This is a genomic window from Streptomyces sp. NBC_01320 (assembly GCF_035974375.1).
GTDB classification, from domain to species: Bacteria; Actinomycetota; Actinomycetes; order Streptomycetales; family Streptomycetaceae; genus Streptomyces; species Streptomyces yanii.
The window spans coordinates 6,928,562-7,851,307 of sequence record NZ_CP108390.1 but is presented as its reverse complement, the minus strand read 5'-3'; the positions used below and the strand labels follow the sequence as shown (position 1 = coordinate 7,851,307).

The window sequence follows — 922,746 nt, the reverse complement described above, 5'->3', positions numbered from 1 at the left end:
ACGGCTGGTGCGCCGGGCCCGGTATCCAGGACTTCAGCTGCTCCTTCGTGTACCCGAACTCCTGGAAGGTGTCGTAGTACACGGCGTCCGCGCCCATCTGCACGAAGACCTCGTTGACGCCGTGCAGGGCCAGGACGTCGATCTGCTTCTCGTAGGAGGACCAGTCACGGTACGCACCGGAGTAGCCGTCGTCCGTGTCGTTCAGGGCGAACCGGTGCGGCACCGAGGCGTCCTGGCGGATGGTCCCGGTGGGCGCGGGAAGCTTCTTCGGCAGCTTCGACGTGCTGTCACCGGGCCAGCCGATGTCCACCTTGGCCGTGTATTTCAGGTACCAGTTGACGCCGCTGAGCAGCACGGCGGGGGTGGTGCCCTGGATGCGTACCTTGCCGGTGGTTCCGGAGACGGTGAAGTAGTCGCCGGAGGCGGGGCGGTTCACCGGCACGAGGTCGAACTGCGAGACATGGTGCGGCAGCAGGCGGGCCAGCGCCTCCTCGGCCGGTTCGGGGGCGAAGGCCGGCGTGCCACGAGGGGCCGATGGCGGCCCGGTTTCCGCAGTGGCGACGGGGGCGCTCAGGACCGTGGCGACGACAGCGAGGGCGGCCGTGCAGGCGACGGCCCAGGATCTGAGGCTTCTCAAGGGTGACCTCGTCCGGTGAAGGGATACGGGAGTTGTCGGGACGTGTACCGATGCTCATCAGACTTAGTAACGGAGCATTCGTTAATATGAGTTGGGTGCCATACGGCCGTCAAGAGGACGGACGGTCCGGGTTCCGGGCGTGCTGGATACAGTGCCGACAGCACGGTGGGGCAAGGGAGTTGACGCATATGCCAGTCGGGAGAGCCGCGGCCACCGGTCCGCACGTCCTTCGTCGGATGAATGTCGCCGCGGTCCTGGCCGCACTACGGGAGGGCGACGCACCGACCGCCCGCGTCACCGACCTCACCTCGCTCACCGGCCTTTCGCGGCCCGCGGTGACGAGGGCGCTGACCGAGCTGAGGGACTGCGGCCTGGTGGAGTTCACCGCGGCCGCCGGGTCCCCGCAGCTCGGCCGACCGGCCCAGTACGCCAGGTTCCGCGCCGAGTCGGGGTACGTCGCCGGAATCGACATCGGCCCCCACAAGGTGCTGGTGATGATCGCGGATCTGGCGGGTCAGGTGCTGGCCTCCCATCGCGCGACCGTGAATCGGGGCGCGGCCGGGCCCCAGCTCTTCGCCACGGTGCGGAGCGCGCTGACCGCGGCAGCGGCCGAGGCCGGGGTGCCGCTGTCGGACCTGTGGGCCGTGAGTGCGGGCACCCCCGGCATCGTCGACCGCGAACGCGGCGAGGTGCTGCTGGCCCCCAGCATCCCCGACTGGGCCGGGCTGCCGGCGGTGTCGCTGCTGCGCGACTGGCTGCACTGCCCCGTGACCATCGACAACGACGTGAATCTCGCCGTGCTCTCGGAACGCCGGCGCGGCGCTGCGGCCGATACCGGCGCAGGTGCGCGTGCGGGCACCGACTGCCTGGTCTTCGTCCAGTGGGGCCGCCGGATCGGCACCGGCATCGTCATCAACGGCAGTCCCTACCGGGGCAATTCGGCCGCGGCCGGTGAGCTGGGCTTCATCGACCTGGTGCGCGATCCGGACGCCCCTGCGGGACCGCGTCCGGCCGACGGCATGGGACCGTTCGAGCAACTCGTCGGCGCCGAGGCGATTCACCGGCTGGCCCTGGAGGCGGGTGTGGCGGTCGGTGACGCCCACGACGTCGCACCGCTCTTCACGGCGGCCCGGGCGGGCGACCCGTCGGCCGTCGGCGTGGTGGACCGGGTGGCCGCCCGCTTCGCCCGAGGGCTGGCCGCACTGGTGCTGGTGCTCGATCCCGGCCGGATCGTCATCGGCGGCGGGGTGTCACGGGCCGGGGACGTCCTCCTCGACCCCGTGCGCAGGCATCTGCGGTCGCACACCCTGGTACCGGTCGTCGTGGACGCCTCTGTGTCGGGCGAACGGGCGGTCGCCCTGGGTGCGGTGCGCCGTGCCCTCGACGTCGCCGAGGAACGCGTGACGGCGTCGTACCAGGGCCTCGGCTGACACATGCCTCGGCCCACAACCGCCCACCGGCCCGGCCCCTGGCGGAGCAGGACCGGGTGCGGCCCGGTCAGCGCTTGCTGCCCACCGCCTCGCCGGTCTCCGCCGGCACGTGTTCCGCGGATGTCGTGCCGTCCGCCCCGTCCGGCGGCCCCGCCACGGGTTGCAGTCTCCGCGGCCCCGCCAGGACGTATGTCAGCAGGAATCCGGCCCCGATGACCAGCGCCCCGCCCACCGCGTCGAGCACCCAGTGGTTGGCCGTGGCAACGATCGCGGAGACCGTGAACAGCGGGTGCAGCAGCCCGAGCGCCTTCATCCACGCCTTCGGGGCCAGCATCACGATCATGATGCCGCACCAGAGCGACCAGCCGAAGTGCAGCGAGGGCATCGCCGCGTACTGGTTGGTCATCGAGGTCAGCGTCCCGTAGTCGGGCTTCGCGAAGTCCTGGACGCCGTGGACCGTGTCGATGAAGCCGAGCCCCGGCATCAGCCGCGGCGGGGCCAGCGGGTAGAGCCAGAAGCCGAGGAGTGCGACCAGGGTGGCGAAACCGAGGGTGGAGCGGGCCCAGCGGTAGTCCGCGGGGCGGCGTACGTACAGCACACCCAGGATCGTCAGCGGCACGATGAAGTGGAACGTCGAGTAGTAGTAGTCGAAGAAGTCCTGCAGCCAGCCGATGTGGACGACCGCGTGGTTGGCCCAGTGCTCGATGTCGATGTGCAGCCACTGTTCGAGCGAGTGGATCTGCCGTCCGTGCTCCTCGGCGGTGGCGCGGCCGGCCGTGGCCGCGAGCCTGACCTGTGCGTACGCGGAGTAGACGACCCGGATCAGCAGAAGTTCGAGCAGCAGATTGGGGCGGCTGAGCACCCGCCGCCAGAACGGCAGCAACGGTACGCGGCTCCAGCGGGCCGGAACCGGGGCCGCGTAGTCCGTGGGGACCGGGTGCTGCCAGTACGGCGAGGTGCGCGGCAGGAACGGTGCGGCGCAGGCCGCGCCGAGCGCCGCCAGGAGCAGCACGTTGTCCCGTACCGGGTGCGCGACCGCGATGTTCGGCAGCAGTACCTTCCCGGGCAGGGTGAGCACGAGCACCACGATGGCCGGCCACACCAGCCGCTCGGAGGCGCGGGTACCGGCCCGGCCGACGACGGCGAGAAGCACCCACAGCAGCTGGTGCTGCCAGGCGGTCGGCGAGACGGCGACGGCGACGCAGCCGGTCACGGCGACGGCGAGGAGCAGCTGGCCGTCCTGCGCGTAGCGTATGGCGCGGCGCAGCCCGACGTAGCAGACGGCGGCGGCCAGCAGCAGGAACAACACGATCTCGAGCGGGCCCGCAAGGCCGAAGCGGAGCAGCGCGCCGTGCAGGGACTGGTTGGCGAGGCTGTCCGCGCCGTCTCCGAGCCCGGCGCCCGCGACATGGTGCACCCAGTACGTGACCGAGTCGTGCGGCATCGCGGCCCAGGCCAGGGCGGTGCACGCGGCGAACGCGCCGCCGCCCGTCACGGCGGCCCGGCGGCGTCCGGTGAGCCAGAGCAGGGCGGCGAAGAGCAGCATGGTCGGCTGGAGCGCGGCGGCGATCCCGATCAGTACGCCGGATGCCCGTTCCCCACGGGCCACGAAGCAGCCCAGGAGCACCAGCAGGACCGGCAGAATGCTGGTCTGCCCGAGGTGGAGGGCGTTACGGACCGGCAGGGACAGCATGAGCAGGCTGATCGCGACGGGGGCGGCCAACAGCGAGGTGCGGCGGGAGACGGGTCCCGGCAGGGCGCGCGCCGCGACGATGCCGAGGACGGCGACGAGCAGCAGCGAACCGAAGGTCCAGGCGACGCCGAGGCTCTGTTCGGCCGTGCGGGTCAGTGGCTTCAGCACCAGTCCGGCGAAGGGGGTGCCGGTGAACCGGTCGCTGTCGTACAGCGACCCTGCCACATGCAGTACGCCGTTCTCGCCGATCCACGTCTCCAGGTCGGTGAGCCGTTCACCGGGTGGCTGCCGCAGCACCACCGCCATCTGCCGCCCCGCCAGCAATGCGACGACCAGCCAGAGCACGGCCCGGGCAGCCCCGGTCCTCGCCCCCGTCACCGCGCTTCCGCGCACACTGTGCTCCGCATTCGCCACGCTGCGCCGACCCTCCCACCGTTCATCCGCCGTCCCTCGACGCGGGACGTGCTGTGAAACCTTCGCATTCCGCTATGAGGTAGACACAATCAACCCCCTCGTCGCCTGACTGTCATCCCGCTTTGGTTCGAGAGAACGCCAGAGAGCCTGGTCGTGCCCGGACACAGTGGCCGGAACCGGATCGTTCGCTCAGACGTCTGTCCCCCTGATCGACCGATCGGGCGGTCGCGACAGGGCTCATCGGACACGGGGGGAACGCGGTTCATGCGGTGGGTGCGGGCGAAGCGGAGCCCATGGGGGAAGCGAGGTTCGTGGGGAATCCGCGCACTGTCGCTGCTGCTGATGCTGGTCTCGCTGCAGCTCGGATCATTGATCGGCCCGGCGTACGCATGCGGCTGCGGGGCGATGGTCCCCGGCAAGGACGCGCACGTCACCGTGGATCGGGAGACATCGGTGGTCGGCTGGGACGGCCGCACCGAGCAGATCGTCATGCAGCTGACGGTCCGTGGGGACGCCCCGGAGGCGGCCTGGATCATGCCCGTACCGCACCGCGCCTCCGTCGAACTGGGTGATCGGGCGCTCTTCCCGGAGCTGGAAACCCTCACCGCGCCGGTCCTCGCGACTCGGCACTATTTCTGGCCACGCTCCGGGGACTGGCCGTTCGCCGGTTCCGGGGGCGGGGTGGACGCCGCAGCACCGCCCTCCGCGGCCGGCGCACCGCCGGTGGGGGTTGTCGGGCGGGAGCGGCTCGGCCCGTTCGATGTGGCCCGGCTGACGGCGACCGACCCCGCGGCACTGCAGACCTGGCTGCGGCGGAACGGTTTCGAGCTGCCCGACCGGCTGGCGACCGCGCTGCAGCCGTACGTCGACCGGAAGTGGGAGTACGTGGCCGTCCGCCTCGCCCCCAGGGAGAAGGGTGCGTTCCTGCTGGGCGAGCTCGACCCGCTGCGGCTGAGCTTCGCGAGCAACCGGCTCGTCTACCCGATGCGGCTGTCGAAGCTCGCCGCGACACCGCAGTCGCTGGGGCTGTACGTGCTGGCCGCCCACCGGATGGAGCCGGCCGGCCCGATCGGCGGGGAGGCGCCGCGCGTGACGTACGCGGGGAAGGTCGACCCGACTGATTCGACACCCTCTGCGACGAGCTTCACGGCTACGGGGGCGATCCGGGAGCTGGCGGGCGGAAAGCCGGTGTTCGTCACCGCCATCGAGCAGTCGTTCCCGCACCCGGAGCGGATCGACGGGGATCACGAGCTGCGGGCGAGCGCCGCCGACACCCCGTACCGGACCATGACCTACCGGAACGAGCTGCTGACCGTGGCCGGCGTCCCGGCCTGGCTGCTGACGCTCCTGGGTGTCGTGCTGGTCGCGGCCGTGGCGGTGCTGCTGGGCGTCCAGGCGCACCTGCGGCGCCCTGTGCTGCCTCCGCCGCCGGTCACGGTCCCACCGCCGACGGCGTGAGCGCGGCTGTGCGTGCTGCCGGTGCGGCACGTCAGGGCCGCGGGAAGTCCGCCTGCCGGCCGGTGAAGAGGGGGACCTCACCGTCCGCGTCCAGGACGACGATCCCGAACGGCCGGTCGACGTCGACCTTCTGGACGCGCAGAGGCTCGGGGGAGGCGGTCGCCATCACCACGACCGTCACCGCGGCCGCCTCCACCCCTTTCTCGGACACGGTCACCACGGCCTCCTGCACGACCCGGGCGATCCGGAGAGGCGCCTGCGAGATCCCGGAGAAGTCCGCACGCGCACTGGCGGCGATCCGTACCCCGAGTGCGGGCAACTGCTCGTCGACCTGAACAGTTGTGCGCAAGGTGAACCGCGGTACGGCGATCCGTGCCTCGTCCGCAGTCACCGCGGTCCGCATCCGCGCAGGTGCCCAGGCCCCGGCTCCCCCGGTACCAGTCGGACGCGCGCCGGAGCCCCGCCGCCGGGCCCGGCTCCCGCAGCGCAGTTCGCCGACGTGGCTGCCCGCGACCATCCAGGCCTCGCGCAGCCGTCCTGCGCTGTCGCCCTCCCTCGAAACCCTTCGACTCCCCGATCATGCTCAGGTCACAATGGCGCACATGACCTGGACCATGGCCCCTGAACGCTTCGACTCCCCCGACGCGAGCGCCCTGCGTCGTGACTACTACGACGAAGTCGCCAGCCGCTACTGGCAGCGGCCCGCGACCGCGGAGGAGATCGACGAGGGACTCTCCGGCGACGGCGCCGACCTGCTCACGGCGCCGACCGGCGCGTTCGTCGTCGGCAGGTTCGACGGAAAGCCCGCGTCCTGCGCCGGGCTGCTGGTGGTGGACGCGGACACCGCAGAGCTCACCCGCGTGTTCGTGCGTCCCGAGTTCCGCGGCACGGGCGGCGGCGGGTTGCTGCTGGCGGCCGCCGAGAGCGCGGCGCGTGCCTTCGGCGTACGACAGATCCGCCTGGACACCCGCAACGACCTGGTGGAGGCGCGCGGGCTGTACGCCAAGCACGGCTACCGGGAGGTGCCCGCGTTCCATCGGCGGCAGTACGCGGAGCACTGGTTCGCGAAGGAGCTGTGACCGGAAGCTTTCCCCGGGCCGGGGCCCGGCCCGGGGATCCGCGGGCCCGGGTCAGAGCGCGTGGTCCCGCCTCGGCTCCGGACAGCGCGGCTGTTCCCTGCTCGATCCGGTCGTCTCGGCGGTCAGCTCCGCGACGAGTCCGACCAGGTCGGTCGGCCGCTCCGGCCCCCACCAGTCGCCCAACAGCTCGGCCAGCAACTCCTCGCGCGCTTCCGCGAGCTTCACCACGGCCTCCGAGCCGCGGTCGGTGAGCACCAGCTGCACCCCTTCGCGTCGGGCCAGACCGCGCTCCTCCAACTGTCGCACCGCCTCGCTGATCACGCGCAACGGTACAGGGGTGGCGTCGGCGAGCAGCCCGGGTTCGACGGTGCCGTGCCGCTTGATGCGCAGCAGTATCCAGCCGGCCGCGGGCAGCAGGTCGTACCCCGCACGCTCGGTGATCCTCACATAGATGTCGCGGCGCCCCTCGCGGGTGGCGAGCACCGACAGGGCCCGTGCGCATTCCTCGTACGAGGAACGCTCGACCGGGTTCGAGGCCAGGGTCTCGGTGCTGTCGGGAGCCGTCACCGAGCCGCGCAGCCTGTCCTCCTTGAGGAACCAGGCGAAGACGAAGGCGACCAGGACGACGGGCGCCGCGTACAGGAAGACGTCGGTGATCGAGGTCGAGTAGGCGTGGATCACCGGGACCCGCAGCGCGGGCGGCAGTTGGGAGATGGCGCGCGGGTCGGCGGCCAGGCGCCCGGCGTCGATGCCCGGTGGCAGCGTGACGCCCGAGAGAGCAGCGCCGAGTTTGCCGGTGAGCCGGTTGGTGAAGATCGTTCCGAAGACGGCGACACCGAACGAGGCACCGATGGAGCGGAAGAATGTGGCCCCGGAGGTCGCGACGCCGAGGTCCTCGTACGTGACGGCGTTCTGCACGACGAGTACGAGGACCTGCATCACCAGACCGAGCCCGGCACCGAAGACGAAGAAGTAGGCGCTCATCTGCCAGGTACTGCTGTTCTCCGTGAGCCGGTGCAGGAGCTGCAGGCCGATCGCGGTGATGCCGGTACCGAGGATCGGGAAGACCTTCCACCGGCCCGTACGGCTGACGATCTGACCGGACACGGTCGAGGTGAGCAGCAGGCCGAGCACCATCGGCAGCATGTGCACACCGGACAGGGTCGGCGAGATGTTGTGCACGACCTGCAGGAACGTCGGCAGATACGTCATCGCTCCGAACATCGCGAATCCGATGACGAAGCTGATCACGGCGACGAGGCTGAAGGTCCGGATACGGAACAGCTTCAGCGGCAGTACGGGTTCGGCGGCGCGCCGCTCGACGTACACGAAGGCGATCAGCAGCACCGCGCTGACGACGGCGAGTCCGATGATCTGCGCCGAGCCCCAGGCCCAGGTCGATCCGCCCAGCGAGGCGACGAGAACCAGGCAGGTGGCGACGGAGGCGATGAGGAAGGTGCCCAAATAATCGATGGTGTGCTTGGCCTGACGGACCGGGATGTGCAGCACCGCGGCGATGACGAGCAGGGCGACGACGCCGATCGGCAGGTTGATGTAGAACACCCAGCGCCAGCTGAGGTGTTCGGTGAAGAGGCCGCCGAGCAGCGGTCCGAGAATGCTCGTCATACCGAAGACCGCGCCGAACAGCCCCTGGTACTTGCCGCGTTCGCGCGGGGCGACGATGTCACCGACGATCGCCATCGAGAGCACCATCAGGCCGCCACCGCCGAGGCCCTGGAGGCCACGGAAGGCGATCAGCTGCGGCATGTTCTGGGCCATGCCGCAGAGCGCGGAGCCGATGAGAAAGATGACGATGGCGAGCTGGAAGAGCTTCTTGCGGCCGTACTGATCGCCGAGCTTGCCCCAGAGCGGGGTCGCGGCGGTCGACGCGAGCAGATAGGCGGTGACCACCCAGGACAGATGCTCCAGGCCGCCGAGTTCGCTGACAATGGTCGGCAGGGCGGTGGAGACGATGGTCTGGTCGAGCGCGGCGAGCAGCATGCCGAGGAGCAGGGCTCCGATGGCGACCAGGACCGTCCGCTGGGAACGGCCTTCGCCAGGGGCCAGGGCCGGGGGGTTCAGCTGGTGGGCCATGAACATCTCCTCGGTTCCGCTACATCACCATCCTGGCCGTTTTGGACGGTTATGGCCTGTTGGGGCATCGCTGCGGCGGACTGCATAATCGCAGGCAGTTCAAGGGGAGGGACCCACAATGACCGGACATGTCTGCCCGGAATGCGGCACGGACGACAGAGCGACGGATGCATGGGACGGGGGACCGCACGGCAGACCCGCCACCGGGCCCGGCGGCAGACCTGGCGCGGGGCCCGGGTGCGGGTGCGCGGAGCGCGCGGCACGGCGCGCGGCAGAGCGGGCTGAGACCGCGGCGGCGGAGGACTTCGATCCACTGCGGATCCGGCCGTACGTGACGCTGGGGGGCGACGAGGCGCCCGCGGACGCCTCCCCGGGGGATCCCGCCATGACGATGCCGCTCTTCCTCGACCAAGCGGCGACCGAGGATCCGCCGCCTCTGTTGCCTCTGACACCCCTGTCGCAGGAGAGAGCCGGGGCGGACCATCCCCGTACGGACGCCATGACCGCGGATCTGGTGGACCTGGTCGACCCGGTGCAGCCACGCCGTCGACGGCCCTTCGCGATGCTCGCGGTCGGCGCGGCCGTGATCGGCGTGGTGGGCATCGCGGCGTTCGCCGGCGGTCTGTTCGGCGGGGACGGGAACGGGGACTCCGAGCACGACCGGGCGCTCCCGAGTGCCCGGGTGTCGAGCGTCCCCGATGCTCCCCTTTCGCCGGACGCATCGCCGTCGGCGTCCGCGCCCGCCTCCGCGTCCGCCTCCCCGTCGGCTTCGGCATCGCCGTCCGCGCCCGTCTCCGCGTCGGCGAGCGCCTCGCCCTCCCCCTCCGCATCGGCCGCCTCTTCGCGCCCGTCCGCCCCCTCGGCATCGGCGACGGTCTCGCAGCCCACCGGGACCTCGACGGCCCCGTCGCTCGGGGAACCGCACGGTCCCACGCTGCAGCCCGGCGACCACGGTCCCGCGGTGGCCGAGATGCAACGGCGGCTGCAGGAGGTGTGGCTCTACCAGGGACCCGACAACGGCAACTACTCGGACCGGGTCGAGAGCGCCGTACGCGCCTACCAGTCGCACAACGCCATCGAGGACGACCCGCCTGGCGTCTACGGCCCGAGCACCCGGAGCGCACTGGAGGCGGAGACGACGGGCCGCGGCCGGTCCTGAGGCGGCGGCCGGCCCCGGGGAGCCGGCCTTCTCCTCCCGTATTCGGAAAGGGATTCGCTTTCCCGGGCAGGTTTTTGTATCGTGATGGAACAAAGTGGCCCTCGCCCGCACTCCCTGACCGGCGGGCGGGGCCGCTTGTTCTCTTCACCCCACGTTGCCCTCCTCCCCCCGCGCCCTGGAGCCCGCCGATGCCGGCCACCGTCCTCACCGCACGCGCCCTCCTGCTCGACATGGACGGCACACTCGTGAACTCAGACGCGGTGGTGGAGCGCTGCTGGCGGCGCTGGGCGCTGCGGGAGGGGCTGGACCCCGAGGCCGCGCTCAAGGTGGTCCACGGGCGGCAGGGGTACGCCACCATGGCGGTACTCCTGCCCGACCGGCCGATGGAGCAGAACTACGCCGACAACCGGGTCATGCTCGCCGAGGAGACCGCCGACACCGACGGCGTGGTCCCGATCGGCGGCGCCCCGGCCTTCATGGACGCGATCGCCACACTCCCGCACGCCCTGGTGACCTCGGCCGACGAGGCGCTCGCCCAGGCCCGGATGACCGCGGCCGGACTGCGGATGCCGATCACCCGCGTCACGGCGGAATGCGTCGGCGCCAGCAAGCCCGACCCCGAGGGCTTCCTCAAGGGTGCGGCCGAACTGGGCTTCGCCCCGGCCGACTGCATCGTCTTCGAGGACTCGGAGGCGGGTATCGCGGCAGGCCGGGCGGCCGGGATGCGCGTCGTGGGCGTGGGCCCGCGCGCCGCGGCACTGGCGCCGGATGCGCACGTCGAGGATCTGACGCAGATCCGGGTGGAGGCGTCGGCCGACGGCTCGCTCCGTCTGCGCATCCGCGCCCTCTGACCGCGGAAAACCTCCCCGGATTCAGTCGCGGCGCAGCCGCCCCCGTGCCACCAGTTCCAGCACCGTGGCGACAGCCACCGCCTGTACGGCCATCAGCGCCACCAGGACGAACAGTTGCACGGCCCCCGCCTGAACCGGTGAGGCGCCGCCCAGCAGCATGCCCACGAACGCCCCGGGCAGCGTGACGAGCCCCACCGTCCGCGTCTGGTCCAGCCCCGGCAGCAGCGCGTCCGACGCCGCGGGCCGGGCGATCTCCAGCCGGGCATCGCGGTCGAGCAGCCCGAGCGCCATTCCCGCCTCCACCTCCCCGCGCCGCGTGGTCAGTTCGTCCAGCGCCCGCCGTCCGCCGAGTACGGTCGCGGTGAGCGCGCCCCCGATGAGAATGCCCGTCACCGGGATCAGCGCGATGCCCCGGACCGGCAGGAGCCCGGTGAGCAGCAGCAGGGCGACCGTCGGCGCCACCCCCGCGGCGATCGGCACAGCCGCCCACCACCAGGTGCGGTTCCCGGTGATCCGACGTCCGGCGGTCCGTACCGCCACGGCATACATCAGCGCCACGAAGCAGAGCAGCGGCGGCAGCGAGCGGACCACCCAGCCGATGAGCACGGAGACGCCGGCGAGTTGGACCGCGGCACGCAGCCCGGCGAGGACGATCTCGCGCGACCGGCCGAGCGAGGCCCAGGCGGCGACGGCGGCGGCCGCCGCGAGCAGCACGGCGAGGACGATGCCGAGCGTGAGGTTGACCGGAAGCAGCACGCGGCAACCATAAGTCCGGCCGGCCCCGGATTCGCGACCTGTCGATCCGTCAACTCCCGCTTCCTCATATGCCTCGCGTACAGGCCCGGACACCCGCATAGGCCGCGAACATCCGCATACGCCCGCACATTTTCCTTCCGTACGCCCTCGCACCGCAGCCCGGCCCGTCCCAGCCCTTGATGTGACGTGCCCATGTCGCCACCCTGTTACCTGGCGCCCACCCCACAGAAACCTGGCGCCGCCACGATGGCCGGGCTTCACAGGTCGCCCGTCCAAGGTCCCCCCACATCGAGGGAGTTCACATGTCAGGTGTCTACGCGCGTCGCATAGGTGTGGTCGTCGCATCCGCCGCACTTGCCGCAACCACAGGGCTGCTCACCGCGCCCACCGCCCAGGCGGCCATGCCCACCCCGGTCAGCGCCTCCACCGCCCGTATCTACCTGAGCGAGCTGACGGTATCGGCGGAAGGCTCGTCGACCGGCTACAGCCGGGACAAGTTCCCGCACTGGATCACCCAGTCGGGCACCTGCAACACCCGCGAGGTCGTCCTGAAGCGCGACGGCACGAACGTGGTCCAGGACTCCAGCTGCGCCGCCGTCAGCGGCAGTTGGTACTCGCAGTACGACGGAGCCACCTGGACCGCCGCCTCCGACCTGGACATCGACCACATGGTCCCGCTCGCCGAGGCCTGGCGCTCGGGCGCGAGCAGCTGGACCACCGCCCAACGCCAGTCGTTCGCCAACGATCTGACGCGCCCGCAGCTCATCGCGGTCACGGACAACGTCAACCAGTCCAAGAGCGACCAGGACCCGGCGGAGTGGCTGCCGTCGCGTACCGCGTACCGGTGCACCTACGTGCGCGCCTGGGTGCATGTGAAGCACTACTACAACCTGACCGTCGACTCCGCGGAGAAGAGCGCGCTCCAGTCGGTCCTGAACGGCTGCTGACTCCGGAACCGCCCGCCCCCTCCCCGCCGTTCCGTACGGTACGGAGCCGCCTGTACCGTACGGGCCCCGTCCGTATGTGACGAGCCCCGTCCGTGCGGGACGACGCGAGGAGGGCACCTCATGGCCGGGCTGCGCCTGGGACCACTGCTGCGGTACGTCGACTGGGAGACGGGCTCCACCGCGACCGTCTGGGTGGAGGCCGACCGGCCCACCACGGCCGAAGTGCGATGCGCGGACGGCGCGTCCGGCTCGTCCCGGACGTTCGCGATCGCCGGTCACCACTACGCACTGGTGGTGGTGACCGGTCTGACCCCGGACTCGACCACCGCGTACGAGGTGCTGCTCGACGGCCGCCGGGTCTGGCCGCTCAAGGACTCCGGCTTCCCCGCGAGCACGATCACCACGCCACCGGCACCGGCCGATGACACGGGGGAACGGCCCGTCCGGATCTCCTTCGGGTCCTGCCGCTGGGCGGCTCCCCCCTCCGGCGAGCCCGACACCACCGGCCCCGACGCCCTGGACGCCCTCGCCGCCCGGCTCGCCGCCGACCCGGGCGCCGCACGCCCCGACGTACTGCTCCTGCTCGGCGACCAGGTGTACGCCGACGAGATATCGAAGGCGACCCGCCGCCGCCTCGCCGCACGCCGGGACCTGAGCGAACCGCCGGGCGCCGAGGTCGCGGACTACGAGGAGTACACCCACCTCTACGACGAGTCCTGGCGCGACCCCGAGGTGCGCTGGCTGCTCTCGACCGTCCCCAGCTGCATGATCTTCGACGATCACGACGTCGTGGACGACTGGAACACCAGCGCCGCCTGGCTCGCCGATGTCCGGGCGACCCCCTGGTGGCACGAGCGGATCGTCAGCGGGCTGGCCTCGTACTGGGTCTACCAGCACCTCGGCAATCTCTCCCCCACCGCCCTGGCCGCGGACCCGCTCTACGCCGAGGTGTGTGCCGTCCCTGACGGCACGGAGCCACTGCGCCGCTTCGCCGCCGAGGCGGACGCCGAACCCGCCGGTACACGGTGGAGCTACCGGCGTGTTTTCGGCCGAATACGGCTGCTGATGGTGGACACCCGCGCGGCTCGCGTTCTCGACGAGGAGCGGCGGTCGATGCTCGACGCCGAGGAGGCGCGCTGGGTGCGCGAGGAGGCGCTCGCCGACCCCGGTTCGTACGACCATCTCCTGATCGGTACATCGTTGCCGTGGCTGCTTCCGCCGCTCATCCATGACGCGGAGGAGTGGGACGCCGCGCTGTGCCGGGGCGAGCGGGGTGGGCCCGGCGGGCGCTGGGCGCGGTTCGGCGAGAATCTGCGCCGCCGCTCCGACCTGGAACATTGGGCGGCGTTCCCCGCCTCGTTCCGCCGGTTGACCGAGCTGATCCGGGAGGCGGGGAGCGGTCCGGACGCTCCGGCGACGGTGTGCGTACTGTCGGGCGATGTGCACCACGCGTACATCGCGGAGCCCTCATGGCCGGCCGACGCGCCGGGAGGTGCGCCCGGGGCGCGCATCCTGCAGCTGACCTGCTCACCCGTGCACAACTCGATACCCGGCGTGCTCAGGGCGGGATTCCGCTTCGGCTGGAGCCGGACGGGACGGCGGCTGGGGCGAGCACTGGCGCGGCACGGGCGGACGGGCCCGTCACCGATCCAGTGGCGGAAGACCGGCGGACCGTGGTTCGGCAATCAGTTGATGACCCTCACCCTGCGTGGCCGGAAGGCTGCGCTGACATTGGTTCAGGCCAAAGAGAGCGGTGCAGGTGCGCAGCTGGAGACGGTACTCGACCAGAACCTGACCATCGACGCGTAGGCAAGGCACAGCCGTACGCGCTCAGCCTGTTCCGGATCGTCGTCGGCCTGCTCTTCGCCTGCCATGGCGCCGCCTCGCTCTTCGGCGTCCTCGGCGGCGCGATGGGTGGCGGCTCGATACCCGTCTGCACCTGGCCCGGCTGGTACGCGGCCCTCATCCAGCTCGTCGGCGGCACCCTGGTCGTACTCGGCCTCGGCACCCGTATCGCCGCCTTCATCTCCTCCGGCTCCATGGCGTACGCATACTTCAAGGTCCACCAGCCCGGGGCCCTCTTCCCGCTGCAGAACGGCGGCGAGCCGTCAGCGGTCTTCTGCTGAGTGTTCCTGCTGCTGGTCTTCACCGGCCCCGGCCCCGGCGCCTTCGCCCTGGACCGGCTGTTCGCCCCGCGGAACGACGCGGAGCGCAGTGACGACCGCGCCCGCGAGCAGGCGTCGGCGGTCACGGCCTGATCCGAGGCCCGGTACCGGATGCCCGGCCCTCTGCGACAGTGAGGGCCGGGCACCACTCCCCCACGATGCAGATGTGACGCGTGAGGTACACAACATCCCCCGCACATTAATGATGTGCAGGTAAACGGCAGGCGTACGCTGTACAGCTGGCCCTGCCGCTCCTGCCGCTCCCCTGCGACGTCGCGGCGTTGAAACGAATCGGGGAGTAGAAGGTGCTTGAGAGTGTGGGTGCGCTGACCGGCAGCCCATGGATCTATGCCGTGGTCGCCCTCTCGGTGCTCCTGGACGTCTTCCTGCCCATCCTCCCCAGCGGGGTCCTGGTGATCACCGCTGCGACAGCCGCCGCCGCGGGCTCGACCACGGTCGTGGGCGCGGCGGGCGGCCCCAGTGAGGTCCCCCAGGTTCCGTCGCTCCTCGCCCTGATCCTGAGCGCGGCCACCGCCTCGGTGCTCGGCGACCTCGTCGCGTACCGGCTGGCCTGGCGCGGCGGCGACCGCCTGGACCGGGCGATTGCCCGCTCCCGCCGCCTCACCACCGCCCAGGAACGTCTCGGCGCGGCTCTGAGCCGCGGCGGCGGGATCCTCGTCGTCATCGCCCGCTTCGCCCCGGCCGGCCGCTCGGTCGTCTCCCTGGGCGCGGGCGCGGCGCACCGCAGGGTGAAGGAGTTCCTGCCCTGGTCGGCGCTGGCCGGTGTGGCCTGGGCGGGCTACAGCGTGGGCCTCGGCTACTTCGGCGGCCAGTGGCTGGGCACGACATGGCTGGGCACGGCGGTCTCGGTCCTGGCCCTGTTCGTGGCAGGCGCCCTCGCCGCATACCTCATGCGCCGCCCCGGAGCGGCGGCCGCGACAGCTTCCGCTCCGGCTCCCGCTTCGGCTTCTACGGCGTCCTGACGGCCGCCCCCCGCACCTCAAGACCGTCCATCAGTCTGGCAGTCGCTGCGGCGATCTCGTCCACGGCCCGGTCGAACACCTCCTGGTTGTGAGCGGCCGGAGCCCGGAAGCCGGACACCTTGCGCACGAACTGCAGGGCGGCCGCCCGGATGTCCTCCTCGGTGGCCTCCTCGGGGATGGCTGGCGGGCGAAGGGTCTTGATACTGCGGCACATGACTCCAGTGTGGACCGCCCCACTGACAACGGGCCGGAACACCCGGGTCAGCTCAATTCGATGGCGGGGAGCTCATAGCTGCCGTCGATGATCGCGCGCCCCGGCATGCAGAACCTGAGCACGGGCCGGAACTCCCCGTCCGGCGCGGGCAGCCAGTTCGCCGCTGCGGCAGGGTCCGTGGGCGTCTCCTTGCTGATGTGGACCGTCAGCGACCCATCGGCCCCACGCACCAGCCCGGGGGTGCGGTCCCCGAGCGAGTGCCGGCCCGCCGGGTTTGCGACGGGGTGGTGGTCCGGCGCGTCGTACATGGTCACGGACCAGAACGCTTCCACCGGCGGCGGCTGCTCGAAGCGCATCACATAGGAGTGCGCACCGCTCAGCGGATTGCCGTCGGCGTCGTGGGAGGTGTGGGCGCACACCGCCTCGTACCCGTGGCTCCCCCACAGAGCCACGCGCGCCGCCACCGCTCTGACCAGGTAGGACGCCTCCCGGTCGGCGATCTTCCACTCCGGGGAGTCGATCGTCCCCACCCCGAAGTGGTCGAGGTTGTAGTCGTAGAGATGCGGATCCATCTCCCATCCCCCGCCCGTCACCGTGCTCGGCCGGGCGGCCGCCTCGACCCGCTCCCTGCCCTGCGCCATCCCCTCGGTGAGTGCGTGTACGAGGGCGGAACCGGCGGAGACGTACGGCGAGGGCCCCTCCTCCAGCAACCCCAGCGGCTGGAACCGGTCCTGGTACGCGCAGTCGGCGGCGGCCGGCGGGAAGTCGGCCAGCCACACCCTGAGCTGCTCGAAGAACCGCAGCTCCGCCGGCACGTCGGGGTCGGACGCCGGCAGCCCCGTCCGGTGCGTGCCGGGTTCGAAATACGTGAGTGTGTACTGCTCCTGGAGCGCCCGCACCCGCGTCATGTCGTCCGGGCCGTCGCAGACGTTGCGCCCGATGACAGAGACGACGGAGGTCGGCGCATCGATCACCCCGCGCACCCCGCTGGGCTCCCTGCCCGACCAGCCCGGCGGCACGATGAGCCAGTCACCCGCGTCCGTGCCGGTGGCCCGACGCCCCACATAGGCGAAGTTGTTGGTCCATGTGTCCACGAACTGCAGCACGTAGTAAGCCCCGCCGGTGTCCGGGACATGCAGCCGGATCGGCCCTCCGGACAGGTCCAGCTGAGCCATCGAGCAGACGGTGTCGTGGCCGACGGGGGCGAAGTGGGTGTCGGGAGCCGCCAACTGCCCCGCGTGCGCGAAGTGGTTGAACGGAGTCGGCGCAAGCGGGCCGACGCCCTCCTGCATCGATCTCTCGACCGTCGACAGGCCGGAGACCAACGGATACCCGTACACGTACGCCTCGGCGGCCAGACGGACGAGGTCGCCCCCCTGCGCGTTCGGTTCGTCCATCACCTACACACCCTCCGGGAAGCGCCCGAAGCCACCGACCGGGCGTTGTCCGGATCGATGGCCCGCGGGTACCGTCCGGACGTTCTCCAGCAGCGGACGGCCCCGGACCCAGACCCCCTCCGCCGCAGTCGCCCGCACAGCTGCCGCGGTCACGGCCACCACTAGATGACCGCCGCCGAACGGTCCGTGCACAGAGCCCAGATCACGAACGCGTCGATCGCGATGGAGATGATCGCCCAGATCGGCTGGTACGGCAGCCACATGAAGTTGGCGATCATGTTGAGCGCAGCCAGCACGACACCCGTCGCCTTGGCCCAGCCGGCACCCTTGAGGATGCCCCAGCCGACGACCAGGAGGACCACGCCGAGCACCAGGTGGATCCACCCCCAGGCCGTCACGTCGAACTTGAAGGTGTACTTGCTGATGCGCGCGTAGACCTCGTCGGACGCGATGCCGGCGATCCCCTTGATGACCCCCATGACGCCGTCCACCATCAGCAGAACACCGGCGAACATGACTCCCCCGGCCGCCCAGGGATTCTCGCCCACGGGGGCGGAGGTACGGCGGGTGCCGGGGGCGGGAGCTGACTGTGCCATGGAAGTCTCCTTGGCCGGAGCGGAACAACTGAACGAATCCGACCCTGTGCGGCACCCGCCCGCGCGACCACCTGGACGCGTCCGTACGGGTGACGACGTCGACGTGGCGTCAGCCATGAAAACGGCCCCCGATCGGTCACGACCGGGGGGCCGGAACAGGCTCTCACCCGCTCATAAAAAACTGTCGCGGCTTCGCCGACACGACGGGGCGACCCGCGTCCTCACCCGCCCGATGAGTACCGCGTCACCTTCGTCACCTTGCACTTCGTACCCGCCGGAGACTTGCCGAGCCCCTGCGCCTTCTCCTTGGCCCGCTGCCCCGAGGCGAGATCGCTTGCCACGGCGAGCCCCTCCGCGACGCGCGTACCGTCCCCGTCGACAAACTCCACATTCACGACATAGTTCGCCGTCTCCTCGGTTCCGTTCACGATCTCCACATTCACGGACGGCCACGTCGTCAACGGATCCACCTTGCACCCGGAGAGCTTCACATCCGCCTCGGCACCCGTCTCCTCCGCGGCCGACTCCTCCTTGGGATCAGCCTTCGCGGTCCCCCCGCTGGGCGGCGCCTCGGCAACCGGCAGCTTCCGCGGCGCGGGCCTACTACTGAGCCCCACCACGGCCACGGCACCGATCCCGCCAATGAAGATCAGCCCTCCGAGCACGGACAGCGTGACGATCAGCGCGGTATTCGACGACTTCGGCGGCCGAGGCGGCCCGCCCCAGCCCGGCCCCGGCTGCTGCCACTGCGGATACGGCGGCTGCTGCCCCCACGGCGGAGGCTGCTGACCGGGCGGCGGGGGCTGCTGTGACTGCTGATTGGGCGGCGGGTAGCCGTACGACATGAGATCCCCCCATGGGATGTGCGAGCGTGAGCGAAAACAGTACGACCCGTCCGGACTACGCGCCCCCGGACGGGTCGGAATCGTGACGGTGCGGCTCACCGCAGCCGGGACAGCCCCACCGAGCAGGGTGTTCCGTGCACCGATCCGGGACGCAGGACGCGTGATCGTCGCGCGGGCCACCTGTGGGTGCTGCCCGGTCTTTCCCGGCAAGCGCTACCTCGACTGGGAGCTCCCCGACCCGGCCGGACAGGGTGTGGACGCCGTCCGCCCCATCCGCGACGAGATCGAGAAGCGCATGCGCGGCCTGCTCGACGAGATCGCCCCGGCGGGCCAAGCGTGAGCGCGGGGACCGGAGTTCGCATCGTGGCTATGGGGCCCGAACATGCCGATGAGGTCCTGAGGATCTACCGACTCGGCACCGATGAGGGCAACGTCACCTTCGAGACCACCGCGCCCACTGGGAACAGCTCGACGCCGACAAACTGCCCCAGCACCGGCACGTCGCGGTCGACGAGCGCACGCCGAGACACCGCCCCCGCTGCACGCCGCCTTCGACGAATTCGTCAGCTGTCTTCGTCCGGACAACGCGCGACGCGGACTGGTCGCCGAAGTTATCTGGAGCGCGTTGCACGGCATAGCCACCCTGTCGGGCAGCGGCCGTATTCCCCCGGACAGTCAGGAGGAGCGGCTCGACTTCCTCATCACCCAGCTCGCCGACACCCCAAGCTGACCGGCCCCACGCCATAAAAGGGGCCATGGGAAGGCCAAGGATCAGAGCCGAGCCACTGGTTCGGAAAGCCCCGTACGTGGCGGGGGTCCGACCTGCGGATACTCTGACCTGTGCGTTTGCAGGGAGCACTCCGCTGTGCGCCGTGGTTCCCCGCTGGTCTCTCTCGTGTCGGGCACGCCTATGGCGTCGGGCGAGCGTGGGCCCTACAGCGTTTCGTCCCTGGCCAGGATCAGGCTGACCGAGCCCTCTTCGAGATTGATGCCGCCCTCAAGATGCTCGTGGTAGCCGTCCCTGAGTTCGGGATCAGCGAGACCCATGAGGCGCTCAGCCAGGTCCCGCAGCCCTGCGGCATTGGCCGCAACGGTGATTTCAGTTGCTGAGCCGTACACCGTGATGCGGGGTTCATCCATGCGGTCACGCTACAGCGGGCCTTCACCACCGCCCCAACCCACCACTCACCTCAGCTCCCATCCCGTCCGCCTTCGACCCACACACCGTGGAGCGGGCGTGGTTCAGGGCGTCGAGGTGGAGCGCGCCACTGTACGAACGACCTTGACGCCCTGGGCCGCGACTGCTCAGCTCTGCCTGAATCGAAGGTGGTCGGGATGGGAGCTCCCGCGACGCTCGCCACGCTCCGGCCAGACGAGCCGGCCTCGCTGCCCTACGTGCCGCAGTCGAGGACCCGAATAGCTCCGAGAACGCCCTACATGCGCGTTTGAAGAACCAGGAGTGGATGTTTGGCGGGGCCTACGTGGCAGAACTGGCCCGCCGACAGTTCACCCCGGACACCATCCTCGACATCCCGCTAACGGGTGCCGAGGAGAACCCTAGGTGTACTGACCCGTGACACCCGTGGCTGACCGTGGTTCCCCGCCAAGTCGGGCACGGATCGGGCACGAACACCTTCTGATCCGTAGCTCTAGCCGGATCGGTCAGTGACGGCCATTCCGGCCGCTACCAGGCCCCAGAGGGACGCTACCGGACGCGGGCGATTGCTGGGGTTGCGGTACCTGGCTGCTGTACCGCAGGATCCAAACGGGGGTGACCATGGAACGGCATGTGCTGGAATTGCTGTTGGCCGGTGATGACGAGGCGTCCGTGATAGCTCTGGCCACCCTCCGCAGCGGGGCCACCTACTGGGTGGGAGACCGGGCACAACCCGCAGGCCAGCATGCTGAAAGTCTTCAAGCGCCGACTTCAGCGCATGCGGACGCACGGACTCGAACCTCTTGGGCTGGAACGAGCAGTGCAGCTCATCCGCGAACATGGCCAGCCCGTACGCACAGGGCTGATCGATTCTGCCGATCGGACATGGACCACCCTGCTCTTCCTCACCGAGGACGGCAGCGCACTAGTGGCCTGCGCCGGCTGGCCGCTGCCGCTTGTCAGGAAGCCACCGCTTTAGGAGTTCGATCAACCGGGAGCTACTGCATGTTGCGGTGAAGAGTGCGGTGGCGTTGCGGACTGCTGGGGACCGTGGACGTACGCCATCATTGATGTCAGCTGTGGATGTCAGGCAGCCCGAGGCACGATGCTCACCGCGCGGTAGTGGTACCCGTCCTGCTTGAAGCCAGGGGCTTCCCATTTGAGGTCGACCTGCTGTCCGGCCGACAGCGTGCGGAAGCCGGTCGCCTGGATGTCGGCGTAGTGGCCGAAGCAGCCGCCGGGGGTCTCGGGTGAGTCAAGGACACCCCACCCTTCCTCGTCGTTCCACTCGCGGACAGTCGCAGTCGCCATGGACGGAACTCTACGGCCTCCGCTGTGCAGACGCGTCTGGCACCTGAGCTTGGGAATCACCGGTACTTCAGCAGCAACCTGGGCGCTGACCTGCGAGAACTGGCCTTCCAAGTCTTCAAGTTCGGGCACCGCATTGCCGTCGTTGACCGTGGCTGACCGCACGTTCTGGTGCGCATCTGGTGCGCGCTATGACGCGTCGGGCTGCCACTTCGTCCCGAACTACTGGCCGCAAGGTCATTGAGGGCTGGTGGGCTGGTCAGTCGGCCATCGATGGGCACTTGCGGTTGGCTGCGGTTGTGGTGGTTGCTGTGCTCCGCTGCTGTACTGCAACCGCTGATCCGACGTCCTGGAGGTGCTTACGGTCCGTCTTTCGACGGACCCGTTCACGCACCGACTCCGTCAACCATCACGGGCCATGCACACGAAATGGGTTCGGCAATCAGCGTGAGCGCCGAACCCCTTCCGGTTTACAGTCCGACGGTAAGTGCCCAGCGAACCTGGGATGGGGCCGTCACGCTCACGGTGCCGTGATCACGGGCGCGCTTCAGGGCGAGTTGGTTGAAGGTACTGCTGACCTCTCCATCCACGCATTCGAGGGGAAAACTCAGCCCGACCGGTTCCACGGAGACGGTCAGGGTTCCCTTACCTGGCAATTCACGAGGACTGACAGCGGCCCAGCCTTGATTCCGCCTCGGATCTCCAGCTCTCGATTGCCCGTAGCGTTCGCGGCCTGCGCTACAACCTTCCCCTCTGGAAGCACCGGCGCTTTGGTCACAGTCTCCCCAGGAACGTTCTCAGCACGCTCTGACGTCGGCGAGCTGGTCGGAGAGGTTATGGACCGGGGTGGCGACGTATGAGGAGAAGGCGTGGCCCGGTCCTGATCGCTGGTGCAGCCCGCCAACGCAACCACCGCTGCGAGTCCCCCGGTGGCCGTCAATTTTCTCAGATTTCCCACAAGTACCACCCAACCCGATAGGGGGAGTAGCTGACAACAGTCTTCTCGGGGGAGACCGTGCAATTCGTGTGAATCACATAGCTGACCCCCGTGTGCTTGAGCCGGTAGACGCCGTACTTGGCGTGCGTAGTCTTGTGGGGCGGGGTGTCCACGGAGATTGAGTTGCCGAGCTTGGCGGTGAGCTTCGCGGACACGGTGACGTTGAACTTGGCCTTGATCTTGATGAGCATCGCGTTGACCGACGTTTGCAGATCGCCGCTGACGGAGACACCTACCTCGCCCGTCACCTCAGAGGCGAAGGTCGACTTGGCGTTTCGTCGACAGGTGCAGAGAGGGCCCCTCGTGCCACCACTTTAGGAGAGCGGATGGGCGGTTGCTGGCGTGACCTGCGCAGAACTCTCTTGGGCCAAGTCCTCTCGTCTGACCCGTTGTTGCAGCCGAGTCCCCGTGAGTCCCCGCCCGTTCTGGCACGAGAGTGGCACGGTCCTGCGGTGGTGGTGAGGCAGCCGACCCTTGTCGCACCCCGGGTCGCGGCCTTTACCGTGCGGACGACCTCACCGGCAACCCAGGCTACGACCTTCTGATCCGTAGCTCTAGCAAGTTCGGTCCGTAACACCCGAACTGGTCGCCACAAAGCACCGGAGAGGTGGTAGCGGGCGCGGGCGGTTGCTGCGGTTGCGGTACTCCGCTGCTGTACCGCTCGCTACGAGGAACAGCGGGACGAACGCGCCGACGTCCGCGTAGGCCCCAACGACCTTGGCGAAGGACGGTGAGGTGAGCACGATTACGACAATGACAGTGATCGCTGCGAGCCGCTGACGCGCGGCTGAGGTGCATCGCTCTGCAAGGAGCAAACTCATGTCTGAGCCTCCGGGTTCAGTCGCCCACCTGCCGCTTTGACCTGTCGTCACGCGCGGTCAGGTGGGCTTCGTTATGACGGGCAGAACGCCGGTCACGGGTTCGGGTCAACTCCCGTTCGACAGAGGAGGGTTGAGCCCCGCAACTTCACCCTAGATGAACTTCGCGAAATGCCGTAATACGGACACTTCTTTCGCCGGGTGAGGCCCAGTGGGGTCACGCGATTTCACGCCGAAGCAATCTTGAAAACCATCGTGGCGGCGACGCCACCGTGGGTTCAAATCCCACACCCACCGCAGGTGAACGGCCCTTGACCAGCCAACTTGGTCAGGGACCGTCGGCATGTCCAGCGACCGCGATCGCCCGGCGCTCCCCGCGATTTCCCGCTCGGTCGGGCACGGAAGGGACACGGAAGGGGCACGGAGACCACGTATAGCTCCGCTGGACCCCGGCCGCACCTCGGCTTTCGCGATATGGGTTTGGGGGGTGGACAACGCGGCACAGCATCGCCACACTTCGTGGACGATCACGCGCAGCTGTGGCTGCATGGGAATGGTGGGGATGGTCGATGGGGCGACCGCAGAGCGAGGGCTCGCCGCCGGAGTGCATCCGCTATCGCTTGACGCGCCTTCAACGCTTGCTGCCCGTGCTGCCCGCCACTGTGATCATGCCGGTCTTCCAGGTGTTGATCTGGTTGGACGGGGGGCCGGTTGGTCCTCCACTCGCGGCAGTCGTGCTGCCGTTCGTGCTGCTGATCGCCTCGCGGCCGTTCGGGGTCACTCTCACGCAGTCAGCGGCCGTCGTGCACAACCTGCCCCGCCGGACCATTTCCTGGGCCGACGTGCAGGCCATACAGGTCGAGTCCTCCTTCGGGGCCCGGACCGTCGTGATCTACGAAGCGGGCGGCCGCCGTACACGCCTGCGGGCGCCGATCACAGGGTTCCTCAACTGGGATCGCACCTTCGAGGAGAAGTTCCACATCATCGGCAGATGGTGGCTGGATCACCGCGGACCGGATTGGGCTCCTGTCCCGCCGCCGGGGGCCTGGTGGGGTGGTCCACCGGCACCCGGCGGGAACCCTTTCGCCCCTCCTGCGTAGTTTCTGCTGCCGTTCAGCGTCCCGGACGGCGGGCTCAGTGGCCCACTCAAGCGCCTGCACAAGTTGAGCACTTGTTCGGAAGAACCCGTATGCGGACACGCGTTGACCTAGCGAGACGCTGACCTGCGCGTTTCTGCGGTAGCCGCCGCGACTCCCCGCTGTTCCCCGTGCAGTACCCCCTCATCGCGCACGCAGGGGGCACGTGTGCCCGTCTGCCGGGCTGCTGGCAGTGAGGCGCCGTCCGCGTCGGTACCTCTTCCGTCTCACTCGTCTGCACCGTCGGGGGCGACGGCGAGCAGCCGTCCGCTGAGGCTGAGACCTGACACAGGTGCGGCGCGCTGCCTGTTCAGGAGCCAACCGGGCAGATGGGATCGCAGCGCGGCAGACACACGCTGCTGAAGAACAAGGGGAAGGCACCTCCGTATGTCACACCACACCGCGACGGTGCCAGGGGCTACCTGGGTGGCCAGGTGGGCGGGAGTCCTGCTGTGCCTCGCGGTGGCCGCCATCCATGTCGTGGACCAAGGCGGCATCACGGCAACGAGGGATCCCTACTACATCGGCGTCGCCTACCACGTCCTGGAGATTGCGGCCGTGGTCGCCGCCGTGCTGCTCCTCATCGGCCTCGTCCGACTGGGATGGTTGCTGGCAGCCGTGGTCGCCGTCGGCCCCTTGCTGGGCTACATCCTCTCCAGAGGTCCGGGGCTGCCCCACTACAGCGACGATGTCGGTAATTGGACGGAACCACTCGGGCTGGTCAGCCTGGCTGTCGAAGGAGCCCTGCTTCTGCTGTCGGTGCCACTCTTCATGCGGAGCCTGCGCCGCAGAACCTACTAACGCTGCGCCGATTAGCATCAGGGCCAGGCCGCAGGATGCCCTCTGACCTGGCCCTGAGTGGCATGGAGCGGGCGACGGGAATCGAACCCGCGTAGCTAGTTCGGAAGATCGCGTACGCGGATCAGGCCTGAGCTGGCGTGACGCCGGCCTGTTGGTTCTCGGAGTCGTCGCCGAGATTCCCTGCTGTTCCCCGTAGCTTGCCGACCGATCGGGCACGCAGGGGGCACAGACGCCATCCTCCCGGCTTCGGAGGCTGCTGATGCCTCTCCCCGCCCTGATACAGCCTATTCGGGACCCCGGAGCCGGTGGATGCGGCTTCGTGGCGCCGGGTGGCCCTAGAGGCTGAGTGCGACGTTGAGTGGTCGTCGTCTGTCATCGTCGGCCGCCCTCGCACGGCCCACAGACGGCCCGACCCGGGTGCCCCGCCCGTCAGTTCTTCCGGTTCCAGAGCGGCCACGAGGCGGGGGCGGAACGCTGTCCCCATGCCATCAGGCCGAACCCGGAGAGGAGGAGGCAAATGGCCACGATCCACACCGGGGTGGCTGCATCGGCGGTCCAGAGCCGACCGGTCATCACCGGAAGCATCTCGACCGTGAACCCGAGACCCACCATGACGTTGCCAACTCCCCACAAGCGTGGAAACAGGACGCGGCTTCGCGCCCAGGGAGGCAACCACCCTCGGGTGATGGCCGCTACACCCGGCACAAAGGCAATGATCCAGATGGCCGCCAGACCAACCCACACAAAAGAGCGCATACCGCCGTGTCCCTGCAACGTGAACTGTGCGGCTCTGCGCCGCGTCTCGGGGATTTTCGCACGTCAGTGGCGTAATGAGATAGGTGCAGCACAGGGCGTTAACGCAAACCCTGTCCGGCGGCCTGCTCAGACTGGAGCCGAGCATGGCCAGGGGGTCGTTCCTGGCCCGCGGATCTGGCAGGCCTCTGCCTGCACCTCGATGCGAACTATCGGCACGACGGTCAGTGAAGTCTGTCGGCCTGGCAACACGGGCGGTAGGGATCAGCCACGGTTGCTGGCAGTCGGTGTGGTTGCTGCACTTCTCTGCTGTACTGCTGCCCCTGGGGGCGGTCCGATACAGGGCGGTGGAACGGTGAGCGCAGGCAGTCGCGGAGTGCTGGGAGTCGTGGGCACGGCAGCCGATGGAGTCGAGCAACTACGCACCGGCCTGGTCGAGCCAGCGATCGCCCTCGGCTGGCAGGTAGCCGTGATCCTGACCCCGAATGCCGGCCGATGGCTGCGGGCGAACGGTGAACTGGACCGACTGGAAGCCGTAACCGGCCTGCCAGTCAGGGATACGCCTCGCCTACCGACCGAGGCTCGCCCACACCCGGTCGCCAACTGCTACGTCGTCGCCCCCGCAAGCGAGAACTACGTCGCCAAGCTCGCGACGGGCATCGCCGACAACCAAGCACTGACGCAAGTGAGCGAGGCGCTCGGCACGATCGACGTTCCCGTCGTCGTGTTCCCGCGGGTCAACGCAGCACACGTACGGCACCCAGCGTGGGACGAGCATGTCGCGGCCCTACGGAAGGCGGACGTAGAGCTCATCCACGGTCCTGACGTCTGGTCACTCCATGAACCCCGCGAAGGGCCAGCAGTTCGACAGCTCCCCTGGGCCGCGATCACGGAGTCCATCCAGCACGTGACGGCCAGGGCTGCTCGACACCCGCTTTAGGAGTTCGATCGCAGCGTGGTGCGGACTGCCGGAACGGGGCCCGCTGGTCGCATCCGGTCCCAACCACTGCCGTGCGCCATCGTTCGCCGCCGTTGATGTCAGCAGACCGACGGACGGTCTATGCGCTGACTGCCAACTCTCCTGCACGCTGCCGGGCTTGGGATCTCAGTTCCTTGAGGCGGCTGTGGAACGGGTTGTGGCGGTTCTCGTCGAGGTTCAGCGGCAGGTCGAGTTGAGAGATGAGTTCCGACTCCAGGGTCCACGGTTCGTCGTCCTCGAGCCCGCACACGCGGGCGTTCTCCGCCATCCACTGGCTGAGGGCTGCTCCCCCGGCCTTGCCGAAGGTCATGCGCGTCCCGCTGCCCACCCGACGCAGCTCAATCCCGAGCAGGCAACCAAGCGTGAGACTGAGCGGCGGCGGCTCAGCGGTGAGGGATGCCGCCCAGCGCCGAGGGTGACTCCCTGGGGGGCGACTCGGGGCCGGTGGAGCGCGAAAGAAACGGAAGCCCATATTTTATGACGTCGGTCACAGCGCTCCGACAACCAACCGACGTACTTAGTAGACGCAGCGTGGCACATATCTATTGATTTGTCCGTTTTGACCTAGATGCCGATCCTCCGCGCATCCCGGAATTCCGCCCGGTCGGCCCGCACGCCCGCTGCCCCGTGGTGTAAGGCTTCTGACGTCGCGACAGCTTTCCCTCCCGCCGCCATGTGCGGACTGGAGACCCGCGCCCTGCCCTGGCGAGGTCCTGGGACCTACGAGGCGACGTAGTGGCGGGACCCTTTGCGCTCCCTGTCGAGCCGTTCTAAGAATGACGACCCACAGGACGTCGCTGCAGTTCGGAACCGGTGTTCACGCAGAGTCGACCGCGCACCGGGCGCTGGGCGTCACCGAGTGAGTAGGAGCCCCCACATGAAGTCGTCCCGAACGTCCGCGAGACTCCTCGCCCTCGCTCTCGGCCTGGGTCTGGCCTCCAGCGCGCTGGGCGCGGCGGTGCCGGCGAGCGCCCAGACGGCCGCCACCCCGTCCGCTTCCGCCGGTACCTCCGTGGCGCGGTACGACGGGTCGGTTGAGGAGGCCGCGAACAACAAGGCGTTCTTCGAGGCTGTGCTCAAGTCGGTCGCCGAGAAGCGGGCCGCCCAGCCCAACGCGCAGGCGGTGACCGTCTACTACAACGCCTCCCAGGCACCGAGCTTCCGTTCGCAGATATCGAGCGCGGCCTCGATCTGGAACAGCTCCGAGTCCAACGTCAAGCTCCAAGAGGCTTCGAGCGGTGCCGACTTCTCCTACCACGAGGGCAACTACCCGCGCGGGTCCTACGCCTCCACCAACGGCCACGGAAGCGGCAACATCTTCCTTGACTACGCCCAGAACCAGCAGAACGACTCGATCCGCGTCGTCACCCACGAGACCGGGCACGTTCTGGGCCTGCCGGACGACTACAGCGGGCCGTGCAGTGAGCTGATGTCGGGCGGCGGCCCCGGCCCGTCCTGCACCAACCGCTACCCGAACGCCACCGAGCGCTCGCGTGTCGACCAGCTGTGGGCCACCGGACTCGCGCAGGCCCCGGGCACGGTGAACCGGCCCGCTGACCACCTGAGCTCTGCACCGCCGGTACGGACCGTGGCGCCGGGCCACGGTCCGGGGCGTCCGCTCCACAGCACGTCCTGGAATTGATTGCGTTCCCAAGTGGGAAGCGGCTCGCTGTCGAGCGTGGCTTCAGCCACATGCTCAAGACGGTCGTCTGAGCACTCTTGCAGGCTGGCCGACAGACGCTGGTGCTTCGTACGGCTGTCCTGGGAGGGCGGAGCCGGGATGCGAAGCCAACCGTCCACTGGTTGGTGACCTTGAACGTGGCCGACAGGGCCGGGTTGGTCGCCAACACTGCCAGCCCGGCCACGATCAGCAGAAGCCGGCTCTCTCGCCACCCACCCGCGCCCATATAAGCCCCCCAGGGCTGGGATAGCGGGCCAATGCTCGCTTGCGCAAGAGGGCCAACGCGTCCCATCCGGTGGATTTCAAGTCCAGTGAGACATTTGTGTGGCTATGAGATCTGTGGTGTGGTTTCCCTGCGCTTGGCGGGGTCGTTGATCCACGCTTGCTGGGGTATCTCGGGCGGTGTGGGGCGGCGACCGAAGCGTTCGGGGTGGCGGGCGAACGCTTCGGCGAGCGTGACGGCTCTCTGGTCGCGGACCTCCTCGGCGGTGCCGAAGTGGACGCTGGCGGGCGTGTGCCATCCAATGCCCGAGTGCCGGTGCTCGTGGTTGTAGTACGCGATGAACGCGTCGAACCAATCACGGGCGTGGGCCAGGGAATCGAACCGCTCGGGGTAGTCGGACATGTACTTGGTGGTCTTGAAATGGGCCTCGCTGTAGGGGTTGTCATTGGAGACTTTCGGCCGGGAATGGCTGCGGGTGACGCCGAGGTCGATCAGCAGCTGAGAGACCTTCTTGGAGGTCATTGAGGTGCCCCGGTCGGCGTGGACGGTCTCGGGCACGATGCCGTTGCGCTCGATGGTGTCCCGGATCAACTCCTCGGCACGCTCTGCTGATTCGGCGCGTTCGACGGTGTGGCCGACGATGTAGCGGCTGAAGATGTCGATGACGACGTAGGCGTGGTACCAGGTGCCCTTGGCCGGTCCGGCGAGCTTGGTGATGTCCCAGGTGAAGACCTGGGATGGGGCGGTGGCGACCAGTTCGGGCACGGTCTTGGCCGGGTGGGTGGCCTGACGGCGACGCTCGCCGGACTGGCCCTTGTCACGCAGGATCCGGTACATCGTGGAGACCGAGCAGTGATAGCGGCCCGCGTCCAGCTCACGGGCCCAGATCTGCGCGGGCGGCAGCTCCACGTACTCGGCGCTGTTCATCAACTCCAGTACTGCCGCACGCTCTTGATCCGTCAGCGCCGAGGGCTGGGCCTGGACGTGGGAGCGGGGCGTGCGGTCGGTCGGGGGCTTGAGCCTGCGGTAGTGGGTGGCCCGGGAGCGGCCGGTCAGCCGGCACGCGGCCGTGATGCCCAGCTGGCCCTGAACGCCGGTGAACGCGGTGTCCACCACGGGGTCGGTGGCGTGTTTCAGTCCGCGCTCTCGGAGATCATTTCCAAGAGCGCGGAGGCTTTTCCCATCACCTCGAGTGCGGCCTTGTTCCGGGCCAGGTCCTTCTGCAGCCGCTCCACCTGCTGTCGCAGCTTCTCGTTCTCCACCTCCGCGGCGGACTTCTTCGTGCGGGCGGGGCTGGTCCGGCGGTCGACCAGGTTTTCCAGGGCCCCGGCATCCCGGGCGGCCCGCCACTCCTTGACATGCGAGTGGTAGAGGCGTTCCCGGCGCAGGACCGCGCCCTTCTCGTTCCTGGGCGCGGCGTCGTACTCGGCGACGATCCGCAGTTTGTACTCCGAGGTGAAGGTACGGCGCTTCGGCCTCGGTGCCGGGTCGGACCCGACGGGCTCAGTGCTGGGCATAAGGGGCGGTTCTCCTGTCGTGCCCTCTCAGGCTAACCCCGCAGAACGGGACGTCTCACCCGAGGCTGACAGAGAGGGATCCGGCCGTCCGGGGGAAGCATCTGGCACGTGAGTGGCACGACGACACTCCCCCGTCGGAACGGCGGAGGAGCGATCAAGGCCCAGGTTCCCGGTTTGATGCCGGTGACCTGGGCCTTTGTCGTGCTTCCTACTGGTGGGCGCGGACGGTTTCGAACCGCCGACATCTGCTTTGTAAGTTCGATCGCGCCATTTGCTCACCTGGGTGGCGAATCTATGGCGCGGTGCAGTGCGTACCCCGGGATGCGATCAAGGCCGCTCCGGTCTGCCGACGTTGCCGTCAGAGACTGCCGTCATTCGACTCGGAGGGCCCGTGTGACGGATGAGCGGGACGTCGCGCACGGTCGGCGCGACGCGGATTCGCTGAGACCGGCAGATTTACAGACCGCGCGATCACTCCGCGCTGAGCTGACCGTTCCCGCAGTGCGCCGCTCCGTGCCCCACACGTGCCCCACGATGCGCCAGGAAGCGTCGCCCTCGCGTTCGGGCGGAACCTTGTTGCTGCGTGGACTCCCTCGACTTGCCACGCGTCAACCGGCCTCGGACTGAGGCCGGGATCGGGTGGCGTGTCTAGGGCGTGTCCGACGGGTCGGCACAATCCCTGCGACTCTCCCGGCTATGCTCGCGCGGGAGCGCCCCGCGGCGCGTGGCTGCGGGGCGCCTTGTGGGGATTAGTCGACCGTGTCCCCGTCGTGCGTACCGCCCACGCAGGGGTTGCCCGGCAAGTCGATCCGGGGCATTCCGCCGCCCTGCCTGCACTCAGAAGGGGAGACGACGGATGGGGCACCCTGTGCGGTGGCGGCGGTGGCGGCGCCTGTGAGGCCGAGTCCGGCGAGGGCTGCCGTGGCGATTACGGCGGCGAGGATTCGTCGAATGCGCATTTGGTTTCCCTTTCACGGATTGCCTCGGTTGGGGCACTACCCAGCTTGATCTTCGCCCATGTGGGTGGCACATCATGTTGCGCCATTCAGGTGACATGGCTGTCGGGAGCGGGGCCGCTGACCCGGCCCGCCCAAGGCCTTCGCGGCCGACTGGGAAGGCGGGACGGACGGCGGAGCGATGGCAGCTCTGGGGGTGGGGACGGCCTGCATGACGCGACCCGTCAGACACGCTCTAGTGCAGCGCCGCACTGATCCTGCGAGGGTCAGGATCGCCCCTGCCGTGGTGGCTGGGGCGATCGATGCTGCATGGTGGAGCGTCAGTTCTCGATCAGGATGGCTGCGAAGCCGGACAGTGCGCTGTTGACCTCTGCCAGGTCGAAGGCGGCGGGGTCGAACTGGTCTGCGGTGTCGAGGCCGAGCCATTCGAGCCGTTCGTCGTGTTCTTCGTGGCCGGGGTCGGCGAGGATCTCGATGAGGTACTCGTATCCCCACATCCCGCCGCAGTCCTCGGGCGGGCAGGCACGGCGGCCGGTGAGGCAGCGTGGGTAGGGGGTACCCGCTTCGGCGTCGGTGATGGCCTCGACGAGGATGTCGTGCTCCCAGTCGTCGCCGAAGTCGTAGGTGTAGCTGAGCTTGTCGCCGACGCTCGGGGCGACCTGGTCAAGTCGCTTGGATGCCGCGCTGCGGATCCCCAACTCACGGTCGGCGACTCCATAGCGGTCCTGCGGGGTCTCGAAGGCCCACATGTGGTAGCCCTCCCAGCCGAAGGCCGCCTGGATGAGGTGGTGAAGCTGCTGCAGCGTGGTGCCCGACGGCACTTCCAGGCGGCGCCAGACCGGGGGCCGGGAGCCACGCAGGGTGACCTTGATCTTGTGGACGACCTTTCCGGGTGCCGTCCGGGAGCGGGAGATCGGCTTCGCGCGCCTGGTATTCGCCATGGCCGTCATCCTGCCACCGGCCCCCTTCCCGCGAGGCCGTCCGCCGCTGACCCCGTTCGTCCGCGCGACAATGACCGCCGCTCGTCGAATCCAGGGGTGGGGTCATGCCAGCGCACAGCCCGTTCACGGTGGTCTGGGACAAGAGCCAGCGCGCGGTTCTGGAGCAGTTGGCCCGCTCGCGCACCGCGCCGCTGCGGCGCATCCAGCGAGCCGAGGTCGCCCTGGCCGCCGCCGACGGTGTCTCCAACGCGGCCATCGCTCGCAGCCACCGGTTACACATCGCCACCGTGCGACGCTGGCGCAAGCGGTTCCACCACGAGGGCATGGCCGCTCTGGACGACCGCAGGAGGCCGGGCCGCCCGCGTCGGTACGGGCCCGAGGTGCACCTTGCGATCGTCGCCACGGTCACCTCCGCCAAACCGGCCCCCGACAGTCAATGGACCCACAAGTCGATCGCCAAGTCCCTTGCTGCCCACGAGATCTCCGCCTCCCAGGTCGGGCGGATCCTGGCCGACCTGGACCTCAAACCCCACCTCGTCCGCGGCTGGCTCACCCGCCCCGACGACCCGGACTTCCACGTCAAGGCCGCCGAGGTGTGCGCCCTCTACCTGCATCGCCCGCCCGGGTCGGTCGTGCTCAGCGTGGACGAGAAGACCGCCATGCAGGCCCGCTCGCGTCGCCACCCCACCAGGCCCGTACGGCCCGGCCATGCCGAGCGCCGCGAGTTCGAGTACCGACGCCACGGCACCGCGTCCATCGTCGCGGCCCTGGACGTGCACAGCGGACAGGTCTTGGTCGAGGACATCGCCCGCAACGACTCCGTCACCTTCATCCGGTTCCTGCGACTGCTGGACGGGAGTATCGACCCTGCCCTGGCGATCCATCTGGTCCTCGACAACGGATCGTCACACGTCTCGAAGGCCACGCGGGCCTGGCTCGCGGCCCACCCGAGGTTCACCGTCCACCACACGCCCAAGCACGCCTCATGGTTGAACCAGGTCGAGATCTTCTTCTCGATCCTGGCCCGCCGACTGCTGCGACGAGGCGAGTTCACCTCACGCCAGGACCTCATCGACCAGATCCGCGAGTTCACCCTCGCCTACGACAAGGAAGCCCGCCCCTTCCGATGGACCTACGACGGCACCCCACTCAAGGCCACCTGACCCCCGCAGGATCAGTGCGGCGCTGCACTAGTGCCGCGATCACGGCCGCAGGATCGCCGCCGTACACCACGTGAGGCTCGTCGGACTCGGGAGGCACGAAGCGAGTTCGGTATCGCCGAAGGTCGCTTTCAGAGAAGAAGATCGAGTTGGGATCGTGCGCGTGGGCCTCGTTGCGCTTGCTGATCCTTGAACCCGTACAGAAAGTCTCTACTCACGCAGCCCATCGCTACGCGATGCGCCTGAGGAACTGCCGTCACTTACTACCGTCAACGCCCCCGCAGCGGGTCGCTGCGGGGGCGTTCTGGCTGGTGGGCGCGGACGGTTTCGAACCGCCGACATCTGCTTTGTAAGATACCGCGTCCGTCTTTCGAGGCTCAGTGAGTCTCGGTGAGGCCCGGTGAGTTGGGGTGTGAGGGTCGCTCCCGCCCCGGAGTGAGTCTCGATGAGCCGACGCGCGGACCGGTGAGGGGGTTTTGTGGCCCCAGAGTGGCCGCATGTGGCCCCGGACCTCATCCGACAGCCCGGAGCGCACGGCCTGCGACCAGCGCCGCACGGACCTCCTCGACCAGCTCGGCGCCCGCATGCTGGTACAGCCACGTCACCCGGCCGCCCCGCTCATGGCCCATCACGACCTGAACATCCTTCTCCGGCACGCCCGCGTCTTTCAGTCGCGTCGCGAACGTGTGCCGCAGGTCGTGGACCTTCGGCCACCACTCGTTGCGGCCCGTCTCTGGGTTCGTGACCAGACGGGCCAGGCCAGCGGCCTGAATCGCGGGGATCCAGCTGCGCCGGAAGTTCGGCCGGGTGAGCGCTCCCCCGCGTGGGCCCCGGAAGACGAGTTCCTCCTCATGCAGGTTCCGCCCGTCCTCGATCGGGGACTCCGTCGTCGCTGGATCCCACATCTCCATCATGGTCTGCACCGCTTCGACAGCGGCCGGCGTCAGCGGCACCGTGCGGAAACCGGCCTTCGACTTGGGCGCCGCCTTCCGGTAGACCTTCCCCCGATCGTCGATGAGAACTTCCTTCACCTTCATCGTGGCGCTGCCGAGGTCTACGTTGGCGGCCCGTAGGCCGGTGAACTCTCCCCACCGGGTACCGGTCTCCTCCGCGAACACAATCAACGGCTGGTAGTACTCGTTCAGGTGCTGCCGGATCAATGCGCACTGCTCGCGGGTGGGCGGGATCATCTCGTCCGGGTGCTTACTCACTGCCGCGGTGACCTGAATGTCGGCAGTCGGGTTCACCTGAATTCGCCGGTCCCGAAGCGCGGCCACCATCATGTGCCGGAACAGCTCCAGGACCTTTAGCTGTGTCGCCCTTCCCTTTACCTCGTTCGTGATCCAGTCCTGCACCTGGATCCAGGTAATGGAACTCAGCTTGCGCTTGCCCCACTTCGGCTGAACGTGGACCGTCCAGGCCGACAGTTTCCTGTTGCGGGTGGTCACCGACTTGATGTTCACCGTCGGCCACCAGACCTCGTACCACTGGTCGACCGTGATGGCCCCACGCTTCGGGTCCTGGTAGGTCCCGGCGTCGAGCGCAGCCTTGACCTTGTTGAGGTGCGTGACTGCTTCCTTGTACGTGTCGAAGCGGGGGCCGCACTGCTTGCCGTCAGCGTCCCGGTACCGGGCCTGCCAGCGACCGAGACAGTCTCGGCGTGCCTTCCGCTCGCCGTGCTGGCCCGGCGGGTACTCCTCGAGGCACAGCTTGCAGCCGCACTCCTTACTCCTGATCTGCCGCGGGTTGTTCGTCGCTCTACGCGCCACGGAACATCACCTCGTCACTCCTCCGCTGCTCGGGTACGCGGGGCAGTAAATAGACGGGTGCCCCGCAGAAGCAGACTGCACCGACGGAGGGCTGCTCGACGGCGAGTTCACGAAGAACAGCCCGTACGACGACGCCCGTGCTCGCAACGGGAAGCGTTACGGGGAGCGTGATGACGCGGGACTCCGGATCCCATGGATCACGGGAGGTGCCAGACGGTGCAAATTCGACACGGACGCACATGTGACCCCCGATATACGCAGGCGAGTGGAGTACCTGAGTCGATGGGGGAGCATCGGCCGTACGAACGACCGTACCGCCGGTTGGTGGAATATGCGACTACCGTTAGGCGTGTTGACGAATCATCATATGCATGGAGTGACGGAGTCCATTTAGTGAAGACTCACGACGCAGACGAACGGTTGCGCTCGACGAGGGCGCGAATCTGAATCTCGGTCATCTCCTGCTGATCCGCGGTCAGTTCACCGATGAGGGCGAGGATCCGCTCACGGGCATCGGGGTCGAGGGGGCCCGGAGTCTTACGGCCGGCGGCTGCGAAGATCTGCGCCTCGGTGAACTTGGGAAATTCGCGGGCGAGGGCGCGCAGCTTCTCCTTGTTGGGGCCGCGCGTGCCACCGCGTTTCCGGTGGACCCATGCGTTCACGGTGGCCGGAGCAACGCCGATGCGGCGCGCGATCTCCGAGTCGCTGACCTTGTACTGGTCTTTGAGGCGGGCGATCAGCTGCGCGAGATCCTCGGGCTGCTCCTGCTCCTGGTTTTCCACGGGTCAAGACTGCCTGCGAATCTTCTACTTTTGCAAGTAAAAGTAGAGGCATGGCGGGATCTCACTACGGCGCGCGACCTCCCCGTCGCGCCCCGTAGACGGTGGCATATGCCGACACTAGGACAGGCGTTCGATTGATCGCCACCCCGTAAAGAAACTCACCGAGACTCACCGCCACTCACTTGACCTGACTGACACTGACACAGTAGAAATGTGTCAACGGCGGCACCGAGGCCGCATAGTCACCACCCGGCGCGAGGCCCACATGACCAACCTGATCCGCAAGGGCGAAGGCAAGCCACTCCGCGCAGCAATGAAGCGCAAAGGGCTCTCCGCCGAACAGCTCGCAGCGGCCACCAAGTCGGTGGACGTCACCGGGCGCGGGATCAGCGCAGCAACGGTCTGGAAAGTCACAGGGAGCGGCAGCACCGCCACCACAAAGTGTCGACTCCGCACCGCATGGCTCATGGCCACCGCGATGGATGAACCGCTCCAGGAGCACTTCGACATGCCCACAGTTTCAACCGACACAGTTGAAAGGTCTAGCCCCAATGGCCACTCTCGCTGAACGCACCGAGACGCTCCGCACCGTCGGCCTGGCCCCCCTGCTCACCACCGCTCAGCTGATGGCCCGCTACGGGGTCTCGAACTGGACCGTCAACGAGTGGGTCAAGGACGGGTGCCCCGTCGAGCCCACTCGGTTCCGCGGCCGGCGGTTCGACCTGGACAAGGTCGCCGCCTGGATGGCCGCCGGGCCACAGCTCGCTGCCACCGCCTGACCCCCCCAAAAAACGAACGGGACGCCGAGCCATGCCGGGCCCGACGCCCCAACGGCACCTCAACACACACAGAAATCGAGGACACCGTGAACACTCAGATTACCGCCCCGACCGAGCCCGACACCGACACGGCCAGGCGCAACAGCTACATGGCCGCGCTGTCGCTGGCCGAGACGATCCTCAGTGAGTCGACCGTCATCCCCTCCAGCTTCGTCATCGAGGTAATGGAGCACGCGCCGACCGAGCCGACCATCCGGTTCTACTTCCACCGCGACCCGGCCGCCGTTGCGGAGTTCGCGGACGAGCGGTGGATGAACGTCACGACCAAGACCCACGACGACGGGGCGGTGTACACCGAGGCGCAGGGTGCCCCCTGCCGCGGGGTGCGGGTCACGGCGTGGGCACTCACGTCGGCCGAGGACATCGCGGCTGTTGTTGACGGGGTGGCTGCGTGAACGCCCGCCGAGTATCGGCAGCGTCGGGCGTGATCCACGCGGCGCAGAAGACGCGACAGACCGCGGCGGGTATCGCCATGGCGCTGGAGGCGGCCGGCCTGTTGCAGTCGGCGGCCGAGCTGGCGGAACTGCGGGCCCGTGTTACCGAGCTGGAGACGGCTGTGGCCCACGCGCTCGCACCGCACGTGAAGTTCGCAGACTCGTCGCACTGCGAGGCCGACAGCGAGCCGTGGCCGTGCCCGACCGTTTCCACGCTGGCGCCTGCCGGGTGGCCGTTGAGCGACGGCCCGGCGCCGGGCCGCCAGTTCGAGCGCCTCGGTTCCCCAGTAGAGGACCCGCACGACTCCCCCCTCCACCACACCTACGCGGTCCCGCGGGACCTGCCGGAGGTGCGGTCATGAACGTGCTCGCCGTGGTCTGCCTGGCCATCGCGGTCTACGCCGCGTCGCTGGTCCCGTTCCTGCTGCTGGTCGACGCCGACCGCCTCACCCCCGCTTGCCTGCGCCGTCTGCCGCTCACCGCGGCCGCGCTGCTCCTGCTCCTGCTCCTCGGAGGCACCGATGCCCGCTGACCGTGAGCCCGTCGCCGGGCCCATCCCGATCTACGTCAACGCCACCCCGTCCGGTGCACAGCTGGACCTGTCCGCCCTTACCGCGCTGGTCGTCGGTGACGTTCTCGACGCGCTCCTCGACACGGAGGACACCGGCCTGTGGGATCGGCTGCACGACCTCGCCGACACCACCCGCACCCCAGACGAGGGACGACTCCCCTCCGAGGAATTGGTCGCTGCTCTCGCCGAACGGTCGTCGTCTCGGGTTCCGCTGTACGGGCCGGCCGCGCTGGAGCTGACTCGGAAGCTGCGCGAGGCCGTAGCGCCGCGTCCGGTTCCTTCGCAGCGTGAGGCAGGTGCCGCGTGAGCACCGCCGACCGTCTCGCCGTCCTCCGGCACTTTACCCGCGACTACCAGGGCGACATCACCACCGGAGTCGTGCGTCGCCTGTACGTCGCGACGTTCGGCAAAGGCGACTGGCGGCGCGCCGCCCGCCAAGACCTCACCACCCTCGCCGAGCAGGGCCTCCTCATCTGCGACACCACCGACCCCGGCCGTACCTGCTACCGCCTCAACTACGCCCACGGAGGCCGACTGTGAGCGAGCTCATCACCCGTCGGGCATGGCTGGCCACCGCAGTCCAGACCGAGCCCACCCCCATCACCGCACAGCGCGCCGCGCAGCTGCTCGCCGCATCCCCGTGGCCCACGTCCGGCCGGAACACGGCACGCAAGGACCTGCGGGCACTGACCGTCCGCGGCGTCCTCGCCGCCGTCGACGACATCAACGGCCGCCGCGTCTACCTCCCCACGGATGGGAGCGCCGCCGGATGAGCCAGGACCGCGGCACGTTCGGCGGGACGTGGACCCGCCCCACCCGATCCGGCATCGGCCACTCGCAACGGGAGTTGCAGGACCGCGCCTCGTTCGACCAGGCGCCGGCCGCCGGTGTGTCCTGCCTCATCGTCCTCGCCCTCCCCGTCATGGGGCTGGCCATCCTCGCCGCCCTCCTCAACAGCGCCGGGGTGATCGCGTGATGGGACGCCGGGGCCGCCGGGCCGGTGCCCGGCACGCCGACAAAGCCGCATGGATGCGAAAGCACCCGCTCAAGTGGCTGGAGATCACGACGTACGGATCGGACAACAGCGCCGCCGGGGCCATCGCAGGCATCACCCGCGCCGCGCCCGGCTCACTCATCGCCCGGTTCTACGGCCCGGCCGGTGCTTTCGAGACCCGGACCACCAAGACCGACATGGGCACCACGGTGCACGCCCGCTACATCGGAGGACCCCTGTGACAATCACCGAGCTGGCCGGGGCGATCGCCGCCCCGGCCGCCGGCCGCCGAGTCACCCCGACCGGCCGCCTCGTCCTCTCCGCCGACGCCGACCGAGCCGACTGGCTCGCCGCCCGCCGCTCCGGTCTCGGCTCCTCCGACATGGCCGCCGTCCTCGGCATCAGCCGGTACGGCAACGCCCTCTCCGTCTACCACGACAAGACCGGCGGGCTCCCCCTGGAGAGCAACGACTCCGAGCCCGCCCTGTGGGGACGGGCCATCGAGGACACCGTCGCCCGCGAGTGGGCCCGCCGAAACCGCAGCGTCGTTCGTCGCGTCGGCCTCGTCGCGAACATCGACCGCCCGTGGCAGATGTGCACCCTCGACCGCCGAGTCCTCGAATGCCCGCTCGCCACCGAACGCGAACGCTGCGCCGTAGAGATCAAATGCCGAGCCGCATTCAAGGCCGGACAGTGGCGCACCGGCTGCCCTGACGACGTCCTCGCACAGACCCTCTGGCAGGCCGACGTCTGCGGATACGACCACATCCACGTCGGCGTACTGATCGGCGGCAACGACTACCGGCAGTTCGTCGTCCGCGTCGCCGACCACCAGCAGCTCATCGCCGACCTCCGCGCCGCAGGGGCCCGCGCCTGGCAGCAGATCACCAACCGGCGCCCGCCGATCCTCCCGCACGACGCAGACCCGGACGTCCTCCTCGACCTGTACGAGCAGCTGCACCCCGACCGCGACGGCATCGTCGCCATCGACCGAGACGGCGACGCACAGGACGCCCTGTCCGACTACCTCGACGCGGGCAGCGACGAGAGCGAAGCCAAGGCCCGAAAGAAGACCGCCAAGGCCGTACTCATCCGCACCCTCGGCAGCGCAGACACCGCGATCCAGGGCGGACACGTCGCCTACTCGTACGACGAGACCAGCCGCGAGCACGTCGACCGCGAGCGGCTCCGCGAGGAGTTCCCCGACGCCTACGCCGCGTGCGTGGAAGACCGGCCGTCGCGCCGCATCAACATCCCGAACACCATCCGAGAGGCGCACCAGGCATGACCACCCTCGCAGAACGCGCGGCAGCTGCGGCCGGCCGCACCGACACCACAGCCCCGGAGCCCGAGGAGCACGCTCTCGCCGAGCCTGCCGACCTCGGCCCGGCTGCGGATCCGATGGCCGACTACGAGCCGGGCGACGACGACCCGGCCATGATCCCCGTGCACCTCGCCTGGCTCCGTGTCCGCAAGGACATTCGAGCCATCGCGAAGCGGGAGAAGTACGACGCCCCTGGCACGAAGTTCAACTTCCGTGGCGTCGACACCGTGGTCAACACCTTCGGCCCGGTCACGCTCCGGCACGGCGTCAACGTCCTGCCGGTGCAGGTGGATGCGACGTACCGCGACACCACCACCAACAAGGGCAACAAGATGCGCGAATGCACCGTGCGCGTCTCATGGTTGATCGTCGGACCGAAGGGCGACACCCTGTCGCTCCAGACGCAGGGCGAGGCACTCGACTCTGCGGACAAGGGCACGGCTAAGGCGCAGTCCGTGGCGCTGCGGGTGCTGCTCCTGACGGGCGGTCTCACGCCAACGCACGACAAGGACCCTGACGCCTCATACATCGAGCGCGGCAACGAGGCACCGGCCCGGTCCGCCGAGTCGTACCGCGACGAGATCCTCAACCCGAAGACATCGCAAGGCCGGTTGCAGCAGATCAGTTATGAGCTGGGCAACCTGCGAATGCTCAACGCGAAGGTGCAGAACGAGACCGGCGAGACGGAAACGCTCGACAACCTCGGTCGTCGCATCTACACCGAGCGCTCGGGCGGTGCCGCATGAGCTGGCACCTCGGCCGCATGGCCGGATTCGACCTCGAAACCACCGGGCCCGACCCGTTGACCGCCCGTATCGTCACCGCGTGCATCGTCCAGTGCGGCGGCAGGCAACCCGTTGCCGCCGCGAACTGGCTGACCGACGTCGGCGGGGAGACCATCCCCGACGGGGCCGCACGCATCCACGGCATCACCACCGAGCGCGCCCACGCCGAGGGCGTCCCGCTCGCCGAGGCCGTCGCCGAGATCCTCGCCGGGCTGGCACAGGTCATCCTCGCCGGGACACCGGTAGTCGCGATGAACGCGAGGTACGACCTCACCCTCCTCGACCGCGAGGCCGAGCGGTTCGGCCTCGACCCGTTGCCGGCCGGGCCGGTTGTCGACCCGTTCGTCATCGATAAGCACGTCGACAAATACCGCAAGGGCAGCCGCAAGCTCACCGCCCTCTGCGCGCACTACGACGTGCCGATCGGTGACGCGCACTCCGCAGACGCCGACGCCATCGCCGCGTGCCGCGTCGCCTGGAGGCAGGGCACCATGCACGCCCCGCTCGCCGCGATGGACCTGGAGCAGCTGCACCGGGCGCAGGTCGAATGGGCCGCCGAGCAGGCCGCATCGCTTCAGGAGCACTTCCGCAAGAAGGACCCGGCCGCCGTCGTCGAGGGCGCCTGGCCGCTCATCCCCCGCCAGCAGGGCGGTGCCCAGTGAGCGCCCCGACCCTGTTCGACACCACTACTCCCGCGGCCGGGCTGCCCACCCCCCGCCCGGCCGCGGTGACCCATCCCCTCGTCATCGGCCTCGACCTCTCCCTCACCTGCACCGGCATCGCAGGCGAGGGCTGGTCCACCATCGTCCGCACCAAAACCCGCGGCGACGCCCGACTCGCCTACCTGGAACACGAGATCGGCACGTTCATCAAGGCGGCCGACCTCGTCGTGATGGAGGGCCCCTCGTACGGGCACGGGGCGATGGCCGGACACGAGGACTTGTCCGGCCTGCGGGTGCTGGTCCGCCGGTACTGCTTCCGGCACCGCATCCCGTACGGCGTCGTCCCGCCGAGCAACCTCAAGATGTTCGCCACCACCCGCGGCAACGCCACCAAAGGCGAGGTCCGCTCCGGCGTCGCCGACCGCTACGGGCACCACACCGAGGGCGTCGGACGGTACGACCAGGCCGACGCGTACACCGCGATGGCCATGGGACTGCACCACCTCGGCTACCCCCTCGCCACCGCCCCCGACCGGGCACTGAAAGCCCTCGACGGCTGCGCCTGGCCCGACTCGGTGGCAGCCGCCCGATGACCGCTTACCTCCTGTCGGACGGCCGGCAGATCACCGGGGCCCTCTCGGTCCGCTTTGGCCAGCAGGCCCGCGGCGGCGGCCGGTGGATCGAGCAGCCCGCCGCCAAATACGAGTGCCTCGTCTGCGAGACCACCGAGCAGGTCGTTGGCGCCGAGGCCGTCACCCGCTTTGCCCAGACCATCCGCACCCGCCACCCGGCTACCTGCCCGGGACACCCCGCCAGCACCACCACACGAAAGGCCGCATGATGCCGCGACTGCCCAAGGACCAGCTCCCGGAGATCAAGCTCGACGCGTTCGGCGGAGCCATCGAGGAATCCCTCACCCGCGACCAGCGCCGCGAGCTGTTCGAGAACCCCGACTCCACCGTCATGGTCATCGTCGAGCTCACCGCAAAGCAGTACACCGGCAGCGCCTCCAGTGAGGACAAGGCTCCCTCGGTGAAACTGCGCGCCACGTTCGCCGAGGCAGCACAGGGCCCCGACATGGAGAACACCCTCCGCGACGTCCAACAGCGCATGTACCGAGCCCGCACCGCAGAGGGCAGCTTCGACGAACTCGGCCACGAGGTCGCCGGGTCGGTCCTGCGAACCGGTGCCGGCGTCTACCTCGGCACCAACGAGGACTGATGGCCAGGTCACGCGCGACGGGCGCCGACGACTCCCGGTGCCCGTCGTGCGAGGCCCCCCTCCTCACCCAATGGGTCGGCGACCGCGCCGCCCTCCGGGTCACCGTCGAACTCCGCTCGCTGACACCCGAGCAGCAGGTCGCAGCCCGCACTCCGCACCGCCTCATCTGGTGCCTCAAGACCGGCGGACCCCACAGCAGCCCACGGCTCCGCTGGACCGGACGCACCCACCCCACCAACTGCCCCCATCCCCACGTCGCAGAACACCACTGCAACCCAGAGCCGACCACCCTCTTCTGATCGGAGCCCGCCCCGTGGAGAACGTCCGCCACCTCGAACCGCGCGACCAGGCGGACCCGCACGGCCAGATGCGGGACGACATGGAAGCCGAGTTGGACGTGATCGGCGGCTGCCTGCACAACCCCAGGCACATCCCCTCCGTCCGCGCCATCCTCCAGGGCGGAGACTTTGCCCGCCCCGCCCATGAGTTGATCTGGAACGCGCTCGGCCACCTCTACGACACCGGCGCCCCCATCACTCCCGTCGCCCTGCGCATCGAGCTGGAGAGCCGTAAGGAGCTCACCCGCGCCGGGGGCCTCGCCTACCTCGTCCAGGTCGGCGACCACACCGGCGGCGGAGAGCCCGCCTACTTTGCCGAGAAAGTCCGCGCCGCCTCCGACCTCCGCGCAGAGGCCGACCTCGGCCGCCGCATCGTCCAGCAGGCCACCGCCCCCGACGCCGAACCCGGCACCGCCGTCACGTTCATTGATGACTACCTCCAGCGGCAGAAAGAGCGCGCCGCCGGCCGCTCCGGCGACCCCGCTGATGCCCTCCTCGCCGAGCTCCTCGACGCGTCCAGCCTCGACAACATGCCCACGCTGGAACCCCTCGTCGGCGACCTCCTGCACCTCGACACCCTCGCCCGCATCATCGGCCCGTCCGGGCACATGAAGAGTTTCGTAACGATCGACCTCGCCGGGCATGTTGGCACCGGCATGAAGTGGCACGGCCACCACGTCCGCCAAGGCACCGTGGTCTACCTCGTCGCCGAGGGCGCCCGCGGCATCCGCCAGCGCGTCCGCGCATGGGAAAAGCACTACGGGCAGAAGATGCACGGCGTCCTCTTCCTCCCCCGGCCCGTCCAGGCCCGCGGACCCGAGTGGGACACCTTCATCGAGGCGATGCGCCGCCTCCAGCCCGCAATGATCGTCATCGACACACAGGCACGCGTGTCCGTCGGCGTCGAGGAGAACTCCAACACCGAACTCGGCATCGTCATCGAGCGCATGGACGACCTCCGCCGCGCCACAGAGGCCTGCGTCCTCCTCATCCACCACACCGGGCACGTCGGCGAGCACGGCCGCGGCGCCTCCGCCGCCAAGGGCGCCCTCCAGTCCGAGATGCACGTCTCCAAAAAGGGCGACAACTCCAAGAACATCGTCGTGACCATGAAGGTCGGCAAACAGAAGGACTCCGAGGAGGGTGACGACCTCCAATTCGGGTTGAAGGTCGTCACCCTCGACGGCGAGCACAAGCCCGATGGCCGGCCCGTCACCTCCGTCGTCCTCGAATCCCTCGACCAGCGGCCTGACGTCCCCGCGATCGGCACGCCTGAATGGCTGGTGCGCCGCCTCGACACCGACCGGGTGGACATGCGTTGGGGCAGCCCTCGCGTCATCGAGTGGTGCCGCGATCGGGGCATCCAGATGCGCAAGGACAAGATCGAAGAGGCCATCAGGATCCGCAAGCGCCGAGGCTCCTTTGACGAGCTCCAGGATGCCCGGAATGACCTCCCCCCGGACCTCCCCCGCGATCTTGAAACCCAAACTCCCCCCGATCTTGGGGGGAGGTCGGGGGAGTTCGACGAAAACCCCAGGTCAAACATCCCCCCACAGACCGGGGGAGGTCCGGGGGATGGCCCATCAAAACCTCCCTCCCCCCGCTCCCCCTCTAGGGAGGGGGGAGGTGTGGGGGAGGACGAGAAAAACACCACCCCCGACACCCCCCTCTGCACCATCTGCGACACCGAACTCCAACCCCTCCGAGCCGAACGCGGCTACACCACACACCTCGGCTGCGACCCCGAAACCGGCAGCCACCCCAACACCGCCGCCTAACCCCCGACGTCAGACAGGAGGAACCCACCATCACCGCCGCACTCCTCGCCTACTCCCCCGCAGTCGCCATCGCGGCCCTGCTGTTCCTCGCCGCCACCCTCTGCGGACGCCTGGAGCGCTGGCACACCCGCCGCGCTGCCGCGATCGCCGAGCAGGACGCCGCAGCCATCGCCCCACGGCAGCCCACCCGCTGACCCTGCCAACCACCCACCCCACCCCGGAGGGACGACCATGATCGAACTCCCTGCGTTCCTCGACCACGGACGCGCCGCATGCACCACCGACCCCGACCTCTTCCACTCCACCATTCCGACCGAGCAGGAGCAGGCCCGCCGCATCTGCATGCGCTGCCCCCTCCGCGCGGAGTGCGCCGACTACGCCCTCACCGCCTCCGAGCCGATCGGCACATGGGGTGCGCTCACCGCCAAGGAGCGCCGCCGGATTCTGCGCCCCGGTGATGAGACGACGCTCGACGAGCAGGGCAGGGTGCGGGTCCCGTGCGGCAGCTACAAGGCCCTGTGCGCCCACCTCGCCTACGGGGAGCAGTGCGGGGTGTGCCGCGCCGCGCAGGACGCGCGCATCGAGGCGCAGCGCCGCGCACGCCTGGCCGAGGAACACGCGGCCGGCGGATCGGAGGCCGGGGCCGCGATTCACCGCCGCCTCGGCGAGCCCGTCTGCCTCGGCTGCCTGCGGGCCGAGCGAGCCAAGAACGCGGTACGCCGCGAGCTGCGGCGCGCAGCGAAGCGTGGCAAGGCACAGCGGCCTGCGCTGGCACTGGCGTCATGACCACCACCACGAACAGGGAGCAGCACCATGCCCGTTGACCCGTACCGCAACGTCGTCAAGGCCGTCGACAGGCTGACGACGCAGGTCCGACGCGTCGCCGACGCGATGGTGACGCCCGTCGTCGAGGATGCAGACGCCCGACAGACGACGGGCGACGACGCCCCGCGGCAGCCCGCGTATGACTCCGTCCTCGCGTACATCCGCAGCCAGCCCACCGACTTCCTACCGACCACCGTCGTCGAGCGGAACGCGATGATCTGGCACGCCGTTCATGCCGCCCTAGACGCCATGCCCGAGCACCCGGCCGTTGCCGAGCTGCCCCGTATCCGTCGCGCCCTCGGCAGCATCAAGGAGCACTGACCATGCGCCGCGCCGTCCTCACGGCCGCCGTCACCGCGCTGCTCGCCCTCGCCGCCATCGGCGCCTACGCGCTACTGGCCGGCCTCGACGCCGCCCGCGCCACGACCACACCCACGCCGAGCCCCAACCCTGCACCCGTCGACCGGTGACGACGCAGGCCAGACGCCCCGTCACCCGCTCGGACGACGGGACGTCTGTCGTACGCGTGTTCACAAACTCGACACACCGCCATCACAACGGGCACACTCACCCCCACCACCAAGGGGGGCCCGACCATGTCACAGCGGTACGTCGAAAAGCGCGGCGCGAACCACACGCTCCACCTGATCCTGTCGCTCCTCACCTGCGGACTGTGGGCCATCACCGGGTGGCCGATCGCCGCCGCCATGGGCCGCAAGACCACCACCGTCGTCCCCACCTACCAGCCGCCGCCCATGCCGCAGCAGCCGTACCCGCAGCAGTACGTGCACCCGCAGCAGCAGTACCCGGCGCAGCAGGGGTATCCGCCGCAGCAGCCGTACCAGGCCCCGCCGTACTACGGGCCGCAGCAGCCGCCGCCCGGTGGCCAGTACGGTCCCCCACAGCAGTAGACGGCATCAGGTAGGAGCAGCAGGGGGAACCGATGGATGCAGGATGGTCGGCGGTCATAGCGGGGGCGGCCGGGCTCGCCGGCGCCGTGATCGGCGGGTACTTCGCCAAGCAAGGAGCCATCGCAGGCGCCAAGGCATCGGCCGACGCCATTGCGCATCAGGTGGAGCAGCAGAGCCGCAACGAACATGTGCATTGGGTTCGAGGAGAACGGCGGACATCCTATGGAGAGGTGTTGCGCGCCTACGGCGACATGGTGAGGACTTTCTCGGCACACCATCAGGCCGTCGAGAGTGAGCAGCCCCTAGACGAGTTGAATCATCGGGGCATCGAAGCCTGGGGCCTCCTTGCTATCGCCTGCCAAGGAACCCGTCTATTCGGCCCGAACGAGGCATGGTTCGCGGCCTGCGAGCTGCAAAACAGGGCTCAGGCAGTGTGGGATCAGCACCAGGTATTGGCTCACCAAAGCCGGTCCGGGGGCGGCCCCAGGCTGGCGGAGGCAACGACTGAACTCACGCAAGCCCGCACGGACATGGTGAAGGCGTGGAACCGGTTCTCTGATGTCTCCAACCAGTTGCTGGTCGACGACACCCACACTCGAACCACCTCGTGATCTACGTGGGGGCGGACCACACATCGGGTCCGCCCCCACGCCACTCGATCATCCCGGAGAGGATCACGTCCTCCTCGTCGATGTCGTCCATGCCCGACCGGCGTAGGAACTCCGCCACATCTCGAACGTTGTGCGCGAGGCCGAGGATCTCCCCGTCGACACGCACCCGCCGACCACCCGTCGGCGACGGCGGAGAGATCACGATCGGCAGGTAACCGCCCATGAGGCCAGCCTCACCCCGACGGGCCGTTGACGCACGTCGAGCTACGCCGACGACGCCCTGTTCTTCCCCGCCGCGATCTGGCCGGCCGTCTCCCCCGTCGTCCCGATCCGCTCGCCGATCGCCCGGTAGGTGTGTCCCTGCGCCTTGGCGGTGATGACCGCCTGCTGCCGCACATCAGCTAGCACTCGATGCAGCTCGGGCCACTCGCGGAGCAGCTCGGAGCAGGCCGCGGCGCGGTCTACCGCATCGGGGATCGCCTCCAGCGCGCGCAGCGCCTCACGTACCCGTTCCACCTCGTCAGCCACAGCAGCTACCTCCCGCCCGGAGCGTAGGGCTGCACAGACGCCCGTCCAAGGGGTACCCTCTGGGAGGCCAAGGGGTACCCCTTGGCTGCGTCACGACGGGTCGACGACGCCCGACGACGACCACAAATGAATCGAGCCCCGCAGGTGCTGAAGACACCAGACGGGGCTCTGACCAAGGAGAAGAGACCTCCATGGCTACGCGCAAGCCTACGCACAACCCCACCCGCAGTGACACCATCCTGCGCCTCGCAGTCCTCGCCGCCGCCCTCACCATCGGCCTCACCGCTGTCACGTTCTGGCTCTCGTACGAGGCCCTGCACACCCTCGCCGCCGACAACGGCCTCCAGGGGCAACGCGCATGGGCATGGCCCGCCACGATCGACGCGTTCATCATCATCGGCGAGGTGCTCATCCTCCGCGCGTCGCTGCTGCGCCGCGTCGACTGGCTCGCCGTGTTCCTCACCGCCTCCGGCTCGATCGGCTCGATCGTCCTCAACGTGGCCTCTGCCGGTGAGGTCGACAGGATGACGCAGGTCGTGCACGCGGTGCCGCCGTGCGCGGCGCTGCTCATCTTCACCGCGTTGATGCGGCAGATCTACCGGGCCCTGTCGGCGCCCGTCGTCGCCCCGTCGACCAGCGTCGACGCGCAGCCTGCCGCCCCCGTCGTCGAGCGCGTCGAGGAGCCCGCACCGGCGCTGCCTCCGATGCCCGCGCAGGCCCCGGCGCCGCAACTCCCGGCCGCCGCAGCGCAGCAGCCCGCACCGATCGTCTACCGCGACCCGAGGTGCGCAGCCGTCCGCCCGCTGTACGACGGAGGAACGCGGCCCGGTACCGCCGCCATGCGAGACGCCCTGATCGTCGCCGGACACGGCCGCGTCGGAGACTCCACCATCCGCGGCATCATCCGAGCCGAGATCGAGCAGCGCGAGCCGACTCTCAAGAGCCTCCCGGCCACGCTCCCGCTCGCCGCCGGGCAGAACCCGTAGGCCCAGCCGTGTTCGCCGTGTTCTTTGTGCTCGCGGCCCTCGTCGGTCTCCTCGGTCTCGCCGTGGTCGACGTTCGCACCGTCCCGCCTGTGAGCGGCACGTGCGCCCTCATCCTCACCCTCGCCGCCCTCGGGCTGGCCATCCTCCATTGAGGACCCCATGAACCTCGGCAATACGGCCGTCAGCCTCGGCGGCATCACCCTCGGCACGATCGTCGTTGTCCTCGTCATTCAGCGCTGGTGGAAGAAAGGCGGCGGGGGAGGCGGGAAGAAAGGCGACGACGGCGGCAACCGCGATTGGAAGCAGCTCATCCCGTTCGTCGTGGCCCTGTCGTACGGCATCCTCGCCGTCCTCGCCGCCGGACCGATCAGTCTCCTCGGCCTGATCACCCGCTTCGGCCTGTGGGGCGGCGACGGCATCGGCACCCTCTACCTCGTCTACGGCGTCGGCGGGAGCAGCCCCGACGTCACCCGCGCCGCGCCCGTCGTCCTCACCGCAGGCGGCTACGCCGTCTATGCGATCTGGACGGCCGTCGTCATCGGGAACTACCTGTGGTCGAGGCGCCTGCCCCGGCTCCAGTCCCTTGCCGGGATCCTCGCCGGGATCCTCCTCGGCCTGTCCAGCGGTGTGGCAGGCACCGCCGCCGTCCCCCTCGCCTCGGCCGTGAACGTGGCCGGCAGCTGGTACGCCGGGGTGATGCAGTGAACCTCGCCCCGATCGTCACCCGCCTCGGCCGCGGAACGACCGCGAACGCCCGCCGCGCGGCCCGCGCGTTCTGGGACGACGTCCCCAACAAGGAGCGCGCCGCCCGCCTCGTCGCCCTGCTCGTCGGCTGCTGGGTGGCCGGCGGAATCGTCCTCGCCGCCCGCAGCACCATGTGGGCACTCCTCGCCGTCTGGTGCATCGCCGCATGGCGCACCGGCCACCGCGTCGAGCGGGCCGAGGCTGCCGAGGCCGCGTTCGTCCAGTGGATCTACGGACGGATCGGGAACCGTAACGGTGTCCTCGTCGCCGAACTCCTCGACGGCCTGCATCAGTCGGGCATGCACAAGGAGTGGGATGCAGCGGCGCTGCGCGGCGTGATCGAGCGGCTCGGCATCCCCGTCCGCGACTCACTGAGAGTCGGCGGCTTCGTGTCGACCGGGGTGCACGTCGACGACCTCACCGCCGCGTGGGACGTACACATAACCCCTCCCCCGACCGCCGAGCCGAACCCCTCCCCCACCCCGGTGACCAGCGACAACTACCCAACTACCCCCACGGTAGTGGAGTCCGCGAGCGGGGCGCAGGTCACCATCACACCCGGGCACCAAGTGGCCCCACAGCAAGCCAGCTCTGCCTAGATTCCTTGCTTACGCGGCTGGCAATGTTGGCGCGCTCTCGAAACCGAGCGCAGCTGCCGCAGCCCGCCGGAACACATTGTGTGCCCTGTCTCGTGCACGGAGCACATTAAGCACCTCTGTCCACTGTCCGTCGGGTTGGGGTCCGGCGCTGAACACCGCAATCGCGTCCCATGTTGTCTTAGCGAGGTCCTCCGCCGCCGCCCGCACCGATTCCGGGCCGGTGAGATCAATCATCCTGGTGTTGGACCTGATCTCGCTGAGCAGCACAACGATCCGATCCGTAGCGCCTTCAGGCAGCTGAGCATTCGTGATCCGAGCTTCATTGATCTCCTGCTCCAGCAGCAGGGCTCGGTCAACCGCTTGCAGGACTGCGACGACCGCGGCCTGTCGTTGATCGCGTACCCACTGGCGGTCGGAGTGCTTCTCCTGACGCTCTGCCTGTCTCAGCGCGGCATCCGCAGCTTTGTGGGCACCCCACATCGCTGCCGCAGCACCGACTCCTGCCCCCAAGAGCCCGAATATCGCCGGGAGCAGATCCTTCATGTCGGGCAGCCAGTCAGTCATGGGCCGCATTGAACCACCCGTTGTCAGTCCCCCGCCGTACCGTGGGGGCATCCCATACGCGCTGCTGGCTGCTGCGCTGCTAGGACTGAGGGCCCCACTCGATCAGCGCCGGGTGGGGCCCTCGCATGTCACAGGTCTGTCACTTTGCCCTCACATCTCCTTCACGAGGGCGATGCTGCCCTTCAACCGTCGCAAAGCCAAGGGGGATCAGCATGTTCAAGCGTGACCCGGAGAAGGCCGCACAGCGCGAAGCCCAGCGCGAAGCAAGGCGTCAGGAGCGCGACGCCGCCAACGTCCGCCGCCAGGAAGAGAAGCAGGCCCTCAAGGACTGGCGCAGCACGCACCCCGCCGAGACCACGCTCAACGCCGCCGCCATGCTCCGCATCTGGCCGTCGTCCAAGTTCGGTGAGACCAGCATGGGTCCAATCCTCGGCGGCAACGCGGAGTTCGTTAACGCGGGGGCGCACAAGGCATGGACGGCCACTCGCCTCGTGGGCGGTGTCGCGACCGGCGGGGCGTCGCTCGTGGCCGGCCGGAAGAACAAGGGCGCAGCGGTCATCAACGTGACGTTCGGGAACGGGGCCGCGCAGACGTACAACGTCACCCCGGAGTCGACCACGCTGCGCATGGCGAACCAGTACGTGACCGCGTTCAACGCTCTGTCGGCGCAGCTCGCGAACGAGTCGGGCCAGCAGTAGCGCAGTGGTCCACGCCGAATGACTGCGGCGCTGGTGGACCACCGAGGTCCCACCCGATCAGCAGCGCCGGGTGGGACCTCTCCTATACCTGGCACAGACACACCTCAAGATCGGGCCGCGTCCGAAATCCGTACCCTCCCGAGCAGGAGGAGGTGCGGACATGGACAACCCACTCAGCAGGCCCCACGACGGTAAGGGCAGGTTCGTCCGTACCCTCACCACGGCCGAGCGGGACGCCGAGGCAGCCCGCCTCCGCTCGTCCGGCTGGACGTACCCGCGCATCGCCGCCGAGCTCGGGTTCAACCACAAAGCGGACGCGTACAACGCGGTCAAGCGGGTCCTCGACGCCACCGTCCGCGAGGCCGGCGACGACCTGCGCGCCCTCGAACTCGACCGCCTCGACGACATGTACGCCGCCGCCATGGAGGTACTGGAGCGCGAGCACGTCACCGTGTCCAACGGCCGCGTCGTCTCCCTCGACGACGGGACGCCGCTCCCCGACGACGGGCCCGTCCTCCAAGCCATCGACCGCCTGCTCCGCATTCAGGAGCGCCGTGCCCGGCTCCTCGGCCTCGACGCCCCCGTCAAGCGCGACCTCACCCTCACCGACGAACGCACCGCACGGATCGAGGCCCTCGCCGAGGAGCTGGCCGAGCAGTGACCGTCACAGACCTCCGGAGCCGTCTCTCCGGCCTGACCGATGCAGAGCTGGACCTCCTGGAGGAACGGCTCCGCGCGAAGCTGTGGCAAAAGCGGTGGGACAAGTGGACCCCGTACCCGTGGCAGGTCGCCCCGCAGCAGATCGAGACGCTCGGGTGGTGGCTCCAGCTCGGAGGGCGCGGCACCGGCAAGACGGACGGCTGCGCCCGGTACATGGTCGAGCACGTCAACGGCCCTGCCTGCGATCCCCGGTTGAAGGGCGGGCACCGCATGGCGATCGTCGCCCCGACACAGGGCGACGCCGTCGAGGCGTGCGTCAACGGCCCGTCCGGGTTGAAGGGCCATGACCCGCGCGTCGTGCTGCGCACCACCAGCGGCGGCACCTACGCCCGGTGGCCGAGCGGGGCCGAGGCCAAGCTGTTCGGCGCCCACTCCCCCGACGACGTCGAGCGCCTCCGCGCCGGTGGTAACCGGTGCCTCGTGTGGATGGAAGAGGCCGCAGCGATGCGCCGCCTCGGTGCCGCGATCACGCACTCGGAGATGGGTCTCCGAATCGGTCCGAACCCGCACTACATCGCCTCGACGACGCCCAAGCCGCGCACCGAGCTGATCGAGCTCACCCGCCGCGCGGACGTCACCGTCACCCGCGGCCGGACCCGCGACGCGCACCACCTCCCGCAGGAGCAGCGCGACAAACTGATTCAGAAGTACGCCGGCACCCGCATGGAGAAGCAGGAGCTCGACGGGCTGCTCCTGGAGGACATCGAGGGCGCCCTGTGGACCCGCACTCGTCTCGACTCCACCCGTGTTGGAGCGGCGCCGCCCATGGTCCGCATCGTTGTCGCGATCGACCCTGCGGCCAAGGGCGGCGACGAGTCGGACGAGATGGGCATCATCGTCGCCGGGATTGGCCAGTCGTACATCCCGGACCGCATCGGATTCTCGCGCCGGCATGGGTACATCCTCGATGACCTGTCCGGGCGCATGTCGCCCGAGGAGTGCATGCGCAAGGCGGCGCAGGCGTACCACGCGTGGAAAGCGAACGTGGTGGTGGCTGAGGTCAACAACGGCGGCGACTGGATTGGGACGACGCTCCGGCAGATCGACCAGACGGTGAACTACAAGACCGTTACCGCAACCCGAGGCAAGGCCACCCGCGCCGAGCCCGTCGCCGCCATCTTCGATCAGCTCGCCGCGCACGTCGTGACGTCGCTGCCCGAGCTGGAGGAGCAGCTCACCACGTGGGTACCGGGCGACGACTCCCCGGACCGGCTCGACGCGATGGTGTGGGCCCTCACTGAACTGATGCTCGCGCCCGCGGGCAACCTCGCCGCGGTCGCATAGGAGGACGCCACATGGGACGTATCAAGGACGCGCTCGACGTCGCATTCGGCCGGCGCGCCATCGGCATGGACGCCGTCCGGGACCGGCGCCCGATCACCGTGGCGTCGATCGGTGGGCAGCAGTCCCTCACCCTCGACCTCGACGCCGAGGCCCGCGGCTACGCGAACAGTGCAGTGGCGTACCGGTGCGTGGCTGCGATCGCCGACAACGGGAGCAGCGTGCCGCTCGCGGTCCGCAGGTCGGACGGGTCGGAAATCGAGGAACACCCGATCGCGCACCTCTTCAACAAGCGCCCCAACAGCCTCATGTCCGCCCGCGTCTTCAAGTCATTGATCCTCCAACAGGGCGAGCTTGCCGGGCAGTCGTTCGTGTGGCTGGACCGCGGAGAGACCGGGCAGGGCCCCGTGGCCGAGGCGCACATCGTGTTCGACCCGGTCGACGTGATCGTGTCCAAGCCGCTCGCGCAGCGCCCGACGACGGCGGACATCATCGGTTTCATGATCCGGCGCCTCGACGGGGTGCAAGTGCCCGTGCTGCCGGAGGAGATGCTGTGGCTGCGGTACCCGCACCCGTTCGAGCCGCTCGGCTGCCTCGCCCCGTGGAAAGCGGGCCGGCACGCGGTGGACATGGACGCGTACGCCCGCGAGTGGCAGCGCTCCAGCTACAAGAACGGGGCGTCGCCGACGGGCGTCGTCTACCTCGGCCAGATGGAAGAGACGCAGTTCAACGCCGCCAAGGCCGCATGGCGCTCCTCGATGACGGGCCCGGCGAACGCGGGTAAAAACCTCCTAGTCTCCTCGCCACCCGGTGGCGGTACCCCGGTGTCCTACGCCCGCGTTGGGCTGACTGCCGAGGAGATGGATTACCTGGAGTCCCGCGTCGCGAACGCAGAGGAGGTGATGATGGCGTTCGGCGTCCGCAAGGACGTCCTCACCGGTGGCAGCACGTATGAGAACCAGACGGCCGCGGTCGCCGCCCTGTGGTCGCAGACGATCAAACCGAAGCTGGAGATCATCGGCTCGGAGATCGACCGCGTGCTCCTCCCCTCCGATGCCGAGGAGGCCGAGTTCGACCTCTCCGGCGTTGAGGCGTTGCAGGAGCAGCAGGACTCCAAGGCGAACCGCGCCCGTGCTGCGATGTACGCCGACATCACCATGGTCGACGAGGCGCGCGCCGTCCTCGGCTACGAACCACTGCCCAACGGGATGGGGCAGAACACACTCACCCCGTACCGCGCGCAGTTCGCCCCGGTGCAAGGTGTGCCGTCCAGTGATGAGGCCCGGTCATGGGACGCCGATTGGTCCCGTCTGCTCCCGTCGTCGCCTGACATCGCGCCCGTCGTCGAGCGTGCCGTCGAGTCCGCGCTTGCCCGCCTGCTCGTCGGCGCATCGGCGCAGGTCGACGCCCCTGCGACGCCCCGTCGTCTGGAGCTCACCCGCGCCGACGACGCCCCGTCGTCTCCATCGCTCGACGACATCAACACCGCGTACGACGATTTGGAGGCGGCCGGGCGCAGCGCCGTCCGAGCCTTGGCGCGCGAGCAGGCCACGCGGGTGCTGCGGGACTTCGATCGGCTGATGAAGAAACCGGAGCGCTCGGCCGCGTGGCTCGGCGAGGTCCGCACCGAGGCGTGCGCCCTCGCCCGCGAGCAGGCCCTCACCCTCGCCCCGCCCGACCTCGAGGTCGTGCCGGCCGCCCGCGCCACCGACATGGACATTGCCACCGGCCCGGACGGGTGGGAGGAGCGCATCAAGGCCCGCGAGATCTTCGACCCCCGGTACTGGCGGCGCCGCACAGCCGACGCGCTGCGCCCGTTCGTCGAGCGGGCATGGCGCCGCGGCGGGGCCAGCATCACCGCATCGTTCGACCTCGACGAGCCGGACGTCGCCGGCGCCCTCGCCGACCGCATCGACGAGCTCGCCGGGCAGGTCACCGCGACCACGGAGCAGGTGCTCCGGTCGCAGCTGCTCGCGCACGGCGTGGCCGAGGGCGAGAGCGTGCCCGAGCTACGGGCCCGTATCCAGCAGGTGTTCACCAACCTTGGTGACTACCGGGCAACGATGATCGCCCGCACGGAGACGGTGGGCGGCTACTCGGCCGCGTCGCACATGGCTGCGCTCGACGCGGGTGCGGTCCGCAAGACGTGGCTGTCGACCGATGACAAGCGCACCAGGCGGACACACCGGGCGGCGCAGGGCAGCACGGTCCCGATGAACAAGCGGTTCACGCTCACCGAGTCCCGGTGGCCTGCCGACCCGGTAGCGCCTGCCAACCAGAGCATCCAGTGCCGATGTGCCCTCACGTTCGAGTTCGAGGAGTCCTGATCATGGCCAGTCTGCTGCGGGGCGAGGCCCCTGTGATCCTCCAGCCTGCCGGCACCAGCCAGTACAGCGGCGCCTACTGCCCCACGGGTGTTCCCTTCAAGGAGGTGAGGCGCGGCCCGTTCGACGGCAAGGCGGACATTGCCGTACGCCTCGGCATCAACGGCGAGGTGCCCAAGCTGCTCACGTTCGGCGGCGGGTCCGTTGTCTATGAGCACGACGGCCGGGACAACCGTGGCCGCGTCGTCTACCGGTACGCCCCGAAGCTGTCGTCAGGCCACCGTGGGCTGATGGACGGCGTGGCCGAGGTGTACGCCGAGCACGCACTCAAGAAGGGTGAGCAGCGATGAGCGAGCTGGAATTCAGGTCCCTGGAGGACATCGATTGGCGCCTCGATGACGGGGCTGACGGCACGTTCGAGGGTCTCGCCTGCCGGTACGGCGTCGTCGATTCGTACGGCACCACGTTCCACCCCAAGGCGTTCCGTAAGGGCCTCAAGGGTCAGTACGCCCTGTTGTTCATGCACTCCCCGTATCAGCCCGTCGGCACGTTTTCCGCCGAGGAGCGCGACGACGGCCTGTACATCTCCGGCCGGTACGACGACACCGCGGCCGGGCGCGACGCCCGGACCATGGCGCGTTCCGGGTCTGCCTCGGAACTGTCCGTCGGGTTCGTCCGGACCGATCTGCCGGAGTGGTCCAAGCTCGCCGAGATGAGCGACGAGGACCGCGAGGCCACGATCGCGAACATCAAGGGCGCCCGCCTGGTAGAGGTCTCCCAGATCACTGCCCGCATGGCCGCTGTCCCCGGCTCCAAGTTGAAGACCGTGCGCTCCGCCCTCGGTGATCTGTACGAGCAGGTAGACGCGCCCACCCTCGACGAGCAGGCCCATATCGCCGAGGAGGAGCAGGCCACCGACGACCGGCGGATGGACGAGCGGCGCCGCCGTGCCGCACGCCTCCGGCTGGTGTGACGGCTGTGTCCTAGAAAAGTTCACACTAAGTAACGTGATCTTGCGGTGGCCGAGGGCGACGACGCAGGTAGACAGACACCCGTCGCCGCCCGGCTCGGCGAAGTTAGTCGTCGCTGAGTCGCTGACCTGTGCGGACTGGATTGGGTGAGCCGTCTGGACTCAGTTCGATGAGACGGACGGTCTGTCTTTGGCGTCGCTCGGGTTCAGAATCTGTGTCAGATCCGATGATCTATAACGTTCCGTGACGAGAGGCGGAGCCGTGGACTACTTCGCCGTGCTGGCGCCTGATGGCGGCGAGAAGACGCAGAACTCGTTGCCTTCCGGGTCAGTGAGTACGACCCATCGGAAGCCGTGTTCAGTCTGCTCTCCTGAGGATTGCTGGGCACCGAGCCGTTCGAGCCGGTCGACCTCGACGGCCAGATCGGCGGTGCCGAAGTCGAGGTCGAGGTGCATCCGGTTCTTACCGTTCTTCGGCTCTGGGACTTGCTGCAAGAGCAGAGTTGGCGCCGGCGCGGGCCCGGTCAGGCTGAGGTAGGGAGGTGCGTCGAGGGCACGCCGGTATTCCAGCGGTGCGAGCGCGGCGAGCCAGAACTCCGCTTGCGCCTCGGTATCAACACAGTCCAGCGTCACGACGATCTGCATTCGGGCAATGTAGGAGACTGCGCTCGCCTGCACGACCCATTTTCCGAAGACCGCGTCCATGTACGAGGACCCCCACCTGAGCGACATCGATCCGCTATGGGCGACGGCGAGACACAGCAGTCACTGACACGACCTTCCCCCCTCCCTAACCCGTGTCGAAGTGCTGCTCGTTCTCGTGGGCAGAGCCAGCACAGACGCACCTCCTCGACGTGGACACGCCGTTTCGATCTACCCTCGCCGCATGATCCGGGGCTCACACCGGACGTAAAAGCCGTGAGCATGCCGGGCGCGATCCACCGGCCGTGAAAGACGGACCGCAGACCCCCAGACATCTGGGCGGCTGCGAGCCGTCCACGGAACCGGAAGGACGCCGCGATGAACACCAACTCGCTCCCGCGTCACCCCCGGACCGGAGTCCGCGCCGTCGGCATCGTCGGCGGACGCCCGGTCTACCCCATCAAGGGCGGCGCCCCGACGCTGCTGGAGCAGCGCGACGAGGTCGCAAAGCTCCTCGCCGATGACTCGTACGACGGCGACGTCGACGAACTCATCAAGCGCGCCGACGACATCACCGCCAAGATCGAGCAGGCAAACCAGCGCGACGCCCGGCTCCGGTCGCTGCGCACCGCGTCCCTGCCGGCCGGGGACCCGCAGCCCGACGTCCGGCAGCAGCCGGGCATGCAGCCCGACGACCAGGGCCAGCAGCACCCGCTGACCGTGGCTGAGGCGTTCGTCCGATCCAAGGCGCTGGAGACGTTCCGCGCGAACGGCAAGCGCGGACAGTTCGGAGTCGACCACCGCGTCGCCCCGGCCGGCACCGTCACCACGGGCACGCAGCCGCAGCAGAACACCCGTGTTCCGGGGATCATCCCGCAGAACCCGGACTTCCCCCTCCTGGTGGCGAACCTCCTGGACCGGCAGACGTCGGACGGGACCACGCTGGAGTACATGCGGGACACGTCCGGCCCGCAGGCCACATGGAACAAGGCGGCCGTCGTCGCCGAAGGTGCGGACAAGCCCAAGACCGGGCCGTTCACGTTCGACCTGATCACCACCACCCTCAAGACGGTTGCCCACTGGGTGCCGATCACGAGGCAGGCCGCGGACGACAACTCGCAGCTGGTCGGCTACATCAACGGCCGACTCACCTACGGCCTCGACTACAAGCTCGACCGCGAGATCCTCACCGGCAACGGGTCGACGGAGATGCAGGGCATCCTCACGACTGCCGGGATCGGCGCGTACCAGCCCGCCTCGGGCAACACCGACGCCAAGCTCATCACCGTCCGCAAGGCCAAGACACAGGGTGAACTGGCGATGTACCCGCCGGACGCCATCGTGATGAACCCGCTCGACTGGCAGGACATCGAGCTGGACACCGACGCCAACGGGCAGTTCCGTGTCATCACGACCGTCACCGACTCCGGTGCGCCCATGCGCATTTGGGGCCTCACCGTCGTCACCAGCGTGGCCATGACCGCGGGCACCGCACTCCTCGGCGGCTACCGCACCGGCGCCACCCTGTGGGAGCGGCAGGGCATCACGATCCTCATGACCGACAGCCACGCGGACTACTTCACCGCGAACACGCTGGTCATCCTCGCCGAGCGGCGAGCGAACGTAGCGGTCCACACCCCGCAGGCGTTCGTCAAGATCACGTTTGCGGCGCTGCCGTAATGGCCGGCGTACCGGTCCAGGCGACCGTGACCAAGGGCGGCACCCGCACCGAGGGTCAGGAGACGCTGACGATCCGCGTGATCGGCGGTGCTCCGGGCCTCATGGACGGCACCAGTAAGCCGACCATCGCCGACATCGGCGCCGCCCCCACACAGGCCCAATTCAACGCGCTGCTCGCCGCCCTGCGGACGCGTGGCGTCATTTCCTAGGAGCTGATCACCCATGGCAGCACGCAAGGAAACCGAGGCTCCCGCGGCCACGGTCCGCACGCAGGAGTACGCGGCCGGCACCGGGTGGGACGTCGGACAGCTCGCGCCCGAGGACGCATTCCGCGCCCTCGACAGCGACGGCTACAGCACGGCCGTCGGCCCGGTGGTGCACGAGCACCCCGGCGGGCACGCCCGGCAGATCGTCGCCAAGGGCGGCCTCGTCACCGAGGGCGTCAAGCGCGAGCTCGACGCGGCCGAGAGCGACGAGGGCTGACCCATGGCGTACTGCTCCGTGGACCAGGCCCGAGACGCGGGCTGCACCGGCACTGACGCCGAGGTGGCCGCGTGGATCGGTGCTGCCACGGAGCGGATCACCTCGTACACACAGCAGCAGTTCGAGCCGATGACCATGGTGGTGGTGGCGGACGTGGCGCCGGACGGGACCTGTCTCCTCCCGCGCCGCGTCCGCACGGTCACCTCTGTGACGCCCGTCGTCACCACCGACGACGCCCCGTCGCTCCCGTCGTCTGCCTGGCGGGTCACGTCGTCTGACGTGCTCGGCAGCGTGGACGCCGTCCTCCTGCGATGGGGCGGATACGACGACCTGATCGCCGGGGCCGAGTCGTACAACGGCGGCTACCGCGGACTGTTCGAGCGGTGGGGACTGGAACAGGCCCGCATCGCCGGGGAGTTCGGGTACGCCGAGGTGCCGCCGCTGGTGGCGCAGGCGTGCGCCCTCCTCGCCGCGCACATTCAGGCGCAGGCTGCCCCGTCCGATGCGGACGTCGCACAGAATCCGGGCCTCGACGTAGACGACGAGGGCAACAACGTCCGCATCGAGGACACCGACGACGAGGAGACGACGCCCGTCTCTCCGTCGGCGTCTACCGGATCGACGCAGGTGGACGCCCTCCTCGTCGGCTACCTCAACCGCGGTCACTCACTGATCGGCGGTGTGTGATGAGGATCGGCACCTCGGCCACCACCCGCATCAACACCCGCCAGTACGAGCGGGGCCTCCGGCGCGCGCTCGGCGGCATGTCTGACGACGTCAAACGCGCCGTGGACCGCACCCGCATCGACGTACAGAACGAGGCCCGACGCAGGGCCCCCGTCGACACAGGGCGCCTCCGGTCCTCGATCGTGTCCCGCGCAGAGAACAGCGGGCGCACCGTCGGCTACGTGGTCGGCACCAACGTCAAGTACGCAGCTGCGATCGAGTACGGCACCGACGAATACGACATCTTCCCCACGAACAAGAAAGCGTTGTACTGGCCCGGCGCCCGCCACCCCGTGGCCAAGGTCCACCACCCCGCCATGCCTGCCCGGCCGTTCATTCGGCCGGCGGTGGAGATGGCTGAGATCTTCTTTCGCGCGAACCTGTCGCAGGTACGTGCCGGGCGGGGGCGGCGCTGATGGCTGCCACGACCGCCGGGGCGATCAAGGCCCGCCTCGAATCCTTGGCGTTCGGCGTCCCGGTGTTCCGTGACGGGCCCCGCGAGGGACAGACACCGCCGTTCGTCGTCGTCACCGACGCACTCAGCGCCGGCCTCGACACCGCCAACGGAGATTTCGGCGACCCGGACGCATCGATCACCATCGTCGAAAAGGCCTCGGTCGACCTGGTGCAGACCGCCCGCATCAAGACCGGTGCAACGACCGCGCGCAACGCCGAGCGGTACGGGCTGGCCGAGGCCATCGCCCACGCCTTGCATGGCCACGCGCTGCCTGCTCACCCGGCCAAGGTCACCGCGGTGAAGGTCACGGACATGGACCGCTTCCCGATCAAGGACAACCGCGTCCGTACCTCCATCACCGTCGAGATTCACCGCGAGCTGCTCGCCTCGGAGGTGACACCCGCATGACCGCCACCATCCTCGAACTCCCCCGCGACGACGTGATCGCAGGCCTCGGCCCCGACTACTGGCCCGCCCGCCTCGACGCCACGCTCCTGCGCATCGACCCGGCGGCCGGGGTCACCGACGGCGCCGTCATCATCTCCACCTCTCCCGGCCGGCCCGGCGTCATGTGGTGGCTGATCGACGGAGTCGTCCCTCCGCAGGCCGCAGGCCCCGTCACGGAGGAGCTGGCCGCACTGGTGCCGGGCTCGGTGCTGGAGGCACCTCCCCCGCCGGACCCGGAACAGACCCCGCCCATCCAGTAGCCCCGTCCGGGCCGAACCCCGGCACCAGGAAGGAACCCACCATGCCGCTCCAGCGATTCACCCGCGTCTACGGAATCCAGGACGCCAAGATCAGCCCGCTCACTGCCGACCCGGCGTCGGGCACCCCGACGTACGGGGCCGTGATCGACGTGCCGGGTATCAAGTCGTTCGAGATCTCCGGTGAGATCGAGGTCAAGACTCTGCGCGGTGACAACACCAAGCTGGCCACGAACAGCGCGGTCACGAACATTCAGGTGGCCATCACCCACGCCAAGCTGTCCCTCGACGTGCTGACCGCGATCCTTGGCGGCACCGTCACCGACACCGGCACCACCCCGGCGCAGAAGTCCGTATGGGACCTGACCGGCGACACGGCGACGATGCCCCCGTTCAAGCTCGAAGGGGTTACCCCTCCGAACGGCGTCGACATCGTGGGCGGCGACATGCACGTCAGCCTCCACAAGCTCACGCTGTCCGCGTTCCCCGACCTCGGGTTCGCCGAGGAGGACTACCGGATCGCGTCGTTCACCGCGGACGCGGACCCGCTGCTGTCCAACAAGAAGTGGATCAGCATCGCGCTCAACGAGACCGCCGCAGCGATCGTCTGACCCCGATCTCCGGGCGGGCGCGGACCACCGTCTACGCCGCCGCCCGCCCGGACCCTCTCCCCGCAGGCCGAAACCCGGCACTCACCCTGGAGCCCCGCATGACCACTGGACTTGACCTGCTCGCCGAGGGCGGCACCATCACCCTCACCGACGGCACCGAAGTACCCCTGCGCTACAGCTTCCGCGCCCTCGCCCTGCTGGAGGCCCGGTTCGGATCCATCGGAGCCGTACAGGAAGCCATCGACAGCACCGGAGGCGGAGCCGCATTCGGGCCCCTCCATCAGATCCTCGGCGCCGCCCTCGTCGGCCCCGGCGGATTCGAACCGCACCTGCGCGAGCACGTCGACACCAAGGGCAAGCGCACCGTTTCCGACATCGTGTTCCGCCGCCGCACCGACGGCGCCGACCTCGCCGACCTCCTCGACCCCGGCCGCCTCGACGCCTACGTCGCCGCGTTCTCGTCTGCCCTTGGCAAGGCGCTGGAGCACCGGGGAAACGGACCGGCCCCGACCGTCGAGACGGTGACGCCGGGGCTGTCGCTGCCTACCCCTGGGCCGAGTTCTACTACCTCGCTGTCGGTGCCCTCCACATTCCACCCGGCCAGTTCTGGGACATGACGCAGGTGCAGTTGGTCACGCTCGCCGACCAGCACCAGGCCGCCCACAACTCCGGCGGCAGCCAGGCCCCAAACCAGTCCGGACCGTCGCTCCTCGCGATGGCCGCCATGCAGTAGGAGGTGACCCGCGGTGGCCGATGACATCAACCTGCCGAACCTCGTCTCGCACTTGCAGGTCAACCTTGCGAACACCAGCGGCATCGCCGCGGATGCCGCACGCCAAGGGTCCGCCGTCGGCGCGGCCCTCGGCGCCGGCATCCAACGCGAGGTCCGCGACGCCGTCAACAACATCCCTGACGTCCAGATCGATGCGAACAGCAGCGACCTCGATCGCGACCTTGCACGCGTCCGCGGGGAACTTGACCAGCTCGCCTCGCAGCGCATCGGCGTCGACATCAGCATCGAGGACGCGCTACGCCAGCTCGATCGACTGGAGCCTCACCTCGACCGGCTTTCACACACGCACCCGAACATCAACGTCCGGGCCGCCACCGCCGGGGCGATGCGCCAGCTGGAGCAGCTCCGCGCCGCCGCAACCGCAGTGCCACCCGAAATCGACGTGGACGTCGACGTCGATACCGAACGCAGCACCCACGATGTTGGCGAGCTGTCCGGGGCCCTCAACGGCCTTGGCCCGGCCGCCGCATCGGGCGCCGGCACGGCGAGCCTGGCCATCGCTGGAATCGCCGCGTCTTCCGTCGGTGCGGGTGCCGCGCTGGCCGCGCTGCCTCTGGCGTTCGCCGGGCTCGGCGCGGTAGCGCTGAAGGAAAACAAGCAGGTCAAGGCAGCGTTCGCCGACATGGGCAAGTCGATCAAGTCGACGCTCGCCGACGCTGCCGCCCCGTTGATCCCCGTTTTCAAGGACATCGCCAAGCAGGTGTCCGGCATCGTCCGGGAACTCGGGCCCGCCCTGAAAGAGGCGTTCACCGCGACGGGCCCGCTCCTTAAGCCACTCGTCGCCGGGTTCGGTGCCCTGGCCAAGAACGCGATGCCGGGGCTGATCACGGGACTGAAGGCTGCCGGACCCGTGATCGACGCGCTCGGCAAGGGACTCGGCGACATCGGCACCGGGCTGTCAGGTTTCTTCGAGGGCATCGCGGGCGGCGCGGACGGTGCCGCCCAAGGGCTCGGCGGGCTCCTCAGCATCTTCGGGAAGCTGTTGCCTCCGCTGGGATCCCTGCTCGGTCAGATGGCCGAGCTGGGCGGACCGATCCTGTCGGCTCTCGCCCCGGCCGTCGACACGCTCGTATCTGCTTTCGGCGACGGGCTGTCCCCAATCATGGAGGCCCTCGGGCCTGTCCTGAAATCCGCAGCCAAGGCGATCGGGGAACTGGTTACGTCCGCGGCCCCGCTGCTCCCCGTCATCGGGGAACTGGTCGCCGGGCTGCTGCCCGTACTGACGCCGCTCCTCGATGCCTGCGCCCGCATCTTCAAGGCCCTGGCCCCCGTCGTGCAGACCGTCGCCGACACCCTGCAAGACACCCTCAACCCCGTACTGGCCGCGCTGCCGGGCATCATCGAGCCGCTCGCCGCCCTGATCGCCGACCAGCTCGTCTACTGGATCGGGTTCCTCGGCGACCTCCTCGTCGAGATGGGCCCGTCGCTGGTGCAGGTGGGCGAGGCGTGCGGTGAGCTCCTCGCGGCGCTGTCCCCGCTGATCGTGGCTTTCGCCGACTTCAGCACCAAGCTGCTTGAGGAGATCGCCCCGTACCTGCCCGGCCTGATCGAGGTCATCGGCGGTCTGGCCGTCGCCCTCGCGTCCGGCCTCGCCGGTGCGATCACGAACATCGTGATCCCCGCCCTCCAGATCATCGCCGCCCTGCTCTCCGGTGACTTCAGCGGCGCCCTCGACATCGCGAAGCAGGCCGCGGTGAACATGGTCGCCAGCACGATCAAGAACTTCCGGGACCTGCCTGGTAAAGCCAGGGACGCCCTCGCCCCGCTTGGCGGAAAGCTGCGCGAGCAGGTCACCCGAGCAGGGCTCGACATGGTCGGCGCGATCCAGACCAAGATCGGCGAGGCCGTCCGCCGCGTGGCCGAACTACCGGGCAAGGCACGGGCCGCGCTCGGCGACCTCAGCCGCCTGCTCGCCACGGCCGGCGCCGCGCTGGTCGCCGGGTTCGTGTCTGGTATCCGCTCGGCGATCCCGTCCGTGACGAGTGTGCTGGCTGGGCTGACGGACATGATCCCGAAGTGGAAGGGCCCGAAGAAGCGGGACGCCACGCTGCTGACCCCGGCGGGCAAGCTGATCATCAAGGGCCTCGTCGACGGCATCGACGCATCGACTGCCGCGCTCAAGTCCAAGTTGGGCAGCGTCACCAACCTGATCGAGCGCGCGATCAGCATCAACTCCGGCAACCGCAAGAAGAAAAGCGGTCTCGGGTCGCTGCTCTCGCGGGTGGAGAAGGACAACAAGAGGCTGCTGTCCCTGGCCAAGCAGCGCGACACCGTGACCGCCAAGCTGAAGGACGCACAGAAGAAGCTCGACGACGCGGTCAAGGCCCGCACCAAGGCTGCCACGGACTTCCGTGACGGCATCCTCGGCGACGCGAACATCACCTCCGGCAACAGCATCGTCAACTCGGTCGCCGCTATCACGGTCGGGCTGCAACAGGCCGTTGCCAAGGCCAAGGCATTCGGCGACCACCTCGCCAAGCTGAAAAAGGCCGGGCTCCGGTCCGACCTCCTCGGCGACATCGCCGCGGCGGGTGTCGACGGGGGCGCGGCCACGGCGCAGGCACTGGCCCGTGCAACTCCGACCGAGCTGAAGAGGATCAATGATCTTCAGGCGCAGCTCGCCAAGGCAGCCACGTCCACCGGCAACAGCGTGGCCGGCGCCCTGTACGACTCCGGCGTCAAGGCTGCGCAGGGCCTGGTGGATGGGCTGAAGAAGCAGCAAGGCTCGATCGAGAAGCAAATGAAGAAGATCGCCGAGGCCATGCTGAAGGCCATCCGTAAGGCGCTCGACATGCACTCTCCGAGCCGTAAGGCCCGGCAGATCGGCCAGCTGTTCATGCAGGGCATGCCGCTCGGGTTCGAGGACATGCGCGCGGCTGTGACCAGGTCTGCCGCGTCCGTGGCGAACGCTGCGGCCGGCGCGGCGTCCGCCGTAGCGACGGTGACGCCGAGCATCCCCGCACCCGGCCAGCTCACCACCGCCTACGCAGGCACCGCCGGGGCCCCCACGACGAACAACACCTTCAACCTCTACCAGTCCGAGGCCACCCCGGACGGCATCCTGCGTGCCCTTTCCTGGCAGGGCCTCATCGGACGAAAGGGGCGATGACATGGCGCAGCAGCGCATCGGCCGAATCCAGTGGGGCGACCTCCAGTTCGGGCCCGGCTCCCGGTACCACGTCACCGCCGTGAACGGCCTCGACGACATGCCCGACATCCGCGCCGAGGACATCAGCCGACCCGACCAACACGGCGACTACACCGGCCCCGACACCACCGGGGCCCGCGTCATTCAGCTCGGCCTCGGCCTGCGCGCGGACTCCCCGGACGAACTCCGCGATCTCACGCTCGCGTTGCGGGCGGCGACGCAGCCACAGCGACAGTCGGCCCCGCTCCAGTTCCTCGACCAAGACACGTTGGTGTACGGCAAGGTGCGGCAGCGCAGCATCCCGTACGACGCCGAGAACCTGTGGTCTACCGGCACCGCGGCGCTGGAGCTGTACTGCGCCGACCCGTACCTGTACTCCCTCGACGAGCGCATCGCCTCAACGACCGCGTACTCCCCGGCCGCCGGCCGCACGTACCCGCTGTCGTATGCCGGGGTGACCGAGCTCATCAACTCCGTGCTCAACCCGTCCGCGGAGCTCGACGTATCCAACGTCGCCGCGTACTCCTCGGCGGGCACTGCCCCCACCTTTGCGCAGGCCACCCCCGGTTTCGGCGCCCGGTTCGGCGTGGACACCAACCTCGTCACGTGGACCGCCTCCGGAACAGGCGGCGCCCGGTACACCCTCGGCACCAGCTACGCGGCCGGCACTGCGGTCCGCGCCTCGGCGTACGTCTACCTGCCGTCACTGACCGGGGTCAGTGCGGTGAACCTGATGTTCTTCAACGGCACGACGCTGCTCTCCTCGGTGTCTGCGACCACCCCGCCCGCCGCGACGTGGACGCGCATCGAGGGCAACTACACCGTGGCCGCTGCACAGATCGTCACCCACATCGGAGTGCGCCTCACCACCACCGGCGCGACGACGATGCACCTCGATGGGGTCATGGCCAGCACTGGCACCACCAGTCAGCCGTACGTGGACGGCGATCAGATGGGATGCATCTGGGACAGCACGCCCCACGCCTCGACGTCCCGCCGCATCGCGGGCATCAACCGTGTCTACGGCGACGCCGGAACGAGCGGGCGCCTCACCGCCATCAACCTCGGCGCATCCCCCGCGTACCCCGTGCTGCGCCTCGATGGGCCCGTCGCCAATCCCAGCATCGAGCAGGTCACCACAGGCGGCGGTATCACCCTCGACGGCACTCTCCAGGCCGGTGAATTCCTCGTCATCGACACCCGCACCCGAGCGGTGCTCCTCATGGGCAGCAGTCCCCGCCGCTCATGGGTCCGTGCCGGATCCCTGTGGCCGCTCCTCATGCCTGGCGAGAACGAGATCGCCTACCGCGGCACCGCCCTGCCGGGTGCGCCCGGCCAAACGTCCCAGCTCACTGTCACATGGCGCGACACGAGCCTGTAAGGAAGGAAGTCCACCCATGGCACTGATCAACCCCCCGGCGTGGATGCAGGCCGGTAGCTATCCGGCCCGCACAGATCGGCTCGTCATCGCCTCGCTCCTCGGGTACCCCGGTTTCCTGGTCGACGAGGCGACCCCGATGCGGATCCGGCAGGGCGTCAAGCCGTCGTATCTCAACCAGCAGCTGAAGGTGCGCGCCGCTCCCACCCCGAACATGACCGTGATCGTGTCCGGCGGTTACGCGTTCATCGACAACCACGACGCCGGAGGACAGGGCACCTACGTCTGCGCGAACGACGGCGACGTCATCCTCAACGTCCAGCCCGCAGGCGGCGCAGGCCAGTTCCGAAAGGACTGTGTGATCGCGTCCGTCTATGACGCGGAGACCGCAGGGTCCGCGAGCGAATGGCGGCTGGAGGTCATCCAGGGAACCTACGCAGCGTCGGCAGGCGCCGCCGTACGCCCCTCCCTCCCGCCGAACGCGCAGATCCTCGCCGACCTCGCGATTGCCCCGTCACAGACGTCCGTCGCCGCGGCGAACATCACCGACATCCGACAGTTCTCTGTGGCTGCCGGCGGAATCCTCCCGGTCCCCTCGGCGTCGGCCCCGAACCGGCCTCATCCGGGACAGTCCATGTACCTCACCGACCTGGACGTATTCCGGTACGGCAGGCTGGACGGCTCCACCAACACCATCACGCCCGACCAGAACATTCCGTGGATCACGCCCTCCGTGGGCACCGGCTACACCACAGGCGGCACCACCGCCGGATCCCCCGGCAACCGCAACGGGCCGATCCGATACCGCAAGGTGTTCCGCGACGGCACCCCGTACATGGAGTGGGACGGCGGCGCGACCCGTGCCGTCGGAGCGCAGACCGCGAACATCCTCGCCGGAACTCTGCCGGGCCCGTACATCCCGTACGCCGTCCGGTCCGTCAGCGTCGCCCGGAACGCCACCTCGATCACGAGCGTCGCGAACTCCTCCAGCGTCGTCCACACCGTCAAGGTGGATTTCGACACCGCCGGTGCCGTCACCCTGATCGCCGCGACGGCCGGTGATGTGGAGACGACCTGGTTTTCCCTCGCCGGTGTCTCGTACCCCCTGGCCTGACGATGACGGAGATGGCGTTCGCGTCACTGCTCGCGGCCTCGGCTCCGGTGACGCCGGATCACACGTATACGTACCTGTTCTGCGACCTCATGACGGACACGGTCCTCGCCGAGCTGCCACTCGCCGATGTCTCGTACTCCACCGAACTCAACGGCATCGGCACACTGCGGGCGACGATTCCGTACACCGACGAGACGGCACCGCTCGACCCGGAGACCGCATCACAGCCCGGCCGCACCGCCCTGTACGTGGACCGCGACGGCGTCATCGTGTGGGCAGGCATCATCTGGACCCGGCAGCCGAGCGGTAAGTACTCAAAGGAGATCCAGGCCGCCGAGTTCATGTCCTACTACCAACACCGATACGTCAAAACCACGCTCAGCACAGACTCCAGCGCCGTCCTCAACCCGTCGCTCGTCCCGGCCGGACAGGTGCTGTACGCCGACCAGAAATACATCATGTGGTCGCTGATGACGTACGCCCACGTACAGGCCGGAGGGAACCCCGGCATCAGCGTGGACGGGTTGACGGCACCCCCGCACGGCATCACCAGGCAGGCCACGTACTACGGGTTCGAGCGACCGGAGATCTACAAGGCGATCAGCGAACTTGCCGCGGCTGACGACGGGTTCGACTTCGGCATCGACGTCGGGTGGACCGCCACCACCAACAACAACCCTCCGAAGCGCTACCGCAGGGCCCGCACCTGGTACCCGCGACGCGGCCGCACCGCCGATGAGTCCGGCCTCGTATTCGTTAAGGGCGGGCAGGGCGCCTCGATCCTGTCGTACGACTGGCCCGAGGACGGCACCGCCTCCGCGACCGAGGTCTCGAGCCTCGGCGCCGGCACCGGCGAGGCAAAGCTGTCGGCGGTGGTCCAGGACACGGACCGGCTCGCGTCAGGCTGGCCCCTGCTGGAGGCCGTCACAAGCTATGACGCAGTCGTCGATCAGGCGCAGCTCACCGGCCTCGCGAACTCCGAGCTCGCCGCCCGAGAGCAGGCGCAGGTACAGCCCACGTTCGAGGTCAGTGCCGACACCGACCCCGCATTCGGCAGCTACAGCGTCGGCGACGAGGCCCTGTTCATCATCGACCCGGAGCCGATCTGCCCGGCCGGCCGATCCGGGGTCCTGCGGATCGTCGGCATTGAGAACACGGCGGCGGCAGGCCCGGAGCGTGTCCGCCTCACCTGTGTGGGGGTGTGACATGGCCCAACAGGTCACCTCGCGCAGCTTCCTGGAGCGCCTCGCAGTGCTGGAGGACCAGGTTGCGCAGCTGCGCCGCACCGGGTGGGAGCGGGACGAACTCCCCGTGTATCCGACCTCGTTGCATGCGATGCCGTACGAGGACGACACCACGTTCATCACGACGTGGGAGACCGTCCTCTCCCCGCGCACCGGGTCGCTGTCGTTGGGCCTCGTGTTCATCGGGGATTTCGTCGGCACGACGAACACAGGCGGGGCGTGGCAGGTGCTGCTGAACGGCGCGGACGTCGTCATGTCGGGGACCATCGCCGCCACCTACAGCTACCAATTCGCGGCGCAGGTCATCGACCTCACCCCGTACCGGACCCTCACTGGACTCAAGTTGCAGATCCAGGTTCGTCGCACCTCTGGTGCCACGACCGGCGGTAAGTACGGCTCGGGCGGCGCTGTCGCCATCGCCCCTCGATACGCACGTCTCCTCTGAAAGGACAGCCCGTTGAAACTCGTCACGAGGGCACAGCTCGGATGGCCCGCCTCGGCCGCACCAACGCAGGCCACCGCCAAGGGCGTCAAGGTCCATTACGAAGGGGCGCCGGTATCCACCAAGCTCCTCACCGACCACCAGGCATGCATCAGCCAGTGGAAGGCGATCAGGGCAAGCCACCTCGCGAACAAGACCGAGAACTACAGCGACGTCGCATACAACTACGCGGCCTGCCCTCACGGCTACCTGTTGGAGGGCCGCGGCCTCGGCAAGCGGACCGGCGCGAACGGCAACCAGCCGTTGAACGTGGCGCATTACGCGGTCGTCGGCCTCGTCGGATCATCCGGCCTCACCGAGCCGACTGACGCCATGCTCGGCGCAATCCGCGACGGCATCGAGCTGCTCCGCGCCCACGGCGCCGGAGCCGAAATCAAGGGCCACCGCGACGGATACGCCACGGCGTGCCCTGGTGGCCCGCTGTACACGTGGGTGCAGAACGGCGCCCCACGACCCAAGTCCGAGGAGGACGACCCCATGGCAGGCCTCACCAAGCTGGACATCTTCAACGCGGTGTGGAAGACCGACGCCATCGCTGCGCCGTCCGACGCGACCGACATCAAGACCAACCCCAACTGGCAGGCGCTATCTGTCCTGCGGGACACGCAGGCCCGCGTCCGGTCCATGGACAAGCGGGTCGCCGCCATGAGCGCCGCGATCACCGCACTCGCCGGGCAGGTCGGCAAGGGCGCGGGCACATCGACCATTGTCGCCGCAGTTGAGGCCGCGATCGAGCACGCCGTCATCGACGTCAACATCAACACCAAGGAGGCCTGATCATGGCCGAGTTCCCTCTGCCCTCGACGCAGACCGTCATCAAGTCCGCCGGGACCTACGGCCGGGACCTGGCCGAGCGGGTGGTGTCCACCGGCCTGCAGGCATTCGTCGGCGGCCTCGCCCTGACTCAGCCGTTCGACCTGGGCATGTGGCAGAACGCCGGAATCGCCGGGGTTGCCGCGGCCGCATCGCTGGTGAAGGGCCTCGTCGCCCGGTGGCGCGATGTCACGAACTCAGCCTCGCTCGCCCGGGGAGTGTGATGACCACGCCCAACGACCCGGGCGTGTACATCCCCTCATCCCAGATGTACCAGGAGATGAGATCCCTCCACGACGCCGTATCCCGGGTGGAGACGAAACTCGACGGGCTGCGCGACAGCTACGTCGAGGTCACGAAGGACGTTGCCGACCACGAGACCCGCTTGCGCACGCTGGAGCGGGCCCGGTGGCCGTTGCCCACTCTCGGCGTGCTGGCTGGTCTGGGTGGCACGGCGACCGGTCTCCTCGCCCTCCTTCGCTGATCCTGCTGCGAGGTAGCTCAACGACAGGCGCAGGGCGGCCGGTTCATACCCGGTGCCGACGCCGGTTCGAACCCGACCCCCGGCAGCGTCACGCCCCTCGTCTCCGGCTACGGCCGGAACGGGGGGCTGCTTCGTCGCGCCCGCCAGACCTGCGAAAGAACACCGCGAGAATAGTTCTTGGAATAATTGACAGGGCATCATTAAGTCGACAGGATGCCTGTGTGACCCAACCCATCGGGCCCGACGAGGCCGCCCAAGTCCTGTCCCCGCACCTCCAGTCCATCACTGATTGCCTCCACAACGGCTGGAAGCACTGGCGTGACCTCGTGGAGCTGGACGCCGAACGTGGCGTGGAGATCAGCACGCGCTCGCGGGCCAGCCTGGTGTACGACTTCATCTGCGCTGAGGCGAAGAAGACGTTCGACCAGAACCCGCACATAACCATCAGCGAGAGTCGCGGCTTCCTTCTCTTAACGATCGACAGCAAGATCGTCATCCGGTTCAAAAAGTTCCGAGACGGTGGCCTGCGCACCAATGGCATCGTCACACAGCAGAGCCGCGAGTTCGCCAACCAGGTGCTGCCCGGCATGGAGGCAGTCACACATCTGGTCGCCGGGTACCTACCGGACGATGACGGCCTCGGCCTGCGTTTGGCCGCCATCACGTGCACGCTGGACAAAGAACAGCTCTGGGTCCTCAATCTCGACCTGGCTTTCGACGAGAGCGCAGCGACACCCCCGATCCCGATCGGGGGCCACCAAGACGAGCTGGATACGATCGTTCGCCCCAAGCGCGCTGGCGAAGCCGCACGCAAGACCGCATCGGAAGATAGGTAACAATCATGAACCCGCGCCTGCTGCAACTAGCACGGGAGTCGCGCGGGCTGTCGCAGTCGAAGCTGGCCAGCCAGGCTGGCCTGTCGCAAGGGACTCTGTCCAAGGCGGAGAACGGCGTCAGTCCACTGACTCCCGATCGACTCGCCACTATCGCGGAGCTACTGGACTACCCGCTGGACATGCTCAGCTGGCCGGATGACCCCGTAGGCCTGGGGCCTTCTGGCTTCTACCACCGCAAGCAGTCCGGCCTCGGCAAGACAGCACTTCAGCGCATCGAAGCCGAGGTCAATCTCCTCCTCATGCAGCTGCGCCGACTGGAAGCCAGTGTGGAGATCGACCCACCGTTCCGGCTGCCCGTCCTGGATGCTGATGAACATGAGCCGGAAGAGGCGGCATCAAAGGTACGCGCGAGTTGGATGATCCCCGACGGTCCGGTTCACGACGTGATCCGGACCGTCGAACGCGCGGGGATCATCGTCGTACGCCGGGACCTGGAATCCCCCAAGATTTCCGGTCTGAGCGTTCGCCCACCCAACGGCATGCCGGTGATCATTTTGAACGAAGGTATGCCGCCGGCCCGAGAGCGGTTCACTGTCCTCCATGAACTGGGCCACCTGGTCATGCACCAACTGCCCAGCGATGACGGGGAACGTGAAGCAGACCGGTTCGCCGCCGAGTTCCTGATGCCTGCCAGGCTCATCGGCCCACAGCTGTCAGGAATGACGCTTCAAAAGGCAATCCAGCTCAAGCAGTACTGGAAGGCCTCAATGGCATCTATCATCCAGACCGCCCGATACCTGGGCAGGATCGACGACCGCAGGTACAAGAGCCTGCAAGTCCAGATCAGTCAGCACGGCTACCGGCGGAACGAGCCCGCCGAGCCGCCCCAGGAGAACCCGCGCATTCTCCCCAGCATGGTCGACACACACCGCAGTGATCACGGCTACTCAGACACCGAACTCGCAGGAGTGGTTGGCCTGAAGCTTCGGGAGTTCCATGCCGAATACGGAGCCCGCCAGGGCCTCCGCGCCGTCTGACCCCTCCGCACCACGACGCCCCCTGCCCGGCCGCGGCCGGGCAGGGGGCGCTTCCGTGCGTCCGGGCTGTACGCCCATCTGGCCCACAGAATTTGGGGGTGGGCTGCGAGCAGCCAAAACGATTGAGCCACATGCCGCTGCTCGTCAGCCACTCAGGACCGGGCCAGACCAACCGCGAGCTCTACCAGCAAGACGACCGCGAGAAAACCAAAGGTAGCCCTGACGGTCGCAGGCGTCAGGAACCGGCTGACTCCCACGGTATTCGCCATGAAGCTATGGACACGCCATGCAACGTCCCGGTAGTTGAACGCCACCACCAAAGAGGCAGTCCCAAACATCAGGCGCCATCCAAGCTCCGCCCACACCATCAGCTCTCCCCCACAGACAACCGACGCCCAGTATGCAGAGTCCAGGCCGCATCAGCCCTCCCGAACCTCCAGCTCGGGCGGCCCGGCTTCCCTTGACGCAACCCCCACACTCGGGAGGGGGCGGACTCGAGCTCGATTCGAACTCGCCCCTGAGCACTCCGTCCACTGTTCCTGGCCACGGCCACGACAGGAACAGGGGAGGTTTCGTGTGTTTGTGGTCAGCCAGCCTCCGGCTCGGGATGCCGTACAACCCTCTTGAGCTCTCGCTCGACGTCGTACCGGCCCTGCCCAGTCGCCTCGGCATGGGCGGTGATCGCCGCCTGTACCCACGCTGCGGTCTCCACCGTCAGCCTGTTCTCCTGCTGCTCGGCCCACGCCGCGCGTTCCAGCTCAATCAGTTCATCAGTCAGCTCGATTGCCACGGGCCGGATCGTAAGCGGAGGGTCTGACAATCGTCTCGACTGCGTCCAAGGCAAGGTCCCACGGGTACCCCTCCGATCGCCGCTCGCCCGGCTGGTTCGGCACGAAGCCGCCCTCGCCATACAGCACCGTCACCCCCATCGACCGCAGGGCGTCTACCGACCAGTGGAACTGTGGATGCTGCGCGTAGGCGCTGTTGACGCATGGCATGGCCACCGTTGGGATCTCCTTGCCGATCGCCTCCGCGACCACCCCGACGACGAACTTGCTCGTCAGGCCGAGGGACCACTCGTTAATCGTGTTGAACGTGGCCGGCGCGAGCAGGATGACGTCCGCCTTCGGCCACACGTCCGGCTCCGTGGGCAGCTTGTACTCAGAGCGCACGGGATGTCCGGTCAGCCGCTCCAGCTCCGGCAGCTGGTCGTCCAGCCAGCGGGCAGCCGTCGGGGTCAGCCCGAGGCACACATCCCACCCGCGAGCCTGCGCGTTCTCGATGACCCCGGCAATCTCAAGGACGGGCGGTGCGGCCGAGCCGAACAGGTACAGAGTCGTCATGCCGCCATCCGACCACACACGTGCAACCGCCCCCGAACCGGATGGAATCGGGGGCGATGCTGGGTCCACCGCGCAGAAGCGCGGGTACCGTTCCAGATGGTGAGTCAGGAACGGAGCCCATTATGCCCAGACTGGACCACGACCACACAGGCGCCCGAATCAAGGAGCAGCGGAAACTCGCCAGGCTGACACAGCGGCAGCTGGCTGACCGTCTCCCGTACTCGTACAGCCTCCTCAACCAGGTCGAGTGCGGCGCCAAGCCCGCCAACCTCGACTTCGTTGCGGCTGTCGCCCAGGCCCTCCGGATCGACGTCACCGCGCTGACGGGACAGCCCTACGTGACCGAACTGCAGCAGGACCGACTCGCCGAACTGGTGCGCCCCATCCGGGAAGCACTCGACCTGTACGACCTGGGAGCCGACGACACCATCCCCGACAGGCCGGCCGAGCAGCTGATCGCCAGCGCCGAAGAACTCTGCGCCCAGGTGCGGGCCACACATCTACGGAACGCCGCCCGACGGCTGCCCTCGACGATCGCTGAGCTCACGACCGCGGCGTGGCGCGCCCAGTCGACGGAGCTGTGGCAGGCCCTCGCCTCGACGTACCGCACCGCACACGACGTCGCGGTGAAGCTCGGCTACTACGACCTCAGCTCGGTCGCCCTCGACCGAATGGACTGGGCTGCCCACCGAGCCTCCGACCCCTGCCTCGCCGCGATCCGCCAGTACATGCGGGCTCTGGTGTACTTCCGGGAGGGCGAGTACACGATCGGGCAGCGCCTCGTCACCGCCGGCCACGGCATCGTCGGCGGAGCAGAGCAGACGAGGGAGGTCGTCGCAGTCACCGGGCAACTGCACCTCGGAGCCTCGGTCATCGCGGCCCGCGCGGACCAGCAGACCGCCGTCGACACTCACATCGCCGAAGCGAAGCGGTGCGCAGAGCAGACCGGGGACGCCTCCGAAATCCACTGGCTCAGCTTCGGCCCGACGAACGTGGCCCTGCACCGCATGTCCGCGGCTGTCGAGATGCGCCAGTACGACGAAGCCCTGACCCAGGCTCGACAGATCAGCATCCCGCCAGCCCTGGCCACGTCGCGACGCGCCCACTTCCTCATCGACAAGGCGCGCTCCGAGATGGAGACCGGCCGCACCGAAGCGGCGCTGACCAGCATCATCGACGCCCGGCATGCCGCCCCGGAACAGACCCGCTACCACCCGGGCGCACGCGAGACCATCAAGGGCCTGGTCCACATCTCGCGCCGCACCCCGGACAGCCTTGGGCACATGGCCGCCTGGATCGGTCTGTAGTCGCGCTCACGCCCCGACCTGCCAACGCTCACGAATCTGTGAGCGTTGAGCCCTTCCCCGCCCGTCACGCTGGTCTCGTACCTGATCAACGACGAGCCGGGGACACGCCATGACCGTGAGGGATTTACCGCCAGTCAACGAGCTCACCGAGCAGCAGCGTCGAGGGTGGCGTTGCGTCTGGTGCCGGCACCCCCTCACGGTGGGCGACGACATCGACCTCGGAGAGCAGCGCGCCCGGCCGACCGACGGGGCCGCGTACTCATGGTTCCCTCGCGCCTGCGCCGACACCGAGGCGTGCAGGGAGCGGACCGAACAGCGGTCCGCTGACCCGCTGCACCGAGGGCGGGCATGAGACCGGATCCACCGACGTCATCACCCACGTCTGCTGGGACATGGACCCGAAGACCAAGGCGCGCTGCCGACGGGACCCCCACCACAAGGGGGACCACTACCACCCCTACACCCGCCCATCGTGGAACCACCCCGGTACCACGTGGCGCAGCTGATCTCCCGCCTGTACCCGAGGCCGGCGGTGGTCGGGGTGCGGGCGGGTTTGTTGATCATGGATTCGGCCACGCGTGCGGGGTCCAACCCTTCCGCGTGGACTAGTCCAATAGCCGTTGTGCATTCGTGATCACCAACCGATCGTGAGCCCATGCCTCGGGCACATGCATGACCTGTGATCCCCGAGCAGCCGCACCGGAATGCTCCGAAGCGGCCACCAAGCGGTGCATCGACGTTCGCGTGTCCGTCGAAAGGCGCCGTCAGACGCCACGACTTGGTCAAGGCGTCCCGCCCCGTACCCACCAGGGTGCGGGGCGGTCTACGTTGGACAGCAGAAGGCCCCCCACCGACAAACCCGGTGGGGGGCCTCGCTCCTGTGGGCCCGGCCTCCCCGCCGGAACACCACAGAATTTCGGGAGGCGCGTGTCAGGCGCGCGCGGGGAGACACACCTGCCCCTCCCATGCGCCGCACTCTACGGTGTACTGGCCACGTTTCCAGTCCCTCTATCGAGTGATCAGCAGTGCTCGCCGCCGGGCAATGTGGCCCCTATGTGGCCTCGATCATGGAAAAAGCCCCCCGGTCCGTGTGGACCGGAGGGCCTATTCAGGCTCTCACCTGCGGTTTCCTACTGTGGGCGCGGACGGTTTCGAACCGCCGACATCTGCTTTGTAAGAGCAGCGCTCTACCCCTGAGCTACGCACCCGTGGATGAAGGAACAGCGTACATGGCACAGGGCCCATGCTCACAAACGGTTGCCCGGGCCGACGGGGAGAGGGGGGATATCCCCACCCCGCTTACGGTAGCCGCCCGGATTCTCCCCGGGCCGGCACGCTCCGTACGGTGGAACCACACCGGCCGGACAGCCCGCCGGACCGGATGGGGGATCGATCACCGTGGCACTCCGCACCCACACCCGCGCCAGCGTCCGTACCCGACCCCGCGCGCTCGTCGCGTCCGGCGGGGCTGTCCTCGTCGCTCTCGCCGTCACCGGTTGTGGCAGCGCGGACGTGGACGACGCGCCGGCCGAGCACAGGTCGTTTGCGCTGAGCGGGAAGACGCTGACCATCGAATCCGGCGGTACGACCGTGGAGCTCGTGCCGGCCGATGTGCGGAAGGTCGAGGTGACCCGGCGCGTCGACGGGTGGGTGGTGCTCGGGAACGGGCCCGATGCCCGGTGGTCCATGCGGGACGACACGCTCACGCTGCGAGTGAAGTGCGACGCGTTGATCAGTAACTGCGGGTCGCGCCACCAGGTGAGGGTGCCGCGTGGCGTCGCCGTGACGGTGAACGGGGACAACGGACGGGTCGTCGCGTCCGGGTTCGACACTCCGCTCACGCTCCACTCCGACAACGGACGGGTGACCGTCCGTGACTCCAGCGGTCCGCTGAAGCTGGAGAGCGACAACGGGGGCCTCGACACGGAGCGGATCTCCAGCAGGTCCGTCTCCGCGCGCTCGGACAACGGGGGGATCCGGCTCGGGTTCAGCGCTGTGCCGGATCTGGTGGACGCCGTCAGCGACAACGGCCGAGTGACCATCGATCTGCCGAGCGGTTCGGAGGCGTACGCGGTGACTGCCACCGCGAGGAACGGGCGCACCTCGGTGAAGGTGCCGCGCAGCGACGGCAGTCCTCATGTGGTGAAGGCGCACAGCGACAACGGTCAGATCACGGTGCGAACGGCGAACTAACCGGCCCGTGTGTTCGTCCTTACCTGGTGGGAGAATAAACCGGGCAGGGCGAAACGGCACGGGAGAGGGATGTGACGGCGACACACGCGCGGCCGCGGGCAGGAGCGGGTGGCATTTCCGCCGTCAGGGACGTCCTCGCATTGATGCTGCTTCCGGTGCCGTTGCTCGCTGCCGCGGTGCCGGCCGCTTTCGCCGGTGGAGGTACACGGCGCTGGTTCGGCGGCCGTGGGGAGAGCCAGCGTGTCGAGGCGCAGGCGGCGAAGGATGCGGCCGCGGAGGCGTTCTACGAGCTGGACACCGCTCAGCGCGATCTGCAGATCTCGATCGAGACGATCACCGCGGTGGACAGTTCGCCCGCCGCGCGCAAGGTCGCGGACGATTTCGCCGCTCTGGGGCGGCGGATCGACGAGGCGAGCCATGCGTACATCACGGCGGTGGACGCGCACGACCTGGACCGGGACGATCTCGAACCGGCGATCGCGGCGCGTGCCAGGACGGAGCTGACGGGCGCCAAGGACGAGCTCGTACGGGTCAAGGGCGAGCTCGACCGGTTCGCCCAGGGACTCGGTCCGCTCCTGGGAAACGCGGAGACACAGCTCGCCCGGCTCGCACCCGCCGTGGAGCGGGCCCGGCAGGCGCTGCTCGGCGCGAGCAATGCTCTCGACGCGGTGCGCGCGTCCGGGCTGCGGGCGGACGATCTCGCCGCGCGCCTGGCGGCCCTCGCCCCCGAACTGACCAAGCTCAACCAGGGCGCCGGCCGGCACGGCGTGCCGGAGACGCTGCTCCGCGCCGATCAGGTGCTGCGCGGTGCGGAGGCCATCCGGGCGGAGGCGGCACAGCTTCCCGAGCGTGCCGCCGAGATCGACCACCGGCTGGTGTCGCTGCGTACCCGTGCCCAGGCGCTGACCACCCGCGCGGGCTCGGTGGAACCGGTGCTGAGTGAGCTGAGGCGGCGTTTCTCGGCCGCGTGCTGGCAGGACCTTCAGCCGGTTCCGGAGCAGGCGGCGGTCAATGTGCGGCAGGCCGAGGAGAAGCTCAAGGAGGCGGCCAAGGCGCGGGACGAGCAGCGCTGGGCGGATGCGACCTCGCGGCTCTCCACCGTACGGGCCCTGCTGAACGCGACGGACGAGGCGGTGTCCGCGGCCGGTGACCGGCTGCACCGGCTCGACGCCGTGGCCAAGGATCCGCAGCAGGAGATCCAGCGGACCCGGTTCGCGATCCGGGACGCGCAGCGTCTGGCCATGGCGGGCCGCAACACGCCCGACCCGCGCCATGCCCGACCGCTGGACGACGCAGTGGCCAGGCTGGAGCGCGCCGTCGCCGGACTGGAGGGCCGCCACCCCGACTACTGGCACTTTCTGACCGAGACGGAAGCGGTGCGACAGACGGCTGCGAGGGTGGTCTCCGAGATCCGGGAGGAGCGTGGCGCCGGGGGCTGAGCCGAGTTGTCCGGGCCCGGGGCGGGGCGGATCATGGTGGTTGTCCGAAGGAGGCCGCCATGGCCCACACTCATGCCCCGCACCTCCCTCATCACCCGCAGCGAGCGGCGCGAGGGCCGGCAAGACCCGGCAGAATGGCCCGGCTCGACGAACATCTCCCGGTCGATCACCGGCTCAGCAGCGTCTACCGCGTCGGGGCAGGGCTGATGGGACTGGTGCTGCTCGCCTTCGGCATCCTCGGACTCATCGACGAGATCGGCTTCTTCGACACGGGTGGCGCCACCGTCGCGGGCCTGAACACCAACGGCGCGCTCAGCATCCTGTCCATCTGCGTCGGCCTGCTCCTGTTCACCGGAATGGTGATCGGCGGCAACTTCGCCTCGACGCTCAACATGGTCCTCGGGATCGCGTTCATCCTCAGTGGCTTCATCAATCTCGCGCTGCTCGACACGGACTACAACTTCCTGGCCTTCCACCTGCAGAACGTGCTGTTCAGCTTTGTCGTCGGGCTGATGCTGATGATGTTCGGGATGTACGGGAGGGTCAGTGGCGGGCTCCCGCACGACAACCCGTACTGGCAGGCCCGCCATCCCGAGCAGGCAGCTCAGGAGCTGCGCCGCCGTCGGCGGCAGTCCATGCCGATTGCCCGGTCGTAGGAGCGGTGCCGTCGCGGCGGTGCGCCCTCCCCGTACCGTCCCCGGGTCCTGTTGCCGGATACCACTGCCGGCCGGCGCCGCCGGTTAGCCTGGGGTCATGCCTCGTTACGAGTACCGATGCCGCTCCTGCGGAGACACGTTCGAACTCAGCCGTCCGATGGCCGAGTCCTCGGCCCCTGCCTCCTGCCCCGCCGGGCACGAGGACACCGTGAAGCTCCTCTCCACCGTGGCTGTGGGCGGGGGTTCGGCCAAGTCCGCGCCCGCCGCCCCGTCGGGTGGCGGTGGTGGCGGGGGCTGCTGCGGTGGGGGTTGCTGCGGCTGACCCGGCCGCGGCGTCGAACGGCTCGACCCGGCGGGTGGGCCGTGCTTACGGCTCGCCCCGGCGGGCGGGCGGCGCTACCTCCTGCGGGAGAGTGTCAGCCCGTCCGCCACGGTGAGCATCACGCTGTCCATCCGCGGGTCGGCGGCCACATGCTCGTTGAACTCCTTGATCGCCGCCGCCGCGCCGGTCGCCTGCGGGTCGGTCACGCCGCCGTGGAACAGCACGTTGTCGGTGACGACGAGGCCGCCTTGCCGCATGCGGGGCACCAGCTCCTCCCAGTACGGGATGTAGTTGCCCTTGTCCGCGTCCAGATAGGCGAGATCGATGTGCGGTTCGGACGGCATCGCCCTCAGCGTGTCGAGCGCGGGGGCGATGCGCAGCTCGATCCGGTCGGCGACGCCTGCCTTCTCCCACGCCTCCCTGCCGTAGGCGGTCCACTCCTCCGAGATGTCGCAGGCGATCAGCCGCCCGTCGGCGGGCAGCGCCTGCGCCATGGCCAGAGCGGAGAACCCGGTGAATGTCCCGACCTCGACGATGTGCCGGGCCCCGGTCAGCCGTACGAGGAAGGCGAGCAGCGGCCCCTGCTCCTCGGCGGACTGCATGCCGGCCTGACCGGGAAGGCGCGCGTATGTGGTCTCGACGAGTTCCCGCTGCACCGCGTCGAGCGGCGGATTGTGCGCCAGCATGTACGCGTACAACTCGTCCGTGATCTTGGTTTCGTTTCCCTTGGACATCGCAGACTCTCTCTGTGCGTGCCGGGCAGGCTGGTCAGGTCCCCCCGTACCGGAGTACGGGGGGAACGCGTCGGCTGCCAGCCACTGTTCCCTGTCGGTCCGAGCTTGTCGAAGATCGCGTCGACGTGTTTCTCCGCGCAGGGTCCAGCCGTTCGGCGACGGCCGCGCAGGAGTCAGAGCCTGTCGGGTGACCTTCGATCGGATAGCGGACGCGGTCTGGTGCGTGCGATTCCAAGGCGGCGGGATGTCCTCGGATGGGGTCTCCCCTGCTCGAGCGAAGCCGAGAGCTTGGGGAAGGAGCTACTAGGACATTTCGGCAACGCGGGAAGCGTGCGTGCCAGGGCGTGGCCGCCCGATCAGAGGTCACCCGACAGGCTCTCAGAGGCCGCGCCGGGCGACGGAGGCCCGAATGAACCGGCGGAGGATTTCCTCGCCCGCCGCCACACCACGTTCCGTCAGGACGTCGACGTGCGGGGCGCTCCAGTCGGTGTCGGCGAGTTCACCGTGGCCCGGACGCCAGGCGAGGTCGGCGGCGAGGAGCAGATCGGCGTCGAGGAGCGAGTCGCCGGCGGCGAGGGTGAGGGTGGCGCCGGCGCGGTGGGCGACCTCGTTCATCGCGGCGCTCTTGGTGAGCGGCTTGGGCACGGCGTAGATCTTGCGGCCCTGGAGGGACACGGTCCAGCCGCGGGGCCCCGCCCACTCGGCCAGCTCCTTCACCCAGTCCGTGGGCAGCAGCGAGCGTTCGACGACGAGATAGGCGAAGAGGTCCTCGGCGACTCGTTCCTTCAGCAGCCAGGCGGGGTCGGCGGCGGCCACGAGGTGGGCGCGGACCTCGGCGAGCGAGGCGCACTCGTCGGCGAGCCGGCGGGCCACCCGGTCCTGCCAGTCGGGATCGGAGACGCCGTCGACCAGGAGGTGTCCCCCGTTGGCGCAGATGGCGAACTTCGGTGCGGGGCCGGGGAACTGGATGCGGTGGTACTGCTCGCGGGTCCGGGTGGTCGTGGGTACGAAGACCGTGGTGCGGGCCAGTTCGTCGACGAGTGCGGCGGCCGTCTCCGTCATGTAGGAGAGCGGCTTGTTCCCGTACACCTCGACGCAGAGCAGCCGGGGGGCGTCCGCGTCCGGCATGGCGAGCTGAAGTGCCGCCGTCGAATAGATGAGGGTGCGGTCGAGGTCGCTGGCGACCAGCGTCACAGGGGTGGTCGGGGTGGTGGGGATGGTCGTAGTGGCCGGGTGGGTCACTGTGACGCCACCGCCTTGCCGTCCGCGCCCGTCGCTCCGCGGGTGTACTTCGGGTGGATCAGTCCGACGCAGGTGTACGGGAGACCGTCGACCTCCTCGACCGGCACGCCGCGCTGCTCGGCCAGCAGCCGGATGTGCTCGAGGTCGGCACCGGCTCCGCGCTTGGCGAGGATCTTCCAGGGGACGCGTCGCAGCAGTACGCGGGTGGTCTCGCCGACACCCGGCTTGACCAGGTTCACATCGTGGATGCCGTACTCCTCGCTGATGCGCTCGACGGCCGCCCAGCCCTCCCAGGTGGGGGCGCGGTCGGCCGTGAGCAGCTCCTTGACCTCGGCGTCCACGACGTCGACGACCTCGTCGAAGTGGGCCGCGACGGTGTCGAGGAAGTGACCGGACACATCGGCTTCCGCGAGCCCGCGGTAGAACTTCGCGCCGTGGAAGTCATGGGGGCCGACCAGGTCCGGCCGGAGGACTGTACGGGAAATCAGCCCGGAGACAGTGGAGTTGAGGCAGGCGGACGGGATGAGGAAGTCCTCGCGGGTGCCGTAGGTGCGGACGCAGCCGCCCGGGTCGGCGAGGACCGCGATCTCGGGGTCGAACCCTTCGAACTCCCCGAGTGCGGCGGCCAGTTCGCGGGTGATGGCGCCCTTGCCGGTCCAGCCGTCGACGAAGACGACGTCGGCGGGGTCGTGGTGGGCGGCCAGCCAGCGCAGGGCGTTCGCGTCGATGCCCCGGCCGCGCACGATGGAGACGGCGTAGTGCGGCAGGTCGAGCCCGTGACGGTGCTGGGCCCAGCGGCGCATCAGCACGCCGACCGGGGTGCCGGCCCGCGCGAGGGAGACCAGGACGGGGCGGGGGGTGCGCTCGGCGAGGACCGTCTCGGTGACGGTTCCGACGGCCCGTGCGATGCGGGCCGCCGACAGGTCCAGGGCCGCCTTGAACAGGTCCTGGTACTCGGCCGACGGCTGGTACTCGACGGGCAGTGATTCGGCGTAGTGCGCACCCCCGCTCTGTATCGCCTCCTCGCGCTCCTCGGTGGGCGCCTCCAGCTCGGTGTCCGAGAGGTCCTGGAGCAGCCAGCCGACTTCTTCCGGCGCGTAGGAGGAGAAGGCTGGGCCGCGGAGGGGCTCGGACAGCATGGGGGGTTCCTGCCGTTCGGGGGCGGTGGAGGGGGCGGACGACGGGACGTACGAGGGGACGACGGCCAGCAGGACGTGGGCGGTGTGTGCGGCGAGTTCCGCCAGCAGGCCGTCCGGGGCGTGCAGTTCCGGGGTGTCGGCGGCGGAGTCGACGACGACGACCACGGCGTCGAAACCGGCGTCCGCGACGTTGTACGCGTAGCGGATGCCGGGGCCGTCGGCCGGGTTGTCGTGGGCCGGGAAGACCAGCCGGCTGCGTATCGCATAGCCGGGGTCGTTCACGGCGAGGACGGGGGACCGTGTGGTGGTCGAGTAGCGCACCTCGGCGTCGGTGTGCTCCTCCAGCGCGGTGCCCAGCCGGAGCGGTGCGTACATCAGCTCCTCGAAGCCGAGGACGAGTATGCGGCGGGCTTCACCGCCCAGGGCGTCGGCGATGCGGGCGGCCATGGCGGGAAGGGCCGATTCGAGCGTCTCCCGGTGGGCGGGGGTGAAGCCGTGCCGTCCGCCGTCGGGCACACCGGCGGGCCACTCCAGCTCCACCCGCGTGCGGGGGCTGACGGATCCTGCCGCGCCGGCCCGGGCGGGTTCGCGCTCCGACTCGTGGGCGGCGACCAGGGCCTGGCCCTTCTCCAGAACACCGTCCGGGAGGCGCACCGTGCCCGTACCCCTGGCCACCAGGTCGACGCGGGCGCCGATCTCGGCGGCGAACCCGGTCAGCCGTTCGCGGTCGGCCGCCGAGCGCATGTCCACCAGAGCCACGATGACGTAGCGGTCGCGCGGGTACAGCTCGTGCAGCGCGCGGATCGTGTTGAGCACGGTGTTGCCCGTGGAGAACTCGTCGTCCACCAGCACGAGCGGCGCCCCGCTCCCGCGCGCCAGCAGGGCGGGGTCCTCCGGCAGCAGCAGATGCGACGTCGCGTGCGAGTGCGACTCCTCGAAGCCGCCCGCCCGGGCCACACCCTCGACCGGACGCCGCGTCGAGTGGAGGTACGGGGCCACGCCCAGCCCGTCGGCGACCGCGTGACCGAGGCCTGTGGCCGTCTCCGCGTACCCGAGCACCACCGCCCGGCGGGCCTCCGCCTCCCCGAGGAGCGCGCGCACGCGCAGGCCGAGCTCGACCCCCGCGCCGTACACCACGGAGGGCCGCTGCGGCACATGCTTGCCCAGCACATTGGAGACGAGCAGATGGGCCCGCTTGGGGTTGCGGCGCAGGGCGAGGCCCAGCAGCTCCCTGAGCTCGCCGTCGCCTTCGGGCTTCCCGTTGCCGACGAGCTCGACGCCCAGTCGCTCCGCCACCCAGCTACCCGACCACACCACGTTCGCCGTCTCTTTCCTTGCTGCGCGCTCGCTCATCGAGACGCGCTCATTCCGCAAGCCCGGCGGCCAGCAGATCCACGAAGCCGACGTCTTCCTTCGCCACGCCGAAGACCTCGGCCCGTTGCAGGGTGCGCTCGGCCCAGGCGCGGTGCGGCTTCACTTCATTCATTTTGTTCGTGTATGCGGAGCGCATCACTCCGCCACCGCCGCGCTCCGGCCGCAGGATGTCCTGTGCGTCGCTGAACTCCTCATGACTGACCACGGACAGTGCGTGCACCGGCGCGACGTGCGACGGGTGGATGCAGGTCTTGCCGAGCAGCCCGTTGGCCCGGTCGAGCTCGATCTCCCGCAGCAGCCCGTCGAGGTCGTGCTCGATCAGTGTCGTGCGCAGCCCCTCGGCCCGGCCCTCCAGGAAGGGGCTGCGGCGCAGCTGCGGCTTGAACATGCGCTCCTGGAGCCGGAAGTACTCCCACACCGGTCCGGTGATCGTGAAGCCCGTCCCGTCCGCCCGGCCCAGCACGTTGACCACATCGGCTATGACCGCGGCGACGAGCTGGACGTCGTACGCCGTCATGTCGGGCGCCCTGCGCAGTCCGTACGCCGAGCAGAAGTCGGTGACCCCGAGCCGCAGGGCGAGCACCCGGTCCCGGTAGGTGTGGACGGTGCGGACGATTCCCTGGAGCGCCGCCGCGCGGGTCTCCAGGTGCAGCAGCTCGGGCGATTCGAGAACGGGCATCGCGAACAGGCGCTGTCCCCCGGTCGTCTCGGCCTTGGTGAGCGCCTCCATGAACGGAAGACCACGCTCTTCCGTGAACTTCGGAAGTACAAAACCGGACAACAATCGGACCGAGCTTCCGAGCCGCTGCACCAGGTCCGATATCTGCTCCGGTTCGCGGACCCGGATGAAGAGCAGCGGCACCTCGGCGCCGCGCGCAGCGAGGTCGGCGAACTGCCTGACGAGGTTCTCCTCGGCGTCCAACACCTCGGAGTCGTCGATGGAGTCCTCCAGGCACAGCACCATCGAGACCACACCGCGCCCGGCCTGCTTGAGGACGTCATCGGCGAGCCGCGGCCGGGTGGCCGGGGAGTACAGAGTGGCGCCGAGGGCGGCCGAAAGTATCCGGGCGGGGGACTCCGCCCCGAATTCGCACGGCTGCCGAAAGAACAGGCCTTCCCGCGCAGCGGGCGAGACGTGCCCGAAATGACGCATGTGATTCCCCCGTACTGCTGGACCGGCCCGACAACGTGTGGCCGGTAATAGTACGTATGGACGGGTGTCGACAGTTCCCCACGTGCATGAATTTCGGGTAACTCGTCCATTTCCCGACGGTTCCGCAAGGCCCGGAGGACGTGGTTCCGACGCGCTGCCGAGACATGGGTCGGGCCCCCACGTTGTCTGCGCAGGCAGCCAGCAGGCAGGATGACCGCCATGACGCACGCGATGCTGAAGGGCTCGAACGTCCCCCTCGATGCCATGGCCGTACGAGCCGTGCTGCGCTGGACTCCGGGTGCCGGGGTGCCCGATGTGGACGCCTCGGCCCTGCTTCTCGGCGCCGGTGGCCGTGTGCGCTCGGACGAGGACTTCGTGTTCTACAACCAGTCCCGACACCCCTCCGGCCTGGTACGACGGCTACCGAAGCGCAGTGTCGCCGAGGGGCTCACCGACACCATCGAGGCCGACCTGGGCGCGCTCGACCCGTCGGTCGAACAGGTGGTCATCGCGGCTTCCTCCGACGGGGCCGCCTTCCAGCGGGTCCGCGATCTCCGCATACTTCTCTACGACGCGGCGTCGGCGGGCGGCGACCCGCTCGCCGTGTTCGATGTACGGCCGGAGACCGGCGAGGAGACCGCGATCATCTGCGGTGAGCTCTACCGGCGCGGCGATGGCTGGAAATTCCGGGCGGTCGGTCAGGGCTACCCGACCGGGCTGGTCGGGCTCGCGACCGCATTCGGTATCTCGGTCGACGAGGCGGAGGCCGCGGCCGAGCCCGATCCGGCCCCGGCCGTGCCGACGGTCGCCCCCGTGTCTGTCCCGGCACCGGCACCCGGACCCGACCCGCAGGCCACGGTCCAGCACCAGCAGCCCACGTACGGCTACCCGCAGCCCGCGGCCGCCCCGGCGGCGTACGGCTACCCGCAGCCCACGGCCGCCCCCGCTCCTCAGCCCGCATACGGCTACCCGCAGCCGGCCGCGCCGCAGCCCGCATACGGCTATCCGCAGCCCGCGGCGGCCGCCGGGCCCGCCCCGGACCCGAATTTCGTGCTGCCGCCGCAGGGTCCCCAGTTCGTCCGCTCCTGACCGCCGCGGCGGGAGGCGCCCGCTCAGAGCCTGTCGGGTGACCTTCGATCGGATAGCGGACGCGGTCCGGTGCGTGCGATTCCAAGGCGGCGGGCGTGCGTGCCAGAGCGTGGCCGCCCGATCAGAGGCCACCCGACAGGCTCTCAGGCCCGGGACTTGTAGCCGCGCCCCCACTGCATTCCCCAGCCGTACAGCCGGTCCAGCTCCGACTGGAAGCCGTAGACGAACTTCACCTCGCGCCGCACGATCAGCTCGTCCTTGACGTTCTCCACGGTGAACACGGCACACGAGCGCGCCTGCGGGGCCCGCTCGTCGAGCTCGATCTCGATCCGCGGGCCGTTGCCCGGGTAGAGCGTCACCTTGGCGTGCGTACGGTCGAAGGCCGGCGTCTGGTCGTAGATGTAGACGAAGAACAGCAGCCGCTTGATCTGGTCCCGCTGGTCGAGGTTGACGTACACGGTCTCCCCCGATGGCGCCCCGAAGCGGTCGTCCCCGCTGAGCCTGATGTACGGCGGCGCGTTCAGGTCGCCGATCAGGTTGCCGAGCGGCTGCACCACGCCTTTGGTGCCGTCCTTCAGCTCGTACATGCAGCCCAGGTCCAGGTCGACGTTGACCACACCCTGGGTGTGCGCCTGGACCACATCGGGCTGGAAGAGTTTGAACGGCCGCAGCAGCCGCCCGCTCTGCCGTGACCTGCCCTCGATGTCGGACGTACGCATCCGCCAGGAGAGGTTGACCCGCAGGTTGCCGGTCAGCGCGCCCTGTTTGGTGAGGGAGACCGTGGCGTGCCGCTTGGACAGCACGATGGAGTTGGTCGCCGCGTTGCCCGACTCGAACTGTGCTTCCCGCCCCGGCCACAGGCTGTCCCAGAACGCCATCCCCAACCCCCACACGTCTCGGTAAGTGCCCAGGCCCCGCACGCATCACTGCGGGGCGGCCCCCGGGCCGGGTCCGGGTGTTCCCGGAGAACCGCCGCCGTACGGACCGCCCCGCAGAGAGCGTTCCTCAATCCCTACCGGGTCACACCCCGGACGGGACTTCCGCCCTGGAATCCGAGCCGTCGCCGCCCCCGGCCTCCAGGGCCTTGTTGCGCCGGACGGAGGACCAGAAGGACCAGCCGATCAGGACGACGCCGACGAGACCGGTGATGATCTCGTTGATCTGGTACTGGATGGTGACGAGAAGGATGACGGACAGCGCGCCGATGGCGTAGTGCGCGCCGTGCTCCAGGTAGACGTAGTCGTCCAGGGTGCCCTGGCGGACCAGGTAGACCGTGAGCGACCGGACGTACATGGCGCCGATGCCGAGGCCGAGGGCCATCAGCACGATCTCGTTGGTGATGGCGAAGGCGCCGATGACGCCGTCGAACGAGAAGGACGCGTCGAGGACTTCGAGGTAGAGGAACATGAAGAACGCGGCCTTGCCGGAGAGCGCCACGGCGGACAGCTTCTTGCCGGTCTTCCTGGCCTCGGCCTCAGCCTCGTGCTCGCGCTCCTCCTCTTCCTCGAGCTTGTTCTCGAAGTAGCCGGAGAGGCCGCCGACGATGAGGTACGTGATCAGACCCGCGATACCCGCGAGCAGGACGGTCTCCGCCTTGTCCGCGTGCGCGCCGCCGTGCTGGTGCGCCTGGGTCGCGAAGGTCATGGCCGAGACCAGCAGCACGATGAGCGCGATGCAGACCGACAGCATGTCGACCTTGCCGAGCTTGGCGAGCGGACGCTCGATCCAGCGCAGCCACTGGATGTCACGGTCCTCGAAAATGAAGTCGAGGAAGATCATCAGAAGGAACATGCCACCGAAGGCGGCGATCGCCGGGTGGGCGTCCGTGACCAGTTCCTGATAGCGCTCGGGCTGGCTGAACGAGAGATCGACCGCCTCGATGGGCCCGATCTTGGCGGTGATGGCCACGATCACGACGGGGAAGACCAGCCGCATACCGAAGACCGCGATGAGTACACCGACCGTGAGGAAGATCTTCTGCCAGAAGGCATTCATCTTCTTCAGGATTCCGGCGTTGACCACCGCGTTGTCGAAGGACAGCGAGATCTCGAGGACGGAAAGAATCGCGACCACACCGAATGCTTCCCACCCCCCGTAGAGCACCGCTGCGACCAGGCCGAGCGCGGTAATCGCGAACGACCAGCCGAAGGTTTTCAGAAGCACTGGCTACCCCATCGTGTATGTAACGGGTCTCCCCCGGATGTGTACGGGGCTCCCCCGCGCCGTGCGCGGCTTTACGAAACGTTGACCCCGAAGTCTAGAGCGATGCCCCGCAGCCCCGACGCGTACCCCTGTCCCACTGCACGGAACTTCCACTCGCCGTTGTACCGGTAGAGCTCGCCGAAGATCATCGCGGTCTCGGTGGAGGCGTCCTCGCTCAGGTCGTAGCGCGCGAGTTCCTGGCCGTCCGCCTGGTTCACCACGCGAATGAACGCGTTGCTGACCTGGCCGAAAGTCTGCCCGCGGTTGTCGGCCTCATGGATCGAGACCGGAAAAACGATCTTGTCGCAGTGGGCGGGGACCTGGTTGAGGTTCACGATGACCGACTCGTCGTCGCCCTCGCCCTCGCCGGTGAGATTGTCGCCCGTGTGTTCCACGGAGCCGTCCGGACTCGTGAGGTTGTTGTAGAAGACGAACCATTCGTCGCCGAGCACCCGGCCCGACTGGCACAGCAGTGCGCTGGCGTCGAGGTCGAAGTCGGCGCCCGTGGTGGATCGTGCGTCCCAGCCGAGGCCGACGAGCACCTGGGTGAGGTTGGGTGCGGCCTTGGAGAGGGAGACATTGCCCCCCTTGGCGAGTGTGACGCCCATGATGTGAGTCCTCCCCGAGTCGATGAACCGTCTGTTGAGCGCGTCCGGCGCCGCACTGGGTGCGGCGCCGGACGGGGACGTGCTGGGGGGTGTATTGCGGATCATGACCGGACACCCCCTGGGCGCGGCCCGGGCTGTGCCTTCTCAGGAACGGCCCGGTCGCGCTCTCTGGGCCGTACTCAGACGTTGACGCCGAAGTCCTGCGCGATGCCGCGCAGACCCGAGGCGTAGCCCTGGCCGATGGCACGGAACTTCCACTCGGCGCCGTTGCGGTACAGCTCGCCGAAGACCATGGCGGTCTCCGTCGAGGCGTCCTCGCTCAGGTCGTACCGCGCGAGTTCGCTGTTGTCCGCCTGGTTCACCACGCGGATGTACGCGTTGCGCACCTGGCCGAAGCTCTGCTGGCGGGTCTCGGCCTCGTAGATCGAGACCGGGAAGACGATCTTGTCGACGTCGGCCGGGACTCCGGCCAGGTTCACCTTGATGACCTCGTCGTCGCCCTCGCCCTCACCGGTGAGGTTGTCACCGGTGTGCTCGACAGAGCCGTCGGGGCTCTTGAGGTTGTTGAAGAAGACAAAATTACCGTCGCTGCCGACCTTGCCCTCGGCGTTGGTCAGCAGCGCGCTGGCGTCGAGGTCGAAGTCTCCACCGGTGGTGGTACGGGCATCCCACCCGAGACCGACGACGACAGCGGTCAGGTTGGGCGCGGCCTTGGTCAGCGAGACGTTGCCGCCCTTGCTGAGGCTGACTCCCACGAGTCCTCCCATTGGTTTCTTGGGGGCCGACGACTGCCGGCGCCTCCACGTTGCGTTGGCATCGGATCAACGAGTGGATCCTAGTGACCGGTTCCCGGCCAAAACAGGCTTTTGGCCGGGGCGCCGGGAGATCCACCGGAACACCGACGCGGGATCGTCCGGAACCGGATCAGATCGCGTCGAGGGCCTTGATGTAGTCGTTCAGGTCGCGCGCGTCCGGCAGGCCGTTGACGACGGTCCAGCGCACCACGCCCTCCTTGTCGATGATGAAGGTGCCGCGCACCGCGCAGCCCTTCTCCTCGTCGAAGACGCCGTAGGCGCGGGAGGTCGCGCCGTGCGGCCAGAAGTCCGAGACCAGCGGGTACTCGAGGCCCTCCTGCTCGGCGAAGACGCGCAGGGTGTGAATGGAGTCGTTGGAGACGGCCAGCAGCTGCGTGTCGTCGTTCTCGAACCGCGGCAGCTCGTCGCGCAGCGCGCAGAGCTCACCCGTGCAGACGCCGGTGAAGGCGAACGGGTAGAACAGCAGCACCACGTTCTTCTCGCCGCGGAAGTCGGAGAGCTTCACGGTCCGGCCGTGGTTGTCCTTCAGCTCGAAATCCGGGGCCTGGGTACCGACCTCGATCGCCATGGAAACGCGTCCCTTCACTGCTTCACCGGGCTGGGCTGTCCGGGTGGACTCCCACCCTACGCAGAGACCTCGGTGGGCCTGCGGACAGGGATGTGCGCGGGCCGCAGATGTGAACGGGCATACGAAGGCCCCCGCCGGTGCACGACCGGCGGGGGCCTCGTGGTGAGTGCGGTTCAGCGCCTGGCTTTGGCCGACTTCGGGGTGACCAGACGGCTGCCCGTCCAGTCCTTGCCCGCATTGATGCTCTTGGTCTGGGAAAGACCGGCTGTCTGGCCGGCCTCGTTGATATCGCTCGGTTCGACGTAGCCTTCGCGGCCGGTCTTCGGCGTCATCAGCCAGATCACACCGCCTTCGTCGATCAGACCAATGGCATCCACCAGCGCGTCCGTAAGGTCGCCGTCCTCGTCGCGGAACCACAGCAGGACGACGTCAGCGACGTCGTCGTAGTCCTCATCGACGAGTTCCTGGCCGGTAGTGGCCTCAATGCCCTCACGGAGCTCCTGCTCGACGTCGTCGTCGTAGCCGATCTCCTGGACCACCTGTCCGGGCTCGAACCCCAGCCGTGCAGCCGAGTTGGTCCGTTCCTCCGCGTGGTCCGCGGTCGCGCTCACGGGTTGCCTCCTGATCATGTTTCGGAAAATGCTTCAGCCACGCGCGTGCGCGGGGCGTTGGCCGTAGTCCACACGGGCGCGGCGGATCGCGCAAGTACCCAGCGTGCGAGACCGCCTAAACGGTGACGTTCCCTGCCACGTCGCCGCACGATCGGCAGGTCCCTGACTGGGCTCCACACGGCCGTCCACACCCTTTACGTCCTTCCACAGCTTATGCCGTTTCGGTCCGCCAATCGGAGTCGAACAGCCTTTGGGAACGCTTGGACGGGTTGGGCGTATGGTTGCGGTTTGATCCAACCCGTCTGCCGGGCCGCCCTGGCGCACCGGACATGATGTCTCACCACCTGGCGGTTACCCCCGGGTAGAGATGACGTATGCGTCGTCGCGGTACACGATGGTGCTGGCGTACATGCATACATCCCGGGGGCGTGCCTCCCGAAACCAGGCCCCGTAGAGCAGCACCGAACAGCGAAGGAACAGCGTGGCTTCCGGATCCGATCGCAACCCGATCATCATTGGCGGCCTTCCGAGCCAGGTCCCGGACTTCGATCCCGAGGAGACCCAGGAATGGCTCGACTCCCTCGACGCCGCCGTCGACGAGCGCGGCCGTGAGCGGGCCCGCTACCTGATGCTCCGGCTCATCGAGCGCGCGCGCGAAAAGCGCGTCGCCGTGCCGGAGATGCGCAGTACGGACTACGTGAACACGATCGCCACGAAGGACGAGCCGTTCTTCCCCGGCGACGAGGAGATCGAGCGCAAGGTCCTCAACGCGACCCGCTGGAACGCGGCCGTGATGGTGTCGCGCGCCCAGCGCCCGGGTATCGGCGTCGGCGGTCACATCGCCACGTTCGCCTCCTCCGCCTCGCTGTACGACGTGGGCTTCAACCACTTCTTCCGGGGCAAGGACGACGGTCTGGGCGGCGACCAGATCTTCTTCCAGGGGCACGCCTCTCCCGGTATCTACGCCCGCGCGTTCCTGCTCGACCGGCTGAACGAGGCGCAACTCGACGCCTTCCGCCAGGAGAAGTCGAAGGCGCCGAACGGCCTGTCCAGCTACCCGCACCCGCGGCTGATGCCGGACTTCTGGGAGTTCCCGACCGTCTCGATGGGCCTCGGTCCGCTCGGCGCGATCTACCAGGCCCGGATGAACCGCTACATGGAGGCGCGCGGCATCGCCGACACCTCCCGGTCCCACGTCTGGGCATACCTGGGCGACGGCGAGATGGACGAGCCCGAGTCGCTGGGGCAGCTCTCCATCGCCGCCCGTGAGGGCCTGGACAACCTGACCTTCGTGGTCAACTGCAACCTGCAGCGCCTCGACGGTCCGGTGCGCGGCAACGGCAAGATCATCCAGGAGCTGGAGTCGCAGTTCCGCGGCGCCGGCTGGAACGTCATCAAGCTGGTCTGGGACCGCTCCTGGGACCCGCTGCTGGCGCAGGACCGCACGGGCATCCTGGTCAACAAGCTGAACACCACGCCGGACGGCCAGTTCCAGACGTACGCCACCGAGTCGGGCGCGTACATCCGTGAGCACTTCTTCGGGGACGACCCGCGGCTGCGCGACATGGTCAGGGACATGACCGACGACCAGATCCTGCACCTGGGCCGCGGCGGTCACGACCACAGGAAGGTCTACGCGGCGTACGCGGCGGCCAAGGCCCACAAGGGCCAGCCGACGGTGATCCTCGCGCAGACGGTCAAGGGCTGGACCCTGGGCCCGAACTTCGAGGGCCGCAACGCGACCCACCAGATGAAGAAGCTCACGGTCGAGGACCTCAAGCGATTCCGCGACCGGCTGCACATCCCGATCACGGACAAGCAGCTGGACGAGGGCTACCCGCCGTACTACCACCCGGGCCGCGACTCGGAAGAAATCCAGTACATGCACGACCGCCGCAAGAGTCTGGGCGGTTATGTCCCGACCCGTGTGGTGCGCGCGAAGCCGCTGGTTCTCCCCGAGGACAAGACGTACGCGACCGCGAAGAAGGGTTCGGGTCAGCAGTCGATCGCCACGACCATGGCGTTCGTCCGCATCCTGAAGGACCTCATGCGGGACAAGGAGATCGGCAAGCGTTTCGTGCTGATCGCACCCGACGAGTACCGCACCTTCGGCATGGACGCGTTCTTCCCGAGCGCGAAAATCTACAACCCGTTGGGTCAGCAGTACGAGGCAGTGGACCGCGATCTGCTGCTCGCGTACAAGGAGTCGCCGACCGGTCAGATGCTGCACGACGGCATCTCCGAGGCGGGTTGCACGGCGTCGCTGATCGCCGCGGGTTCGGCGTACGCCACGCACGGCGAGCCGCTGATTCCGGTGTACGTCTTCTACTCGATGTTCGGTTTCCAGCGCACCGGTGACCAGTTCTGGCAGATGGCCGACCAGCTCGCGCGTGGCTTCGTGCTGGGTGCGACCGCCGGTCGTACGACGCTGACCGGTGAGGGTCTGCAGCACGCGGACGGCCACTCGCAGCTGCTCGCCTCGACGAACCCCGGCTGTGTGGCCTACGACCCGGCGTTCGGGTACGAGATCGCGCACATCGTCAAGGACGGTCTGCGCAGGATGTACGGCGAGAACAGCGAGGACGTCTTCTACTACCTCACCGTCTACAACGAGCCGATCCAGCACCCGGCCGAGCCGGAGAACGTGGACGTCGAGGGCATCCTCAAGGGCGTCTACCGCTTCAGGAGCGGTGAGAAGGGCATGATCCCGGCCCAGATCATGGCGTCCGGCGTGGCGGTCCCGTGGGCGGTCGAGGCGCAGCGGATCCTCGCCGACGAGTGGAACGTGAAGGCGGACGTCTGGTCGGCGACCTCCTGGAACGAGCTGCGCCGCGAGGCCGTCGAGGTGGAGCGGTACAACCTGCTGCACCCGGAGGAGGAGCAGCGCGTCCCGTACGTGACCCGGAAGCTCTCCGGCTCCGAGGGCCCGTTCGTGGCGGTTTCGGACTGGATGCGTTCGGTGCCGGACCAGATCGCGCGCTGGGTTCCCGGTGCGTACCAGTCGCTGGGCGCGGACGGCTTCGGCTTCGCCGACACGCGTGGCGCGGCCCGCCGGTACTTCCACATCGACGCGCAGTCGATCGTCCTCGCGGTGCTCACCGAGCTCGCGAAGGAGGGACGGGTCGACCGTTCGCTGCTGAAGCAGGCGATCGACCGGTACGAACTCCTGGACGTGACCGCGGCCGAACCGGGCGCGGCCGGCGGCGACGCGTAGGCACGACCGGACAGATCGATCCGAAGGGCGGCGGACCTCCTGGTCCGCCGCCCTTCGGCGTCAGTTCTCCCAGACTTTGAAGGCCCTGACCTGGTACGGGGACTGCGGCACCCAGGTGCCACCGCCCGGATAGGTCTCGAACTCGCCGGTCTCGGCGCACTCCGCCGACTGATAGGTGGTGACGGGGCGGCCGGTGCGGTTGGCGAGCGCCTGGGCCTGGCCGGCCGGTGGCAGCGGGACACAGCTTTCGATGTCGATGGTGGACAGTTCGTGGACCTGCCGGGCCCCGGTGAAGTCCGGCTTCTCCCAGAGGCAGAGCTGCCCCGTCCCGCACGTCCCGAGCCGGACCGGCGCGGCCCGCGGAGCCGATGCGACCTGCGTGGTGCGGGTGGCCTGTGTGGCCGGTGCGGTCTCTGAGGCCTGTGCGGCCGACGGGATGAGCGCGGTGGCGGTCAGTGCGGCGGCAAGCGCAGTCGTACGCATGTCAGTCAACCCCCGTGGTGGTGTGGATCACTTGCACGCACTTTGACCTGCGGGACAGCGCCACGGGAAGGGGCGCAGGGCCGGACCACCCGGATAGGCGACAGCCCCGTCGGAGGGGTCCGACGGGGCTGTCGTGGGCGCTGTGTTGACGCGCGGGCGTCCTCGGCGCGAGGAGTCGGCGAGGGCCGGCGGCGGGCTCAGATGTGGCCCGCGCCCGCGCCCGCGCCCGCCTCCGCATTCGCACCGCGCTTGGTGAGCGTGGCGACCAGCGCCGCGATCACCGCGACCACGCCGGCGACCATGAAGGCCGTGCCCATGCCCGACACGAACGTGTCATGCGCCACGCTCGTGATCTTCTCCGCGATCGGACCCTGCGTGCCGGACGCCACCGGCGGGATCCCGACCTCGACGGCCGAGGACGCCTGGTCCAGCTGCTGCGACGAGAGCGGCGGAAGCTCCGCGGCAGCCCAGTTGTCAGGGAGCTTCGCGTCGACCTGCGAGGCCATGACCGCACCCAGCACCGCCGTACCGAGGCTGCCGCCGACCTGCATGGCGGCCTGCTGCAGACCGCCCGCGACGCCGGAGAGCTCCATCGGGGCGTTGCCCACGATGACCTCCGTGGCGCCGACCATCACCGGGGCGAGGCCGAGGCCGAGCAGACCGAACCAGATGGACATGGTCAGGGTGCCGGTGCCGGTGTCCAGCTGGGACATCCCGAACATGGCGACCGCGGTGCACACCATGCCTCCGACGAGCGGGACGCGCGGGCCGAGCTTGGTGATCAGCAGGCCCGCGAGCGGGGAGCCGACGATCATCATCCCGGTCAGCGGCAGCAGATGCAGACCCGCGTCGACGGCCTTCATGCCGTGGACGTTCTGCAGGTAGAAGGTGACGAAGAAGAGTCCGCCCATGAAGGCGAACGCCATCAGCACCATCAGGACCACGCCCGCGGACAGCGGCACCGAGCGGAACATCGCCAGCGGGATCAGCGGCTCCCTGACGTTCTTCTGGGAGAGGGCGAACACCACGAACAGGGCCACGGCCGCCCCCAGGAAGCCGAGCGTCCTGAAGTCGCCCCAGCCCCACTCCGCACCCTTGATGAGTGCCCAGATCAGGCAGAACATCGCCTGCGACAGCAGCACGATGCCGCCGATGTCGAAGGAGCGCGGCGCGTTCTCGGCGCGGTGGTCCTTGAGGATCACCACGCCGAGCAGGAGCGCGATCACTCCGACCGGCACATTGATGAAGAAGACGGACTGCCAGCTGACGTGCTCGACGAGAACGCCGCCGAGGATCGGACCGCCCGCCGTCGAGGCGCCGATGACCATGCCCCAGATACCGATCGCCATGTTCAGCTTCTCGGCCGGGAAGGTGGCGCGCAGCAGGCCGAGCGCGGCCGGCATCAGCAGAGCGCCGAAAAGGCCCTGCAGCACCCGGAACGCGATGACCAGGGCCACGCTGCTGGAGAATCCGATGGCTCCCGATGCCGCGGCGAAGCCCACGACACCGATCAGGAAGGTCTGGCGGTGGCCGAACCGGTCTCCGAGCTTGCCCGCGGTGATCAGGGAGACCGCGAGTGCGAGCATGTAGCCGTTGGTGATCCACTGGACGTCGGCGAGCGAGGCGTGCAGGTCCTGCTGGATGGCGGGGTTGGCGATCGCGACGATCGTGCCGTCGAGCGCGACCATCATCACGCCGATGGCCACGGAGAAGAGCGTCAGCCAGGGGTGGCCGCGCAGCCCCTTGGCCGGGGCGGGAGCAGGGGTGCCCTGCGGCTCCCGCAACGCCTTTTCTGCGGTGGTCTGACTAGTCATGCCGGGGACATTAGTGTCAGTCACTGACAGTTGACAAACCATTTCACAAGCCGGTAACTGTCACGTAGCTCACAGGTACCCTGAGCTGGACAAAGAGACCGAAAGAGAGCCGCTCAGTGACCGATGACCGGCGCGCCGCAGAGCAACCGACCGGGCTGCGCGAACGCAAGAAGCGACGCACCCGGGACGCCCTGCTGCATGCCGCCCTCGACCTCTTCACCACTCAGGGGTACGACGAGACCACCGTCGACGAGATCGTCGACGCCGTCGAGGTCTCCCAGCGCACCTTCTTCCGCTATTTCGCCAGCAAGGAGGAGACCGCCTTCGCCGTCCAGGAGATGGTGGAGTCGCGCTTCCTCTCCGAACTGCGCCAACGGCCCGCCGGGGAAGCCCCCTTCGAGGCGATGCGCAGTGCGGTCCTGTGCGCCTGGAACAGTATCGGTGAGGCGATCGAGGAGACCGTCACGGTCGAACTCCACATGCGTACGTACCGGATGATCGAGTCGACCCCTTCCCTGCTCGCGGCCCACCTCCGGCGCAGCATCGACCTGGAGACCGAGATAGCCGAGGTGATCGCCGGGCGCGAGAGCCTCGACATCCGGACGGATCCGCGACCGCGGGTCGCCGTCGCCGCGTTCTCCGGGGTGATGCGGGTGACCGGGCAACTGTGGGGACGGGGGCGGGACACGAGCATGGAGTCGCTGCGCGCGCTGACCGAGAACTATCTGGACCAACTGGGCCCGGCGCTCGCGGGGAACTGGCATGCGCCGGTCGAACCCGTGACCGCAGGGCCTGCGCCTTTCACCTGACAGCTCCACCCCATCATGTGCCGAACGCCTCATAACGGAACATGACGGACTTCACAACTGCCGTACCACAACCGGTCCGTGCGAAACGGGAGCGACGCGAAATCCGTCGGAGCGTACCGGACGCGCGCACGGAGCGTGAGGGAAACCCGCCTCAATTCCCTGCAGCCGAGTGATGTGTGTCACCCGCTTCACGGTGGTCGTCGCGCGTCTCCTAATGTGGGCCGGAGTGACTTCCTTCGACTCCTCCCCCACGCTCACCGCATGGCGCGCACTGCTCGCCGTCGCGGTCGTGTTCGTGATGCTGGCGACCACCGGCTGGACAGCCGTGCGTCACCAACCGTCCCACGAGCCACGCGACATCGCACTCGCCTCCTGGGCGCGGGGGCGGATAGCGGGTCACCCGCTGCCGGACACCGATGCACCGCCCTACCGGCTGGCGCAGTTCTTCGCCACGCTCACCGCCACGCAGCGGACCGCGCTCGCCGACAGGTACCCGTTGGTCGTCGGCAATTTGAACGGCGCCCCGGTCACCCTGCGCTACCACGCCAACCGGCGGGCCCTGGTTCAGGCGCGGGCGGTCGAGCGGCGGCGCATGCACGACGTCAGGCTCTCCCCGGACGGCCGCGCCGACGCGCTGCGCCGGATGGAGCGATTCCGGTCGATGCTGGCCCACGGTCGGCATTTCCTGGCCTTCGACCCGTCCGGAAAGGGCCACGCCGCCGAAGTGTTCGGTGACCTGGACAAGGCCGAGCGGATCTCGGTGGTCGTGCCCGGTGTCGACACCAACCTGCTGACGCTGGAGCGGACCGGGCCGAAGGTCAACGCCGCCCCCGTCGGCATGGCGAAGTCGCTGTACGCGGCGGAGCGCGCCGCCCGCCCCGGCACCCGGACCGCCGTCATCGCCTGGGCGGACTACACCGCGCCCGCCGGCATCGGTATGGACGCGGCCCTGGGAAACCTCGCCGAGCGCGGCGCGGTCCGGCTGGGTGCGCTCGTCGGCGCGCTGCCCGGCACGTCAAAGGTCTCGCTGTTCTGTCACAGCTACGGATCCGTGCTGTGCGGTGTCGCCGCGGGAGAACTGCCGTCCCGGGTCACCGACATCGCGGTCGCGGGCAGCCCCGGCATGCGGGTGGAGCGCGCCGCGCAGCTGCACACCTCGGCCGCGGTCTGGGCGATGCGGGACCGCAACGACTGGATCGAGGACGTACCGAACATGGAGGTCGGCGGGCTCGGCCACGGGGCGGATCCGGTGGACCGGGGCTTCGGTGCGCGTGTCGTCTCGGCCGGCGATGCCAACGGGCACAGCGGCTATTTCGTGCCGGGCACCGAGAGCCTCAGCAACTTCGCCGCCATCGGCGTGGGCGCCTACGGCTCGGTGACCTGTGCGAGCGCCGACAGCGCCTGTCACAAGGGAATTTCCGGCGCCGAGGGCATGTGACGCGCGTAAAGAGCCGCGAGGGAGCATGGATTGCGGCATACGCCGAGGGGGGACGTGCGGGCAAGTGCCGCATACGATGAGGCACATGGGTGATGTGCTGGCCGGAATTCATGCCACCTGGGAGTTCGACACCGACTCCGTGCTCATCCGCTTCGAACGGGGTATACGCACGCCGAAGCTCTTCCAGAGCCTGCGTGAACGCCGCATTCCGCACGCGGCGTTGTCGTCGGTGACGCTGACCCCGGGCAAGCGGGGCACGGTGGTGCTGCATGCGGTGCCGAGACCCGGTGCCGACCCCCTGCTGGAGGCTGCGGCAGGGCAGCTGAAGGACGGCTGCGATCCGTACCGGCTGGTGCTGCCCGCCGAACGCGAGACGCTCGCCGAGTACTACGCGGACGAGCTGCGCGCACTGCTCGGAGCGGACGCGGGGGAGCCCGCCGAACGTTTCATGGTCGCGGCCCCCGAGGCGCCGATACAGTTCAAGGCGTACGACGGCCGGGCCAGCTTCGACGGGGACCGGATCTCCTTCCGCTGGTTCTGGACGGGTGCCTCCACGGCGAAGTGGAAGGCGGGCGACCAGACGTTTCCGGTCACCGAGCTGAGCGGGGTCGAGTGGCGGTCGCCCGAGGCGTTCGACGGCTACCTGCGGCTGGTCCCGCGAGGCGCCGGGAGTGCGGGTTCCCTGGCGGCCGCGGAGGGCGGGGCGCCCCGTACGGACGCCCCACCCGGTCCGCAGGCAATGCCCCCGCGGCCCACCCAGGCAGATCAGGACCCTGCCGCGGTGATCTTCGGACTCGGCTACGGCCCGGTGCACGAGTCGCTGCCGTTCGCCGCCGCCGTCCTGGAGTCCGTACGCAGGAACCAGTCCGCACCCGTGGCGGCAACCGCCGTCCTGGCGGGCGTGGGGCGCCGCGATCCGGCGGACATCGCCGAGCGGATCCGGCACCTCGGGGAGCTGCACCGGGCGGGACTCGTGACGGACGACGAGTTCAGCGCGAAGAAGGCCCAGCTGCTCGCGGAGCTGTAGCGGCGGGCCGACGGTCTCCCCCACTCCCTGTCGTGGGGAGGCCGTGAGGGGCGGGCACGTAGTACCCCCGTACGGGGCGCCGGGGCCTGATCGAGACCCCGGTATGACGCCGCGCGGCAGGTCCGCTGCCTACGCTGATCGGGCCATGCCGACTTCCTCTCCCCAGCTCCCGCCACCCGCCGACGGCCTGCTCAGCGCGGCCCGCCGCAATCTGCGCGAGGTGGCCCACGGGCTGACCCACGCGTCCCACCCCCCGACCCCGCTGTTCGCCGACGCCCCGAGACCGTGGCAGCGGCTGCTTCCGTACGGTGTCGTCCTCGCCCTCGCCGCCACCCTCATCCCGGTCACGATCAACTTCCTGATCTCGGAGTACGGGGTGCCCGGGGGCGTGGCGGGCGCACTCGGTGTCGCCCAGGCGGCGCCCCTGCTGATGCTGGCGCACCGGCCGTTGCAGGCGTGGTGGATCGTCTTCACCGCCGACATCATCGGTGCCCTGGTGCTCCTGGGGTATCCGGTGGCGACGTACACCGTCTGGCCGTGGACACCACCCGCCATCGTCGGGTATCTCTTCCTGCTCCTCGCCCTGGGGCTGCGCGAGACCCGCCGGACCTCGATCGCCGTCTGGCTGGCCACGGGAGCCGCCGGTGTGGTGCTGCATGTGATCTCGCCCGGGCGCAGCAACGGCAGCGCCCTGCTGCTGCCCATTCTCGGTGCGGTGGTGCTGGTGATCGCCGCGGCGGTGCGGGAACGGGGCGACGCGCAACGGCGGCTGGCCGAGCAGGAGACCATCAGCGAGGCGGAGCGGGCGCAGCGGACCCTGCTGGAGGAGCGCACCAGAATCGCCCGTGAACTGCACGATGTGGTCGCGCACCACATGTCGGTGATCACGGTCCAGGCCGACTCCGCCCCGTACCGGATCAGCGGGCTGTCCGAGGAGGCGGTCGAGGAGTTCGGCTCGATCGCGGCGAGCGCCCGGGAGTCGCTTGCCGAGATGCGGCGGCTGCTCGTGGTGCTGCGCAGCGACGGAACGGAGGGCGAACGGGCGCCGCAGCCGGGGCTCGACCGGGTGCAGCAGCTGGTCGAGGCGACGGTACGGGCGGGGCTGCCCGCGGAGTTGTCGCTCGCCGCGGACCTGGGCGACGTACCGCAGGCGGTGGACCTGTCCGCGTACCGGATCGTGCAGGAGGCGCTGGCCAATGTGGTCCGGCATGCGCCGGGAGCGCGGACCCGGGTGTCGATCGCGTCGGACGGCGAGCATCTGACCGTGGTGGTCGCCAACGACCGGGCGGAACGGCCCGGTTCGCCGCTGGAGCCGACGGGAACCGGACACGGGCTGGTCGGGATGCGCGAACGCGTACGGTTGACCGGCGGCACCCTGGACACCGGGCCGCTGCCCGACGGCGGGTTCCGGGTGGCCGCACGGCTGCCGCTGTCGCCCGCCTCCCCCTCGTCCCTGGAGGACCTGTGACCATCCGCGTGATCATCGTCGACGACCAGGCCATGGTGCGGGCGGGGTTCGCGGCGCTGCTGTCGGCGCAGAGCGACATCGATGTGGTGGGCGAGGCGCCGGACGGGCGGCAGGGGATCGAGGTCAGCCGGAACGTCCATCCGGACGTGGTGCTGATGGATGTGCGGATGCCGGAGATGGACGGCCTCGCGGCCGCGCGTGAGCTGCTGAACCCGACGGTGGGGGTGGTCCACCGGCCGAAGGTGCTGATGCTCACCACCTTCGACGTGGACGACTACGTGTACGAGGCGCTGCGCGCCGGGGCGTCCGGGTTCCTGCTGAAGGACGCGCCGCCCGCCGATCTCATCTCGGCGGTACGGGTGGTGGCGGCGGGCGAGGCGCTGCTGGCGCCGTCCGTGACGCGCCGGCTGATCGCGGACTTCGCGCGGCAACGGCCGGGCGGAAGCGGTGCGGGCGGGCGGAGCGATGCCGTCGCTCTGCGGCTGAACGGGCTGACGCCGCGGGAGACGGAGGTGTTGGAGCTGATTGCCCGGGGGCTGTCCAACCAGGAGATCGCGGGGCGGCTGGTGCTGGCCGAGCAAACGGTGAAGACGCATATCGGACGGGTGCTGGCCAAGCTCGATCTGCGGGATCGGGCGCAGGCGGTGATCTTTGCGTACGAGTCGGGGTTGGTGACGCCGGGCGCGTAACGGCCTTCCCTCCGAGCCGGCTCGAATGGCCGCGCGAGGTGGGGAATTCCCCCGGTACACCCCCTACCCAGGTACCACTGCGAACGTGGCTCCCCGGTGTGACGCCCTCTCACCCACCTTCTTTCTACCTTCCCTCCCGTCGCGCCGAACGGCGTGCACGAGCCGAAGAGGGAGGGCGAGATGCGCCGTTACGCGAGGACTCTGGTCGCGGTCGCACTGGCGACCACCGTGGTGGCCGGGACCGCCGGCTGGGTGTCCGGGAATGCACAGCAGGCCGTGACCGGGCCGCCGCCCGGGAGTGCCGCATGGCGGTCGGATCATGCGCTGGGGCGGAAGCTGCCGGATCCGGAGCGGTCCACACCCACCCAAGTAGCTCGGTTCTTCCGGGGGTTGAGCGAGGACGAGCGGCAGCAGCTGGTCGTGCGGCATCCATCGGTCGTCGGCAATCTCGACGGGGTGCCCGTCGAGTTGCGCTACCGCGCCAACGCCCTTTCCCTGCAGGCCGGTCACGATCCCCGGTACGCGCATCTGGGCGTCGATCGCGGACGGCAGATCCTGGCCTTCGATCCGCGCGGGCGCGGACAGGTCGCCGAGGTGTTCGGGGACCTGAGGACCGCGAGCCGGGTCTCCGTCGTGGTGCCGGGTTCGGACATCGACGCCGGGACCTTCGACCGTACGCATGACGTGTACGGCACTCCGGCCGGCATGGCGAAGTCGCTGTACGCGGAGACCGGAACGGGCAGTGCGGTGATCGCCTGGGCCGGTTACACCACTCCCGTCGGCGTCGGGGTCGATGCTGCGACCGGTTCGCTCGCAGAGGCGGGCGCCGATCGGCTGACCCGGTTCGCGGACGGGCTGGCGGCCGACAGAATCGCCGAACCCGCCATGTTCTGCCACAGTTACGGGTCCGTCGTGTGCGGTCTCGCCGCGTCCCGGCTGCACGTCGGCGACCTGGTCGTCCTCGGCTCGCCCGGCATGCGCGCCGACGACGTCGCCGATCTGCGCACCACCGCCCGGGTCTGGGCGGCCAAGGACGCCACCGACTGGATCGACGATGTCCCGAACGTCGAGGTGGCCGGGTTCGGTCACGGGCCCGATCCCGCCGATCCGGAGTTCGGGGCCCGCCGGGTGCCCGCCGAGGACGCGCACGGCCACACCGGCTACTTCGCCCCCGGCACCGACTCGCTGCGTGCCTTCGCGGCCATCGCGGAAGGGGCGGGCCGATGAGTCTGAAGCAGCTTGCGGCCCGGATCGACGCCCGTACCCCCGCTCACCGCGACCGTGCCGTCGACGGATTGCGCGCCCTCGCCCTGCTCGCCGTGCCGACCGGGCACTGGCTGCTCGGCGGCTTCCGGCTGGACAGCGCCGGCGCACTTCACAACGCCAGCCCGCTCTCCGCCTTCGGATTCCTCGCCCCGGTCAGCTGGATCCTCCAGATGCTGGGCATCTTCTTCCTGGTCGGCGGGTACGCCTCCGTGCTCTCGTACCGGCGCAGGAAGTCCACCACCGCAGCCTGGCTGCGCGGGCGGATGGCCAGGCTGGGCAGGCCGGTGCTGGGGGTGACCGCCGTCTGGGCGGCGATGATCCCCGTGCTGTACACGCTCGGGGTACCCGGTGACACGCTGCGGACCGGGTCGACGCTGGTGATCCAGCCACTCTGGTTCGTCGGGGTGTACACGGTGGTCACCGCCCTCACCCCGTACTGCCTGCGGATCGCGCGGCGGCTGGGCGGCTGGGCGGCCGCGCCACTGCTCGGGGCGGTCGCCGCCGTCGACTTCCTGCGCTACGGACCGTACGCCGAGGCGATGCCGTCCTGGCTGAGCGTGCTGAACATCCTCCCGGGCTGGCTCTTCGCGTACCAGCTCGGGGTCTCGTGGGGCGAGGGCCGGATCGGGAAGCGGGGCGCCCGGTTCCTGCTCGTCGGCGGGACCGTGCTGTTCGCCGCGCTCCTGCTCGCCTTCCACTACCCGGCGTCGATGGTCGGCGTGCCGGGCGAGGCACGCACCAATTCGCATCCGCCGTCGCTGCTGGTCCTCGCCCTGGCCGCGGCGCAGAGCGGCGCGGCGATCCTGCTGCGCGACCGGATCGGCCGGCTGCTGCGCCGTCCGCCGGTGTGGGCGCCCGTCGTCGTCATCAATCTGTCCGCGATGACGATCCTGTGCTGGCACCAGACGGCGATGCTGGCCGCGGCCGTCCCGGCGTCGTTCGCCGGTGCGGTGCCCGGGCTGACGACCGGACCGGACACGATCGGCTGGATCCTGGCACGGCTGGCGTGGATGCCCGTGTTCGCCGGACTGCTGGTGCTCATCGCCCGGTACGCGCACCGCTTCGAGGCACCGTGGCAGGCCGGAACGCGGGCGGCGAACGCCCGCCGGGCAGCGGCGGGGCTGCTCGCGGCGGGGTTCGCCGTGTTCGCGCTGGGGATCGCGTAGGGCGGCGCACATCCAGCCCGTCCGGTGCTTGAGGACCGGGCGATTGCCGGGCGCCCCGGCCGCCCGGAAACGACTACTCGCGCGCGGCGGACGTCGAGCTCATGTCCGGGTACCGGTCCCCCGCCACCTGCTCCGCGATCGGCTCCAGCAGTGCCAGCTCCTCCGCCGTCAACGTGAGCCGGGTGGCGGCCACGTTCTCCAGCAGCCGGCTGCTCTTGCGGGTGCCCGGGATCGGCACCACGGTCAGTCCGTGCACCTGGGCCCGCTGCTGCACCCAGGCGAGCGCCACCTGCGCAGCCGACGCCCCGTGCGCCGCCGCGATCTTGTGGACGGGCTCCAGCAGGGCGGCGTTCGTCTTCGCGTTGTCGCCGGTGAAGCGCGGCTGGTACTTGCGGAAGTCGCCGTCCGACAGGTCCTTGGCCGCGTCCGTGAACGCCCCGGTCAAAAAGCCCCGGCCTAGCGGCGAGTACGGCACGAAGGTCACCCCGAGCTCGACCGCGGCGGGCACGGCACTGCGCTCGACGTCCCGGCTGAAGAGCGACCACTCGGACTGCAGGGCGGCGATCGGGTGCACGGCGTACGCCTCGCGCAGCTCCGCACCGGTCACCTCGCTCAGCCCGAGCTGCTTGACCTTGCCCTGCTGCACCAGCTCGGCCATCGCGCCGACGGACTCGGCCAGCGGGACCGCCGGGTCGCGGCGGTGCATGTAGTAGAGGTCGATGACATCGGTGTTCAGCCGGCGCAGGCTGTCCTCGACGGCCTGGCGGATGTACGCGGGGTCATTGCGCACGCCCCGGTACTGCGGGTCGTCGGTCCGCTCTATGGCGAACTTCGTGGCGAGGGTGATCTCGCCCCGGTGCGCCGCGACGAACGGCGCCAGGAACGTCTCGTTGGCGCCGCGACCATACACGTCTGCGGTGTCGAAGAGGGTGACGCCCGCCGCCAGCGCCGTCTCCAGCGTCTCGCGCGCGGCGGACTCATCGGTGTCCCCGTAGAACTCGCTCATGCCCATGCAGCCGAGTCCCTGCACGCCGACCTGCGGGCCGCCGTTTCCGAGCTCCACGGTGGTGATCTTGTTGTCAGTCATCAGGCACAGGGCCTTTCCGGCGCCCGTCGGGCACTCGCATAGAAGTCGATCTTGTGGTCGAGGACGGCGAGGGTGTCCTGGAGCTCCGCGATCCGCGTCTTCACGTCGCGGCGGGTCGTCTCCAGCAGCTCCTGCCGTTCCTCGAAGGTGTGCTCGCCCTCGCGCAGCAGCTCCGCGTACCGGACCATGTCGGCGACCGGCATTCCGGTCAGCCGCAGTTTGGAGACGAAGGCCAGCCAGTCCAGGTCGCGGTTGGTGAAGCGGCGCTGACCGGTGTGCGAACGGTCGACGTGCGGCATCAGCCCGATCCGCTCGTACCAGCGCAGGGTGTGCGCGGTGAGCCCGGTGAAGGCGGCGACCTCACTGATGGTGTAGCGGTCCTGGCCCTCGGGGCGCGGATGCGCCCTGGGTGCCGATGCGCATGCGTCCGTCTTTACGGAAGTGCTCTCCATCACCGTCATGACCTCCACGCTAGAACCTTGGAGTGCACTCGAAGCAAGCGCAAACGGCGACGGGTTTCGGTGGCGGCCGGGCCACCCCCTCCGAGCCGTGCAGGACGGCCCTTTAGGCTCATACGTATGCAGAGCCTGGCGATGATCGACAACTGGCCCGTCCCCACCGCGGCGGCGGCCGTCGTACGAGCGGACGGCACCGTCGTCGGTGCGCACGGCCCGACCTCGCACCGTTTTCCGCTCGCCTCCGTCACCAAGCCGATCGCGGCCTATGCGGCGCTCGTGGCGTACGAGGAGGGCGCGGTCGAGCTCGACGAGCCGGCCGGGCCCGAGGGTTCCACCGTCCGGCATCTGCTCGCGCACACCAGCGGGCTCGCCTTCGACGAGCACCGGGTGACAGCCGCTCCGGGCACCCGGCGGCTCTACTCCAACGCGGGCTTCGAGGTGCTCGGCGACCACATCGCCAAGGCCACCGACATCCCGTTCCCCGAGTATGTGCGCCAGGCGGTGCTGGAGCCGCTGGGTATGGCGTCGACCACGCTGGACGGCTCGCCAGCCCGGGACGGCGTCTCGACCGTCGACGACCTGGTGCGGTTCGCGGCGGAGGTGCAGGCGCCGCGGCTGCTCGATCCGCGTACGGTGCTGGCCGCGCAGACCGTCGTGCACCCCGGCCTGAAGGGCGTCCTGCCGGGCTACGGCCACCAGAACCCCAACGACTGGGGGCTCGGCTTCGAGATCCGGGACTCCAAGTCGCCGCACTGGACGGGCACTTCCTCGTCACCGGCGACGTTCGGGCACTTCGGACAGTCCGGTACGTTCCTGTGGATCGACCCGGTCGCGGGAGCGGCATGCGTCGCGCTCACCGACCGGGCCTTCGGACCGTGGGCGGCGGAGGTCTGGCCGCCGTTCACGGACGCGGTGCTCGCGGAGCTCGACGCCGGCCGGTGAGACGCGTCACGCGCGGCAATCCCGGTTGGGTGCAGATCTTGTGAGGGTGCTTCGTTGGGGTGCTTCGCAGGGGGTGCGAGCTGCTGCCGGTTTGCTGCACTGGAGGCACGGCATTCGGCCGTTGTCGCCGACCGGCAGGCCGGGCGGGTGCGGGTGGTGCGGGGCGGCAAACGTCTCCTGAACACCCGCCACCACCTCACCCAGGCCCGGCACCGAGGAGCAGTGGCGGGAACGCTGGGATGCGGAACGCTGGTTCATCGTGGCTGATGGTGAGTCGGGGAAGCGGTTCGGGAACGAGACCATCCGCGTCACCCCGGACGGCGAAGTGTCCATCAGGCTGCCTGCCCCGCTCGCGCACCTGGCCAACGCCGGGCACGGCCGGTACGTCCTCGCCTCCCGGATCGCATTTGCGCACCGGGGTGCGGAGTGGGCCGACCGCATCGAAGCGAACCGGGCCGTCGCCTACCGCATCCACCTCGACACCCAGCGCGGCCGCTGGTACCTCACCGCATCCTGGTAACGCCCCGTCGTGAAGACCACCCCGCTGGCCACCGCCCGCGCCCGGGGCATGATCGGTGTCGACACCAACGCCGACCACTTCGCCGCCTACCGGCTCGACCGGCACGGCAACCCCATCGGCGGGCCCCGGCGGTTCTTCTACGACCTGTCCGGCACCGCCGATCACCGCGACGCTCAGATCCGCCACGCGCTGATCCACTGGGCCAGGCAGGCTGGTGTCGCCGCGATCGGCATCGAAGACCTCGACTTCACCACCGAGAAGACCCGCGAGAAACACGGCCGCCGCAAGCGGTTCCGGCAGCTCATCTCCGGCATCCCGACCGGCAAGCTCAAGGCCCGGCTCGTCTCCATGGCCGCCGAACAGGGCCTTGCGATCATCGCGATCGGCCGACGCGCCCTCGGACACCCGGTCCGGGATGGGGTATCCCCTGCTCGAACGTAGTCGAGAGCTTGGGGAAGGACGGCACCACCCCCACACGACCGGAGCGATCGTGCGGGGCATCGGACCGCCCAGACCGGACCAGGCACCCGAGGACGTGAGGGAACCCGCCCACCCGCAACGGACCGGCCCCCTGGAGAGCCGTCACCGAACGGGACGCGAACGCGGGAACCCAGCGCATCCAACACCGTTCGGGATGCGCCCAGTCGGCCTCCTGGTCCAACACCTTCCTCGGCGCCCACTCGCTCACCCAGCACCTCATGGTCGAGGACTTCGCCGGTGGCGGTGTCCAGGCCACAGAACGCGGACGCCGACGGGCGCGCCACCCGCCCCGTCTCGCCCTCACTCAGCCGGATCCAGGACGTCAGAGAACACCGACACCCCGTAACCACAGATCAGTTAACACATCACTCAAAAATGTGAAAATACCGCATACCACCCCGAGGTGCGGAGCGCGATACACAGCCAAGCCCAGGAACCACAGGCAAAATCAACAACTGCAGTCAACCCGAACACCCCCGCATAGCGCGAGCGCCCGCCCGCAGCAGGGACGGGGGCAAGGCAAGACGCCTGACGCGCGCCCACCCGGCCACGGTGGGCAGGGCAGGTCCGAGTAGCGCCGGCAACTCGGACGGGATACGAACACGGTAGCGGGCGGCACTGACATTGATACTCGTAAGTGGGTTCCGGTGGTCGTGGCTCCACCACTGACTGACGCCCTGCTGGGCTGTCCTCCGGTTGTTCTGTCCGGCTGCCGGGACCCGTTCTTCATGGCTCCGGCCAGGTGGAACATGACCTGATAGGAGCTTGGTCAGAAGCCCCCTCAATGTCCTGTCTGCCCCACCCGGCCGGGCGCCACCTCCGGCTAGGAAGGCACCTTCAGCATGACAGCAGCGGGCATGACGGACACAGCGCACGAGACCGTGTACGGAGGAGTCGACTCCCACAAGGACACGATCCACGTGGCGGTCGTCACCGACCACGGTGGCCACGTCACCGACGCCGAGTTCCCGACCACGACCGCCGGCTTCGCCGCGGCGATCGCGTTCCTCAACGCACACGGCACCGTGACCGCCGTCGGAGTGGAGGGAACCTCCTCCTACGGCCTCGGATTCACCCGTGCCGCCCGCCACGCGGGCCTGGCAGTGGTGGAGGTCAACCGGCCCGACAAGGCCGAACGCCGCCGGATCGGCAAGTCCGATCCGATCGACGCCTACGCGGCCGCCCGCGCCGCCCTGTCCGGACGGGCGGCAGCCGCGCCGAAGGATGACACCGTCAGCGGCATACGCGCCCTCCACAACGCAGCCCGGTCCGCGATCAAGGCCCGCACCGCCACCCTGAACCAGATCGGCCACATCCTCATCACCGCCCCGGACGGCATCCGCGCCAAGTACCGTGCCCTGCACGGCAAGACGCAGATCAACGCCCTCGCCCGCCTGCGTCCCACCGGCGACCAGCTGCATGTCGCCGTCCTGACCGCACTGAAGAGCCTCGCCCAGCGCGTCCAGGCCCTCACCACCGAGCACGACGCACTCACCGCGGCACTGGACGCCGCCGTCACCGAGCAGAATCCGGGCCTGCGCGCCGCCTACGGCGTCGGCCCCGACACCGCCGCCCAGCTCCTTGTCACAGCCGGCGGAAACCCTGAACGCCTGCGCACCGAGGCATCCTTCGCAGCCCTGTGCGGCGCCGCCCCCGTACCCGCCTCCAGCGGCAAAACCAACCGCCACCGTCTCTCCCGGGGCGGCGACCGCGCCGCCAACGCCGCTCTCTACCGGATAGCCCTCGTACGGATGGCCAGCGATGGCCGCACCCGCGACTACGTGACCAGGCAGACCGAAGCCGGACGGACCAAGAAAGAGATCATCCGACTCCTCAAACGCGCGATCGCCCGGGAAGTCTTCCGCTGCCTCACCACAGCGGTGGCCGTCCCCGCCATCGCCGACCTGCGACCCGCGCGCCAGGCCAAGAAAATCACCCTCACCGCCGCCGCCCACCACTTCAACGTCTGGCCCGCAGTCATCTCCTGCATCGAACGCGGCACCCGCCGTGACGACACCCTCGCCAACGCCTACCGCGACTGGCTAACCGCCGCTTGACAGCCAATAGGAGCATCAACCGCGGGCCTACGAGCAGCCGACACTCCGCGCTGTAGCGACGTGTGGGTGCGGGATGCCGGCCATTCCCAAGGATCCATCGGACCGCCTACTCGGACGCGACGGAGCGGGCGTTCGGGTGAGCAGCACGACGCCCCACCCGCGAAGGGTGGGGCGAAGGCGAACATCTCCAGGGCCAGAACCACCTCGAGAGTGAACGCCGGCGAACTCGCCGGTGTCCGTTGCCAGTTACTAGAACGCGGCTCCCTCGGCAGGCTGCTCGGCGGCAGGCTGCTGCACGGCGGGCTGCTCGGCGGCAGGCTGCTGCACGGCGGGCTGCTGCACAACCGGCTGCTGCACGGCGGGCTGCTGCACAACCGGCTGCTGCACAACCGGCTGCTGCACGGCGGGCTGCTGCACAACCGGCTGCTGCACAACCGGCTGCTGCACGGCGGGCTGCTGCACAACCGGCTGCTGCACGGCGGGCTGCTGCACAACCGGCTGCCGCACAACCGGCTGCTGCACGGCGGGCTGCTGCACAACCGGCTGCTGCACGGCGGGCTGCTGCACAACCGGCTGCCGCACGGCGGGCTGCTGCAGCAGCTGCTGCTGCTGCTGCTGTTGCTGCTGCTGCTGCTGCTGCTGCTGTTGTTGTTGCTGCTGCTGGCCCCGTTGTTGCTGTTGCTGCTGCTGTTGTTGTTGCTGCTGCTGGCCCCGTTGCTGCTGTTGCTGCTGTTGCTGTTGCTGTTGCTGCTGTTGTTGCTGCTGCTGCTGCTGCTGCTGCTGCTGCTGCTGCTGTTGCTGTTGCTGCTGTTGTTGCTGCTGTTGTTGCTGTTGTTGCTGCTGCTGCTGGCCCCGTTGCTGCTGTTGCTGCTGTTGCTGCTGTTGTTGCTGTTGCTGCTGCTGTTGTTGCTGCTGCTGTTGCTGCTGCTGCTGCTGCTGGCCCCGTTGCTGCTGCTGCTGCTGTTGTTGCTGTTGTTGTTGTTGCTGCTGCTGGCCCCGTTGCTGTTGCTGCTGTTGCTGCTGTTGCTGCTGCAGCAGGTTCAGCACCACATTCGTTCTCTGCTGTTGCTGCTGCTGTTGTTGCTGCTGCTGCAGCAGCCGCTGCGGAACTACGAAGGCCCTTTGCGGATTCACCGTAGCCACCCTGCACACACGGCGGGGACCTTGCGGGGTGTTAACAGTGACAAAACCGCGTTTGCAGACCACGTCTGGTGCCGCGCTCAACGATTCCGCCGCAGCCTTCGTTGTCTGAGGCGCCGCCTCGGCGCTCGCCACGCCCACCGACCCAGCGAGCAGCGCAGCAACGCAAGACGCGCCGACGATGTGTGGGATGTGCTTCCGGATGCTCGTCGCCATGACATCTCCTCTTCAGAGGCTGGGGGCAGGGTTGCCTCCAGCAGAGCGGGAGGTCCGCCGCAACCGTGACGTTGGTCCAGCGTGACTGTTGCGCGACGCTCGATTTGACGATGACGGCGACACGTTGGTGGTCACGCTTCACGACGGACATTTAGGCACGCAAGCTCCTACCAGTGTGCGTGCTGTCGCCGTCCTGCGCACGCTGTCGCCGATCAGGCGCTCGGATGCCGGTGACGGGCGCATTCCGGGTGTGCCTGATCGCGAATCGGCGTAGTGGATCAGTACGCGGGCGCGCCTCTCGTGCCGGCGGGCTGCCGAGCTGTTCGAGGAGCACACGGTGGTGGCAACCGGGGGGAAGGTGACGCTCCACCAGCTGCGCCACTCGGCGCTGACCCACGCAGCAGAGGACGGCGCGAGCACGCCGATGCTTGTGACTCCTCCACCACCCAAGGGCGGGGGCTTCTCGCTGTGCCGGTTGGGCTTCGCGACGGACCAGCCCGGCCCGTAGAACGTTCAGGGCGCCCACCGTGTCCGCGTGTGCCTGGTGGCCGCACGAGACGCAGTGGAACTTCTCCTGGGTGGGCCGGTTCTCCTTGGCGGTGTGCCCGCATACGGGGCACCGCCGGGAGATGTTGCGGGGGTCTACCGTCATCACTTCCCGTCCGGCGCATGCTGCCTTGGCGGTGAAGATCGTCAGGGACACCCCCATCCGGCATCAGCGATCGAACGGTTCAGCCCGGCATTGGCGGCGGCCCCGTTGAGCACGGAACTATCCGGCGTGGCGGGGTCCGGCTTCCGGGACGGTGCCTTGCTCATGTTGCGGATCCTGAGGTCTTCGTGCGCAATGAAATCGTGGTCACGCACCAGGTTCAGCGCGCTCTTGTGCGCATGGTCCAGGCGCTGACGGCGCACCTTTCGGTGCAGTCGGGCCACAACGGCCTTACAAAGGCACTTGCTGCCCCGCTTGCGCCGGGCGAGGGCCCGCGCGCCACTTCCAGCCTGGCGGCGCCTTTCGCTCCGTGCCGGGGGTTGGGCACGAACTCGCCGCCCGAGTCGGCGAGGAAGTTCGCTACACCCATGTCGATGCGGTAATCGCCCTGACTGCGACTCAGGCTAATGGCGGCGACACGCTCGTCTACAAGGACGGCACGGGGCATGCCTTCCGCTGGAAGGCGCCGGCTGCTAACTCGGGCCCTGATGTCGCCGCCGTGAAGAAGCAGCTGCAGTGAAACGAAGAAGCCCCCGCTACCCGAAGGTTGCGGGGCGCGATCGTCACGCGGTCTCGTCGACGGGCGTGGGCGGGTCGACGAGCGGGGCCGGAATGTCGGGTTCGAGGAACGGGTCGATCGACGGCGCGGGTACGGGCGCGGGCACGTCGGGTACGGGCTGCTTGTCGGCGAGGCCGAGGTCGACGAGGGACACGAATTCCCGGCCACTCGCACCCCGCTCTCAGGCCGACAGCTCCCAGATCAGCACCTCGGCCGCCCCGGCCGCCACCAGCTCCAGCCCCTCCTCGCCGGTGATCCGTGCCGCGTCACCCGGCTCCAGCTCCTCGTCGCCGATCCACACACCCCCGGCCACCACATGGACGTAGACCCGCGCCGCGTCCGGCACCGCCGTGCGCTCCTCGGAAGCCAGTCTGCGTACGTACAGCATCGCACCGGCCTCCGGGAGGGCGTACGGGGTGGAGTCGGCGATGCCCGGAACGATCGTGTACGAGGGTTCGCCACCCGGGGAGAGCGGCGACAGCCACATCTGAACGAACGTCAGTGGAACGTCTCCGTCATTGCGTTCGACGTGGCGCACCCCGGCCGCGGCGCTGAGGTGCTGGAGGTCTCCGGCCCGTACGACGGTCGCGTGGCCGGTCGAATCGCGGTGGGTCAGCTCTCCCTCGACGACCCATGTGACGATCTCCGTGTGGCTGTGCGGATGTTCGTCGAAGCCCGCGCCGGGCGCCAGTCGCTCCCCGTTGCAGGCCAGGATCGCGCCGAAGCGCAGGTTGTCCGGGTCGTAGAAGGAGCCGAAGGAGAAAGCGTGCCGGGACAGGATGCCGGCGGCCTCGTCCCCGCCCGTGTACCGGTCGTCCGCGCGCTGTACGGAAATCACGGGTCCACGGTAGCCCGGCCCGGCGACCCTAGGTCACGGCCGGCGACCGGCCGTCCGCTACTCGGCAGTACGACCCGCGGTGGCCCCGGCCCACCGCGCCCGCGGCCCGATAAGGCAATCTTGTGTCCGTGCCCCGATCCGATCCTGAGCAGCCTGCTGCACATGACGCCCACCTGCATGCCGCGACCCTGAAGCGGCTGGAGCAGTCCTCCGGCCGGCTGGCCGCGAACGCGATCGCCCGCATGGACGAGTCGCTGCCCTGGTACCGGGCGATGCCACCGGAGAACCGGTCATGGATCGGCCTGGTGGCCCAGGCCGGAATCGCCGCCTTCACCGAGTGGTTCCGGCACCCGGAGACGCCGCAGGCCATCTCCACCGATGTGTTCGGTACGGCTCCGCGCGAGCTGACCCGGGCGATCACACTGCGCCAGACCGTCGAGATGGTGCGCACGACGATCGAGGTCATGGAGGCGGCGATCGAGGAGGTCGCCGCGCCCGGCGACGAGTCGCTGCTGCGCGAGGCGCTGCTCGTCTACGCACGGGAGATCGCCTTCGCGACCGCCCAGGTATACGCACAGGCGGCCGAGGCGCGCGGCGCCTGGGACGCCCGGCTGGAATCGCTCGTGGTGAACGCGGTGCTGTCCGGGGAGGCCGACGAGGGCGCCGTCTCCCGGGCCGCCGCGCTCGGCTGGAACTCCCCCGAGCATGTGTGCGTGATCCTCGGTACGGCCCCCGACGGCGACAGCGAGCTGACCGTCGAGGCGATCCGGCGCGCCGCCCGCCACGCCAAGCTCCAGGTCCTCACCGGAGTGCTCGGCAGCCGTCTGGTCGTCATCGCGGGCGGCAGCGACAACCCGCTGCACGTCGCAAAGGCGCTGATCGGCCCGTACGCGGCCGGCCCGGTCGTCGCCGGGCCCGTGGTGCCCGACCTGCTGGCGGCCACCCGGTCCGCCCAGGCCGCCGCCGCCGGGCTCAAGGCGTGCGGTGCCTGGCAGGACGCGCCGCGGCCGGTTCTGGCCGACGACCTGCTGCCGGAGCGCGCCATCGCGGGCGACCCCGCCGCGCGGGACCAGTTGGTGGAGGAGATCTACAGACCGCTGGAGGAAGCGGGCTCGGCGCTGCTGGAGACTCTGAGTGTGTACCTGGAGCAGGCGAGCAGTCTGGAGGGCGCGGCCCGGATGTTGTTCGTGCACCCCAACACCGTGCGCTACCGGCTTCGACGTGTGACAGACGTCACCGGGTGGTCGCCCTCCGATGTCCGCTCGGCGTTCACGTTGCGAATCGCCCTGATTCTGGGGCGTCTGGCCGACAGGGATACCCAGTCCTAGACTTTTGTCGGACATCAACAATTCCCCCTACGGTTCTTCGTCCCTGTCCCCACGGGCGTTCAGGACCGTTCACAAGAGAGAGTGTGAGGGTGCTCGTACTCGTCGCTCCCGGCCAAGGCGCTCAGACGCCCGGCTTCCTGACTCCCTGGCTCGACCTCCCCGGCGCCACCGACCGCGTCGCGGCCTGGTCCGAGGCCATCGGGCTCGACCTCGCCCACTACGGCACGAAGGCCGACGCGGACGAGATCCGCGACACCGCGGTGGCTCAGCCGCTGCTGGTCGCCGCGGGCCTGCTGTCCGCCTCCGCACTGGCCGCGTCGCCCGATGTCGTCGCAGGTCACAGCGTTGGTGAGATCACCGCGGCGGCACTCGCCGGTGTCCTCGACGAGGAGACCGCGCTCCGTCTCGTACGCACCCGCGGGCTCGCCATGGCGGACGCCGCAGCGGTCACCGAGACCGGCATGGCGGCGCTGCTCGGCGGTGACCCGAAGGTGACGGTCCCGCACCTGGAGAAGCTCGGGCTGACCCCGGCGAACGTCAACGGGGGTGGCCAGATCGTCGCCGCCGGCACCGCCGCTCAGATCGCCGCGCTGACCAGGGACAAACCCGAGGGCGTGCGCCGGGTGGTGCCCCTCACGGTCGCCGGCGCCTTCCACACGCACCACATGGCTCCCGCCGTCGACCGGCTGCGCGAGGCCGCCGCGGCGCTGACGGTCTCCGAGCCGACTGTGACGTATGTCTCGAACGCCGACGGAAAGCCGGTCGCCACCGGCGCCGAGGTCATCTCGCGGCTGGTCGGCCAGGTCGCCAACCCGGTCCGATGGGACCTGTGCATGGAGACGTTCAAGGAGCTGGGCGTCACGACGCTCATCGAGGCCTGCCCGGGTGGGACCCTGACCGGTCTCGCCAAGCGGGCACTGCCCGGGGTGCAGACCCTCGCGCTCAAGACCCCCGACGACCTCGACGCGGCCCGCGCGCTCCTCGCTGAGCACGCAGACGCCTAAGGAGCCCGAGAGCATGTCGAAGATCAAGCCCAGCCAGGGCGCCGCGTACGCACGGATCATGGGTGTCGGCGGCTACCGCCCGACCCGTGTGGTGCCCAACGAGGTGATCCTCGAAACGATCGACTCGTCGGACGAGTGGATCCGCTCCCGCTCCGGCATCGCGACCCGCCACTGGGCCTCCGAGGAGGAGACCGTGGCAGCGATGTCCATCGAGGCGTCCGGCAAGGCCATCGCCGATGCCGGGATCACGCCGGAGCAGATCGGCGCCGTCATCGTCTCCACCGTCTCGCACTTCAAGCAGACGCCGGCCATCGCGACCGAGATCGCCCACAAGATCGGTGCGGGCAAGCCCGCCGCCTTCGACATCTCCGCCGGCTGCGCCGGGTTCGGCTACGGCCTGACCCTCGCCAAGGGCTTGATCGTCGAGGGCTCGGCAGAGTACGTACTCGTCATCGGCGTGGAACGGCTCAGCGACCTCACCGACCTGCACGACCGCGCGACGGCGTTCCTGTTCGGCGACGGTGCCGGCGCGGTCGTCGTCGGCCCCTCCACAGCGCCCGCCATAGGCCCGACGGTCTGGGGCTCCGAGGGCGACAAGTCCGAGACGATCAAGCAGACCGTGGCGTGGGACGAGTTCCACGCCGACCGTCCGGAGAAGTTCCCGGCCATCACGCAGGAGGGTCAGGCGGTCTTCCGCTGGGCCGTCTTCGAGATGGCGAAGGTCGCCCAGCAGGCGCTGGACGCGGCCGGGATCACCCCGGAAGACCTGGACGTCTTCATCCCGCACCAGGCCAACATGCGGATCATCGACTCGATGGTGAAGACCCTGAAGCTGCCGGAGCATGTCACGGTCGCCCGTGATGTGGAGACCACCGGCAACACCTCCGCCGCCTCGATTCCGCTCGCTATGGAGCGGCTCCTGGCGACCGGTCAGGCGAAAAGCGGCGACACCGCGCTCGTCATCGGCTTCGGGGCGGGTCTCGTCTACGCCGCGACGGTCGTTACTCTCCCCTAGGCACACCGGACCTTCCGGTCCGGACGTCCGAACCCTGCAGAAATACATCGAAGGAGCGCCAACATGGCCGCCACCCAGGAAGAGATCGTCAGCGGTCTCGCCGAGATCGTCAACGAGATCGCCGGTATCCCGGTCGAGGACGTCCAGCTGGACAAGTCCTTCACCGACGACCTGGACGTCGACTCGCTGTCCATGGTCGAGGTCGTCGTCGCCGCCGAAGAGCGCTTCGACGTCAAGATCCCGGACGAGGACGTCAAGAACCTCAAGACGGTCGGCGACGCTGCCGACTACATCCTGAAGCACCAGGCCTGATCCAGCCGGCTCGTGTGTCGCCACCCGGCGGTGGCGCCGCTGATTCACGACCCTCTACACGTGGAGAAGATTTTCCAGTGAACTCGACCAATCGCACCGTGGTCGTCACCGGTATCGGCGCAACCACTCCGCTGGGTGGCGACTCCGCGTCGACCTGGGAAGGTCTGATGGCCGGTCGTTCCGGCGTCAAGCCTCTCGAGGGCGAGCGTTTCGCCGAACTGCCCGTCCGGATCGCCGCCCTCGCGGCCGTCGACCCGGGCGACGTACTGCCCCGCCCGCTCGCCCGCAAGCTGGACCGCTCGGCGCAGTTCGCGCTGATCGCGGCCCGCGAGGCATGGGCGGACGCCGGCTTCACCGGCAAGGCCGGTGAGGACGAGAAGATCCAGCCCGACCGGCTCGGCTCGGTCATCGCCTCCGGTATCGGTGGCGTGATCACGCTCCTCGACCAGTACGACGTGCTGAAGGAGAAGGGCGTACGCCGCGTCTCCCCGCACACCGTGCCCATGCTCATGCCGAACGGCCCGGCGGCCAACGTCGGCCTCGAGGTCAACGCGCAGGCCGGTGTCCACACCCCGGTCTCCGCCTGTGCGTCGGGCGCCGAGGCCATCGGTTACGCCGTCGAGATGATCCGCACCGGCCGCGCCGATGTCGTGCTCGCCGGTGGCACCGAGGCGGCCATCCACCCGCTGCCGATCGCGGCGTTCGCCAACATGATGGCCATGTCCAAGAACAACGACGAGCCCGAGAAGGCGTCTCGTCCGTACGACACGGGCCGTGACGGCTTCGTGCTCGGCGAGGGCGCGGGCGTCGTGGTCCTGGAGTCCGCGGAGCACGCTGCCGCGCGGGGCGCCAAGGTCTACTGCGAGGTGCTCGGACAGGGGCTGTCCGCGGACGCCCACCACATCGCCCAGCCCGAGCCGACCGGGCGCGGGATCGCTGCCGCCATGCAGAATCTGCTCGACCAGACGGACCTCAAGCCGTCGGAGGTCGTGCACCTCAACGCGCACGCCACGTCGACGCCGCAGGGCGACGTCGCGGAGCTGAAGGCTCTGCGCAAGGTCCTGGGCGACGACCTCGACCATGTCGCGATCTCCGCGACGAAGTCGATGACCGGTCACCTGCTCGGTGGCGCGGGCGGCATCGAGACCGTTGCGACGGTCCTGGCGCTGCACCACCGGATGGCTCCGCCGACGATCAACGTGGAGAACCTCGACGAGGCCGTGGAGGCGGACATCGTGCGCGATGAGCCCCGTCCGTTGCCCGAGGGGTCGATCGCCGCGATCAACAACTCGTTCGGGTTCGGGGGGCACAACGTGGTGCTGGCGTTCCGCAGCGTCTGACCCCCACCGCGCCGAAGCCCGCCGTCCCCTCGGGGAGGCGGGCTTCACCGCTGCCCGGGCTGAACGATGTCCTCCATCGCCCGGGCGGAAGATCATGCTCCTCCGGCGATCGAGCAGCAGGGTCCGGGGCGGAGCCTCCGGTGTCGGGAAGGGACGGGCAGGGGAGCAGGCCCGCGAAGGCGCGACCCGCACCCGCAGATGGGTCAGACCACCTGGTGGAGCCACCGCACCGGCGCCCCCTCCCCCGCATGCCGGAACGACTCCAACTCGTCGTCCCACGGCTTGCCGAGAAGTTTGGCGATCTCCGCCTCCAGCTCCGTCTCCCCCCGCACCGACCGCGCCAGTGCGGCCCGCAGCCGGTCCTCCGGCACCAGGATGTCGCCGTGCATGCCGGTGACCGCGTGGAAGATACCCAGCTCCGGCGTGGAGCTGTACCGCTCGCCCTCCGCCGTCGCACACGGCTCCGCCGTCACCTCGAAGCGCAGCAGATCCCACCCCCGCAGTGCGGAGGCAAGCTTCGACGCGGTCCCCGCGGCGCCCTTCCAGGAGAACTCGGAACGCCAGGTGCCGGGCGAGGCCGGCTGTCTGATCCAGTCGAGCTGAACCCGCACACCGAGTACACCTGCCACCGCCCATTCGACATGTGGGCAGAGCGCGCGCGGTGCGGAGTGAACGTACAGGACTCCACGTGTCGTCACCGGGACCTCCAGTGTGGGACGAGGTTCGCCTTCCCCAGCGGCCTCGCGCCCGTACCGCCTTTTCTCGGCCGGTCCCCGAGGTTGTCGTCAGTAAACAGCATCGGGAGTGAATCTCCAGAAAAGGGACAGTATGAGACATGATGTGATGATATGAAGCCACCCAAGTGGAGTCGAGTGGCGGAACGCGGCACTGGTTCGACGGGGAAAAGCTACCGTGCGGCGGCGCCCGAGGTGTGACGTACCGTCGGTCCCGGGCCCATCATTCGCACAGCTTTCACCCGGCAGGGCGCGCGGGCGTGTCGCCTGGGGCCATGGGGGGTTGCCGGGGGCATAAACGGGAGGGCATGAGGGATGCAGAAACGTTCCGCGAGCCATCGCTCGCGCACCACTGCCGCCGTTCTGACGGCGCTTCCGGTGATCGCCGCGGTCGCGCTGGCCGGCTGTGACACGGGGTCGGACGGGACGACCAGGAGTTCCGGCGCCGGGCAGCACCGCCCGTCTGCCGCGCCCTCCCCCGCGTGGAACCGCAGTCCCGGGTCGGTCGCCGCAGTCGGGGACTCCATCACCCGTGGTTTCGACGCCTGCTCCGTGCTGGCCGACTGCCCTGAGGTCTCCTGGGCGACCGGCACGGACAGCGAGGTCCGGAGCCTCGCGGTGCGGCTGCTCGGCTCCTCGGGCGCGGCCTCGCACAGCTGGAACCACGCCGAGACCGGGGCCCGGATCGCCCAGTTGCCGGAGCAGATGGCTCTCGCGGCGGAGCGGAAGCCGGACCTGGTGACCGTGATGATCGGCGCCAACGACGCCTGCCGGGACTCGGCGAGACTGATGACGCCAGTGGCGGACTTCCGGGCCTCGTTCGAGGCGTCGATGCGTCAGCTCCGCGGCAAGGCGCCGAAGGCGCAGGTGTACGTGTCGAGCGTGCCGGATCTCAAACGCCTCTGGTCGACGGGGCGCGACAACCCCCTGGGCAAGCAGATCTGGAAGCTGGGCATCTGCAAGTCGATGCTGGGCCATGCGGATGACATGAGCGCCGGGGCCGAGGCACGCCGCGCCTCGGTCCAGGAGCGGGTCGTGGCGTACAACGAGGTGCTGCGGAACGTGTGCGCGAAGGATCCGCGCTGCCGGTACGACGGCGGTGCGGTCTTCGACTACCGGTTCACCGGCCGGCAGCTCAGCCAGTGGGACTGGTTCCATCCGGGGCTGAGCGGCCAGGCCCGGCTCGCCGAGATCGCGTATCGCAATATCACGGCTCGGAAGCCCCCGGCGTAGCCACCGGCACGTGGTTTAAGGTCCGTGATCATGGACACGGGTTTGAGCAGCACGGCGATACGTACGGAACTCTTCGGCACCCTCGCGGACGGCACCGCCGTCGACCGCTGGACGCTGGAACGGGCCGGCACGCGGGTGCGCGTCCTGACGTACGGCGGCGCCGTGCAGTCGGTGGAGGTGCCCGGACGGGACGGCGTGCGGGCCGAGGTGGCGCTCGGGCTGCCGGATCTCGCGGCGTACGAGACGTGCTCGGGCCCCTACTTCGGGGTGCTGGTCGGGCGGTACGCGAACCGGATCGCGGGCGCTTCCTTCGTACTCGACGGGCAGACCCACCACGTGACCCGGAACGAGGGGCGCAACCATGTGCACGGCGGGGCCCTCGGCTTCGACAAGCGCGTCTGGGAGGCACGGGAGGTCCCCGGCGGTGTGGAGCTGTCGCTGGTCGCGGAGGACGGCGAGGAGGGCTTCCCGGGGCGGCTGGCGGTCTCGGCGGCGTACACCCTGGACGAGGACGGGGCGCTGCGCATCGCGTACCGGGCGACGACGGACGCACCGACCGTGGTGAACCTGACCAATCACACGTACTGGAACCTGGCCGGCGCCGACAGCGGCAGTGCGGCCGGGCACACCCTGCGGATCGCGGCCGGGCGGATCACCCCGGTGGACGGCGAGTCGATTCCCACGCGCGAGCTGCTGCCGGTGGACGGCACCCGGTTCGACTTCCGTGAGGCGCGGACGGTCGGCACGGGGTACGACCACAACTTCGTGCTGGACGAGGCGGTGGACGGTCCGGTGGCCGAGCTGTGCGACCCCGGCTCGGGGCGCGTCCTGACCGTCACCACGACCGAGCCCGGGATGCAGCTGTACACCGCCGACCACCTCGACGGGCGGCCGTACCGGCCCTGCGGCGGGATCGCGCTGGAGACGCAGCACTTCCCGGACTCGCCGAACCGCCCGGAGTTCCCGAGCACGGTGCTGCGGCCGGGCGAGGAGTACGCATCGACGACCGTGTACGGGTTCTCGGTGCGCTGACCGTATGAGGAGAGCCCCGGAGCGGGGTCAGGTGCCGCTCCGGGGCTCTCCGGTCCGAGGGGCTGCCGCTACTCCTTGACCTCCGTGGCCGCCGTCAGGCGCACGTCGCCGAGCGATCGCGCCGCCTGCACCTCGTACGTGCCGGGCACGAGGGTCCAGTCGTACGCCGTCTCGTCCCAGATCTCGTACGCGCGCCGGTCCAGTTCGATCACGGCCTCGGCGCTCTCGCCCGGGGCCGCTTGGACGCGGGCGAAGCCGGCCAGCCGGCGGGCCGGGCGCTCGGCGGTGTCGTCCGTCGGCGCCAGGTAGATCTGGACCGTCTCGGCTCCGGGGCGGGTGCCCGTGTTGCGGAGGCGGACGGTGGCGGAGTCGGGGGCGGCCGTCAGGGACTCGTACTCCCAAGTGGTGTAACCCAGTCCGTGGCCGAAGGGGTACGCGGGTCGGATGCCCGCCTTCTCCCAGGCCCGGTAGCCGACGAAGACGCCCTCCTCGTAGTGGAGTTCACCGTCGGTGGGGGTCGTGACGGAGACCGGGACGTCGGCGAGTGCGACCGGCCAGGTGGTGGGCAGGCGGCCGCCCGGTTCGGCGACGCCGAGCAGGACGTCGGCCAGCGCCGCGCCGCCCTCCTGGCCGGGGAACCAGCTGAGCAGCACCGCGGCGACCTCGTCGCGCCACGGAAGTTCCACCGGGGAACCGGAGTTGACGACCACCACGGTGTTCGGGTTGGCGGCGGCGACGGCCCGGACGAGATCGTCCTGGCGGCCGGGGAGCATCAGGTCGGTGCGGTCGAAGCCCTCGGACTCGACACGTTCGGTGGTGCCGACGACGACGATCGCGGTGTCGGCGGCGCGGGCCGCCTCGACGGCCTCGGCGATCAGCTCGTCGGGGTCGCGGCGCGGGCCGAGGTGACAGAAGGAGAACGAGACGCCGGGAATGGGCGAGTCGGCGCCGAGCGTCTCGGGGACCTGCCGCAGCGACACCTCGACGGGGGTACTCGTCATGAGGGTCTTCCGGCCCCGCTCCAGTGGGTTGCCGAAGAACGCCTCGCCGGGGTCGGAGGAGCCGGTCACCCGGTGGATGTCGTCGTAGAGGGTCTCGCCGGCGACGGTGAGTGTGAGCGCTCCGGTGCCGCGGGTGCCGAAGAGGTGCTCACCGGTGTCGCGCGGGACGAACGTGCCGGTGATCTCGACGCTGTGGAGCGTCTCGTGGGTCACGCCGTCGGGGAGGTCGTCGCCGATCCACTGAACGGTGCCGCTGTGCAGCGGCGCCGAACCGAGGACCGCACCGGACGCGTCGTAGCAGACGGCCCGGAGGTCGAAGCCCTTCTCGGCGGGGGCGAGTTCGTTGTTCGGGTCGGCGCCGACGCGGTAGTCGAGGACGTCCTCGGGCAGGGCGGCGATCAGGCCGTCCAGCGGCGAGACGATGTGGTGCGGGAGGACCTGTGCGGAGCCGCCGCCGAGGACGCGGGCGTCACGGGCGAGCGCGCCGCTGAGGGCGACCTTGCGCACGGCGGCCGGGTCGATGGGGAGCGCGGCGCGTTCGTTGCGTACGAGGACGAAGGAGCGGCGGGCGATCTCGCGGGCGAGCGCGTCGCCGTCGATGCCGGTGGGGTGGTCCGCCGGGTCGACGACGGGCGGGGCGCCGTGCAGGATGCCGACGCGGGCGGCGAGGCGCAGCACGTTGCGCACGGCCGCGTCGACGACGGACTCCTCGACCTCACCGGCCCGGACGGCCGCGGCCAGCGCCTTTCCGTACACCGTCTTCGGCCCCGGCATGGCGATGTCGAGGCCACCGTTGATCGCGGCGCCGGTGGAGCGGGCGGCCAGCCAGTCGGAGACGATGGAGCCGTCGAAGCCCCACTCGCCGCGCAGCACCGCGTTCTGCAGGTAGCGGTGCTCGGTCATGGTGGAGCCGTTGACCTGGTTGTAGGCGGCCATGATGCCCCATGGGTGAGCGTTCTTGACGATCCGTTCGAACGGGGCCAGGTAGATCTCGCGGAGCGTACGCGGGGCGACGATGTTGTCGACGGTGAAGCGGTCGGTCTCGGCGTCGTTGGCGACGAAGTGCTTCACTGTCGTGCCGACGCCGCCGTCCTGGACGCCGAGCACATAGCCGGCGCCGATCTCGCCGGTGAGGTACGGGTCCTCGCTGTACGTCTCGAAGTGGCGCCCGCCGAGCGGCGACCGGTGGAGATTGACGGTCGGGGCGAGGAGGACGTGCACGCCCTTGCGGCGGGCCTCCTGGGCCAGCAGCCGGCCCGCGCGGCGGGCGAGCACCGGGTCCCAGGTCGCGGCGAGCGCGGTGGGCGAAGGCAGGGCGACGGAGGGGTCCTCGGCGGTCCAGCGGACACCGCGGACACCGATCGGGCCGTCGGACATGACGAGCGAGTCCAGGCCGACGGCGGGGAGCGCAGGCAGCGACCACATGTCCTGGCCGGCCAGCAGCCGGGCCTTGTCGTCGAGTCCGAGTGCGGCCAGCGCCGCTTCGACCGCGGCCTCGCGGGCCTCGTCGGGCTGGATGGGTGTGGACGCGCCTGCCACGGCCGTACCTCCTCGTGGTGAATCCTCTGCGGAATTATCTCCATGGTGACTCGGTTACCAGTAGAGCAGTAGGGTTTGTTATCTATTTGTTATGAGACGTGTCGGAGATGGCGTACGGTCCTGCTTGAGGAACCGACAGCACCGAAAGGGGCCGGGTGCGATGGTGCGGGCCAGAACCGCGGAGCGGCGGGCGGAGATCCTCCGCGCCACGCTGGAAGTGATCGCCGAACGCGGCTACCGCGGCGCCACACTGAGCGCGGTCGCCGAGCGGGTCGGGCTGAGCCAGCAGGGACTGCTGCACTACTTCCCGACCAAGGAAGCGCTGCTCGTCGCCGTGCTGGAGGAGCGCGACCAGTGGGACACGGGCGGCGGGGCCCGCAGTGACGGCACCTGGCGGGTGGATCTGCTGGACTCGCTCGTCGAGTACAACGCGATGCGCCCCGGCGTCGTCCAGACGTTCTCGGCACTGCTCGGCGAGAGCGTGACGGAGGGGCATCCGGCCGGGGAGTTCTTCACCCGCCGCTACACACAGGTGCGCGCGAGCATGGCGGCCATGCTGCGCACGGAGTACGGCGGGACACTGCCGGGCGGCCTCACCCCGGAGCGGGCCGCGCCGCTGCTCGTGGCGGTGCTGGACGGGCTCCAGTACCAGTGGTTGCTCGACCCCGGATCGGTGGACATGCCGGCCGCCTTCCGGGACTTCCTGCGGCTGTTGCAGCCGGGGTCCCCGGACGCCGCCGACGAGCACGACGACTCCACCCGCGAGTCAGATGGCCTGCGATAACACCGATACGACAAGATCGATAAGCGGCACCTGCGAGTGATTCCGAGCGGTCTACGCGCGTCCGGGCAACGCGCTCCGTTCCGCGCCCCCCAGGGTGTCCGCATGACTGACAAGCCAGCCGAAGAGACCTCTGCCCCGCCCTCGCGGCGCAGCATGATCGCGGGTGCCGCCGTCGGCGCCACCGCCCTCGCCACGAACGGCGTGACCTCGGCGAGCGCGGCCGCCCCCGGCTCCCTCGCGACGCCTGCCGCCCCTGCGGCCCCCGAGGCGGCCCCCGGCTCCGACTGGAACGCCTGCCTGACCGTCGCCCGCGCCATCCTCGTGCGCGACGAGCAGGACGAGCCGCTGGTGCCGCACTACCGCGACGTCCTGCTCTCCAAGGGCCTGCCGCGCAGCCTCAAGCCTCCCAAGAAGGTGCTGATCATCGGTGCGGGTCCGGCCGGGCTGACCGCCGCCCATCTGCTCAGCAGCGCCGGGCACACCGTCACCGTGATCGAGGCCAACGGCAACCGGGTCGGCGGCCGTATCAAGACCTTCCGCAAGGGCGGCCACGAGAAGGCGAAGGCGCCGTTCGCCGACTCGAAGCAGTACGCCGAGGCCGGGGCGATGCGGATCCCCGACAGCCACCCGCTCGTCACCGGGCTCATGGACAGCTTCGATCTGAAGCGCCGCCGCTTCTACCTCGTCGATGTCGACGGTGCGGGAGGGCCCGTCAACCACACCTGGATCCACGTCAACGGCATCCGAGTCCGCAAGGCGGACTACGCGAAGAAGCCGCAGGCGCTCAACCGCTCCTTCGGGGTCCCCGCGGAGTTCGAGAACAAGACCGCCTCGACCATCGTGCGGGAGGCCTTCGCGCCCGTACGCAGGGAGTTCGAGGGCAAGGAGGGCCGGGAGCTCGTCGAGGGCTGGGCCCGGGTCATCCAGCGGTACGGACACTGGTCGATGTTCCGCTTCCTGACCGAGGCGGCCAAGCTCGACGAGCGCACCATCGACCTCATCGGTACGGTCGAGAACCTCACCTCGCGGCTCCATCTCGCCTTTGTGCACAGCTTCATCGGAGCCTCCCTGATCAGCCCGGACACCGCGTTCTACGAGCTGCCCGACGGCACGGCGACCCTGGCCGACGCGATGTACGCACGGGTGAAGGACCTGGTGCGGCTGGACCGCCGAGCCGCCAGGATCAGCTACGAAGCCGACAGCGTCCGGGTCGAGACGGTGTCCGAGGGCCGTAACGGCAAGGTCGTGCGGGAGACGTTCACCGGCGACCGGGCGATCGTCACCGTGCCGTTCTCCGGGCTGCGTCACATCCCGGTCACGCCCGCGCTCTCGTACGGCAAGCGGCGCGCGATCACCGAGATCCACTACGACGCGGCCACCAAGGTGCTCCTCGAATTCAGCCTCCGCTGGTGGGAGTTCGAGGAGAAGGACTGGAAGGCCGAGCTGGAGAGGATCCGGCCCGGTCTGTACGACGCGTACCGGCTCGGCAAGGCGCCGGCCGACGGTTCACTGCTCGGCGCGCACCCTTCCGTACCGCCCGGACATCTGCCGCCCAACCAGCGCGTGCACTATGCGGCGTACCGCGCGGCCGCCCGCGACCAGCCCGAGGCGGCGCATGTCATCGGCGGCGGATCCGTCACGGACAACGCCAACCGCTTCATGTTCCAGCCCTCCCACCCGGTCGACGGAAGCAAGGGTGGTGTCCTCCTCGCCTCGTACAGCTGGGCCGACGACGCACTGAAATGGGACTCCCTGGACGACGACGAGCGCTACCCGCACGCCCTGGGCGGCGTGCAGGACGTGTACGGGCAGCGCATCGAGGTCTTCTACACGGGGGTCGGTGCCACCCAGTCGTGGATGCGCGACCCGTACGCGTACGGCGAGGCGTCGGTGCTGCTGCCCGGCCAGCACACCGAGCTGTTCGCCGATGTGCGCTCGGTCGAGGGGCCGCTGCACTTCGCGGGCTGCCACACCTCGATCAAGCCCGCCTGGATCGAAGGGGCGTTGGAGTCGGCTGTCCGCACGGCGCTGGAAGTGCACACGAGCTGACGTTCGCCGCGGACCTCAGCGGGCGAGGCCCAGCGTGACGCCCAGTCCGACGAGCACCGATCCGATGCCCCGGTTGAGGACCTTCTGCCATCGCAGCATCGCGGTGCGCAGGTGGGCGTGCGAGAAGAACAGCGCGACCAGTCCGAACCAGCCGAGATGGGCGAGGGACATGAAGAGCCCGTAGCCGGCCTGCCGCCACAGGCCGGTGTCGGGTCCGACGACCTGGGTGAACGTCGACACGACGAAGAGCGTGGTCTTGGGGTTCAGCGCATTGGTGAGGAAGCCGGTGCGCAGAGCCCCGAGGCGGCTCAGTCCCGGCTTCGACTCCAGGTCGACGGCGAGGTCGTTGCGGGCGAAGAAGGTCCGTACCCCGATGTAGACGAGATACGCCGCACCCGCCAGCTTGATCGCGGTGAACAGGACGGTCGAGGACGCGATCAGCAGCCCGACGCCGAGCATGGTGTACGTGACATGGACCAGGACACCCGCGGCGACACCGGCGGCGGCGAGGAGCCCGGTCGTCCGGCCGTAGAGATAGCTGTTGCGCACGACCATCGCGAAGTCGGCGCCCGGGCTGATGACGGCGAGAACGGTGATGACGGCGACGGCGATGATCTCGGTCATGGGCTCAGGTCTCCTCAGTCCGTGTTGACGCTGTACGGGGACGGGGACACGTCCTCGTCGTCGGCGGGCGGCGCCACCAGGTCCCGGGCAAGCAGGGTGGCCCCGGCGACGGCGCCCGGCATCAGGAACACGGCGACGAACGGGACCAGGAAGGCGAGCCCCAGCGGTACGCCGAAGCCGAGGATCAGCATGCGGCGGCCGCGCAGCAGGACGAGCCGGTCGGCCAGGACCATGCCACGGCGCTGGAGCGCGACGGCGGTGAGTTCCTCGGCGAGGAAGTAGCCGGTGACGCAGAAGCCGATGACGGGGACCACGGTCTGGCCGACGACCGGGATGAATCCGAGGGCGAAGAGCAGGACGGCGTAGAGGGTGACACGCACCAGGATGCGGATGCTGTCACGGGCGGAGATCCACAGCTCGCGCCAGAGCGGCAGCCCGGACTCGGGGACCTCGCCGCCCTCCGTGCGGTCGACCTCCTCGGAGAGCGACTCGTAGAACGGCTGGCCGACCAGCAGCGTCACGGCGGTGAACGTGATCACGGCGAGGAAGAGGCCGAGCGCGAAGACCAGCACGGTGAGCGTGGTGCGGAGAAGACCGAGCCAGGGGCTGGACCAGTCGGCGGCGAACGGGGTCGCCCAGGCGACGAGGTCGTCGGCGCCGTAGCCGAGACCGATGAGCGCCCCCGCGTACACGACGAGTGTGATGAGGCCGGGGATCAGACCGAAGCCGAACCATCGTCCGTGCCGGGCCACCCAGCGCTGCCCCTTGATCAAATAGCTGAAACCCGCCCCTAGATCACGCATGGCGTCAGCGTACTGGCGGCGGCGGACGCCGGTGACCGGGGAGTCGGGGCCGGGCCCGTCCGACGGGACGATTTGTCCTCGAACTCCGGACGGGCTCGGCCTCTGCCGCGCTCAGGTCAGGCGGATCACGTTCCAGGACATCGGTTCCAGCGTCGCCCGCAGCACGCCGCCGTCGAGCGTGGTGCCGTCCGCCGGGTGCGGGGTGACGCGTTCCGGGTCGGTGAGGGTGTTGCGGGCGTCCGGGTCCCGGTCGGCGAGGACCTGGTGTTCGGCAATGGCCGTCAGGTCGAGTCCGTGCAGGGCGACTTCGAGCGGAAGCTCCGCGTCCTGGCTCCGGTTGACCGCGAAGACCGTGACCGCGCCGGTCTGCGGGTCACGGACCGCGGTGGCGTGCAGCAGGTCCGTCTCACCGTATTTCGCCGTCTCGTACGTGGGCGAGTCGACCCGCACGTCGAGGACCTGGCCCCGCCCGTGGGCCGCGGCCTGGGCGAAGGGGAAGAACGTGGTCTGCTTCCAGGCGGGTCCACCGGGCTCCGTCATGATCGGGGCGATCACATTGACCAGTTGGGCGAGGCAGGCGACGGTCACCCGGTCCGCGTGGCGCAGCAACGCGATGAGCAGCGTGCCGAAGACGACGGCGTCCGTGACCGTGTAGTTGTCCTCCAGCAGGCGCGGTGCCTCGGGCCAGTCGAGCGGGTTCTCCTCGGCCTCCTTCTGGGTGCGGCTCATGTACCAGACGTTCCACTCGTCGAAGGAGAGGTTGATCTTCTTCGACGACTTGAGGCGGGCCCCGACGTGGTCGCAGGTGGCGACAACGCTCTCGATGAAGGACTCCATGTCCACGGCGGATGCGAGGAACGAGTCGCGGTCGCCGTCGAGTTCCTCGTAGTAGGCGTGGAGCGAGACGTAGTCGACAAGGTCGTACGTCTCGGCGAGGACCGTCGCCTCCCACTCGGCGAAGGTCGGCATGGACCGGCCGGACGAGCCGCAGGCGACGAGTTCGACGGACGGGTCGATCTGGCGCATCGCCCGCGCCGTCTCGGCGGCGAGCCGCCCGTACTCCTCGGCGGTCTTGTGGCCGGTCTGCCACGGACCGTCCATCTCGTTGCCCAGGCACCAGAGTCTGATACCGAAGGGGTCCTTGTCGCCGTGTGCGATGCGACGGTCGGAGAGTTCGGTGCCGGCCGGGTGGTTGGCGTACTCCTGGAGTTCGATGGCTTCCTGAACGCCCCGGGTGCCGAGGTTGACGGCCATCATGGGTTCGGCCTGGGGGCCGATCTTCTTCAGGAAGGCGATGTACTCGGAGAGCCCGAAGCGGTTCGTCTCCGTGGAGCGCCAGGCCAGGTCGAGGCGGCGCGGGCGTTCGTCGACGGGGCCGACGCTGTCCTCCCAGCGGTAGCCGGAGACGAAGTTGCCGCCGGGGTAGCGGATGGCGGTGACGCCCAGCTCACGGATCAGTTCGAGGACGTCCGTACGCAGGCCGGCCTCGTCGGCGGCCGGGTGGCCGGGCTCGACGATGCCGTCGTAGACGCAGCGGCCGAGGTGCTCGACGAAGGAGCCGAAGAGGCGGGGGGCGACGTCACCGACGGTGAACGCCGGGTCGAGGGTGAAGCGCGCGGTGCGGGTCATGACTTCCTCGGTGTGTTCGGTATCTCGGCCATCGGTCGAGAAAATGAGCAGGACTGTGCGTGTGCGGGGTCATCCCACGACGGGCCAGCCGTCGCGGCTCCAGCGCAGTTCGTTCAGGCCGAGCTTGGGGACGCCGTTGTCCTCGCCGTCGTAGTAGTGGTAGACGAGCACGTCCCGGCCGTGGTCCTTCATGACGGACTGGCCGCCGGGGCCGATGTACGAACCGTGCGCGGCCAGCAGCAGATCACCGCCGCCCTCCAGCATCGGTACCCCCTTGCTGTCCACGTACGGACCGGTGACGGAGGCCGAGCGGCCCGCCTTGATCCTGTACGTGGCGCTCAGCCCGGAGCAACAGGCGTCGTACGAGGCGAGCAGGTAGTAGTAGCGGCCGTGCTTGACGACGGTCGGCGCCTCGACGGCGTACGGCAGGTCGGGCCGGGTCGCCAGGTGCCGGACCTCGGTGTCCGCCGGGTCGGCGAGCCCGGTGCGCGGGTCGAGGCGGACCATGCGGATGCCCGACCAGTACGAGCCGAAGGCCATCCACAGCCTGCCCTTGTCCGCGATGACGGCGGGGTCGATGGCGTTGTAGGTGTCCGTGGTCGTGGAGGCGAAGACGATACCCCGGTCCTGCCAGCTGCCGGGCCGGCCGGTGGCGCTGGTGGCGAGGCCGATCGCGGACTGGTTGGAGCCCCACTTGGAGACCGTGTAGTACAGCCAGTAGCGGCCGTCGCGGTAGGAGATCTCGGGGGCCCACGGGTCGCCGTCGGCCGAGTAGTCGTACCACCATCCGGGCACGGCGTCGAAGGCGTCGCCCGCACGCCGCCAGTGCGTACGGTCGTTGGAGACCCGGGCCTCCAGCCGGCCGTGGGTGGAGTAGGCGACGTAACTCCCGTCCTGGAGACGGATCATGGTGGGGTCGTGGACGACGGTGTCGCCGGCCACCGGAAGCGGGTCGGGGTAGCCGGCCGCGCCCGCACCGCTCGGGACGAGCGCGAGCAGCGCGGCGGCCAGGACGGCGGCGCCTCTGAGTCGGGTACGGGACACGGGAACTGCCTCCGGGGTCTCGGTACGGGTCACTGCCCGGCCAGGCCGGTGTGGGCGACGCCGCTGACGATCTGACGCTGGAAGAAGACGAAGACGATGATCAGCGGCAGGCCGGCCATCAGGCCGCCGGCCATGAGCTGGGCCCACTGGATGCCGTAGGAATTCATCACGGTCGCGATGCCGTTCGGCATGGTCATCAGGTCGGGGTTGTTGGTCACCATGTACGGCCACAGGAAGTTGTTCCAGGACGCGATGAAGGTGAAGATGCCGACCGCGGAGAGGGAGGGCCGGGACAGCGGCACGATGATGGTGAAGAACACCCGCCAGCGACCGGCGCCGTCGATGAAGGCGGCCTCCTCCAGCTCCCTCGGAATCCCCTGGAAGAATTTGTAGAGGATGTAGACCATCGCGGCGGGCGCGCACTGCGGCAGGATCATGCCCCAGTAGGTGTCGACCATGCCCATCGACTGGACGGTGCTGAACAGCGGTACGCCGAGCACCGCCGGCGAGACCATCAGTCCGGCCATGACGAGGCCCATCAGGGCGCCCTTGCCGCGGAACTCGGTGCGTGCGAAGCCGTATCCGGCGAGCGCGCTGACCAGCAGCACGATGACCGTGACACAGACCGAGACGACGAGCGAGTTCACGAACCAGTTGGTGATGTTGCCGGTCTCGAAGATGGCCTTCCACGCCTGGGCGGTCCACACCTTCGGCAGCCAGTGCGGCGGCACCTCGACGGCTTCGGTCTCCGACTTCAGGGAGGTGAACAGCGCCCAGGCCAGCGGGGCCACCCACACCGCGGAGACGGCGACGCCGACCACGGTGAGGACGATCTGGCCGGCGGTCCATGGCTTGCGGACCTTGCCCGCCCCGACCGGGCCGGTCTTGACACGGATCTGCGTGGCGGTCATCGCACGCCCTCCTCACGCTTGCGCAGCAGCCACATGCGCCCGAGGGCGACGGCCGCGATGATCACGAAGAAGATGATGGAGATCGCGGAGGCGTAGCCACGCGGTAGCTGGTGAAGCCCTCTTCGAGGGTGTACTGGACGAAGGTGCGGGTCGATTCCTCGGGGCCCGGGCCGAAGTCATAGATCACGACCGCCTGGTCGAACACCTGGAGCGAGGCGAGGATCTGCAGGGCGATGACGAGCCCGGTGATGTTGCGCAGCATCGGCACGGTGATGTGCACCATGCGGTGCCAGGCGTTGGCGCCGTCCAGCTTGGCCGCCTCGTAGAGGTGGTCCGGGATGGTCTGGAGCGCGGCCAGGTAGAGCAGGAAGCTGAAGCCGACCGTCCACCACAGGGTGGTGATGACGACGGCGAGCATGGCCGTGGACTTGTCGGTGAGCCAGGGCGTGTCGATGCCGAGGACGTAGTTGACCATCCCGGTGCCGGGGTTGAACAGCCACTGCCACAGGTTGCTCGCGACCGTCGACGGCAGCAGGAACGGGGCGAAGAAGCACAGCCGCCACAGCCATCTGGCGCGCTCGATGTGGTGGGCGAGCATCGCCATCAGGAAGGCGAGGACCGTGATGCAGGGTACGACCAGGAGCGTGAAGTAGGCGCTGTGGCCGAGGGAGTCCCACACCAGCGGGTCGTCGAACGCCTCGCGGTAGTTGTCCCAGCCGACGAAGTTCGCACCGACGCCGGAGACGTTGGCGTCGGTGAAGCTCAGATACACGCCGCGCAGGACCGGCCAGATCACGAACAGCGCGAACAGCACGAGGAACGGCGCGACGAACCAACCGCCGTGCTGGAGCGCCCGCCCCACCCGGGCCCGCGCGCTCTCCGTATCCCCCGAGCTGACGGAACGTATCGACTTCGAAGCGGGCGCGAGAGCGGCCTCGGCGCTTGTCGTCGTCATGCGGCACCTCCCTGCGCGGCGGTCCTGCCATCCATCGGGTTCTTCATGGCCAGGAGCGTTTCCAGGACGTTCTTCATGCGGTGGGCGGCCGCGGCGGGCTTGGCCGAGCCGAGGGTGGAGGAGGCCACGACCGGCCCGATACGGGCGGCGAGCGTCCCGGTGGAGCCCGAGAACCAGGCCTTCGGCTCCGTCGCCTGGTGATCCATGGCGGAGACGTACTCGTTCTGTGGCGTGAGCTTCTTGTACGCGGCGGATCCGAGGGTCGGCGTGTACGCGGGGATGTGCCCGCCCGCCGCCCAGGCCAGGGCGTTCTTGACGATGTACGCGGCCAGTCGGTGCGCGCCCTCGTCGGAGGAGCCGCCTCGGTCCGACTGGTGCGGCAGGACGAAGGAGTGCGACTCGGCGTGGGTCGCCTGCTTGCCGAAGACCGGCGGCAGCGGGGCGGCGCCGTACTCGATCTTCGCGCCCGTGTAGACGGGGACCGACCAGTTGCCCTCCCAGGTGAACGGTGAGCCGTTCATGAACTGCTCGGCATCGGCCGCGCCCGCGGTGGCGTACCCGTCGGCGACGTGCTGCCGAAGGAACTCCAGGACCTGGGTGGCCTTGTCCTCGTCGAAGGCGACCTCGGTCATCGCGTCGTCGAAGTAGGTTCCGCCGAGCTGGGTGTAGAAGGCGACGAAGAACCACCAGGCGAAGTTCTGGTCGTTGGCGTGGATACCGACGGTCTGCAGCCCGCTCTTGGTGGCCTTCTTGGCGGCCTTGAGTGCGTCGAACCACTCCTTGGTGGAGGCGATCGGCACGATGAGGCCGTCGTCGCCGAGCAGGCCGGCCTTCTTGAGGACGTCCTTGCGATAGAAGTTCAGCTGGACGTGGATGTCGAGCGGCAGCGCGTACAACTTGCCGTCGATGACGGCGCGCTTCCACAGCGCCGGGTTGAAGTCCTGCTCGCGTACGCCGAACTTGGCGAGCAGGTCCGTGTCCCAGGGGTCCAGGAGCCGTCCCGGCGCGAAGCCCGCGACACGTCCCAGGTGGCTCACGGCGAGGTCCGGAGCGCGGCTGCCGGCGGCCGCCATGGCGAGCTTGGTGTAGTACGGATTGCCCCACTGGAGGGTCGCGTCCTTCACCGCGATACCGGAGTTGGCCTTACGGAAGGCGTCCAGCATCGCGATCATGTTGGAGCCGTCGCCGCCGCTGAAGAGATTCCAGTAGCGGACCCGGGAGGCCGCGCTCGACGCGAGGGCGTCCGCACCGCTGCCCAGCGCCGCGAAGCCGAAGCTGCCGGCGACGGCCAACCCGCCCAGCCCCGTGATCAGTTGCCTGCGATTCAGGCCAGGTCGTCCCATTCCCCGCCCTCACTTATTCGAAATCCCGAATGCTGCCCGTAACTTCGAACGGACCGTAAAATCGAAGCGCTTGCGCGTCAATGGGTCGCGCAAGAATTCCGAACAATGTCCGGGATATCGAACAAAAACGAGGGCCGCACCCTGGCGGGGGTGCGGCCCTCGGTCACGTACGAGTCATACGGGCGATCAGACGACCGACAACTCGACCTTGATGTTGCCGCGCGTGGCGTTCGAGTACGGGCACACCTGGTGGGCCTTGTCGATGAGCGACTGCGCGGTGGCGGTGTCGACGTTCGGGATGGTCGCGGAGATCGCGACCTCCAGGCCGAAGCCGCCCTCGGCGGTCTTGCCGATGGAGACGGCGGCGGTCACGGTGGAGCCGGAGATGTCGGCCTTCTCCTGGCGGGCCACAACACCGAGAGCGCCCTGGAAGCAGGCGCTGTAGCCGGCCGCGAAGAGCTGCTCCGGATTGGTGCCCGCACCGCTGCCACCCAGCGCCTTCGGCGGGTTGACGACGACGTCGAGCCGGCCGTCGTCGGAGGAGACGCGGCCGTCACGGCCGTTCTCCGCGGTGGCGACAGCGGTGTACGCGACGGTTATGTCCTGAATGGTCATGCTGAGGGTTCCTCTGCTGTAGCGCCGCGACTCGCGCCCACGATCGCGACGGCCTGCGATGAGACTAACGGGTGCCCGGGAGTGGCTTTCAGGCGAGGGAGACGATCATCTTTCCGGTGTTCTCGCCGCGCATCAGACCGAGGAACGCGTCGAAGCCGTTCTCGATGCCCTCGACGAAGGTCTCGCTGTACTTCAGCTCGCCCGAGGCCAGCCAGCCGGCGACCTCCTGGACGAACTGCGGCTGGAGCGCGGTGTGATCGCCGACGAGCACGCCCTGCAGGCGCAACCGCTTGCCGATGACCAGGGCGAGGTTGCGCGGGCCCGGGACCGGCTCGGTGTCGTTGTACTGGGCGATCATTCCGCACATGGTGGCGCGGCCGTGCACGTTGAGCGAGGAGAGCGCCGCTTCGAGGTGCTCTCCTCCGACGTTGTCGAAGTAGACGTCGATGCCGTCGGGGGCGGCCTCGCGCAACTGCTCGGCGACCGGGCCGTTCTTGTAGTTGAACGCCGCGTCGAAGCCGTACTCCTCGACGAGGAGCTTGACCTTCTCGTCGGATCCGGCCGAGCCGATGACCCGCGAGGCACCCTTGAGCTTGGCCATCTGGCCGACCTGGCTGCCGACCGCACCGGCGGCGCCGGAAACGAAGACGGCGTCGCCCTCCTTGAAGGACGCGACCTCGAAGAGGCCGGCGTAGGCGGTGAGCCCGGTCATGCCGAGCACGCCGAGGTAGGCGGAGAGCGGGGCCAGGTCCGGGTCGACCTTCACGGCGTGCTCGGCGGGGACGTCGGCGTACTCGCGCCAGCCCAGACCATGCAGGACGTGGTCGCCGACCGCGATCCCCTCGGCGTTGGAGGCGATGACCTCGCCGACCGCGCCACCCTCCATGGGATGGTCCAGCTTGAAGGGCGGGACGTACGACTTCACGTCGTTCATCCGGCCCCGCATGTACGGGTCGACGGAGAAGTGCAGGTTGCGGACGAGGATGTGACCCTCGCCGGGAGCGGTGACCGGGGCCTCACGCAGCGCGAAATCCTCGGCCTTCGGCCAGCCGTGGGGGCGGGCGACGAGGTGCCATTCACGGCTGGACGTGGGAAGTGCTGCAGACATGGGCTCGGGGTCTCCTCAATGTCTTAACGGGTGGGGGAAGCGTTCCCGCGGCGGAGAAAAGCTTCATGACGTGAAACAACCATGCTCCTGAATATTTCATGTTGTCAAGTAACCGGGTATCCTGAGTGTCATGGCCACCACGCGAACAGACCCACTGACCCTCGAAGTCGTCGAGCTCATCGGCACTGTCGTGGCGCGCTACTACGAGGAGTACGACCAGGCCGCGGCCGCGCACTCACTGACCGGCGCGCAGGCCAGAGTCCTGGGACTGCTCTCCCTGGAGCCGATGCCGATGCGCAGGATCGCCCAGAAGCTGAAGTGCGAGCCGTCGAACGTGACGGGGATCATCGACCGGCTGGAGACTCGCGGCCTGGTCGAGCGCCGGCCCGACCCGGCCGACCGGCGGGTGAAACTGGCCGCCCCGACGGAGAAGGGCATCGACACCGCGCGGCAGCTGCGCGAGTCGCTCAGTTTCGCCCGGGAGCCCCTGGCGAAACTGTCGGACACGGACCGCGCGGTGCTGCGGGATCTGCTGCGGCGGATGCTGGGCGTGGACGCGGAGTCCTAGGAGGCCCCGGCCCCGGGCCGCGGACGCCCTTCTAGTGCCGCGACCGGCTTGGCCGACGCGGAAGGGGGTCCCCCTGGCCCTTACGGCCTTGGGGGAGGGCGTGCCGGGCGGTGCGACGGGGCAAAGCCCGCCGGGAGGGGCACTAGGAGCAGAAGAACAGGAACCAGCACGTCTCCGTCCTGGTCGGGCTGGGCGTGGGTGTGGGTGTGGGTGGCGCCGGATTCCGGGGCGGCGACGCGGTGCCGGTGGGCTGCCCCGACTCCGCCGGGTCGCGAGGCGTCCCCGAAGGACTCGGTCCGGACGGCGGCTCCATGGCGGAGCCGGCGTCGTCGGAGGGCGTGGTGGTGGCCTCGGGCGGGGCGGAGCCCTCGCCTCCTGGCGCCCCGGTGCCGGTCGAGGCGGCCGGACGGCCGGTGCCGGAGGTGTGCGCATCGGTGGCCGGGACCACGGAGGGACCGTCCACCGGTCCGGGACCGTCGATGTCGTGGCTCGACGAGGGGTCCGGTGCCGGTTCGGTCGTGACGTCGGTGGCCTCGCGTACGTAGTCGGAGGCGTGGTCGTCGCCATTCGGCTCGATGGCCAGCCGGGCGAAGCTCAGGACACCGGCGGCGAGCACGACTCCGAGGACGGCGAGCAGAGCCGTACGGCCGCGGCGGCGACGCGAACGACGGCCACGGCCCTCCTTGACGCCTCGCCCTTCCCGGCCGCGTCGATTGCCCCGGCCACCCCGCTGGTCCCGGCCGCCCGGTCCGTCGCCGCCGCCACTCTCCGCCCGGCCACCGCTGCGCGAGCCGCCCGGAGCGCGCGCGCCCCGGGATCCGCGCGCATGCCCGCCGCGCGCAGGTTCGGCGGCGCCGCGGGACCGGCGGCGGCGTCCGGCCGGCAGGGGCGGTGCGGTCTTCTCGCGCTCCGCGTCCGGTTCGTGGCCGGAGAGGACGGGCGTGACGTAGTGGCTCAGCGCCTCGACAGGGGTTCCGCACCCGGCACAGGCGAGGGCTCCGTTGAGATGCCGCTGACACGGGTGACAGTAATCCATGGCGCCCGCAGATTATGCGCCGATAGGACAACAGAGAAAGCCGCTCAGGTGAGGATCCTGTGTGGAAGCGTTGATTCCATGACCACTGCTCCCTTCGGTCCGCTCGAATTCCAGCTCGTCCTGCTGCGCCGTATGGCCGACCACCAACCGGGCCTCGTCGAGGATGCCCGGCACGAACTGAGCGCCTCGCTCTCCGAGATGCGGGAGGCGAACCGCCGCTGGCAGGCGATGGTGCGCGCGCCCCGCGGCCGCGGTTCGCTGCGCCGCTACCGCTCGGTGCTGGGCGAACCCGAGTCCTCCGTACCCCGCCGGATCGGCGACCTGGAGTGCGATGCCCTGCTCTGGCCGGTGCCGCTCTGGCCGGATCTGCGGTTCGAGGTGATGGTCGCGCCCGGCGCGGCCGTATGGAACGAATGGCTGGTCAGAGCCCCGGGGGCGGCCGGCCCTGAGCTGCGCACCGTCGAGGATCTGCGCCCCTGGTCGTGCACCGTCGAGGAGGTGGCGCGTGCCTTCGCGCCGGCCCGCCCGATGGAGGGCAGCGCACCGACCCGCTGGGCGCTGGCGATCACCGACCCCGTGACGGGTGCGCCGTACGTTGCCGAATTCACCTGGGGGCTGTTCCAGCGACTGCTGCCCGGCTGACTCCGGCGCGCCGCCCACATCTGTCGACCCGTCAGCTCCATACTCCCTCCGGCTCATCCCAACGCGCGCGATTCGTCCGGACGGCGCACGATGCAGAGAGGGCCGGCTGCCGCCGGCATCCCCATCAGCGCTCTCGGGAGAACCTGCCGTGACCGTCAGTCTTGAGCAGTTGCGCCGTTGCCATGTCGCCGTCGACCTCGGGGCCGCCCGTACCCGCGTGTACGTCAAGGGGCTCGGGCTCGTCGTCGACGAGCCGAGCGCCGCCGCAGTGAACACCCGTACCGGCTCGCTCATCGCCGTCGGTGAGCTCGCCGAGCAGATGACGGGCCGCACTCCCGACTACATCCGGGTGGCACGCCCGGTCTCCGGCGGAACCGTCATCGACATCGAGATGGCCCAGCGCATGCTCCGCCATCTGCTCGGCGAGAAGCTCCGCCGCCAGCTGCGCCGCAAGCCGCGGCTGCGGGCGGCCGCCTGCACCCCGCACGACAGCGATCCCCTCGCCCAGCGGGCCGCCGTCGAGACCCTGGTCGGGCTCGGCGCCCGGCGGGTCGAGCTGGTCGACACACTGATCGCGGCGGCCGTCGGCTGCGGGCTCCCGGTCGAGCAGCCGGTCGGGAGCATGATCATGGTGTGCGGGGCGGCGACCACGCAGATCGCGGTGCTCTCGCTCGGCTCGATCGTCACGGCCGCGCGGATCCCGATCGGCGGCGACGCCATCGACCACGCGGTGATCCAGCATCTGCGCCAGCACCACGAGTTGATGCTGCCGAGTCAGTCGGTACGTCCATTGCAGCTGGCGCTCAGCGGCAACGGTCTGACCCCGTACGGCCCCGCGACGACCGAGATCCACGGCCGTGACGTGGTGACAGGTCTGGCCCGCTCGGTGCACGTCGACACCGCCGCCGTGCGGCAGGCCATCCAGACCCCGCTGACCGCGGTCCACGACGGCCTCGGCAAGGTGCTGCGCGACTGCCCGCCCGACCTGGTGGCCGATCTCGCGGACCGCGGAATCATCATGGTCGGCGGCAGCGCGCTGCTGCCGGGACTCGACCAGATGCTGCGTGATGCGACGGGCATGCCGGTGCAGATCGCCGAGCGCCCCGACGTCTGCTCCGTCCTGGGGCTCGGCGCCATGCTGGACGGCAAGATCGAGCCGTTGGTCCTCAACCCGCTGGCCGCCTGACGACCACGGGGCGGCGTATGACGCACGAGGACCGGGGCGCTGCGGACGGGCCGGCGGCGGACCGCTCCGACGGCAGACCTCCCGGGCTGCCGATGCTGCTGGACGCGGTGCTCAGCCTCGGCACCGATCTCGAACTGCGGGCCACGCTGCGGCAGATCGTGGACACCGCCACCACACTCACCGGGGCGCGGTACGGAGCACTCGGCGTCCTCGATCCCGAGGCCGGCGCCATCACCGAGCTGTTCACCTCCGGTCTGACCGACGCCGAACGGGAGCGTATCGGCAGCTTCCCGGACGGGCACTCGGGGCTGCTCGGCGTGCTCATCGACGATCCGCAGCCATTGCGCTCCGACGACCTGCCCGCCGATGCGCGCTCCTGCGGTGTGCCGCCCGGCCATCCGCCGATGCGTTCCTTCCTCGGGGCCCCGATCCGGGTGCACAACGAGGTGTTCGGCAATCTCTATCTCACGGAGAAGATCACCGGGCATTTCACCGATGCGGACGTGGCGCTGCTCCAGATCCTCGCCTCGCAGGCCGGGATCGCGATCGCCAACGCCCGGCTGTACGAGGCGGCCCGGCAGCGGGAGCGCTGGATCGAGGGCGCGGCAGCCGTCACCACGGCCCTGTTGAGCGGCACGAACGCGGACGACGCGTTGATGACCGTCGCCGAGCGGGCCAGGATCCTCGCCGACGCCTCGGCCGGGGTGATCCTCCATCCGACCGCGGACGGCGGCATGGAGATCGTCACCGCGTCCACGCTCGACGACCCGGCCGGCATCGTCGGCACCACCATCGAGCCCGGCTCCCCCGTACTGGTGCAGCTGCTGGGCGGTGAGCCGGTCTTCATCGACGACTCGGCGACCGATCCGCGGATGACGACGCATGTACGGTCCCGGTTCGGTCCCAGCATGATGCTGCCGTTGCAGAGCGGCGGGCGGCTCATCGGCACGCTCGCTCTGCCCCGACGGCGCGGTGGCGCGCCGTACACGGCGGTGGACCGGCTGCTGGCCTCCCAGTTCGCCTCGCAGGCGGCGCTCGCCCTGGTGCTGGCGGACGCCCAGCACAACAGGGAACAGCTCGCGGTGTACGAGGACCGTGACCGGATCGCCCGCGATCTGCACGATCTCGTCGTCCAGCGGCTCTTCGCGACGGAAATGATGCTCGAATCGACCCGCCGCCGGGCCGCCGCACCGGAGACGGACGAGCTGCTCAGCCGGGCCGTCGACGAGCTGGACTCCACCATTCAGGAAGTACGGACCGCGATCTTCGCCCTCCAGCAGCCGCCCACCGAGGCACCCTCCACGTTCCGCGGCCGGGTGCTGCGGGAGACCCGGGGCGCGGCCGCCGTGCTCGGATTCCAGCCGTCGGTGCAGTTCTCCGGGGCGGTGGACGCCCTGGTGCGGCAACCGGTGGACCAGCAGCTCCTCGCGGCGCTGCGGGGCGCCCTGGCGGCGGCGCACCGGCGGGCCGGGGTGTCGGCCATAGAGGTGGAGGTGGATGCGACGGCGCGGCTTCCGGACGGACGGTCCGCGGTCCAGCTGGTGGTTGCCGACAACGGGCGCGCCGAGGACGGCTCGCGCTCGACGACCGTCACCTGGCAGGCGCCGCTCTGAGCGCGACCCGGGTGCTGGAGTGAGCGACACCCGCCTCACGCTTGAGCCTGCGCAGCAGTCCGTCCAAGGCGGCGGTGTCGGCGACGGTGGCGCGTACGAGATAGTCGTGGCCGCCCGTCACATGCACCACTTCGGTGATGCCGGGCAGCGCGAGCACCGCGCGTTCGAACACCTCGTTGGTCGTGTCGATACGCAGTGTCACGTCGATGAAGACGACCAGGCCCGTCCGGGTGTCGGCGGCCGGGTCGATGATCACGGTGAAGCCGCGGATGACGCCGTCGCGGCGCAGCCGGCGCACCCGGTCGGCCGCGGCGTTGGCGCTGAGGCCGACCCGTACCCCCAGATCGCGATACGAGATCCGCGCGTCCTCCTGGAGGACGCTGAGGATTTCCCTGTCCAGACGGTCCATACCGCGATTGTCGCAGCTTGTGCGAGATTTCGACTGCGGAGACCCGGGGTCGGGTGCCCGTGCCCCCACATGGAGTACGTCGGCAGGCCCACCACTGCTGGTACGGCCTTGACTGACAGGGTGGAAACAGCCGTGAAGCAGTCCCCCGCTCCGGCCGCCAAGCAGTCCGCCGCGGCCTACCGCAATCTCGCGATGGCCACGATCGGCTTCGGGCTCACCTTCTGGGCCTGGAACCTGATCTCGCCGTTGTCAGGGGCCTTCAAGGAACGGCTCGGGCTGAACTCGTTCGAGCAGTCGGTGCTGGTCGCCGTGCCGGTTCTGGTCGGTTCGCTGGGACGGATCCCGGCAGGGGCGCTCACCGACAAATACGGCGCCCGGCTGATGTTTCCGCTGGTCTCGGCGCTGACCATCATCCCCGTACTGCTGCTGATCCCGGCGAAGGACTCGTACGGCGCGATGCTCGCCGTGGGCTTTCTGCTGGGGCTGGGCGGCACGACGTTCGCAATCGGCATCCCGCTGGTCAACTCGTGGTTCCCGCCGGCACAGCGCGGGGCCGCGCTCGGTGTGTTCGGCATGGGCATGGGCGGAGTGGCCCTGTCCGGGTACTTCACCCCGCGGATCGCCGAGCACGGCGACAACCTCCCGTTCCTCGTGGTCGCCGTGGCGCTGGTGGCGTACGCGGCCCTGGCCGCGGTGCTGGTCAGCGACCACCCGGACCGAAAGGTACCGACCGACTCGCTCGCCCACCGGCTGGGCGAGGCCGGGCGGCTGCGGGTCACCTGGGAACTCTCCGTGCTGTACGCGATCGGCTTCGGCGGCATCGTGGCGTTCGGCGTCTATCTGCCCACGTATCTGAAGACCTGGTACGACCTCTCGCCGACCGACGCCGGCACAAAGGCCGCCGGGTTCGCGCTGGTCACCGTCATCTTCCGGCCGATCGGCGGCTGGCTGTCGGACCGCGTCCACCCGGCGCTGGTCACCTCGGCGGCGCTGGGGCTGGCCGCGCTGATGGCGATCGTCCAGGCCTTCGACCCGAAGCTGGCACCCGGCGGCACGATCGCGCTGCTCTGCATGGCGGCCGGTCTCGGCACGTCGAGCGGCAGCATCTTCGCCCTCGTCTCGCAGGTGACACCGCAGCCGAAGGTGGGCAGTGTCACCGGGATCGTCGGCGCGATGGGCGGACTCGGCGGCTTCGTCCCTCCGCTGGTGATGGGCGCGATCTACAGCGCGAAGGGCTCGTACTCGATCGGCTTCATGCTGCTGTCCGACCTGGCACTGGCCGGGTGTGTGTACGCATACGGGCGCATGCGGAACATCAAGCGGGACGAGCGGCCGTCCGGCGGATCAGGGCCGGGACGGAGCGGGACCGGCTGAGAGCCTGTCGGGTGACCCTGGCCGCCCGATCAGAGGTCACCCGACACGCTCTGAGGACTGCCCGCCATCCGCGCACCCCCAGGGAGGAGGGGACAGCTCTTACGGCCGCCCCCGCGGGAGGTCGTTAGGGTCGGGAGGGTGACTCCTCTTCTGCCTGCGCTGCAGGACGGTTCCGGCCCTGCAGCTGCCCGGGAAGCCGTCCGGTTCGGCGAGCGCACCCTGACGTACGCACAGTTGGCCGCCGCCTCGGACGCCCTCGCCGCGCGGCTCGCGGGCACCGGCCGGGTGGCCGTCTGGGCCACACCGACCCCGGAGACCGTGGTCGCGGTGGTGGCGGCGCTGCGGGCCGGGGTGCCCGCCGTGCCCCTCAACCCGAGGACGGGCGAGCGGGAACTGGCCCATATCGTCGCCGACAGCGCCGCGTCGGCGGTGCTGGCCGGAGCGGGCGATGTGCTCCCGCCCGCGCTGGACGCGCTGGACCGTACGGATGTCGACACGTCGGCGTCGGCAACGGCGGTGAACGGCGGTGGCTTCCTCGAGCCCTCCCCCGAGTCCCCCGCGCTGATCGTCTACACCTCCGGCACCACGGGCCCCCCAAAAGGCGCGATCCTGCCCCGCCGGGCGATCGCCGCCTCCCTGGACGCGCTTGAGGACGCCTGGCAGTGGACCGGGGACGACGTCCTCGTCCATGCCCTGCCGCTGTTCCATGTGCACGGTCTGATCCTCGGCGTCCTGGGTCCGCTGCGCCGGGGCGGTTCGGTGCGTCATCTGGGGCGGTTCTCCGCCGAGGGTGTGGCCCGGGAGCTGAGGGCCGGCGGCACGATGCTGTTCGGCGTACCGACGATGTACCACCGGCTGGCCGAGACCCTCGGCGACGGTTCGGCGCCGGACGCCGCCGGGCTGGCGAAGGCGCTCGCAGGGGCGCGGCTGCTGGTCTCGGGGTCGGCTGCGCTGCCCGTCCATGACCACGAGCGGATCGCGGCGGCGACCGGACGCGGCGTCGTCGAGCGGTACGGCATGACGGAGACCCTGATGAACACCGGTGTCCGCGCGGACGGCGAACCGCGACCCGGGACGGTCGGCGCACCCCTGCCCGGCGTCGAACTCCGGCTGGTCGAGGAGGACGGCGCCCCGCTCGCCGACCCGACGGCAGAGGGCGCGGTGGGCGAGATCCAGGTGCGCGGCCCGAACGTCTTCACCGGCTATCTGAACCGCCCCGACGCGACGGCGGCCGCGTTCACCGAGGACGGCTGGTTCCGCACGGGCGACATGGCGACCCTCGACACGGACGGCTGTGTACGGATCGTCGGCCGCAAGGCGACCGACCTGATCAAGAGCGGGGGCTACAAGATCGGCGCGGGCGAGATCGAGAACGCGCTCCTGGACCACCCGGCCGTGCGCGAGGCCGCCGTCACCGGGGAGCCGGACCCGGATCTGGGCGAGCGGATCGTCGCCTGGGTGGTCCCGTCCGATCCGGGCGCGCCGCCCACGGAGACCGAGCTGGCGGACCACGTGGCGGCTCAGCTCGCCCCGCACAAGCGGCCTCGCACGGTCCGTTATCTGGAGGCGCTGCCCCGCAACGACATGGGCAAGATCATGAAGCGGTCCCTCGGTGCGTAGGCGGCTGACGGCGCGGCAGGCGATCGCGGCGGTCGGCGAGGACTTCGTCGAGGCCGTCGCCCCGCCCGGCGCGGAGATACCGGCAGACGGTCCGCTCTCCTGGTCCGGTTACGCGGACTCCCGGGCTCGTGCGACGGACCGCACCGGTGAGGAGGAGTCCGTCGTCCACGGTCTCGCCACCGTCGGCGGCCACCCGTGCGTCCTGATCTCGTTCGAGTTCGGCTTCCTCGGCGGCTCGCTGGGTCAGCGCACCGGGGACCGGCTGGAAGCCGCGTACGAGACCGCCCGCAGCCGTCGGCTGCCGCTCGTCTCGCTGATCGCGACGGGCGGCAGCCGGATGCAGGAGGGCATGGTGGCACTCACCCAGCTCCAACGGGTGGCGCACGCCTCGTCCCGGCTGCGGGCGGCCGGTCTGCCCCATCTCGCGGTCCTGCGCGACCCGACGACGGGCGGCGGCTGGGCCACGCTGGGGGCCGGTGCCGATGTGATCCTGGCGCTGCCGGGGGCGCAGATCGGGTTCGCCGGATCGCGCGTGCGGCCGGCGGACGCGGACCCGTCGGCCTACACGGCGGAGAGCCAGCTGGTCACGGGCCACGTCGATGCGATCGTCGGCGCGGCCGAACTTCCGGGGACGCTGGGGCGGTGGCTGGGCGCGCTGCGAGCGGCAGGCGGCGGCGCGCCCCTCCTGCCCGCACCGGTCCCGGACGCCCTCTCGGACGCCGGGTTGCCCGCGACCGGCTGGGACGCCGTGCGGCAGGCCCGTTCCTCGGCCCGGCCGCGTGCCGAGGCGTATCTCGACGCGTACTTCGACCACCTGCTGCCGCTCAGCGGTGACCGCTGCGGCGGTACGGATCCGGGGCTGCTCTGCGGGTTCGGGCTGCGCGGCGACCGACCGATCGCGTATGTCGCCCAGTGCGGCACCGCGACCCGCCCGGCGGGCTATCGCACCGCGGCCCGGGTGGTCCGGCTGGCGGACCGGCTCGGCGTACCCGTCCTGACCCTGGTCGACACCCCGGGCGCGGCGAACGACGCCGAGGCGGAACGGGCGGGCGCGGGAGCCGCCATCGCCGACGCGTTCGCGGCGATCGCCGAGGCCCGGGTCCCCGTGACGACCCTGGTGATCGGCGAGGGCGGCTCGGGCGGCGCACTGGCCCTGGCGGCGCCGGACAACACGTACGTCACCCGGGACAGCTACTTTTCCGTCATCGCCCCGGAGCTCGCGGCGGCCATCCTGAAGCGCTCCCCCGACGCCGTACGCGCCACGGCCGACCAGCTACGCCTTCGACCCCAGGACCTGGTGGAGCTGGGCATCGCCCGCGGGATCGCGGCCCCTGACGCACCGCCCCTCTGACGGCGAGTCCACCGCGCGGGGCGACGGATGGCTGGTTAGCGTGAAAAACCGGACCAACCATCGAGTCAGGAGCGCAGAGTGATGGCCGCAGAACCGGAGGGCACGCCGTGCTGGGCGGACGCCATGTTCACCGATCTCGAGGGGGCGAAGAGCTTCTACGGTGACGTACTGGGCTGGACCTTCAGCGAGGCGTCGTCGGAGTTCGGCAACTACACGCAGGCGTACGCGGAGGGCAAGGCGGTGGCCGCCGTCGTACCGCCCATGCCCGGTCAGGAGGGCCAGTCGGCGTGGTGTCTGTACCTCGCTTCGCCCGACGCCGCCGCCACCGCCACGAAGATCCGTGACAACGGCGGCGAGGTGCTGATGGACCCGATGCAGGTCGGCGACTTCGGCTCGATGCTGCTGGCCCGCGATCCGGCCGGGGTGACGTTCGGCGTGTGGCAGGCGGGGCAGCACGAGGGATTCGAGGCCAAGGGCACGCCCGGTGCCTACTGCTGGTCGGAGGTGTTCACCCGGGAGCCCGCGAAGGCGGACACCTTCTTCCCCGCCGTCTTCCCGTACCACGTGAAGCGGATGAAGGACGACGCGATCGACTTCTCCCTCTACGACCTGGGCGCCGACCCGGTCATGGGGCGGATGAAGATGACGGACGACTTCCCGCCCGAGGTCCCGCCGTACATCAACGTGTACTTCACCGTCGAGGACTGCGACGCGGCGGTGGCGAAGGCGACGGAGCGCGGGGCGATCCTCCGGTTCGGGCCGATGACCAGCCCCTTCGGCCGGTTCGCCGCGCTGAGCGACCCGCAGGGGGCGGCGTTCTCGGTGATCGATGTCAAGACGACCGGGGGCGACATGCCGGAGTTCTCCGACGCGACCACCTGAGAGTGCCCGGCAGTAGGCACAACGGTGAAGGAGCGGGGCTGGGGTGCGTGCATCGCAAGGCGGAGGATCGAGCCGACGCGAAGGGGGTCCCCCATGCCCCTTCAGGGCTACGGGGGAGTTGGTGATCGACGACAACGCCGCGAGGTGCGTGCCCCGGCCCCGCGACGCCGCGAAGCCTACTGCCGGGCACTCTGAACGGCGGCACAGTCCGGCCGTCCGGCTCGCGGGCAGCCGGTCGCCGCCCGTCGGCGTCCGGCTGCTGTCTCCTCGGTGAACGGCGGCTGCGCACCCGGCACGGGCGGTGGCCGGCAGCCGTGCAGACCGCTGCCGAACACCGACGAGCCCTGCCCCGGCCCTTACGGCCTGGTGCACGACAGCGAGCGGTCACGGCTGCGGATCGCGCGCGTCGTACCGGGTGAACCCGCGCCACCTCAGCGCGAGCAGTGACACCGCGACCACGCATGCGATCCCGCCCCCGGTGACCGCCACCGCCGGGGACGTCAGGTCGGCGACCGAGCCCGCCAGGAAGTCGCCGAGCCGCGGCCCACCGGCCACCACCACGATGAACACGCCCTGCAGCCGCCCCCGCATCTCGTCCGGCACCGCCGCCTGGAGCATGGTGTTGCGGAAGACCATCGAGATGGTGTCCGAGCACCCGGCGAGTGCCAGCAGGATCAGTCCGAGCCAGAGCTGACGAGTCAGCCCGAAAACGGCGATGGCGCTTCCCCAGCACGTCACGGCGACGATCACCGCGAGCCCGTGCCGCCTGATCCGGCCCAACCAGCCGGAGAACACCCCGCCCAGCAACGCCCCCAGTGCCGGAGCCGCGACCAGCAGCCCGGTGGTCTTCGCGTCACCGCCGTACCAGACCACGGCGACGACCGGGAAGAGGGCCCGCGGGTGGGCCAGGACCATGGCGCACAGGTCGCTGAAGAAGGTCATCCGCAGATTGGGCCGCGCTCCCAGGAAGCGCAGCCCGTCGGCGACCGACGCCCGCTTCTCCCCGCCCTCCTTCCCCGCACCGTCCCCCCGTTCGGGGAGCATCGGGGGAAGCCGCCACATCGCGTACAGCGAGGCAGTGAAGGTGACGGCGTCGACGGTGTACGCGGCCCGGTACCCCCACCAGCCGACGATGAGCCCGCCGAGCATCGGCCCGACCAGCGCGCCGGTGGTGCTGGTCATGGAGTTGAGCGCGTTGGCGGCGGGCAACTGCTCGGCCGGCAGCAACCGGGCGATCATCGAGCTGCGGGCCGGTGAGTTGAGCGCGAAACAGACCGCCTGAAGGGCGACGACGGCGTACAGCAGCCCCACCTGCTCCACCCCCGCGACGGTGGCGGCGACCAGGGCGACGGAGAGCACGAACGAACCGGACGAGCTGGCCAGCCCCAGCTTGCGACGGTCGACGATGTCCGCGACGGCACCGCCGTACAGACCGAAGACGACCAGCGGCAGGAATGAACAGATTCCGATCAGCCCGACCGAGAAGGCGGATCCGGTGATGTCGTACACCTGGAGGGACACGGCGAGCGCCGTCATCCCCTGCCCGATCCAGGAGACCGTGTTCCCGAACCAGAGCCTGCGGTAGTCGAGCGAGGTCCGAAGCGGGGTCAGGTCGGCGAGTATGCGGAGGCGCTGGGCGTGTTCTTCGGTCGTTTCGGTCACAGCGGATGGTAACGACCGGTCGGCGCCCGCCCGCGCCCGGAGACGCCCTTGCCGCGGAAGCCAGGGCCTGCCGTCCGGCGGGGACCGGCCCGCCGGGGCTCACTCGCTCATTGCCAGGGAACTTCCGACGGTTCGGCAGGAGGGCGGGCGACGCCGTTCCGCGCCGGGGGATGGGCGGAGAACAGGGTGGCGTACAGACCGCTCCGATCGAGGAGTTGCGCATGCGTACCCGACTCCACCAGCCGGCCCTCGTCCAGCACCAGAATGCGGTCGGCGTCCGCGGCCAGGGCCAGGTCGTGCGTGATCACGATGGTGGTCCGTCCTTCGGCGAGGCGCCGCAGCGGTCCGAGGATGCGCTGAGCGGCCACGGTGTCGAGCCCCGTGGTGGGCTCGTCGAGAAGCAGAACGGGCGCGTCACGCAGCATGGCGCGGGCAATGGCGACGCGCTGCAACTGGCCTCCCGAGAGGCGGGCGGTTCCGGGGGAAATGACGGTGCTGTAGCCGTCCGGAAGGGCCCGGATGAACTCGTCGGCGTCGGCTGCCCGTGCGGCATCCACGACGTCACGGTGGGTTGTGTCGTCACGTCCGCAGCCGATGTTCTCCTCGATGGTGTCGTGCAGGACGAGCGTGTCCTGGGGCAGGAGCGTGATGTTCCGGCGGAGGTGGGTGAGCGGCAGCCGGTCCACGGACACGCCGTCCAGTCGGATGCTGCCGGAGTCGGGGTCGTAGAACCTCAACAGCAGGGACGCGAGGGTCGACTTGCCCGCGCCGCTGGGGCCGGTGATGACCAGCAGTTCCCCGGGGCTCGCGGTGAAGGAGAGGTCACGGAGAACCGGCTCGCTGTTGCCGGGGTAGCGGAAGGAGACCTGGCGTGCTTCCACCTTGCCGAATGCGCGGCTGCGGACGGGCACGGGCACCGAATCGGCCGGGTCGGTGACGGCGGGCCGGGCGTCGAGGATCTCCAGCAGCCGCTCGGCAGCGGCGGTCGCAGCGGTGGCCGTCAGGCCGATCTGGCCCAACGAGCGCACCGGCGGATAGAGGTAGCCGATGAAGGCGGCGAAGGCCAGGAGCTGTCCGAGCGTCATCCTTCCCGCGGCGATCTCCCACGTGCCCAGACCGATGATCGTCAGGATGCAGAGCGTTTCGAGGACCTCCACGACCTGGGCGTAGAGCGCGGTGAGGCGGACGCCGGACACCGCCGCCTTCAGCCGCTTTCGCGCCTTGTCCTGGAGCCGTTCCTCCTCGTCCCGCTGCCTGTTGTACGCCTGGGTCAGAACTACGTTGACCAGCGTCTCCTCGACCACTGCCGTGATGGCACCGTCCGCTGCGCGTCCTCGACGGGACACCTCACGCAGACGCCCCGTGAACATGCGGGTCATGACGAAGAAGAGCGGGACCAGGACAAAGGTGGCGAGGGCCAGATCCCAGCGCAGCCACAGGGCGGCGGCGGAGAAGAAGATCGTGCTGAAGAGGGCCGAGGCCACCCCGACGATGCCGGAGACCACGAGCTGCTCGATGGCTTCCACGTCGCCGGTCAGTCGTTCCACCAGGTCACCGCGGCGGTTGCGCTGGAAGAAGTGCGGCGGCAACGTCTGGAGACGCGAGAAGACCCGCGCCCGTAGCCGCAGTACAAAGCGTTCGGCGGTCCAGGCCGCGAGCGAACTGCCCAGATACCCCACCACCGCACCGAGGGCGGCGACGGCGAACCATTGACCGGCAGGCTTCCAGAAGGCGCTGACGGAGCCTGTCTGCAGGGCCTTGTCGGTGAGTTGGGCAAAGAGCAGGATCGTCACGGTCTCGGCGATCGCGGCCATGACGGCGAACAGACAGATCAGGACGATCCAGCGCCGGTCGCCTCGCGTCAGTGGCCAGAAGCGCCGGAACGAGACGGCGATACTGATGGGCTCGGTGCGGATCGGCACATCAGTCGCCGAGTACTGAGTCGGCTCGTCAGGGCGGGCTGCATGCCGGGGTGAGCTGCGGAGGCTCATGGGCGTCACGTCACAGGGGTGCTCGGGCTATGGTCCGTCGCCATAGACGCAGGCCCCAACACTTCGAGGCGGACCCGCGCGGGAGCGCGGGCCAGCCTCGAAGCAGTTGGGCTGGGGATGTACGGTCAGTACCCGCCGCGTCCGAATCCGCCGCCGAATCCGCCGCGGCCGAAGCCGCCGCGTCCGAATCCGCCGTATCCGAATCCGCGGCCGTATCCGCCACGGCCGAAACCGCCGCGCCCGTATCCGCCACGGCCGTATCCGCCGTATCCCCAGCCACCGCATCCGCCACGGAAGATGCTACGTGCGTTCATCTTCGGCTCCTTACGAGGTTGATGTGCCGCTCCTTGTTCCTGACTGCGGCAACTACGACATTACGACGACCCCCAACTGCCAACAAGTCGGGCAAAGGATGATTCGAGCGGAACCTACGGAATGCCCAGTATCCCCAAGGGATTGCGGGGCGTGGCACTTCGGTACCCCTCCTATACGCGGCCCACCGGCGGGCCGTACAGGGCCCTCACTCAACCGCCCTGACGGCGCCTCGCCGCGGCGACCGGCACCCGACTGAGCACCTGCACACCTGACCGAAGTATGCATATGCCATTCGCATATTCATTTGGCATATTCACTGCCTCTTGGGGCACACACCGCGATCCACGCCAACCTGGCTTGCACACAGGGTTCTTGACGACCCAAAAGGCAACGGGGCTCCGACTGCATCCCCGTCGGCGCAGGTCCTGGGCTCCCGGACCGTATCGCCGTATCGGCATCACGACGCGGTTCGCGCGGGCAATGCATCACCATTCGACCGGACTTCACCGCAGCGCAGCCGGTGCGGGAGCGCATCGAGCGCCGGAAACCCGCATCGAGGAGTCGGGACGACTTCAAGGTCCCCACCACCCAGGGCGCGGCGCCGGCCGCGAACCGACCGAGCGCACGGACGGCACCGCCCCGGCGACCAGTCACCCGGCCGCCGGGGCAGTCGCTTGTTCGGGGTTACCGAGATTGAACGCGTGATGTCGCGTGCCCGGTGTCAATGGAGGCCGCGGGCAACCGGATGACGGGGCTCGTAGAGCATGAGTTCCGCTCCGCCGGGCAGCCGGATTCCGGCGAGGATCCCCCACCTCCGATCGCTTGGCGGCCGCGTGACCTCCACGCCCTTGGCAGCGAGCTCACCGAGCTGGGACTCGATGTCGTCACACATCAGATAGAGCTCGCGCTTCGGCCCTCCACCGGCCGGACGGACGGCGACCTCAGCGGGAGGCAGTTCGAAGATCAGCCAACCGCCGCCCGCGTCCACACTCGGGAAACCGAGCGTGTCACGGATGAAGGCTCGATCGGCCTCCGCGTCCCGGCTGCAGATGATGACGTGCGCACCATTGATCATGTCGCTCTCCGCGGGTCAATCGTTGCTCGCAGCATTATCGGAGCCGGCGGCTCCACCCCCTGGGGCTGACGCGCTCCATCGCATGAGCGGGGACTGGGCTCGCCCGGCAGAACCGGGCCCCGCCCGGAAGGACGAGGCCGGGACCGGGCGACCCCGGTCACGGAAAGGTCACGGATTCAAACATCCCCGGAAAGAGTTACCGTGGGCACACGAGTATGCACTCAAGGTCACCATTCAGTGTCTTGAGAGGGCAGCTGTGGCAGAGGTTTTGCTGGCCGGGATCCTGGGGGCCGTCGTCCTGGCGGCATTCCTCCTCCACAAGGCGCACCGGAGGAATCAAGAGATCGTCACCCTGCTGCGCGCAGAGGTGGCCGCGCAGAGGATTGCAGCAATCACGCTTGGCCGAACGGCCGTCCTGCCTGCCGATGACGCCGCGGAGCAGCCGGAGCCGACCCGCCGCAAGCTGCACCTTGCGCTCCGCATCGGCGGCGGCGCGCCCGCCTTTCCCGCCTCCTTCGGTGACCGGACCCGGTCTGTCTGGAGGGGACATCGCGCGGCCGCCATGACGGTGACCGCCGCCTCCGTCGCCGTCGCCGGCGCGCTCGTCCTGACGTCGGGCGGGGGCACACCCCAAACGGCCAACGCCGCACCGCCCGCCACTGCCCCCGGTCCCGTCCCGGGCGCCGGCCAGGACAAGAAGGGGGACGGTCAAGACGCGGAGCGCAGCCCCGCCGAAGAGGGGGACGGCACAGCCGTCACCCATGACGACAGTGACGCGCGCCCCTTCTCCGGCCCCCAGTCGGCGGCCTCCGGCGAGGGCCAGTCGGTGGCCTCCACCGAGGGGGAGCCCTCCCCTGGGACCAGTGGTACACCCACCTCCGGCGACGAGGACCGGGTCGAGCCCGCCGAGGGCACCCCTGTCCCGAGCAACACGGCTGCACCCGGCCCGGTCGGGACCACCGCGCCCGGCCCGAGCACGTCCCCCACCACGACGCCGCCACCTCCCACACCGAAGCCGACGATGGAGCCGACAGCGCCTCAGAAGCCGGACGAGTGTGACGGTCTCATCGACCTCCACCTCCCACTGCTTCCGGACGTGTGTCTTCTGTAGAGCAGGGGCAAAGCGCGCCGTGCGACCCGCTGTTCGAGGGAAGCCACCGGCGCGCCTCACTCACTCCGTCAACACTTCGGGCAAGCATGGGGCGAGCGAGCGATGACGAGGGACACGAAGAGGCCCCCGCTGACACGGGGGCCTATGCGTTGTTCCAGGTCAAACGTTTCCGCCAGGAACAGTGGGCGTGGGGCGGGTGGGACTCGAACCCACGGCCGACGGATTATGAGTCCGCTGCTCTAACCGGCTGAGCTACCGCCCCTTTTCGGCGTGGCGCGTACACGTGTGCGCGCCGTCTGCCGCAGCATAGCCGGTCATACGATCTCTCGCTCCGGATGGTCGGCTTCGCATGACCATGAAGCCAGAGTCGGCCGCTGCCCGGTTCCGAACAGCGGAAATCAGACGCGAAAGAGTCCGTGCCGGGCCGACGCAGGCTCCGATCCGGCACGCGAAAAAGGACCCCGAAGGGCCCTCTTCCGTTCCGCTCCCCCGACTGGACTCGAACCAGTAACCCTCCGGTTAACAGCCGAATGCTCTGCCAATTGAGCTACAGGGGATCGCGCTCCCCCGACTGGACTCGAACCAGTAACCTGCCGGTTAACAGCCGGCTGCTCTGCCAATTGAGCTACAGGGGATTGCTGCGTTGCACCGAACCTTACCTGCCTGGCTGCTGCCGGGCGGCGCGCGTTCGCTGCGACACATACATTAGCGCAAGCAGGGGGGTGCTCCGCCAATCGGTATCGCCCGGGGTGATCTCGGGTGCCGACGGGTAGGCGGGCAGCACACGTCGCACGGAGCAACCACGGAGCAGGAGAAGGGTGGCAACCATGCGGTACCGGCTCACGTTCATCGCCGGACTGGCCCTCGGTTACGTACTCGGCACACGGGCCGGACGCGAGCGCTACGAGCAGCTGAAGAAGTCCGCACGCCAGTTCGCCCAGAATCCGGCCGTGCGCAACAGTGCCGAGTCCGCGGCACAGAGCGGCCGCGAGTTCGCCGGCAAGGCGTACCACGCGGTGAGCGACAAAGTAGGGGAGAAGGTGCCCGCCTCGGTGGCCGAGCGGGTGCGGTCGCTGCGGGAGCGCGGCCAGGGGCAGGGCATCGAGGACGACTGGGGCACCAGCAACACGTGACCGGGCCGGCAGGTCCTCCTCCCGTACGGGAACGGTCCGGCGGTGCGGCAGAATCTCCCCATGGGCATAGTCGCCGGCTTGGACAGTTCCTCGACCTTTACACACATCGTCGTCTGCGACGCGGACACGGGTGCCGTACTCCGGCAGGGGTACGCCGCACATCCCGTCGAGGCGAAGGCCACCGAGGTGGACCCGCAGGCGTGGCTGCTCTCACTCGGTGAGGCGGCCACCGGCGGGCTGCTCGAAGGTGTGCAAGCCATCGGGGTCTCCGCGCAGCAGCACGGTCTGGTGCCGCTGGACCAGCAGGGCAATCTCGTCCGTCCGGCGCTGCTCGGCAATGACAAGCGGGCGCAGGTCGCCGCGGCCGATCTGGTCGACGGGCTCGGCGGGCGGCAGGCCTGGGCCGAGGCGGTCGGGGCTGTCCCGCAGGCCGCGCAGCCGGTGTCGAAGCTGCGGTGGCTGGCGCGGAGCGAGCCGGATGCGGCGCAGCGGGTCGCCGCGGTGCTTCAGCCGCATGACTGGCTGGTGTGGCAGCTGCTGGGCCGGCCGAGCCGGCGGACCACCGATCGCGGTGCCGCGTCCGGGACGGGGTACTGGTCGGCCGGGACCGGTTCGTACCGGCCCGATCTGGTGGAGCTCGCACTCGGACGGCAGGCGGCGCTGCCGGAGGTGCTCGGTCCCTCCGATACGGCCGGGACGACACCTGAGGGGCTGCTGATCTCGGCCGGGACCGGCGAGACGATGGCGGCGGCGTTCGGGCTCGGGGTGGGGGTCGGCGACGCGGTCGTGTCGCTCGGAGCCTCCGGCTCGGTGATGGCGGTGCACCACGAGGCGCTGTCCGATCCGACCGGGATCATCACGTCGTTCGCGGATGCCACCGGGATGCATCTGCCGGTCGTGCACACACTCAATGCGGTGCGTGCTCTGCGGGGCTCCGCCGAGATGCTGGGGCTGGAGAGCCTGGAGGAGCTGTCCGCGCTGGCACTGAAGTCGACGCCGGGCGCCTCCGGGCTCGTGCTCCTGCCCTACCTGGAGGGCGAGCGCACCCCGCATCTGCCGCACACGGCGGGCACGCTGAGCGGGCTGCGGCGTGAGTCGATGAAGCCGGAGCATCTGGCGCGGGCGGCGTTCGAAGGGATGCTGTGCTCGCTGGCCGACGCGCTCGATGTGCTGCGCGGCCGTGGGGTCGAGGTGCGTCGGGTGTTCCTGCTGGGTGCTGCGGCCGAACTGCCGGCCGTACAGGGCCTTGCCCCCGCGCTGTTCGGTACACAGGTCGTCGTGCCGCAGCCGGCCGAGTACGCGGCGCTGGGCGCCGCCCGGCAGGCGGCCTGGGCGCTCGGGGTCTCTCGGGGGACACTCGATCCTCGGACTCCCCCGGCCTGGCAGGGTGCGGCGGCGCAGGTGCTGGAGCCGGGCGAGGAACTGCCGGTCGGCCAGGCGGTGCGGCAGCAGTACATGGCCACGCGGGACCAGCTTCACCCCGGGGCGTTCGACTCCGCGCTCTGAGCCGGGCGCTCTCGGTCACCAGACCGGTCCGCGGTCGGAGATTCGGTCTCCGGCGAGTGGACCGGGTCTCGTTCTTGACCTGGGCTTGAGGAAAAACGTTCGCGGTCGCACCGGGCCTTGCCGGAAAATGAGTCGACTCCCGACCTCTGCCGACTCCGAGAGACACGCGTGCTCATAAAACTCCTGCGGGGCTACCTCGGCCCGTACAAGAAACCGATCGTGCTGCTGGTGGCGCTCCAGCTGCTGCAGACCTGCGCCACCCTCTATCTCCCCTCACTCAACGCCGACATCATTGACAACGGTGTCGTCGAGGGGGACACGGGCTACATCCTGGAGTACGGCGGCATCATGATCGCCGTCTCCATCGCCCAGGTCGTCTGCAACATGGGGGCGGTCTTCTACGGTGCGCGCACCGCGGCCGCACTCGGCCGGGACGTCCGGGCGTCGGTCTTCGACCGGGTTCAGTCGTTCTCGGCACGTGAGGTCGGCCGCTTCGGGGCGCCCTCGCTGATCACCCGTACGACCAATGACGTCCAGCAGGTCCAGATGCTGGTCCTGATGACATTCACCATGATGGTCTCGGCGCCGATCATGTGTGTCGGCGGCATCATCCTGGCCCTCGGCCAGGACGTTCCGCTGTCGGCGGTGCTGCTCGCGGTGGTGCCGGTCCTCGGCATCGCGGTGGGTCTCATCGTGCGGCGGATGCGGCCGCTGTTCCGCACGATGCAGGAACGGCTCGACACAGTGAACCGGGTGCTGCGTGAGCAGATCACCGGCAACCGGGTCATCCGCGCCTTCGTGCGGGACCCGTACGAGGAGAAGCGGTTCCGCGGCGCCAACACCGAGCTGACCGATGTGGCGCTCTCCACCGGGCGTCTGATGGCGCTGATGTTCCCGACCGTGATGACGGTCGTGAACGTGTCGTCGATCGCCGTGGTCTGGTTCGGTGCGCACCGGATCGACAGCGGCGGGATGCAGATCGGTGCGCTGACCGCGTTCCTCTCCTACCTGATGCAGATCGTCATGTCAGTGATGATGGCCACCTTCATGTTCATGATGGTGCCGCGCGCCGAGGTGTGCGCCGAGCGCATCCAGGAGGTCCTGGAAACCGATTCGAGCGTCGTGCCGCCGGTCAAGCCGGTGCGGGAGCTGCGCGCCCACGGTCATCTGGAGGTGCGGGGTGTGGACTTCCGCTACCCGGGCGCCGAGGAGCCGGTGCTGCGGTCGGTGGATCTGGTGGCACGGCCCGGCGAGACGACCGCGATCATCGGGTCGACGGGTAGTGGGAAGTCGACGCTGCTCGGTCTCGTACCGCGGCTGCTCGACGTGACGGACGGCCAGGTGCTGGTCGACGGCACGGACGTACGGACGCTGGAGCCGGCACTGCTGGCGAAGACGGTGAGTCTGGTTCCGCAGAAGCCGTATCTGTTCTCCGGGACGGTCGCGACGAATCTGCGGTACGGAAACCCGGACGCGACCGACGAGGAGCTGTGGCACGCGCTGGAGGTCGCGCAGGCCAAGGAGTTCGTCGAGAAGCTGGAGCACGGGCTGCACGCGCCGATCGCGCAGGGCGGCACCAATGTCTCCGGCGGGCAGCGGCAGCGGCTCGCGATCGCGAGAACGCTGGTGCAGCGGCCGGAGATCTATCTCTTCGACGACTCGTTCTCCGCGCTCGACTACGCGACGGATGCCGCGCTGCGCGGGGCACTGTCACGGGAGACGGCCGAGGCGACCGTGGTGATAGTGGCGCAGCGGGTGTCCACCATCCGTGACGCGGACCGGATCCTGGTGCTCGACGAGGGCCGGGTCGTCGGGTCCGGTACCCATCACGAGCTGATGGACGGCAATGAGACCTACCGGGAGATCGTGCTCTCCCAGCTGACGGAAGCGGAGGCCGCGTAATGGCCGGTCCTGGCGGACGCATGATGGCGGGCGGGGCGCCGACCGACCGGTCCATGGACTTCAAGGGGTCCTCGAAGCGGCTGCTGAAGCGCTTCGCGACGGAGAAGGCCACGCTGTACGTGATGCTGGCGGCCGGTGCGCTGAGCGTCGGGCTCTCGGTCGTCGGGCCGAAGATCCTCGGCAAGGCGACCGACCTGGTGTTCGCCGGCGTCATCGGCCGGCGGATGCCCGAGGGAACGACCAAGGAGCAGGCCGTCGAGGGCCTGCGCAAGAGCAGCAGCGGCCTCGCCGACATGCTCTCCGGGGTCGACTTCACCCCCGGGCAGGGCATCGACTTCGGTGCGGTGGGGAACGTACTGCTGACAGCGCTGGCGATCTACGTCGGTGCCGGTCTGCTGATGCTGGTGTCGACGCGGCTGTCGATCCGGGTGATCAACCGGGTCGTGTTCCAGATCCGCGAGGACATCCAGACGAAGCTGTCCCGGCTGCCGCTGTCCTACTTCGACCGGGCCAAGCGCGGCGAGGTGCTCAGCCGGGCGACCAACGACATCGACAACATCTCGCAGACGATGCAGCAGACGATGGGCCAGCTCATCAACTCCCTGCTGACCATCATCGGCGTGCTGGTCATGATGTTCTGGATCTCGCCGCTGCTGGCGCTGGTCGCGCTGGTGACGGTCCCGCTGTCGGTGGTCGTGGCGACCCGGGTCGGCAAGCGGTCGCAGCCGCAGTTCGTGCAGCAATGGAAGGTGACGGGCAAGCTCAACGCCCATATCGAGGAGATGTACACCGGGCACACCCTGGTGAAGGTCTTCGGACGGCAGGAGGAGTCCGCGAGGGACTTCGCCGAGCAGAACGACGCGCTGTACGAGGCGAGCTTCAAGGCGCAGTTCAACAGCGGGATCATGCAGCCGCTGATGATGTTCGTGTCGAACCTGAACTATGTGCTGATCGCCGTCGTCGGTGGTCTGCGGGTGGCGTCGGGTTCGCTGTCGATCGGTGACGTCCAGGCGTTCATCCAGTACTCGCGACAGTTCTCGATGCCGCTGACTCAGGTCGCGTCGATGGCGAACCTGGTGCAGTCGGGCGTCGCGTCCGCCGAGCGGATCTTCGAACTGCTGGACGCCGAGGAGCAGGACGCCGACCCCAGGACGGGTGAGCGTCCGGCGGAACTGCTCGGCAGCGTCTCGCTGGAGAAGGTGTCGTTCCGCTACGACCCCAACAAGCCGCTCATCGAGGACCTGTCGCTGAATGTCGAGCCGGGCCACACGGTCGCGATCGTCGGCCCGACCGGCGCCGGCAAGACGACGCTGGTCAACCTGCTCATGCGCTTCTACGAGGTGACGGGCGGCCGGATCGCTCTCGACGGGGTCGACGTGGCGAAGATGTCGCGCGACGAGCTGCGGTCGGGGATCGGCATGGTCCTGCAGGACACCTGGCTGTTCGGCGGTTCGATCGCGGACAACATCGCGTACGGCGCTTCGCGCGAGGTCACCCGCGAGGAGATCGAGGAGGCGGCGAGGGCGGCCCACGCCGACCGCTTCATCCGTACCCTGCCGGACGGTTACGACACGGTGATCGACGACGAGGGCTCCGGGGTCAGCGCGGGTGAGAAGCAACTGATCACCATCGCGCGGGCGTTCCTGTCCGACCCGGTGATCCTGGTGCTCGACGAGGCGACGAGCTCCGTCGACACCCGTACCGAGGTGCTGATCCAGAAGGCGATGGCACGGCTGGCGCACGGCCGTACGAGCTTTGTGATCGCGCACCGGCTCTCCACCATCCGGGACGCGGACGTCATCCTGGTGATGGAGAACGGGGCGATCGTCGAACAGGGCACGCACGAGGAGCTGTTGGAGGCGCAGGGGGCCTACGCCCGGCTGTACGCGGCGCAGTTCGCGCAGGCGGTCGCCGAGGTCGACTGATCCCTCGCGGAAGTCCTGTCGTCACACTGCCGTCGTCGCCCGAAGGGCGGCCGCGCAGCGTCCGGTGCGTGTGTGCCGGGCGTCGTGCGGCGTGCGGCGTGCGGCGGTGTGACGACAGAACCGGCCGGATCAGGGAGCGGCCCGCCACGGAGCGAATGGGGTCTCCCCACGACAACCCGCAGATGCGCGTGCCGAACCCCGCGAGCCCAGCATGATGTGAGGGCCTGGTGCCGTGCCCGGCCATGTGTGTCCCATGAGGAGCGTCGTCCGGTGCGTGCGATCGCACGGCGGCCGGAAATCCTTGGACGGGGTCTCCCCTGCTCGAACGGAGTGGAGAGCTTGGGGAATGAGCCACCAGGACTTTTGGCCGACGCGGAAGGGGGTCCCCCTGGCCCTCAAGGCCTTGGGGGAGGGCGTGCCGGGCGGTGCGAGGGGGCAAAGCCTGCCGGGAGGGGCACTAGTAGACCGTCGCGGCTAATTTTTGGGATAGAGGTGGCGCAGTTTGATGCGTGCGTCGTGGGTGGTGAACTGCCAGTCGACCTGACGTTGGTCGGTGTTGGTGGCGTTCTGCCAGGCTGAGAGTTCGGTGTTGAGGTTGTCGAGGTTGCTGATCCGGCGGTCGAGGCATTGCCGGGTCAGCGCGGAGAGTTCGATCTCGGCGATGTTGAGCCATGACCCGTGTTTGGGCGTGTGGTGGATCTCGAGGCGTTGGGCCAGTGCGAAGGCCTCTTCTGGTTCGAATGCCTCGTACAGTGAGGCGATGCCGTGGGTGTTGAGGTTGTCCATCACCAGCACCACGGCCTTGGCGTCGGGGTAGTCCACGCTCAGTAACTGTTTGACCTGGCCGGCCCAGTCGATCCGGGTCCGCTGGGACAGTGCCTGGACTCGACGCCATCCGCGCAGGGGTTCGGCCCACACGAAGATTGAGCACGTGCCGCGGCGGATGTACTCGCTGTCCTGGCAGGCGTCGTGACCAGGGCGGGCCGGGAGCGGGTCGCGGGCATGGTCGAGGAGTTGGTAGGGCTTCTCGTCCATGCACACCACCGGACGTGCCGGATCGTAGGGCCGGGCATAGACGGCCAGCACGTCTTCCATCCGGGCCGCGAACTCCGCGTTCGCTCGTGGCGGGATGGTCCAGCACTTTCTCAGGTGAGGACGCAGTTCCGTTTTTTAAGACCCGCCCGATGGTGGAGTGGTCCAGGTCGGGGATGTCCTCGACCAGCGCGACGTGCTTCTCCAGCAGCCGCAGGGACCACCGGGTATAGCCCTGGGGTGGCTGTGAGCACGCCATCGCGATCAGCCGGGCTTCGACCTCACCGGTCACCGGCGAGGGCACCGGCGGGAGGTCGCGCCTCTTCCGCGCGATCGTGGCGTGCACATCGCCACCGGTCTCGGTGAAACGCTTGGCGACCAGCCGCAACGTCTCACCGGAGACGCCGAGCCGGGCCGCGATCACCTCCTTGGTGTCCACCTCACCCACCGAGCTGTCCAGCGCAAGCAGCACCCGCGCACGCATGATCATCGAGGCCCCACGAACACCTGTCGTGGTCACCCGGACCAGATCCTCACGATCCTGCGCGGTCAAACTGACCGGCCGCTTCTTCTGCGAACCCATGACAACAGTCCTATCTGGCAAAGGGGAAGGAACCTGCCAGACACCAACCTCCCAGTCAGGTGCACCATAACTAAGCGGCGACACACTACTAGTCGAGGTAGCCGCGGAGTTGGTCGGCGAAGGCGTGGTCCCGCAGCTTGTTGAGGGTCTTGGATTCGATCTGGCGGATGCGCTCGCGTGTCACGCCGAAGATCCGGCCTATCTCCTCAAGCGTGCGGGGCCGGCCGTCGTCCAGCCCGTAGCGCAACTGGACGACCTTGCGCTCCCGCTCGTTCAGGGTGGAGAGCACCGCTTCGAGGTGCTCGCGCAGCAGCAGGAACGCGGCGGACTCCACGGGGGACGCCGCGTCGCCGTCCTCGATCAGGTCGCCGAGCGCGACGTCGTCCTCCTCGCCGACCGGTGCGTGCAGCGAGACGGGTTCCTGGGCGAGCCGCAGCACTTCACCGACCCGTTCCGGCGTCAGGTCGAGCTGGGCGGCGACCTCTTCGGGCGTCGGCTCGTAGCCGCGCTCCTGGAGCATCCGGCGCTGGATCCGGACGACGCGGTTGATCAGCTCCACGACATGGACCGGAACCCTTATGGTCCGCGCCTGGTCGGCGAGGGCGCGGGACATGGCCTGCCGGATCCACCAGGTCGCGTACGTCGAGAACTTGTAGCCCCGGGCGTAGTCGAACTTCTCGACCGCCCTGATCAGTCCGAGGTTCCCCTCCTGGACCAGATCGAGCATCGTCAGCCCGCGGCCGACGTAACGTTTGGCGACGGAGACGACGAGCCGCAGGTTTGCCTCGATCAGACGGCGCTTCGCCATCCGCCCCATGACCACCAACCGGTCCAGATCGACGGCGAGTCGGGAGTCCGGGTCCGGGGTGCTCGCCAGCCGCTCCTCGGCGAACAGACCGGCTTCGACGCGGCGGGCGAGTTCCACCTCGTCGGCGGCGGTGAGCAGCGGGATGCGTCCGATCTCCCGCAGATACTGGCGGAAGAGGTCGGAGGACGGGCCTCCGGTGTCGGGGCGCCCGCGCGGCTCCGGCGGTTCGGGCAGCTCCGCCTGCTCCTCCATGACGTCGGCTGCTTCGGGTATGTCCGACGGCTCGGGCGGTTCGGGTGTCGGCGGATCCACCGCGGCCTCCGGATGATGCATGGCCCGGTTCTGCGCGGGGACGGCCGAGACACGCTCGGTTGTGGTCACGGTCCGGGTCTGCACGGGGGCGACCTCCAGGTGATCGCTGCCGGACCGCGGGGGATGGGGGGCCCACCGTGCAGTGGGCAGACCGCGCTCCGATGACTCAGGCACCGCCATCCAGTGTGGGGGAAGACACATCGCCGCCACGAGGGGCGTGCGCGGACTTTCTGAGTCCGTTCCGTAACCGGTCGGTTACCGGAGGGAACCCTCGGGGGTCGGTCAGAGTGCGTCGGCGCCGAGATTGCGCAGGGACTGGGCGTACTGCTGCAGCACCCAGACCTCGTTCTGCGCGGCCGCCAGGTGATCCGGGGCGACATTGCTGCCCAGGCGGGTGAGGCTGCCCTGGACGTCGTTGATCCGGCGGTCCACGGCGCGCAGCCGGACCTTGACCAGATGCTCGCCCGCGTAGGCCTCGTCGATGGACTTGCCGTGGAAGACCTCGACGGCGAGCTCGGTGACCAGCTTGCGCACGGTGTCGTTGGGGGCGGCGTCGAGGACGCCGACCAGATACTCACGGTTGTCGGCGAGGCCCTGTTCGGCGCCGCCCGCCTCCGCGATGCACTGGCGCACCGCGGCGTACGGCGGGGCGGTGAACTCGTCGATCCCGTAGGCGTCGAAGGCCGGAGAGACCAGGGCGGGCTTCTGCAGGGCGAGCTTGAGGAGTTCCCGCTCGGTGCGGTGGGCGGGGCTGCGGAGGTTGAGCGCGGGGCCGGAGGGGCCTGCGGGGGCCTGGACCTGCTGGTGCGGGGGGCCGCCGCGGGAGGGCGCGGGTGCGGGACCCCGGTCGCCGCGGTCGCGGGCCCAGCGGGCGAGCTGGGCGACGCGCTTGACGACGAACTGGGTGTCGAGAATGCCGAGCATCCCGGCCAGCTGGACGGCGACCTCGTGCTGGGAGGAGCTGTTCTTGATCCGGGCGACGACGGGTGCGGCCTCGTCGAGCGCGGCGCCGCGGCCCGCCGGGGTCTCCAGGTCGTACCGCCCGACGATCTGGCGGAGCGCGAACTCGAAGAGCGGGGTGCGGGGTTCGACCAGGTCGCGGACGGCTTCGTCGCCCTTGACGAGGCGCAGATCGCACGGGTCCATGTTGTCCGGGGCGATCGCGATGTACGTCTCCGCGGCGAACTTCTGGTCGTCCTCGAAGGCGCGCAGGGCGGCCTTCTGACCGGCCGCGTCACCGTCGAACGTGAAGATCACGCGGGCGCTTCCGTTGTCCATCAGGAGCCGGCGGAGGATCTTGATGTGGTCGCCGCCGAACGCCGTGCCGCAGGTGGCGATGGCGGTGGTGATCCCTGCGAGGTGGCAGGCCATGACGTCGGTGTAGCCCTCGACGACGACGGCCCGGCTGGACTTCGCGATGTCCTTCTTCGCGAGGTCGATCCCGTACAGCACCTGCGACTTCTTGTAGATCGTGGTCTCGGGGGTGTTGAGGTACTTGGGGCCGTTGTCGTCGTCGCGGAGCTTGCGGGCGCCGAAGCCGACGACCTCGCCCGACGTGTCGCTGATCGGCCACATCAGCCGGCCGCGGAAGCGGTCGATGGGACCGCGGCGGCCGTCCTGGGAAAGGCCGGAGGTGATCAGCTCCCGGTCGCTGAACCCCTTGCCGCGGAGGTAGCGGGTGAGGTGGTCCCAGCCGGCCGGGCTGTAGCCGACGCCGAAGTGGGCGGCGGCCGCCTGGTCGAAGCCGCGCTCGGCGAGGAACTTCCGGCCGATCTCCGCCTCGGGACTGTCCAGCTGCTCGACGTAGAACTGGGCGGCGATCTTGTGCGCCTCGACCAGCCGGATGCGCTCGCCACGCTGGTGGGAGGGGTTGTAACCGCCCTCCTCGTACCGCAGGGTGATGCCCGCCTTGGCGGCGAGGCGCTCGACCGTCTCGGAGAAGGAGAGATGGTCGATCTTCATCACGAAGGCGATCGTGTCGCCGCCCTCCTGGCAGCCGAAGCAGTGGAAGAGACCCTTGCTCGGGCTGACCTGGAAGGAGGGGGACTTCTCGTCGTGGAACGGGCAGAGCCCCTTGAGGTTGCCTCCGCCCGCGTTCCTCAGCTGCAGGTACTCGGAAACGACGGCGTCGATCGGGACCGCGTCCCGGACCGCCTTCACATCGTCGTCATTGATCCTGCCTGCCACGGGTGAAGTCTACGTGCGGGCTCGGACAGGGCGGGTCCGTGGTCGGTGTCGCGGGCGCCGGGCGGGATCGTGATCACACCCGCCCGGCGCGGAACAAAAGCTTCCGCAGAGGGCTCAGACCAGGGACTCCAGCGGTACCGACGGGTCCGCGAGCGCGTCCGGGTCGACCGGCCGGCCGGCCTTGATCAACTCCTGCACGGTCTCGGTGACATCCCACACATTGACGTTCATCCCGGCCAGCACCCTGCGGTCCTTCAGCCAGAACGCGATGAACTCCCGCTTGCCCGCGTCCCCGCGGATCACGACCTGGTCGTACGAGCCCGGCGGCGCCCAGCCCGAGTATTCGAGCCCCAGGTCGTACTGGTCGGAGAAGAAATACGGCACCCGGTCGTAGCTGACGTCCTGGCCGAGCATGGCGCGGGCCGCGGCCGGGCCGCTGTTCAGCGCGTTCGCCCAGTGCTCCACGCGCAGCCGGGTGCCGAGCAGCGGGTGCTGCGCATTGGCGACGTCCCCGGCCGCGTAGATGTGCGGGTCGGAGGTGCGCAGCGAGGCGTCGACGGCGATGCCGCCGCCGTCGCTGCGGGCCGCGATGTCGAGACCGGCGGCCTCGGCGAGGGCGGCGCGCGGGGCGGCGCCGATCGCGGCGAGCACGTCGTGGGCGGGGTGTTCCTCGCCGTCGTCGGTACGGGCGGCGAGGACCATCCCGTCCTGGCCGATGATCTCGGTGAGCTTGCGGCCGAAGTGGAAGCGGACGCCGTGGTCGCTGTGGAGCTCGGTGAAGATCTGGCCGAGTTCCGGGCCGATGACCCGGAGCAGCGGGGTCGCCTCGGGTTCGACGATGGTGACCTCCGCGCCGTATCCGCGGGCCGCCGCCGCGACCTCCAGGCCGATCCAGCCTGCTCCGGCGATCACCAGATGGCCGTTGTCGCGGCCGAGCGCGGACAGCACGTTCTTCAGCCGGTCGGCGTGAGCGAGGCGGCGCAGGTGGTGGACGCCTGCCAGGTCCGTACCGGGAATGTCGAGGCGGCGCGGTTCGGCGCCGGTGGCGAGCAGCAGCTTGTCGTAGTGGATGACCGTGCCGTCTCCCAGCTCCACGGAGCGGGCGTCGCGGTCGAGGGCGGTGACGGGCGTGCCGAGATGCAGCTCCACATCGGCGCCCGCGTACCAGGCCGTCTCGTGGACGAATACGCTCTCGCGTGCCTCCTTGCCGGCCAGATAGCCCTTGGAGAGGGGAGGCCGTTCGTACGGATGGTCACGCTCATCGCCGACCAGGATCACCCGGCCGCTGAACCCCTCCGCCCGGAGTGTCTCTGCCGCCTTCGCTCCTGCCAGTCCTCCGCCGACGATGACGAACGTGCGATGTGCGTCGACCACTTGATGCCTCCTCGGTGCTTGCTGCGCGGCGCCAACTGCGAGCGTCCCGCACGCAGCGTGATGGCGAAAGAGGGTGTACCCCGATCAGGTCACACCCAGTGGCCACAGGCCAGTCTGCCGACCGGGGCCGGCACCACGCAGAGCGGGGCCCCCCGGACGGAGCCGGCGACACCTGGATACGGCGCCGGAGTGGGCCGGTGGCATGGGGTGTGCTGTGAGACAGCTGGTTTCACGGCGGCCCGGCTCCCCTGCGCAGTGCGGTATGTGCCCCCAGCACATCACCTGCGGCATTGCTGTGCGTCATCGCCGCGCCCCACTCCCGCAGGACATGCCGGAGGGAGCCGCATGCGCGGCGCCCCCGGGTGCGTGCCGGTGGGGACGCCCCCACGGATGGCTCCGCCTGCCCCCGTGGGACACGCGTGACCACCGCCCGCCACGGACTCCCGCGGACGCCGGCCTGCTGACGGGCCCTCGACCACGAGGCAAGGTGCCCGGAACGGACCCGCCCGCGGTGTCGCAGCTGATCGGCCACCTCCGGGCGGCCGCGCCGGAGGTGCTGGAGCGTCCGCTGACCACGACCCGGCTCGGCTCGGTGCTGCGCCTGACCGGCCCTGTCGACGGCGAGCCGCCACGCGACGGTGCTGCGGGAGGCGGGGCTGATCACCTGGGAGCGGGGCGGCCCGACCGTCGTCCACCGTCGGATGCTCCTGGGCGACGCGCTGATGGACGGGGTGATGCCGGGGGCGTACGCACGGCAGCGGGGCGCGCGGCAGCAGGGCGGGCGTGCTCCCGGCACAGGGAGGGCAGGGCGGGCTCTCACCCCTCCCGCGACCACCGCCCCCGCGAGGTGAGCGAGGCGTTCAGGGAGCGGGCCGACGCATCGGTGAGGGCGGCGATCTGGTCGACCAGGACCCGCTTGCGCGCGCGGTCGTCGGGCGCGTGCTCGTACAGCGCGCGGAACTGCGGTTCCAGGCCCTCCGGGGCGCGCGCGGTCAGCGCCGCCGCCAGTTCGGCGATGATGATCCGCTGGTCGGCGCGGATCGCCTCCTGTTCGGCGCGCTGCATCACATAGCGGTCGGCCACCGCCTTCAGGACCGCGCATTCGCTGCGCGCCTCGCGGGGGACGACGAGTTCGGCGGTGTACCGTCCGAGGCGGCCGTGGCCGTACGCCTGCCGGGTGGCGGTCTCGGCCGCGAGGCAGAATCTGCCGATCAGCTGGCTCGTCGCATCCTTCAGGCGGGCCTGGGCGACGGCCGATCCGTCGTAGCTGTGCGGCCACCACTCCTGGGCCATGAGCCGGTCGAGGGCGTCGGCCAGCTCCTGCGGGTCGGTGTCGGCCGGGACGTACCGTCCGATCGCGACGTCCCAGATCTCGCGGCGCTCCGGCTCGGCGAAAAGGCAGTTGGGGTCGATGTGACCGGCGTGCAGCCCGTCCTCGAAGTCGTGCACCGAGTACGCGACGTCGTCGGACCAGTCCATCACCTGGGCCTCGAAGCACTTGCGGTGCCCCGGGGCACCCTGGCGGGCCCAGCGGAAGACCGGCAGGTCGTCCTCGTAGACCCCGAATTTCGGCGAACCGGGGTCGGTGGGGTGGGCGCCGCGCGGCCACGGGTACTTGGTGGCGGCGTCGAGCGCGGCCCGGGTCAGGTTGAGCCCGACACTGACCAGCCCACCGGTCCGCACATCGCGCACGAACCGCTTCGGTTCGAGGCGGGTCAGCAGCCGCAGCGACTGGGCGTTGCCCTCGAAGCCCCCGCAGTCCGAGGCGAAGTCGTTGAGCGCCTGCTCGCCGTTGTGCCCGAACGGCGGGTGCCCCATGTCGTGCGCCAGGCACGCCGTCTCGACCAGGTCGGGGTCACAGCCGAGTGCGGCTCCGAGCTCCCGGCCGACCTGGGCACACTCCAGGGAGTGGGTGAGTCTGGTCCGGGGGCTGGCGTCCCAGGCGAGGCTGCGGGTGCCGGGCGTGACGACCTGGGTCTTCCCGGCGAGTCTGCGCAGCGCGGCGGAGTGCAGCACGCGGGCGCGGTCCCGCTGGAAGGCGGTGCGACCGGGCCGTTTGTCGGGCTCGGTGTCCCAGCGCTCGGCGTCGGCAGCACCGTAGGGCGCGGTGCCGTGGTCCTGTGTGCCCTGCGTACCGTCCATGGTTCCGACAGTAATCGGCCGGACCGGCAAGACGACTCAGGCGGACGCCAGGAGAGCGCCGTTCACCGCGGATTCATGCGCCTCACGTGCGCCGGAACGTGCCTGGTCGGCCAGCGCCCGGTCGTACCGGTGCAGGATCAGCCGCGCCACCGCGGGGTGCGCGCCGAGCGGAGCCGCAGCGATCCCGGGGGTTGCAGCAGCGGCAGCTGTAGCGAAACGTCCGGGCGCGGTGAAGTACGAGGCGACGGCGATCCGGTGCCGGCCACGGGCGGCGAGGGCGCGCGTCGCGGCGGAGACCGTGGGGTCGGCGGCGGAGGCGTACGCGGGGACGACGGGCACACCGCCGAGCCGCTCGCTGAGCATCCTGGCGGTGCGGCGGGTGTCGGCGGCCGAGTCGGGGTCGCGCGAACCGGCGGCGGCGAGGACCACGGCGGAGCTGCCGCTCGCGGCCTCCTCGGTCGGCCAGCCCGCTTCCAGGAGCCTTCCGTAGAGGGCCTCGACGAGCAGGGGGTGCGGGCCGAGCGGCGCGGCGATCGTGGTCCGCAGGGCGGGTGCGGCGGCGGCCGCTGCCGGTATGTCGTGCTTGACGTGGTGGCCGCGGCCGAGCAGCAGCGGTACGAGTACGGCGTCGCCGGACCCCAGGCCGGTGAGGGTCGACGGCAGGAGCGGTTCGTTCAGCTCGATGTGCCCGAGCCTGACGTCCAGGCCGGGACGCAGTTCCCGTACCCGGTCCAGCAGCTTCACGACCGTGCGCAGCGCCTGCGGGTCCCGGCTGCCGTGGGCGACGGCGACAAGGACGGGGGCGGTGGCGGTGCCCGGTGCGGGCCGGATGGTGCGGTGCATGGGTGGCCTGCGCGTTCCGTTCAGGGAGACATGGCTGAGCTGGGTGCCGAGCTGGGCGGTGATGCGGGTCAACAGTTGCGCTGTGCTGTCGAGAGGCAGGGACTCACGGGGTTGTGCCGATGCCGACTCCGTCATGGACCGATGGTGCAGGACGGAGGTTGCCGGGTCGTTGCGCAGGGGTGACGGGTCTTTGCCGCGGGCTCACGGAGCGCCCGGCGGCCCGAAGAGGCCCTCCAGGACGTGCGCGACCCCGTCCTCCTCGTTGGACACCGTGTGCGCGGGTACGGCGGCGAGCACGGCCGGGTGGGCGTTGCCCATGGCGTAGCCGATGCCCGCCCAGTCGAGGACGGTCAGGTCGTTGGGCATGTCACCGAAGGCGATGACCTCCGTGGCGTCGATCCCGCGCCCGGCGCAGAGCTCGGCGAGGGTGCCCGCCTTGGTGACTCCGGACGCGCTGATCTCCAGGAGTCCGCGTCCGCCTGAGTGGGTGAACTGCACCTCACGGCCCGCCGCGCCCGCCCCTTCGCGGGCGGCGGCCAGCAGGGTGTCCGCGTCGAGCCGGGCGGACCAGGCGAGGAGTTTGGTGACGGGCACGTCGGTGAGCCACAGGTCGGCGAGTGACGGTACGGGCAGTTCGGCGTCGATGTCCTCGGAGAGCCGCAGCCGGTACGCCGGTTCGTACAGCACCTGGTTGCCGGTCTCCAGGGCGAATCCCACCTCCGGCACGGCGGCGGCGACCGCCGTGGCCACGCGCCGGGCGACGGCGACGGACAGTGCGCGGGAGGAGACGACCGTACGCGTCCCGATGTCGTAGACGAGCGCGCCGTTGCTGCATACCGCCGTCCCCGCCAGCCCGGTCGCGGCGGCGAGCCGGTCGACGAACCTGGGCGGTCTGGCGGTGACGAGGACGACCTCCGCACCGGCGCTCTCGGCCGTGCGCAGGGCGCGGAGGGTGCGGGGTGAGAGAGTCCCGTCGCCCCGCAGGAGAGTGCCGTCGAGGTCGGAGGCGATCATCCGGGGAAGCAGCATCGGACGATGCTACTGGGCTGGATCCGGGCGTGGCGGGCGTGCGGCACGCTCCGCCGCCGCATGCCACCAGCGCGGCGGCGAGGGCGAGTTGGGCTGTGACCAGGGTTGATCCGGGTGAAGGCCGAGCGGGACGAGAGCTGTTGCGCGGATGCGGACGGTGATCCGGCCGTGCCAGTGCCCGTCGGGTCCCGGGCCGCAGGCCAGGCTCCACTGCATGTCGTCCAGCGGGAACGGCATCCAGTCGATGCCCCTCTCACGCAGTCAGGCGCGGACGGCGGCCGCCGGGTACGGGCGGCCCTTCACGTTCTCGTACGCGGCGATGGTCACCCAGTCGTCGGAGGGCCTGCGGGCGCTCGGGAGGTTCATGGCCGCCATGATGCCCGACGCGTCGACGGGTCGTCAGCGGTTCACCAGGAGCGCGTCGACGGCTCGTCGGCGAAGAAGTCCGCGGGGTGGAGAACCCCTGTGCCCTGATACTCGTCCGACCAGGTAACGCACCGACACCGACAGGGGGCTCCGATGCGAGGGAAGCGGCCGCAATGGCTGGGGCGGCTGTGGCCGCGCACGCGGCGTGGGCAGCGCCGGGCCCTGCAAGGGGTCATGATCGCCTGTGTGCTGGGGCTGGCACCCGTCACGTGGATGTACTCCGTGGCCGACGCCCGTGTCCGGACGACCGCGGACGCCCCCGCGCAGCCGGTTGCCGTGGTGTTCGGGGCGGGACTGTGGGACGGGAAGCCGTCGCCGTATCTCGCGAACCGGCTGCGGGCCGCCGCCGAACTGTACCGGGACGGCAAGGTGAAGGTCGTGCTCGTCACCGGGGACAACAGCCGGAAGGAGTACGACGAGCCGGATGCCATGCGGACGTTTCTCGTCGCGCTCGGGGTGCCGGACAAGCGGATCGTCAGCGACTTCGCCGGGTTCGACACCTGGGACTCCTGCGTGCGGGCCAAGAAGATCTTCGGTGTCGACCGGGCCGTGCTGGTGAGCCAGGGGTTCCATATCCGGCGGGCGATCGCGCTGTGCCGGGCCGCGGGGATCGATGCGTACGGCGTCGGGGTCGACGCCAAGCACGATGTGACCTGGTACTACGGCGGGACGCGAGAGGTGTTCGCGGCGGGGAAGGCGGCGTTGGACGCGATGTTCAAGCCGGACCCGCACTTCCTGGGGCCGGAGGAGCCCGGGGTCGGGGAGGCGCTGACGGCCCGGACACCCCCTGAGAAGTAAGAGTGCCCGGCAGTAGGCAGCGCGGGTGAAGGAGCGGGGCTGGGGTGCGTGCATCGCAAGGCGGAGGATCGAGCCGACGCGAAGCGGGTCCCCCATGCCCCTTCAGGGCTACGGGGGAGTTGGTGATCGACGACAACGCCGCGAGGTGCGTGCCCCGGCCCCGCGAAGCCTACTGCCGGGCACTCCAAGCCGGCCGACCTCACGGTCCCGGTGGAGACGGGCTGAGGTGCACGTTCCGCCGGCGTAACCGGCGGCGGGCGCCTCCGTAACACCCGGCTCGCACGCTGGGCCCATGGCCCGCACCGAGACTGCTCCCACCGCCACCCACTGCCCGTACTGCTCACTGCAGTGCGGGATGAATCTGCGGCCGGTCGCCGGCGGTGCGGTGGCCGAGGTCCTGGAGCGTCCTGACTTCCCCGTCAACCGCGGTGCGCTGTGCGGCAAGGGCCGAACAGCGCCCGCCGTGCTCTCCTCACGGGTCCGGCTGACCGGACCGCTCGTACGCAATCCGGCCAGTGGCGAACTGGAACCCGCCGGGTGGGACGAGGCGCTGGCCCGGATCGCCGACCAGCTCGTCCGCGCCCGCGCGGCGCACGGGCCCGATGCCGTGGGGGTCTTCGGCGGCGGCGGTCTCACCAACGAGAAGGCTTACGCGCTCGGGAAGTTCGCCCGGGTCGTCCTGTCGACCTCTCAGATCGACTACAACGGGCGGTTCTGCATGTCGTCGGCGGCCGCCGCGCACCAGCGGGCCTTCGGCCTCGACCGCGGACTGCCGTTCCCCCTCGAGGACATCGCGCGCACGGGATGCGTGATCCTCGTCGGGTCGAACCTCGCCGAAACGATGCCGCCGGCGCTGCGCTATCTGACCGAACTGCGGCAGAACGGCGGCCGGTTGATCGTCATCGATCCGCGCCGGACCAGGACCGCCGAGCAGGCCGACCTCCACCTGGCGCCCCGGCCCGGCACGGATCTGGCGCTCGCGCTCGGGATGCTGCATCTGATCGTGGCGCAGGGGCGGGTGGACGAGGAGTTCGTACGGGAGCGCACCAGCGGCTGGGACGAGGCCAGGGCAGGTTCGATGGCTCACTGGCCGGAGCTGGTGGAGCGGCTGACCGGGGTGCCGGTTCCGCAGCTGCGGGAGGCGGTGGAGATGTTCTGCGCCACGGAGAACGCGATGGTGCTGACCGCGCGCGGTCCCGAGCAGCAGTCCAAGGGCACGGACACGGTCGGAGCCTGGATCAATCTCTGCCTGGCCACCGGCCGTGCGGGCCGACCGCTGTCCGGATACGGCTGCCTGACCGGGCAGGGCAACGGTCAGGGAGGGCGCGAACACGGCCAGAAGGCCGACCAGTTGCCCGGCTACCGCAAGCTCACCGACATGGCGGCGCGCCGCCATGTCGCGCAGGTGTGGGGGGTGGATCCCGACTCGCTGCCGGGGCCGGGACGGAGCGCGTACGAGCTCCTCGACGCGCTGGGGACGGGCGTGCGGGCGCTGCTGGTGGTGGGGTCCAACCCAGTGGTGTCCGCGCCGCACGCCGCGCATGTGGAGGGGCGGCTGCGCTCGCTGGACTTCCTCGCGGTCGCGGATGTGGTGCTGTCGGAGACGGCGGCCATGGCCGATGTGGTGCTGCCGGTGACGCAGTGGGCGGAGGAGACGGGGACGACGACCAATCTGGAGGGACGGGTGCTGCTGCGGCAGCGGGCGGTCACCGCGCCGGAGGGCGTACGCACCGATCTGGAGGTGCTGAACGGGCTGGCCGCGCTCCTCGGGCACGGCAAGGGGTTCCCCGCCGATCCCGAGGAGGTCTTCGACGAGCTGCGGCGCGCCTCTGCGGGCGGGCCCGCCGACTACGCGGGGATCACGTACGCCAGGATCGCGGCGGAGGACGGGGTGTTCTGGCCGTGCCCGGACGAGGAGCACGCCGGTACGCCGCGGCTCTTCCTGGACCGGTTCGCCACGGACGACGGGCGGGCCCGGTTCGTTCCCGTGACGCACCGTCCGGCCGCCGAGGAGACGGACCGGGAGTATCCGGTGGTGCTGACGACCGGGCGGGTGGTGGCCCAGTACCAGTCGGGCGCTCAGACCCGGCGGGTCGATGAGCTCAACGCCGCCGCACCCGGTCCGTTCGTGGAGCTTCATCCGCGGCTCGCCGAGCGGATCGGGGTGGCCGAGGGCGATCCGGTGGCGGTGACCTCACGGCGCGGGCGGGCGGTGGCACCCGCGCGGATCACCGGGGCCATCCGGCAGGACACCGTCTTCATGCCGTTCCACTGGGCGGGTGAGGGCCGGGCCAACACGCTGACGAACCCGGCACTGGACCCGGTGTCGCGGATACCGGAGTTCAAGGTGTGCGCGGTGCGGGTGGAGGCTGCCGACGGGTGAGCCAGCTGCCTCCGGGGATGAGGGTGCCGTTGGAGCGGAGGGAGCGGGCGACGGGAGCGGCGGCGAAGTAGACCCAGGCGCGGGCGGTTCCGGTGCCGGGCGGCTTCCCGGCCGGGAGGCGGACTTCTCGGGCGACCCTCTCGTACAGATTGCCCGGGTGTCCGGGACCGACGTACTCCTCCAGCCGGTCGAGCTGCACGAGCAGCTCGGCGTAGCTCGCGGGCGCGGCGGTCACCATCGTGCCGCGCACGGTGCCGTGGCCCTCGATCGCGTACGGGTAGCCGGGGCCGTCGTAGAGAAGGGCGCCCGGCAGCAGCGCGGGCTGTTCCGCGATCGCCCGGCCGCGGAGGAACAGATCGTGGTTGGGTTCGCCGGGGAGCAGCGTTCCATAGACGAAGAAAGGCAGTTCGGGGGCGGTCCGCGGCATGGTCACAGGGCCGTGATCGGAGCTGTCTCCGACGACACCCAGGCGAGGTAGCCGGCGCTTCCGCGTACCACCGGCATGGCGATGATCTCCGGGGTCTCGTAGTCGTGCGCCGCGCGGAGGTGCTCCTCCAGTTCGTCGTAGCGCTCGGCCGTCGTCTTGAACAGCACCTGCCACTCCTCGGTGGTCTCGATGGCGTTCTGCCACCGGTAGACGGAGGTGACAGGCGCGGAGATCTGCGCGCACGCGGCGAGCCGCGCCTCCACCGCGCCCTGGGCGAGGGCGTGGGCCTTCTCCTCGCTGTCCGTGGTGGTCAGTACGGTCAGCCATGCCGGCGATGTCACCGTCGGTCTCCTCAGCTCTTCTGCTCTTGCTCTTCGGCTCTTGTGCCTGCGGCGTGTCCTTCTCGTCGATTGTCGGGGCGGTTCGGTGCCGTGTCCTCCTCCCTCGCCGTTGCGGTATGGACATGACATGTCATGAACCCTTAAATCTGATGCGAACTCAGAACCGCCGCTCAGATCGCCCTCCGCCCCCACGCACTCCGAGGAGTCCGATGAGATCGATTCGGCATGCATCGCGCCTCACCCCGCTCGGCACAGCCGCGGCCGCCGCCACCCTGCTGGCCTCCGCCCTCACCGCGACCACCGGCGCCGCCGCGGCCGGCCACCCGTCCCCCAGCCGCGCCACGGCCGTCCGTCACGCCGAGGCCGCGATCGCCGGGCACGCCACCACCCTGGGCCTCACCGGCGCCCAGGACACCGCGGTGCGCGATGTGGTCATCGACAACGACGGCAGTCATCATGTGCGCTACGACCGCACCTACCGCCAACTCCCCGTACTTGGCGGCGACTTCATCGTCCATCTGGCGCCCGACGGTGCGTACCGGGGCGCCGACCGGGCCGTGCGCGGGGATCTCTCGGTGCCGACCGTGGCTCCGTCCCTCTCCGCGCCGATGGCCGCGGACCTGGGTGCGGCCGCCCTGCGCTCCGCCCACCGCGGCCAGAAGCTCCGCAAGGTCGCCGCCAGACCGCAGCTCGTCGTGGACGCCCTGCACGGCGCACCCAGGCTGGCCTGGCGCACCGAGGCCGCGGGCAAGGACTCGCTGGGCAACCCCGTCGCCCGCGTCGTGCTCACCGATGCGCGCACGGGCCGGCAGATCGACGCCTGGGACAGCCTGGAAACGGCCGGCGGCGACGGCCGGTCCCTCTACGGCGGTACGGTCCCGCTGGAGACGACCCAGTCCGGGTCGACATACCAGCTCAAGGACGCGACGCGCGGCAACACGTACACCGGCGACGCGCAGAACAAGACCGACGGCTGCATCTTCTCCATCTGCTGGAGCCGGGCCCCTGCGGTTCTGTTCACCGATGCCGACAACCACTGGGGCAACGGCGCCACCTCCGACCGCGCGTCCGCGGCGGTCGATGCCCAGTACGGCACGGACACGACCTGGGACTACTACAAGAACGTGCACGGCCGGAACGGCATCGCCGGTGACGGCAAGGGCTCGTACAACCGCGTCCACTACGGGAACAACTACAACAACGCCTTCTGGGACGACAGTTGCTTCTGCATGACGTACGGCGACGGCGACGGCTCCACCTTCGGGCCGCTGGTCGCGCTGGACGTGGCCGGGCACGAGATGTCGCACGGCGTGACGTCCAAGACCGCGAACCTCACCTACTCCGGTGAGCCGGGCGGACTCAACGAGGCGACCTCCGACATCTTCGGCACGCTGGTCGAGTTCCACGCGAACAACGCGCAGGACCCGGGCGACTACCTGATCGGGGAGAAAATCGTGAAGCCCGGCTTCGGGAAGGCCGCCCTGCGGTTCATGGACCAGCCCTCCAGGGACGGCAACTCGGCGGACTGCTGGAGCTCCTCGGTCGGCAATCTGGATGTGCACTACTCGTCCGGTGTGGCCAACCACTTCGCGTATCTGCTGGCCGAGGGCAGCGGCCCGAAGACGATCGGCGGCGTGCAGCACAACGGCACCACGTGCAACGGGGCGACGCTGAGCGGCATCGGCAAGGACAAGCTCGGCAAGATCTGGTACCGGGCGCTGACGGTCTACATGACGTCCTCGACCAACTACGCCTCCGCCCGCACGGCGACGCTCAACGCAGCGAAGGACCTGTACGGGGCGGGCAGCGCGGAACAGAACGCGGTGGCCGCGACCTGGTCCGCGGTCTCGGTCGGCTGAGAGCCTGTCGGGTGACCTTCGATCGGAGGTCACCCGACAGGCTCCGACAGGGAGCAGGTCCCGGACGCACTGGTTCCGGGACCTGCATCCAGCCGAGAAGGGATCAGCCTCCGTACGGGCGGACCGCCTTGGCGTCCCGCAGCGCACTCCCCCACCAGGTCAGCTGGTCGAGCAGTGTCTTCGCCGCCGCGTCGACGGCCACGGGGTCCTTGTGCCGGCCCTCGTCGTCAAAGAGAGCGCCCGCGTTGTGGAACGACACGGTGTCGCGGAGGGAGACGGCGTGCAACTCGGCGAAGACCTGGCGAAGATGCTCGACGGCCCGCAGACCGCCCGACACTCCCCCGTACGAGACGAAGGCGACGGGCTTGGCCTGCCATTCGGCGTGATGCCAGTCGATGAGGTTCTTCAGCGGGGCGGGGTACGAGTGGTTGTACTCCGGCGTGACGACGACGAAGGCATCGGCGGCGGCCAACCGGAGGGACACTCTCGCCAGTCGGGTCTGTACGTCCGGTCCCGGGCGGTAGGTGAGCGCGAACGGGAGATCGAGTTCGGCGACGTCGATCAGGTCGGTCTCGATGCCCGGGTGGCCGGCGGTACGGGAGAGGAACCAGTCGGCGACGACCGGGGCGAAGCGGCCCTCGCGATTGCTGGCGAGGATGACCGCGACCTTCAGAGGTGGTGTGGTGAGTTCCATGCGGCGAGACTCGTACCTCAACCAAGGATGAGGTCAAGCGCCGCCCCTCACCTCTCCGGCATACGGTGGAACACATGACGACCGCCGCACCCCTGTACGTCGAGTTCAACGGACACGCCGCAACGGAGGCGGATCTCCGGATCCCCGCCTTCTCCAACTACGGCCACTTCACCGCCATGCAGGTCAGGGACGGGAGGGTACGCGGTCTCGCCCTCCACCTGGCCCGGCTGGACGCCGCCAACCGGGAACTCTTCGGCCACGGACTCGACGGCGGCCGGGTGCGCGAGCTGATCCGGCACGCGCTGGACAGTGCCGGGGCACGGGACGCCTCGACCCGGGTGCACGCCTTCCTGCCGCCGGGCGACACCGGGACGACCGTCATGGTCACCGTGCGCGGACCGGCGCAGAAGTCCACCGAACCGCACAGCCTGATGTCCGTTCCGTATGTCCGTACGGTCCCGCACATCAAGCGCCCCGGCGAATTCGGCCAGACCTACTACGGGCAGCTCGCCGCACGCTCCGGCTTCGACGAGGCACTGCTGATCGCACCGGACGGGACGGTGACGGAAGGGGCGATCACCAACATCGCTTTCTGGGACGGCACTTCTGTCGTCTGGCCAGACGCACCCGCACTGCTCGGCATCACCATGGCCCTGCTGGAGCAGCAACTTCCGGGCGCCGGGCTGGAGTCCGTACGCCGTCCGGTGACGCTGGACGGGATCGGCGGCTACCGGTCGGCATTCCTCACCAACTCGCAGGGCATCGCACCGATCCGGCGGATCGACGACACGGAGTTCATGGTCGACGAGGAACTGATGAAGCGGGTGGGGCTGGCGTACGAAGCTGCACCCTGGGACACCGTCTGAGAGCCTGTCGGGTGACCTTCGATCGGATAGCGGACGCGGTCTGGTGCGTGCGATTCCAAGGCGGCGGGATGTCCTCGGATGGGGTCTCCCCTGCTCGAACGAAGCTGAGAGCTCGGGGAAGGAGCTACTAGGACATTTCGGCAACGCGGGAAGCGTGCGTGCCAGGGCGTGGCCGCCCGATCAGAGGTCACCCGACAGGCTCTGAGAGCCTGTCGGGCTCCGAGACGGGAACATGGAGGCCATGCAGATCCACATCGAGGGCTCGGACCTCCCCGGCCTCACCTGCGGGGCCGACAGCGACTTCCCCGGCGCCCGGAACATCCATGTCGGCGTACAGCGCAAGGACAGGCCCGGTGAGCTGCTGGGACTGCGTCCCGGCGACGCCCCGTCGGCATCGTGGACACTGGACTGTACGGCCACCGCGACCGACGACGGCATCACGGTCACCGGGCCGTACGTGCAGAACCGGCTCGGCGGGCGCTTCGTCTATCTGTCCTGGGGCACCGTGGACGACCACGGCGTCTTCTCCATGTTCCGGCGGGCCAAGCTGATGTTCGACGACGTCGATCCGGCCGTACTCGGGGCCGCCGTGCGCTCCGGACACCTCACCGCACGCCTGCGCCTCTCCGACGCCAAGGGGCAACCGCTCTGCGCCCGCGTCCGGCCGCCGGTCGTCACCTGGTCCGCCATCGCTCCCGAGTGACGGCACGGGACCGCCCTCATCGGGCCCAGGGGGGTGGGTCCGATGAGGGCGGCGGCCTGGGGCGGCGGGGGAAAGCCGTCCCGTGGGGGGTGTCATGCGTGTGCCCGGGGCCGACGAGGCCATGCATGTGACGTGTGCCACTCATTCCTCGCGGCTCGTCACCCGATCAGCACGGTGTGTCGCGAGACCGGCCACGCATCCCCTCATCACCGCTGTGACCTGCACACTTACCGCTCGGCAAAGGGTCCGGGCCCGGACCGGTCGAGTGAAAGCTGACCCAGTGTCAGCATGCATGGGTGGCGCGCCGCCCGTTAGCTCTGCATCAGGAGATACCCCACCAGCGCCCCTGCTCGGAGGAACCCCCATGCGCCGTCCTGCCCGCCTCGTGACCGGCACCGCCGCCGCGGCGCTCACCGCTGCCGCGCTCGGCCTGTCCACCGCGGCGACGCCCGCGTATGCAGGGGACCTCGGTCAGCTGGAGATATCCCCGGCGGACGTGGCACCGGGCACCACAGTCACGGTGAACACCACCGCTTGCGGGAACGGCGCGACGGCCACCGGGGATGCGAACTCCCTGGAAGCAGGGGACTTCAAGCTGGGGTCCACCACCCGCAAGGAGGTGGTGGTCGGCACGTTCACGGTGCCGACGATGACCGAGGCGGGTCAGTACAGCATCGACGTGTCCTGCGAGAACGGCAGAGAGGTCACCGGAACGCTGCGGGTGAAGGCGGCGGACACCACGAAGTACGCCGCCGCGGGTCCCCCCGCCGGCACCGTGGAGGACAACGGCTCCGGCGACAACACGGGCAGCGGCAACTCGGTGCCTTCCCTCGACGACCTGGCAGCCAGGGGCGAGAGCCTCCTCGGAAACCAGAACCCCTTCGGCATCGGCTCCTCCACCGGGCAGGACAGCTCCTCCGGGTTCGGGAACTCCCGGAGCAACGAGACGACTCCCGGTCGGAACCCCTCCACCGGGAACGAGAGCGGGCGCGACACCGGGAACGGGACCGGGCGCGACACCGGAAGCGGGCTGGGCCAGAACACCGGCCGCGACACCGGAAACGGACGCGGCCAGGACAGCTCCACCGTGCCCACCTCTCCCTCCGGGCACGTCAAAACTGGTGTAGGCGGCAGCGTCCGCCCGGACACCTCCCAGATCGCGGCGGGTGCCGGCGTTCTCGCCGCGTCCGCCGTCGGCGGAGCCTGGCTCCTGCGTCGTCGGGCGAGCGGCACGCAGGCGGACAGCTGACGGGGACGCATCCACGTCCCCGTACCGCCACGATTCCGTCCCGGTGGCCGTGCGCCACCGGGGCGGGACCTCGCTTCCTTCCTCACGTCCTTCCCGTCCCGGAGGACGACACCCCGGAGGACGACCGTGTCCCAGAAGGCCAAGGGCTGGCTGGTCGCCGTCGCAGCGCTGGTCGGCGTCTGGCTGATCCAGAACGGCGCCGGCACCGTGCTGATGCCGCCGCAGCCGACCACCGCCCAGGCCTTCGCCGCCGGTCCCGGAGTACAGCCCGGCTCGCCCGTCGCCGCCCCGCTGCGACCCTCGACGCCCGTCCGTCTCCGTATCCCCAGCATCAGGGTGGACGCCCCGATGATCCGGCTCGGGCTCGGGTCCGACGGCAGTCTCGACGTGCCGCCGGCCGAAGACCGCAATGTCGTCGGCTGGTACAAGGGCGGCACTCCGCCCGGTGCCGAGGGCACCGCGCTCGTCGCCGGTCATGTCGACAACGCACAGGGACGGTCCGTCTTCTACGACCTGGGGTCCCTGGCCAAGGGCAGCACCATCGAGGTGGTCCGGCAGGACGGGAGCACCGCCGTCTTCTCGCTCGACGGCACCGAGGTGTACGAGAACAAGAACTTCCCCGACCGGCGGGTGTACGGCGCCTCGTCGTTCCCCGCGCTGCGCCTGATCACCTGCGGCGGCGGCTTCTCACCGGCCACCGGCTACCAGGGCAACGTGGTTGCGTACGCGCATCTCACCGGAGTGCGCTGACGCCGGTCGCGCGCCCTGACGGCCTCCCCCACGACAGGGAGTGGGGGAGGCCGTCAGGCCCACTGGTCGAACGCCAGCTTCGCGACGAGTGAGAACACCACGACCAGCAGCACACCACGGACGAACTCGCTGCCCTTGCGCAGCGCCATCCGCGCGCCGAGCAGCCCACCCGCCAGGTTGAACATCGCCATCAGCGCGGCCAGCTGCCACAGCACGCTGCCCTGGTAGGCGAACATCGCGAGGGCACCGGCGTTGGTGCAGACGTTGACGATCTTGGCGGTGGCGGACGCCGTCACCAGGTCGAGGTGGAGCACGGCCGTCAGCGCGAGCACCAGGAACGTGCCGGTGCCCGGCCCGAACAGCCCGTCGTAGAAGCCGATGCCGCCGCCGACCAGCACGATCGCGGTGACGGTACGGGCCCGGGTGACCTTCCGGTCCGTGCCTCCGCCCGCCTCCTTGCCGAACTGCGGCCGCAGCATCACGAACGCCGCCACCGCCAGCAGCACCACCATGATCACCGGACGGAGCACGTCACTGCTGATCCCGGCGGCGAAGAAGGCCCCGGTCATCGATCCGGCCAGCGCCATCAGCCCGATCCGCACCGCCGTCCCGACCTTCACCGGCGCCTTGCGCACGTACGTCACGGCGGCGCCCGAGGTACCGACGATGGCCACCGCCTTGTTGGTGCCGAGGACATGCGCGGCCGGGACGTGCGGCAGACCGAGCAGCAGCGCGGGCAGCAGGAGCAGCCCGCCGCCGCCCACCACCGCGTCGATCCAGCCCGCGGCGGCAGCGGCAAGGCACAGGACAACGAGGGTGGTCAGGGTTATGTCGGGCATGCTCGCGACCCTATGGAGACGATGCGTGTCCCGTCCAACTGCTTCCGCGGGATCGCCGGAAAGTTGAGCCAACTCTGAGCTTCCGGGGCTCCGCGGCCCTCACAGACCCTCTTCGGACGCGCTGAGCGCAAGGTTCCTCCCGGGAAACAGCGGGGATCCGATCGGGTAACACCCGCCGCGCACGCTTCTCACCATGAGGACACAGACGGAGAACGCGGCGCGTGTGGTGGTGATCGGCGCCGGGATGGCGGGCGCACGGCTCGCCGCCCGGGTGCCCGGCGTCACCGTCATCGGCGAGGAGACGCACGCCCCCTACAACCGGGTGCTGCTGGCAGAGGTGCTGGCCGGGCGGTACGCGGCCGAGGTCATCGCCCTGCCCCCGGCCGAGGTACGGCGCGGGGTGCGGGCGGTGCGGATCGACCGGGCCGACCGGCTGGTGCACTGCGACGACGGAAGCGTCGTGGGGTACGAGCGGCTGGTGCTGGCGACCGGTTCGAACCCGGTGCTGCCGCCGCTGCGCGGACTCGGCACCACGATGCCGGACGGAGTGCATGCGTTCCGCACGCTCGACGACTGCCTGGCGCTGCGGGAAGCCGTGGGGCAGCACACCGGTACGGGCGTGCGCGCCGTCGTCATCGGCGGCGGCCTGCTCGGTGTCTCCGCCGCCCGCGCGCTCGCCGAACGCGGCGCCCAGGTGGTGCTGGCCCAGCAGGGCGAGCACCTCATGGAGCGGCAGCTGGACGCCGGATCGGCGGGGTTGCTCCGGCGTCATCTGGAGACTCTCGGGGTGGAGGTGCACACCGAGTGCCGGGTCCGCGGGCTGCGCTGCGCCGACGGCGCGGTGCGGGCCGTGGAGCTCGCCGACGGCTATGAGCTGGCGGCCGAGATCACGGTGCTGGCCTGCGGGGTACGGCCCAGGACCGGGCTGGCCCAGGCGGCAGGTCTGGACGTCCGCAAGGGTGTCGTCGTCGACGACGAGCTGCGCACCTCCGACCCGTACATCCACGCGGTCGGCGACTGCGCCGAGCACCGCGGCACGCTCTACGGGCTCGCGGGCCCGGCGCTGGAGCAGGCCGATGTGCTCGCCGAGGTGCTGGCGGGGCGGCCCGCCCGCTACGACGGCACCCGGGCCCTGACCCGTCTCACGCTGCACGGCCCGCCCGCCGACCCCGCCGGTGCGCTCGATCTGGCCGCGTTCGGGGTTTCCCGGCCGCTGCCCGGCGATGACGTCGTCCGGCTGGCCGACGCGACCCGGGGTGCGTACCGCGCGGTCGTCGTCCGCGGCAACCGGCTGGCGGGCGGTGTACTGCTCGGCGATCTCGCCGCGGTCGGCACCCTCGCCCGCACCTGGGAGGACGACGAACCGCTCCCCGCCGAAACGTCCCTGCTCCACCTGCTCACCAACGACGGAGGCTTCTGAGATGCCGGTGTCCACTCCCCCGACCGACCGTACCTCCGCCCTCCCGACCATCGTGGTCGTCGGACACGGCATGGTCGGCCAGCGGTTCCTGGAGGCGCTCGCCGAGCGCGGTCTGACCGCGGCCGCGGGCGCGGCCAGGGTCGTCGTGCTCTGCGAGGAGCCGCGCGCCGCCTACGACCGGGTCCAGCTGACCTCGTACTTCGCCGGGAGGACCCCGGACGATCTGTCGCTCGTCGAGCCCGGCTTCATGGAGCGGCACGGCTTCGAGCTGCACCTCGGCAACCCTGCCGAGTCCCTCGACCGCGAGGCCCGCACGATCACCGCGCGCTCCGGGGAGACGTTCGCGTACGACACGCTGGTGCTGGCCACCGGCTCGTACCCGTTCGTCCCGCCGGTCCCCGGCAAGGACGCCGAGGGCTGCTTCGTCTACCGCACCATCGAGGACCTCCTGGCGATCGAGGAGTACGCGAGGACGGCGACGACCGGTGCGGTCGTCGGCGGCGGGCTGCTCGGGCTGGAGGCGGCGGGCGCGCTGAAGGGGCTCGGGCTCGACACGCACGTCGTGGAGTTCGCGCCCCGGCTGATGCCGGTGCAGGTCGACGAGGGCGGCGGCGCGGCGCTGCTGCGCACGATCGAGTCCATGGGTCTCACCGTGCACACGGGCGTCGGCACGCAGGAGGTCACCGCGGGCGAGGACGGCACGGTGAACGGCATGTCGCTCTCCGACGGTTCGTCGCTCGCCACCGACCTGGTGGTCTTCTCGGCGGGGGTACGCCCCCGGGACCAGCTGGCCCGCGACTGCGGTCTGGCGGTCGGGCAGCGCGGCGGCATCATCGTCGACGAGGAGTGCCGCACCTCGGACCCTGCGGTCTTCGCGATCGGCGAGTGCGCGCTGGCCTCGGACGGCCGGGTGTACGGGCTCGTCGCGCCCGGGTACGAGATGGCGCAGACGGTCGCCGAGGTGATCGCGGGCAAGGAGGCGGCGTTCACCGGCGCCGATCTGTCGACGAAGCTGAAGCTGCTCGGGGTGGACGTGGCGTCGTTCGGCGACGCGCACGGCACGGCCGAGGGCTGCCTCGACGTGGTGTACGCCGACTCCCGCTCCGGCGTCTACAAGAAGCTGGTTATCGGCCGGGACGGCACGCTGCTCGGCGGGGTACTGGTCGGGGACGCCGATCAGTACGGGACGCTGCGGCCGATGACCGGCACGGTCCTGCCCGTCGCCCCCGAGCAGCTGGTGCTGCCGGCCGGTGCGGGCGGTCCGGTCACCCTCGGCCCGTCCGCGCTTCCGGACGAGGCGGTGATCTGCTCCTGCCACAACGTCACCAAGGGGGCGATCTGCGAGCACACCACGCTGCCCGAGGTGAAGAAGTGCACCAAGGCCGGTACCGGCTGCGGCAGTTGCGTGAAGGTGATCGGTCAGCTGCTGCCGCAGAGCCAGGACAAGGGGCTGTGCGGCTGCTTCTCGTACACCCGGAGCGAGCTGTACGAGATCGTCCGCACCCTCCGCATCACCTCGTACGCCGAACTGCTCGACTCGCACGGCCGGGAGGCGGCGCGCGGCGGGGACGGCTGCGAGATCTGCAAGCCGACGGTCGGTTCGATCATCGCCTCGCTCGCGCCGACGCTCGGCGCGAGCGGATATGTGCTGGACGGCGAGCAAGCGGCCCTGCAGGACACCAACGACCACTTCCTGGCCAACCTCCAGCGCAACGGCTCGTACTCGATCGTGCCGCGCATCCCCGGGGGTGAGATCACCCCGGAGAAGCTGATCGTGATCGGTGAGGTCGCCCGCGACTTCGGCCTCTACACGAAGATCACCGGGGGCCAGCGGATCGACATGTTCGGCGCCCGCGTCGACCAGCTGCCGCTGATCTGGACGCGCCTGGTGGACGCCGGGTTCGAGTCCGGGCACGCGTACGGAAAATCGCTGCGGACGGTCAAGTCCTGCGTGGGACAGGCCTGGTGCCGGTACGGCGTGCAGGACTCGGTGAAAATGGCCATCGACCTGGAACTGCGCTACCGCGGGCTGCGCTCGCCGCACAAGCTGAAGTCGGCGGTCTCCGGCTGCGCCCGGGAGTGCGCCGAGGCCCGCGGCAAGGACTTCGGGATCATCGCCACTGCCAACGGCTGGAACCTGTACGTCGGCGGCAACGGCGGTGCCGAACCGCGCCACGCGGACCTGCTCGCCCAGGACCTCTCCGACGCCGAACTGGTGCGCCTCATCGACCGGTTCCTGATGTTCTACATCCGTACCGCCGACCGTCTGGAACGCACCTCGACCTGGCTGGACCGCATCGAGGGCGGCCTGGACCACGTACGCGACGTCGTCGTCCACGACTCGCTGGGGCTCTGCGATGAGCTGGAGCGGCTGATGGCCGACCATGTCGCCGGCTACCGCGACGAATGGGCCGAGACCATCAACGACCCGGACCGGCTGCGCCGGTTCGTCACCTTCGTCAACGCGCCCGACGCACCCGACCCGTCGGTGCGGTTCGTTCCCGAACGCGGCCAGGTCAAGCCCGACCTGGACATCCTCGCCGGACCGGTGCTCGCCGTCCGTACTCTCGAAGGGACCTCTTCCCGATGACCGCACCGACGATGGAGACGACGCAGCAGACCCCCGTGGTCCAGCTCGCCGACGGGAACGACTGGCTCACGGTCTGCGCGCTGTCGCGGCTGACCCCCGGGCGTGGCGTCGCCGCGCTCCTCCCGGACGGCCGCCAGGTCGCACTCTTCGTGGACCGGGCAGGGCGTGCGTACGCGATCGACAACCGCGACCCGTTCACGGGGGCGTACGTCCTCTCACGCGGCCTGGTCGGGTCCGTCGAGGGGCGGGCCTTCGTCGCCTCGCCACTGCTGAAGCAGCGCTTCGACCTGGCGACCGGTGCCTGCCTGGACGACGACGAGGTGTCGGTCCCGGTCCACGCGATACGCGCCGCCTGACGGCGAACGGCAGGGACCCCGCCGCAGACCATTCACCGGTTGTTGCTGTTCCGTCAAACACCGCCCCCAGGTTCCTGACACGCGACCCGCCGGGCCAACCGGACCGGCGGGCCCTCACGTCACCAGTGGAGTGATCGTGGAACGTCGGACCTTCTTGCGCACAGCGGTGGTCGGCAGCTCGGCGGCGGCCTTCGGCGGAACGCTCTGGCGCGGCGCCGCGCATGCCGCACCCGCCCTGCCCGGCACCGGACCCTACGGGGCACTGCAGGCGGCGAACGCCAACGGCATTGCGCTGCCCACCGGTTTCACCAGCCGCATCGCTTGAACCCGCCCAGCGCGGGGCGTTGCACGGCGGCAGACCGCTCCGCCGTCGGGGGCGCTGTGCCAGGTGTACGAGGTGCCCGGGACGGTCTGCCCGGAGCGCGAGGCGGCGGCCGCGGACCCCGACCACGGATACATCTACTCACCGAGGACGAGGCCGACGGCCGGTTCTACCGCTTGCGCCCCACCACCTGGGGCAACCTCGCGAAAACCGCCCCGTTGACCGGCGTCGACAAAGCCCGTTCGGGCTCGGGGGACCTCTATGTCGCCGAGGACGGCGGGAACATGGAGATCTGCCTGATCACCCCGGACGGCACCGTCGCCCCGTTCCTCCGGATCAGCGGCCAGTCCGGCTGCGAGATCACCGGACCGGCGTTCTCGCCGGACGGCACCCGGCTCTACTTCTCCTCGCAGCGCGGCACCAGCGGCAGTTCATCCGGCGGCATCACATACGAGGTGAAGGGGCCGTTCCGCGGCTGATTCCGGCCATGGGGCTCCGGTCGTACGCTTGATCCATGACCCAGGGCTGGAACGCGAGCGACATCCCCGACCAGAGCGGCCGTACGGCCGTGGTCACCGGAGCCAACAGCGGTATCGGACTCGTCACGGCACGCGAACTGGCGCGCAGCGGTGCGCGGGTGCTGCTCGCGTGCCGTGACGAGACCCGCGGCAAGGAGGCCGAGACACGCATCCGGACGGCCGTGCCGGGCGCGGAGGTGGAGTTCGCACCGCTGGATCTGGCCGATCTCTCCTCCGTACGGGAGTTCGCCGCTTCGTACCGGTCCGACCGGCTGGATCTGCTGATCAACAACGCCGGCGTGATGGCCCTGCCGTACCGGAAGACGGCCGACGGTTTCGAGACCCAGTTCGGCGTCAACCACCTCGGGCACTTCGCTCTCACCGGTCTGCTGCTGCCGAAACTCCTCAACACCCCGGGCGCCCGGGTGGTGAGCGTGTCGAGCGGGATGCACGCCCTGTCCAACATCGACATGGGCGATCTCAACAGCGAGCGGAACTACCGGCGTTGGATCGCCTACGGCCGCTCGAAGACCGCCAATCTGCTCTTCGTCCACGAGCTGGCGCGCCGACTCTCCGCAGCCGGCTCCGACGTCGTCGCCGCGGCCGCGCACCCCGGATACGCGGCGACCAATCTGCAGACGGCAGGCGTCAGGATGGAGAACCGCAGGACCGCGGAACGGGTGGTCGGACTCGGCAACCGGATCCTCGCCCAGCCCGCGTCCTCCGGTGCGCTGCCGACGCTGTACGCGGCCACCGCGCCCGGGGTGCGCCCCGACTCGTTCACCGGCCCGAAGCTGCTGGGCTGGCGGGGTGCGCCCGCCCCGTCCTGGCGGACGGGCTGGACGCGGAACGATGTGGCGAGCGAACGCCTGTGGGTGGCGTCCGAGCAGCTCACCGGCGTGACCTGGCCGGGCCTCGCCCCCTGAGGCCCGAGGTGTTCCGACGCGTCAGCCCTGCCCCTGGACGGCGGCCGGGTCCATCCACATGACCTCCCAGATGTGGTGGTCCGGGTCCTGGAAGGACCTGCCGTACATGAACCCGTGGTCTATGGGCTCGTTGGCGGGCGAACCGCCGGAGGCAAGCGCCGTGTCGACCAGCTCGTCGACCTTCTCGCGGCTCTCGGCGCTCAGCGCGATGATCACCTCGGTGGATTTCGACGCGTCCGCGACCTCCTTCTTGGTGAACTCCTTGAAGCGGGGCTCAGTGAGGAGCATGGCGAAGATCGTGTCACTGATGACGAGACACGCGGTGTTCTCGTCACTGAACTGCGGGTTGCAGGAGAAGCCGAGCTTGGCGAAGAAGCCCTTCGTCGTCTCAAGGTCCTCGACCGGCAGGTTCACGAAGATCATCTGGTTCATGTCCACTCTTCTCTGCTCGTCGGTGGCGCCCCCTTCGAGCGCTTCCGAGGGGTAGACGGCGGGCCGCCGCCGAACTCATCGCGGCCGGCGAAGAAATCTTCCGAAGCTCCTATCGTCGGAGCCATGAACGTATCGAAGGACGGAGCAGGCAGCGGATCGACCGGCCGACGGATCACCGAGAAGCTGTCGGCCGACGCGCTCCGGGAACGGACCGGCCGGAACTGGGACGACTGGTTCTCCGTACTCGACGCCTGGGACGCGACCCGGCACACCCACGCCGAGATCGCCGCCCATCTGCGTACGGAGCACGGTATGGACGGCTGGTACGCCCAGTCGGTCACCGTCGGATACGAGCAGGAGCGCGGGCTGCGCCAGATCGGGCAGTCCTCCACCGGCGGCTGGCGGACCTCGGCCAGTCGTACGGTCGCGGCTCCGGCGGAACGTGTACTGGCGGCGTTCACCGATCCGGCGCTGCGCGGCGACTGGCTCCCCGACGCCGGACTGATCCTGCGCACACACCGCCCGACCAGGTCCCTGACCGCGGACTTCGCGGACTCCGGGGCGGCGACGGGACGGCTCGCGGTGCGGGTGACGGCGCTGCCGGACGGACGGACCCAGCTGGGTCTCGCCCACGAGAAGCTCGCGGGCGCCGAGGCCGTCGCCACGTACCGGGCGTTCTGGAAGGACCGGCTGAACGTCCTCAAGGCACTGCTGGAGCAACCCGGCCCGTCATGACAGCGCGAGCGGCGCGCCGCCCCGCAGGAGCGAGCCGCCGAGCGGTGTCAGCGTGTGCAGGACCGAACTGCCGTGCCGCAGGCTGAGCACGAGCCCCGCCTCGCGCAGTACGCAGGCATGCTGGCTCGCCGAGGCCAGGGACACCCCGGCCCGGCGGGCGAGCTCGCTGGTGGTGCAGCCGTTGCCGATGGCCTGGAGAACGGTGGACCGGGTGTTGCCGAGGAGCCGTCCCAGCCAGGGGCCCGGACCGGGGTCGGCGAAGACCGGGGCGGCGGAGTGGGTGACCGGGTAGACGAGCACCGGCGGCAGCTTCGGGTCGCGGTAGACGACCGGGGTGGAGCGGCAGAAGAACGACGGCTGGAGCAGCAGTCCCCGCCCGTCCAGGTGCAGGTCCCGGTCGACGGGATAGTCGGCCTCCAGCACCGGGGCCCGCCAGCGGATCATGGACGGCAGGGAGGCGAGGAGCTCGTCCGCGCCGCCGTCGAGGAGGGCGCGGCCGCGGATGGCACGGTCGGCCTCGATGCTGGCCTGGATGTGCGGCCAGTACGGTTCGACGGCGGCGCGGTGGTAGCTGCGCAGGTCGGCGACGAGCCGCCCGAGAGGTTCGGCGCGCCCCTCGGAGAACGCGTCCAGCCGCGGCGGCGGCACGGGCCGTCCCTCGCCGGGACGCCCGCCCACGGGCCGCACTCCACCGGCACGTGACCCGCCGCGGCCGCCGGGCCGCCCGCCCAGTGGCGCCGGCCGCCCCGGCTCGTGGCGGCCGGTGCGCAGCAGGGCCAGCTCGGCATGGAGCCGCTCGAGCGGAGTTCCGCGCAGCGCCTCTATTCCTGCGTCGAGGCCGTACGGCTCGCCGGCCGCCCGGGAGGGCGTCAGGAAGTCCGGGAAATAGCCACGGGGCGGCACCAGGGCGGCCAGCAGGCGTGTCTCACCATTCAACCGGGGCCGGGTTTCCGTCCGCCATTTCCCGAAGACGGCGGAAGCGCGCCGGTCCCTCAGCCGGTGAAAACTCAGAATGGTTTCCCACAATGCGTCCGGCCGCGTGGCCATGCGCACCTTGGAAAGGTCCATTGTGGACACATGAATACGCAGCATCGAACCCCCACTTGTTGCATCCGCAATTCCCCCCGCTCAAGAGTATGCGAGCCGTCACAGGACGTCACCACGGGGTTTCGGCCAGAGGTGAAACGTCTCGCCCCGACCCACCGTCACCCGAAAGGCTGTACGGCGTCGGGTGCGAAACCTGAGCCGACCGGAAGAGCGAGTGAAGGCCGTGGGGGGTTTTGCTCGTTCGGCGGCGGTCGGTGAACGGTGCGGCTCCGTGCCCGACGGGGGTAAGCCGGGTGCGGCCCATGGATGGGGATCCATGGGCCGCACCCCGGTCCGTTCACCGTCTATGTCTTTGCGTATTGAACGAAGCAATGGGTGCGGCAATCGACGAAAGCGCTTGCGCGCTCCTTTTGTCTCCGACCGGGATACGGACACGGCGAAGCGGCGGCACCCCGCACAGGGTGCCGCCGCTTCAGGGTGGTCCGGAGCCGTTGTCGACTCGTTGAGGGTTTATGTGAGCCGACAGCCCCGGAGCCCGGGGATCAGGTCAGCGGCTGTCGCTGCCCTTCGCCTCTGCTGCGGCGCGGCCCGCCTCCAGGCGGGCGACCGGGATCCGGAACGGCGAGCAGGAGACGTAGTCGAGGCCCACCTCGTGGAAGAAGTGCACCGACTCCGGGTCACCGCCGTGCTCGCCGCAGACACCGAGCTTCAGGTCCGGGCGGGTGGCCCGGCCGGCCGCGACGGCGCTGCGGACCAGCGAACCGACGCCGTCCTTGTCGATCGTCTCGAACGGCGACACCCCGAAGATGCCCTTCTCCAGGTACGCGGTGAAGAACGAGGCCTCCACGTCGTCGCGGGAGAAGCCCCACACCGTCTGGGTCAGGTCGTTCGTACCGAAGGAGAAGAACTGCGCGGCCTCGGCGATCTGACCGGCGGTCAGCGCGGCGCGCGGCAGTTCGATCATCGTGCCGATGGTCAGCTTCAGCTTGGTGCCGGTGGCCGCCTCGACCTCGGCGATGACCTGGTCGGCCTCCTCGCGGACGATCTCCAGCTCCTGGACCGTGCCGACGAGCGGAATCATGATCTCGGCGCGCGGGTCGCCCTTGGCGTTCTTGCGGTGGGCGGCCGCCTCGGCGATCGCCCGCACCTGCATCGCGAACAGACCGGGGATGACCAGCCCGAGCCGTACGCCGCGCAGACCGAGCATCGGGTTCTGCTCGTGCAGCTTGTGCACGGCCTGGAGGAGCCGCAGATCGTTCTCGTTCGCGTCCTTGCGGGACTCGGCGAGCGCGACCCGTACCGACAGCTCGGTGATGTCGGGCAGGAACTCGTGCAGCGGCGGGTCGAGCAGTCGCACGGTGACGGGCAGACCGTCCATCGACTCGAACAACTCGATGAAGTCGGCCTTCTGAAGCGGCAGCAGCGCGGCGAGCGCGGCCTCGCGCTCGTCGTCGGTGTCCGCGAGGATCAGCTTCTCGACCATCTCGCGGCGTTCGCCGAGGAACATGTGCTCGGTGCGGCACAGGCCGATGCCCTGGGCACCGAAGCGCCGCGCCCGCAGCGCGTCCTCGGCGTTGTCCGCGTTGGCCCGCACCCGCAGCCGGCGCACCCGGTCCGCGTACGCCATGATCCGGTGCACGGCTGCGACCAGCTCGTCGGCGTCGTCGGCGCCCGCGTGCATCCGGCCCTCGAAGTACTCGACGACCGGGGACGGCACGACGGGGACCTCACCGAGGTACACCTTGCCGGTGGAGCCGTCGACCGAGACGATGTCGCCCTCCTCGACGACGGTCCCGCCGACAGTCAGGCGGCGCCGCTTGGTGTCGACCTCGATCTCCTCGGCGCCGCAGACGCAGGTCTTGCCCATGCCACGGGCGACGACGGCGGCGTGAGAGGTCTTGCCGCCGCGCGAGGTCAGGATGCCCTCGGCGGCGATCATGCCGTCGAGGTCGTCGGGGTTGGTCTCGCGGCGGATCAGGATGACCTTCTCGCCCGACCGGGACCACTTGACCGCGGTGTACGAGTCGAAGACCGCCTTGCCGACCGCGGCGCCCGGCGACGCGGCGATGCCACGGCCGAGCAGCACCGTCTTCGCGTCCTCGTCGAAGCGCGGGAACATCAGCTGCGCCAGCTGTGCCCCGTTGACGCGCTGGAGCGCCTCCGCCTCGTCGATGAGCCCCTGGTCGACGAGCTGCGTCGCGATCCGGAACGCGGCACCGGCGGTGCGCTTGCCGACCCGGGTCTGGAGCATCCACAGCTGGCCGCGCTCGATGGTGAACTCGATGTCGCACAGGTCCTTGTAGTGCGTTTCGAGGGTCTGCATGATCTGCATCAGCTGGTCGTACGACTTCTTGTCGATCGACTCCAGATCGGCGAGCGGCACGGTGTTGCGGATACCCGCGACGACGTCCTCGCCCTGCGCGTTCTGCAGGTAGTCGCCGTACACGCCCGCGTGGCCGCTGGCCGGGTCGCGGGTGAAGGCGACGCCCGTACCGGAGTCGGGACCGAGGTTGCCGAAGACCATCGAACAGACGTTGACGGCCGTGCCGAGGTCGCCGGGGATGCGCTCCTGGCGACGGTAGAGCTTGGCGCGGTCGGTGTTCCACGAGTCGAAGACGGCCTTTATGGCCAGGTCCATCTGCTCGCGCGGGTCCTGCGGGAAGTCACGCCCGGCGTCGCGCGTGACGATCTTCTTGAACTGCTTGACCAGCTTCTTCAGGTCGGCCGCGTCGAGATCCACGTCGACGGTGACGCCCTTGGCCTCCTTCGCGGCCTCCAGCGCCTCCTCGAAGAGGTCGCCGTCGACTCCGAGGACGGTCTTGCCGAACATCTGGATCAGGCGGCGGTACGAGTCCCACGCGAACCGCTCGTCGCCGGCCTGGGCGGTGAGACCGACGACGGACGCGTCGGAGAGACCGATGTTGAGAACCGTGTCCATCATGCCGGGCATCGAGAACTTCGCGCCGGAGCGGACGGAGACCAGCAGCGGGTCGTCGGCCTGACCGAGCTTCTTGCCCATCTGCTTCTCCAGGGCGGCGAGGTGCGCACTCACCTCGTCGCGGAGCGCCGTCGGCTCCTCGCCACTGTCGAGGTAGACCTTGCACGCCTCGGTGGTGATCGTGAAGCCCGGAGGGACGGGCAACCCGAGGTTCGTCATCTCGGCGAGGTTGGCACCCTTGCCGCCGAGCAGGTCCTTCAGATCCTTGTTGCCCTCGGTGAAGTCATAAACGAACTTCTGACCCGCGAGCTCCGGCGTGGGTACGTGAGGATCTTTGTTTTCCGACACGGGTCTCGACTCCTAGAGGACTCGGGTGGCTGCCCTGACGGCGAGGAACATACCCAGATCGAAGGTGTCTGGGTACGTCCACTTGCGCGTCATGCGGCCTTAACCACTCGTCCGCCAGTAGATCGAAAGTTTCGTTCCGCACCCATACGGAGATCGGATTCGTTCACTTCTTGAACGCATCACCACTCAAAGTTCCCGAGATCGCGCGGATTGCGCACGGTATGTAGTGGATGCGTCGATCGATCAAAGTAAAGTCGGGTGGCACCGAGTGCCATCATTTGAGAAATGCAGTTCCCAAAAACCCGCTCATCTGAGCAATGCACCCCTCAGGGGTGGCGAGAATCACGCCCCGACGGGCGCTCAGATGTCACCATCCGGACACCCTCGGGGACACGTACGGTCACGCGCCGACCGCAAGGAGAGAAAGAAATGCGGACGGGGTGCCCCCATCGCGCGCCACGGCGCCCCGCACCATCCGGTCCACCCTCGATTCACCCCGGATTGACGCTCAGATGAGCGGGAGCGAATCAAGGGCACCCGGTGCCTCAGCCGCCCGAGGTGTCGAGCTCGGCTTCCGCGCTCACGCCCGAGCAGTCGTAGGGGTCCTTCAGCCAGCCGTCCGGCAGCACCACACGGTTGTTGCCGGACGTGCGCCCGCGCGGCCCGTCCGCCCCGTCCGGCCAGGCCTGGTCCAGGTCGAGCTCGTGCAGCTGCGCACCCAGCTCGTCCAGCGACGAGGTGATCGCCAGCTTCTTGCGCATCTCCGAGCCGACCGAGAAGCCCTTGAGGTACCAGGCCACATGCTTACGGAAGTCGATCACGCCACGGGTCTCGTCGCCGATCCACTCCCCCAGGAGCGTCGCGTGCCGCAGCATCACCGTCGCGACCTCCCGGAGCGTCGGCGCCTGCCTCGCCTCCGTGCCCTCGAAGGCACTCACCAGGTCACCGAAGAGCCACGGGCGCCCCAGGCAGCCGCGGCCCACGACCACGCCGTCACAGCCGGTCTCGCGCATCATCCGGCGGGCGTCGTCCGCACACCAGATGTCGCCGTTGCCGAGGACCGGGATCTCCGGGACGTGCTCCTTGAGGCGGGCGATCGCGTCCCAGTCGGCGGTGCCGCCGTAGTGCTGGGCGGCGGTCCTGCCGTGCAGGGCGACGGCCGTGACGCCCTCCTCCACCGCTATCCGGCCCGCGTCGAGGTAGGTGAGGTGGTCGTCGTTGATGCCCTTGCGCATCTTGATGGTGACCGGCAGGTCGCCCGCGTTGGATACGGCCTCGTTGAGGATCGCGCGCAGCAGAGGCCGCTTGAACGGGAGCGCGGAGCCGCCGCCCTTGCGGGTCACCTTGGGGACCGGGCAGCCGAAGTTCAGGTCGATGTGGTCGGCGAGGTTCTCGTCGACGATCATGCGGACGGCCTTGCCGACCGTGACCGGGTCCACTCCGTACAGCTGGATCGAGCGCGGGGTCTCGCTCGCGTCGAAGTGGATGAGCTGCATGGTCTTCTCGTTGCGCTCGACCAGCGCCCGCGTCGTGATCATCTCGCTGACGAACAGCCCCTTGCCGCCGGAGAACTCCCGGCACAGGGTGCGGAACGGGGCGTTGGTGATACCGGCCATGGGGGCGAGCACCACCGGCGGCTGCACCGCGTGCGGGCCGATCCGGAGCTGCGGGAGCGAGGGGGCGAGCGTGGTCATTGCTCCATTGTCGCGTACGACGGGAGCTGCTTCGGTGGGCGCCGGAGCGAGAGGCGGGCACCCGCACGGGCGAAAGTCGTTAGTTAACCGTACTATCAATGTATGCCCGAGTTCAGCCACCGCCGACGGCAGCTGGTGCTGGCGATCTGCTGCATGAGTCTGCTGATCGTCAGCCTCGACGCCACCGTCCTCAACGTCGCCCTGCCCTCCATGCAGAAGGAACTGCACGCCACCGTCGCGGGCATGCAGTGGACGATCGACGCGTACACCCTCGTCCTCGCCTCCCTGCTGATGCTCGCGGGCTCCACCGCCGACCGGATAGGGCGGCGGAAGATCTTCAAGGTCGGACTCATCCTCTTCACCCTCGGCTCGGTGCTCTGTTCCCTCGCGCCGAACCTGGAGTCGCTGGTCGCGTTCCGCATGGTGCAGGCGGTCGGCGGCTCGATGCTCACCCCTGTCGCGATGTCGATCATCACCAACACCTTCACCGACCCGCGCGAGCGCGCCCGCGCCATCGGTGTGTGGGGCGGAGTCGTCGGCATCTCCATGGCGGCGGGACCGCTGGTCGGCGGCCTGCTGGTGGACTCGGTCGGCTGGCGGTCGATCTTCTGGATCAATCTGCCGGTCGGTCTCGCCGCGCTGCTGCTCACCTGGCGCTACGTCCCCGAGTCCCGCGCCCCGAAGCCGCGTCGCCCCGACCCCGTCGGTCAGCTGCTGGTGATCGCGCTGCTCGGTTCACTGACGTACGCGATCATCGAGGCGCCCTCCGCGGGCTGGACCTCGCCGCGGATCCTGGCCTTCGCCGCGCTCACCGTGTGCGCCCTGGCGGGGCTGCTGGTGTACGAGCCCAGGCGGGCCGAGCCCCTCATCGATCTGCGGTTCTTCCGCAGCGCCCCGTTCAGTGGCGCCACCGCCATCGCGGTCAGCGCGTTCGCCGCGCTGAGCGGCTTCCTCTTCCTGAACACGCTCTATCTGCAGAACGTGCGCGGCCTGACCGCCCTGCACGCCGGCCTGTACATGCTGCCGATGGCAGCCCTGACCTTTGTCTGCGCCCCGCTGTCCGGGCGGCTCGTCGGCAACCGGGGGCCGCGGCTTCCCCTGCTCGTGGCGGGTGCGGCCATGTCGGCGTGCGGGCTGCTGTTCGCGGCGTTCGACGCGGAGACGCAGACCGTGCTGCTGTTCACCGGCTATGTGCTCTTCGGCCTCGGCTTCGGCATGGTGAACGCCCCGATCACCAACACCGCCGTCTCCGGGATGCCGCGCTCGCAGGCCGGGGTCGCGGCGGCGGTCGCCTCGACCAGTCGGCAGATCGGCGGGACGCTGGGCGTCGCCGTGATCGGTGCGGTGCTGGCGGCGGGCGTGGCGGGCACCGGTTCCCCGCGTGGCGCCGCGTATGCCACCGCCTTCGTGGACGCGAGCAAACCCGCCTGGTGGATCATCACCGGCTGCGGGGTGTGCGTCCTCCTCGTCGGCGCGCTGACCAGCGGGCGCTGGGCACGGGAGACCGCCCGACGGACCGCGGAGCGGCTGGAGGCACCGGCGTCCGCCGGTACCTCGGGTCAGGCCTTGGCGAGTTCCAGCGCGTGAAGCCGCCGCAGCCGCTCGCGGGACTCCTCGTCGGCGGGGGCGTACGTCACCATGCGTGGACCGGTCGACGGGCCGAGCCAGAGGTCGGTGTGGTCCAGGCGCAGCAGTCCGACGTGGGTGTTGCGGAAGAGTTTCGTCCGGCCACCGGGGCCGACCACCTCGTGGCGCGCCCAGATCTCCCGGAACTCGGGCGAGGCCGCCTCCAGCCGCCCGAGTAGTGCCTTCCAGGCGGGCTCGGCCAGATGCTCCGCCATCGCTCCACGGAACTTGGCGGCCATCACCCGGTTCACCTCCGGGAGGTCGACGACGGCGGAGCGCCAGTCGGGGTTGGTGTAGGAGAGGATCATGCAGTTGCGGTCCTCGGGGGTGACGGCGTCCAGGTCGCAGAGCAGCCGCCCGTAGGTCCGGTTGTACGCGAGGATGTCGTACCGGCTGTTCTGGATGCAGGCCGGGATCGGGTCCAGCTGCCGCAGCATGTCCCGCAGTGCCGGGGTGATGCTCGGGCAGTCCGCGTCGGGCGTCGGGTCGACGGCGCCGGCCAGGGAGAAGAGATGGGTGCGCTCGCTGCGGTCGAGCAGCAGGGCGCGGGCGAGGGCGTCGAGAACCTGGGGCGAGACCTGGATGTCACGGGCCTGTTCGAGCCAGGTGTACCAGGTGACGCCGACGGCGGAGAGCTGGGCGACCTCCTCGCGCCGCAGGCCGGGGGTGCGACGGCGTCTGCCCCGGGGCAGACCGACCTGCTCGGGGGTGATCCGCTCGCGGCGGCTGCGCAGGAAGTCCGCGAGCTCGTGCCGCCGGACCTCGTGCTCCGAGACCTGGGCCTCCTCGCGCGCCTGGGACAGCTCACTCGCCATCATCGTCATGCCTCCAGCCTGCCGAACCCCGCCGCGCTCTGCCAGGTGCTGCTTGTACCAGGATAAAGACACTCTGGTACCAGGCTGAGATGAGGACGATCGTCGACGTCGTGAGTGAATCCCCTGTACGGATGCAGACATCCGCCATCTCCACCCCCGTGGTGCGGCACGACCACCCCACCCCGGTACTCGGCTCGCTCGGCCTGTTCACGGTGCTGCTCGGGGCGGCCCTGCCGCTCATCGATTTCTTCATCGTGAATGTCGCCCTGCCGACGATCGACAAGGACCTGGCCGCCGGCCCGGCGCTGCTGGAACTCGTCGTCGCGGGGTACGGACTCGCGTACGCCGTCCTGCTCGTCCTCGGTGGCAGGCTCGGCGACATGGCCGGCCGGCGCCGGCTCTTCCTGGCCGGCATGGCGGCCTTCGGGCTCACCTCGCTGGCCTGCGGGCTCGCCCCGGACGCCTGGACGCTCGTCGGGGCGCGGGTCGCGCAGGGCGCCTCGGCCGCACTGATGTTGCCGCAGGTGCTCGCCACCATCCAGGCGGCCACTGCCGGACACCGGCGGGCGCGGGCGATGAGCCTGTACGGGGCGACGGCCGGGCTCTCGATGGTCGCGGGCCAGATCGTCGGCGGCGTGCTGGTCGCCGCCGCGCCGCTGTCGTCGGTGTTCGGCGAGAGCGCGGGCTGGCGGTCGGTCTTCCTGGTGAACGTGCCGGTGGTGGCGGTGGGGCTGATGCTGGCCGCCCGCGCCGTACCGGAGACCCGCTCGGACCGGCCCGCGCCCGTCGACGTGCCGGGCACGCTGCTGCTCGCCGCGTCGCTGATGACGCTGCTGGCGCCGCTGACGGAGGGGCGGGCCGCGGGCTGGCCGGCGTGGACGTGGATCTCGCTGGCGCTGTTCCCGTTCGCCGCATTCGCCTTCTACCGGGTCGAACAGCGGGCCGACCGGCGCGGACAGATCCCGCTGATCCCGCCGAGCCTGCTGCGACTGGACTCGCTGCGGCGTGGCCTGGCTCTGGTGCTGCCGTTCTCGCTCGGCTTCGGCGGCTTCATGTTCGTGATCGCGGTCTCGCTGCAGCAGGGGCTGCAGATGGGCCCGGCGGCCGCGGGGCTCTCGCTGGCACCGATGGCCGCGGCCTTCTTCGTGGCGTCGCTGGCCGGTCCGCGGCTGGTCCGACGGTTCGGTACCCGGGTCGTGACGGCGGGCGGGCTGATCCAGGGCGTGGGCGTTGCGGTGCTCGCGCTCACCGTGTGGCGCGGCTGGCCGGACCTGGGGCTGCTTCAGCTGCTGCCGGGCGTCGCGCTCGCCGGTTTCGGTCAGGGGCTGCAGCTGCCGGTCCTCTTCCGCATCGTGCTCTCCGACGTGCCGACCGAGCGGGCCGGGGTGGGCGGCGGAGTGATGACGACGACACAGCAGGCGGCGCTGGCGCTGGGCGTGGCGACACTCGGGACGCTCTTCCTCGCGCTGGTCCCCGGCTCCGGGATGCGGGACGCGCTGGCCGTGACGCTGCTGGTGCAGCTGGCGGCAGTGGCCCTGACGGTGCTGCTGAGCCTGCGGCTGCCGCGCACGGTGGCGTGAGCCCGCGCACGGACGGGGTACGGGCACGGGAACGGGCGTGGGCCCGGATCACCAAGGGTGATCCGGGCCCACGCGGCCCTGTCCGGCCGATCTTCATGCGCCGGACAGGGCCACTGGTCGTACGAGCACAGAGAAGGCGTCAGCTCTGCGCCGCTGAGTCGCCCTCGCGGTTCGACGTCGCGGCATCGGCGGACGCTGGGGCCTGCCCGGACCCGGCGCGCTCGCGCATCTTGCGCAGCAGCTCCTGCTTCTGGTCGTCCGCGGTCCTGCGGTCGGCGTTGCGCGCGCTGCCCGCGCCGTGCTGATCGGCGCGGGACAGCTTCTTGCGCTGTCCGCCGACACCGAGAAGGTTGTTGCGGCTCTTGGCCACGGGGTTCTCCCATTCGTGGTGAGACGTCATGAGACGTGAGGTCGTGAGCGACCTGGAATCGATCCGGTGGGCGACGGGCGGTCGAGCCCGCCGCGCTCTCACTCGTAGATCTGGAAGAACGAAGACATACGGGAACCGTACCCCGGCCGCACCGGCCGCAGCACCCGGTTTTCGGCCTGCCGGCGCGAAGCATCACAGAACAATGCACTGACAGATATTGAAATCTGTCAGCCCATATGTCATGGTTGTGCCACAGCCCATCCCTCTCTTGTCTTCCACACACGCTTTCTTCTTCTCCACCACGGGAGTCCCTCATGACCGCCACCCGCACGCTCGGCTCCACCGGCCCACAGGTCTCCGCTCTGGGCCTCGGCTGCATGGGCATGTCCGCGCTGTACGGCGAGAGCGACCGCGCCGAGTCGATCGCCACCATCCACGCCGCGCTCGACGCGGGCATCACCCTGCTGGACACCGGCGATTTCTACGGCATGGGCCATAACGAACTACTGATCAACGAGGCGCTGCGCACGGCCCCCGGCGCCGCCCGCGAACAGGCGCTGACCAGCGTGAAGTTCGGCGCGCTGCGCACGGTCGAAGGCGCCTTCACGGGGTACGACGGCCGGCCTGCCGCCGTGAAGAACTTCGCCGCCTACTCGCTCCAGCGGCTCGGCACCGACCACATCGACATCTACCGGATCGCCCGCGTCGATCCCGATGTCCCGATCGAGGAGACCGTCGGCGCCATCGCCGAGCTGGTCGAGGCCGGCCATGTCCGCCACATCGGCCTGTCCGAGGTCGGCGCGGACACGATCCGGCGGGCGGCGGCCGTGGCCCCGATCTCCGATCTGCAGATCGAGTACTCGCTGATCTCGCGGTCCGTCGAGGACGCGATCCTGCCGGCCTGCCGTGAACTGGGTATCGGCGTCACGGCGTACGGGGTGCTGTCGCGCGGCCTGATCAGCGGGCACTTCAGCCGTGACCGCGAGCTGGCCCCGGGCGACTTCCGGGCCATGAGCCCGCGCTTCCAGGGCGGGAACCTCCAGCACAACCTCGACCTGGTCGACGCCCTGCGCAAGATCGCCGAGCAGAAGGGCGTCTCGGTCGCCCAGATCGCCATCGCCTGGGCGCTCGGCCGGGGTACGGACATCGTGCCGCTTGTCGGCGCCCGCCGCCGCGACCGGCTCACCGAGGCCCTCGGCGCCCTGGATGTCACGCTGGACGCCGCCGACCTCGCCGCGATCGAGGAGGCGGTCCCGGCAGGTGCGGCCGCCGGTTCGCGCTACCCGGAGAACCAGATGGCCCACCTCGACAGCGAGCGCTGAGCTCCGGGTACGGTCGTCGGGGTGCGGCCCCCGCAGGGCAGCTCCCCGAACGGTGCCCTCCGAAAGGCAGCACAGACACCATGACGCCAGCCGACCCGCTGACCCCCGAGCGCATCCTCGAAGCCACCGAGGACGTGCTGCGCCGCTACGGCCCCGCCAAGGCGACGGTGGTCGACGTGGCCCGCGCGCTCGGCGTCAGCCACGGCAGCGTCTACCGCCACTTCCGCACGAAGGCGGCGCTGCGCGAGGCGGTGACCGCGCGCTGGCTGACCCGAACCGAGGTGACCCTCACCGAGATCATCAGCGCTTCGGCGGAACCCGCCCCGTCGAAGCTGCGGCACTGGCTGACGGCGCTGTTCGAGTCCAAGCGCCACAAGGCAGGTGACGACCCCGAGCTGTTCGCGACCTACATCGTGCTGACCGGGGAGAGCACGGTCGTCGAGGAGCACGTCCGCGAACTGGTCGGCCAGCTCCGGGAGATCATCGAGGAGGGCGTGCGCAGCGGGCAGTTCGCGGTGGACGATCCGGCGGTCACCGCGCAGGCGGTCTTCGACGCGACGGCGCGCTTCCACGACCCGGCGTACGCCGCCGAATGGCAGAATCCCGCCATCGGCGCCGAGTTCACCGCCGTGTCGGACCTGCTGCTGCGCGGCCTGCGCGCCTGACAGCCCCGCACCACAGGGGCGGGGCACGCCGGGCGGCCGTCAGGCCGTCGGGTCGATCGTCGCCTGGTGGATCCGGGCCAGGTGTTCCTCGGCCTTGAGCCAGGGCAGGAACTGCACGCCCTTGCGCCAGTCGCACGTGTCGCAGCTCAGTTGTCGCTGTATCCCCGACTTCCGTACATGAACAACATGTTCACGGCCGTGCTGATCCCATCGGCTGACCTTGCTCGTGGTCATGGACGGCATCCGAGCCTCCTGTTGACGCGTGGTCGCGTGGTGCCCAGTGTGCAATGAAGCCCCCGGCTCCGTACGAGGAACCGGGGGCTTCGCGGTGGAACCGTGATGCGTCAGCAGCCGAGCAGACGGGCGCCGAGGTACGCCTGGATCTGGTCCAGCGAGACGCGCTCCTGCTTCATGGTGTCGCGCTCGCGCACCGTCACCGCGTTGTCGTCGAGGGTGTCGAAGTCGACGGTGACGCAGAACGGCGTACCGATCTCGTCCTGGCGGCGGTAGCGGCGGCCGATGGCGCCCGCGTCGTCGAACTCGATGTTCCAGTTCTTCCGCAGGTCGGTGGCGAGACCCTTGGCCTTCGGCGACAGCTGCGGGTTGCGGGACAGCGGCAGCACCGCGACCTTGACCGGCGCGAGGCGCGGGTCGAGGCGCATCACGGTGCGCTTCTCCATGACGCCCTTGGCGTTGGGCGCCTCGTCCTCGATGTAGGCGTCGAGGAGGAAGGCGAGCATCGAACGGCCGACACCGGCCGCGGGCTCGATGACGTACGGAGTCCAGCGCTCGCCGGCCTCCTGGTCGAAGAACGACAGGTCCGTGCCGGAAGCGGCGGAGTGGGCCTTGAGGTCGTAGTCCGTGCGGTTGGCGACGCCCTCCAGCTCGCCCCACTCGCTGCCGCCGAAGCGGAAGCGGTACTCGATGTCAGCGGTGCGCTTGGAGTAGTGGGAGAGCTTCTCCTTCGGGTGCTCGAACCACCGCATGTTCTCCTCGCGCAGGCCCAGGTCCGTGTACCAGTTCCAGCGCTGCTCCATCCAGTACTCGTGCCACTGCTCGTCCTCGCCCGGCTTGACGAAGAACTCCATCTCCATCTGCTCGAACTCGCGGGTGCGGAAGATGAAGTTGCCCGGAGTGATCTCGTTCCGGAAGGACTTGCCCATCTGCGCGATACCGAACGGCGGCTTCTTGCGCGAGGTCTGCTGCACCTGACCGAAGTTGGTGAAGATGCCCTGCGCGGTCTCGGGCCGCAGGTAGGCCACCGAGCCGGAGTCCTGGGTCGGGCCGAGATGCGTGGAGAGCAGACCCGAGAACTGCTTGGGCTCGGTGAAGGTGCCCTTGTTGCCGCAGTTGGGGCAGTTGAGGTCGGCGAGGCCGTTGACGGGCGGCTTGCCGTGCTTCTCCTCGTACGCCTCTTCCAGGTGGTCCGCGCGGAAGCGCTTGTGACAGGAGGTGCACTCGGTCAGCGGGTCGGTGAACGTGGCGACGTGGCCGGAGGCGACCCACACTTCGGGGGCCAGGATGACCGACGAGTCGAGACCGACCACGTCCTCGCGCGAAGTGACCATGTAGCGCCACCACTGGCGCTTGAGGTTCTCCTTCATCTCCACGCCCAGCGGCCCGTAGTCCCAGGCGGCCTTCTGGCCACCGTAGATCTCACTGCAGGGGTAAACGAAGCCACGGCGCTTGCTCAGGCTGACGATGGAGTCGATCTTGTCGGCGGCCACGGTGCTCTCTTCATTACGACGACGACGAACGGCGAATGCTTCAGATTACCGGCGGGCACGCCCTCCGGATCAAATCGGTGTGCGGACAGCCCACTCAGTGGCCATCCCATCGGGCTTGTTGACAATCGTTTCCAGTTTTGTTGAAAATGACTGTCATGAACGTACGCCGCCTCATACCCACCGCTGCCGTCGCCGGAGCAGTCGTCCTCGGGCTCATGGCCCTCTCCGCCTGCTCCACGTCGGACGCCGCCGACCGCAAGCCCGGCGACAAGCTGAATGTGGTGGCGTCGTTCTACCCCATGCAGTTCCTTGCCGAGGAGATCGGCGGGACCCACGTCTCGGTCAGCACGCTGACCAAGCCGGGCGTCGAGCCGCATGACCTGGAGCTCAGCCCGCGGCAGATCGGCGGACTCGGCGACGCCGACTACATCCTCTACCTCAAGGGTATCCAGCCCGCCGTCGACGACGCGATCAAGCTGTCAGAGTCGACCCACAGCGTCGACGCGGCGAAGCTGACCACGCTGGAGGACCACGGCACCGAGACCGGCGGCGACGAACACGGCCACGAGCACAAGGGCGAGGGCGCCGGGGCCGACCCGCACATCTGGCTGGACCCGGTGAGGTACGCCGAGGTCGCCAAGGGCGTCGGCGCGTCCCTGGAGAAGACCGACCCCGGCCACGCCGCGGACTACCGCAAGAACACGGACGCCCTGGTCAAGAGGCTCGACGCGCTGAACACGGCGTACGAGACGGGCCTGCGGAACACCGCCACCAAGACGTTCGTCACCACCCACTCCGCCTTCGGCTACCTCGCCGAGCGCTACGGCCTGGTCCAGGAGGGCATCGCCGGCATCGACCCCGAGGCCGAGCCCAGCCCCGCCCGGATCCAGGAGATCCACACCATCGCGGAGAAGAGCAAGGCCACCACCGTCTTCTTCGAGACCCTCGCCAGCGACAAGACCGCGAAGACCGTCGCGGCGGACACCGGCCTGAGGACCGACGTCCTCGACCCGCTCGAGGGAATCACCGACAAGTCCAAGGGCGACAACTACTTCGAGGTCATGCAGTCCAACCTCGCCGCCCTCCAGAAGGCGCTCGGCGCGAAGTGACCCTCGTAACATCCGCCACAGCAGCATCGGAGGCGCTCATGCCCGAGCCCGACAGCACCCAGCCCGACCCCGTGATAGCCCTGCGCGGAGCCACCGCGACCCTCGGCGCGCGCCCCGTGCTGCGTGGCATCGACCTCACCGTGCACCGCGGCGAGGTCGCCGCCCTGCTCGGCGCCAACGGCTCCGGCAAGTCCACCGCCGTCCGGTCCGTCATCGGCCAGGTCCCGCTCACCGGCGGCTCGGTCGAGCTGTTCGGCACCCCCCTGCGCCGCTTCCGCAGCTGGGCACGGATCGGCTACGTACCGCAGCGCACCACGGCGGCCAGCGGGGTCCCCGCCACCATCCGCGAGGTCGTCTCCGCCGGGCGGCTGTCCCGTACGAAGCTGGGGCTGCTCCGCAAGGCGGACCGGGCCGCCGTCGACCGCGCCATCGCGCTCGTCGGTCTCGCCGACCGGGCCGGGGACTCGGTGAGCGCGCTCTCCGGCGGTCAGCACCAGCGGGTGCTGATCGCGCGGGCGCTCGCCGCCGAGCCCGAGCTGCTGATCATGGACGAGCCCATGGCCGGCGTCGACCTGGCCAGCCAGGAGATCCTCGCCGAGACGCTGCGCGAGCAGGTGGCGGCCGGTACCACCGTGCTGCTCGTCCTGCACGAGCTGGGCCCGCTGGAGCCCCTCATCGACCGCGCGATCGTCCTCCGCGACGGCTGTGTGATGCATGACGGGCCGCCCCCGAAGGCCGTCGGTCAGCACGCGCTGCCCGGCCACGACCACGTACACCCCCATGCGGCTTCCGAGCCCGTCCGGACGGGACTGCTGACCTGATCATGGAATTTCTCCAGCCCCCCTTCATGCAGCGGGCCCTGCTCGCCGCCGTACTGGTCGGCGTCATCGCCCCCGCCGTCGGCATCTACCTCGTGCAGCGCCGCCAGGCCCTGATGGGCGACGGCATCGGCCACATCGCGATGACCGGAGTCGGTCTCGGCTTCCTGCTCTCCACCAGCCCGGTCTGGATGGCCACGGCCGTCGCCGTCGTCGGCTCGATCGTCATGGAACTGGTCCGCTGGTACGGACGCACGCGCGGCGACATCGCGCTGGCCATGCTCTTCTACGGCGGGATGGCGGGCGGTGTGCTGCTGATCAATCTCTCCGACACCGGCTCCAACGCCAACCTCACCTCGTACCTCTTCGGCTCCCTCTCCACGGTCTCGTCCGAGGACATCACCGCGATCTGCCTGCTCGCCGCCTTCGTGCTGCTGGTGACGCTGGGGCTGCGACGGCAGCTGTTCGCGGTCAGTCAGGACGAGGAGTTCGCGCGGGTCACCGGGCTGCCGGTGCGCGCACTCAATCTGCTGATCGCGGTCACGGCGGCGGTGACCGTCACCGTGGCGATGCGGGTCGTCGGTCTGCTGCTGGTCAGCGCGCTGATGGTGGTCCCTGTCGCCGCGGCGCAGCAGATCTCGAAGTCCTTCAAGGTGACGTTCGTGCTCTCCGTCGTCATCGGTACGGCGGTGACCCTGGCCGGCACCGTGACCTCCTACTACCAGGACGTACCGCCCGGTGCGACCATCGTGCTGCTGGCCATCGGCGTCTTCGTCGTGCTGACCCTGCTCGCCACACCGCTGGCCAGAAGGCGTGCGCGCAGCAGCGAAGCCTCGACGGAGTGCACCCTGGAAGGAGAGGCATCGGAAGTACCGGCTGCCCGCCATGCCACGAACGGCGTCCGGGTCTGACCCCGGCGCCGGGACGGGCTGGCACAATGGCCCGACATATGTACGGGCGACACGAGGAGGCACCTGTGGCGACGGCGCCGATCAGTGGAACGAACGCAGCCCCGGTACGCGGCCGGTCGACCCGGCAGCGGGCCGCGGTGGCGGCGGCGCTCGACGAGGTGGACGAGTTCCGCAGCGCCCAGGAGCTGCACGACGTACTCAAGCACCGCGGTGACTCGGTCGGGCTGACCACCGTCTACCGCACCCTGCAGTCCCTCGCCGACGCGGGCGAGGTGGACGTCCTGCGCACGACGGACGGCGAGTCCGTCTACCGGCGCTGCTCGACCGGCGAGCACCACCACCATCTGGTGTGCCGGGTCTGCGGCAAGGCGGTCGAGGTCGAGGGTCCCGCGGTGGAGCAGTGGGCGGAGACGATCGCTTCGCAGCACGGCTATGTGAACGTGGCCCACACGGTGGAGATCTTCGGGACGTGCGCCGAGTGCGCGGCGCTGCCGGAGAGTTGAGCGGGGTAGCGGTACGCGGTACGGGCGGGCGGTGCTCGAAGGAGCCCCGCCCGCCCGTGCGTTGTGGTGGTGGCCGCCGGTGGGTCAGACGGTGCGGAACGCCAGCACGACGTTGTGGCCGCCGAAGCCGAAGGAGTTGTTGAGCGCCGCGATCCGACCGTCGGGCAGGGGGCGGGGCTCGCCGCGGACGATGTCGGCGTCGATCGCCGGGTCGGGGACGTCGACGTTGATGGTCGGCGGGGCGAGCCGGTGGTGCAGGGCGAGCACAGTGGCGATCGTCTCCACGCCGCCGGCGCCGCCGACCAGATGGCCGGTCATGGACTTGGTGGCCGATATCGCGAAGTGGTCGGTGTGGTCGCCGAAGACCTGGCGCAGCGCCCTGATCTCGGCGACGTCGCCGAGCGGGGTGGAGGTGGCGTGCGCGTTGATGTGCGCGATCTCGCCGGGTTCGAGGCCGGTGGAGTCCGTCAGGGACCGCAGTGCGGCGGATATGCCGCGGCCCGTCGGCTCCGGCTGGGTGATGTGGTGGCTGTCGGAGGAAATGCCCTCGCCGAGGGCCTCGGCGTAGACCCTGGCACCGCGCCGGGCGGCGTGCTCGGCGGACTCCAGGACGACGAGGCCCGCGCCCTCGCCCAGGACGAAGCCGTCGCGCCCGGTGTCGAAGGGCCGTGAGGCGCCGGTCGGGTCGTCATTGTTCTTGGACATCGCCATCATGTTGCCGAAGGCGGCGAAGTTCAGTGGGTGCACCGCCGCCTCGGTGCCGCCGGCGATGACGACATCGGCACGGCCGCTGCGGATCATGGTGATGGCGTAGCCGATGGCCTCGGCGCCGGAGGCGCAGGTGCTCACGAAGGTGTGGGCCCCGGCGCGGGCACCGACTTCGAGGCTGATGTGGGCCGACGAAGTGTTGGGCATCATCATCGGGATCGTGTGCGGGGAGACCTTGCGGGCTCCCCGCGTCTTGAGGATCTCGTACTGATGGAGCATGGACGTCACCCCGCCGACCGCGGTGGCGACCACGACGCCGAGACGGTCGGGGTCGACCGGCTCGTCCTCGCCCGCCCGGCCCTTGAATCCGGCGTCCTCCCACGCCTCGCGGGCCGCGATGAGGGCGAACTGGGCTGCGCGGTCGAGCCTGCGCGCCTGGGCGGGCGGGAAGATCTCCGTGGGCTCGACCGCGATCTCGGCGGCGATGCGCACCGGGAGTTCCTCGGCCCATTCGTGCGGGAGCCGGCGGACGCCGGAGCGCCCGGCGAGCAGGGCGTCCCAGGTCGAGGTGGTGTCGCCACCGAGCGGCGTGGTCGCGCCCATGCCGGTGACCACTACAGTGCGGTTGTTCTTTTCCACAGAAATCTTTTCTCCACGTCTGGAATTGCGCGGCCTCGAGTGCGCTGCTCGAAGGGCACGGCCTGGGGTGCGAGACTTGTTCCGGTTCTCTCCGGTCCGTACTGGTTCTCCGGAACGACCACATAGTCAGGAATGGCGGATGAGTGCGGTTTCTCTTCCTCCTTCCACGGCTGCTTCGACAGCTGATTCCACGGCTTCGAATGTGTGGAGCGGAATGGGACGTCCTCCCTGGGCATGTGCCAGGCGGTGCGGATTGGAGTTGTCCCGGTCCTGGGCGGTCGCGATTTCCCTGGATATGCGTACGGCCGTCGCCAGTAAGGGGCCGACGCATTGCGGTCCGCCGGCACCGGCGAGATCCGTCACCAGGGACAGGGACGCGACGACGGCCCCGCCGCCGTCCCGCAGCGGGGCGGCGACCGCGAAGGTACGCCGCTCCGTCTGGAAGTCGCCCGCGGCGTAGCCCCAGCGCCTGACCTGGCCGACGATCCTGCGCAGAACCAGGGGACCGGCCAGCCCCTCTTGCCTGTTCCGGGTCAGCGCGCGGGCGAGGATGTCCTCCTGCGCTTCGGAGCTCGCGTAGGCGAGCAGGACGTTTCCCGATGCCGTGGTGTGCAGGGGGAACCGGTCACCGACGACCATCGGAGCGACGTGCACCGGGCCGCCCCAGCCGAGACTCTCCAGCCAGATTCCCTCGGCGCCGTCACGCACCGAGAGGTTCACCATGGCTTTCGTCTTCTCCTGAAGTCGCAGCATGTGCGACATCGCCGCCGTCCGCAGCGCGCGGTGCCTCGGCGCGTGCGCGGCGAGTTCCCACAGCCGGAGTCCGATGGTGTATCTGCTTCCTTCCACCCGTTCCAGGGCCCCCAGGGAAACGAGCTTTGTCACCATGCGGTGGGCCGTCGCCACGGGAAGGTCGGAAAGACGGCTGATATCGCTCACCGACAGCGAGTGGTCCCTGCCCCTGAAGACACCGAGAACACTGAAAGCGCGCTCGACGACCGATCGATTTTCCGTGGTGTTGCGGATTTCCATCCGTAGTGACTCGCTTTCGCCTGGTGCACCTTGATGCGCTGCGATCCCCCGACGCTACGAACAAGACCCTCACAGACGTGGAGCAATGGTGAAGGTCACTTCGGTGACACCGAGGGAGCCAGTGCCCGAACAACCACGTCACCCGTCCGTCCGGCGACGGCACGAGGACCGTCGCCGGACGGGCGGGTGAGCGCCGGCGGCCGACAGGCTCTTACGGACCGGCCGTCACCCTGGTTGCCGCACGGGCCGCGTGACGGGGCGTCGGGCCCCGGCCCCGCGACCGTGCCGGGTTCACTGCTGCGACAGGCCGCGGCGCGGGTGCCGGGGGCGCAGCGAGGGGTCGACCGCGGGGAAGCCCACTCTGAAGAAGACCAGCGGGCGTTCGCCGTCCTCGGCCCCGCACAGGACCGCGAGGTCCCCGACGGTGTGCGGGCAGTCGATGACATGGCTCTGGGGGTGGACGTAGATCCCCTGCCGGAAGAGGTCCAGCCAGAGGCGGGTGACCAGGCGTCCGGCCGCCACCTCCTGGGCCGTGTCCTCGCCCTTGCCCAGGATCACCAGGACGACGCCATCACCGGCGGTCGCGCTGGAGGAGAGCGGGGTGAGGAAGCGCGGCAGCCCCAGCGGGCGCAGTGCCCGGTAGACGACCGGGGAGAAGAGAAGTCCCATGAGGAAGCGCTCCACCCGGTTCAGTACCAGCATGACGTCGTTCAGGCCGTCGCTGCGGTACTTGGGGTGACGGGGGCTCAGCCGCGTCCACGCCATCAGTTCGGCGGCGATCCCGGGGTCGCCGAAGAACCAGTGGTAGGCGCGGACGAGCAGCGGCCTGGCCGCGGCCGCGCTGATCGCGGCCACCCGGAAGCCCGCCGCACGGGCGGTCTCCTGCGCGGCCTCGATCGCCTTCGTGTCGACCTGCTGCGGCTTCCAGGCGCCGCGCCAGACCCGGCGGCCGGCGATGTCGGACGTCCGGAAGCGGGTGTCGTACGGCCGGTCGGCCGGCAGCAGCCGGCCCACGCGCCGGGTCTCGGTGTCGAGATCGAGCTCGAAGTCGACGGCAATGCCCTGCTCGGCCGCGGCTATGAGCAGGCTCTCCACGTACGTGCCCAGCGACAGCCGCAGATCGCGGTGGGCCGGGTCGCTCGGTCCCAGTGCGTCCTCGGCGCGCCAGCCCACCTCGACGCGGTCGGTGCCGGGACGGAGCTCCCAGGGCTGGGTGTTGTGCGCGTTCGCCGCCCGGGCCGCCTCGGCGGCGACCTCTCTCAGCCGGTCCAGGGACGTGGTCGTGTTCTCGGGGCTCGTCATGCTCTGACTCCGTCCTTGTGACGCCGGTCCTCGGCCGCACCGGTGGCCGGGACAGTGATGGCGGCGGCCGTTTCCTCGGCCGACTCGCGGACACCGAAGCGGGCGTGGACGCCCCGCAGCCAGGAGGGGGCCCACCAGGTGATGCGGCCGGTGGCCCGCAACGACGCCGGGACGAGCGCGCCGCGCACCAGGACGGCGTCGATGAGGATCGCCAGGCCGGTGGCGGCGCCGTACAGCTTGATCAGGGAGACACCGGAGGTGAGCATCGCGAAGAAGGAGACCGCGAGGATGGCCGCGGCCGCGGTGATCACCGGCCCGCTCGCCCCGAGGCCGTCGCGGACGGCGGTGGCCAGGTCGCCGGAGCGCTCGTAGTGCTCCTTGATCCGGGAGATCAGGAAGACCTCGTAGTCCATCGACAGTCCGAACGCGATGCAGAAGACCAGGACCGGCATGGAGACGGCGAGCGGCGAAGGGGTGAAGCCGAGGGCGTCGGAGAGATTGCCGTCCTGGAAGATCCAGACCGTCACGCCGAGGATCGAAACCAGGCTGAGGAGGTTGAGCAGCAGCGCCCTGATCGGCTGCACCACGCTGCCGGTGAGCAGGAAGAGGAACAGGAGGCTGAAGACCACGATCAGGACGAGGGCGATCGGCAGTTTGTCGGCGATGGACTGGTTGATGTCGGTGACCTGGGCCGCCTGGCCGCCGACGAGCACGCGGTTACCGGCCGGAGGGGCGATGTCCCTTACGTCGCGGGCGAGTTGGGAGCCCTCGGAGGAGTACGGGGCCACGTCCGTCTGGACCTGGAGCCAGGTCGCGGTGCCGTTGTCGAAGCGGGCCACCTGGGCCGCCGGCAGGGGGCTGACCTTGGCGCCCTTCTCGAAGACGCCCGCGGCGCTGACGACCTTGGTCGCCTCGTCCGCACGGGACAGGGCGGTGGCGTACGTCGCGAGGTCGGCGTCGGAGCCCTTCCAGTTCTGGGCGACGACGTTGAGCGCGTGCTCGTCACCGGTGCCGAAGTCCTTGCGAAGCGCCTCGGCCACGACCCGGCTCTCGCTGTCCTTCGGCAACACCCGCTCGTCGGGGACGCCGAACTGGGAGTGGCCGAAGGGCAGGGCGATGGCGATGAGCAGGATCACGACGGGCGTGGCGAGCAGCAGCGGCTTGCGGAACGCAAGGCCGGCGATGCGGCCCCAGGTGGTGTTCGTGGCGGGCTTCGGGGCGGTCCGCCGGGCCCAGCCCAGGGCGTCGATCTTGTCGCCGAGCAGGATGAGGGCCGGGGGCAGGAGCAGGAGGGCGCCGCCGACGGACAGCAGGACCACCGAGATGCCGGCGAAGGCGAAGGAGCGCAGGAAGTACTGGTCGAAGACCAGCAGGGTGGCGAGGGCGGCGCCGACGACGCCACCGCTGACGAACACGGTGCGGCCCGCGGTCGCGCGGGTGACGCGCAGCGCGTCAATATTGCTGCGGCCGGCGGCGCGCTCCTCGCGGTAGCGGGTGACGATCAGCAGGCTGTAGTCGACCGCCAGACCGAGACCGAGCGCGGTGATGAGGTTGACCCCGAAGACCGAGACGTCGGTGAACCGGGAGAGGACGTTGAGGATGCCCAACGAGCCGACCACGGTGAGCACCGCGAGCAGCAGCGGGAGCAGCGCCGCGATCACGCCGCGGAACACGAGGATGAGCAGCAGCAGCGTCAGCGGGATCGCGATGGTCTCCGCGGCGACGATGTCCTTCTCGATCTGCGCGTTCATGTCGTTGTTGACTGCGTTGATGCCGCCGAAGGACACCGCCACGGCGCCGTCCGGGTCGGACAGCTCCTCGTGGAGCTTCTTGGTGGTCTTGAGGCTCTCGTTCTCGTCACCGTTGATCCGGACCAGGACCAGCCCCGCGTCGTCGGAGCGCAGCGCCGGGTCGGGGGTGTCGAAGTAGGAGGCGACGACCCGGGCGCCGGAGTCGTCGCCGATCGTCCTGACGACCCTGTCGGCGGCGGCGTGCGCCTCGGAGCTGTCGACCCCACCCTTGGTGTCCTCGATCCGGACCAACAGGTTGGGCTGGCTCTCCGGGAAGGAGTGCTCCAGCGCCGAGGCGGCGGCCACGGAGTCGGAGTCGGGATTGTCGAACCCGCCGGACTTGAGGTTCTCGAGCACCCCGGCGCCGGCCGCGCCGGTGATGATCAGGAACAGCAGTCCGGCGAGCAGTGTGAACCACGGGCCGCGTCGGCTCTGCCGACCGCTTTGGGGTGGCACCGAAGTGGTCGCCATGGGAGGTCCTTTCGTCTTTCTCTGATGGTTCGCCCGATGCCTGTCCGGGCCCCGCCGAGTGCTGTCAGGGCCTCATCGGTGCTGGAGGTGCGGAGGTACTGGGCGTTGCGTCGAGGAGCGCGGCTCGTCCCCTGCGGGACACGCCTGTTGATGGGCCGACCCCGAGTCAGAGTGATGCTCCCATTCGAGAGCACTGTTCTGAATATGAAGCAGCGTTACGGTTTAGTGAACACTGATTCAAGGACAGTGCTCCGATTGTGGAGCAGTGGTCCAATCAGTGACCATCGGGCAAACTTGAGGCCATGAGCGTGATCCGAGGAGCCAGGGAAAGGGCCCGTGCCGAGGTCGGGGCGGCCATCAAGGAGGAGGCCGGGCGCCAGCTCGCGGCCGAGGGGGCAGCGCAGCTGTCGCTGCGGGCGGTCGCCCGTGAGCTGGGACTGGCGCCGTCGGCGGTCTACCGCTACTTCCCGAATCGCGACGATCTCCTCACGGCCCTCATCGTCGGCGCGTACGACGCCCTCGGCGCCGCAGCCGAGACCGCGCTCGCGGACGCCGGGACGGCGGATCCGCTGCGAAGCTGGATGGCGGTCTGCCGGGCGATCCGGGACTGGGCGCTCGCCCGTCCGCACGAGTACGCCCTGATCTACGGCTCGCCCGTCCCCGGGTACGACGCCCCGCCGGACACCGTCGGCCCCGCCTCGCGCGTCCCCCTCGCCCTGGTCGGTGTCGTGGAAGCGGCCGCCGCGGCGGGTGCGCTCGCCTCGTTCCCCGGGAGCGGGCAGCAGGCCGAGGGGGTCAGCGCCGACGCCCGACGGCTCTTCCAGGACCCCGGCCGCGCGATCCCGCTGACGGCCGCGGTCCGGCTGGTCGCCGTCTGGGCGCAGCTCTTCGGGCTGATCAGCTTCGAGGTGTTCGGGCGGTTCGACCGGATCATCGACGCCCGTGACGACGTGTTCGACCGGGCGGTGCTCGACCTGGCACACCAGGCCGGCCTGCGCCCCACCGGCACCGGATCGGCCGCCGAATCCGCCGCCGGCCAGTAGCCGTACAGGCCCGGCGCAGCCCCGGCCCCGGCCGCCCCGTCCCGCCCCGGCCGCCGGGGCGGCAATACCGTACGGACACCCCCGGGACACACGCGGCGACAGGCCGATGTTTTCCCTTTACACCGCGTTCATTCCACTGAGTGAAAAGGCATATCGCCGACCCTCCCCGCTTGTCGAAAACTGAAGGCGCGGCGCGAAGTTGACGCTTGGCTGGATCTTGACGTTCCGTCAATACGGGCTTCTTGGCTGCCCGTTACCCGAACGTTTCCGTACGACCTTCCATGCGACTGCTCCTGACGCCGCGTCATGCAATCCATCGATATCGGATCGGGGTATCAGCCGTGACTGGTATAGCCATCGTCGGCATGTCGTGCCGCTTTCCCGGCGCCGGGGACCTCAATGAGTTCTGGCAGATGACCGTCAACGCCGAGCCGCAGTTCGCAGGGGTGCCCGAATCGCGCTGGGATCACTCCAAATACCACAGACCGGGCGATTTCCGGGAACCGCACAGCACCTACACCGACAAGGTGGCCTTCCTCCCCGCCGTCGATCAGTTCGCCCCCTCCCACTACGGCGTGCCGCCGCGCCGGGCGAAGACCATGGACCCCCAGCAGCGCCTCTTCGTCGACCTCGCCCGGGAGGCCCTGCAGGACGCCGGCTGGGAACGAGGCTCCTTCGACCGCGCGACGACCGGCGTGTTCGCCGGGGTGTCCTCGACCGACTACCGCGAAGCGGCCTTCGCGCGGACCAGCGCCCGGCTCCTCGCGGACGGTTCGTACCACGGTGGCGAGGACGACCCCGAGCTCCTGGCCGGCCTGGAGGAGGCCGCCGGGTCGGCGGTCATGCCCGTGGGGCCGTTCTCCATCGCCGGCGTCATCGGCAACATGGTGCCGGCCGCCGTGAGTGAGGTGTTCGACCTCGGCGGCCCCTCGTACGCCGTCGACGCGGCCTGCTCGTCGGCGCTGGTGGCGCTGGACACGGCGGTACGGAGCCTGCGGTCGGGCGGGTGCTCGGTCGCCCTCGTCGGCGGTGTCTTCGTCAACCTCACGCCCAACGCGCTGATCGGCTTCTCCCGCGCCGGCGCGCTCTCCCGGGACGGCGTGTGCCGGCCGTTCGACGAGCGGGCGGACGGCTTCGTGCTCGGCGAGGGCGGCGGCATGCTGGTGCTCCGTCCGCTGGCGGACGCCCTCGCGGCCGGCGACCGGGTCTACGCCGTCGTGAGCGGCGTCGGCACCGCCAACGACGGGCGCGGCGGCGGCCCGATGACGCCGCAGGCCCACGGGCAGCTCGCCGCGCTGCGCGCCGCCTACAAGGACGCCGGGGTGGCGCCTGGGGCGATCGACCTGCTGGAGGCCCACGGCACCGGCACCCCGGTCGGCGACCGCACCGAGATGGAGGCGATGCGCCTGCTGCGCGACGAGGCGGGCCGGACCTGGCCCTGCTACGTCTCCTCGTCCAAGGCCCTCATCGGCCACACCCTCTCCGCGGCCGGCGCGGCGGGTCTCGTACGGGCCGCCCTGGCCCTGCACCACGGCGTCATACCGCCGCAGCCCGCCGAACACCGCATCAGCCCCGAGCTGCGGCTCGACGAGTCGGGGCTGCGCCTGGCCACCACGCCGCAGGAGTGGCCGCAGGGCGAGGTGCGCCGGGCCGGGGTGAGCTCGTTCGGCTTCGGCGGCACGAATGTCCACGCCGTCCTCGAAGGCGCGCCGCTCCCCGAGCCCGCACCGAGGCAGCCCGCACGGGAGGACGAACCGTGGCTGTTCCTCCTGTCCGCCGGCTCGGTGCCGCAACTGACCCGGCACGCCCGGAAGATCCGGGACGCCGTCGCCGCGTCCACCGCGGAACCCGCTGCGGTGGCCCGCACCCTGGCCACCCGCGAACTGCTAGCCGCCCGCCTCTCCTTCGTCGCCGCCACGCGCCAGGAGCTCCTCGACCGGCTCGACCTGGCCGCCCGGCGGCTGACGGAGGGCGCCACCGGCGAGCTGGCCCCCGGCATCCATGCCGCGGCCAAGCCGCTGCCCGAGGCGGAGCGAAAGGTCGCCTTCGCCTTCCCCGGGCAGGGGGCGCAGCGGCCGGGGATGCTCGCGGACCTGGTCCGGCGCTTCCCGGCGCTGGCCCGGCGCGCCGAGGAACTGACCGCCCTGATCGCCGAGGAGTCGGCGGAGCTCCCCGCGCACCTGCCCGGCCTGCTGTGGGCAGAGCACGCGTCCGACGACGACGGGGCGATGGCGGCCCTCACGGTCACGGACCTGTGCCAGCCTGCGCTCGGCATCAGCGGGGTCGCCACCGCCGAGCTGCTGGCCGCCTGCGGTGTCGTCCCCTCCCTCGCCGTCGGGCACAGCGTCGGCGAGTTCCCGGCGGCGGCCGCGGCCGGCGCGATCGGGGCGGACGAGACGGTCCGGTTCATGGCCCGGCGGGGCGCGGCCCTCGCCGCCGCCGTACCGGCCGGAACCGGTGTGATGCTCGCCGTCCAGACGACGCACGAGAAGGCGGAGAAGCTCGCCGCCGACGTGGACGGGGTGTGGCCCGCCTGCTACAACCACGAGCACCAGGTGGTGTTCAGCGGCGGCGAGGCGGCCGTGGAGCGGCTGCGCGAGCACTGCGCGGAGCGCGGCGTGGCGGCGGTGCGACTGCAGGTGTCGCACGCCTTCCACTCGCCGCTGGTGGCCGCGGCCGACAAGGCGGTGACCCACCACATCGCGGCCCTCCCGCTCGTGGCGCCCGCCCGTGCCTTCGTCTCCAGCGTCAGCGGCCGGGGATGCGACGACCCGCAGGAGATCCGGGATCTGTGGGGCCGGCACAACAGCGTCCCGGTGCGCTTCAGCGACGCCGTCACCTCGGTGACGGACGCCGGTGCCCGCTTCCTGGTGCAGATCTACGGCGGCGACTCGCTGCTGCGGATGGCCCGGCGCACCCCGGCTGCCGAGGCGCTGGACTTCGTACCGCTCACCACGAGCCGGCCGGACGGCGCGCGGGCATTCCTGACGGGGCTGGGTCGGCTCGCCGTGGCCGGTATGCCGGTGGATCCCGCCCCGCTCTTCCCGGCGGACGCCCCGCCGTTGCTGTCGCTTCCCGCGTCGCCCCTGGAGACGTCGTCGTTCACGGTCCTCAAGCGATCGGGCCGGAAGCGGACCGCCGATGCCCGACGTGCCGGTGCCCCCGCGCCTGCCGCCTCCGCGGCCTCCGTGGCGGAGGTCCCGGCCGCCGCCCCGGTCGTCGTCCGGTCCGCGTCCACAACGACCGTGCCGAACCGCTCCACGGTCACCCACACGTCCGCCGCCACCTCCGCCTCCACCTCCTCGAACGGTGAATCGAGCATGAGCAGCCTTATCTCGTTCCTCCACGCCCAGGTGAATCTGCTGCAGTCGTTCGGCGCCGCGGTCGACGGCCCGGTACCGAACGGTGCGTCGGCTACCGTGGCCGCCGGTACGTACCCGGTCCCGGTGCCGTCGGCCGCCGTCCCCACGGCCGACGCGCCGGCCGGCCCGGTGGCCGTCGTGGACGCCCCGGCGGCCCCCGCCGTCGCGACCGCAGAGGCCGCGGACGTGGTGACGTCCCGCGTGGTCTCCGCGATAGCCAGGATCAGTGCGTACTCCGAGGACTTCCTGCAGCCGGGGCATGTGTTCGCCACCGACCTCGGCTTCGACTCGATCATGCTCGCCGAGCTCGCCGCGGGCCTACGCAGACAGTGGCCGGACATCGCGGTGCGGACCTCGGACGTGGTGAAGATCAGCACCGTCGGCGAGCTGATCACAACGGTTCAGGAGCTCCTCGGCACCGCTCCGGCCGTCCCCGCACCGGCGCCCATCGAGGCCTCCGCCGTACCCTCCGTGCCCGAGCCGCGTGCTGAAGCCGTCCCCGCGTCGGACCTCACCGCGACCGGTGATGTCAGGGCCCTGCCCGAAGTCGTCGCCACGCTCGAACGCTCGCGCATGTACGAGCACTTCGGCGTCCGCAACCCCTACTACCTTCCGCACGAGGGCACGATCCGGGACGTCACCCGGGTCGAGGGCACCGAACTGATCTCGTTCTCCAGCTACAACTACCTGGGCCTGTCCGGCCATCCGACTGTCGTCAAAGCCGTGACCAAGGCGGTCAAGCAGTACGGCAGCTCGGTCTCGGCCGCCCGCATCCTGTCCGGCAACCGTCCGCTGCACGAGGAGCTCGACCGGGGCCTCGCCCGCCTCGTCGGCGCCCAGGACGCCGTCACGCTGGTCAGCGGCCACGCCACCAACGTCACCGTCATCGGCCACCTGGTGGGCCCCGAGGACCTGATCCTGCACGACGCGCTCGCCCACGACAGCATCATCCAGGGCTGCCGGCTCTCGGGGGCGAGCCGCCAGCCGTTCCCGCACAACGACATCGCCGCCCTGGACCGGATCCTGCACCAGGTGCGCGACCGCTACCGCCGGGTGCTGATCGTGGTCGAGGGCGTGTACAGCATGGACGGCGACATCGCCGACCTGCCCGCCCTGATCGCCGTCAAGCAGCGGCACGCGGCGCTGCTGATGGTGGACGAGGCCCACAGCATCGGCGTGATGGGCAAGACGGGCGGCGGCATGGGCCAGCACTGGGGCGTCGACGCCGACGACGTCGACGTGTGGATGGGCACCCTGTCCAAGTCATTGGCGAGCTGCGGCGGCTACGTGGCCGGCCGGCACGAGCTGATCGAGCACTTCCGCTACACCCTCCCCGGCTTCATCTACAGCGCGGGCCTCACCCCGCCGAACACCGCCGCCTCTCTGGCCGCACTGCAGGTGATCCAGGAGGAGCCCGAGCGGCTCGACCGGCTCCACCAGCGCTCGGCCCTGTTCCTGCGGCTCTCCGCGGCGGCCGGGATCGACGTCGGCACCAGCGAGGGCACGCCGGTCGTGCCGTGCATCACGGGCGACTCGGAGAAGGCGCTCAAGCTCGCCGACCGGCTCTACCAGCGGGGCATCAGCGCCAACCCGATCCTGCACCCGGCGGTCGAGGAGCGGCTGGCCCGGCTCCGGTTCTTCATCACCTCCGAGCACACCGAGGAGCAGATCGAGTACACGGTGAAGGTCATGGCCGAGGAGCTGGCGAAGCTGGCCTGATCCCGTCGGCGTACGGAGCGAGCGGACCGAGGCACCCGGGTGCCTCGGTCCGCTCGCTCCCCCGGGGTCAGGCGGCCGTGTCGGGCCCGGCGTCCTCGCCCTGCATGTCGCGGAGTTCCTCGTTGGAGACCGCGCCGCCGAAACGCCGGTCACGCTGGGCGTACTCCAGGCAGGCCCGCCACAGGTCACGGCGGTCGAAGTCCGGCCACAACACGTCCTGGAAGACCATCTCGGCGTACGCGCTCTGCCAGATCAGGTAGTTGGAGGTGCGCTGCTCGCCGCTGGGGCGGACGAAGAGGTCCACGTCCGGCATGTCCGGGTAGTAGATGTACTTCGCGAAGGTCTTCTCGTTGACCTTCGCGGGGTCCAGCTTTCCGGCGGCGACGTCCTCCGCGATGCGCTGCGCGGCGTCGGCGATCTCGGCCCGGCCGCCGTAATTGACGCAGAAGTACAGCGTCATCCTGTCGTTGTCCTTGGTCTGCTCCTGGGCGACCTGGAGCTCCTGGACGACGGACTTCCACAGCTTCGGCATCCGGCCCACCCAGCGGATGCGGATGCCCAGTTCGTCCATCTCGTCGCGGCGGCGGCGGATGACGTCCCGGTTGAAGTTCATCAGGAACTTCACTTCCTCCGGGGAGCGCTTCCAGTTCTCGGTGGAGAACGCGTACAGCGAGAGGTTCTTGACCCCCATCTCGATGCAGCCCTTGAGGACGTCCATGACGACGCCCTCGCCGACCTTGTGGCCCTCGGTGCGCGGCAGACCCCGCTCCTTGGCCCAGCGGCCGTTCCCGTCCATGACGACGGCGATGTGCTTGGGCACCAGCTCGCCGGGGATCTTCGGGGGCGTGGCGCCCGAGGGGTGCGGCTCGGGGGTCTTGTATGTGCGCCGGTTACGGCCACCGAGGATCCCGCGTACTGCCATGAGCTGTCTCGTCTCCCTGTGCCTGCTGTGTCTGTGTTACTTCTCTACGTATCGCAGCGAGCGCAGTCCGCGCTCCAGATGCCAGTGCAGATAGGCGGACACCAGCCCGCTCCCCTCCCTGACATGCCGTGCCTCGCACGCGTCCGCCGTCTCCCAGTCACCGGTGAGCAGCGCGCTCAGCAGGGCGACGGCCTCAGCTGAGGGTACGACGCTGCCGGGCACCCGGCAGTCACCGCATATGACGCCGCCCGCCGCGACGGAGAAGAACCGGTTCGGACCGGGCATTCCGCACCTCGCGCAGTCCTCGAAGCTGGGTGCGTAGCCGTTGACCGCGAGGGAACGCAGCAGGAAGGCGTCGAGGATCAGGTTCGGGGCGTGCTCCCCGCGGGCGAGGGTGCGGAGCCCTCCGACGAGCAGCAGGTACTGCTGGACCGCGGGCTCGCCCTCGTGATCGGTGAAGCGCTCTGCGGTCTCCAGCATCGCGGTGCCCGCGGTGTACCGGGCGTAGTCGGTGACGATGCCGCCCCCGTACGGCGCGATGGTCTCGCTCTGGGTGCAGAGAGGCAGTCCGCGGCCGATCAGCTCGCTGCCGCGGGCGAAGAACTGCACGTCCACATGGGAGAACGGTTCGAGGCGGGCGCCGAACTTGGACTTCGTACGCCGCACCCCGCGCGCGACGGCCCGCACCCGGCCGTGGCCGCGGGTCAGGATCGTGATGATCCGGTCGGCCTCGCCCAGTTTCTGCGTGCGCAGCACCACGCCGTCGTCCCGGAACAAGCTCATGCACCCATTGTCCTGTACCCGGCCACCGGAGCGGGCCCGCCCCCGAAGACCGTCCGCGACGGGCGCCCCGGTTCAGCTTCCGTCGGCCGCGCCACCGGCCGGTACCGCGAGCCCCGACTCGTACGCCACGATGACCAGCTGCGCCCGGTCCCGGGCGCCCAGTTTGCCCATGATCCGACTGACATGGGTCTTGGCGGTGAGCGGGCTGAGCCCCAGGGTCTCGGCGATTTCGGTGTTGTTGAGTCCGCGCGCGACCAGGCCGAGCACCTGCCGTTCCCGGTCCGAGAGGCAGTCCGGACCGCCCGGGGCGCCCCGGAGCGGCAGCTCGGGCCCGCGCAGCACACGGGAGATCAGCCGGGCGGTCGGGCCGGGCGAGAGCAGGGCATCGCCCGCGGACACCGTTCTGATCGCGGCGAGGAGTTCGGCGGGCCGGGTGTCCTTGACCAGGAAGCCCGAGGCGCCCGCGCGCAGCGCCTCGACGACATGCTCGTCGGTGTCGTACGTGGTCAGGACCAGTACCTTCACCCCGGCGAGCTCCCCGTCGGCGGCGATCAGCCGGGTCGCCTCGATGCCGTCGAGCTCCGGCATGCGGATGTCCATGACGACGATGTCGGGTCGGTGCGTGCGGGCCAGGCCGACCGCTTCGAGGCCGGTGCCCGCCTGTGCCACGACCTCCATGTCGGACGCCGACTCGACGAGCATCGCGAACGCCGCCCGGACAAGGGTCTGGTCGTCGGCGAGCAGTACGCGGATCATGGCGCGGTCTCCCCCTCGTGGCAGGGCAGCACCGCCGCGACCTCGAAGCCCCCGGCCGGGCCCGGCCCGGCCGTCAGCGTGCCGCCGGTGCTGCGTGCGCGTTCGCGCATCCCGACTATGCCGAACCCGGGTGCCGAGCCGTTCGCCCGGGGTCCTGCGCCGTCGTCGGAGACCTTGACGCTCAGTGCGCCGCGGCCGTCGGGTTCGACGGCCACCGTGATCCGTACCTCGGGTCCGGCATGGCGCAGGGCGTTGGTCAGCGACTCCTGCACGATCCGGTACGCGGCCGCGCCGGTCGCCGGGGCCACCCTGCTGCCCGGTGTGCGGACGGCCAGGTCGACCCGGGCCCCGGCGGCCTCCGCGGCCCGTACGAGACCGGGCAGCGCCGCCAGGTCCGGCAGCGGTCCGTCCGACTCGTGTCCGTCGCCGCGCAGCACCTGCAGGGTGGTGCGCAGTTCGGCGCGTGCCTCCCGGCAGGTGTCGGCGATGTCCTCCAGCGACCGGGCGACCGCCTGCCGGTCGAGCCGGTCCGGGTCGACGGTCAGGATGTGCGAGGCCACCGAGGTCTGGACGCCGATCAGCGTGATGCTGTGGGCCAGCAGGTCGTGCAGGTCGCGGGCGATCCGCAGCCGCTCCTCGGCGACCCTGCGCCGGGCCTCCTCCTCGCGGGTCCGTTCGGCGCGTTCGGCGCGCTCCAGCACGGAGGCGACGTACTGGCGGTAGATGCGCACATCGACACCGCAGAACAGCACGGCGATGATCCACCCGGAGATCCGCAGCAGCTGCAGGCCTTCATGGGTGTTGATGGTGAGCACCACCGTCACCATGACGGAGAGCACACCGATCCCGGTCAGCAGCGTGCGCAGCGGCCGTCCGGTCACCGCCACCGTGTAGAGGGCGATCCAGGTCTGCGGCATCGGTGCCGAGTGCGCGTTGTCGAGCGCGTGGTACGGCATCAGGATCGGGATCATGGCGACCAGGGCGAGCAGTGGGCTGCGCCGCCGCCACACGATCGGTACGGCGCTCGCGATCAGCAGCACCCAGCCGAGCCCGTCCGGCGTCCGCGCCTGGTCGGTGGTGAGGGCGAGGACGGCGGAGAGCGCACCGGCGCCCCCCGCGACGAGGGCGTCGGTGCGCGTCCTGTGCGGTGCATGCAGGGGGTCGCGGTTGACGACCGCCAGGATGCGTTCGCGTCGGCGCGTGGATCGGGACACGCCGCCATCCTCCGGTACGCGCAGGGGCACCGTCACCGGTTCCGTACGAGTTCGGGCTCGCGCGGCCCGGGGGCGGCGGGCGCTCGGCTGAGCTTCCCCGGCCACCAGATGGTGCGCTGGAGTGCCACGCTCGCCGAGGTCACGAGGTAGGTGCGGACGAGGAAGGTGTCGAGGAGGACACCGACCGCGATGACGAAGCCCATCTCGACCAGGCTGACCATCGGCATGTTCGTCAGGACGGCGAAGGTGGCCGCGAGCACCAGTCCGGCCGAGGCGATCACGCCGCCGGTGGTGCGCAGGGCGGTGAGTGCGGCGGCGGTCGGTTCGGCGCCGGAGAGTGCCTCCTCGCGGACCCGGTGCATCAGGAAGATGCCGTAGTCGACGCCGAGCGCCACCAGGAAGACGAAGGAGAGCAGCGGCAGTCCGGGATCGGCGCCCTTCAGTCCGAGGACCGGTTCGAATACCAGCCCGCCGATGCCGAGGGCGGCGCCCCAGACGGCGACGACTGCGGCGACGAGCAACAGCGGGGCGACGAGGCTGCGCAGCAGCGCGATCAGGATCAGCAGGACGGAGAGGAGGACGAGCGGGACGACGATCTTCAGGTCACGGGCGTCGGCCGTCTCCAGGTCCATCTGCTGGGCGCTGGGACCACCGACATGGCTGCCGTCCAGTCCGTCGCGCAGGGCCTTGATGGTGGCCTGTTCGCCCGCGGACTCGGGGGCGTCCGTCGCGGCGACGGAGAGTTCGGTCCAGCCGCCGCCGCTGCGGCCTCGTTCGACGGCGGCGACACCGTCGGTGGCGCCGGCCTTCGCCATGGTCTCGGCCACCCGGTCGGTGGGGGCGATCACGGTGATCGGTTGGGTGGACCGCTCGGGGTAGGCGGCGGCGAGTGTCTCCATCGCGGAGATCGAGTCCGGTTTGCTGGTGAAGGAGTCCTCCTGCTTCAGGGCTCCGGGCATGTTGAACGCGCCGAGCGCCAGCGCCCCCAGCAGCACACCGCCGCAGGCGAGTACGGCGACGGGCCGGCGTCCGGCCGAGCTGCCCATCACGGTGAACAGTGAACGCCGTTGCCCGGGCGTGCTGCCGTACGCGGGGACGAGTGGCCAGAACACCCGGCGGCCGAGCAGGACAAGGAGCGCGGGCAGCAGCGTCAGCATGGCGAGCAGCGCACAGAGTACGCCGACGGCGGCGATGGGGCCCATGCCGCGGCTGCTGGTGAGGTCGGCGGCGAGCAGGCACAGGAGGCCCGCGGCGACGGTGCCGGAGGAGGCGAGGACAGCCGGTCCGCAGCCGCGCAGGGCGGCGGCCATGGCGTCGTACGGCCGTGCGGCGCGGCTCAGTTCCTCGCGGTAGCGGGAGACGAGGAGCAGCGCGTAGTCGGTGCCCGCGCCGAAGACGAGGATGGTCATCACGGCGGAGCTCTGGCCGGTGACGGTGACGTCGAAGCCCCGGTTGAGCCCGTAGACGACGGCCATGGACAGCGCGTCGGCGGCGCCCGCGACGACGAGCGGCACCAGCCACAGCAACGGGCTGCGGTAGATGACGATCAGCAGGATCGCCACGACGGCGACGGTCGTGTAGAGCAGCGGTCCGCCCAGCGACGTGTAGACCTCCTGGGAGTCGACGATCAGCGCCCCGGGGCCGCCCACCTCGACGCTCAGCCCGCCGCCGCCCTTCGCGACGTCGCGCACCTCGTCGACGAACGCCTTCCTGGCCTCGTCGTCCTGGCCGGGCTCCGTCGAGGAGACCGGGTACATCAGCGTCGTACTGTCCTTGGCGGGGACGCCCCTGGGGGTTCCGGTCAGGGTGTGGCCGCCCGCGAGCGCGGCGGCCTGCCGGTCCGCCGTGGCCCGGTCGGCGGCGGTCAGACCGCCGTCGCGGTGGTAGACGAGGACGAGATCGGTGGACTCCCCGCCGGGCAGCGCGTCCTGGATCTTCGCCACCTGCGTGGAGTCCGCGCTCGCCGGCAGGTAGTCGACGGCCCGGTTGGTCTGTACGTCGGCGAGCTTGCCCGCCAGGGGGCCGGCGAGCGCGATCACGGCGACCCAGAGCGCGAGGACCGCCCAGGGCAGCATGCGTCTGCGGCTGCCCGCCCGGGGCGGTGTGCCGCTGTCTTCTGTTACGGCCCTCATCACGGGCCCCCCTTCGGCCGGTTGTCCGGTACGTGTCCAGACTCCCGGCCGCCGGGGGCCGATTCGTCGCGCCGAGGGCCGACTTCGCGGCTACTGCCGGGGTGGGCGAAGGGGCGCCCGTACTCCCGCGGGAGTACGGGCGCGGTGCGGAGCGGTGTATGTCACGAGGGGGTGCGCGCCGCCGCGGCAAGGAGCCGGGCCGTGTCGTCTGGGCAGAGCTGCAGCGCGGCGCCGACCGTAGTCAGCACCTCGCGCTCCGCCTGGCTGTACGGGCCGTCGGCGAGCGCGATCCTGGCGCCCTGCAGGAGGATCGACTCGCGTCCGCCGGGCGCGAGGTGCGGGGCGAGGGGTTCCAGCGCCTCGTGGAGCTCGATGGCGAGGGCGGCGCCGCACGCCTCGGCGGCGGCGTCGAACGCGGAGCCGTGTCCGATGTCGGCGGCGAGGACCTCGACGACGGTGGAGAGCTGGTCCTCGGTGCAGTCGTCGAACCCGGCGCCGCGTACGGTGGCCGCCGCCGTCTCCAGCGCGGTGCGGGAGGCGGTGCCACCGGCCGCGAGGATGCCGAGCGCGACGATGTGGACGGCGTCCCGGAGCATCGCGGAGAACCGGGTGGTGGTGGGGTGGTCGAGCGCGTCGGTGCCGAAGTGGGTCCGGCAGGCGGCGCATTCGACGACGGGGCCCACGGTGCCGCGGCGCAGCAGTGGCACGCCGAGCACGGCGAAGCGGCGACGGCCGGTGAGACGGCGGTAGTTGCGGTCACCACCGCAGCCGGGGCAGAAGAACTCGCCGTCACCGACGGCGTCCCAGATGGTGCGGATGCCGCAGATACGCAGCTTTATGGCGCGTTGTCCCAGGGCTGACCGCACGTCGCACACCTCCGTAACGCTCCGGCAACATTGCCGTGTTGACGTGATGTTAACCACAGTCGCGAGGTGACGTCAGCACCTCGCTCGTCACAACCGTCGGGAGATGGCCGAACCCCGCCTCCCTGGAGCGGGTGGGCGGGGTCCGTCGGCCGTGCGGTTCTACGCCCTTTCGGGCGCGGGGTCAGCGGGTCGCGCGGTTGACCGCGGAGACGACCGCCTTCAGCGAGGCCCGCGTGGTGTTGGCGTCGATGCCGATGCCCCACAGGACCTTTCCGTCGATCGCGCACTCGATGTACGAGGCGGCCTGGGCGCTCGCGCCCTCGCTCATCGTGTGCTCGGTGTAGTCCAGCAGACGGGCGTCGATGCCGATGGCCTGCAGCGCTTCGAAGAACGCGGAGATCGGACCGTTGCCGGTACCGGTCAGCACGGTGTCCGCGCCGTCCACGGTCGCGTCGACGGTGATCGTGTCCCGGCCGTCGGAACCGGTCGTGGTCTGACCGGAGCGGATCTGGACGCGCCCCCAGGCGTTCTCGGGGTTGGGCAGGTACTCGTCCTGGAACGTGGACCAGATCTGTGTCGGCGTGACCTCGCCGCCCTCGGCATCGGTCTTGGCCTGAATGATCCGGGAGAACTCGATCTGCATCCGGCGCGGCAGGTCCAGCTTGTGGTCGTTCTTCAGGACGTAGGCGATTCCGCCCTTGCCCGACTGCGAGTTGACCCGGATGACCGCCTCGTACGAGCGGCCGACGTCCTTCGGGTCGATCGGCAGGTACGGCACCGCCCACTCGATGTCGTCGACGGTCTTGCCCTGGGCGGCCGCGTCGGCCTCCATGGCGTCGAAGCCCTTCTTGATGGCGTCCTGGTGGGAGCCGGAGAAGGCGGTGTAGACCAGGTCGCCCGCGTAGGGGTGGCGCGGGTGGACCTCCATCTGGTTGCAGTACTCGCTGGTACGACGGATCTCGTCGATCTGCGAGAAGTCGATCTGCGGGTCGACACCCTGCGAGAACAGGTTCATGCCCAGCGTCACCAGGTCGACGTTTCCGGTGCGCTCGCCCTGGCCGAACAGGCAGCCTTCGATCCGGTCCGCACCGGCCATGATCGCCAGCTCGGCGGCGGCGACGGCGGTGCCGCGGTCGTTGTGCGGGTGGACCGACAGGCAGACGTGCTCGCGGCGCGACAGGTTGCGCGACATCCACTCGAAACGGTCCGCGTGCGTGGACGGCGTCGAACGCTCCACGGTGGCGGGCAGATTGAGGATGATCTCGCGGCCCTCCTCGGGCTGCCAGACGTCACAGACGGCCTCGCAGACCTCCAGGGCGAAGTCCAGCTCGGTGTCGGTGAAGATCTCCGGGCTGTACTGGTAGCCGAAGATCGTCTCGTCGCCGAGGATCTTCTCCGCGTACTCCATGACCAGTCGGGTGCCGTCCACCGCGATCTGCTTGACCTGCTCCTTCGAACCGCGGAAGACCACACGGCGGAAGGTGGGAGCAGTGGCGTTGTACAGGTGCACCGTGGCGCGCCGCGCACCGACCAGTGATTCAACAGTTCGCTCGATCAGCTCCTCGCGGGCCTGGGTCAGGACGGAGATCGTCACGTCCTCGGGGATCGCACCCTCTTCGATGATGGAGCGCACGAACGCGAAGTCGGTCTCGCCGGAGGACGGGAAGCCGACCTCGATCTCCTTGTACCCCATGCGTACGAGCAGGTCGAACATCTCGCGCTTGCGGGCCGGCGACATCGGGTCGATCAGTGCCTGGTTGCCGTCACGCAGATCGGTGGACAGCCAGCGGGGCGCCACGGTGATCCGGTTGTCCGGCCAGGTGCGGTCGGGGATCTCGACGGCCTCGTACCGGCCGTACTTGTGGACCGGCATCCCGGACGGCTTCTGCAGCTGAGTGGCGTTGGTGATCGGTGTGGGCCGGCCGACGGCGTTCTCGACGGGGTTCTGAGCGGGATTCGCGGCGGTCATGACGTACGGCTCCTCGGGGGTCCAGCGGTGGGACGGCCGACTGTGTCGCTGCAACACCAGACTCCGCGGGGAGGGGGTCGGCCTACGACTACAGGCCCTCGCCGCGGCAGCTAAGAAGAAGCAGCCCGAAACGCATGATGCGACGAGACTAACCGAGAGGCGCCTGAGACGTCGGTCGTGTATCAGTATGCGGGACCGGACCTCGGTAACGGGCAAACAGTGATCGATCACTCCATTTGTTCAATCCTGATGGCAAACAGTGACACGGCGTTGACACAGTGCCACAGTCGAACTCATGCAGCCTCGACCTCAGCACGGGTTCCAGCCCGTCTTCTGCACGATCGTGCCGCCCCACGTACTCGACAAGCTGTCACAAGCCGACGACCCCGATCTGGCCGGTCCGGCCCGCCGCACCCTGGAGGGCGACGCCGCCCGGCGCACCCGCCGCCAGATGGCCACCCTCGTCACCCCCACACCCGGCCCCGCGACGACGGACCAGCTGTCCGACAAGCCTGAGCGCACGCTCTACGACTGCCGCCACGGCACGCAGCTGCCTGGCTTCAAGGTCCGCGGCGAGGGTGAGGAGCCGACGAGGGACGCGAGCGTCAACCGCGCGTTCGCGGGACTCGGCGCCACCTTCGAACTGCTGCTCACGGCGTACGGCCGCCATTCGATCGACGGCAACGGGCTGCCGCTGATCGGCTCCGTCCACTACGACGAGAAGTACAACAACGCCTTCTTCGACGGCGAGCAGATGGTCTTCGGCGACGGGGACGGGGAGATCTTCCTCGACTTCACCGTCGCCATCGATGTGATCGCCCACGAACTGACGCACGGGCTGACCCAGTACACGGCCAACCTGAGCTATTTCGGCCAGTCCGGCGCGCTCAACGAGTCCATGTCGGACGTCTTCGGTTCCCTGGTGAAGCAGTACTCACTGGGCCAGACCGCCGACCAGGCGGACTGGCTGATCGGCGCAGGTCTGCTGGCCCCACGGGTGCAGGGCGAGGCGCTGCGCTCGATGAAGGCGCCCGGCACGGCGTACGACGACGATGTGCTCGGCAAGGACCCGCAGCCCGCGTCGATGGAGGACTACATCCACACCACCGAGGACAATGGCGGTGTACACCTCAACTCGGGCATCCCGAACCGCGCCTTCTGTCTTTTGGCCACGGCTCTCGGCGGCAACGCGTGGGAGCGGGCGGGACAGCTCTGGTTCGACGTCCTCACGGGCCGCCGCCTGGCCGCGGACGCGGAGTTCACGGACTTCGCCCGCCTGACGGTCGAGGCGGCGAGGGACCGCTTCGGTGAGGGCGACGAGTTGGAAGCGGTACGGAAGGCATGGTCGGAGGTGGGCGTGCCGTACGCGTAGGCCCGGTCACGGTTCCTGTCCTCGATCGCCGGCGCTCGGCCAAAAAACAGGTCTCTCCGGCGGTTGAGGGGCGAGGTCCGGGGCAGAGCCCCGGAAACAACGCGAGAGGAGTCGAACCATGCGGATCCAGGTCACCCGCACCGGCGGCTTCACCGGCATCGCCCGCCACCGCGAGATCGACACCTCGGGCCTCACCGACGCAGCGGAGTGGGAAGCCCTGGCCGAATCCGCACTCGCGGCGGGCCGCGGCACCCCACCGTCCGGGGTGCCGGACGGCTTCCGGTACCGGATCACGGTCGACGACCGCACCACGCACTGCGCGGATCCACACCTGACCGACGCCCAGCGCGCACTGATCTCACGCGTCCTCAAGGAGGGCGCGTGAGGTCGACGCGCGGCTGACCCGGGACCCACCCCCACGGCCACCCTCGCACCCCCCGCCCCCGGGGGGCCTGGGCGGCTTCGGGCGACTGCGCCGACCTCCGGCCGCCGGACTCCGCCGACGCTCAGAACCCCAGCTTGCGCAGTTGCTTCGGGTCGCGCTGCCAGTCCTTGGCGACCTTCACATGCAGGTCCAGGAAGACCGGCGTGCCGAGCAGCGCCTCGATGTGCTTGCGCGACTTCGTGCCGACCTCTTTCAGCCGCTTGCCCTTCGGGCCGATGATGATGCCCTTCTGGCTGGGCCGCTCGATGTACACGTTCGCGTGGATGTCGAGCAGCGGCTTGTCCGCGGGCCGGTCCTCGCGCGGCAGCATCTCCTCAACGACGACCGCGATCGAGTGCGGCAGCTCGTCGCGTACGCCTTCGAGCGCGGCCTCCCGGATCAGTTCCGCGACCATCACCATCTCGGGCTCGTCGGTGAGGTCGCCCTCCGGGTAGAGCGGCGGGCTCTCGGGGAGCAGCGGCGCGATCAGGTCGGCGAGAAGGTCGACCTGGCTGTCCTTCACCGCGGAGACCGGAATGATCTCTGCCCATTCAAGGCCGAGCTCCTCGCCGAGACGGGAGACGGCGATCAGCTGTTCGGCGAGCTGCTTGGAGTCGACCAGGTCGGTCTTGGTGATGATCGCGATCTTCGGGGTCTTCTTGATGCCCGCGAGTTCCTTGGCGATGAACTTGTCGCCGGGGCCGAGCTTCTGGTCGGCGGGCAGGCAGAAACCGATGACGTCGACCTCGGCCCAGGTGGTCCGCACGATGTCGTTCAGCCGCTCGCCGAGCAGCGTGCGCGGCTTGTGGAGGCCGGGGGTGTCGACCAGGATCAGCTGTGCGTCCTCGCGGTGCACGATGCCGCGCACCGTGTGGCGGGTCGTCTGGGGCCGGTTGGAGGTGATCGCCACCTTCTGGCCGACCAGAGCGTTCGTAAGGGTGGACTTGCCCGCGTTGGGGCGGCCCACGAAGCAGGCGAAGCCGGCCCGGTGGGGGGCGTTGTTCTCAGCCTGCTGCGCAGCAGCTTCTGGGTTCGGTCGAGCGCTCATGGCGCCCATTGTCCCCGATCCCGGCGGCCCCGCCGCACAGCGGGCGGCCTGCTGTCGTCTCAGGCCCTACGGATGCGGCTCCGCCGGGCCCGTATCCACATCCCCGTACCGCTGCCGACGATCACCAGCAGGACCGCGGCCATCAGCCAGGGCAGTGCGACGTACCGGGCGACGGCGGACTCATGGGTGTCGCGGGCGCTCGCGGTCAGTTCGATCTCGCCCCATTCCAGCTGCGGCGCGTCGGCCCACTGCTCGGTCAACCGGACCTCCTGGCGGGGCAGCAGCTCGGACGGGATCCTCTTCAGGTCGCGGGCGAGCAGGGTGCGGCCGAAGAGCCCCTGGGCCTTGAGGGCGACCTTGGGGTTGAGGGTGACGTTCCCGCGGTTGTGGAGGGTGTACGAGATGACGGCCCGGCTCCTTCCGGTGCCCGGGACGAGCGGCTGGGTGTGCTTGACGGTGACGTCGTCGACGGACAGCGCGGGCATCGTCGGCCCGTTGACCCGGAGATAGATCCGCGCGCCGACCGCTTTGCGGATGCCGACGGCAACGGCTCCCCGGTCGGCGGGGTCGATGCGTTCGTCGAGAGCGACGAGGGCGCCCGGGTGGTCACCGGGCTCGGCGGTCTCCGGGAGGGTGACGGTGACCGGCACGGTGACGGAGCCGTGCGGTTTCACGGTGACCTTGTCGCGGCCGGTCCTCGCCCAGGCGCCGACGGAACGCTGCTTCTCGTCCGGGGAGCGGACGGCGAACCCGCCGTCGCGTTCGGTGTTGTAGGCGTCGGCGGCATACAGCCGGAAGGTCAGCGGCTCGGCGGTCTTGTTGGTGACGGTGACCTTGTCGGTGAGGGTGGCACCGGGGTCGGCGGAGAGATAGAAGTACGGGCGCTGCCCGTACTTCGTGGTGGCCGGGTAGACGGACCAGCTGCCGTTGTCGGCGGCATGGCCCGCGGGTGCGCCGAACAGCATCAGGACGGCGGCCAGGAGGAGTACGTACAGCTTGCGCACGGTGCGGAACCCCCAGGGTGCTCGGTACGGACGGGGTGGGCCGGCCGGGTTCACCGCCCGGCCCACCGGTCGGTCGGGGACCGACGCTCAGGTGAGGGTGAGCGTCAGCACGCCGGAGTACGTGCCGGTCGCGGTGTACGCCGGTACGTCCAGGGCGAGCCGGGCGTCGACGGTGAACTCACCGCCGGTGAACGCCCCGTTCGGGGTGGACGCCAGGGTGGCGCCCGCACTGCCGACCGAACCCTCGGATCCTGCGGCGCAGGTGCTCGGGCTCCCGGGCTTTGTCCCGCAGACCGGGGTCCAGCTGAGCGCGGAGGCGCCGATCGTCGCACCGCCGGGGCCGCTGAAGTCGGTGACCTTGCCGGTCAGGGACCAGCCCGCGGGACCACCGCGGAAGTCCTGGACCGTCACCGTCCGCAGGGAGCCGCGGGAGGCGCCGCCCGTGCCGAAGTCGACCGCCGACATCTCGACGGTGTCGCCGGCCTGGGTCATGGACAGGGTGCCCGCCTTGACGGACGAGGTGAGTCGCTGGCTGTCGCCGGGGATCTCCCCGCCACCGGTGACGGTGTACGCCTGTGGGCCCGCGCCCTTGTCGGCGTCCCAGCCGGAACCCTCGTACGCGACGATGCCGGTGGTCGCCGGATCGTTGACGGTGAGCTGTCCGGTGAAACCGCCGTGGCTGTCGGCCGTCACCGTGACCGTGTCCGCGGTCTGGGTGCCACCGGCCCGGCCCGCCAGGGTGACGTTCGCGCCCGCGGTGAACTTCGATCCGGTCACGGTGACCGGGTCGCCCGCCTTGCCGGAGGCCGTACCGAGCTGGATGGCACGCTCGTTGACCTGGCCGCCGCCGTTCGTCGCGATGACCGTCTGGGAGACGGGGGCGGGCGGGTTCGTCACCGTGCAGGGAGTGTCCAGCTCCATGATGTAGCTGGTGTGGATGTTGTAGTCGCCGGGCGAGAGCGTGATCTCACCCGGTGCGGTGACCGTGAAGGCGCCCGTCATGGAGAAGGACGGGAAGTTGCCCTTGCCGGGTACGGGGTCGTTCTTCTTGGGACCGGCGACGGTGACGCTGCCGCTCTGGGCGCCGCCGACGGTGACCTTGCCGGTCGGCGTCATGATGTCGGCGGGCAGGGCCAGATCGACCGGGTTGCTCGCGGCCGGCTTGACCACGGTGTACGTGACGTTGACCGTGTCGCCCACCTTCGGGGCGGCGTTGTCGACGCTGATCTGCGCCGTCGTCGTCCCGTCGATCGGCGGGATGCCCGCGATGGCCGGCGGGATGCAGTGCGTGGGGAAGTCCACCGCGACGGAGGCCGTCGTCAGGGCCTGCGCGGGGCCTGCGAGTACTCCTCCCCCGGTGACGACGAGCGCGGTGACGCCGAGCGCGGCGGCCCAGCGGCGCCTGCGGTCCGGGTGTCTTCGGGCGGCGGATCTTCGAATGGTCGGATGCGTGGTCGGACGCATGGAACCCCCTCCTGCGGGACGCGGCGCAGCGGCTCTTCTGCGCCGGCAGGGGGCCATTGATGGCTCCGGCCGAAAAGAAGTCAATGGCAGCGAAATGCCCCGACTGATGGGCCATCAGATGCTGTCAAGATCCCTGCTCCCAGGGATCCTGACGACATCCGAGGTCAGCCGGCCGTCACACTGACCCGCACCGCGCCGTCCGGTCCGGCCAGCAGGACCGGGGTCTGCGGCCCACCCAGGTCCCGCACCGCCGCGCGGTCCGCGTCCGACGGGGTCTCCGCCTCGGAGACGATCGCGGCCGCCTCCAGAGAAGTGGCGCCGCTGGCCACCGCCATCGCGACGGCGGTCTGCAGGGCGCTCAGCTTCAGCGACTCCAGCTGTACGGTGCCCGCGACATACGTACGTCCGGTCTCGTCCCGTACGGCCGCGCCCTCCGGCACACCGTTGCGGGCGCGGGCGCTGCGCGCCAGCGTGACGATCTTGCGGTCCTCGGCGCCGAGGTCGGTGCTCTCAGTCATGTGCCGAGCATACGAAGCGGACGGCCGGGAACCGCACGCGGGCGGTCACCCGGTACATCGAGCCGCGGCGGCCCTCCGGCGAGGCGAGCCACTGGAGCTCGGCCTCCGTACCGGTGTCCGGCCACGGTGCGTGCAGCACGATCGCCAGGTCCGGACGGGCCGGCTGGAGCTCCTTGCGGACCTGTCCGCCGGGCGCGACGTCGCGCTGCCCCGAGCGCGGTGAACTCGGGGCTCGCCGCCTTCGCCTCCGCGACGACGGCCTGGAAGCCCTCATCGTCCGGGCACTCCGAACAGGCCTCCGGAACTGGGCGTGGTCGCGGCAGTGGCGGCAGGCCTCCGCCACGCGTGACGGGCCACAGCCGGCCCCTGTGGAGGAGGAGCGGGCCCGGGGCGGCGCCCCGGGCCCGCCCGCTCTACCCCCGGTCCAGCCGCAGCCGCTCGGCCCGCGGCAACCCCGCCACCACCAAGTCGTACGAGTCCTCGATCAGCTCCCGCAGCAGGCGCCCCGGCACCCCCGACACCGTCACCGTGTTCCAGTGCCGTTTGTTCATGTGCCACCCCGGGGCGATCGCCGCGTACTTCTCCCGCAGCCGCACCGCATCATCCGGATCGCACTTCAGATTGACCGTGAGCGGCCGTGCGTCCAGCGTGCTGAGCGCGAACATCTTGCCGAGCACCTTGAACACCGAGGTCTCCGGTCCGAACGGAAACTCCTCGACGCTCGCGTTGAACGCCAGGCAGAACGCCCTCAACTCCTGCGGGGTCATTCCGCTGCTGCCTCGTCCGGCACCACCGGCTCCACCAGCACCGTGACGATCTTGTTCCGGCGCCCCGCCGGGGACTCCGCGGTCAGCCGGAGCCGACGCCCGTCGGGAAGATCGACGACCGCGGAAGCCCCGGCGATCGGCACCCGGCCGAGCGCCTTCGCCAGGAGTCCACCGACCGTCTCCACGTCCTCGTCGTCGAACGCGTCGAGCCCGAACAGCTCGCCCAGGTCGCCGATGTCGAGCCGGGCGGTCACCCGGAAGCAGCCGTTCTCCAGCTCCTGGACGGGCGGGAGCTCACGGTCGTACTCGTCGGTGATCTCCCCGACGATCTCCTCCAGGATGTCCTCGATCGTGACGATGCCCGCCGTGCCGCCGTACTCGTCGATGACGACGGCGACGTGGCTGCGGTCCTGCTGCATCTCGCGCAGCAGATCACCGGCGTTCTTGGTGTCCGGCACGAACGCCGCGGGACGCATCGCCGTGGAGACCGGATCGGCCTCCGACTCCCGGTTGATGTGCGTCTTGCGGACCAGGTCCTTGAGGTAGACGATCCCGACGATGTCGTCCTCGTTCTCCCCGGTGACCGGGATCCGGGAGAACCCGGAGCGCAGGGCCAGGGTCAGCGCCTGCCGGATCGTCTTGTACCGCTCGATGCAGACCAGGTCCGTCCGCGGCACCATCACCTCGCGCACCAGCGTGTCGCCGAGCTCGAAGACGGAGTGCACCATGCGCCGCTCCTCGTCCTCGATCAGCGACTCCTGCTCGGCGAGGTCGACCATCGCCCGCAGTTCCGCCTCGCTGGCGAACGGGCCCTTGCGGAACCCCTTGCCGGGGGTGAGCGCGTTGCCGAGGAGGATCAGCAGCTGGGGGATCGGGCCCATGATCCTGGCGAGCGGCAGCAGCACGTACGCCGCCGCCGTCGCCGTGTTCAGCGGGTGCTGCCGCCCGATGGTGCGCGGCGAGACGCCGATGGCGACGTACGACACGAGGACCATCACGCCCATCGCGACGGCCAGCGCCTCCCAGGTCTCCGGAAACTCCTTCAGGCACGCGTATGTGACGAGCACGCCGGCCGACATCTCGCAGGCGACCCGCACGAGCAGGGCGACATTGAGATAGCGGGTCGGGTCGGCCGCGACCTGTTCCAGCTTGTCGCTGCCGCGCCGCCCGGAGCGCACCGCCTCGGCCGCCCGGAAACTCGACGTGCGGGCGATGCCCGCCTCGGCGCAGGCCGCCAGCCAGCCGAACACGACCAGCAGAACGGCACCCAGGACGAGGGGGACGCTCACGAGACGGTGGGGGCGGGCGACGGACCGGTCAGGCCGTGCTCGGCGCGCCAGCCGTCCACGATCGCTGCCTGGAGACCGAACATCTCGGCCTTCTCGTCCGGCTCCTCATGGTCGTACCCCAGCAGATGCAGCACCCCGTGGACGGTGAGGAGCTGGAGCTCCTCGTCCATGGAGTGCCGGGTCTCCGCGTCCTCGCCCTGCTTCTTCGCGACCTCCGGGCAGAGCACGATGTCACCGAGGAGCCCCTGCGGGGGCTCCTCGTCGTCCTTCGCCGGCGGACGCAGTTCGTCCATCGGGAAGGACATGACATCCGTCGGACCCGGCAGGTCCATCCACTGGATGTGGAGCTGCTCCATGGCGTCGGTGTCCACCACGATCACCGAGAGTTCGGAGAGCGGGTGGATCCGCATCCGTGCGAGCGCATAGCGGGCGATGTCGAGGATCGCCTGCTCGTCGACCTCGGTTCCGGACTCGTTGTTGACGTCGATCGACATGGTGCGCTGCGACTACTTCCGTTTGTGGCTGTCTCGGTTGTCGTACTTCTCGTACGCGTCGACGATACGGCCGACGAGCTTGTGCCGGACGACATCCTGGGAGGTGAGCCGGGAGAAGTGGACGTCCTCGACCTGGTCCAGGATCTCCTGGACCTGACGCAGACCGCTCTTGGTCCCGTTCGGCAGGTCGACCTGGGTGACGTCACCGGTGACGACGATCTTCGAGTCGAAGCCGAGCCGGGTCAGGAACATCTTCATCTGCTCGGCGCTGGTGTTCTGCGCCTCGTCGAGAATGATGAACGCGTCGTTGAGCGTCCGTCCGCGCATGTACGCCAGCGGCGCCACCTCGATCGTGCCCGCCGCCATCAGCCGCGGGATCGAGTCGGGGTCGAGCATGTCGTGCAGCGCGTCGTAGAGCGGGCGCAGATACGGGTCGATCTTGTCGAAGAGCGTGCCGGGCAGGAACCCGAGCCGCTCCCCCGCCTCGACGGCGGGCCTGGTCAGAATGATCCGGCTGACCTGCTTGGACTGCAGTGCCTGGACCGCCTTCGCCATGGCGAGATACGTCTTGCCGGTACCGGCGGGTCCGATACTGAAGACGATCGTGTGCTTGTCGATGGCGTCGACGTAGCGCTTCTGGTTGAGCGTCTTGGGGCGGATCGTGCGACCGCGATTGGAGAGGATGTTCTGGGTGAGCACCTCTGCGGGCGTCTCGCCCTGCGGCTCCCCCTGCCCGTTGCCACTCGCCCGGAGCATGGCGATCGAGCGTTCCACTGCGTCCTCCGTCATCGGCTGCCCGGTGCGGAGCACGAGCATCATCTCGTCGAACAAGCGCTGAATCAGGGCGACATCAGCTGCGTCACCCGTGGCTCGGATTTCGTTGCCCCGGACATGAATATCGGCCGCCGGGAACGCCGTTTCGATCACGCGCAGCAGCGAGTCGCCCGATCCCAGGAGCATCACCATGGGGTGTGCGGCCGGAATCATGATCTGGGCACGCGCCTGCGGCTGTGTGGGTGTCTGCGTCATGGGCCGGCCCTCGGGCCTGCACATACCTCCCGTTGCAGGGTTCTCGCCGCTCGACAACCTCTGGACTTCCAAGCCTACGACTCCGCACGGACAACACCGAGGGCTTTTTCGCACACGATGCGAACGTCCGTGCCCACCTCACGCGAAGTGGCGGAAGCCGATCGTCGGTACGGCCCGGCGCAGCGGCCACGGCCGGGCGGCGGCGGGAAGCAGATGCTCCAGGAACGCGTACCGCTGGAGGGCCGCCGGATCCTGCCCGTCGCAGGTGCGGACCCGCTGCCACCAGGCGGCGACCTCCGCCCAGCCCGGCGCCGACAGGGACCCGCCGAACTCCTGGACGGAGAGCGCCGCGGTCAGTCCGGCGAAGGCAAGCCGATCGGCCAGCGGCCAGTCCGCCAGGGTGCCGGTGACGAATCCGGCGACGAAGACATCGCCCGCGCCGGTCGGGTCGAGGGCCTCGACCTCGATCGCGGGCACCTCGGCGGTGACACCGGTCTCCGCGTCCACCGCGTAGGCACCCTCCGCGCCCAGCGTGACGACGGCGAGCGGCACCCGTTCGGCGAGGGCGCGGGCGGCGGCACGGGGGCAGTCGGTACGGGTGTAGCGCATGGCCTCCTCCGCGTTGGGCAGGAACGCCTGGCAGTGCTGCAGGTCGGGAAGCGCGTCCAGGTCCCAGCGGCCGGTCTCGTCCCAGCCGACGTCGGCGAAGATCCGGGCGCCGTGCCGGGCCGCGACGGCAACCCACGGCTCGCTGCGGCCGGGCGTCAGCGAGGCGATGGCGGCGCGGGCGCGCGGCGGGCAGCGCGGGAAGGCCCGGTCCGCGTGCGAGGGGGTGACGGGCAAAGGGGCCTCGTGTCCGTGCGAGACCATCGTCCGCTCGCCCTCGTACGCCATGGAGACGGTCACCGGCGAGTGCCAGCCGGGGACGGTGTGCGACATCGAGAGGTCGATGCCCTCGCCCTGTTCGAGGGCGTCCCAGCAGTACTCCCCGTAGTGGTCGTCGCCGAACGCGGCGGCGAGCGAGGTGTGCAGTCCGAGCCGGGCCAGCGCGGTGGCCATATTGGCGACGCCGCCGGGGCTGGAGCCCATGCCGCGGGCCCAGGACTCGGTGCCGCGGACCGGGGCCCTGTCCAGCCCGGTGAAGACGATGTCGAGGAAGACCGTGCCGGTGAGGAACACATCGCAGTCCGGGTCCTGCGGGGCACGCAGCCCGTCCAGTGGGTCGATGCCTGGATTGTCTGTGCTCACCTTGCACTCCCCGGTCGTGGCAGATCCGGCCAGTGTGCCCGATTCCCCCTGCATCCGCGGTGGGTCCGTGCCGTCGCGCCGGGCGGGCGTGAGCCGGACCGGTGCCCGACGCGCCCCGGGGCCGCGCACACCCACACTGACCTGCATAAACATGCGCTGGTACCCACCCCATAAGGCAGCAAACATCAATGTGACCCAGATCACTCAGGGGCGCCTTTCGGTCGACTGTGCGCACTTGATACAAATTGGCCCGCACGCACTGTCGCGATCGACACCGACGAGTGCCACGTCCCCCTGCTGTACCTCCCCCCGCCTTCCCTGCCTCCTTCGGCATGTCTTCAGGAACGCCCATGTCCCCGCGCCCTCGCGCCGCGTGGCCCCTGGTCGCCGTGTTCACCGCCGGTTACCTCGCCGCCTATCTGCTCCCCACCATCGTCGGTCGGCTCTCCACCCATCTGGGCCTCAGCGCGGCCCAGGCGGGTCTGGTCGGCAGCGCACTCCTGCTGAGTTCGGCCACCGCCGGATTCACGCTGGCGGGCCGGGTCGAGCGGTACGGGTCGCAGAGACCGGCGCGGGCCGGACTGGCCCTGGCCATGGTGGGCTACGGCTGCGCCGCGCTGGCCGGTTCCGTGCCCCTCGTGGTCATGGGCGCGGTGATCGGCGGGCTCGGCTCGGGTACGGCGACGGCAGTGGCCGCGGCCGGTATCGCCGCACAGCGTGATCCGCACCGGACCTCGTCCCTGGGCCTGCTGAGCGTCTCCGCGACCGCGGGCGCCCTCTACCTGACGATCCCTCACCTGGGTGGCGGCCATCGGCTGCCGTTCGCCTCGATCGCCCTGGTCGCCCTGCTCGTCTGGCCCGCCACCGCGCGGCTCGGCGGCTCGGCGCCCACCGGTTCGACGGCGCCGGTGAGCGGCCGGCTGCCGCACCGCCGCTCCGGTCTGGTGCTGGCGGGCGGCATGCTCGTCTGGTCGATGGCACAGAACGCCCTGTGGGGGGTCAGCAGCCGGATCGGCGTGTCCCAGGCCGGGCTCTCGGAGGTCACCATCGGCGCGGTGTTCGCCGCCGCGCTCGGCGCCGGCCTGCTCGGCGTGATGGGCGCCGGAATGCTGGGCGCCAGACTCGGCCGGGCCGTCCCGATCGGTCTCGGCACCGTGATCATCGCGGGCAGCATCGTGCTCAGCTCGTCGGCCTCAGGACTCGGCTCGTTCGCCACCGGCGAGATCACGTGGAACACCGTCTACCCGGTGGTCCTGTCGTATCTGATCGGTCTGGCCGCGTCCCTGGACGTACGGGGCCGTTGGGCGGTCCTCGCGGGCTCCGCGTCGTCCGTCGGCGTGGCCTGCGGCCCGGTCCTCGGCAGTGTGCTGTCCGAGACGGCCGGCTACCCGGTGATGGGCCTGATCCTGGGCGCCGTGACCCTGCTGGTCGCCGCCCCGGTCACGGCCGTCGCGCTGCACACCGGCGGCCGTCCGCTGGTGCCCGGCTCCGTCCGCCGCCGGGGCGGCGCCCCCGCGGCGCTGCTCGCCGCGACCACCGGCACGCTGTCCGGCGCGGTGCCCAGGATGGGCGCGCCGGAACAGGCCGTCACGGAGATCAGCATGCCCGCGCTGCGCCGCAGGCGCCTCGGCAGGAACGCGTTCCGGACGGCCGGTCCGTCGGGCGCGGACGGTCAGAGCCTGCCGGGTGACCTCTGATCGGGCGGACGAAGGTCACCCGGCAGGCTCTCAGTCGAACGCGTACGCCTCGACCTCCGACAGGTAGCGCGACCTGCGCTCCTCGTCGTGGTCGAGGAAGGCCGCCTCGAAGGAGTTCCGGGCCAGCGTGCGCAGCTGCTCACGCTCCAGTCCGAGCGCCTCGTGGACAGCATGGAAGGTGTCTCCCACATATCCGCCGAAGTACGCGGGATCGTCGGAGTTCACCGTGCAGAGCAGCCCGGCGTCCAGCATCGCCCGCAGCGGGTGCTGCTCCAGGGTGTCGACGGCGCGCAGCCGTACGTTGGACAGCGGGCAGAGGGTGAGCGGCACCCGGTCGGCTGCGAGCCGCTTCACCAGGTCCGGGTCCTCCAGGCAGCGCAGCCCGTGGTCGATGCGCTCGACCCCGAGAACGTCGAGCGCCTCCCTGATGTACTCCGGCGGCCCCTCCTCTCCGGCGTGTGCGACCTTCCGCAGCCCGAGCGCCCCGGCCGCCTCGTACACCTCACGGAACTTCGCGGGCGGATGCCCGACCTCCGCCGAGTCCAGGCCGACGGCGCTGATCCGGTGCAGATACGGCTTCGCGGCGTCGAGGGTCTCCAGGGCCGATTCGGCGGACTGGTCGCGCAGGAAGCACATGATCAGCTGGGTGGAGATGCCATGGGTCTCCTCGCTGCGGTCGAGCGCCCGGCCGAGTCCTTCGACGACGGTGCCGATCGGAACGCCGCGGGCGGTGTGCGCCTGCGGGTCGAAGAAGATCTCCGCGTGGCGGACGCCCTGGGCGGCCGCGCGGGTGAGGTAGGCGTCGACGAGCTGCTCGAAGTCCTCCTCGGTGCGCAGGACGGCCATCAGCGCGTAATAGAGGTCCAGGAAGGACTGCAGATCGTCGAAGAGATAGGCGGTGCGCAGCTCTTCGGTGTTCGCGTACGGCAGCTCCACGCCATTGCGCTCGGCGAGGGCGAAGGCCAGCTCGGGTTCGAGGGTCCCCTCGATGTGGAGGTGGAGTTCTGCCTTGGGGAGATGCACGGGTTGCTCGCTCACTCTTGCTACTGGTTACTGCTGCTGTTGATGTCGGCTCGGGACGGGAACGCTGATCAGGTCCTGGGCGATGGTCAGTTCACCCTCGAACCCGGCGGCGCGGGCCTGCGTGGCGAAGACATCCGGATCCCCGTACCGCTGCGAGAAGTGCGTCAGCACGAGATGCCGTACGCCCGCCTCCCGGGCCACCCGGGCCGCCTGTCCGGCGGTGAGATGGCCGTGGTCGGTGGCGAGCCGTTCGTCCTCGTCGAGGAAGGTCGACTCGATGACCAGCAGGTCGCACCCCTCGGCGAGCGTGTACACGCCGTCGCAGAGCCTCGTGTCCATGATGAACGCGAAGCGCTGCCCGCGCCTGCGCTCGGAGACGTCGTCCAGGCCGACGCCGCCCAGCGAGCCCTCGCGCTGGATCCGTCCGACGTCCGGCCCGCTGATCCCGTGCTCGGCGAGCCGGTCGGACAGCATGCGCCGCCGGTCGGGCTCGACGAGGCGGTAGCCGTACGACTCGACGGGGTGGGAGAGCCGGTGGGCGTGCAGGGTGTATGCGGCGGTCTCGGCGAGGACCCCGTCGGCCGCGACCGGGGCCTCGGTCAGCTCGACGGATTCGCGGTAGGCGGTCGCGTACCGCAGCCGGTCGAAGTACTGCTGCCCGCTCGCCGGGTAGTGCGCGCTCACGGGGTGCGGGACCTGGTCGAGATTGATGCGCTGGATCACCCCGGCAAGGCCGAGGGAGTGGTCGCCGTGGAAGTGCGTGACGCAGATCCGGTTGATGTCGTGCGCGGCGACACCGGCGCGCAGCATCTGGCGCTGGGTGCCCTCGCCGGGGTCGAAAAGAATGCCCTCGCCGTCCCAGCGCAGCAGATAGCCGTTGTGGTTGCGGTGTCGGGTGGGGACCTGGCTGGCGGTGCCGAGGACGACGAGTTCGCGTACGGACATGAGTGTGGCGGCCTGCGATTCGGGGGGTTCGGCGTTATCCGGGCGGCCACTGCATTCCGCGGCCGCCCAGGACGTGGGCGTGCGCGTGGAAGACGGTCTGCCCGGCACCGGCGCCGGTGTTGAAGACGACCCGGTAACCGGTGTCGGTGATCTTCTCGTCGGCGGCGACGTGCCCGGCCTCGCGCAGTATGTCGGCGGCGATCTGCGGCTCGACGGCGGCGAGGGTGGCGGCGTCGCGGTGGTGGACGCGGGGGATGACGAGGATGTGGGTGGGGGCCTGGGGGTTGATGTCGCGGAAGGCGACGGTCGTCTCGGTCTCGCGGACGATGGTTGCCGGGACGTCTCCCGAGACGATCTTGCAGAACAGGCAGTCGGGCTGCGGTTCTCCCGCCATGGCCGGGCTCCTCGGTCGCGTGGTTGATCCGTACACGGGCATGCTATCGGGCGCAGTTGCCCCGCTCCCGAAACCGGGGGGGCGGAGCCCAGGCCCCGGGAACGGGCGGACAGTGGAACGAGGACCTTTCCCCGGATCGGGCCGGATCCGGGGAAAGGCCCCGGCCCCCTACCCCGGCAGACCCGGTGCCGTCTTCGCCGGGCTCTCCGCGAGCCCCTCCAGCGCGATCCGGATCGCAGCGTCCAGCTGCGGATCCCGCCCCGCCGCGTGGTCCTGCGGCGCCATCACGACCTCCACATCCGGGTCCACACCGTGGTTCTCCACACCCCAGCCGTACCCCTCCAGCCAGAACGCGTACTTGGGCTGCGTGACCAGCGTGCCGTCGACCAGCCGGTACCGGCTGTCGATGCCCACCACGCCGCCCCACGTCCGCGTACCGACCACCGGCCCGATCCCGAGCGCCTTGATCGCCGCGTTCACGATGTCGCCGTCCGAACCGGAGAATTCGTTCGCCACGGCGACCACCGGACCGCGCGGCGCGTCCCCGGGGTAGCTGTACGGCTGCATGCCGCGCGGCAGGTCCCAGCCGACGATGCGGCGGGCCAGCTTCTCCACGACCAGCTGCGACGTGTGACCGCCACGGTTCTCCCGTACGTCCACCACCAGCCCCTCACGGGCCACTTCGACCCGCAGGTCCCGGTGGAGCTGCGCCCAGCCGGAGCCGACCATGTCGGGGACGTGCAGGTAGCCGAGGCGCCCGCCGGAATGCTCGTGCACGTACGCCCGTCGGTCGGCCACCCACGCGTGGTACCGCAGCGGCTCCTCGTCCGCGGTCGGCACGACGACGACATGACGCAGGTTGCCGCCGTCCGCCGGCGCGACGGTCAGCTCGACCGGCTTGCCCGCCGAGCCGGTGAGCAGCGGCCCGGGCCCGGTCAAGGGGTCGATCGCCTGCCCGTCGACGGCGAGGATCGCGTCCCCTGCGCGGACCGCGACGCCAGGCGCGGCGAGCGGCGAGCGGGCTGCCGGGTCGGACGTCTCGGACGGCAGGATCCGGTCGATGCGCCAATGGCCTTCGTCCGTACGGGAGATGTCGGCTCCGAGCAGCCCCTGCCGACTCGCGTCGTCGTGCCGGCCGCCCGGCGGCGTCACATACGCGTGCGAGGTGCCGAGCTCCCCCTGCACCTCCCAGAGCAGGTCGACGAGGTCGTCATGGGTGGCGACGCGCGCCAGCACCGGCCGGTAGCGGTCGAGGACGCCGTCCCAGTCGACGCCGCCCATGTCGGGCCGCCAGAAGTTGTCGCGCATGATGCGGCCGGCCTCGTCGTACATCTGGCGCCATTCGGCGGCCGGTTCGACGGTCCGGCGGATCCGGGAGAGGTCGACGGCGACGTTGTTGTCGCCGCCGCCGTCGTGGTCGTCGTCGGAGCCCGCCGGGACACGGCTGTCGGCGGGTACGACGCGCAGCTTGCCCCGGGTGTGCAGGACCAGCCGCTTGCCGTCGCCGCTGACGGCGAACCGGCTGACGTCGGAGGCGAGTTCGTCGCTGTGCAGCTTCTCCAGGTCGTACCGCTCCAGGACGGTCTCCGGTCCCCGGGAGTCCGGCGTCGCCCCTGCGGTACCGAGCACGCCCGTCACCGGGTGCCGCAGCCACAGCAGTCCGTCCTTCGCCGCGCGCAGCGAGGAGTAGCGGGCGGCCTCGACGGGCAGCGGCACGATCCGGTCGGCGAGCCCGTCGAGGTCGATCCGGGTGACGGGCAGCGCGGTGGGGTTGTCCTGCTCTGCGTCGCCGGAGCTCTTCTCCTTCTCGGCCGGGCGGCCGTGGCGCTGCGGCCCGAACGGGGAGGGCGTGGTGGCGGCGAGCGTCAGCAGGTGCGGCCGGCAGGCGCCGACGAAGGCAAGGTCGAAGACATGCGCGTCGTAGACCGGGTCGAAGGCCCGCTCGGAGAGGAAGGCGAGGTGCTTGCCGTCGACGGTGAACGCGGGGGCGTAGTCCCGGAAACGGAGCGGCGTGGCCTCGGCGACCGACAGATCGGCGAGGTGCGCGAGTTTGAGCTGGCTCAGCGGCTCGGGCCCGGGGTGGGACCAGGCGAGCCATGCCGAGTCGGGCGAGAAGACGAGCCCGGAGGCGTCGCCGTGCTCGCTGCGGTCGACCTCGTGGACCTCGCCGCTCTCCCGCTCGACGATCAAAATCCGGCCGTCGTGCGAGGCGACGGCGAACCGGCTGCCGTCGGCGGCCGCCGCCAGGTCGAGCACCCTGCCGAGCCGGCCGGCGGCCAGTCGGCGCGGTGCGGTGCCCGGGGCGGATCCGGTGGCGGGTGCGCACTCCAGGGCGTCGTCGCCCTCCGCGTCGGTGACCCAGACGACGTGCTGTTCGCCGTCGGCCTGGAAGGTACGGGGCAGTCTGGCCCGTACCCCGGGTTCGACGGCCAGTGCGCGGGCCGGGCCCTCGCGGTGGGTGACCCAGTGGACGGCGCCGCGCGTCCCGACGGCGCTGCCGCGGCCGGTACGGTCCGGGGACGCCGAGTCGAGGTGGCTCCCGGCGTGCACGGAGTGCGGCTGCAGGTCGGCGCGCTGTCCGCCGAGGCGGATGTCGAGACGGCGGGGTCCGGCCCCTTCGAGGTCGTCGAGCAGCCACAGTTCGCCGGCCGAGGCGTAGCTGACGCGGGTGCCGTCGGTCGTCGCGTGGCGGGCGTAGAAGCCGTCGGCCTCGGTGTGCCGGCGAAGGTCGGAGCCGTCGGGGAGCGAGGAGTAGAGCGCGCCGACGCCTTCGTGGTCGGAGAGGAAGGCGAGACGGTCGCCGACCCACATCGGGCATTCGATGTTGCCGTCGAGGCCCTCGTGGATCCGTACGAAGTCCGCGATGCCGTCCGGCCCCTGGCCTTCCCCGGATGCCTGCGCGAGCCACAGCTTGCCCGCCGTGCCGCCCCGGTAGCGCTTCCAGGTGGCGGCCTCGCGCCCCATGGTGGCGGAGAGCAGCAGGACCCGTCCGCCGGGTCCGTACGCGAGGGAGCCGACCGGTCCGTACGGCAGGGTCCGCGCGGGCCCGCCGTCGACCGGGACGGCCCGGGCCCAGCTGCGGCGGAGCGACACCTGCCCCTGGGTGCTGGTGACCAGGACGTCGCCCTCGGGGGTCCAGCCGCGTACGGTGGTCCGCGCGTCGCCCCAGTAGGTCAGCCGCTTCGAAGGGCCTCCGTCGACGGGGGCGAGGTGCACCTCGGGGGCGCCGTCCCGGGTGGATGTCCAGGCGATGTGGGTGCCGTCGGGCGATATGTGTGGCTGGCGGACGGGCCGGTTGTCGGCGCTGACCCGCCAGGCCCGGCCGCCGTCCAGCGGCGCCAGCCAGACATCGTCCTCAGCGGTGAAGGCGATCAATTCGCCCTGGACATGGGGGTACCGGAGATAGGCAGGCTGTGTCACATCGATCACCCTAGGCCGCGGTCGTGCTCCGGGGAACGGGGTTGGCCGGAGTCCGCCCCCTGTCCGCGTGTCGGATGCACTCACTTGCCCTGGGCATACTCGGTCACCGTGACGGTCACGGTCACGGTGACGGTCGGCCGGACGCCGCCACCACCGCTTCCACCACCGGCACCGCCCGTCGGCCGTGTCACGCCCCCGGTCGAGGGGGCGGCGTCACAGTTGCCGAGCACATCGGCCCGCAGGACGGTCCTGTCGCCGACCTTCCCGGTCAAGTCCCCCCGCACACAAAGCCCGTTGACCTCCTTCGTGACCTTGCCGGCGAGCGTGACGTCCTTGCCGCCCGCGGTCCGGCCGCGGCAGTCGACGTGCGCCACCTGCCGCACGGACGCGGAGGGCGAGGCCGAGGACGGCGTCGTACCGCCGCCCTCGACCTCGGCCGTGCAGTTCAGCCACTGCACATCGACCCCTTTGCGCTCCAGCGCCCCGGTGCCGGCCCGGTCGGTGGTCAGGGCGACGGACGCGGAGTTCATCCCGTCGATCGGCTCACAGGCGACGGCCCCCGCAACCGCCGCACCGACGAGGCACAGTACGGCCGGAATGCGATGGGTCCGGCCGCGACCCCATGGACTCGATGCCCTCAATGTCCCCATACGTGGCAGGGTCCCACCATTCCCCTACGGCGCGGTAGACCGCTTGCAGCCACACCGGGCATGCTGTATACGGTCGTTACGCCCAGCGGCCGGTGCGCCCCAGCAGCAGCGCCGTCGCCGCGGTACCCGCCGTCGAGGTGCGCAGGACGCTCCGGCCGAGTCGGCAGGTCCGGGCGCCCGCCTCGGCGAAGGCCGCCAGTTCCTCGGGCGACACACCGCCCTCGGGGCCCACGACCAGGACGATCTCGCCCCCTGCGGGCAGTCCGACGGTGGCCAGCGGCTCGCTGTCGTACCCCCGGTCCTCGTGCAGGACGGCGGCGAAGTCGGCTGTGGCCAGAAGTGCGGCAACCTGTTTGGTCGTCAGTGCGTCCGTCACCTCCGGGAATCGCACCCGGCGCGACTGCTTGCCCGCCTCGCGGGCCGTGTTCCGCCACTTCGCGAGGGCCTTGAGACCGCGGTCGCCCTTCCACTGGGTGATGCAGCGCGAAGCCTGCCACGGCACGATCGCGTCGACGCCCGTCTCCGTCATCGTCTCGACGGCGACCTCGCCGCGGTCGCCCTTGGGGAGCGCCTGGACCACGGTGATGCGGGGCGTGGGACGGGGCTCCTCGTGGACCGTGCAGAGGTCCGTCACCACCAGCCGGTCCTTGCCCTCGGCGGCCCGCACGATCCCTTCCGTCCACCGGCCGTGCCCGTCCGTCAGGACGACGTCCTCACCGGCCTGCAGCCGCTTGACCGAAACGGCGTGCCGCCCCTCGGGACCGTCCAGGACGAACTCGGGCCCGGCGGGGACCTGTTCGACGACGAAGACCGGTGCGGTCACTGCGTGCTCCTTGTGCTCAGTGCCGCGTGTGCGGCGTCCAGTTCTTCGGCGAGCAGCTCGACCAGCCGGCCGGCCGGCAGCTCGCGCGCCATGCGGTGGCCCTGGCCCGCCCACAGAGCCATGCCCTGCGCGTCCCCGGCCTTGGCCGCGGCCTTGCGCAGCCCGCTGGTGACATGGTGCACCTGCGGGTAGGCGGCGGGGGCGTACGGGCCGTGCTCGCGCACGAAGCGGTTGACGAGGCCGCGGGCGGGGCGCCCGGAGAACGCCCGGGTCAGGGCCGTCCGTACGAACAGCGGGTTGGTCAACGCCTGCTTGTGCAGCAGATGGGCGCCGGACTCGGGGCAGACCAGGAATGCCGTGCCGAGCTGCGCCGCCTCCGCGCCCGCCGCGATGACCGCCGCGATCTGGGAGCCGCGCATGATGCCGCCGGACGCGATGAGCGGCAGCTGGACGGTCTCCCGGACCTGGGCCACCAGGGAGAGCAGCCCCGTGCCGGTGTCGTCGATCTGCGGGTCGTCGCGGTGGGTTGACTGATGGCCGCCCGCCTCGACGCCCTGGACACAGATCGCGTCGGCGCCCGCCCACTGGGCGGCCTGGGCCTCCTCGGGCGAGGTGACCGTCACGACGGTGTACGTACCGACTCCGGCGAGCGCGTCGAGGGCGTCGCGGGTAGGGCAGCCGAACGTGAAGGAGACCACCGGAACGGGGTCCTCCAGGAGGATCGCGAGTTTGGCCTCGTAGCCGTCGTCACCGCTGGAGTCCGGGTCACCGAGCGGGGTCTCGTACCAGGCGGCCTCACCGGCGAGTTGGTGCCGGTACACCTCGACGGCGCTCGGGTCGGCGAGGTTCGGCTGCGGCATGAAGAGGTTGACGCCGAACGGCTGACCGGTCATTCTGCGCAGCTGTTTGATCTCGTTGTACATGCCGTCCGCCGTCTTGTACCCGGCGGCCAGGAAGCCGAGTCCACCGGCTTCGGCAACGGCCGACACGAGCTGCGGACAGGACACGCCGCCCGCCATCGGGGCCTGCACGACCGGATACCGGTAGAGATCGGTCAACGCGGATGACATGACCGCATCGTGTCACGTCCGGTGCACCCTGCCGAATCAGCCACGGCACGGCCGGAGCGGTATACGCGGAACGCCGTAGCGCCCGCCGGTCCGGGGACGGGCGGGCGCTACGGCGCAAGGGAAAAGCGGGGTGCGGACGGTCCTCAGCGGCCGTTGAACGCATCCTTCAGGCGGGAGAAGAGTCCCTGCTGCCCTGGCTGGAACTGACCGGTGGGCCGCTCCTCGCCACGCAGCTTCGCCAGCTCCCGCAGCAGTCGCTCCTGCTCCGGGTCCAGCTTCGACGGGGTCGTCACCTCGACGTGCACGATCAGGTCGCCGCGTCCGCCGCCCCGCAGATGCGTGATGCCGCGGCCGTGCAGCGGGACCGACTGGCCGGACTGGGTGCCCGGCCGGATGTCGACCTCCTCCAGGCCGTCGAGCGTCTCCAGCGGCACCTTCGTGCCGAGCGCGCCCGCCGTCATGGGGATGGTGACCGTGCAGTGCAGATCGTCGCCGCGTCGCTGGAACACCGTGTGCGGCAGCTCATGGATCTCGACGTACAGGTCGCCGGCCGGGCCGCCGCCGGGGCCGACCTCGCCCTCGCCCGCGAGCTGGATGCGGGTGCCGTTGTCGACACCGGCGGGGATCTTCACGGTGAGCGTGCGCCGCGAACGGATGCGGCCGTCACCGGCGCACTCCGGGCACGGGGTCGGCACGACCGTACCGAAGCCCTGGCACTGCGGGCAGGGCCGCGAGGTCATGACCTGGCCGAGGAACGACCGGGTGACCTGGGAGACCTCGCCGCGGCCGCGACACATGTCACAGGTCTGGGCGGAGGTGCCGGGTGCGGCACCCTCGCCGCTGCAGGTCGTACAGACGACGGCCGTGTCGACCTGGATGTCCTTGGTGGTACCGAACGCCGCCTCGGCGAGATCGATCTCCAGCCGGATCATCGCGTCCTGGCCGCGCCGGGTGCGCGACCGCGGTCCGCGCTGCGACGCCGTGCCGAAGAACGCGTCCATGATGTCGGAGAAGTTACCGAAGCCACCCTGTCCGAATCCGCCCGCGCCACCGCCGCCGGAGGCGGACAGCGGGTCGCCGCCGAGGTCGTAGACCTGCTTCTTCTGCGGGTCCGACAACACCTCGTAGGCGGCGTTGATCTCCTTGAACCGCTCCTGGGTCTTCGGATCGGGATTGACGTCCGGATGCAGCTCGCGTGCGAGCCGCCGGAAGGCCTTCTTGATCTCGTCCTGAGATGCGTCGCGGCGCACGCCGAGAACGGCGTAGTAGTCCGTGGCCACTTACGACTCCGCCAGGATCTGTCCGACGTAACGTGCCACTGCGCGTACCGCTCCCATCGTTCCGGGGTAGTCCATGCGGGTCGGTCCGACCACGCCGAGTTTGGCGACTGCCTCGTCGCCCGAACCGTAGCCGACCGCGACGACGGACGTGGAGTTGAGCCCCTCGTGGGCGTTCTCGTGCCCGATACGTACGGTCATGCCCGAGTCCTTGGCCTCGCCGAGCAGCTTCAGCAGCACGACCTGCTCCTCCAGTGCCTCCAGCACCGGCCGGATCATCAGAGGGAAGTCGTGCCCGAAGCGGGTGAGGTTGGAGGTGCCGCCGATCATCAGCCGCTCCTCCGTCTCCTCGACGAGGGTTTCGAGCAGGGTGGAGAGCACGGTGGACACGGTTCCCCGGTCCTCGCTCTCGAAGGATTCCGGCAGGTCCTGCACCAGCTGCGGGACGTCCGAGAACCGGCGTCCCACGACCCGGCTGTTGAGCCGGGCCCGCAGATCGGCGAGAGAGGTCTCACCGAACGGCGCGGGACAGTCGATCATGCGCTGTTCGACCCGGCCGGTGTCCGTGATCAGCACGAGCATCAGCCGGGCGGGCGCCAGCGACAGCAGTTCCACATGCCGCACCGTGGACCGGGTCAGCGAGGGGTACTGCACGACGGCGACCTGCCGGGTCAGCTGCGCGAGCAGCCGTACGGTGCGGCCCACGACGTCGTCGAGGTCGACCGCGCCGTCGAGGAAGTTCTGGATGGCCCTGCGCTCCGGCGACGACAGGGGCTTGACCCCTGCGAGCTTGTCGACGAAGAGCCGGTAGCCCTTGTCCGTCGGGATGCGACCCGCGCTGGTGTGGGGCTGGGCGATGAAACCCTCGTCCTCCAGCACAGCCATGTCGTTGCGGACGGTGGCCGGGGAGACCCCCAGCCTGTGCCGCTCGGTGAGCGCCTTGGAGCCGACGGGCTCCTCGGTGCCGACATAGTCCTGGACGATGGCGCGCAGCACTTCGAGTCTGCGTTCGCTGAGCATGGCGCACACCTCCAGCTGTGTTTCCTCGGTGGTTCTGGTCGATCTACGGTGATTCCTGGCACTCGATGCGTACGAGTGCCAGCGATCCCCCGCCAGTGTACGGCGGCCGGGTGGGGCCCTAGCAAGGGCGACCGGCCACGCTACCCCGAGACTGTGCAGGTCGTTGCCGATAGCGTCTCCGCATGGACGCGTCTTGGGAAGACTTCGGCTGGGAGCGACTGGGCAACGGTGTGGGCCGTCGGAGGCTCCCCGGGTGGGATGCCACGGTCGCACTGGTGGTCGGAGCGGAGGCGGCCCTGCTCTTCGACACGGGATCGACGCTGCGCGAAGGGGTGGACATACGGACCCAGGTGCAGGCCATGACCGGCCGGAGGGTGACGCATATCGCACTCAGTCACCCTCATTTCGACCATGTGCTCGGCACCGCGGCATTCGCCGGGGCGGAGGTGTACGGCGCGATCGGCACGGCCGCTCTCCTGACCGGCGGTGCGGACGACCTGTACGCCGACGCGGTACGCCAGGGGGTGTCCGAGGAGGACGCGGCGCAGGCGGCGGACGTCCTGGTGGCGCCGCACCACCAGGTGTGCGACGAATGGACGCTCGACCTGGGCGGCGGCCACCAGGTGCTGCTGGCGAACGTGGGCCCCGCCCACACCGGCCACGATCTCGTCGCCCTCGTGCCCGGCTCCCCGGCCGTGGTCCTCTGCGGCGACCTGGTCGAGGAGTCGGGCGAACCGCAGGCGGGCCCGGACGCGATCCCGTCGCGCTGGCCGGCCGCGCTGGACCGGCTGCTGGCGCTGGGCGGCGAGGACGCAATATACGTACCCGGGCACGGGGCCGTCGTGGACGCGGCGTTCGTACGGGCACAACGCGACCGGCTGTCCGCCGCCTTCGGCGTGTCGTGATCGGTTCCCGTCCTATCGTCGTCCGATGCGCAGCTATCACCCGGACCTGACCCCGCCCTGGAAGAAGTCCGCTCCCGTCCCCGAGGTCCCCGCCGAGCCCGATCTGGTCGTGGAGGAGGTCTCCACCGGCTTCTGCGGCGCGGTGATCCGCTGCGAGAAGACGGCGCAGGGCCCGACGGTGACCCTGGAGGACCGTTTCGGCAAGCACCGGGTGTTCCCGATGGAACCGCGCGGCTTCCTCCTGGAGGGCCGCGTCATCACCCTCGTACGCCCCTCGGCGACCGGCCCGGCCCGCCCCGCCCGCACGGCCTCCGGTTCCGTGGCGGTCCCCGGGGCGCGGGCCCGGGTGGCGCGAGCGGGCCGGATCTACGTGGAGGGCCGGCACGACGCGGAGTTGGTCGAACGGGTCTGGGGCGACGACCTGCGCATCGAGGGTGTGGTGGTGGAGTACCTGGAAGGCATCGACGACCTCCCGTCGATCGTCCGCTCGTTCGCGCCCGGCCCGGATGCGCGACTGGGCGTCCTGGTCGACCACCTGGTCCCCGGCTCCAAGGAGTCGAGGATCGCGGCCGAGGTCACCGACGCGAACGTGCTGGTGGTGGGCCACCCGTACATCGACATCTGGGAGGCGGTGAAGCCGGCGTCGGTGGGCATCGGCTCCTGGCCGGTGGTGCCCCGCGGCCTGGACTGGAAGACGGGCGTGTGCCGGTCACTGGGCTGGCCGGAGAACACGGGCGCCGCGTGGCAGCGCATCCTGTCGACGGTCCGCTCGTACAAGGATCTGGAGCCGGCGCTGCTGGGCTCGGTGGAACACCTGATCAACTTCGTGACGGCGCCGGCCTAGTTCGGCATTCAGCCCGTCCGACGACCGGGGGCCGGGGAACCGGGGGGAGCCCCCGGTTCCAGGAACGGGGCGGGCAGGGCATCAGGCCCGCCGCAGGCGCACCCGTCCCCCGCGCCCCTGAGAGCCTGTCGGGTGACCTCTGATCGGGCGTGGCCGCCCGATCAGAGGTCACCCGACAGGCTCTCAGTCCACCAGGTCCCTGACCACCGCATCCGCGAGCAGCCGCCCCCGCAGAGTGAGCACCGCCCGCCCCTCCGCATAGGGCGCCGCCGCCAGCAGCCCGTCCTCCACCGCGCGCCCCGCCGCTGCCAGTCCGGCGGGCGCCAGCAGGGACAGCGGACACCCGTCGACCAGCCGCAGCTCCAGCAGAATCCGCTCGACCCGCCGATCCTCCGCCGACAGGATCTCCCGCCCCGCGCCGGGCGACCGCCCCTCCGCGAGCGCCTGCGCGTACGCGCCGGGATGCTTCACGTTCCACCAGCGCACCCCGCCCACATGGCTGTGCGCCCCGGGCCCGGCCCCCCACCAGTCGGCGCCCCGCCAGTACAGCTCGTTGTGCAGGCACCGTCCCTCCACCGTCCGGGCCCAGTTCGACACCTCGTACCAGGAGAAGCCGGCCGCGGCCATGGCCTCGTCAGCGATCAGATACCGGTCGGCGTGGACGTCGTCGTCCGTCATCGGAACCTCGCCGCGCCGGATCCGCCGCGCCAGCTGCGTGCCCTCCTCGACGATCAGCGCGTACGCGGACACATGGTCCGGCCCCGCTCCGATCGCCGCGTCCAGCGAGGCCCGCCAGTCGTCGTCGGACTCCCCGGGCGTGCCGTAGATCAGGTCGAGATTGACGTGCTCGAAGCCCGCCTCCCGGGCCTCGGCGACACACGCCTCGGGCCGCCCCGGCGTATGCGTACGGTCGAGGATCTTCAGCACGTGCTGCCGGGCACTCTGCATCCCGAACGAGATCCGGTTGAAGCCGCCTTCCCGCAGCTCCGCCAGATACGCCGGGCCGACCGACTCCGGATTGGCCTCGGTGGTGATCTCGGCGTCGTCGGCGAGCCCGAACTCGTCACGGATCGCCGCCAGCATCCGTACGAGATCCCCGGCGGCCAGCAGCGTGGGCGTACCACCGCCGACGAACACCGTGCGGACCGGTCGCGGGTCGTCGCCGAGCACCTTGCGGGCCTGGCGGACCTCGCCGATCAGATGGGCGGCGTAGTTGTCACGGGAGGCCAGCGCACCGCCCGATCCCCGCAGCTCGGTCGCCGTGTACGTGTTGAAGTCGCAGTACCCGCAGCGCGTGGCGCAGTACGGCACATGCAGGTAGAAACCGAGCGGCCGGTCGGCGGCGCCTTCCAGGGCATGGCGGGGCAGCGCCCCGTCGTCGGGCACGGGCTCACCATCGGGCAGTACGGAAGGCATACCGTCCATTGTCACTCGTCGCCGGTCGTACCCCGCCCGCGCTCACCGGGCCTGCAGGACCACCAGCGCCAGATCGTCGTCCGGCGGGCGCTCGGCGAACTCGTGAACGGCGCGTTTGATCCGGTCCGCGATCCCCTCCGCGGTCAGCCCGGCGCACCCGGCCAGCGCCCGGGCGAGGCCGTCCCCGTCGTCGAACATCGTCGGCCCGGAGCGCCGCTCCGTGACCCCGTCCGTGACGCAGAGCAGGCTGTCCCCCGGCGCCAGGTCGAAGCTCTGGCTCTCGTACGCGACGTCCTCGACGACCCCGAGCAGCACCTGCGACTCGGCGGCGGTCCGCACGGTGCCGTCGGGCCGCAGCAGCAGCGGCAGCGGGTGGCCCGCGCTGGCGAGCGTGCAGCGCACTCCGCCACCGGGCAGCGGCACCATCTCCCCGTACAGCAGCGAGAGGAACCGGGGCTGCCCGCCGTCCGGCAGCTGCGGACCGTCCTCCCGCAGATGCTGTCCGCCCTCCGCCAGATGCTGCCCGCCCGCAGCCGCGACCATGAGCGCGGCGGCCTCGGCGGTCTCCATCGCGTCGTCGAGAAGCAGCCGGTTGAGCCGGTCCAGCACCTCGCCGACGCGGAACCCCTCCCGGGCCAGCAGCCGCAACCAGGGCCGGGCGAGACCGGTGACGACGGCGGCCTCGGGGCCGCTGCCCTGCACATCGCCGAGGATGAAGCACCAGCGGTCGCCGGGGCACGGGAAAATGTCGTAGAAGTCACCACCGACGACACCGTCGTCACTGGGCTCGTACACCAGTGAGCTGGTGACGCCGGGGATGTCGGCGACCTTGCTGGGCAGCAGTCCACGCTGCAGGATGCGGCTGATGGTGGCCTGCCGGGTGTACGTGCGAGCGGCGCCGACGGCGAGGCCGACGCGGCGCACGAAGTCCTCGATCAGCGCGGTCACCCCGTCGGGGACGCGGGCTATGCCCTCCCGCCCCAGGAGTACGGCTCCGAGCGTGCGGCCGCCGGCGGTTATGCGATAGGCGAACGCGGCCCCCGCAAGGCCGCTGGAGCGCTCGTCGGCGCCCGGGCCGGTCCCGTCCTCGTCGGCCCCGGGCCACGGCATGGAGACGGGCCCGGTGCCCACCCGCTCCGGCAACCGGATCGGGTCCTGTTCCAACACGGGGCGCAGCTGTCCGGTCTCGGCCTCGTCACGGTGCCAGACGCTCGCGAGCCGGGGGACGGCAGCGGGCCCGCCGTGCTCCGGCTCCAGCCAGATCGCGCACCAGTCGGCGAGTCTGGGCACCAGTAACTGCCCGGCGAGCGCCGCCACGATGTCCTCGTCGAGCTGGCCGGCGAGCAGGTCGGAGGCCTCGGCGAGGAACGAGAGCGCACCGCGGCCCGCCCAGTCCGCGTCGTCGCGCAGAGCGCGCCGGGCGGTGGGGGCCAGCAGTTCGGCGGTGCGCAGCCCGCTCCGGAGTTCCGACTCGGCGGCCGGCTCGGGCAGCGCGGTCCAGTCGTCGACGGGCAGACGGGCCCAGACGGTCTTGAGGCCGGTGCGGTACGTGATGCCCCAACGTTCGGCAAGTGCGGCGACGACCTGCAGCCCGCGCCCGTCCTCGGCCGGGTCGTCCGGGTCCACCGCGGGCACCGGGTCAGGGCGATCGCTGCGTACGGAACGGGTGGGGTGGTGGTCGGCGACCTCCAGCACCAGGGCTGCCGCCTCGTCCCCGGCCGCTTCCTCCAGCCGGAAGAGGAGCTCGACGGTGGTCCCGGCGTGCACGACGGCGTTGGTGACGAGCTCATCGGCGATGATCACCGCGTCGTCGGCCAGCCGGTCGCTGAAGCCCACAGCCGCGGGCAGCCCGAGCCCGGTCCACTCGGCGAGGGCGGCCCGGACGAACCGGCGCGCGGCGGCCGGCGCGAGGAGATTCCCCGGCAGGCTCGTCCGCACGACCGGCCGCGCGTCCGCCCGCCCGACGTGGGTATCGGGACGCTGAACGGTGTCCCGCTGCAAGGGAATGGGCCCCATGGCACCGCTCCTGACCTGTTCTCGCACGGCCTGTTTCGCGCCGTGTGCCGCTGACGACACGGACAGAGTGACAGACCGATCCTCCCCAGAAGCACCGAGTTACCGAAGTGGGAGGAGAAGACGCAGGAACCACGAGCAGGAACGGGGATCAGGAACAGCGGTGCGGACGGGGCAGTCCGCCCCGCCCGCGCCATGGGCCGTGCCTATGCCTCGCGGGCGCCCACGTACATCTCGTCGATGAGGCTCTTGTACGCGCGCTCGACGACCGGCCGCTTGAGCTTGAGGCTCGGCGTCAGCTCGCCGTGCTCGACGTCGAGGTCGCGCGGCAGCAGCCGGAACTGCTTGATGGTCTGCCAGCGCTGCAGCCCCTCGTTGAGCCGCTTCACATAGCCGTCGATGAGCTCCACGGCCTGCGGGGACGCGACCACGTCGGCGTACGGCCTGCCCGCCAGGCCGTTCTCGGAGGCCCAGCCGAGGATGGTCGGCTCGTCGAGGGCGATCAGGGCGGTGCAATAGTTACGGTCCGCGCCGTGCACCAGGATGTTGGAGACGAACGGGCACACCGCCTTGAACTGTCCCTCGACCTCCGCCGGGGCGACGTACTTGCCGCCCGACGTCTTGATCAGGTCCTTCTTGCGGTCGGTGATCCGCAGGTAGCCGTCCACCGAGAGCTCGCCGATGTCACCGCTGTGCAGCCAGCCGTCGGCCTCCAGCACCTCGGCGGTCTTCTCTGGCTGGCGGTGGTAGCCCTGCATGATGCCGGGGCCGCGCAGCATGATCTCGCCGTCGTCCGCGATCCGTACCTCGGTGCCGGGGAGCGGCTTGCCGACCGTGCCCGTGCGATAGGCCTCGCCCGGGTTGACGAAGGAGGCGGCGCTGGACTCGGTGAGCCCGTAGCCCTCCAGGATGTGGATGCCGGCGCCGGCGAAGAAGTAGCCGATCTCGGGGGCGAGCGCCGCGGAGCCGGAGACACAGGCACGGAGCCGGCCACCGAAGGCCTCGCGGATCTTGGCGAAGACCAGGGCGTCGGCGACCTTGTGCTTGGCGCCGAGGCCGAACGGGACCGAGGCCGTGCCGGTGCGCCGGAAGTTGTCCTGGGACACCTTCGCGTACTCGCGGGCGACCCCGGCCGCCCACTGGAAGATCTTGTACTTGGCGCCGCCACCGGCCCGCGCCTTGGACGCGACCCCGTTGTAGACCTTCTCGAAGATCCGGGGCACGGCGGCCATGTACGTCGGCTGGACCACCGGCAGATTCTCGATGATCTTGTCGATCCGGCCGTCGACGGCGGTGACATGGCCGACCTCGATCTGGCCCGAGGTGAGGACCTTGCCGAAGACGTGCGCGAGCGGCAGCCAGAGGTACTGGACGTCGTCCTCGGTGATCAGGCCGGTCGCCACGGTGGCCTTGGCCATGTACGACCAGTTGTCGTGCGGCAGCCGTACGCCCTTGGGGCGGCCGGTGGTGCCCGAGGTGTAGATCAGGGTGGCCAGCTGGTCGGCGGAGATCGCGCCGACCCGCTCCTTGACCGCGCCCGGGTTCTTCGCCAGGAGCTCGGCGCCGCGGGCCTCCAGGTCGGCCAGCGAGAGCACCCAGCCCTCGGGGTCGGCCGCGTCGGGCTCGACGCCGTCCGGGTCGATGACGACGACATGGGCGAGGTCCGGCAGGTCGGCGCGGCGCTCGCGGGCCTTGGCCAGCTGGCCGGCGTCCTCGGCGATCAGCACACGGCTCTCGGAGTCGGCAAGGATGAACGACGATTCCTCGGCGTTCGTCGACGGGTAGATCGTGGTCGTCGCGGCGCCCGCGCACATCACACCGAGGTCGGCGAGGATCCACTCGACGCGGGTGGCGGAGGAGAGCGCGACCCGCTCCTCCGGCTCCACCCCCAGACCGATGAGCCCTGCGGCGATCGCGTACACGCGCTCCGCGGCCTGTGCCCAGCTCAGCGACTTCCATTCGTCGGCGCCCTGTCCGGTGGCCGAGGGGACCGGGTAGCGGTAGGCCTCGCCGTCCGGAGTGGCCGCAACGCGGTCGATGAAGAGGGTCGCCACGGAGGGCGGTCGGTTATCGATCAGGGTCTGTGTGTCGCTCACGACATCCTCCGGGCCTGCGGCAGTGCTTCACGACCGGTTGTTTGGTTGCTGCGTGCTGCTGCTTGATCCTGCTTAGGTGCGTCCGTCTGCGTGCTGATCCTGCGTGTGTGATTCCGCTTGTTTAACTCACGAGTAACTACGAGTCGTGATCAGGGTAGAGCGCGTACGTCCGCCGCGTAAGAGGCAATCGGACGCCGCTTCATAACAAACGGACCCCCACGCCGCAGGGTGCTGCGACGCAGGGGTCCGTTGGGGCTACCACCGAGTAGGGGCAGCGGGGCTCAAGCCGGGACGGAAGCGGAAATCCGGCGATACTACTTCTTGCCCTTGCTCTCCCCGCCCGACTCGTCGGTGGACAGCACGGCGATGAAGGCCTCCTGAGGCACCTCCACGTTGCCGACCATCTTCATCCGCTTCTTGCCTTCCTTCTGCTTCTCCAGCAGCTTCCGCTTACGGGAGATGTCACCGCCGTAGCACTTGGCGAGGACGTCCTTGCGGATGGCGCGGACGGTCTCACGGGCGATGACCCGGGAGCCGATGGCCGCCTGGATCGGCACCTCGAAGTTCTGCCGCGGAATCAGCTCGCGCAACTTGGCGACGAGCCGCACGCCGTACGCGTACGCCTTGTCCTTGTGCGTGACCGCGGAGAACGCGTCGACCTTGTCGCCGTGCAGCAGGATGTCGACCTTGACGAGCTGGGCGGACTGCTCGCCGGTGGGCTCGTAGTCGAGCGAGGCGTAACCCCGCGTCTTGGACTTCAGCTGGTCGAAGAAGTCGAAGACGATCTCGGCGAGCGGCAGGGTGTAGCGGATCTCGACCCGGTCCTCGGAGAGGTAGTCCATGCCGAGCAGGGTGCCGCGCCGGTTCTGGCAGAGCTCCATGATCGCGCCGATGAACTCGCTGGGGGCGAGGACAGTGGCACGTACGACCGGCTCGTGCACCTTGTCGATCTTGCCCTCGGGGAACTCGCTCGGGTTGGTGACGATGTGCTCGCTGCCGTCCTCCATGTCGACGCGGTAGACCACGTTGGGGGCAGTGGCGATGAGCTCCAGACCGAACTCGCGCTCCAGCCGCTCGCGGATCACGTCGAGGTGCAGCAGCCCGAGGAAGCCGACCCGGAAGCCGAAGCCGAGGGCCGCGGAGGTCTCCGGCTCGTACACCAGGGCGGCGTCGTTGAGCTGGAGCTTGTCGAGGGCCTCGCGCAGGTCGGGGTAGTCCGAGCCGTCGAGCGGGTACAGCCCCGAGAACACCATCGGCTTGGGGTCCTTGTAGCCGCCCAGCGCCTCGGTCGCGCCCTTGTTCAAGGAGGTGATCGTGTCACCGACCTTGGACTGCCGGACATCCTTCACACCGGTGATGATGTAGCCGACCTCGCCCACACCGAGACCGTCTGCCGGGGTCATCTCCGGGGAGGAGACACCGATCTCCAGCAGCTCGTGGGTGGCGCCGGTGGACATCATCTTGATGCGCTCGCGCTTGTTGAGCTGGCCGTCGACGACACGGACGTACGTGACGACGCCGCGGTACGAGTCGTAGACCGAGTCGAAGATCATCGCGCGGGCGGGCGCGTCGGCCTTGCCGACGGGCGCCGGGACGTCCCTGACCACCCGGTCCAGCAGGGCGTCCACACCGATACCGGTCTTCGCGGAGACCTTGAGGACGTCCTCGGGCTGGCAGCCGATGAGGTTGGCCAGCTCCTCGGAGAACTTCTCCGGCTGCGCGGCCGGCAGGTCGATCTTGTTGAGCACCGGGACGATGGTGAGGTCGTTCTCCATCGCCAGGTAGAGGTTGGCCAGCGTCTGGGCCTCGATGCCCTGCGCGGCGTCGACCAGCAGGACCGTGCCCTCGCAGGCGGCGAGCGAGCGGGAGACCTCGTACGTGAAGTCCACGTGGCCCGGCGTGTCGATCATGTTGAGGACATGGGTGCTGCCCTGGCCCTCGCCCGTGGTGGGCGCCCAGGGCAGACGTACCGCCTGGGACTTGATGGTGATGCCGCGCTCGCGCTCGATGTCCATCCGGTCGAGGTACTGAGCGCGCATCTGCCGCTGGTCGACCACACCCGTCAGCTGAAGCATCCGGTCGGCAAGGGTCGACTTGCCGTGGTCGATGTGCGCGATGATGCAGAAGTTGCGGATCAGCGCCGGGTCGGTACGGCTCGGCTCGGGCACGTGGGTAGGAGTCGCGGGCACGCAGGGTCCTGATTCTTGAGACGCCGAACGCCGTGTCTCGGGTCGATGTCGGGTCGGTCGGATCGATACGTAGCTTCCATCGTCCCACGCCCGCGGGGCAGAGACCGGTTTGGGCCGGTCGGAGCGCGGCTGGTACCGTTGACAGCTGTGCTTCGTGGCCCTTTTGGGCGGCGGGGCGCACATCGAAGATCCAACGAACCTGAAAAGGCTCTTTCGTGGCGAACATCAAGTCCCAGATCAAGCGGAACAAGACGAACGAGAAGGCGCGCCTGCGTAACAAGGCCGTCAAGTCCTCGCTCAAGACCGCGATCCGCAAGGCCCGTGAGGCTGCCGCTGCGGGCGACGTCGAGAAGGCCACCACGGCCGTTCGCGATGCTTCGCGCGCACTCGACAAGGCTGTCTCGAAGGGCGTCATCCACAAGAACGCCGCCGCCAACAAGAAGTCGGCGCTGGCCTCCAAGGTTGCCGCCCTCCAGGGCTGAGCTTTCTGATGTAACCGCCGGAACGGACCAGCGGGCCCTCTCTCCCGCCCCTGCCCGGCCCCCGCGCCGCACACCGAACCTGCGTTCGCCACGCGGGTGCGGCGCACCAAGCGTGAAACCGAGGCCCCGGCCATCGCCCTCCCCAGAGCGACAGCCGGGGCCTTCGGCATGTCCGGACATGCCGGTCCCGTCAAGCCCGCCCGGCGATCGGGAGCAACACGTCGACCGCCCGGCACCCACCCCGCCTCACTGCCCCACGGGGTGTCCGGCGGGGCCAGAGCCCGGCCATGATCCGCTGAAGACTCTCCAGTGCCGTGACCGGCCATGTTTGCCCCACGAGGAGCGTCGTCCGGTGCGTGCGATCGCAAGGCGGACAGAAGTCCTCGGATGGGGTCTCCCCTGCTCGAACGGAGTGGAGAGCTTGGGGAAGGAGCTACCAGGGCTTTTGGCCAACGCGGAAGGGGGTCCCCCTGGCCCTCAAGGCCTTGGGGGAGTGCGTGCCGGACGGTGCGACGGGGCACAGCGTGCCGGGACAGAACAACTAGCGCCGCCCGGCCCGCGCCGCCCGCGCAACAGCGACCACGGCCTTCTCCAGGGCGTACTCGGGGTCGTCCCCGCCGCCCTTCACGCCCGCATCCGCATCCGCGACCGCCCGCAGAGCCGCCGCCACCCCGTCCGGCGTCCACCCCCGCATCTGCTGCCGCACCCGGTCGATCTTCCACGGCGGCATGCCCAGTTCACGGGCAAGATCCGCAGGCCGGCCCCCGCGCGCCGAGGACAGCTTGCCGATCGCCCGTACGCCCTGCGCCAACGCACTGGTGATCAGCACCGGCGCCACCCCGGTCGACAGCGACCAGCGCAGTGCCTCCAGCGCCTCCGCGGCCCGCCCCTCCACCGCCCGGTCGGCGACCGCGAAGCTGGACGCCTCCGCGCGGCCGGTGTAGTAGCGCCCGACGACCGCCTCGTCGATCGTGCCCTCGACATCCGCGACCAGCTGCGACACCGCGCTCGCCAGCTCCCGCAGATCGCTGCCGATGGAGTCGACGAGCGCCTGGCACGCCTCGGGGCTCGCGGAACGCCCCAGCGCCCGGAACTCCGACCGGACGAACGAGAGCCGCTCGGCAGGCTTCGTGGTCTTCGGGCAGGCGACCTCCCGCGCACCCGCCTTGCGCGCCGCGTCCAAAAGCCCCTTGCCCTTGGCGCCGCCCGCGTGCAGCAGGACGAGCGTGATCTCCTCGGCCGGTGCGTCGAGGTACGCCTTGACGTCCTTGATCGTGTCGGCGGAGAGATCCTGCGCATTGCGCACGATCACCACCTTGCGCTCGGCGAAGAGCGAAGGGCTCGTGAGCTCGGCAAGGGTGCCCGGCTGGAGCTGGTCGGAGGTGAGGTCGCGGACGTCCGTGTCGGCGTCGGACGCGCGGGCCGCCGCCACCACCTGCTGCACCGCACGGTCGAGGAGGAGGTCCTCCTGGCCCACGGCGAGCGTGAGGGGGGCGAGCGGATCGTCGGTGGAATTCCTTCTGGTGGCCATCGCCGTCCAGCATCCCACGCCCCTCCGACAGCCCGGCTTCGACGCCTCTCCCCCCGCACCCGTCGCCGTATCGGAGAATGGGCAGGTGAGCGATGTGAGACATGTACTGGTGCTGCCCGACCGCGATACCGCGCAGGAGGTGGCCGGGGAGCTCGCCGACCGTTTCGGAGTCGCCGAGGAACCTCAGCTCGTACGCGACGCGCTGGCCGGCGAGGACGACGCGGAGGACGCCCAGTGGCTGGTGGTCGTGGAGGACGCGGACGGCCGGCTCGCCCCATCGGCACTCGACGAGCTGGCGGCGGAGTACGAGGGCTGGCTGGAGGCGCCCTAGTTGTTCTGTCCGGCCCTGTTCCGCCGGACATCACCCAGCCGCGGCGGCCCCGGCCGCAGCACCCTCGGGGCTCAGCCCTTGGGGACGATCTGGATGTCCATGTCGATGGCGATGCTGGAGCCGACGGCGGCGATACCGCGGGCCAGCATGGTCTGCCAGGTGAGGGTGAAGTCCTCACGGTGCAGCTCGGTGGTGGCCCGGCAGGCCGCCCTGGTCTCCCCCTCGAGACCGTTGCCGAGGCCGAGGTACTGGGTGTCCAGCGTCACGGTACGGCTGACGCCGTGAAGGGTGAGCGCGCCGCTCACACCCCAGCGGCTGCCGCCCCGGTGAACGAAACGGTCGCTGTAGAACTCCATCGTCGGATAGCGCCCGACGTCGAGGAAGTCGCTGGACCGCAGATGGTCGTCGCGCATCTGCACGTTGGTGTCGATCGACGAGGCGTCGATGATCACGTGCATGGCGGAGTCCTCCATGCGGTCGGCGATCCGTATCGCACCTGCGAATGTGTTGAATCGGCCATGGATACGGGCCAGCCCGATGTGGCGGGCCGTGAAGCCGATCTGGGAGTGGTTCGGCTCGATCTCCCACTCACCGGGGTCGGGCAGCTGCGGGGGCGCGGCCACCTGGAGCATGACGTCCCCGAATCCCGCGTGGCCACTCTCGGAGACCGTGGCCGAACCGTGGTACGGGGTGAAGCCCTCGGCCGTGACAGCCAGCCGGTAGTCACCTGCCGGGACGGTGGCGAGGACGGTCCCGAAGGGGTCCGTCTCACCGCCGACGACCTTGCGGCCCGCACTGTCCGTGACAACGAACTCAGCCTGCTGAACAGCCTCGTTGACTGGGTCGAGGACGCGGCAGCTCAGGACTCCCGCGGTGCGCGGCACCGCGAGTCCCGCGAGCGGGTTGCCCCGCGCCGCACCCGTTGCGTTCTTGCTTCCCAGCCAACGGCCGAACATCTTCACGTACCCCCGGGGGAGATTCACCTTGGGGCCGAACGGCTGGACGTCGTTGTCGGAGCAGCGGCCCGCCGACGAGCATGCATTCGATCACTCTTGGGGCGTTCGAGGCAAACGGAGGGACTGGGAGGGGCTTGGGTAGAGGTGTTACCGAAGGTCCGAATTGAATGTTCCGGTTGTGTGTTTCAGCCGTTGCGTCCGAGAACCTCGACCTGACGGACCGTGGGCAGCCGGTGGAGACGCAGCCCGAAGTGTTCGCGGTAGGCGTCGAGTACCTCGGCGTCCGTGGCGAGCGGCACCTCGCGGCGTTCGCCACGCACGGTCGTGACGAGCGTGCGGCCGCTCAGGGTGACCCGGCCCTCGTCGGTGAGCCGGGAGCAGACCACGGACCGGGTGAAGTGCGAGTCGGGCGAGGTGCGGTGGTACCAGGCGCCTGCCCGGAAGTCCGCAAGAGCGCGAGGCCGCGGATCCAGCCGGAACTGCAGCGCCCCGTCGCGCAGTACATCGAGATCCCCGGCACCGGCGCCCGCGGCGCCCGCGGCGCTTGCCCCGGTGTTGTCGCCGTCCTCGGCGTCGGGCGTCTCCCGGATCCGGAACGTACCGCTCGGATCCTGCTGGTCCGTGCGGTCGTCGAGTGCGAGCGGGTGGCGGGCGTGGTCGCCGAAGCCGACATCGACGAGCCAGGGGCCGGTGCTGTCGTCGGTCTCGACGCGCAGCGCGAGATGGTCGTACGGGATGCCGAGCCGTCCGCCGTCCCCGTAGCCGCGGGCCTGGAGGAGGGTGACGCGGAAGCCGAGGGCCCGGAGCAGAGCGGCGAAGGTCGCGTTGAGTTCGTAGCAGAACCCACCGCGCCGGGCACCCACCACCTTGTCGAGGAGCGCCTTTTCGTCCAGCACGATGTCTTCGCCGAGATGGATCGACAGGTTCTCGAAGGGCACGGCGGTGAGGTGTCGCAGCTGCAGCTCGCGCAGAGCGGCGGCGTCGGGACGTGCGGGACGGTGGGCGCCGATGCGGTCAAGGTACGCGTCGACGGTCTGCGGCGATTGCGGGTCCATGGCCGAAGTCTGTCCGGGAGCCATGCGGCACGCCATGAGCCGGTGGTCCTAGGACCGCCGACCGAGGTGCGGCATTGCGCGCTCTCGCTAGCGTGCGGGACATGACGAATCCGGAGCCGGCGCGCAGCCGGGAACAGCGCAAGCAGGATGTGCTCGACCGCTTCGAGAAGGACGAGGACGCCTGGGTGGCGACCTCTTCGACGGACGGCGTGCCGACACTGGTACCGCTGTCGTTCGTGTGGGACGACGGGACTCTGCTGATGGCCACGCGGCGCACCAACCCGACCGCGCGCAATGTGACGCCGGCCGGGCAGGCCAGGATCAGTCTGGGGCACACCCGAGACGTGGTGCTCGTCGAAGCGGCCGTCGAGGTCGTGGAGGGCGCGGAACTCTCCGTGGAATCGGGCGACGCCTTCGCGACGAAACTCAACTGGGACCCGCGCGGCCGCACTTCCTGGGTGTACCTCCGCTTCACCCCCTTCGCGGTCAGGGCATGGCGGGAGGAGAACGAACTGGCCGAGCGCGAGCTGATGTCCGAAGGCACCTGGTTGATCTGACGACGCGACACCTCGCCGGGCGATCGGGCGGAGGCCGCCGGGACGGGACGCGGTCGGCCACGGCGGGGTCGGACGGGGCGCGGTCGGCCGAATGGTGGTCATGAGCGCCCGACCGCCCGCAGCCGCGACCCGGCGCCCGTCACCGCGATCGCGCCGTCCAGGTCGGTGCGCAGCACCACCGCTCCCCCGTCCCTCAGCGCCTCGACGGTCCGGGCCGCCGGGTGCCCGTACGGGTTGTCCCTGCCCACACTCACCAGGGCGAGCCGCGGGCGCGCGCTGTGCAGCAACGCCGGGTCCTGGTGGGCGGATCCATGATGGGCGACCTTGAGGACGTCCACCCGCGGAAGCGCCGGGTACTGGCGCAACAGCCCTTGCTGGGCCCCGGGTTCGAGGTCACCGAGGAGCAACAGGCTCAGTCCGCCGGTCCGGACGAACAGCGTGACACTGGCGTCGTTCGGCTCCTCCGGTACGAGGCCTGCCGTCGCGCCTCCCGCCGGCCACAGAACTCGCCAGTCGAGCGTGCCGATGCGGCGACGCTCTCCCGCTGCCGCCCGTACCAGAGGGACCCGCGCCGCGGCGGCTGTTCTGCCTACGAACGCCGCCTGGTCCGGTGGTTCGTCCAGACTCGTCGTCTGGATCGCGCCGACCGCTCTGTCCCGCAACACGCCGGGCAGCCCCCGGACATGATCGGCATGAAAATGCGTGAGCAGCAGAAGCGGCACCCTGGTGATGCCCAGGTCACGCAGGCAGTTGTCGACCAGGCGTGGATCGGGGCCGGTGTCGATCACCACGCCCTCGCCGTCCCCCGCCGCCAGCACCATGGCGTCGCCCTGACCCACATCGCACATCACGAACGCCCAGTCCGGCGGCGGCCACCCCGTCAGTACCCGGGTGAGGGGCGCCGGGCGCAGCACCGCGAGGACCAGCAGCAGCGCGGCAGCCGAACAGACCCATGGGTGACGCGCGATACGGCGGGCGGACAGCGCCGCCAGGGCCGTGAGGGCGGTCAACAGGAGCGCTCCCCGCCAGCCGTCGGGCCAGTCGATCTCCGCCCCGGGAAGAGCCGCCCCGGTGCGGGCCACGGAGGCGATCCACCCGGCCGGCCAGCCCGCGATCCGGGCGAGCAGCTCGGCCACGGGCATGGCCACCGGTGCCGCGGCGAGCGCGGCGAACCCGAGGACGGTGGCGGGCGCCACCGCCAACTCGGCCAGCAGGTTGCACGGAATCGCCACCAGACTGACCCGCGAGGCGAGCACCACGACGACGGGCGCGCACACCGCCTGCGCCGCGGCGGCCGCGCCCAGCGCCTCGGCGAGCCGGGGCGGCACCCGCCTCCGTTGCAGCGCGGCACTCCATCGCGGGGCGACCGTGAGCAGGGCGCCGGTCGCCAGAACGGAGAGGACGAAGCCATAACTGCGCGCCAGCCACGGGTCGTACAGCACGAGCAGCAGAACGGCGGCGGCCAGAGCGGGAATCAGCGAGCGGCGGCGGCCCGTACCGATCGCGAGCAGTGTGATCAGTCCGCAGACCGCGGCGCGCAGCACGCTCGGCTCCGGTCGGCACACGAGGACGAAGGCCAGCGTGAGTCCGCCGCCGAGCAGCGCGGTCATCCGCAGCGAGATGCCCAACCGGGGTGCCAGACCACGGCGTTCGGCCCGGAGCGCGGCGCCGGGCGGTCCGATGAGCAACACGAGCAGGATCGCCAGGTTGGCACCGGAAACCGCCATCAGGTGTGTGAGGTCGGCTGCTCGGAACGCCTCGTGGAGTTCGGGGGTGACCCTGGAGGTGTCGCCGACGACCAGCCCCGGCAGCAGCGCCCGCGCATCGGGATCCAGTCCGTCCGTCGCGCGTCGCAGACCCGCGCGCAGTTCGCCCGCTGTGCGCTGGAGAGAAGTCGGCGGCCCGGTGACGCGAGGCAGCCCCTTGCCGTCCGGACGCAGGACCGCGGCGTTGCGTTGCCCGCTGTGCAGCGGTGGCGCGAGTCGGCCGCTCACGTGCAGCCTCGTGGACGGCAGCAGCCGCTCCCATCGCGCCGTCGAACCGGAGGGCGACACGATCAGCAGCACCGGGGTGCGGAGCCGGGTGGTGGCACCGCCGGGTGCCGTGAGCCCGGTGATCTCGGCGTCCAGGAGGAGGGCGGCCGGGGCGCTGTGGTCGCCTTGGACCTGGGGGCGGGTCCGGCGTGCGTCGGACGTGACCGTCACCTCCGCCTCGACCCTCGCGAAACGGTCGGCCAGACCGGGAACGGGCCCCTGCCGTGCGTCCGCGCCGTGCAGGCCCGCCGCCGTCGCTCCGGCCGCCGCGCAGAGCAACGCCGCGGCGGCCGCGGTGGCATGGAACCTGAGCCGATTCCGTCCGGCGTCGCCCTCACCGCCCTCGCCCTCCCGGTGGTCGGCGGGCCGAGCGCGCGCTGCGCGGGTCGCCGAGGCCCGTGGGACACCGAGGAGTACCAGGGCGACGACGAGGCAGAGCGCCGCCCCCGCGGCCGTCCAGCGCCAGGGCGCACCCACGGCGAGCGCCGCGGCGGCCCAGGCCGCGAGGGCCGGCGGGACCAGTCGCAGATCGACCGGGCCCTCCTGTCGCGGGTCGGCGGCGCCGAGCCGCCGGCCCGACGCCGTATGGACGTCCGGTGGGACGTGCGGGCGGGTCATGGCCGTACCAACGGTTGGAGATCGGCGAACCGGCGGTCGCCGATCCCGTTGACCTCACGGAGTTCGTCGATGGAACGGAAGCCGCCGTGCTGCGCGCGGTAGTCGAGGATGTGCTGGGCGAGGACCGGACCGACGCCTGGCAGGGTGTCCAGCTGTTCCACGGTCGCGCTGTTGAGGCTGACCGGCCCGGCCGCCGGGCCCCCACGGCCGCCCGTGCCGCCGCCGCCCGGGGCACCGGAGACGAGTGGGCCGGGCGGCGCGCCGACCACGACCTGTTCCCCGTCCAGCAGCACCCGTGCCCGGTTGAGCCCGGTGATGTCCACGCCCGGCCGGGCCCCGCCCGCCGCCCGCAGCGCGTCGGCCACCCGCGCTCCGGACGGCAAGGGGTAGATACCCGGCCGCCGTACCTTGCCGCTGACGTCGACGACGATCCGCCCGTCCGGTCCTGGGGTGGCCGGTGGTCCTGGTGACGGATCGGGGGTACGGACGGGATCCGTCGTCGGGTCCGATGTCGAGGCGTGCGCACGCTCGTTGACCGGATCGGGCGCCCGCACGGACTGGGGCCGTACGGACCAGAAGTGGACCGCTGCAAAGACTGCGGCAGCCACCAGGACAACGGTGAGCGCGGCAAGGGTTCTCGGCTCCAGGCCGCACCTGAGCCGCAACCACATCGGGAGCCGCTCCCGCACCGCGGGCACCATCCGCTCCCACCGCCCCGGCGCAGCCGGAGCCGGCTCGACCACCCGCGCCGGCTCGTCGGACGGCGCGGCACTCGCCGGACGAGGAACTGCCGGTGCGGGGGCCGTGTCCGGGGTCGGGGCCCACGGCCCCGTCACCGACCGGTCCGCACGCCCTCCGTACGCCCCCGCCATCAGTGCGTCCGCACGTCGCCGCGAAGCGGCGGCGACCACGGCGGCGCGCCCACGCGAAGGCCGTCGCCGCCCGGGTCCAGGACCGGGTCCAGAACCGGGATCAACGCCTTGGCCCGCACCGGGCCTGCGTCGGTCCCGCACGTCCGAGGCCGCAGCGCGGCCGGGTCCACTTCCGCTGCTTGCACGATGTGATCGGGGAGCCATGCCTCATGACGCTAGGCACATGTGCCCGAGCCCGCCGAGCAGGCCCATATCCGGTGGACAACCGACCAGTTGTGGATATCTCGCTCACTCCCAGGAGTGAGATCAACGCGGCGAAACCACTGCTCCCAGCAGACCCGGGCCGGTGTGCGCACCGATCACGGCACCCACCTCGCTGACATGCAGTTCGGCCAGTCCCGGGACTCGCACGCGCAGCCTCTCGGCCAGTCGCTCGGCGCGCTCGGGCGCTGCCAAGTGGTGCACGGCGATGTCCACCCGGCCCGTGCCCGCCCGCTCGACGACGATCTCCTCCAGCCGTGCGATCGCCTTCGAGGCCGTCCGTACCTTCTCCAGCAGCTCGATCCGGCCGCCGTCCAGCTGCAGCAGCGGCTTCACCGCGAGCGCCGACCCCAGCAGGGCCTGGGCCGCGCCGATGCGTCCACCGCGGCGGAGATAGTCCAGCGTGTCGACGTAGAAGTACGCGGAGGTGCCCGCGGCCCGTTTCTCGGCGGCCGCGACCGCCTCGTCCAGGCTGCCGCCCCCCTCCGCCGCCTCCGCCGCCGCCAGGGCGCAGAATCCCAGGGCCATGGCCACCATCCCGGTGTCCACGACCCGCACCGGCACCGGAGCGTCCTTCGCGGCGAGCAGCGCGGCATCGTACGTACCCGAGAGCTCGGCCGAGAGATGCAGCGAGACGATGCCGGCTGCGCCCGCCTCGGCCGCCGCCCGGTACGCCGCGGCGAAGACCTCGGGGCTGGGCCGGGATGTCGTCACGGGGCGTCGCTTCTGGAGCGCCAGCGCGAGGGAGCGGGCCGAGATCTCGGTGCCCTCCTCCAGCGCCTGATCGCCGAGGACGACGGTCAGGGGCACTGCGGTGATGCCATGCCGCTCCATCGTCTGGGGCGGCAGGTGGGCCGTGGAATCGGTGACGATCGCGACATGGCGGGACATGAGCGGGAGGTTACCTGCCGGGGCGGTGGCTCGGCAGTCCGCCCCCGAGCGAGTGATCACATCCGATCGCTTCAGTGCGCATCCTGCCACCACCCATCACGTCGGTTCGAGCCTGACGCGACGGCCACACGCCTGTGCACGCCCGGACCCGACGGCCCGCACACGTGCGTACCGTGCCCGCAACCGCCCATGCGCGCGATCGAAGGCCCCGGTCGGATCCGCCCCTCCGCCTCAGTTCGTCGTCTCGGGCCGCGCGGTCTTCTGCCACGGATAGCCCGTCTGCCCCCGAGGATCCCGAGCCGTGAGCGCCTCCGGCCCCTCCTCGCCGACCGGCCCATTCCACGCCCGGCCGTCCCCACCCGGGCGTGCCCCGGCACCGGCGCCGGCCCGCCCGTCGGGCCGGGCGTCCGCCCCCGCCGAAGGCTCCACGGGCTCCTCCACCGTCCAGTGCCGCAACGCCCCCGCCTCCACGTCGATCTGCGTGTTCAGCGCCGCCAGATCGTCGTCGGCGAACTTCCGTGCCCGGTCGCGCGCGGCCCATCGCAGCGACTCCGCGGAGTGCGTGATCCGCTGCGTGCGCTGCTTCAGCCCGGGCAGCAGCGAGGCGACCGTCGCCCGGTCGGGCTCGCGCTCCAGCCGCTTCAGCTCCTCGTCGAGCTCCCGCCCGTGGACGCTCAGCCGCTGGAACAGCCCCAGCGACTCCGACAGCGAGGCGTCCTCGGCCACCCCTGTCTGCAGCGCCTCCTGCGTGGCCCGCATCGACGTGCGCAGCGTGAGCCGGAGCTGCGCCAGCTCACCGGCCACACCCGGCTGGCCATAGCTCTTCGCCCGCAGGGTGGTGTCCTCGACGGTGCGGCGTGCCTGCGTGATCGTGCGGTCCACGCCGCGCTTCGCCGCGCCGATGGCCTTGACGCTCACATAGACGCCCAGGGCCACGAACGCGACAAAGAGCAGCCCCAGGATCAGGATCACGGCTTCCATGACGCCCCTCGATGTCGATTCGGCTGCCGAGTACCGGCCCCTCAACCGTAAACGGAACGGGCAGGCCGCGGGTTCCGTCGGAACCCCCAACCTGCCCGTAGGGGAAAGCCCTCACACCGCCGTACGACAACCGGCGGTCAGCCTCGGCCCCGGACCGTCACGCGGGGACGATGTTGACCAGCTTCGGCGCCCGCACGATCACCTTGCGGATCCCGGCCCCGTCCAGGGCCGCGACCACCGCCGGGTCGGCCAGGGCCAGCGCCTCCAGATCCTCGTCCGAGATCGACGGGGAGATCTCCAGCCGCGCCTTGACCTTGCCCTTGACCTGCACCACGCAGGTCACGGTCTCGTCCACGACGTACGCCGGATCGGCGACCGGGAAGTCCTGGTGCACGACCGACTCGGTGTGGCCCAGCCGGCGCCACAGCTCCTCGGCGATGTGCGGCGCAAGCGGCGCGACCAGCAGCACCAGCCGCTCGGCGACGGACCGGGACAGCGGGCCGCCCACCTTGGTCAGGTGGTTGTTCAGCTCGGTGACCTTGGCGATGGCGGTGTTGAAGCGCATCCCGGCCATGTCCTGGCCGACGCCGTCGACTGCCTTGTGCAGCGCGCGCAGCGTGTCCTCGCCGGGCTCGGTGTCCACGACGGTGACCTCACCGGTCTCCTCGTCGACGATGTTGCGCCACAGCCGCTGCAGCAGTCGGTACTGGCCGACGACGGCGCGCGTGTCCCACGGACGCGACACGTCCAGCGGGCCCATCGCCATCTCGTACAGACGCAGCGTGTCCGCCCCGTACTCGGCGCAGATCTCGTCGGGCGTGACAGCGTTCTTCAGGGACTTCCCCATCTTGCCCAGGACGCGGCTGACCTTCTCGCCCTGGTGGTAGAACGTGCCGTCGCGCTCCTCGACCTCGGCCGCCGGTACCGCGATGCCGCGGCTGTCCCGGTAGACGAAGGCCTGGATCATGCCCTGGTTGTACAGCTTGTGGAACGGCTCCGCCGACGAGATGTGCCCCAGGTCGTGGAGGACCTTGGACCAGAAGCGGGCGTACAGCAGGTGCAGTACGGCGTGCTCGGCGCCGCCCACGTACAGGTCGACACCACCGGTCGGCTGACCCTCGCGCGGCCCCATCCAGTACTGCTCGATCGCCGGGTCGACCAGCTTCCGGTCGTTGTTCGGGTCCAGGTAGCGCAGCTCGTACCAGCAGGAACCGGCCCAGTTGGGCATGGTGTTGGTCTCGCGGCGGTACTTCTTCGGGCCGTTGCCGTCGCCCAGGTCCAGCGTGACGTTGACCCAGTCCGCGTTCCGGGACAGCGGAGTCTCGGGCTGGGTGTCGGCGTCCTCCGGGTCGAAGGTGCGCGGCGAGTAGTCGTCGACCTCCGGCAGTTCCAGCGGCAGCATCGACTCGGGCAGCGGGTGGGCGATGCCGTCCTCGTCGTAGACGATCGGGAAGGGCTCGCCCCAGTAGCGCTGGCGGCTGAACAGCCAGTCGCGCAGCCGGAAGTTGACCGTCCCCTCGCCCAGGCCCTTCGCCTTCAGCCACTCGGTGATCTTCGCCTTGGCGTCGACGACACCCAGGCCGTCCAGCGAGATCTCGTCGTTGGCGGAGTTGACCAGCTTCGCGTCGTACGAGGCGAACGCGTCGTCCCACGTGGAGGTGTCCGTACCGCGGTCGTCCGACGGCTCGACGACGCAGCGCATCGGCAGCTCGAAGGCGCGCGCGAACGCGAAGTCGCGCGCGTCGTGCGCCGGTACGGCCATGATCGCGCCGGTGCCGTAGCCCATCAGGACGTAGTCGGCGATGAAGACGGGCACCTTCTCGCCGCTGACCGGGTTGGTCGCGTACGCACCGGTGAAGACACCGGTCTTGTCCTTGGCCTCGGCCTGGCGCTCCACATCGGACTTGGCGGCGGCCTGCTTGCGGTACGAGGTGACGGCCTCGGCCGGGGACGCGTGTCCGCCGGTCCACACCGGGTGGGTGCCCTCGGGCCAGGCGGCCGGAATGACCCGCTCCACCAGCTCGTGCTCGGGCGCCAGCACCATGTACGTGGCACCGAACAGGGTGTCCTGGCGGGTGGTGAAGACGGTGATGTCACCGGCGCCGTCGACGGGGAAGTCGACACGCGCGCCTTCGGAACGCCCGATCCAGTTGCGCTGCTGCAGCTTGATCGCCTCGGGCCAGTCCAGCCCGTCCAGATCGTTCAGCAGCCGGTCGGCGTAGGCGGTGATGCGCATGTTCCACTGGCGCAGCTTGGCCTTGAAGACGGGGAAGTTGCCACGCTCGGAACGGCCGTCGGCCGTCACCTCTTCATTGGCCAGCACGGTGCCCAGGCCCGGCGACCAGTTGACGGGGGCGTCGGAGGCGTACGCCAGGCGGTACTCGCCCAGGACATCGGCGCGCTCGGCGGCGCTCAGCGCGCTCCAGTCGCGGCCGTCCGGGGTCGGGCGCTCACCGTTCTCGAACTGCGCGACCAGGTCGGCGATCGGCCGGGCCCGGTCCGCCTCGGTGTCGTACCAGGAGTTGAAGATCTGCAGGAAGATCCACTGGGTCCACTTGTAGTACTCCGCCTCGATCGTCGCGAACGAGCGGCGCTTGTCGTGGCCCAGACCCAGCCGGCGCAGCTGCGACTTCATGTTGACCATGTTGGCCTCGGTGGAGGCGCGCGGATGCGTACCGGTCTGTACGGCGTACTGCTCCGCCGGCAGGCCGAAGGCGTCGAAGCCCAGGGTGTGCAGCACGTTGTGCCCGGTCATGCGCTGGTGGCGGGCGAAGACATCGGTGGCGATGTAGCCCAGCGGGTGACCGACGTGCAGGCCCGCACCCGAGGGGTACGGGAACATGTCCATGATGAACTTCTTCGGCCTGGCGGCCAGCTCCGCATCGCCCGCCAGATCGCCGGTCGGGTTCGGCGCCTCGTACGTGCCGTGGGCGTCCCAGAAGTCCTGCCAGCGTGCCTCGATGTCGGCGGCCATCGCCGCCGTATAGCGGTGCGGCGCAGCCACGTCGACTGCGGAATTCGTCTCGCTCATGATCCTCAAAGCTCCATCGATCGTCATCTGCCAGCGCTTACGGAAACGAAAAAGCCCCTCGCACAGGAGGGGACGCCGCGCCGATTCCAACCAGGCATTCACACCGGTCGGGACTGATCAGCGCGGCTCGCTAAGCAGAAGGCGTACGGCACGCATGGCGTCAGGGTACCGCACGGGCCCGGAGCGCAGCCGGGCGATTCCGCTCCGTGGACGACGGCGGACGGCCGGAGCACCGGCGAGGCGGCGGCGGAGCACGCATCGGGCCACGGCGGAACGTCCGGGAAGCGGAGGTTACTCCGCGTAACGCCCTCTATCGGGGCAACCGCTCAAACCTCGTACTGGCCGGTATGGAGCGACTTAGCATGCGGCAACGGGACCGCTTTGCCGAACCATTCGGAGTCGCCCCCATGAACCCTCATCGCAGGATCCGCTCATCCCCCACCTTGAGCTCCGGACCGAGCCGCCCGGTACAGGGCGGGCTGACCGTCGCCGTGCTGGTTCTCATCCCTCTGCTCGCCGTCGCAGGGAGCGACGACTTGCGCGCCGCACTCGACTTCACGACCGGTGTCCTGTCGCTGGTCTCGCTCACCGCGGCCGTGGCCTGGGGCCTGATCGCCACCGACCGACTGTTCCTGTCCTCACGGCAGCGACTGCTCGGCCAGGGCATCCACCGGGCCGCCGCCACCGCCTCGCTGGGCTTCCTGCTCCTCCATGTCACCGTGAAGGTCGCGCTCGGACATGTGGCGCTGCTCGGCGCCCTCATCCCCTTCGGCCTCGGCGTGAGCGGGACGGCCGGGCTGATCGGCTTCGGCTCACTGGCCGGGCTGCTCATGGTGGTCGCCGCCGCGACCGGCGCGCTGCGCAGCGCCTTCGCCACCCCGGGCCGAATAGCGGGGCGCTGGCGCGCCCTGCACGCACTGTCCTACCCGTCGTGGTGCGCCGCGCTGATCCACGGGCTGTACGCGGGCCGGCCGCCCGCGACCTGGGTCGTCGTGATGTACAGCCTCTCGCTGCTCGCGGTGGCCGCCGCCCTCTGCCTGCGGCAGCTGCCGCCCCCGATGAAGCGCCGGATCAGTGAGCTGATCGCCGCTCTGATCAAGCCGGATGCCCTCGCCGCCGACCCGGACCCGGTGCTCCGCGAGTCCCCGCTGCCCGGCGCCGCGCGCGTCACTCCGCCCGGACGGGGGACGCTCAGCCGGGAGGACCTCGGCCGGGAGCAGCTGATCCGGGACGAGCGCGTCTACGGCGGCACGGGCCGCGACGGGCTCGGACAGGACCCGTTCGGTACCCCGTTGTCGTCATCCTTCGACCGCCCGCGCGCGCCCCTCTCCGTGCCCGCCCCGCCGCTGTACGAGGCGCCACCCCGCAGTTCCGAACGCGTCGACCTGGACCCGGCCGGCGGACCTGGCCGTACGGGCCCCGGCCCCGGGATATCCGCTGCCTACCGGGCGGTCTCACGGGCCGCCGAGACCGCGGTCCCCGTGCCGGGGCCCAGCCCCCAGCAACTGTCCGCACGCTGGCCCGCCCCGTCACCCGCACCACCGGCCCAGGCACAGACCCAGTCGTTCCGTCCCCCGTACGAGCCCGCCCAGGAGCACCCGTACGACCCGTACGCGGCCGATGTGCCCACCGGCCCGCTGCCCGCCGTCGACGAGACCGCGCCGCTGCCGGGGCCGCTCTATCCGCCCCCTGCCGGAGAACCCTGGCAGGCACCCGCAGGAGACCGACCGTGAACCTCCCCCTGCCCGACGTGCCCGAAGTCCGTGTCGTCGGCCTCCCCCAGCTGACCACCGGATTCGACCTGGTGGAGCGGCTCGATCTCGCCATGCATCTGAAGGTGCACGGACCGCTGGAACCGATGAACGGAGAGCGGCTCGCGGAGCTGGCCGAGACCATCTCGCTGCGCGGCCGGGGCGGTGCGGGCTTTCCCTTCGGAAAGAAGCTGCGGGCCGTCGCCAAGGCGTCCATCCGGCGCGGGGTGCGCCCCGTCGTCGTGATCAACGGAAGCGAGGGCGAACCCGCCTGCCGCAAGGACACCGTCCTGCTGAACCGCGCCCCGCACCTCATCCTGGACGGCGCCCTCCTGACGGCCGAGGCGCTCGGCGCCCGTACGCTGATCGTCGCCGTCACGCGTAACTCCACGGAGATCTCCATACGCTCCGCCCTCGCCGAGCGGGGCTTGTCCGACCGGCGCGGACAGCAGCTGCGGGCACGCGTGGTGCGCACGCCCGAGCGGATGGTCTCCGGCGAGGCATCGGCCGTCATCAGAGCGGCGGGCGGCGGACCCGCTCTGCCGCCCGGCCGTCGCGAGCGGGCCGCGGAGTCGGGCGTCGCCGGCGCCCCGACGCTGCTGTCGAACGCGGAGACGTACGCGCAGCTCGCCGTCGCGGCCCGGATCGGTGCCCGCCGCTACGGGCACACCGGCCTGCCCGACGAGCCCGGCACGGTGCTGCTCACCCTCTCCGGCGCCGTCTCGCGCCCGATGGTCATCGAGGTGCCCACAGGTGTGCCCCTGCGGTACGTGCTGCAGCTGGCCGGGGCGCCACCACTGCCCCAGGGCGTGCTGACCGGCGGCTACCACGGCAACTGGATCGACGCGATGGCCACGCACGACGCCGTCGTCTCCCGAGCGTCCCTGGCGGCGGCGGGCGGCGCGCTGGGCGCGGGCGCGATCCTGCCGATCGGGCCCGAGACCTGCCCGATCGGGGAATCGCTGCGGATCGCGAACTGGCTGGCCGCCGAGACGGCGGGCCAGTGCGGCCCCTGCAAGCTGGGGCTGCCGGCCGCTGCGGGCGGACTCTCCGACGTACTGAACGGCGGCGGTCCCGCGGCCCTGGAGGCGCTGCGCGAGGTGACCCAGGCGGTCAAGGGCCGGGGAGCCTGCAAGCATCCGGACGGGTCGGCCCGCTTTCTGACCTCGACCCTGTCCGCGTTCACGGACGACCTGGCCGCCCATGTCCTGGACGGCGGCTGCGGCCGGGAGACGCTCGGAGTGCTCCCGCTGCCCGCGCCCGGCTACCAGGACCTGGAGGAGTCCATCCCGAGCGGCGAGAAGCTGGCGGTGGACTGGACGCTCTGCAAGGGCCACGGGCTCTGTGCGGACATCGTCCCGGAGCTGATCAGACTGGGCCCCGACGGCTATCCCGCGCTCGCGGACGCCGCGGTTCCGATGCATCTGCGGGGGCGCGCACAGCGAGCCGTGCGCCGGTGTCCGGCGCTGGCACTCCGCATCGAACAGCCGTCCGCGGAGCGACCCGTGCTGCCGCCGGGCCTCGGCCGGAAGGCTCTCGGCAGCGGCCGCAGTTGACCTGCCGACCGCAATTGACCTGCACAGACAGGAAGCGGGCCATCCGATTCGGATGACCCGCTTCCTGCTACTTCCCTGTGGAGCTAAGGAGAATTGAACTCCTGACCTCCTGCATGCCATGCAGGCGCTCTACCAACTGAGCTATAGCCCCGTGCTGCGTTCCGCCCGGTCTCCCTGGCGACATCGAGAACATTACACGGTCACCCCGGCCCACCACCAAATCGATTCCCACAGGAAACGATTTGCCCTATTCGGTAAGGTTGTGCGGCGCGGCGCTCAGGCGGTCGCGAAGGAGTAGAAACGCTTCAGGGTGCAGTGCTCCTCCAGCAGCCGTCCGTAGATCGGCTCCCCCTCCAGCTCCCGGTACGTCTCGATCGGGTCGCCTTTTATGATCAGCGCCCGCGCACACTCCTCGCACCAGTACTGGTACTCGGCATTGATCGGATCCATGTCCCGGACAATGGGCGTACCGCTGCCGCACCAGTCGCACTTCCGCCTGTGTGCACCCATGGATCAGCTCCGGCCGTGGCCGCGGGCTGTGCACATGCGGGAGGTTCCGCCGTTCTCTTCGGGAACTCCGGGAACAAGGGGCAGGTCCGCGACCTCGTGGCGGCTCGCAGGCATCGCGCGCTCCCTCCCGTTCGGTCCGTCGCCCCCTCCGGCGGTCCGATTCTGCCATGACCCCGCAAGGGGGTCAGCCCTGCCGAGAATCGACCCGTCGCCGACGCCTCACGAGACCGACCGACACGCCCACGATCGCGGCCGCCGACAGCGCGAGGGCGCACACCCACAGCGCATGGCCGGACCCGTGCGCCCCTGGCGTATCAAGGCGGTTGAGGTACAGCGTGCCGAACGTCGCGACACCGATGAGCTGACCCAGCTGGGTGACGGTCACCAGCACACCACTCGCGTCTGCGGCGTCCTCGGGCCGCACGTTGGCCAGTGCGCGCGTGAGGAAGGGACTGAATCCCAGCGACATGCCGATCCCCATGACGACCAAAGCCGCATACAGCATGAATCCGCCGTCCCCGCCGTCGCGCATCACCAGCCCGACCCCCGCCGAGGCGACGGCCACCAGGACGAACCCGCCCGGAGCCAGGACCCTTTGGAGACCCGTGGGCCACCGGCGCCAGGTCAGCCCGACGGCACCGAAGGCGACCGCGGTCGGTGCGAACATCAGCCCGGCACGCAGTGCCGAGTAGCCGAGACCGCCCTGGACGTGCAGCGTCATCGCAAAGAGGAAGCCCGCGTTGATCGCCATCACCAGCAGAATCCGCAGCGCCGCCGACGCGATTTGGGGAATACGCAGCACCCTGAGGGCGATCAGGGGTGCGCCGCCACCCGCGGCCAGCCGTGTCTCGTACGCGACGAACCCGGCGAAGAACACGACGGAGGCGAGCAGGCAGACCAAGGACCAGGCCGGCCAGTCCAACTCCCGCCCGAGGACGAGGGGCACGGCGAACAGTGTGACGGCGGCGGTGAGAAGAGCCAGGCCCGGCAGATCGAACCCGCGGGCCCGCGCTTCCTCCCCGGCCCGCCCCGTACGCGGTTCGCGTGACAGCACGCGTCGGCCGAGCCCCAGCAGAACCAGCCCGATCGGTACGTTCACCAGGAAGACCGGCCGCCAACCCGCCCCGAACAGGTCGGCGCTGACCAGCACCCCGCCCACGACCTGCCCGGCGGCCGCGCCGGTGGCGAGCACCGCACTGTAGGCACCCAGAGCCCGGATCCGCCCCGCACCGGTGAAGTGCCGCTGGATCAGGCTGAGCACCTGCGGAATCATCACTGCCGCACCCATCCCCTGGACCAGCCGGAAGGCGATCAACTGTCCGGTGTCCGCGGCCAGTCCGCAGGCGAGTGAGGCGGCGGTGAAGACCGTGAGCCCGGCCAGATGGGCACGGCCGTGGCCGAGCAGCCCCCCGAGCCTGGCGCCGGTGATCAGCAGAACGGCGTACGTAATGGTGTAACCGGCCACGACGAGCTGTAACCCGGCACCGGAAGCGCCGAGTTCGGTGCGGATCGTCGGAGCGGCGACATTGACGATGAAGGTGTCGAGCAGGGCCATGAACTGGGCGGCCAGGACCAGGGCGAGCAGCCGGCCGGGACGTCCGTCCGTGACGCCGTTGTCAGTGGTGCCGTCTTCACTGGGTACGGAACGTGGAGTTGCCTCGGATGTCGATGTCATGACTCGAAGCGTGCCGCCGGCCTCATACGGGTAACGAGAGCCCGCTGATGCTGGTACTGGCAGCACCTGGCAACTCCGCTGCGGGGCACCGACCATGGGGGTGTGACGACGGTGACGACACAGCACAACACGCAGGACCACGAGCAAAATCCGGCCCCGAACCGGCCTGCGCGGCGCCGACATCCGTCCCGTCGCCGGCGGTCGGAGCTCGCCGCATTCCTGCGCAGTCGCCGGGCACGGGTGACGCCCGCCGACGTGGGCATGCCGCCGGGCCTGCGCCGCCGCACTCCGGGCCTGCGCCGCGAGGAGGTCGCCCAGCTCTCCGGGGTCGGTGTCACCTGGTACACGTGGCTGGAGCAGGGCCGCCCCATCAATGCCTCACCGCAGGTCCTGGACGCCGTGGCGCGGACGCTCCGGCTGGACGGCCCCGAGCGCGAACACCTCTACCAGCTGGCGGAGGTGGCGTACGCACCGGGCAGGCAGGCCGACACGATCGAGGTCGGTCCGGAGATCCAGGGCATCATCGACGCCCTCGACCCGCATCCCGCGGTCGCCTACAACACGAGGTACGACGTCCTCGCCACCAACGCCGCCTATCTCGACCTGTTCAACGTGCCCGCGCTGACGGGGTCGGGGGTACGGAACGTGCTGTGGAGGCTGTTCACGGTGGCCGAGGAGGACTGCCCGGTCGTACACCGGACCCAGGAGCTGCCGATCATGGTGGCGACGCTGCGCGGGGCCTACGGGCGCCATACCGGCGAGCCGGCCTGGGAGTCGTTGGTGGAGCGACTCTCCGCGGTCAGTCCGTACTTCGCCGAGCTCTGGCGGAGCGGGGATGTCGCCCCGCCGGGTCCGCGGGTGAAGACGTTCCGTCACTGGGCGGCGGAGCGCGAGATACGGATGACGTCGGTGTCACTGTCCATCAACGGGCTTCCGGAGTGCCGGATCGTGGCGTACACACCCGCCGACGAGGAGAGCGCGGAGCAGGTCGCGGCGCTGCGCCGACGCCGCCAAGGGTGAGTGGTCGCACGCGCGCGGGAACGCAAAGATCCCGCCCCCTGCCGGGGACGGGATCTTGATTGTGGAGCTAAGGAGAATTGAACTCCTGACCTCCTGCATGCCATGCAGGCGCTCTACCAACTGAGCTATAGCCCCGCCGTTCGCTGTGTTTCCCTGCGTTTCCGCGCTGCGAACAAGAAGAACTTTAGCCTGTGACCAGCCAGAAAGTGAAATCCGGCCGACGCCGCCCGGCGAGGGCCTCCGGGCACCGCCGTGAGGCGCCCCGGAGAGAAGTCCTAGGTATCGTCGCCGAGCACGGGTTCGGGCAGGGTGCCTGCGTTGTGCTCCAGCAGGCGCCAGCCGCGCGCGCCCTCGCCCAGCACCGACCAGCAGCAGTTGGAGAGCCCGCCCAGCCCTTCCCAGTGGCGCGCCTCCAGGCCGAGCAGCCGCCCGATGGTGGTGCGGATGGTGCCGCCGTGGCTGACCACGACGAGCGTGCCGCCGTCGGGCAGCTTGGCGGCGTGGTCGAGCACGACGGGGGCAGCCCGGTCGGCGACCTCGGTCTCCAGTTCGCCGCCGCCGCGCCGCACGGGCTCGCCCCGCTTCCACGCGGCGTACTGCTCGCCGTACCGCTCGACGATCTCTTCGTGGGTGAGGCCCTGCCAGGCACCCGCGTACGTCTCGCGCAGTCCCGCGTCATGGGTGATGTCGAGCCCGGTGATCGCGGCGAGTTCGGCGGCCGTGGCGGCCGCCCGCCGCAGATCCGAGGCGACGATGGCATCAGGCTTCAGCGAGGCGAGCAGCCGGGCGGCCCGGTGGGCCTGCCCGACGCCGGTCTCGGTGAGCTCGATGTCCGTGGAGCCCTGGAATCGGCGCTCCAGGTTCCACGCCGTCTGGCCGTGTCGCCAAAGGACGATCCTGCGGCCCCTGCCGCTGCTGCTGCCGTTCAGCTCTGGTCACCTTCCATGCCGCCGGTGAGCTGGGCGTGCTCCTCGGCCTTCCCCCGGGTCCTGACGGCGTCCTCGGGCAGCGAGATCTCGGGGCAGTCCTTCCACAGGCGCTCCAGCGCGTAGAAGACGCGCTCCTCGCTGTGCTGGACGTGGATCACGATGTCGACGTAGTCGAGGAGGATCCAGCGGGCGTCGCGGTCGCCCTCACGGCGCACCGGCTTGACCCCGAGCTCCTTCTGAAGCCGCTCCTCGATCTCGTCGACGATCGACTTGACCTGGCGGTCGTTGGGGGCCGAGGCCAGCAGGAAGGCGTCCGTGATCGACAGCACGTCGCTGACGTCGTACGCAATGATGTCGTGCGCGAGCCGGTCGGCGGCCGCCTGAGCGGCGGCGTTGATGAGCTCGATGGAGCGGTCCGTGGCGGTCACAAGCAGGCTTTCGTCGGCGGTCAGATCAACCTCTAGGGTCTCACGGACCGCCGACAGCCCACGCAGCGATCTTTTGAAGATCGTTCCTGGAGATCGTCCAGGAGATGGAGCCCGACTACTTGATCTTGTAGTCCTGACCGAGAACGACGGACACATCCGCGTTCGCGGCAGGCTTGCCCCGCTTCACCGCGCTCACCGGCAGGCCCAGGGTCTTGGCGACCTGGGTCGCCTTCTCCTTGTCGGCCGCATCGCGGTAGAGGACCTCGGACGACGCCTCGGTGCCGGTGTTGCCGCCGCCGACGAAGGCATAGCCACCGTTGACCAGTTCGATCCGGGCGGACTCCGTACCGCCCGCGTTCCCGGTGCCGTTCCTGACCCCGACCCGCACGGCCGCGTCCTGATCCGGTGCCTTCACCGTGCCGCCGAGGATGTCCTTGACGACGCTCTCGGTGGCCGCGTCGGTCAGGGTTCCGTCGGCCTGCACCGGCAGCAGCGCCGTCTTGTAGTCGCCGATCTTGGCGTGTTCGGCGAGCTTCGCCAGGGACGCGCCGAGGTCCTGCTCCGGCAGCGAGGGGTCGAGGATCTGCGCCAGCGTCTGCACAGTGACGGTGGCGGCCTTCGGGTCGTCCGAGATCTTCCGCAGCACGCCGCGCATGACCTGCCCGAACCGCATCAGCTGCTTCGCCTCGGCCTCACCGGTGCCCCGGTAGGTGGCGTACGCGACGGCCATCTGCCCGCTCAGGGTCTGCGCCTCGCCCTTCTTCACGAGGGGGGACGCGTCCTTCTTGCTGTCGGGCACATCGGTGTCGGTGTCGACCTCGATGTTGCCGACCAGGTCGACGAGGTTCTCCAGGTACGGGGTGTCCAGCCGCCACGTACCGGAGATCTTGGTGCCGAGCAGCGTGTCGATCGACTCGCGGGTGCCGGTCGAGCCGTCGTCGTCGACGGACTTGCCGAGGGTGGTCGTGTTGCCCTCGTCGTCGGAGACGGCGAGCGAGTTGGGGAGCAGGACCGTGGTCCCCTGCTTGGTGGTGACGTTGTCGACGAGCAGCGCCGTGGAGGTGCCGCCCTTCTTGGTGTTGTGCAAATGGACCACGATGACATCGCGCTGCTGCGGACCCGTCGTCGCGGTGTTCTTCTTCTCCGAGCCGCCGAGGCCCGGGAGTTTGCCCGCGGACCAGAGGTAGCCGACACCGCCGACGACGACGAGGGCCACCACGACGACGAGCGCGACCATCCGGTTGCGGCCGCGTCGCCGTGCCTCCTCGCGCCGCTCGCTGCGGCTCTCGGTGAACTTCAGCCAGTCGATGACGTCTTCGGAGTCCTCGTCGGGCTCCTCGATGAAGGAGAACTGCCCGGTGCCGTACTCGCGGTCCGAGCGGCGCTGCTCCGGAACGGCAGGCTCGGGCTCGGAGTCGAACCCGGACCGCGGCTCCGGCTGCTGCGGGGCGGATTCGGGTGCGGGCGCGGGAGCCTGCTGCGGGATGTTCCACTGCGCCGTGGTGTCGACCGCGGCCGGCTGCTGGCCGGTGTCGTAGCCGTACCCGTCGTAGCCATAGCCCTGTTGCTGGGAGGCATATGGGTCGTACTGCTGCGGCTGCTGTGACTGCTGCCGGCCGTACGGGTCGTATCCGTACCCCTGTTGCGCCTGCTGCCCCTGCTGCCCCTGCTGCTGCGCGTACGGGTCGTACTGCTGCGGCTGCTGTTCCTGCTGCTGCCCGGGCTGCTGATACACCGGCTGCCCGTACTCGTCGTAGCCGACGATCTGCGGCTGCTGGTAGTACGGGTCGTACGGGTTCTGTCGGTCGTTCACCGCTCCCCCTCTCCGTGGCTCATTCGCCGCGGTACAGCTGGCGCTTGTCGATGTATCGGACCACGCCGTCCGGCACCAAGTACCAGACGGGATCCCCGTGCGCGACCCGCTCACGGCAGTCCGTGGACGAGATCGCGAGCGCGGGGACCTCCACGAGGGAGACACCGCCCTCCGGCAGCCCGGCGTCCGTGAGCACATGCCCCGGCCGCGTCACACCGATGAAGTGGGACAGCGAGAAGAGCTCCTCGGCGTCCCGCCAGGTGAGGATCTGGGAGAGCGCGTCGGCGCCGGTGATGAAGAAGAGGTCCGCGTCGCCGTGGATGGCGCGAAGGTCCCGCAGCGTATCGATCGTGTACGTCGGTCCGCCACGGTCGATGTCGCTGCGGCTGACCGAGAACTGCGGGTTGGAAGCCGTCGCAATGACTGTCATCAAATAGCGGTCCTCGGCCGGGGACACATTCTTGTGGGTCTTCTGCCACGGCTGCCCGGTCGGGACGAACACCACCTCGTCGAGGTGGAACCGGGCGGCCACCTCGCTGGCCGCCACCAGGTGTCCATGATGAATCGGGTCAAACGTCCCGCCCATCACGCCGAGTCGGCGTTTTGCGGCACCAGTAGGCACTTCCTGCTCTCCCATGCGTGCAGAGCCTACTGGCACAGCTGTACGCCTCGGCCTCAGCGGTCGCGGTTGAAGCGGGTGGTGATCCACAGCAGGAGCAGCAGCACGACGAACGCACCGCCACCGGTCAGGTACGGGTTGAGGCTTTCGTGGTTACCACCCTCGCCGCCCTCGGAGGCGAGGGTGACCAGCTGGTGCGCGGTGCTTGTGAGGCTCATCTTCGGCAGGACCTATCGATCGGGAGTCGGAAGGAAGACGTCGCGGACATCGTATGCGGGTGCCCCCGGCACGCTCACGCCGACTCAGTCGTTGTTGTCGTCGTTGCGGTATCCGCGGAGCAGGAACCACGCGAGCAGCGCCGAGCCGATGAGCGAGGCGAGCAGCACGATCCGGAGGGTGTTGCCCGGGCCCTGGTCCTCGGATGCGGCGGCGAGCAGAGCAACGGTGTGCGGCATGTTGGGCGTCTCCTCAGTTATCCACAGCCCCCCGCACACCGTAGCCCCAGCACCTACGCTGGGATGTGCCAGGGGGCGAGCGACGTCTCGTACGAACAGGGGGCCCATCCATGACCGACAGCAGCCACACGAGTCACGAGAACGTGCCGAGCAGGCAGCGCAGGCGTTTCGCCGGCATCTCGTCCCGGGCCTACGAACACCCGGCGGACCGCTCGGCCCTGGTGGCCCTGCGCAAACTGAGCGGGTTCGACACCGTATTCAAGGCTCTCAGCGGACTGCTCCCCGAGCGCAGTCTGCGGCTGCTCTTCCTCTCCGACTCCGTCCGGGTGAGCGACGCCCAGTTCGTCCATCTCAACGACATGCTCCGCGACGCCTGTTACATCCTGGACCTGGAGAAGGTCCCGCCGATGTACGTCACCCAGGACCCGAAGCCCAATGCCATGTGTATCGGTCTCGACGAGCCGATCATCGTGGTGACGACGGGGCTGGTGGAGCTGCTCGACGAGGAGGAAATGCGGGCGGTCGTCGGTCACGAGGTGGGACACGCCCTCTCCGGCCACGCCGTGTACCGCACGATTCTGCTGTTCCTCACCAATCTTGCGCTGAAGGTCGCCTGGATTCCGCTCGGCAATGTCGCGATCATGGCGATCGTGACGGCGCTGCGCGAGTGGTTCCGCAAGTCGGAGCTCTCCGCGGACCGGGCGGGACTGCTGGTCGGCCAGGATCTGCAGGCGTCGATGCGCGGCCTGATGAAGATCGCCGGTGGCAACCATCTGCACGAGATGAACGTGGACGCCTTCCTCGCCCAGGCGGACGAGTACGAGAAGGGCGGCGACCTGCGCGACTCCGTGCTCAAGATCCTCAATGTGCTGCCCCGCTCCCACCCGTTCACCACGGTACGAGCGGCCGAGCTGAAGAAGTGGTCCGAGAGCCGCGACCACCAGCGGATCATGGACGGCCACTACCCGCGGCGCGACGAGGACAAGGACACCTCGGTGACGGACTCGTTCCGGGAGTCCGCCTCGCATTACGCCGATTCGGTGCGTACCAGCAAGGATCCGCTGATGAAGCTCGTCGGCGACATAGCGGGCGGCGCCGGGGACCTGGGCGGCAAGCTCCGCGACAAGTTCACCGGCGGCGGCTCGGCCGGCAAGGGGGGCGCTACGGGTGGCTCCGAAGAGACCCGGCAGTCGGGGCCGGAAGACCCGGAGAGCTAGAGCTCACAGGAGCCCGGGACGGGTGGGCACTGAGCTCCAGCGCCCCGCAGAGCGCCGCAGCGGGCCTGCCCATGGCGTACGGGTCGGTGCCCGCCGGTCCGCGGGATTCCGCCCGCTGGCCGGCGAGCAGCGGACGCAGTGCGCCGGTCGTGTCGGCCGAGCAGGCCTGCGGTCCGGCCTGGACGTAGCTGGTCCGCAGCTCCAGCCGGTGGAGCCGCAGGTCCTCCCGGTCGAAGCGGAAGTGCAGCTCGCGCCGGACGGTGAACAGGGAGACGCCGCCTGCCGGTTGGGGGCCGGAGACGGCCGGGCGCAGGGCGTACGTGAAGGTGTGGTCCGACACCACATCCAGGGTGTCGGCCCCCTCCTCCGAGTAGGCCAGGGTGCCCTGGACCCGGATGCCCGGGTCGGCCAGTGCCACCTTCGCCGGGTCGAACCGCACCAGCCAGCCGGCCGCGGCGTGCTGCCCGTCGTCGTCCGGCCGGCTCATGCTCCGGTCGAACTGGCTCACCTGGTCCGGGTCGAGCAGGAGCTCCACCGGCCGTATCGCACGGCCGGTGAGGACGTCGGGGTCGAGGGAGGACGCGACCAGGTAGTCCTTGACCGTGGTCAGGGCGGTGATCACCTGGCTGTCCGAGAAATTGTCCGTCCGCCGGACCATCGGGAAGTTGATGCCTGAGGCACCTGTCCGGAACTGTGCGGCGGGGCTGGTGGCGAAGAGAGCGGCGGCCATGCCGCCGGGCACGGTGCCGCGGGGCGCCAGTGGTATGACGGTCGAGCGCAGTGCCTCGGCCCGTCGGCCGACGGGCGCCTGGTACGGATGCCGGAAGCCCATGTAGACGGCCGCGGCGAAGGCCAGGGCTATCAGGACGACGAGGGCCAGGACGGTCCGGGAGCCGGTGCGCAGGTGCCGGGTGGGGAGGCTGCGTACGGCGCGGGCGTGCTCGCCCATGCGCTCCTGGGCGGAGAATTCCTGGAGCCGGGCAGCGCGGACGAACGACTCGTCGAAGACGACGGATCGGTACTCGTCCTCGCCGCCACCGGCTGCGTTCCCGGATGCTCCTTCTGGCGGTTCTTCACGGCCTGCCATGACTTCTCCCGACTCCACGTCACCGGCCGAGGCCGACACGCTACGCTCTGCCTCGGCCGATAGGCCTCGGGCAGGGCCTGTCCGTCACGAGTTCGCCTGTGCGGACGGGTGAGAAGCCCCCTCTGGGGGGAGGGGTCACACCTTCAGAGTAGGTCGATTGCCAAGAAGGTAAACGCCCTGGCGGGTGAGAACTCGGGCCGGGTTCTCATGCGCTGGGGCGACTTCGCTTCAGGGCGTGCGCGGCACCGCGGAGACCGCAGGCCGGGAATAGCCGGAGGGGGAGGACGGGGCGGCATCGACACCCGGTGCGCTGTCCACGCCGGTCGAGGCGGGCGGCGGCGCCTGGTCCTGCCGGTTGGCCGAGGCGCCCCGGTAGACCGCGCTGAAGGCCAGCGCGACCATGCCGATGCCCATCAGCAGCGCGAGCAGCCAGGCCACCGGCCGGTGCCAGCGCGCGGCACCTCGGTAGGGGCGCAGGGCGCCGCCGTGGCGCCCATAGGGACTGTTGTCGTAATCGCCCAGCCCGTCGGGGCCCATCGGGTCGCCGTAGGGGCTCCCGCGGCCGTAGCCGCCACCCGGGCCGTACCCGTCGTCGAAGAAATCGTCGTCGCCGGGGCCGCCACCTGCGCGGGCTCGGGCCGCCTCGGCCTCGGCGCGCGCCTCGGCAGCGGCCAACAGCCGCTCCACCGCGGTGGGTTCATGGAACTCGGCGGCCCGGACGAAGTCCTCGTCGAACACCACGGAGGCGAAGTCCTCGTCCGCGCCCCCGCGGTCGTCGTCGGGCTCCCAGCCGTCCGGGAACGGCCTGCCCCCCACGTCGTCCGGCACAGCTTCAGCGTAGCCCCGGCGGGTGGATTTGGGCAGGGAGAGCGCAAAATCGCCGGGGCCGGAGATCACCGAACGTGACCGTCACCGGTCACGATGTACTTCGTCGAGGTCAGCTCCGGCAGCCCCATCGGGCCCCTGGCATGCAGCTTCTGCGTGGAGATCCCGATTTCCGCACCGAACCCGAACTGCCCGCCGTCGGTGAACCGGGTGGATGCATTTACGGCGACCGTCGTGGAATCCACCAGTTGGGTGAACCGGCGGGCGGCGGCCTGCGAGGTGGTGACGATCGCCTCGGTGTGGCCCGAGGACCAGAGCCGGATGTGTGCCACCGCCGCGTCCAGCGATTCGACGACGGCTGCCGCGATGTCGTATGAGAGGTACTCGGTCTCCCAGTCCTCGGGCGTCGCCGCCACGACGGTGGCCTTGGACCCGTCGGCGTACTCCAGGACCCGCTCGTCACCGTGGACCGTCACCCCTGCGTCGGCCAGCGCGTCCAGGGCCCGGGGCATGAACTCCGCGGCGATGTCCTTGTGGACCAGCAGCGTCTCGGCGGAGTTGCAGACGCTCGGGCGCTGGGCCTTGGAGTTGATCAGGATCTCGACGGCCATGTCGAGGTCGGTCTGCGCGTCCACGTACACGTGGCAGTTGCCGGTTCCGGTCTCGATGACCGGAACCGTCGATTCCTCCACGACCGTACGGATCAGCGAGGCGCCGCCGCGCGGGATCAGTACGTCGACGAGACCGCGGGCCCGCATCAGTTCACGCACCGAGTCGCGGCTCTCGCCCGGCACCAACTGCACCGCGTCGGCCGGCAGCCCGGAACCTCCGACCGCGTCGCGCACCACCCGGACGAGTGCGGTGTTGGAGGCGTACGCGGACGACGAGCCGCGCAGCAGGACGGCGTTGCCGGACTTCAGGCAGAGCGCCGCGGCGTCGACCGTCACATTGGGCCGGGCCTCGTAGATGATCCCGACGACGCCGAGCGGCACTCGGACCTGGCGCAGGTCGATGCCGTTGGGCAGGGTCGAGCCGCGCACCACTTCGCCGACCGGGTCGGGCAGGGCCGCCACGTGTCGCACATCGGCGGCGATGGCCCGGATCCGCTCGGGGGTGAGGGTGAGCCGGTCGACGATCGACTCGCTGGTGCCTGCCTCGCGGGCGCGGGCGACGTCTTCGGCGTTGGCCTCGACGATCTCGCTCGTCCGCACTTCCAGCGCGTCCGCGATCGCCAGCAGCGCGTCGTCCTTGGCCGCACGCGGCAGTGGCGCGATGTCAGCGGCGGCAGAGCGTGCCCGGTAGGCGGCCTGGGCGACCGGGGACATGTTGTCGTACGGCGAAAGCGTGGTCATGCCCGCAGGGTAGTGCGCACACTGCGGGCATCCCTCACGTATCCCGTGATGCGAGACGACCGTCCCAGAACGGGCCGGTTCAGTACGGGTGGACGCCGACCGGTGCAGCCGGCGGCGGCCCGTATCCCTCGGCGATCCGCTGGTGGTACGTCTCCCGGTCGATGACCTCCAGGCCGACGATCTCCCAGGGTGGCAGTTTGGCGCTGGAGCGGTGCTCGCCCCACAGCCGCAGCGCGACCGCCGCCGCGTCGTGCAGATCGCGGGCCTCCTCCCAGTAGCGGATCTCCGCGTGGTCGTTGGCGTACCGGCTGGTCAGCAGGAAGGGGTGGTCGTGCGCGAGCTGTTCCAGAGCGCGTCTGACCTCCTTCAGCGGAGTCTCGGTGCCCGAGACGCTGAGCGTGATGTGCCACAGCTTCGACTGGGTGCGCTCCTCCTTCGCCCCCACCGGCTCAGGGACCGTGGTTCCGTCGGTGGCCCTGTCGACGGTCCTGTCCGCGGGCCGGTTCCCGTCGAAGCCGGCACCTGCTCCGACGCTGGTCAGGGTGCGGCCACCCGTTCCTCGGGGCGGCGCCCCCGGGTGCGCTCGTCTCACCGGCGGCCTCCTGTGAATGCGTTGCTGTGCTGTACCCCGCTGTGTCCCCGTTACAAAGTTGACCAGTCCCGGGCCTGGCGTGGGGCGGTTTTCATGAAGGTCTCCGCCGGAAGTCCGGACTTTTCAGCCGATTCAGGGGGCAGGTCAGTGGTGCAGGAGGACCAGATCGTCCCTGTGTACGACCTCGCGCTCGTACGCCGGCCCGAGCTCGCGTGCCAGGTCACGGGTGGAGCGCCCGAGCAGCTGCGGAATCTCCTTGGCGTCGAAGTTGACGAGTCCGCGGGCCACGGGGAGGCCGCGCAGGTCGCGCAGTTCCACCGGGTCCCCCGCGCTGAACTCGCCCTCGACCGCGGCGATCCCGGCCGGGAGGAGCGAGCTGTGGCGCTCGACGACGGCCCGTACGGCCCCGTCGTCCAGGGTCAGCCATCCCTGCGGGGTGGAGGCGTGGGCCAGCCAGAGCAACCGGTCGGCCGAGCGGCGTCCGGTGCGGTGGAAGTACGTACCGGTGTCGCGGCCCGCGAGGGCGGCGGCGGCGCGGCTCGCGGAGGTGAGCACGACCGGCACCCCGGCGGCCGTGGCGATCCGGGCGGCTTCGACCTTGGTGACCATGCCGCCGGTGCCGACGCCCGCCTTTCCGGCGCTGCCGATGGTGACGCCCTCCAGGTCGGCGGGGCCCGTCACCTCGGCGATGCGTGTGGTGCCGGGGGTGCTGGGGTCGCCGTCGTAGAGACCGTCGACGTCGGAGAGGAGAACCAGCAGGTCGGCGCGGACGAGGTGGGCGACGAGCGCGGCGAGCCGGTCGTTGTCGCCGAACCGGATCTCGTCGGTGGCCACGGTGTCGTTCTCGTTGACGACCGGGAGCGCGCCCATCTCCAGGAGCTGGTCCAGGGTGCGGTAGGCGTTGCGGTAGTGGGCGCGGCGGCTCGTGTCGTTGCTGGTCAGCAGCACCTGGCCGACGCGTACGCCGTACCGCGCGAAGGAGGCGGTGTAGCGGGCGACGAGCAGCCCCTGGCCGACGCTGGCCGCGGCCTGCTGCCTGGCCAGGTCCTTGGGCCGGCGCACCAGGCCGAGCGGGGCGAGTCCGGCCGCGATGGCGCCGGAGGAGACGAGGACGATCTCCTTCTCCCCGCCGCTCCTGACCTTGGCGAGCACATCGACGAGTGCGTCGACCCGGTCGGCGTCCAGGCCTCCGGCCGCGGTGGTGAGGGACGAGGACCCGACCTTGACCACGATCCTGCGCGCCTCGGTCACGCCCTGTCTTGCCCCTGCCACGTGCACTGTCCCCGTCCTCGCCGTCGGCTGCGCCTGTTCGCCGTCAGGGTACGCGAGCCGCGTGGGGCGCGGACCGAACAGGCGTTCCCGACAATCGGACTCCACTCTCTCTTTTCGGCCATTGAGCGGAGACCGGTTGCCCTGAGGGGCGCCGGAGCGGAAGCGGTCAGATCAAATGATTCGCAAATCCGTACGCACCTTTCGGCCGCCGAATCATTGACCACCGCCCTGGGCAACCATCCGGCCACGCCGCCCATCCAACAGTCGATAGGGTGCACGGCAGGCGGTGCTGTATCGCCGTTCTCCGCAGCGCGCGGACCCGCACCCGCCGTCGGCTCACAGGGCCTCTATCAGCCATGGGACAGTAGCGATGCCAATTAAAGTAAGTGTCGTCATTCCGGTATACAACCCGGGCAGGTTCATCGAACCCTGCATCGACTCGCTCCTGCGGCAGACCCTACCGGCACGGGAGTTCGAAGTCCTCTTCGTCAACGACGGGTCGACGGACGACACTCCTGACCGCCTCAAGCAGCTGGCCGCGGAGCATCCGCATTTCCGGGTGATCACCATCCCGAATTCCGGCTGGCCGGGAAAGCCCCGCAACGTCGGGGTGACCGAGGCGAAGGGTGAATACGTCCAGTTCCTGGACCAGGACGACCATCTGGCCTCCGGCGCCCTGGAACGGCTGTACGACATGGGCCGACGCAACGGCTCGGACATTGTCATCGGCAAGGTGGCCAGCAACTTCCGCGGCGTCCCGCACGGCGTGTTCAAGACGAACCGCGAGAAGTGCACCCTGCACGACGCCCCGCTGTACGACAGCCTCACACCGCACAAGATGTTTCGTACGGAATTCCTCCGTGAGAACGGCATCGCCTACCCCGAGGGGAAGCGCCGTCTGGAGGACCAGCTCTACATGATGCAGGCGTACTTCCCGGCCAAGGTCGTCTCCATCCTGGGGACGTACACCTGCTACTACTACTCGAAGCGGGACGACGGCAAGAACGCCGGATCGACGAGGATCGTGCCGTCCGGCTACTACGGGAACCTCCGCGAGGTCCTCGACGTCGTCATGGCCCATACGGAGCCGGGAGAATTCCGGGACCGGCTGCTGCGCCGCTTCTACCGCGTCGAGATGCTCAGCCGGCTCAGCGAACCGGCGGTGCTGCGCTACCAGCCGGAGTTCTACGACGAGATGTGCGACGCCATCCGGCCGCTGGCCACGGACTTCATGGGCGACGGAGTGCACGACGGCCTGGGTCCGGTCCTGCGGGCGCGGTCGACACTGCTGCGTGGGGACGACCGGCAGGGTCTCCTCCGCATCGCGCGCTTCGCCTCGTCCGTCACGGCGGCGGCACAGCTGGAGACGTTCGCCTGGCAGCCGGACGGCAGGATCGCGATCACCGTCAGCGCCCGGCTGGTCCACGGCGAGGACCGGGCCCCGGTGCGGCTGCTGCGCCGCGAGGGCCGCTACTACCTGCACCCCGAGCTCGCCGACGGGCTGCAGGCCGACGGCGGACTGCTGGACATCACCGACGACCTCGACGGCTTCTCCGCCGAACTCTCGCTCCGCAATCGCGAGACGGCCGTCGAGTGGCCCTGCCCGGCGACGTTCACCACGGAGATGGAAGAGCTCGGAGACGACGTCTGCGAAGTCGTCCTGCACGGCAGCGGCCATCTGTCCACCGAGGCGGTCAAGGGCCGCGGGCGGGTGTCGCGCGGCTTCTGGGACGTCTGGGTGCCACTGCGTGGACTGGGTCTGGTCCGCAAGGCCCGGCTCGGCGCCGACCGCGCCGAAGGCGTGGAAGCCGCCTGTCTGCCCGCCTCCCTCGGGTCGCCGGCGCGCGCCGTCATCCCGTACTTCACCGATCCGCACGGCAACCTCACGCTCGATGTCGCCCGGCGCAGCAAGAAGCTGGCCGACCATCTCGCGGGCCGTCCGGTGCTGCGGACGCCGGGCAGCCGGCCGGAGCTGCGGCTGGACCTCTTCACCACCGCTGCCACCGCCGTCTCCGGCGCCCAGCTGGTCCTGAGCCCGGCCGACGGGACAACCGGCGCCGTCCGCACGGTACGGACCTCGCTGCACCCCACCGAGGGCCGCGCGCATCTGATGGTGCCCGGACGTGCGCGGGGCGTCGCGACGGGCAACTGGAAGCTCTCGGTCCGGCTCGACGGCGAGGACGGCCCCGCGCTCCCGCTCTGCGACGTCACCGTCGGCGGCCGCGGCCGGATCCACCTCGACCCGGCCCTGCCCGAGGTCGACGCCGCGATCATGGCGGAGGTCGGCACGAAGCGCCGGAGGGCGGCGCTGCGGCGGGCGCTGCGCGCGGTCGGCGGCCCGCTCGTCCGCAGGCTCCCGCCCGGCGGCCGCAAGCGGGCGCGTCGCCTGGCCGCCCGATTCACCAGCTGATCCGGGATCCCGGACCACCCCTCAGCCAGCACGGAACAAGGACGTGATCGCATGCGGCAGCTCTCTCTCGAAGGCGCCTGGGTGCATGAGCCCAAGGTCTTCCCGGACAGTCGCGGCAGCTTCCACGAGTGGTTCAGGGCCTCCGAGCTCAGCGAGGCCGCAGGCCACGGTCTGCAGCTCGCCCAGGCCAATCTCTCGGTCTCCCGCCGCGGCACGCTGCGCGGTATCCACTTCGCCGATGTGCCGCCGAGCCAGGCGAAGTACGTCAAGTGCGTGCGCGGCGCGGTGCTCGACGTCATCGTGGACATCCGGGTCGGCTCCCCCACGTACAAGCAGTGGGAGGCCGTACGCCTCGACGACATGGACCATCACGCGGTCTACCTCGCCGAGGGGCTCGGACACTCGTTCATGGCGCTGACGGACGACGCGACGGTCGTCTATCTGTGCTCCGAGGGGTACGCGCCCGGCCGTGAGCACGGCATCGACCCGCTCGACCCGGAGCTGTCGATCGAGTGGCCCGAGGGCATCACCCCGCTGCTCTCGGAGAAGGACGCCGCCGCCCCTTCGCTGGCCGAGGCCGAGAAGCAGGGCCTGCTTCCTTCGTACGAGGCGTGCCGGGCGTACTACGCGCAGCTGCGCGCCCGGGGCTGAACGGGCGGCGGCGCAGCGAAAGCCCCCGTGGTCCGGGAGGGATCACGGGGGCTTCTCCGTCCGCGCAGACTCTCAGCCCGCGACGGCCTCGATACGCCCGCGCAGCGACGTGAACGCCGAGCGGGGACGGCGCAGATTGCGGGCCCGGGTCAGCGCGGGCCAGAAGTCGGCTCCGAGCAGCGTCTCGGGCCGGACTGCGGTCTTGCGCACCAGCACCTCTTCGGGCACGTCCTGCGGATCGGGTACGACATATTCCTCGATGATCTTGTCGTACGCGTTCTTCAGAATGTCGCTCTCCGGATCGGCACCGAACACGGCGACCACTCCGGTCGGTGCCGTATCGATCTCGACGACCACCAGGTCGGGGCGGTATCGGCGCAGCACCTGCACCACCTTGTAGACATCGCCGGTCCAGAATTTGGTGTGCCGGTCCCGGGCCGCCTCGTCGACATTGCGCGGCAGCATGTCGTCGAGAACGATCACGCTCGACCAGCGGGAATGCCGTTCGACGTTCATGAAGTCGCGCAACGCGTACTCGAAGAGATGCATGCCGTCGATGAAGGAGAGTTCCAGCTTGGGGTCCCCGCCGAGCACATTGAGCGGGTCCCGGCGGGCGAGTGCGCGGAACGGGTTGCGGCCGTTGCGCAGGTGGATCAGCGGGTCCTTGCGGGCGAAGAAGGCGTCGCTCGTCGCCTTGACCAGGTGGACGTCGCAGCTGATGTCCGTCACCACGCGGAAGGCCGGGTCGACGGCGACGGAGGGCACCCGCGAAAGGGCCAGGCTCCTGCCGTCGTTGACCCCGATCTCCAGATAGTTCCGGGGCCGGTAGACACGGTGCATGTGACGCAGAAACTCATGGCGGTTCACGTGGAGCGGCCCTTCGACAGAAATCAACTGGTCCGATTCCCGGCGAAGTTACCCTATGAATGCACTGTGGCGTAAGCGTTCTTCCAGTGTTAACACCTGGGGTCTCCCGCGAGCGGAATGCAAGAGGCCAGTTGGCGGCCGGTTATCGGTGCGATCATCGGATGATCAAGGGCGTTCCGCGCGGAGCAGTGCCGGAAATGCCTCCGCCAGTGCCTCCCGCCAGTCGCGGACCGGTTCCATTCCGGCCGCTGCCCAGCAGTCGTGCCCGAGCACGCTGAACGCGGGCCGGGGCGCCGGCCGGACGAAGGCGTCGCTGGTGGTGGGGCGGACGCGCGCCGGGTCGGCGCCCAGGAGCCGGAAGATCTCCCGGGTGAAGCCGAACCATGTCGTCTCACCGCCGCTGGTGCCGTGGTAGACGCCCGCGGGGGCGGTCCCTGCCAGGGCGGCCTGCCCGAGCCGGACCAGCAGGTCTGCCAGGTCGGCGGTCCAGGTGGGTTGTCCGCGCTGGTCGTCGACCACGTCGAGGGTGTCCTTGACTCCCTCCAGTTTGATCATCGTACGGACGAAGTTGGGGCCGCCCGCGCCGTACAGCCAGGCGGTGCGGACGACGTAACCGGTGTCCGGAAGGGTCTCCAGGACCGCATGCTCCCCCGCCAGTTTGGTCCGCCCGTAGGCGCTGCGTGGGCCGGTCGCGGCGTCCTCCGGGTACGGCTTCTCGGCGTCCCCGGCGAAGACGTAGTCGGTCGAGACCTGGAGGAGGACCGTGCCGTATTCGCGGCAGGCGGTGGCAAGGACCTCCGGGCCCGTGCCGTTGACCCGCAGCGCCGCGTCCTCCTGGGACTCGGCGTCGTCGACGGCGGTCCAGGCGGCGCAGTTCACGACAACGGCGGGGCGATGCCGCTCGAAGCCCGCCCGCACCGAGGCGGGGTCGGTGATGTCCATGGCCGCGCGGTCGGCGGCGACCGCGGTGAGGCCCTCGTCGGCGAGCCGGGCCAGGACGTCCTGGCCGAGCATCCCGGCGGCTCCGGTCACCAGCCAGGCGGCGCTCACAGGGCGGCCCTGCTCTTCAGCGGCTCCCACCAGGCACGGTTGTCGCGGTACCACTGCACGGTTTCCGCGAGTCCCGTGCGGAAGTCCTTGCGGGGCTCGTAGCCGAGCTCCTCGCGGATCTTCGTGCAGTCGACGGAGTAGCGGCGGTCGTGGCCTTTGCGGTCCTCGACGTAGGTGACGCTGGTGTCCCAGTCGGCGCCGCAGGCGTCCAGCAGCAGGCCGGTGAGTTCCTTGTTGGAGAGCTCGGTGCCACCGCCGATGTTGTATACCTCGCCGGCCCGGCCCTTCGTGCGGACCAGTTCGATGCCCTGGACGTGGTCGTCGATGTGCAGCCAGTCGCGGACGTTGGCGCCGTCTCCGTACAGCGGGACCGTCCTGCCGTCCAGCAGGTTGGTGACGAACAGCGGGATGACCTTCTCGGGGAAGTGGTGGTGCCCGTAGTTGTTGGAGCAGCGGGTCACCCGCACGTCGAGGCCGTGGGTGCGGTGGTACGAGAGGGCGATCAGGTCGCTGGATGCCTTGGCCGCGGAGTACGGCGAGTTGGGCGCCAGCGGGTCGGTCTCGGGCCAGGAGCCCTCGTCGATCGAACCGTAGACCTCGTCGGTCGAGATGTGCACGAAGGTCCTGATGCCCGCCAGGTGTGCGGCGTGGATCAGGGTGTGGGTGCCCACCACATTCGTACGGACGAACTCGGCACCGCCGTCGATGGACCGGTCCACGTGCGACTCGGCGGCGAAGTGCACCACCTGGTCGTGCTCGGCCATCAGCTTGGAGACCAGCTCGACGTCGCAGATGTCGCCCTGCACGAAGGCGAAGCCGGGGTGCCCGCGGACCTCGTCGAGATTGGCCGGGTTGCCGGCGTAGGTGAGCTTGTCGAGCACGGTGACGGCGACATCGCCGGGCCCCTGCGGGCCGAGCACCGTACGGACGTAGTGCGAACCGATGAAACCGGCCCCTCCGGTCACCAAGATGTTGGTCGTCATGAGGAGATCTGCACCTTGCTGTGGTCGCCGAGCACGAGTCGGTGAGCGGACGGGGATCGGGGCGCGGGGGTCACTTCGACGTCATGGCCGATGAGCGACGCCTCGACGCGCCGGACACCGGCGATGGAGGCGCCCTGCAGAACGATGGAGTACTCGATCTCGCTGTCCTCGATCCGGCAGTTCTGCGCGATCGAGGTGAACGGACCGACGTACGCGCCGCTGATCACCGATCCCGACCCGATGATCACGGGGCCGACGATCCTGCTGCCGGTGACCTTGGCGCCTGCCTCGATCCGGACCCGGCCGATGATCTCGCTGCTGTCGTCGACGTCGGCGCCCTCGACGGACGGCTCGACGGTCTCCAGCACGGTCCGGTTGACCTCCAGCATGTCGGTGACATTGCCGGTGTCCTTCCAGTACCCGCGGATGGTGGTGGAGCGGACGTCGCGCCGCTGGTCGATCAGCCACTGGATGGCGTGCGTGATCTCCAACTCGCCACGCCAGGAAGGCTGGATCGAGCGCACCGCCTCGTGGACGGCGGGTGTGAAGAGATAGACGCCGACGAGCGCAAGATCGCTCTTGGGCCTCTTCGGCTTCTCCTCCAGGGCCACCACCCGGCCGTCGCCGTCGAGTTCGGCGACACCGAACGCGGTCGGATTGGGCACCCGGGTCAGCAGGATCTGGGCCTCGGGCCGGTCCGCCCGGAACTCCTCGACCAGACCGGCGATCCCGCCGACGATGAAGTTGTCACCGAGGTACATCACGAAGTCGTCGTCGCCCAGGAAGTCGCGGGCGATCAGCACCGCGTGCGCGAGCCCGAGCGGCTCGGCCTGCGGGATGTAGGTGACATCGAGGCCGAACCGGGAACCGTCGCCGACCGCCTCGCGGATCTCCTCGGCCGTGTCGCCCACGATGATGCCGACTTCGGTGATGCCGGCCTCCGCGATCGCTTCCAGGCCGTAGAACAGCACCGGCTTGTTCGCCACGGGGACCAGCTGTTTGGCCGAGGTGTGCGTGATGGGGCGGAGGCGGGTGCCCGCCCCTCCGGACAGTACGAGAGCCTTCACGTGACCAGTCCTCATGGTGAGATGTCGGTCCTGTCGCGCGGCGCGACCTTCTGGGCGATTTTACTGAGAATCCCCCCGCGATTCGGGGGAAATCCGCGGGTCGAGCGGCCGTTCAGCCCGCGCTCAGGCGCGACTTCAAGCGCCGGACGTCCCTGCGCATACGGCGCGCCACCCGCCGGGAGAGCGACGCCCGGCGAGCCGCGGCCGCGGGCTGCTCGATGCGCTTGCCGCCGTGCCAGTCGGGCACGGTGACCTCGAAAACGGAGTCGGGGAGCCCGGCCGACCGGTCACGGAAGTGCGGGTACGCGAGATAGAGCTTGTCGCCCCCGCGCGAACGGATCACGTCCGGAACGGTCTTCGCCCGGAGGTACTCCAGGTGGTCGACGAGCAGATCGGTACGCCCCTTGGCGACGCAGGCGAACCGCAGCCGCTCGGCCACCTTGATCCGCCGGGCCACGCCGTCGTTCCAGTACGCGTCCATCAGGGGCGCCGCGAGCTCCATCTTGTGGCGACGCACCTCCGGCGACTCCTTGAGCACGCGAGGACCGAACTGCTGCAGCATGCCGACCGTGAAGGGCCGGACCATCAGAAAATCACGCCTCGGACCTGCGGGTTCGAGCCGGTGAATGAGCTCCATCATCGCCCGCATGGAATCGAAGCGCCATTCATAGGTGCCGCTCTTGGTGACGTGCTTTCCGTCGTCGCGGCCGACCAGGTAATAGCAGATGTAGTCGGAGATCACGGAGATTCCGGCGCCTCGCAGATAGGCCTCCAGGGTGAACAGGGCGTCCTCGCCGGTCCGGAGATCTTCGTCGAATCGGAGCGCGAGCCGTTCCAGCAATTCCCGCCGGAAGAGCTTCTGCGCACTCAGCGTGTATATGACCTTGGAGTTGTATACGTCGACCCGGTCCTTGGTGGCGTTCCACATCGACTGGGGCGCTCCCCGGTTGACGCCGACCACCTTTCCGAGCACCACATCGGTGCCGGCCCGGTCGGCCGTGGCGACCATCCGCTCCAGAGCCTCGTCGCCGAAGTAGTCGTCGGCGTCGAGGAAGAAGACATAGCGGCCGCGCGCCATGCCGAGCCCCACGTTGCGCGGGCCGCTCGGGCCGCCGGAGTTCGCCTGACGCACGACTCTCGTCGGCACCGCGGAGCGGGCGGCGAATTCCTCCAGGTATTCGCCGGTGCCATCGGTCGAACCGTCGTCGACCGCGACGATTTCGATCCGGCCGGCGCCGATGCTCTGGGACTCCACGGATTCGAGACAGCGCACGAGGTACGGCATTGCCTCATACGCTCCGACGATCACCGTCACGTCAGGAATTTGCATCTCGTTCACACCCACAGAAGACAGCCGACGCGACCCGTTGGTTGCCCGACACTCGACGCGTGAATGGTGACACTCATCACAAAGGCCCGGCAAATCCCGTCAGGGTCTTTACCGGGCCTTGGTGAACCTGTATAGGTTGCGGCGCTTTTCAGCCGTTCACGGGCTCGCCCAGGCTGATCGCCACACCGCTGTTCCGCGCTTCCGACTTGGCGGCGAGCGCCGTCACGGCCGCGTCGAACTGCACGATGGACGTGGGCTCGTCCGGGCCGAGCAGATACCGCTTCAGCTCACGACGGGCGTCCGCCAGCGTGTCCGCGCTCTCGTCGACCACCGCGCCGAGCAGGGCATCCAGCTCGGTCGCCGCGTTGGAGAGGATCACCGCGGCACGCACCGCGGTGTTCTGCCGACGGAACTCGTCCTCGCCCAGCTCGGCGGAGTCCGTGACCGCGTACGGCTTGCCGCTCGCGATGAAGTCGGACACCACGCTGGAGATGTCCGAGACCATGCCGTCCGACTCGTTGAAGCAGTCGTACAGACGCATCTGCGAGCCGGAGATGACCTTGTGCTCCCACCAGCCCAGCGAGCGCCAGAACGCGGCGTTCCACTCGTCCTTCAGCTTCGCGGTCTCGGCCTCGCGCGCCGGGTCCGCGAGCGAGTCCCGGGAGAGCTCCGCCTCGTCCCGGGCCACACGGCCGCCACTCGGCTCCGCGGCCAGCTGCGCCTCGATGCGGGCCAGCTCGGACTGCGCCGCGGCGCGCTCGCCTTGCAGGGCGGCCGATTCCGTCGCCCAGCGCGGGTCGGTGGCACGCTTGGCGGCGTCCTCCTCGATCATCGCGGTGATGCGCAGATGCACGGCCTTGGCCGCACGGCTGCGGGTACCGGTGAAGGGGTGCGGCTTGTACAGCAGCCGGACCGGCGGCTCGGCCTCCAGCAGCCGCCGGACGATGTTCTCGCCGGCCAGCAGCAGCGAGGTGTTCCCCGGGTTGTCGTCCCAGCCCTCCCAGGTGGGCGCGTACAGCACGGTCGGGATCGGGTTCTTCGGCGCGCCGGTCCACGGCTTGATGGTGGCCAGCTGGGGACGGCCCACCTCGACGATGTCCTCGTCCCGTACGCCGACGTCGGCCAGCGCATAACGGTCGCGGCCGGCCCGGCCCGCGGTCCACACCTCGTCGTAGACCTTGCTGTACGGGTTGACGCTGGCGAGCTTGTCGCTGTCGCCGTGACCGATGAAGACGTGCTTCATGGTCGGCACCCGCAGCAGGTGGATGTTCTTGCCGACGTTGGCGGCGTAGAGGGCAACCCGCACCGACGACAGGTTCAGGTTCATCAGGTGCACGCCGCCGGGCACGCAGAGCACCGGCACCGAGGTCGTGTTCAGCTGCGGGACCATGGTGCGCTCCCGCAGCAGGATGAGCGGCCGGCCGCCGAGCTGCGCCATCGTTTCCAGCCACATGTTGACCTGGTAGGCCGATTCCTTCGAGCCGGAGAAGTACAGCATCACCGTCGGCTGGTACTCACCGAGCCAGTCGCCCACGGCCTTGAGCACCTTGGCGTCGGGCGGCGCGAGGCGGCTCGGCCGGACATGGGGAAGGAGCGCTGCCAGATAGCCGACCGCGAGGACGAGCGTGAGCCCGAGTCCCACGTAGGCGAGCCCGTGGCTGCCGGTCTCGATCGCGGCCAGGACGCCGATCATCGCGAAGACGTCCAGGTGCAGCATCTTCTCCGCAGGCCGGTTCATCAGCAGCTGCGGCGGGGCGTCCGGAATCCGCGCGGCTTCGAGGTCGACGTTGAGGGTGACCACCGGAAGCTTGCGGCGCAGCCGGATGAGGGCGACCATCGCGCCCTGCGGCGCCTGGAGACCGTAGAAGGCCAGCAGGCAGGCGATCGTCACGTAGAAGAGCGTCTCCTCGCCGTATCCCATGCGGGAGAGCAGCAGGATCAACAGCAGCTGGCGCACCAGGAAGCGGATCGAGAGCCCGGCTCGGACGGCAGCCAGGCGGTTGATCAGGTAGCTGCCGCAGTTGTGCAGATACCGGTCCGCCAGGTACGTCGCCGCTGCTGCCACGATGAAGAACCACAGATTGGGGATTATCGCCGCGAGCATTATGCACGGGAACCCCAGAGCCATGAGGAGCGCGGCGGCCAGCTCCGAACCGCTGCCCACACGAGCCAAGCGAATGGCTTTCGAAATCACGAAGTACCGCTTCCGAAAAGGGTGCCGACTTTTTTTACCTTACGAGGGAAATGTGAAGAAGACCTTCACGAATTCGGACCCCTGCGGTTCGCGCGAGCGACAACAGGGGTCCGAATAGTCGATTGTCAAGCAGTATTACACATCCGCCTGCCGATCCAGGACAGCGGCAAGCGCCTGTTCGAAGCCGGATGCCTCGGATGCGCCACGGGTCGGGTCCTGCTGACGTACGTCGATGACGTGGCCGGTCATCTCGGAGAGCAGTACGTCGAGCGAGGTGCGGGCGACCGCCTCGGAGGAGAGCAGCGTGCCCGCGGGTTCGTCGCCGAACGCCTTGGTGCGCATCGGGGTCGCGGTGCGCTCGGGGTTCACGCAGTTCACCCGCACTCCGTCGCCCGCCCACTCGTCCGAGAGCGCCTGGGTCAGGTTGACCATGGCGGCCTTGGTCGACGAATAGAGGCTGTACTCCGCGCGTCCGCGGGTGTAGCTGCTGGAGGTGTAGAGCAGCAGCTGGCCCTTGGTCTCCACGAGGTACTTGTACGAGGCGCGGGCGATCTGCACGGGCGCCAGGTAGTTGACGTTCAGCGCTTCCTGGATGGTTGCGCTGTCCGTCTCGGCCAGCTTGCCGATGCGCAGTACGCCCGCGGTGTTGATCACGTAGTCGACGCGGCCGGTGTCCGCGTAAGCCTTGGAGAGAGCCTCGTCGACGTGTTCGGGGTTCTCCACGTGCGTACCGGTGGTGGAGCGGCCCAGGGCGTAGACGTTGGCGCCGTAGGACTCGGCGAGCGTCGCGATGTCCGCGCCGATCCCGTACGAGCCGCCGAAGACGACCAGGGTCTTGCCGGTGAGCAGTTCGCGATAGGCGGCGTCGTCGGCCGGCTGCGGGACAGCCGTCGAGGCCAGCTGGAAGAGCTTGTCCGCGATGAAGACGTCGACCGGCTGGGTGACCTTCATGTTGTACTCGTCGCCCGCCACGACGTAGATCGGCACGTCGGGGAGGTACTTCAGCACGACCGAGCAGTCGTCGGTGGCCTGGAAGTTCGGGTCGCCCGCGGCGACCTCGTAGGCGCGGCGGATCGTGGAGAGCTTGAAGGCCTGCGGCGTCTGGCCACGGCGCAGCCGGGACCGGTCGGGCACGTCGGTGATGAACTCGCCGTCACCGCCGTGGGTGCGGGTCACGATGATCGTGTCCGCGGACGGGATGGCGACGTCGACGGCCTGGTAGCGGTCCAGGGCGTCCACGCAGTCCTGGATGACGCGCTGCGACAGCAAGGGGCGCACGGCGTCGTGGAAGAGGACGTTGCGGTCCTCGCCCTCGGCCAGGCCCTCGCCGAGGGCCGCGATGGCGCGCTCGGTGGTCTCGTTGCGCGTGGCGCCGCCCTCGATCACCTTGGTGACCTTGGTCAGACCGGCCTTGGCGATGATCTTCTCGACGTCGGGCACATAGCCCGGCGCCATCAGAACGATGATGTCGTCGATGGAGTCGGCCTGCTGGAAGATCGACAGTGTGTGCTCGATGACAGCCTTGCCTGCGATCTTCAGCAGCTGCTTGGGGATCGACAGCCCCACGCGCTGGCCGGTACCGCCGGCGAGCACGACTGCTGTGGTTCGGGCTTTAGCTATGTGCTGAGCAGACACAGACGACCTACCTTGCGAGGGCTGGGAGATACAGCGATGGTTGCACTCTCCGTTACCGTCTCGCAAGGTGAACGTCGGCTGCTGCACGCCCCGTGGACACCTGCCGTTGCCTTGCGATCAGGGCGAATACCGGAATCGACGCTTCCCTGCCGGGTGACCGACACCACACGGTTGAGCGGTATGAATCACCCGTGAGCGGGATTCCTGGCCACTGGCCGCGACGGGCGGCGACTCCAGGTGCAGGGGCACCACAGGGGCGGGCCGCCGGTACAGATCTACCACCACGACCCGCCGCACCGTGTGCGACCCGTCCGGAACGGGCTGAACCCGTCGTCCGGAACGGCCAGAACTCGTCGCACTCTAGAACGGGTTGAAGTCGTCGAACTCGCGCTGCACCTCGTCACGCTCCGCCTCGCGGTCGCGACGGCGCTGGGCCGCCGGACGAGGAGCTTCGAGGCGGTGGTCCTCACCGCGCCGGCCGAGCATCTCCGCACCCGCCGCCACGGTCGGCTCCCAGTCGAAGACGACCGCGTTGTCCTCGGCGCCGATGGCCACGCCGTCGCCCGCCCGGGCACCGGCCTTCATCAGCTCGTCCTCGACCCCGAGCCGGTTGAGCCGGTCGGCGAGATAGCCGACGGCCTCGTCGTTGTTGAAGTCGGTCTGACGGACCCAGCGCTCCGGCTTCTCGCCGCGCACCCGGTAGATGCCGTCCTCCTCCAGCGTGACGGTGAAGCCCGCGTCGTCCACGGCCTTCGGGCGGATGACGATGCGGGTCGCCTCCTCCACCGGCTTGGCGGCGCGCGCCTCGGCGATCACACCGGCGAGCGCGAAGGAGAGCTCCTTCAGGCCCATATGCGCGACGGCGGACACCTCGAAGACACGGTAGCCACGCGCCTCGAGCTCCGGGCGGATCATGTCGGCGAGATCCTGGCCGTCCGGGATGTCGATCTTGTTGAGGACGACGATGCGGGGCCGGTCCTCCAGTCCGCCGTACTGCTTCAGCTCCTCCTCGATGATGTCGAGGTCGGAGACCGGGTCGCGGTCGGACTCCAGCGTCGCGGTGTCCAGTACGTGCACGAGGACCGAGCAGCGCTCGACGTGCCGCAGGAACTCCAGGCCGAGGCCCTTGCCCTGGCTGGCGCCGGGGATCAGCCCGGGGACGTCGGCGATGGTGTAGACGGTGCCGCCCGCGGTGACCACGCCCAGGTTCGGGACGAGCGTGGTGAACGGGTAGTCGGCGATCTTCGGCTTGGCCGCGGACAGGACGGAGATGAGCGAGGACTTGCCCGCGCTCGGGTAGCCCACCAGTGCGACGTCGGCGACGGTCTTGAGCTCCAGGACGATGTCCCGGGACTCGCCCGGCTCGCCGAGCAGCGCGAAGCCGGGGGCCTTGCGGCGGGCGGAGGCGAGTGCGGCGTTGCCGAGGCCGCCACGGCCGCCCTGCCCGGCCACGAACGTGGTGCCCTGGCCGACCAGGTCGGCGAGCACGTTGCCGTCCTTGTCGAGGACGACCGTGCCGTCGGGAACGGGCAGGATCAGGTCCTGGCCGTCCTTGCCGGAACGGTTGTCGCCCGCACCGGGCTGACCGTTAGTGGCCTTGCGGTGAGGGCTGTGGTGATAGTCGAGAAGCGTGGTGACGTCCTGGTCGACGACCAGGGTCACATCGCCGCCACGGCCGCCGTTGCCGCCGTCGGGACCGCCGAGCGGCTTGAACTTCTCACGGTGAACGGAGGCACAGCCGTGGCCTCCGTTACCCGCGGCGGCATGCAGCTCGACGCGGTCCACGAAGGTGGTCATGGTGGAAACCTCCAGTTACTTACATGCAGAAATGACTCAAAGCTCATGCTGTCCCGGTGGGGACAGAAGCTGTCTCTCACAGGAGAAACACGCGAAAGGCGGACCCGCTTCCCGTACGGGAAGTGAGGTCCGCCTCCGCAGAAACCGCTCGACGAGCGCCGAAATTACTCGGCGATCGGAACGATGTTCACGACCTTGCGGCCACGGTGGGTGCCGAACTGCACCGCACCAGCGGCGAGCGCGAACAGCGTGTCGTCGCCGCCACGGCCGACGCCCGTGCCCGGGTGGAAGTGGGTGCCGCGCTGGCGGACCAGGATCTCACCGGCGTTGACGGCCTGGCCGCCGAAGCGCTTGACGCCGAGCCGCTGAGCGTTGGAATCGCGCCCGTTCCGGGTGGACGATGCGCCCTTCTTGTGTGCCATGTCTCCTCAGTCCCTTACTTCGCAGCCGCGGGGATACCGGTGACCTTGATCGCCGTGTACTGCTGACGGTGACCCTGGCGACGGCGGTAGCCGGTCTTGTTCTTGTAGCGAAGGATGTCGATCTTCGCGCCCTTGTGGTGGTCCACGACCTCGGCCTGGACCTTGATCCCGGCAAGCACCCACGGGTCGCTGGTCACGGCGTCGCCGTCGACCACGAGCAGGGTCGAGAGCTCGACCGTGTCGCCAACCTGGGCAGTGGAAATCTTGTCAACCTCAACGATGTCACCGACAGCAACCTTGTGCTGGCGGCCACCGCTGCGCACGATGGCGTACACGCGGATCTCTCTCTCACTCGGAACGGGTCCCCTGATGCCAGCCGCTCGCGCAGGCCGAAACCTGCGGCGATCCGGAAGGATGAGCGGCCTCTCCTGACGGACGGATCCGTCACGAGGGATGTGCTCAGGGGTGGGCGCGCATGGAAACACGCCGAGGTGCAAGGCTACGGGGCCGCACACTGGTGGGTCAAACCGGGACCCTCGGAACTGTCGACCGTCTTCCGCCGGGTCGTCCCAGGGCTCCGCGGAGCCTCCACACCGGCCGAAGCACCGGGTCGGTGCCGTGCTAGTTTGTCAGTTTTGATCACTCTCTGTACTCCCGAGGCCGTAGATGCTGCGATCCGCCCTGCTCGGCCGCACCTGGCTGTTGCCCCTCCTGGTCTGTGCCGTTTACGCGCTGGCGCAGCTGACCGCCGGTTCCTCGTGGACCCTTTTCCCGGACTCGTACCGTTACGCACGCGCCGCGGAGCAGCAGCTCGGCGCCACGCGCGAGGAGGCACACCGGACCGCGCTCAAGGCGTTCTGCACGAGTCGCGCCGACGCGGCCGCGGAGACGAGGTCCCTGGATCCGCTGGCCGGTTCCGCCGACGCGACCGACGCCGGGGCATCGGCCTCCGCCGCCTGCCTGACCCGGTGGTCCGACGCCACCGACATCACCACGGCGGACGACCGCTACCAGTCGATCTTCTCGTCCCGGCCCGGGTATCCGATGCTCGCCGCTCCTTTCGTCGGCGCTCTCGGCGTGCTGGACGGGATGCGCGCCCTGGGCCTCGTACTGGCCCTCGCCGGTTCACTGATGGTGCGCGGACTGCTGCGGAGCGCCGGTCTCGGCCGCCTACCGGCCGTCGTCGGGCAGATCGCGTTTCTTGTCTCACCACTCGGCTGGTGGAGCCTGCAGGCACTGAGCGAGGGCCTGGTCACGGTCTGTGCGCTCGGGGCGGTGTGGGGTGGCGTCCTGATGGCACGCGGCAGGCGGCTGTCCGGTGCGGCGCTGTTCACCGGCGCCCTTGCCGTGTGCGCGGTGACGCGCTACTCGACGGCTCTGTTGCTGGCGGCCCTGATCGCGGCCGCCGCGCTCGCTTCCTGGCTCTTCCGCCGCTCCCGGCACGATCTCCTCCTTGCCGGTGCGGCCACCGGATGCGCCGCCGCCGTGGCGCTGGCCATGAAGCTGCTCGGCCTGCCGTCCTCCGAGGTCACCCTCCAGGACACCTTCACGCGCCATTTCCGCTCGCCGGAGATACCCGACCCGTGGGCCCGGCTGACCGACCTCAATCTGCGGTACTGGGGTCACTGGTTCGCAGAGCAGGCCGCGATGCCGTTCTTCCTGGTGGCCGCGGTGGTCTCGCTCTGGGTGCTGATCCGTCGCGGCGGCGTCCTCGGCCCGCTCGCGTGTGCGGTGGCACTGACCGGCGCCGCTCAGGTCGCGGCTCATCCGCTGGTCCAGGAGGCGGATCGGCTCGGAGTCCTCATGTGGGTTCCGGTGACACTGGGGATTGCCTTGATCGCAGAAGGCGTTCAGGACTTTCGCCGGTCCCCGATAGGCCGTACGGTCCGAGTTCCTGACTCAACCGTGGAGCCACAACGTGTCGACACCACAGATCCCCGATGAATTCCTGGCCAAGGTCGCCCGCCGGGCGACCGCGCGCATGGCCCGCACCGACCGGCCGTTCCTGGCCGAGCGCGTCCTGGGCATCACCGCCCACCGAGTCCGTGACCGCAGGCTCAAGGCGGACCTGCTCGGCGCGGCGGCCGACACGCAGCTGTCCCGGGGTCTGGTCCCACGCCATCTCGTCCAGGCGTACGGAGCCGAGCTGGCCTGCGCGGACGCGGACCTGAAGGCGGGCCGGAAGAAGGAGGCCGCCGCTTCGTGCACGAGGGCACTGCAGCTGGCCTTCCACCGCGCCGCGCACTTCGACGGCTACGCGTCACCGCTGGCCGCCGACCCGGGCGGGTTCACCGCGCCACTGCGCCGCAGCCGCACGCTGAGGGCCATGCGCTCCTCGCGCACCCGCGCCGAGCAGGCCGTCGCACCGCCCACCGACCGGCCGGTGCGGATCCTCTTCGCCCACAGCGGCAACGACAACTTCCTTCCGGTGATCACCGGCCACTTCGCGCAGACCACCGGCGTCGAGACCCGCATCCTGGACACCTCCGCCGACCCCGCACTCGCCCCCCTGGCCAACAAAATGGGCCGGATGGCCGCGCTCGCACTGGGCGCTGGCGCGGAGTACGGACGGCAGGCCGAGGCGGTGCTGCGCCCCCACCTCGACTGGGCCGACGTCGTATTCATCGACTGGTCGACGGCCGCCGCGGCGTTCTTCACCCTGGTCGATCCGGGCACGACGCGGATCGTCGTACGGCTGCACAGTTACGAGGCGTTCAGCCACTGGCCCCAGCTGACCGGCTTCTCACGGGTCGACGACGTGGTGTTCGTCAGCGAGCATCTGCGGGACCTGGCCGTCGAGGCCGTGCCGGGTCTCACGGAGCCCGACGGTCCGCGGATCCATGTGATCGACAACGCCGTCTCGCTGCCCCGGTTCACCCGGCCCAAGCCGCCCGAGGCCCGTTTCGCACTCGGGCTCGTCGGGGTCGGGCAGGTGGCCAAGGACCCCCTCTGGGCCCTTGAGGTGCTCCGGCTCCTGCGGCGCCGCGATACGCGGTACACCCTCCATCTCGTCGGAGCCCTGCCGGCACCGGACGCGAGCCCCGCCGTCCGCCGATACCACGATGCTCTGTCCGAGGCCCTGGCACCGCTTCAGGCGGCCGGGGCGATACGCCTGCTGGGACCGACCGAGGACGTACCCGCCGTCCTCGCGGAGATCGGCACGATACTCAGCACTTCGCTGCGCGAGAGCTGGCATCTCGGACTCGTGGAGGGCGCTGCGAGCGGTGCGGTGCCGGTGGTGCGGGACTGGCCGTTCTTCGCGGGCCGGCCGCACGGTCCCCGGACGCTGTTCCCTGACGCCTGGGTCATCACGACGCCCGCCGAGGCCGCCGAGCGGATCCTCGCCCTCACCTCCGACGAGGAGGCCTGGCGCAAGGCCGGCCACGAGGCCTCCGAGCACGCGCTGGCGGCGTGGGACTGGGAGACGGTGAAGCGCGGCTTCGACCGGCTGCTGCTGGGCGCGGAGCGGTAAGTAAGCTCCCGGTCGAGCACGTACTCCGAGAGGCAGACACATCGTGAATTACAGGGTCCAGCCCACCGCCCAGGTCGACGAGACCGCCGAGATCGGGGCAGGCAGCAGTGTCTGGGAACTCGCCCAGATCCGTGAGCAGGCCCGGCTCGGCGAGGGCTGCGTGGTCGGCCGCGGCGCATACGTCGGTACGGGCGTCCGGATCGGCGACAACGTCAAGATCCAGAACTATGCGCTGGTGTACGAGCCGGCCGAACTCGCCGACGGGGTTTTCATCGGCCCGGCGGTGGTGCTCACCAACGACCACAACCCGCGTTCGGTCGACCCGGACGGCAAGCAGAAGCGCGGCGGTGACTGGGAGGCCGTCGGCGTGAAGATCGCCGAGGGCGCTTCGCTGGGCGCGCGCTCCGTCGCGGTGGCGCCGGTCCGGATCGGCCGCTGGGCCATGGTGGCGGCCGGCGCCGTGGTGACCAAGGACGTGCCCGACTTCGCTCTCGTCGTCGGTGTTCCGGCCCGGCAGGTCGGCTGGGTCGGCCGCGCCGGTGTGAAGCTGGTGGAGTCCGCGGACGAGCCCGGGGTGTGGGAGTGCCCGCAGACCGGTGCGCGCTACCGCGAGACCGGTGAGTCCACGCTCGTCGAGGCCGGACCCGCAGCGTCGTAGGTCCGCCGAAGAGAACGCACGAGGGGCCCCGGTCGACCTGGTCGGCCGGGGCCCCTCGTGCGCGTGCGGTGGTCAGCCGCCGATGACGACGCGGCGGACGCCCTCCCAGCGGGCCGGGTCCGTCGTACGACGGCCGTCGACCAGGACGCGGACGTCCGGGAGATCGGCGGCGGCCAGCTCGCGGTACTCGGCATGGTCGGCCTGGAGGATCGCGGCGGTGACGGTCTGGCCCTCGTGCGGGACGAGACCGTGCGCGGTCAGCTCCTCGGCCGTGTACATCGGGTCCGAGACGAACGGCACCGCACCACGCGCCTTCAGCGCCTCGACGGTCGGGAAGACGCCGGAGAAGGCCGTCTCCTTCACACCGCCGCGGTAGGCCGCGCCCAACACCAGCACGCCCACCCCGTCCAGGTCGCCGTAGGCAGCGGCAAGCAGATCGACCGCGTACTCGGGCATGGCCGCGTTGGCCTCACGCGCCGAACGCACCACAGTCGCCGAGGGGTCGTTCCACAGGTACATCCGCGGGTAGATCGGAATGCAGTGGCCACCGACGGCGATCCCCGGCTGGTGGATGTGGCTGTACGGCTGCGAGTTGCAGGCCTCGATGACCTTCAGGACGTCGATGTTCTGCTGGTCGGCGAACCGGGCGAACTGGTTCGCCAGGCCGATGTTGACGTCACGGTAGGTGGTCTCGGCGAGCTTGGCGAGTTCGGAGGCCTCCGAAGTACCCAGGTCCCAGACGCCGTTGGGCCGCGGCAGGTCCGTACGGTCGTCGAAGTCGAGGACCGACTCGTAGAACTCCACGCCGTGCGCGGTCGACGCCTCGTCGATGCCTCCGACCAGCTTCGGATAGCGGCGCAGGTCGGCGAAGACCCGGCCGGTGAGCACCCGCTCCGGAGAGAACACCAGGTGGAAGTCGTCGCCGGCCTTGAGCCCCGACCCCGCTTCGAGCATGGGCGCCCAGCGGGTGCGCGTGGTCCCGACCGGCAGCGTGGTCTCGTAGCTGACGAGTGTGCCGGGCTTCAGTCCGGCGGCGATCGCCCGCGTCGCGGAGTCCATCCAGCCGAAGTCCGGGGTGCCTTCGGCATCCACGAACAGCGGCACGACGACCACGACGGCGTCGGACTCCGCGACCGCGGCGGTGGTGTCCGTCGTCGCGGTCAACAGACCTGCCGCGACGGTCTCCTTGAGCTTGACGTCGAGGTCGTGCTCACCGGGGAACGGCTCGGCCGCGGCGTTGACCAGCCCGACGACCTTCTCGTTGACATCGGCGCCGATCACCCGGTGGCCCTTGGCGGCGAACTGCACGGCCAGGGGAAGGCCGATCTTGCCGAGGGCTACTACACAGATGTTCATGGGGTTACTTTCTCTTGGAGAACTTGGCGCCGCTCAGCCGAGATCGCAGCCGCGAGGCCAACGTTGCCTTGGGCGGGTGGAGCGGGCGGGTGCCGACCACCACGCGCCCCTTGCTGTTGGGACGTACCGAGGCCCGGTACGGCTCCTCCCCGCTGCGCCACTGCCGCGTCAGCGGCATCGGACGGCCGTCGGCCCGCACCGGGATCTCGTACGTCGATCCGGCCACGTCGATGTAGACACGCACCCCGCGCTTGGAGCTGCGCGGCTCCAGCGGGATACGGGCATACAGCAGCGTGGCGTTGCCGTCGGCCGCAAGCTCCCGGAGGAACTCACCCGGCGCGGACGGCAGTTGCTTGTCATCGGGCAGCCGCTGGGCGCGCGCCTTGTCGGCGCTGCCGGGCATGGCGCCTTCGGCGAGGCGCAGGACGGCGGAGCCGGTGTCACCGACGACACCGATCCGTATCGTGGCGGTGAAGGACAGTTCGTCGCCCTCCTGAGCCCAGCCGGACTCGATCAGCTCGGTCTTGTTCGCGAGCCGTCCAGGGACGCGCTCGCCGACCAGCTCGAAGCAGCGGTCCGGAAGCTCCGTACCGGCGTCGCGGAAGCCGGGGTACCGCGCGAAGGCGCGGCCGTCCTCCAGGTGGAACGGCGGCGCGCCCTGCTCGGCCTCTTCGGTGATGGCACGGCAGAGTGTGCCCGTGGCGCCGCTCTGGGCCAGCCGGAGCCTGGCCCGCAGCTTGACGGGCAGCGAGTCGCTCAGCTCGTCCGTCAGGTAGCTGTTCGCCAGCCGTGCGATGCCCGCGCAGACCTCGCGCCGGGTCTCCGCGTCGAGCGCCGGGAAGTCGCCCTGGATGAGCTTGGACAGCTCCCAGGTGAAGTGGCGCTTGAAGACGGCGTCCCGGTTCGGCCCGGCCTCGATCAGCCCGGCCGCATGATCCATGATCGCCGCGGTGCAGCGCAGCCGCGCCAGGTGATCGGCGCGGTACGTGATGTTGCTGGCGTCGCCGCGCTTCACCGCGTAGTAGCAGGTGTAGTCGGCGACCACCGATATCTTGCGGGCGCGGTAGCAGGCCTCGATGGTGAACGGCTGGTCGCTGCCGACCGCCAGGTCCTCCGGGAAGCGCAGCTTGTGCTTCTCCACGAGCTCGCGGCGGAAGAGCTTGGTGTTGGCCAGGGCGAACGGCAGTTCCGGCCCGTAGAGGCTGACGTCCGGATCGTTGGCCTTGTAGAGGGACTGGCGCACATACCGGCCGTTGGTGCCGACCATCTTGCCGACCACGACGTCCGACTCGTTCCGGTCGGCGCAGGCGACCATCCGCTCCAGCGCTTCCTCGCCGAGGTAGTCGTCGGAACCGATGAAGTAGACGTACCGGCCGGTGGCCAGCTCCAGCGCGCGGTTGCTCGGCGCCGCCGGGCCACCGGAGTTGGGCTGGTGGACCACCTTGACGACGTCCGGGTAGCGCTCGGCGAACCGGTCGAGTTCGGCGCCGCTGTCGTCCGTCGAGCCGTCGTCGACCGCCACGACCTCAAGGCGGTCCGTACCGATGGACTGCCCTACGAGTGAGTTGAGGCACTCGGTGAGGTAGGGCATGGTGTTGTACACGGCCACGACGACCGTCACATCAGGAACATCGGTCCTACCGGTCACACGGTCACCTCGACAGCTCTGTCGACGGATGTCCGCGGACGTGCGGGAAGCAGCTTCGTGTACACCTGGTCGAGCGCCTCCGCCTGGGCCTCCCAGGTCCACTGGTCGAGCAGTCCCGGTTCGTCGTACACGTCCCGGTACTTCTTCGGTTCCGCGAGCACCGCCTTCACGGCGCGGATGTAGTCCTGGACGTCGTCGGCCTTGAAGACCTCGCCCTGACCTGTCTTGGCGGCCATCTCGCCCATGGTCTTCACATCGCTCACCACGAGCGGCAGCCGCGCGTGCGAGTACTCGAAGAACTTGGTGATCAGAGCGATCTCGTGGTTCGGCCAGTGGTGGATCGGGATGACGCCGAAGTCCGCCGTCCCCAGGAAGGGCACGACCTGGTAGTGCGGAACGTACGGAAGGATGTGTACCCGGTCGGCCACTCCGAGCTCCTCGGCGCGCTGCGCCAGCTCGGTCATGTACGGCGACTTCGGCCGCAGCACGATGAACGCCACGTGCAGTTCGGGCAGGTGCGGCAGCGACTCGACCATGATGTCGAGGCCGCGCTGCGGAGCCGCGGCGCCGCTGTAGACGGACAGCGGAACGTCCGGCCCGATCCCGCACAGTTCGCGCAGATCCGGTACCGGCTCCGCGGCCTGCTCCGGCGAGATCTCCGCGTCCGGTGCGTTCAGCACGACCGTGGGCGTCGTGGCCAGTCCGTGCCGCTCGACCAGCATGTCCGCGAGCGTCGCGGAGACGGTCGTCACGGCGTCGGCGTACTTGGAGTACGCCAGCTCGTGCAGGCACTGCGCGACATGCCACCGCGGGTGCGGATCCCACGGCTTGATGCCCGGCAGGAACTCGTGCGCGTCCCAGACCAGCTTGACGTCGCGCTTCGCGGCCCGCGCCCGCAGCGTGGCTCGCGCGCCGACCCCGAGCATGCGGAAGTCATTGGCGTGGATCAGATCGGGCTTCAGATCGTCGATCACCTTGCCGTAGGCAAGGTCGAGGTCGAGCAGATACGGGTCGAGCCGACGCCAGGCCCGCTCCCCCATCATGCGCTGCCAGAACGCCGTGGTGAAACGGTCGAGCGGCGCGTCCATCCGCTTGCGCCGCTGCTCCAGCGCAAAGGTCCGGCGCACCCGCAGACCGACCCAGCGGCTGACCACCTTGGCGCTGGCCCGCTCGGGGAGCAGCGTCACTTTGGACACCGCCGAGCCCTTGGCCGCCGCCTCGATCGCACGGACGTTGAGATCGGCGCGCCATGCCTTCATCTTCTGCTTGCGGTAGGCAGCGAGCGGCCCCGGGCGGTAGGCCAGCGGCGCGCGCAGCGGAGCACGCCGGTACTCGTGCCGGCGCCGCTGCATCGGGCCCGGCACCTTGAGCAGCCGGACCTTGGCGTCGCCGATCATCCAGTGCTGCTCCGACTTGCCGGGCGACTTGCCGAGCAGGGTCACGTCCCAGCCCGCCTCGGCGGCCGAACGCGCTTCCTTCTGGACCCGCGAGTCCCCGTTCACGCCGTTGTCGACCAGCATGACGATCCGACCGCGGGTTCCGGTCCGCGGTGCCGGGTTGTTCTCAGACGCCATGAGCGGCCATCTCTCCCGTGGAGGTGGTGACGGTGAGTCCGCTGCGTGCGGATTCCAGTACTGCGGCGGCGACCTCGACCGTACGAAGCCCCTCCCGCAGCGTGCAGATGTCCTGCGAGACGCCGAGCACCGCGTCGCGGAAGAGCTCGTGCTCGACCAGCAGCGGTTCGCGCTTCGGTATGGCGTACCGGATCATGTCGCCCTCGGAGACTCCACGGAAGGCCTGGAGCGCCTCCCACTCGGTGGCCACGGCGGCGTTCGAGTGGAAGGTCAGGTCGGCGGTGAGGGTGTCGGCGATGAAGGTGCCGCGCTCGCCGGTGACGGAGGTGAAGCGCTCCTTGAGCGGGCTCAGCCAGTTGACGAGGTGGTTGGCCATGCTGCCGTCGCTGAGCAGACCGGCGACGGAGACCATGTCCTCGTGCGGCCGGCCGCTCTTGTGGACGGTGTGGGCCGCGACCGAGACATAGCTCTGGCCCGTCACCCAGCCGGTCAGGTCGATGTCGTGCGTGGCGAGGTCCTTGACGACGCCGACGTCGGCGATGCGGTGCGGGAACGGGCCCTGCCGACGGGTGACCACCTGGAAGACCTCGCCCAGCTCGCCCGCCTCCAGACGGGTACGCAGGGAGCGCAGGGCCGGGTTGCAGCGCTCGATGTGCCCGACGCCCGCGACCAGACCACGGGACTCGAAGGCCTCGACCAGACGGCGGGCCCCCTCGACCGTGTCGGCGACCGGCTTCTCGATCAGGGCGCAGACGCCGGCCTCGGCGAGCTTCAGGCCGACTTCCTCGTGCAGCGCGGTGGGGCAGGCCACCACGGCGTAGTCGATGCCGAGCTCGATCAGTTCCTCGACGGTGGACAGCACCGGAGCGCCCTGGGCCCATCCGTTCTTGTCGCCCATCGGGTCGACGACGCCGACCAGCGTCACGTTCTCCAGGCCGGCCAGCACGCGCGCGTGGTGGCGGCCCATCGAACCGAGACCGATCAGCCCGGCTCTCAGTCCTGCAGTCACTGCATCTCTCCCAGCGAGTTCACGGCCGCGACAATACGGTCCAGGTCCTCCGGCGAGAGCGAAGGATGTACGGGCAGTGAGACGACCTCGGCGGCGGCGCGCTCGGTCTCCGGAAGATCCCAGTTGCGGCCGGCCTTCTGGTCGGGCTCCCAGTACGGCTTCAGCCGGTGGATCGGAGTCGGGTAGTACACGGCGTTGCCGATACCCGCCTCGTTCAGTCTGGCCATGGCGGCGTCCCGGTCACCATGCACCCGGACGGTGTACTGGTGGTAAACGTGGCGTGCACCTTCGGCAACGGGCGGGACCGTCACATTGCCCGCGGTGATGTGCCGGTCGAGGTAGGCGGCGTTGGCGCGGCGCTGCTCGGTCCAGCCGAGCACCTTTCCGAGCTGTACGCGGCCGACGGCGGCCGAGACGTCCGTCATCCGCATGTTGGCGCCGACGATCTCGTTGGCATACCTCTGCTCCATGCCCTGATTGCGCAGCAGCCGGAGGGTCCGGGCAATCTCGGCGTCGGCGGTGGTGATCATGCCGCCTTCGAGAGAGTGCATGTTCTTGGTCGGGTAGAAGCTGAACGTGCCGCCGGATCCGAAGGCGCCGACGGGCGTGCCGTTCAGGGCAGCGGCGTGTGCCTGGCAGGCGTCCTCGACGACGGCGAGGCCGTGCTTCGTCGCGATCGCCATCAGCGCGTCCATCGCCGCCGGGTGCCCGTAGAGGTGAACGGGCATGATCGCGGCGGTGCGGGGGGTGATGGCGGCCTCGACGGCGGCCGGGTCCAGACCGAAGCTCCCGGGCTCGATGTCGGCGAAGACGACGTCGGCCCCGGTCAGACGGACCGCGTTGGCCGAGGCGGCGAAGGAGAACGACGGGACGATGACCTCGTCGCCGGGGCCGATGCCCAGAGCGAGCAGCAGGAGGTGCAGCGCGGAGGTGCCGGAGTTGACGGCGACGCAGTGGCGTCCGTCGACCAGCTCCGAGAAGCCCTCCTCGAAGGCGGCCACCTCCGGTCCCTGGACCACGCGACCGCTGCGCAGTACGCGCACCACCGCTTCGATCTCTTCCTCACCGATCACCGGCCGGGCAGCGGGGACAGGTCCCCGGGTGTCGCTCGACATGGGCATCCTCCTTGAACAGCACAAGAGCTTGATCGGCGAGGGCTTTGAGACGTGCGGATGTCCGGGGGGACTCCTACGCCCGGCACATAACCGATGGCGTACCAATACATTACGGACAAATCTGGCATTCCCTACGGAATTGTTTCACACAGGGAATGAACGGCCGTTTCGCCCTGGCTGGGCCAGGCCACCGCCGGGAGCAGTTCCTTTCCGGGAAGACCTCCCCCGGCACGGCCGCGTCACATTATCAGGCTTTTCACAGCGGGTTTCATCGAGGTTAAGGGTAAAGAAAGGGCCGCCCGAACGACGAGGTGCGGCCCTCCCACGGGAGGGCCGCACCTCGTCGTTCACTCCTGACCGTCGGATCAGCCCTCGGTGTCGGCCGAGACCACCGTCGGCGACGACTGCTCCGCGGCAACCGTCTTCTTCGCCGCCTTCTTGGCCGTCGTCTTCTTCGCGGCGGTCTTCTTGGCAGCCGTCTTCTTGGCGACCGCCTTCTTGGCCGTCGCCTTCTTGACGGTCTTGCGCGCCGTCTTCTTCGCCGGGGCCTCGGTCTCCGCGGCTTCCGCGGCCTGTGTTGCCTCGACTGCGGCGGCGACCGGCTCCCCGTCGGGCTTCGGCTCGGTGGAGCCGGTCACCACGACGACCTCGGCGCCGTCCGCACCCGCGGGCGGTCCCGCGGGGGCGGTGACCTTGCGGGTCACCCGGCGCCGGGCACGCGGCGGGGCGGCCGGAGCGGCCACCTCCTCCGGTGCGGCCTCCGGCTGCGGCGCCTCGGCAACCGGGGCCTCGGCCACCACGTCCGCGACGGACAGCGGCGCTTCGACCGGCGCGACCTGCTCGGCCGGGGCCGGCGATCCCGCCGGAGCAGTCGCCTTGCGGGTCGCCCGACGGCGCGTACGGCCCTGCGGCGCCTCGGCCACGGGGGCCTCGACAGCCACCGGGACCTCGACGACCGGCTCGGGCTCGGCAACCGGCTCGGGCTCGACGACCGCTTGGACCTCGGCGGCCGGCTCCGGCTCCACGACCGGAGCGGGCGCGGGTGCGGACTTCGGGGCGCCGGCCGGGGCCGATGCCTTACGGGTCGCACGCCGGCGGCCACGGCCGCGCGAGGCAGCCGCCTCGGCCTCGGCCGGGCTGCTGTACAGCTCCTCGTCCGGTACGAACTCCGGCTCGGCGAGCGCCAGCGGGGCTGCGACCTCCGCAGCCACCTCGGCCTCGGTCTCCACCTCCGCCTCGACATGCTCGTGGTCGACGAGGTGCTCGTGCTCGGGCTGCTCACCGGCACCACCGCGGCCGCGCTTCTTGGCCCGCTTGCCGTTGCCGCCGCCACCGATCGAGCTCGGCTGCTCCATGTGCACGATCACGCCGCGCCCATTGCAGTGGACGCAGGTTTCGGAGAACGACTCCAGCAGCCCCTGGCCCACCCGCTTGCGGGTCATCTGGACCAGGCCCAGCGAGGTGACCTCGGCTACCTGGTGCTTCGTACGGTCGCGACCCAGGCACTCCAGCAGACGCCGCAGCACCAGGTCCCGGTTGGACTCCAGGACCATGTCGATGAAGTCGATGACGACGATGCCACCGAGGTCGCGCAGCCGCAGCTGACGCACGATCTCCTCGGCCGCCTCCAGGTTGTTCCTGGTGACGGTCTCCTCGAGGTTGCCGCCCTGACCGGTGAACTTGCCGGTGTTGACGTCGACGACGACCATCGCCTCGGTCTTGTCGATCACCAGCGAACCGCCGCTGGGCAGCCAGACCTTCCGGTCCAGCGCCTTCATCAGCTGCTCGTCGATCCGGTACGTCGCGAAGATGTCGACCTCGGAGGTCCACCTCGACAACCGGTCCGTCAGGTCGGGGGCGACATGCCCGACGTAACCGTGGATGGTCTGCCACGCGTCGTCACCACTGACGATGACCTTCGAGAAGTCCTCGTTGAAGATGTCGCGGACGACCCTGACGGTCATGTCCGGCTCGCCGTAGAGCAGCGTCGGCGCGTTGGCGCTGCCGTTGCTCTTCGACTTCTTCTGGATGTCCTCCCACTGCTGCTGCAGCCGCTCGACATCACGGCGCAGCTCGTCCTCGCTCGCGCCCTCGGCCGCGGTACGGACGATGACGCCCGCGTCCTCGGGGACGATCTTCTTGAGAATGGTCTTCAGCCGGGCGCGCTCGGTGTCGGGCAGCTTGCGGCTGATGCCGGTCATGGAGCCCTCGGGCACATAGACCAGGTAGCGGCCGGGCAGCGAGACCTGACTGGTCAGGCGGGCACCCTTGTGGCCGATCGGGTCCTTCGTCACCTGGACGAGGACGGACTGGCCGGACTTCAGCGCGGTCTCGATCCGGCGCGGCCCGTGGGCCATGCCGAGCGCCTCGAAGTTCACCTCACCGGCGTACAGGACGGCGTTGCGCCCCTTGCCGATGTCGACGAAGGCGGCCTCCATGGACGGCAGTACGTTCTGCACCTTGCCCAGGTAGACGTTGCCGACGTAGCTGGTGGCCTGCTCCTTGTTGACGTAGTGCTCGACGAGCACATTGTCCTCGAGGACACCGATCTGGGTGCGGTCGCCGTTCTGGCGGACGACCATCACGCGATCGACGGCCTCACGGCGGGCCAGGAACTCCGCCTCGGTGATGATCGGAACGCGGCGACGGCCCTGCTCACGGCCCTCGCGGCGACGCTGCTTCTTCGCCTCCATACGGGTCGAGCCCTTGATGGACTGGACCTCGTCGAAGCCGGTGCCGGGCTCGCGCTCGGCTTCCTTCTTCCGGGGCTCACGGACCTTGACGACCGTACGCTCCGGGTCGTCGGTACCGGCTTCGGCCTCGGGCGAGGCGTCACCGCTGCGACGACGGCGACGACGCCGGCGACGGCTGCTGCTGGAGCCGGAAGCGGACAGCTCGTGGTCCTCTTCCTCCTCCTCGTCGGCCTCGTGACCACGCTCGTGCTCGTCCTCGGACGTGTCGGCGGCGTGCTCGTCGGCCTGCTGCTCCGCGGCTTCGTCCGACTCGCTGGGCTCACCGCGGCGGCGGCGACGGCCACCGCGACGGCGACGGCGCGAAGGACGGTCCCCGTACTCGTCCGACTCCTCGCCCTCGTGCTCGGCTTCGCCCTCGGCCTCCGCCTCGAACTCGTCCTCGGCGTGCTCCTCCACCGGGGCGGCAGGGGCGGGCGCCCGGTCGGCGACCGGCTCGGTCTCGACGACCTCGCCGCGGCGGCGGCGACGGCGCCGGGCACCGCCCTGCGGTGCGACCTCGGCGGCCGGGGCCGCCTCTTCGGCCGACGGAGTCTCCTCGGCCGTCTCGATCTCTTCCTCGGTCTCGTCGTAGTGCGAGGCCGGACCGGCGGCCGCGGCGGCGGCAGCGGCGGTCTCCGGGGTCTGGAACATCGGCTCGGCGAAGACCGGCGCCTGGAAGACGGCCACGGCGGGACGCGTCGCCCGACGGCTCTTGCCGGCGGGCTCCTCGACCTCGCCGGTGAATTCCGGCCGGCCTGCGGGGGCGGTGGCCCTGCGGCGGGTACGGCCACGCGGCGCGGCGGCCTCGGTCTCCTCCTCCGGCTCGGCGACCGGCTCCTCGGCGGCCTCGGTCTCGGCCTCCACCGGCGCCACGGGCTCGACGATCTCGGCGGCCTGCGGGGCACCCGCGGGCGAGGTGGCCTTGCGGGAGGCCCGACGACGGCCGCGCGGGGCGGCCGGCTCGGCAGCTTCTGCGGTCTCGGTGACCTGTACGGCCTCCGCGGCCGCCACGGGCTCGACGATCTCGGCGCTCGTGGTGTCGCCCGACACGGGCTGCGGGGCACCCGCCGGAGCGGAGGCCCGGCGGCGGGTACGGCCACGCGGGGCGGCGGCCTCGACGGGCTCGGCGACAGGTGCCTCGATCGGAGCGGCGGTCTCGACGACCGGCGCCGCCTCGACGATCTCAGCGGCCTCGGCGGCCTGCGGGGCGCCTGCCGGAGCAGTGGCCTTGCGCGTCGCCCGACGACGCGCACGCGGCGCCGGAGCGGCCTCAGTGGGCTCTTCAGTGGGCTCTGCGGCCTCGGCGGGCGCAGCAGCCTCGGGGGTCTCCTCGGCCTTGGGCGCACCCGCGGGAGCGGTCGCCTTGCGGGTCGCCCGACGACGCGCACGCGGCGCCTCGGCGGCCTCGGCGGGAGCAGCGGCTTCGGCAGGCTCCTGCACCTCGACGACCTCGACGGGCTCGACGACCTCGGCGGCCTGCGGGGCACCCGCGGGGGCGGTCGCCTTGCGGACCGCGCGGCGGCGAGTACGCGCCGGCGGCGCGGCCTCCGCCTCGGCGGCAACGGTGTCGGCCGCTTCGGCGTCAATGGCCGGTATGGCCGGCGCGACTGCCTCGGCGGCTTCCGCGCCCTTGGCACCCGCCGACGGCGGGCCTGCCGGGCGGGACGCCGCGCGGCGCCTACGGCGCGGCGGCAGCTTGTCGCCGGGGGCGTTGTTCTCTTCGGCGTTCCCGGTCGTACCGGGTTCGATCGGTTCGAGCATGCGGGCGGTTCTCCCGTCACGCTCCCGGGCGCCACGCCTGATTCCGGTCCGGCACGGTCCGCATGAGAAACGCGGTACCGCCGTCCGGGGCGCGGGCGCCGCACGGGAGCTGAATGTCTGGCTCGCCGGTTCCGTCCGCGATGTACGCACGGCCTGGCGAAAGTCTTATGGGTCAGCGCGCGGCCCGGCCCAGGTGGCTCCCGAGCCCGAGGGCTGCGCTACAACGACCGGCCTTACGCGGAACCTGCACCTTCCGGCACCGTCGCGGCGGCGGTCCCGGTGGCCGTGGATTGCGCGGCCGGGGATGCCTCGCGGTCGGGCGCGAGCGGGTCGGTCACCGTGCCGGACTCCTCGTCGAAGAGCCCCTGCGCCAGCCTGGTCACCGCTGCGGGGACCGGCGGCGCCAGGTCGGCCACAACGCGGAGACCGGACAGGACGTCGTCAGGTCGCACGGCAGGTGTCACGTGCCGAACAACCAGCCGCAGTATCGCACAGGCCTTGTCCCCGGGCCTATCAGCGCCGGGATCGACGGCCTCGAGACCGGCGACGGCCGCGCGGGCGTCGAAGGTCCGCATGCCGTTCTTCGTACGGCGCTGGACCTCGACGGTCTCGGCGCCGAGGAATCCGGCGACGGCCTTCTCGGCGTCCTCGAAGGGGACCCCGTCGAGCCGCATCTCCCACACGGAGGCGGTCAGCCGGTCGGCGAGACCCGAGGTGCGGGCCTCCACGGCGTCGGTGATGTCAAGACCGTCCGGGAGCGACTCGTCGAGCAGTGCGCGCAACGTGTCGGGGTCCCGCGGCTCGGTGAGGGCGATCTCCAGGAACTCGGCCTCGCTGCCCGTGCCGGTGGGTGCGGCATTGGCGTACGAAACCTTGGGGTGCGGGGTGAAGCCCGCCGAGTAGGCCATGGGCACCTCGGCGCGGCGCAGCGCCCGCTCGAACGCGCGCTGGAAGTCGCGGTGGCTGGTGAACCGGAGGCGGCCGCGCTTGGTGTAGCGCAGTCGGATGCGCTGCACCGCCGGTGCGGGCGGCGGGCCTTCGGGCTGTCGCTTGCCCAGTGGTTCTTCTCCTCGGTGCGGAACGGACGCGGTGGCACGCCGCCCTCGAAATACGGGGTGGCCCGGGGGTGTCCGGTCCGGCTCACCCCTGCTTGTGCAGGGAGATCTCGGGTTCGGGCGCCGCGCTGGGCACAGTCGTTGTACTACCCAGAGTACGCGCAAGGCGGCCTACCGGTTCCCGGGGCTCGGGGACCGGGCCCCCGCCGACCAGTGCGCGCCATGCGTCGCGGCGAGCCTGCCGCACGGTCTCGCGCGCCCCCTCGACGGCCTGACGCGCCGTGCGGCCCGCATCCTTTGCTGCCCGGGCCGCCGGGCGCCATACGGAGTCCCGTACGACGTGGCCCAGCGGGGTGCACACGGAGCGGTACGCCCAGCGCACCGGGTCCACGAAGATCCACCGCAGGAGCCGCCCGAGGAACCGTCCGACGGCCCGGGACACGTGCCCGGCCACCCGCCACGCGTGCCCGAGCGCGTCGCCGGCCTCCCGTGCGAGGACGACGAGCGCCCGCCCGAGGGGCACGAGCCCCCAGCGCCACACGGCGACGGCGGGCACGACGAAGATCCACCGCACGAGGGTGGACGGTACGGTCCGGAGCCCGCGCCCGAGCAAGGTGACCCCAGCCCATATGCCCCGCCCGAGCCACGCGAGCCCGCGTCCCGCCGGGGCCACCGCGTGCCGCCACAGCGCCACCCACGGCCACACGAAGAGGGCCTTGCTCAGCCATGCCAGACCGGTGCCGAGCGTTCGCGCGACAACGGCGAGTTGGGCGCCAAGCACCTTGCAAAATAGGGAAGTTGCGCTCCCGAGGGGCACGAGAGCATGCCGGTGGAGCCAGACCCACGGCCGGACGAACAGAGCCTTGGACAGCCAGACGACGGCGGTCGCCGTGCCCCTCGCGAGGAGGGTGACGCCGCCTCCGAGCGGGGTCAGGGCGTGTGCGTAGAACCACACCGCCGGAACGACGACGCAGGCGCGCAGCAGGGCGACGAGACCCGCCGTCAGACCGCGCCCGGCCTTCGCCAATCCCCGTGCCAGCCAGGCGATCCCGTGACCCAGCGGCACTAGCGCTCGCGTGTACAGCCACACCCACGGCCGGACGAACAGCGCCCGGAGCAGCCAGCCGCCGCCCGCGCGCAGGCCGCGCCGGGCGGACGCGAGCCCGGCCCACACCACCCCGCCCAGCCACGCGATCCCGCGCCCCGCCGAGACGAACCCGAACCGGACGCCGGAGGCCATCCAGGTGATCCCGCGCCCCACGTCGGCGAGCCCCGCCCCGACAACCCCCGTCAGCCACCCGAGCCCACGGCCGATCGGTGTCATCACGTGCCGGTACCACCAGGCGACCGGTGCCACGACGCCCGTCCACCACACCCACAGCGCGACGACCCTCACCCCGCGTCCCACCGGCGCCAGCACGTAGCGCCACAGCGCCACCCACGGCCACACGAACAGCGCCTTGCCGGTCCACGTCAGCGCGGCTCCGACGGCCCGCGCGGCCGGGGCGAGTACGCGTGCCCAGAGCCACACCACCGGCGCCACGAACACCGCACGCAACAGCAGGCCGGCCCCACGCGCCAGGGGCAGGAGGCCCCTTTCCCAGGCGAGGCGGCCGCCGACGGCCAGCGCGTCCCAGACCAGGCGGACCGGGACGACGAGAACCAGGACGACGATGCGCACCGGGATACGGATCGCGGCCACGAGGCAGCCCTCGGGCGGCCGTTCATCGACCGCACGCTCCGCGGGCGTCGAGTGCTTCTCCCAGTCCATACCTTCTCGGACGCCGGGGGCCCCGTACGGATCCGCGCCATGGGAACTTCATGCGCCCCTCTGGCCACGGTCATTTTCATCTCGTATTCATAACGGGTCTGGGCCAAACAGGCCCTTGCCGAAGGACATTTGGAGGACACCCCCGATGAGCCCGAGCTCGCAGCACCCCGAGCGCAGCCCCGAACTCTCCCGCCGCACGCTCATCGGCGGCGCCGCGGCCGCCGGTGTGCTCGCCGCACTGCCGCTGAGCCTCCGCACCGCCCTCGCCACGCCCGGCAGGCCGGGCACACTGAAGGACATCCAGCACGTCGTGGTGTTCATGCAGGAGAACCGGTCGTTCGACCACTACTTCGGCACGATGCAGGGCATCCGCGGCTTCGGTGACCGGGCCGCGGTGCGCGGGATCAACGGCAGGCCCGTGTTCCACCAGCCCGACCCGTCCCGCCCGGAGGGCTGGCTCGCGCCGTTCGCGATGAACGCCGCGCACACCAGCGCCTACCAGCAGGGCGCCGCCGCCTTCGGGTTCAGCGACTCGATGAACGCCCGCAACAACGGCATAGCCGACGGCTACGTCACCCGGCGCGGCAGCGGCTGGCTCGGCCAGGGCTACTACGAGCCCGCCGACATGCCCTTCTACCACGCGCTCGCTTCGGTCTTCACCGTCTGCGACCACTACTACTGCTCGACCGAGACCAGCACCAACCCCAACCGCGAGCACCTGATGACGGGCACCAGCGGCGGCACGGTGCGCGACATCGCCGTCGTCGACAACCAGGAGCCCGGCTTCGAATGGACGACGTACGCAGAGCGCCTGGAGGCGGCCGGCGTCAGCTGGAAGACGTACCAGGCGCAGGAGAACTTCGACGACAACGCCCTCGCCTGGTTCAACACCTTCCGGGCCGCCAAGCCGGGCGATTCCCTGTACGAACGGGGCATGAAGCGGGTCGGCAATCCGGCACAGAAGGGCGACCCCTGGGCCATGGGTGACGCCCTCGTCGAAGAGTTCGCCGACGACGTGAAGAACGACGCACTGCCACAGGTGTCCTGGCTCATCGCGCCGGCCGCCCTCTCCGAGCACGCCAGCTACGCGCCCCCGCACGGTGAGGACCTGACGGCCCGCCTGCTGTCCGCGCTCGCCGACAACCCCGAGGTCTTCGCCAAGACCGCGTTCATCCTCAACTACGACGAGCACGGCGGCTTCTACGACCACCTGCTCCCGCCCGTGCCACCGGTCGCCGAGGGCCGCGGCAGGTCGACCGTGACGCCGGACGGCGAGGTCGTGGTCCGGGTCAGCAAGGGGGGATCGTCCTTCTTCCGGCCCGTCAACCAGCGGGGCCAGTACCGCGTGAAGGCCGACGACGGGTCGCTGACCTGGTCCGACACGCTGCCCGCCGGGGAGACGAAGACCGCGGGGCCCTTCCCGCTGGGCCTCGGTATGCGCGTGCCGATGATCGTCGTCTCGCCGTGGACGCGGGGCGGCGCCGTGGCGTCGACGGTGTGCGACCACACCTCCGTCATCCGGTTCCTGGAGAAGCGCTTCGGGGTACGCGAGCCCAACATCAGCGCCTGGCGTCGCGAGGTCACCGGCGACCTGACCGATGTGTTCGACTTCTCCGGCAAGAACCCCTCGTGGCCCGAACTGCCCGACACCAGCGGCAACCGCCAGAAGGTCACCGACACCGGCAAGCTGCCCGCGCCCACCGTGCCCAAGCCACAGCACTTCCCCGAGCAGCAGCGCGGCAGCCGCACTGCCCGCCCCACCCCCTACGACCTGCGGGTCACGCCCCGTGTCCGCAACGGCGAGCTGACGCTCGACCTCGCCAACCACGGCCGCCAGGGCGCCGTCCTCTCCGTCTACCCGGAGCCCGGCGTCGCGCCCAAGCACTACACGCTGAGCCCGAAGACCAAGCTGTCCGACGTCCGGAACCCCGGTGACAACGGCTACGACCTGCGTGTCCACGGCCCGAACGGCGCCCTGTGGCACCTGCGCGGCGACGCGGCCGGCACATACGAGGCGCACCTGGACCTCGCGGACGACGGCAAGGGCGCCGGGGTCGAGCTGGCCAACCGCGCCCGCACCGCCCGCACATTCCTCGTCGGCGACCTCGCCTACGGCGGCGGCACCCGTGAGATCCGCGTCGGCGCGGGCGGCAGCCGCACCGTCGAGGTCCGTGTGCCGCGCGAGGGCTGGTACGACCTCGCGGTCACCGTCCAGGACGAGCCCGGCTTCCTGCGCCGCTACGCGGGCCGCGTCCCCGGCCGACTCGAAGGCGTCACCGACCCCGCGATGGGGCTGCCCGACGCCCTCGGCGTCACGGTGTCCCTGGAGGCCGCGTCCGCCACCATCGACGAGGCGATCCTGGTGCCCGGAAAAGCCGCCCGCATCCGCGCCCGGTTCGATGCGACGGCCGCGGTGTCCGCGATCGAGGCGCACCCGGTCGTGCCCAGGGGCTGGGCGGTGAAGGCGGTTTCGGCGCCGCCCGCCTCGCTCGTGGCCGGCGCGTCGGCGACCGCCGAGTGGGAGGTCCAGGTGCCCGACGCGCTCTCCGGCGCGGCCGCGTACCGGCTGCTCGTGACGGCGCGGGCCCGCTCGGGCGAGCGGTTCGTCCTGGCCGACGGCGAGGTTTCGGCACGCACCGCCCCGTCGATGGCGGGCCACCTGCTCGGCGAGGACTTCGAGTCGGTCGCGGACGCGCTGCAGCCTGTCTCGGGCGTCGTCGGCTGGACAGCGAAGGCCCCGAAGAGCTGGTCCGTGGTGAACGCGGCCGGCATGCCGCAGGGCACCGCCCGCCTCCAGGGCTGGACGTTCCACACCAAGCGGGCGTGGTCCCCGGCGGGCCAGGACCGGGGCGGCTTCGGCCGCGCGCTCGGTGTGATCGCGGTGGCAGACCCGGACGACTGGGACGACACCGGATCGCCGTCGGCGAAGGGCACGTTCGACTCGACCCTGGTCTCCCCCGCTGTCACGGTCCCGTCCGGCACGTCGAAGCTGTACGTCGCCTTCGACTCGCACTACCGACAGGAGGCCCCGCAGAAGGCGGCCGTCACGGCGGTCTTCGACACGGGCGAGGAGATGCGGCTGCTGTACTACAGCGCCGACGCGACGGGCAACGACAACGCGGGCAGTGACGCCGAGAACACCTTCGTGACGAAGGAACTCCCGGTCCCGGCGAACGCGAAAACCGTCACCCTGAAGTTCCGCATGTACGACGCGGGCAACAACTGGTACTGGGCGATCGACCACGTACGCGTGGACAGCAAGCCGATCACGGCCTGACACGGCGGAGAGGCCGGGACACCGTCAAAGGCGTCCCGGCCGCTCACCATCCGTCAGGAAGTCAGACCGACCGGCACATGGGGGTGGGAGAAGCAAGCGGGGAGTGCCGTATGTCGCGCAGGACGAGGAGCCTGCTCGCGTTCCTTGGCCCCGAGCTCCCGAAGGGCCTCGGCCCGCTTCCGCCTCGCTCATCCCGGCGAGCGCCTCAGCCATCCGCCGGACGGCATCCCCGCTTGTCACAGCTACTTCTTGACCGTCAGCGGCAACAGCTTCTTGCCCGTGGGACCAATCTGAATGTCGAGACCGAGCTGCGGACACACCCCGCAGTCGAAGCACGGGGTCCAGCGGCAGTCCTCGACCTCGGTCTCGTCGAGCGAGTCCTGCCAGTCCTCCCAGAGCCAGTCCTTGTCGAGACCGGAGTCCAGGTGGTCCCAGGGCAGGACCTCCTCGTACGTCCGCTCGCGGGTGGTGTACCAGTCGACGTCCACGCCGAACTCGGGGAGCGTCTTCTCCGCGCACGCCATCCAGCGGTCGTACGAGAAGTGCTCGCGCCAGCCGTCGAAGCGGCCGCCGGACTCGTAGACGGCGCGGATCACCGAGCCGACACGGCGGTCGCCGCGCGAGAGCAGGCCCTCGACGATGCCGGGCTTGCCGTCGTGGTAGCGGAAGCCGATCGAGCGGCCGTACTTCTTGTCGCCGCGGATCTTGTCGCGCAGCTTCTCCAGCCGGGCGTCGGTCTCCTCGGCGCTCAGCTGCGGGGCCCACTGGAACGGGGTGTGCGGCTTGGGTACGAAGCCGCCGATGGAGACGGTGCAGCGGATGTCGTTCTGACCGGAGACCTCGCGGCCCTTGGCGATCACGTTGACCGCCATGTCGCCGATCTGGAGGACGTCCTCGTCGGTCTCGGTGGGCAGGCCGCACATGAAGTACAGCTTCACCTGGCGCCAGCCGTTGCCGTACGCGGTGGCAACCGTCCGGATGAGGTCCTCCTCCGAGACCATCTTGTTGATGACCTTGCGCATGCGCTCGGAGCCGCCCTCGGGGGCGAACGTGAGACCCGAACGGCGGCCGTTGCGGGTCAGCTCGTTGGCCAGGTCGACGTTGAACGCGTCGACGCGGGTGGAGGGCAGCGAGAGGCCGATCTTGTCCTCGGTGTACCGGTCCGCGAGCCCCTTGGCGATGTCGCCGATCTCACTGTGGTCCGCGGAGGAGAGCGAGAGCAGGCCGACCTCTTCGAAGCCGGTCGCCTTGAGACCCTTCTCGACCATGTCGCCGATGCCGGTGATGCTTCGCTCCCGCACGGGGCGCGTGATCATGCCGGCCTGGCAGAAACGGCAGCCGCGGGTGCAGCCGCGGAAGATCTCGACGGACATCCGCTCATGGACGGTCTCGGCGAGGGGGACGAGGGGCTGCTTCGGGTACGGCCACTCGTCGAGGTCCATGACGGTGTGCTTGGACACGCGCCACGGCACGCCCGACTTGTTCGGCACGACGCGGCCGATACGGCCGTCCGGGAGGTACTCGACGTCGTAGAACCGCGGTACGTAGACGCCACCGGTCCTCGCGAGGCGGAACAGCACCTCCTCGCGTCCGCCGGGCCGGCCTTCGGCCTTCCAGGCGCGGATGATCTCGGTGATCTCCAGGACCGCCTGCTCGCCGTCGCCGATGACCGCGCAGTCGATGAACTCCGCGATCGGCTCGGGGTTGAACGCGGCGTGGCCGCCGGCGAGGACGATCGGGTCGTCGAGACCGCGGTCCTTGGCATCCAGCGGGATGCCTGCGAGGTCGAGGGCGGTGAGCATGTTGGTGTAGCCGAGTTCGGTGGAGAAACTCAGCCCGAAGACGTCGAACGCCTTCACCGGGCGGTGGCTGTCCACGGTGAACTGCGGCACCTTGTGCTCGCGCATCAGCTCTTCGAGGTCCGGCCACACGCTGTACGTGCGCTCGGCCATGACGCCCTGGCGCTCGTTGAGCACCTCGTACAGGATCATGACGCCCTGGTTGGGCAGCCCGACCTCGTACGCATCCGGGTACATGAGCGCCCAGCGGACGTCGCATTCGTCCCACGGCTTGACGGTGGAGTTGAGCTCACCGCCGACGTACTGGATGGGCTTCTGCACATGCGGGAGCAGAGCTTCGAGCTGTGGGAAGACCGAATCGACAGACATCGCGAACTTTCGAGAGCCGGCAGAGGGGACCATCCAGCGTACCCCGGCGCTCAGCCTGTCAGATCCGACCGCAATTTCGGCCGGGAGGCCCGATCCCACACCCCGGGCAGTTCCCGTTCGCGGGCGGCCGCGGTCGCCTCCTCATGCCCGTACAGCAGCCCCCAGGTGAAGGCGGACTCCCCCGCCGCGTGCGCCTGGGCGGCCAGGGTGCGCAGGGCTTCGCGGGCGACGACGCTGTCCTGGTGGTCGCCCAGCACGGTCTGCACGGCCTTCATCCGCTTGGCGAACTTCTTGGCGGGCTTGCCCAAGGCGGGGGTGGCCGCCTCCCCCGCGTACCTGGCCCGCTTGGCGGCCTTGCGGGCCTGGTGCATCGCCACGTCCCGGTTCAAGCCGGCGGGGAGGTCCAGGGCGTGACCGATCCGGGTGGCCAGGCGTGCGTAGTCCTTGAGGACGGCGCGCGGCAGTGCGTCCTGTGGGCTGCGGTCCGCGGCGGGCAGCAGCGGCGGGTCGGCGAGGAACGCGTCGAGTGTGTCGAGGAGCGCCAGATACCGCTTTCCGTCGAGTACGCCGACGGTCCGGCGCCGGGAACCCGAGCGGCGGGCGGTGGACCAGATGTGCAGGCGACTGCGGGCGGGCCCGAGAACGAGGATGTGGGACAGGTCCGCGATCCGGGTGCGGAACCGATCGTCGAGGACCTCCTGGTCCCGGTCGACGCCGAGCTCCGCGGCCAGCCATTTCAGCTCGTCACCGATCGGATCGGTGATCGCCCGGTCCACAATCTTCCTGTACGTCCTGAAGACGCTGCGCAGCCTGCGTGTGGCGACCCGCATCTGATGCACGGAGTCGGGCAGATCGCGGCGTACGGCGGGGTCGAGGGCGACGATCGCCGTGATCTGGTCGCGTGCGTACGCCAGGATGTGGTCGCCCGCCGTCCGGGGCCGCGGCTTGCCGTCCCCCTCCGGGTGCTGCTTCCTCTTCGGGGCGGTCTCGTCGAGGGCCCTGGCCAGTTTGGACGGCGCCGCGGAGGGGCGTACGCCGCCCTTGCGCAGCCGGCGTTCGACGGCGTCGAGGAACGCGGGGTCGCCGTCATCGGCGAGTTCGACCTCGATCTCGGTCCAGGCGGCGGTGCCGCTGCCGCCCGTGAGCCGCTCGGCCCGGACCTCGTCGACGCTGAGTTCGGCGAGCAGCGCGCCGTCGGCGTCGAGCAGGTGGTGGACGTCCCGGGTGGAGAGCAGCCGGACGACAGGGACGAGCTCCGTCTCGCGGACCCGGGAGCGCAGCAGCCCTGCGAGGCTGTCCGGAAGGGTGTCGGAGAGCGGGGCCCGGATCTCGTCGCGGATCCCGGAGGCGACCGGGAATTTGAGGTGCCAGCCGGCGTCGGCGCCGCCGGTGCGGCGGCGCAGGGTGAGCGCGTCGGCCGCGAGCCGGTGGTTCTCGGTGTCGTAGTAGACGGCGTCCAGCTCCGTGACGCCGCGGTGGTCCACGGCCGCGACGCCGGCCACCCGGGTCAGATCGGGAAGCCGGGTATCGACGGTGGCTTCGTACTTTCGCTCGATTTCACGCTTCGAGTTCGCCATCGGACCTACTTTCGAGTGAACCGTCGGCTTCACCCGCAGCGACGCTGAGGCGTCTTCTAAGTTGTACACCTGTCCTCGGGCAGCGGTCAGGGCTTGGCCGTCAGGAGGTTCATCTGAACCGAGTGAGAAGCCGCCCCGTTCGCGGGGCGGAGGAGTCACGAACTGAATCTAGACGCTCGCAACGCAGCTCGCATCGCGATCGATTCCGTTCCCTGAGCAGTCCCTTGCCGGGACCTGGTGCACACCCGATTCCGGCAAGGGACTGCACGCGGCGAGGACACGCCTACGCCGACATCGGCCGCTGCACCCGGATCGACTGGAGCAGTCCGATGGCCACCCAGACGGCGAACATCGACGACCCTCCGTACGACACGAACGGCAGCGGGAGTCCGGCGACCGGCATGATGCCGAGCGTCATCCCGATGTTCTCGAACGCCTGGAAGGCGAACCAGGCGATGATGCCGGCGGCGACGATCGTGCCGTACAGCTCGGTGGTCTCGCGGGCGATCCGGCAGGCGCGCCACAGGACGACACCGAGGAGGACGAGGATCAGTCCGGCGCCGAGGAAGCCGAGTTCCTCGCCCGCGACAGTGAAGACGAAGTCGGTCTGCTGCTCGGGAACGAACTGGCCGGTGGTCTGGGTGCCCTGGAAGAGGCCGGTGCCGGTGAGTCCGCCGGAGCCGATGGCGATGCGGGCCTGGTTGGTGTTGTAGCCGACGCCCGCCGGGTCGAGCGCCGGGTTGGCGAAGGCGGCGAAGCGGGCGATCTGGTAGTCGTCGAGCAGGCCGAGCTGCCAGACGGCGACGGCTCCGGCCGCGCCGGCGCCGAGGAGTCCGAAGACCCAGCGGTTCGGCGCGCCGGAGGCCAGGAGCACACCGAGCACGATGACGGCCATGACCATGACGGAGCCGAGGTCCGGCATCCCCATGACGATCACCATCGGGAGGAGCGCGAGACCGAGTGCCTTGGCGACGGTCCGGTGGTCCGGGTGCAGCTGGTCGCCCGCGTCGACGCGGGCGGCGAGGATCATCGCCATCACCAGGATGATGGTGATCTTGGTGAACTCGGACGGCTGCAGGGAGAAGCCGCCGCCGATGATGATCCAGGCGTGGGCGCCGTTGACGGTGGCGCCCAGCGGGGTGAGGACCGCGAGGACCAGAATCACCGAGAGGCCGTAGAGGACCGGGACGGCGCCTCGCAGGGTGCGGTGGCCGAGCCAGATCGTGCCGACCATCAGGGCGAAGCCGATGCCGGTGTTGAGGGCGTGTCGCAGCAGGAAGTAGTACGGGTCGCCGTGGTTGAGCGAGTCCCGGCCGCGGGTCGCCGAGTAGACCAGGGCCGCGCCGATGAGGGAGAGCGCGATCGCGGAGCCGAGCATCGGCCAGTCGAGCCGGCGTACGACGGAGTCGCGGGCGGTGAGTCTGCCCCAGACACCGCGGTCGGGGGCATATCGGGAGACCGAGAAGCCGGCCATCAGTCGCGCCTCCCGAGCACCGCGGCGAGTGTCTGCTCCTCCGGGGCCTTCTGCGAGTTCGGGTCGTAGGGCTTGATCGTCGGGGCGTCGATCGTGCCGTCGTGCTGGATCTTGGGCAGGGACTTCTGCGGGGTGGGCAGCAGCGCCTTCTTGAGGTCCTGCTTGCCGGAGTCGTCGAGTCCGTAGAGCGCGTCGTAGATGTTGCGGACGGCGGGCCCGGAGGCGCCGGAGCCCGTACCGCCCTGGGAGATCGTCATGACGATCGAGTAGTCCTTGGTGTACGTGGCGAACCAGGAGGTCGTCTGCTTGCCGTAGACCTCGGCCGTACCCGTCTTGGCGTGCATCGGGATCTTGTCCTGCGGCCAGCCGCCGAATCGCCAGGCGGCGGTACCGCGGGTCGCGACGCCCGCCAGCGCCCCCTCCATCTGCTTCAGGGTCTTGGCGCTGGCCGGCAGCTTGCCGTGCGAATGGGGCTCGACCATGCGGACGTTCTTGCCGTCGGGGCTGACGATCGCCTTGCCGACGGTCGGGTCGTAGAGCGTGCCGCCGTTGCTGATCGCGGCGTAGATGGTCGCCATCTGGATCGGGGTGACGAGGGTGTCGCCCTGTCCGATGGAGTAGTTGATCGAGTCATAGGCGTGCAGCTTCATGCCCTCGAGGCAGTTCTCGTGGGCGAGCACGGTGTTGAAGTCCTTCTTCTTGGGCCACTTCTTGGCCTGTTCGCACCAGGTGTCCTTGTTGGCCTTCCAGAAGTCCTTCTTCCACCGGCGGTCGGGGACGCGGCCGGTGACCTCGTTGGGAAGGTCGATGCCGGTCTCCTTGCCGAGGCCGAACTGGTGGGCGGTCTTGAAGAACCAGTCCTTGGCGTTCTTCTTGGGCTGCAGCCCGCCGTCCTTCTGCCACTGCTGGTAGCCGAGGGCGTAGAAGACGGTGTCGCAGGAGACCTCGAGTGCCTGGCCCAGGGTGATCGGGCCGTGGCTCTGCGATTCGAAGTTCTTGTAGGTGTGGCCCTCGGCGGTGTACGAGCTGCCGCAGGTGTAGTGGCCGTCGAACGGGTAGCCCGCCTGGATGGAGGCCGCGGTCGAGACGACCTTGAAGATCGAGCCCGGTGCGGCCTGGCCCTGGATGGCCCGGTTGAGCAGCGGATAGTTGGACTTCTTGCTGGTCATCCGGGCGTAGTCCTTGCCCGAGATGCCGCCGACCCAGGCGTTGGGGTCGTAGTCGGGGTTGGATGCCATCGCGACGACCCGGCCGGTCTTGGCCTCCATGACGACGACGGCGCCGGAGTCGGCCTTGTAGTTCTGGTTGGTGTTCTTGTCGAAGGACTTACGGGCCGTCTTCATGGCCTCGTTGAGCTCGTACTCCGCGACGGCCTGGACCCGGGCGTCGATGGAGGTGACGACGCTCGATCCGGGCTCCGCCTTGTCGTCCTTCGCCTGGCCGATGACCCGGCCGAGGTTGTCGACCTCGTAGCGGGTGACGCCGGCCTTGCCGCGCAGTTCCTTGTCGTACGTACGTTCCAGGCCGGAGCGGCCGACCTGGTCGGAGCGGAGGTACGGCGAGTCGGTGTCCTTGGCCTTGGTGATCTCTTCGTCGGTGACGGGCGAGAGGTAGCCGAGGACCTGGGCGGTGTTGGCCTTGCCGGGTGCGGCGTAGCGGCGTACGGCGGTGGGTTCGGCGGTGATGCCGGGGAAGTCCTCGGCACGTTCGCGGATCTGGAGGGCCTGCTGGGTGGTGGCCTCGTCGGTGACCGGGATCGGCTGGTACGGCGAACCGTTCCAGCAGGGCTGCGGCGTCTTCGCGTCGCAGAGCCGGATCTTGTCGAAGACGTCCTTCGGCTTCATGCCGAGCACATCGGCGAGCCGGGTCAGAACGCCCTTGCCGTCGTCGTCCATCTTCAGCAGCTCGGTGCGGCTGGCGGAGACGACGAGGCGGGTCTCGTTGTCGGCGAGGGGCACGCCTCGGGCGTCGAGGATGGAGCCGCGGACGGCGGGCTGGACGACCTGCTGGACGTGGTTGCTCTTCGCCTCGTCGGTGTATTCCCGGCCGTTGCGGATCTGGAGATACCAGAGGCGGCCGCCGAGTGTCAGGAGCAGGGAGAAGACGAGGACTTGGATGACGATGAGTCTGATCTGGACCCGCTGGGTCCGGCCCGTCTCCGGAATGTTGCTCACAGGACGCCCCCGGCGGTCGGGCCGGGTGTCCGGGGGGTGCTCCCCGGGAGATACAGGCTCACAGTCGCTTGGCTCCCTTGATCCGTCCGGCCCGTGCCGCCCGGTTGCGGGCGACCTTCACACGCAGTCCGCCCCGCTGGCTGCCGATCCTGAGTCCGGTGCCGGACGAGAGCCAGCCCGAGGCCACGTCGCCGCCGGAGGGCTCGGAGAGCGGGTCGTTCTCGGTGCGTCTGGCGAGCGCCATGATCAGCGGAACGGTGAACGGCGCGAGAAGCAGATCGTAGACAGCGGCGGTGAACAGCAGGCTGCCGAGGCCGACATGGCGGGCGGCGGTGTCCCCGACGAGGGCGCCGACGAGGGCGTAGAGCAGCGTGGATCCGATCGCGGCGGCCACGACCACGGTCATCGGGGCGAGCGCGGACTTGAGCCGTCCGTTCTCCGGCCGGGCGAGTCCGGCGAGGTACCCGATGATGCACAGGACCATGGCGTAGCGCCCGGCGGCGTGGTCGGCGGGCGGCGCCAGGTCGGTGAGGAGCCCCGCGCCGAAGCCGATCAGGGCGCCGGCCACATGCCCGTACACCAGGGAGAGGCCGACGACGACGAGGAGCAGCAGGTCGGGGACGGCGCCGGGGAGTTGGAGGCGCGCGAGTACGCAGACCTGGACGACCAGGGCGATCACGACCAGAGCGGTGGAGAGCAGAGTCCGGTTGAAGCGCATGGGGATCAGCTCTACCTCTGCTCGTTGACCGCGTTGCCGGTGGTTCCGGTGGGGCTGGGACTCCCACTGGGACTGCCGCTCGGGGTCTCGTTGACGTTCCCCACGACCTTTCCGCTGGTGTCGACGATGTCACCGTTGGGCGAGATGGTGACGGTGACCGTCGGGGTCGGGGTGGGTTTCGGTTTGGCGGGCTGTTTCGGCAGGACCATGTCGCGCGGGTCCTCGCGCGGTGCCTGGACGACGACGCCGACGATGTCGAGTCGGGTGAAGCCGACGTACGGGCGGACATAGACGGTCCGGGTCAGGTCGCCGCCGGACGGGTCGACGCGGACCACCTCGCCGACCGGGACTCCGGGCACGAACGGCTTGTTCTTGCTGGAGCCGAAGGTGACCAGCCGGTCGCCCTTCCTGACCTTGGCCTTGCCGTTGAGGAACTGGACGGAGAGCGGGCGGTCGCCCTGGCCGGTGGCGAAGCCGAGTTCGTCGGTCTTCTCCATCCGGGTGCCGACCGTGAAGTCGGGATCGTTGGCGAGGAGCACCGTCGCGGTGTCCGGGCCGACGGTGGTGACGCGGCCGACGAGTCCGTCGCCGTTGATGACGGTCATGTCGCGCTTGAGCCCGTCGTTGGAGCCCGCGTCGATCGTGACGGTCCAGGAGAAGCCCTGGGCCGATCCTATGGCGATGACCTCGGCGGCCTTGATGCCGTACTGCCCGGCGGCGGACTTCTTCAGCATCTTGTCGAGTTCGCGCACCCGGTTGCGGTTGCGGTCGTCGCTGCCGAGCTTCGTTTTCAGCGCGGCGTTCTGCTGTTCCAGGGCGGCGATCCGGTTGTGCCGTTCACCGGAGTCGCGGATCGCCCCTATGGCGTTGCCCACTGGGTCGACGGCTGCCGCAACGCCGTTCTCGACCGGCCCGAAGGCCGTTGCGGCGACCCGCCGGGCGCCGTCCACCGGTGACTCCTCGCCGCCGCGGATGTCCACCGTAATCAGTGCGAATGCGATGGCGATCAGCAGCACCAGGAGCAGACGGCTCTCTCGTGTGTCCCTCACGTGCGGCGGCCGTGCCTTCCTCGTCGGAATGTTCGTGCCTGTATATCAGCGGTCCGCCGCACGGGGCGGCAGCGCCCGTACGGCGGACCGCTGTGTTGTCGCTACCTGCGGGGCTGGGCGTCCAGCACCTGCTGGAGCGCCTCGAACTCCTCGACACACTTACCGGATCCCAGTGCCACCGAGTCCAGCGGGTCCTCGGCGATGTGGATCGGCATGCCGGTCTCACGGCGCAGTCGCTCGTCCAGTCCGCGCAGCAGCGCGCCGCCGCCGGTGAGGACGATGCCGCGGTCCATGACGTCGCCGGAGAGCTCCGGCGGGCACTTGTCGAGCGTGGTCTTCACCGCGTCGACGATCGCGTTGACCGGTTCCTCGATGGCCTTGCGGACCTCCGCGGCGGAGACGACGACCGTCTTGGGCAGTCCGGAGACCAGGTCGCGGCCGCGGATCTCGGTGTGCTCGTCCTTGTCCATGTCGTACGCCGAGCCGATCGTGATCTTGATCTGTTCGGCGGTGCGCTCACCGAGGAGGAGCGAGTACTCCTTCTTGATGTGCTGGATGATCGCGTTGTCCAGCTCGTCACCGGCGACCCGGATCGACTGGGCAGTGACGATTCCGCCGAGCGAGATCACGGCGACCTCGGTGGTGCCGCCACCGATGTCGACCACCATGTTGCCGGTGGCCTCATGGACCGGCAGCCCGGAACCGATGGCCGCGGCCATGGGCTCCTCGATGATGTGCACCTGCCGCGCGCCGGCCTGCGTCGACGCCTCGATGACGGCGCGTCGCTCGACCCCGGTGATGCCCGAGGGCACGCAGACGACGACCCGCGGGCGGGCCAGGTAGCGGCGCTTGTGGATCTTCAGGATGAAGTAGCGGAGCATCCGCTCCGTGATCTCGAAGTCGGCGATCACGCCGTCCTTCAATGGCCGTACGGCAACGATGTTGCCCGGTGTACGCCCGATCATCTTCTTGGCCTCGGAACCGACCGCCAGGATGCCGCCGGTGTTGGTGTTGATGGCCACGACGGACGGCTCGTTCAGAACGATGCCGCGCCCCCTGACGTACACCAGCGTGTTGGCAGTCCCTAGGTCGATAGCCATGTCACGGCCGATGAACGACATTGAGTTCCCCTTGTTCCCCATGAGGATGCGTCGGGCCTTCCCAAGAAGCGGTTATGGCTTGTTTTGGTAGGCGAGGTGAGCGCTGCGGGCGTGGAAGATTCCATCGTAGTGCCGTATTCACGGACACCGCGCGAGGGTCCTTCGCCATTGTGGGCGGAACGGGTGGCCGTTCCACTCATGGTGACGTTACGTCGGAGGGATGCGTTCCCGCGATCGGGGACCCTATGCCGAAGGGCGACCGAATTACTTCGGTCGCCCCGGGGCATGAGCGCTGTTTGGCTGATCCGAGGTCAGGAAAGCCCCGGAAAGAACAGCTTCAGTTCCCGCTCTGCGGACTCCTCGGAGTCCGAGGCGTGGATGAGGTTCTCGCGGGTGATCGTGCCGAAGTCGCCACGGATGGAGCCGGGCGCGGCAGCGATCGGGTCGGTCGGGCCGGCCAGGGCACGGACGCCCTCGATGACCCGCTCGCCCTCGGCGACCAGGACGACGACGGGGCCGGACTGCATGAACTCGACGAGCGGCTCGTAGAACGGGCGTCCGACGTGCTCGGCGTAGTGCTGCTCCAGGGTCGCCCGGTCGAGCGTGCGCAGCTCCAGCGCGGTGACCTGCCAGCCGGCCTTGCGCTCGATCCGGCCGACGATCTCGCCGATCAGCCCACGCCTGACGGCGTCGGGCTTGAGAAGGACGAGGGTGCGCTGAGTCATGTGCGGCTCCTTGAGGGCATGCGGGTGCGGTGAGGCGAGGTTACAGGGGTACGGAGACGGGCCGGCGGCCGGGTTTGCCCGCCGTGCCCGGCTTCAGGTTTCAGCCGCCGGCCGGGGCTTCGGTCGCCGCCTGCGCCGCCCAGCGCGCCTTCGCCTCGTCGATCTTGCGACCGTAGTGCACCGAGGCCCACCACAGTCCGCCGAAGACCAGCCCCAGGATGAACATCATCGGGACGACGAATCCACTGGCGACCAGTGCGACCTGCAGCGCCCAGCCGAGCGCTGTGCCGCCGGGGCGGGTGAGCATCCCGCAGAGCAGGACGGAGAGCAGCATGCCGATGCCGCAGACCGTCCAGACCGTGGTGTTCGACAGGTCGTCGGACTTCATCGCGACGAGTCCGGCGAAACCGATCACGAAGAATTCGCCGATCAACGTCGACGCGCAGAGCGTACGCACAGGGGTCAGTGCCTTCCCAGAAGCAGCCGGGCCTCGCCGACCGTGATCACGGAGCCGGTCACCAGGACGCCGGCGCCCGCGTACTCGTCCTCCTCCTCGGCGAGGGTGATCGCCGCCTCCAGCGCGTCATCGAGGCGCGGCTCGACCTGGACGCGGTCGCCGCCGAAGACCTCGACCGCGACGGCGGCCAGTTCGTCGGCGCCCATCGCGCGGCCGCTGGAGTTCTGGGTGACGACGACCTCGGCGAAGATCGGCTCGAAGGCTTCGAGAAGCCCCCGGACGTCCTTGTCGCCGCTCGCGCCGACCACGCCGATCAGCCGGGAGAAGCCGAACGCCTCGGACAGCCCGTCGGCGGTGGCGCGGGCGCCCGCCGGGTTGTGGGCCGCGTCCAGGACGACGGTCGGGCTGCTCCGGACGACTTCGAGGCGGCCCGGCGAGCGGACCGAGGCGAAGGCCCGGCGGATCGTGTCGATGTCGAGCGAGCCGGACTGCTCGGCGCCGATACCGAAGAACGCCTCGACTGCGGCGAGCGCCACCGCCGCGTTGTGCGCCTGGTGGGCGCCGTACAGCGGGAGGAAGACCTCCTCGTACTCGCCGCCGAGGCCGCGCAGTGTCAGAAGCTGGCCGCCGACCGCGATCTCGCGGGAGACGACGCCGAACTCCATGCCCTCGCGGGCGACCGTGGCGTCGACCTCGACGGCCTTCTTCAGCATGACCTGCGCGGCGTCGACCGGCTGCTGGGCCAGGATGACGGTGGCGTCCTGCTTGATGATCCCGGACTTCTCGGCGGCGATCTCGGCGGGTGTGGAGCCGAGCCGGTCGGTGTGGTCCAGCGAGATGGGGGTGACGACGGCGACAGAGGAGTCGATCACGTTCGTCGCGTCCCAGCTGCCGCCCATGCCGACCTCGACGACCGCGACGTCGACGGGCGCGTCGGCGAAGGCCGCGTACGCCATGCCGGTCAGCACCTCGAAGAAGGAGAGCCGGTAGGGCTGCTGGGCATCGACCATCTCGACGTACGGCTTGATGTCGTTGTACGTCTCGATGAACCGCTCGGGGTCCATCGGCGAACCGTCCAGGGTGATCCGCTCGGTGATCGACTGGACGTGCGGCGAGGTGTAGCGGCCGGTGCGCAGCTCGAAGGCGCCGAGCAGGGCCTCGATCATGCGGGCGGTACTGGTCTTGCCGTTGGTGCCGGTGATGTGGATCGACGGGTACGCGTGCTGCGGCTCGCCGAGCACGTCCATCAGCGCGGCGATCCGCGACACGGACGGTTCGAGCTTTGTCTCGCCCCAGCGGCCGGCGAGCTCCTGCTCCACCGCGCGCAGTGCCTTGTCCACCTCCGGGTCGGCGGGTCGGGCGGGGATCTCGTCACCCGGGACCGGTCCCGAGGCCGTGCGCAGGGTGCGGCTGCCGGCCTCGATCACCGCCAGGTCGGGGTCGCGTTGGGTCGCTTCGTCGACGATCTCCGCGAAGGTGTCGTCGGACTCGGACGCGTCGTGCCGGTCTGAAGGGCGGGGCTCACTCACGGGTCCCAGTCTACGGATCGGGACAGACATCCGGCGCGGGGCCCGGCAACGGTCACGAATCGCCCGCCCGGGCCACTGTCGGCACAACGCGCCCAGGGGGCACATGGTGCTCCATGTCCCCCTGCCCTCCGAGTCCGACCGCGGCTCCGGAGCGGCGCGCGCCCCGGAGGCCGGGCGGACGACTGCCCGGCACCGGACACGCCGTACGGGCTGTACGAGCCGCTGCTGCGGGTCCGGCTGCGGCGCCGGCCGCCGGAGCGGGGACGGCGAAGCCCCCGTGTGCCTGGTCGGTCAGGGACACGGGGGCTTCGCGCTCAGATCATCAGTTCTGCGGCAGGTTCGCCAGCTGAGCGGTGATCCGCGTGATGTCCGCGTCGGCCTTGGCGAGCCGGGTACGGATCTTGTCGACCACGTTGTCCGGTGCCTTGGCCAGGAACGCCTCGTTGCCGAGCTTGGCGTTGGCCTGGGCCTTCTCCTTCTCGGCGGCGCCCAGGTCCTTCGTCAGGCGCTTGCGCTCGGCCTCCACGTCGATGGTGCCGGACAGGTCGAGGGCGACGGTGGCACCCGCGACCGGCAGCGACGCGGTGGCGTGGAAGCCGTCACCGGCGGGCTGCAGGCGCAGCAGCTGGCGGATGGCCGCCTCGTGCGGGGCGAGCGCCGTACCGGTCAGGGTGAGCTCGGCCGGGACCTTCTGGCCGGGCTGGAGGCCCTGGTCGGAGCGGAACCGGCGGACCTCGGTGACGACCTGCTGGACGAGCTCGATCTCCTGCTCGGCGGCCGCGTCGCGGAAACCGGAGTCCTTCGGCCAGTCGGCGATGACGACGGACTCACGGCCGGTCAGCGTGGTCCAGAGCGTCTCGGTGACGAACGGGACGACCGGGTGCAGGAGCCGCAGCATCACGTCGAGGACCTCGCCGAGGACCCGGCCGGAGACCTTCGCCTGCTCGCCGCCCGCGAAGAACGTGGTCTTCGACAGCTCGACGTACCAGTCGAAGACCTCGTCCCACGCGAAGTGGAAGAGGGCCTCGCTGAGCTTGGAGAACTGGAAGTCGTCGTAGAACGCGTCGACTTCGGCGACGGTCTTGTTGAGCTTCGACAGGATCCAGCGGTCCGTCGCGGACATCTGCGACGGGTCGGGAAGCTCGCCCTCGATCGTGGCGCCGTTCATCAGCGCGAAGCGCGTGGCATTCCAGATCTTGTTGGCGAAGTTGCGGGAGCCCTGGACCCAGTCCTCGCCGATCGGGACGTCGACGCCCGGGTTGGCACCGCGCGCCAGGGTGAACCGCAGGGCGTCCGAGCCGTACTTGTCCATCCAGTCCAGCGGGTTGACCGCATTGCCGAAGGACTTCGACATCTTCTTGCCGAACTGGTCGCGGACCATGCCGTGCAGAGCGATGGTGTGGAAAGGCGGGGTGCCGTCCATCGCGTACAGGCCGAACATCATCATCCGGGCGACCCAGAAGAAGAGGATGTCGTAGCCGGTGACCAGGACGGAGTTCGGGTAGAACTTCGCCAGGCTCTCGGTCTGCTCCGGCCAGCCGAGCGTCGAGAACGGCCACAGGCCGGAGGAGAACCAGGTGTCGAGGACATCGGTCTCCTGCGTCCAGCCCTCGCCGCTCGGCGGCTGCTCGTCGGGGCCGACGCAGACGATCTCCCCGTCCGGGCCGTACCAGACGGGGATGCGGTGGCCCCACCACAGCTGACGCGAGATGCACCAGTCATGGAGGTTGTCGACCCAGTCGAAGTACCGCTTCTCCATCTCCTGCGGGTGGATCTTGACCTGGCCGTCGCGGACCGCGTCGCCCGCCGCCTTGGCCAGCGGGCCGACCTTGACCCACCACTGCATGGACAGCCGCGGCTCGATCGTCGTCTTGCAGCGCGAGCAGTGGCCGACGGAGTGGACGTACGGGCGCTTCTCGGCGACGATCCGGCCGTCGGCGCGCAGAGCGCCGACGATGGCGCTGCGCGCCTCCAGCCGGTCCAGGCCCTGGAAGGGACCGTGTGCCGTGATGATCGCGTGCTCGTCCATGACGGCGAGGCTCGGCAGGCCGTGCCGCTGGCCGATCTCGAAGTCGTTCGGGTCGTGCGCGGGCGTGACCTTGACGGCGCCCGTGCCGAACTCGGGGTCGACGTGCTCGTCGGCGACGACCGGGATACGGCGGCCGGTGAGCGGCAGCTCGATCTCCTTGCCGACCAGGTGCCTGTAGCGGTCGTCCTCCGGGTGGACGGCGACGGCCGTGTCGCCCAGCATCGTCTCGGCACGCGTCGTCGCGACGACGATGGAGTCCTCGCCCTCGCCGTACCGGATGGAGACGAGCTCGCCGTCGTCGTCCTGGTACTCGACCTCGATGTCCGAGATGGCCGTGAGGCAGCGCGGACACCAGTTGATGATGCGCTCGGCCCGGTAGATCAGCTCGTCGTCGTAGAGCTTCTTGAAGATGGTCTGGACGGCCTGGGACAGACCCTCGTCCATGGTGAAGCGCTCACGCGACCAGGCGACACCGTCACCCAGGCGCTTCATCTGCCCGGAGATCTGTCCGCCGGACTCGCCCTTCCACTGCCAGACACGGTCGATGAAGGCCTCGCGCCCCAGGTCGTGGCGGGACTTGCCCTCCTTGGCGAGCTCACGCTCGACGACGTTCTGCGTGGCGATACCGGCGTGGTCCATACCGGGCTGCCACAGCGTCTCGTAGCCCTGCATCCGCTTGCGGCGGGTGAGGGCGTCGATCAGCGTGTGCTCGAAGGCGTGCCCCAGGTGGAGGCTGCCCGTGACGTTCGGCGGCGGGATGACAACGGTGAACGGAGGCTTGTCGCTTGTCGCGTCGGCCTCGAAGTAACCACGTTCTACCCAGCGCTCATACAGCTTCCCCTCTACCTCGGCCGGTGCGTACTGGGTCGGCAGTTCGGGGTTGCTGGCTGGCGTCTGCTGAGTGTTCTCGGTCACGGGGGACAGTTTAGGGCCGTCACAGTCGTGCACTGAAACCGGTTTGTTCAGTAACGGTGTGACGCCCTGTGCTCCATGCGGGTGGACCTTCCGTCAGGATGTTCGGAACGCATAAGCATGACGAACAGGGGACACCGCAGATGAGCTACAACCAGCCGGGCCCGTACGGCGGGCAGCCTCCGCAGGGCCAGCCCGGACCGTACGGCGGCCAGCCGCCGCAGGGTCAGCCCGGCCCGTACGGCCAGCAGCCCGGCCCGTACGGCCAGCAGCCGGGTCCGTACGGCGGCCAGCCGCCGCAGGGCGGCCAGCCGGGTTACGGGTATCCGCAGCAGGCCCCCCAGGGTGTTCCGCAGCAGCCCCAGCCGGGCTACGGCTACCCGCAGGCCCAGCAGCCGGGCCCGTACGGCCAGCAGCCCCAGGCCCCGTACGGCCAGGCCCCCTACGGCGGCCAGGTCCCGATGCCGCCGGCCGCGCCGAAGAAGAAGACCGGCCTGATCATCGGCGTCGTCGTGGTCGCGCTGGCGGTCATCGCGGGCGGGGCGTACTTCCTGACGTCGGACGGGGGCAGCAGCACGTCGGTCGCGGACGACGGCAAGACGTACAAGCTGACGACGCCGGCGACGGTGCTCGGGGGCACGTACAAGAAGGCGCCGAACAGCACCGAAGACAAGATGACGGACGACGACCTCAAGGAGTTCGAGCAGTACGGGGTGGCCAACCCCAAGAGTGCTGCGGGCAGTTACGCCTCCGGGGACGCGGCCGCCCAGAAACTGCTGTCGTTCAGCGGCGTGTACGGCGAGATCGAGGATCCCGCCGCTGTCGTCGACGCCATGTTCGGCAAGATGAAGACCGAAGCCGCCAAGGACAAGAAGTCCAGCGGCGAACTGGTGGGCAGCCCGAAGACCTACACCCCGGCCGGGTTCGAGAACGGCATCCTGAAGTGCCAGGAAACCAAGATCTCGGGCGAGAGCGGATCGGCCAAGCCGACGTCCATGCCCATCTGCATCTGGGGCGACCACAGCACCGTCGCCGTGGTCATCGACATGGACATGGCCGCAATGATGACCGGTAAGAGCATGTCGGTGGAGAGCGCCGCCGACAACGCGGCCAAGCTCCGCAACGACGTCCGCGTCGAGGTCAAGTAACACTTCGCACGGCACTGAAAAGGGGCGCCCGGCCAGTCACCTGGCCGGGCGCCCCTTCACGTAAGCATCGCTGCCGCTACGCGGACTTCTCGTGGCGGCCGCCGTCGTTCTTGCCGATCGTGCGCGGCTCGCGCGGGACCAGCGTCGGGTTGACGTTGTTGCGGACCACGTCCGCCGTGATGACGACGCGGGCGACGTCCTTGCGGGACGGCACCTCGTACATCACGGACTGGAGGACCTCTTCCATGATGGCGCGCAGACCACGCGCGCCGGTGCCGCGCAGGATCGCCTGGTCGGCGATGGCCTCCAGCGCCGGACGGTCGAAGTCCAGCTCCACACCATCGAGTTCGAAGAGGCGCTGGTACTGCTTCACCAGCGCGTTGCGCGGCTCGACGAGGATCTGCAGCAGCGCCTCGCGGTCCAGGTTGTGCACCGAGGTCAGCACGGGGAGGCGGCCGATGAACTCGGGGATCATCCCGAACTTCACCAGGTCCTCCGGCATGACCTCCTGGAACTGGTCGCTTGCCTCGATCTCGCGCTTGGAACGGATCGTTGCACCGAAGCCGATGCCCTTGGCGCCCGCCCGCGATTCGATGATCCGCTCCAGACCGGCGAAGGCACCGCCCACGATGAACAGCACGTTCGTCGTGTCGATCTGGATGAACTCCTGGTGCGGGTGCTTCCTGCCGCCCTGCGGCGGTACGGAGGCGGTGGTGCCCTCCAGGATCTTCAGCAGGGCCTGCTGGACGCCCTCGCCGGAGACATCACGGGTGATCGACGGGTTCTCGCTCTTGCGGGCGACCTTGTCGATCTCGTCGATGTAGATGATCCCGGTCTCGGCCTTCTTGACGTCGTAGTCCGCGGCCTGGATCAGCTTCAGCAGAATGTTCTCGACGTCCTCGCCGACATAGCCGGCCTCCGTCAGCGCCGTCGCGTCGGCGATGGCGAACGGAACGTTGAGCATGCGGGCCAGCGTCTGCGCGAGGAGCGTCTTGCCGGAGCCCGTGGGGCCCAGCAGCAGGATGTTGGACTTGGCCAGCTCGATGGCGTCGTCGCGGCCCTGCGCGCCGCCGTTCTCGCCCGCCTGGACCCGCTTGTAGTGGTTGTACACAGCGACCGAGAGGGCCTTCTTCGCGGGCTCCTGCCCGACGACGTACCCCTCGAGGAACTCGTAGATCTCGCGCGGCTTGGGGAGTTCCTCCCACCGCACCTCGGAGGTCTCCGCGAGCTCCTCCTCGATGATCTCGTTGCAGAGATCGATGCACTCGTCGCAGATGTACACACCGGGTCCCGCAATGAGCTTCTTCACCTGCTTCTGGCTCTTTCCGCAGAACGAGCACTTGAGCAGGTCGCCGCCATCACCGATGCGTGCCACGAGGTGCTTCCCCTTCGCCTGGGAGCAGCTTGGTGCAGCGGCTCCTGGTGCCTCTATCCGACGGTACCTTGCCTGGCCCCCCGTTCGGGCCCCCCTTGGCACGGTTCACACGGCCACGACCGTGTGAAACCACCGCGCCAAGGGATAAAGGCCGACGTCAGGCCATCGCTCCGGCCGCACTCTTGCGGGTGGAGACGATCTGGTCGACGAGACCGTAGGCGAGGGCGTCCTCGGCGGTCAGGATCTTGTCGCGCTCGATGTCGTCGCGGATCTTCTCCAGCGGCGTGGTGGAGTGCTTGGCCAGCATCTCCTCCAGCTGGGTGCGCATCCGCAGGATCTCGTTGGCCGCGATCTCCAGGTCGGAGAGCTGCTCACGGCCGGTCTGCGAGGACGGCTGGTGGATCAGCACACGGGCGTTGGGCAGAGCCATGCGCTTGCCGGGCGTGCCGGCGGCGAGCAGGACCGCGGCGGCGGAGGCCGCCTGGCCCATGCAGACCGTCTGGATGTCCGGCTTCACGAACTGCATCGTGTCGTAGATCGCGGTGAGCGCGGTGAACGAGCCGCCGGGGCTGTTGATGTAGATCGAGATGTCGCGGTCCGGGTCCATCGACTCCAGGCACAGCAGCTGCGCCATGACGTCGTTGGCGGACGCGTCGTCGATCTGCACGCCGAGGAAGATCACGCGCTCCTCGAAAAGCTTCGCATACGGGTCGTACTCCCGCACACCCTGCGAGGTGCGCTCCACGAAGCGCGGAACGATGTAGCGGTTGTCCACCTGCGGGCCGGTGTAGAGGCCGCTGGCGGATGCGCCGGGGAGGCCGGGGTAGTTGCTCATGTCGGTGTTCACCATCCTGGTGGCGTTCTGAGGGCTGAGGGCTGTGGGCTGGGCGGGCAGGGGGGGCTCAGGCCCCGGTGCCGCCGCCACCCGGAACGCCCGATGCGGCGGAGATGATCTCGTCGATCAGCCCGTACTCCACGGCCTCCTCCGCCGTGTACCAGCGGTCGCGGTCGCCGTCGCGGATGATCGTCTCCACGGTCTGACCGGAGTGACGGGCGGTGATCTCCGCCATCCGCTGCTTCGTACGGAGCAGGTACTGCGCCTGGATCTTGATGTCCGAGGCGGTACCGCCGATGCCGGCCGAACCCTGGTGCATGAGGATGTCGGTGTTCGGGAGCGCGAAGCGCTTGCCCGCGGTGCCACCGGTCAGCAGGAACTGGCCCATCGAGGCCGCCATGCCCATACCGATGGTGACCACGTCGTTCGGGATGTACTGCATGGTGTCGTAGACCGCCATGCCTGCCGTCACCGAGCCGCCGGGGCTGTTGATGTAGAGGTAGATGTCCTTGTCGGGTTCGGCGGCAAGGAGAAGCAGCTGCGCCGTGATCTTGTTGGCGATGTCATCGTCGACCTGCTGACCGAGGAAGATGATGCGCTCGCCGAGCAGTCGGCTGTAGACCTGGTCGCCGAGGCCACCACCGAGGGACGGCTCTCCGGCGACGTAAGGCATCAGATTCGTCACGTATCCACCTGCTCGTCTCTGACGGCTCCGGCCGTCTCAGCGTCTTCGTACCGGGCGGGCGGGGACTCCCCTGCCCTTCCTATTCATGGACCCTAACGCGCAGGTAGGACAACGCCATCCCGCTTCCGCAACTGTTCGCTGGGAGCGCAAGCTGGTCAGTGCGCACAAGGGTTCCGCGGCACCGGACGGGGAGCTCGGGGCCCGCTGCGCGGGACTCTGCCGCGAGACGACGACGGGCTCCGGACGCTCAGCGTCCGGAGCCCGTCGCACGGGTTCAGCGCGAGGCTCAGGCCTCGTTCTTCTCCTCGGCAGCGGCCTCGGTGGTGCCCTCGGCGGCCTCGACCGTCTCGATGGCCTCCTCGAGCTCCTCCTCGTCCTCCAGCTCGACGACCTCACCATTGGTGTCGACGACCTTGGCGGCCTCGACGACCACAGCCAGTGCCTTGCCACGGGCGACCTCGCCGACGAGCATCGGCACCTGGCCGCCCTCGACGACGGCCTGGGCGAACTGGTCGGGGCTCATGCCGGAGGAAGCAGCGCGCCGCATGAGGTGCTCGGTGAGCTCCTCCTGGTTGACGTTCAGCTTCTCCTTGTTGACGAGCTCGTCAAGGATGAACTGGGTCTTGATGCCCTTGATGGCCTGCTCGGAGGTCTCGGCGTCGAACTCCTCGACCGTCTTGCCCTGGATCTCCAGGTACTTCTCCAGGGTCAGACCCATCTGGCCGAGCTGGTGGTGCTCCAGGTTGTGCTTGCGGGTCTGGACCTCGTCCGCGAGCAGCTTCTCGGGGATCGGGACCTCGGCGAGCTTCAGGAGCTCCTCGAGGACGCGCTCCTGGGCCTGGGTGGCCTGGTCGTACTGCTTGGTGTTCTCCAGGCGCGTACGGCTGTCCGCCTTGAGCTCGTCGAGCGTGTCGAACTCGCTCGCCATCTGGGCGAACTCGTCGTCCAGCTCCGGGAGCTCACGGGCGGCGACCGCGGTGACCTTGACGGTGACCTCGGCCTCCTTGCCCTCGGCCGAGCCGCCCTTCAGCTCGGAGGTGAAGGTGGCCTCGCCACCCGCCTCCAGGCCGGTGACAGCAGCGTCGATGCCGTCGAGGAGCTCACCGGAACCGATGGTGTACGAGACACCCTCGGCCACGCCGTCCTCCAGGACCTCGCCGTCGACCTTGGCCTGCAGGTCGATCGTGACGACGTCGCCCTCGGCGGCGGCGCGCTCGACCGGGTTGGTGGAAGCGAAGCGCTCGCGGAGCTGCTCGACGGCCTTCTCGACCTCTTCGTCGGTGACCTCGAGGGCGTCCACGGTGACCTCGATGCCGGAGTAGTCCGGGATCTCGATCGCGGGGCGCACGTCGACCTCGGCGGTGAAGGCCAGCAGCTCGCCGTCCTTCAGCTCGGTGATGTCGACCTCGGGCTGGCCCAGGACGTTGAGCTCACCCTCGTTGACAGCCTCGGTGTAGAACTTCGGGAGGGCGTCGTTGACGGCCTCCTCCAGCACAGCACCACGGCCGAACCGCTGGTCGATGACCCGATTGGGGATCTTGCCCTTACGGAAGCCCTTCACCGTGACCTGCTGGTTGATCTTCTTGTACGCCGCGTCGAGGCTGTCCTTGAGCTCCTCGAAGGGCACCTCGATGCTGAGCCGAACCCGAGTCGGGTTCAGGGTCTCCACGGCGCTCTTCACGGTTCGGTCTCCTTGGTGGCTGACTTCTTGGGGTTCTGCTCGGCCACCGGACAGCGGCTCCGCGGATCGAGCCCGGTACATCAGACACACGGGCACGCATTTTGCATAGTAACGGCAAGGGGGATGACTCCCACAATGCGATCTTGCTGGTGGTCGGGGTGGCCGGATTCGAACCGACGACCTTCCGCTCCCAAAGCGGACGCGCTACCAAGCTGCGCCACACCCCGTCGGTGCGACACGTAGGGTACATGCCGACAGGCGGTGCACAGGCCGCTTTTCGGGAGCGGCGCGGATCGCGGCACCCGGTGCCGCAACCATGTGTGCGCAGACCGTCCGCGACCCGCTACGATGCTCTTCGTGCCGCGGTCCTCGTGACCTGCGGTGCGGCGTTCGCGGGCGTAGCTCAATGGTAGAGCCCTAGTCTTCCAAACTAGCTACGCGGGTTCGATTCCCGTCGCCCGCTCCATGCCACTCAGGGCCAGGCCGGAGAACATTCTCCGACCTGGCCCTGATGCGTTCGGGGACCCGCCCCTACGGGGCCGGCCGACGGCGCGTCAGAAGGAGATGTTGCTGATCGTCTCCGCTATCGAGTTCATGAACCTGTTGATCGACGGCGCCATGCCGGTCGATGCCAGGAAGAAGCCGAAGAGCACCGCGACGACCGCGGGTCCGGCCTTGATGGAGCCGCTGCGGATCAGGACCACCAGGATGATCGCCAACATCAGCACCACAGACAGTGAAATGGCCACGACTGATCACACCCTTGGTCGGTCCGCCTTGCCGGCCCGGAGGCGTGCATCCCGACACTCCTCCGTTACGTCCATCGTGCCACCAACTCCCCCATGGTTGCTGCCAGGTGACGCATCGGACTGTCCGGATCTCGCCATCCTCACGCCCCGCGTGCGCGAGGGGCGCACAACCCTCACGGCGCACCTGCCGGCGCTCCGCCGGAACCGTCCCGGGGCCGCACCGGGGCCGCGCCAGGCCCGGTTCAAATGGTGCATGGCTGTGATGATTTCCATATCCACACACATCATTCACATGCATTTCGCCAACCCTGATGCGATGAAATTCACTCCCCTCAATCGCCTGCCGATATGCACCGTTTAAGGCGGATCAATCAGGTCATAGCGGGCATCTTTCGGGTGGTTTCACTTTCGAATGGGCGGGAACACGCGATATCCGATGGCCGTTTTACGAATTGCATTCGAGACGTCTAAGGTGCTTTGGATGTTCCACGCTCCGAACGTATTTCAGAGGGACCCGATCTCCCCGGCGACCCGGGAGCCGGAGCCCAGACCGGACGGAGGCAGGACCACCACCGCGACAGCCCCCGCACCGGTGGCGAACAAGCCTCCTGCGGCCGAGCCCGCGAAGCGGCGTGACGCCTACTTCGACAACGTCAAATACCTGGCGATCGTGCTGGTCGCCGTGGCGCACGCATGGGAACCCGTGATGGACGGGAGCCGGACCACCCGTGCGCTGTACATGGTCGCGTACACCTTTCACATGCCGGCCTTCATCATCGTCTCCGGCTATTTCTCCCGCTCGTTCGACCTGAGCGCCAAGAAGGTGAAGCGCCTGGTCACCGGCGTCGCCGTGCCCTATGTGGTGTTCGAGACGGCGTACTCGCTCTTCAAGCGGTACGCGGACGACTCGCCGGACCATCCGATCAGCCTGCTCGACCCCTGGTATCTCACCTGGTTCCTGTGCGCGCTGTTCATCTGGCGGATCACCACGCCCCTGTGGCAGGCGCTGCGCCATCCGATGCCCGTCGCGCTCGTCATCGCCGTACTCGCCTCGTTCTCCCCCACGATCGGCGACGATCTCGACCTCCAGCGGGTCCTGCAGTTCCTTCCGTTCTTCGTGCTCGGTCTCCAACTGAAGCCCGAACACTTCCAGTTGATGCGCCGACGTGAGGTGCGACTGCTGGCGCTGCCGCTGTTCGCGGGGGCGATCGTGTTCGCGTACTGGGCGGCGCCGCGGATGCAGTTGGGCTGGTTCTACCGCAGCAACAGCGCCCCGGAGATGGGCGCTCCGTGGTGGTCGGGTGCGGTGATGACGCTGGCGATGTTCGGCTGTGCGCTGCTGCTCACCATCGGGTTCCTGGCCTGGGTGCCGCGCCGCCGCATGTGGTTCACGGTGCTGGGCTCCGGAACGATCTGCGGCTATCTGCTGCACGGGTTCCTGATCAAGGGCGTCGGCTACGCCGGGGTGTTCGACCGGTACACGTGGCTCGCCGAGCCGGCCGGCCTGGTCCTCGTCTCCCTGGCCGCGGCCGCCGCGGTGACGCTGATGTGTACGCCACCCGTACGGCGGGTGCTGCGTTTCGCGACCGAACCGGACATGCACTGGGCCTTCCGGCGGGACGCCGCCAGGCTCTGAGTGGATCAGTCGCCCGCGGTGTTGGCCGGATCCGGACGGTCGGCGGGCGGTTCGCCAGGGGTGAGCCCGAGCAGCGCGCGTACCTGCGTGTATTTCGCGGTCAGTCGGGTACGCGTCGCCGGGTCCAGTACCGCGAGGCGGTCCGGATCGGCGTTGTGCGCGAGGTCGGACTCCTTGATCAGCAGGGCGCCGGGGGTGGCGAGGATGCGCCCGGTGTACGAGGCGAGGTCCTCGCCGTCCCGTTTGGTGACGGCGAGGACCATGTCCTTGACCTGTTGCGGCAGGGCCGCGCGGGCCAGCCACTCCTCGGACAGCACCTCGTCCTCGACGGCGTCGTGCAGCCAGGCCGCCGCGATCTGTTCGTCGCTGCCGCCCCTCGCCCGTACGCCCTCCGCGACGGCGGCGAGGTGTTCGGCGTAGGGGCGTCCGGCCTTGTCCTTCTGATCCGCGTGGGCAGTGCGCGCGATCGCCTCGACTTCGGCCAGGGTCGGATTGCTGCGGGGTGCGGGCATGGGCCGACTCTACGGACGTGCGGCCGTCCGGCGCAGGGCGGCACGGGCCGGAAGCGTGACGGCGGCGAGGCCGAGAGCGACGGTCGCGGCGACGAACGACCCGTACAGCGCCGGTGGGATGTACGGGGCTTCGCCCGTCAGGCCCTTCATCATCGGGTTGAGCGTGGCCAGCGCGATCCCTGTGCCGAGTGCGATTCCGGCCACCGTGACGAGCAGCGCCTCCCAGCGGATCATGCCCATGACCTGGCGGCGGGTGGAACCGACGAGGCGGAGCATGCCGAGTTCGCGGCGACGGTCGAGGACGGTCATGACCAGCGTGTTGACGGCGGCGACTGCGGCGAATCCGCCGAGGACGGCGGCCATGGTGGTGTTGGCCCAGGCGTTGAGCTCACGGTCCTGGCTCCGCGCGGCGGCGTAGCCGGACGCGTCGGTGACGGTGCCGAGCGCGGTGAGCTTCTGCGCGGCGGCCGGGGTGGACCGTACGAGGACGTCGGAGGCGTACGGCGAGGTGACATGGGTCCGCAGGTCGGTGGCCGGCAGGGTGACGAGCGAGACACCGAGGCCGCGGCCGTAGACGGCGACGATCTGCGGGGATGCTCGCGTGCCGTCCGGCAGCCGCAGCGCGAGCCGGTCGCCGGTGGCGAGATGTGCCGATTCGGCGAGTGTGGTGTCGATGGCGACCGTGCCGGGGCGCAGTCCGGTGAGCGATCCGGTACGGACGTCGAGGTCCTGGACCTCGGTGAGGTCGCGCCCTGATCCGATGACGCCCTGGGCGGACGCGCTCTGCAGCCACCGTTCGCCGCCGCTGCCCGCGGGGACCAGGACGGAGGCGCGGAGCAGTCCGACGGCCGTGGAGACGCCGGGCGTGGCGGCGGCGCGGGCGGTCGCGTCGGAGGCGAGCCCCGCCGGCGCGGAGACGATGTGGTCGGCGATGATGCCGTCGCGCTGCTGGTGTGCGGTCACGCGTTCCTCGCTGGTGTGCATGAAGACGAGAGTCGAGGCGAAGGCCATGGCGAGCACGATCGGGGTGATCGCGGAGGCCAGCCGACGGGAGTTCGTACGGGAGTTGGCGGCGGCCAGCGAACCGGATGCCCCTGCGGCACGCAGCGGGAGACCGAGGACGGCGGCGCAGAGGCGGGCGAGCAGCGGGCCGAGCAGTCCGACCGCGAGCATGAAGAGCATGACGACACCGAGTGCGGCGTTGGCCGCGTCCTCCCCGGTCTCGGAGGCGGCGACGCCCGCGAAGACCGCACCGCCGATGAGGGCGGCGATACCGAGCGGTGTACGGATCCAGCCGAACGGGGGGCGTTCCACGGCGGACTGGGCGAGGGCGAGGCCCGGCTTGGTCTTCGAGGGCCGGCGGGCGGCGGTGTATCCGGCGCACAGCGCGGTGACCATGGTGACGGCCGTGGCGACGGTGAGCGGCAGCCAGGAGATGTGCAGGCCTACGGCGTCCGGGACGGCGCCCTTCGCCCGGAGTTGGCCGAACCACCAGTGGGCCAGGGCGATTCCGGGCAGGCAGCCGAGGGCTCCGGCGAGCGGGGCGACCAGCAGCGACTCGGTGGCGATGGTGCGGCGCAGTTGGCGCGGGGTGGCGCCGATGGCGCGCAACAGGGCGAATTCGCGGCTGCGCTGGCCGACGGAGAGGGCAACGGTGCCCGCTGCGGTGAACACGGCGACCATGGCGGCGACCCCGCCGAAGGAACCGCCGAGTCCGATGAGGAGCTCCTTGGCTCCGGCCAGCCCGGTGTCCTCTGCGGCGCCACGGTCGTCGCCGGTGTGCACCTGGGCGGCCGCGGTGCGGCCGACGGCCCGGGTGACCTGGTCGGCGAGGGTGGCGGTGGGGGTGCCGGGGGCGGCGAGCACGGCGATGGCGTCGACGCGGCCGGGGTGTCCGGAGAGGGCGACGGCCTGCTGATCGGTGAGCCAGGCAGTGCCTGCCGCGCCGTCGGTCGTGCCCGAGATGCGGAAGTCCCGTATGCCTGCCGGGGTGTCCAGGGCGATGCGGTCTCCGACGTGGCCCTCGGCGCCGATGGGAACGACGACGTCGCCGGCTTCCGGTGCGTCGCCGGTGAGCAGCCGTGTCCCGGTGAGGACGGCGGATCCCCAGCCGTGTGCGGTCAGTGGCGTGCGGTCCAGGTGTACGGGAAAGGTGACGTCCCCGATCGCGGTTGCCGCGCCCGGGACCGAGGCGGCCTTCCGTACCAGGGCTTCGGGCAGCCGTGCGGTGCCGGGGAGCGGGGCCGTCGCGTCGTATGCGTTCTCGCCACTGCCGGCCCTCAGATGCGCCTGCTGGTCCGCGGCGACCAGCACCGGCGCCTTCGCATAGCGCTCGGCGGGAACGGAGGCACGGGTTCCGGTCTCCAGGAGGATGCCGCAGGCGGAGACGATCGCCGCCGCCATCAGGAGCGCGACAAAGGTCCCCACGAACGAGGAGGGCTTGAAGCGGATGGCCGCGCGGGCGAGACCGTTCGGGAGGTGCGGAGCGAACATCAGGCTGCTGCTCCCGCGTGGGCGGGGGCCGTCAGCGCGGTCATCCGGGCGGCGATCTGCTCGGCGCGGGCACGCGGCAGGCTGTCCGCGATCGAACCGTCGGCGAGGAAGAGCACACGGTCGGCGTAGGCGGCGGCCGCGGGGTCGTGGGTGACCATCACGACGGTCGCGCCGAGGCTGTCCACCGCGTGTCGCAGCAGGACGAGGATCTCGGCCGCGGTCGTGGTGTCCAGCGCGCCGGTCGGTTCGTCGGCGAAGACCACGTCGGGGCGGGTGACCAGGGCGCGGGCGATGGCGACGCGCTGCTGCTGACCGCCGGAGAGCTGGCCGGGGCGGCGGTTCCCCTTGTCGCCGAGCCCGACCCGGCCGAGCATCTCGGCGGCTTCGCGGCGGCTGCGGGCGGAGCCGGTGCGCTGCCCGGCGAGCCTCATCGGCAGGACGACGTTCTGCTCGACGGTCAGCGACGGGAGCAGGTTGAACGCCTGGAAGACGAAGCCGAGGCGGGTACGGCGCAGCTCGGTGAGCTTGTTCTCGCTCATGCCGGTGATCTCGGTGCCGCCGAGGCGTACGGAACCCTCGGTGGGGCGGTCGAGCCCGGCCGCACACTGCAGGAAGGTCGACTTGCCGGAGCCGGAGGGGCCCATCACGGCGGTGAACGTGGCGCGCGGCAGGGCGAGGTCGATGCCACGCAGGGCGTGGACGGCGGATGCGCCGCGACCGTACTGCCGGCGGACACCGCGCAGTTCGACGGCCATGTCCGATGAGCCGTGCCCCTCGAACGTGTGCGCCGTGTGCTGCCCGTCCTGCGCGCCCTGTCCGGTGCGTCGCAGTCCCATGGTGTCCGCCTTCCGTAGCCCTTCGCGAGCGGGTGTCGCTCGGTGCCTCCGAACCTACGGATCACGGGTGGGCCAAGGACATGGCGGCTGCTGGCGGATCAGGGGTGGGGCAAACCCCACCGGGGCGCTCCGGTCCACCCGAAGTCGTTCGGTAAACTAATTACTGACGATTTCTTGACGTTCTCTTGACCTATTGAAGGATCAGGCTCATCGGACACGCAGACACGCTCATCGCCATGGGCGGCGCCTTCCTCGCCGCCGCTGTTCTCGCCCGGGTCGGCGGCCGGATCGGCCTCCCGACCATTCCCCTGTTCATCCTGGCCGGGATCCTGCTCGGCCCGCACACCCCCGGCATCGTCCTCGTCGCCGACCCGCACGACCTGGAGATGCTCTCCGCACTCGGGCTCGTGCTGCTGCTCTTCTACCTCGGCCTCGAATTCCACCTCGACGACCTCAAAGCGGGCGGGCGCAAGATGGCGCTGGCCGGAGGCACGTATCTCGCGCTGAACGTCGGCGCCGGGCTCGGCTTCGGCTTCGCGCTCGGCTGGGGTACGTCGGAGGCACTCGTCCTCGCCGGGGTGCTCGGCATATCGTCGTCGGCCATCGTCACCAAGGTCCTGGTGGACCTGGGGCGCATCGGCAACCCGGAGACCAAGCCGATCCTCGGCATCATCGTCGTCGAGGACGTCTTCCTCGCCCTCTATCTGGCCGCTCTCCAGCCCATCCTCTCCGGCGCCGACGACCTCGCCGCGGCGGTGGTCGACGGCGGCAAGGCGTTCGGTTTCCTGTTGCTGCTCGCCCTGGTGGCCCGTTTCGGCACGAAGGCCATCGGCAAGGTGATCAACACCGGCGACGACGAACTGCTCGTCATCTCGTTCCTCGGCGCCGCGGTCTTCGTGGCGGGTGTCTCGGAGTGGTTCGGGGTCGCGGACGCGATCGGCGCGTTCATGGTCGGCCTGATGCTCGGCAGCACCACGTCGGGCGCCCGCATCCTCAAACTCGTCCACCCGTTGCGGGATGCCTTCGGCGCGATCTTCTTCTTCGCGTTCGGACTCTCGATCAACCCGGGCGATCTGCCGAACGTGCTCTGGCCGGTGCTGGCCGCCGCCGCGGTGACGCTCGCCATGAACGTGTTCGCCGGGATGGCCACCGCCAAGGTGTACGCCTTCGGACCGAAGGCCACCGCGAACATCTCCACCACGCTGCTGGCCCGCGGCGAGTTCGCGCTCATCCTCGCCACGATGGCCGCGGGCGCGGGGCTGGACGAACGGCTCTCCCCGTTCATCGCCGGCTATGTCCTGGTCCTCGCCGTCCTCGCGCCACTGGCCGCCGGGCGGTCCCACTGGCTGGCCCGGATCCTGCCGGGGTCCTGAGCGGGACAGGCGCTCTCCGGGTGCGGACCTCCGTGTCCCGCACCCGGAGAGCGGCCGTTGCCCCACGTTCGGGTGGCGGGCCGACTTCCCTTGACGGAAGCCCGGTTCGGGGCGGTGACAAACGGTTCAGTGGCGGCGGGACAGGAGCAGCAGCGCCCGGTCGTCGTTGACATCCTTCGCACAGGCCTCGATCAGATGCCAGGCCGCGCCTTCGAAGCCGGTGACGACATAGCGGTCCGCCTCGCCGGTCAGCCGGTCGATACCCTCCGCGATGTCCCGGTCGGACGCCTCCACCAGGCCGTCCGTGAACAGCATCAGGACGTCGCCAGGGGCAAGCGAACCCTTCACCGCGTCGAACTGTGCCCCGTCGTACACCCCGAGCAGCGGGCCCTCCGCGGCCATCTCCTCCCAGTGACCGCTTCCCGCGTGCAGCTGAAGGGCGGGCGGGTGGCCCGCGGAGAGGAGCTCGTAGTCACCCGATTCGAGGTCCAGCACCAGGTGGATCGAGGTGGCGAAGCCCTCGTCCCAGTCCTGGCGGAGCAGATAGCCGTTGGCCGCGGGCAGGAAGCCGTGCGGCGGCAGTGAGCCGAGGAGACCGCCGAAGGCACCGGACAGCAGCAGGGCGCGGGACCCCGCGTCCATGCCTTTGCCGGACACATCGGTGAGGACGACCTCCAGGGTGCGGCCGCCATTGGTGCGGGCCGCGACGACGAAGTCGCCGGAGAACGACTGGCCACCCGCGGGGCGCAGCGCCATCTCCCGGTGCCAGCCCTGCGGCAGGCGTGGCAGGGCGCTCTGCACCCGGATGCGTTCGCGCAGGTCGAAGAGCATGGTGCCGCCTCGCCGCCAGGGCACTCCGACCCTGGCCCGGAACTGGGCGACGATCAGACCGAAGAAGCCGCAGGCCGCGACAACCAGGACGGTGCCCGGGGTGACCCGGGCCGCCCCCTGTCCGTACGGGCCGAGCGCGATGGACTCCACGATCAGGGCCGCGGCAGCGGTCGCGTACAGCCCCAGCAGACTGGCCGGCCGCAGCAGCAGACCGCCCGCGACGATCGGCAGCACGAGCGCGGCCGGGGCGCACCACACCGCGTTCAGCAGCGTGCCGCAGGTGATCGCCGGGATGGTGAGCAGCAGTCCGGCCAGAGCGATCCAGTCGGAGCCGTCACCCCGGAAGTAGTCGACCCCGGATTTGCGCAGCGCGATGCGCGCCCGGTGCGCCGATTTCCGCAATCGGGCCGGGTACGAGTCTGCTCTTGCGCGACGGGCCATTGCGGGGACCTTATCCACCCGGGCGCCTCCGGTGCAGGGGGACCCCTGTGACAATGCGTTCGAAATCGGGTCGCCCGTCTGCCGTACCCCTGGTAGGGATGGCCCATGACTACTGAGCTTCGCGTACTGCAGCCATCCGAATGGAACGAATGGTTCGAGTGTCTGGAGCTGGCGTTCGGCGGGGACCCGGAGACTCCCGAGGAACGCGAGCTGTTCGAGCAGCTGACCGAGCCCGAGCGGTCGCTCGGCATCTGGGACGGTGACGACGTGGTCGGCACGGCGGGGGCGTTCAGCTTCCGGGTCGCAGTGCCGGGCGGGGCGCTGGTGCCCGCCGCCGCGATCACGATGGTGAGCGTCGCCTCCACGCACCGCAGGCGCGGGCTGCTGACCTCGATGATGCGCCGCCAGCTGGACGACATCCGCGCGCTGGGCGAGCCGTTCGCCGTACTGACGGCCTCGGAACCGGTGATCTACGGCCGGTTCGGCTACGGCGCCGCCTCGCGACAGATGTCCCTGACGATCGAGAAGGACCGGATCCGGCTGGACGTGCCGCCGGGCACGGACGAGGTGCGGCTGCGCCACGCGAAGCCGGACGAGGCGATGGCGGCGTGCGAGAGCGTGTACGAGCAGCTGGTCTCCGGCCGTCCCGGCGTCCCGGCCCACGCGCCCGGCTGGGAGCGCAAGCCCATGGTCGACCCGGTCGCCCACCGGCAGGGCTCCTCGGCGCAGCAGTGCGTACTGGCGGAGCGGGACGGGAAGATCGTCGGCAATGTGACGTACCACATCAAGCCGGAGTGGGAGCCGGCCGGCCCCAAGGGCACCGTCGTGGTCAACGACCTGGCCGCACTGGACCCGGCGGCGTACGCGGCGCTGTGGCGGTTCGTCTTCGAGATCGACCTGATGACGACGGTCGTGGCCCGGAACCGGCCGGTCGACGACGCCGTGCTGCACCTGGTGTCGGACGTGCGGCGGTGCAACATCCGGGTCCGCGATTCACTCCATGTGCGTCTGGTGGAGCTGGGAGCGGCGCTGGAGGCCCGGACGTACCGGGGCCCGCTGGACGTGGTGTTCGAGGTGGAGGACGCGTTCTGCCCCTGGAACGCGGGGCGTTGGCGGCTCACGGCCGACGCGAAGGGCGCCGCGTCGTGCCGGCGCACCGACGACCCAGCCGATCTCGCGCTCTCGGTACGGGAGTTGGGCTCCGCGTATCTGGGCGGCGAGTCGCTGAGCTCGCTGGCTCTGGCCGGGCGGGTACGGGAGCTGCAGGCGGGCGCGCTGGCGGAGGCGTCGTCGGCGTTCTTGTCGGACGCGGCCCCGTGGCTGCCCCGGGGGTTCTAGGGGCTCTCTAGGCCTTCTGGCACCCCGGGCACCAGAAGAGGTTGCGGGCGGCGAGATCGGCGGTGCGGATCTCGCCGCCACAGATGTGGCAGGCCTGCCGGGCCCTGCGGTACACGTACACCTCGCCGCCGTGGTCGTCGACCCGTGGCGGACGCCCCATCGCCTCCGGCGTGTGCTCGGGGCGGACCGTGTCGATGCGGTTGTTCCGCACCCCCTCGCGCATCAGCATCACCAGGTCAGCCCAGATCGCGTCCCACTCCGCACGCCCGAGGTCCTTGCCCGGCCGGTACGGGTCGATGCCGTGGCGGAAGAGGACCTCGGCTCGGTAGACGTTGCCGACGCCCGCGATGACCTTCTGGTCCATGAGCAGGGCGGCGACGCTGATGCGGCTGCGCGAGATCCGCTGCCAGGCGCGTTCGCCGTCCTCGTCGGTCCGTAGCGGGTCCGGGCCCAGCCGGTCGTGTATCGCGCGCTTCTCGGGTTCCGTGATCAGGGCGCAGGTGGTCGGACCGCGCAGATCCGCGTGGTGTTCGTCGTTGGCCAGGCGCAGGCGGACCGTGTCGGTGGGCGGCGGTACCGGTGTCGTACCGAAGCGGAGCTTGCCGAACAGTCCCAGGTGGATGTGGACCCAGCCGAAGTCCTCGAAACCGAGGAACAGGTGCTTGCCGTGCGCGTCGACGCCGGTGAACGCACGGCCGTCGAGGAGCGACGCGCTGTCCGAGAACCTGCCCTGCGGGCTGCTCACCCGCACCGGCCCGCCCAGGAACCGGTCGCGGTGGTCCGCGGCCAGGCGGTGGATCGTGTGTCCCTCGGGCACGGTGGTGGCTCTCCTCGGTCGGGTGGGGAAATGGCTGTGCCGCCGGGCGGGCCGGCGGCACGGGGTGTGTGGGGCGGTCAGCCCTGCTGCGGGTGGTGGGCGGGGATCGGGGGAAGCTCGCCCGTCGTCTCGTACGCCGTCAGCATCTCAATACGACGGGTGTGACGCTCCTCGCCGGAGTACGGCGTGGCGAGGAAGATCTCGACGAACTTCGTCGACTCCTCCACCGTGTGCATCCGGCCACCGATGGCCACCACGTTGGCGTTGTTGTGCTCGCGGCCGAGCGCGGCGGTCTGCTCGCTCCAGGCGAGTGCGGCGCGCACGCCCTTCACCTTGTTGGCGGCGATCTGCTCGCCGTTGCCGGAGCCGCCGATCACGATGCCGAGGCTGCCCGCGTCCGCGGCCGTCCTCTCGGCGGCGCGGAGGCAGAACGGCGGGTAGTCGTCCTGGGCGTCGTAGATGTGGGGGCCACAGTCGACGGCTTCGTGGCCATGGGCCGTGAGCCACTCGACGAGGTGGTTCTTGAGTTCGAAGCCGGCATGGTCTGAGCCGAGGTACACGCGCATGTTCCGAGTGTGGCATGCGCGGCGCGGGGTAGCCGTCATCGGGGTCGGGACCCTCCGGGCCGGCCGGAGCCGCGGAGCCCTCGTGCGGGGTGTGTGGGAAATCCCACTCAACGATCCGGTCAACGATCCGGAAGAGGGGGTTCCGCTTCCCGGGTTCCGCAGGCTTCAATGCTGAGACTCCGCCGCCACACCACCGTGCAGCGGCACAGCCGCGGAACTGAGTGATCCAGAACGTAAGGATTCGATCCATGACGCAGACGACTCTGGCAGGGCCGGGCCACCAGCCCGGCGAGCCGGACCGGGCGGACAAGCCGGGCTCCTCCGACGGGCTCCAGGCCGGTCTCAAGAATCGTCACCTCTCGATGATCGCCATCGGCGGGGTGATCGGCGCCGGCCTCTTCGTGGGCTCCGGCGCCGGTATCGCCGCCGCGGGTCCCGCCATCCTGCTGTCGTACGCACTGGTCGGCCTCATGGTCGTCTTCGTGATGCGGATGCTCGGCGAGATGGCCGCGGCCCGTCCGAGCTCGGGCTCCTTCTCCGCATACGCCGACCAGGCCCTCGGCCGCTGGGCCGGATTCTCGATCGGCTGGCTGTACTGGTTCTTCTGGGTCGTGGTGCTCGCCGTCGAAGCCACGGCGGGTGCCAAGATCCTGGAGGGCTGGGTGCCGGGCGTCCCGCAGTGGGCGTGGGCGCTGATCGTGATGGTCGTGCTCACCGCGACGAACCTGGTCTCGGTCGGTTCGTACGGAGAGTTCGAGTTCTGGTTCGCCGGAATCAAGGTCGTGGCGATCGGCGCATTCGTCGTCGTCGGGCTGCTCGCCGTCTTCGGGCTGCTGCCCGGCTCGGACAACCCCGGCTCGGGGCTCGCGCATCTCACGGACACCGGCGGGTTCTTCCCCAAGGGGCCGGGCGCCATCCTCACCGGTGTGCTGATGGTCGTCTTCTCGTTCATGGGCAGCGAGATCGTGACGCTGGCGGCCGGCGAGTCGGAGAACCCGCAGCGCGCCGTCCAGAAGGCCACCAACAGCGTGATCTGGCGGATCGCCGTCTTCTACCTGGGCTCGATCTTCATCGTCCTGACGCTGCTGCCGTGGAACGACGCGTCGATCCTCAAGGACGGCAGCTATGTCGCCGCACTGAACTCGATCGGCATCCCGCACGCCGGCCAGGTGATGGACGTCATCGTGCTGACGGCCGTGCTGTCCTGCCTCAACTCCGGCCTCTACACGGCCTCGCGGATGGCGTTCTCGCTCGGCGGCCGCGGTGACGCGCCGAAGGCGTTCGCCCGGACGAACAAGCGGGGCGTGCCGCAGGCGGCCATCCTGTCCTCCGTCGTCTTCGGCTTCGTCGCCGTGTTCTTCAACTACCAGTGGCCGGACACCGTCTTCCAGTTCCTGCTGAACTCGTCCGGTGCGGTCGCCCTGTTCGTCTGGCTGGTCATCTGCTTCACCCAGCTGCGCATGCGGGGCATCATCCTGCGCGAGTCGCCGGAGAAGCTGGTCGTACGGATGTGGCTCTTCCCGTATCTGACCTGGGCGACCATCGCGATGATCTCGTTCGTGCTGGTCTACATGCTGACCGACGACAGCGGCCGTGAGCAGGTGCTGCTCTCGCTGCTCGTCGCGGCGGTCGTGGTGGCGATCTCGCTGGTACGTGAGGTCCGGCAGCGCAAGAGCGGAGCGGTCACGGCGGACGCGTCCGCCGACGCCTGACCGGGCCCGTCCATACCTGACGGCAGATGTCAGGTATACCGGGGAGGCTCTCTCCTGCCGCAGTTTTCACCGGGCGAACGGAGAGCCTCCCCATGAACGACCAGTTGCCTGCCCAGTTCACCTTCCGCCCCGGCGACCCCGGATACGCGGAGGAACTGGCCGGCTTCCAGACCGGTTTCACGCTCCGGCCCGGACTGATCGTCGGCGCCACCGATGCCGACGAGGTCCGGGCCGCCGTCGTGTTCGCCGCCGCCCGCGGACTGCCTGTCGCCGTCCAGGCCACCGGGCACGGTCTGGCCGGCGCCGCCGAGGGCGGGGTACTGATCAGTACGCGCCGGATGGACGACGTACGCATCGACGCCGCCGCCGGGACCGCCCGGATCGGGGCAGGGGTGCGCTGGGGGCAGGTCGTCGAGGCCGCAGCCGCGCACGGCCTCGCCCCGCTGAACGGCTCCGCGCCGAGCGTCGGCGCCGTCTCGTACACGCTGGGCGGCGGGCTCGGAGTGCTGGGCCGTACGTTCGGCTACGCCGCCGACCGGGTGCGCTCACTGAATGTGGTGACGGCCGACGCCCGGCTGCGTCATGTCACCCCCGAAAAGGAACCCGAGCTGTTCTGGGCGCTGCTGGGCGGCGGGCACCGGCTCGGGGTGGTGACCGCGCTGGAGATCGGGCTGGTGCCGGTGGCGCGGGTGTACGGCGGTTCGATCGCTTTCGACGGCGCGGACGGGGAAGCGGCGTCCGAGGTACTGCGGACCTATCTGGAGTGGACGCGGACCGTGCCTGACGCGTTGACCTCCTCCGTGGCGGCGCTCCCCTACCCGGACATCCCCCAGCTGCCGGAGGCGCTGCGCGGGAGGTATGTCATCTCGGTGCGGGTCGCGTACACCGGCAGTGCCGCCGAGGGCGAGCGGCTGGTCGCCCCGCTGCGGGCGATCGGGCCCGCGCTCACGGATTCGCTGCGGGAGATGCCGTACACCGACAGCCACACCATTCACAGCGACCCGCCGTTCCCGCACGCCTATTACGGCGACAGCGCGATGCTGAGCGGGCTGGACGCGGATCGTGCGCTGCGGGCCCTGGAGCTGACCGGGCCGAAGGCCCCGATGATGACCGTGGTCCAGATCAACCATCTGGGCGGGGCACTGGCCGCAGAGCCCCCGGTGCCCACTGCCGTGCCGTACCGCGACGCCGCCTTCCTGCTGCGCCTGCTCTCGCCGCTCGACGGGACCGGTGTGGCGGCGGTACGGGCCCTGTACGCACAGGTGTCCTCCGTGCTGGAGCCGCTGGCCGTGGGGCGCTCGCTGAACTTCTCGTTCGGTGGCGGCGACCGCACCGGGGGGCTCCACGACGAGCGGACGCGGAATAGGCTCGCCGGTCTGGTGTCGCAGTACGACCCGGCGAGCCTCTTCGGAGGGGTTTACGAGGGCGAGTAGCCCCCTGTGTCAGCCGCGGCGGCCGACGAGCTTCCAGGCGGTGGGCAGCGCGCCCATCGCCAGGGCCGCCTTCAGCGCGTCACCGAGCAGGAACGGCACCAGGCCCGCCGCGATCGCGGCGCTCGCCGACATCCCCGTGGAGAGCGCCAGGTACGGGACACCGATCGCGTAGATGATCGCGGAGCCGAACACCATCGTGCCCGCGGTCCGCAGCACCGACCGGTCGCCGCCGCGGCGGGCGAGGCCGCCGACCACGGTGGCGGCGAGCAGCATGCCGAGGACGTAACCGAACGAGGCACCGCCCGCGCCGGAGCTGCCGCCCGCGAACCACGGCATGCCCGCCATGCCGACGAGCGCGTACACAGCCAGGGAGAGGAAGCCGCGGCGGGCGCCGAGAGCGGTGCCGACGAGGAGCGCGGCGAAGGTCTGGCCGGTGACGGGGACCGGGGAGCCGGGGACCGGGACGGCGATCTGGGCGGCGATGCCGGTGAGCGCGGCGCCGCCGACGACCAGGGCCGTGTCGACGGCGTAGCGGTGCCGGGCTGCGGGCAGCAGGTCGGCGAGGACCGCTCCGGTACGGACGGGGGCAGCGGCAGCAGTGCTCATCGGGACTCCGCGGTGGTGAGGGCAGGTGGGGACAGGCTGACGTTAGCCCACGGGTTAACGCTCGATCACCATCAGCCACCCACAAAGCGGCGCTCGGCGGCTTGGTGGGGTTCACACAAAGACTGGTGGGCAAGCACGCGACGGCGTGACGCTCGTCACTGAGGTGGGGGCGGGAGGGGGCTGTCAGCCGGGCAGGGTCGTGCAACGTGAGACTGTAGGTTCCCCATAAATGATCCGAGAGTGATCCGCACCGCATGCACGACACCCCTCCCCCCACGGAGCCCAGCCAGCCGGAACCGCTGGCGCACGGGCTGAAACAGCGCCATCTGACGATGCTCGGACTGGGCGGGGTGATCGGCGCCGGTCTCTTCGTGGGTTCGGGCGCCGGGATCGCCGTCGCGGGCCCGGCCATCGTCGTGTCATATCTGATCGCCGGCACCCTCGCGATGCTGGTGATGCGGATGCTCGGCGAGATGTCGGCCGCGATGCCCGCCTCCGGTTCGTTCTCCGTCCATGCGGAGCGGGCGCTCGGCCGGTGGGCCGGGTTCAGTGTGGGCTGGCTCTACTGGTTCCTGCTGGTGGTGGTACTCGCCGTGGAGGCGACCGCTGCCGCGACGATCGCCCATGGCTGGGTGCCGGCCGTGGACCAGTGGGTCTGGGTGCTGGTGTTCATGGTGGTGTTCACCGTCGCCAATCTGACCGCGGTGAAGAACTTCGGTGAGTTCGAGTTCTGGTTCGCCGCGCTCAAGGTCGCCGCGATCGTGGTCTTCCTCGTGCTCGGACTGCTGGCCATTTTCGGTCTGCTCCCGGACACGGATCCGGTAGGACTGACCAACCTGACCGGCCACGGCGGTTTCCTGCCGAACGGCTGGGCCGGGGTCGTGTCCGGTGTCCTGACCGTCGTCTTCGCGTTCGGCGGACTGGAGGTCGTGACGATCGCGGCGGCCGAGACCGAGGATCCGGCGCGTGCGGTGGGGCGCGCCGTGCGCAGCGCGGTCGTGCGCATCCTCTTCTTCTACGTCGGGTCGATGCTGGTGATCGTGACGGTGCTGCCGTGGACCGCGCAGCAGGCCGGGCTGAGCCCGTACGTCAAGGTCCTGGACGCGATCGGGGTGCCATCGGCCGGGCAGATCATGAACATCGTGGTGTTCGTGGCGCTGCTCTCCGCGCTGAACGCCAATCTCTACGGCTCGTCCCGGATGATCTTCTCGCTGGCCGAGCGCGGCGAGGGGCCGCGCGGACTGCTCAAGGTGTCGGGCGGCAGGGACGGCGAGAGCGAGCGCGGGGTGCCGCGGCGGGCGGTGCTCGCCTCGGTCGCCTTCGGCTTCGTCTCCGTACTGCTCAATCTGAAGTGGCCCGACTCCGTCTTCCTCTATCTGCTCAACTCGGTCGGCGCGGTGCTGCTGTTCGTATGGGGGCTGATCGCCGCGTCCCAGCTGCGGCTGCGCCGCCGTATCGAACGTGAGGCGCCCGAGGCCCTGACCCTGCGGATGTGGTTCTTCCCCTGGCTGACCTGGCTGACCCTGGTCGCGCTGGTGGCCGTGCTCGTACTGATGCTGACCGATGACGTGGCGCGGCCGCAGGTGCTGTGGTCGGCGGGGGCGACCGGTCTGGTGCTGCTCGTGGCGCTGGCGCGGGAGGTGCGGGACCGGCGCCGGGGCTGATGGGGGCGGAGCCGTCGCGGGTGCGTACGCGCGTGTGCACCATGTGTGAGCCCGGTGCCCGTATAGCGGACAGCTGTTCCCTGTGGGCGGGGGTGCGGAGAGACTGTGGCCTCGTCCACCGTCTCGCCTACCGAACAGAGCACGTCCATGTTTCGGACCTCCGCGTCTCCCCCCACCGCCGGCTCCGAAGTCTCCGCAGCCCCGGTCGACTCCGCCCTCACCCATGGACTCAAGCAGCGTCATCTGTCGATGATCGCCCTCGGCGGCGTCATCGGTGCTGGACTGTTCGTCGGTTCCGGCGCCGGTATCGCCTCCGCCGGACCCTCGATCGTCCTCGCCTACGCCATCTCCGGACTGCTGGTCATGTTCGTGATGCGCATGCTGGGCGAGATGTCCGCCGCCAATCCGGCATCCGGCTCGTTCTCCGTCCATGCGGAGCGGGCGATCGGTCCGTGGGCCGGGTTCACCGCCGGGTGGGCGTTCTGGGTGCTGCTCTGTGTCGCCGTCGGTCTTGAGGGGATCGGCGCCGCGAAGATCGTCACCGGCTGGCTGCCCGGCACCCCGGAGTGGGCCTGGGTCGCGCTGTTCATGGTGGTCTTCCTCGGCACGAACCTGGCCGCCGTGAAGAACTTCGGCGAGTTCGAGTTCTGGTTCGCCGCACTCAAGGTCGCCGCGATCACGCTCTTCCTGGCGCTGGGTGTGCTGGCGATCCTCGGCGTGCTGCCCGGTACGGACGCTCCCGGCGGCGCCAATCTCACCGGTGACGGCGGGTTCCTGCCGAACGGCTCCAACGGCTTCATCATCGGGCTGCTGGCCTCGGTCTTCGCGTACGGCGGCCTCGAGACGGTCACCATCGCCGCGGCCGAGTCCGAGAACCCGGTTCGGGGTGTCGCGAAGGCGGTGCGGACGGCGATGTGGCGGATCGCGCTGTTCTACGTCGGTTCGATGGCGGTCATCGTCACGCTCGTGCCGTGGGACGACCCGAAGGTCGCCACGGTCGGCCCGTTCTACGCGACCCTCGACCACCTCGGCATCAGCGGCGCCGCGGAGATCATGAATGTGGTCATCCTGGTCGCGCTGCTCTCCGCGATGAACGCGAACATCTACGGCGCCTCGCGCATGGCCTGCTCACTGGTCGCCCGCGGCCAGGGCCCGCAGCGGCTCGGCAGGATCACGTCCGGGGTGCCCCGCAACGCGGTTCTCGTCTCGTCCGTCTTCGGTTTCCTCTGCGTGCTGCTCAGCTACTGGCGCCCGGACGATGTCTTCCCCTGGCTGCTCAACATGATCGGCGCGGTGATCCTGGTCGTCTGGATCTTCATCGCGGCCTCGCAGCTGGTACTGCGCAGCCGGCTGGAGCGCGAGGCACCCGAGAAGCTGGTGGTGCGGATGTGGCTGTTCCCGGTGGGGACGGTGCTGGCGCTGCTGGCCATGGCCGGCATCTTCCTGCTGATGCTGCGCCAGCCCGAAACGCGTGACCAGCTACTGGCGACCGGTCTGCTGACCGCCGTACTCATCGTGATCGGTGTCGTGCGGCAGCGGCGGATCGCGGCCGTCAAGGGCTGACGTCCGGTGCGCACGGCACATTGAGGGAGAGCAGCGCGCCGCCCTCCTCTCCCAGCCGCACCTCGCTCACCGCCGCGTTCCGCAGCTGCGGAAAGACGCGGCGGTAGGCGCCGAGCGGGATCGACAGCAGTTCGCACAGCACCAGCCGCAGCAGCGTGTTGTGCGCGACGACGAGGACCCGCTGCCCCGGATGACCGTTCGCGATCCGGCGCAGCGCCGTCGTCCCCCGGGCCGCCGCCACGCGCGGGTCCTCGGCCCCGGGGAAGGCGTTGATCACCGGGTCGGCCCGGAACGCCTCCGCCCGTTCCGGGTCCTCGGCCGCGAACTCGGCGAGGGTGCGCCCCTCCACCGTCCCGAAGTCGCACTCCCGCAGATCGGGTTCGCGTCCGGGTACGAGGCCGAGCGTCCAGCAGGCGGGTTCGGCGGTCTCGATGGCCCGGGTGAGAGTCGACGTCCAGATCGCGTCGATCCGGTGGCGGGATGCCCACTGCGCCAACTGTTCGGCCTGGCGGCGCCCCTCGTCGGTGAGGGCGACGTCGCTGACCCCGGCGTAGCGGTTCTCGGCGTGCCACACGGTCTGTCCGTGCCGGGCGAGGAACAAGGTGGTCGGGCTCTTGGTCATCGACTCTCCGTTCGGAACCGGGCGTGGGTGGCGAGCGTTCCGGAGAGCCGGCCCTGCCGTTCCAGTTCGTCCACCAGCTTGAGGTACGGCTCTGCGTGGCGGGCGGTGCGCGCCGGGTCGGGGCGCAGGACCTGCCTGATTCCGACCATGTGGCCCGCGGTCTCATACAGGGTGGCGGTGGCCCGTGCCCCGTACGCGGCGAGGACCGCCATGCCGAAGGCGGGTTCGCTGTACAGCGGGATGTGGACGGGTCGGCCCAGGATGTCGGCGCGCAACCGGTTCCAGTGACCGCTGCGGACCGGCCGGCGGGGTCCGGGCCCTGACCGCCTCAGCCGCCGCCCGCCCGTCGTCGTACATCAGCCCGGTGATCAGTGGCCTGCCCGTGCGGTCGGCGAGCAGGACGGTGCCGGACGTGGCGCAGACCGCGAGGGCGCGCGGCGGCCCGCTCCCGGAGCGCAGCGCCTGCCGGGTGGCCGCGCACACCGCGGTCCACCAGTCCGCGGGCAGCTGCTCGTGACGCACGCCGTCGCGTCCGCCGGTCAGTGGAGCCGCGCCGCTGCCGAGGATCTCCCCGCGGTCGGAGGCGACGACCGCACGGACGCCCTGTGTGCCGAGGTCGATACCCATCCACATACCCGCTCCCTCTGTGGACTTCTCACTGTGCACCGAGAGTTCCCGTTTCGGCGCGGCGGTTCGACGCAGGGGTCCGGCTGTCCCCTCCCCGTACGCGCGGCCGCGCCTGCTCCCTCCTCCTGCTAGCCTGCATTTGCATATAGGTTGCAATAACAACATGAAAGCAGCTGGAGGGTTCGCCCCATGGCCACGTACACGCTCCCGGAACTCCCGTACGACTACGCGGCGCTCGAACCGGTCATCAACCCGCAGATCATCGAGCTCCACCACGACAAGCACCACGCCGCCTACGTCAAGGGCGCCAACGACACCCTGGAGCAGCTGGAGGAGGCACGCGACAAGGAGGCCTGGGGGGCGATCAACGGCCTGCAGAAGAACCTCGCGTTCCACCTGTCCGGCCACATCCTGCACTCCATCTACTGGCACAACATGAGCGGTGACGGCGGCGGCGAGCCCCTCGCGGCGGACGGCGTCGGCGACCTCGCGGACGCGATCGCCGACTCCTTCGGCTCCTACGCCGGTTTCAAGTCCCAGCTGACGAAGGCCGCGGCCACCACACAGGGATCCGGCTGGGGCGTTCTCGCGTACGAGCCGGTCAGCGGCAAGCTGATCGTCGAGCAGGTCTACGACCACCAGGGCAACGTCGGCCAGGGCTCGGTCCCGATCCTGGTCTTCGACGCCTGGGAGCACGCCTTCTACCTGCAGTACAAGAACCAGAAGGTCGACTTCATCGAGGCGATGTGGCGCGTCGTCAACTGGCAGGACGTGGCGAAGCGGTATGCGGCCGCCAAGGAACGCGCGGACGTACTGCTGCTCGCCCCCTGACCCGGGCACACAGGCGTCCTGTCTCGTGATCGTCTTCTCAACCTTCACCGGACAGGCGGATGAACGGAGAGCCCCCGCGAGGACGTGACTCGCGGGGGCTCTTCGCCAACCCTGCTTGCATGGTTGGCTAGTTAGCTCATGCGCTAAACATGCATCATGGGAAAGAGCGATGAAGAAGCGAGCGCCTTCCGCGCCCTCGCCGACCCGACGAGGCGCCAGATCCTGGAGGACCTGCGGGGCGGCGAACTGGCGGCCGCGGAGATCTCGGGCCGGTTCGCGATCAGCGCGCCGTCGATCTCCCGCCACCTCGGCGTGCTGAAGGGCGCCGGGCTGGTCACCGAACGGCGCGACGGCAACCGCATCCTCTACTCCCTGGCCGAGGACCGGCTGGCGACCAGCATCGGACGGTTCCTCAGCGCCGTCTGCCCCGAGCAGATCGTCCTGCGCCACACCGCGTGGCGGTCCGCCACGGAAACAGAAGGCGGCCCGTCATGAAGCAGCCCCGGATCTCCAGCGTCATCGAACGCCGTCTGCTCGTGAACTACCGGGTCGACCCGGCCGCCGCAGCCCGCCAACTGCCGGGTCACCTGCGCCCCCAGCTGGTACGCGGCCACGCCGTCGCCGGCATCTGCCTCCTGCGCCTCGGCTCCACCCGCCCCTCCTGGGCGCCCCCGGCGGTGGGCCTGCGCAGCGAGAACGCCGCGCATCGCATCTCCGTCGAGTGGGACGGCCCTGACGGCGTCGAGACCGGCGTCTACATCACGCGCCGCGACACCGCCTCACTGCTCAACTCCCTTGCGGGCGGCCGCATCTTCCCCGGAGAGCACGGCCGCGCCGACTTCACGGTCCACGAGACGCCGGACGAGCTGCGGGTGGCGCTCGCCTCGCGGGACGGCGAGGTGCGGGTGGACGTCACCGCCGAGGTCACCGACGAGCTGCGGGGCAGCGCACTCTTCGCCGACCTGCAGGAAGCCTCGGACTTCTTCCGCGCAGGGGCCAGAGGACTCTCCCCGGCGGGCTCGGGCCGCCGCCTCGACGCCATGGAACTGGACACGGACGCCTGGCGGGTGGAGGCAGGACGGGTCCGTGCCGCACAGTCGTCGTTCTTCGACGACCCGGACCGCTTCCCGCCCGGCACCGCGGCGCTGGACAGCGTCCTGGTCATGCGGAACGTCACCGCCCACTGGCGCCCGCTCCCGGCCCCGGCTGCCGCCCATCGGTGACGAGCAGCACCATCGACCCGTCGTACCCCTCTCGGTAACGTGCGAGTTCCCAAAAGGAACCCAACTCGTGCGAGGTGAATGCGATGATGGGCGCCATGAGTTCTGTCCCCGCCGACCCCACCGTGCTGAACCCGATGCCCGGCCAGCCCCGGGTCGTGCAGCTGAAGCCCCTGGTGAAGTCCGAACTGATCGAGGTCGGCGACTACTCGTACTACGACGACCCCGACGACGCGACCGCTTTCGAGACCCGCAACGTGCTGTACCACTACGGCCCCGAGAAGCTCGTCATCGGGAAGTTCTGCGCGCTGGGGACCGGAGTGCGGTTCCTCATGAACGGCGCCAACCACCGGATGGACGGCCCCTCCACCTTCCCGTTCCCCACCATGGGCGGCTCCTGGGCCGAGCACTTCGATCTGCTGACCGGGCTGCCCGGCCGGGGTGACACGGTCGTCGGCAACGACGTCTGGTTCGGCTACAACTCCATGGTGATGCCAGGCGTACGGATCGGGCACGGCGCGATCATCGGCGCGGGCGCGGTCGTCACCGGTGACGTGCCCGACTACGGCATCGTCGGCGGCAATCCGGCCAAACTGATCCGTACCCGGTACGACGAAAAAACCATTGCCCGGCTTCTCGCCGTCGCCTGGTGGGACTGGCCCACCGAGCACCTCACCCGACACATCCGCACCATCATGTCCGGCAGCGTCGACGACCTCGAAGCGGTTGCCCCGGAGGGGACATCGTGACGATCACCGTTCGAGAGCTCACCTACTACCCGGTCAAGGGCTGCGCCGGCACCACGGTCGATTCCGCGCAGGTCCTGGGTACCGGCCTCGAACACGACCGGACGTTCATGGTGGTGGACGCGGCGGACGGCGCCTTCCGCAGCCAGCGCACGCATTCCTCGATGGCCGCGATCAGCGTCGAAGTACTGGAAGCCGGGGCGGCGTTGGCGCTGTCTGCCCAGGGCGTCGAACCGCTCCGCCTGAAGGTCGACCGAGACGGCCCGCGCCGCGAGGTCAGCATGTTCGACCGCCCGCTCGGGGCGGCCGCCGACCAGGGGGACGAGGTCGCGGAATGGTTCTCCGACGCGCTCGGAGCCAAGTCCCGCCTGGTACGGGTGGCCCCCGGCTTCGACCGGGACGGCTGGGGCGAGACCCCCGGCAAGGTCAACTTCGCCGACGCCCACGCGGTGCTGGTCGCCTCGACGGCCTCCCTGGACGGCCTCAACGCCCGCATCACCGCCCGGGGCGACGCCGCGCCCGTCCCGATGGACCGCTTCCGCGCCAACATCGTCCTGACCGGCAACGACGAACCGCACTTCGAGGACCAAGCACGCCGGATGATCCTCGGTTCCGTGGAACTCGCCCATTCGGTACGGGCGATGCGGTGCAACGTCCCGCTCGTCGACCAGCGCACCGGCCGCCGCGCGGGCCCGGAACCGGTCCGGACCCTTGCGACGTACCGGCGCGAGCCGGAGTACAGGAACAAGGTGAGCTTCGGCGCGAAGAACGCGGTGGTCCGCGAGGGCGTGGTGACCGTCGGGGACACGGTCGAGGTCGCGGAGTGGCTCAGCCGGTGAAGGCCCCCGCCTTCACCCCGGGAACGTTCGCACCCCTCTCCCCCTCCCGCTGGGCCTCCACCAACACGTCGCCCACGTCCGTACGGAAGTACAGGACCGACCGCCCGGCCCGTCGACGGCCGGCCAGGCCGCTGTCCAGCAACACCTTGAGGTGGCGGCCCACCGACCCCAGTCCCTGGCCGGTCAGGGCCACCAGCTGAGTGGTGCTCTTCGGGCTGGAGAGGAGGACAAGGACCGTCGCCCGTGCGGGGCCGAGCAGGCGGCCAAGGCTGTCGGGCACCCGCGCCCGCCCCGGCTCGGCCAGGGCGCCCGAACACGGGTAGACGACGGCGTACCGCTCGGCGTCGTCGTCCCAGGAGACCCAGCCGGAACGTTGGGTGACCGGGACGAAGAACAGGCGCACGCCGGACAGTTGCTTCGGCGGGTAGTCGTGCGCGTTGATCTGGAGCCGGCTCCCGCCGAGCCACCGCATGCCCGGACGCAGACCGCTCAGGGCGGCGGCCCAGCCGCCGTGGCTCAGCTGTCCGGTGCGCGCGACAATGTCCGCCTCGATGATCCGGCGGCGGCGCGGCCAGTCCGGCAGTACGGTCCGGTGCCAGACCCAGTGCAGGACGTCGGCGGAGCGTTGCGCCAGGTCGTCGCGGTCCAGGAGGGCCGGCAGCGGAGCGCCGCCGAGGGACACCACCAGATCCGCTCGGGCGCGCTCGGACGTGGTCGCCCGGACGGGGGCCAGCTCCTCCTCGAAGGACGGCGCGCCCTCGCCCATCGGTGTGGGGGTGATGAAGTCCGCGTTCCAGCTCCCGCCGAGAGCCGCGGGTACGAGGCGGGCGGCGACCGGATCAGCGGCCTGCCGGGCCCGGTAGCCGGACAGATGGGCGTCGAGCCAGGCCCGTTCGCCGGGGTGCTCGGCCCGTCCCCTTTCCAGTGCGTTCAGGGCGGAGATGGCCTCGGCGAGCGGCGAGACGACGAACCGGCTCCCCGCGAGCGTGTCCGTGTTGATCTGCCACAGGCCCATGACGTTTCGCCTCCCCGCGAAACATTAACGGTCGCCGTGGTCGGCCTCTGAGACTCCCCTCATGCGCACCTACCGGGAACTCTTCCGCGCGCCGCAGTTCGGGCCGCTCTTCGCGACCAGTGCCGTACAGGTCGCGGGGTCGACGATGAGCGGGCTGGCCCTCGGCACCCTCGTCTACGCCGCGACCGACTCGCCGCTGCTCGCCGCCCTGTCCATGTTCGGCTCCTCGCTCGCCCAGGTGATCGGAGCGACCGTGCTGATGTCGGCGGCGGACCGGCTGCCGCCACGGGCCGCGATGACCGGCATGGCGCTCGCCTTCGGGCTGGCCACCGCCACCCTGGCCGTCCCCGGGCTTCCGCTGGCGGTCGTCTTCGCGATCGTCCTGACCGAGGGTGTGGTCGCCGCCGTGGGAGGCGGGGTGCGGTACGGGCTGCTCAATGAGGTGCTGCCCAAGGACGGCTATCTGTTGGGGCGTTCCGTACTCAACATGTGCGTCGGCCTGATGCAGATCGGTGGGTTCGCGCTCGGTGGTCTGCTGGTGACGACGCTGTCCGCGCGCGGCACGCTGCTGGTCGCCGCCGCTCTGTATCTGACCGGTGCGGCCGTGGCCCGGTTCGGGCTGGCCCGCCGTCCGCCGCGCGCCGCGGGGCGGCCGTCGGTCGCCGAGACGTGGCGGACCAACGCCGTTCTGTGGTCGTCCGGACCCCGCCGCCGGGTCTACCTCGCGCTCTGGGTGCCGAACGGGCTGATCGTCGGCTGCGAGTCGCTGTTCGTCCCGTACGCCCCTGAGCACGCGGGGCTGCTCTTCGCCTGTGCCGCGCTCGGGATGCTCATCGGGGACACCGTGGCGGGCCGGTTCGTCGCACAGCGCCGGCGGGGGCGGCTGGCCATGCCGATGCTGCTGCTCCTGGCGGTCCCGTATCTGTTCTTCGCCGCGCGTCCGGCGCTGCCGCTCGCATTCGCTCTGGCCGCGCTCGCCTCGGTCGGGTTCTCGGCGAGTCTGATGCTCCAGGAGCGGCTGATGGCCCTGACCCCGGACGAGATCACCGGTCAGGCCCTCGGACTGCACTCCTCCGGCATGCTCACCATGCAGGGTGTCGCGGCCGCGCTCGCGGGCGCCGTCGCCCAGCGGACCTCACCGGGGACGGCGATGACCGTGATGGCGGGAGCCTCGCTCGCGGTCACTCTGGCCCTGGCCGCGGCCGGGCGCCGAACCCCCGAGCCGGTCGAAGGAGGCCCCGTCCCCCGGCAAGGAGTCAGTGCGACGTGAGGACGTACTCCAGCAACGGCAGCTCTCGGCCGGGGATGGACCCCGACGGGGTCGCCCCGATCCGTACCGCGCCCATCGCGAGGTAGAACGGCTCCGCGTTCGGGTCGGCGTCGATGGTGAGGCATGCGAAGCCGAGGCGGCGGGCCTCCGTCATGGTGTGCTCGAACAGGAGTCGGCCGATGCCACGGCCCAGCGCGTCCGGGGCGACGAACATCATGCCGAGGGCACCTTCGGGCGGGGTGCCGTCCAGAGTGGTGAAGCCCAGGACGCGGCCGTCCTCCTCGGCGACGGCGGTGCGGCGGCGGTCGATGTCGGCCGGGTGCATGGTGAGTTCGTCGCGGCAGGCGGCGAGGAACGCCTCGTCGTAACCCCAGTGACCCTTCGATGCCAGGGCCAGCTCGGTCAGCGCCTCGGCCTCGGACCTGCGTGCCGGTCGTACGTTCATGTCCGCCCGCTCCCCTTCCCTCTTCCCGCTGCCCTCGGCAGTGCCCGAGCGCTCGTTCAGCTTCGACTACCCCGCCCCGGCCCCGAAGTGGGGCTTCAGCTTCGACGACGCGGAGCGGGTGGCGCTGCGGCTGCCGAAGCTGGAAGCGCTGCACGCGTGAAGCGGTGCGGGGTCCGGACGGCGGCCGGAGCCCGCACCGCACCGGGTGAATCAGTCGAAGATCGGGCCCTGGGTCCGGGTCCGCTTGATCTCGTAGAAGCCGGGGACCGATGCCACCAGCAGCGTGCCGTCCCACAGCTTCGCCGCGTCCTCACCCTTCGGGGCGGGGGTGACCACCGGGCCGAAGAAGGCGATCTGCTCGCCGTCGGAGCCGGGCACGGCGATGACCGGCGTGCCGACGTCCTGGCCGACCTTGTCGATGCCCTCCTTGTGGGAGGCGCGCAGCTCGGCGTCGTACGCGTCCGAGTCGGCGTACTCCGCGAGCTCGGCCGGCAGGCCGACGTCCCCCAGCGCTCCCACGATCGCCTCGCGGGTGGGACCCTCGCCCTGGTTGTGGAAGCGGGTGCCGAGCGCGGTGTACAGCGGGCCGACGATGTCGTCGCCGTGCTTCTGCTGGGCGGCGATGACGACGCGAACCGGGCCCCACGCCTTCGTCTCGAGCAGGTCGCGGTACTCCTCCGACAGCTCGTCGAGCTTGTCCTCGTTGAGGACGGCGAGGCTCATCACGTGCCAGCGGACCTCGACGTCGCGGACCTTCTCCACCTCCAGCATCCAGCGGGAGGTCATCCAGGCCCAGGGGCAGAGCGGGTCGAACCAGAAATCGGCGGGGGTCTTCCCATGCACCGCGCTGTTCTCAGACATGTCTCTCCTCAAGAGGCAATCGCATCTGTGCGCGAGAACACCACCGACCGTCCCCGTCATTCCCGGCGACCGGGGCCGGAACGCGCGTGGGAGGATCAAAGCATTCGAACGTGACACAAAGGAGTGCACCTGTGCCCGGTCAGAACCTGTCCCGCGACGAGGCCCACGAGCGGGCCGAACTGCTGACCGTCGACGGATACGACGTCGTGCTCGACGTGCGTTCCGCGATCGACGAGGCCGACGGCGACGCCGTGGACGGCGGCGGGGAGCAGCCGGCCGAACCGCGAACCTTCCGCTCGGTGACCACGATCCGGTTCCGCTCCGCGCGGGAGGGGGCGTCGACCTTCGCCGACCTGCTGGCGCCGAGCGTGACGTCGGTGACCCTGAACGGGCAGGCGCTCGACCCCGCGGTCGTCTTCGACGGGACGCGGGTGGCGCTGAATGACCTGCCGGAGGGCGAGAACGTCCTGGTCGTCGACGCGCAGTGCGCGTACAGCCGGACCGGCGAGGGCATGCACCGGTTCGTCGACCCGGAGGACGGCGAGGTCTACCTCTACACGCAGTACGAGCCCGCCGACGCGCGGCGCGTCTTCGCGAACTTCGAGCAGCCCGACCTGAAGGCACCCTTCCGCTTCGAGGTGACCGCGCCCGAGGCCTGGACGGTCTGGAGCAACGGGGCGGAGGAGTCCCGGGACGGCGGGGTCTGGCGGTTCGCCGAGACGAAGCCGATCTCCACGTACATCACGGCGGTCGTCGCCGGCCCGTACCACTATGTGACGGACTCCTACAGCCGCACGTTCGACGACGGCACGACGCTGGACATCCCGCTCGGCGCCCTCTGCCGCAAGGGGCTCGCCCGGCACTTCGACGCGGACGACATCTTCCTCGTCACCAAGCAGGGCCTGGACTTCTTCCACGACAACTTCGACTACCCGTACCCGTTCGGCAAGTACGACCAGGCGTTCGTGCCCGAGTACAACCTCGGTGCGATGGAGAACCCGGGCTGTGTCACGTTCCGCGAGGAGTACATCTTCCGCGGCAAGGTGACACAGGCGTCGTACGAGAGCCGGGCGAACGTCATCCTGCACGAGATGGCGCACATGTGGTTCGGCGACCTCGTCACCATGCAGTGGTGGGACGACCTGTGGCTGAAGGAGTCGTTCGCCGACTTCATGGGCGCGTTCTCCATGGTGGAGTCGACCCGCTTCAAGAACGGCTGGATCACCTTCGCCAACAACCGCAAGTCCTGGGCGTACCGGGCCGACCAGCTGCCGTCCACGCACCCGATCACGGCCGACATCCGTGACCTGGAGGACGCCAAGCTGAACTTCGACGGCATCACCTATGCCAAGGGCGCCTCCGTACTGAAGCAGCTGGTGGCGTACGCGGGGCGGGACGCGTTCCTGGAGGGCGCCCGGCGCTACTTCAAGAAGCACGCGTACGGGAACACACAGCTGGGCGACCTGCTGTCGGTGCTGGCCGAGACGTCCGGGCGGGACATGGTCACCTGGTCGAGGTCGTGGCTGCAGACGGCGGGCGTGAACTCGCTGACGCCGGTGGTGACGTATGACGCGGCGGACCGGGTGACGGAGCTGGCGGTGCTCCAGGAGGCGGTCGAGTCGCACCCGGAGCTGCGGCCGCACCGGGTCGCGGTCGGTCTGTACCGGCGCAGGACCAACGGCGCCCTGGTGCGGTACGCGCGCGCCGAGGTGGACGTGGCGGGGGCGCGCACGGTGGTCGAGGCGCTGGCCGGGGCCGAGCGGCCCGAGCTGATCCTGGTCAACGACGACGACCTCACGTACTGCAAGGTCCGCTTCGACGAGGCCTCTCTCGACACGCTGCGCGCGCATCTCGGTGACATCACCGACCCGCTGGCGCGGGCGCTGTGCTGGTCCGCGCTGTGGAACCTGACGCGGGACGGGCTGATGCCGGCCCGCGACTTCATCTCGCTCGTGCTGGACTTCTCCGGCCAGGAGTCCGACATCGGCGTCCTGCAGATGCTGCACGCCTGGACCCGCACCGCACTCGTCCACTATGCCGCCCCCGGGTGGCGCGAGGAGGGCGGCCGGGCGCTGGCCGCAGGCGCGCTGCGGGAGCTGCGGATCGCCGAGCCGGGGAGCGAGCACCAGCTGGCGTGGGCGCGGTTCTTCGCGACGGTCGCGGACTCTGACGCGGACTTCCAGCTGCTGTCCTCGCTGCTGGGGGCGTCCGCGCGGATCGACGGTCTTGAGGTCGACCAGGAGCTGCGGTGGGCGTTCCTGTCCCCGCTGGCCGCACACGGGGTCGCCGACGAGTCGGTGATCAATGCCGAACTGGCCCGGGACGACACGGCGTCCGGCAAGCGGCACCAGGTGCGGTGCCTGGCCTCCCGGCCGTCGGCGGCGGTCAAGGCGCAGGCGTGGGCGGCGGTGGTGGAGTCGGACGCGCTGTCCAACGCACTGGTGGAGGCGACGATCGCGGGGTTCGAGCAGCCGTCGCAGCGGGAGTTGCTGGCGCCGTACACGGCTCGGTACTTCGAGGCGATCGAGCGGGTGTGGGCCGAGCGGTCGATCCAGATCGGGATGGCTGTGGTGAGGGGGCTGTTCCCGGCGCTGCAGGACGACGAGCCGACGCTGGCGGCCACGGATGCGTGGCTGGAGGCGCACGCGGACTCGGCGCCCGCGCTGCGGCGGCTGGTGCTGGAGGCCCGGGACGATCTGGCTCGGGCGTTGCGGGCGCAGGCGTGTGACGCGGGGGCCGGCGGCCGGTTCTGAGCGCGCCCCGCGCCGGACGGGGCCGGGGACGTCGGGGGCGGGATCGTGCCTTTTCGGTTGTCGAACTCCCGTACTTCAGGGCGGACTTGTCCTGAATCGTCGACGGGCGTGTAACAGGGGTTAGCCGCACGACCGCGTGCGGCATACCCCGGAACATGACCCAGAACACCCCGCTCTCCTCGCACCCCATCCGCCTCTCCGCCCACGTGGAGCAACGCGTGCTCTCCGTCGAGGAGTTGAAGGCTCACGGGGTATCTCCCGCCCGCGCCGCCGCGCAGTGCCGGGGCGGTGGCCCGTGGCAACAGCCGCTGCCCGGTGTCTATGTGCTGCACCCGGGGCCACCCGATGGCGAGGAGCGGCTGCGGTCCGCCCTGCTGTACGCCGGACGGCGGCGCGGCGCGGCGGAGACCGGGTACGGCGAAGGCATGGTCACCGGGCTTGCCGCGCTCACCCTGTACGGTTTCTCCGCCGCGCCGCCGCTGGGCTCGCTCGACCGGATCGACGTGCTGGTGCCCCGTACCCGGCGGCTGCGGTCCGCCCGGTACGCGCACCTGGTGCGGACGGCCGAACTGCCCAGCCCGGTCCGGCTCGCCGGGCTGCCGGTGGCGCCCGTGGCGCGGGCGCTCGCGGACGCGGTCGCCGGGATCGGGGACGCCTCCACCGCACGCAGGCTGCTCGCCGAGGCGGTCCGCGCCGGGCATTGCGAGCCGGCCGCGGTGGTACGGGAGTTGAGCCGCGCCAAGCTCCTGGGCCGGGCCTATGTCCTGCACACCGTGGACTCGTTGCTCGCCGAGGGGCGGGCGTCGGCGGAGTGCCGGTTGTACGAGATGGTGCGGACGTACGACCTGCCGGAGCCGATGTGGAACGTGGACCTCGGACTGCCGGGCGGGCCGCATCTGGGCGGGGTGGACGCCTACTGGCCGAACGAGGCGGTCGCCGTCGAGCTCGACACCAGGGCGCCCCGGCACAGCGCGCTCGACGACGACCGGCACCAGGAAGAGCGTGCCGCCGAGGGCACAGAGTGGTCCGCGTACACCGCCGGGCGGGAGCGGCTGGAGCGGCTCGGAGTCACCGTCGTCCACCTCACACCGAAGAGGCTCCAAGAAGCACCGGAGCAGCAAGCGGTCGTGGTGCGTACCGCACTGATGGCGGCCGCCGACCGTGACCCCGCAGCGAATCTGGTCATTCTGCCCCGGTGATACGGGAATTATCGCCGGGTTCGTCCCTCATGACGCATCAGCCCCATTGGCGGATGTGCGCCACGGCGGCAACTCGCCCACGCCAACCCTCCACAAACCCCTGCCATTTACGAAAGGCTGAGCGGTCATCCGGTACCGAATTCCGGACTTTCTCTTTCACATACAGGGATGCTGATGACCTCCGAATCCCCCAGTTCCATACCCGGGGCGAGACGCGTCGCCCGAGTCGCGGCCGCTGCCGGTCTGGTGGCCGCACTGGCCGCCTCCGGCGCCGCACCGGTCTTCGCCGCCGACGACCCGGCCACCGCCCCCGTCAAGGCAGCCGCCGACAGCGACAAGCTCGGTGCGGCCGATGCCGATCTTCTGACCGAGGCACAGGCCAAGGGCGAGAAGAACATCACCATGATGGTCGCCACCGCGCCCGGTGCGACCGAGCAGGTCACCAAGCAACTGGACGCCGTCAAGGGGTCTGTGCTGGGCCGTACGTACGACAAGCTCGGCTACGTCCGCGTGACCGTACCGACCGCGACCGCCGAGGCGACCATCAAGGCGGCCTCGAAGCTGACGTCCGTCCAGGGCATTGATCTCAAGCAGGAGATCATGCTCGACGACCCGACGCCCTCGGGCGACCGGGCCGCCGGGGCGACGACGACGTCCACGGGCACCTACCCGGCGCCCAGCAGCAGGACGCCGGCGAAGAACCCGTACAACCCGTCCTTCGAGACGGGTGCGGTCGACTTCGTGAAGGAGCACCCGAAGGCCGACGGCCGCGGCGTGACCATCGGCATCCTGGACTCGGGTGTCGACCTCGGTCACCCGGCGCTCCAGAAGACCACCACCGGCGAGCGCAAGATCGTCGACTGGGTGACGGCCACCGACCCGGTCAGCGACAGCGACCGCACCTGGCTGCGGATGACCGCCTCGGTGACCGGCCCGACCTTCACCATCGGCGGCCGCACCTACTCGGCGCCGGACGGCTCGTACAAGATCCAGCTCTTCTCCGAGGACGCCACCAAGGGTGGCGACATGGCCGGAGACCTGAACCGGGACGGCGACACCACCGACGTCTGGGCCGTGCTCTACGACCCGGTCGCCGGCACCGTCCGCGTCGACCTGAACAACGACGCGGACTTCAGAGACGACGCCGTCATGAAGCCGTACAAGGACGGCCACCAGGTCGGCTACTTCGGCAAGGACGATCCGGCGACCGATGTCGTCGAGCGCATCCCGTTCGTCGTCGAGACCCGCAAGGACGTCGTGTACAACGCGGCCGGCGACAAGGCCGACTACGTCAACATCGGTGTCATCGAGAGCGAGCACGGCACCCACGTCGCCGGCATCACCGCCGCCAACGGGCTGTTCGGCGGCAAGATGAACGGCGCCGCGCCCGGCGCGAAGATCGTCTCCTCGCGCGCCTGCACCTGGACCGGCGGCTGCACCAACATCGCGCTCACCGAGGGCATGACCGACCTCGTCGTGAACCGCGGTGTCGATGTCGTCAACATGTCGATCGGTGGCCTGCCGCCGCTCAACGACGGCAACAACGCCCGCGCGAGGATCTACAAGCGGCTCATCGACATGTACGGCGTCCAACTGGTCATCTCGGCCGGGAACAACGGCCCGGGTGTCAACACCATCGGTGACCCCGGCCTCGCCGATCACGTCATCTCCGTCGGTGCGTCCGTCTCCAAGGAGACGTGGGCCGCCAACTACGGCTCGAACGTCACCAAGAAGTACGACATGATGCCGTTCTCCTCGCGCGGTCCGCGTGAGGACGGCGGCTTCACGCCGACCCTGACGGCCCCGGGTGCCGCGATCAACAGCACCCAGACCTGGCTGCCCGGCGGCCCGGTCAAGGAGGCGGGCTACGACCTGCCGGCCGGTTACTCCATGCTGCAGGGCACCTCGATGGCCTCGCCGCAGGCCGCCGGTGCGACCGCACTGCTGCTGTCCGCCGCGAAGCAGCAGCACATCGAGCTGCCCCCGGCCGACCTGCGCACCGCACTGACCAGCAGCGCCACGCACATCGAGGGTGTGCCCGCGCACGCTCAGGGTGCCGGTCTGATCAACATCGTCGATGCCTGGAAGCTGATCGCGAAGCAGGGCGCCCCGGCGCACGAGTACTCCGTGAAGGCCCCGGTCGACACGGCGATCGACTTCGCGCTGGAGACCCCCGGCTTCGGTACCGGCCTGTACGACCGCGAGGGCGGCCTCAAGGCCGGCCAGACGAAGTCGTACGACGTCACGATCACCCGCACCACGGGCCCGGACAAGGCCGTCACGCACCAGCTGTCCTGGAAGAACAACGACGGCACCTTCGCGCTCACCGGCAGCAGTGCCGTCTCGCTGCCGCTGGGCAAGCCGGTGACCGTCAAGGTCCGGGCGAAGCCGGGCAGCGCGGGCGTGCACAGCGCGATCCTGCAGGTCGATGACGCGAAGACCACCGGTGTGGACCAGCAGATCCTCGCCACGGTCGTCGTCTCCAACGACCTGGTGAAGCCGGGTTACGCGTTCACGGCATCCGGCTCGGTACAGCGCAACGGCACCACGTCGTACTTCGTGAACGTTCCGGAGGGCGCCAAGACCCTTGAGGTCGCGATGAGCGCCCTGCGCTCGGGCAGCCAGACGCGGTTCATCTCCATCCACCCGTACGGGGTGCAGATGGAGAACAGCGGAACGCCGTTCTGCTACCCGAACTACGACAACCCGGCCAACACCTGCCGCCCCGACGTGCGCTCGTACGCCGACCCGCAGGCCGGTGTCTGGGAGATCGAGGTCGAGGCACGGCGTACGTCGCCGCTGCTGGACAACCCGTTCACGCTCGATGTCTCCCTGCTCGGCGCGTCCTTCGACCCGGCCGTGCAGACTCTGCCGGAGGCGAAGATCGGCACGCCGACCGCGGTGAACTGGACCGTCACCAACGGTGCGGGCGACCTGGAGGGCAAGCTCAAGGGCGGCTCGCTGGGCTCGGCCAAGGTCGCCACCCCGTCGATCAAGACGAAGGACAAGCAGGTCACCACCGTCACCATCGGTGAGGGCGTCGAGAAATTGGACGTCGCCATCGGCGGCACCTCGGACGCCAACGCCGACCTGGACCTGTACGTCTTCGACGCAGCAGGCAAGCAGGTCGGCGCCTCCACGAGCGCGGGCTCGGAGGAAGCGGTCAGCCTGGTGAAGCCCGCCGCGGGTACGTACACGATCCAGGTCGACGGCTACTCGGTCCCGGCCGGGACCACCACGTACAACTACCGCGACGTGTACTATGCCCCGTCGCTCGGCACGCTCAAGGTCGACGAGTCAAAGGCCGTGAACCTGGCCAACGGCGCCTCGGCGCAGGTCGGCGCCGACGTCGTGGTCGCCGGTGCGGCTCCCGAGGGACGTCAGTTCTTCGGCGAGGTTCAGCTGGTGAACAGCCGCGGCACCGCGGCGGGCACCGGCAGCGTCGTGATCGAGAAGGTCACGCCGTAGCGGTTGCTGTGCAGTGATACCGAGAGGGGGCGGGCGCCGGCAGGGGCGCCCGCCCTTTCCCGTGCCCCCTGCGCGCTCAGCCGCGGCCCGGGCAGGTGCCGGAGCGGGCCTCCGGCAGGGCGGCCGACATCCGCTCCCAGGCCGCGACCCGGTCCGCCCCTGCCCAGCGCGCACACCAGGGTCACCACCGAGGCGGCCAGGGCGAGCGGCCCGCGCCGCACCCACCGGGACCGCCGCTCCGGACGCGCACCCTCCGCCGTTTCGCCCTTTTCCTGCTTTTCTCAGCACGGACTGCCTCCCCTGGAGCGTGTTTCCCCTGTGACGCCGGGGCGCCGCGAAACGTTCGATTCCCGCTCGCTGTCCGTCTGCCGGACAATGGATTGGACAAGGAAGCCGTGGACATACGCATCATGGAGCGGCAACCGCGCCAGTTCGTACGTTTGAAGGAGTCCCTGTGAAGGTCGGAATCGTCGGCGCCACCGGTCAGGTCGGCACAGTCATGCGCAGGATCCTGGCCGAGCGGAAGTTCCCGACCGACGAGCTGCGGCTCTTCGCCTCCGCGCGCTCCGCAGGTTCCACGATCGAGTGGGAAGGCCAGGAGATCACCGTCGAGGACGCCTCCACCGCGGACTACACGGGTCTGGACATCGTCCTGTTCTCCGCCGGTGGCGCGACCTCCAAGGCGCTCGCCGAGAAGGTCGCCTCCCAGGGCGCCGTCGTGATCGACAACTCCTCCGCATGGCGCAAGGACCCCGAGGTCCCGCTGGTCGTCTCCGAGGTCAACGCTCACGCGATCAAGAACCGCCCCAAGGGCATCATCGCGAACCCGAACTGCACCACGATGGCTGCGATGCCCGTGCTGCGCCCGCTGCACGACGAGGCCGGTCTCGACGCGCTCGTCGTCGCCAGCTACCAGGCGGTCTCCGGCTCCGGTGTGGCCGGGGTCGCCGAGCTGCACGGGCAGGCGTCCAAGGTGATCGCCGACGCCGACAAGCTCACCCACGACGGCGGCGCCGTCGAGTTCCCCGAGCCGGCCGTCTACAAGCGGCCGATCGCCTTCAACGTGCTGCCACTGGCCGGCTCGATCGTCGACGACGGCTCGTTCGAGACCGACGAGGAGCAGAAGCTCCGCAACGAGTCCCGCAAGATCCTGGAGATCCCGGAGCTCAAGGTGTCCGGTACCTGCGTCCGGGTCCCGGTCTTCTCCGGCCACTCCCTCCAGATCAACGCCCGCTTCGCCCGCCCGATCAGCGTCGAGCGCGCCTACGAGCTGCTGAAGGACGCCGAGGGCGTCGAGCTCTCGGAGATCCCGACCCCGCTCCAGGCGGCCGGCCAGGACGTGTCGTACGTGGGCCGCATCCGGGCCGACGAGACCGTGGAGAACGGTCTGGCGCTCTTCGTCTCCGGCGACAACCTGCGCAAGGGCGCGGCGCTGAACGCGGTACAGATCGCGGAGCTCGTCGCGGCGGAGCTGAACGGCTGACGCGTCGCACGGAAGAAGGTATCGGCGGGCGCCCGGCCGGGCGCCCGCCGATACCTTTACCGCCCCCTCCCCCTTCAGCCCCGCGGCCTGCGGACCTCGAAGTGGAAGCAGCCGTACTCGACGGCCCTGACGTGCACCAGCGCCACCTCCGGGTCGGCGAACGCCTCCGCGAACGCCTCGTCGAAGCCGCGCCACGGGTCGGCGGGGATCTCCAGCAGACGGCCGCCGACGATGTGGCCGTCCGCGTTGTAGCGGCGGACCGTGCGCAGCGCGCCGACCCGCGCGAACGGATAGCCGTCCCGGTCCGCCGCAGGGCCCTCGCACTCCTCGGCGTGGATGTAGACGGGGCCCTGCTCGTCGTACGCCCCGGGCCTGGCCCAGGTCGCGGCCGCCCAGCGGCGCAGCGGCGCGTACGAGACGAGGGCGATCCGCTCCCCCGGCTCGACGCCCCGCAGACAGCAGCGCAGCGGGCTGCCGCCTTCCCGCTCGGTGTACGGGACGCAGGGACGGCCCGCGTCGTCGGTGTCGCGGAGCTCCTTGAGGACAGCAGGTTCGATGGGACGTGCCTCGTAGCCGGTCATGGTTCGAGCGTCGCGCGTGGCACCGCCGGTGTCCGGCGGAAAACGGACATAGCGTTGCGTGCGCTCCGCGTGGAAGGATGGCCGGGAAACATCACATATCAAGGAGATGACCGGGTGCCTGGCACGAATCTGACCCGCGAAGAGGCACAGGAGCGGGCGCGCCTGCTGACCGTGGACGCGTACGAGATCGATCTCGACCTCTCCGGCGCACAGGAGGGCGGCACCTACCGGTCCGTCACCACGGTGCGCTTCGACTCCGCCGAAGCCGGTGCGGAGACCTTCATCGACCTGGTCGCCCCGGCCGTGCACGAGGTCGAGCTGAACGGCAAGGCCCTCGACGTCGCCGCCGTCTTCCGCGACTCGCGGATCGCACTGCCCCACCTGCACGCGGGCTCCAACGTGCTGCGGGTCGTCGCGGACTGCGCGTACACCAACACCGGCGAGGGCCTTCACCGCTTCGTCGACCCGGTCGACCAGCAGGCGTACCTGTACACGCAGTTCGAGGTGCCGGACGCCCGCCGGGTGTTCGCGAGCTTCGAGCAGCCCGACCTGAAGGCGACCTTCCAGTTCACCGTGAAGGCGCCGACGGGCTGGACGGTCATCTCGAACTCCGCCACCCCGGAGCCCAAGGACGACGTCTGGGTCTTCGAGCCGACGCCGCGCATCTCGACGTACATCACGGCCCTGATCGTCGGCCCGTACCACGCGGTGCACAGCAGCTACCAGAAGGACGGCCAGTCCGTTCCGCTCGGCATCTACTGCCGTCCCTCGCTCGCCGAGTTCCTCGACGCCGACGCGATCTTCGACGTCACACGGCAGGGCTTCGACTGGTTCCAGGAGAAGTTCGACTACGCGTACCCGTTCGCCAAGTACGACCAGCTGTTCGTACCGGAGTTCAACGCGGGCGCGATGGAGAACGCGGGTGCGGTCACCATCCGCGACCAGTACGTGTTCCGCTCGAAGGTGACGGACGCGGCGTACGAGCGGCGCGCGGAGACCATCCTGCACGAGCTGGCGCACATGTGGTTCGGCGACCTCGTCACCATGGAGTGGTGGAACGACCTGTGGCTGAACGAGTCGTTCGCCACGTACACCTCGGTCGCGTGCCAGGCGTACGCGGAGGGCTCGAAGTGGCCGAACTCCTGGACCACGTTCGCCAACTCCGAGAAGACCTGGGCCTACCGCCAGGACCAGCTGCCGTCCACGCACCCGATCATGGCGGACATCCGTGACCTGGACGACGTGCTGGTCAACTTCGACGGGATCACGTACGCCAAGGGCGCCTCGGTCCTGAAGCAGCTGGTGGCGTACGTCGGCATGGACGAGTTCTTCAAGGGCGTCCAGGCGTACTTCAAGGCGCACGCGTTCGGCAACACCCGGCTGTCCGACCTGCTGGGCGCGCTGGAGGAGACCTCCGGCCGTGACCTGAAGACCTGGTCGAAGGCGTGGCTGGAGACGGCGGGCATCAACATCCTGCGCCCGGAGGTCGTCACGGACGGGAACGGCCACGTCACGTCGTTCACCGTCCTTCAGGAGGCCCCGGCGCTGCCCGCCGGCGCCAAGGGCGAGCCGACGCTGCGCCCGCACCGGATCGCGATCGGCTGCTACGACCTCGACGAGGCCGGAAAGCTGGTCCGTACGAACCGGATCGAGCTGGACGTCGACGGCGAGCGCACCGCCGTCCCGTACCCGGCGAACACCGCCCGTCCGGCGGTCATCCTCCTCAACGACGACGACCTGTCGTACGCGAAGGTCCGCCTCGACGAGGAGTCCCTGCGGGTCGTCACCGAGCACCTCGGCGACTTCACCGAGTCGCTGCCGCGCGCCCTGTGCTGGGCCTCCGCCTGGGACATGACGCGTGACGGCGAACTGGCCACGCGCGACTACCTTTCGCTCGTCCTGTCCGGCATCGGCAAGGAGTCGGACATCGGCGTCGTCCAGTCGCTGCACCGTCAGGTGAAGCTGGCCCTGGACCTGTACGCGGCGCCGGAGTCCCGCGAGGCGGCACTGGCGCACTGGACGGAGGCGACGCTCGCCCACCTGCGCGCCGCTGAGCCCGGCAGCGACCACCAGCTCGCCTGGGCCCACGCACTCGCGGCAACGGCCCGCAACCCGCAGCAGCTCGACCTGCTCCAGGCGCTGCTCAACGGCACGGAGACGGTCGAGGGCCTCGCCGTCGACACCGAGCTGCGCTGGGCATTCGTCGAGCGACTTGCCGCGGTCGGCCTGCTGGACGAGGACGAGATCGCCGCCGAGTACGAGCGCGACAAGACGGCCGCCGGCGAACGCCACGCGGCGACCGCCCGCGCGGGACGCCCCACGGCCGAGGCGAAGGCGGAGGCATGGGCCTCGGTCGTCGAGTCGGACAAGCTCCCGAACGCCGTCCAGGAGGCGGTCATCGGCGGCTTCGTCCAGACCGACCAGCGCGAGCTGCTGGCCCCGTACACCGAGAAGTTCTTCGCAGCGGTGAAGGACGTCTGGGACTCGCGCAGCCATGAGATGGCCCAGCAGATCGCCGTCGGCCTCTACCCGTCCCTCCAGGTCTCGCAGGAGACCCTGGACGCAACGGACGCCTGGCTGAACTCGGCAAAGCCGAGCGCGGCACTGCACCGGCTGATCTCCGAGTCGCGGGCAGGCGTGGAGCGCGCGCTGAAGGCCCAGGCGGCGGACGCGGCGGCGGCTACCGCGTAGCAGTAACAGCAGCAGCTGAGCAGTGGGGGGCGCTTCCTTCGGGGAGCGCCCCCTTTGCGTGCCTCTTTCGCGTCCCCCAGAAGACATTCAGCCAGTAAGAGTGCCCGGTGGGCTTACGTTCCTTGATCCCTGCGGTATGAACCTGTGCGTGCGGTATCCACAGGGCGGTGGGCTGCCCTCCGGGTCAATACACCCAGTGCCCCTCCCGGCACTGGCCGGCGCTGGGCGCCTTTCACGTTCGTCACACGCGAGTGGTGTGCTGGTCCAGGATGGCCCGCAGTCGGTCGACGTCTCCGGCCTCATGCACACCCCGCTTGGGCAGGACACTGAGCCACATGATGTTGGGGTCCCGGCTGAGCAGGACGAAGTGGCCGGCCGTCTCCCGATAGCCCTGGAAGACGGACCACTTCTGGACCAACGTGCTGTGGTCGCTGCGGCAGGTGATCCCGGCCGGAGACACGGTGACGCGGTACTCGCCCTGCCATCCGGTGATCCGCTGCACGTTCGCGGCCTGTAGCCGCGGGTACCCCCACACCACCAGGACGACGAACAAGACCAGAACGGTCGAGACCACATCGGTACTCCCACGGCCCACGGCGGAGAGCAGCCACTGCCCTATCCACAGTGCGAGGAACACGCCCTTCAGCACCAGCCCGGTCCGCTTGATCCGCTCGCGGACCCGCAGGCCGACCAGTGTGTCGGCCTTCTGGGGCAGATACACCAACTGGACCGCAGTCTGTTCGTCCACGACGTCGGCGGAGGTTTCCGCGCCGTTGTCGGTGTCTTCGGCGCTGCGGCCCTCGGCCATGATTCCTCCCCGGTACGACGACCTGCGGATCCTACCGAACGTCAGTGCTGGGGCGGACGGCCGCCGTGACGGGGCAGGTGGCGGTCGAGTATGCCGCGCAGCCGGTCGCTGTCGTCCCTGCCCATGGCGCGCTTCGGCAGATAGTGCACGACGAGCAGGTACGGCGCGGGCGTCAGCAGGACGAATCCGGCGGTGGTCTCCACGTACCCGCCGAGGCTCCGCCAGCCCCGGCGCGTCTCCATGTGCGTGCCCGCGAAGCTCACAGCGTCGTCGGAGTCGGCGACGGTCACGGTCCAGGGCCCCAGCGGGGTGCCCATCCTGGCATGCCTCGTTGCCAGGACGCCCGTCCTGGCAACGAGGCCGAACAGGCTGATGAGGAAGGCGATTCCCGCGGCCAGGACGCTGTCGGCGAGCAGCCACACCGCCGCTGCGAAGAGCACCGGCGAGAGCAGGCCTTGCAGCCGGCCCTTGATCCCCCGTATCCGCCCGCGTGCGTGGAACGCGTCGGACCAGTCCGGCTGCCCCAGCTCATATCTCAGCTCGACAACGGCACCTGCCACTGTGCCCGGCCCCTCTGTCACGACCCCTCCCGATGCTGCTCGGCGACGAGCCGTGATCGTAGCGGGCAGGCGACCCTCGGCCCAGGTCGAGGACCGCCGGCCCCTACGACACCGCGAGTTCAACCTCAGAGCCTGTCGGGTGACCTTCGATCGGATAGCGGACGCGGTCTGGTGCGTGCGATTCCAAGGCGGCGGGATGTCCTCGAATGGGGTCTCCCCTGCTCGAACGAAGCTGAGAGCCTGGGGAAGGAGCTACTAGGACATTTCGGCAACGCGGGAAGCGTGCGTGCCAGGGCGTGGCCGCCCGATCAGAGGTCACCCGACAGGCTCTCAGTGGGCTGCCCCGCAGAATTGAGCGCCCTGGATGAAAACCGCCCGGCGGACGGGCGCCGTTGCGCAGCCGTTCGCCGGGCGGGAGTGGTGGGGTGTCGGGTCGTCAGGTGCGGACGGGCGGCGTGAAGCCCGCCCGGCGGCCCCGGACCGGGTCCGGGGCGCGCCCCCTGTGAGCGGTTACGCGCCCGACTCCTCGTAGCGGGCGGCCAGTTCGGCAGCGCCCGATTCCGTGAGCGTGCCGTGCAGGCGCATGCGGGCCACGCCGCCGTCCGGGAAGGCGTCGAGGCGGACGTGGGTGACCACAGCCTGGGCGCGGAGGGGGAAGCGGTGGAGGGTGTCGGGCTGAAGCTCGGTGCGGGGGATGATGTCGAACCATTCACCCGTCTCGCCGTTGCGACCCCGGAGGGCGATCCAGCCGGCCGCGTTGCCCTTGAGGTAGGCCGTGTCGATCTCGACCGCGCGGACCGCGCCCTGGGCGACCAGGCGGAAGCGGACCCAGTCGTTCGTGTCGCGTACGCGGCGGCGGCGGTTCTCCCAGCCGTCGTCCATCTTGCGGGAGGTGCCGGGCAGGATGATCTGGGTCGGTGAGGAGTAGAAGCGGTCCGAGGCGTCCTCGTACGCACCGCCGTTGAGCACCGCGATCAGATCGATCGTGCCGAGGGTCGCCAGCCACGTGGGGTCGGGGAGGACCTCGCCATGGACGCGGAGTCGGGCTATGCCCCCGTCGGGGTGCTGGCAGAGGCGGATGTGGGTGTAGCGGCGGCCGCCGGTGATCTCGAACCCGTTGGCGGCGTGGCCGCGTACGGGGGTCGGCGGGACGATCTCCTCCCATTTCACGTCGTCGGCGAGGAGTTCGGAGGGGCTGGGTGATCCCTCGACCGTCGTCGCCTGGATCGAGACGCGCTGCGGGTAGTTGCCGCGGAAGTGTGCGGTGTCGACGACGATGCCGCGGATGATGCCGGGGGCGCCGAGGCGGACGAGGGCCCAGTCGTGGTCCTCGGGCGCGGGGAAGGGGTGTGCGGCGTCGGTGCCGCGGCGGCGGCGGGTCTCCCAGCCGTCCATGATCTTTCCCTTGTGCCCGAAGTGCTCGGGGTCGAACACGGCGCGCTCGCGGATCAGCAGGTTCTCGCGCTCGGCGAAGAACTCGTCGTTCGCGGCGATCACACCCGCACCGAGACGGCGGTCGGCGAGGTCCACCAGATCGGTGAAGGGGAAGTCGCAGGCCCGGTAGTCGGCGTAGGGGTCGCCTCCGCCGTACGGGGCCGCGTCGTTGGCGTGGGGGTCGTTGGCCGTGGCCGTGGTCTCGCTCGCGTCGAAGGTCATGTGGGTAACTGTCGCGCCGAATGAACCATCAGGTCCATCGAAAGTTTTCGCACAATTCCTTCAGGTCAGCTGAATGTTTCCGCGCGGGCCGCGCTGACCTGTTCGAGCGCGGCCAGGACCCGCGCCACCGCCGGGCCCTCCTCCGCCCCCTGCCGTACCGCCGCCACCACATGGCGCCTGGGCAGGTCCGCCTCCAGAACGCGCATCACCACACCCTTGCGGCGTTCCGCCGATGCCATCCGCGGGATCAGGGCGACACCCATGTGCGCCTCGACCATGGCGAGGATCGCGGTCCACCCGGAGGCGCTGTGCGCCTGCTCCGGCACGAACCCGGCCGCCTCGCACGCGGCCGTGGTGATCTCCGACCAGGGGCCCGAGCCGCCGAAGATCCACGGTTCGGCGGCGAGGTCGGCCAGCCGGAGCCCTGGGGCGTCCGCGAGCCGGTGACCGGTCGGGAGGGCGACGTCGAGCGGGTCGGTCAGCAGGGGGAGGAGGGTGAAGCGGGGGTCGTGGGCGGTCGGTGCGTGCGCGGCGAGGGAGAGCGCGAGGTCGACGTCGCCGGCCGAAAGGAGTTCGTACGCCTCCGCGGCCTCCGCCTCCCGTACCCGTACGGACGGTCCCGGCCGGTCGTCGGCGCGCAGGAGCCGGACCGCCGGCACGACGAGGGCGGGCACGGCGGTCGAGAAGGCACCGACCCGCACCTCCCCCGCCTCGCCCCGCAGGTAGCCGGTCAATTCGGCGTCGGCGCGTTCCAGCTGGGCGAAGACCGCTTCGGCGTGGCGGAGTACGAGATGTGCGGCATCGGTGAGCCGGACGCGTCGGCCCTGCGCTTCCAGCAGGGGTACGCCGAGCTGCTTGGCCAGGTTGGAGAGCTGCTGGGACACCGCGGAGGGGGTCATCAGCAGCGCCTCGGCCGTCGCCGTGACGGTCCCGCGCTCGCTCAGCGTGCGCAGAATCCGGAGCTTCTTGATGTCCCACTCGGTCATGTCCGCACATTATCCGCCGCCGCGGACCCGGCCCGTCCGGCCCTCAGCGCCACTCCGCCGGAACGCACACAACAGGGCGCCTCGACGTGACTTACGCACGTCGAGGCGCCCTGGGACAGCGCTGGTGGAGCTACGCAGTTCTGGCGCTGCGCAACCGGAGGGTCAGGCCTGCTTCTTGGACTTGTCCAGGAGCATGACCAGGCCCGCGATGATCACGAACAGAGCGATGGGGGCCACGACGTAGAGGCCGATCGTCTCGATCGCGCTCAGGCCGGGGCCCGGGTCGTCACCGTCGTCACGGGTCAGCGCAAGCGCGGGGGACGACATGAGCAGCATCATCAGCGTCGTACCGGCCGCCACGGCGCCGGCGCGCATTGCGTTCTTCTTGTCCACGGTACAAACGTAGCGAACGCCTAGGAGCGGCGCGCGCCCGGGGGTGCCGTACGGGGACATGGGCGACCGTTCTCGGGGTCGAGGGCCTCCATCAGGCGGTGCAGACGAGGGGACGCGGCGAGCTCCTCCAGGGTGACCGGGTGGCCCTCCGCGTCGGCGATGGGCAGCCGCCAGTTGGGGTACTGGTCCCAGGTACCCGGCAGGTTCTGCGGGCGGCGGTCCCCGACCGTGTCCGGGAGCCAGATCCCGGCCATGCGGGCGGGAGTGCGCAGCAGGAAGCGGTGGACGGCCCGGACCGCGCCCTCCTCGTCGCCCTCGCCCTCCGGGAACAGTCCGAGTCGGGCGAGCAGGGCGAGCCATTCGGCGGTGTCGGTGGCGTCCTCGGTCCGTTCCTGCTCCAGGGTGCGGGTGAGCAGGCCGAGGCGGTGGCGGAGCGTCACATGGTCGCCGGTCAGCCGGGCGGCGGTGGACGGCAGGTCGTGGGTGGTGGCGGTGGCCAGGCATCCCTCACGCCAGTCCTGCGGGGGCAGCGGGCGGCCGGTGCCCGCCCAGTCGCGCTCGAACCAGAGCACGGACGTGCCGAGCACTCCGCGCCGGGCGAGCGCTTCGCGTACGCCGGGTTCGACCGTGCCGAGATCCTCCCCTATGACGACCGCACCGGCCAGGTGCGCCTCAAGGGCGAGGACAGCGAGCATCGCCTCGGCGTCATGACTGACGTAGGTGCCCTCGGTCGGCGGTTTTCCCTCGGGAACCCACCAGAGCCGGAACAGCCCCATGACGTGGTCGATGCGGAGCGCGCCCGCGTGGGCGAGGAGACCGCGGAGCAGTCCGCGGTACGGGGCGTAGCCGGACGCGGCGAGGACGTCGGGTCGCCACGGGGGCAGCCCCCAGTCCTGGCCGCGCGCGTTGAACGCGTCCGGGGGTGCGCCGACCGACATGCCGTGCGCGAAGGCGTCCTGCTGCGCCCAGGCGTCGGCGCCGCCGGGGTGCACGCCGACGGCGAGGTCGTGGACGATACCGACCGCCATCCCGGCGTCCCGCGCGGCGCTCTGGGCGGCGCCGAGCTGGGTGTCGGTCAGCCAGGCGAGCCGGCAGTGGAAGTCGACCCGGTCGAGGAGCTCGCCGCGGGCGCGGGCGGTCTGCGCGGAGCGGGGGTCGCGCAGCGCGGGCGGCCAGGCGTGCCAGTCGGAGCCGTGCACCTCGGCGAGGGCGCACCACAGGGCGTGGTCCTCCAGGGCCTGCCCCTGCTCGGCGAGGAAGTCGCAGTAGGCGGCGCGGCGGCCGGGGGTCAGCGGGACCTCCGCCACGAGTGCGAGAGCCTGGCGCTTGAGTTCCCAGACGGCGTCCCGGTCGATCAGGGCGCCCTTGTCCAGGACCGCTTCGCTGAGGGCTTCGGCACTTTGCCGCAGGTCGTCGAGGGCGGCCCGGTCCCGCACGTGCCCGTACTCCGGGATCGACTCGATGTGCAGATGGACGGGGTCGGGGAAGCGGCGCGAGGAGGGGCGGTACGGGGACGGGTCGGTGGGTCTGCCCGGTACAGCGGCGTGCAACGGGTTGACCTGGACGAACCCGGCGCCGAGGGTCCGGCCCGACCAGGCGGCGAGATCGGCGAGGTCGCCGAGATCGCCCATGCCCCAGGAGCGGCCGGAGAGCAGGGAGTAGAGCTGAACGAGGAAGCCATGGGTGCGCCGGGGCGGCTGGGGCACCCGGGCGGGGGCGACGATCAGAGTGGTGGTGGCGGACCGGCCGTGCTGGGTGCGCACGGTCAACCGGTGGACGCCGAGCGGGGGTTCGGCCCACCAGGCCGGGGTGGCGGTGCTCACCGCGGAAACGGCCGGATCCGGCTGTCCGCCCGGCACCCTCATCCGTGGCGGCCGGGGCGATCCGGCGGCTCCCTCGGGCTCGATGTCCAGTGTTGTGCCGGGGCGCAGTGCGGTCAGGGCGGGCGGCAGGGGCTCCCCGGTCCACACCACGAGCGTCGGCGGGAGCAGCCGGGAGGCGGCCGCCGACTCGGCGGCGGCGAGTGATTCCCGTACCGCTTCGGGTGTGGCGGCGTCCACGCCCAGGGCGGCGAGCACGGTGATCACCGTGTCGTCGGGGACGGTCACCGTGACATCGGCGGACGGGGAGTAGGAGGTGGCGACACCGTGCAGTGCGGCGAGCCGGGACAGGCCCATTCAGACTCCTGGGGACTCCGTGCCCCCCGCGGTGCCGGGGGCGGTCGGCTCGCTGGTCAGTGGGGCGACGACGGCGAGCGGCGGCTCGCTCGTCAAAGGGGTGGCTGCGGCGAGCGGCGGCTCGCTCGTGAGAGGAACGGCTGCGGCGAGCGGCGGCTCGCTCGTGAGGGGTATGGCGTCGGCGTACGCGGGTTCGCCGGTGAGCGGGCCGGGACCCGGTACCTGTTTGGACAGGGCGGAGAGCAGAAGCTGCGCGGCAGCGGGCATGGCGGCCTCCTGGCCGTGGACAAGTGGACACAGCAGGCCTACCCAGCGGGCGCGACCGCAGACATAGGCACTACAACAACGACTCCAACGTGCTCTGGGTCACATTCGGTTCCTCAGGGGCCGGTCACCCGTAAACCGTCCGCCGTTTTCGGCCATTCGGCGTCATCTCTGCTGTGGTCCGCCGATCACCTACCGCGCTTCATCCCACCCGCCACATCGGGCATATACGGCACAACGGTCACACGCATTGACACCCTCGCGCCCGGGTGGTGGGCTCGGAGCCCATCGATGGGAGCGAGGGATTACGGCATGCAGCTCAGGCGCAGAAAGCAGGCGGCGGCCGTCGCGGCCGCCGTGCTCGGCGGACTGCTCTCCACCGGCTCCCCGGCCGCCTTCGCCGCACCCTCGGACCCCGGCTCTCCGGCCGTTTCGACACCCGACCGTACGGACGACGGCGCGCTGCCCACCGTGTGGCCGCGCCCGCAGACCATCAAGGCGTCCGGAGCCGCCGTACCGCTCTCCACCGAGGTGACCCTCCTCGCCGGTGCGCACACCGATCCGTACGCCCTCGACGCCGCCCGGCAGGTGCTGCGCGACGCAGGCGTACGAACCGTGCACGAGACGCTGCCGGGCCGCGGGCCGGTCATCCGGCTCGGCGACGACGCCCAGGACGCCCTGCGGGCCCTGCGCGCCCCGGAGCGCGCCAATCTGCCGTCCGGCGGCTACCGGATCGCGGTCGGTACGGTCGCGGGCCGCCCCACCGTCGCCCTGGACGGACGCGGCGACGACGGCCTCTTCCACGCCGTACAGACGCTGCGTCAGCTGATCCGGAACGGAAGCGTCGCCGGGGTCGTCGTGCGGGACTGGCCGGGCACCGCCGTGCGCGGCATGACCGAGGGGTTCTACGGCCGGCCATGGACGCGCACGGAGCGGCTCGCGCAGATCGACTTCATGGGGCGGACAAAGCAGAACCGGTACCTCTACGCGGCGGGCGACGACCCGTACCGGCAGGCCCGCTGGCGCGATCCGTACCCCGCCGAGCGGCGCGCCGACTTCCGGGCACTGGCCGAACGGGCCCGCGCCCAGCATGTGACGCTCGGCTGGGCGGTCTCCCCCGGCCAGGCCATGTGCATGTCCTCGGACAGCGATGTGAAGGCGCTGACGCGGAAGATCGACGCCATGTGGGCGCTCGGCGTGCGCGCCTTCCAGCTGCAGTTCCAGGACGTCAGCTACAGCGAATGGCACTGCGACGACGACCCGGACACCTTCGGCAGCGGGCCCGAGGCGGCGGCCAGGGCCCAGGCGCGGGTCGCGAGCAAGGTGGCGCAGCATCTCGCGGACCGGTACCCGGATGCGGAGCCGCTGTCGGTGATGCCGACGGAGTTCTACCAGGACGGCGTCACCGACTACCGTGCGGCTCTCGCAAAGGAGCTGGACGACCGGGTGCAGATCGCCTGGACCGGCGTCGGGGTCGTGCCGAGGACCATCACCGGCGGGGAACTGGCCGGTGCGCGCGCCACGTTCCGGCATCCGCTCGTCACGATGGACAACTACCCGGTCAACGACTACGCACAGGACCGTATCTTCCTCGGCCCGTACACCGGCCGGGACCCGGCGGTCGCGATCGGCTCGGCGGCGCTGCTCGCCAACGCGATGGAGCAGCCGTCCGCGTCCCGCATCCCACTGTTCACCGCCGCCGACTTCGCCTGGAACCCGCAGGGCTACCGGGCGCAGGAGTCCTGGCAGGCGGCCATGGACGATCTGGCGGGCGGCGACGCCCGCACCCGGGACGCGGTGCGGGCGCTGGCCGGGAACAGCGCGACGTCCGTACTGGGCGGCGACGAGTCGGCTTATCTGCGGCCGTTGTTCGCCGCGTTCTGGAACTCCCGTACGACGGCGGACGCCACGGCGCGGGACGATGCGGCACGCGAACTGCGGGCCGCTTTCACCGTGATGCGGGAGGCCCCGCAGCGGCTGAAGGGCCCGGCGGACGGGCGACTCGACGACGAAGTGCGGCCCTGGACGGAGCAGTTGGCCCGGTATGGGCGGGCGGGTGAGCTCGCCGTCGATCTGCTGCAGGCCCAGGCCCGCGGTGACGGCGCGGCCGCGTGGAAGGCGTCGCTGGCCCTGGAGCCGCTGCGCACAGCGGTCAGGGCGAGCGGGGCGACGGTCGGCAAGGGGGTGCTCGGCCCCTTCCTGGACCGGGTGCGCAAGGAGGCCGACGCCTGGACCGGCGCGGACCGTTCCGCCGGCACGGTGACGACGGCCCCGGGCAGCCACACGATCCGGCTGAACCGGGCCCGCCCGGTGGAGGCGGTGACCGCGATGACCGTACCCGGCAGCGGAGCCGCGGCGGACGCGCGGCTCGAGGCCCATGTGCCGGGCGAGGGCTGGCGCCGCCTCGGCCGGCTGTCGACGACCGGCTGGACCCAGACGGCGGCCAAGGGCCTGCAAGCCGACGCGATCCGGATCAGCTGGGCCACCGGTGCCGCCGTGACCGCCCCCGGCGTGAGCGCGGGCACGCCGCCACCGGCGGTCTCCGGTACCGTCCCCGAAGCCCCGCAGGTACGCGCCCTCGTGCCGTGGTTCCGTGACGAGCCCGTGGCCAGGCTCGATCTCGTACGCGGCGAGACGGACGCCGAGATCGGTGGCCGACCGCAGCGGGTCGCGGCGCGACTCGCCGCCCGCCGCCCCGCCGAGGTGCGCGGCGCGCTCAGCGTGAAGGCGCCCCGGGGCATCAAGGTGAGCATCCCGAAGCAGGCGACGGTGCCGCGCGGGTCACGTACCGACGTCCCCGTGGAAATCACCGTCCCGGCGGACACGCCCGCCGGTGAGTACGAGGTGCCGATCGGCTTCGGCGGCGAGGAGAGCACCCTCACCGTGCGGGCCTACCCCCGGACCGCCGGGCCCGATCTGGCACGTACGGCCACCGCCTCGTCGTCCGGCGACGAGACCCCGGACTTCCCGGCGGCCGCCGCGTCGGACGGCGATCCTGCCACCCGCTGGTCGTCCCCGGCCGAGGACGGCGCCTGGTGGCAGGCGGAACTTACCGAGCCCGCCAGGATCGGGCAGGTGGTGCTGCGGTGGCAGGACGCGTACGCCTCCCGCTACCGCATACAGGTCTCCGCGGACGGCCGCGCCTGGCGCACGGCGGCGACCGTCCGGGACGGCAAGGGCGGGCGCGAGTCCGTCCGCATGGACGCGAAGGACACCCGCTTCCTCAGGGTCCAGGGCGACGCACGCGGTACCGGGTTCGGCTACTCGCTCTGGTCGGTGGAGGCGTACGCCGTCGCCCAGTAGGCGCACACAGGCACGCCGCCCTGCGAACCAGCGGCAGTTCACCACCCCACCGGCAATCGCTGCTTCACCAGTTGCTTCGTCAGCAGGTAACTCCCGGCCACCGCGTGTTCAACTATTCACTCAGTACATGTATCGAGTATACAGTCGGCCGCATGAGCATCCGCCATGTCCTTCTGGGACTGCTCGCCGGAGGTTCAAGCCACGGCTACGACCTCAAGCGGCGGTACGACGAACGCTTCCCGCAAGCCCGGCCACTGGCCTACGGGCAGGTCTATACGACCCTGCAACGTCTGGTGCGTGATGGCCTCGCCGCCGTCGAAGGCACCGATTCCGACAGCGGGCCCGAACGCACCCTGTACCGCTCCACCGACGAAGGATCACGCGAACTGGCCAGGTGGGCCGACGAGATCGCCCCACCCGCCCCCTTCGTGGCGAACGAGATCTTCACCAAGGTCGTGGTCTCGATCCTCGTCGCTGCCGCCGCCGACGGCGACCGCACCACCGACGCGGCCGCCTATCTGCAAGCCCAGCGTGCCGCCCACATGGAGCGCATGCGTGAACTCACCGCACTCAAGACCACCCCGGGCGCCGATCTCAGCACGGTGCTCTCCGCCGACTACGCCCTCGCCCATCTGGATGCCGACGTCCGGTGGATGACCACGACGGTGAGCCGGCTCGCCACCCTGACCGCGGAGGTCAACGCAGCATGAGCACACATACCGAACAGGACACCCCGGGAGCAGTGCCCCTGCTCACCGCCACGGGACTGCGGAAGTCCTACGGCAGGTCGGAGGCGCTGCGCGGCGCTTCGATCGAACTCCGGGCGGGCGAGATTCTCGCCGTCACCGGTGCCAGCGGCAGCGGGAAATCCACACTGCTGCACTGCCTGGCGGGGATCGTCCGCCCCGACGAGGGTTCGGTCTCGTACGGACAGGAGCGACTCGACCGGCTTCCCGAGGCCCGGCTCGGCGAACTGCGACGCACCGACTTCGGCGTGGTGTTCCAGTTCGGGCAGCTGATCCCCGAACTCACCGCGCTCGACAACGTGGCACTGCCCCTGTTGCTCGCAGGGACGTCCCGCGCCGCGGCACAGGCGCGGGCCGGCGAATGGCTGGAACGCTTCGGGGTGCGCGGCCACGCCGGTCTGCGGCCCGGCGAGCTGAGCGGTGGCCAGAGCCAACGCGTCGCACTGGCACGCGCGTTGGTGACCGGCCCGAAAGCGGTCTTCGCGGACGAGCCGACCGGGGCTCTCGACTCACTCGCCGGGGAGCAGGTGATGACGGCTCTGGTGCACGCCACCCGCGAGACCGGCACCGCGGTGCTGCTGATCACCCATGACGCGCAGGTCGCCGCGTACGCGGACCGCGAAGTGTGGCTGCGGGACGGGGCCGTCCACGCCGGCGCCGCCCCGGTCACCGTCCGGGAGGCCGCCCGCCATGAAGGCTGACGCCCGCATCGCATGGATCCTGACGCGCGGCTCGCGCCGCCGCGAGTGGTGGCGGATCTCGCTCACCGCGGTGGGCGCGCTGCTCGCCACGGGCTTCGCCCTCGCGGCGATCACGGTCGCCGCCGTTCCCGGGCAGGTGTCGATCCCCTACGCACACGGCTTGCTGAACCAGCCGGGCCAGCGCGCCGGTGTGGTGGTCACGCTGCTGCTCCTGCTCGTGCCCGTCCTCGGCTTCCTCGGTCAGTGCGCCCGCATCGGCGCCGTGCACCGCGACCGGCGGATGGCCGGGCTGCGGCTCGCGGGGGCGTCGCCCGCGCAGGTGCGGCGCATCTCGGCGCTGGAGTCCGCGCTCGCGTGCCTGGCGGGATCGACCGTGGCACTGGCCGTCGTCGCCGCGGTCCTCGCCGGCGTCGGTCACATGCCGGCGCCGGCGGCATGGGTGGCCTTCGTGCTGGTTGTCCTCGCCGTGCCGGTCGCGGGCGCGCTGGTGAGCGCACTCGCCCTGCGGCGGGTAATCGCCTCGCCGCTCGGCTGGGTACGCCGTGTCCGGCCGGACGGCGGACACCGGACGCTGCTCGCGCTTCTGGTCCCGACGGCGCTGATAGGCGTGGCGCTCTTCCTCCTTGCCGGCCGCAACAGCCGTCCCGGCGAGGTGACCGTCCCGTTCGTGGTGCTCGCCGTGGTGCTTCTCACCGGAGCGGGTGCGGTCTGGCTGGCCGGAGCGACGGCTTCCTTCATGGGCCAGCGGCTGACGCTCCGCGCGAAGAGCCCCGCAGTACTGATCGCCGCCGGCCGACTCAAGGACGACCCGTGGGCCGCCGCGCGCACCCATGCCGCTCTGCTGCTGGTGACTGTCGTCGGGGTGGGATTCGTCGGCGTACGGCAGGTGCTGCTCGACGAGTTGCACCGGCGGAGCGGCTACACGACGGAGGACCTCGGCTTCTACACCACGGGGATCGACCTCGCCGGGACCGCCGTCCTGGTGGCTCTCGCCATCAGCCTCTTCGGCCTCGCGGTGGGCACGGCCGAATCCGTCGCCACCCGCCGCAGGGGGCTCGCCGCCCAGACCGCGGCCGGCGTACCGCGAACGGTTCTGGCCCGGACCCTCCTCCTGGAAACGGCGCTTCCGCTGGCCCCCGCGGTCCTGCTCGCCGGCATCGGAGGCATGGCGGTGCACCTCGCGTACGCCTGGCTGGTGGCTCCCGAGGCCGTCCCGTCGATGCTTCCGCTGCTCGTACCCGTGGTGGTGTACGTCGCCTGCCTGCTGGCCGCGTCGGCCTCGCTGCCGCTGCTGCGGCGGGCGGTGCGCCCCGCGGAGCTGCGGTTCACGTAGCGCGCGGCGCTGCGCGAAACCGCATCTCCCCGGATACGCGAAAGCCCGGATCGTCAGGCTGAGATGCCGTCGATCCGGGCCATGGCGTCGTCCGCGCCGAACGGTTGCAAGTACGGCAGCCAGCGCGGGTCACGGTGCCCCGTCCCGATGATCCGCCAGGCCAGGCCGGTCGGCGGGGCGGGTTGTTGGTGCAGCCGCCAGCCGAGCTCCGGCAGATGTCGGTCGGCCTTGACGTGGTTGCAGCGGCGGCAGGCCGCCACCACGTTGTCCCAGGCGTGCTGTCCGCCTCGGCTGCGGGGGATGACATGGTCGACGCTGGTCGCGGCGGCGCCGCAGTACATGCAGCGCCCGCCGTCCCTGGCGAAGAGCGCCCGGCGGGTCAGTGGAACGGGCCCCCGGTAGGGAACCCGTACGAACCGCTTCAGGCGGACGACGCTCGGGGCCGGTATGGCGCGGGTGGCGCTGTGCATGAGGGCGCCTGACTCCTCAAGGCAGATGGCCTTGTTCTCCAGGACGAGGACGAGCGCGCGGCGGAGCGGTACGACGCCGAGCGGCTCGTACGACGCGTTGAGAACCAGGACATGCGGCACGGTGGATGCCTCCTTGTACGCCGGCGGCGCGTGGCTCGCGCCGGGACGATCCGATCTCAGTCTCTCCTCATGCCTGGTCAATCCGCCACCACGTGCGGGTAACGGGCCGGAAGGATTTTCCCGGGTGCCTGCTGCCCGCACGGCCCAAAAGCGCCGGAACAGGTACTCAAGAGGCCGTTGCCGGAGCAGTCCCGGGATCGATGTGCGATCGGCCACACCCGGCCTCGCGTCCCGTTCCCGGAACCAGCTGCCCTTGCTATATCCCCGGGTGAGGCGTGCCTCTCCCCTCCGTCACGGCAATGGAGCACTCCCGATACCCCGTTAGTGTGGTTGGTCAGCCCACGTCCATCTGGAGGTTCCGCCGTGTCCCTGTCCGCCCTGTTGGCCGCAGCCCCGTCACCCGAGCCCGGCGGCTCGCTGGACGAAGCCGCCAAGCAGGCCGGCAACGCCGCGGGCTGGGTGGAGGAGAACTGGTCCACCTGGCTGAACACCGGTCTGCGCATCGTCCTCATCGCGGTCATCGCGGTCATGTTGCGCATCGCGATCCGCCGTGCTCTCACCAAGCTCATCGAGCGGATGAACCGCAGCGCCCAAGCCGTAGAGGGCACCGCTCTCGGCGGCCTGCTGGTCAATGCGGAACGCCGCCGTCAGCGCTCCGAGGCGATCGGGTCCGTACTCCGGTCGGTCGCTTCGTTCCTGATCCTCGGTACGGCCGCCCTGATGATCCTGGGCGCCTTCCAGATCGATCTGGCGCCACTGCTCGCCTCCGCCGGTGTCGCCGGTGTGGCACTCGGTTTCGGTGCGCGCAACCTCGTCACCGACTTCCTCTCCGGTGTCTTCATGATCCTTGAGGACCAGTACGGCGTCGGGGACACCATCGACGCGGGCGTCGCCTCCGGTGAGGTCATCGAGGTCGGTCTGCGGGTCACCAAGCTGCGCGGTGACAACGGTGAGATCTGGTACGTCCGCAACGGTGAGGTGAAGCGGATCGGCAACCTCAGCCAGGGCTGGTCGACCGCCGGGGTGGATGTGCAGGTACGCCCCACGGAGGACCTCGACCGGGTACGCACGGTGATCACCGAGGCCGCAGGGCTGATGGCCAAGGAGGACCCGTGGAACGAGCGCCTGTGGGGTCCGGTGGAGATCCTCGGGCTGGACTCCGTACTCCTGGACTCGATGACGGTCCGCGTGACGGCGAAGACGATGCCGGGCAAGGCGCTGGGCGTGGAGCGCGAGCTGCGCTGGCGGATCAAGCTGGCCTTCGACGAGGCGGGCATCCGGATGGTCGGTGGCGTGCCGGCCCAGCCGGACGAGCCGTCGGCGGCGGATCCGACGGCCGGGATGGCCGCCCCGTCCGCCTACGCGTCGACGACATCCCCGCAGTCGCTGGCCGCGACGCCCATCCCACCGTCGAACATGTCGAAGTAGGACTCGGCCGTACGAGTTCGGCCGCGCGAGTGAGGCCATACGAGTGAGGGGAGCCCCGCAGAGCCTGCGGGGCTCCCCTCACTACTGTTCCGGGCCGGAGGTCAGCCCTTCTTCTGGCTGCACCTCCGCTGGGCGTTGATCTGGTCGCGGGTCATGATTTTTCCGCCGTGCGTTCTGTACTGATCGTCGGCCGGCTTCGCGGCACGTGTAGTAGGGACGTCGATCCAGTCGTCGTCCTCGAACTTCTCGTGCCCCTCCTGATCCAGCACCGTCACCCCGACGTAGAAACCCTTGGGCAGCCGCTTGGTGAGCGGCTTCTTCTCCGTACCGAAGCTCCGCGCACTCCCTACGACGAACACACCCCGCCGGACCGCCTCCGACCGGGGCCCGTCCGCGTTCCACAGCGTCTCGAAGCCGTCTCCGTCCCCCTCGCCGTCCACGCTGACCACGATCTTGGCCGCGGACACCGACTCCGAGGGGCAGATCGGATGGGCGACGACTATGTCGTCCCCCTCCATCCGGAAGCCGAAATGCATGGGCGTGGGTGCCTCTCCGAGCTGGCAGGACGACAGGGTCGTCATCGCGGCGGTCACCAGGATCGTCGTGGCCAGGACGGAGCGGAACGCGCCCCCGGTCACGGGACGCATTGCCAGTAGTCGCCGCCGGCGAACCCTGCCGCCTTCTCGTATGCGTTCTGGCACGGGTCCGACAACCCTTCGTTGTAGTAGTCGTACGCGAACTTGATGCCGCGCTTCTCCCACTGCTTCACGTGTGTGCGCTCATGCGTGAGTTTCCGCGAAGGCCGACCACCGGCAGGAGCCTGGTCGCCGAGGGCATGACCCCGTACATGAGCATCCCGATCTGGTCGGCGTGGGCCTGGCGTACCGCGAGCAGTCGCTGCTGCTCGTAGAGGATGCCCGCCCGGCACCGGGCGGCGCAGGTGTTTCCGGTGTTGCTGCCGGCGGCCGTTCCGCTGTGACCGCTGCCACTGCTAGGTGGTGCGGTACGGGGCCGGGCCGCCGAGCGTCTTACTGGAGCCAGGTCGGCGGGGGGCCCAACTCGTCGTACGCGTAGAACAGTTGGCTTCCTTCCGCGTCCTTCGTCCAACCTTTCCCGAAGTGCCGCCCATCCGGGCGATGGCGAACCTCGGGAGCCAGCCGGAACGCAGCGCCTCAAGTAACGCTTTGGTTGCCACGGCGACGCAGACCATTGACGACCCGGCAACAGCGCCATACCGTCCTCTCACCGAATAGGAAACTTTCCTAACAGAGGGCGGGTGCAGCACGCATGGCCGGAACGACACCGGGAACCCCCCGCGTCCTGCGGGCCATGAACGACCGGGCCGCCCTCGATCTGCTGTTGGAACACGGCCCCCTCTCCCGGACCAGGATCGGGAAGCTGACGGGCCTGTCCAAGCCCACCGCCTCGCAGCTGCTGGCCCGTCTGGAGGCGGCCGGTCTGGTCGTCGCCACCGGCACCGTCGCGGGACGGCCCGGCCCCAATGCCCAGCTGTACGCGGTGAACGCCCGGGCCGCCCATGTCGCCGGTCTCGATGTGAACGCCCACCGGATCGTCGCCGCCGTCGCCGATGTGACCGGCGAGACGGTCGGCGAGTTCGAGCTGCGCACCCCCGGGCGGCGCGCCGACAGTGTGGTGCGGCAGGTGGCGGACGCGCTGGACGGCGCGGTCAAGGATGCCGGGCTGACCCGCTCCGACGTGCACCGTGTCGTCATCGGCACGCCGGGTGCCTTCGACCCCGGTACCGGGCGGCTGCGGTACGCCTCCCACCTGCCCGGCTGGCACTCCCCCACCCTGCTCGACGAGCTGGCCGCCTTCCTCCCGATGCCGGTCGAGTACGAGAACGACGTGAACCTCGTCGCGGTGGCCGAGCAGCGGCTCGGCGCGGCGCGCGGCCACGACGACTTCGTCCTGCTGTGGAACGAGGAGGGGCTCGGCGCCGCCCTGGTCATCGGCGGACGGCTGCACCGCGGCTTCACCGGCGGCGCCGGTGAGGTCGGTTTCCTGCCGGTGCCCGGTGTCCCGCTGGTCCGTCAGGTCACCAAGGCGAACTCGGGCGGCTTCCAGGAACTGGCGGGCGCCCAGGTGCTGTCCCGGCTGGCCGGGGAGCTCGGCATCGACGACGAGCTGACCCGCGCCACCGGTACCCATCACGAGGTCGGGGCCGGACTGATCACCCGGGCCGCCGCGGCCGCGGAGCATGGGGAGGACGGACCGTACGCCCGGCTCCTCGATCTGTTCGCCACCGGCCTCGCGACCGGTCTGGCCTCCATGGTCGCCGTACTCGACCCCGAACTCGTGGTGCTCTCCGGCGAGTTGATCGCCTCCGGCGGGGAGCCGCTGCGCGTCCGGGTGCAGGGCGAGCTCGCCGAACTGGCGGCCTCCCGGCCCCGGCTGATCATCGGTGACGTCACGCGCAGGCCCGTACTGCGCGGGGCGCTGGAGAGCGCCCTCGTCACCACCCGCGACGAAGTCTTCGACACGTCGCGCTGACCCGCCCGCCCTTCGCACGTCCGTCCCTTCCCTGCCCCAACCCCTCACCGGGAGACACCGCCATGTCCGGAAACCGCCGGAAGACGGCCGCCGCGCTCGCCGCGACCGCCGCGATATCCCTTCTCGCCTCCGCCTGTACCGGTCAGAGCAGCTCCGGTACCCACGATGACGCGTCCAAGGAGACGACCATCACCTTCTGGCACGGCTGGAGTGCCCCGAACGAGGTCAAGGGAATTCAGGCCACTGTCGACGCCTTCGAGAAGGCGCACCCAAACATCCATGTGAAGGTCGTCGGCAACATGACCGACGACAAGATCAACCAGGCGCTGCGGGCGGGCGGGTCCAAGGCCCCGGACGTGGTCTCCTCGTTCACCACGAACAATGTGGGCAAGTTCTGCTCGTCCAAGGCGTTCGTCGACCTGAATTCCTTCCTGAAGAAGGACGGCATCGAAGCGGACAAGACGTTCCCGAAGGCGATGAACGAGTACACCCAGTTCAACGGGGTCCGCTGCACGCTGCCGCTGCTCGGGGACGCGTACGGGCTGTACTACAACAAGGACGCCTTCAAGGCCGCGGGTATCGCTTCCCCGCCGAAGACCTGGTCGGAACTTGCCGCGGACGCAAAGAAGCTGACGAAGACCAAGGGCGACTCGTACGAGCAGCTCGGCTTCATGCCGAACTACCACGGTTACGAGTCGACGACCGAGCACTACCTCGGCGGCTGGAGCCCGACGTACTTCGACGGCGACGGCAAGTCGAACATCGCCAAGGACCCGGCGTTCGCGTCGATGCTGACCACGCAGAAGAAGCTGGTCGACGACCTGGGCGGCTACGCGAAGCTGGAGAAGTTCCGCACCACGTTCGGTGACGAGTGGGGCGCCAAGCACCCGTTCCACACCGGTCAGGTGGCCATGCAACTGGACGGCGAGTGGCGGCTCGGCATGGCCGAGGACACCAAGCCGAAGTTCGAGATCGGTGTGGCCCCGATGCCCGTCGCCGACGACGAGGCCGACACGTACGGCAAGGGCTACCTGACCGGCACCATCGCCGCCATCGCGGCCACCTCCGCCAAGCAGAACGCGGCGTGGGAGCTGGTGAAGTTCATGACGACCGACACCGACGCGGTGGTCGACTTCGCCAACGCCATTCACAACGTTCCGTCCACGTTGGCGGCGCTGAAGTCGCCGAAACTGAAGTACGACCCGCGGTTCAAGACCTTCCTGGACATCGCCGCGAACCCGCAAAGCACCACCACCCCGCCCTCGGTGAACGGCGGCGCGTACCTGGTGTCCCTGCAGAACCTCGGATTCGACATCGAGAAGGGCAAGCAGAAGGACATCAAGGCGGGTCTGGAGAAGACCGCCGAGGAAATCGACGCGGCGATCGCACAGGCGAAGTAGAACCGCGATGAGCACACGTACGGGCACGTACACGCTGAGCTCGAAGCGCCACCGCGCGGCCCTTGTCGCGAAGCGCAGAAAAGCAGCACTGCGGACGGCGGCCTTCATGTCGCCGTGGCTGATCGGGTTCTGCGTCTTCTTCGCCTACCCGCTGATCTCCACGCTCTATTTCTCCTTCACCCAGTACGACGGCTTCGCGCCCCCGAAGTTCGACGGGCTGAAGAACTGGTCGTACGTCTTCAACGAGTACACGTTGTTCTGGCCCGCCCTGCGGAACACACTGTGGCTGGTCGTGGTCATGGTCAGCTGCCGGGTCGTCTTCGGTCTCGGCATCGGTCTGCTGATCACCAGGATCAAAACGGGTACGGGCGTCTTTCGGACCCTGTTCTACCTGCCGTACCTGGCGCCGCCGGTCGCGGCGACCCTGGGCTTCGTCTTCCTGCTCAACCCGGGGACGGGGCCGGTCAATTCACTCCTCGGCGAGCTGGGGCTGCCCACACCGGGCTGGTTCACCGACGCCACCTGGTCCAAGCCGGCCCTGACCGCGCTCGCGGTCTGGGGCGTGGGCGACCTGATGGTGATCTTCATGGCCGCGCTGCTCGACGTGCCCAAGGAGCAGTACGAGGCGGCGGAGCTGGACGGGGCGACCGCGTACCAGCGGTTCCGCTTCGTCACGCTGCCGAACATCTCACCGATCGTGATGTTCGCCGTGGTCACCGGGATCATCCAGACGATGCAGTACTACACCCAGCCGCTCGTGGCCGGAAAGGTCGCCTCGGGGGTGATGGGCGGCTCCGGGCAGCAGTTCGAACCGGGCTATCCCGACAAGTCGACACTGACTCTTCCGCAGCTCGTCTACAACCTCGGTTTCCAGCGTTTCGACTACGGCTCCGCCTGTGTGGTCGCGCTCGTTCTCTTCGTACTCGCCATGGCGTTCACCGCACTGCTGATGCGGCGCCGCAGCGGGCTGATCCAGGCAGGTGAGTGACGTGGCGCAGGCTCTCGACACCCTCAAGGCCACCGACCCGTCGGCCGGACCGGCCACCCCGGCCGAGCGCGTCGCACGCCGCAAGGCGCTGCTGAACTGGATCGCCGTGCACGCGCTCGGCGTCGCGGCCGCGCTCTTCTTCGTGCTGCCGTTCGTCTTCCTCTTCCTCACCTCTCTGATGAGCGACCAGCAGGCGCTGACCCGGGATCTGTGGCCCCACCCCTTCGAGTGGAGCAACTACCGCAAGGTGTTCGACACCCCGGGCTTCCTGACCTGGTGGAAGAACACCCTGCTGTACGCGGGGCTCGGCACCGTCCTCACGGTCGTGTCGTCGCTGCCCGTGGCGTACGCGCTCGCCAAGTTCCGCTTCCGCGGCCGGCATCTATCTCTGATGCTCGTCATCTCGATGATGATGCTGCCGCCGCAGGTCGTCGTCATCCCGATGTATCTGTTCTGGGCGAAGCAGCTGGACATGTCCGGCACGCTCTGGCCGCTGATCATTCCGATGGCCTTCGGTGACGCGTTCTCCATCTTCCTGCTGCGGCAGTTCCTGCTGACCATCCCGAACGAGTACCTCGACGCGGCGAAGGTCGACGGCTGCGGCGAACTGCGCACACTGCTCAAGGTGGTGCTGCCGATGGCCAGGCCGGGCATCGCCGCCGTCGCACTGTTCCAGTTCTTCTACGCCTGGAACGACTACTTCGGTCCGCAGATCTACGCCTCCGAGAACCCGGCCGCCTGGACGCTCAGTTACGGCCTGGAATCCTTCAAGGGCGCACACCACACCGACTGGAACCTGACCATGGCCGCGACCGTACTGGTCATGGCCCCCGTGATCCTCGTGTTCTTCTTCGCTCAAAAGGCATTTGTCGAGGGCGTCACACTGACCGGAGTAAAGGGCTGACCTATGAAGCTCGCAGTAGTTGGTGGCGGGTCCACCTACACCCCTGAACTGATCGACGGCTTCGCCCGGCTGCGGGACACGCTGCCCGTCGAGGAGCTCGTGCTCGTCGACCCGGCGGCCGACCGTCTCGACCTCGTCGGCGGTCTCGCCCGGCGGATCTTCGCCAAGCAGGGCCACCCGGGGCGGATCATCACCACCTCGGACATCGACGCGGGCGTCGCCGACGCCGACGCGGTCCTGCTGCAGCTGCGCGTGGGCGGCCAGGCCGCGCGCAACCAGGACGAGACATGGCCGCTGGAGTGCGGCTGCGTCGGCCAGGAGACCACCGGGGCCGGCGGTCTCGCCAAGGCGCTGCGCACCGTCCCGGTCGTCCTCGACATCGCCGAGCGGGTCCGTCGCACCAACCCCGACGCGTGGATCATCGACTTCACCAATCCGGTCGGGATCGTGACCCGGGCGCTGCTCCAGGCCGGCCACAAGGCCGTCGGTCTGTGCAACGTGGCGATCGGCTTCCAGCGGAAGTTCGCCAGGCTGCTCGACGTCACCCCCGGTGAGGTGCACCTCGACCATGTCGGACTCAACCACCTGACGTGGGAGCTCGGGGTGCGGCTCGGCGGCCCTGACGGCGAGAACGTCCTGCCGAAGCTGCTCGCCGAGCACGGCGACGCGATCGCCGGCGATCTGCGCATGCCCCGGGCGATCGTCGACCGGCTCGGCGTCGTCCCCTCGTACTATCTGCGGTACTTCTACGCCCACGACGAGGTCGTACGGGAGCTCGGCACCAAGCCGTCCCGGGCGGCGGAGGTCGCCGCGATGGAGAAGGAACTCCTCGCCATGTACGGCGACCCGGCGCTGGACGAGAAGCCCGCGCTGCTCGCCAAGCGCGGCGGCGCGTTCTACTCGGAGGCGGCCGTGGACCTGGCGTCCTCGCTGCTGGGCTCGGGCGGCTCGGCGGTGCAGGTCGTCAATACGTACAACAAGGGGACGCTGCCGTTCCTGCCGGACGACGCGGTGATCGAGGTGCAGGCCCGGGTCGACGGCACGGGGGCGACGCCGCTTGCCGTTCCGGAGCTGGACCCGCTGTACGCGGGGCTGATCGCCAACGTGACGGCGTACGAGGACCTCGCCCTGGAAGCCGCCCTGCGCGGCGGCCGGGATCGGGTGTTCAAGGCGCTGCTCGCCCACCCCCTGATCGGCCAGTTCGAGTACGCCGAGGCACTCACCGACAAGCTGATCGCGCACAACCGGGAGCACCTCGCGTGGGCGTGAACGCTGCTGTCCTCGCCATCGACGCGGGGAACAGCAAGACCGATGTGGCGCTGATCGGACCGGACGGAACGCTGCTGAGCTCCGTGCGCGGAGGCGGCTTCCAGCCGCCGGCCGTCGGCATCGACGTGGCCGTGGACGTCCTGGCCTCGGCGATCGGCGAGGCTCTGGCGAAAGCGCGGGCGTTCAGCGAGCCGGTGGACTCCGTCGCGCATGTGTCGGCGTGTCTGGCCAATGCCGATCTCCCGGTCGAGGAGCAGGCGCTCGCCGCGGCGCTGCGGGCCCGTGACTGGGGCCGCACGGTGGAGGTCCGCAACGACACGTTCGCGATACTGCGTGCCGGGGTCGACGAGCCCAGGGGCGTGGCCGTCGTCTGCGGTGCGGGGATCAACTGTGTCGGCATGGTGCCGGACGGGCGGACCGCGCGCTTCCCCGCCATCGGCCGGATCTCCGGTGACTGGGGCGGCGGTTCGGGACTCGCCGAGGAGGCCATGTGGTTCGCCTCGCGGGCCGAGGACGGGCGCGGCGAACCGACCGAACTGGCGCGCACCCTGCCCGCGCACTTCGGGCTCGACTCGATGTACGCGCTGATCGAGGCGCTGCACCTGGGGCACATCGAGTTCGAGCGGCGGCACGAGCTGACACCGGTGCTGTTCGCAACCGGTGCGGCCGGGGACCCGGTGGCGCGCGGTCTCGTGCACCGGCTGGCGGAGGAGGTCGTCGCGATGGCGTCGGTCGCGCTGACCCGCCTCGGGCTGCTGGACGAGGAGGCACCGGTGGTCCTGGGCGGCAGCGTGCTGGCGGCGCGCCACCCGCAGCTGGACGACCGGATCTCCGAACTTCTCGCGGCACGCGCCCCGAAGGCGGTGGTCCGGGTGGTGCAGGAGCCGCCGGTGCTGGGCGCGGGACTACTGGGGCTGGACCACACGGGGGCTGCGCCGGAGGTGCACAGCAGGCTGCGTGCGCAGTACGGCTGACACCTCGACAGACGGGCACTGAGGGGGCGTCCTGCGGCGATCAAGCCGCAGGACGCCCCTTGCGCAAGGGAACCGATCAGTTGTCCCGAACGTGTTCATGGGTGGGGAGATCGGTCCGCTTCGGGGATTGCTCCGCCGATTCGTCTTGATCGGTGGCGCCTGCCTTGATCGAATGCGTGGTGCATCCGTGGGCCGATGCACGATCCAGGCGTTCCTGGTGTGGATGTCGGTCCCTGCGGCCATACTTCTGGCCGGGTGCCAGTCCTCTGATCGGCCGGGGGAACGGCCACCGTCAGCGACCGAGGGGGAGGTCACGTGACATACCCGCCGAATGTGCGCACGGCGCCGGACCACGTGCCGGCCCAGCCGCCCGTGCCCGCTTCCGTGCCCGCGCCGCAGGGCGACGCCTGGTCGGAGCCGGCGGCGCGGCTGCGCGCCGCGGCGACGACCGAACCGGGCAGGCTCCAGATCATCGGGGCCGTACTGGCGGCGCTCGTCGTCGCGTTCGGGGCCGTGACGGCGATCGAGGTCTCCGACCGGGCTGCCGCCACCGACGACGTGGTGAGCCGCAGTCAGCCGCTGAGCGCCGAGGCGGCGAACATCTACCGCTCCCTGGCCGATGCCGACACCGCGGCGGCCAGCGGGTTCCTGGCGGGGGCGCAGGAACCGCGCGATGTCCGCGAGCGGTACGAGAAGGACATCGAGGACGCGTCCCGGCTGCTGGTGAAGGCGGCGTCCACCACGGACGCCACGTCGCCGTCCGGCCAGGAGATCGCCACGCTCAACCAGGAACTCCCGCGGTACACCGGCCTGGTCGAGCGGGCCCGCGCCAACAACCGGCAGGGGCTGCCGCTGGGCGGCGCCTACCTCCGGTACGCGAACCAGAAGATGTCCAAGGAGCTCCTCCCCGCCGCCGAGCGGCTCTACACGGCGGAGACCGGACGGCTCGACCAGGACTACGACTCCGCGCGAGCCTGGCCGTTCTTCTCGCTGGGTCTCGGTGCCGTCGCGCTGGGCGCGCTGTTCTGGGCGCAGCGGCGCAACTACCGCAGGACGAACCGGGTCTTCAATCACGGGCTGCTCGCCGCGACCGCCGCGTCGACCGTGCTGGTGCTGTGGCTGGCCGTGGGACACACGGTCGCACGCACCGAACTGCAGGACGCCGATGTGCACGGGCAGCAGTCGCTCGATGTGCTCAACCAGGCACGGATCAACTCGCTGAAGGCACGCGCCAATGAGCTCCTGACCGTGGTCGCCCGCGGCGCGGTGCTCACCGCCGACGGCAGGAACGACAAGTACGAGACCGACTACACCACGGGCATGAAGGCCCTCGGCGATGAGCTGGGGACGGCCGGGAAGCTCGCCGACGACTCCCAGGGGAGCGGGCCGGTGGCGAACGCCATCAGCGGTGTCTCCGAGTGGCAGACCCGCCACCGGACCGCCCGCAAGACCGACGACAACGGCGACTACGAGGGTGCGCTGAAGCAGATCATCGGGGCGAAGGACTCCACCGGGGAGTCCTTCAACCGGGTGGACGACGCGCTGGAGCAGGCACTCGCCCATGAGCAGGGCGAGTTCACCCGGGCCGCGAAGGACGGGCGCGGGGCGCTCGGCGGGCTGCCGGTCGGGGCGGCGGCTCTCGCCGCACTGGCCGCGGTCGCCGCGATCATCGGGGTCAACCGCAGGCTGTCGGAGTACCGGTGAGAGGGGGAACGATGACCAGGACAGGTTCCGCCCGGGCCGGACTGCGCGGCTGGGGCGGGGTGACGGGGATGGCCGTGGCCTGCGCGGTGACGGCCTCGCTCACCCTGCTGCCGCTCTCGCACGGCGGCGCCGACTCCTTCGGCGTCGGTGTCTCCGGGCCGGGTACGGCGACGGCGGTGCCCGCCCGGGCCGACGACTGCAAGGACCCGGAGGCGAGCCTGCAGCCGTCGAGCGCCGACGGACCGAGCATCGCGAAGATCAAGGCGCGCGGGAAGCTGATCGCCGGGGTCGACCAGAACAGCTTCCGCTGGGGCTACCGCAATCCGGAGACGGGCAGGCTCGAAGGCTTCGACATCGATCTGGTGCGGGCCATCGCGCAGGACATCCTGGGCGACCCCGACAAGGTGATCTTCCGGGCGATCCCCACCAACCAGCGCATCGCCGCCCTGGAGAACGACAAGGTCGACGTCGTCGTGCGAACGATGACGATCAACTGCGGTCGGCTCGACCAGGTTTCCTTCTCCACCGCCTACTTCCAGGCCGGGCAGCAGGTCCTCGCACCGAAGGACTCGCCGATCACGGGATACGACAAGTCCCTGGCCGGCAAGCGGGTCTGCACCGCGGAGGGCTCCACGGCCTACGAGGCGCTGGAGAAACAGTCCTTCGGTGCGGTCTTCAAGGACGAGCACGACGGCACGGAGGCGGACGAGGACCGGCTCACAGTCCCCAACCAGCTGGACTGCCTGGTCCGGCTGCAGCTGGGCGAGGTCGACGCGGTGGTCACGGACAACGCGCTGGCAGCGGGCCAGGCCGCCCAGGATCCGGCCGTCGTCCTCAAGGGCGACAAGCCGTTCACCACCGAGTACTACGGCGTGGCCACGAAGCACGGCGCGAACGACCTGGTGGCCCGGATCAACCAGGTGCTGGTCGATTACCGCAAGGGTGGTGCGGACAGCCCCTGGATGGTGTCGTACCGGAAGTGGCTGGCGACCGGACTGCCCGGCATCACGGCGCCGCCTGCGCCCAAGTACCGGAGCAATTAGTCCTTGATCCCGCCGGGTCCGCCCGGTGGGGAGAGCGAAGAGGTGATCGATGGGCGTCGCGGGCCCCTTCCCCGGCTATGCGGGGAGGCCCCCCGGCCCGGTCATGGACCGGGACGAGGCGGACCGTGCGCTGGCCCGGCTCGGCGCGGAGCACGAGGCGATCGAGACCTCGCTCCTCGCCCTGCAGGACCATGCGGGCCGCCGGCTCCTGGAGGGCGCCGATCTGACCGGTGTCACCAAGGAGCGCTGGGCCGCCACCGAGCAGTCGATCACGCTGCTGTGGGGGTATTTCGACGCCTACGCCGGGGCGATCGACGCGGCACGTGAGATACGGGCCAGGCGTCGCTCCCCCAACCGTGACGACCTGCTGGCGCTGACCGAACTTCTGCGCGGCCAGGGCGTCACGGTGGCGTCCACCGCCACCCGGCCCGATCCGTCGATCACCGGTCCGGCCAAACTCTCCGAGCGGTTCACGCTGGAGGAGCTGGTCGCCCGGATGAACGAGCTGTATGCGCGCTCGCTGGACATGGTCGTCGCCTCCGACTCCGTATGGTCCGCGCTGCCCGCCCGGATAGATCTGCTCGCCGCCGAGCTGCGCCGGACGCGTTCGCTGGCGCACTCCGTCGGCGTACGTCCCGGGGAGCACCCGGCGGGCGACGACCTGGAGTCGATCACCCATGAGCTGGCCACGCTGCGGGTCCAGGTGATCTCCGACCCGCTGGCGTTCTGGCTGCCGGGCCCCGGCAGCGCGGCGCCCGGCGGCGGACGTCCGGACACGACGCGCTACGACCGGGCGGCCCGCGCGCTGGACGACGTGCGGCGGGAGATCGAGGCGGTGCTCGCGGTCCGCCAGGACGCCGAGCAGCGCCTGGTCCACCTGCGCGACCTGCTCTCCCGCGCGGACCGCACGCTGGCCGAGGCCCGGTCGGCGCGCGGCGAGGTGCTGGCGAAGATCGCCGCGTCCGAGGTGCCCGCGGTCAGCGGTCCGCCGACCGCGCTGCAGGAGCGGCTGGCCACTGCGTCGGAGTACCGCAGGCACGCCCAGTGGCACCGGCTCTCCCCGCTGCTGGAGTCGCTGGAGCGGGAGGCGGAGGACGAACTGCTGCGGGCCCGCGAGTCTCTGTCGGCGGTCACCGCGCCGCTGGCGGTCCGGGCGGAGCTGCGTGGCCGGCTGGACGCGTACAAGGCGAAGGTCGCCCGGCACGGGCTGGCGGAGGACCCGGTGCTGATCGAGCGGTACGACGCGGCGCGCCGGATGCTGTGGAGCGCCCCGTGCGATCTGCGGGTCGCGGGGCAGGCGGTGCTGCGCTATCAGGAGGCGATGGCGGAACTGCTCGACGTCCGCCGGTCGTCCGCACCGGAGGACCGGCGATGAGTACGCGTACGCGGAGGCGTGCGTGCAAGGTGAACGGGCCGCTGCGGCGGCGGGGCGAACAGGGGGACCGACCATGAGTACGCAGTGCCAGCGCCCCGCGTGCGAAGGCAATTACGAGGACATGGGCGGCGGTGAGCTGTACTGCGACACCTGCGGTCTGGCCCCGGTCGTCTCGCCAATGGGGTCTCCCCTGTTCGAGCGCAGCCGACTTGGGGATGGCATGGTGAGCTCGCCGCCCACGGGTATCGCGGTCGGCAAGGGGGGCAACAGCAGTTCGGCGCGGAGCAGTTCACGGGCATCGTCCCGGGCGTCGTCGCGCTCCTCGTCCCGCTCGTCGACCTCGCGGCGTTCGGTCTCGGGGCGGCTCTCACGGTCCCTGTCGGGGACCTCCACGGCCCGCTCGGTGTCGGTGCGTTCCTCCGGCGCGTCGTCGGGCGCTTCCGGGCGCAATCGGCTGGGCGCCGGTCTGGTGCAGGTGCCGGACGTTCCGCGGCCCGACCCGCATTCCGCGGTGATGGAGAACCCGGAGGTGCCGGAGCGGAAGCGGTTCTGTTCGCGCTCCGACTGCGGGGCCCCGGTGGGACGGTCGCGCGGAGAACGATCAGGACGAACCGAGGGGTTCTGCACCAAGTGCGGCCACCCGTACTCCTTCGTACCGAAGCTGCAGGGTGGCGACATCGTGCACGGTCAGTACGAGGTGGCGGGCTGTCTGGCGCACGGCGGGCTCGGCTGGGTCTATCTCGCGGTGGACCGTGCGGTCTCGGACCGCTGGGTGGTCCTCAAGGGGTTGCTGGACACCGGCGACCAGGACGCCATGGCGGCCGCGATCTCGGAGCGCCGCTTCCTCGCCGAGATCGAGCACTCCAACATCGTCCGGATCTACAACTTCGTCGAGCACCTCGACCAGCGGACCGGTTCGCTCGACGGCTACATCGTGATGGAGTACGTCGGCGGCAAGGCGCTCAAGGAGATCGCGAACGAACGCCGCACCCCGGCCGGGAAGCGGGATCCGCTGCCCGTCGAGCAGGCGTGCGCGTACGGCATCGAAGCGCTGGAGGCGCTCGGTCATCTGCACAGCCGCAATCTGCTGTACTGCGACTTCAAGGTCGACAACGCGATCCAGACCGAGGACCAGCTGAAGCTGATCGACATGGGCGCGGTGCGCAGGATGGACGACGAGGAGTCGGCCATCTACGGCACGGTGGGGTATCAGGCGCCGGAGGTCGCGGAGGTCGGACCGTCGGTCGCCTCCGATCTGTACACGGTGGCGCGGACGCTCGCCGTGCTCACCTTCGACTTCCAGGGGTACACGAACGTCTTCGTGGACTCGCTGCCGGACCCGGACAACATCGAGGTGTTCCGGATGTACGAGTCGTTCTACCGGCTCCTGGTCCGGGCCACGGACCCGGATCCGGCGCGGCGGTTCGCCTCGGCGTCGGAGATGGCGGAGCAGCTGACGGGGGTGTTGCGGGAGGTCGTGGCGTTGCAGACGGGGCGTCCGCGGCCGGCCCTGTCGACGCTTTTCGGTACGGAACTGCGGGTCACGGACACGCAGTTGTTCGCCGAGCTGACCGACGATGTGTCGCGGCTCGGGGTACGGGCGGAGCCGGCCGGGCGGCGGAAGGGGAAGGGGGCGGGTGGATCCGGGGTTCCTGTCGCAGCGGCTCCGGCCGCCGGGACTCCGGCTGCGCCGGAGGCGGTGGGGCACGCGGTGCCGGGTGTGCCTGGGCAGCGGGCTCCGGGGGCTGCCCTGTTGTCGGCGCCTCCCACGCACGTCCGGGGCGGTAACGGAACCCCGGCCGCTCTCCCGTACGCGCAGACCCGGGCGGCCGTTCCGGCGCCGCGGCCGGCGCCCGCCGATCCGGGCACGCTCCCGGGGACGTACGCCTCGGCCGGCCCCCGGCTGGCCGGGCTCGACGCACGGGCCACCTCGCTCGCGCTGCCCGTCCCCCGGGTCGACGCGAGCGACCCCAATGCGGGATTCCTCGCCGGCGTGATGACGTCCGCACCCTCCGAACTGATTGCCGCACTGCAGGCGGTTCCGCCGCCTCGCTGGAGACCCGGCTGCGCGAGCTGCGCGCCCGCCTGGAGCTGAACGAACCCGGGGCCGCCGTACAGACGCTGACGGATCTGGAGGCGCTGCACGCGGACGACTGGCGGGTCGTCTGGTACCGCGGGATCACCTCGCTGGTGACCGGGGACGACGCGACTGCCGCGCTGTCGTTCGACGCGGTCTACGACGCGTTCCCCGGGGAACCGGCGCCCAAGCTGGCGCTGGGCATCTGTGCGGAGGTCCTCGGCCAGCTGGACAACGCCGCCGAGTACTACCACCTGGTGTGGACGACCGATCCGAGCTTCGTCAGCGCCGCGTTCGGTCTGGCCCGGGTGCAGATCGCCGCCGGGGACCGGGCGGGCGCCGTGCGGACGCTGGAGTCCGTGCCCGAGGCGTCGATCCACTACACGGCGGCCCGGGTCGCCGCCGTGCGGGCCCGGCTGCGCGAGCGCGCCCCGCACGAGCCGCTGATCGCCGATCTGACGGCGGCCGCCGACCAGGTGGCCGGGCTGCAGAGTTTCGGGCTGGACGCGGTGCGCCGCGAGCAGTTGTCGACGGAGGTGCTGGGGACGGCGCTGGACTGGGTACTCTCCGGGAGTCCCACGGCCCAGCCGCCGGCTCCGCAGTCGCATGGGCCTGCCGGGCCGAGAATGCTGCTCGGCAGTGAGTTGGACGAACGCGGCCTGCGTTTCGGCCTGGAGCGTTCGTACCGGATGCTCGCCCGGCTTGCGCAGCGCGGCGACGAGAGGATCGAACTGGTGGAGCGGGCCAACCGTTTCCGCCCCCGGACGTGGGTGTGAAGATGTCGCGGATGCACCAGGAGACCGCCTTGTCGAGGTGTCCCAACTGCGAGGAGCCGCTGGAATCGGGCGACCTGTTCTGCGGCGCGTGCGGGTACGACCTGTCGGTCGTACCCGCGCCGCCGGAGGACCGCCCGACCGTCGCGATCACCGTGCCGGTGACCGGTGCGCCCGCGACCGGTGCGCAAGGGACCGGTGCGCCGGTGGCCGGCCCGGGCGGGCACACCGCGGCGGCCTCCGGTTCGGTGGAGTGGTCGGCCGCGTCCGCCGCCGACCGGTCGGAGCCGTCCGGCCCGGCCGGTCCGCCCGCCGGAGTCCGTTTCGACCGGCCGGGCGGGTCGGGCGACTTCGAACTGGCCGCGCCCGCGGCCCCCGCCGCTCCCGATCCCCGTACCACCGGCGCCGCCCCGGAACAGGAACGCACGGCGGGCACCAGGCTGTGCGTGGCCTGCCGCGCCGGTCATGTCGACACCGACGGCTACTGCGAGAACTGCGGCCACGCCCAGCCCCGCGAGCGCGACCACATGGAGCAGGAGCTCGGTTCGGTGGCGGCCGTCAGCGATCGCGGTCTGCGCCATCACCGCAACGAGGACTCGTTCGCCGTGTCGACGACCGCCCTGCCGGACAGCTCCCCGGCCGTCGTCGCGATCGTCTGCGACGGCGTCTCCTCGGCGAGCCGCCCCGACGAGGCCTCGGCCGCCGCCGCGACGGCGGCCAACGAGGCGCTGCTGAAGTCGCTGCCGCGCGGCGCCCACCCGCAGCAGGCGATGCACGACGCGATCGTCGCGGCGGCCGAGTCGGTCAACGCGCTGGCCCACGACGACGGCCGGGCCATGGAGCACGATCCGCACCACCACACGAACGCCCCGGCGTGCACCCTCGTCGGCGCGATCAGCGCCGGTGGACTCCTGGTCGTCGGCTGGGTCGGCGACAGCCGCGTCTACTGGGTGCCGGACGACCGCACTCACCCTCCCGCACGCCTCACCGAGGACGACTCCTGGGCCGCGCAGATGGTGGCGGCGGGCCTGATGAACGAGGCGGAGGCGTACGCGGACGAGCGCGCCCACGCCATCACGGGCTGGCTCGGCGCCGATGCGTACGAACTGGAGCCGCACACCGCGTCGTTCAAACCGGACCGGCCGGGTCTGGTCGTGGTGTGCACGGACGGCCTGTGGAACTACGCGGAATCGGCGGCCGAGATGGCCGCCGCGGTACCCGCCGATGCGCACGAACGACCGCTGCACGGCGCCCGGGTCCTGGTGGGTCACGCGCTGGACGGTGGGGGCCACGACAACGTAACAGTGGCTCTGCTGCCGTTCGCCGTGCCGTCACCAGGGGCAGGATCGGCGTAACGGCCCCACGTCCGGTACTGCCCGCGCCCTTGTCCGCTGCGACCTTTGCCAGCTCTGCCACCTCTGCCAGGAGCCGATCAGATGGCCAACTTCTCCAAGTCCCACGTGCCGCAGTTCTCCGTCGAGGTGTACCAGAACGAATATCTGCCGGAGGGCGGCCGCGAGGTCAACGCGATCGTCACGGTCACCTCGACCGGCGGCGGCACCACCGGTGGCGTTCCGCTGACCGGGGCGACTCTCTCGCCCGCGCGGCTGCCGGGCCAGGGGCCGAAAGCGGCCGTGGTGATCATGGTGGACTGCTCCGGTTCGATGGACTATCCGCCGACGAAGATGCGCAACGCCCGTGATGCGACGGCCGCGGCCATCGACACCCTGCGCGACGGCACCTCGTTCGCCGTGGTCGGCGGTACGCACATCGCCAAGGAGGTCTATCCGGGCAACGGCCGGCTCGCCGTGGCCGACGCGCAGACCCGCGCCCAGGCGAAGGAGGCGCTGCGCCGGCTCAGCGCGGGCGGCGGCACGGCGATCGGCACCTGGCTGCGGCTGACCGACCGGCTGCTCGGTGCCGCCGACGTGGACATCCGGCACGGCATCCTCCTCACCGACGGCCGCAACGAGCACGAGTCGCCGGAGGACCTGCGGGCCGCGCTCGACGCGTGTGCGGGCCGCTTCACCTGTGACGCCCGTGGTGTCGGAACCGACTGGGAGGTGAAAGAGGTCACAGCCATAGCCTCGGCACTGCTCGGCACGGCCGACATCGTCGCCGACCCGGCGGGGCTCGCCGCGGACTTCACGCAGATGATGGAGAACGCGATGGGCAAGGAGGTCGCGGACGTGGCGCTGCGCCTGTGGACGCCCGTCGGGGTCGAGATCAAGTTCGTGAAGCAGGTCGCGCCGACGGTCGCCGAACTGACCGACCGCCGCACCGGGGCGAGCCCGCGCGCCGGGGACTACCCGACCGGTTCCTGGGGTGACGAGTCCCGCGACTACCACGTGTGTGTACGGGTGCCGGAGGCCGGGATCGGACAGGAGATGCTCGCCGCCCGCGTCTCGCTGATCCTCCCCGACCCGTCGGGCGCGGCGGCTCCGCAGGTCCTCTCGCAGGGGCTGGTACGGGCGGTGTGGACGGACGACATGGTGGCATCCACCTCGATCAATCCGCAGGTCGCGCACTACACCGGCCAGGCGGAACTGGCACAAGTCATCCAGCAGGGGCTCGATGCGCGCAAGTCGGGAGACTTCGACGGAGCGACGGCGAAACTCGGCCGTGCGGTGCAGTTGGCATCGGCGTCCGGGAACGAGGACACTGCGAAACTGCTTTCGAAGGTGGTCGACGTCGTCGATGCGGCGACAGGTACTGTGCGACTGAAGGCGAAGGTCGCGGAGGCCGACGAGATGACCCTCGAAACGCGCTCCACCAAGACCGTCCGCGTGAAGAAATAACACGAGGGCCGCGCAGCTCAGCGACGTGGCGAAGCGATAAAAAATGACGGCCCCCGGGGCCGGACGAGGAGAGGGGGAAGCGCCGACATGCCGACCTGCCCGAACGGACACCAGTCGGGTTCCGAGGACTGGTGCGAGGTCTGCGGCCATCGCATGGCCGGGGCCGGCGCGCCTGCGGGTGCAGTCCCCCCGCCGCCTCCACCACCGCCCGCGCCCGGATACGGCTACCCGCAGGGCCCCGGCTCCGACGCCACCCAGCAGGCAGAACTCTGCCCGCAGTGCCGCACCCCGCGTGAGGCGATGGCGCCGTTCTGCGAGGAGTGCCGCTGGAACTTCCTCACGAACACGGCGACGTCGTACACCCCGCTGGCCCCGCAGCCCGGCGGTCCGGGCGGGCCCGGCCCCGGCGGTCCGGTGCCCGGTCTGAACCTGCCGCCGGGCTTCCAGGCGCAGCAGGGGCCGCCCGCGCCGCCGCAGCAGCGCGATCCGTACGAGTACCAGAGCTCACGCCCCTCACAGGTGAACCGCCCGGCCGAGCCGCTCACCCCCGGGCCCCCGGGGCCGGGCCCGCAGCAGCCGCCGCACCCGTTCCAGCAACAGGGCCCGCCGCCCCCGTCCTTCCAGCAGCAGGGCCCGCCTCCTGCGCCGTCGTTCCAGCAGCAGGGTCCGCCGCCCCCGCCTTCGTTCCAGCAGCAGAGCGCGCCGCCCTCGTTCGAGCAGTCCGGCCCGCCCGCGCCGCCGCAGCCGCAGGCCACGGGTGACGACTGGATGCTGCCACCGCCGTCGCAGCAGCAGGTGCCGACGCAACAGCCGTTGCAGAGCCAGGGCCCGAACCAGGCGCCCGCGGGCTGGACGGCGGTCATCGCCCCTGACCGTGAGTACTTCCTGGCGATGATGCAGCGCAGCGGCCCCGAGGCGACCGGGCTCAACCTGCCCGCGTACTCCCCGGAGCAGCGCCTGCCGCTCATCGGCAACCAGGTCACCATCGGCCGTCGCCGGCACAGCACCGGTGAGTCCCCCGACGTCGATCTGTCCGTGCCACCGGAGGATCCGGGCGTCTCGCACCAGCACGCGGTGCTGGTGCAGCAGCCCGACGGCAGCTGGGCCGTGGTCGACCAGAACTCCACCAACGGCACCACGCTGAACGGCGCCGAGGACCCGATCCAGCCCTACGTCCCCGTACCGCTCCAGGACGGCGACCAGGTGCATGTCGGGGCGTGGACGACGATCACCATCCGCCGCGGCTGACCGGGTTTCTCAGCCGGCGATCAGTGGCCAGGCGTACGGCCCCTCGGGGTCGTCCAGCCAGGCCCACTGCCGCCCGTCCCGGAGGGTGATGCCGAACCTCTCCCGCTCGGGGCGCTTCTCGCGCTGCCAGAGGGAGAGGGCCTCACGCGGGTCGAGGGTGGTGCCGGTCAGCGTCTGCAGGAACCGGAACAATTCGTTCTCGGCCACCCGCCTCGGCACTCCGCCGGTGTGCGGGTGGCGCACCGGCGGCGCCCCGCGCAGGGGCACGAAGTACGCGGGTGTGTGGAGGAACCGCCCCTCGGCATACGGGCCGTGCGGTGACGGACATACCCGCAGCAGGATCAGACCGGTCGCGAACGGTGCCAGGATCCGCGCCTGAGGCCTGCACTGCGCCAGCCATGCCTGCGGTACGGACGGCAGGGTGCAGGTCACGATGATCCGGTCGTACGGGCCCCGCTCGGGGCAACCCCGCGCCCCGTCCCCGGTGATCACCGCCGGGTGATAGCCCGCCGCCGACAGATGGTTGCGGGCCGACTCCGTGATCTCGGGGTCGAGGTCCATCGTGGTCACCGCGTCGTCGCCGAGGCGGTGGGCGAGCAGCGCGGCGTTGTAGCCGGTGCCCGCGCCGATCTCCAGAACGGTGTGGCCGTCCCGTATGTCCAGCTCTTCCAGCATCCGGGCCATCAGCGACGGCTGGCTGCTCGACGAGACGAGTTCGCCGTCCCGGATCCGGGTGGCCAGCGCCCCGTCGGCGTACGCGCCGTGCAGCCACTGGGCCCGCCGGGCCGGGTCGGGGTCCTCGCACCAGAGCCGTTCGGGCCCTCTGGTTCCGGTCACGTAGTAGTACGGCACGAACAGATGGCGGGGCACCGCCTCGAACGCGGCACGCCAGGCGGGGTCCTCCAGCGCCCCGCCCGCGACGATCCCCCGCAGCATCGCCCGCCGGGCCTCGGCGCCGGCCGCCGCGAACTGATCCAGGTGTGGGCCCATACCTCCACTCTCCTGCTCGCGCCCCCGGGAAGCGACGAGGCGGACTGCGGACCGGAGCTGACGGACGCCAGGTACACGCCACCCGGGCCGCCGTTTCCGGCCGATTCGATCGATCATCCTCCACTCGCTGCTCGCACACTCCACGTTCCGCTCTGCAACACGGTCGCAGGCACCCGCACCCCGGCGGGCGCCCTTCGCCGGCGGGCTGCTCTCCCCGGGGGTACGAGCACAGCCGGGCGCCCCGGGGGGAGTGAGCCGTCCGGGTCTGCCGGGTCCGGGTCCTAGCACCCGGGTCCTCGGCCGGTGCGTCTGCGACCATGGACGGGTGACAGAGAATCCGCACGACACGCTTCAGGAGCAGACCTTCTACGAGCAGGTCGGCGGCGAGGAGACCTTCCGGCGCCTGGTCCACCGCTTCTACCAGGGAGTAGCCGAGGATCCGTTGCTGCGGCCGATGTATCCGGAGGAGGACCTGGGGCCGGCCGAGGAGCGGTTCACCCTGTTCCTGATCCAGTACTGGGGTGGCCCCCGGACGTACAGCGAGCAGCGCGGTCACCCCAGGCTGCGGATGCGGCACGTCCCGTTCCGCGTGGACCGGGCCGCGCACGATGCCTGGCTGGGCCGGATGCGGGTGGCTCTCGACGAGCTCGGGCTGTCCCCCGAGCACGAGCGGCAGCTGTGGGACTACCTCACGTACGCCGCCGCCTCGATGGTGAACACCGAGGGCTGACGGCACAGCCCCCGTCCCTCGCCCCCACACACACGCACACACTGTGCGGAATGCGGTGCTCCGCCGCCGGATAACGGTCACGATCCCATCAAGGTGTGGGCGTAAGCGGTTTCCAGCAGTGGGCGCACTCTGAAAGCATCCAGGGAGCGTCGGGGGGCGTGTGGGGCGACAGAGCCGAGGGGGCCAGGTGACGGGGTTCGTCTTTCTGCGGGTGAGGGCGCATCGGCTCCTTCTTGCCGCAGCCCTTCTGGCCGTCCTGCTCACCACATCGGTGCTGGCGGCGCTCACCGCCTTCTCCGGCTCCATCGGAGACGCGGCCCTGCGCCACACGCTCACCCACCGCTCCTCCGCGTCCGCGTCGCTCGTCATCTCCGCACAGGTGGACCGCGAGCAGCGGGGAGCGGCCGACCAGGCCGCGCGCAAGGCCGCCCGTGAGACGTTCGACGGCCTGCCGGTGACCGTACGGAAGCTGGAGGCCTCGGGGCCGTACGCGCTGCCGCGGAGCCTGCAGGCTCCGGCGGCCCGGCGCGGCGATCCCGATCTCACCCGGTTCGCCTCGCTCGACCGCAGCCGCGTCCGTCTCACCGCGGGCCGCCTGCCCCGCGCCGGGAGCGGGAAGAGCGGCGCCCCCGTCGAGGTGGCCCTGCCCTCCGTCGCGGCCGACGTGCTGAAGCTGAAGCCCGGCGCGCGACTCACGCTCACCGACCGGCTCGCCGAGGGCACCAGGCTGCCGGTCCTGATCACCGGCCTCTACGAGGCGGCCGACCAGGCCGACCCGTACTGGCAGTTGGACGAGCTCGGCGGGCGCGGCGTCCGCAAGGTCGTCTTCACCACGTACGGTCCGCTGCTCACCGATCCCGCCGTGCTCGGCTCCGGGCGGATCAGCTCCGGCGATATGGCGTGGCTGGCCGCCGCCGACTTCCGTACCGTCACCACGGACCGCATCCACGCGCTGCACACCGCCGCGACCAAGGGCCCGAAGGCGCTCCTCGCCACCCCTGAGTTCAAGGCCGGGGCCCTCGTGCAGACCTCGCTGCCCACCGTCCTCGACCAGATCGACCGGGCGCTGCTGGTGTCCCGCTCGACCCTGATGATCGTCGCCGTGCAGCTGGTGCTGCTCGCCGGTTACGCGCTGCTGCTCGTGGCCCGGCTGCTGAGCAGTGAGCGCGGCGGGGAGACGGAACTGCTGCGGGCCCGCGGTGGTTCGCGCGGCCGGATCACCTCGCTCGCCGCTATCGAGGCACTTCTGCTCGCGCTGCCCGCCGCCGTCATCTCCCCCTTGCTGGCCGGACCGCTGACCCGGCTGCTCGCGGACCGCGGCGAACTCACCCGGATCGGACTGCGGCTCGACACGGGCGCGACCGGCACCGTGTGGCTGGTGGCCGCCACCGTCGCACTGGCTTGTGCGCTCGCCGTCGTCGCACCCGCGCTGGCCGCCAGCGCGGGGATGCGCAGCCGCAGCCGGGCCGCCGCGCTGCCCGGGCCGGTGCGCGCGGGCGCCGACATCGGGCTGCTGCTGATCGCGGCAGTGGCGTACTGGCAGCTCGACCGGCAGACCGGCAGCTCCGGCAGCGGTGCGCTCAGCGGTGACCGGGAGGGCGGTCTCGGCATCGATCCGCTGCTCGTCGCCGCGCCGGCCCTGCTGCTGCTCGCGGGCACCGTACTGACGCTGCGGCTGCTGCCGCCCGCGGCCAGGCTGGCGGAACGTCGTGCGGCGGGTGGCCGGGGGCTGTCCACCGCGCTGGCCGGCTGGCAGTTCAGCCGCCGTCCGCTGCGCGGCGCCGGACCGGTGCTCCTGCTGGTCCTGTCTGCCGCGATGGGCATGCTGGCGATCGGGCAGAGCGCGTCCTGGGACCGTTCGCAGGGCGACCAGGCGGACTTCAGGACCGGCGCATCGGTGCGCATGGTGGGCGGAATCAACGGCGATCCGACAAAGACCGGGGCGTACACACAGCTGCCGGGGGTACGGGGGGCGGCACCCGCATTCCGTACGACGGTGGATCTGTCCGGCGACCGTGCCGCCGACGTGGTCGCCCTGGACACCGCGCACGCCGACGAGCGGATGCTGATGCGCGGCGATCTCGACGACGGGCCGACGGACGGGCTGTTCGCCTCGATCACACCGCCGAAGAGCGCGCGGGCCGGGCTGCTGCTGCCGAAGGGCAGCCGGGAGATCCGGTTCGACCTGCAGATCTCCGTGGCCTCGGCGGCGCACGGGACGTCGCCGTCCGGCATGGCCCCGCAGGTCACCGTGGAGCTGGAGGACCGTTACGGCATTCCGTACCGGGTTCTCCTCGGAACCGTACCGGCCGACGGCAAGGCGCACCCCCTGTCGCTCGCGGTGGCGGCCGCCGGTGAGCTGGCCGTGACCGGGTTGGAGCTGAACGGCACGCAGCCCATCGGCCGGAGCGAGACGCACCGGGTCGCCGTGAGCCGGCTGCGGACCGTGACCGCGGACGGCAGCGACCAGCCGGTTCCCGTCCCGGCCGGATTCGGCTGGCAGGGCACCCTGACCACCGGCCTCCCCAACGAGACGCAGCCAGGCAGCCCCATCCACGCGGCGGCGTCCGACCGGGACCCGCTGACGGTCGGATACGACACCGGGTCCATTCCGGCCGAGGACGCGGTGTACGGGGTGCCGACCCTCACCGTGCGGGTCGTCGCGCCCCGCGCCGAGGCCCCGGCGCTCCGCGCGGTCGCCACCGACGCCTACCTGAAGGCATCCGGCGCGAAGGTGGGGCAGGACGTCGATGTCACGCTGGCCGGCGAAACGGTCCGGGTGAAGATCGTGCGGTCGGTCCGTCAGCTGCCCACCACCGGGCCGGGCGCCGCCACCACCGCCGCTGCCGCCGAGGCGTCCCGGCTCCGGGACGGCGGCGCGCTGCTGCTCGACCTCAGGGCCCTCGGCCAGGTCCTCGCGGACCGCCCGAACGCGGTCCTCACCGCCACCGAATGGTGGCTGAGCACCGATCCCGGCCAAACCGGGAAGGTCGCCGCCGCGCTCCGTGCGCAGCCCGACACCGACCCGACTCAAGTGCTGGTCCGCGACGAGGCGGCCCGGGATCTGCTGGGCGACCCGCTGGGCGCCGGACCGCAGTCCGCGCTGCTCGCGGTGGCGGTCGTCGCCGCCGCGCTGGCAGCGGTCGGCTTCGCGGTGAGCGCCGTCGGATCGCAGCGCGAACGGTCCGCCGAATTCGCCGTGCTGCGGGCACTGGGTGCGCCGCGCCGCGGGCTGGCCCGGATGATCGCCGCCGAGCAGGGCGTGCTGATCGCCCTCGCACTGCTGGTCGGGTTCGCGCTCGGGGCCGTACTGACCAGGGCCGTCGTGCCACTCATCGTGCTGACCGGGCAGGCCGCCCAGCCGGTGCCGCCCGTGCTGGTGCAACTGCCGGCCGGGCAGGTCGCCACGCTGCTGGCAGGCGTCGCCGCGCTGCCGCTGCTGATCGTGGTGGCGCTCGCCCTGCGCCGCGCCGACCCGGCGACTTCGCTGCGCCACCAGGGGGACAACTGACATGAGCCCGCGTTCCGACAGCGGTCGTTCCGCAGCCATCACCCGGGCCGGCGCCTGTGCCCCGTGGGTCCGTACCCGGCTGCGTACCGCGCCCGGGGCCGCCTGCGCGCTCGGGTTGCTGGTGCTGCTCACGGCGTTCCTCGCCGCCGCGTTCCCACGGGCCGTCGACGCGTACGAGAACAAGGGGCTGCGCCACGACCTGGCCGTCGAGGACCCCAGGCGCAGCGTGCTGGAGTTGACCGCTCCGCCACCCGCCCTGGGGGACGAGGCGAAGCGCGAGGCCGCGGTGCGCGGGGCGGCGCTGGGCGCGGTCCACCGCAAGGTCCTGGCCGGGCTGCCCGAACCGGTGCACGCCGACGCCTCCCAGTCCTCGTACGGCATCCACACGACGGAGCCGATCGCCGCCGGGGAGAAATGGCTGCCCCGGCCCTACGGCCTCGACCCCGCACTGACGTACGCGACCCCCTCGGACCTGCCGGCCCACGCCACGCTGCGCGACGGCGCCTGGCCCACCGTCCACAGCGAGGTCACCGCGGCCGCCACAGAGGTCGAGGCCGCAGTCACCGAAGCGACCGCGAAGGCACTGCGGCTCAAGGTGGGTTCGACGATCGCGGTACCGACCCGGGGCGAGCGGCCGCTGACCGTACGGATTACCGGCATCATCGCCCCGAAGCTTCCGAAGGCCGCCTACTGGTCGTCCGAGCGCCTGCTGCGTACCCCGTCGCTGGTCGCGAAGCCCTCCAGGGATACCCCCCGTTACTACTGGATAGCGGCCCTGCTGCTGCCGCCGGACGCGGCGCCCGCGCTGCTCGCCACGACCGGTGTGCCCGAGCCGTACTGGCGGATCGCACCGGACGCCGACCGGCTCACCGCGCTTGACGTGGACCGGCTGCGTTCCCGGGTGGCTTCGCTGGAGAGCGGCCCCGAACTGCTGAAACTGCGCGCGCTGGCCGGTCCGGCGGCGACACTGACGACCGATCTGGACGGGGTCCTCACCGGGTACGACGCAATGCGTTCGGCGATCAGCCCGGTCGTCACGGTCGCCGCCGTCGGGATCGGTGCCGTCGCCGCCGTCGTCCTGCTGATGACGGGCGGCCTGCTCGCCGCCCGCCGCCGCAGCGAACTGGCTCTGCTGCGCTCGCGCGGCGGATCGCTGCGCGGCATCGGCGGACGGCTGTTCGCCGAGACCGCAGTGACGACGGTGCCCGCGGCGGCGCTCGGTCTGCTGCTCGCCGTTGCCGCCGTCGGTCGGGTCCGGCTGTGGCCCGCGGTCGTCGGGGCCGCAGCCGTCGCCGTCCTGGTCTGTGTTGCCCTGCCGCTGGGTACGACGCTCGGCCACCGCATACCGCAACTGCACGGTGCCCGCGACGACATGATGACCGCCCGCCCGTCGCGGCGCCGCACGGTCGCCGAACTCACCCTGCTGGTGCTGGCCGTCGGCGCGGTCGCCGCGCTGCGCCGCCGCGGTACCGCCGCGGACGGTGGCTCGGACTTCCTGGTCAGCGCCGCGCCGGTGCTGGTGGGGCTGATCGCGGCGCTGGTCCTCGCCCGCCTGTACCCGCTGCCGCTGCGGCTCGCCTCCCGCTCGGTCGCCCGGCTGCGCGGCGCGGTCGGCTTCCTCTCACTGGCCCGTGCCGGGCGCGCGTCGGCGAGCGGCGCACCGGCCCTTCTGGCGCTGCTGGTCGCGCTGACGACGGCCGCGTTCGGCGGCTCGGTGCTGGCGGGGGTCGCCGGCGCGCGGGACGACGCGGCGGTGCTGGCCACCGGTGCGGACGCTCGGATCAGCGGCGAGGGTGATGCGATAGAACTCCCGGACCGGCTGGTCCAGGACGTACGGAAGGCGGGCGGCGTACGGGAAGTGGCGCCGGTCCAGATCGAGTACAGCGTTCCGCTGCCGTCCAGCGGCCTCGGCTCCGACATGAAAGCCACGCTGGTCGGCGTCGATCCGGGGACGTACGCGAGGCTGGCCCGCGCGACCGGTCTCGGACCGTTCCCCGCGGACCGGCTGAAGGCCACCGGAGCAGCGCCCGGGAAGGGCACCCTGCCGTCGAAGGACCGGGTGCTGCCCGTCCTCGCCTCGCCGTCCGTGGCCGAGCGGCTCGGCGAACGGCCGCGCGCCATCGAGTCGCTGGCCGGCGACTTCAAGGTGCGGGTCGTCGGAACAGTGACGCGTACGCCGGCCGTCGACAACGCCGACTTCCTGGTCGTCGACGCCGCGTCCCTCACCCACCGGCAGACCACCACCCTGCTGGTCACCGGCGGCTCCGCGGACGCGAAGGCGCTGCGCGCGGCCACGCACCGGGCGGGCCCGACGTTCTTCCTGCAGCTGCGGTCCGAGGAGCGCGCGGCGTTCGTCGACACGCCCATGCAGTCGGGTGCCGAGCGGATCTACACGGCGGCGATCGCGGCCGGCGCGGGCTACGCCCTGCTCGCCGTACTGCTGTCGCTGCTGCAGACGGCACCGGAACGCACCGCGCTGCTGGCCCGGCTGCGGACCATGGGCCTCACTCCCCGGCAGGGCCGACGGCTCCTCGGCCTGGAGGCGATGCCGCAGGCACTGCTGGCCGCCATCGGCGGGCTTCTCGTCGGCTGGGCGACGATCGACCTGCTGGCACCCGGCGTCGACCTCGTACAGCTGGCGCTGTCCAGCGGTCCCGGCTCCGACACGCTCGACACCGCTCCCCTGCGGGCCGACCTGTGGTCGCTGGCGCTCCCGGCGCTCGGCGTGGTCGCACTCGCCGCCGCCGTGGCAGCCGTGCAGGCCTGGTGGGCCGGGCGCCGTGGATCGATCACCGAACTCAGAGCAGGAGACACCCGATGACGTCGTCGACGACCGAGACCACGCTCGCGGAGCTCGAACGGCGGGCCGCCGCACGCCGCGACCGACCCTCGTACGGGCACGACGCACTGATCGCCTGCGATCGGCTGGTCCGCATCTTCAGCGCGGACGGGGTGGAGGTGCAGGCCCTCCAGGGCCTCGATCTGCTGGTCACCGAGGGCGAGTTGATGGCGCTCGTCGGGGCATCCGGCAGCGGCAAGTCGACCTTGATGAACATTCTGGCGGGCCTCGACGTGCCGACGGCCGGATCGGCGAAGGTCGCGGGCTGCGATCTTCTGTCGATGGGCCAGAAGGAACGGCTCCGTTACCGCCGGGACGTCGTCGGGTTCGTCTGGCAGCAGACCGCCCGCAACCTGCTCCCGTACCTCACGGCCATCCAGAACGTCACGCTGCCCATGCAGCTTCGCGGCCGCGGCCGGAACCGCGAACGCGCCGCGCGCGCCGAGTCGCTGCTGCAGATGCTGGAGGTCGCGGACTGCCGCGACCGGCGGCCCCCGCAGATGTCCGGCGGCCAGCAGCAGCGGGTGGCGATTGCCGTCGCGCTCGCCAACAACCCCTCGGTGCTGCTCGCCGACGAACCGACCGGCGAGCTGGACTCGGCGACGGGCGAGCAGGTGTTCGCCGCGTTCCGCCGGGCCAACGAGGAGCTGGGGACGACGATCGTGATCGTCACCCACGACCAGGCGGTGGCGGGCGAGGTCCGCCGTACGGTCGCCATCCGCGACGGCCGTACGTCGTCCGAGGTGCTGCGCCGTACCGAGGTGGACGCGGCGACGGGCAAGGAGTCCCAGGTTGCTCGCGAGTACGCGATGCTCGACCGCGCGGGGCGGCTGCAGCTGCCCGCCGACTACACGGAGACGCTCGGGATGGAGCACCGCGTGATGCTGGAGCTGGAGCAGGACCACATCGGGGTGTGGCCGGACGACCAGCACGGCGGCTAGTGCCCCTCCCGGCAAGCTGTGCCGGTCACGGCACTGGCGGGCGCCTAGAGCCTGTCGGGTGACCTCTGATCGGGCGGCCACGCCCTGGCACGCACGCTTCCCGCGTTGCCGAAATATCCTAGTAGCTCCTTCCCCAAGCTCTCAGCTTCGCTCGAGCAGGGGAGACCCCATCCGAGGACATCTCGCCGCCTTGGAATCGCACGCACCAGACCCCCGTCCGCTATCCGATCGAAGGTCACCCGACAGGCTCTTACCCGCAGGTCCGCACCGGCCTCGGCGTCAGCGGCCGCCGATCGTCACCGCGAGGTCGCCGAGTCCGCTGCCCGCGCCGCGCACGGCGATCGAGCCGAACGGGGTACGCAGCCGCAGCCACGGCCCCGAGGCGAACAACGCGACCGGGAAGTCCGGGGCCGGGCGTAGGAAGCCGAGGGACTGGGCGGCGTGGACGGCGCGCAGCGGGAGTCCCGTGCCACCGACCGTGCGCGACCATATGTCGCGGCCGATCAGGTCCCGTTCCGCCCTGGTGCGGCGGTCCTCGGGCAGCGCCTCGTCGCGGGAGCGGAACTCCGCCACCGCGGCGGTGACGGCAGTGCGCAGGGAGACGGGGTCGGGCAGTCCGGGCCGTTCCTGCCAGCCGGTGCGCGGCGGGAGCATCCCCGTCCACGGCGGCCCGGTGACGGGCGCGGGCAGCCCGCCACGGGTGTCACCCGTCTCGACGTCGAGCGATTCGAGGAGTTCACCGGCGGAAGCGGTGATGTCGAAGTCGATCGGACCGGCCAGCCGCGCCGTCCGGATCGCGAGGACCTCGAACGACGGGGGCCTGCCGAACACGGCCAGTGCTCCGCCGCCCGCCTGCAACCGGACGGCAGCCGCCCGGTCGTAGTGGAGCAGGCGGCCGAGGAAGACGGCGAGATCCGCCGCCTCCCTCGCGTCGGCGAAGTGCAACGACTGCACGGGCACCGTCATACGGAGGCGGGCTCCTCGGCCAGGTACTTCTGGAGGAAGAGTTTCTCCTCCGCGGAGATCCGCCGGGGTCGCTCCTCGGCCAGGTCGTACGGCACGACGATGGTCGAGGCCCGCACGTACACCTGGTCCGGGTCCTTGATCTCGTACGAGATCGTCAGGGACGCGGCACCTATTTTCGTGACCCAGGACTCGACGGTCACCGGCGCGTGCCGGTGGACCAGCGGGCGCACGTAGTCGATCTCGTGCCGGGCCACGACGGACCCGCCGGCGAAGGACGGCGAGCCGTCCCCCGGCGCCAGCCGGAACATGAAGTCGATGCGCGCCTCCTCCAGGTAGCGGAGGAACACCACGTTGTTGACGTGGCCGAAAGCATCCATGTCCGACCAGCGCAGCGGGCAGTTGTAGATGTGACGAGCCAAGACGATCAGCCTCGCGTGAGCTTCTTGTACGTGGCGCGGTGCGGGCGGGCCGCGTCCGCACCGAGGCGCTCGACCTTGTTCTTCTCGTACGACTCGAAGTTGCCCTCGAACCAGTACCACTTGGAGTCGCCCTCGTACGCCAGGATGTGCGTGGCGACGCGGTCCAGGAACCAGCGGTCGTGGGAGATGACCACAGCGGCGCCCGGGAACTCCAGGAGGGCGTTCTCCAGCGAGGACAGGGTTTCGACGTCGAGGTCGTTGGTGGGCTCGTCGAGGAGCAGCAGGTTGCCGCCCTCCTTGAGCGTCAGCGCCAGGTTGAGGCGGTTGCGCTCACCACCGGACAGGACGCCGGCCGGCTTCTGCTGGTCCGGGCCCTTGAAGCCGAACGCGGAGACGTACGCCCGCGAGGGCATCTCGACCTGGCCGACGTTGATGTAGTCCAGCTCGTCCGAGACGACGGCCCAGAGGGTCTTCTTCGGGTCGATGTTGGCGCGGGACTGGTCGACGTAGGAGATCTTGACCGTGTCACCGATCTTGACGGAGCCGGTGTCCGGGGTCTCCAGGCCCTGGATCATCTTGAACAGCGTGGTCTTGCCCGCACCGTTCGGACCGATGACGCCGACGATGCCGTTGCGCGGCAGCGTGAACGACAGGTCGTCGATGAGGACCTTCTCGCCGAAGGCCTTCGAGAGGTTCTCGACCTCGACGACGATGGAACCGAGCCGCGGGCCCGGCGGAATCTGGATCTCCTCGAAGTCCAGCTTCCGCATCTTGTCCGCCTCGGCCGCCATCTCCTCGTAACGTGCGAGACGCGCCTTGGACTTGGTTTGCCGCCCCTTGGCGTTGGAGCGGACCCACTCCAGCTCTTCCTTGAGCCGCTTGGCGCGCTTCTCGTCCTTGCGGCCCTCGACCTTGAGGCGGGCGGCCTTCTTGTCGAGGTACGTGGAGTAGTTGCCCTCGTACGGGATGGCGCGGCCGCGGTCCAGCTCGAGGATCCACTCGGCGACGTTGTTGAGGAAGTACCGGTCGTGCGTGACGGCGACGACGGCGCCCGCGTACTTCGAGAGGTGCTGCTCCAGCCAGTTCACCGACTCGGCGTCGAGGTGGTTGGTGGGCTCGTCGAGGAGGAGCAGGTCCGGGGCCTCGATCAGCAGCTTGCAGAGCGCGACGCGACGCTTCTCGCCACCGGAGAGGTTCACGACGGGCCAGTCGCCGGGCGGGCAGCCCAGCGCGTCCATGGCCTGCTCCAGCTGGGCGTCCAGGTCCCACGCGTTGGCGTGGTCCAGGTCCTCCTGGAGCTTGCCCATCTCGTCCATGAGCGCGTCGGAGTAGTCGGTCGCCATGAGCTCGGCGACCTCGTTGAAGCGCGTGAGCTTGCCCATGATCTCGGCGGCTCCGTCCTGGACGTTCTCCAGGACCGTCTTGGTCTCGTCGAGGTGCGGCTCCTGCATGAGGATGCCGACACTGAAACCGGGCGACAGGAACGCGTCACCGTTGGACGGCTGCTCCAGGCCCGCCATGATCTTCAGCACCGTGGACTTACCGGCACCGTTGGGGCCCACCACACCGATCTTCGCCCCAGGCAGGAAGCTCAGCGTGACGTCGTCAAGGATCACCTTGTCGCCGTGCGCCTTGCGCGTCTTGCGCATCGTGTAGATGTACTCAGCCAAGAGAAACCGTCCGGCAATCGATGTGTGGGCAGATACACCCCATCTTGCCTGACGTCCACCCCGCGGGGGAAACCCGCGTGGCCACACCCCTCTGACCTGCGACCTCCACATTCATCCTCGTAGCCCACCTGTCACTGCCGGTTGTCATCACTCGACCTCGGGCGCCCTCGCACGGCCCACAGACGGCCCGGCACCGTTCTTGATCAGGGGTGGCTCTAGCATCCTCGGATGGATGACTCCCCCTGTTCCTGCCTCCTCTGCGCACCACCCTCCGAGGGTCCCGCCTGGGAGGAACGCGACAGCCGTGTCTCGGCGAGCGTGACTGACTTCGGCTGGCATGTGATGGGCGTCGGCGCCGGAGGCGATGCGCCGGCGGACTGGGCCTACTCCATCGGCCTGTGGCACACCCTGCGCAGTCCTGAGGTCTGCGTCTTCGGGCTGCGGGTCGAAACGATGATGACCATCCTGAACACGGCCGGGGCCGAGATCCGGAACGGTCGCCCCCTCGAACCGGAACAGGTACGAGACGACATCCTGAATGGCTACTCGGTCGCCGTCCACCCTGTGCACCCCAGCTGGTACCAGGACTTCTTCGGCGCCGGGATCGACTTCTACCAGGCTCCCCCGCTCCCGATCACGCAACTGTTCTGGCCGGACAAAGCCGGCCGCTTTCCCTGGGAGGACGAGGCGGAGGAGTACTGCCGCGCGAGCCAGCCTCTGCTGTGGATTCCCAAGGGCGAGACCACTGGGCCGTGGGCGGACCTCGACTGACCCAAGCGTCATACGTACATCGGATGCCCGGACGGACGGGCGGGTGGCGCCGTGTCGGCCTTGTCCGGGCCATCCGGCACGTGGCCGATGGGGCACGATGCCGGCAGGCCGCAAAGCCATGGCCTGAGACCGAACAGATCGCCAGAATGCCGTGACCCGTCGGCCCCCGCATCGCTCCCGGCGGACGACCGACGGGGCGACCCTCCTTCCTGCTCAAGGTCTCGGCTTCGCCGTGGTGCGCCTGGCGTCGCCGGCGCTGATTCCCGCAGCCGTGATCGTGGACCTGTTCACTCAGAAAGTTGGCCGTTCAATCGGTTCCTGGTGGGCCCACCGGCCCTGGCGGCCGCGAGCTGGAGCCCTGCCGGCACCTGTGCGATCCGGTGATGTCCGCTGCCGCTGATGTCAGGCGTGGATGTCGGCCTGCCCCTCGATGCGCACTCCGGTGGAGCGGGGCTCCGGTGGAGCGGGGCAGCTGAGGCGACCTCAAAGCTGCCGAGTGTCTCTTTGCAGGTCAGCGCGGCTGTAATGCATAGCGACTCTCGCAAGTTCCGACCACCGTGATCAACCGCCTGTGATCGCTCGTATAGCTCGTTCAGGTGCGCACCTCGTGCAGGCTTCAGTCGTGATGTCCAGCATTGTCCTCACAATGTGTTTCCTCGTGGAGGTGAAGGACGATGGCGACGTATGTCACGTTGCTGAACTGGACCGATCAAGGGGTCCGAAACTACAAGGACACCGCCAAACGCGCCGAGGCCTTCGCCGCAGCGGCACAGAAGCTCGGGGCGAAGCTTTTGAGTATCTACTGGACCGTCGGTCCATACGACCTCGTGGCCGTCGTCGAGGCGCCCGACGACGAAACCGCCACCGCGACACTCCTCCAGCTCGGCGGAGTGGGCAACGTCCGGACCACGACTCTGCGGGCTTTCGATCAACAGGAGATGGATCGCATCATCGCCAAGGCTGGCTGAAGACCTCCACACACTGCAAGCGACGGCGTCCGGCGAGCCGACTCAGCAAGCGCGGCTTGCAAGTACTGGACTGACGCGACCTCGTGACCAGCATGGGCCGAAGGGCCTCATCCTTATCAGGTCGGTCCCTCAGCCCTACTGCGCCAGGCGCTCCAGCCAATTCACTTGGCAAGGTGGCGGGCGTGCGGCCGCGCCTGCAGCTGTTGGCGCCTGTTGACGGCGGCCACTGATGTCGGCTGGAGCGAACCGGCCAAGGTCAGGACGCACCAATCACTCACCGGGCGATTGTGGCGTCCATGAGCAGAGGAAGCCCGTGCCCCAATGCGGAGCGGCATCCGGGTGCTCTTCTGGCAACGCGTTCCGCACGAAGTGTCTGTGACCTCGCGCCCCTCTTCCACGGGAAGACGGAAACCCGTCCGCCTGACGGTACGCCCCATGGGTGCCTTCCGGTACGCGACAGCCCCGGTACGCGTGGGCGTACCGGGGCTGCCATCAGCGCATCGTGACGGAGTGGCCCCGATGCGTCACTCAGTGTTTACTCCGCGGCAGTCTGCGTCTTCCGCTTCCGGAGGAGGAAGACCGCGCCGCCGCCGACGACGACCAGGGCGATCGCGATGCCCGCGATGACCGGAGTGGCGCTCGAGCCACCGGTCTCGGCGAGGTCGCCCCCGGTCCCGGTCGAGCTGCCGCCCGCGGAGACCGGGGCGGGCTGGTCGACGGTCTGGGTGTCGGTGCCGCCGGTGGAGCTGCCGCTGGTCTTGCAGTCCAGGACGCCCTTGAACGTCTTGGTGAACCCGCCCGGTCCGGTGATCGTGAGGTCGTACGCCTGGTCCTCGGCGACCGGGACGGTCACCGTCTCCGACGCGCCGGCCTCGACGGTGTGCTTGATGCCGGCCAGCTCGAAGGTGAACGCCTCGTCGCCCTCGTTGCTCGCGGTGACGTCCAAGCCGCCCTTGGCGCAGTTCTTCTTCGCGGTGACCGCGGGGATCGCGCCCTTCTTGGCCCAGGTCGCGGTGGCGGTCGCGGAGACCGTGGACTCGCTGGAGCCGGCCAGGATCTGCGTCTGGCTCTTGGTCACTCCGGCGAAGGCCCGGCCGACCGGCACCGAGGTGGTGGCCTGGACGGTCAGCGAGGCGGTGCCGTCGGCGGCACCCGCCGGGACGTCGAAGTAGAGCTCGGCGCCGTTGACGGCGGCGGTGACGGGCTTGCCGCTCTTGTCGGTGACCTTGACGCCGCTGGCGGAGTCCGCGGGCGGGGTCACCGAGACCTGACCGGCGTTGGTGCGGACGGTGACCGGCCCGAGCCGCTCACCGGACCGGCCGGAAACCGCGGCCGGGTCCAGGGCGAGGGACGCCTTGGGCTCGGCGACGTCCTCGGCGTTCTTGCCCAGCCAGTCGGCAAGCTTCTCGGCCTGCTTGTCGCTGGCCTCGACATCGGCGTTGTCCGAGTAACGCCAGATGGCGACCTGGGTGCCCGCCGCCGCGGTCCGCTCGGTGAGCGGCCCGGTGCCGGCCTGCTTGGCGAGCGCCGCGAGGTCGTCGATCTGCGGGTAGGAGTGCTCCAGGATCCAGCGGATCCGGCCCGCGTTCTTGTTGGCGCCGAGCGACGTCTGGTTCCAGGGGGTCTCCAGGTACTTCGCCTGGTCCTGAGTGGGGTTATGGATGTCGATGCAGTACGTCTTGAGCTTGCCGCCGCCGTCGACGGTCATCTCGAAGAGCCCGGCGGGCAGCTCCTGCTTCTTCCCGTCCGTGGTGAGCACAGCCCGGTCGAAGGTCTTCAACCCGTCCAGGACTGCGGTGGCACCCCCCTGGTGCTGCGGCGCCTCGTCGGCGGACGCAGTGCCCGCGCCGACGAGGGCCCCGGCTATGACGAGTCCGGATGCCACCACCGATGCGGCCAGCTGGGCAATGCCCCGGCCCCGTGGCGGATTCGCCCCCGCGTTGGACGATGAAATGGTCGCTGAAGAAGCAGAAAACACAGATGTCCCCTCCGGGCAGGGCCTTCCGCGCCTGATGCGCGTGTGGGGATTGCCCCGCCAGTCGACTCAAGTGCCCCGTGAGTACTGGGGAATCCTAAGGAAGCGACGAAGCGCAGTCCTTCGTCATACCGTCGTACAACCATTCCGAATCAGAATCGTTATCGCCGGAACTGTTTGCGACCCGCCGACCCCCGCTCAGCCCGCCCCGGGCGCGGTCACGGCGCCGACGCCAGCTCAGGGATCGGCTCCTGACGCATCATCATCTCCACCGGTGCCTGCTCGCGTGACCCCGCCGCCTCACCCGCTGCGACTGCCGCGTCCCTCCTGCCCTGTCGGGCCGTCAGCGTCGGGTCACCCCGCAGCACCCGCCGGAAGGCCGCTGTCCCCCGTGTCAGATCGTGTCCGACCGCCACCGCCTCGATGTCCACGGACGTCCGCCGCTGTCCGTCCCGTTCCTCCTCGCGCACCTTCAACCGGCCGTGCACGAGCAGCGGTTCTCCGACGGAGACCGAGCCCGCGAGATTCGCCGCCAGTGTGCGCCACGCCCACACGGTGTAGAAGCTGGTGTGCCCGTCCGTCCAGAGCTGTTGCTCCCGGTCCCAGCGGCGGGCCGTCACGGCGAACCGGAATCGCGCCATTCCCCCGGTCGAAGTCTCCCGGAACTCCACCCCGGTCGCCGCATTGCCCACAAGTGTCACCACGGTCTCGTTCATGCCTCCGCCTCCCCTTCGGCTCCGTGACCGCTGCCGCGCGGTCACTGATCTCATGCTGAAGGAGAGGCGGGGATCCTGCTGAGGGCTGTGTACTACCGACCGGTTGTGGAAATCTCCGTCACCGTCACGTACCGCTCGCGCACCTCCCGGTACCGCACCAGTTCGGCCGCCACCGGATCGAGCACCCTTGCCCGGCCGACGGCCCCCGCCGCCTCGCGCAGGCGCCGCTCGGCCTCCTGGCCGTACCGCCGGGCGGGCCCCCGGGCTGCCGCCGCACACGACCATTCGACCAGTGGCCCGCCGATCACGCCCGCCAGCATCACCAGCGCGGGCGTGAGCAGTCCCGGTTCGATGACGCCGATGATCTGGCCGACCAGCCAGAGCCCGCCGAAGATCTGCAGCAGCGACATGGACGCCTGTGCCAGCACGGCGGCGGGCCACCATGCGGGCCTCGGCGGCTTGCCTCCCACCCGCCCGCTGTGCGCCACACCCGAAGCACCGGCCACACCGGTGGCCACCACGCCCCCACCGCAGACTGCGGCCGCAGTACCGCGCCCCGCGTCATCGCCTGCGCCCCTGGCCCGCCCGTGCCCCACCGTTCCGGCCTTCTCGGCCAGCTCGTCCAGCGCCTCCGGCAGCCCCGTCGCCCCGTGCACCGCGGCTTCTCGGACCGCCTGCGCCCAGGGACCCGGCAGTCCGTCCGCGGCGGCGTCCGCCACCGTCCGTACCGCCTGCTCGACGCGTTGCCGGGCGGTGAGCTGCTCCTCCGGCGGTGCGGGCACTGCCGCCGCCCGGTCCGGACTTCCCGGCCGCCGGGTGGACTCGTACCACCGCCACAGCCGCAGCCACGGCGTCCCGCAGGCCCGCCCGGCGTTCCTGCGCCACTCACGTTCGGCGGCCTGGCCGGCCGCGGCCGCGCCCACCGCCTCCCCCAGGCGGTCCGCGAACTCCTCGCGGGCCCGCTCCCCGAGTCCCGGCCGCCCCTCGGCGACGTACACCGGACGCAGCTTCGCCGCCGCGGCGTCCACATCGGCCGAGAGCCGGAGCGCCGCTGCGGTGCGCTCCTGCACGAACCGGCCGAGCAGTTCACGCAGTTCGCCGACACCTTCGCCGGTGAGCGCGGACAGCGCCAGGACGGTGGCGCCCGGTTCGCCGTGTTCGCCGAGCGCCATGCCGTCCTCGTCGAGGAGCCTGCGCAGATCGTCGAGGACCTGGTCGGCGGCGTCACCGGGCAACCGGTCCACCTGGTTGAGGACGACGAACGTGACTTCCGCATGGCCGGCCAGCGGCCGCAGATAGCACTCGTGCAGGGCGGCGTCCGCGTACTTCTCGGGATCGACGACCCAGATCACCGCGTCCACCAGTGCCAGCACCCGGTCGACCTGCTCGCGGTGCCCGGCCGCTGCCGAGTCGTGGTCGGGCAGATCGACGAGGACAAGCCCCTGGAGCGCCTCGTCCGCCTCCGTACCGCCCTGCTGCGGCCTGCGCCTGAGCCGTCCCGGAATGGCCAGCCGGTCCAGCAGTCCAGCGGCGCCGTCGGTCCAGGAGCAGGCCAGGGGCGCGGCGGTGGTCGGCCGACGCAGCCCCGTCTCGGAGATCTGAGCGCCCGCCAGGGAGTTGAAGAGCATCGACTTGCCGCTGCCGGACGCCCCGGCGATGGCGACGACAGTGTGCCGTGACGAGAGCCGCTGTCGTGCGGCGGCCTCGTCGAGTACGCGCCCCGCCTCGGCGAGCGTGGTCGCGTCGAGGCGGGCCCGGGACAGCCCGACGAGTTCGCGCAGCGCGTCGAGCCGCGGCCGGAGCAGGCCGCCGGCGCGTACGTACGCCTCGACCGGAGGACCTGCGTCGTCGTCGGGGGCGGCCTCGGGGTCCTCGGGATCCTTGGCGAGGACCGCTGCGCGCCGGGCGATGAGCCCGTCGTCCCACCGGCCCTCGGACGCGGGGATGTGCCGGCCCTGGCATACGACGACACCACCGGCCTCGCCCTGTTCCTGGCCGTGATCCTGGTCAGTGACGGCAGTCAACGCTGCCACCTCTCCTTCTGCAGTACGGACAGCGCGGCAATCAGTTCGGCCTGCGGCTCCGGGGCCACGTCGAGCGCGTCGAGCGGCGCCAGCCGCCGGTCGCGCTCGCTGCCCAGCACTCGGTCGAGGTAACTGGTCAGCAGCGCCCCGCCCTTGTCGCGCAGCCGCAGCGCACCCTGGGCTCCGATGCGTTCGGCGAGCTGCTCCCCGGCGCTGCGGGCACGACGGCCGCCGAGCAGCGCGGCGGCCAGCAGCGCGGCCACCGTCTCGGCGTCAGGCGCGGCGCTGCGTTCCAGCCGGCGCACCTCTTCCTCGGCCAGCTCCTCCAGGACCCGCCGCCACCGCCGTACGGCCATGGCGATCCGGCCCCGGACATCCTCGGCGGGACCCCATCCCCCGGCTTCCCGGCCCGCGATCCCGAACACACCGGCTGCGGGTTCGCGCTGCCAGGTGGTCCGGATCTGTTCGTCGGCGGCGGCCACGGCGCACTGCAGCAGCACGGCGAGGCTGTCCACCAGCGCTTCGAGAAGTTCCTCGGACGTGCTGAAGTGCGGGTATCCGCGCCATCGGGTACGAGCGTCCCCGGAGAGCACGCCACCGTTCTCCACCCGCTGCCGGACCCGTGCACCCTCCTTCTGGTAGGCGTCCTCGACCACGCCGGTGAGCCGCACGGCCGCGGCGTGCTGCGCGGCGACGGCACCGGCCAGCTCCGGCATCCGTACGTCCAGCGACTCGATGACCCCGGACGCCGTACGCCCCACCGACTGTTGACGGGCCGCCGGATCCTGTACGCGGTGGCTGAGCCAGGCGCGCAGCGGGGCAACCGCGCTGGTGGGCAGCAGCCCGCTGCCGCCGCCCGCCGACTCGGGCAGTTCCGGGATGGTGAACCGGGGCACCTCACCGAGTCCCGCCTTGGTGAGGAGCGCCCCGTACTGCCGCGAGACCTCGCCGATCACCTGGTGCGGTACCCGGTCGAGCACGGTGACGAGCGAGGCGTCGTACTCCTTCGCGGTACGCAGCAGATGCCACGGCACCGCGTCGGCGTACCGGGAGGCCGTGGTCACCATGACCCAGACGTCGGCGGCGCAGATGAGTTCGGCGGCGAGCACCCGGTTGCGTACGACGAGCGAGTCGATGTCGGGGGCGTCGAGCAGCGCGAGCCCACGCGGCAGACTCGCGGCGGTCTCGACCCGCAGCGTGGTCCCGGCCTCCTCCGTACCGTCGTCGAGGCCGTCGAGCTCGTCGCAGAGGCCGGGATCCGTGGACTCCACCGGCGGCAGCCAGACCCGGGTCAGCTGTGGCAGCACCCTGCCCCCGGCGAACCAGTGGTGGTCATCCGGATGGCAGACAAGGACGGGGATCCGGGTGGTCGGCCTCAGTACCCCGGCCTCACTGACCCGCCGCCCCACGAGCGAATTGACGAGCGTCGACTTCCCGGCGCCGGTGGATCCGCCGATGACCGCGAGCACGGGCGCTTCTGGATCCTTGAGCCGGGGAAGCAGGTAGTCGTCGAGCTGTGCGAGCAGCTCGACCCTGGTCTGCCGGGCGCGTGTCACCCCGGGGAGAGGGAGTGGGAGACGCACGGCGGCGACACGGTCGCGCAGGGCGGAAAGTGCGTCGATGAGCTGAGGCCGTACGTCCATGGTCACCACATGCGAAGAATGCCCAATTTTGGAGCCTTTTTGAAGCGTATAGCCACCTCTGCGCGCCGATTGCGCCGTCGGGACAGAGGGGGCGAGTGGGGCGCAGGCATAACGAGTGCACAACACCCGGGGCGCGAGGCGTCAAAAGCGATGCGCGAGCCGCGCCTACCTGCGATTATCGGTTCGCTTCACCGAACCTACACATCGTGCCACGCAGGTGAGGCAACCGGGTCGAGGCGATCGGAGCCCTATCCTTGTCCCGGCAAGGTCACGGACCGGCCCGGCCCCAGGGCTCCAGGCCGCCGAGGCCACCACCCGGCCCCCGTAGCTCAGTGGATAGAGCAGGCGCCTTCTAAGCGCTTGGCCGCAGGTTCGAGTCCTGCCGGGGGCACTTTGCCCGTACGACATCAGGCCCTCCCTCGGGAGGGCCTTTTTGCTCGTCTTGGCACGGTAGCGAGGGCCCTGTAGCAAACGCGTAAGCGCCGGACCGTCCCCAGGTCATGGTGGGGAGGGTCCGGCGCCGTCCGGCTGTCACCGGGTTTCTGCGGGTGGCTCTGTCGAATACGTGTCGACGTTTTCCCGGTGGGCTCACCCCTCTGCCGACAGCTCGGGGATGTCGCCGCTGGACTCGATGCGCTTCTGATGGTCCTTGAACTGTCCGGAGGTGGGCCGGACGTACGTGGCGGGCAGGACCGGCACACTGTTGCCCGCCTCTTCGGCCACCTGCGCCGGCGGGACCGCGTTGTTGAGCCATGTCGTCAGGCAGGTGTGTCGAAGGTCGTAGGCCCGCTTGCCGAGCGGCAAGGCGAACTCCTCGGGGGCGAGGACCTCCTTGCGCGCGGTCCGCCAGGCCCGCCGGAATACCTCTCCAGAGAGCAGGCCACCGTTCTCCCCGGGAAGAGCAGATCACAGGCTTGAGTTCCTCCGTCGCAATGTGTTCACGAAACCGGCTGGGGAGTGTCCCGGCACCGGGCCGGAGTGCGCGCGGCGGCGGACTGTTCTAGCGTCGGACGGAGAAGGGGCGGCCCTGCCGAGCCGACGGGTGCGGGGGCCCGGGACCAGAGTTGTACACCGGCCGCGTCCGCTGCTCGGCGCCTTGAAGCCGCGAGTCCCCGACCAACCCTTGAGAGCAGGTGGCTCCCATGCGCACGTCGGCCCGTACAGCCGGAGTCCTCACTGGCCTGATCTTCGCACTGGGCGGCGTGGCCTTCGCCGCTCCCGCCGCCCACGCGGACATTCCGGCCTGCACGAAAATGGTCCAGCAGGCGGGCGTCGAAGTCTCGGACACCGTCGGAACGGCGTGCACCCAAGGTGTGCACGGTGACCTGCAAGGCTGCGTGAGTGCCCTGACCGGGGCCGGCGTGCCGGGCGGCGCCGCGAACGGTGCCTGCCGGATGGCGGCCAACCCTCCGTCGTGACGGACCGCCGGAGCGGAGGGTTCCTGCGTCACCCGGACGCTCAGGGGCGACGGCTCGTGACCGGACCGGTCACACCGGGGGCGTCCTACGCACGCCGGGCCTCCTCGACCCGCTCCAGGTTGACCTGGGACCAGTCGGCCAGCACGGCGAACAGCGGCGAGAGGCTCCGGCCGAAGTCGCTGATCTCGTACTCGACCCGCGGCGGCACTTCCGGGCAGTAGGTGCGCAGCACGAGACCGTCCCGCTCCATCTGCCGCAGTCGCTGCGTCAGCACCTTGGACGTGATGGTGCCGATGCGGCGTTCGAGCTCCACGAAGCGCTGCCGCCCGAACGTGTGCAGGGCCCAGAGGATCGGGGTGGTCCAGCGACTGAAGACGATGTCGACCACCGGCCCGATGGGGCGCGCCTGGGCCGGAGCGACCGCCGAGGTGGACGGAACTCCCGCCCCGGGAGCGACGCTTCCCGGGGTCCGCCATGCAGGCGTCGCTCTCTCCTGGCGCGTGGTCCCGCGGTGCCCGGCGGCGTGCCGGAGACCGCACCGCCCGGCGCGACCCCACAGACGCGGCGCCGGACACACCCGTTCGTTTACGTTCCCCCGGCGAGCGTGGGGTGTCCAGCGCCGCACCTGACATCCCCTACCCATCGCATCGATGACGGGACGTCAGGTGCTCAGTCGAAGAACCCTTCCGGGAGAGGGTGCCTCCGCTCTCGGCCTCGCCACGCTCCCGTTCGCCTCCAACGCCCCTGACGGGGCCAAAATCCCTTGGAATCCGCTCGCCCCGCCGCTTCGACGGACAGCTCGTCCGGCCCTCGGATCCGGGCCACGACACCGGGAAGCAACTGAAGCTCGGCCAGTTCGACGCGATCGACCCCAGAACCGCTACGTACTGCGCCGGCCCGCAGCGGGCTGCGGTCGGCCCACCGCCCTGCCCGGTCATCCCTGCCCGGCAGGCGTCAGGAAGTTCCTGTACCAGTCGGCATGGAGCGGAAAGTCCGCCTTGAACCCGCCACCGGGATCGCAGTCGAGGAACTCCCAGACCCAGTCATCGGTGAACCAGTGGTCCACGGTGAGCAACTGGAGGGCGTGCAGGAGGCGCGGCGAGCCGGCGAGCTGTGCCCGGGCCTCGTCCAACGCGATGTCGGCGGCACCCCACTCCAGTCCGAGCTCGGCGGAGACTGCCGCGACGAGCTCGGAACAGGCCACCGGATCAGGGTGGTTGACATGGTGGACACCTGCGGTCTCCCGGGGCGAGAGCGCCGCGGCGAGCAGAGCCCGGCCCAGCACCCGCACATCGATCATGGAGTGCCGGGCGGCGTACCCGGCAAGGCCGGACGACAGTTCCCGGACCAGCGCGACCAGGCCGGGTATCACCCAGCGGTCCCCCTCGCCGTAGACGAGGTGAGGGCGCAGCACGGTCCCGCCCGCGGCCAGCACATGGCGCTCCGCGGCGGCACGCGTGACGCTGGTGAGCGAGCCCGGTGCGAGCGGCGCCCGGCCGGGGGCCAGGTCCCTGAACGGCCCGCGTCCGTAGACGGCTGCCGTGCTCAGATAGACGATGCGGGCGACGCCTGCGCGCTGCGCCTCCTCCACCAGCGCCCAAGTCCCGAGGTCGTTCACGGACCGGACCGTTCGCTCGTCCCCGTTGATCTGCGAGGCGCAGTGAATCACCGTGTCGACCCCGTCACAGATACCTCGCAACGATGCGACGGCGGCGAGGTCCCCATGCACGGTTTCGATGCCGGAGACGGCGGCGGAGGCGGGGACGTCCACGGACGCCCGGTGCTCCATCAGACGCAACCGGAGCCCGGGGACGGCGTCCGCAGCCGCCACCACATGTCTGCCGACGAAGCCACTCGCCCCGGTGACGAGGATGTGTGTGGTCACGACCGGTCGTCCTCATGTGTGTGGGCGAGTTCGCTGGTGAATACCGGCTCGCCGTCCTGTTGTCCGCGTACCTGCACAATGGTCCGGGAACTGTCGTCGGAGGGCATCAACTCGGCTTCGACCCAGCACGGGCTGTCGAGTTCGGCGTACTTGTGGAAGGCGATCTCCACCGACGTCGGGAGGAATGTGTGTCCCGGGGTGACAGCGACGGCTGCCTGGCGGGCCGCTTCCAGGAGCAGGATGCCGGGAACATGGTCGTTCGGGCGCCTGAACAGGGTCGGATGGGTGGTGTCCAGCCGCAACCGCCAGCGGTTGGGCCGGGGTGTCGGCGTCAGTACGACGTCCGACTCCGCCGTCCGGCCCACCTCGTACGGATCCGCACCGGGCGACAGCGGTACGGGACGGCCCACCATGTCCAGACGGTCCTGGCGCAGGCGGCGGTAGGCGCGCGCCGACGTGCAGCTGATCCGACCCGAGCTGGTCGCCAGCACGGTGCTGCCCCGGTGGAAGCGCAGGTCGACCCGCATACCGGCGAGGCTCTTGCCCCGCTTGCGCACATCCGAGCAGGTCAGAGCGATCAGGACCTTTCCGGACGCGACCTCCAGGGCGAAACCCGGTACGACGGTGTCGTACGCCAGGTCCCACATCACGAACTGGTCGTCGACCGGGACTCCCAGCTCCGCGTGGGCCAGCATCATCGTCGCCTGCCGCATGGTCTCGGCTATCAGCAGCGGATCCTGGTGGCGGCCCGATGTGACGGCGAAGAAGTGGTGCATGCGCGGCCATTGGGCCGATACGGAGAACTCCGTATCGCTCAGCCTGCACCAGGCGGTGGGAAAGATGTCCCTGGGGTCGGAGCGGTGAACGAGTTCATGCGAGACATCAGTTATCCAGCCTCTCTGCGGCGGGATCGTCAACCGATAGAGACCGGACGGTTCGGTCTCGGCGCGGGTGACAGTATCGGGCAAATCAATATCAACCATGGAAATACCCCCAGCTAATCCATGAGGGAGCGTCTCTCTCCCCCACGGTAAGATACCGACGGCCCTGGTTTTTCCACAGTCCGGCCGGTGTACTCAAGACCAGAACACCACGAGAGGCAGGAACGCACAGCCGATGGCCCAACAAGCTCGAGCGATCCAGACCCGGCAGTCGATCCTGTTGGCGGCTGCCACTGTCTTTGACGAGCGCGGCTACGGATCCGCCACCATCAGCGAGATTCTCGCGCGGGCGGGCGTGACCAAGGGGGCTCTCTACTTCCACTTCGCCTCGAAGGAGGAGCTGGCCCTCGGAGTGATGGAGGCACAGCTGGAAGTCGGCGCATTGCCATGCCAGTTGACGAAGCTGCAGGAACTGGTCGACCAGGGTCTGGTGCTGGCCCACCGGCTCCGCCACGAGCCGCTGGTGCGCGCGAGCGTCGGGCTGGCGATGGAGCAGGGAGGCGGCGAACTGGACCGTGGCCTGCCGTTCCACTCCTGGATAGCCCGGCTCGAAACGCTGCTGATCGAAGCGAAGCAGCAGGGCGAGGTGCTGTCCCACGTCAATCCCGCGGAGGCCGCGCAGCTCCTGGCCGGCGCCTTCTCCGGTATCCAGGAGATGTCCCAAGTTCTCTGCGAGCGAGAGGACTTGGAGCAACGGATCTCGATGCTGCTGCGCTATGTACTGCCGAGCATTGCCCTGCCGGCCGTGCTCGCCATGCTTGAGATCACCGAGACCCGCGCCGAACGGCTGCTGGCCACGGTCGAGGAGCCGGACGCACCCGAGGCCGGGGGCGAAGAGGAGTAGGGGCCCGTCCCTGGACTCCGGCCGGGCGAATTTCCATACCGCACGTCCGGAAAAAGCGACGAAACACTGCGCAGCGGGAGTGGGGTACGGCGCGCAGCTCGCCGCCCCTTCGCCCAGGCGGTACCCCACGCCTCGGACCGTGACGATCCAGACGCTGTCCCCGAACTTGCTGCGCAGGGTGCTCACATGCGTGTCGACGGTGCGGCTGGAGCCGGCCCAGGTCGAACTCCTTCCGGGTGACCTCGTCGACCTGCTCGCCGACGCGCACCTGCCGGCTGCACGGGTCGATGTGCAGGGGCCGCGCGAAATCGTGGATGTCCTCGACCAGGACACCGTGCGCCGCATGACGGCAACCATGCAGGCCACGAGTTCCCGGTAGCCGTACGGCTTGACCAGGCAGCCGTCCGCACCGGCCTGAAGGCTGAGCACCGGGCGCGCGGCTGCGGATCGGCCGTGAACTCGCCGATGGGCGGGTGGAGATCGAGGCCGATGGCCCGTCCTTGGACGTTCTTGCACGGCAGTTGGCCGGTCTCGGATCGCAGGTCGAGGTGCTCGGGCCGCCGGAGGCCCGTAAACGGCTGGCGTACCTGGCGGGCGAACTGGCCTCCCTCTACTGGCCGTCGGCGGAGACGGGAGAGGAATCGGCTGTCCCGGACGAATGTGTCGACCGGCGCCGCTGATCCGGCGCACCGTCCGCCTGTTCGTGCCGCGCCTGGGCCGACGGCCCGGAAGAGACCGGCCACGCCGCACCGTCACCGGGCGCGTACGCCTCCCGGTTGCGAGGAGCGGCCGGTGTCGCCGTGGTGCATTCCGCCGCACGGCGGAGGCGGAGGTCGACGCGGAGCCGGAGCGCCGCCGGGCCTACGCCGGCCCGCGGACCTGGCAGGGACACGGGGCACGCCCTTCTGAACCGCCGCACGACGGTCAGGTCACCGGCTGTTCGGTCCAGATGCACTTGCCGGTGGCGGTGTAGCGGGCGCCCCAGCGGTGGGCGAGGGCGGCGACCAGTTGCAGACCGCGGCCGCCCTCGTCGGTGTCCGCCGCATTGCGGATGCGGGGTGTGGACAGGCTGCCGTCGGAGACCTCGCAGATCAGCCCCTCGGCGCGGAGCAGGCGGAGGGCGATGGGGCTTTTGCCGTACCGGACCGCGTTCCCGACCAGCTCGCTGACCAGGAGCTCGGCGGTCATGGCGAGTTCGTCGAGCTCCCAGCCCTCCAGCTGGTCGCGGACATGGTGCCGTGCCTCGCTCGCGGCGATCGGGCCGTCGGGAAGTGTCCAGCTGGCAATGGAGTCGGCCGGTATCGCAAAGGTGCGGGCGACGAGCAGTGCGGCGTCGTCCATGAGCTGGGTGCCCGGCAGCAGCTCGGCCAGGACGTTGTCGCACAGCCGCTCCAGCCCGGGCGAGCTGCCCGCGGCATCGTCCTCCCGTGCGGCGGCCGCCGCACCCGACAGCGCCTTGGTCAGGTGGAGCATGCCCCGGTCGATGTCGCGGGTGGCGGATTCGATCAGTCCGTCCGTGTAGAGCACCAGCAGGCTGCCCTGGGGGAGAACCACCTCCGTGGTCTCGAACGGCGGGCGCGCGGTGCCCAGCGGCGGATCCGGCTGGTGGTCGAGAAACTCGGTGGTGCCGTCCGGATACACGACGGCCGGCGGCGGGTGCCCGGCGGAGCCGAACTTGCACGTGCAGGTGACGGGGTCATACACGGCGTACAGGCAGGTGGCGTAGAAGTCGTCGCCGAGGTCGTTCACCACCTGGTTGAGACGGGTGAGGAGTTCGGACGGCGGGAACTCCAGATCGGCGAGCGTGTGCACGGCGGTCCGCAGCCGCCCCATGGTGGCCGCCTCGGACAGGCCGTGTCCCATCACATCGCCGATGACCAGCGCCACCCGGGCGCCGGACAGCGGGATCACGTCGTACCAGTCGCCGCCGACCTCGATGCCCTCGTTGGCGGGCATGTAGCGGGCGGCGGTGCTGACCGCGCACAGCGTCGGAAGCTCACTCGGCAGCAGTCCCCGCTGGAGCTCCTGGGCCCTCACGTGCTCGGCGTCGAACAGCCGGGCACGCTCGATGGCCTGCGCCATCAGTCCGCTGAGTGTGATGAGCAGAGCCTTTTCCTCACCGCCGAGACGCCGCGGCTCGGTGAAGGAGACGACGCAGCAGCCGACGGAGCGGCCGGAGACAATCAGCGGCAGGAACGCCCAGGACGCTTTCCTGGCCTCGGCCGGGCGGTCGGCCATCCGGGGGTAGCGCTCGACGTACTCCTCCACCGAGTCGATGAAGGCGGCCGTTCTCGTGCGATGCACCTCGTCGAGCGGGGCGATGTCGCCGACCGGCATTCCCTCGAAGTCGCGGAAGAACGTCTCCGGGTATCCGACCTGCCCGGCGACGTGCAGCGTGTCCGCTTCGATGAGATGGACGACGAGACCGGAGGCGCCGAACGGCGCCATGATCCGCTCGGCGGCGGCGTTCACGACATCCTGCACCGTGAGGGCCTCGGCGAGGGCACCGGCCAGCGCGGTGACGCGGGCGTTGCGGTCGGCTGTGACGCGTTCCGCGGCGACGGACTCGGCCTCACGCGACCGCATCTCGGTGACATCGGTGGCGTACACCATCAGGCCGTCCGGTACCGGGATCAGCCGCATCTGGTACTGACGCCGGTTGGTGGGCCACCGCACCACGAAGCCGACCGGGGTGCTGCGGTCGACAGCCCGCCGGTAGGACGCGTGCAGGCCGAGTCCCACGGCGTCGATACCGATCTCGGCGAATGCGTCCCACAGGTTCTGGCCGAGCAGCTCCTGCGAGGCTCCGAGGAGCCGCTCCGCCTCCATGTTGAGGAAGGTGATCCGCCACTCGCCGTCGACCGCGAAGAACGCATCGCTCATGTGCCGCAGCGCGCGGCTGACCGAGTCCCGGGCGATCCGGCTCTCGGTGGTGTCCCACACCGTGCCGACCATGCGGCCGGGCCGGCCGCCCTCCCCCGGCAGGACCCTGCCCCGCGAACTGACCCAACGCGTGGTCCCGTCCGGGCGGCGTATCCGGTACTCCACACCGGACACCCGCTGGTTTCGGATCGCCTGCTCGATCTCGACCAGGAGCCACGGCAGGTCATCGGGGTGGACCAGCTCGCTCCAGGTGTCGAAGCGCTGGTTCGTGGACTGCCCTGCCATACCGAGGATGGCGAGCGTCGACTCGTCCCACAGCTGCTCCCCGGTGGCCAGGTCCCATTCCCAGGAACCGACCTTGATCGCTTCCAGCGCCTCCCGGAGCCGGGTGACGGGTGGCTCCTTCCCCGGCCGCCTGGGGTCGGCCCTGCCCCAGTCCATCGAGGGCTCCCGCAGCCGCAGGGCGGCCCAGGCGGCGAGCGTCTCGACGGCGGACCGCTGCTGCGGCGTGGGCCGCCCCTCGCCGACGGTGAGCACGGACAGCGCGCCCACGACCCCGTCCGGAGTGAGGAGCGGAACGGCCAGCAGCCCGCTGCCTGCGGGCAGCGCGGAGAGCGGCGACCAGGGGGCGGCGGCGTGGGGGTGGTGGCCGAGGGGGCTGTCGGGGCCCCGGCCGTCGCGCTGTGCGCTGTCGTCCGCACTGCTCGCGCCGCCGCCCGCACCACCCTCTCCGGTGCGTTCTGTACCGCCCCCTGTGCTGCGCGGGGTCATGGAGACCTCGGGGAGGCTGAGGCTCTGCCCGCCCAGAGCGGACATCCACACCGAGGCGCCACCGGCCACCGCGCGCGCCGGCGCGGTGTCGTCGTCCACCGCGATCTCTTCCCAGTCCTGGGCCACGGTGCGGACGATCCCGCTGGTCGCCATCAGTAGCAGCCCCCGGTCCCCGGGACCCCTCACATGGACCATTCCGCCCAGTCCGTCGGCCTCCGTCACCGCGTGTTCCAGGGCGAATCCGAGCAAATCAACTCCTCCCAGCCCAACCCCCGCTTCGATGATCATCCGAAGCCGTGCCGCACCGGCCTTGTCCATGAGGAGCCGCTCAGCCATCGCTCACTTCCTTCCGCGAACCCGCATAGGACACAGGGCGCCCGGAATGAGTTATATTGCCCACTCAATTGTACGTACGGGTACGGGCGAGCGAATGTGCAGGCGATTACCGCGGGACTGGCTACGCGGCGTCCACCACCGCCGTGAAGCCGAGCTTGTCGACCGCCTGGTAATAGGTCCAGGCGGTCGCGTCGCAGGAGGCCTTCTTGACGCCCGAATATGCCGCGCAGACCCTCTTCAGGTCGGCGTAGAAGGCGCTGTCGATCCGGGCCTTGTTGGCGCTGAAGGTGCCGGCCGCTTTGTAGTTGCGGTAGCCGAAGTCGTGGCGGACACAGGAGTTGGCGAAGGGGAAGCCGAAGGGGTTGTCCGGCGAGGTGGAGCAGTAGTCGGTCGACCAGTCGAATCCGTACGCACTCCATGCGCTCCGGTTGCCTCTGGCCGCGAAGAACGCCTGGTAGCTGCTTGCGCTCGTCTGGGTCCAGCCGCTGAGGACCTGCGGCTTGTCGGCGGGCGCGGCGGTGGCGTCGGCGGCGGGGAGAAGTGCGGCGGACAGGGCGAGGGCGGCGGTGGCCAGAGGGACGGTGAGGCGTCGGCGCATGGGGGAGCTCCTTGGTGAGGGAACGCGACTGTCCCGGCGGTCTTCGCTCGGGACGGGCACAGCATCCGGCAGCGGACTGTCGCGGATGTATACGGGAGCTGTATGCCCTGCACACAGAGGTACATCGACTGCGGAACAGGGCAGTTGACGCCGCATCACTCACAGCACTGTCGCACGGGCGGCCACGGGAAGGGGAGTTACGCGCGGAGGAACGCCAGCACCGCCAGCACCCTGCGGTGTGTCTCGTCGGCGGGCGGCAGATCCAGCTTGGCGAGGATGTTGCCGATGTGCTTGCCGACCGCGGCTTCGGAGACCACCAGGTCGCGGGCGATCGCGCCGTTCGACCTGCCCTGGGCGACCAGGGCGAGCACTTCCCGTTCGCGTGCGGTGAGCCGCTCCAGCGGATCGCGGCGGCGGCGCAGGAGTTGGCGTACGACCTCCGGGTCGACGACGGTGCCGCCGTCGGCGACCTCCCGCAGGGCGTCGATGAACTCCTCGATCTGGCCGACCCGGTCCTTGAGCAGATAGCCGACACCGGATCCGTCTCCTGAGTCCAGGAGTTCGGCGGCGTACGTCCGCTGCACGTACTGGCTGAGCACCAGCACCGGCAGAGCGGGCTGCTTCTCGCGGAGTTCCACCGCCGCACGAAGTCCTTCGTCCTGGAGACCGGGCGGCATCCGGACGTCGGTCACGACGATGTCCGGAGTGTGTGCGGCGACGGCCGCGAGGAGCGCTTCCGCGTCGCCGACTGCGGCGACGACCTCATGGCCGCAGCGGGTGAGCAGTCCGATGAGACCTTCACGGAGCAGCACACTGTCCTCGGCCAGCACTACGCGGAGCGATCGGTCCACTCGCAAGGAATCTCCACACGCAACAGGGTCGGGCCGCCGGGCGGGCTGGACAGCGCAAGTCTCCCATCCAGTACGGAGACCCGGTCGGCGAGACCGGTCAGCCCGGTTCCTTCGCCACCGGTGCGCGCACCGCCCCGCCCGTCGTCGCGGATCTCCAGGAAGAGCCGGCCCGCGGCGTGGCCGCCGGTCACCTCGGCGCGGCTCGCACCGCTGTGCCTGGCGACGTTGGCGAGCGCCTCGCAGACCACGAAGTACGCGGCCGCCTCGACGGCCTCGGGGAACCGGCCGGGGAGCGCCAGTTCCAGGTCGACGGGGGTCGCGGACCGGTCGGCCGCGTCGGAGACGGCGGCTTCCAGCCCGTAGTCGGCAAGGACCTTGGGATGGATGCCGTGGATCAGTTCCCGCAGTTCGGCCAGTGCCTGACCGGCCTCCTGATGGGCCTTGGCCAACTGGTCGGCGAGGGGGCCGGGCGGCGCGTCGAGGCGGGCGAGTCCGAGGGTCATGGTGAGCGCGACGATGCGCTGCTGGGCGCCGTCGTGGAGATCGCGTTCGATGCGGCGCCGTTCCGCCTCGAAGGCGTCGACCAACCGGACCCGGGAGCGGGTGAGTTCGGTGACCCTGTCCCCCCTGTCGTCGCCCCTGTCGGCGATGAGGAGGCGGGCCAGTCCGGCTCTCGCCCCGGCCAGGAGGCCCAGCGCGTAGCAGCCGAGCGCGAGGAGGACGAGGCCGAGCGCAGCGGTGGCGAAGGCTTCGGGCCAGGTGGTGACCGTCCACTGCTTCACCACGCGGGCCTCTTCGCCGTTCCCGTACACCTGCATCACCGCGGGGGTGGACAGCAGCGCCAGTGGGACGGCCACGCACACACCCAGCGCGAGGGCGTCGAGCGGCCACAGGACCACGGCCCAGAGCAGCGCGTACCCGAGTTCCCGCCAGGTCGCCGACTCCCGGTAACGGAACGCCAGCCAGCTCCACAGCCCGGGTTCGGCCGGGCGGCGGTGCGGGTCGGGCGCCGGGGCCCGGCCCATCAGACGGAGCCGTACCCGCTCCAGGGACCCCACCGGGATCCCCGCGAGGGCCGTCAGCGCGAGCAGCGGCAGCCCGATCACCACGAGGGTGAGCGCACCGCCGAGCAGCACGCCGAGCGTGATCACGAACAGCACCACGACGCCTGCCGCGGCTCCGCTCAGCAGGTATCCGGCCGACCGCCAGGGCCACGACGACAGCAGATAGCGGGGTCCCGGCAGGGCCTGCCACACGTTCCGAGGGCGCATGGCCCCACCGTAGAAGACGCTGTTCCGCCGGAACCATCCGTGCTGCCGGAGTCCCGGGGGTAGGGCTGGGCATACCCCCGGGACTCTCCGCGGCGGCTCGGCGGTTGAAGAGGTCTTCCACCTGGTCCAAGGGCTACACCGCGGCAGCGACCAGCAGCGCGAATGCCGCTGCCGAGAGCACGGTGCGGATCCGGTGGAGGGCGGTCCAGCGGGACTCGAATGCCCGGCGGGCCGCGCTGTCGTCGCCGCCCTCGGCCGCCGCGAGCGCCGAGTTGAGCGGGATGTTGCCGCCCACGGTGAGAAGGTGGCTGAGCGCCGCGCAGACCAGCCCTCCTGCGACGAGTCCCCGCTCGGCGGAGGTCCGGCCGTCGACGGGGACGACGAGCGCGGCGACCGGGAAGGCGATCACGCCGAGGAAGAGGACGAGGAACACCGGCCCCGGCACCTTCTCGTTGAAGCGGCGCATCGCGGCGGTGAACTGGTCGTCCGGCAAAAGCTTCAGGCCGGGCATGATCCCGGTCGTGAAGCACACCAGGAAGCCGGCGTAGAGACCGGTGGTGACGGCGGCGAGCGCGAGCAGCAGAGAGGCCATGGCGCACATCATCGCGCGGCGGGGCGGGTCGCGCGGCCCCCTTTCGCCAAGGCGCCGCTGCCCGGCCCGCCCCCTGCCCCCGTCCGCCCCCGTTTCACGTCCGCCGGGCGCTACTTGGCGACGACGGCCACCGGCGCGTCCCACGCGTCGCGGTCGATGGTGAGGGTGGCCCCGTCGTGGGTCACCTTCTTGTTGACCGCGTACTGGTGGCCGCGGCGGTGCCCGGTCCACAGGGTCTTGTCGTACGGGAATCCGGTGGTCGTGGAGTAGATGTCGTCGTACCGGGCGTACCAGAGGATCTCCGGCAGGTCGGTGCGCGTCGTGGCCTTGGCGACGACGGCGGCGCTGGAGTTGCTGAAGCCGTAGAAGCCGGTCCAGTACCCCTTGGCGTGGACCGTCTTGTCCCAGGAGCGGATGTAGGCGAGGACGGTGTTCACGCAGGACGTGTTGGTGGGGTCGAAGTACTCCATGTCCAGGTAGACCGGGCTGCCGGTCCTCATGCCCAGCGCGGACGCCTTGGTCACCGCGTCGGCGCCGTCGGTGGCGCCCAGCGCGGTGGCGTTGGCGGCGGTCATCTTCTCGGGGTTGTTGCTGGTCTGGCACGGCGGCTGCGCGCCGACGTACAGCGGGATCAGCTTCCAGCCCCCGGCACTCACGGACTTCACCCAGGACGGGGTGAGCTGGGGCTGGGCGCACCCGCGGTTCTTCCCGCCGATGTACACGGCGGCAGCCCGGTACACCGAGGTGGCCCGCCACTTCTGCATGGTGGTGAGCGTCGGTGCGGTGCAGGTGTCGAAGGCGTGGCCGGTGAAGACGGTCGGCGCGGGCCGGGTGACGGTGGTCGCGGTGGCCGCCTCTGCGGCGAACGCGGCACCGGCCAGTACGCCCACCCCGGCCAGCGCCATTCCTATCCGGCGACGCTTCTTCGACATGCGGTGATTCGACACAGAGACCTCGACGATGAGTACGGGGACGACAAGGGACGAGACGGAGTCGGCTGGACACTGCGTCAACAGGCGACTCGGAAGCAGCAAACCTTCTCATACGGAGATCTGAGATCGACCGTATGAGCGGTTCCCTTGCCCAAACCTGAGCCAACTCTGAGACTTCCTTGACCGAATCGGGTGCCCCCGGCCGGGTCAGCCCATCTCGCCCTCTTGCTCGCCCCCGCCGCCGGGCCCCCTGTCGTCGCCCCGGAGCCGGTCCGCCTGCGCGATCGCCGTCGCCAGCTTCCGTACCGAACTGTCCTCCGTCCCGGCCGCCAACGCCGATGCCCGGGTGGAGAGTTCACCGAGCGCTGGCTGACCCGGCAGTGTGCCGCCGCGCAGTTCCTCCGCGAAGTACGCCGCCACCGCGGCCACCTGGAGCCACTTGTTGCCGTCGTCGCCCCACAGGCTGCCGTCGATCGCGCCGGTCCCGACCGCTCCCGACTGCTCGTGCGGCGCCCGTGTCTTCGGGTCCAGCCAGCGCACCGTCGCGGTCGCCACATGTCCGGCGGCGCCGTCCCGGAGCCGTACGGCATAGAGCGCGGTCACCGTGTGCCCGGGCCCGACCTCGCCGCCGTCCACGCTGTCGTCGCGGAAGTCGTCGTCGGCCACCTTGCGGTTCTCGTACCCGATGAGCTTGAACTGCTTGACGTTCTTCGGGTCGAAGGCGACCTGCGCCTTGGCGTCGCGGGCCCGCAGTTCGATGTGGGCGGGAAGCTGGTCGACGAGGACCTTGCGGGCCTGGGTCTCGTCGCCGATGTAGGTGGTGTGGCCGTCGCCCTTGTCGGTGAGGCGTTCCATCAGCGCGTCCCCGTAGTCACTGCCGACGCCGACGCCGAAGAGGGTGATGCCGTACTCGCGGCGGGCGTCGTCGATCCGTTCGAGGATGGCGTCGGCATCGGTCTCGCCGGTGTTGGCGAGGGCGTCGGAGAGCAGGACGACCCGGTTGTTCGCGCCCGCACGGTGACCGGCGACCGCCTCTTCGTAACCGCGCCGGACACCCGCTTCCACATTGGTTGAGTCGGTGGGTTCCATGGAGTCGACGGCGTCACGGATCTGTCCGCGGTGGTCCCGCAGCCGGGTCATCGGCACCAGGGTCTTCGCCTTGTCGCTGAAGGTGACCAGGGAAACGGAGTCGTCGTCGCGGAGTTCGTCGGTGAGGATCGAGAGGGACTTCTTCACCAGGTCGAGGCGGCCCGTCCCGGCCATGGAGCCGGAGATGTCGACGACGAAGGTCAGCGCGGCGGGCGGGCGTTCGCCGCCTTCGTCCGCGACACGGGTGGCCAGACCGACCCGTACGAGCGACCAGTCACCGGAGCCTTCGCCCGTACGTGCCCCGTCGACCGTCACCGAGAATCCGTTGCCGGCCGGTCGCCGGTAGCCCTGGCGAAAGCTGTTGACGAACTCCTCGGGCCGTACGGTCTCCGCCCCCGGCAGCTCGCCGTCGCCGAGCTTGCGGCGCGCGTACCCGTAACTGGCGGTGTCCACGTCCAGTGCGAACGTGGAGAGATAGTCCGGCGCGACGGGCTTCTCCGGCCTGTCCTCCGTCTTCTGCGAGGCGTCGTCCTCGGCGCCGGGCGCGGGCGCGGGGACGACCTGGCCGCCCCCGCTCGTCCCCTGCGGACCGTCGGCACGTTTGGCCGACGAGTTGTACCCGCTTTCCCCCGCCCCGCAGCCGGTGAGCAGCGCCCCACCCGCAAGCATCCCGGCCGCCAGCACCAGGCCGAGCGTCCTTCGATACGTCCGGCCATGCGCCCGGTTTTCCATCCCGTACCCCCAACCATCGCGTCAGCACTTGTGAATGTGACGTTCGGGGCGGCTCCGGGGAGCAGACGAAGACGTTGCGGAACAGTCTCGATGCGGCAACGGCGGGCAAAAACGGCGCGAACCGCCGCGGAACATCAACGTCAGGACACGATGTCCTTACGACTGAACCCGCGGAACGCGAAAGCGAACAGGATCAGGGCGTACGTCACCGAGATCGACGCCCCCTTCGCCATGCCACCCCACTCCAGGTCCGGCTGGAGCGCGTCCGCCCAGGCGAACTGCCAGTGCGCGGGCAGGAAGTCGCGCCAGGAGCCGAGCGCGGTGACAGCGTCCAGCACATTGCCGACGATGGTCAGCCCGACCGCACCGCCGACCGCGCCCAGCGGGGCGTCGGTCTTCGTCGACAGCCAGAACGCCATCCCGGCAGTGACCAGTTGGGAGACGAAGATGAAGGCGACGACGAGGGCGAGCCGCGGCACGGTGTCGCCGGTCGCGAGCGCACCGCCGGTGGGGAGTTCGAGCGGCCCCCAGCCGTACGCCGCCGCTCCCGCGGCCAGTGCGACGAGCGGCAGCAGCACCATCGCGGCCAGGCTGAAGCCGAGCGCCACGACGAGTTTGCTCCACAGCAGCCTGGCCCGTGGCACGGGTGCGGCAAGCAGGTAGCGCAGCGAGGACCAGCCGGCCTCCGAGGCGACGGTGTCCCCGCAGAACAGTGCCACCGGCACCACGAGCAGGAACCCGGCCGAGACGAACAGGCAGGTCGCGGCGAAGTTCGCGGCGGACGCGGTCGCGGTGTCCATCAGCGTGAGCCGGTCGCCGCCGCCCCGGGAGCCCGGGGTGCCGCCGATCGCGAAGGCGGTGATCAGGATGAACGGCAGCGCCGCCAGCACCCCGCCCATCAGCAGGGTGCGCCGCCTGCGCAGCTGCCGAACCGCCTCGACACGCAGCGGCAGGGTGCGCCGGGCCAGGTAGCCGGGCGCCTCGGCGGCGTGGGTGACATCGACTGCGGCACTCATGCGGAGCCTCCGGAGATCAGAGTGAGGAACGCGTCCTCCAGGCGACGGTGCGGCCCGACCCCCGTCAACGGCACGTCCAGCCGGACCAGTTCGGCGATCAGCCGGGAGGAGTTCACGCCGTCGAGCCGGACGAGCAGGCCCAGCCCGTCGTCCGTACGGACGGCCGAGCCGATCCCGGGGAGTGCGGCGATCTTCTCGACCAGCGGTTCGGCGATCTCCTCGGCGACGGTGACGAGCAGCATGTCGCCCGAGCCGGTGATCTCGGCGACCGGTCCGGCCTGCACGAGTCGGCCCCGGTCCATGACCACCAGGTGGGTGCAGGACTGCTCGACCTCGGAGAGGAGATGGCTGGAGACGATGACGGTCCGGCCCCCGGCCGCGTAGCGGATCATCACGTCCCGCATCTCGCGGATCTGGGGCGGGTCGAGCCCGTTGGTCGGCTCGTCGAGGATGAGGAGGTCCGGCATGCCGAGCATGGCCTGGGCGATCGCAAGCCGCTGCCGCATGCCCTGGGAGTACGTACGCACGGCGCGGGCCAGCGCGTCACCGAGTCCTGCGATCTCCAGGGCCTCCTCGATGTGCGAGTCCCCGGCGGGGCGTCCGGTGGCCTGCCAGTACAGCTCCAGGTTGGCGCGCCCGGACAGGTGCGGCAGGAAACCGGCGCCCTCGACGAACGAGCCGACCCGGGACAGTACGGGCGCGCCCGGCCGGATGGCATTCCCGAAGACGCGGATCTCGCCGTCGTCGGGCGTGATGAGCCCCATCAGCATGCGGAGCGTGGTGGTCTTGCCCGCGCCGTTGGGCCCGAGGAGTCCGAGGACCTGGCCCTTCTCCACACGGAAGGAGAGGTCCTTCACGGCGTAGCGGTCGGCGGACTTGGCGTACTTCTTCGACAGTCCGGTGATCTGGAGGGGGACCTCGGCGAGCACCGGGTCGGGGGCGGGGGTCGCGGTACGCCGCCGTGCGGTGAGCAGCAGGGCGAGAGCGATGACGGCGGCCGCCGCCGGGAGCCCCCAGGTCCACCACGGCAGGGCGGTCGATGCCGTCTTCACCGCGGGGGCGGTGGGGACGGTCAGCGGGCCGGCGAGGGAGACGCTGTACGTGGTCGGCTCGGCCGGTGAGGCGTAGCCGAGGTCCGTGGCGGAGAGGACGAGCCGGAGCCGGTGTCCGGCGTCGAGTGCGTGGTCGACGGCGGGCAGGGTCAGCTCGACGGTCTTGTTCTGCCGCTCCGGCGTGATCCGGTAGGGGGCGACGAGCTGGGCGGGCAGCACCTGCTGCTTCCCGTCCGGCGAGACGTCGTACACCTTGCCGAACAGGACCGCGTCGCCCTGCCCGGCCGTCACCTTCACGCGGACGGTGGGCGATCCGGTGATGCGCATCGACGTATCGAGCGGCGCGGAGTCGAAGCGGGCGTACTGGCCGGGGAAGTCGATCGACAGGCCGACGCCGAGGGACGAGAGCTGGGCAATGCCGCCGCCGACGCCCGGGACGGCCGAGATGGCGGGCGGGTTGGCACCGGCGGGGTTGCGGAAGGTCTGCGTCCGTCGGTCCGCGGATCCACCGCTCCGCCCGCCACTCGCCAGCGTGCCCGCGCCTGCGCCTGCGCCTGCGCCTGCGTCCACGATGCCCGGCCCGTCGCTCGTCGCGGTCAGCGCGATCTCCCGGTCGCCGCTGGCCAGCCCGGGATACGTGTCGCTGCTCGCCCCGCGCCGGAGCGCCGCCCCGTCCGTGGAATCGATGCCTCCGGTACGAGTGACGCGGAAGGCGGGTCCGGTGTCGGCTCCCTTGTCCTCCTTCAGATAGCGGTCGAACCAGGCCCCGATCCGGTTCTCGACCCGCCCGCTCTCCATGTCCCCGCCGTCGTGTCCGCCCGCGATCCAGTCGACGGCGACGGGTGCGCCGTTCCCGCTGATGGTCCGCGCCATGGCATCGGCCTGGCCGAGCGGGAAGAGGGAGTCGGACTGCCCCTGCACGATGAGCGCGGGCACCTTGATGCGGTCGCCGACGGCGCTCGGCGACCGTTCACTGAGCAGCGCACGCGCGGCGGCGTCCGGCTTCCCGGAGACGGCGACCCGTTCGTACATGGCGCAGAGCTGCTTCTCGAACTTCTCGCAACCGCCGCCCGAGGTGACGAAGATCCCGGCCCAGAGCTTCTTGAAGACCCCGTCGGGGAAGAGTGCGTCGGCAAGGTTCCAGTAGGTGATCACCGGCGCGATGGCATCGACGCGCCGGTCGTATCCGGCAGCGAGGAGCGAGACCGCACCACCGTACGAGGCGCCGGTGACGCCGACCCGCGGGTCGCCCTTCGCGTCCAGCTGCACCTCGGGCCGCCGGGCCAGCCAGTCGATCAGCCCGGACACGTCCTTGACCTCGTGGTCGGGCGCGTTGAGCGAGATCTCCCCGCCGGACTTCCCGAACCCGCGGGCCGACCAGGTCATGACGGCGTACCCGGCACCAGCCAGCTCCTCCGCCTGCGCCCGCACATCGTCCTTGGAACCGCCGAAGCCGTGCCCGATCAGCACGGCGGGCCGTCGCTCCGAACCGCCGGACGTGAAGTACGAGGTGTCGAGGGACACCCCGTCGATCCGCATCGTCCGGTCCTCGCGGTGCACGGCGGGCGCACGGTCGTCGGCCACCGCGGTCCAGGTACCGGCACCCGCGAGCACGACGAGCGCGGCCACGGCCGCCGCCCACCGGCTGCGCTTACGGGTCCACCGGCGCCATCGGGAGTCAGGGGTCTGCATGTGTCGACCCTAAGCGCACGGCCCTCGCGCCCGGGCTGCCACGAGGGGGAACTGTTCGGCCTCCTTCCGGCGTACGGTGCTCCCCTGCCGTACTCCATACGCGGTATGCCTGCGCCCGGCCCGCCTCCCAAAGGCTCCCGAAAGGTTCCCGATGGACAACCACGTGGAGATCCGACGCGCGACGACCGTCGCCGAACTCACCGCAGCCCAGCACCTGTACGACGGTCCGGCGCGCCAGGAATGGGCGGAACGGTTCCTCGCCTCCGACGGCCATCTGATGGTGATCGCCTATGTGGACGGGGTGCCTGCCGGTTTCGTCTCCGGCATCGAGATGACCCACCCGGACAAGGGCACGGAGATGTGCCTCTACGAGCTCTCGGTCGACGGGCCCTGCCGCCGGCGCGGCATCGGGCGCGCCCTGACCGAGGCGCTGGCCGCCGTCGCCCGGGAGCGCGGCTGCTACGACATGTGGGTGGGTGTGGACCTCGACAACGAGGCCGCCCTCGCGACGTACCGGTCGGCGGGGGCGGGTGACGACGGCCGATTCGCGATGCTGACCTGGAAGTTCGACGCATCCGCGTAATCGGACCGGGAGAGCCCGCGCGTGCCGGCCGCCTCCGACGCCACGGCCCTCGCCCGGCTGACGGGCCGTGAGCTCGGCTGCCTCAGGGAGCAGTGAACAAGGTCGGGAAGCGGGGTGCGAGCCAGGGCTTGCGGCCCCAGGTGAGCACGCGGCCACGGGCGATGGCGCCCCAGGGATCGCAGCGGCCGAGGGCGATCAGCAGAAACGTGACCGGCTCGATGAGGATCGTGCAGTCCGGGCGGCTCACCGGCCCGCGCTCGACGGTCACCGCGCCGTCGGTGACGATCACCCCGAACCGCGAGCCGCCACGCAGACGGATGTCGAAGCGGGCGGCCAGCCCGGCGGATGCGGCGGAGACGACTCGTGGCATGACCGTGAGCATGAAGGGCATCGACAGCTCGACCCGGGTGCGGTCGAGCATGTGCGGACGGCCGAGCGCGCGGGCGAGATCGTAGCCGTGGCCGAGCATGTGGGTGAGCAGGTACGAGCCGAGCGCCGCGAGATCCATCGAGCCCAGCGGCGTCTCCACCGGCTCGTCCGGCGCTCGGTGTTCCGCGGCCCGGAGGAAGGCGGCCGCCTGCGCCACGATCATTGCGGCCAGCGGATCCGCCCCACGCTCCTCGAACCCGGCGAGGGCGCGCTCGTTGGCCGCGGCCAGGCTCTGCGGCGTGCCGTCGCCGTAGCTGCGCTCGTGGCCCGCGGCGACCTCCGCCATCAGCTCGTTGGCCTGCGCCAGATGGGCTGCCGCCTCACCGAGCGTCCACTCGGATCCGGGGACGGGCACGCTCGTGTCCATGCGGCCGCGCAGCAGCGCCGCTATCTCCTCGGCGGTGTCGCGAATCGCCTCGGCGAGCCCTTCGGGAAGCGCGTCGTGCCGCTCCCGGGCAGGCGTGGGTTCCACGGCTGTCTCCCCTCGTCCCTCTTCCCTGACCGGTCTCCGCGTTCGGGGCCCGGCGGACACGTGCAGAATGCCAGGTCGTGCAGGTCGGGTCAGCCCCTGGGCGGCGTCGCGTCCGTCCGGTACGGCGACTCGGCCGGCAGCAGAGCCCTCGCCTCGTCGAGCCGGCCCTCCCGCACATGGCCGTGGATCTCCCGGGCGAGCGGGGTCACGTCACGGATCGAGACCGTCCACTCGTCCGCGTACCGCCGCGCAGCTTCTGCGCCGAGCCCCAGCTGCAGGGAGCGGTACGGGAGCGGGTTCAGCCGGAGGTCGCGTTCGGGGTCCCACTGGACGCGGGCCGGGGAACGGCGCAGGCTGCGCTGCCAGGTGGCCCGGTCCGGGTGAACTCCCCTGACGTAGTGCGAGAGTTCGGCATGGTTCAGGGCCCAGGCGAAGCCCTCGCGGGTGATCTCCACCGCCAGGACGGTCTCCTGGCCCTCCTTCGTGCCCCAGCCGCAGCGGTACATCATCCACAGGAAGCTCGGCTTGATCCACGTCATGCGGTCGCGCTTCCAGGCCGCAGGGAAGCGGCCGTCACGTGCGGCGGGAAGGCCGATGGACGGGGTGTACGCCTGGTAGACGGTGACGGTCGTGTCCGTGTACTGGGCGCGGATCTCGTGCTGTGGCCTGGTCGGGGCGGTCATGGCCTCATCACATCACCCGCCGAACGGGCTCGGCGATCGAGTTATGGGCACGTGCGGGCCCCGGATTCGCAGCCCGCTGTCCGGGGTGTCATCGGCCGGGACTGACATTCGTCACACGGACCTCGGTACACGCGGCTCTGCCGGGCATCGGGCCCCGGCGGCCAGTCTGTACGTACCGAGAGCGGGACCGCGAATGCGTCCGCCGATACGGGAGAGGAACCCGTCATGAGCAGCCCGGCCGCCACAGCCACCGCCCCTGTCGCAGATGCTCCGGTCGCCGCCCCGTCCGCTCCCCGCAGCGCGCTGCTCGACAGTGTGCTGCCGCTGCTCGTGGATGTGGGCGTGCCGCTCGTCTCGTACTACGCGCTGAAGGCAGCGGGCACGGGGACGTTCGCGGCGCTGGCCTGGAGCAGCGCGGTGCCGGTCGTCCGGACCGTGTGGGGAGTGGCGCGCAGGCGCCGGCTCAATGGCCTGGCGGCGCTGATGGTGACCGTCAACGTGGTCGGACTGCTGACGAGCCTGATGGTCGGTGACCCGCGGCTGATGCTCGCCAAGGACAGCGGGGTGAGCAGCATCATCGGGCTCGTCGTCCTGGTGACCGCGTGGAAGGGGCAGCCGATGATGAGCGCGGCGGTGCGACCGTGGCTGGTCAAGGGGGATGCGGCCAAGGACACCGCATGGCAGTGGCTGTCCGCGGAGTCGGCGGTGTTCCGGCGGGCGGAAGCGCGGTTCTCGGCGGTGTGGGGTGCGGCGCTGCTGGGTGAGTGTGTGGTGCGGACGGTTGGGGCGTACACCGTGCCGGTCGAGACGATGGTGTGGCTCGGCACGGTGATCATGGTGGCGACGATGGTGTTCGCGTTCCTGGTCTCGGGCCGGGTGGGCGCCGTTCCGATGGCGCGGATGATCGCCGAGGCGGCCCCTGCCGAGAGGGCCGCGGACGCCACACGGTGACGCCGTGAGCCGAAGGGGGAGCCGCCGCGGCTCCCCCTTCGGCTTTCCGGGCTCGGCCCCGATCCGGCACAGGTGGTGGGTCGCTGAGCGGCCGATGGGACGACCGGCCATTACCCGGGAGGTAATTGAGCGCCTCCGCCCTCCGTCCATACCGTCCCTGTACGGGCGTGCGTTCCACCGGGAACGACGCCGTCCGGGGCCCTCCTGCCTCGGCCGCGCGGACCGGCGGCGGCTTGTTGCCCGCGTGACCGCATGACAACGAAAGGAAGACCTCATGATGTCGTCCCAGAACGTGGGTACGGTCCCGTCGACGGGTGCCGCCCGTTCCGATGGCCTTCTCCGCCTGGCCCTCGTGGCGGACGTGGTCCTCACCGGTGCGAACGGCATCGGCTACCTCGCGCTGGCCACGGTCCTGGACTCGTTCCTCGGCGTGCCTCCGTCCGTGCAGTACGCGGTGGGCGTGTTCCTCACCGTGTACGCCCTGTGGGTGCTGGTCGTCTCCCGTCAGGAGCGCATCAGCCGCGGCGCGGTCGCCGTCGTCATCGGCCTGAACGTGGCCTGGGCCGTGGCAAGTGTCGTGATCGTGCTCGTGGACGCGCTGACGGCGACGGGCGCCGGCAACGGGTGGATCGTGTTCCAGGGCCTGACGGTGGCGGCCATGGGTGCGCTCCAGTACGTGGGCCTGCGGCGCATGTGAGAGCGGGCCGGGCAGCCGGATACGGCTTCCGTGCATGCCGACGGCCCGTACGGATACAGCTTCCGTACGGGCCGTCGGCGCGGAAGAGCGGCGGAACCGGTGGCGATCAGTGGTTGCGCGGGAAGCCCAGGTCCACGCCCGCCGGGGCGTCCGCCGGGTCCGGCCAGCGGGTGGTGACGACCTTGCCACGGGTGTAGAAGTGCACGCCGTCGTTGCCGTAGATGTGGTGGTCGCCGAAGAGCGAGTCCTTCCAGCCACCGAAGGAGTGGTAGCCCACCGGCACCGGGATCGGCACGTTGACGCCGACCATGCCGGCCTCGATCTCCAGCTGGAAGCGGCGGGCGGCGCCGCCGTCGCGCGTGAAGATCGCGGTGCCGTTACCGAACGGCGAGGCGTTCATGAGGGCGACGCCCTCCTCGTACGTCTCGGTGCGCAGAACGCAGAGCACCGGGCCGAAGATCTCGTCCTTGTACGCGTCCGAGTCGGTGGACACGTGGTCGAGGAGGGAGAGACCGATCCAGTGGCCGCCCTCGAAGCCGTCGACGGTGTGGCCGGTGCCGTCGAGGACGACCTGGGCGCCCTGGGCCGCCGCGCCGGTGACGTACGAGGCGACCTTGTCGCGGTGGGCCGCGGTGATCAGCGGACCCATCTCGGACGTCGGGTCGTTGCCGGGACCGATCTTGATCTTCTCGGCCCGCTCCTTGATCTTGGCGACGAGCTCGTCACCGATGGCGCCCACCGCGACGACCGCGGAGATCGCCATGCAGCGCTCACCGGCGGAGCCGTAGGCGGCGGAGACCGCGGCGTCGGCGGCGGCGTCGAGGTCCGCGTCGGGCAGGACCAGCATGTGGTTCTTCGCACCGCCGAGCGCCTGGACGCGCTTGCCGTTGGCGGAGGCGGTGGTGTGGATGTAGCGGGCGATCGGGGTCGAGCCGACGAAGGAGACCGCGGCGACGTCCGGGTGGTTCAGCAGCCCGTCGACCGCGACCTTGTCGCCGTGCAGGACGTTCAGCACGCCGTCCGGCAGACCGGCCTCGGCGGCCAGCTCGGCCAGCAGGTTGGCGGCCGACGGGTCCTTCTCGCTGGGCTTGAGGACGAACGTGTTGCCGCACGCGATGGCCAGCGGGAACATCCACATCGGCACCATGGCCGGGAAGTTGAACGGCGTGATGCCCGCGACGACACCGAGCGACTGACGGATCGAGGAGACGTCGACCCGGCTGGAGACCTGGGTGGACAGCTCGCCCTTGAGCTGGGTCGTGATGCCGCAGGCCAGCTCGACGATCTCCAGACCGCGGGCGACCTCGCCGAGCGCGTCGGAGTGCACCTTGCCGTGCTCGGCGGTGATCAGCGCGGCGATGTCGTCGCGGTGGGCGTCGAGCAGCGCGCGGTAGCGGAAGAGGACGGCGGTGCGGGCGGCCAGCGAGGACGTGCCCCACGTGGCGTACGCGTCCTTCGCTGCGGCGACCGCGGCGTCGACCTCTTCGAGGGAGGCGAGCGCGACCTGGGTGGTGACGGCGCCGGTGGCCGGGTCGGTGACCGGGCCGTAGTTGCCCGACGTGCCCTCGACGGTCTTGCCACCGATCCAGTGGTTGACGGTCTTCATTACGAAACTCCTTCAGGCCTTCAGAGGTGGCGGCGTCGGGCTGCGACTTGCCGGTCGTAGTCTTCCCGGGCTTTTACCGCCGACGGGCGGGTGGCCGTTTCGGCTACAGGAACATCCCACCACGCCTGCGCCGGAGGCGGGCCCGACACTGTGTCTGCCGTTTCGGTCTCGACGTAGACACAAGTGGGGCGGTCCGCGCTCCGCGCCTCGGTGAGGGCTTCGCGCAGGTCATGGACGGTCTTCGCGCGCAGCACCCGCATTCCGAGGGAGGCCGCGTTGGCGGCGAGATCGACAGGCAGCGGGGGACCGGTGAAACTCCCGTCGGCGCTCCGGTGCCGGTAGGCCGTGCCGAAGCGTTCGCCGCCGACCGTCTCGGAGAGCCCGCCGATGGAGGCGTAGCCGTGGTTCTGCAGGACGACGACCTTGATCGGGAGGTTCTCCTGCACGGCGGTGACGATCTCGGTGGGGTTCATCAGGTACGTGCCGTCGCCGACGAGCGCCCAGACGGGACGGCCGGGGGCGGCCAGCTGTACGCCGATCGCGGCCGGGATCTCGTATCCCATGCAGGAGTAGCCGTACTCCACGTGGTACTGGCGTCGGGAGCGGGTCCGCCACAGCTTGTGCAGGTCGCCGGGGAGCGAGCCCGCGGCGTTGATCAGGATGTCGTCGTCGGTCACCAGGGTGTCGAGCAGGCCGAGGACCTGGGCCTGGGTGGGCCGGGCGTGGGGGTCGTCGGCGGCGAACGCGGCGTCGACGCGCTGCTCCCAGCGCTCCTTCGCCTCGGTGCACTCGGTCTCGTACGCCGGGTCGACGCGGTAGTTGCGCCCGTTCAGGGCCCCGCTCAGCGCTTCGAGGGCGGTGCGGGCGTCGGCGACGAGCGGGAGTGCGGCGAGCTTGTGGGCGTCGAAGCCGGTGATGTTGAGGTTGAGGAAGCGCACCGCCGGGTTGGAGAAGAGGGTGGCGGAGGCGGTGGTGAAGTCGGAGTAGCGGGTGCCGATGCCGATGACCAGGTCGGCGCTGCGGGCCAGCTCGTCGGCGGCCGCGGTGCCGGTCGGGCCGATGCCGCCGACATCGGCGGGGTGGTCGTGGCGCAGCGAGCCCTTGCCCGCCTGGGTGGAGGCGACCGGGATCCGGGTGGCGGCGGCGAACGCGGCGAGGGTCTCCTCGGCGGCGCTGTGATGGACGCCGCCGCCTGCGACGATCAGTGGCCGGCGGGCGGTGCGCACGGCTCGTACCGCCTGCTCCAGCTCATGGGCGTCGGGCGCGGGCCGGCGTACGTACCAGATGCGCTCGGCGAAGAACGCCTCCGGCCAGTCGTACGCCTCCGCCTGTACGTCCTGCGGCAGCGCGAGTGTGACGGCACCGGTCTCCGCCGGGTCGGCGAGGATCCGCATCGCCTGGAGGGCGGCCGGGACGAGCGCCTCGGGGCGGGTGATCCGGTCGAAGTAGCGGGAGACGGGGCGCAGACAGTCGTTGACGGAGACATCGCCGGCGGACGGGACTTCGAGCTGTTGCAGGACGGGGTCGGCGGGACGGGTCGCGAAGGTGTCGCCGGGGAGCAGCAGGACGGGGAGGTGATTGATCGTGGCGAGGGCGGCACCGGTGACGAGGTTGGTGGCGCCGGGGCCGATGGATGTGGTGACGGCGTGTGCGCAGAGCCGGCCGGACTGACGGGCGTACCCGACGGCGGCGTGCACCATGGACTGCTCGTTGCGGCCCTGGAGGTAGGGCATGGAGGGCCCGGTCTCCAGCAGCGCCTGGCCGATTCCGGCGACGTTGCCGTGGCCGAAGATGCCCCAGGTGGCGCTGATCAGACGCTGCCGCCGGCCGTCACGCTCGGTGTACTGGCGGGTGAGGAAGGAGACCAGGGCCTGGGCGGTGGTGAGCCTGCGGGTGCTCATCGGGATGCCTCCTGACCGGAGATTCCGGAGGGTCCGTGGAGCGGGAGCCGCGGGTCGACCAGCTGCGCCGGCCAGGTGTCGCGGATCCAGCCGTGATCGGGGTGGTCGCTGATCAGCCACTCCCGCTGCCCCGGGCCGGCCATCACATTGAGGTAGTACATGCTGTGGCCTGGGGCGGCGATGGACGGGCCGTGCCAGCCGTCGGGGATCAGGACCGCGTCGCCGCTGCGGACCTCGGCGAGGACATCCGTGCCGCCGGGCCGGGACGGGGAGACACGGTGATAGCCGAACCCGGCCGTGCCGCCCCGCTCCTCGATCTCGAAGTAGTAGATCTCTTCGAGGACCGACTCGGCTCCGGGGCGGTGCTCGTCATGTTTGTGCGGCGGATACGAGGACCAGTTGCCGCCGGGGGTGAGGACCTCGACGGCAATCAGCCGGTCGCACTCGAACGTGTCGGCGGCGGCGAAGTTGTTGACCTGGCGCGAGCAGGTCCCGGAGCCGCGCAGCTCGACGGGTACCTCCGGCGCGGGGCCGTAGCGAGCGGGGAGTCGTCGCTCGCACTTCGCTCCTGCCAGGGCGAAGCGGCCTCCTGCGCCGGAGGCGATCTGCGCATGGGCGTCACGTGGTACGTAGGCGAAGTCGGACACCCCGCTGAACACGCTTTCCCGGCCCAGCAGTTCAAAGATCTCACCTGAGGTGTGCACCGTACAGCCACCGGTCAACGGCAGGACGATCCACTCACTCTCCCCGGTGACAAGTGTGTGAACACCACCGGGCCGCAGCTCCACCACACGCAGGCTCGACCGGTCCCAGTCGGCCCGCTTCGGATCGATGTCCAGGGCGTACGGTCCCTCCGCCGCGCTGCCCGCGGGCAGATGCCACCGGTGCCGCGGCCGTTCCCGTACGCGTTCCTCATGGTCCGTCGTCATGCCTTCTCCCTACCCCTCCCTGTCCACTCGCTACAGCAGTGCCACGGCCGTGTCGACGGCACCGGCCACATCCCCGTCGACCGGATAGAGCAGCGACCTCCCCACCACCAGCCCCTGAACGGTGGGAAGTCGCAGCGCGCCACGCCATTTCTCGTACGCGCCCTCCTGGTCACCGCCCACCTCGCCGCCCAGCAGCACGGCAGGCAGCGTCGATGTCTCCATCACGCGCGCCATGTCGTCGGGGTTCTCGGTGACGGGGACCTTGAGCCAGGTGTACGCGGAGGTCCCCGCGAGCCCCGAGGCGATGGCGATCGACGTGGTCACCGCGGCCTCTCCGAGGTCGTTGCGGACCTTGCCGTCGATCCGGCGGCAGAGGAACGGCTCGACGAAGACCGGCAGCCGGTGCGCGGCCATGGCGTCGATGGCGCGGGCGGTGGCGTACATGGTGTCGAGGGAACCGGGGTCGTCGTAGTCGATGCGGAGCAGCAGCTTGCCCGCGTCGAAGCCGAGCCGGGCGAGGTCGTCGGGCCGGTGGCCGGTGAAGCGGTCGTCGAGTTCGAAGGAGGCGCCCGCGAGTCCACCGCGGTTCATCGAGCCGATGACGACCTTGTCCTCCAACGCGCCGAGGAGCAGCAGGTCGTCGAGGATGTCGGCGGTACCGAGGACACCGTCGACGCCGGGGCGGGAGAGGGCGACGCAGAGCCGCTCCAGGAGCTCGAACCGGTTGGCCATGGCCAGTTCGTGCCCGCCGACGGCGAAGGAGCCGCGGGCAGGATGGTCCGCCGCGATGATCATCAGGCGCCCGGTGTCGCCGACGAGGGGCCGTCTGCGGCGGCGGGCGGCGGCCTCGGCGACGGCTTCGGGGTGGCGCACGCGCAGCCGTACGAGGTCGGCGACGGAGGAGGCCGCGGGCGTCATGAGACCGCCCCGGGCCCGGTTCCGGGTTCGCCGGTGGTGACGGCGCCACGGACGAGTGCCTCTTCCACCTCGTGGGGGAAGGGCATGGCGGGCGAACAGGCGAGCCGGGAGGCGACGATGGCACCGGCTGCGTTGGCGTACCGCATGATGCGCTCGGTCTCCCAGCCCGCGAGCAGCCCGTGGCAGAGCGCCCCGCCGAAGGCGTCTCCGGCGCCGAGACCGTTGACGACGTCCACGGGCAGGGGCGGGACGTCGGCGACGGTGCCGTCCCGGTGGACGGCGAGGACGCCCTTGGGGCCCTGCTTGACGACCGCGAGCTCGACCCCGGCGGCGAGCAGGGCGTGGGCGGCCGCATACGGCTCGCGTTCCCCGGTGGCGATCCGGCACTCGTCGAGATTGCCGACGGCGACGGTGGCGTGGGCGAGGGCCTCGCGGTAGCGCGCGGTGGCCGTGGGGTGGACGAGGTGGTCCGCGCCGGGGCGATCGGGCTCGTCGGCCCAGAACATCGGGCGCCAGTCCAGGTCGAAGACCGTGCAGCGACCTCGTGCGAGGCCTCGCTCGCTGCCGGACTCCACCCGCGCCCCGCCTCTGGCCCGCAACGCCGCCAGCGTCGCCGTGCGACTGGGTTCCGCGCACAGTCCGGTGCCGGTCATCCAGAAGACCCGGGCCGCCCGGATCGCGTCCAGGTCGAGTTCCGCTTCGTGGATCTCCAGGTCGGGCGCCTTGGGCAGGCGGTAGAAGTAGAGCGGGAAGTCGTCCGGCGGAAAGATCTCGCAGAAGGTCACCGGAGTCGGATACGCGTCGACAGGCGTCACCCAACGGTCGTCCACCCCGAACTCCCGCAACTGCTGGTGGAGATAGTCCCCGAACGCGTCCCGGCCGGTGCGTGTCACCACCGCCGTCCGCCGACCGAGCCGGGCGGCCGCAACAGCCACATTGGTCGGTGAGCCGCCGAGGAACTTCCCGAACGTGTCGACCTGAGCCAGCGGACGTCCGGTCTCCAGGGGGTAGAGATCCACCCCGATCCGCCCCATGGTGATCACGTCGTACATCTCAGGCATACGCATCCCTTCGACCGGCGACCGGAGCGGCTGCCCCCAGGTCTAGCCCTCTCTCAGGAACCCTGTCAACATTTTGTCCGGACATACGGACGTACTCTTGACACTCGTGTTCCGGCGCCGAATTCTTGGCCGCATGACCTCCTCCGCTTCCGCTCCGGCCCGCATCCGTATCGGCTCGGCACCCGACTCCTGGGGGGTCTGGTTCCCCGACGATCCCCGTCAAGTGCCGTGGCAGCGCTTCCTCGACGAGGTGTCCGAGGCGGGTTACGAGTGGATCGAGCTGGGCCCGTACGGCTATCTCCCGACCGATCCGGCCCACCTCGCCGAGGAGACCGGCCGCCGCGGACTCACCGTCTCCGCGGGCACCGTTTTCACCGGATTGCACCACGGCCCGGACGTCTGGGAACGGACCTGGGCGCATGTCGCCGACATCGCGGCACTCACCCAGGCGATGGGCGCCGGGCATCTGGTGGTCATTCCGTCGTTCTGGCGCGACGACAAGACGGGCGAGATCCTTGAGGACCGCACCCTCACCGCGGAACAGTGGCGCCACCTCACCACGCAGACGGAGCGGCTGGGCCGCGAGGTGCGGGACCGTTACGGACTGCGGATCGTCGTCCACCCCCATGCCGACACCCACATCGACAGCGAGGAGAACGTCAACCGGTTCCTCGACGCCACCGATCCCGACCTGGTCTCGCTCTGTCTCGACACCGGCCACTACGCCTACTGCGGCGGGGACAGCGTCAAGCTGATCGAGACCTACGGCGAGCGGATCGGCTATCTGCACCTCAAGCAGGTCGATCCGGACGTCCTGGCCGAAGTCGTGGCGGACGAGGTGCCGTTCGGGCCGGCCGTGGCACGGGGCGTCATGTGCGAACCACCGAACGGTCTACCCGCCCTGGGTCCCGTGCTGGACGCGGCCCGCCGGCTGGACGTCGACCTGTTCGCGATCGTCGAGCAGGACATGTATCCGTGCCCGCCCGACAAGCCACTGCCGATCGCCCGCCGCACCCGCGCCTTCCTTCGCTCCTGCGGCACCCCGGCGCAGACACCCACACCCGAGCAGGACACACCGAACCGGGCACGGATGTGACGTCCGGGCGGTGTGCGGTGTTGTGCTCGGAGAGAAGCGGGTGCGGTCCCTTCCGCACCCCGTGACCGCACGAGGAGCAACTCACCGTGATCCGCAAGATGTCTCTCTCCGCCAGGACGGCTGGGGCCTCGGCCCTGGCCGCACTCGCCCTGGCCGCCACCCTCACCGCCGCGCCCGGCGCCTCGGCCGCCGGGCGCGCCCCGGAGCAGTCGCTCCTCTCGCCCGGCGCGGCCTGCGTGTTCTACGACGGCAACCAGCTGACCTTCTTCGGCGAACAGGGCGAACGCGTCTCCGAGGTGCAGTGCCTTCTGGCCAACCGTCGCTATCTGCCGTGGAGCGCCGTCGACGGCACCTTCGGGACGACGACCCTCGCCGCTGTTCTGCGTTTCCAGGCGGACCACCCGCCACTCGTCCCGGACGGCCTGGTCGGTCCGCAGACCTGGTCCGCACTCTGGCACGCATAGACCGACCGGCAAATGGAGGGCGGGAGAAGGAGCGGGGTCCGCTGCGTGCAGCTGCAAGGCGGAGGAGGGAGGCAACACGAAGGGGGTCCCCCCTGCCCCTTCAGGGCTACGGGGGAGTTGCTGACTGACGACAAAACCGCAGCTGTGCGTGCCGGACCCCGCGACGCCGCCCTCCATTTGCCGGTCGGCCTTAGCCGCCTCCGGCCCCATGCACGCCTTCTGTCACAGATATCACCCCCTCGTCACACATGTCTGCGTTACGCGGGTCTTCCGTCACAGGCGCTCGACAGCCCCTCGCCGCCCGTCACTCCGTGTCGTTCACCGGACACAGGCTGAGTGATCGTCAGCGTCCGTGCCGCAGTGCCCCCGACAGCCCCCGGCTGCCGCCGCGGCGCAGAGAGGTGTCACTTATGACGGACAGAAGGCTCTGGTCCTACAAGGACATTGCCGCGCACATCCGGGTGCAGCCGGAAACCGTTCGCTCGTACCGCAAGCACGGTCTTCTTCCCGCACCCGACCATGTGGAGAGTGGTAAGCCCTACTGGTACGCGGACACTGTCCGCGCCTGGGTCGCTGCCCGCCCGAGCAACCGGGGCCGCAAGGGCTGACGCTCTCCCCCTCCTCCGTCCGTTCCAGGCCCCGTACGACGGCCGGCTCCCACTGGCGCCGCACGGGGCCTCCGTCCGTGCCTGGTTCCCGTGGCGCCCGGCCCTCGGCCGGCCGGGCTACTTCATGGGGTCGATGATCGTCACTCCTGCCCCCTGGCGTCTTCCCCATCGCGGCGAGTGCCGCCGGTGCCGCGTCCAGCGGGATGGTGGACGTCACCAGCAGGTCGGGGCGCAGAGTGCCGGCCCGCACCATGTCCATCATCGGCGGGTAGTCGTGCGCGGCCATTCCGTGGCTGCCGAGGATCTCCAGTTCTTGACCGATCACCCGCGCCATGGGGACAACGGGGTCACCGGCCACCGTGGGCAGCAGTCCCACCTGGACATGGCGCCCCTGCCACCGCAGGCTGCGGACCGAGGCGGCACAGGTGACCGGTGAGCCCAGCGCGTCGAGTGACAGATGCGCTCCGCCTGCGGTCAGTTCGCGCACTGCTTCGTCCGCCCCTCCCGGGTGCGCGGACGCGTCCACGCACGCCGCCGCCCCGAACGACCGGGCGAGTTCGAGCGCGCGAGCCGAGACGTCGACCGCGACCACCCGCGCCCCGCACGCCACCGCGATCATGACGGCGGACAGTCCGACCCCGCCGCAGCCGTGCACCGCGACCCACTCGCCCGGCGCCACCCGCCCCTGGCCGACGACGGCCCGGAACGCCGTCGCGAACCTGCACCCCAGACCGGCTGCCGTGGCGAACGACAGCCCCTCCGGCACGGCGACCAGATTGACGTCGGCCTGTTCCAGAGCCACGTACTGGGCGAACGAGCCCCAGTGGGTGAAGCCCGGCTGGGTCTGCCGCTCACAGACCTGCTGGGCCCCGGCCGCACAGGCGGGGCAGCGCCCGCAGGCGCAGACGAAGGGCACGGTGACCCGGTCGCCGGGCCGCCAGTTGACAACGCCCCGCCCCACCTCCTCGACCACACCGGCGAGTTCGTGGCCCGGCACATGCGGCAGGGTGATGTCCGGGTCGTGGCCCATCCAGCCGTGCCAGTCGCTGCGGCACAGCCCGGTCGCCTCGACTCGAACGACGACACCCTGCTCGGAGGGGACCGGATCCGGTACATCCTGCACCCCGGCGTCCTGCCCGAACTCCTCGAACACCACTGCCTTCATCATCCCGCCCTTCGTTCCGCCCGCCGGCCGGACCGCCACCCGTGCTGTCCGTCGAAGCACTCGTCGGACCGTCGAATCTACGCCCCGGTGCTGATCTTGTCCCGATCGGGAGCGGCTGCGGACATGTCCTCGGCGAGGACCGGTGCGGGCCCGCCTTCGCTCAGCCCGAACCTCTGGTGGAAGGCCCGCAGCGGTGCGGGTGCCCACCAGGTCACCCGGCCCATCAGCTTCATCACGGACGGCACCAGCAGGCTCCGCACCACCATGGCGTCCATCAGCACGGCCAGCGCGATACCGAGGCCCAGCATCTTCGTGTTGGTCACCCGCGACGTACCGATGGCGACCATCACCACCGCGAGGATCACGGCCGCCGCAGTGATCAGTCCACCGGTGTGCCTCAGCCCGAAGGTCACCGAATGCTCGTGGTCTCCGGTGCGGTCGTACTCCTCCTTGATCCGGGAGAGCAGGAACACCCCGTAGTCCATGGAGAGTCCGAAGGCGACGCAGAACATCAGTACGGGCAAGGTCGTCTCTATGTCCCCTGTACTGGTGAAGGAGAGCAGTCCGGACAGATGCCCGTCCTGGAAGACCCAGACGACCGCTCCGAACATCGCTGTAAGGCTCAGAGCGTTGAGCACCACTGCCTGGAGCGGGATGAGCACGCTGCCTGTGAGCAGGAAGACCAGCAGCAGCGTCACGAAGACGATGATGCCCATCGCCCACGGCAGCCGGTCCGCGATGGCGTCCTTGGAGTCGACGAGGACCGCCGCCGTGCCCGTCACCGAGGTGTCGAACGGGGCGGGCTGGGCCCGGAGCTCGCGTACGAGCTGCTGGGACTCCTCCCCCACGGCCTCCCCCTTGGGCAGCACGCTGAAGTATGCGGACCGCCCCTCCGTCACCGGTCCGTCGACTCGGAGCACGCCGGGGAGCGCAGTGATCCTGTTCCGGTAGTCGGCGTACTGGGCGGGCGTCGCGCTGCCCTCCGCGAGGACTTCGAGGCCGCCGCCGGGGCTGCCGGGGAAACCGTCCCGTATGTGCTGCTGGACGACATGCGACTCGGCACCTGCGGGCAGCTGGCGGTCGTCCGCCGTACCGAACTTCACCCCGAGGAACGGCAGTCCGAGCAGGACCAGGCCCACCGTGGTGAGGACGGCGAAGACCGGCGCCCGGCGCATCACCAGGGTCGCGAACCGCCCCCATCCCCTGCCCGACGCGTCCGGCTCGTGGTGCGCCTCGCTCCCCCGGCGGCGCAGCAGCCGGCGCAGGTCCAGGGAGTTGACCCGAGGACCGAGAAGCACCAGCGCGGCCGGCAGCAGGATCAGCGCGGCAGCGGCGGCCAGCAGAACCACGGCGATCCCCGCATAGGCGAACGAGCGCAGGAAGTACTGCGGGAAGACCAGCATCGCGGCCAGCGAGACCGCCACGGTCAGCGCGGAGAACAGCACCGTGCGCCCCGCGGTGCGCAGCGTCGTGCCCACCGCCGCCCGCGTGTCCGCTCCCGCTGCGAGCTCCTCGCGGAACCGGCGCACGATGAACAGGGCGTAGTCGATGGCGAGCCCGAGGCCGAGGGCCGTGGTGAGGTTCTGGGCGAAGACCGAGACGTCGGCGAATTCGGTGATGCCCCGCAGTACGGCGTTGGTCCCCAGGATCGCGACGATGCCGACGCCGAGTGGCAGCAGGGCCGCGATCGCGCTGCCGAAGACCATGACCAGCAGCACCAGCGTGACCGGAAGGGCGATCATCTCGGCCCGCAGCAGGTCCTCCTGGATGATCGTCTGCATCTCGTGGCGTACGGCGACGGGGCCGCCGACCGAGACCTTCACCGGGCCGTGCGCCCCTCGGTAGGTGGGGGCTATCCGGTCCAGGACCTCGCCCACCGCCTTGTCGTGGCCCTCGATCCTGGCCGCGATCAATGCCTCCCGCCCGTCCTTGGCGCGGAGCCCGGGCGACTTGCTCTGCCAGTACGAACCGACGCCCGTGATGTCCTTCTCCGCAGCCAGCTCCTCGGTGAGCCGTGCGGCCTCGGCGGCCACCGCGGGGTCGTCGACAGAAGTGCTGCCGCTGTCGACCAGCAGCAGAAGGTTGGGCTGGGACGCGGGAAACTCGCGCTCCAGCGCCTTGGTCGTATAAGTGGACTCGGCATCGGGGGCCTCCCAGCCACCGCTGCCCATCCGGTCGGCGACGCCGCTGCCCACGAACACCGCGAGTGCCGTGATCACCAGGGCGGCCAGCAGCGCGAGCCGTGGTCGCGCGGTGACGAACCGGGTCCAGCCCCCCAGGCGCTCCGAGCGGTTGACTTGAGGCATGGTGCGGTGTCCCCTTCCCCCAGACCCGGGCGGCACAGGGCAGCATGGGTCACTCGTTGCCACATACACTGGCAAACACGAGTCATCGCTCGCGTTCCACAAGAATGCGAGCGCCCACTCGCGTTTGTCAAACGCGTGAGGAAAGCTGGGGATTACCGTGTCGGAGGCCAGATCCGGAGCCGCCGGAGCCGCCGGGAGGAAGGGCACCACCGGGGACGCGGGCGCCACCGAGGGGAAGGGCACCACCAAGGCCGCACGCGCCGCCGGGAGCGCGGGCACCACCGCCGGCCGGCCGCGCCGCCGCCAGGCCCGCGGCGAAGCCCGCATCGCTCAGCTCCTCAAAGCGGCCGCCAGCGTCTTCTGCGCGACCGGCTACACCGCCGCGAGCACCAACGCCATCGCCCGCGAGGCCGGCGTCTCGCCCGGCACGCTCTACCAGTTCTTCCCGAACAAGGAGGCCATCGCCGTCGAACTCGGCGACCAGCTGCTGGGGCGCTGGCGCGAGACGTACGGAGCGGCCTTCCTGCCGGACAATCTGGCACTCCCCCTCGACCGGATGCTGGACGCCACCCTCGACCCGCTGATCACGTTCAACTGCGAGAATCCGGCCTTCACCGTCCTGATGCACGGCTCCGAGATCCCCGGCGTGATCATCCGCGAGCACGACACCCTGCACACGACGATGCTCTCCCGGGTCGAGGCCATCCTCGGTGGCTACCTCCCTGACACGCCGCCCGCCGAGATCACCCGCATCGCCACCATGATCTTCATCCTCTTCAAGGCGGGACTCGACGTGATCATGGCCCACGAGGGCAAGGAGCGGGAGGCATACATCAAGGAGTTGAAGACCGTGCTCCTCCGCTATCTGGAGCCGCTGGTCGGCGACCGGGCCCCCTCGGCCACCCCGGCCACCGCTCCGCCGAATGGCCGATAGCGCACGAAGCGACATCACCCCCTCTCGCGTTCATACCCCCTAGGGGTATAGAGTTGCCATCTGTCGGGGCGCACCGGCCTTCCCGGGGCTCCCTGGCGCCACACTGCAGCTGTACGCGTCGAAGAGGAGAACACCATGACCACCGAGACCCAGCTCCCCCAGGCCACCGGCTCCTGCTGCTCGCCCGGTGGCTCCTGCCACGACGGTGCGGGTACCGAAGCACCGGCGGGCGCGGTCACCACCGTCTACCAGGTGACGGGTATGACCTGCGGGCACTGCGAGGGCGCCGTCTCCGAGGAGATCTCCGGCATCGAGGGCGTCACCTCGGTGAAGGCCGTGGCCTCCACCGGACAGGTGACCGTCGTCTCCGAGGCGCCGCTCTCCGAGGACGCCGTCCGCGCCGCGGTCGACGAGGCGGGATACGAGCTCGCCGGCCAGGCCTGAACGCCGTCCGGGCCCACCCGGACACCCCACAGACTCCGCACCGTCAGCATCACCTGCACCACCCCTTGCACCGCCGGGCCGGACCGACCAGCAGATACTGGTGGGACACGGCCCGGTCGGCATTTCAGGAGTTCGGACATGCACAGCGCTACAGAGGCCGAAGCCCCGGCAGTCGTGAGTTCGGGAGCGGAACTCACGATCGGCGGGATGACCTGCGCCTCGTGCGCGGCCCGCGTCGAGAAGAAGCTCAACCGGATGGACGGCGTCACCGCGTCCGTGAACTACGCGACGGAGAAGGCGCGCGTCGCGTTCGGTGCCGGGACCCGGCTGGCCGACCTGATCGCCACGGTCGAGAAGACCGGATACACCGCACAGCCGGTACAACTGCCCGCACCGACGCCGCCCCCGGAAACGCCCTCGGCGCCCGAGGCCACCAGCCCCGCCGAGGCCGAACGGACCGAAGGGACCCGACAGACCCGGGAAACCGAAGCGGCGGCGGACACCGACACCGCGCCGGAGGAAACCGAAGCCGAGCGCGGTGCGGCCGACGCTCTCGCCGCCCTGCGGCAGCGGCTGATCGTCTCGGTCGTCCTCGCCGCCCCCGTCGTGCTCCTGGCCATGGTCCCGTCCCTCCAGTTCGACAACTGGCAGTGGCTCTCCCTCACCCTCGCCGCACCCGTGGTCGTCTGGGGCGGACTGCCCTTCCACCGCGCCACCTGGACCAACCTCCGGCACGGCGCGGCCACCATGGACACCCTCGTCTCCGTCGGCACGCTTGCCGCGTTCGGCTGGTCGCTCTGGGCTCTGTTCTTCGGGGACGCGGGCATGACCGGGATGCGGCACGGCTTCGACTTCTCGGTCTCACGCGCAATGGGGTCTCCCCTGCTCGAGCGGAGCCGAGAGCTCGGGGAAGGCTCCTCCACCATCTATCTGGAGGTGGCCGCCGGGGTCATCACCTTCATCCTGCTGGGCCGCCATCTGGAGGCGAAGTCCAAGCGGAAGGCCGGTTCCGCGCTGCGTGCGCTGATGCACCTCGGCGCGAAGGACGTCTCCGTCCTCAGGAACGGCACCGAAGTACGCATCCCTGTCGCCCGGCTCACCGTCGGCGACCACTTCGTGGTCCGTCCCGGCGAGAAGATCGCCACCGACGGCACCGTCACCGAGGGCACCTCCGCCGTGGACACGTCGATGCTCACCGGCGAGTCCGTGCCGGTCGAGGTCGGGGTCGGGGACTCCGTCACCGGTGCCACGCTCAACGCGGACGGCCGGATCGTCGTCGAGGCGACACGGGTCGGCGCCGACACGCAGCTGTCCCGGATGGCCAGGCTCGTCGAGGACGCCCAGATCGGAAAGGCCGAGGTGCAGCGCCTCGCCGACCGGATCTCCGCGGTCTTCGTCCCGGTCGTCCTGCTGCTCGCGCTGGCCACCCTGGTCGTCTGGCTGCTGTTCACGGACGACGTGACCGCCTCGTTCACCGCCGCCGTCGCCGTACTGATCATCGCCTGCCCCTGCGCGCTCGGCCTCGCCACCCCCACCGCGCTCATGGTGGGTACGGGGCGCGGCGCGCAGCTCGGCATCCTGATCAAGGGCCCGGAGGTCCTGGAGACCACCCGGCGTATCGACACGATCGTCCTGGACAAGACCGGCACGGTCACCACCGGCCGGATGACCCTCCAGGACGTCCACGCGGCGCCCGGCACCGACGCGGCGCAGCTGCTGCGGCTGGCCGGCGCCCTGGAGCACGCCTCCGAGCACCCGATCGCCCAGGCCGTCGCCACCGGCGCCGCCGAACGCACCGGGGCCGCGCTCCCCGCCGTCCAGACCTTCACCAACGTCCCGGGGCTCGGGGTACGCGGCACCGTCGACGGACACCAGGTGCTCGTCGGACGCCCCCAGCTGCTCACCGACGCCGGGATCACCGTCCCCGAGGCACTGTCCGGCGCCCTCGCGGACGCGGCGGCCCAGGGACGTACGTCCATCGCCGTCGCCTGGGACGGCGAGGCGCGTGGCGTTCTCGGGGTCGCCGACGCGATCAAGGACTCCAGCGCGACAGCCGTCGCCGAGCTGCGCGCCCTCGGTCTCAGGCCGGTGCTGCTGACCGGCGACAACCGGGCCGTGGCGGACGCCGTCGCCCGTGCCGTCGGCATCGACGAGGTCTACGCCGAGGTGCTCCCCGAGGAGAAGGTGCACGTCATCGAGCGGCTCCGGGCTCAGGGACGTTCGGTCGCGATGGTCGGGGACGGTGTCAACGACGCGGCGGCCCTCGCCACCGCCGACCTCGGACTGGCCATGGGCACCGGCACGGACGCCGCGATCGAGGCGAGCGATCTGACCCTTGTTCGTGGAGATCTCAAGGTGGCCGCCGATGCCATCCGGCTCTCCCGGCGCACCCTGACCACGATCAAGGGCAACCTTTTCTGGGCATTTGGCTACAACGTTGCCGCCCTACCCCTTGCGGCGTTTGGCCTGCTCAACCCTATGATTGCCGGAGCGGCGATGGCCTTCTCATCGGTCTTCGTCGTGACGAACAGCCTGCGGTTGCGCGCCTTCACATGATTTCCACAAAGAGATCTAGATCACATCGGTTTCAGGGTAACCATCCGGTGGGTTCGCGAGTCTAAGAGTGCGATGCCAAGGATGTCTTGGGGGACGTCCGACGAAGCGTCTTGGGGGATGCTTCAGGCAAGCGTTGGCCGGGGCACGTGCACCGGGGAGCTTTGAGCGGCCCTCCCGAAGGTACGTACCCCGGCAGACCGCGAGACGTGCAACCGCAGTGACGTAGTGCAGCAGTACCGAGGAACACCCAGGAGCTTCGGCTCCCGCAGACGCCCGGCCGGATCCCGTGGGGGGAATCCGCTCCGGGATATGGGAAGCGCCTCGCTGTCGGCCCGTGGGGGGATCGGCGGCGGGGCGCTTCTCGCTACAGGACAGCCCTTGGGGCCTGGGCCTGATACGCAAATCGCCCCGGACACCGCGCTCTGTGCGAAAGCGCGGTACGCGGGGCGAAGGCAGCCCGGCCGCAGTGGCCGGGGCGATGCAGAGGGTGCTACGGGATTCAGCGGCCCTCGACCGGGACGAAGTCGCGCAGGACCTCGCCGGTGTAGATCTGGCGCGGGCGGCCGATGCGGGAACCCGGCTCCTTGATCATCTCGTGCCACTGGGCGATCCAGCCGGGGAGCCGGCCGAGCGCGAAGAGCACGGTGAACATCTCGGTCGGGAAGCCCATGGCCCGGTAGATCAGACCCGTGTAGAAGTCCACGTTGGGGTAGAGGTTGCGCGAGACGAAGTACTCGTCGGAGAGCGCGTGCTCCTCCAGCTTCAGCGCGATGTCGAGCAGCTCGTCGGACTTGCCGAGCGCGGACAGCACGTCGTGGGCCGCAGCCTTGATGATCTTGGCGCGCGGGTCGAAGGACTTGTAGACGCGGTGGCCGAAGCCCATCAGCCGGACGCCGTCCTCCTTGTTCTTCACCTTGCGGATGAAGGAGTCGACATCGCCGCCGTTGGCCTGGATGCCTTCGAGCATCTCCAGCACCGACTGGTTGGCGCCACCGTGCAGCGGGCCCCACAGTGCCGAGATACCGGCCGAGATCGAGGCGAACATGTTCGCCTGCGAGGAACCGACCAGACGCACGGTGGAGGTCGAACAGTTCTGCTCGTGGTCCGCGTGCAGGATGAGCAGCTTGTCGAGCGCGGAGACGACGACCGGGTCCAGCTCGTACTCCTGGGCGGGGACCGAGAAGGTCATGCGCAGGAAGTTCTCGACGTACCCGAGGTCGTTGCGCGGGTAGACGAAGGGGTGGCCGATCGACTTCTTGTACGCGTACGCGGCGATCGTCGGCAGCTTGGCCAGCAGGCGGATCGTCGAGAGGTGGCGCTGCTCCTCGTCGAACGGGTTGTGGCTGTCCTGGTAGAACGTGGACAGCGCGCTGACGACCGAGGACAGCATGGCCATCGGGTGGGCGTCGCGCGGGAAGCCGTCGAAGAACCGCTTGACGTCCTCGTGCAGCAGCGTGTGCTGGGTGATCTCGTTCTTGAAGGTCGAAAGCTCGTCGACCTTCGGAAGCTCACCGTTGATGAGCGTGTACGCGACCTCGAGGAACGTCGAGCGCTCGGCGAGCTGCTCGATGGGATAGCCGCGGTACCGCAGGATGCCCTGCTCACCGTCGAGGTAGGTGATGGCGGATTTATACGCGGCGGTGTTGCCGTATCCGCTGTCCAGCGTCACCAGGCCGGTATTCGCCCGGAGCTTCCCGATGTCGAAGCCCTTGTCGCCGACGGTGCTGTCGATCACCGGGTAGGTGTACTCGTCATCGCCGTACCGCAGTACTACAGAGTTGTCGCTCACGTCATCCCTCACCGACGTAGTGCCTCTTCTTCGAGGTTCCCTGACTGTCTCCACCCTCCCCCATTTGGCTCAGGAGAGTGCACTCGGGGTCGTCCATTGGACCTACTGGCGGCACTCAGTGCCGCCAACTTACTCATCCTGCCCCCTTGACTCCGGTTCCGGAAGGGCCTCGTGATGTTTGCCACCGATTTGATCGATCATTTTTTCCGCCGATCCTCCGCCCGACCTTCCGCTCAGCCGGTAATCCAGCGCCGTACAGCGTCTGCCTGCGGAAACCGTGCGGACCGCCTGGCCGATCGCCTGCCGGGAGCCGACCAGCACGACGAGCTTCTTGGCCCTCGTCACGGCCGTGTACAGCAGGTTCCGCTGGAGCATCATCCAGGCGCTCTTGGTGACGGGGATGACGACGGCCGGGTACTCGCTGCCCTGGGAGCGGTGGATCGTCATGGCGTACGCGTGGGCCAGCTCGTCCAGCTCGTCGAAGTCGTACGGGATCTCCTCGTCCTCGTCGGTGAGGACCGTCAGCTGCTGTTCATCGAGGTCAAGGGCGGTGACAACGCCGACCGTGCCGTTGAAGACGCCGTTCTCCCCCTTGTCGTAGTTGTTTCGGATCTGGGTGACCTTGTCACCGACCCGGAAGACCCGGCCCCCCATCCGCTTCTCCGGCAGGTCGGGGCGGGCCGGGGTGATGGCCTGCTGCAGCAGTCCGTTGAGCGTGCCCGCGCCGGCCGGACCGCGGTGCATGGGGGCGAGGACCTGGACGTCACGCCTCGGGTCGAGGCCGAATTTGGCCGGAATACGACGGGCCGCGACGTCCACGGCGAGGACGCCCGCCTCCTCGGTCTCGTCCTCGACGAAGAGGAAGAAGTCGCTCAGGCCCTGGGTGAGCGGCGGCGTCCCGGAGTTGATCCGGTGGGCGTTGGTGACGACTCCGGACTGCTGGGCCTGGCGGAAGATCGTCGTCAGCCGGACCGCGGGAACGGGTCCGCCGTCGGCGAGCAGGTCGCGCAACACCTCCCCCGCGCCGACCGAGGGCAGCTGGTCGACATCCCCGACGAGCAGCAGATGGGCACCGGGTGCCACGGCTTTGAACAGTTTGTTGGCGAGCAGCAGATCGAGCATCGACGCCTCGTCGACGACGACGAGATCTGCGTCCAGCGGACGGTCCCGGTCGTAGGCCGCGTCCCCGCCGGGCTTCAGCTCCAGCAGCCGGTGCACGGTGGACGCCTCGGCGCCGGTCAGCTCGGACAGCCGTTTCGCGGCCCGCCCGGTGGGCGCGGCCAGAACGACCTTTGCGCGCTTGGCCCGGGCCAGCTCGACGATGGAGCGGACGGTGAACGACTTCCCGCAGCCGGGTCCGCCGGTCAGCACGGCGACCTTCCGGCTGAGCGCGAGTCGTACGGCCGCCTCCTGCTCGGGGGCGAGCGTCGCCCCGGTACGACCGGCGAGCCACGTCAAGGCTTTGCCCCAGTCCACGTCCTGGAAGGCCGGCAGCCGGTCCTCGGGGGTCCGCAGCAGCCGCTGCACCTGCGCGGCGAGAGCGACCTCGGCGCGGTGGAACGGTACGAGGTAGATCGCGGTTATCGGCTCGCCTCCCTCGGGCGACGGCACCTTCTCCCGTACGACGCCCTCCGGATCCTCGGCCAGTTCGGCGAGGCACTCGATGACCAGCCCCGTATCGACCTGGAGCAGCTTGACCGCATCGGCGATCAGCCGCTCCTCCGGGAGGAAGCAGTGCCCCTGGTCGGTGGACTGCGACAGCGCGTACTGCAGCCCCGCCTTGACCCGCTCCGGACTGTCGTGCGGGATGCCGACCGCCTGCGCGATCTTGTCCGCGGTGAGGAAGCCGATGCCCCAGACGTCGGCGGCCAGCCGGTAGGGCTGGTTCTTCACGACGGAGATCGAGGCGTCCTCGTACTTCTTGTAGATACGGACGGCGATGGAGGTGGAGACGCCCACACCCTGGAGGAAGACCATCACCTCCTTGATCGCCTTCTGCTCCTCCCAGGCGGCGGCGATCATCTTCGTCCGCTTCGGGCCGAGCCCCGGGACCTCGACCAGCCGCTTCGGCTGCTGCTCGATGATGTCGAGCGTGTCGACGCCGAAGTGGGTGGTGATCCGGTCGGCCATCACCGGCCCGATGCCCTTGATCAGTCCGGAGCCGAGGTAGCGGCGGATGCCCTGGATGGTGGCGGGCAGCACGGTCGTGTAGTTCTCCACCGTGAACTGCTTGCCGTACTGGGAGTGCGAGCCCCAGCGCCCCTCCATCCGCAGCGACTCCCCGACCTGCGCACCCAGCAGCGAACCGACGACGGTCAGCAGATCACCCGCACCCCGACCCGTGTCGACGCGGGCGACCGTGTACCCGTTCTCCTCGTTCGCGTAGGTGATCCGCTCCAGGACCCCTTCGAGGACCGCCATGTTGGACATGCCTCGACGGTATCGGGCGCCACCGACACTCCACACGCCGAGTCACGGACTCACCCGGGTGAGACAGCTGCCGCCGGCGCCGAGGCTGTCGCAGGCGGCGCTCGGTGTGCTCTCAGATACGACTGCCGGAGGCGGTGTCCGACGACAGCCGTTGGGCGAGATAGATCGGTATGACGGAGAGCAGGACCAGGACGGCGGCGACGACGTTGACGACGGGTGCCTGTTGGGGCCGGGCCATGTTGGAGAAGATCCAGACGGGGAGGGTCTGGACGCCGGGCCCTGCGGTGAAGGTCGTCACGACGATCTCGTCGAAGGAGAGTGCGAAGGCGAGGAGTCCGCCCGCGACGAGCGCGGAGCGCACCAGCGGGAAGGTGACGTCGACGAACGTACGGAAGGTGTGCGCCCCGAGGTCCATGGCGGCCTCCTCGTACGATCCGGACATCCGGCGCAGCCGGGCGATCACGTTGTTGAAGACGACCACGATGCAGAAGGTGGCGTGTCCGACGATGACGGTGAAGAGGCCGAGGCCCACGCCGAGCGGTTCGAGGATCGTGCGGAAGGCGGTGTTGAGCGCGACGCCGGTGACGATGCCGGGCAGCGCGATCGGCAGGACGACCACGAAGGAGATGGCCTCGCGTCCGAAGAACTTGTAGCGCTGGCAGGCGAAGGCGACGAGAGTGCCGAGGACCAGGGCGATCGCGGTCGCGCCGAGCCCGGCCTTGAGTGAGGTCCACAGCGCGCCGCGGGCGCCGGAGCTGTGCCAGGCATCGACCCACCAGTCGAAGGTGAGTCCGGGCGGCGGCCAGCCCGAACTACGGTCCGGGTTGAGGGAGTTGATGAGGACCAGGAACAGCGGGACGTAGATCACCGCGAAGCCGAGCCCGGCGGCGATGCGCACGGTGATGCGCGCGGGGCGGGAGAGATTCATCGTAGGGACCTTCGCTGTGCGTGATGCGATGCGGACCGTCAGAGGCTGCTGAGGGCTCCGGTGCGACGCACCGCGAGCAGATAGAGCACGATGATGACCACCGGCACCGTGCCGAGCGCGGCGGCCAGCGGCAGGTCCAGAGTGATGTTGGAGTAGATGAGGTTGCCGATGAGCTGGGTCTTGCCGCCGACGATCTGCACGGCGATGTAATCGCCGAGGCTGAGCGAGAAGGTGAAGACCGAGCCGGCCGCGACGGACGGAAGGACCATCGGCAGCACCACGGCACGGAAGGTTCTGCCGGTGCGGGCGCCGAGGTCTGCGGAGGCGTCCAGGAGGCTGGCCGGGAGCTGCTCGAGTCCGGCGTGGATCGGCAGGACCATGTACGGCAGCCACAGGTACGTCAGCACCAGGACGGTCGCGGTCGGACCGTAACCGGGCCCCTTGATGCCGAGCGGCCCCAACAACCAGTCGAGCAGGCCGCCTTGGGCGAGGATGAGACGCCAGGCGTACGCCTTGACGAGGTAGCTGGCCCACAGCGGAGTGAGGATCGCCACGACGAGGAGCGGCCGCCACCTGGGCTGCGCGATGCGGGCCGTGTAGAAGGCGACCGGGAAGGCGATCAGGACACACAGCACGGTGACCGCGAGGGCGACGCCGACACTGCGCAGGGCGACCTGCCGGTAGACGTCGGTGGTGAACAGCGCGGTGAAGTTGTCCGTGTTCCAGATCTTCACCACGTTCGAGGTGAAGGCGTCCGTGGTCCAGAACGCGGACAGGAACAGCACGGTGAGCGAGCCGAGGTAGGCCAGGACGAGCCAGGCCAGCGGCGCGGAGAGCAGCAGGGACAGCTGCAGCCGGGGGCGTCGGTGCAGGATCCCGGCGAGCCGCCGGACGGGTCCGGCGGCGTGCGCGGTGTCGGTCATCGGTGGGTAAACCTCAGCCCTTGATCCCGGTCCAGGCCTGGACCCACTTGGCGTACGGCACGCACGTGGTGTCCGTGCGTCCGTCCACGCACTGCGGGATGGGCGTGGTCCAGAAGTGAACCTGCTTCCAGTACGACTCGTCGGCCGCGTGATACGTGGTGCAGTGGTTCTTGTCGGCGGTCTCCGCACAGGCCTCGGCGTTGGAGGGGGCCTCGCCGAAGTACTCGGCGACCTGGGCGTTCACCTTCGGGGAGACGATCCAGTCCATCCACTTGTAGGCGCAGTTCGGGTGCTTCGCCTTCGCGGAGATCATCCAGGTGTCGGACCAGCCGGTGGCGCCCTCCTTGGGAAGGACGGCCTTGACCGGGACATTCTCGGCCTGGGCGGTGTTCAGGATGACCTGCCAGCTGGTGCCGACCACGGAGTCACCGCTCTTGAAGGCGGAGACCTCCTTGAGGTAGTCGCTCCAGTACTCGCCGACGTTCGCGTTCTGCTCCTTGAGCAGGGCGACCGCGGCGTCGAACTGCTTCTGGTCCAGGGCGTACGGGTCCTTGATGCCGAGGGACGGCTTGCTCTTCATCAGGTACAGGGCGGCGTCCGCGATGTAGATGGGCGAGTCGTACGCCGTGACCTTCCCCTTGTGCGCCGAGGACTTGTCGAAGACCGCGGACCAGGAGTCGGGTGCCGGGGAGACGTTCTTCGTGTTGTACATCAGGAGATTGGCGCCCCGGCCGTGCGGGATGCCGTAGGAGACACCCTTGACCGAGTTCCACTGCTGGTCCTTGAGCCCGGAGAAGACGTCCTTGTAGTTGGGTACCAGCTTGGTGTTGACGGGTGCGGCGTCGCCGGACGCGATCAGGCGCAGCGACGCGTCGCCGGAGGCCGAGACCGCGTCGTACTGGCCGGTCTTCATCAGGCTGACCATCTCGTCGGAGGTGCCCGCGGTCTTGGTGTTGACCTGACAGCCGGTCTGCTTCTCGAAGTCGGTGACCCAGTCGACCTTCGGGTCGTTCGAGCCGTCCTCGGCGTAGCCCGCCCAGGCGATCAGGTTCACCTGCCCCTCCGTCTTGCCGAGGGACTTCTGCGCGGCGAGCTTCGGCGGGGTGAAGGCGCCGCCGGGCGACGTCCCGGCGGTGTCCGAAGAACCGCAGGCGGCGGCAAGGAGCAGGGCGCCGAGCGCGGCCGCTGCTCGGGACGTTCGGTTCAGACGCACAGGGATCTCCACGGAAGGGGGAAAGGGCGGGGAAGGGTTGTGCGGGTGTGTACGGTCACCGGGCTTCAGGGGCCCGGAGGTTGTGTTGCGCGTGTCCGCGCGGTCACCGGGACCCAGGGACCTTGAAGTTGTGCCTTTGGTGCCACTGGAGCGTGACCCGGGAGCCGCGGAAGGCGGCGACGTCCTCGGACGAGGTCTCCAGGTTCTGCTGGAGGGCGGTGAGCCGGCCGCCCGCGTCGAGGTCCACCAGGAAGCGGGTGGCGTCCCCCAGGTAGACGACCTCCGCGACGGTGCCGGTGGCGCGGGAGTGCCGCGGCTCGTCGGCGAGTGCTGATTCCTTGAGTACGCGGATCTTCTCCGGCCGGATGCTGTACGTCGCCCGGTCGCCCACGACCTGCTCCGCGGCGTCGTCGGTCAGCAGGTTCGACGTGCCGACGAAGCCGGCGACGAACGGCGTGGCGGGACGTTCGTATATCTGGGCCGGAGTGCCGACCTGCTCGACGCGCCCCTGGTTGAAGACCGCGATCCGGTCGCTCATCGTCAGCGCCTCCTCCTGGTCGTGGGTGACGAAGACGAAGGTGATGCCGACCTCGCGCTGGATCGCCTTGAGCTCGACCTGCATCTGCTCGCGCAGCTTGAGGTCGAGGGCGCCCAGCGGCTCGTCGAGCAGCAGCACCTTCGGCCGTCCGACCAGGGCGCGGGCCAGCGCCACGCGCTGGCGCTGGCCTCCGGAGAGCTGGGACGGGCGACGGGTGCCGAAGTCCGCGAGACGTACGCTCGCCAGAGCCTCCCTGGCCTGCTTCAGACGCTCGGGCTTGGGCACTTTGCGGACCTTGAGGCTGTAGGCGACGTTCTGCTCCACGGTCATGTGCGGGAAGAGCGCGTAGTCCTGGAAGACGGTGTGCACGTCGCGCTCGAAGGGCGCCAGGCGGGTGACATCGGAGCCCGCGAGCTCGACGGTTCCGCTGGTGGGGGCCTCGAACCCGGCGATCATCCGGAGCACCGTGGTCTTGCCGGAGCCGGACGGTCCCAGCATCGAGAAGAACTCGCCGTCCGCGATCTCCAGTTCGACTCCGGCCACGGCCTCTGTCCTGCCGAACGTCTTGCGCAGGTTCTGCAGCCGAATGGCCATTCCCTCCATGGGCGGGAACCTTTCTGGTGCTGTCGGGAGTTGGCCGTAAACATATGAAGTCATAGTTCTAATTTCAAGGCCCCGCTAAGGTAAAGGCTGTGCCAACTGGCAAGGTGGTGATCGTGAACCGAGACAAACCCGGCGCCCGCAGAGTCGTCTTCACACCCGTCGACACCCTGGCCCGCGTGGACGCCGTCGTGCGGCGGCTCGGTGACGCCATCGACCTCGGGCTGCTCGCCGACGGCGAGCAGCTCCCCGGCGAGACCGACCTTGCGGCCCAGCTCGGCGTCTCCACCGTGACCTTGCGGGAAGCCCTGATGGCGCTGCGGCAGCAGGGGCTGGTCACCACCCGCAGAGGGCGTGGCGGAGGCAGCTTCGTCACCGTGCCCGACGGCCCCGCGGAGGACCGGCTCCTGGCCCGTCTCGCCGAGTGGAGCACCGAGGAACTCCGCGATCTCGCCGACCACTGGGCGGCCGTGTCCGGGACCGCCGCCCGGCTCGCGGCCCAGCGCACCGAGCCCGATGATCTGCGGCAACTGCGCAGGTCTCTGGGAGAGTTGGTGGACGCCAAGGACTCCGGGGCACGCAGTCGCATCGTCGGGCGCTTCCATGTCGAGCTGGCCGCGGCCGCCCAGTCCGCCCGGCTGACCAGGGAAGAGGTCACTCTCCAGACCCAACTGGGGGCGCTGCTGCGCCTCCCGCTCGCCGAGGACGAGCATCTCAAGGACTCCGTGGATCGTCACCGCGCCGTAATCTCGGCCGTGCATGATGGGGCGGATGACCGTGCCAGGGCCCTGGCCGAACAATGCGTGCAGGCCTCCATGGCGCGCCTGATCGAACTCCGCCTCGGCTCTGCCGGCGGTGCGCGCGGTCCACGTCCGAAGGAGGCCCCCGATGGGCAGCAGTCCCCGTCTCGCAAGCGAGGCCGGACCGGTCCTACGTGACGAGACGACCGTCGCCGACGCGGCCGCCCGTGTCCGGGACGCGCTCGAAGGAGTCTTCGACGCCGTGGCCAGGACTGCTGCGGACACCGAGGCGGTGCTCGCCCCGGCCGTCGCGGGCGGCCGCCGTCCGGTCTCGGCCGATCTGGCCGCGCTCCGCCCCGGCCTGCATGCCCGCCTCGCCCAGTACGAACTGGTCTCGGGGCTCGGCTTCGTCGCGGCGCCAGGACTGCTCGACGACGTACCGGCGTGGCTCGAGTGGTGGCAGACCGCCGTGGACGGGTCCGTGCATCCGCTGTTGCTCGACCTGGACCCGGAGCGCTCGCCCTACTCCGACTACACCCACTGGGACTGGTACACCCTGCCCCGCGACACCGGGCAGCGGGCCGTCGCCGGGCCGTACGTCGACTACCTCTGCTCCGACGAATACAGCCTCACTCTCTCCGCACCGGTGACGGTCGGAGGACGCTTCATGGGAGTTACGGCTGCCGACGTCTACCTGCGGCGCTTCGAAGCGGTCGTCATGCCCCTGCTCCAACGCCTGCCGGAACCCGCCCGCCTGGTGAACGCGCGCGGCCGGGTCGCCGCCTCCACCGACCCCCACCACCTGGTCGGCTCACTCGCCAAGGACCCGATTTTCGCGACGGTACTGACCGGCCGGACCACCGGCATCGAACACGACGGACTCCAACTACGGCCCTGTGACGGCGTTCCGCTCGTCCTGGTGACGGCGAATCCCACCGCGCCACGCTCCGCGTAGGCGCAGGCCGGGCTGGAGCTTCCGGCACCCACGCTCGAGGACGCCCGGCTCGCCGGGGAGCGACCGTCGTTCCGCCGGACGGTCTGGTGGCGCGCAGGCAGCCGTCCCTATGATGCTGCGCTGACCAGCGCCGTCGCCAGATTCCCGACCCGGCCCGGCATCACCCCCTTTGCCGCAGAGGACTGCCCATGCCTTTCCGCCGGATCGCCGCCCTGGCGGCGGTGTCCGTGACCGTACTGCTACTGGCCTCCTGCGGCAGCAGCAAAGTGCACGGCACCGTAACCGAGAAGGAGTACAAGTCGGCCCGCACCACGTGGAAGACCGAGCCGGTCACGAAGAGGCAGTGCACCACGTCCCGGAGCAACGGCAAGACCAAGAAGTCGTGCCGAACGGTGCGGACCGGCACCCACCGTGTCTCGCACCGGCATCCGGCGTGCTGGCAGATCGAGCTGGACGACGACGCGCACGAGCTGTGCATATCCAAGAGCCGGTGGGACAAGGTGCGTGTCGGCGACCGGTGGTGACCCACCGGGACCCGTGCCGCGGCGCCGGCTCGGTCCGGCTCGGCGCCCCTGGCCCAGGTAGCCCCTGACGCCACCCGGCAGCCGGTGAGTCACCCCCGCTCGCATTACGGGGCCAGGCAGATCCGCAGTCGGCTGCTTCAGACGGGCCGGATGGTCCGGAGAGGCTCGGCGCCTACCCCCTCGGGCTCGCTGGCCGCTTTGAATGGGCCGACCACGCCTTCATTGCATTGCGCTTTTTATTCATTACGCGTGGCGAAGCGAATAGAGGGCTCCTGGGTTGATGCAGGGCCATATATCCGTGTCCGTTTTGGGAGGATTTAATACTTCTGTCGTGTGACGTGGGCGATATGGTATGCGTCACCATGATACGACTTAGTAGGGCAAAGAGCCTCTCTCGCGGCCCGTTTACGGCCATTTCGGACACTCTTGCCGGTTCCCTGTACGTATCTCGATAGTAATGAGGGTCATTGACCGGAACTTGAACTCCGTTTAAGAATTCTTGGCATCCCCACGGAAGAGGTAATTTCCGATGCAGATCTCCGCGATGTCCAAGAAGTTCGCTCACATGGCCCAGACCAAGAAGATCTCGCTGGGCATGGCCGCCGCCGGCGCCGCAGTCGTCGCCGGTTCCCTCGTCAGCGCCCCGGCCGCCTCGGCCGCCACCCCCGCCCAGGCCGGCGGCAGCGTCAACACCTGGATCAACCAGTCACTGGAGATCATGCGGGCGCAGGGCATCCCGGGCTCCTACAACGGCATCTACAAGAACCTGATGCGCGAGTCCTCCGGCAACCCCAACGCCATCAACAACTGGGACTCGAATGCCGCCAAGGGCATCCCGTCCAAGGGTCTGCTCCAGGTCATAGACCCGACCTTCAAGGCGTACCACGTCCCCGGCACCTCGTGGAACATCTACGACCCGGTCGCCAACATCACCGCCGCCTGCAACTACGCGGCCCACCGCTACGGCTCGATCGACAACGTCAACTCGGCCTACTGATCAGCTTGCGATGAAACCGATCTCGGCGGCTACCGAGCCGGCCCGGTCCGGTCCGACCGGCCGCAGGAGTCGTACGAGACGGTCCCGGTAAGACGAAATGGGGTCCGGTCAGAAGACCGGACCCCTCTCGCTTTCCCCCTCCGTCAGGGCTTCCCGATCCCCCCGGATCCCTCCCGGAAGCGCCCGACGCAAGATACGACCCGGCAGGGCGCGGAAGGGTTGCGTCCCTTTGCGATGTCTTTACCCGCCGCTTCGAATCCGCTCTCAGCAGGCGTGCTCGACGTACCGCGCCGCGACCTCCGCAAGGACTTCGGTGCCGTCGCGCGCCCACAGGTCCTCGTTGAAGATCTCCACCTCGATCGCTCCGTCGAATCCGGTGGCCTCGACCATCGCGCGGAATGCGCGGAAGTCGACGCTCCCGTCGCCGAGTTGACCCCGTCCGACGAGTACGCCCGCCGGGAGCGGGGTGATCCAGTCCGCCAGCTGGAACGAGTGGATACGGCCGCCCTCCCCCGCCCTCGCGATCTGTGCGGCCGCCTGGTCGTCCCACCAGATGTGGTACGTGTCGACGACCACACCGACCTGCTCCGCCGGGAAGCGCTCCGCGATGTCCAGGGCCTGGGACAGGGTGGAGACGACGCAGCGGTCCGAAGCGAACATCGGGTGCAGCGGTTCGATCGCCAGGCGTACACCGCGTTCCTGCGCATACGGGCCCAGCTCGGCAAGCGCTTCCGCGATGCGTTCGCGGGCGCCGTGGAGATCACGGCTGCCGGGCGGGAGACCGCCGGAGACCAGGACCAGGGTGTCGGTGGACAGGGCCGCCGCCTCGTCGATCGCCGCGCGGTTGTCGTCCAGGGCTCGGGCCCGTTCGGCCGGGTCGAGCGCGGTGAAGAAGCCGCCCCGGCAGAGGCTGGTGACGGTCAGGCCCGCGTCCTTCAGGAGCTGCGCGGTGCGCTCGACTCCGTACTCCTGGACAGGGCCCCGCCACAGGCCGACCTTGTCGATACCCGCCTTGACGCAGCCCTCGGTGAGCTCGGGCAGCGACCACTGCTTGATGGTCTCCTGGTTGATGCTCAGACGCGACACGTCCGTCACCGGACACCTCCGTCGACCGTGAGCAGGGCGCGCATCCGGGATTCGGCCAGCTCCGGGTCGGGGAACAGGCCGAGCCGGTCGGCGAGTTCGTACGCCTTCGCCAGGTGGGGCAGTGAGCGGGCGGACTGGAGGCCGCCGACCATCGTGAAGTGGTCCTGGTGGCCGGCCAGCCAGGCGAGGAAGACCACGCCCGTCTTGTAGAAGCGAGTGGGAGCCTGGAAGAGGTGCCGGGACAGCTCGACCGTGGGGTCGAGGAGTTCGCGGAAGCCCTTCACGTCCCCGGTGTCCAGGACGCGTACCGCGTGGGCGGCCAACGGGCCGAGCGGGTCGAAGATGCCGAGCAGGGCGTGGCTGAAGCCCCGGTCGTCGCCCGCGATCAGCTCGGGGTAGTTGAAGTCGTCGCCGGTGTAGCAGCGGACCCCGCCGGGAAGACGGCGGCGTACGTCGATCTCGCGCTCGGCGTCGAGGAGCGAGATCTTGATGCCGTCGACCTTGTCGGGGTGTTCGGCGATGACCTTCAGGAAGGTGTCGGTGGCGGCGTCGAGGTCCGATGAGCCCCAGTAGCCCTCCAGCGCGGGGTCGAACATCGGGCCGAGCCAGTGCAGGACGACCGGCTCCGAGGCCTGGCGCAGCAGGTGTGCGTACGTCTCCAGGTAGTCCTCGGGGCCGTTCGCCGCGGCGGCGAGGGCGCGGGACGCCATCAGGATGGCCTGGGCACCGCTCTCCTCGACGAGGGTGAGCTGCTCCTCGTACGCGGCCTTCACCTCGGCGAGCGTGGCGGGCCCTGCGGGGAGCTGGTCGGTGCCGACGCCGCATGCGATCCGGCCGCCGACGGCCTTTGCCTCGGCGGCGGAGCGGCGGATGAGTTCGGCGGCGCCGGCCCAGTCCAGACCCATGCCGCGCTGGGCGGTGTCCATGGCTTCGGCGACGCCGAGGCCGTGCGACCACAGATGGCGGCGGAAGGCGAGGGTGGCGTCCCAGTCGACGGCCGCGGGGTCGTCGGGGCTGATGTCGGCGTACGGGTCGGCGACGACGTGGGCGGCGGAGAAGACCGTACGGGAGGCGAGCGGAGCCCCGGACGGTGCGAGGTCGAGCGGGGTGGTTCGGGGTTCGTACGGGCCCTGCGGGAGATGGATCGTCACAGCGTCAGCTCCGGTACGTCCAGGCGTCGACCCTCGGCGGAGGACTTGAGCCCGAGCTCGGCGAGCTGGACACCTCGGGCGCCGGCCATCAGGTCCCAGGTGTACGGCTCGTCGAGCACGATGTGGCGCAGGAAGAGCTCCCACTGGGCCTTGAAGCCGTTGTCGAAGGCGGCGTTGTCGGGGACTTCCTGCCACTGGTCGCGGAACGACTCGGTGACCGGGAGGTCGGGGTTCCAGACCGGCTTGGGGGTGGCCGAGCGGTGCTGGACGCGGCAGTTGCGCAGCCCGGCAACGGCGGAGCCGTGCGTTCCGTCGACCTGGAACTCGACGAGTTCGTCGCGGTTGACGCGGACGGTCCAGGAGGAGTTGATCTGGGCGACGGCGCCACCGGCCAGCTGGAAGATGCCGTAGGCGGCGTCGTCGGCGGTCGCGGCGTACGGCTTGCCCTGCTCGTCCCAGCGCTGCGGGATGTGCGTCCGGACGTGCGCCTGAACGGTCTTGACCTGGCCGAACAGCTCGTGGAGCACGTACTCCCAGTGCGGGAACATGTCGACGACGATGCCGCCGCCGTCCTCGGCACGGTAGTTCCAGGAGGGGCGCTGGGCCTCCTGCCAGTCGCCCTCGAAGACCCAGTAGCCGAACTCGCCGCGCACGGAGAGGATCTCGCCGAAGAAGCCGCCGTCGATGAGGCGCTTCAGCTTCAGCAGGCCCGGCAGGAAGATCTTGTCCTGGACGACGCCGTGCTTGATCCCGGCGTCCTTGGCGAGGCGGGCCAGCTCCAGGGCGCCCTCGACGTCCGTCGCGGTGGGCTTCTCGGTGTAGATGTGCTTGCCCGCGGCGATCGCCTTCTTGATCGCTTCGACGCGGGCCGAGGTGACCTGGGCGTCGAAGTAGATGTCGATGGTGTCGTCCGCGAGGACCGCGTCGAGGTCGGTCGACCACTCGGCCAGACCGTGCCGGTCGGCGAGTTCCTCCAGCGCATGGGCGCGGCGGCCGACGAGGACGGGCTCGGGCCACAGCACCTCGCCGCCGCCGAGGTCGAGGCCGCCCTGCTCGCGGATCGCGAGGATCGAACGCACCAGGTGCTGCCGGTATCCCATGCGACCCGTGACGCCGTTCATGGCGATGCGCACTGTCCTGCGTGTCACGAAGTTCCCTCCATACAGCCGTAGCAAGCGCTTTCTATGCGGTATGACGCTAGCCTGCCGACAGCGGCCCGGACAAGAGGGCTCCGTCCAAAACCCTCGGAGGAAGCGATGACAGTCACCCTCGCGGACGTGGCGGCTCGCGCCCGGGTGTCGCCCGCCACCGTGTCGCGCGTGCTCAACGGCAACTACCCGGTGGCGGCGTCCACCCGGGAGCGGGTGCTGCGCGCGGTGGACGACCTGGACTACGTACTCAACGGACCGGCCAGCTCGCTCGCCGCCGCCACGTCCGACCTGGTCGGCATCCTGGTCAACGACATCGCCGACCCGTTCTTCGGGATCATGGCCGGGGCGGCGCAGACCGAGATCGGCGGGCCGGGCGACGGCTCTGGGCGGGCCGGGGGCGAGAAGCTCGCCGTCGTCTGCAACACCGGTGGCTCCCCCGCACGCGAACTGACCTACCTCACCCTGCTCCAGCGTCAGCGCGCCGCGGCCGTCATTCTCACCGGCGGCGCGGTGGAGGACCCGGCGCACCAGGCGGCGATGGCGGCGAAGCTGGCGAAACTCGCGGACGCCGGGACCAGGGTGGTGCTGTGCGGGCGGCCCCCGCTGCCCGAGGGCGAAGCGGTCGTGGCGGCGCTCGCCTTCGACAACCGGGGCGGCGGCCGACGCCTCACCGAACACCTGCTGACGCTCGGCCACCGGCGGATCGGCTATGTCGCGGGCCCGGTGGAGCGGACGACGACGCGCCACCGGCTGGAAGGGCACCGCGACGCGATGGTGGCGGCGGGCCTGTACGGGGACGACACGACCGTGGAAGGGCCTCTCGCGACCGCCCTGGACGAGGATCGTCTCACCGTCCACGGTCCGTACGACCGCCGGTCAGGTTACGACGCGACGCTCGAACTCCTGCGCCGCGAACCGGAGGTGACGGCGATCGTCGCCGCCAACGACACCGTGGCCCTGGGCGCGAGCGCGGCGATCCGGGACCGCGGTCTGCGTATCCCCGAGGACATCTCCGTGGCCGGTTTCGACGACCTGCCGTTCTCGGTGGACGCGGTCCCGGCCCTGACGACCGTACGGCTGCCGCTGTTCGAGGCAGGGGCGCGGGCCGGCCGGCTGGCGATGGGCAAGGAGACCCCGCCGCCCGGAGGCATCGCGACGATCGCGGCGGAGCTGATGGTGCGGGGGTCGACGGCGCCGCCGCGGAAGTGACGCGTCCGGGTTCCGTTCCCCGGTCCGGGGTACCCGTACCGCGTGCCGTGGGCCGATGATGTGCGGGCCGCTGTCCGGTCCGTACGGCGCAGGGGCAGGTACCGACGGAAGGAACACTCACGTGAAGCTCGCTTTCTCGACCCTCGGAGTACCGGGGATGCCGATCGCCGACGTCATCCGGCTCGCCGTCGACCACGGCTACCAGGGGGTGGAGCTGCGTGCCCACCCCGAGGAGCCGGTGCACCCGGGACTCTCCTCGGCCGAACGCGCCGACGTGGCCGAGGAGTTCAAGAAGGGCGGCGTCGAGATCCTGACCGTCGCCGGGTACGTCCGGGTCGCCGCCGAGGGGGACGACCAGCCGATGCTGGACGAGCTCGCCGGGCTGGTGGAGCTGGCGCGGGACCTCGGCGCCTCCCACGTCCGGGTCTTCCCCGGTGGCGGCGGGCTGGACCCGGAGGTGGCCGACGCGAACGCCGCCCGCCGGCTGGGCGCCGCCGCCCCCTACGCCGCCGACCTGGGCGTACGGATCCTGCTCGAGACCCATGACTCGCACCGGGCCGGTGCCGACGTGGCCCGGATCGTCGGGACGGTCGGACACCGGCAGGTCGGTGCGCTGTGGGACATCATGCACACCTGGCTGGCGGGCGAGGAGCCGGTCGCGAGCCATGCGGTGCTCGCCCCGCATCTGGGATACGTACAGGTCAAGGACATCGCGTCGGCGGAGGACACCGAACCGTTGGCGCTCGGGGCCGGGGTGCTGCCGCTGGGTGCCTGCCTGGACACGCTGGACGCGGACAGCTGGGTCTGCTGGGAGTACGAGAAGCGCTGGCACCCGCACGCGGCCGAGCTGCCCGGGCTGCTGAGTGCGGGACGGGAGCACTTGCTCCGACTGGGCGCGCCCAAGCAGTAGCGGCCGGCCGGTTCAGGCGCGCGCGGGCTGCGGTTCCGGCGTCTCCGCGGACCGCGTCCGCCGCGCCCCCGCCAGTGACGTGAGCGCCACCCCGCCCACCAGCAGCGCCGCAGCGCACCACCGCAGCGGGCTCACCGACTCGCCGAGGAACAGCGCGGCCGAGGACATCCCGAAGACCGGGACGAGCAGGGTGAACGGGGCCACGGACGACGCCGGGTGATGGCGCAGCAGGAAACCCCACGCCCCGAAGCCGAAGACCGTGGTGATCCAGGCGACGTAGACGATGATGCCGACGCCGCTCCAGTCCAGTGCGGCCAGCGCGTCGGCGTCGCGGTCCCAGCCCTCGAAGAGGAGGGAGAGGCCGAGCAGCGGCAGGACGGGCACGGTCGAGACCCAGACCATGAAGTTGAGGGAGTCGGGCGGGGCGGCCTTGCGGGTCAGGACGTTCGACACACCCCAGCAGGCCGCCGCCACGATCACCAGCACGAAGGCGAGCACGGGGCCGCTCGCGCCCTCGTCCACCGCCGCGACCCCGATACCGGCCAGCGCGATCCCCATCCCCGACATCCTCGCTCCGCCCGGCCGTTCGCCGAGCGTCACGGCCGCGAAGAGGGCCGTGAAGACCGCCTGGACCTGGAGCACCAGGGAGGACAGACCGGCGGGCATTCCGCGGTCCATGCCGATGAACAGCAGACCGAACTTCGCCACGCCCAGGACCAGCCCGACGCCCACGATCCACTTCCACGCGACCTTGGGCCGCCCAACGAAGAAGACCGCGGGCAGCGCCGCGACCAGGAAGCGGAGGGCGGAGAAGAGCAGCGGCGGGAAGTGCCCGAGGCCGACCTCGATGACGACGAAATTGACGCCCCAGACGGCAGCCACCAGGGCGGCCAGGGCGATGTGAAGGGGACGCATGGAGCGAGGATCACCCGCCGGGACCATGTAGCACCAGCACGGATTTCTTCATGGTGAAATTGAGCGTTGCTAATGAATCAGGAAGGTCCGGGAGGTTCCGGTGCTCGATCTGTCCCGGCTGCGCGCACTGCACGCCATCTCCGTCCACGGGTCCGTAGCGGGCGCCGCGGCCGCGCTCGGCTACACCCCGTCGGCGGTCTCCCAGCAGATCACGAAGCTGGAGCGGGAGACCCGCACGACGCTGCTGGAGCGGCGCGGGCGCGGTGTCGCGCTCACCGAGGAGGCGCTCCATCTCGCCGCCACCGCCCAGCAGTTGCTGGCGATCGTGGAGCGCGCCGAGACGACGCTGGAGGAGCGCCGGGGGCTGCCGACGGGGCGGCTGTCGATCGGCGCCTTCGCGTCTGCGGCGCGCGGCCTGCTGCCCGGCGTGCTGGCCGAGCTGGACCGGGACCACCCCGCCCTGGACGTGCGGCTGACCGAGGTCGACCCTCATCTGTCGGTCGATCTGGTGGCCAAGGGCGTGATCGATCTCGCTGTCGCGCACGACTGGGACATCGCACCGTTGCCCGCCCCCGAGGGCATCGCGCAGGCGGTGATCGGCGACGACCGGTGCGATCTGCTGGTGCCGGAGGGGCATCGCCTCGCCGGGCGGGACGCGGTACGGCGCGAGGAGCTGGCGAAGGAGCGGTGGATCTGCCAGCCGCCGGGGACGGTCTGTCACGACTGGCTCGTACGGACGCTGCGGGCGGCGGGTTACGAGCCGGACATCCGGCACCAGGCGGAGGAGAACCACACCCAACTGGCGCTGCTCGCCGCCGGTCTCGGAGTCGCGATGATCCCGCGGCTGGGGCGGGGACCGCTGCCGGCGGGAGTGGTGGCGGTGCCGCTGGACCCCGTACCGGTGCGGCGACTGTACGCGTTGTGGCGCACGGAGGCGGCCCGGCGGCCCGCGATCACGGTGGCGGTGGAATCGCTTCAGGCGCGGGGTGCGCGGGCGGGCTTGGCGCAGGGGCCGCGGGGGACTTCGGGGGTGCGGGCCTGTGGCCATGGACCTGCCTCGAGCACCGAACAGGCCGAGCCGGATCGCACGTCGCCGAGCCGATTATCGGGTCGCCCCCTTGACTGGAAGTTACTTTCTAGATATTCGTGCCCTTTGGAAGTTACTTTCACCGCCCCCTCTCCCCTGAGTACGGCCGAAGGAGCTCACGTGCACCACCGCACCTCCAGACGCACCCTCCTCACCGCCACCGCCGTGACCGCCGCAGCGGTTGCGACCGGCGCGGTCTCCGCCCCCGGGGCATTCGCCTCCTCCGCCTCCAGCACCGAGCGCCTCAAGCAGCTCATCTCCCGGATGAGCCTGGAGGAGAAGGTCGGCCAGCTCTTCGTGATGCGGGTGTACGGGCACTCCGCCACCGAGCCCGACCAGGCCGACATCAACGCGAACATGGCCGAGATCGGGGTCCGTACCGCCGCCGAGATGATCGCCAAGTACCACGTCGGCGGCATCATCTACTTCGCCTGGGCGCACAACACCCGCGATCCGCACCAGATCGCCGACCTCTCCAACGGCATCCAGCGCGCCGGTCTCGCCGGTCCCACGCCCCTGCCGCTCCTGATCTCCACCGACCAGGAGCACGGCATCGTCTGCCGCGTCGGCGAGCCCGCCACGCTGATGCCGGGTGCGATGGCACTCGGTGCGGGCGGTTCGCGTTCCGACGCGCGCCGGGCCGGGCAGATCGCGGGCGCCGAGCTCGCCGCGATCGGCATCAACCAGAACTACGCCCCGGACTCCGACGTCAACGTCAACCCGGCCAACCCGGTGATCGGCGTACGGTCCTTCGGCGCCGATCCGCAGGCCGTGGCCGGGATGGTCGCCGCGCAGGTGAAGGGGTATCAGAGCGCCGGAATCGCCTCGACGGCCAAGCACTTCCCGGGCCACGGCGACACCAACACCGACAGCCACTCCGGTCTGCCCTACATCCACCACTCCCGCGACCAGTGGGCCGAGCTGGACGCACCGCCGTTCCGCGCCGCGATCGCCGCGGGCATCGACGCGATCATGACCGCGCACATCGTCGTCCCCGCGCTCGACGCCGCCGAGGACCCGGCGACCCTGTCCCGGCCGATCCTCACCGGCATCCTGCGCGAGGAGCTCGGTTACGACGGTGTCGTGGTCACCGACTCGCTCGGCATGGAGGGGGTGCGCACGAAGTACGGCGACGACCGCGTGCCCGTCCTCGCCCTGCAGGCGGGTGTGGACCAGCTGTTGAACCCGCCGAGCCTCGACGTCTCCTGGAACGCCGTTCTGGCGGCCGTGAAGAGCGGTGAGATCAGCGAGGCCAGGATCGAGGAATCGATCCTGCGCATCCTGCGGCTGAAGGCGAAGCTGGGGCTGTTCGACGACCCGTTCGTCAGCCACCAGGGCGTGGACCGTGCCGTCGGCACCCGGTCGCACCTCGCCGCCGCCGACCGGATCGCGGAGCACACCACCACGCTGCTGGCCAACACCGGTGCGGTGCTGCCGCTGTCCCGCCGCTCCCACAAGAACCTCCTCGTGGTCGGCGCCGATCCCGCCTCCCCGTCCGGCACCACCGGACCGCCGACCACCACCCTCGCCGGCGCCTTCACCGAATTGGGGTACGCGGCGACCGCACTGTCCACCGGCACCGCGCCCAGCCAGGCGAAGATCGCCGAGGCGGTGGCGGCCGCGCAGGGCAAGGACGCGGTGATCGTGGGGACGTACAACGTCTCGGCGACCAGCTCCCAGCGCACCCTGGTCAGCGCCCTCGTGGCGACCGGCGTTCCGGTGATCACGATCGCGATCCGGAACCCGTACGACATCGCCCAGCTGCCCGCCCACGCGGCGAGCCTGGCCGCGTACTCCTGGACGGATGTCGAACTGCGCGCCGCGGCCCGGGTGATCGCGGGTCGCGCCGAACCGGAGGGCCGACTGCCGGTGCCGGTGCAACGGGCGGACGATCCGACGCAGGTGCTGTACCCGGTCGGCTACGGCCTGACGTACTGACCGGACGGGCCACGCGCGCGTGCCGGGTCCGAACCGCACGGTTCGGACCCGGCACGCATCACACCGTGCCGGCCTTCTACGGCCGCAATGCGGGGCCCTGCCTGCGCTCGCTCGTCACGTCCCGCTTGTCGAGCCGCGCGTCGTACGGCGCGAGCGGCTTCGCCTTGGCCGGGTCCGACTGCACGGCGGCCGGGGCGACGCCCGCCCAGCGGAGGATGTCGGCGGTCGCCTTCGCCTTCTCGTCGGCGGTGAGACCGGCCACATTGGAACCGTGGTTGCCGCCGGCCACCGTGTAGACGTGGCTGTCATGGGCGCCGTTGCCGAGGCGGAAGCGCTCCGCACCCCACGGGTCGTTCTCCCCGTACACCCACATCATCCGGGTGGCGTTGTGCTTCACCCAGGTGTCGACGTCCCGCATCGCCGACGGCTGGAATGTCATCGGGATGGAGCTCGGCACGAAGGTGCGTGGCGGCTGGTATCCGTAGCGGCTGAGATTGCCGAGCCACGGCTGCTTGATGTCCGGCGAACCGAGCTGGGTGCCCGCCTGGTAGTAGTACGGCGTGTACCTCTCCAGGCCCTGGTCCACGTAGGCGGAGAAGCCCGAGATGGTGTCGATCGAGTCCCAGATCGCCTGGTCGGGTGCGGTCTTGGCATCGGCGGGGATGGTGTCGCAGTCGGCGAGCTTGCTGTACTGCCAGTACGCCCAGACGTAGTCCATGACGACGGCTTCGTACGCCTTGTCGAGGGATCCGACGGTGTTGAAGGTGTAGCCGTTCGTGTCGGCGTACTCCTTGTACTTCTTCTCCAGCGGCTCGCGGCGGATCAGCGCCTCGCGCTGCACACCCTCGAGCCGGTCGCGACACTCCTTCGTGCCGACGTTCTCGAAGAACCGGTCGTACGCCGAGTCCTCCTTGTTGACCACGTCGTTCGGCGCGACGTACGCGACGACGCCGTCCATGTCCTTCGGGTAGAAGCGCTCGAAGTACGTGGCGGTCATGCCGCCCTTGGAACCGCCGGTGCTCAGCCAGTTCTCGGAGTAGATCTGCTTCAGCGCGGTGAAGACGCGGTGCTGGTCGCTGGCTGCCTGCCAGATGTCGAGCTTCGACCAGTCGGCCGGAGCCGGACGGGACGGGGTGAAGAAGCGGTACTCCAGCGAGACCTGGTTGCCGTCGATGATCCGGGTCGGCTCGGAGCGGCTGGGGTTCGTGGAGACGTTGTACCCGCTGGTGTAGAAGACCGTCGGGCGCGAGGTGTCCTTGTGCAGCAGGGTGATGCGCTGCTGGAACGTGCCCTTGGACGGGTGCCGGTGGTCGATCGGCTGGGTGTAGTTGAGAACGAAGTAGCGGTAGCCGGCGTACGGCTTCTCCTCGATCAGACTCATCCCGGGTATGGCCAGGATGCGGTCCTTGATGTCCGCGGTCGCATCGGCGGACCGGTCGGACCCGGCTGACCGGATCGCGGTCGCGTCCGCGGCACTGGCCGTACCGACGGAGGCACCCGTCGCGCTCGCCGTGCCTATGAGCACCGCGAGCGAAAGGAAACCTCTGAGCGCCTTGCGCATGCACCCTCCCCGGGAATTTCACCTGGATTCACAAGATTCATCGCGAATCTAGCGGTGCAACACCCGGCTGACCAGCCCCTCCTGTCACTTCGTCAGAAATATCAGCAGAGTATCCAGCCCGTGGCGCCGGATTTTCCGGCGACGGAACCCGCGGCCCGGACACATCGGTGCAGTGCGTGGACGGTCACCCGGCCGGTCTGCTTGGTGAACCTGCCACTGTCGGCGACGGGCCGGCCGCCGCGCGCCTGGATCATGACGGACATCTCGCGGCGCGGGCCCGGCTTCTTCGCGACCGTGATCGCGCAGGCGTAGGAGCGGCTCCTGAAGATGCGCACCTCACCCGTGGAGAACGTCACGGTCTTCGCGAGCCGCCCGCCGCAGGGCGATGCGGCGTCGGCGCTGCCGGCCCCGGGACCGCCGAGCACCAGCCCGACGGCGGTCACCAGCGCCAGTACGAACGCCTGGACCAGCACCCGTCGTCCGGTGCCGCCGCCTCCGGCGGTTTTCCCATTCCTGTTCCCCAGCAGTTCCCTCACCCCATCGAACGCTCTCGCCCCCGCACGGCTCATACGCGTACATGCGTACGACGCGAAGGGCCATCCGAAGGTTGCATGCGGCGCGCTCCGCATCCCGCGCAACCGAACCCCCACACCATGGGTCCAATAGGGCAGAGTCGTACGAAAGGTAGGAACTGTCGTGCTCCAACTCCGCAAAGCGCCCGGCCCGCGCGGCCGCCGCAGCGTCGGCCGCACCCTTCTCGTGACCGCTCTCCTCGCCGCCGCCTCCGTGGTCCCGGCAGCCGCTGCCGCGCCGCAGGCCCCGGCGCGCGCGACGCAGACGCGCAGCGCCCACTCCACCCCCGCCCATCAGCAGGTTGCCCACTTCTACGGCGCCTATGTCGACGCGGTCACGGCCGAGGGCGGCGGCAAGCTCGCCACCGCCCTCCGGTCGTTCTACCTGACGCCCGGGTTCCGCTCACACCTGCGCACCTGGGAGGCGCGCAACCACGCGGACGGGGTGCTCCGCGCCCAGAACACACCGCTCGCCTTCCAGGTCACCGCGGGCGACAGCGGCGCCGGTCACACCTGGTCGAAGGTGCGGCTGACCTGGAGCGGCGGCAAGCACCCCGTGTACACGTATCTGACCGTTCAGTCGGACCTGCAGACCGGCAAGATCTCCGGCATCCGCTGAGACCCGCGGTTCAGACTCCCGCCCGCTCGTCCTCCCCGATGAAGGTGCGCCACAGCACGGCGTAATGCCCTTCCTTGGCGAGGAGTTCGTCATGCGTGCCGTCCTCGACGACCCGGCCGTGGTCCATCACCACGACCCGGTCGGCGCGGGCGGCCGTGGTCAGCCGGTGGGCGACGACGAGAGTGGTGCGCCGGCCGGTCAGCCGGTCGGTCGCCTGGTTGACCAGGGCCTCGCTGGCGAGGTCCAGGGAGGCGGTCGCCTCGTCGAGCAACAGGACGTCCGGGTCGACGAGTTCGGCGCGGGCGAGTGCGATCAGCTGGCGCTGGCCGGCCGAGAGGTTGCGGCCCCGCTCGGCGACCTCGTGCAGATAGCCGCCGTCCAGAGTGGCGATCATGTCGTGCGCGCCGACCGCCCGGGCCGCCGCCTCCACCTGGGCGTCGGTGGCGTCCGGCCGCCCGTACGCGATGGCGTCCCGGACCGTACCTGCGAAGAGGTACGCCTCCTGCGGTACGACTCCGAGCCGGTGCCGGTACGCGGTGAGGTCGAGGCGACGCAGATCGGCGCCGTCCGCCGTGACCCGGCCGCCCGTCGGGTCGTAGAACCGGGCGACGAGCTTGACCAGGGTGGACTTCCCGGCGCCGGTCTCCCCGACGAACGCGACGGTCTGCCCGGCCGGGATCCGCAGGTTGATGCCGGTGAGTGCCTCTTCCTCGTCGGAGCCGTACGCGAAGGTCACGTCCTCGAACGCGATCTCGCCGCGCAGCGACAGCACGTCCAGCGGCTCGTCGGAGTCGGCGGTGGAGGTCGGCTCCCGGAGGAGTTCCTGGATGCGACCGAGGGAGACCGTGGCCTGCTGGTAGCCGTCGAAGACCTGCGAGAGCTGCTGCACGGGCGCGAAGAACAGGTCGATGTAGAGGAGATACGCCACGAGGGCGCCGGTGGTGAGCGTGCCGTTGTCGACGCGGCCCGCGCCGACGATCAGTACGGCGGCCGCGGCCACCGACGACAGCAGCTGCACGAACGGGAAGTAGACCGAGATCAGCCACTGGCCGCGCACCCGGGCCTCGCGGTAGTGGTCGCTGCGGTCGGCGAACCGCTCCGCGCCGTCCTTCTCGCGGCGGAACGCCTGCACGATCCGGAGCCCGGAGACGGACTCCTGGAGGTCGGCGTTGACGACGCTGATCCGCTCACGGGCCAGCTCGTACGCCTTGACGCTCTTGCGGCGGAAGAAGAACGTACCGATGACCAGCACCGGCAGGGTCGCGAAGACGACGAGCGCCAGCTGGACGTCGAGGACGAGCAGCACGCCCATGATGCCGAAGAACGTGACGACGGAGACGAAGGCCGTGACCAGACCGGTCTGGAGGAACGTGGACAGCGCGTCCACGTCCGTCGTCATCCGGGTCATGATGCGGCCGGTGAGCTCGCGCTCGTAGTAGTCGAGACCGAGCCGCTGGAGCTGCGCGAAGATCTTCAGCCGGAGCGAGTAGAGCACCCGCTCTCCGGTGCGGCCCGTCATCCGGGTCTCGCCGATCTGCGCCGCCCACTGCACCAGCACGACGAGCAGGGCGAGCACGGACGCCGCCCAGACCGCACCGGTCGCCATCTGCGTGACGCCCTGGTCGATGCCGTGCCGGATCAGTACGGGCAGGAGCAGGCTCATGCCCGCGTCGACGGCGACGAGCGCCAGGCTGACCGCCAGCGGAAGCCCGAAGCCACGCAGCAGCCGGCGAAGCCCGTAGGACTCCTCGCGCCGGACGGCGCGTGCCTCGTCGATCCCGGGGGTGTCGGTGGCCGGGGGAAGCGCCTCGACCTGGGCGAGCAGCTCGGGCGTGGCGGGCATGCCGGCCGCGCCGGTGTCGCGGGGCTCCTCCTTACGGACCCAGAGTCCGGGGCTGATGCCGCGCTCGGCGTCGAAATCGGCTTCCAGCTCCTCCTGGAGCGCCCGGTTGTCCTCGACGGCCGTGTCGGCCATCACCGGCTGGTGGCCCGGGGAGGTGCCGCCCAGCTCGTCCGGGTCGGTGAGCAGACGCCGGTAGAGGGCGGAGCGGAGCTCCAGCTCCTCGTGCGTGCCGATGTCGGCGAGTCGGCCCTTGTCGAGTACGGCGATGCGGTCGGCGAGGCCGAGAGTGGAGCGGCGGTGGGCGATGAGGAGGGTCGTCCGCCCCTCCATGACCTGGGCGAGGGCCTCGTGGATCTCGTGCTCGACGCGGGCGTCGACGGCGGATGTGGCGTCGTCGAGGAGGAGCAGCCGGGGGTCGGTGAGGATGGCGCGGGCGAGCGCGACGCGCTGGCGCTGGCCGCCGGAGAGGGTGAGCCCGTGCTCGCCGACCTTGGTGTCGTAGCCGTTCGGCAGATCGGCGATGAACCCGTCCGCCTGGGCGGCGCGGGCGGCCTGCTCGATCTGCTCCTGGGTGGCGTCCGGGTGCCCGTACGCGATGTTGGCGCGGACCGTGTCGGAGAAGAGGAAGCTGTCCTCCGGTACGAGGCCGATGGCGGCCCGCAGCGAGTCCTGGGTGAGCTCCCGGACGTCGTGGCCGCCGACCAGGACGGCGCCGTGCGCCACGTCGTAGAAGCGGGGCAGCAGCAGGGAGACGGTGGACTTGCCGCTGCCGGAGGCGCCGACGACGGCGACGGTCTCGCCGGGCTCGATGGTCAGCGAGAACCCGTCGAGGACCGGCCGCTCGGGGTCATACCCGAACCGCACGTCGTCGAACTCGACGCTCGCCGGGGCGTCGGCGGGGAGCTCCACCGTGCCGTCCTGCATGGTCGGCTCGGTGTCGATCAGCTCGATGACACGCTCCACACCGGCGCGGGCCTGCTGCCCGACGGTGAGGACCATGGCGAGCATCCGGACCGGCCCGACGAGCTGGGCGAGGTAGGTCGAGAACGCGACGAACGTACCGAGAGTGATCTCGCCGCGAGTGGCGAGCCAGCCGCCGAGCGCCAGCATCGCGACCTGGCCGAGCGCGGGGACGGCCTGGAGGGCGGGGGTGTACCTGGAGTTCAGCCGGATCGTGCGCAGCCGCCCGGCGAACAGCTTCCGCCCGACCTCGCGCAGCTTCCCGGTCTCCTGCTCCTCCTGCCCGAACCCCTTGACGACCCGGACCCCGGAGACCGCCCCGTCGACGACTCCGGCGACAGCGGCGGCCTGCCCCTGGGCGTACCAGGTGGCGGGGAAGAGCCGGGAGCGGGAGCGGCGGGCGATGAACCAGAGCGCGGGGGCGACGGCGATCGCGACGACGGTCAGCAGCGGCGAGAGCCACGCCATGATCACCAGGGAGATGAGGAACAGCAGCACGTTCCCGATCGTCATCGGGAGCATGAACAGCAGCCCCTGGATCAGCTGCAGGTCACTGGTGGCGCGCCCGACGACCTGCCCGGTGGACAGCTCGTCCTGCCGCTTCCCGTCGAGCCGGGTGAGCGTCCGGTACATGTCGGTGCGCAGATCGTGCTGTACGTCGAGGGCGAGCCGGCCGCCGTAGTAGCGGCGGATGTACGTCGATACGTACACCAGCACGGCGGTGGCGATCAGGAGGCCGGTCCAGACGCCGAGGGAACGGGTGTGGTTGCCGACGACATCGTCGATGATCACCTTGGTGATCAGCGGGACGACTGCCAGCACGGCCATCCCGGCGAGCGACGAACCGAGCGCCAGCAGCACATTGCGCCGATAGCGCCATGCGTAACCGCCCAGTCGCCGCGCCCAGCCCTGCTGTGCTGCGTCCGTGTCCCCGTCCGTCACCGGTGCCTCCCGTTCTGCCTGCTCTACCGGAAGGCACCAACGCGATCAGCTGCGGATTTCATCCCGCTGTTACAAAGACCATCCCATCGGAGTAGGACCGGCGTACATCGTCCGACGGAGCGCACCGGGGGTGGGGGCGCGGCTCGGGCGCGCCCTACGACCTGGGCGTGGCCGTCAGCATCGGCACGGCAGGGGCCTCCGGCACCGCCGGGACCGCCTCCTGCGGCGTGGCCGGCGGGGCGACGGTCGCCCTGGTCGCGGCGGCCGGATTGAGGTCCTTGTGGATGGCGCGGGCGACGGCCTGGATGGTGTTGATGCCGTCGTTCATCGTCTTGTTGTCCTGGGTGAGCACGGTGATGCCGTAGTCGTGCCCCTTCCCGGTGAACGCACCGATGCTGTGCACCCGCCAGCCGTGCGTGGCACGCGGCAGCCAGCCGTTCTTGACCTGGACGGTCACCCCGGACGGGGCTCCGGCGGGCGTTCCCCAGCGCTGCGAGGAGATGACCTTGCGCATCAGGCCGAGCTCGTACGCGCGCGCGTTGTCGCTGAGTACGGAGTTCTTGGCGGTCAGCAGCGTCAGCAGCCGCAGCTCGTCCTGCGCGGTGATCTGGGTCAGCCCCCAGTAGCCACCGGAGCCGGGCACGGTGTGCGTCATTCCCGCGGCCTTCAGGAACGCCTTCACCTTGGTCACGCCGAGCTGCTTCCACAGGCTGGTGGTCGCGTTGTTGTCGGACTTGGTGATCATGGCGGTGGCGAGGTTGATCTCGCGCTGCGTCAGATAGCGATTGTGCTTCTTGTTGTCCCAGAGCAGCGTCGCGAGGACGGTCGCCTTCACGACGCTCGCGGAGTCGTACGTGCTTGTGGACCGCATCGTGCAGGACGTCTTGGTGGTCCGGTCGTAGAGCGCGATCGCCGTGGTCGACCTGCGCCCCTTGAGGGCGGCGGCGATGTCGGTCGACAGCTTGGCGGCGAGTCCCGCCTTGCCGGAGGTACAGCTCACGGTCGGCGTCGCGGCGGCGGCGGGCGTGGCCGCGAGGGTCACGGGCGCGAGCATGCCCGCGGCGAGTGCGACGGAGACCGCGGTGCGCGCGCGGCGGGATATACGAGGCTGGTCCGTCATGAGACGTGTCCCCCCTGAGTGATGTGTACGGTGTGCCCCCTGCACACCTGTCAGGGATGACTCACGACTGGTCGAAAAGTTGTACGCGCCGCAGCCGGAACGGCCGGATTCCGACGCGGGGACACCGGCTGCCGGGTGCGTATTCAGGGGGTTTGCCGCCGATCGGGCATCGGAGACCGCAGGAGCACCTCGACGAACATGATCCGGGCGTGCACCACGTCGAGCAGCAGCATGCCGTCCGCCGGGGAGAGCATGACGGTGCGGTGCCCCTCTCTGTACGGCTCCCCCCTCCGATGGGGCCCTGTGCTGAAGCTCTGGCAGAAGTCGTCCGTGCAGGGACATTCCGCAAAGAGGCGAAGATCCCACGCGCAGATCGCCAGATGTCGCTCCTCTTCGTCTTCGAGAAGGGCGACCAACTCGTCCACGAGGTCGGGGAAGACCTCGCGGACGAGGGGAGGTTCCGAGTCCATGCCCCGGGACCCTAGCGGGATCGCGGCCTACAGATGTGTCGGCTCGAACATCTTCAGCAGTGCCGGAAGCAGGACCACCGAAGGGCCGGGCTCCGCAAAGGACTTCGCCAGGTCGTCGGCGAGCGTCTGCGGGGTCGTACGGACCGCCGGCACGCCGAAAGACTCGGCGAGGGCGACGAAGTCCGGGCGGGACAGTTCCGTCGCCGTGGCCTCGCCGAACGCACCCGTCATGTACTCGCGCAGGATGCCGTAGCCGCCGTCGTCGACGATCAGCCAGGTGACCGGCAGGTCGTACTGGCGGGCGGTGGCCAGCTCCGCGATGGAGTACATCGCGCCACCGTCGCCGGAGACCGCCAGGACCGGCTTCGTACGGTCGGCCGCGGCTGCGCCGAGCGCTGCCGGGAAGCCGTAGCCGAGGCCGCCCGCGCCCTGCGCCGAGTGCATCGTGTTCGGGTGGCGGGCGTCGAAGGCGGACCAGGCCCAGTAGGCGAGGATCGTCATGTCCCAGAAGCTGGGGGACGTGTCGGGCAGCGCCTCGCGGACCGAGGCGATGAGCTGCTGCTCCAGCGTGAGGTCCTGACCGGCGATCCGTGTCCGTACTGCGTCGAGGACCGTTCGCACACGGTCCGCCGCCGCCTCGTCCTCACGGCGGTCGACCGCTTCGAGGAGGTCGGCGAGGGCCTCGCGGGCGTCGGCGTGGATGCCGAGCGCGGGGTGGTTGGACTCCAGCTTCCCGGCGTCCGCCTCGATCTGGATGATCCGGCCGCGCGGGCTGAACGTGTGGTAGTTCGAGGAGAGTTCGCCGAGTCCGGAGCCGATGACCAGCAGGACGTCCGCCGCTTCGAGGAAGTCCGTCGTGTGGCGGTCCTCCAGCCAGGACTGGAGCGAGAGGGGGTGCTCCCAGGGGAACGCTCCCTTGCCGCCGAAGGTGGTGACGACCGGGGCGTCGATCTTCTCCGCGAGGGCGAGCAGTTTGCCGGACGCGTCGGAGCGTACGACTCCGCCGCCCGCGATGATCGCCGGACGCTCGGCGTTCGACAGCAGGTGCGCTGCCACGGCGGTCAGTTCGGGACGCGGGTGCAGGGGGCGCGGGGTGGCGTCCATCGGCGTGACGGCGGGCAGGGTCGTCTCGGCCAGGAGTACGTCCTGCGGGATCTCGATCCAGACCGGCCCGTGCGGGGCCGTCAGCGCGGACTCCCACGCGGCGGCGATCGCTGACGGGATCTGCGACGCCGTACGGACCGTGTGGACCGACTTCACGATGTCGCGGAACGACGCCTTCTGGTCCCGGAGCTCGTGCAGATAGCCGTGGCGGCCGCCGCCCAGACCCGCGGTCGGGATCTGGCTGGAGATGGCCAGCACGGGGGCGGACGCGGCCGCCGCCTCCTGGAGCGCGGCGAGGGAGGTGAGTGCGCCCGGCCCGGTGGAGAGCAGCAGCGGCGCCACTTCTCCGGTGATCCGGCCGTACGCGTCGGCGGCGAAGCCCGCGTTGTTCTCGACGCGCAGCCCGACGTACGAGAGGGAGGAGCGGCGCAGCGCGTCGAACATGCCCAGCGCGTGCTGACCGGGCAGCCCGAAGACGGTGGTCGCGCCGAGGCCCTGGAGGGTCTCGACGACGAGGTCACCGCCGTTGCGTCCGGCGGTCGGATTGAGTGCGGCCGCGATCTGCTCGGGGGTGAGCTGCGGGCGCTCGTCGTGGTGGTCGTGGGTCACTTGCCCTGAGTCCCCTTCGCCGCCGCGATCTGGCGGGACATGATCGTCGTCAGCTCGTACGCGGTGTGGGAGGCGGCGACGGAGGTGATCTCCGCGTGGTCGTACGCGGGGGCGACCTCGACCAGGTCGGCGGAGACCAGGTTGCAGGAGGACAGGCCGCGGACGATCTCGAGGAGCTCGCGGGAGGTGAGGCCGCCCGCCTCGGGGGTGCCGGTGCCGGGCGCGTGCGCCGGGTCCAGGACGTCGATGTCGATGGAGATGTACAGCGGGCGGTCGCCGATGCGCTGGCGCAGCTGGTCGGCGATCTCGTCGACGCCGCGGCGCATGACGTCGGCGGAGGTGACGATGCCGAAGCCCATCTTGGCGTCGTCGTCGAGGTCCTGCTTGCCGTACAGCGGGCCGCGGGTACCGACGTGGGAGAGCGCGGACGTGTCGAGGATGCCCTCCTCGACGGCCCGGCGGAACGGGGTTCCGTGGGTGTACTCGGCGCCGAAGTAGGTGTCCCACGTGTCGAGGTGGGCGTCGAAGTGGAGCAGGGCGACCGGGCCGTGCTTCTTCGCGACGGAGCGCAGCAGCGGGAGCGCGATGGTGTGGTCGCCGCCGAGCGTCATCATGCGGGCGCCGGTGCCGAGGAGGTCGTCGGCCGCGGCCTCGATCGTCTCGACCGCCTCGTTGATGTTGAACGGGTTGGCGGCGATGTCACCTGCGTCGGCGACCTGCGCGAGGGCGAACGGCGACGCGTCCTGCGCCGGGTTGTAGGGGCGCAGCAGGCGCGACGCCTCACGGATCGCGTTGCCACCGAAACGGGCGCCGGGGCGGTAGGAGACACCTGTGTCGAAAGGCACGCCGACGACGGCGACATCGGCGGTGCCGACCTCGTCGAGCCGGGGCAGCCGCGCGAACGTCGCGGGACCGGCGTACCGCGGGACGCGGGAGGAGTCGACGGGGCCGCGCGGCGTTTCGTTGCTGCTCATGTGGAGTGCCTTTCTTCGGGCGATGCGGGTGGTGCACGCTTCGTGGGCGTTCGTGCGGTATTCAGTGTGCGGGGTGCGGGGTGCGGGGTGCGGTGGAGTGCCGGCCCCACGGCAACGGTTCCGTCCTCAATCGCCGGACGGGCTTGAATTGCCTGCCCGGCGATTGAGGACGGCGGGGGCAAAATAAAGCCCGTCCGGCGGTTGAGGACAAGTGGTCAGACGGTCACCGGGTCCGAGTCGGGCGCCTCTGCTTCGGCGCCCCGGCCCGCCAGCCGCTCGCGCCAAGCGGTGAGCACCGCCGCGTCGGTCGGCTTCGTGGCCAGGGACACGATCACGTACACCGCGAGCGAGGCCAGCAGCCCGTAGTAGACCGGCTCGTTGGCGAGGATTCCGTACGACGCCATCAGACCGATCACCGCGAGGCCACCGACGGACACCGCGGCCAGCGCACCGGCGGCCGTGCCGCGACGCCACAGCAGACCACCGAGGATCGGCACGAGCAGCCCGCCGACGAGCAGGTTGTACGCGACGGTCAGGGCCTCGACGACGTTGTTGAGGGCGATGGCGATGGCGATGACGGCCACACCCATGATGAGGATGAAGGCCCGGTTGCCCTTCACCTCGTCGTGCTCCTCGCCGCCGCTCCGGGTCACCGCGCCCCGCAGCCTCGACCAGATGTCGTTGTTGGCGACGGTGGCGCAGGCGATCAGCGCACCGGACGACGTCGACATCACCGCGGCAAGTGCGGCGGCCAGCACCAGTCCGCGTACACCCACCGGCAGTTCGTCCTTGACGATGGTCGCGAAGGCCGCGTCCGCGCTGGGCAGCTTCGGGTACATGACCTTGGCGGCGGTGCCGATGACGGCTCCGGCGATCGCGTACACCAGGCAGTACGTACCGGCGACGGTGCCGCCCCAGCGTGCGGTGCGGTCGGTGCGCGCGGTGAACACACGCTGCCAGATGTCCTGGCCGATCAGCATGCCGAAGGTGTAGATCAGCACGTAGGTGAAGATCGTCTCGCCGCCGATGCCCAGCGGGCCGAAGTACTCGGTGGGCAGCTTCGCCTTCATCTCGCTGAAGCCGCCGGCCTTGATGACGGCGATCGGCAGGAGCAGCAGCAGGACGCCGATCGTCTTGACGACGAACTGCACCATGTCCGTGAGCGTGATCGACCACATGCCGCCGAGCGTCGAGTACGCGACGACGATGGCGCCGCCGAGGATGATCGCGACAGTGCGGTTCATGTCGAAGAGGACGTCGAAGATGGTGGCGTACGCGATGGTCGAGGTGACCGCGAGCATCAGCGTGTACGCCCACATGACGACACCGGAGATGAGTCCGGCCCGGCCGCCGTAGCGCAGGTCGAGCATCTCGGAGACCGTGTAGACCTTCAGCCGGGCGATGCGCGCCGAGAAGAAGACGGACAGGGCGAGCAGCCCGAGGCCGATGGTGAAGACCATCCAGGCGCCGGAGAGTCCGTACTGGTATCCGAGGCCGACACCGCCGATGGTGGAGGCACCGCCGAGGACGATCGCGGCCATGGTCCCGGAGTACATCCAGGGGCCGAGGCGGCGGCCCGCCACCAGGAATTCGCTCTTGGACTTGGCGCGGCGCATGCCCCACCAGCCCATCGCGAGCATGCCGGCCAGATAGACGATGATCACTGCGTAGTCGACAGCCATGGGCTTACCTCCGTCTCAGTCACTTCGCGAAATGTTGCGGGTATGTGTTTCGTGAAGACGGTAGGTGGCCCACAGGCGGCGCTGAAGTGTACGTTTCATCCATTCTCGTCGTAGCCAATGGATGGACCATCCATGCCGGACATTCCCACCGAGCGCCATTCCCCCACCGGATCCGCTCCCCCCACCCCGCCCATCCCGCTCGCCGAGCTGCTCGCCCGCGAGGAGCTCCGGCTGCGCCGGATCGCGGGACCGGACCACGCGGACCTGTTGTGGGTGCACACCTCGGAGATGGCCGACCCGTACCCGTATCTGCTCGGCGGTGAGCTGCTGCTGAGCGCCGGGGTGCTGCTGAAGGACCCGGACACCTATGTCGCCCGGCTGGTGGAGGCGGGGGCGGCGGCGCTCGGCTTCGGGGTCACGCCGGTGCACGACGCCGTGCCGCAGGCACTGATCGAGGCGTGCGACCGGCACGGGCTGCCCCTGGTGGAGGTGCCGCCCGAGACCCCGTTCACCACGATCGCCCGAGCGGTGTGGCGCCTGATGGCCGAGGCCCGGCACCGGGAGCTGCGCCGGGTGACGCGCGCCCAGCAGGCCCTGGCCACGGCGGCGGCCCGGCCGGATCCGGTCCCCGCGGTGCTGCACCAGCTCTCCGCCCAGCTGTCGGGGCGGGCGGTCCTGCTCTCCGCGGCCGGCGAGGAGCTGCACGCGGCAGGCCGCCGCCCACCCCCCGAGGTGCGGGCGGCGCTGACCCGGCTGACCCGCGTGGTCTCCCCCGCCGCGCCCTCCGCCTCCCCCGCCCCCACATCCGCGACCGATGCCGTCGGCGACACGCATCTCTTCGCGTATGCGCTCGGCGGCGGGCAAGGGCTCGTCCTGGCGCTGTCGACGGGGCGGCGCGAGGCGGGCGACCACACGGTCACCGGGATCGCGGTCGTCCTTCTCTCCCTGCTGGCCGCCCCGCACCAGGGCGCCGACGCCGCGGGCCGGTCGGCGGCACTGGTGCGGATGCTGCTGGGCGCGGACCCGGCGGACGTCGCCCCGCTGCTCGGCGGCGCCGAGCTCTGGACGGTGGTGCATGCCCGGCGCAGCGGTGGCGGCCCCGTCGACCCGCTGACCGCGGGGGCACTGGGGGCCGCGCTGGGATCGGCGCTGGTCGACGCGGGCCGGGGCGGCGACGCGGTCAAGGTCCTGGTCCCGGGTGGCGAGCGGGTCACTCCGCAGCCCGGCTGGACACTCGGCACCTCCGCCCCCGTCTCCATCACCGCGCTGGACCTCGCCGACGGCCAGGCGGCCCGCGCCCTGGGCCGGGCCGTGGCCACCCGCACCCCGCTGGCCCACCACCACACCGACACCGGGCAGGGCCTGGCCGCGCTCGTCCCGCCCGCCGAGGCGGAGGCGCACGCCCGCGCCCTGCTCGCCCCGCTCACCCCCACGCTCACGGAGACGCTCCGCTGCTGGCTGGGTCTGCACGGCAGCTGGGACCGGACGGCGGTGGCGCTGCAGGTCCACCGCAACACGGTCCGCCAGCGCATCGCCCGCTGCGCGACGCTGCTGGACGCGGACCTCGACGACATGGACGTACGGACGGAGCTGTGGTTCGCGCTGCGGCGCCAGTGACTGTGTGCCGCGGTTCATGCGGAGGCGCCGGCGACGTCGGGCTGTGATGTGGGCGACCACCGCCGGAGAACTCTGGACAGCTTCAGTGACCGCCGGGTAACTTTTGATCAGAACTGAGCAAGCGCTTAGCCATCCCGCTGGCCGATGCTCGCCCGAAGCTGATCGAAGCCGACAGAGGAGGCACCCCCCGTGCGCCGTACGGTATTCAACGAGGACCACGAGGCGTTCCGGGAGACCATCCGCGCCTTCATCGCGGCCGAGGTCGTCCCCGTCTACGACGAGTGGTTCGCCGCCGGCCAGGCGCCGCGCGAGTTCTACCACAAGCTCGGCGAGCTGGGCGTCTTCGGCATCGAGGTGGACGAGGAGTACGGCGGCGCCGGCATCGACTCGCACAAGTACGAGGCCGTCATCTACGAGGAGACCGCCCGCGCCGGTGTGTCCTTCGGCGGCTCGGGTGTGCACACCCTGCTCGGCCTGCCGTACATCAAGATGCTCGCCACCGACGAGCAGAAGAAGCGCTGGCTGCCGAAGTTCACCACCGGCGAGGAGATGTGGGCCCTCGCGATGACCGAGCCGGGCACCGGCTCCGACGTCGCGGGCATGAAGACCACCGCCAAGCTCTCCGAGGACGGCACGCACTACGTCCTCAACGGCGCCAAGACCTTCATCACCGGTGGTGTGCATGCCGACCGCGTGATCGTGTGCGCCCGTACGTCCGCTCCCCGCGAGGACGACCGCCGCTTCGGCATCTCCCTGTTCGCCGTGGACACCAAGTCGGCGGGCTACTCCGTCGGCCGCAAGCTGGACAAGCTCGGCCTGAAGGTCTCCGACACCGCCGAGCTGGCCTTCGTCGACGTCAAGGTCCCCGTCGAGGACCTGCTCGGCGAGGAGAACAAGGGCTTCGGCTACCTCGGCACCAACCTGGCGTCCGAGCGCTGGGGCATAGCCTTCGGCGCGTACGCGCAGGCCGCTGCCGCCGTCCGTTTCGCCAAGAGCTACGTGCAGGACCGCACGGTCTTCGGCAAGACCGTCGCGTCGTTCCAGAACACCAAGTTCGAGCTGGCCGCCTGCCAGGCCGAGGTGGACGCGGCCCAGGCCGTCGCCGACCGCGCGCTGGAGGCCCTCGACGCCGGCGAGCTGACCGCCGCCGAGGCCGCCTCCGCGAAGCTGTTCTGCACGGAGGTCGCGCACCGCGTGATCGACCGCTGCCTCCAGCTGCACGGCGGCTACGGCTTCATGAACGAGTACCCGATCGCCCGCCTGTACGCGGACAACCGCGTCAACCGCATCTACGGCGGCACCAGCGAGGTCATGAAGTCGATCATCGCCAAGTCCATGGGTCTGTAGAACGGTTACGTTCCTCTCCATGAGCGCAGCACTTGAATCCCTGCTCGATCTGCTCGACCTGGAGCAGATCGAGCGGGACATCTTCCGGGGTACGAGCCGTTCGGCGGTGGTGCCCCGGGTCTTCGGCGGCCAGGTCGCGGCCCAGGCACTCGTTGCCGCGGGCCGCACCGTCCCCGCGGACCTTCCCCAAGCTCTCGGCTCCGCTCGAGCAGGGGAGGCCCCATTGGCCCACTCCTTGCACTCCTACTTCCTGCGGATGGGCGACCCGGGCGCGCCGATCGTCTACAACGTCGACCGGATCCGCGACGGCCGCTCCTTCACCACCCGCCGGGTGGTGGCCGTCCAGCACGGGCAGCCGATCTTCCACCTCTCGGCGTCCTTCCAGACGTACGAGGAGGGTCTGGAGCACCAGGCGGACATGCCGGCCGCTCCCGACCCGGAGACGCTGCCCACGGCGGAACAGATGCTCCCGCGGTACGCGGACGCGTTCACCGACCCGGGTGTCATGGACCGGCTGCTGGAGGCGCGGGCCGCGGTCGACCTGCGCTATGTCGGCGCTCCGCCGTTCGCCAACGTCGGCACACCGCAGGAGCCCCGCTCCCAGGTGTGGTTCCGCACCAACGGCAAGCTCGCGGACGACCCGCTGCTGCACGTCTGCATGGCCACATACGTCTCCGACATGACGCTGCTCGACTCGGTGCTGCTCGCGCACGGCCGCGGCGGCTGGACCGTCGGCGACGTGGTCGGCGCGAGCCTGGACCACGCGATGTGGTTCCACCGGCCGTTCCGGGCCGACGAATGGCTGCTGTACGACCAGGAGTCACCGTCCGCGTCCGGCGGGCGCGGGCTCGGCCAGGCCCGCATCTACACGCAGGACGGCCGACTGGCGATCACCGTCATCCAGGAGGGCGTGGTCCGGGTCCCGCGGGACTGAGACCGCCCGGCACTTGGGGGGACCAGCCCCGCGCCGCCCCCCATGTGCTGGTCGGTCTGGGCAGGCCACGGCCCGCACCCTCATGGATACTCCCCACCATGAGCGCCGAGAACAGCACCAGCGGCAGCGCACCCGGTGGGGAGTCCACGTTCACGGTCGTCGTCGCGGCGATCGCCAACCTCGGCATCGCCGTGGCGAAGGCGATCGCGGGGCTGATCAGCGGATCGAGCGCGATGCTCTCCGAGGCGGCGCACTCGGTCGCCGACACCGTCACCGAGGTCCTGCTGCTCACCGCGCTCAAGCGCAGCGAGAAGCCCGCCGACGAGGAACACCCGCTGGGCTACGGCCCCGAGCGCTACATCTGGGCGCTGCTCGCCTCGGTCGCCACGTTCGTCGGCGGCGCGGTGTTCGCCATCTACGACGGCATTCACACGCTCGTCCGGGGCGAGGAACTCGGCGACCCGCTGGTCTCGTACATCGTGCTGGCCGTCGCGTTCGTCCTGGAGGGCTACTCCCTGCGCACGGGCCTGCGCCAGGTCCGCCGTGAGGCCGCCCGTCTGGGCGCACCCACCACCCACTACTTGCGCCACACGCCCGACACCGCGGTCAAGGCGGTCGTGATGGAGGACTCGGCGGCCCTGGCCGGCCTGCTCCTCGCCGCGGGCGGCCTCCTCGGCGGCACGCTCTCCGGCTCGGGCGTCTGGGACGGCATCGCGTCGATCCTGATCGGCGCCCTGCTGGTGTACGTGGCCTGGGTGCTGGGCCACTCCAACGCCCAGCTGCTGATCGGCCGCCCGGTGCCGAAGGAGATGCGGGCCGGGGTCCGCGAGGAGCTTCTCTCCGTACCGCACATCATCGAGGTGCTGGAGCTCACCACCCTGATCCAGGGGCCGACGGAGATCCTCGTCGCCGCGAAGATCGACTTCCGGGACGCATCGACCGCGGAGCAGATCGAGTGGGCGTGCGAGGAGGCGGAGGAGCAGCTGCAGGAGCGGTATCCGGCGATCCGCCGGGTGTATCTGGACCCGACGCCGGGGCTGGGGCAGCAGCGACGGGCAGGCCGACCGGGGGCGGGGCCGGGTACCGGTACGGGGGCCTGATACGGCGACGGCCGGGCAGCGTGCCCGCACGGCGCTGGAGGGACCGGCGGTGAAGCTGCTCAGGGCCGGGCAACGGCGCGGCTGCGGCCGGAGGGGTCCGGAAAGTCCAGAAGCCCCCCTCCCACCGCCCATCGGCCATGGCCCCAGCGTGTGTGCGAACAGTCGGAACGGCGTCATGGCTGCGGGACCATATTGACGCGGAGCAGAAATTAGGTAAGCCTTACCTCGCTTTTATGTGGGTCTTGTGCAGACCCACGTCCACACTCTCCTCGGAGCCCCTCACATGCTGTCCCCTGCCGCCGCCTCGGTGCCCGCCAGAACACCCTCCCGTCCTCGCCGCCTGTACGACTCATGGTGGACCGTGGCGGCAGCCGGCCTGGTGGCGATGATCGTGCTGACGGCGGGGCTGTGGTGCTCCCTCCATGTGCGCACCGACCAGACGCTGCACACCGGGCTGCTCTTCGTCCACCTCGCCTCGCTGGTGCTCGGCTTCGGCGCGGTGCTCTCCGCCGACTACTACGGCCTGCTGTGGGCCACCGGCCGCTGCCCGCTCGGCGAGGTCATAGCCGCCACGTCCCGGCTCCACGTGCCGATCTGGGCCGGTCTCGGCGGGCTGGTCGCAAGCGGGCTCATGCTCCAGCCCGACCTGCACTCCCTGCTGACGCAGACGAAGATCGCGCTGGTCGCCCTGCTCACCCTCAACGGCCTTCAGGCGGGCCTCCTCGGTCGCCGCCTCGCCGGGGCCACCGAGCCGATCGGCCGGGGCATGACGGCCTGGGGAGGCGCCACGGCGCTCCTGTCCCAGGCCTGCTGGTGGGGCGCGGTCGCGATCGGCTTCCTCAACACGAACCGCTGACCGGTCCCACCTCCGTGGTTCACCCTGCCGGCAGTCGCTCTTTCACGGAGATCACCGGGCACCAGACTGTTGTGACGCTCCGTCCGCCCCCGGAACGTCCGCAGGGCAAAGCACCCCACAGCTGTCAGCGCGGATCGGCCCCGTGCCGTCCGTACGCGTCAGAGCAGCCCGGCCGCGTCCAGCAGATAGTCCGTCATCGGGTCGTAGAACCGCGGGTCGAGCACGTGATCGTCCAGCGGCACCACCACCTGCAGGGTGCCCTCCGCCTCACCCAGGAAGAGCGCCGGGTCGTTGCAGTCCGCGTACCCGACCGCGTCGAGCCCCCGCTGCCCCGCGCACCCCGCCCATCCGTGGTCGGCGACGACCAGGTCCGGCAGCGGTCGCCCCTCGCGCTCAAGACCGTCCAGGATCGCCGCCATCGGCGCCGGTGAGTGCGTGTGCCACAGCGTCGCCCCGCGCTCCATCACGGCCACATCGGCGAACTGGAAGACCATGCCCTCGTCCGCCATCAACCCGGAGGGAATCCGCACGATCTCGCACCCGGCGCCGCGCAGCGCATCCGCGGTCTGCCGGTGCACATCCAGCAGCCCACCCGGATGCCCGGTCGCGAACAGCACCCGCTCCGCCCCGGCCGCCGCCTTGCGCAACCGGGCCGCCATGCGCTCCAGCGCGTCGACGGTCAGCTCGGGATCGATGGTGTCCTGCCCGTGCCGGTGCTCCGGATCATCATTGACCCCACAGCGCTCGGCCATCACGGCAAGCACGTCCTGCTCATCGGCCCACCGGTTGCCGAGCTCCAGCCCCAGCCAGTAGTGGCGGTCCCCGTTGGCGAGCCTGCGGTAGTGGGTGAGGTTGTTATCGCGGGGGGTGGCGACGTCTCCGGCGATACGCGTGCGGACGAGGTGTTCGACGAGGGCGGCGCGGCTGGGTATCGGCATGAACCCATTGTGCCGTCAGGTGTGCGCAGTGTGCCGGGCGTCTTGCACGGCGGACGCGGAGGGGCGGTAGGCGCTGCCCCCTTCGGACCGTCGCGCAGCGGTCCGATCCCGGCGCTCCGCCGTGGAGTGGTGCTCCCGTGGCCCGATGGGGCGTGGCGCGGGGCCCCTTTCCCGTACCACCGTGCGGATGGTCGTGCCCCCCCCCACCGGATCGCGACTGTCGCGACCCGGTGGCCCGCGATCCGGTGGGTCAGGACCCGGGCGGTCGCGACGCGGTGTGCCACGCCGTCAAATGCTTTTGATTCCTTGGAGAATTACCCTCCCCACCCCACCCCGCCTCCCGTCACCCACAAGGGTGAGGTTTGCCAACTGGGCTGGATATCGGTCCGCTTAGCGGGCATATGCTCGCCGCGACAACCCCAGACATGCGTCGGCCCCCGGCCGGGACTCGCAATCCCGATCGGGGGCCTGACCACCGAGGAAGTTAGGGCTTCCCGATGGATACCCAGCACCTTAGCGCGCGCTCGCGCGCCACGGCAGGCGATCGCCGCCCTGCCATCCCTTCCGGTGTCATTCATGTCAACACCCTCCACACCAACCGCTACACCGTCATCGGCAACCATCTCGCCCAGCACCGAGAGATGTCGCTGGTGGCGATCGGGCTGGCCGTGCACATCCAGTCGCTGCCCGCCGGGGCCAAGATCGGCATCAAGTTCCTCGCCGGACGCTTCCCCGAGAGCGAGACGCGTATCGCCGCCGCCCTGCGCGAGCTGGAGAGCCACGGATACCTGGCCCGTACGCGCGAGCGGACGCCCGGCGGCCGGGTCGTCACGCGGACCGTGTCGTACAACCAGCCGGATGCCGGAGCGGCAGCTCGGACCGGCCTCGCCCACTCGGCGCCGAAGCCCGAGCCCAGGGCCGAGCGACAGCAGCAGAAGCGTGAGCCGGTGACGCCTGTGGCGCCAACTGCCCCGCCCGCGCAGGCACCCGCCCCGACAGCCCTCCCGGCGCAGCGAGCCGCATCACCCGAAGCGACTCCGCCGCTTCCCGAGCCGCAGACTCACGACCTCGCCCGCCACCGCACCGCCGTCGACCTCCTCGCCGACCTGCGTGCCCACGATCCCCGGCTGCTGCTCTGCGAGCAGGACATCCGCCTCCTCGCCCCAGCCGTGGCCTGCTGGCTGGAGCGCGGGATCGATCCGGAGGCCGTACGCCGCACCCTGACCGCCGACCTACCGGAGCCGGTCAGACACCCCGCGCCCCTCCTCGGCCACCGCCTCACCCACTACCTCCCGCCGCCGCTCCCCACCGCCCCGGCCCGGGAAGCCGTGCCACGCCCTCACCCCTTCCAGGACTGCGACGGCTGCCAACGCGTCTTCCGCGCCCCAGGACCGGGCTCCTGCCGCGATTGCCGGGAGACCGACACGTCATGCACCACCGATCACCTGGAGTGCACCGCATGACCACCACGCATGTATGGAACATTGGCTACCTTTGTATGAAGTCAATGTCATGGAGGTCCCCCTTGTCCGCCACACAGATCGACATCGACGATGAGGCCCTCGCTGCAGCGATGCGGCTGTCCGGGGCGAAGACCAAGAAGGAGATGGTCAATATCGCGCTGCGCGAGTATGCGGAGCGCAGGCGCCGTACAGAAGCCCGGCTCCGTCACCTGGACAGCGCCCAGGAGTGGGACGACGGCGACTTCTGGCGTCGCCACACGGCGGAAAAGGCCGGTCCAGGGGCGGACCGCTCCGAGAAGGGTGTCGCCTGACAGTGATCCGTTACCTCGCCGACTCGACCGCCGTCTGGCGCCTCCAGCGCGACCGGAAGCTCAATGACGCCTGGTCCCACGAGCTGGAGGACGGTGCGATCGGCTCGTGCCTTCCGCAACGTACGGAGTTCCTGCAGTCCGCCAGGAGCCTCGAAGAGTTCGACGGGATGTCAGCGATGTTTGGCGAACTGCACCCGGACGTGCAGGTACCAAAGGGTGTCTGGCGCTGGATCGAAGCTGCTCAATGTCGCCTCGCCCAGCGAGGACAGCACCGGAGCCTGTCCGTAGTCGACTGGCTGGTCTGCGCCACAGCCGCGCACCACGGCTTGGTCGTTCTGCATGACGACAACGACTTCCGTGCCGCAGCGCGTGTTCTGACCGATGTGACGGAACAGAGCGTGTTCGCCCCACCCTCGCCGTAAATCCGGCCGCGCCTTCGCCGCCCGATTTCGCACCACGGCCCGGCACCGCTCCACGTACCGATCCCGTCAGCCGGCTGATCCGTCGAAAACCAACCATGTCTTCTTGCAGGCTGATGAGGTCGGTCAGCTGCCACAGCCCGTCGCCCGGCCGGGGCTCCTCGCCGCGCGGGAACTCGGGATTCCGTGCCGCCAGGGCCGGCACCTGGTTGGCCGGGTCGGGCAGGTACGTCAGGCCCACGCCACCGAAGCGCGCGACCGCGGTCCCGGGCGACGGGCCGGTCCACCAGCCGGCTGAGGGTGGTTGGCTGGGCAAGCCAGATCCTCGCTCATCGCCTGGATGAGCCCTCGCGCCGACAGCATGTCCAGGATCCGCTGATGCTTCACACCTGATCGCCCGCCGCAGCGAACGCCCCCCGCGCCAGCCGGTGCAGCAGCGCCGCCGTCGCCGTGCGCCCCGGCAGGGCGCCGGGGCGGCCCAGGTGCGGGGTCGAGTTGAGCAGGCCGAAGACCGCGTGGACGGTGGCGCGGGCCTCGCTCTCGGGGAGGAGCGGATAGAGGGCGCTGACCACCTCGACCCACAGCTCCACGTACTGCCGCTGGAGCTGCCGCACGCGCTTGCGGTCGCTGTCCCGGAGGCGGTCCAGCTCGCGGTCGTGCAGGGTGATCAGGGGGCGGTCGTCCAGGGCGAAGTCGATGTGGCCCTCGATGAGCGCGTCCAGCAGGACCTCCGGGGAGCCGTCGCCGGAGCGCGCGTCCTCCGTGACGCGGAGCCTCCCGCCGGCCAAAAGGCGCTCACTGATGCCGACCAGCAGCTCGGCGAGCATCGCGTCCTTGCCGGGGAAGTGGCGGTAGAGGCCGGGGCCGCTGATCCCCACGGCTGCGCCTATCTCGTCGACGCCCACACCGTGGAAGCCGCGCTCGGCGAAGAGGCGGGCAGCCTCCTTGAGGATCTGCTCGCGGCGCGTCGGGGCGTCCGTCCTGGTGGTCATGAATTCGATTCTAGACAGTGGCGTTAGCGAGCGTTAACCTGAAGGAAACGTGTTAACGCTCATTAACCGGATCGGCGGACCGGCCGACCGGGCAAGGGGGCTCGACGGATGCAGCAGGCACCGGTGCTGGCGAGTGCGGCGGATCCCGCGTCTCAGGGCTGGCTGGCCAACGAGGAGGCGCACCGCGCGCTCGGCGACGAGCTGCGGGCGCGCCTGGCCGCGGCCAGGCTGGGCGGGGGTGAGAAGGCCCGCGCCCGGCATGTGGCGCGCGGCAAGCTGCTGCCCCGGGAGCGGGTGGACACCCTGCTGGACCCGGGGTCGCCCTTCCTGGAGCTGGCGCCGCTGGCGGCCGAGGGGCTGTACGGGGGCGCCGCTCCGGCGGCCGGGGTGATCGCCGGGATCGGGCGGGTCAGCGGCCGGGAGTGCGTGATCGTCGCCAATGACGCCACGGTCAAGGGCGGCACGTATTACCCCATGACGGTGAAGAAGCACCTGCGGGCCCAGGAGGTGGCGCTGGAGAACCGGCTGCCGTGTCTGTACCTCGTGGACTCCGGTGGCGCGTTCCTGCCGATGCAGGACGAGGTGTTTCCCGACCGGGAGCACTTCGGGCGGATCTTCTACAACCAGGCGCGGATGTCGGGGGCCGGGATTCCGCAGGTCGCGGCCGTGCTGGGGTCCTGTACGGCCGGTGGGGCGTACGTCCCCGCGATGAGCGACGAGGCCGTGATCGTGCGGAACCAGGGGACGATCTTCCTCGGCGGTCCGCCGCTGGTGAAGGCCGCGACCGGTGAGGTCGTCACGGCGGAGGAGCTGGGTGGCGGCGAGGTCCACTCCCGTACGTCGGGCGTCACCGACCATCTCGCGGAGGACGACGCGCACGCCCTGCGGATCGTCCGGAACATCGTGGCCACGCTGCCCGCGCGCGGGGCTCTGCCCTGGTCCGTGGAGGCCGTGGAGGAGCCGAAGGTCGATCCTGCGGGGCTGTACGGGGCCGTGCCGGTCGATTCGCGAACGCCGTACGACGTACGGGAGGTCATCGCGCGGGTCGTCGACGGGTCGCGGTTCGCCGAGTTCAAGGCGGAGTACGGGACGACGCTGGTCACCGGCTTCGCCCGGATCCATGGGCACCCGGTCGGCATCGTCGCCAACAACGGCATCCTGTTCTCCGAGTCGGCCCAGAAGGGTGCGCACTTCATCGAGCTCTGCGACCAGCGCGGCATCCCGCTGGTCTTCCTGCAGAACATCTCCGGGTTCATGGTCGGGCGCGACTACGAGGCCGGCGGCATCGCCAAGCACGGCGCCAAGATGGTGACGGCCGTCGCCTGCACCCGGGTCCCGAAGCTGACCGTCGTGGTCGGCGGGTCGTACGGAGCGGGGAACTACTCCATGTGCGGGCGGGCCTACTCGCCGCGCTTCCTGTGGATGTGGCCCAACGCCAAGATCTCCGTCATGGGCGGCGAGCAGGCCGCGTCCGTCCTCGCGACGGTCAAGCGCGACCAGCTGGGCGACGACTGGAGCGCGGAGGACGAGGAAACCTTCAAGGCGCCGATCCGCGCACAGTACGAGACGCAGGGCAACGCGTACTACGCCACCGCCCGGCTCTGGGACGACGGGGTGATCGACCCGCTGGAGACCCGGCAGGTGCTGGGGCTCGCTCTGACCGCGTGTGCCAACGCCCCGCTGGGTGAGCCCGGCTTCGGCGTCTTCCGGATGTGAGGAACAGATGACGATGTTCGACACCGTTCTGGTCGCCAACCGCGGCGAGATCGCGGTCCGGGTGATCCGGACCCTGCGCGAACTGGGTGTGCGGTCCGTCGCCGTCTTCAGCGACGCGGACGCAGACGCCCGGCATGTACGGGAGGCCGATACGGCGGTGCGGATCGGACCCGCACCCGCCGCGGAGAGCTATCTCAGCGTGCCCGCGCTGATGGAGGCCGCCCGCCGCACCGGCGCGCAGGCCGTGCACCCGGGGTACGGATTCCTCGCCGAGAACGCGGGGTTCGCGCACGCGTGCGCGGACGCGGGGCTCGTCTTCATCGGGCCGCCCGCCTCCGCGATCTCGCTGATGGGCGACAAGATCCGGGCCAAGGAGACCGTCGCGGCGGCCGGAGTTCCGGTCGTGCCGGGGTCCTCCGGCAGCGGGCTCAGCGACACACAGCTCGCCGAGGCGGCGCGCACGATCGGTATGCCGGTGCTGCTGAAGCCCTCGGCGGGCGGCGGCGGCAAGGGCATGCGGCTGGTGCGCGACGAGGCGCTGCTCGCCGACGAGATCGCCGCAGCCCGGCGCGAGGCGCGTGGCTCGTTCGGGGACGACACCCTGCTCGTGGAGCGGTGGATCGACCGGCCGCGCCACATCGAGATCCAGGTCCTGGCCGACGGTCACGGGAACGTGGTGCATCTCGGCGAACGCGAGTGCTCGCTCCAACGCCGCCACCAGAAGATCATCGAGGAGGCGCCGTCCGTCCTGCTCGACGAGAAGACCCGGGCGGCGATGGGCGAGGCGGCAGTCCAGGCGGCCCGCTCCTGCGGGTATGTCGGCGCGGGCACGGTGGAGTTCATCGTCCCGGGCAACGACCCCGCCTCGTACCACTTCATGGAGATGAACACCCGCCTCCAGGTCGAGCACCCGGTCACCGAACTGATCACCGGCCTGGACCTGGTCGAGTGGCAGCTGCGGGTCGCCTCCGGCGAACAACTCCCGTACAAGCAGGCGGACATCACGCTCACCGGGCATGCGATCGAGGCCCGGATCTGCGCCGAGGACCCGGCCCGCGGTTTTCTGCCGTCCGGCGGCACGGTGCTCTCCCTCGGCGAGCCGAGCGGCCAGGGCGTACGGACCGACTCGGGTCTCAGTGAGGGGGTCGAGGTCGGCAGTCTGTACGACCCGATGCTCTCGAAGGTCATCGTCCACGGACCCGACCGGGCCACGGCGCTGCGGCGGCTGCGCACCGCCCTGTCGGAGCTGGTGATCCTGGGCGTGCCGACCAATGCCGGGTTCCTTCGCCGGCTGCTCGCCCACCCGGCGGTGGTGGCGGGCGATCTCGACACCGGGCTGGTGGAGCGCGCGGTGGACGGGCTGGTGCCGGACGGGGTGCCGGAGGAGGTGTACGCGGCGGCGGCGCTGCTGCGACAGCCGGCCGCCGGGGGCACCTCACCCGGGGGCAGCTCCGGTTGGGTCGACCCGTTCTCGGTGGCCGACGGCTGGCGGCTGGGCGGCGCCCCCGCCCGCACGGTCCGCCACTTCCGACTGCCGGGCCACGATCCGGTGCAGGTCGCCGTGCGCTCCTGTCCGGCGGGCACCGAGCTGACGTTCGGTCATGTCGGGGAGGGCGCACTGCCGCCGGCGCCCGCGACGGGCACCTGCGGCCCGCTGGCCCCACTGCCCGGCGGCATGGAGACAGCCAGGGTCATCGACGTCCGCGCACACCGGCTCACCTTCGAACTCGCCGGTGTCACCCATACGTTCGCCCACGCCACCTCCCCGGAGGGCACCTGGCTGGGCCGCGACGGCGACACCTGGCACGTACAGGACCACGACCCGGTGGAGGCGTCCCTCAGCGGCGCCGCACACGGCGGCGCCGACACGCTCGCCGCGCCCATGCCGGGCACGGTCACCGTGGTGAAGGTGGCCGTCGGGGACGAGGTAGTCGCCGGGCAGAGCCTGCTCGTCGTGGAGGCGATGAAGATGGAGCACGTCATCTCCGCCCCGCACGCCGGGACCGTCACCGAGCTCGATGTGACGGCCGGTACCACCGTCGCCATGGACCAGGTACTGGCCGTGGTGGTTCCGAGCGAGGAGGAAGCATGACCGCCGGGAACCTGCCCATGACCGTGCCCGCACCGGATCTGCCCGCCCGGGTACGGATCCACGAGGTCGGCGCCCGCGACGGGCTGCAGAACGAGAAGGGGGTCGTCCCGACCGAGGTGAAGGCGGAGTTCATCCACCGCCTCGCCGCGGCGGGCCTGACCACCATCGAGGCAACCAGCTTCGTCCACCCGAAGTGGGTGCCCCAACTCGCCGACGCGGAGGACCTGTTCCCCCGCCTCGGGGACATCGAGGGGGTCTCGCTCCCCGTGCTCGTACCGAACGAACGCGGGCTGGACCGCGCCCTCGCGCTCGGTGCGCGCCGGATCGCCGTGTTCGGGTCGGCGACCGAGACGTTCGCCGCCCGCAACCTCAACCGCACGGTCGCCGAGTCGCTCGCCATGTTCGAGCCCGTCGTCGCCCGCGCCAAGGCGGACAAGGTGCACGTCCGCGGCTATCTGTCGATGTGCTTCGGCGACCCGTGGGAGGGACCGGTCCCCGTGCACCAGGTCGTGCGCGTCGCCAAGGCGCTGATGGACCTCGGCTGCGACGAACTCTCCCTGGGCGACACCATCGGCGTCGCCACCCCCGGCCATGTGCAGGACCTGCTCTCCGAGCTGAACGAGGAGGGCGTGCACACCAACACCATCGGGGTGCACTTCCACGACACGTACGGCCAGGCGCTGTCCAACACCCTCGCCGCGCTCCAGCACGGTGTCGCCACCGTGGACGCCTCCGCGGGCGGCCTCGGCGGCTGCCCGTACGCGAAGAGCGCCACCGGAAATCTCGCCACCGAAGACCTCGTGTGGATGCTCCACGGCCTCGGCATCGAAACCGGGGTCGACCTCGACGCGCTCACCGCCACCAGCGTGTGGCTCGCCGAACAACTGGGCCGCCCGAGCCCGTCCCGTACCGTCCGCGCGCTCTCGGTTCAATAAACACAGTCCCACAAGGAGTGACCCCCGCCATGTCCCTGGACCACCGGCTGACCGCCGAACACGAGGAACTGCGTCGCACCGTCGAGGAGTTCGCGCACGACGTGGTCGCCCCGAAGATCGGCGACTTCTACGAGCGCCACGAGTTCCCGTACGAGATCGTGCGCGAGATGGGGCGGATGGGCCTGTTCGGGCTGCCGTTCCCGGAGGAGTACGGCGGCATGGGCGGCGACTATCTCGCCCTCGGGATCGCCCTGGAGGAGCTGGCCCGCGTCGACTCGTCCGTGGCGATCACCCTGGAGGCCGGGGTCTCGCTCGGCGCCATGCCGGTCTACCGGTTCGGCACGGAGGAGCAGAAGCAGCAGTGGCTGCCGAAGCTCTGCTCGGGCGAGGCACTGGGTGCCTTCGGGCTGACCGAGCCGGACGGCGGGTCGGACGCGGGCGCCACCCGGACGACGGCCGTGCGCGACGGGGACGAGTGGGTGATCAACGGCTCCAAGTGCTTCATCACCAACTCCGGTACGGACATCACCGCGCTGGTCACGGTCACGGCGGTGACCGGGCGCAAGGAGAACGGCGCCCCGCTCATCTCGTCGATCATCGTGCCGTCCGGCACCCCCGGCTTCACGGTCGCCGCTCCGTACTCCAAGGTCGGCTGGAACGCGTCGGACACCCGTGAGCTGTCCTTCTCGGACGTGCGGGTCCCGGCGGCGAACCTGCTGGGCGAGGAGGGCCGCGGGTACGCGCAGTTCCTGCGGATCCTCGACGAGGGACGGATCGCGATCTCGGCGCTGTCCACGGGTCTGGCGCAGGGCTGTGTGGACGAGTCGGTGAAGTACGCCAAGGAACGGCACGCCTTCGGCCGGCCGATCGGCGCCAACCAGGCCATCCAGTTCAAGATCGCGGACATGGAGATGCGGGCGCACATGGCCCGGATCGGCTGGCGGGACGCGGCGTCGAGGCTCGTGCACGGCGAACCGTTCAAGAAGGAGGCGGCGCTCGCCAAGCTGTACTCGTCGACGGTGGCGGTGGACAACGCGCGTGAGGCGACGCAGATCCACGGCGGCTACGGCTTCATGAACGAGTACCCGGTGGCGCGGATGTGGCGCGACTCCAAGATCCTGGAGATCGGCGAGGGTACGAGCGAGGTGCAGCGGATGCTGATCGCGCGGGAGCTGGGGCTGCCGGCCTGAGGGATGTGCGGCAGGACTCCGCAGCCGCCGTGCGTCGAGCACCCGACGCACGGCGGAACCTTCTCCGGTGGCCAGGTGTTCTTCGAGCGCGAAGATCTCCATGTGTCAGCGGTGACCTTTCTCGCGCCACAAGCAGACCGCCACGATTCGGCGCGGAGGACCGCCCGCCGAGAGCCGCCGCGGCAGCCTCGACGAGCCGCCCGGTACGACGTCGCGCCACGGGCAATTCGTTCGACAGGTCCGGGACCGCCCCGGCAGAGTCTGTTCATGAACCCTCGGCACTGGCCCCTGTACGGGCTCCGCATCCGCACGCCCCGCCTGGAACTCCGCCTGCCGGACCTGGAGTTGCTCGACGACCTGGCAGGCGTCGCCGCCGACGGGGTGCATGCGCCGGACAGCATGCCGTTCACCGTGCCCTGGACCGACGGCCCGCCCGCCGAACGCGGCCGGGCCGTGTACCAGCATGTACTGTCCACCGTCGCCGACTGGTCCGTACGGGACTGGGTCCTGAGCCTCGTCGTGCTGCACGAGGGCAAGGTCGTCGGGCGGCAGGACCTCGGGGCACGCGACTTCACGGTGACCGGTGAGGTGCACACCGGGTCGTGGCTGGGGCTGGCGCACCAGGGCCGGGGCATCGGCACCGAGATGCGGGCCGCCGTGCTGCATCTGGCGTTCGCCGGGCTCGGCGCCCGGAGCGCGATCTCGTCCGCGATGACGGACAACCCCCGTTCGCTGGGCGTCTCGCGCCGGCTCGGCTATCTGCCGGACGGGCTGGAGGTGGCCGCGCTGCGGGGCGCTCCCGTCACCCTGCAGCGGCTGCGGATCGTCCGCGACCGCTGGGAGGAGCACCGCACCGTCGATGTGCGGATCGCCGGACTCGACGCGTGCCGGAAGGACTTCGGCGGATGACGCTCCTGGTGCACACCTTCGTACGGGGGAAGAGCGGCAAGCCGCACCTCCTCGACGACCCACCGGACGGCAGCGACATGGCGGGGTTCGAGAGCTGCCGGACCGACTTGTGGGGGTCGGAGCGGGTCCGGGCGCTCGGGGCCCGGTTCCTGCCGGAGCTCGCGTCCTACGACCTGTACGTCGAGCCGGAGGACATCGAGGACTTCCTCGCCGAGTGCGAACTGCTGCGCCCGCACGCGGCGGAGCTCGACGCGCACTGCGGCTACCGCGAGGGCTACGTGGCCGAGCGGTTGGCCAACATCAGCGCTGCGGCCCGGCGGGCCCAGGACGTCGGCGGCGGGGTGCTCGTCTGGTAGCCGGGCCGGTCGGGCAGGCCACCCCCTGGACAGTAGGTGAGGTTAGGCTAACCTACCTTTGAACTCGTCAGCGGGCGCCCACCGGCGCGTACGAAAGCAGACACACCCATGCCCAAGGTCCGGACCACCCCCCTCTCCCGTCGCGGCCTGCTTGCCGCCGGCGGCGCCGTCGGTCTCGGCGCCGTACTCGCAGCGTGCGGCGACAGCGACTCGAAGGACTCCGGCTCCGGCTCGGGTTCGACCGCCGAGAAGTCCGGGCCATGGACGTTCAAGGACGACCGCGGTCAGACCGTGAAGGCCGCAAAGGTCCCGAAGAACATCGTCGCCTTCACCGGTGTCGCCGCCGCCCTCCACGACTACGGCATCGAGGTCAAGGGCGTCTTCGGCCCGACGAAGACCAAGGACGGCAAGGCCGATGTGCAGGCCGGCGACCTCGACGTCAGCAAGGTCGAGATCCTCGGCAACGTCTGGGGCGAGTTCAACGTCGAGAAGTACGCGGCGCTCGGCCCGGAGCTCCTCGTGACCGCCATGTGGGAGAAGGACGCCCTCTGGTACGTGCCGGACGAGTCCAAGGACAAGATCCTGAAGCTGGCCCCGAGCGTCGCCCTCTGGGCCGCCCGGACCACCATTCCCAAGGCGATCCAGCGCCACGAGGATCTCGCCGCCTCCCTCGGCGCCGACGTCGAGGCCGCCGCGGTGACCGACGCCAAGGCCCGCTTCGAGAAGGCCGCGGCCCGGCTGCGCGCCGCCGCCAAGTCCAAGCCGAACATCAAGGTCATGATCGGCTCGGCCAGCCAGGACCTCTTCTACGTCTCGCTCGCCAGGATGTCCGCGGACACCCTGTACTTCCAGGAGCTGGGTGTGAAGTTCGTCGAGCCGAAGGTCAACGCCGCGGGCTTCTTCGAGGAACTGAGCTGGGAGAACGTCGACAAGTACGACGCCGACATCATCATGATGGACAACCGCTCCTCGGCCCTGCAGCCCGACGCCCTGACGTCCAAGCCGACCTGGGCGCAGCTGCCCGCCGTCAAGGCCGGTCAGGTTATCCCGCGCACCACCGAGCCGATCTACTCCTACGACAAGTGCGCGCCGATCCTCGAGGACCTCGCGAAGGCCATCGAGGACGCGAAGAAGGTCAGCTGACCGAGCGCCAGGCACCCTCGCCTCCGGCCCGGCCCGGGTTGTCCCCCGGCCGGGCCGGGCCGTTTTCCTTCGCTTCCCGGTTCCTGGAAGGAGCCCTCGCATGACGAGCGCAGCCGCACCCCCCGTCACCCCCTTCCGGCTCTTCGGCCTGATGGTCACCCGGACCAGGCGGCTGGGACCCTCCATGCTCCGGATCACCTTCGGCGGTCCGGGGCTCGACGGCTTCGCCGCCGGGGGCCGCGACCAGAGCCTGTCGTTGTTCCTGCCGCACCCCGACCAGCCGGAACCAGTCGTTCCGGTCGACAAGGACGGCAACTGGTTCGCCGCCTGGCGTGCACTACCCGAGGACATACGGGCCGTCATGCGCTCGTACACCGTCCGCGCGCAGCGCCGCGCCCCTGACGGATCGACCGAAATCGATATCGACTTCGCACTGCACGAGGACGGCGGACCCGCCTGCCGCTGGGCCGCCACCGCCGCCCCCGGCGATCTCCTCAAGGCGCTCGGCCCTGCCGTCGAGGACAACACGGCCGTCCGCTTCCGGCCCCCCGAGGACACCGACTGGGTGCTGATCTGGGCCGACGAGACGGCGCTGCCCGCCGCGTCGGCAGCCCTGGAGTGGCTGCCCGCCGGCATGCAGGCCCGCGTCTGGCTCGAGGTCCAGCACACCGAGGACCGCCAGGCGCTCACCACCGCGGCCCGCGCCCGGATCAGCTGGCTCGTCCGGGACGAGGGCGCTCCGTCCGCCGTGGACGCCGTACGCGCCGCCGAGCTGCCCGAGGGGACCCCGTACGTCTGGATCGCGGGCGAGTCGTCGAACGTACGGGCGCTGCGCCGCCATCTGGTCCAGGAGCGCCGGTTCGACCGCAGGCGGGTGACGTTCGTCGGCTACTGGCGCCGCGGGATGAGCGAGGAGCAGCTGCGCGCAGAAGCGGCCACCGAGGACGCGTGATCCGGACAACTTCGGCGTCCCGTGGGGGGCGAGGGAACAAATCGATGTGAAGTTAGGTTAGGCTAACCTAACTTCGACATCGAGCCCTCGCCCCCCATTCCTCTGCCCTGAGGGCGCCGATGAAGTTTCCCCGCATCCGGGAGGACCCCTTCATGCGTTCGCACCTGCTCAATGACTCGACTGCGGAGCACTACCGTCGCTCCGTGACCGCAGGGATCGAACGGGTCGCAGCCAAACTCGCCGCCACCGACCGGCCGTTCACCGGGATCTCCGTCGACGAGCTCTCCCCGGTCGTCGACGCGATCGACCTGGACCGTCCGTTGGGCGATGCGTCCGCCGCCCTCGACGAGCTCGACCGCGTCTATCTCCGTGACGCCGTCTACTTCCACCACCCCCGCTACCTGGGCCACCTCAACTGCCCGGTGGTCATCCCCGCCGTCCTCGGTGAAGCCGTCCTCTCGGCCGTCAACTCCTCCCTGGACACCTGGGACCAGAGCGCGGGCGGCACCCTGATCGAGCGCCGGCTGATCGACTGGACCGCGGCCAGGATCGGCCTCGGCCCGGCCGCCGACGGCATCTTCACCAGCGGCGGCACGCAGTCCAACCTGCACGCCCTGCTGCTCACCCGCGAAGAGGCCAAGTGCCGCCCCGGGCAGTTCGACCGACTGCGGATCCTCACCTCCGAGTGCAGCCACTTCAGCGTCCAGAAGTCGGCGAAACTCCTCGGTCTCGGCCCGGACTCCGTCGTCTCCGTCCCCGTCGACCAGAACAAGCGCATGCAGACCGTGGCCCTCGCCCGCACGCTCGAGCAGTGCGTCGCCGAGGGTGCCGTCCCGATGGCGGTCGTCGCCACCGCGGGCACCACGGACTTCGGCTCGATCGACCCGCTGCCCGAAATCGCCGCGCTCTGCCAGCAGTTCTCAACCTGGATGCATGTCGACGCCGCGTACGGCTGTGGACTGCTCGCCTCCGGCGAGCGCCGCCATCTCCTCGACGGCATCGAGCACGCCGACTCCGTGACCGTGGATTACCACAAGTCCTTCTTCCAGCCGGTGAGTTCCTCGGCCGTGCTGGTCCGCGACCGGGCCACCCTGCGCCACGCCACGTACCACGCGGAGTACCTCAACCCGCATCGCATGGCAGCCGAGCGCATCCCCAACCAGGTTGACAAGTCCCTGCAGACCACGCGCAGATTCGACGCACTCAAACTGTGGATGACCCTGCGCGTCATGGGCGCGGACGGCATCGGCGAGCTCTTCGACGAGGTCTGCGACCTGGCCGCCGAGGGCTGGCGGCTGCTCACCGCCGACCCGCGTTTCGACGTCGTCGTCGAGCCGCAGCTCTCCACGCTGGTGTTCCGCTGCGTCCCGGACGCCGTCACCTCACCCGCCGAGATCGACCGCGCCAACCTCTACGCCCGCAAGGCGCTCTTCGCCTCCGGCGAGGCCGTCGTCGCCGGGACGAAGGTCGGCGGCCGTCAGTACCTGAAATTCACCCTGCTCAACCCCGAAACGACCGCACAGGACATCGCCGCGGTCCTCGACCTGATCGCCGGCCACGCCGAGCAGTACCTGGGAGACTCTCTTGACCGCGCTTCCTGACCCCCACGACTTCATCGGGATCGGCCTCGGCCCGTTCAATCTCGGTCTCGCCTGCCTGACCGAAGACATCGACGAACTCAGCGGTGTGTTCCTGGAGTCCAAGCCGGACTTCGAGTGGCACGCCGGGATGTTCCTCGAAGGCGCCCATCTCCAGACGCCGTTCATGTCGGACCTGGTGACGATGGCCGACCCCACCTCGCCGTACTCCTTCCTCAACTACCTGAAGGAACGCGGGCGGCTGTACTCCTTCTACATCCGGGAGAACTTCTACCCGCTGCGGACCGAGTACAACGACTACTGCCGGTGGGCCGCCGGCCGGCTGAGCAGCGTCCGCTTCAACGAGACCGTCGAGTCGGTCACGTACGACGAGAGCACCGCTCTCTACACCGCCCGCACCCTTGCCGGAAGCGTCTTCCGTGCCCGGCACCTGGTACTGGGCACAGGAACTCCCCCGTACATCCCGGAGGCGTGCCGGGACCTGGGCGGCGACTTCCTGCACAACTCCCGCTACCTGGAGAGAAAGGCGGCCCTCCAGGCGAAGGAGTCCATCACTCTCGTCGGCAGCGGACAGAGCGCGGCGGAGATCTACTACGACCTGCTCTCCGAGATCGATGTGCACGGCTACCGGCTGAATTGGGTGACGCGCTCACCGCGGTTCTTCCCGCTGGAGTACACCAAGCTGACGCTGGAGATGACCTCCCCGGAGTACGTCGACTACTTCCACACCCTGCCCGAACAGACCCGCTACCGGCTGGAGTCCGGCCAGAAGGGGCTCTTCAAGGGCATCGACGGCGAACTGATCGACGCGATCTTCGACCTGCTCTACCAGAAGAACCTGCCCGGACCGGTCCCCACCCGCCTCCTCACCAACTCCGCGCTGCGGAGTGCGCGGTACGAGGAGAGCAGCGGCACGTACACGCTCGGCCTGCACCAGGAGGAGCAGGACAAGGAGTACAGCCTCACCACCGAGGGGTTGATCCTCGCCACCGGCTACCGCTACACCCCGCCGGCCTTCCTGGAGCCGATCACCGGCCGGCTGCGCCACGACAGCCGCGGCCGCTTCGACGTGGCCCGCAACTACTCCATCGACACCACCGGGCGCGGCGTCTTCCTGCAGAACGCGGGCACGCACACCCACTCGATCACCTCGCCCGACCTGGGCATGGGTGCCTACCGCAACGCGTACATCATCGGCGAGCTGCTCGGCCGTGAGTACTACCCGGTCGAGAAGTCCATCGCCTTCCAGGAGTTCGCCGTATGAACACTGACGTCGGTACGTTCACCGTCCGCGCCCTCGACCCTTCCCCGAGCTCTCGGCCCGGTTCGAGCGGGTCGGGCTCCATGTCCGACGCCGAACTGGTGCACAGCTGGGTCACCCACCCCAAGGCGTCCTTCTGGCTGATGGGCGACGCCCGGCTGCAGGACGTCGAGCGGGAGTACATGGCGATCGCCGCCAACCCGCACCACGACGCGTTCATGGGACTGCACAACGGAGAGCCCGCCTTCCTGATGGAGCGGTACGACCCCGCCGAGGTGGAGCTCAAGGGGTTGTACGAGGCCGATCCGGGCGACATCGGGATGCACTTCCTCGTCGCCCCGACGGACACCCCGCTGCACGGCTTCACCCACGCCGTGATCACCACTGTGCTGGAGACGCTGTTCGCCGATCCGTCGGTACGCCGGGTCGTCGTCGAACCGGACGTCCGCAACACAGCCGTGCACGCGCTCAACAAGGCCGTGGGCTTCGAGGTCCTCCGCGAGATCGCCAAGCCGGAGAAGACCGCCCTGCTCAGCGCATGCACCCGGGAACAGTTCCACGCCGCGCGCGAAGGAGAGGCCCGATGACCACCACCACCGCCGCCGTCGCGCACCTCACCCCCGAGCGCTGGGCCACCGCCAACCGGCAGCTCGTCCGCAAAGCCCTCGCCGAGTTCACCCACGAGCGACTGCTGACCCCCGAACCGCTCGGCACCGGCCTCTACGCCGTGCGAAGCGACGACACAGCGACCGAGTACCGCTTCGCCGCCCGGCGCTTCGCGCTCGACCACTGGCAGGTCGACGCCGCCTCCGTCACCCGCCACCGGCACGGCACGGAACTGCCCCTGGACGCGCTGGAATTCTTCGTCGAACTGCGCGAGACGCTGGGGCTTTCGGCGGAGATCCTGCCGGTCTATCTGGAGGAGATCTCCTCCACGCTGGCCGGAACCGCGTACAAACTCACCAAGGAACCGGTGACCTCCGCCGCGCTGGTCGCCGCCGGATTCCAGGCGATCGAGACGGGCATGACCGAGGGCCACCCCTGCTTCGTCGCCAACAACGGGCGACTCGGCTTCGGCATCGACGAGTACCGCGCGTACGCCCCCGAAGCGGCGAGCGCGATCCGGCTGGTCTGGCTCGCCGCCCGCCGCGACCGCGCCACGTTCACAGCGGGCGCCGGGCTCGACTACGAGACGCTGATCAGCGGCGAACTGAGCGGGGAGACCCGGCAGCGGTTCGCCGGCACGCTGACCGGCCTCGGGCTCGACCCCGACGACTACCTGCTCATCCCCGTCCACCCCTGGCAGTGGTGGAACAAACTGGCCGTCACCTTCGCCGGAGAACTCGCCCAGCACCGTCTGGTCTGCCTCGGCGAGAGCGACGACAGCTACCTCGCGCAGCAGTCCATCCGCACCTTCTTCAACACCGGCAACCCGGAGAAGCACTACGTCAAGACGGCACTGTCCGTCCTGAACATGGGCTTCATGCGCGGGCTCTCCGCCGCGTACATGGAGGCGACGCCCGCGATCAACGACTGGCTGTCCGGGCTCATCGAGCGCGACGAGGTGCTGCGCGCGGCCCGGTTCTCGATCATCCGCGAGCGGGCGGCCATCGGCTACCACCACCGGACGTACGAGGCGGCCACCACGAAGGGCTCCCCGTACCTGAAAATGCTCGCCGCGCTCTGGCGGGAGAGTCCGGTGCCCGGACTGGCGCCGGGCGAACGGGTCGCGACCATGGCATCGCTCGTCCACTCCGACCACGAGGGCAACTCCGTCGCGGGGGCACTGATCGCCGAGTCGGGACTGGCCCCCGCCGACTGGCTGCGCCGCTACCTGGACGCCTACCTGGTGCCGGTGCTGCACAGCTTCTACGCGTACGACCTCGTGTACATGCCGCACGGCGAGAACGTCATCCTGGTCGTCGAGAACGGCGTCGTCACCCGCACGGTCTTCAAGGACATCGCCGAGGAGATCGCGGTCATGGACCCGGACGCGGTCCTGCCGCCCCAGGTCGAGCGGATCCGCGCCGAGGTCCCGGACGACAGGAAACTGCTGTCGGTCCTCACCGACGTCTTCGACTGCTTTCTCCGCTTCCTGGGCGCCGGACTCGCCACCGAGGGGATCCTCGACGAGGAGGCGTTCTGGCGGACGGTCGCCGCCTGTGTGTCCGGCTACCAGGAGTCGGTGCCGCAGCTCGCGGACAAGTTCAAGCAGTACGACATGTTCACGGAGGAATTCGCACTGTCCTGCCTGAACCGGCTCCAGCTGCGCAACAACAAGCAGATGGTCGACCTGACGGACCCGTCGGGTGCGCTGCAGCTCGTCGGCACACTCAGGAACCCGATCGCGGGATTTCAGTAACCCTCACGGCAAGCTTTGCCCCGATCGCCGGGCGGGTCCGGAAGATCAGACCCGCCCGGCGATCGGGGACAGAGCGTCGGCAGGACGCCCGGTCACCTCACTGCACAGGCCACGGCACCTGCGCCGACCGGTAGTAGTCGATCCCCAGCGCCGAGAACCTCGGCCCCTGCGCCGCGAGCCGCACCTTGTACGCGTCCCAGTCATGCGTGGACGCCGGCGACCAGCCCAGCTCCGCAACGCCCGGCAGCCGCGGGAACGCCATCTGCTCGACCTCGTCGCTGTTCGTCACCGTCTCCGACCAGATCGGCGCCTCGACCCCGAGGATCGAGTCCTCCGGGGCGCCTTCGAGGTACGTCGCCGGGTTCCAGTCGTACGAACGCTGCACCTCGACATAGCCGGCCCAGGCCAGGCCCAGCTTGGTGTCCTTGTCGTACTTCATGTCGAGGTACGTACGGTCCGCAGGGGACAGCACCAGTTTCGTGCCGCTCTTCGCCGCGTCCGCCACCTGCTTGCGCTCGGCGACGCCCGTCCGGTCGTAACCCCAGTACTGGGCGACGGCGCCCGCGACGGGCGTGGCCCCGGTCAGCTGATGCCAGCCGACCACTGTCTTGCCGTACGTGCCGACGATGGCCTGCGCCCTGTTCATGAACGTCACGTAGTCGTCGTGGCTGGTGGAGTGCGCCTCGTCGCCGCCGATGTGGAGGTACTTGCCCGGCGTCAGCGCGGCCAGCTCACGGACCACGTCGTCCACGAACGTGTACGTGATCTCCTTCGGCACGCACAGCGAGCTGAAACCGACGCTCGTGCCGGTGTAGAGCGGCGGTGCGACCCCGTTGCAGTTCAGCTCGGCGTACGAGGCGAGTGCCGCATTGGTGTGGCCCGGCAGGTCGATCTCCGGGACGACCTCCAGGTAGCGCGAGGAGGCGTACCGGACGATCTCCTTGTAGTCGCTCTTGGTGTAGTAGCCGCCGGCTCCCCCGCCGACCTCGGTCTGCCCGCCGTACGTGGCCAGCCGCGGCCAGGAGTCGATGGCGATGCGCCAGCCCTGGTCGTCGGAGAGATGCAGATGGAGCTTGTTCATCTTGTAGACGGCGAGCTGGTCGATGTAGCGCTTGACCTCCGTGACGGAGAAGAAGTGCCGGGAGACATCGAGCATCGCGCTGCGGTACGCGTAGCGCGGCGCGTCCGTGACCGTGCCGCCCGCGACCTGCCACGGCCCCGTCTGGCGGCTGTTCTTCTCCACGTCCGCCGGGAGCAGCTGACGGAGCGTCTGGACGCCGTGGAACAGGCCTGCCGGGCCGCGCGCGGTGATGGTGACGGATCCGTGGCTCGACTTCAGCGTGTACCCCTCCGCGCCCAGCTCACTGTCGTGGGAGCCGAGCCGGAGCCGGATGCCGTCACTGCCACCGCGGTCGGTGACCGGCAGGGCGTACCCGGTGGAGGGGCGCAGCACGCCCGCCAGGTAGGTGCCGATCCTCCGGGCCTCGCCGGAGTCGTCGTCGACGCGGATCTTCGTTCCCGCGGTGATGGTGTACGGGGATCCGCCCGCCTTCACCTCGGCGGGGGCGGGCACGATCTGCCCGAGCGGACGGGGCGCGGTGGCGGAGGCCTGGCCGCTGTGCGCGGCGGCTCCCCCCGGAGCCGCGCCGACACTGGAGATTCCGGCCGCCGTGACGAGCAGCAGCGAGCCGAGCAGACGGGGAAGTGCGGTGCGCTGTGTCCTGTGCAGTCTCACAAGCCGGGTCCCTTTCGACGGGTTCACACCTGTGGATCTCCTGAGCAACGAACCATCACCATGCGTATCGTGCGTCTCACGCGTGGTCAAGGTGTAGACCACTTCCCCGCTCCGCGGCCGACGGAATCACCCGGCGTGTGAGGCGCTGGGTGAAATCGCCGTTTCCCCCGGGGGGCGCTCACGGGCATCCCTCCGAACCGACCGCTGAGGGCCGTCCCGTCTTCCCTGGTGGCACAGCGCGCACAGAAGGGCCGGAGTGGAGTAGCGGGCAGGCCTCCGAGGAGGCGCGACGGGACACTCACCACCGGCGGGGTCACCGTCGCCGAACAGGCCGCGCCGAAGCGCCTCCCGGGCGGTTCCGGCACCGGTCCGGGCGCGAAAGAGAGCGTGATCACACTCACCCTTGCCCGATATCGGGCACAATTGTTGCGTTGAGGCTCCGTTCACCGCAATATCAACGAGTGCCTGAACGCCGCTCGTCGCACGACGACCTCATCGATCACCTGGTGCGCTCCACCACGCTCCAGCGCGGCGAAGCCGCCCGGGTGATCCTCGATGTGCTGGCGTACTTCGACGAGACGACCGACGACTTCGTCCGCCGCCGCCACCGCGAACTGCAGTCCGGCGGCCTGGTGAACACGGAGATCTTCGAACGCATCGCGGCCGAGCTGCCGCACCGGGCGGTCGCGCCGCCGGAGCTCTCGCTCCGCCAGCTGCGCCGCATCGTCTACGGCTGAGCACCGGGCACCACAACGACGTCGATGGAGGGGCAGAGATTCTATGTGCGGAATCGTCGGATATATCGGAAAGCGTGATGTGGCACCGCTGCTGCTGGAGGGACTGCAGCGGCTGGAGTACCGGGGGTACGACTCCGCGGGCATCGTCATCACCGGCAAGGCAGCGGCCGGAAAGCCCGCCACGCTGAAGATGGTCAAGGCGAAGGGCCGGGTTCGCGAGCTGGAGGCCCGCGTCCCCAAGCGTTTCACCGGCACCACCGGCATCGCCCACACCCGCTGGGCCACCCACGGCGCCCCGAGCGACGAGAACGCCCACCCGCACCTGGACGCCGAGAACAAGGTCGCCGTCGTCCACAACGGCATCATCGACAACGCCTCCGAGCTCCGTGCGAAGCTCGTCGCCGACGGCATCGTCTTCCTCTCCGAGACCGACACCGAGGTGCTGGTCCACCTGATCGCCCGTGCGCAGGCGGACACCCTCGAGGAGAAGGTCCGCGAGGCGCTTCGCTCGGTCGAGGGCACGTACGGCATCGCCGTCATGCACGCCGACTTCAACGACCGCATCGTCGTCGCGCGCAACGGCTCCCCGGTCGTCCTGGGCATCGGCGAGAAGGAGATGTTCGTCGCCTCCGACGTCGCCGCGCTGGTCGCCCACACCCGCCAGGTCGTCACCCTCGACGACGGCGAGATGGCCACCCTCAAGGCCGACGACTTCCGTACGTACACGACGGAGGGCTCGTCCACGACGGCCACGCCGACCACCGTGGAGTGGGAGGCCGAGTCGTACGACATGGGCGGCCACGACACGTACATGCACAAGGAGATCTCCGAGCAGGCCGACGCCGTCGACCGGGTGCTGCGCGGCCGCATCGACGACCGGTTCTCCACCGTGCACCTGGGCGGCCTCAACCTGGACGCCCGTGAGGCGCGCGGGGTCCGCCGGATCAAGATCCTGGGCTGCGGCACCTCGTACCACGCGGGCCAGATCGGCGCCCAGCTCATCGAGGAGCTGGCCCGCATCCCCGCGGACGCCGAGCCCGCCTCCGAGTTCCGCTACCGCAACCCGGTCGTCGACCCCGACACCCTGTACGTCGCGGTCTCCCAGTCCGGCGAGACGTACGACGTGCTGGCCGCCGTCCAGGAGCTCAAGCGCAAGGGCGCACGGGTCCTCGGTGTGGTCAACGTGGTCGGCTCGGCGATCGCCCGGGAGGCCGACGGCGGTACGTACGTCCACGCCGGCCCCGAGGTCTGCGTCGTCTCCACCAAGTGCTTCACCAACACGGTGGTCGCGTTCGCGCTGCTCGCCCTGCACCTGGGCCGCATCCGCGACCTGTCGGTCGCCGACGGCAAGCGGATCATCGAGGGGCTGCGCAGGCTGCCCGCGCAGATCACCGAGATCCTCGAGAACGAGGACGAGATCAAGAAGCTGGCCGCGGAGTACGCGGACGCCAAGTCGATGATGTTCATCGGCCGGGTGCGCGGCTACCCCGTCGCCCGTGAGGCCTCCCTGAAGCTCAAGGAGGTCTCGTACATCCATGCCGAGGCCTACCCGGCGTCCGAGCTGAAGCACGGCCCGCTGGCCCTGATCGAGCCCGCGATGCCGACGGTCGCGATCGTGCCGGACGACGACCTGCTGGAGAAGAACCGCGCCGCGATGGAGGAGATCAAGGCCCGCAGCGGCCGGATCCTCGCGGTCGCGCACCAGGTCCAGGAGAAGGCCGACCACACCATCGTGGTGCCGAAGAACGAGAACGAGCTGGACCCGATCCTGATGGGCATCCCGCTCCAGCTCTTCGCGTACCACACGGCGCTGGCCATGGGCCGCGACATCGACAAGCCGCGGAACCTCGCGAAGTCCGTCACCGTCGAGTAGCCCGCACCACCCGTACGACAGGAGAGCGGCCCCGCACCACGTCAGGTGCGGGGTCGCTCTCTCCCGTTCGGCCGGTGCCGCCCCAGGTCGCACCGGCCGGTGACTGCCTCAGCCGGCGGCCGTCACACCCCGGCCGGCAGCACGCCCCGGCAGCGCCGTCGGCCACTTGGCCAGCGCCGCCGTCGCTCCGTACCAGGCGGCGAGACCGGCCAGCGCGGCCAGCCAGCCGCCGACCTTGCCGAGCCCGTCACTGCCGGCGAACTGCCCGACGCCCAGAAGCAGAAGCCCCAGGAAGAGCAGTGCGTACGTCCCCTGCGCGAGCAGACCGCCGCCGGCCGCCCCGAGGGTGAGACTCAGCGCGAACAGCGCCCAGAGCAGCAGGAACAGCCCCGCCGCATGACCGGAGACATGGGCATCGGCACCGGTGCCCCAGGTGAACCAGAAGGCGCCGAGCCCGACGAAGGCGGTGCCGGTGAAGGCGCTGCCGCCGCGGAACTCCAGCAGTCCGGCGACGAACAGGGCGATACCGCCGACATACAGTGCGAGCGAGACGGCGTCGGCCGCCGTCACCCCGTCGATGACCCGGGTGTGACCGATGCCGAACGCCAACAGGGTGAGTCCCAGAGCGAGATGGCCGAGGGTGGAGGTGCTGCTGCTTCCCGCAGAGACGTCATTGTCCACGGCGGGCTCCCTTCAAAGGCAGTGGTGCTGTTTCCCAGTGACCCTTATGTACCCTTCACAAGCACACAATCCACCTTTACGGGTGAGTAGATTGCCTGTTTTCAAGGGCGAGTTGACGCCACGTCGGCCATCCGGCCAGGACGCCTCCGCGTCAGGAAGAAAGAACCCTGGGTCCCGTCGCCATCTGCCGCCTGCCGCACGGGCCTCCGGCCGGACGACGGCAGCGTGACGACGGGACAGCCCTTGGAGGAGCTCAGGGAATGACCACGACCGGGCGCTGGGCGCGCCGCGCCAGCCGCCCCGCCACCGAGCCGAAGATCCGGCCGACGATGCCGTGCGTGGAGCCGACGACGATCGCGTCGGCCGAGTACTCCCGGCCGACCTCCTCCAACTCGTGGCAGATGTCGCCGCCCCGCTCGACGAGCACCCACGGCACCTCGGAGAGGTAGTCCGCACAGGCGAGCTCCAGACCGAGGACCTCGGTGCGGTGATCGGGCACGTCGACGAAGACGGGCGGCTCGCAGCCTGCCCAGACCGTGGTCGGAAGCCGATTGGCGACATGGACGATGATCAGGCCGGAACCTGATCTTCGGGCCATCCCGATGGCATAGGCGAGGGCTCGCTCACTGGACGTGGAGCCGTCGAAGCCGACCACGACCCCATGCCGGAAGGCGGGATCGCAGGAGTGGCGTGGTTCTTCGACCGCCAGGGGGTCCGACAGTGGGTCGGCTACCTGCTTGCGGTCCGCGGGTTCGGGGATTTCGTGACCGGCCATCGGTGTCTCGGCGAAGAGAGTCCTCGTGAGGAGAGAGCTGCTTGGGGAAGGTGTATCAGCGGGCGGTGTTGTGGTGTCCTGGAATCATCTTCCCAACCCCTTACCCCCAAGGGTACGGCGCCACTCCTCCACTGCCCAGACCCCCGCAAAGCGCGTGCGACGTTCCACGGAGCATGCCCGAGGCAGCCGCGGATGGCAATGCCGGTTGCGTGGTACACCGAGGCCGTCCGGGCGAGGGACGGCGCCTGGCGACCGGCCGCGGCGGACACCCGTCGGCGACCGAGTGGCACCACGGAGTCACCACCCCGCAGGGTGACCACCGCAACGCGTCACCGCGCCACCCCGAGGAGCGACGCCGCGCCCGCACCCGCCCCGACCGACCGCGCCCGCCACCACCGCCGACCGGTCCGCGACCGGCGTGGTCCGCCGCCCGGTGTTCAGCCGCCTGCCCGAACCGGCCGCCCTCGTGGCGTACGGCACATCCGCCGGCGATGCACGCGCCCTCACCCTCGGTCTCGCGGGTCGGCACCGCCGCCTGCCGCACCCTGCTCCGCCGGCCCGAACACGTGGCCGCCCACCGGACCGAGGGGGTGTACAGGAGCAGTCGCGCAGAGGGGTCGTACGCCGGTCGAACGACTGAATCCGGCACACGCAACCGTATGTTTTCAGCCAACTTCTCACCCCTGCCGAATCCTTGGCGAATTGGCCGATCAACCCCCTTGCTACCAGGCAAGAAGAGACCACGCGGTACGCTTCCACCCGACAGGGACGGGCCACGAACGGGAGGCGCACTTCCCTGCACGGCCCGGGGGTGGAACGCTTCGTGATCGAATGCTTCCCGGCAAGTGGCCATGTCGACATAGCGCTGGTTGGTCAACTTGTCACGACGGCACCACGAGACGCAGTAGATTCGATCTTGGGTGTCGAAGACTGGGGACTCGTGCAGGACCGAGGGGAAACGTGCAGGAGCGACAGGCCCGCAAGGACCAGGAAGACGCGAACACCGAGGGGGGCTTAGCGTCATGAGCCAGGACTCCGCCGCCGCAACGGAGGCTGTACGGAAGCTCGGCGGACGACGACGTCGGGAAGTCGTCGCCGTCCTGCTGTTCAGCGGCGGCCCCATCTTCGAGAGCTCCATCCCGCTCTCCGTGTTCGGGATCGACCGGCAGGACGCGGGAGTTCCGCGCTACCGACTTCTCGTCTGCGGCGGGGAGGAGGGTCCGCTGCGCACCACCGGGGGGCTCGAACTCACCGCGCCGTACGGGCTGGAGGCGATCAGCAGAGCAGGCACCGTCGTGGTGCCCGCCTGGCGTTCGATCACCTCGCCACCACCCGCCGAGGCACTGGAAGCGCTGCGCCGCGCCCATGAGGAAGGGGCCCGCATCGTCGGGCTGTGCACCGGCGCGTTCGTGCTCGCCGCCGCGGGGCTGCTGGACGGCCGTCCCGCGACCACGCACTGGATGTACGCACCGACGCTGGCCAAGCGCTACCCGTCGGTCCACGTCGATCCGCGTGAGCTGTTCGTCGACGACGGCGATGTGCTCACCTCCGCCGGGACAGCGGCAGGGATCGATCTCTGTCTGCACATAGTGCGCACGGACCACGGCACCGAGGCCGCCGGGGCCCTGGCCCGCCGGCTCGTCGTGCCCCCGCGGCGCAGTGGCGGTCAGGAGCGCTACCTCGACAGGTCTTTACCTGAGGAGATCGGCTCCGACCCGCTCGCCGAGGTCGTGGCCTGGGCGCTGGAGCACCTCCACGAGCAGTTCGACGTGGAGACGCTCGCCGCGCGCGCCTACATGAGCAGGCGGACCTTCGACCGCAGGTTCCGTTCGCTGACCGGCAGCGCACCGCTCCAATGGCTGATCACCCAGCGCGTGCTGCAGGCGCAGCGGCTGCTGGAGACGTCCGACTACTCGGTCGACGAGGTCGCGGGCCGTTGCGGCTTCCGCTCGCCGGTCGCGTTGCGCGGACACTTCCGGCGCCAGCTGGGCTCCTCCCCCGCCGCGTACCGGGCCGCGTACCGGGCCCGCCGTCCGCAGGGCGGACCCATGGAGCCGGTGGCGACGGCGATCGAGACGGTCGCGCCCTATCAGGGCACGTCCGCGAGCCGGAGGGCCGGCCTGACGGCGACCCCGTCGGGCCCTCCGGCCGCAGCCTCCACGGCGGCCGGGGCGGGGCAGCCGGAGCACGGGAAGCCGGGCTCGGACGCCTACGCCACCGGGCGCCCGACCCTGCCGGGGCAGCGCAGCGCCCCGTAGGGTGGGACGTATGAACGATCGCATGGTGTGGATCGACTGCGAGATGACCGGGCTCTCGTTGACGGAAGACGCACTCATCGAGGTGGCCGCACTGGTCACCGACTCGGAGTTGAACGTGCTCGGCGAAGGGGTGGACATCGTGATCCGCCCGCCGGACAGGGCCCTGGAGACGATGCCCGAGGTGGTGCGGCAGATGCACACCGCCTCGGGCCTCCTCGACGAGCTGGCCGGCGGCACCACGCTCGTCGACGCCGAGGCCCAGGTGCTGGCCTATGTGCGCGAGCACGTGAAGGAACCGGGCAAGGCGCCGCTCTGCGGGAACTCGGTCGGTACCGACCGGGGATTCCTGGCCCGGGACATGGCGGCCCTGGAGGGCTACCTGCACTACCGGATCGTCGATGTGTCCTCGGTCAAGGAGCTGGCCCGCCGCTGGTACCCGAGGGCGTACTTCAACAGTCCGGAGAAGAACGGCAACCACCGGGCGCTCGCGGACATCCGTGACTCCATCACGGAGCTGCGGTACTACCGGGAGGCGATCTTCGTACCGCAGCCCGGGCCGGATTCGGAGCAGGCCAAGGCCATCGCGACACGCCTGACGGCGCCCCCGTCGTAGGACCTCGGGAAGCCGCTGGTCACGGGCGTTTCAAGGTCCGGAATCAGCGGCTGAACAACTGGGGCGCGAGCACCCTCTCGGACCCTGTACACTTTTTCTCGGCCGGTCAGAAAAGACCGGACACGGTGGGTATAGCTCAGATGGTAGAGCACCTGGTTGTGGTCCAGGATGTCGCGGGTTCGAGTCCCGTTACTCACCCTGAAGGGAAGGGCCCCGGTCTTCGGACCGGGGCCCTTCGCCATGTGACGCCCTCTCACCAGAGGGCCGAGTGAGGGTCGTCACACCGTTGTCGGCCCGGCTGCGGGCGTCACGACGAGTCGCGGACGATCAGCTCGGTGGGGAGCACGATCTGCGGGCGCTCCAGGTCCTCGCCCGCGATCTCCTGGAGCAGCACCCGGGTCATCTCCCGGCCCATCTCCTCGATCGGCTGACGCACGCTGGTGAGCGCGGGGTCCATGTGGCGGGCCACGGCCGAGTCGTCGAAGCCGACGAGCGCCACATCGTCCGGGATGCGCCGGCCCTCCTCACGGAGCACCTGACGGGCGCCCGCGGCCATCACGTCGGAGGCGGCGAAGACCGCGTCGACATCGGGCCGGCGGGCCAGCAGGTCGCGCATGGCGCGGGCACCGCCCTCCTCGGTGAAGTCGGCGGGGGCGATCAGCCGCTCGTCCGGGTCGAGACCGGCGGAGGCGACCGCCTTGCGGTAGCCGTCGAGGCGCCGCTGGGCACCGTACACATCGAGGTGCCCGGTGATCGTGGCGATGGACCGGCGGCCCCTGGAGATCAGATGGTCGACGGCGCTGCGGGCGCCCTCGAAGTTGTCCGAGTCGACCGCGGCAAGCGGTTCGGAGGCGGATCTGCGGCCGCTCATCACGGCCGGCATCCCGAGCTGCTCCAGCAGGTCGGGCAGGGGGTCGTCGGCGTGCACGGAGACCAGCAGCACACCGTCGACGCGGTGCGCGGTCAGGTACTGGGCCAGCCGCCGGCGCTCGCGGTCGCTGCCCGCCAGGGTGAGCAGCAGCTGCATGTCGGTCTCGGCGAGGGCGGCCCCGACGCCCCGCACGATGTCGGAGAAGTACGGCTCGGCGAAGAAGCGGCTCTCCGACTCGGGCACGACGAGGGCGATGGCGTCCGTGCGGTTCCCGGCCAGGGCGCGGGCCGCGCGATTGGGTACGTAACCCAGCTCGGCGACCGCCGCCTCCACCGCCTCACGCGTGTGCGCGCTGACCCGTGGTGAACCGTTGATGACCCGCGAGGCGGTACCGCGCCCCACCCCCGCTCGTGCCGCGACTTCTTCGAGCGTGGGCCGCCCACCGCTCCGTACTCGCGCTACCGTCATGGCCGCCTCCCGTTCGCGGTCAATTTCTCACAGTCGGATAACCAAACCAAGTCCCGATGTGGGATCCCTTGACACTCCATCGGGCCGACCGCCCGCACCGCAGCTTCCTCTTGGGAGCGCTCCCACTCTACGCGCGTGGTCAAGGGTCGCGCAGCGTCCGGGGGGCGGGAGGACGCGACTGCAGGGCGGAATCGGCTGAGACCCGGCACAGGGCCGGGTCCCAGGGGCCAGCGGGGGTCAGGAGGCGTCGGTCGGGGGAAGCGCGTGGCGGCGGATCACGTCGGAGTACCAGTGGGCGCTCGCCTTGGGGATGCGGCGCTGGGACGCGTAGTCCACGTACACCGCGCCGAAGCGCTTGGAGTACCCGTACCCCCACTCGAAGTTGTCCATCAGTGACCACAGGAAGTAGCCGCGGACATCCGCACCGTCGGCGATGGCTCGCTGCACGGCGTCGAGGTGGCCGTGCAGGTAGTCGATCCGCTCGGGGTCCTCGACCCGCCCCTCGGGCGAGACGTAGTCGTCGAAGGCCGCGCCGTTCTCGGTGACCATCAGCGGCAGCCCGGGGTGTTCACGGGTGACGTCCATCAGCAGGTTGTACAGGCCGTTGGGGTCGATCGCCCAGTTCATCGCGGTGCGCTCCTTCCCCTCGGCGAGGTGGAAGGCGACGTGCTCGGAGCCGGGCCACGGGGAGTAGTCGCTGACGCCGTGGCCGTCGTTGCGCGAGTCGCCGACGCCCTCGGCAGGCGCGGAAACCAGCGTAGGCGTGTAGTAGTTGACGCCCAGGACGTCGACCGGACGGGAGATCGCGGCCAGGTCGCCGTCGTGGACCAGCTGCGACCAGTCCACGATGTGCGAGGTGTCGGCGATCAGGTCCTCGGGGTACTCACCGCGCAGCATCGGTCCGGTGAACACCCGGTTGCCCACCGCGTCGATCCGGCGGGCAGCGTCCACGTCGGCCGCGCTGTCGGTCAGCGGGCTGACCTGGTGGAGATTGAGGGTGACCGAGGTCTGCGCGCTAGCGGGGAGTTGACCGCGCAGAACCTCGATCGCCCGGCCATGGGCGAGGTTGAAGTGGTGGGCCGCCCGCAGTGCGGACGCGGCCTCGGTGCGGCCGGGAGCGTGCACACCGGAGCCGTATCCGAGGAAGGCCGAGCACCACGGCTCGTTGAACGTGGTCCACATGCCGACGCGGTCGCCGAGGGCGCCGGCCATGATCGCTGCGTAGTCGGCGAACCGATCGGTGGTGACGCGCTGCGGCCAGCCGCCCGCATCCTCCAACTCCTGGGGAAGGTCCCAGTGGTAGAGCGTGGCGACAGGGGTGATGCCCGCTTCGAGCAGTTCGTCGACGAGCCTGCGGTAGAAGTCCAGACCGCGTTCGACGGCGGGGCCCCGCCCGGTGGGCTGCACCCGGGACCAGGAGATGGAGAAGCGGTAGGCCTTCAGGCCCAGTTGCTTCATCAGCTGCACGTCGTCGCGGTAGCGGTGGTAGTGGTCGGCGGCGATGTCGCCGGTGTCACCGTTGCGGACCTTGCCCGGTGTGCGGCTGAAGGTGTCCCAGATGGAAGGGGTGCGGCCGTCCTCGGCGGCGGCCCCCTCGACCTGGTAGGCGGCAGTGGCCGCCCCCCAGACGAAACCGGTCGGGAAGTTCGTTGCCTCGGGTGCCCGCTGCGGGGCGATGTCGGGTCGTACGGCGGTCATGCGGGAGCGCTCCCAGGGATGGACGAACGAAGTCAGGGAAAGGGTGGAACTCCGGGGTCCGTACGGTCTGCGGTCAGGCGCAGGCCGTACGGGACGTCCGGGAAGGGGCGGGTGACGTCACGTCAGCCCTTGACGGCGCCGGACATGATCCCCCCGACAATCTGCTTGCCGAAGATCACGAACACCACGAGCAGCGGCAGCGTGCTGATCAGCGCGCCGGCCATCACGATGCTCTGGTCGGGGGTGTACGAGGCGCTCAGCTGGCCGAGGGCCACCTGGAGCGTGGGGTTCTGCTGGTTCAGCGCCAGGTAGGGCCAGAAGAAGTCGTTCCATGCCTGCACGAAGGTCAGCATGCCGAGCACCATCATCGCCGGACGGGCCACCGGGAGCACCACGCTCATAACGATGCGGAAGTTGTTCGCACCGTCGATCTTGGCCGCCTCGATGAGTTCGTACGGCAGCGCCTCGCTCAGGTACTGGCGCATGAAGAACACGCCGAACGCGCTCACCAGCGTCGGGAAGATCACCGACTCCAGATTCCCGCCCCAGCCGATGTCGGACATCAGCATGAACAGCGGGACGACGCTGAGCTGCGGCGGGATCGTCAGGGTGGCGACAACCGCGGTCATCAGTCCGTTGCGGCCCCGGAAGCGCATCTTGGCGAAGGCGTAGCCGGCCAGGGTACAGAAGAAGAGCGTCGCCGCCGTGATGCAGCTGGAGACGATGACGCTGTTGACGATCGCCTTGCCCAGATGCGCCTGGCTCCAGGCCGCGTCCAGGTTGTGCATGAGCCGGCCGCCCGGCAGGAAGGGTGGCGTGGAGGCCAGCACCTCGTCCTGCGTGTGGGAGGCGGCCACCAGGGTCCAGTACAGCGGCAGGAGCGAGCCGATACCGACGACGGCCAGGGCGACATAGGCGAACGGGCCGCCCTGCAACTGCTTGCCTGCGCCCGGCTTGAACCGGCTCGTGCGCCGAGGTGCCCGGTGGGCCGTGCGCGTGACGCCGATCGCCGGGGCTTTGGTGGGGCTGGTCATGGTCATGGATGTCGCTCCCGGTCAGACCGCGGATTTGCGTACGAAGCGGCCGATGATCCAGTTGACCGCGGCGATGATCAGCAGGAGGGCGAGCATCGCCCAGGCCACTGCTGCGGCAGGCCCGAGATGCCCGAGGTTCCAGCCGTAGTTGTAGAGGTAGACGCTGAGCGTCTCGTACTGATTCTCGTTGCCGCCCGTGGCGCCGAGCGTGCCGCCCTCCAGCAGCAGGGGCTCACCGAACAGCTGCATGGAGCCGATGGTCGAGATGACGATCGTGAAGAGGATCGTGGGCCGCAGCGAGGGAATGGTCACCTTGCGGAACTGCTGCCACCGCGAGGCGCCGTCGAGCGAGGCGGCCTCGTACAGATCGCTCGGCACGGCCTGCATGGCGGCGAGATAGATCAGCGTGTTGTAGCCCGTCCAGCGCCAGATCACGATGACGGAGATGGCGATCTTGGACGTCCAGTGGCCGTTGGCCCAGTTGGTGTGGCCGAGGCCGACGAACTCCAGCGCCCAGTTCAGCAGACCGCCGTCGGCCCGGAAGACCAGAGCGAAGACCAGGGCCGCGGAGGCCACGGAGGTGGCGTACGGGGTGAGGATGACCGTCCGCCAGAAGGTACTGGCGCGCAGCTTGTAGTTCAGCAGGTGGGCCAGGCCCAGCGCGACCAGCAGCTGCGGAACCGTCGACATGACGCCGATCAGGAACGTGTTGCTGACGGCCGTCCAGAACTCGGCGTCGTGCAGGATCTTGTCGAAGTTGCCCCAGCCGACCCACTCCATCTGGTTCATGCCGGTCATCTCGACCCGGTGCAGGGCGATCCAACCGGTGTAGAGCAGCGGATAGAGCCCGAAGGCGCCGAAGACGAGGAAGAACGGGGCTATGTAGGCGTACGGCGATGCCTTGTCGTCGAACCGCCACAGCCGACGCCGCCACGCCTGCCGGCGGGGGTCGGCCTGCGGCTGCTGAGAGCCGCTGGGTGGCGGGGCATATGCGTCCCGGGTGGGAGTCGAGGTGGCCACGGGCGGGAGTCCTTCCCTGGTTACTTGGGGTACCCGGGTACCGGGGGCGCCCCGGTAGGGCTGGGGTGTGGGTGGTCGCTCACGGTCGTGGATGTCCACGGGGTGGCCGGAGCGCCCTGGTACCGGGCCGGACCGGGACGGGTCCAAGCGTGCCCGGGAGGTACCCCGTGGTGCGTCCGGGCACGCCGTGGAGAGGCCGATGAGCACCCTGCACCCCGGACAGCTCCTGGGTCCGGAGGCGGGCCGGGCGGCCGGGAGCGCGCAGGTGCGGGCGGCCCGGTGGCCGCCCGCTGCTGCGACGGTCAGCCGATCGCCTTGTCGATCGCGCCGGTCGCGGCCTTCCACGCGTCGTCCGGGCTGGTGCCGCGCTGCTCCATGTTGTTGATCTGGGTGGAGATGCTGTCCTTGATCACGCCGTCCTTCGGGCCGAGTACGGTCTCCGGGATCGAGTTGGCCTCGCCGGCGTAGATCTGGCCGATCGGGGCGTCGTTGAAGTACGGCAGCGTCGCGTTCTTCACGTCCGGCAGCTCGTACGCACCCTTGTTGGACGGGAAGCTGCCGATCGCCTTGAAGACGGCGGCCTGCTGCTCGGGGGCGGTCAGCCACTTGACGAGCTTGGTGGCCTCGTCCACGTTCTTGCCCGACTTGGGCACGGCGAGGAACGAGCCACCCCAGTTGGCGGCGGTGGCACCGGGTGCGGTGGTGATGTTCCACTTGCCCTTGTTGCCGTCACCGGCGTTGATCGAGATCTGGCCGGCCATCCACGCGGGGCAGGCCACGGTGGCGATGGTGCCCTTGCGCAGTGCGGCCTTCCACGGGTCGGTGAACTGGGCGAGGCCCTGGGTCAGCTTCTTGTCCGCGGCCTCGGCCGCCAGGTCCCAGCCCTGCTTGACGCTGGGGCTCTCCTTGTAGATCGGCTTGCCGCTCTCGTCGTAGTACTGCTTCGCGTTGGAGCTCACCACGGCGTTGTACATCGCGCTCGCGGAGTCCATGAAGAAGGTGCCCTTGGGGGCATTCTTCTTGTACTCCTCGCCGAGCTTGAGGTAGTCCTCCCAGCCGCCGACGACCTTCTTGGCGACCTCCTCACGGTCGGTCGGCAGACCGGCCTGCTTGAAGAGGTCGGTGTTGTAGCAGAGGGACATCGGACCGATGTCGGTGCCCGCGCCGATCACCGCGCCGTCTGCCGTGGTGGCCTGCTTCTCCTTCCAGGACACCCAGTCGTCGACGTTGATCACCTTGCTGAGGTCGACGAAGGAGGACGCCTTGGTGTCGACGATCTCCTTGATCCGGCCGACCTCGATGCCCTGGACGTCGGCCAGACCGCTGCCCGAGTTCAGCTGCTGGAGCAGCTTGGGGTAGTAGACCTTCTCATCGGAGGTGGCGTCCTCCTTGACCGTGATGTTCGGGTTCAGCTCGTGGTACTTGGCGAAGAGACCGGCTTCCTTGTAGCCGAACTGCCCGAAGTCGGCAACGGTCAGCGTGATCTTCCCATTCGCGCCGGAGCCTGTGTTTTCCGATGAATCCGAGTCGCTGCTGCAGCCGGTCAGCAACAGGGCCGTGGCTGTCAGGCCCGTGGTGGCCAGAACCGCGGCTCTGCGGCTTCGACCGGCGACGGTGCGGGTGATACGCATTCCACTACTCCTTGTTCCAGGGTGGGACTGGCGTTCTGACTGCGCGGCATACGCGCTGGTGAGTGCGGTGCCGGGTGGTGCAAGGGGGGAGAACACGGGCAGTGCCGTTCGCGCGAGAAGGCCTCAGGCGATGTGGGAGCGCTCCCATGCGTCGATGTCGGAAGGTTGCTGCCTTGGAGGGGTGGGTGTCAAGAGTTGAAGACGCTTCCGTTGCCCGAGTGTGTCCTGCAAGTCACGAGACCGTGTCCCGCCGAAGGCTTGCCAAAGCAGGTGAACGCAATCTCCGGATTGGCAGACTCTTGAATTCCAGCAGGTCAAAGGCTTGTTGCCAAACGATCACAGAATCGGCCCCCGCAAGCGCGCCACCGGCGCCCCGGCTCCGGGAAACCGTTGTCGTCCCACCCCGTTCGCACGGAAGGGCCCGCCGGAAGGTGAACGGGGTCCGGCTTCCAGGGGCGCCTCCGGGGCCCTCGCGCGTTCTTTCCCCGAAGCCGACACCCCGGACATCGTCCGGCGGCATATGCGGGGGCAGATGCGGACTCGGACCTCGCGCAGCCTGGCCGGCGTGCGCTCAAGCTCCGTCCGGGCCGCCCGGCCGGCCGACTCCGCGTCGCCCGCCACCACGGCACGGACGAGCGCGTCATGGGTGTCGTCACCGTGGTCCGGCTCGCCCGAGCGCAGGCCGAGCAGGTCCATCAGATCGATCGGACCCTGCCGCAGTACGGGGGAGAACTCGCCGAAGAGGTCGGTGAGTACGGGATTGTGGGCGGCGGCCACCACCGCCCGGTGCAGGGCGATGTCCGCGTCGGCGCCCGCGCTCGCGGCCCGGAGGGCGGTGCGGGCCGCGTTCAGCGCGGTCAGATCGGAGGGCGGGGCAGGACACGTCCGTGCTCACTGCGTCGATCCTGGCGGTGCTCTCCGCGGTGAACCGGCAGTGCAGGGGGCAGGGCGCCGGTCCCGGCGGCCGGAACCTACATCACGCCCAGGCCGCGCTTGACCAGCCGCTGGAACTCCCGGGTGTACGTGTCCATGAGTTCCTTGGCCTCCTGGTACAACTCGCGGACGGCCGCGTGCACGGCGGGAAGCAGCAGTTGGTCGGTCCGCGACTGGTGCGAACGGATCTCGGCGTCCACGTACGCGGCCTTGCGGCGAACGACACCCGGCATCTCCCAGAGCTCCACGGGATCGGCGGCCATGGAGGTCCATGCGGGAGCCGAGCGCGACATACCGGGGGCCACCGGCTGCCACGGTTCGGTGGGCGTGTGGCCGCCGAGAGCGGGGCGTAACTGGATCCTCGCTTCGATGAACGGCGCGCAGAACTGGGTCAGTCCGTCCTGAAGGGTGTCCACCTTGGCGACGGTCGCCGCCTTGATGCTCGCCCGCCCGGCGAAACGGCCCACCGCCGCCGTGGCGACGGCCCCGGCGACCGCTCCTCCCAGACCGATCCAGGCAACCGGTATCTCCGACTGTGCCACCGGCCCCCCTCGGCATGAACACGTCCAGTGCCATGATTCTGGCAGCAACGGGCGGCGTGGCACATCCCGGATGAGCACGGTCGCGATCTGCGGCACGGTCCCCCGCCGCCGGTGCGCTGCGCCGTTCGCGGCTGACGCACCCAGAGGCCCGGCACTGCGGGGGACCTCCGTCGTGGTGGCCATGAGGGGGCGCACCCCGGCCGGGTGTGGGGGTGTGTGGGGCCGGCCGGGATGCGCGCGGGGGGTGGCGGTCTCGGGGGCGGGAAGGGCTACTTGTAGGCGCCGAACGCCTTCGTGAAGGCCAGCGGCTCCTGCACGATCGAGCTGCACGACGCGTCCGCGTACGGCTTGGCGCCGCCCGCGCACTCCTTGTCCCGCGTGCCCGACCACATCGCCAGCCGGCCCAGCCCCTTCTGCTGGGCGAACTGCACCAGCTGTGCGGCGTCCTCGACCTTGAAGATCTCGGTGCTGACGTCGTTCACGCCGATCATCGGTGTCACGGCGACCGCCTTCCATGCCGCGGTGTCCGACAGCCCGAGCACGCCCTTGATCTGGGCCTGCGTGGCGGTGGCCGCCTGGATCGCGTACGCGCCCATGTCGCCGCTGTACGGGGCGCCGTAGTCCATCGCCATGATGTTGACCGCTCCGACCTTGACGCCGTTCTTCTTCGCGTCGGCGATCAGGTCCACGCCCGGCTGTGTGAGGCCCTCGGGCATCACCGGCAGGGTGAAGGACACATCGAGGCCCGGGTGCGATTTCTGGAGCTGCGCGATCGCCTGCGCGCGGCGGGAGTTGGCCGCCGTGTCGGGGAGCGCGCCGCCCTCGATGTCGAAGTCGACCTTGGTCAGCTTGTACGTGTCGACGACCTTGCCGTACGCCGCAGCGAGGTCGGTGGCGGAGGCGCAGCCGAGCGCCAGTTCGGAACCGGCCGCGCCGCCGAAGGAGACCCGGACATCACCGCCCTTGGCGCGCAGCGCGCCGATCTGGGAGGCGACGTGGTCGTCGCCGAGGGCGGTGACACCGCCCCAGAGCGGGGCGCAGCTGCCGCCGGAGGTGATGAAGGCGAGGTTGAACTCCTTCACCCCGGTGCTGGTGGCGGTGCCGACCAGGTCGTACGCGGGGTAGAGCGACGTGTCGACGTACGGGGCGAAGCCGGCGCCGCTCGCCGTAGCGCCGCCGCCCTCGGTCGCGGTGGGGGTCGGGGTGGCCGTCGCGGTCGGCGAAGGCGACGCCGTCGGGGTGGCCGTCGGCGTCGGCGTCGCGGTCTGCGTCGGGCGGCCGCTCGGCTCCGGCGTCGCGCCCGTGTCGACCGAGCACGTGGCGTTGTTGATCAGGCACCCCGTCGGGTCCGCGGCCGTGCCGTCCGAGGTGGTGACGAAGCCGACGGTGACCGACGTGCCGGGCGCCAGCTCCTTGTTCCAGCTCGCGGGCTTCACAGTGACATGGCTTCCGTTGACCGTGTGTTCGCCGTTCCAGAGGGAGCTGACCCTCGTACCTGCGGGCAGGTCGAATTCGAGCGTCCAGTCCGACTGCGTGGTGCCCGTGTCGTTGGTGACGACGTACTGCCCGGTGTAACCGCCCGTCCAGCCGCTGGTCCTGGTGTACGCGGCACCGACCGAGGCGGCCTGCGCCGTGCCCGTGAGGGCAAAGACAGTGCCGCCGATCACTGCCGCGGCGACGACGGCGCCGATCGCCCTGGTCCTGGTGCTCGCCGTGCGCCGGTGCGTACTGGTGCCCATCGCGTGCCTGCCTCTGTCGTACGGGGGGTGGGGGTGCGGGAGCACGCTAGCGACACCGGAAGCGACAAATGATCCATTCCGGGCGCCGGTTGATGTTCTTAGGGTTGGCTTAAGGAGCGCATCGGCGCCGGTTAAGACCGCCCCCCATGCGCCGGGCGGTCTACGACCGACCGGCGAACCGGATCCTGCGGCGCTGCCGGCCCACCCGGTGGCCGCGCCTTCCCTGTTCGGGCCGGCGCCCGTCGAGCCAGATCCAGATGCGGATCTCCGTGCCGCCGAGCACGGACCGCCCGATCCGCACATCGCCGCCGGTGGACTCCGCGACCCGGCGGACTATGTCCAGCCCGAGCCCGGTCGAGCCCACCGAGCCCCGGGCGCCGCCCCGCCCGCTGCCACCGCGCGCCAGCGCCGCCTTGGGGTCGGCGATGCCGCCGCCGGCGTCCGAGACGAGCACGATCACCGCGTCGCCGCTGTGGTGCACGTCGACGGCGAAGGCGGTGCCCTCCGGGGTGTGCCGGAAGACGTTGCCGAGCAACGCGTCGAGGACGGCGACCAGTTCGGGCCGGGCAACCGGGATCCGTACCGCACGGTCGACTCCCGCGAGGCGCACCTTGCGTCCCTCGTCCTCGGCGAGCGCCGACCAGAAGGCCATCCGCTCCCGGATCACCTCGGAGGCGTCGCAGCCCGCCCCGGGCCCGTTGTTCATCCCCTGCGTCTGCGGGCGCTGTTCGCGGGCGGTGCGGATGATCGTGTCGACCTCGTGCTCCAGCTGCTCGACCGCGGCGCGGGTCTGTTCGGCGGCCGGTCCCTCGCCGAGCGAGGCGGCGTTGAGGCGCAGAACGGTGAGCGGGGTGCGCAGCCGGTGCGAGAGGTCTGCGGCGAGCTCCCGTTCGTTGGCGAGGAGCTGAACGACCTGATCGGCCATCGAGTTGAACGCGACGGCGGCGGAACGCAGTTCGGTCGGCCCCTCCTCCGGGACCCTGGTCCCCAGCCGGCCCTCCCCCAGGTCATGGGCGGCGCCCGCGAGCCGCTGCGCGGGCTCCACCATCCGTACGCCGAGCCGGTCGGCGACCGCGACGGAACCGACGATCAGGGCGGCACCGACGCCCGCCAGCATCAGCCACGCGGTGGCGACCCCGTTGGACTCCTCGCCCTCGGGCACGAACACTTCGACCACGGCGATGTCCCCGGAGCCCAGCGCGGTCGGCTGGAGCAGTGCGGAGCCGCCGGGTACCTCGGTGATCGAGGCGCGCCCCGACTTCCGTACGGTCTCCAGGTCCTTGCGTGTGGCACGCCGGGTGCCGATCTCCACCGGCCGGCTGCCGGGTCCCGCGGCAGCCGGGATGTGGACGGCCATCCGGCCCACGCTGCCGGGCTCGGTGGTGAGGACGGCCGTCTCCAGTTCGTCGCGGTCGGTGGTGATGGAGAGCGTCGGACCGATCGTGGCGGCCTGCCGCTCGGCGTCGGAGAAGGCGCGGTCGCGGGCCATCTCCTTGATGACGAGACCCAGCGGCACGGCGAAGGCGACGACGACCATCGCGGTGACGGCCAGACAGACCTTGACCAGGGCCCATCTCATGCGGGCCGCTCCGGTGGCGGCGGCGCCGCGGGCGGCTGGAGCTTCACACCGACGCCACGCAGGGTGTGCAGGTAGCGCGGCCGGGCCGCCGTCTCGCCCAGCTTCCGCCGCAGCCAGGACAGATGGACGTCGATGGTCTGGTCGTCGCCGTACGACTGCTGCCAGACCTCTGCCAGGAGTTCCTTGCGCGGGACGACGACTCCGGGACGCCCGGCGAGAAAGGTCAGCAGATCGAACTCGCGGCGGGTGAGGTCGAGTGCCGTCCCGTCCAGCTCGGCCTGACGGCGCAGCGGATCGATGGACAGACCGCCGACCCGGATGACGCGCGGCGAAGCCTCGCCCCCGGCGCGCGAACGGCGCAGCACTGCGGCCATCCGTGCCGAGAGGTGTTCCACCGAGAAGGGTTTGGTCAGGTAGTCGTCGGCCCCGTCGTTGAGCAGCCGGACGATCTCGCTCTCGTCGTCCCGCGCGGTCGCGATGATCACCGGTACGTCGGTGATGCCCCGGAGCATCTTGAGCGCCTCGGCGCCGTCGAGATCGGGCAGACCGAGGTCGAGGATGACCACGTCGAAGCGGAAGTGGGCGACCTCGCGCAGCGCTTCGAGCGCGGTGCCGACGCTCCGTACCGTATGGGAGGCCTCGGTCAGGTGCCGGATGAGGGCGGAACGCACGAACTGGTCGTCCTCGACCACGAGCACACTTGGCATGGGCGGCACCGTACGCCATGGGACGGCTCCGGGTCCTCCCTGGGACAACACCGGCCGCGGTGGGGCAGGATGGGCCGGATGCGACGAGGACTCGTACACGCGCTGGCGTGGTTGCTCGCCACCGCGGCGGCGGTCACGTTGTCGTGGTGGGGTGTCCACACGGTCATGGCGGGGACGGCGTACGACCCGCCGCGCGCGGTGCCGATCTCCGCGAGCGCCCGCGACGACGGGCGCGGCGCAAAGGCGCTGGCGTCCTCGACACGGCGCCCGGCTCCGTCGCCCTCACCGACGCCGAGCAGCACTCCTCGGGCCACTCCGAAACCGTCCGCGACCCCGTCGCCGCGACCGTCCCGCACCCCTGCTCCCCCGCAGCCGGCCAAGCCGTCCGGCACGGTGCGCAGTTACGGGACGGACGGCGGCCGAGTCGTCTTCGAGCTGGGCGCCACCTCGGCGAAGCTGGTGTCGGCGACACCGGATCCGGGCTGGTCGATCCAGGTCTGGAAGAACACGACCTGGATCCGCGTGAACTTCAGCACCGACGACGGGACGACGGTGTCGGTCTTCTGCACGTGGAACGATCATCCGCCGGCGGTCGACATCGTCTGACAGGCCTGAGCGCGGCGCCGGTGCGACGTCCGGTCACTGGAACGCGGAGGACGGCGGCGCCGGGGACGGCCGGGCGTCCGCATCGCGCACCGCAGCCGCGCCGCCGGTGAAGTCGGCGAGTTCCCGGCCGTGTTCAACGCGTCCCGGGTGCGGGTCGGTGGCGACCCTGCGGGTCAGTTCGGCGACCTTGAGCGGCAGCCCGGAGGCGAGCAGCACGGCGTTGCCGAAGCGGCGGCCGCGCAGCACCGCCGGGTCGGCGGCGAGGGCCAGCTCGGGGAAGACGGCGGCGGCGGTGGCGATCTGGCCGCGGAGATGGGCCAGCGGCGGGCCGTCGGTGAGATTGGCCACGTACTGCCCGGTGGGCTTCAGCACCCGGCGTACGTCGGTGAGGAACTCGGTGCTGTTGAGGTGGGCGGGGGTGCGGGATCCGCTGAACGCGTCGGCGATGACGAGGTCCGCCCAGTCGTCCGGGATCTTCCCGAGCCCGGCGCGGGCGTCGGTGGAACGGACCCGGATCCGGGCCTGCGGGTCCAGGGGCAGCTCCCGGCGGACCAGTTGGACGAGCGCCGCGTCCAGCTCGACGATCTGCTGGGTGGAGCGGGGGCGGGTCGCGGCGATGTAGCGGGCGAGGGTGAAGGCGCCGCCGCCCAGGTGCACGACGTGCAGGGGCTGCCCCGCGGGGGCGGCGAGATCCGCGATGTGGCCGATCCGGCGCTGGTAGGAGAAGGAGAGGTGCGCGGGGTCGTCGAGGTCGACATGGGACTGAGGGGCGCCGTCGAGGTTCAGCGTCCAGGCACCGGGGCGCTCCCGGTCGGGTATCAGCTCTGCGAGACCGCCGTCGACCGCCTCGGCGAGGGTCTCCGGCCTGCGGTCGGAACGCTTCCGGGCGTTCGCGCCACCGCTGGATGCTCCTCGACGTGCCACTGCTGTTTCCCCTGCTCGCTGCTCATCGCTCCGGCCCGGTGCCGGACCGGCACCGGTTGGGGAACACGCCCCCGGCCATTATGAGCTCAGCGGCAGTTGTCGGCCGCCTCGATCAGCCGGGCCGCCTGGTCGAGGGCGGCCCGCAGCGCGGCAGGGTCGGTGACCGGGGCGTCGGCGGCGGGCGGCAGCAGCCAGCCGCTGCCGGACACCGGTGGCTCGGCAGGAATACGGAGTCCGCGGCCGTTCGTCTGCGTACAGGCACTGCCCGGTACGTCCCAGGCCTCGGCGGTGCCCGGCGGGACCAGGAAGCCGAGGGTGTCGCAGGTGCCGTCGTGCAGAACCGGGCCGACGGCCTCCTGATCGGCGCCGCGGCGCAGGATGTCGACGGCCTCCAGGCCTTGGCGGGCGGGGACGGTCACCAGCTCGCAGGGCCCGGGGGCGGTGAGCGGCAGGGGCTCCGCCACGGCGGGCTCGGAGGCCAGGGGCCGGGGTGGGGCGGGTTCGGGGGTGGCGGGTTCGCGCTCCGCAGCCCCGGAACCGGTCGTCGTCGTGGTCGTCGTCGCAGTCGTCCGCGAGCCGGTCTCCGTGCCGAGATGCAACAAGGGACCTCTCCTCTCATCGCCGGGCGGAGCCAGACTCCGTCTCCACATGAACCAACGCCTCGACTACGTCAAGGGCTACGGTGCCACGCCGCCGCAAAGGATGGCAGTTCATGGCGGATCGCGGGCGAGATATCCCCTTTGTGGGCAAACACTGCGTGTGCGGTCCGTCACAGCAGGTACCTTCTTGCTCCGCCGGGACACCGGAAACAGGCCCGGCTTGCACCAGAGAGGGCCCAGCCATGGTGTCGACAGGGGCAGTTCCCAACCTCGCCTTCCGGCGGCTGCGCGGACCGCGCTCCGCCGGGGAGTTCGCTGCCGCGGTGCGCAGATCCGCCCGCGAGATCGGCGAGCAGGTCGCGTGCGACGCCCGGTACATCGGACGCGTGGAGTCCGGCGAGATCCGCTGCCCCAACTACGCCTACGAACGAGTTTTCCTGCACATGTTCCCCGGGGCGACCCTGGCGGACCTGGGCTTCTCGTCGCGCGAGACCGTACGCGGCCGAGGAGCGCGCGCCACCGCCGAGATCCCCGACACCCCACTGCCCCCCACGCTCCAGAGCGACACCGACGAGGAGAGCGACGTGCTGCGTCGCGTATTCATGACCAGCGGCACCACCGCGATGGCGGCCGCGACCCTGGGCTTCGGCCTCGGCACCACCACCGGCGTCGCCGCCGCTGCCGTACCCGCACAGCGCCCCACACAGCGACGGGTCGGCGAGGCCGAGGTGACCGCCGTCGAGAAGGCGGTTCGGCAGATCAGGCTGCTGGACGACCGGCACGGCGGCGACGGCCTCTACCGGCGGGCCGCGCAGCCGCTGAGGGCGGCGTACGCGCTGCTGGACGAAGGGACGACCACCCGCCGCTCCACGTCCGACCGGCTGCATGCCGGGGCGGGTGAGCTGGCCATCTCGGTGGGGTGGCTGGCCCATGACTCGGGGCGTTTCGAGGACGCCCGCTCGCACTACGCGGAGGCGCTGGCGACGGCACGGCTGGCCGGTGACGCGGCGCTGGAGGCGCATGCGTTCTGCAACGCGTCGTTCCTGGCCAGGGACGTGGGGCGGCCGCGGGAGTCGGTACGGGCTGCGGAGGCCGGGCAGCGGGCGGCGACGCCGCTGGGCTCACCGCGACTGCTGGCGCTGCTCGCGCTGCGGGAGGCGGGGGGCCGGGCGGGGCTCGGCGATCGCAGCGGCTGCGAGCGGGCGCTGGGACGGGCGCACGAGGCCTTCGGACGGGGGACGCGCGATGCCGACCCGGAGTGGATGACGTTCTTCCGGGAAGCGGAGCTGGAGATGCTGGAGGCGCAGTGCTGGTCGGCGCTGGGTGACTGGCCGCGGGCGGCGCGTCATGCGCGACGGGCCACACAGCTGCAGGACCCGCACTTCACCCGGAACCTGGCGCTGTACCGGGCCGAGCTGACGACGGACCTGGCGCATGCCGGGGCCGCGGCGGAGGCGGCCGCGACGGGGCACCAGGTGCTGGACCTGCTCGACCGGGTGCAGTCGTCCCGGATCCGGGCGATGTTGGCGGGGGCGGTGCGGGTGTTGCGGGCACAGCGCGGGTCACCGGAGGTGGCGGGGCTTCTGGAGCGGTGCGCAGAGATGGGCGTGTAGATGAGGGTGTAGGAGCACCCGGCGAGGCCGGGGCACCCCGTACCGGTCCGACGGCTGGGTCCTCAGGCGCCGGGCAGGCCGGGATCCCCCGGCGCCGCCCTCCGCGAAGCGCCCACCGCGCCTTGGGGCAGCGGCGGGACCTACCGGTCCAGGTGGCCCGTGTCGTTCCAGCGTTCCAGTGCCGGCGCCCCGTAAGCCCATCCCAGGACCGACAGCGACGTCGGGTCCAGCCGGATGCGGGACGCGAACGACACGTCCTCGCCCAGCCACCGTGCCCCCAGCGCCCGCAGGATGTGACCGTGCGCGAAGACCAGCACGTCGCGGTCGGCCGAGCGCGCCCAGGCCACGATCTCGTCCGCGCGGGCGGACAGTTCGGAGAGGGTCTCGCCCTCCGGCACCCCGTCGCGCCAGATGAACCAGCCCGGCCGGATCGCCTGGATCTCGGCCGGGGTCATGCCCTCGTACGCCCCGTAGTCCCACTCCATGAGCGCGTCCCACGGCTGCGCGCGGTCCGCGAAGCCGGCTATGTCGCAGGTCTCCCTGGCGCGGACGAGCGGGCTGGTCCGGACCTCGAGGCCCGGCAGGTCCGCCCACGGTTTCCGGTGCAGCCGCTCGCCCAGCAGCTTGGCGCCCTCGCGGCCCGCGTCGAGCAGCGGGATGTCCGTCCTGCCGGTGTGATTGCCCTTGACGGACCATTCCGTCTGGCCGTGCCGGGCGAGCAGGATACGCGGTGCCATGACGGCTCCCCCTGAGATGCGGATCGGAGAAAACGACAACAGGGACGGGTCATCCGCCTTTGTCCATCATCGCTCACGTGCCCGGGAGGCAACCTCCGGGGCCGCATCGGCGTCCCTTCCCCCGCGGAGAAAGCTCCGCGCGCACGGGGCGTCCAGCAGGGGAGCCCCGGGGGGATTCGCCAACGACCTGCGCCGTACGGTTGAACGCCTGCCGTCGGACGCATGAACACATGATGGAGAGCATCCGGATGTCGCTTGCCACCGCCGCGCCCGCGTCGCGGCACCGGCCTCTATGGTGGGCCGAGCTGCCGCTGATCGCGATCGTGTACGCGGTCTACTCGGCGGGCCGGCTGCTGGTCCGAAGCGATGTGTCGATCGCCGTCGACCACGGGCTGCGCATACTTCATCTGGAGAAGACGCTCTTTCTGAATGCCGAGCACCCGCTCAACCGCTTGATGACGGCTCATCCGGCGATAGGCATACCCTCCGACTTCGCGTACGCCTCACTGCACTACGTGGTCACTCCGGCCGTCCTGATCTGGATCTACCGGCGGCGCACGGCCGCGTACCGCGCCGCCCGCACCTGGCTGATGACGTCCACGCTGCTCGGTCTGATCGGTTTCGCGCTGATGCCGACCTGCCCGCCGCGGCTGCTCCACGCCACGCACGGCTTCGTCGACACGATGGCCCAGTACAGCTCGTACGGCTGGTGGGGCGCCGAGGCGAGTGCGCCGCGCGGCATGGGCTGGATGACCAACCAGTACGCGGCGATGCCGAGCCTGCACGTCGGCTGGGCGCTGTGGTGCGGGATCCTGCTGTGGCGCCACGGCAGGCACCCGCTGCTCCGGGCCGCGGGTGTCGTGTACCCGCTCCTCACCACGTTCGTCGTGATGGGCACGGCCAACCACTACTTCCTCGACGCGGTCGCGGGCGCCGCGGTGATGGGCGTCGGGGCGCTGCTCACCACGCCGGTGATGCGGCTCGCCGACCGGATCAGGGCAGCGGTACGGGCCCGCACCGCTGCGGCCGTCCCGGTCACGAAGTCCCCTGTTGTCAGTGCCGGATGCAAGACTTCCGCGGGTGAGCGAATCCCCGGCCAGCGGACCTCCTCCGCAGACTCCACCGATGTCGCGGCATCGGCCGACGCAGCAGGCGACGACACTCCGGCAGCGGCTCGCTGAACTGCGCGGTCCCGCCGTCGCGCCGCATCCGCTCGATGCCCGCGCGCTGGCCGCCCTCGCCGCCAACCCGGGCTGCAAACGGCGCGCCCTGCTGGACGGCGCAGGGGTGGACAAGGCCGCGTTGGCGGCCGCACTCGGCTCTCCCGCCGCGTTCGGTCAGTCGCAGTTCGCTTTCATGCGGGGCAACGCGTTCGAGGCGAGGGTCAAGGCCGACGGCGGCACGGAGCTGATGCGCCTGCTGTACGAGCGGCTCGGCGGGGGCGGCGACGCGCCGCGCGAGGTCCGGGTGCCGGATCTGGCGGCGGCGGGTCCCGAGGGCCGCGCGGCGCGTACGGCACTGGCGCTGCGTGAGGCGACCGAGGCGGGTGGCTGGGCTCTGCTCGATCACCCGATGCTGGCCCTGGAGGTGGCGGGCTCGCCCGCCTATCTGGAGCCGGACGCGGTGGTGGTGCACCCCGACGGCCGGTGGACGGTCGTGGAGATCAAGTCGTTTCCCATGATCGACAGTTCGGCGGACGCGGCGAAGGTCGGAGCGGCCGCCCGGCAGTCGGCGGTGTATGTGCTGGCGCTGGAGCGCATCGCGGCGGTCACGGCGGGGGCGGAGGTCGGCCACCGGGTGCTGCTGGTCTGTCCGAAGGACTTCTCCAACCTGCCGACGGCGTCGGTCGTCGACGTGCGCAAGCAGCGCGCGGTCACCCGCCGCCAGCTGACCCGGCTGACCCGGGTCGAGGACATCGCGGCCGCCCTGCCCGAAGGCACCACCTTCGACCCGGAGTGCTCCGCGCAGGAGCTGACGGCCGCGGTCGACGCGGTCACGGCGGCGTACGCGCCGGAGTGCCTGGCCGCGTGCGAACTGGCCTTCCACTGCCGGGCGAAGGCACGTGCGGCCGGTGTGGTGGAGGCGCTGGGGCGGAGCGTACGCGGTGAGCTCGGCGGTCTGACGACGGTGGGCGCGGTACTGGCCGCGGCGGCGGGCAAGGAGGGCGATCCGGCCGACCCCACGGTCGCCGCCCTGCGCCGCGCCGCGGCCCTGCGCGCGGAGGCGCTGGAGCACCGGGGCGCGCCCCTGGACGGGAGCCCGGTATGTCGCTGATCAGTACCCTGGCCCGGCTGGAGGCCGTGGAGAGCGGGCGGGCGCAGCCGATGGCCACCGTCCGGCACCGTCATCTCACCGGGGCGCCGTTCGTTCTCGTACCGCTGACCACCGCCGGTGAGGCGGGCGCCCCGCTCGGCGCCCTCGTCGGAACCGACCGGGACGCGCCCCGGCTGCTCGCCGTGGCCCAGCCGCGCGACCGCGATCTGCGGTTCGCTTTCCTCGCCGAGCTGGCCGAGGCGGTCCTGCCGCACATCGAGACGTACACGGACGTGGTGGAGCCCGCCGAGCGGGGCGAGACCGACCCCGAGACCGGAAAGAAGGTCAAGGTCGAGGTCGAGTTGTGCACGGACGCGCCGCAGTTGATCGTGCCGAGCCGGGCGGGTCTCGACTTCGTACGGCTGCTGGGCCGGTCCATGCGGTTCCGGCGCACCGCCGAGGACGCCCCGGACACCCCGTACCCGGCGCCGGCCCGGGTCCCGCTGCTGGGCCGCTGGCTGACGCATTACGGGGAGCGGGCCCGGGTTCCTGGTTCCTCGCTGCTCCTCGCCATGACCGATCTGCTGAACCGGCACTGGGCGACCGGGCAGTCCACGCTGGAGGACCAGCATCTGGGGGCGCTGCTCGCCTGGATCGACCCTGCGGCCGGCGAGTCCGGTGCGCGGGCCGCGCTCCGGGCCGAGCTGGAGCGGGACGCCGGCGGCCAGCTGCTCTGCCCGCCCGCCGGTCCGGCGACGGATCCTGCGTTCGACAACCGGCTGCTCGCGCCCGCGATCGAGAAGTACGACCGGGCGCGCACGTCGCTCGCGGCGGCCGAGGACGGCCTCGCGGCCGACGCCCGGCTCGCCGAACTGACCTCCGCCGAGCGGGAGATCAGGTCGCTGCTGGCCGCGGTGACGCGGCCGACCTGGGACGCGGTGTGGCGGGGGCTCGACCTGATGCGGGAGCTGCCGGCCGGGTCCAGGACCGAGGACCGGTGGACCCGGGACCGCTGGTCGTTCACCGGTCACCGGGACCGGGTGCGGGCCGGGGAGCCGCCGCAGCCGCGCCGGGACGACGCGGTGACGGCGGCGGCAAAGCTGGCCTCGCGGGAGACGGCGCAGGCGCAGTTGGAGGCGCAGGAGGCACTGGACGACCCGCTGGTGCTCGCCGGGCGCCGGCTGGCCGGTGAGGCGTTCGTCGGGGAGGTGGCCGAGGTGGTGATGGCGTACAGCGAGTCGAAGCGGCCCTCGCCGCGTCCGCTGGTCACGGTCCGGACGGGCGAGCGCCCTCACCTCGGTGAGCGCACGAAGGTGTACCGCACGCTGGACGGCAAGCCGCAGACCGCGGAGTTCGTGGCGTACGCCTCCGAGGATCTCCCGGACGCCGAGGAGCGGCTGCTGGTGCTGCGGATCACCGACCGGATGGGCCGGAGCAAGGAGCCGGCCCCGGGTTCGCTGCCGGAGCCGGGCGACCGGATCGTCTGGACCCTGTTCGAGCACGACCAGCGCGGCGGCCCGAAGCTGCCGGACCCGGAGGAGACGCCGTGGACGCACGGCGGCCCGCCGGGGGCCCCCGGACATTCCGAGAACCCCGACCCCGTGACCCCGGAGGACCTGTTGTGACGGCCGTATTCGATCCGGGAGCCGAGGCGGGGCGGGCCACCGCCCAGATCCTGGACGACACGCTGAACGGCACGGCCCGCGGCATCGTGGTGGACTCCCCGCCAGGTGCGGGAAAGTCGACGCTGGTGGTGCGCGCCGCGCTCGAACTCGCGTCGGCAGGGCGCCCGTTGATGGTGGTCGCGCAGACCAACGCCCAGGTCGACGACCTGGTGGTGCGGCTGGCCGAGAAGGACCCCGGGCTACCGGTCGGCCGCTTGCACAGCAACGACGCGGACCCGTACGACAAGGTGCTGGACGGCCTGGCCAACGTACGGAAGTCGGCGAAGGCCGGGGATCTGGCCGGACTTGATGTCGTCATCTCGACGGCCGCCAAGTGGGCTCATGTGAAGAACGTCGAGCCGTGGGGGCACGCGATCGTCGACGAGGCGTACCAGATGCGCTCGGACGCGCTGCTGGCCGTCGCGGGGCTCTTCGAAAGGGCGCTGTTCGTCGGTGATCCGGGGCAGCTGGATCCGTTCTCCATCGTCGGTGCGGACCAGTGGGCGGGGCTGTCGTACGACCCGTCGGCGAGCGCGGTCTCGACGCTGCTGGCGCACAACCCCGAGCTGCCGCAGCGCCGGCTGCCGGTGTCGTGGCGGCTGCCCGCGTCGGCCGCGCGGCTGGTCTCGGACGCGTTCTACCCGTACACCCCGTTCCGCAGCGGTACGGATCACGGCGACCGGCGGCTGGCGTTCGGGGTCCCGTCGGACGGCTCCGCCCCGGACCGGGTGCTGGACGAGGCCGCGGAGTCCGGCTGGGGGCTGCTCGAACTCCCGGCCCGGCACACCCCGCGCACGGACCCGGAGGCGGTTCGGGCGGTGGCCCTGGTGGTCCGCCGACTCCTGGACCGGGGCGGCGCGGCGACGAGCGAGCGCTCCCCCGACCCGGCCCCGGTGACGGCGGACCGGGTCGCGGTCGGCACGGCCCACCGTGACCAGGCGGCGGCGGTACGGGCAGCGCTCGCCGAGCTCGGTGTGACGGGTGTGGCGGTGGACACGGCGAACCGGCTCCAGGGCCGCGAGTTCGATGTGACGGTGGTCCTGCACCCGCTGTCCGGGCGCCCGGACGCCACGGCGTTCCATCTGGAGACGGGCCGGCTGTGCGTCCTGGCGTCCCGCCACCGTCACGCCTGCATCGTGGTCTGCCGGGCCGGCGTCGCGGAGCTGCTGGACGAGCACCCGTCGACGGAACCGGTCCAGCTCGGCGTCACGGTCAAGTTTCCCGACGGGTGGGAGGCGAACCACGCGGTCCTGGCCCATCTCGCGGAACACCGCGTCCCGTGGCGCCCGTAACACTGCCGGATCACAGGCGATGGGCCGTCGGGGGCGTGCGTCGTGCCGGGCGGTGACCCGGTGCGCCCCGCGCACCGCCCCCGAAGCGCACTTGCGGACGGTTGGACAATGGAGGGTGGCCGTCGGGCCCACCGAAGGAGGAACCTCACATGGCACAACCCGAGCGGAACGAGCGGCAGCGGCTGCGCCCCGCGCCCCTGCTCTTCGAGCCGTCGGCTGCGGTCGCCGACCCCGAGCACTTCTTCGACCTGGAGTCGATGGACGACCCGAAGGAGCTGCTGGCCCGCGCCACCGAGCTGACGCTGGCCTTCCGCGCCGCGACCGACCGGGCGGTCGAGTACCAGGCCATCGCCGCCGCCCAGCTGGCCGATCCGGGCCGGTTCGACCGGCTCACCATGGCGGACATCGCGGAGCGCGCGGAGTGGACCGAGGACTACGCGAAGCTGATGGTCGAGTTCGGCCGGAGTCTGCTGGGCGGCGCACGGCCGTGACGCCGGAGCGTCCGGCCCTCGGCCCCCTCCGGGCCCGGCCCCGGTTCTCGCTCCGGATCTGACTCCGGGCACAGCCGTTGGCATATGCCCGCGCGCAAGATACTCCTACCCACCCCACCCTGTCCGGGTTTCCGACAACTCTTGCAATCCGCAGTGTCACTACCGGTAAACAGGTAGTCATGAGCGCATGGCTGCCAGACGAGACCACCCTGCATCCCGGCACCGGAACCTGCGCCGGCCCCCGCAACGGCACCCGCACCGGTGCCGATGTCTTCACGGTCCTGCGGGACCGAGCCGGTGACCAGACCGCTCAGGTCACCGCGGCCGGAGCGGCCTGGCTGGCCGGCGCCGCCGCGTATCCGCGCTCCACGCTCGCCCAGTGGGAGGCCCACCCCGGCTCCCCCGGCGTGCTGCCGTGCGGATCGGCGTTCGACGTGGTCAATGTGCCCGCGCTCTTCGGGCGGCGGATGCTGGAGCACCTGTGGGCCGACGGCCCGGGTTCCGGTCCGGTCGCCACGCACCGCGGGCGGATGCTGCTGTTCGCCGCCCCCGGCACCGCCCAGCGGCTGCCGTCGCTGCTCGACTGGGAGGAGTGGGGCGCCAGCCATGAGCAGGTGGCGGAGCACGGCCCCGAGGCGCCCCGGGAGAGCGAGGACCGCGAGGGCAGGGTCCCGCCACTGCTCTGCCACGGCACCGGTGACGCGGTGACCGTTCCACCCCTGGCCTGCGACTCCTCCTCGCCGGGGCCCCGCTGGGTGGTCGCCCCCGACACCCGTAACCCCTGGCTGCCGGGTCCCGACGTACTGCTCTGGGCCTGTGTGCGCGTGACGCGCTCCGCGCCCACCGGATCGGCTCGGATTTCGATTTTTCCTCCCGCCGATCAGGGTGCTAAGGTCTACGACGTCAGCAGGCGCCGCTAGCTCAGTTGGTTAGAGCAGCTGACTCTTAATCAGCGGGTCCGGGGTTCGAGTCCCTGGCGGCGCACAGACGGAAGAAGCCCCTCGCGGAAGCGAGGGGCTTCTTCGTTCACCGTCACGGCAGCGTTACGTGCCCGTGGCGATACGGACGGTCCACGCACCCGACGGCGTCCGGTCCGCGACCTCGATCCGGGTGTGCTCGCCGGGGACGGAGTACGTCTCGCCGACCCGCAGCGGGGCGTCCGCGAGCGGCGGGTAGACCGACTGGTCCCAGCAGGCGTCGGTGTGGGGGTGGGTGTCGATGACCTGGATCGGCCCGCCGCCGGACGGCGTCTCGTTGCGGACCCGGTAGATCAGCACCCCCTCGCTGCACGTCGCCCGGTCGTTGCCGGTGGCACTGCGGGCCTCCAGCGCCACGGCACTGCCCTCACCGGTCCTGATCACCGCGAGCCGCGTACCGATGGACGCGCCGCGCGCCGGCACGGCCGCCATCGACTCCAGGGTGATGTCCTGGTTGTGCTGGATGCACGCCACTTGCCTGCGGTTCAGCCAGCCCAGCTTCCACTTGTGCCAGCCGAACAGATCCGGCGCGAGACCGAACTGGCTGCCCATCACGTCCCAGTCGCCGACGTACGTGTCCCAGTCGCCCTTGCCGTCCGACGGCCGGTGGTAGAGATCCGGCAGGTCGAAGACGTGCCCGGTCTCGTGGGCCAGCACGTTCCGGTCCGGCGGATGCTGCTCGAAGACGGTGACGACGCGCCTGATGTCCGTGCCGTCGGCGTGCAGCGGCTGGTCGAAGTTGACGACCTTGGTGGCATCGGAGTCGACGCCGGGCGCGTCCGGGTCGGCGACCAGATAGACGATGTCGTACTTCGAGAAGTCGACCTGGTCGTCGGCCGCGGCGATCGCGTCGCGAAGATAGGAGCTGCGCCGCTTGTCGTCCCAGTCGCGTTTTATGCCGTACGACGTGGATGCGTGAGGCATCTGGACCCACCTCCGCTGCGGGTGCGGGCGCAGGGTGAACTTCCCGTACGAGGCGCGCCGGAAGAACTGCGTGGTGGCGGGGAAGTAGTCGGCGGCGAGCTCGGCGGGGGTGGTGACGGGGCGGGCGTCGGGGAACGAGAGAAAGATCATGACCGCATCGAGGGGGTGGTCCGGGCGCGGGTAGGCGCCGTCCCACTCGTCCAGGCCCAGCGAGTGGTGTGCCCCCGTCCTGGGCAGGGCGCAGGGGCCGGCTTCACCCGTGGCCGCCACCGCCGGACCCGCAACGAGGGAGGTGGAGGCGAACGCCAGGAGAGAGACCAGACCGGCCACCACACCACGCGGACTCGGTCTCTCCACTCCCCCGAGCCTGCGCTGAGGCGGCACATCGACCTCCGGGTGCGGGATGCGGATACACGCAATCCACCCTGTGCCGGTTCGGGGGTGTTCGCCCTGTTGTGCTGCCCCACTCGTGTCAGCAGTCAGCCTCTCGGAGCTCTTTCACGGACAGTCACAAACAATCACGGCAGCGACGTGAAAAAGATCCAAGATCGACGTGAGGGAACAGAGCAGCGCAGAAATAATCAATCACGGGCAAACCGGAACGACGTGCGAATGGCCCATGCGGGGTGCTCCCCGGGGCCGCAACGGGCCGGGAGCTGGAACGGGCGAGACAACAGCATCTATGCTTCACCACGCTTTCCTGCGTGGTTTCCGCCTCGGACAACGGCACTCCGCGCGGCGGGCCAGTCCGACCACAACTGTTCGGGACAGAACTGCACGGCGGGAGCGAGCGGTGAGCGGAACCTCCGAAGGGCCGAGGCCCGCGGCAGGCACAGCGCCCCCTACCGTGCGACCATCCATCACGGAGCGTCACACGGAATCGGTCGGCCCGGGAGCCGTCGGCTCCCGCCCGACCGACTACCAGGCCGCCTTCCGGGGCGCCGTGCTGCCGATGGCCGTCGTCGACCACGAGGGCCTGGTCCTGTGCGCCAACGACGCTCTCGGCGGGCTGCTCGGCGCCGATCCCGCGGCGCTGACCGCCCAGTCCGCGTCCGATCTGCTCGACCTCTCCGCCGACGTCCGGACCTGGCATGCGTACCGCGAGGTGCTGCGCGGCCGGCGATCCCGGTTCCGCTGCACCCGCAGACTCAAGCACCCCGACGGGCGCTCGATGTGGGCCGAGATCACTGTCGTGCCGATGCCGGAGACCGGGACAACAGACCCGGAGACGAGCGCGGGGACAGATCCGGAGACCGGGACGGGCGCGGAGACCGGAACCGGGATCACCCCGGGCGCCTCCCCCGTGCTGCTCTCCGTCGCCGACATCAGCGACCGGCACGAGCTGCAGAAGCGACTGCGCCACCTACAGACGCACGACCCGGTGACCCGGCTGCCCAACCGGACGCTGTTCTTCGAGCGGCTCTCCTCCGCTCTGGAGACCCCGCCGCACCAGGACGACAGCCGGCCGCGGCACGGCCGGATCGGGCTCTGCTACCTCGACCTGGACGGCTTCAAGGCAGTCAACGACACGATGGGGCACCGGATCGGCGACCGGCTGCTCGCCGCGGTCGCCGCCCGGCTCACCGACTGCGCCGAACAGGAGAGCCTGCAGCGCACCGGTGGCACACTCGTGGCGCGCCTCGGCGGCGACGAGTTCGCGATCCTGGTCGAGGAATCCGCCGGGACGCAGCAACTCACCGATCTCGCCCGCGCGGTGCTCGCCGCCCTCCAGAAGCCGTTCGACCTGGCCGGCACACGGCTGGCCGTGTCGGCGTCGATCGGGGTGGTGGAGCGGGGCGTCGCCGGGACCTCGGCCACCGGTCTGATGCAGGCCGCCGACACCACGCTGTACTGGGCGAAGGCGGACGGCAAGGCACGCTGGACGCTCTTCGACCCCGAGCGCAACGCGCACCGGATGACACGGCAGGCGCTCTCCTCCACGCTCCGGCCCGCCGTCGAGCGCGGCGAGTTCACCATCGAGTACCAGCCGCTTGTCGGGATGGCCGACGGAGTCGTGCGAGGGGTGGAGGCTCTGGTCCGCTGGAACCACCCGCAGTTCGGCATGCTCTCACCGAATCGGTTCGTCGCGATCGCCGAGGAGGACGGCTCGATCGTCCAGCTCGGCCGCTGGGTGCTCCGGTCGGCCTGCCGTCAGGCCCGGCGCTGGCAGCTGGACCATCCGGCCGAGCCGCCGCTCTTCATCAGCGTCAATGTCGCCGTGCGGCAGGTCTGGGACTCCGACCTGGTCACCGATGTCGCCGAGATCCTCGCCGAGACCGGTCTGGCCCCCGGACTGCTGCAGCTGGAACTGACCGAGTCCGCGGTGATGGGCTCGGCGGGCCGCCCGCTGGAGGCGCTCCAGACGCTCAGCGACATGGGCGTCCGGATCGCCATCGACGACTTCGGGACCGGCTACTCGAACCTCGCCTATCTGAGCCGGCTGCCGGTCTCCGTACTGAAGCTGGACGGCTCGTTCGTACGCGGCTTCCGGTACGAGGACGGGGCGCACCCCAGCCCGGCCGACGAGACGATCGTCGAGGCGATGGTGCAGCTGGCGCACCGGCTGGGGCTGACCGTCACCGCGGAGTGCGTGGAGACCGTGAGCCAGGCGGAACGGCTGCGGCGGATCGGCTGCGACACGGGGCAGGGCTGGCTCTACTCCCGGGCGGTGGCCCCGGAGCGCATCGCGGAACTCATCGGGACGAGCCCCCTTGCGCTCTGAGAGAGCCGCGCCCCGGAACACGGAGCCGGCTGCGCCCCCGAGCGCCGGGCAGGCCGGGGCTCAAGCCTGCCCGGCGCTCGAGGGAACAACGGTCAGCAGGGCCGGCCCGCGCAGACCTCAGCCACGCAGCCCGTACGCATCCGCGATCAGGTCGTAGCTGCGCAGCCGCGCCTCCCCGCCATGCGCATTCGCCGTGATCATCAGCTCGTCCGCCCCGGTCCGCTTGACCAGGTCGTCCAGACCGCTGCGCACCTCGTCCGCCGTCCCGTGGATGACATTGCCGAGCCAGCTGTCGACGAACTCCCGCTCCATGGGACTGAAGGCATAGGCCTCCGCCTCCTCCGGCGTCGGGATCAGACCGGGGCGGCCGGTGCGCAGGCGAACCATCGACAGGGCACCGGACAGGACCTGGCGGCGGGCTTCGCGCTCCTCGTCGGCTGCCAGAGCCGAGACGCCGATCAGGGCGTACGGGGCGTCCAGCACCGCGGACGGCTTGAACGAGTCCCGGTACAGGTCGAGCGCCGGAACCGTGTTCTGCGCCGAGAAGTGGTGGGCGAAGGCGAACGGCAGGCCCAGGACCCCGGCCAGCCGGGCGCTGAAGCCGGAGGAGCCGAGCAGCCAGATCGGCGGGCGGCCCGCGGGACCCTGCACCGGGCCCGGGACCGCATGGATCCGGGCGTACGGGTGGCCGTCCGGGAAGTCGTCGTCCAGGAACCGGGTCAGCTCGGCGAGCTGCTGCGGGAAGTCTTCGGCGCCCTCGCCCAGCCGGTCCGTGCGGCGCAGCGCGGCGGCGGTCGCACCGTCCGTGCCGGGGGCGCGCCCGAGGCCGAGGTCGATGCGGCCGGGGGCCATGGCCTCCAGTGTGCCGAACTGTTCGGCGATGACCAGCGGGGCGTGGTTGGGCAGCATGACCCCGCCGGAGCCGAGCCGGATCCGCTCGGTGCGGGCGGCGAGGTGGGCCAGGATCACGGCCGGGGACGACGAGGCGACGCCGGGCATGGAGTGGTGTTCGGCGACCCAGAGGCGGTGGTAGCCGCGGCGCTCGGCGAGCTGGGCGATGTCCACGCTGGTGCGCAGCGCCTGGGTCGCGGTGCGGCCCCGGCCGACGGTCACCAGGTCGAGCACCGACAGCGGCACGGAGGCCGTTCCCTCGGTCCTGCCCCGAATGCCGTCGCCGCGACTCCCGTCGCCTCGGTTCTCGTCGCCTCGGTTCTTGTCCACGTGAAGGCCTCTCCGGTGATGCTCGTACGTCCGGGGGAACCTAACAGGAGGTTGTCTCCGTTTATTCCCGGCCGGTCACTTCCCGACCGGTGCGGGCGGCGCCTCCCGGGTGGCGAACAGCGTGCCGAGCTGGGGCGCCCAGGTGCGCCGACGGGCCAGCCGCAGAGCCTCGTACACCGCCACCTGGTTCGCGGTGAGGACCGGTTTGGCGAGGAGTTCCTCCAGGTCACGAACGTGCGCGGCGGTGTGCACGGCGTTGTCCGGCAGCAGCACCGCCTCCGCGTCCGGTCGGTCCGCGGCAACCGCGAGCTCCTTCAGCCGGTCCAGCCCCCACCCCGCGGCCGCGGCCGCGGAGGTGACGCCACCCCCGCGCACGGCGACCACCTCGACGCCCGCGGCGGCCAGGAAGTCGCCGAAGAGCCCGGCGATCTCCTCGGTGTACGGAGCGGCGACCGCGACACGGGCGGCGCCCAGCGCCCGTACCGCGTGGACGAAGGCGAGCGACGTACTCGATGCGGGCAGCCCCGCCGCCCTGGCCAGAGCGGTGCTCTGCTGGTGGGCGCCCTCCCACCCGTACACGAGACTCGCGCCGGTGCTGGCCCAGACCACCGACTCGGCACCGGCGCGCCGCAGCTCCTCGACCCCGGCCGCGAGGCGTTCGGGTGCGCCCCGCTGCCGCAGGGTCTCGGCGCGGCGGTCGTCCTCGCCCGGCTCCGTGCGGTTGACGACGAGCCTGATGGTGGTGTCGAGGATGACCTCCATGCGTGGGAAGTCGTCGTCCGCGAAATGGCCCGGGTAGAGGAATCCGACGGTCGTCATATTCACCCTCCTGCACTGCTGGACCGCTGTACTGCCGCTGCCCTCCCCTCTGCCCAGTATTCCTCCGGCGCCCGTACCCCTGTCGACCTTGGCGTTGACGGGCGCGGACCTGGGTGCGAGCGTGGTCAATCCGCACATCTCAGACGTTGACGAGGCGACCACTCCCTGATGTCAGAGCCCACCCTCCTCGTACTGGACGCCGACCCGCCGCCGCGCCTCGGCCGGCTGACCGGTCGGGTCCGGATCCGCTCCGTGGACGAGGCCGGCCTCGCCGCGGAGCTGCCGCACGCCGACGCCCTGCTCGTGTGGGACTTCACCTCCGACGCGGTACGCGCCGCCTGGCCCGGCGACGGACCGCGGCCCCGGTGGGTGCATACGGCCAGCGCGGGAGTGGACCGGCTGCTCTGCCCGGAGCTGGCCGGGTCCGACACCGTGCTGACCAACGCACGGGGCATCTTCGAGCAGCCGATCGCCGAGTACGTGCTGGGCCTGGTGCTCGCTTTCGCCAAGGACGTCCCCGGCACGCTGGAGCTGCAGCGCCGGCGGAGCTGGCACCACCGCGAGTCGCAGCAGCTCGCGGGCACCCGCGCGGTCGTCGTCGGGGCCGGGCCGATCGGCCGGGAGATCACCCGGCTGCTCAACGCACTGGGCGTCCAGGTGGCACTCGTGGGGCGTACGGCGCGGCGCACCATCCATGGCGCCGATGATCTGGACCGGCTGGCAGCGCTCGCCGACTGGGTGATCTGCGCGGCGCCCCTGACGGAACGGACGCGCGGGATGTTCGACGCGCGGTTCTTCGGGCTGATGCAGCCTTCGGCCCGCTTCATCAATGTGGGACGAGGTCCCATGGTCGTCGAGGGTGATCTCGCCGACGCGCTGCGCCGACGGTGGATCGCGGGCGCGGCGCTCGACGTCTTCCAGCACGAACCGCTCGCTCCGGACAGTGAACTGTGGGACGTACCGGGGCTGATCGTCTCCCCGCACATGAGCGGCGACACCGTGGGCTGGCGGGACCGGCTGGGCGAGCAGTTCGTGGAGATGTACGAACGGTGGGCGGCCGGGGAGCCGTTGCCGAACGTGGTCGACAAGCAGCGCGGATACATTCCCTCACCGGATGTCCCCGGAGCCCCGAACGGCGTTGACACGTCTGCGCATTGAGACACGAAGAGGTCACCTTCCGGACACCGTTCGGTCACACCGGGCCGCTTCCTGCATAGACGCACGGGATCGGGCAGGCGTTCCCCCTGTCCGAACTGTTCGTCCGTTCCAGGAGATTGCACACCATGGCCGACTTCCCGAACCTGTCCCGCCGGGGCTTTCTCAGCCGCTCAACAGCCGTGGGCGGCCTGCTCGTCGTGCCCGGCGCGCTCGCGGCGTGCAGCAAGACCGCCTCCGGTGGCACGGACGGCGCGGGTGCGCTCGACAAGCTCCGCAAGCAGGGCTTCGTCCGGGTCGCGTACGCCAACGAGGCCCCGTACGGCTACCTGGAGGGCAAGGAGCTCAAGGGTGAGGCGCCCACTCTGCACCGGGAGATCTTCAAGGCGCTCGGGGTCGAGGAGCTGAAGCCCACCCTCTCCGAGTGGGACGGGCTGATTCCCGGGCTGCAGGCCGGGAAGTACGACGTGGTCAGCGCGGGCATGGCGATCACCCCCGAGCGCTGTGCCAACGCCCTTTTCTCCGAGCCGGAGTTCATCTCGCCGACCGCGCTGATGGTGAAGAAGGGCAACCCGAAGAAGGTCACGGATCTGGCGTCGGCGAAGGCCGCCGGTATCACCGTCGGTGTGATGTCGGGTGCGGTCGAGGACTCGTACGCCGAGGGCGCGGGCATCTCGAAGGAGAAGATCAAGACGCTGCAGAAGCCGCAGGACGGCGCCGACGCGGTCAAGGGCGGCAGGATCGACGCCTTCCTGCTCACCGGGATCTCGCTGCGCTGGCTCGCGAAGACCAACCCGGGCACCGAGGTCACCGAGGCGTTCCTGCCGGAGCTCGACGGGAAGAAGCAGTACAGCCCCGGCGGCGCCGTCTTCCGCAAGGGCAACGAGGACCTGCGGGACTCCTTCAACCGCGAACTGAAGAAGATCGTGTCCGACAGCTCGCGCTATGTGGAGCTGCTCCAGGAGTACGGCTTCGGCGCCACCGAGCTCCCGCCGGCCACGCTGCGGACGGCGGATCTGTGCAAGGGCTGACGGGACCGGCGGGGCCGGCCACGCCGACAGGGACGGGCAGCGCCGCATGAGCGACTTCTTCTCCGCCCTCTCCGACAATCTCCCCCAGCTCCGGTCGGGGCTGTGGGTCACCCTTCAGGCCACGGTGCTGGGCTCGCTGCTCGCCCTGCTCCTGTCGTTCGTCCTCGGGCTGATGGCCATCAGCAGGATGCTTGCGGTGCGCGGTGCGTCCCGGGTGGTCGTGGAGTTCTTCCGCGGCACCTCCCTCTACATCCAGCTGTTCTGGCTGTACTACGCGATGCCGCCGCTGACCGGGTACGAACTGACGCCGCTGCTCTGCGGCGTCGTCGCGTTCGGCCTCAACTACGGGGCGTACGGCTCCGAGGTGGTGCGCGGCGCCATCAACTCCGTACCGCGTGCCCAGCACGAAGCGGCCGTCGCACTGAACCTGACACCGGTCCAGCGGATGCGGAAGGTGATTCTGCCGCAGGCCTGGGTGCAGATGATTCCGCCCTTCACCAATCTGCTGATCCAGCTGCTGAAGTGCACGCCGCTGCTGTGGCTGATCTCCGCGGCCGATCTGATGACCGTGATCCAGCAGCTGCGCGACCGTACCGGTGAGACCTTCACCGCGTATCTGACCCTGCTGGCGGTCTACTTCGTCCTCGCGTACGCGCTGACCCTGCTGATGAACCTGCTCGAGCGGACCGCCAAGCGGCGGCTCGGACTGCCGACCGGCGCGGGCTCCCTGCTGCGCACCCGCTCCGCGGTGGACGCCGTGGCGACGACCGCCGGAGGTGCCCGGTGAGCGGCTTCGACTGGAACGCCGCGGGCGACGTCCTGCCCCTGGTCCTTCAAGGGTTCGAGGTCACACTGCTGGCGACGGTGCTCGGCACGCTCGTCGCGGCCGTCCTCGGGCTGGCCGTCGCGGTCGCCGGGCGGGCGCCGAGCCGGTTCGTGACCGTGCCGGTGCGGGCCGTCATGGAGTTCATCCGGTCCACCCCGCTGCTGGTCCAGCTGGTGGGCGCGGCAGCTTTTTTCACCTCGGTGGAGCCGCTGACCATCGGCATCGTGGTGCTGGGTGTCCACTACGCCGCCTACACCTCCGAGGTGTACCGCGCCGGGATCGACGGTGTGCCGAAGGGCCAGTGGGAGGCCTGCCGGGCGCTCTCGCTGTCGCCGCGGCGGACCTGGCAGGCCGTGGTCCTGCCGCAGGCGGTACGCAAGGTGCTGCCCGCCCTCGGCAACTACGCGATCTCCATGTTCAAGGAGACCCCGTTCCTCGCCGTGATCACGGTGCAGGAAATGGTCTTCGAGGCCCGCAGGTACGGGGCGAACCACTTCGCGTACACCGAGGCATTCACGCTCGCCGGACTGGTCTTCCTGGTCGCGAGCTACCCCACCTCACTGCTGATGAGAAAGCTGGAGAAGCGCCTTGGCCACTGAACCTCTCCCCCTGCAGAAGACGGCGGCCGCAGTGCCCGAGGACGCCGCGGGCACGGACGCCCTGGTCCGCTTCGACCGCGTGGTCAAGCGGTACGGCGACCATGTCGTCCTCGACGAGCTGGACTTCTCGGTGCGGCGCGGCGAGCACGTCACGCTGATCGGGCCGAGCGGCTCGGGAAAGACCACGATCCTGCGGCTCCTGATGACGCTGGAGAAGGTGAGCGACGGCGTGATCTGGGTGGACGGCGCGCCGTTGTCCCATGTCCGGACGCCGGACGGCGGCCTGAAGCCGGCGAGTGAGAAACATCTGCGCGCGGCCCGGAAGAAAATCGGGATGGTCTTCCAGCAGTTCAATCTGTTCCCGAACATGAAGGTGCTGCAGAACATCACCGAGGCACCGATCAGCGTGCTGGGCATCGACCGGGACGAGGCGGAGAGCCGCGCGCGCGAGCTGCTCGACCTGGTGGGGCTGGCCGGGAAGATCGACGCGCACCCGTCCCAGCTCTCCGGCGGCCAGCAGCAGCGGGTGGCGATCGCCCGGGCGCTGGCGATGCGGCCGGAGATCCTGCTGCTGGACGAGGTGACGTCCGCGCTCGACCCGGAACTGGTGGCGGGCGTGCTGGACCTGCTGTCCGACATCGCCCGGACCACCGACATCACCATGCTCTGCGTGACCCACGAGATGAATTTCGCCCGTGACGTCTCGGAGAAGGTGCTGATGTTCGACGCAGGGCGGGTGGTGGAGGCCGGTCCGCCGGAAAAAATCTTCACAGCTCCCGAACATGAACGTACGCGCGATTTCCTCGACGCGGTGCTGTGACCTCGCCGTCCATCGATTTGTCATTGACTCTGGCATATGCCAGACAGGTGCGCCCCAGCTGACAGCGCCGGGGCGCACCGAGAACTCATCAACAGCCCCCCACCGAACGCCTCTTGGCGGCTATCGTGGTGCACAAGCTTGCGGTCACAACCTGGTGGGGGGAAACCGTGGCGTTGAAGCCCGAACCGACCGCACCGTTCCACTCGGTGCAGTACGCCCTTCGTGTTCTCGAAACGGTCTCCAAGCACGGCACCGGCGTCACGGACACCCAGATCTCCCGGGAGACGGGACTGCCACTGGGGCATCTCGCCTCACTGCTGCTGACGCTGCGCCGCGAGGGCTACGTCGAGCAGGTGTCCGACGGCGCCTATGTGATCGGCGCCTCACTCCTGCTGCTCGGCTCCGGCGCCGCCCGCAGGCAGGCACTGGAGAACAAGCTCCAGCAGATCCTGGACCAGCTGCGCGATTCGGTCGGCGCCGCGGTGTACATAAGCCGGTACGTCGACGGCGAGATCCGGGTCACGCAGTACGCCGACGGTCCGCACACCCCCGCGGTCAACGAGTGGGTGGACTTCCGGTCCGCCGCGCACGCCAGCGCGATCGGCAAGTGCCTGCTGACCCAGCTCGACCAGAACGGCCGCCGCGACCATCTCTCGCGCCACAAGATCGCCCGGCTCACCTCGCGGACCATCACCAGTGAGAAGGTCCTCTTCTCCAAGCTGGACAGCCAGCCGGCGACGGTCCCGGTGCTCGACCTCCAGGAGTACGCGGTGGGCACCGTCTGCGCGGCCGTGCCGCTCACGGCGGGCTCCTCGGCCGGCTGCCTGGCGCTGTCGCTGCCCATCGAGCACGCGCACCGGCTGCGCGCGGCGGCGAACACGCTGAACCGGCGGGCGGCTCCGGTCCTGCTGTCACTGGCCCTCTAGGACCCTGGTCGGCACGTGTCATCAGCACCCCTGAGGACCGGGTATTATTTTCGAGTCAGCAGGCGCCGCTAGCTCAGTTGGTTAGAGCAGCTGACTCTTAATCAGCGGGTCCGGGGTTCGAGTCCCTGGCGGCGCACAGACAACGCCCAGGGCGGTTCACGTACACACGTGAACCGCCCTGGGCGTTTTCGCGGTCCGCCGCTCCGTACACGCGTGTCACGCAGGCGCACCGGACAACCCTCAGCCGAGTCGCCCTCAGTCGCCGGACGACACCAGGTGGGCGCGCCCGTGCGCCTCGTACTCGCCGAGCAGGGCGGCCAGCTCCGCGCCCCGCAGCCTTTCGTAGGGTCCGCCGGCCCCGTTCCACCAGACCGGGTCGGCGCTCCGGAAGCCCTCGCGGCGGAGCGCCACCCGGTGCACCTTGTTCGTCGCCGTGACCGGCATCGCCGCGACGATGCGTACGAAGCGGGGCGCCATCTTCGTCCCCAGGTCCGATTGGGCCGCCAGGAACGCGGCGAATCCGCCGGGGTCGAAGGCCGCCCCCTCGCGCAGCGCCAGCGCCGCCATCACCTGGTCGCCGGCCATCGGGTCCGGCACCGCGTACACCGCGACGGCCGCCGCGTCCGCCCAGCGGGCCAGGATGTTCTCGATCATCGCGGCGGCCAGGTTCTCGCTGTCGACCCGCAGCCGGTCGTCCGTCCGGCCCGCGAAGTAGAGGAAGCCGGCCGGGTCGCGGAAGAAGAGGTCCCCGGTCCAGTACCAGCCGCCGCGCACCCGGGCCGCGTCCGCCTCCGCGTTGCGCCAGTAGCCTTCGAAGGGCGTACGGCCCCGGTTGACCAATTCTCCTATCGCATCGTCCCCGTTGAGCAGCCGCCCGCGCGCGTCGAGGACCGCCGCAGCCCGTTCCTCGCCGGTCTCCGGGTCGACGACGGCGAGATCGTCACGGGGGGACGCCCGGCCGACAGCGCCCGGCGGGGTGTCCGGGGTCCGCTGTATCGCCGCGCCGCCCTCGGACGATCCGTACCCCTCCACCAGCCGCACCCCGAACCGCTCCCGGAACCGGGTCGCGTCCACGGCGCCCGCCTCCGTGCCGAATCCGAGCCGCAGCGGATGGTCACGGTCGTCGGGGCGCTCGGGGGTGGCCAGCAGGTATTGCACGGCGCGGCCGACATAGGTGAAGTACGTGGCCCCGTGCGTGCGCACGTCGTCGAGGAAGCCGGAGGCCGAGAACCGGCGGCGCAGGGCGACCGCGGCGCCGCCCGCCAGCGCGGGGGCCCAGTCGGCGATCACGGCGTTGCCGTGGAACATCGGCATGCAGATGTAGTGGACGTCGTCGCGCCGCACCCCGAAGTGGTCGACCAGCGACTGTCCGGCCGCCGCCAGTCGCCCCTGGGTGCAGATCGCGGCCTTGGGCGCACCGGTCGACCCCGAGGTGAAGTAGAGCAGCATCCGGGTCCCGCGCCCGACCTCCCGGAGCACAGCCTCGCCCGGCTTCGCCCCGGCATATCCGGCGAGCAGCGCGGTGTACGCGTCGGTGTCGGTGACCAGCACCCGTACGCCCGGCAGATCGAGCCCGTCGAGCAGCGGCAGATGTGCGCTTTCGGTGACCAGGACCCGGCAGTCGGTGTGCAGGATGTCGCGGGCCAGCTCGGCTCCGCGGCGGGTCGGGTTGATGCCCGCGACGGCGGCCCCGGCCAGGGCCGCCGCGCTCAGCCAGAGTGGGAATTCGGGGGTGTTGTCGAGCAGTACCCCCAGGTGCGGTTCGCCGTCCGCCGACAGCAGATCCGCCAGGAGCGCGGCCCGCACGGCAGCTCCGGAGGCGACCTGGTGGTGGCTGAGGACGGTGTCCTCGTGCTTCAACCCTGGCCGGTGGTCGCCCCATTGGCGCTGTACGAGCTCCGCTACGGTGCCTGCGCTCCCCATGGCGCCGCACGGTAACTGACTACACGTCAGAATTGAACATCGGAGCACGCATAGAACGCGTTCCCGGTGTCCGCGATGGTCCAGACGCTGAGGATGATGTGCTTCCCGGTCTTCTGGGTGGGGATGGTGCCCTGCTGCGTCAGGGTCGCCGGGGGCCGCTGACCGCCGTACGGCACGGTCATGAACGGCTGCGACTCAAGCGCCGCCCTGGTGAGCGGCTTGGTGGGGTCCCAGCCGTTCTTGGTGATGTAGTACCGGAAGTCGGTCGTGGCGTGCTGGGCGGTGAACTGCCAGCGGAAGCTGAAGCCCTGGCCTGCGGTGACCTTGGTGGCGGGCCAGTTGCCGCCGCGCGGGTCGTCCAGCGCGGCGAAGTTGTCGTGGCCGCCGGAGCAGATCTTGCCGTCCGCCGGACCTGCCGCCGGGAAGCCCTTGGGAGCCTCGACGCTCTGCGGTTCCCACTGGATGGCGCCACAGTCGGTGACGGTGCCGTTGGCGCAGAGCTTCTGGCGGCTGATGGGGTTGTCGGTGTAGCCGTGGCTGCCGGCGCTGCTCGTCGCGAACATCGAGACGCCCGTTATCGCCAGGCCGACTACGGCCGCGCTTGCCCTTTTACGCATTGCTGTCGCTCCTCAAGAACGTGGGGGAGGTTCCATGAGCACTGCTGCGCGCGTGGTCGTGCGGTCTAGACCAAGCCTTAGATTATTGACGGAGCATGAACATGTCCAGACCAATGGGAACGGGATCCCGGTTCGCCGCGGACGCGGTACGGAGGCGCCGTCAGGCCCCGCCCCCACCGCTGCGTCCGGTGTAGAAGGCCACCGTCAAGTCCTTGACCAGCGCCTTCCGTTCATAATCGTCGAGCTCCACGAGGCCACGCGCGGTCAGCCGGTTGACCGTGTCGTCCACCGCGTCGACCACCGAAGTCAGCACACTGTCCCGGTGCTTGGCGTCAATGGCGGCGATCCTGCGACGCTGCATCGCGGCGGCGAGCTCCGGTGCGTACTCGATGCCGGTCGGCTGCGCGGAGTACACCTCGATGCCCACCGGCTCGCACTCCGCCTTCAGCGTCCCGGTCAGCGCGTTACCGACCGCCTCCGCGTTGCGCAGTGTGTGGGCGTCCTCGTGGAACGCGTCGGCGGGCAGCTGCGACAGGACTCGTGCCATCGCCGCCTCGACCTGCTCGCGCAGGTACTTCTCGTGGTCCGCCACCCCGAGCGTCGCCCGCACGGTGTCCTTGATCCGCCACACGACGAGGACGACGACGCGCAGCGCCGTACCGTTCGCATCCACCGTGCGCAGCGGTTCGCTGCGCCAGTGCCGGAGCCGCACGTCGACCCGGCGGCGCCGCAGCAGCGGGCTGACCCAGACGAGTCCCGTCCGCCGCACGCTCCCCCGGTAGGCACCGAAGAGCGTCATCACCCATGCGTACCCGACGCGACCGCGAGTCAGACCGCCGAACGCGAAGAGCACCACGGTCACCAGGGCGGCGAGCGCCGCCCCTGCCCCGATGCCGATGCCCTCGTACGGGCGCGAGCCGATCCCGAGCCGGGCGAGCACCCCGGCGGGCAGCGCGCCGGCCCACCACAGCACCGCCCCACCGCCGGCCATCCCGGCCAGACCGGCGAGCGCCCCGGCCCACCCGGGCAGCGCGGGCCCCGGCTTCTCGGTCAGCCGCGGATCGCCCACCGGCGCGGGCCTGGTGGGAGCCTGCACCTGCATCCGGCGCGCGACGGGCACCCGCCGCAGGGCCGCCGCCTGCTGGCCGCCGCCGGTCCCCCGGGCGAGACCGGCAGGCAGAGCGGCGGCGTCGGGGCGCTCGGACTCGCCGGCGAAGAGGAGGCGTACGGGGATGGAGCGGGTGTGCTCCTGGGCGATGACGACGTGCCGCCGCCCGGTCACCGCTTCGTCGGGTTCCGACACCGGTACAGGGGCCGATTCGGATTCCTGTACGGGGACGGCTTCGGCAGCCGAGGCGGGCACAGGCACTGTGCGGGGCGGTGTGCCGTGCGGCCCGTCGGGGCCGGGTTCGGTCCGAGCCGGTGGCGTGGTGTCGGACCGGGCGCCCAGGAGCGGGCGGGTCAGCAGGTACGAACCCGGGGCGAGGGCCGGCGCCGAAGCCCCGGCCGGAACCGACACCGAGGCCGAGGCCGCACCGAATGCGGGGTCCGTCGCGTCAGCCGGAACCAGGTCGAGCACGAGGTCGAGGAGGGCATCCGGCCCGGCCTCCGTCTCCGTCCCCGCACCGGAGCCGCCCCCAGCCTCCACGCCCGGAACCGATGCCGGACCGGCGCCCGGCCAGATGTCCGCACCCGCGTCCTGGCCGGCCCCGACGCCCGAGGCGCCCTCCGTGGCGTCCACTCCGCCGCTCATCGGCTCCCGTTCCTTCCCGTCCTCCGGGATTCCGGAGCTGCCCGACACCGTGGATCGCATTCCCGCCTCCGTCATGTCCGTGTTCTCACGCGAAGAGTCGCCGCCAGGTCTCCGGGCCCGGGTATCCGTCGGCCTCGGTGCCCCGCCAGCCCTGGGCGCGCTGGAAGGCCTCGACGTTGCGCCGGTCCGCCTCCGTCCATCGGGGTCCGGGGCCCGACCTGTAGTACTTGCCGTATCCCTTCTTCACCAACTGTCTGCCGAGCCTGTCGACATGGCTGTTGGACCGACCCGGCCGGAAATAGCTCCGGCCGGGGAAGGCCGGGGCCGCATGCGAACCGCTCCCCTGACTGTCGCCGCCCACGCTTCCGCTTGCGCTCGCCGGGATGTCGCGGCCGGTCCCGTTCACCAGCAGGCGCCAGGTGTGCGGGCCGGGGAAGCCGTCGGCCTCCGTGCCCTTCCAGCCCTGTGCCCTCTGGAACGCCCGGGTCGCACGCCGGTCGGCGTGGCCCCAGCCCGGCCCGGGTCCGACCTTGTAGAAGTGCCTTCCGCCTCGGTCCACGAGCATCCGTCCGAGCTGGGTGATGTACGTGTTGCTGACACCCGCACCGAATTTCGTGGTGCCCGGGAACGCCGTCGCCGACCCGCTGCCTCCCGCTCCGGCTCCGCTGCCGACCTTGTCGGTTCCGGTGGTCAGGCCCTTGTAGCGGTACGGAACGTATTTGCCCGAGTTGGTCCAGTAGGCCATGGGCGTCGTCTGCTTGCGCGTGTGCGCAGGAGTCTGTTCGTAGGCCGTGTAATGGGTGTGCGTGTAATCGGTCCAGCCTCCGAAGATCGTGACGTGCGAGCCCTTCGAGGGGTCGGCCGGGTTGTGGAAGAGCAGCATGTCGCCGGGCTGCAGCTCCGAGCGCGCGATCCGGGTCCCGTACTCGGCGAGGCTGCCCGTCCACTCGTTGCGATTCAGCTTCCAGGCCATCGACACATAGCCGGAGCAGTCCTGCCGATACCCGTCGGACCAGTACTTCGCCATGCTGTACGGGACCTTCGCGCTCACCCACTTCTTGGCCCGGTTGATGATGTCCGCCCGGGTCACCTTGCTCAGTGCCGGTTTCGAACCGCCGGACGACGGCGGTCCCGGGGCCCCGGCGCCGCTCAGCGGACCGGGCATGCCCTGCGGGTTACCCACATCCGCATCGGCCGGACCCGAGACCGGATCTGCCGTCTCGTCCCTCCGGGCGGACCCGGGCGCCGGCCCTGTCACCACGCTCACCGCCTCGGCGGCACCGGGCTTCAGCGGACCGGGCATGCCCTGCGGATTACCCACATCCGGATCAACCGGCCCCAGATCGCCCGCGTCGCCCGCATCGTCCTGATCCGTCGCCCCATCCGTCGAGCCGGTCCTCAGCGGACCGGGCATGCCCTGCGGATTACCCACATCCGGATCAACCGGCCCCAGATCGCCCGCATCGCCCGCATCGTCCTGATCCGTCGCCCCATCCGTCGAGCCGGTCCTCAGCGGACCGGGCATGCCCTGCGGATTACCCACATCCGGATCAACCGGCCCCAGATCGCCCGCATCGCCCGCATCGTCCTGATCCGTCGCCCCATCCGTCGAGCCGGTCCTCAGCGGACCGGGCATGCCCTGCGGATTACCCACATCCGCATCGACCTGCCCCGGGTCGCCCGCATCGCCCGGATCCGTCGTCCCGTCCGTCCGGGCGGACCCGGGCGCAAGCCCGGTCACCGCGCTCACCGCCTCGGCCGCACCGGCGCTCAGCACCACGCCGGCCGCCGTGGCCAGCACCAGCACGCGCCGTGCACCATGCGCGGCGGGGTGCCCTCCGTACCGCGTGGGCAGGGCACGAGCGGCGGCGCGCCGTTGTGCGGCGCACCCCGCACAGGTGCAGTCGATGGCGGGCACGTACTCCTCGAAGGCCGGCACAGTCATGCGAATCCTCTCGGCACTCGTCAAGATCTTTTGGCGCGTCCGCACGGGCGTCAGTGTCTCAACTCTCCTGACATATTTCATTTTGACGGATAGAATGGAAAAAACGACCATCCGACAGGCCGCGACGGGCCGGAAATGGTCAGGAGCATCCCCTCGCATCGGGTAGAGTTCTCCAGGTCAGCAGGCGCCGCTAGCTCAGTTGGTTAGAGCAGCTGACTCTTAATCAGCGGGTCCGGGGTTCGAGTCCCTGGCGGCGCACGCAGAGTCAAGGCCCCCTCACTCCACGTGAGGGGGCCTTGTTCGTGTGCCATCGCCCCATCCATGGCCGGCGGGCGAGCCACGAGCCGCCTCCCGGGGACCGAAAGGCTCCCCCGGTACACCTCCACGCGCCCCCTCCGCAAGAGCTACCCAAATCGCTCATATGACCGGCAAATAGCCCGTTTCGCCCTTGCGATCACGACCTGGGTCATACAACCTGTCATGGGGTCATCAGCCGCAACCGAGCTGATGACGACCGCAGTTGGGGGCAGTATCAGGGGGAAGTTCCGGTTTGCGCGTACCGCGGGATGGGGGTCCCGCTCATGGACGGATGCCGAAGGGCACCGGGCGACCGGAAAGGCGCCTCCCATGAGGGGACGGCGCCCACCAGAGAGTTCGTCCGCCGCGATCGAGGGGGATGCGCGGCGGACGAGACGACCGACCGACCGCGCAGCCAGCATGCGCGCAGGGGGATGACCCATGACGTCGACGCCGACAGGCGCCCGGCAGAACAACGACCCTTCCCGGACCACGCAGCTGCGGATATCCCCGCAGCCCCGGACCGGGGGCGGGCGCCACCCGAAGAAGGCGCTGCCCCGCTACGACTACGAGCACTACAGCCGACTCGCCGGGCCACTGACCCTGCCCGATCCGAGCAGACCGTACTCCGTGCAGTACCGCTCGCTGCTCTCGCAGGAACCGCACAGACTCCGCGCGGCGCTCCTGCTCGGCGCCGCACCGCTCGTCTCGCTCGGCCTGTTCGCATGGCTGATGCAGCCCGCACACTGGACCCAGCGCGATCCCCACCTCAAGAACGACACGCTGCTGATCCTCGACGTCGTCATGCTCGTCTCGATCGGTCTGATCGAGCTCTTCCGCACCATGAACGTCCTGTCGAACGCGCACGCGACACTGATCGCGCGCGACCCGGTCCCGGTCGTGCCGGAGCCCGGCACCCGGGTCGCCTTCCTCACCTCCTTCGTCCCGGGCAAGGAGCCCCTGGAGATGGTGACGAAGACCCTCGAAGCGGCGGTCCGCATCAGGCACCGCGGACTGATGCACGTCTGGCTGCTCGACGAGGGCGACGACCCGGCTGTCAAGGCGGTCTGCGCCCGGCTCGGGGTGCACCACTTCTCCCGCAAGGGCGTCGCGCACTGGAACCGGGCCACGGGCGCGCACCGCGCGAAGACCAAGCACGGCAACTACAACGCCTGGCTCGACGCGCACGGCGGCGCGTACGACTTCTTCGCCTCGGTCGACACCGATCACGTGCCACTGCCCAACTACCTGGAGCGGATGCTCGGCTACTTCCGCGACCCGGACGTCGGCTTCGTCATCGGCCCGCAGGTCTACGGCAACTACGACACGTTCGTCACGAAGGCCGCCGAATCCCAGCAGTTCCTCTTCCACGCGCTGATCCAGCGCGCGGGCAACCGCTACGGCGCCCCGATGTTCGTCGGGACCAGCAACGCCGTGCGGATCTCCGCCCTCAAACAGATCGGCGGTCTGTACGACTCGATCACCGAGGACATGGCGACCGGCTTCGAGATGCACCGCGCGCGCAACCCGCACACCGGCCGGAAGTGGCGCTCGGTCTACACCCCGGACGTGCTGGCCGTCGGCGAGGGCCCGACCGCGTGGACGGACTTCTTCACCCAGCAGCTGCGCTGGTCACGGGGGACGTACGAGACGATTCTCAAGCAGTACTGGAGAGGGATCGGGACACTCCCCGTCGGCAAGCTCTTCAACTACACGATGATGATCATCTTCTATCCGATGTCCGCCCTGAACTGGATCCTCGCGGCGCTCAGTTGCGCGCTGTTCCTGGGCATGGGCGCCTCCGGCGTGCAGATCGACCCGGTCGTCTGGATGATGCTGTACGGCAACGCATCGGCGCTCCAGATCGGTCTGTACATCTGGAACCGGCGGCACAATGTGTCGCCGCACGAGCCGGAGGGCTCCGGCGGTCTGGCGGGGATGATGATGTCCGCGCTCTCCGCCCCGGTCTACGCGCGGTCCCTGATGGATGCCGTGCTGCGTCGCAAGAGCTCGTTCGTGGTGACGCCCAAGGGCGACTCGTCCAGCCCCGACACGTTGTTCGGCACCTTCCGTATCCATCTCTTCTTCATGCTGGTCTTCGGCGGTTCGATCGCCGCCTCCTTCGTCCTCGGCCACAGCCATCCCGCGATGCTCACCTGGGCCGCGCTGGCGCTGCTGATCACGGCGGCGCCGATCTTCGGCTGGCGGTACACCGTCCACGCGGAGAAGAAGCAGCGGCGCGGCGGACCACCCCCGCGGGACGGCGCACCGGCTCGCCGGCCTGCGCATGCCCCGCAGGGGAGGCCGCACTGGGTGTCGGACGAGCAGACCGTGCAGATCTTTCTGGGGGGACGTAACCAATGACGTACCGTCCTGGCCGCCGTACCCGCCGCATGGCGATCAGTACGGCGGTGGTCCTGGCGCTCGCGGGGGCCAACGGGCCGTGGCTGTACCGCGTCAGCAGCGAGCGCTACCACGAATACAAGATCAACAAGCCGGAGTACAAGGCCTCCAACGGCCACTGGGACTTCCTCGACGTCCCGTCCGGGTTCCGGATCAATACGATCCATGCCGCGCTGCTGCACACCGGCAAGGTGCTGCTCGTCGCGGGCTCCGGCAACAACCAGAAGAACTTCGACGCGAAGAGCTTCCGGTCGGTGCTGTGGGACCCGAGGGCCGGCACGTTCACGAACATACCCACGCCCAAGGACATGTTCTGCTCCGGTCACACCCAACTGCCGGACGGCCGACTGCTGATAGCCGGCGGCACGAAGCGGTACGAGAAACTGAAGGGCGATGTCACCAAGGCGGGCGGCCTGATGATCGTCCACAACGAGGACCCGGACAAACCGGTCACCCTGCCCGCGGGCACCCGGTTCACCGGCAAGGAGAACGGCAGGACGTTCGTCTCGAAGGATCCGGTGCTGGTCGAGACGGCCACCAAGGCCTTCGACAGGAAGACCGGCGCGTTCCTGCGCAACGACCCCGGGCTCGGCCGGATCTACGTCGAGGCCCAGAAGTCCGGTACGGCGTACGAGACGGGCACCCAGGACAACTATCGGATCTCCGGGCTCTCCGGCTCCGACACACGGAACGTGTACGGGATCGCCCAGAAGCTCGCCCTCGACAAGAAGGACTTCCAGGGCATCCGGGAGGCGTTCGAGTTCGACCCGGTGGCGGAGAAGTACATCACCGTCGATCCGATGAACGAGGCGCGCTGGTACCCGACGCTGACCACGCTGAAGGACGGCAGGGTCCTGGCCCTGTCCGGACTCGACGAGATCGGTCAGATCGTGCCCGGCAAGGACGAGATCTACGACCCCCGGACGAAGAAGTGGGCGTACACCGGCACCGTCCGGAAGTTCCCCACCTACCCCGCGGTCTTCCTGCTGAACGACGGCCGGCTCTTCTACTCCGGCTCGAACGCCGGGTACGGTCCGGCGGACATCGGCCGCGCGCCGGGCGTCTGGGACCTTGCGACGAATACGTTCGAGGAGATCCCCGGGCTGAGCGACGCCCGCGAGATGGAGACATCGGCGACGGTACGGCTGCCACCCGCCCAGGACGAGAAGTTCATGGTCATCGGCGGGGGCGGTGTGGGTGAGTCGGACAGGTCCAGCAAGAAGTCCCGGCTCGTGGACCTGAAGGTCGCCGAGCCGAGATTCAGGGACGGCGCGGCGCTCACCGAGGGCACGCGCTACCCGAGCGCGTCGCTGCTGCCCGACGACTCGGTGCTCGTCACCGGCGGGTCGAGCGACTACCGCGGGCGCAGCGGCTCGAACGTCCTGCAGGCCCGGCTGTACGACGCGCAGACGGACACGTACCGGAGGGTGGCGGATCCGGAGGTCGGACGGAACTATCACTCGGGGTCGCTGCTGCTGCCCGACGGGCGCGTCATGATCTTCGGCTCGGACTCGCTGTACGCCGACAAGGCGAACACCCGCCCGGGCGTCTTCGAGCAGCGCATCGAGATCTACACGCCGCCCTACCTGTACCGCGGCTCACGGCCGGAGCTGACAGCCGGGCCGAAAAGCATTCGACGCGGCGGTACGGGGGTGTTCACGACCGGGCAGGGATCGACGATCACGTCGGCGAAGCTGATGCGGCCGAGCGCGGTGACGCATGTGACGGACACGGACCAGCGGTCCGTGGCGCTGGGGCTGAAGCGGACGGCGGGGGGTATCGCCGTGACGGTGCCGGGGAACCGGGCCCTGGTGCCGTCGGGGTGGTACATGCTGTTCGTGACCGATGCGAAGGGGACGCCGTCGAAGGGGACGTGGGTGCAAGTCCCCTAGGTCCTCTCGTTTGGATCATGCCGGGGGCCCGGACGGCGCAGCCCCGTCGAGCCCGTCCGGAGGCCGGGGCAGAGAACCGGCCACCGGACGCCCCCGGTACTACTTCGTGTTGCGGGCCAGCCCCAGCGCGTACTCCGGCCACCACTCCCCCGCTTTCGGTCCTCCCTTGCACGCGCCGTCCGACTCCCCCGGACGCTTGATCCAGAGGTATGCGTCGACCAGGTCCTCACCCGTGTCCGTGGTCGGGGGTTCGCCCAGGGCCCGACCCGGTGGGTTGCACCAGTTCTCCTTGGGGTCGCCCTCGTCGTACGGGCCGTTGCCGTTGCGGCTCGTGTCGATGACGAACGGCTTGTTGCCGACCTTCACCGACAGCCGCTTTCCGAAGTCCGTACTGGCCGCCGTGGTCTGGAAGTTGGCGACGTTGACCGCGAAGCCGTCCGCGTCCGCGATGCCCGCCTGCCGGAGCGGCTGGAAGAGCGCGTCCGGGGTGCGCCAGCCCGCGTTGCCCGCGTCCATGTAGACGCGCGTGTGCGGCAGTTGCTTCAGCCGTTGAACGGCGCCCTTGAGCAGGTCGTACCGCTCCTCGTGGAACTCCTGCGGGGTGCAGCCGTCGATCAGGTGCAACAGCGCGTCCGGCTCCAGGATCACCGTGGTGCGACGGTCGCCGATGCCCTTCGCCACGCTCTCCAGCCAGGCACGGTACGCGTCGCCGTCCGCGGCGCCGCCCTTCGAGAACTGGCCGCAGTCACGGTGCGGGATGTTGTAGAGGACCAGCAGCGCCTCCCGGCCGGCCTTCCGGGCCGCCTCGGTGAAGCCCTGCGCCTCCGCCTCGGGATTGTCCGGGCCGATCCACTCCCCGACCGGCTGCCGGGCGATCTTCTTGATCAGGCCGGCGTTCCTGTCGTTGCCGGCCTTGGTGTAGGCGGCGACCTGCCGGGCCGCGTTCCCGTCCGGGTTGACCCAGTAGGGGGCGCTCCCGGCGGGGCGCTCGTCGCCCCCGGAGGACGAGGACGAAGAACATCCTGCGAGCAGCAGCGTCACGGCCAGCGCCGCCGCCCCCGCACCGGACCGGCCGGTGTAGTTGCCGTACATCCACTCCCCCTTGGGCGCCGGACAAGACCGGGCGAATCCATCCTGACACACCCAGACGGCGAACGACGGAGAGCGACCAGTTCTGGACGTATCGTCAAATATCTGTTGGATGTGGGCAGTTGTGCGCCCTACAGTGACGCGTAGTGGCCCACACGCCCCCCTTTGCCTCCCGTGTCGGCGCCGGGCTTCTCCCGCAGCCCGCGCACCGCGGTCGAGGACCGGCCCGGTCGGCACCCCGGGGGAAAGCGGGCGGCCGGCCGGGCCAGGTGTACCCATCCACCGGACCTTCCGCTACGCGGACTTGCCCGCGGACGGCTTCTCGCCGGTCAGGTACGCCGAGACGACCACATTGGCGTTGTACTCGTGCGACGCGCGGTCGAACGTGCCGCCGCAGGTGATCAGCCGCAGCTCCGCCCGGCCGTCCTTGCGGGGCCCGTAGGCCTTGTGGGCGTCGAAGCGTTCCCGGGTGAAGACCTGGACGTCGTCGATGGTGAATTCGGCGACCGAGCCGTCCGTCCGGACGACCCGGATCTTCGCGCCGGGGCGGGCCGCGCTCAGTCCGTAGAAGACGGCCGGTTTGGTCTCGGTGTCGACGTGGCCGACGAGGAGCGCGGCGCCCGCCGCGCCGGGTCGGGTGCCGTTGCCGTACCAGCCGACGGTCTGCGGTTTCGCGAACGATGGCGGGTCGATCGCCCCCGCCTTGTCCAGGCCGCGGGCGACGACGGGGGCCCGGACTCCTATCGAGGGAATCTCGATGCGTTCCGGCGCCGCGCCCTTGATCGGGGCGTGCGCCGCGGGCAGTGGTACGCCGTGGGGGCGCCCGACGGCCGCGATGTCACCGGTGGTCGGGGCGGAGCTGGCGCCGGAGCCGTCGGTGATACCGCGACCCCAGAGCCACAGTCCCAGGAGCAGGGTGGCCCAGGCCACTCCGGTGAGCAGTCGGCCGGTCCCTGCCGGGCGGTTCGAGGCGGACATCTCGTTCAGTCCGCGGTCGGGCGGCGACGGCGGGCGCTGCGGAGGGTCACGGCGACGACCGCGACGGCGGCCAGGGCCAGCCCGAGCACGGCGTGCGCGGTGCCGGGGCCGTCCTGCTCGGCCGTCTGCTCGGTGAGGACGGCGGTGCCTCCGCCACCGGCGCGGACCGGGGCGATCGGGGTGAGCGGTTGGGAACGGTCACCTGCGACGACGGTGACGGTTCCGGACACCCTGGTGTCCTGGTCGCCGTCACAGGTCACCCAGATGTCGTACGCGCCGGGTGCGGCGTCGGAGCGAATCCTGGCACGGGTGATGAGCCCGTTGCGGTCGTCGGCCGAGAAACGCGCATCGGAGGCGAAGGCATCGGAGATCCCTTTGGCCTCCTTGCCCTTGCAGCCGTCGACCTGCAGGTCCACGTCATCGCCGGGGGCGAGGGAGGACGGGGTCACCGAGAGGGTGGCGTGGGACTTCGAGTCCTTCCCGGAGCCGGAGCCGGAGTCGGCCAGTGCGGCGGGAGCGGGTATCAGTGTCGCCGCGATCACCGCGGCCCCACAGAACGTGAGGGGTATGGAACGCATCGTGAACCTCCTTAAGGCAGGTTCACGCGTCCGGCGGCTTTTCGCATCCGCAGGGGGCAGCGACTGGGCCGTGCGGGTTCAGGGCCTGCCCTTCGCATCCGGCATGATCCGAAGGGCAGGCCCTGAGCGGCGCCAAGAACGAGGGTGCGGGGAAGGCCCCCGGACGGCCCTCCCCGCACGCCGCTCAGCTCACGTCGACGAGGTCGACCAGGTCGGCGATGGAGTCGACGGCATTGGAGGGCCGGAACGGGTAGCGATCGATGTCGGCGGGGGCCGTCAGGCCGGTCAGCACCAGGTAGGTGTGCATGCCCGCCTCCAGGCCGGCGAGCACATCGGTGTCCATCCGGTCGCCGATCATGGCGCTGGTCTCGGAGTGGGCACCGATCGCGTTCAGTCCGGTGCGCGTCATCAGCAGGTTGGGCTTGCCCGCGAAGTAACGCTCAATCAATACGCTCCTCAAGCGTCATCCGATCGGTGCTCACTTCACGTTCTCCCAGATTCCCCAGCATCGCCCTGGTCCCAGACAACTCGGCGAATGCCCGCTGACTTAGTCAACTTCGCGCATCCCTTACCTGGAGCGCGGGTTACGTAGAGCGTGCCCCCTGACAGTCCTGCCAGCTCGCGTGTGGCAGACAGTTGGCCTCGGCGTGCGTCTCAAGACAGTCCCCATATCCCGTTCCGGGCGGGACTTCAGACGCACACCGTTCGCGGCCCCTCGTCGTCCTCGTGTTCCTCGGACACGGGCCGTCCTCGACGACTCCCTTCGACATTCCAGATGCGGGGTCGGGAGTGCCTTGAGTCGCCTTTCCGCCTGCGGAGGGTGGCTTTGTCCACGAGAGCCGCGAAACCGCTGAACATGTGCTGTCGGTTCTCGGGAGCAGAGCCAGTTCCGAATCAACACAAAAAGCTTGATTTAGGGCAATCTAAGGGCGTCTAGCCCCTTATTGACACGTAAGAGACATTGTGAACAAGGGGAACGCTTCGGCCCTGGTCCCCGTCCGGGCTACGAGACGTTCAGGCCCTGAATGCGATGAGTGAATAGCATGGTCACCCCGTGAGTCCTCGTATGGCAGGAGCCGCACCCATGACAGATCAGAAGCCCATCGAATCGTGGCTCACCGACATGGACGGGGTGCTGATGCACGAAGGCGTGCCGATCCCCGGCGCGGATGCCTTTATCAAGAAGCTCCGCGATTCGGGCAAGCCGTTCCTCGTCCTGACGAACAACTCGATCTACACGGCCCGAGACCTACATGTACGGCTCAACCGGATCGGTCTCGAAGTACCGGTCGAGAACATCTGGACCTCGGCACTGGCCACCGCCAAGTTCTTGGACAACCAGCACCCTGGCGGCACCGCCTACGTGATCGGCGAGGCGGGGCTGACCACCGCCATGCACGAAGCCGGGTACGTGCTGACCGATGCCGAGCCTGATTTCGTGATCTTGGGCGAGACGCGCACTTACTCGTTCGAGGCACTGACGAAGGCCATCCGGCTGATCAACAACGGCGCCCGCTTCATTGCCACCAACCCCGACAACACCGGGCCCTCACCCGAGGGGGCATTGCCCGCCACTGGTTCTGTCGCCGCGTTGATCACGAAGGCGACCGGCAAGGAGCCGTACTTCGTCGGCAAGCCCAACCCGCTGATGATGCGCAGCGCGCTGAACACGATCGGTGCGCACTCCGAGACCTCCGCCATGATCGGCGACCGGATGGACACCGACGTGTTGGCCGGGCTGGAGGCCGGGATGGAAACCTTCCTGGTGCTCACCGGGCTGACGACCAGGGGTGAGATCGACCGCTACCCGTACCGGCCGACCAGGGTCGTGGACTCGATCGCGGACCTCGTCGACCTCGTCTGAGTGGTGGCCTGGCACTCCGCCCCGCAGCGGAGCGTCAGGCAGCCGAAGTAAGGCGTTCGGAGGCCCTGAAACCGACGTTTCCGCAGTTCAGGGCCAAACAGGTAAGTACCAGGAACGGCAGCCCGGACTCCCTCAGCCGCTTGATTCAGGCGTCGGCCCCGGGGATCGGCGTGCCCTCGTGGGTGAGGACTCCGTCCATGTCGGTGAGGTACGGGCAGGTGGCGGGGGGGCGGCGGCGGTCCCGTACCCGATCCGGACCGATCCGCCCCCACCCACCGGACATGCACTCAACTCCCCACTGTTTGCGATGAGTTGAGCTTCAGTCCAGACCCGTTATCTTTCCGATGCGGATCACCGGTGGCCCCTGTCGGTACCAGGCCCCGTCGAGCGGGGGTTCAGTTGCCGGTGGCGGTCTTCCAGGCGTCGACGTAGTCGTCCAGGTGAGCGCCGATGTCCGACCAGTCCGGCTCGAAGACCTCCACGCCGTCCATCAGCCCGGTCAGCGCGATCGCGTTGGCGTCGGTGGCCTCGACGTCCTTACGGGCGGAGAAGCCGCCGCCGACCTCGCTGACGTCCTTCTGCGCCTGCTCGGAGAGCATGAAGTCGAGCAGCTTCTTGCCGTTGGCGCTGTGCGGAGCCTTGTCGACCAGCCCGGCCGCGTACGGCAGGGCGAAGGTGGTGGGCTTGGAGCCGGTCTTCGCGGGGAACCAGATGCCGAGGTTCGGCATGTCCTTGGACTGGGCGTAGTTCATCTGGACGTCACCGTTGGCGACGAGGAGTTCGCCCTTGTCCACCTTCGGGGCGAGCTTGCCGGTGGAGGCGGACGGGCCGACGTTGTTGGCCTGGAGCTTCTTCAGGTACTCCATCGCCGGCTCCTTGCCGCCGAAGTCGTGCATGGCCTTGATGAGCACGGCCGTGCCGTCACCGGCGACTCCGGGGGTGGAGTACTGGATCTTCTCCTTGTACGTCCCGTCGAGGAGCTCCTCCCAGGTGGCGGGCGCGGTCTTCAGCTCCTTCTTGTTGTAGACGAACCCGAAGTAGTTGTTGACAACCGAGGTCCACTTTCCGTCGGACGCCTTGTCGGCGCCGTCGACGTGGTCGGAGCCGGCCGGTTCGTACGCCGTCAGCAGGCCCTTGGAGTCGGCCTGCTGGATGAACGGCGGAAGGGTGACGAGGACGTCGGCCTGGGTGTTGGACTTCTCGCGGACGGCGCGCTGCACCATCTCGCCGGAACCGCCCTCCACGTACTTGACCTTGATGCCGGTCTTCTTCTCGAAGTCCTTGAAGACCTTGTCGTACCAGCCGTCGCCGTTCTCGCCCTTGAGCCCGTCGGCGCTGTAGACGGTGACGACCTTCTCGTCGGAGGCGGCGGAGGACCCGCCGCAGGCGGAGAGGGTGGCGGCGAGGGCGAGGCAGCCGGTGACGGCGGCTACCGGCTTGAGGAGGTTCTTGCGCATGGGTGTCGTATCTCCTGGAAGGTGAGTAAGAGCGGAGGTGTCAGCGGTACGAGGCCCTGGTGCGGATGCGGGCGACGCCGAGGAGCACGAGCAGCGTCGTCCCCATGAGGACCACCGCGACCGCGGCACCGGTGAAGAGCGAGCCGCGGTCGGTCGCCGCGAAGATCTGCACCGGAAGCGGAGTCCAGTCGGGGGGGTAGAGCATCATCGTGGCGCTCAACTCGCCCATGGACAGGGCGAAGCAGAGCCCTGCGGCCGCGGTCAGGGCGGGCAGCAGGAGCGGCAGTCTGATCCGCCACAGGACGTAGGACGGGCGGGCGCCGAGACTGGCCGCCGCCTGTTCGTACATCGGGTCAAGACGCACTATTGCGGCTGAAACCGACTGATAGGCAAACGCCGTGACAAGAATGGTGTGCGCCAGGATCACGATCCAGCGCGTTCCGTTGAGCAGCATCGGCGGCTTGCTGAACGCGACGAGCACGGCGAGACCGACGACGACGGACGGCACGGCGACCGGCAGCATGAACAGCCCGTCCAGGAAACGGCGTCCGCGCCGTCGCAGCGAGGCGGCGGCGAGCGCGGCCCAGGAGCCGACGGTGAGGGCGAGCAGGCTGGCGCTGACGGCGGTGATCAGGCTGGTGGTGAGGGCCTGGAGCGAGTCGCCGCTGGTGGCGGCCTTGTAGTGCTCGAAGGTCGGTCCCGACGGGAAGGCGCCGGACCAGTTGGTGGTGAACGACGCGGCGACGATCACCAGCAGCGGCACCGCGAACAGCGGGACGAAGAGCAGGAAGAACACGGCCCACGTGGCCCACTTCCCGGTACGGCTATGCACCAACACGGCGGCTCACCATCCGATACAGGCTGTAGAGACCGACGGAGATCGCGATGTTGACGACGGCGACGACACAGGCGGCCGGGTAGTCGGACTCCAGGATCGCTTTGCCGTAGACCAGCATCGGCAGGGTCGTGACACCTTTCGCGCCGGTGAACAGCACGATGCCGAACTCGTTGAGGCACATCACGAGGACGAGGGAGCCGCCCGCGGCGAGCGCCGGGAGCGCCTCCGGGAGGATCACCTGCCGCACGATCCGGCCAGGCTTCGCGCCCAGGGAGGACGCCACCTCCAGTTGCGCGGTGTCGAGCTGGGAGAACGCGGCGAGCAGCGGCCGCATCACGAACGGGGTGAAGTACGTGATCTCCGCGAGGAGGACACCCCACGGGGTGGTGAGGAAGTGGAAGGGCCCGTCCGCCGCCCCGGTGACATCCGTCCAGACGCCGTTGGCCATGCCGACCGTGCCGTAGATGAACAGCAGGGCGAGCGTGATCAGGAAGGACGGGAAGGAGAGGAAGACGTCGATGAACCTGGCGACCGCCCGGCCGCCGGGAAACGGCACGAAGGCGATCACCAGCGCGAGGACGAAGCCCAGCACCAGACAGCCGACCGTCGAGCCGACGGCGAGCCAGACGGTGGTGGTCAGTGCCGAGCGGAACGACGCGGAGGCGAAGACGTCGCCGTACGGGGCGAGCGAGGTGCCGCCCTCGTCCGGGCTGACGGACTGCTGGACGACGAGGGCCAGTGGGTACAGGAAGACGAGGGCGAGGACGGCGACGGGCGGGAGCGCCCAGACGAGATTGCTGGGACCCGTCCGGCGATCGAGGACAAGTCGGCTGCCGGACGCACCCGCGGGCGCACCCGCGGACACGTCTCCGGCCACGGCGTCAGCCATGAACCCCTCCCCCGAAGCCGGCGCCCGCCGGCAGCAGCACCGCGTCCTCGGCGGCGAAGTGCACGGTGACCTTGTCGCCGAGCGCCGGGGTCTCGCGAAGTTCGCGCAGGTCGGCCTTGATCCGGTGGCCGTGGATGTCGACGTACAGCCGGTGGGTGGAGCCGCGCCACTGGACCTCGGCAAGAGTGCCGGTCAGCGCGTTGGGGCCGTCGCCGAGTCCGACCAGGTGGGGCCGGACGCAGAGGGTGGCGGTGACGCCGCCCGCCACCTCGCCGGTCGGTACGGCGAGTACCTGCCCGGCGAAGTCCACGGCGCCGGTGGTGCCTGTGACGGTGACCGGCAGCAGGTTGGCGTTGCCGACGAACGACGCGGTGAACTCCGTACGCGGGCGTCGGTACAGCTCCTGCGGGGTGCCGCAGTCCTGGAGCCGCGCCTTGTCCATGACCGCGATCCGGTCGGCGAGGGTCAGCGCCTCGACCTGATCGTGCGTGACGTACAGGATGGAGACGTCCGGCAACTCCCGGTGCAGCCGCGCCAGTTCGGCGAGCATCCCGGAGCGCAGCTGGGCATCGAGGGCGGACAGCGGTTCGTCGAGCAGGAGCACGCCGGGGCGGATGGCGAGCGCGCGGGCGATGGCGACGCGCTGCTGCTGTCCTCCGGAGAGCTCGCGCGGGTAGCGCGTGGCGTACGCGGCCATGCCGACGAGTTCGAGGGCTTCGGCGACCCGTTCGGGGATCTCCGCCTTCGCGACCTTGCGGGCCTTGAGGCCGAAGGCGACGTTGTCCCGGACCCGCATGTGCGGGAACAGGGCGTACTGCTGGACGACCATGCCGATGCCGCGCTTGTGCGGCGGCAGGCCGGTGACGTCCCGGTCGCCGAGCCGGACCCGCCCGGAGACGGGCTGGACGAAGCCGGCGACGGCGCGCAGGGCCGTGGTCTTGCCGGACCCGGACGGCCCGAGCAGGGCCATGACCTCGCCGGGTTCCACCGTCAGGTCGAGCCGGTCGAGGACGATGTTCCCGCCGTACGCGACGCTGACCTGGTCGAACCGGATACCGCTGCCCTGGGTGGCCCCGCCGGTCATGCTTCCGCCCGGGCGATGAGGTCCGGCAGCTCGGCGACCGAGCCGAGTACATGCGTGGCACCGTTGCGCTGCAGCTGTTCCTTGTCGTGTGCGCCCGTCAGCACGCCGGCGACGATCCCGGCGCCGGAGCGCACGCCACTGAGCATGTCGTACGAGGTGTCCCCCGCGACAATGATCTGCTGGACGCCGTCCACGGCCCCGGTGCGCAGGAACGCGGCGAGGACCATGTCCGGGTAGGGGCGGCCGCGGCCGCCCGCGTCGGCCGGGCAGAGGGTCAGGGCGACCAGGTCCTGCCAGCCGAGCGCGGCAAGGATCGCGTCCTGGGTGGTGCGGGCGAAGCCGGTGGACAGGACCACGGTCCGCCCTTCGCCCGTGAGCCGCTCGATGGCCGCACGGGCACCCGGGACCGGCGCGATGCGGCCGCCGTCGACCAGCTCCCCGTAGGCCTCCTCGAAGGCGAGGTTGGCCTGCTGGGCCTTGCTCTCGTCGCCGAAGAGGTGCCGGAAGACGGAGATCTTGGACTCGCCCATGGTGGCGCGCACGTAGGCGAGCTTCTCGGCGTGGTCGGCGGAGCCGGGCGCCACGCCGAGGCGCCGGGCGGCGGCGCCGAAGGCCTGTTCGACGAGGCCGCCGTCGGCGACGGTGGTCCCCGCCATGTCGAGGACGACGAGATTCAGCTTGTCGGTGTTGCTCAACTTCTTCACCAGCCCAGTTCGTTGGCGGTCGTTTCGGCGATGGCGGGCGAGCAGGTCATACCGCGGCCGCCCGGCCCGGTGACCAGCCAGACGCCGTCCCGCACCTGCTGGCGGTGGACGACCCGGCTGGTGTCGGTGCACTGGGCGTAGACCCCGGCCCAGCGGTGGCGGATCCTCGGCAGCGGGCGGCCGAGGAAGGACTCGACGACCCGGGTGAGGTGCTCGTACGGCTCCTCGACGACATCGAACGCGAACGGGTGCTCGTACTCGTGGGTGTCGCCGATGGTCAGTCCGCCGTCCCTGCGCTGCACCATCAGCAGCTGCATCCGGTGCTCGGCCGCGGTCGGCGCCTGGGCCTGGCCGGCGTTGAGGGCGTCGAGCGCCTCGCTCCGGTACGCCGGGTAGTAGCGGAAGCTGTCGGCGTCGGCGACGGACGTGGTGAGCGCTTCGCCGAGCGGGTCGGTCTGCATCATCTGGAGGCGGACGCGGCGCACGGGCAGCTCGGGTCCGGCCAGCTCGCGGACGAGGCCGCCGAGCCACGCGCCGGTGCACAGGATCACGGCGTCGCCGGTGTGCACGTCGCCGTGGTCGTCGCGGACGGAGGCGGTACCGACGACCTCGCGGACCTCGCGGCCGCCGAGGAACGTGTACCGGCCGGACGCCACCAGCTCCTGCTTCAGTGCCAGCTGCGCCGTGCGCGGCTCGACGGCGGCGTCCCGCTCGCACCAGAGGGCGGCGACGAAGTCACCGCGGAGCGCGGGGTTGATCGCGCGGGCCTCGCCGGCCGTCAGCAGCTTGTAGCCGCGGGCCGCGGCGTCGGGGCGGGCGACGGCCGCCTCGGCGACGGCGATCTCCAGCTCGGTGCGGAGCGGGGTCAGCGAACCGCAGGGCCGAAAGCCCAGGCCGGGCACCTGCTCCCCGATGCCCTCCCACAGTTCGCGGGCGCGCAGCGCGGTCTCCAGCTCTTCGCCGCCGGCCCGGCCGCTGACCCATATCTGTCCGAAATTGCGGAGCGATGCTCCGCGTGCCTCGCTCTCGCGCTCGATCTGTACGACCTCGTGGCCGCGGTTCACTGCGTGCCAGGCGTGCATGGTTCCCACCACGCCGGCTCCTACGACGATGACTCTCACGACGGCAACGCTCCTGGCGGCGAATGACTCGCACGGATCGGTACGGCAACGGGAGGGTGAACTGGGACCCAAGATTGGCCTAGACCCGTTACATTTCCGTTATCGATGTGAGTCGGTTGCCGCGCCGTGCCGCTCAGCCCTGGCGGCCCAGGTGTGCGGTGAAGGAGAACCGGTCGCCGCGGAAGAGCGTGCGCACCCGCTCCAGCGGCTGCCCGCTCGCGTCCCGCGAGATGCGGTGGAGCAGCAGCATGGGCAGCGCGGGCGGCGTACCGATCAGCAGCGCCTCGCGCGGGGTGGCGAGCACGGTCTCGATCCGCTCGTCCGCGTCGCCGAAGGTGATCCCGAGCCGGTCGTGGAGGTAGGCGTAGAAGGACGAGTCGGGGTCGAACTCCGTGTCCAGGTCCGGTACCCGGGCGACGGAGACGTAGGTGCTCTCCAGGCCGACCCGGTCGTCGTCGGCGAGCAGCACGCGCTCCAGATGCCAGACCGGTTCGCCCCGCTCGACGCCGGTCTCGGCGGCGAGTGCGGCGGGGCAGGGGAACTGCTCCAGGCCGATGAGGTGACGGCCCGGTGTCCGCCCCTGGCGGCGTACGCCCTCCGTGTAGCTCGCGAGGGAGAGCGGCTGCTCCAGCTTGGGCCCCGCGACGACGGTGCCACGGCCCTGACGGGCGAGGCGGCCCTCCAGCAGGAGTTCACGCAGCGCCTGCCGCACGGTCTCGCGCGACACCTCGTAACGGACCGCGAGATCACGCTCGGTGGGCAGCATGCCGCCCTCACCCAACTCCTCTATGAGGACGGAGACATGGGCCTTCACGGCGTAGTACTTGGGGATACGGCCGTGCTCCGGGATGCCGGATCGGATCGGTGCGCCAGGTGCCTGGTCGTGCAGGTAGTCCACCTCCCGATGGTGGCAGACGGACATGAACGACGGTGAACGTTTCGGGGCCGCAGGTCAACGACGGGTGCGACGGAGCCGCCGCGCCCCTCTCACGGCGGCCACACCGCCGGCCAGACAGAGCACGGCGGCGACACCCTCGGCCCAGATGACGGCCCCCGGTCCGGTCCTGGCGAGCTCGGGCTGGTCCTGCGGATCCCGGACGGTTGACGGCACGTCTCCGGAGTCCCTGGGGCTGGGCGTGTCACCGGATCCGCCGATGTCACCGCCTCCGTCGACCCCGCCCACGTCACCGGACCCCTCGACGTCACGGCCACCGTCGACACCACCCACGTCACCCGATCCCCCGACGTCACGGCCACCGTCGACACCACCCACGTCACCCAATGCCCCAATGACACCACCACCGTCGACCCCACCTACGTCACCGGACCCCCCGACATCACCGCCACCCTCGACACCACCGATGTCGCCGATTCCCGGAGTGACGCTGTCGAAGGGCGGTTCGGGCAGCACGTCCCCCTCTCGGCTGATGCCGCCGACATCACCCGTACCTCCCGTGTCTTCATCACCGGTGTCGCCACCACCGGTGTCGTCCTCGACCACACCGAAGACGTAGTCGTCGGACTCACCGACCCAGTCCCCGTCGTCACCCGCCGGCGTCGTCTTGGCGCCGTCGGCAGCCGCGGCCTGCTTCCGCTGGACGATCGCGGCCCTGGCGGTGATCCGATTGGGGTCGGTGTCGGAGGTGAACGCCATCCGGACCTGGACGGTGACGGTGCGCCCCGCAGGGACGGTGAAGCCGCCGAACGTGTCGGCGCCGTCGCCGCCGAAGACGCCGATGTGCTCGTCGCGGTCGGTCGTCTCCCAGGTGACGCGGTGCGGGACGTCGGGGCGGTCCGGGTCCGAGAACTCCAGCTGGATCTGGTCGGAGGTCAGCTTCTGGTCCTCGTCGGTGAGGACCAGAACCGGATGGATGGAGCCGCAGGGCTTCGAGGTCGTATTGGTCAGATCCAGGAACCAGGTGCCGTATCCCCCGCCGGACGCATACGTCTCCTGGCCACCGCGGATCCGAGTCGTGATCGGGAAGTCGTCCGCCGTCGGGGCACCACAGGTGGGCTGCTGGTCGGCGGTGACAGCGACGGGCACGGCTGCGGCGTCGGCGGACGCGCCGCCGAGCACGACGGCGGGGACGACGGACGCCGCGGCCAGTCCGAGGGCGATTCCGTGGCGCGGCCGGGGAGGGGGAGGGGGAGGCGTGGGGGGCATTGGGGGACACCCTTTGCTGCTCGCGAAACGGCCGGATCGCCCCGTACCCGGAGTTCACCGGTTGTAGCCGGCGACGCTGCCACGCACGCGCGACCCGGCACACGCCGACATGCCGGGGAGCCGCCCGTTCGGGCGACCCGAACCGCTCGAACGGCCCTACGCTCCGGCGCCGCCGAGTCGCCCGAACAGCGGGGCGAGGACCAGCTGGGCGGCCCCCTCGGCGACCGGCCGGTCCCCGCCCGCGGTCATGACGAGCGGCACGGCCGCACCGATGCCGTCACGCCGGACGCGCTCACCGATCACGGCCCGGACCCCTCGGACGTACGCATCGGGGTCGGCGTCGACGGCACGGCCGCCCAGCACCACCCGGTCGATGTCGAGCAGCCCGACCAGGTTGGCGGCGCCGGTCCCGAGTACCCGCGCGGCCTCCGCGGCATCGCCGCCCGAGATGGCGGCGAGGCAGAGCGCCTCGATACAGCCGCGCCCGCCGCAGCTGCACAGGGGCCCGTCCAGCAGCACGGTCTGATGCCCGAACTCACCGGCCCCGGTTCGGGCCCCGCGATGCACGGCCCCACCGAGCACGAGCCCGGCACCGAGCCCGGTCCCGAGATGCAGATACGCGAAGTCCCCCGACCTGTCGGCCCGCAGCGCGAGCCCGAGAGCTGCGGCATTGGTGTCCTTGTCGACGACGACGGGCAACCCGGTGCGAGCGGTGAGAGCGTCCCGGAGCGGAAACCCGTCCCACTGCGGAAACCCGGTGACGCGATGCAGCACACCCCCCCGGTGATCAAGCGGCCCGGGCACGGCGACACCCAGCCCGAGCACGGTGGACGGCGGAGCCACCGGGGAGGCCGCGTGCGGTCCGGAGCCGGCCCCGTCGGGGGCGGTGGGCACGGAGCTTCCCGGCCCCGCTTCCGCGCCCCCGCTTGAGCCCGACCCGCCGGGCCCACCCAGCACCAGGCCCACCTCCCGTGCCGCAGCGGCGACCACCTCGCCCGCCGGTGCGCCGAAGTCCAGCGGCGTCCTGCGGCTCGCCACGACCGTGCCCGCGAGGTCGACGAGGACCACCGTCAGTTCGTCCCGGTCCAGGTGCAGCCCCACCGCGTGTCCCGCGTCCGGAACCAGTCGCAGCACCGTACGTGGCTTGCCGCCCGTGGAGGCACGGTGGCCCGCCTCCGTCGCCAGGCCCTCCGCCCGCAGCCGGGCGGTGATCTTGCTGACGGCCTGCGGGGTGAGCCCCGTCCGTTCCGCCAGCTCCAGTCGACTGATCCCGCGCTCGCCCGCGACACGCAGCAGGTCCAGCACGAGCGCCGCGTTGTGGCTGCGCAGTGTCGGTAGGTTCGCTCCGGTGTTACTCCTGTTCACTTCCCCATTGTCTCCCTCGCTTGCACTTTGGCAACAGCGTTGCTTAAGTGGATTGCATGACTGGCATCACGACACCCGGAACGCCCGGCTCCCCCCTCCGCGTCGGACTCGTCGGCTACGGCCTGGCGGGCTCCGTCTTCCACGCCCCGCTGATCGCCGCAACCGAGGGCCTGGCCCTCGACACGGTCGTCACGTCGAACGAGGAGCGTCGGGCCCAGGCCCGTGCCGAGTTCCCCGACGTCCGCTTCGCCGCGTCGCCCGACGATCTGTGGGCGCGCGCCGACGAGCTGGACCTGATCGTGATCGCCTCCCCCAACAAGACCCACGTCCCGATCGCGACCGCCGCGCTCGAAGCCGGCCTGCCGGTCGTCGTGGACAAGCCGATCGCCGGCACGGCCGCCGAGGCGCGCGAGCTCGCCGCGCTGGCGCAGGAGCGTGGGCTGCTGCTGTCCGTCTTCCAGAACCGCCGCTGGGACAACGATTTCCTGACGCTCTCCCAGCTGGTCGCGGACGGCGAGCTCGGTGACGTACAGCGTTTCGAGTCCCGTTTCGAGCGGTGGCGCCCGCAGCTCAAGGGCGGCTGGCGCGAGTCGGGCGACCCGGAGGAGATCGGCGGGCTGTTGTACGACCTGGGCAGCCACGTCGTCGACCAGGCGCTCGTGCTGTTCGGCCCGGCGGTGCGGGTGTACGCGGAGTCCGACGTACGCCGCCCCGGCGCCGTCACCGACGACGACACGTTCATCGCGATCACCCATGCGAAGGGGGTCCGCTCGCATCTGTACGTCAGCGCCACCACCGCCCAGCTCGGGCCGCGCTTCCGCGTGCTCGGTTCGCGGGCCGGTTACGTGAAGTACGGCCTTGACCCGCAGGAGGCCGCCCTGCGTGAGGGCCACCGTCCGTCCGGCGCCGCTTCCGGTTGGGGCGAGGAGCCCGAGGCCCTGTGGGGCCGGACCGGTTCGGGCGAATCGCCGCTGACCGGCGGCGGCACCCCGGTCCGCACCCTGCCGGGCGACTACCCGGCGTACTACGCGGCGGTTGCTGACGCGGTGCGCGGAAAGGGCGAGAATCCGGTGACGGCGCTGCAGGCCGCCGCGGCCCTGGACGTCCTGGAGGCCGCGCGCCGCTCGGCCCGCGAGGGCGTCACCGTCACCCTGTCCACCGCTTCCGAGGAGCAGTCCGTATGAACCCCACCGCTCCGACCATCTCCGAGCTCATCGCGCAGGAGCGCCGACTGACGCTGCCGCATTTCAGTTACGACGACGCGTATGCACTCGGCGGGCTGCTCGTCTCCATGGCCCGGGAGCGCCACGCGCCGGTCGCGATCGACATCCGGCGCGGTGCCCAGCAGCTGTTCCATGCCGCGCTGCCCGGTTCGAGCGCGGACAACGACGCGTGGATCGACCGCAAGCGCAAGGTCGTCGAGCGGTACGGCGAGAGCTCGTACCTGGTCGGGACCCGGTTCCGGGCGAAGGGGACGACGTTCGAGGACTCCTCGCGGCTGGACCAGGACACGTACGCCGCGCACGGCGGTTCGTTCCCGATCGCGGTCGAGGGCGCGGGCGTGATCGGCTCGGTCACGGTGTCCGGGCTGCCGCAGGCGGAGGACCACGCGCTGGTCGTCGAGGCACTGGAACAGTTCGCCACCACGATCTCCGGCTGAGACGACGGAGACGGCGGAGACGACGGAGGGGTGGCTCGCCGCACCAGCGGCACACCACCCCTCCGATCTTTACGCAGCGGCTACGCGTCCTTCAGCTCCTGCCGCTGCCGCCCCAGCCCCTCGATCTCCAGCTCGACGACATCCCCCGCCCCCAGATACGGCTTGGGATCCGGCTGCCCCATGGCCACACCGGCAGGCGTACCGGTGTTGATGACATCGCCCGGGTACAGCGTCATGAACTGGCTGAGGTAGCGGACCACCTCGCCCACCGGGAAGATCTGGTCGGCGGTGGTGCCGTTCTGCTTCAGCTCGCCGTTGACCCAGAGCTTCAGCGGCAGCGCCTGCGGGTCAAGGACCTCGTCGGCCGTCACGAGCCACGGCCCCAGCGGGTTGAACGTCTCGCAGTTCTTGCCCTTGTCCCAGGTGCCGCCGCGCTCGATCTGGAACTCGCGCTCGGAGACGTCGTGCGCGACCGCGTACCCGGCGACGTGGCCGAGCGCTTCCTCCGCGGAGTCCAGGTAACGGGCGGTGCGGCCGATGACGACGGCGAGCTCGACCTCCCAGTCGGTCTTGACGCTGCCGCGCGGCACCAGCACCGTGTCCTCGGGGCCGACGACGGTGTCCGGCGCCTTGAAGAAGAGGATCGGCTCGGCCGGAATCGCCGCGCCGGTCTCGGTGGCGTGGTCGTGGTAGTTCAGCCCGATGCACACGATCTTGCCGATGCGGGCGAGCGGCGGCCCGACCCGCAGCCCCTCGGCGTCGAGTACGGGCAGCTCGCCGGGCGCGGCCGCGGCGGCCCGTACCCGCGCCAGCGCGGACTCGTCGGCGAGCAGGGCACTGTCGATGTCGGTGACGATTCCCGACAGGTCACGCAGGGTTCCGTCCTGGTCCAGCAGCGCCGGTCGTTCCGCACCTGCCGTACCCACGCGAAGCAGCTTCACGGTCTTTCTCCCCTTGGTCGAGATCGGGCCCGTCGGATGGGTGGCGGCCATCGCAGGCTTGGCCGATCCTCCAAGACATCGGATCACCCCGCAAGACCCTGTTCACACACTGGACCGGCGCACTCGCCCCGCCGGCTACGCCACGGTGGCCATGGCGGCGCCCGCGGCCGGCATGTCGCGGTAGAGAGCGGCGCGCTCGATCGCGGTCCAGGTGGTGCTCGTGACGATGTAGAGCGCGGCGGCGAGCGGCACGTACGCCACCGAGACGAGCGTGAAGAAGGACATCAGCGGCATCAGCTTCGTCATCGCGCCCATGCCCGGCACGGGCTGTCCGTCGGGACCGGTGGCGGGGGTGGCCGGGGCGGCCGCGAGCTGGCGCTTCGTACGGCGGTAGTTGAACGTGGCGACGACGGCGACGATCACGAAGAGGCCGAGATAGACGACGCCCTGAGTGCCGAACGGTCCGCCGGCCGCGAGCGCGTCGTGCCAGCGCTCGCCGAGCGGGGCGCCGAAGAGATCGTGGCCGAGCAGCTCGTTGAGGTCGCCACCGATCTTCTGGCTGGAGAAGAGGTGGTACAGCAGGAAGAAAGCGGGCATCTGCAGGAGGCTGGGCAGGCAGCCGGACAGCGGCGAGACCTTCTCCTCCCTGTGCAGCTCCATGAGCGCCTTCTGCATGCGCTCGGGGTTCTTGGCGTGTTTCTTGCGCAACTCGGCGATCTGCGGCTGGAGCTTGGTGCGGGCCTTCTGCCCACGCGCCGCGGCCCGCGAGAGGGGGTGCACGGCGAGTCGCACGAGGGCGGTGAAGAGGACGATCGCGGCGGCGGTGGCCGCGCCCTGGAAGAGCGGGTGCAGCAGATCGGCGAAGGAGCCGACCAGGACGGCGAAAGCGGACATGAGCGTGGACATGGATGAACCCTCCGGGGGTCTCGTCGTGCCGGGAGAAGAGCGATCTGGCTCGGCATGACGACCCGCGCGGGGCACGCCTGAGCACACGTACGCGTGCTCGGGCGAAGAAGGTGCGAAGTCCCTACGCGGCCGTCAGGAGGGCACGGCCGGGGGCTCGGGGCCGCCTGCGGCCCTTGGCGTCGGGATCTCGCTGCGGCAGGAACGCGGTGCGTTTCTCGCGGTCGCGCATGGCGGTACGGACCCGGGTGCGGGGCACCGGGGCGGCGCAGCGGGCGCTGATGATCGAACAGGCGACGAGCGCGGAACCGGCGGCGGCGGTGGCGGCGAGCGCGACCGCCGCGGAGAGGCTGCCGCCCTCGGCGAGGAGAACCTCGGTGAGCAGGAAGAGCAGGATTCCGACGGGCCGGGGCAGGCGGGTGATGCCACCGCGCAGGCGGTTGCCGAAGCTGCTGCTCATCGATCCCTCCCCCGCTCGGTCCGGTGGGCTCGCTCGTTCGGCCCTCCAGCCGTTATACACGATGGCCCGGGGAGCCGGCCGATGTCGGACGGGGCCGGTCGCCGGCGGCCGGAGGAGCCGGCGCGGCGCGAGCAGGGCACGGCCGCACTCACGCCGGGCCGACGCCCCGCCGCTGCAGTCGGTCGGGCTGTCGCTGGTGGCGGCGGTCGGCGTCAGGCTCCTGCGGGACCGGAGACCGCGACGGTTACGGCCTCACTCCCCGTCGTGGGGGAGGCCGCAAGAGCCGGCTCCCCGATCTCGTCCCGCGCGAGCACCTCGCGGTCCGGCCGCTCGTCGTGTTCGCGCGGACCCGCGTACGTCACCGCGAGTGCGACGACGAGGTTGGCGGCGAGCGCGACGATGCCCGCGTTCACACCCCACACCGGATCGTTCTCGGTGAACACGAACCCGCAGACCGTTCCCACCCCGACGACCAGCCCGGCCAGCGCCCCGAGCAGCGTCAGCCGCCGCCACATCAGCCCCAGCAGCACCATGGGGAGCAGCTGCGCCATCCCCTCGTACGAGATGAGGGAGAGCCGCACCAGCGTGTTCGGCGCCGTGTAGGTGAGCACGAGCGCGATCACGCCCGCGGCCACGACGACGGTCTGGGCGGCGCCCTTCTGCCGGTGCTGCCAGCGCGGTACGAGCGAGAGCACACTGCGCCCCCACATCGTGCCGATGACCAGCATGAAGACCGCCATGGGCACGATCGAGGACAGCGCGGCGGCCACCCCGATGACGCCGACCGCCCAGGCGGGCAGCGAGTCCACGACTAGCTTGAAGAGCGCGAGGTTGGACTCGGCGCCGACCAGCCCCGGCACGACGAAGAGGGCGGCCATGCCGAGCAGCATCGGGACGAAGAGCAGCACGTTGTAGGCGGGCAGCCACATCGCGTTGCGGCGCAGCACGTCGGCGTTCTTCGCGCCGAGGTAGCCGGCGACGGTGGTCGGGAAGATCACCACGGTGAGGGAGTTGAGGAACGCGGTGGTGATGAACCAGGCCTGTCCGAGTCCGCTGTCGCCGTGCCCAGGGAAGGTCAGCCACTCGCTCTTCTCGGTGACGAGCCGGTCGAGGAAGGGTCCGTACCCGTCGAAGTAGTGCAGGGGTACGTAGAAGGCGAGGAACCCGAGCGTGGCGATGACGAGCACGTCCTTGAGGACGGACACCCATGCGCTGCCGCGCAGCCCGCTGACCACCACGAAGCCGGTGGTGACGGCGAACGCGATGAAGTACGCCCAGTTCAGGCTGATCGCACCGTACGAGATCGTGGAGACGACGACGCCCATGCCGGTGATCTGGAGCTGGATGTACGGCAGCAGGAAGACGGTGGCGAGGACGGCGACGAGCGCGCCGAGCCAGGGCCGGCCGAAGCGGTGCGCCACCATGTCGGTGATCCCGACGAGCCCGTGCCGGCGCGCGTACGCCCAAAGCATCGGGCCGACGACGTACCCGACGGCATACCCGCAGGACATGTAGGCCACCACGTAGAGCACGGGCGCCCCGTAGTTGTAGCCCCATCCGGCAGCCCCCATATAACTGAAGCTGGTGTATCCCTCGCCGGCCATCAGCACCCAGATGAAGACGGCCCCCAGACTGCGTCCGCCGACGGACCACTCGGCGAGCCCGCCCCTGCCACCGCTCCCCCGCCCCCGCACGGCGAGCAGCCCGAGCGCCACGGTGACGACCATGAAGACCCCGAAGACGGAGGTCGCTATCGCGGCGTTCACCGGCGGTCGCCCCGTCGGGTCAGCCATACGGCGACGGGTGTGAGCAGCGTCGCCCCGAGCAGCCACACGAAGAGGAACGGCAGTCCGAGTACGACGGGATCGACCCGGTTCACGAACGGCAGCGCTCCCAGGTAGAGCACGTAGGGAACCAGCAACCACAACAACTGCGGACGACGTCTGAGCACGTCAGGAAAGCTTAGCGACGCCTTCTACCGCCCCTGGACGCCCGCCAGCTTCCCCCAGACGACAAGGCGGTACCGGGAGGTGAATTCGGGCGTGCACGTGGTCAGCGTCACGTAGGAACCGGGCTCGCTGTACCCGACGTGGGGCCGCACATTGCTGCGCGGAACGGCGGCGATCACCCCGCTGTCCCGCGGAGACGTCCGGGACAGCGTCTTGTCGACGACGTACGTGTACACCCGCTCCCGGGTCTCGACGGTGATCCGGTCACCCCGGCGCAGCCGGTTGATGTATCGGAACGGTTCGCCGTGCGTATTGCGGTGCCCGGCGAGCGCGAAGTTCCCGACACCGCCGGGCTGCGCGGTGCGCGGGTAGTGCCCGACATACCCCTTGTCGAGGACGCCGCTCTTGCTGATGCCCTGGGCGACCGGCGCGGTGAGCCCGAGGCGCGGGATGCGGATGACGGCGTACGCCTGATCCCAGCGAGGCGCGCGCGCCGCAGCCGTCGTACGCCCGCTCCCGCCGCCACCGGTCCGCGGCACTGGGGCCGGGCCGTCGTCCCCACCCCCGCTGTCCGAGGGCCCCACCGGCTGTCCGCCCCCGTCCGTGCCCCGGCCCCACTCCTGCTCCAGGGCCTGCACCTGGTGCTCGGCTCCCGCCCTGGCCTGCCGATTGGTCCACCACAGCTGATGGACGACGAGAAGCAGCAGCACGACCCCCAGGGTCATGACCGCCTCGGCGCCCGTCCACAGCCCACGCGCGGCGACGCGACGCCCCCGCGGGTTCCGCTGCACCGCGACCGGTATCCGCTCCCTCACCGCCCGCACGATAGGGGCACGACCCGTAACTCACCAGGGCCGGAACAACCCTCCGCCCAGTAGCCGTACAGCAGTACGGTGTGGTTCATGCGCCCCGACACGCCTGCTGATCACATCGCCGAAGCCGAGCGCCTGCTGCGCACCGCGGCGCAGTACCCCGACGACCGGGAGCCGCTGCTCCTGCGCGCCGCGGCCCACATGGAACTCGCCGACCAGCGCCCCCGCGCCGCCACCCTCTACGACGAACTGCTCGCCGCGGATCCCGCCGACCCGTCCCTGATCAAAGCCCTCAAGGCAGCGAACCTCTGGGAGTACGGTCACGAGGCCGAGGCCCGCGCGATCATCGACGGCCTCCGCGCGGCGGGACCGCTCGAAGCGGCCCCCTGGAGGATCGCCGCCGAGACCCTCGAATCGCACGACGAGCTGGAGTCGGCGCACGACTTCTTCTCGACCGCGCTGACCCTGCTCCTGGCTCCGGACGAGGAAGTCCCGTACGCCACCCAGTCCCTGCTGTTCGGCCGCCACCGCGTACGACGTCTGATGGGCCTCGGCCACGACGCCTGGGACGAGCTCGCCGACACCCTCCACAGCGCCACGGTCCCGCTGGACGAGCTCCACGACCCGAAGCGCCTGTGGTACCTGGGCTCGTCCGACCCGGGCGAGCTCCAGGCCGAGATCACCCGCCTCCGCGCGGAACTGGGCACCTATCGCACGGCTCTGTCCCGCCCGTTCCCGGTGGCGGTCCTGCACTGGACGGCGGCGGAACTCGACGAGCTCCTGACCGCGTACCCGGCCCTGCGTGCCGAGTACCCGTCCCACCCCGAGCACCTGAACCGTCTGGAAGCCTCCCTCCGCGATCTGCACGCGGCAGGCACCCCGAACCTCGGCATCGTCACCGGCACGGTTCCGTCGTACGAGGCGTTCGCCGCCTCGGAGGCCGCGTCGCCGTCCGACCCGAACCTCCTCCCCCAGTACGCCACCACCCTCGCGGCCCGCGGCCGCGCTGTCCCGTGGCCGCCGGCCCGGAGCGCGGCGTGCTGGTGCGGGTCGGGGCGGGCGTATCGGGAGTGTCACGGGGCGGCGTGACCGGCACCGCACGACCGACAGGGCTCGCCGGCCCCGCTCGACCGACGGGGTACGGCTCCGGCTCGTCCCGGGGCCGTACGTCCGTCGCTGATCGTCAACGGCCGCTGAGCGCCTTCCGCAGGGCCGCGTCGAGCCCGGCCGCGGTCTGTTCGGCGTCGGCTCCGTCGGTCGTCAGCCAGGTGTGCACCTGCGACTGCAGGACCTGCGTGAACGCACCGTAGTAAGGGGTCCGGGGGCGCTGCACCGCATGCTTCAGCGCCTCGCTCAACGTAAAGGTGTACGCGACTCGCATCCGGTCCGGTTGGGCCCAGGCGCCGCCCTCACCGCCCGGAGACGCGGACGGTGACGGGCCGGCCGAGTGGAGGGCCTCGGCGAGCGCGGGCGCGTTACGTAACCACGTACTGAGCGCTCTCACGTCATCCCGTTCGGCGTGCGTACCGCGCACCGTGAGCCGCAACTCAACGGCCCCCCGCGCCGCCGGCTGCCCCCGCTGCCCCGGCCACGTCCGCACTGTCCGCCATGCGCTGCCCCCATCGGCGCCGTTGCCGCCCCCGCGTCGGAGCGGTTCGTGTAACTCGCCATCAGTTCAAGCACGTTGACACCGGACACCCCTTTGAGGCCGCCTCCTCTCGGCCCGGTCGACGAGGATCCTGGCCCACCGACCCCACGCCCCCGGGACCTGTCCGCGGTGGAACCACCCACGGAAAACCGCCTACGCAACCAATTCCCCAATGCCCCACCTTTGCAATATCATCACATTCAATCCATTGATCTCAGGGCCACACCTCCCCCACGCAGGTTCCAGCTCTGTGTGCGCGAGGAAGTCTTCATGACGCCCTATCAGCCTTCCGGCGACTGGCAGTACGAGATCCCGACAACCGGCAGCAAGCGACTTCCGCCCGCCGCCCGTTACGTCGAATCGCTGACGCACCAGGGTTACGGCTTCGAGGCCGCCATAGCCGACCTGGTTGACAACTCCATCGACGCGGGCGCCCGTAACGTCGTCATCAGCTTCCTCCGGGACGAGGACCGCCTCGTCAGCCTGCTCGTCGTCGACGACGGCTGCGGCATGAACGACGAGGCCCTGGACACCGCGATGACGGTCGGCGGCCGCGAGGGATACGCCAAGAGCGCGCTCGGCCACTTCGGGGCAGGCCTCAAGGCCGCCTCGCTCTCGCACGCCGATTCGCTCACCGTCATCAGCCGGACCAAGCGCAGCCCCTCCACCGGCCGCCGCTGGCTGACGGCGCGCGCCCAGGCCGACTTCACGTGCGATGTCGTCGACCCTCGCTACTGCCAGGACCTCGTCGACCGCTACGACGGAATCGTCGAGTGGCACGGCACGATCGTCCGCTGGGACCGTGTCCGGGCCTTCGACACCGTGACGACCGGTCAGGCCGACCGGTTCCTCAATGAAGCGATCGAGAAGCTGGAGACCCACCTCGGCCTCCATCTGCACCGCTTCCTGGCCCGTGAGGGCTTCAACGTCGACATCGTCGTCGAGGACGTGCGGACCAAGGAGGAGCTCGACCACCGCGGCGTCGAGCCCCTCGACCCGTTCGGCTACCGGGTGCCGGGCCGGGCCGGCTACCCCCGCACGTACACCGCACCGATCGAGGGCGTCGGCGAGCTCGCGCTCACCGCGCACATCTGGCCCCCGAAGTCACCGCTGGTCAGCTTCCGCGGCATCGGTCCGCTCGCCGAACGCCAGGGCTTCTACATCTACCGCAACGACCGGCTCGTCCAGGCGGGCGGCTGGAACAGCACCCGCAGCGCCGAGGGCCACCTCGCCCTGGCCCGGATCGCGGTCGACCTGCCGACCGAACCGAACGATGTCTTCAGCCTCACAGTGAAGAAGGACGGCGTGACGGTCACGCCCGCCTTCGCCCGCGGTCTCGAACAGGCCACCGACGACAAGGGTCACCCTTTCGCCGCGTACCTCCAGGAAGCGGAGACGACGTACCGGGAGGCGGCCCGCCGCTCCACCGAACCGACCCGCAAGGCCGTCATCCCGGCCGGCAAAGGCCTCGACCCGAAGCTGAGGCGCGCCCTCCGGGACGAACTGCCGGAACTGGACGGCGAGGACCCGATCACCTTCCGCTGGGACACGCTGCCGTCGGAGGTCTTCTTCGAACTCGACCGGGAGGAGCGGGAGGTCAAGCTCAACAAGGAGTACCGGCAGGCCTTCAACGGAGGCCGCCGCGGTGGCCTGAACGACGCCCCGGTCGTCAAGAGCATGCTCTACCTCATGGTCAACGAGATCTTCCAGAAGGAACGAGTACGGGCCGTCCACACCGACAACGTCGCCCTGTGGAACAGCGTCCTGGTGACGGCCGCGCGCTGCGAACTCGCGCGCTGAGCAACCGAACCGTCCTCCCACCTCCCCTCCCGAGGAAGCCGTCCCCACCATGACCGACCACCTGTTCAACCTGCACGGAGACGTCCTGGCCGCGATGCGCCGCGGACCCAAACACTTCACCAAACTGGCCTTCGTTCTCACCGAGGCCGACGAACCCGCCGACACGGAGCTGAGCCACTTCCGGGACCGCATCGTCACCGCAGGCCCCGGCGACGAGCTCACCGCGCTCTGGCACCGCACCCTGACCGGCTGGGACCTGGCGGAACAGGCCGACTGGTCCGCCGCCCCGCCCCGTACCGACGCGCGCCGCGCGGACACGTACACCCGCCTCGGCTTCGGCGCCGACCTGCGCAAGGCGCTCGACCATGCGGTGCCGGTCTTCAAGGAGCCCGGCCCGACGATCATCAGCAGGACCCCGACTTCCTGGTACTCCCGGGACACCGCGGCGGCCCGCTCCTTCTACTGGAACTCGTACGAGCAACTGCTGCGCCGCAAGGGCTGGTCGGACGCGGCCGTGTCCAGCCTCGACGAGGCGAGCCACGCCGTGGTCGAGCGCCTCGCCGACCCCACGCGCGCCGAGGCGTACGGCGCCCGCGGCCTGGTCGTCGGCTATGTCCAGTCGGGCAAGACCGCCAACTTCACCGGCGTCACGGCGAAGGCCATCGATGCGGGCTACCGTCTCGTCATCGTCCTCGGCGGCACCCTGAACCTCCTGCGGGGCCAGACCCAGCGCCGCCTGGACATGGAACTGATCGGCCAGGAGAACATCCTGCGCGGCGCCGACCCGTCGGACCCCGACGCCCTGATCGACATCGACTACCAGGACGACGAGGACTGGCCGGCGAAGTTCGTCAGCCACGGCGGCCGACCCTCCACCCGAGGCGCTTTCGACATCGAACGCCTCACCACCCGGGACGACGACTACAAGAGTCTGGCGACCGGGATCCGGGCGCTCGAATTCGACAAGCAGGTCCGTACGCAGCCGCTGCACGCCCCGGACAACCTGCATCACGCGGCCGCGCGCGTGATGGTGGTGAAGAAGAACAAGTCCGTGCTGGCCAAGCTCATCAAGGACCTGAAGAAGATCGGCCCGCTCCTCTCCGAGATCCCCGCGCTGATCATCGACGACGAGTCCGACCAGGCTTCGGTCAACACCACGGATCCGAAGAAGTGGGAGGAGGGCAAGGTCGCCCGTACGGCCATCAACGGCCAGATCTCCCAGCTGCTCGGCCTCCTCCCCCGCGCCCAGTACGTCGGCTACACGGCGACGCCCTTCGCCAACGTCTTCGTCGACCCGGGCGACGGCGAGGACATCTTCCCGCGCGACTTCCTGATCTCACTGCCCCGCCCGACCGGCTACATGGGCGTCCAGGACTTCCACGACCTGGACCGGACCGACGACTCCGCCACCGGCACCGCCGAGGAATCCCACATCCGCGGCATCTACGAGGACACGGGCGACCGCCTCCAGGAAGCCCTGGACGCCTTCCTCCTCACCGGAGCCCTCAAGCTGTACCGCGCGGCCAACGGCGTCCCCGACGGTCCGTTCCGCCACCACACGATGCTCGTCCACGAGTCCGTACGCATGGCCGAGCACGCGTCCCTCGCCCTGCGGATCAGCTCCCTGTGGCACGAGGCGGCCTACACCAGCCAGGAGGGGCACGACCGCCTCGCGGCCCTGCTGGACTCCGACTTCCAGCGCTTCGCCGACGACGGACTGCCCACCCCCACCTCGTACGAGGACCTGAAGCAGCATGTTTTCCGGGCCCGTCAGCTGATCAACTCCGGCGGCACACCGGTGATCGTCGTCAACGGCGACACCGAACGCGACTACGCCCAGCCCGACCTCGACTTCGACCGCACCCCGAATGTGTGGAAGATCCTGGTCGGCGGCACCAAGCTCTCTCGCGGCTTCACGGTCGAGGGCCTGACGGTGACGTACTACCGCCGCAAGACCCAGCAGGCCGACACCCTGATGCAGATGGGCCGCTGGTTCGGCTTCCGCCCCGGCTACCGCGACCTGGTCCGCCTCTACATCGGTCGCGAGGAGCCCATGGGCAAGTCGAAGACGGTCGACCTGTACGAGGCCTTCGAGGCCATCTGCCGCGACGAGGAAACGTTCCGCGCCCAACTCACCCGTTACGCCGCCCTGGTGGACGGCAAGCCCCAGGTCACCCCGGCCCAGATCCCGCCGTTGGTCTCCCAGCACCTGTCCTGGATCAAGCCGTCCGCCCGCAACAAGATGTTCAACGCGGAGCTGGTGGAGATCCGGTCGCCGGGCGAGTGGGTGGAGCCGACGGCGTACCCGACGGACGCGGCGGATCTGCGGCACAACGCGGAGGTGTGGCGGCCCGCTCTTGATTCCTTGAGCCAGGACATCTCCGTATTCGTAACCCTTTCCGAAGACGACAGGGGGAACTACATCCGCTACCCAGCCAAGACCACGATCCTCAGCCACGATCAATTGCTCGGCATCATGAGCACGCTTGCCTGGGGTCGCCCCGACCTCTTTGATCCCCATCTCGCATATCTCAAGGATTCCAGCGATGCTGGCTGCGCGACCGATGACTGGGTCCTGGTCCTCCCCCAGACTTCTGGCCGTACAAGCGTTACAGCCAGGATCCTCGGGTCACAGCCGCTCACTCTCGTGCAGCGCAAGCGCAACGCCCGGGGGGTCTTCAACCGCATCTCCGGCATGTCTCATCGTCAGTCCGCAGAACGCATCGCCGGCCTCCACCCGTTGAGCGAGGACGATCCCTTCGCTTCTCAGTTCCATCAACCGCGACGCGGAGCCGTGCTCCTCTACCCGGTCGTGGACCCTGATCTCGGCGATCCCGCAGGCCTCGTCACAGGCGGCGGAATCGATCCAGTCAAGGTCGTTATGGCGGCGGCTTTCATCCCGGCTTCCGATCCAACAGCCAAGTCGGCAGCCTGTCTTCGCTTCCGCGCGATCGACTCCGCACACGCAGAGTCACCCTTCGTTAGCGCCCCTGCGTGAAACTCGGCGCCGAATCCGCCGCGTATAACAATCTTCACGCGCCGGGGCTGCTATCAGGTGAACCGTTCTGTTAGTCGGAGACTCTAGATCTGGGTTGCAACCTGGGGCTTTACAAAAAAGCCCCGGATCATGGAATGGCTACAGATACCCTGAAACCACTGGACCAGTCCGAAGCCCCCTGCAGGCAAGGAACGGATAACAACATAGGGAGAATTAAGGCTTGGGAAGTACAATTCTTCCCAAGCCTTAACTCTCGCCATATCGAGGTGGAATGACCAACGACTGGGTGCCGCCTGAAGGATCATGGGCGTCCTCGGCAGCGAGGCGCCTGAACATGCAGGCAATCCGGAGCCGCGACACAAAGCCGGAACAGCTGATCCGGCGGCTTGTCCATGCCAGCGGCCTGCGCTATCGCGTTGCAGCCCGGCCGCTGCCAGATCTTCGCCGGACGGCAGACCTAGTCTTCCGCCCGGTGAAGGTGGCTGTGTTCATCGACGGCTGCTACTGGCACGGCTGCCCAGAGCACTACGTTCCGCCAAAGACCAATCCCGGCTACTGGTCAGAGAAAGTGGCCCGGAACATGGCACGCGACCGCGACACCGATGAGCGCCTCACTGAGGCCGGCTGGCTGGTCCTGCGCTTCTGGGAGCACCAGGATTCAACCGCCTGCGCACTGTCGATCGTCAACACTGTCCGTGAGCGCCGGCGCGCTCTGCCTGGGTAGCAGATCCATCGGCTTGGTCTTGGAACGCGTATCGCGTTCATGGGCTGCGCGCAGCACATCGGCGATCGCCTTGCCCACAGCCGCCGCAACGGGCGGGGGGAACGCGTTTCCTACCTGCCGGTACTGCGCAGTCTTACCGCCGGTGAACTTCCAGTTATCTGGAAAGCCCTGGACGATAGCCGCTTGCTTCACAGTCAACATCGGTCCATCGTCGCCGAACAGGTCCCGATCCTGACTCTTCTTCTTCTCACCCTCTGCATGGTCGTTAGCAACACCCATGCCAGAAACACCCAATGTATTCCAGGCCGCCTTCGCGCGACTCGGTCCGAGGTCCGCACCACCATGCTTCTTCGATCCACCTACCAAGGTGGGCGCAATACCGCCGTCCTTTTTTGTTAGAGCAGCACCAGAAGCATCGTCTCTCCACTTATCGAGACAGCGCCGCGCTTTCTCCGCAATTGCCCCTCCCATCTCCAGATACGGCTTATAGCGATCCTCCATCGACCGTTCAAGTGCATGAAAGACACTCCGAGGGCCCTCTGTAGGTGTAGGCCATACAAACTTGAGATCTCCGAGCACATTTTTACGAATGGCCACGAGAACAGCCCGCGGCCGTAGCTGAGGAACGCCGAAGTCGCTAGCCTCAAGCACCTCCCACTCACATACTTCGTAGCCAAGCCCTTTAAATTCTTCCTCCAGGCCGGTCTCAGGCCGCTTGGCCCGGCCCCCTTCAAGTCTCGCTTCAATATAGGTGCGATAGTCCTCAAATTTCGCATCCTTGATGCCGCGAACGTTTTCAATCATCACTGCTTTAGGGAGAAGCTCTTCAACCAGCTCCAGCATCCGCGGAAACAAATCACGCTCATCATCTTTCCCCAACTGCTTACCGGCATGCGAGAAGGGAGGGCAGGGGACACCGCCAGCCAGAAGATCCAGATCTCCCTTTCCGAGGTGGCCGCCCAAGAAATTAACTGGTTTCTTGAGGCCAGCTTCAGGATATTTTTTGCTAGGAATTGGGCGAAATTCATTGACATCCATCGAGATGACGTCACAAAAATTCCGCTCCCAGCTCCACTCCTTCAGAAGCTCAATATTCTTCTCAAGGGTTTTCACGGCGTGCTGGTCAATTTCAACGAGAGCAAGGTGCTTAAAACCGGCCTGGTGGAGCCCGATGGCTTGGCCGCCAGCCCCCGCACAGATCTCGATCGAGGTCAGGATGTGATCACTCGGGCCCGTCGACTGCTCCGGGTGTGGCTGACGGGAACTCATGAACACTCCTCGAAGGCGGCTGATACAGACACGCCAGTGTCGCATCTGCCGCCCGGAGACTCACCCCACCCTTCGCATCCCACCGGACACAGTCACCCCCTGGCAGGTCCAGCCGACCGCGACGGGCAGAGTCATCAACCGTCCGCATGGACAGCTCTTGCGGCTGGCTGCCTTGGGGGCAGGGGCGGTGCCCTAGTCCTTCAGCGACCTGACTCATACAGGCAGCGGCGTTGACGGCTGAAGCCCCCACACGGGCTTGCTCGGAATCAGAGCGTCCGGCAGCAGCCGCCATACTCCCGTAGCGAGTCCTGGCGTAATCGCGCTGGCTGGGACCTTGAGCCTGGCTGACTCCCAGCTCCCTTCCTTGGCCTTGTCCACCGGGACAGCAGAGTGAAGCCACCGGCGGCTAACCGTGGCTACGTTCACCGCGTCCCCGTCCGCACCAACAAGGACGGCGGCCAGACACCATTCAAGGTCGGTTGTCATGACCTCGTACTCGTGCCGTGACAGGTGAATGACCAGGCGAGTGGGATCGGTCGTGGCCTTGACCTCCAGATGCGCATGTTCCGTAAGGGACCGCGCGGCATCTATGTCGTAGCCGTAGGCATCCGACTCTGCTGCCACATGCCGCACCTCCGGCACACCACCCCGCCTGAGCAGCCGTAGAAGCGCATCCTCGCCGGCCGCACCGATGGCCCTCCTGGCGTCCTCGGCGGCGCGGCTCCACTGGACCCGAGGGACCGCGGAGGCCGTCTGCATGTCGATCAGCTCACCATCACTGATCTCTACGATGGGGCGGTTCATCGCCGTGACCATGCCAGTCCGCCTGAGCCAGGCCAAGCCCTCGGCGTACTGAGCCGGCGTGAGGTCCGCGTATCCCGGATGGTGCGTGAAGAGCACCCGTGTGCGGGCCAAACCGTTTACGCGCAGCTTTGACAGCCAGCGGAGCGCGGCACGGCGCGTGGACTCACTGGGCAGAGACGGCATCGACGTGCCTCAGCAACGCACGGACATCGGCCATATCCATACCTGCGGCTCCAGACGGCTCGTCCTCAAGATCGGCCAGCTGCTGAACGGATGGGTCGTCCAGGATCCGTCCCATGAATTCGAGCTTTTCTTCGAGCCTCATGGCCACCACCTCATCAATGGTGCCTTCAACCGCGAGCACAGTGACCCGAGTCTCGGTACCAGGAGCGAGCCCCAGGCGGTGAATCCGGTCCAGGCTCTGGAGAAAGCGTCCAGCCATGAAGTCACGATCTACATAGACAGCGTCGTGGCAGACGTGATGCAGGCTGATTCCCTCCCCGAGAGTGGCTGGGTTGGAAAGAAGAACGTGACAGTCGGGATCCTCGCGGAAGCGCCTGATCTGCTCCTCCCGATCAGGCGTACCGCCATGCACCACTGCAGGCTGATAAGCCGCAAACAAACTCTCCATTGTAGTAATGCTTCGAACGAAGGTCGTCCAGACCAGGGTTTTCCGACCCATCGCAGCATTTGTTGCGACGATATTGAGCGCTTCCTTGTACTTCGGGGAGAGTTCATGCCGTGGCAGGTTCCGCATGAGCGAATACAGCGACTCGTCTTCGGGGACGTCGAGCGGGGGCACCTGGTAGGTCAGTGGTTCATAGCGGCTTCCGCCCTCGACCAGCAGTGCGGGGCTGGTGGCTGCCATAAGCAGGCGCAGCATCGCCTTCCCAAGGGCATCAAAGTCTGCGCGAGACGCCTCAGCCCTGGTGGTGAAGCGGCCAACCAGCGCGTCGTAAACCTCGCGGTGCAGATCCGGCATCTGCAATCGTCTGATCCGCGTCTCGAACGGGGGCAGCCCCAGCTCGTTCTTTGTCGTGCGTGTGAAGAGCGGGCGGAGCACCGAGCTTGCATGCGCAAGATCGCCTCCCGCGACGGCCTGCGTCACGACCCGTCGGCCATGACCTGGCCAGACGAACGACAGCAGGTTCTCCAGGTCCCGCGCCCCATTCGGAGCCGGCGTCCCGGTCAGGATGAGTCGGCGCCGGCTGAGCGGCCCAAGCGCCATGCAGGCGCTGCCATATGTCCCCTGCGCCCCCAATTTCATGCGATGCGCTTCATCAAGGATGACCATGGAAGGCGCGCCGCGCAGCCAAGAGGCCAGCGCTGCCAGCGACTTGTCCAGACGCTCATAGTTAACGATCAGAATCTCTGCTCTGAAGTCGGGAACCCGCCCCATCACGGTGGTAACCGGGGGCTCCTTGAAGCAGAGCTCGCTCTCGGACTGCCAGGATTCATAGGCAGACTTCGGGCTGACGACCAGCAGCCGACGCACCTCACTGCGCTCCCGCATGGCCGCGTACACCGCGAGACCCACACGAGTCTTCCCCGCTCCGGGAACGCTGAAATTGGCGCCGTGTTGCAGGGACAACAGCCGTGCGATGTCGCGCCGCTGGAATTGCGTGAGGTTGGCGCACCACCCTGATCCCAGCGCCACTTCGATAGCGCTGTCGTCCCATACCGAGGCCACGATAGGCGCTTGAAGCTGCTGTTCAGCCTGGTCCGCGTCGTCAAGGACCTCCCCGACCAGCGCGCCAAGCTCGTCCGCCCAGACAACCGACTCCGGATGAGGCCAGTCAGCGAGGACGTCAATGCCTACGAGGAAGTCATCGAGAGACAGCTCCAAGGCCAGCCGTCCGCTCAGACCGCCCCCAGGGAAGCGGGCTGCCAGTCGAGTCAGATCGCTACGGTACGGCTCTCCGGCCCGCAGCACAGCCTTGGTCCGCGATACATCGAAACCAATATGCAGAGACGGTTCTTCCGTCACTGTCACGACTCCTCCTGGCGCACAGCGTCGAGCAGCCACGCCACACCATCACCAGGTACTTCGATGCTCTGGGCAGTAGCCAGTGCCAGCTTGCCCAGGGAGGACTTCAACTTGAGAACCGCCTCCTCAAGGGCCTCTTCGTCCAGGCTCCGGGACCCCCTCGCCAGCACCATGTCCGTGATGCACTGCTCGATGTCCTGGCAGGCGTCGTAGAGCCGGTCGGGCGCCGCCTGCTTCCGCTTACGGACCCGAGCATCCTTGCCGGCAGGTTCCAGGGCATCTTCTACTGCCTGATGCGCTACCTCGAACACGGAGGCAGCCTTCTCGGCCTGAGCGACAGGGACCTTGTCTCCGGCACGAATGACAGCCTTTGCCCGGAGAACGGAATCCGTGAAAGCGCGGGCTGCGGCCACCTGCGGTACCTCAGCCCTCACGGCCCGGTTGATTCCTGGGATCACACGCTCAGGAGTCGCCGCGGGCGCGGCCTTCAGTTCGTCCGGCAGTCGGTGCTCCAAGTACCGCGTCCGGAAGTCGGCTTCGATGAGACGGACGTCAGTCTTGGAGAACTCCATCACGATGGCAGCCAGACGGTTCTCCTTGAGCAGCTCAGCCTGCTTCAGATCAACTTTGGCTTCCTTGGCATACGCCTTACACACCTCACGAAGCTTCTCCTGAGCGTCCTCAAAGTCCAGCAGACGGAGTTGTGCGCTCTCAGTCGTGGACCTGTCGCTCAGGTCACGGAGAACGGACAACACCTTCCGGTCGAGCTCAGCCGTAGTCTCCCGAATTCGGAAATCACGTGCGACCTCACGCAGCGGCCGACCTGCCTCTACCTGCTCATCAATAGCGAGAAGCTGGTTGATATACGAATAATCACGACGGGTGTCGGGTCGAAGCTGCAGAGCGAGTTCGACCGTGTTGATGTCGCCCCAGGTACAGGAATCGGGCAGGACGCCCACCCGGATATGGGCAACGCCGAGCTCACGCAGTGCCGCCGCCCGGGTGTTGCCGTTGACGAGGATGCCCTCTCGCGTGATGAGTCCCGGCTCGTTCTGCCGGAATTCCTTGAGGCTTTGCTTCAGTTCCTCAAAGTCCTTGTCCCTCTTTGACGGATCAGCCGGCTCGGCCTGGAGCAGGTGCTGAAGGTAGCTCTGGCTCTCGTCGCTCCACGGATCGTCGTCCAGGCGGCGATCCCGCGCAGGATCGAAACTGCGCTGTGCCCGGATCCGGTGGGTGCCAGGGTTGTAGTAAAGAGACTCCACCGGCATGTCAATGACCTGTACAACCTGCGGCTTCATACGCCACTCAATCGTCAGGGTCTCATGGAGCCCCGTGCCGGCGGCTACCTCCTTGAGGCGCTGCTCTACGAGGTCCTTGTTCTCGGCGGCGAGTGGCGGCCGGCCGAAGTCCCCGACGTCCTTGCTCACAGCAGTTCTCCTCTGACTCTCGAAAGATGTAGCTCTGATTACGGTGGGGTCGCCACCAGTGGCGACCCCACCACGGTCCTGCGGACGTGGCTCAGGCGGGGGGCAGTCCGAGAGCCGCGCGGACCTTGTCCCTGGACTCCGCCGGCAGCGTACGAAAGTCGGCCCAGAGCCGCTCCACAGCGCCGAACTCCCGCTCGTCCGCAGTAACCCAGTCCGCGAGCATCTGCCGCTCCAGCCCGCCGAGCTTCGAAATGCCGGCGATCACGGCGTCCGGGTCTGCCTCCAGGCCACGGCCGCCCACACGACAGCGGTTGCACTCCGCCACGAACTGCACCGGGCTGCTGCCGTCGGGCTGCCTCACCTTCCGCCGGGCAATGTCGATCTGGGCCGATTCGAACGAGTCGGCATAGACCTGTCCGGGGGTGATGCCGCACGACCGGCAACGGTTCCCGTCGTGGGCCAGGATCTTCCGCCGCTGGGTGTCCGTGATGGACGAACTGTCCTTGGTGGCCTTGCCCGGCTCCCAGACCGGCTGCCCCTGCGCGACGAACCGCTGCTCGTGCTGGCCCAGCAGTGCGTCTTCCCTATGCGTGTCGATCTGCCATCCGTAGTCGCGCAGGTCACGCACCCGCCGGTCAGCCTGGCTGATCCCAGGGAAGGCGTTCTTGACGTCCTCCTTGGTGAAGACATTGCCCTCTCCTACAACCGTCACCAGCCACAGCGCGGCGCGCTTCATGGTCCCGAACTTCTCGTCCCGCCACGACGGCAGAGCCATTCCACATTCCCCTTATGTCAGATGCACGGCAGCCTGAACTGGAGCCAGGGGAAGTCCCGCTGGCACCCCTAGCGAACAACGCCAGTCTTCTTGCAGGACGGCCCATCACGCCAGGCTCTGCAGGGTTTCGAGGGGGTATGGAAAACCTCCACGCGCCCAGAAACGCGGCCCCATCCGCCAGACTTGAGTGCTCATCACCGCACCACCAGACGAACGGAAGTCGCGCGTGACGCCCAAGTCGAAGAAGTGGAAGAAGCCGTCTCGCGACATCACGGCGGCCCACCGGGCTCTGGTGGCGGCGATGCGCGAGATCCGGGAGTGCAGCCCCCGGACCCAGGCAAAGATCGCAGAGGATGCCCACCAGGCGGCCACGACCCTCTCGAACCACCTCAACGGCGGCCGTATCCCAGACGAGTCTCTCCTGCGGGAGTTCTACCAAGTCATAGAGAAGGACGCCGCAGGGAGTGGCCCACTGCCACACACCCTGGATGCCTTGCTGGAGCTCCGCGTCCACGCCCAGAAGAAGCACTGCGAATGTTGCAGTGTCGGGTACCCGCCTGCCCATTCTGACGTGTCGGATGCGGAACAGCCGGCCTCCGACGACACGCGGAACTCGCCGGTACGACGACGGGCGGTACGCCTTCGCCGCCAGATCCGTCGGCGAGAATTTTCGGTGCCACAGAAGCGTATGAGGGTGCCGGTCCCCCGAGCGGAGGGGGACCGGCACCCTTCAGAAGACGCCGAGCTCACATGGACGGAGACCGGGGTAGTGGCTCGCTACCTCGCTGACGGCCGGAACCGCGACGCGAATCTCTTGCTCTGGCGGGCAGGGGCGTCGTACTCCGCGGATGACATTCTTAAGGCCGTGAGCTCATGCCGCTTGGCTGGCCTGCGGGACGCCGCGGAGACCATACTGATCAACGCGGCTGAACGTACGGACAAACAGGCTGTCCTGAACATCACGGCAGCCTTCAACAACGCCGGCCGGCAGGAAGACGTCGAGTTCATACTGGCCGCCGCGATCCGGGCTTCCGGCTGACATTTGCCGTCGGAGACCGACGTCAAGCCGCCTCGGCAATCGTCTCCGCCTCGGCTTCGAAGTGCATCTGCGCCCTGTCCAACAGGCCGTCCGGGTCGCCACCCCGGGCAGTGACCCAGTGGAGGAGATCAGCAATTAGGTCGGTGGCAGATTCCTCAAGGATCTGAGCCGAGCGACTCTGCAGCAGCGGCAGCGCTCCGACGTCTCGGCGGTAATTCGCCAGGGCCGCCTCGGCCCGCCACACCCGGCGACATTGCAGCTCCGGGTCACCTGAAAGCTCACACCAGACGGCTTTGCCCGTCGCAGTCAGCAACGTGCCCCAGTCGACGGCCATGCCGGCAAGCAGATGAAGGCCCCGGCCGCACTCGTCGTCGCAAGCAGCCGATCCAAGGACCGGCACACGGTAACTCGTGTCATGGAGCTCGATCCGCAGGCGGTCGCCCGCCGCCTCCAGGACGAGAGTGGCAGCGGCACCTCTCCCCACGTGCTTGATCACGTTGGCTGCCAACTCACTCACTGCGAGCTCGGCCTCTTCGACGAAGGCCGGCAAGCACCACTCCGTGAGCTGCCCTCTGACGACTCTGCGCAGATCCCGAACCGCTGCGGGCTCGGCCTCGAACGGCAGCACGCTGCGGAGTTGCGAACCGATGTGGTGTCCGGACATGCACTCTCCTTCCGGTGCCACATCAGCCCTGCACCTGCCGTATCCAAACGACTGCGCTGAGTGGCCATGTTTGCGAGTATGGCAGCAAGAAGTCTCTTCATGGAACTTCTCACGACTATCGATCGGGTGAATCCGACCGCTGACAACTCACCCCAGACATAGCCTTGTTGGCACCCAATCGCCGCATGGCACAGAACGGAAGGCCCCCTCCATGTCCGTCAGGACCACAACACGACGCCGACAGCTCGGCGCAATGATGCGCAAGTTGCGCGCACGGAAGGGCATGACGCTGGAGGAGGCCGGTCGGCTCGTCGGGGTTTCAAAGGCCACTGTCAGCCGCTACGAGACTCAGGAAGGGCCAGTGAAATGGCCCATCGCGGACGCACTCTGCCGGCAGTACGACGCAACCGACGCGGAGCGGACTGCCGTGGTTGCCCTGGCGAAGGACGCCAAGCAGCAGGGCTGGTGGGGGCCGTACACCGACTCCATCCCCGCCGACATGAATCTCCTGCTGACGCTTGAGGACGAGGCTGTGCGCGAGGACCACTTCTCCTGCACTTACGTACCCGGCCTTCTGCAGACACGGAACTACAGCACAGCGATTCAAGGTGCCAGCGAAATGCGCCTGGCGCCCGAGGAGATCCAACGTCTCGTGGATATCCGTATGAAGCGCCAGGAGATCCTGAGCCGACCCAAGCCACCCCATCTGTGGGCGATCCTCGACGAGTCTGTGATCCGGCGCGTGGTCGGATCCCCCCAAATCATGCGCGATCAACTGGGTCACCTGCTGGACGCCAACGCCTCGCAGCACATCACCTTGCAGATCCTGCCGTTCTCCAAGGGTGCTCACGGCGCGGCCTTGGGAAGTTTCGTGATCCTCGGCGGGGTCGAGACGAGCCTGGACGTCGTGTATGTCGACCTGCATGTCGGCTCGCTCTTCATGGAGAAGGACGAAGAACTCGACCGATACAGACTTGCGTTCGACTACCTGCGTGCACAAGCGTTGGACATGGCTACGTCGTCGGCCTTGATCGAGCGCGTTCGCGAGGAGATGTAATGCTTTCGGTTCCTCACTCCCCCAGGCCTCTCAACTGGTTCAAGTCGTCATACAGCGGAGCGAACACAACTGAGTGCGTTGAGGCCGCCCGCCTCCCACAGGCCACGGCAGTCCGCGACTCGAAGACCCCTGACGGTCCGATGCTTACGTTCGGCAACGCATCGTGGGCGGGGTTCCTCGCAGCAGTACGGCACCAACAGCTCGGCGCGTGATCAGCCCACCTCCTGGCCACCGATCACGAAACGTCTGGTGCTTCAAGCCGTGCCATGCTCCGCGCCTCCATCGCGCGTAGAGCACCCCGCATCACGTGCCCCACCGCCCCCGTACGAGGATGAGGATCGTCCGCCCGTGGGTGGCGACGGCAGGGGGTACGGCATGGGCGTGTGCGGTCGTCGTGGTGTCTTGGCCGGGATGGCCTCGGTGGTGGTTGCCCTCTCGGTGTCCGGGTGTGTGCCGGGGCAGTACGCGGAGGTGCCGGCCGTTACCGGGGTCTCGTCGGCGGAGATCGTCGGGACCTGGCGGTGCATCGATGGCACCGCGGTCACCATGCGGAAAGGCGGAACCGCTGTCGTGAAGCTTCTCGACGGGCAGGAATTCGACTTCGACGATCAGTGGCGGATGTCCGGCACCGGAACATGGGAACTGACCGACCGGGACATCGGTTGGGGTGATGGCCAACACGTGTCCCTCAGCGTCACTCGGCGCACCGCGTCGGCATGGCGTGAAGACGAGGACGCAGAGGACGGGGCAATGGGCACCACTGACATCAGGGAGCCGGCACCGGACACATACACCTGGACCCTGGAACTGGAGCGCGGCGACAAGGGGCTGGCCCTGTATTTCTTCTTCAGCGATCCCGACAACCGCAACACTTACTACCTGGAGAAGGAGCGGTCGACTGCGGAAAGTTCCGGGCCGTCATCGTCCGCAGTCCCCGCCGAAGGAATGGTTCGGTGGAAGTAAAACCGATGGCACGGGACTGCGTGGCGGCCGCCGTCAGCGAACGTCGAGGCTCCGGCGCGCTTGGGCGATCACGTGTTGCGCCTCGGCTCCGAACACAGCGGATTCGCTCAGGCCCTGCCACACCCGCTGGTACGTGGCGATGGTGTCCGCGTCGTCGAGCCACAGCTCGGCGTGCCAGTCCTCAGTGATCATGAGGCGGCCGTCGAAGCTCCAGAACCCATTAGCGGGAGGGACCCTCACTGTGGCGTGGAGGGGAACGATTCCGAGAGTGACGGTGTCCATGCCGATGACGCCGGCCAGGCGGTCCAGCTGCGCGGCCAGTACCTGCGGGGGGCAGATCAAGGTGCGCAACGCCGCCTCCCACATCAGGACGTGAAGCCTTTTGCCCGGCCGGTACAGCCACTCCTGCCGTTTCATTCGGGAGCGGACGGCTTCTTCCGTGTCACGGACCGAGTTCTGAAGCTTCGCGTATCTGAGGAAGACATGGCGCGCGTAGTCGGCCGTCTGGAGCATGCCCGACACCATGGTCGGCTCCCACTCGTGGATGGTCGAGGCACCGGCGACCAGCTCGTTCCAGGTGTCCTGTACCGGGCGGTGGCCGGACGCGAGTTGCCTTCGCCATGAACGTACATGCGACTCGAATCCCTGCAGGCGGGCGTGCAGTTCGTCGTATGTATCGGGTTGGCCGGTTGCCACCGCCCACAACCTCAGGTCTTCGGGGGTTGCAGTCTGGCGGCCGTTCTCCAGCTTGCTGATCTTGGACTGCGTCCAGCCGAGACGTGCGGCCAATTCCGAGCCGGTGAGCGGGCCTCCAGGGCGCGAAGCGCGGAGTTCCCGGAGCCTCGCACCCAGGGCTGTCCGTGCCTGTTGATAGTCCGTACTCACCGGTTCAGCACATGCTTTCAGTCGAGCTCGTTGATTTCGGCCGTGAACACCTCGTGCGGGACTGCGTGATGCCACGCCGCATCACGTACCAGCGAGCAGCGCACCACTTCTGCCGGCTCCGTGATGAGTTCGACGTCCACGAGCTGATCGTCGGAGTCGAAGTTCAGCCGCGCGACGAGTCGCGAGTCGAAGATCCAGAAATCCTCTTCCGGCAGTCCGAGCCGTACCGCGTCGGCCCTTCGCAGATTTCTGATGTCCTCGCCGAGGGCGGCGTTCCGCTTCGCGTTGTCGAGCAGGTAGAGCTGACCGGGGGTCGGCGGGTCGTCGGCGATGCGGACCCGTTCGACGCGCTTCCCCTGCTCCGTCTGTGCCCGGATCATGGCGCAGTACGGGCCGTCGTAGTCCCACTGGGTGCTACCGCTGTCCGTGAACTGCCGGTAGGTGTCCGTGGTTTCGTCGCTCGCGTAGCGTCGCCGGGTCTCCAGGCGCCATGCCGTGTGCTTGAACGTCCTGAACAGGTTCTCGAACTCGGCCAGGTCGATGATCCTCGCTGCGCGGGTGGCGTCCCTCGGCGCGTAATCGACCAGGAGCTCGCGCGGCACGACGACGGCCACCTCGCCTTCGGACAGATGCTGCAGCTGCGCCACGTCCTCGGGGGCACTGAGCGGTGGTCCATGAACGATCACTTCCCGGCTGTCGAGATCTTCATGGAGTGACGGACATCCGGTGCCACCGCTGCCTGTGCCGTTGAACCGCAGCCTGCGTGCCATGTCGACCTGTCTCTCGCACGGATGCTCTCCGGGTCACAGGATCTCCGCCGTCGTCCGGGAATGTCGATGCATGGCCGAGGCTGACGCGAGAATATTCGAGAATATCGTCTCGCCCCTCCAACTAAGCCTCCTTAGCGTTCTCTTCATGAGCGACCCCAGGACGACGATGCCTGCGCCGGTGCATGTGGTGGACCCTCCCGTGTCGCCCGAACCCGTCACCGGATGCGATGTATGCGGTGCACTCGCAAGGGAACGCGAGGAAGCTGCCGGTGTGGGCAACTGGTCGACGGTCGCCGACTGCAATGTTGAGCTGCGGCGACACCACGGGGAGCACACGTGACAGCCGCCCGTGCGCGAGCCGCGTACCGCTACGTGCTCCACCGCATCACCGAGCACCCCGACACGAACGTCACGTACGAGGCCGAATGTCTCTGGTGCGACTGGGCCGCGGAACCTCGACAGACTCCGCGAGTGCCGACGTGGAGTGCATGAGCCACACCGGGCGCAGTGGACACAAGAGCTTCCGGTGCGTCCGCACATCGTTTGCCGTGGTCGTTCGGTGGGCCCTGCTGGTCACAGCCCTCGCCGGGGGCGAAGCCAGCCCTCACCCGTCAGAGCCGCCGACGCCCCGTTGATCTTCGCAAACCGTTCGCGCCACGGGATGTGATCAGCCTCCGGTGCGGGGGCTCCGTAGAAGGTGGCGTACGCGGTGGACGACTGGCGCAGAGAGTGTGCCCACACCTTGGGTATGCGGGCCTTCGCCCACGGTTTCCTGCGGTTCCCGAAGGCTGGTGGGCAGTGCTGACGGCGCCTGTTGCCAGTGCGCGCTGAAGGGGCGATTTCAGGCCACAACACAATGCCCCTTACGCTGCGACATGTCGGTCAGCAACGGTCGGCCGGAAACGAAGGGCGACACCATGACCTCAGAAGCCAACACACAGGGCACCGTCGATGCCACAACCGCTTTGCTGCAGGCGGAACTTCCGCGCCTGGAAGAGCACCAGCAGGCTCTGGAGAAGGAACTCGCGACGGTCACCGAACGCCTGGAGTCGGTGCGCACCGCTCTGACCGCTCTGCAGGCGCTGTCCACCGCTCCCCCGGCACCGGCACCTGCGCTGGTCGGCAGTGAGCCCAGCGCCGTCCCCGCTCCGTCGGCGAACGCTGAGACGGAGACGGAGAACGTCGCCGCTCCTAAGATTCCGCGGCAGACGCAGGGGCCCACCGACTCTGCCGTCGAGGCGGAAGCCCCGCAGGAGAAGGCAGCAGCCACCCCTGCTCGCCGTACGGCCCGGAAGGCGCCCGTGGCCAAGGGCCGCAAGCAGGCGCCCGCCAAGCAGAAGAGCGAGCCTGCCAAGAAGGCCGTCGCCGCCAAGACCGCCAAGCCCGCGAAGGCCGCGAAGACCGTCAAGGCCGCCGAGCCCGCGAAGGCCGTCAAGCCCGCGAAGGCCAGGGCGCCGAAGAAGGCTGCGCCCGCCGAACCGGCAGTCGACGACAGCGGCAGCCTCACCGAGATGGCCATGAAGGTCCTGGCCTCCTTCGGCGACACCCCGGTCCGTGCGCGTGACGTCACGAAGGCTCTGGGACGCGAGCTCACCCCCAGCAGCATCAACACCGTACGCAGCACACTCGACCGGCTTGTCGGCACTTCCCGCGCCCACCGAGCCGGCCGCGGCCTCTACCAGGCCCCCGCCAACTGACGCCTCCCCCGGGAGGAGCCGCCCGCACGCCCCTGTCACCGGCCGGAAGCCGTGACGGGGGCGAAGGGTGTTTCTCAGTCGCTCAGCTCGCTGAGGCTGTCGTCAGCCACCATCGAGCGCGCCGGGCGGCGCCCCGTTGATCTTCGCGAATCGTTCCCGCCACGGGATGCGAGCGGGTTCCGGTGCGGGCGCGCCGTAGAAGGTCGCGTACGCGGTGGACTGGCGGCACGGGGGGCATTCCGTCTCTTCTCCCAGAGGGCGGAAGACGTGTTCCTCACCAGGCGAGGAGCAGACGACCATGGTCGCGGCCGACGGAGGTCGAGGCAGCGGGGCCGGGCCCTCGGGGAGCTTCTGGATGAGGCGGTAGCGCAGGAAGCCGACCGCCGAGCGCACGCCGCCTTCCGGGCGTTCGGCCAGCAGTGCCTGTCGCAGGTCGGACTCGCTCAGGCCGCGCTCCAGCCACTTGACCGCCTCCACAGCGAGTGCGCGGGCCTCGCGCATTCCCAGGTGCAGTTCGCGGCGGGTGTGGCGCAGCGAGAGCAGTACCCGTTCCGCGCGGGCCAGTTGGAGGGACTCAGCAGCCGACCCCGCCGTCGGTCCGGGGTCCGGGTCCGTCGTCGGCTCGGCTTCGGAGGGTGGGTGGGGAGTGGTCTTATCACTGTGGTCTTCTACCGGTTGATAGCCACCGGCCCTCCGGGCGGTCGGTTCGCCGACCGTCGGGAACTGCGTACTCGGTGGCGAGGTGGTGGGCGGGACAGCCTCTCGTAGGTGTCCTGCCTGCTCACTCGTCAGAGGGGTGTTCGCGACCAGTTGCTCGGTGATCCAGCGGCCTCGGTCACTCTGGCTTTTCCACTCATGTACGTACCCGTGCGCGACCAACTGTTCCTTCGCCTTCTGGTACGCGCGGCCCTTGATGCCCAGCTTCTGGGCGAGTTCGCTCAGGGGCTTGCAGGGGGTCACTTCGGGAAGACCCTGTACGTACAGGAGCAGGATCTTCGCGTCACTGTTCAGACGCGGATGGCGCACGACATCGTGCGATGCCTTCGTGAAGCGCCGAGACGGGGCGATAACATGACGCAGCATTTCCGGTGGTCTCGATCCACTGGTGATGAAGGCCCTCGGTTGGTGTTGGCGCACCGCCGGGGGCCGCTCCATGTGCGCGTACACACACGGAGCGTGATGGTTTCGTCACCGTACCGCACGTCCGGCATCACCCACCATGCGAACGGGACTTCACGCCGCACCCTCGGTGTCTGTCAGGCACCCAGCACGTGCGCGAGAAGGATCCGTTGGGGCGGAGCAGTCGCGCATCGGGGAATTGAGGTCCGCCCCGCCGGTGACCTGTGGTCTCCGGCGGGGCGGACAGTCAGTACGGGGCGCGGAAATTCGCCTGTTCGGGCGTGATCAGATGCGTACCGCGGCCTGGTAGCTGCCGATGGTGTTCATCGACTCGTAGCGGACGTAGGCGCCCGGGTACGGGGCGTGCAGCACGGTGTTGTTGCCCGCGTAGAGGCCCACGTGCTGGGTATTGCTGAAGAAAACCAGGTCGCCCGGCTTGAGGGCGCTGCGCGCAATGCGGGTGCCCTGGTTGATCTGGGTGTACGTGGTGCGGGTGATGTTGGCGCCGGCCTGGGCGTAAGCCCACTGGGTCAGGCCCGAGCAGTCGAAGGCGTTGGGGCCGGTGGCGCTGCGGACATACGGCTTGCCCACCCGAGTGGAGGCGGCCTGGAGGGCGGCGGCGCCGAGGGCGGAGGCGGGGGCCTCGTTGCCGAGTTCGACCCGGTCGCCGGCGGCGCGGCTGGCACGCTGCTCGTCCTGGGCCATCTTGGCGCGCTCGGCGGCGGTCAGGGTGTTGAGCAGGCGCTGCGCCTCGGCGAGCTTGCCCTGGGACTTCTTCTTGTTCTCGCCGAGCGTCTTGCGGACGTCCGCGAGGTCGCCCAGCTTGTCCTGGGCCTCCTTGCGCTGCTGCGCGAGGGCCCGCTGCTTCTCCTGGATCTTCTCCAGCGACTCGGTCTGCTTGGCCGTCAACTGGTCGAGGGCCGAGGCCTCGTCGAGGAAGGTGTCCGGATCCGAGGCGAGGAAGAGCTGCACGGACGGGTCGATGCCGCCGGAGCGGTACTGCGCGGCGGCGAGCGAACCGAGGCCGCTGCGGAGCGTGTTGAGCTCCTGCTGACCGCGGGCCACCTTGTCCTGCAGCGCGCCGACCTGCTTCTCGAGCTTCTGCTGCTGCTCCTTGGCCCCGTTGTACTTCTCGGTGGCCTTCTCCGCCTCGTGGTAGAGCTTGTCGACCTTCGCCTTGACCTCACTCTTGGTCGGCTTGGGGTCGGCGTGTGCGGCCTGGGATGTCAGGGCCACGGCCGCGGCGGCGGTCGCGGTGAGCACGGTCACACGGGCGCGGCTCGGCTGCTTGGGACGACGGTGGGACGCCACGAAGGCGAGCTCCTTCTTCCTCGAGCCGCCTACCGGGCTGTGGGGGGAACTGAATCCCCGGCTCCGTGCACGTCACGGACTCGGCGGTTCCTTCGCTGCCACCCCGGATGGGTGATCAACCGTGCGAAGGTTCGAAGCTCGACCTTAGTGACCATCTTGTAATCAGTTCAATCCAATCTCGACACACGAGGTACTTCTTTACTCACATCACACGGCGCGTAGCGGCGACCTGACGGTCCGTTTCATAATTTCCGGCAAGTCGCAACACATCTCACTAGGCGCGCGAAAGCCGCTTCAGGAGCAAGATGGACGCAACGGGCTTGGCCCCGCCTTCGCCACCCGTCGGACACCTCGCGGTCGGTGGAGACCACCACGACAGGCCGTCCGGACGGTGCGCGGACCGGAGAGACGTGCGGGGCGGGATGCTCGGGCCTCGCCGCCCGACCCCTCGTCACCCGGGCACTTCACCGCCGGCTCCACCCGAGCCGCGTACACGGCTCGGTACAAGGATCGAGCACGATCGGCACCCAACCGAGATTACTGTTCGGTAACACGGGTGCGCGGGGGTTGGCGGCGCAGGCGGCGAGGGATTGACTCATCAACCATGACTGAGTGGACCGGCCGCACCGCCGTCGAGATCGCCGCCGCCGTACGCGAAGGACGGGCGAGCGCGGCCGACGTCACCCGCCGGCACCTCGACCGCATCGCCCGGCTCGAACCGGGCCTGTCCGCGTTCCGGCACGTGCGGGCGGAGCAGGCGCAGGCCGAGGCGGAGGCGGTGGACCGGCGGGCCGACCGCGCCTCCCTGCCGCTCGCGGGAGTCCCCGTCGCGGTCAAGGACAACATCGCGGTCGCGGGCGAGCAGGCCCGCATGGGATCCGCTGCCACGTCGTCGGATCACAGCCCCACCGATCACGTCATCGTCCAACGGCTGCGGGCAGCGGGCGCCGTGGTGGTCGGTCTGACCAACGTGCCGGAACTCTGTCTGGTCCCGATGGCGGACAGCGTCTACGGGATCGCGCGCAATCCCTGGAACGAGCAGCGCACGCCCGGCGGCTCCTCGGGCGGCAGCGCGGCCGCGGTGTCTGCCGGTCTGGTCCCACTGGCGCACGGCAACGACGGGTTCGGCTCGATCCGGATCCCGTGTGCCTGCTGCGGAACGATCGGGATCAAGCCGGGGCGGGGCGTCGTGCCGCACGCACCGGACGACCCGACCTGGTTCGACCTGGTCGAGAACGGCCCGATCGCGACCACGGTGCAGGACGCGGCCCTCGGACTGGCCGTGATGGCCGACGAACCGGGCTTCGCCCAGCTCGGCGCGGTGGGGACGCTGCGCATCGGCGTATCGGTCCGGTCGATCTCGCCCGGCTTTGCGATCGCGGCCCAGTACCGCCGTGCCGCGCTGGAGACCGGGACACTGCTCAAAGGACTCGGGCACACGGTGACCCGGCACAACCGGCGCTATCCGGCATGGCTGGGACCCGCGTCGCTGAGCTCCTGGTTCGCGTCGGCGCGCGCGAGCGCTGCGGGACTCGACCGCGCCGGACTTGACCGGAGCACGCGCCGACTGGCCGCGGTCGGCGGGGCGTTGGCGGCTCTTCACCTGGACGGGGCGCACGGGCGCGACCGCTGGCGCACCGACGCCGCAGAACGCTTCTTCGGGCAGATGGACGTGCTGCTGCTCCCCGCGCTCAGCCAGCCGGCGACGCAGGCCAAACGGTGGGGCGACGCCGGTGGACTGCGCACCACGGCAGTCAGCACCCGTACGGCCTCACTGTTCGGCTCCTGGAACATCGCGGGCTGGCCGGCGCTCGCGGTTCCCGTGGGTGTGGGCGTCGACGCCATGCCCGTCGCGGTGCAGCTCGTTGCCAAGCCCGGCGGCGAGAAGCTGCTGCTGGAACTGGCCGCGCAGATCGAGGCGGCCAAGCCCTGGCCGCGGCACGCCCCGCGCTATGCCGCACACAGAGACGGCAACAGGGACGCGGCGGTCGCCGGAGAAGGCTGATCGGGGCAGGAAGCCGACAACCACGAGCGGCTACTGAACGCGCACCGCCCTCAGCCGCGTTCGAAGCGGTGCGACTGTCCGATGGCCGAGAAGCCGCGACGCTCGTACCAATGGCGTGGCCAGTCGTCCGCGTCGGCGATCAGGAACCGCGTACCGCAGCCCGCGTCGGTGGCCGTGCGCAGGGCCGTGGCCAGGGCCGCGTCGGCGTGGCCGCGGCCCAGGTGGGTCTCGGAGGTCATCAGATCCTCGATCTGGGCGATGCCGGTTGCCGGGTCCAGATAGAGATCCGCCCACGAGGCGACCTCGCCCTCCTCCGTGCGGGTCGCTATGAAGTGCACGGCGTCGGCGCCGCGACGGCGGGTCTCGCGGCGGTCGACGAGGTGGCGTACGACCGTGTCGTCGGCGTCCGGGAGGAAGCCGCGCCAGCGCCGGGTGAGCGGCGCACGGATCGCGTCGAGGTCCACCTCCTCCGCGTGGCCGCCGACCGGCGCCGGACCTGTGTGTGCCATGACCAGTTGGACGGAGTGGGTGTATCCGGCACGGATCAGCGGCTCCGCGCACGCCCTCCCCGTCTCGTCGTCGAGGACGGAGATCCGTCGGAACGGCAGATGTCCCAGCGCCTGGTCCGCGATGCCGGGCAGCGTCTCGGGGGAGGCGGGCGCCTCGATGACAACCTGGTTGTTCGCGTGCGAGTGCGCGAAGGCGTCGTCGAGGACGGCGAATCCGCCCGGGAGGTCGATGGTCCGCGCGGCCTGGCGGCGGGCGAAGGTCGAGAGGAAGGCGTTGATCAGCTGCAGTTCTGGGCGTGGCATGGGGCGAGCTTAGGGAGCCGTGGACCGCGGGCGCCTTCGGATTTCCCGGCCCGAGCAGCCTCCTGGTCAGCGGGAAGCCGAAGCCCTGCGGTTGCGCACTGCCTTGACCGTGACGGTCACGGCCACCGCCGCGATCACGATCAGCGCGATCGCCCCGATCGCAGGCCGACCGCCCTGGTTGAAGATCGCCGAGCCCAGCATCAGAGCGACCATCGGCACGAACTGCAGCGCCACCCACAGCACGATGAGGCCGATGGCCACCCGGACGACGAACGAGAAGCTCGGTCGCCTCAGGTCCTGTACGGCGCTCTCCAGACGTGCCAGGTCCGAGGCCATGCGCTCCTGGCTCTTCTCCAGCGCCGCCAGGCGTTCTTCGAGTTCAGGGGTGGTCATGGGCATGACCCTAAGTGACAGAGCGGCAGGAAGGCCATCACCGCAGTCCCGACTCCCAGCCGGTGCCGGTCCGGATGGTGCTCCCGGACAGCCGGACGTTCTCCGCTCAGTGCCGCCCGCAGTGTGGCGCGACCGGCCGCAAGGGCCGATCGCGCGTACGGTGAGCCGGTGACGCGTCTCCTTCCGTGGCGACACCGACCCGACCGGGGCGGTCGTGCGCATTCCCGGACGGACTACGCGGGAGCCGTTTACGGATCCCTCCTGGCTGCCTCCGTGATCGCCGCCACGAGCACGGTCGGCAAGTTCCCCCGCCTCGAGACCGTCGTACTGCTGCTCGTCACCGGATTGGTGTTCTGGGCCGCCCATGTCTACGCGCGCCTCGCCGGTGAGAGGTCGACCGGCCGGTCCGTCGACTGGTCCGAGGTACGCCGGGTCGGGCGGAGCGAGTGGTCGATCGTCGAGGCGGCCGCGCTACCGGCCGCCGCCGTGAGCCTCAGCCCGCTTCTCGGACTGGGCCTGAGCGCCACCTGGTGGCTCGCTCTGGCGGTAGCCGTGGTGCAGCAGATGACGTGGGCCTGTCTCGGTGCCCTTCACGCCGGTGCCTCGCATCGGCAGGCGGCCGTGGAGTCAGTGGTCAACCTGCTGCTCGGACTGGTCATCGTGTTGGCCAAGGCCGCCCTGGGTCACTGAGTCAGCTGTTGCCCGTGGCGACGTATCACCTCACCGTGATCCATCACGCAAGGTCATGTGAAGACACCGCCCAGGGCCTCTCCCCGGGGGCGGGGCGCGAGGGGTGACGCGGCCCCGTCAGCGGTAGTCCTCCGGGTGGCCCTGCATCCAGGTGTTGATGCGGTCGCGCGTGCCGAACAGCTCGGAGCGGTGCTTCTCCAGATTGTCCGTGGAGGTGTCGCCCTTCAGGGACGTGCGCAGGGCGGCCAACCACGCCACGGGCTCCTTGAAGCGGCCGGGGCCGTTCGGGTACGCCTTCATCGACGCCTCCAGGCCCACCAGTTGGTCATTGACCCGGCCCAGGACGTAGCCGCAGTCGCCCGCGCCGGGGGTGCAGGTCTCGTCCAGGGTGGCCTGGAGCGTGGCGAAGGCGTCGCGGACCTGTGCGGGCCTGGTCGCGAGCGTCCCGGATGCGGCTGCGTCCTCCGCGGCGGCTGACGCCTCGGCGTCCGCTTCCGCGTGCGCCTCGGCCGCCTTGGACGCGGCTGCCGCGTTCGCCGACGGCGCCACGTACGGGACGTCGCCGCCGGGCCCCTCCGTCGTGTCGGCGCTGCTGCAGCCCACCAGGAACGCGCCCAGAAGCAGCGGCAGCGCTGCGGCGGCAGGTGCGAACGTATGGACAGACATGAGGCCCCCCTCGCCAATTTGGCCCAGACCATACCTCACAGTCGGTCGCACCGCGCGGGCCTTGAACTCCGCGATCTGCGGGCACAGTTCGCCCGGCCGGTCCAGGTGCACGTCCTGTCCCGCGCGCCGGGGACCACGCACACCGCACCGGTGGATCGTGCCGTCCTCAGCCCGTGATCAGGGTCTGGAGCGCGGGCGCGTACAGGTCCGCGACGTGTTCGGGGGTGGCCAGTGCACCCGCACCCTCGCGGTGCAGGCTCAGGGTGGCGCCGAGGCCGAGGAGGTGGCCGGCGATCAGTTCGGCGCGCAGGGCGCGTTCGTGGCCGGGGAGTCGGGCGGTCAGCGCCTCGGTGACCTGTTCGCGAAAGCGGTCGCGCAGCAGCGAGCGTTCGTCGTGGTTGCCGAGCGAGAACACGACGCGCAGGAGCGGGTCCGTCTGTTGTTCGCGGCGGCGGCGCACGAGCGTGATCACCATGTGGCGGCCGAGCTCGTCCAGCGGGGCGTCGAAGAGCTCCTCGGCGGCCGGCCCGAAATCGGCAACCGTGTTGAAGAGCTCTTTCTTGCGGCCGAAGTGCTTGACCACCAGGGAGGGGCTGACTCCCGCGTCGGCGGCGATCCCCCGGATGGTCACATCGGCGTACGGGCGCTGGGTGAACGCCCGCCGGGCCGCCCGCAGGATCGCGTCCCGGCCCGTGCCGGGGTCGATGGGGGCCGGAGCCGAAGCGGTGGCCTGGCTGCCGGTCATGCGCCCTCCTGGATCGTGAACGTCCGCGCACCGCCCTTGTGGTCGTCGCGGCTCCCTTCGACCGTACCCGCCGCGGCCGTGCGCCTGCCGGGCAGGAACAGCGTGACCGTCAGCGCCAGCAGCGCCGCGCCCGCCGCGATCAGGAAGACCACCTGGTACGCGTGGAGCGTCGGAGCCGTCCGGCCACCCACCTGGAACGTGATGTTGGCGAGGACCGCGGCCACCGTCGCGCTGCAGAAGGCCTGTCCGATCGACCTCATCAGGGTGTTGAGGCCGTTGGCCGCGCCCGTCTCGCCGGCCGGGACGCCGCGCATCACCAGCGCGGGCAACGCCGAGTACGCGATGGCCGTGCCCGAGGAGACGACGGTCGCACCGGCGATGATCAGCCACAGGCTGTGGCTGGTGAAGTACCGCACCCCATAGCCGACGGCGATGATCCCGGCCGCCAGCGCCAGGCTGACCTTCGGTCCGTACTTCGCGGAGATCCGCGCCGACACGGGCGAGAGCGCCACCATCGACACACCGCCCGGCAGCAGGCAGAGCCCGCTGACGACGATCGAGGCGCCGAGCCCGTAACCCGTCGCCTTCGGCTCCTGCACCATCTGGGCGGTGACCAGCGAGTTCGCGTAGAAGGCGAAGCCGATCAGCAGGGCCGCGACATTGGGCAGCAGGACGGCCGGGCGGGCGGAGATCCGCAGGTCGACCATGGGCGACGTCACGCGGAGCTCGTACGCACCCCAGAACAGTGCCACCACCACGGCCGCGACGAGCAGTCCCACCGTGCGGGTCGACGTCCAGCCCCAGTCGGCGCCCTGGGTCACCGCGAGCAGCAGACAGACCAGGATCGCGGACAGGCCCAGCGCACCCACGGCGTCGAAACGGCCGCGGGAGCGCAGCGCCGACTCCGGTACACAGCAGAGCACCAGCACGATGTCGATGAGGCCGATCACTCCCGACACCCAGAACATCGTGTGCCAGTCGAAGTGTTCGACGACGAGCGCGGCGACCGGCAGCCCGACGGCCGCACCGATGCCGAGCGTCGAACTCATCAGGGCGACCGCGGAGAGGACACGTTCGGGCGGGAGTTCGTCGCGCAGGATGCTGATGCCCAGCGGTACGACGGCGAGCGCGGCGCCCTGGAGGGCGCGGCCGGTGATCAGTACGCCGATGTGGGAGCTGACCGCGCACAGCACCGAGCCGATGACCAGCACCGCGAGCGAGGCGACGAGCACCCGCCGCTTGCCGTACATGTCACCGGCCCGGCCCAGGACGGGGGTGAAGACGGCGCCGGTGAGGAGAGTGACGGTGACCAGCCAGCTCGCAGCGGCGGGGGTCGCGCCGGTGAAGGCCGGGATGTGCGGGAGGAGTGGGACGACGATCGTCTGCATGACCGCGACCACGACCCCGCAGAAGGCGAGGACGCCCACGGCGAAACGGGGGTGGTGCGGGGCCTGGGTCAGGGCGGCCGACCCGTCCGGGGCAGAGGTGTCCGCGGGCATGCGATCTCCGTGGGGTGCTCGGCGGTGGCGGCGGAAGCCAGGGGGTGCACAGGCGTTTACCTCACAGGGTAAACGTTTGTGCACCCCCTGGCGAGTCGGAGTGTTCGCCCGCCGCGCTAGCCTCGGAAGCCGCAGCACGAGAAAAAGGCCACGACACGAGAAGGCGAAGGTGGCGGCGATGGCAAAGGTTCCTACGGCGGCAGTTGCGGCGAGCGGACTCGTCGGCGGGTACGCGGTCGCGCGGTGGACCAAGAAGCGGCCGCTCGGCGGAGTCGCGCTCGCCGCGGCGGGCACGGTCGCCGCGTACGAGTGGAACCGACAGGCCGGACCGCGTGCGGCCGTCGCACTGACCACGGCGTACGTCGCCGCGTTCGCCGGATCGCACCCGCTGGCCAAGAAGGTCGGCGCCTGGCCCGCCGTCTTCTCCGTGGCGGGCACCGTCGCCGCCGCTTCGTGGGCGGTCACCCGCCGCGCCGCCTGAGAAATTTCTCCAGTGGGCCCGCAGCACACTGAACGCGGGCGCGTCGGCGTCCGTATTCAAGAGCACTCCCCCGCGTAAGAGGCCGGGTGCGTACCCGTACGACAGGACGGGTACGCACCCGGACCCTCACCGGGGGACGTCGCTCAGGCTCCGAACGCCTGCGACACCGTGTAGATCAGCAGGCCCGCCAGGGCACCCACCACCGTGCCATTGATCCTGATGAACTGCAGGTCACGGCCGATGTGTGCCTCGATCTTCTTGGACGTCTGGTCCGCGTCCCAGCTCGCGACCGTGTCACTGATCAGCGAGGTGATCTCCGTGCGGTACCTCGTGACGACATGCACCGCCGCGTCCTCCAGCCAGCCCTCCAACTTGGTCTGCATCCGCCCGTCCGTCGCCAGCCGCGCACCGAACGTCAACAGCGAGGCGCGCGCCCGCAGCCGCAGCTCGCTCTGCTCGTCCTCCGCCGCCGCGATGATCATCGTGCGTACCGATGCCCAGGCCGACGCGATGACGTCCTGGACCTCGGCGCGCCCCAGGATCTCCGTCTTCAGCCGTTCCACCCGCGCCCGGGTGTCCGAGTCGGTCTGGAGGTCGGCTGCGAAGTCCCTCAGGAACGTGTCGATCGAGGCACGCGCCGGATGCCCGGGCATGTCCCGCACCTCTGTCACGAAGCGCAGCAGCTCCTTGTAGACCCGCTCCCCCACCCGCTTGTCGACGAACCGCGGCGTCCACCCCGGCGCCCCGCCCTGCACCGCGTCCATCACGGAGTCGCCGTGCAGCACCAGCCAGTCGTGCGCACGTACACAGATCAGGTCCACGACCCGGCGGTGGCCGCCGTCGGCGACGATCTTCTCCAGCATCTTCCCGAGGCCGGGGCCGATCTCCGCCGCGTTCGCCCGCCGGGTGATCGCCTCAGCCACCACGGCCTGCACGTCCGAGTCCCGCAGGACCGTCAGCGCGCCGCGCAGCGCGGTCGCCAGTTCGGCGGTGACCCGGTCGGCGTGGTCCGGCTCCGCCAGCCAGGCACCGAGCCGGCCGCCGACGCCCAGTGCCTTGATCCGGCCGCGCACGACATCGCCCGAAAGAAAATTCTCCCCGACGAAGGAACCCAGAGAGGCCCCGAGCTGGTCCTTCTTGGTGGGGATGATGGCGGTGTGCGGGATCGGCAGGCCGAGCGGACGCTTGAACAGCGCCGTGACGGCGAACCAGTCGGCCAGCGCACCCACCATCCCCGCCTCGGCGGCCGCGGCGACGAAGCCCGGCCAGCCGCCCACACCCGCGTTCTTCGCCCAGGTGGCGAGGACGTACACGAGCGCGACGAGCAGAAGGAGGCCGGTGGCCGTGGTCTTCATACGGCGCACACCACGCCGCTTCTCCTCGTCCGCGGCCGTGTACGCGAAGGAGGCGAGGGGGGCGGGGCGTGCGGGAGCGGAGGCTGCGGTGCCGGAGCTCCCGTCCACGCCGCCACGTGCCTGTGCCGGCTCGGCCGGTCCGCCGCCCGGCTCGCCCGACCTGGTCCGTTCGATCCGTTCCATCCGCTCCACCCGTCCGCGTCCGCGTACGCATCGCCCCCGGTGCCCCGTACGCATTGTCCTTACCTGACGTACTCCCGGGCCGCATGTCGAGTTCCCGGCACTGTGCCCCATCATGAGACCAACCCCCATCACCACGAGGAGACACCCCGCCGATGCCCAGGCGCCAGGGAACCGCCCTGCTCATCGCCCTCGTGGCGGGCACCGCCGCACTTGCCGCGTTCATGGCGTACGCCGGGTCCGCGCTGTTCTCCGGTGCCGGGTCGCAACAGGTCGGCGCGCAGCCGGCGGCCCGTCCGCCCGCCGCGCCCGCCCATTCCACCGGCGTCTGGGTCGCCACCTGGGCCGGGGCGCCCGTGGCCGGGGTGGCGGACCCGTACTCCGGACACGACCTCACCCGGCGCATCATCCGTAACGTCGTCCACACCAGCATCGGCGGCGACGCGGCCCGCATCACCCTCTCCAACCTCTTCGGTACGCGCCCTCTGCTCGTCGACCGGGCCACGGTGAACACCCGTCCCGTCTCCTTCCGCGGCGCCCCCTCCGTCACCATCGCCGCGGGCGGACAGGTCGTCAGCGACCCGGTCGTCGTCCCCGTCGACGCCGACTCCGATCTCGTCGTCGCCCTCCGCACACCCACCGCGGAGGGACCCGTCACCGTCCACCCGAACAGCCACCAGACCTCGTACCTCGCGGACGAGCGCGGTACCTGGCAGACCAACGTGTGGCGCTACCTCACCGCAGTGGACGTCCGCAACGCCTCCTCCGCCGGAGCAGTCGTCGCCATCGGCGACTCGCTCACCGCGGGCAGCGGCTCCGCCCTCGACGCCAACGGCCGCTGGACCGACGTCCTCGCCGACCGGCTGCGCGGGCGCTACGCGGTCGTCAACCAGGGCATCGCCGGCAACCGCATCCTGCGCGACAGCCAGGGCCGCGGTCAGCGGGCGCTCGCCCGCTTCGACCGCGATGTACTGGGCGTCGCCGGCGTGAACACCGTCATCATCGCCCTCGGCATCAACGACGTGCAGCAGTTCCCGCAGGAGCAGGACCCGCAGCACATCGTGGACGGACTGAAGGCCATGACGGAACGCGCCCACGCGCGCGGGCTGCGGGTCGTCGGGGCAACTCTGATGCCGTACGAGGGGTACCCCACCTGGACACTAGAGCAGGACTCCGTACGGATGCGGGTCAACGAACTGATCCGGGCAGGCGGCGTCTTCGACGAGGTCGTCGACTTCGACCGGGCGGCACGCGACCCGTACCGACCCGGCCGGCTCCGCCCGGCGTACGACTGCGGCGACCATCTGCATCTCAACGACGCCGGATATCTGCAGCTGGGCCAGCAGGTGGACCTGCGGAGCCTGCACCAGGAGGCTCCGGTGTCCGGCCGGCTCTGACAGCAGGACTCGGTGGGCAGCGCGTCCTCACACGCCGGACGGGCTCACTCGTCCCCGGTGCCCTTCTTCAGCTGCCGGGCCCGCTCCTTGTCCGCCTTCGTCCGCTTGCGCTCCACACCGACGCCGCCCATCAACGCGAACCCGGTGATCCGCACCCGCGGCGAGCCCGGCGAGGGAACGCCCTCGCCCGTCGCCCGGTCCCCGAAGCCCCCCATGATGCCGATGCCTCTGACCTCGACATTCAGCTCCGGTGGGACCGTCACGCGCATCCCACCCATGATCGTGAAACAGCGGATGACGACCTCGCGATCCTCGAAACGGGCCTCCCGCAGATCGATCTCGCCGCCGCCCCACATCGTGAACGCGGTGAACGTCCGGCCCACCGTCCACCTACCCTTGCGCCCGAATCCGCCCCAGATGGCGAACGCACCCTTCGACGTGGCGGGACCGCCGATACGTTCCGCCCAGTCGACGCCCGCCGAACCCGTGCGTGCGGGCGCGCTGCCCGCACGCACCGGTGCCACCGCACCGCCCGGTGCCGGAAGATCGCGGATCAGCGGCTCCAACTCCCCATGCGTACGCGCCTTGTAGGCCGCGTCGAGCCGCTGCTCGAACTCCTCCATCTGCAGGCGGCCCTCGGCCACCGCCTCGCGCAGGACCTCGGCAATTCGTTCACGCTCGGCATCGGAAGCACGCATGTCGGGAAGTTCACTCGTCATACCGCGCAGCCTATTGAACGCGCCCGCTCACGTCACCGATCCACCGCACCTCGGACCCACCGCGCCTCGGACCCACCGCGCCTCGGACCCACCGCGCCTCGGATCCACCGCGCCCCGGACCTAACGCGCCCCGGACCTAACGCGCCCCGGATCTAACGCGCCCCGGATCTAACGCGCCTCGGCTGACGCGTACATCTTCGCGATCACGGCCTCGATGTCCGGCTCCCGCACCGAGAGATCCACCAGCGGATACTCCGCGGCGATCCGCGCCACCAGCGGAGCCGCCGAACCCGACGCCGGAAAGGCCAGCCACTGCCTCGGCCCCTCCACCTTCACCGTACGCACCGAAGGCTCCGACTCCAGCCGGATCGGCGGGAGTTCACGCTCCAGGTCCACGACCAGCGTGCGCTCGCTCTCGCCGACCTCATGCAGCCCTGCGAGCGCACCGTCGTACATCAGACGGCCGTGGTCGATCACCATCACCCGTCGGCAGAGCTGCTCGATGTCCGTCAGATCGTGAGTGGTGAGCAGCACCGTCGTACCCCGCTCGACATTCAGGTCCCGGAGAAATCCACGGACCTTGGCCTTGGAGACCACGTCCAGACCGATCGTCGGCTCGTCCAGATACAGCACCTCCGGGTCGTGCAGCAGGGCCGCCGCAATGTCGCCGCGCATCCGCTGCCCGAGCGACAGCTGCCGCACCGGCACATCCAACAGCGCGCCCAGATCCAGGAGTTCGACACAGCGGTCCAGGTTCTCCCGGAACCGGGCGTCAGGGACCCGGTACATCCGGTGCACCAGCCGGTACGAGTCGCGCAGCGGCAGATCCCACCAGAGTGTGGTGCGCTGGCCGAAGACCACTCCGATCCGGTGCGCCAGCCTCGTACGCTCCCTGGAAGGGTCGATGCCGGCGACCCGCAGCCGCCCGCCGCTCGGAGTGAGGATGCCCGTCAGCATCTTGATGGTGGTCGACTTGCCCGCGCCGTTCGGACCGATGTAGCCGACCATCTCGCCGCGCTCCACCCGGAAGCCGATCCCGTCGACCGCGCGGACCTCGCGCCGCTCGCTGCGCAGGAAACCCGTCCTGCGGCGCACCTCGAAGACCTTCTCGACACCGTCGAGCTCAATGAAACCCGTACCCGTAGCCATGCCCCGACCTCGCTCCGCTCGTCCTCAGTTGCCCGTGCTCCGGTACGAGCGCAGCCCCGCCCGCCACGCCGCCCCCGCGAGCGCCCAGCACACCCCCGCCACCACCGGCGGCAGGAACGCCACCCACTCCGGCAGCCCCAGCGGGTACTCCCGGCCCAGCACATACAGCGCGGGCAGCCAGTTCACGAAGGCCAGCGGCACCACGAACGTCACCCCGCGCACCAGATCCTTCGCGAAGACCGTCGGCGGGTACTGCAGCAGGGTGTTCCCCCCGTACGTGAAGGAGTTCTGCACCTCCGCCGCGTCCTGCGCGAAGAACTGGAAGGCCGCTCCGCCCACGAACACCGCGCCGAAGATCGCCGCCCCGCTCAGCAGCATCAGCAGGATCATCACCACCTTCAGCGGCGTCCACGCGATGTCCAGCACCGCCAGCCCGTAACCGAGCACCAGCAGCCCCTGCGTGATCCGCCCCAGCCTGCGCAGTGCGAACCGGTCGGCCGCCACCTGGGCCAGCACCGGAACCGGACGCACCAGCAGCGTGTCCAGCGTGCCGTCCCGGACCCGGCGGCCCAGCCGGTCCATCGACCCCAGCACCAGATCGGCCAGCCCGAACGCGGTGCCCGAAGCCCCGTACAGCAGGGCGATCTCCGGCAGCGTGTAGCCGCCCAACTCGTCGACGTGCGCGAACATCAGCAGGATCGCGACGAAGTCGAAGCCCGTCGCCGCGAAGTTCCCGAACGCCGTCATGGCGAACGAGGCACGGTACGCCATCGTCGACCGCAGCCACATCGCGACAATCAGTCCGTACGCACGAACCCCTTCGACCAGCCTCGACCGCTCGACGAACACCGCATCGGGAATCTCGACGGCCCTGGAGACCTCGGTGACCTCAGCCACCCTGAACCACCACCCTCCGCGTCGCCACCGACTGCACCAACCGCCCCGCCAGCAACAACGCCAGCGCCCAGCCGCCCTGGAAGGCGAACGCCTCCACCAGCCCCCACCCCGCGTGCTTCCCGAGGAACACATCGGCCGGCACCTGGAGCAGCGCCGACCACGGCAACGCCCGCGCCACCTCGCCCAGCACACCCGGGAACAACGTCAGCGGAAGCAGCAACCCCGAGAAGAACAGCCCCGCCAGGAACGCGATCTGCGCCGCACCCGCCCCGTCCATCAGCCAGAACGCGGAGAGCGCCACCAGATAGCGCAGAGCGAAACTGACCACGACGCCGAGCGTCACGGAGACCAGGAACGCCAACCAGACCCCAGGCGATCCGGGCAGAGCCAGGGGGAACGCCAGCGCCCCGAGCAGCATCGGCACGACGCCACGCGCCAGCAACTGGAACGCAGCCCGCCCCAAGTCACCGGCCAGCCACCACAGTTGAAGATCAATCGGCCGGTAGAGGTCGACCGCCACATCGCCGGTGCGGATCCGCTCGACCAACTCGTCCTCGAAACCGCCGCCCATCATCGCGGAGGTCGCCAACAGCGCCTGCCCCAGCCACACATACGTGAGCGCCTGGGACATGTCGTAGCCGCCGAGCTGCGGACGCTCGTCCCACAGCGCCGTATAGGTGTACGCCAGGATGAAACCGAAGACGGTGTTGGTGAACACCCCCGCCGCCGTCGCGATCCGGTAGGTGGCATGGCGCCGGAACCCGCCCGCCGCAACCACCGCGTACAACCGCATCCCCATCACCCCCGCGCTCGTTCGCACTCGTGCGCCCAACCGCGTTGGACACCAAAGCGCACGACCCTAGTGCAGCGGGAACAGGCACCGCGACCGCTTTTCGGCGGCCGATCCGGGAGCGATCGCAGGTCGATCCAGGGTCGATCCGGGGCTTATTCCACAGAAAAGGGCACTATGGGGGAACTGACCGCGTCCGAGGAGTCTCCACCGATATGAGCGACGAGCCACAGCAGCAGAGCGGGGGGCCCGACAACGGGAACCGGGCCCCGGGGGACCCCTCTGCCGGCACCGGCGCCCCCGCAGGCCCAGCCGCCCCCAGCGGGAAGAAAAAGGGGAGCAGGAACCGCCCCGGACGCACCGGCTGGCGCCGCGCCGTCCCCACCTGGCGGGTGACGCTCGCCACGCTCCTCGTCATCGCCCTGGTCCTGATCGGCGGATTCATCGCCGGATACCAGCTCGTCGGCATCCCGCCCGCCAACTCCACCGCCACCGCGCAGTCCAACGTCTACCTCTACAAGGACGGCAGCGTCATCGCCCGAGACGGTGAGGTCAACCGGCAGAACATCCAGCTCGCCCAGGTCCCCCTCAGCGTCCAGCACGCCGTCCTCGCCGCCGAGGACCGGAACTTCCACTCCGAACGCGCCGTCGACATCAAGGCAATGGCCCGCGCCGGCTGGAACACCCTCACCGGCAAGGGCACACAGGGCGGCTCCACCATCACCCAGCAGTTCGTGAAGAACTATTACCTCGGCCAGGAACAGACCGTCATGCGCAAGGCCAAGGAGTTCTTCATCGCGATCAAGCTCAACCGCGAAGTGAGCAAGGACCAGATCTTCGAGGGCTACCTGAACACCAGCTACTTCGGCCGCAACGCCTACGGCATCCAGGCCGCGGCCCAGGCGTACTACGGCAAGGACATCGGCGACATCACCACCGCCGAAGGCGCGTACCTCGCCTCCCTGCTCAACGCCCCCAGCGCCTACGACGTCGTCGTCCACCCCGAGAACAAGGCCGCGGCCGTCGCCCGCTGGAACTACGTGCTCGACGGCATGGTCACGGAGAACTGGCTCAGCGCATCCGAACGCGCCACCGTACGGTTCCCCGTGCCCGACAAGGTGAAGCCCGCCACCGGACTCTCCGGACAGCGCGGCTACATCGTCCAGGCCGTCAAGGACTACCTCACCACCCACAAGATCATCGACGAGAACACACTCGCCACCGGCGGCTACCGGATCACCACCACACTGGAGAAGAAGAAACAGAACGCCCTGGTCAAAGCCGTCAACGACAACGTGATGTCGATGACGAGCAAGGAGCGCCCGGCCGACCGCAACGTCCGCGTCGGCGGCGCCTCCATCGACCCCTCGAACGGCCGGGTCGTCGCCATGTACGGCGGCATCGACTACACCAAGCAATACGTCAACAACGCCACCCGCCGCGACTACCAGGTCGGCTCCACCTTCAAACCGTTCGTCTTCACCTCCGCCGTCGCCAACCGGTCCACCACCCGGGACGGCCGGCGCATCACCCCCAACACCATCTACGACGGCACCAACAAACGCATGGTGCAGGGCCCGAACGGACCCACCGGATACGCCCCCGCCAACGAGGACGACATCGACTACGGACCCATCACCGTCCGGGCCGCCACCGACAAGTCCGTCAACGCCGTCTACGCGCAGATGGCCGAGGACGTCGGCCCCGCCAACGTCGAAAACACCGCCATCGACCTCGGCATCCCCAAGAACACCCCCGACCTGACCGCCTCGCCGTCCATCGCACTCGGCACCGCCACCGCCAGCGTCCTCGACATGACCCAGGCGTACGCGACACTCGCCAACCACGGCAGGCACGGCACCTACACCCTCGTCGACAAGATCAGCAAGGACGCCGACGAGCTCGCACTCCCCGGCCGTCACACCAAGCGGACCGTCAGCCGCGAAGCCGCCGACACCACCACCTCGATCCTGCAGAGCGTCGTCGAGAACGGATCGGGAACCGCCGCCCAGGGCGCCGGCCGCCCCGCCGCCGGCAAGACCGGCACCGCCGAGGAGGACAAAGCCGCCTGGTTCGCCGGCTACACCCCGAACCTCGCGACCGTCATCGCCGTCATGGGCCAGGACCCCGACACCGGCGTACAGAAACCGCTCTACGGAGCACTCGGCCTGTCCCGCGTCAACGGCAGCGGCGCCCCCGCCCAGACCTGGGCCCAGTACACCGGCGCCGCACTCAGCGGCAGCAGCATCGAAGAATTCGACCTCGCACTCGAAAGCGGCGCGGAGGAATCCGCCCAGCCCACCGACGAGGGCACCGGCCCCACCGACACCGGCACCCCGTCCGAGACACCGTCCAGTCAGCCGCCGAGCAGCCCGCCCAGCACCCCGCCCACCAGCCCCGCCACCAGCGGCCCCGCCACCTCGGAACCGCCCACCGGTCCCCCGGCCGACGACAGCACGGACACCCTCGGCGGCGACAACGGCGGCATCGAAGAGCTCCTCCCCCAGGGCGCCGGCGGCGCCCGCCCGACCCAAACCGAGTGACCTACGGGGCTCAGTGCCCCGACGTCGCCTTCAGCCCCACCACAGCCACCAGCAACAGAGACACGAAGAAGATCCGGGCGGCGGTCACCGGCTCATGCAGCACCACCATGCCGAGCACCGCCGCCCCCGCGGCACCGATACCGACCCACACGCCGTACGCCGTACCGATCGGCAACGACTTCGCCGCCTGCGACAACAGCACCATGCTGGCCACGATCCCGAGCCCGGTGAACACACTCGGCCACAACCGGGTGAACCCATCCGTGTACTTCATCCCGATCGACCAGCCCACTTCCAGCAGACCGGCAACAACAAGCAGAACCCACGCCACGACGGCACCTCCGAACACCACAGACACACGGACATCACAGGTGCGTCGTCTTTGCGGAAGCCCGGTACGGCGCGTCTCGTCGGGATGCCACCAACATAGCAAAGAGCATGCAAAAGGCCTGGTGACGTCGGTCACCAGGCCTTACGCCACACGTCCCGCAGGAAACAGAGCTACAGATACAGCCCGGTCGAATCCACCGAACCCTCGAACCGGTCCGCCGCCACCGCATGCAGATCCCGCTCCCGCATCAGCACGTACGCCACACCCCGCACCTCGACCTCGGCACGGTCCTCCGGGTCGTACAGCACCCGGTCGCCCGGCTCCACCGTCCGCACATTCTGGCCGACCGCAACCACCACGGCCCAGGCCAGCCGGCGCCCCACCGCAGCAGTCGCCGGAATCAGAATGCCGCCGCCCGAACGCCGCTCGCCCTCAGGCGTATCGGACCGGACCAGCACGCGGTCATGCAGCATGCGAATGGGCAGCTTGTCGTCGGTGTTCTCGCTCACGACCCGAAACCTACCTGCCCGCAGCCGTCCCGCACGCCCCCGGGGTCAGCCTTCTCAGCGCTTCTTGCGCCGCACCGACACCACGACCAGCCCCATCACACCGACCGCCAGCAACGCCGCCGGAACCACCCGCTCCAGACGCGGCGCGCCATCCTCCGACACAAACTGCGCCTTCACGTCCGACACCGTCCGATTCACCGCGACGAATGCCCGCCCGGCCGTCCGGTCCACGGCCTCGGCAGCCTTGGCCTTCGCATCACCGATGATCGTCTTCGGGTGCATCCGCACCCCGATCTCATCGAGCACCACCGCAAGCTGCTCACGCCTGCTGATGATGTCCGCCTCGATCTGCGCAGGGGTCCTGGCATCCGACACTGCGCCGCCTCCGTGATCCTCGTCCGGTAAACCTTCATCGACAGTCTGTCAGCTCGACCGCCCGCACACCCGACGGCACCCCTATTACGCTCGGTCCCGTACACCGCACACGCCCCTGAGGAGAACCATGAGCGAGCGACTCCAGCCCGGCGACACCGCCCCCGCCTTCACCCTCCCCGACGCCGACGGCAACGACATCTCGCTCGCCGACCACAAGGGCCGCAAAGTCATCGTCTACTTCTACCCGGCCGCCCTCACCCCCGGCTGCACCAAGCAGGCGTGCGACTTCACGGACAACCTGGAGCTGCTGACCGGCGCCGGATACGACGTCATCGGCGTCTCCCCCGACAAGCCCGAGAAGCTCGCCAAGTTCCGCGAGAAGGAAAACCTCGAGGTCACACTGGTCGGCGACCCGTCCAAGGAGACCCTCCAGGCCTACGGCGCATTCGGCGAGAAGAAGCTCTACGGCAAAACGGTGACGGGCGTCATCCGCTCCACGATCATCGTCGACGAGAAGGGCAAGGTCGAACGCGCCCTCTACAACGTCAAGGCAACCGGCCACGTAGCCAAGATCATCAAGGACCTCGGCATCTGACCACCACCACGCCCCAGTGACGGGCGTCACATTTCCACTCCCCACCGGTTTGCGACCGCCATGACCGCGCAGAAGCCTTTCCTGGAACACCCCACCGAGGAAAGGACCCGGCCATGGCGGCCTCCGACCTTCAGCAGGTGGCCGACCCGGAAGCGGTCAAACGCCACCCCACCCTCTTCCGCGCCATCCGGCAGCGGAAGAACCCCAGGCTGCGCCGGTCCGACATCACCGTCACCGACGACCAGGCAGTCAAGCGGGCGGTGAAGGCGGCCTCCCTCGGCAACGCCATGGAGTGGTTCGACTTCGGCATCTACTCCTACCTGGCCGTCAATCTGGGGCACGTCTTCTTCCCGTCCGGGAACGACACCACCCAGCTGCTCTCGTCGTTCGCCACCTTCGCGGTCGCCTTCCTGGTGCGCCCGCTCGGCGGAATGTTCTTCGGCCCCATGGGCGACCGGATCGGCCGCAAGAAGGTCCTCGCCCTCACCATGATCATGATGGCGGTCGGCACCTTCGCCATCGGCGTCATCCCGTCCCACGCCTCGATCGGCCTCTGGGCACCCGCCCTGCTGATCTTCTTCCGGCTGATCCAGGGCTTCTCCACCGGCGGGGAGTACGGCGGCGCCTCCACCTTCATCGCCGAGTACGCCCCGGACAAGCGCCGCGGCTACTTCGGCAGCTTCCTCGAATTCGGCACCCTGGCCGGCTACGTCGGCGCAGCCGGCCTCGTCACCGCACTCACCGCCGTCCTCGACACCCCCACCATGGAAGCCTGGGGCTGGCGCATCCCGTTCCTCGTCGCGGGCCCCCTCGGCCTGGTCGGCCTCTACCTCCGACTGCGCCTCGACGAGACCCCGGCCTTCCAGAAACTGGAGGGCGGCACCGCGCAGGCCTCCGAGGCCTCGGACGGCATCGAGACCACCGCCAAGGGCGACCTCGCGAAGATCTTCCGGCAGTACTGGCCGACGCTGATCCTCTGCATAGCCCTGGTCGGCGCGTACAACATCACCGACTACATGCTGCTGTCGTACATGCCGACGTACCTCTCCGACGAACTCGGCTACAGCGAGACCCACGGCCTGCTCGTCCTGCTCGCCGTCATGGTCGCCCTGATGCTGATCATCAGTCAGGTCGGCAAGCTCTCCGACCGCTTCGGCCGCAAGCCGCTGCTGATGGCGGGAATGCTGGGCTTCCTCTGCCTCTCGCTCCCCTCCTTCCTGCTGATCCGCCAGGGCGGCATCCCGGCCATCACGATCGGCATGGTGATGCTGGGCCTCTCCCTGGTCTGCATGCTCGGCACGATGTCCGCCGCACTCCCGGCCCTCTTCCCCACCCAGGTCCGCTACGGCTCCCTGTCGGTCGGCTACAACCTCTCGGCCTCGCTCTTCGGTGGTACGACCCCGCTGGTGATCACGGCACTGATCAGCTGGAGCGGTACGAACCTGATGCCGGCCTACTACGCGATGGCGGCGGCCCTGGTCGGCGTGATCGCGGTGGCCTGCATGAAGGAGACGGCCCAGCAGCCACTGGACGGCTCGCCGCCTTCGGTGGAGACCAAGGCGGAGGCGGCGCGGCTGTGCGCGGCACAGACTCCCGAGCCGAAGTTCTGAACCCGGACCCCTGACCCCGTCCCCGGGAATGGCCCGCCCCGCTTCAGCCGAAGCGGGGCGGGCCGTTCCATATCTCACCGCATTTCGGACGTGACCATCCGATAAGCGGTTCATTGCTCCGTACGAGACCGCGAACGTGCGGTCGGGAACGGAGGGGATCGATGGCGGTTCGATACACCCGTGAGCTGCTCGAAGAGGCAGCACGTGAAACGGACAACTTCAGCGACGCGGTCCGGTGGTGCGGGGGCACTCCTACGGCGGGCAGCAGGCGCTACCTGCGCCAGAAGATGACAGAGGCGAAGATCGACACGTCGCACTTTCCGAAGACATGGGTGCGCTACACGGAGGAGGCTCTGAGGGAGGCGGTCGCAGCCTCATCCTCGGTCACGGAGGTGCTGCAGCGGCTGGGGATCAGCCCTGTGGGCGGCAGCCACACGCACATCAGCAGGCGGATCGCATCTCTGGGCATCGACGTATCCCACTTCGCAATGCGCCGAGGCCGACCCAAAGGCTCACGCGACGACCTGCTCGTGCTGGGCTCTCTGCAGGACGGGCGGATCGCCGGCGCACGGCTCCGTCGAGAACTCCTTCGGATCGGGATACCGGAACGCTGCACGGAGTGCGGCACGGACACCGTATGGAACGACAAACCACTGCGGCTTGAGGTCGATCACAGGAACGGCAACTGGTGGGACAACCGACCGGGGAACCTGCGGTTCCTCTGCCCCAACTGCCACTCTGCGACGGACACTTATCGCGGTCGGAGGCGGAGGGCGGCGTGAGCGCTCCCACGTACACGCGCGACCGATTGGCAGCGGCCGCTGCCGAGTCATCCAGCATGGTGGATCTGATGCGCAGACTCGGCGCCACACTCGGCAGCGGATCGCGCGGCTACCTGAACCGGCGACTGCGGCACTACGGCATAGACACGTCCCATTTCCGCGAGGAACCACTGCCGGAGCGAGAACGCCGCTCGTACTCGAAAGACCTTCTCGCCAAGGCTGCGGCACACTCCCACAGCATCCGGGAAGTGCTGGAGTACATGGACCTTCCACCCCGGGACAGCCCGTACGGCCATATCCGCAAGAAGCTCGATCAGTACGGCATCGACACCTCTCATTTCACGCGTGGCCGCCGATATGGAGCAGGCATCCTGGCCCGAGACGATCTGGTGGCGGCCGTGGAGGCATCATTCAGCCTCGCCGGCACGCTCAGGCTTCTCGGTCGTGTCGACAACGGCGCCGGTCGTGCTCTCGTGAAGCGGAGCATCGAAGCGCACGGCATTTCAACCGAACACTTCACAGGGCAAGGCCACTTCCTCGGGTCCTCTTCTCCCAACCGTAAGCCTGCACAGGAGATACTGAGGCGGCTCGACCCACCCTCACCCCGGACAAGGACCGCATTTCTGCGACGTGCGCTTGATGATCTGGGTGTCCCGCACAAGTGCGCTGCGTGCGGCATCGACGATCTCTGGTGGGGCAAGCGCCTGATCCTGGAGATCGACCACATCAACGGCGACCCGATCGACAACCGCCGCGAGAACCTGCGATACCTGTGTCCGTCCTGCCACAGCCAGACCGAATCCTTCTCGAACCGACGTGGCCGCGCACAGTAGAGTGGGCGCGCGGGTCCGTACCCCAGCTGGCCAGAGGGCGCCGGTTTAGGTCCGGTGTGTCGTGGGTTCGAATCCCACCGGGCCCACAGGCAAGAAGTGGTCGCCACCTCCCTTTCGAAGGTGGCGACCATTTGCATGTCACCCCACCAGCTCCCGCACCACCGGCACCAGCGCCCGGAACGCCTTCCCCCGGTGGCTGATCGCGTTCTTCTCCGCCGGGGTCAGCTCCGCGCAGGTCCGGGTCATGCCCTCCGGCTGCAGGATCGGGTCGTAGCCGAAGCCGTTCGTGCCGGCCGGGGTGTGACGGAGGGTGCCCAGGAGGCGGCCCTCGACCACGCGTTCCGTGCCGTCCGGGAGGGCGAGGGCCGCCGCGCAGGCGAAGTGGGCGGCGCGGTGGGCGTCGTCGATGTCGGAGAGCTGGGCCAGCAGCAGGTCCAGGTTGGCGCGGTCGTTGCCGTGGGCGCCGGCCCAGCGGGCCGAGAAGATGCCGGGGGCGCCGCCGAGTACGTCGACGCAGAGGCCGGAGTCGTCGGCGATCGCGGGGTGGCCGGTGGCCTGGGCGAGAGCGTGGGCCTTGAGGAGGGCGTTCTCGGCGAAGGTGACGCCGGTCTCCTTGACGTCGGGGATCTCGGGGTACGCGTCCGCGCCGACGAGTTCGTGGGTGAGCCCTGCGTCGGCGAGGATCGCGTGGAGTTCGGTGATTTTCCCGGCGTTGCGGGTGGCGAGGATCAGGCGGGTCATGTGCCGATTATCGCGGGGTGCCGGGCGGGGTCCGCTATGAGGTGCAGACGTTGCCGATCTCCTTGGCGGCGTCGGTGACCGGGGTGATGTCCGGGGTGGCGTCGCCCTTGTCGATGGCGTCGCGGACGTTCTTGACGCCGGCCTGAAGGTCGTCGACGGCCTTGGAGAGGTCGGCGTTGTCCGTCTTGTCGCCGAGGTTGCCGAGTTCCTTGTCTATCTCGTCGAGGGCCTCGGATGCCTGGGTGGGATCGTTCGAGGCGTTGGAGACGGCCTGTTGGAGGTTGTCGACGCTGGTGGCTATGGCGTCGGCGGTACGGACGCAGTCGAGGGCCTTGTCGACGGCGCCGCAGCCGGCCGCGGCGGTGAGGGTGAGAGCGGTCAGGGTCAGCGCGACGGTGATGCGGCGGTGGCGGGTGGCCTTGGCCATGGTGCGGTTCCTCCCCGGGTGCGGATACGCGGACGGACGCACGGTTCGACCCGTGCGTCCGTACCTGTATCGACGCTCTGTGGTGCGTACTTGGTTGCTTCTTTACTCGCCGAGCGTGCGAGCGAGGGCCGCCTGCTGGATGGCATTGAGGTCGACGCAGCCGCTGGTGGCGAGGTCGAGGAGAGCGTTCAGTTCCTTGCGGTCGAAGGGCTCGGCCTCGGCGGTGCCCTGGACCTCGACGAAACGGCCGTCGCCGGTGCAGACGACGTTCATGTCGGTCTCGGCGCGGACGTCTTCCTCGTAGCAGAGGTCGAGAAGCGGCGTGCCGTCGACGATGCCGACGCTGACGGCGGAGACGGTGCCGATCAGCGGCTTGCGGCCGTGCTTGATGAGCTTCTTGCCCTGGGCCCAGGTGATGGCGTCGGCGAGGGCGACGTACGCACCGGTGATGGCGGCGGTTCGGGTGCCGCCGTCGGCCTGGAGGACGTCGCAGTCGAGGACGACGGTGTTCTCGCCGAGCGCCTTGTAGTCGATCACCGCGCGCAGGGACCGGCCGATGAGGCGGCTGATCTCGTGGGTACGGCCGCCGATCTTGCCGCGTACGGCTTCGCGGTCGCCGCGGGTGTTGGTGGAGCGGGGCAGCATGGAGTATTCGGCGGTGACCCAGCCTTCGCCGCTGCCCTTGCGCCAGCGCGGGACGCCCTCGGTGAAGGAGGCGGTGCAGAAGACCTTGGTGTCGCCGAAGGAGATGAGGACTGAGCCTTCGGCGTGCTTGCTCCATCCGCGTTCGATGGTGATGGGGCGGAGCTCTTCGGGGGTGCGGCCGTCGATACGAGACATGGCGTCGAGCCTATCGGCTGGGCCGTTGGCGCCGGTCGGGGTGTGCCGGGGGCCGGCCGGGGGGTGCAGCGGGAGGCTGGTGGGGGTTGTGCCGCAGGCCCCGTTCCGATGGGATCGGGGCCTGTGGGGTGCGGAGCCGGGCCGGCTCAGCGAGTGGTCGTCACATCATGTCTTCGATGTCGGCGGCGATGGGGTCGGCGTCGGTGCCGATGACGACCTGGATCGCGGTGCCCATCTTGACGACGCCGTGGGCCCCGGCGGCCTTGAGCGCGGCTTCGTCGACCTTGCTCGGGTCGATGACCTCGGTGCGGAGGCGGGTGATGCAGCCTTCGATCTCTTCGATGTTGTCGATCCCGCCGAGCCCGGCGACGATCTTCTCAGCCTTGCTGGCCATGTGGTTCTCCCTGGTTCTTCACGTCCGGTGCCGGCCCACCATGGGTCCGTTTCGTCACGGTAACGCACGGTTGGCCCAACTTCGCGAGCGGGCAACCTGATCATCACCAATGATGACGATCACCGGCGCCCTGTCCTCCGGGCGGGTTACGCACCGTACCGCAACTGGTCTACACCACTTCGCGGCGACCGCCAAACGTGGTCTGTTTCCGGGAGGATGCCGATGAGCTCGAGCAGCGCCACAGCGCCACGGAGAATGTGGTGGCACGGCTTCTTCCAGGGCCTCCAGAAAATGGGACGCAGTCTCCAGCTCCCGATCGCGGTGCTGCCGGCGGCCGGCATTCTCAACCGGCTCGGCCAGCCGGACGTGTTCGGCGACGAAGGGCTCGGCTGGAACAACGTCGCCAAGGTCTTCGCCGCTGCCGGTGGTGCGCTCCTCGACTCCGGTCTCGGGCTGCCGTTGTTGTTCTGCGTCGGTGTCGCGATCGGTATGGCGAAGAAGTCGGACGGTTCGACGGCGCTCGCGGCGGTGACCGGCTTCCTCGTCTACTACGCGGTGCTGCACGCCTTCCCGGTGGACTGCGCACCGGGTTCCACCTTCACCTCGGGCGGCACCTGGTTCGGCACCTGTGTCACCGGCAACGCGAAGGTGACGGCCGCCGAGTACCAGAACCCCGGGGTCTTCGGGGGCATCGTGATGGGCCTGTTGTCCGCGTGGTTCTGGCAGCGGTACCACCGGGTCAAGCTGGTCGACTGGCTGGGCTTCTTCAACGGCCGTCGGCTCGTGCCGATCATCATGGCATTCGTCGGGCTGCTCTTCGCGGCCCTGTGCGCCTGGCTGTGGCAGCCGATCGGGGACGGTCTGACCAGCTTCTCCAAGTGGCTGACCGATCTGAACTGGCTGGGCTCCGGCATCTTCGGCGTCGCCAACCGCGCACTGCTGGTCGTCGGCCTGCACCAGTTCCTGAACACGTTCGTCTGGTTCCAGTTCGGTGACTTCACCAAGCCGGACGGGACGGTCGTGCACGGTGACATCAACCGGTTCCTGGCGGGCGACCCGACGGCCGGGCAGTTCACCACGGGCTTCTTCCCGATCATGATGTTCGCGCTCCCGGCCGCGGCGCTGGCGATCTACCACTGCGCCAAACCGCATCGCCGGAAGGCGGTCGGCGGCATGATGCTCTCGGTCGGCCTGACGTCGTTCGTGACGGGTATCACCGAGCCGATCGAGTACTCGTTCCTCTTCGTCGCCCCGCTTCTGTATGTGATCCACGCGGTGCTCACCGGTGTCTCGATGGCGGTGAGCTGGGGGCTCGGCGTGAAGGACGGCTTCAGCTTCTCGGCGGGCCTGATCGACTACGTCATCAACTGGAGTCTGGCGACGAAACCGTGGCTGATCATTCCGATCGGCCTCTGCTTCGCAGTGGTGTATTACGTGATCTTCCGCCTCGCCATCACCGGATTCAACCTCCAGACCCCCGGGCGCGAGCCCGACGAACTGGAGGCGGAGATCGAAAAGGACCTCGTCAAATAGCTGTCCGGCCGGACTCCGCGCCCGGTCGGCAAAGGCCCTCGGACCTCACGGTCCGGGGGTCTTCGTCATGTCACTGAATGTATCGATGAGCTACTGCGAAGTAGTCGACATTTGCAGGTTCCTTATACAACCCACACCGTGCTAAAACTGGTCTACACCACTGAGTGGTCCAGACCACGTGGCGCCCGTCACGTTTCTAGAGTCGTCGCCCCCAAAAAGATCCCTGTTCCCGGCGGCGCCTTGTCCCATGGAGGAAGTTGATGACCACGGCGAGCGCCGCCCCCGCGGCCACCAAGAAGAAGGGCGCGGCCGTGATGGCTGTCATGCAGCGCATCGGCCGCAGCCTCATGCTGCCCGTCGCGGTGCTGCCGGCGGCCGCCCTGCTGGTCCGGCTCGGCAACGCGGACATGCTCGGCCGCGACTCGTTCCCGACCTTCATCACGAAGCTCGCCGGCTACATGGCAGCCGGCGGCGGGGCCATTCTCGACAACATGGCGCTGCTGTTCGCCGTCGGTATCGCGATCGGCTTCGCCAAGAAGTCGGACGGTTCGACGGCCCTGGCCGCCGTCACCGGCTACCTGGTCTTCCAGAAGGTGCTCGCCACCTTCACCGACAGCAACCTGCCCCAGGTCGCGAGCGTGGTGGACGGCAAGGTCGTCATGAACGACGCACCGGTCAACGCCGGCGTGCTCGGCGGTGTCGTGATCGGCATAGTCGTGGCCCTGCTCTACCAGAAGTTCTACCGGACGAAGCTGCCCGACTGGGCGGGCTTCTTCAGCGGCCGCCGCCTGGTCCCGATCCTTTCCGCCTTCGCGGGTCTGGTCATCGGCATCGTCTTCGGTCTGATCTGGCCCGTCCTCGGCACCGGTCTTCACAACTTCGGTGAGTGGCTGGTCGGTTCCGGCGCCGTCGGCGCGGGCATCTTCGGTGTCGCCAACCGTGCGCTGATCCCGGTCGGCATGCACCACCTGCTGAACTCGTTCCCGTGGTTCCAGGCGGGCGAGTACAACGGCGCCCACGGTGACATCGCCCGCTTCCTTGCCGGTGACCCGCAGGCCGGACAGTTCATGACCGGCTTCTTCCCGATCATGATGTTCGCCCTCCCGGCGGCCTGCCTCGCGATCGTTCACTGCGCCCGCCCGGAGCGCCGCAAGGTCGTCGGCGGCATGATGTTCTCCCTCGCGGCCACCGCGTTCGTCACCGGTGTGACCGAGCCGATCGAGTTCACCTTCATGTTCATCGCCCCGGTGCTGTACGCGATCCACGCGGTGCTCACCGGTGTGTCCATGGCGCTGACCTGGGCGCTCGGTATGAAGGACGGATTCGGGTTCTCGGCCGGAGCGGTCGACTTCTTCCTGAACCTCGGTATCGCGACGAAGCCGTGGATGCTGGTCCTGGTCGGCCTCTGCTTCGCGGTGGTCTACTACGCGGTCTTCCGCTTCGCGATCACCAAGTTCAACCTGCCGACCCCGGGCCGCGAGTCCGACGAGGAGCTCGCCGAGCTGCTCAAGGCGGAGGCGAAGTAGGTCCTCGCCCCGCCCGTACGTGCGACGGAGCCCCCACCTTCCCTGGGCGGAAGGTGGGGGCTCCGTCGCGCCTACCCGAGATCTAGTGCAGCGCCGCACTGATCCTGCGGGGGTCAGGTGGCCTTGAGTGGGGTGCCGTCGTAGGTCCATCGGAAGGGGCGGGCTTCCTTGTCGTAGGCGAGGGTGAACTCGCGGATCTGGTCGATGAGGTCCTGGCGTGAGGTGAACTCGCCTCGTCGCAGCAGTCGGCGGGCCAGGATCGAGAAGAAGATCTCGACCTGGTTCAACCATGAGGCGTGCTTGGGCGTGTGGTGGACGGTGAACCTCGGGTGGGCCGCGAGCCAGGCCCGCGTGGCCTTCGAGACGTGTGACGATCCGTTGTCGAGGACCAGATGGATCGCCAGGGCAGGGTCGATACTCCCGTCCAGCAGTCGCAGGAACCGGATGAAGGTGACGGAGTCGTTGCGGGCGATGTCCTCGACCAAGACCTGTCCGCTGTGCACGTCCAGGGCCGCGACGATGGACGCGGTGCCGTGGCGTCGGTACTCGAACTCGCGGCGCTCGGCATGGCCGGGCCGTACGGGCCTGGTGGGGTGGCGACGCGAGCGGGCCTGCATGGCGGTCTTCTCGTCCACGCTGAGCACGACCGACCCGGGCGGGCGATGCAGGTAGAGGGCGCACACCTCGGCGGCCTTGACGTGGAAGTCCGGGTCGTCGGGGCGGGTGAGCCAGCCGCGGACGAGGTGGGGTTTGAGGTCCAGGTCGGCCAGGATCCGCCCGACCTGGGAGGCGGAGATCTCGTGGGCAGCAAGGGACTTGGCGATCGACTTGTGGGTCCATTGACTGTCGGGGGCCGGTTTGGCGGAGGTGACCGTGGCGACGATCGCAAGGTGCACCTCGGGCCCGTACCGACGCGGGCGGCCCGGCCTCCTGCGGTCGTCCAGAGCGGCCATGCCCTCGTGGTGGAACCGCTTGCGCCAGCGTCGCACGGTGGCGATGTGTAACCGGTGGCTGCGAGCGATGGCCGCGTTGGAGACACCGTCGGCGGCGGCCAGGGCGACCTCGGCTCGCTGGATGCGCCGCAGCGGCGCGGTGCGCGAGCGGGCCAACTGCTCCAGAACCGCGCGCTGGCTCTTGTCCCAGACCACCGTGAACGGGCTGTGCGCTGGCATGACCCCACCCCTGGATTCGACGAGCGGCGGTCATTGTCGCGCGGACGAACGGGGTCAGCGGCGGACGGCCTCGCGGGAAGGGGGCCGGTGGCAGGATGACGGCCATGGCGAATACCAGGCGCGCGAAGCCGATCTCCCGCTCCCGGACGGCACCCGGAAAGGTCGTCCACAAGATCAAGGTCACCCTGCGTGGCTCCCGGCCCCCGGTCTGGCGCCGCCTGGAAGTGCCGTCGGGCACCACGCTGCAGCAGCTTCACCACCTCATCCAGGCGGCCTTCGGCTGGGAGGGCTACCACATGTGGGCCTTCGAGACCCCGCAGGACCGCTATGGAGTCGCCGACCGTGAGTTGGGGATCCGCAGCGCGGCATCCAAGCGACTTGACCAGGTCGCCCCGAGCGTCGGCGACAAGCTCAGCTACACCTACGACTTCGGCGACGACTGGGAGCACGACATCCTCGTCGAGGCCATCACCGACGCCGAAGCGGGTACCCCCTACCCACGCTGCCTCACCGGCCGCCGTGCCTGCCCGCCCGAGGACTGCGGCGGGATGTGGGGATACGAGTACCTCATCGAGATCCTCGCCGACCCCGGCCACGAAGAACACGACGAACGGCTCGAATGGCTCGGCCTCGACACCGCAGACCAGTTCGACCCCGCCGCCTTCGACCTGGCAGAGGTCAACAGCGCACTGTCCGGCTTCGCAGCCATCCTGATCGAGAACTGACGCTCCACCATGCAGCATCGATCGCCCCAGCCACCACGGCAGGGGCGATCCTGACCCTCGCAGGATCAGTGCGGCGCTGCACTAGTGCCGTGGCCGGCACTAGATCTCGTAGACCGCGCCCGGAACTGCAAGCTCCGCCGGTCCGCGGTAGATCGTGCGGGCGTCGGCCAGGTTCCGGTCCGCGTCCGTCCACGGCGGGATGTGGGTGAGGACGAGCCGTCCCACCTTCGCGCGTGCGGCGATCTCGCCTGCTTCGCGGCCGTTGAGGTGGAGGTCCGGAATGTCTTCCTTGCCGTAGACGAACGATGCTTCACAGAGGAACAGGTCGGCGCCCTCCGCAAGTTCGTCCAGCGCCTCGCAGGCACCGGTGTCGCCGGAGTACGCGAGGGTGCGGCCGCCGTGCTCGATGCGGATACCGAAGGCGTCGACGGGGTGGCAGACCTTCTCCGTGCGGACCGAGAAGGGGCCGATGTCGAACGAGCCGGGCTTCAGCGTGTGGAAGTCGAAGACCTCGCTCATGGACCGGTCGGACGGGGTGTCGGCGTGGGCGGTGGTCAGTCGCTGTTCGGTGCCGTCGGGGCCGTAGACCGGGATGGACGCGGGACGTCCGCCGTCGTGCCGGTAGTAGCGGACGACGAAGTACGCGCACATGTCGATGCAGTGATCGGCATGGAGATGGCTGAGGAAGATGGCGTCGAGGTCGTAGAGACCGACGTGGCGCTGCAGCTCACCGAGGGCGCCGTTGCCCATGTCGAGGAGCAGCCTGAAGCCGTCGGCCTCTACGAGGTAGCTCGAACATGCCGAACCCGTGGACGGGAACGAGCCGGAGCAGCCGACGACGGTGAGCTTCATGGAGCGTGAACCTCCGAGACGTGGGAGCGGGGAGGGTTCGTGCGATTTGTTGAGCGTAAGGCGCGAAACACCTGGTCGCTCCTCTGGGGCCTGCCGTTGTGGGCGAACTCACCTGCTCTGTCACCGGTTCGATGGAAGCGGGTGCGGAGAGCGGGCCGGCGGGGACGCCGGTACCGTCGGGGCATGGACATGTCCTGGTGGCCGGCTCTGGCCGTGGTCGTACTGCTCGCTCTCATTGCCGCGATCGCCGACGGGCGGGGGCGGGCCGGGCAGGGGCGTCAGCGCCCTGGTGGGCGTTCTGCGCGGCAGACGCGTCCGCCGGGCAGGCGGGAAGGACCGCGGGGGCGGCCGGAGCGGGCGCCGCGGCCGGGTGAGATCTGGTGGGCGGAGGTTCCGTACGAGGACGGGCCCGGGGCGAAGGACCGGCCCTGTCTGGTGCTCTCGGTGCGGGGCGGTGCGGCGCTCGTAGCGAAGATCACCAGCAAGCATCACGAGGAGCGGCCCGGGGTGATCGCGCTGCCGCCGGGTTCGGTGGGGGATGTGCAGGGGCGGGCGAGTTTCCTGGAGACGGACGAACTGCGGGATGTGGCGGTGCGGGGGTTCCGGCGGCGGGTGGGGACGGTGGACCCAGCGGTGTGGGAGCGGGTGCGCGGGATCGGGTGACGGTCGAAAAAAACTCGGCCGCCGGACCGGCTCGAATTCCAGCGGGTCCGGCGGCCGAGGACGGGACGGCACTCAGCGACTGGGTGTTACGCCCAGAGCTGGCCGTGCAGCGTTTCGATGGCCGCTTCCGTCGTGGGGGCCGTGTAGACGCCCGTCGACAGGTACTTCCAGCCGCCGTCGGCGACGACGAAGACGATGTCGGCCGTCTCCCCCGCCTTGACCGCCTTGGTTCCGACGCCGATCGCCGCGTGGAGTGCGGCGCCGGTGGAGACGCCCGCGAAGATGCCCTCCTGCTGGAGGAGTTCGCGGGTGCGGGTGACGGCATCGGCGGAGCCGACGGAGAAGCGGGTGGTGAGGACCGAGGCGTCGTAGAGCTCGGGGACGAAGCCCTCGTCGAGGTTGCGGAGGCCGTAGACGAGGTCGTCGTAGCGCGGCTCGGCGGCGACGATCTTGATGTCGGGCTTCTGTTCTCGCAGGTAGCGGCCCACACCCATGAGCGTGCCCGTGGTGCCGAGGCCCGCCACGAAGTGGGTGATGGAAGGCAGGTCGGCGAAGATCTCGGGGCCGGTGGTGGCGTAGTGGGCGCCGGCGTTGTCCGGGTTGCCGTACTGGTAGAGCATCACCCAGTCGGGGTGCTCGGCGGCCAGTTCCTTGGCGACGCGGACGGCTGTGTTGGAGCCGCCGGCCGCCGGGGAGGAGATGATCTCGGCGCCCCACATGGCGAGCAGGTCGCGCCGTTCCTGCGAGGTGTTCTCCGGCATGACGCAGACGATGCGGTAGCCCTTGAGCTTGGCCGCCATGGCCAGCGAGATGCCGGTGTTGCCGCTGGTGGGCTCCAGGATGGTGCAGCCGGGGGTCAACCGGCCGTCCTTCTCCGCCTGTTCGACCATGTGGAGCGCGGGGCGGTCCTTGATCGAGCCGGTGGGGTTGCGGTCCTCCAGCTTGGCCCAGATGCGGACGTCGTCCGACGGTGACAGCCGCGGCAGGCGGACGAGCGGGGTGTTGCCCACCGCGGCGAGCGGGCTGTCGTACCGCATCAGTTCATGCCGCCGGCGACGGCCGGGAGGATGGTGACGCTGTCGCCGTCGCTGAGCTTGGTGGAGATTCCGTCGAGGAAGCGGACGTCCTCGTCGTTGAGGTAGACGTTCACGAAGCGACGGAGCTGGTCGCCGTCGACGATGCGCTCACGGATGCCGTTGTGGCGGCTGTCGAGGTCCGTGAAGAGGTCGGCGAGGGTCTCTCCGTTGCCCTCGACGGCCTTGGCGCCGTCGGTGTAGGTGCGGAGGATGGTCGGGATGCGGACCTCGATGGCCATGGCGTGGGCTCCTGTCGAAAGCGGAGTGGTGGCGTGGGGCGCGCGGCTCTGCCCCCGCGCAGGGGTGGGGCGTGTGGACGGCGCTCGGGGCCGCGGCCCGGCTCAGGCGTTGCGGCCGGCGGGCAGGCAGCTCGTACAGATCGCGCTGGAGAGCCTGCACAGGTCGACGTGCAGGCGCGCGACGAGCAGCGTGCCCGGCGTCTTGTCGCTCACGTCTTGGGGAACCATGGGCTCATCGTATCGATTCCCGGTCCGGACTCCGGCATGTGATCTCACCTGGTGGATGGTGAGCGTTCGCCTGGTGGACGGTCGGGGTGGGGCGGGGAATCACGGCGGGCCGGGGACGGGGTTTCGCCCCCAGCCCGCTCGAGGTCAGGCGGGTTCGTACGCCTCGACGACCTCGACGTCCTCCTCGGTGATCACGCCGTCCACGATGCGGTACGAGCGGAACTGGAAGGGGCCCGCGTCGTCCGTGTCGGCGGTGGAGACGAGGACGTAGTGGGCGCCGGGCTCATTGGCGTACGTGATGTCGGTGCGCGAGGGGTACGCCTCGGTCGCCGTGTGCGAGTGGTAGATGATCACCGGCTCCTCGTCACGGTCGTCCATCTCGCGGTAGAGCTTCAGCAGGTCCGCGGAGTCGAACTCGTAGAACGTGGGCGAGCGGGCGGCGTTGAGCATGGGGATGAAGCGTTCGGCGCGGCCGGTTCCGGCCGGGCCCGCGACCACGCCGCACGCCTCGTCGGGGTGGTCCGCGCGGGAGTGCGCGACGATCCGGTCGTACAGCGCCTGGGTGATGGTCAGCATGGCGCCAGGATAAGCAGAGGGCCCCCGCGCGCCGAGGAGTGGTACGCGGGGGCCCGTATGCCGGACGGCCGGGTCGGGTCAGCGCTTGGCGAAGGCCGCGCTCTCGGGGTTACGGGCCTTGAGGACCAGGTAGGAGACAGCGAGGATCAGGGCCCAGAGCGGGGCGCAGTACAGCGAGATCCTGGCGTCCTTGTCGATGCCCATCATCACGATCACCATGCCGATGAAAGCGAGGGCGAAGACGCTGGTGTACGGGGCGCCGGGGGCCCGGAAGGTGGACTGCGGGATCACTCCGCGGTCGGCCAGGCGGCGGTAGCGGATCTGGCAGACGAGGATCATGATCCAGGCCCACATGCCGGAGATGGTGGCGAAGGAGACGACGTAGGTGAAGGCGTCTCCGGGCCACTGGTAGTTGATCCAGACGCCGACGAGCATGAGGGCGGCGGAGAAGGTGGTGCCGATGAGCGGGGTGCCGCTCCTGGTCAGCCGGGTGAAGAACTTCGGGCCCTGTCCGTTGAGCGCGAGGTCGCGCAGCATGCGGCCGGTGGAGTACATGCCGGAGTTGCAGGAGGAGAGGGCCGCGGTCAGGACGACGAAGTTGACGATGCCTGCACCGATGCCGAGGCCCATCTTCTGGAAGGCGGCGACGAACGGCGAGATGCCGGGCTGGAATTCCGTCCACGGGACGACGGCGAGGATCATGATGAGGGCGCCGACGTAGAAGACGGCGATGCGCCACGGCACGGTGTTGATGGCCTTGGGCAGGACGGTCTTCGGGTCCTTGGACTCGCCTGCGGTGACGCCGACGAGCTCGACGGCGAGGAAGGCGAACATCACGATCTGCAGGGTCATCAAGGTGCCCTTGATGCCGTGCGGGAAGAAGCCGCCGTCGGCCCACAGGTGGGTGACGGACGCGGTGTCGCCGGCGTCGGAGAAGCCGAGGGTGAGAATTCCGGCACAGATGAGGATCATGCCGACGATGGCAGTGACCTTGACCATCGAGAACCAGAATTCGAGTTCCCCGAAGAGCTTCACGGAGATCAGGTTCACGCCGTACAGGATGATCGTGAAGATCAGTGCGGACACCCATTGGGGAATGTCGAACCAGAACGTCATGTACTGGGCTGCCGCGGTGACTTCGGTGATTCCGGTGACAACCCAGAACAGCCAGTAGGTCCAGCCGGTGACAAATCCTGCGAAGGGGCCGACGAATTCGCGGGCGTACTCCGAGAACGATCCCGAGACCGGGCGGTACATGAGGAGTTCACCCAGGGCCCGCATGATGAAGAAGATCACCAGGCCTGCGATGGCATAGGCGAGGATGAGGCTGGGTCCCGCCTTGGCGATGGCTTTGCCCGCGCCGAGGAAAAGGCCGGTTCCGATGGCCCCGCCGATCGCGATCATCTGGATCTGGCGGGCGCCGAGGGCGCGCTGATAGCCCTCGCCCGAGGTGGTGGCATCCGCGGCTTCCGCGGCCTGCTGCGAGCCGCCTTGTCCCTTGTCGACCTGCGCCGATGTCATGTGTTGCGCCTTTCTCCACGCCGATCCGCGCCTGACGGCTGCGGATCAGGTCCTGATCCCCCCGGATATGGATGGAGTGCGACCGGCGGTCCGCCGGTTGTAGCGCCCCCGGGAACAGGGGTGGCGTCCCCGGGTGGTCGTGAAGATTTATCACGGAGCCACCGGTGGTCCACCGGACATTGTGTGGTGCACGCCACAGGAAAAAGCGGACAAGGGTTTCCAGCCGCTGCAAAAAAGGCCATTCAGGTGACGGGATCGTTATTTGGATTTGAGTATCCGTTGAGCGAACACCCCGGCCCGGCCCCAAGGGAAGGTAAAACCCGATCGAGGGAAGGCGGGTCGGTCACGGTGTCCGGTGCGGTGCATCGCCACGGGGCGGCCAGCGGGCGTCGGAGCACCCTCGCAGCGCAGCCGTGCGGGCGTTTCGGCAATACCGCGAATAGGCTCTCCCCCGTTCGAGCGAAGCAGAGCACGTGGGGAAGTGCCGGGCGTCGCGACCCCGGCCATGATCCGCCGGACAGCCCCTACGGCATCAGGGTCTCGACGAGCGTCTCCTGGAGCGCGCCCAGCCAGAGGTAGGCCATGACCATGGGCTTGCGCGGGTCGCTGTCGGGCAGCCGATAGAGCGAGCCCTCACCGCCCTCGTCCTCGTCGGAGACCTCCAGGCGGGTACCGATGGTGAGGCGGAGGTCGTTGAGGGCGCCGAGCCAGTGGCGGCATTCGTCGGCGCTGAGCGTGAGGACGGCGTTTTTCTCGCCGGACGGGAGTGCGTCGAGGGTGCGTACGACGGTGAGCGCGTCGTCGCGCTTGCGGGTGCGCAGGTCGTTCTCGGTGAAGCGGCGGAACTCGGCGGACGCGGCGCGCAGTTCGCTGTCCTCGTCGCCGTACGCCTCCGGGAAGAGGCGGGCCAGGGCCGGGTCGGTCGGCGGCTCGCTGGGCCCTTCGGCGAACAGGGCGGCGAGCGGGTCCTCGCCGTCGGCCGGTTCGTCGCCGGGTCCGATCAGTTCCAGCAGCTGGACGGCGAGGGAGCGCAGGATCGCGATCTCCACCTCGTCGAGCGCGACGGCCGCGCCGCCGCGGGGGGTGGCCTCGAAGTGGCCGGCCATGGGTCTTCTCCGATGGTGGGTCGGGCGGGGCAGAAGTGGCGGCTAGTTCCGGTCCTGGGTCAGGGTGGCCCAGAGCCCATAACCGTGCATGGCCTGGACGTCGCGCTCCATCTCCTCGCGGCTGCCGCTGGAGACGACGGCGCGGCCCTTCTGATGGACGTCGAGCATCAGCTTGTGGGCCTTGTCCTTGGAGTAGCCGAAGTAGGCCTGGAAGACATAGGTCACGTAGCTCATGAGGTTGACCGGGTCGTTGTGGACCAGCGTCACCCAGGGCACGTCGGGTTCGGGAACGACGAGGTTCTCCTCGGCCGATTCGGGACGCTCGATCTCTACAGGGGCGACACTCACCTACCCCATGCTGCCACCCGGGAGGGGGCATCGCACAAACGGCTTAGATCTCGTCACTCTGACGAAATAGGGGTAGCATCCGAGCCATGAACTCTGCGGACCTTGGGCGACGGGTCGGTGTGCCGTCGACAGCGCTCTTCACCGACCAGTACGAGCTCACGATGGTGCAGGCGGCGCTGAAGGCGGGCACCGCCGACCGTCGCTCGGTCTTCGAGGCGTTCACCCGCCGACTGCCCGAGGGGCGGCGCTACGGCGTCGTCGCGGGCATCGGACGCGTCCTGGACGCAGTGGAGAACTTCCACTTCGACGACGAGATGCTCACCTTCCTGCGCGACCAGAACATCGTCGACGGGCCGACGCTCGCCTGGCTGGCGGACTACCGCTTCAGCGGCGACATCTGGGGCTACCCGGAGGGCGAGGTGTACTTTCCGGGCTCGCCGATCCTGCGGGTCGAGGGATCCTTCGCCGAATGCGTGCTGCTGGAGACGGTGATCCTGTCGATCCTCAACCACGACTCCGCAGTCGCCGCGGCGGCGTCCCGGATGTCCGCGGCGGCGGGTGATCGCAGGCTGATCGAAATGGGTGCACGACGCACCCATGAACTGTCCGCGGTGGCGTCGTCGCGGGCCGCGTACATCGGCGGCTTCGACACGACATCCGATCTGGCGGCCGGATTCCGCTACAACATCCCGACGGTCGGGACGAGCGCGCACGCGTTCACGCTGCTGCACGACAACGAGCGCGACGCGTTCCGGGCGCAGGTCGACTCGCTGGGCCGGAAGACGACGCTGCTGGTCGACACGTACGACGTCGCCGAGGCGGTCCGTACGGCGGTCGAGGTCGCCGGGACCGAGCTGGGGGCCGTACGGATCGACTCCGGGGACCTGCTGCTCCTCGCGCACCGGGTACGGCAGCAGCTGGACGAGCTGGGCGCCACCGAGACGAAGATCGTGGTGACGTCGGACCTGGACGAGTACGCGATCGCCTCGCTGGCCGCGGCACCGGTCGACGCGTACGGCGTGGGCACGCAGCTGGTCACCGGCAGCGGGCAGCCGACCTGCTCCATGGTCTACAAGCTGGTCGCCCGGGCGACCTCCGCTGATCCCGCGGAACCGCTGCGGCCGGTTGCCAAGAAGTCGCTGGGGGGGAAGTCCTCGGTGGGCGGTCGCAAGTGGGCCGCACGGCGGCTGGACGAGAACGGAGTGGCCGAGGCCGAGGTGGTCGGCACCGGTCCGGTGCCCGACGGGCTGGCCGACCGGCAGCTGCTGGTCGAGCTGGTCAGGGGTGGTGAGGTGGTCGCGCGCGAGCCGCTGGACGCGGCGCGGGAGCGGCATATAGCGGCGCGACGGGGGCTGCCGATGTCGGCGGTGCAGCTGTCCAAGGGGGAGCCGGTGATTCCGACGGAGTTCGTGTGAACGTGCCGCGGCAGGGAAGGGGACGGTCGCCGGTAGCAGCCATACGCCCCCTCCCGCAAGGCGGTCTTTGTCTCTAGGCTCGATTTGCAGCCCCCCGAACTTCACCGTTCCGCTCTCCTCCCCCGCTTCTCTCCCCATCGAAGGACACCCGCCATGCACCGCGCGTTGATCGTCGTGGACGTTCAGAACGACTTCTGCGAGGGCGGCAGCCTCGCGGTGACGGGTGGCGCGGATGTCGCCGCCGCCATCACCGACCTGATCGGTGAGGCCCAGGCCGGATACCGCCATGTGGTCGCCACCCGTGACCACCATGTCGACCCGGGCAACCACTTCTCCGCACAGCCCGACTTCGAGCACTCCTGGCCTGCGCACTGTGTCGCCGGCACGGAGGGGGTGGGCTTCCACCCCAATTTCGCCCCGGCGGTCGCTTCCGGTGCGATCGATGCGGTGTTCGACAAGGGGGCGTACGCGGCGGCGTACAGCGGCTTCGAGGGGATCGACGAGAACGGGGTGGGGCTCGCGCAGTGGCTGCGGGACCGGAGGGTCACCGAGGTCGACGTCGTCGGCATCGCCACGGATCACTGCGTGCGGGCGACGGCGCTGGATGCGGTCCGGGAAGGCTTCGCGACGCATGTGCTGCTGGACCTGACCGCGGGGGTCTCCGCCGCGACCACGGGGCGGGCGCTGGAGGAGCTCCAGGAGGCCGGGGTGGAGCTCTCCGGCAAGCCGATGGTGTAACGGGCCTGGGGCAAAGGCGGTTGCCGGAGGCGTCCGGCAGCCGCCTTTGCCCCACGGGCGGGACGCGGGTGCGCTCAGGACTGGTGGGCCGGTACCCGTGGGTGCAGGAGTGCCCGGATGGGGTGCCAGAGTTCCTGGGCGTTCTCCGGTCTCGCTCGCCAGAGCAGGCCGTCCGGGTGGTGCAGCACCGCCGTGATCTCGTCGGGCGTGGGCGGTTCCGCGTTGCCGCGGAGGTAGACCGCCCGGAGGCCCAGATTGCGCAGGCGGGTCAGTGCGCGAGCCCGGTTCGCCGCGTGCACCAGGACCCGGACCGGGGTTCCCGGGCCCGTCCCGTCCGCCGGGCCGTTCAGGGTGATCGCGACCACCACACTGCCGTTCGGCAACTTGCTGAATCCTCCGCCTGCCATGCTCCGCGCTCCCCCGTGAGACATCGTGTCAATAAGAACCCGAACAAGAGGCACCTAAACACGATCGGCCGCCGCCCGCTAGAGGGCGACGGCCGATCATGCTTTGACCTGCGGTGATGTGGAATTACTTGTGCGAAGCGCCCACCTTGACCGTGATCGTCGAACCGCTGAGCGGCTCGCTGACGATCGTGATCCGGGTGTTGGTGTCAGCGACCTTCACGCTTCCTGTCTTGTTCTCCGCGTACCAGTAGGTGCCCTTGTGGTCGTCGAAGACCGGGACGCCCGGCTGGGACTTGATCTTGACCGCCACGTCGGCCTTGTGCAGCGTGAAGCCGTCGGTCGGCCGCCAGCTGAACGGCGCGTCGAAGGGCTGGATCTTGTTGCGGATGACGGTGCCGTCAGCCCACTTCAGCGGCTTGGCGTGCGCGTCGATCGGCAGGATCAGACCCTGGCCCGGGTGGGCGGAGACGTTGTTGTCCTTCTGGGACTGGTCCCAGAGCCAGATCAGCAGACCGTTCTGGTACGGGTAGTGCTCGACCCAGTCCGGACGGGTCGTGGAGAAGCCGAAGTTGTACGGGCCGACCTTGAGGGTCTTGTCGTACGAGACGTACTGGCGGTTCTCCGCGATGTAGTACTGCGGGTAGTCCTTGGTGAACGACGCGCCGACCCGCGAGAAGCCCTTGGCGGTCCAGCCGTTGTCGTCGCCCTCGGCGTTGTCCGAGAAGAGGACGGCGCCGTCGGCGTTGACCGCGATGGTGTCGGCCGCGAAGCCCACGCCGCCCGCGCCGCCGTCGGTGGTGTAACGGAAGCGGATGTCGATCTTCTTGCCCGCGTAGGCGTCCAGCGAGTACGACAGCTTCTGGTACTTGCCGGAGACGTCGGTCAGGGCCGGCTTGTCACTGGCGTCGCGCGGGATGGCCCGGCCGTCGGCCGTGCCGTCGATCGCGGTCCAGCTGGCCCCGCCGTTCTCCGACACCTCGGTGTAGAGGTAGTCGTAGTCCTTCTCGATGTCCCACCAGCCCGAAAGGTCCAGGGACGCCTTGGACTTGCCGGTCAGGTCGACCGAGCGGGACAGGGTGTTGTTGAGGTCGTCACCCATGTCGCTCCACCACTGCTTGGCGCCCTCCGCGGGCGTCGTGACATTGGTGGTGACGGCCTTGTCCGGCAGCGAGACGACGAGCGCCTGCTTGTCCTTGGTGTTGTACTCCGAGACACCCAGCTTGTGGACCGAGTTCGTCGCGGCCTTGGCCGAGGCGTAGTTGAGCCAGCCCAGCTGCAGCTTGTCCCAGGCGGTCATGTCGCCGGGCAGGTCACCGATGGCGTTCTTGCCGGTGCCGAGCCAGGAGCCGGCCGACATCAGGGACCAGAAACCGACCGAGTTCTCGGCGGTGTTGGTGGTGTCGTAGAGGTCCGGCAGACCGAGGTCGTGACCGTACTCGTGGGCGAAGACGCCCAGGCCGCCGTTCTCGGGCTGCGCGGTGTAGTCGCCGACCCAGATGCCGGTGTCACCGATCTGGGTACCGCCGGCCTTGTTGTCGGCCGGGCCGGTCGCACCGGCGTTGGTGCCGTACGCGTACCAGCGGTGCGCCCAGATGGCGTTCGGACCCTCGACGCCGCCGCCCGCGGACTCGTCCTCACCGGCGTGCACGATCTGGAAGTGGTCGATGTAGCCGTCGGGCTCGTTGAAGTTGCCGTCGTTGTCGTAGTCGTAGCGGTCCCACTGGTCGTACTTCGCCAGGTCCGCCTTGATCTGCTCCGGCGTGCGGCCCTTGGCCTTCTGGTCGGCCGCCCAGGCGTTCACGCCGTCCCTGATCATGTCCCAGGAGTTGGCGCAGTTGGACGAGCCGCAGTAGTTGGAGCCGTAACGGGCCTCGTTGTACGGGACCTTGACCCAGTCGGAGACCTCGCCGTCGACCGAGTAGCGCCCGGAGGACGTCTTCTCGTAGTACGTCTTCAGCGAGTTCTTGCCGGCGCCCTCACCGAAGTAGAGGTCCTGGAAGTGGGCCTGGTTGTAGTCGGCCTGCCAGGCGGTGCTGTTGTCCTTCGCCGGGTCCGGCTTGGCTATCTTGTTGTGCAGCGGTCCGGGCGTGCCGCCGTACTTCTTGACGGGCGGCTTGGGCCCGTCGCCGTCCGGGTCGAACATGGTCGTGTCGTCGACCTTGTCGCCGAACTCCACCAGGACTGTGAAGATCTTGTCCGTCTTCTCCCGGCCGAGCTCGACGTACTTCTTGTCGTCGAGCTTGACGACGTTGGAGCCGTCGCGCTTCGACACCTTCTTGTCGCCGGATATGACCTGCTCCAGGGCGGCCTGACGCTGTGCGTCCTGCTGCTCGCTGAAGGGGCCCTTCAGGTTGTGCGCGTTGCCCTCGGCCGACCCCGGGTCGCGGCGGTCGATGCTGGATGCGCTGGCGCCTGACGCCTTGTCATCGGCCTGTGCGGTGGCGAAGGCCGACGCCGTGGCAGCGGTGGCGGCCATGGCCACGACAACCGCCGCGGCGCGGAGCGTCCGTCTCTTAGTGGTCACTTGATGCAGTCCTCCCCGGCGCCCGCGGCTGCGGCCTGGGGGTGATGAAGAGGCCGCGCGCGGATACGCGTCACAAGTGACGACATTCGACCGGAGTTACGGGAGAAAAGACAGACCTTGACTTGAACTGACCAAGTGCATTATGTGGGAGTGCAGTTCCGTTATACGGACGTTCACCGAACCGGCACCCGGCGCGCCAATGCCCCCCTTTGGCGCGCTGGATGACTCAGTGCGCCCCCCGTGCACCGGCACCGTGGGTTAGGCCACGCTTACTACCGTTTCCTCCAGGGCATCCACCGTCGTAGAGTCGCTTGACAGTGCGACCGCGTTGAGAGACTGCCCCTTCCGATGCCCCGAGGACGGATACCGCCATGCCGCGTCCCACTGCTGCACAGCTCTCCTACGGATCGGTCACCGTCGTCTTCTCGACGCTCGCCATGCTCCTGCTGTCCCGCACGAGTTCGGGCGTCGGCATCGCCGTCATCGGCACGGCGGGGCTGGCGCTCGGTCTGCTGGTGGCCGTCACCGTACCCCTGCCGCTGCGGATGAAAACAGGGAAAGCGGCGAAGACGGCAAAGACGGCGACCGCGGTTCGTACGAACCACGGCGCCGTCTCCACCGTCGGCGCAGCCGAGGACATCCCGCTCGACGACGTCCAGCCGGCCAGGATCCCGGCCGCCCGCGCCGCCGAGCGCGTGGGTGAGCACTCCCTGCGCCACTGATCGGGCAACCGGCGGCCTGCCGCTCGGGCGGACCGTCTGCGTACGTCGGCTATGCGGTCGAGACCACCACCGTCTTGGCCGCCTTGTCCTGCAGCCCCTGCCGGTACGGCTTGTCCGTGAACATCAGCACGATGTTGATCAGCCACCACAGGCACGGGCAGCACAGCAGCGCCGGCAGCCACAGCACCACGGCCCGCAGGAACGACGCACTGGTGTCCGGCACCCGGCCGTCATTGAGCATCGCGACCCGCAGCTTCAGCAGCCGCTTGCCGATGGTGCGGCCGTCCTTGTGCGTGAAGTACGTGTCGTACGCCACGTAGGCCACGAGCCCGATCAGCGACCAGAGCAACTGATGGCCGCTGTAGGTCTGATTGAAGACGTTACTGACGCTGCCGTTGTTGCCGTTGTTGTTGTTCGACGACACCTCGACCGCGCCTCCGAACGGCAGCGAGATCAGATACAGCGGGATCGAGATGATCAGGAAGTCGATCAGCCGGGCCAGAATCCGCTTGCCGGGCTCGCCGAGCGGCGGCATGCCCGCCAGCGGGTCCGTGCCGCCGTACGGGCCGCCGCCGTAGGCACCGGGCTCGTACGGCGGAGGAGGCGGCGGCGGCGCGCTGTCGTAGGGCGAACCCGACGACGGCGGCTGAGGCTCCCGTGGCTTCTTGAGGAACGGGTCGTCCCCGGGAGGCTGGCCGGACGTCGGCTGATCGTTGCTCATGGGGGCAGTGCACCCCGGCCCACGGGCGCCCGCAACGGCTCAGGTGCGTTCGGGGGAACGGGGCACGGAGCAGTCGCCCCTCACCCGATGAGCCGTCAGCCGCGAGGGCCGCCCGCGCGGATTCGTCGTGCTCGTCGTCAGCCCGCCACGAACGTGTGTGCCGCCTTGTCGTGCCAGCACTGCCGCCACGGGCGGTCGAACAGACACCACAGGACATTGACCACACCGATGACCAGAAGACCGAGCACTCCGTAGACCAGCCAGCGGCGGAGCGCGGCACCGAAGGAGGGCGCCCCGTGGGACTCGATGTCCCGTACCTCCAGCCCGCAGAGCTTCTTGCCGAGCGTACGGCCCCACTTCGCGGTCGGCAGGGCCTCCAACAGCACGCCGAGCACCAGGAACGCACCGAGCACCCCGCCGAACAGCCCGGCCGTGGTGGAGTCCACCAGCCAGACGGTGACCGTCTGGCCGGACAGCTTCGCCGCGTCGATCTTGTCGCCGATGTGGTCCATCGCCCGCGAGACGAGCGGGAACCCGATCGCGCCGACGAGCGCGCCCAGCACGACCGTGTCGACGAGCCGGGCGGCGAACCGCTTGCCGAGCCCGGCGGGGCGGGCGGCCGCCTGCGCCTGTGCGAGCTGCTGGAAGTGGTCGTTGACCGGGGGCTTCCAGGGCACGACCGGGCCGTCCGGCTGAGCCGGCTGCGCACCGACACGCTGCTGGGATTGCACGGCCTGCTGGGACTGCTGGGGCGGGAATTGCTGCTGTTGCGGGAGCTGGGGCTGCCGGTGGGCGGCCTGCTGGGGCGCGGCGAGCTGGTGGGCCTGCTGCGCCCAGGAGGCGGCTCCGCCGCCGGGGCCGGGGGTGAGCGGATTGGCCGGGGCGGGCGCGGGCGCCGGGGCCGGGACGGCGGCCTGAGCGGGCGTGGGAGCCGGAGCAGGTGCCGCTGCGGAGGGCTGCGGGGCGCCGGCGCCGGGGGGAACCGCGCGGATCGCCATGGTCCCGCCGGCCGGTTCCTGTTCCGCGTTGCGGGGACGGGGCGACCGGCCCCCCTGTCCCACGGGGCGGGTCGTGACCGTACCGTCGGCGGGCGGACGTCCCGCCTCACCGCTGCCGCCCCCGGGCTCGACCGGTCGGTCGGCCCGGATCGCGACCGTTCGCTCGGGGACCTGGCTGTTGCCGCCCCGCATGCCCGGCAGCGCACCACCCGTGGGGTCCTGCGGCGCGGGCAGGCGCGGGTCCGCGGGGGCCCGGTCGGCGGGAGCCTCGCTTCCCGGTGCCCGGTCCTCAGGGACCCGGCCCGCTGCTCCGGCCCCGTCCGGCTGCCCCGTACCGCCTGTGTCGCCCCAGGACACCCGCCGGTCGCGTTCCCCGCCGAAGCCGGTCTGCCGGGAGGCGTCGGCCTGCCAGGCGGACGAGGGTTCGGGTCGGTCGCTGTCGTACGGCTCCTCGTCGAGGAAGACCGGACCGGTTTCGTCCACCGGCGCGTAGGTCGGACCGGACGCCTGGGCGGACATCGGTGCCGAAGGTTGCGGCTGCGGTTCGGGCGTTGCCCCCTCGGAGGGCGTCGCGGCCATCGATTCGCCCTGCTGGGGCGCAGGACGGCTCGTACCGGGAACCCACGAAGCGCCGTTCCAGTACCGGACATATCCGGGAATGGACGGGTCGGGGTAGTACCCCTCGCGGGGCCTGTCGTCACCGGGTGCCGGGGTTGGGGCGCTCATCACCGTGGTCCCGTATCTCTTCGAAGCCTCAAGTCAACGGACCACATCTATCAGACAGCCGCGTACCCCCGGGCCGGTCCCGGCGTTTGGGGCACTTTCCGGTCACGGTGAAGTTCTTTCCGGAAGTCGCGTCATAGGAGGCGGGGAGGGCGCTCTCTCCATGTGTGGGCCGGTCAGGGGACCGGTCCACAGGCACCGAAAGGACGCACTCATGCACACCGTCGTGGAACGCGAACTGGAAGTCGAGCTGGTCCTGTCGCCGGAGCGGAGCATCCCCGTTCCGGCCCGGCTGACGTACCGCACGGAGGATCCGTACGCCGTGCACATCACCTTTCACATCGGCTCCGACTTCCCCGTGCACTGGACGTTCGCCCGCGATCTGCTGGTCGAGGGCGTGTTCCGGCCCTGCGGGCACGGGGACGTGCGGATCTGGCCGGACAGGATCGAGCGGCGCAACGTCCTCTGCATGGCGCTGAGTTCACCCGACGGCGATGCGCTGCTTGAGGCGCCGTCCTCCACCGTGGCCGCGTGGGTGGTGCGGACGCTGCGGCTGGTGCCGCCCGGCACCGAGACCGGGCGGCTCGGCATCGACGCCGCTCTGGCCGATCTGCTCGCGCCGTTGCCGGCCGACGACCTGTGGCTGAGCGACCCGTGGCCGTCGGACGAGTCGACGGACGGCGAGGGCTGATGCGCGGTCGACCGGCGCCGTCAGAAGACCTTGCCGGGATTGAGCAGCCCCAGCGGGTCGAACGCCGCCTTGATGCCCCGGTGCATCTCGACGCTCACCTCGCCGAGTTCGCGGGCCAGCCATTCCTTCTTCAGGACGCCGACGCCGTGTTCGCCGGTGATGGTGCCGCCGAGTTCGAGGCCCAGCGCCATGATCTCGTCGAAGGATTCACGGGCCCGGCGCGACTCGTCGGCGTCGGTGTGGTCGAAGCAGACGACGGGGTGGGTGTTGCCGTCGCCCGCGTGGGCGCAGACGCCGATGGTGAGGTCGTACTTCCGCGCGATGGCCGCCGTCCCCTCGATCATGGCGCCGAGTCTGGAGCGCGGTACGCACACGTCGTCGATCATCGTGGCCGACTTGACGGCCTCCAGGGCGGTCAGCGACATCCGTCGGGCCTGGAGGAGGAGTTCGGATTCGGCGGCGTCGGCCGCGGGGACCACTTCGGTGGCACCGGCGGTGGTACAGAGTTCGGCGACGGCGGCGAGGTCGGCGGTGGGGTCCGGGGTATCGAAGGCGGCCAGGAGCAGTGCCTCGGTGGAGTCGGGGAGACCCATGTGAGACATCGTGTTGACGGCGTGGACCGTTGTACGGTCCATCAGTTCGAGGAGTGACGGCGTGTGGCCGCGCTCCATGATCCGGCAGACGGCGTCGCAGGCGGCTGCCGCGGACGGGAACTCGGCGGCGAGGACGAGTTGCTGCGGCGGCTGCGGTTTCAGGGCGAGCACGGCGCGGACGACGATGCCGAGGCTGCCCTCGGAGCCGACGAAGAGCCGGGTGAGGTCGTATCCGGCGACGCCCTTCGCGGTCCGGCGGCCGGTCGTCAGGAGGCGCCCGTCGGCGAGGACGACCTCGAGGCCGAGTACGTACTCGGCGGTGACGCCGTACTTCACGCAGCACAGCCCGCCGGACGCGGTGCCGATGTTGCCGCCGATGGTGCACATTTCCCAGCTGGACGGGTCCGGCGGGTAGTACAGGCCGTGTTCGTTGACCGCACGGGACAGCACGGCGTTGATGACGCCCGGTTCGACGACGGCGATCCGGTCGACCGGGTTGATCTCCAGGATCCGGTCCATCTTCACCAGGGACAGCACGATGCAGCCGTCGGAGGCGTTGGCCGCGCCCGACAGGCCGGTACGGGCGCCCTGCGGGACGACCGGCACACGCAGCGCGGTCGCCGTGCGCATGACGTGCTGGACCTGCTCGACCGTGCGCGGCAGCACCACCACGGCCGGAGCGCCCGCGTCGCAGAAGCTCGCCATGTCGTGGGCGTACGAGGCCGTGACATCCGGATCGGTGATCAGGGCCTCGGCGGGAAGGCCCGCGCGCAGTCGTTCGAGAAGATCATCCATGATCCAAGCGTGACACCCGGGGCCAATGGTGTGAACCCGTCTGCGGCAGCGTTCGCACAACACGGTGTGATCTTCATACCGACGCAGAGTGATCGGCATGGATGTCATGCCGCAGCAGCCTCCGGAGTCCCCCCAGTCGGATCACGCGCCCCCTTCATCCGATCCGGACGATTCCCCACCGCAGACGTCGTCGCTCCCCGGCTCCGAACCACCGCCCGCCCCGGACCCCGAGGCGTCGGCCGATCCCCCGCCGGTCTCGCTGCGTACGACACTGCGTCGGGCCGCGGTCGGTGCGGTGGCGGCTGCCGTGCTGGTCACGGGTGCGGTCGTGTCCGTACCGGACGACGAGAAGAAGGTCGCGCCGCCGCCTGCGCCGGGACCGGTCATGCGCGCCCTGACGGCGACCAACGCGGGCGCCCCCGCCTCCCTCGCCGACCTGACGGCGCTGATCGGGGACCGGCAGAGCTGGGTGGGCACGCATCCGTCCGACGCGCGATCGTGGGCGGTGCTCGGATCGGCGTACGTGGAGTGGGGGCGGCGTTCCGCGGACGTGGCGTACTACGGGCGGGCCGAGCGGGCACTGAGGCGCTCGCTGGACGTACAGCCGGGTGCCCGGGGGAACACCGCGGCCTGGGTGGGGCTGGCGGCGCTCGCCAATGCGCGGCACGACTTCGTCACGGCGAAGAAGTGGGGCGAGACGGTACGGGCCCGGCGGCCGAAGGACTGGACGGCGTACCCGGTCCTGATCGACGCGTACAACGGACTCGGCCAGTACACGGCGGCCGGCCGGGCGGTGGAGAGCTTCACGGCGCTCCGCTCGGGCGTACCGGCGCTCTCGTGGACGGCGCAGTGGTACCGGAACGAGGGCCGGCGCGAGGATGCCCTGGCGATCGCGCAGGATGCGGCGAACCGGGCCACCACCCCCGCCGAGAAGACGGACTGCCTGTTCCGGCTGGGCGAACTGGCCTGGGAGCGGGGCGAACCCGAGGAGGCGGTGACGCAGTACAACGCGGCCCTGCGGACGGATCGCGCCCACCCTCCGTCGCTCGCGGGCCGGGCGCGGGCGCTGGCGGCCCTGGGCCGTACGGACGAGGCGCAGCGCGACTACCGGGCGGCGCTGTCCCGGCGCCCGAGCCCCGCATACATGCTGGAACTCGGTGAGTTGTACGAGTCGCTGGGGCTCGACGACGACTCCCGGGGCCAGTACACGAAGCTCCGCGGAACCCTGGCCCAGGAGAGCGGCCACGGGGTCGACGAGTCCCTGCTCCTCGGCCGCTTCGAGGCCGACCACGGTGATGCGTCGCGGGCGGTGGGGCTGCTGCGGGCGGAGTGGGACCGACAGCACCACAGCGCGGCAGTGGCGGACGCGCTGGGCTGGGCGCTGTACCGATCGGGCGACTCGCAGAGTGCGCTGACATACGCGCGGCAGGCGGCGGACACAGGTGGTGGGACGGCCCTGTACGCGTACCACCTGGGCATGATCGAACAAAGGCTCGGGAACCACGGCCCGGCCCGCCGCCACCTGGAGGAGGCGCTGCGCACGAACCCCCACTTCAGCCCGCTGGACGCCCCATCGGCCCAGGAGTCCCTGGATCGGCTGGGCCCGCAGGAGGTGCCCCCGGCCCCCGAACCGACGCCTTCCCCGAAACCCCCTCAGCAGTCCCAGGAACCGTCCGAGGCCCCGCCCGCGCAGCAGGGCGCCCCGACGGCGGCACCGGCCGGAACGACGGGGACCACGGACACTCCCACGCCCCCGGCCTCGTCTGCGCCGGGCAGCCGCTGACGGGGGCGCGGCGGATCTTCGCGTGGGTTCGGCGCCGGTTCGATCGCCGGACGGCCCGGATCCCGCGCGTCCGGCCGGCGTCGCCGGGATCGTCCTGCAGCCGGATCCACGGTCTCCCCGGCCCGAGGTCGGCGGCCAGGAGCTTCGGTGCCGCGTTCGGTGCCGCCGCACCGACGGCGGCGGCGGGGGGCGAGACCTGCGAGTGGTGCGCCCGTTGCCACGAGGGCGGTGCAGACGGACAAGGCGGGGGTACGAGAGGCGGGGGTACGAGAGGCGGGGACTCCGGATCCGTCGGAAACCCCGCCTCCATGGAGGAGCCGCCTGGGCTCAGAGGTTGCCGCGCTTCTCCTGCTCGCGCTCGATCGCCTCGAACAGGGCCTTGAAGTTGCCCTTGCCGAAGCCCATCGAGCCGTGGCGTTCGATCATCTCGAAGAAGACCGTCGGGCGGTCCTGGACCGGCTTGGTGAAGATCTGCAGCAGGTATCCGTCCTCGTCGCGGTCGACGAGGATCTTCAGCTCGCGCAGCGTCTCGACCGGCACGCGGGTCTCGCCCGCCCATTCGCCGAGGGTGTCGTAGTACGAGTCGGGGGTGTCCAGGAACTGGACGCCGGCCGCGCGCATCGCGCGGACCGACGCGACGATGTCGTTGGTGGCGAGGGCGATGTGCTGGACGCCCGCGCCGCCGTAGAACTCCAGGTACTCGTCGATCTGCGACTTCTTCTTCGCGATCGCCGGTTCGTTGATCGGGAACTTCACCTTCAGGGTGCCGTCGGCGACGACCTTCGACATGAGGGCGGAGTACTCGGTGGCGATGTCGTCGCCCACGAACTCCTTCATGTTGGTGAAGCCCATGACCTTGTTGTAGAAGCCGACCCACTCGTTCATCCGGCCCAGTTCCACATTGCCGACGCAGTGGTCGATGGCCTGGAAGGTGCGCTTGGCGGGCGGTTCGACGATCGGGGCCACGGCCACGAAGCCGGGGAGGTACGGGCCGTCGTAGCCGGAACGCTCGACGAGGGTGTGGCGGGTCTGGCCGTACGTGGCGATCGCGGCGAGCACCACCGTGCCGTGCTCGTCCTTGACCTCGTGCGGCTCGGTGAGGCCCAGGGCGCCGTGCTCGACGGCGTACGCGTACGCCGCCCGTGCGTCCGGGACCTCGATGGCCAGGTCGACCACGCCGTCGCCGTGCTCGGCCACGTGGTCGGCCAGGAAGCGGCCGTGGTCGGTGGATGCCTTGATGACGGAGGTGAGGACAAAGCGTGCCGAACCGTTGGTCAGCACATAACTGGCGGTCTCGCGGCTGCCGTTCTCCGGTCCGGAGTAGGCGACGAGCTTCATGCCGAAGGCGGTCGAGTAGTAGTGCGCGGCCTGCTTGGCATTGCCCACGGCGAAGACGACCGCGTCCATTCCCTTGACCGGGAAGGGGTCGGCCTGCCGGACGGTGTCAGGGGTGTTGTACAGCGTCTCAGTCATGAGGGAAGACTCTCCCCGCATCGCAAGGTGCGCAATAGTTCGCGTTTTTGCTGAGCAGCCTGTACACAGGTTTGCTTGGATGAGCAGACTATCTGTACATGGTGACCATGGGGAGACCGCGTATGGCGATCGATCATCTGGACGGGCGGCTCATCGTGCTGCTTGCGCGCGAGCCCCGGATCGGGGTGCTGGAAGCGTCGCGCCGGCTCGGGGTGGCCCGCGGCACCGCGCAGGCGCGCCTCGACCGGCTTCAGTCGAATGGAGTCATCCGCGGATTCGGCCCCGATGTCGATCCGGCGGCCCTCGGCTACCCCGTCACCGCCTTCGCCACCCTGGAGATCAAGCAGGGTCAAGGCGCCGATGTGCGGGCCCATTTGGACGGCGTCCCGGAAGTTCTGGAGCTGCACACCACCACCGGGCACGGCGACATGCTGTGCCGGCTCGTCGCCCGGTCCAACGCCGACCTTCAGCGGGTGATCGACCGGGTTGTCGGTTTTGATGGCATTGTCCGGGCCTCCACGGCGATCGTCATGGAGAACCCGGTGCCTCTGCGCATCATCCCGCTCGTCGAGCAGGCCGCGGAGGACAGCGACTGAGCCGAGGAGTGACGTGTGAGCTTCTGGGAGTATCTGGGCAATCGGCACCAGCAGCTGCTCACCGACGCGTACCAGCACGTCAGCGCCGTGTTCCAGTGCATGGTCATCGCCACCGCGCTCGGCATCCTGATCGGGATCGTCACCTATCGCAGCAACTGGGGCGGTTCGCTGGCCATCACCACCACGGCCACCATCCTCACCATCCCGTCCCTCGCCGCGATCGGTCTGCTGATCCCGCTGGTCGGGCTCGGCGTCCCGCCCACCGTGATCACTCTGACGATGTACGGGCTCCTGCCGGTCGTCCGCAACTCCATCGTCGGGCTGCGCGGCGTCGATCCGTCCCTCGTCGACGCGGCGAAGGGCATCGGGATGTCACGGATCGCCCGGCTCTGCAGGGTCGAGCTGCCACTCGCCTGGCCGCCGATCCTCACCGGCATCCGCGTCTCCACGCAGATGCTGATGGGCATCGCCGCCATTGCCGCGTACGCCTCCGGCCCCGGACTCGGCAACGAGATCTTCCGCGGCATCGCCTCACTGGGCAGCGCCAACGCGCTCAATCAGGTTCTCGCGGGCACGCTCGGCATCGTCATCCTCGCTCTGCTCTTCGACGCCGCGTACGTCCTGCTCGGGCGGCTGACCATTCCCAGGGGGATCCGTGCCTGAGACCGACACCGGGGCAGCCGGGACACCCACCGTCACCTCCGGTGCCACCATCCAGCTGGAGGACCTGACCAAGCTCTACCCGGGCAATCCGAGCCCGGCCGTGGACAACGTCTCGATGGACATCAAGGCCGGCGAGACGGTGATCTTCGTCGGGCCGTCCGGCTGCGGGAAGTCCACCACCCTGAAGATGATCAACCGGCTGATCGAGCCGACGTCCGGCCGGATCAGGATCAACGACGAGGATGTCACCGGCATCGACCCGGTGAAGCTGCGCCGCAAGGTCGGGTACGCGATCCAGTCGTCCGGGCTGTTCCCGCACATGACGGTCGCCGAGAACATCGCCCTCGTACCGAAGATGGTCGGCTGGTCGAAGTCGAAGGTGAAGGACCGGGTCGAGGAGATGCTCGATCTGGTCGGTCTCGACCCGAGGGAGTTCCACGGGCGCTATCCGCGGCAGCTGTCCGGCGGTCAGCAGCAGCGGGTGGGCGTGGCGCGGGCACTGGCTGCCGACCCGCCGGTGCTGCTGATGGACGAGCCGTTCGGCGCCGTCGACCCGATCACCCGCGACCACCTCCAGGACGAGCTGATCCGGCTGCAGCACGAGCTGCACAAGACGATCGTGTTCGTCACCCACGACTTCGACGAGGCGATCAAGCTGGGCGACCGGATCGCCGTGCTGCGGGAGCGATCGCACATCGCGCAGTTCGACACCCCGGAGGCGATCCTCACCAACCCGGCGGACGATTTCGTCTCCGGATTCGTCGGCGCGGGCGCGGCGCTGAAGCGGCTCAATCTGACCCGGGTACGGGATGTGGGGATCGCCGAGTTCCCCACGGTGACGGTCGACGACCCGCTCCAGTCGATCTTCAACAAGCTGCGCAGAGGCCCGCACAACGAGCTCCTGATGCTGGACCGCAGGAACCGCCCGTACAAGTGGCTGAGGCGCGGCGACCTGATGCGGGCCCGGGGCTCGCTGGCGCGCGCCGGGCAGCTGGTCCACGACACGGTGACCCTGGACGCCACACTGCACGACGCGCTGGAGGCCGTACTGCTCGACAGCGGAGGACGGGTCGCGGCGACGGGACGGCGCGGCGAGTTCATCGGGGTCGTCGACATGGAGACCCTGATGAACTCCGTTCATGAGCTCCTCGAGGCCGACCGGCTCACCGCCATCGAGCACCAGCACGATCTGGAGGAGCTGCGCGCCCATCAGACCGAGCAGGAGCTGGAGGGCGGTGGGGGCACATGAATCCCCATGACATGAATCCCCACCGGTCGGTGCCGCCGGGGCCCGGGGAACGCCCGTCGTCGTCCGCGCTGCCGGGCGAGGACGACGTCCAGGACGTCTTCCGCGACGAGGAGGAGGAACCCGTGCCGCCGCCCGCCGCGCCGCGGCGCCGGATCACCTGGCGCAAGCTGGTGCTGATGCCGGCCGCCCTGGCGGTCGTCCTCGCCCTCACCTATCTGTGGATCACCAACGTCCACCTCGACTCGATCGCGAAGAACTCGCTGACCGGCGGCAATGTGCAGCTGCGCTGGTGGCAGCACGTCAAACTGACCGCGATCTCCACCTTCTGGGTGCTGATCATCGCCATTCCGCTCGGGATCGCACTGACCCGGCGCAGGCTGCGCCGGGGCGCCCCGCTGGTCACGGTCCTCGCCAACGTCGGCCAGGCGACCCCGGCGATCGGCCTGCTGGCACTGCTGGTGATCTGGCTGGGCATCGGCCCGTCGACCGCGATCATCGGCATGGTGATCTACGCCGTTCTGCCGGTGTTCTCCAACACCGTGGCCGGTCTCAGGGCGATCGAGCCGAATCTGGTCGAGGCCTCGCGCGGCATCGGCATGTCGGCGATGGGGACGCTGACGAAGGTCGAACTGCCGCTCGCCGTCCCGCTGATCCTGGCGGGGGTACGGACGGCGCTGGTCCTCAATGTCGGCACGGCGACGCTGGCGACGTTCGTCGGGGGCGGCGGGCTGGGGGACCTGATCACGTCGGGCATCCAGACGCAGCGGATGCCGGTACTGGTGCTCGGTTCCGTGCTGACGGTGGTGCTGGCGCTGCTGGTGGACTGGCTGGCCTCCCTGGTCGAGGTGGCCTTGACGCCGCGCGGGCTGGAGGTGGGGGCGTGAGCACGGGGAAGGGAGCTGCACGAAGGCTCAGGGCGGCCGGTCTCCTCGGGACCCTGATGCTGCTCTGGGTGACGCTCGCCGGGTGCGGGCTGAAGAGCGGTTCGCCGATGGTCGACGACGTGGTGCCGGGCTCGGTCGGCCGGGGGCAGCCACTGGGCGGTGCCTCGCTGACCGTCACCTCGAAGAACTTCAGCGAGAACATCATCCTCGGCCAGATGATCGGCCTGGTGTTCAAGGCCGCCGGTGCCGAGGTCCTCGACCGGACGAACCTGCCGGGTTCGATCAGCGCGCGCGAGGCCATCATCAAGGGCGGCGCCGACGCGATGTACGAGTACACGGGCACCGCCTGGATCACGTACCTCGGCCATGCGAAACCGATCGCCGACCCGCTGAAGCAGTGGGAGGCGGTCCGGGACGAGGACCGGAAGAACGGGGTGACCTGGCTGCCGCAGTCCACCCTCAACAACACCTACGCGCTGGCCGTCAGCAAGAAGAACAACGCGGAGTACCACCTGAGGACGCTCTCCGACGTCGCCGCGCTGGCGAAGATGGACCCGGCGGCGGTGACGATCTGTGTGGAGAACGAGTTCGCCTCGCGCGACGACGGACTGCCGGGGATGGAGAAGGCCTACGGGATGTCGATCCCGGCCTCCAACATCAGGAAGATGGACGCCGGGATCATCTACACCCAGGTCTCGAAGTCCAACTCCTGCCTGCTGGGCGAGGTGTTCACCACGGACGGCCGGATCAAGGCGATGAACCTCGACGTCCTCGTGGACGACAAGCACTTCTTCCCCAACTACAACGCCGCGCCCGTCATCCACACCGCGACCTTCGACAAGTACCCGCAGATCGCCGATCTGTTGGACCCGGTCAGCAGGCGGCTGACGACCGAGGTCGCGCAGCAGCTGAACGCGAAGGTGGATGTGGACGGGGAGGACCCGCACGAGGTGGCGAAGGACTGGCTGATCGCGGAGGGGTTCATCAAGAAGGGGTAGCGGGCAACCGGGGCCGACGCCTCCCGGAGTTACAAAGAAAATGTTGCAAAGAAGCGTTGCAAAGGGACCTTTGTAAGTCTACGCTCAAGACATGGCAACGAACGAAGCCGGCGACGAGAAGCCGCTCGATCCGAACATCCACCTGGTCGACGCCCGCACCCTGCGCGCGCTCGCCCACCCGCTCCGGATCCGTCTGCTGGGCACCCTCCGGGAGTTCGGCCCCGCCACCGCGTCGGGGCTCGCGGACCGGCTCGGCGAGTCCAGCGGCGCCACCAGCTACCACCTGCGGCAATTGGCCGCGTACGGCTTCGTCGAGGACGACCCGACGCTCGGCAAGGGACGCGAACGGTGGTGGCGGGCCGTGCACATGGGCATTGCCTTCGGCGGCAGCGCGAACTTCCTCCGCGACCCTGACCCGGAGGTGCGCGGCGCCATGGGAGTCGTCCTGCACGAGATCGCCACCACGCACGCCCAGGAGCTCAACACCTGGCTCGGCACCATGCACGAATGGCCCGATGAGTGGCTGCGCAGCTCGGACCTCAGCAACTTCAAGTTGCGGCTCACCCCGGAGCTCTCACTGGAGCTGGCCGAGAAGATCCACGACCTGATCGACAGCTACCGGGACCGGGTTCCCGAGGGCACCGAGGGCTCGGCCGTCGTCCGCACCCATCTGCACATGTTCCCGCGCCCCACCGACTGAGAGGAATCCCGTCATGCATCCGGACACGCACTTGACGCTGCACCACCTCCGCTCCGCCGAACTGCGGCAGCAGGCCTCCGAGTTCCGCGCCCCGCGGCCGCCGCGCGCGGGTCTGCGTGCGCAACTGGGCTGGACCCTGGTCGAGCTGGGTCTGCGCATCCTGCCGAACGGACGTCCCCGGCACGCCCACGCCCCGCGAACGGCGTAACCATGGACGGGGGGAACCGCAAGCCGCTCGCCGCGCTTCTCGCGGCCAACTGCATATCCACCGCGGGCACTTCGCTCACCCTGATCGGGGTTCCGTGGTTCGTCCTGCAGACCACGGGCAGCGCCGGCCGGGCCGGAGTCGTCGCCTTCTGCGCCACACTGCCGATCATCATCTCCGCGGTCATCGGCGGGCCCGTCATCGACCGGATCGGACGGCGCCGGATCTCCGTCGCCTCCGACACCGTCTGCGCACTCGCCATCGCGACCATTCCGCTGCTCCACTACGCCGGGGCGCTCGAATTCTGGATGCTCTGCGCCCTGATGGCACTGAACGGACTCGTCCACACCCCCGGCAACACCGCGCGCTACGTCCTGCTGCCGGACCTCGCCGAACATGCCGGGACCACGGTCACCCGCGCCGCCAGCCTCTTCGACGCCACCTCGCGCGGCGCCAGGATGACCGGCGCGGCACTGGCCGGGGTGCTGATCGCGCTCGTCGGCGCGGAAACCGTGCTGCTGCTGGACGCGGCGACCTTCGGCGCGTCCGCGCTGCTCATCGCGGCAGGCGTACGAGGGGTACAGGCGGCCGAACCGCGAAAAGCGGTGGCACCGGTCTCACTGCGCACGTACAGCCACGAACTGCGCGAGGGATACGCCTACCTGTTCTCCAACCGGCTGCTGCTGGCCGTCGTGGTGATGGTGCTCTTCATGAACGGCACCGATCAGGGCTGGAACGCCGTACTGCTCCCGGTGCACGCCGAGCGCGAACTGGGCGGCGCACCCCAACTCGGCCTACTCACCGCGTTGTTCGGGGCGGGCGGGCTGACGGGCGCGCTGGTGTACGGGGCGGTGGGACACCGGTTCTCGCGGCGTGCGGTGTTCACGGTGTGCGTGGTGCTGTGCGGTGGACCGAGGTTCGTGGTTGCCGCGCTGACGGACACGACGCTGCCACTCGCGGTGACGATGCTGCTGGGTGGCCTCGCGGGCGGGGTCCTGAACCCGATCCTGACGACGATGACGTACGAACGCGTACCGCAGCAGCTGCGCAGCCGGGTATCCGGGGCGCTCACCGCAGGCTGCGAACTGGCGATGCCGGTGGGCGGGCTGCTGGCGGGGCTTCTGGTGGAGAGCATCGGGGCGGACGGTGCGCTCCTGGCTCTGGGCGCGGTCTACACGCTGGCGACGGTGAGTCCGATGATCTTCCCGGTGTGGCGCACGATGGACGACCGGCCGTCCGCGGAGGAGCGTGCGGAGGCGAAGGCCGACGCCACCCGTTTGGCATGATCCGGACGAGAGGCCCCAGGGCATGTCCGGCTCGCCCTGTGTCAGCAGCTCGGAGCCTTGGCCCCCTTGTCGAGGGCCGTGAGCGAGGACACCGCGCTCTTCAGTGTGGTGACCGGGATCAACTTGAGCCCCTTGGGGAGTTCGGCGCCCGCCGCCTTGCACTCGGCCTTCGGCACGAGGAAGACAGTGGCACCGTCGCGCCGGGCGGCCTGGGTCTTCAGCGATACGCCGCCGACCGCGCCGACCGTCCCGTCCGCCTCGATCGTGCCCGTGCCGGCAACGGTGCGGCCACCGGTGAGATCGCCGCCGGAGCCGTTGCCTTCGAGCTTGTCGACGATGCCGAGAGCGAAGAAGAGACCGGCACTGGGCCCGCCCACATCGGCGAGGTGCAGGGTCACGTCCACCGATCCGGGCGCCTTGCCGAGGTACCGCAGGGCCGCGTCCACGGCGGAGTTCTGCGACTTCTTCATGTCCTCGAGGTTGTGCTTCTCGATCTCCTTCTCGGAGCCGCCGGTCGGGTAGACCGATTCGCGGGGCAGGACCGCCCGGTCGGTCCGGAACCAGCCGTCGATCACGTCGCCCATGCCGACGTCCGCGGTCGGCCCGGTCGCGATGATGGTCGTCATCCGCAGCTGGCCCCTGGTGGGACGGGTCGGCGTGCCTTTGATGCTGATCACGGGCGTGCCGTGGACGTCCCCGAGTACGTTCGCGGTCGTGCCCGGCTGCGCCACGGTGAACGGCAGCGGCGCGAAGGCGGCGACGCCGAAGAGGGCGACGACGGGCAGGGCGCACAGGGCGAGGACGCGGGGGCGCGAGAGACGAGTGAGCACCCGCCCAATCTAACCCGGCCGGGTTCATCCGCCCGGCCGGTCCGGGGAGGGGCCGGCCCGTCCCCCGGCCGGTGGTGTGCAGGCCCGACCGGTTCGTCCTCGGGCTCCGGACGGGTTCGACAGGCCCGCCCGGAGCACGGACCCAGCCCGTCCGAGCACGACCCAGCCCGTCCGGCGGCGGAGGACACAGCGGCCACCGGACGACCCCGGTACTACCGCAACGCGTCCGCGACCTCGCGCGCCGCGTCGACGACTCGCGGTCCGACCCGTTCCGGTACCACGTCCGCCAGCATCACCACGCCCACACTGCCCTCCACGCCCGTGACCCCCATCAGGGCCGCCGCCGCGCCGCTCGCGCCCGCTTCCAGCTCGCCGTGTGTGAGCGTGAACGCGGTCTCGGACACCGGCTTCGCCCGTGCGGCCAGGATCGCCCGGCCCGCGGCGCCCTTGTCGAGCGGATGACGGAAGCCGGCCCGGTAGGCCACGTGATAGTCGGTCCAGGTCGGTTCGACGACGGCAACCGCCAGCGCGTCGCTGCCGTCGACCAGCGTCAGGTGGGCGGTGGCTCCGATGTCCTCGGCCAGGGACCGCAGCGCGGGCAGCGCAGCCTCCCGTACCAACGGATGCACCTGGCGGCCCAGGCGCAGCACGCCGAGTCCCACCCTGGCCCGGCCACCCAGATCACGGCGCACCAGAGCGTGTTGTTCCAGTGTGGCCAGCAGACGGTAGACGACGGTGCGGTTGACGCCGAGTTTGTTGGACAACTCGGTGACGGTCAGCCCGTGGTCGGTGTCGGCGAGCAGCTTGAGGACGCGTAGTCCCCGGTCGAGCGTCTGGGAGGTCTCCGCGGTCACGACGCCCTCTCCTCTTCGGTGAGTGGCGGCACCCTCACGGAGGTTGCGTCGCCGGTCCCAGCGGCGACGCACGGAGAGGCCGCCGGCGGCCAAGGCACCGGCTGCGCTCCGCGGCGGCGCTGCCACGGGGCGTTCACTTTTTGGGGACAGTAGCGAGCCAGTCCGCTCAGCGGAAGACCTCGTCCAGAATCCGGGCGCACGCGAAGGAGCGGCTGTGCCGCAGGAGCATAAGCGCCGGTCAGCGCGGCGCCGGCCGAATCCGGAACATCTACGCGCGTTCAGGTCGGCCGACTTCATTGCGACGCTCCGTGCACAGAAGTGAACCATCGTTAACTCACGGTGAACGAATGTCGCATAATTTTTCCGTCGATCAGGACCTCGCAGGCCCGTAGCGCCTTCGTGGCCGGGTCCCGGACGGTGACGTCGAGGGCGAACACGGTGTCCTGGACGGTGAATGCGGCGGTCGCGGCCCGCGGTCGACGAGGAACCTCCTTGACCCCGATCGCGACGGCGTCCGCGCCGTCGACGGTGAGGTCTGTCAGCCCCGTCGAGCCCGATGACCTCGGTCCTCACCGGATCGGAGGTCTGCGAGCCGTCGGCCCTCAGCCCCACGACGGTGACGGCCGCACGGATGACACCGGCCCGGCACGAGGATCTCTGTCCCCGTACCGGGCCGGCACCTGACACGAGCGGACTCACCTCATCCGGGTGGCCCACTCCTGCACCTTCTTGATCCGCTGCTGGATCTGCCCCGCCGTCGCCTCCGCGCTCGGCGGCCCTCCGCAGACCCGCCGCAGCTCGGTGTGGATCACCCCGTGCGGCTTGCCGCTCTGGTGGGTGTACGCCGACACCATCGTGTTGAGCTGCTTGCGCAGCCCCAACAGCTGCTTGTGCGTGACCACCGGCCGGGCCTCCGCCGGCTTCTCCAGCAGATCGGCCTCCCCAGCCGGCTTCTGCCTGCTGTGCGCGATCTGCCGGGTCTGCCGCTTCTGCAGCAGCAACTGCACCTGGTCGGGTTCGAGCAGCCCGGGAATCCCCAGGTAGTCCTGCTCCTCCTCACTGCCCGGGTGCGCCTGCATGCCGAACTCGGCGCCGTCGTACAGCACCCGGTCGAAGACCGCGTCCGACTCCAGCGCCTCGAACGGCAACTGGTCCTCGGTCTCCTCGTCCTCCAGGCGTTCCGCGTCGGCGAGGAGCTTGTCCTCCTCGGAGAACGGGTTCTCCTCGTCGCTGCCCTTCTTGGGCTTGTCGAGGACGTGGTCCCGCTCGACCTCCATCTCGTTCGCGAAGTCGAGGAGCATCGGAATGGTCGGTACGAAGACGGAAGCGGTCTCGCCGCGCCGGCGCGACCGCACGAAGCGTCCGACGGCCTGGGCGAAGAAGAGCGGGGTCGAGATGGTGGTGGCGTACACACCGACCGCGAGACGCGGCACGTCGACGCCCTCCGACACCATCCGGACCGCGACCATCCACCGCGAGTCGTCCTCGCTGAACTTGTCGATCTTCTTCGATGCGGCCTTCTCGTCGGAGAGGACCACGGTCGCCTTCTCCCCGGTGACCTTCTTGAGGATCTTGGCGTACTCGCGCGCGGACTCCTGGTCGGTGGCGATCACGAGCCCGCCCGCGTCCGGGATGCCCTTGCGCACTTCGGTCAGCCGCTTGTCGGCGGCCGCGAGGACGTTCGGGATCCAGTCTCCGGTGGGCGACAGCGCGGTCCGCCAGGCCTGCCCGATGGCGTCCTTGGTCATCGGCTCGCCGAGCCGGGCGGCGATCTCGTCTCCGGCCTTGGTGCGCCAGCGCATGTTGCCGCTGTAGCTGAGGAAGATCACGGGGCGGACGACGCCGTCGGCGAGCGCGTTCCCGTAGCCGTAGGTGTAGTCGGCCGAGGAACGCCGGATCCCGTCGTTCCCCTCCTCGTACACGACGAACGGGATCGGGTTGGTGTCGGACCGGAACGGCGTACCGGTCAGCGCGAGCCGCCGGGTCGCCGGGTCGAACGCCTCCTGGCACGCCTCGCCCCAGGACTTCGAGTCACCGGCGTGGTGGATCTCGTCCAGGATCACGAGAGTCTTGCGCTGCTCGCACCGGTTGCGGTGCAGCATCGGGCGGACACCGACACCGGCGTACGTGACCGCGACCCCGTGGTACTCCTTGCTCACGGGTCCGGCGCTGTACTCGGGGTCGAGCTTGATCCCTATCCGGGCGGCCGCCTCCGCCCACTGCTTCTTCAGGTGCTCGGTCGGCGCGACGACGGTGATCTGCTGCACGACGTGGTGGTGCAGCAGCCATGACGCGAGGGTCAGCGCGAAGGTGGTCTTCCCTGCGCCGGGCGTGGCGACCGCGAGGAAGTCACGCGGCTGCTCCTGGATGTACTTCTCCATGGCGCCCTGCTGCCAGGCTCGCAGCTTGCCGGCCGTGCCCCAGGGGGCGCGGCCGGGATAGGCGGGTGAGAGGTGGTGGGAGGCGGTAGTAGTCACGGTCTCCGGTTCGGGGCTCTCGGGTACGTGGGGTGCTGCCCGTACGGGCCGGGAGGGGCTCGTACGCGATACGACAACCGGGCCACCTTACCGGGGGCCCGGCCGGAACCCCGTACGAACGAGCCGGGGTTCGTCCCCGTTGAGACCCTCTTCACAGCGTGTGGCTACGCGGCGAACCGGGGCAGTTTCGCGGCGATGCCGGGCATGCCGAGGGCGCGCCGGCACACGTCCGGCACGAACGTCTCGGCCTCGTCGGCATCGAGGGCGGCGGTGACAAGCGCATCGTCCGGCACACGACCTGGGCGTTTCTGCACCCGACCACCGGCGCGTGGTTGCGTGCCAGGGACTCGATCGGCGCCGCGGCCTTCTGCCGGACGTCCGGCAGAAGCGTCCTGGCCGAAAACGCCGGCACGCGTGGTACGACGCGGTACTACGCCTTTTCCCGCACCCGGCCGGCTACCCACGCCCCCACCAGCGCCACCCCCGCCATCGGCAGGAACACCACCGCGAATGCCCCCGGATGCGCCCCCGAAGCACCCGCCTCCACCGAGTCGTGCACCGCCCCCAAGGCGCCGCCGCCGAGCGCGGCGAACGCCGCACCCCCGGCCGCCAGCAGCAGCACATTCGAGAGCCCGTCGGAGATCTGGAGCGCTGCGGAGTTGGCACCCGCCTCCTCCGGCGGCGACAGCTTCAGCAGCAGCACGCTCGTCGAAGCGATCACCATGCCCATGCCGAAGCACCCGACGGCCCAGGCGACCGCCACCGTCCACACCGGCACCCCCGCGATCAGTACGGACGGCGCGCCCGCGATCGCCGCAACGACGAGCACCATGCCGCCCACCATCAGCCGCTCCCGGTACGGCTCCAGGCGTGGCCGGGCCTGTACGTACGAACCGAGCGCCCAGGTCCCGCCCCCGGCGGCGAGCGACAGCCCGGCCATCGTCGGGGACAACCCGCGCTGCGTCACCAGCATCAGCGGCACGAAGGACTCGGCTGCGATGAACGACCCGGCGGCGATCCCGCGCAGCAGCACCACCGACGGCAGCCCACGCGCCGCCCGCCCGGTGCCGACGGGCAGGAGCCCCCGTACGGCGGGAACGAGCAGAGCGACACCCGCGGCGGCCGGAATCAGCGCAAACCAGTTCCGCTCCTGCCCCGCGTATTGCAACAGACCGGCCCCCACCGAAATGGCGAGCGCCAGACCGATGCGCCGACGGTCGTACTGCTCGACGGGCGCCGACGGATCAGCAGGCCCGGACGCCATGCGCCGGATCGCGGGCAGCGCGAGGGCCAGCGGGAAGACCACCAGAACCGGAATCCCGACGAAGACCCAGCGCCAGCCCAGATGCTCGGTCACGCTGCCGGCGGCGAGCGGCCCGACGACGGACGGGACGACCCAACTCGCGGCGAAAGCGGCCATGATCGCCGGCCGGATCCGCTCCGGATAGGCCCGGCTGACCACCACGTACAACGCCACGATCACCAGCCCGCCGCCGAGCCCCTGCACGGCCCGCCCGGCGATGAACATCCACATGCCGGCCGCCGTCCCCGACAGCAGCAGACCGGCGCCGAAGGCACCGATCCCGGTGGCGAGCGGCGTCAGCGGCCCGCGCCGGTCCGCCCACTGCCCGGAGAGCACCATGGCGAAGAGGCTGGTGGTGAAGTACGCGGAGAACGCGAACGCGTAGAGCGGAATGCCGTGCAGCTCCCGGGCGGCGACCGGCATCGCGGTCCCGACGGCGGTCGCCTCGAAGGCGATCAGGAAGACGACGGAGACGATGCCGATGCTGAGCGCCCGGTAGGTCCGGCCCAGTACCCCTTCGGATTCGGCGACGACGGGAGCGTCCACAGCACGGGGCGAGACATCGGCGTCACGCGGTTCGAGGGCGGTCATGAGCCCAAGAGTAAGGGGCAAGATCCGCTTTCAGCCCTGTCGTGAGGCGGTCGTGCACTCGTCCCTTGGTCGTAGGACCGGACGCCGAGCATGAACGCGGTATGGCAGTCGCATTGCAGCGCGGCCCGCACCCTTGAGCCCACCTCCCGTGGCCCCTACGGTCGACACATCAGCACGAAGCACCAGCACACGGCCGTGTGCCCGAGTGGTTCAGGGGCTCGACTGCAACTCGAGTTACACCGGTTCGAATCCGGTCACGGCCTCGCAGACGAAGCCGCCCGCCCCGGGGAAGTTCCGGGGCGGGCGGCTTTCCCGGGTCCGGGGCGCGGGCCACGGTGCCCCTCGCAGCGAACGAGCCGCGTGGGATCGCACCCGGACCTCGCGCCAGCGGCACGTGGGGCCGGCTGTCATACGTCTGCGGACGCCGGACCGTTGACGGGCGTCGTAACCGCGACGCGCATCGCGCCGGTGGTCGAGGCTGCGACCTGTGCGATCGTGCCCTCTTCGGGGTGACGGGCGACGACGGCGGGGGTGCCCTCACGCGTCGGCACGTGGCGCACGCTCCATCCCGCGCTCCGGAAGTACCCCAGCGCGCGTGCCAGGGCCTGTACCGTCTCGTCCTCCGGCAGCGGCTCGGTCGACCAGGTGTGATGAACCGAGGCCTCGGACTCGTCCTGGACCGCGCTGAGGCCTTCCCCGGGCTGCGTGGGCGCCGACCCGACCCGCAGGGCGTCGTAGATCCGGCTGGAGTGGCCGAGAGCGCGATGCCGAGCGGGATCGTCGGCCTGCGGCTCCTCCAGTGCGGCGGGGTCGGCCGCGGTCGACGCCGAGGACTTCCCCGACGGGAGGAAGCAGGGCGATGTCACCTTGAGAGAGGCGAGGCCCTCGCCCTTGGCACGATCCACGACGCCGGTCACGGCGTCCATCCAGAAGTCGTCGGGCTCCGTGCGCATGTAGACCGCAGGAAAGGGGCCGGACCAGTCGACCTCGCCCGACGAGTTGTACTTGTATCCCTGCTTCAGCCAGGCATCCCGTGTCTGCCGCACGAGGTTCTGGGCCTCGGGCCCCGGAACATCGGTCAGCTTGTAGATGAGGGTGACCTGCAGGCGGTCATCAGGGCCGTGGTCGTCCCTGGCGATGCAGGAGCCGACGGGGGCGTGGCCCATGCGCTCCAGTGTCGGCTTGGGGGACATACCGTCCACCGCCTGGTTGATGATTTCCTCTGCCCGGTCGATCGCCTGCTGCTCATTCATCGTGACCTGCTTCGATGCTCTTCCGCCGGTTTGCTGTCCGTCCTCCTGCGCCCCGCACGCGGTCACCATGGCCGTCATGACCAGCAGTGCGGCAGCCGGGATCATTCTGCGCAGATTCACGGCCGTCCTCCGGTGACAATCTTTGCCAGGCTACCGAGGGGCCTTTCGTCCCAGTACTGGGAGTGGGCGGGCATCATGTCGCCTCCTGAGCCCGGCAGCTTCCCGGCGGGGACGTCGAAGACCACGCCGCCGAAGTCGTCGGAGACCGGGTCGGTTCCGTGGACGATCGAGTGGTCGTCGAAAAGCTCCATGTACGCCTTCGGGTTGAGGGGAGCCAGGGGGCCTGCCGGGGGCGGGGCAAGGTTGATGAGGTCGTTCTTGGCCGTGGCCGCGAAGACATGGTCCGCCGGGATGTTCAGGTCCTTCGCGTGGTCCACGCCCACGCCCGGACTGCCCACCATGATCGCGTTGTCGACCGGCAGGTCTATGTGGGTGCTCATCGTCTGGCCTGCCACCAGGGACCCATAGCTGTGCCCCAGGAGCGTCTGGTTCACGTCGCGATGGTTGGCTTCCTCAATGCCCTGCAGGAAGTTGCCCAGCGGCTCCTCTGCCTTGTCGGCCCACTTGGTCTCCGTCGCATCCGTCATGATGCCCTGCGGGGCGTCGTAACCGAGCCACACGATCGATGCCGTCGAGTGGGCGAGATCCTGGCGCTCCGCCTCCGACTGGAGCGCCACAGCCCTGCCGATGTCTCCGTCGATGGACTCCAGCGCGGCGAACGTTCCGGGCACGTACGTCACCACGTTGTCGGCAGTGTCCGGATTTCCGATGGAGACGACGGCGCGCCCCATGTTGTTGCCGTCGAATCCGAGCAGATAGGGGCGATTGCTCTCGCTCGTGTAGCTGTCGAAGCGTTTCTGGATGTCGTCCATGCCCTTGAAGCCGTTCTCGAACTGCTTCTTCTTCTCGTTCCACTCCTTCCACTCCTCGGTCGGGACCATCGCGCCCTTCACCTCGCGACCCGTCACGGGGCTGATGTAGGGCTTGTAGTGCTCCGGTTCCTTCTTGAGCCAGGTGTCGTACTCCACCTGCTTGGCACCGCGCTGTTCCGCGAGCACGATGCGGTTCGCGTCGTCGCGTACGTCGGAGGGAAGGCCGTCGAGCGCTCCGATACTCGCTGGGTGCATGGAGACGTAGGCTGCGCGCTGCTCCTCGGACAGGCCCTTCCACCAGTTGGCGTTGTCCTGGGGCCAATCGTTCTTGGGCGGCGGCTTGATCGTGTCGAGGTAGGCGTCGGCCGCCTGGCGCACGCCCCCCGTGTCCGACGTGACGTCGGTCCAGTCCCGGGACGACACGGTCAGGTCGTCATCGGCCTTGAGGGCCCGTAATTTCGGCGCCCACTTCGCGTCCGTGTCCGTGGCTTCCTTGAGCGCGTCGGCGATCCGGTTCGCGTACCCCATCGCCTTGCCGTAGTTCGGGTTCGGGTGGATGTTCGCCGCCTGGCGCTCCAAGGCATCGGAGGTCGGGCTGCCTCCGGAACTTCCCGCCACCGTGCCGCCATCAGCGACCTTCTCTTCGCCTGGCTTCTGACCCGCCGGATACGTGACCGAGCCGTCCCCGTTCACCGTGCAGCCGTCCGCCTGGGCGTCCTCGATGGCCGCGTCCAGCTTCCGTTTGGCGGCCGCCATGTCGTAGGCGAACCCGTTGAGGGCCGTACTGATCACGCCGCATTCGGTCTGGGTGTAGTGGAAGTTCTTCGCCAGGGCTTGAAGCTGCTTCTGCGACGCCTCCGCTGCCGCGCCCGCCAACGTCTTACGCATGCCTGCGGCGACGGCGTTCTCGATGTAGTCCTTGGCTGCCTGGGCCATGCTGCCCATGGAGCGGTATCCGTCGGCGGCATCCTCGAACTCGGAGGGCTTGAGGGCCTTGAGGGTGGCGTAGTCCATCCCGCCGTCACCGGTCCTTCGCCTGGCCGCCGACGGCGTCCGTGTCCGCGTACTTGAGGTTCAGCTTGTGCATCTCGCCGTCGACCGCCTCATCGGTCGTCAACAGGTCGCGGCCCACCTGCTCCAGGATCTTCTGGAGTGAGCCGCACCGCTCGCTGACGCTTTCGGCGTACTTCTTCCACGAGTCGTACACGTCCTTCTGCGCTGCCGCACTCAGACAACCCGTGATCGCGTCGAGCCCTGCCTGGCCTTCCTCCAGTTTGGTCAGCTCGGTGCCGATGCTCTGGCGAAGGGAGCCCACCCCTTCGCCGGCCGTGGCCCACGCCTTCTTGCTGGACGTCAGGCCGCCTGTTACGGCGCTGGGCCCGGTACCAGGCTCAACCGGAACGTGGTTGAGCCGCATCGCCACGGGCTGCCGATCGGTCATCTCGGCTTTGATCTGTTCCCACTCGTCCCACGCCATGCGTAGCCCTCCCCCGCGGATCACTCCAGCCAAGGACACTACAGCGCACCAGCAACGCACAGCCCATGAGTACCTGTACCTATGCGCAGGGCGAGTTGAAGCCGAGGGGAGCGGTCGGAGGGGGTGTACAGGCCGGGTGTGTGGACTGTTCGTGAGGCTGTGATTGCTGGTACGGGTTGGGGTGCGGAGGCTGGTACGGGTACGCGGGCGGCGCCGCTGCAGCGGCGGTCTTGCGGCGGCGGGAGCGGATGGTCAGGGCGGCGGCCACTGCGCCGATGAGAGCGACTACGCCGATACCCAGGCCGAACCAGGATGGACGAGTACGCCGAGGCGACGAAGAAGGACCAGAACGCCGTTCCCCTCCCCCTGCGCGTGCCTATGGGCGACATGATCGCCGACTACGCCTCCGACGTGCACCAGATCCTCGGCAAGAACATGGACGGGCCCACCGACTTCAACAACCTCGACATCGATCGGGGTGACCTCACCCGGATCATCCGGTCCACGGGCGAGGACCCGAATGCCTTCGGCGTCATCCACAAGGCGCAGAGCACGGTCATCGCCGACGGGCTCGACCGCTTCCCGGCGGACTCGTACCGCAAGGAGGGCCCCGAGCTGCGTGCCTGGATCAAACAGTCCTCGGCGGTGCTGGGTCACCTCGACGGTGTGCGCGGCGGCATCATCTACGACCTCGGCCAGGCACAGAAGGACGCGAACGGCTGAAACAAGATGATGAACTACCACATCATCGGCGCGCCCCTGACTGCCGTCCCCATCGCCGGCGATGCCATCCAGCGCACGGTCGACGTCGGCACGGCCGCGTACATGAACGACCTGAATGCCAAGGTCGATGCCGAGACCCGCAACAATATGATCAACCACTACGACGACGGCGAGCGCCAGATGTACGCCATGTTGCGGAAGATGGCGATGGAGAAGGGGCTCAAGGAGCTGGAGCTGGACGCGACGCCGACATGAAGATGGGCGAGAGGTACTGATGAACAAGAAGAACCTGGTACTGCCCGCAGTGCTCGTGGTCGCGGCGGCCGTCGTCGCCGCGATCCAGCTCTGGCCCAGCCCGCTGAAGGATCTCCGGGCGAAGAACCTCTGCCTGGGGATGCTCACGAAGGAAACAGCGGGCCTGCTCGACGACCACAAGGGCGGCAAGCTGGTCGTGGACGAGGACAAGGGCGAGGACGCCGAAGCGGATCCGGTGTTCTCCACCATCTGCTTCGTCGGTCGCGAGACGAGCAAGGACACGACTCCCCGGACCCAGTACACCCTCGACGCGCGGCCGGCCGACACCCTCAACGAGCCCGCCAAGGACGCTGCCCCGGTCGGCGGCGGACACTCCGGCTGGATCGGACCGCGCCAGAGCGAAGTCCAGCTCCCCGCCTCCTGCGCCAAGCCCATGGGAGCCAGCGCCCCCCATGTCACCGTGACTCTGAAGGTCGCCCAAGGCGTCCTGGTCAAGGAGGACTGGGACACGGCAGCTCTGATCTCCAAGAGCCGCACCATCCTCCTGGAGGGCGTCGGCAACCTCACCGAACAGTACGACTGCACGACATAGATTCCGGCCGGCGTCAGCGGGCGCCGTCGTCGTCCACGGGCAACCGCCCGCGGCGTCTCCTCCCGCGGCGTCTCCTCCCGCAGCACCCGGTCCAGCGACTCGACCGTCCAGCCGGCCCGTGATCGCTCTTGCCCCGCCCGGCCTCCCGCTCGGCAACGGCCCGCGGCTCGGGAGCGAGCACGACGACGTACAGCGGTTGCATCCGCACGAGTGCGACGTACCCGGCCAACTCCTCGCCCTCGTTGCCGCTGTAGCTGGACTTGAACCACGGGAGTTCGGGCCCGGTGGTCACAGTTGCTCGCCTTCGTGTTCCCTGCTTCTCACGCGCGTCCAAGTCCTTAGCGAGTGCTCTGCGTCGCTCGAACACGGGCTCAGCTGGTCGGCCCTTCACCGTACGAATGGCCCCCGTAGGGCGAGTTGGAGCCGCGAGGAGCAGTGGGAGGGGGGCCGAAGGCCGACGGTGCGGGCTGATGCTGAGGCTGGGCTTGCTGGTACGGGTACGGAGGCTGGTACGGGTACGGGGTTGCACCCGTGGCCGCCTTGCGGCGGCGAGAGCGTACGGCCGGGACGGCAACCGCTGCACCGATGAGGGCGGCTGCGCCGATGCCGAGTCCGATCCAGAGACCGGTGTTGCTCTTGTCGTCAGCCGGCGCTACAGCGGCTGACTTGTCGTCGTGCTGCGAACTCCCCCTCGCCTTGGAGGGCTTGGCGGAAGGAGCGGAAGTCTCGGCGGCCGCGAGGTCGGGGAGCGGGTATACGTCGGCGGGGCCGGGGTCGCCGGGAGTCTTCAGGGCGATCCGCGGGCGGACGGCCCCATAACCCACGTAGTCGTTGCGCTCGGCGCCATCGGTTGGGCCACTGGCTGTGTTGAGCATGACCCGCAGGACCTGATTGTTGGTCCAGTCGGGATGTTTGGACCAGATCAGGGCGGCGGAGGCGGAGGCGAGGGCGGTGGCGTCGCTGGTGCCGTGTGAGGTGCAGAGGCGCGTCTTGCTCGAACAGGCGTGGATCATCTCGTCGCCCGGCGCGGAAAGGTCCACCTGAGGGCCGAACTGGGATTCGCCGGTCTTCTTCAGATTCTTGCCGATGGCCCCGACTCCGACGGCTCCGGGCGTCGCCCCCGGATATTTGACGACGTTGCCGGTCTTCGCGTCGTTACCCGTACCGGCGAAGACCAATGAGCCCTTGTCCAGGGCGTACTTCACTGCGTTCGTCAACTGCTGCGAGCCCTCGCTCGCCGCCTGGGAAAGGTTGATGACCTTGGCGCCGCTATCCGCTGCGTATCGGATTGCCGCCGGAACAGCGGTGTTGAACTGCTTGATGTCGGCCTCCAGGTTGGCGGCCTTGTCAGGAATCCGGAGAGGCAGAATCTTCGCTCCGGGAGCGAGACCGAACGCACCGTCCCCGCCGCGGGCTCCACCGGTGCCGGCGATCAGGCCGGCCATGCCCGTGCCGTGGCCGTCATAGTCGGTCTGCTCGTCACCCAATTCGCCCGGAGCGAAGTCCTTGCCCTTGAGCACCTGTCCCTGAAGGTCAGGGTTCGACGCGTCCACCCCTGTATCGATGACCGCGACGACAACGCCCTTGCCAGTGCTGATCTGCCAGATCTCCTCGGCCTTCATGGCAGTCAGGTGCCATTGGTACGACCGGACCGATTCAGCGTGAGCCGACCCGGCCGTCGCAGCCACCAGCAGCATCCCAACGGCCACCGACGCGGCGGTCCTAGTTCGGCCCGTGTGCATGTTGCTGGTAGGCATCTGCGTCCTTCACCGAATACTTTCGATCAGTCGATCACTGGGGGGACAACGCGTCGACGGCCCTGCTGCCAGGTCTCTTCGTCTTCCGTCAGGTAGTCCGGTCGCTCGCCGCCCTCGTCGCGACGGGAGGAGCCCGGACGGGCACCCGCCGCAGCGTTCGTTCCGCGTCCCACCTGTCCGGCCGCATGCGTACCGTCACTCGCACCATTGCCCCGAACCAGACCGGAGCCACCGGGCGTGAAGGGATGGCCGCTCGAACGCCCCGGCTGCTGAGGACGGCCGCCGACGATTCCGCCTGATTCTCCGGCCAGCCGACGGCCGCCGGGAAGCCCGCTCTGGCCACCGCTCGGACCGCCGATGCCCGCACCGTGCCCCATCGGGCCTCGGCCATGCGCACCTTCGCCACCGACCACCGTGCCACGGGGGAGTCCGCCCGTCGGACGCCCGCCGGTCTGGGCAACCGGCCGACCACCGCTGATGCCACTGTCACGGGGCATACGACTTGTCTGACCGGTGCCGAGGCCATTCGGACCAGGCAATGACGGAGGACGGACGCCCGTGCCCCTGTAGCGTCCGGCGCCCTGCTGATTCGGGGTCAACGTCGAATTGCCCCCGAATACGGGCGGCATCACGCTAGGGCCCGGCGGGGAGCTTCCGTCCGGCTTGCCCGTCAGCGGCGGTCCCGTCGGCGCGCCAACGGGCGTAGAGGGCGACTGCGGCAAGGTCGCCAGGCCGTCGATCTCCATATCCACAGGGGTTCCCGAGTGCGCCGACATATGAACCGTCGCACGGTCCACGGCACCTGATGTTCCAAGATCGGACACCTCCGCGGACGAGGCGTGTGTGGGCGCTGCGTATCCCACACCGTCACCAGCCCCTCCCGGCCCGGAACCGGGAGATGCCCAGCCCTCCGAGTCGCTGATGCCACCTTCCCGCTCCGGCACAATCGAATCCGGCGGCGGCGGAAATACCGGCTTCTCCAAGGCCGCCATCTGCGAAGATGAGAACGAGTATGTCTGCGCCAGCCTGCGCATCTGCGCAGCCGCCTCCTGGCGGTCCCTCTCCTTCGCCGACAACAACGCCGCCGCAGACTCCTTGTCCGCCGCTGACGCGCCCGAGTCCTTGCTTACTGTCTGGGCTTCTTCCACGCGGGCCTTGTCACCCGATTCCGTGCGCGGGATCGACGCCTGGGTGGTGGCGATTGCGCCGGAGGCCTCGGTGAGCCATTTCGAAGCGCCCTCGCTGTAGGCGCCCAGGCGCAGCGTCGCGTTGGCCAGGTCTGCACTCCAGGTGCGGAAGGCGTCGGCGCCTGCGCCCTTCCACTCGACCCACTGCGGACGGATCTTCAGGTCCTCCGCGATCTTGCGGATCTCCTCCGATGCGTGGCGCAACTTGTCCGCCGCCCCCTGCACGGCTCCACTGTTCGCCTGGTCAAGCCACTCCAGCATCCGCTCGTGGGACATGTTCTCGAACGACGTACCCGAGCCGCTCCCCGTCTGACCCATACCGTCGCTCTCCCTATCCCCGTCGTTCCTGTACGCCCCAGGTGCACGCCATCGCCGTCACAGGCCACCGATCCCCGCGTGTCCACCGCTGTGCGGCTGCTGCGCCCGCCCATCGGCCACGGCTGGCTGCTTCGCCGAAGCCGTGGTGTCCTGGTGGGCCTCCTGGTGCGCCCGGGCACCGTCTCTGATCGCGAGCATGCGTTCACGGACGTCCAGGTCGACGTGCTCGTAACCCTTGTGCGACGCGAGGACCGCGATACCCATTCCCTCTATGGAGTCCGACAGCAGTCCGGACAGCTGCTCCAGCTCCGTGATCACCGTCTTGTACGTGCGGTGCAGGGCGTCCGCCTCGGCCCACTGGCCCTTCTCGCCGCCGAACTGGGCGCGCGACATCCGGTCCTCGCCGAGCTTCCTGGCATCGGCCGGAGAGCCCTTGAGGTCCTTCAGGAGCTCATCGATCCGGTCGCGGAACTTGGTGAACGACGAGAGCTCGGTGACCAGTTCACCGACAGCGTTCTGCGCGAAGTCGAAAACCGACCCGAACGGCACTCCCGGCGCGTCCGTCGATCCCCCAGGGTCACTCGGCAGCACTGAACTCTCCCCCGTATGCGGCTGATTACAGAGTGGGCACCACTGTAGTCAGCACCACCGACACCGTGCATCCCATCGTTGCACATGCAACTCAGTTCACACCATCGGTTCTGAGCCTAGGAGTTGGTGGCTGCCACCGCTGCCTGGGGCCTGATCGGGAGGCGGTTGATCGGGCGGCCCGTTGCCGCACGGACTGCCGCGGCCACCGCTGCCGGGGACGTGACCACCGGGACCGCCGAGGCCGGCTTGGCGCCGAAGGGGGCCACTACGTCTCGTTCTTCGACAAGTTTGACGATGCGAATATCGGGGGCGTCAAGGGAGGTGGGCAGGGCGTAACCCGTGAGGTCGGGGTGGCGGATCACACCGCGGGTCGTGCGGAGGTTCTCCGACAGGGCCGTGCCGATGCCCTGGGTGATGCCCGCTTCGATCCGGGTCGCCAGTTGGGACGGGTTGAGGATCCGGCCCACGTCCTGGGCCACGGCCATCTCGACCACGCGGATCGACCCGAGTTCGATGTCGACGTCCACAACCGCGCGGATCGCGCAGAAGGCGAGACCGACGAACGCGTCGCCCTGGCCGGACTCGTCGAGCGGCTCGGTCGGGTGGGGGCGGCACTGGGCGGTGGCCCAGAGTTCCTTGCCGTCCATCGCCTCCGTGACCGTCGTGGACAGCACCCCGTCGTAGGAGGTGATCTTGCCGTCCGTGATCTGGAGCAGCTCGGTGGACATGCCGAACTTGTGGGCCAGGGGCTGGAGAAGCTGGGTGCGGACCATCTTGGCGGCGCGTTCCACCGCTCCGGCGGAGACCCAGGTGTGGCGGCCGTGTGTGGACGGGCCCGCCGGGGGCTGGTCGGTGTCGACCGCGGCCACGTGGACCTCTTCGATGCCCAGGGTCTCCTGGACGACCTGGCGGGCCAGGGTGCTGAAGCCCTGGCCGGTTTCGACCGCGGCGCAGATGACCGTGGCGACGCCGTTGTGGACCCTGACCGTGGCAGTGGAGACCTCGTCCGCGCCTTCCGCTCCGAGCATGTGGACCATGCCGAGTGCGTAGCCGACGCCGCGGCGTACGGCACCGGGTTCGCCTGCGCCCTCCGGGCCTCCGGGGAGCAGCCAGTCGTCCTCCGGGGAGTCCTTGGGAAGCGCGGGGAGCGGGAAGTCCCTTACCGAACGCAGGAGTTCGGCCACGGGGGCGGGGCACGTCACTGTCTGGCCGGTCGGGAGGATGTCGCCGGTGGAGAGCGAGTTACGGAGGCGGAGTTCGGCCGGCTCGATGCCGAGTTTGGCGGCCAGCTTGTCCATCTGGCCCTCGTACGCCGCGCAGACCTGCATGGCGCCCTCGCCGCGCACATGGCCGGACGGCGGGTTGTTGGTACGGACCGCCCAGCCCTCGATGAAGGCGTGCGGGACGACGTACGGACCGCAGGCGAACGCGACCGCGGCGGCCAGGGACTCGGACGAGGCGTCGGCGTACGCACCCGCGTCGAGGAGGATCTGCGCCTCGACCTTGACCAGCCTGCCTTCTGCGTCCGCGTGGTGGCGGTAGCGGAGCAGCGTCGGGTGGCGGTGGGCGTGGCCGAGGAAGGACTCCTCGCGGGTGGCGGCCAGTTTGACCGGGCAGCCGGTGCGCAGGGCGAGCAGGCCGAGCGGGAGCTGGAAGCTCGGGTCCTCGCGATCGCCGGTCGCGCCGGGAACGCCGGTGACGACGATCTTCACCCGGTCCGGTTCGAGGCCGAAGCAGGCGGCGGCGAGGTCGCGGTCGGTGTGCGGGTCGGTGGAGGCGGTGTAGATCTCCACACCGCCGTCGGGGCGCGGCACGGCGAGGCCGGCCTCGGCGCCGATCGGGGCGGGGTCCTGGCGGCCGATGCGGTAGAGGCCCTCGACGATGACGTCGCCGGTGATGTCCGGGTCGCCGTAGCACAGCGGGATGTGGCGGATGAGGTTGCCGTCGGGGTGCAGGGGCTCCGCGGCGAACGCCTTTTCCGGGTCGGTGACCGGTTCGAGGACGTCGTACTCGACGACGATCGCCGCTGCGGCGAGGCGGGCTGTGTCGGGGTGGTCGGCGGCGACCGCGGCGATCGGTTCGCCGTGGTGGCGGACCAGTTCGGAGGCGAAGACGGGGCGGTCGACGACCCGGCGTCCGTACGCCCCGTCGCCGGGGACGTCCTCGTGGGTGACGACCGCACGTACGCCGGGCATCTCCGCGGCGCCCGTGGTGTCGATGGACAGGATGCGGGCGTGCGGGTGCGGGGAACGGAGCACGGCCGCCCAGAGCAGTCCCTCGGCCCAGAGGTCGGCCGCGTACGGGAACGTGCCCTCGGTCTTGGCACGGGCGTCGGCGGGCGGCAGAGAGGCGCCGATGCCGAGTACGGGCGGCTCGGCGCCGGGGCCGTCCACCGGCGGAATGGTGAGCGCCGTGTGGGTTGCGGTGGCTGCGTCGTTGCTCACGCCATGCCTCCGTCCTGCAGATGGGGCTGGACACTACCGGCACCGGGCGCCGCCTGGTGCGGGATGCGGGCGTCGGTGGAATGCGCATCCGCGGTGGCGGCGCCGGGCTCCGTGACCGCCTCGGTGCTCGCCTCGCGGCCCGCGATGACGTCGTTCACAGCGTCCAGGACGCCGCGGTAGCCGGAGCAGCGGCAGAGGTTGCCGCTGAGTGCCTGGCGGGTCTCCAGTTCGCTGGGGGCGTGGTTGCCCTGCAGCAGGTCGTGGATGGTCATGGCCATGCCGGGGATGCAGAAGCCGCATTGGACGGCACCGCAGTCGGCCAGGGCGCGCTGCACGTCGGACGGCTCGCCGTCGACGGCCAGGCCCTCGACCGTACGGACCTCGCTGCCCTCCGCGGTGGCCGCGGGGACCAGGCAGGAGGCGACGAGGCGGCCGTCGACCTGGACGTTGCAGGCACCGCACTCGCCCTGCGAGCAGCCGTCCTTGGCTCCGGCGAGGCCGAGTCGCTCGCGGAGCACATAGAGCAGGGACTCGCCGATCCAGGCGTCCGTGACGGGGCGGTCGGCGCCGTTCACATGCAGGACGTAGGAGGCGGACGGGTGCTCGCTGGGTGTGTCGGGGGGCGCGTCGAGGGGGGCGTCGAAGGTGGTGTCGTGAGGGGGGTCGGTGGGGAGGGCCTGCTCGGGAGTGGCGGTGGTGTCGGCCACGGGCTCCGTCAACGGCTCGGCCGTTTCCGGCGCGGTGGCGTCCGGGGCCGGGACCTGCGTGAGGTCCGTGCCCGACGCCGGGGTGTCCGCCGTGCCCTCCGCGGCCGTCCCGGAAACCTCGGGAGCCTCCGGCTGCGTCGCCCACGGCGCGGGCGCGCCACCCGGCAGCGTGGCCGGTGGCGTCCGGTCCGCGTACCACTGGGACGCCAGCGCCGAGGCCGCGAACTCGCCGGACTCCTCCGGCAGGTCGCCATCGGCGACCGGGATCGTCCACTGGCCGGTGTGGCCCGATGTTTCGGCGGCCGTCGCCTCGGCGAAGTTCCACTGGCCGGTCGAGGCCGACGTCTCGCCCTGCTGCGGGTACTGCTCGTGCTGCGGGTACTCCGGAAGCTGTTGGTGCTGCTGGTGCTGCTGTTCGTTCGGGTCCGGCCAGTGCACCGCGCCCGCCGCCTGCTGCTCCGTCTCCTGGTCCTGTGCGCTCTGCGTCCGCACGACCCAGCTGCCCGTCGCCGCCGGGTCGAGCCCGGCCGCGGGGGTCAGCGGCACGATCATCGGCGGTACGTAGCCCTGGCCGGGAGCGGCCAGCGGGATGTTCGCCAGGTCCTCCGGGGGCAGCTGGACGAAGGCGGTCGCCTCGGCGTCGTACTCGCCGCCCTGCGCGGTCGGCTGCCAGCCGCCGTGCTCGTCGGCGGGGCCCTCGTTGTTCCTGTTGTCGGCGTTGCTGTTGCTCACGACAGTGCCCTCCCCAGCGCGCGTCGGGCGAGCGCGGCGACCGTGCGCCGCAGATGCAGTACGGCGGGGGGCAGCGGCGGCGCCTCTCCCCCGTCGTCGAGCGGTGCCTGGTCCGGGATGCAGGCGGCGGCCACGTACTCACCGAAGGCGGCCAGCGCGTCGGGCGCCAGGCCTCGTTCGCCGTCCCAGTCGATCAGCGAGGCGATCCAGCGCTCGGCCTCCAGTGGACGCAACGGCATCGGCGCGATGGCGCCGACCGCGCAACGCACCCCGCGCCGGGCCGGGTCGAGGACGATCGCGACGGAAGCGGTGGCGCGGCCGGGGCCGGTACGGCCGGTCGCCTTGAAGAAGACCTGGGGGGCGTGCAGCAGCGGTACGCGGATGAAGCCGATCAGCTCCGCGGGTTCCAGCATCTCCCGGCCGGCCAGCAGATGCGAGACGGGGATCTCGCGGCGGGCACCGTCGGGACCCGCGATGACGAGCTCCGCCTCCAGGGCGGCGAGCACGGGAAGGGCGTCGCCGGTCGGGGCCGCACTGGCGATGTTGCCGCCGAGCGTCCCGGCGTTACGGATCTGGGGCGGGCCCGCGGCGCGCGCGGACGCGGCCAGGGCGGGGATCAGTGCGGCGAAGTCGGGCCGGCCCATGCGTGCGTGGGTGAGTCCGGCGCCGAGCAGGGCGTGACCGTCCTGGTAGTGCCAGCCGCGGAGCTCGCTGATGCGGCCGAGGCCGACGAGTCCGGAGGGGCGCAGCAGCCCCTTGTTGACGGCCGACATCAGGTCCGTGCCGCCGGCCACGGGAACGGCGGCGGGCATGGCGCCGAGTGCCGCCACGGCCTCGTCGAGCGAGGCGGGCAGAGTCACCGTCTGCGTCGCCTGCGGTGCGTGCGTGGTCAACCCAGCTGCCCCTTCCCGGTGTCCCGGCGTCCCGCTTGTTTCGCCGTACGGTACGTGCTCAAAGCCCGGACGTGGCAACTCTGGCACATCTTCCGATCGGACCGACGCGAGGGTCCGCGAAGGGCGCATCCGCCCCTGACCTGGGGGATGCTCCGCTTTCGCGCCCCTTATGCACAGAGTGTGAATTGCCACTCTTCGGTAAGCTTTGTACGACTTATTCCCGTCCGAGGAAGCGCGGTTCCGGCAGGGCCGGCGAGAGCGCTTCCGGCCACCACGGTCCCAGGAACCGCGGTGGCCCGGGCCCGGTCCGCGGGCGGGATCACACGTTCGGGGGCGCCCCCTCGATCGGACGTCCGAGGATGCCGGGGCGCTTCTGCCACGGCAACGGGCCGCCCGGCGGGCGGTAATCGACGCCGAGCGCGTCAAGTCGGGCGTAGTGCGCGGTCATCCGGCGCTCGAAGTCGGTGAAGTCCCGGTCGGCGGAGGCGGGCAGTGCCGACCAGGCGACCTCCGCGAACGCCGCGAGCCGCGGAAAGACCTGGTAGTCGACGCGGGACCGGTTCTGCATGACCTCGGTCCACACGTTGGCCTGGGTGCCCAGGATATGGCGGGTCGCCTCGTCGGTCAGGCCCGGCGGTACGGGTTCGAAGCGGTAGACGTCCTCCAGGGTGCGTACGTACCCGATGGGCATCGGCTCGTCGGGGCCGCCGTGCTGACGGTGGTCCAGATAGACCTGCTGCTCCGGGCACATCACGACGTCGTGCCCGGCCTCGGCGGCGGCGATGCCACCCGCGTACCCGCGCCACGACGACACCGCCGCGCCGTCCGCGAGGCCGCCTTCGAGGATCTCGTCCCAGCCGATGAGGCGGCGGCCGCGCGCGGTGAGCCAGCTGTCGAAGTGCCGGATGAACCAGGACTGCAGCTCCTCCTCGTCGGCCAGGCCGAGTTCCTTGATCCGCGCCTGGGCGGCCGGGGACGCCTTCCACTGGTCCTTGGGACATTCGTCGCCGCCGATGTGGATGAACGGCGAGGTGGCGGCCGGGAAGAGATCGAGGATCTCCTCGAAGACGCCCTCGTAGAAGCGGAGGGTGTGGTCGGTGGGGGCGAGCACGTTCGGAGTGACGCCCCAGGTGTCCCAGACGGAGAGGGCGGTGGTGTCGATGACGTCGGTGTTGCCCAGTTCCGGGTAGGCGCTGATGGCGGCCTGCGAGTGGCCCGGGATGTCGATCTCGGGGACGACACGGATATGCCGCTCGGCGGCGTAAGCGACGATCTCGCGGATGTCGTCCTGCGTGTAGTGACCGCCGTACGGGGTCTCGTCCCACAGCTCCGACGCCCGGTGTCCGTGCTTGGTACGGGTGCGCCAGGAACCGATCTCGGTGAGCTTCGGGAAGCGCTTGATCTCCACCCGCCAGCCCTGGTCGTCGGTGAGGTGGAAGTGGAAGACGTTCAGCTTGTGGGCGGCGAGGATGTCGAGGTAGCGCAGGATGTCGTCCTTGGGTAGGAAGTGCCGTGAGACGTCGAGCATCAGGCCGCGCCAGGAGAACCGGGGGCGGTCCTCGACGGTGCAGCCCGGGACGCGCCACTGCCGCTCCGGGTCCATGGGGGCCCGCCGGTAGGCGTCGGGGCCCAGGAGTTGGCGCAGGGTCTGCGTACCCCAATGGACTCCGGCCGCGCCGCCGCCCAACACGGTGACGCCGTCGCCGTCCACGGACAGCCGGTACCCCTCGGGGCCCAGCTCCGCCGCCACCTCGGGATCGGTCCGCAGGCGGATCGCGTTCCCGTTGTCGGCCTTGCCCGGCGCCAGCGGCAGCCCGGTCGCGGCGGCGAGGGTGCCGCACAGATGGCGTGCGATGCGCTCCGTGCCCGGTTGCGCGACGACAACAGTGTCCTGATCAAGAACGAAGCCGACCGTGGAGTTCGTGGCGCGCAGCGGCGCCGGAATCAGACCCTCGATGTCCATGACGTCAGTCCTTAACCGCTCCGCCCGGTTCCGGGACCGGGCGTCGCTGTACGAGTACGAAGAAGACCAGCAAGGGGATGGCCGTCGCCGTCGAGGGTATGCCGCAGTGGATGGACCGGTCCGGGGATCCTGGGTGCTGCGGAGTTCGTCGGGTGGTGGCGGGATGTCGTGCCGCAGATGCGTGCCCCCAACGCAGGCCCGCGGCAAGGTCCGCGCTCTCGAGCCACGGCATGCGGAGCGATCGTCACCCCCCGGTGGATCAGCACGTGGATCAGCACATGGGGTCGCCGGCGGGGCGCGATCCGGGCCGAAGCCACCGAACGCGGCCGGGCGGGCGACGTGAGTGCGCGGCAGGCGCCGCGTCGCCAACTCCCGTCACCGCCTTGACGACACCTCGACCAGGCCCGTCGGCTCACCCGTGCCGCGCGTGGGCGCCGGTACAGCCCGCGTCACACCCCGGGACGACGGCTGCACACAGAACCCCCGGGCGCGCATCAGCGCACTCCGGGGGTTCGGCCGAACGGTCTGCGAACGGGCTACTTCTTGTCCTTGCCGCCCTTGCCCTTGTCCTTGTCGCCACCGGCGCCCATGGACTCGTAGATCTCCTTGCACATGGGACAGACCGGATACTTCTTGGGGTCGCGCCCCGGCACCCAGACCTTTCCGCACAGTGCGACCACGGGGGTGCCCTCCAGGGCACTCGCCATGATCTTGTCCTTCTGGACGTAATGGGCGTAGCGCTCGTGGTCGCCGTCGCCGCTCGACACCTGCGGCGTCGGCTCTACGAGGGTCCCCGTACCTGCCCCGCGCTCGGGCTCAAGAGTGCTCATAACAGCCAGGGTACTGAAAGCCCCGCGGTTCAGTTGAGCGAAGGGTCGTCCGGGTAGGTGGCGATCATGGCGAGTTCGCTGCGCTGACGGCGCAGGACCGCCCGCCACAGATGTTCCGGACGTGGCGAGGAGACGTCTCCGGGTTCCGACTCCACCACGTACCAGGCGCCCTCGGTCAGCTCCGTCTCCAGCTGCCCGGGGCCCCAGCCCGCGTACCCCGCGAAGATCCGCAGCGAGCCGAGAGCCGCGGCCAGCAGTTCGGGTGGCGCCTCCAGGTCCACCAGGCCGATCGCCCCGTACACCCTGCGCCAGCCGAGCGGCCCCTCGTCGCCGGGGATCACGGCGACGCCGAGCGCCGAGTCGAGGGAGACCGGACCGCCCTGGAAGACGACGTCCGGTTCGCCGGTCAGGCCGGCCCAGGACTCGAGGATGTCACCGACGCCGACCGGGGTGGGGCGGTTCAGGACGACGCCGAGTGAGCCCTCCTCGTCGTGGTCGAGGAGCAGCACCACCGCGCGGTCGAAATTCGGGTCCGCGAGGGCGGGTGTGGCCACGAGCAGTCGCCCTGTGAGCGAGGACACCTCGGTCATGGCAGAAATGATCCCGCATCTTCGCCCTCCATGGGGACCAAGTGACGCGCCGGGCCGACGAGCGAGCCCGAGCGCAGCTCAGGGCGCACGGGTGCGTGGGGAGCGAACGGCCCGGGAGGCGCGTAGGCACGGTGACCCTCCGCGAGGCATGGCGAGCAGAGCGTGTTGTGGCTGATTCATGACGTTCGTACACCCCCCGCCGCCTTATGGAACGGGGGTGGAAGGCCATTACCCTTTCGGTTGGCCCCCTGCCCGACCACTCCGGAACGCGAGATTCATGACCGGCACAGACGATGTCCTGCTTGTCCACGGCGGAACCCCGCTGGAGGGCGAGATCCGCGTCCGAGGCGCCAAGAACCTGGTGCCGAAGGCAATGGTCGCCGCGCTGCTCGGCAGCGGGCCCAGTCGGCTGCGCAATGTGCCCGACATCCGCGATGTGCGGGTCGTGCGGGGGCTGCTGCAGCTGCACGGTGTGACGGTCCGACCCGGTGACGAGCCGGGCGAGCTGATCCTGGACCCCACCCATGTCGAGAGCGCCAACGTCGCTGACATCGATGCCCACGCGGGCTCGTCGCGCATCCCGATCCTGTTCTGCGGCCCGCTGCTGCACCGGCTGGGCCACGCCTTCATTCCGGGTCTCGGCGGCTGCGACATCGGCGGACGGCCGATCGACTTCCACTTCGACGTGCTGCGGCAGTTCGGCGCGACGATCGAGAAGCGGGCCGACGGCCAGTACCTGGAGGCCCCGCAGCGGCTGCGCGGCACGAAGATCCGGCTGCCGTACCCGTCGGTGGGCTCCACCGAACAGGTGCTGCTGACGGCGGTGCTCGCCGAGGGTGTCACCGAGCTGTCCAATGCGGCCGTGGAGCCGGAGATCGAGGACCTCATCTGCGTACTGCAGAAGATGGGCGCGATCATCTCCATGGACACCGACCGGACCATCCGGATCACGGGCGTCGACCGGCTCGACGGGTACACGCACCGGGCGATCCCGGACCGCCTGGAGGCGGCCTCCTGGGCGTCCGCGGCGCTGGCGACCGAGGGCAACATCTACGTACGGGGCGCACAGCAGCGCTCGATGATGACGTTCCTCAACACCTTCCGCCGGGTCGGCGGCGCCTTCGAGATCGACGACGAGGGCATCCGCTTCTGGCACCCGGGCGGCGCGCTGAACGCCATTGCCCTGGAGACGGACGTGCACCCAGGCTTCCAGACCGACTGGCAGCAGCCGCTCGTCGTGGCGCTGACGCAGGCCACGGGGCTGTCCATCGTCCACGAGACGGTGTACGAGTCCCGGCTCGGGTTCACCTCCGCGCTCAACCAGATGGGTGCGCACATCCAGCTCTACCGCGAGTGCCTGGGCGGCTCCGACTGCCGCTTCGGCCAGCGGAACTTCCTGCACTCGGCGGTCGTCTCCGGCCCGACGAAGCTGCAGGGCGCGGATCTGGTCATTCCTGACCTGCGTGGCGGTTTCTCGTACCTGATCGCCGCGCTGGCTGCACAGGGGACGTCGCGGGTGCACGGGATCGATCTGATCAACCGTGGCTACGAGAACTTCATGGAGAAGCTGGAGAAGCTCGGAGCGAAGGTCGAGCTGCCGGGCGGCTCGCTGGTCTGACGGCCGAGGGCCGGAGCGGGGGTTCGGGGGCGCTGCCCCCGGGCCCCCGTTTTCGATCACCGGAAGGGTCCGGCGGCCGCCGAAGGGCTCAGGGCCGCTTCTGCGGGCGGTACGACGGAGGGCGGTCACCCTGGTCGGGGTGACCGCCCTCCGTCGCGCCTACGGGTCCTACTTGCCCTTGGCGGCTTCCTTGAGCTTCGAGCCCGCGGAGACCTTCACGCTGTAGCCGGCCGGGATGTTGATCGGGTCGCCGGTCTGCGGGTTACGAGCGGTGCGAGCGGCACGGTGGGTGCGCTCGAAGGTCAGGAAGCCGGGGATGGTGACCTTCTCGTCGCCCTTGGCGACGATCTCACCGACGGTCTCGGCGAGCGCGGCCAGCACGGCGTCGGCGTCCTTGCGGGTCACCTCGGCGCGGTCGGCCAGGGCGGCCACCAGCTCACTGCGGTTCATGTTGTTACTCCCGTGTTCTTCTTGCCTGTGAGGCGTGAGATCGAAGCCGATGCTGCCAGGGCCCTCGGACAGTCCCCGAAGCCGGGTCTGTCATTAGACCTCGCGCCTTGTGGGGTCTCCCCTGGACGTAGTCCTTGGGGAAGCATCCTGCCCCCACCTGCGGCGGGAAAGCCAATCCGGCACCCTTCGGAGTCACACGAAAAGCGCCACTGCCTCGTCGTGGTGACGTTCCGTCGTGTCCCTGAAGCGGTCCGCAGCGGGTGCGGACTTCTGCGGGGCTCGCTGCCCGCCCACCCTAAAGGGGCGTTTGGGGTGCCGCGACCCGCGACGCGCCGTGGGTCAGGCCGACGTGGGGCCCGTCACAGCGCCCCCGGCGGCCTTCGCGGCGTTCCGGACGGCTCCGGCAACCGCTCCCGCGACCCTCTCGTTGAAGACCGACGGGATGATGTAGTTGGCGTTCAGCTCGTCCTCGGCGACGACGTCGGCGAGGGCGCGGGCCGCGGCGAGCATCATCTCCGTGTTGACCGTGCGGGACTGAGCGTCCAGCAGACCGCGGAAGACGCCCGGGAAGACCAGCACGTTGTTGATCTGGTTCGGGAAATCGGAGCGGCCGGTGGCGACAACTGCTGCGGTCTGGCGGGCGATTGCCGGGTCCACCTCGGGGTCCGGGTTCGCGAGCGCGAACACGATCGCGCCGTCCGCCATTGCCGCGACGTCGTCGCCGTCCAGCACGTTCGGGGCGGAGACGCCGATGAAGACGTCGGCGCCCACGACCGCCTGCTTGAGGGTGCCGGTCATCGACTCGGGGTTGGTGTTCTCGGCGATCCAGCGCAGCGGCGAATCGGCGTCGGCGGAGACCAGGTCCTCGCGGCCCGCGTGCACCACACCGTGGATGTCGGCGACGACGGCGTGCTTGACGCCCGCGGCGATGAGCAGCTTCAGGATGGCCGTACCGGCCGCTCCGGCGCCGGACATGACGACCCGTACGTCTCCAATTCCCTTGCCCACCACGCGCAGTGCGTTGGTCAGCGAAGCCAGGACGACGATCGCGGTGCCGTGCTGGTCGTCGTGGAAGACGGGGATGTCGAGGGCCTCGCGCAGCCGTGCCTCGATCTCGAAGCAGCGGGGTGCGGAGATGTCCTCCAGGTTGATGCCCGCGAAGCCGGGGGCGATGGCCTTGACGATCTCGACGATCGCGTCGGTGTCCTGGGTGTCCAGGCAGATCGGCCAGGCGTCGATGTCGGCGAAGCGCTTGAAGAGGGCCGCCTTGCCCTCCATGACCGGCATGGCGGCCATCGGGCCGATGTTGCCGAGGCCGAGCACCGCGGAGCCGTCCGTCACAACTGCGACGGTGTTGCGCTTGATGGTGAGGCGGCGGGCGTCCTCGGGGTTCTCGGCGATCGCCATGCAGACCCGCGCCACACCCGGGGTGTAGATCATCGAGAGGTCGTCACGGTTGCGGATGGGGTGCTTGGACGCCATCTCGATCTTGCCGCCGAGGTGCATCAGGAACGTACGGTCGGAGACCTTGCCCAGCACGACACCCTCGATGTCGCGCAGACCTTCGACGATCTCGTCCGCGTGCGAGGTGGAGGAGGCCGCGATGGTGACGTCGATCCGGAGCTTTTCGTGACCGGATGCGGTCACGTCGAGGCCGGTGACCGAACCGCCGGAGGACTCCACGGCCGTGGTGAGCTGGGAGACTGCTGTGCCGCTCGCGGGCACCTCCAGCCTGACCGTCATCGAGTACGAGACGCTGGGCGCCGTTGCCATGGCCGAGTCCTTCGCTTTCCCTAGCTTCATTGCCACGCGGCCGGGGCGTTCGCCTCGGACGCGCTTCCCGATATTCGCACCTACTGCCGGGTAGCCGGTAATGACTGCCGCGTTTCGGAAAGTAGTTTCCACCATACGAGATAGGGGGGGTTGAGCGGAACCCCCAACCGGGGCGACGGACATGTCAGGGCCACAAACAAGAACAGACCCACGCCACCGGAAAGTGACGCGGGCCTGTCTTTTCAGTTGAGCGGCACCGACCCGCCATGCTCGCCTCGCGGCAAGTGGTCGCTCGTAGCGACGAAGGTTGGGCCCGGGGGCTTGGATCGAGCCGGTGCCGACACCAGGCTAACAAAGACCCCGGAGAAGTGATTCCCCCATCGCGGGTCGACTTCTCCCCGCCGGTCTCCGCCGCCCCCGCCGGCCTCCGGGCACTCTCAGTCCCTCAGCAGGTCCGGCACACCGTCCTCGTCGGGCAGGTCCCGCTCCCCCGACACCACGGTCAGCTGCTGCGTCGCCCGGGTCAGCGCCACGTACAGCACCCGCAGACCGGCCGGTGACTCGTCCGCGATCTCGGCGGGCGAGACGACCACCGTGGCGTCGTACTCCAGGCCCTTCGCCTCCAGGCTGCCCAGTGCCACCACCCGGTCGCCGAGCTCCGCGAGCCACTTCCGGGCCTGCGCGCGCCGGTTCATCGCGACGACGACACCGACCGTGCCGTCCACCTCGCCGAGGAGCCGCCGCGCCTCCTCCCGTACGGTCCCGGCCGGATCGCCGTCGCGCAGGGCCACGAAGCGGGGCTGCACGCCCGTCGAACGGACCGCGGCCGGGGACTCCATGCCGGGCATCGCGAGCGCCAGCACCTTCGACGCGAGCTCCGCGATCTCCGCCGGGTTGCGGTAGTTGACGGTGAGCGTGAAGTGGCGGCGCGGGCGCTTGCCGAGCGCCTCGTCGCGCGCCTCCGCCGCCTCGTCCGGATCCGACCAGGAGGACTGCGCCGGGTCGCCGACGATCGTCCAGGTGGCCGTCCGTCCGCGGCGGCCGACCATGCGCCACTGCATGGGCGTCAGGTCCTGCGCCTCGTCGACGATGACGTGTGTGTACTCCGTGCGCTCCGCCGCGAGGCGCTCGGCCCGCTCGCGCTGGGTCTCCTCGCGCTGCGGCATCAGCTCCTCCAGACCGGAGAGCTGGTCCAGCGGATCGAACTCGCGCTTCTTCTTCGGCCGGTGCGGGGTGCCGAGCAGCGTGTGCAGCTCGTCGAGGATCGCCACGTCGTGCACGGACAGGGGGCCCTGGCCGGTGCTGTCCAGCCTCTTCAGCGAGCGGGCGAGGCGGCGCACCTCGCCCTGGTTGAGGACCCGGCGCGCCCACCGGCCGAGCCGCTTCTCGTCGGCCATCGCGGCGAGCACCCCACGCGGGGTGAGCTCGGGCCACCAGGCGTTCAGGAACTCCAGGAACGGTGTCTCGGTGGAGACGTCCTCGTCGAAGGAGGTGCGCAGTTCAGCGGCGAGTTCCGGGTCGGTGTAGCGGCCCCGGCCGGAGGACTTGTTCCACAGGGCGTCCAGGAGCAGCCTGCGGGCACGCGGGCGCAGCAGGTTGACCGGGGCGGCGCCGCCGAGGACGGACTGCCGGATGCGGTGCAGCTCGTCGGCGTCCAGCTCCACGCGGGCGCCGAAGGCGACGACGCGCAGCCGGGTGGGGGTGGTGAGGGGCGCGGCAGCCCCGTCCCCGGACTCGTCGGGTTCGCCGAACGACAGCTGGCCGTCCTGCTCGTTCCGCGGCGCGCCCGGGGTCCGCGGCTGTTCCAGCGCCCCGCGGGCCGCCTTGCGCAGCACCTGGAGCATCCGGGAGGAGCCCTTGATCCGCGCGACGGCCGGTTCGTCGTACGTGGTGGCGCCCTCGACACCCGCCGCCTCGTCGGAGAGCGAGCCGACCGCACGGATCGCGACCTGCCCCTCCTCTCCCAGCGAGGGCAGCACCCCTTCGGTGTACGCGACGAGGAGAGGGGTCGGCGAGACGACGAGGATGCCGCCCGCGTACCGCCGCCGGTCCTGGTAGAGGAGGTACGCGGCGCGGTGCAGGGCCACGGCGGTCTTGCCGGTGCCGGGGCCGCCGGAGACCTCGGTGACGGAGGCGGCGGGCGCCCTGATCACCCGGTCCTGCTCGGCCTGGATGGAGGAGACGATGTCCCGCATGGTGTGGCTGCGGGCCTGGCCGAGCGCCGCCATCAGCGCGCCGTCGCCGATCACGGGCAGCTTGTCGCCGCCCTTGTACGCGGTCAGCTCCGGGCGCATCAGGTCGTCCTCGACCCCGAGGACCTTGCGGCCCTTGGAGCGGATGACCCGGCGGCGTACCACCCGGCCCGGATCCTTCGGCGTCGACCGGTAGAACGGCGCGGCGGCCGGTGCCCGCCAGTCGATGACCAGCGGTGCGTAGTCGGAGTCGAGGACCCCGATCCGGCCGATGTGGAGCGTCTCCGCGATGTCGGCGGTGCCGTCGTCGCGTACGGCGTCGTCGGCCGGTTCGACGGAGGTGTACGCGCCGTCCGGGCCGCGCTCGCCGTCCTTGCCGAGCAGCAGATCGATCCTCCCGAAGAGGAAGTCCTCGAACTCGCTGTTCAGCCGGTTGAGGTGGATCCCGGCCCGGAACACCTGGGCATCACGTTCGGCGAGCGCGCCCGGGGTCCCGACCTGGCCGCGCTTGACGGCATCGTTCATGAGGAATTCCGCCTCGTGGATCTTCTCCTCGAGGCGGTGATAAACACGGTCGAGATGTTCCTGCTCGACACCGATTTCCCGGTCCCGCAACGAATCGACAGCGGCATCCTGCGCGGCCACCGAGGCCCCCTTCTGACGTGCATTGGGCAGCCGTCAACCCTATGCGAAGGGGGCCCGCCGCGCATCTGCCGCGGGCCCGGATCATGCGCGTCGCAGGTATCGATTGCGCGTCGGACCCCCATGGCGGGTGCGTCCAGGGCCTGATCTCCTGCTGTCACCCCTATGCGTCGATGTCCACCAGCCGCTTGCCGTCGAAGGTCCGCACCTCGAAATGGTCGATGTCGGCGCGGTCCATCGCCGCGCCGCCGTGGACGTAGAGCGGGTACTTCGCGGACGGGTGCGTGGAGTCATTGATGCCGTAGCCCCATTTCGGGACGGACCAGGAGGTGACGACCTCCTCCTCGCCGCTCTTGGACACGGCGATCAGGCTGCACTTCTCCGGGCCCCTGACGTTCTTGAGCTCCAGCACCGCGTGCGTGCCCCACGCCTTCTTCTCCATGCCGACGGTGGCGGCGACCTTGGTGGTGGGGTCGGTCGCCTGCACCTTCTCCTGCATATGGTGGAAAAAGGCGTCCTCGGCGGGGCTGGTGGGGTGCGGGTCGGCCGCCTGGGTCGTGCCGCTGTCGCCGCCGGTGGCCGTGACCGCGACGACCGGACCGCCGATGATCAGCGCCGCTGCTGCCGCCGCCAGGTACAGGCCACGTCGTTTGCGCCGGGCCCGTTTGGCCGCGACCTCGTCGACCAGCCCGTCGAGCAACCGGGGTGCGGGCGGCTCCGGGACGTACGGGACGGGGCGGGCGCCCGGCACGATGGCGGGGGCCTCGGCGAGCATCGCGAGCATGGGTTCCATCCCGGCGAATTCGTCGAGATGGGCGGCGCAGAGCGCGCAGCCGGCCAGATGCGCTTCGAAGGCGGACGCTTCGGCGTCGTCCAGGATGCCCAGGACGTACGCACCGGCGGCGTCGTGCTCCGGCCCTTCCACCGCCGCGCCAGAACCGGAACTGCCACGTCCGCCAAATCCGCCAAAGTCGTCGGGACCGCCGAAACCGCCCGGACCGCCGGGGAACACGGGGCGGCCACGCGGACCTGTGGAGCCGGTGGGGCTGGAGGGACCGGTCGGCCGGGGCCCGAAAGGCTCCCACTCGTGGTCGCTCATGCCGTGATCCCCCTCTCTTCGAGTGCGAGCTTCATCGAGCGCAGTGCGTAGAAGACCCGGGAGCGCACCGTGCCGCTGGGTATGCCGAGCACCTCGGCGGCCTCATTGACCGTACGTCCCTTGAAGTAGGTCTCGACCAATGCTTCCCGATGGGCGGGGGTCAAATCGTCGAGCGCATCGGAGAGAGTCATCAGCCACAACGCCTTGTCAATCTCGTCCTCCGCGGGAATGACCTCCAGCGGCGACGGATCGACCTCGTGCGGCCGGGCCTGCCGGCTGCGGTGGCCGTCGATGACGATGCGCCGGGCGACCGTCACCAGCCAGGGGCGGACAGAGCCGGTCGCCCGGTTGAGCTGACCGGCGTTCTTCCAGGCACGGATGAGAGTTTCCTGCACGACGTCCTCGGCACGCTGACGGTCGCCGGCGACGAGACGGAGCACGTACGCGAGCAACGGTCCGGCGTGTTCGCGGTAGAGCGCCCGCATCAGCTCCTCGTCCGGAACGGCGGAGGGTGACGCGGGCGGTCCACTGCGATGTCGAGCCCTGTGCGGACGGTCATCGGCCACGGCCGCATCCTTGCGCACCCGAACCTCCCGGTCGAGACCCTGTAGAGCTCCTTGGCCATCGAATACGGAGGCGGGCCGCGATCCGTTCAAAGCCGTTCGGCATTTATCGCGTGGACACGACATACCTGTGCACGACGGTTCACGCGGACACATCCGCCGGGGCCGCGAGCGCCGCCACCCGCCGCCGGTGCCGGGCCACCCGCTCCCGGTTCCCGCACACCTCGCTGGAGCACCAGCGACGGCGCCTCCCCCGTGACGTGTCGAGGTAGAGCCGTCGGCAGTTGTCGCCCTCGCAGCGGCGGAGCCCGGCCCGGGCCTCCGGGTCCGTCAGGAGTTCCACGACGTCGCGGGCGACGACGGCCAGCAGCGCCCCGCACTCGGGCTCGGCACTGAATGTCCGCACCAGTACACCGTTCCCGGCGCGCACGGCCCGCAGTCCCGGCGGCGGCGCGGCGGCGAGTTCGTTGACCCGCTCCAGCGCGCCGTCGGCGCCGCGGCCGCCGAGCTCGGCGGTCAGCAGCCGGTCGACGCCCGTCCGCAGCAGGCGGAAATTCAGCAGCCAGGTCTCGTCGACGGCGTCGAGACATGTGCCCTTCGGTACGAGTCCGGCGGCCACCAGCCAGTCGGTGAGCCGGTCGGTCCCGTCGAGCAGTTCACAGGCGCCGGAGGTTCCGGTCCCCGTCGCCACCAGGTCCAGGCAGAGCCGCCCGGAGTCGAACCGCCAGTCGCACGAGCCTCTGCCCGCCGCCATGCGCATGTCACCGCCTCGGGGTCGCCGGTGGAAGCCACTACCAGAGTGCCCCTCGGCGGCCCGGCCCGTAACCCCTCCCGCCACTCGGGCCGCCACCGAACTCCCCGCGTACGGTGAGGTCATGAGCAACGGTCTCCGCGCGGCCGCCTTCTCGGCCGGCCCCCTGCTGCTGCGGCCCTGGCGCCAGGACGATGTGCCGGCGCTGGTCGAGGCGTACCGCGATCCGACGATGCGCAACCGGCTGGGGCATTTCGTGACGGACGAGGCGGATGCGGAACGCTGGCTGCGGGTGCAGGCCGAGGGCCAGGAGGCCGGCACCCGGTTCAGCTTCGCCGTCGTCGACACGGAGCGGGGCGACGAACTGGTCGGCAATGTGGTGTTGAAGTACCCGCACCCCGGATCCGGTTCGGCCGAGGTCGGCTACTGGACGGCGGTGTGGGCGCGTGGGCGCGGGATCGCCCCGCAGGCGGTCGAAGCGCTCACCGGCTGGGCGTTCACCGCCTTCGCCGAGGACGGCCTTCGACGGCTCGAACTGATCCACCAGGAGGACAACAAGGCCTCGTGCCGGGTCGCGGTCAAGTGCGGATACGCCTTCGCGGAGATCCTCCCGGCCCGCGCGCCGTGGCCGCTCGACGGTCATCTGCACGTCCGGCACGCGGCGTAGGCCGGGGCGCGCAGGGCCGACAAACTCAGCTTGCCGGCGGGCTGTCGTGCAGGATTCGCTGGAACAGCCGGTGGTCCCGCCACTCGCCGTTGATGTGCAGATAGCGCGGAGCCGTACCGAACGCCTCGAAGCCGCACTTGGTGAGCACCCGCTGGGATGCCACGTTGTCGAGCACGGTCCCGGCCTCCACCCGGTGCAGCCGCAGCTCGTCACTGGCCACGGTGCAGATCCGCTGCACGGCGGCGGTGGCCAGACCGCGTCCGGCGTACGTGACATCGACCCAGTAGCCGAGCACGGCGCTGCAGAACGGCCCGAGCACGATGTTGGAGAGCGTGAACTCGCCGATCGCACGGTCCTCGGCATCGACGATCACCCAGGGCATCACCCGCCCCGCCTCACGGTCCGCCAGTCTCCCGGCCAGGCGCTCCCGCTGACCCTGCTCGGTGTAGAAGGTGTCGGATCGTACGGGTTCCCAGGGCTGCATGTACGCACGGCTGCGGGTCAGTGAATCGGCGAGCGAGGCGGCGTCGCCCAGGACGGCGGGACGGAGTCGTACCTCCGCGTCGAGCCGGTGGGTGTCATGGATCATCCCTGCACGGTAGCCCGGCGCGATTCCGGCCCGCTCGCCCGGCCCGCGCCGGTGGATCCTCGCCGCGCTCGCGGTGTACGCCGTTGCCTTCCTGCTTGGAGGAACTCACTCGGGGGTCGCCGTCCCCCTCACCAACGCCCTTGCGGACGCGGGGGATCCGGCGCGGCTCGCCGAACCCGCCGCCGTGCGGGGACGGTTCGAGGACGCGTGGGTCGCCTGGAACGCCGTACGGACCGTCCTGGGCACCGGCGCGCTCACCCTGCTCCTGCGCGCCTTCTTCCTGACGGCCCGTCGGCGCCCTCAGGAGTCCGCGTACTTGGCGTCCGCCGCCGGGTCCAGCGCCAGCCGGTAGCCACGTTTGACGACCGTCTGGATCAGCCGCGGCACACCGAGCGCCGTACGCAGCCGGGCCATCGCCGTCTCCACGGCGTGCTCGTCCGTACCGCTGCCGGGCAGGGCGCGCAGCAGGTCCGCGCGGGCCACCACCCAGCCGGGCCTGCGGGCCAGGGTGTGCAGCAGGGCCATTCCGGCGGGCGGCACCGGGCGCAGTTCGTCGTCGACGAGGGCGGCGTGACCGCGGATCTCGACCCGGTGGCCGGCGATCGGCAACGTGCGTGCTCCACCGGGCAGTTCACGGCAGAGCAGCTGGACGAGCGGGCCCAGCCGGAAGCGTTCGGGCTGGATGGTTTCGATGCCGCGGGCCTGCAGAGGCAGTGCGGTGACCGGGCCGACGCAGGCCGAGACGACTTCGCCCTGCAGGGCGCTCAGGATCTCCGGGAGCAGCCCGCGCTTCTCGGCCCGGCTCAGGAACGAGGCGGCGGCGGGGGCGCTGGTGAACGTGAGGGCGTCCAGTCCGCGGGCGGCGGTGATGTCGAGCAGCCGGTCGAGCGGGGCGAGGTCCTCGGGTTCCATCCAGCGGTAGACGGGTACGCCGACGACTTCCGCGCCACCCGCCCGGAGCGACTCGACAAAGCCGGGCAGCGGTTCGCCGTGCAGCTGCAGGGCGATGCGGCGGCCCTCGACACCTTCGTCGAGGAGCCGGTCCAGGACTTCGGCCATGGACTCGGACCCGGGCGACCAGGCCTCGGTGAGCCCGGCGGCCCGGACGGCGCCCTTGACCTTCGGGCCGCGGGCCAGCAGTTCGACGCCGCGCAGCCGGTCCAGCAGCTGGTCGCCGATGCCCCAGCCGTCGGCGGCCTCGATCCAGCCCCGGAAGCCGATCGCCGTGGTGGCGACGACGACGTCGGGGACCTGGTCGATGAGTTGCTTGGTGGCGGCGAGGAGTTCGCTGTCGTCGGCGAGCGGCACGATCCGCAGGGCGGGCGCGTGCAGGACGGTGGCTCCCCGTCGCTCCAACAGGGTGCCCAGTTCCTCCGCCCGCCGTGCGGCGGTCACCCCGACCGTGAACCCCGCGAGGGGCCCGTGCTGTTCGTCGTCGCGCATGTGGTCTACCCGGCTCTCGTCCCGCTGCTGCTCCATGATGCGGAGAACCGAGCCTGCCAACGATGCGTGACAGGCTCGGTTCCCCCATATTTCCCGCCCGTTACGTCACACGACGCCGAACGGTCACGATCACACCTCCGCGTAGCTGAGCTGCGGCTTCGCGGGGACTGCGGCGGCGCGGCGAAGGTATACCGCCCACGTGACCGTGAAGCACAGCCCGTAGAAGACGAGGAAGGACCAGAAGGCCGCTGTACCTGTGCCCGCGGTCTGGAAGGACTGCCGGAACGCGAGGTTGATGGCGAGTCCGCCGAGCGCGCCGACCGCCCCGATGAGCCCCATGGCGGCACCGGAGAGCCGTCGCCCGTATGCGGCGGCCTCCTCGCCACGCAGCCCCTGGGCGATCGCCTTGGCGTGGAAGATGCCGGGGATCATCTTGTACGTCGATCCGTTGCCCAGCCCGGTGAGGACGAACAGGGCGATGAACCCGACGAGGAACACGGTGAGCGACGCGATGCCGGAGGCGTACACGACGACGCCGGTCGCGGCGGCCATCGCGGCGAAGTTCCACAGAGTGATCCGGGCGCCGCCGTACCGGTCGGCCAGCCACCCTCCCGCGGGCCGGATCAGCGAGCCGAGGAGCGGACCGATGAAGGTGAGCGAGGCGGCCTGCAGCGGGGTCCGGCCGAACTGGGTCTGCAGGACGAGTCCGAAGGCGAAGCTGTAGCCGATGAAGGAGCCGAAGGTGCCGATGTAGAGCATCGACATGATCCAGGTGTGCGGGTCGCGGACGGCGCCCTCGGCCGCCCCGGTGTCGTTCTGCACGGGGCTCAGGTTGTCCATGAAGGACGCGGCGCACAGGGCGGCGACGACGATCAGCGGGACGTACACGGCGAGCACGATCCGCGGGTGGGTGGCGCCGGCGGTGCCGATCACCAGCAGCCCGACGAGCTGCACGACGGGGACTCCGATGTTGCCGCCGCCCGCGTTGAGCCCGAGCGCCCAGCCCTTCTTCCGGAGCGGGAAGAACGCGTTGATGTTCGTCATGGAGGAGGCGAAGTTCCCGCCGCCGATGCCGGCGAGCGCGGCCACCACGAGGAAGGTGGTGTACGAGGTCCCGGGCTTCATCGCGACGAACGCGGCGACGGTCGGCACCAGAAGGGTCAGGGCGCTGAACACCGTCCAGTTCCGCCCCCCGAACCTGGCGACGGCGAACGTGTACGGGACCCGGACCACGGCTCCGACCAGGGTCGCCGTCGAGATCAGGAAGAACTTCCCGGCCGGGTCGACCCCGTACTCCGGCCCCATGAACAGGACCATCACCGACCACAGGCTCCAGATCGAGAACCCGATGTGCTCGGAGAGCACGGAGAACCACAGATTCCGGCGGGCGATCCGCTCGCCCTTCTCCTGCCAGAAGATCTCGTCCTCCGGCTCCCACTGCTCGATCCACCTGCCGGCCATCACGCCTCCACGGTTCACGTTCCACGGGTGTCGGGTCGTCCGACTCGACGCTAGGGAGCGTGCGTTTCGGTGCGGTGCCGCGAGGTGACCGGTGGGCAACCTTGCTCTCACCGGACCGGCGGCGGCCCGGTGAGGATGGGGACGGTCACCGCGGGGCCGGTGCGTTCCTCGGCCTCCTGGACGCACCCGTCGGCCACAGCCGGGGGCTGCGCCTCGCCGCGACGTCCTCGACCCAGCCGACCGCGAGGATCATCAGCGCCAGCAGCGGCCAGACCAGGACCAGCATCAGTTCCGCGTACGAGGAGCTGATGTACGTACCGAGGTGGTCACCGACCCAGGGGACGGTCCACAACTGGTCGATGAGCGGCGAGGTCGCCATGATCAGCAGGTTGTGCCAGAGGTAGATCGTCACCGCGCGGTTGTTGGCGAGGGTGATCACGCTGTCCAGGCGGGCCAGCCTGCCGGGGAGCTGCTGCCAGGACGGTGCGTACTGGAGCAGGATCGCGCAGAAGCCGAGCGACCAGGTCGCCTGGGCCAGCGGGATCTCGTCGAGATTCCAGCCCTCCTCCGTCAGATGCGCCGAGGCCCACCACAGTCCGAACGCCATCACGAAGGCGGCGAGCGAGACCGCCAGATAGCGCGGGATCTTCTTCAGCAGCCCGTCGTGATGGGCGAAGCCCAGAATCCAGCAGGAGCCGAACACCGCGAAGTCGACGAGCCCCTCGCCGGTCTCCCCGGGGACGGTGACCAGTCCGGTGCCGAACACGGCGGTGAGGCCGAGCGGGGCGAGCAGCGTCGGCCAGGGCATCCTGCGGAAGGCCTTCAGCAGCAGCGGCGAGGCGAGCACGAACCAGAGGTAGGCCCGGATGTACCAGAGCGGGCCGACGGCCTGGTCCGCCCAGGTCACCTCCAGGAAGCCGCCCTCCGATCCGCTCTCCCAGGGATACGGCGGGGCGCCGACCGGAAGGAGGTAGCAGCCCAGCTTGATGAACCACCAGATGCCCTCCTCCTTCAGGGGCTTCCAGCCGAGGGCGAACATGACCGGGACGACGACCGCTGCGAACGCCCACATCGGGGGCAGCAGACGGCGGAGCCGGGCGCGGACGACAGCCGGGGCGGGGCGGTCCAGCGAGCGTGCCATCAGCGAACCCGCGAGGGCGAACATGACGCCCATGGAGGGGAACACGACCGTCAGCCAGGCCCAGCCGAAGATGTGGAAGACGACGACACGGACGAGGGCGACGGCGCGCAGCAGGTCGAGATAGCGGTCGCGGCCCGGCCTCTTCGGGGCGGGCGGGGCGGCGCTCTCCGACGACGGTGCGGCGGACTGCCCCGGCACAGGTGCCGGGACCGGGTGGGGCGGGGGGACCGCCGGGGTGTAGCTGCTCGTCATGCGACGGGCCTCCGATCGTTGACACGCCTGCCCTGGCGCACCACCGCGCCGGGTGCCTCCACCACTCCGGTACGGCGCAGCTTCTGCCAGCGCAGCCGGCCGCCGGTGAGTGCGGTGATCCAGGACTGGAGCAGCACCACGTACATGAGCTGCCGGTAGAGGATCTGCTGGAGGGGCAGCGAGATCAGATGCGTCATGCGCTCCCGGTCGAGCCGGAAGGCGTACGCGGCGCAGACGGCCTGCACCACGAGGACGCCGAGCCAGGCGACGACGGTCTTCTGGGTGGGGCCGAAGACCAGCCCGTACAGCAGGAATACGTCGATGAGGGGCGCGAGCAGCGGGGCGACGACCATGAACAGGGCGACGAACGGCAGGCCGACGCGCCCGAACCGGCCGGACGGTCCGCGTTCGATGACGGCACGGCGGTGCTTCCAGATCGCCTGCATGGTGCCGTACGACCACCGGTACCGCTGCGACCACAGCTGCTGCACGGTCTCCGGCGCCTCGGTCCAGGCGCGGGCGTCTTCCGCGTAGACCACCTGCCAGCCGTCGCGGTGCAGCGCCATCGTGACGTCGGTGTCCTCGGCGAGGGTGTCCTCGCTCATGCCGCCGATCCGGTCCAGCGCGTCACGGCGGAAGGCGCCGACCGCGCCGGGGATGGTCGGCATGCAGCGCAGCATGTCGTACATCCGGCGGTCGAGGTTGAAGCCCATCACGTACTCGATGTGCTGCCAGGCGCCGATCAGCGAGTCGCGGTTGCCGACCTTGGCGTTCCCGGCGACGGCACCCACCTTCGGGGCGGCGAACGGCTGGACGAGTTCGCGGACGGTGGCGGGTTCGAAGACCGTGTCGCCGTCCATCATCACGACGATGTCGTGACGGGCGTGTGCGAGGCCGTTGTTGAGGGCGGCGGGCTTTCCGGCGTTGCGCTGGCGGATGACGCGGACGTTCGGCAGCCGCAGCGCCTCGACGATGTCCGCCGTGCCGTCCGTGGAGCCGTCGTCGATGACGATGATCTCGATCGGGTGGTCGCTCGCCACCAGGGAGCGCACGGTGTTGGCGATGCACTCGCGTTCGTTGTACGCGGGTACCAGCACCGAGACGGGGCGGGTGAAAGCGGGTCCCCGGCCGAAGTCCCGCCGTCGGACCTTCCGGGCGTGCAGGAAGGACAGCAGCAGCATCAGGCCGAAGCGGGCGAGGACGAGCACCCCGATGACGACGAGCCCGGCCACGAGCACGTCGGTGAGGTTCTCCGAGAAGCCGACGGCGTACACGAACGCCTTGCCCTTCCACAGCGCGAACCCGGTCACGGGGGTGTGCGCGCTGGGGGCGCCGAGTGCGGTGGTGAGGTTGGTGAACGTGTAGCCCTGCTGCTGCATCCGCGGGAGGAACTCGCCGAGCGCGGCCACGGTCTGGGAGCGGTCGCCGCCGGAGTCGTGCATCAGGATGACGGCGCCCTTGCCGCCCTCGGGCGTGGCCCGTTCGATGATCGCGGGGACGCCGGGGCGCTTCCAGTCCTCGCTGTCGGTGTTGTTGACGACGGTGAGATAGCCGCGGGTGCCGACGTACTGGGTGACCGGCCAGGACTTGTTGTCCATCGCGTCGGCGAACGACGAGTACGGCGGCCGGAACAGGGACGTACGGATACCTGCCGCACCCGCCAGCACCAGCTGGTTCTGGGACAGCTCCCAGTCGATACGGGAGTGGGACTGGTAGGAGAGATCGGGGTGGTCGAAGGTGTGCAGCCCGACCTCGTGCCCCTCCTCGACCATGCGGTGGACGAGTCCGGGGTAGCGCGATGCCATGGTTCCGGTGACGAAGAAGACGCCGTGCGCGTCGTACTTCTTGAGCTCGTCGAGGACCCGCGGGGTCCATACCGGGTCGGGGCCGTCGTCGAAGGTCAGCACGATCCGGTGATCGGGGACGCTCAGGGACTTGGCGGGCCCGGTGGTGCTCCGGGCATCGATGACCGGCCCGCCGTCGAGGATCTTGTCGGGCACACGGTCCGTCGCCGCCGGGGCCTGAATACGGTGATCGGCGAGGATTTCGCTGTGCACGTAACCGCGCAGCATCAGCATGGCGAGCAGGGCAACGAGGAACACGGACGGCAGCAGATAGCGCATGGGAAGCCTGCGCCGCCGGTTCCGCTTCTGTCGGTTGTGCCTGCCCCGCGAGGCGGGGGTGGTCATTTAGTGACTGCCTTCTTGCTCTTGCGCGGGCGGATCCGGGGACTCGACGGGCGGGGTGGGCGTCTGCGTGGGACCGGGATCGACGGGCGGCGTCGTGGTGACTACGGGCGGCTCGGAGGTCGTCGTCGCCGGGGTGGGCTTCGTGCCGCCGCCGGTGGTGTCACCCGTGTGGGTGGCCCCGGCGGTGGGCTTCGACGGCGCCTTGGCGGAGGCGGACGCGGACGGGGTACCGGATCCGGCGCTGCCCGAAGGCTTCGCGCGGACGTCGGCCGCCGGATGCGCCGCCGTGGCTCCCGGTGCCGCACCCACCGGCACGACCGTGTCCGCGCTGCCCGACGGAGTGGGCGGCGTCCGGACCTCGTCCGCTTTCTTGTGCTGCTTCTGGCCGGAGAGCGGCAGCCACGGCGCAGTGGAATTACCGCCGAGCAGGGCGACGACCAGCGTCACCGCGTAACAGGCACAGACCGCGGCAAGGACCCAGCCCAGACGCCTGAACGTCTTGCTGCGCCGGCCGCTCTCATCGACGAAGACCGGACCGTCGGAGCCCTCGGGGGCTCCCGGTTCGGCCGACAGCTCGGAGAGCTGACGTCCGAGACCGTCGAGCTGGACGGTGACGTCGTTCCACTCGTGCGTGTGCCCGGACCGGGCACCTTCACGCCAATTTTCCACAGGTGTAGGCACATCCCCCACTCAGACAAATGGGTGCGCACGTTTGAGCCGGTCACGTACCGGCAAACCGGGCCCCCACCCAGTCCGCGCGCCCCTCAGCACCTTGCACCCGGAGGATGAATGTAGCGCACAAAGCTGACGAAAATAGCCCTGAACGAGTGATGCTCAAGCTGCGGGATACACCGGCTCCACACGACCTGCGGCCGGGCAGTAGGTCCGTAACTGCACGTCTGATCCATGTTTGTCTGTTAGGGAGTTGATGGATCGTTGGCCAGCAATCAGCCAATCGGCCCATCCCCCCGGACGAATGTTCCTATCGTGTGGGCACTTCACGGGAATCGAGAACGGCATGTCGGTCATCCTCATCGCGGTCGGCCTCGCGGCCACCTTGTCCGGCTGCGCCTCGGCTGCCCTCGGACGGCTCCCGCCGTGGCTGTCCGGATACACGGCACACCCCCGGGCCTGGGGGATCGGCATGGTCGGCATCGGCCTCTTCGCCCTGGCCCAGATCCCCTCGCTGCGTGAGCGCATCACGGACGCGGGATCGGTGGTGGCCGCGGTCCCGTTCGTGGTGCTCGTCGCCGGACTGGCCGGCCTCGCGCTCTCCGGCAGCCGTCCGCGCCGCCCGACCCGCTGAGCCGTCTCGGGCCACCCCTTCACGCCTGCGACATCAGCGCCAGATCGCCCTCGGGAAGCCAGCTCCCGGCGGGTACCTCCAGCCCGCGTTCCGCCGCCGTCACCCCCGCCGCGACCCGCCGCAGCGCGTCCACCCCCGGGTGTTTCAGCCCTTTGCGCCACACCAGCGACACCGGTGACAGCGGTACGGGGTCGACCAGCGGCCGTACGACCATCCCCGGCACCTCGATGAACTCGGTGCTCGCCAGCACCGACCAGCCCTGTTTCCGCACCACCCGGACGAACTCCTCCTCCCCCACGATCTCCGGGAAGGGGGCCACCAGTTCGATCCCCCGCCCCGCGAAGAGCCGCTCCGCGAGGTCGGTCCACTCCGCCGTGGCCGGGTTGCCCGCCGCCGCGTACAGCCGCTCCCCCGTCAGCGCACCCATCGGGACCCGGTCGAGCGAGGCCAGCGGATGGTCGTCGCGCAGCAGGACGGTCAGCCGTTCGAAGCAGACCGGCTGATGCGACAGCCCCGCCCGTACTGCCGGATCCAGCCCCGCGACCCGGCCGAAGGAGACATCGAGCCGCCCGGCCAGGATCTCCGCCGCCGCCCCCGTCAGCCCGCTCAGATAGCGCGCCACGAACTCCACTCCCGGCGCCTCGTCGCGGGCCAGCCCGAGCAGCCGGTACCCCGTCCCGATCGGGACGCTGACGTCGACCAGCAGCGGGCGCGTCTGCACCGCCCAGGCGGCGCGGAGCTCGTCGTGGGCGGCGATCACCCGGCGGGCGTGCGGCAGCAGCCGTTCGCCGTCGGGTGTGAGGGAGACCTGGCGGGTGCTCCGCACGAACAGCTCCGCACCGAGCTCGCGCTCCAGCCGGCGGATGTCCCGGCTGAGCGCCTGCTGGGCCAGGTAGAGCCGGGCGGCGGCACGGGTGAAGTGCAGGTCCTCGGCGACGGCGACGAAGGCGCGCAGCAGTCGCGGATCGATATCGGAGGAGGTCACGGGCCCGAATTTACAACACAGGTGCGTGAATGGGTGCGGAGCAGGTGTTGGACCGCACGGGCCGGCCACCGCGAGGGTTGAGCCATGCCGTACGACACTCCCACCACGCCCCTGCATGCCGTCTCCGGAGACATGCTGGTGATCGCCCCGCGGACCGGCGCTCCCGTCCACCGCACCTCCTCCAACCCGTACCGCCGGCTGCTCGCCACCCCCGGCGCCCGCGCCTTCACGGCGGGCAATCTGATCGCCCGGCTGCCGATGGGCATGTTCAGCGTCAGCGCGGTCATCATGATCGCCGGGTCGCGCGGTTCGTACGCCCTGGCCGGGGCGGTCACCGCGACCGGGCTCGCCGCGACCGCCGTGGTCGCTCCCTGGACGGCCCGGCTCGTCGACCGGTACGGCCAGGCCCGGATCGCCGTGCCCGCCACCGCGATCGCCGTACTCGGCTCGCTCGCGCTGCTGCTGTGTGTGCACTACGACGCCCCGGACTGGACGCTCTTCGCCGCCTACGCCGCGACCGCGACCACCCCCAACACCGGCGGCATGTCCCGTGCCCGCTGGGCTCATCTGCACCGCGGCGACCCGGCCGCCCTGCACACCGCGAACTCCTTCGAACAGGCCGCGGACGAGCTGTGCTTCATGCTCGGCCCCGCCCTCGCCGCGTTCCTGTGCGCAGCGCTCTTCCCGGAGGCCGGGACGCTCATCGGTGCGGTGCTGCTGATGACGGGCGTGCTGATCTTCGCCGCTCAGCGCGCCACCGAACCGCCGGTGGCGCCCGTCACACGGGCGGGCTCCCCGCTGCGCACCCGGGGCATGCCCGCACTGCTCGCCGTCTTCCTCGCCACCGGAGCGGTCTTCGGCGCCATGGAGGTCGTCACGATCGCGCACGCCGGGGGCGCGATCCTGGCGCTCCAGGCGGGCGGCTCGTGCGTGGCGGGACTGCTGTACGGGTCGCTGCGCCCGGCCGTGGACATTCGGCGACGGCTCCTGTGGTGCCTGGCGGGGATGGCGGCGCTGATGTCCCTGCCGCTGCTCGCCGCCTCGTCGACCGATTCGCTGCTCGTGCTGGCCGGCAGTCTGCTGCTGGCCGGCGCGGCGACGGCGCCGACGATGGTCACCGGGATGACGCTGGTGCAACGGCTGACCCCCGAGGGCCGGTTGAACGAGGGCATGACGCTTTCCGTCACCGCGCTGCTGGGCGGAATAGCGGCCGGTTCGGCGACCGGCGGCTGGACGGTGGAGCACGCCGGGACGGTCACGGCGTACGTGGTGCCGGGGTGCGCGGCGGGGCTGGCGCTCGCGGTGGCGGCGGCCGGGATGCGTGTGCGCGGCAGCGGCTCGTGACCCCGCACCGGCGCGAGGACGCCGCACCCGCACACAGAACGAGGACCCCGCTGCCGGTGGGCAACGGGGTCCTCGTTCACATGGGAATTGTGGAGATGGCGGGAATCGAACCCGCGTCCAACGGTGCAGAACCAGGGCTTCTCCGAGCGCAGTTCGCTGCGATTTTCTCGGCCCCGGAGATCTCGCGAACAAGTCTCCGACGGGCTCAGTCACTGTTTGATTTCCCACCGAACCCCGTGACCGGGATCAGTGGTTTAGTCCCCTAGATTATGCCAGGGTCCGGGTCGGGAACACTCCCGGGCTGACACCCATTAAGGGTCCCTCACTCACTGCTTATTAGGCAGCGAGGGCGAAGGACTGGGAATCGCTCTTGGAATTGGCGATTATTGGTTGCGACATATGGTTTACGAGATCATTGCCGCTTCCTCGGCTCGCTTCCCCTGCTTCGACATCCGCTGTCGAAACCGATCATCCCCATGTTGATTTTTCAAAGGCGCACCGGCTGTGCGGTGCAGTCCCATCGTACGTGACCGACGGGCGACGGTGCCAGCCTATTCCTGCCGGAGCGCGCTCAGGCGCTCCGCTGCCGCCGCCGGGCCGCCGAGATCGCGCGGTTCGTCTCGCGCAGGTCCTGCTTCTCGCGCAGCGTCTGCCGCTTGTCGAACTCCTTCTTGCCCTTGGCGAGCGCGATCTCGACCTTGACCCGGCCGTCCTTGAAGTACAGCGCGAGCGGCACGATCGTGTGCCCCGTCTCCTGCGACTTCGACTCCAGCTTGTCGATCTCGGCCCGGTGCATCAGCAGCTTGCGCTTGCGCTTGGCGGAGTGGTTGGTCCAGGTCCCCTGCACGTACTCGGGGACGTGCACGTTGTGCAGCCACGCCTCGTGCCCGTCGATCTGGACGAAGCCGTCCACCAGCGAGGCCCGGCCCAGCCGCAGCGACTTGACCTCGGTGCCCATCAGTACGAGACCGCACTCGTAGGTGTCGAGGATGTGGTAGTCGTGCCGCGCCTTCTTGTTCTGCGCGACGAGCTTGCGCCCTGTGTCCTTTTCCTTAGCCATAGTGCGACCATTTTCGCACTACGACCCACCCCCGAGGCCACTCAATACTGTCTCGGCCCGCTGGAGGGCCCGGGAGGAGACCACGAGGTCCGGGGTGATGCCGTGGCCGTCGACGCTGCGGCCCGCCGGCGTGCGGTAGTGGCCGACGGTCAGCTCGGCCACCGAGCCGCCCGGGAGCTTGCTGGGCATCTGCACGGACCCCTTGCCGAAGGTGCGCGAGCCGACGGTGACGGCGCGGCCCCGGTCCTGGAGGGCTCCGGTCACCAGCTCGGCCGCACTCATGGTGCCGCCGTCGACGAGGACGACGACCGGGCGGACCGTGTCACCGCCCCGCGTGGCGTAGAGGGCGCGCTGCGCACCGTGCACGTCATACGTGGCGACCAGTCCGCCGTCGAGGAATCCGGAGGCGGCGACCACCGCCTCGGTGACCAGCCCTCCGGAGTTGCCCCGGAGATCGAGCAGCACCCCGGCGCCCGCCGGTGCGTCCCGGACCGCGTCGCGGATCCTGGCCCCCGAGCCCTTGGTGAACGAGTCGACCTTGATCAGCACAGCTCCGGAGGAATCGGAACGGTCCGATCCGAGCTGCTTCGCCCCGATCCTGCGGACCGTGACGGCCTCGGTGGTGAGCCGGGCCCGGGTCAGCGTCAGCGTCCTGGCCGGGCCGGTGACGCCGCGCTGGACCGTCAACACGACGGTGGTGCCCACGGCAGCGCTCGTACGGTCCCCGCGCAGCAGGGCGACCACCTCGGAGACGGGGCGCCGGTCGATCCGGCGGCCGTCGACCGTACGGAGCAGATCGCCGGGCTCGATGCCGGCCAGGGCGGCGGGGCCGCCTGGCTGGACCCGGGCCACCGCGACCAGTCCGTCGGCGGAGCGCTTCGCGGCCAGACCGACGCCCGTGTAGGAGCCGTCGAGGGCCTGCTCGAACTCCTCGTACTCCCGCTCGTCGTACACCGCGCCCCAGCGGTCCCCGCTGCGACTGACGACCTCCTCGGCCGCCTCCGTGCTCGACTTGCCGTCGGCCACCGCCTCGGCCGCCGCGGCAGCGATCTCGTCGCGGTCGACGGTGGAGGCGACGGAACGGGCCTTTATCGCCGCAGCCCTCTCGTCACCCTGCGGCAGCGACCCGGTGGCCGCCGCCGTGGCGAGGACGCTCGCGAAGACCAATGTCAGGGCCGCCCCGCGGCCGAAGCCTCGGGGCCGGAGACGACGCGTAGGGCCCGACATGGCGACGAGTCTAGGACAACGCCCCGAGGGCGCACGGCCGGTTGACCGCACGCCCCACGGGGCGCATGTCACACCTTGAGGTACTTGCGGAGCGCGAAGAGCGCGGCAACGGCCGGCATCAGCAGACCGATCGCGAGGACCAGGGGCAGCTTGGTGAAGACCGCGTCCCAGCCGATGAAGTCGATCAGGTTGAGCTTCGACTGGAGCGCCAGTCCGCCGTCGATCAGGAAGTAACGCCCGGCCAGCAGCATGACGCAGGCGAGCAGACCACCGATGAGACCGGCGAACGCGGCCTCCATGATGAACGGCATCTGGATGTAGAAGCCGGAGGCGCCGACGAGCCGCATGATGCCCGTCTCGCGGCGCCGGCTGAACGCCGAGACCCGGACGGTGTTCACGATCAGCATCAGCGCAATGACCAGCATCAGCGCCATCACGAAGAGCGCGGCCACATTCATGCCGTTCATCAGGCCGAAGAGGTTGTCCAGGATCCCTCTCTGGTCCTGGACGGACTGCACCCCGTCACGTCCGGCGAAGGCGGTGGCGACGACCTTGTACTTCTTCGGGTCGTGGAGCTTGACCCGGAACGACTCCTGCATCTGGTCCGGCGTGATGTTGCCGGCCATCGGCGAATCGCCGAACTGGTCCTGGTAGTGCTTGTACGCCTGGTCGGCCGACTCGTAGGTGACCGTCTGGACGGCCTCCATCTTCTTGAGGTCGCCCTCGATGTCCTTCTTCTGCTGTGCGGTGACGGCGCCCTTGGCGCACTTCGGCACCGACTCCGCGTCGCTCTTGCTGCAGAGGAAGATCGAGACGTTGACCTTGTCGTACCAGTAGTCCTTCATCGTGCTGACCTGTTCGCGCATCAGCAGCGCGCCGCCGAACAGGGCGAGCGAGAGGGCGACGGAGACGACGACGGCGAAGGTCATCGTGAGGTTGCGGCGGAGACCGACGCCGATCTCCGACAGGACGAACTGGGCGCGCATGGCGTCCTTTCAGTACTCGATGCTCAGCGGTTCCGGCACGGCCGGTACCGCTCAGTGCTGATAGCCGTAGACGCCGCGGGCCTGGTCACGTACAAGACGGCCCTGCTCCAGCTCGATGACGCGCTTGCGCATCTGGTCGACGATGTTCTGGTCGTGGGTCGCCATGATGACGGTGGTCCCGGTCCGGTTGATCCGGTCCAGGAGCTTCATGATGCCCACGGAGGTCTGCGGGTCGAGGTTGCCGGTCGGCTCGTCCGCGATCAGCAGCATGGGACGGTTCACGAACGCCCGCGCGATCGCCACGCGCTGCTGCTCACCACCGGAGAGCTCACCGGGCATCCGGTCCTCCTTGCCGCCGAGCCCGACGAGGTCGAGGACCTGCGGAACCGCCTTGCGGATCTCGCCGCGCGGCTTGCCGATGACTTCCTGGGCGAACGCCACGTTCTCCGCAACGGTCTTGTTGGGGAGCAGGCGGAAGTCCTGGAAGACGGTGCCCAGCTGGCGGCGCATGTGCGGCACCTTCCAGTTGGACATGCGCGCGAGGTCCTTGCCGAGGACGTGGACCATGCCCTGACTGGCACGCTCCTCGCGGAGGATGAGTCGCATGAAGGTGGACTTGCCGGAGCCGGAGGAGCCCACCAGGAAGACGAACTCCCCCTTCTCGATATCGAGAGACACATCCCGTAGAGCGGGACGGCTCTGCTTCGGGTAGGTCTTGGAGACGTTGTCGAATCGGATCACGGATGCACCACGGTCGGCCGGGAGTAGGTGTGCGTGACCATACGCGAACCGGGCTCAGCCGTGCAGGCGCGCGTCCCGTGATGGGCGATTTATGGCGGAACGGAACCGGGTGGGGGCGCAACCGGAACCGGAACGGACCGGGTGTTCTCCGGCGGGCCGCGCCGAATTCCGCGCAACCTGGCACAGTGGAGGGGGAACGGATGCGTTTCCATGAGCGTTGTGCGGAGAGAAGGCGTATGCGGCTCCGCCGCGCGGGAGGAGGAAAGCGCATGACCTATGACCGACTGGTGTGCGCAAACTGCGCGGCGCCTGTCAACGAGGGCCGATGCCCCGTATGCCGGGCCAGCCGCGCACGGCTGCAGGAGCAGGATCAGGGCCAGGGACCGTTCGCGGGGCTGAGCCCGGCGATGCTGATCGCCCTGTTGGTGGTGCTGGTGGGCGCGCTGGCGCTGCTGGCGCACCAGACCGTGTAGCTGTCCGTAGCCGCCCGTACGGCGGGAGTGAGAATCCGCGGAAGGGCCCGGGACGTGATGTCCCGGGCCCTTCTGTGTACGTAGGTGTACCAGACGGCCGCAGGCCTTAGGCGACCGTACGACCGTTCACCAGACGCGGCAGGATCCGGAAGCCGATGCCACCGGCGATCATCGTCGCGGCGCCGACCAGCAGGAACGTGGTCTCGGCCGCGCCGGTCTCGGCGAGCTCGTCCTTGCCCTTGCCCTGCTCGACCGGCTGGTTGCCGACCGAGTCGGTGTCGGTGTTGTCCGCGCACTGGGCGCCGTCGAGGTCGACGGTGCAGGTGCCGACGTCGCCACCGGTGGAGTCGTCGCCACCGGAGCCACCGTTGCCGTTGCCGCCACCGTTGCCGTTGCCGCCACCGTTGTCAGCGGCACCACCGTTGTCGGCCGCACCACCGTTGCCGTTGCCGCCACCGTTGTCGGCCGCACCACCGTTGCCGTTGCCGTTGCCGCCACCGTTGTCAGCGGCACCACCGTTGTCGGCCGCACCACCGTCGCCGTTGCCGCCACCGTTGTCGGCCGCACCACCGTCGCCGTTGCCGCCACCGTTGTCGGCCGCACCACCGTCGCCGGCACCGCCACCGTTGTCGGCCGCACCACCGTCGCCGTTGCCGCCACCGTTGTCGGCCGCACCACCGTCGCCGGCACCGCCACCGTTGTCGGCCGCACCACCGTCGCCGGCACCGCCACCGTTGTCGGCCGCACCACCGTCGCCGGCACCGCCACCGTTGTCGGCCGCACCACCGTCGCCGGCACCGCCGTCGGAGGTCGTACCACCCTGACCTCCGTTGTCACCGCCGCCGGCCGCGTCGCTCTCGCCGTTCTCGCTACCGAGTCCGGCGTCGATACCCAGGCCGCTGTCGTCGGCCTGCGCGTTGACGGAGAGACCGCCAATGTTGACACCGATGCCGACGGCCTGCGCCGCGCCGGCAGCGGTCAGCGAGGCACCCGCGGCGATTACCGCACCTGCGGCTATCCGCGCGACGCGTACTCGCGTCTTCTTGGTCATCTGCTGCTACCCCCAGTAGCTGTTCTCGTCAGTGGAGCAGCCATATGCGGGCTCACGGCTCTGCTGGGGTTGCGCACTCGGCCGGGGCCACGTCGTGCCGTAGCCAAGCCGCCCTCCCCGTTCACACCCGTCCCAGACATACGCATGCTGCAGTAGCACCCTGTCCAGAGATAAGGACTACGTCAAGCCCGTTCCGTGCAATGTGCACCGTTTTGCTGCCGGTTGACCGTCATTCAGAATCACGACTGTGACGCAGTCACCATGGCGCCCACGCAACTCGCAGCCCCAACTCCCCTTCCCGGGACGGAATTCCGTGCGCCGGCCCGGCAGGGCCGGCTACCGAAAACGGCGGTGCCGGAACCCCTTGAGGAGCCCGGCACCGCCGTTCGTGCGCTTCGGTGGTTACTTCTCGCGCTGCTTCCGCCAGCGGATGCCCGCCTCCAGGAAGCCGTCGATCTCACCGTTGAAGACCGCTTCCGGGTTGCCGATCTCGAACTCCGTACGCAGGTCCTTGACCATCTGGTACGGGTGCAGGACGTACGAACGCATCTGGTTGCCCCAGGAGTTGCCGCCGTCGCCCTTGAGCGCGTCCATCTTGGCCTGCTCCTCCTGACGGCGGCGCTCAAGGAGCTTCGCCTGGAGGACGTTCATCGCGGACGCCTTGTTCTGGATCTGCGAACGCTCGTTCTGGCAGGAGACGACGATGCCGGTCGGCAGGTGGGTCAGGCGCACCGCGGAGTCGGTCGTGTTGACGCCCTGGCCACCGGGACCGGAGGAGCGGTACACGTCGACGCGGAGCTCGGACTCGTCGATCTCGATGTGGTCGGTCTGCTCGACGACCGGCAGCACCTCGACACCCGCGAAGGACGTCTGGCGACGGCCCTGGTTGTCGAAGGGCGAGATCCGGACGAGCCGGTGGGTGCCCTGCTCGACGGAGAGCGTGCCGTAGGCGTACGGGATCTGGACGGCGAAGGTGGTCGACTTGATGCCGGCCTCTTCCGCGTACGACGTCTCGTAGACCTCGGTCTTGTACCCGTGCCGCTCGGCCCAGCGGATGTACATGCGCTGGAGCTTCTCGGCGAAGTCGGCGGCGTCGACGCCACCGGCCTCGGCACGGATGTTGACCAGCGCCTCACGGGAGTCGTACTCGCCGGAGAGGAGGGTACGGACCTCCATCTCGTCGAGCGCCTTCTTGACGGACTCCAGCTCCCGCTCGGCCTCGGCGAGGGCGTCGGCGTCGCCCTCGTCCTCGGCGAGCTCGAAGAGAACCTCAAGATCGTCGATACGGCCGCGGAGGGCCTCGGTCTTGCGGACCTCGGCCTGGAGGTGCGAAAGCTTGCTGGTGATCTTCTGCGCCGCCTCCGGGTCGTCCCAGAGGGACGGCGCCGCCGCCTGCTCCTCGAGCGCGGCGATGTCCGCCCTCAGCGCCTCGAGGTCCAGGACGGCCTCGATCGACCCCATGGTCGAGGAGAGGGACTTCAGCTCTTCGGAAATATCGACGACTGCCACGGGTCCAGCGTAACGGCTGTCGGCCCGGACCATCCCCGGGCCGTCCTTTCCGCGGGGATCCGTGCAGTCGCGGCGCGGTTACGGAGCCGCCGGGGCCGAGTTCTTCGTGTCCTGCGGAGTCGCGTCCGCGTCGTGGCCACCGAAGGCCAGCCAGCCGCCCACACCCAGGGCCGCGCACAGCACCAGCGCCACCGCCCCCAGCGTGATGCGGCGCTTGCGGATGGCCGCCGACTTGTTCCGCGCCGAGCCCGGACGGGGCTGGCCCGGGGCGCGGGGGGCCCGGGCGGTGCCCCGGGGGCCGCCGGAGAGCTCGTCGGGGCCCGGCACGCGCATGCTGGTGTGGGTGTCCCGGTTGGAGTCCGGGGAGGCGCCGGGGACCAGCGGGACCGCGCCGCGACGGCGGGGTTCGTCGGGGGCCGGGGTGTACTGCTGCTCGTCGTAGGGCTGGGGTTCCGGTTCGGCGTCCGGCTCGTCGACGTCCAGGGGCGGGATGCCGGCCAGGTGCGGGAGCTGCTCGCGCAGACGCGCCGCGAGCTCGGAGGCGCGCAGCCGGGAGGCCGGGGCCTTGGCCAGGCACTGCACCAGGAGCTGCCAGAGCTCCTCGGGGATACCGGGAAGCGGGACCACGGTCTCCGTGACGTGGCGGCGCAGCACCGCGCCTGGGTGGCCGCCGCCGAAGGGTGTGAAGCCCGCGAGGAGCTCGTACAGCACCGTCGCGAGGGCATAGATGTCGACGGCGGCGCGCGGCGGGAGGCCCTCGACGATCTCGGGGGCCAGATAGTCCGGCGTACCGATGATCTTCGTGGCCTTGGTGCGGCGCGGGGTGTCGATCAGCTTGGCCACGCCGAAGTCGGTGAGCAGCGCGGGATGCGAGCCGCCGGGGCCGAACGGGCCCTCCATGTCGAGCAGGATGTTCTCCGGCTTGACGTCGCGGTGGACCACTCCGGCGGCGTGCGCGGCCGCGAGGCCGTCGGCGACGTCCGCGATGATCGCGACCGCTGCCTCGGGGGCGAGGCGGCGCTCGCGGTCGAGGCGGGTGCGCAGATCCGTACCGCGTACCAGGTTCATGACCAGCGCCAGGTCGTTGCCGTCCACGACGAGGTCGTGGACGCCGACGATGTGCGGATGGTCGAGCCCCAGCAGCGCGGTGCGCTCCTGGACGAAGCGTCCGACCAGCTCCTGATCGGACGCGAGGTCCTCACGGAGCAGCTTGATGGCGACGGGGCCCTCAGGACCCTCGCCGAGCCACACCGTGCCGGCGCTGCCGCGCCCCAGGATCTGGTGGGCGGTGTACCGGCTGCCGATATTCCGTGCCAAGACTGCTCCCTCAGCGGCTGGCGTTGGACCCCCGGTCGACAAAGTTACGCGGCGATCGGGGTGTTACGTGCCCTGGATGGCGCCAACCTTCACTTCTGCGGGCGAAATCGTCCCGTAGAAGTCGACATAGCTACGAAGTTGGTGATGCGGGCTCTGTCAGGGGCCACTGCTGCTGCCCAGTTTCGAGAGCCAGTCGGTGACGGAGGAGACCGCGTCGCCGATCGCGTTCCAATAGCTCTGACCCTGTCCGATCCAGTCCTGCAACGGCGTCAGTTCCCAGATCAGCCAGCCCGCGACGAAGAGCAGCACCACCGTGAACAGGCAGCCCTTGAGGCAGCCGAGTCCCGGGATCTTCATCGGGTTGGCGCTGCGCTGCCTCGGCTCGCGGGGCTGGCGCGGGGCCGGCTGCTGGGGCGCCGGCTGCTGCGGAGGTGCGTACTGCTGCCGCTGGGGCTGGGGGTGTTGCGGTTGCTGGCGGCGCTGGGGGTACTGCTGGGGTTGCTGTTGCGGGTACTGCTGACGCTGCGGCTGCGGCGGGTACTGCTGCTGGTGCTGCGGAGCCTGTTGCGGCTGCTGGCGCTGCGGCCGACGGCGGAGCGGATCCTGGCTCGGGTCGAGGTACTGGACCTGCGTCTGTTCGTTGCGGTCGCGGGCCGCCTGCAGCTGGGACTGCCACGGGTGCGGGCCGTCGGGCTGCGGCGGACCGTCGGGGCGCTGCGGTACGGGCGGCATGACCGCGGTCGGGTCGGCGTGCCCGCCCTGGCCCTGCCCCGGTCCGTACCCCTGGCCGGGTGAGTGCTGCATGACGCTGGTCGCCGCGTTCGGGTCGTACGCACCCGCATTGTTCGGCAGCACCTGCGTCGGGTCGGCCGCGCTGGGGGTCTCCGGCACGGCTGCGGGCGCCGGGTCGGGCGCGAGCAGGGCGCCCACGCCGTCGGCGGCCGCGATCTGCGCCGAGGTGGCGTGCACACCGATGCCGGCCGCGACGGTACGCAGGCCGTGGGCCAGGTTCTCCGCGCTGGGCCGTCCGTCCGGGTCCTTGCTCAGGCAGCGCTCTATGACCGTCCAGAGCGGCGCCGGGACGGTGGTGGGGCGGCGGGGCTCCTCACTGAGGTGCCGGTGCAGGACCTCGAGGGCCGTGCCGCCGGAGAACGGCGGGCGCCCGGTGACCAGCTCGTACAGCAGGATGCCCGCGCCGTAGATGTCGACGGCGGAGGTCTGCGGACGTCCCTCGGCGGACTCCGGCGCCACGTAGGCGGGCGTGCCGACGAACTCATGGGTCCGGGTCAGGCCCGGGGAATCGGCGAGCCGCGCGATGCCGAAATCGGTCAGCATCGGATGCATCTGGCCGTCGCGCTCGGACAGCAGGACGTTCGCCGGCTTCAGGTCGCGGTGGACGACACCGTCGGCGTGGCTGGCGGCGAGCGCGTCCGCGATCTGGGCGGTGAGGAGCGAGGCGGCTACCGGGGTGAGCGGGCCGTTCTCACGGAGGTAGCGGTGCAGGTCGGGACCGTCGACCAGATCCATCACGAGGGCGAGGAGATCGCCCTCGACGACCAGGTCGCGGGTGCGCACGATGTTCTCGTGGGTGAGCCGCAGCAGCACGGATCGCTCGCGCAGGAACCGCATCACCACGTCCGCGTCGTTGGCGAGCTCCTCCTTGAGGACCTTGATTGCCACGGTCTCGCCGGGCTGGCCGGCGACGGCCGCCTCGGAGCCTGCGGTCTCCCGCTGGCGGGCGCGCCAGACGGTGCCCGTCGCGCCGCGTCCCAGCGGCTCTTCGAGCAGGTACTTGCTGCCTACCGGCCGCACGTCATGCGCTCCCTGCTGATCGTGGTGCTTACGGCCCCCCGGGGCCCGCCCCGGGGGTTTCCGGCCCACTCTAATGCCGCTCCAGGGGCTTCGAACGGGTCACCGGTCGGTCACCTTCCGGTCGTGGACGAGGTGTGAGCCATCATGTCCGAAAGAAGACGCCCACACCGAACAGATGGTTGCCGCACAAACGTTCGCCTGGCCGGATTCCGACGGTTGCCCCGCTTCCGTGCGCGGCTCCGGGTACCGCCGCAAGCAGGCACTTTTGGGCCCACAGCCGACCTTTCAAGATCACTTAGAGGTGGCCCCCGGGCGTGTTGTCAGCGGCAGGTGCGAGGATGCCTCCAGCACGGAACTGTGGGGTCGGAGCCTCGCGGTACGTGACGACCTGTACCGGACGACGCGTCGGTGCCGGGTGGGGGAATCACAGGGCGTTTCCCCTGCCGGGCACCCCGCGCAGAAGGGACCGCTGACGGCGATGCAGATCCGGCTGACCGTCCTCGCGCCGCGCAGCGGCCAGACCCCGGCGCGCGCCTGCGACGTGCTCGTCACCGCCCCCGCGGGGACGGCACTCGCCACCGTGGCCTCCAACCTGGCCGCCGCCGTCTCCGGGCCCGACGGCTCGCTCGGCAGCGGAGCGGTGGTGCTGTTCGCCGGCCGCGACCGGCTCGACGCGCAGCGGTGCGCGCTCGGCGAGCCGCCGCTGGTCGACGGCGCGGTGCTCTCGCTCCAGGTCCCCGGGGAGGACGAGACGGCGGCCGACGCCGTTCCGGCGCAGTTGCACGTGGTCGCGGGGCCCGATGCGGGCGGCGTCCATCTGCTGCACGGCGGACAGATACTGATCGGCCGGTCCGCCGACGCGGACGTCCCGCTCGACGACCCCGATGTGTCCCGGCTGCACTGCGCGGTGACGGTCTCCGACGACGGCGCGGTCTCGGTCGCCGACCTGGGCTCCACGAACGGCACCTCGCTGGACGGTACGGAGGTCCGCGACCGCCCGGTCCGGCTGAGGCCGGGCGCGCTGCTGCGGCTCGGCGAATCGACGCTCCGGCTGACGTCGGGCTCGCCCACGCCGTCGCTGGCAACTGCGCCGGACGGCGAGGGGCATCTTCGGGTCGCACGGGCGGCGGGCAACCTCGCGGCGGAACCGGACGGATACGCCACCGGTCACGCCCACGCTGTACGCGTGGGCGCCGCACCCGTGGCCTACGAGGGCGGCGCGCCGGCCGGGTCGGACGACGGGGGCGCACGGGGCACAGCCCGGCGGGCGTCCGGTCGATTCCCGGACGACGAGACACCCCGGCGCGGCGGGATAGGGGCCTGGGCGCGCAGGCTGGCGGGGAACAAGGGCGAGCCGGTACACGAGGCGGCGCCCGACGAGGCGGGGGCGGTGGGCCTGCCGGGCCCGCTCGCGTCCGTACCGCGGCCGCGCTCGTCCTCGGCGGGGACATGGCCCGACCCGGCGGCCGTGCTGCTGACCGCGCTCGGGCCCGGACCCCGGCTGTGGGAGCGCGACGCCGAACACCCCGAGGCGCTCGTGGTCCGGCTCGGCACCACGGACCGGGCGGAGCTGCCCGCAGTGCCGGTGACCGTGGGACTTCGGGAGGCCGGTTCGCTGGGGCTCGCCGGTCCGCGGGAGCGGCTGGCCGGGCTCGCCCGCTCGACGGTGGCGCAGCTCGCCGCGCTGCACTCCCCGGCCGACCTGGAGATCGTGCTCATCAGCACGGACCGTGCCCGCAGCGCCGACGAGCGCAGGCGCGAGTGGGCATGGCTCGGCTGGCTGCCCCATCTGCGGCCGATGCACGGGCAGGACTGCCGGCTCCTGCTCGCGTACGACCGTGAGCAGGCGACGGCGCGCACGACGGAGCTGATGCGCCGGCTGGACGACGGGCCGCTCGGCACCGGCTGGGCCAGCGTCGACCGGAGCACGGTCGCCGAGACCGCCCAGCGGTACGAGGGGCCGTACACCGTGGTGATCGTCGACGGTGACCCCGGATCCGCGGTGCTGCGCGAGACCACGGCCCGGCTGGCCGCCGCGGGTGCGGCAGCCGGGATCCATCTGATCTGTCTGGCCGAGACGCCGGCCGCGTCGCCCAGCTCGCCCGTCGCGGCGACTTACGAGGCGGCCTGCCATGCGTCGATCGCGTTCCGCGAGTGCGGAGCGGTGGCGATGCTGAGCGGCGACGTGGCGACGGCGCTGCGGCTGCTGCGCACAGCGGGCGGACAGGCTGCGGGCCACGGCACCGTGGCCGCGGTGGACGCGGTGTCGTTGGCGTGGGCGGAGCGGTTCGGGCGCGCGCTGGCACCCCTGCGTACGGAGGGTCGGGCGACGGCGCCCGGCCGCCCGCCGGCAGCAGCCCTCCCCCGGTCCGCCCGGCTGCTGGACGAACTGGGCCTGGCCAGAGCCACCCCGGCTTCCCTGATGGCCCGCTGGGCCTCGACCTCCGAGACCCAGCCGGGGGCAACGGTGCGTGGGGCGGAGAGCTGGAGCGGCGGTGGCGGCGTGACTGTTTCCGCCGGTGCCGTCGACCCGGAGGCGGCAGCCGTGGAGGCCCGCGGTTCGGGCCGTACGACATACCCGGGCAGCACGGGCCCTCGCGTGGGGGCACACCTCACCGTGCCGGTCGCGGGCCCGGCGGGTGCCGGCGCCCAGGGGTCCGATGAGGACTACGGACCGGGGTCGGGGCGCACCGCAAATCCCGGCAGCGAGTCGTCGGGCTCGGGCCGTACGCCGTACCCGGGGAGTGAATCCGCCTGGTCCGGCCGCACGCCGTACCCGAACGGTGAGACGTCCGGCACGTCCGGCACATCGGGCCGCACCCCGTACCCCGGGACGGCGAACGACACACACGCAGGCACGTCACGACATGCCTTCGGCCGCGACGAGGGCCGCACAGCGGCCGGCTCAGGCCGCACCCCCTACCCGGGCACGGACAGCCTGGGTTCCGGCCGCATCCCGTACCCGGACACCGACCAGTCCGGCTCGGGCCGCACCCCCCACCCCGCCGCGCCCGCACCCCGCGTCGGTGCGCAGCGTTACGGCGGCGCGTACGGCGACTTCGCCGGCTCCCGCGCCGTTCCCGGGGCGGAGCATTCAACGGCCACCGGCACGCCCATGGCCGCCACCGCCGCGGCCGCCACCGCAACCTCGCCCCCACCCGCCCCCACCCCCGCCTCCGCCGGGCGGCCCGTCGTCGTTCTCGGGGCCGGGCCCAGGGGCGCAGTCAGTGTCGATCTGGCCGATGAAGGACCCCACCTCCTCATCGAGGGCCCCGCCGGCAGTGGACGTACGGAGTTGCTGCGAGCAGTCGCCGCCTCGCTGGCCGCTGCCGCGCGGCCCGACCGGCTCGGCATCCTGCTGGTCGACGGAGCCGGTGGTGAGCGCGGCGAAAGCCTGCACCCCTGCGCGGAACTCCCGCATGCGTTCACCCATTTGGTCGCCTCCGATCCGGTCAGAATGCGCGAGTTCGCCCAGGCCCTGGGCGGCGAGCTGAAGCGGCGGGCCGAGCTGCTCGGGCGGCTCGACTTCAACGACTGGCATGCCCGGCACGACGTGGCGCAGCAGACGGCCGGCCGACGCGCCCCCAGCACCGCCGAGCAGCGCGGTGAACTGGACCCGGCGATGAGCGGCACGCTCCGGCTGCGGCCCGCCGCCGCGCGGTCCGCGGATCCCGGTCCGTCGCCGCTGCCCCGGCTCGTCGTCCTCGTCGACGACTTCGACGCCCTGGTCGCCCCCGCACTCGGCAGCCCGGGACGGCCCGCCGCCGGTTCGGTCGTACGGGCGCTGGAGTCCGTCGCCAGGGACGGCGGCCGGCTGGGCGTGCATCTGGTCGCGACGTCCGCCCGAGCCGACCGCACGGAGGACACGGAGCTTGCCCGTGGGGCGCGGCTGCGCGCGGTGCTCGACGCACCCGTCGTCACACCCTCGCCGGAGGATCCGGCACCCGGCCGCGGCCGGCTGGGGCATCCGGACGGGCGGGTGACGCCGTTCCAGGGTGGTCGGGTCACGGGCCGCATTCCGCGCACCGCGACCCTGCGGCCCACCGTCGTCCCACTGGAGTGGGAGCGGATGGGCGATCCGCCGACCCGGCGCCCGGTCCGGGAACTGGGCAACGGACCGACGGACCTCGCGCTGCTGGCCAGCGCGCTGGAGCGGGCCGCCCGTTCGGTGAACGCCGAGCAAATAGCTCCGCTCACGCCCTACCACTCCTGAGGGGTCCTCACCCCGGTCGCCGGTGCGTCCTCGACCTCCCCCATGGCCTCAAGGGCATGGGAGGTGCCCCTCGACGGGCTTCATCCGCAAGCCCGTCCGGCGACCAGAAGGAGACTGACTTCACGTCACGAGCCCATCACAATCGATCAGTTGGGGCTGAAAGCGGTATTGCGGCGTCCGTGCACCGGGCGTAGGACTGTGCGCACAGGACGACCTGATGGACGAGCGGCACCGCCGACCCACCGGCGGTCCCGCCCGTCCGTTCACGCGCACAGGAGAGACGGGGCAGCGATGCGCACAACGCTTCGGATTCGCAGGGCCGCGATGGTGTTCACCGCCGTCGGCGCACTGGCCCTCACCGGCTGCGGCGACGACGGCGGCAGCGGAAAGGGAAAGACGAGCGGAGGGTCCGGCAGTGACGAGCCGAGCTCCTCGGCCGTCGCACTGCCCAAGCTGGACGGCGAGAAGATCTCGGTCGCGGCCGTCTGGACCGGGCCCGAGCAGGCCAACTTCCTCAAGGTCCTCAAGGAGTTCGAGAAGCGCACGGGCGCCACGGTCACCTTCGTCCCGGCGCAGGACCCTATCGTCAACTTCCTCGGTACGAAGATCGCGGGCGGCCAGCCGCCGGACGTCGCGATGATCCCGCAGGTGGGTGCGATCAAGCAGGCTGTGGAAAAGAAGTGGGCCAAGCCGGTCGGCGCCGACGCGAAGGCGCAGCTGGCGAAGAACTACGCGAAGGTCTGGCAGGACCTCGGCGCGGTGGACGGCACCCAGTACGGCGTCTACTTCAAGGCCGCCAACAAGTCCCTGATCTGGTACAACGCCAAGGCGTTCGAGAACGCGGGGGCGAGTGAACCGAAGACCTGGAAGGACTTCATGGCGACGGCCGAGACGGTCTCCGCCTCGGGTGTCACCCCGGTCTCGGTCGGCGGCGCGGACGGCTGGACGCTCACCGACTGGTTCGAGAACGTCTATCTCTCCCAGGCGGGCCCGGAGAAGTACGACCAGCTGGCGCAGCACAAGATCAAGTGGACCGACCCGTCCGTCAAGGACGCGCTGACGACGCTCGCCGAACTCTTCGGCAAGCCGTCCCTGATCGCGGGCGGCGCCGACGGTGCCCTGCAGACGGAGTTCCCGGCCTCGGTCACGCAGACCTTCACCGGCGGTGACCAGCCGAAGGCCGCCATGGTCTTCGAGGGCGACTTCGTCGGAGTCAACATCGCGCAGACCAAGGCGAAGATCGGTACGGACGCCAAGGTGTTTCCGTTCCCGGCGGTCGGCGCCGAGTCGCCCGTCGTGACCGGCGGCGACGCGGCAGTGGCGCTGAAGGACAGCAAGGGCGCCCAGGCCCTGCTGACCTGGCTGGCCTCGGCCGATGCCGCGAAGATCTGGGCCGAGCAGGGCGGGTTCATCTCGCCGAACAAGTCCCTGGACCCCGCCGCGTATCCGAACGAGGTGCAGCGCACCATGGCGAAGGCGCTGATCGCGGCCGGTGACGCAGTCCGGTTCGACATGTCCGACCAGGCCCCGCAGTCGTTCGGCGGGACGCCCGGGAAGGGCGAGTGGAAGACGCTCCAGGACTTCCTGAAGAACCCGAAGGACATCGCGGGGACCCAGGCGAAACTGGAGTCCGACGCGGCCAAGGCGTACAAGAGCTGACGGGATGACGACAGCGACAGCGGGGGGCGCCGACGCGGTGCCCCCCGCCGACAAGCGTCCCCTTGAGCGCTCAGGGCGCCCTGATCCCACAAGCCCGCGCCGGAGTGTGACCGGCACCCGGAAGATCATCGCGACGCTCTTCCTGCTGCCCGCGCTGGTGCTGCTCGGTGCGCTCGTGGTCTATCCGATCGTGTACTCCGTCTACCGGTCGTTCTTCGACCAGTCGGGTACGGGCTTCGCCGGCCTCGACAACTACAAGACGCTGTTCACGGACGACACCATCCGCACAGCGGTCAAGAACAACGCGATCTGGGTCGTCTTCGCGCCGACGATCTCCACCGCGCTGGGGCTGATCTTCGCGGTGCTGACCGAGCGGATCCGCTGGGGCACGGCGTTCAAGCTGATCGTCTTCATGCCGATGGCGATCTCGATGCTGGCAGCAGGCATCATCTTCCGACTGGTGTACGACCAGGCGCCGGAGCGGGGGGTCGCCAACGCCGTCTGGGTGGGTGTGCACGACACGTTCGCGGAGTCGGCCGGCTATCCGAAGGCGCATCCGCTGCCGGTCCATCCGCTGAAGGCGGGCGGCGGCGGGTCGTTCGTCACGAAGGCGCCGGTACGGGCCGGCGTACCCGTGCGGTTGCCGCTGGTCGGTGTGGCGCCCGCGAAGATGCCGACGGACGCGAAGCCTGCGAAGGCGGCCCCGCCGGAGTCCGGGAAGGTCACCGGCACCGCGTGGCTGGACTTCACCAAGGGCGGCGGCGGGAAGCCCAATGTCGTCGACGCCAAGGAACTCGGCCTCAAGGGGCTCAAGGTCGAGGCGGTCAAGGACGGCAAGGTGGTCGGCTCGGCGACGGCCGCCGCGGACGGTACGTTCACCCTGCCCGTCTCCGCCGACGGCGCCCTGCTCAAGCTCCCCGCATCGAACTTCAGGGAGCCGTACAACGGGGTCGACTGGCTCGGCCCGTCCCTGGTGACGCCCGGGATCATCGGGAGTTACGTCTGGATGTGGGCGGGCTTCGCCATGGTGCTGATCGCGGCGGGCCTTGCGGGTCTGCCGCGTGAACTCCTCGAAGCGGCCCGGGTGGACGGGGCGAACGAGTGGCAGGTGTTCCGCCGGATCACCGTGCCGATGCTCGCGCCCGTCCTGGCGGTGGTGCTGGTCACTCTGATGATCAACGTGCTGAAGATCTTCGATCTGGTCTTCATCATCGCGCCGGGCTCCTCCCAGGACGACGCGAACGTCCTGGCGCTGCAGCTGTACCGGTCCTCGTTCGGCACGGACGCGGATCTCGGGATCGGCAGCGCCATCGCCGTACTCCTGCTGCTGCTGGTGATCCCGGTGATGATCTTCAACATTCGGCGGATTCGGAAGGAGGGGCGCCGATGACCACGCCTACGGCGAAGGCGACGCAGTCCCTCGGCTCACGGATCGCGGCCCGCACCGGCGGCGGCGCGATGCGGTTCTTCCTCATCCTGGTGGGCCTGTTCTGGCTGATGCCGACCATCGGGCTGCTGCTCTCCTCGTTGCGCGGCGCCGACGACATCGCGGCGACCGGCTGGTGGAAGGTCTTCACCGCCCCGTCCGAGCTCACCTTCGACAACTACAGCCGACTGCTGGACAATTCGACCATCACCCACTCCCTGCTGAGTACGGTCATGATCACCGTGCCCGCGACCGTCCTGGTCGTGGTGATCGGTTCACTGGCCGGGTACGCCTTCGCCTGGATGGACTTCCCCGGCCGCGACTGGTGGTTCCTGCTGGTCGTCAGTTTGCTGGTGGTCCCCGTGCAGGTCGCCCTCGTCCCGGTCTCCAAGCTCTTCGGTGAAATCGGGATCTTCGAGACGACCTTCGGCGTGATTCTCTTCCACACCGCCTTCGGGCTCCCGTTCGCGATCTTCCTGCTGCGGAATTTCTTCGCGGAGATCCCACGTGAACTCCTGGAGGCGGCACGGCTCGACGGGGCCGGCGAGATCCGGCTCTTCACCCGGGTCGTGATGCCACTGGGCGGTCCGGCGATCGCCTCGCTGGGGATCTTCCAGTTCCTCTGGGTGTGGAACGACATGCTGGTCGCCCTGATTTTCGCGAACTCCGACTCCCCGCCGATCACCGTGGCGCTGCAGCAGCAGGTGCGGCAGTTCGGCAACAACATCGATGTGCTGGCGCCCGGCGCCTTCGTCTCGATGGTGATTCCGCTCGCGGTGTTCTTCGCCTTCCAGCGCCAGTTCGTCTCCGGCGTGATGGCGGGCGCGGTGAAGTAAGCGCACACCGAACCGACCGGAATCATCAGATGGACGTCAACGTGGGGCGGGTCCCGTTACCCATAACGGGACCCGCCCCACCTGGCACTTCGCGCGAATGCCACGTTCGGCGTAACCCTCGCACCCCATCGGCCGTTTGCGGACCACCCGCCCGCACCAGCGAACGACCCATGGATGTGTTGTGCCCCGGTTCAGTGTCATCGTGCCCGCGTACCAGGTTCAGGCGTATCTGGACGAGAGCCTGGACTCGGTGCTGACCCAGTCCTTCGAGGACTTCGAGATCATTGCGGTCGACGACTGCTCCCCCGATTCCTGCGGCGCGATCATCGACGGGTTCGCCGCACGCGACAGCCGGGTACGGCCCCTGCACCTGCCGGAGAACGTGGGTCTTGGCCTCGCCCGCAACGCCGGGGTCGCGGAGGCCACCGGCGATTATCTGATCTTCCTGGACAGCGACGACACCCTCGCCCCCGGCGCCCTGCGGGCCATCGCCGACCGGATCGCGGAGACCGGTGAACCGGACCTCCTGGTCTACGACTACGCCCGGACGTACTGGACCGGCGAAAGCGTACGCAACACGTTCGCCGAGCATCTCACCGAGACCGGCCCTGCCACGTTCACGCTCGCCGACCGGCCCGGACTGCTGAAGGTCCTGATGGTCGTCTGGAACAAGGCGTACCGCCGCGCGTTCGTCGAGGCCGAGGGGTTCACTTTCCCGCCCGGCTACTACGAGGACACCCCCTGGACCTACCCGGTGCTGATGGCCGCCGGTTCGATCGCGGTCCTCGACCAGGTGTGCGTCGGCTACCGGCAACGGCGTCAGGGCAACATCCTCTCCACCACCAGCCGCAAGCACTTCGACATCTTCGACCAGTACGACCGGGTCTTCACGTTCATCGACGCCCGCCCCGCACTCGCCGCGTGGCGGCCGGTGATCTTCCGCAGGATGCTCGACCATTTCTCGACGCTGTTCACCACCCGCGGCAGGCTGCCGCACGGCAGCCGCACCGAATTCTTCCGCCGCGCCCGCGCCCACTGCGCCCGCTACCGCGCCCCCGGTGCCCCCGCCCCGCGGCGCGCCCGGCTGCGCCACGGACTGATCCGGGTCGGCGCCCATCGCACATACCGCGCCCTGTGGTCCGCGAAGCTGCTGCGTGGGCGGCTGCGCCGGCTCACCGGGGCCGTGCGCCGGGTGGCGCGGGCCGCCTCGCTCCAGGCCTATTACCGCATCCAGCTGCGGCTGCCGGTCCGCGCGGACCGGGCGGTGTTCGCCGCGTACTGGCACCGCGGCTACGCCTGCAACCCGGCGGCGATCGAGGCGAAGGCCCGCGAACTGGTGCCCGGGCTGCGCACGTCCTGGATCTGCCGCCCCGAGGACGCGCACACCGTCCCCACCGGGACCCGTCCGCTCGCCCCGGGGACGTACCGCTACTGGCAGGCTCTCGCGCGCTCGAAGTACCTGGTGAACAACGTCAATTTCGACCGGCGGCTGGTGAAGCGGCCCGGCCAGGTGCTGCTCCAGACCCATCACGGCACCCCGCTGAAGACGATGGGCCTGGATCTTCAGGACCGTCCCGCGGCGGCCCGCTCCATGGACTTCGAGCGGCTGCTCGCCAACGTCGACAAGTGGGACTTCTCCCTCTCCGCGAACCGGTACTCCACCCTCGTATGGGAGAAGGCGTATCCGTCGGGATCCGCCGGCTGCACAACGCTCGAGTACGGCTATCCGCGCAACGACCTCTTCCAGCGGGCCACCGCCGCCGATGTGGCGCGGCTGCGCGAGTCGATCGGCGTCCCCGAGGGCGCCACCGCCCTGCTGTACGCCCCCACCCACCGCGACTACCGGCGCACCCAGCACCTCGGCCTCGACCTGGAGCGGGTGGTCCGGGAGCTCGGTCCGGACTTTGTGATCCTGACCCGCGCGCACTACTCGTACGAGGCTCCGCTGGTCCGCGGGCCGCACCCGCGAATCATCGACGTCAGCGGTCATCCGTCGGTCGAGGCGGTCGCGCTCGCCTCCGACGCACTGGTCACGGACTACTCGTCGCTGATGTTCGACTACGCCAATCTGGACCGGCCCATCGTCATCCACAGCAGTGACCGGGAGGCGTACGAGGCGGCCCGCGGCACCTATTTCGACCTGCACTCCTGCCCGCCGGGCGCGATCGCGCACAGCGAGGACGAGCTGCTCGACATCTTCGCCACCGGCCACTGGCGCGGCTCCCGCTCCGCGCAGCTGCGAGCGGCGTTCCGGGCGCGATTCTGTCCGTACGACGACGGGCACGCGGCGGAGCGGGTGGTGCGCCGGGTCTTCCTGGGCGACACGGACGTGCAGGTGACCGCGGTCCCGCCGGCGGAGCAGCGGCCGATGCCCGTCGTCGTACCCGCGCCCGCCACGGAACCGGGTTCGCCGGCCGTCCCCACTGCGGCGGGTTCCGGGACCGTTCGGGCGGACCGGCAGGCGACGCCCACCGAGCGCGGCCTCGCCGGGGCGCAGTCCGTCAAGGGGACCTGATCGCCCTCTCTCCTCCCAGCTTCGCCCCGCTGTGCCAGTGACCGAGAAAGAGCGTGTATGCCCCGGCTGAGTGTCATCATCCCCGTCCGTCGCGCCCGCGGACATCTGCGCGAGTGCCTGGAGTCGGTGCTCTCGCAGTCGTTCACGGACATCGAGGTGATCGGTGTCGATGACGGGGCGCCGGACGGCTCGGGACTGCTGCTCGACGAGTTCGCCGCCCGGGACGACCGGGTGCAGACCGTCCACCTCCCGGCGGACGAGGGTGCGGGCGCCGCCGGTCGGCGCAACGCCGGGGCGGAGCGGGCGGTCGGCGACTACTTCCTCTTCCTGGAGGGGAACTTCGTCCTGTTGCCGGGCGCGTTGCAGGCCGTCGCCGACCGGCTCGATGCCACGGGCGACCCGGACCTGCTGCTGTTCGGCCACCATAAGCGGCCGTTCCGCGGCCGCCCCCAGCCGACCCGGTCGCTGGAGTTGCTGCGCGGGCTGCCCGCCGGCCGGCTCACCCTCGCCGAGCACTCCGGGCTCCTCGACATCGCCCCGGTCTCCTGGAACCGAGCCGTGCGCCGCACCCTCCACGAGTCGGAGAAGCTGGCCTTCGGGCCGGGACAGCACGGAGAGCGGATGTACGCGCTCCAGACGCTGGCCACCGCCGCATCGGTCGCCGTTCTGCCGCTCGCCTGTGTCGAACACCGCCGGCAGCGCTATCTGCCGGACCTCGCCGACAAGTCGGAGCCGACGGACGGCACGACGCCGCTCCAGCTCGTGGAGGCGTACGCCGAGCTGATGACGTTCCTCGGGGACCGGCCGGTGCTGCACCCGCTGCGCACCCTGCTCTTCGACCGGGCCGCCCAGGAACTCCTCGGCGGATATCCGTCGGTGAAGCGGCGGCGCAGGCGACGGTACGTACGGTCCGTGGCCGCATTCCACCGTACGCACCGGCCCGAGGGGCACCGGTTCCCCGGCGGCGCCAAGGGGCTGCGTCCGCGGCTGATCGGCGCCGGCCGGTACGTGGCGCTCGGCGCCCTCGACGCCGTGCTCGCCCTGCGCCGGGGTGCGCGCTCCGCACCCGCAGCACTCCGCGCACAGGCCAAGGGCAGGCTGTCCGCGCGCTACTACTGGTGGCAGCGCAGGCGCCCGCTCGACCGCGGGCTCGCCGTCTACGCCGCGTACTGGAACCGCGGCGTCAGCTGCAATCCGGAAGCGATCTTCCGCAAGGCCCAGGAGCTGGCTCCCGGAGTGCGCGGGGTGTGGGTGGTGTCGAAGAACCAGGTGGACGCGGTGCCGCCCGGCATCGACCACGTGGTGCCGGGAACCCGCCGCTACTGGGCGCTGCTGGCCCGTGCCACGTACTTCTTCAACAACGTCAACTTCCCCGACCACCTGGCCAAACGCCCCGGCCAGATCCATGTCATGACCCACCACGGCACCCCACTGAAGATCATGGGTCTGGATCAGATGGAGTATCCGGCGGCGGCGCAGGGCCTGAACTTCGACCGGCTGCTCCAGCGGGTCGACCGGTGGGACTGGAGCGTCTCCGCCAATCCGCACTCCACGGAGGTGTGGGCCCGCGCCTACCCGAGCGCCGCGCGGTCGCTGGAAACCGGCTACCCGCGCAACGACGTCCTGACGACGGCCACGGGCGCACAGATCGCGAAGATCCGGGCCGGGCTCGGTATCCGGCCCGGGCAGCGCGCCGTGCTGTACGCGCCGACGCACCGCGACTACGAGGCGTCGTTCACCAGCCGGATCGATCTGGAACGGCTCGCCGATGCGCTCGGCCCGAGCACCGTGATCATGGTCCGCGCGCACTACTTCTACGACGGTGCGGGGCTGCCGGACCGTCCGACGCTCCTCGATGTCTGCGACCATCCGCGGATCGAGGAGCTGTGCCTGGCGGCCGACGCGCTGGTGACGGACTACTCGTCGGTGATGTTCGACTACGCGGCACTGGACCGCCCGATCGTGGTGCACGCCCCGGACTGGGAGACGTACCGCACGGTCCGGGGGGTCTGCTTCGATCTGCTGTCCGGGGCGCCGGGCGACACTCCCGGGGCGGTCTCCACCAGTACGGAGGAGCTCGCCCGGATCCTCCTCGACGGCAGCTGGGACAGCGTGGAGAACGGGGCGCTGCGGGCGGCGTTCCGGGCGCGGTTCTGTCCGTACGACGACGGGCACGCGGCGGAACGGGTGGTGCGGGCGGTGCTGCTGGGAGAACCGGCGGCGCCCGGCGGGCGTCCGCCATCGGTCACCGGACGGGCTTGATCGTCCCGCCCGGCAAGGAGGTCCCTCCCATGCCCTTGAGGCTATGGGGGAGATCGATGGCGCGCACCCGGCCCCGGGGATGCGCCTCAGCGTTGCTGGCCCGCCATAACCGTGGCGAGGCCGATGACGACAAGCAACGAGCCGCCCCAGGTCCACATCGAGGTCCGCTCGTGCAGCACCGTCGATCCGGCCATCACGATCAGCAGGTAGCCGAGCGCGTTGAACGGGTACGCGATGCTGAGCGGCACCTTGGCCAGCGTCGCCATCCAGGCGAGCGCGGAGACCGCGAAGACGACCAGTCCGAGGACGACCCACGGGCTGGTCGCGGCGCGGATCACGAGCGATCCGCCGTCGCGCCCGGCCGCCGCCGCGGCGCCCTTCATACCGTGTTTGAGCATGATCTGGCCGCCCGCCGACGCGAACACGGCGAACAGGAGCAGCGCCAGACTGGGCAGGGTCAAGGTCTTGCTCCTGACTGCGGGGGCGGGCGGCGGCCCGGGAGCGCGTGAGGGGGCGGGCACGGAGGCGGCGGGAGCCGCGGTCTCAGACCCCGACCCGGTCGGCAGGGACGTACTGTCGGTTGAGGATGTCCTGAACATCGACGTGTTCTCCAGCGATGATCGTCTCGGCCGCATGCGGGGTGAGCAGTGCGACGTGCTGATAGCCGAACAGCGTCGGCCGGATCCGGGTCAGCAGCTTCGAGAGCCCGCTGAGGATCGCGGGAAGGGGTCCGCGGCCGCCGAGCAGGGACCAGAACGGCGCCCCGGTGGAGGCGATGTCGAGGACGTCGTAGCCCGCGTTCCGGACGGTGCGGCGAAGGCTGGCCCGGGTGAAGAAACGCAGATGCGTTTCGTCGAGGATGCCGCGCCGGTCGTAGTCGAAGATCCCGAGCGCGACCCGCAGCCGTGAGTACCAGTGGCTGAAGTTCGGTACGGAGAGAAGTACCTGGCCGCCCGGCCGCAGCACGGTCGCCACCTCGGCGAGGACGCGTTCGGGGCGGGAGAGGTGCTCGATGACATCGCCGGCGACCGCATAGTCGAAGTCGACGCCGATCTCGGCGGGCAGCCCCTCCTCCAGGTTGGCGAGATGGAAGTGTGTGCACTTCTCGCGGACCCCTGGCACCTCGATGTAGTCGACGCCGGTCACCTCGTGTCCGAGGGCTTCGAGGCGCTGGGCGAACAGCCCGCCGGAACAGCCGAGATCGAGCACGCGGCCGGGCGGGAGCGCCCGCATCTTCTCCAGGATGACGGCGTGGGAGGAGCCGTCGCCCTCCTTGAAGGCGTACTCGACGGGCTTGGGGATCCAGGCGCAGGTGCCGAATCCCTTGACGGCGAGGCGGTATTCGAGGACGTCCTTGACGACGTCCTTCGCGTACTTCATCCCGTTGACGTAGCAGATCTCGTCGCCGTAGTACGTCGGTACGGGGATCTCCTTGATCCGCATTCCTTCGTTGAGCAGCTGGACGATGATCTGCGTGTCGAAGTCGAACGCGTCGGTGTTCCGGCCGATCGGCAGTTTCTTGAGTGCCGCGACGCTGTAGGCACGGTAGCCGGAGTGGAATTCGGTGAGCTGCGAGCCGAGGAGCCCGTTCTCCAGCCGGGTGAGAATGCGGTTGCCGAGCCATTTGTACATCGGCATGCCGCCCTTGAGGGCGCTGCCAGACTTCATCATCCGCGATCCGAACACGGCTTCGCATTCGCCGCGTTCAATGGGGTCGACCATGTCGGGAAGCAATTCGGGGGCGTACTGTCCGTCGGCGTGCAGCAGCACGATGATGTCGAGTCCGTGTTCGGCGGCCAGCGCGTATCCGGCCTTCTGGTTCCCGCCGTATCCGAGGTTCTTGGTGTGCCGCATCACGACGGTCCTGGGCATCCCCTCCGCCTGGGACCAGCGGCAGCCTGCGGTGAAGGTCGCGTCATGGCTCGCGTCGTCGAGAATGAGGACCTCCGTGATCCGGGACCGGAAATCCTCCGGAATGCGGTCGAGGGTGTTCTCCAGCGTCGTCTCGGCGTTGTACGCGACCACCAGGATGCCGATCCTGGGGCTGGTGCTTTCCTTCACGGGAGGTTCTCCAGTTGTGCTCGGGTGTGGTCAGTTGACGGCGGAACCGGACGGCCGTGAGGCGCGGGGCGCCGTGACCGACGCCCGTTCGGCGGAGGTCGGCGAGGGCGCGTCCGGCGGGGCGGCGAGGATCTTGCGGACGCCGCTGACCAGTCCGATCGCAAGGACGAACCACCCGGCGGCGCCGAGCTGCAGCACCGTTTCGCTCCAGCGCACGGCGGAGCGTCCCTGGTAGCCGAGGACGGCCGTCCAGCCGAGCAGGCAGCTGTACGCGAGTCCCTCCCAGAACCCGATGACGAACATCGCGGCTGCCGCCCAGGTCAGGTACTGGAGGGCGGAGGCGGTGGAGAGGAGGAGCAGCAGGCCCATCGTCACGGCGACGACCCCGGGCAGCTGCGCGGGCCGCACCCAGGCCAGCCAGACGCCGACGGCCACACAGATCACCACGAAGAGGAAGTGGCCCTCGCCACGGATGAAGGCGATGAACGGCTCCGGCAGACCGAGCACATCGGCGAACCGGACGAGCCCCCAGAGGCGGTAGTTGCCGCCCGCGTACTCCAGGACGTTCTCCTTCAGGTTCTCCGGCACGGTCACCAGGACCGGCCCCCAGACGAGGGCGATCAGGGCGGTGAACCCCGCGGTGAAGCGGACGAACACCGGCCGCCCGCCGCGCAGCGCGACGACGAACAGCGCGGGGATCACCACGACGGGGACGAACTTGACGCTGATGCAGAGCGCGGCGGCCACCCCCGCGGCCAGCGGCGCCTTCCGGTCGGCCAGCAGATACGCGGCGGCGAGGGCGAAGGTGACGGCGACCGCGTCGGTGTTGCCGTGGTACCCGGACGTGGCGATCAGTACGGGACTGAGGGCCACGCCCGTTCCGCAGGCGACCGCGGTACGGAGAGAGCCGCGCCGCCGGACGATTTCGAACACGACGAGCGCGCAGAAGAAGTCGGCGATCGAGGCAGGTGATCGGATCAGCGTCCCGAACGACATTCCGATTTCGGCGAGTTCATTCAACCCGAGAAGCATCCACCCGGCCAACGGAGGATGGTTGTAGACGGGCAGCCCGGGCAGCGGCTGCTCGTAAATGCGAATGGGGCCGTAAACGGTGATGGCCTTTGCGAAACCTTGGAAGATGCGCACGTCGGCGGGGCCCGGCGTGTTTGCGGCGATCAGCATTCTGACAAGCAGCCCGACGGCCGCGGCGACGAGCACGACGGCTCTTGCGCGTCGTACGCTCCAGGTGGCGCACCACATTCGGATACCCATGAAAACAGAACGTAGCAACCAGAGGCCGCTATGCAGCGCACCGATCAACATACTTAAGCGGGACGGGAATCAATTCCCTGCTCAACGGCACCCGCACCGGATGGCGCGAATCACTCGAACGGTTCATGCAGCCCGCATTCCCGCGAGCCCGTTCGCGTTCACCACCGCTTCACCCCGGGCCCGGTTCCGGGCCCCCACGGCGTACGGGGGCCGGGACCGGGGAACACCACTGCGCCGCCTACAGCATCCGGTCGACTACCCGCTGCGCCGCATGCCCGTCGTCGAGATCGCAGAAGTCCCGCCGAAATGCCTCGTACGCCTGCGCGTGTCCCTCGGTGGCCCGGACCGGATCACGCAGCGCCTCGACGAGGTCGGCGGAGTCGGGGATCAGGGGACCGGGGGCGCGGTTCTCGAAGTCGAAACAGAAGCCGCGCAGGGTGTCGCGGTAATGGGCCAGGTCGTACGTGTGGAACAGCATCGGGCGTCCGGTCTGCGCGAAGTCGAACATCAGCGAGGAGTAGTCGGTGACCAGCGCGTCGCTGATGAGCATCAGCTCGCCGACGTCCCCGTAGCGCGAGACGTCCCGCACGAAGCCGCTTCCGGTGTCCGGAAGCCGGTCGGTGACCAGATAGTGGCGACGCACCAACAGCACGCTGTCGGCGCCGAGTTCTCGTTCGGCGGCCGCCAGGTCGAGCTGAAGGTCCAGGGCATACCTCCCGCCGCCCTGCGGCCGGTCCTCGCGCCAGGTCGGCGCGTACAGCACGACCCGCCTGTCCGAGGGGATCCCCAGCCGCTCCCGCACCGAGGCGGCCACCTTGGTGCGGTCCGAGGCGTGGAAGAGGTCGTTGCGGGGGTAGCCGCACTCCAGCATCTCCCCCCGGTAGCCGAAGGAGCGCCGCAGGACGGGGGTGGAGAAGCTGTTCGGGGAGACGAGGACACTCCACTGCCTTGCGCGCTGTTCAATGCCGGCGATGTAGGCGGCGTTGGCCTGGGCGGTGCCCGCGAGGTCGAGACCGATGCGCTTGAGGGGGGTGCCGTGCCAGGTCTGCACGACGGTCTGGCCGTCGCGCCGTTCGAACCAATCGGGCAGCTGGGTGTTGGTGACGATGTGGCGGCTGCGGGCCAGCGCCTCGTGCCAGTCGGCGGAGCCGTGGATGACGGCGGTGGCGCCCGCCGGGATGCGGGCCTGCTGATCACGGACGACCCACAGGTGCTCGAACTCGGTGGTACGGGAAGTCAGTTCCTCGTAGATCGCCCGCGGTGAGTCGGAATACTGGCGGCCGTCGAAGCTGCTGTAGAGCACGGCGTCGCGCAGGGGTGCCGCCGTCCGCCGCCTTCCGTACGCCTCGCGCAGCAGCCGCTTGCCGCGGACGCCGCGTTCGGCGGCGCTGAGCACCGACGCGCAGTCGATGAGCAGCTGGTCGTGGTAGCGCCGCTCGATGACGTACCGACGCCCCGCAAGGGTTCGCGTTGCGGGGAGGGTGCGGTGGGCGGCGGCCGGGATGCGCAGCGGCAGGTCGAGCGTCTCGTCGGTGGCGCCCTTCTCACGGAGGAAGAGGTACCAGTGGCCCTCGCCCAGCGGCAGTGCCCCGCCGGGTGCCTCGACGGCGTCCGGCCGCAGCTCGGCCCGGAACCGGCGGGCCTCCGCGGGCCCGGAGAGGGCCACCGGGAACACGGCCTCCTCCCGGTGTCCGCTGTGCCGGGCGACCAGGTCGACGGGCCGGTCCGGGTCGTCGGGGAAGGTGCCCTCCAGGAGCAGCAGGCCGTCCTCGGTCCAGCTCGCCAGCTCGCAGGCGGGCTGTACGGTCCGGTCGCTGATCAGCAGATTGCCGCGGGAGCCGGCGGTGAGAGCGAGCTCCCGTCTGGCGCCGTCCGCGCCGCGCGCGACCGGGTAGCGGCCCGGCAGGACGGGTCCCGGCACATCGATCGGTGTCCGGCGGCCGTCCGGTCCGACGATGTGGAGGCTGTACGGGACGGTGCCCGCGCCCGTCGGCGGCCGGGCGTCGGTCAACGCGCCGAGCGGGATCTCGGCGGTGAAACGCCGCCAGCCCGCCGCCGACGGTACGGCGCCCTCGTGGACCGCCGCCGGGCAGTCGACGGAGGTGCCGGAGGGCCGGTGGGTGAGGCCGATCCGCAACGGGCCCGTGCCGAGGCGGTCGCGGATCATGCCGTCGATCACCACGGTGCGTGTCCCGTCGCCCGCGCCGCCCTCCCGGTGCGTTTCGAACCGGGCGTCGATCCGCTCGGCGTGCAGCACCAGCTTGCCGCTCTCGAAGGCGGGCACGATCCGGTGGTCGCCGTCCGGCCGGTGCACGGGCGGCGCCGCCGCCGCCTCGTCGGTGGAGACGTCGGAGCGGCGCAGCATCCCGTGGCCTGCGATGCCGATTTCGAGGCGCCAGGTGAGCCGTTCGGCAGAGCCACCGGGATCGATCCGGAGCCTGGCCGGGTCGACGACCGTCTCGAAGCCGGACCGGTCGTAGTCGTGCAGGCTCTGCCGGGAGCGTGCGGTGGCCTCCGGCTCGTCGACGGTACGCAGCCGAAGCGGCACCAGATGCCGTCGGCCGGCCCGCAGCCACCCCGCCCGGAACTCGCTGCGCCGCGAGGCGGCGGGCAGGTTGCGGATGTAGGCGTACCCCTTGAGGTGCAGTTTCCCGCCCCGCCAGTGCGCCTCGCGCAGCCGGGCGGTGAGCGGCAGGTCCTGGTCACCGACGCGCAGCACCGACCGTGGCAGGGGCCGGGTCAGTCCCGGGTACGAGGCGCTGCGGCGCCGCACGCCCCGTACGGCGAACGCGCCCGGTTCGGCCTTGTCGTGGGCGAGCAGCGCCAGCAGTTCGTCGGTGCGCCGCTCGCGTACGAGGTGCCACATCAGGCGCAGGCGCAGCGGCAGCCCGTCGAGGACGGTGGGGTCGACCTGGTCGGTGAACTCGTTGGCGTACGTGAGGAAGGCGCGGCGGTACTCGTCGTCGCCGTCGGGCAGCGCCTCCATGAAGTACCAGAGGTCGTTGGCGAGGACATGCGCCTCGTAGCGGCGCTTTTCGGCGGCGCTGCGGTGCTCGTCGAGGAAGGTGGAGACGCCCAGTACGTGCGAGGCCCGGTCCTGGATGCCGCGGACGACGGCGCGACGGGTGGTGATCGAGCCCGCCCGGTCGCGCCAGTGGTAGACGGGGTCCTTGACGACGTCGACGGTGCGGGCCAGGAAGTGGGCGGGAAGGACGACGGGAATGTCCTCGTAGAGGGCGCCGACCGGGAAGGCGAAGGCGTGCTCGTTCCAGAAGGACCGGCGGAAGACCTTGTTGCAGGCGATCCGGTCGGCGGCCAGGTCCCAGTCGCGGGAAATGTGGGTGCGCAGCCGGGTGCTCGCCATGGGTTTGCGGAAGTTGGGCGACTGCTGGAGCTTTCCGGAGACGCGCAGCCGGAGCACATTGCCGGACGCGAGGTCGGAGCCGGTCTCGTCGAGTGCGCCGACGAGGAGTTCGTACGCGCGGGGCGGGAGGATGTCGTCGCTGTCGACGAAGGCGAGGTAGCTGCTGCCCGGGTCGCAGTTGCGGACACCGGTGTTGCGGGCGTGCCCGAGTCCGCCGTTCTTCTGGCTGACCAGCCGGAAGCGGCTGTCCTGTGCGGCGAATGCGGCGGCCAGGGCGGCACTGTCGTCGGTGGACCCGTCGTCGACCATCACCACCTCCAGATCGGCCATGGTCTGCTCCGCGAGGGACTTCAGGCAGTCCGTCAGATAGAGCTCGACGTTGTGGACGGGGACGACGACACTGAGCCGTGGCGGCATGTTGAGCACGTCCGTTCATCGGGGGCCTGGTTGTCCGTATGGCTCAACCCCGTGAACGCCCGGGGGTCACCGGTTACGGCCTCGAACGTGTGACATTAGGCGCCGTCCAGGAACAGCCGTCGCACGACGCGCTCGGCGGCGCGCCCGTCGTCGTACGGACAGAACCGCTCCCGGAACGCGGCCCGGAGCGCGGTGGTCCGCGCCGACCGCCACTCCCCCGACCTGAACACCTCGATCAGTTCGTCCTCGGTGGTGGCGATGGCGCCCGGGGTGTCGCCGGGGCGGCCGGACAGCAGGTCGAAGTAGGTGCCGCGCGAGGCCCGGTAGGCGGCCCAGTCCGGGGCATAGCTGATGATCGGGCGGTCCAGGCAGGCGTAGTCGAACATCAGGGACGAGTAGTCGGTGATCAACACGTCGGAGGCGAGGCAGAGTTCCTCGACGGACGGGTGCCCGGTCACGTCGATCACACGGGCGCCGTGCAGCCGCGCGGAGCGGCCGTAGAAGTAGTGGGCGCGCACCAGCACCACATGATCCGGACCGAGTTCGCGTGCGAGGCGTTCCAGGTCGAGGCGGGGGACGAAGCCCTTGCGGTAGTCGCGGTGGGTCGGCGCGTACAACAGCGCGGTCTGTTCGGGGGCGAGGGAGAGCCGGTCCCGGATCTCGGCCCGCTGCGCGGCGGTGGCGGTGAAGAAGACGTCGTTGCGCGGGTAGCCGAGGTTCAGATGCTCGTACGCGGACGGGTAGACCCGGTCCCAGATCTCGGTGGTGTGCGGGTTGGCGGAGAGGGAGAAGTCCCACTGGTCGGCGTGGGCGACGATCTTCTCGAAGCTGATGCCGTTGGTGAGGGCCGGGTAGGCGCGCTGGTCGAGCCCCATGGTCTTGAGCGGGGTGCCGTGGTGGGTCTGGAGGTAGATCTGGCCGGGGCGCTTGGTGAAGCCACCGGGGAAGCTGGAGTTGTTGATCAGATACGTGGCGGTGGCCATGGCCCGCCAGTAGGCGCGGGAGCCCTCGATGACATACGGGGTACCGGGCTCCATCCGGTCGCGGTGGCGGGACGAAACGACCCAGACGCCCCGGATGTGCGGGGCGAGTTCGCGCGCCTTGGCGTGGATCGCGGCAGGGTTGCAGGCGACGCCCCGGTTCCAGTAGGCGCCGTAGACCGCGAGGCGGGGGTCGAGCGGCCGGTGCAGGTCGGCGCGGTAGGCGGCGCGCATGACGCGGGCGCGCAGCGTCTTCTTCCGGCGGCGCAGGGCGGCGGTGGTCCGGGCGCGCCGGTCGCGAACGGCCTGCTGGGCACGGTGGGCGGTGTAGCTGCCGGGGAGGCCGGCGGCGCGGTGGAAGGCGGGGCGGTCGGGCGGAGCGATCCGGCCGGGGTCGGCGAGCACGGCACGCAGATGGCGGGTGCGCGCCTCCTCGACGCGCGGGTCGTGACCCGTCTCGGTGCGCAGCCGCTCGTACGCGTCGATGACCGCGAAGTGGTGGCGGCCGGGGGTGGTGGCGAAGGTGCCGGTGCGGCGGATGCGGTGGCGGACACAGAACCGGTCGAGCTCGGCGAGGGTGCCCGCGTCGGCCGCGAGGAGTTCGGCACGATGGACGGGGAGGACGTCCTCGTAGGGGCCGTCGGTGAAGTGGAGGCCGTGCGCGGTCCAGAACTCCCGGCGGAAGAGCCGGTTGCGGACGGACGGGAGATCGTCGGCGGGGACGGTCTCGCCCCACCAGTCGATGCGGTCGTGCCCGAGGAGCAGCACGTCGGGCTCGCTCCGGGCGAGCCGGTCGGCGATCGCTTCCGGTGCGCCCGGTCGCAGCAGGTCGTCCCCGTCGAGGAAGAGCAGGTACGTGCCGCGCGCCTCGGCGGCCCCTGCGTTGCGGGCCGGTCCCGCACCGCGGTGCCCGGGAAGGCTCAACACCCTTGTCCTGTGGTCGCGTTCGGCGAACTCGGCGGCGATCTCGGCGCTACCGTCCGTCGATCCGTCGTCGACGACGATCAGTTCGGTCCCGGCGTCCGACCGGTCGAGCACGGACTCCAGGGTCTCCCTGAGATATCCCTGAACGCGGTGGACGGGCACGACGACACTGAGACGGAGCATGGCAGCCGAGCGTAACCGCGCACGGACCGCGTACCGAATCGCGCGTTCACCCGTTCGGGTCAGTGCCGGTGACTCGGGGCGTCCGCCCGGGTTGACCCGGGCATGAAGCCTCGTCTCAGTGTCGTCGTGCCCGTCCACAACGTCGAGGAGTATCTGGAGCCATGCCTGCGGTCGGTGGCCGAGCAGTCCGTCGACGCCATCGAGGTGGTGCTCGTCGACGACGGCTCGACGGACGGCAGCACGGCGATCGCGGAGGCCTTCGCCGCCCGCGACCGGCGCTTCCGCTATGTCCGCCAGCCCAATGCGGGGCTGAGCGCGGCCCGTAACGCGGGGGTACGGCACACCACACCCGGCGTCCCGTATCTGGCGTTCGCCGACAGCGACGACATCGTCGTCCACGACGCGTACGAGCGGATGCTGGCATCGCTGGAGTCGACCGGATCGGACCTGGCGACCGGCAATGTCTGGCGGCTGACCGAGCAGGGCCGGCAGCAGGCCTGGCAGTACCGCTGGCTGACCGGGACCCGCGCGCGCACCCACATCAGCCGGGATCCCCGGCTGCTCGCCGACCGGGTCGCCTGGAACAAGGTGTTCCGGCGTTCGTTCTGGGACCGGCACGCCTTCGCTTTTCCGGAGGGGAAGCTCTACGAGGACACCCCGGTGATGATCCCCGCGCACTTCCTCGCCGGTTCCGTCGATGTGCTGCACGAGCACGTCTACTACTGGCGGGTGCGGGAGGGTTCGATCACCCGGCGGCGTACGGATGTGAAGGGCGTACGGGACCGGATCGCGGCCTGCGAGCAGGTCAGCGCGTTTCTCGGCGGACGGGAGGCGAACAGGGGCGCTCGCCACCGCTACGACGCGTCCTGCCTGCGCGACGACTTCGTGTACTTCCTGGAGGGGCTGCCGATGGGCGGGCCCGAATACCGGGACGCGTTCATGGCCGGTGCGGGCGCGTTCCTCGACCGTGCGGGGCCTGCGGTCCTCGACGAGCTGCCCGTGGAGCTGCGGATCAAGTGGCAGCTGGTGCGGGAGCGCAGGACGGCCGAGCTGCTGTCGGTACTCGACTTCGAACGGGCCAATGGCGCGGGTACGTTCGCGGTCACCGGTGTACCCGGACGGCGGCGGGCGGCCTTCCCCGGCGTGCCGGAGAGCGCCCGCCCGGCCAGGACCGATCTCCCCGCGGTGGCGCGGCTGCTCGGGGCGGAGTGGGGCGGCGACGGGAAGCTCCGGCTGCGCGGATACGCGTACATCCGCAATCTGTCGGCCTCGGCTCCGCGCCACTCGCTGAAGATGGGGATGGTGCGCGCGACCCGGGGCACACAGCTTCGGACCGTGCCGGTGCGGACCGTTCCCGCCCCTGAGGCGACCGTCGACTCCGGCCAGGAGTTGCACAGTTATGACGGTTCCGGCTTCGAGCTGGTCCTCGACCCGAGGCGGCTGCGGCCGGGCAGCTGGCTGGTCGGAGTGGTGGTCGCCGGGCACGGTGTGGTGCGGCGCGTGGCGGTGCGGGCCGTGGAGGCGGGTGCGGTCCAGTCGCTGGTCCACGACCTGGGCGACGGGCGGCGGGCGGTGCTCGACTACCGGGGCGGGCGGCTGCAGCTGACCGTGGCACGGCTTTCCGCCCGGTGCGAGGCCCATCGCACGGGGGACGAGCTGGAGTTGACGGGCCGGCTGTACGGGGGTGCGCGGCCGAAGTCGCTGGTGCTGACGTGCGACGGGGCGCTGGAGAGCGAGTACCGCTACCCGTTCGAGTGCCGGGCCGGCGAACGCTTCACGGTACGGATCCCGCTCGCCGACCTCGCCCGCATGGCGGACGCACCCGGCCCGCCGCACCGGGCGCCACGTGAGGTCGAGGCGGAGCCCGGCGGGCGGTGGCGGGCACGGATGATCCTTGCGAACGGCTCCCGCGTGCCGCTCCCCGCCGCACCGGACCTGCCGCTTCCGGCACTCGCCGACGCGGGGGGCGAACTGGTCCTGGACCTGACCGGGCAGCCGGTCGTGGACCGGGCCGAGTGGACGGCGGACGGGGCGCTGCGCCTGGAGGGCGCGGCAGGTTCGGCGGAGGGCGCACCCCCGCTCGTGCTGCGGCATGACGCGCTGCGCGAGACGCTGACCATCCCGGTGTCGTACGAAGAGACGCCCGGGGGCCGGCGCGGCGCAGGCCGTTTCACCGCGTTCCTCGCCCCGTCGGTCGCGGCGGGTCTGCACGAGGGGCGCTGGGATGCGCATCTGGGCGGGCTGCCCGTCCGGGTGCTGACCGCGCTCACCGCGCAGCTGCCGCTCCGCAGGAAGGTCGAACCCACCGTCCTTGCCAGGGAGTTCACTCTCGACCGCCGTCACGGCGACCGGCTGACCCTGCACGCAGGCCCGGTCCTCGCACCCGCCGAACGGGGCGCGTACCGCCAGGCCGCCCTGCGTGGCACGTACTACCCGGCGCAACGCGCCCTGCCGCTGCGCGACACCGTTCTGTACACCGGCGGCGACTCCCCTCGCGCCGTCCACCACGAACTCGTGCGCCGGGGCGTGGAGTTCGAGCACCTCTGGGTGACGGACGGACGACAGGGGCACCTTCCGCCCACCGCCGTGCCGCTCGTCGAGCACAGCACCGCCTGGTACGAGGCCCTGGCACGGGCGCGCCGGATCGTCACCGCCGACCAGCTCCCCGAGTGGTTCGATCGGCGCCCCGGGCAGACGGTCGTGCAGACCTGGCACGGCGCCCCGCTCGGCCGCTTCGGCACGGACCTCACCGACTCCCTCTACGCCGACCACCACCACCTGGCGTCCCTGCCGCACCGCGCCGCCCAATGGTCCGTCCTCGTCTCCCCCAGCAGCTGGGCCACCCCCCATCTGCGCCGGGCGCTCGCCTACGACGGCGAGGTCCTGGAGGCCGGCTCGCCCGCCAACGATCTGCTCTTCGCCGCCGACCGGGAGAGGACCGCCGAGCGGGTACGGCGAAGGCTCGGCATCCCGGCCGGGCGCCAGGTGGTGCTGTACGCACCGACCTACCGGGACCACCTGGCCCACGCGGCCGCCGACGCCGGATCCCACCGCTGTCGCTGGGATCCGGCGCTCGACCCCTCGGCCCTGTCGGAGGCGCTCGGCGACACCCACACCGTGCTGGTGCGCAGGCATCCGCGGGTGGCCGGCTCCGTGCCCGACGGCCCCCACGTACGCGATGTGTCCGCGCACCCGGACACCGCCGAGTTGCTGCTGATCGCCGACGTCCTGGTCACCGACTACACGGGGCTGATGTTCGACTTCGCGCACACCGGCCGGCCCATGCTCTTCCACACGTACGACCTGGAGCACTACCGCGACACCGTGCGCGGCTTCTGCCTCGACTTCGAGACCCGCGCGCCCGGCCCGCTGCTCGTCGGCACGGACGAGATCGCCCGGGCGCTGCGCAACCCCGGCACCCTGGCCGCGTCGGCGCAGCGGCATGCGGAGGCCTACGACAGCTTCCGCAGGGACTTCTGCGACCTGGACGACGGCGGGGCGGCGGCCAGGGTCGTGGACCGGCTGCTGGCGCCACAGGCGGCGGAGGGGGCGGTCAGTTCTTCTTGAGGGCGGCAACCGCCGAGGCGGCGAGATCGTCGAGGTACCCCTTGGGCAGCTCGCCGCGGACGACCGCGAGCCGCCAGTAGAGCGGTCCGACGATCAGGTCCAGCGCGCGGTCCGGGTCGCTGTCCTCGGGCAGCTCACCGCGGGCGACGGCGTCCCGGACGACCACGGCGGCGATGCCCTGCTGCGGGTCGAGCAGGGCCGCCTTGATCGTGTCCGAGATCTCCGGGTTGCGTGCCGCTTCGACCAGCAGGTCCGGGATGATCTGCGAGGCGACGGGGTGACGCAGGGCGTAGGCGGCCAGTTGCAGGACGGCGCGGACGTCCCCGTACAGCGAACCGGTGGCCGGAGCAGGCATGCCCTGGACGGCGACGGCGGAGACCAGGTCGAGAACCAGCGCCAGCTTGGACTTCCAGCGGCGGTAGACGGCGGTCTTGCCGACGCCCGCACGCCGGGCGATGCCCTCGATCGACATCCGGGCGAAGCCGACCGCCGCCAGTTCCTCGAAGACGGCGCTGCGAATGGCATCGGTGACGTCCTCGCGCAGCACAGCGGCTCCGGCGGGGACGCGACGGCGGGTTCCCGGGTCGGTGGTCATGGCCAGAATGATAGTCCGTAACGACGAAACGGTTGCGTTGCGACGTCTATGCGCCCTACCCTCGACGTAGCGACGATACGGTTCCGTTCCGGCGATCGCGATTGTTCCTGCCCTCCCGTCGAAAGCGATCGTGGTGAGCCAGACAACAGCCTCAGCGACCCCGCCGGCCTCACCGGCCCCGGCGGTGACCGATGCGGACCCCGCCACCGCGCTCCTCCCGGTGTACGAACCGGGCGAGCTCGCCGCGCTCGCGGCGAGGCACGGGCTGACCGTGAGCGGCGCCCGACCGACCCTGGGCACCTACATCCGGCAGCTGTGGGGGCGCAGGCACTTCATCACGGCATTCGCCACCGCCAAGCTCACCGCCCAGTACAGCCAGGCGAAGCTCGGCCAGATCTGGCAGATCATGACCCCGCTGCTCAACGCGACGGTCTACTACTTCATCTTCGGCGTCCTGATGAACACGAAGCGCAATGTCGAGGACTTCGTGCCGTTCCTCGTCACGGGCGTCTTCATCTGGACCTTCACCAGCAGCTCGATCACTGCGGGCACCCGCGCGATCAGCGGAAACCTCGGCCTCGTACGGGCCCTGCACTTCCCGCGCGCCTCGCTGCCGATCGCCCTGGCCCTGCAGCAGCTTCAGCAGCTGCTGTTCTCGCTGGGCGCGCTGGTGCTGATCCTCATCGGGTTCGGGCAGTTCCCGCGGCCGTCCTGGCTGCTGGCCGTTCCGGCACTCTTCCTGCAGGCCGTGTTCAACACCGGCGTCTCGATGGTGGTGGCACGGCTGGCCGCCCGGACCCCGGACATCGCCCAGCTGACGCCGTTCGTCCTGCGCACCTGGATGTACGCCTCCGGCGTCATGTGGAGCATCGACGCGCTGCTCAAGGGAGACCGAGTACCGCACTTCGTGAAGGTGGCGCTGGAGTGCAATCCGGCCGCCGTCTTCATCGACCTGATGCGGTTCGCCCTGATCGACAGTTTCAGCGGGTCCCAGCTGCCCCCGCATGTGTGGGCCGTCGCCGCGGGCTGGGCGCTCGTGTGCGGGGTGGGCGGCTTCGTGTACTTCTGGAAGGCCGAGGAGCTGTACGGACGTGGCTGAGAACATGAATGGCACCGACGAGCGGGTCCCGACCGTCGTCGTCGACGACGTCCACATCACGTACAAGGTCAATGGCGCCCGTACCGGAAGGGGCAGCGCCACCTCGGCCCTCAGCCGGATCACCTCGCGACGGCAGGCCCCCGGAGTACGCGAGGTGCACGCCGTGAAGGGCGTCAGCTTCGCCGCGTACAAGGGCGAGGCGATCGGCCTGATCGGCTCCAACGGCTCCGGGAAGTCGACGCTGCTGAAGGCGATCGCGGGTCTGCTGCCGCCGTCGAAGGGCCGGGTCCACACCCAGGGCCAGCCTTCGCTGCTCGGGGTCAACGCGGCCCTGATGAGCGATCTGACCGGCGAGCGGAACGTCATCCTCGGCGGGCTCGCGATGGGCATGACCCGCGAGGAGATCCGCGAGCGCTACGAGCAGATCGTCGACTTCTCCGGCATCAACGAGAAGGGCGATTTCATCACCCTCCCGATGCGGACGTACTCCTCGGGCATGGGCGCCCGGCTGCGCTTCTCCATCGCCGCCGCCAAGAGCCACGACGTCCTGCTGATCGACGAGGCGCTGTCCACGGGCGACGCCAAGTTCCAGCGGCGCAGCAAGGAGCGCATCATCGAGCTGCGCAAGGAAGCGGGCACCGTCTTCCTGGTCAGCCACAGCAACAAGTCGATCACCGAGACCTGCGACCGGGCGATCTGGCTGGAGGCGGGAACGCTGCGGATGGACGGTCCGGCGAAGGACGTCGTCGCCGCGTACGAGAAGTTCACCACCGCCAAGAAGTAGCGAACCCGAACCGAAGGGGGGCGCCCCGGGCCGAAGCCCGGGGCGCCCCCCTTCCGTACAGTCGCCGCCCGATCAGCCGTGCGTACGCAGCAGCGTCCGCATCGTCCGCATGGCCACCGACAGGTTCGCCAGGTCGAACGCGTCCGACCCCCGGATCTCCTCCAGCGTGGAGCGCGAACGCGTCAGGATCGCCGCGTTCTTCTCCTCCCACGCCTCGAACCGCTCCGGCGGCGTCGACGTCCCGTTGCCCACGCCCAGCACATCCGCGGTGAGCGCGGCATGCGCGGCGTACAGGTCCTCACGGATGGAGGCGCGGGCCATGGACTGCCAGCGGTCGCTCCGCGGCAGCTCGATGATCCGGTCCATCAGCTGGGTGATGCCCAGCCGGTCCGCGAGGTCGTAGTAGACCTCGGCGACGGCGAGCGGGTCCTTGCCGACGCGCTCGGCGATCGCCACGATGTCGAGCGCCGGGAAGGCGGAGGAGAACCCGGCGACGCGCTGCGCCAGCTCGTCCGGGACGCCCGCCTCGCTGAGCTCTTCCAGGATCGACTGGTACCACTCCTCGTCGGCGCCCTTCAGCATCTTGGGCAGCTCGGCCCAGACCTGGTCGACGCCGTCCTTGAAGAAGCCGATCGTCCCGGCGATCTCCAGCGGCTGCGGCCGGTTGCCGAGCAGCCAGCGCGAGCCGCGCTCGACGAGCCGACGCGAGTGCAGCCGGATCCGGGTCTGCACATCGGCGGCGACCTTGTTGTCGAGCGCCTCGACGGCGTCCCACACCTGGCCCAGGCCGAAGATCTCGCGGGCCGCGGCCTGCGCCCGCACGATCTCCTCGATCGATGCGCCGGTCTCTTCCCGCAGCCGGTGCAGGAAGGTCGAACCACCGGTGTTCACCGTGTCGTTGACCAGCACCGTGGTGATGATCTCGCGACGCAGCGCGTGTCCGTCGACCGCCTCGGGGAACTGCGCGCGCAGCTGCTCCGGGAAGTAGGCGTACAGCAGCTTCTGCAGGTACGGGTCGTCCGGCAGGCTGGTCCGGATCAGCTCGTCGGATGTGGTGATCTTCGTGTAGGCCAGCAGCACGGCGAGCTCGGGCTGGGTGAGCCCCTTGCCGCTGTTCAGCAGCTCCCGGATCTGCCGGTCCGCGGGCAGGAACTCCAGCGCGCGGTCCAGGTGGCCGTCGCGGCCCAGGCGGCGCATGAAGCGCTGCTGGGCGTGGAGCAGGGAGGCGGACTGGGTGACGGAGTTGGCGAGCACGGTGTTCTGCGCGTAGTTGTTGCGCAGCACCAGGCGGCCGATCTCGTCGGTCATGTCCGCGAGCAACTTGTTGCGCTGCTTGACGGTCATGTCGCCGTCCCGGACCAGTCCGTTGAGCAGGATCTTGATGTTCACCTCGTGGTCGGAGGTGTCCACACCGGCGCTGTTGTCGATCGCGTCGGTGTTGATCCGGCCGCCGCCCCGGGCGAACTCGATCCGGCCGAGCTGGGTCGCGCCGAGGTTGCCGCCCTCGCCGACGACCTTGGCCCGCAGGTCCTGGCCGTTGACGCGGATCGCGTCGTTGGCCTTGTCGCCGACGTCCGCGTTCGACTCGGCCGACGACTTGATGTACGTACCGATGCCGCCGTTCCACACCAGGTCGACGGGCGCCTTGAGGATGGTCTGCATCAGGTCGGCGGGCGTCATCTTGGTGACCCCCGACTCGATGCCGAGCGCCTCGCGGACGTGCGCGTTGACCGGGATCGACTTCGCGGTACGGGGGTGGATGCCGCCGCCCGCGGAGAGCAGGTCCTTGTTGTAGTCGGCCCAGGAGCTGCGCGGCAGGTCGAAGAGGCGGCGCCGCTCGGCGTACGAGGTGGCGGCGTCCGGGGTCGGGTCGAGGAAGATGTGCCGGTGGTCGAACGCGGCGACGAGCCGGATGTGCTCGGAGAGCAGCATGCCGTTGCCGAACACGTCACCGGACATGTCGCCGACGCCGACGACCGTGAAGTCCTCGGTCTGGGTGTCGTGACCGAGCTCGCGGAAGTGCCGCTTCACGGACTCCCAGGCGCCGCGGGCGGTGATGCCCATGCCCTTGTGGTCGTAACCGGCGGAACCACCGGAGGCGAACGCGTCGCCGAGCCAGAAGCCGTACCCGACGGCGACCTCGTTGGCGATGTCGGAGAAGCTCGCGGTGCCCTTGTCGGCGGCGACGACGAGGTACGTGTCGTCCTCGTCGTGGCGCACGACGTCGACGGGCGGCACGACCTCGCCGGCCACCAGGTTGTCGGTGATGTCGAGCAGCGCCGAGATGAATGTCCGGTACGAGGCGATGCCCTCGGCCATCCAGGCGTCACGGTCGACGGCCGGGTCCGGCAGCTGCTTGGCGACGAAACCGCCCTTGGCGCCGACCGGCACGATGACGGTGTTCTTCACCATCTGCGCCTTGACCAGGCCGAGGATCTCCGTACGGAAGTCCTCCCGCCGGTCCGACCAGCGCAGACCACCGCGGGCGACCTTGCCGAAGCGCAGGTGGACACCCTCGACACGCGGCGAGTACACCCAGATCTCGAACGCCGGGCGGGGCGCCGGAAGATCCGGGATGGCCTGCGGGTCGAACTTCATCGAGACGTACGCGTGCGGCTTGCCGCCGTCCGCCATCTGGAAGAAGTTCGTGCGCAGGGTCGCCTTGATGACGGTGAGGAAGGACCGCAGGATCCGGTCCTCGTCGAGCGAGGCGACCTGGTCGAGCGCCCCGTCGAGCTCTTCGAGGAGACCGTCGGTCAGCTCGGTGCCGGCGCTCTGCCGGCCGGGCGACATCCGGGCCTCGAAGAGGGAGACCAGCAGCCGGGTGGTGTGGACGTTGTTACGGAGGGTGTCCTCCATGTAGTCCTGGCTGAAGGTCGAACCGGCCTGCCGCAGGTACTTCGCGTAGGCACGCAGCACCATCGCCTGCCGCCAGCTCAGACCGGCACCCAGCACCAGGGAATTGAAGCCGTCGTTCTCGGCCTGCCCGGTCCACACCGCGGCGAACGCGTCCTGGAAACGGTCGCGGGCGTCGTCGGCGAGGTACGTGCCGCTGCCGTTGACCTGCGGCATCCGCAGCCCGAAGTCGTAGATCCAGGCATGCGTACGGTCCGCGCAGCGCAGCTCGTACGGACGCTCGTCGACGACCTCGACCCCGAGCCGCTGGAGCGCCGGGAGAACGGCGGAGAGGGAGACCTGCTCACCCGTCCGGTAGATCTTGAAGCGACGCTCACCGGGGCCGGCGCCGACCGGCTCGTACAGGCTGAGCGCGAAGTCCTTCTCGTCCTTCTTCAGCGCTTCGAGTTGGACCAGGTCGGCGACGGCGGCGCGCGGCGTGTGGTCGGCCTTGTAGCCCTCGGGGAACGAGTGACCGTAGTGGCGCAGCAGCTCGGCGGCGCGCTCCTCACCGCACTCGGCGTTCAGCGCCTCCTGGAAGCCGTCGGCCCAGGAGCGGGCGGCCTCGACGAGACGCGCCTCGATGCGGTCGGCCTCGGCGTCGGTCAGGTCGGGCAGCTCGGTGCCGGGCGCGACTCGGACGACGAAGTGCAGCCGGGAGAGGATCGACTCGGTGTTCCAGGCGGTGAAGTCGACGCTGGTGCCGGCGAGCTCCTCCTTCAGGATGTCGATCAGCCGGAGCCGCACACCGGTGGTGTAGCGGTCCCGCGGCAGGTAGACGATCGCGGAGTAGTAGCGCCCGTACTCGTCCTGGCGGAGGTAGAGGCGCAGCCGGCGCCGCTCCTGGAGGTACAGCACGGACGTGACGACGGAGCGCAGCTGGTCGACGGGCGTCTGGAAGAGCTCGTCGCGCGGGTACGTCTCCAGGATCTGCAGCAGATCGCGTCCGTCGTGGCTGTTGGGCGAGAAGCCCGCGCCCTCCAGCACCTCGGCGACCTTGCGGCGGATGACCGGCACCCGGCGCACGGACTCGGTGTAGGCGGCGGACGAGAACAGTCCGAGGAAGCGGCGCTCACCGATGACGTTGCCGTCGGTGTCGAACTTCTTCACGCCGACGTAGTCGAGGTAGCTGGGGCGGTGCACGGTGGACCGGCTGTTCGCCTTGGTGAGGATCAGCAGCTTGTGCTCGCGGGCCTTGGCGCGGGCGTCTGCGGGCAGCCGGTCGAAGGACGGGCTGACCGGGTGCGCCTCGTCCTCGCTGTGGTGCGGGTCGGAGCGGAGGATGCCGAGGCCGGTGCCGGGGACGGCCGCCAGCGCGTCGCCGTCCTTCAGCTCGTACTCGCGGTAGCCGAGGAAGGTGAAGTGGTCGGCGGCGAGCCAGCGCAACAGCTCCCGGGCCTCGTTCACCTCTTCGTCGGCGAGCTCGTCGAGCGGCTCGCCGGGCAGGTCGTCGGCGATGCGCAGCGCGGCGTCGCGCATCTTCTCCCAGTCCTCGACGGTCTCCCGTACGTCGGACAGCACGCGGAGCAGATCCAGGGAGATCTGCTTCAGGTCGGAGCGGTCGGTCTCGCGGTCGATCTCGACGTGGATCCAGGACTCGACGAGCGCGTCGTGCGGCAGCGTGTGCGTGGTCCCGTTGGCGCCCTTGCGGCCCTGCTCGCCGACAGAGAGGCCGTTGCCCTCGGCAAGGACCTCGATGAGCTTGCCGGTGACATCGCGACGGACGACGACCTGCGGGTGGATCACGACATGGATGCCGCGCCCCTGCCGGGACAGCTCATTGGTGACGGAGTCGACCAGGAACGGCATGTCATCGGTGACGACCTCGACGACGGAGTGGCTGCACGTCCAGCCGTTCTCCTCGACGGTCGGGGTGTGCACCCGGACGTTCGCGGTGCCCTGCGGGCGGTTCTCCGCGAGCCGGTAGTGGGAGGAAGCAGCACCGAAGACATCGACCGGGTCGCGGCCGGCGAGGTCCTCCGGAGCGGTGTGCAGGTAGTAGCGCTGGAGGTACGAGAGCAGCACGTCCGGGCCCGGACGCTCGTCCTGCCCGGCACCGGTGGTGCCGGCCCCGGTGCCCGCAACGTGCACCCGGGGGGTACCGCCCGGGCCGCCGACACCACCGCCCGGACCGTTGTCAGCTACCCGGGCCGCCCGTGCGAGCAGCTCGGCCTTGGCTTCGTCCAGCTTGGTCTGCATGTCCTCTGGCTCCTGTCGCGCGCCGTTGCGTGACGTAGGTGAAAAAAGCGACGTACCGCCACGACACGGGGTTTCCGGTCTGACTCGACGCTATGCCGCTACGAGAGACGCCCGGGACCATATTGGCCATTTTTGGCAGCGGGTCCGGGACGAGGGGATCAGTGATCGCCCGGGCACGGTGGCACTCCGGGCGCAGGCCGGGGGCTTCGCTGCCCCCGAGGCGTATCGCGCTGATCACGGGGTCCAGGCTATCTCGCCCGTACCCGGAACCGTCATGAGCCGTATGTGTACAAAAGAAGGCCCCGAACTTTGACACTCTGGACAGCGCGCAACGGGCAGATGCACGCTTGACGCAGACGTCCGCGCGAGGGGAGCCCGCACCATGGCACCGAAAGTCCTGATCGTCACCGGCGACGCCGCCGAGTCCCTGGAAGTCCTGTACCCGTACCAGCGGCTGCGCGAGGAGGGGTACGACGTCCACATCGCGGCCCCCGCCCGCAAGACGCTCCGCTTCGTCGTCCACGACTTCGAGCCCGGCTTCGACACGTACACCGAGAAGCCCGGCTACACCTGGCCGGCCGACCTGGCGTTCTCCGAGGTCGACCCCGGAGACTACGTCGCCCTGGTCGTCCCCGGCGGACGCGCCCCCGAGTACCTGCGCAACGACCCCGAGCTCCGCAAGATCCTCAAGGCCTTCTTCGACTCGGACAGGCCGGTCGCCCAGATCTGCCACGGCCCTCTGCTGACGGCGGCGATCGGCGAACTGAGCGGCCGCCGCGTCACGGCCTACCCCGCACTGGAACTCGACATGCAGGCGGCGGGTGCCACCTTCGAGGACCATGAAGCGGTGGTGGACGGCACCCTGATCTCGTCCCGCGCCTGGCCGGACCACTCGGCCTGGATGCGCGAGTTCCTGAAGGTCCTGCGCACGAAGGCCCCGGCGAACTGAAGCCCTCGGCGGGCCGAGCCCCGCCGAGCCGAAACGTCGCCGAAGAACCCCCTCAGCCTTCCGTCGGGCCCCGCCGGACCCCTTCGGGCACCCTCAGCGGGTCATCTGCTCGGCAAGCTCCACAGCCTCGCCCAGACTGTCCACCACCGGCACGCCGGCCGCCTCCAGGCTGGCCCGGCTGTGCGACCCCCCGGTATAGAGCACCGCCCCCGCACCGACATGCGCCGCGGCCAGCGCGTCGTCCACCGCGTCGCCGATGACCACCGTGCGCTCGGGCGATATCCCGTCCAGAGCGGCAAGATGCCGCTCCATGTGCTGCGCCTTGCTGCCGCCGGACGGCCCGGTGCGGCCATCGACCCGCGTGAAGTGCCGCTCGATCCCGTACCCCCGGACCACCGGCACCAGCTGCTCGTGGACATACATGCTCAGGAGCGACTGGCTGCGCCCGGCGAGCTGCCACTGCGCGAGCAGCTCCGCGGCCCCCGCGGTCAGCCCGCAGGCGACCCGCTGCTCGGTGTAGTACCGGTGGAAGATCCCGTCCATCCGCTCCCACTCGGCCTCGGTGGGCAGCCGGCCCATCAGCCGCTCGTAGAAGCGGGGGATCGGGATGCAGTACATCTCCCGGTACTGCTCCAGCGTGAGCGGCTCCAGGCCCACCTCGGCGAACGCGGCATTCGTCGCGCCGACGACCGCGTCGTTGTCGTCGAGCAGTGTGCCGTTCCAGTCCCAGACCAGATGTGTGCGGTGCTTCCCGTGCGTCCCCATGGATAGAAAGTACCTGCCGGGTACGACAACGGGTCAGCCGATCAGGTTGGGAATCTCCTGCACCCCGAACCAGAGCAGCTCGTGGTCCTCGGCGCCGTCCACGGTGAACTGCGCGTCGTCGTCCCCGAGGTCCGCCGCGCCGAGCACCGCGGCGGCGGCCGCTACGTCCTTCTCCGCGTCGTCCGCGTCGACGTGCACTGCGGCCGCCTTCCTCAGCGCCACCGCGGAGGCGATCCGCACCTCACCGAGCGACGACGGATCGAGGCTGTGGTCGGGGTCGGCGACGGCTTCCCCGTCCGGCACGTCGACGGCGACGACCACGCGCCTGCGCATGGCATCCGGGTCCCCGGCGATCATCCGCAGCGAGGCGGACGCGGCCCGGTTGAGCGCCGCGTACTCCAGTTCCTCGATGTCGTCGGAGACGTACCACTCGCGGAGCGCGGGAGTCACCGCGTACGCGGTCAGCGGACCGGGGCCGACCTCGCCCGCCCGGTGCGCCGCTGCGAGACCGGAGAGGGTCAGGGGGACGTACACGCGCATGGCTGGCCGCTTTCGTAGTCGGAGACGCCCTCAGGATACGTGCGACGTCCCCCATCGGGGTTACGGGCACGGCCTCCGGCCCGTCCACCCCACGCGCACGATTCACCCCTCACGCCTCCCCCACACACCTTGCGGCACCGCGCCCATCACCCGGATAGGTGAATATCTGGAGCCGCGCCCGGCGCCCCGACGGCGCTTGCGGCCGCGTACGTCGCCGCCGTAGAAGATCCCCAACAGAAGTTACCGCCCGGTAAACGATCGGGCCTCGAATCAACGGGGGCGAAGAACGATGAGCGTGAACAGGACCCGGCCCGCCGGACGTCACGACCAGCGCAGGCCCGAGGCCGTACCGGCGCAGCGTCGCCGGACAGCGCAGCGAATGCGCCCGCACCACTGGTTCGCGGAACGCCTCCTCGCAGTTCTCAGCGGCCAGCGACCGGTCCACTGGATGCTCGGCCACACGATCGGCGAGGCCTACGACCAGCTTGCCGAACTGGCCCCGGCCACCCCACTCAGGGCCCGCGGCGCCCGCCCGGTGGTACGCCGCTGCCACGGCGCCCAGCCCGCACCGGGAGTGGTGGAAGCGTGCGCGAGCATCGCGGCGGGCGAAGAGGTACGCGCCATGGCCTTCCGCCTGGAACAGGGCCCGGACCTCCGCTGGCGCTGCGCGGCGGTGGAGCTGGGCGGCACCAAGTCCGGCAGCTGAGGCGAGACTCCGGCGCCCACCGCTCGCGGCACAGCGCGACCCCAGCGGCAATCCCCGAGCCCGTCCGTCTCCTGGGGCCCTTCCGGCGCTCGAGGACAGCCCCCGGCCCCACGGCAGGCTTGCACCAGTAGCCGCCTCGAGCCCGTCCGGCGCTGAGGACAGAGCCGCCGGACGGACCCGGAACCCCACGCCCCCGCACACGGCTGGGGCCGGACACCCCTCGGTGCCCGGCCCCAGCCGCCGTACAAATCAATCCCACGCCCACGGGGCGCAGGCGCAGCCGCACCTACTTCTTGCGGCGCCGCCCCCCGCCCCCGCTCTTCTGCGCCTTGCGCCGCTCGGCCCGGGTGAGCCCGTCCGACTCCGACCCGGCCCCACCGTCACCATTGGCGAAGTCGCCCTCGACGACACCGCCCTCCCCGTCCACCGTGGGAGCGGAGAAGTGGAGCCGGTCCGGCCGCTGCGGAGCGTCGAGCCCCTTGGCACGGATCTCCGGACGCGCCGCGGCCGGAACCGTGACGTCCTCCTTGGCCAGCGAGGTCCGCTCGGCCGCATCCTGCACCGGGACCTCCTCGACCTGCTGCTCGACCTGGACCTCCAGGTTGAACAGGTAGCCGACGGACTCCTCCTTGATGCCCTCCATCATGGCGTTGAACATGTCGAAGCCCTCGCGCTGGTACTCGACCAGCGGGTCCTTCTGCGCCATGGCCCGCAGGCCGATGCCCTCCTGGAGGTAGTCCATCTCGTAGAGGTGCTCACGCCACTTGCGGTCCAGGACGGACAGCACGACGCGCCGCTCCAGCTCACGCATGATGTCCGAGCCGAGCTGCTTCTCGCGCTCGTCGTACTGCTCGTGGATGTCGTCCTTGATGGACTCCCCGATGAACTCGGCGGTGATCCCGGCCCGGTCCCCGGCCGCGTCCTCCAGCTCTTCGACGGTGACCTTCACCGGGTAGAGCTGCCTGAACGCGCCCCACAGCCGGTCGAGGTCCCACTCCTCGGCGAAGCCTTCGGCGGTCTCCTGCCGGATGTAGTCGTCGATGGTGTCGTCCATGAAGTGGCGGATCTGCTCCTGCAGGTCCTCGCCCTCCAGGACGCGACGGCGCTCGCCGTAGATGACCTCGCGCTGCCGGTTGAGCACCTCGTCGTACTTCAGGACGTTCTTACGCGTCTCGAAGTTCTGCTGCTCGACCTGCGACTGCGCGGACGCGATCGCCCGCGTCACCATCTTGTTCTCGATCGGCACGTCGTCCGGCACGTTCGCCATCGACATCACGCGCTCGACCATCTGCGCCTTGAACAGCCGCATCAGGTCGTCGCCGAGCGACAGGTAGAAGCGGGACTCGCCGGGGTCGCCCTGACGGCCGGAACGACCGCGCAGCTGGTTGTCGATACGCCGCGACTCGTGCCGCTCCGTACCGAGGACGTACAGCCCGCCGAGCTCCCTGACCTCTTCGAACTCCGCCTTGACGGCCTGCCCGGCCTTCTCCAGCGCGGCGGGCAGCGCGGCCGCCCACTCCTCGACGTGCTCGACGGGGTCGAGACCGCGCTGGCGCAGCTCCGCCTCCGCGAGGTCGTCGGGGTTGCCGCCGAGCTTGATGTCCGTACCGCGGCCGGCCATGTTCGTCGCGACCGTTACCGCGCCCTTGCGGCCGGCCTGGGCAACGATCGTCGCCTCACGGTCGTGCTGCTTGGCATTGAGGACCTCGTGCTGCACGCCGCGCTTGGAGAGCTGCTGCGAGAGGTACTCGGACTTCTCGACCGAGGTGGTGCCGACCAGGATCGGCTGGCCCTTCTCGTGCTTCTCGGCGATGTCGTCGACGACCGCGGCGAACTTCGCGACCTCGGTCCGGTAGATCAGGTCCGACTGGTCGGCTCGGACCATCGGCCGGTTCGTCGGGATCGGCACGACGCCGAGCTTGTAGATCTGGTGGAACTCGGCGGCCTCGGTCATCGCCGTACCGGTCATGCCGGACAGCTTGCCGTAGAGGCGGAAGAAGTTCTGCAGGGTGATCGTGGCGAGGGTCTGGTTCTCGTCCTTGATGTCCACCCCTTCCTTCGCCTCGATCGCCTGGTGCATGCCCTCGTTGTAGCGGCGGCCGGCGAGAATACGGCCGGTGTGCTCGTCGACGATCATGACTTCGCCGTCGATGACGACGTAGTCCTTGTCCTTCTTGAAGAGTTCCTTGGCCTTGATGGCGTTGTTGAGGTATCCGACGAGCGGGGTGTTCACCGACTCGTAGAGGTTGTCGATGCCGAGCCAGTCCTCGACCTTCGCGACACCGGACTCATGGATCGCGACGGTCCGCTTCTTCTCGTCGACCTCGTAGTCGCCGGTCTCCTCGATGCCCTTGAGCGGGTTGCCGGCCTCGCCCTTCTTGAGGCGCGTGACCAGCTTGGCGAAGTCGCCGTACCACTTGGTCGCCTGATCGGCCGGGCCGGAGATGATCAGCGGCGTACGGGCCTCGTCGACGAGGATCGAGTCGACCTCGTCGACCACCGCGAAGTTGTGGCCGCGCTGGACGAGCTCGTCCGCGGACCACGCCATGTTGTCGCGGAGGTAGTCGAAGCCGAACTCGTTGTTCGTGCCGTACGTGATGTCGCAGGCGTACTGCTCACGTCGCTGGGCCGGCGTCATGTTCGCGAGGATGCAGCCGACGGACAGGCCCAGGAACTTGTGGACCCGGCCCATCATCTCGGAGTCACGCTCGGCCAGATAGTCATTGACCGTGATCAGGTGCACGCCCTTGCCGGAGAGCGCGTTGAGATACGCGGGCAGGGTGCCGACGAGGGTCTTGCCCTCACCGGTCTTCATCTCGGCCACATAGCCGAGGTGCAGCGCCGCGCCACCCATCATCTGGACGTCGTAGTGGCGCTGTCCGAGGACTCGCTTGGCGGCCTCACGGACCGTCGCGAATGCCTCGGGGAGCAGGTCGTCCAGGCTCTCGCCGTCCGCGTACCGTTCCTTGTACTCGTCGGTGAGCGCCCGCAGCTCGGCGTCGGAGAGGTTGACGAAGTCCTCTTCGATGGAGCTGACCTGGTCCGCGATGCGGTGCAGTTTGCGCAGGATCTTGCCTTCGCCTGCACGCATGAGCTTGTTGAAGACGGACACTGAGGCTGGTCTCCTTGCCGGTCGGGCCTGGCACTGGGTCGTGTTATGGACGCTGGCACGGGCACGGCAGGTGGGCCCCACCGCAACGGCCATCGTAAGCGAGGACCCCGCCGCGCCGGGAGGGCTGCCGCCGCGTTGAGCCCGCTGTGCCCTTTCGAGTCAACGGATGGAGGACTCGGAAGGTGCCGGAAAGCGCGAAAACTGGTCGCATCACCGTCGGCACCTCACCAGAATCCGTACATGGAGCCGATCACTCTCACCACCGAACGTCTGCTGCTGCGCCCGTTTCGCCGGAGCGACGCGGACGAGGTGTACGCCGCCTGTCAGGACCCGGACATCCAACGCTGGACGGTCGTCCCCTCGCCGTACAGCCAGGCCGATGCCGAACTCTTCACGGAGAAGCTGTCCCCCAGCGGCTGGCAGGACGACTCCATGTACAACTTCGCGGTGGTGCGGCGCGACGGCGGGGCGCTGACCGGTGCACTCGGCATCAACCGGCGCACACTGCCGGGAACGTACGAGGTGGGGTTCTGGACGGCGAAGGAGCACCGCGGTCTCGGCTATATGACGGAGGCGGTACGGGCTGCCGCCCACTGGACCTTCACCGCGCTCGGCGGGGACCGGCTGGAGTGGCGGGCCGAGGTCGGCAATGTGCCCTCGCGGGCCGTGGCGCAGCGGGCGGGCTTCCGCCTGGAGGGCGATCAGCGCTCGGGACTGCTGAACAAGGGCGTGCGGCGGGACACCTGGGTCGGCGCACTGCTCCCGTCGGACCTGGGCCTGCCGGGCGTCCACCCGTATCTGCCGACGAAGACCCCCACCGGCGCCCCCGCCTCCGGGCGCACAGACCGGTCCACCGCTCCGTGAACGAATGTCAGTGCGGCCCTCTAGGGTTCGGTCCATGACGCCTGTGCCGCCTCCCGCAGCCGAACTCTCCGCCGACCAGGCACGCAGGATCGCCCTGCGCGCCCAGGGCTTCCTCGGGGCACCGGACCGCCGGGCCGGGGTGCCTGGCGTGCTGCGGCACCTCGGCGCCGTGCAGCTCGACACGATCTCGGTGCTGGCCCGTTCGCACGAGCTGATTCCGTACGCGCGCCTGGGCGCCGTCGGCCGACGCACGATCGAGGACGCGTACTGGTCGGGTGGCCGCACCTTCGAGTACTGGTCGCATGCGGCATGCATCCTGCCGGTCGAGGAGTGGCCGCACTTCGCATTCCGCCGCCGCTCCTACCGCGCGCGTCCGCAGTGGAACCACGACCTGCCCGACGGGGCGTACGACACGGTGATCAAGCAGCTGCGCGCCGAGGGACCGCTGACGGCGACGGAGCTGGGCGGGGCGAAGAACGGCGGGGAGTGGTGGGACTGGTCGGCATCGAAGGTCGCCGTCGAGCGGGCTCTGATGTACGGCGAAGTGGTCTGCACCGAGCGGCGCGGCTGGAAGCGGGTGTACGACCTCGCGGAGCGTGCGCTGCCCGACGCCGTGCTGCACGACGATCTGGACGACACGGAATGTCTGCGCCGGCTGGTCGCCCTCGCCGGGCAGTCCCTGGGGGTCGGCACCCGTGCCGACATCGCGGACTACCACCGGCTGAAGGCCGAGCAGTTCGACGCGGTGGTGGCGGACTCCGGGCTGGTGCCGGTGACGGTGGAAGGCTGGGCGAAGCCCGCCTGGGCCGACCCGGCGGCGCTGGCTGCGGAGCCGCGCGGACGGCACCGTACGACGCTGCTGTCGCCGTTCGACTCACTGATCTGGGAGCGGGCGCGGACGGAGCGGATCTTCGGCTTCACCCACCGCCTGGAGGCGTACGTCCCCAGGCCCAAGCGGATACATGGCTATTTCGCGATGCCGCTGCTGGCGGGCGGAAAGCTCCAGGGCCGGGTCGATCCCGCACGCGAGGGCACGACTCTGGTCGCCCGGCAGGTGTCCCTGGCAGGCAGGAAGGCCGTGGCACCGATGGCCGAGGCGCTCGTGGAGGCGGCGTCCTGGGTCGGCTGCACGGCGGTCCGGGTGGAACGGGTGGACGCACCGGAGCTGCGCGAGCCGCTCAGCCAGGAAGTCGCCCGCGCCCTCGGCTGACCCGGCTGTACCGGCATACCCGATTCACCTGATCTCCAAAATCTTCTCCCGCATGGCATAGACCACTGCTTCCATCCTGGAGTGCAGCTGCAGCTTCTCCAGAATGTTGCGGACGTGGTTCTTCACGGTGTTCTCGGAAATGAACAGTTCCTTCGCGATATCGCGATTATTCATGCCTGTGGCAACCAATTTGAGGACTTCGAGCTCCCGGTCGGTGAGCCGCGGCGCCGGCACCAGCCTGCGCTCGTCGGTCCGCTGGATCATCGACTTGAATTCGGTGAGCAGTTTGGACGCCATGGAGGGGCTGATCTGGGACTGTCCGTCGGCAACCGCGCGGATCGCCGTGGCCACCTCGTCGGTGGAGATCTCCTTGAGGAGATAGCCGGTGGCACCCGCCTTGATCGCGTCGTAGAGGTCGGCCTCCTCGTCACTGATCGTCAGCATGATGATCTTTGCACTGGGGGCCACCTCCTTGATGGAGGTGCAGGCCTCGATGCCGCCGCGCTTGGGCATCCGTACGTCCATCAGCACGATGTCGGGCAGCAGGTCGGCCGCCTTGTCGACGGCCTCCGCCCCGTCACCCGCCTCGCCGACGACCTGGATGTCCTCCTCCTGAGCGAGGACGATCTCCAGGCCTCTGCGGAAGAGCGCATGGTCATCCACCACAAGGACGCGGATCGGCTCCTTACAGGAACTCTCCGCGTCCGCGCCGGTATCGGCACAGGCAGCGTCGTCGGCATCATTCGCATCGCGCACGGGCCCGAAGGTGTCCGCCATCGTTCCTCCCCCTGAAGGCCACAGCCTGAAGTTCACAAGCTGTCCGCCAACGGCAGTTCACAGAGCACCGATTGGCTTGGGACGTCATGATTCCATGCCCGGACGTCAGAGCGGTGGTCCTGTGGTCCCACACGGGTGCCCCTGGTGGCGTGATTGCGCCCCCAGGGGCACCACCGATGCGGGGCGTCAGCCGCCGAGCGCACCGCCCGCGCCGCCCGCCTCGTCAGCGGCCAGCGGGTCGGTCCTCAGGTGAATGACACCGTAGTCGTAGGCGTGCCGCCGGTAGACGACACTGGGTTCCTTCGTCTCGGCATCGACGAACAGATAGAAGTCGTGCCCGACCAGCTCCATCTCGTAGAGCGCCTGATCGAGCAGCATCGGTGCCGCGACGTGCGTCTTCTCGCGCATCACCAGCGGCCCTTCGCCCTGCACCTCGAGCGGGCCGAACCTGGTGGTGGGTACGGACTCTCCCTCGCCGCCGGCGAGGTCACCCTCACTGTTGAACGACGCCGCACCCGGCACGGTCTCGGCGACTTCGGCAGCGGGAATCCGGCCGTTGCCCCGGCGGCTGTAGCGCTTGTCGTGCTGCTTGCGCAGTCGCGCCTCCAGCTTGCCGGTGGCCAGGTCCAGCGCTGCGTAGGGGTCGGCTGCGGCCGCTTCCGCACGAATGACCGGTCCCCTCGAGCGAAGCGTGATCTCCACCCGGTCGGAACGGTCGGCCTGACGGGGGTTTGGCTCCTTGGACACCTCGACGTCGAGGCTGATCACCTTGCCGTCGAACTTCTGGATCTTGTCCAGCTTCAGCTTCTCGGCCACGTGCTTGCGGAACCGCTCGGGCACCTCGGTCTTGCGGCCCTTGACGACGATGTCCACGCAGAACTCCGTTCCCGGATCGCTCCGCTCAGCGGCGGAGCTTCTCCCTTTTGCACCAGGCTCCGGTGATCGCCGGAGCCGCGGACTCGGTGGCTTCGACCTCCTCCTCCCCCGTCCGGGAGGTCTCCACCCCACCGACTTTTCAGCTTCTGGGCTACCGGTGAGTTACCTGCCCGAAACCTGGGGGTGCATTCGTCGAGGTCCGGCATTCACCATTCCTCACAACCGAACATAGCCTGCCTGGCCGGATCTCGGCACCCGCTACCCGCACGTACCTCCGTTCAGGGCTCTTTACCCACTCACTACCTGCAACGATGAAAGTTCATTGGCAGTTCCGGTTTATTTCGAAGGTGGACGGAGATGCTGCAACAACGGCTGCCTGCCGCATTCCGGAACCCTTGTCTTCGCGCAGGCCCTCCGCGTCGAGCGCGCGTGCCGCCTCGGCCAGCGAGGCGCCGGTCGTCAGAAGGTCGTCCACGAGCACCACCCGTTCGGTCGCAAGCAGCAGCTCACCACCGGCCACCACCTCCAGCGCGCCCGCCAGATTCTCCTGCCGCCGCCGGGCACCGAGCCCCGACTGATCGGCCACCGGCCGCCGTTGCCGCAGGACGGATGCCACCTGCGCCGGCACGCCACCGCGCCGCAGCTCGCCCGCGGCCGACAGCGCGATCCTGCGCGTCGGATCGTGCCCGCGCGCCGCCACCGCCCGCCGCGCCGACGGCACCGGCACGAGGAGCAGCGGTCCCGGCCGACCACACGCCTGCCCCGTCCCGGCCCTTACCGCGCCCGCCAGCGCACTCCCGAGCTCCCGAGACAGTCCCAGTACGCCACGCTCCTTATGGGCCAGGAGCATCGCCCGTACGGCGTTCTCGTACGCCGCGGCAGCATGCACCACCGGCAGTCCGGCCGGCTCCGGCGCAGGTCTCACCCGTCGCGGCACCGCGCCGTGAAGCGCCGCCCGGCAGTCCTCGCACAGCTCGGTCCGCGGTCTGCCGCAGCCACCGCAGGCCACAGGCAGGACCAGCCCGGCGATCTCCCGCCACCACCCCCGCATGACTCCACTGTGCGCCCGCAGCACGAACCCGGCCACCCCTGTGGACAACGCGCCGCCCCGAACGGGAGGGGCGTCCGCCCGCACGCGATCAGGGGCACCCGGCCCCCCAGGTCCGGAGACTCCCCGGACCTGGGCTCAGCCCGGATAGACCAGCGACGAGCCCTCCTTGAGCACCGTCTGCCAGTTGTCCCCCGGCGACAGCTTCACTATCCCGTCGTCCTCGGTGTCCGCCATCAGTGGCAGCTGCTCGTCGTCCGCCGCCGCGACCGACGACACCTGGTTCGCCCCGGGCAGCACGCCCGACGCCGGTGCCGAACCGTCCGCCTGGACATAGCGCACCTGCTGCACGCCGCCCTGCTCCTTGCCGACCACCACGAGGCGGCTCCGGCCCGACCAGGACATCGCGGTCACGTCCGCCAGCTGCGGCGCGGCCTTCCGCAGCTCCACGACGGAGACGTCCTGCCGGGTGTCCGGATCCCCATGGCGCTCGATCCGGCCGATGTTCAGCGTGGTGTGGCCGTCCTCGGTCAGCAGCAGCGCGATCCGGACACCGTCCGCCGACAGCCGCAGCGCCTCGATCCGCGCGCCGCCCAGGTCCGGCACCGTGACGTTCGACGGCTGGCCCGTACCGCCGGCCAGCCGCAGCAGCCGGGGATCATCCGGATTGCGGTCCGCCACCCAGAGATCACCCCGCCCGTCCCAACTGGGCGCCGACAACCGGTCCTCCGGCTTCTTCGCCCTGCTGGTCACGGCGGGCGCGGGGAGCTCACCCGCCGAAGCGATGGAGGCGATGTACAGAGACGCGCTGTTGTGCGAGACCGCCGCCGCCAACTGCTCGTCCCGGGCCACGCCGACCGTGCTCATCTTTTCCGGTCCGTCACCGAGCGGGCCGGCCACCGGCTCCGGATCACCGCTGCCCCTGTTGCTCCCGGGGATGCGCTGGACATGCCCCTTGGCATCGACGAAGTACTGACTGTCGGAGCCGCCCGAGGAACGGTCCGGAGCGAAATCCTCCGCCTGGTCCGAACTCAGGACGCAGAGCGGCGAACCATCGGACCGCTGCAGCTCGACCTGTTCGACCCGGGCGGACGTCAGATCGCTTACGGTGTACAGCACCTGAGAGGCCATCATGCGGCAGGAGCGCTGCCCGACGCCGTCCGCCTTCTTGTTGAGCGGAACCTTCAGTACGTTGCGGTCGTCGGGCGCCAGCGCGATGACGCCCTTGCGCAGGACCGTACCGGTGGGGAAGCGGGAATCGACCACCGGCCGCAGCCAGTTGGTCGGTCCCTCGACGAGACTGCGCACCGTCTGTGTCACGATGTCCATCCCCGTGATCGGATCCGTCCGGTTGCGCACATAGACGGGGTCGGCGACCAGCGTCGGCTGACCTGCCGCCGGCCCGGCGGCGAAGTAGTACTTGTTGACGGAGCGGTAGAGCCGCTTGAAGTCGGACTGACCGAGCATCAGTCCGTCCGGCACGAGGTCGATGCGCCACTCCTTGCTGCCGTTCTGCCGCACCAGGTGCAGGCTCCGGTTGAAGCGCGTGGGCGCGACTGGGTGGTAGGCGCTCTGCGCGTCGACCGTCGCCACCTTCTCGCCGGTCAGCGTGTAGGTGAGCTCCGTACTGCTGTGGTCGCTGTCGCGGACCGGGCGATCGCTCCCGTAGTTCGGCGCCTTGGAGAGCACCGTGGTGAACGCGCTCGGCTTCCAGGTGCGCGACGCCTCCTTCGTCAGGTACTTCCGGGTCGTCCGGAAGCCGGGGTCGTCACTGGTCATGGACTCCAGGAAGCCGTCGACCACCTCATCCGGAGTGGCGTTTTCGCGGGGCGCCACCGCGTACACCTGTACCTGGGAGTCACCGGGCTGCGAGGCGTCGACCGCCTTGATGTCCCCGGTGACGGGCATCGAGCCGCACGCGGAGAGCAGCACGACGCCGCATCCCAGCAGAGCGACCATCCCCACCGCACGTCCACGGCCGCCCTCACGACGGTCAGCGCCCACGAGTCGTGTCCTCCCGCTCCGGGTCCTGCGCAGCAGAGTCGATGGTGTCGCCCGGCCGGTCCTCGGCGGGGCGGGCGACCACACGGGCGCCGTTGCCCGGCAGGGCGGCCGGATTCACCGACGCCGGTGCCGTCCGGGGAGCTGCGGGGGCGCGCCCGGGTACGGGCAGCGGCGAACGGTCCGGGCTGCCCGGCTGGGTCGGCACCGTCGTGAGCCGGTGTTCACTCCCGGTCGTACCGACATCCGTGGGCCGCTCCCGGTTCTCCCGGTTGCGTCGCGAGTCCTCGGGCTCCAGCGGTATCGGGGAGCCGCGCAGCGGCTCGTCCGCCGTTCGCGGCAGCGTCAGCCGGAACTGCGAACCGCCGCCCGGCTCGCCCCACGCCTGCAGCCATCCGCCGTGCAGCCGGGCGTCCTCGACGGCGATCGACAGTCCGAGACCGGTACCCCCGGTCGTCCGTGCCCGCGCCGGATCGGCGCGCCAGAACCGGTTGAAGACACGGGTAGCCTCGCCGGGCTTGAGTCCCACGCCGTAGTCCCGGACGGCAACGGCGACCGCGCCTCCGGCCACCCCCATCCGCACCACGACGTCCCGGCCCTCACCGTGCTCGACGGCGTTGACGACAAGATTGCGCAGCACGCGCTCGACCCGCCGCGCGTCGGCCTCCGCGATCACCGGCTGCTCGTCGCCGACCACCCGGATCCGCGTGCCCTTGCGCTCGGCGAGCGGCTCGGCGCCGCCGATCACGCGCCGTACGACCTGTCGCAGGTCGATCGGTTCGGCCTCCAGCGCCGCGGCACCCGCATCGAACCGGCTGATCTCCAGCAGATCGGAGAGCAGCGACTCGAACCGGTCGAGCTGATCGCCGAGCAGTTCCGCGGAGCGCGCGGTCACGGGATCGAAGTCGACGCGTGCCTCGTGGATGACATCGGCGGCCATCCGTACGGTCGTGAGCGGCGTCCGCAGCTCGTGCGAGACGTCCGAGACGAAGCGTCGCTGCATCCGGGAGAGCTCCTCCAGCTGCTGGATCTTCAGCTGCAGGTTCTGGGCCATCTTGTTGAAGGCTTCACCGAGCCGGGCGATGTCGTCCTCGCCGGTGACCTTCATGCGCTCCTGGAGTCTGCCCGCGGAGAGCCGCTCCGCGATTCCCGCGGCCATCCGCACGGGGGTGACGACCTGCCGCACCACGAACCAGGCGATGGCACCGAGCAGCACGACCACGAACAGTCCTGCGGTCGCCAACGTGCCCTTGACCAGGGTCAGGGACTTCTCCTCCTGCGTCAGCGGGAAGAGGTAGTAGAGCTGGTACGGGTTGTGGTCGATGTCGTACAGACGCTTGCCGACGACGAGCCCGGGCTGCGACTCCTGCCCGTTCGCGTACCGGATCAGGGAGTACGTCTGGAACGCGCCGGGCCCCTTGTCCACCGCCTCCCGCAGGCTCTGCGGAATGCTGGCCGCTTCGACACTGCCCGAGCCGCGCGGCGCACGGGTGCCCTCGTCGGCGCTGAGCGCCACCACGTTGAAGGCGTTCTTGCCGCCGCTGGCGAGCTGGTCGACGAGCTCAGTCCGCCACGAGTTGTTGGCGGTCGTGCCGTCCCCGGGGTCACCGCCCTGCCCACCGGGGGTGAGCGGAGCATTCGCCTTGTCCTGGGCCGCCGCGAAACCGCCGGCGGCCTGTGTCTGGGCAGCCTTGCCCTTCGCGTCGAGCAGGCCGTTGCGGACCTGCCCGATCACGACCAGGCCGAGCAGCAACACGACACCGAGAGACATGAGCAGCGTGCCCGCGACGACCCGCAGCTGCAGGTTGCGCCGCCACAGCCGGACAGCGGGCAGCAGCGGACGCCGCACCCAGCGCATCAGCAGTCGCGGCACAGGACCGCCGGGCGCCCGGTCGTGGAACAACCGGCCGCCCTGCAGAAGACGCCCGAACGCGGACGTCCTGTGTCCGGAACCGGTAGCCCGCCCCGTACGGACTCCCGGCTCCCCGGGCTTCGGGGCAGCGCTACCCAGGGACATATCAGCTCGGTCCGGCCTTGTAGCCGACGCCTCGGACGGTCACCACGATCTCCGGCCGCTCCGGGTCCTTCTCGACCTTGGAACGCAGCCGCTGGACATGCACATTCACCAGCCGGGTGTCGGCTGCGTGACGGTATCCCCACACCTGCTCGAGCAGCACCTCACGGGTGAAGACCTGCCACGGCTTGCGGGCGAGCGCGACCAGCAGGTCGAACTCCAGCGGGGTCAGGGCGATCGACTGCCCGTCCCGCTTCACCGAGTGACCGGCCACATCGATGACCAGGTCCCCGATGGTCAGCTGTTCCGGTGCCGGCTCTTCGGACCTGCGCAGACGTGCCCTGATCCGGGCAACCAACTCCTTAGGTTTGAACGGCTTGACGATGTAGTCGTCGGCCCCTGACTCCAGGCCCACCACCACATCGACGGTGTCGCTCTTGGCAGTGAGCATGACGATCGGCACACCCGACTCGGCCCTGATCAACCTGCAGACCTCGATGCCGTCCCGTCCGGGCAGCATGAGATCGAGCAGGACCAGGTCCGGCTTGGCCTCTCGAAATGCGGCAAGTGCCTTGTCGCCGTCCGCTACGAACGACGGCTCGAACCCTTCACCACGCAGCACAATCCCGAGCATCTCGGCCAGTGCGGTGTCGTCGTCGACGACAAGGACGCGTCCCTTCATAATCGACATCATCCCATTAGCTAATCGTTACCTGCGATGATCTGGCACACAGCTCTGCCAGCCCGACCCCCGTGACCGGGGAAACTGCACCCTCCTCCGTGACGATCGCCGTGATCAGTTCCGGCGGCGTGATGTCGAATGCGGGGTTGTACGCCTGGGTTCCGGGCGGTGCGACAGGCAGTCCGCCCGCTTCCCCACCCACCCCGATCCGGGATGATGTGAGCTCCGTCACTTCCCGTCCGGGGCGCTGTTCCACGATGATCGCTGCCCCGTCCGGGGTCTGCAGATCCACGGTCGTGGTCGGCGCCACCACAATGAACGGCACGTGGTGGTATTTGGCAAGCACCGCCAGCGGATAACTCCCGACCTTGTTGGCCACGGACCCGTCCGCAGCAATGCGATCGGCCCCGATGAGCACGGCATCCACCTCCCCCGCGGCGAACAGCGAACCCGCGGCGTTGTCCGTCAGCAGGCTGTACGCCATCCCGTTGCGCGCCGCCTCGTAGGCGGTCAGCCGGGCCCCCTGAAGCAGCGGCCGCGTCTCGTCCACCCAGAGCCGTCGCAGTTGTCCCGCCCGGTGCGCCCCGAGCGCCACAGCAAAGGCCGTGCCCTCACCGCCCGAGACGAGCGCCCCCGAATTGCAGTGGGTCAGAAGCTGATGCCCACCGCCGGGCAGCAGCTCTTCGAGGAGCGCGAGCCCGTACTGCGCCATGCGCCGACTGGCCTCGGCATCCTCCCGGTGCAGCGCCTCGGCCTCCCCCAAGGCCACCGCGGCCGCCCGCTGCGCGTCCTCGCCCCTGTCCAGCGCCGCCCGGTACGCCCCCGCCGCACGCCGCACCCCGTACCCGAGGTTCACCGCGGTGGGCCGCGCCCGCTCCAACAGCTCCGAAGCCTCTGCCATGTCGTCGCCCCGGATCGCGGCCAGAGCGACCCCGTAGGCCCCCGCAATGCCCAGCAACGGCGCCCCGCGCACGGCCAGCGTCTGAATGGCCCGCACCAGCGCCGGCACATCCGTACACGGCAGCTCGACCTCCTCGGCCGGCAGCCGCGTCTGGTCGAGAAGCACCACTGCGGCAGAGCCTCCCGGGGGCCCGGCCCAGCGGATGGAGGGAAGCGCGGGAGGCTCGATGCCCACCGGCGATTGCGCGTCCTGATCAGCCATCCGACCAGTCTGCACGGTGAGCTGCCCACAAATGAAGGTAAGACGGTGATGGAGCACCCGGCCCGTACCGGAGCGACGCGTGGCACGATGGCTGCCAACCTGCCGCCCCGATGAGCGGACAGGACCGTGAAGGAGCGAGAATGAACGACACTCCGGGCTGGGCCTCGCCCGGATCCGCCCCCTCCGACGGCCAGGAGGCGGGCGTCCCCCGGCCTTCCGAGCCCATCGACGGCAGCGGCCCTGCGGAAAACTGGTCTTCCATGCAGCCGCCGGCAGGGCAGTGGTCCCCACCGAGCACCTCCGGCAACGGCCCCGGCGCACCGCCACCCGCCCCCGGCTGGGGCGGCAGGCCGCAGACAGTCGGCTGGGGTCAGCCGCCCGCTGCCGCAAAGCCCGGTGTCATCCCGCTCCGCCCGCTCGGCGTCGGAGAGATCCTCGACGGTGCGGTTTCCACGATGCGCGCCCACTGGCGCACGGTTCTCGGCATCACTCTCACCGTCTCCGTCATCGCCCAGGTCGCGATCATCCTCGTGCAGCGCTATCTGCTGCCGGAACCCGCCTCGGTCGACCCGAACGCGACCGGCACGGAGGCACTCCGCCAGGCCGCCGACTCCATGCAGTCGAGCTTGATCTACAGCGCGCCGTCGACGCTCGTCACCCTGATCGCGACGCTCTTCACCACCTCCATGCTCACTGTCGTGATCAGCCGCTCGGTGGTGGGCCGCTCCGTCACGCTCTCCGAAGCGTGGGCCGAGGCCCGGCCCCGCCTCCTTCAGCTGCTCGGCCTGACCCTGGTCCTGACCCTGATGACCGCCGCCATCATGGCGGTGGGCGTGCTCCCCGGCGTGCTGATCGGCTCCACTGCGGGCGTCGCTCTCGCCCTCCTCGGATTTCTGGCCGCCGCCGCCGTCATCGTCTGGCTGATGGTCCGCTTCTGCCTCGCCTCGCCGGCGCTGATGCTGGAGCGGCAGTCGATCACCGTCTCGATGCGCCGCTCCGCGAAGCTGGTGCGGGGCGCCTGGTGGCGGACGTTCGGCATCCTGCTCCTCACCTGGCTGCTGACGCTCATCGTGACCCTGATCATCGCAATCCCGTTCGGCCTCATCGCGATCATCATGGACGGCAACGGGATGGGAGCGTTCCTCACCGGTCAGCCCACCGACTTCGGCTGGCCGTTCCTGATCATCTCCGGTATCGGCGAGGTGATCATCTCGACGATCACCTATCCGCTCTCCGCCGGTGTGATGGCCCTGCTCTACGTGGACCAGCGCATCCGTCGCGAGGCACTCGACCTCGAACTTGCGCGGGCCGCAGGCCTGCCCGGCTACGACACCAGGAGCTGATGCCGTGCCGGGGGCGGGGGGCGCGACAAGAGCACGACTGCTGATCCACGCGAGCAGCGACATACCGGTGGACACTCCACGCGTGCCCGCCCGCGAGGCGGCGAGGCACGAACTGTCCAAACCGATGTACCACGAGAACGACCCGAACCTCCTCCAGCGCGGTCTCGACCGCCTCTGGGAGTGGCTCGGCGATCTCTTCTCCGCAGCCTCGGACACCGCACCCGGCGGACCGCTCGGGCTGATCGTCCTCGTACTGGTCGTCGTCGGCCTGGCCGCCGCCCTCTGGTGGCGGCTGGGCACCCCGCAACGCACCGCCCGTCCCACCGACGCCCTGTTCGACGACAGCCCCCGCAGCGCCGCCGAACACCGGACCGCCGCCGAGGCACACGCTGCCGCCCACCGCTGGGACGAGGCCGTCCAGGAACGCATGCGCGCCATCGTCCGCTCGCTGGAGGAACGCGCCCTGCTCGACACCCGCCCCGGCCGCACCGCCGACGAGGCCGCCGCCGAGGCAGGCCACTCGCTGCCCACGCACGCGCTGCCCCTCCGCGCCGCCGCCCGGGAGTTCGACGCCATCACATACGGCGGCCGGAACACCGACCGGCAGGCGTATCTGACGGTGCGGGACCTTGACCTCGACCTCGAGAACGCCAAGCCCCTGCTGACCACCCCGGCCCGGGGAGCGGCCGAATGACCGCGCCCACTGCCACCTCCACCGCGCCCCCTACCTCGGTCTCCCCCACCCCGCGCCAGGTCTGGACCCGCACCCGCGGTCTGGTGCTCGCCCTTCTCCTTCTCATAGCAGCCGGAATCGTCCTGGCCACCGCACACTCCGGAGCCCAGCACGGCCGGCTCGACCCCCGCTCCGCCGACCAGCACGGAAGCCGGGCCGTCGCCGAACTCCTCAAGGACAGCGGCGTCTCCATACGGGTGGCCACCACACTCGAGGAGGCCACCACCGCGGTCGGCCCGGACACCACTCTGCTCGTCACCGCCCCCGATCTGCTGACACCGGGCCAGCAGCGCGAACTCCGCGCCGCGACCGCCGACTCGGCCGGCCGCACCGTCCTCCTCGCGGCAGGTCCCCCGTCCGTGGACACACTGGCCCCAGGGGTCCGCACGACGTCCACCGGACCGGTTGCCCCCCGTGCACCGCAGTGCTTGCTGCCCGCAGCCCACAGCGCGGGCAACGCCGACACGGGAGGCTTCCGCTACACCGCGGCCGGCCTCGAAACCCTCGCCTGCTACCCCAGCGGAGGTCTCCCCACCCTGCTCGTGGTCCAGGAGCAGGCCTCCGGCGACACCGCCCTTCTCGGCTCCGCGGACTTCCTTTACAACAGCCGTCTCGACAGCCAGGGCAACGCCTCCCTGGCCCTGCAACTCCTCGGCTCCCGCCCACATCTGGTCTGGTACCTCCCTTCGCTCGCTGATCCCTCCGCCACCGGGAACGGTGGAGACAGTGACGACAGCACAGGCAGCGAAGTCGCCGACAAAGACCGCAGCTTCGCCGACCTGATCCCGTCGGGCTGGCTGTGGGGAACCCTGCAACTCGCAGTCGCCGCCGTGCTCGCCGCCATCTGGCGCGCCCATCGTCTGGGCCCCCTGGTCACCGAACAGCTGCCCGTGGCCATCCGCGCCTCCGAATCCACCGAGGGCCGCGCCCGCCTCTACCGCAAGGCGAACGCCCGCGACCGGGCCGCCTCCTCATTGCGCTCCGCCACTCGCACCCGTATCGCCCCGCTCCTCGGGGTTTCACCCCGCAATGCTCACTCCCCCGCGGTGCTCCTCCCCGCCGTCTCCGCACGCCTCAGCACCATCGAAGGCGACCTCGACACCGTGCTGTTCGGCACGGCTCCGGCCGATGACGCCGCCCTTGTGCGTCTGGCAGACCAACTCGACACCCTCGAAAGAGAGGTACGCACTTCATGAGCGCCCCGCCCCCAGTGCCCGCCGGGACAACCGAGACCGTCGGGAACGACGACGCAGCCCGCGCATCCCTGGAAGCCCTGCGCTCCGAGATCGCCAAGGCCGTGGTCGGCCAGGACCCCGCCGTCACCGGCCTCGTCGTCGCGCTGCTCTGCCGAGGCCATGTCCTCCTCGAAGGCGTTCCCGGTGTGGCCAAGACTCTCCTGGTCCGCGCCCTCGCTGCCTCACTCGAGCTCGATACCAAGCGCGTCCAGTTCACCCCCGACCTGATGCCGAGCGACGTCACCGGCTCTCTGGTCTACGACGCCCGTACAGCTGAGTTCTCCTTTCAGCCCGGCCCGGTCTTCACCAACCTCCTCCTGGCCGACGAGATCAACCGCACTCCCCCTAAGACGCAGTCATCGCTCCTGGAAGCAATGGAGGAGCGCCAGGTCACCGTCGACGGAACCCCTCGCCTCCTGCCGGACCCCTTCCTGGTTGCGGCCACTCAGAATCCCGTCGAGTACGAGGGCACGTACCCCCTCCCCGAGGCCCAGCTGGATCGCTTCCTCCTCAAGCTGACGGTGCCACTACCGTCCCGTGACGAGGAGATCAATGTCCTGACCCGCCATGCCGACGGCTTCAACCCCCGCGACCTGGTCTCAGCAGGTGTCCGCCCCGTCGCAGGTCCCGCCGACCTGGAATCCGCCCGCGCCGCGGTCGCCAAGACCACGGTCTCCCCCGAGATCGCCGGCTATGTCGTCGATATCTGTCGTGCCACGCGTGAATCCCCCTCGCTCTCCCTCGGGGTCTCCCCCCGAGGTGCTACCGCCTTGCTCTCCACGGCCCGCGCCTGGGCCTGGCTGACCGGCCGTGACTACGTCATTCCGGACGACGTGAAAGCCCTCGCACTCCCCACGCTCCGCCATCGCATCCACCTGCGCCCCGAGGCGGAGATGGAAGGAGTCACCCCTGACTCCGTCATCACCGCAGTCCTCGCCCACGTCCCCGTACCCCGATGAGGCCGTGACCGTGGCCCTCACCGGACGAACAGCGCTGCTCGCCGCCTTGGGGTCACTCCCCGTAGGCATCCTTGCCCCGAGCTGGACGGGCATGCTCGCGGTCAATGCCCCGCTCTCTCTAGCAATTCTGTGCGACTACGCCCTGGCCGCGCCAGTGCGAACGCTCCAGTTCACCCGATCCGGTGACACAACCGTTCGACTCGGCGATGGCGCAGAAGTGCAACTGACCGTAACCAACGCGTCGCGTCGGCGCCTGCGCGCGCATCTCCGCGATGCGTGGCCGCCCAGCAGCTGGCTCACAGGTACGGAACAGGCGGCGTCCCGCCACAGGCTGGACATCCCGGCAGGTGAACGTCGCCGCCTGACCACACGCCTGCGTCCGACTCGCCGCGGCGACCGGCGATCCGAACGCATTACCGTACGCTCCTACGGGCCACTGGGCCTGGCAGCCCGGCAGGGAAGTCATCAAGTTCCGTGGACGGTGCGCGTGCTGCCGCCGTTCACCAGCCGCAAGCACTTGCCGTCCCGCCTCGCCAGGCTCCGTGAACTGGACGGACGCACCAGCGTCCTCACCCGCGGCGAAGGCACGGAGTTCGACAGCCTCCGCGCCTATGTCCCCGGCGACGACACCCGTTCCATCGACTGGCGGGCAACGGCAAGGCAATCGGCCGTCGCAGTCCGTACGTGGCGCCCCGAGCGGGACCGCCACATCCTCATCGTCCTTGATACCGGCCGCACCTCGGCGGGCCGAGTCGGTGATGTGCCCCGCCTCGACGCTGCAATGGACGCGACGCTGCTCCTCACCGCTCTCGCCACACGCGCCGGCGACCGTGTGGACCTGCTCGCGTATGACCGCCGCATCCGTGCCCAGGTTCAGGGACGCGCCGGGGGTGAGGTCCTGTCGGCCATGGTCACTGCAATGGCACCACTCGAACCTGAGCTGGTGGAAACGGACGCCCGAGGCCTCAGCGCCGCTGCCCTGACAAGCGCCCCTCGTCGCTCTCTGATCGTGCTCCTCACCAGCCTGGACGCGGCTCCCATCGAGGAGGGCCTGCTCCCCGTCCTCTCACAGCTGACTCAGCGCCACACGGTGCTGGTGGCTGCCGTGGCCGACCCGCACATCGAGCAGATGACCGAAGCCCGGGGCACAGTGGACGCGGTCTACGAGGCAGCAGCGGCGGCCCAGGCCAAAGCTCAGCGGCAGCGCACTGCAGAGCAGCTCCAGCGCCATGGTGTCGTGGTCGTCGACGCCACCCCGGACCATCTGGCCCCGGCTCTCGCCGATGCCTACCTGGCCCTCAAGGGAGCCGGCCGGCTCTGATCCAACAATCCATGCCAACCACACCACGCACTCACCATGAGGAGCCGTGCGTGGTTGTCACCTGTCCGTGAACGCAGAAAAGCCCCGCACCAGAGGTGCGGGGCTTTCCCGGAATAATTGTTCGGCGGCGTCCTACTCTCCCACAGGGTCCCCCCTGCAGTACCATCGGCGCTGAAAGGCTTAGCTTCCGGGTTCGGAATGTAACCGGGCGTTTCCCTAACGCAATGACCACCGAAACACTATGAAATTAACCAACACCGGGCAACAACACGGCCGTTCGTTATTTCAGAACTAACACAGTGGACGCGAGCAACTGAGGACAAGCCCTCGGCCTATTAGTACCAGTCAGCTCCACCCGTTGCCGGGCTTCCACATCTGGCCTATCAACCCAGTCGTCTACTGGGAGCCTTAACCCCTCAAAGGGGGTGGGAATACTCATCTCGAAGCAGGCTTCCCGCTTAGATGCTTTCAGCGGTTATCCTTTCCGAACGTAGCCAACCAGCCATGCCCTTGGCAGGACAACTGGCACACCAGAGGTTCGTCCGTCCCGGTCCTCTCGTACTAGGGACAGCCCTTCTCAATATTCCTACGCGCGCAGCGGATAGGGACCGAACTGTCTCACGACGTTCTAAACCCAGCTCGCGTACCGCTTTAATGGGCGAACAGCCCAACCCTTGGGACCGACTCCAGCCCCAGGATGCGACGAGCCGACATCGAGGTGCCAAACCATCCCGTCGATATGGACTCTTGGGGAAGATCAGCCTGTTATCCCCGGGGTACCTTTTATCCGTTGAGCGACAGCGCTTCCACAAGCCACTGCCGGATCACTAGTCCCGACTTTCGTCCCTGCTCGACCCGTCGGTCTCACAGTCAAGCTCCCTTGTGCACTTACACTCAACACCTGATTGCCAACCAGGCTGAGGGAACCTTTGGGCGCCTCCGTTACTCTTTAGGAGGCAACCGCCCCAGTTAAACTACCCATCAGACACTGTCCCTGATCCGGATCACGGACCCAGGTTAGACATCCAGCACGACCAGAGTGGTATTTCAACGGCGACTCCACAACCACTGGCGTGGCTGCTTCAAAGTCTCCCACCTATCCTACACAAGCCGAACCGAACACCAATATCAAACTGTAGTAAAGGTCCCGGGGTCTTTCCGTCCTGCTGCGCGAAACGAGCATCTTTACTCGTAGTGCAATTTCACCGGGCCTATGGTTGAGACAGTCGAGAAGTCGTTACGCCATTCGTGCAGGTCGGAACTTACCCGACAAGGAATTTCGCTACCTTAGGATGGTTATAGTTACCACCGCCGTTTACTGGCGCTTAAGTTCTCAGCTTCGCCGACCCGAAAGTCAGCTAACCGGTCCCCTTAACGTTCCAGCACCGGGCAGGCGTCAGTCCGTATACATCGCCTTACGGCTTCGCACGGACCTGTGTTTTTAGTAAACAGTCGCTTCTCGCTGGTCTCTGCGGCCACCCCCAGCTCACCGAGTAAATCGGATCACCAGTGATGGCCCCCCTTCTCCCGAAGTTACGGGGGCATTTTGCCGAGTTCCTTAACCATAGTTCACCCGAACGCCTCGGTATTCTCTACCTGACCACCTGAGTCGGTTTAGGGTACGGGCCGCCATGAAACTCGCTAGAGGCTTTTCTCGACAGCATAGGATCATCCACTTCACCACAATCGGCTCGGCATCAGGTCTCAGGCTCATGTGTGACGGATTTGCCTATCACACGCCCTACACCCTTACCCCGGGACTACCACCGCCCGGGCTGGACTACCTTCCTGCGTCACCCCATCGCTTACCTAGTACAAGTCTGGTTCGTCGGCTCCACCACTACCCTCAACTCCGAAGAGATCGGGCCGGCTTCACGGACTTAGCATCGCCTGATTCAGTATTGGGCGTTTCAAAGCGGGTACCGGAATATCAACCGGTTGTCCATCGACTACGCCTGTCGGCCTCGCCTTAGGTCCCGACTTACCCTGGGCAGATCAGCTTGACCCAGGAACCCTTAGTCAATCGGCGCACACGTTTCTCACGTGTGTATCGCTACTCATGCCTGCATTCTCACTCGTGAACCGTCCACAACTCGCTTCCGCGGCTGCTTCACCCGGCACACGACGCTCCCCTACCCATCCGTACTCCCGTTGGGGATACATGTACGAATGACACGACTTCGGCGGTACGCTTGAGCCCCGCTACATTGTCGGCGCGGAATCACTTGACCAGTGAGCTATTACGCACTCTTTCAAGGGTGGCTGCTTCTAAGCCAACCTCCTGGTTGTCTCTGCGACTCCACATCCTTTCCCACTTAGCGTACGCTTAGGGGCCTTAGTCGATGCTCTGGGCTGTTTCCCTCTCGACCATGGAGCTTATCCCCCACAGTCTCACTGCCGTGCTCTCACTTACCGGCATTCGGAGTTTGGCTAAGGTCAGTAACCCGGTAGGGCCCATCGCCTATCCAGTGCTCTACCTCCGGCAAGAAACACACGACGCTGCACCTAAATGCATTTCGGGGAGAACCAGCTATCACGGAGTTTGATTGGCCTTTCACCCCTAACCACAGGTCATCCCCCAGGTTTTCAACCCTGGTGGGTTCGGTCCTCCACGAAGTCTTACCTCCGCTTCAACCTGCCCATGGCTAGATCACTCCGCTTCGGGTCTTGAGCGTGCTACTAAAACGCCCTGTTCGGACTCGCTTTCGCTACGGCTTCCCCACACGGGTTAACCTCGCAACACACCGCAAACTCGCAGGCTCATTCTTCAAAAGGCACGCAGTCACGACTATTGCTCCGAAGAACAACAGCGACGCTCCCACGGCTTGTAGGCACACGGTTTCAGGTACTATTTCACTCCGCTCCCGCGGTACTTTTCACCATTCCCTCACGGTACTATCCGCTATCGGTCACCAGGGAATATTTAGGCTTAGCGGGTGGTCCCGCCAGATTCACACGGGATTTCTCGGGCCCCGTGCTACTTGGGTGTCTCTTAAACGAGCCGTCAATGTTTCAGCTACGGGGGTCTTACCCTCTACGCCGGACCTTTCGCATGTCCTTCGCCTACATCAACGGTTTCTGACTCGTCTCACAGCCGGCAGACCGTGAAAAAGAGATCCCACAACCCCGCATGCGCAACCCCTGCCGGGTATCACACGCATACGGTTTGGCCTCATCCAGTTTCGCTCGCCACTACTCCCGGAATCACGGTTGTTTTCTCTTCCTGAGGGTACTGAGATGTTTCACTTCCCCTCGTTCCCTCCACACTGCCTATGTGTTCAGCAGCGGGTGACAGCCCATGACGACTGCCGGGTTTCCCCATTCGGACACCCCCGGATCAAAGCTCGGTTGACAGCTCCCCGGGGCCTATCGTGGCCTCCCACGTCCTTCATCGGTTCCTGGTGCCAAGGCATCCACCGTGCGCCCTTAAAAACTTGGCCACAGATGCTCGCGTCCACTGTGCAGTTCTCAAACAACGACCAGCCACCCATCACCCCACCCGAAAAGGGCGAGTTCACTGGGGCCGGCAACTGAAGGCGACCATACGGCCGTACCCTCAGACACCCAACAACGTGCCCGACACAACCGATCCCTTCCCACGTTCCACGCCGAAGCAGTACTAGTGAAAAACAACCTGTCGTGCCGAATAGTCAACGTTCCACCCATGAGCTACCACCGTCGAACATTTGCCGACGTAGTGGCCTCTGACCAAGCACGCTTGGTAAGAAGTGCTCCTTAGAAAGGAGGTGATCCAGCCGCACCTTCCGGTACGGCTACCTTGTTACGACTTCGTCCCAATCGCCAGTCCCACCTTCGACAGCTCCCTCCCACAAGGGGTTGGGCCACCGGCTTCGGGTGTTACCGACTTTCGTGACGTGACGGGCGGTGTGTACAAGGCCCGGGAACGTATTCACCGCAGCAATGCTGATCTGCGATTACTAGCAACTCCGACTTCATGGGGTCGAGTTGCAGACCCCAATCCGAACTGAGACCGGCTTTTTGAGATTCGCTCCGCCTCGCGGCATCGCAGCTCATTGTACCGGCCATTGTAGCACGTGTGCAGCCCAAGACATAAGGGGCATGATGACTTGACGTCGTCCCCACCTTCCTCCGAGTTGACCCCGGCAGTCTCCTGTGAGTCCCCATCACCCCGAAGGGCATGCTGGCAACACAGAACAAGGGTTGCGCTCGTTGCGGGACTTAACCCAACATCTCACGACACGAGCTGACGACAGCCATGCACCACCTGTATACCGACCACAAGGGGGGCACCATCTCTGATGCTTTCCGGTATATGTCAAGCCTTGGTAAGGTTCTTCGCGTTGCGTCGAATTAAGCCACATGCTCCGCTGCTTGTGCGGGCCCCCGTCAATTCCTTTGAGTTTTAGCCTTGCGGCCGTACTCCCCAGGCGGGGAACTTAATGCGTTAGCTGCGGCACCGACGACGTGGAATGTCGCCAACACCTAGTTCCCAACGTTTACGGCGTGGACTACCAGGGTATCTAATCCTGTTCGCTCCCCACGCTTTCGCTCCTCAGCGTCAGTAATGGCCCAGAGATCCGCCTTCGCCACCGGTGTTCCTCCTGATATCTGCGCATTTCACCGCTACACCAGGAATTCCGATCTCCCCTACCACACTCTAGCCTGCCCGTATCGACTGCAGACCCGGGGTTAAGCCCCGGGCTTTCACAACCGACGCAACAAGCCGCCTACGAGCTCTTTACGCCCAATAATTCCGGACAACGCTTGCGCCCTACGTATTACCGCGGCTGCTGGCACGTAGTTAGCCGGCGCTTCTTCTGCAGGTACCGTCACTTTCGCTTCTTCCCTGCTGAAAGAGGTTTACAACCCGAAGGCCGTCATCCCTCACGCGGCGTCGCTGCATCAGGCTTTCGCCCATTGTGCAATATTCCCCACTGCTGCCTCCCGTAGGAGTCTGGGCCGTGTCTCAGTCCCAGTGTGGCCGGTCGCCCTCTCAGGCCGGCTACCCGTCGTCGCCTTGGTAGGCCATCACCCCACCAACAAGCTGATAGGCCGCGGGCTCATCCTTCACCGCCGGAGCTTTTAACCCCGTCCCATGCGGGACAGAGTGTTATCCGGTATTAGACCCCGTTTCCAGGGCTTGTCCCAGAGTGAAGGGCAGATTGCCCACGTGTTACTCACCCGTTCGCCACTAATCCACCCCGAAGGGCTTCATCGTTCGACTTGCATGTGTTAAGCACGCCGCCAGCGTTCGTCCTGAGCCAGGATCAAACTCTCCGTGAATGTTCTCCCGTGATCGGGATGACACACACGAGAGCGGAACGACCGGTCGGAATAGGACCGATCGTTCACAGCGTCCTCGCTGTGTAATTGCCTACCGGAACCGTGAGGCCCGACAGGACTTTCAAAGGAACCTCGAACCTGCCGAAACAGGCCGGGGTATCAACATATCTGGCGTTGACTTTTGGCACGCTGTTGAGTTCTCAAGGAACGGACGCTTCCTTTGTACTCACCCTCTCGGGCTTTCCTCCGGGCTTTTCCCTTCGGTCTTGCGTTTCCGACTCTATCAGACTCTTTCGTGTCCGATTCCCGGCCGAAGCGGGTTCCGCTTTCCAGTTCTTCGCTTTCGCGTTTCCCTTTCCGGCGGTTCCAACCTTACCAGAGTCTTTTTCGTTTCCGTTTCCGGTCCGAATTTGATTCCGGTGGCCTTTGGAGTGGCCTTTGCCTTTCGGCGGATCCGACTTTATCAGAAGTATTTCGGCCGATCTAATCGGCTTCGTTACTCGACATAAGAGAATCAATGGCTCTGCGGAGACTCCGTCTCCGTTGAGAGCGAGGTAGATAATACCGGTTGCACTCGAACCTGTCCAGTCCGACTCAACCGTTAAAATCTACCTCCCCATGTCCACCATGTCAATGGTTTTTTTGGGGCGAGGAGGAGACTAGCAGGTCAGCGAGGTCGTACGCACATCAGGCGGCGGTCGGGAGCTCGGCGCTCCGCTCGGTGGCGTCGAGGTCTCCTGCCTCGCCGGCTCGGGCCGCTCGGCCGCCGAGTATGTAGACGTACGCGAGAAACGCCAGCTCGGCCGCGATCCCGATGGCGATACGGGCCCAGGTGGGGAGGCCCGATGGGGTGACGAAGCCTTCGATCACGCCCGAGACGAACAGGACCAGGGCCAGACCGATGGCCATGCCGATGGCGGCTCGGCCTTGCTGGGCGAGGGCGGAGCGGCGGGTCTGCGGGCCGGGATCGATGACCGTCCAGCCGAGGCGGAGGCCTGTACCGGCTGCAACGAATACCGCGGTGAGTTCGAGCAGACCGTGCGGGAGGACCAGGCCGAGGAAGGTGTCGAGTCGGCCGGCCGACGACATCAGACCGATGCCGACTGCGAGGTTGAGTACGTTCACGAAGAGGATCCCGATCACCGGCAAGCAGAGGAACGCCCCCAGGACCAGACACATCGCGGCCGCCTGAGCATTGTTCGTCCAGACCTGGGCGGCGAACGAAGCGGCCGGGTGGCTGGAGTAGTACGTCTCGTACTCCCCTCCGGGGCTGGTCATGCGGCGGAGGTCTTCCGGGGCGGCGATCGCCGCCTGGACCTCCGGGTGGGTGCCGATCCACCAGCCCATGAGTGCGGCCAGGAGCGTCGAGAGGACGGCCGTGGGTATCCACCAGTGTCTGGAGCGGTAGACGGCTGCGGGAAAACCAGCAGTCAGGAAGCGGGTGGCGTCGCGCCAGGTGGCCCGGCGGGTGCCCGTCACGGTGGACCGGGCGCGGGCCACGAGCTGGGTGAGGCGCGCGGTGAGCATCGGGTCCGGGGCGCTGGACTGGATCAGTGAGAGATGGGTGGCCGTCCGCTGATAGAGGGCGACGAGTTCGTCGGCTTCGGTGCCGGTGAGACGGCGCCCGCGGTGCAGGAGGTGTTCCAGGCGGTCCCACTCGGTGCGGTGGGCTGTCACGAAGACGTCGAGATCCATGGTCGGCTGCTGCTCCAGGCATGGGTGCGTACGGGTCCGTACTACTGCGGCGCGCTGCGGGTCAGCTTGGCAGACTGAGCTCCCGAGGGGCACGGAAGGTCGGCGAAGGGTGGGCGGCAATGAGTGAGCTTGTGACCGGGGACGCGGTCGTGCTGGGGCTGAGGCCGGCGAAACTGCCGAGTCGGGCGCTGGCTCTGGCGATCGATCTTGTCGTGGTGTGGACGGTATTCATCCTGGTGTCGATCGGGCTGACCGTCGCGACGGTCACGCTGGACGAGGCGGCGAGTGCGGCCATTGCCGTCGCCACGTTTCTGCTCGTGCTGGTGGGCGGGCCCATAGCGGTGGAGACGCTCAGCCACGGCCGTTCGCTGGGGAAGCTGGCATGCGGGCTGCGGGTGGTGCGGGACGACGGCGGGCCGATCCGGTTCCGGCACGCGCTGGTGCGCGGGGTGATGGGGGTCGTCGAGATTCTGATGACGCTCGGGGTCGTCGCATCCATCGCGTCGCTGGTGTCGGCGCGGGGGCGGCGGCTCGGGGATGTCTTCGCGGGGACGCTCGTCGTACGGGAACGGGTGCCGGCGGGGCGGGGAGTCGCCGTGCCGCCTCCGCCGCCGTGGTTGGTCGGCCGGTTCGCCGCGCTTGATCTGTCGGCGGTGCCGGACGAGTTGTGGCTGGCGATACGGCAGTACCTGACGCGGATGGACCAGCTCGATGCGGAGGTGGGGTGGTCGATGGCCACGCGGCTGAGTGGGGAGCTGGCGACCCGTACGGGGGTTCCCGTTCCGGAAGGGGTACCGGCTGCGGCGTATCTGGCCGGCGTGGTGAACGAGCGCCAGGCACGGGATGCGCGGCGGGTGCTCGCCGCTGCGCAGAGGGTTTCCCCGGAGGTCGCGGGTCCGCCTGTGGACGGACAGAGCGGCGTGGAGGGCGCGGGGGGCGTGAGGGCTGCGTCGGGGCCCATGGAGTGGGTGGCCCCTGTGGGGCCTGCTAACCCTGGGGCTTCTGGGGTTTCCGGGACGGACGGGTCTGCGGTGCGGACTCCGGGCACCGGGTTCGCGCCGCCTGCTTAGTGCCGTGACCGGCAATGTTTGGCCCATGAGGAGCGTCGTCCGGTGCGTGCGATCGCAAGGCGGCCGGACGTCCTTGGACGGGGTCTCCCCTGCTCGAACGGAGTGGAGAGCTTGGGGAAGGAGCCACCAGGGCTTTTGACCGACGCGGAAGGGGGTCCCCCTGGCCCTCAATGCCTTGGGGGAAGGCGTGCCGGACGGTGCGACGGGGCACAGCCTGCCACGAGGGGCATTAGCGAGGGGAGGGCGGGGATTCCAGCTCTTCGAGCTCGATGCCGGGGGCCGAGAGGACCACGTCGCCGGCAATGTGGACGGTGTGCTGTTCGCCCGTGTCCAGGGCGCTGACCTGGTATTCGTCCACCATCAAGGGGCCGCTGTCAGTGGCGTGCGCTTCACTGTTCACCAGGGCCCAGGACTGGTCGACGGTACGGGGAGCGAGGACCGGGTCCGTGAAGGCGACGAGGCGGACGCGAGTCGCGGGGGAACCGGGGGTGAGGCGCAGCAGCCGTGAGGTCGCGACGAGGAAAGCGGGGGAGGTGCCGGTGAAGGCGTGGGCGCGGACATTGCCTTCGGTGGCATGGGTTCCGGTCGGGTCGGTGCGGACCCAGGTGACGCCTTCGAGGGCGGCTCCTCGGATCTGCCAGCTCGCGGCGTGGAGTTCGAGGCGAAGGGGGCGGCCGAGTTCATCGAGGGTGAGGTCGACGGAGCCCAGGTGATCGCCCGAGGGGGCGGTGGTCCGGGAGACGTAGCGCCAGCCGGAGGGGCCCGGGGCGCACTGGAAGTGCTCTTGGCCGAGGGGGGTGTGGTCGTGGGGATCGTGGAGCGAATAACGGCCGCGGGGCATGGGGTCCTTCGGGTTCCTCGGGCTGTGCGGGTGCGGTACGGCGCAGGCCCCCGACACGGGGGTGCGGGGGCCTGCGCTCGTATCTGCTGCTGAAGGTGGGGCTGGTCCGTCCGTCAGGGCCGTTCTGGACCGGTCACCGGCTGCGGCGATCTGCGCTGCTGACGGACGGGATCAGCGCCGGATCAGTAGCGGTAGTGGTCGGGCTTGTACGGGCCTTCGACCTCGACACCGATGTAGGCGGCCTGCTCGGGGCGGAGCGTCGTGAGCTTCACGCCGAGTGCGGCGAGGTGGAGGCGTGCGACCTTCTCGTCGAGGTGCTTGGGCAGCACGTAGACGTCGGTCGGGTACTCCTCGGGCTTGGTGAACAGCTCGATCTGGGCCAGGGTCTGGTCCGCGAACGAGTTGGACATGACGAACGAGGGGTGGCCCGTGGCGTTGCCGAGGTTCAGCAGGCGGCCCTCGGACAGCACGATGATGACCTTGCCGTCGGGGAACGTCCACGTGTGGACCTGCGGCTTGACCTCGTCCTTGACGATGCCGTCGATCTTGGCGAGACCCGCCATGTCGATCTCGTTGTCGAAGTGGCCGATGTTCCCGACGATCGCCTGGTGCTTCATCTTGGCCATGTCGGCGGCCATGATGATGTCCTTGTTGCCCGTCGTGGTGACGAAGATGTCGGCCTGGGCGACGACGTCGTCGAGGGTGGCGACCTGGTAGCCGTCCATCGCCGCCTGCAGCGCGCAGATCGGGTCGATCTCGGTGATGATCACGCGGGCACCCTGGCCGCGCAGGGACTCCGCGCAGCCCTTGCCCACGTCGCCGTAGCCGCAGACGACGGCGGTCTTGCCGCCGATCAGGACGTCGGTGGCACGGTTGATGCCGTCGATCAGGGAGTGGCGGCAGCCGTACTTGTTGTCGAACTTGGACTTGGTGACGGCGTCGTTGACGTTGATCGCCGGGAAGAGGAGGGTGCCGTCGCGGTGCATCTCGTACAGCCGGTGCACACCGGTCGTGGTCTCCTCGGTGACGCCGCGGATCTCGGACGCCAGCTGGGTCCACTTCTGCGGGGCCTCGCCGAGGGTGCGGTTCAGCAGGGTGAGGATGTGGCCGTACTCCTCGCTGTCCGCGGTCGACGGGTCCGGGGCCGATCCGGCCTTCTCGAACTCGACGCCCTTGTGGACGAGGAGGGTGGCGTCGCCACCGTCGTCGAGGATCATGTTCGGGCCGCCGGTGGGGGTGTTCGGCCAGGTCAGGGCCTGCTCCGTGCACCACCAGTACTCTTCCAGCGTCTCGCCCTTCCAGGCGAAGACCGGGACACCGGCAGGGGCGTCCGGGGTGCCGTTCGGGCCGACGGCGATGGCCGCGGCGGCGTGGTCCTGGGTGGAGAAGATGTTGCAGGAGGCCCAGCGGACCTGGGCACCGAGGGCGACCAGGGTCTCGATAAGCACGGCGGTCTGCACCGTCATGTGCAGCGAGCCGGTGATGCGGGCGCCGGCCAGCGGCTGCGAGGCGGCGTACTCCTTGCGGATCGACATCAGGCCGGGCATCTCGTGCTCGGCGAGCGTGATCTCCTTGCGGCCGAACTCCGCGAGGGAGAGGTCGGCGACCTTGAAGTCCTGTCGATTGGCGACCGTCGTCATAACGGGCTGCTCCTCGTAATGGGGTCGAGGGTGGGTAGGGCTGGCTCTGCGGCGTCGGGCACACGAATGCCCGGGCGCTCGCAGCGCAGTCCGTCGGAGGCCCTCTCTCCCTCGCCCGGTCCGCAGGAGCGGAGCGGCCGACCGCCATCAGCAGCGACGTCTGACACTGTCATCGAATCTACACCGATCGGCCCAGTCGCTCCCAGCCCACTCGGGGCCGGGAGCGGTCGGACGAGGGATCGGGAGGGTCAGTGGCCGGAATCGGCCGGGTCGGCGTCGGGGGCCGTGGCCGGATTGGTGCCCGCCGCGGCGGCCGCCTCGTTGAAGATGTCCGGTTCCAGGTAGATGACCCGGGCGATCGGGACCGCTTCGCGGATGCGGGCCTCGGCGGCGTTGATGGCGTTGGCGACCTCGGTGGCGGTGTCGTCGTGCTGGACGGCGATCTTCGCGGCGACCAGCAGTTCCTCCGGGCCGAGGTGGAGCGTACGCATATGGATGATGCGGGTGACGGTTTCGCCGTCGACGACTGCGGCCTTGATCTTGTCGACCTGGTCGGTGCCGGCGGCTTCACCGAGCAGCAGCGACTTCGTCTCGGCAGCGAGGACGATCGCGATGATGATCAGCAGGGTGCCGATGCAGAGGGTGCCGATGCCGTCCCAGACACCGTCGCCGGTCGCGATGGCCAGGCCCACGCCGCCGAGGGCGAGGACCAGACCGATCAGGGCGCCGAGGTCCTCCAGGAGGACGACGGGGAGCTCGGGGGCCTTGGCCCGGCGGACGAACTGGATCCAGGTGAGTTTGCCGCGAGTCTCGTTTGACTCCTTGATGGCGGTCCGGAAGGAGAAGCCCTCCGCGATGATCGCGAAGACCAGTACGCCGACCGGCCAGTACCAGGCCTCGATCTCGTGCGGGTGCCGAATCTTCTCGTAGCCCTCGTACACCGCGAACATGCCACCGACCGAGAACAGGACGATGGAGACGAGGAAGGCGTAGATGTAGCGCTCACGGCCGTAGCCGAAGGGGTGCTGGGGGGTGGCTTCGCGCTGGGCCTTCTTGCCGCCGAGCAGCAGCAGCCCCTGGTTGCCCGAGTCGGCGATCGAGTGGACGCTCTCCGCGAGCATCGACGACGAGCCACTGAACAGGAACGCCACGAATTTGGCCACTGCGATCGCGAGATTGGCGCCGAGTGCCGCCACGATCGCCTTGGTTCCGCCTGACGCACTCATGGGTGCCTGGTGTCCCTTCGTCAATGCTGCGGCCCTGGCGCCGCGGTACGGCCGGACATTGTTGCAGCCGCTGATTCGGACGGTACGTCAGGCCACCACTGTGGCGCGGAACAGTGTGCCGGTACCGGACGCTTCGACCGATTCGTCCGAGGGCACGAAGACCGAGCCGCCGGGGGCGAGGTCGAGCGTGCCGACGCGGGGCGCACCGGCGGTGCAGAGCAGGATCTGCGGGGCGGACCTGGTCAGGTCCACGGGGGCGGCGCCGGGCGAGAGGTCGTAGCGCGACAGCCGGAATTCGTCGACCGGGGTCTCGTACAGCTCCTCGCCGGAGGGAGACGCCTCGGGGCGCAGGATGCCGGGGTCGGTCGCCTCGAAGCGGACGATGCCGAGGAGTTCGGGGACGTCGATGTGCTTGGGCGTCAGTCCGCAGCGCAGCACATTGTCCGAGTTGGCCATGATCTCGACACCGAGGCCGCCGAGGTAGGCGTGCGGGACGCCGGCGCCGAGGAACAGGGCTTCACCGGGCTGGAGTTGCACGTGGTTCAGCAGCATCGCAGCGATGACACCCGGGTCGCCGGGGAAGTGGTGTGCGATGCGGGCGTACGGGGCGTGGGCGCCGCCGAGGCGTTCGGCGGCGGCGGCCGCCTCGGTGACCGTCTCCGCCATCTCCGCGGGGTCGGCGGTGAGGATCGCCGTGAGCACTTCGCGGAGCGCCGCCTCTTCGGGGTGGGCTCCGAGCAGATCGACGTACGGCTTGAGGGAGTCGACGCCGAGCACCGCCATCGCCTCGGCAGCCTCGGTGGGCCGGCGGAAGCCGCAGAGACCTTCGAAGGGAGTGAGCGCGCAGATCAGTTCGGGCTTGTGGTTGGCGTCCTTGTACGTGCGGTGGGGTGCGTCGATCGGGACGGACCGGCGCTCCTCGTCCTCGTACCCCTTCTTGGCCTGCGTGAGGTCGGGGTGGACCTGGAGGGAGAGGGGGGCGCCCGCGGCGAGCAGCTTGAGGAGGAAGGGGAGGCGGGGGCCGAACTTCTCGACGGTGGCCGGGCCCAGTTCGCGCTCGGGGTCGGCGGCGATGATGTCGGTGAGGGGCTGCTCGGTGCCTGCGGTACGGGTGAGGCGGGAGGGGGCTCCGGGGTGGGCGCCCACCCACATCTCGGCCTGGGGCTCGCCGGTGGGAGCGACGCCGAGCAGTTCGGGGATGGCGGTGGTGGAGCCCCATGCGTAAGGGCGCACGGTGTTGGAGAGCCGGTCCATGGAGATTTTTCGTCCTCGTGAGATGCGGGGATCGTGCGATGTGGTGGAGCGGTTCAGGGGTGAGTCGCCGACGCCAGGGACAGGTAGACCGCGGCGAAGTCGGTGACTGCGAGGAGTTCGGCGAGGGCTTCGAGCGCCGTGCCCTCCTCCGGTTCGAGTTCGCTGATCGCCGTGTCGTGGCCGAGGGCGAGTTCGCGAGCGGCCGGGGCGGCGCTCAGGCCGCCGGTGGGCCGGTCCCTGAGCAGGACGACCCGGGCGTGCAGGGGCTCGGTCTCGTCGACCCGGTCGCGGAAGAAGTCGTCGGGGTCGGCTCCGGCGGCGAAGGCGCCCGCCAGCAGTGCCCCGTGGGCGGGGAGCGCCTCGGGGAGTTCGGCGGAGATGGCCGGGCGGCCGGACAGTTCGGCGAGGACGGTGGCGAAGCGTCGCCCGACAGGTCCTGCGGCGTCGCCCTCCGTCCAGATGAGGGGCAGGCTGTCGGCGAGTTCGGCAGCGAGGGTCTTGGCCGGGTTGCTGTACGTGGCAATGGCCGGGCCGCAGCGTTCGGCGGTGCGGTCGAGACGGTCGGCGACGCTCTGCAGCGCCTCGGGGGTTGCCGTGACCAGGCCGACCCGGTCGAGCAGGGCGAGCAGCGGGGTGAACAGGGCCCAGAGCGTGCCGGGGCCCGCGGCCGAGGTCTCGGCGTCATACTCGCCGTGCGGGGCGGACGCCATCGGTACGACGAGTCCGTGCACCCCGTCGACCGCCTCGCGCAGCGGGGACCCGTGCGGGGCGACGGCGACGACCGTGCAGCCGCGCCGGTACGCCTGTTCGGCGAGGAGGGCGAGGCCCGGTTCGGTGCCGTCGGCCGTGGCGATCAGCAGCAGGTCGACGGAGCCGGCCCAGCCGGGGAGCGTCCAGCGCATCGCGCCCGCCGCGGGTGCGACGCCGGTAGGGGGGATACGGGTGACGGGGGCCGAGGCGCCCGCCAGTGCGGCGATCAGGTCGGCGACGCCGAATGCGGCGGTACCGGAGCCGGCGACCAGGACGGCGCGGGGGCGGCCCTCCGGGGTCAGTTCGGTGATCCCGGCCTCCGCGGCGTGCCGGGCGGCGGTACGGACGCGCGCCCCGGCCTCGGCGGCGCCACGGAGCAGACCGCGGCGGTCGGCTCGGGCCAGTGCTTCCGGGGCGTCGAGCAACGACTCGTCGAGCATGGGGACGGGCCTCCGATCAAGTGCTGCTCAGCGTGAGGTCTGCGGTGTACGGGGCGGGGTCGCCGGTGTGGTGGGTGGCGGCGGTCCCGTGACTCGCTGTTACGCGGGGCGGCGGGCCTCGTCGACGAGGAGGACGGGGATGCCGTCCCGTACCGGGTAGGCCAGGCCGCAGTCCGTGCCGGTGCAGACCAGCTCGGGGCTGTCGGCTGCCGTGCGGTCGTCCAGCGGGAAGTGGCAGGCCGGGCAGGCGAGGATCTCCAGGAGGCCGGCTTCGAGCGGCATGGGGTGGGTCCCTTCGAGCATTCGAACGTGTGTGTTCGGTTCACGCGGATCAGGCGTCGTCAGCCTACCGCCGGGGTGGCGGAGGCGCGGCGCGGCCCGGCCCGGAGCCGGTGGGGCGGGTGGGGCGATGTGGTGTGCGTGGGGTTGCTGTGCGGGTCGGGGCCTACGGGTGGTGCGCCTGCGGCGGGCTCGCCCCTTCCCGGAACCGGTGCTCCGTCCCGGCCCCCGTCCGGTTCTCGAACGCCGGGCGGGCCGAAGGCTCGCCCATGAGGGCCGGGAGTGGTCCTACGCGCGGACCAGGGCCAGGACCTCGTCGCGTACCGCCTTCATCGTCCCCTCGTCGCGTGCCTCGACGTTCAGGCGCAGGAGGGGTTCCGTGTTGGAGGCCCGGAGGTTGAACCACCAGTCCGGTGCCGTGACCGTCAGGCCGTCCAGTTCGTCGAGCGTGATGCCCTCGCGCGCCTCGAAGGATGCGCGTACCACCGCCGTGCGGGCCGGCTGGTCGTCGACCGTGGAGTTGATCTCTCCGGAGCCGGTGTAGCGGTCGTACTGGGCGACCAGTTCGGAGAGCGGGCCCGGCTGGCCGCCGAGGGCGGCGAGGACGTGGAGGGCGGCGAGCATCCCCGTATCGGCGTTCCAGAAGTCGCGGAAGTAGTAGTGCGCGGAGTGTTCGCCGCCGAAGATCGCGCCGTGTTCGGCCATCTCCGCCTTGATGAAGGAGTGGCCGACGCGGGTACGGACTGGGGTGCCGCCGTGTTCGCGGACCACCTCGGGGACCGACCAGGACGTGATCAGGTTGTGGATCACGGTGCCCTTGCCGCCGTGGCGGGCGAGCTCACGCGCCGCGACCAGGGCGGTGATCGCGGACGGGGAGACGCCCGCGCCGTGTTCGTCGACGACGAAGCAGCGGTCCGCGTCGCCGTCGAAGGCGAGGCCCAGGTCGGCGCCTTCGGCCAGCACCCGGGCCTGGAGGTCGACGAGGTTCTTCGGGTCGAGGGGGTTGGCCTCGTGGTTGGGGAACGTGCCGTCCAGTTCGAAGTACATGGGGACGACGTCGAGCGGGAGTCCCCCGAAGACGGTGGGGACGGTGTGGCCGCCCATGCCGTTGCCCGCGTCGACCACGACCTTCAGCGGGCGGATGGCCGTCAGGTCGACCAGGGACCGCAGGTGGGCCGCGTAGTCGGTGAGGGTGTCGCGGTCCGTGACGGTGCCGGCGGTGGCGACCGGCTGCGGTACGCCCTGCTCGGCCCACTTCTCGATCAGGGCGCGGATCTCGGCCAGCCCGGTGTCCTGGCCGACCGGCGCGGCGCCGGCCCGGCACAGCTTGATTCCGTTGTACTGCGCCGGGTTGTGCGAGGCCGTGAACATCGCACCGGGCAGGCCGAGGCTGCCGGAGGCGAAGTACAGCTGGTCGGTCGAGCACAGACCGATGAGGGTGACGTCCGCACCCCGTGCCGCCGCGCCGCGCGCGAACGCCGCCGAGAGGCCGGGCGAGGACGGGCGCATGTCGTGGCCGATCACGACCGCCTCCGCGTCCGTCACCTCGACGAACGCCGCCCCGAACTGCTCGGCCAGCGATTCGTCCCACTGGTCGGGCACGACTCCGCGCACGTCGTACGCCTTCACGATCTGCGACAGATCAGCAGTCACGGGCCGGTCCTCCTGAGATTTCTGCGGACCGCCCAAACTACCCGGCCGGTCCGCGGGCCCTCGGGGGGATGCGGTCGTTCGGCGGTCGACCGCCTCAGGAGTCGGGTGAGCGCAGGACCCGCAGGTGACCGCGGCGCGCGACCTCCATCGGGTCCGCGGCGTGCGGGCCGCCGCCTCTGGCCTCCGCCGCGCGGTCGTGCGGACGCGCCGCTTCCCGCACGGCGTTGGCGAGCGCTTCGAGGTCGTCACCGCTGGGGCGCGTGGGCGCGGAGGGATCGGTGAGCCGGACGACTTCCCAGCCGCGTGGCGCGGTCAGTCGCTCACTGTGCTCGGCACAGAGGTCGTAGCAGTGGGGCTCGGCGTAGGTGGCGAGCGGGCCGAGGACCGCAGTCGAGTCGGCATAGACGTACGTCAGTGTCGCGACGGCAGGGCGGCCGCACGCGGTGCGCGAACAGCGACGTACAGGGCTCACGATGTTGGACGGTACCGCACTCTTGAGCGGGCTGCGACGACTCTCCCTCAGGTCACCCCACCGTGTCGCACTGTGACGTCCGGCACAACCGCATTTCGGGCAACTGGCCTGACCTGCGCGGGAAGAGGGAAGTGCAGGTCGCAACGGCAACGATTTCGGTCACCACTCGGTGCATAAGCTGTCAATACGTAGGAGATCGACGGTCGCGGACCGGGCCTGAAACGGACTCAAGCTTGGCCGGAATGTTCAAGTGCGGACATGCCGCTGTGCTGTCGGTGACGGGCGATCCGGCTGCCCCACAGAGGGTTACGCTGCGTCGGTGATGGACAGTCCTGTACCGCCGCCCCACCCGTCCGAGCCTCGGTCCGAGCCGCGACCGCGCCGTCGTGACCGCCATGGCCGCGGCATGCGCGGACCCGTCGCGCCGCCCCAGGTGCCGCTCTCGGCCACCAGGGCGGAGAGCTTCCGTGATCTCGTACAGGACTCGGTGGAGCGGCTGGAGCGGCGCTGGCCTCAGCTGGCCGATGTCGACTTCATGGTCCTCGATGTGCCGGGGCCGCAGGAGGAGACCGTACCGCTGGGGCGTGCGGTGTCCGCGGAGAAGGACCGGCCCGCGCAGATCGTCATCTATCGGCGCCCCGTCGAGATCCGTACCAAGAACCGCGACGAGCGTGCGCTGCTGGTGCACGAGGTCGTGGTCGAGCAGGTCGCGGAGTTGCTCGGGCTGTCACCGGAGTCAGTGGATCCGCGCTACGGGCAGGACTAGTGCCGTGACCGGCCATGCCTGCCCCCTGAGGAGCGTCGTCCGGTGCGTGCGATCGCAGGACGGCCGGACGTCCTCGGACGGGGTCTCCCCTGCTCGAACGGAGTCGAGAGCTTGGGGAAGGAGCCACCAGGGCTTTTGACCGACGCGGAAGGGAGCCCCCGGCTCTTAAGACCTTGGGGGAGGGCGTGCCGGACGGTGCGACGGGGCACAGCTTGCCGCGAGGGACACCAGGTCCTGCCGTCCGGGTCAGGTTGCAGATCCCGCGAGCCCCGCATGATCCGGAGCAGAGGCCCTGGGGTCGGGACGGGCAGGCCTCGGCCCGCCCCGACCCCGTTGCTCAGCCGTCCAGAACCGAGAGGTCCTGTTCGGCGTTGGGTACCTCGACCGTTCCGCCGTCGTCCGGCAGCGTCTGCACCGTGAACATCGGGATGCCGTCCTCCGGAAGGGACAGGGTGCGCGCGGCATGGATCGGGCCGCCCGACTCCGTCTCGATCGTCAGCGCGTAACCGCCCTTCAGCCCGGCCGGTACCGGCGGGGTGACAGCGATCGTCGTACCGGCCTTGACCGTGTACGTCTGGACGGTCTGTTCGCCGCCCTCGCTGCCCGCCGAGGCCGTGACCTTCACCTTCCCGGTGGCGCCCGGAGCGGTGAGGGAAAGGGTCGAACCCTTCGCCCGGTTGTCGGCCACGGTGGCGTGTGCACCCACCGGCCCGGTCGCCGGGATGTACGCGACCTCCCGCTTGTCGCCGGTGCCGCGGACCACGCGCAGCGCCGCCACCACCGGAGTGGCCCGTCCGCTCTCCGCCGGGGTCAGCAGCAGGGAGCCCGCTTCACCCCTGGTGACGTCCTTCAGGTCGACGCCTGCGGTCATGTTCGACTTGATGTGAAGATCCTCGTGTCCGGCCGGTGAGATCGCACCGTTCTTGCCCAGCAGCTTCACCTTCAGATCGGCGTCGTCCTCGCCGGGGGCGAAAGCCACCAGCCGGACGTCCGTGGCGTCCGCCGGGATGCCGGGGAGGACGAGGGTGCCCGTCGGGTCGGCGGAGGCGGCGAGCCAGTCGCTGCCGGTCCCGTCACCCGCTGCCCTGACGACGGCGCCGACCCGGCCGGTACGCGTGGTGACATGGACGGTCACGTCGTCGGCCGCCTCGCTGGTCAGGGTGGAGATCAGGACCGGAACGCTGGACCTGGCCGGGACCGTGATGCCCTCCCCCACATCGGACTTGAGCGAGCCGTCCGGCCCGTACAGCTCGATGTCGGCCACCGCGGCCGTGTCGTCCGGATTGGTGAGGTGGACGTAGTCCTCGCGGGACTTCGCCGTGCTGGCGGCCGGGAACCAGAAGTTCGTGTCGGGGCCGGTGCAGCTGACCCCGAGCAGGCCGCGGGTGGCGCCCGCACTGACCGTGGTGGTCTGCTGCGTGGTCCAGCCGGGGGCCAGCTCGCCGGTGGCGGTGCCGACCAGGGCGGGGGCGTCGGAGCCGGACGCCTCGGCGGTGGCCGGTGTGCCGGGCTTCTTGAGGGAGACGACCGGCTTGTCGGATTCCGCCTTCTTGCTCTCTTCCTTCTTCCCGTCCTTCTCAGCCGTGGTGTCGTCGCCCGCGTCCGGCGTGGTGGAGACGGACGGCATCAGGTCGGCGGCGCCTGCCGCTCCGCCGCTGCCGGCCGCGGGGGTGAAGGACGTGTACGTCGTCTCCGCGAGGTCCGAGAGGCCGGGCGCCGGACAGAGCAGACTGGATCGCTCCACCGGCAGCCGCGCGGCGGCTTTCGCCTCGCCTGCGTCCGCCTCGCCCGGCGCGGTGAGCGCGGCGAACCCGGTGACGGCAGCGAGGGCTACGGTGCCCGCGATGAGGGACAGGCTGGTGGACTTCACTCGGACTCGCCTCGCGATGCGTTACCGGTCGGCCACGGGTTCCGGGCCGGGGCGGGGTTCTCGTCGGGGTTCTGCGGGTCGTACGGGCCCTGTGCGGTGTAGGGGGCCTGTGGGTCGTACGGGGGCTGCGGGGCGTACTGGCTGTACTGGCCCTGGCCGTACGCGTCCTGGCTCTGGTCGTACTGGCCCTGTTCCTGGGTGTACTGACCCTGGTTCTGGTCGTACTGCTGCTGCTGATAGCCGTACGGGTCGTACGCCGGGGCGGTGCCCTGCTGGTAGGGATCGGCGGCGGCCTGCTGCTGCTCGCCCTGGTACTGCGGGTAGTCGGCGCCCTGGTACTGCTGGGTGTCCCACTCGCCGTACTGCTGTTGCTGCGGTACGGGGGCGTACAGGCCGTCGTCGTCCCGCTGGGCGTACGGGTCCTGTGCCGCGGACTGGTCGGCGTACGGGTCCTGCGCTTCGGACCGCTCGGCGTACGGGTCGGTCGACCGCTGCGCGGGGATGTTCTGCCCTGTCTCGTCCGGCGTCGGCTCGACGCCCTCGGATGCCGCTTCCGCCTCCGCTGCGGCGCGCAGCCTGCGCGCCCGGCGTCCCTCGCCCACGACCGGCTCGGCCGCAACCGTCAGGTCCGCCTCGGGCAGGTCGTCGTCGATCTCCCGGCGGCGGCCCGGCAGAGCCAGGACCAGCAGGACCACGCCGAGCGCGGCCTGGGCCCAGATCCACGCGGTGTGGGTGACCGGCGTCTCGTACGTGAGGTCCAGCGTGCCGCCTTCGGCGGGCAGCTCGAAGCCCTGTGCCCAGCCGTCCACGGTCTTGGCGGTCAGGGCCCGGCCGTTCAGCGTGGCCGTCCAGCCGGGGTCCGCGGCGTCGGCGATCCGCAGGACGCGGCCGGAGCCGCCCGCGGGAATCCTGGAGTGCGCCTCGACCGGCTGCGAGCCGACGGGCAGCTGCTCGCCGCCGGCGCCGGACGGAACGATCATGATGCGGGCGACCTGACGGTCCACGCGCCACAGCGCGCTGCCGTCGAGCTGGCTCAGCCGGCTCAGACCCGGAGTCGCGTCGAGCACCCGGCTCATCTCGCGCGGCGCGCCGTCCCGTACGAGTACGTAACGGATGGCGAAGCCGCTGAGCTGGCTGCCCTGGTCGGCGCCCGAGCCCGCGACCAGGTTGGCGACCACCTTGTCCAAGTGGCTGTTGGAGCCGCCCGACTCGGCCAGTTCCGCGTCGCCGAGCCGCGCGCCGGAGCCGCGGACCAGGGTGTACGAGACAGAGGCGGGCGAACTGCCGCCGAGGACCAGGGTGCGCGGCTGATCGCGGGTGCTGCTCTCCTCCGCGACGAACGCGGGGACCTGCACCGGGTCACGACGCTCCAGCGGGCCCGCGGCGCCACCGATCATCCAGCCGGCGGCGGCCAGCGCGGGAGCCAGCACTGCGGCGAGGGCGATCAGGGCGGCGACGGGCTGGCGCCAGCCGAAGCTGAGCTCGGCGACCCTTACCCGGGCACCGTCCGCGCCGACGAGCGCGGCGGCGATCAGCGCGATGCCGTAGACGAGGGTGGCGGGCCCGGCCCAGCCGGAGCCGTTGGCAAGCCCGGCGAAGACCAGGGCGACGAGCGCGACGGCCCAGGCGGCACGGATCGCGAACTGCCGCTCCCCGCGCAGCAGCGCGGCCAGCGCCGCGAGCACGATGCCGAGCAGCAGCACGCCGCCCGCGGCCTTCGGGCCGCCGGGGCTGATCCCGAGCAGGTCGAGTGGGGAGGCCGTACCCGTACCGAAGTCCAGGCCCGCCTCACTCAGGAACGACGAGGGGCTGCTGAGCAGCGACAGCGACCACGGGGCGAGGACCAGCAGCGGGGTGCCGATCGTGGCGAGGAAGCGGAGCCCGTATGCGGCGATGTCGTGGCGGCGCAGTACGAGGACGCCGATGCCGAGGACGACAGCGAGCGGCCAGACGATGGGCGTGAAGGCCATCGCGAAGGTGAGGAGCAGGGTGTACGCCCAGGTGGCGCGCCAGCTGCCGCGGGTGTCGCCATGGCCACGCATCCCGCTTGCGGAGACGGCAGCGCGGGTGATCAGCGGAAGCAGAATCGCCAGTACGGCGGTGCCGAGGCGGCCGGTCGCGAGGGCGCCGGTCGCGGCGGGCAGGAAGGCGTACGCGATGCTCGCCCAGGCCCGCAGCAGTCGTGATTCCAGCAGCGGGCGGGACACGAAGTACGCGGTGAGTCCGGCGAGCGGGACGGAGCAGACGAGCAGCAGCGTGAGAGCGAAGCCGGTCGAGCCGAGGAACAGCGCGGACAGGGCGGAGATCACAGCGAGGTAGGGCGGTGCGGTCTGGGTGCCGCCGGTGCCGACCGGGTGCCAGCCGTCCGCGTACCGCCCCCACAGGTCGGAGACGTCCCCGGGTGCGGGCAGCAGCGCGCCGCCCGCCAGTGCGCCGCCGCCGAGGAGGCCGCGGCAGGCGACGAGGGAGACGAGGAGCAGGACGGCGAAGAGGACGGGGCCGGGCTTGCGGCCGATCCGCTTCAGCCGGGCGAACTGTTCGATCTCCAGGAAGTCGGCGTCGTCACCGCCCGGTCCGGACTCGACGGCGCCGTGCCGTGAGCCGCCGGAATCGGCGTCGGACCCACCGCCGAAGTTTCCGGCGACCTGCTCGACGGTGGCGCGGACGGTCGCACCGGGCGGTGGGAAGAGCCCGCGCAGCTCGGCCGCGTCGACGACGCCCTTGCCGCGCCTGCGGCGGGCGGCGAAGATCCTGCCGGGGCGCAGCAGGGTGCCGAAGAGTCCGGCGACCTCGTCGAGCGCCTGGCCGGGCACCTTGCCGACCAGATAGGCGAGGGTGCGGAGCAGGGTGCCGAGCACGAGCCGGAGCAGCACCCAGGGCAGCTGCTTGCCGCGGGCGTTGACGAGCATCGTGTAGACGGCGCCGGCCTTGTCGACACGGTGCGGCGAGGCAACGGAGCGTCCGGCGCAGTCGATGGGGCGGCGTTCCCGGGCGGCTGCCTCGGCATGCCGCAGGACGGCGTCGGGGGCGACGAGGACCCGGTGTCCCGCGGCGTGTGCGCGCCAGCAGAGATCGACGTCGTCACGCATCAGCGGGAGCCTGCGGTCGAAACCGCCGAGTTCCTCCCAGATGTCACGGCGGATCAGCATGCCGGCGGAGGAGACGGAGAGCACGGTACGGACCTGGTCGTGCTGGCCCTGGTCCTGCTCGCGGCGGTCGAGTCCGGTCCAGCGGCGTCCGCTGTTGGCGATGGAGACGCCGACTTCGAGGAGCTGCTTGCGGTCGTACCAGCCGCGGAGTTTGGGGCCGACGATCGCGGCGTGGTGGTCGGTCTCGACGACGCGCAGCAGCTCGGTGAGCGCGTCGGGCTCGGGTGCGCAGTCGTCGTGGAGCAGCCAGAGCCACTGCACCGGTTCGCCGTGCGGCAGTTCGGGCAGGTCGTACGCGTCGTCGCGCCAGCTCCTGGTGACGGGGTCCCAGCCGCTGGGGCGCTTCAGGTACGGCAGGTCGTCGGGGGTGAGTTCACCGGCCGTGCGGACCGCCTCGTCGACAGCCGTACCGAAGCTCGTACGGCGTGCGAGGTGCAGGACGCGCTCGGCGCCGAGCGCCTCGGTGACCAGCCGCGCGGAGTCGTCGGCGGAGCCGGTGTCGGCGGCGACGACCTGCTGTACGGGACGTTCCTGCCCGAGCAGCCCGGCCAGCACGGTGGGCAGCCAGCGTGCGCCGTCGTGGGCGACGAGCACGGCGGTGACGACGTGCCGGGGGAACTCTGGGGCGGCGGCCGCGTACGGCGCCGTCGATTGGCTGTGCACGGACATCGAGGTACGGGCCCTCCGGCCGGGTCCGGGGGGCGTCCCCCGGGGGCTGCATCGGTGTACACGCGCGCTCCGTCGGGGCGTTGGCGCGTCTCGGACGGAGCCCCACACTAACGGTACGGACAACCGGGGTGGCGCCGAGCGGTCGAACGGCGGCGCCCGGAGGGCGACGGGCAAAGCGGCCGCGCCGGCAGCGGTACGAGAGTGTGCGGACACGGCGATGGCCCGCCGCCTGCGGGCAGGGTGCAGGCGGCGGGCCATCGGGGCCGAGGTCCGGAGCATGGTCGGTGGCGCTCGGGCGGCCGGGGTTCCAGTGAATCCGTGGTCTGTTGCTTCGCGGGCCTCGCGGGCCTCGCGGTCAGACTGCGGCCTTCTTCAGACGTCGCCGCTCGCGTTCGGAAAGGCCGCCCCAGATACCGAACCGCTCGTCATTGGAAAGGGCGTACTCAAGGCATTCGGACCGGACTTCACAGGCGAGGCAGACCTTCTTGGCCTCGCGGGTCGATCCGCCCTTCTCGGGGAAGAAGGACTCGGGATCGGTCTGGGCGCACAGTGCGCGCTCCTGCCAGCCGAGTTCCTCGTCCGCGTCCTCGACCAGCAGTTGCTGGAACAGCTCGGTCATGTGCGCCCCTCGTCTGTCTCTTGCGTCCCCGTGATGCGGCCGTTATCGATTCGGCCGAACGACACGAGTGAAATTACAAGTGTGTGGATACGAGCCAGTCAAGCGGAGATCTGCTATTGGGCCCGGTATTCACTCTGCGGAACCAAGCCTATGCGGAAAGTGTGCAAATCACCAAAATCCTGACATATGCCATGGGCCTCATCGCGCCCCCATCCCTCACGGAGTGAGACTCCCGAGAGGCCGGCCGTGTTTCGATTCGATCACCGAAGCGATCAAGATCACAGTCGGGTCACGAGACCGCTACGACGTTTAGGGGCGCCGTTGTTGCGCCACATCTCCGGCGCGGCGGGTGCACAAACCTTTCCCCGACCGGAGTAACCGGATGGGGTGAACCATTACCGCCAAATCGGGCATCAGGTTGACAATGGGAGCTTTGCTCGGTTCCCTTGCTGTCATGCCAGCGACCTCCGTGATGCGCGTGACCCACCTCCGTGGGTTCCGCACCGCTGTCCAGGCTCGCTGTTGCTGTTCCAGCTGTCTCAGCTGTTGAGGCCTTCGCGCTCCAGCTAGTCGCAGCTCTTCTCCGGACCTCGACCCTTCTCCGGACCACCCCGTCGAACGGCTTCTCGGCGACGGCTGCCCGGCCCCTCCCCGGTCCTCGGTCCTCGCGACACCCCTGGATCTCTGCATCTGCACTCTTGCCCTGCACTCACTTGCCGAGGAACCACCGCACCCATGAACAGCAACAGCGACCTCCAGATCGCCGGCGACATCCTTGAGGTCCAGCACCTCCTCCGGCCCGCCCGCCAGCACCCCTCCACAGTGGCCGAGTTCGTCGGGCTCGCCCGCAGCATCGCCGCCGACCGCTCGCAGTGGGCGCCGCTCGTCCAGTACGACGCGACCACGCGCTGGTACCACCGGCTCCGCACCGTTCCCCGAGCTCTCGGCTCCGCTCGAGCAGGGGAGACCCCACTCGGTTACGAGGTGTGGCTGCTCAGCTGGGTTCCCGGTCAGGGCAGCGGGCTGCACGACCACGGGCTGTCTTCCGGCGTACTGACCGTCCTGGAAGGCGAATTGACCGAGCGTACAGAGCGCGGCATGCGGTCGCTGGACGCCGGTGCGCAGCGCGTGTTCGCGCCCGGATACGTCCACGAAGTGGTCAACGACTCCCTCGAACCGGCCGTCAGCCTGCACATCTACTACCCGGGGCTGACCGAGATGCCCATGCACGCGGCACAGTGCGCCTCGGCAACTGCCGACGCCGTACACGTCTGACAGTCCCACCCGCCACCCACCACCACCACCCCGACAACGATCAGGCTGCGCCCGGCAGTCCCACCCGCCGCCCACCACCACCCCGACAACGATCAGGCTGCGCCTGACAGACTGGTCTGCATGCGCATTGTGGTTCTGGCCGGCGGTATCGGTGGTGCTCGTTTTCTGCGTGGCCTCAAGCAGGCCGCGCCCGACGCGGACATCACGGTGATCGGCAACACCGGTGACGACATCCATCTGTTCGGACTCAAGGTCTGCCCCGACCTCGACACCGTGATGTACACCCTCGGCGGGGGCATCAACGAGGAGCAGGGCTGGGGCCGTACCGACGAGAGCTTCCACGTCAAGGAGGAACTCGCGGCATACGGCGTGGGACCCGAATGGTTCGGGCTCGGCGACCGTGACTTCGCGACCCACATCGTCCGTACGCAGATGCTGGGCGCCGGCTACCCGCTGAGCGCCGTCACCGAAGCTCTCTGCGCACGCTGGAGGCCCGGGATCCGGCTGCTGCCGATGTCCGACGACCGGATCGAGACGCATGTCGCCGTCGACATCGACGGTGAACGAAAGGCGATCCACTTCCAGGAGTACTGGGTGAAGCTGCGCGCCTCGGTCCAGGCGCAGGCGATCGTGCCCGTCGGTGCCGAGCAGGCGAAGCCGGCGCCCGGTGTCCTGGAGGCCGTCGCCGACGCCGACGTCATCCTCTTCCCGCCGTCCAACCCCGTCGTCTCGGTCGGCACCATCCTCGCCGTGCCCGGGATCCGGGAAGCGATCGCCGAGGCCGGGGTGCCGGTCGTCGGCCTCTCCCCCATCGTCGGGGACGCGCCGGTGCGCGGCATGGCGGACAAGGTGCTCGCCGCAGTGGGCGTGGAGTCCACGGCGGCCGCCGTCGCCCGGCACTACGGCTCCGGGCTGCTCGACGGCTGGCTCGTCGACACGGTGGACGCCGGCACGGTCGACGAGGTGGAGGCCGCGGGCATCCGCTGCCGCGCCGTGCCGCTGATGATGACGGACGTGGACGCAACCGCCGAGATGGCGAGGCAGGCGCTGGCGCTGGCCGAAGAGGTACGGGCGTGAGCGGCGCGGCTGCCGGTGAGGCCCCCTCGTACCGGGTGTGGGCGCTTCCTGGGATGCCCGAGGTACGGGCCGGTGACAACCTCGCGAAGCTGATCGCCGCCACCGAGCCGGGGCTGGTCGACGGTGACGTCCTGCTCGTCACCTCGAAGATCGTCTCCAAGGCGGAGGGCCGGATCGCCGAAGCCACCGACCGGGAGGCGGCGATCGACGCCGAGACCGTACGGGTGGTGGCGCGCCGCGGCACGCTGCGGATCGTCGAGAACCGGCAGGGCCTGGTCATGGCAGCGGCCGGGGTCGACGCCTCGAACACCCCCGCCGGGACGGTCCTGCTGCTCCCCGAGGACCCGGACGCCTCCGCGCGGACGATCCGGGACGGGCTGCGGGACACCCTCGGCGTCGAGGTCGGGGTCCTGATCACGGACACTTTCGGGCGGCCGTGGCGCAACGGGCTGACCGACATCGCCATCGGGGCGTCCGGAGTCCGGGTGCTGGACGATCTGCGGGGCGGGACGGATGCGCACGGCAATCCGCTCAGCGCCACCGTGGTCGCCACCGCGGACGAGCTCGCCGCGGCCGGTGACCTGGTCAAGGGCAAGGCGGAGGGGCTGCCGGTCGCGATCGTGCGGGGGCTCTCGCATGTGGTGGACCCGGCGGACGCGGAGGCCGGGGCCCGGGCGATGGTGCGGGTCGCCGCCGAGGACATGTTCCGGCTCGGGACGTCCGAGGCGGTACGGGAAGCGGTGACGCTGCGGCGTACGGTCCGGGAGTTCACGGACGAGCCTGTGGACCCGGCGGCGGTACGGCGCGCCGTGGCCGCGGCGGTGACGGCGCCGGCGCCGCATCACACGACACCGTGGCGGTTCGTACTCCTGGAGTCCGAGGAGTCGCGGACCCGGCTGCTCGACGCGATGCGGGATGCGTGGATCGCGGATCTGCGCCGCGACGGCAAGAGCGAGGAGTCGATCGCCAAGCGGGTGCGGCGGGGCGATGTGCTGCGCCGGGCGCCGTATCTGGCGGTGCCGTGCCTGGTGATGGATGGCGCCCATACATACGGGGACGCGCGGCGGGATGCTGCGGAGCGCGAGATGTTCGTGGTCGCGGCGGGGGCGGGCGTCCAGAACTTCCTGGTGGCGCTGGCCGGTGAGCAGCTCGGGTCGGCGTGGGTGTCGTCGACGATGTTCTGCCGCGATGTGGTGCGTGAGGTGCTGGATCTGCCGGCGGAGTGGGATCCGTTGGGTGCGGTGGCGGTCGGGCGTCCGGCGGTTGCGCCGGTGGCCCGGGCGGAGCGGGGTGCGGAGGGGTTCGTCGCGGTGCGGTGAGGTGGGCCGGGGAGGGGGTTTTCCCCTGCCTGCCCCTTCCCCGAGACCTGGGGCGGCTCCGGGGCTTCTTCGTCCTCGATCGCCGGACGGGCTCGTGGGCGACACGGCTGATCGTGGACTGCGAGGCCGCGTCGGGTGCTTGAGGACGTCTCAGAGGCGGGCGATGTCGCCTCTTGTCATGCGCGGAGCTCTGCGGGACGGGGTGTGGCCCGAGAGCAGGATGAGGCGTGTGGCTCGGTGGCGCTGGCCCTCGTAGGGGGTAAGCAGCGTCAGCATTTCCTCGTCGTCGGCGTTTCTGTTGCCTGCCAGGGCGTGCCCGATGATGCCGGGGAGGTGGAGGTCGCCCACGGTGACCGCGTCGGGGGCACCGTTGGCTCGTTGGAGGGTTTCCGCCGAGGTCCAGGGGCCGATGCCGGGAATCAGTTCCAAGCGGGCAGTGGCCTCGGGGAGGGGCATCGTCGCCGCTTCCTCCAGGCGGCGGGCGACTCGTACCGCGCGCAGGATCGTGGCCGACCGCTTGGCGTCGACGCCGGCGCGGTGCCATTCCCAGGACGGGATCAGCGACCAGGTGCGCGGGTCCGGCATGACGTGCAGGCCGTGCGTGCCGAAGAGGGTCGCTGCCGGACCGGGGGCCGGAGTGCCGTATGTACGGACCAAAATGCGCCAGGCACGGTAGGCCTCGTCGGTGGTGACCTTCTGTTCCAGGATCGACGGGATCAACGACTCCAGCACCAGACCGGTGCGCAGCAGGCGCAGTCCGGGGCGGCGGTGCCGGGCCGCGGCGACCAGGCGGTGGCGGGGGCGGAATGCTTCCGGGTCGTCCTCCGCGCCGAGCAGGGTCGGGAGCTGGTCCAGCAGCCAGGACGCGCCGGGGCCCCAGGCCGTCGCCTCGATCCGGCCGCCCCGGTCGATGATGTGAAGCGTGCCGGGGCCTGCCGGGGTGCGGGTGGCCCGCCAGACCGAGCCGTCCCGGTCGATGCGGAACGTGGGGTCGGCGGGGCCGCGGCGCAGCGGGCCGAGGACGAGGCGCAGGTCGAGCGGGCCCGGCGGGGTCCAGTCCCGGGTCAGTGCCTCCGGTGCCGGACCGGTCGGCACCTGGCGTGGGACGGGCGTGCGCGGGGCGTTGCGGGGAGCGAATCGTCCTGCCACGGATGAGGTCCTCGGTCGTCGGGGGTGCCTATCGAGGGTACGCGCCGCAGCGCGCCCGTCATTCGTCCGACGAGAAACGGACCGACGCGTCCGGCAGGACCGCACCGCACCAGACGCGGACGCCGTCACGCAGTTCGTTGTCGGCGCCGACGTGGGCGCCGTCGCCGATGACGGCGCCCACCAGGACCGTACGGCTGCCGATCCGCGCACCCGCTCCGACCAGGGAGTCCGTGATCACGGCGCCGGGTTCGACGACCGCTCCGGCCAGTACCGCGGAGCCGTCGATCCGGGCGGCCTCGCCGATCAGGGCGTCCTCGCAGATGACCGTACCGCCGGTGAGTTTGGCGTCGGCGGCGACGGATGCGGTCGGCAGGACGAGCCGGTCGCCGCATCGGCCGGGGACGGCCGGGGACGGGGCGCGGCCGAGGACCAGGTCGGCGGAGCCGCGTACGAATGCCTGCGGCGTGCCGAGGTCCAGCCAGTACGTGGAGTCGACCATGCCCTGGAGGTGCGCGCCGGAGGCGAGCAGTCCGGGGAAGGTCTCGCGTTCCACGGAGACCGGTCGGTCGGCCGGGATCGTGTCGATGACCGAGCGGCGGAAGATGTACGCCCCCGCGTTGATCTGGTCGGTGACGATCTCCTCGGGCGTCTGCGGCTTCTCCAGGAACGCGGTGACCCTGCCCGTGGAGTCCGTCGGTACGAGTCCGAAGGCGCGGGGGTCCTCGACCCGGGTGAGGTGGAGCGAGACATCCGCGCCGGAGGTGGCGTGCGAGGTGACCAGCGCCCGGATGTCGAGGCCGGTGAGGATGTCGCCGTTGAAGATGAGCACGGGTTCGTCCGGGCCCGAGGTGAGACGGGACGCCACGTTGCGGATGGCTCCGCCGGTGCCGAGCGGTTCGCGTTCGGTGACGTACTCGATGTGCAGGCCGAGCGACGAGCCGTCGCCGAAGTACGGTTCGAAGACCTCCGCCAGGTACGAGGTCGCGAGCACGATGTGCTCGACCCCGGCGGCCCGCGCCCGCGCCAGTTGGTGCATGAGGAACGGGACACCTGCCGCCGGAACCATGGGCTTCGGAGTGTGCACCGTGAGCGGGCGCAGTCGGGTGCCCTTGCCACCGACCAGGAGAATCGCTTCTTTTGCCTCTGTCACGGCACGTCTCTGCTTCCTGCTGGGGCCGGGCCTGGTTTTGGCTGGCCAGTTTATGCAGACCGGTCGGTTCATCACCGTCCGGCAGCCCCGCAGCAGACCGCAGCGGTGGGTCGTCAGCGGCCTTGCAGACGGGCGGAGCTGGTCCGGGCCGTGCCGAGCTCCTCGTAGAGGCGTGCTCCCGGGCATTCCGTGACGAAACCGTCCCGATGACCGGAGATGACCTTGAGTTTGACCTTCGCTCCCTTCTTGAACCGGTTGCCGCCGCCGGAGACGAGCGTGGTGCTGCCACTGGGGTCGGCGCCGAACAGGCCGAGCTTCCAGGCGGTGAGCTTGGCGACGGCGTCCACCACCGCGGTGGTCGGCTTGGACGTGGTGAAGGTTCCGAGCACCGCAATGCCCATGCTGTCGGCATTGAAACCGAGAGTGTGCGCGCCCTGGACGGCCTTCGTCACGCCTCCGGCGCGTCCTTCGTAGATATTTCCGCACTTGTCGACGGCGAAGTTGTAGCCGATGTCGCGCCAGCCGCTGCTCGTGACGTGGTAGCGGTAAATACCGCGAAGGACCGAGGCCGCTTGCGAACACGTGTAGCTGTTGCCCGTGGCGGTGTGGTGGATGAAGGCGGCCTTCACGGACTTCGTGTACACGAAGGCGCTCTCGCGGAGCTTCTCGTCGGCGCCCCAGCCCTTGCGCGTGATGATGCTCGGGCGGGGGCCGATGTACGGCTTGGAGCCGGGGGCGACGTCGTCCTCGGCCTCGCTCTCCGCCTCGGTCTGCGCCTTGCTCAGCGCGGGGAGGACCAGGGCTTCGGAGGACGGGGCACGGCTGTCCCCGCCGTCGGCTCCGGCTCCCGGGCCGGCTGCGGGGGGTTGTTGAGGGTCCTTGCCCGGGTCGACGAGTTCGAGCCGCAGTCCGTCGGGCAGCGGGACGCTGGCGCCGCTGCCCCCGTCCCGTACGTCGGTCACTTCGGGGCTCACCCGGACCTCGATGCCGTCGGAGTCGCCGACCCAGAGCGGAGCGGTGGAGCCGCGGACGGTCCCGGAGTCGCGCTCGGCGGTGCCGGGGTCGGCGCCGTGCTCGGCATTGTGGGTCTCCAGCTCCTGCCAGTCCGACCAGTGGGTGGTGCCGGTGGCGCGGGTGCGGACCTGGACGGTGCCGTTGAGTTCCACGTCGGCGTCGTTCCAGACGACACCGACCAGGGAGAAGGGGCGGACGTCGCGTCGGGGCAGGCCTCGTTCGACGGTGGCGGCCCCCTCGGTGGGGGCGCCGGTCGTCCGCGTCGACGCGGCGGGCAGCGGAGCAAGTGGCAGGGACTGGGTCGACCCGGACACCCCGGTGGGGTCGGCGGTCTCGGTCTTTGCGGTGACGGTGGTGTCGGGGGCGGCGCCCGCGGGCGCGGCGAGCGGCAGTACGAGGGCTGCCGAGCAGGTGACACCAATGGTGGATGCAATGAAGGCACGCATACGAACGATCCTGGGCACAATCCAACAACTCCGGCTACCGGGATATCTCCTCCCAATTGACGAGCCGTCTGCCGAACCGGTGTACGTGACACCTGTGGCGCCCGGTCCCGTCCGGCGCCGCCGCGTACCCTTGCGCGGATGAACGCCAGCGACCGCACCCCTGCCGACCTGCTGCGTTCCGCGCTCGCCGCGGACCCGGCCCGCCCCATGGTCACTTTCTACGACGACGCCACCGGAGAACGGGTCGAACTGTCGGTGGCCACCTTCGCCAATTGGGTGGCCAAGACAGCCAATCTGCTGCAGGGCGACCTGGCCGCGGAACCCGGCGACCGGCTCGCCCTCCTGCTGCCCGCGCACTGGCAGTCCGCGGTCTGGCTGCTCGCCTGTTCCTCGGTCGGAGTCGTCGCCGATGTGCAGGGTGACCCCGCCGCCGCCGACCTCGTCGTGACCGGTCCGGACACGCTCGACGCGGCGCGCGCCTGCCGCGGCGAGCGCATCGCTCTGGCCCTGCGTCCGCTGGGCGGCCGGTTCCCGCAGCCACCCGAGGGCTTCGCGGACTATGCCGTGGAGGTGCCGAGCCAGGGCGACCGGTTCGCGCCGTTCGCACCGGTGGACCCGGACGCGCCCGCGCTGACCGTCGACGGTGACACGCTGACGTCGGCGCAACTGGTCGCGCGCGCCCGCGAGGACGGTGCGGAGCTGGGTCTGGCGCCCGGGTCGCGACTGCTGACGGGGCGCACCTACAACACCTGGGAAGGGCTCAGCGCCGGGCTGTACACACCGCTGGCCACCGGGGGCTCGGTGGTGCTGTGCCGGCACCTGGACCGGCTGGACGAGGACGGGCTCGCCAAGCGCGTCGAGAGTGAGCGGGTCACCAACACCGCAGCATGACAAGCGCCCTGAGGGCCACTCGTCCGGCCGACAGCGGGCCGAGCCCCCGGGCCTGCGGATCAACTCCGGTACATCATCGGCGGTACAGGTCCGGCGGATCATGGCCGGACTCCCCCGAGGCACAACCAAGCGTGGGGTTCAGCCGTCTACTCCTGCGACCGGCGGCCCAGCGCGCTGCCGAACGTGAAGGATGGACGCAGACGTGACCGAAAGCGCCGGCACGCCGCCGGACCCCGACCGCTCGGCCGCGGACAAGGACGAGGCCGCGTCGAGGGGCGGGTCGCAGGACGGGCCTCAGGACAATTCGCAGGACGGGCCGGACGGGGAAGCCTCCCGTGTGCGGTGGTGGGACGACGCCACCCCCGCCCGACGCAGGCACCGCTGGCTGCGCTGGGCCGCGCTCGCCGCCTCGTTCCTCGTCCTGGTGGCCGCGGGCGTCGGCTGGTGGCTGTACAGGAAGCTCGACAGCAACATCAGGACGGACACGTCCGCGGCCGCCGAACTGCGCGCGTACGAGAAGGAGCGCCCCGCGTCCGTCGTGCACGACGCGGAGAACATCCTGCTCATCGGCTCCGACAGCCGCGCCGGTGACAACCGGGAGTACGGCCGCGACTACGGCGGCAGCCAGCGCTCGGACACCACGATCCTGCTGCATCTCCCCGCGGACCGGAAGAGCGCCACCGCGATGTCCCTCCCGCGCGATCTGATGACGGACATCCCCAGTTGCCGCACATCGGACGGAAAGCGGACCCGTAAGCAATTCGCCCAGTTCAACTGGGCCTTCGAGTTCGGCGGCACCGCCTGCACGATCCGTACGGTCGAGCGGATGACCGGCATCCGCATAGACCACTACATGGTCGTCGACTTCAACGGCTTCAAGGACATGGTCGACGCGGTGGACGGTGTCGAGGTCTGTCTCAAGGAACCGATCGACGACCCCGACGCGCATCTGAAGCTGCGCGCGGGACGCCAGAAACTCGACGGCGAGGAGGCGCTGGGCTACGTACGGGCCCGCAAGTCCCTCGGCAACGGGAGCGACACCGACCGGATGGACCGCCAGCAACGGTTCCTCGGCGCACTGGTGAACAAGATGCAGAGCGACGGCGTCCTGCTCAACCCGACCCGTCTCTATCCAGTACTGGACGCGGCCACCAAGTCGCTGACCACGGACCCCGGCCTGGCCAACCTCAAGGACCTGTACGCGCTGGTGCGCGGCGTGCGCAACGTGCCGACCGACAAGGTGCAGTTCCTGACCGTGCCACGGCAGCCGTACGCCGCCGACCCGAACCGGGACGAACTCGTCCAACCCGACGCGACCAAGCTCTTCGAGCGACTGCGGCAGGACACCCCCGTCACGGTGGTCCCGGCGGACGAGCTGGCACGCAGGAAGGACGGGAATGGGGACCCCTCGGACTCCACGAGTCCGACCCCCACGCCCACCTATTCGGGCAACAACGCGGCCGCGGACCTGTGCAAGCAGTAAAGCAATGGCCAAGGAGATGTCGACGATCGGCGTGCAATGAGCAGAATGACCAGTTGTAAGGTCCGTGGAATTTGTCACGCCCGTCGCTCGACGCCGAACTTGGCGGATAGTGTGACGCGATCCGGTGCTACCGACCGTCAGGTCGCGCACTGCTGGAGCGAAAGATCGAGCGCCTTGCCGGGGGAGGCGCCTCGCGTGGCACCGACGGAGGACTCAAACAACCGTGGATGCGCAAAGCCGTGGGCGGGCGGACGAAATCGATCCCGCAGACCAATGGGTTCTCAACCCGCAGACCGGTGATTACGAATTGCGACTGACCCAATCCGGAGGGGATTCGAGGCGCAGGCCGACCCCTCCGGGGCAGCGTGGTTCCAGGAGTGCAGGTTCTGTTCGTGAGGGCGGTGGCGAACGCAGAAGCGGTGCGCGTGACGGCGGCGGGCGCGGCAACGGGCCGCGCCGCGAGGTGCCGGCACAGCGTGGCCGTCGTGCGGCCAATGGCCCGCGCGGGCCGGAAGGCTCCGGTCCGGACACCGCGGGCCGGCGCAAGCGCAAGCAGCCCAAGTCCCGCCGCAGGAAGGCGCTCATCTGGACGGGCGGCGTGATGGCCTTCGTGCTCGTCGGCCTCTCGGTCGGCGCCTACGCGCTGTACCAGCACTTCAACGGCAACCTGAGCACTGTCGACGTCGGTGACGCCGGAAACAAGAACGTCACCTCCGACGGCCCCCTCAACATCCTGATCATCGGCACCGACAAGCGGACCGGTAAGGGCAATGAGGGGTACGGCGACAAGGGCAGCACCGGCCACGCCGACACCAACATTCTTTTTCACGTCTCCAAGGACCGCACCAACGCGACGGCGCTGAGCATCCCCCGCGACCTGATCACCAATATCCCGGACTGCGAAACCACGCAGCCGGACGGCACGAAGAAGGTCATTCCGGGGACGCAGAACGTCCGGTTCAACGTCAGCCTGGGCCAGGAAGGACGCGACCCGGGCTGCACCATGCGTACGGTCGAGGAGATCACCGGCCTGAAGGTCGACCACTTCATGATGGTCGACTTCAACGCGGTGAAGGAGCTGTCCACGGCGGTCGGCGGCGTCAAGGTCTGCCTGGCCCACCCGGTCAAGGACTCCAAGTCGCACCTCGACCTGCCGGAGGGTGAGAGCACGATCCAGGGCGAGGACGCGCTGGCGTTCGTACGGACCCGGCACAGCTTCGGCAATCAGAGTGACCTGGACCGGATCAAGGTGCAGCAGCAGTTCATCGGCTCGATGATCCGGCAGATGAAGTCGGACGACACGCTGACCAGTCCGACGAAGCTGTACAAGCTGGCGAACGCGGCGACCAAGGCGCTCACGGTCGACAAGGCCATCGGCTCGGGGACGAAGCTGGTGTCGCTCGCCAAGGAGCTCAGCAAGGTCGACACCAAGAACATCACCTTCGTGACGGTCCCGGTGATAGACAACCCGGCCGAGAAGGTCCACGCGACGGTGGTGCTCAACACCGCCAAGTCCGACCCGCTGTTCCAGATGATGGGTGAGGACACCTCGCTGACCGAGGTGAAGAAGCAGAAGAAGGCCGCCAGGAGCAAGCAGGACGCACTGCTCAAGGGGACCAAGGCCGCCGCCGCCGACGTACGCGTCGATGTCTTCAACGGCGGCGACCGGGCGGGTGCCGCGCAGGAGACGGTCGCGTGGCTGCAGAACAACCAGGGCGTGCCCAAGTCCACCAACAAGGCCAACGCCCCGGCGAAGATCTCCAAGACGACGCTCGAGTACGCCCCCAACCAGGCGGACCAGGCCCGCGCACTCGCCGCCATGATGGGGCTGCCCGGCTCGGCCCTGAAGCAGGGCACCACCGACGCGGAGGGACTCCAGGCGATGGTCCTGACCCTGGGCGCGGACTTCAAGGGCGCGGGTGTGCCCGTCACCGGACCCGCAAAGGTGCCGGCAGACATACCGCTAGCAAACGCCGCCAAGGCAGAGTGCGCGAAGTGACACCGGGTCACTGCGCCATTCCACGAGTCTGAGCAGCAGGGGGGGGTCCCGGTGGGACGGAGCAGCACGCCCGGGGAGGGGACGCGACCACGCGTCCGGCATGCCGGCCAAGTCGGCTGGGACGACGACCTGTACACGGACGGTCCGGCCGCAGGCCGGGACGGACGGGGTGCCGGCGCGGACCGGGAGAGGCCTGGTCACGGCGGGCGTCGGCGCGGTACGTCGCGCCGACGTGGGAAACGCGGAAAGCGCCGCATACTGCGCTGGGTCGCGTACGTACTCGCGCTGGTCATACTCGGCACCGGCGCCGCCGGTTATCTCTGGTACCAGCACCTGAACAGCAATCTCCGCAAGGGACATCGCAGCGCCGGGAACAGCGCGGCGAAGAAGACCGCTCCGAACGCCGCGGGCCAGACCCCGCTGAACATCTTGCTGATCGGCTCGGACAGTCGTAATTCCAAGGAGAATCTGAAGCTCGGCGGCTCGAAGGCGAGCGTCGGCGCCAAGCCGCTGGCCGATGTGCAGATGCTGCTCCATGTATCGGCCGACCGGAAGAACGCCTCGGTCGTCAGCATTCCGCGTGATACGCGCGTCGACATCCCGAAGTGCGTGGACCCCGACACCGACCACGAGTACCAGGCCACCAACGCGCTCATCAACGAGTCGCTCGGCCGTGGCGGCCCGGGCTGCACGCTGGACACCTGGGAGCAGCTGACCGGCGTCTACATCGACCACTGGGTGATGGTCGACTTCGCCGGTGTGGTCGCCATGGCGGACGCCGTGGGCGGCGCCGACGTGTGCGTGAAGGACAACGTCTACGACATCCCCAAGCCCAATGTTCCCGGCGGCTCCTATCTGAAGCTGACCGAGGGCACGCACAAGATCAAGGGCAAGAAGGCGCTGCAGTGGCTGCGTACCCGGCACGCCTTCGAGAGCGACATCGGCCGGGCCAAGGCCCAGCACATGTACTTGAATTCGGTCATCCGTGAGCTGAAGAACCAGAACGCGTTCACCGACACCGGGCGGCTGATGGATCTCGCCGAGACGGCGACCAAGTCGCTCCAGGTCTCTGAGGAGATCGGCTCGGTGAAGAAGCTGTTCGATCTCGGTATGCAGCTCAAGAACGTACCGATGGACAAGATCAACATGCTGACCATGCCGCGGATCGCGGATCCGCAGGACGACAACCACGTGCTGCCGAAGCCGGTCGCCGCCGACAAGCTCTGGGCGCTGCTGCGGGACGACGAGTCGCTCGACCCGACAGACCGCAAGAAGTCCGGGACGAAGAACAAGTCCGGGACGAAGGACAAGAGCCCGACCGTGGCCGCGCCCGACGCTCTCGACCTCACGGTGGTCAACGGCACTGCGGCCGACGGTCAGGTCGCCACCGGCGGCCGGGCGGCGGACGTCCGGGACATCCTCCGGTCCAAGGGCTTCACCAAGGCCACCGCCTCGACCTCGCCCGGGTCGGCGCTGACCACCGCGGTGACGTACCCGAAGGACTCCGGGGCCCAGGGCAAGTCGGATGCGCTCTCGATCGCGGAGGCGCTGTCCTTGCCGACCAGCGCGGTCAAGGTGTCTGCCGACGTCGACACGCTGACTCTCACGGTCGGCTCGGACTGGCGGACAGGGGCGACGTACCCGAAGCAGGCAGCCGGGGACGACGACCCGCTGGAAGGGACCGAGGCAGTCAACGGGTCCGAGAAGGACGCCTGCATGGACGTCTACTGGCCGTACCGGTTCTAGTGCCGGGAGGGGCACTGGTGCCGTGACCGGCAGGCTTTGCCGGTCACGGCACCAGCGGCCGACCACGCACGACAGGGGCGCCGGCTGTTTCTCCGGGGAGAAACAGCCGGCGCCCCTGTTCACGTCCGTTCCGGGTCAGACCGTCTGCTCTGCGACCGCCGGGCGGCGGCTGGCGATGACCTTCCTCGCCAGCGAACGCGGGCTGGTCAGGAAGCCGTAGCCCCAGGAGATGTGCATAGTGGCCAGCGCCACCGGTATCTGGGCCCGTGCCTTCAGCGACAGGCCCTTGCCCGCCGGGAGGGACCCGGCGACGATGGCGGCGACATAACCGGCCGGGACGACGAACGCCCACGGGGTGACGGCCGCGCCGACCACGAGGCCCGCCGCGATCGCGCAGACGGCGGTCGGCGGGGCGAGGTAGCGCAGGTTGATCGAGCCGGAGTGGTAGCGGGCGACGACATGGCGCCAGCGGCCGTAGTCCTTGTACTGCTTGGCCAGCGCCTTCACCGAGGGACGCGGCCGGTACTGCACCTTCAGCTCCGGCGAGAACCAGATCAGACCGCCTGCCTCGCGGATCCGGAAGTTCAGCTCCCAGTCCTGGGCGCGGATGAACTCCACGTTGTAGCCGTCCGCCTTCTCCAGTGCCTCGCGGCGGAAGACGCCGAGGTAGACGGTCTCGGCCGGGCCCGCCTGGCCGCCGGTGTGGAAGGCCGCGTTGCCGACGCCGATCTTCGATGTCATGGCCGCGGCGACGGCATCCTCCCAGGCGTTCTCGCCCTCGGCGTGCATGATGCCGCCGACGTTCTGCGCGCCGGTCTCCTCCAGGAGGCGGACGGCCGTCGCGATGTAGTTCGGCGAGAGCATGCCGTGGCCGTCGACCCGCACCACGACGGGGTGCGAGGAGGCCTTGATCGCGGCGTTGAGCGCTGCCGGGGTGCGGCCGGTCGGGTTCGGCACGGTGTGGACCCGGGAGTCCTCCCGTACCAGCTCGGCGGCGATCTCGTCCGTACGGTCCGTGGACGGACCGAGCGCGATCACGACCTCCATCTCGCCGGCGTACTCCTGCTCCAGGATGTGCCGGACGGAGTTCCTGAGATGGCGTTCCTCATTGAGCACCGGCATGATCACGGAGACGGCGGGGTACTGCGCGGCAGACATGTGGTCCTCGGGGGGTCCTCGGGGGCGCCGGGGGCTCTCACCCCAGGAGGCGGCGTTTCGGCCGCCACGTTACCGCGAATGGGGGACGCGGGCGCGCGCCGCAAGGGCGCTTCCCGGTATGGAGATCGTACGGGCCTACTGTGCGAACGATCCCCCTTGCACCGCGGAGGTCCCCCCGTGCCCACACCGCACCGCTCCCCCCGTCCGCCGCGCCCCCGCGCCGCTCCCCCGCAGCTCAGGTCGAGAAAGCAGGACGAGAGGCCCCGCTGGGGCATGCGGGTCGCGACCGGCCTGTCCGTGCTGGTGCTCGGCGCCGGCGGGATCGGTCACGCCGTGGTGACCAACCTGGAGACCGGGATCGACCGCATCGACCCGTTCAAGGACATGAAGAACCGGCCGCGGGCCGGGAACGGCACGAATCTGCTGCTCGTCGGCACCGACGGCCGCGACAGCATCACCCCGGACGAGAAGAAGAAGTACCGGCTGGGCGGTGCTCCCTGCCACTGCACCGACACGATCATGCTGGTGCATCTGTCTGCGGACAAGGAGCGCGCGAGCATCGTCTCCCTGCCGCGCGACAGCTACGCCGAGATCCCGGAACACCGCGACCGGATCACCGGCGCCGAGCACGCCGCCCACCCACTGAAGCTGAACGCCGCCTACTCGGAGGGTGGGCCGAATCTGACCGTACGGACCGTCGAGGACATGACCGGCATCAAGATCGACCACTACCTGGAGGTCGACTTCACCAGCTTCATGAAGACGGTCGACACCCTGGGCGGGGTGCAGATCTGCACCGTCCGGCCGCTGAAGGACTCGTACACCGGCCTCGATCTCGCCGCCGGCACCCACCGGCTGAACGGCGGGCAGGCGCTCCAGTACGTGCGCTCGCGCCATGTCGACGGGGCCGCGGACCTGGGCCGGATGCAGCGCCAGCAGCGGTTCCTGGCCTCGCTGCTCAAGCAGACGACCAGCAGCGGTGTGCTGCTGAACCCGGTGAAGTTCCGGGAGATCGCCTCGACGATGCTCCATTCGGTCCGGGCCGACGAGGGGTTCGGCACGGAGCAGATGCTGGCCCTCGGCCAGGCGATGCGCGGCTTCACCGCGGCGTCGTCCGAGTTCACCTCCGTACCGGTCAGCGATCCCTCCTATCCGGTCAAGGGCATCGGCTCGACGGTCAAGTGGGATCCGGTGAAGTCGACGAAGCTGTTCGAGGCACTGCGTGACGACAAGCCCCTCGCGGCGAAGCAGCCGAAGCAGGCCGCGGCGAAGACCGTCGATGTCGCGCCGCAGCAGATTCGGGTCCAGGTCTACAACGGGACCCCGATGGACGGCCTCGGCAGGACGGCCGACGACGCCCTGCGCGCCACCGGCTTCCGTACGACGGGGGCCCCGCTCGACGGGGCGCCGCGGGAACTGAAACACACCCTGGTCGAGTACGACCCGAGATGGGACCGGTCGGCGAAGTCGCTGGCGGCGGCGCTGCCGGGGGCCGAGCTGCGGGCAGTCAAGGGGCAGGGCGCGACGATGAAGGTGACGACGGGCACGGACTTCAGCAAGGTCGAGCGGGTACAGGCCGAGGACACGCACCGGGGCGCGTTCGCCGCGGTCACGGGCGACCAGGTGACGTGCCCGTAGCGAGGCGCCCGGCCGGCGGAGCCCAGGGCGGCGGTCCGCCCCGGGGCCGGGGAGGGTGCCCTGCCGTCAGTCCTCGATGCCGTCCGCCACGCGCTTCTCGCGCAGTTCCTTGATCGCGCGACGCCGGGCCAGCCGGTGCGTGCGCCGGATCTGCGCCTCCTGGTAGCGCCGCTTGTCGCGCTCCGTCTCGGGTATCACCTGCGGTACGGGGCGCGGCTTGCCGTCCCCGTCGACCGCCGCGAACACCAGATACGCGCTGCCGACCTGCTGGGCCGGGGTCGATTCGTTCCACCGCTCGGCCATGACCCGGACGCCGACCTCCATCGAGGAACGGCCGGTCCAGTTCACCTGGGCACGGACGTGAACAAGGTCACCGACGCGTACCGGCTCCAGGAAGACCATCTCGTCCATCGAGGCCGTGACCGCGGGTCCGCCGGAGTGCCGACCGGCCACGGCGCCCGCCGCGTCGTCGACCAATTTCATGATCACCCCGCCGTGCACCGTACCCAGCAGATTGGTGTCGTTGCCGGTCATGATGTGGCTGAGGGTGGTCCGGGACGCCGCAGTCGGCTTGCCCGGAATGTCGCCCTCCGGACGCGGGGCCTGATCTGTCATACCGTCCACCTTATGCGGGGGCCCTGGGCCTCGGACATTGCATCAGCTTCGCAACAGCCCAGGCCCGATATCTCACACCCCCTGTAATACCGGCACGCCCGGACTGCACACTGGACCGCATGAGCGACAGGCCCGGTGGATGGACCGACGACGACCGCAACGACCGCTACGGGCGGGGCAGTGACAGCGCCCAGCCCGAGGGCCCCCGCGTCATGCGGCACGTCCAGCGGCGCCCCGTGCCGCCTCAGCAGCGCCCCGCGCCGCCTCAGCAGCGTCCGACGGCGCCGCGACAGCGTCAGCCCGAGGCACCGCAGTACTCCGGCGGCTATGACGACAGCGCAGGGTACGACGGCGGTTACAACACGGGCCACGTCTACGGCGGCGGCAACGGCGGTGGCTACGGTCAAGGCGGCGGCCGGGGTGACGGCGGTTACGTCCAGGGGAGGCCCGCGCCGGACTGGCGCCGCCGGATAAAGATAGGCACCCTGACCCTCGTGGTCGTGGTGCTGGCCGTCTCCATCGGCACGTACTTCTGGGCCGACTCCAAGCTCAAGCGCGAGGTCGACCTCTCCAAGGTGATCGAGCGACCGCACGAGGGCGACGGCACCAATTATCTGATCGTCGGCTCCGACAGCCGCGCGGGCATGACGGCCGAGGACAAGAAGAGGCTCCACACCGGCTCGGCCGAGGGCAAGCGGACCGACTCGATGATGATCCTGCACGACGGTTCGAACGGGCCGACGCTGGTCTCGCTGCCGCGTGACTCGAACGTCGAGATCCCCTCCTACAAGGGCTCCGACTCCGGCAAGCTCTACCCGGGCCGCGGCCGCTTCACCAAGCTGAACGCCGCCTACGCCGAGGACGGACCCGAACTGCTGGTCCGTACCGTCGAGTTCAACACCGGGCTGCACATCGACCACTACGTCGAGATCGGGTTCGGCGGCTTCGCCAAGATCGTGGACGCGATCGGCGGCGTGGAGCTCGACATCCCCAAGGCGTTCAAGGACAAGTACTCCGGCGCCGACTTCCAGGCGGGCAAGCAGACCCTCGACGGGCAGCAGGCCCTCGCCTTCGTCCGCACCCGGCACGCGTTCACGTCCGATCTGGACCGTACGAAGAACCAGCAGAAGTTCCTCGCGGCGCTGGCGAGCCAGACGGCGACGCCGTCCACGATCCTCAACCCGTTCAAGCTGTACCCGACGATGGGCGCCGGTCTCGACACCCTGGTCGTCGACAAGGACATGTCGCTGTGGGATCTGGGCCAGATGTTCTTCGCGATGAAGGGCGTCACGGGTGGTGACGGCGCGTCCATGAACATGCCGATCTCCGGCTCCACGGGCGGGAATCTGGTCTGGGACAAGGCCAAGGTCAAGCAGCTGGTGGAGCAGCTCAACAACGACGAGAAGGTCACCGTCTCCGGTAACTGACAGCAGGCGAAAGGCAGGGCCCGGACGGTTCACCGTCCGGGCCCTCTTCTTGCGCAGCAACCGGCCCGGTGCCCGGCAGTCCCGGCGCCCCGACCGAGCTGCGCCGGGACTGCCGGACTGCCTGCTCCGTACGGATACCGTCACCGGCGCCGGCCATGTCGCCCAAGTGGTGCCGGCGGACGGTCGGTTCGTCGTCGGCCCGGCACCTTCCTCGCGTACCGCCGGTGCCGACGGGCGGCACCGGCCTGCCTGACATACGCCCGTACCTGGAGAAGGGGTGGCGGGTGAGCTCCGGTGCTCAGGCGCTGTCCTGCCCCCGGGGTGCGGCGGGGTCGACCTCGTCCAGGTCCTCGTACAGAGCGTCCAGGATCCGCCCCGTGGGCTCGCCCGCCGGGGACAGTTCAGCCAGGCACCAGCCGGGCAGCTGCTCCTCGATCCCCGGCGGAAGCCGACCGTCCGTGGGGTCGGCGAGGCCGTAGAGGACACCGAAGGCGGTCTCCTTCGCGACCTCGCGGGCTATCTCACCCAGCTCCTGGTGGGTCAGGCCCAGCCGGAGCGCCCGCCCGACCGCCCCGGCGGCCGAACCCTCTGCCGCGTACGCCCCGACCCAGTCGGGTGCTGCCGTGCTCCAGGCGTCGATGTCCTGCCAGACCATGCGGAGGAACCGGTAGCGGGCAAGCTGTGGAATGTTCTCCTCCGCCTCGGAGTCCGCCCAGCCCCGGGCGTCGTCGGCGCCGAGCGCGGTGAACAGCGCGGTGAGCCTGTCGATGTCGTTCATGGACAGGGAAAGTACGCCACGGAAGGGGGCGCGCCTACGCCCTCGGCCCGTCTCGGCGACGGGAGCCGGGCGACGGTGCCGACATGGTCCGTGGCCGGGCCCGGCGGGAAACCGCTGCGCTCGCCGTCCCGGGACCGCGCAGTCCCGCAGGCTGCGGAGCCGTGGCGGAGCGGCCCATTGCGATCACGGTGAGGGAGGTCCCCCTCACAGCGACCGACGGGGTCCGGGGCGGACCCTGCCCCTACCTGTCCGCGGGTTCGAATCCCGCCGGTGCCGCTGCCGAACAGCACCGCCCGCCCGCGAAAGTCCCTGGCAGCCGTCGGAAACGGCCCCCGGCATGGCGCCGGGGGCCGTCTCACACAGCTGGAACCGAAGCGCTACGGCAGGTTCCTCGCCATGACGATCCGCTGGACCTGATTCGTACCTTCATAAATCTGCGTGATCTTGGCGTCGCGCATCATCCGCTCCACCGGGTAGTCCCGCGTGTAGCCGTAGCCGCCGAGCAGCTGGACCGCGTCCGTGGTGATCTCCATCGCGACATCGGAGGCGAAGCACTTGGCCGCGGCACCGAAGAAGGTGAGGTCGCTGTCGAGGCGCTCGGACTTGGCGGCGGCCGAGTAGGTGAGCTGGCGGGCCGCCTCCAGCTTCATGGCCATGTCGGCGAGCATGAACTGGACACCCTGGAAGTCACCGATCGGCTTGCCGAACTGCTTGCGCTCCTGGACGTAGCCCTTGGCGTAGTCGAGGGCGCCCTGCGCGATGCCGAGGGCCTGGGCCGCGATCGTGATGCGGGTGTGGTCCAGGGTCTTCATCGCCGTGGCGAAGCCGGTGCCCTCCTCGCCGATCATGCGGTCGGCCGGTATCCGGACGTTGTCGAGGTAGACCTCGCGGGTCGGGGAGCCCTTGATGCCGAGCTTCTTCTCCGGGGCGCCGAAGGAGACGCCCTCGTCCGACTTCTCGACGACGAACGCCGAGATGCCCTTGGAGCGCTTGGCCGGGTCGGTGACGGCCATCACCGTGTAGTACTCGGAGACGCCCGCGTTGGTGATCCAACGCTTGACGCCGTTGAGGACCCAGAAGTCGCCGTCACGGACGGCCTTGGTCTTCATGCCGGCGGCGTCGGAGCCCGCGTCGGGCTCGGAGAGGCAGTACGAGAACATCGCGTCGCCCTTGGCGAGCGGGCCCAGGTACTTCTTCTTCAGCGCCTCGGAACCGGAGAGGATCACCGGGAGCGAGCCGAGCTTGTTCACGGCCGGAATCAGGGAGGAGGAGGCGCAGACGCGGGCCACCTCCTCGATCACGATCACGGTGGCGAGGGCGTCGGCACCGGCGCCGCCGTACTCCTCGGGGACGTGCACGGCCTGCAGCTCCGAGGCGACCAGGGCGTCCAACGCCTCCTGCGGGAAGCGGGCCTCCTCGTCGACCGCCGCCGCGAACGGGGCGATCTTCGCCTCGGCGAGCGCACGGACCGTCTCGCGGAGCATGTCGTGCTCCTCGGCCGGACGGTACAGGTCGAAATCGGTGGAACCCGCCAAGACTCTCACTCCCCAGGGATGCTAACTACCGTTAAGTAACCCAATTTTAGGTGCCCTGGCCCACAAAGACCTATGCGCGCTGCACGTGAGCTTCGCGACAAGGGTCCCCGGGGCCGTAAATCCGGGCCTTCAGAGGCACGACTATGCTCGTTCACCGCATGTCTGTCCGCACCTCTCTGGAGCACTCCATGGCCCTCAGAATCACTGTGATCGGCACTGGCTACCTCGGCGCCACCCACGCCGCGGCCATGGCGGAACTCGGCTTCGAAGTGCTCGGGCTCGATGTCGTGCCCGAGAAGATCGAGATGCTCAGCAGCGGCCGGGTCCCGATGTACGAGCCGGGGCTGGAGGAGCTTCTCCAGCAGCACGTCGCGGGCATCGAGGGATCCACCGGGCGGCTGCGGTTCACCACCTCGTGGGAAGAGGTCGGTGCCTTCGGTGATGTGCACTTCGTCTGCGTGAACACCCCGCAGAAGCACGGCGAGTACGCCTGCGACATGTCGTACGTGGACTCCGCCTTCGAGTCGCTGGCGCCGCAGCTCACCCGGCCCGCGCTGGTCGTCGGCAAGTCGACCGTGCCGGTGGGCTCCGCGGCCCGGCTCGCGGCGCGGCTGGCCGAGCTGGCGCCGGTGGGAACCGATGCGGAGCTGGCCTGGAACCCGGAGTTCCTGCGCGAGGGCTTCGCCGTGAAGGACACCCTGCACCCCGACCGGATCGTCGTCGGGGTGGAGAGCGAGCGGTCCGAGAAGGTGCTGCGCGAGGTGTACGCGGTGCCGGTCGCGGAGGGGTCGCCGTTCGTGGTGACGGACTTCCCGACCGCGGAACTGGTGAAGACCTCGGCGAACTCGTTCCTGGCGACCAAGATCTCCTTCATCAACGCGATGGCGGAGGTCTGCGAGGCCGCCGACGGCGATGTGGCGAAGCTGGCCGAGGCGATCGGTCACGACGAGCGGATCGGATCCAAGTTCCTGCGGGCCGGGATCGGCTTCGGCGGCGGGTGTCTGCCGAAGGACATCCGGGCGTTCATGGCGCGCGCCGGTGAGCTGGGCGCGGACCAGGCGCTGACCTTCCTCCGCGAGGTCGACTCGATCAACATGCGGCGCCGCGGTCACATGGTGGAGCTGGCCCGGGAGGCCGTGGGCGGGGAGACGTTCCTCGGCAAGCGGGTTGCCGTGCTGGGTGCGACGTTCAAGCCGGACTCGGACGACGTACGCGACTCGCCGGCCCTGAACGTCGCCGGGCAGATCCACCTCCAGGGCGGCCAGGTCACCGTCTACGACCCGAAGGGCATGGACAACGCCCGTCGGCTCTTCCCGACACTCGGGTACGCCGAGTCGGCGCTGGACGCGGTGCGCGGCGCGGACGTGGTCCTGCACCTGACGGAGTGGCGCGAGTTCCGCGAGCTGGACCCGGCGGCGCTGGGCGAGGCCGCCGCACACCGGATCATCCTCGACGGCCGCAACGCGCTGGACAGCACACTGTGGCGCGAAGCGGGCTGGACATACCGGGCGATGGGTCGGCCCCGCGCCTGACCCGCCCCCGGACACGCCCGGACCAGCTGGTGCCGGTGAGGGTGATCGACCGTACGCCGTGGGCGTGGTACGCACGCAGGGTGCCGAGCGAGTCGGCGAGGGCGTGGCCGGTGACGGGGCCGAGCAGCGCGGCGACGCGACCGCGGTTGCGGGCGCCGTCATCTCCCCGGCTCCATGGGCCGGGCGCAGGGCCTCGGGGTATGCGGCGACGAGGGCGCGGACCTGGTCGATGCGGTCGAGGGTGGCGCCGACCGCCCGGTCGCCGGCGTGGTCCGCGGGGACCTGGAGGGGCCAGAACCGGGCGCCGACGCGGCCGGGGGACGTCCGTGTCCAGGGACCGTTCGCCCGGTTCGAGGTCGCACCAGGGGATGGCGCGGACGGCGTGGCGGGCAGGGGTCGCGGCACGCCGCTGCATTCCACGGGACGGGAGGAGCGTCCTCCCGTCCCGTGGAACGTCAGGACGCCCGGGCGTCCAGTTCCTGGATCGTGGCGTGGGACGGGCCGCGTCGCGTTTGCAGGTCGCGGGCGACGGCCTCGGCGTCGCGCAGCACCCGTACCGCGTTGCGCCAGGTGAGCTTGGCGAGGTCGGCGGCGGACCAGCCGCGGCCCAGAAGTTCCGCGATCAGGTTCGGGTAGCCCGCGACGTCCTCCAGACCTGCGGGAAGGAACGCAGTGCCGTCGTAGTCGCCGCCGATACCGATGTGGTCGATCCCGGCGACCTCACGCATGTGGTCGAGATGGTCGGCGATCGTCGCCACGGTGGCCATCGGGCGCGGGTGGGCGGCCTCGAACTCCGCGTGGATCTTCATGGCCTGCGCGGTGGTGTCGAGGTGGTGCAGACCGTGGTCACGCATGTTCCGGTCCGCCGCGCGGGTCCATTCGACGGCTTCCGGGAGGACGAACTTCGGTACGAAGGTCGCCATGGCGATGCCGCCGTTGGCAGGGAGCTGTACGAGGACGTCGTCGGGGATGTTGCGCGGGTGGTCGCAGATCGCCCGCGACGACGAGTGCGAGAACATCACCGGCGCGGTGGAAGTGGCGAGTGCGTCGCGCATCGTCGTGGCCGCCACATGGGAGAGGTCGACCAGCATGCCGGTGCGGTTCATCTCCCGCACCACCTCATGGCCGAACGGCGAGAGACCGCCGACGCCCGGCTCGTCCGTCGCCGAGTCCGCCCACGCGATGTTGTCGTTGTGGGTGAGCGTCATGTAGCGGACGCCGAGGGCGTGCAGGGCGCGCAGGGCGCCCAACGAGTTGTTGATGGAGTGGCCGCCCTCGGCGCCCATCAGGGAGGCGATCCGGCCCTCGGTGCGGGCCGCCTCCATGTCGTCGGCGGTCAGGGCGCGCCGCAGGTCCGCGGGGTAGCGGTCCAGCAGCTCGGCGACCACGTCGATCTGTTCGAGGGTGGCGCTGACGGCGTCCTCGCCCGCCATGTCGGACCGTACGTAGACGGACCAGAACTGCGCCCCGACGCCACCGGCGCGCAGCCGCCCGATGTCGGTGTGGAGGTGGGCGGACTGGTCGGTGGCGATGTCGCGGGCGTCCAGGTCGTATCCGACCTGTTCCCGAAGTGCCCAGGGCAGATCGTTGTGACCGTCGACGACCGGGTACTCGGCGAGGAGTTCCGCGGCCTGTGCGAGGTGGTCCCCGAAGTGCTCCGTGGTCCGGTCCGCGATCTGCTCCGCCATGGTCGCCCGCTTCCGCTCGCTGTCCGCTGTGTCTACTTGCCGAAGCCGAAGGAGTCGCTGCCCTCGACCTTGCTGCGCAGCCGCTTGCCCTTCTCGGTCGCCTGGTCGTTCAGCTCCTGCTGGAACTCCCGCATGCGGGCCAGCAGTTCGCTGTCATGGGCGGCAAGGATACGGGCGGCGAGCAGACCCGCGTTGCGCGCGCCTCCGACCGACACGGTCGCGACGGGCACACCGGCCGGCATCTGCACGATGGACAGCAGGCTGTCCATGCCGTCCAGGTACTTCAGCGGAACCGGGACGCCGATGACTGGCAGCGGGGTGACCGACGCGAGCATGCCGGGCAGGTGGGCTGCGCCGCCCGCGCCCGCGATGATCGCCTTGAGACCGCGGTCCGCGGCGTTCTCCCCGTACGCGATCATTTCGTGCGGCATGCGGTGGGCGGAGACGACGTCGACCTCGTACGGGATCTCGAACTCGTCGAGGGCCTTGGCCGCTGCTTCCATGACGGGCCAGTCGGAGTCCGAACCCATGACGATGCCGACGACCGGCGCGGCGGAGGCGGGGGAAGTCATTCGGTGATCGTTCCTCGCAGGTAGTCGGCCGCGTGCCGGGCGCGCTCACGCACGTCCGCCAGGTCGTCGCCGTAGGTGTTGACGTGTCCGACCTTGCGGCCCGGCTTCACGTCCTTGCCGTACATGTGGATCTTGAGCTGCGGGTCGCGGGCCATGCAGTGCAGGTACCCCTGGTACATGTCCGGGTAGTCGCCGCCCAGGACGTTGCACATGACCGTCCAGGTGGCGCGCGGGCGCGGGTCGCCGAGCGGCAGGTCGAGAACGGCCCGGACGTGGTTGGCGAACTGCGAGGTGATCGCGCCGTCCTGGGTCCAGTGCCCGGAGTTGTGCGGGCGCATCGCGAGCTCGTTGACCAGAATGCGGCCGTCACGGGTCTCGAAGAGTTCGACGGCGAGGTGGCCGACGACGCCGAGCTCGGCGGCGATCCGCAGGGCCAGCTGCTGGGCCTCGCCGGCGAGCTGCTCGCTCAGCTCGGGGGCCGGAGCGATGACCGTGTCGCAGACGCCGTCGACCTGGATCGACTCGACGACCGGGTAGGCGACTGCCTGGCCGTGCGGCGAGCGGACGATGTTGGCCGCCAGCTCCCGTACGAAGTCGACCTTCTCCTCGGCGAGGACCGGGACACCCGCCCGGAACGGGTCGGCCGCGTCCGCCTCGGAGCGGACCACCCAGACGCCCTTGCCGTCGTAGCCGCCGCGGACCGTCTTCAGGATGACGGGGAAGCCACCGACCTCGGCCGCGAACGCCGCGGCGTCCGCCGGGTCGGTCACGATGCGGTGGCGGGGGCAGGGCGCGCCGATCTCGCCGAGCTTCGCGCGCATCACCCCCTTGTCCTGGGCGTGCACCAGCGCGTCGCGGCCGGGGCGCACGGGGATGCCGTCCGCCTCCAGGGCCCGCAGATGCTCGGTCGGGACGTGCTCGTGATCGAAGGTGATCACGTCACAACCGCGCGCGAAGGCGCGCAGCGTGTCCAGGTCGCGATAGTCGCCGATGACGACTTCGCTCACCACCTGGGCCGCCGAGTCCTGAGGGGTGTCGCTGAGGAGCTTGAATTTGATGCCGAGGGGGATACCCGCCTCGTGGGTCATACGGGCGAGCTGACCGCCGCCGACCATGCCGACTACCGGGAACGTCACGCCTCCAGGATATCGGGCGTCCGGGGGACCGCCGGACGATGCCCCGGAGGCGGCGGCCGGAGGCTCCGTGTCACAGGCTCGCCACGCCTCGATGGATGCTCACAGGTATCTCATGGGAGGCATCGATAGCATGACTGGGTTGACCGAATCCACGGACGGGGCTGAGCCATCACCATGAACGAACGGGGCGTACTACGGACCCGGCTGGATGCGCTGGCCCGGGAGATCGCCAAGTTCGGCGTGGTCGGTGCGATGGGGCTGCTGGTCAATGTGGGAGTGTCCAACCTGCTGTGGCACACCACGGACCTTCAAGTGGTGCGGGCCAGTCTGCTGGCCACGTTCGTCGCCATCCTCTTCAACTACGTGGGCTTCCGCTACTGGACGTACCGGGACCGCGACAAGACCGGGCGGACCCGGGAACTGACCCTGTTCCTGCTGTTCAGCGCGGTGGGTGCGGCGATCGAGAACGGCGTGCTGTACACGGCGACGTACGGGTTCGGATGGAACGGCCCGGTCCAGAGCAATGTCTTCAAGATCCTGGGAATCGGGATCGCGACGATGTTCCGGTTCTGGTCCTACCGGAGCTGGGTGTTCAAGGCGCTGCCTGCCAAAGACGGCGTAGGTGTGGTGGCGCAGGGACGCGGGGCCGCGGAGCAGGTGCCGGTGGAACGGGTGCCGGTGGAGCCGGCGGAGCCCGTACGGCGTTGAGGCACCGGGGGCGTCCGGTTGCCGCCTCGTCCTCGGTCCCCCTCGACGGGCTTGATTCAGCGGACCGGTCGTTCCGGTTCCTCGCGGTTCAGGGCCACCCGGCTCAGGAACAGGGCGAAGACCGGCGGTTGCTGCTGGAGCAGTTCCAGGCGACCGCCGTCCGCCTCGGCCAGATCGCGGGCGACCGCGAGGCCGATTCCGGTCGAGTTGCGGCCGCTGATCGTCCTCTCGAAGATCCTGGCGCCCAGATCGGGCGGGACGCCGGGGCCCTCGTCCGTCACCTCGATGACCACCTGGTTGCCGGTGACCCGGGTGCGCAGGGCCACCGTGCCGCCGCCGTGCATCAGTGAGTTCTCGATCAGCGCGGCCAGCACCTGGGCGACCGCGCCCGGCGTGCCGACGGCCCGCAGACCCTGCTTGCCGGAGCGGACGATGGCGCGGCCCTCGCCGCGGTAGGCGGGGCGCCACTCCTCGATCTGCTGCTTGACGACCTCGTCGAGGTCGAAGACGACCGCCGAGCCGGTGCGCGGGTCGCGGGCGTTGGTCAGCAGTCGCTCCACCACGTCGGTGAGGCGCTCGACCTGGGTGAGGGCGATGTTCGCCTCCTCCTTCACCGTGTCCGGGTCGTCGGTGACGGAGATCTCCTCGATCCGCATGGAGAGCGCGGTCAGCGGCGTGCGGAGCTGGTGGGAGGCATCGGCTGCGAGCCGGCGTTCCGCGGTCAGCATCCGGGCGATCCGTTCGGCGGAGGCGTCGAGGACGTCCGCGACCCGGTCCAGCTCCGGCACCCCGTACCGCTTGTGGCGCGGCCGAGGGTCACCGGATCCCAGGCGTTCCGCGGTCTCGGCGAGGTCGGTGAGCGGCGAGGTCAGTTTGTTGGCCTGGCGTACGGCGAGGAGCACCGCGGAGACGATCGCGAGCAGCGCCACCGCCCCGATGATCAACAGGGTGCGCCCGACCTCGCTGGTGACGGCGGAGCTGGACTCCTCGACGGTGACCTTCTCGCCCTGCCCTCCCTTCGCTGTGCTTCTGATCACACTGCCGGTAGGGCGCGTGCCCACTTCGATGGGGGTGCGGCCGGGGATCTCGACCCGGGCGTACCGGTTGTGGGCGACCTGTTGGGCCAGCACCCCGGGGTTGATCCGTTCCGCCCCGAGGAGCCGGCTCTCGACCACGCTGATCAGCCGCAGCGCCTCGGAGTCGACACTCTCCTGGGCGCTGTTGCTGATGGTGCGGGTCTCGACGATGACGAGGGAGACGCCGAAGACGGCGATCACCACGAGCACCACGGCGAGCGTGGAGTTGATCAGTCGGCGGCGCATGACTGTTTCTGTACGTCAGCTCTTCTCGAACCGGAAGCCGACGCCCCGGACGGTCGCGATGTACCGGGGGTTGGCCGCGTCGTCACCGAGCTTCTTGCGGAGCCAGGAGATGTGCATGTCGAGCGTCTTCGTGGACGACCACCAGGTGGTGTCCCAGACCTCGCGCATCAGCTGGTCGCGGGTGACGACCCGGCCGGCGTCGCGGACCAGGACCCGCAGCAGGTCGAACTCCTTCGCGGTGAGCTGGAGCTCCTCGTCGCCCATCCAGGCCCGGTGCGATTCGACGTCGATCCGCACCCCGTGCGTAGCGGGCTGCGGGGTCGGGTCGGTGGCGCCGCGCCGGAGCAGCGCCCGGACCCGGGCGAGGAGTTCGGCCAGGCGGAACGGCTTGGTGACGTAGTCGTCGGCTCCGGCGTCCAGGCCGACGACGGTGTCCACCTCGTCGGCGCGGGCGGTGAGCACCAGGATCGGCACGGCGTGGCCCTCGGCGCGGAGCCGTCGGGCTACTTCGAGGCCGTCCATCCCGGGCAGGCCCAGGTCGAGGACGACCAGGTCGATGCCCCCCTGGAGGCCGGCGTCGAGAGCGGTCGGACCGTCTTCGCGGACCTCGACCTCGTAACCCTCCCGACGCAGGGCGCGAGCCAGCGGCTCCGAGATGGAAGCGTCGTCCTCGGCGAGCAGTACACGGGTCATGGAGTGATGGTAGTCCGCATGGGGCGGCCACCGTGAGGTGATCCACAAGGCCTGTAGGTCTGAGTCCCATTCGGAGGAGGACCTTGGAATATGCGAGTCTGGTTGCACCTGGGCCTGTGATCCATCTCTCAAGTCCTTTCATATCGACCACCGTCGTGTCGTATGGTGACTCGACGCCTGTTGCACTACTCAAAGACCTTTGGGCAGCTTTAAGCGCCAAGGGTCTCTTTTGTACGCGGGCTGGTAACTGCCAGCCCTGACTTCAGTGAATGACCTGTGGCCGGGCCCGGAGCGCAAGGAAGTGCGCCGGGCGTGGATCCCGATGCAGCTGGTCCCCCGACTCCGGTACCCGCTCCGTACACCGTGCGGAGTCCGGAGCGAATCCCTTCTCAGGCGTGTAGGGATGGGGCGTTTGCCGCGTCGGTGCCGGCCTCCCCCCACCGGGCGCGTCACGCTCACGAGGCGCCGCGTCCCGAGCAAGCAAGGATCGACCATGGCGTCCAGCCTGACGAAGGACTCCGCCAGTACGTCTGGCTCCGAGAAGACCTTCTTCGGCCACCCCCGCGGCCTGGCCACTCTCTTCATGACCGAGATGTGGGAGCGCTTCAGCTACTACGGCATGAGGGCCCTGCTCCCCCTCTACCTGATCGCCCCCAACGGGCTTCACATGAACCCCGCCACGGCCACGGCGATCTACTCGGTCTACGTGTCGCTGGTGTACCTGCTCGCGATGCCCGGCGGCTGGTTCGGCGACCGTGTCTGGGGTCCCCGCAAGACGGTCGCCGTCGCCGGCGGGGTCATCATGATCGGCCACCTGGCGCTGGCGCTGCCCATGCAGGGCACCTTCTTCGCCGGCCTCGGACTTGTCGCCATCGGCTCCGGTCTGCTGAAGTCCAACATCTCCACGATGGTCGGCCACCTCTACGACGGCCCGGACGACCCGCGCCGCGACGGTGGCTTCACGATCTTCTACATGGGCATCAACGTGGGCGCCTTCGCCGCCCCGCTGGTCATCGGCACCATCGGTGAGAACGTCAACTGGCACCTGGGCTTCGCGCTCGCCGCGGTCGGCATGGGACTGGGCCTCGTCCAGTACCTGCTCGGCACCCGCCACCTGAACGAGCGCAGCCTCGTCGTCCCGAAGCCGCTGTCGGCCGTCGAGCGCGCCGCCACGCTGCGCAAGGGCATGATCTGGCTGGCCATCGCGGCCGTCTTCTACATCGTCACGGTCGTCACCGGCGTCTACACGCTCAACTGGATCCTGGTCCCGATCACCATCGCGGGTCTGGTCATTCCGGTGATGGTCCTGACGCGCATCAAGCGCGACAAGGAGCTCAGCGCCGCCGAGCAGTCGAAGATGTCCGGCTACATCTGGTTCTTCGTCGCCGCCGCCATCTTCTGGATGATCTACGACCAGGGCGGTTCGACCCTGGCGATCTTCGCCGACAGCTCGGCCGACAACAGCGTCCTCGGATGGGACTTCCCGGTCTCCTGGTACCAGTCGGTCAACCCGGTCCTGATCATGGCGCTGGCCCCGGTCTTCGCCGCCTTCTGGCTGGCGCTGAACCGGCGTGGCAAGGAGCCGAGCACGATCGTGAAGTTCAGCTCCGGTCTGGTGCTGGTCGGTGCGTCGTTCTTCCTCTTCCTGATGCCGCTGACGATCGCCACGGACGGCCACAAGGCCGCCGCGATGTGGCTGGTCGCGATCTACTTCGTGCAGACCGTCGCCGAACTGACGCTGTCCCCGGTCGGTCTGTCCGTCACCACGAAGATGGCTCCGGCCAAGTACGCGAGCCAGATGATGGGTGTCTGGTTCCTGGCCGTCACCGCCGGTGACTGCACCACGGGTCTGCTCTCCATCGCGGGTGTCGACCTCAACGGCACCGGTATCGTCGCTCTGCAGGCCGCCCTCGCGGCGGCCGCGGGTGTCGCGATCTTCCTGTACCGCAACAAGGTCAAGCAGCTCATGGGCGACGTGCGCTGAGGCACTGAAGCGCTGAAGGGCCGCTGCACCGGATCGTCGGTGCAGCGGCCCTTCGCGTATCCGGCGGCTCAGCTCACCGGGTGCCGCGCAGCCTGCGCCACGGGGTGAACGTGAACACGGCGCCGCCCAGCAGGATCGCCGTACCGGCGACCAGGCCGAGTGCGCGCAGGGTGCCGTTGTCCTCGGCCCCGGTCTCGGCCAGTCCGCCTCCGGAGTCCGTACCGCCGCCGGTCGTGGCGCCGCCCGTGTCCGAGCCGCCCACGGCCCCGCCGGGCTGGGACGAGGTGTCCAGCTCCAGGGAGACCGCGACACCGGCGGGCGGGGTGCAGGTCGTCGTCGTGCCGAGCGCCTTCACGGTCAGCACGCCCGGGCTGAGGGTGGACCTACCGCTCGCGCCCGGCTTGTACGTACCCGTGAGATCGGGGATCCCGATCGGTTCACCGGACTTGATGGGCTCCTTGTTGGTGGGGCCCTCGACATGGACCGTGCCCTTGTCGGCTCCGCCGAGCTTGACCTCCATGGAGGGCTTCACCGAATCGGCCGGGATGTCGGCGGGGCTGTCCATGACCGACTTGCTGAACTTCACCGTGAGGTCGAAGCTGCCGCCGTTCTTCTTCGCGTTGATCTTCACCGGGGAGGTGGCGTTCTTGTCACCGATCGGCGTCTTGCAGGCGTATGCGACAGACACCTCCTTGCCCTCGAAGTCGGTCTGACCACCACCGCCGCCGCTCGACCCGGCGGTGGTGCCGCCGGAGTCACTGCCTCCGGTGTCCGTACCGCCGGCCGTCGTGCCCGCCGTCGTTCCCCCTGCGGCCGTCGTGCCGCCCGCCGTGGTGGAGCCGGTGGTCGTGCCACCCGCTGTCGTACCGGTGGTCGTACCGCCCGCTGTCGTGCCGCCACCGTCCGTGACCTTGATCGTCGCGCCCGGCTGAACGGCCTCCTTCGGGGAGCACTTGGTGTCGGTGGAGATCGGCTTCGACACGTTGATGTTGTACGCGCCCGGCGTCAGCGTGATCTCACCGGCCTTCTCCAGCTTCAACGTGCCCTTCATGTCGGGCAGCACCATGGCGCTGTTCTTGGGGATCGGCGGGTTCTGCCGTGGCCCTTCCATCTGCAGCGTTCCCGTGGCCGCGCCGCCGACCTCGATGGTGCCGGTCGGCTTGACCGTGTCCTTCTCCAGGTCCAGGACGTCGGGATTCCTGGAAGCGGCCTCGACCGTCTTCCACACCACCTCGACGCTGTCCCCGACCTTTGCCTCGGCGGGCGCGGTCAGCTGCACCTTGGTCGTGCCCTGCACAGGAGGCAGTCCGGAGATGGACGGCGGTATGCACTCCGTCCTGTACGAGACGTCGGCAGCCAGGGCTGGGCTCGCGGCCAGCAGGATCCCCGCGCCGCCGAGCATCAGCGCGGCTCCGGCCGCGCTCATCCTCCGTTGCGTGCTCACGAATGTCCCTTCGTCGTGGGTCTGTTCTCTGACGGTGCGGAATCCGGTGTGAACCACGGCAGCGCGGCCGTGGTGGTCGCGCCCGGGGCGGGTCCTGCCGCGGACGCTGTCGAGGGGGTCTCCGGGGCGCGCGGCCCCCGGCGCAGCCTCGGCAACTTCGCCGTCGCGTCGGCCGGCAGCGGATGGCGGTGACGGCCGGCGCGGGCCGGGGTGTACGCGGCGCGGGGCCGCATCCTGTCGACGATCGCCATGCCGATGCGGAACACCGCGGCCGGTACGACGACGCAGAGCAGGATCCAGAAGAGCGTGACGCCCCAGGGGCGGCCCACCCCCCACGGCTGTTCGGCCAGTGTTTTCGTCCCGTACCGCAGGGAGATCCGGTAGTCGCCGTGGGCGCCCGCCGTCAGTTCGACCGGCAGTGCGATCCGGGCCTTGCGGCCGGGCGCGATGGTGCCGCGCCACTGCTGCTCCTCCCACTGCGGGGCGAAGACGCCGTGCGCGGTGCCGACCCGGAAGACCGGGTCCTTGACCGGCGCCGAACCGAGGTTGCCCACGGTGAAGACGAGCTGCCGGGAGGGCGGTGCGCCGAACCAGGTCAGGATTCCGCTGTCGCCCTCGAGCCGGATGGTGGCGAGCACCGCGAGCTTTCCGCCGTCCGTCTGTTCCGGCAGCGGGGCGACGGGGTGTCCGGCGACGACGAACACGGCGTCGGCGGCTGCCTGTTCCCCGGTGACCGTCGCGACATGCACCACGCAGGGGCACGGTCTGGGCGGTTCGGAGACCGGCATCTTCTTGCTGAAGGCGCCCTTGGCGTCGGTGGTGACGGCGCGTCCGTCGGCGTTGGCGCAGGAGTTGGTGCCGCCGATGACGCCCGTGCCGGGCGCGGACTGTCCGCAGATCAGCATCATCAGCAGGGTGTTCGGCCGCCATCCGGTGCCCTTGACGGTAATGTCACCGCCCTTGCCCGCCTGCTGCTCGGAGAGGGTGACCGCGGGCTTTCGGTCCGCCGCGCGGGCACCGGGTGCGGGCAGGAGCATCAGGGCGGGCAGCAGCGCGACGAGGAGCGCGGCGGCCCACCGGTGGCTGCCGCGCCGGAGGGACGCCGGTCCGGTCTGTCGTCTCACGATTCCGCTCCCGCCTTCACCAAGTGCCTTCTCTCTGCCGTGGTTCGAGCTGCGTCGCCATGGTCCGGGCCGCCGTCGCCCGGTGGCCGGCGATGGCTGCGCCGCAGCCGGTACGCGTACGCGCCTGCGGCGGCCGCGGCCAGGACAAGCAGGGCGCCGCCGGTCACCGGCGCCCAGGGGACGAAGACCGCCCGGGCTGTCGCCTCGCTGTGCGCTCCGCTCGCGGCGGTGACGCGGAGCCGGACGGTGGCGGAATCGAGGGCGGGGGCGTCCCGCCACGGTTCGGTGAGTTTCACCCGCTGTCCGGGCAGCAGGTCCACCGGCAGGTTCCGCGCCTCGCGCCGCAGCAGGGTGCCGAAGACGCCGTCCGCGCTGACGGCGAGGCGCGGGGTGAGGGCCGCATTACCCCGGTTGACGAGGGTGTAGTGGATGGTCCGCCCGGACACGCTGACGTCCTCCACGGTCAGCGCGGTCAGCGTGGGCCCGCTGACCCGCAGATGGACGCGTACACCAACCGAGCGCCCGGAGTGCTCGGCGACGATCGCCCCCGGGTGGTCGCCGGGCGACGCACCTGCCGGGACGGTGACGGAGAACGGCACCTCGGCGCGGGTACGTGCGGGCACGGTCACCCGGTCCGCGGCGAGCCGCAGCCAGGCGCCGGTCCCGGTGGAGTCCTTCGTTCCGCGTACGGCGAAGTCACCGCCCCCCGCGTTGTACGCATCCGCCCCGCGCAGCCGCACGGTGACGGGGGCGGTGCCCGGGTTGGTGACGGAGAGCCGGTCCTGCAGCACGGTGCCGGGCAGTCCCTCCAGATAGAAGTACGGTCTGTCGCCGTCCTCGCCGCTCCGGGTCCCGGCGCCCGCCGCGGGCTGCGCCGTCCAGTCCGCGCCGCTCCGGTCGGCGGCGGTCGCCGGGTTCGCGGTCAAGGCGCAGGCGAAAGCGCACAACAGGGCTGCGAGAACGGCTCGGACGGCGTGACCGGTCGACGGTGGCATAGGGGCGGGCTCCCTGCTGCGTACAGAACGGGCGTGTACGTACGGACGGCGCGCGGGGGCTCCGTGGAGCTCAGCCCGCGGCCCGTTGTCCGCGCCTGGTCAGCCACAGCACCCCGGCCGCACCGGTCAGCAGTACCGTGCCGCCGAGCGTCCCGAGCGCCATCGCCGAGTCGAGCGGTCCGGTCTTCGGCAGGGTCGTTTCCGAGGTGTCCTTCGAGCCGCCCGCCGCCGTCACATCGAGTTCGAGCGACGGCTTCGGACTGTTGCCCGGAGTGCAGGTCGTGGTCGTACCGAGCGCCTTGATGGTGAGCACTCCGGCGGTGAAGCCGACCTTGCCGCTCTTCCTCGGGGTGTACGTACCCGAAAGGTCGCTGATCTTGATCGGGGTGTTCGCCGGGATCGCCGCGGCGTTCGCCGGTCCCGAGACCTGGACCTGACCCGATTCGGCACCGCTCAGCCGGATGACCGCGCTGGGCTTCATGGCGCCCTTGCCCAGCTCGACGGGGCTGGACGAGACGCCCTTCTGGAAGGACATCGTGAGCGTGTAACTGCTGCCGCTCTTCACGCTCTTGATGTCGATGGGCGACACCGCGCTCTTGTCGCCGATCGGCGTCTTGCACTTGTAGTCGACGTCCACGACCGTGGCGTGGGCGGCGGGCGCGGCCAGCAGCACCACCGAGCCGGCCAGCGCGGACGCCAGCGCGAGAGCTGTTCGCTTCGGGTACGGCACCTCAGTTCCCCTCATGCCGGAAGTCGCCGCGCGCCGTAGCACTCCGACGCAAGTTACTGACGACACATCAGATTGGGCGCTCAAGGTACGCCTGGGGCCGTATGGAGGGAAGACAAAGAGCGCGCCGATCCGGCGCGCTCTTCGGGGGCAAGAAGGAGGGGCCGTACGGCCCGACGGTTCGGGTGGTGACTACGCGGGCGCGGCCAGCTCCGCCCATACGGTCTTGCCGGGCTCGCCCGGCACCCGCTGGACACCCCAGTCCAGGCAGAGCCGTTGCACGATGAACATGCCGTGCCCGCCGGGCCGGCCCGCCCGGTGCGGGGTGCGCGGCGCGGGCTGTCCCGCACCGGCGTCGACGACCTCCACCCGCAGCACCTTCGAGGTGCAGGCGATGCGAAGCTCCTCGGGTCCTTCCGCGTGCAGGCAGGCGTTCGTGACCAGTTCCGAGACGACCAGCAGGACGTCCTCGGCGGCTGCGCGCCGGTCGGCGCTCGATGCCGGGAGCCACCCCCAGTCGTGGAGTGCCTGACGGGCGAAATCGCGGGCCGTCGGCACGATGCCGCCGACCTCCCGCAGGGGCAGCGTGCGCCACCGCCGGTCGACGGGCCCGGAGGAGGCTGCGTCGGCGCCGTCGCCCGCGCCCTCCGGCTCCCGGCCGAGGTCGCCCGGCGGATGCTGCCGGGTGGTGCTCATCAGCGCTTCACCTCACCGATTCACCATGTCGCCATTGAACAGTTACAGATACAGATGCGGGTGCGGCTGCCGAAACGGACACCGACCGCATACAGAGTGTGCAGGCCACTCAGGTCACAAGAGGTTCGCCGGAATGTCTCCTGCCCGGCCGTATCGTGACAACACCCACTTCGCCCATGCGGAATGCGTGAGGCAGGCGACACCCGGGGCGGGTGAGACTGCGCTCCGGGCCACGATCAGGTGTCCAGCGCCGATTCGAGGGAGTCGTGGACGGTGAAGACCGCCTCGGCCCCGGTGATCTCGAAGACCCTCGCCACCATCGGTAGCATTCCGGCCAAATGGACCCCTCCCCCGGCCGCCTCCGCCTTGAGGCGGGCACCGAGCAGCACATTGAGCCCGGTGGAATCACAGAATTCGAGTCGCGAACAGTCGACCACCAGTCGGGTCCGTCCTTGTTCGACCGCGCTCTCCAGGGGCTCACGGAGCAGATCGGCGGTGTGGTGATCCAGCTCACCCACCGGCGTCACCACCTCACTGCGCCCCTCGGTCCGGACCTCGACCTGAAGTCGACCCCGGTTCGCACTGCCGACCGTCTGGCGGTCCATGCCCGTCCCTCTTCGCCGTTCGTCACTGCCTGCGTCACCGTGCGCGTCACTCTCTGCGATGGCGCGTGCGGTTGCGTGTGTAGCTGTCGCTGACGTTCGTAAAACACTACGCGTTCCGTGCGGCACACGGTAGCCGAAGACCTCAACAAACCGGACATATAGCCTCAATTGGCGGTTGTATCTGCACGTCCGGACCGGGTAAGGGTAGGGGGACACCCGAAACACGACCGGCTTTGGAGGCGCCGCTTCACCGCAGGAACACATATGGGCATCGGCAGCCATATGCCGAGAACGATGGAGGAGACCATGTCACCCCGGCTCGACGGACCGCGTACCCACATCGCGACGTCAGCATGTCCTCAGGGACTGACCGAATCAGACTCCCCTGCCGCGGTCGCCGTACCCGCTCCGCGCCGCAGCACCAGCAGCACCAGCGACATCGGCAGTGCCAAGGGCAGAGATGATCTCGAAGGACTTCCCGAGATCCCGCCGTACGACGAAGTGGGCGCACTGGACGCCAGGGCGCTGTCGAAGACACTCTTCGCGCGGCTCGAATCCCTCGAAGAGGGCACCCACGAGTACGCGTACGTACGCAACACACTCGTCGAACTGAACCTGGCCCTGGTCAAGTTCGCCGCCTCACGGTTCCGCTCCCGCAGCGAACCGATGGAGGACATCATCCAGGTCGGCACCATCGGCCTGATCAAGGCGATCGACCGGTTCGAGCTGAGCCGGGGCGTCGAGTTCCCGACCTTCGCGATGCCGACCATCATCGGCGAGATCAAGCGATTCTTCCGCGACACCACGTGGTCCGTGCGCGTCCCGCGCCGACTGCAGGAGCTGCGGCTCGACCTGGCCAAGGCGGGCGACGAACTCGCCCAGCAGCTCGACCGGGCGCCCACCGTGGGCGAACTCGCCGACCGCCTCGGACTCACCGACCACGAGGTCGTCGAAGGCATGGCCGCGAGCAACGCGTACACCGCGAGCTCGCTCGATGCCAAGGCCGAGGAGGACGAGACCGAGAGCGCACTGGCGGACCGGATCGGCTACGAGGACCACGGACTCGAAGGCATCGAGTACGTCGAGTCCCTGAAGCCGCTGATCGCCGCGCTGCCCGGCCGCGACCGGAAGATCCTCTCACTCCGCTTCGTCGCCAATATGACGCAGTCGGAGATCGGCGACGAACTCGGCATCTCCCAGATGCATGTCTCGCGGCTGCTCTCCCGGACGCTGGTCAAGCTCAGGAAGGGCCTGACCCTGGAGGAATGATCCCGGAGTTCCCCGCGCCCCCGCGGGACCACTTGCGGAAGGACCTGCCCGACAAAGGGCAGGTCCTTCCGCATGGTTGACGAAGTGCCACGGACCGGGCCACATGGAGCAAAGGTTCTGGGGGAACACACACGGTTCATACGGCTCCGCCCTCCCCATGGCTCATGGGAGGGCGGACCGACGGCCTGGGCAGCGCTGGAGACAGCGATGCGCGAGCGGCTCGGACGGGAATGCCTGTACATGCCGTCCTGCCGACCGGGGCTGTACGTGACCCCGCACCAATTTTGCGAACCCGGTGGCAGGATCCTGATGTCACCCGTCAACGACGACGTCACCCTCTTCGTCGTCCTCGGACGCGGCCTGCGCCGACTGCTCGACCAGACCCCCGGCCTCCCCCTTGAGCCCCGCCGCAGGACAGCTCTGTGGACGGTACCGGTGGCAGTCACTCCTCGGCAGGCGGTCACGACATCGTGTGACTGAAGAGCGAAAGTCGGGTTCTTCCGGTTTGGGAGCGCGGCCGGAGATATCGCTCAGAGGGCGCGTTCGCCGCGCTGCCGGACCGCCTGGACCAGGGGGACGCCCGGCCGGTAGGCGAGGTGGACATGGCTGGGGGCGTCGAGGAGGACGAGGTCGGCGCGGGCGCCCGGGGCGATGCGGCCGATGTCCGTGCGGCGCAGGGCCGCTGCGCCGCCCGCGGTGGCGGACCAGAGGGCCTCGTCGGGGGTCATGCCCATGTCGCGTACGGCCAGGGCGATGCAGAAGGGCATGGACGAGGTGAACGACGAGCCCGGGTTGCAGTCCGTGGACAGCGCGACGGTGGCGCCCGCGTCGAGGAGGCGGCGGGCGTCGGGCCAGTTCGCGCGGGTGGAGAACTCGGCGCCGGGGAGGAGTGTGGCGACGGTGTTGCCCTGGGCGAGGGCGTCGACATCCGCGTCGGTGAGGTGCGTGCAGTGGTCGGCGGAGGCGGCATCCAGCTCGACGGCGAGCTGGACGCCGGGGCCGTAGGTGAGCTGGTTGGCGTGGACCCGGGGGTGCAGGCCCTTGGCCATGCCCGCGGTCAGGATCGCGCGGGCCTGGTCGCCGTCGAACGCGCCCTTCTCGCAGAACACGTCGACCCAACGGGCGTAGGGGGCACAGGCGTCGAGCATCGGCCCGGTGACCAGGTCGACGTACCCGGCGGGATCGTCGGCGTAGTCCGGGGGGACGACGTGGGCGCCGAGGTAGGTGACCTCGTCGGTGTGGCGGGCGGCGATGCGCAGGGCGCGGGCCTCGTCCTCGACGGTGAGCCCGTAGCCGGACTTGGTCTCGAACGTGGTGGTGCCCTGGCGGAGCGCCTCGGCGAGATAGCGGACGACGTTGGCGTCCAGCGCGTCGTCGGTGGCGGCGCGGGTGGCGGCGACCGTGGTGCGGATACCGCCCGCGGTATAAGGGCGGCCGGACATCCGGGCGTTGAACTCCTCGGTGCGGTCGCCCGCGAAGAGGAGATGGGAGTGGGAGTCGACGAATCCCGGGATCACCGCGCGGCCGCCCGCGTCGACGGCGTTGTCAGTGGCGGGTGCTTTGCTTGATTCACCGGTCCAGACGACCCGGTCGCCCTCGATGACGACGGCCGCGTCCAGGATCAGGCCCAGGGGGGAACCGTCACCGAGGGAGGGGTCGTTGGTGACCAGACTGGCGATGTTGGTGATGGCGGTCGTCGTCATCGGGGGACTGCTCTCCTTGCGAGGGTCCGGGGTCAGCCGTGCAGGACGGCGATGGCCGAGGCGAGTGCTGCGGGGACGTCCTCGACGAGCGTGTGCTGCCCGTCGCGGACAATGTGTCGGCCTGCCACGACCGTATGGCGCACATCGGCCGCGGAGGCGGCGAATACGACTGCTTCGGCAGCCAGTCGGGGCACCGGTCCCGCTGTTCTGACGGAGTCCAGGGCGACGGTGGTGAAGTCGGCGAGCGCGCCCGGTTCCAGGGTGCCCGCGTCGGACCGGCCGAGGGCGGCGTGCCCGTCGACGGTGGCGGCGCGCAGCAGTGCGGCCGCCGTCCAGTGGCCGCGGGCATGGGTGCGCAGACGCTCGTTGAGCTCCATCGCGCGGGCCTCTTCGAAGAGGTCGATCACGGCGTGGCTGTCACTCCCGAGGGAGAGCGGCGAGCCGGCGCGCTGCAGGGCGACGGCGGGTCCGATGCCGTCGGCGAGGTCGCGTTCGGTCGTGGGGCACATGCAGGTGCCGGTGGCCGAGACGCCGAGCAGCGCGATGTCCTCACTGCTGAGGTGGGTGTTGTGGATGCCGGTGGTGCGCGGGCCGAGGACCCCGTGGTCGGCGAGGAGCCGGGTGGGGGAACAGCCATGGGCGGCCTGGCAGGCGTCGTTCTCCGCGGTCTGTTCGGAGAGGTGGACATGGAGGGGCGCCTGCCGCTCCTCGGCCCATTTCGCCACGGTCGCGAGCTGCCCGGCGGGCACGGCGCGTACGGAGTGGACGGCCGCGCCGATCAGGGCGTGGTCGCTTCCCTTCAGCAGGGAGGCACGTTCGGCCCAGGCGTCCGCGGTGGTGTCGGAGAAACGCAGCTGGTGCTGGTCGGGCTCCCGGTACTGGCCGGCCCGCTGCCCGAACCCGGCGGCGAGATAGGCCGTGTCCAGCAGGGTGATCCGGATCCCGGCCGCGTCGGCGGCGGCGATCAGGGCTTCGCCCATCGCGTTGGGGTTGTTGTACGGGGCTCCGCCCGGCGCGTGGTGCAGATAGTGGAACTCACCCACCGCGGTGATGCCTGCCAGCGCCATCTCGGCGTACACGGCACGGGCCAGGTCGTAGTACGTATCGGGGGTGAGCCGGGCCGCGACCTGGTACATGAGCTCGCGCCAGGTCCAGAAGGTGCCGGAGCCGACCTGGACGGTGGAGCGCAGGGCACGGTGGAAGGCGTGCGAGTGGGTGTTGGCGAGACCGGGCACCGTGAGCCCGCGCAGCACGGTGGCGCCCGGCGGCGGGGCATCGACGCCGGTGCGGATCCCTGCGATCCGCCCGTCGGCGACGTCCAGGGTCACGCCCGGCTCGACGTGGGTGCCGAGCCAGGCGTGGGACATCCAGAACGTGGCGGTGCGGTGCGCGCCCGTCGGTGTCGTTGTCAGCTGCACGCGAGACCTTCCAGTACATCGGCGAGTGCGATCACCCCGGCCGTGCAGTCGTCCTCGGCGGCGTACTCGGCCGGCGAGTGCGAGATCCCGGTGGGGTTCCGTACGAACAGCATGGCGGTAGGGACCGAAGCGGACAAAATACCCGCATCGTGTCCGGCACCGGTGCCGAGGACGGGCACGGCGCGGCCCGCGTCGCCGCTGCCGCTGCCGCTGCCGCTGCCGCTGCCGCTGCCGCTGCCGGTCAGGATCCTGCCGAGTTCGTCACGCAGGGCGTGCTGGAACTCCACGACGGGCGTGAAGGACTCCCGTACGACGTCGAGATCGATGCCCGCACGCTCGGCGTGCTCCCGGGCGGCCCGCTCGATGCCGGTGACGACGGCGTCGAGGGTGTCCTGGTCGGCGGCGCGCGAATCGAGCCAGCCACGGACGAGGGAGGGGATGGCGTTGACGCCGTTCGGCTCGACGGCGATCTTCCCGAAGGTGGCGAGGGCGCCGGTGAGCTCCGCCTCGCGGCGGGCGGCCAGCACGGTCTCGGCGTACGTGAGCATCGGGTCGCGCCGGTCGACGAGCCGGGTGGTCCCCGCGTGGTTGGCCTCGCCCCGGAAGTCGAACCGCCAGCGGCCGTGCGGCCAGATCGCGGAGGCGATACCGACCGGATCACCGGTGAGGTCGAGAGAGCACCCCTGCTCGACATGGAGCTCGACGAAAGCGCCGATACGGGCCAGCCGTTCGGGGTCCGGGCCGATGACGTCGGGGTCGTACCCGGCCGCCTCCATGGCCTGCGGCAGCGTGATGCCGTCGCCGTCGCGGAGCTGGTGCGCCTTCTCGACGGTCAGCTGCCCGGCGGCGAGCCGGGACCCGACGCAGGCGAGCCCGAACCGGGCCCCTTCCTCGTCACCGAAGTTGGTGATGGCGAACGGCCGGGTGAACTCGACTCCTCTGCGGCGGAGTTCGTCGAGCGCCGCGAAGGAGGAGACCACACCGAGCGGTCCGTCGAACGCACCGCCGTCGGGCACGGAGTCGAGGTGCGACCCGGTGACGACGGCGTCGTCCCCGAGCGGATCCCCGAGCCAGGCCCACTGATTCCCGTTCCGGTCGACCTCGTACCCGAGCCCACGCGCTTCGGCCTGCTCCCGGAACCAGACCCGGCAGTCGGCATCGGCACCGGTCCAGGCGTACCGCCGGTACCCACCGCTCTCGGCGTGACGTCCGATGGGGGCAAGTTCCTTCCACATGTCCTGGAAGGACGGCTGCCCGGCCCTTCCCGGTCCCTGCGGGCCATGGGGAAGGGTGGGCGCCGGGGAACCCTCGGCCTCCACGGAGCCGCCTCCGCCCGGCAGGGTCACTGCCCCTCCGTCATGGGAACCCGCACGCCCTTGTCCGCGGCAACGGACTCCGCGATGTCGTACCCCGCGTCGACGTGCCGGATGACCCCCATTCCGGGGTCGTTCGTCAGCACCCGGCGGATCTTCTCGCCCGCCAGCTTCGTACCGTCGGCCACGGTCACCTGACCGGCGTGGATGGAGCGCCCCATCCCGACGCCGCCGCCGTGGTGGATGGAGACCCAGGAGGCGCCGGACGCCACGTTGACCATGGCGTTCAGCAGCGGCCAGTCCGCGATCGCGTCGGACCCGTCGAGCATCGCCTCGGTCTCGCGGTACGGGGACGCCACCGACCCGCAGTCCAGGTGGTCGCGGCCGATCGCCAGGGGTGCGGCCAGCTCGCCGGAGGCCACCATGTCGTTGAACCGCTCACCGGCGCGGTCGCGTTCGCCGTAGCCGAGCCAGCAGATCCGGGCGGGCAGACCCTGGAAGTGGACGCGCTCACCGGCCATCTTGATCCACCGGTGCAGCGACTCGTTCTCCGGGAAGAGTTCGAGCATCGCCTTGTCGGTCTTGTGGATGTCCGACGCCTCGCCGGACAGCGCGGCCCACCGGAACGGGCCCTTGCCCTCGCAGAACAGCGGCCGGATGTACGCGGGCACGAACCCGGGGAAGTCGAATGCCCGTTCGTAGCCCGCGAGCTGGGCCTCGCCGCGGATCGAGTTGCCGTAGTCGAAGACCTCGGCCCCTGCGTCCATGAAGCCGACCATCGCCTCGACGTGCTTGGCCATCGCCTCGCGTGCCCGCTGCGTGAAGTCCGCGGGCTTCTCGGCGGCGTACGAGGCCATGTCGTCGAAGTCGACGCCGATCGGGAGGTACGCGAGCGGGTCGTGCGCGCTGGTCTGGTCGGTGACGATGTCGATCGGGGCGCCCTCGGCGAGCATCCGGGGCAGCAGCTCCGCCGCGTTGCCGAGCAGCCCGATGGAGAGCGGCTTGCGCGCGTCGCGCGCCTCGGTGGCGAGCTGGAGCGCGTGCTCCAGGGAGTCGGCGCGCACATCCAGGTAGCGGTGCTCGATGCGGCGCTCGATGGCGCGCGGGTCGCAGTCGATACAGATCGCGACGCCGTCGTTCATGGTCACGGCGAGCGGCTGGGCGCCACCCATGCCGCCGAGCCCGGCGGTCAGGGTGATCGTCCCGGCCAGCGTCCCGTTGAACTTCTTGGCGGCGACGGCGGCGAACGTCTCGTAGGTGCCCTGCAGGATGCCCTGCGTACCGATGTAGATCCACGACCCGGCCGTCATCTGGCCGTACATGGTGAGTCCGAGCGCCTCCAGACGGCGGAACTCCTCCCAGTTCGCCCAGTCGCCCACCAGGTTGGAGTTGGCGATCAGGACCCGCGGCGCCCACTCGTGGGTCTGCATGACACCGACCGGGCGCCCGGACTGGACGAGCATCGTCTCGTCCTGCTTGAGCGTCTGCAGCGTGCGCACCATCGCGTCGAACGAGCGCCAGTCGCGCGCCGCCTTGCCCGTGCCGCCGTAGACGACGAGCTTGTCGGGGTGCTCGGCGACCTCGGGGTCGAGATTGTTCTGCAGCATGCGGAGGGCGGCTTCCTGCTGCCATCCCAGGGCGCTCAGTTCAGTACCGCGCGGTGCCCGTACGGGGCGGGGTCCTGACATGACAATGCCTCCTCGCGACTGTGTTGCTTCTATTCACATCCTGCTGTTCTGAATACTTGTAGTCAACAGGCGCGCCCGAAAGACCTGCCCCGAAGACGGGATGCGGCATCGGACGCGGACAGAACATGACAGGGGCGGCGGCGGGGCCGACTGTTTCCGGCCGCCTTCCGCATGTACCAATGGAAAGTGCCAGAACTCCCACCGGGGGCAGGCACGTTGCGTAGCCTCTGGGTCACAGCCGCACGTCTGGTCGGGAGGGAATCCGCGTGCCCGGAATCGACGAGTGTCTGCTCGAAGTCATGAGGCTGTCCGGTGCCCGCGGCGCCGCGGTGGTCGACTGGACGAGCGGTCTCGCCCTAGGCACCATCGGCGACTCGCCCAACGGCGATCACGAGGCGACCGCCGCCGAGACGGCCGAGGTGGCGCGCATGGCGGCGGAGCAGCCCGCGTTCGCCCTCTCCGTCCCGGAACCCTTAGCAGGCCCGGGCGAGAACGACGTTACCGCGACGGCCACCGCGCCACCGGTGGAAGACGTCATCGTCACCACCCGCGCCGCCTACCACATCATCCGATTCGTCGAGACGGCCTTCGACAGCAGCGTCTTCCTGCATCTGTGGCTCGACCGCTCCGACGGCAACCTGGCGCTGGCCCGGATGAGGCTGGGCGAAGTGGCGGAGCGGCTGGTCCTGGCATGAGAACCACCGCGCCCGAGAGAACCTTCCCCGTGAGAGCAGCCTCCGCCCTCTCCCCCATGCTCCAGCGTCTCGCCGCCGAGCGCGCCACCGGCGCCCTGATGCGCGACCGCGGCACGCTCTACCTCGCCGACGGCCAGGTCGTGCACGCCGAGAGCCCCTCGACACCGGGCCTCGACATCCTGCTCACCGCGAGCGGCGCCCTGCACCGCGACGGCTGGTGGGACGCGGTCGCCCGGGCGGGCGCCGGGCAGCGGGTCGGCCGCTACCTGGTGGACAGCGGACGGATACCCGGCGGCGCACTGGAGCTCTGCCACTTGAGTGCGCTGTACGACGCCGCCTTCTTCGCCCTCGCCCCCACCCGCACCCCGGCCCGGTTCCGTTACGGGGTCTCGCACTGGATCGGCCCCGTGCACCCCGTCCCCGTCGATGCCGTGCAGCGCGAGACGCTCCGGCGCCGGGATCTGCTGGACCGGATCTGGCCCGACGCGGTGACCGACACCGCCCCGCTCGCCCGGGCGGCCCATCCCGTCGACTCTCCTGTCCCGTCACGCCGGCGCCGCGTACTCGACCTGGTGGACGGAGTACGTACGGCATCCGACATCGCCCAGCACCTGGGCCGCTCGGCGTTCCACATCCTCGTCGACCTTCGGCGGCTCACGGCCGCCGGACTGGTCGAAGCGGTCCGGCAGACGGCGGCCCCGTCCGCCTCCGCGCCCGGCCGGATCACGCTTCCCGAGGTCACGGCCGACCCCGACGTCGCCCTGCTGCGCCGGCTCAGAGACGCATTGGAGGCCCTGTGATACGCGCGCTCAGACAGCGTGCCGGGAGGAGACAGCCGATGGTTCCCGAGGCCGAAGTCCAGGACGTCCTGGAGGAACTCCAGCGGCTACGGGCCCGGGTGCCGCTCCTCGCGGGCGCGCTGGCCGCCAGCACCGACGGCCTCGTCCTGGCGCAGGACACCCCGGGAGTCGAGGCGGAGGGTGTGGCCGCGCTCACCGCGGCCGCGCTCGGCGTCGCGCTCCGGATGGCGGAGGCGACCGGCCGGGGCGGCTTCCGCGAACTGCTCGTACGCGGCGAGACCGGCTACATCGCCACGTACGCGGCGGGCTCCTCCGCCGTCCTCACACTCCTGGCCGAGGACCGGATCAACGTCGGTCGGCTCCACCTGGAAGGCCGCCGGGCGAGCGCCCGGATCGGCGAACTGGTCGACACCGCACTGAAACGCACCGCACAACCCGCGCCGGCCCCGCATGCCCCGCGCCCACGGACCCCGCCCCCCGGCCCCCTCCCTCACCGCACGTAGCGCCCGTCACACCGCACCAGGAACGCCAGAAAACGGAGCCGGTCACCTCGGCCGGCAAGGAAAGGAAACGAGCACTCATGGCCAACACCGAAGCGTCACTCAAGGAAGCAATGACGTCCATCGAGGGCACCCTCGGTGTCGCACTCGTCGACTACACGAGCGGCATGGCGCTGGGCACCCTCGGCGGTGGCAAGGACTTCAACCTGGAGGTCGCGGCCGCGGGCAACACGGATGTCGTACGCGCCAAGCTCCGCACCATGGAACATCTCGGCATCAAGGACGAGATCGAGGACATCCTGATCACCCTCGGCGCCCAGTACCACCTGATCCGGCTGCTCAAGGCGCGCGGCAACAACGGTCTCTTCCTCTACCTGGTGCTGGACGCCGGCCGCGCCAACCTGGCGATGGCCCGCCACCAACTGAAGCGGATCGAGGCCGAACTGGAGGTCTGACCTCCGCAGACCGCCCTCAGAGCCTGTCGGGTGACCTCTGATCGGGCGGCCACGCCATGGCACGCACGCTTCCGGCGTTGCCGAAATGCCCTGATAGCTCCGCTACAAGGCCATCCCGGCGCCTTGGAATCGCACGCACCATGGCGCGTCCGCTCTCCGATCGAAGGTCACCCGACAGGCTCTCAGCGGCGCCGCGCCCCACCGGGCGCGGCGTCGCCCGCCACCGGCCCGGTCGTCCGGTATGCCGCGACCTGTTTGCCCGCGGGCCGCCCCTTCTCCACCCAGTCGGTCCGCACCCAGTACAGGACGTCGTCCTTCCGCTCCCGCTGCCCGATCCGGACGGACTTGGCCCAGAGACCGGCCCCCGCGCCCGCAAGCATCAGCCCACCGGCGCCGGGCAGCACGAATCCGCCGGCGATCGCCACGAGAAACCCGCCCAGCAACCACCACCGGTGCCCGCGCCGCCAGTTGCGTACGGTCACGGCCCGGTCCTGGAGGAAGTCCGTCCGCCCGGCACGGGTGGCGGCCCTCGCCAGCTCCGTGTACCTGCGTCCGTGTGCGAGCGCCACCACAACCGCGGTGATCAGGAAGAGCGCGGCTCCGGCGAGCAGTCCGATCCGACGGCCGGTGAGCCCCGGGACGAGCGCACCGACGGCGGCGGCGAGCAGCCCCGGCCACCACAGCGGTACGGCTCCGGCCCGTACGATCACGGCCACCCTCGCCAGCGACTGCGCTCCGCGCCCCACGTCGGTACCCCTCTCGACAGCCATCGATGCTGATTCTCGGGGCGCAGATTAATGGTCGTATCTGAGCGGTGTCTGAGAATCGGCGAGGAATGCCGACCACCGGCCGGACTTCCCTCGGCACCGGACACCCGCCCTGCCGTCCCGCCCCGGCGCAGGCGGACTCGCCACCACGGAGCCGTTCCCAGCCGGCGAATTCCCGGGTCCCTCAGTGCCGGAAGCGATCACGGTCCGGATGCCGACGACCGCCCGCCCAGCCGCAGCCCCGACGTCGGAGTCGGCGTCGGCCGTCCGCCCGGTCCCCCGGGCGCCGACGACAGCCTCCGGGCGCTCACCCCGCCGGGAGGCCCGGCAGCCACATCCCGTGCGTCACGCCCTCATTCCACGAACAGCCCGCGCGCCGCCGCCCGCGCGTCGAACTCCTCCAGCCGCGCCTGCGCGTCCGGCAGGTCGTCGCACATCGCCTCCAGCAGCACCCGACCCAGCAGCATCGGCGCGCACGCCGTGTCGAAGGCGAGTCCGGTGCCGACGGCGGCGGGAATCAGCAGGTCGCTGTGTTTGGCCACCGGGGCGAACGCCGAATCGGCGACCGACACCACGGTCAGTCCCTGCTTCTGGGCGTACGCGAGCGCGTCCACGACCTCCTTGGGATGGCGCGGCAGCGCGAAGCAGACCAGCGCGCTCGCCCCCGCCCTGCGTGCGGCGTCGATCCGGTCGTGCAGCATGCTGCCGCCCTCGTCGAGCACGCGCACATCCGGGTGGACCTTGGCTGCGAAGTAGCCGAATCCCCGCGCCTGCGAGGAGGCGGCGCGCAGCCCGAGCACCGGCAGCGGGCGCGACGCGGCGAGCAGCCGCCCCGCCCGCTCGACCGGAGTGGGGTCGGCGAGGAGTTCGGCGAGGTGCTGCAGGTTCTCGATCTCGGCTCGGACGGCCTGCTGGTACTCGTTGTACGTGTCGGCGGCGGCGCGCGCACCTCCCTCGGCGGGTCCGGGCGCGACCTCCCGCAGATGCCTGCGCAGCGCCGGATACCCGTCGAACCCGAGCGCGACGGCGAATCGGGTGACGGACGGCTGGCTGACCCCGGCCAGCTCGGCCAGCTCCACACTCGACAGAAACGGGACGTCCCCGGCCCTGCGCACCATCGAGTGCGCGATCCGCCGCTGGGTGGGCGTGAGCCGGTGCCCCTCGAAGAGCTGCTGCAACCGCGCGGCCGGGCTGCTCCCGCTCATGCTGTCCCCCTAGTGCTCGTGCTGGTGAGATCGGTGTTCCACAGGTCCGTGCAGCGGTCGAGCAGGTCCCCGGCCGCCACCTTCACATCATCGGTGAGCGGCCGGTCCGCGAACTCCCCTTCGAGCAGGGAATCGGCCAGCGCGAATGCCCGCCCGACCGGCAGACCGGGATCGGGCCGCAGATCACGCAGGCGCAACGCCCTTACGGCGGAGACGAGTTCGCAGGCGACGACCTGCCGGTAGGCGCCGCACACGCGCAGCGTCTGGCGGGCTGCCAGCGAGGCGAAACTCGCCTGCTCCTCCACACCCCTGGACAGCACGGCGTGGCCGAGCGAGGCGGGCGCGGCGTACGCCCGCAGATCTCCGAGGGCGGCTCCGGCTGCGTACTCCAGGATCATCACGCCCGAGGAGGCGGGTTCACCGTCGGCGAGGAAGGGCCTCAGCCGGGTGAAGGACGGCTCGTTGAGCGCCGAGAGCCGGGAGGTCGAGAGTCGCGCGACCTGCACGACAGCGAGCCTGAAGTGGTCCAGCGCCAGGGCGAGTTGGGCCATGTAGAAACCGCCGTGGTGGTAGGCGGCGGGGCTGTCGTTGAGACCGGCGTCCGGACAGATCAGCGGGTTCTCGGCAGCGGCGTTGATCTCGACGGCGAGGACCCGTTCGAGCGCGTCGGCGGCGTCCTGCGCGGGCCCGTGGATCTGCGGCAGGCAGCGGAAGCCGTACGGGTCCTGAATCCGGCCGAGCGGGGGTCCCGGGCGGTCGGGGGCACCGAGCAGCTGCCGCATCCGCGCCGCGACCCGGTACGAGCCGGGGTGCGGACGGGCGGCGTGGACCGGTTCGGCGTACGCCTCGTACGATCCGTCGACCGCGAGCAGTGAGAGCGCGGCGACCACCTCGGTGGCGGTGACGAGCCGGCGCAACTCGTCGAGCGCGAGGGCGGCCTGACCGAGGGTGAGGGCGTTGCTGCTGATCAGGGCGAGGGCGTCGTTGTTGTCGAGCGGCTGGGGTTCGGGGGCGGCACCGGGCCCTCGCCAAGGGTGTTCCCCGGCGAGCGCGAGGCCGGCCTGGGCGAGGGCGGCGATGTCCCCGGTGCCGACCGAACCGAACTCGTTGATCACCGGGTGCGCCCCCGCTTCCAGCGCCTCACAGAGTGCGGTGACGACGGTGGGCCGCAGCCCGGCGCCTCCCGCGAGCAGCTGATTGGCGCGCACGGCGAGCATCGCGCGGACCTCGCGGGCCGGCAGCGGTTCGCCGATGGCCCCGGCGTGGCTGCGCAGCAACCGCAGCCCGTGGTCGGCGGCGGCCTCGGTCGGGACCTCCTCGTTGCGATTGGCGCCGACCCCGGTGGATCGCCCGTACACCCGCCCGGTCGCGGCGAGCTCCCGGGCGGCCGCCCAGGACCGGTCGACCCGCTTCATCGCCTCGGCGCCGGGCACGGGGCGGGCGGCGCCGCGGGCAATCCGGACGACATCGGCGACGGGGAGGGTCTCTCCGTCGAGCTCGACGATGGAGACGGCGTGGTCCGCGGCCCATCCACCGAAGGGCGAGGAGTCCATCATGTGAGACGACATCATGCGCAAACACTCCCCATCCGGACACTCGATCCTGCCTTTCGGGCCTCTGTCACCAGTGTTTTACCCCGAGGCATTGACAATCTATTCAGCCAACGAGAACTCTGCATGACTATATGCAGCCGGGGCAAGGGACGACTGATGATCAAATTCGACGCAGTGAACAAGCGCTTCCCGAACGGCACGACAGCAGTTCATGAGCTCAGCCTCACCATGCCGGAGGGCGGCATCACGGTCCTGGTCGGTTCGTCCGGCTGCGGCAAGACCACCACTCTCCGGATGATCAACCGGATGGTCGATCCGAGCTCCGGCACGATTACGCTCGGCGGCCGGAACATCCTCGAAGCGGACGCCGCCGAGCTCCGGCGAGGCATCGGTTACGTCATCCAGCAGGCGGGACTCTTTCCGCACCGCACGATCCTCGACAACATCGCCACGGTCCCGCTGCTGCTGGGCCACGGACGCAAGCGCGCCCGGGCCCGCGCGGCCGAGCTGCTGGAGACGGTCGGGCTTCCGGCCGACGCCGCCAAGCGCTACCCGCACCAGCTCTCCGGCGGCCAGCAGCAGCGCGTCGGCGTGGCCCGCGCGCTCGCCGCCGATCCGCCGGTCCTGCTGATGGACGAGCCGTTCGGCGCGGTCGACCCCGTCGTGCGGACCCAGCTCCAGGACGAGCTGCTCCGTCTCCAGCAGGAGCTGAACAAGACCATCGTCTTCGTCACCCATGACATCGACGAGGCGGTACGGCTCGGCGACCGGATCGCCGTCTTCCGCACCGGCGGCCATCTCGTTCAGTGCGCACCGCCCGCCGAACTCCTCGCCCGCCCGGCCGACGACTTCGTCGCCGACTTCCTGGGAGCCGAACGCGGCCTGAAACTGCTCTCGTTGAGCGCGCTCGCGGATCTCCCCCGGCAACCGGCGACAACGGTGCGGGCCGACGAAACCGCCCCCGCCGGGCGCACCGACTGGCAACTGGTCGTCTCCGCCAAGGACGAACCCCTCGGCTGGCTCGACCCGGCAGCCACCCCGCCGGGCCGGGCAGGAGACGCCGCGCTCCTCCCCGTACGGCCGCTGCGCGACACGGACTCGCTGCTCTCCGCGCTGAACGAGTCGGTCGCCTCACCGGCCGGACTGATAGCCAGGATCGACGACGACGGCGTCCTGACCGGGGTCACCGCACGCGAGGCCGTGCACGCACGGGCGGGCGCCGCCCACTCCGCAGCGGTCGAGCCTCCTCGGCCCGCGACGGTCCCGGCCGGAAAGAGCAGCGCATGACCATCGACTGGTCGTGGATATCCGACCACGCGAGTGACCTCGCCACGCTGACCGTCTCCCACCTCCAGGCCGCCCTGACCGCCGTACTCCTCGGCCTGCTGATCTCGCTCCCGCTGGCCGTCCTCGCCCACCGGGTACGCCCCCTGCGCGGCTTCCTCCTGGGGCTGTCGAACATCCTCTTCACGATCCCGTCCATCGCGGTCTTCGTGCTCCTGCTTCCGGTCTCGGGCCTCACCCGCACCACCACGGTGATCGGCCTGACCGTCTACACACTGGTCGTCCTCCTCCGCAACACGGTCGAGGGCCTCGACTCCGTCCCGGCGCGCACCCGCGAGGCCGCCAAGGCGATGGGGACCCGCCCCCTGCGCGTCCTGTTCACCGTCGAGCTCCCCCTCGCCCTCCCCGTGATCATGGCGGGCGTACGGATCGCCACGGTCATGTCGATCTCGCTGGTCAGCGTGGCCACGTACATCGGCGACGGCGGTCTCGGCCAGCTCTTCACCGACGGGTTCCAGCGCAACTTCCCCACACCGGTGATCGTCGGCATCGCCCTGACCCTGCTGCTCGCACTGGTCGCGGACGCCCTGCTGGTCGCCGTGCAGTACGCGCTCACCCCCTGGAAGCGGAAGAGGGCCTGACATGTACGAACTCTTCGCGGACCTCGGTACCTGGCTGACCGGCGCCGAGCAGTGGCAGGGGCCGGACGGCATCGCCCACCGCCTCACCGAGCACCTCCAGTACTCGCTCCTCGCCACCCTGATCGCGACGGTGATCGCCCTCCCGATCGGTCTGCTCATCGGCCACACGGGGCGCGGCGCCTTCCTCGCCATCAACCTCTCGTCGTTCGGCCGGGCGCTGCCCACGGTCGGTCTGGTGGTGCTCGTCTTCCTGGCCAGCGGGCTGTCGATGACCCCGGTGTACGTGGCGCTGGTCGCGCTCGCCGTCCCGTCGATCGTCACCAACACCTACGCCGGCATGACCGCCGTCGACCCGGAGGTCAAGGACGCCGCCCGCGGCCAGGGCATGCGCGGCCACCAGATCCTGTGGCAGGTGGAACTCCCCCTCGCCCTTCCCCTGATCATGACCGGCCTGCGCCTGGCCCTGATCCAGGTCGTCGCCACCGCCACGGTCGCCGCGTACGTCAGCTTCGGCGGCCTCGGCCGGTACGTCTTCGACGGCCTGGCCCAGCGCGACCTCGTCCAGGTACTGGGCGGCGCGGTCCTGGTGGCGGTCGTGGCCGTCGTCCTGGACCTGGCCCTGTCCGGGCTGCAGCGCATCCTCTTCCGTCACCGCACCGCCTGAGGAGACCACCCATGACCCGCACTCCCCGCAGCACCACCCGCCGATCCCTGCTGGGCGGCCTCCTCGCCGCGGCCGCAGTCCCCGCACTCGCGGCCTGCAGCAGTGGCATCACCTCGCTGGACGGCCAGGGCGGCGGAGGCACCGGCGGCGGCTCCAGCGCCGGCGGCATCACCATCGGCACGGCCAACTTCACCGAGAACCAGGTGCTCGGTTACCTGTACGCCGAAGCCCTGCAGGCCGCCGGGGTGAAGACAAAAGTCCGCGCCAACCTGGGCACCCGCGAGATCCTCATCCCCGCACTCGAGGGCGGGGACATCGACCTGCTCCCCGAGTACCAGGGCGCCCTCCTGCACTACCTCGACCCGAAGGCGAAGGCCACCGAGGAGGGCGAGATGCAGAACGCCCTGGCCATCGCCCTCCCCAAGGGCCTCCAGATCCTCCCGTACGGCATGGCGGAGGACTCGGACGCCTTCGTCGTCACCCCGGGCACCGCCAGGAAGTACGGCCTGACCTCCCTTGCCGACCTGGCGAAGCAGAACGGCAAGCTGGTCATCGGCGCGGCCCCCGAGGTGAAGAAGCGGGCGGTCGGGGCGGTCGGCCTGAAGGACGTCTACGGAGTCGAGTTCAAGGAGTTCAAGTCGCTGGACTCCTCCGGCCCGCTGGTCAAGGGAGCCCTGAAGAAGGGCGATGTGGACGTCGCCAACCTCTTCACCACCGACACGGACATCACCGCTGAGGGCTGGGTCGTCCTCACCGACCCCAAGAACCTGATCCCCGGCCAGCACGTGGTTCCCCTGATCGCGGACCGCGCCGCGGACTCCACGGTCCGCAGGGCACTGGCCCGCCTGGGCGCCACCCTCACGACAAAGGACCTCACGGAGCTGAACCGCCTGGTGGACAAGGACAAGAAGGACCCGGAGGACGTGGCGCACGACTGGGCCGCGGCGCACGGTCTGGCAGAGAAGTAAGAGAAAAGGAGCAATCCCCGATGGCCGACTCCCTCGTCGAGCGCCGCTCGATCGACGTCGTACCGGACGACGAACGGCACGGCACCGCGTTCTCCCAGTTCACCCTCTGGCTCGGAGCGAACCTCCAGATCACCGCGGTGGTCAGCGGCGCACTCGCAGTCATCTTCGGCGGCGGCGCCTTCTGGTCCCTGATCGGCCTGCTGGTGGGCAACCTGCTCGGCGGAGCGGTGATGTCGCTGCACTCGGCGCAGGGCCCCAGGCTGGGCCTGCCCCAGATGATCTCCAGCCGGGCACAGTTCGGGGTGCGGGGCGCGGTCGTGCCGCTGCTCCTGGTCGTCGTGATGTACGTCGGTTTCTTCGCCAGCGGCAGCGTGCTGGCCGGCCAGGCGGTCGGCGAGCTCACCCACCTCGGGCAGACCCCCGGCATCCTCGTCTTCGCCGCGATCACGGCACTGGTGGCGGCGATCGGCTACCGGGTCGTCCACATCCTGGGCCGGGTCGCCAGTGTGGTCTGCGCGTTGGCCTTCATCTATCTCGGTATCCGGTTGCTGGACCGGATCGATCTCGGCGCCGCCCTCGCCGACCGCGCCTTCGACCTGCCGATGTTCCTGCTCGCGGTGTCGATCGCGGCGTCCTGGCAGCTGGCGTTCGGGCCCTACGTCGCCGACTACTCGCGCTACCTGCCGCGCCGTACGAGCTCCCGCGCCACCTTCTGGTGGACGCTGGCCGGCACGACGCTCGGCTCCCAGTGGTCCATGGCCTTCGGCGTGCTGGTCGCCGCATCCGCGGGCGCGGCGTTCCTCGACGACCAGGTCAGCTACGTCGTCTCGCTGGGCGGCACCGGGCTGATCGCCTCGCTGCTCTATTTCGTGATCGCGCTCGGCAAGCTGACCATCAACGTGCTGAACACCTACGGCGGTTTCATGTCGATGGTGACCGGGATCAGCGGCTTCCGCGGGCAGCGGGCACTGTCGCAGCGCGGCCGCTCCGCGTACATCGCCGTGATCATGATCGCGGGCACGGCGGTCGCCCTGCTCGGCAAGGACACCTTCCTCGCCTCGTTCAAGGACTTCCTGCTGTTCCTGCTGACCTTCTTCACCCCGTGGTCGGCGATCAACCTCGTCGACTACTACCTGATATCGCGCGAGCGCTACGACATCCCGGCCCTGTCCGACCCGGACGGCCGCTACGGCGCCTGGCGCTGGGACGCACTGACGGTCTACGCAGTCGGCATCGTCGCCCAGCTCCCCTTCCTGGCGACGACCTTCTACACCGGCCCGCTGGTGGAGCCATTGGGCGGCGCGGACGTCTCCTGGGTGATCGGCCTGCTCGTACCGGCCCTGCTGTACTGGCTGCTCGCCCGCCGCGACACCACCCACATCCCGGCCGCCACCATCATGCCGACGGACCGGGTGCCGGTCGGCTGAGCCGAAGGGCGTCTGCTCGCCGCCCCGGCCGTTCGACGGCCTGCCCCGGTACGCGCCCGAGGCCCAACAGGGGGGCTAGCCCCACTGCGCCCGGCCCCGCCGCTTCGTACCGTAGGCGTATGGAAGCCCGTGACTCCGAGCTCAAGAAAGAGCTCAATGCCACCCTGCACGCGCGCGGCGAGCTGGGGCCCGAGTACGAGTCCGCGCTCATCGACTCGTTTCTGGAGAAGGTCGAGCAGCGTCTCGACGTCACGCTCGACCGGCGGGTGCGGCGGCACCTGGGCGAGCAGCAGATCAAAGTCGCCCGGGGGGCCCATACGCCCCAGCCGCCGCTGGGCGACTTCGGTGAGCGGTTCGGGTTCGGGATCATCTCGTTGGTCCTGGCCATCCCGCTGTCCGCGATCGGGGTCGCGAACGCCGGGATCGAGGGGCTCGTCGTGGCCTGGCTGGGGATCGTCGGGGTGAACGCCTTCAACGCCGCCCGCAGCCGGCCGTTGTTCCGGCGCTCGGAGAAGGGCTCGAAGTCCGACTGGGAGGACTGAGCAGCCGGGCTGAGCGCGCGGTGGGCGCGCGGCTACGCCTGGCGTGTGGGAAGCACGATCAACTGGCGCAGGTTGACGTGGCGCGGGCGGCTGGTGGTGTACGCGATGAGGTCGGCGATGTCGTCGCCCGACAGTGCGCCCAGCGCGTCGAACATGCCGTCCAGCTGGCTCGACAGCTCCGCGTTGTCGATGTGGCCGGCCAGCTCCGTGTCGGTGAGGCCCGGTTCGATGTTGGTGACGCGGACGTCGCGCGGGCCGAACTCCGTACGCAGGGACGCCGACAGATGGCTGAGCGCCGCCTTCGTCGCCCCGTACACGGCGTAGTGGGGGAACGTGACGTGCGCACCGATCGACGAGATGTTCACCAGGTCCGCGGTGCGGCCGTCGGCGGCCGCCGCCACCAGGTCGGGCGTGAAGGCCCGGATGACGCGCAACGCGCCCGACACATTGGTGTCGAGCATCCGCTGCCATTCGTCGGTGCGGCCCTCGTCCACCGGGTTCGGCAGCATCACTCCGGCCGCGTTGACCACCAGGTCCGCCCGACCATAGGCGGTGTGCACGCGATCGGCTGCCGTGTCGACGGACGCCTGGTCGGTGACGTCGGTCGCCACTACGAGCGCTTCGCCGCCCTCGGACACGATCTTGGCGGCCACTTCCTCCAGCCGTTCCGCGCGCCGGGCCAGCAGCGCGACCCTGGCGCCCTGGGCTGCCAGCAGCCCGGCGGTGGCGGCGCCCATGCCACTGGCTGCTCCGGTGATGACGGCGGTGCGGCCTGCGAGCGTCTCGTACGACATGTCCGTACTCCTTGTACCTGGTGTCCGCCGGGGCGTCTCCCCGGTGGCAGGCCCCATCCTTCGCCGTAGGCCGCCCGCTACCCAGGGATGCGTCCTTCCTGGGTCTGCCAGTACCAGGCTCCGTTCCGGCCGGTCTCCTACGATCGGAGCATGGACGGGGACCTGGGAGACTTTCTTCGCTCACAACGCGCGCGCATTCAGCCCGAGGACGTCGGCCTACAGGCATACGGCCGCAGGCGGGTGCCCGGGCTGCGCCGCGAGGAGGTCGCGCAGCTGGCGGGGGTGAGCGTCGACTACTACATCCGGCTGGAACAGGGGCGTGGGCCGAGCGTCTCGGACGCGGTGCTCGACGCGATCGCCCGGGTGCTGCGGCTGGATGAGACGGAGCAGGCGTATCTGCACACCGTGGCCCGGCCGGCCGCGAAGGCACGGACCGGACGGCCGGCCAACGCCGCCCAGCGGGTCCGGCCCGGTCTGCGGCTGCTTCTGGACACCGTCGACAGGGCCCCGGCGTTCGTCCTGGGCCGCCGGATGGACGTCCTGGCCTGGAACGCCCTGGGTGACGCCCTCGTCGGCTTCTCCCGGATGCCCGTCGCCGAGCGCAACATGCCGCGCCAGGTGTTCCTGGAACCGGCGGCCCGCGAGCTGTACCCGGAGTGGGCCGCGGTGGCGGCGGAGACCGTCGCGTATCTGCGCCTGGACGCCGGACTGCACCCGACGGACAGACAGCTCGCCACCCTGGTCGGCGAGTTGTCGATGCGGAGCGAGGATTTCCGCCGACTGTGGGCCGACCATCAGGTGAAGGCGAAGACGTACGGCGTCAAGCGCATCCTGCACCCGGTCGCGGGCGAACTGACGCTTCCGTACGAGACGCTGGGACTGCCCGGCGACCCCGGCCAGTCGCTGGTGGTCTACACCCCGGAACCGGGCACGGAGACCGCGGAGCGCATGGCGCTGCTGGCGAGCTGGGCGGCCGCACCCGCCGGGTGAGTGGCCCGCGGCCGCGGCCGAGGAGAGCAACAGCGGGGCAGCCGCGCGGACAGCCGCTGACAACCGTCGCACGGGGAGACGCAGCGAACCGACACACGGCACGCGCCGACAACCGTCACATGCGGACACGCTCGACGCAGTCACCTGTTGACGCGCATGGATATGTCGCGGGGACCGCCGCACCCCCGGTTTCCCAGGGGGCGGGACGACGGCGGTCCCCGCGAGGGACGCGGGTCCGGGTCAGGGCCGGGTGCGCGCGTCCTGGCGACAGTGGAGGTCCGGGAGCCGCTCCGTAGTCCGCGTCGCCGTCTTGGTGCCGGCGGGTTTCCCTGCCGACACCCACCAATGTGCCGGAGCCGTGTTAAGCCGGTGCTGCGCGTACGTGTCGTGCTCGTACCGTTTTCGCGAAGCCCCGAATCGCCCCCCTACTGCTTCGGACCCGCGTCCTTCGCCAGGAACGCCAGCAGGTCCTGCCTGCTCACGACGCCCTTCGGCTTGCCCTCCACCAGCACGATCGCCGCGTCGGCACCGTCCGCGCCGCCGAGCACCGACATCAGGTCCTCGACCGGTTCGCCGGAGCCGACCTGCGGCAGCGGCGGCGACATGTGCTTCTCCAGCGGGTCGGTGAGCGAGGCGCGCTGCGCGAACAGTGCGTTCAGCAGTTCCCGCTCCACGACCGAACCGATGACCTCGGCGGCCATCACGTCCGGGTGGCCGGCGCCCGGCTTCACGATCGGCATCTGCGAGACGCCGTACTCGCGCAGGACGTCGATCGCCTCCCCGACGGTCTCTTCCGGGTGCATGTGGACGAGCGTCGGCAGCGGACCGTCCTTGTGGTCGAGCACGTCGCCGACGCGGGCGGACGTACCCGTGTCGTCCAGGAAGCCGTAGTCGGCCATCCACTCGTCGTTGAAGATCTTGCTCAGATAGCCGCGACCGCTGTCCGGGAGGAGCACGACGACCACGTCGTCCGGTCCGAGGCGCTGCGCGACCTCCAGGGCCGCCACGACCGCCATGCCGCAGGAGCCGCCGACGAGCAGGCCCTCCTCCTTGGCGAGCCGCCGGGTCATCTGGAAGGAGTCCTTGTCGGACACGGCGACGATCTCGTCCGTGACCGTCCGGTCGTACGCGGTCGGCCAGAAGTCCTCGCCGACGCCCTCGACCAGGTACGGACGACCGGAACCGCCGGAGTAGACCGAGCCCTCCGGGTCCGCGCCGACGATCTTGACCGAGCCGCCGCTGACCTCCTTCAGATAGCGGCCGGTGCCGGTGATCGTGCCACCGGTTCCCACGCCCGCCACGAAGTGGGTGATCTTCCCGTCCGTCTGCTCCCACAGCTCGGGACCGGTGGTCTCGTAGTGCGAGCGCGGGTTGTTCGGGTTCGAGTACTGGTCGGGCTTCCAGGCACCCGGCGTCTCCCGGACCAGTCGGTCCGAGACGTTGTAGTACGAGTCCGGGTGCTCGGGGTCAACGGCCGTCGGGCAGACGACGACCTCCGCACCGTAGGCGCGCAGCACATTGATCTTGTCCGTGGACACCTTGTCCGGGCAGACGAAGATGCACTTGTAGCCCTTCTGCTGGGCGACGATCGCCAGGCCGACGCCCGTGTTGCCGCTCGTCGGCTCGACGATCGTGCCGCCGGGCTGCAGCGCTCCGCTCTCCTCCGCGGCCTCGATCATGCGCAGGGCGATCCGGTCCTTCACCGAACCGCCGGGGTTGAAGTACTCGACCTTGGCCAGCACCGTCGCCTGGATGCCGGCCGTGACACTGCGCAGCCTCACCAGCGGGGTATTGCCAACGAGACTGATCATCGAATCGTGAAATTGCACCGTGTTACTCCGGGGTCTCCGAGATGGTGCGGCCAGGGTATGCGTACGGGCATGAGATTGGGCGAAGCGATTGGGCGACGGTCGTCACGGGGCAGTTAGCTGTATGTACGGCGGTACGGCAACGAGAGGTGGACCGGACTGTGTCGAGAGCAAGGGTGGCACGGCGGATCGCGGCGGGCGCGGCCTACGGCGGCGGCAGTATCGGACTGCTCGGCGCGGCGGCGGCAGGCGTGTTGCTGGCGGAGGTCCAGCTGGCGAAGCGGCACGTGGGAGGCGGTATCGCACCGGTTCCGCCCAGTGCGGACGGGCGGTACGGGGTGGCGTTCACCGGGCCTGCGGAGCCGCTGCGGCTCGGGCTGCTCGGTGACTCGACCGCGGCCGGCCAGGGTGTGCGCAGGGCCGGGCAGACGCCCGGGGCGCTGCTGGCCTCGGGGCTCGCTGCGGTGTCGGAGCGGCCGGTGGATCTGCGGAACGTCGCGCAGCCGGGGGCCCGGTCGGACGATCTGGAGCGACAGGTCTCGCTGCTGCTGGCAGACACGTCCCGGACGCCGGACGTCTGCGTGATCATGATCGGGGCGAACGATGTGACGCACCGGATGCCCGCCACCGAGTCGGTACGGTGCCTGACCATCGCCGTGCGCAGGCTGCGTACGGCGGGTGCGGAGGTGATCGTCGGGACCTGCCCGGATCTGGGCACGATCGAGCCGGTCTACCAGCCGCTGCGCTGGCTGGCCCGGCGGGCGAGCCGTCAGCTGGCGGCGGCGCAGACGATCGGTTCGGTGGAGCAGGGCGGGCGGACGGTGTCGCTGGGCGACCTGCTGGGGCCGGAGTTCGAGGCGAATCCGCGCGAGCTGTTCGGCCCGGACAACTACCACCCGTCGGCCGAGGGGTACGCGACGGCGGCGATGGCACTGCTGCCGACCCTGTGCGCCGCGCTGGGGCTGTGGCCGGAGTCCGACCGTCTCGACGGGTCGCGGCGCGAGGACATGCTGCCGGTGGCCAAGGCGGCGTCCCAGGCGGCCCGGGAGGCCGGTACGGAGGTCACGGGGGCGCGGGCACCGTGGGCTCTCCTCAAGCACCGCAGGCGCAGGCGTCTGCCCGCGGCCACGGAGCCGCACCCGGAGCCGGCCGTACGGCACTCGGATGCACAGCACCTGGACGGCCGTCGCCCGGAGGTCCAGCCCCCGGAGGTCCAGCACCTGGACGGCCTGCATCCGGACGGCAAGGGTCCGGACGTTCCGCCGGACAGGGACCCTCGCGCGGGCGGGGACTCCGGCACGGACCCCGCACCCCGGACCGCCTGAGCGGTTGCTTAGAAAAGAGGCCCGCATCACACAGCCTGCCGGGTGACCTCGGCGATACGTACGGGTAACTTCCAAGACAGTCCTGCTGAGTCCTGCTCAGCCTGCCGGGCCTCCCGCTCGGTCCAGCTCAGCCCTGACAGCCAGACAGCCTTCCAGCCCTCATGGAGCCGCGTGATGCCCGAAGCCGTGATCGTCTCTGCTGCCCGTTCCCCCATCGGCCGGGCCTTCAAGGGGTCGCTGAAGGACCTGCGGGCGGACGACCTGACCGCCACGATCATCCAGACCGCGCTGGCCAAGGTCCCCGAGCTCGACCCGAAGGACATCGACGACCTGATGCTCGGCTGCGGCCTCCCCGGCGGCGAGCAGGGCAACAACCTGGGCCGCATCATCGCCGTGCAGATGGGCATGGACCACCTTCCCGGCTGTACGGTCACCCGCTACTGCTCGTCCTCGCTGCAGACCAGCCGCATGGCGCTGCACGCCATCAAGGCCGGCGAGGGCGATGTCTTCATCTCCGCCGGTGTCGAGATGGTGTCCCGCTTCGTGAAGGGGAACTCGGACAGCCTGCCGGACACGCACAACCCGCTCTTCGCCGAGGCCGAGGCCCGTACCGCCGCCCGCGCCGAGGAGACCGGCGCGCACTGGCACGACCCGCGCGAGGACGGCCTCGTCCCGGACGCGTACATCGCGATGGGGCAGACCGCCGAGAACCTGGCCCGGCTCAAGGGCGTCACCCGTCAGGACATGGACGAGTTCGGCGTGCGGTCGCAGAACCTCGCCGAGGAAGCCATCAAGAACGGCTTCTGGGCGCGCGAGATCACCCCGGTGACGACCCCCGACGGCACCGTCGTGTCGCAGGACGACGGCCCGCGCGCGGGCGTCACCCTGGAGGGCGTGCAGGGTCTGAAGCCGGTCTTCCGCCCCGACGGCCTGGTCACCGCAGGCAACTGCTGCCCGCTCAACGACGGTGCCGCCGCGCTCGTGATCATGTCTGACACCAAGGCGCGCGAACTGGGCCTGACCCCGCTGGCCCGCATCGTCTCGACCGGCGTCTCCGGCCTCTCCCCCGAGATCATGGGATACGGACCGGTGGAGGCGAGCAAGCAGGCGCTGAAGCGTGCCGGCCTCACCATCGACGACATCGACCTGGCCGAGATCAACGAGGCGTTCGCCGCCCAGGTGATCCCCTCCTACGGCGACCTCGGCCTGCCGCTGGAGAAGGTGAACGTCAACGGTGGCGCCATCGCCGTCGGCCACCCCTTCGGCATGACGGGCGCCCGGATCACCGGCACGCTGATCAACAGCCTGCAGTTCCACGACAAGCAGTTCGGTCTGGAGACCATGTGCGTGGGCGGCGGCCAGGGCATGGCGATGGTCATCGAGCGGCTGAGCTGAGCTGCAGCGGAGAGTTCACAACTGCTGGGCAGACACATCGTTTTGGCGAACATGGGCACGATGGGGTGAACGGCGCGACGAGCTGCGGGCGTGCCCGGCGGGGCGTGCGTAACGTACTCATTGCGATCTGGGACGCCGGGTGTGGCGTCAGCAGTCGGGGCCCCCGTATCACCAGCGAGATGGTTCGGGGCCTCCCCGTCGCCTCTGGCCACACCCATATGGCCAGGTCGTAAGGGATTCCGCCCACCTGGGACGGAGCGCATACGGGATATGTGTCGCCGACCGGGACGCGAAAGCGGAGGACCAGTGCGCCCAAGACCGTTCGGGGCGTGCCGGTGAGCCAGGACTCACTCCTGCTCACCGCCCAGGAACGGTAGGGGTCGCCTGAGGTACACGGCCTCAGGCCCGACCGGCTGAGCCGATCGCCTCCTGGAACCACTGAGCTGGCCTCTTCCGCCAGCGACATGACCGGTTCCGAGCCCCGACCGTGACCGAATCTCCCCCAGGATGTGACCTATCTCCTGGGGGAGAGTCGTTTTCGCAGGTCACACCCGCATCAGGGGTAAATCTCAGGCACAAAGACCTGTCCAATTCGTGACGTAATGCACTGACACCGGGCGCAGGTAGGGGACAAGCTGATGTAGGAAGTCGGGGGATCGATTGAAACCGGGAGTACGTCAGTGAGCGCCATGCCTCTTGCCCTGTTGCTGACCACCGCCGCTGCCACGGCCGTGGGCGCTGCCGCTCTGCACGCTGCTCACGGGCTGCGCAAGCAGGTCACGGCCCTGCGGATGGAGCTGGTTGCCGGCCGCGCCCGTACCGCCGCCGTGCCCCAGCAGATCCGCAGCACCGCCACCCCGGCCGCCGAGATACGCGCGGCCGTCGCCGAGGCACTCGCCGAGGAGCGTGAGCGCGAGCTCGCCGAGGCCCGTGCGTTCTGGGCCTCCCAGGAGGCGCGCGACGCCGCGGACGCCCCGTCGCTGCTGGGTGGCCTGTCCGGGATCGGCGAGGACGCGCCGTTCTTCATGCCGCGCCAGGCGGACTTCGCGGGCCTTGAGGCGATGGACCTCGACGCCACCGACGCGCTCGAGGAGCTGACGGAACTGGCCGGGCAGGCCGACATGACCGAGCTTCCGGAGATGGTGGAATTCGCCGAGGACTCCCCCGAGCTGGCGGCCGCACGTCGCCGGCACCCCTCGCACCCCGACTTCGTCCCGGTGCAGACCCCGGTCGTCACCGACCACGAGCGCACCGTGAGCCGACTGGAGGAGCTCGCCGACAGTCGGACCGAGCTCGTCGACGTCCGCCCCGGCCCGCTCGGCACGCTCGATGTCTACGTCTTCGCCGACGGCACCACGCTCTGTATGACCCCTGGCCACCGCGAGACGGCCGAGCGGCTCGCCGAGGCGCTGCTGGCGGGTGAGCATCCGGTACTGCTGGGCGGTTCCGGTGTCTCCGGCGCGTACGCCCTGACCTTCTCCTGCGGCAAGGAGAACGTCTACATTCTCGCCGACCGCGTCATCGCCTCGTTCTGACCCGCGGGAACCCCCGGTTCCCGCGCAGCGGCCCTCGTCGGCCGCTGCCGCGACCTCCCGTAGGGGACGGCCGCTACGCGAAAGCCCGGGCGGTCGCTTCCTCGACGAATCGCACGGCCTCGTCCAGTTCGACGGACGGGGCCCTTTCCAATGCCACCGCCAAGTCCCGGCCCGCGACCGCGACTTGGTCGCCGATCGCGAACATCCCCGCGTCCGGCATGATGCGGGGCTCGCGGCCCGGAGACTCGATGCGCTGGGCACGTACGGCCAATTCCCTGGCCGCGGCCAGTCCTTCGGCGGCCGCTCCGCGCTGCAGCCTGCTCTGCGGGGCGGCGCGCAGCCGGTCGGCGAATCGGTCCACGACGGTGACCAGCGGGGTCGTATCGAGCATGCCGCGACCCTACGCGCCCTCCCGTGATGGTTGCCAACGGGCCGACGCTCAGGCACGGTGTCGGGAAGGACCAGCAACGCGCAATGCGTCGGAGGCGCCGATGACCCATGTCTTCTCCGAAGAGACCCATCGCAATCTGCTCTCCAGAATCCCTCACTGCACCGGTCGTGAAGTCTCCGACTGGCTCCGCACCGTCGAAGACGGCCCTGCCCTCCGGTTCGACGAGAAGGTCAGCTGGCTGCGGAGCGAACACGACCTCGCCTACGGACACGCGAAGGCACTCGTCCACGAGTACGACCTGAGGCGGGCGGCGCGGAAGCTGCTCTAGGCGAGCGGAACCCGGACCGACGGAAACGGCCCGCAGGCGGTGAGCCTGCGGGCCGTTCCGTTGGACGGAGCGTGCGTACGGTCAGTCGTCGCCGCTCAGGATGGAGAACAGGCGCAGCATCTCCAGGTAGATCCACACCAGGGTCATGGTGAGGCCGAAGGCCGCCAGCCACGACTCCTCGCGCGGGGCGCCGAACGCGATGCCGTCCTCGACCTGCTTGAAGTCCAGGGCCAGGAAGCACGCACCGAGGATGATCCCGATGACGCCGAAGAGGATGCCGAGACCGCCGCTACGGAAGCCCAGGCCGTCGCCCCCGCCGAAGACGGCGAACAGCAGGTTGACCGCCATCAGGAGCATGAAGCCCACGGCGGCGGCCATCACGAAGCCGTAGAAGCGGCGGGTGACGCGGATCCAGCGCATCTTGTACGCGAGAAGCACACCGGCGAAGACACACATGGTGCCCAGCACAGCCTGCATCACCACGCCGGGACCGATGTACGTGGAGACCGCGCTGGAGATCACCCCGAGGAAGACACCCTCGAAGGCCGCGTAGGAGACGATCAGCGCCGGGACCGGCTTGCGCTTGAACGACTGGACGAGCGACAGGACGAACGCCACCAGGGCGGCGCCGATCGCGATGCCGTAGGACTTGCCGAGGTTGGCCTCGTCGACCGGCAGCAGGGCCCAGGCGAGGGCCGCGCCGAGGACCACGGTGCCCAGCGTGATCGCGGTACGCGTGACGACATCGTCGATCGTCATCGCGCCGGTGCGCGCGGGTGCCTGCGGGGCGCCGAACTGGGCGTCCGGCTGGGCGTAGGGATTGGTGGCGTACGGGTTGGCGGCGGTGCCCTGCGCGTACGGGTTGGCTCCCGCGGTAGCGGCCCCGGCCTGCGGCGCCGCGTTGAAACCCGCGTAGCCGTTGTCGCGGCTGAACCCCCGTCGCGAGAAGACCGGGTTGCTGCTCCTCATCTCACTCCTTCATGGCCACCCTGCGTGGCCTTCCCACAAGAGTAATGGGTAGGCAAAAGAATCACCCTCGTGCCAGAGGAGGATCTTTGTGGAGGTCGACGGCTGAAGTGACGTCCGGCCGATCGACGCCGTCACTGAACGTCGCAGTGGTGCCCGGAGCCGGACTCGAACCGGCACGCCCCCGAGGGGCAGCGAGGTTTAAGCTCGCCGTGTCTGCATTCCACCATCCGGGCTTGGCGCGCGGCTCCGCGTTGGCACATGACCCTATCCGGGGGTGTCCCCCGATCAGCGGAACAGTGGCGCGATGTTGTCTTATTTTATTGACCGCTTGAGGGGCCGTCAGCACAGCGTGGAAGGCATAGCCACATGCCTGGGCGGGGCGGTGGGCGCCCGGACCCGCAATCGGGAATGACGGAAACTCGCCGCCCCGGGGCGGCACTGCGCGCCATGGGCCCGCCACCCGCCGGGCAACGGCCTCACCGGCACTTCTCACTCCCGGATGATCTCCGGCACCTGCGGGGCCGCGGACGCGCACGTGTCACCTGGATCACACCGTCTGCCCCGGGTTTGCGACGCAGTTCCTGACCCGTCCGCCCCATCGGGCGGAATCAGCCGATCGGGCGACGCAGCCATGCGTCGGCACAGTCGCGCGAGGGGTGAGGGGTCGCCCGCCCGGTCCGCCCGACCCTCACTCTGTGTGATCTTCGGATCCGGGTGTGCGCGCTGCGGAGGAACCGGTTCGGCGCGCTACCGGCTCAGGGTCGGTGTCATACCCGAGGAGGACGAATCGCCCCTCCGGTGCGACTCAAGTGGCCCTCCGGAACGGGTACGGGGACTGACGACCGGCGGCGGATCGGCACCGACGATGGAGTAGTCCGCTTCCGGGCCCCGAACCGAAGTCCTGAACAGGAGTGTCCCCGTGACCATCACCTCCACCGCTCACCGCGCCACCGCGGTGGCTGCCCGCGCCACGGATCTGTCCAAGGTCTACGGACAGGGCGAGACCCAGGTGAAGGCCCTGGACCGGGTCACCGTGGACTTCCCGCAGGGCGAGTTCACCGCGATCATGGGCCCGTCCGGCTCCGGCAAGTCCACCCTCATGCACTGCGTGGCCGGTCTCGACAGCTTCAGCAGCGGTTCGGTACGGATCGGCGAGACGGAGCTCGGTTCCCTCAAGGACAAGCAGCTCACCCAGCTCCGCCGGGACAAGATCGGTTTCATCTTCCAGGCGTTCAACCTGCTGCCCACGCTGACCGCGGCGGAGAACATCACGCTGCCGATGGACATCGCGGGCCGCAAGCCCGACGCCGAGTGGCTGCGCAAGGTCATCGAGATGGTGGGGCTCTCCGACCGGCTGAAGCACCGGCCCACCGAGCTCTCCGGCGGCCAGCAGCAACGCGTCGCGGTGGCCCGCGCCCTGGCCTCGCAGCCGGAGATCATCTTCGGTGACGAGCCCACCGGCAACCTGGACTCCCGCTCCGGCGCCGAGGTGCTGGGCTTCCTGCGCAACTCCGTGCGCGAGCTGGGGCAGACCGTGGTGATGGTGACCCACGACCCGGTGGCCGCCTCCTACGCGGACCGGGTGATCTTCCTCGCGGACGGGGCGATCGTCGACCAGATGATGCGTCCCACCGCGGACGGGGTTCTCGACCGGATGAAGGCGTTCGACGCCAAGGGCCGTACCAGCTGAACACGGACCGCCCCCGCGCACCCTTCCGGAACCCCTCCCCATCCCAGGACTGACAGACATGTTCCGTACCGCCCTGCGCAATGTGCTCGCGCACAAGGCCAGGCTGCTGATGACCGTTCTCGCCGTGATGCTCGGCGTGGCCTTCGTCTCCGGCACTCTGGTCTTCACCGACACCCTCGGCAATGCCTTCCGCAACCAGTCGGCGAAGAGTTACGACGACATCGCCGTCGCCGTCACCACCCACGCGGACCGGCGCGGCGACAAGACCTCCGGCATCGACGCCGCCACGCTCAAGAAGATCCAGGCCCTGGACGGCGTGGCCACCGCCACCGGCCGGGTCTCCGGCTTCGCCGGGGTCGCCGACCCGGACGGCAAGCTGATCGGCAACGGCTGGTCCAACACCGGCGCCAACTTCTCTCCTGGCACGAACGGCAAGGACGCCTCGTACACCTTCGTCGACGGCAGGGGTCCGACCGGCGACGACCGGATCGCGCTCGACAAGGAGACAGCGAAGAAGGGCGAGTACCAGGTCGGCGACCGGGTACGGGTCGCCACGAACGGCCCGGTGAAGGAGTACACCCTCTCCGGCGTCTTCACCACCGAGGACGGTGCGGTGAACGCGGGCGGCAGCCTGGTCCTCTTCGACACCCCGGTCGCCCAGCAGCTCTACCTCAGGCCCGGCTCGTTCCAGGACGTCACCGTCACCGCCGCGGCCGGCGCCTCCGACCGGAAGCTGCTGGACGCGGTGGAGCCCCTGCTGCCCAAGGACGCCACCGCCCGGACCGGCAAGGCTCTCGCCGACGACCAGGCGAAGCAGATCGAGAGCGGCCTGAGCAACCTCAACACGATGCTGCTGGCGTTCGCGGCCATCGCCCTGTTCGTCGGCATCTTCCTGATCGCCAACACGTTCACCATGCTCGTCGCCCAGCGCACCAAGGAGTTGGCCCTGCTGCGCGCCGTAGGCGCCTCCCGCCGCCAGGTCAAGCGCTCCGTACTGCTCGAAGCGGCCGTGGTCGGCGCGCTCGCCTCCGTGATCGGCTTCCTGCTCGGTCTCGGTCTCGCCACCGGACTGCGCTCGGCAATGAGCCTGATCGGCGGGAAGATCCCGGCCGGACCGCTGGTGATCTCCCCCGTCGCGGTCGGCGCCGCGTTCGGTGTCGGCATCCTGATCACCGTGCTGGCAGCCTGGCTGCCGGCCCGCCGCGCCGCGAAGATCGCGCCGGTTGCCGCGATGAGCAGCGTCCACGCGGTGGCCACCACCAAGTCGCTGGTCGTACGGAACTCGATCGGCGGGGTGCTCACCCTGCTCGGCGCGGCCGGGATCGTCGCGGGTGCGGCGGCCGGTTCGGACGGCCGGACGATCATCGGCATCGGTGCCTTCGTGGCGCTGATCGGTGTCATCGTGCTGATCCCGCTGCTGTCGCGGCCGGTCATCGCCCTGGTGCGGCCGATGCTGCTGAAGCTGTTCGGGGTCTCGGGCAAGCTGGCCGCGCAGAACGCGGTCCGTAACCCGCGGCGTACCGGGGCAACCGCCTCCGCTCTCGCGATCGGCCTCACCCTGGTCACGGGCATCTCGGTGCTGGGCGTCACGCTCGGCCAGGCGGTCGACCGGATGACCACGGACAACATCAGGGCCGACTACATGATCTCGATGGCGAGCGGCGACTCGCTCGACGAGTCGGCGCTCACCGCCCTGGAGAAGTCCGACGCCGTCGTCGCGGTCTCCCCCCAGCAGGCCGCCTCCATCAAGGTCGAGGGCACGTACCACTCGGTCTCCGGGGTCACGCCGGGCGATGTGCAGAAGGTCTTCTCCCTGAAGACGGTCTCCGGTTCGCTGGACTCGCTGGGCGACGGCGAGATCGCCGTCGGCGACAAGACCGCGAAGTCGAACGGCTGGAAGCCCGGAACCTCCCTCCCGGTGACGTACGACGACGACAAGAAGGGCACCCTGACGGTCGGCGCGGTCTACGAGGAGAACGAATTCCTGTCACCGGTCCTGATGCCGAAGAACATCCTGACCGCGCATCAGAGCCACCCGGACATCCGCGAGATCTGGCTGAGGACGGACGGCGGCGCGTCGAAGGCCAACGAGCAGGCCGTGGTCGACGCCCTGGGTGACAACCCGGCGATGTCCGTCATGGACCGGCAGGACATCCGGGACACGTTCGGCGGCTTCATCAGCATGGCGCTGAACATCATGTACGGGCTGCTGGCGATGGCCCTGATCATCGCGGTGCTCGGGGTCATCAACACCCTGGCGATGTCGGTCTTCGAGCGTCAGCAGGAGATCGGCATGCTCCGGGCGATCGGTCTGGACCGGCGCAAGGTGAAGCGCATGATCCGGCTGGAGGCCGTGGTCATCTCGGTCTTCGGCGCGGTGGTCGGGGTCGCGCTCGGTACGTTCCTCGGCTGGGCGATCGGCCGGACGCTGGCCTCCTCCATCCCGGGGTACGCCCTGGTGATCCCGTGGGACCGGATCGCGGTCTTCCTGGTGCTGGCGGCGCTGGTGGGCGTGCTGGCCTCGCTCTGGCCGGCCCGCAGCGCCGCGAAGCTGAACATGCTGACGGCGATCAAGACCGAGTGACGAGTGAGCCCCCGGCAGTGAGCCCCTGATACGGAGGGCCGGTACCCGCAAGCTGGAGCTGCGGGTACCGGCCCTCTCTGCGCCCGTACGTGTTCAGCCGGCCGCGGACGCCTTCCATTCGCGGGCGCGCAGCGGCATCCGGGAGGACCCGTCGTCCACCGGACGGACCGCGAGGATCTGGTTGACCCCGATCTTGTTGTGCTCGAAGGACAGGGCGGAGGCGGCCATGTAGAGGCGCCAGACCCTGGCCCGGCCGGGCGAGGCCATCGTGACCGCCCGGTCCCAGTGCTTCTCCAGATTGGCGACCCAGCGGCGCAGGGTCAGTGCGTAGTGCTCGCGGATCGACTCGACGTCGCGGGCCTCGAAGCCGGCTTCCTCGAGCGTGGCGACGATCCGGCCCAGCGGGGCGAGTTCGCCGTCGGGGAAGACGTACGCGTCGATGAACTCGTCCACGTGGTAAGCGGACTCGTCCCGTTCGGGGCGGCGGGCGATCTGGTGGTTGAGCAGCCGGCCGCCCGGCTTCAGAAGGGCGTAGAGGGCGTCGGCGTACTCGCGGTAGCGGACCGAGCCGACGTGCTCGGCCATGCCGATCGACGAGATGGCGTCGTACGGGCCGTCCCTGACGTCCCGGTAGTCCTGGACCCGGATCTCGATCCGGTCGGTCAGTCCTTCCTCGGCGATGCGCTTGCGGGCGTATGCGGCCTGTTCGACGGAGAGGGTCACCCCGGTGACCCGGGCGCCGTACTCGCGGGCCGCGTGGATGGCCATGGAGCCCCAGCCGCAGCCGACGTCGAGGAGGCGGTCGCCCTCCTTCAACGCGAGCTTGCGGCAGACCAGGTCGAGCTTGTCGCGCTGGGCGTCCTCCAGGCTTCCCTCGTCCTCCCAGTAGGCGCAGGAGTAGACCATGGACGGGCCGAGGACCAGTTCGTAGAAGTCATTGCCTACGTCGTAGTGGTGGCTGATGGCCTCCTTGTCGCGACGCTTGGTGTGGAGGGGGCCGGTGCGGCGGCGGACCTCCTCGACGGGCGGGGGCGGTGGCGGCCAGGGTCCCGCCAGGTGCAGCAGGCTCCGGGCGGCGGCCCGGAGCTTCGGGTTCCGGATCGGGTGGACGGTGTCCTTCGCGTCCGCGCCGCGCTCCCAGAGCAGTCCGGCCATCAGATCCAGCGTCTCGTAGAGATCGCCGTCGATGTCGAGTTCGCCGGCCACCCAGGCGCGGGCCAGGCCCAGTTCGCCCGGCTTCCAGAGCAGCCGGCGCAACGCGCGGCGGTTCCGGATGACGAGAACGGGGGCGCCGGGCGGTCCGGATTCGCTGCCGTCCCAGGCCCGGATCCGGACCGGCAGGGGTTCTCCCAGCAACTCCTCGGCGAGAGCGGTCAGCCGCAACGCGGCGTCTGCCATGGCGTACACCTCCGTGATGGTGTTTCCCAACGAGCCCAAACATGCCCAAACATGCCTCGAACCACGCCATGCACCCGTGGTGCCACGACGAGATACACCCCCGTCAACACTCTCCGGCGCCAACGCCATCCCGCAGTGGCGCAACGGAACGGAAAAATACCTGCACACCACACGCACTTTTCGGGCGGTCACTCCCGGCCTCCGGACACGCCGAAGGGGCCGCCCGCACCACGGATGGCGGGCGGCCCCTTCGGGCGTCGTACGGGAGAGGATCCGGCGGACCGGAGCCCCGGCTAGGAGGCCTTGGCCTTCTCGCCCTCGGACTTGGCGGCGGCCGGAGCCGGGGCCGGCTTGGCTGCCTCGTAGAACTCCTCGCGCGGAGTCTCCATGGCGCCGAGCGAGACGACCTCGCGCTTGAGGAACATCGCAAGGGTCCAGTCGGCGAAGATCCGGATCTTACGGTTCCAGGTCGGCATCGCCATGCCGTGGTAGCCACGGTGCATGTACCAGGCGAGACGGCCCTTGAGCTTGATCTTCATCTTGCCCATGACGATCATCGCGACGCCCTTGTGCAGGCCGAGACCGGCGACCGCACCCTTGTTGGCGTGGCTGTATTCCTTCTGCGGGAAACCGCGCATCCCGGAGATGACGTTGTCGCCGAGGACCTTGGCCTGACGCAGCGCGTGCTGGGCGTTCGGCGGGCACCAGGCGTTCGGGTTACCGGCCTTGCGGCCGACCATGTCCGGAACCTGGGCGTTGTCGCCCGCGGCCCAGATGTAGTCGGTGCCCTGCACCTGGAGCTTCTCGGACGTGTCCACGTGACCGCGCGGGCCGAGCGGCAGGCCGAAGCGGGCCAGCGCCGGGTTCGGCTTCACGCCGGCCGTCCACACGATGGTGTTGGAGTCGACCTCGAGGCCGTTCTTCAGGACGACGTGACCGTCGATGCAGGAGTCCATGGAGGTCGAGAGGAAGACCTCGACACCACGGGACTCCAGGTGCTCCCGGCCCCAGGTGCCCAGCTTCGGGCCGACCTCGGGAAGGATCTTGTCGGCGGCGTCGACGAGGATGAAGCGCATGTCCTCGCGCTTCACGTTCGTGTAGTACTTCGCCGCGTCACGGGCCATGTCCTCGACCTCGCCGATGGTCTCCGCACCGGCGAAGCCGCCGCCCACGAAGACGAACGTCAACGCCCTGCGGCGGACGTCCTCATCGGTCGTCGAGTCGGCCTTGTCCAGCTGCTCGAGAACGTGGTTGCGCAGGCCGATGGCCTCCTCGATGCCCTTCATACCGATGCCCTGTTCGGCCAGGCCGGGGATCGGGAAGGTGCGGGAGACCGCGCCCATCGCGATGACCAGGTAGTCGAAGGGCAGCTCGTAGGCCTCGCCGACGAGCGGCGCGACCGTGGCGACCTTGCGGTCCTGATCGATGGTGGTGACGCGGCCGGTGAGAACCTCGGCCTTCGGCAGTACGCGTCGCAGCGGGACGACGACATGCCGAGGCGAGATGCTGCCGGCTGCGGCTTCGGGGAGGAAGGGCTGGTAGGTCATGTACGACCGGGGGTCGACGACCGTGACGGTCGCCTCGCCGTAGCGCATCTTCTTCAGAATGCGCCGAGCTGCGTACAGGCCTACGTACCCACCGCCTACTACGAGGATCCTGGGACGCTCCGTGGTGCTCATGCCATCGAGTATCCACCCCCCTCGGGGGGCATGCTCGTGAGCCCCTTCACAAGGTATCGCCCACCCTCTGCTACACTTCGCCGCCCGCGTGACCGAGGTCATGGCGCCGCAAGGGAACCACGGTGCGGTGGCGAACGTTGTTCACCGCTTGTGAGCTGGCCCTTGAGCCCCGCGAGCGGGGTGAACCACCCCTTCGGCCGACACTCCAGCGACACGTCCGGAACCGTCCCGTATGCGCAGCGAACGGGCCCGCGGACGGTCGCGGGGCCCCGTACGGAGCAGAAGTGCGCACCAAGGGACCGAATTCCTTGTGAAGAAGTTCACGAACTTCCTCGCGGCGCGTCTCCCGAAGGGGTCCCGGAGGGGCTCCCGACGGCTCAAAGGTGCAGGCGGGAGTGCGCATGAGCGTGTTTTCGGCGTCTCCTGCCGCACCCCCGCGAACAGCCCTTCGGGCACCCTTTCGAACGGGCTGCCGGCGGCCTCCCGGCTACGCGATGGACCAGGCGATCCCGTCGAGAATGTCGTGCTCGCTGACGACGATCTCGCGGGCCCCGGTCCGCTTCATCACGCCCAGCAGGACGAGCGCCCCGGCGGTGATCACGTCGACCCGCCCCGGGTGCATCGCGGGGATCGCGGCACGCTCGGCGTGGGTCGAGGTGACGAGCCGTCCGGTGATCTCCTGAACCTGCTCGAAGGAGATCCGGGAGTGGTGGATCGCCTCGGAGTCGTACTCCTCCAGTCCCAGCGCGATCGCGGCCACGGTGGTGACGGTGCCGGCGAGGCCGACGAGCGTGGCGGCTTCGGTGAGCGGGACGGTCTCCTCGGCCAGATCGAGGGCGGCGTCGATGTCCGCGCGGATCGCGGTGATCTGACCCAGCGTGGGAGGGTCGGTGACGGCACCGTCGCGTACGAGATGGCGCTCGGTCATCCGTACGCAGCCGATGTCCACCGACCGCGCGGCCAGGACCCGGTCGTCGCCGACGACGAACTCGGTGGAACCGCCGCCGATGTCCACCACCAGGTAGGGCTTCGGCAGGTGGTCGCTGCCCTCGAGCTCCTTGGTGGCGCCGTCGAAGGAGAACTCGGCCTCCTGGTCGCCGCTGATCACCTCGGGCTCGACGCCGAGGATGTCCAGCACGCCACCGACGAACTCGTCCCTGTTCTCCGCGTCGCGGGAGGCGGAGGTCGCGACGAAGCGGGTCTTCTCCGCGCCGTACTCCTTGATGACGGCCGCGTACTGGCGGCAGGCGGCAAAGGTCCGCTCCAGCGCCTCGGGGGCGAGCCGGCCGGTGCGGTCCACGCCCTGGCCGAGCCGGACGATCTCCATCCGCCGGTCGAGCTCGGTGAGCTCACCGGTGGCGGGGTCGGCGGCGGCGACGAGCAGACGGATCGAGTTGGTACCGCAGTCGATGGCGGCCACGCGCGTCATGAGCACTCCTGTTTCTTCAAGCTCTCCGACGCCGGTCCAAGCCCCTCCGACGCCGATTCGAACCCCTCCGGCGGTCGAGGGGCGGGGGTCCCGGGGGCGGACCCCCCGGGCACGGTCAGCCTTCGCCCGCCTCGTCGGACGGACGGAAGGCGACGTAGCCGCCTTCGCTCTCGGCGACCGTCCAGCCCTCCTTCTCGTCCGGCGGCCCGCACGGCGTGACGCACGGCCCCTTGCGCCACCACTCCGGCAGCATCGCAATCGCCTCGTCGCCCAGCGGGTTCACGCCCGGCCCCGCCGCCAGCGAGTGCCCCACCAGCACGTGCAGGCACTTCACCCGGTCCGGCATGCCACCCGCGCTGGGAAAGCCCTCCAGCACCTCGATGGCGTCGCGCCGGGCGATGTAGTCCTCATGCGCGGCACGGTACGCAGCCGCCAGCTCCGGGTCCGTGGCCAGACGCTCCGTCATCTCCTTCATGACGCCGTTCGCCTCCAGCGTGCCGATGGCGGAAGCCGCGCGCGGGCACGTCAGGTAGTACGTCGTCGGGAACGGCGTACCGTCCTCCAGCCGCGGGGACGTCTCGACCACGTCCGGGTTGCCGCACGGGCAGCGGTGCGCGATCGCGCGCAGCCCGCGCGGCGGGCGGCCGAGCTGCTGCTGGAACGCGGCGATGTCCGCCTCGGTGGGCGTGGTGGACTCGGTCTGGGGAGGGGGCGTTTCCATGCCTGCCTTGGATCTACTCGGATGTGTGAACCACGGCTCCGCACAGTGCTGCGGGGACGAGGTGAACTAAAAGAAATGAGAAGTCAGTTGCGGTCGGCGCTGTCCACGCCGTCCCACAGGTTGGAGTGCCACGGCCGGTCGGTCTCCTTCGCCCCTCCGCTGCGCTCCTTCGCCGCGTCGGGGTCGATCACCGTGTAGCTGGTCTCCCCGGGACGCACGTAGTGCAGGTGTTCCCGGGCCAGCCGCCGGATGTACGCGTCGTCCTGGAGGCGCGCCTTCTCGTCGCGCAGCTCCTCGGTGTGCTTCTCTGCCTCCTGCGCCAGCCGCTCCTGGTCGGCGATCTCGTCGCGCTGCGACACGTACTGCCGCATCGGGTACGCGAGCGCCACCACCAGGGAGCAGACGACCAGGGCGAGGAACGCGGCCCGGCCGGTGAGCCGGGAACGGCGGGCCTGGCGACGGTTCTGGGACCGGTAGACGCGGGCGGCGGTCTGCTCACCGAGCAGTCGCAGCCGGGTCGCGGTGGAGAACCGTTCCCGGTCCTTCGCGGCCATGTCTCCGCCTCCCCACTACGCACGTCCGTCCCCGCACACGGTACGGGACCGAGTGCGGGGACGGACGGAGGCCGGGGCCTTTGCCCGATGCCGGGCCTGCTATCAGCCCTTGAAGCGCGGGAACGCGGAGCGGCCCGCGTACACCGCCGCGTCGTCGAGGATCTCCTCGATGCGCAGCAGCTGGTTGTACTTGGCGACGCGGTCCGAGCGGGCCGGGGCGCCGGTCTTGATCTGGCCGCAGTTCACCGCGACGGCGAGGTCGGCGATGGTGACGTCCTCGGTCTCGCCGGAGCGGTGGGACATCATGCACTTGAAGCCGTTGCGCTGGGCGAGCTCGACGGCGTCCAGGGTCTCGGTCAGCGAACCGATCTGGTTGACCTTGACGAGCAGCGCGTTGGCGGAGCCCTCCTCGATGCCGCGGGCCAGGCGCTCCGGGTTGGTGACGAACAGGTCGTCACCGACGATCTGCACCTTGGCGCCGAGCTTCTGGGTGATGACGTTCCAGCCGGCCCAGTCGTCCTCGTACAGCGGGTCCTCGATGGAGACCAGCGGGTACGCGGAGACGAGCTCCTCGTAGTACTCGGTCATCTCGGCGGCCGAGCGGGACTTGCCCTCGAACTCGTACTTGCCGTCCTTGTAGAACTCCGAGGCGGCGACGTCGAGCGCGAGCGCGATGTCCTTGCCCGGGGCGTAACCGGCTTCCTTGATGGCCTCGAGGATGAGGTCCAGGGCGGCGCGGTTCGACTCCAGGTTCGGCGCGAAGCCGCCCTCGTCGCCGAGACCGGTCGACAGGCCCTTGGTCTTCAGGACCTTCTTCAGCGTGTGGTAGACCTCGGCGCCCCAGCGCAGGGCCTCGGAGAAGGACTCCGCGCCGATCGGCGCGATCATGAACTCCTGGATGTCGACGTTGGAGTCGGCGTGCGACCCACCGTTGAGGATGTTCATCATCGGGACGGGCAGCAGGTGCGCGTTCGGGCCACCGAGGTAGCGGAACAGCGGCAGGTCCGAGGCCTCGGACGCGGCGTGTGCGACGGCCAGCGAGACGCCGAGGATCGCGTTGGCGCCGAGCGAGCCCTTGTTCTCGGTGGCGTCCAGGTCGAACATGGCCTGGTCGATCAGCCGCTGCTCGGTGGCGTCGTAGCCGACGAGCTCCGGGCCGATCTGCTCGATCACGGCGAGGACGGCCTTCTCGACGCCCTTGCCCTGGTAGCGGTTGGGGTCACCGTCGCGAAGCTCAATGGCCTCGAACGCACCGGTGGAGGCGCCGGACGGAACAGCAGCACGGCCCGTGCTGCCGTCGTCGAGGCCAACCTCGACCTCGACCGTGGGGTTTCCGCGGGAGTCGAGGATTTCCCGGGCTACGACGACGTCGATGGACGGCACGAGGCATCTCCTTCTGGGATATGACGCTGGTTGTGCAGGGTCGCTTTGGCCTTGCGACAAGAGCCTAACCGGCTGGGCCGCCTCGGTCCGCCGACCGCCCGCCTCCTGGGACGAAAAAGGACCCAAGGGCTCTCATAGCAGGGCAAAGATCCAGATTTCTACTGGACGGTAACGACAACAGTTGAACGCTGAAACCCCGACCCTGCGCGTACGGGGGAATCCGCGCCGGGTCGGGGTGCTCGGGGAGGAGAGAGCCCGTATCTACGGGGAGCCCGTAGATACGGAGGCCCGTCCTACTTCGTCAGGTGGAGCTGCTGACCCGGGTAGATCAGGTCGGCGTCCTCGACGATGTCCTTGTTCAGCTTGAAGAGCTGCTGCCAGCCGCCCTTCACCTTGTGCTGCGCGGCGATCTTGCTGAGCGAGTCGCCGGACTTCACCTTGTACTCGCCGTCGCCCTTGGCGACCTTCGCGCCGGTCGGCGTGGTGACGGTCTTCTTGGTCGCGGCCTTGGGGGCGGTGCCGCGGTCCGCGCGGGAGGCGGCGGGGGCCTCGGTGCGCTCGACCTGCTTCGGCGCGGCCTGCTTCGGCTCCTGCGCCGGAGTGCTCCGCTGCGCGGTGGAGCCGGTGTCGACGCCCGGGTCGACACCGTCGTTGGTCAGGTTGCCGGCGCCGGCGCAGCCCCAGGCACCCGGGCCCTGCATGTCGAGGAGCTTCTCGGCGGTGGCGATCTGCTGTGCCTTGGTGGCGAGGTCGGCGCGCGGGGCGTACTGCGTACCACCGGCGGCGGCCCAGCTGGACTGCGAGAACTGCAGGCCGCCGTAGTAGCCGTTGCCGGTGTTGATGGACCAGTTGCCGCCGGACTCGCAGTGGGCGACGGCGTCCCACGTGGCGACGGAGGCTGCGGAGGCACCGGTCGCACCCATCAGGGGAGCGGCGATGGCGGCACCGGTGACGCCGGCGAGCGTGGCGACACGGACGGCCTTGGACGGGCGACGGTGCTTGCCCTTGCTGTTCAGCAGCATGGAACTTCTCCTCACCGACGCCTACGAGGTGAGCTGTCGGGTTCGGGCCAAGTGAGTTGCCCGGTCGCATGTCCTAGCACGCGACTTCACCCCGAGCCGGTCCTGACGGTCTTTCGGCCATCGGGCCCGGCGGCTTACCTGGGTCCCCCGCTCCTGCCTACGGCGCTTTACGCGTCTGTTCCCTTCGACCGACGGCAGGATTCGGCGTGACGGTCGACGGGGCCCGCGGTGCGAGCGGTTCCGACCGTAAACGTACGCAACCTCGACATTCAAAGATGGGCATAACGGACAATCAGTCCTTACAGGCATCCGATCGCACAGTGTTTTCGCAGGTGAGGAGCGGTGCGGACAGACCCGGCAGACGCGACACGCCAGTTGACACAAAGAGACCCATGTCTCACTTACGCATAAGCGGACATAGGTCCCTGAACTACCCCTATTTTTGGGGTGCTTTTAGCCGTTTATCAGACTGCTCTCACTTCGACTTCACGCCGAGATCGAGGCTCTGGCCAGGCAGGATGAGGTCCGGGTCGCCGCCGACCGCACCCTTGTTCGCCTCATAGAGAGCGGGCCATCCACCGGGAACCTTCTGTGCGTCAGCAATCGCCCAGAGGTTGTCGCCCGGCCGGACGGTGTAATCGCCGTCTGTCGCCGCCGCGCGCGTGTCGCGCCCGGCACTGTTACCGCGGGAAGCATGCCGACCCGAGTCCCGGTCGCCGCCCCTGCCCATGCCATGGCTCACCTCGGAAGCCGGCGCACCGCGGTGCTTGCCACCCACCCCATTGTCGGACGAGCCAGACTTCTGGGGTGATTCGGATGAATCAGACTTCTTGGACGACGGCGTGGCTGACGGCTTGTGCGACGCCTTGCCCGAAGGCGTGGCGGACGCCTCGGTGGACGGCGCCTCGGACGCATCCCCGCTCTCCGCCGGTTCGGCCGAGGGCACGATTCCCGGGTCGACCCCCGGCAACGACCCGTCCTCCGTGAGCCCGGAGATCACCGCACAGCTGGGCCACTCCTTCGGCCCCCGGTCGTCCAGGACCTTCTCGGCGACCGCTATCTGCTGCGAGCGACTGGCGAGGTCGGCGCGCGGGGCGTACGCCTCACCGCCGTACGCCTTCCAGTCGCCCTGCGAGAACTGAAGACCGCCGTAGAAGCCGTTGCCGAGGTCGGCGCTCCACATGCCGCCGCTCTCGCACTCTGCGACCCGGTCCCAGGTCGTGGCGTCGGCGGCGTGCGCACCGGCCGCGCCGAGCAGGGGGATGGCGATGGCCGAACCGGTCACGCCTGCGGTGACGACGATCGCGGGTGCCTGGCGAGGGCGACGGTGCCTGCCGTTCGCGGAGCCCATGGGATTGCCTTCCGTGTGACTGACAAGTGACTGGTGAGTCGAACGGTGAACGTAGCGGCACTCGAACGCCTGTCACAAGTCGATGCAGCGCAGATCACGTGAAAGTCACAGAGTTGACAGGGCGTCACCTTCGCCGGAACGCCGTCCGGGACCGAACTCCACCGGAAGCGTGCGCAGTCCACGCATGATGAGCCCGCCACGCCACCGCAAATCGGTAGGTTCCACCGCAAGCCGCAGGTCCGGGAGGCGCCTCAACAGGGTGGCCAGGGCAGCCTGCCCCTCCAGTCGGGCAAGCGGTGCTCCCAGGCAGTAATGGATGCCGTGCCCGTATCCGAGGTGCTGATTGTCACGCCGCGCGAGGTCCAGCGTGTCCGGGTCCGTAAACCGTTCCGGGTCGCGGTCGGCGGCGGCGAGCACCACCAGCACGGGGTCACCCGCCGCGATCCGCTGCCCGCCGAGGGTCAGCGGCTCGGTGGCGAACCGCCAGGTCGCCAGCTCCACCGGACCGTCGTACCGCAGCAGTTCCTCGATGCCGGTCTCCAGCAGCCCGCTCTCCCCCGCATCGAGCGAGCGCTGCAGCCGCTCCCGCTGCTCCGGATCGCGCAGCAGGGCGTACACCCCGTTGCCGATGAGGTTGACCGTCGTCTCGAATCCCGCGAAGAGGAGGATGAAAGCCATGGCGGCGGCCTCGTTCTCGGTGAGGTGCTCGCCGTGGTCGCTCGCCCGGATCAGCCCCGAGATCAGGTCCTCCCCCGGGTTCTCCCGCTTCCGGTGGATGAGCTCCGCGAGATAGCCGCGCATCTTCTTCACCGACCGGGCCACCCCGCCGCGCGGACCACCGCCGTGGCGGATCATCATCCCCGCCCAGTCCCGGAAGTCGTCCTGGTCCTCGCGCGGGACGCCGAGCAGGTCACAGATCGCGTAGATGGGGAGCGGGAACGCGAAATCGTGGATGAGGTCCGCGGATCCCTCCTCGATGAAGTTGTCGATGAGGCGGTCCGTCAGCTCCTGCACGCGCGGGGCGAACTCGGCGACCCGGCGCGGCGTGAACGCCTTCGAGACCAGTCGGCGCAGTCTGGTGTGGTCGGGCGGGTCGATGTTCAGCAGATGCGTCATCAGCTCCGCCTTGCGCTCGCCCGGGATGCCGGTCTTCCCCTTGGCGTGCGCCGGCTCGTCGTGGTGCGCAGGATTCTTGGAGAGCCGGGTGTCGGCGAGGGCCTGCCGGGCGTCCTGGTACCGCGTCACGAGCCATGCCTCGACCCCGCTGGGCAGCGCGGTGCGGTGCACGGGGCTGTTCTCGCGCAGCCAGGCGTAGGCCGGGTACGGGTCGGTGGCGAACTCCCAGGTGAAGAGTTCGGGGGCGTCGGCGGGGCTGTCGTTCACCCCCTGACGTTATCCGCTGGCCTCCGCGGCGAGGATCGCGTCCCGGTAGGCGCGGCCCGCAGCGCGCAGGGCGGCCTCGGGGTCCGTGCCGTCCTGTTCCGCGCGTACGGCCAGGGCGAGGAGTTCGTAACCGATGCTGTCGCCCGTCGGGAGCGGCACATCGAGTCCGGCGGCACGGACCCGGCTCGCCAGCTTCGCGGCCAGCGCCAGCCCGGGCTGCCCGAGCGGGACGCCGTCGGTGACCGAGTCCCGCTGCTTCTCGATGGCCTTGGTACGCAGCCAGTGCTCGTGGACGTCCTCCGGGGTCTCGGCGGTCTCGTCACCGAAGACATGCGGATGGCGGTGGATCAGCTTCTCGACGAGGGTCGCGGCGACATCGTCGACGGAGAACGGTTCGTCCGTGTCCTCCTCCGCGATCCGGGCGTGGAAGACGACCTGGAGAAGGACGTCGCCGAGTTCCTCGCGCAGTTCGTCGCGGTCGCCGTCCTCGATCGCCTCGACGAGTTCGTACGCCTCCTCGATGGCGTACTTGGCAAGCCCCTCGTGAGTCTTCTGCGAGGTCCACGGGCACTCGGCCCTGATCCGGTCCATGACCTGGACGAGGTCGAGGAGACGGGCACCGGGCAGATCGTACGAACCGGGCAGCAGCTCCAGGTTCGGCATCTGCACCCGGCCCGAGCCGGCCAGCCGGGCCAGCCCGTCCGTCAGCGGCTGGTTGCCCTCGCCACTGGTCACGACCACGACGGTCCGACCGCCCGCGCAGGCGTCGACGAGTTCCTGCGCGGTGGGCGCGGCGTGCTCGACGGTGACGCCGGCCTCGCGCAGGTACGGCAGCTGCGGGTGGTCCGACTCGGCGCAGAGCACCCGGTCGGCGGCGTGCAGCGTCTGCCAGGCGGGCCAGGACAGCAGTCCGGGCGCGACCCGGTGGCTGGCGGTGAGCAGGACGATACGACCGGGGTCTTCAGCGTTCACCCCACCAACCTACTAGGGGCGCGCGACCGGCCCGACCGACCGGACGCCCTGGGTAGCGAGGTGCCGTGCCGGGCGTCGCGAGCCGGTGAACCTTTCCGGTCGCAGCGCTAGGCGCCGGCTGCGGCTTCCTGCTGGGCCGGCTTGGTGACCTGGGTGATCCACGGGGCCTTGTAGTTGGCGAGCTGGGTCTGCTTGTTGTCCCAGGTGCCGAAGCGCGGGTTGACGTCGATGTGCAGCGACTTCGACGCCGCGCTGAGCGCGTCGCCGACGGCCTTCTGCCCGGCGGGCTGCTGCAGGTCGGCACCGAGCGCCTGGGCGATCTTCGACAGCTGGACCTGCTCGCGCAGGACGGCATCGATCTGGTTCGGGGCGACCCAGCTCTGCTGCAGCATCATCGCCTGCAGTTGTGTCTCTCCACCGGACTGGGAGACCGCCGACTGCCGCATCTCCTGGACCTCCTTGCGGCTGACCTTGATTCCCGCGTCCGCGGCGGCCTTGTCCAGGATCCGGTCGAAGATCAGCCCGTGCAGCTTGGCCCGGCTGAGCTGCCCGGACTTGTTGATGAGCTGCACGGACTGGTCGGACTCGTTCTGCGCGGTGCGTACGTCCGCCACCTGCGCCTGCACGGTGGACACCTCGATGCGGTCCCCGCCGACCACGGCTGCGGCGCCTGGGTGGGCCTGGTTGCCGCAGGCGGAGAGGAGCGGCGCCGCGACGAGCATGGCGGCGGAGACGACGAGCGCGGTGCGACGGCGGCGGTGCAAAGGAGCCTCCCGGGGCGATTGAGACAGCAGGTGCGGCGCGCCGCGCCCCCTTGCGGGGTGGTGGCCGGGCGACGGGCGGGCGCACAAGACCTTGCGTTGATCGATGTTAGGCAGTGGGCGTGATCCCGGCCACTGATTCGACCAACGATTCGGGAGGAGTTGGGGATGTGGGCCTGTTCACCGTCCCTCCACGGCCGTTTCCGGCCGCAGCATGATCACGCGGGAGACCACGAACGTGATCGGGATGGCCGCCACCGCCGCGACCAGCGGCGCGTACCGGCTGCTGAATCCGGCGAGGTCGACCAGCAGCCAGACGCCCCCGGTCGTGATGGCGAAATTGGCGGCGTTGGTCAGCGGGAAGAGCAGGAACTTCCGCCAGGTGGGGCGGGTCCGGTAGGTGAAGTACGAGTTCAGCAGGAACGAGCCGGTCATGCTGAACGCGAACGCGATCACATGCGCGGCCAGATACGGCAGCCTGGTCAGCAGGGCCAGATAGCAGACGTAGTACGTACCGGTATTCACGACGCCGACGAGTGCGAAGCGGATCATCTGCGCCCGGACCGTCATCGGCGTACGAACTCCCGTGCCTGCTGATTCGGTACGGCGGTATTGCCGGCCTTCACCAGGAAGTGCGGGCGCCGCTTCACCTCGTAGTAGATGCGGCCGACGTACTCACCGACCACACCCACTATCACCATCTGCACCCCGGCAAGTGCCGTGACCACGACGATGAGCGTGACATAGCCGGGCGTGTCCACGCCTTTCATCAGGGCGAATCCGACGATCCAGGCGGCATAGACGAGGGCGACGGACATCAGCACCATGCCCAGGTATAAAGCGGCGCGCAGTGGCTTGTTGTTGAACGAGAGCAGTCCGTCGAGTCCGTAGTTGAGGAGCTTGCCGAAGGTCCAGGCGGAGCTGCCCTGCTCGCGGACGGCGTTCTCGTAGCCGAAGGTCGTCGTCGGGAATCCGACCCAGGCGAACAGTCCCTTGGAGAACCGGTTGTACTCGGTGAGTTCGAGGACGGCGTCGACGGTACGCCGGGACAGCAGCCGGAAGTCTCCGACACCGTCGACCAGTTCCACGTCCACCAGGCGATTGATCAGCCAGTAGTAGGCGCGGGCGCCGAGGGTGCGGGTGAGACGGTCGCCCTTGCGGGTGCGGCGGGCAATGACCTGGTCGTAGCCGCGGGCGTGCTCCTCCAGCATGCGGCCGATGAGCTCCGGCGGGTGCTGGAGGTCGGCGTCCATGATGACGACCGCGTCGCCGTCGGCGTGCTGGAGGCCGGCGAGCATGGCGGCCTCCTTGCCGAAGTTCCGGCTGAAGGAGAGGTAGCGGGTCCGCGGATCGGTGGCGGCCAGCTCCTCCAGAACCGGAAGCGTGCGGTCTGCGCTGCCGTCATCGACGTAGACCAGCTGGAAATCATGCCCCAGCCGCGTCATCTGCTCCGTGACACGCGCATGGAAGCGTCCGAGGATCTCCTCCTCGTTGAAACAAGGCACCACCAGCGAGATCAGCACGGGATTAACTCACCCTGTCGGTCCGTCAGATAGAGATGCTTCACATGGATAGTGAGCAACCATTGCGTGAATTGAACTATGGAGGAAACAGTTCGACACTGTTCACTCGCCCGTGGCTGCCATATTCCTCCGTATGCCGACCTTCCGCCCCCGCCCGGCCGCGGCCGGGCTCGCCGCACTGATCACCGCCGTCACCGTGTGCGCGGGCGATGCGGCGGCCCGCAGCTTTCCGTTCGGGCCGCACACCAGGAGTGTCAGTGACCTGGGAAATCAGTTCGTTCCGTTCCACCTCCGGCTCTGGGACCTGCTGCACGGAAACGCCGACGGCGGGCTGTTCCTGAATTGGTCGTCCGGATACGGGACCAGCTTCCTGCCGGACCTCGGCACCTATCTGACCAGCCCGTTCGCGCTGCTCGTCGGGGTCTTTCCGCGGGACCGCATCGACCTCGCGGTGTACGTGGTGACGGTCCTGAAGATGGCGTCGGCCGCGGCGGCGATGGCCTGTCTGCTTCTGACCCTGCGCGGCGGACGCCACTGGGTGGCGGGGGTGTTCGGCAGTGCGTACGCGCTGTGCGGCTGGTCGGTCGCGGAGGCCGCGTACAACCCGATGTGGCTTGACGGTCTGATCGCCCTCCCGCTGCTCTGCCTGGCCGGTGAATGGGCGCGGACGGGGCGCCGCCGCGTGGTGGCACCGCTGCTCGTCGCGGTCGTGTGGGCCGCCAACTTCTATACGGCGTACATGGCGACCCTGGGGGCCGCACTGGTGCTGGCGGTACGGCTGCTGACGGTGGGCGAGAAGGGGACGAGAGTACGGGCGCTGGTGCGGGCGGCCCGGACCGTGCTGCTGGGGGCCGGTCTCGCGGCGCCCGTCCTGCTTCCCGTCTATCTCGGCACGAGACACGCCTATCCCGGCTGGGACCGGACGTTCCGCGCCGCGGCCTGGCCCGATGTCCTTGCCCGGCTGCTTCCCGGCACCTATGACTTCTTCACCCCGGCGCTCTTCCTGGGCACGGTCGCCCTGCTGCCGGCCTGCATGCTCGCCTTCCAGACGGCGGTACCGCGGCGCGAGCGGTGGGCGTGGGCCGGGCTGGTGGCCGGGGTCGCGCTGTCGATGCAGTGGGGGCCGACCCATCTGCTCTGGCACGCTTTCGCGACGCCCAACGGCAGTCCGTACCGGCAGACGTTCGTGCTCGCCGGACTGCTGGTGGTCGCCGCCTGGATCTCGGTCTCGTACGGCCGGCCCGGGCGCCGCGCCCTGTTCGCCGGGTGCGCGGTGCTGATGCTGATCGCGGCAGGGGCGGCCGCCAGTGATCTCGTCTCGCACTGGACGTACCCGCTGTTCGCGGCCGGTCTGGTGGCGACCGCCGCCGCGCTCGTCCTGCTGGGCCGGGGCCGCTGCGCGCTGCTCGCCGCCACGCTGCTGATCGGCGCGCTGGCGGGACAGGCCGCGGCGACCACCGCGTTCGCCGACCGGCAGCGTCTCGCCCGGCTCGACGACTATGCTCCCTGGGGCGAGCGGCAGCGCGTCCAGGAGGCCGCGGTGGCGGGCGCGGACGCGTGGCCGCGTTACCGCACCGACCCCGGCCGGGAGCAGACCACCGCGAACGATCCGCTGCTGGTGGGCGGCCAGGGCGCCGCCTACTACAGCAGTCACACGCCGGCCGTGCTGACCCGCACGCTCGGTGCGCTCGGCGCCGGCTGGACATCCAACGGGCGGGCCGTCCAGAGCCTCGACAACCCCGTCACCGACGCGATCTTCGCGGTCGGTGCCCGGGTCCGCGGGCCGCGCGACCCGCATCAGCGGTGGGGCGCGCCGCCGGACGACCGGCCGGTGACGGTGGTCCGGGAAGTGGTGCCGCCGCTGGTGACCGTGCGGGGGCCGGGCCCGGCCCCGTCCTTCGGACGGTCACCGTTCCGGAACCAGGAGGTGCTGCTCGGTTCGCGGGTCTACACGGTGCCGCGGACCGTCATCCGGGCGGTGAACGGCGCCCCCGTCGAGGACCGAGGCACCTACAGCCACCGGGTGGGACGCGGTACGTATCTGCTCAGCGCGCGCTGTCCGGCGGGCAGTGAGGCGTACGTGTGGACACCCGGAGTGTTCGGCTCGGCGCGGCTGGGCGAGGGCCGGGAGATCCTGCTCCGGGGCATGCCGCCGTCCCGGCGCGCGGCGATGGAGCGGATCGGTCCGGTGGCCGGCGCGGCGGTGGCGGGCGGGACGGTGCGGGTGGTGGTCACGCTCAGGTCCGTCCGCCCGGGGACCGTGCCGCGCGAGCCCCTCGGCTGCCTGGACCGGGACCGGCTGGCCGCCGCCGTGACCGGGCTGCGGCGCACGGGGGCGACGTCCGTGCATGTCGGTGACAGGGCGATACGGGCCGAACTGCCGCCCGGGAGCCGCGGCACCGTCGTGGTCGCCGCGCCCCGGATAGCCGGCTGGAGCTGCGCGGGGCGGCCCGCGGGCGCGTATCTGGGACTCGTCGCGGTGCCGGTCCCCGCCCGGGGTTCCGCCGTGCAGTGCACGTTCCGGCCGCCCGGGCTGCGGGCCGGATCGGCGGTCGGGGCGGGCGCACTGCTCGTCATGGCCGGGACGGGGGCGGCGCAGGCCGTGCTGCTGCGACGGCGCCCCCGGCTCGCTCCGGCGGGACCGGGCTGAGCTGACCGGACACGGGGTCGCTCAGCCGCCGCGGACCTGCAGCTGCCGGTCGAGCTGGCGGCGCAGCTCCACCGGCAGCGGATGGTGCGGCCCGTACATCCGCTCGGTGTCGTGGAGCAGCGCCTGAAGCTGTCCGCGCGCCGCCGCATGGTCGCCGACCGCGAGCAGCAGATACCCGATGCGCTGACGGATCTCGAAGGACCGTGCCGGGTTGTTTCCCGTCGCGTACTGGTTCTCGTAGTACGGCAGGACCGCCCGGTACTCCGCGAGCGCGGCCGCCGGTTCACCCAGCTGTTCCAGGCAGTGCGCCGCGTCGTAGCGGTACTGCAGCGTCTGCGTGTCGGCCGGTCCGGCCTCCACCGCGCGGTCGTCGGCGAGGAGCCGCAGTTCGGGCAGGGCGCGGCGGTACTGCCCGTCGTCCATCAGCGTCGCCGCGTACTGCTTGCGCAGGATGCGGACCACCGGCGAACCCTCGCCGTGCTGCTCGGCGGCGGCCGGGAGAATTCCGCCGAGGATGTCCACGGCCTGGGTGATCCGGCCCTGCCCGAGCAGCTGCTTGACCTCGTCGACCGCGGCTGCGACATCGGGTTTCGAGGCCACCGGCGCGGGCTGCGCGGCGGGCGGGGTGGTGACACGGTCGGGCCACGGTGCGTGCGGCCGCAGGAAGGGGCGGGTCGGGTCGAGCGGGCCGGTCGGCAGCCCTGTGCCGCTCGACGGAAGGAGCGGGGCGAGGTGTTCGTACACCTCCTGGGCACTCGCCGGGCGGTGCTGCGGGTCCTTGGCGAGGAGCCGCAGCACGAGCGATTCGAGGGGTTCCGGGACCTCGGGCCGGATCTGACGGACCGGGAGCGGCGGCTCGTAGAGGTGGCGGTGCAGCACTCCGAGCGCGGTGGAGCCGGCGAACGGCACGTCTCCACTGAGCAGTTCGTGGAGGAGCACACCGAGCGCGTACAGATCGGTGTACGGGCCGACGGCGCCTCCCATCGCCTGCTCGGGCGCCATGTAGGCGGGCGAACCGATCGGCGTGCCGGTGTGGGTGAGGCGGGTGGTGTCGCTGTCCAGGACGGAGGCGACGCCCAGGTCGAGGACGGTGACCGTGCCGTCCGGACGCACCATCAGATTGCGGGGTTTGAGGTCGCGGTGGACGATCGGCACGGCGTGCACGGCGGAGAGCGCGGCGCAGAGCTGGGCGGCGACGGCGACGGACCACTGCCAGGGGTACGGATCGTGCTCGGCGAGATGGTCGGCGAGGTCGGAGCCCTCGACGTACTGCATGACGAGGAACAGGTCGTCGCCGTCGCTGCCCGCGTCATGGACGGTGACCAGGCCCGGGTGGTCGACCTGGGCGGTGACCCGGCACTCACGGACGAAGCGGCGACGCAGCTCGTCGACCGCTTCGCTGCCGGTGGGACCCGCGACCCGGTCGGGCCGGAGCAGTTTCACCGCGACCCGGCGGTCGAGGCGTTGGTCGTACGCCGTCCAGACCTGGCCCATGCCGCCCTGGCCGAGGATGGTCGCCAGCTCGTACCGTCCGGCGATGACGCGTCCGCTCATCGGTCCTCCTCATGACGGAGGAGGTCGCTCAGCTCGTCGAGCTCGGCACGGACCTGGTCGATGCGGTGGGGCGGGGTGGGCGCGGGCTGCGCGGGCTGCACGGGCTGCGGGTGAGGCTGGGGCTGTGGCCGGTACTGAGGCGGCTGCGGTTGCGCGTACTGCTGAGGCCGAGGGGGCAGCGACTGGTGCATGGGCGCGGTGGTCATGTACCCGTACCCCGGCACCGGAGGCGGATACCCGCCGCCGAACTGCTGCTTCGTGAGCTGCTCGTAGTGGCGGATGTCCCCGTACAGGTAGTACGCGCAGGCGACGACGATCGCCACGAGCAGCAGCGGTATGAAGAAGAAATCGATGCCGTTGGGGTCGGGATTGGTGTCGTCCCTGCCGATGATCGGCAGGAGCACGCAGACCAGCACGAAGCCTGCCCCGGTCAGCCACCAGTCGGACGTGCGACGGCGCACGATCGCCAGCCGCAGCAACGGCGCCCACAGCAGCAGACCGATCGAGCCCACCGCGAGCACGACGAACAGCACACGCATCGAGACGATCCAGGCCCGGCTGGGGACCCGGCGCTGCGGCGTCGGCGGATGACCCGGGGCGTACATGGCTGCTCCTGGTACGTGGTCGTGGAGGTCCCGCGCGCACGCGTACGTACCCGTGCGGGTATGTGGACACGTGCGCGCGCAGATCTGGCAGATCTGAGCGTAAAGGGCGACACCGACAACGGCCCCCGGGGTTGTACTGAACCGTTGTGGTTCAGCTCACTCCGGCGTGACCGTACCGTCCGTCAGACCGTCGTACATCCCCTGGACGAGCTGTCCGCCGAGCCTGCCGGTCAGCCGTAGCGCGTCCTCGAACGCGGCCAGGGCGCGGAACCGTTCCCCGTACCGCTGCTGCTCCGCCATTGGAAGCCGCGGAAGTTGGAGACGACGGGCGTCGAGCCGGGTCGCGGTGGACGCATAGCTGCTGGCCTGACGGTTGTTGGCGGTGCCGCGCAGGAAACCGGCGAGGAACCACGGGTCGACGGCGGCCGGATCGGGGCGCAGCAGCTGAAGGTTGCGGCCCAGTGCTGCGCCCGCGGTCGCCTCGTCGATCACGCGGGCGACGGAGCCGCCGCCGAGTACGGGGACGACGACATCGCCCGGCTCGACGAGGACCGGTTCCTCGGGTGGTCCATCGGAGCCGGCGGGGGCGGTGGGGAGTGTTCCGGAGGGGGCGGTGGAGCCGAGGACGTCGTGTTCCGTGAGCACGGGGACGGGGGCGGTCCCGGTGCCGGTGCCGGAACCTCCGGTACGGAGGTGAAGGGCGCCCGCGCGGGCGAGTTCACCGACGGTGGTGAGCGGCCAGTGCGCCGGGCCGGAGACGTCCGCGGGCGGCGGGGTGAGGGTCGCGGTCAGTCGCAGCGTCTCGGTGAGCCGGTCCCGCACGCGGGTGAGTTCGCCCGGTCCGCCACCGGCCGCCGGGGACGGCAGATGGCGGGCGGGGGCCAGGTCCACGTCGTCGTCGAGGAGTTCGATGACGGGGACGACCCGGCTGACGCCCGGCCGCTCCCGCCCTGCCGCTTCGGCGGGGACGTCCGGCTCGGAACGGGTCCGCCCGTCGAACGGCTCCCAGGCATCCAGCACGACACTGCGCACCGCCTGCCAGTCGAGCCGGTCGCGCCCGCCGGACGCGGGGACGGATGCGGGCGCCGTGGACGGTTCGGCGGGCTCGGCGGTGTCCACGAGCAGCAGTTCGGGCGAGGTGCGGACACCGGCGCCGGGCTTGCGGAGCACCCACAGATGGAGCGGGATGCCGTACGGGGGTGCCGCGCCGGCCGGGAGGGCGACGACGGCACGCAGCGCGCCGCGGCGCAGCAGATCGGCGCGGATCCGCCGGCCGGAGCGGCGTGACGCTGCGGCTGGGGGCATCAGCAGGACGGCGGTGCCGCCCTCGCGCAGATGGGCCAGGGCGTGCTGGACCCAGGCGAGTTCGGACTCCGTGCGTGCGGGGAGGCCGTACTCCCAGCGCGGGTCGTAGGCGAGCTCGTCGTGTCCCCAGTTGCGTTCGTTGAACGGCGGGTGGCAGAGCACTGCGTCGACGGTGAGCCGCGGGAACGCGTCGGCGCGCAGCGTGTCGCCGGTCCGCACGGCGAGCGCGGTGGGATTGCTGCCGTCGGTGTCGGAGTGCAGGGCGAGGCGGAGGGCGCTGAGCGCGGCGAGATCCGGGTCGGCGTCCTGCGCGTACAGGGCGGTCGGACTGCTGACAGCCCGCAGCAGGGCGCCGGTGCCGGTGGCCGGGTCGAGGACCGTGCGAGCGGGCCGGTCGCCGGTCCGGACGAGCGCCGCCATCAGTTCGGCGAGGCCGGGCGGGGTGAGGGTGAACTGACGTGGATTGGCGGCGAGCTGACGGCCGAGGAGAAATTCGAAGGCCTGGCGGGCCCCCGTCTCGGCGGCGAGTTCGGCGGCCGCCCGCAGCAGGGGGACGGACGGGAGCAGTTCGTCGGCGGTGGGAGTGTGAACAGCCCGTTCGTATCCTGTTCCGCCTCCATCGTCACTTCCTTCCGCCTCGCCGGTGGCAGGTCCGAAGCGTGCGGTGAGCAGGCTGTTCAGGGCGAGGTGGAGCACCTTGGCCATCCGCGCGTCCGACGCGGCGGTGATCTCCAGCCACGCGGTGGGCCTGTCCCGGACGAGAAGCAGGGCGCAGCCCGTGTGCACGAGGGCGGGGACGGCGCCGGCCGGGTGTCCGGCCAGCTGTTGCCAGACCCGTTCGCGGAGGGGGACTTCAGCCAGTTTCCCCTGGTCGCGGAGCCATTGTTCGACTTCGGGGAGAGCGAAGGACGGGCTGGTCTCGGTGCCGCCGACCGGCTTGGGGAAGTCTGCGTGGCGGCGGCGCCAGTTGCTGACGGCGGCGCGCCCCACCCCGGCGAGCCGGGCGATTCCGGCCGCAGTCACCTCTGTCGAGTTCTCCGGCACTGGCTGTCTCCCTGGTCCTGATGCGTTCCTACGGGTCCGCGCTGCCTGCTGTGTCCGCGAGCATACCGAGCCATTCCCCCCGCCATCGATTCACAGTGTGCACGAAGCTGTTTTCTGTGAACCATGTTGACTCGGTTCACAAGCTCTGCTGTTATTGACCTGTCGCTACATCAGGTGGCGCAACGAACCGCTCACCACTCATCCCTGCACTTGCCGGAGGGCACAGCCATGTCCCAGTTCACGCAGCCGCCGCAGTCCCCGCAGCCCCAGCAGCCGTACACCCCGGCCCAGACTCCCGGCCTGCGCCCGGCCCGCAACGGGCTCGGCATCTCCGCGCTGATCCTCGGCATCGTCGGAGCCGTCTCGGGCCTGATCCCGTTCCTCTTCTGGCTGGCAGGCGTCCTAGGCCTCATCGCCCTGATCCTCGGCCTGGTCGGCCGGGGTCGCGCCAAGCGCGGCGAGGCCACCAACAAGGGCATGGCCACGTTCGGCGCCGTCCTCGGCCTGATCGCGCTGATCCTCTCGGTGGTCGGCGCCGTGATCACCTTCAAGGCGGTGGGCGAGGCGGTGAACGAACTCGACAAGGCGGTGTCGGACACCACGGCCTCCGCCGGGCCGAAGGCGGGCGGCTCGGACTCCGCCAAGAGCAATGACAAGAACAAGGACGCCGGGAAGGCACTGGAGGCCGGTGACTCTGCCGTGTACGACGACGACCTGACGGTCACGGTCGGCGACGCGACCTCGTACACCCCCGACGCGTACGCCGCCGGTCACACGAAGGGCAACAAGGCGTACCGGATCGCGGTCGTCATCGAAAACGCGGGCAAGGAGAAGTTCGACGCGGCGCTCGTGAACGTCGAGGCGCGAGCCGGCAAGGACGGCGTGGACGCCGAGCAGATCTTCGACGGCAAGGTCGGCGAGGGTTTCAGCGGCACGGTCCTGCCCGGCAAGAAGGTCACCGTCCAGTTCGCCTTCGACGCCCCGGCGGACGCGAAGAACCTGACGGTCGAGGTCAACCCCGGCTTCACGTACGACGCCACCCAGTGGGACCTCACGCTCTGATCCCGCCCCTCCCTTCCCCTCTCCCCTCCCTTCCCCCAGGACGGAGCCCGCCCATGCGCCCCCCAGCCGGCATCGCCGCAACCGCTCTCCGTACCGCGACGGCGTCCCTCTGCGTGGTCACCGCCCTGGGACTCACCGCCTGCGACACGGTGTTCGCCCAGCAGCGGGACCCCGCGCCGTTCGCCCGGCTCAGCGGCCCCGAGGTCGTCAACAAGGCCCTCGCGGCGACCCGGGCGGCCAAGGCGGTACGCATCACCGTCGGGACGAAGTCGCGGGACGGCGCCCCCGTCCAGGCGTACGTCGCCACCGACATCAGGGGGGAGTGCACGGTGACCCTGTCGATGGGCGCGGCGGGCACGATGGAGCTGGTCAGAACCGGCGGCACGGTCTACACCCAGTCCGACGAGGCGATGCTGCGGGCGGCGGGTGCGGGCCGGTCCCGCACCACCGTGGACACCGAGGTCAAGAAACTGACGGGCCGCTGGGTGAAGGCACGCCCCTGGGACCGGTACACGGCGGAGGCCCTGAGCTACTGCGACCTGATGGGGTTGCTCGACCGCCTGGCGGGGAGCGGCGCCACCGCCCGCAAGGGCCGGGCGACCACGGTCGGCTCCACGCCCGCGCTGTCCCTCACCGGCACGGCGGGCCGGGGGACGTGGACGGCGGCGGTCGCCACGGAGGGCCGACCCCACATCCTGAAGCTGGGCTTCAGCACCGGAACCCCGCTCACGGCCGAGTTCTCCGAGTTCGACAAACCGTTCGCAGTGAAGAGACCGGCCGTCTGACACCTGAGGAACCCGCCCGCCCGGGCGGGTTCCCGCTGTGTTCACACGCCGTGCCGCACCCACACATTGGGCTCCACGTACACCGCGTATCCGTGCGCCACCGAACAGTGCACCGGCACCAGCGCCCCCGGCACCTCCACCGGACCGTCCTCGTCGAACGGCAGCCCGGTCCAGGACCGCCACCGCGCGAGGGAGCCGGACACCGTCATCGACACCGGCGCCACCGCCTCGATCACCCCGCCCGCCCGCACATGGACGCGCAGCCACGGGTCGTACGGCAGCCCGTCCTCCGCCCGGGTCCGGCGGGCGTACTCCTCCATCGGAGCCGAGGCGTTCAGGTGCTTGGCGCTCGGCCGCACCGGAGCGACGAGTTCCCGGAACCCGAGCCTCCCGACGTTCTCCCGCATCGCGGCGACCATCCGCCCCGAAATGCCCTGCCCCTGCCACCCCTTGGCGACGCAGATCTCGATCGCGCTGACCGTGTCCGGCGTGGACCCGCGCCGCAGGTCGGAGAACGCCCACAGCAGCACCTGGTCCCAGCCGCCCTCGGGCAACTCTCCTCGGCCGGGGGCATTCAGCACGAACGGCACGCTGTAGGCCCGTGCGACAGCCGTGCCGTCGGGGTCCGTCGCGACGAGCGAATACTCCGGGAACTCGACAGCGATTCGCGGGTAGTTCGCCCACCCGACGAGATCCTCCACGACGAACTCCGGCCAGGTTTCGGGCATCTCGCGCATGGGCCCGGCAAGCTCGGGGCGCGCGGCAAGCGTGGTGATGGTCAGCTCCATCCACCCCACGCTAGGAGGCGGCATTCCTGTCGGCCACCGAATTCCGCAGTGCGGCGGCGAGGGGGCCGACCTGCACCCGGCGCCCCCGTCCTCCCGGGGGCCTCGTCCGCGACGGCTTCTCAGCCGCCCGGCCCCGTCAGCCGCCGCACTGCGCCAGCATCGCCCGCTTGTCCGCGGTGGTCACCGGAAGGGCGTACTTGAGCGACACCTGCGCGAACCGCACCGCGTAGGAGCAGCGGATCGGCTTGTACGGTGGCAGCCAGGACGCGGGACCGGAATCCCGCTTGGCGTTGTTGGCCGGGCCGTCCACCGGGATGAGGTTGAGCGGATCGTTGGCGATCTGCTGCCGCTTCGCCTCGGGCCAGCGGGCGGCGCCCATCTGCCAGTCGTACGACAGTGGCATGACGTGGTCGATCTGGACCTTCGTCGCCTGCTGCTTGCGCCACTCGATGGTCGAGCCGGTGTACGGGTCCTTGAGGGTCATCGACACGACCACACAGTCCGAACCCGACCGGAACTCGACGTCCTTGCCGTCCCTGGCCAGCAGGTCGTTGCGGGTGTCGCAGCCGTTACGGGACAGTGGGACTCCGTCGACCGAGTCCTTCCAGGCGTAGCCGAACTCGTCCCGCGCGTAACCGGTCTTCGGTCCGCGTCCCTTGGTGCTCACCTTCTCGATGACCTTCCGGGCGGCGGCCCGGTCCGCCTCGGTGGTGAGGGGTGCGAGGCCCGGCTTCGTGCCGTCGGGGTTGTTCAGCGGGCTGGCGCCGAAGCCGCTCGCGGAACCGCCGCCCTGTTGTCCACTGCTGCTGCCGCCCTCGGCGGTCACGTCCTCGGGGTCGCAGCCCGCCAGGGCCAGCACGATCGCCGCGCTCAGGGCGGGCAGCATCACTCGGTACGCGCGGGAAGATATCACTCGAAACCGTCCTGACGGGGAGAAAGCCGAACGCGGTGATCCTACGGACGTCTTCCCCGCTGACGGGCGTTCAAGGCCGCCCCAGGTTCGGGATGCGGCCCGAATCACACCGCGCCGCGTCTTACGGCCTGATCCACTCGCTCTCGTGCACCAGGTCGTTGGAGGAGCTCACACCTTTCCGATGCCGAGCGTCGTCTCGGAGGGCAGCAGCCCTGACCCGATCGCCGCCACCCACAACGGCCCCAGGAGTTCCACGAGCCGCTCCCGCTCCGTCGTTCCGAGCACCCGCCAGGGTGCGGCCGCCTGTTCGTCCGTGCGCCGCTCGACCTCGGCGCGCAGCGCCCGGCCCGCCCCCGTCGCCGTGCCGTCCTCCTCCAACAGCCCGCGCTTCACCAGCCGCCCACGGCCCGCGTTCCACTCCTCGTCGCTCCAGCCCCGGCTCTCGAACACCTCCGGTCGCGCGGCGCCGATGCCCGCGAACGAGACCAGCGACTCGACCGGGTCCAGCCCCGCCTCGGCGAGCGCGGCGACATGCCCGTCACCGCGGTGTTCGCGCAGGACGGTCGCCGCGTGCCAGAGCGCCACGTGCGGTTCGTCCGGCCAGGGCAGAGCGGCGTTGGCCCCGGCGAGCGGACGGCCGGTCACGTCCGCGGACTGCGCGGCACGTCGGGCCAGCGCCGCAGCCTCGGCGATCTCCGGGCCGGTGGCCTGTTCCCCGAACAGTGCCCGGTACGCACGGTCGACCGCCCTCGTCCGGGCGGCGAGCACCGCATCGGGCGAGGCGACGGACCAGGCTGCCGGGATGTGCTCCCGCACCTTGTCCGGACTGAAACTGTAGAACGTGTCGACGACGCGCGCCGCACCGGCCGCTCCCAGCGGCGCCGCACGCCAGGCGAAGTAACTGGGCCAGCGCTCGTCGGTGCGGTGGCCGAGCGCGGCGGCCTCCTCGAAGACCTCCGGCGCGTAGTAGAGCACCGCGTGCAGAGGCTCCAGCAGGTGCCACATCTGACGTACGCGACCCAACTCCTCGGACATGTCCCCACCCTTCGACCGAACCCGCATCTTGTCGCTGACCAGTTCTAGAGAATCCTCGCCTCCCGTAAACTTGTCAATGACTAGATTCCGCGTACTGTGCTGTCCATGAGCAGCGAGCGCACCTACCACCACGGCGACCTGCGACGGGCCGTCCTCACCGCCGCACTCGATGTCATCCGCACCGAGGGCCCCGGCGCCCTGAGTCTGCGCGACCTGGCCCGCCGGGCCGGCGTCTCCCACGCGGCCCCCGCCCACCACTTCAAGGACCGCACGGGACTGCTGACGGCCATCGCCGCCGAGGGGTACGGGCTCTTCGCCGATGCCCTCGCCGACGCGCCGGACCTACGGGAGAAGGGCGTGCGGTACGTGCGGTTCGCGACCGGCCACCCGGCGCACTTCCAGGTGATGTTCCAGCCGGAGCTCTACCGCGCGGACGACTCCGAACTCCTCGCGGCCAGGGACCGCGCGGCGCAGGCGCTGCGCGCGGGCGTCGGCGGGCTCCCCTCCGCCGGACGCGGCGACGACGCCCGCCTCGCGGGGGTGGCCGCCTGGTCCCTGGCCCACGGCTTCGCCACCCTGCTGCTGAGCGGGAATCTGAGCGACCCGCTGGGCGACCGGAACCCCGAGGAGGTGTTCCGGTCGCTCACCGGGCTGTTGTTCACGACCCCAGAATCGTCGTGAGGAACTCCCCGGTCCAGGCGAGGAGTTCGCGGCCGACGACCGGCTTGCCGCCGATCCGGCCCGTGGTCGGGCGCGGGACCAGGATCTGATGGAGAGCCGGCTTGATCACCGTCTTCGGGTAGAGGCGCTTCAGGCGCAGCTCCTGCGACTCGCGCAGCTCCACCGGGGCGAACCGGATGTTCGGGCCCTGGAGCACGATGTCGCCGACGCCGCAGGCGCGGGCCAGCATGCGCAGGCCCGCGACCAGGAGGAGGTTCTCGACCGGCTCCGGGAGCTTGCCGTAGCGGTCGGTGAGTTCCTCACGGACCGCCTTGATGTCGTCCTCCGTGGTGGCGGACGCGATCGCGCGGTACGCCTGGAGGCGCAGCCGCTCGCCGGGGGCGTAGTCGTGCGGAACGTGTGCGTCGACGGGGAGCTCGATCTTGACCTCCAGCGGCGGCTCCTCCTCTACGCCGCCTTCGAGCGAGGCCCGGTAGTCGGCGACGGCCTCACCGACCATGCGTACGTACAGGTCGAAGCCCACGCCCGCGATATGGCCGGACTGTTCGCCGCCCAGGAGGTTTCCGGCGCCCCGGATTTCGAGGTCCTTCATCGCCACGTACATGCCCGCGCCCATCTCCGTGTGCTGGGCGATCGTGGCCAGGCGCTCGTGGGCAGTCTCGGTGAGGGGCTTCTCCGGCGGGTACAGGAAGTACGCGTAACCGCGCTCGCGGCCACGGCCGACGCGGCCGCGCAGCTGGTGGAGCTGGGAGAGACCGAAGTTGTCGCCGCGCTCCACGATCAGGGTGTTGGCGTTGGAGATGTCGATGCCGGACTCGACGATCGTCGTGGAGACCAGGACGTCGAACTTCTTCTCCCAGAAGTCCACGACCACCTGTTCCAGTGCCTGTTCCGACATCTGGCCGTGGGCGGTCGCGATCCGGGCCTCGGGGATGATCTCGCGAAGGCGGGCGGCCGCTCGGTCGATGGACTCGACACGGTTGTGGATGTAGAACGCCTGCCCCTCACGGAGCAGTTCACGGCGGATGGCCGCGCCGATCTGCTTCTCCTCGTACGGGCCGACGAAGGTGAGGACCGGGTGGCGCTCCTCGGGGGGTGTGGTGATCGTCGACATCTCACGGATGCCGGTGACGGCCATCTCGAGCGTACGGGGGATGGGCGTCGCGGACATGGTGAGGACGTCGACGTTGGCCCGGAGCTTCTTCAACTGCTCCTTGTGCTCGACGCCGAAGCGCTGCTCCTCGTCGACGATGACCAGACCCAGGTCCTTGAACTTCGTCTCGGACGAGAACAGGCGGTGCGTGCCGATGACCAGGTCGACGGAGCCTTCGCGCAGCCCCTCCAGAGTCGCCTTCGACTCGGTGTCGGACTGGAAGCGGCTGAGCGCCCTCACGTTGACCGGGAATTGGGAGTAGCGCTCGGTGAACGTGCCGTAGTGCTGCTGGACGAGGAGCGTGGTGGGGACGAGGACGGCGACCTGCTTGCCGTCCTGGACCGCCTTGAACGCGGCGCGCACCGCGATCTCCGTCTTGCCGTAGCCGACGTCGCCGCAGATCAGCCGGTCCATCGGGACGGACTTCTCCATGTCCTCCTTGACCTCGGCGATCGTGGTGAGCTGATCCGGCGTCTCCGCGTACGGGAAGGCGTCCTCCAGCTCGCGCTGCCACGGGGTGTCGGGGCCGAAGACATGGCCGGGCGCCGCCATCCGCGCCGAGTACAGCTTGATCAGGTCGGCGGCGATCTCCTTGACTGCCTTCTTGGCTCGCGCCTTGGTCTTCGTCCAGTCGGCGCCGCCGAGCCGGTGCAGGGTGGGTGCCTCGCCGCCGACATACTTGGTGACCTGCTCCAGCTGGTCGGTCGGGATGTAGAGGCGGTCGCCGGGCTGACCGCGCTTGGCGGGGGCGTACTCGACGAGGAGGTACTCGCGGGTGGCGCCCTGCACCGTGCGCTGCACCATCTCGATGTAGCGGCCGACGCCGTGCTGCTCGTGGACGATGTAGTCGCCCGTCTCCAGCGTCAGCGGGTCGATGGTCTTGCGGCGGCGGGCCGGCATCCGGCCCAGGTCCTTGGTCGCGGTGCGCTGACCGGTCAGATCCGTCTCGGTGAGTACGGCGAGCTTCAGCGCCGGGTCGACGAAGCCGTAGTCGATCGCGCCGCACGACACATGGACGACGGACGGCGAGATCTCCGCCAGGTCCGGGTCGAGGCGGGCCGGGATGCCCTCGCCGGCGAGCACCTCGACGGTACGGGAGGCGAGCCCCTGCCCCTCGGTGACGTACACCGTGCGCCAGCCGTCGGCGAGCCAGCCCTTGGTGTCGGCGAGCGCACGGGCGGTGTCGCCGCGGTAGGACTCCGGGGCGTGCATCGTGAGCTTCAGGGTGTCTTCGTCGAGCTCGGCGTCGGCGGCGAACGGGGAGACCGACCACCACATCATGTCCAGCTCACGGGCCCGGTCGCGGACGTCCGCGATGCCCCACAAGGAGGCGGCGCCGACATCGATCGGCGCCTCGCCACCACCGGCGGTCGCCGCCCACGACGCCTGGAGGAACTCCTGGCTGGTGGCGACCAGGTCCGCCGCCCTGGTGCGGACCCGCTCCGGGTCGCAGACCAGCGTCATCGAGCCCTTCGGCATCACGTCGAGCAGCAGCTCCATGTCGTCGACGAGGACCGGGGCGAGGGACTCCATGCCCTCCACCGCGATCCCTTCGGCGATCTTGCCGAGCAGCTCGCCCAGCTCCGGGTGCTGTTCGGCGAGGGCGGCGGCGCGTTCGCGCACCTGGTCGGTGAGCAGCAACTCACGGCAGGGCGGCGCCCAGAGGCCGTGCTCGGCAATCTCCAGCGACCGCTGGTCGGCGATCTTGAAGTACCGGATCTCCTCGACGTCGTCGCCCCAGAACTCCACCCGGAGGGGGTGCTCCTCGGTCGGCGGGAAGACGTCCAGGATGCCACCGCGGACCGCGAACTCGCCGCGCTTCTCGACCAGTTCGACCCGGGAGTACGCAGCCGCCGAGAGCGCCTCCACGGTCTCGCCGAGATCGGCGCTCTGACCGATGCGCAGCGCCACGGGCTCCAGGTCACCGAGCCCCTTGACCTGCGGCTGCAGCACGGAACGCACCGGCGCGACGATCACACTGACCGGCCCGGTCTCCGGGTCGTCGGCCCTCGGGTGCGCGAGGCGGCGCAGCACGGCGAGGCGGCGGCCGACCGTGTCCGAACGCGGCGAGAGCCGCTCGTGCGGCAGGGTCTCCCAGGACGGGAACTCGGCGATGGTGTCCGGGGGCAGCAGCGTCCGCAGGGCAGCGGCCAGATCCTCGGCCTCCCGCCCGGTCGCGGTCACGGCGAGCACGGTCCGCCCGGCCTCGCGGGCCAGCGCGG

The 922,746-nt window shown here is 70.0% G+C and carries 795 protein-coding genes, 16 tRNA genes, 3 rRNA genes, 1 other RNA gene, 17 pseudogenes and 2 riboswitches (2 of these 834 only partly in view); of the genes and pseudogenes, 369 read left to right on the top strand and 463 right to left on the bottom strand.

From position 1 onward, the window contains the following. Window positions 1-637 carry the beginning of an alpha-N-acetylglucosaminidase gene (locus tag OG395_RS35750; protein WP_327246618.1) on the bottom strand. It extends 1,967 nt beyond the left edge of the window, so only the first 637 of its 2,604 coding nucleotides appear in the window; the start codon lies at window positions 635-637; its stop codon lies off the left edge, out of view. 236 nt (window positions 638-873) lie between these two features. Between OG395_RS35750 and OG395_RS35745 the strand changes: the two genes are divergently transcribed. Beyond that, the gene (locus OG395_RS35745; RefSeq protein WP_327246617.1) at window positions 874-2,067 is read left to right on the top strand and encodes an ROK family transcriptional regulator; all 1,194 of its coding nucleotides are present in this window, start codon (window positions 874-876) and stop codon (window positions 2,065-2,067) included. 67 nt (window positions 2,068-2,134) lie between these two features. Here OG395_RS35745 and OG395_RS35740 read toward each other — a convergent pair whose 3' ends face one another. Further along, window positions 2,135-4,105: a bifunctional glycosyltransferase 87/phosphatase PAP2 family protein gene (locus tag OG395_RS35740; protein WP_327249556.1), complete on the bottom strand. Its 1,971-nt coding sequence runs from the start codon at window positions 4,103-4,105 to the stop codon at window positions 2,135-2,137. A gap of 411 nt (window positions 4,106-4,516) precedes the next feature. Between OG395_RS35740 and OG395_RS35735 the strand changes: the two genes are divergently transcribed. Next, window positions 4,517-5,632 (top strand): DUF2330 domain-containing protein, encoded by a 1,116-nt coding sequence (locus tag OG395_RS35735; RefSeq protein WP_327249555.1) that lies wholly within the window; start codon window positions 4,517-4,519, stop codon window positions 5,630-5,632. Between the two features lie 31 nt (window positions 5,633-5,663). Here the strand turns inward: OG395_RS35735 and OG395_RS35730 are convergent, their stop codons facing one another. After that, window positions 5,664-6,023 (bottom strand): serpin family protein, encoded by a 360-nt coding sequence (locus OG395_RS35730; RefSeq protein ID WP_327246616.1) that lies wholly within the window; start codon window positions 6,021-6,023, stop codon window positions 5,664-5,666. 211 nt (window positions 6,024-6,234) lie between these two features. Here OG395_RS35730 and OG395_RS35725 point away from each other — a divergent pair, with 211 nt between their 5' ends. Then, window positions 6,235-6,711, top strand: coding sequence for a GNAT family N-acetyltransferase (locus OG395_RS35725; protein WP_327246615.1), 477 nt, complete (start codon window positions 6,235-6,237; stop codon window positions 6,709-6,711). A gap of 51 nt (window positions 6,712-6,762) precedes the next feature. Here the strand turns inward: OG395_RS35725 and OG395_RS35720 are convergent, their stop codons facing one another. Then, window positions 6,763-8,805 carry an MFS transporter gene (locus tag OG395_RS35720; RefSeq protein WP_327246614.1) on the bottom strand — a complete coding sequence of 681 codons (2,043 nt, stop codon included), beginning with the start codon at window positions 8,803-8,805 and terminating at the stop codon, window positions 6,763-6,765. Window positions 8,806-8,923: 118 nt separating this feature from the next. Between OG395_RS35720 and OG395_RS35715 the strand changes: the two genes are divergently transcribed. Both OG395_RS35715 and OG395_RS35710 read left to right on the top strand, forming a co-directional pair. Further along, window positions 8,924-9,964 carry a peptidoglycan-binding domain-containing protein gene (locus OG395_RS35715; RefSeq protein WP_327246613.1) on the top strand — a complete coding sequence of 347 codons (1,041 nt, stop codon included), beginning with the start codon at window positions 8,924-8,926 and terminating at the stop codon, window positions 9,962-9,964. A 188-nt stretch (window positions 9,965-10,152) separates the two neighbouring features. Beyond that, entirely contained in the window at window positions 10,153-10,815 is a 663-nt protein-coding gene (locus OG395_RS35710; RefSeq protein WP_327246612.1) for an HAD-IA family hydrolase, read from the top strand. A 21-nt stretch (window positions 10,816-10,836) separates the two neighbouring features. Here the strand turns inward: OG395_RS35710 and OG395_RS35705 are convergent, their stop codons facing one another. After that, entirely contained in the window at window positions 10,837-11,571 is a 735-nt protein-coding gene (locus OG395_RS35705; RefSeq protein WP_327246611.1) for an ABC transporter permease, read from the bottom strand. A 302-nt stretch (window positions 11,572-11,873) separates the two neighbouring features. On the opposite strand from OG395_RS35705, the gene OG395_RS35700 reads away from it, so the two are divergent. From OG395_RS35700 to OG395_RS35685, 4 genes and pseudogenes are all read left to right on the top strand, one after another. Then, complete coding sequence (locus OG395_RS35700) at window positions 11,874-12,518, top strand: HNH endonuclease family protein (protein ID WP_327246610.1); 645 nt, start codon at window positions 11,874-11,876, stop codon at window positions 12,516-12,518. 120 nt (window positions 12,519-12,638) lie between these two features. Next, a complete protein-coding gene (locus OG395_RS35695) occupies window positions 12,639-14,327 on the top strand; it encodes an alkaline phosphatase D family protein (protein ID WP_327246609.1) in 1,689 nt (562 codons plus the stop codon). Window positions 14,328-14,353: 26 nt separating this feature from the next. Continuing rightward, window positions 14,354-14,776 (top strand): annotated as a pseudogene (locus OG395_RS35690) (DoxX family protein). A gap of 212 nt (window positions 14,777-14,988) precedes the next feature. Then, window positions 14,989-15,666 (top strand): DedA family protein, encoded by a 678-nt coding sequence (locus OG395_RS35685; RefSeq protein WP_327246608.1) that lies wholly within the window; start codon window positions 14,989-14,991, stop codon window positions 15,664-15,666. Here OG395_RS35685 and OG395_RS35680 read toward each other — a convergent pair. From OG395_RS35680 to OG395_RS35665, 4 genes are all read right to left on the bottom strand, one after another. Next, the gene (locus OG395_RS35680; RefSeq protein WP_266986097.1) at window positions 15,653-15,880 is read right to left on the bottom strand and encodes a DUF2277 domain-containing protein; all 228 of its coding nucleotides are present in this window, start codon (window positions 15,878-15,880) and stop codon (window positions 15,653-15,655) included. The genes OG395_RS35685 and OG395_RS35680 overlap by 14 nt on opposite strands. A gap of 47 nt (window positions 15,881-15,927) precedes the next feature. Continuing rightward, window positions 15,928-17,277: a DUF1254 domain-containing protein gene (locus OG395_RS35675; protein ID WP_327246607.1), complete on the bottom strand. Its 1,350-nt coding sequence runs from the start codon at window positions 17,275-17,277 to the stop codon at window positions 15,928-15,930. A gap of 161 nt (window positions 17,278-17,438) precedes the next feature. Next, on the bottom strand, window positions 17,439-17,873 hold the full coding sequence (locus OG395_RS35670; RefSeq protein ID WP_327246606.1) for a DUF7144 family membrane protein: 435 nt from the start codon (window positions 17,871-17,873) through the stop codon (window positions 17,439-17,441). A 221-nt stretch (window positions 17,874-18,094) separates the two neighbouring features. Beyond that, window positions 18,095-18,718, bottom strand: coding sequence for an FxLYD domain-containing protein (locus tag OG395_RS35665; RefSeq protein WP_327246605.1), 624 nt, complete (start codon window positions 18,716-18,718; stop codon window positions 18,095-18,097). Between OG395_RS35665 and OG395_RS35660 the strand changes: the two genes are divergently transcribed. Beyond that, entirely contained in the window at window positions 18,717-19,058 is a 342-nt protein-coding gene (locus OG395_RS35660; RefSeq protein WP_327246604.1) for a hypothetical protein, read from the top strand. The genes OG395_RS35665 and OG395_RS35660 overlap by 2 nt on opposite strands. Before the next feature lie 593 nt (window positions 19,059-19,651). Here OG395_RS35660 and OG395_RS35655 read toward each other — a convergent pair. From OG395_RS35655 to OG395_RS35645, 3 genes are all read right to left on the bottom strand, one after another. Further along, window positions 19,652-19,858 carry an Imm32 family immunity protein gene (locus OG395_RS35655; protein WP_327246603.1) on the bottom strand — a complete coding sequence of 69 codons (207 nt, stop codon included), beginning with the start codon at window positions 19,856-19,858 and terminating at the stop codon, window positions 19,652-19,654. A 1,102-nt stretch (window positions 19,859-20,960) separates the two neighbouring features. Beyond that, a complete protein-coding gene (locus OG395_RS35650) occupies window positions 20,961-21,185 on the bottom strand; it encodes a cold-shock protein (protein ID WP_327246602.1) in 225 nt (74 codons plus the stop codon). 942 nt (window positions 21,186-22,127) lie between these two features. Then, the gene (locus OG395_RS35645) at window positions 22,128-22,427 is read right to left on the bottom strand and encodes a hypothetical protein (protein ID WP_327246601.1); all 300 of its coding nucleotides are present in this window, start codon (window positions 22,425-22,427) and stop codon (window positions 22,128-22,130) included. Window positions 22,428-23,644: 1,217 nt separating this feature from the next. Between OG395_RS35645 and OG395_RS35640 the strand changes: the two genes are divergently transcribed. Both OG395_RS35640 and OG395_RS35635 read left to right on the top strand, forming a co-directional pair. After that, window positions 23,645-24,097 carry a hypothetical protein gene (locus tag OG395_RS35640; protein ID WP_327246600.1) on the top strand — a complete coding sequence of 151 codons (453 nt, stop codon included), beginning with the start codon at window positions 23,645-23,647 and terminating at the stop codon, window positions 24,095-24,097. Between the two features lie 423 nt (window positions 24,098-24,520). Beyond that, on the top strand, window positions 24,521-24,934 hold the full coding sequence (locus OG395_RS35635; protein WP_327246599.1) for a hypothetical protein: 414 nt from the start codon (window positions 24,521-24,523) through the stop codon (window positions 24,932-24,934). Between the two features lie 429 nt (window positions 24,935-25,363). Here the strand turns inward: OG395_RS35635 and OG395_RS35630 are convergent, their stop codons facing one another. Then, window positions 25,364-25,546: a hypothetical protein gene (locus tag OG395_RS35630; protein ID WP_327246598.1), complete on the bottom strand. Its 183-nt coding sequence runs from the start codon at window positions 25,544-25,546 to the stop codon at window positions 25,364-25,366. Between the two features lie 496 nt (window positions 25,547-26,042). Here OG395_RS35630 and OG395_RS35625 point away from each other — a divergent pair, with 496 nt between their 5' ends. Then, complete coding sequence (locus tag OG395_RS35625; protein ID WP_327246597.1) at window positions 26,043-26,627, top strand: flavoprotein; 585 nt, start codon at window positions 26,043-26,045, stop codon at window positions 26,625-26,627. A gap of 118 nt (window positions 26,628-26,745) precedes the next feature. On the opposite strand, the gene OG395_RS35620 is transcribed toward OG395_RS35625, so the two are convergent. After that, window positions 26,746-27,138, bottom strand: coding sequence for a GIY-YIG nuclease family protein (locus tag OG395_RS35620; RefSeq protein WP_327246596.1), 393 nt, complete (start codon window positions 27,136-27,138; stop codon window positions 26,746-26,748). 405 nt (window positions 27,139-27,543) lie between these two features. Here OG395_RS35620 and snpA point away from each other — a divergent pair, with 405 nt between their 5' ends. Next, window positions 27,544-28,308, top strand: a complete 765-nt coding sequence (gene snpA, locus OG395_RS35615; RefSeq protein ID WP_327246595.1) for a snapalysin — start codon at window positions 27,544-27,546, stop codon at window positions 28,306-28,308. A 367-nt stretch (window positions 28,309-28,675) separates the two neighbouring features. On the opposite strand, the gene OG395_RS35610 is transcribed toward snpA, so the two are convergent. The 4 genes from OG395_RS35610 to OG395_RS35595 all read right to left on the bottom strand — a co-directional run bounded on the left by OG395_RS35610 (window position 28,676) and on the right by OG395_RS35595 (window position 31,984). Next, window positions 28,676-29,683: an IS3 family transposase gene (locus OG395_RS35610; RefSeq protein WP_327241096.1), complete on the bottom strand. Its 1,008-nt coding sequence runs from the start codon at window positions 29,681-29,683 to the stop codon at window positions 28,676-28,678. A gap of 20 nt (window positions 29,684-29,703) precedes the next feature. After that, on the bottom strand, window positions 29,704-30,087 hold the full coding sequence (locus tag OG395_RS35605) for a hypothetical protein (RefSeq protein ID WP_327241097.1): 384 nt from the start codon (window positions 30,085-30,087) through the stop codon (window positions 29,704-29,706). Window positions 30,088-30,836: 749 nt separating this feature from the next. Continuing rightward, on the bottom strand, window positions 30,837-31,046 hold the full coding sequence (locus OG395_RS35600; protein WP_327246594.1) for a hypothetical protein: 210 nt from the start codon (window positions 31,044-31,046) through the stop codon (window positions 30,837-30,839). Window positions 31,047-31,363: 317 nt separating this feature from the next. Then, window positions 31,364-31,984 (bottom strand): plasmid pRiA4b ORF-3 family protein, encoded by a 621-nt coding sequence (locus OG395_RS35595; RefSeq protein ID WP_327241116.1) that lies wholly within the window; start codon window positions 31,982-31,984, stop codon window positions 31,364-31,366. 104 nt (window positions 31,985-32,088) lie between these two features. On the opposite strand from OG395_RS35595, the gene OG395_RS35590 reads away from it, so the two are divergent. Then, window positions 32,089-33,147, top strand: a complete 1,059-nt coding sequence (locus OG395_RS35590; protein ID WP_327241115.1) for an IS630 family transposase — start codon at window positions 32,089-32,091, stop codon at window positions 33,145-33,147. Window positions 33,148-33,656: 509 nt separating this feature from the next. On the opposite strand, the gene OG395_RS35585 is transcribed toward OG395_RS35590, so the two are convergent. Together OG395_RS35585 and OG395_RS35580 are read right to left on the bottom strand one after the other, a co-directional pair. Then, entirely contained in the window at window positions 33,657-34,913 is a 1,257-nt protein-coding gene (locus OG395_RS35585) for a tyrosine-type recombinase/integrase (RefSeq protein WP_327246593.1), read from the bottom strand. A gap of 401 nt (window positions 34,914-35,314) precedes the next feature. Further along, window positions 35,315-35,695 carry a helix-turn-helix domain-containing protein gene (locus tag OG395_RS35580; RefSeq protein WP_327246592.1) on the bottom strand — a complete coding sequence of 127 codons (381 nt, stop codon included), beginning with the start codon at window positions 35,693-35,695 and terminating at the stop codon, window positions 35,315-35,317. A 265-nt stretch (window positions 35,696-35,960) separates the two neighbouring features. On the opposite strand from OG395_RS35580, the gene OG395_RS35575 reads away from it, so the two are divergent. From OG395_RS35575 to OG395_RS35465, 23 genes are all read left to right on the top strand, one after another. After that, window positions 35,961-36,263 (top strand): XRE family transcriptional regulator, encoded by a 303-nt coding sequence (locus OG395_RS35575; RefSeq protein WP_327246591.1) that lies wholly within the window; start codon window positions 35,961-35,963, stop codon window positions 36,261-36,263. After that, a complete protein-coding gene (locus OG395_RS35570; protein ID WP_327246590.1) occupies window positions 36,247-36,474 on the top strand; it encodes a helix-turn-helix transcriptional regulator in 228 nt (75 codons plus the stop codon). Before OG395_RS35575 ends, OG395_RS35570 begins: the two co-directional genes overlap by 17 nt. Window positions 36,475-36,560: 86 nt before the next feature. Further along, window positions 36,561-36,929 (top strand): hypothetical protein, encoded by a 369-nt coding sequence (locus OG395_RS35565; RefSeq protein WP_327246589.1) that lies wholly within the window; start codon window positions 36,561-36,563, stop codon window positions 36,927-36,929. After that, entirely contained in the window at window positions 36,926-37,330 is a 405-nt protein-coding gene (locus OG395_RS35560) for a hypothetical protein (RefSeq protein WP_327246588.1), read from the top strand. The genes OG395_RS35565 and OG395_RS35560 overlap by 4 nt, the downstream gene beginning before the upstream one ends. After that, complete coding sequence (locus OG395_RS35555) at window positions 37,327-37,500, top strand: hypothetical protein (RefSeq protein WP_327246587.1); 174 nt, start codon at window positions 37,327-37,329, stop codon at window positions 37,498-37,500. The genes OG395_RS35560 and OG395_RS35555 overlap by 4 nt, the downstream gene beginning before the upstream one ends. Next, window positions 37,490-37,846 carry a hypothetical protein gene (locus OG395_RS35550; protein ID WP_327246586.1) on the top strand — a complete coding sequence of 119 codons (357 nt, stop codon included), beginning with the start codon at window positions 37,490-37,492 and terminating at the stop codon, window positions 37,844-37,846. The genes OG395_RS35555 and OG395_RS35550 overlap by 11 nt, the downstream gene beginning before the upstream one ends. After that, on the top strand, window positions 37,843-38,079 hold the full coding sequence (locus OG395_RS35545; RefSeq protein ID WP_327246585.1) for a hypothetical protein: 237 nt from the start codon (window positions 37,843-37,845) through the stop codon (window positions 38,077-38,079). The genes OG395_RS35550 and OG395_RS35545 overlap by 4 nt, the downstream gene beginning before the upstream one ends. Next, window positions 38,076-38,312, top strand: coding sequence for a hypothetical protein (locus OG395_RS35540; protein WP_327246584.1), 237 nt, complete (start codon window positions 38,076-38,078; stop codon window positions 38,310-38,312). Before OG395_RS35545 ends, OG395_RS35540 begins: the two co-directional genes overlap by 4 nt. Continuing rightward, window positions 38,309-38,515 (top strand): hypothetical protein, encoded by a 207-nt coding sequence (locus OG395_RS35535; protein ID WP_327246583.1) that lies wholly within the window; start codon window positions 38,309-38,311, stop codon window positions 38,513-38,515. The genes OG395_RS35540 and OG395_RS35535 overlap by 4 nt, the downstream gene beginning before the upstream one ends. A 53-nt stretch (window positions 38,516-38,568) precedes the next feature. Next, the gene (locus OG395_RS35530; protein WP_327246582.1) at window positions 38,569-38,775 is read left to right on the top strand and encodes a hypothetical protein; all 207 of its coding nucleotides are present in this window, start codon (window positions 38,569-38,571) and stop codon (window positions 38,773-38,775) included. Beyond that, window positions 38,772-39,821 (top strand): YqaJ viral recombinase family nuclease, encoded by a 1,050-nt coding sequence (locus tag OG395_RS35525; protein WP_327246581.1) that lies wholly within the window; start codon window positions 38,772-38,774, stop codon window positions 39,819-39,821. The genes OG395_RS35530 and OG395_RS35525 overlap by 4 nt, the downstream gene beginning before the upstream one ends. Continuing rightward, entirely contained in the window at window positions 39,818-40,603 is a 786-nt protein-coding gene (locus OG395_RS35520) for an ERF family protein (protein ID WP_327246580.1), read from the top strand. The genes OG395_RS35525 and OG395_RS35520 overlap by 4 nt, the downstream gene beginning before the upstream one ends. Continuing rightward, the gene (locus tag OG395_RS35515; RefSeq protein ID WP_327246579.1) at window positions 40,600-41,304 is read left to right on the top strand and encodes a 3'-5' exonuclease; all 705 of its coding nucleotides are present in this window, start codon (window positions 40,600-40,602) and stop codon (window positions 41,302-41,304) included. Before OG395_RS35520 ends, OG395_RS35515 begins: the two co-directional genes overlap by 4 nt. Then, window positions 41,301-41,897, top strand: a complete 597-nt coding sequence (locus OG395_RS35510) for a hypothetical protein (protein WP_327246578.1) — start codon at window positions 41,301-41,303, stop codon at window positions 41,895-41,897. The genes OG395_RS35515 and OG395_RS35510 overlap by 4 nt, the downstream gene beginning before the upstream one ends. Continuing rightward, window positions 41,894-42,145, top strand: coding sequence for a hypothetical protein (locus OG395_RS35505; protein WP_327246577.1), 252 nt, complete (start codon window positions 41,894-41,896; stop codon window positions 42,143-42,145). Before OG395_RS35510 ends, OG395_RS35505 begins: the two co-directional genes overlap by 4 nt. After that, window positions 42,142-42,525: a hypothetical protein gene (locus tag OG395_RS35500; protein ID WP_327246576.1), complete on the top strand. Its 384-nt coding sequence runs from the start codon at window positions 42,142-42,144 to the stop codon at window positions 42,523-42,525. The genes OG395_RS35505 and OG395_RS35500 overlap by 4 nt, the downstream gene beginning before the upstream one ends. Next, window positions 42,525-42,824, top strand: a complete 300-nt coding sequence (locus OG395_RS35495) for a hypothetical protein (protein WP_327246575.1) — start codon at window positions 42,525-42,527, stop codon at window positions 42,822-42,824. The genes OG395_RS35500 and OG395_RS35495 overlap by 1 nt, the downstream gene beginning before the upstream one ends. Window positions 42,825-42,838: 14 nt before the next feature. Continuing rightward, on the top strand, window positions 42,839-44,641 hold the full coding sequence (locus OG395_RS35490) for an AAA family ATPase (protein WP_327246574.1): 1,803 nt from the start codon (window positions 42,839-42,841) through the stop codon (window positions 44,639-44,641). A 231-nt stretch (window positions 44,642-44,872) separates the two neighbouring features. Further along, on the top strand, window positions 44,873-45,427 hold the full coding sequence (locus OG395_RS35485; protein ID WP_327246573.1) for a WhiB family transcriptional regulator: 555 nt from the start codon (window positions 44,873-44,875) through the stop codon (window positions 45,425-45,427). Window positions 45,428-45,454: 27 nt separating this feature from the next. Then, window positions 45,455-45,787: a hypothetical protein gene (locus OG395_RS35480; RefSeq protein ID WP_327246572.1), complete on the top strand. Its 333-nt coding sequence runs from the start codon at window positions 45,455-45,457 to the stop codon at window positions 45,785-45,787. Window positions 45,788-45,789: 2 nt separating this feature from the next. After that, a complete protein-coding gene (locus OG395_RS35475; RefSeq protein ID WP_327246571.1) occupies window positions 45,790-45,936 on the top strand; it encodes a hypothetical protein in 147 nt (48 codons plus the stop codon). A 126-nt stretch (window positions 45,937-46,062) separates the two neighbouring features. Continuing rightward, the gene (locus tag OG395_RS35470) at window positions 46,063-46,377 is read left to right on the top strand and encodes a hypothetical protein (protein WP_327246570.1); all 315 of its coding nucleotides are present in this window, start codon (window positions 46,063-46,065) and stop codon (window positions 46,375-46,377) included. A 32-nt stretch (window positions 46,378-46,409) separates the two neighbouring features. Beyond that, entirely contained in the window at window positions 46,410-46,988 is a 579-nt protein-coding gene (locus tag OG395_RS35465) for a hypothetical protein (RefSeq protein ID WP_327246569.1), read from the top strand. A gap of 1 nt (window position 46,989) precedes the next feature. On the opposite strand, the gene OG395_RS35460 is transcribed toward OG395_RS35465, so the two are convergent. Together OG395_RS35460 and OG395_RS35455 are read right to left on the bottom strand one after the other, a co-directional pair. Continuing rightward, window positions 46,990-47,211, bottom strand: coding sequence for a hypothetical protein (locus tag OG395_RS35460; RefSeq protein WP_327246568.1), 222 nt, complete (start codon window positions 47,209-47,211; stop codon window positions 46,990-46,992). A gap of 41 nt (window positions 47,212-47,252) precedes the next feature. After that, entirely contained in the window at window positions 47,253-47,516 is a 264-nt protein-coding gene (locus OG395_RS35455) for a hypothetical protein (protein WP_327246567.1), read from the bottom strand. A 191-nt stretch (window positions 47,517-47,707) separates the two neighbouring features. Between OG395_RS35455 and OG395_RS35450 the strand changes: the two genes are divergently transcribed. Genes OG395_RS35450 through OG395_RS35435 form a run of 4 tightly spaced genes read left to right on the top strand, consistent with a single transcriptional unit; the run spans window position 47,708 to window position 49,845 of the window. After that, entirely contained in the window at window positions 47,708-48,502 is a 795-nt protein-coding gene (locus OG395_RS35450) for a DUF2637 domain-containing protein (RefSeq protein WP_327246566.1), read from the top strand. Between the two features lie 17 nt (window positions 48,503-48,519). Continuing rightward, entirely contained in the window at window positions 48,520-48,654 is a 135-nt protein-coding gene (locus OG395_RS35445) for a hypothetical protein (RefSeq protein ID WP_327246565.1), read from the top strand. Between the two features lie 7 nt (window positions 48,655-48,661). Beyond that, a complete protein-coding gene (locus OG395_RS35440; protein ID WP_327246564.1) occupies window positions 48,662-49,207 on the top strand; it encodes a hypothetical protein in 546 nt (181 codons plus the stop codon). After that, window positions 49,204-49,845: a hypothetical protein gene (locus OG395_RS35435; protein ID WP_327246563.1), complete on the top strand. Its 642-nt coding sequence runs from the start codon at window positions 49,204-49,206 to the stop codon at window positions 49,843-49,845. The genes OG395_RS35440 and OG395_RS35435 overlap by 4 nt, the downstream gene beginning before the upstream one ends. Window positions 49,846-49,854: 9 nt before the next feature. On the opposite strand, the gene OG395_RS35430 is transcribed toward OG395_RS35435, so the two are convergent. Then, a complete protein-coding gene (locus tag OG395_RS35430) occupies window positions 49,855-50,409 on the bottom strand; it encodes a hypothetical protein (RefSeq protein WP_327246562.1) in 555 nt (184 codons plus the stop codon). A 212-nt stretch (window positions 50,410-50,621) separates the two neighbouring features. Here OG395_RS35430 and OG395_RS35425 point away from each other — a divergent pair, with 212 nt between their 5' ends. From OG395_RS35425 to OG395_RS35400, 6 genes are all read left to right on the top strand, one after another. Beyond that, window positions 50,622-51,107, top strand: coding sequence for a hypothetical protein (locus tag OG395_RS35425; RefSeq protein ID WP_327246561.1), 486 nt, complete (start codon window positions 50,622-50,624; stop codon window positions 51,105-51,107). Window positions 51,108-51,267: 160 nt separating this feature from the next. Further along, window positions 51,268-51,768, top strand: a complete 501-nt coding sequence (locus tag OG395_RS35420) for a hypothetical protein (protein ID WP_327246560.1) — start codon at window positions 51,268-51,270, stop codon at window positions 51,766-51,768. Then, window positions 51,765-53,111 carry a phage terminase large subunit family protein gene (locus OG395_RS35415; protein WP_327246559.1) on the top strand — a complete coding sequence of 449 codons (1,347 nt, stop codon included), beginning with the start codon at window positions 51,765-51,767 and terminating at the stop codon, window positions 53,109-53,111. The genes OG395_RS35420 and OG395_RS35415 overlap by 4 nt, the downstream gene beginning before the upstream one ends. Before the next feature lie 11 nt (window positions 53,112-53,122). Further along, on the top strand, window positions 53,123-55,435 hold the full coding sequence (locus OG395_RS35410) for a phage portal protein (protein WP_327246558.1): 2,313 nt from the start codon (window positions 53,123-53,125) through the stop codon (window positions 55,433-55,435). A gap of 2 nt (window positions 55,436-55,437) precedes the next feature. Further along, window positions 55,438-55,782 (top strand): hypothetical protein, encoded by a 345-nt coding sequence (locus OG395_RS35405; RefSeq protein WP_327246557.1) that lies wholly within the window; start codon window positions 55,438-55,440, stop codon window positions 55,780-55,782. After that, complete coding sequence (locus OG395_RS35400; RefSeq protein WP_327246556.1) at window positions 55,779-56,405, top strand: HK97 family phage prohead protease; 627 nt, start codon at window positions 55,779-55,781, stop codon at window positions 56,403-56,405. The genes OG395_RS35405 and OG395_RS35400 overlap by 4 nt, the downstream gene beginning before the upstream one ends. Before the next feature lie 264 nt (window positions 56,406-56,669). Here OG395_RS35400 and OG395_RS35395 read toward each other — a convergent pair whose 3' ends face one another. Then, on the bottom strand, window positions 56,670-57,047 hold the full coding sequence (locus OG395_RS35395) for a VOC family protein (protein ID WP_327246555.1): 378 nt from the start codon (window positions 57,045-57,047) through the stop codon (window positions 56,670-56,672). Between the two features lie 375 nt (window positions 57,048-57,422). Here OG395_RS35395 and OG395_RS35390 point away from each other — a divergent pair, with 375 nt between their 5' ends. The 20 genes from OG395_RS35390 (at window position 57,423) to OG395_RS35300 (ending at window position 73,054) form a co-directional block, all read left to right on the top strand. Further along, window positions 57,423-58,724 carry a phage major capsid protein gene (locus tag OG395_RS35390; RefSeq protein WP_327246554.1) on the top strand — a complete coding sequence of 434 codons (1,302 nt, stop codon included), beginning with the start codon at window positions 57,423-57,425 and terminating at the stop codon, window positions 58,722-58,724. Further along, window positions 58,724-58,933 (top strand): hypothetical protein, encoded by a 210-nt coding sequence (locus OG395_RS35385; protein ID WP_327246553.1) that lies wholly within the window; start codon window positions 58,724-58,726, stop codon window positions 58,931-58,933. The genes OG395_RS35390 and OG395_RS35385 overlap by 1 nt, the downstream gene beginning before the upstream one ends. Before the next feature lie 13 nt (window positions 58,934-58,946). Further along, window positions 58,947-59,207 (top strand): hypothetical protein, encoded by a 261-nt coding sequence (locus tag OG395_RS35380; protein ID WP_327246552.1) that lies wholly within the window; start codon window positions 58,947-58,949, stop codon window positions 59,205-59,207. 3 nt (window positions 59,208-59,210) lie between these two features. Next, window positions 59,211-59,894, top strand: a complete 684-nt coding sequence (locus OG395_RS35375) for a hypothetical protein (protein WP_327246551.1) — start codon at window positions 59,211-59,213, stop codon at window positions 59,892-59,894. Further along, complete coding sequence (locus tag OG395_RS35370; protein WP_327246550.1) at window positions 59,894-60,349, top strand: HK97 gp10 family phage protein; 456 nt, start codon at window positions 59,894-59,896, stop codon at window positions 60,347-60,349. Before OG395_RS35375 ends, OG395_RS35370 begins: the two co-directional genes overlap by 1 nt. Continuing rightward, window positions 60,349-60,798 (top strand): hypothetical protein, encoded by a 450-nt coding sequence (locus tag OG395_RS35365; RefSeq protein ID WP_327246549.1) that lies wholly within the window; start codon window positions 60,349-60,351, stop codon window positions 60,796-60,798. The genes OG395_RS35370 and OG395_RS35365 overlap by 1 nt, the downstream gene beginning before the upstream one ends. Continuing rightward, window positions 60,795-61,097 (top strand): hypothetical protein, encoded by a 303-nt coding sequence (locus tag OG395_RS35360; protein WP_327246548.1) that lies wholly within the window; start codon window positions 60,795-60,797, stop codon window positions 61,095-61,097. The genes OG395_RS35365 and OG395_RS35360 overlap by 4 nt, the downstream gene beginning before the upstream one ends. Before the next feature lie 41 nt (window positions 61,098-61,138). Continuing rightward, window positions 61,139-61,705 (top strand): phage tail protein, encoded by a 567-nt coding sequence (locus OG395_RS35355; RefSeq protein ID WP_327246547.1) that lies wholly within the window; start codon window positions 61,139-61,141, stop codon window positions 61,703-61,705. A gap of 98 nt (window positions 61,706-61,803) precedes the next feature. Next, on the top strand, window positions 61,804-62,322 hold the full coding sequence (locus OG395_RS35350; RefSeq protein WP_327246546.1) for a hypothetical protein: 519 nt from the start codon (window positions 61,804-61,806) through the stop codon (window positions 62,320-62,322). Continuing rightward, window positions 62,295-62,438: a hypothetical protein gene (locus OG395_RS58500; protein WP_383919733.1), complete on the top strand. Its 144-nt coding sequence runs from the start codon at window positions 62,295-62,297 to the stop codon at window positions 62,436-62,438. The genes OG395_RS35350 and OG395_RS58500 overlap by 28 nt, the downstream gene beginning before the upstream one ends. A 13-nt stretch (window positions 62,439-62,451) precedes the next feature. Then, window positions 62,452-65,607: a phage tail protein gene (locus OG395_RS35345; RefSeq protein WP_327246545.1), complete on the top strand. Its 3,156-nt coding sequence runs from the start codon at window positions 62,452-62,454 to the stop codon at window positions 65,605-65,607. Window position 65,608: 1 nt separating this feature from the next. Next, window positions 65,609-67,027: a phage distal tail protein gene (locus OG395_RS35340; protein ID WP_327246544.1), complete on the top strand. Its 1,419-nt coding sequence runs from the start codon at window positions 65,609-65,611 to the stop codon at window positions 67,025-67,027. 16 nt (window positions 67,028-67,043) lie between these two features. After that, window positions 67,044-68,138 carry a hypothetical protein gene (locus OG395_RS35335; RefSeq protein WP_327246543.1) on the top strand — a complete coding sequence of 365 codons (1,095 nt, stop codon included), beginning with the start codon at window positions 67,044-67,046 and terminating at the stop codon, window positions 68,136-68,138. 11 nt (window positions 68,139-68,149) lie between these two features. Beyond that, on the top strand, window positions 68,150-69,343 hold the full coding sequence (locus tag OG395_RS35330) for a hypothetical protein (RefSeq protein ID WP_327246542.1): 1,194 nt from the start codon (window positions 68,150-68,152) through the stop codon (window positions 69,341-69,343). A gap of 1 nt (window position 69,344) precedes the next feature. Further along, complete coding sequence (locus OG395_RS35325) at window positions 69,345-69,827, top strand: hypothetical protein (RefSeq protein WP_327246541.1); 483 nt, start codon at window positions 69,345-69,347, stop codon at window positions 69,825-69,827. Window positions 69,828-69,839: 12 nt separating this feature from the next. Continuing rightward, window positions 69,840-70,661: a peptidoglycan recognition protein family protein gene (locus OG395_RS35320; RefSeq protein ID WP_327246540.1), complete on the top strand. Its 822-nt coding sequence runs from the start codon at window positions 69,840-69,842 to the stop codon at window positions 70,659-70,661. Between the two features lie 2 nt (window positions 70,662-70,663). Then, window positions 70,664-70,921, top strand: coding sequence for a hypothetical protein (locus OG395_RS35315; protein ID WP_327246539.1), 258 nt, complete (start codon window positions 70,664-70,666; stop codon window positions 70,919-70,921). After that, a complete protein-coding gene (locus OG395_RS35310; RefSeq protein ID WP_327246538.1) occupies window positions 70,921-71,181 on the top strand; it encodes a hypothetical protein in 261 nt (86 codons plus the stop codon). The genes OG395_RS35315 and OG395_RS35310 overlap by 1 nt, the downstream gene beginning before the upstream one ends. 221 nt (window positions 71,182-71,402) lie before the next feature. Continuing rightward, window positions 71,403-72,017: a hypothetical protein gene (locus OG395_RS35305; protein WP_327246537.1), complete on the top strand. Its 615-nt coding sequence runs from the start codon at window positions 71,403-71,405 to the stop codon at window positions 72,015-72,017. Between the two features lie 5 nt (window positions 72,018-72,022). After that, window positions 72,023-73,054 carry a helix-turn-helix domain-containing protein gene (locus OG395_RS35300; protein ID WP_327246536.1) on the top strand — a complete coding sequence of 344 codons (1,032 nt, stop codon included), beginning with the start codon at window positions 72,023-72,025 and terminating at the stop codon, window positions 73,052-73,054. A 152-nt stretch (window positions 73,055-73,206) separates the two neighbouring features. Here the strand turns inward: OG395_RS35300 and OG395_RS35295 are convergent, their stop codons facing one another. The 3 genes from OG395_RS35295 to OG395_RS35285 form a co-directional block, all read right to left on the bottom strand. Beyond that, entirely contained in the window at window positions 73,207-73,422 is a 216-nt protein-coding gene (locus OG395_RS35295; RefSeq protein WP_327246535.1) for a hypothetical protein, read from the bottom strand. A gap of 218 nt (window positions 73,423-73,640) precedes the next feature. Beyond that, a complete protein-coding gene (locus OG395_RS35290; protein WP_327246534.1) occupies window positions 73,641-73,844 on the bottom strand; it encodes a hypothetical protein in 204 nt (67 codons plus the stop codon). Then, window positions 73,825-74,397 (bottom strand): flavoprotein, encoded by a 573-nt coding sequence (locus tag OG395_RS35285; protein WP_327246533.1) that lies wholly within the window; start codon window positions 74,395-74,397, stop codon window positions 73,825-73,827. Before OG395_RS35285 ends, OG395_RS35290 begins: the two co-directional genes overlap by 20 nt. 122 nt (window positions 74,398-74,519) lie before the next feature. Here OG395_RS35285 and OG395_RS35280 point away from each other — a divergent pair, with 122 nt between their 5' ends. Then, window positions 74,520-75,704: a helix-turn-helix domain-containing protein gene (locus OG395_RS35280; RefSeq protein WP_327246532.1), complete on the top strand. Its 1,185-nt coding sequence runs from the start codon at window positions 74,520-74,522 to the stop codon at window positions 75,702-75,704. Window positions 75,705-76,840: 1,136 nt separating this feature from the next. Here OG395_RS35280 and OG395_RS35275 read toward each other — a convergent pair. Then, window positions 76,841-76,912 (bottom strand) — tRNA-Val (locus OG395_RS35275). A gap of 184 nt (window positions 76,913-77,096) precedes the next feature. Here OG395_RS35275 and OG395_RS35270 point away from each other — a divergent pair. The 4 genes from OG395_RS35270 (at window position 77,097) to OG395_RS35255 (ending at window position 80,314) form a co-directional block, all read left to right on the top strand. Then, a complete protein-coding gene (locus tag OG395_RS35270) occupies window positions 77,097-77,897 on the top strand; it encodes a DUF4097 family beta strand repeat-containing protein (RefSeq protein WP_442818782.1) in 801 nt (266 codons plus the stop codon). 71 nt (window positions 77,898-77,968) lie between these two features. Next, window positions 77,969-79,336 carry a hypothetical protein gene (locus OG395_RS35265; protein ID WP_327246530.1) on the top strand — a complete coding sequence of 456 codons (1,368 nt, stop codon included), beginning with the start codon at window positions 77,969-77,971 and terminating at the stop codon, window positions 79,334-79,336. 59 nt (window positions 79,337-79,395) lie between these two features. Beyond that, complete coding sequence (locus OG395_RS35260; RefSeq protein ID WP_376334278.1) at window positions 79,396-79,992, top strand: DUF4383 domain-containing protein; 597 nt, start codon at window positions 79,396-79,398, stop codon at window positions 79,990-79,992. Between the two features lie 97 nt (window positions 79,993-80,089). Then, the gene (locus OG395_RS35255; RefSeq protein WP_327246529.1) at window positions 80,090-80,314 is read left to right on the top strand and encodes an FmdB family zinc ribbon protein; all 225 of its coding nucleotides are present in this window, start codon (window positions 80,090-80,092) and stop codon (window positions 80,312-80,314) included. A gap of 74 nt (window positions 80,315-80,388) precedes the next feature. Here the strand turns inward: OG395_RS35255 and OG395_RS35250 are convergent, their stop codons facing one another. The 4 genes from OG395_RS35250 to OG395_RS35235 all read right to left on the bottom strand — a co-directional run bounded on the left by OG395_RS35250 (window position 80,389) and on the right by OG395_RS35235 (window position 85,956). Continuing rightward, window positions 80,389-81,048 carry an O-methyltransferase gene (locus tag OG395_RS35250; RefSeq protein ID WP_327246528.1) on the bottom strand — a complete coding sequence of 220 codons (660 nt, stop codon included), beginning with the start codon at window positions 81,046-81,048 and terminating at the stop codon, window positions 80,389-80,391. 378 nt (window positions 81,049-81,426) lie between these two features. Continuing rightward, a complete protein-coding gene (locus tag OG395_RS35245) occupies window positions 81,427-82,290 on the bottom strand; it encodes an HAD family hydrolase (RefSeq protein ID WP_327246527.1) in 864 nt (287 codons plus the stop codon). After that, complete coding sequence (locus OG395_RS35240) at window positions 82,287-84,782, bottom strand: phosphoribosyltransferase (RefSeq protein WP_327246526.1); 2,496 nt, start codon at window positions 84,780-84,782, stop codon at window positions 82,287-82,289. Before OG395_RS35240 ends, OG395_RS35245 begins: the two co-directional genes overlap by 4 nt. 10 nt (window positions 84,783-84,792) lie before the next feature. Continuing rightward, the gene (locus OG395_RS35235; RefSeq protein ID WP_327246525.1) at window positions 84,793-85,956 is read right to left on the bottom strand and encodes an HpcH/HpaI aldolase/citrate lyase family protein; all 1,164 of its coding nucleotides are present in this window, start codon (window positions 85,954-85,956) and stop codon (window positions 84,793-84,795) included. A 219-nt stretch (window positions 85,957-86,175) separates the two neighbouring features. On the opposite strand from OG395_RS35235, the gene OG395_RS35230 reads away from it, so the two are divergent. Then, window positions 86,176-87,045: a TerD family protein gene (locus OG395_RS35230; protein WP_327246524.1), complete on the top strand. Its 870-nt coding sequence runs from the start codon at window positions 86,176-86,178 to the stop codon at window positions 87,043-87,045. Between the two features lie 143 nt (window positions 87,046-87,188). Here OG395_RS35230 and OG395_RS35225 read toward each other — a convergent pair whose 3' ends face one another. The 6 genes from OG395_RS35225 to OG395_RS35200 form a co-directional block, all read right to left on the bottom strand. Then, window positions 87,189-87,923 carry a TerD family protein gene (locus OG395_RS35225; RefSeq protein ID WP_266986050.1) on the bottom strand — a complete coding sequence of 245 codons (735 nt, stop codon included), beginning with the start codon at window positions 87,921-87,923 and terminating at the stop codon, window positions 87,189-87,191. Window positions 87,924-88,065: 142 nt separating this feature from the next. Next, a complete protein-coding gene (locus OG395_RS35220) occupies window positions 88,066-89,208 on the bottom strand; it encodes a DUF475 domain-containing protein (protein WP_327246523.1) in 1,143 nt (380 codons plus the stop codon). 71 nt (window positions 89,209-89,279) lie between these two features. Beyond that, window positions 89,280-89,855: a TerD family protein gene (locus OG395_RS35215; RefSeq protein ID WP_266986046.1), complete on the bottom strand. Its 576-nt coding sequence runs from the start codon at window positions 89,853-89,855 to the stop codon at window positions 89,280-89,282. 179 nt (window positions 89,856-90,034) lie between these two features. Then, on the bottom strand, window positions 90,035-90,610 hold the full coding sequence (locus OG395_RS35210; protein ID WP_037696943.1) for a TerD family protein: 576 nt from the start codon (window positions 90,608-90,610) through the stop codon (window positions 90,035-90,037). Between the two features lie 169 nt (window positions 90,611-90,779). Further along, entirely contained in the window at window positions 90,780-91,238 is a 459-nt protein-coding gene (locus OG395_RS35205; protein ID WP_266986044.1) for a peroxiredoxin, read from the bottom strand. Window positions 91,239-91,411: 173 nt separating this feature from the next. Continuing rightward, window positions 91,412-91,849, bottom strand: a complete 438-nt coding sequence (locus OG395_RS35200; RefSeq protein WP_037696857.1) for a DUF3052 domain-containing protein — start codon at window positions 91,847-91,849, stop codon at window positions 91,412-91,414. A 481-nt stretch (window positions 91,850-92,330) separates the two neighbouring features. Here OG395_RS35200 and aceE point away from each other — a divergent pair, with 481 nt between their 5' ends. Continuing rightward, the gene (gene aceE / locus OG395_RS35195; protein WP_327246522.1) at window positions 92,331-95,063 is read left to right on the top strand and encodes a pyruvate dehydrogenase (acetyl-transferring), homodimeric type; all 2,733 of its coding nucleotides are present in this window, start codon (window positions 92,331-92,333) and stop codon (window positions 95,061-95,063) included. A gap of 60 nt (window positions 95,064-95,123) precedes the next feature. Here the strand turns inward: aceE and OG395_RS35190 are convergent, their stop codons facing one another. Continuing rightward, complete coding sequence (locus OG395_RS35190; protein WP_327246521.1) at window positions 95,124-95,546, bottom strand: peptidase inhibitor family I36 protein; 423 nt, start codon at window positions 95,544-95,546, stop codon at window positions 95,124-95,126. A 197-nt stretch (window positions 95,547-95,743) separates the two neighbouring features. Further along, window positions 95,744-97,360, bottom strand: coding sequence for an MFS transporter (locus OG395_RS35185; protein WP_327246520.1), 1,617 nt, complete (start codon window positions 97,358-97,360; stop codon window positions 95,744-95,746). A gap of 116 nt (window positions 97,361-97,476) precedes the next feature. Here OG395_RS35185 and OG395_RS35180 point away from each other — a divergent pair, with 116 nt between their 5' ends. The 7 genes from OG395_RS35180 (at window position 97,477) to OG395_RS35150 (ending at window position 105,223) form a co-directional block, all read left to right on the top strand. Further along, on the top strand, window positions 97,477-98,169 hold the full coding sequence (locus OG395_RS35180) for a TetR/AcrR family transcriptional regulator (RefSeq protein WP_327246519.1): 693 nt from the start codon (window positions 97,477-97,479) through the stop codon (window positions 98,167-98,169). A 226-nt stretch (window positions 98,170-98,395) separates the two neighbouring features. Beyond that, entirely contained in the window at window positions 98,396-99,607 is a 1,212-nt protein-coding gene (locus OG395_RS35175; RefSeq protein ID WP_327246518.1) for an alpha/beta hydrolase, read from the top strand. Between the two features lie 85 nt (window positions 99,608-99,692). After that, entirely contained in the window at window positions 99,693-100,634 is a 942-nt protein-coding gene (locus tag OG395_RS35170; RefSeq protein ID WP_327246517.1) for a DUF4429 domain-containing protein, read from the top strand. A 145-nt stretch (window positions 100,635-100,779) separates the two neighbouring features. Further along, a complete protein-coding gene (locus OG395_RS35165; protein ID WP_327246516.1) occupies window positions 100,780-102,102 on the top strand; it encodes a sensor histidine kinase in 1,323 nt (440 codons plus the stop codon). Continuing rightward, window positions 102,099-102,791: a response regulator transcription factor gene (locus tag OG395_RS35160; protein ID WP_327246515.1), complete on the top strand. Its 693-nt coding sequence runs from the start codon at window positions 102,099-102,101 to the stop codon at window positions 102,789-102,791. Before OG395_RS35165 ends, OG395_RS35160 begins: the two co-directional genes overlap by 4 nt. A 180-nt stretch (window positions 102,792-102,971) precedes the next feature. Continuing rightward, window positions 102,972-104,018: an alpha/beta hydrolase gene (locus tag OG395_RS35155; protein WP_327246514.1), complete on the top strand. Its 1,047-nt coding sequence runs from the start codon at window positions 102,972-102,974 to the stop codon at window positions 104,016-104,018. After that, window positions 104,015-105,223, top strand: coding sequence for an acyltransferase family protein (locus tag OG395_RS35150; protein ID WP_327246513.1), 1,209 nt, complete (start codon window positions 104,015-104,017; stop codon window positions 105,221-105,223). Before OG395_RS35155 ends, OG395_RS35150 begins: the two co-directional genes overlap by 4 nt. Before the next feature lie 73 nt (window positions 105,224-105,296). On the opposite strand, the gene OG395_RS35145 is transcribed toward OG395_RS35150, so the two are convergent. Both OG395_RS35145 and OG395_RS35140 read right to left on the bottom strand, forming a co-directional pair. After that, entirely contained in the window at window positions 105,297-106,310 is a 1,014-nt protein-coding gene (locus OG395_RS35145; RefSeq protein ID WP_327246512.1) for an aldo/keto reductase, read from the bottom strand. Then, complete coding sequence (locus OG395_RS35140) at window positions 106,310-106,771, bottom strand: MerR family transcriptional regulator (protein ID WP_327246511.1); 462 nt, start codon at window positions 106,769-106,771, stop codon at window positions 106,310-106,312. Before OG395_RS35140 ends, OG395_RS35145 begins: the two co-directional genes overlap by 1 nt. A 117-nt stretch (window positions 106,772-106,888) precedes the next feature. On the opposite strand from OG395_RS35140, the gene OG395_RS35135 reads away from it, so the two are divergent. From OG395_RS35135 to OG395_RS35110, 5 genes and pseudogenes are all read left to right on the top strand, one after another. Further along, on the top strand, window positions 106,889-107,710 hold the full coding sequence (locus tag OG395_RS35135) for a serine hydrolase domain-containing protein (protein ID WP_327246510.1): 822 nt from the start codon (window positions 106,889-106,891) through the stop codon (window positions 107,708-107,710). 9 nt (window positions 107,711-107,719) lie between these two features. Further along, a pseudogene (locus OG395_RS58495) lies at window positions 107,720-108,875 on the top strand (IS200/IS605 family accessory protein TnpB-related protein); the annotation flags it as partial. Window positions 108,876-109,567: 692 nt separating this feature from the next. After that, window positions 109,568-110,767 (top strand): IS110 family transposase, encoded by a 1,200-nt coding sequence (locus OG395_RS35120; RefSeq protein ID WP_327243526.1) that lies wholly within the window; start codon window positions 109,568-109,570, stop codon window positions 110,765-110,767. A gap of 210 nt (window positions 110,768-110,977) precedes the next feature. Continuing rightward, window positions 110,978-112,192 carry a hypothetical protein gene (locus OG395_RS35115; RefSeq protein ID WP_327246507.1) on the top strand — a complete coding sequence of 405 codons (1,215 nt, stop codon included), beginning with the start codon at window positions 110,978-110,980 and terminating at the stop codon, window positions 112,190-112,192. 268 nt (window positions 112,193-112,460) lie between these two features. Next, on the top strand, window positions 112,461-112,631 hold the full coding sequence (locus OG395_RS35110; protein ID WP_327249772.1) for a hypothetical protein: 171 nt from the start codon (window positions 112,461-112,463) through the stop codon (window positions 112,629-112,631). 60 nt (window positions 112,632-112,691) lie between these two features. On the opposite strand, the pseudogene OG395_RS35105 reads toward OG395_RS35110, so the two are convergent. Both OG395_RS35105 and OG395_RS35100 read right to left on the bottom strand, forming a co-directional pair. Continuing rightward, window positions 112,692-112,775, bottom strand: a pseudogene (locus tag OG395_RS35105) (RNA-guided endonuclease InsQ/TnpB family protein); the annotation flags it as partial. Window positions 112,776-112,816: 41 nt separating this feature from the next. Further along, window positions 112,817-113,056, bottom strand: a complete 240-nt coding sequence (locus OG395_RS35100) for a transposase (RefSeq protein WP_327246506.1) — start codon at window positions 113,054-113,056, stop codon at window positions 112,817-112,819. Window positions 113,057-113,142: 86 nt separating this feature from the next. On the opposite strand from OG395_RS35100, the gene OG395_RS35095 reads away from it, so the two are divergent. Continuing rightward, complete coding sequence (locus OG395_RS35095) at window positions 113,143-113,352, top strand: hypothetical protein (RefSeq protein WP_327246505.1); 210 nt, start codon at window positions 113,143-113,145, stop codon at window positions 113,350-113,352. A gap of 43 nt (window positions 113,353-113,395) precedes the next feature. On the opposite strand, the gene OG395_RS35090 is transcribed toward OG395_RS35095, so the two are convergent. After that, window positions 113,396-113,545 (bottom strand): hypothetical protein, encoded by a 150-nt coding sequence (locus tag OG395_RS35090; protein ID WP_327246504.1) that lies wholly within the window; start codon window positions 113,543-113,545, stop codon window positions 113,396-113,398. Window positions 113,546-113,572: 27 nt separating this feature from the next. Further along, window positions 113,573-114,229 (bottom strand): pirin family protein, encoded by a 657-nt coding sequence (locus tag OG395_RS35085; protein ID WP_327246503.1) that lies wholly within the window; start codon window positions 114,227-114,229, stop codon window positions 113,573-113,575. A gap of 128 nt (window positions 114,230-114,357) precedes the next feature. On the opposite strand from OG395_RS35085, the gene OG395_RS35080 reads away from it, so the two are divergent. The 5 genes from OG395_RS35080 (at window position 114,358) to fabF (OG395_RS35060) (ending at window position 119,228) form a co-directional block, all read left to right on the top strand. Beyond that, window positions 114,358-115,557, top strand: a complete 1,200-nt coding sequence (locus OG395_RS35080; RefSeq protein ID WP_266986009.1) for a PucR family transcriptional regulator — start codon at window positions 114,358-114,360, stop codon at window positions 115,555-115,557. Between the two features lie 89 nt (window positions 115,558-115,646). After that, complete coding sequence (locus tag OG395_RS35075) at window positions 115,647-116,561, top strand: ACP S-malonyltransferase (protein WP_327246502.1); 915 nt, start codon at window positions 115,647-115,649, stop codon at window positions 116,559-116,561. Window positions 116,562-116,574: 13 nt separating this feature from the next. Next, window positions 116,575-117,576, top strand: a complete 1,002-nt coding sequence (locus tag OG395_RS35070; protein ID WP_327246501.1) for a ketoacyl-ACP synthase III — start codon at window positions 116,575-116,577, stop codon at window positions 117,574-117,576. A gap of 63 nt (window positions 117,577-117,639) precedes the next feature. Next, window positions 117,640-117,888 carry an acyl carrier protein gene (locus OG395_RS35065; protein WP_266986003.1) on the top strand — a complete coding sequence of 83 codons (249 nt, stop codon included), beginning with the start codon at window positions 117,640-117,642 and terminating at the stop codon, window positions 117,886-117,888. A 77-nt stretch (window positions 117,889-117,965) separates the two neighbouring features. After that, window positions 117,966-119,228: a beta-ketoacyl-ACP synthase II gene (gene fabF, locus OG395_RS35060; RefSeq protein WP_266986001.1), complete on the top strand. Its 1,263-nt coding sequence runs from the start codon at window positions 117,966-117,968 to the stop codon at window positions 119,226-119,228. Between the two features lie 203 nt (window positions 119,229-119,431). Here the strand turns inward: fabF (OG395_RS35060) and OG395_RS35055 are convergent, their stop codons facing one another. Beyond that, window positions 119,432-119,926: a DUF3145 domain-containing protein gene (locus tag OG395_RS35055; protein WP_327246500.1), complete on the bottom strand. Its 495-nt coding sequence runs from the start codon at window positions 119,924-119,926 to the stop codon at window positions 119,432-119,434. 351 nt (window positions 119,927-120,277) lie between these two features. On the opposite strand from OG395_RS35055, the gene OG395_RS35050 reads away from it, so the two are divergent. Together OG395_RS35050 and OG395_RS35045 are read left to right on the top strand one after the other, a co-directional pair. Continuing rightward, on the top strand, window positions 120,278-121,195 hold the full coding sequence (locus tag OG395_RS35050; protein ID WP_327246499.1) for an SGNH/GDSL hydrolase family protein: 918 nt from the start codon (window positions 120,278-120,280) through the stop codon (window positions 121,193-121,195). Window positions 121,196-121,225: 30 nt separating this feature from the next. After that, complete coding sequence (locus OG395_RS35045) at window positions 121,226-122,227, top strand: aldose epimerase family protein (RefSeq protein ID WP_327246498.1); 1,002 nt, start codon at window positions 121,226-121,228, stop codon at window positions 122,225-122,227. Window positions 122,228-122,295: 68 nt separating this feature from the next. Here OG395_RS35045 and OG395_RS35040 read toward each other — a convergent pair whose 3' ends face one another. After that, window positions 122,296-124,767: a beta-glucosidase family protein gene (locus OG395_RS35040; RefSeq protein ID WP_327246497.1), complete on the bottom strand. Its 2,472-nt coding sequence runs from the start codon at window positions 124,765-124,767 to the stop codon at window positions 122,296-122,298. 160 nt (window positions 124,768-124,927) lie between these two features. Here OG395_RS35040 and OG395_RS35035 point away from each other — a divergent pair, with 160 nt between their 5' ends. Both OG395_RS35035 and OG395_RS35030 read left to right on the top strand, forming a co-directional pair. Further along, window positions 124,928-125,551, top strand: a complete 624-nt coding sequence (locus OG395_RS35035; RefSeq protein ID WP_327246496.1) for a TetR/AcrR family transcriptional regulator — start codon at window positions 124,928-124,930, stop codon at window positions 125,549-125,551. Window positions 125,552-125,653: 102 nt separating this feature from the next. After that, window positions 125,654-127,600, top strand: a complete 1,947-nt coding sequence (locus OG395_RS35030) for a flavin monoamine oxidase family protein (RefSeq protein WP_327246495.1) — start codon at window positions 125,654-125,656, stop codon at window positions 127,598-127,600. 15 nt (window positions 127,601-127,615) lie between these two features. On the opposite strand, the gene OG395_RS35025 is transcribed toward OG395_RS35030, so the two are convergent. The 9 genes and pseudogenes from OG395_RS35025 to OG395_RS34985 all read right to left on the bottom strand — a co-directional run bounded on the left by OG395_RS35025 (window position 127,616) and on the right by OG395_RS34985 (window position 136,632). After that, window positions 127,616-128,224, bottom strand: coding sequence for a LysE family translocator (locus OG395_RS35025; protein WP_266985987.1), 609 nt, complete (start codon window positions 128,222-128,224; stop codon window positions 127,616-127,618). Between the two features lie 14 nt (window positions 128,225-128,238). Next, window positions 128,239-129,027, bottom strand: coding sequence for an EI24 domain-containing protein (locus OG395_RS35020; RefSeq protein WP_327246494.1), 789 nt, complete (start codon window positions 129,025-129,027; stop codon window positions 128,239-128,241). Between the two features lie 111 nt (window positions 129,028-129,138). Further along, the gene (gene arfA, locus OG395_RS35015; RefSeq protein WP_327246493.1) at window positions 129,139-130,656 is read right to left on the bottom strand and encodes an arabinosylfuranosidase ArfA; all 1,518 of its coding nucleotides are present in this window, start codon (window positions 130,654-130,656) and stop codon (window positions 129,139-129,141) included. 69 nt (window positions 130,657-130,725) lie between these two features. Continuing rightward, on the bottom strand, window positions 130,726-131,700 hold the full coding sequence (locus OG395_RS35010; protein ID WP_327246492.1) for an arabinan endo-1,5-alpha-L-arabinosidase: 975 nt from the start codon (window positions 131,698-131,700) through the stop codon (window positions 130,726-130,728). Window positions 131,701-131,729: 29 nt separating this feature from the next. After that, window positions 131,730-132,611 carry a carbohydrate ABC transporter permease gene (locus OG395_RS35005; RefSeq protein ID WP_327246491.1) on the bottom strand — a complete coding sequence of 294 codons (882 nt, stop codon included), beginning with the start codon at window positions 132,609-132,611 and terminating at the stop codon, window positions 131,730-131,732. Further along, window positions 132,608-133,566: pseudogene (locus OG395_RS35000) on the bottom strand (carbohydrate ABC transporter permease). The gene OG395_RS35005 and the pseudogene OG395_RS35000 overlap by 4 nt, the downstream one beginning before the upstream one ends. After that, the gene (locus tag OG395_RS34995) at window positions 133,563-134,909 is read right to left on the bottom strand and encodes an extracellular solute-binding protein (protein ID WP_327246490.1); all 1,347 of its coding nucleotides are present in this window, start codon (window positions 134,907-134,909) and stop codon (window positions 133,563-133,565) included. Before OG395_RS34995 ends, OG395_RS35000 begins: the two are co-directional and overlap by 4 nt. Window positions 134,910-135,095: 186 nt before the next feature. After that, on the bottom strand, window positions 135,096-135,524 hold the full coding sequence (locus OG395_RS34990) for an organic hydroperoxide resistance protein (RefSeq protein ID WP_327246489.1): 429 nt from the start codon (window positions 135,522-135,524) through the stop codon (window positions 135,096-135,098). A gap of 88 nt (window positions 135,525-135,612) precedes the next feature. Beyond that, complete coding sequence (locus tag OG395_RS34985; protein WP_327246488.1) at window positions 135,613-136,632, bottom strand: NADP-dependent oxidoreductase; 1,020 nt, start codon at window positions 136,630-136,632, stop codon at window positions 135,613-135,615. A gap of 130 nt (window positions 136,633-136,762) precedes the next feature. Between OG395_RS34985 and OG395_RS34980 the strand changes: the two genes are divergently transcribed. Continuing rightward, window positions 136,763-137,200: a MarR family winged helix-turn-helix transcriptional regulator gene (locus OG395_RS34980; RefSeq protein WP_327246487.1), complete on the top strand. Its 438-nt coding sequence runs from the start codon at window positions 136,763-136,765 to the stop codon at window positions 137,198-137,200. A 142-nt stretch (window positions 137,201-137,342) separates the two neighbouring features. Here the strand turns inward: OG395_RS34980 and OG395_RS34975 are convergent, their stop codons facing one another. Then, on the bottom strand, window positions 137,343-138,236 hold the full coding sequence (locus OG395_RS34975; RefSeq protein WP_327246486.1) for an SCO2400 family protein: 894 nt from the start codon (window positions 138,234-138,236) through the stop codon (window positions 137,343-137,345). Between the two features lie 78 nt (window positions 138,237-138,314). Between OG395_RS34975 and OG395_RS34970 the strand changes: the two genes are divergently transcribed. The 3 genes from OG395_RS34970 to OG395_RS34960 all read left to right on the top strand — a co-directional run bounded on the left by OG395_RS34970 (window position 138,315) and on the right by OG395_RS34960 (window position 141,677). Beyond that, window positions 138,315-138,878: a hypothetical protein gene (locus tag OG395_RS34970; RefSeq protein ID WP_327246485.1), complete on the top strand. Its 564-nt coding sequence runs from the start codon at window positions 138,315-138,317 to the stop codon at window positions 138,876-138,878. A gap of 148 nt (window positions 138,879-139,026) precedes the next feature. Continuing rightward, the gene (locus OG395_RS34965; RefSeq protein ID WP_327246484.1) at window positions 139,027-140,064 is read left to right on the top strand and encodes a rod shape-determining protein; all 1,038 of its coding nucleotides are present in this window, start codon (window positions 139,027-139,029) and stop codon (window positions 140,062-140,064) included. Between the two features lie 17 nt (window positions 140,065-140,081). Then, a complete protein-coding gene (locus tag OG395_RS34960) occupies window positions 140,082-141,677 on the top strand; it encodes a GAF domain-containing protein (protein ID WP_327246483.1) in 1,596 nt (531 codons plus the stop codon). Here OG395_RS34960 and OG395_RS34955 read toward each other — a convergent pair. Beyond that, window positions 141,655-142,086 carry an Lrp/AsnC family transcriptional regulator gene (locus tag OG395_RS34955; protein ID WP_030925866.1) on the bottom strand — a complete coding sequence of 144 codons (432 nt, stop codon included), beginning with the start codon at window positions 142,084-142,086 and terminating at the stop codon, window positions 141,655-141,657. The genes OG395_RS34960 and OG395_RS34955 overlap by 23 nt on opposite strands. 120 nt (window positions 142,087-142,206) lie before the next feature. On the opposite strand from OG395_RS34955, the gene OG395_RS34950 reads away from it, so the two are divergent. From OG395_RS34950 to OG395_RS34935, 4 genes are all read left to right on the top strand, one after another. Further along, the gene (locus tag OG395_RS34950; protein WP_327246482.1) at window positions 142,207-143,460 is read left to right on the top strand and encodes a nitrate/nitrite transporter; all 1,254 of its coding nucleotides are present in this window, start codon (window positions 142,207-142,209) and stop codon (window positions 143,458-143,460) included. A 138-nt stretch (window positions 143,461-143,598) separates the two neighbouring features. After that, window positions 143,599-145,080, top strand: a complete 1,482-nt coding sequence (locus tag OG395_RS34945; RefSeq protein WP_327246481.1) for an acyl-CoA synthetase — start codon at window positions 143,599-143,601, stop codon at window positions 145,078-145,080. Next, window positions 145,073-146,431 carry a carboxyl transferase domain-containing protein gene (locus OG395_RS34940; protein WP_327246480.1) on the top strand — a complete coding sequence of 453 codons (1,359 nt, stop codon included), beginning with the start codon at window positions 145,073-145,075 and terminating at the stop codon, window positions 146,429-146,431. The genes OG395_RS34945 and OG395_RS34940 overlap by 8 nt, the downstream gene beginning before the upstream one ends. An 81-nt stretch (window positions 146,432-146,512) precedes the next feature. Beyond that, window positions 146,513-147,313 (top strand): VOC family protein, encoded by an 801-nt coding sequence (locus OG395_RS34935; RefSeq protein WP_327246479.1) that lies wholly within the window; start codon window positions 146,513-146,515, stop codon window positions 147,311-147,313. A 384-nt stretch (window positions 147,314-147,697) separates the two neighbouring features. Here OG395_RS34935 and OG395_RS34930 read toward each other — a convergent pair whose 3' ends face one another. From OG395_RS34930 to OG395_RS34915, 4 genes are all read right to left on the bottom strand, one after another. Further along, window positions 147,698-148,975, bottom strand: a complete 1,278-nt coding sequence (locus OG395_RS34930; RefSeq protein ID WP_327246478.1) for an MFS transporter — start codon at window positions 148,973-148,975, stop codon at window positions 147,698-147,700. Window positions 148,976-149,082: 107 nt separating this feature from the next. Continuing rightward, a complete protein-coding gene (locus OG395_RS34925) occupies window positions 149,083-150,966 on the bottom strand; it encodes an ABC transporter ATP-binding protein (protein WP_327246477.1) in 1,884 nt (627 codons plus the stop codon). Window positions 150,967-151,091: 125 nt separating this feature from the next. Then, complete coding sequence (locus tag OG395_RS34920) at window positions 151,092-151,280, bottom strand: hypothetical protein (RefSeq protein ID WP_327246476.1); 189 nt, start codon at window positions 151,278-151,280, stop codon at window positions 151,092-151,094. Between the two features lie 722 nt (window positions 151,281-152,002). Continuing rightward, window positions 152,003-152,356, bottom strand: coding sequence for a VOC family protein (locus OG395_RS34915; RefSeq protein WP_327246475.1), 354 nt, complete (start codon window positions 152,354-152,356; stop codon window positions 152,003-152,005). A 256-nt stretch (window positions 152,357-152,612) separates the two neighbouring features. Here OG395_RS34915 and OG395_RS34910 point away from each other — a divergent pair, with 256 nt between their 5' ends. Next, window positions 152,613-153,467 (top strand): hypothetical protein, encoded by an 855-nt coding sequence (locus tag OG395_RS34910; RefSeq protein WP_327246474.1) that lies wholly within the window; start codon window positions 152,613-152,615, stop codon window positions 153,465-153,467. A 188-nt stretch (window positions 153,468-153,655) separates the two neighbouring features. Here the strand turns inward: OG395_RS34910 and OG395_RS34905 are convergent. The 3 genes from OG395_RS34905 to OG395_RS34895 form a co-directional block, all read right to left on the bottom strand. Continuing rightward, a tRNA-Ile gene (locus tag OG395_RS34905) sits at window positions 153,656-153,729 on the bottom strand. A gap of 222 nt (window positions 153,730-153,951) precedes the next feature. Beyond that, window positions 153,952-154,024: transfer RNA gene (locus tag OG395_RS34900), tRNA-Asn, on the bottom strand. 5 nt (window positions 154,025-154,029) lie between these two features. Continuing rightward, a tRNA-Asn gene (locus tag OG395_RS34895) sits at window positions 154,030-154,102 on the bottom strand. 192 nt (window positions 154,103-154,294) lie between these two features. On the opposite strand from OG395_RS34895, the gene OG395_RS34890 reads away from it, so the two are divergent. From OG395_RS34890 to OG395_RS34875, 4 genes are all read left to right on the top strand, one after another. Beyond that, window positions 154,295-154,600: a YtxH domain-containing protein gene (locus tag OG395_RS34890; protein ID WP_266990748.1), complete on the top strand. Its 306-nt coding sequence runs from the start codon at window positions 154,295-154,297 to the stop codon at window positions 154,598-154,600. 60 nt (window positions 154,601-154,660) lie between these two features. Next, window positions 154,661-156,106, top strand: a complete 1,446-nt coding sequence (locus OG395_RS34885; protein WP_327246473.1) for an FGGY family carbohydrate kinase — start codon at window positions 154,661-154,663, stop codon at window positions 156,104-156,106. Between the two features lie 168 nt (window positions 156,107-156,274). Next, the gene (locus OG395_RS34880) at window positions 156,275-158,008 is read left to right on the top strand and encodes an ABC transporter ATP-binding protein (RefSeq protein WP_327246472.1); all 1,734 of its coding nucleotides are present in this window, start codon (window positions 156,275-156,277) and stop codon (window positions 158,006-158,008) included. Then, the gene (locus tag OG395_RS34875) at window positions 158,008-159,933 is read left to right on the top strand and encodes an ABC transporter ATP-binding protein (RefSeq protein ID WP_327246471.1); all 1,926 of its coding nucleotides are present in this window, start codon (window positions 158,008-158,010) and stop codon (window positions 159,931-159,933) included. Before OG395_RS34880 ends, OG395_RS34875 begins: the two co-directional genes overlap by 1 nt. A gap of 474 nt (window positions 159,934-160,407) precedes the next feature. Here the strand turns inward: OG395_RS34875 and OG395_RS34870 are convergent, their stop codons facing one another. The 8 genes and pseudogenes from OG395_RS34870 to OG395_RS34840 form a co-directional block, all read right to left on the bottom strand. After that, window positions 160,408-161,064, bottom strand: a complete 657-nt coding sequence (locus tag OG395_RS34870; RefSeq protein ID WP_327249553.1) for an IS630 family transposase — start codon at window positions 161,062-161,064, stop codon at window positions 160,408-160,410. 100 nt (window positions 161,065-161,164) lie between these two features. Then, window positions 161,165-161,449, bottom strand: a pseudogene (locus OG395_RS58490) (helix-turn-helix domain-containing protein); the annotation flags it as partial. A 187-nt stretch (window positions 161,450-161,636) separates the two neighbouring features. Further along, window positions 161,637-162,752 carry an RNA polymerase sigma factor gene (locus OG395_RS34865; RefSeq protein ID WP_376334382.1) on the bottom strand — a complete coding sequence of 372 codons (1,116 nt, stop codon included), beginning with the start codon at window positions 162,750-162,752 and terminating at the stop codon, window positions 161,637-161,639. Between the two features lie 198 nt (window positions 162,753-162,950). Next, window positions 162,951-164,855, bottom strand: a complete 1,905-nt coding sequence (gene dnaG, locus OG395_RS34860; RefSeq protein WP_327246469.1) for a DNA primase — start codon at window positions 164,853-164,855, stop codon at window positions 162,951-162,953. Between the two features lie 114 nt (window positions 164,856-164,969). Next, window positions 164,970-166,229: an NAD(P)/FAD-dependent oxidoreductase gene (locus tag OG395_RS34855; RefSeq protein ID WP_327246468.1), complete on the bottom strand. Its 1,260-nt coding sequence runs from the start codon at window positions 166,227-166,229 to the stop codon at window positions 164,970-164,972. An 816-nt stretch (window positions 166,230-167,045) separates the two neighbouring features. Continuing rightward, entirely contained in the window at window positions 167,046-168,371 is a 1,326-nt protein-coding gene (locus OG395_RS34850) for a deoxyguanosinetriphosphate triphosphohydrolase (protein WP_327246467.1), read from the bottom strand. Window positions 168,372-168,407: 36 nt separating this feature from the next. Next, the gene (locus tag OG395_RS34845; protein WP_327246466.1) at window positions 168,408-169,349 is read right to left on the bottom strand and encodes a sirohydrochlorin chelatase; all 942 of its coding nucleotides are present in this window, start codon (window positions 169,347-169,349) and stop codon (window positions 168,408-168,410) included. Window positions 169,350-169,415: 66 nt separating this feature from the next. Next, a complete protein-coding gene (locus OG395_RS34840; RefSeq protein ID WP_327249552.1) occupies window positions 169,416-170,228 on the bottom strand; it encodes an HAD family hydrolase in 813 nt (270 codons plus the stop codon). A gap of 534 nt (window positions 170,229-170,762) precedes the next feature. On the opposite strand from OG395_RS34840, the gene OG395_RS34835 reads away from it, so the two are divergent. Both OG395_RS34835 and OG395_RS34830 read left to right on the top strand, forming a co-directional pair. Then, complete coding sequence (locus OG395_RS34835) at window positions 170,763-171,467, top strand: SanA/YdcF family protein (protein WP_327246465.1); 705 nt, start codon at window positions 170,763-170,765, stop codon at window positions 171,465-171,467. Between the two features lie 292 nt (window positions 171,468-171,759). Continuing rightward, a complete protein-coding gene (locus tag OG395_RS34830; protein WP_327246464.1) occupies window positions 171,760-173,850 on the top strand; it encodes a molybdopterin oxidoreductase family protein in 2,091 nt (696 codons plus the stop codon). Here the strand turns inward: OG395_RS34830 and OG395_RS34825 are convergent. Both OG395_RS34825 and cutA read right to left on the bottom strand, forming a co-directional pair. Then, the gene (locus OG395_RS34825; RefSeq protein WP_327249551.1) at window positions 173,810-174,277 is read right to left on the bottom strand and encodes a gamma-glutamylcyclotransferase family protein; all 468 of its coding nucleotides are present in this window, start codon (window positions 174,275-174,277) and stop codon (window positions 173,810-173,812) included. The genes OG395_RS34830 and OG395_RS34825 overlap by 41 nt on opposite strands. A gap of 2 nt (window positions 174,278-174,279) precedes the next feature. Continuing rightward, entirely contained in the window at window positions 174,280-174,618 is a 339-nt protein-coding gene (gene cutA / locus OG395_RS34820) for a divalent-cation tolerance protein CutA (RefSeq protein WP_327246463.1), read from the bottom strand. Window positions 174,619-174,827: 209 nt separating this feature from the next. Here cutA and OG395_RS34815 point away from each other — a divergent pair, with 209 nt between their 5' ends. Then, window positions 174,828-176,477: a M4 family metallopeptidase gene (locus tag OG395_RS34815; RefSeq protein ID WP_327246462.1), complete on the top strand. Its 1,650-nt coding sequence runs from the start codon at window positions 174,828-174,830 to the stop codon at window positions 176,475-176,477. 103 nt (window positions 176,478-176,580) lie between these two features. Here OG395_RS34815 and OG395_RS34810 read toward each other — a convergent pair whose 3' ends face one another. Next, on the bottom strand, window positions 176,581-177,171 hold the full coding sequence (locus tag OG395_RS34810; protein WP_327246461.1) for an NADPH-dependent FMN reductase: 591 nt from the start codon (window positions 177,169-177,171) through the stop codon (window positions 176,581-176,583). Window positions 177,172-177,245: 74 nt separating this feature from the next. Here OG395_RS34810 and OG395_RS34805 point away from each other — a divergent pair, with 74 nt between their 5' ends. From OG395_RS34805 to OG395_RS34790, 4 genes are all read left to right on the top strand, one after another. Then, window positions 177,246-178,037, top strand: coding sequence for an aminotransferase class IV family protein (locus OG395_RS34805; RefSeq protein WP_327246460.1), 792 nt, complete (start codon window positions 177,246-177,248; stop codon window positions 178,035-178,037). 241 nt (window positions 178,038-178,278) lie between these two features. Then, a complete protein-coding gene (locus OG395_RS34800; RefSeq protein WP_327246459.1) occupies window positions 178,279-178,740 on the top strand; it encodes a DUF5990 family protein in 462 nt (153 codons plus the stop codon). A 364-nt stretch (window positions 178,741-179,104) separates the two neighbouring features. After that, window positions 179,105-179,989: a hypothetical protein gene (locus tag OG395_RS34795; RefSeq protein WP_327249771.1), complete on the top strand. Its 885-nt coding sequence runs from the start codon at window positions 179,105-179,107 to the stop codon at window positions 179,987-179,989. Between the two features lie 126 nt (window positions 179,990-180,115). Then, on the top strand, window positions 180,116-180,739 hold the full coding sequence (locus OG395_RS34790) for a class F sortase (RefSeq protein WP_327246458.1): 624 nt from the start codon (window positions 180,116-180,118) through the stop codon (window positions 180,737-180,739). A gap of 53 nt (window positions 180,740-180,792) precedes the next feature. On the opposite strand, the gene OG395_RS34785 is transcribed toward OG395_RS34790, so the two are convergent. Further along, window positions 180,793-181,578, bottom strand: a complete 786-nt coding sequence (locus OG395_RS34785) for a sulfite exporter TauE/SafE family protein (protein WP_327246457.1) — start codon at window positions 181,576-181,578, stop codon at window positions 180,793-180,795. A gap of 193 nt (window positions 181,579-181,771) precedes the next feature. Here OG395_RS34785 and OG395_RS34780 point away from each other — a divergent pair, with 193 nt between their 5' ends. The 5 genes and pseudogenes from OG395_RS34780 (at window position 181,772) to OG395_RS34755 (ending at window position 187,710) form a co-directional block, all read left to right on the top strand. After that, entirely contained in the window at window positions 181,772-182,998 is a 1,227-nt protein-coding gene (locus tag OG395_RS34780) for an NAD(P)/FAD-dependent oxidoreductase (protein WP_327246456.1), read from the top strand. A gap of 1 nt (window position 182,999) precedes the next feature. After that, window positions 183,000-185,588 carry a nitrite reductase large subunit NirB gene (gene nirB / locus OG395_RS34775; protein WP_327246455.1) on the top strand — a complete coding sequence of 863 codons (2,589 nt, stop codon included), beginning with the start codon at window positions 183,000-183,002 and terminating at the stop codon, window positions 185,586-185,588. Continuing rightward, a complete protein-coding gene (gene nirD, locus OG395_RS34770; RefSeq protein ID WP_327246454.1) occupies window positions 185,585-185,944 on the top strand; it encodes a nitrite reductase small subunit NirD in 360 nt (119 codons plus the stop codon). Before nirB ends, nirD begins: the two co-directional genes overlap by 4 nt. 136 nt (window positions 185,945-186,080) lie before the next feature. After that, window positions 186,081-186,745: pseudogene (locus tag OG395_RS58485) on the top strand (hypothetical protein). A 35-nt stretch (window positions 186,746-186,780) separates the two neighbouring features. Beyond that, window positions 186,781-187,710, top strand: a complete 930-nt coding sequence (locus OG395_RS34755; RefSeq protein ID WP_327246452.1) for an oxidoreductase — start codon at window positions 186,781-186,783, stop codon at window positions 187,708-187,710. Window positions 187,711-187,731: 21 nt separating this feature from the next. On the opposite strand, the gene OG395_RS34750 is transcribed toward OG395_RS34755, so the two are convergent. Next, complete coding sequence (locus tag OG395_RS34750) at window positions 187,732-188,142, bottom strand: VOC family protein (RefSeq protein WP_327246451.1); 411 nt, start codon at window positions 188,140-188,142, stop codon at window positions 187,732-187,734. A 123-nt stretch (window positions 188,143-188,265) separates the two neighbouring features. Here OG395_RS34750 and OG395_RS34745 point away from each other — a divergent pair, with 123 nt between their 5' ends. After that, window positions 188,266-188,877 (top strand): DUF4287 domain-containing protein, encoded by a 612-nt coding sequence (locus OG395_RS34745; protein WP_327246450.1) that lies wholly within the window; start codon window positions 188,266-188,268, stop codon window positions 188,875-188,877. On the opposite strand, the gene OG395_RS34740 is transcribed toward OG395_RS34745, so the two are convergent. From OG395_RS34740 to dusB, 3 genes are all read right to left on the bottom strand, one after another. Then, on the bottom strand, window positions 188,872-189,969 hold the full coding sequence (locus tag OG395_RS34740; RefSeq protein ID WP_327246449.1) for an ArsR/SmtB family transcription factor: 1,098 nt from the start codon (window positions 189,967-189,969) through the stop codon (window positions 188,872-188,874). The genes OG395_RS34745 and OG395_RS34740 overlap by 6 nt on opposite strands. Before the next feature lie 502 nt (window positions 189,970-190,471). Beyond that, complete coding sequence (gene ppdK, locus OG395_RS34735; RefSeq protein WP_327246448.1) at window positions 190,472-193,210, bottom strand: pyruvate, phosphate dikinase; 2,739 nt, start codon at window positions 193,208-193,210, stop codon at window positions 190,472-190,474. 545 nt (window positions 193,211-193,755) lie between these two features. Beyond that, window positions 193,756-194,904: a tRNA dihydrouridine synthase DusB gene (dusB, locus tag OG395_RS34730; RefSeq protein ID WP_327246447.1), complete on the bottom strand. Its 1,149-nt coding sequence runs from the start codon at window positions 194,902-194,904 to the stop codon at window positions 193,756-193,758. Between the two features lie 102 nt (window positions 194,905-195,006). On the opposite strand from dusB, the gene OG395_RS34725 reads away from it, so the two are divergent. Next, window positions 195,007-196,491: an MFS transporter gene (locus tag OG395_RS34725; RefSeq protein ID WP_327246446.1), complete on the top strand. Its 1,485-nt coding sequence runs from the start codon at window positions 195,007-195,009 to the stop codon at window positions 196,489-196,491. On the opposite strand, the gene OG395_RS34720 is transcribed toward OG395_RS34725, so the two are convergent. Beyond that, entirely contained in the window at window positions 196,464-197,354 is an 891-nt protein-coding gene (locus OG395_RS34720) for an MmyB family transcriptional regulator (RefSeq protein ID WP_327246445.1), read from the bottom strand. The two genes, OG395_RS34725 and OG395_RS34720, sit on opposite strands and share 28 nt — an antisense overlap. Before the next feature lie 122 nt (window positions 197,355-197,476). On the opposite strand from OG395_RS34720, the gene OG395_RS34715 reads away from it, so the two are divergent. Then, window positions 197,477-198,925: an MFS transporter gene (locus OG395_RS34715; RefSeq protein ID WP_327249550.1), complete on the top strand. Its 1,449-nt coding sequence runs from the start codon at window positions 197,477-197,479 to the stop codon at window positions 198,923-198,925. 139 nt (window positions 198,926-199,064) lie between these two features. Here the strand turns inward: OG395_RS34715 and OG395_RS34710 are convergent, their stop codons facing one another. Beyond that, window positions 199,065-199,295 carry a DUF6243 family protein gene (locus OG395_RS34710; protein WP_327249549.1) on the bottom strand — a complete coding sequence of 77 codons (231 nt, stop codon included), beginning with the start codon at window positions 199,293-199,295 and terminating at the stop codon, window positions 199,065-199,067. 314 nt (window positions 199,296-199,609) lie between these two features. Here OG395_RS34710 and OG395_RS34705 point away from each other — a divergent pair, with 314 nt between their 5' ends. Beyond that, on the top strand, window positions 199,610-200,617 hold the full coding sequence (locus tag OG395_RS34705) for an aldo/keto reductase (protein WP_327246444.1): 1,008 nt from the start codon (window positions 199,610-199,612) through the stop codon (window positions 200,615-200,617). Window positions 200,618-200,697: 80 nt separating this feature from the next. After that, window positions 200,698-201,282, top strand: a complete 585-nt coding sequence (locus OG395_RS34700; RefSeq protein WP_327246443.1) for a TetR family transcriptional regulator — start codon at window positions 200,698-200,700, stop codon at window positions 201,280-201,282. A 39-nt stretch (window positions 201,283-201,321) separates the two neighbouring features. Here the strand turns inward: OG395_RS34700 and OG395_RS34695 are convergent, their stop codons facing one another. Together OG395_RS34695 and OG395_RS34690 are read right to left on the bottom strand one after the other, a co-directional pair. Further along, window positions 201,322-201,525, bottom strand: coding sequence for a hypothetical protein (locus tag OG395_RS34695; protein WP_327246442.1), 204 nt, complete (start codon window positions 201,523-201,525; stop codon window positions 201,322-201,324). Window positions 201,526-201,626: 101 nt separating this feature from the next. Then, window positions 201,627-203,009 (bottom strand): glycine--tRNA ligase, encoded by a 1,383-nt coding sequence (locus OG395_RS34690; RefSeq protein WP_327246441.1) that lies wholly within the window; start codon window positions 203,007-203,009, stop codon window positions 201,627-201,629. Between the two features lie 155 nt (window positions 203,010-203,164). On the opposite strand from OG395_RS34690, the gene OG395_RS34685 reads away from it, so the two are divergent. The 4 genes from OG395_RS34685 to OG395_RS34670 all read left to right on the top strand — a co-directional run bounded on the left by OG395_RS34685 (window position 203,165) and on the right by OG395_RS34670 (window position 206,350). Continuing rightward, the gene (locus tag OG395_RS34685; protein WP_327246440.1) at window positions 203,165-204,118 is read left to right on the top strand and encodes a metal ABC transporter substrate-binding protein; all 954 of its coding nucleotides are present in this window, start codon (window positions 203,165-203,167) and stop codon (window positions 204,116-204,118) included. A 38-nt stretch (window positions 204,119-204,156) separates the two neighbouring features. Then, window positions 204,157-204,939, top strand: coding sequence for a metal ABC transporter ATP-binding protein (locus tag OG395_RS34680; protein ID WP_327246439.1), 783 nt, complete (start codon window positions 204,157-204,159; stop codon window positions 204,937-204,939). Between the two features lie 2 nt (window positions 204,940-204,941). Further along, complete coding sequence (locus OG395_RS34675; protein ID WP_327246438.1) at window positions 204,942-205,847, top strand: metal ABC transporter permease; 906 nt, start codon at window positions 204,942-204,944, stop codon at window positions 205,845-205,847. Between the two features lie 65 nt (window positions 205,848-205,912). Then, a complete protein-coding gene (locus tag OG395_RS34670; RefSeq protein WP_323135899.1) occupies window positions 205,913-206,350 on the top strand; it encodes a Fur family transcriptional regulator in 438 nt (145 codons plus the stop codon). 84 nt (window positions 206,351-206,434) lie between these two features. Here OG395_RS34670 and fabF (OG395_RS34665) read toward each other — a convergent pair whose 3' ends face one another. The 4 genes from fabF (OG395_RS34665) to OG395_RS34650 all read right to left on the bottom strand — a co-directional run bounded on the left by fabF (OG395_RS34665) (window position 206,435) and on the right by OG395_RS34650 (window position 212,292). Further along, complete coding sequence (fabF, locus tag OG395_RS34665) at window positions 206,435-207,697, bottom strand: beta-ketoacyl-ACP synthase II (RefSeq protein ID WP_327246437.1); 1,263 nt, start codon at window positions 207,695-207,697, stop codon at window positions 206,435-206,437. 126 nt (window positions 207,698-207,823) lie between these two features. Next, window positions 207,824-208,729, bottom strand: a complete 906-nt coding sequence (locus OG395_RS34660) for an IclR family transcriptional regulator (protein ID WP_327246436.1) — start codon at window positions 208,727-208,729, stop codon at window positions 207,824-207,826. A 291-nt stretch (window positions 208,730-209,020) separates the two neighbouring features. After that, entirely contained in the window at window positions 209,021-210,031 is a 1,011-nt protein-coding gene (locus OG395_RS34655) for a hypothetical protein (protein ID WP_327246435.1), read from the bottom strand. Next, complete coding sequence (locus OG395_RS34650; protein ID WP_327246434.1) at window positions 210,028-212,292, bottom strand: MMPL family transporter; 2,265 nt, start codon at window positions 212,290-212,292, stop codon at window positions 210,028-210,030. Before OG395_RS34650 ends, OG395_RS34655 begins: the two co-directional genes overlap by 4 nt. A 302-nt stretch (window positions 212,293-212,594) precedes the next feature. Here OG395_RS34650 and OG395_RS34645 point away from each other — a divergent pair, with 302 nt between their 5' ends. Then, window positions 212,595-213,335: a TetR/AcrR family transcriptional regulator gene (locus tag OG395_RS34645; RefSeq protein ID WP_327246433.1), complete on the top strand. Its 741-nt coding sequence runs from the start codon at window positions 212,595-212,597 to the stop codon at window positions 213,333-213,335. Between the two features lie 341 nt (window positions 213,336-213,676). Next, window positions 213,677-218,416, top strand: a complete 4,740-nt coding sequence (locus OG395_RS34640; RefSeq protein ID WP_327246432.1) for an aminotransferase class I/II-fold pyridoxal phosphate-dependent enzyme — start codon at window positions 213,677-213,679, stop codon at window positions 218,414-218,416. 67 nt (window positions 218,417-218,483) lie between these two features. On the opposite strand, the gene OG395_RS34635 is transcribed toward OG395_RS34640, so the two are convergent. From OG395_RS34635 to leuA, 7 genes are all read right to left on the bottom strand, one after another. Then, window positions 218,484-219,338 (bottom strand): isoprenyl transferase, encoded by an 855-nt coding sequence (locus OG395_RS34635; protein ID WP_327246431.1) that lies wholly within the window; start codon window positions 219,336-219,338, stop codon window positions 218,484-218,486. A gap of 36 nt (window positions 219,339-219,374) precedes the next feature. After that, window positions 219,375-220,121: a DNA repair protein RecO gene (recO, locus tag OG395_RS34630; protein WP_037698093.1), complete on the bottom strand. Its 747-nt coding sequence runs from the start codon at window positions 220,119-220,121 to the stop codon at window positions 219,375-219,377. A gap of 72 nt (window positions 220,122-220,193) precedes the next feature. After that, complete coding sequence (locus OG395_RS34625; protein ID WP_266985852.1) at window positions 220,194-220,877, bottom strand: response regulator transcription factor; 684 nt, start codon at window positions 220,875-220,877, stop codon at window positions 220,194-220,196. Beyond that, window positions 220,874-222,091, bottom strand: a complete 1,218-nt coding sequence (locus tag OG395_RS34620) for a sensor histidine kinase (protein WP_327246430.1) — start codon at window positions 222,089-222,091, stop codon at window positions 220,874-220,876. Before OG395_RS34620 ends, OG395_RS34625 begins: the two co-directional genes overlap by 4 nt. Before the next feature lie 32 nt (window positions 222,092-222,123). Beyond that, complete coding sequence (locus tag OG395_RS34615) at window positions 222,124-224,223, bottom strand: MMPL family transporter (protein WP_327246429.1); 2,100 nt, start codon at window positions 224,221-224,223, stop codon at window positions 222,124-222,126. A gap of 161 nt (window positions 224,224-224,384) precedes the next feature. Further along, window positions 224,385-225,089 carry a TerB family tellurite resistance protein gene (locus OG395_RS34610; protein WP_266985846.1) on the bottom strand — a complete coding sequence of 235 codons (705 nt, stop codon included), beginning with the start codon at window positions 225,087-225,089 and terminating at the stop codon, window positions 224,385-224,387. A gap of 181 nt (window positions 225,090-225,270) precedes the next feature. Continuing rightward, the gene (gene leuA / locus OG395_RS34605) at window positions 225,271-227,058 is read right to left on the bottom strand and encodes a 2-isopropylmalate synthase (RefSeq protein WP_327246428.1); all 1,788 of its coding nucleotides are present in this window, start codon (window positions 227,056-227,058) and stop codon (window positions 225,271-225,273) included. A 295-nt stretch (window positions 227,059-227,353) separates the two neighbouring features. Here leuA and OG395_RS34600 point away from each other — a divergent pair, with 295 nt between their 5' ends. Together OG395_RS34600 and OG395_RS34595 are read left to right on the top strand one after the other, a co-directional pair. Then, the gene (locus OG395_RS34600) at window positions 227,354-228,430 is read left to right on the top strand and encodes a M4 family metallopeptidase (protein ID WP_327246427.1); all 1,077 of its coding nucleotides are present in this window, start codon (window positions 227,354-227,356) and stop codon (window positions 228,428-228,430) included. A gap of 118 nt (window positions 228,431-228,548) precedes the next feature. Further along, on the top strand, window positions 228,549-228,815 hold the full coding sequence (locus OG395_RS34595; RefSeq protein WP_266985840.1) for a protealysin inhibitor emfourin: 267 nt from the start codon (window positions 228,549-228,551) through the stop codon (window positions 228,813-228,815). A 121-nt stretch (window positions 228,816-228,936) separates the two neighbouring features. On the opposite strand, the gene era is transcribed toward OG395_RS34595, so the two are convergent. The 10 genes and pseudogenes from era to OG395_RS34545 form a co-directional block, all read right to left on the bottom strand. Further along, on the bottom strand, window positions 228,937-229,911 hold the full coding sequence (gene era / locus OG395_RS34590; RefSeq protein WP_327246425.1) for a GTPase Era: 975 nt from the start codon (window positions 229,909-229,911) through the stop codon (window positions 228,937-228,939). A 50-nt stretch (window positions 229,912-229,961) separates the two neighbouring features. Continuing rightward, a complete protein-coding gene (locus tag OG395_RS34585) occupies window positions 229,962-230,906 on the bottom strand; it encodes a WxL protein peptidoglycan domain-containing protein (protein WP_327246424.1) in 945 nt (314 codons plus the stop codon). An 87-nt stretch (window positions 230,907-230,993) separates the two neighbouring features. Then, entirely contained in the window at window positions 230,994-232,370 is a 1,377-nt protein-coding gene (locus tag OG395_RS34580; RefSeq protein WP_327246423.1) for a beta-xylosidase, read from the bottom strand. Window positions 232,371-232,534: 164 nt separating this feature from the next. Continuing rightward, window positions 232,535-232,888 (bottom strand): cytidine deaminase, encoded by a 354-nt coding sequence (locus OG395_RS34575; protein ID WP_327246422.1) that lies wholly within the window; start codon window positions 232,886-232,888, stop codon window positions 232,535-232,537. Next, window positions 232,881-233,184: pseudogene (locus OG395_RS34570) on the bottom strand (hypothetical protein); the annotation flags it as partial. The gene OG395_RS34575 and the pseudogene OG395_RS34570, both read right to left, overlap by 8 nt. A 117-nt stretch (window positions 233,185-233,301) precedes the next feature. Further along, the gene (locus OG395_RS34565; protein ID WP_327246421.1) at window positions 233,302-233,655 is read right to left on the bottom strand and encodes an MmcQ/YjbR family DNA-binding protein; all 354 of its coding nucleotides are present in this window, start codon (window positions 233,653-233,655) and stop codon (window positions 233,302-233,304) included. Next, window positions 233,652-234,944: a hemolysin family protein gene (locus tag OG395_RS34560; protein ID WP_266985828.1), complete on the bottom strand. Its 1,293-nt coding sequence runs from the start codon at window positions 234,942-234,944 to the stop codon at window positions 233,652-233,654. The genes OG395_RS34565 and OG395_RS34560 overlap by 4 nt, the downstream gene beginning before the upstream one ends. Then, entirely contained in the window at window positions 234,941-235,438 is a 498-nt protein-coding gene (ybeY, locus tag OG395_RS34555) for an rRNA maturation RNase YbeY (RefSeq protein WP_072483570.1), read from the bottom strand. The genes OG395_RS34560 and ybeY overlap by 4 nt, the downstream gene beginning before the upstream one ends. Before the next feature lie 12 nt (window positions 235,439-235,450). Beyond that, a complete protein-coding gene (locus tag OG395_RS34550; RefSeq protein ID WP_266985825.1) occupies window positions 235,451-236,467 on the bottom strand; it encodes a PhoH family protein in 1,017 nt (338 codons plus the stop codon). Window positions 236,468-236,605: 138 nt separating this feature from the next. Next, the gene (locus OG395_RS34545; RefSeq protein WP_327246420.1) at window positions 236,606-237,715 is read right to left on the bottom strand and encodes a carbohydrate kinase family protein; all 1,110 of its coding nucleotides are present in this window, start codon (window positions 237,713-237,715) and stop codon (window positions 236,606-236,608) included. 350 nt (window positions 237,716-238,065) lie between these two features. Here OG395_RS34545 and OG395_RS34540 point away from each other — a divergent pair, with 350 nt between their 5' ends. Continuing rightward, entirely contained in the window at window positions 238,066-239,412 is a 1,347-nt protein-coding gene (locus OG395_RS34540) for an MFS transporter (protein ID WP_327246419.1), read from the top strand. Between the two features lie 30 nt (window positions 239,413-239,442). On the opposite strand, the gene OG395_RS34535 is transcribed toward OG395_RS34540, so the two are convergent. From OG395_RS34535 to hrcA, 9 genes are all read right to left on the bottom strand, one after another. Beyond that, on the bottom strand, window positions 239,443-240,435 hold the full coding sequence (locus tag OG395_RS34535; RefSeq protein ID WP_327249548.1) for an adenosine deaminase: 993 nt from the start codon (window positions 240,433-240,435) through the stop codon (window positions 239,443-239,445). A 27-nt stretch (window positions 240,436-240,462) separates the two neighbouring features. Further along, a complete protein-coding gene (locus tag OG395_RS34530; RefSeq protein WP_327246418.1) occupies window positions 240,463-241,380 on the bottom strand; it encodes a ribonuclease Z in 918 nt (305 codons plus the stop codon). Window positions 241,381-241,414: 34 nt separating this feature from the next. Beyond that, complete coding sequence (locus OG395_RS34525) at window positions 241,415-241,774, bottom strand: histidine triad nucleotide-binding protein (RefSeq protein WP_327246417.1); 360 nt, start codon at window positions 241,772-241,774, stop codon at window positions 241,415-241,417. A 168-nt stretch (window positions 241,775-241,942) separates the two neighbouring features. Then, on the bottom strand, window positions 241,943-245,194 hold the full coding sequence (locus OG395_RS34520; RefSeq protein ID WP_327246416.1) for a S41 family peptidase: 3,252 nt from the start codon (window positions 245,192-245,194) through the stop codon (window positions 241,943-241,945). An 80-nt stretch (window positions 245,195-245,274) separates the two neighbouring features. Continuing rightward, the gene (locus tag OG395_RS34515) at window positions 245,275-245,724 is read right to left on the bottom strand and encodes a hypothetical protein (RefSeq protein WP_327246415.1); all 450 of its coding nucleotides are present in this window, start codon (window positions 245,722-245,724) and stop codon (window positions 245,275-245,277) included. A 196-nt stretch (window positions 245,725-245,920) separates the two neighbouring features. Beyond that, window positions 245,921-246,667, bottom strand: a complete 747-nt coding sequence (locus OG395_RS34510; protein WP_327246414.1) for a 16S rRNA (uracil(1498)-N(3))-methyltransferase — start codon at window positions 246,665-246,667, stop codon at window positions 245,921-245,923. Then, a complete protein-coding gene (locus tag OG395_RS34505; RefSeq protein WP_327246413.1) occupies window positions 246,664-247,737 on the bottom strand; it encodes a nitronate monooxygenase in 1,074 nt (357 codons plus the stop codon). Before OG395_RS34505 ends, OG395_RS34510 begins: the two co-directional genes overlap by 4 nt. Window positions 247,738-247,880: 143 nt before the next feature. Continuing rightward, a complete protein-coding gene (dnaJ, locus tag OG395_RS34500; RefSeq protein ID WP_327246412.1) occupies window positions 247,881-249,017 on the bottom strand; it encodes a molecular chaperone DnaJ in 1,137 nt (378 codons plus the stop codon). Then, window positions 249,018-250,034: a heat-inducible transcriptional repressor HrcA gene (hrcA, locus tag OG395_RS34495; RefSeq protein ID WP_327246411.1), complete on the bottom strand. Its 1,017-nt coding sequence runs from the start codon at window positions 250,032-250,034 to the stop codon at window positions 249,018-249,020. It abuts the gene before it with no gap. A 182-nt stretch (window positions 250,035-250,216) separates the two neighbouring features. Here hrcA and OG395_RS34490 point away from each other — a divergent pair, with 182 nt between their 5' ends. Beyond that, a complete protein-coding gene (locus OG395_RS34490; protein ID WP_327246410.1) occupies window positions 250,217-250,939 on the top strand; it encodes an MBL fold metallo-hydrolase in 723 nt (240 codons plus the stop codon). 25 nt (window positions 250,940-250,964) lie between these two features. Next, the gene (locus OG395_RS34485; RefSeq protein ID WP_327246409.1) at window positions 250,965-251,783 is read left to right on the top strand and encodes a DUF3097 domain-containing protein; all 819 of its coding nucleotides are present in this window, start codon (window positions 250,965-250,967) and stop codon (window positions 251,781-251,783) included. Between the two features lie 183 nt (window positions 251,784-251,966). Here the strand turns inward: OG395_RS34485 and hemW are convergent, their stop codons facing one another. The 4 genes from hemW to lepA form a co-directional block, all read right to left on the bottom strand. Next, window positions 251,967-253,199, bottom strand: a complete 1,233-nt coding sequence (hemW, locus tag OG395_RS34480; RefSeq protein ID WP_327246408.1) for a radical SAM family heme chaperone HemW — start codon at window positions 253,197-253,199, stop codon at window positions 251,967-251,969. Between the two features lie 42 nt (window positions 253,200-253,241). Then, entirely contained in the window at window positions 253,242-255,215 is a 1,974-nt protein-coding gene (locus OG395_RS34475) for an ATP-binding SpoIIE family protein phosphatase (RefSeq protein WP_327246407.1), read from the bottom strand. Between the two features lie 203 nt (window positions 255,216-255,418). Further along, window positions 255,419-257,308 (bottom strand): AMP-dependent synthetase/ligase, encoded by a 1,890-nt coding sequence (locus OG395_RS34470; protein WP_327246406.1) that lies wholly within the window; start codon window positions 257,306-257,308, stop codon window positions 255,419-255,421. Between the two features lie 314 nt (window positions 257,309-257,622). Then, window positions 257,623-259,497: a translation elongation factor 4 gene (lepA, locus tag OG395_RS34465; protein ID WP_327246405.1), complete on the bottom strand. Its 1,875-nt coding sequence runs from the start codon at window positions 259,495-259,497 to the stop codon at window positions 257,623-257,625. A gap of 215 nt (window positions 259,498-259,712) precedes the next feature. On the opposite strand from lepA, the gene rpsT reads away from it, so the two are divergent. Next, window positions 259,713-259,979, top strand: a complete 267-nt coding sequence (gene rpsT, locus OG395_RS34460; RefSeq protein ID WP_030921110.1) for a 30S ribosomal protein S20 — start codon at window positions 259,713-259,715, stop codon at window positions 259,977-259,979. Between the two features lie 541 nt (window positions 259,980-260,520). Here rpsT and holA read toward each other — a convergent pair. Then, window positions 260,521-261,510: a DNA polymerase III subunit delta gene (gene holA, locus OG395_RS34455; protein ID WP_266985789.1), complete on the bottom strand. Its 990-nt coding sequence runs from the start codon at window positions 261,508-261,510 to the stop codon at window positions 260,521-260,523. An 85-nt stretch (window positions 261,511-261,595) separates the two neighbouring features. On the opposite strand from holA, the gene OG395_RS34450 reads away from it, so the two are divergent. After that, window positions 261,596-261,841, top strand: a complete 246-nt coding sequence (locus tag OG395_RS34450) for a hypothetical protein (RefSeq protein WP_327246404.1) — start codon at window positions 261,596-261,598, stop codon at window positions 261,839-261,841. 71 nt (window positions 261,842-261,912) lie between these two features. Here OG395_RS34450 and OG395_RS34445 read toward each other — a convergent pair whose 3' ends face one another. Continuing rightward, window positions 261,913-262,797 (bottom strand): YceI family protein, encoded by an 885-nt coding sequence (locus OG395_RS34445; RefSeq protein WP_327249547.1) that lies wholly within the window; start codon window positions 262,795-262,797, stop codon window positions 261,913-261,915. A 185-nt stretch (window positions 262,798-262,982) separates the two neighbouring features. After that, window positions 262,983-263,852: an arylamine N-acetyltransferase family protein gene (locus OG395_RS34440; protein ID WP_327246403.1), complete on the bottom strand. Its 870-nt coding sequence runs from the start codon at window positions 263,850-263,852 to the stop codon at window positions 262,983-262,985. 101 nt (window positions 263,853-263,953) lie between these two features. Between OG395_RS34440 and OG395_RS34435 the strand changes: the two genes are divergently transcribed. Further along, window positions 263,954-264,409: a pyridoxamine 5'-phosphate oxidase family protein gene (locus OG395_RS34435; RefSeq protein ID WP_327246402.1), complete on the top strand. Its 456-nt coding sequence runs from the start codon at window positions 263,954-263,956 to the stop codon at window positions 264,407-264,409. Between the two features lie 98 nt (window positions 264,410-264,507). Here the strand turns inward: OG395_RS34435 and OG395_RS34430 are convergent, their stop codons facing one another. The 5 genes from OG395_RS34430 to leuS all read right to left on the bottom strand — a co-directional run bounded on the left by OG395_RS34430 (window position 264,508) and on the right by leuS (window position 273,096). Then, entirely contained in the window at window positions 264,508-267,060 is a 2,553-nt protein-coding gene (locus OG395_RS34430) for a ComEC/Rec2 family competence protein (protein ID WP_327246401.1), read from the bottom strand. Further along, window positions 267,057-267,749: a helix-hairpin-helix domain-containing protein gene (locus tag OG395_RS58480; RefSeq protein WP_442818631.1), complete on the bottom strand. Its 693-nt coding sequence runs from the start codon at window positions 267,747-267,749 to the stop codon at window positions 267,057-267,059. The genes OG395_RS34430 and OG395_RS58480 overlap by 4 nt, the downstream gene beginning before the upstream one ends. 489 nt (window positions 267,750-268,238) lie before the next feature. Further along, window positions 268,239-269,084, bottom strand: coding sequence for a DegV family protein (locus OG395_RS34420; RefSeq protein WP_327246399.1), 846 nt, complete (start codon window positions 269,082-269,084; stop codon window positions 268,239-268,241). Between the two features lie 231 nt (window positions 269,085-269,315). Further along, the gene (locus OG395_RS34415; protein ID WP_327246398.1) at window positions 269,316-270,065 is read right to left on the bottom strand and encodes a hypothetical protein; all 750 of its coding nucleotides are present in this window, start codon (window positions 270,063-270,065) and stop codon (window positions 269,316-269,318) included. A gap of 157 nt (window positions 270,066-270,222) precedes the next feature. Then, window positions 270,223-273,096 (bottom strand): leucine--tRNA ligase, encoded by a 2,874-nt coding sequence (gene leuS / locus OG395_RS34410; protein ID WP_327246397.1) that lies wholly within the window; start codon window positions 273,094-273,096, stop codon window positions 270,223-270,225. Window positions 273,097-273,503: 407 nt separating this feature from the next. On the opposite strand from leuS, the gene OG395_RS34405 reads away from it, so the two are divergent. Continuing rightward, window positions 273,504-274,829 carry a hypothetical protein gene (locus OG395_RS34405; RefSeq protein ID WP_327246396.1) on the top strand — a complete coding sequence of 442 codons (1,326 nt, stop codon included), beginning with the start codon at window positions 273,504-273,506 and terminating at the stop codon, window positions 274,827-274,829. Continuing rightward, complete coding sequence (locus OG395_RS34400) at window positions 274,826-276,403, top strand: NADH-ubiquinone oxidoreductase-F iron-sulfur binding region domain-containing protein (protein ID WP_327246395.1); 1,578 nt, start codon at window positions 274,826-274,828, stop codon at window positions 276,401-276,403. The genes OG395_RS34405 and OG395_RS34400 overlap by 4 nt, the downstream gene beginning before the upstream one ends. A 78-nt stretch (window positions 276,404-276,481) precedes the next feature. Here the strand turns inward: OG395_RS34400 and OG395_RS34395 are convergent. The 3 genes from OG395_RS34395 to OG395_RS34385 all read right to left on the bottom strand — a co-directional run bounded on the left by OG395_RS34395 (window position 276,482) and on the right by OG395_RS34385 (window position 278,588). Then, a tRNA-Ala gene (locus tag OG395_RS34395) sits at window positions 276,482-276,554 on the bottom strand. A gap of 125 nt (window positions 276,555-276,679) precedes the next feature. Further along, window positions 276,680-276,913 carry a hypothetical protein gene (locus tag OG395_RS34390; protein WP_018487125.1) on the bottom strand — a complete coding sequence of 78 codons (234 nt, stop codon included), beginning with the start codon at window positions 276,911-276,913 and terminating at the stop codon, window positions 276,680-276,682. 184 nt (window positions 276,914-277,097) lie between these two features. Beyond that, the gene (locus tag OG395_RS34385; protein ID WP_442818630.1) at window positions 277,098-278,588 is read right to left on the bottom strand and encodes an MFS transporter; all 1,491 of its coding nucleotides are present in this window, start codon (window positions 278,586-278,588) and stop codon (window positions 277,098-277,100) included. Window positions 278,589-278,690: 102 nt separating this feature from the next. Here OG395_RS34385 and OG395_RS34380 point away from each other — a divergent pair, with 102 nt between their 5' ends. After that, on the top strand, window positions 278,691-279,608 hold the full coding sequence (locus OG395_RS34380; protein WP_442818629.1) for a helix-turn-helix transcriptional regulator: 918 nt from the start codon (window positions 278,691-278,693) through the stop codon (window positions 279,606-279,608). Window positions 279,609-279,670: 62 nt separating this feature from the next. On the opposite strand, the gene OG395_RS34375 is transcribed toward OG395_RS34380, so the two are convergent. The 7 genes from OG395_RS34375 to OG395_RS34345 form a co-directional block, all read right to left on the bottom strand. Then, window positions 279,671-279,743 (bottom strand) — tRNA-Ala (locus OG395_RS34375). A 140-nt stretch (window positions 279,744-279,883) separates the two neighbouring features. Further along, window positions 279,884-280,537, bottom strand: coding sequence for a histidine phosphatase family protein (locus OG395_RS34370; RefSeq protein ID WP_327249544.1), 654 nt, complete (start codon window positions 280,535-280,537; stop codon window positions 279,884-279,886). Beyond that, window positions 280,534-280,965: a ribosome silencing factor gene (rsfS, locus tag OG395_RS34365; RefSeq protein WP_266985761.1), complete on the bottom strand. Its 432-nt coding sequence runs from the start codon at window positions 280,963-280,965 to the stop codon at window positions 280,534-280,536. Before rsfS ends, OG395_RS34370 begins: the two co-directional genes overlap by 4 nt. Window positions 280,966-281,080: 115 nt before the next feature. Further along, window positions 281,081-282,778: an LCP family protein gene (locus OG395_RS34360; RefSeq protein ID WP_327246394.1), complete on the bottom strand. Its 1,698-nt coding sequence runs from the start codon at window positions 282,776-282,778 to the stop codon at window positions 281,081-281,083. Between the two features lie 19 nt (window positions 282,779-282,797). Beyond that, entirely contained in the window at window positions 282,798-283,415 is a 618-nt protein-coding gene (gene nadD, locus OG395_RS34355; RefSeq protein WP_327246393.1) for a nicotinate-nucleotide adenylyltransferase, read from the bottom strand. 38 nt (window positions 283,416-283,453) lie between these two features. Further along, window positions 283,454-283,615, bottom strand: a complete 162-nt coding sequence (locus OG395_RS34350) for a hypothetical protein (protein WP_266985755.1) — start codon at window positions 283,613-283,615, stop codon at window positions 283,454-283,456. 84 nt (window positions 283,616-283,699) lie between these two features. Further along, window positions 283,700-283,852 carry a hypothetical protein gene (locus tag OG395_RS34345; protein WP_327246392.1) on the bottom strand — a complete coding sequence of 51 codons (153 nt, stop codon included), beginning with the start codon at window positions 283,850-283,852 and terminating at the stop codon, window positions 283,700-283,702. A 110-nt stretch (window positions 283,853-283,962) separates the two neighbouring features. On the opposite strand from OG395_RS34345, the gene OG395_RS34340 reads away from it, so the two are divergent. After that, the gene (locus tag OG395_RS34340) at window positions 283,963-285,069 is read left to right on the top strand and encodes a M48 family metallopeptidase (RefSeq protein ID WP_327246391.1); all 1,107 of its coding nucleotides are present in this window, start codon (window positions 283,963-283,965) and stop codon (window positions 285,067-285,069) included. Here OG395_RS34340 and OG395_RS34335 read toward each other — a convergent pair. The 5 genes from OG395_RS34335 to proB all read right to left on the bottom strand — a co-directional run bounded on the left by OG395_RS34335 (window position 285,014) and on the right by proB (window position 290,176). Continuing rightward, window positions 285,014-286,156 (bottom strand): SCO2583 family membrane protein, encoded by a 1,143-nt coding sequence (locus tag OG395_RS34335; RefSeq protein WP_327246390.1) that lies wholly within the window; start codon window positions 286,154-286,156, stop codon window positions 285,014-285,016. The two genes, OG395_RS34340 and OG395_RS34335, sit on opposite strands and share 56 nt — an antisense overlap. Before the next feature lie 228 nt (window positions 286,157-286,384). Beyond that, on the bottom strand, window positions 286,385-286,984 hold the full coding sequence (locus OG395_RS34330) for an SCO2584 family spore wall biosynthesis protein (RefSeq protein ID WP_327246389.1): 600 nt from the start codon (window positions 286,982-286,984) through the stop codon (window positions 286,385-286,387). Window positions 286,985-287,049: 65 nt separating this feature from the next. Then, window positions 287,050-288,333 (bottom strand): glutamate-5-semialdehyde dehydrogenase, encoded by a 1,284-nt coding sequence (locus OG395_RS34325; protein ID WP_327246388.1) that lies wholly within the window; start codon window positions 288,331-288,333, stop codon window positions 287,050-287,052. A 79-nt stretch (window positions 288,334-288,412) separates the two neighbouring features. After that, window positions 288,413-288,925 carry a hypothetical protein gene (locus OG395_RS34320; protein ID WP_327246387.1) on the bottom strand — a complete coding sequence of 171 codons (513 nt, stop codon included), beginning with the start codon at window positions 288,923-288,925 and terminating at the stop codon, window positions 288,413-288,415. A gap of 144 nt (window positions 288,926-289,069) precedes the next feature. Continuing rightward, a complete protein-coding gene (proB, locus tag OG395_RS34315; RefSeq protein WP_327249543.1) occupies window positions 289,070-290,176 on the bottom strand; it encodes a glutamate 5-kinase in 1,107 nt (368 codons plus the stop codon). A 391-nt stretch (window positions 290,177-290,567) separates the two neighbouring features. Between proB and OG395_RS34310 the strand changes: the two genes are divergently transcribed. Together OG395_RS34310 and rfbC are read left to right on the top strand one after the other, a co-directional pair. Next, the gene (locus tag OG395_RS34310) at window positions 290,568-292,607 is read left to right on the top strand and encodes a glycosyltransferase family 2 protein (protein WP_327246386.1); all 2,040 of its coding nucleotides are present in this window, start codon (window positions 290,568-290,570) and stop codon (window positions 292,605-292,607) included. 51 nt (window positions 292,608-292,658) lie between these two features. After that, entirely contained in the window at window positions 292,659-293,258 is a 600-nt protein-coding gene (rfbC, locus tag OG395_RS34305; RefSeq protein WP_327246385.1) for a dTDP-4-dehydrorhamnose 3,5-epimerase, read from the top strand. Window positions 293,259-293,330: 72 nt separating this feature from the next. Here rfbC and OG395_RS34300 read toward each other — a convergent pair whose 3' ends face one another. The 10 genes from OG395_RS34300 to rplU form a co-directional block, all read right to left on the bottom strand. Next, window positions 293,331-294,125 carry a class I SAM-dependent methyltransferase gene (locus OG395_RS34300; RefSeq protein WP_327246384.1) on the bottom strand — a complete coding sequence of 265 codons (795 nt, stop codon included), beginning with the start codon at window positions 294,123-294,125 and terminating at the stop codon, window positions 293,331-293,333. Between the two features lie 165 nt (window positions 294,126-294,290). Continuing rightward, complete coding sequence (gene rfbD, locus OG395_RS34295; protein WP_327246383.1) at window positions 294,291-295,175, bottom strand: dTDP-4-dehydrorhamnose reductase; 885 nt, start codon at window positions 295,173-295,175, stop codon at window positions 294,291-294,293. Continuing rightward, entirely contained in the window at window positions 295,172-296,158 is a 987-nt protein-coding gene (gene rfbB / locus OG395_RS34290) for a dTDP-glucose 4,6-dehydratase (protein WP_327246382.1), read from the bottom strand. Before rfbB ends, rfbD begins: the two co-directional genes overlap by 4 nt. After that, window positions 296,155-297,225, bottom strand: coding sequence for a glucose-1-phosphate thymidylyltransferase (locus OG395_RS34285; protein ID WP_327246381.1), 1,071 nt, complete (start codon window positions 297,223-297,225; stop codon window positions 296,155-296,157). Before OG395_RS34285 ends, rfbB begins: the two co-directional genes overlap by 4 nt. A 112-nt stretch (window positions 297,226-297,337) precedes the next feature. Next, window positions 297,338-298,555: a glycosyltransferase family 2 protein gene (locus tag OG395_RS34280; RefSeq protein WP_327249542.1), complete on the bottom strand. Its 1,218-nt coding sequence runs from the start codon at window positions 298,553-298,555 to the stop codon at window positions 297,338-297,340. Between the two features lie 148 nt (window positions 298,556-298,703). Beyond that, window positions 298,704-300,749 (bottom strand): hypothetical protein, encoded by a 2,046-nt coding sequence (locus tag OG395_RS34275; RefSeq protein WP_327246380.1) that lies wholly within the window; start codon window positions 300,747-300,749, stop codon window positions 298,704-298,706. 135 nt (window positions 300,750-300,884) lie between these two features. After that, entirely contained in the window at window positions 300,885-302,384 is a 1,500-nt protein-coding gene (locus OG395_RS34270) for a bifunctional cytidylyltransferase/SDR family oxidoreductase (protein ID WP_327246379.1), read from the bottom strand. Window positions 302,385-302,744: 360 nt separating this feature from the next. Further along, on the bottom strand, window positions 302,745-304,181 hold the full coding sequence (gene obgE / locus OG395_RS34265) for a GTPase ObgE (protein WP_327246378.1): 1,437 nt from the start codon (window positions 304,179-304,181) through the stop codon (window positions 302,745-302,747). A 164-nt stretch (window positions 304,182-304,345) separates the two neighbouring features. Next, window positions 304,346-304,603 (bottom strand): 50S ribosomal protein L27, encoded by a 258-nt coding sequence (gene rpmA / locus OG395_RS34260; RefSeq protein ID WP_116211787.1) that lies wholly within the window; start codon window positions 304,601-304,603, stop codon window positions 304,346-304,348. 14 nt (window positions 304,604-304,617) lie between these two features. Beyond that, a complete protein-coding gene (rplU, locus tag OG395_RS34255; protein WP_030921216.1) occupies window positions 304,618-304,938 on the bottom strand; it encodes a 50S ribosomal protein L21 in 321 nt (106 codons plus the stop codon). Between the two features lie 331 nt (window positions 304,939-305,269). Between rplU and OG395_RS34250 the strand changes: the two genes are divergently transcribed. From OG395_RS34250 to OG395_RS34240, 3 genes are read left to right on the top strand one after another with little or no spacing between them, the layout of a single operon-like run. After that, complete coding sequence (locus OG395_RS34250) at window positions 305,270-306,547, top strand: hypothetical protein (RefSeq protein ID WP_327246377.1); 1,278 nt, start codon at window positions 305,270-305,272, stop codon at window positions 306,545-306,547. After that, window positions 306,522-308,075, top strand: coding sequence for a glycosyltransferase family 4 protein (locus OG395_RS34245; RefSeq protein ID WP_327246376.1), 1,554 nt, complete (start codon window positions 306,522-306,524; stop codon window positions 308,073-308,075). The genes OG395_RS34250 and OG395_RS34245 overlap by 26 nt, the downstream gene beginning before the upstream one ends. 43 nt (window positions 308,076-308,118) lie before the next feature. Then, window positions 308,119-308,733 carry an acyltransferase gene (locus OG395_RS34240; protein WP_327246375.1) on the top strand — a complete coding sequence of 205 codons (615 nt, stop codon included), beginning with the start codon at window positions 308,119-308,121 and terminating at the stop codon, window positions 308,731-308,733. Between the two features lie 72 nt (window positions 308,734-308,805). On the opposite strand, the gene OG395_RS34235 is transcribed toward OG395_RS34240, so the two are convergent. From OG395_RS34235 to OG395_RS34200, 8 genes are all read right to left on the bottom strand, one after another. Next, window positions 308,806-310,089 carry a nucleotide sugar dehydrogenase gene (locus tag OG395_RS34235; protein WP_327246374.1) on the bottom strand — a complete coding sequence of 428 codons (1,284 nt, stop codon included), beginning with the start codon at window positions 310,087-310,089 and terminating at the stop codon, window positions 308,806-308,808. A 4-nt stretch (window positions 310,090-310,093) separates the two neighbouring features. Then, on the bottom strand, window positions 310,094-311,737 hold the full coding sequence (locus OG395_RS34230) for a glycosyltransferase family 2 protein (RefSeq protein WP_327246373.1): 1,644 nt from the start codon (window positions 311,735-311,737) through the stop codon (window positions 310,094-310,096). After that, complete coding sequence (locus OG395_RS34225; RefSeq protein WP_327246372.1) at window positions 311,734-313,311, bottom strand: glycosyltransferase family 4 protein; 1,578 nt, start codon at window positions 313,309-313,311, stop codon at window positions 311,734-311,736. Before OG395_RS34225 ends, OG395_RS34230 begins: the two co-directional genes overlap by 4 nt. Continuing rightward, complete coding sequence (locus OG395_RS34220; protein WP_327246371.1) at window positions 313,301-314,320, bottom strand: Gfo/Idh/MocA family protein; 1,020 nt, start codon at window positions 314,318-314,320, stop codon at window positions 313,301-313,303. Before OG395_RS34220 ends, OG395_RS34225 begins: the two co-directional genes overlap by 11 nt. Then, a complete protein-coding gene (locus OG395_RS34215) occupies window positions 314,317-315,435 on the bottom strand; it encodes a DegT/DnrJ/EryC1/StrS family aminotransferase (RefSeq protein WP_327246370.1) in 1,119 nt (372 codons plus the stop codon). The genes OG395_RS34220 and OG395_RS34215 overlap by 4 nt, the downstream gene beginning before the upstream one ends. Window positions 315,436-315,800: 365 nt before the next feature. After that, complete coding sequence (locus OG395_RS34210) at window positions 315,801-319,928, bottom strand: Rne/Rng family ribonuclease (protein WP_327246369.1); 4,128 nt, start codon at window positions 319,926-319,928, stop codon at window positions 315,801-315,803. A gap of 233 nt (window positions 319,929-320,161) precedes the next feature. After that, a complete protein-coding gene (locus OG395_RS34205) occupies window positions 320,162-320,944 on the bottom strand; it encodes a TIGR03936 family radical SAM-associated protein (protein ID WP_327246368.1) in 783 nt (260 codons plus the stop codon). 124 nt (window positions 320,945-321,068) lie between these two features. Then, on the bottom strand, window positions 321,069-322,754 hold the full coding sequence (locus tag OG395_RS34200; RefSeq protein WP_327246367.1) for a hypothetical protein: 1,686 nt from the start codon (window positions 322,752-322,754) through the stop codon (window positions 321,069-321,071). A gap of 145 nt (window positions 322,755-322,899) precedes the next feature. Between OG395_RS34200 and OG395_RS34195 the strand changes: the two genes are divergently transcribed. Then, window positions 322,900-326,031: a phosphocholine-specific phospholipase C gene (locus OG395_RS34195; RefSeq protein WP_327246366.1), complete on the top strand. Its 3,132-nt coding sequence runs from the start codon at window positions 322,900-322,902 to the stop codon at window positions 326,029-326,031. A gap of 242 nt (window positions 326,032-326,273) precedes the next feature. Here the strand turns inward: OG395_RS34195 and OG395_RS34190 are convergent, their stop codons facing one another. From OG395_RS34190 to OG395_RS34140, 11 genes are all read right to left on the bottom strand, one after another. Then, the gene (locus OG395_RS34190) at window positions 326,274-328,199 is read right to left on the bottom strand and encodes a TIGR03960 family B12-binding radical SAM protein (RefSeq protein WP_327246365.1); all 1,926 of its coding nucleotides are present in this window, start codon (window positions 328,197-328,199) and stop codon (window positions 326,274-326,276) included. Between the two features lie 50 nt (window positions 328,200-328,249). Further along, a complete protein-coding gene (locus tag OG395_RS34185; protein ID WP_327246364.1) occupies window positions 328,250-329,776 on the bottom strand; it encodes a CYTH and CHAD domain-containing protein in 1,527 nt (508 codons plus the stop codon). A gap of 283 nt (window positions 329,777-330,059) precedes the next feature. Continuing rightward, complete coding sequence (gene rodA, locus OG395_RS34180) at window positions 330,060-331,250, bottom strand: rod shape-determining protein RodA (protein ID WP_327246363.1); 1,191 nt, start codon at window positions 331,248-331,250, stop codon at window positions 330,060-330,062. Further along, complete coding sequence (gene mrdA, locus OG395_RS34175) at window positions 331,250-333,424, bottom strand: penicillin-binding protein 2 (RefSeq protein WP_327246362.1); 2,175 nt, start codon at window positions 333,422-333,424, stop codon at window positions 331,250-331,252. The genes rodA and mrdA overlap by 1 nt, the downstream gene beginning before the upstream one ends. Before the next feature lie 58 nt (window positions 333,425-333,482). Beyond that, window positions 333,483-334,142 (bottom strand): rod shape-determining protein MreD, encoded by a 660-nt coding sequence (gene mreD / locus OG395_RS34170; RefSeq protein WP_327246361.1) that lies wholly within the window; start codon window positions 334,140-334,142, stop codon window positions 333,483-333,485. Window positions 334,143-334,153: 11 nt separating this feature from the next. Continuing rightward, entirely contained in the window at window positions 334,154-335,191 is a 1,038-nt protein-coding gene (gene mreC / locus OG395_RS34165; RefSeq protein WP_327246360.1) for a rod shape-determining protein MreC, read from the bottom strand. 101 nt (window positions 335,192-335,292) lie between these two features. After that, window positions 335,293-336,312: a rod shape-determining protein gene (locus OG395_RS34160; protein WP_037698738.1), complete on the bottom strand. Its 1,020-nt coding sequence runs from the start codon at window positions 336,310-336,312 to the stop codon at window positions 335,293-335,295. Between the two features lie 290 nt (window positions 336,313-336,602). Further along, window positions 336,603-337,016, bottom strand: coding sequence for a nucleoside-diphosphate kinase (gene ndk / locus OG395_RS34155; RefSeq protein ID WP_037698740.1), 414 nt, complete (start codon window positions 337,014-337,016; stop codon window positions 336,603-336,605). Between the two features lie 100 nt (window positions 337,017-337,116). Further along, window positions 337,117-337,473 (bottom strand): DUF4233 domain-containing protein, encoded by a 357-nt coding sequence (locus OG395_RS34150; RefSeq protein ID WP_266985688.1) that lies wholly within the window; start codon window positions 337,471-337,473, stop codon window positions 337,117-337,119. Between the two features lie 5 nt (window positions 337,474-337,478). Then, window positions 337,479-339,002, bottom strand: a complete 1,524-nt coding sequence (folC, locus tag OG395_RS34145) for a bifunctional tetrahydrofolate synthase/dihydrofolate synthase (RefSeq protein WP_327246359.1) — start codon at window positions 339,000-339,002, stop codon at window positions 337,479-337,481. Between the two features lie 322 nt (window positions 339,003-339,324). Continuing rightward, window positions 339,325-341,946 carry a valine--tRNA ligase gene (locus tag OG395_RS34140; protein ID WP_327246358.1) on the bottom strand — a complete coding sequence of 874 codons (2,622 nt, stop codon included), beginning with the start codon at window positions 341,944-341,946 and terminating at the stop codon, window positions 339,325-339,327. A gap of 140 nt (window positions 341,947-342,086) precedes the next feature. Between OG395_RS34140 and OG395_RS34135 the strand changes: the two genes are divergently transcribed. Then, window positions 342,087-343,091, top strand: a complete 1,005-nt coding sequence (locus tag OG395_RS34135) for a hypothetical protein (RefSeq protein ID WP_327246357.1) — start codon at window positions 342,087-342,089, stop codon at window positions 343,089-343,091. A gap of 76 nt (window positions 343,092-343,167) precedes the next feature. Here the strand turns inward: OG395_RS34135 and clpX are convergent, their stop codons facing one another. From clpX to OG395_RS34110, 5 genes are all read right to left on the bottom strand, one after another. Then, window positions 343,168-344,466, bottom strand: a complete 1,299-nt coding sequence (gene clpX / locus OG395_RS34130; RefSeq protein ID WP_030921263.1) for an ATP-dependent Clp protease ATP-binding subunit ClpX — start codon at window positions 344,464-344,466, stop codon at window positions 343,168-343,170. Window positions 344,467-344,623: 157 nt separating this feature from the next. Continuing rightward, on the bottom strand, window positions 344,624-345,316 hold the full coding sequence (locus tag OG395_RS34125) for an ATP-dependent Clp protease proteolytic subunit (RefSeq protein ID WP_266985683.1): 693 nt from the start codon (window positions 345,314-345,316) through the stop codon (window positions 344,624-344,626). A 52-nt stretch (window positions 345,317-345,368) separates the two neighbouring features. Then, entirely contained in the window at window positions 345,369-345,974 is a 606-nt protein-coding gene (locus OG395_RS34120) for an ATP-dependent Clp protease proteolytic subunit (RefSeq protein ID WP_327249541.1), read from the bottom strand. 298 nt (window positions 345,975-346,272) lie between these two features. Next, window positions 346,273-347,667, bottom strand: coding sequence for a trigger factor (tig, locus tag OG395_RS34115; RefSeq protein ID WP_327246356.1), 1,395 nt, complete (start codon window positions 347,665-347,667; stop codon window positions 346,273-346,275). A 150-nt stretch (window positions 347,668-347,817) separates the two neighbouring features. Then, window positions 347,818-347,894: transfer RNA gene (locus OG395_RS34110), tRNA-Pro, on the bottom strand. A gap of 165 nt (window positions 347,895-348,059) precedes the next feature. On the opposite strand from OG395_RS34110, the gene OG395_RS34105 reads away from it, so the two are divergent. Next, a tRNA-Gly gene (locus OG395_RS34105) sits at window positions 348,060-348,133 on the top strand. 88 nt (window positions 348,134-348,221) lie between these two features. Here OG395_RS34105 and OG395_RS34100 read toward each other — a convergent pair. Beyond that, window positions 348,222-348,416, bottom strand: a complete 195-nt coding sequence (locus OG395_RS34100) for a hypothetical protein (protein WP_037698756.1) — start codon at window positions 348,414-348,416, stop codon at window positions 348,222-348,224. A gap of 481 nt (window positions 348,417-348,897) precedes the next feature. Between OG395_RS34100 and OG395_RS34095 the strand changes: the two genes are divergently transcribed. Beyond that, window positions 348,898-350,052: an acyltransferase family protein gene (locus OG395_RS34095; protein WP_327246355.1), complete on the top strand. Its 1,155-nt coding sequence runs from the start codon at window positions 348,898-348,900 to the stop codon at window positions 350,050-350,052. Between the two features lie 5 nt (window positions 350,053-350,057). On the opposite strand, the gene OG395_RS34090 is transcribed toward OG395_RS34095, so the two are convergent. From OG395_RS34090 to OG395_RS34080, 3 genes are read right to left on the bottom strand one after another with little or no spacing between them, the layout of a single operon-like run. Next, window positions 350,058-350,564, bottom strand: coding sequence for an HD domain-containing protein (locus tag OG395_RS34090; RefSeq protein ID WP_327246354.1), 507 nt, complete (start codon window positions 350,562-350,564; stop codon window positions 350,058-350,060). Between the two features lie 9 nt (window positions 350,565-350,573). After that, window positions 350,574-353,057 carry an ABC transporter permease gene (locus tag OG395_RS34085; RefSeq protein ID WP_327246353.1) on the bottom strand — a complete coding sequence of 828 codons (2,484 nt, stop codon included), beginning with the start codon at window positions 353,055-353,057 and terminating at the stop codon, window positions 350,574-350,576. Next, window positions 353,057-353,893: an ABC transporter ATP-binding protein gene (locus tag OG395_RS34080; protein ID WP_442818628.1), complete on the bottom strand. Its 837-nt coding sequence runs from the start codon at window positions 353,891-353,893 to the stop codon at window positions 353,057-353,059. The genes OG395_RS34085 and OG395_RS34080 overlap by 1 nt, the downstream gene beginning before the upstream one ends. 236 nt (window positions 353,894-354,129) lie before the next feature. Here OG395_RS34080 and OG395_RS34075 point away from each other — a divergent pair, with 236 nt between their 5' ends. Next, window positions 354,130-355,266, top strand: coding sequence for a cation:proton antiporter (locus OG395_RS34075; RefSeq protein WP_266985673.1), 1,137 nt, complete (start codon window positions 354,130-354,132; stop codon window positions 355,264-355,266). A 126-nt stretch (window positions 355,267-355,392) separates the two neighbouring features. Here the strand turns inward: OG395_RS34075 and OG395_RS34070 are convergent, their stop codons facing one another. Then, a complete protein-coding gene (locus tag OG395_RS34070) occupies window positions 355,393-356,538 on the bottom strand; it encodes a PP2C family protein-serine/threonine phosphatase (RefSeq protein WP_327246352.1) in 1,146 nt (381 codons plus the stop codon). 105 nt (window positions 356,539-356,643) lie between these two features. Here OG395_RS34070 and OG395_RS34065 point away from each other — a divergent pair, with 105 nt between their 5' ends. Beyond that, complete coding sequence (locus OG395_RS34065) at window positions 356,644-357,876, top strand: GNAT family N-acetyltransferase (RefSeq protein ID WP_327246351.1); 1,233 nt, start codon at window positions 356,644-356,646, stop codon at window positions 357,874-357,876. Window positions 357,877-357,883: 7 nt separating this feature from the next. Here OG395_RS34065 and OG395_RS34060 read toward each other — a convergent pair whose 3' ends face one another. Together OG395_RS34060 and OG395_RS34055 are read right to left on the bottom strand one after the other, a co-directional pair. Next, window positions 357,884-358,693, bottom strand: coding sequence for an Fpg/Nei family DNA glycosylase (locus OG395_RS34060; RefSeq protein WP_327246350.1), 810 nt, complete (start codon window positions 358,691-358,693; stop codon window positions 357,884-357,886). A 77-nt stretch (window positions 358,694-358,770) separates the two neighbouring features. Beyond that, window positions 358,771-359,259 (bottom strand): ribose-5-phosphate isomerase, encoded by a 489-nt coding sequence (locus OG395_RS34055; protein ID WP_266985667.1) that lies wholly within the window; start codon window positions 359,257-359,259, stop codon window positions 358,771-358,773. A 248-nt stretch (window positions 359,260-359,507) separates the two neighbouring features. Between OG395_RS34055 and OG395_RS34050 the strand changes: the two genes are divergently transcribed. Both OG395_RS34050 and OG395_RS34045 read left to right on the top strand, forming a co-directional pair. Beyond that, the gene (locus tag OG395_RS34050) at window positions 359,508-360,971 is read left to right on the top strand and encodes an amino acid permease (RefSeq protein ID WP_327246349.1); all 1,464 of its coding nucleotides are present in this window, start codon (window positions 359,508-359,510) and stop codon (window positions 360,969-360,971) included. Between the two features lie 92 nt (window positions 360,972-361,063). Further along, a complete protein-coding gene (locus OG395_RS34045) occupies window positions 361,064-362,404 on the top strand; it encodes an FAD-binding oxidoreductase (RefSeq protein WP_327246348.1) in 1,341 nt (446 codons plus the stop codon). A gap of 9 nt (window positions 362,405-362,413) precedes the next feature. Here OG395_RS34045 and OG395_RS34040 read toward each other — a convergent pair whose 3' ends face one another. Continuing rightward, window positions 362,414-363,010: a biotin transporter BioY gene (locus tag OG395_RS34040; protein WP_327246347.1), complete on the bottom strand. Its 597-nt coding sequence runs from the start codon at window positions 363,008-363,010 to the stop codon at window positions 362,414-362,416. A gap of 254 nt (window positions 363,011-363,264) precedes the next feature. On the opposite strand from OG395_RS34040, the gene OG395_RS34035 reads away from it, so the two are divergent. Together OG395_RS34035 and OG395_RS34030 are read left to right on the top strand one after the other, a co-directional pair. Further along, complete coding sequence (locus OG395_RS34035) at window positions 363,265-364,674, top strand: amino acid permease (RefSeq protein WP_327246346.1); 1,410 nt, start codon at window positions 363,265-363,267, stop codon at window positions 364,672-364,674. A 147-nt stretch (window positions 364,675-364,821) separates the two neighbouring features. Further along, window positions 364,822-366,237, top strand: a complete 1,416-nt coding sequence (locus OG395_RS34030; protein ID WP_327246345.1) for an amino acid permease — start codon at window positions 364,822-364,824, stop codon at window positions 366,235-366,237. Here the strand turns inward: OG395_RS34030 and OG395_RS34025 are convergent. From OG395_RS34025 to OG395_RS34015, 3 genes are read right to left on the bottom strand one after another with little or no spacing between them, the layout of a single operon-like run. Continuing rightward, complete coding sequence (locus tag OG395_RS34025) at window positions 366,227-366,859, bottom strand: histidine phosphatase family protein (protein WP_327246344.1); 633 nt, start codon at window positions 366,857-366,859, stop codon at window positions 366,227-366,229. The genes OG395_RS34030 and OG395_RS34025 overlap by 11 nt on opposite strands. Beyond that, entirely contained in the window at window positions 366,856-367,008 is a 153-nt protein-coding gene (locus tag OG395_RS34020) for a hypothetical protein (protein WP_327246343.1), read from the bottom strand. The genes OG395_RS34025 and OG395_RS34020 overlap by 4 nt, the downstream gene beginning before the upstream one ends. Before the next feature lie 13 nt (window positions 367,009-367,021). Continuing rightward, window positions 367,022-367,486 (bottom strand): FGGY family carbohydrate kinase, encoded by a 465-nt coding sequence (locus tag OG395_RS34015; RefSeq protein WP_327246342.1) that lies wholly within the window; start codon window positions 367,484-367,486, stop codon window positions 367,022-367,024. 189 nt (window positions 367,487-367,675) lie between these two features. Here OG395_RS34015 and OG395_RS34010 point away from each other — a divergent pair, with 189 nt between their 5' ends. The 5 genes from OG395_RS34010 to OG395_RS33990 all read left to right on the top strand — a co-directional run bounded on the left by OG395_RS34010 (window position 367,676) and on the right by OG395_RS33990 (window position 371,122). Further along, entirely contained in the window at window positions 367,676-368,317 is a 642-nt protein-coding gene (locus OG395_RS34010; RefSeq protein ID WP_327246341.1) for a superoxide dismutase, read from the top strand. A 156-nt stretch (window positions 368,318-368,473) separates the two neighbouring features. Next, a complete protein-coding gene (locus OG395_RS34005; protein WP_327246340.1) occupies window positions 368,474-368,812 on the top strand; it encodes a metalloregulator ArsR/SmtB family transcription factor in 339 nt (112 codons plus the stop codon). Then, a complete protein-coding gene (locus OG395_RS34000; RefSeq protein WP_327246339.1) occupies window positions 368,809-369,540 on the top strand; it encodes a DUF2071 domain-containing protein in 732 nt (243 codons plus the stop codon). The genes OG395_RS34005 and OG395_RS34000 overlap by 4 nt, the downstream gene beginning before the upstream one ends. A gap of 95 nt (window positions 369,541-369,635) precedes the next feature. Beyond that, the gene (locus tag OG395_RS33995) at window positions 369,636-370,286 is read left to right on the top strand and encodes a CatB-related O-acetyltransferase (protein WP_327246338.1); all 651 of its coding nucleotides are present in this window, start codon (window positions 369,636-369,638) and stop codon (window positions 370,284-370,286) included. Then, window positions 370,283-371,122 carry an MOSC domain-containing protein gene (locus tag OG395_RS33990; RefSeq protein WP_327246337.1) on the top strand — a complete coding sequence of 280 codons (840 nt, stop codon included), beginning with the start codon at window positions 370,283-370,285 and terminating at the stop codon, window positions 371,120-371,122. Before OG395_RS33995 ends, OG395_RS33990 begins: the two co-directional genes overlap by 4 nt. Here the strand turns inward: OG395_RS33990 and OG395_RS33985 are convergent. After that, window positions 371,112-372,137, bottom strand: a complete 1,026-nt coding sequence (locus OG395_RS33985; RefSeq protein ID WP_327246336.1) for an ArsR/SmtB family transcription factor — start codon at window positions 372,135-372,137, stop codon at window positions 371,112-371,114. The two genes, OG395_RS33990 and OG395_RS33985, sit on opposite strands and share 11 nt — an antisense overlap. 61 nt (window positions 372,138-372,198) lie before the next feature. Between OG395_RS33985 and OG395_RS33980 the strand changes: the two genes are divergently transcribed. Continuing rightward, window positions 372,199-373,407: an MFS transporter gene (locus OG395_RS33980; protein WP_327246335.1), complete on the top strand. Its 1,209-nt coding sequence runs from the start codon at window positions 372,199-372,201 to the stop codon at window positions 373,405-373,407. Here OG395_RS33980 and OG395_RS33975 read toward each other — a convergent pair. Next, entirely contained in the window at window positions 373,394-373,852 is a 459-nt protein-coding gene (locus OG395_RS33975) for a GNAT family N-acetyltransferase (RefSeq protein WP_327246334.1), read from the bottom strand. The two genes, OG395_RS33980 and OG395_RS33975, sit on opposite strands and share 14 nt — an antisense overlap. Between OG395_RS33975 and OG395_RS33970 the strand changes: the two genes are divergently transcribed. Continuing rightward, window positions 373,851-374,012 (top strand): hypothetical protein, encoded by a 162-nt coding sequence (locus OG395_RS33970; protein WP_327246333.1) that lies wholly within the window; start codon window positions 373,851-373,853, stop codon window positions 374,010-374,012. The genes OG395_RS33975 and OG395_RS33970 overlap by 2 nt on opposite strands. 50 nt (window positions 374,013-374,062) lie before the next feature. Here the strand turns inward: OG395_RS33970 and OG395_RS33965 are convergent, their stop codons facing one another. After that, the gene (locus tag OG395_RS33965) at window positions 374,063-374,713 is read right to left on the bottom strand and encodes a mycothiol-dependent nitroreductase Rv2466c family protein (RefSeq protein WP_327246332.1); all 651 of its coding nucleotides are present in this window, start codon (window positions 374,711-374,713) and stop codon (window positions 374,063-374,065) included. A 131-nt stretch (window positions 374,714-374,844) separates the two neighbouring features. Here OG395_RS33965 and pepN (OG395_RS33960) point away from each other — a divergent pair, with 131 nt between their 5' ends. The 4 genes from pepN (OG395_RS33960) to OG395_RS33945 all read left to right on the top strand — a co-directional run bounded on the left by pepN (OG395_RS33960) (window position 374,845) and on the right by OG395_RS33945 (window position 383,616). Further along, window positions 374,845-377,466, top strand: coding sequence for an aminopeptidase N (gene pepN / locus OG395_RS33960; protein WP_327246331.1), 2,622 nt, complete (start codon window positions 374,845-374,847; stop codon window positions 377,464-377,466). Window positions 377,467-377,621: 155 nt separating this feature from the next. Continuing rightward, window positions 377,622-378,665, top strand: a complete 1,044-nt coding sequence (locus tag OG395_RS33955; protein ID WP_327246330.1) for a hypothetical protein — start codon at window positions 377,622-377,624, stop codon at window positions 378,663-378,665. Between the two features lie 168 nt (window positions 378,666-378,833). Continuing rightward, window positions 378,834-382,133 (top strand): S8 family serine peptidase, encoded by a 3,300-nt coding sequence (locus tag OG395_RS33950; RefSeq protein WP_327246329.1) that lies wholly within the window; start codon window positions 378,834-378,836, stop codon window positions 382,131-382,133. Between the two features lie 454 nt (window positions 382,134-382,587). Beyond that, window positions 382,588-383,616: an aspartate-semialdehyde dehydrogenase gene (locus tag OG395_RS33945; protein WP_327246328.1), complete on the top strand. Its 1,029-nt coding sequence runs from the start codon at window positions 382,588-382,590 to the stop codon at window positions 383,614-383,616. Between the two features lie 74 nt (window positions 383,617-383,690). Here OG395_RS33945 and OG395_RS33940 read toward each other — a convergent pair whose 3' ends face one another. Continuing rightward, a complete protein-coding gene (locus OG395_RS33940) occupies window positions 383,691-384,197 on the bottom strand; it encodes a DUF1203 domain-containing protein (RefSeq protein WP_327246327.1) in 507 nt (168 codons plus the stop codon). A gap of 114 nt (window positions 384,198-384,311) precedes the next feature. Between OG395_RS33940 and pepN (OG395_RS33935) the strand changes: the two genes are divergently transcribed. Further along, window positions 384,312-386,888: an aminopeptidase N gene (pepN, locus tag OG395_RS33935; protein ID WP_327246326.1), complete on the top strand. Its 2,577-nt coding sequence runs from the start codon at window positions 384,312-384,314 to the stop codon at window positions 386,886-386,888. 241 nt (window positions 386,889-387,129) lie between these two features. Here pepN (OG395_RS33935) and OG395_RS33930 read toward each other — a convergent pair whose 3' ends face one another. From OG395_RS33930 to OG395_RS33900, 7 genes are all read right to left on the bottom strand, one after another. Next, on the bottom strand, window positions 387,130-387,696 hold the full coding sequence (locus OG395_RS33930; protein WP_327246325.1) for a YcxB family protein: 567 nt from the start codon (window positions 387,694-387,696) through the stop codon (window positions 387,130-387,132). Window positions 387,697-387,737: 41 nt separating this feature from the next. Further along, complete coding sequence (locus tag OG395_RS33925; RefSeq protein WP_327246324.1) at window positions 387,738-388,277, bottom strand: hypothetical protein; 540 nt, start codon at window positions 388,275-388,277, stop codon at window positions 387,738-387,740. Window positions 388,278-388,766: 489 nt separating this feature from the next. Further along, a complete protein-coding gene (gene alc, locus OG395_RS33920) occupies window positions 388,767-389,912 on the bottom strand; it encodes an allantoicase (RefSeq protein WP_327246323.1) in 1,146 nt (381 codons plus the stop codon). 65 nt (window positions 389,913-389,977) lie between these two features. After that, window positions 389,978-390,898, bottom strand: a complete 921-nt coding sequence (locus OG395_RS33915; RefSeq protein WP_327246322.1) for a LysR substrate-binding domain-containing protein — start codon at window positions 390,896-390,898, stop codon at window positions 389,978-389,980. Between the two features lie 162 nt (window positions 390,899-391,060). Then, the gene (locus OG395_RS33910) at window positions 391,061-391,291 is read right to left on the bottom strand and encodes a hypothetical protein (RefSeq protein WP_327246321.1); all 231 of its coding nucleotides are present in this window, start codon (window positions 391,289-391,291) and stop codon (window positions 391,061-391,063) included. A 20-nt stretch (window positions 391,292-391,311) separates the two neighbouring features. Then, the gene (gene malQ, locus OG395_RS33905; RefSeq protein WP_327246320.1) at window positions 391,312-393,468 is read right to left on the bottom strand and encodes a 4-alpha-glucanotransferase; all 2,157 of its coding nucleotides are present in this window, start codon (window positions 393,466-393,468) and stop codon (window positions 391,312-391,314) included. Further along, the gene (locus OG395_RS33900) at window positions 393,469-393,735 is read right to left on the bottom strand and encodes a hypothetical protein (protein ID WP_327246319.1); all 267 of its coding nucleotides are present in this window, start codon (window positions 393,733-393,735) and stop codon (window positions 393,469-393,471) included. Between the two features lie 309 nt (window positions 393,736-394,044). Here OG395_RS33900 and OG395_RS33895 point away from each other — a divergent pair, with 309 nt between their 5' ends. The 4 genes from OG395_RS33895 (at window position 394,045) to OG395_RS33880 (ending at window position 399,815) form a co-directional block, all read left to right on the top strand. Further along, entirely contained in the window at window positions 394,045-397,035 is a 2,991-nt protein-coding gene (locus OG395_RS33895) for a beta-N-acetylglucosaminidase domain-containing protein (RefSeq protein WP_327246318.1), read from the top strand. 152 nt (window positions 397,036-397,187) lie between these two features. Then, window positions 397,188-397,745 carry a PadR family transcriptional regulator gene (locus tag OG395_RS33890; RefSeq protein WP_327246317.1) on the top strand — a complete coding sequence of 186 codons (558 nt, stop codon included), beginning with the start codon at window positions 397,188-397,190 and terminating at the stop codon, window positions 397,743-397,745. Beyond that, window positions 397,742-398,482, top strand: coding sequence for an ABC transporter ATP-binding protein (locus OG395_RS33885; RefSeq protein ID WP_327246316.1), 741 nt, complete (start codon window positions 397,742-397,744; stop codon window positions 398,480-398,482). Before OG395_RS33890 ends, OG395_RS33885 begins: the two co-directional genes overlap by 4 nt. Then, entirely contained in the window at window positions 398,472-399,815 is a 1,344-nt protein-coding gene (locus tag OG395_RS33880) for an FtsX-like permease family protein (RefSeq protein ID WP_327246315.1), read from the top strand. Before OG395_RS33885 ends, OG395_RS33880 begins: the two co-directional genes overlap by 11 nt. 53 nt (window positions 399,816-399,868) lie before the next feature. On the opposite strand, the gene OG395_RS33875 is transcribed toward OG395_RS33880, so the two are convergent. After that, window positions 399,869-400,405, bottom strand: a complete 537-nt coding sequence (locus tag OG395_RS33875) for an HNH endonuclease (protein ID WP_037698282.1) — start codon at window positions 400,403-400,405, stop codon at window positions 399,869-399,871. 363 nt (window positions 400,406-400,768) lie between these two features. Here OG395_RS33875 and OG395_RS33870 point away from each other — a divergent pair, with 363 nt between their 5' ends. Next, on the top strand, window positions 400,769-401,833 hold the full coding sequence (locus tag OG395_RS33870; RefSeq protein WP_327246314.1) for a mechanosensitive ion channel family protein: 1,065 nt from the start codon (window positions 400,769-400,771) through the stop codon (window positions 401,831-401,833). A 101-nt stretch (window positions 401,834-401,934) separates the two neighbouring features. Here OG395_RS33870 and OG395_RS33865 read toward each other — a convergent pair whose 3' ends face one another. Together OG395_RS33865 and OG395_RS33860 are read right to left on the bottom strand one after the other, a co-directional pair. Then, window positions 401,935-402,471, bottom strand: coding sequence for a hypothetical protein (locus OG395_RS33865; protein WP_327246313.1), 537 nt, complete (start codon window positions 402,469-402,471; stop codon window positions 401,935-401,937). Then, window positions 402,468-402,602 carry a hypothetical protein gene (locus OG395_RS33860; RefSeq protein ID WP_327246312.1) on the bottom strand — a complete coding sequence of 45 codons (135 nt, stop codon included), beginning with the start codon at window positions 402,600-402,602 and terminating at the stop codon, window positions 402,468-402,470. The genes OG395_RS33865 and OG395_RS33860 overlap by 4 nt, the downstream gene beginning before the upstream one ends. A 518-nt stretch (window positions 402,603-403,120) precedes the next feature. Here OG395_RS33860 and OG395_RS33855 point away from each other — a divergent pair. The 9 genes from OG395_RS33855 (at window position 403,121) to OG395_RS33815 (ending at window position 414,001) form a co-directional block, all read left to right on the top strand. Then, window positions 403,121-404,344: an ROK family transcriptional regulator gene (locus tag OG395_RS33855; protein ID WP_327246311.1), complete on the top strand. Its 1,224-nt coding sequence runs from the start codon at window positions 403,121-403,123 to the stop codon at window positions 404,342-404,344. 62 nt (window positions 404,345-404,406) lie between these two features. After that, entirely contained in the window at window positions 404,407-405,744 is a 1,338-nt protein-coding gene (locus OG395_RS33850) for an ABC transporter substrate-binding protein (RefSeq protein WP_327246310.1), read from the top strand. A 106-nt stretch (window positions 405,745-405,850) separates the two neighbouring features. Next, window positions 405,851-406,732, top strand: a complete 882-nt coding sequence (locus OG395_RS33845) for a carbohydrate ABC transporter permease (protein WP_327249540.1) — start codon at window positions 405,851-405,853, stop codon at window positions 406,730-406,732. A gap of 1 nt (window position 406,733) precedes the next feature. Then, window positions 406,734-407,636 carry a carbohydrate ABC transporter permease gene (locus tag OG395_RS33840; protein ID WP_327246309.1) on the top strand — a complete coding sequence of 301 codons (903 nt, stop codon included), beginning with the start codon at window positions 406,734-406,736 and terminating at the stop codon, window positions 407,634-407,636. A gap of 3 nt (window positions 407,637-407,639) precedes the next feature. Beyond that, window positions 407,640-408,905: a 6-phospho-beta-glucosidase gene (locus tag OG395_RS33835; protein ID WP_327246308.1), complete on the top strand. Its 1,266-nt coding sequence runs from the start codon at window positions 407,640-407,642 to the stop codon at window positions 408,903-408,905. Beyond that, on the top strand, window positions 408,896-409,879 hold the full coding sequence (locus OG395_RS33830; RefSeq protein WP_327246307.1) for an N-acetylglucosamine kinase: 984 nt from the start codon (window positions 408,896-408,898) through the stop codon (window positions 409,877-409,879). Before OG395_RS33835 ends, OG395_RS33830 begins: the two co-directional genes overlap by 10 nt. 372 nt (window positions 409,880-410,251) lie before the next feature. Beyond that, a complete protein-coding gene (locus OG395_RS33825) occupies window positions 410,252-411,583 on the top strand; it encodes a hypothetical protein (RefSeq protein WP_327249539.1) in 1,332 nt (443 codons plus the stop codon). A gap of 11 nt (window positions 411,584-411,594) precedes the next feature. Continuing rightward, window positions 411,595-412,626 (top strand): glutamate ABC transporter substrate-binding protein, encoded by a 1,032-nt coding sequence (locus OG395_RS33820; protein ID WP_327246306.1) that lies wholly within the window; start codon window positions 411,595-411,597, stop codon window positions 412,624-412,626. 49 nt (window positions 412,627-412,675) lie between these two features. Further along, window positions 412,676-414,001, top strand: coding sequence for a hypothetical protein (locus tag OG395_RS33815; protein WP_327246305.1), 1,326 nt, complete (start codon window positions 412,676-412,678; stop codon window positions 413,999-414,001). Between the two features lie 111 nt (window positions 414,002-414,112). Here OG395_RS33815 and OG395_RS58475 read toward each other — a convergent pair whose 3' ends face one another. Next, window positions 414,113-414,451, bottom strand: coding sequence for a hypothetical protein (locus OG395_RS58475; protein ID WP_442818814.1), 339 nt, complete (start codon window positions 414,449-414,451; stop codon window positions 414,113-414,115). On the opposite strand from OG395_RS58475, the pseudogene OG395_RS33810 reads away from it, so the two are divergent. The 4 genes and pseudogenes from OG395_RS33810 to OG395_RS33795 all read left to right on the top strand — a co-directional run bounded on the left by OG395_RS33810 (window position 414,411) and on the right by OG395_RS33795 (window position 420,897). Beyond that, a pseudogene (locus OG395_RS33810) lies at window positions 414,411-416,854 on the top strand (tetratricopeptide repeat protein). The gene OG395_RS58475 and the pseudogene OG395_RS33810 overlap by 41 nt on opposite strands. A gap of 2 nt (window positions 416,855-416,856) precedes the next feature. Continuing rightward, on the top strand, window positions 416,857-418,206 hold the full coding sequence (locus OG395_RS33805) for a PP2C family serine/threonine-protein phosphatase (RefSeq protein ID WP_327246304.1): 1,350 nt from the start codon (window positions 416,857-416,859) through the stop codon (window positions 418,204-418,206). Window positions 418,207-418,287: 81 nt separating this feature from the next. After that, window positions 418,288-419,649, top strand: coding sequence for a vWA domain-containing protein (locus tag OG395_RS33800; protein WP_327246303.1), 1,362 nt, complete (start codon window positions 418,288-418,290; stop codon window positions 419,647-419,649). A gap of 87 nt (window positions 419,650-419,736) precedes the next feature. Then, on the top strand, window positions 419,737-420,897 hold the full coding sequence (locus tag OG395_RS33795) for an FHA domain-containing protein (RefSeq protein WP_327246302.1): 1,161 nt from the start codon (window positions 419,737-419,739) through the stop codon (window positions 420,895-420,897). Between the two features lie 9 nt (window positions 420,898-420,906). On the opposite strand, the gene OG395_RS33790 is transcribed toward OG395_RS33795, so the two are convergent. Beyond that, window positions 420,907-421,887 (bottom strand): methyltransferase domain-containing protein, encoded by a 981-nt coding sequence (locus tag OG395_RS33790; RefSeq protein ID WP_327246301.1) that lies wholly within the window; start codon window positions 421,885-421,887, stop codon window positions 420,907-420,909. A 325-nt stretch (window positions 421,888-422,212) separates the two neighbouring features. On the opposite strand from OG395_RS33790, the gene OG395_RS33785 reads away from it, so the two are divergent. The 4 genes from OG395_RS33785 to OG395_RS33770 all read left to right on the top strand — a co-directional run bounded on the left by OG395_RS33785 (window position 422,213) and on the right by OG395_RS33770 (window position 429,908). Next, entirely contained in the window at window positions 422,213-422,617 is a 405-nt protein-coding gene (locus OG395_RS33785; protein ID WP_327246300.1) for a globin, read from the top strand. Window positions 422,618-422,804: 187 nt separating this feature from the next. Then, window positions 422,805-426,128, top strand: coding sequence for an ABC transporter permease (locus tag OG395_RS33780; RefSeq protein WP_327246299.1), 3,324 nt, complete (start codon window positions 422,805-422,807; stop codon window positions 426,126-426,128). Window position 426,129: 1 nt separating this feature from the next. Beyond that, window positions 426,130-428,949, top strand: coding sequence for an FtsX-like permease family protein (locus OG395_RS33775; protein WP_327246298.1), 2,820 nt, complete (start codon window positions 426,130-426,132; stop codon window positions 428,947-428,949). After that, on the top strand, window positions 428,946-429,908 hold the full coding sequence (locus OG395_RS33770; RefSeq protein WP_327246297.1) for an ABC transporter ATP-binding protein: 963 nt from the start codon (window positions 428,946-428,948) through the stop codon (window positions 429,906-429,908). Before OG395_RS33775 ends, OG395_RS33770 begins: the two co-directional genes overlap by 4 nt. A gap of 279 nt (window positions 429,909-430,187) precedes the next feature. Here the strand turns inward: OG395_RS33770 and OG395_RS33765 are convergent, their stop codons facing one another. The 3 genes from OG395_RS33765 to ettA are packed head-to-tail and all read right to left on the bottom strand — an operon-like array spanning window position 430,188 to window position 432,963. Next, window positions 430,188-430,874: a hypothetical protein gene (locus OG395_RS33765; protein WP_327246296.1), complete on the bottom strand. Its 687-nt coding sequence runs from the start codon at window positions 430,872-430,874 to the stop codon at window positions 430,188-430,190. Beyond that, on the bottom strand, window positions 430,871-431,293 hold the full coding sequence (locus OG395_RS33760; RefSeq protein WP_327246295.1) for an acyl-CoA thioesterase: 423 nt from the start codon (window positions 431,291-431,293) through the stop codon (window positions 430,871-430,873). Before OG395_RS33760 ends, OG395_RS33765 begins: the two co-directional genes overlap by 4 nt. Before the next feature lie 5 nt (window positions 431,294-431,298). Further along, the gene (gene ettA / locus OG395_RS33755; protein ID WP_327246294.1) at window positions 431,299-432,963 is read right to left on the bottom strand and encodes an energy-dependent translational throttle protein EttA; all 1,665 of its coding nucleotides are present in this window, start codon (window positions 432,961-432,963) and stop codon (window positions 431,299-431,301) included. Between the two features lie 228 nt (window positions 432,964-433,191). Between ettA and OG395_RS33750 the strand changes: the two genes are divergently transcribed. Further along, window positions 433,192-433,734: a DUF4262 domain-containing protein gene (locus OG395_RS33750; protein ID WP_327246293.1), complete on the top strand. Its 543-nt coding sequence runs from the start codon at window positions 433,192-433,194 to the stop codon at window positions 433,732-433,734. 674 nt (window positions 433,735-434,408) lie between these two features. Then, a complete protein-coding gene (locus OG395_RS33745; protein WP_327246292.1) occupies window positions 434,409-434,702 on the top strand; it encodes a GYD domain-containing protein in 294 nt (97 codons plus the stop codon). A 535-nt stretch (window positions 434,703-435,237) separates the two neighbouring features. Here OG395_RS33745 and OG395_RS33740 read toward each other — a convergent pair. The 4 genes from OG395_RS33740 to OG395_RS33725 form a co-directional block, all read right to left on the bottom strand. Then, window positions 435,238-436,680 carry an LAETG motif-containing sortase-dependent surface protein gene (locus tag OG395_RS33740; RefSeq protein ID WP_327246291.1) on the bottom strand — a complete coding sequence of 481 codons (1,443 nt, stop codon included), beginning with the start codon at window positions 436,678-436,680 and terminating at the stop codon, window positions 435,238-435,240. Between the two features lie 215 nt (window positions 436,681-436,895). Further along, complete coding sequence (locus OG395_RS33735) at window positions 436,896-437,393, bottom strand: single-stranded DNA-binding protein (protein ID WP_327246290.1); 498 nt, start codon at window positions 437,391-437,393, stop codon at window positions 436,896-436,898. A 92-nt stretch (window positions 437,394-437,485) separates the two neighbouring features. Then, the gene (locus tag OG395_RS33730) at window positions 437,486-439,417 is read right to left on the bottom strand and encodes a YfjP family GTPase (RefSeq protein ID WP_327246289.1); all 1,932 of its coding nucleotides are present in this window, start codon (window positions 439,415-439,417) and stop codon (window positions 437,486-437,488) included. Then, entirely contained in the window at window positions 439,414-441,060 is a 1,647-nt protein-coding gene (locus tag OG395_RS33725; RefSeq protein WP_327246288.1) for a dynamin family protein, read from the bottom strand. Before OG395_RS33725 ends, OG395_RS33730 begins: the two co-directional genes overlap by 4 nt. 318 nt (window positions 441,061-441,378) lie before the next feature. Between OG395_RS33725 and OG395_RS33720 the strand changes: the two genes are divergently transcribed. Beyond that, window positions 441,379-441,451: transfer RNA gene (locus OG395_RS33720), tRNA-Arg, on the top strand. A 197-nt stretch (window positions 441,452-441,648) separates the two neighbouring features. Here OG395_RS33720 and OG395_RS33715 read toward each other — a convergent pair. Beyond that, entirely contained in the window at window positions 441,649-441,864 is a 216-nt protein-coding gene (locus OG395_RS33715; protein WP_327246287.1) for a hypothetical protein, read from the bottom strand. Window positions 441,865-442,202: 338 nt separating this feature from the next. Here OG395_RS33715 and OG395_RS33710 point away from each other — a divergent pair, with 338 nt between their 5' ends. After that, on the top strand, window positions 442,203-442,478 hold the full coding sequence (locus tag OG395_RS33710) for a hypothetical protein (RefSeq protein WP_327246286.1): 276 nt from the start codon (window positions 442,203-442,205) through the stop codon (window positions 442,476-442,478). Window positions 442,479-442,563: 85 nt separating this feature from the next. On the opposite strand, the gene OG395_RS33705 is transcribed toward OG395_RS33710, so the two are convergent. From OG395_RS33705 to OG395_RS33695, 3 genes are all read right to left on the bottom strand, one after another. Then, the gene (locus OG395_RS33705; RefSeq protein WP_327249538.1) at window positions 442,564-442,875 is read right to left on the bottom strand and encodes a winged helix-turn-helix transcriptional regulator; all 312 of its coding nucleotides are present in this window, start codon (window positions 442,873-442,875) and stop codon (window positions 442,564-442,566) included. Window positions 442,876-443,412: 537 nt separating this feature from the next. After that, window positions 443,413-444,363, bottom strand: a complete 951-nt coding sequence (locus tag OG395_RS33700; RefSeq protein ID WP_327246285.1) for an NAD-dependent epimerase/dehydratase family protein — start codon at window positions 444,361-444,363, stop codon at window positions 443,413-443,415. Continuing rightward, entirely contained in the window at window positions 444,360-445,331 is a 972-nt protein-coding gene (locus tag OG395_RS33695; protein ID WP_327246284.1) for a ScbA/BarX family gamma-butyrolactone biosynthesis protein, read from the bottom strand. Before OG395_RS33695 ends, OG395_RS33700 begins: the two co-directional genes overlap by 4 nt. 148 nt (window positions 445,332-445,479) lie before the next feature. Here OG395_RS33695 and OG395_RS33690 point away from each other — a divergent pair, with 148 nt between their 5' ends. Beyond that, a complete protein-coding gene (locus OG395_RS33690) occupies window positions 445,480-446,148 on the top strand; it encodes a ScbR family autoregulator-binding transcription factor (protein WP_327246283.1) in 669 nt (222 codons plus the stop codon). Between the two features lie 162 nt (window positions 446,149-446,310). Here OG395_RS33690 and OG395_RS33685 read toward each other — a convergent pair. Beyond that, a pseudogene (locus tag OG395_RS33685) lies at window positions 446,311-446,493 on the bottom strand (hypothetical protein); the annotation flags it as partial. A 95-nt stretch (window positions 446,494-446,588) separates the two neighbouring features. Between OG395_RS33685 and OG395_RS33680 the strand changes: the two are divergent. Continuing rightward, window positions 446,589-446,828, top strand: coding sequence for a WYL domain-containing protein (locus OG395_RS33680; RefSeq protein ID WP_327249537.1), 240 nt, complete (start codon window positions 446,589-446,591; stop codon window positions 446,826-446,828). 244 nt (window positions 446,829-447,072) lie between these two features. Here OG395_RS33680 and OG395_RS33675 read toward each other — a convergent pair whose 3' ends face one another. The 9 genes from OG395_RS33675 to OG395_RS33635 form a co-directional block, all read right to left on the bottom strand. After that, window positions 447,073-450,138 (bottom strand): SpoIIE family protein phosphatase, encoded by a 3,066-nt coding sequence (locus OG395_RS33675; protein ID WP_327246282.1) that lies wholly within the window; start codon window positions 450,136-450,138, stop codon window positions 447,073-447,075. A gap of 121 nt (window positions 450,139-450,259) precedes the next feature. Next, window positions 450,260-450,736 (bottom strand): phospholipase, encoded by a 477-nt coding sequence (locus tag OG395_RS33670; RefSeq protein ID WP_327246281.1) that lies wholly within the window; start codon window positions 450,734-450,736, stop codon window positions 450,260-450,262. 197 nt (window positions 450,737-450,933) lie between these two features. Continuing rightward, window positions 450,934-451,593: a response regulator transcription factor gene (locus tag OG395_RS33665; RefSeq protein ID WP_327246280.1), complete on the bottom strand. Its 660-nt coding sequence runs from the start codon at window positions 451,591-451,593 to the stop codon at window positions 450,934-450,936. Beyond that, complete coding sequence (locus OG395_RS33660; RefSeq protein ID WP_327246279.1) at window positions 451,566-452,858, bottom strand: sensor histidine kinase; 1,293 nt, start codon at window positions 452,856-452,858, stop codon at window positions 451,566-451,568. Before OG395_RS33660 ends, OG395_RS33665 begins: the two co-directional genes overlap by 28 nt. A gap of 133 nt (window positions 452,859-452,991) precedes the next feature. Then, window positions 452,992-453,450, bottom strand: a complete 459-nt coding sequence (locus tag OG395_RS33655) for an anthrone oxygenase family protein (protein ID WP_327246278.1) — start codon at window positions 453,448-453,450, stop codon at window positions 452,992-452,994. A 110-nt stretch (window positions 453,451-453,560) separates the two neighbouring features. Continuing rightward, entirely contained in the window at window positions 453,561-454,382 is an 822-nt protein-coding gene (locus OG395_RS33650) for a glycoside hydrolase domain-containing protein (protein WP_327246277.1), read from the bottom strand. Window positions 454,383-454,589: 207 nt separating this feature from the next. After that, on the bottom strand, window positions 454,590-456,203 hold the full coding sequence (locus OG395_RS33645) for a vWA domain-containing protein (protein WP_327246276.1): 1,614 nt from the start codon (window positions 456,201-456,203) through the stop codon (window positions 454,590-454,592). Window positions 456,204-456,343: 140 nt separating this feature from the next. After that, window positions 456,344-457,219, bottom strand: a complete 876-nt coding sequence (locus tag OG395_RS33640) for an ABC transporter permease (RefSeq protein ID WP_327246275.1) — start codon at window positions 457,217-457,219, stop codon at window positions 456,344-456,346. Further along, window positions 457,216-459,963: an alpha/beta fold hydrolase gene (locus OG395_RS33635; protein ID WP_327246274.1), complete on the bottom strand. Its 2,748-nt coding sequence runs from the start codon at window positions 459,961-459,963 to the stop codon at window positions 457,216-457,218. The genes OG395_RS33640 and OG395_RS33635 overlap by 4 nt, the downstream gene beginning before the upstream one ends. Window positions 459,964-460,126: 163 nt before the next feature. Between OG395_RS33635 and OG395_RS33630 the strand changes: the two genes are divergently transcribed. After that, window positions 460,127-460,546 carry a GNAT family N-acetyltransferase gene (locus OG395_RS33630; RefSeq protein ID WP_327249536.1) on the top strand — a complete coding sequence of 140 codons (420 nt, stop codon included), beginning with the start codon at window positions 460,127-460,129 and terminating at the stop codon, window positions 460,544-460,546. A gap of 82 nt (window positions 460,547-460,628) precedes the next feature. Here the strand turns inward: OG395_RS33630 and OG395_RS33625 are convergent, their stop codons facing one another. Together OG395_RS33625 and OG395_RS33620 are read right to left on the bottom strand one after the other, a co-directional pair. Next, the gene (locus OG395_RS33625) at window positions 460,629-461,447 is read right to left on the bottom strand and encodes a maleylpyruvate isomerase family mycothiol-dependent enzyme (RefSeq protein WP_327246273.1); all 819 of its coding nucleotides are present in this window, start codon (window positions 461,445-461,447) and stop codon (window positions 460,629-460,631) included. A gap of 89 nt (window positions 461,448-461,536) precedes the next feature. After that, window positions 461,537-462,130 carry a DUF4291 domain-containing protein gene (locus tag OG395_RS33620; protein ID WP_327246272.1) on the bottom strand — a complete coding sequence of 198 codons (594 nt, stop codon included), beginning with the start codon at window positions 462,128-462,130 and terminating at the stop codon, window positions 461,537-461,539. 225 nt (window positions 462,131-462,355) lie between these two features. On the opposite strand from OG395_RS33620, the gene OG395_RS33615 reads away from it, so the two are divergent. Continuing rightward, on the top strand, window positions 462,356-463,081 hold the full coding sequence (locus OG395_RS33615) for a VC0807 family protein (protein ID WP_327246271.1): 726 nt from the start codon (window positions 462,356-462,358) through the stop codon (window positions 463,079-463,081). Between the two features lie 274 nt (window positions 463,082-463,355). After that, window positions 463,356-463,778: a hypothetical protein gene (locus OG395_RS33610; RefSeq protein ID WP_327246270.1), complete on the top strand. Its 423-nt coding sequence runs from the start codon at window positions 463,356-463,358 to the stop codon at window positions 463,776-463,778. Between the two features lie 106 nt (window positions 463,779-463,884). Here OG395_RS33610 and mmsA read toward each other — a convergent pair whose 3' ends face one another. From mmsA to iolC, 5 genes are read right to left on the bottom strand one after another with little or no spacing between them, the layout of a single operon-like run. Beyond that, a complete protein-coding gene (mmsA, locus tag OG395_RS33605) occupies window positions 463,885-465,384 on the bottom strand; it encodes a CoA-acylating methylmalonate-semialdehyde dehydrogenase (protein ID WP_266985498.1) in 1,500 nt (499 codons plus the stop codon). A gap of 20 nt (window positions 465,385-465,404) precedes the next feature. Further along, window positions 465,405-467,285: a 3D-(3,5/4)-trihydroxycyclohexane-1,2-dione acylhydrolase (decyclizing) gene (iolD, locus tag OG395_RS33600; RefSeq protein WP_327246269.1), complete on the bottom strand. Its 1,881-nt coding sequence runs from the start codon at window positions 467,283-467,285 to the stop codon at window positions 465,405-465,407. Further along, window positions 467,282-468,214 carry a 5-deoxy-glucuronate isomerase gene (gene iolB, locus OG395_RS33595; protein ID WP_327246268.1) on the bottom strand — a complete coding sequence of 311 codons (933 nt, stop codon included), beginning with the start codon at window positions 468,212-468,214 and terminating at the stop codon, window positions 467,282-467,284. The genes iolD and iolB overlap by 4 nt, the downstream gene beginning before the upstream one ends. Window positions 468,215-468,244: 30 nt before the next feature. Continuing rightward, complete coding sequence (locus OG395_RS33590) at window positions 468,245-469,132, bottom strand: Cgl0159 family (beta/alpha)8-fold protein (protein WP_327246267.1); 888 nt, start codon at window positions 469,130-469,132, stop codon at window positions 468,245-468,247. Further along, window positions 469,129-470,193 carry a 5-dehydro-2-deoxygluconokinase gene (iolC, locus tag OG395_RS33585; RefSeq protein WP_327246266.1) on the bottom strand — a complete coding sequence of 355 codons (1,065 nt, stop codon included), beginning with the start codon at window positions 470,191-470,193 and terminating at the stop codon, window positions 469,129-469,131. Before iolC ends, OG395_RS33590 begins: the two co-directional genes overlap by 4 nt. Window positions 470,194-470,326: 133 nt before the next feature. Between iolC and OG395_RS33580 the strand changes: the two genes are divergently transcribed. The 3 genes from OG395_RS33580 to OG395_RS33570 all read left to right on the top strand — a co-directional run bounded on the left by OG395_RS33580 (window position 470,327) and on the right by OG395_RS33570 (window position 472,361). Beyond that, the gene (locus tag OG395_RS33580) at window positions 470,327-471,289 is read left to right on the top strand and encodes a sugar phosphate isomerase/epimerase family protein (protein ID WP_327246265.1); all 963 of its coding nucleotides are present in this window, start codon (window positions 470,327-470,329) and stop codon (window positions 471,287-471,289) included. An 86-nt stretch (window positions 471,290-471,375) separates the two neighbouring features. Continuing rightward, entirely contained in the window at window positions 471,376-471,753 is a 378-nt protein-coding gene (locus OG395_RS33575) for a peptidoglycan-binding domain-containing protein (protein WP_266985486.1), read from the top strand. A 410-nt stretch (window positions 471,754-472,163) separates the two neighbouring features. Continuing rightward, the gene (locus OG395_RS33570; protein ID WP_037694159.1) at window positions 472,164-472,361 is read left to right on the top strand and encodes a helix-turn-helix transcriptional regulator; all 198 of its coding nucleotides are present in this window, start codon (window positions 472,164-472,166) and stop codon (window positions 472,359-472,361) included. Window positions 472,362-472,478: 117 nt separating this feature from the next. Here OG395_RS33570 and OG395_RS33565 read toward each other — a convergent pair. Then, window positions 472,479-473,526 (bottom strand): annotated as a pseudogene (locus OG395_RS33565) (zinc-dependent alcohol dehydrogenase family protein). A gap of 77 nt (window positions 473,527-473,603) precedes the next feature. Further along, window positions 473,604-475,832, bottom strand: a complete 2,229-nt coding sequence (locus OG395_RS33560; protein ID WP_327246264.1) for an MMPL family transporter — start codon at window positions 475,830-475,832, stop codon at window positions 473,604-473,606. Between the two features lie 157 nt (window positions 475,833-475,989). Here OG395_RS33560 and OG395_RS33555 point away from each other — a divergent pair, with 157 nt between their 5' ends. From OG395_RS33555 to OG395_RS33545, 3 genes are all read left to right on the top strand, one after another. Next, entirely contained in the window at window positions 475,990-476,766 is a 777-nt protein-coding gene (locus OG395_RS33555) for a TetR family transcriptional regulator (protein ID WP_442818627.1), read from the top strand. Between the two features lie 135 nt (window positions 476,767-476,901). Then, window positions 476,902-477,210, top strand: a complete 309-nt coding sequence (locus OG395_RS33550; RefSeq protein ID WP_327246263.1) for a heavy-metal-associated domain-containing protein — start codon at window positions 476,902-476,904, stop codon at window positions 477,208-477,210. Window positions 477,211-477,348: 138 nt separating this feature from the next. Then, entirely contained in the window at window positions 477,349-479,766 is a 2,418-nt protein-coding gene (locus tag OG395_RS33545; RefSeq protein WP_327246262.1) for a heavy metal translocating P-type ATPase, read from the top strand. 499 nt (window positions 479,767-480,265) lie between these two features. Here the strand turns inward: OG395_RS33545 and OG395_RS33540 are convergent, their stop codons facing one another. The 6 genes from OG395_RS33540 to OG395_RS33515 all read right to left on the bottom strand — a co-directional run bounded on the left by OG395_RS33540 (window position 480,266) and on the right by OG395_RS33515 (window position 488,190). Continuing rightward, window positions 480,266-481,555 (bottom strand): citrate synthase, encoded by a 1,290-nt coding sequence (locus OG395_RS33540; protein ID WP_327246261.1) that lies wholly within the window; start codon window positions 481,553-481,555, stop codon window positions 480,266-480,268. A gap of 129 nt (window positions 481,556-481,684) precedes the next feature. Beyond that, the gene (gene recD2 / locus OG395_RS33535) at window positions 481,685-483,985 is read right to left on the bottom strand and encodes an SF1B family DNA helicase RecD2 (RefSeq protein ID WP_327246260.1); all 2,301 of its coding nucleotides are present in this window, start codon (window positions 483,983-483,985) and stop codon (window positions 481,685-481,687) included. A 112-nt stretch (window positions 483,986-484,097) separates the two neighbouring features. Beyond that, window positions 484,098-484,913: an ABC transporter permease gene (locus OG395_RS33530; RefSeq protein WP_327246259.1), complete on the bottom strand. Its 816-nt coding sequence runs from the start codon at window positions 484,911-484,913 to the stop codon at window positions 484,098-484,100. 38 nt (window positions 484,914-484,951) lie between these two features. Further along, window positions 484,952-485,836 carry an ABC transporter permease gene (locus OG395_RS33525; RefSeq protein WP_327246258.1) on the bottom strand — a complete coding sequence of 295 codons (885 nt, stop codon included), beginning with the start codon at window positions 485,834-485,836 and terminating at the stop codon, window positions 484,952-484,954. A 13-nt stretch (window positions 485,837-485,849) separates the two neighbouring features. Beyond that, window positions 485,850-487,049, bottom strand: a complete 1,200-nt coding sequence (locus OG395_RS33520; RefSeq protein ID WP_327246257.1) for an ABC transporter substrate-binding protein — start codon at window positions 487,047-487,049, stop codon at window positions 485,850-485,852. Window positions 487,050-487,152: 103 nt separating this feature from the next. Continuing rightward, window positions 487,153-488,190: an ABC transporter ATP-binding protein gene (locus OG395_RS33515; RefSeq protein ID WP_327246256.1), complete on the bottom strand. Its 1,038-nt coding sequence runs from the start codon at window positions 488,188-488,190 to the stop codon at window positions 487,153-487,155. A 113-nt stretch (window positions 488,191-488,303) separates the two neighbouring features. Between OG395_RS33515 and OG395_RS33510 the strand changes: the two genes are divergently transcribed. From OG395_RS33510 to OG395_RS33495, 4 genes are all read left to right on the top strand, one after another. Beyond that, a complete protein-coding gene (locus OG395_RS33510) occupies window positions 488,304-489,125 on the top strand; it encodes a FadR/GntR family transcriptional regulator (RefSeq protein ID WP_327246255.1) in 822 nt (273 codons plus the stop codon). Then, entirely contained in the window at window positions 489,076-489,882 is an 807-nt protein-coding gene (locus OG395_RS33505) for a cache domain-containing protein (RefSeq protein ID WP_327246254.1), read from the top strand. The genes OG395_RS33510 and OG395_RS33505 overlap by 50 nt, the downstream gene beginning before the upstream one ends. A gap of 188 nt (window positions 489,883-490,070) precedes the next feature. Beyond that, window positions 490,071-490,406 (top strand): hypothetical protein, encoded by a 336-nt coding sequence (locus OG395_RS33500; RefSeq protein ID WP_327246253.1) that lies wholly within the window; start codon window positions 490,071-490,073, stop codon window positions 490,404-490,406. A 529-nt stretch (window positions 490,407-490,935) separates the two neighbouring features. Further along, window positions 490,936-491,403: a transglycosylase SLT domain-containing protein gene (locus tag OG395_RS33495; protein WP_327246252.1), complete on the top strand. Its 468-nt coding sequence runs from the start codon at window positions 490,936-490,938 to the stop codon at window positions 491,401-491,403. 264 nt (window positions 491,404-491,667) lie between these two features. Here OG395_RS33495 and OG395_RS33490 read toward each other — a convergent pair whose 3' ends face one another. Genes OG395_RS33490 through OG395_RS33480 form a run of 3 tightly spaced genes read right to left on the bottom strand, consistent with a single transcriptional unit; the run spans window position 491,668 to window position 494,788 of the window. After that, window positions 491,668-492,498 (bottom strand): sugar phosphate isomerase/epimerase family protein, encoded by an 831-nt coding sequence (locus OG395_RS33490; RefSeq protein WP_327246251.1) that lies wholly within the window; start codon window positions 492,496-492,498, stop codon window positions 491,668-491,670. Further along, window positions 492,495-493,640 carry a dihydrodipicolinate synthase family protein gene (locus OG395_RS33485; protein ID WP_327246250.1) on the bottom strand — a complete coding sequence of 382 codons (1,146 nt, stop codon included), beginning with the start codon at window positions 493,638-493,640 and terminating at the stop codon, window positions 492,495-492,497. The genes OG395_RS33490 and OG395_RS33485 overlap by 4 nt, the downstream gene beginning before the upstream one ends. Beyond that, window positions 493,637-494,788: a Gfo/Idh/MocA family protein gene (locus OG395_RS33480; protein WP_327246249.1), complete on the bottom strand. Its 1,152-nt coding sequence runs from the start codon at window positions 494,786-494,788 to the stop codon at window positions 493,637-493,639. The genes OG395_RS33485 and OG395_RS33480 overlap by 4 nt, the downstream gene beginning before the upstream one ends. A gap of 108 nt (window positions 494,789-494,896) precedes the next feature. Between OG395_RS33480 and OG395_RS33475 the strand changes: the two genes are divergently transcribed. Both OG395_RS33475 and OG395_RS33470 read left to right on the top strand, forming a co-directional pair. Further along, window positions 494,897-496,000 carry a LacI family DNA-binding transcriptional regulator gene (locus OG395_RS33475; protein ID WP_327246248.1) on the top strand — a complete coding sequence of 368 codons (1,104 nt, stop codon included), beginning with the start codon at window positions 494,897-494,899 and terminating at the stop codon, window positions 495,998-496,000. A 121-nt stretch (window positions 496,001-496,121) separates the two neighbouring features. Next, entirely contained in the window at window positions 496,122-496,910 is a 789-nt protein-coding gene (locus tag OG395_RS33470) for a sugar phosphate isomerase/epimerase family protein (RefSeq protein WP_327246247.1), read from the top strand. Window positions 496,911-496,922: 12 nt separating this feature from the next. Here OG395_RS33470 and OG395_RS33465 read toward each other — a convergent pair whose 3' ends face one another. Next, window positions 496,923-497,825 carry an EamA family transporter gene (locus OG395_RS33465; RefSeq protein WP_327246246.1) on the bottom strand — a complete coding sequence of 301 codons (903 nt, stop codon included), beginning with the start codon at window positions 497,823-497,825 and terminating at the stop codon, window positions 496,923-496,925. A 100-nt stretch (window positions 497,826-497,925) separates the two neighbouring features. Between OG395_RS33465 and OG395_RS33460 the strand changes: the two are divergent. Continuing rightward, window positions 497,926-498,798 (top strand): annotated as a pseudogene (locus OG395_RS33460) (LysR family transcriptional regulator); the annotation flags it as partial. A gap of 234 nt (window positions 498,799-499,032) precedes the next feature. After that, window positions 499,033-500,850: a glycoside hydrolase family 3 protein gene (locus OG395_RS33455; RefSeq protein ID WP_327249534.1), complete on the top strand. Its 1,818-nt coding sequence runs from the start codon at window positions 499,033-499,035 to the stop codon at window positions 500,848-500,850. A 76-nt stretch (window positions 500,851-500,926) separates the two neighbouring features. Here OG395_RS33455 and OG395_RS33450 read toward each other — a convergent pair whose 3' ends face one another. Beyond that, complete coding sequence (locus tag OG395_RS33450; protein WP_327246245.1) at window positions 500,927-502,411, bottom strand: S28 family serine protease; 1,485 nt, start codon at window positions 502,409-502,411, stop codon at window positions 500,927-500,929. A gap of 101 nt (window positions 502,412-502,512) precedes the next feature. Then, window positions 502,513-502,947: a hypothetical protein gene (locus OG395_RS33445; RefSeq protein WP_442818626.1), complete on the bottom strand. Its 435-nt coding sequence runs from the start codon at window positions 502,945-502,947 to the stop codon at window positions 502,513-502,515. 160 nt (window positions 502,948-503,107) lie between these two features. Here OG395_RS33445 and OG395_RS33440 point away from each other — a divergent pair, with 160 nt between their 5' ends. Next, window positions 503,108-503,602: a hypothetical protein gene (locus OG395_RS33440; RefSeq protein ID WP_327246244.1), complete on the top strand. Its 495-nt coding sequence runs from the start codon at window positions 503,108-503,110 to the stop codon at window positions 503,600-503,602. A gap of 10 nt (window positions 503,603-503,612) precedes the next feature. Here the strand turns inward: OG395_RS33440 and OG395_RS33435 are convergent, their stop codons facing one another. The 6 genes from OG395_RS33435 to OG395_RS33410 all read right to left on the bottom strand — a co-directional run bounded on the left by OG395_RS33435 (window position 503,613) and on the right by OG395_RS33410 (window position 513,306). Continuing rightward, window positions 503,613-507,347, bottom strand: a complete 3,735-nt coding sequence (locus OG395_RS33435; protein ID WP_327246243.1) for an ABC transporter ATP-binding protein — start codon at window positions 507,345-507,347, stop codon at window positions 503,613-503,615. 154 nt (window positions 507,348-507,501) lie between these two features. After that, window positions 507,502-508,401, bottom strand: a complete 900-nt coding sequence (locus OG395_RS33430; RefSeq protein ID WP_442818781.1) for a serine hydrolase — start codon at window positions 508,399-508,401, stop codon at window positions 507,502-507,504. Window positions 508,402-508,610: 209 nt separating this feature from the next. After that, entirely contained in the window at window positions 508,611-508,937 is a 327-nt protein-coding gene (locus OG395_RS33425; RefSeq protein WP_327246241.1) for a hypothetical protein, read from the bottom strand. 27 nt (window positions 508,938-508,964) lie between these two features. Continuing rightward, on the bottom strand, window positions 508,965-510,650 hold the full coding sequence (locus tag OG395_RS33420; RefSeq protein WP_327246240.1) for a thiamine pyrophosphate-binding protein: 1,686 nt from the start codon (window positions 510,648-510,650) through the stop codon (window positions 508,965-508,967). Then, window positions 510,647-511,624, bottom strand: coding sequence for an agmatinase (gene speB / locus OG395_RS33415; RefSeq protein ID WP_266985424.1), 978 nt, complete (start codon window positions 511,622-511,624; stop codon window positions 510,647-510,649). Before speB ends, OG395_RS33420 begins: the two co-directional genes overlap by 4 nt. Before the next feature lie 215 nt (window positions 511,625-511,839). Further along, the gene (locus tag OG395_RS33410) at window positions 511,840-513,306 is read right to left on the bottom strand and encodes a sodium:solute symporter (protein WP_327246239.1); all 1,467 of its coding nucleotides are present in this window, start codon (window positions 513,304-513,306) and stop codon (window positions 511,840-511,842) included. A gap of 117 nt (window positions 513,307-513,423) precedes the next feature. On the opposite strand from OG395_RS33410, the gene OG395_RS33405 reads away from it, so the two are divergent. The 5 genes from OG395_RS33405 to OG395_RS33385 all read left to right on the top strand — a co-directional run bounded on the left by OG395_RS33405 (window position 513,424) and on the right by OG395_RS33385 (window position 519,160). After that, complete coding sequence (locus OG395_RS33405; protein WP_327246238.1) at window positions 513,424-514,923, top strand: PucR family transcriptional regulator; 1,500 nt, start codon at window positions 513,424-513,426, stop codon at window positions 514,921-514,923. A 189-nt stretch (window positions 514,924-515,112) separates the two neighbouring features. After that, window positions 515,113-516,270, top strand: coding sequence for an acyl-CoA dehydrogenase family protein (locus OG395_RS33400; RefSeq protein ID WP_266985418.1), 1,158 nt, complete (start codon window positions 515,113-515,115; stop codon window positions 516,268-516,270). Window positions 516,271-516,289: 19 nt separating this feature from the next. Beyond that, window positions 516,290-517,204 (top strand): acyl-CoA thioesterase, encoded by a 915-nt coding sequence (locus OG395_RS33395; protein ID WP_327246237.1) that lies wholly within the window; start codon window positions 516,290-516,292, stop codon window positions 517,202-517,204. A 98-nt stretch (window positions 517,205-517,302) separates the two neighbouring features. Further along, on the top strand, window positions 517,303-518,304 hold the full coding sequence (locus OG395_RS33390) for a cation diffusion facilitator family transporter (RefSeq protein ID WP_327246236.1): 1,002 nt from the start codon (window positions 517,303-517,305) through the stop codon (window positions 518,302-518,304). A 283-nt stretch (window positions 518,305-518,587) separates the two neighbouring features. After that, entirely contained in the window at window positions 518,588-519,160 is a 573-nt protein-coding gene (locus OG395_RS33385; protein ID WP_327246235.1) for a hypothetical protein, read from the top strand. A gap of 158 nt (window positions 519,161-519,318) precedes the next feature. Here OG395_RS33385 and OG395_RS33380 read toward each other — a convergent pair whose 3' ends face one another. Continuing rightward, entirely contained in the window at window positions 519,319-520,098 is a 780-nt protein-coding gene (locus OG395_RS33380) for a phosphatase (RefSeq protein ID WP_327246234.1), read from the bottom strand. Between the two features lie 497 nt (window positions 520,099-520,595). Here OG395_RS33380 and OG395_RS33375 point away from each other — a divergent pair, with 497 nt between their 5' ends. From OG395_RS33375 to OG395_RS33365, 3 genes are all read left to right on the top strand, one after another. Further along, on the top strand, window positions 520,596-521,561 hold the full coding sequence (locus OG395_RS33375; RefSeq protein WP_327246233.1) for a helix-turn-helix domain-containing protein: 966 nt from the start codon (window positions 520,596-520,598) through the stop codon (window positions 521,559-521,561). 62 nt (window positions 521,562-521,623) lie between these two features. Continuing rightward, a complete protein-coding gene (locus OG395_RS33370) occupies window positions 521,624-521,872 on the top strand; it encodes a type II toxin-antitoxin system VapB family antitoxin (protein WP_327246232.1) in 249 nt (82 codons plus the stop codon). Window positions 521,873-521,874: 2 nt separating this feature from the next. Then, complete coding sequence (locus tag OG395_RS33365; protein WP_327246231.1) at window positions 521,875-522,294, top strand: PIN domain-containing protein; 420 nt, start codon at window positions 521,875-521,877, stop codon at window positions 522,292-522,294. Between the two features lie 380 nt (window positions 522,295-522,674). Here the strand turns inward: OG395_RS33365 and OG395_RS33360 are convergent, their stop codons facing one another. Beyond that, complete coding sequence (locus OG395_RS33360; RefSeq protein WP_327246230.1) at window positions 522,675-523,283, bottom strand: SACE_7040 family transcriptional regulator; 609 nt, start codon at window positions 523,281-523,283, stop codon at window positions 522,675-522,677. A gap of 108 nt (window positions 523,284-523,391) precedes the next feature. Here OG395_RS33360 and OG395_RS33355 point away from each other — a divergent pair, with 108 nt between their 5' ends. The 12 genes from OG395_RS33355 to OG395_RS33300 all read left to right on the top strand — a co-directional run bounded on the left by OG395_RS33355 (window position 523,392) and on the right by OG395_RS33300 (window position 537,797). After that, window positions 523,392-524,999 carry a carboxyl transferase domain-containing protein gene (locus OG395_RS33355; RefSeq protein WP_327246229.1) on the top strand — a complete coding sequence of 536 codons (1,608 nt, stop codon included), beginning with the start codon at window positions 523,392-523,394 and terminating at the stop codon, window positions 524,997-524,999. Between the two features lie 13 nt (window positions 525,000-525,012). Beyond that, window positions 525,013-527,091 carry an acetyl/propionyl/methylcrotonyl-CoA carboxylase subunit alpha gene (locus OG395_RS33350; protein WP_327246228.1) on the top strand — a complete coding sequence of 693 codons (2,079 nt, stop codon included), beginning with the start codon at window positions 525,013-525,015 and terminating at the stop codon, window positions 527,089-527,091. Then, on the top strand, window positions 527,088-528,026 hold the full coding sequence (locus tag OG395_RS33345; RefSeq protein ID WP_327246227.1) for a hydroxymethylglutaryl-CoA lyase: 939 nt from the start codon (window positions 527,088-527,090) through the stop codon (window positions 528,024-528,026). Before OG395_RS33350 ends, OG395_RS33345 begins: the two co-directional genes overlap by 4 nt. 29 nt (window positions 528,027-528,055) lie before the next feature. Beyond that, entirely contained in the window at window positions 528,056-529,216 is a 1,161-nt protein-coding gene (locus tag OG395_RS33340) for an acyl-CoA dehydrogenase family protein (RefSeq protein WP_327246226.1), read from the top strand. Window positions 529,217-529,483: 267 nt separating this feature from the next. Continuing rightward, window positions 529,484-530,125, top strand: a complete 642-nt coding sequence (locus OG395_RS33335) for a GNAT family N-acetyltransferase (RefSeq protein ID WP_327246225.1) — start codon at window positions 529,484-529,486, stop codon at window positions 530,123-530,125. Beyond that, window positions 530,122-530,481, top strand: a complete 360-nt coding sequence (locus OG395_RS33330) for a hypothetical protein (RefSeq protein WP_266985394.1) — start codon at window positions 530,122-530,124, stop codon at window positions 530,479-530,481. The genes OG395_RS33335 and OG395_RS33330 overlap by 4 nt, the downstream gene beginning before the upstream one ends. A gap of 108 nt (window positions 530,482-530,589) precedes the next feature. Beyond that, the gene (locus tag OG395_RS33325; protein ID WP_327246224.1) at window positions 530,590-531,624 is read left to right on the top strand and encodes an ABC transporter substrate-binding protein; all 1,035 of its coding nucleotides are present in this window, start codon (window positions 530,590-530,592) and stop codon (window positions 531,622-531,624) included. Between the two features lie 100 nt (window positions 531,625-531,724). Continuing rightward, window positions 531,725-532,576: a siderophore-interacting protein gene (locus tag OG395_RS33320; RefSeq protein WP_327246223.1), complete on the top strand. Its 852-nt coding sequence runs from the start codon at window positions 531,725-531,727 to the stop codon at window positions 532,574-532,576. 152 nt (window positions 532,577-532,728) lie between these two features. Then, window positions 532,729-534,177 carry a pyridoxal phosphate-dependent decarboxylase family protein gene (locus OG395_RS33315; protein ID WP_327246222.1) on the top strand — a complete coding sequence of 483 codons (1,449 nt, stop codon included), beginning with the start codon at window positions 532,729-532,731 and terminating at the stop codon, window positions 534,175-534,177. Next, window positions 534,161-535,438: a lysine N(6)-hydroxylase/L-ornithine N(5)-oxygenase family protein gene (locus OG395_RS33310; RefSeq protein ID WP_327246221.1), complete on the top strand. Its 1,278-nt coding sequence runs from the start codon at window positions 534,161-534,163 to the stop codon at window positions 535,436-535,438. The genes OG395_RS33315 and OG395_RS33310 overlap by 17 nt, the downstream gene beginning before the upstream one ends. Beyond that, window positions 535,435-536,022: a GNAT family N-acetyltransferase gene (locus tag OG395_RS33305; RefSeq protein ID WP_327246220.1), complete on the top strand. Its 588-nt coding sequence runs from the start codon at window positions 535,435-535,437 to the stop codon at window positions 536,020-536,022. Before OG395_RS33310 ends, OG395_RS33305 begins: the two co-directional genes overlap by 4 nt. Further along, window positions 536,019-537,797: an IucA/IucC family protein gene (locus tag OG395_RS33300; protein WP_327246219.1), complete on the top strand. Its 1,779-nt coding sequence runs from the start codon at window positions 536,019-536,021 to the stop codon at window positions 537,795-537,797. Before OG395_RS33305 ends, OG395_RS33300 begins: the two co-directional genes overlap by 4 nt. Window positions 537,798-537,894: 97 nt before the next feature. On the opposite strand, the gene OG395_RS33295 is transcribed toward OG395_RS33300, so the two are convergent. After that, window positions 537,895-539,532 carry a beta-N-acetylhexosaminidase gene (locus OG395_RS33295; RefSeq protein ID WP_327246218.1) on the bottom strand — a complete coding sequence of 546 codons (1,638 nt, stop codon included), beginning with the start codon at window positions 539,530-539,532 and terminating at the stop codon, window positions 537,895-537,897. A gap of 461 nt (window positions 539,533-539,993) precedes the next feature. Here OG395_RS33295 and OG395_RS33290 point away from each other — a divergent pair, with 461 nt between their 5' ends. Together OG395_RS33290 and glmS are read left to right on the top strand one after the other, a co-directional pair. Continuing rightward, on the top strand, window positions 539,994-540,269 hold the full coding sequence (locus OG395_RS33290; protein WP_266985378.1) for a hypothetical protein: 276 nt from the start codon (window positions 539,994-539,996) through the stop codon (window positions 540,267-540,269). 43 nt (window positions 540,270-540,312) lie between these two features. Beyond that, window positions 540,313-542,142 carry a glutamine--fructose-6-phosphate transaminase (isomerizing) gene (gene glmS / locus OG395_RS33285; RefSeq protein WP_266985376.1) on the top strand — a complete coding sequence of 610 codons (1,830 nt, stop codon included), beginning with the start codon at window positions 540,313-540,315 and terminating at the stop codon, window positions 542,140-542,142. Between the two features lie 108 nt (window positions 542,143-542,250). On the opposite strand, the gene OG395_RS33280 is transcribed toward glmS, so the two are convergent. After that, window positions 542,251-542,823, bottom strand: a complete 573-nt coding sequence (locus OG395_RS33280) for an acetate uptake transporter (RefSeq protein ID WP_266985374.1) — start codon at window positions 542,821-542,823, stop codon at window positions 542,251-542,253. Between the two features lie 253 nt (window positions 542,824-543,076). Then, window positions 543,077-543,598: a universal stress protein gene (locus OG395_RS33275; protein ID WP_037694266.1), complete on the bottom strand. Its 522-nt coding sequence runs from the start codon at window positions 543,596-543,598 to the stop codon at window positions 543,077-543,079. Between the two features lie 1,022 nt (window positions 543,599-544,620). Here OG395_RS33275 and OG395_RS33270 point away from each other — a divergent pair. The 3 genes from OG395_RS33270 (at window position 544,621) to OG395_RS33260 (ending at window position 546,667) form a co-directional block, all read left to right on the top strand. Then, window positions 544,621-545,856 carry a helix-turn-helix domain-containing protein gene (locus tag OG395_RS33270; protein WP_327246217.1) on the top strand — a complete coding sequence of 412 codons (1,236 nt, stop codon included), beginning with the start codon at window positions 544,621-544,623 and terminating at the stop codon, window positions 545,854-545,856. A 10-nt stretch (window positions 545,857-545,866) separates the two neighbouring features. After that, the gene (gene orn, locus OG395_RS33265) at window positions 545,867-546,469 is read left to right on the top strand and encodes an oligoribonuclease (RefSeq protein WP_327246216.1); all 603 of its coding nucleotides are present in this window, start codon (window positions 545,867-545,869) and stop codon (window positions 546,467-546,469) included. Window positions 546,470-546,594: 125 nt separating this feature from the next. After that, a tRNA-His gene (locus tag OG395_RS33260) sits at window positions 546,595-546,667 on the top strand. A 109-nt stretch (window positions 546,668-546,776) separates the two neighbouring features. Here OG395_RS33260 and OG395_RS33255 read toward each other — a convergent pair. From OG395_RS33255 to OG395_RS33210, 10 genes and pseudogenes are all read right to left on the bottom strand, one after another. Beyond that, window positions 546,777-547,808 (bottom strand): LacI family DNA-binding transcriptional regulator, encoded by a 1,032-nt coding sequence (locus tag OG395_RS33255; protein WP_266985367.1) that lies wholly within the window; start codon window positions 547,806-547,808, stop codon window positions 546,777-546,779. Window positions 547,809-548,045: 237 nt separating this feature from the next. Further along, window positions 548,046-549,506, bottom strand: coding sequence for a GH1 family beta-glucosidase (locus OG395_RS33250; protein ID WP_327246215.1), 1,461 nt, complete (start codon window positions 549,504-549,506; stop codon window positions 548,046-548,048). A 122-nt stretch (window positions 549,507-549,628) separates the two neighbouring features. After that, window positions 549,629-550,546 carry a carbohydrate ABC transporter permease gene (locus OG395_RS33245; protein ID WP_327246214.1) on the bottom strand — a complete coding sequence of 306 codons (918 nt, stop codon included), beginning with the start codon at window positions 550,544-550,546 and terminating at the stop codon, window positions 549,629-549,631. A gap of 15 nt (window positions 550,547-550,561) precedes the next feature. Further along, window positions 550,562-551,560, bottom strand: coding sequence for a carbohydrate ABC transporter permease (locus tag OG395_RS33240; protein WP_327246212.1), 999 nt, complete (start codon window positions 551,558-551,560; stop codon window positions 550,562-550,564). Window positions 551,561-551,862: 302 nt separating this feature from the next. Then, entirely contained in the window at window positions 551,863-553,191 is a 1,329-nt protein-coding gene (locus tag OG395_RS33235; protein WP_327246211.1) for an ABC transporter substrate-binding protein, read from the bottom strand. Between the two features lie 546 nt (window positions 553,192-553,737). Further along, window positions 553,738-554,055: pseudogene (locus OG395_RS33230) on the bottom strand (FadR/GntR family transcriptional regulator); the annotation flags it as partial. A 107-nt stretch (window positions 554,056-554,162) separates the two neighbouring features. Continuing rightward, window positions 554,163-554,666: a hypothetical protein gene (locus OG395_RS33225; RefSeq protein WP_327246210.1), complete on the bottom strand. Its 504-nt coding sequence runs from the start codon at window positions 554,664-554,666 to the stop codon at window positions 554,163-554,165. 269 nt (window positions 554,667-554,935) lie between these two features. Beyond that, the gene (locus OG395_RS33220; protein ID WP_327246209.1) at window positions 554,936-556,405 is read right to left on the bottom strand and encodes a glycoside hydrolase family 18 protein; all 1,470 of its coding nucleotides are present in this window, start codon (window positions 556,403-556,405) and stop codon (window positions 554,936-554,938) included. 160 nt (window positions 556,406-556,565) lie between these two features. Further along, window positions 556,566-557,984 carry a HAMP domain-containing sensor histidine kinase gene (locus tag OG395_RS33215; protein ID WP_327246208.1) on the bottom strand — a complete coding sequence of 473 codons (1,419 nt, stop codon included), beginning with the start codon at window positions 557,982-557,984 and terminating at the stop codon, window positions 556,566-556,568. After that, window positions 557,981-558,691, bottom strand: coding sequence for a response regulator transcription factor (locus OG395_RS33210; RefSeq protein ID WP_327246207.1), 711 nt, complete (start codon window positions 558,689-558,691; stop codon window positions 557,981-557,983). The genes OG395_RS33215 and OG395_RS33210 overlap by 4 nt, the downstream gene beginning before the upstream one ends. A 78-nt stretch (window positions 558,692-558,769) precedes the next feature. On the opposite strand from OG395_RS33210, the gene OG395_RS33205 reads away from it, so the two are divergent. Continuing rightward, entirely contained in the window at window positions 558,770-559,297 is a 528-nt protein-coding gene (locus tag OG395_RS33205) for a hypothetical protein (protein ID WP_327246206.1), read from the top strand. Between the two features lie 33 nt (window positions 559,298-559,330). On the opposite strand, the gene OG395_RS33200 is transcribed toward OG395_RS33205, so the two are convergent. Continuing rightward, window positions 559,331-560,221 (bottom strand): spermidine synthase, encoded by an 891-nt coding sequence (locus tag OG395_RS33200; protein WP_327246205.1) that lies wholly within the window; start codon window positions 560,219-560,221, stop codon window positions 559,331-559,333. Window positions 560,222-560,307: 86 nt separating this feature from the next. Further along, on the bottom strand, window positions 560,308-560,823 hold the full coding sequence (locus OG395_RS33195; RefSeq protein ID WP_327246204.1) for a hypothetical protein: 516 nt from the start codon (window positions 560,821-560,823) through the stop codon (window positions 560,308-560,310). A 239-nt stretch (window positions 560,824-561,062) separates the two neighbouring features. On the opposite strand from OG395_RS33195, the gene OG395_RS33190 reads away from it, so the two are divergent. Then, the gene (locus OG395_RS33190; RefSeq protein ID WP_327246203.1) at window positions 561,063-562,433 is read left to right on the top strand and encodes a tetratricopeptide repeat protein; all 1,371 of its coding nucleotides are present in this window, start codon (window positions 561,063-561,065) and stop codon (window positions 562,431-562,433) included. 140 nt (window positions 562,434-562,573) lie between these two features. On the opposite strand, the gene OG395_RS33185 is transcribed toward OG395_RS33190, so the two are convergent. Then, a complete protein-coding gene (locus OG395_RS33185; RefSeq protein ID WP_327246202.1) occupies window positions 562,574-563,170 on the bottom strand; it encodes a histidine phosphatase family protein in 597 nt (198 codons plus the stop codon). A 248-nt stretch (window positions 563,171-563,418) separates the two neighbouring features. Between OG395_RS33185 and OG395_RS33180 the strand changes: the two genes are divergently transcribed. The 7 genes from OG395_RS33180 to OG395_RS33150 all read left to right on the top strand — a co-directional run bounded on the left by OG395_RS33180 (window position 563,419) and on the right by OG395_RS33150 (window position 569,854). Next, the gene (locus OG395_RS33180) at window positions 563,419-564,351 is read left to right on the top strand and encodes a phosphatase PAP2 family protein (RefSeq protein WP_327249532.1); all 933 of its coding nucleotides are present in this window, start codon (window positions 563,419-563,421) and stop codon (window positions 564,349-564,351) included. Further along, window positions 564,251-565,444, top strand: a complete 1,194-nt coding sequence (locus tag OG395_RS33175) for a hypothetical protein (protein WP_442818625.1) — start codon at window positions 564,251-564,253, stop codon at window positions 565,442-565,444. The genes OG395_RS33180 and OG395_RS33175 overlap by 101 nt, the downstream gene beginning before the upstream one ends. Then, entirely contained in the window at window positions 565,435-567,048 is a 1,614-nt protein-coding gene (locus OG395_RS33170; RefSeq protein WP_327246200.1) for a hypothetical protein, read from the top strand. The genes OG395_RS33175 and OG395_RS33170 overlap by 10 nt, the downstream gene beginning before the upstream one ends. Further along, window positions 567,045-568,379: an AAA domain-containing protein gene (locus OG395_RS33165; RefSeq protein WP_327246199.1), complete on the top strand. Its 1,335-nt coding sequence runs from the start codon at window positions 567,045-567,047 to the stop codon at window positions 568,377-568,379. Before OG395_RS33170 ends, OG395_RS33165 begins: the two co-directional genes overlap by 4 nt. Window positions 568,380-568,528: 149 nt before the next feature. Then, window positions 568,529-568,870, top strand: coding sequence for a hypothetical protein (locus OG395_RS33160; protein ID WP_327246198.1), 342 nt, complete (start codon window positions 568,529-568,531; stop codon window positions 568,868-568,870). Window positions 568,871-569,049: 179 nt separating this feature from the next. Further along, the gene (locus OG395_RS33155; protein ID WP_327246197.1) at window positions 569,050-569,790 is read left to right on the top strand and encodes a hypothetical protein; all 741 of its coding nucleotides are present in this window, start codon (window positions 569,050-569,052) and stop codon (window positions 569,788-569,790) included. Continuing rightward, window positions 569,781-569,854, top strand: a tRNA-Lys gene (locus OG395_RS33150). Before OG395_RS33155 ends, OG395_RS33150 begins: the two co-directional genes overlap by 10 nt. Before the next feature lie 59 nt (window positions 569,855-569,913). Here OG395_RS33150 and OG395_RS33145 read toward each other — a convergent pair. Then, window positions 569,914-571,128, bottom strand: coding sequence for a M6 family metalloprotease domain-containing protein (locus tag OG395_RS33145; RefSeq protein WP_327246196.1), 1,215 nt, complete (start codon window positions 571,126-571,128; stop codon window positions 569,914-569,916). 436 nt (window positions 571,129-571,564) lie between these two features. Here OG395_RS33145 and OG395_RS33140 point away from each other — a divergent pair, with 436 nt between their 5' ends. After that, a complete protein-coding gene (locus OG395_RS33140) occupies window positions 571,565-573,493 on the top strand; it encodes a sensor domain-containing protein (protein WP_327246195.1) in 1,929 nt (642 codons plus the stop codon). A 117-nt stretch (window positions 573,494-573,610) separates the two neighbouring features. Here the strand turns inward: OG395_RS33140 and OG395_RS33135 are convergent, their stop codons facing one another. Continuing rightward, complete coding sequence (locus OG395_RS33135; RefSeq protein WP_327246194.1) at window positions 573,611-574,714, bottom strand: LLM class flavin-dependent oxidoreductase; 1,104 nt, start codon at window positions 574,712-574,714, stop codon at window positions 573,611-573,613. A 75-nt stretch (window positions 574,715-574,789) separates the two neighbouring features. Beyond that, complete coding sequence (locus OG395_RS33130) at window positions 574,790-575,533, bottom strand: maleate cis-trans isomerase family protein (RefSeq protein WP_327246193.1); 744 nt, start codon at window positions 575,531-575,533, stop codon at window positions 574,790-574,792. 168 nt (window positions 575,534-575,701) lie between these two features. Between OG395_RS33130 and OG395_RS33125 the strand changes: the two genes are divergently transcribed. The 7 genes from OG395_RS33125 to OG395_RS33095 all read left to right on the top strand — a co-directional run bounded on the left by OG395_RS33125 (window position 575,702) and on the right by OG395_RS33095 (window position 581,026). After that, window positions 575,702-576,691: a D-2-hydroxyacid dehydrogenase gene (locus tag OG395_RS33125; protein ID WP_327246192.1), complete on the top strand. Its 990-nt coding sequence runs from the start codon at window positions 575,702-575,704 to the stop codon at window positions 576,689-576,691. Window positions 576,692-576,816: 125 nt separating this feature from the next. After that, window positions 576,817-577,719 carry an ectoine/hydroxyectoine ABC transporter substrate-binding protein EhuB gene (gene ehuB, locus OG395_RS33120; protein ID WP_327246191.1) on the top strand — a complete coding sequence of 301 codons (903 nt, stop codon included), beginning with the start codon at window positions 576,817-576,819 and terminating at the stop codon, window positions 577,717-577,719. 46 nt (window positions 577,720-577,765) lie between these two features. Next, window positions 577,766-578,506 (top strand): ectoine/hydroxyectoine ABC transporter permease subunit EhuC, encoded by a 741-nt coding sequence (gene ehuC, locus OG395_RS33115; protein WP_327246190.1) that lies wholly within the window; start codon window positions 577,766-577,768, stop codon window positions 578,504-578,506. Continuing rightward, window positions 578,503-579,144, top strand: coding sequence for an ectoine/hydroxyectoine ABC transporter permease subunit EhuD (gene ehuD / locus OG395_RS33110; RefSeq protein WP_327246189.1), 642 nt, complete (start codon window positions 578,503-578,505; stop codon window positions 579,142-579,144). Before ehuC ends, ehuD begins: the two co-directional genes overlap by 4 nt. Continuing rightward, complete coding sequence (gene ehuA / locus OG395_RS33105; RefSeq protein WP_327246188.1) at window positions 579,134-579,964, top strand: ectoine/hydroxyectoine ABC transporter ATP-binding protein EhuA; 831 nt, start codon at window positions 579,134-579,136, stop codon at window positions 579,962-579,964. The genes ehuD and ehuA overlap by 11 nt, the downstream gene beginning before the upstream one ends. A 167-nt stretch (window positions 579,965-580,131) precedes the next feature. After that, a complete protein-coding gene (locus OG395_RS33100; protein ID WP_327246187.1) occupies window positions 580,132-580,890 on the top strand; it encodes an IclR family transcriptional regulator in 759 nt (252 codons plus the stop codon). Window positions 580,891-580,952: 62 nt separating this feature from the next. Beyond that, a tRNA-Lys gene (locus OG395_RS33095) sits at window positions 580,953-581,026 on the top strand. A 119-nt stretch (window positions 581,027-581,145) separates the two neighbouring features. On the opposite strand, the gene OG395_RS33090 is transcribed toward OG395_RS33095, so the two are convergent. From OG395_RS33090 to OG395_RS33070, 5 genes and pseudogenes are all read right to left on the bottom strand, one after another. Next, the gene (locus tag OG395_RS33090) at window positions 581,146-582,813 is read right to left on the bottom strand and encodes an AMP-binding protein (protein WP_327246186.1); all 1,668 of its coding nucleotides are present in this window, start codon (window positions 582,811-582,813) and stop codon (window positions 581,146-581,148) included. Between the two features lie 26 nt (window positions 582,814-582,839). After that, window positions 582,840-583,430: a lytic polysaccharide monooxygenase auxiliary activity family 9 protein gene (locus OG395_RS33085; RefSeq protein ID WP_327246185.1), complete on the bottom strand. Its 591-nt coding sequence runs from the start codon at window positions 583,428-583,430 to the stop codon at window positions 582,840-582,842. A gap of 160 nt (window positions 583,431-583,590) precedes the next feature. Further along, a complete protein-coding gene (locus OG395_RS33080) occupies window positions 583,591-585,243 on the bottom strand; it encodes an SPFH domain-containing protein (RefSeq protein WP_442818624.1) in 1,653 nt (550 codons plus the stop codon). Between the two features lie 25 nt (window positions 585,244-585,268). Next, window positions 585,269-586,597, bottom strand: a complete 1,329-nt coding sequence (locus tag OG395_RS33075; RefSeq protein WP_442818780.1) for a peptidoglycan-binding protein — start codon at window positions 586,595-586,597, stop codon at window positions 585,269-585,271. Between the two features lie 332 nt (window positions 586,598-586,929). Further along, window positions 586,930-587,128 (bottom strand): annotated as a pseudogene (locus OG395_RS33070) (peptidoglycan-binding protein); the annotation flags it as partial. A gap of 184 nt (window positions 587,129-587,312) precedes the next feature. On the opposite strand from OG395_RS33070, the gene OG395_RS33065 reads away from it, so the two are divergent. The 3 genes from OG395_RS33065 to OG395_RS33055 all read left to right on the top strand — a co-directional run bounded on the left by OG395_RS33065 (window position 587,313) and on the right by OG395_RS33055 (window position 591,720). Then, a tRNA-Lys gene (locus tag OG395_RS33065) sits at window positions 587,313-587,386 on the top strand. Window positions 587,387-587,866: 480 nt separating this feature from the next. After that, window positions 587,867-589,789: a glycosyltransferase family 2 protein gene (locus OG395_RS33060; RefSeq protein ID WP_327246183.1), complete on the top strand. Its 1,923-nt coding sequence runs from the start codon at window positions 587,867-587,869 to the stop codon at window positions 589,787-589,789. Then, complete coding sequence (locus OG395_RS33055; RefSeq protein ID WP_327246182.1) at window positions 589,786-591,720, top strand: galactose oxidase early set domain-containing protein; 1,935 nt, start codon at window positions 589,786-589,788, stop codon at window positions 591,718-591,720. Before OG395_RS33060 ends, OG395_RS33055 begins: the two co-directional genes overlap by 4 nt. A 99-nt stretch (window positions 591,721-591,819) precedes the next feature. Here OG395_RS33055 and OG395_RS33050 read toward each other — a convergent pair whose 3' ends face one another. The 4 genes and pseudogenes from OG395_RS33050 to OG395_RS33035 all read right to left on the bottom strand — a co-directional run. After that, on the bottom strand, window positions 591,820-592,812 hold the full coding sequence (locus OG395_RS33050; protein ID WP_327246181.1) for a glycoside hydrolase family 6 protein: 993 nt from the start codon (window positions 592,810-592,812) through the stop codon (window positions 591,820-591,822). A gap of 291 nt (window positions 592,813-593,103) precedes the next feature. After that, on the bottom strand, window positions 593,104-593,787 hold the full coding sequence (locus tag OG395_RS33045; RefSeq protein ID WP_327246180.1) for a class F sortase: 684 nt from the start codon (window positions 593,785-593,787) through the stop codon (window positions 593,104-593,106). Window positions 593,788-593,792: 5 nt separating this feature from the next. Next, the gene (locus OG395_RS33040; RefSeq protein WP_327246179.1) at window positions 593,793-594,365 is read right to left on the bottom strand and encodes a hypothetical protein; all 573 of its coding nucleotides are present in this window, start codon (window positions 594,363-594,365) and stop codon (window positions 593,793-593,795) included. 184 nt (window positions 594,366-594,549) lie between these two features. After that, a pseudogene (locus OG395_RS33035) lies at window positions 594,550-594,801 on the bottom strand (HAD hydrolase-like protein); the annotation flags it as partial. Between the two features lie 648 nt (window positions 594,802-595,449). Here OG395_RS33035 and OG395_RS33030 point away from each other — a divergent pair. Then, complete coding sequence (locus tag OG395_RS33030) at window positions 595,450-596,229, top strand: HAD-IIA family hydrolase (RefSeq protein ID WP_327246178.1); 780 nt, start codon at window positions 595,450-595,452, stop codon at window positions 596,227-596,229. 145 nt (window positions 596,230-596,374) lie between these two features. Here OG395_RS33030 and OG395_RS33025 read toward each other — a convergent pair whose 3' ends face one another. The 10 genes from OG395_RS33025 to OG395_RS32980 all read right to left on the bottom strand — a co-directional run bounded on the left by OG395_RS33025 (window position 596,375) and on the right by OG395_RS32980 (window position 605,851). Continuing rightward, the gene (locus OG395_RS33025; RefSeq protein ID WP_327249769.1) at window positions 596,375-596,512 is read right to left on the bottom strand and encodes a hypothetical protein; all 138 of its coding nucleotides are present in this window, start codon (window positions 596,510-596,512) and stop codon (window positions 596,375-596,377) included. Window positions 596,513-596,624: 112 nt separating this feature from the next. Continuing rightward, window positions 596,625-597,686, bottom strand: a complete 1,062-nt coding sequence (locus OG395_RS33020) for a 2-aminoethylphosphonate ABC transporter substrate-binding protein (protein WP_327246177.1) — start codon at window positions 597,684-597,686, stop codon at window positions 596,625-596,627. Window positions 597,687-597,726: 40 nt separating this feature from the next. Further along, complete coding sequence (locus tag OG395_RS33015; RefSeq protein ID WP_327246176.1) at window positions 597,727-598,524, bottom strand: ABC transporter permease; 798 nt, start codon at window positions 598,522-598,524, stop codon at window positions 597,727-597,729. After that, the gene (locus OG395_RS33010) at window positions 598,511-599,413 is read right to left on the bottom strand and encodes a 2-aminoethylphosphonate ABC transporter permease subunit (protein ID WP_327246175.1); all 903 of its coding nucleotides are present in this window, start codon (window positions 599,411-599,413) and stop codon (window positions 598,511-598,513) included. Before OG395_RS33010 ends, OG395_RS33015 begins: the two co-directional genes overlap by 14 nt. Further along, window positions 599,406-600,497 carry an ABC transporter ATP-binding protein gene (locus OG395_RS33005; RefSeq protein ID WP_327246174.1) on the bottom strand — a complete coding sequence of 364 codons (1,092 nt, stop codon included), beginning with the start codon at window positions 600,495-600,497 and terminating at the stop codon, window positions 599,406-599,408. The genes OG395_RS33010 and OG395_RS33005 overlap by 8 nt, the downstream gene beginning before the upstream one ends. After that, on the bottom strand, window positions 600,494-601,201 hold the full coding sequence (locus OG395_RS33000; protein ID WP_327246173.1) for a phosphonatase-like hydrolase: 708 nt from the start codon (window positions 601,199-601,201) through the stop codon (window positions 600,494-600,496). The genes OG395_RS33005 and OG395_RS33000 overlap by 4 nt, the downstream gene beginning before the upstream one ends. Then, window positions 601,198-602,322 (bottom strand): TIGR03364 family FAD-dependent oxidoreductase, encoded by a 1,125-nt coding sequence (locus OG395_RS32995; RefSeq protein WP_327246172.1) that lies wholly within the window; start codon window positions 602,320-602,322, stop codon window positions 601,198-601,200. Before OG395_RS32995 ends, OG395_RS33000 begins: the two co-directional genes overlap by 4 nt. A gap of 133 nt (window positions 602,323-602,455) precedes the next feature. Then, the gene (locus OG395_RS32990) at window positions 602,456-603,220 is read right to left on the bottom strand and encodes a GntR family transcriptional regulator (RefSeq protein ID WP_327246171.1); all 765 of its coding nucleotides are present in this window, start codon (window positions 603,218-603,220) and stop codon (window positions 602,456-602,458) included. 54 nt (window positions 603,221-603,274) lie between these two features. After that, on the bottom strand, window positions 603,275-604,486 hold the full coding sequence (locus tag OG395_RS32985; RefSeq protein WP_327246170.1) for a hypothetical protein: 1,212 nt from the start codon (window positions 604,484-604,486) through the stop codon (window positions 603,275-603,277). A gap of 156 nt (window positions 604,487-604,642) precedes the next feature. Beyond that, window positions 604,643-605,851, bottom strand: coding sequence for an ROK family transcriptional regulator (locus tag OG395_RS32980; protein WP_327246169.1), 1,209 nt, complete (start codon window positions 605,849-605,851; stop codon window positions 604,643-604,645). Window positions 605,852-605,907: 56 nt separating this feature from the next. Here OG395_RS32980 and OG395_RS32975 point away from each other — a divergent pair, with 56 nt between their 5' ends. After that, window positions 605,908-607,035 (top strand): Gfo/Idh/MocA family oxidoreductase, encoded by a 1,128-nt coding sequence (locus OG395_RS32975; RefSeq protein WP_327246168.1) that lies wholly within the window; start codon window positions 605,908-605,910, stop codon window positions 607,033-607,035. Then, on the top strand, window positions 607,032-607,511 hold the full coding sequence (locus OG395_RS32970) for a heme-degrading domain-containing protein (protein WP_327246167.1): 480 nt from the start codon (window positions 607,032-607,034) through the stop codon (window positions 607,509-607,511). Before OG395_RS32975 ends, OG395_RS32970 begins: the two co-directional genes overlap by 4 nt. Window positions 607,512-607,591: 80 nt before the next feature. Here the strand turns inward: OG395_RS32970 and OG395_RS32965 are convergent, their stop codons facing one another. The 6 genes from OG395_RS32965 to OG395_RS32940 form a co-directional block, all read right to left on the bottom strand. Then, window positions 607,592-608,452, bottom strand: coding sequence for a fumarylacetoacetate hydrolase family protein (locus tag OG395_RS32965; RefSeq protein ID WP_327246166.1), 861 nt, complete (start codon window positions 608,450-608,452; stop codon window positions 607,592-607,594). Between the two features lie 135 nt (window positions 608,453-608,587). Further along, a complete protein-coding gene (locus tag OG395_RS32960) occupies window positions 608,588-609,358 on the bottom strand; it encodes a YidC/Oxa1 family membrane protein insertase (protein WP_327246165.1) in 771 nt (256 codons plus the stop codon). A 121-nt stretch (window positions 609,359-609,479) separates the two neighbouring features. Beyond that, window positions 609,480-609,815: a DUF6412 domain-containing protein gene (locus tag OG395_RS32955; RefSeq protein ID WP_327246164.1), complete on the bottom strand. Its 336-nt coding sequence runs from the start codon at window positions 609,813-609,815 to the stop codon at window positions 609,480-609,482. A 212-nt stretch (window positions 609,816-610,027) separates the two neighbouring features. Further along, the gene (locus OG395_RS32950; RefSeq protein WP_327249531.1) at window positions 610,028-611,581 is read right to left on the bottom strand and encodes a sodium:solute symporter family protein; all 1,554 of its coding nucleotides are present in this window, start codon (window positions 611,579-611,581) and stop codon (window positions 610,028-610,030) included. Next, window positions 611,578-611,736, bottom strand: coding sequence for a DUF3311 domain-containing protein (locus OG395_RS32945; RefSeq protein WP_327249530.1), 159 nt, complete (start codon window positions 611,734-611,736; stop codon window positions 611,578-611,580). The genes OG395_RS32950 and OG395_RS32945 overlap by 4 nt, the downstream gene beginning before the upstream one ends. A gap of 54 nt (window positions 611,737-611,790) precedes the next feature. Further along, the gene (locus OG395_RS32940; RefSeq protein ID WP_327246163.1) at window positions 611,791-612,588 is read right to left on the bottom strand and encodes a class E sortase; all 798 of its coding nucleotides are present in this window, start codon (window positions 612,586-612,588) and stop codon (window positions 611,791-611,793) included. A gap of 78 nt (window positions 612,589-612,666) precedes the next feature. Here OG395_RS32940 and OG395_RS32935 point away from each other — a divergent pair, with 78 nt between their 5' ends. Continuing rightward, on the top strand, window positions 612,667-613,665 hold the full coding sequence (locus tag OG395_RS32935; RefSeq protein WP_327246162.1) for an SEC-C domain-containing protein: 999 nt from the start codon (window positions 612,667-612,669) through the stop codon (window positions 613,663-613,665). Between the two features lie 94 nt (window positions 613,666-613,759). On the opposite strand, the gene OG395_RS32930 is transcribed toward OG395_RS32935, so the two are convergent. After that, window positions 613,760-614,080 carry a hypothetical protein gene (locus OG395_RS32930; protein WP_327246161.1) on the bottom strand — a complete coding sequence of 107 codons (321 nt, stop codon included), beginning with the start codon at window positions 614,078-614,080 and terminating at the stop codon, window positions 613,760-613,762. 414 nt (window positions 614,081-614,494) lie between these two features. Between OG395_RS32930 and OG395_RS32925 the strand changes: the two genes are divergently transcribed. The 3 genes from OG395_RS32925 to OG395_RS32915 all read left to right on the top strand — a co-directional run bounded on the left by OG395_RS32925 (window position 614,495) and on the right by OG395_RS32915 (window position 619,746). Further along, window positions 614,495-616,024 (top strand): ATP-binding protein, encoded by a 1,530-nt coding sequence (locus OG395_RS32925; RefSeq protein WP_327246160.1) that lies wholly within the window; start codon window positions 614,495-614,497, stop codon window positions 616,022-616,024. 49 nt (window positions 616,025-616,073) lie between these two features. Beyond that, complete coding sequence (locus OG395_RS32920; protein WP_327246159.1) at window positions 616,074-619,022, top strand: Z1 domain-containing protein; 2,949 nt, start codon at window positions 616,074-616,076, stop codon at window positions 619,020-619,022. A 271-nt stretch (window positions 619,023-619,293) separates the two neighbouring features. Further along, on the top strand, window positions 619,294-619,746 hold the full coding sequence (locus OG395_RS32915) for a very short patch repair endonuclease (RefSeq protein WP_327246158.1): 453 nt from the start codon (window positions 619,294-619,296) through the stop codon (window positions 619,744-619,746). Here the strand turns inward: OG395_RS32915 and OG395_RS32910 are convergent. The 5 genes from OG395_RS32910 to OG395_RS32890 all read right to left on the bottom strand — a co-directional run bounded on the left by OG395_RS32910 (window position 619,681) and on the right by OG395_RS32890 (window position 626,008). Continuing rightward, window positions 619,681-621,015, bottom strand: coding sequence for a DNA cytosine methyltransferase (locus OG395_RS32910; RefSeq protein WP_327246157.1), 1,335 nt, complete (start codon window positions 621,013-621,015; stop codon window positions 619,681-619,683). The genes OG395_RS32915 and OG395_RS32910 overlap by 66 nt on opposite strands. Window positions 621,016-621,228: 213 nt before the next feature. Continuing rightward, window positions 621,229-621,915, bottom strand: coding sequence for a protein NO VEIN domain-containing protein (locus tag OG395_RS32905; RefSeq protein ID WP_327246156.1), 687 nt, complete (start codon window positions 621,913-621,915; stop codon window positions 621,229-621,231). 67 nt (window positions 621,916-621,982) lie between these two features. Further along, window positions 621,983-623,812, bottom strand: a complete 1,830-nt coding sequence (locus OG395_RS32900; protein ID WP_327246155.1) for a DEAD/DEAH box helicase — start codon at window positions 623,810-623,812, stop codon at window positions 621,983-621,985. Further along, window positions 623,809-625,233, bottom strand: coding sequence for a ParB/RepB/Spo0J family partition protein (locus tag OG395_RS32895; protein ID WP_327246154.1), 1,425 nt, complete (start codon window positions 625,231-625,233; stop codon window positions 623,809-623,811). Before OG395_RS32895 ends, OG395_RS32900 begins: the two co-directional genes overlap by 4 nt. A gap of 91 nt (window positions 625,234-625,324) precedes the next feature. Next, window positions 625,325-626,008, bottom strand: a complete 684-nt coding sequence (locus OG395_RS32890; RefSeq protein ID WP_327246153.1) for a hypothetical protein — start codon at window positions 626,006-626,008, stop codon at window positions 625,325-625,327. A gap of 226 nt (window positions 626,009-626,234) precedes the next feature. Between OG395_RS32890 and OG395_RS32885 the strand changes: the two genes are divergently transcribed. Continuing rightward, the gene (locus tag OG395_RS32885) at window positions 626,235-627,047 is read left to right on the top strand and encodes a hypothetical protein (RefSeq protein ID WP_327246152.1); all 813 of its coding nucleotides are present in this window, start codon (window positions 626,235-626,237) and stop codon (window positions 627,045-627,047) included. 22 nt (window positions 627,048-627,069) lie between these two features. Here OG395_RS32885 and OG395_RS32880 read toward each other — a convergent pair whose 3' ends face one another. Further along, entirely contained in the window at window positions 627,070-627,711 is a 642-nt protein-coding gene (locus tag OG395_RS32880; protein WP_327246151.1) for an ATP-binding protein, read from the bottom strand. A gap of 211 nt (window positions 627,712-627,922) precedes the next feature. Here OG395_RS32880 and OG395_RS32875 point away from each other — a divergent pair, with 211 nt between their 5' ends. From OG395_RS32875 to OG395_RS32865, 3 genes are all read left to right on the top strand, one after another. Further along, window positions 627,923-628,768 (top strand): helix-turn-helix domain-containing protein, encoded by an 846-nt coding sequence (locus tag OG395_RS32875; protein ID WP_327246150.1) that lies wholly within the window; start codon window positions 627,923-627,925, stop codon window positions 628,766-628,768. Beyond that, a complete protein-coding gene (locus OG395_RS32870) occupies window positions 628,768-628,980 on the top strand; it encodes a DUF397 domain-containing protein (RefSeq protein ID WP_327246149.1) in 213 nt (70 codons plus the stop codon). Before OG395_RS32875 ends, OG395_RS32870 begins: the two co-directional genes overlap by 1 nt. Window positions 628,981-629,116: 136 nt before the next feature. Next, window positions 629,117-629,731 carry a hypothetical protein gene (locus OG395_RS32865; protein WP_327246148.1) on the top strand — a complete coding sequence of 205 codons (615 nt, stop codon included), beginning with the start codon at window positions 629,117-629,119 and terminating at the stop codon, window positions 629,729-629,731. Window positions 629,732-629,764: 33 nt separating this feature from the next. Here the strand turns inward: OG395_RS32865 and OG395_RS32860 are convergent, their stop codons facing one another. Then, window positions 629,765-630,616: a helix-turn-helix domain-containing protein gene (locus OG395_RS32860; RefSeq protein WP_327246147.1), complete on the bottom strand. Its 852-nt coding sequence runs from the start codon at window positions 630,614-630,616 to the stop codon at window positions 629,765-629,767. A gap of 17 nt (window positions 630,617-630,633) precedes the next feature. Then, the gene (locus OG395_RS32855; RefSeq protein WP_327246146.1) at window positions 630,634-631,386 is read right to left on the bottom strand and encodes a DUF6879 family protein; all 753 of its coding nucleotides are present in this window, start codon (window positions 631,384-631,386) and stop codon (window positions 630,634-630,636) included. A gap of 336 nt (window positions 631,387-631,722) precedes the next feature. Here OG395_RS32855 and OG395_RS32850 point away from each other — a divergent pair, with 336 nt between their 5' ends. Continuing rightward, the gene (locus OG395_RS32850; protein WP_327246145.1) at window positions 631,723-631,878 is read left to right on the top strand and encodes a DUF7848 domain-containing protein; all 156 of its coding nucleotides are present in this window, start codon (window positions 631,723-631,725) and stop codon (window positions 631,876-631,878) included. Window positions 631,879-632,303: 425 nt separating this feature from the next. Then, the gene (locus tag OG395_RS32845) at window positions 632,304-633,083 is read left to right on the top strand and encodes a hypothetical protein (RefSeq protein WP_327246144.1); all 780 of its coding nucleotides are present in this window, start codon (window positions 632,304-632,306) and stop codon (window positions 633,081-633,083) included. Between the two features lie 102 nt (window positions 633,084-633,185). On the opposite strand, the gene OG395_RS32840 is transcribed toward OG395_RS32845, so the two are convergent. Together OG395_RS32840 and OG395_RS32835 are read right to left on the bottom strand one after the other, a co-directional pair. Beyond that, the gene (locus OG395_RS32840; protein ID WP_327246143.1) at window positions 633,186-634,166 is read right to left on the bottom strand and encodes a hypothetical protein; all 981 of its coding nucleotides are present in this window, start codon (window positions 634,164-634,166) and stop codon (window positions 633,186-633,188) included. A 321-nt stretch (window positions 634,167-634,487) separates the two neighbouring features. Next, window positions 634,488-635,513: a C40 family peptidase gene (locus OG395_RS32835; RefSeq protein ID WP_327246142.1), complete on the bottom strand. Its 1,026-nt coding sequence runs from the start codon at window positions 635,511-635,513 to the stop codon at window positions 634,488-634,490. 604 nt (window positions 635,514-636,117) lie between these two features. Between OG395_RS32835 and OG395_RS32830 the strand changes: the two genes are divergently transcribed. Continuing rightward, window positions 636,118-637,518 carry an amidase gene (locus OG395_RS32830; RefSeq protein WP_327246141.1) on the top strand — a complete coding sequence of 467 codons (1,401 nt, stop codon included), beginning with the start codon at window positions 636,118-636,120 and terminating at the stop codon, window positions 637,516-637,518. Between the two features lie 50 nt (window positions 637,519-637,568). Here the strand turns inward: OG395_RS32830 and OG395_RS32825 are convergent, their stop codons facing one another. Together OG395_RS32825 and OG395_RS32820 are read right to left on the bottom strand one after the other, a co-directional pair. Continuing rightward, entirely contained in the window at window positions 637,569-638,330 is a 762-nt protein-coding gene (locus OG395_RS32825) for a GNAT family N-acetyltransferase (protein WP_327246140.1), read from the bottom strand. 66 nt (window positions 638,331-638,396) lie between these two features. Further along, window positions 638,397-638,723 (bottom strand): hypothetical protein, encoded by a 327-nt coding sequence (locus tag OG395_RS32820; RefSeq protein ID WP_327246139.1) that lies wholly within the window; start codon window positions 638,721-638,723, stop codon window positions 638,397-638,399. A 273-nt stretch (window positions 638,724-638,996) separates the two neighbouring features. Here OG395_RS32820 and OG395_RS32815 point away from each other — a divergent pair, with 273 nt between their 5' ends. Further along, complete coding sequence (locus tag OG395_RS32815; protein ID WP_327246138.1) at window positions 638,997-639,413, top strand: hypothetical protein; 417 nt, start codon at window positions 638,997-638,999, stop codon at window positions 639,411-639,413. A gap of 117 nt (window positions 639,414-639,530) precedes the next feature. Here the strand turns inward: OG395_RS32815 and OG395_RS32810 are convergent, their stop codons facing one another. The 3 genes from OG395_RS32810 to OG395_RS32800 all read right to left on the bottom strand — a co-directional run bounded on the left by OG395_RS32810 (window position 639,531) and on the right by OG395_RS32800 (window position 642,323). Further along, on the bottom strand, window positions 639,531-640,079 hold the full coding sequence (locus tag OG395_RS32810) for a hypothetical protein (protein ID WP_327246137.1): 549 nt from the start codon (window positions 640,077-640,079) through the stop codon (window positions 639,531-639,533). A gap of 166 nt (window positions 640,080-640,245) precedes the next feature. After that, complete coding sequence (locus tag OG395_RS32805) at window positions 640,246-640,824, bottom strand: TetR/AcrR family transcriptional regulator (protein WP_327246136.1); 579 nt, start codon at window positions 640,822-640,824, stop codon at window positions 640,246-640,248. Continuing rightward, window positions 640,821-642,323, bottom strand: a complete 1,503-nt coding sequence (locus tag OG395_RS32800) for an MFS transporter (RefSeq protein WP_327246135.1) — start codon at window positions 642,321-642,323, stop codon at window positions 640,821-640,823. The genes OG395_RS32805 and OG395_RS32800 overlap by 4 nt, the downstream gene beginning before the upstream one ends. 178 nt (window positions 642,324-642,501) lie before the next feature. Between OG395_RS32800 and OG395_RS32795 the strand changes: the two genes are divergently transcribed. After that, entirely contained in the window at window positions 642,502-642,804 is a 303-nt protein-coding gene (locus tag OG395_RS32795) for a hypothetical protein (RefSeq protein WP_327246134.1), read from the top strand. Window positions 642,805-642,947: 143 nt separating this feature from the next. Here the strand turns inward: OG395_RS32795 and OG395_RS32790 are convergent, their stop codons facing one another. Beyond that, a complete protein-coding gene (locus OG395_RS32790) occupies window positions 642,948-644,342 on the bottom strand; it encodes a DUF445 domain-containing protein (protein ID WP_327246133.1) in 1,395 nt (464 codons plus the stop codon). 152 nt (window positions 644,343-644,494) lie between these two features. Between OG395_RS32790 and OG395_RS32785 the strand changes: the two genes are divergently transcribed. Beyond that, the gene (locus OG395_RS32785; protein WP_327246132.1) at window positions 644,495-645,736 is read left to right on the top strand and encodes an SGNH/GDSL hydrolase family protein; all 1,242 of its coding nucleotides are present in this window, start codon (window positions 644,495-644,497) and stop codon (window positions 645,734-645,736) included. 44 nt (window positions 645,737-645,780) lie between these two features. Here OG395_RS32785 and OG395_RS32780 read toward each other — a convergent pair whose 3' ends face one another. The 4 genes from OG395_RS32780 to OG395_RS32765 form a co-directional block, all read right to left on the bottom strand. Next, window positions 645,781-646,434 carry a DUF1707 SHOCT-like domain-containing protein gene (locus tag OG395_RS32780; RefSeq protein ID WP_327249529.1) on the bottom strand — a complete coding sequence of 218 codons (654 nt, stop codon included), beginning with the start codon at window positions 646,432-646,434 and terminating at the stop codon, window positions 645,781-645,783. Between the two features lie 189 nt (window positions 646,435-646,623). Continuing rightward, on the bottom strand, window positions 646,624-647,604 hold the full coding sequence (locus OG395_RS32775; protein ID WP_327246131.1) for an ABC transporter ATP-binding protein: 981 nt from the start codon (window positions 647,602-647,604) through the stop codon (window positions 646,624-646,626). 24 nt (window positions 647,605-647,628) lie between these two features. Then, the gene (locus OG395_RS32770; RefSeq protein WP_327246130.1) at window positions 647,629-648,501 is read right to left on the bottom strand and encodes an ABC transporter permease; all 873 of its coding nucleotides are present in this window, start codon (window positions 648,499-648,501) and stop codon (window positions 647,629-647,631) included. Further along, window positions 648,494-649,294 (bottom strand): ABC transporter permease, encoded by an 801-nt coding sequence (locus OG395_RS32765; RefSeq protein ID WP_327246129.1) that lies wholly within the window; start codon window positions 649,292-649,294, stop codon window positions 648,494-648,496. Before OG395_RS32765 ends, OG395_RS32770 begins: the two co-directional genes overlap by 8 nt. A 212-nt stretch (window positions 649,295-649,506) precedes the next feature. Here OG395_RS32765 and OG395_RS32760 point away from each other — a divergent pair, with 212 nt between their 5' ends. Then, complete coding sequence (locus OG395_RS32760; protein ID WP_327246128.1) at window positions 649,507-651,834, top strand: transglycosylase domain-containing protein; 2,328 nt, start codon at window positions 649,507-649,509, stop codon at window positions 651,832-651,834. A gap of 10 nt (window positions 651,835-651,844) precedes the next feature. Here OG395_RS32760 and OG395_RS32755 read toward each other — a convergent pair whose 3' ends face one another. From OG395_RS32755 to OG395_RS32745, 3 genes are all read right to left on the bottom strand, one after another. After that, window positions 651,845-652,165, bottom strand: coding sequence for a DMT family transporter (locus OG395_RS32755; protein WP_327246127.1), 321 nt, complete (start codon window positions 652,163-652,165; stop codon window positions 651,845-651,847). A 39-nt stretch (window positions 652,166-652,204) separates the two neighbouring features. After that, window positions 652,205-652,270, bottom strand: a riboswitch (guanidine-III (ykkC-III) riboswitch). Window positions 652,271-652,335: 65 nt separating this feature from the next. Continuing rightward, window positions 652,336-652,674, bottom strand: a complete 339-nt coding sequence (locus tag OG395_RS32750; RefSeq protein ID WP_030923137.1) for a GroES family chaperonin — start codon at window positions 652,672-652,674, stop codon at window positions 652,336-652,338. 54 nt (window positions 652,675-652,728) lie between these two features. Then, entirely contained in the window at window positions 652,729-653,049 is a 321-nt protein-coding gene (locus OG395_RS32745) for a DUF3618 domain-containing protein (protein WP_327246126.1), read from the bottom strand. Window positions 653,050-653,176: 127 nt separating this feature from the next. Between OG395_RS32745 and bcp the strand changes: the two genes are divergently transcribed. From bcp to OG395_RS32720, 5 genes are all read left to right on the top strand, one after another. Continuing rightward, window positions 653,177-653,644 carry a thioredoxin-dependent thiol peroxidase gene (bcp, locus tag OG395_RS32740; RefSeq protein ID WP_327246125.1) on the top strand — a complete coding sequence of 156 codons (468 nt, stop codon included), beginning with the start codon at window positions 653,177-653,179 and terminating at the stop codon, window positions 653,642-653,644. 113 nt (window positions 653,645-653,757) lie between these two features. After that, complete coding sequence (proP, locus tag OG395_RS32735; protein ID WP_327246124.1) at window positions 653,758-655,254, top strand: glycine betaine/L-proline transporter ProP; 1,497 nt, start codon at window positions 653,758-653,760, stop codon at window positions 655,252-655,254. A 161-nt stretch (window positions 655,255-655,415) separates the two neighbouring features. Continuing rightward, window positions 655,416-656,036, top strand: coding sequence for an HNH endonuclease (locus OG395_RS32730; RefSeq protein WP_327246123.1), 621 nt, complete (start codon window positions 655,416-655,418; stop codon window positions 656,034-656,036). A 248-nt stretch (window positions 656,037-656,284) separates the two neighbouring features. Next, on the top strand, window positions 656,285-656,869 hold the full coding sequence (locus tag OG395_RS32725; RefSeq protein WP_327246122.1) for an HNH endonuclease: 585 nt from the start codon (window positions 656,285-656,287) through the stop codon (window positions 656,867-656,869). A gap of 11 nt (window positions 656,870-656,880) precedes the next feature. Further along, window positions 656,881-656,955 (top strand) — tRNA-Leu (locus OG395_RS32720). A 52-nt stretch (window positions 656,956-657,007) separates the two neighbouring features. Here OG395_RS32720 and rdgB read toward each other — a convergent pair. From rdgB to OG395_RS32700, 4 genes are all read right to left on the bottom strand, one after another. Beyond that, complete coding sequence (gene rdgB / locus OG395_RS32715; RefSeq protein WP_327246121.1) at window positions 657,008-657,610, bottom strand: RdgB/HAM1 family non-canonical purine NTP pyrophosphatase; 603 nt, start codon at window positions 657,608-657,610, stop codon at window positions 657,008-657,010. Window positions 657,611-657,644: 34 nt separating this feature from the next. After that, window positions 657,645-658,037: a hypothetical protein gene (locus OG395_RS32710; protein WP_037692522.1), complete on the bottom strand. Its 393-nt coding sequence runs from the start codon at window positions 658,035-658,037 to the stop codon at window positions 657,645-657,647. A gap of 102 nt (window positions 658,038-658,139) precedes the next feature. After that, window positions 658,140-658,877: a ribonuclease PH gene (gene rph, locus OG395_RS32705; protein ID WP_266985172.1), complete on the bottom strand. Its 738-nt coding sequence runs from the start codon at window positions 658,875-658,877 to the stop codon at window positions 658,140-658,142. A gap of 160 nt (window positions 658,878-659,037) precedes the next feature. After that, window positions 659,038-659,271, bottom strand: a complete 234-nt coding sequence (locus tag OG395_RS32700) for a glucose PTS transporter subunit EIIB (protein WP_037692518.1) — start codon at window positions 659,269-659,271, stop codon at window positions 659,038-659,040. Window positions 659,272-659,493: 222 nt separating this feature from the next. Here OG395_RS32700 and OG395_RS32695 point away from each other — a divergent pair, with 222 nt between their 5' ends. Further along, window positions 659,494-660,804 carry a PTS transporter subunit EIIC gene (locus OG395_RS32695; protein ID WP_327246120.1) on the top strand — a complete coding sequence of 437 codons (1,311 nt, stop codon included), beginning with the start codon at window positions 659,494-659,496 and terminating at the stop codon, window positions 660,802-660,804. Between the two features lie 260 nt (window positions 660,805-661,064). After that, window positions 661,065-662,330 carry a PTS transporter subunit EIIC gene (locus tag OG395_RS32690; RefSeq protein WP_327246119.1) on the top strand — a complete coding sequence of 422 codons (1,266 nt, stop codon included), beginning with the start codon at window positions 661,065-661,067 and terminating at the stop codon, window positions 662,328-662,330. A 113-nt stretch (window positions 662,331-662,443) separates the two neighbouring features. Here the strand turns inward: OG395_RS32690 and OG395_RS32685 are convergent, their stop codons facing one another. After that, window positions 662,444-663,502, bottom strand: coding sequence for an IS630 family transposase (locus tag OG395_RS32685; RefSeq protein WP_327241115.1), 1,059 nt, complete (start codon window positions 663,500-663,502; stop codon window positions 662,444-662,446). 104 nt (window positions 663,503-663,606) lie between these two features. On the opposite strand from OG395_RS32685, the gene OG395_RS32680 reads away from it, so the two are divergent. After that, the gene (locus OG395_RS32680; protein ID WP_327241116.1) at window positions 663,607-664,227 is read left to right on the top strand and encodes a plasmid pRiA4b ORF-3 family protein; all 621 of its coding nucleotides are present in this window, start codon (window positions 663,607-663,609) and stop codon (window positions 664,225-664,227) included. 99 nt (window positions 664,228-664,326) lie between these two features. Here the strand turns inward: OG395_RS32680 and OG395_RS32675 are convergent, their stop codons facing one another. Continuing rightward, a complete protein-coding gene (locus tag OG395_RS32675; RefSeq protein WP_266985165.1) occupies window positions 664,327-665,079 on the bottom strand; it encodes an MBL fold metallo-hydrolase in 753 nt (250 codons plus the stop codon). 183 nt (window positions 665,080-665,262) lie between these two features. Here OG395_RS32675 and OG395_RS32670 point away from each other — a divergent pair, with 183 nt between their 5' ends. Then, window positions 665,263-665,742 (top strand): type II toxin-antitoxin system PemK/MazF family toxin, encoded by a 480-nt coding sequence (locus tag OG395_RS32670; RefSeq protein ID WP_327246118.1) that lies wholly within the window; start codon window positions 665,263-665,265, stop codon window positions 665,740-665,742. 86 nt (window positions 665,743-665,828) lie between these two features. Here OG395_RS32670 and OG395_RS32665 read toward each other — a convergent pair whose 3' ends face one another. From OG395_RS32665 to clpS, 7 genes are all read right to left on the bottom strand, one after another. Continuing rightward, complete coding sequence (locus tag OG395_RS32665; RefSeq protein WP_327246117.1) at window positions 665,829-666,779, bottom strand: PLP-dependent cysteine synthase family protein; 951 nt, start codon at window positions 666,777-666,779, stop codon at window positions 665,829-665,831. Continuing rightward, the gene (locus tag OG395_RS32660) at window positions 666,779-667,057 is read right to left on the bottom strand and encodes a MoaD/ThiS family protein (RefSeq protein WP_037692508.1); all 279 of its coding nucleotides are present in this window, start codon (window positions 667,055-667,057) and stop codon (window positions 666,779-666,781) included. Before OG395_RS32660 ends, OG395_RS32665 begins: the two co-directional genes overlap by 1 nt. Window positions 667,058-667,159: 102 nt before the next feature. Next, window positions 667,160-667,285 (bottom strand): putative leader peptide, encoded by a 126-nt coding sequence (locus OG395_RS32655; RefSeq protein ID WP_327246116.1) that lies wholly within the window; start codon window positions 667,283-667,285, stop codon window positions 667,160-667,162. A 144-nt stretch (window positions 667,286-667,429) separates the two neighbouring features. Further along, window positions 667,430-667,861 carry a M67 family metallopeptidase gene (locus OG395_RS32650; RefSeq protein ID WP_266985157.1) on the bottom strand — a complete coding sequence of 144 codons (432 nt, stop codon included), beginning with the start codon at window positions 667,859-667,861 and terminating at the stop codon, window positions 667,430-667,432. A gap of 78 nt (window positions 667,862-667,939) precedes the next feature. Beyond that, window positions 667,940-669,382 (bottom strand): amino acid permease, encoded by a 1,443-nt coding sequence (locus OG395_RS32645; RefSeq protein WP_327246115.1) that lies wholly within the window; start codon window positions 669,380-669,382, stop codon window positions 667,940-667,942. A 524-nt stretch (window positions 669,383-669,906) separates the two neighbouring features. Then, on the bottom strand, window positions 669,907-670,488 hold the full coding sequence (locus OG395_RS32640; protein WP_327246114.1) for a DUF2017 domain-containing protein: 582 nt from the start codon (window positions 670,486-670,488) through the stop codon (window positions 669,907-669,909). A gap of 42 nt (window positions 670,489-670,530) precedes the next feature. After that, on the bottom strand, window positions 670,531-670,836 hold the full coding sequence (gene clpS, locus OG395_RS32635) for an ATP-dependent Clp protease adapter ClpS (RefSeq protein WP_018555894.1): 306 nt from the start codon (window positions 670,834-670,836) through the stop codon (window positions 670,531-670,533). An 86-nt stretch (window positions 670,837-670,922) separates the two neighbouring features. On the opposite strand from clpS, the gene OG395_RS32630 reads away from it, so the two are divergent. Both OG395_RS32630 and OG395_RS32625 read left to right on the top strand, forming a co-directional pair. Next, entirely contained in the window at window positions 670,923-672,251 is a 1,329-nt protein-coding gene (locus OG395_RS32630) for a nicotinate phosphoribosyltransferase (protein WP_327246113.1), read from the top strand. A gap of 153 nt (window positions 672,252-672,404) precedes the next feature. Next, window positions 672,405-672,989: an isochorismatase family protein gene (locus OG395_RS32625; protein ID WP_327246112.1), complete on the top strand. Its 585-nt coding sequence runs from the start codon at window positions 672,405-672,407 to the stop codon at window positions 672,987-672,989. 74 nt (window positions 672,990-673,063) lie between these two features. Here OG395_RS32625 and OG395_RS32620 read toward each other — a convergent pair whose 3' ends face one another. Together OG395_RS32620 and OG395_RS32615 are read right to left on the bottom strand one after the other, a co-directional pair. Further along, window positions 673,064-673,396, bottom strand: coding sequence for a hypothetical protein (locus tag OG395_RS32620; protein ID WP_326792343.1), 333 nt, complete (start codon window positions 673,394-673,396; stop codon window positions 673,064-673,066). 124 nt (window positions 673,397-673,520) lie between these two features. Further along, window positions 673,521-675,920, bottom strand: a complete 2,400-nt coding sequence (locus tag OG395_RS32615) for an immune inhibitor A domain-containing protein (RefSeq protein ID WP_327246111.1) — start codon at window positions 675,918-675,920, stop codon at window positions 673,521-673,523. Between the two features lie 371 nt (window positions 675,921-676,291). Between OG395_RS32615 and OG395_RS32610 the strand changes: the two genes are divergently transcribed. Then, the gene (locus OG395_RS32610; RefSeq protein WP_266985143.1) at window positions 676,292-676,642 is read left to right on the top strand and encodes a hypothetical protein; all 351 of its coding nucleotides are present in this window, start codon (window positions 676,292-676,294) and stop codon (window positions 676,640-676,642) included. A 49-nt stretch (window positions 676,643-676,691) separates the two neighbouring features. On the opposite strand, the gene OG395_RS32605 is transcribed toward OG395_RS32610, so the two are convergent. Both OG395_RS32605 and OG395_RS32600 read right to left on the bottom strand, forming a co-directional pair. Then, window positions 676,692-677,363, bottom strand: a complete 672-nt coding sequence (locus OG395_RS32605) for an RDD family protein (protein WP_327246110.1) — start codon at window positions 677,361-677,363, stop codon at window positions 676,692-676,694. Between the two features lie 137 nt (window positions 677,364-677,500). Then, window positions 677,501-679,087: an RDD family protein gene (locus tag OG395_RS32600; protein WP_327246109.1), complete on the bottom strand. Its 1,587-nt coding sequence runs from the start codon at window positions 679,085-679,087 to the stop codon at window positions 677,501-677,503. Between the two features lie 211 nt (window positions 679,088-679,298). Between OG395_RS32600 and OG395_RS32595 the strand changes: the two genes are divergently transcribed. After that, a complete protein-coding gene (locus tag OG395_RS32595) occupies window positions 679,299-679,775 on the top strand; it encodes an SsgA family sporulation/cell division regulator (RefSeq protein WP_327246108.1) in 477 nt (158 codons plus the stop codon). A 20-nt stretch (window positions 679,776-679,795) separates the two neighbouring features. On the opposite strand, the gene OG395_RS32590 is transcribed toward OG395_RS32595, so the two are convergent. Continuing rightward, window positions 679,796-681,163, bottom strand: a complete 1,368-nt coding sequence (locus tag OG395_RS32590) for an FAD-binding oxidoreductase (protein ID WP_327246107.1) — start codon at window positions 681,161-681,163, stop codon at window positions 679,796-679,798. Between the two features lie 97 nt (window positions 681,164-681,260). Between OG395_RS32590 and OG395_RS32585 the strand changes: the two genes are divergently transcribed. Further along, a complete protein-coding gene (locus OG395_RS32585) occupies window positions 681,261-682,946 on the top strand; it encodes a tetratricopeptide repeat protein (protein ID WP_327246106.1) in 1,686 nt (561 codons plus the stop codon). Window positions 682,947-683,273: 327 nt separating this feature from the next. Here the strand turns inward: OG395_RS32585 and hppD are convergent, their stop codons facing one another. After that, complete coding sequence (gene hppD / locus OG395_RS32580) at window positions 683,274-684,419, bottom strand: 4-hydroxyphenylpyruvate dioxygenase (protein WP_266985131.1); 1,146 nt, start codon at window positions 684,417-684,419, stop codon at window positions 683,274-683,276. Window positions 684,420-684,541: 122 nt separating this feature from the next. Between hppD and OG395_RS32575 the strand changes: the two genes are divergently transcribed. From OG395_RS32575 to OG395_RS32540, 8 genes are all read left to right on the top strand, one after another. Then, on the top strand, window positions 684,542-685,015 hold the full coding sequence (locus OG395_RS32575; protein ID WP_266985129.1) for an Lrp/AsnC family transcriptional regulator: 474 nt from the start codon (window positions 684,542-684,544) through the stop codon (window positions 685,013-685,015). A gap of 15 nt (window positions 685,016-685,030) precedes the next feature. After that, the gene (locus OG395_RS32570; RefSeq protein WP_327246105.1) at window positions 685,031-685,678 is read left to right on the top strand and encodes an ABC transporter permease; all 648 of its coding nucleotides are present in this window, start codon (window positions 685,031-685,033) and stop codon (window positions 685,676-685,678) included. Further along, window positions 685,671-686,927, top strand: a complete 1,257-nt coding sequence (locus OG395_RS32565) for an ABC transporter ATP-binding protein (protein ID WP_327246104.1) — start codon at window positions 685,671-685,673, stop codon at window positions 686,925-686,927. The genes OG395_RS32570 and OG395_RS32565 overlap by 8 nt, the downstream gene beginning before the upstream one ends. A gap of 11 nt (window positions 686,928-686,938) precedes the next feature. Next, window positions 686,939-687,811, top strand: coding sequence for an ABC transporter permease (locus OG395_RS32560; RefSeq protein WP_327249528.1), 873 nt, complete (start codon window positions 686,939-686,941; stop codon window positions 687,809-687,811). A gap of 56 nt (window positions 687,812-687,867) precedes the next feature. Then, entirely contained in the window at window positions 687,868-688,809 is a 942-nt protein-coding gene (locus tag OG395_RS32555) for a glycine betaine ABC transporter substrate-binding protein (RefSeq protein WP_327249527.1), read from the top strand. Window positions 688,810-688,900: 91 nt separating this feature from the next. Beyond that, window positions 688,901-689,509 (top strand): ArsR/SmtB family transcription factor, encoded by a 609-nt coding sequence (locus OG395_RS32550; protein WP_327246103.1) that lies wholly within the window; start codon window positions 688,901-688,903, stop codon window positions 689,507-689,509. A gap of 13 nt (window positions 689,510-689,522) precedes the next feature. Further along, complete coding sequence (locus tag OG395_RS32545; RefSeq protein ID WP_266985121.1) at window positions 689,523-689,717, top strand: hypothetical protein; 195 nt, start codon at window positions 689,523-689,525, stop codon at window positions 689,715-689,717. Between the two features lie 2 nt (window positions 689,718-689,719). After that, window positions 689,720-691,000: an MFS transporter gene (locus tag OG395_RS32540; RefSeq protein ID WP_327246102.1), complete on the top strand. Its 1,281-nt coding sequence runs from the start codon at window positions 689,720-689,722 to the stop codon at window positions 690,998-691,000. Window positions 691,001-691,041: 41 nt separating this feature from the next. Here the strand turns inward: OG395_RS32540 and OG395_RS32535 are convergent, their stop codons facing one another. From OG395_RS32535 to OG395_RS32515, 5 genes are all read right to left on the bottom strand, one after another. Then, complete coding sequence (locus OG395_RS32535; RefSeq protein ID WP_327246101.1) at window positions 691,042-691,830, bottom strand: S16 family serine protease; 789 nt, start codon at window positions 691,828-691,830, stop codon at window positions 691,042-691,044. A gap of 212 nt (window positions 691,831-692,042) precedes the next feature. Beyond that, window positions 692,043-692,684: an IclR family transcriptional regulator gene (locus OG395_RS32530; RefSeq protein WP_327246100.1), complete on the bottom strand. Its 642-nt coding sequence runs from the start codon at window positions 692,682-692,684 to the stop codon at window positions 692,043-692,045. A gap of 695 nt (window positions 692,685-693,379) precedes the next feature. After that, window positions 693,380-695,161: a DEAD/DEAH box helicase gene (locus OG395_RS32525; protein ID WP_266985115.1), complete on the bottom strand. Its 1,782-nt coding sequence runs from the start codon at window positions 695,159-695,161 to the stop codon at window positions 693,380-693,382. A gap of 164 nt (window positions 695,162-695,325) precedes the next feature. Then, window positions 695,326-695,454 (bottom strand): hypothetical protein, encoded by a 129-nt coding sequence (locus OG395_RS32520; RefSeq protein ID WP_327246099.1) that lies wholly within the window; start codon window positions 695,452-695,454, stop codon window positions 695,326-695,328. A 137-nt stretch (window positions 695,455-695,591) separates the two neighbouring features. Then, on the bottom strand, window positions 695,592-697,055 hold the full coding sequence (locus tag OG395_RS32515) for an MFS transporter (RefSeq protein ID WP_327246098.1): 1,464 nt from the start codon (window positions 697,053-697,055) through the stop codon (window positions 695,592-695,594). Between the two features lie 191 nt (window positions 697,056-697,246). Between OG395_RS32515 and OG395_RS32510 the strand changes: the two genes are divergently transcribed. After that, window positions 697,247-697,318 (top strand) — tRNA-Cys (locus tag OG395_RS32510). Between the two features lie 144 nt (window positions 697,319-697,462). Here the strand turns inward: OG395_RS32510 and OG395_RS32505 are convergent. Genes OG395_RS32505 through OG395_RS32495 form a run of 3 tightly spaced genes read right to left on the bottom strand, consistent with a single transcriptional unit; the run spans window position 697,463 to window position 700,717 of the window. Further along, entirely contained in the window at window positions 697,463-698,428 is a 966-nt protein-coding gene (locus OG395_RS32505; RefSeq protein ID WP_327246097.1) for a hypothetical protein, read from the bottom strand. Further along, a complete protein-coding gene (locus OG395_RS32500) occupies window positions 698,425-700,254 on the bottom strand; it encodes an alpha/beta hydrolase (RefSeq protein ID WP_327246096.1) in 1,830 nt (609 codons plus the stop codon). The genes OG395_RS32505 and OG395_RS32500 overlap by 4 nt, the downstream gene beginning before the upstream one ends. A 7-nt stretch (window positions 700,255-700,261) precedes the next feature. After that, window positions 700,262-700,717, bottom strand: a complete 456-nt coding sequence (locus OG395_RS32495; protein ID WP_327246095.1) for a hypothetical protein — start codon at window positions 700,715-700,717, stop codon at window positions 700,262-700,264. 312 nt (window positions 700,718-701,029) lie between these two features. Here OG395_RS32495 and OG395_RS32490 point away from each other — a divergent pair, with 312 nt between their 5' ends. The 3 genes from OG395_RS32490 to OG395_RS32480 are packed head-to-tail and all read left to right on the top strand — an operon-like array spanning window position 701,030 to window position 702,287. After that, on the top strand, window positions 701,030-701,440 hold the full coding sequence (locus OG395_RS32490) for a hypothetical protein (protein WP_327246094.1): 411 nt from the start codon (window positions 701,030-701,032) through the stop codon (window positions 701,438-701,440). A 6-nt stretch (window positions 701,441-701,446) separates the two neighbouring features. Then, a complete protein-coding gene (locus tag OG395_RS32485) occupies window positions 701,447-701,695 on the top strand; it encodes a hypothetical protein (RefSeq protein WP_327246093.1) in 249 nt (82 codons plus the stop codon). Between the two features lie 19 nt (window positions 701,696-701,714). After that, window positions 701,715-702,287, top strand: a complete 573-nt coding sequence (locus OG395_RS32480; protein WP_327246092.1) for a hypothetical protein — start codon at window positions 701,715-701,717, stop codon at window positions 702,285-702,287. A gap of 13 nt (window positions 702,288-702,300) precedes the next feature. Here the strand turns inward: OG395_RS32480 and OG395_RS58470 are convergent, their stop codons facing one another. Then, on the bottom strand, window positions 702,301-702,579 hold the full coding sequence (locus tag OG395_RS58470; protein WP_442818623.1) for a DUF397 domain-containing protein: 279 nt from the start codon (window positions 702,577-702,579) through the stop codon (window positions 702,301-702,303). A 79-nt stretch (window positions 702,580-702,658) separates the two neighbouring features. Further along, entirely contained in the window at window positions 702,659-704,044 is a 1,386-nt protein-coding gene (mycP, locus tag OG395_RS32470) for a type VII secretion-associated serine protease mycosin (protein WP_327246091.1), read from the bottom strand. A 921-nt stretch (window positions 704,045-704,965) separates the two neighbouring features. On the opposite strand from mycP, the gene OG395_RS32465 reads away from it, so the two are divergent. Then, entirely contained in the window at window positions 704,966-705,292 is a 327-nt protein-coding gene (locus OG395_RS32465) for a hypothetical protein (protein ID WP_327246090.1), read from the top strand. A 314-nt stretch (window positions 705,293-705,606) separates the two neighbouring features. Here OG395_RS32465 and OG395_RS32460 read toward each other — a convergent pair whose 3' ends face one another. The 8 genes and pseudogenes from OG395_RS32460 to OG395_RS32430 form a co-directional block, all read right to left on the bottom strand. Beyond that, window positions 705,607-706,140 (bottom strand): hypothetical protein, encoded by a 534-nt coding sequence (locus OG395_RS32460; RefSeq protein WP_327246089.1) that lies wholly within the window; start codon window positions 706,138-706,140, stop codon window positions 705,607-705,609. A 116-nt stretch (window positions 706,141-706,256) separates the two neighbouring features. After that, window positions 706,257-708,584: a xanthine dehydrogenase family protein molybdopterin-binding subunit gene (locus OG395_RS32455; protein WP_327246088.1), complete on the bottom strand. Its 2,328-nt coding sequence runs from the start codon at window positions 708,582-708,584 to the stop codon at window positions 706,257-706,259. Beyond that, window positions 708,581-710,023, bottom strand: a complete 1,443-nt coding sequence (locus OG395_RS32450; protein ID WP_327246087.1) for a 2Fe-2S iron-sulfur cluster-binding protein — start codon at window positions 710,021-710,023, stop codon at window positions 708,581-708,583. Before OG395_RS32450 ends, OG395_RS32455 begins: the two co-directional genes overlap by 4 nt. Further along, window positions 710,020-710,916, bottom strand: coding sequence for an FAD binding domain-containing protein (locus tag OG395_RS32445; RefSeq protein WP_327246086.1), 897 nt, complete (start codon window positions 710,914-710,916; stop codon window positions 710,020-710,022). The genes OG395_RS32450 and OG395_RS32445 overlap by 4 nt, the downstream gene beginning before the upstream one ends. A gap of 319 nt (window positions 710,917-711,235) precedes the next feature. Next, entirely contained in the window at window positions 711,236-712,879 is a 1,644-nt protein-coding gene (locus OG395_RS32440) for a beta-N-acetylhexosaminidase (RefSeq protein WP_327246085.1), read from the bottom strand. A 4-nt stretch (window positions 712,880-712,883) separates the two neighbouring features. After that, window positions 712,884-713,003 (bottom strand): annotated as a pseudogene (locus tag OG395_RS58465) (carbohydrate ABC transporter permease); the annotation flags it as partial. 412 nt (window positions 713,004-713,415) lie between these two features. After that, window positions 713,416-713,709 carry a DUF3039 domain-containing protein gene (locus OG395_RS32435; protein WP_063756076.1) on the bottom strand — a complete coding sequence of 98 codons (294 nt, stop codon included), beginning with the start codon at window positions 713,707-713,709 and terminating at the stop codon, window positions 713,416-713,418. A gap of 29 nt (window positions 713,710-713,738) precedes the next feature. Continuing rightward, window positions 713,739-714,299 carry a YqgE/AlgH family protein gene (locus OG395_RS32430; RefSeq protein ID WP_266985091.1) on the bottom strand — a complete coding sequence of 187 codons (561 nt, stop codon included), beginning with the start codon at window positions 714,297-714,299 and terminating at the stop codon, window positions 713,739-713,741. Window positions 714,300-714,576: 277 nt separating this feature from the next. Between OG395_RS32430 and murA the strand changes: the two genes are divergently transcribed. Then, window positions 714,577-715,917, top strand: coding sequence for a UDP-N-acetylglucosamine 1-carboxyvinyltransferase (murA, locus tag OG395_RS32425; RefSeq protein ID WP_037692423.1), 1,341 nt, complete (start codon window positions 714,577-714,579; stop codon window positions 715,915-715,917). Window positions 715,918-716,085: 168 nt separating this feature from the next. Here the strand turns inward: murA and OG395_RS32420 are convergent, their stop codons facing one another. The 6 genes from OG395_RS32420 to OG395_RS32395 form a co-directional block, all read right to left on the bottom strand. Continuing rightward, on the bottom strand, window positions 716,086-716,367 hold the full coding sequence (locus OG395_RS32420) for an HU family DNA-binding protein (protein WP_003968811.1): 282 nt from the start codon (window positions 716,365-716,367) through the stop codon (window positions 716,086-716,088). 339 nt (window positions 716,368-716,706) lie between these two features. Continuing rightward, a complete protein-coding gene (locus OG395_RS32415; RefSeq protein WP_327246084.1) occupies window positions 716,707-718,140 on the bottom strand; it encodes an NAD-dependent malic enzyme in 1,434 nt (477 codons plus the stop codon). Between the two features lie 437 nt (window positions 718,141-718,577). Further along, window positions 718,578-720,977 carry a HelD family protein gene (locus tag OG395_RS32410; protein WP_327246083.1) on the bottom strand — a complete coding sequence of 800 codons (2,400 nt, stop codon included), beginning with the start codon at window positions 720,975-720,977 and terminating at the stop codon, window positions 718,578-718,580. A 160-nt stretch (window positions 720,978-721,137) separates the two neighbouring features. After that, window positions 721,138-722,073, bottom strand: coding sequence for an anti-sigma factor family protein (locus tag OG395_RS32405; RefSeq protein ID WP_327246082.1), 936 nt, complete (start codon window positions 722,071-722,073; stop codon window positions 721,138-721,140). Beyond that, window positions 722,070-722,657, bottom strand: coding sequence for a sigma-70 family RNA polymerase sigma factor (locus OG395_RS32400; RefSeq protein WP_327246081.1), 588 nt, complete (start codon window positions 722,655-722,657; stop codon window positions 722,070-722,072). The genes OG395_RS32405 and OG395_RS32400 overlap by 4 nt, the downstream gene beginning before the upstream one ends. Before the next feature lie 121 nt (window positions 722,658-722,778). Next, complete coding sequence (locus OG395_RS32395; RefSeq protein ID WP_327246080.1) at window positions 722,779-723,390, bottom strand: CGNR zinc finger domain-containing protein; 612 nt, start codon at window positions 723,388-723,390, stop codon at window positions 722,779-722,781. Between the two features lie 121 nt (window positions 723,391-723,511). Here OG395_RS32395 and OG395_RS32390 point away from each other — a divergent pair, with 121 nt between their 5' ends. After that, entirely contained in the window at window positions 723,512-724,054 is a 543-nt protein-coding gene (locus OG395_RS32390; protein WP_327246079.1) for a GNAT family N-acetyltransferase, read from the top strand. Window positions 724,055-724,079: 25 nt separating this feature from the next. On the opposite strand, the gene OG395_RS32385 is transcribed toward OG395_RS32390, so the two are convergent. Further along, window positions 724,080-724,643, bottom strand: a complete 564-nt coding sequence (locus OG395_RS32385) for a GNAT family N-acetyltransferase (RefSeq protein ID WP_327246078.1) — start codon at window positions 724,641-724,643, stop codon at window positions 724,080-724,082. Between the two features lie 22 nt (window positions 724,644-724,665). Between OG395_RS32385 and OG395_RS32380 the strand changes: the two genes are divergently transcribed. Then, on the top strand, window positions 724,666-724,995 hold the full coding sequence (locus tag OG395_RS32380; protein WP_327249526.1) for an anthrone oxygenase family protein: 330 nt from the start codon (window positions 724,666-724,668) through the stop codon (window positions 724,993-724,995). Here OG395_RS32380 and OG395_RS32375 read toward each other — a convergent pair. The 5 genes from OG395_RS32375 to OG395_RS32355 form a co-directional block, all read right to left on the bottom strand. After that, window positions 724,944-726,122, bottom strand: a complete 1,179-nt coding sequence (locus OG395_RS32375; RefSeq protein WP_442818622.1) for a uroporphyrinogen-III synthase — start codon at window positions 726,120-726,122, stop codon at window positions 724,944-724,946. The two genes, OG395_RS32380 and OG395_RS32375, sit on opposite strands and share 52 nt — an antisense overlap. A 93-nt stretch (window positions 726,123-726,215) precedes the next feature. Beyond that, on the bottom strand, window positions 726,216-727,547 hold the full coding sequence (locus OG395_RS32370; RefSeq protein ID WP_327246077.1) for a nitrate/nitrite transporter: 1,332 nt from the start codon (window positions 727,545-727,547) through the stop codon (window positions 726,216-726,218). 145 nt (window positions 727,548-727,692) lie between these two features. After that, the gene (locus OG395_RS32365) at window positions 727,693-728,940 is read right to left on the bottom strand and encodes an acyltransferase family protein (RefSeq protein ID WP_327246076.1); all 1,248 of its coding nucleotides are present in this window, start codon (window positions 728,938-728,940) and stop codon (window positions 727,693-727,695) included. Further along, a complete protein-coding gene (locus OG395_RS32360; protein ID WP_442818779.1) occupies window positions 728,937-731,063 on the bottom strand; it encodes a bifunctional polysaccharide deacetylase/glycosyltransferase family 2 protein in 2,127 nt (708 codons plus the stop codon). The genes OG395_RS32365 and OG395_RS32360 overlap by 4 nt, the downstream gene beginning before the upstream one ends. A 66-nt stretch (window positions 731,064-731,129) precedes the next feature. Next, a complete protein-coding gene (locus OG395_RS32355) occupies window positions 731,130-731,798 on the bottom strand; it encodes a hypothetical protein (RefSeq protein ID WP_327246074.1) in 669 nt (222 codons plus the stop codon). Between the two features lie 349 nt (window positions 731,799-732,147). Here OG395_RS32355 and OG395_RS32350 point away from each other — a divergent pair, with 349 nt between their 5' ends. Next, a complete protein-coding gene (locus tag OG395_RS32350) occupies window positions 732,148-732,435 on the top strand; it encodes a hypothetical protein (RefSeq protein WP_327246073.1) in 288 nt (95 codons plus the stop codon). A 19-nt stretch (window positions 732,436-732,454) separates the two neighbouring features. Here OG395_RS32350 and OG395_RS32345 read toward each other — a convergent pair whose 3' ends face one another. After that, a complete protein-coding gene (locus OG395_RS32345) occupies window positions 732,455-733,420 on the bottom strand; it encodes a LysR family transcriptional regulator (protein WP_327246072.1) in 966 nt (321 codons plus the stop codon). An 84-nt stretch (window positions 733,421-733,504) separates the two neighbouring features. On the opposite strand from OG395_RS32345, the gene OG395_RS32340 reads away from it, so the two are divergent. Next, the gene (locus OG395_RS32340) at window positions 733,505-734,764 is read left to right on the top strand and encodes an MFS transporter (RefSeq protein ID WP_442818621.1); all 1,260 of its coding nucleotides are present in this window, start codon (window positions 733,505-733,507) and stop codon (window positions 734,762-734,764) included. Between the two features lie 87 nt (window positions 734,765-734,851). Here OG395_RS32340 and ssrA read toward each other — a convergent pair. The 5 genes from ssrA to ftsE all read right to left on the bottom strand — a co-directional run bounded on the left by ssrA (window position 734,852) and on the right by ftsE (window position 738,778). Further along, window positions 734,852-735,240: a transfer-messenger RNA gene (gene ssrA, locus OG395_RS32335) on the bottom strand. A 95-nt stretch (window positions 735,241-735,335) separates the two neighbouring features. After that, window positions 735,336-735,824 carry an SsrA-binding protein SmpB gene (gene smpB, locus OG395_RS32330; RefSeq protein WP_327246071.1) on the bottom strand — a complete coding sequence of 163 codons (489 nt, stop codon included), beginning with the start codon at window positions 735,822-735,824 and terminating at the stop codon, window positions 735,336-735,338. Between the two features lie 18 nt (window positions 735,825-735,842). Continuing rightward, window positions 735,843-737,051 (bottom strand): S41 family peptidase, encoded by a 1,209-nt coding sequence (locus OG395_RS32325; RefSeq protein WP_327246070.1) that lies wholly within the window; start codon window positions 737,049-737,051, stop codon window positions 735,843-735,845. Between the two features lie 68 nt (window positions 737,052-737,119). Continuing rightward, window positions 737,120-738,037: a permease-like cell division protein FtsX gene (ftsX, locus tag OG395_RS32320; protein ID WP_266985059.1), complete on the bottom strand. Its 918-nt coding sequence runs from the start codon at window positions 738,035-738,037 to the stop codon at window positions 737,120-737,122. Window positions 738,038-738,088: 51 nt separating this feature from the next. Beyond that, window positions 738,089-738,778: a cell division ATP-binding protein FtsE gene (gene ftsE / locus OG395_RS32315; RefSeq protein WP_024489199.1), complete on the bottom strand. Its 690-nt coding sequence runs from the start codon at window positions 738,776-738,778 to the stop codon at window positions 738,089-738,091. A 269-nt stretch (window positions 738,779-739,047) separates the two neighbouring features. Here ftsE and OG395_RS32310 point away from each other — a divergent pair, with 269 nt between their 5' ends. Further along, window positions 739,048-739,251, top strand: a complete 204-nt coding sequence (locus tag OG395_RS32310; RefSeq protein WP_327246069.1) for a hypothetical protein — start codon at window positions 739,048-739,050, stop codon at window positions 739,249-739,251. A gap of 106 nt (window positions 739,252-739,357) precedes the next feature. Here the strand turns inward: OG395_RS32310 and OG395_RS32305 are convergent, their stop codons facing one another. The 4 genes from OG395_RS32305 to OG395_RS32290 form a co-directional block, all read right to left on the bottom strand. Next, window positions 739,358-740,302, bottom strand: coding sequence for a hypothetical protein (locus tag OG395_RS32305; RefSeq protein WP_327246068.1), 945 nt, complete (start codon window positions 740,300-740,302; stop codon window positions 739,358-739,360). A 402-nt stretch (window positions 740,303-740,704) separates the two neighbouring features. Continuing rightward, a complete protein-coding gene (prfB, locus tag OG395_RS32300) occupies window positions 740,705-741,811 on the bottom strand; it encodes a peptide chain release factor 2 (protein WP_266985053.1) in 1,107 nt (368 codons plus the stop codon). 78 nt (window positions 741,812-741,889) lie between these two features. Then, entirely contained in the window at window positions 741,890-743,128 is a 1,239-nt protein-coding gene (locus tag OG395_RS32295; RefSeq protein WP_327246067.1) for a serine/threonine-protein kinase, read from the bottom strand. Window positions 743,129-743,284: 156 nt separating this feature from the next. Next, complete coding sequence (locus OG395_RS32290) at window positions 743,285-744,940, bottom strand: serine/threonine-protein kinase (RefSeq protein WP_327246066.1); 1,656 nt, start codon at window positions 744,938-744,940, stop codon at window positions 743,285-743,287. Window positions 744,941-745,418: 478 nt separating this feature from the next. On the opposite strand from OG395_RS32290, the gene OG395_RS32285 reads away from it, so the two are divergent. The 6 genes from OG395_RS32285 (at window position 745,419) to OG395_RS32260 (ending at window position 757,851) form a co-directional block, all read left to right on the top strand. Continuing rightward, window positions 745,419-749,153 carry an FHA domain-containing protein gene (locus tag OG395_RS32285; RefSeq protein ID WP_327246065.1) on the top strand — a complete coding sequence of 1,245 codons (3,735 nt, stop codon included), beginning with the start codon at window positions 745,419-745,421 and terminating at the stop codon, window positions 749,151-749,153. Between the two features lie 291 nt (window positions 749,154-749,444). Next, a complete protein-coding gene (locus OG395_RS32280) occupies window positions 749,445-750,812 on the top strand; it encodes an ABC transporter substrate-binding protein (protein WP_327246064.1) in 1,368 nt (455 codons plus the stop codon). Window positions 750,813-750,816: 4 nt separating this feature from the next. Then, on the top strand, window positions 750,817-752,202 hold the full coding sequence (locus tag OG395_RS32275) for a carbohydrate ABC transporter permease (RefSeq protein ID WP_327246063.1): 1,386 nt from the start codon (window positions 750,817-750,819) through the stop codon (window positions 752,200-752,202). Continuing rightward, window positions 752,199-753,074 (top strand): carbohydrate ABC transporter permease, encoded by an 876-nt coding sequence (locus OG395_RS32270; protein ID WP_327246062.1) that lies wholly within the window; start codon window positions 752,199-752,201, stop codon window positions 753,072-753,074. The genes OG395_RS32275 and OG395_RS32270 overlap by 4 nt, the downstream gene beginning before the upstream one ends. Window positions 753,075-753,255: 181 nt before the next feature. Then, the gene (locus OG395_RS32265) at window positions 753,256-755,589 is read left to right on the top strand and encodes a bifunctional glycosyltransferase/CDP-glycerol:glycerophosphate glycerophosphotransferase (RefSeq protein WP_327246061.1); all 2,334 of its coding nucleotides are present in this window, start codon (window positions 753,256-753,258) and stop codon (window positions 755,587-755,589) included. Window positions 755,590-755,646: 57 nt separating this feature from the next. Then, the gene (locus tag OG395_RS32260; protein WP_327246060.1) at window positions 755,647-757,851 is read left to right on the top strand and encodes a bifunctional glycosyltransferase/CDP-glycerol:glycerophosphate glycerophosphotransferase; all 2,205 of its coding nucleotides are present in this window, start codon (window positions 755,647-755,649) and stop codon (window positions 757,849-757,851) included. A gap of 86 nt (window positions 757,852-757,937) precedes the next feature. On the opposite strand, the gene OG395_RS32255 is transcribed toward OG395_RS32260, so the two are convergent. From OG395_RS32255 to OG395_RS32235, 5 genes are all read right to left on the bottom strand, one after another. After that, window positions 757,938-758,312 (bottom strand): hypothetical protein, encoded by a 375-nt coding sequence (locus tag OG395_RS32255; RefSeq protein ID WP_327246059.1) that lies wholly within the window; start codon window positions 758,310-758,312, stop codon window positions 757,938-757,940. Between the two features lie 82 nt (window positions 758,313-758,394). Next, a complete protein-coding gene (locus OG395_RS32250) occupies window positions 758,395-759,912 on the bottom strand; it encodes a bifunctional glycosyltransferase/class I SAM-dependent methyltransferase (protein ID WP_327246058.1) in 1,518 nt (505 codons plus the stop codon). 30 nt (window positions 759,913-759,942) lie between these two features. Next, window positions 759,943-761,184, bottom strand: a complete 1,242-nt coding sequence (locus OG395_RS32245; protein ID WP_327246057.1) for a hypothetical protein — start codon at window positions 761,182-761,184, stop codon at window positions 759,943-759,945. Window positions 761,185-761,422: 238 nt separating this feature from the next. Continuing rightward, on the bottom strand, window positions 761,423-764,965 hold the full coding sequence (locus tag OG395_RS32240) for a bifunctional glycosyltransferase/CDP-glycerol:glycerophosphate glycerophosphotransferase (RefSeq protein WP_327246056.1): 3,543 nt from the start codon (window positions 764,963-764,965) through the stop codon (window positions 761,423-761,425). A 95-nt stretch (window positions 764,966-765,060) separates the two neighbouring features. Beyond that, window positions 765,061-767,052: a bifunctional glycosyltransferase/CDP-glycerol:glycerophosphate glycerophosphotransferase gene (locus OG395_RS32235; RefSeq protein WP_327246055.1), complete on the bottom strand. Its 1,992-nt coding sequence runs from the start codon at window positions 767,050-767,052 to the stop codon at window positions 765,061-765,063. Between the two features lie 102 nt (window positions 767,053-767,154). Here OG395_RS32235 and OG395_RS32230 point away from each other — a divergent pair, with 102 nt between their 5' ends. Further along, the gene (locus OG395_RS32230) at window positions 767,155-770,619 is read left to right on the top strand and encodes a bifunctional glycosyltransferase/CDP-glycerol:glycerophosphate glycerophosphotransferase (protein WP_327246054.1); all 3,465 of its coding nucleotides are present in this window, start codon (window positions 767,155-767,157) and stop codon (window positions 770,617-770,619) included. Here the strand turns inward: OG395_RS32230 and OG395_RS32225 are convergent. Continuing rightward, complete coding sequence (locus tag OG395_RS32225) at window positions 770,606-771,214, bottom strand: TetR/AcrR family transcriptional regulator (RefSeq protein WP_327246053.1); 609 nt, start codon at window positions 771,212-771,214, stop codon at window positions 770,606-770,608. The genes OG395_RS32230 and OG395_RS32225 overlap by 14 nt on opposite strands. 184 nt (window positions 771,215-771,398) lie before the next feature. Here OG395_RS32225 and OG395_RS32220 point away from each other — a divergent pair, with 184 nt between their 5' ends. Continuing rightward, window positions 771,399-772,313: an ABC transporter permease gene (locus OG395_RS32220; protein ID WP_327246052.1), complete on the top strand. Its 915-nt coding sequence runs from the start codon at window positions 771,399-771,401 to the stop codon at window positions 772,311-772,313. Between the two features lie 4 nt (window positions 772,314-772,317). Then, window positions 772,318-773,097, top strand: a complete 780-nt coding sequence (locus OG395_RS32215) for an ABC transporter ATP-binding protein (RefSeq protein ID WP_327249523.1) — start codon at window positions 772,318-772,320, stop codon at window positions 773,095-773,097. 72 nt (window positions 773,098-773,169) lie between these two features. Here OG395_RS32215 and OG395_RS32210 read toward each other — a convergent pair whose 3' ends face one another. Beyond that, window positions 773,170-778,191 carry an NAD-glutamate dehydrogenase gene (locus OG395_RS32210; RefSeq protein WP_327246051.1) on the bottom strand — a complete coding sequence of 1,674 codons (5,022 nt, stop codon included), beginning with the start codon at window positions 778,189-778,191 and terminating at the stop codon, window positions 773,170-773,172. A gap of 382 nt (window positions 778,192-778,573) precedes the next feature. Here OG395_RS32210 and OG395_RS32205 point away from each other — a divergent pair, with 382 nt between their 5' ends. Next, on the top strand, window positions 778,574-779,140 hold the full coding sequence (locus tag OG395_RS32205; RefSeq protein WP_327246050.1) for a DJ-1/PfpI family protein: 567 nt from the start codon (window positions 778,574-778,576) through the stop codon (window positions 779,138-779,140). A 93-nt stretch (window positions 779,141-779,233) separates the two neighbouring features. Here OG395_RS32205 and OG395_RS32200 read toward each other — a convergent pair whose 3' ends face one another. Next, window positions 779,234-779,905: an HAD family hydrolase gene (locus OG395_RS32200; RefSeq protein WP_327246049.1), complete on the bottom strand. Its 672-nt coding sequence runs from the start codon at window positions 779,903-779,905 to the stop codon at window positions 779,234-779,236. A 33-nt stretch (window positions 779,906-779,938) separates the two neighbouring features. Next, window positions 779,939-780,445 (bottom strand): DUF6912 family protein, encoded by a 507-nt coding sequence (locus OG395_RS32195; protein ID WP_327246048.1) that lies wholly within the window; start codon window positions 780,443-780,445, stop codon window positions 779,939-779,941. Between the two features lie 289 nt (window positions 780,446-780,734). Between OG395_RS32195 and OG395_RS32190 the strand changes: the two genes are divergently transcribed. Beyond that, window positions 780,735-781,151 carry an Rv3235 family protein gene (locus tag OG395_RS32190; RefSeq protein ID WP_266985013.1) on the top strand — a complete coding sequence of 139 codons (417 nt, stop codon included), beginning with the start codon at window positions 780,735-780,737 and terminating at the stop codon, window positions 781,149-781,151. 286 nt (window positions 781,152-781,437) lie between these two features. On the opposite strand, the gene secA is transcribed toward OG395_RS32190, so the two are convergent. Then, a complete protein-coding gene (gene secA, locus OG395_RS32185) occupies window positions 781,438-784,263 on the bottom strand; it encodes a preprotein translocase subunit SecA (RefSeq protein WP_327246047.1) in 2,826 nt (941 codons plus the stop codon). Between the two features lie 240 nt (window positions 784,264-784,503). Here secA and OG395_RS32180 point away from each other — a divergent pair, with 240 nt between their 5' ends. Next, complete coding sequence (locus OG395_RS32180; RefSeq protein ID WP_327246046.1) at window positions 784,504-785,127, top strand: GNAT family N-acetyltransferase; 624 nt, start codon at window positions 784,504-784,506, stop codon at window positions 785,125-785,127. Between the two features lie 34 nt (window positions 785,128-785,161). Further along, a complete protein-coding gene (locus OG395_RS32175; RefSeq protein ID WP_327246045.1) occupies window positions 785,162-786,337 on the top strand; it encodes a winged helix-turn-helix domain-containing protein in 1,176 nt (391 codons plus the stop codon). A 24-nt stretch (window positions 786,338-786,361) separates the two neighbouring features. Here the strand turns inward: OG395_RS32175 and OG395_RS32170 are convergent, their stop codons facing one another. The 7 genes from OG395_RS32170 to mtnA all read right to left on the bottom strand — a co-directional run bounded on the left by OG395_RS32170 (window position 786,362) and on the right by mtnA (window position 794,897). Then, window positions 786,362-787,114 carry a response regulator transcription factor gene (locus OG395_RS32170; protein ID WP_327246044.1) on the bottom strand — a complete coding sequence of 251 codons (753 nt, stop codon included), beginning with the start codon at window positions 787,112-787,114 and terminating at the stop codon, window positions 786,362-786,364. A gap of 186 nt (window positions 787,115-787,300) precedes the next feature. Continuing rightward, entirely contained in the window at window positions 787,301-787,987 is a 687-nt protein-coding gene (gene hpf, locus OG395_RS32165; RefSeq protein WP_327246043.1) for a ribosome hibernation-promoting factor, HPF/YfiA family, read from the bottom strand. Window positions 787,988-788,309: 322 nt separating this feature from the next. Then, on the bottom strand, window positions 788,310-789,041 hold the full coding sequence (locus tag OG395_RS32160; RefSeq protein WP_327246042.1) for a ComF family protein: 732 nt from the start codon (window positions 789,039-789,041) through the stop codon (window positions 788,310-788,312). A gap of 135 nt (window positions 789,042-789,176) precedes the next feature. Then, on the bottom strand, window positions 789,177-790,997 hold the full coding sequence (locus tag OG395_RS32155) for an LpqB family beta-propeller domain-containing protein (RefSeq protein WP_327249522.1): 1,821 nt from the start codon (window positions 790,995-790,997) through the stop codon (window positions 789,177-789,179). 34 nt (window positions 790,998-791,031) lie between these two features. Further along, window positions 791,032-793,056, bottom strand: a complete 2,025-nt coding sequence (mtrB, locus tag OG395_RS32150; RefSeq protein WP_327246041.1) for an MtrAB system histidine kinase MtrB — start codon at window positions 793,054-793,056, stop codon at window positions 791,032-791,034. A gap of 1 nt (window position 793,057) precedes the next feature. Beyond that, entirely contained in the window at window positions 793,058-793,747 is a 690-nt protein-coding gene (gene mtrA, locus OG395_RS32145; RefSeq protein WP_187740742.1) for a two-component system response regulator MtrA, read from the bottom strand. A 4-nt stretch (window positions 793,748-793,751) separates the two neighbouring features. Beyond that, complete coding sequence (mtnA, locus tag OG395_RS32140; protein ID WP_327246040.1) at window positions 793,752-794,897, bottom strand: S-methyl-5-thioribose-1-phosphate isomerase; 1,146 nt, start codon at window positions 794,895-794,897, stop codon at window positions 793,752-793,754. A gap of 140 nt (window positions 794,898-795,037) precedes the next feature. Between mtnA and OG395_RS32135 the strand changes: the two genes are divergently transcribed. From OG395_RS32135 to OG395_RS32115, 5 genes are read left to right on the top strand one after another with little or no spacing between them, the layout of a single operon-like run. Further along, window positions 795,038-796,240: a DUF7544 domain-containing protein gene (locus OG395_RS32135; RefSeq protein WP_327246039.1), complete on the top strand. Its 1,203-nt coding sequence runs from the start codon at window positions 795,038-795,040 to the stop codon at window positions 796,238-796,240. Window positions 796,241-796,244: 4 nt separating this feature from the next. Continuing rightward, a complete protein-coding gene (locus OG395_RS32130) occupies window positions 796,245-796,934 on the top strand; it encodes a DUF4129 domain-containing protein (protein WP_327246038.1) in 690 nt (229 codons plus the stop codon). After that, entirely contained in the window at window positions 796,931-798,169 is a 1,239-nt protein-coding gene (locus OG395_RS32125) for a DUF4350 domain-containing protein (RefSeq protein ID WP_327246037.1), read from the top strand. The genes OG395_RS32130 and OG395_RS32125 overlap by 4 nt, the downstream gene beginning before the upstream one ends. Then, complete coding sequence (locus tag OG395_RS32120; protein ID WP_266984982.1) at window positions 798,166-799,167, top strand: AAA family ATPase; 1,002 nt, start codon at window positions 798,166-798,168, stop codon at window positions 799,165-799,167. The genes OG395_RS32125 and OG395_RS32120 overlap by 4 nt, the downstream gene beginning before the upstream one ends. A gap of 10 nt (window positions 799,168-799,177) precedes the next feature. Further along, on the top strand, window positions 799,178-800,488 hold the full coding sequence (locus OG395_RS32115) for a DUF58 domain-containing protein (RefSeq protein WP_327249521.1): 1,311 nt from the start codon (window positions 799,178-799,180) through the stop codon (window positions 800,486-800,488). A gap of 119 nt (window positions 800,489-800,607) precedes the next feature. Here the strand turns inward: OG395_RS32115 and rrf are convergent. The 4 genes from rrf to OG395_RS32095 all read right to left on the bottom strand — a co-directional run bounded on the left by rrf (window position 800,608) and on the right by OG395_RS32095 (window position 807,448). Continuing rightward, a 5S ribosomal RNA gene (gene rrf / locus OG395_RS32110) occupies window positions 800,608-800,724 on the bottom strand. A 79-nt stretch (window positions 800,725-800,803) separates the two neighbouring features. Continuing rightward, window positions 800,804-803,928: ribosomal RNA gene (locus OG395_RS32105) — 23S ribosomal RNA — on the bottom strand. A gap of 299 nt (window positions 803,929-804,227) precedes the next feature. Continuing rightward, window positions 804,228-805,753: ribosomal RNA gene (locus OG395_RS32100) — 16S ribosomal RNA — on the bottom strand. The 16S, 23S and 5S rRNA genes sit together here, the layout of an rRNA operon. A gap of 687 nt (window positions 805,754-806,440) precedes the next feature. Continuing rightward, window positions 806,441-807,448: a stage II sporulation protein M gene (locus OG395_RS32095; RefSeq protein ID WP_327246036.1), complete on the bottom strand. Its 1,008-nt coding sequence runs from the start codon at window positions 807,446-807,448 to the stop codon at window positions 806,441-806,443. A gap of 119 nt (window positions 807,449-807,567) precedes the next feature. On the opposite strand from OG395_RS32095, the gene OG395_RS32090 reads away from it, so the two are divergent. After that, window positions 807,568-808,518 carry an RDD family protein gene (locus OG395_RS32090; protein WP_327246035.1) on the top strand — a complete coding sequence of 317 codons (951 nt, stop codon included), beginning with the start codon at window positions 807,568-807,570 and terminating at the stop codon, window positions 808,516-808,518. Window positions 808,519-808,747: 229 nt separating this feature from the next. Here the strand turns inward: OG395_RS32090 and OG395_RS32085 are convergent, their stop codons facing one another. The 8 genes from OG395_RS32085 to OG395_RS32050 form a co-directional block, all read right to left on the bottom strand. Next, on the bottom strand, window positions 808,748-809,359 hold the full coding sequence (locus tag OG395_RS32085; protein WP_327246034.1) for a hypothetical protein: 612 nt from the start codon (window positions 809,357-809,359) through the stop codon (window positions 808,748-808,750). Window positions 809,360-809,541: 182 nt separating this feature from the next. Then, window positions 809,542-810,999: an adenosylhomocysteinase gene (gene ahcY, locus OG395_RS32080; RefSeq protein ID WP_327246033.1), complete on the bottom strand. Its 1,458-nt coding sequence runs from the start codon at window positions 810,997-810,999 to the stop codon at window positions 809,542-809,544. A gap of 248 nt (window positions 811,000-811,247) precedes the next feature. Further along, on the bottom strand, window positions 811,248-812,225 hold the full coding sequence (locus tag OG395_RS32075; protein ID WP_327246032.1) for a cation diffusion facilitator family transporter: 978 nt from the start codon (window positions 812,223-812,225) through the stop codon (window positions 811,248-811,250). A gap of 87 nt (window positions 812,226-812,312) precedes the next feature. Next, complete coding sequence (manA, locus tag OG395_RS32070; protein ID WP_327246031.1) at window positions 812,313-813,479, bottom strand: mannose-6-phosphate isomerase, class I; 1,167 nt, start codon at window positions 813,477-813,479, stop codon at window positions 812,313-812,315. 53 nt (window positions 813,480-813,532) lie between these two features. Then, window positions 813,533-814,669, bottom strand: a complete 1,137-nt coding sequence (locus tag OG395_RS32065; protein WP_327246030.1) for an SIS domain-containing protein — start codon at window positions 814,667-814,669, stop codon at window positions 813,533-813,535. A gap of 99 nt (window positions 814,670-814,768) precedes the next feature. Then, window positions 814,769-814,951, bottom strand: coding sequence for a Trm112 family protein (locus tag OG395_RS32060; RefSeq protein ID WP_266984966.1), 183 nt, complete (start codon window positions 814,949-814,951; stop codon window positions 814,769-814,771). A 285-nt stretch (window positions 814,952-815,236) separates the two neighbouring features. Beyond that, on the bottom strand, window positions 815,237-816,601 hold the full coding sequence (locus tag OG395_RS32055) for a phosphomannomutase/phosphoglucomutase (RefSeq protein WP_327246029.1): 1,365 nt from the start codon (window positions 816,599-816,601) through the stop codon (window positions 815,237-815,239). 94 nt (window positions 816,602-816,695) lie between these two features. Then, window positions 816,696-817,073, bottom strand: a complete 378-nt coding sequence (locus OG395_RS32050; RefSeq protein ID WP_266984962.1) for a DUF3499 domain-containing protein — start codon at window positions 817,071-817,073, stop codon at window positions 816,696-816,698. Between the two features lie 322 nt (window positions 817,074-817,395). On the opposite strand from OG395_RS32050, the gene OG395_RS32045 reads away from it, so the two are divergent. After that, a complete protein-coding gene (locus OG395_RS32045; RefSeq protein WP_327249520.1) occupies window positions 817,396-817,839 on the top strand; it encodes a metallopeptidase family protein in 444 nt (147 codons plus the stop codon). 337 nt (window positions 817,840-818,176) lie between these two features. On the opposite strand, the gene OG395_RS32040 is transcribed toward OG395_RS32045, so the two are convergent. From OG395_RS32040 to OG395_RS32030, 3 genes are all read right to left on the bottom strand, one after another. Continuing rightward, window positions 818,177-819,709: a DUF5719 family protein gene (locus OG395_RS32040; RefSeq protein ID WP_327246028.1), complete on the bottom strand. Its 1,533-nt coding sequence runs from the start codon at window positions 819,707-819,709 to the stop codon at window positions 818,177-818,179. After that, window positions 819,706-823,527, bottom strand: coding sequence for a glycosyltransferase family 2 protein (locus OG395_RS32035; protein ID WP_327246027.1), 3,822 nt, complete (start codon window positions 823,525-823,527; stop codon window positions 819,706-819,708). Before OG395_RS32035 ends, OG395_RS32040 begins: the two co-directional genes overlap by 4 nt. 355 nt (window positions 823,528-823,882) lie before the next feature. Continuing rightward, entirely contained in the window at window positions 823,883-824,146 is a 264-nt protein-coding gene (locus OG395_RS32030; RefSeq protein WP_030927001.1) for a WhiB family transcriptional regulator, read from the bottom strand. A 735-nt stretch (window positions 824,147-824,881) separates the two neighbouring features. On the opposite strand from OG395_RS32030, the gene OG395_RS32025 reads away from it, so the two are divergent. From OG395_RS32025 to OG395_RS32015, 3 genes are all read left to right on the top strand, one after another. After that, window positions 824,882-825,421: a cysteine dioxygenase gene (locus OG395_RS32025; protein ID WP_327246026.1), complete on the top strand. Its 540-nt coding sequence runs from the start codon at window positions 824,882-824,884 to the stop codon at window positions 825,419-825,421. A 120-nt stretch (window positions 825,422-825,541) separates the two neighbouring features. Beyond that, entirely contained in the window at window positions 825,542-826,498 is a 957-nt protein-coding gene (gene cofD / locus OG395_RS32020) for a 2-phospho-L-lactate transferase (RefSeq protein ID WP_327246025.1), read from the top strand. Beyond that, the gene (locus OG395_RS32015; protein ID WP_327246024.1) at window positions 826,495-827,817 is read left to right on the top strand and encodes a coenzyme F420-0:L-glutamate ligase; all 1,323 of its coding nucleotides are present in this window, start codon (window positions 826,495-826,497) and stop codon (window positions 827,815-827,817) included. Before cofD ends, OG395_RS32015 begins: the two co-directional genes overlap by 4 nt. Before the next feature lie 150 nt (window positions 827,818-827,967). On the opposite strand, the gene OG395_RS32010 is transcribed toward OG395_RS32015, so the two are convergent. From OG395_RS32010 to OG395_RS32000, 3 genes are all read right to left on the bottom strand, one after another. Further along, on the bottom strand, window positions 827,968-828,966 hold the full coding sequence (locus tag OG395_RS32010; protein ID WP_327246023.1) for a DNA-3-methyladenine glycosylase family protein: 999 nt from the start codon (window positions 828,964-828,966) through the stop codon (window positions 827,968-827,970). 58 nt (window positions 828,967-829,024) lie between these two features. After that, a complete protein-coding gene (locus OG395_RS32005) occupies window positions 829,025-830,116 on the bottom strand; it encodes an NDP-sugar synthase (RefSeq protein ID WP_266984946.1) in 1,092 nt (363 codons plus the stop codon). 113 nt (window positions 830,117-830,229) lie between these two features. Next, on the bottom strand, window positions 830,230-831,576 hold the full coding sequence (locus OG395_RS32000; protein WP_327246022.1) for a peptidoglycan recognition protein family protein: 1,347 nt from the start codon (window positions 831,574-831,576) through the stop codon (window positions 830,230-830,232). A 138-nt stretch (window positions 831,577-831,714) separates the two neighbouring features. Between OG395_RS32000 and OG395_RS31995 the strand changes: the two genes are divergently transcribed. From OG395_RS31995 to OG395_RS31980, 4 genes are all read left to right on the top strand, one after another. Further along, on the top strand, window positions 831,715-832,467 hold the full coding sequence (locus OG395_RS31995; protein ID WP_327246021.1) for a TIGR03089 family protein: 753 nt from the start codon (window positions 831,715-831,717) through the stop codon (window positions 832,465-832,467). A gap of 202 nt (window positions 832,468-832,669) precedes the next feature. Continuing rightward, window positions 832,670-833,950 carry an LCP family protein gene (locus OG395_RS31990; protein ID WP_327246020.1) on the top strand — a complete coding sequence of 427 codons (1,281 nt, stop codon included), beginning with the start codon at window positions 832,670-832,672 and terminating at the stop codon, window positions 833,948-833,950. A gap of 223 nt (window positions 833,951-834,173) precedes the next feature. Continuing rightward, the gene (locus OG395_RS31985) at window positions 834,174-835,949 is read left to right on the top strand and encodes an LCP family protein (protein WP_327246019.1); all 1,776 of its coding nucleotides are present in this window, start codon (window positions 834,174-834,176) and stop codon (window positions 835,947-835,949) included. Between the two features lie 51 nt (window positions 835,950-836,000). Next, a complete protein-coding gene (locus OG395_RS31980) occupies window positions 836,001-837,695 on the top strand; it encodes an LCP family protein (protein WP_327246018.1) in 1,695 nt (564 codons plus the stop codon). A 135-nt stretch (window positions 837,696-837,830) separates the two neighbouring features. Here OG395_RS31980 and OG395_RS31975 read toward each other — a convergent pair whose 3' ends face one another. Further along, window positions 837,831-838,853, bottom strand: coding sequence for a glycosyltransferase family 2 protein (locus OG395_RS31975; RefSeq protein ID WP_327246017.1), 1,023 nt, complete (start codon window positions 838,851-838,853; stop codon window positions 837,831-837,833). A gap of 273 nt (window positions 838,854-839,126) precedes the next feature. Between OG395_RS31975 and OG395_RS31970 the strand changes: the two genes are divergently transcribed. After that, window positions 839,127-840,491: an LCP family protein gene (locus tag OG395_RS31970; protein WP_327246016.1), complete on the top strand. Its 1,365-nt coding sequence runs from the start codon at window positions 839,127-839,129 to the stop codon at window positions 840,489-840,491. 66 nt (window positions 840,492-840,557) lie between these two features. Here the strand turns inward: OG395_RS31970 and OG395_RS31965 are convergent, their stop codons facing one another. Continuing rightward, window positions 840,558-841,106, bottom strand: coding sequence for an acyl-CoA thioesterase (locus tag OG395_RS31965; RefSeq protein ID WP_266984929.1), 549 nt, complete (start codon window positions 841,104-841,106; stop codon window positions 840,558-840,560). A gap of 119 nt (window positions 841,107-841,225) precedes the next feature. On the opposite strand from OG395_RS31965, the gene OG395_RS31960 reads away from it, so the two are divergent. Beyond that, entirely contained in the window at window positions 841,226-842,533 is a 1,308-nt protein-coding gene (locus OG395_RS31960) for an LCP family protein (RefSeq protein WP_327246015.1), read from the top strand. A gap of 298 nt (window positions 842,534-842,831) precedes the next feature. Here OG395_RS31960 and OG395_RS31955 read toward each other — a convergent pair whose 3' ends face one another. Together OG395_RS31955 and OG395_RS31950 are read right to left on the bottom strand one after the other, a co-directional pair. Continuing rightward, window positions 842,832-843,311 (bottom strand): hypothetical protein, encoded by a 480-nt coding sequence (locus OG395_RS31955; RefSeq protein ID WP_327246014.1) that lies wholly within the window; start codon window positions 843,309-843,311, stop codon window positions 842,832-842,834. Window positions 843,312-843,688: 377 nt separating this feature from the next. Next, window positions 843,689-844,846, bottom strand: a complete 1,158-nt coding sequence (locus OG395_RS31950; RefSeq protein WP_327246013.1) for an acyl-CoA dehydrogenase — start codon at window positions 844,844-844,846, stop codon at window positions 843,689-843,691. Window positions 844,847-845,034: 188 nt separating this feature from the next. Here OG395_RS31950 and OG395_RS31945 point away from each other — a divergent pair, with 188 nt between their 5' ends. Beyond that, on the top strand, window positions 845,035-846,378 hold the full coding sequence (locus OG395_RS31945) for a UDP-glucose dehydrogenase family protein (RefSeq protein ID WP_327246012.1): 1,344 nt from the start codon (window positions 845,035-845,037) through the stop codon (window positions 846,376-846,378). 455 nt (window positions 846,379-846,833) lie between these two features. Here the strand turns inward: OG395_RS31945 and OG395_RS31940 are convergent, their stop codons facing one another. Genes OG395_RS31940 through OG395_RS31930 form a run of 3 tightly spaced genes read right to left on the bottom strand, consistent with a single transcriptional unit; the run spans window position 846,834 to window position 849,774 of the window. Continuing rightward, window positions 846,834-848,066, bottom strand: coding sequence for a dipeptidase (locus OG395_RS31940; protein WP_327246011.1), 1,233 nt, complete (start codon window positions 848,064-848,066; stop codon window positions 846,834-846,836). Between the two features lie 32 nt (window positions 848,067-848,098). Continuing rightward, window positions 848,099-848,638, bottom strand: coding sequence for a 5-(carboxyamino)imidazole ribonucleotide mutase (gene purE / locus OG395_RS31935; RefSeq protein WP_266984915.1), 540 nt, complete (start codon window positions 848,636-848,638; stop codon window positions 848,099-848,101). Then, window positions 848,635-849,774 carry a 5-(carboxyamino)imidazole ribonucleotide synthase gene (locus OG395_RS31930; protein WP_327246010.1) on the bottom strand — a complete coding sequence of 380 codons (1,140 nt, stop codon included), beginning with the start codon at window positions 849,772-849,774 and terminating at the stop codon, window positions 848,635-848,637. Before OG395_RS31930 ends, purE begins: the two co-directional genes overlap by 4 nt. A 174-nt stretch (window positions 849,775-849,948) precedes the next feature. Here OG395_RS31930 and OG395_RS31925 point away from each other — a divergent pair, with 174 nt between their 5' ends. Further along, window positions 849,949-850,482 carry a GtrA family protein gene (locus tag OG395_RS31925; RefSeq protein WP_327246009.1) on the top strand — a complete coding sequence of 178 codons (534 nt, stop codon included), beginning with the start codon at window positions 849,949-849,951 and terminating at the stop codon, window positions 850,480-850,482. A gap of 56 nt (window positions 850,483-850,538) precedes the next feature. Here the strand turns inward: OG395_RS31925 and OG395_RS31920 are convergent, their stop codons facing one another. Both OG395_RS31920 and OG395_RS31915 read right to left on the bottom strand, forming a co-directional pair. Beyond that, complete coding sequence (locus OG395_RS31920) at window positions 850,539-851,804, bottom strand: ATP-binding protein (RefSeq protein WP_327246008.1); 1,266 nt, start codon at window positions 851,802-851,804, stop codon at window positions 850,539-850,541. A 15-nt stretch (window positions 851,805-851,819) separates the two neighbouring features. Further along, window positions 851,820-852,497, bottom strand: coding sequence for a response regulator transcription factor (locus tag OG395_RS31915; protein WP_266984907.1), 678 nt, complete (start codon window positions 852,495-852,497; stop codon window positions 851,820-851,822). A 493-nt stretch (window positions 852,498-852,990) separates the two neighbouring features. On the opposite strand from OG395_RS31915, the gene OG395_RS31910 reads away from it, so the two are divergent. Continuing rightward, on the top strand, window positions 852,991-854,481 hold the full coding sequence (locus OG395_RS31910) for an oligopeptide:H+ symporter (protein WP_327246007.1): 1,491 nt from the start codon (window positions 852,991-852,993) through the stop codon (window positions 854,479-854,481). Between the two features lie 73 nt (window positions 854,482-854,554). Here the strand turns inward: OG395_RS31910 and OG395_RS31905 are convergent, their stop codons facing one another. The 6 genes from OG395_RS31905 to OG395_RS31880 form a co-directional block, all read right to left on the bottom strand. Next, window positions 854,555-855,907 (bottom strand): hypothetical protein, encoded by a 1,353-nt coding sequence (locus tag OG395_RS31905; protein WP_327249519.1) that lies wholly within the window; start codon window positions 855,905-855,907, stop codon window positions 854,555-854,557. A gap of 14 nt (window positions 855,908-855,921) precedes the next feature. Continuing rightward, window positions 855,922-857,049, bottom strand: coding sequence for a hypothetical protein (locus OG395_RS31900; protein ID WP_327246006.1), 1,128 nt, complete (start codon window positions 857,047-857,049; stop codon window positions 855,922-855,924). Continuing rightward, a complete protein-coding gene (locus tag OG395_RS31895) occupies window positions 857,046-858,044 on the bottom strand; it encodes a COG1470 family protein (RefSeq protein WP_327246005.1) in 999 nt (332 codons plus the stop codon). Before OG395_RS31895 ends, OG395_RS31900 begins: the two co-directional genes overlap by 4 nt. Before the next feature lie 70 nt (window positions 858,045-858,114). Beyond that, window positions 858,115-858,774 (bottom strand): peptidase, encoded by a 660-nt coding sequence (locus OG395_RS31890; RefSeq protein ID WP_266990697.1) that lies wholly within the window; start codon window positions 858,772-858,774, stop codon window positions 858,115-858,117. A 189-nt stretch (window positions 858,775-858,963) separates the two neighbouring features. After that, entirely contained in the window at window positions 858,964-859,467 is a 504-nt protein-coding gene (locus tag OG395_RS31885; RefSeq protein WP_327246004.1) for an ATP-binding protein, read from the bottom strand. A 236-nt stretch (window positions 859,468-859,703) separates the two neighbouring features. Continuing rightward, window positions 859,704-860,072: an STAS domain-containing protein gene (locus OG395_RS31880; RefSeq protein WP_266984895.1), complete on the bottom strand. Its 369-nt coding sequence runs from the start codon at window positions 860,070-860,072 to the stop codon at window positions 859,704-859,706. 306 nt (window positions 860,073-860,378) lie between these two features. Here OG395_RS31880 and OG395_RS31875 point away from each other — a divergent pair, with 306 nt between their 5' ends. Both OG395_RS31875 and OG395_RS31870 read left to right on the top strand, forming a co-directional pair. Further along, complete coding sequence (locus tag OG395_RS31875) at window positions 860,379-861,341, top strand: RNA polymerase sigma factor SigF (RefSeq protein WP_327246003.1); 963 nt, start codon at window positions 860,379-860,381, stop codon at window positions 861,339-861,341. Window positions 861,342-861,548: 207 nt separating this feature from the next. After that, window positions 861,549-861,743, top strand: a pseudogene (locus OG395_RS31870) (DegT/DnrJ/EryC1/StrS family aminotransferase); the annotation flags it as partial. A gap of 128 nt (window positions 861,744-861,871) precedes the next feature. Here the strand turns inward: OG395_RS31870 and hutI are convergent. From hutI to hutU, 4 genes are all read right to left on the bottom strand, one after another. Beyond that, a complete protein-coding gene (gene hutI / locus OG395_RS31865; RefSeq protein WP_326792397.1) occupies window positions 861,872-863,044 on the bottom strand; it encodes an imidazolonepropionase in 1,173 nt (390 codons plus the stop codon). A gap of 32 nt (window positions 863,045-863,076) precedes the next feature. Next, on the bottom strand, window positions 863,077-864,462 hold the full coding sequence (locus OG395_RS31860) for a formimidoylglutamate deiminase (RefSeq protein ID WP_327246002.1): 1,386 nt from the start codon (window positions 864,460-864,462) through the stop codon (window positions 863,077-863,079). Continuing rightward, entirely contained in the window at window positions 864,453-865,697 is a 1,245-nt protein-coding gene (locus tag OG395_RS31855) for an allantoate amidohydrolase (RefSeq protein WP_327249518.1), read from the bottom strand. The genes OG395_RS31860 and OG395_RS31855 overlap by 10 nt, the downstream gene beginning before the upstream one ends. Window positions 865,698-865,804: 107 nt before the next feature. Then, window positions 865,805-867,463 (bottom strand): urocanate hydratase, encoded by a 1,659-nt coding sequence (gene hutU / locus OG395_RS31850; protein WP_327246001.1) that lies wholly within the window; start codon window positions 867,461-867,463, stop codon window positions 865,805-865,807. A gap of 266 nt (window positions 867,464-867,729) precedes the next feature. Here hutU and OG395_RS31845 point away from each other — a divergent pair, with 266 nt between their 5' ends. From OG395_RS31845 to OG395_RS31830, 4 genes are all read left to right on the top strand, one after another. After that, window positions 867,730-868,158 (top strand): hypothetical protein, encoded by a 429-nt coding sequence (locus tag OG395_RS31845; RefSeq protein WP_327246000.1) that lies wholly within the window; start codon window positions 867,730-867,732, stop codon window positions 868,156-868,158. Next, window positions 868,155-868,958 (top strand): helix-turn-helix domain-containing protein, encoded by an 804-nt coding sequence (locus OG395_RS31840; RefSeq protein ID WP_376338003.1) that lies wholly within the window; start codon window positions 868,155-868,157, stop codon window positions 868,956-868,958. The genes OG395_RS31845 and OG395_RS31840 overlap by 4 nt, the downstream gene beginning before the upstream one ends. Before the next feature lie 38 nt (window positions 868,959-868,996). After that, window positions 868,997-869,461, top strand: coding sequence for a roadblock/LC7 domain-containing protein (locus tag OG395_RS31835; protein ID WP_327245999.1), 465 nt, complete (start codon window positions 868,997-868,999; stop codon window positions 869,459-869,461). Between the two features lie 77 nt (window positions 869,462-869,538). Then, window positions 869,539-869,913 (top strand): hypothetical protein, encoded by a 375-nt coding sequence (locus OG395_RS31830; protein WP_327245998.1) that lies wholly within the window; start codon window positions 869,539-869,541, stop codon window positions 869,911-869,913. A 182-nt stretch (window positions 869,914-870,095) separates the two neighbouring features. Here OG395_RS31830 and OG395_RS31825 read toward each other — a convergent pair whose 3' ends face one another. The 3 genes from OG395_RS31825 to OG395_RS31815 form a co-directional block, all read right to left on the bottom strand. Continuing rightward, entirely contained in the window at window positions 870,096-870,683 is a 588-nt protein-coding gene (locus tag OG395_RS31825) for a hypothetical protein (protein WP_327245997.1), read from the bottom strand. 350 nt (window positions 870,684-871,033) lie between these two features. Beyond that, on the bottom strand, window positions 871,034-871,885 hold the full coding sequence (locus OG395_RS31820; RefSeq protein ID WP_327245996.1) for a MurR/RpiR family transcriptional regulator: 852 nt from the start codon (window positions 871,883-871,885) through the stop codon (window positions 871,034-871,036). Then, window positions 871,882-873,453 (bottom strand): aromatic amino acid ammonia-lyase, encoded by a 1,572-nt coding sequence (locus OG395_RS31815; protein WP_442818778.1) that lies wholly within the window; start codon window positions 873,451-873,453, stop codon window positions 871,882-871,884. The genes OG395_RS31820 and OG395_RS31815 overlap by 4 nt, the downstream gene beginning before the upstream one ends. Before the next feature lie 141 nt (window positions 873,454-873,594). Between OG395_RS31815 and OG395_RS31810 the strand changes: the two genes are divergently transcribed. The 6 genes from OG395_RS31810 to OG395_RS31785 all read left to right on the top strand — a co-directional run bounded on the left by OG395_RS31810 (window position 873,595) and on the right by OG395_RS31785 (window position 878,964). Then, complete coding sequence (locus tag OG395_RS31810; protein ID WP_327245995.1) at window positions 873,595-874,725, top strand: ABC transporter ATP-binding protein; 1,131 nt, start codon at window positions 873,595-873,597, stop codon at window positions 874,723-874,725. Beyond that, window positions 874,722-875,363 (top strand): ABC transporter permease, encoded by a 642-nt coding sequence (locus OG395_RS31805; protein WP_327245994.1) that lies wholly within the window; start codon window positions 874,722-874,724, stop codon window positions 875,361-875,363. The genes OG395_RS31810 and OG395_RS31805 overlap by 4 nt, the downstream gene beginning before the upstream one ends. Before the next feature lies 1 nt (window position 875,364). Then, the gene (locus OG395_RS31800; RefSeq protein WP_266984879.1) at window positions 875,365-876,027 is read left to right on the top strand and encodes an ABC transporter permease; all 663 of its coding nucleotides are present in this window, start codon (window positions 875,365-875,367) and stop codon (window positions 876,025-876,027) included. 11 nt (window positions 876,028-876,038) lie between these two features. Further along, window positions 876,039-876,995: an ABC transporter substrate-binding protein gene (locus OG395_RS31795; RefSeq protein ID WP_327245993.1), complete on the top strand. Its 957-nt coding sequence runs from the start codon at window positions 876,039-876,041 to the stop codon at window positions 876,993-876,995. 20 nt (window positions 876,996-877,015) lie between these two features. After that, window positions 877,016-878,422, top strand: a complete 1,407-nt coding sequence (locus tag OG395_RS31790; protein ID WP_327245992.1) for a purine-cytosine permease family protein — start codon at window positions 877,016-877,018, stop codon at window positions 878,420-878,422. 119 nt (window positions 878,423-878,541) lie between these two features. Beyond that, window positions 878,542-878,964, top strand: coding sequence for a hypothetical protein (locus tag OG395_RS31785; protein ID WP_327245991.1), 423 nt, complete (start codon window positions 878,542-878,544; stop codon window positions 878,962-878,964). 32 nt (window positions 878,965-878,996) lie between these two features. On the opposite strand, the gene OG395_RS31780 is transcribed toward OG395_RS31785, so the two are convergent. Beyond that, window positions 878,997-879,758, bottom strand: coding sequence for an SDR family oxidoreductase (locus OG395_RS31780; protein ID WP_327245990.1), 762 nt, complete (start codon window positions 879,756-879,758; stop codon window positions 878,997-878,999). A 150-nt stretch (window positions 879,759-879,908) separates the two neighbouring features. Between OG395_RS31780 and OG395_RS31775 the strand changes: the two genes are divergently transcribed. Further along, entirely contained in the window at window positions 879,909-880,748 is an 840-nt protein-coding gene (locus OG395_RS31775; protein ID WP_327245989.1) for a helix-turn-helix transcriptional regulator, read from the top strand. Window positions 880,749-881,173: 425 nt separating this feature from the next. Here OG395_RS31775 and OG395_RS31770 read toward each other — a convergent pair whose 3' ends face one another. Next, complete coding sequence (locus OG395_RS31770; RefSeq protein WP_266984868.1) at window positions 881,174-882,577, bottom strand: cystathionine beta-synthase; 1,404 nt, start codon at window positions 882,575-882,577, stop codon at window positions 881,174-881,176. A 155-nt stretch (window positions 882,578-882,732) separates the two neighbouring features. Between OG395_RS31770 and OG395_RS31765 the strand changes: the two are divergent. From OG395_RS31765 to OG395_RS31755, 3 genes and pseudogenes are all read left to right on the top strand, one after another. Further along, window positions 882,733-883,731 (top strand): annotated as a pseudogene (locus tag OG395_RS31765) (SGNH/GDSL hydrolase family protein); the annotation flags it as partial. A gap of 324 nt (window positions 883,732-884,055) precedes the next feature. Further along, complete coding sequence (locus OG395_RS31760) at window positions 884,056-885,276, top strand: acetyl-CoA C-acetyltransferase (protein ID WP_327245988.1); 1,221 nt, start codon at window positions 884,056-884,058, stop codon at window positions 885,274-885,276. A 704-nt stretch (window positions 885,277-885,980) separates the two neighbouring features. Beyond that, a complete protein-coding gene (locus OG395_RS31755; protein WP_442818777.1) occupies window positions 885,981-886,811 on the top strand; it encodes a hypothetical protein in 831 nt (276 codons plus the stop codon). Window positions 886,812-886,884: 73 nt separating this feature from the next. On the opposite strand, the gene OG395_RS31750 is transcribed toward OG395_RS31755, so the two are convergent. Then, the gene (locus tag OG395_RS31750) at window positions 886,885-887,202 is read right to left on the bottom strand and encodes a hypothetical protein (RefSeq protein WP_266984860.1); all 318 of its coding nucleotides are present in this window, start codon (window positions 887,200-887,202) and stop codon (window positions 886,885-886,887) included. A 100-nt stretch (window positions 887,203-887,302) separates the two neighbouring features. On the opposite strand from OG395_RS31750, the gene OG395_RS31745 reads away from it, so the two are divergent. Next, a complete protein-coding gene (locus OG395_RS31745) occupies window positions 887,303-887,530 on the top strand; it encodes a DUF4287 domain-containing protein (RefSeq protein ID WP_037697864.1) in 228 nt (75 codons plus the stop codon). Window positions 887,531-887,611: 81 nt separating this feature from the next. On the opposite strand, the gene OG395_RS31740 is transcribed toward OG395_RS31745, so the two are convergent. Both OG395_RS31740 and OG395_RS31735 read right to left on the bottom strand, forming a co-directional pair. After that, the gene (locus OG395_RS31740; RefSeq protein WP_266984856.1) at window positions 887,612-888,499 is read right to left on the bottom strand and encodes a Bax inhibitor-1/YccA family protein; all 888 of its coding nucleotides are present in this window, start codon (window positions 888,497-888,499) and stop codon (window positions 887,612-887,614) included. Window positions 888,500-888,646: 147 nt separating this feature from the next. Beyond that, window positions 888,647-888,732, bottom strand: a tRNA-Leu gene (locus tag OG395_RS31735). A 686-nt stretch (window positions 888,733-889,418) separates the two neighbouring features. Here OG395_RS31735 and OG395_RS31730 point away from each other — a divergent pair. Continuing rightward, window positions 889,419-890,189 carry an ABC transporter ATP-binding protein gene (locus OG395_RS31730; protein ID WP_266984854.1) on the top strand — a complete coding sequence of 257 codons (771 nt, stop codon included), beginning with the start codon at window positions 889,419-889,421 and terminating at the stop codon, window positions 890,187-890,189. A 58-nt stretch (window positions 890,190-890,247) separates the two neighbouring features. Beyond that, complete coding sequence (locus OG395_RS31725) at window positions 890,248-892,773, top strand: ABC transporter permease (RefSeq protein ID WP_327245987.1); 2,526 nt, start codon at window positions 890,248-890,250, stop codon at window positions 892,771-892,773. A gap of 93 nt (window positions 892,774-892,866) precedes the next feature. Here the strand turns inward: OG395_RS31725 and OG395_RS31720 are convergent, their stop codons facing one another. From OG395_RS31720 to OG395_RS31660, 13 genes are all read right to left on the bottom strand, one after another. Then, window positions 892,867-894,171: a cyclopropane-fatty-acyl-phospholipid synthase family protein gene (locus OG395_RS31720; protein ID WP_327245986.1), complete on the bottom strand. Its 1,305-nt coding sequence runs from the start codon at window positions 894,169-894,171 to the stop codon at window positions 892,867-892,869. Between the two features lie 293 nt (window positions 894,172-894,464). Continuing rightward, window positions 894,465-895,850, bottom strand: coding sequence for an NAD(P)/FAD-dependent oxidoreductase (locus tag OG395_RS31715; RefSeq protein ID WP_266984848.1), 1,386 nt, complete (start codon window positions 895,848-895,850; stop codon window positions 894,465-894,467). A 487-nt stretch (window positions 895,851-896,337) separates the two neighbouring features. Further along, window positions 896,338-897,279 (bottom strand): Ppx/GppA phosphatase family protein, encoded by a 942-nt coding sequence (locus tag OG395_RS31710; protein WP_327245985.1) that lies wholly within the window; start codon window positions 897,277-897,279, stop codon window positions 896,338-896,340. 115 nt (window positions 897,280-897,394) lie between these two features. Next, complete coding sequence (locus OG395_RS31705) at window positions 897,395-898,000, bottom strand: DUF501 domain-containing protein (protein WP_327245984.1); 606 nt, start codon at window positions 897,998-898,000, stop codon at window positions 897,395-897,397. Between the two features lie 83 nt (window positions 898,001-898,083). After that, window positions 898,084-898,554, bottom strand: coding sequence for an FtsB family cell division protein (locus tag OG395_RS31700; protein ID WP_327245983.1), 471 nt, complete (start codon window positions 898,552-898,554; stop codon window positions 898,084-898,086). A 102-nt stretch (window positions 898,555-898,656) separates the two neighbouring features. Further along, window positions 898,657-899,937 carry a phosphopyruvate hydratase gene (gene eno, locus OG395_RS31695; RefSeq protein ID WP_030926869.1) on the bottom strand — a complete coding sequence of 427 codons (1,281 nt, stop codon included), beginning with the start codon at window positions 899,935-899,937 and terminating at the stop codon, window positions 898,657-898,659. Window positions 899,938-900,230: 293 nt separating this feature from the next. After that, window positions 900,231-900,959 carry a transglycosylase family protein gene (locus OG395_RS31690; protein ID WP_327245982.1) on the bottom strand — a complete coding sequence of 243 codons (729 nt, stop codon included), beginning with the start codon at window positions 900,957-900,959 and terminating at the stop codon, window positions 900,231-900,233. A 3-nt stretch (window positions 900,960-900,962) separates the two neighbouring features. After that, window positions 900,963-901,134: riboswitch (cyclic di-AMP (ydaO/yuaA leader) on the bottom strand. Between the two features lie 300 nt (window positions 901,135-901,434). Beyond that, complete coding sequence (locus OG395_RS31685; RefSeq protein WP_327245981.1) at window positions 901,435-902,310, bottom strand: transglycosylase family protein; 876 nt, start codon at window positions 902,308-902,310, stop codon at window positions 901,435-901,437. A gap of 105 nt (window positions 902,311-902,415) precedes the next feature. Further along, on the bottom strand, window positions 902,416-903,693 hold the full coding sequence (locus OG395_RS31680) for a cytochrome P450 family protein (protein ID WP_327245980.1): 1,278 nt from the start codon (window positions 903,691-903,693) through the stop codon (window positions 902,416-902,418). A gap of 9 nt (window positions 903,694-903,702) precedes the next feature. Then, on the bottom strand, window positions 903,703-904,665 hold the full coding sequence (locus tag OG395_RS31675; protein WP_327245979.1) for a nucleoside triphosphate pyrophosphohydrolase: 963 nt from the start codon (window positions 904,663-904,665) through the stop codon (window positions 903,703-903,705). Window positions 904,666-904,772: 107 nt separating this feature from the next. Continuing rightward, window positions 904,773-905,429, bottom strand: coding sequence for a SurA N-terminal domain-containing protein (locus tag OG395_RS31670; RefSeq protein WP_327245978.1), 657 nt, complete (start codon window positions 905,427-905,429; stop codon window positions 904,773-904,775). Window positions 905,430-905,606: 177 nt separating this feature from the next. Beyond that, window positions 905,607-905,996 (bottom strand): GtrA family protein, encoded by a 390-nt coding sequence (locus OG395_RS31665; protein ID WP_327245977.1) that lies wholly within the window; start codon window positions 905,994-905,996, stop codon window positions 905,607-905,609. Next, the gene (locus OG395_RS31660) at window positions 905,993-906,949 is read right to left on the bottom strand and encodes a glycosyltransferase family 2 protein (protein ID WP_327245976.1); all 957 of its coding nucleotides are present in this window, start codon (window positions 906,947-906,949) and stop codon (window positions 905,993-905,995) included. Before OG395_RS31660 ends, OG395_RS31665 begins: the two co-directional genes overlap by 4 nt. 133 nt (window positions 906,950-907,082) lie before the next feature. Between OG395_RS31660 and OG395_RS31655 the strand changes: the two genes are divergently transcribed. Further along, on the top strand, window positions 907,083-909,599 hold the full coding sequence (locus OG395_RS31655; protein ID WP_327245975.1) for a YfhO family protein: 2,517 nt from the start codon (window positions 907,083-907,085) through the stop codon (window positions 909,597-909,599). Window positions 909,600-909,620: 21 nt separating this feature from the next. Here OG395_RS31655 and OG395_RS31650 read toward each other — a convergent pair whose 3' ends face one another. From OG395_RS31650 to OG395_RS31640, 3 genes are all read right to left on the bottom strand, one after another. Then, window positions 909,621-911,153 carry a serine/threonine-protein kinase gene (locus OG395_RS31650; protein ID WP_327245974.1) on the bottom strand — a complete coding sequence of 511 codons (1,533 nt, stop codon included), beginning with the start codon at window positions 911,151-911,153 and terminating at the stop codon, window positions 909,621-909,623. After that, window positions 911,150-911,758, bottom strand: a complete 609-nt coding sequence (locus OG395_RS31645) for a hypothetical protein (protein WP_327245973.1) — start codon at window positions 911,756-911,758, stop codon at window positions 911,150-911,152. The genes OG395_RS31650 and OG395_RS31645 overlap by 4 nt, the downstream gene beginning before the upstream one ends. A gap of 156 nt (window positions 911,759-911,914) precedes the next feature. Further along, window positions 911,915-914,107, bottom strand: a complete 2,193-nt coding sequence (locus OG395_RS31640) for an N-6 DNA methylase (RefSeq protein WP_327245972.1) — start codon at window positions 914,105-914,107, stop codon at window positions 911,915-911,917. Between the two features lie 228 nt (window positions 914,108-914,335). Between OG395_RS31640 and OG395_RS31635 the strand changes: the two genes are divergently transcribed. Further along, on the top strand, window positions 914,336-915,169 hold the full coding sequence (locus OG395_RS31635) for a DUF4190 domain-containing protein (RefSeq protein ID WP_327245971.1): 834 nt from the start codon (window positions 914,336-914,338) through the stop codon (window positions 915,167-915,169). A 53-nt stretch (window positions 915,170-915,222) separates the two neighbouring features. Further along, window positions 915,223-915,954 carry a hypothetical protein gene (locus tag OG395_RS31630; protein ID WP_327245970.1) on the top strand — a complete coding sequence of 244 codons (732 nt, stop codon included), beginning with the start codon at window positions 915,223-915,225 and terminating at the stop codon, window positions 915,952-915,954. 41 nt (window positions 915,955-915,995) lie between these two features. On the opposite strand, the gene OG395_RS31625 is transcribed toward OG395_RS31630, so the two are convergent. The 3 genes from OG395_RS31625 to OG395_RS31615 all read right to left on the bottom strand — a co-directional run bounded on the left by OG395_RS31625 (window position 915,996) and on the right by OG395_RS31615 (window position 918,690). Further along, window positions 915,996-916,742 carry an N-acetyltransferase gene (locus tag OG395_RS31625; protein ID WP_327245969.1) on the bottom strand — a complete coding sequence of 249 codons (747 nt, stop codon included), beginning with the start codon at window positions 916,740-916,742 and terminating at the stop codon, window positions 915,996-915,998. A 136-nt stretch (window positions 916,743-916,878) separates the two neighbouring features. Continuing rightward, entirely contained in the window at window positions 916,879-917,628 is a 750-nt protein-coding gene (locus OG395_RS31620) for an HNH endonuclease family protein (RefSeq protein ID WP_327249513.1), read from the bottom strand. 195 nt (window positions 917,629-917,823) lie between these two features. Continuing rightward, complete coding sequence (locus OG395_RS31615) at window positions 917,824-918,690, bottom strand: SCO6745 family protein (protein ID WP_327245968.1); 867 nt, start codon at window positions 918,688-918,690, stop codon at window positions 917,824-917,826. 105 nt (window positions 918,691-918,795) lie between these two features. Here OG395_RS31615 and OG395_RS31610 point away from each other — a divergent pair, with 105 nt between their 5' ends. Further along, window positions 918,796-919,371 (top strand): TetR/AcrR family transcriptional regulator, encoded by a 576-nt coding sequence (locus OG395_RS31610; RefSeq protein ID WP_327245967.1) that lies wholly within the window; start codon window positions 918,796-918,798, stop codon window positions 919,369-919,371. Here the strand turns inward: OG395_RS31610 and mfd are convergent. Then, a protein-coding gene (gene mfd / locus OG395_RS31605; protein ID WP_327245966.1) for a transcription-repair coupling factor crosses the window boundary here: on the bottom strand, window positions 919,349-922,746 show its 3' portion. The gene runs 133 nt beyond the window's last position; 3,398 of the gene's 3,531 nt are visible here — the last part of the coding sequence; its start codon lies beyond the right edge, outside the window; it ends in the stop codon at window positions 919,349-919,351. The genes OG395_RS31610 and mfd overlap by 23 nt on opposite strands.

Bases quoted from the DNA above. Each gene is read 5' to 3' on its own strand.
- OG395_RS35745 (WP_327246617.1), top strand. From the start codon at position 874: ATGAATGTCGCCGCGGTCCTGGCCGCACTACGGGAGGGCGACGCACCG.
- OG395_RS35735 (WP_327249555.1), top strand. From the start codon at position 4,517: ATGCTGGTCTCGCTGCAGCTCGGATCATTGATCGGCCCGGCGTACGCA.
- OG395_RS35725 (WP_327246615.1), top strand. From the start codon at position 6,235: ATGACCTGGACCATGGCCCCTGAACGCTTCGACTCCCCCGACGCGAGC.
- OG395_RS35720 (WP_327246614.1), bottom strand. From the start codon at position 8,805: ATGGCCCACCAGCTGAACCCCCCGGCCCTGGCCCCTGGCGAAGGCCGT.
- OG395_RS35715 (WP_327246613.1), top strand. From the start codon at position 8,924: ATGACCGGACATGTCTGCCCGGAATGCGGCACGGACGACAGAGCGACG.
- OG395_RS35710 (WP_327246612.1), top strand. From the start codon at position 10,153: ATGCCGGCCACCGTCCTCACCGCACGCGCCCTCCTGCTCGACATGGAC.
- OG395_RS35700 (WP_327246610.1), top strand. From the start codon at position 11,874: ATGTCAGGTGTCTACGCGCGTCGCATAGGTGTGGTCGTCGCATCCGCC.
- OG395_RS35695 (WP_327246609.1), top strand. From the start codon at position 12,639: ATGGCCGGGCTGCGCCTGGGACCACTGCTGCGGTACGTCGACTGGGAG.
- OG395_RS35680 (WP_266986097.1), bottom strand. From the start codon at position 15,880: ATGTGCCGCAGTATCAAGACCCTTCGCCCGCCAGCCATCCCCGAGGAG.
- OG395_RS35675 (WP_327246607.1), bottom strand. From the start codon at position 17,277: ATGGACGAACCGAACGCGCAGGGGGGCGACCTCGTCCGTCTGGCCGCC.
- OG395_RS35670 (WP_327246606.1), bottom strand. From the start codon at position 17,873: ATGGCACAGTCAGCTCCCGCCCCCGGCACCCGCCGTACCTCCGCCCCC.
- OG395_RS35660 (WP_327246604.1), top strand. From the start codon at position 18,717: ATGAGATCCCCCCATGGGATGTGCGAGCGTGAGCGAAAACAGTACGAC.
- OG395_RS35665 (WP_327246605.1), bottom strand. From the start codon at position 18,718: ATGTCGTACGGCTACCCGCCGCCCAATCAGCAGTCACAGCAGCCCCCG.
- OG395_RS35655 (WP_327246603.1), bottom strand. From the start codon at position 19,858: ATGGATGAACCCCGCATCACGGTGTACGGCTCAGCAACTGAAATCACC.
- OG395_RS35650 (WP_327246602.1), bottom strand. From the start codon at position 21,185: ATGGCGACTGCGACTGTCCGCGAGTGGAACGACGAGGAAGGGTGGGGT.
- OG395_RS35635 (WP_327246599.1), top strand. From the start codon at position 24,521: ATGTCACACCACACCGCGACGGTGCCAGGGGCTACCTGGGTGGCCAGG.
- OG395_RS35630 (WP_327246598.1), bottom strand. From the start codon at position 25,546: ATGGTGGGTCTCGGGTTCACGGTCGAGATGCTTCCGGTGATGACCGGT.
- OG395_RS35620 (WP_327246596.1), bottom strand. From the start codon at position 27,138: ATGGGCTTCCGTTTCTTTCGCGCTCCACCGGCCCCGAGTCGCCCCCCA.
- snpA (WP_327246595.1), top strand. From the start codon at position 27,544: ATGAAGTCGTCCCGAACGTCCGCGAGACTCCTCGCCCTCGCTCTCGGC.
- OG395_RS35605 (WP_327241097.1), bottom strand. From the start codon at position 30,087: ATGCCCAGCACTGAGCCCGTCGGGTCCGACCCGGCACCGAGGCCGAAG.
- OG395_RS35600 (WP_327246594.1), bottom strand. From the start codon at position 31,046: ATGCGCATTCGACGAATCCTCGCCGCCGTAATCGCCACGGCAGCCCTC.
- OG395_RS35595 (WP_327241116.1), bottom strand. From the start codon at position 31,984: ATGGCGAATACCAGGCGCGCGAAGCCGATCTCCCGCTCCCGGACGGCA.
- OG395_RS35590 (WP_327241115.1), top strand. From the start codon at position 32,089: ATGCCAGCGCACAGCCCGTTCACGGTGGTCTGGGACAAGAGCCAGCGC.
- OG395_RS35575 (WP_327246591.1), top strand. From the start codon at position 35,961: ATGACCAACCTGATCCGCAAGGGCGAAGGCAAGCCACTCCGCGCAGCA.
- OG395_RS35570 (WP_327246590.1), top strand. From the start codon at position 36,247: ATGGCCACTCTCGCTGAACGCACCGAGACGCTCCGCACCGTCGGCCTG.
- OG395_RS35555 (WP_327246587.1), top strand. From the start codon at position 37,327: ATGAACGTGCTCGCCGTGGTCTGCCTGGCCATCGCGGTCTACGCCGCG.
- OG395_RS35550 (WP_327246586.1), top strand. From the start codon at position 37,490: ATGCCCGCTGACCGTGAGCCCGTCGCCGGGCCCATCCCGATCTACGTC.
- OG395_RS35535 (WP_327246583.1), top strand. From the start codon at position 38,309: ATGAGCCAGGACCGCGGCACGTTCGGCGGGACGTGGACCCGCCCCACC.
- OG395_RS35530 (WP_327246582.1), top strand. From the start codon at position 38,569: ATGCGAAAGCACCCGCTCAAGTGGCTGGAGATCACGACGTACGGATCG.
- OG395_RS35520 (WP_327246580.1), top strand. From the start codon at position 39,818: ATGACCACCCTCGCAGAACGCGCGGCAGCTGCGGCCGGCCGCACCGAC.
- OG395_RS35515 (WP_327246579.1), top strand. From the start codon at position 40,600: ATGAGCTGGCACCTCGGCCGCATGGCCGGATTCGACCTCGAAACCACC.
- OG395_RS35505 (WP_327246577.1), top strand. From the start codon at position 41,894: ATGACCGCTTACCTCCTGTCGGACGGCCGGCAGATCACCGGGGCCCTC.
- OG395_RS35500 (WP_327246576.1), top strand. From the start codon at position 42,142: ATGATGCCGCGACTGCCCAAGGACCAGCTCCCGGAGATCAAGCTCGAC.
- OG395_RS35495 (WP_327246575.1), top strand. From the start codon at position 42,525: ATGGCCAGGTCACGCGCGACGGGCGCCGACGACTCCCGGTGCCCGTCG.
- OG395_RS35485 (WP_327246573.1), top strand. From the start codon at position 44,873: ATGATCGAACTCCCTGCGTTCCTCGACCACGGACGCGCCGCATGCACC.
- OG395_RS35480 (WP_327246572.1), top strand. From the start codon at position 45,455: ATGCCCGTTGACCCGTACCGCAACGTCGTCAAGGCCGTCGACAGGCTG.
- OG395_RS35475 (WP_327246571.1), top strand. From the start codon at position 45,790: ATGCGCCGCGCCGTCCTCACGGCCGCCGTCACCGCGCTGCTCGCCCTC.
- OG395_RS35470 (WP_327246570.1), top strand. From the start codon at position 46,063: ATGTCACAGCGGTACGTCGAAAAGCGCGGCGCGAACCACACGCTCCAC.
- OG395_RS35465 (WP_327246569.1), top strand. From the start codon at position 46,410: ATGGATGCAGGATGGTCGGCGGTCATAGCGGGGGCGGCCGGGCTCGCC.
- OG395_RS35460 (WP_327246568.1), bottom strand. From the start codon at position 47,211: ATGGGCGGTTACCTGCCGATCGTGATCTCTCCGCCGTCGCCGACGGGT.
- OG395_RS35450 (WP_327246566.1), top strand. From the start codon at position 47,708: ATGGCTACGCGCAAGCCTACGCACAACCCCACCCGCAGTGACACCATC.
- OG395_RS35440 (WP_327246564.1), top strand. From the start codon at position 48,662: ATGAACCTCGGCAATACGGCCGTCAGCCTCGGCGGCATCACCCTCGGC.
- OG395_RS35430 (WP_327246562.1), bottom strand. From the start codon at position 50,409: ATGACTGACTGGCTGCCCGACATGAAGGATCTGCTCCCGGCGATATTC.
- OG395_RS35425 (WP_327246561.1), top strand. From the start codon at position 50,622: ATGTTCAAGCGTGACCCGGAGAAGGCCGCACAGCGCGAAGCCCAGCGC.
- OG395_RS35420 (WP_327246560.1), top strand. From the start codon at position 51,268: ATGGACAACCCACTCAGCAGGCCCCACGACGGTAAGGGCAGGTTCGTC.
- OG395_RS35410 (WP_327246558.1), top strand. From the start codon at position 53,123: ATGGGACGTATCAAGGACGCGCTCGACGTCGCATTCGGCCGGCGCGCC.
- OG395_RS35405 (WP_327246557.1), top strand. From the start codon at position 55,438: ATGGCCAGTCTGCTGCGGGGCGAGGCCCCTGTGATCCTCCAGCCTGCC.
- OG395_RS35400 (WP_327246556.1), top strand. From the start codon at position 55,779: ATGAGCGAGCTGGAATTCAGGTCCCTGGAGGACATCGATTGGCGCCTC.
- OG395_RS35395 (WP_327246555.1), bottom strand. From the start codon at position 57,047: ATGCAGATCGTCGTGACGCTGGACTGTGTTGATACCGAGGCGCAAGCG.
- OG395_RS35390 (WP_327246554.1), top strand. From the start codon at position 57,423: ATGAACACCAACTCGCTCCCGCGTCACCCCCGGACCGGAGTCCGCGCC.
- OG395_RS35385 (WP_327246553.1), top strand. From the start codon at position 58,724: ATGGCCGGCGTACCGGTCCAGGCGACCGTGACCAAGGGCGGCACCCGC.
- OG395_RS35380 (WP_327246552.1), top strand. From the start codon at position 58,947: ATGGCAGCACGCAAGGAAACCGAGGCTCCCGCGGCCACGGTCCGCACG.
- OG395_RS35375 (WP_327246551.1), top strand. From the start codon at position 59,211: ATGGCGTACTGCTCCGTGGACCAGGCCCGAGACGCGGGCTGCACCGGC.
- OG395_RS35370 (WP_327246550.1), top strand. From the start codon at position 59,894: ATGAGGATCGGCACCTCGGCCACCACCCGCATCAACACCCGCCAGTAC.
- OG395_RS35365 (WP_327246549.1), top strand. From the start codon at position 60,349: ATGGCTGCCACGACCGCCGGGGCGATCAAGGCCCGCCTCGAATCCTTG.
- OG395_RS35360 (WP_327246548.1), top strand. From the start codon at position 60,795: ATGACCGCCACCATCCTCGAACTCCCCCGCGACGACGTGATCGCAGGC.
- OG395_RS35355 (WP_327246547.1), top strand. From the start codon at position 61,139: ATGCCGCTCCAGCGATTCACCCGCGTCTACGGAATCCAGGACGCCAAG.
- OG395_RS35350 (WP_327246546.1), top strand. From the start codon at position 61,804: ATGACCACTGGACTTGACCTGCTCGCCGAGGGCGGCACCATCACCCTC.
- OG395_RS35340 (WP_327246544.1), top strand. From the start codon at position 65,609: ATGGCGCAGCAGCGCATCGGCCGAATCCAGTGGGGCGACCTCCAGTTC.
- OG395_RS35335 (WP_327246543.1), top strand. From the start codon at position 67,044: ATGGCACTGATCAACCCCCCGGCGTGGATGCAGGCCGGTAGCTATCCG.
- OG395_RS35330 (WP_327246542.1), top strand. From the start codon at position 68,150: ATGGCGTTCGCGTCACTGCTCGCGGCCTCGGCTCCGGTGACGCCGGAT.
- OG395_RS35325 (WP_327246541.1), top strand. From the start codon at position 69,345: ATGGCCCAACAGGTCACCTCGCGCAGCTTCCTGGAGCGCCTCGCAGTG.
- OG395_RS35315 (WP_327246539.1), top strand. From the start codon at position 70,664: ATGGCCGAGTTCCCTCTGCCCTCGACGCAGACCGTCATCAAGTCCGCC.
- OG395_RS35310 (WP_327246538.1), top strand. From the start codon at position 70,921: ATGACCACGCCCAACGACCCGGGCGTGTACATCCCCTCATCCCAGATG.
- OG395_RS35300 (WP_327246536.1), top strand. From the start codon at position 72,023: ATGAACCCGCGCCTGCTGCAACTAGCACGGGAGTCGCGCGGGCTGTCG.
- OG395_RS35295 (WP_327246535.1), bottom strand. From the start codon at position 73,422: ATGGTGTGGGCGGAGCTTGGATGGCGCCTGATGTTTGGGACTGCCTCT.
- OG395_RS35285 (WP_327246533.1), bottom strand. From the start codon at position 74,397: ATGACGACTCTGTACCTGTTCGGCTCGGCCGCACCGCCCGTCCTTGAG.
- OG395_RS35280 (WP_327246532.1), top strand. From the start codon at position 74,520: ATGCCCAGACTGGACCACGACCACACAGGCGCCCGAATCAAGGAGCAG.
- OG395_RS35260 (WP_376334278.1), top strand. From the start codon at position 79,396: ATGGCCCACACTCATGCCCCGCACCTCCCTCATCACCCGCAGCGAGCG.
- OG395_RS35255 (WP_327246529.1), top strand. From the start codon at position 80,090: ATGCCTCGTTACGAGTACCGATGCCGCTCCTGCGGAGACACGTTCGAA.
- OG395_RS35250 (WP_327246528.1), bottom strand. From the start codon at position 81,048: ATGTCCAAGGGAAACGAAACCAAGATCACGGACGAGTTGTACGCGTAC.
- OG395_RS35240 (WP_327246526.1), bottom strand. From the start codon at position 84,782: ATGAGCGAGCGCGCAGCAAGGAAAGAGACGGCGAACGTGGTGTGGTCG.
- OG395_RS35235 (WP_327246525.1), bottom strand. From the start codon at position 85,956: ATGCGTCATTTCGGGCACGTCTCGCCCGCTGCGCGGGAAGGCCTGTTC.
- OG395_RS35230 (WP_327246524.1), top strand. From the start codon at position 86,176: ATGACGCACGCGATGCTGAAGGGCTCGAACGTCCCCCTCGATGCCATG.
- OG395_RS35225 (WP_266986050.1), bottom strand. From the start codon at position 87,923: ATGGCGTTCTGGGACAGCCTGTGGCCGGGGCGGGAAGCACAGTTCGAG.
- OG395_RS35215 (WP_266986046.1), bottom strand. From the start codon at position 89,855: ATGGGCGTCACACTCGCCAAGGGGGGCAATGTCTCCCTCTCCAAGGCC.
- OG395_RS35205 (WP_266986044.1), bottom strand. From the start codon at position 91,238: ATGGCGATCGAGGTCGGTACCCAGGCCCCGGATTTCGAGCTGAAGGAC.
- OG395_RS35190 (WP_327246521.1), bottom strand. From the start codon at position 95,546: ATGCGTACGACTGCGCTTGCCGCCGCACTGACCGCCACCGCGCTCATC.
- OG395_RS35185 (WP_327246520.1), bottom strand. From the start codon at position 97,360: ATGACTAGTCAGACCACCGCAGAAAAGGCGTTGCGGGAGCCGCAGGGC.
- OG395_RS35170 (WP_327246517.1), top strand. From the start codon at position 99,693: ATGGGTGATGTGCTGGCCGGAATTCATGCCACCTGGGAGTTCGACACC.
- OG395_RS35165 (WP_327246516.1), top strand. From the start codon at position 100,780: ATGCCGACTTCCTCTCCCCAGCTCCCGCCACCCGCCGACGGCCTGCTC.
- OG395_RS35155 (WP_327246514.1), top strand. From the start codon at position 102,972: ATGCGCCGTTACGCGAGGACTCTGGTCGCGGTCGCACTGGCGACCACC.
- OG395_RS35150 (WP_327246513.1), top strand. From the start codon at position 104,015: ATGAGTCTGAAGCAGCTTGCGGCCCGGATCGACGCCCGTACCCCCGCT.
- OG395_RS35145 (WP_327246512.1), bottom strand. From the start codon at position 106,310: ATGACTGACAACAAGATCACCACCGTGGAGCTCGGAAACGGCGGCCCG.
- OG395_RS35140 (WP_327246511.1), bottom strand. From the start codon at position 106,771: ATGACGGTGATGGAGAGCACTTCCGTAAAGACGGACGCATGCGCATCG.
- OG395_RS35135 (WP_327246510.1), top strand. From the start codon at position 106,889: ATGCAGAGCCTGGCGATGATCGACAACTGGCCCGTCCCCACCGCGGCG.
- OG395_RS35120 (WP_327243526.1), top strand. From the start codon at position 109,568: ATGACGGACACAGCGCACGAGACCGTGTACGGAGGAGTCGACTCCCAC.
- OG395_RS35070 (WP_327246501.1), top strand. From the start codon at position 116,575: ATGTCGAAGATCAAGCCCAGCCAGGGCGCCGCGTACGCACGGATCATG.
- OG395_RS35065 (WP_266986003.1), top strand. From the start codon at position 117,640: ATGGCCGCCACCCAGGAAGAGATCGTCAGCGGTCTCGCCGAGATCGTC.
- OG395_RS35050 (WP_327246499.1), top strand. From the start codon at position 120,278: ATGCAGAAACGTTCCGCGAGCCATCGCTCGCGCACCACTGCCGCCGTT.
- OG395_RS35045 (WP_327246498.1), top strand. From the start codon at position 121,226: ATGGACACGGGTTTGAGCAGCACGGCGATACGTACGGAACTCTTCGGC.
- OG395_RS35035 (WP_327246496.1), top strand. From the start codon at position 124,928: ATGGTGCGGGCCAGAACCGCGGAGCGGCGGGCGGAGATCCTCCGCGCC.
- OG395_RS35030 (WP_327246495.1), top strand. From the start codon at position 125,654: ATGACTGACAAGCCAGCCGAAGAGACCTCTGCCCCGCCCTCGCGGCGC.
- OG395_RS35025 (WP_266985987.1), bottom strand. From the start codon at position 128,224: ATGACCGAGATCATCGCCGTCGCCGTCATCACCGTTCTCGCCGTCATC.
- OG395_RS35020 (WP_327246494.1), bottom strand. From the start codon at position 129,027: ATGCGTGATCTAGGGGCGGGTTTCAGCTATTTGATCAAGGGGCAGCGC.
- arfA (WP_327246493.1), bottom strand. From the start codon at position 130,656: ATGACCCGCACCGCGCGCTTCACCCTCGACCCGGCGTTCACCGTCGGT.
- OG395_RS35005 (WP_327246491.1), bottom strand. From the start codon at position 132,611: ATGACCGCCACGCAGATCCGTGTCAAGACCGGCCCGGTCGGGGCGGGC.
- OG395_RS34995 (WP_327246490.1), bottom strand. From the start codon at position 134,909: ATGGGACGACCTGGCCTGAATCGCAGGCAACTGATCACGGGGCTGGGC.
- OG395_RS34990 (WP_327246489.1), bottom strand. From the start codon at position 135,524: ATGACCATTCAGGACATAACCGTCGCGTACACCGCTGTCGCCACCGCG.
- OG395_RS34985 (WP_327246488.1), bottom strand. From the start codon at position 136,632: ATGTCTGCAGCACTTCCCACGTCCAGCCGTGAATGGCACCTCGTCGCC.
- OG395_RS34980 (WP_327246487.1), top strand. From the start codon at position 136,763: ATGGCCACCACGCGAACAGACCCACTGACCCTCGAAGTCGTCGAGCTC.
- OG395_RS34975 (WP_327246486.1), bottom strand. From the start codon at position 138,236: ATGGATTACTGTCACCCGTGTCAGCGGCATCTCAACGGAGCCCTCGCC.
- OG395_RS34970 (WP_327246485.1), top strand. From the start codon at position 138,315: ATGACCACTGCTCCCTTCGGTCCGCTCGAATTCCAGCTCGTCCTGCTG.
- OG395_RS34960 (WP_327246483.1), top strand. From the start codon at position 140,082: ATGACGCACGAGGACCGGGGCGCTGCGGACGGGCCGGCGGCGGACCGC.
- OG395_RS34955 (WP_030925866.1), bottom strand. From the start codon at position 142,086: ATGGACCGTCTGGACAGGGAAATCCTCAGCGTCCTCCAGGAGGACGCG.
- OG395_RS34935 (WP_327246479.1), top strand. From the start codon at position 146,513: ATGGCCGCAGAACCGGAGGGCACGCCGTGCTGGGCGGACGCCATGTTC.
- OG395_RS34925 (WP_327246477.1), bottom strand. From the start codon at position 150,966: ATGAGCCTCCGCAGCTCACCCCGGCATGCAGCCCGCCCTGACGAGCCG.
- OG395_RS34920 (WP_327246476.1), bottom strand. From the start codon at position 151,280: ATGAACGCACGTAGCATCTTCCGTGGCGGATGCGGTGGCTGGGGATAC.
- OG395_RS34915 (WP_327246475.1), bottom strand. From the start codon at position 152,356: ATGATCAATGGTGCGCACGTCATCATCTGCAGCCGGGACGCGGAGGCC.
- OG395_RS34890 (WP_266990748.1), top strand. From the start codon at position 154,295: ATGCGGTACCGGCTCACGTTCATCGCCGGACTGGCCCTCGGTTACGTA.
- OG395_RS34885 (WP_327246473.1), top strand. From the start codon at position 154,661: ATGGGCATAGTCGCCGGCTTGGACAGTTCCTCGACCTTTACACACATC.
- OG395_RS34875 (WP_327246471.1), top strand. From the start codon at position 158,008: ATGGCCGGTCCTGGCGGACGCATGATGGCGGGCGGGGCGCCGACCGAC.
- OG395_RS34850 (WP_327246467.1), bottom strand. From the start codon at position 168,371: ATGGACGGTACGCAGGGCACACAGGACCACGGCACCGCGCCCTACGGT.
- OG395_RS34845 (WP_327246466.1), bottom strand. From the start codon at position 169,349: ATGACGGAGTCGGCATCGGCACAACCCCGTGAGTCCCTGCCTCTCGAC.
- OG395_RS34840 (WP_327249552.1), bottom strand. From the start codon at position 170,228: ATGATCGCCTCCGACCTCGACGGCACTCTCCTGCGGGGCGACGGGACT.
- OG395_RS34835 (WP_327246465.1), top strand. From the start codon at position 170,763: ATGCGAGGGAAGCGGCCGCAATGGCTGGGGCGGCTGTGGCCGCGCACG.
- OG395_RS34830 (WP_327246464.1), top strand. From the start codon at position 171,760: ATGGCCCGCACCGAGACTGCTCCCACCGCCACCCACTGCCCGTACTGC.
- OG395_RS34825 (WP_327249551.1), bottom strand. From the start codon at position 174,277: ATGCCGCGGACCGCCCCCGAACTGCCTTTCTTCGTCTATGGAACGCTG.
- OG395_RS34815 (WP_327246462.1), top strand. From the start codon at position 174,828: ATGAGATCGATTCGGCATGCATCGCGCCTCACCCCGCTCGGCACAGCC.
- OG395_RS34810 (WP_327246461.1), bottom strand. From the start codon at position 177,171: ATGGAACTCACCACACCACCTCTGAAGGTCGCGGTCATCCTCGCCAGC.
- OG395_RS34805 (WP_327246460.1), top strand. From the start codon at position 177,246: ATGACGACCGCCGCACCCCTGTACGTCGAGTTCAACGGACACGCCGCA.
- OG395_RS34800 (WP_327246459.1), top strand. From the start codon at position 178,279: ATGCAGATCCACATCGAGGGCTCGGACCTCCCCGGCCTCACCTGCGGG.
- OG395_RS34795 (WP_327249771.1), top strand. From the start codon at position 179,105: ATGCGCCGTCCTGCCCGCCTCGTGACCGGCACCGCCGCCGCGGCGCTC.
- OG395_RS34785 (WP_327246457.1), bottom strand. From the start codon at position 181,578: ATGCCCGACATAACCCTGACCACCCTCGTTGTCCTGTGCCTTGCCGCT.
- OG395_RS34780 (WP_327246456.1), top strand. From the start codon at position 181,772: ATGAGGACACAGACGGAGAACGCGGCGCGTGTGGTGGTGATCGGCGCC.
- nirB (WP_327246455.1), top strand. From the start codon at position 183,000: ATGCCGGTGTCCACTCCCCCGACCGACCGTACCTCCGCCCTCCCGACC.
- nirD (WP_327246454.1), top strand. From the start codon at position 185,585: ATGACCGCACCGACGATGGAGACGACGCAGCAGACCCCCGTGGTCCAG.
- OG395_RS34755 (WP_327246452.1), top strand. From the start codon at position 186,781: ATGACCCAGGGCTGGAACGCGAGCGACATCCCCGACCAGAGCGGCCGT.
- OG395_RS34750 (WP_327246451.1), bottom strand. From the start codon at position 188,142: ATGAACCAGATGATCTTCGTGAACCTGCCGGTCGAGGACCTTGAGACG.
- OG395_RS34745 (WP_327246450.1), top strand. From the start codon at position 188,266: ATGAACGTATCGAAGGACGGAGCAGGCAGCGGATCGACCGGCCGACGG.
- OG395_RS34740 (WP_327246449.1), bottom strand. From the start codon at position 189,969: ATGCTGCGTATTCATGTGTCCACAATGGACCTTTCCAAGGTGCGCATG.
- dusB (WP_327246447.1), bottom strand. From the start codon at position 194,904: ATGACCACGCTCGCCCCCTCGCTCCCGCAGCTCCGGATCGGCCCGCAC.
- OG395_RS34725 (WP_327246446.1), top strand. From the start codon at position 195,007: ATGCCCGAGTTCAGCCACCGCCGACGGCAGCTGGTGCTGGCGATCTGC.
- OG395_RS34720 (WP_327246445.1), bottom strand. From the start codon at position 197,354: ATGACGATGATGGCGAGTGAGCTGTCCCAGGCGCGCGAGGAGGCCCAG.
- OG395_RS34715 (WP_327249550.1), top strand. From the start codon at position 197,477: ATGCAGACATCCGCCATCTCCACCCCCGTGGTGCGGCACGACCACCCC.
- OG395_RS34705 (WP_327246444.1), top strand. From the start codon at position 199,610: ATGACCGCCACCCGCACGCTCGGCTCCACCGGCCCACAGGTCTCCGCT.
- OG395_RS34700 (WP_327246443.1), top strand. From the start codon at position 200,698: ATGACGCCAGCCGACCCGCTGACCCCCGAGCGCATCCTCGAAGCCACC.
- OG395_RS34695 (WP_327246442.1), bottom strand. From the start codon at position 201,525: ATGCCGTCCATGACCACGAGCAAGGTCAGCCGATGGGATCAGCACGGC.
- OG395_RS34685 (WP_327246440.1), top strand. From the start codon at position 203,165: ATGAACGTACGCCGCCTCATACCCACCGCTGCCGTCGCCGGAGCAGTC.
- OG395_RS34680 (WP_327246439.1), top strand. From the start codon at position 204,157: ATGCCCGAGCCCGACAGCACCCAGCCCGACCCCGTGATAGCCCTGCGC.
- OG395_RS34675 (WP_327246438.1), top strand. From the start codon at position 204,942: ATGGAATTTCTCCAGCCCCCCTTCATGCAGCGGGCCCTGCTCGCCGCC.
- OG395_RS34660 (WP_327246436.1), bottom strand. From the start codon at position 208,729: ATGGAAATCCGCAACACCACGGAAAATCGATCGGTCGTCGAGCGCGCT.
- OG395_RS34655 (WP_327246435.1), bottom strand. From the start codon at position 210,031: ATGACGAGCCCCGAGAACACGACCACGTCCCTGGACCGGCTGAGAGAG.
- OG395_RS34650 (WP_327246434.1), bottom strand. From the start codon at position 212,292: ATGGCGACCACTTCGGTGCCACCCCAAAGCGGTCGGCAGAGCCGACGC.
- OG395_RS34645 (WP_327246433.1), top strand. From the start codon at position 212,595: ATGAGCGTGATCCGAGGAGCCAGGGAAAGGGCCCGTGCCGAGGTCGGG.
- OG395_RS34635 (WP_327246431.1), bottom strand. From the start codon at position 219,338: ATGGCAGTACGCGGGATCCTCGGTGGCCGTAACCGGCGCACATACAAG.
- recO (WP_037698093.1), bottom strand. From the start codon at position 220,121: ATGAGCTTGTTCCGGGACGACGGCGTGGTGCTGCGCACGCAGAAACTG.
- OG395_RS34625 (WP_266985852.1), bottom strand. From the start codon at position 220,877: ATGATCCGCGTACTGCTCGCCGACGACCAGACCCTTGTCCGGGCGGCG.
- OG395_RS34615 (WP_327246429.1), bottom strand. From the start codon at position 224,223: ATGAGGGCCGTAACAGAAGACAGCGGCACACCGCCCCGGGCGGGCAGC.
- leuA (WP_327246428.1), bottom strand. From the start codon at position 227,058: ATGACCGCCGCGAATCCCGCTCAGAACCCCGTCGAGAACGCCGTCGGC.
- OG395_RS34600 (WP_327246427.1), top strand. From the start codon at position 227,354: ATGCAGCCTCGACCTCAGCACGGGTTCCAGCCCGTCTTCTGCACGATC.
- OG395_RS34595 (WP_266985840.1), top strand. From the start codon at position 228,549: ATGCGGATCCAGGTCACCCGCACCGGCGGCTTCACCGGCATCGCCCGC.
- era (WP_327246425.1), bottom strand. From the start codon at position 229,911: ATGGGCGCCATGAGCGCTCGACCGAACCCAGAAGCTGCTGCGCAGCAG.
- OG395_RS34580 (WP_327246423.1), bottom strand. From the start codon at position 232,370: ATGCGTCCGACCACGCATCCGACCATTCGAAGATCCGCCGCCCGAAGA.
- OG395_RS34575 (WP_327246422.1), bottom strand. From the start codon at position 232,888: ATGACTGAGAGCACCGACCTCGGCGCCGAGGACCGCAAGATCGTCACG.
- OG395_RS34565 (WP_327246421.1), bottom strand. From the start codon at position 233,655: ATGACCCCGCAGGAGTTGAGGGCGTTCTGCCTGGCGTTCAACGCGAGC.
- ybeY (WP_072483570.1), bottom strand. From the start codon at position 235,438: ATGTCGATCGACGTCAACAACGAGTCCGGAACCGAGGTCGACGAGCAG.
- OG395_RS34550 (WP_266985825.1), bottom strand. From the start codon at position 236,467: ATGACGCAGACACCCACACAGCCGCAGGCGCGTGCCCAGATCATGATT.
- OG395_RS34540 (WP_327246419.1), top strand. From the start codon at position 238,066: ATGTCCCCGCGCCCTCGCGCCGCGTGGCCCCTGGTCGCCGTGTTCACC.
- OG395_RS34530 (WP_327246418.1), bottom strand. From the start codon at position 241,380: ATGTCCGTACGCGAACTCGTCGTCCTCGGCACCGCCAGCCAGGTCCCC.
- OG395_RS34525 (WP_327246417.1), bottom strand. From the start codon at position 241,774: ATGGCGGGAGAACCGCAGCCCGACTGCCTGTTCTGCAAGATCGTCTCG.
- OG395_RS34515 (WP_327246415.1), bottom strand. From the start codon at position 245,724: ATGAACTCCGCGTCCGTCGCCCTGACCACCGACCGGGCCGGCACCGGG.
- OG395_RS34505 (WP_327246413.1), bottom strand. From the start codon at position 247,737: ATGTCATCCGCGTTGACCGATCTCTACCGGTATCCGGTCGTGCAGGCC.
- hrcA (WP_327246411.1), bottom strand. From the start codon at position 250,034: ATGCTCAGCGAACGCAGACTCGAAGTGCTGCGCGCCATCGTCCAGGAC.
- OG395_RS34490 (WP_327246410.1), top strand. From the start codon at position 250,217: ATGGACGCGTCTTGGGAAGACTTCGGCTGGGAGCGACTGGGCAACGGT.
- OG395_RS34485 (WP_327246409.1), top strand. From the start codon at position 250,965: ATGCGCAGCTATCACCCGGACCTGACCCCGCCCTGGAAGAAGTCCGCT.
- hemW (WP_327246408.1), bottom strand. From the start codon at position 253,199: ATGCCTTCCGTACTGCCCGATGGTGAGCCCGTGCCCGACGACGGGGCG.
- OG395_RS34475 (WP_327246407.1), bottom strand. From the start codon at position 255,215: ATGGGGCCCATTCCCTTGCAGCGGGACACCGTTCAGCGTCCCGATACC.
- holA (WP_266985789.1), bottom strand. From the start codon at position 261,510: ATGGCCACCAGAAGGAATTCCACCGACGATCCGCTCGCCCCCCTCACG.
- OG395_RS34445 (WP_327249547.1), bottom strand. From the start codon at position 262,797: ATGTTCGGCCGTTGGCTGGGAAGCAAGAACGCAACGGGTGCGGCGCGG.
- OG395_RS34440 (WP_327246403.1), bottom strand. From the start codon at position 263,852: ATGGACCCGCAATCGCCGCAGACCGTCGACGCGTACCTTGACCGCATC.
- OG395_RS34435 (WP_327246402.1), top strand. From the start codon at position 263,954: ATGACGAATCCGGAGCCGGCGCGCAGCCGGGAACAGCGCAAGCAGGAT.
- OG395_RS34430 (WP_327246401.1), bottom strand. From the start codon at position 267,060: ATGACCCGCCCGCACGTCCCACCGGACGTCCATACGGCGTCGGGCCGG.
- OG395_RS34420 (WP_327246399.1), bottom strand. From the start codon at position 269,084: ATGTCCCGCCATGTCGCGATCGTCACCGATTCCACGGCCCACCTGCCG.
- OG395_RS34415 (WP_327246398.1), bottom strand. From the start codon at position 270,065: ATGGAAGCCGTGATCCTGATCCTGGGGCTGCTCTTTGTCGCGTTCGTG.
- leuS (WP_327246397.1), bottom strand. From the start codon at position 273,096: ATGAGCGAGACGAATTCCGCAGTCGACGTGGCTGCGCCGCACCGCTAT.
- OG395_RS34405 (WP_327246396.1), top strand. From the start codon at position 273,504: ATGAACCCTCATCGCAGGATCCGCTCATCCCCCACCTTGAGCTCCGGA.
- OG395_RS34390 (WP_018487125.1), bottom strand. From the start codon at position 276,913: ATGGGTGCACACAGGCGGAAGTGCGACTGGTGCGGCAGCGGTACGCCC.
- OG395_RS34385 (WP_442818630.1), bottom strand. From the start codon at position 278,588: ATGACATCGACATCCGAGGCAACTCCACGTTCCGTACCCAGTGAAGAC.
- nadD (WP_327246393.1), bottom strand. From the start codon at position 283,415: ATGGGAGAGCAGGAAGTGCCTACTGGTGCCGCAAAACGCCGACTCGGC.
- OG395_RS34350 (WP_266985755.1), bottom strand. From the start codon at position 283,615: ATGAGCCTCACAAGCACCGCGCACCAGCTGGTCACCCTCGCCTCCGAG.
- OG395_RS34345 (WP_327246392.1), bottom strand. From the start codon at position 283,852: ATGCCGCACACCGTTGCTCTGCTCGCCGCCGCATCCGAGGACCAGGGC.
- OG395_RS34340 (WP_327246391.1), top strand. From the start codon at position 283,963: ATGACCGACAGCAGCCACACGAGTCACGAGAACGTGCCGAGCAGGCAG.
- OG395_RS34335 (WP_327246390.1), bottom strand. From the start codon at position 286,156: ATGGCAGGCCGTGAAGAACCGCCAGAAGGAGCATCCGGGAACGCAGCC.
- OG395_RS34325 (WP_327246388.1), bottom strand. From the start codon at position 288,333: ATGACCACGCTTTCGCCGTACGACAACATGTCCCCGGTCGCCCAGGCC.
- OG395_RS34310 (WP_327246386.1), top strand. From the start codon at position 290,568: ATGCCAATTAAAGTAAGTGTCGTCATTCCGGTATACAACCCGGGCAGG.
- rfbC (WP_327246385.1), top strand. From the start codon at position 292,659: ATGCGGCAGCTCTCTCTCGAAGGCGCCTGGGTGCATGAGCCCAAGGTC.
- rfbB (WP_327246382.1), bottom strand. From the start codon at position 296,158: ATGACGACCAACATCTTGGTGACCGGAGGGGCCGGTTTCATCGGTTCG.
- OG395_RS34280 (WP_327249542.1), bottom strand. From the start codon at position 298,555: ATGCAAATTCCTGACGTGACGGTGATCGTCGGAGCGTATGAGGCAATG.
- obgE (WP_327246378.1), bottom strand. From the start codon at position 304,181: ATGACCACCTTCGTGGACCGCGTCGAGCTGCATGCCGCCGCGGGTAAC.
- rpmA (WP_116211787.1), bottom strand. From the start codon at position 304,603: ATGGCACACAAGAAGGGCGCATCGTCCACCCGGAACGGGCGCGATTCC.
- OG395_RS34250 (WP_327246377.1), top strand. From the start codon at position 305,270: ATGCTGCGATCCGCCCTGCTCGGCCGCACCTGGCTGTTGCCCCTCCTG.
- OG395_RS34235 (WP_327246374.1), bottom strand. From the start codon at position 310,089: ATGAACATCTGTGTAGTAGCCCTCGGCAAGATCGGCCTTCCCCTGGCC.
- OG395_RS34225 (WP_327246372.1), bottom strand. From the start codon at position 313,311: ATGGCGTCTGAGAACAACCCGGCACCGCGGACCGGAACCCGCGGTCGG.
- OG395_RS34215 (WP_327246370.1), bottom strand. From the start codon at position 315,435: ATGTCGAGCGACACCCGGGGACCTGTCCCCGCTGCCCGGCCGGTGATC.
- OG395_RS34210 (WP_327246369.1), bottom strand. From the start codon at position 319,928: ATGCTCGAACCGATCGAACCCGGTACGACCGGGAACGCCGAAGAGAAC.
- OG395_RS34200 (WP_327246367.1), bottom strand. From the start codon at position 322,754: ATGGACTGGGAGAAGCACTCGACGCCCGCGGAGCGTGCGGTCGATGAA.
- OG395_RS34195 (WP_327246366.1), top strand. From the start codon at position 322,900: ATGAGCCCGAGCTCGCAGCACCCCGAGCGCAGCCCCGAACTCTCCCGC.
- OG395_RS34190 (WP_327246365.1), bottom strand. From the start codon at position 328,199: ATGTCTGTCGATTCGGTCTTCCCACAGCTCGAAGCTCTGCTCCCGCAT.
- OG395_RS34185 (WP_327246364.1), bottom strand. From the start codon at position 329,776: ATGGCGAACTCGAAGCGTGAAATCGAGCGAAAGTACGAAGCCACCGTC.
- rodA (WP_327246363.1), bottom strand. From the start codon at position 331,250: ATGGCCGGCTTCTCGGTCTCCCGATATGCCCCCGACCGCGGTGTCTGG.
- mreD (WP_327246361.1), bottom strand. From the start codon at position 334,142: ATGCGCTTCAACCGGACTCTGCTCTCCACCGCTCTGGTCGTGATCGCC.
- OG395_RS34160 (WP_037698738.1), bottom strand. From the start codon at position 336,312: ATGTCGTTCATCGGCCGTGACATGGCTATCGACCTAGGGACTGCCAAC.
- ndk (WP_037698740.1), bottom strand. From the start codon at position 337,016: ATGACTCAGCGCACCCTCGTCCTTCTCAAGCCCGACGCCGTCAGGCGT.
- OG395_RS34135 (WP_327246357.1), top strand. From the start codon at position 342,087: ATGAGCTACAACCAGCCGGGCCCGTACGGCGGGCAGCCTCCGCAGGGC.
- OG395_RS34125 (WP_266985683.1), bottom strand. From the start codon at position 345,316: ATGGTGAACACCGACATGAGCAACTACCCCGGCCTCCCCGGCGCATCC.
- OG395_RS34120 (WP_327249541.1), bottom strand. From the start codon at position 345,974: ATGCCTTACGTCGCCGGAGAGCCGTCCCTCGGTGGTGGCCTCGGCGAC.
- OG395_RS34095 (WP_327246355.1), top strand. From the start codon at position 348,898: ATGTTCCACGCTCCGAACGTATTTCAGAGGGACCCGATCTCCCCGGCG.
- OG395_RS34090 (WP_327246354.1), bottom strand. From the start codon at position 350,564: ATGCCCGCACCCCGCAGCAATCCGACCCTGGCCGAAGTCGAGGCGATC.
- OG395_RS34085 (WP_327246353.1), bottom strand. From the start codon at position 353,057: ATGTTCGCTCCGCACCTCCCGAACGGTCTCGCCCGCGCGGCCATCCGC.
- OG395_RS34080 (WP_442818628.1), bottom strand. From the start codon at position 353,893: ATGGGACTGCGACGCACCGGACAGGGCGCGCAGGACGGGCAGCACACG.
- OG395_RS34075 (WP_266985673.1), top strand. From the start codon at position 354,130: ATGGGCGGCGCCTTCCTCGCCGCCGCTGTTCTCGCCCGGGTCGGCGGC.
- OG395_RS34070 (WP_327246352.1), bottom strand. From the start codon at position 356,538: ATGGCCCGTCGCGCAAGAGCAGACTCGTACCCGGCCCGATTGCGGAAA.
- OG395_RS34065 (WP_327246351.1), top strand. From the start codon at position 356,644: ATGACTACTGAGCTTCGCGTACTGCAGCCATCCGAATGGAACGAATGG.
- OG395_RS34055 (WP_266985667.1), bottom strand. From the start codon at position 359,259: ATGCGCGTGTACCTCGGCTCAGACCATGCCGGCTTCGAACTCAAGAAC.
- OG395_RS34050 (WP_327246349.1), top strand. From the start codon at position 359,508: ATGACGCAGACGACTCTGGCAGGGCCGGGCCACCAGCCCGGCGAGCCG.
- OG395_RS34045 (WP_327246348.1), top strand. From the start codon at position 361,064: ATGAACGACCAGTTGCCTGCCCAGTTCACCTTCCGCCCCGGCGACCCC.
- OG395_RS34040 (WP_327246347.1), bottom strand. From the start codon at position 363,010: ATGAGCACTGCTGCCGCTGCCCCCGTCCGTACCGGAGCGGTCCTCGCC.
- OG395_RS34035 (WP_327246346.1), top strand. From the start codon at position 363,265: ATGCACGACACCCCTCCCCCCACGGAGCCCAGCCAGCCGGAACCGCTG.
- OG395_RS34030 (WP_327246345.1), top strand. From the start codon at position 364,822: ATGTTTCGGACCTCCGCGTCTCCCCCCACCGCCGGCTCCGAAGTCTCC.
- OG395_RS34025 (WP_327246344.1), bottom strand. From the start codon at position 366,859: ATGACCAAGAGCCCGACCACCTTGTTCCTCGCCCGGCACGGACAGACC.
- OG395_RS34020 (WP_327246343.1), bottom strand. From the start codon at position 367,008: ATGGTCGGAATCAGGCAGGTCCTGCGCCCCGACCCGGCGCGCACCGCC.
- OG395_RS34015 (WP_327246342.1), bottom strand. From the start codon at position 367,486: ATGGGTATCGACCTCGGCACACAGGGCGTCCGTGCGGTCGTCGCCTCC.
- OG395_RS34010 (WP_327246341.1), top strand. From the start codon at position 367,676: ATGGCCACGTACACGCTCCCGGAACTCCCGTACGACTACGCGGCGCTC.
- OG395_RS34005 (WP_327246340.1), top strand. From the start codon at position 368,474: ATGGGAAAGAGCGATGAAGAAGCGAGCGCCTTCCGCGCCCTCGCCGAC.
- OG395_RS34000 (WP_327246339.1), top strand. From the start codon at position 368,809: ATGAAGCAGCCCCGGATCTCCAGCGTCATCGAACGCCGTCTGCTCGTG.
- OG395_RS33995 (WP_327246338.1), top strand. From the start codon at position 369,636: ATGAGTTCTGTCCCCGCCGACCCCACCGTGCTGAACCCGATGCCCGGC.
- OG395_RS33985 (WP_327246336.1), bottom strand. From the start codon at position 372,137: ATGGGCCTGTGGCAGATCAACACGGACACGCTCGCGGGGAGCCGGTTC.
- OG395_RS33980 (WP_327246335.1), top strand. From the start codon at position 372,199: ATGCGCACCTACCGGGAACTCTTCCGCGCGCCGCAGTTCGGGCCGCTC.
- OG395_RS33970 (WP_327246333.1), top strand. From the start codon at position 373,851: ATGTCCGCCCGCTCCCCTTCCCTCTTCCCGCTGCCCTCGGCAGTGCCC.
- OG395_RS33975 (WP_327246334.1), bottom strand. From the start codon at position 373,852: ATGAACGTACGACCGGCACGCAGGTCCGAGGCCGAGGCGCTGACCGAG.
- OG395_RS33965 (WP_327246332.1), bottom strand. From the start codon at position 374,713: ATGTCTGAGAACAGCGCGGTGCATGGGAAGACCCCCGCCGATTTCTGG.
- OG395_RS33955 (WP_327246330.1), top strand. From the start codon at position 377,622: ATGACCCAGAACACCCCGCTCTCCTCGCACCCCATCCGCCTCTCCGCC.
- OG395_RS33950 (WP_327246329.1), top strand. From the start codon at position 378,834: ATGCTGATGACCTCCGAATCCCCCAGTTCCATACCCGGGGCGAGACGC.
- OG395_RS33940 (WP_327246327.1), bottom strand. From the start codon at position 384,197: ATGACCGGCTACGAGGCACGTCCCATCGAACCTGCTGTCCTCAAGGAG.
- OG395_RS33930 (WP_327246325.1), bottom strand. From the start codon at position 387,696: ATGGCCGAGGGCCGCAGCGCCGAAGACACCGACAACGGCGCGGAAACC.
- alc (WP_327246323.1), bottom strand. From the start codon at position 389,912: ATGACCTTCGACGCGAGCGAGACCACGGCCACGGCCAACGACCCCCAC.
- OG395_RS33915 (WP_327246322.1), bottom strand. From the start codon at position 390,898: ATGACCGAGTGGGACATCAAGAAGCTCCGGATTCTGCGCACGCTGAGC.
- malQ (WP_327246320.1), bottom strand. From the start codon at position 393,468: ATGGGCCTGTCCCGGCTCGCCGCACTGCACGGTGTCGCCACCTCCTAC.
- OG395_RS33900 (WP_327246319.1), bottom strand. From the start codon at position 393,735: ATGCCCGCTGCCGCGCAGCTTCTGCTCTCCGCCCTGTCCAAACAGGTA.
- OG395_RS33895 (WP_327246318.1), top strand. From the start codon at position 394,045: ATGCAGCTCAGGCGCAGAAAGCAGGCGGCGGCCGTCGCGGCCGCCGTG.
- OG395_RS33890 (WP_327246317.1), top strand. From the start codon at position 397,188: ATGAGCATCCGCCATGTCCTTCTGGGACTGCTCGCCGGAGGTTCAAGC.
- OG395_RS33885 (WP_327246316.1), top strand. From the start codon at position 397,742: ATGAGCACACATACCGAACAGGACACCCCGGGAGCAGTGCCCCTGCTC.
- OG395_RS33880 (WP_327246315.1), top strand. From the start codon at position 398,472: ATGAAGGCTGACGCCCGCATCGCATGGATCCTGACGCGCGGCTCGCGC.
- OG395_RS33855 (WP_327246311.1), top strand. From the start codon at position 403,121: ATGGCCGGAACGACACCGGGAACCCCCCGCGTCCTGCGGGCCATGAAC.
- OG395_RS33850 (WP_327246310.1), top strand. From the start codon at position 404,407: ATGTCCGGAAACCGCCGGAAGACGGCCGCCGCGCTCGCCGCGACCGCC.
- OG395_RS33845 (WP_327249540.1), top strand. From the start codon at position 405,851: ATGTCGCCGTGGCTGATCGGGTTCTGCGTCTTCTTCGCCTACCCGCTG.
- OG395_RS33835 (WP_327246308.1), top strand. From the start codon at position 407,640: ATGAAGCTCGCAGTAGTTGGTGGCGGGTCCACCTACACCCCTGAACTG.
- OG395_RS33820 (WP_327246306.1), top strand. From the start codon at position 411,595: ATGACCAGGACAGGTTCCGCCCGGGCCGGACTGCGCGGCTGGGGCGGG.
- OG395_RS33815 (WP_327246305.1), top strand. From the start codon at position 412,676: ATGGGCGTCGCGGGCCCCTTCCCCGGCTATGCGGGGAGGCCCCCCGGC.
- OG395_RS33805 (WP_327246304.1), top strand. From the start codon at position 416,857: ATGTCGCGGATGCACCAGGAGACCGCCTTGTCGAGGTGTCCCAACTGC.
- OG395_RS33800 (WP_327246303.1), top strand. From the start codon at position 418,288: ATGGCCAACTTCTCCAAGTCCCACGTGCCGCAGTTCTCCGTCGAGGTG.
- OG395_RS33795 (WP_327246302.1), top strand. From the start codon at position 419,737: ATGCCGACCTGCCCGAACGGACACCAGTCGGGTTCCGAGGACTGGTGC.
- OG395_RS33790 (WP_327246301.1), bottom strand. From the start codon at position 421,887: ATGGGCCCACACCTGGATCAGTTCGCGGCGGCCGGCGCCGAGGCCCGG.
- OG395_RS33775 (WP_327246298.1), top strand. From the start codon at position 426,130: ATGAGCCCGCGTTCCGACAGCGGTCGTTCCGCAGCCATCACCCGGGCC.
- OG395_RS33770 (WP_327246297.1), top strand. From the start codon at position 428,946: ATGACGTCGTCGACGACCGAGACCACGCTCGCGGAGCTCGAACGGCGG.
- OG395_RS33765 (WP_327246296.1), bottom strand. From the start codon at position 430,874: ATGACGGTGCCCGTGCAGTCGTTGCACTTCGCCGACGCGAGGGAGGCG.
- OG395_RS33750 (WP_327246293.1), top strand. From the start codon at position 433,192: ATGGATGACTCCCCCTGTTCCTGCCTCCTCTGCGCACCACCCTCCGAG.
- OG395_RS33745 (WP_327246292.1), top strand. From the start codon at position 434,409: ATGGCGACGTATGTCACGTTGCTGAACTGGACCGATCAAGGGGTCCGA.
- OG395_RS33735 (WP_327246290.1), bottom strand. From the start codon at position 437,393: ATGAACGAGACCGTGGTGACACTTGTGGGCAATGCGGCGACCGGGGTG.
- OG395_RS33725 (WP_327246288.1), bottom strand. From the start codon at position 441,060: ATGGACGTACGGCCTCAGCTCATCGACGCACTTTCCGCCCTGCGCGAC.
- OG395_RS33710 (WP_327246286.1), top strand. From the start codon at position 442,203: ATGCGCACGTCGGCCCGTACAGCCGGAGTCCTCACTGGCCTGATCTTC.
- OG395_RS33690 (WP_327246283.1), top strand. From the start codon at position 445,480: ATGGCCCAACAAGCTCGAGCGATCCAGACCCGGCAGTCGATCCTGTTG.
- OG395_RS33675 (WP_327246282.1), bottom strand. From the start codon at position 450,138: ATGGCTGAGCGGCTCCTCATGGACAAGGCCGGTGCGGCACGGCTTCGG.
- OG395_RS33670 (WP_327246281.1), bottom strand. From the start codon at position 450,736: ATGCGCCGACGCCTCACCGTCCCTCTGGCCACCGCCGCCCTCGCCCTG.
- OG395_RS33660 (WP_327246279.1), bottom strand. From the start codon at position 452,858: ATGCGCCCTCGGAACGTGTGGCAGGCCCTGCCGGGACCCCGCTATCTG.
- OG395_RS33655 (WP_327246278.1), bottom strand. From the start codon at position 453,450: ATGGCCTCTCTGCTGCTCGCGCTCGCCGCCGTCACCACCGGTCTCTAC.
- OG395_RS33650 (WP_327246277.1), bottom strand. From the start codon at position 454,382: ATGTCGAAGAAGCGTCGCCGGATAGGAATGGCGCTGGCCGGGGTGGGC.
- OG395_RS33645 (WP_327246276.1), bottom strand. From the start codon at position 456,203: ATGGAAAACCGGGCGCATGGCCGGACGTATCGAAGGACGCTCGGCCTG.
- OG395_RS33640 (WP_327246275.1), bottom strand. From the start codon at position 457,219: ATGAGTGCCGCAGTCGATGTCACCCACGCCGCCGAGGCGCCCGGCTAC.
- OG395_RS33635 (WP_327246274.1), bottom strand. From the start codon at position 459,963: ATGCAGACCCCTGACTCCCGATGGCGCCGGTGGACCCGTAAGCGCAGC.
- OG395_RS33620 (WP_327246272.1), bottom strand. From the start codon at position 462,130: ATGACCGCCCCGACCAGGCCACAGCACGAGATCCGCGCCCAGTACACG.
- OG395_RS33615 (WP_327246271.1), top strand. From the start codon at position 462,356: ATGAGCAGCCCGGCCGCCACAGCCACCGCCCCTGTCGCAGATGCTCCG.
- OG395_RS33610 (WP_327246270.1), top strand. From the start codon at position 463,356: ATGATGTCGTCCCAGAACGTGGGTACGGTCCCGTCGACGGGTGCCGCC.
- mmsA (WP_266985498.1), bottom strand. From the start codon at position 465,384: ATGAAGACCGTCAACCACTGGATCGGTGGCAAGACCGTCGAGGGCACG.
- iolD (WP_327246269.1), bottom strand. From the start codon at position 467,285: ATGAGCACCCGCAGGCTCACCACCGCCCAGGCCCTGGTCTCCTTCCTC.
- iolB (WP_327246268.1), bottom strand. From the start codon at position 468,214: ATGACGACGGACCATGAGGAACGCGTACGGGAACGGCCGCGGCACCGG.
- OG395_RS33590 (WP_327246267.1), bottom strand. From the start codon at position 469,132: ATGACGCCCGCGGCCTCCTCCGTCGCCGACCTCGTACGGCTGCGCGTG.
- iolC (WP_327246266.1), bottom strand. From the start codon at position 470,193: ATGCCTGAGATGTACGACGTGATCACCATGGGGCGGATCGGGGTGGAT.
- OG395_RS33580 (WP_327246265.1), top strand. From the start codon at position 470,327: ATGACCTCCTCCGCTTCCGCTCCGGCCCGCATCCGTATCGGCTCGGCA.
- OG395_RS33570 (WP_037694159.1), top strand. From the start codon at position 472,164: ATGACGGACAGAAGGCTCTGGTCCTACAAGGACATTGCCGCGCACATC.
- OG395_RS33560 (WP_327246264.1), bottom strand. From the start codon at position 475,832: ATGCCTCAAGTCAACCGCTCGGAGCGCCTGGGGGGCTGGACCCGGTTC.
- OG395_RS33550 (WP_327246263.1), top strand. From the start codon at position 476,902: ATGACCACCGAGACCCAGCTCCCCCAGGCCACCGGCTCCTGCTGCTCG.
- OG395_RS33545 (WP_327246262.1), top strand. From the start codon at position 477,349: ATGCACAGCGCTACAGAGGCCGAAGCCCCGGCAGTCGTGAGTTCGGGA.
- recD2 (WP_327246260.1), bottom strand. From the start codon at position 483,985: ATGTCCAACATGGCGGTCCTCGAAGGGGTCCTGGAGCGGATCACCTAC.
- OG395_RS33530 (WP_327246259.1), bottom strand. From the start codon at position 484,913: ATGAATCTCTCCCGCCCCGCGCGCATCACCGTGCGCATCGCCGCCGGG.
- OG395_RS33525 (WP_327246258.1), bottom strand. From the start codon at position 485,836: ATGACCGACACCGCGCACGCCGCCGGACCCGTCCGGCGGCTCGCCGGG.
- OG395_RS33515 (WP_327246256.1), bottom strand. From the start codon at position 488,190: ATGGAGGGAATGGCCATTCGGCTGCAGAACCTGCGCAAGACGTTCGGC.
- OG395_RS33505 (WP_327246254.1), top strand. From the start codon at position 489,076: ATGGGCAGCAGTCCCCGTCTCGCAAGCGAGGCCGGACCGGTCCTACGT.
- OG395_RS33500 (WP_327246253.1), top strand. From the start codon at position 490,071: ATGCCTTTCCGCCGGATCGCCGCCCTGGCGGCGGTGTCCGTGACCGTA.
- OG395_RS33495 (WP_327246252.1), top strand. From the start codon at position 490,936: ATGCAGATCTCCGCGATGTCCAAGAAGTTCGCTCACATGGCCCAGACC.
- OG395_RS33475 (WP_327246248.1), top strand. From the start codon at position 494,897: ATGACAGTCACCCTCGCGGACGTGGCGGCTCGCGCCCGGGTGTCGCCC.
- OG395_RS33465 (WP_327246246.1), bottom strand. From the start codon at position 497,825: ATGCGTCCCCTTCACATCGCCCTGGCCGCCCTGGTGGCTGCCGTCTGG.
- OG395_RS33450 (WP_327246245.1), bottom strand. From the start codon at position 502,411: ATGCGCAAGGCGCTCAGAGGTTTCCTTTCGCTCGCGGTGCTCATAGGC.
- OG395_RS33430 (WP_442818781.1), bottom strand. From the start codon at position 508,401: ATGCTCGCGCCCGTGACCCTCGCGGCCACGCCCGCCGCCGCCGCGACG.
- OG395_RS33425 (WP_327246241.1), bottom strand. From the start codon at position 508,937: ATGGACTCGGAACCTCCCCTCGTCCGCGAGGTCTTCCCCGACCTCGTG.
- speB (WP_266985424.1), bottom strand. From the start codon at position 511,624: ATGAGCAGCAACGAAACGCCGCGCGGCCCCGTCGACTCCTCCCGCGTC.
- OG395_RS33410 (WP_327246239.1), bottom strand. From the start codon at position 513,306: ATGGCTGTCGACTACGCAGTGATCATCGTCTATCTGGCCGGCATGCTC.
- OG395_RS33405 (WP_327246238.1), top strand. From the start codon at position 513,424: ATGGATGGACCATCCATGCCGGACATTCCCACCGAGCGCCATTCCCCC.
- OG395_RS33395 (WP_327246237.1), top strand. From the start codon at position 516,290: ATGAGCGCAGCACTTGAATCCCTGCTCGATCTGCTCGACCTGGAGCAG.
- OG395_RS33390 (WP_327246236.1), top strand. From the start codon at position 517,303: ATGAGCGCCGAGAACAGCACCAGCGGCAGCGCACCCGGTGGGGAGTCC.
- OG395_RS33385 (WP_327246235.1), top strand. From the start codon at position 518,588: ATGCTGTCCCCTGCCGCCGCCTCGGTGCCCGCCAGAACACCCTCCCGT.
- OG395_RS33380 (WP_327246234.1), bottom strand. From the start codon at position 520,098: ATGCCGATACCCAGCCGCGCCGCCCTCGTCGAACACCTCGTCCGCACG.
- OG395_RS33375 (WP_327246233.1), top strand. From the start codon at position 520,596: ATGGATACCCAGCACCTTAGCGCGCGCTCGCGCGCCACGGCAGGCGAT.
- OG395_RS33360 (WP_327246230.1), bottom strand. From the start codon at position 523,283: ATGACCACCAGGACGGACGCCCCGACGCGCCGCGAGCAGATCCTCAAG.
- OG395_RS33355 (WP_327246229.1), top strand. From the start codon at position 523,392: ATGCAGCAGGCACCGGTGCTGGCGAGTGCGGCGGATCCCGCGTCTCAG.
- OG395_RS33350 (WP_327246228.1), top strand. From the start codon at position 525,013: ATGTTCGACACCGTTCTGGTCGCCAACCGCGGCGAGATCGCGGTCCGG.
- OG395_RS33345 (WP_327246227.1), top strand. From the start codon at position 527,088: ATGACCGCCGGGAACCTGCCCATGACCGTGCCCGCACCGGATCTGCCC.
- OG395_RS33340 (WP_327246226.1), top strand. From the start codon at position 528,056: ATGTCCCTGGACCACCGGCTGACCGCCGAACACGAGGAACTGCGTCGC.
- OG395_RS33335 (WP_327246225.1), top strand. From the start codon at position 529,484: ATGAACCCTCGGCACTGGCCCCTGTACGGGCTCCGCATCCGCACGCCC.
- OG395_RS33330 (WP_266985394.1), top strand. From the start codon at position 530,122: ATGACGCTCCTGGTGCACACCTTCGTACGGGGGAAGAGCGGCAAGCCG.
- OG395_RS33325 (WP_327246224.1), top strand. From the start codon at position 530,590: ATGCCCAAGGTCCGGACCACCCCCCTCTCCCGTCGCGGCCTGCTTGCC.
- OG395_RS33320 (WP_327246223.1), top strand. From the start codon at position 531,725: ATGACGAGCGCAGCCGCACCCCCCGTCACCCCCTTCCGGCTCTTCGGC.
- OG395_RS33315 (WP_327246222.1), top strand. From the start codon at position 532,729: ATGCGTTCGCACCTGCTCAATGACTCGACTGCGGAGCACTACCGTCGC.
- OG395_RS33305 (WP_327246220.1), top strand. From the start codon at position 535,435: ATGAACACTGACGTCGGTACGTTCACCGTCCGCGCCCTCGACCCTTCC.
- OG395_RS33300 (WP_327246219.1), top strand. From the start codon at position 536,019: ATGACCACCACCACCGCCGCCGTCGCGCACCTCACCCCCGAGCGCTGG.
- glmS (WP_266985376.1), top strand. From the start codon at position 540,313: ATGTGCGGAATCGTCGGATATATCGGAAAGCGTGATGTGGCACCGCTG.
- OG395_RS33275 (WP_037694266.1), bottom strand. From the start codon at position 543,598: ATGGCCGGTCACGAAATCCCCGAACCCGCGGACCGCAAGCAGGTAGCC.
- OG395_RS33270 (WP_327246217.1), top strand. From the start codon at position 544,621: ATGAGCCAGGACTCCGCCGCCGCAACGGAGGCTGTACGGAAGCTCGGC.
- orn (WP_327246216.1), top strand. From the start codon at position 545,867: ATGAACGATCGCATGGTGTGGATCGACTGCGAGATGACCGGGCTCTCG.
- OG395_RS33255 (WP_266985367.1), bottom strand. From the start codon at position 547,808: ATGACGGTAGCGCGAGTACGGAGCGGTGGGCGGCCCACGCTCGAAGAA.
- OG395_RS33250 (WP_327246215.1), bottom strand. From the start codon at position 549,506: ATGACCGCCGTACGACCCGACATCGCCCCGCAGCGGGCACCCGAGGCA.
- OG395_RS33245 (WP_327246214.1), bottom strand. From the start codon at position 550,546: ATGACCATGACCAGCCCCACCAAAGCCCCGGCGATCGGCGTCACGCGC.
- OG395_RS33235 (WP_327246211.1), bottom strand. From the start codon at position 553,191: ATGCGTATCACCCGCACCGTCGCCGGTCGAAGCCGCAGAGCCGCGGTT.
- OG395_RS33220 (WP_327246209.1), bottom strand. From the start codon at position 556,405: ATGGGCACCAGTACGCACCGGCGCACGGCGAGCACCAGGACCAGGGCG.
- OG395_RS33215 (WP_327246208.1), bottom strand. From the start codon at position 557,984: ATGAGATGGGCCCTGGTCAAGGTCTGTCTGGCCGTCACCGCGATGGTC.
- OG395_RS33210 (WP_327246207.1), bottom strand. From the start codon at position 558,691: ATGCCAAGTGTGCTCGTGGTCGAGGACGACCAGTTCGTGCGTTCCGCC.
- OG395_RS33205 (WP_327246206.1), top strand. From the start codon at position 558,770: ATGCGACGAGGACTCGTACACGCGCTGGCGTGGTTGCTCGCCACCGCG.
- OG395_RS33190 (WP_327246203.1), top strand. From the start codon at position 561,063: ATGGTGTCGACAGGGGCAGTTCCCAACCTCGCCTTCCGGCGGCTGCGC.
- OG395_RS33185 (WP_327246202.1), bottom strand. From the start codon at position 563,170: ATGGCACCGCGTATCCTGCTCGCCCGGCACGGCCAGACGGAATGGTCC.
- OG395_RS33180 (WP_327249532.1), top strand. From the start codon at position 563,419: ATGTCGCTTGCCACCGCCGCGCCCGCGTCGCGGCACCGGCCTCTATGG.
- OG395_RS33170 (WP_327246200.1), top strand. From the start codon at position 565,435: ATGTCGCTGATCAGTACCCTGGCCCGGCTGGAGGCCGTGGAGAGCGGG.
- OG395_RS33160 (WP_327246198.1), top strand. From the start codon at position 568,529: ATGGCACAACCCGAGCGGAACGAGCGGCAGCGGCTGCGCCCCGCGCCC.
- OG395_RS33155 (WP_327246197.1), top strand. From the start codon at position 569,050: ATGAGCGCATGGCTGCCAGACGAGACCACCCTGCATCCCGGCACCGGA.
- OG395_RS33130 (WP_327246193.1), bottom strand. From the start codon at position 575,533: ATGACGACCGTCGGATTCCTCTACCCGGGCCATTTCGCGGACGACGAC.
- OG395_RS33125 (WP_327246192.1), top strand. From the start codon at position 575,702: ATGTCAGAGCCCACCCTCCTCGTACTGGACGCCGACCCGCCGCCGCGC.
- ehuB (WP_327246191.1), top strand. From the start codon at position 576,817: ATGGCCGACTTCCCGAACCTGTCCCGCCGGGGCTTTCTCAGCCGCTCA.
- ehuC (WP_327246190.1), top strand. From the start codon at position 577,766: ATGAGCGACTTCTTCTCCGCCCTCTCCGACAATCTCCCCCAGCTCCGG.
- OG395_RS33090 (WP_327246186.1), bottom strand. From the start codon at position 582,813: ATGGGGAGCGCAGGCACCGTAGCGGAGCTCGTACAGCGCCAATGGGGC.
- OG395_RS33085 (WP_327246185.1), bottom strand. From the start codon at position 583,430: ATGCGTAAAAGGGCAAGCGCGGCCGTAGTCGGCCTGGCGATAACGGGC.
- OG395_RS33080 (WP_442818624.1), bottom strand. From the start codon at position 585,243: ATGCGATCCACGGTGTCGGGCAGCTCCGGAATCCCGGAGGACGGGAAG.
- OG395_RS33075 (WP_442818780.1), bottom strand. From the start codon at position 586,597: ATGCCCGGTCCGCTGAGGACCGGCTCGACGGATGGGGCGACGGATCAG.
- OG395_RS33060 (WP_327246183.1), top strand. From the start codon at position 587,867: ATGACGTCGACGCCGACAGGCGCCCGGCAGAACAACGACCCTTCCCGG.
- OG395_RS33055 (WP_327246182.1), top strand. From the start codon at position 589,786: ATGACGTACCGTCCTGGCCGCCGTACCCGCCGCATGGCGATCAGTACG.
- OG395_RS33050 (WP_327246181.1), bottom strand. From the start codon at position 592,812: ATGTACGGCAACTACACCGGCCGGTCCGGTGCGGGGGCGGCGGCGCTG.
- OG395_RS33045 (WP_327246180.1), bottom strand. From the start codon at position 593,787: ATGTCCGCCTCGAACCGCCCGGCAGGGACCGGCCGACTGCTCACCGGA.
- OG395_RS33040 (WP_327246179.1), bottom strand. From the start codon at position 594,365: ATGCGTTCCATACCCCTCACGTTCTGTGGGGCCGCGGTGATCGCGGCG.
- OG395_RS33030 (WP_327246178.1), top strand. From the start codon at position 595,450: ATGACAGATCAGAAGCCCATCGAATCGTGGCTCACCGACATGGACGGG.
- OG395_RS33025 (WP_327249769.1), bottom strand. From the start codon at position 596,512: ATGTCCGGTGGGTGGGGGCGGATCGGTCCGGATCGGGTACGGGACCGC.
- OG395_RS33020 (WP_327246177.1), bottom strand. From the start codon at position 597,686: ATGCGCAAGAACCTCCTCAAGCCGGTAGCCGCCGTCACCGGCTGCCTC.
- OG395_RS33010 (WP_327246175.1), bottom strand. From the start codon at position 599,413: ATGGCTGACGCCGTGGCCGGAGACGTGTCCGCGGGTGCGCCCGCGGGT.
- OG395_RS33005 (WP_327246174.1), bottom strand. From the start codon at position 600,497: ATGACCGGCGGGGCCACCCAGGGCAGCGGTATCCGGTTCGACCAGGTC.
- OG395_RS32985 (WP_327246170.1), bottom strand. From the start codon at position 604,486: ATGCCCCCCACGCCTCCCCCTCCCCCTCCCCGGCCGCGCCACGGAATC.
- OG395_RS32975 (WP_327246168.1), top strand. From the start codon at position 605,908: ATGACTGGCATCACGACACCCGGAACGCCCGGCTCCCCCCTCCGCGTC.
- OG395_RS32970 (WP_327246167.1), top strand. From the start codon at position 607,032: ATGAACCCCACCGCTCCGACCATCTCCGAGCTCATCGCGCAGGAGCGC.
- OG395_RS32960 (WP_327246165.1), bottom strand. From the start codon at position 609,358: ATGTCCACGCTCATGTCCGCTTTCGCCGTCCTGGTCGGCTCCTTCGCC.
- OG395_RS32955 (WP_327246164.1), bottom strand. From the start codon at position 609,815: ATGAGCAGCAGCTTCGGCAACCGCCTGCGCGGTGGCATCACCCGCCTG.
- OG395_RS32935 (WP_327246162.1), top strand. From the start codon at position 612,667: ATGCGCCCCGACACGCCTGCTGATCACATCGCCGAAGCCGAGCGCCTG.
- OG395_RS32925 (WP_327246160.1), top strand. From the start codon at position 614,495: ATGACGCCCTATCAGCCTTCCGGCGACTGGCAGTACGAGATCCCGACA.
- OG395_RS32920 (WP_327246159.1), top strand. From the start codon at position 616,074: ATGACCGACCACCTGTTCAACCTGCACGGAGACGTCCTGGCCGCGATG.
- OG395_RS32915 (WP_327246158.1), top strand. From the start codon at position 619,294: ATGACCAACGACTGGGTGCCGCCTGAAGGATCATGGGCGTCCTCGGCA.
- OG395_RS32910 (WP_327246157.1), bottom strand. From the start codon at position 621,015: ATGAGTTCCCGTCAGCCACACCCGGAGCAGTCGACGGGCCCGAGTGAT.
- OG395_RS32890 (WP_327246153.1), bottom strand. From the start codon at position 626,008: ATGGCTCTGCCGTCGTGGCGGGACGAGAAGTTCGGGACCATGAAGCGC.
- OG395_RS32880 (WP_327246151.1), bottom strand. From the start codon at position 627,711: ATGTCCGGACACCACATCGGTTCGCAACTCCGCAGCGTGCTGCCGTTC.
- OG395_RS32875 (WP_327246150.1), top strand. From the start codon at position 627,923: ATGTCCGTCAGGACCACAACACGACGCCGACAGCTCGGCGCAATGATG.
- OG395_RS32870 (WP_327246149.1), top strand. From the start codon at position 628,768: ATGCTTTCGGTTCCTCACTCCCCCAGGCCTCTCAACTGGTTCAAGTCG.
- OG395_RS32855 (WP_327246146.1), bottom strand. From the start codon at position 631,386: ATGGCACGCAGGCTGCGGTTCAACGGCACAGGCAGCGGTGGCACCGGA.
- OG395_RS32845 (WP_327246144.1), top strand. From the start codon at position 632,304: ATGACCTCAGAAGCCAACACACAGGGCACCGTCGATGCCACAACCGCT.
- OG395_RS32840 (WP_327246143.1), bottom strand. From the start codon at position 634,166: ATGCTGCGTCATGTTATCGCCCCGTCTCGGCGCTTCACGAAGGCATCG.
- OG395_RS32830 (WP_327246141.1), top strand. From the start codon at position 636,118: ATGACTGAGTGGACCGGCCGCACCGCCGTCGAGATCGCCGCCGCCGTA.
- OG395_RS32825 (WP_327246140.1), bottom strand. From the start codon at position 638,330: ATGCCACGCCCAGAACTGCAGCTGATCAACGCCTTCCTCTCGACCTTC.
- OG395_RS32820 (WP_327246139.1), bottom strand. From the start codon at position 638,723: ATGACCACCCCTGAACTCGAAGAACGCCTGGCGGCGCTGGAGAAGAGC.
- OG395_RS32810 (WP_327246137.1), bottom strand. From the start codon at position 640,079: ATGTCTGTCCATACGTTCGCACCTGCCGCCGCAGCGCTGCCGCTGCTT.
- OG395_RS32805 (WP_327246136.1), bottom strand. From the start codon at position 640,824: ATGACCGGCAGCCAGGCCACCGCTTCGGCTCCGGCCCCCATCGACCCC.
- OG395_RS32800 (WP_327246135.1), bottom strand. From the start codon at position 642,323: ATGCCCGCGGACACCTCTGCCCCGGACGGGTCGGCCGCCCTGACCCAG.
- OG395_RS32795 (WP_327246134.1), top strand. From the start codon at position 642,502: ATGGCAAAGGTTCCTACGGCGGCAGTTGCGGCGAGCGGACTCGTCGGC.
- OG395_RS32790 (WP_327246133.1), bottom strand. From the start codon at position 644,342: ATGGAACGGATCGAACGGACCAGGTCGGGCGAGCCGGGCGGCGGACCG.
- OG395_RS32785 (WP_327246132.1), top strand. From the start codon at position 644,495: ATGCCCAGGCGCCAGGGAACCGCCCTGCTCATCGCCCTCGTGGCGGGC.
- OG395_RS32780 (WP_327249529.1), bottom strand. From the start codon at position 646,434: ATGCGTGCTTCCGATGCCGAGCGTGAACGAATTGCCGAGGTCCTGCGC.
- OG395_RS32775 (WP_327246131.1), bottom strand. From the start codon at position 647,604: ATGGCTACGGGTACGGGTTTCATTGAGCTCGACGGTGTCGAGAAGGTC.
- OG395_RS32765 (WP_327246129.1), bottom strand. From the start codon at position 649,294: ATGCGGTTGTACGCGGTGGTTGCGGCGGGCGGGTTCCGGCGCCATGCC.
- OG395_RS32760 (WP_327246128.1), top strand. From the start codon at position 649,507: ATGAGCGACGAGCCACAGCAGCAGAGCGGGGGGCCCGACAACGGGAAC.
- bcp (WP_327246125.1), top strand. From the start codon at position 653,177: ATGAGCGAGCGACTCCAGCCCGGCGACACCGCCCCCGCCTTCACCCTC.
- proP (WP_327246124.1), top strand. From the start codon at position 653,758: ATGGCGGCCTCCGACCTTCAGCAGGTGGCCGACCCGGAAGCGGTCAAA.
- OG395_RS32730 (WP_327246123.1), top strand. From the start codon at position 655,416: ATGGCGGTTCGATACACCCGTGAGCTGCTCGAAGAGGCAGCACGTGAA.
- rdgB (WP_327246121.1), bottom strand. From the start codon at position 657,610: ATGACCCGCCTGATCCTCGCCACCCGCAACGCCGGGAAAATCACCGAA.
- OG395_RS32710 (WP_037692522.1), bottom strand. From the start codon at position 658,037: ATGGCCAAGGCCACCCGCCACCGCCGCATCACCGTCGCGCTGACCCTG.
- rph (WP_266985172.1), bottom strand. From the start codon at position 658,877: ATGTCTCGTATCGACGGCCGCACCCCCGAAGAGCTCCGCCCCATCACC.
- OG395_RS32700 (WP_037692518.1), bottom strand. From the start codon at position 659,271: ATGGCCAGCAAGGCTGAGAAGATCGTCGCCGGGCTCGGCGGGATCGAC.
- OG395_RS32695 (WP_327246120.1), top strand. From the start codon at position 659,494: ATGAGCTCGAGCAGCGCCACAGCGCCACGGAGAATGTGGTGGCACGGC.
- OG395_RS32690 (WP_327246119.1), top strand. From the start codon at position 661,065: ATGACCACGGCGAGCGCCGCCCCCGCGGCCACCAAGAAGAAGGGCGCG.
- OG395_RS32685 (WP_327241115.1), bottom strand. From the start codon at position 663,502: ATGCCAGCGCACAGCCCGTTCACGGTGGTCTGGGACAAGAGCCAGCGC.
- OG395_RS32680 (WP_327241116.1), top strand. From the start codon at position 663,607: ATGGCGAATACCAGGCGCGCGAAGCCGATCTCCCGCTCCCGGACGGCA.
- OG395_RS32675 (WP_266985165.1), bottom strand. From the start codon at position 665,079: ATGAAGCTCACCGTCGTCGGCTGCTCCGGCTCGTTCCCGTCCACGGGT.
- OG395_RS32670 (WP_327246118.1), top strand. From the start codon at position 665,263: ATGGACATGTCCTGGTGGCCGGCTCTGGCCGTGGTCGTACTGCTCGCT.
- OG395_RS32665 (WP_327246117.1), bottom strand. From the start codon at position 666,779: ATGCGGTACGACAGCCCGCTCGCCGCGGTGGGCAACACCCCGCTCGTC.
- OG395_RS32660 (WP_037692508.1), bottom strand. From the start codon at position 667,057: ATGGCCATCGAGGTCCGCATCCCGACCATCCTCCGCACCTACACCGAC.
- OG395_RS32655 (WP_327246116.1), bottom strand. From the start codon at position 667,285: ATGGTTCCCCAAGACGTGAGCGACAAGACGCCGGGCACGCTGCTCGTC.
- OG395_RS32650 (WP_266985157.1), bottom strand. From the start codon at position 667,861: ATGCTGACCATCACCCAGGCGCTGTACGACCGGATCGTCGCGCACTCC.
- OG395_RS32645 (WP_327246115.1), bottom strand. From the start codon at position 669,382: ATGACATCGGCGCAGGTCGACAAGGGACAAGGCGGCTCGCAGCAGGCC.
- OG395_RS32640 (WP_327246114.1), bottom strand. From the start codon at position 670,488: ATGGCCGGCCACTTCGAGGCCACCCCCCGCGGCGGCGCGGCCGTCGCG.
- OG395_RS32630 (WP_327246113.1), top strand. From the start codon at position 670,923: ATGAACTCTGCGGACCTTGGGCGACGGGTCGGTGTGCCGTCGACAGCG.
- OG395_RS32625 (WP_327246112.1), top strand. From the start codon at position 672,405: ATGCACCGCGCGTTGATCGTCGTGGACGTTCAGAACGACTTCTGCGAG.
- OG395_RS32620 (WP_326792343.1), bottom strand. From the start codon at position 673,396: ATGGCAGGCGGAGGATTCAGCAAGTTGCCGAACGGCAGTGTGGTGGTC.
- OG395_RS32610 (WP_266985143.1), top strand. From the start codon at position 676,292: ATGCCGCGTCCCACTGCTGCACAGCTCTCCTACGGATCGGTCACCGTC.
- OG395_RS32605 (WP_327246110.1), bottom strand. From the start codon at position 677,363: ATGAGCAACGATCAGCCGACGTCCGGCCAGCCTCCCGGGGACGACCCG.
- OG395_RS32600 (WP_327246109.1), bottom strand. From the start codon at position 679,087: ATGAGCGCCCCAACCCCGGCACCCGGTGACGACAGGCCCCGCGAGGGG.
- OG395_RS32595 (WP_327246108.1), top strand. From the start codon at position 679,299: ATGCACACCGTCGTGGAACGCGAACTGGAAGTCGAGCTGGTCCTGTCG.
- OG395_RS32590 (WP_327246107.1), bottom strand. From the start codon at position 681,163: ATGGATGATCTTCTCGAACGACTGCGCGCGGGCCTTCCCGCCGAGGCC.
- OG395_RS32585 (WP_327246106.1), top strand. From the start codon at position 681,261: ATGGATGTCATGCCGCAGCAGCCTCCGGAGTCCCCCCAGTCGGATCAC.
- hppD (WP_266985131.1), bottom strand. From the start codon at position 684,419: ATGACTGAGACGCTGTACAACACCCCTGACACCGTCCGGCAGGCCGAC.
- OG395_RS32575 (WP_266985129.1), top strand. From the start codon at position 684,542: ATGGCGATCGATCATCTGGACGGGCGGCTCATCGTGCTGCTTGCGCGC.
- OG395_RS32560 (WP_327249528.1), top strand. From the start codon at position 686,939: ATGAATCCCCACCGGTCGGTGCCGCCGGGGCCCGGGGAACGCCCGTCG.
- OG395_RS32555 (WP_327249527.1), top strand. From the start codon at position 687,868: ATGCTGCTCTGGGTGACGCTCGCCGGGTGCGGGCTGAAGAGCGGTTCG.
- OG395_RS32550 (WP_327246103.1), top strand. From the start codon at position 688,901: ATGGCAACGAACGAAGCCGGCGACGAGAAGCCGCTCGATCCGAACATC.
- OG395_RS32545 (WP_266985121.1), top strand. From the start codon at position 689,523: ATGCATCCGGACACGCACTTGACGCTGCACCACCTCCGCTCCGCCGAA.
- OG395_RS32540 (WP_327246102.1), top strand. From the start codon at position 689,720: ATGGACGGGGGGAACCGCAAGCCGCTCGCCGCGCTTCTCGCGGCCAAC.
- OG395_RS32515 (WP_327246098.1), bottom strand. From the start codon at position 697,055: ATGACCGCCCTCGAACCGCGTGACGCCGATGTCTCGCCCCGTGCTGTG.
- OG395_RS32500 (WP_327246096.1), bottom strand. From the start codon at position 700,254: ATGGACTACGCCACCCTCAAGGCCCTCAAGCCCTCCGAGTTCGAGGAT.
- OG395_RS32495 (WP_327246095.1), bottom strand. From the start codon at position 700,717: ATGGCGTGGGACGAGTGGGAACAGATCAAAGCCGAGATGACCGATCGG.
- OG395_RS32490 (WP_327246094.1), top strand. From the start codon at position 701,030: ATGGACGAGTACGCCGAGGCGACGAAGAAGGACCAGAACGCCGTTCCC.
- OG395_RS32485 (WP_327246093.1), top strand. From the start codon at position 701,447: ATGATGAACTACCACATCATCGGCGCGCCCCTGACTGCCGTCCCCATC.
- OG395_RS32480 (WP_327246092.1), top strand. From the start codon at position 701,715: ATGAACAAGAAGAACCTGGTACTGCCCGCAGTGCTCGTGGTCGCGGCG.
- mycP (WP_327246091.1), bottom strand. From the start codon at position 704,044: ATGCCTACCAGCAACATGCACACGGGCCGAACTAGGACCGCCGCGTCG.
- OG395_RS32465 (WP_327246090.1), top strand. From the start codon at position 704,966: ATGCCACCTTCCCGCTCCGGCACAATCGAATCCGGCGGCGGCGGAAAT.
- OG395_RS32440 (WP_327246085.1), bottom strand. From the start codon at position 712,879: ATGGACATCGAGGGTCTGATTCCGGCGCCGCTGCGCGCCACGAACTCC.
- OG395_RS32435 (WP_063756076.1), bottom strand. From the start codon at position 713,709: ATGAGCACTCTTGAGCCCGAGCGCGGGGCAGGTACGGGGACCCTCGTA.
- OG395_RS32430 (WP_266985091.1), bottom strand. From the start codon at position 714,299: ATGACCGAGGTGTCCTCGCTCACAGGGCGACTGCTCGTGGCCACACCC.
- murA (WP_037692423.1), top strand. From the start codon at position 714,577: ATGACCGGCACAGACGATGTCCTGCTTGTCCACGGCGGAACCCCGCTG.
- OG395_RS32420 (WP_003968811.1), bottom strand. From the start codon at position 716,367: ATGAACCGCAGTGAGCTGGTGGCCGCCCTGGCCGACCGCGCCGAGGTG.
- OG395_RS32415 (WP_327246084.1), bottom strand. From the start codon at position 718,140: ATGGCAACGGCGCCCAGCGTCTCGTACTCGATGACGGTCAGGCTGGAG.
- OG395_RS32405 (WP_327246082.1), bottom strand. From the start codon at position 722,073: ATGAGCGACCACGAGTGGGAGCCTTTCGGGCCCCGGCCGACCGGTCCC.
- OG395_RS32395 (WP_327246080.1), bottom strand. From the start codon at position 723,390: ATGGCGGCGGGCAGAGGCTCGTGCGACTGGCGGTTCGACTCCGGGCGG.
- OG395_RS32390 (WP_327246079.1), top strand. From the start codon at position 723,512: ATGAGCAACGGTCTCCGCGCGGCCGCCTTCTCGGCCGGCCCCCTGCTG.
- OG395_RS32385 (WP_327246078.1), bottom strand. From the start codon at position 724,643: ATGATCCATGACACCCACCGGCTCGACGCGGAGGTACGACTCCGTCCC.
- OG395_RS32375 (WP_442818622.1), bottom strand. From the start codon at position 726,122: ATGGAGCAGCAGCGGGACGAGAGCCGGGTAGACCACATGCGCGACGAC.
- OG395_RS32370 (WP_327246077.1), bottom strand. From the start codon at position 727,547: ATGGCCGGCAGGTGGATCGAGCAGTGGGAGCCGGAGGACGAGATCTTC.
- OG395_RS32365 (WP_327246076.1), bottom strand. From the start codon at position 728,940: ATGACGAGCAGCTACACCCCGGCGGTCCCCCCGCCCCACCCGGTCCCG.
- OG395_RS32360 (WP_442818779.1), bottom strand. From the start codon at position 731,063: ATGCGCTATCTGCTGCCGTCCGTGTTCCTCGTTGCCCTGCTCGCCATG.
- OG395_RS32350 (WP_327246073.1), top strand. From the start codon at position 732,148: ATGTCGGTCATCCTCATCGCGGTCGGCCTCGCGGCCACCTTGTCCGGC.
- OG395_RS32340 (WP_442818621.1), top strand. From the start codon at position 733,505: ATGCCGTACGACACTCCCACCACGCCCCTGCATGCCGTCTCCGGAGAC.
- smpB (WP_327246071.1), bottom strand. From the start codon at position 735,824: ATGGCTAAGGAAAAGGACACAGGGCGCAAGCTCGTCGCGCAGAACAAG.
- OG395_RS32325 (WP_327246070.1), bottom strand. From the start codon at position 737,051: ATGTCGGGCCCTACGCGTCGTCTCCGGCCCCGAGGCTTCGGCCGCGGG.
- ftsX (WP_266985059.1), bottom strand. From the start codon at position 738,037: ATGCGCGCCCAGTTCGTCCTGTCGGAGATCGGCGTCGGTCTCCGCCGC.
- OG395_RS32310 (WP_327246069.1), top strand. From the start codon at position 739,048: ATGACCTATGACCGACTGGTGTGCGCAAACTGCGCGGCGCCTGTCAAC.
- OG395_RS32305 (WP_327246068.1), bottom strand. From the start codon at position 740,302: ATGACCAAGAAGACGCGAGTACGCGTCGCGCGGATAGCCGCAGGTGCG.
- OG395_RS32285 (WP_327246065.1), top strand. From the start codon at position 745,419: ATGCAGATCCGGCTGACCGTCCTCGCGCCGCGCAGCGGCCAGACCCCG.
- OG395_RS32280 (WP_327246064.1), top strand. From the start codon at position 749,445: ATGCGCACAACGCTTCGGATTCGCAGGGCCGCGATGGTGTTCACCGCC.
- OG395_RS32275 (WP_327246063.1), top strand. From the start codon at position 750,817: ATGACGACAGCGACAGCGGGGGGCGCCGACGCGGTGCCCCCCGCCGAC.
- OG395_RS32270 (WP_327246062.1), top strand. From the start codon at position 752,199: ATGACCACGCCTACGGCGAAGGCGACGCAGTCCCTCGGCTCACGGATC.
- OG395_RS32260 (WP_327246060.1), top strand. From the start codon at position 755,647: ATGCCCCGGCTGAGTGTCATCATCCCCGTCCGTCGCGCCCGCGGACAT.
- OG395_RS32245 (WP_327246057.1), bottom strand. From the start codon at position 761,184: ATGGGTATCCGAATGTGGTGCGCCACCTGGAGCGTACGACGCGCAAGA.
- OG395_RS32240 (WP_327246056.1), bottom strand. From the start codon at position 764,965: ATGCCGCCACGGCTCAGTGTCGTCGTCCCCGTCCACAACGTCGAGCTC.
- OG395_RS32235 (WP_327246055.1), bottom strand. From the start codon at position 767,052: ATGCTCCGTCTCAGTGTCGTCGTGCCCGTCCACCGCGTTCAGGGATAT.
- OG395_RS32230 (WP_327246054.1), top strand. From the start codon at position 767,155: ATGAAGCCTCGTCTCAGTGTCGTCGTGCCCGTCCACAACGTCGAGGAG.
- OG395_RS32225 (WP_327246053.1), bottom strand. From the start codon at position 771,214: ATGACCACCGACCCGGGAACCCGCCGTCGCGTCCCCGCCGGAGCCGCT.
- OG395_RS32215 (WP_327249523.1), top strand. From the start codon at position 772,318: ATGAATGGCACCGACGAGCGGGTCCCGACCGTCGTCGTCGACGACGTC.
- OG395_RS32210 (WP_327246051.1), bottom strand. From the start codon at position 778,191: ATGCAGACCAAGCTGGACGAAGCCAAGGCCGAGCTGCTCGCACGGGCG.
- OG395_RS32205 (WP_327246050.1), top strand. From the start codon at position 778,574: ATGGCACCGAAAGTCCTGATCGTCACCGGCGACGCCGCCGAGTCCCTG.
- OG395_RS32200 (WP_327246049.1), bottom strand. From the start codon at position 779,905: ATGGGGACGCACGGGAAGCACCGCACACATCTGGTCTGGGACTGGAAC.
- OG395_RS32195 (WP_327246048.1), bottom strand. From the start codon at position 780,445: ATGCGCGTGTACGTCCCCCTGACCCTCTCCGGTCTCGCAGCGGCGCAC.
- OG395_RS32190 (WP_266985013.1), top strand. From the start codon at position 780,735: ATGAGCGTGAACAGGACCCGGCCCGCCGGACGTCACGACCAGCGCAGG.
- OG395_RS32180 (WP_327246046.1), top strand. From the start codon at position 784,504: ATGGAGCCGATCACTCTCACCACCGAACGTCTGCTGCTGCGCCCGTTT.
- OG395_RS32175 (WP_327246045.1), top strand. From the start codon at position 785,162: ATGACGCCTGTGCCGCCTCCCGCAGCCGAACTCTCCGCCGACCAGGCA.
- OG395_RS32170 (WP_327246044.1), bottom strand. From the start codon at position 787,114: ATGGCGGACACCTTCGGGCCCGTGCGCGATGCGAATGATGCCGACGAC.
- OG395_RS32160 (WP_327246042.1), bottom strand. From the start codon at position 789,041: ATGCGGGGGTGGTGGCGGGAGATCGCCGGGCTGGTCCTGCCTGTGGCC.
- OG395_RS32155 (WP_327249522.1), bottom strand. From the start codon at position 790,997: ATGGTCGCTCTGCTGGGATGCGGCGTCGTGCTGCTCTCCGCGTGCGGC.
- mtrB (WP_327246041.1), bottom strand. From the start codon at position 793,056: ATGTCCCTGGGTAGCGCTGCCCCGAAGCCCGGGGAGCCGGGAGTCCGT.
- mtrA (WP_187740742.1), bottom strand. From the start codon at position 793,747: ATGATGTCGATTATGAAGGGACGCGTCCTTGTCGTCGACGACGACACC.
- mtnA (WP_327246040.1), bottom strand. From the start codon at position 794,897: ATGGCTGATCAGGACGCGCAATCGCCGGTGGGCATCGAGCCTCCCGCG.
- OG395_RS32135 (WP_327246039.1), top strand. From the start codon at position 795,038: ATGAACGACACTCCGGGCTGGGCCTCGCCCGGATCCGCCCCCTCCGAC.
- OG395_RS32125 (WP_327246037.1), top strand. From the start codon at position 796,931: ATGACCGCGCCCACTGCCACCTCCACCGCGCCCCCTACCTCGGTCTCC.
- OG395_RS32120 (WP_266984982.1), top strand. From the start codon at position 798,166: ATGAGCGCCCCGCCCCCAGTGCCCGCCGGGACAACCGAGACCGTCGGG.
- OG395_RS32095 (WP_327246036.1), bottom strand. From the start codon at position 807,448: ATGGATCTCGACGTCTTCGTGACAGCCCACCGCACCGAGTGGGACCGC.
- OG395_RS32090 (WP_327246035.1), top strand. From the start codon at position 807,568: ATGAGTGAGCTTGTGACCGGGGACGCGGTCGTGCTGGGGCTGAGGCCG.
- OG395_RS32085 (WP_327246034.1), bottom strand. From the start codon at position 809,359: ATGCCCCGCGGCCGTTATTCGCTCCACGATCCCCACGACCACACCCCC.
- ahcY (WP_327246033.1), bottom strand. From the start codon at position 810,999: ATGACGACGGTCGCCAATCGACAGGACTTCAAGGTCGCCGACCTCTCC.
- OG395_RS32075 (WP_327246032.1), bottom strand. From the start codon at position 812,225: ATGAGTGCGTCAGGCGGAACCAAGGCGATCGTGGCGGCACTCGGCGCC.
- manA (WP_327246031.1), bottom strand. From the start codon at position 813,479: ATGGACCGGCTCTCCAACACCGTGCGCCCTTACGCATGGGGCTCCACC.
- OG395_RS32065 (WP_327246030.1), bottom strand. From the start codon at position 814,669: ATGCTCGACGAGTCGTTGCTCGACGCCCCGGAAGCACTGGCCCGAGCC.
- OG395_RS32060 (WP_266984966.1), bottom strand. From the start codon at position 814,951: ATGCCGCTCGAAGCCGGCCTCCTGGAGATCCTCGCCTGCCCGGCCTGC.
- OG395_RS32045 (WP_327249520.1), top strand. From the start codon at position 817,396: ATGGACAGTCCTGTACCGCCGCCCCACCCGTCCGAGCCTCGGTCCGAG.
- OG395_RS32035 (WP_327246027.1), bottom strand. From the start codon at position 823,527: ATGTCCGTGCACAGCCAATCGACGGCGCCGTACGCGGCCGCCGCCCCA.
- OG395_RS32030 (WP_030927001.1), bottom strand. From the start codon at position 824,146: ATGACCGAGCTGTTCCAGCAACTGCTGGTCGAGGACGCGGACGAGGAA.
- OG395_RS32025 (WP_327246026.1), top strand. From the start codon at position 824,882: ATGAACAGCAACAGCGACCTCCAGATCGCCGGCGACATCCTTGAGGTC.
- cofD (WP_327246025.1), top strand. From the start codon at position 825,542: ATGCGCATTGTGGTTCTGGCCGGCGGTATCGGTGGTGCTCGTTTTCTG.
- OG395_RS32000 (WP_327246022.1), bottom strand. From the start codon at position 831,576: ATGCGTGCCTTCATTGCATCCACCATTGGTGTCACCTGCTCGGCAGCC.
- OG395_RS31995 (WP_327246021.1), top strand. From the start codon at position 831,715: ATGAACGCCAGCGACCGCACCCCTGCCGACCTGCTGCGTTCCGCGCTC.
- OG395_RS31975 (WP_327246017.1), bottom strand. From the start codon at position 838,853: ATGTCTGCCGCGCAGTACCCCGCCGTCTCCGTGATCATGCCGGTGCTC.
- OG395_RS31970 (WP_327246016.1), top strand. From the start codon at position 839,127: ATGCGGGTCGCGACCGGCCTGTCCGTGCTGGTGCTCGGCGCCGGCGGG.
- OG395_RS31965 (WP_266984929.1), bottom strand. From the start codon at position 841,106: ATGACAGATCAGGCCCCGCGTCCGGAGGGCGACATTCCGGGCAAGCCG.
- OG395_RS31960 (WP_327246015.1), top strand. From the start codon at position 841,226: ATGAGCGACAGGCCCGGTGGATGGACCGACGACGACCGCAACGACCGC.
- OG395_RS31955 (WP_327246014.1), bottom strand. From the start codon at position 843,311: ATGAACGACATCGACAGGCTCACCGCGCTGTTCACCGCGCTCGGCGCC.
- OG395_RS31945 (WP_327246012.1), top strand. From the start codon at position 845,035: ATGGCCCTCAGAATCACTGTGATCGGCACTGGCTACCTCGGCGCCACC.
- OG395_RS31940 (WP_327246011.1), bottom strand. From the start codon at position 848,066: ATGGCGGAGCAGATCGCGGACCGGACCACGGAGCACTTCGGGGACCAC.
- purE (WP_266984915.1), bottom strand. From the start codon at position 848,638: ATGACTTCCCCCGCCTCCGCCGCGCCGGTCGTCGGCATCGTCATGGGT.
- OG395_RS31925 (WP_327246009.1), top strand. From the start codon at position 849,949: ATGAACGAACGGGGCGTACTACGGACCCGGCTGGATGCGCTGGCCCGG.
- OG395_RS31920 (WP_327246008.1), bottom strand. From the start codon at position 851,804: ATGCGCCGCCGACTGATCAACTCCACGCTCGCCGTGGTGCTCGTGGTG.
- OG395_RS31915 (WP_266984907.1), bottom strand. From the start codon at position 852,497: ATGACCCGTGTACTGCTCGCCGAGGACGACGCTTCCATCTCGGAGCCG.
- OG395_RS31910 (WP_327246007.1), top strand. From the start codon at position 852,991: ATGGCGTCCAGCCTGACGAAGGACTCCGCCAGTACGTCTGGCTCCGAG.
- OG395_RS31905 (WP_327249519.1), bottom strand. From the start codon at position 855,907: ATGAGCGCGGCCGGAGCCGCGCTGATGCTCGGCGGCGCGGGGATCCTG.
- OG395_RS31895 (WP_327246005.1), bottom strand. From the start codon at position 858,044: ATGCCACCGTCGACCGGTCACGCCGTCCGAGCCGTTCTCGCAGCCCTG.
- OG395_RS31885 (WP_327246004.1), bottom strand. From the start codon at position 859,467: ATGAGCACCACCCGGCAGCATCCGCCGGGCGACCTCGGCCGGGAGCCG.
- OG395_RS31880 (WP_266984895.1), bottom strand. From the start codon at position 860,072: ATGGACCGCCAGACGGTCGGCAGTGCGAACCGGGGTCGACTTCAGGTC.
- OG395_RS31875 (WP_327246003.1), top strand. From the start codon at position 860,379: ATGTCACCCCGGCTCGACGGACCGCGTACCCACATCGCGACGTCAGCA.
- hutI (WP_326792397.1), bottom strand. From the start codon at position 863,044: ATGACGACGACCGCCATCACCAACATCGCCAGTCTGGTCACCAACGAC.
- OG395_RS31855 (WP_327249518.1), bottom strand. From the start codon at position 865,697: ATGTGGAAGGAACTTGCCCCCATCGGACGTCACGCCGAGAGCGGTGGG.
- hutU (WP_327246001.1), bottom strand. From the start codon at position 867,463: ATGTCAGGACCCCGCCCCGTACGGGCACCGCGCGGTACTGAACTGAGC.
- OG395_RS31840 (WP_376338003.1), top strand. From the start codon at position 868,155: ATGAGAACCACCGCGCCCGAGAGAACCTTCCCCGTGAGAGCAGCCTCC.
- OG395_RS31835 (WP_327245999.1), top strand. From the start codon at position 868,997: ATGGTTCCCGAGGCCGAAGTCCAGGACGTCCTGGAGGAACTCCAGCGG.
- OG395_RS31830 (WP_327245998.1), top strand. From the start codon at position 869,539: ATGGCCAACACCGAAGCGTCACTCAAGGAAGCAATGACGTCCATCGAG.
- OG395_RS31825 (WP_327245997.1), bottom strand. From the start codon at position 870,683: ATGGCTGTCGAGAGGGGTACCGACGTGGGGCGCGGAGCGCAGTCGCTG.
- OG395_RS31820 (WP_327245996.1), bottom strand. From the start codon at position 871,885: ATGAGCGGGAGCAGCCCGGCCGCGCGGTTGCAGCAGCTCTTCGAGGGG.
- OG395_RS31815 (WP_442818778.1), bottom strand. From the start codon at position 873,453: ATGTCGTCTCACATGATGGACTCCTCGCCCTTCGGTGGATGGGCCGCG.
- OG395_RS31810 (WP_327245995.1), top strand. From the start codon at position 873,595: ATGATCAAATTCGACGCAGTGAACAAGCGCTTCCCGAACGGCACGACA.
- OG395_RS31805 (WP_327245994.1), top strand. From the start codon at position 874,722: ATGACCATCGACTGGTCGTGGATATCCGACCACGCGAGTGACCTCGCC.
- OG395_RS31800 (WP_266984879.1), top strand. From the start codon at position 875,365: ATGTACGAACTCTTCGCGGACCTCGGTACCTGGCTGACCGGCGCCGAG.
- OG395_RS31795 (WP_327245993.1), top strand. From the start codon at position 876,039: ATGACCCGCACTCCCCGCAGCACCACCCGCCGATCCCTGCTGGGCGGC.
- OG395_RS31790 (WP_327245992.1), top strand. From the start codon at position 877,016: ATGGCCGACTCCCTCGTCGAGCGCCGCTCGATCGACGTCGTACCGGAC.
- OG395_RS31785 (WP_327245991.1), top strand. From the start codon at position 878,542: ATGGAAGCCCGTGACTCCGAGCTCAAGAAAGAGCTCAATGCCACCCTG.
- OG395_RS31780 (WP_327245990.1), bottom strand. From the start codon at position 879,758: ATGTCGTACGAGACGCTCGCAGGCCGCACCGCCGTCATCACCGGAGCA.
- OG395_RS31775 (WP_327245989.1), top strand. From the start codon at position 879,909: ATGGACGGGGACCTGGGAGACTTTCTTCGCTCACAACGCGCGCGCATT.
- OG395_RS31760 (WP_327245988.1), top strand. From the start codon at position 884,056: ATGCCCGAAGCCGTGATCGTCTCTGCTGCCCGTTCCCCCATCGGCCGG.
- OG395_RS31750 (WP_266984860.1), bottom strand. From the start codon at position 887,202: ATGCTCGATACGACCCCGCTGGTCACCGTCGTGGACCGATTCGCCGAC.
- OG395_RS31745 (WP_037697864.1), top strand. From the start codon at position 887,303: ATGACCCATGTCTTCTCCGAAGAGACCCATCGCAATCTGCTCTCCAGA.
- OG395_RS31740 (WP_266984856.1), bottom strand. From the start codon at position 888,499: ATGAGGAGCAGCAACCCGGTCTTCTCGCGACGGGGGTTCAGCCGCGAC.
- OG395_RS31725 (WP_327245987.1), top strand. From the start codon at position 890,248: ATGTTCCGTACCGCCCTGCGCAATGTGCTCGCGCACAAGGCCAGGCTG.
- OG395_RS31720 (WP_327245986.1), bottom strand. From the start codon at position 894,171: ATGGCAGACGCCGCGTTGCGGCTGACCGCTCTCGCCGAGGAGTTGCTG.
- OG395_RS31715 (WP_266984848.1), bottom strand. From the start codon at position 895,850: ATGAGCACCACGGAGCGTCCCAGGATCCTCGTAGTAGGCGGTGGGTAC.
- OG395_RS31710 (WP_327245985.1), bottom strand. From the start codon at position 897,279: ATGACGCGCGTGGCCGCCATCGACTGCGGTACCAACTCGATCCGTCTG.
- OG395_RS31705 (WP_327245984.1), bottom strand. From the start codon at position 898,000: ATGGAAACGCCCCCTCCCCAGACCGAGTCCACCACGCCCACCGAGGCG.
- OG395_RS31700 (WP_327245983.1), bottom strand. From the start codon at position 898,554: ATGGCCGCGAAGGACCGGGAACGGTTCTCCACCGCGACCCGGCTGCGA.
- OG395_RS31690 (WP_327245982.1), bottom strand. From the start codon at position 900,959: ATGCTGCTGAACAGCAAGGGCAAGCACCGTCGCCCGTCCAAGGCCGTC.
- OG395_RS31685 (WP_327245981.1), bottom strand. From the start codon at position 902,310: ATGGGCTCCGCGAACGGCAGGCACCGTCGCCCTCGCCAGGCACCCGCG.
- OG395_RS31665 (WP_327245977.1), bottom strand. From the start codon at position 905,996: ATGACGGTCCGGGCGCAGATGATCCGCTTCGCACTCGTCGGCGTCGTG.
- OG395_RS31655 (WP_327245975.1), top strand. From the start codon at position 907,083: ATGCCGACCTTCCGCCCCCGCCCGGCCGCGGCCGGGCTCGCCGCACTG.
- OG395_RS31650 (WP_327245974.1), bottom strand. From the start codon at position 911,153: ATGAGCGGACGCGTCATCGCCGGACGGTACGAGCTGGCGACCATCCTC.
- OG395_RS31645 (WP_327245973.1), bottom strand. From the start codon at position 911,758: ATGTACGCCCCGGGTCATCCGCCGACGCCGCAGCGCCGGGTCCCCAGC.
- OG395_RS31635 (WP_327245971.1), top strand. From the start codon at position 914,336: ATGTCCCAGTTCACGCAGCCGCCGCAGTCCCCGCAGCCCCAGCAGCCG.
- OG395_RS31630 (WP_327245970.1), top strand. From the start codon at position 915,223: ATGCGCCCCCCAGCCGGCATCGCCGCAACCGCTCTCCGTACCGCGACG.
- OG395_RS31625 (WP_327245969.1), bottom strand. From the start codon at position 916,742: ATGGAGCTGACCATCACCACGCTTGCCGCGCGCCCCGAGCTTGCCGGG.
- OG395_RS31620 (WP_327249513.1), bottom strand. From the start codon at position 917,628: ATGCTGCCCGCCCTGAGCGCGGCGATCGTGCTGGCCCTGGCGGGCTGC.
- OG395_RS31615 (WP_327245968.1), bottom strand. From the start codon at position 918,690: ATGTCCGAGGAGTTGGGTCGCGTACGTCAGATGTGGCACCTGCTGGAG.
- OG395_RS31610 (WP_327245967.1), top strand. From the start codon at position 918,796: ATGAGCAGCGAGCGCACCTACCACCACGGCGACCTGCGACGGGCCGTC.